The organism is Neisseriaceae bacterium CLB008 (genome assembly GCA_041228285.1).
GTDB lineage: Bacteria > Pseudomonadota > Gammaproteobacteria > Burkholderiales > Neisseriaceae > JAGNPU01.
This window is the reverse complement of record CP166133.1, coordinates 288,358-1,211,103: the sequence shown is the minus strand read 5'-3', so window position 1 is coordinate 1,211,103 and position 922,746 is coordinate 288,358. Positions and strand designations below refer to the sequence as shown.

Sequence of the window (922,746 nt, the reverse complement as noted above, 5' to 3'; positions counted from 1 at the left end):
GGCGAGAACCACAGGCTCGCCATAAATAAAAGCGCAATCACCACCGTGGTCAAACCGGTACGGCCGCCCACGGCAGTGCCAGAAACCGATTCCATATAGGCCACCGTCGGCGTGGTGCCTAAAGCCGCACCAGCGACAATCGCAGCAGAGTCTGCCGACAGTGCTTTATTAATACGCGGCAGCTTATTGTCTTTCATCAGGCCAGCACGCTGCGCCACCGCCACCAAGGTGCCAGTACTGTCAAACAGGCTCACCACGAACAGTACAAAAATCACACCCAGCATAGAGAACGAGAAGGCATCCGCCAAGTTCATTTTCATCAGCGTGGGTTCAAGCGACGGCACGCTCGACACAATGCCTTTAAACTCGGTTAAGCCCATACCGATAGAGATCGCCGTCACCACCAAAATACTGATGATGATCGCCCCGCGCACGCGCCAAAAATCCAGCACAATGATCAGCAAAAAGCCCAACATCGCCAGCATCACGCCCGGCGACTGAATGTCACCCAGCTTAACTAAGGTATCAGGGTTACCGATTACCAAGCCGGCATTTTTTAACGCCACCAGTGCCAAAAACAGGCCGATACCGGCCGCAATCGCGTGCTTGAGCGATTCGGGAATCGCATCCACAATCGCCGCCCGAACCTTTAAAAAATGCACTGCCACAAACAATAAGCCGGTAATAAAAACAGCGCCCATCGCCACTTCCCACGGCACCCCCATGCCTTTCACAATCGCATAGGTAAAGAAAGCATTCACGCCCATGCCCGGCGCCAACGCCACCGGGTAATTAGCCACTAGGCCCATCACCAAACAGCCTAAGGCCGCCGACAAACAGGTCGCCACAAACACAGCGCCGTAGTCCATGCCGGCATTAGACAAAATGGTCGGGTTGACGATCACGATGTAACACATGGTTAAAAAAGTGGTCAAACCGGCCAATACTTCCGTGCGCACAGACGTGCCGTGCTCGGCCAGTTTAAAATATCGCGCTAATAAGCCCTCGGGCTTAGAATCAGGTGCTTGCATGAATTCATCTCATCTTTAAAGAAGTCGAAGACGCCCACTCTCCTTAAACACAACAACGGGCACAAAACCGTATATTATAGCCCCATTACCCCTGTAGATGAACGCTTTTTTCAAGCGCCCGCCTATGGCATAATGTCTGCCTCACGCATAAAGGATCATCATGACACCCCCCAAAGGCACCATTTTTGTCGTGGCTGCGGCTTCTGGCACAGGCAAAACCACCCTAGTTGGCCGTTTACTGCAACAAGACCACAAAATCAAACTGTCGGTTTCACACACCACTCGCCAGCCGCGCACCGGCGAAGTACACGGCACCCACTATTTTTTCGTTGAAAAAAACGATTTCGAAGCCCAAATCAAAGATAATGCCTTCTTAGAATACGCCCAAGTGTATGACAATTACTACGGCACCAGCTTTGCTTGGATCAACCAAACCTTGGCCGCTGGCCACGATGTTTTATTGGAAATTGACGTTCAGGGCGCCGAACAAGTGCGCGCCCTACTACCCGACGCCATCGGCATTTTCATCCTCCCACCGTCTATCGATGTTTTGGCGCAACGCCTGACAGGACGAGGCACAGACGCTGCTGATGTGATCGAAAAACGCATGAACAATGCCCGCCACGAAATCGCCCAAGCCGAGCATTTCGACTACATTGTCATCAACAATGATTTAGACGAAGCCACTGCTGATCTGATCAGCATCGTACGCGCCCAACGCCTGACGCAAAAAAAACAGCACGATTTTTACCTAGATTTATTGAAATAGGCTTAAAATATCCAAGACGCCACTCTAAAGTCTCGCTTGCAATTCGGCACAGCTGAGCTAACATAGAGACCTATTAACTGAATATTACTGAAAGTACCCCTATGGCACGCATTACCGTAGACGATTGTTTGAACCGCATCCCTAATCGCTTTGACCTAACCTTAGCCGCTGCTTACCGCGCGCGCCAGGTTGCCAATGGTGCAACCCCACTGGTTGACGAAGCCCGCAACAAACCAACCGTGGTGGCCCTACGCGAAATCGCCGCCGGCCAAATTGGCGTTGAAATTCTAGACCGCAAAAAATAATCTAGACCTTTTCATTCCTATAAAGCTCACCACATGACGCAACACACACCTGCCCCCTTCGCGAACGCCGTCACGGATGCACGCGCTACGTTTTTTAAAGCGGTTGACTATCTGAAACCAGAAGACATCCGCTTGCTCGAGCACGCCTGTGACTATGCCACCGAAGCGCACGAAGGGCAGTATCGTAAAAGTGGTGAGCCTTACATTACCCATCCGATTGCGGTGGCCACGGAACTGGCCCATTGGCACCTCGACGCCCAAGGCCTTGCCGCCGCACTGATGCACGATGTATTGGAAGACACGGGCACCACCAAGAAGCAGCTGGCCGCCGAATTTGGCGACACCATTGCCGACTTGGTGGATGGCCTATCTAAGCTGGAAAAGCTAGAGTACGAAAACAAAGAGGCCCATCAGGCGGAAAACTTCCGCAAAATGGTGATGGCCATGGTCAAAGACGTACGCGTCATCATTGTGAAGCTGTCCGATCGCCTACACAATATGCGTACCCTAGACGTCATGAGGCCAGAAAAAAGGCGCCGCATAGCCAGTGAAACCCTGGAAATTTATGCCCCCATCGCCAACCGCATCGGCCTCAACCACGTTTACCGTGAACTGCAAGACCTGTCTTTTCGCAACATCTACCCCATCCGTTACGCCACCTTGGCCAAAGCGCTTAAAACCGCCCGCCAAAACCGCCGCGACGTGGTCGGTAAAATTTTACAGTCATTCAGCCAACGGCTGGTGACCTGCAACATCGAGGCCCAAATCCGTGGCCGCGAAAAAAACATTTACAGCATTTATAAGAAAATGCAAACCAAGAACCTCAGCTTCGGCGACGTCTTGGACATTTTCGGCTTTCGCATCATCGTCAACAGCATCCCTGCCTGCTACGTTGCTCTAGGCGCCCTGCACGGCCTGTACAAGCCCATTCCAGGCAAATTCAAAGACTACATCGCCATCCCTAAGGGCAATGGCTATCAAAGCCTACACACCACCCTATTTGGCCCTTATGGCGTGCCCATTGAAGTGCAAATCCGCACGCGCCAAATGGACGCCGTCGCAGAAGATGGCGTGGCCAGTCATTGGATGTACAAAACGCCTGATGAATCTATTGATGAGGCGACTCGCCGCACCAATCAGTGGCTGCAAAACGTGCTCGACATGCAGGCCCAAAGCGAAGACGCGGTCGAATTCCTCGAACACATCAAGGTGGATTTATTCCCCGACGAAGTGTATGTCTTTACGCCTAAAGGCAAGATCATGGTGCTGCCGCGTAACGCCACGCCTATTGATTTCGCCTACACCGTCCACACCGACATCGGCCATCATTGCGTGGCCGCACGCGTGAACTACAACCTAGTGCCGCTACGCACCATCTTACGTACCGGTGACACGGTTGAAATCATTACCTCGCCCACCTCGAATCCTAATCCAGCTTGGCTGAGCTTCGTGACCAGCGGCCGCGCCCGCAGCGCCATCCGTAGCCACCTCAAATCGATTAAGCGCACCGACGCCGTCGCCCTAGGTGAAAAACTACTGAATCAAGCCTTGAGCGCGCTCTTGCCGAAAAACGTCTTGCTGTCGGAAGACATTAAAGAAGCCTATTTAAAAGATTTAGCTGAAAAAGACACCACCTTCGAAGACGTCTTGCTCGACGTCGGCATGGGCCGCATCCTGCCGATCTTTGTCGCGCGCCATCTGGCCCAACTGGCCGGCGTGCATCTAGGTGAAGAAGTCAAGATGAGCCCCATCGTGGTCAACGGCTCCGAAAGTGGCAGCATGCAGATGGCTGGCTGTTGCCGCCCTATTCCAGGCGACCCTATTGTGGCCATCATCACCAAAGATCAAGGCTTGATCGTGCACCGACAAAATTGCCCTAATGCCGAAAAAGTAGACGTCAGCAAGCAAATTGACGCCAACTGGAAAGACGTCACCCCACGCCGCTACAACGCCAATCTCTTGGTGTCTGCCCAAGATGCACAAGGCCTACTGGCCGCCATGGCCTCGACCATTTCACGCCACAAGGCCAATATCGAATCGGTAGACACGCCCTCTGGCAAAAAAGCCGGCAGCGAAGGCTTTGTTGAATTCGAGTTTAAAGTGCAGGTCAGCAACCTCAAACAGCTGAACGCCATCATCCACGAATTAAACATCATCCCGCAGGTGCGCCGCGTGATCCGCCGTTAATTGTTGACAAAGCAGCCCAAAAAACTTAAAATCTCACCCTTAATATTTTAGATTTGGGCTGTTGGCGCTGGATTCATCCAGCCAAACACAGGCTCAGTACACATTATTCGCCCTTTTCGGTACAAAAAGAGACCGCAAAGGTGATTCGTTAGGGGGTGATTTTTAAACGGTTTAGGCTTTCCGACCCAATAAAAAAGCATGATTAATCGCTGTACCAAAACACCCTCACTTGTTTTGTGGTGTTGCCACAAAACTTTATTAACGAAGTACTTAAGGAAAAATTATGCCAGCAGTTCGCGTAAAAGAAAATGAGCCATTTGAAGTTGCGATGCGTCGCTTTAAACGTGGTGTTGAAAAAACCGGTCTTTTGACTGAACTACGTGCCCGTGAATTCTACGAAAAACCAACCGCAGAACGCAAACGCAAAAAAGCTGCTGCCGTTAAACGCCTACAAAAACGTTTACGCAGCCAAACTTTGCCACCAAAAATGTACTAAGAATCGCTCAGTATCAATACCGCAGGCTAGTCCTGCGGTTTTTCTGTTTGCCTTACCTCTGCATTACCCCCCGTTAACCTTTAGGAGTTCGTGATGACCACATTAAAAGCACAAATCAATGAAGACATGAAATCAGCCATGCGTGCCAAAGACACCCTAAAGCTCTCAACGGTACGCTTACTGCTAGCCGCCATCAAACAGCAAGAAGTCGACACCCGTGAAGACGTCAGCGATGAAGACGTGCTCAGCATCGTCACCAAAATGGTGAAGCAGCGTAAAGACTCTGCCAAAATCTACCAAGACGCCAACCGTCAAGACTTAGCCGACAAAGAATTGGCCGAGATCACCACCCTAGAAGCCTATCTACCTGAAGCCCTATCGAACGATGCCATTGCCGCCATCATCAGCGCCGCCATCGCCGAAAGCCAAGCCGAAGGCATGAAGGACATGGGCAAAGTCATGGCCATCGTCCGCCCCAAAGTGGTGGGCCAAGCCGACATGGGTGAAGTCAGCCGCCTGATCAAAGCCGCTTTAAACTAAGCCATGATCCCTAACGAGTTTATCGATGAGCTACTGGAAAAGGTAGACATCGTGGACATCATCGATGGTTACGTCCCCCTTAAAAAAGGGGGGCTTAACTATATGGCCTGCTGCCCATTCCATAAAGAAAAATCGCCCTCTTTTACCGTCAGCCCTACCAAGCAGTTTTACCACTGCTTTGGCTGTGGCGCCCACGGCAGCGCGATCAGCTTCTTAATGGAATACCAAGGCGCAAGCTTTGTCGATGCCGTTGGCCAACTGGCCGATCGTGTCGGCATGGTGGTGCCTAAACAGGTCGCTTCCTCGCCCGAGCAAGCTGCCCGCGCGCAAGAGCGCCGCGAACAAAAGAAAACCCTAGAGTCGACCACTGAACAGGCCGCCAGCCATTATCAAAAGCAGCTCAAGCAGAGCCAAACCGCAATTGAATACCTGAAAAAGCGCGGCCTAACCGGTCAAATTGCTGCTTATTACGGCCTGGGCTACGCCCCCGACGATTGGCAAACACTGGCTCAAAGCTTCAGTCCCTACCCAAACGAATACCTGATCGAATCTGGCTTAGTCATCAGCAAGGAAGACAAAAACTACGATCGCTTTCGCGACCGTATTATGTTTCCAATTCGCAACCAACGCGGTGCCGTGGTGGGCTTCGGCGGGCGCATCATCGGCCAGGGCGAGCCTAAATACTTAAACTCACCCGAAACGCCCTTATTTGAAAAAGGCAAAGAGCTATACGGCCTGTTTGAAGGCCGAGCCGCCATCAAAGAAGCCGGACGCGTTCTGGTGGTTGAAGGCTATATGGACGTGGTGGCGCTGGCTCAGTTCGAGGTTGGCTACGCCGTGGCGTCTTTGGGCACGGCCACCACCGCCGACCACATCAAACTGTTGATGCGCCAAAGCGACCAAATCTATTTTTGCTTTGACGGCGACAACGCCGGTAAAAAAGCCGCCTGGCGTGCGCTGGAAAATGCCTTACCGATGCTGCAAGACGGCAAAAGCCTGCATTTTCTCTTTTTACCAGAAGAGCACGATCCAGACAGCTACATCCGTGAATACGGCAAAGACGCTTTTGAAACCCAGCTGGTGAAGCACAGCCTGCCCTTGTCGAACTATTTTTGGCAACACCTCAGCAGCCTGGTCGACTTAAAAACCTCAGAAGGCAAAGCCGACTTCATCAAGCAAGCAACGCCTTTATTAAGCCAAATTAAAGCGCCCACGCTGAGCTTTTTGCTCAAGCAAAAAATCGCCAAGCTGGTCGACGTTGCTCAAGATGACTTAGAGCAACTCATTGGCCAACAGCCAAGCAAAAAGCAAAATGTCGGCTTTAAAAACTATCGCCTGCCCAAAACCACGTTTCGACAGCATCAAACCACGCCTTTAATCCATCGATTAATTAAGTGGCTCTTGATGAATCCGAAATGGGCCCAATATGTACTAATACCCGAGTACTTAATCGCAGAAGACGAACTGGCCTGCCTCATGACCTTGGCCGAAGCCGCCAAAGGCATGAATGATCAGGCCACCAGTGCCCGTCTGGTTGAGTATATGCGCCAAAGCGATTATGAAGATTTTCTGAATCAAATCCTCAAACAAGCCATACGCGAACGCGAAGAGTTCGAAGAACCCAAGGCCGAGGATGAAGAAAGTTTTATATTAGGCATCCAAAAACTCTTAAATGAGTTAAAATATAAGCAACTAGAACAACTCAAAAAGCATGCCAGAGAAAGGGCCTTAACCGAAAGCGAAGAACAGCTTTTATTGGCCCTCTTGATGTCGCATTAAGCTTAACGAAACCAGAAACACCCGCAGTTGTCTGACCGGCTGCCCTCGTGGCGGCCAACGTGTTTGAGTGGCCTGAATACAGAGTCGATTAAACCTGGCCAAGCCCAGCTTAATCCCGTGGTTTTACCACCCATTAGCCTCACTCAGCATGCAACAACTACACCACATAACCTTTCATTTTGGACAGGAAAATATGGCCAAGCCAATTAATGATAATGAAGTAGAAAACGACGTAGACGACAACAAGCCTTTAACGCCAGAAGAGCAGCGTCAGCGCTTACGTCACCTCATTGTGTTAGGTAAAGAACGTGGTTACATTACCCATTCTGAAATCAATGACCATTTACCGGACGACGTTTCTGACGCCGAACAAATCGAAAACATCATTGGCATGATTTCAGGTTTGGGCATTCAGGTGACGGAAGTCGCCCCTGACGCCGAATCCTTATTGATGAGCGACAGCACCGGCGTGACCGATGATGATGCCGTTGAAGAGGCAGAAGCCGCTTTATCGAGCGTGGATGCGGAATTTGGCCGCACCACCGACCCCGTGCGCATGTACATGCGTGAAATGGGTCAAGTCGACCTACTCACCCGCGAAGATGAAATCATCATCGCCAAAAAAATTGAACATGGCCTAAAAAACATGATTCAAGCCATCGCCGCCTGCCCAGGCTCTGTGGCTGAGATTCTGAGCCTAATGGAGCGCGTAGGCAACGACGAATTGAAAATCGATGACGTTGTCGAAGCGCTCATCGATCCTTCTGAAGAAATGGCGCCTGCAGCTGAAGCCGAGCCAGTTAAAGAAGAAAAAGAAGCCGCCACTGAAGAGGATGCACTAGAAGGCGACGAAGACGTCGACATGGAAGATGAGGAAGAGGAAGAAGACCCTGCCGCCATCGCCAGCGCCAACTTAGAAGAGCTTAAAGCCCGTTCACTAGAACACTTTAAAAATGTCCAAGTCCTATACGACGACATGATTAAAGCCCTAGAAAAAGGCTCAAGCAAAGACAAAAAATACGTTACCGCGCGCAACGACATCGCTGAAGAGCTGTCAAAAGTACGCTTCGCCACACGCCAAATTGAAAGCCTGTGCGAAAGCCTACGCGCCCGCGTCCAGCAAATTCGCGTGCTAGAACGTGAAATCATGACCATTTGCGTCAACCGCGTGGGCATGGACCGTGATTACTTCATCAAGCAGTTTAAAGATCAGCAAACTAATCTTGACTGGACCGATAAAGAAATCAACAAAGGCAAAGCTTGGGCCGATGCCCTAACCCGCTTTAAACACGGCATCATCGAACGTCAAACCGCCATCATGACTCTGGAAGAAGAAGCCCAGCTGTCTATGCATGAGCTAAAAGACATCAACAAAAACATGGCCGCCGGCGAGCGTGAAACCAACGCCGCCAAGCAAGAAATGATTCAGGCCAACTTGCGCTTGGTGATTTCGATTGCCAAAAAATACACCAACCGTGGCCTACAGTTCTTGGATCTGATTCAAGAAGGCAACATCGGTTTGATGAAAGCGGTAGACAAGTTTGAATACCGTCGTGGCTACAAATTCTCGACCTACGCCACCTGGTGGATTCGTCAGGCCATTACCCGCTCGATCGCCGACCAAGCACGCACCATCCGTATTCCGGTGCACATGATCGAAACCATCAACAAGATGAACCGTATTGCCCGTCAATTCCTGCAAGAAAATGGCGTAGATGCAGAACCGGCAGAATTGGCCGAACTCATGGACATGCCGGAAGACAAAATCCGCCGCATCATGAAGATCGCCAAAGAGCCGATTTCGATGGAAACCCCCATCGGCGATGACGACGATTCACACTTGGGCGACTTTATTGAAGACCAAAACAACACGGCACCGGCAGACGCCGCCATGTATTCTGGCCTACGTGAAGTGACTAAAGAAATCTTAGAAAGCCTCACCCCGCGTGAAGCCAAGGTTTTACGCATGCGTTTCGGCATCGACATGAATACCGACCACACCCTAGAAGAGGTCGGCAAGCAGTTTGACGTGACGCGCGAGCGGATTCGTCAAATCGAAGCCAAAGCCTTACGTAAACTGCGTCACCCAACGCGTTCTGAGCGTCTAAAAAGCTTCTTAGACAGCGAAGACAACAAGCAGTAAAGCACCACAACGCAAAAGCGTCGCAACTTAACCGTTGCGACGCTTTTTTATGGGCGCTTACAGCAGCATCGCCACCGACCCATGCTCACATAAAAAAACAGGCGCCGCCATAATGGGCCTCGCCTGTCTTAACCTCACCCTCAGGGCTGAAACGTTCTCACCACCTCACCCTTTAAATCAACCAGTACGCTGGGCTTATTGACATTGGCAATGATTAAAAAACCATTATTTAAACCTTCTGCCGTCACATAAGTGCCATTGCGGTCAATGCCGGGAAAATCTTTAATCGGCCGGCTCCACACCACATCGCCCGACGCCTTATCAATCACCTGTAAAAAACGATCAGCCTCGGAAGGCGTGGCGTCAAAGCGCAGCAACACCTGAGACGCATTCTGTGCCAAAACTTCCTCATTGAAATACACCTTACCGGGCGTCATCTCCACCATCTCATGATAGGCATGACCCCAGCGCGAAAACACGGCATAGCCAGTACTCAAGCGCAGCAACTGCTGTGACCGACCAATCCAAAACTCATCCGTTTTGGGATCGTAAATATCCACATAGCCCTCTCGATAAGGGCCGCCATTGTGCTGAGGCAACGTGCCTTTCAACAGGTATTTACCCGCCTGCTTTCTTTGTGAAGAGCTGTTTACTTCTTTAAAGAAATAATGCGGCATCCACTGCTGCTCACGCGCTAAAGCCTTCACATTGGCCTCACCCGCATCATACTTATCCGACGCCAAGATCAACCGATCCAACACCGGATAATAAACGTACTCGATGCCGCTGTTGCTCAACAACTCTAAACACGCACCGTCAAGACCACCATAACAGGCTTTGACCTTGCTGATGCCGGCACTTAAAGCCTGAGGATGCGCCGTTTGAATCGCCTGGTTCATGGCCTCAAACTCACGACTGACTGGATTAAACCGATACGCCTCAGCCTCCAACATCACCGCATACAGCTCGCCATTGGGTAAGCGCTTAAAGCGGACAGGCTGGCTGGTTCTGGGCTGGGCAATGACCAGCCGTTGCTGAGCTGAATCATCCTCCTTCGTCAGAGAGGACACCATGATGATGATTTCTGGCGTGTCCTCGCGGCTGCCACTCGTCGGCTCTGCCGCCGTAATCAACCAAGCAGGGCCATCTACCTCTTGATACACCGTGGTGGCCACGATCCTGCTGCGATCGATTGCGCTTTGGTAAGCCGCCTGCTGCTTCGAGGCAGGCTTACTTTGCCAAGCACCTAAGCCACCCAACAGCACAACCACGGCAGCGATCAACACAAGAAAAATCCAGACCTTGTGCTTCAGCTGGCTGAACCGATCCAGCAGCTTCTGATCAATCGTGTGGGTCACCACATGCTGCTTCGGTGCCTTACTGTTCAAAATCACAAACTCCGCCTCACAGCTGAGGCAGACGTAGTGATTCGGCTTCGGACTAGACTGCTTAGTGCTGCCACATTGCGGGCATTTTATGGTATTAATTTTAAATGACATGATTTTCTATCTAACACTCGTGAATCGGGCCGGCATACAGCCACACAAAATTCAAAACTGACTTAAGGATTGTCCTTTTTAACCGCAACCCCCGCCTGAGCGCCGTCCGTCTTGCCTCGATTCAGAAAAAAAGCGCACACGCTGATCAACACCACCCAAGCCAGTATCGCCACCAAAAGGCTCAACACCACGGGCAATACAGGCACCGAACCAAACAAGGCCACGCCCCATATGCTCGCCCCCAGCCAGCCCAACAGCACCAACACCAGGCTGATGATCAGCAGCGCCAAAACCAACTGTAAGCATTTAATCATGTTGTCCTCCCATGAGTTGATCCAAAATCTGTTGGCGCCGCTGTTGATACTCAGCTTCCGTAATTAACTCAGTATCGAATAGCTGCTTTAAAGCTAAAAGCTGGCGCGTCTCGGCGAACAACGGAGCCTTAGAGGCTTCGACAGCGCCATCAGTCGTCGGCGCTGCCGGAGTCTTATTAAAGGCCTGCCCCAACTGCATGCCCACGCCAAACTGTAGGCCGGCACCAGCCAAGCCCCCTTCATTCTTAGCCGCGTCCCGCATCGCCCGCAGCTGCTCTAAATCAACATAGCTTAAATTAGCCTGCTGCGCCGCAAACTGGTCCACCGCCACATCGGCAATCCGACCAATGCGCGCCTGCGTTTGCGCATCAAACTGCGTGCCCATGATGTGAAAAGATGATAAGGCCAATCCCCAATCGGCAACCAAATCACTCAATACCGTCCCAATCTGAGCAGAAAGCATCGGCAGCTGCGCATCGATTTGGCCATAATGTAGCCGCTGCTGCGCAATGTGGCCAATCAGCAGGCCTTGCATTTGATCCACCAACATACTTTTAATGGTTTCGGTGCGCACCTCAGCCTGTGCGCCCAGTACGCCGTTTAATAAACGCTCAGGGTCGCAGATCTTGAAATCAAACACGCCATTCAAGCCCAGCTCAACCGGCGTTTGGTACACAGGGTCAACGTATTTAATCGTCTGCGCCGTGCCCCAGGCCTGATTCACCATCGTCGTGGTCCTGAAAAAATACAGCGCCAGCTTGTGTTCACTCTCAAACAGCTGGTAAGACTTTAACAGCGTGGTCACGAAAGGATGGTTGTCGGTTTTTAAAGCGTAGCTGCCACTGTCTAACAGCACATCGACTAATTGCCCCTCATACACCAAAGCACAGCCCTGGCCAGGTGACAACAACAGCTGTGATGCCTGCTTGATTTCATCGTTAGGGTGCGGCCATTTCTGCCACATCAAGCCTAAATCAGCCTCATCCCACTGGATCACGCTGGCAAATTGTTTTTTAATAAATCCAAACATGCTGCTTCCTTTATCATTATTTCTTTAAGACACGCACAATCTGACCGGCATGATCAATCAGCACGCTGGGCGTGGTGCCCTTATCCAGCAGTAAAAAACCATCGCTATAGGCCTCTGCCGTCATGGCCCCATCCCGATGCGCCAAGCTGACAAAATCAGCCAACGGCCGTTGCCACACCACTTGACCCGTCTGCCTATTCAGGCCTCGCAAAAAGCTTTCCTTACCCGCAGGCGAGGCATCAAACCGCAGCAAGGCCTGTCCTTCGCCCTGCGCTAAAACCTTGGCCTCAAAATAGCGCTGCCCCGGCGTGACTTCTGCCACGGCCTCATTATGTTGTCCTTCTGTGCCGTATACCGCATAGCCATCGCTTAAGGTGGCTAAATACGGCAAAGACGCCACCGCCGCCGCATCGCTACTGGGCTTAAAAATCGCCACGTCGGCCAGACGATAAGGCCCGCCATTATAAGGTGGCCGCAACGTCCTTAACAGCACCGAGCCGTCTTGCGGCGCCTGAGACTGCTTATGCACCCAGGCAAAGAAATAGTGCGGCTGCCGCTGTGTTTGCTGGCTCAACGCGGCCACATTGGCCTGGCCTGCCGCATAGTCATCCGCCTGCAACACCAGCTGATTCACCATAGGGTAATACACGTAGCGCACGCCGGCATTACTCATCACCATCAAGCACGCCCGCTCCTCAGCACCGTGGCAGGCCGCCATCTTACTGATGCCTAGGCCTAAAGCCTCTGGAAAGCTTTTGATTAAGGCTGGATTAATCGCCTCAAATTCATGGCGAGTCGGCTCAAAACGATAGCCCATCTGCCCTAATAAAACGGCATAGAGTTCGCCCTGAGGCAAACGCTTAAACTCAACAGATTCCCCCGTCTTCGCGCCTGTTACAATCAAAGACTGCTGCGCACGCTGAGCCCCAGACGCCAAGTCCGACACCGTCATCACAATCGTGTGCGCCCGGCTCTCAGCGCCCGTCCTAGCCATACTTGCACCAATCAGCAAAGCCTCGCCATGATGAGGCTGATAAACGCTGGCCGCCAGCGACTGGCTTTGGCCGGCCATCACCGCAGGTGCCTGAGGCTGATCAGAACGGCTTAGCCACCCCACCAGCACAACGACCACAGTCAATGCCAAACCAGTCAACAGCACCAACCACACCAGCTTGTTTTTAAAGCGCCGCAGGCCATCCAAGACACCCTGATCTATCGTGTGCGTCACCACATGTTGCTTCGGTGCCGCAGGATCATCTACCACAAACTGTGCCTGACAGCTCAGGCAAACGTAGTGGCCATCCAGACCCGGCTGCCGAGCGTGCTTCACGCTGCCGCATTGCGGACATTTTATGGGCTTAATTTTAAATGACATAGTATACAATTTGAAATAGGCCACATGACCAAAATAAAATAGGCGGCCACTGCCGTAGCCGCCTAGTCAGAATTATAACCCGACCACGCCCTCCTGCCTAAAACTATAGGCAACCACAATCAGATCGCCATGCAGCCAGCGCGAGTAGCCATCACAACAGCCCCTTAAACGAGTTGCCATCCCACACGGCGGAGCCCAAAGGCCTTTTTTAAGATCATCTTCGGCTAACGCAAGCCCACCTCTAGACCGTTAAGAAAAGCTAAACGTTTGATCTAGCAGCCATCACCTACCCAGAAGACCAAGAGCTATGGGTTTAAACCATAAAACAGTTTGAAACCGCATTCATTCATGTTAAAATACGGCCTCTTTTTGGTGATCCGGCAACACGCCGAATCCCTTTCCCAGAAAGGGCCCGTAGCTCAGTTGGTTAGAGCAGAGGACTCATAATCCTTTGGTCATCGGTTCAAGTCCGATCGGGCCCACCACACAACCTATTGAATAATATCAAAACCATTACTCAATATACAGCATAAACATATCACTTTTGTTCTACACAAGGGTGCTTGTTCTACACTTCTCTGTCTACATCCATTTTCGTTGGCTGCACCAGCTTACCTTTTCTAGGCCGAACATACTTAGAACTCATGCTTGCATTCTTATGCCCCAGCAGTAGAAAAAACTCTGACGCGCGTGAGATTTAAGCAATTAGGGGCACAAAAAAACCAAACTTTGCCTCCGCGAAGGTACAAAGTCTGGCTTCATTTCAGATCATACAATCATCTAAAAATATAAAAGACCTACTACCACAGATGCTTCACTCCCAACTGTAAGCCTGTTTGGCGATAGCTTTCACTGCCCACATGATAAGACAAGCGGCCAAAGACATCGGTTGACTTCGATACTTTAGCATTTAAGCCTACGCTGGTCGCCATCACATTACGCGGCGTGATGTCACTGGTACGGGTGTCGTTAAACATCATGTGCGATGTTTTAGGCAAACGCCAGTAGTTTAACTCAGCAAACGGCTCTAGCTGTGTCCCATTGGGACGGGTCATCGCAGCTTTAAAGCGCACACCTAAACGGTAAGCCGTAAAGTTATCATCCTGATCATGCACTGAGGTTTTAGTGGATTCCTCAACCTCATCCCCTGTGAACTTAGACCAAGTCACTTGCGCTTGAGGCTGAATATAGTAGCGAGTGTCTTCATTTTGCGCAATCATCACGCCATAGCCCGTTTCAACCGAGGCCGATAGGCTACGAGAGTCATACTTCTCTTCTTTAAGGCCCGTGCCTTTTACTTTATTTTTAAACCACCCCTGCATTAACCAACCATCAACATAAGCGCCAACCTCTGGATCAGGGGTTTGTTGCCAAGTCGCGTATGCACCCAAGTTATAGCCTTGGACTTTGCCTTCTGCCTTGAGTCGTTCATTTTTGGTTTTGCTCTTACCGTCACTCACCAAGGCCATGGCGCCTAAGCTTAAGTGGCTCTCGTTATCAAAGGTGCGTTGCCATACGTCAGAACCAAAATGAATCATGCTGCTGTTCATTTTGCGGCGAAAACCAAACTGATTATCAAACCGTTCTTGTTGATGCGCCGCACGAACCCAAACTGTCTCACCTGGACCCCTTGCCTCTTGGCGCTCTTGCCAACGATGACGTTGCATGGCCACCGCCATTTGCCTATTGGCAAAGTAAGCATCTACTTCAGGACGATAAGTTGTCGGCTTTACCGGATCGACGGGGTCTACCGGATCGACTGGGTCTACCGGATCTATCGCCGTTAAGTTTGAATTCAAATACCAACTTTCAGCATCGCCACCCTTACCCCCTTTGTTCAAGTGGTAATCATAAGCACCAGCAACAATAGTGGGCGCCTTATCCCCTCGATATCCATCCGACAATGGATCAAGGATAAAAGCCGTGGCTTCAGTGCTGGCACCTTCTAAGGTTTCCACCACTTTAATCCCCACTTGAGTTTGTGCCCCTTCGCCTCCCCGTTTTTTGATTCTCAGCCTCGTTTCACCAATGGCCTGCGCACCCTGACCTGTCAACACGACCTTGTCCGTTTGCGCCGCATCATCACCCAACTCTGTCCAAAGTTGAATCACGCTATTTGTGCTGGTTAAAGCCCCAGCAATCAACAATGCCCGAGACTGTGACTGCAATGGCTGGGTAAAGGCCACCAGGCTCTGATCTAGGCTTAAGGTCGTCACGTTAGCCGCCTCGGGTAGCTGCCACTCACTCTGATTTTGTAACAGAACATGCGACTGCGTGCCAACGCTGGTACTGGCCTTACCCTGTAACAATGAATGGTCAGCGCTCAAATGTAGCTGGGTTTGTTTTGCAGCGTTACTCCCAGCAAGCACCTGAAACAGGCCTTGTTGGCCAGTGAGTACGCTTTGATCCGTTACCGTTGCCTCAAACACCCCACCACCAGCCACTTTCAGCGCATAATCTTGCTGGCTTTTAACCAAAGAACCTTTGATCTGGGCCTGGTTCTTATCTGTCGTCATAGCGCCGGCATAAATAGCGGCGGTACTGGCGCCAGTCGTGATCACTTCAGCCTTATTTAAATACAACTGGGCCCCTTCGGCCAGCGCCACACCATAGGCCAGCCGACCAGCCGTAGTCAGGCGAGAATCCACCAAACCAAACGTACCGCCTACTAAAGCGGAGACTCCATACGATTGTTCGCCCGTGGTCGAGATGATCGAGCCCCCCGTTACGTTCACTTCAGCGCATTCTCTCCCATAACACTCACCCACCCGTACCCCGTGGGTGCGATTACCCATGGTACGCAAATTCGAGGCTTCAGCGTCGATTTTGCCACCATCGGTGGTATATAAGGCCGCTGAACCACGGGTATCAGTGCCTGTCACGTTAACATCGACGGTTTTGAGTTGAGCATAGCCATTACGCACCCTCACCCCATCACTCCACTCATCGGAACGGCGGGTGTCAATAGTTAGTTGCTCTAAGTAAGCTTTTGCATCCAGCCCATCCACATACACCCCAATGCCTCCACGCTTGCCATGCTCTCCAGTGGTCTCTAAACGCCCACCCTGCCAGGTCACCTCTGCATCCCCCTTCACCCGTATGCCGACGTTGCCGGACACTACGTTTGTGTTGGTTAAATACAGCTTACTCCCCACCCCGCCAATGTTAATAGCCGTGCTCTCATCCGACAAAGTGGTGAAGTCTGAGTCGCCAAACCTTGCAACAATCCCCCTTGACAGCGACAGCGCACCGCTCTCCGCCAATACCGACACCTTACGGCCGGTTAACTGGGTTTTTTCTGTATCGCTCTGGGCTTTATTGCCTTGTGCCGTAATTCCGTAGCGTTGATTAAATGTCTGTTGTTGATACTGCTTTTCCGTACTTTGGGTCTCGCCTAAAAACTGGGCCTGGTCAAATTTAAGCACCACCTCATCCAAAACCACTTGGCTCTTCTCCGTACCCACCTCGGAATCATCAATTTCCAAGCCGGACTCTAAGGCGTTAATTAAGCTGTGGCTTAGGTTTAAGTCAGACCGTTTGACCTGTACCCCGATGCCATCAGCAATGACATCTAGCTGTCGAGCTTCTAGCTGCGCGCGCTTTTGCCCATTCCCTACTTGAATCCCAATGGTGTTCTTATAAACCGTGCCATTGTCATCATAAATCCACACCAATGTTCGAGTATCGGCAGGTAGACCATACTTATCCAAGTCGGCAGCTTGATTGATGCGGGTATGAGATTGGTCATACAAGGCCAATGCTGGTCTCGACCCTAGCGTAGGCTCCCAATCGAAATCATGACCACGCACTTTAATTACGCCCCCTAATCCGATTAACGTCGTGCCATCATCTTTCACCATACTAGGTTCAGAAATGGACCATATATCACCCTGCCAAAGATTTTCGCCCCCTCCATGCCAAACCAAAGCCTGGGCAGAAGGTATAAAACACCCTAAAACCGTCAACGGAAAAATCTGTTGTAAGCATCTGCTCAATGTCTTCTTTTTCATATTTTTCCTATTCAATTAAGGAGTTAAAAATATTTATTTTATACACTCCGCACAAAAAAACAATACTTACAGATCTTTACGACGTTTATTTAAAAAATAAGCTAATACACTATACCTTCTAGCGCTTCTATAGGTCGTAGGCATGCCTACTGCACTCCAACCATAGCTAGTCATGACTCACATTTAGGCTTATTTTGAGGGCCAATGCCGACAACACCAAAAAACAACAATAGCAAGATGCTCTACTTCATCGCCTATTTAAAAAAATACAATGTTATGTGCAACTATGTCTCCGGGCCATTACATATATATTTACATTTTCACTTAAGCTCAACGTTCAAAAAGACAGGCTTCGCACCCTTTAGGGTACAAAGCCTGTCTTCGTTTTAAATCAGATTAACGTTTAAAATAAGAACCCAAGGCTCACCTTTGCTGCAGGTTTATATCCATGATTCACCACCGAGCTATAAAACCTCTATCAACGCAGTAGCGTGTCATTAATCTGTCACATTTAATGTGTATATGTATAGCCCCCTTAATACTGAATAAAACATCATCCTCTACTATGCTCTTACTGGTTATATTTATCATTGGCTCAATCAGCATTTCATTTGTGTGTTCCATTCTTGAAGCCACGCTGTTATCCATCACGCCCAGCTTCATATCCCAAAAAAAATGGGATGACCCTATTCTATACAATCGGCTTAGTAAGCTTAAAGATCATATAGACCGCCCTTTGGCTGCCATTCTCACCCTAAATACAATTGCCCATACCGTTGGCGCTGCCGGTGTAGGCGCACAGGTTACAAAAATATGGGGGAATGGGTATTTAGGCGCAGCATCAGCCATCATGACCATTCTCATTTTGGTTTTATCTGAAATCATACCTAAAGTATTAGGTACCAAATATTGGCGAAGCTTAGCCGCTTACTTACCTGCCATTTTGAATCCTGCTATTTTTATCCTCATGCCTTTCATTGTAGTTTCAGACTTAATAATGAAGCTGATTGGCAGTAATATAGATGATTCTGACTTACGTCAGGAGATTAAATCATTAAGCTTATTAGCAAAAGAGTTAAATAAAATTGATGCTGAGGAACAACGTGTTATTGCCAATATCATCGACTTACATGAAGTCAATATTAAATCCATCCTCACTCCTCGTACTGTCTGTACTGTTATTAAGCCAGGCCAAACTGTTAAGGAGTTCCTCTCTGTCATAAAACATCACCAATTTTCACGTTACCCGGTCATCGATGACAATGAAGAACCAGCAGGTATTCTTTTTAGGCACTCAGCCATAGGTAAAGATTTAGAAACACCTGTGTTAAGCCTTACTAAACCAGCAATCATTGCTCCAGCAAGCATTGATGCAGAATCACTCATGCGCAGGTTCATCAAGGAACAACAACACATGGCCCTAATTTACGATGAGTACGGTAGTTGGCTGGGATTAGTGACATTAGAAGATATTATTGAAAAAATATTAGGTGAGCCTATTTTAGATGAAACCGATACTATTACTGACATGAGGATGCTGGCGCTCAAAAAATGGGAAGCGCGCTCAAGAAAATCTTGACGACCAAAGTAACTAATCCAGCTTGATTGCTCCCTTTGAAGCGCTAAGATCCTCACCTTTTAAATTTCAAACATTAGGAATATTAAAAAATAATAAAAATTAGGCTTTACCCCCTACTAAATAAATCAGCATAAAAAGTATATTAATTTTGTGCATACCCCCAAAAACCTGTTCAGCCTTACATTAGGCGGAAACAGGTTTTTTGGGGTTCGCCTTTCGGCTAAAGCAGCTATCTTTACTGAGCCGCTTGCGTCTGCTTTTGTTTAAAAGCTTCTAACTCACGGATAGAATCTAATTGACTATTGTCTGATGCTTTAAATTTAGACCAACCCAATGTCGCCATCACCGCTTTTTGTTCTGATGTGTCCCCATAGCCTAGAATAAAGGTTTTAATCTTGGCCTGTAATTCTGGCGACAAGCCCTTACGTAGCACCAATGGATCAGACTCAATCGTTGGCGAGGTCCAAATTACTTTTAGTTGATCTATGATCTGGGGCTGCTTTTTTTGCATTAATAGCCAGTTACTGTTACTGAAAGTGCCTACGTCCACTTGCTTATTGGCCACCGCCATGGCGTTGCTTTCATGGTTGGCGTTGACGGTGCGTTTAAAAATTTGATTAGCTTGCACATTATTTTTACCAAACACGTAATAGCCTGGTACTAAATTACCAGAGGTCGAATTAGGGTCGCCATTGGCAAAGGTCAGCTCATTGGCTTTGGCCAACATATCTTTTTCTGAGCTAATAGGACTGTCTTTATGGGCAATCAACAAGCTATGATAACCCGTCGTACCATCGTCATATACTACTTGAGCAAAGACTTCGCCATTGGCGCGATCCACCGCTTCCATGGCTGATTTATTGCCAAACCAAGCCAAATCCACTTTATCAAAACGCATGCCTTGAATAACCCCCGCGTAGTCAGAAGCAAAGAATGGCTTCACTTCTACCCCGATAGCAGCGCTCATATCGGCCAATAGCGGCGTCCATGACTGTTTTTGATTTTGTGATGACTCGGTGCTGATGATGCCAAAATTCACCGTTTGTGGCATTTCCGAAGCTATTTTTTCGCCGCCGCCTTGTACTGCAGTGCCTTGGGGGCTGCACGCCATCAAACTGAAGACGGCAACTGATACGAAACCCCATTGGGCCACTTTGCTTACTTGCTTAAACAACATTCTGATTCCTTCATCTTGATGAATAAAATTAACGGATGACACAATAAGCCTGCCCAACACTCTTGGTGTGTTCGTCAAACCGACGCTGACTATCAGCCTAGGGTTTTAATGTCTAAATCAATGTCAAATAAGCCCTACATACTGGCACCATTTTATTGAAGCATTGAATCGAAATCGCGGGTATTTTGATTCCTCTTAAGCCCTGTGAGTGCATCAATATAAAGGCTCTCTATTGCAGAAAGATGAAATGTTTATGAAATATTTATTAAAAAACAAATGGATAGAAAACACACCAGAAAATCAAATCGTTAAACTAATTACAGCTATAAGCGTCACAAACTTTTAAATAGGCGCCCTCCAAACAATGACGAAATACGCTTGTTGACTTCCCTTTGACCATCAATGATTTTAGCTAGATAACCACCAGACAATATGTCTTTACAATAAAAAACTCTCTACTGCATTCAAATTGAACACTGTAGAGAGCTGAATCAACGAACTTAATTAAAACTTAGCTTCAAAACCAAGGTTAATGGCCCGCCCTGGGGCCGGCATATAGCTTTGTGTTAATGCATCAAGATAATACTCATTCGTTAAGTTAGTTACGTTTAAATTAATAGAAGCATTTTTACTGACCGCATATTTTGCATAAGCATCGATGACTTTTGATTTTTCATAAAATTTTTGATACGTAGTCACGACCTTATGCCAGGGCTGATCCATTCTCGCTATTGGGCTATGATTGTAAGTGATGCGACTACCCAAGGTTAATTTTTGGTCCAGTAAGCGCACACCCAATCCTAAACTATAAGCGTATTTAGGTGGGTTTTGAGCCGCTGCGTATGAGCTGCCAAATCCGCCATCAACGCAGTTTGGTGTATGCACCAAAGCATTGCCTGAGTCTCGTAGTTTCTGAGCAATGTTTTTATCACACGCCTGAGCTTTTTGAAAATAATTAGCTGATAGGTCAGCAAAAACAAAACCATTATCATATGCTGTATTCAACTCAAAACCTGATACTTTAAATTTATCTAAATTGGTAAAATACATAAACTGGCTACTGGTAAAATATGCCTTAGGGTCCAAAAAACGCGTAATATAGTTTTTATAATTATTGTTAAAATAAGACACTTTCAACGACAAATAGTCCTCATTTTTAAATAAATTACGGTGTGTCGTACTGAAACCTAACTCAAAATTATTTGCTTGCTCTGGCTTTAAAGATGCCACTGTTTTAACGTTTGCCGTCCCCATACTGGTCTCAAATAATGATGGCATCCGGTATGCCTGACTATAGTTGGCATACATAAAGGTCTCTGGTAAAAAATAGTACGTAATACCAATATTCGGGGCTAATTTCCCCCCTTTATTTTTAACTGGGTCAGCAAACTTCGCTGTTTTTGCATACTCCTCAAACTGGTTTTTAAAAATAAACTCGGCATCATCACCCATAGTCATACACATATTCGGGTTAGAGCAGAACAATGGTTTTTCTGGCCATTGATTTATATCTTTGGTGCCGTAACGGGTGTATCGTAAGCCGGCTCTTAGCTCCAAATGATTAGAGGGCTCATAATATACCTGACTAAATAAACTACTTTCCCAACGTTTTGCATGCCGGATGACACTTTCACCCAAACGCTCCATCACGCTTAACTTAATGTAATCTTGCGGTTTAACGTATTCATGTTTGTATTCAAGCCCGTTGATCCAACGAAATGAACCCCACTCACCGGCCACCTTAGAGTCATTTTTAATATTAAATCCCCAATTCAACGCAGTTTGTGGCATTCGTGCATAACCAATCGTATGCCTTTCTTCAGTTTGCCAGGGATGATATGGACTAGCACCACTGATCTCATTCGTCTTAGTATGAGTGCTCCAAAATCCCATTTTTAAATCAATCCAGTTATGATCTTCAGGAGTGTATCGGTAATCAATATTGTAGGCATTTAAATGCACACTACCCGGCTTCCATTGCGCCATACCTGGCGTCTGCTTATTTGGAACACAATTGCCATATTTCCCGCAGTAACGTTGCAAAGCGCTAGGCATAATACTGGCTAGCTGAGCACTATAGTTACGATAACCAAACTTAATGGACTGCTCATCATCAATGAAGTATTTGGCTTTCAATAAAATTGAATCACTTTCACTGCTGGTATTTAAAACCTCTTCATTTTCAAAAAACATACCATGAGTCACAGTAAATGCTTGGTTCCGATGTTCGTTGAAACGCTCTTCATAGGCCTCTTTGTATCTGTCATACCCTTTTTTTCCTGAGAAATAATTCCCTTGAATTCTTTTGGCATAGGCCCCCATCAATTCCCAATCCTGATTACGCCAAGCCATAGCTATGCTGCCAGAACGCGCAAGGTTGCTCCATGCAGCACTCCTATCACCTCTTGGTTCAATCCAGTTATACGTCAAGTTTTCTGTTGGACTACTTATTCCTTCACTTTTAATACTATTATTTCCCAAGTTCCCTTTTAGTCTTAGCCCATAGTTTTTACCAGCAGGAATAATATCCTTCGCCTCAATAGTGTGCATTCGCACCGTACCACCGATATATCCTCCTTGGCTATCAGCCGTACCACTACCTTTTTCAATTTCAACACTACTAATTAAATCTGGATCTACATAACTACGCTGCTGTGTACCAGAGTACCCTCGGTAAACATTCACCATTTGCTCTCCGCCATCCACGGTAACACCAACACGGCTTTGCCCTTGAACCCCTCGAATATTGACATCAAGGCCACCACCATTTCGAGCATCACCAACAGAAACACCGGCTTGGCCTTTTAAGACATCAGCCGCACTAATAGGGGTATAACGATCTAGCTGTTTTTGATTAACATATGTATTGGAGTTAGATTGAGCAAAAGAATTATTTGTTTTAGTACCGATTACGGTCACTGTAGCCAACTCAGCAATATCCCCTGTGGCACTATTCATGCTTTTTGTTGCGCCATCAGTATTACTTTGTTGTTTCTGCCTAATGGTATAAGTCCCATTCATTTTCATTAAAGACAAGCTATGCTCTGCTAGCAAGGCTTCTAAACCACTGTCTACAGTGTAGTCACCATTTAAACCCTGTGTAGTTAACCCTTTAGTCAGATCCGATGAAAAAGCGATCGGTACACCGCTCTCATGTGAAAATTGATTTAAGGCTTGCGACAATGCTCCTTTTGAAATGGTATAACGATGCTTTTGCTCAGCGCGTGCCGGGGACAGGCTCATGACAAATAAACCAGAAATCAATAACGTTATTTTCTTATTTCCCTGCATGTGTGTTCTTTCCATGATAATAAAGATGCTTATACTTAAATAGACGAATACATTCGTACAAACAGCTCAAAAAAACACATAAGCAATTGAATTATTAATATTTAAATAGAAATTTTAGGTGAATCAGATTTAGTTGAAATGCTAGGCGAACTGTTCTGTATTTACTTTAAAACTGACCTATGTAATGATAATAGTAATCATTAACTTTAATTTATGGTCGGCCTTAGATGCAAGCGAACTCAACAGCAACAGTAGCTGCTATCACTCTCACCCTTAACGAGGTAGATAAGCTATACCGTACCCATGCACATTGGCTATTAAATTTATTAAAATATAAAATTGGTGATCGTCACTTAGCGGAAGATATTACACACGATGCCTTTATAAAAATTTTGGTAACCTGCTCAAGCGAAACCAATCCAACCATACGTTCGAGCCCAAAAAATTTTCTACAAATGATCGCTAAAAATTTATTCATTGATAAAATAAGAAGAACCATCATTGAGCAAAATTACCATACTTATTTAGCTAATATGCAATCAGAAGCCGCTGATTATAACTTAGAAAATCATATTGCTGCGATCGAGACGCTAACCAAACTTTCAAAAGCTTTAGGACGATGCCCTAAACGAGCACAAGATGTTTTTTTGCTCTATTACTTTGATAACTTTACCCAAAATGACATTGCCAAACGGCTTCATATTTCTTTAGCCAGCGTCAAGCGTGACTTATGCCAATGCGCATTAATTGCCTATGAAATAGAATTTGATCTGTAAATATGTCCTCAGGCAAAACACCCTCTCGTATACATATTCAAGCGGCTCTAGACTGGTACTACACTCTAGAAGGCTGTTCTGAGGACGCTTCAGAGCACCCAGAATTTCAAGCCTGGCTTAAAGCTAATGAACAACACCAGACCGCTTGGAATCGTATTACCTATTTAAATAGTCAATGGAGAGGCGTAGCCAATTCCGAAACGTTATCAGTGATCAATAGTGTAGAGCAACTTAAGGCTCACCAAGACATTTATCAAGCTAGTAAAACCTACTTAGCCGGCCCAATTAAACGACACGCAAAAAAAATACTGGTATGGTGTTGCTTGGTTTCAAGCTTAATCTATGCGCAGCAGAACCAATGGGGCCAGTGGCTTACAGCTGATTACCGTAATGGTATTGGGGAGCCTTTAACCATTACCTTAGATGATCATAGTCAGCTCACTCTGGCCAGCGGTACAGCAGTTGACATCAAGTATACTGATGAAGTCAGGAGAATTGTGGTTAAAAAAGGCATGGTTCTATCTAGCGTTGCAAGACAACCACATCGCCCTTTTATCGTAGAGACCTCCTATGGCACAGCAAAAGCCTTAGGCACTATTTATTCCGTTCAGTTACAGAAAGACCACATGGTGGTTAACGTCATTGAGTCAAGTGTCCAAGTTTGTCCTCAAGACAATTTGGCTAATCAATGTCAGGCATTGAACGCGGGAAACAAGGCAAAAATCAATAAGAGCCTAGTTTATGATGTAGAGAAACAGACCGATGCTTACCCGCTTGCTTGGCTAGACCAACAAATCGTTGTTGATGATATATTACTATCAGACTTATTAGCTCAGCTCAACAAGCATCACTTTGGCTTCATTCATTACAGTGAAAAAGACTTTGCTGATTTGCATATTTCAGGTATTTTTCCACTAAATGATCCAATTGAGGCTTTAAATCGCATCCAGGCTGCCTTACCTATTCAATATCATACCTTCACAAATAAACTCATTCATGTAAGAAAAAACAATTAAAAACAAGCTAATATTTTCCGTTCAAATCATATTATGCCATTAATATTCATTTAACTAGATGATGTAATACCCAGCAGTTTCTACATAACTTAAGCAGCTAAAGCATATGATTCAGCAGGGGTTTTCATCTTTAAAGCCTGGTGCGGACGCTCATAGCTCTAGAATTGATATCAGCGATCCAAAGCCAGCCTGGCGGCACTGAGTGATGTAAAGCATTAGAGGCATATTATAGTACTAAGACTTAATTCATTTGGATGAACCAATATAACCTTTATAACTAAAATACAATTCAAAGCAATTAACCCTTTAAGCCTTTGTATATATATAAAATGTGTAAATATACTAAAAATTATAAAAATATTAAACTTTAATGCTCATAATATAAAAATATATGGAATTAATATTTACATAACTTTTCAATTATTAATAATAAAAATACAAAGAAATAAAATATAATAGGATTCATCTAAATAAGGATTATCTATCTTTTCATTAAAGTATAGTTTTAAAAATATTTAACTATCATGAAAACTCTAATTTTAATAAGCATCTATCAACAAATAAAAATGATTACTCATTTTTTATATACGGGTGCTTTATCCTTCACTTTTTGCCACCACTTCGCCAATTGGGCAAGCGTCCGAAAACGGCTACATATTCATAATATTTAATTACTACTAGTCATTTATTTGACTCTATTATTTAACACCTCCTTATTTATGACAAACAAATAAGGATAGGAGATGAATATGCTTAAGAACGGCCGAAGGCGAATTGGTTATGCCCGTGTATCCACAGAAGACCAAACCTTAAACTTACAAAAAGATGCATTAATTAATTCAGGATGTGACATTGTTTATACAGAAGTCGCCAGCGGTAAAAGCGCCTCAACAAGGCGAAAACTGAAAACCTGTTTAAAAAAATTAAAATCAGGTGACATACTGGTCGTTTGGCGTTTGGATCGATTAGGCAGGAGCGTGCAGGACTTAATTAAAATCATCACAAATCTTGAGCGTAAAAACATTTCTTTTGAAAGCTTAACGGAAAGCATCGACACTACCAGCCATACTGGCAAGCTAATCTTTCATGTGTTTGCCGCACTTGCGGAATTTGAGCGTAACCTGATCCGTGAACGTACCCTAGCTGGACTTGCTTCTGCTCGTTTAAGAGGCAGAATCGGTGGCCGACAAAGGTTATTAAATGACCAACAAATCAGATCAATTAAACACTCAGTTAAAACGCTAAAATGTCCTATCTCAAAAGTAGCGAACGAATATGCTGTGTCTAGAGGCACTATTTATAATGCTTTGAAAACAAACTAAATAATTATTAGAAGCCAGTGCTTTAGCATTTGACCCAAAGCACTGGCTTGTCATTCCTAGTTTAATGATTATTTAGCTAAGTCAGGTAACTGCTCTCATCCCCAGTACCCACTTAACTCATACTCTCCTCAAAACACTGTGAACCTAGCTGTTTATATTGATTAAAAATCACGATGAATTTTTTATGGCGGCCTTTCAATAAGGCATGCGTTGACGTTTGCCCAGGCAGTAGATTAAACACTTCAGCATTATCATCATTTTCAGCTAAACAGCCTTGATTCATATTCACAGTAAAGAAAGTATTGCCTGTATTAGTTAAAACACCTTTCACCTCATCATAGTGATAAGAGAAGACCTCTTTACGTGGCCTCACAACCAAATAAGTATCTAATGCCACAATAGTCGAAACTATTAAATCTTTATCAAGCGCTTGATCTTTAATCGCATGCAGCGGTACCTCTCTAATCTGCATTCGATAATAACGCTCCTGTTCATCTTTTGGCCCACTATAAAAAACTTTAAAATACTCAAACTGGCCAGGCCCTACGACTATTCTCAGCGGTGTATACATAATTTCACCCCCATGAATAGGGCTTGTAACTTCTGCTTTACCAGGTCTATCAATCTGATAAACGTTAATAAAGTACATATTGGTTAGCTTGCTATCATTTAAAAATTGTCGAGACAAAAACGATTGATCCGCATCGATCACGAATACATCACTACTAAGATACAGTGCATGGGCCGAGCTGCACCACAAGCTAAAGGTCAACAGGATCCATAGCGAGAGATGTTGCTTACTCTTTTCTAATTTATTGAGTTCTTTTAATATAGTCTTCATAAGCAAATTATCTTCCTGGCGCCGTCACATCATCTCCTCGCCAAACTGCCTTAACCATAATCTCACCTTGCGCTCTAACAATGCCAATCCAGTCCTCTCCAGTTAAGCTAAACATAGAGTGACTTTCATTCATAGGAAAGCTTAATTTTAAATCGGTTCTAAAAAAGCTGCCCTCTTGAGGCGCATTTGCCCACGGTGTTTCTACCCATTGCGCCTGTACTATATCAATTGGATCATCACCACAGCTATTACGTGTCCTGATCATCCTGCCAACCGAATCGGTATAGCTCAAAAAAGCGGAAAAAGGTACCTCAATTTGACCATCCGATGAAGAGAATAAGCAATAATTTACTCCTCGATGGGACTGATAACTTGGCCCAGTAACCTGAGCAGTAATTTCATTAGCTTGCCTAGGGCCACTCGTACTTACTATATACTCAAACTCAATGGGCTCTTCCTCATTACCAACCTTACCAGTACGAGAAGGATTAGCACTCAAATCTTTGTCAACAATACTAATACCATAATCACGTGGCCTTAATAAAATCGTATTTGAGGGCGAAAATTCATAGAAACCAGACTGGGGATTCACACTACTATCAAAACTAAACGTAAAGAAATCCTCACTACGGCTCAGGTCCACGCCACGCGTCAACAGCTCTTTTAAAAACACACTTGAAAAGAATACATAAACACCATCACCACCAGGCTTAATGACGTTTCTTGCATCGGTTGTTCTAACGCTGTAGTTGTACCATAAGTCCCCATCTTGGCCGCCGCCAAACTTGATCGTCGCCGCGGCCGGCGTAAAGCCTAAAGAACTGCTCAGATTGAGGTACATATCTACCTGAGCAATAATAGGCTCACCCTCTAGTTTATAGCTAATAAGCTTACAAATTGCTCCATTAACATTATTTACTGTGCCAATGCTACAAAACTGAGAACCCAAACCAACCGTTGGATTACCATTACTGTCAATAAACAGTTCTTGTAATGCGTTGGTCGACTCTAAAGTTAAATGAGCCGTTTTAGCAATTGTAAACTGATCCTCCCGCACAGTGCCTCCGACAGAAGCACAAGTTTCACCCACACTAGGGTCATACTCATTTCTTGTACGACAAGCATTATATTCCAGCACGACTGGAACATTAATGCTCATATTTTTCAGATACTCATAGAAATTATTTGACCAAATAGCCCGAGTATAGCCGCTCGCACCAGCCGTACTGGTCTGCTTAATTTTAAAAGCACCTTTGCTATTAATGTGTTCAGCAACCCAGGTGCCTGAACTAGGACAGCCACTGTAACCATTTCGGCAACGGTTCCCTACAAAAGGGCTATTAATAGGCGAATTTTCCAACCACAAGTCTAGATATTGAGCAGCGGTCATGCCATTTAAAGATTGCTGCATATAGCCTAGACTATCCTGATTTGAAGGATATTTGGTGAATATGTTAGAGCCTGAAAATCTGGGATCTAGTTTTCTTGGCGCCACCCAATACTCATTATCAACCTGATTTTCAAGAAAAAGAAAACTATTCTCCGAAGCCGCGGACAATGCGACACTCGGAATAATGATGCTGCTTAGGCCAAACATAATAGCCAAAAAAATATTATTTTTCATAATCAATAACTTCCTTACTCACACAAGTTTTCCATATGACGGACAAGCTTTAAATTAAAGAAATACCTTTTCATATACTGCCCAAATATTGGCTAGAAGCATCAAACGCTTCCTCACTCACTGACTGATTATTTTGTGCCAGCGTCATCGCGTCGATGCAAGAAACTTTTTTAATCCATGCCTTACTTTGTGCCTCTATACCAGATAAAAATACATCACAACTATTTGGCTTTGTTACAGAAATATTTGAAAACACGACCTCTAACTGTTTTGGTTCCAAATCATCTATGTGATTAAAAAGCGTAGTTGTTGCATGCTCTTGATTTTGATCCCGCAAGATGGGGGCTAATTCATAAAAATGAGCATCCTGATTATTTCCTCGGCGCGTATAGGCCTCACTATGATGCAATACATTAGCCACCTCCTCTCGCAACGAGGGGATAGAAGACAAATTAAAAGGCTGCTCAGAAATCATGGCCGGTACGATAACCGGTGGCACATAACCTTGACGAGCCTCAATTAGTGGCATCTCTGGCATTTTTGAAATAGGGTCACGCTTTTGACTAGGCAGTGGCGCAAGTGGAAGGGGCTGTAGCGGCTGAGTAAGCGTAGCCACATCTTTCTTGACCGATTTAGCTAATTTAACCCTTGGACCACAATCTAAATCCCCCACCCACAGCACCCCCTTAGCTTTGCGCAAATCAAGTTCAACCTCGCAATGCTGGCTGGCATCCGCCAAAGTGATGATTGGGTAACGCTTATCAACGTCCATTGAGAACGCACCACTACTATCCGTCACCGTTTTACCAATATGGTTTTTAATCTGGGCATTGGCCAAGGCGGCACCCTGCTCTGTCGTTAAACGTCCAAAAACGGTTACTAACTGTTTAACCTCTGGTCGATAAACCGCTACGTTGCCAGGATAAAGGGTGACATTTTGAGTTTTACCTTTAACAATATTGACACTGTCCATACTGTTTTTATCGTTCATCAACTCAACTTTATAGGCCGCATAAGGCGCTAAAGGGATAAAGTTATTCTTACCGGTTAGCTTGTAATTACGCCCATTGACCTGGGCAGACAAAGAGGCGCCCCCTGTCATATTGGTTTGAATAATCACGCCCGATTCTTCTCGCTTACCGCTGGCGACCACTTTACCACCGCCAAAGGCAATAGAGCCGCCTGCAGTTAAGTTACCATTGAGCCGCTTGCTGTCGGGGCGCGACAATGAAACGGTACCGCTACTGTATTTGGTATCAAACATTGCGTAGACGTTAGTCGAAAAATCACTACTGCGATCCGTTTTATCCCGTAATTTTTTAGACGTTCTTAAACCCACTGAACTAATAGGTCCAGTATCAAAGTTTTTATTTGCGCTAACGTCTAAATTCACGTCGCCATTATCAGACGACAGCCCCACATTGAGCCAATTGGATAAAGGTATGGAGAAGCCCAAAGTAATGTATTTTCGATTATCGGCTGGGGTATCATTATTGTATTGATAGCGCTGTATCCCTGCTCGCAAGCTCATACTGCCTCTACGACCAGAATACAGTGACGTGGCATACTCAAAGTTATTGGCGCGTGTTTTCGCACGATGATCAACTGTACGGCTAAAGGTTAGAGCCCCCCCTTTATCAAAGAATTTATTAAAATTTAAGGTTCCCCCAAATGAATAAGTATCACTATCATAGATACCTAAATCACCTTTAATATTACTTTTTTCCTTGCTAGCCCAGAGCGAACCATAACCATTAGGAATCACAGCTGTGGCATTCACGATATTACGATAGCGACCTTTTTCTGATATTAAGCCTTGCCAACCTAAACTACCATAATCAAATATTGTCAGATTTAGCGCTGTTTCATTCACGAAGTGCTTATCAAAAGCGTAGTTAGATGTGTGTATGGAAAGGCCAGATAATACTGGCAGGCTTACTGCCGCAGACACCCCTAATAAATAGGTTTCTTTAGTACCATCGGTGAGATGACGCGCTTTACCGTCATAATCGACATAACCCCCATAAACCTCCCAGCTCACCTCATTGATGTCTGTATGGCTATTAGAAAATGCTTTATTGATTCTATGAGTTGTTTTCGAACGCACCTCACCATCAATCATCACCTCCACATCAACATCATAAATACCAAATGGCAAACGACTGGTATCTATTTCAAAACTCCCCATTGGGAAGTTTTCAATGCTGAGTAAGCGCCCATTCCTATAGACATGCACCTCACCCGCCGCCGGCATAAAAATAGTAATCGGCGTTAATGCATGTTGATTGGCTTTTAATCTGGTGGAGGATTTATTACCGAATGTTGCGCCATAAACTTTACTGGCGTTCAAGGCCGAGAGACTGGCGATGGATTGTAGATTCCAGGTATCAAACATCCCTAAAGCAAGTCGATTACCGTTAACGTCGCGCTCATACATGGCTCGATAAAGCTGGCTACTCTGCTCGTCGCCTTTTCCCACACCATAAACAGAACCGTCAATGGCAAAATGATGCTCTTTATAGCCGATCGTATTCCGAATGTTAAAATAGTTATTATCGTTATTGACACCATTTTTTACTCGGGTTTGATACACACCCAGATCATAGTTGGTCACTGCAGAAACGCTGTCCACAGATGACGCACCTAGCATGTATTGACGAGGAATAATGGCAGTAGACAAGGCGTCTTCATTAACGTCTAGAGTCAGCACAAATGATTGAATATTAAGGTTTAATTCGGCATTTTCGGTCAGCCGAATTTGGGTGCTGTCATTAAAGTAACGCTTCTCCAAGCCCAATACCATGGCCTTGGTTTCATCAGACAGGGTCGCCCCTTGATGGTCGGCATCTAAAGACACTTCTTGAATCAACAGCTTCCCATCTTGCAAGGCAATGGCTGCATCGGCAATTTTTTGCCGTTCCTCTGGATTACCACCAACAAAGCGTAAATAAATAGGTACGGTTAAACCCTGTTGTAACGCCTGACCAAACATGCCTGGAATGATATATTCCCCTAGACGTACATCTGCCAGCTGTTGTGCAGCTGCCTCTTCGATCGAGGTAAGCGCAAGAAATACTGCCCCAGTCATGATACTGGCATTAAAAAGGAAACGATTTTTTCCCATACCTAAAACCTAATCTTAACAATAAGTGAATAAAATAATGAGATGCGATAAAACTATAGTGTCGTTGTTCATCATTCCCAAAGTACTTAACGAGCGTTTACTCCTAGTTGTCCTGACGCTTAGCGTTATCATTAACGGTGATGAAGTTATTACGATGCCAGATCCCTACATGGGCTTTTTTATCGGTTAAGTTACCAAACTTAAGCTTGACGCCAACACCAGGCATGACGTAATAGCGCTCATGACAGGTTTTTTGGCCACTAAGATTAGGCGTAGGACAAGGACCAAAAGCCACCACACGAAACGTGACGTTGCCACGATTAAACACAGCGCCGTTTTGATACTCATAATCAAACTGCTCTTGGCGTGGGGCAACCACTAAAATGGTGCCAATACTGGCAGAGGTAGTTGCTGTTGCAGCCTTAGCGGATTTAGATAAGCCATCTTCTTGCACCGGATTATCTTGCCAATTTAAACGGTAATAGCGCTCCTTATCATCGTTAGGGCCGCCATAAAAAATACGAAAGATATCTTTACCTTTGCCAGGTAAGATTAAATTTGCAGGCGTAGACAGGATTTCATTCTTAGACTCTAAGGGTAGAACTGTGCCACCCTCCATTGGTGAGCTGATGCGTTCAATACTTAAACTGACTAAACGTGCGCCATCAACGGTGTTTTCAATTTCCTTGGCTAACATAGTTTGATCAGTGTTAATTAAAGCGGTAATCTCACCCACACTAATGGCCTGAGCAAATGAGCCAATCACGGCAATTGTACATAAGGTCAAATACTTCATTTTATTAACCATATACCTCCTCCTTAAAAAAGGGGGGCCAAGCCCCCCAAACTCAAGCAACTGTACTAATTTTCAAGGGCGGTTAGATAAAGGTACCGCTCCAAGTGGCAATAAACTCTACGTTCACATTACCGTCCCATAGGCCGTCAGTTAGGTCTTTATAAGTTGTGGGTGCACCAGCAAGAGAAGCAGAAGTAATATTAAAGTTAAATTGGCCTAGGGCACTCACGCGATCAGATTGACCAAAAGCATCGCCTGCAGTCAAAGCAGTCAAACCGGTATTAACGCTGGTAGCGGTATCGATCATCACTACTTCTGCATCTTTAGATAGCTGCTCTCCATTCCACTTAACGCCTACTTCTAAGGTAGAGTCGTCAGAAGAACGAGCTAGCGTAGAAGAGATGATTTTAGAAGCCAGTTTAAAGTCGGTGGCACCAGATTGGCCCGCAATGGTCACGTCAAACGCGCCGTCAAGCGTATTAAATGCCTGTTGGCCTTCTGCATAATTAAAGGTCAAAGACTTAAGTGGGGTTACCACCAACATGCTTTGGGTATCTTTAATTGCTTTAGCATCCCAACTAGCAATAGCAGTCGCTGTACGATCATCAGCATGAGCAACAGAAATGGCACCAAATGAAGCAACGAGTAACGCAGCAAGTGTTAATTTTTTCATAAAACAATTCCTTTAAATACATCTACAATATCGAGCAAGGCTCACTAAAAATGCAAAGACAAACTTTGCCTTTGCAAAACTAAAAATCCTTCAATTTCCACATTCCGCTTCAAACTTAGCCATCGCTGCTTTAAGTTCAAAAATAGATTTAGCACCTAGGCCTTTAATGTCATACAAATAAGAATCTTCTAGGTGTTTGAGCTCACCCAGTGTTTTGATTCCTATGCGCCCCAGTGCGCCAACAACACGATTGGACACGTCTAAATCCGACACCAAATAACGGTTTATCATTTTCTTGGTTTCGCATTTACTTTTTATTTCTTTATGTTTCTGCCAATTTTGGGTTTGTACATTGAGTTCCCACACTATGCCTTCATCAGTTAAGGCAAACAAAGCTGCCCCAACCCCAACTATTTGAATTATTTTCATAAATACCTCTCTACAGGTATTACAACTCCATCAAAAATAGGACGAAATCATAATTAAGATTAAGTTAATTAACCTTGACAGCCTTTGCCTAAACGTAAGCTTAAGTAATCACACAATCGGCTTTATTAATATTGTTATCGATTCATGCTCATAGAAGGCGTCAACAAACGGTCATTAAATGACATTTCCTCCCGAATAAATAAGCAATAAATTTCAAATAAATCCATATCCATATGATTTTAAATATATTTTTTATTAATTATTAAAATTTAAAATTTAACTTATCTTTGCATGTGAATAGGTTGCCTTTGGCATTTATATAGATATAATGTAATGAAATTAAAGGGATAATTTTTATTTACATTTAAACAACATCCTGTAAGAGCATGCTTCACTAACAAAAAGAGCCGGATATAAACTTTATCCTTTATAAAACAAATGCTTGAAGTTGTTATTGTACCTAAAAAACTGTCCCTAGTTACAGTGTCAAGAAACGACCGTTTTTTGACTATTTTGCTTAACATTCTCCATTTACTTCTATAACAAATATTTATATATTGAATTAAATCTTGTTATTTTTTACTAGTATATTCAGACTACAAGCTTATGATTTATTCTAAATAAATAAAAAACCAGCTTGAATATCTGACTTAGCTTAATGGAAATGAAATGTTAAACAGTCAAAAACGGATTGGGTATGCTCGGGTCTCAACTGAGGATCAAACCCTAAACTTACAAAAAGATGCTTTAGTATTTTCGGGATGTGAGGTCGTTTTTACAGAAGTAGCAAGCGGTAAAAACACCACTACCCGTAATCAACTAAAGTCTTGTCTAAAGAAATTAAAACCTGGTGACACCCTTGTCGTTTGGCGTCTAGATCGTTTAGGCAGAAGCGTGCAGGATTTAATAAACATTCTCACCGGTTTAGAACGTCGCAATATTTACTTTGAAAGCCTAATGGAACACATCGACACAACAAGCCATACTGGCAAGTTAATTTTTCACGTATTTGCAGCACTCGCAGAATTCGAGCGCAACCTAATTCGTGAACGAACCCTCGCGGGTTTAGCTGCAGCCAAACTCAGAGGTAGAACCGGGGGACGCAATAAATTACTTAACGCTCAAGAAATTACTGAAATTAAACACTCGATAAATACTACGAAATGCTCCATTACCCATATCGCGCTGAAATATGGAGTGTCCAGAGGCACCATTTATAATGCATTAAAAACGCAAGCGCCCCATGTGCATGAGGCCCATGATATGTACACGCCCTGAACAAATTCAATTTACAGCTGTTGTTGGCGATCACTGGTAACAAAAAGGCCAGGCTTTGCACCTGTTAAGATACAAAGCCTGGCTTCATTTTAGACCCGATTAAAATTTAAAATATGAATCCTAGGTCCATCTTTACATGCCCCATGTCATCTATGTTTGGCCATCATCGGTGGCCATGCCCGCGCCACTAGCCCATTGATTGGGCCCTCGCTCAAGCATATCTATTTGCATAGCCATCGTTGCGGCAATGCTCTGTGAAACATATTTACGGTTACGACAACTTTGTCATCCAGCTTCGAAACTGCCTTCTAGCTCGTTAAAACGGCCACTATCGCCATTCCTATATAGACTCACGAACTGGGTATCAAACTCGGCCTGTATTTGGTGCATCTGCCCACAGTGAACAGCTTCCTTACTGTTTTCAGCAACCTGACTCCCTGCCACATCGGTGATCCTACATTCACCGGTTATACCGACCCTGATGTCCACGTCTGTCTCAAATCGTGCCACCGCCAAACTACCATCTCATCGGTCAACCTTTAGATTAACCTCAAGCGATTACTTAAGCTATAATGATTTTTTATATTGATCTGGGTTTACTGATGAAACAAACTATTTTGGCTTTAGCTTTGGCTCTTGGTTTAGCAGCTTGTTCGGGGGGTGAAAGCACGCCAGCGGCCAATACCGCGGCAGAGCAAGCTGCTCTGTCTACAGGTAATGCGGCAGACATTAAAAATGACTTAAACGTCCTCAATGAATTGATGAACCCGTTTAATACTGCCTCAATGAATGACCGCGAAGAAGTACAAACATTAACCGACGAAGCCGCGATTCAAGCCAAAATGACGGATGTTAAAAAACGCAGTGAGCAATTTAAAGACGAGCTATTTAACCTAGGCATGAAGAGCAAAGAAGTCAATGAGGTTCGTGTATTGGTTATGGATGGTATGATGCGTTCTACTGAAGCATTGAGTATCATGCTCAACCCAAATAAGACTGATGCCGATCTAAAAGAAATGCAACGCTTGCAGAAACAATCAATGGCCTTACAACAATCTGTTGGCCAAAAGCTAGATGATCTCAATACTCAATATCAGTAATCTTGATACCAAGCCTAAAACACCTCATTACTCTACTGAGGTGTTTTTTATAAATGGCCAGGTGCTCCCCTAAAAAGGGGGCGACTACCCTTCGTCCACCCTAAGTTAATGTTTTAACCTGCTTCACGATCAAGGCCAGGCTTCAGGCTATAGAGGGCTTAAGCCTAGCTTTTCCTTCATAAGCCAGCGCCTATGGTCGCTCGTATAACACCTCAATGCTGCTTGTTGCCAAGGCCTGTGCATTTAACATATAGCCCACTAAAGCGCCAGAAGCATCTTGAGGAATGTTTAGCTTTTGAGGCAGCGCATAAACGGTAAATTGATAGCGATGCGGCCCATGCCCCTCTGGTGGGCAAGCACCCCCAAAACCGTTGCTGCCAAAATCATTTCTCATTTGCATGGCTTCTTTAGGCATCGTCAACTTGCTCACTTCGCCTGCCCCACTAGGCAAACTCGAAACCTGTTTGGGAATATTCACCACCTGCCAATGCCACCACCCACTGCCTGTCGGGGCATCTGGATCAAAAACCGTTATGGCAAAGTATTCTGTGCCTTTAGGGGCATTTTTCCACTGTAGCGCAGGCGACGTATTGCCGCCTGAACATCCAAAACCATTATAAACTGCCTGCTGGGTTAAACGGCCGCCCGCACTTATATCAGTACTGCTTAACTCAAATGCCTGAGCCATATTGAATACGCCAGACAACGCCACAACGGCGCCAAATTTTTGATACACATTCATCATCAAGCTCCTATTTAAATAGTCGCTTGATTATAGTTGGATATGATATAAAATATTACTTCCAAAGAAGCCAACTTCTAGACCATTCCCGCCATAATACTTCCATGACAACTGATTCATTTATTCATTCGGTGCACGAAGCCCTACTCAATAATCCTCATTTGCCGTTTTATGTCTATTCTGCTACCCACCAACAATCTTTAAGAAACATCACCATTACCAAGCCTACTCTGGTTTTTATCATGCGTGGCTGTAAAACAATTGGCCAACCCGAGCAAATCACTTGCCCTAGCGGGCATTTTATTTTCTTGTCGGATCATAAACTCACGGCTCTACGTAATATTCCTGATCAAAACGAATATCTTGCTTGGATTATTGAATTTGACGCTCAAGATTTTGCCGGCATCCCCCTTACGGCCAGCCACGCTCACACCCCTTATATCATGGGTCAAACCACTCAGGAACTCACTGAATTAATCGAGCAGCTGGTGCAGATCTCAAAATGGGCGCCCAATCATATTTTGGGCCATCGCAAAAGTGAGCTATTAAAGGTGTTGTATGCAATGGGCCATCATGAAATCGCCTCGTTTGGTAACAATGCCACGATAAGCTTCAAAATCCACGCTTTGTTTCGAAGCCATAACTTTCAAAACCTCAGCCTAGGGGTGATCTGCCGTGCGCTCTCAATGAGCGAATCCACGCTCAGAAGAAAGCTAAAGTCAGAAAATCAATCGATTAAAGACATCAAAGACAATGCCCAATTAGGCTACGGGCTTCATTTACTCCAAACCACTCAACACGCGATACACCATATTTCAGAGCAATGCGGCTATCAATCCCACTCGCGCTTTACGAAGCATTTTAAAAATCGCTTTGGCCTCACGCCAAGCGAATTAAGAAAAACCAAAGCACAATTCTAGACTTAATCGTGAGCGGCATGCCTAGAAGCATCTTACGCCATCAGTTAACGGCTTCTATCCACTGATCAGAGTGGCCGCTCCTTCAGTGATGGTTTAAACCCGTGATTCAACCCACTATAATCGGAAGACGATCAGCTTAAATTGGGCCCATTGTGCAGCCCATATAAAATGGCCTGCTGTCTCACAACCGGCACGTTATTCATATTTAATTTAATGCGGCAACGTCAATTTAAGACAATCAATAAACTTCAAGCAGGCAGGATTAAGCTCAGCATCTCTTCTTTGAGAAAACCCAACCGCAGTCGGCTCACCGATGTCGGGGAAAGGCAATTTAGCCAATAGATTTAAATCCACTAGCTGAGTAGCCACCACGCTAGACATGCAGCCAATAAAGTTACTTTGTGCAATCACGTTCATATTGGTCAAAATCGAAACCGACTCAACTAAATTACTGGGCTCACCCACGCCTTGCTCATTAAAGTAAGTCAAAATATTGGCCCTCATCGACGCGCTGCCCAAAGGCAGAATCCATGGATAATCCATTAAATCCTTGAGTGCTAAATGGTCATGGTTCAATAGCTCATGATTATGCGCCACCACCAACGACAGTTTTTCATCATATAAGGCTTGATGCGTCAATTTATTGACTTGGTAAAACTTAGAGTCCATGCTGGGCAAACGCCCTACCACCAAATCCAGCTCACCTTTAAGTAAAGAGGGGAATAACTCTTCCACCGTCCCCACTTTAATGGTGATTAGAATATTTGGGTGCTGCTGCTTGAATTGAATAATGGCTTTGGGCAGCAGCTCAGCACTAGCAGACAACAAGGTTCCGATCACAATGTGGCCTAGATTCCCATGATGGAAACTATTGATTTCATCCGTAAGCGTACGCAGCTCAGAAAACAGGCTTTTCACCCGTTTCCCCAATACCAAAGCCACTTCAGTGGGCTGCATGCCATTTTTAGAGCGGTGAAACAGCTGCACCCCAAGTTGGCTTTCTAACTCTTTAACGGCTTTGGTGACTGCAGGTTGACTTAAATGCAGCTGGTCTGCGGCATGCACAATGGAATGAGAGGCCAACACACGTTCAAAAATCACCAAGGGCCGAAGCTTAAGACGATTAAGCGCATAATCATGCATACTGAATTTATGCTGTGGGGTGTTGGTCATGCCCATATTCCTTATACAAAATAATCAACCTTTAAATGGCAAAAAATTGTGCCGCGTTGTCTCCCAGAATGTTTTGTTTGACTTGGGCCTCTAAAGGACTATTTGCCACCAAGGCCCCGACCTGTTGCTCGCCTAATGGGAATGGCGTATCAGAGCCTAGCATGACTCTATCTGCGCCCATTTTATTGACTAAAAACATCAATGCGTCAGGATCAAACACGGCTGAATCCACCCAAAACCGATTCAAATAACTAGAGGGCAATTCAGGACAATCTTCCCGCACAATATCACGATGACGCCATGCATTGTCAACACGGCCAATCAAATAAGGCAAACTTCCACCGCCGTGGGCCAAGCAAATTTTCAAATCTGGCGACAAGCGATTCATCGCACCTGACAAAATCAAAGATAAACCACCTAGCTGCGTCTCAGCAGGCATCGACACCAGCCATTTCAGCATCCATTTTTCCATCCGAACATCGCCCATCATGTCCCAAGGGTGGACCAAAACAGGCATGTTTTCAGCCGCACAGTGATTTAAAAACGTTAAAATTCCTTCATCATTTAAACTCTTATCACCCACGTGATTACCAATTTGCACCCCTACGTGGCCATTTTTTTTCACCCTGCTCACCTCTTTGCAGGCCGCGTCAATATCTTGTAGGGGCACTTGCGCCAAAACTTTTAAACGGTTAGGATCAGCCGCACAAAACTCGCTGCCCAAGTCATTCATGCGTTGATTCCAAGCTTCGGCCTTTGCAATCGGTTCTGCATACGCAAACATCACCGGTGTGGCACATACAATTTGCACATCCAAACCTTGTTGATCTAAGGCCTCAAGTCTCACCTTACCATCCCACAGAGCATCGTAAACAGGGCGAAACGGCTGATCATCAATGTAAATATCGCCCAATCGCTTATCAGCAGAGACTTTTAACCACGGAGCCGTCGCCCGATTTAAAGCAGCGGCTTCAGCCTGGCTGAGCTTTGGGAAAAAATGTGAATGTATGTCAATAATCATGTACTGCTCCTTTCAGCCACCTGCTTGATTAGCACAAATGGCCTTGATATTTATTTATAAGCGGGCTTATGAACTTCAGCAAAACGCTGTAGCCATGCTTTAGCATTTTGGCCAGGATGCACTTCCTGACAGTGTGGGCACGTACGCTCCGCTTCTGATCGCTCATAGAATGACTGATACCAAATAGGTAAATTAGCCACTAAATCATCAACCTGTCCGCCAATACTGAACACGAGACCAGCGCAGTTTGCGCAAAACCAATTCAATTTATCCTCTTGATCTTTGGGCCGTGGTTTTTCAACTAAAAAGCAAAGCCCTTCTGGGTCTGGCCGCTGTGGCGAATGCAACACACCCGCTGGCAACAAAAAGACATCGCCCTCTTTTAATAAAACCTGGTCGAACTGACCGTTTTCCCACAGGTTTAAATAAGCTGTTCCCTTGATTTGATAGAAAATTTCTTCGGTAGGATTACAATGAAAATCCGTACGAAAATTGGGCCCACCAACCATATTGATGAAATAATCTCCATCAGGAAACACCGCCGCATTACACACGGGTGGTGATAAGCGATGCTTATTTTCGGCTGACCAATTCAATAAATTTAATGGCTTTCCATATTTCAGTTCCATAATCTTCTCCAAGTGTAGACGTCTATTGACGCTTTATTAATTTATAGAGGCTTGTAAGCAATTGCCTTAATTTCAATACGTAACAAGGGATGAGGCAGCTGATGCACCGCAACGGTGGTGCGCGTGGGCCCATCAAAATCAAAATACTCACCATAAATCTGGTTGTAACGAGCAAAATCATTCATATCGACTAAATAGGCACACATCTCAACCACATCGTCTAGGCCTGCACCTTCATGAGCCAAAATATCGCGAATATTATCGATCACGGCACGGGTCTGCACTTCAATGTCTAAATTAGTCGCCCCCATTGCATCCACTTCAGCCCCCGCAATGGTGTTGTCGGGTAAACGAGAGCTGGTGCCAGAAACAAATAAAAAATCACCCGCTCTTTTAATGTGTGGAAAGCGGCCGCGTGGCTTTGCTTTTCCAGTTATCACCGTTGCTTGAGTCATTGCTTCACTCCTTATGCTTGAGTGCGTAGGCTAACGGTGCCTAAGCCCAAAATAGTTGTTTCATACTGGGCATTCTTCTGCATCGCCTGCGCCGCAGTGGCCGCACCCGCCAGGATGATGGCACCAGCTGGCAATACCTGCCCTTTTTCGGCCAATAGTTGAGACACCTGCACCAAACAGCGTAAGGGGTTCCCCAAAATCGCCGCCGTTGACCCCGCCTGTACCAAGCGGCCATTTTCTGTCATGTTGACGCCACAATTACTGATGTCCGTTGTCACAGGCTGCAGCGGCCCCAAAACAAATCCTGCCGAAGACGTATTGTCGGCAACCACGTCTTCTAGCGTGAATTTAAATGCTTGATACCGTGAGTCTATGATTTCCATAGCGGGGCACACGCCCTCAACCACGGTTAAGGCCTCGGCTAAATTAAGTGGCCGGTCAATGTCTCGGTTCGTGATGAAAGCCACTTCAGGCTCAATGCGTGGATGAATAAAACGAGACAAATCGACTGAGCCACCTTCTTCCAATTGCATCACATCGGTGATCACTCCCCAGATCAAATGTTCGACCCCCATTTGCTTCATTTTTTCGCGGCTGGTAAAGCCCAGCTTCACCCCCACTCGACGCTCTCCCCGCACCTCACGCATGCCTATGCCCAACTCTTGAATGGCGTAGGCCTGCTGCAAATCAAAAGGGGTTTCCGTACGCAACGAAGCCGTTGGTTGTTTTAATAAAACGCTTTCATCTAAGCGTTTGGCGATCTCAACTAAATTCATGCCAGAGTTTCCTTTTGCTTTAATAAATCCAAGGCAATGTCCACAATCATGTCCTCTTGCCCCCCAACCATTTTGCGCTTGCCCACTTCCAATAAAATGTCTACCGCAGGAATGCCATAACGAGCGGCGGCGCGTTCCGCATGTAACAAGAAGCTGGAATACACCCCCGCATAGCCCAACGACAAGGTCTCACGGTCAACGCGTACCGGTCGTTTTTGCAAGGGTCGAACTAGGTCGTCGGCCGCATTCATCAACGCCAATAAATCACAACCATGATCCCAGCCCATTCGTTCAGCTGCGGCAATAAACACTTCTAGCGGCGTATTGCCTGCTCCAGCGCCTTGCCCTGCTAGAGAGGCATCAATACGATGCACGCCTTCCTCAACAGCCACAATCGCATTTGCCACCCCTAGTGCCAAGTTATGGTGGGCGTGAATTCCAAGCGTTGTGCTGCTGTTTAACACCGCTTTCAGGGCACGAACGCGCTCACGTACGCCATCCATTAATAAAGCACCGCCAGAATCCGTCACATAAATCGTGGTAGCACCGTATGATTCCATTTTTTTGGCTTCGGCCGCTAACTGCTCTGGCGACGTCATGTGTGACATCATCAAAAAGCCGACGGTATCCATGCCCAATTCGCGGGCAAATGAAATGTGCTGTGCAGATACATCGGCCTCAGTACTGTGCGTGGCTACTCGTACTACCCGTGCACCCGCAGCATAAGCTTCTTTTAAATCATGAATCGTCCCGATTCCTGGCAAAATCAACGTCGCAATTTTGGCGTTTTCTACCGACTCGGCCGCCGCCGCAATCCAGGCGACATCAGTATGCGCTCCAAAGCCATAGTTAAAGCTTGATCCAGCCAAGCCATCGCCATGCGCCACCTCAATAGAAGCCACGCCAGCTTGATCTAGAGCCGCACTGATTTTCTTTACGTCGGCAATTGAGTATTGATGGCTCACGGCATGAGAACCGTCACGCAAAGTCACATCAGAAATATACAGTTGTGTCATTACTGTTCCTCCACTGCCATTATGTTTTTTGCCACCACTTCGGCGCAGGCCAAAGCCGCCGAAGTCATGATGTCCAAATTCCCAGCATAAGCAGGCAAATAATCAGCCGCTCCTTCAACTTCAATAAATACCGTCACCTTCTGTCCCCCCGTCGCCTGCAACTCAGGCCAGGCCTTCAAGGCTTCTGCCGACATAGGCTCAAACTGCACCGCCTGTTTCAAGCGGTAGCCAGGCACATAGGCCTGAACTTGCTGTGCCATGTCCGCAACCGCTTGCCGAATAGCCTCTTCGTTGCCTGGGCGTGTCAAACAAAAAACCGTATCGCGCATCATTAAAGGTGGTTCGGCAGGATTCAAAATAATGATGGCCTTACCTGATCGCGCCTTACCCACAGTTTGCAAAGCCAAAGACGTGGTTTCGGTAAATTCGTCGATATTGGCTCGCGTACCCGGCCCAGCCGAGCGACTAGAAATAGAGGCCACAATTTCCGCATACCATACTTCACTAACCGAGCTTATCGCCGCAACCATCGGAATTGTCGCCTGACCACCGCACGTCACCATATTGATATTAGGCGCCTGATCATGCTCGTGCAGATTCACCACGGGCACCACATAAGGTCCAATAGCCGCTGGGGTTAAATCAATGACGCGCACACCATGCTGTTGTAAAACCTCATTGTGTTTCACATGGGCGCTCGCAGAAGTCGCGTCAAAAACTATCTTGATGTCTTTAAAGTGAGGCAACGCCACTAGCCCATCGATGCCCTCATGCGTCACCGCTACGCCCAAATCTCGAGCACGCTTCAATCCATCAGACTGGGCATCAATACCCACCATCGCCCCCATGTACACTGAGGCGTCGCTTTTTTTCAATATTTTTTTCATCAAATCGGTACCAATATTGCCCGAACCAATAATGGCCACGGCTACTTTACTCATACCCTACTCCCTTCTGCCGGTGACGCCACGAATGAAGCGGTTACAGAACCCAATCCTTGGATCTGTGCTTCATAGACACCAGCCTCATTAACGCTCACCATCGCACCCAAAGCCCCGGTTAAGATCAACTCACCGGCTTTTAAAGGCGTACCCATCTCGACCATCGTATTCGCTAGCCACACAGCCGCAATTAAAGGATTACCCAAACACATGGCGCCCGTACCACTAGATACGACCTCACCCTGACGAGTCAGCACCATGCCGCAGCGTCTGAAATCAAGCTGTTCTGCCTTAATCGGACGACTCCCCACCACAACCGCACCGCATGAAGCATTGTCTGCAACCGTATCCACCAGGCTAATATCCCAATCACGAACGCGGCTACCCACAATTTCAATCGTCGGCAAGACATAATCAATCGCATTAAGCACATCCACAACCGTATGACGCTCATGTGATAAATCATGCTTCAACACCAAAGCGATCTCTGCTTCAACACGCGGCTGCAAAATATGCTCTAAAACAATGTCTTCACCATCAGCGTAAATCATGTCATCAAACAAACAACCAAAGTCTGGCTGATCAACCTTTAATTGGGCTTGAACCACTTTTGAGGTCAAACCAATCTTATGCCCCACAATGCGACGTCCTGACTGTTGCGCTTTGACCGTATTCAGCAACTGAATTTGGTAAGCATCCGCCAAACTAAATCCTGCTTCTCCAGCCAGTAAGCGAATCGGTTCACACACTCTATTTTGCTGTTTGGCTCGCCATAACTGCTCTGCAGCGTGCGCCATCAACTCATCTTTAGACATACCACTTCCTTTTTATTAATTAATCACTGCCAATCGCACGGGCATACTCACCGCACTTACTTTCTGCCTTTAACCCACAATGCGAATGCTGAAATCAGTACGGGAATACCCAACAACATAAAAATTTGTGACAAACTTAAATTCAGAGCAAAAATCTGTGCCCCAAAAAATGCCCCGAAAATCGCCCCTAAGCGGCCAATTCCATGCATCCAGGATACGCCCGCAGCACGCCCCTGTACGGGATAAAATAAAGCGGTTAAAGCCGGTAATGAAGACTGCGCCCCAACCAAACCTGCGCCAGCCAAGAAAATAATCACGCCAAACAAAATCAAATCATTGGTGAAAAACCCGGTCACCACCATCAAAATCGCCGAAATAAAGTACACCACCATCAAGGCGCGATTGGCCTGAAAACGATCCATGGCCCAACCGATTAAAGCCGTACCGAATACCCCACCGAATGGGAAAATAGCCGCAATTAAACTATATTGTGCCGTCGTAAAGCCTGCTTGTTTCAGCAAAACAGGCATCCAACTGGTTAACAAATAAAACACCAATAAACTCATAAAACAGCACAACCACAGCATGGCGGTACTCAGTAAATAGGGCTTTGACACAATCAACGCCACGCCTGATTGCTGCTGGTTCTTCACCTCGGGCAAAGCCAGTACCACTTTAGTAAAATCAATACTCGCATCAATTTGGCGCATGATTTTTTGAGCGGCAGCTTGGCGCCCGCGAGCCACCAAAGACTGAATCGACTCAGGTAACGCCACCAGCAATACGGCGGCTAACACCAGCGGCATCACACCACAATAAATCAACATATGCTCCCAACCCGCCGTTGGAATGATTTTGGCCGCCAACAGCCCACCTAAGGTAATGCCTAAAGGGAACGCACAAAACATTAAATTCACCATGCTGGCACGACGATGCGCAGGCATGTATTCCGAGACAAGTGTGGCAATATTGGGCATGGCGGCGCCCAAGCCTAATCCCGTAATGAATCGAAAAATTGCCAACTCAGTGGTATCCGTGGCAAAGCCTGACACCACCGTAAACAAACCAAATAAAACCGTACTGGCGATCACCACCCACCGACGACCAAACTTGTCAGCTAAAGGCCCTGCGATCAAGGCACCAATCGCCATCCCCACCAATGAAGCACTCACCACGGGCGCCAAGTCAGGCTTGTCAATGCCCCAGGCTTGCAAGAGAGATGGGGCAATAAAACCAATGGCGCCTGAATCCAGACCATCAGCGAGAATAATCAATACGCCTAGAATAAACACCAGCCATTGTTTGCCAGATAATGGCCGTGTATCCAAATATTGTTGTACATTCAGTTCTTGCATGATTTCTCCTTTGAGTTTTTATTAATGCACTGAAAAATTATTATGGTTTACATCAATATTTCACACTGATATTGGTGATTTCAGAAAAGAAGTCTAACGAATACTGTCCACCCTCTCGCCCAATGCCCGACGCTTTCACGCCGCCAAACGGCGTGCGTAAATCACGCGCAAACCAAGTATTGATCCACACAATGCCAGTATGTACTTGACCAGCCAAACGATGCGCACGCGTCACATCACTGGTCCACAACGAACACACCAAACCATAGCGACTGTCATTCACACGCTTAATCACTTCGGCATCGTCATCGAAAGGCGCCACATGACACACAGGCCCAAAAATCTCCTCTTGATTAATGCGCGCCGCGTCATCTAAGCCGGTCCAAATCGTTGGCAAGACAAATGCCCCATTTGCTTTGTCATCCTGAAAGTCAGGCACACGGTTACCCGTCACCACCGTCGCACCCTCATCAAGCGCCAGCTGAAAATACGAACACACCTTCTCTTGGTGTTTACGTGAAATCAGCGGTCCCACATCGGTACCCGATTCGTCAGGTCCACCCAAAACCAAAGCCTCAGCCTTTACCTTCAAAGCCGCCACAAAACGATCAAAAATAGAACGGTGTACATAAACCCGCTCCGTACACATACACACCTGCCCTGTATTAAAAAAACTCGACCGTGCGACACCCGCCACGGCTTGTTCAAAATCAGCGTCGGCAAACACCACAGCCGCATTTTTACCCCCCAACTCAAATGAAATTTCTTTCACACCGTCTGCCACTGTTTTCATAATGGCTGCACCTGTGCGCGACTCACCGGTAAACGAAACCGCATCAATGTCAGGATTTTGGGTTAGAAACTCGCCCTCTCGACCATAACCCTGAATCAAATTAAACACGCCCTTGGGTATGCCTACTTCATGCATCACCTCTGCCAATAAAGAGGCTGAAGAAGGCGACTCCTCCGAAGGTTTACACACCACCGTATTGCCCATTGCTAAAGCAGGTCCCAATTTCCAAGTCAGTAATAATAAGGGTAAATTCCAAGGCGAGATCACCGCAATCACACCTAAAGGCTTACGCACCGTGTAATTGATTAACTGGCTGCCATCATCGTTATACGTGATGCAGCTTGAACTGGAGTTGGTTTTAGATAAATCGGCAAAAGTACGAAAGTTCGCAATCGCTCGAGGTATGTCTAAGCGACGCGCAACCGATAAAGGCCGTCCCGTATCCTGTACCTCTGCCGCCACAAATTCTTCAAAACGTGCTTCAATGGCATTCGCCAATCGATGCAATAATGCCGAGCGCTGCTCTGGCGTCATCAGCCCCCAAGGGCCATCCAAAGCTTCCCGTGCCGCGGCCACAGCCAAATCAACAGCCTCACGATCAGCATAAGTCACCCTATTCACCAACCGACCATTAACGGGGCTGGTATTATCAAACTGAGGGGCCTTGCGAATAAACTCACCGTTGATGTATAACGGCAATACTGAAGTGTCCATACTCTCATCCTTTGTAATCAGGCTAGTTTTTATTAGGTACGGTCTAATTTAAAGGCCTACATGCATAACATCAATTGAATTATAATGAAGTTTAAATTACAAAAAGTTATAGATAAGTCGTGGCCCTAAGCCCAAAATAAAAAGCGGGCACACAGCAACCGTGTCCCCGCCTCATTAATTTGCCTCTACTACTCAATCGCCTTTAAAAAATGGGGTTTGGTAACCCTTACGATTACCAAACCCCATTTCACCCGCTAGCCAAACCTGCCATGACCAGCAAGCTCTGGTGCGCAGCTACTTGAACTGTAACAGCGTTTCGATCATGGCCTTTTTGTCTTTAGCCGTTAAATAAACAGATCCATCGCCATCTTGCATTTGCATACCGACTAAAGCACCAGATGGGTTTCGATATGCCCAAACACGATATTCACCCTGACTCAGATGCGGCCTCATCTCTTTCCCTGTTTGTGGTGATTTTTCGCCCGTTGGCACGGTCACCGACTGGGTATTGATGGTCCGAATCTCGGTTATATGGTTGTATTCGATTTTGGTGTGTACCACATTTTTCTTACCCAGATACGACTCGGTGACGACTTGATTCTCTTCATCAAACTGCCAATGAAAGGCTTCTAAATCGGCTGTTGCTGGCTCATCACGATTAAAGGGCTTAATGGCGTATCGCAGCCCGGCCTTCACTTGATCAGACATATACATAATGACTTTAGTCGCAATTACTTCGTCATCTTTTCGCTCTACCGATAACCACGCACTATTTACCAGCTCACGCTCTGTCACCGGTATGCTGCTGCGAGAGGCCTCTATAGGCTCTGCAAAAACATGAGTAGACAAACAAACCAACAAACCCAATGATAGACATAATCTTTTTTTCATCAAACACCCTTCTATACCTTAATCAATCGTAGCTAACGACAAAACAAGCCTAAGCATCTGTAGGATTATAACGTTTAATGCCACCGTTTCGTCATAACGACCCATGATATGTATCAAAATGGCAGTGTATTCACACGGCCTTGGTTAGGCCACCGTTATTTCACACCACACATAAAAAACGCCCTAACGAATACACCGTCAGGGCGCTTGAACATCGAAGGCTAGAATGGCCGCACCCGTCGATACTCTTCATCATTAAAGGCTTGACCAATATCGCTCAGCGTCATCATCACCCCGCCAGCCAACAGTAGAAGCTCGGCCATGGCATCGTTTAATTCTGGTTGGGGCATTTGATGAGCGGGGTCAAGCTGTGCCTGTGTCTGGATTAAAACCGCCACCGCCGACAACACCTGGCCGAGGCCGAAATGAGCGGCTTGAACGTGCGATTGCATCAGGCTTAAATCGCCAGCGCTTAACGCTTTAGGGTTGGCTACCGCTTCTGGATTGGCCAAGACCGACGCCAAACCGCTGTAGTGGTTGTGTAGATTACTCATGCCCGCCTCCTCGACCTGATGGCCAGAAACGCAAATGAGTACAGTGAGGGAGAATGGATAAGTCATGTGTCATGGCGAAACCTCTCGAGATTATTTAACCTGCCCCAAATGCTGTCAAACAGGTGGGGTGGCGACAGAATGACGGGTTGACAGACTGGAACTCGAGCACCAGCGCACGCAAGCGTGCCCCGCCACCTGCCGCCATAGAGAGCGTATGGCCACGGGTAGGCACAGACGTAAAAAAACCGCATCAGCGGCACGTCTGCCGAGTTTACAGCCTGTCAAAGCCGATTGGGTGATTGAACCCAACGGCTTGAGTTTGGCGTAAAAACCTAGGGCAGCCAATATGAACTCAACGCGAACACAGAGCAACTTAGCGATTCACACACGCCACTTCGTTTAAGCGGGTAAACATTTTCTGAGTTAAATCGATCGCCATGGCGCGCTCTTGCTTGCCTTGGCCTTCGTATAAGCCCTCTGCAAGCATCTGCTCTTGGGTTTGAAAAGCAGTTTGCAGTTCCAGCGGCATCACCTCATCTTCTGTTTCAGACATGGACACATAGCTCTGACCATAGCTAATAGATTGATTGCGGCAATTAAATAAAATATGGCTTAAGCCCTGTAACGATTCCGAGCTATGCGCTTGCTTAACCTTGGTATACAGCATTAATAACGCCATATTCTTTTTTTTGCTTTTAAACGCAACATCCATTCTGGTTTCAATGGTGTCTTGGCCATCTTCCGTTGGCGTATATACTTGATAAACCGGTACAAAAGTATAGGGCTGCTTGGCCTTTTCAAAAAAGCTGGGTTCTTTGCCCCAAGCCATGCTCATGCACAGCAGCAACGCTGCACTCATCCACTTTTGGCTGCCCATAGGTGCCACCTTTCAGTATTATTAATACATATTTAAAGTAATTCATTGTTCCCACCCCTACGACGCCCTAGGCAAGGCGGTCAAGCCAGCGCCACTCGCCCTCTTCATGGAGACAGCACCGATTTAATCGGCCACTGATTATAAACAAAAAAGCCAGGCGTCACACCCTCAAAGGGCGTATGCCTGGCCATGTATTGGTTGCTCTGCGGCCTTGATCTCAATGACCTAGCCGATGCAAGCCGCTTACTCAGCGCCTAGATTCACAACCACATCCCACTGAACATAAGGGATTAATTTTAAAGATTTTGCTAAAGCTAAAGAGGCGGTATTGTCTAACTGACAGCGATATTGAGGCTGATATCCTTCTGCCCAAGCGCGTTGGCAAATAGCCTTGACCAGCTCACGCGCATGGCCTTTACCGCGATGCTCAGACAAGGTCAACACGCCCAAATCAGCAATCGGTTGCCCAGCCTCATCCCAAGGATACATACTGGCTGCTGCAACCAACTGCTCACCCTCAAATAAGCCATACACCAGCCAATGATCCAGTTCCACAGATGCACCCTCTAAATCGGCCTCATTAGCCGCTTGGCAAAAAACGTCAAAAACATCACCATCTTGATTGCTTAACCGCCGAATGTGGCTAGGTATGTGCTGATTCTGTAGTGCTGTGAGCGCTGCTTGATTAAAGTAAAAAAACTGATCGGCGCCATGCCATCGATCAGCAAGACTGCGCCGCAGAGCCGCGACCTCTTCTGGGCTTACATCTGGCGTGATGCCGTATTCAACACCTAGCTGAGGGTGAAGCGACAGCCACAGTTTGTGTTGATCACGGATGGCCACGGCTAAAAAATCATCGTCTAAATGAGGGTTTATGTAGAGCGCTAAGTCGCTTTGATTTAAGTAACACTCACCCATTGTTTTTTCTTTGAACCAATACGCTTCCATATCGGCATTCATTAATGTCGTCATCCGTGTGCCTTCCCTATGCCTAACATAGCCTATATGCGTGCCTTTTAGGCTAGATTGATGTTTTATTTAAAAATCCAGCCAAGTCATTTAAAAATGAATGGATGACGTCTAGGCTAGCTTCATCGTATTGGGTTAAAAATAAGCGGTAGTGATCTTGAGCCCGCTGATGCAGATCATGGTATTGAGTCAGCAATACCGCTCCTTTCTCATTGATTCGGTATTGGGGCGCCTCACCTTCATCATGAGACTTTAATACCTCGACAAACCCTTCATCCCACAGCCTCATCATGGCCTGAACCAGGCTTGCCTCTGGCAGCTTAAGCTGGGCGGCCAGCACGGCATCGGTTGCCACGGGCATGTCTGCCACGGCCTGTAAGGCGTGAATTTGGATAAGGCTTAAATCACAGCCAAGCTTGGGCACGCTGTCCCTTTGCTGCTGTAGGCTTTGCTCTTGAGCGTGCGCCATATCTATAAGCGATAAATATACGGCCGCTATTTTATGTTCTTTTTCTGTTGTCATATTCAGTACACTTTATCTAATCATTGCTTGCTTGGTTAACGATGACCGCCGTTCGCGCCACAAATCAGACCATTGATCGCCACGCCCATCATACTGGATGCAGCATCTTACAACTTAAAGCTAACTTTAAGTCAAGCCTGAGCCCTGCAAAAAAAACAGGCCTACGTCTGGTTGAGCACAGCGGTGGTCGACGGGTGCGCTATCGAGCTTATCGGCTCAGCTAAATATTATTGACTATCTAGTCTAATTTGTATACTGTGTGATCTTTAATAAATCAGCGACACTTCAGTCATCGCGATGTGTCGACCCAACGAAAGAAAGGAGGTAAACAAGATGCAACTGTGTCATTTAATTAATCATACACACGTTTTTGGTAATCGAATCAGCTCGGGTTTTGTCCATTCAACACTGCGATAACTCAGCCTGAGCCAATACACAGCAACAGATAATTGATTCAGCTTACTGGGTGATCGCAACGATACAACCCAAGGTTTTTTGCGCTTCAAAAAACCGTCTAAATGAGTCAAATATGAGTACTTTATTATCCATCCAATCCATTTCTTATGACACACCCACCCGCTCGCTGTTTCAGCAGCTCTCCTTTTCCATTCAGCGTGGAGAACGCATTGGCCTCATTGGGCACAATGGCAGCGGTAAAAGCACTTTATTACGCTTAATCACCCAGCAAATCCCCTTAACCCAGGGCAGCATGGCCTACGCTAGCCACTGTATTTATGCCTATATAGAACAACACCTTCCTGATGCTTTATTGCAAGTCAGTATGGTGGAGGCTTTATTGAGCAAATTACCACAGGAAAAAAGGGATTCTGAAGCATGGCGCGCCGAAGTGTTGCTGGCCGAACTTGGGTTTACCGAAGCCCAATTTCAGCAACCGGTTGATCAACTCAGCGGCGGTCAACATTCACGGCTGTTACTGGGCCGCGCCCTGATGACTCAGCCAGATCTGCTATTTTTGGATGAGCCCAGCAACCATTTGGACTTGCCTACCTTATTGTGGCTAAGCCAATTTTTACTGAACTGGCGCGGCAGCTTTGTTTTGGTGTCGCATGATCAACAGCTGCTGGATCAAGTCTGCAACACTACTTGGATTCTACGCGACCAAAGCATCCATTGTTTTAAGCTCCCCTGCTCCAAAGCCAGGATGGCTTTACAAGAGCAAGATGCGGCTGATGAACACCGCCACGGCGCCGAACAAAAAGAGATTGACCGCATCAGCCAAAGCGCTAAGCGATTGGCCATTTGGGGCAAAGTCTATGACAACGAAGCCTTTGCCAAAAAAGCCAAGAAAATGGAAAAGCAGTTAGCCAGCTTACAAAGTAAGCAAACCGTTTTAACAGAGGGTTACCAATGGCAGCTTGGCCTTACAGGTAGATCGATTAAAGCCGATCGCGTTTTGGCCTTACGCAACGCGCAAATTAATACGCCCGTCAATGAGCAGCCTTTATTTAGCACGGGCGAATGGCAAGTCAAAAGTGGCGATCGCTTGGCCGTCATGGGGGCCAATGGCTGCGGTAAATCTTCTTTTTTACACAGCCTATGGCAGGCCTATCAAGCCAGCCACCCGCCCGCAGGCATCAGCTTTCACCCCATGATTAAGGTGGGCTATTACGATCAGCAGCTGAAACAGCTGGCCGATGACGACACCTTAAGTGATGCCTTGTATGTGTTTGCGCCATTGAGTGAGGACGAACGAAAACAAGCCTTAATTGGCGCCGGGTTTGCTTATGCACGGCATGGGCAGCGGGTCGAAACCTTAAGTGGCGGAGAACGGGCTCGCCTGCTGTTTGTGGGCTTAAGCTTAGGGCAATATGAGTTACTGCTCCTGGATGAACCAACCAATCACTTAGACATGGAAGGAAAGGAAGCCTTAGCCGAACAGATTGCACAGTTTTCTGGCGCCGTACTACTCGTGAGCCATGATCAATGGCTGATTGAACACAGCTGCCAGCGATTTGGCCTCATTCAACACCAGCAGTGGTTTGAGTGCGACACGCCCCAACAGGTTTATGCGGCTTTATTAGATGGTGTTCAGCTTAACGAGCCCCAAACAGGGTTAGATTCGGGGCGTCAGCAACAGGCAAATACGCCAGCGTCCACCCTGGATGAAGAGGCATTACTGGCCGAATGGGTACAGCTAGAAGCGCTTTTGGCGGCTGATCAACAACGAAAACCAGCGCATCAAAAGCCCGCCTTACAGGCGGCATGGCAACAGCGGTTAACCGAGATACAAGGTTTAATTGATTTGTAAGCCATTTACGCGTCGGCCTTTCGAGGCCATAAAAATCCCACCATGATGAATGGTGGGATTTTTATGTGCGCGCCGAAGATGATTTGGCCGCCCCGATGGAAACAGCCCGCCTATTTATCGCTAGGCAGGCGCCTGACCCAAAACCACATCAAGTACTTTATAAGCCGCCGTTTCCCCATAAAAATCAGCCTGATTGCTCAAAACGGCAATGCTCAAGCGTTGGCTGGGGACACGAATAAAATAGGTGGCGTAGCCCGCCCAGCCACCCGAATGCTCTAGCGTGTGCAATCCTGATCGCTCAACCTTAAACAGGCCAAAAGCATAGTTTTCATGGTCAATGATTTTTTGCCCGGCTCGATTCAGCGCGGGCAATGACTCACCCATCTTCTGCACTAGCTCAAGGCCGCCCACCGTGCCTGTACTCAAGTTTCTACCCCATTTCATGAGGTCGATCACGTTCGAATGAACGGCGCCATCCCCGGTTTGCTCCCATGGGCTTTCATCAAGGACAAATTGGCCCGAAGCTTGCTGCGCATAGCCATGCACCACGCTTGGCAGCGTCGGATAATGATCCACAATAAACGTGTGTTTCATACCCAGCGGCACAAAAATACGCTGCTCGGCAAACGCCTTATAGCTTTGCCCACTAACTCGTTCAATGATTTGCGCCAATAAAAAATAACCGGTATTGCTGTAGTCAAACCGATTCCCTACTGGGAAAAAGGCTTTGGGATAGGACACAATATCAGACAAGCTCTGCTTAGCCGTTAATAGGTCTTGTACCCCAATCTGCTGTTGCTCGGCCAACTCCATATAATCAATCATGCCACCGACATGGTAAATTAAATCCTGAATCGTGATCTCTTGAGTATAGTTCGGCAATTCCGGCAAATGCTTTTGGATAGGATCATTCAAGTCTAATAATCCATCCTGTGCCAGCAACAAAATAGAAAACGCCGTAAACTGCTTAGACACGGACGCCAAGTTAAAAATACTGTTCACCTCAAGCGGTTGCTGTTGCGCCAAATCAGCCATGCCAACGCTGCCTGAATACTCAGAGCCTTCATCAAATCGAGCCATGAAGGTGAATCCTGGTTCGTGCGGGTTAAAAGTGGCGAGCCATTGGGCTAACTCAGTTTCTATACGTTGATCATTCATGGCGGTTAATTTAGTCCTTGGATGGGTACGGTTTTCAAAAGGTGGGGTAAAGGCCCTGGCATCTTGAGGTGTACTGGCTAAACCCAATACGGCTGCAAATAGGCTTAAAATCATTCTTGTGGTGGGCATTAATTGACTCATTTAGGGTGCATACCCTCTCTCTGAATTGACCGGATGCCCAACACAGTATATAAACTAGACTGACTAGTCAATTTATATTTAAAAATGGTGTTTCACAGGAGGTAGGCTTACTGATGTGGGCTTAGTTTTTGAGTCAACGGTCAAAAATAGCCCATGCTTTTATCGCATTGAAAACGACTTGATTGAGCGCCTCTAAGCCCACGCCGTCACATGCCTGAATGCTTAAGCCGTTGATGACCGTGATGTAGAAATCGCTGATGGCCTCAATCGGTGCCGCGGCTGCCAGATCCCCATCAGACACCCCCTGCCTTAAACGAGCCATCAGAATCACTTTATAGTCCGACTTTTTCTCTAGCACCTTATGCTGCACGTGCTGAATCTGATCTGAATGGCCCATCGTCGACGTCACCAACATGCACCCTAAAGGCTTATCTGGCTGTATAAAGCGCTTTACGGCGTCGTAAAGCAATAGTTCTACGGCCACTTTAGCGGTTTTAGCCTGCTTCATGATTGACAAGACGGGGCATGCCTCATGGGTTAGATAATAATCGATGCAGAGGTTAAATAAGGATGCTTTATCACCGAAGCAACCATATAGGCTGGGCGCAGTAATGCCGAGTGCTTTGGTTAAGTCACTAATGGAGGTGGCGATGTAGCCATTCGCCCAAAATAACAACATCGCTTTTTCTAAGGCTTCTTGTTCGTCAAAACACTTAGGGCGCCCTCGCTTCGCTTTCTTTTTCTGGGTGATATTAGTGTCCAAATGGCGTCCTTACGCTACTTAAATGAGTTAGCTTTTACAATTTTATAGCGATCGATACAAAAATAAATTGACAGAATGAGTCAACGCATCAAGAATAGCACACTAGTTTCATATCGATCGATACATAATTAAGTTAACGCACATTAATCTACAGCCTTTTACACACAGAAAGCCACTATGACCACCACGAACACACACGTGCACACAGGCAGCTGGCTGGCATTATTGTCTGCCACTTTTGCCTGCTTTGCCATCGTCACTGGCGAATTTCTTGCCATTGCCGTCCTCAACCATGTTGCGCATGACTTCCAGATCTCCGCAGGCACCGCTGGGTTGACGGTCACCGTCACGTCGATCGCAGGCATGGCATCATCCCTCCTCATCCCGATCTATGCCAAAACCCTAGACAGACGGTTTGTTTTATTGTCCCTGGTGCTCCTTATGATCATCGCTAACGGCATCACGGCCTTCGCTAACAACTACACCGTTGTGCTGATCGGCCGTTTTATTTTAGGGATTGCATTGGGTGGTTTTTGGGGCGTGGCCGCTGGCCTAGTGACACGCTTAGCACCTGCGACACTGTCTGCGGCAACGGCCGTCACTATTTTCTTTTCGGCCGTCACTTTGGTCACTGTATTGGGTGTGCCTATGGGGTCGTGGTTAGCAGACCACTATGGCTGGCGAGTGCCATACATGATTTTGATGGCCGTCGGCATCATCACATTCATCATGCAATATTACTCTCTACCTCGCCTTAAGCCTGCTTCCCCATTACAATGGAAGGAGCTATTACTCATGCCCAACCATCCCTTGGCGCGTAAAGGATTAGTATTATTTACGCTATTATTTCTAGCCCACTTTTCTGCCTACAATTACTTTACCGTTTTCTTTAAACAATCCGCTGATTTTTCAGAAAGCCAAATTGCCAGCCTACTGTTAATTTTTGGGATTGCAGGGGTAGTGGGTAATTTTAGCGCCAGCTTAATGGCGCGCCACAATGCTCGCTACAATTTTGCCCTCACCGCCCTATTGCTGGCCATCGCCTTTTTGGCGTTCGCCTTATTCAGCACCAATATGCTAAACGCGATCATCTTCACCTCTTTGTGGGGCGCTGCTGCCGGCTTTATCCCTGCTAGCATCAATATTTGGATGCACATTCATGCACCCCACTTAATCGAAAAAGGCTCGGCGCTGTTAACCTTTATGTTCCTGATTTTGATTACGATTGGCAGCTTGGTCGGCGGCTTGATTATGGACTATACCAATGGCACGTTCTTAATGTTCAGTACGTTCGGCATGGCATTATTAGCTTTGATTCTGGTCTTCACGTTTGCTAAAGGCATCCATAACGATTCGTCTAAGAACAAACCAACTGCCTCAGGAGCCTCATGAATGTGCTCAGACAATATAAGTTAACCCTTTGATTCAATAGCAGGCCCTCTTTACACACCTCGTAAAGCCTGACCCATAAAAAAAGGACTTAGCCATCCGCTAAGTCCTTTAACTCATCAATTTAAACCCATGGGTTAGAATGCATACTGAACCTTAAGGGCCACGCTGCCCCCCTGACGTTTACCCACATAGCCATTACCTTTAAAGTCAACGGCTAATCGTTTATTGGATTCAGGTTGATAGCGCGCACCTAAGGTCGCAATCGTGGTGAAGCCTCGCACGCTGGCCTCATCAATGTCATAGCGCCCATAGGTCGTGCCGTTTGCTTTGCCATCAAACTCGTATTCAAAGCCTAAACCAGACAAGAACGCCCAATCTGTATTCAGCGTATGGCTGTTTTCGGCATTAAAACGAATGCGGTTAGATTTAAGGCGATCAAAATGAATGGGGTCACCTGTAATCACTACGTCATGGCTGCTCGTCTGCGTCCACAAATACTTCAAGGACACATCCAGCTGATTGCTATCCTGCCACTGAAACACATAGCCCGTACCAATGTGGGCGCTCACATAGCTGCCTTTAACCTTGTAGTCTACCGCCTCATCGGTTGCGGCGTTACGGATGTCATTGGTTGAATAATCCGTACGCAAACGACCACCGCGCAAAGAGCCATCCACATACACGCCGTTTTCAAAGCCGTATTGCCCATAAAGGCCTAGACCATAGTAACGGTTGTCGCCTTTACCATGCACCTTCGCCGCCCGAGCAAATGAATTATAGCTGTCGTAATTAGCCGTACCGCTTTCAATAAAGGCAGCACCGGCCAGCTGCTCATCTTGGTAGCTAAAGCCTAGCGTTAACAAGGCACCATCCGCATCAATATGTGAACCACTCTTATAGCGACTGTGATGGCCTGAGGCTTGAATAAAGGGCACCAAACCTTTATGGCGATTTTGCTCGGTAATGACATGGAACGTGTTGTAGGCAATATTGTCCGCACCACGCGTCAGCAGCATCAAGCCTGACAGGTTGGCCTCTAATAAAGACTTCAATTGTGGATTAACCGTTGGGCCTGGATCAGGCTTTGGATCGGGATCAGGTTTTGGGTCTGGATCTGGGTCGGGCTTAGGATCCGGATCTGGGTCAGGCTTAGGGTCTGGATCGGGATCAGGTTTGGGATCGGGTTTTTTGTGTCCTGACACAATGGTGGCCGTCACCTTGCCGTTATCCTGATCCACTTTGGTTTCAACATCATACAATAAAGAAATCCCTTGCTGTATTTGCTTCAAGCCTTCCGAGGGATGCCCTTGCCCTTCGCCTGAAATGGCGCCTTGCATCAAGATAAACTCAGTCCCAGTTTCCAAGACTTCGCCCGAGTAAATCGCTTTCACGAATACATCTGACGCTCCTTTAACGCGGCCACTAAAGTTGTCTTCATTAGCCCCCATGATGATGTGATCAGCCGTAATCAGCGCAGTGTTGGTATTGCCAAACTCAGGGTTCAACATGAAATTATACGTTTGGAAGTTGCCAATCGTCCCAATACTAATGGGCTTAAGGTTGCCATAGTTTAAGGTATTGCCAGTGAAGGTATCATATTTCTTGGGCCGATAAGCCTTACCATCAGCGGTGCTATACGCCAAATAACCACCATAAATATGGCCATCCTTATTGTCCATCGTGTGCTTACCGCCAATATTAATCGTATTGTGGTTTGCGTTTAAATCATTGCCCGTATCGACTTTGAACGTAAACGTCCCTTGCAGCTCATCCGGCTCACCTAAATCTAGGCTGGCATAGCCACCATAAATGCTGCCGCCTAAGCTTGAGCTGCCCAATAAATTAATTTTATTGCGATTGGCATCGGCTTCCATATTGGCAATTTGCGTGTGGTATTTCTCTACGTTATTCACGTCACCAAGGCTGACTTTCGCTCCAGCGTAGCCGGCGATAATGTCCCCCTTAATGGTATTTTGTTTGCCATAAATACGAATCACGTTCTCATTACTGTGCACGGTATTGTTATTCATATAGCCTGAGCCTTGAGCCTGCTCATCCATGCTTTTAAAGGCATAATCCATACGGGCTACACCCGCATTCACGTTGCCATGAATGGTGTTCTGATTGCCACGAATCTCAATCGTATTTCGATCACTGACCGCGGTGTTACTGTCAAAATGTGAATTGCCCGTCGCCAGCCCCTTACCACTGATTTGTCCATGAGCTTGGCTGATCACGGCTTGTCCTGCATTCAGGCTGCCCTGAATGGCATTATGATTACCTGACAGCTGAATCTTGTTTTCATGGCTGCTGAGTTCATTTCTTCTGGTGGTCGGATTCACCTTAAGGGTATTGCCCGCTCCTCCGCCAAAAGCATCACCATAAGCGGTACTGATTTTGACCGCCCCTGCATTGAGGTCACCGCTAATGGTGTTTTGATCGCTGTTTAACCGTATGCTGTTCTGATTGGCCGTGACCTGATTGGTGTAAACAGAGTGCTCATGCTGCACCGTCCCGTTGGCATTAGGCCCGGCATGCGAGGCGCCGTATTGAATGTCAATCAGGCCCACACCCGCATTGAGGCTGCCTTGAATGGTATTCTGACCCTCAACCAAGCTAATCGTGTTGCTGTTAGCCGTTAAATGATTATCGCGCGTATCCGCATTGGCGCGGGTATTGGCACCGCTAAAGTCAGCGCTGATAAAGTCACCTAACACCTGCTTAATGCTGGCCTGACCTGCATTAAGATCACCCTTAACAGTATTCTTAGCAGCGTCAATACTGATGGTGTTTTCATTACTTAACAGCCGATTATTTAAGGCTTTAGGAAAAACCGTGACGTTAGAGCTGGCCTTATGGCCGGCTTCAATCCCTGCAATACTTTGATAAATCTCAGCAAGCCCCGCATTGACGGCATCATTGAATTGATTGCCCTCACCCTTAATGAGAATGCTATTTTGGGTGCTGCTCAATGTCCCATTATTAGAGTCGACCATAGCCTGCGCAAACGCGCTCGTGACATGGCTTCCAACCACGGGGGCTAGCTCTTGCCTCGTCTGAACAATGCCTGCATTTAAGCTGCCTTGAGCCATGATAGAATCTGCTGCCTCATACTGGATACGGTTAGCATCGGCGGTAAGCTCGAATCCATCCAGATTGTTTCTAACATCGCATTTGCCTAAAGACAGGCATTCAATTGGGGTAATGACCGGCGTATTGTGCACCAAGCCGGCATAAACATCACCATTGATCGCACCCTTTTTGATGGTCACCACGTTATTGCTAGTGGCTGCTGCTTTTTGCGTGCTCTCAAATAAACCATTATGCCCTGCGATCACAAATGAAGGTGCCGCCCCCTTGTCGTAATCAATCGTTACTACAGCGTCACTGCTGAGAATGGTGCCTTGTGCATCTGTCACCACATAACCATTTAAGGGATCCGCACCGAGCAGCTGCTGTAGGTTGCCTGCCACTTGACTACTTGAGGTAAGCGATGTCTGCTCACCATCATAAGTATTTTGAGCAAAACTCTCAGTATTCAACAGAAAAAGCAGGGCTAAGCCATGTATGCTGCTGGCCAATATCGTTTTTTTAAACGGTAATTTATAAGGCTTTTGTCGTGTTCTTGAATGAGCCACCACAGAACGTGGCCGGCTGACTTTATTTGTTAAAATAGTCCTACCCATATGATTCATGACACTCTCCTAAAGTGTTTACCCATATATATTATAGAATTAAATACAAACAACATTGATTGATCATGACGCTTTGATTTGAATGACTCTTTGTAAAAACAGAACATACGCTTGCTTAAAAATGCCATTAGCCCAAACAATGGCCGCCACCCATGTAGGCAGCAGCCATGCTTGGTAAAGATAAACCTATACGGATAATATACTAGAATAAAATAACGAAGACGCATGGATTGCCTGATCAAGGCCTGATTTGGCCTCAGTGTATTATTTCTTAAACCATTTAAGAAAATAATAGGTTAACAAAGCAGCATCCTTCGTCAGCTATGTTATGCTTATCTGTTTACGTTGCTAAAAAGACCTATATTCAGGCTAAAAAGCGACCAATGACCGCCCCCTTTTTGGGCATCATTTTGTACGATTAACGGCCTTCACCTAACCCTCAAGCCTCATTAGGCTGCTCCGGCTCAGCAACATCCAAGCGCATCAAATACTCATCGTAAAACACGCCATCCACCCAAAGCGCTTGACGCTCGGTGGCCCATATTGTGAATCCCATCTGCTGATAAAGCCGAATAGCTGGTTCATTATCCGTGGCGACGGCGAGCCGAATGCTGCAGCTCACGCCTCTAGCCTCTGTGACGACTGCCTGCAATAAACCTTGAGCCATGCCCGTACCACGACAATCAGGAGCCACATACACGCCCCAAATCGTCGACACATGCTGTCGTTTTGGCGACTGTTCTTGATGCAAGCCCATGATGCCTTTTAAGACATTTTGCGCATCAAACCCACCCCACACAAGCGCCTGGCTCAGCCATTCAGCCGTGTGCTCAATGGGCTGTGCCGCTTCCACTGCATAAGCGGCGCCAAATGCCTCTGGATGCTGTTGCAGCCCTTCTAGCCGTAAAGCCTTAAATTGATGCGCATCAGCTGCGCCCAGTCGGCGAATATTCATACGAAAGTAAACCCTTTAAATGTGCTGAGCGGCAACGCACCGCTTTAAGCCTCAGCCCAGCCACCCAAAATAATGGCTGAATACAGAACCTGCTGGGGCTCTGAATCGTCATGGCCATGCCCAGAGAACCATTATGACGTCAATGCCTGATCGAATACAGAGGCGTTTCATCCATTCTGTGGCCGTAAAAAGCCTAGCCGCTCCCACATCATCCATCATGGCACTATATCCATGCTCATGCCTTATGCAGTTACTATATTTCAAACACTTAGCCACGATAATCATTAAATAAGGCTTGACGCAAATGATAATGATTACTATTATTACCAGCTTATTTTAATGGGCCTGATCTGTGGACACTCACGTTGCGTTGCTGAATCAAGATGAATGGGAAGCGTTTTATAAAAACCATTGTCCTTGGCTACTGCGTTTACTCAAAATTAAATCCGGCGATCCTTTTTTAGCCGAAGACTTAACGCATGATACGTTTATTAAGATCATGTGCGAGGCACATCTGCACCTACTCAAAGACACGGCGGCCAATAAGCCACGCGCCTTTTTACGCACCGTTGCCAATAACCTTTTAATTGATAAGGTGCGGCATGAACTGGTGGCGCAAAGCTATATTCAATACCTAGAGATTTCCACGTCTGACTACACCCACATCAGTGCAGAAAAGCACGTCGAAATCATCCAAGAATTAACCAAGCTGTCTCAAGCGCTGAGCCAGCTGCCTCTGCTGCATCAGCAAACTTTTCTACTGTATTATATTGATGGCCTAACCTATCAAGAAATCGCGCACACGCTCGGAAGCTCAACGTCAACCGTGAAGCGCCACATTGCCAGCTGCATGTTGATTTGCCATCAAGCCTATTATGAATAAGCCCAGTACTGAACACATTAAGGCGGCCATTGAATGGCACATCTACTTTAGCGACGCCGAGGAGACACCAGAACAGCATGCTGGTTTTCAAGCATGGCTCACTGAACACCCGCTCCACCAAATGGCTTGGCAGCAGGTCAAGCATTTACACGAAAAATGGCAGGACATGCCGTTAACCTCTCTGGTGGCGCCAAACCAAACGATCTCAGACCTACAGAACAAAAATGACCTCTTGGCCACCTCTAAAGAGTACCTTGCCTTACAGTCAAACAAATACCACACCTTAGCGGCCGTCTTGATCATGGTGAGCCTAGGTCTGGGCTATTTCTATGTGGCTCAGCCGGCCTGGCTGGTCGCCGAGCATCGCACCAAGGAAGGTGAAATTAAAACCGTCATGCTGGCCGACGGCAGCCGCATGATGTTAAACAGCGACGCCGCGATTCGCGTGCAGTACACGGCCTCCGAGCGCCGCATCCGCCTCACACAAGGTGAGGTCATCGCCGAAGTGGCACCGGATGCCGCCAGACCATTCATGATCGAAACCGAGCAAATGACGGCCCGAGCTTTGGGCACGGTTTACGCCGTAAAACGGCTCGACGACCACACCAGCGTCGCCACCGTGGTTGAGTCTAAGGTTCAGGTATGCACCAATGACGCGCCAACCACCTCAACCTGCACCGCTTTAACCAGCAACCAACAAATTGCCGTGAGCCAGCACGCCTTACAGCCTATGGCACCGGTAGACGCCCGTGCCGAAACCGCCTGGCAGTCCAAAATGATCGTGGCCGACCACATGCCTCTCCCCGAACTGCTGGCGAAGTTACAGGCCAATCATCCAGGCTGGATCCGCTACGACGAACAAAAGCTGGCTCACTATGCCGTGTCTGGCGTGTACGCCCTAGATGACGCCACAGAAACCTTAAAAGCCTTACAGAAAAGCACGCCGATCCGATTTAAGAAGCTGACCAACCTCCTCATCATCGTTTATTAATTCAAATAAAAATCAATGCACTACAAAAAAAATGGCTTGATGGCGGCAAATATCCATGAAGCAAACGTTTTATAAGTAGGAAGAACGTTTACCATAATAAGGATATTTCCATGAACAAACATCAGAAGAATTTAACGGCGCTGCTGATCATCAGCGCGCTTAACTTAACCTTTACGCCCCACGTTTGGGCCCAAAATACGCCGCCCAAGAGCCAACAGGTGCGCAGCGGCACTTTGGTTCAGGCGATTAATCAGCTGTCGCAAGACAATCACCGCATCATCACCTATGATCCCACGCTCCTAAAGGGTTTAACTACCTCTGGCCTCTCTGGCCACTACACCTTTGAAGAGAGCCTACAGCGCCTGCTGGCCGATCAGCCCATTGTGTGGGAATACAGCAACGGCAGCTATTCCTTACGCGCAGGCAAACCCCTAAGCGGCTCCCCCAGCGCCCATGCGGCCGCTAAAAAAGTAGCCCAAAACCAATTTGGCCAAGATCAATCGGCGCTGGAAGACATCGTGGTGATTGGTCGACCTCAATCCAAACACGACGCCGTCTATCAACGATCTGGCGGCTCAGTGTATTTGAACGAAGCCGACTTAAACCGCTTCGCCCGCATCAGTGCGGCTGACATGTTCAAAGGCGTGGCCGGCGTCGAGTCAGGCGACAGCCGTAACGGCGGCGCTCTAGACGTCAACATCCGAGGCATACAAGGCATGGGCCGAGTTGCCGTAACCGTAGACGGCTCACAGCAGGCATTAGAATCTTATCGAGGCTATGCCGGCACCCAGACGCGCAGCTATATTCCAACCGACTTAATCAGCAGCGTGAACATTGAAAAAGGGCCCAGCACCCAAGTGGCAGGCACTGGCGCCATTGGCGGCATGGTGCAGCTAAAGACTATTGGCGTACAGGACGTCTTAAAAAAAGATGCCCACACCGGGCTGAGAATCACCGGCAACTTGGGCAGCAACAGCACCCGCCCTGACCTCTCCGGTAAAGGCCAAAACATGACTTCCACCGGCAGCATGCCTGGGGGCTTAAACAGCCTGCCGGCGCGCTCGGGCAGCATTGCCTTCGCACATAAGGGCGAATACATTGATCTGGTTGCCGCCTATGCCAAACACGATCAAGGCAATTACTACTCAGGCAAAAAAGGCAGCGATCGCTACGCGCAATTAAATAACGTGTATCGGCCGGGTGAAGAAATCATGAACACCTCAAGTAAAAATGAAACCACCTTGCTCAAGGCCAGCATTCGCCCGACTGACGAACAAACCTTAGACTTAAGCTATCGCTATTTTGATGGCCAGTTTGGTGAGATCATGGGGTCATCGCTGTATCGAGGCAATGGCCAAAAAATTCCTCAATGGCCGGTGGGCAGCATGCGCATCAATGCCTACACCGCCAATTACCACTACCTGCCTTCAGACAATCCATGGCTAGACCTTAAGGCCAATATCTGGCTCACTAACGCCAAAAACCACCAATTAAACGGTGGTCCCGTTGGCCCAGAATCGCAACAGTCTGAAATTGGCGCGGACTACAATTGGTCTAGCCTAAAAAATCGCCGCGGTGGGTTTGACTTCAGCAACAACGCCACTTTTAATACTTCATGGGGCGATTTTATTTGGACAGTCGGCGGCGCCTACCTAGAAGAAGACATCAGCCCCAACGCCACAATCACCGAAGACGACAAAAAGATCAACCGCGGCCTTCGTGATGCCAAGCGTAAAGAAATGAGCGTGTTAACCCAATTACAATACATGCCTAATGACAAATGGACGTTTGAGGTTGGCGGTCGATACAGCAAGTTCAAGAATCAAGATCGAAACCAGAGAGCCAACCAAAGAACCATTTATGAAAACAACCCTTACAAAAGAGCGTGGCTAGACCTCAAAACACCTTATGGCTATACCCGCTACGGCATGCTCGAGTGGTTTGCCGACGATAATGGGGAATACCTACCCGAAAACAATCCCCAGCTTAAAATCAAAAATGGGGACACTAAAGATTTGATGGTCGTTGCCTACGGTGGCCCCTACAAATACGATGACTTTTTGAAGATGATGCAGGTAGAAGAAGTCCGAGACGTTCAGATCGAAAAAGAAGAGGTGCCGGGCATAATCTCGGGTTACGAATACACCTATAACCCACCGATGAAATACAGCGGCCATGAGTTTGCACCTTTTGCCAGCATCCGTTATCAGGCCACGCCCAATAGCCACCTATACGCACGCTATACCGAAGCGGTTCGCATGCCCGGCCTATTTGAAACAACGATGGGGATGGGCGCAGGCGTGGGCTCTACCGTCAGCAACCTTAAGGCCGAACGCTCCAAAAACTGGGAAATTGGCGCGGCAGCTTACAAAGACAATCTGTTTAACGTTCACGACCAGGCCAATGTACGCGTCGCTTACTTCAAGAACGACATTCATGACTTTATTGCCCGCTACTATAAAGATGGCCTAGAGATCAGCAACAGCGACAGCTATAAAGTCTCAGGCATGGAAATGCAGCTTAACTATGACACGGGCCGGTTCTTTGTCGATCTTTCAGCGACCAAATACTTTAAGGCTCAAACCTGTGACAAGGCCATGGCTGCCTATTTAAGCGCCGATATAGCTGGGGTACCTAACTGCACCGATGGCGGTTTTTCGGGCTCTTATGTGAACACCCAAAATCCGCCCAAAACCACTTTTGTCTTAACGGCAGGCACACGGCTCATGAATGAAAAGCTTGAGCTGGGCACGCGCATCACCAAAACCAGTGGGCCGTTAACTGAGTTAACCGAACCGTGGCAGGCTCAGGTTACGGCCATCCAGCTAAAATACGAACCGGTGACCGTGGTGGACTTGTTTGCCAATTACAACGTTAACGACGTGATGTCGTTCAACTTCTCGATTGACAACATCAGCAACCGCTATTACTTAGACCCGCTGGCCCAAACCTTAAGCCCAGCACCAGGGCGTAACTATAAGCTTGGTTTTAAATATCACTTCTAAAGCAACCTCAATCTGAGGCCAGGGCCGTGCACTAGCGCGGCTCTGGCCTCACGTCGTTAGGGCATTTCAGTCATATAATCCCCAAGGCTGACGGTGTCTTAACCACTCACGCACGTCATAGACTAGCGGTTTGATCGCGTAAATAAGCCAAAATGGCATCTGTCTCTTGCTTAATGAGTAAGGCGCACGTATCAAATAAAGACGAGTCGTCTGAGTGATCCAAATAGTGCAGCAGCCGTTTGGTTAAAACACTGTAGGGCGGCATGCTGTCCACGCCTTCATTCCACGCAGTGTGCTTAAACATGGCCCAATACTTTGTTTGCACCTCCGCGTTTTGCCCCATAAGCCACAGTTCAATGTCCATATTCGCATGATGGAACACTACGCCAAACCGCAACTGCTGCGCTCTTAAGTCCTCATTGTAAAATGGGAAATAGGTATAATCCATGTAACCAGGAGACACGTTGCCATACGTGAAGCCAGCGTCATCAGTACCCTGTTTTTTTAAAAAGGCTTTAAGCTGCATCATCATTGATAATAAGTGCCGATACACTTTTGGCATCTGCTCTTGGTTCACCAAATTTTGGTATTGGAGAAGCTCATTTTTCATGTCATCACCTACTGATACTGACGCTTTTTATGCGTTGTCATGTGTTTGGCTAAGCCCTGCCGTAACCCTAAAGCAAGCCTACGGCCACGCGTATGCTCATCTATAAATAGGCTGGTCGGCCCCTTTCATACGATATACAAAATAGACTGACTAGTCAATTTATAAGATGAACTAGCCTACTCCTATGATGCTCACCCCTACATAAACGATTGATGGCGCCCCACGACATCAGTTAGTCCTATTGGCCCCAACCGCCACCCATCTCCAACACAAGCAAACACGTTTAAGACGATAAAACGCTGGTTCTACATAGCAACCAAAAATGTAAAACAGGCTTTCAGGCTGAGCCTGAAGGTTAATCGATCACGATTCGTGTTCTGTACAGTCATAGTTTAAACACTCTAATTCAGACGGTTCTATGGTACTTTAATTTTGCCTCATCGTATCACCCTATAAAAACAATAGCTTTCACCGCAAAGCAACCATTAGACGCCACCTCTACAAAGGAAGGAACATCATGACTCATCGAACCACTTCGATAGATAAGCCGTTGGCCGCCCTGACGCTGACCATTGTTTTTTTATCCGTGGCTGGGCTCTCTATCTTTTCAGAAGGCTCCATCACGCTGGCCAGTCAGATGATGGCCTGGACCACGCGCGTGTTTACCGCCCCCGTACTCATCTTTACCTTATTGTCCGTAGTCTTTTGCGTTTGGCTGGCGCTGAGCAAATTTGGCAAAATTCGCCTCGGCAAAGAGAAGCCCGAGTACGGCACGCTCACCTGGATTTTTATGTTTTTCTTATCCGGCATGGGCTCGGCCACCCTCTATTGGGGCTTTTTAGACTGGGCATATTATTACCAAACGCCTGGCCTTAACCTCGTGGCCAACACGCCTGACTCCCTTAAATACAGCGTGGCCTATTCATTTTTTCACTACGGCCCTAGCGCTTGGTCCATTTTTGCCCTAGCCTCTATTAGCCTGTGCTACCACTATTATGTACGCAAGAACAAGGGCCTCAGCCTAGCCGCTATTGTTGAAGCCATTACCGGCTTTAAAGCCACCGGCCTGGTAGGCCGCTTTGTCGACCTCTTGTTTTTGCTGTGCATGTTTGGTGCCTTAACCATTTCTTTGGTGCTGACCGCCGTCACGTTCACCAATATTTTGTCCTTACTCACCGGCATTCCCAATACCTTTGTCACCAAGGTCACCATTATTCTGGTGGTGTCGATTCTGTTCGCCTTAAGCTCCTACGTTGGCATGGACAGCGGCATGAAGCGCTTAAGCCAGTTTGTGTGCTACGGCATTATTCTGTTTGCGCTGTACATTTTGTGCTTTGGTCCCACCGAATTTATTTTAAACAACACCCTCAATAGCCTTGGTCTGATGGCCACCAACTTTATGGGCATGAGCCTATTCACCGACCCGATGGGCACGGGCCAATTTACCCGCGACTGGACCGTCTTTTACTGGCTGTGGTGGATTTCCTACGCCCCTGGCGTGGCCTTATTTGTCACCCGCGTGTCTAAGGGCCGAAGCATCCGCGAAGTGGTTCTGGCTTTGATCGTCGCCGGCTGTACCGCTAGCTGGTTTATGTACGGCATTTTGGAAAACTTCAGCGTGTACAGCTTTATTCAAGGCACCGTCAATGTACCGCAGGTATTGAGCGCTGAAGGCGGCGAAAAAGCCATTGGCCAATTATTGACCTTATTGCCCTTTGGTAAAGCCTTGATGTGGGCCTTCTTGCTGATCATGGCCGTGTATTTGGCGGCGCATATGGATGCCGTTGGCTACGCCGTTTCGGCCACCTGCGTTCGCGGCCTTAAAGAGGGTGAAGATCCCTCCCCTAATTCGCGCCTATTTTGGTGTGTGATGTTGACCCTGGTGCCCATTGCCATGATTTTTGCCAATGCGCCGCTCGACACCATGAAGGCTGCCACCATCATCACGGCTTTACCGTTTATCGTAATCATCTTGATTCAGACCTATGGCTTCATCAAATGGCTGATCCAAGACTATGGCCATGCATCCGCTCATGACATTGAAAACAAATACGCCCCTGATCATCAAGGGCCGGCAGCGTCGACGGCTAAAACCATGGCGCCTGCTCAAGAAACCACCCCACCGACCATTCAATAAGATCAATCAAAGGAGAAACCTCATGGGAAACCTACCAAAACTGCCGCAAGACTTTTGCCAAAACCCTGATGTGGCTTACACCTTGCCCAAGGAATACTATACCGACCAAGCGGCTTTTGAGCATGAAAAAGAAACCATTTTCACCAAAAGTTGGCTCTGCGTGGCTCACGGTAGCGAATTGGCCAATCCAAACGACTACATCACCCGCGAGATCGTTGGCGAAAACATTTTAATCGTGCGCGGTAAAGACGCGGTTCTGCGCGCGTTTTACAACGTCTGCCCACATCGTGGTCATGAATTAATGAGCGGCAGCGGCAAGGCCAAAAACGTGATCACCTGCCCCTACCACGCCTGGACCTTTAAGCTCGATGGCCAATTGGCCTTAGCGCGTAACTGTGAGCATGTAGAAAGCTTTGATAAAGAGCGCTCTAGCCTAGTACCGGTACAGGTAGAGGAATACGCTGGCTTTATCTTCATCAATATGGACATGGAAGCCGGCAACGTCGAAAGCCAACTGGCCGGGCTGGCCGACCGCTTTTTAGAATCATGCGACTTTGTCAAAGACTTAAAACGTGCCGCGCGCTACATCACGGAAACGCCGGCCAACTGGAAAATCATCGTCGACAACTACATGGAGTGCTACCACTGTGCGCCCGCCCACCCAGGCTTTTCCGATTCGGTTCAGGTCGACAAATACTGGCACACGCTTCACGGCAACTGGACGCTGCAATTTGGCTACGCCCGCTCGTCAGAAAAATCCTTTAAGCTGGAACCTGGCGTGACCGATGCCTCCTTCAGTGGCTTTTGGCTCTGGCCTTGCACCATGTTCAACGTCAATCCTGGCGGCGACTTCATGACGGTGATTTATGAGTTCCCCAAAGACGCCCACACCACTGTTCAATACTATGAAATCTACTTCTTAAATGAAGAATTAACGCAAAAACAACTTGAGTTGATAGAGTGGTATCGCACCGTCTTCCGTCCAGAAGATTTGCGCTTGGTTGAAAGCGTGCAGCGTGGCTTGAAATCACGCGGCTATCGCGGCCAAGGCCGCATCATGACCGACAGGCAACGCTCGGGCATCAGCGAGCACGGCATTGCCCACTTCCACAACTTGGTGGCGCAATACTACCAAGAGTAAGCAGTAACAGGCAGGCGGCTTCGCCGCCTGCCTGTTACCTGAAGCCCCGAATGTAAGGTTCATCCATAAGAAACCGAGAGAAAGCGCCCCTATTATGTCTAGTTCATACGCCCTAATGCCGGTTAAGGTCAGCCACATTGAAACCTTAACCCCTTTAATCAAACGCTTCACCTTTTGTCGCCCTAATGGCTTGGCCATGCCTGCCTTTACCGGCGGCAGCCATATTTTGGTGAAGATGAACGACACCTTATCCAATGCCTATTCCTTAACCAATTTGCCCCAAGATACACAACATTACCAAATTTGTGTGCGCAAAGAGGAACACAGTAAAGGGGGCTCCGCCTACATGCATGAAGCATTAAGCATTGGCGACATCGTACAAATTTCCGAGCCCAATAACCTGTTTACCCTGGCTCAGTCAGAACACAAACACCTATTGATTGCTGGCGGCATCGGCATTACGCCCTTCATTCCGCAGCTAGAAGAGCTACACAACCGTCAAGCCCATTACGAGCTTCATTACGCCTTTCGCTCAGCCGAGCACGGCGCCTTTGTCCAGGATTTACAGCAAGGCACACATCAACCTCATTGCCATTACTACAGCCAAAGCGAGGGCCAAAAGCTGGACTTAACCACCTTGCTACAGCAACAGCCAGCCGACACCCATGTCTATGTGTGTGGGCCACAGTCGCTCATCGACAATACCATCGAGCTGTGCCAGCAGTTTGGCTATCCCGACAGCCACATTCATTGGGAGCAATTCAGCGCCACCCAGCCAGAAACCGCTGCGGCGTTTACCGTCACGCTGGCCAAATCTGGCCACGAAATCACGGTTGCGCCCAATCAAAGCATCATCCAGGCCATTGAAACTCTGGGTATTGAGGTAGAGTGCCTCTGTCGCGAAGGCGTGTGTGGCACCTGCGAAACCGCCATCGTGGCAGGAGAAGCCGAACACTACGATCAGTATCTGGACGACGATGAAAAAGCCGCCCAAAAAACCATGATGATTTGCGTGTCCCGCGCCAAAGGCCAGCACATTACGCTAGACCTCTAAAGCCTGATCATCATCCACACACAAAAAGGAATAATCATGAGCCAAACCTGTGGCGAACTATTGGTCGCCTTGCTCGAAGCCTATGGTGTAGACACCGTTTTTGGCATCCCCGGCGTCCACACCGTTGAGCTTTATCGCGGTTTGCCCAATACCCGCATCCAGCACATTACCCCGCGGCACGAACAAGGCGCGGGCTTTATGGCCGATGGCTATGCCCGCGTGTCGGGCAAGCCTGGCGTCTGCTTCATCATAACCGGGCCAGGCATGACCAATATCATGACCGCCATGGCCCAAGCAGCGGCGGACGCCATCCCCATGCTGGTGATCTCCAGCGTCAATCCCATTGCCGTCACCGGTAGCCAAGAGGGCCATCTGCACGAGCTTCCTAATCAACAGGCCTTAATTGCCCAGGTCGCCGCCTATAGCCAGACCATCTGGTCGCCCGAACAGCTGCCGAAGGCGCTGGCCGAAGCGTTTACTTTTTTTAAGAGCGCCAAGCCCGGGCCCGTCCACCTACAGCTGCCCCTAGACGTCATCACCGCCAAGGCCGACCATGTGTCTTGGCACGTAGGGGCCACGGCCGCACCGCCGGAACCTGCGGCTCAGCTACTCGATGCCGCAGCGGCACAATTACAGGCCGCACAACGGCCCATGATCTTATTGGGCGGCGGCTGCGTTCAGGCCGATCCCGCCATGGTATTGCGCCTAGTCGAAGCCTTACAGGCCCCGGCCACGACCACCATCAATGCCAAAGGCCTGCTACCCGCCGACCACCCTTTGCATCTAGGCAGTAACGCTACCTTCGCACCGGTGCGCCAGCTGATCCAAGAGGCCGACGTCGTATTGGCCATTGGCACCGAGCTTGGACAAACCGATTATGATTTATACGTCGATCACGGCATGCACATTCAGGGCAAGCTCATCCGCATCGACATCGACGCCAGACAGGCACACCGATCCTTCATCGCTGATTTGGCCATCGTCGGCCATGCCGCCACCGCCATTAATGGCCTATGCCAACGCCTAGCGCCCAGGCCTATCAACCCAGCCCAACACCAACGCGTGGCCACCGCAAAGCAAGCCTTAATTCAGGGCTATCCGGCCAACTGGGCCGGACAAAATGCGCTGTTAAAATCCATCCAAACCACCTTGCCTGAAGCCATCATCGTAGGGGATTCAACCCAGCCAGTTTACAGCGGCAATCATGGCTATATGGCGCCAGCACCGCGGCGATGGTTTAATTCAGCCACGGGCTACGGTACTTTAGGCTACGCTCTGCCTGCAGCAATCGGGGCGCAATTAGCCACCGATCAGCCCATTGTGTGTTTAGTGGGCGATGGCGGCATACAGTTTTCCTTGCCTGAATTAATGTGTGCGACAGAGTGTCGCCTGCCCATCATCATCGTTTTGTGGCACAACCAAGGCTATGGCGAAATACGCAGCTACATGAAAGAAAAATCCTTGCCGACCATTGGCGTGGACATCAGTGCGCCTGATTTCGCCCTCATCGCCCAAGCCATGGGCGCCCAACACCGACACATTCACAGCGAAGCCGAACTGACCGCCGGCCTATTGGCGGCTGGCCAAATGACGGGCCCCATCCTATTGGAAATCGACGAGCAAGCGCCGTTTATTGCCGAAATGGGCCAGCATTTCAGCTATTTCAGCTAAAAAAACAGGCCTGGGTTCACCAGGCCTATTACAGATCGAGAATGATTTTTGGGCCACGCGCCCGCGAAACGCAAATCATCATGGTTTTTTGCGCCGCCTTTTCCTCATCGTCCAAATACTGGTCATAATGTTCAGCTGTACCCGAAACAATGGTGGTTTCGCAGGTGCCGCATACGCCCTCTCGACACAAACATTCCACCTCAAAATCGTGCCCCTCAATCGCCTGCAAGATGCTCTGATTGGCGGCCACATCGATTTCTAAGCCTGACTGAGCCAACACCACGGTAAACGCATTTGCTTCTTGCGGCACCTTGGCCGTAAACAACTCATAATGCACCTGCTCCGGCGCAAAGCCTTGTTCTGACGCCTCCCAAATCACTTCATCTAATAAAGACTGTGGCCCGCACACGTATAGATGACTCTGCTTCGGCAGCGATGCCAATAATGTGGGCACATGTAGGGATTGCTGTTCACTGTCGATGTAGTAATGACAATGAGGCTGATGCACGCTGCGGCGTAAATCATCGACCAGAGCGCCATGCTCAGGAGCGCGAAAAGCATAGTGCAGTTGATAATCGGCCTGGCGCTGGTGTAAGGCTTCGAGATGGGTCATGCAGGGGGTAATACCAATCCCGCCTGCAATTAAGACATGTGGGCAGCTTGGGTCGTCGGATAAAGGAAAAAGATTGTGCGGCGTAGACACCTCTAGCTCATCGCCCACCTTAATCTGGTCGTGCAGAAACTTGGTGCCGCCCTCGCCATTCTCCTCTAGGCGGACACTGATTTGATAATACCTTAGCTGCGTCAAACCCCCCATTAAAGAATAGGTATTGCTGTAACTTTTATCAGAGGCTTTGATTTTAAGGAAAATGTGGCTACCCGCCGCAAAGGCAGGAAAATCTTGGCCATTGAGGCGCTCAAACGTAAAGCGCTTAATCAACGGCGTCAGCTGTTCAATGGCAATGACTTTCACACCCAACCAATGCGCTGGCGTTTCCATGGCGTCACCTTTTCAGTTTGTTCTGGGGGGCAGAGTCCTCGTGAGTGAGACTGCCCTCTTGTTTAGTCTAAATTACTTTGATACTCTCAGAGCTTGTCCTCTGTGTCCTACATCGTGACGTTGATGATGCGCCAACAGCCCTCAGTCTCCCCACTTAACGGCCGTTGTTGCAATGTACTAGCATAATATAAAAACAACAATAATGAATCTCATAAAGTATAAATACAGAGGACACGATTCGTGAACAACTTGCCACAAACTAATGACTTGCTTGTATTCATCCAGGTTGTGAGAAACCTGAGCTTCATCAAGGCCGCCGACGAAATGGGGGTGTCGCCTGCCTACATCAGCAAAAGAATGCAAATTCTGGAAAAAACCTTGGGCTGTCGATTGCTGCACCGCAACACCCGCACCCTCACCCTTACCGAGGATGGCGAAGTGGTGTACGACTGGGGCTGTAATGTGGTGAGCGATTTAAACAGCATGACCGAGATCGTCACCAGCCATTCCGACACGCCATCAGGCTCTTTATACATCACCAGCACCTCAGGATTTGGCCGTCAATTTGTCACGCCCATCTTATCCGAGTTCGCCCGCGCCTTTCCGCAAATTAAAATTCGCTTCGACACCGTCGACCACGCCCAAGATTTAATCAGTAAACGCATTGATTTGGACATTTACATCGGCAATGAAATTGCCCCTAACGTGATTGCTAAAAAACTGGTCAACAATCGCCGCATACTGTGCGCATCGGCTGACTACTTAGCCCAACGCGGCACGCCCAAAACGCTGAACGACTTACTCAGCCACGAATGTTTGGCGATTAAAGAAAAAGACCGTCCCTTTGCCATCTGGGAGCTCAACAACCAGCAAGGCAAGCAAAACATCAAAATCTCAGGGCGGCTGGCCTCCAATAATGGCCACCTAGTCAAGCAGTGGGCTTTATCTGGCCACGGCATCATGCTGCGCTCGCTCTGGGACGTCTACGATGACCTCGTCCAAGGACGGCTGGTCCATGTTTTGCCCAGCTATTGGCAAGAAGCCCATATTTGGGCCCTCTACCCCAATCGCCTAAGCAGTTCGGCCAAGCTGCGCGCCTGCGTGGAATATTTTGCCAATGAACTACCGAAAAAGCTGACTCAAGAGACCGACTTTATCAACGCCATGGACTAAGCCGCTAAACATCGCCCCAAGCCAAGCTCACGCAGCCAATAGCTGAATCGCCAGCATGTCCGCCCGAGCGCACTCGGTCTGGCCAGCCCAAAGGCTGAGCGCCACAGAGACCTTACGCCCCTCTATGGCAAGCAAGCGGCCCACGACGGTCAATTCTGTCTCCACCGGCGTCGGTTTTAGAAAGGTGATGTTTAAAGAGCCGGTCACGCAGCGCGGCAACGGCTGTGAGCCATCAAACGGCAGGCCCAAGGCTTCACCGACAAAAGCCGCTGCCGAGGCGGTACCGTGGCAGTCCAACAGCGAAGCGATCAATCCACCATACAGATGATCAGGTACGCCGCCAGTGTAAATATTGGCAGGGGTAATGTGGGCCAGCGTCTGGGCTTTGGTTTCGCCCCAGAAGCTTTTTAAATGATGGCCATCCACGTTATGACGGCCACAGCCATAGCAGTGGCTAAACGCCTCGGCATAAAGATCTTGAAAAGCAATGGGTTGTTGTTTCATTAGCGCCCTCATTCACTCAACACAAAGGCCTATCTTACCAAATAAACGGCGCTGCTCGTACACGATTACACCCCACTGTAGGCGCTTTAAACTAGCCCCTCCGACGCAGGCGCAGCGCCAATGCCATCTTTCAATAAGGCATTCAAGCGATGGCTATGCTCAGACCGCATTGCCCTAATCGTCTCGACCCACATCAAAACAACATATTTCAAACATTAAAACAGCGTGTTATGAAAATGGCGCCAGCAGATGTCATTTAAAGCTATGCTAAAACACGCATGATTTCTATCAAAAAATATCAAGCCTGCCGTTTTAAATTCAAGCAATCTATAAAAACAATAAAAACCCCAATAGTTACAAGGAGAATCGTATGAATATTCAAGGCATTTTAGTCCCATTGGTCACCCCTTTTAAGGCCGATCACAGCCTAGACGTTGACACCCTAAAAACATTGACCGAAGCCTTCATCAACAAAGGCGTCACGGGCTTAGTGGTGTGCGGCACTACGGGGGAGTACTACACCTTAACTGAACAAGAGCGTGAAACGGTTTTGACCACGGTTGCTGGCATCGCCAAAGGCCGGGTCACGCTGGTTGCCGGCATCAACGACTTGTCCACTGAAGGTGCCTGTCAGCGTGCCCGCCAGGCTCAGACCCTAGGCTATGAAGGCTTAATGCTGGCGCCACCGCCTTATAGCCTACCTGACCAAGCCGGCGTGATCGCCCACTACGAAACCGTGGCGGCGGCCACCGACTTACCCATCATCATGTACAACTTCCCTGCCCGCATTGGCCTGAGCATCGACTATGAAACCGTGGTGCATTTGGCCCAAAACCCAAACATTATCGCCATCAAAGAAAGCAGCGGCGACTTTAGCCGTGCCCTACGCTTACTGCAAACCGAATGGACAGATTTTGAAGTGGTGTGCGGCTGCGACGACCAACCGCTAGACTTTTTCTTTTGGGGCGCTAAAAGCTGGATCGCCGGCGCAGGCAACGTTTTTCCAGAAGAGCAAGTGGCTTTATTCAACGCTGCCCAGGCCAACGACTGGGCGCGCGCCCGAACCATCATGCAAAGTATTTACCCCGCCATTTATTCAATGGAGTCTGGCAACTACAACCAAAAAGCCAAGCTAGGCTGCCTAAAAGGGCAAATCGATGTGGGCCCCGTACGCCTACCCCTATCCCCATTATCGGCAGCACAAGCGGCAGAATTCATGGCCTTTTTTAAATAAGCGGACGCGGCATCATCTTAACGTTCGCTACGGGCATCACACCATAAAAACCAGCCCTAGCGACGATTCACTGAACAGAGAAACTAAGAGAAATAAGGAGAATACTCATGGAAAAACATGATTCCAAGCAGCTCAAAACGGCTGTAGCCGCCTCTACAGTAGGCTCAATTGCCGAATGGTATGAATTCTTTCTATATGGGACGGCATCGGCCTTGGTCTTTGGCGAGCTGTTTTTTCAACAAACAGGCAACGCCATCGATGGCATTTTAGCAGCCTTCGCGCTGTATGCCGTGGGCTTTTTGGCCCGGCCTTTAGGCGGTTTGGTGTTTGGTCATTACGGCGATAAATATGGCCGTAAAAAACTGTTACAGGTCAGCTTGGTGATGGTTGGCATCACCACCTTTTTAATGGGCTGTATTCCCACCTTTAGCAGCATTGGCTATTGGGCCCCCATCCTCTTGGTCACTTTGCGCTTGATCCAAGGCTTTGCCTTTGGCGGCGAATGGGGCGGCGCGGTGATTTTGGTGTCCGAACACAGCCCTGCCGACCGACGTGGCTACTGGGCCAGCTGGCCGCAAACCGGCGTGCCCTTAGGCAATATGGTGGCGACCATCGTGCTCTTGGTGTTGTCTAACTCATTGTCACCAGAACAGTTTATGGACTGGGGCTGGCGCGTGGCCTTCTGGTTCTCTGCCGTCGTGGTCTTGATCGGCCTATGGATCCGTAAAAACGTAGATGATGCACCGGTGTTTAAAGAAGCTCAGGAAAAACAGGCCAAACTAGAGAAGCAACAGCTAGGCGTAGTGGAAGTATGGAAAAACCACAAACGCGCCATTGTGGCCGGCATCGGTGCACGCTTCGCCGAGAACATCCTCTACTATATGGTGGTGACCTTCTCGATCAGCTATCTTAAGCTGGTGGTGCATAAAGACACCACGGAAATTCTCACCTTGATGTTTGGCGCCCATGCGATTCACTTCTTCTTCATCCCCATCATGGGCCATCTAAGCGATAAGATTGGGCGTAAACCGATTTACCTAACCGGCGCCATCTTGACCGCATTCTGGGGCTTTATTGGCTTCCCGATGATGGACACGGGCAATGACTGGTTGATTATGTTGGCCATCATCATCGGCTTGTTCATTCAATCCATGACTTACGCCCCCTACTCAGCCTTGATGACGGAGCTGTTCCCGACCCACATTCGCTATACGGCGCTGTCGCTGTGCTATCAGGTTGCCCCAATCTTGGCTGGCTCTTGGGCCCCACTGATTGCCTTAACCTTATTAAAGGAATACAACAGCTCAACACCGATTTCGATTTACTTAATTGGTGCCAGCGTCATCTCCATCTTCTGTATTATGTTGGTGAAAGAAACCAAGGGGAAAACGCTGACGTTTGACAAAGCGGAGTAAACCCGCAACCACCATCTGAACGGCCAGCAGCCTTCTGGGCTGTTGGCCGTTTTTATTCACCCTTTGCGCGACGGCCGTTTTCTCTTATGATGAACCTTTTCCCTAACCCCCCAAAAAAAGTCATGAAAATAGACAATCTGTTTGATTTTCAACTCCATCACGACTATTACGAAGTAGACGACTTAACCACGTTTTTAAAGCACGTGCGCCTGCTCATGCCTTTAATCAACCAATTAGAAAACATCACCTTTTTTATTAAAGACACTCAGGCCAAATACCTATTGGCCAATAATAATTTGATTGAAAGAGCCCACCAAACCGAATTAAGCGCCTTGATTGGCAAAACCGCGGAAGAGATTTTTGGCGATGAATTGGGCAGCGCCTTCACCCAGCAAGACCTCGACGTCATGAACAACCAGCCGTTAATCAGTCATTTAGAACTGCATTTATACCAATCAGGCTTTCCAGGCTGGTGTATGGCCACCAAAATCCCGCTATTGAATTCATCGCAACAGGTCATCGGCATGATCGGCATCGCCATTGACTTACAAGAACCAAAAGAAAACCGCCCCAAGCTAAATTCCAAGCTGAGCCTAGTGGCACAATACATCAGTCAAAACTTAAACCAGCCCATTGCCATTGATGAGCTGGCCCACATTGCCGACCTTTCGGTCTCTCAGCTTAATCGGCAGTTCAAACATATTTTTCACATGTCGCCCATGCAGCTGGTCAACAAAAAACGCTTCGAGCTAGCCATTACGCTTCTGGCCAACCACCATTCCATCACCGACATTTCCGTTCAGTGCGGCTACACCGACCACAGCGCCTTCAGCCGTAAATTTAAAGAGATCACCAACCTCACCCCCAGCCAGTTTCGTAAAAAGCTGCACGCCCAAGCGGCGCTGTGGCATAAATAGGCTTAGCATAATACGGTGCTGACCAGCCCTAGCTGTCTTCTGGCCATAAAAAATACTGGCACGAAGCCAGCATTTTTTATGCGTCAATCAAAGCGTCACTCACAGGCCCATCTGTTGCCCTAAAGCCTCATTCTTACTTTGTGCCTCAATAAAGGCTGGTCTGGCCGTGACCCGCTGTAAAAACTGGCTCAAGGTGTCATTTAAAACCACCACATTTTTATACTGCGCCCAGGCCAGCAAAGCCGCCAACAGAATATCTGCCGCTGAAAAATCAGCGCCTAATAAATAAGGCTGCTGGCGTAAGACATCGGTCACCTGCTGCTCTAAAACGGCAAACTCTGGGTAACCCAAGGCAAAGCGCATGTCATCCGTGACTTCGATCTCAAACATGATGTCGGTTAGCGCTGGTTCAAATTGATTACACAAAATAAACAGCCATTTGTAATACTCACCGCGCTGCGCCTGGCCAATAGCTGGCGCCAACCGTTTTTCAGGGTGTAAATCGGCCAAATAAGCCACAATGGCTGCGGTTTCACTGATCACCGTGTCGCCATGCACCAAGGTCGGTACCTTACCGGCAGGGTTGATGGCCAAGTAGGCGGCCGACTTCATGTCGCCTCGAAACTGCAGCGCCGTCACCTCGTGCGCTTGTGCGCATTCGGCCAGCATCCAAGAAACGGTCACGCCACGAGAATGGGGGTGGGTATAGAGCATCATGTCTGACATTGAAATCCTTTCATGCATCAGGTTGGGAAAGGCTCAGTATATGAATCATCACTGTCAGAACCTGTCAGTAGCCCTTAATCATCGAAATAAAAATCTTGGCTGGGGATGCCCGTCTCCTGAAACCATTGCTGCAATAAAAAGGTGCGCGCAGGCTGATAACGCTCGTCCAGCCGTTGTAAGCCCTGGATGCGATCAATACGGAAATTACGAAACGCCTGCCGCGTCTCACACCAAGCGATGATCAGGCGCACTTCATTGAAATAGGCTAAAGCCACTGGATAAATCCGCCGCTGGCTGGGGCTATTTTTTAAATCGACATAGTCTATGGCCAGCACATTTTGTAGATCAATGGCGTCGCGGATCAACGGGGTGAGGTTTTTTTCCTGGGCTCGATGCAGATACTCGCTACCCACTAAAACGGGCGAGGCATCCATGGCCTGGCTAGACGCTGCTGGCACCACCTGCTTGATTTTATGAAACAGGTTTTTAGCTGCCGCCACCAAATCGTCGTCGGCATGCCGGCACACCCACCGCAAGCCCAACACCAGCGCTTCTAGCTCTTGGCCGCTTAGAGTCATCGGCGGTAAAGACACATCGGCCACCAGAACATAGCCCAAGCCAGCTTCGCCCTGAATCGTCACGCCTTGATCGCGCAGCAGTTCTAGATCGCGATAAACGGTGCGCACACTGATTTTAAGCTCATCCGCCAGCGTCTGAGCGCTCACTGGATAGCGATAAGCCCGCAGTAGTTGCAACAGCTTCATTAATCGTTCGGTTCGATTCATCGTTTGCTTCAAGCACCTGAGAAACCCACATTGTACCTAAACGCAGGCGCATGAGCATTGAAATGGTGGGTAGACAAGGCCTGCGTCACATTCTGGCCACTGAATTCAGAGCGGCTGTGTAAGGCGATGCGTGGACACAATGCCACAGGCGCGTACTTAAATCAGCCCCACCCTTCATACAGCCATTTACTTTCAGCCAAATAAACATATAATAACAATTCTCATTCTCATCAAATCACTGTAATTTTAAAGTACACCATGGCGATCAACACTTCTGTAATGTCCCTGCAAGACTGGGATCAGTTTTACCGCACGCACGCCAGCTGGCTGCTGGCCCTGATACGCCGCCAAAGCGGTAATCACCACGTCGCCCAAGACATTACTCAGGACACCTTTATCAAGGCCATGGTTTTGGCCACCACCAAGGCCTGCGACTCGGTACGCGACAATCCGCGCGCCCTGTTAAAGCTCATGGCCAAACAGATTTTCATCGATAAAATTCGCCGCGACGTGATTGAGAAAAACTACTGGGAGCAGCTGTGCCTAGCGCACAGCGAGATGAGTGAAGACACGGTCGAAGCCCACGTCATGGTGATTGAAGCCTTGAGCTTGCTGTCGCAAACCTTAGAAGCCTGCGGTGAACGCATGACCGCTATTTTTAGCCTGTATTATTTTGAAGGCCTCAAGCAACAGGAAATCGCACAACGCCTCAGCTTGTCCATCACCACCGTCAAACGAGACTTAAGCCAGTGTTTGATGCACTGCTACAAACTACGCCACATGCTTGCCTAATGTCCCACACCGAACCCACCGAAGCCCAGATCGAAACCGCCATTGCTTGGCAGCTGGCCACCACCGAAGCGCCCCTGTCTGCGGCTGAAGCCGCTGCGTTTGCAGCCTGGCTACAGCAAGACCCACGCCATCAATTGGCTTGGCAGCGCATCCACAGCCTCCACGAGGCGGCCTCTTTGCCTCTGGCCCAAACCTCGATACAAGAAGTGGCGGCCCTGCATCAACAAAATGTCTTTGTGGCGGCCAAGCCTTATCTACAAACCTATATTGGACAGCGTAAAGGCCTGATTTTATCGCTGCTCTTGGTCGGCCTAAGCACCATGTATGCCCACCAGCAGCAATGGACAAGCTGGGCGCTGGCCGACTACCGCAGCGGTCGCCACGAAGTCAAAACCATTGCCTTAGCGGATGGTAGCCGCCTCACTTTGGCTGGCAACTCGGCCGTCGACGTGGCCTACGGCCCCGACCACAGAACCATTTACCTACGCAAAGGCGAGGTCATTGCCACCGTCGCCAAAGACGCGCAGCGCCCGTTTGTGGTTCACAGCACTCAAGGCAGCGCCACCGCTTTGGGCACCCAGTTCTCGGTTAAAGCTTGGTCAAAACAGGCGGTCGACGTCACCGTTCTGTCTTCTAAAGTGCGCGTATGTACAGCCAATGCCGCAGCCATTCCTTGCCAAAACTTGACCCAAAACCAAACCGTTAGTCTGTCTACACAAGGCCTCAGCACCGTCGCCAGCGTCGATGCACAAGCCCAGTTAGCCTGGCAAGATCAAATTTTGGTGGCCAACGACATGCTGCTGGCCGACGTTTTGGATCGCGTCAGCCAACAACAGCGTGGCCTCACCTATATCAATCGACAGGCGCTTGGCACTCAACGCATCTCGGGCGTATTCCCACTGAATGATGCCGCCCAGGCCTATGCCGCCATCCAAGAATTCTATCCTCTCCAGGTCAAACGCTACACACCCTATGTAACAGCCCTTTCAATAGAAAATAAATAACTAATATTATTAATCACTTATAAAATAAAATCCTTAAAAATGGGCGACTTCCCGACTCTGGTTCGTTTTATAGGGGTACGTTTACTCACTGAGGAAGTTTCATGACCCACACACACAAACAAAAAAAAGGGGCGGTTTTGCTGATGGCCAGCCTTTTAGCCATGGGCGGCGTCGATGCCAGCTATGGCCAAACGCCGAATGCGCAAGCAAAAACTTATCACATTGCCGCCGGCGACTTAGGCACGGCCTTAAACCGCTTTGCCCAAGAAAGCAATGTCACCATTGTGTTCGATCCGGCCACCACTAGAGGATTGACCACCTCAGGCCTATCAGGCGCCTATGGCGTCAAAGAAGGCTTAAGCCGCCTCTTAGGCCCCCACTCTTTGGCCATCAAGCAAAATGGCTCGGTCTACAGCATTCATGCCCCCAAAGGCTTTAGCCCTAAATCTGCTGCGCTGGCCACACCGGCCGCTGCGGCCCCTACCGGCGCCGACAGTGCCGAACTGGGTGTGGTATACGTGGTGGGCTCAAGAAACAATAAACGGGATGCGGCGGGCTACGATCGCGTCTACGATGGCCAGCTATCTACGGTGTATCGAGGCAAGGAAGAAGTAGAGCGCTTTAAAGGCGCAGCCCCTGCCGACGTGTTCAAGGGCATGGTCGGCGTCAACAGCGGTGATGCGCGCAACAGCGGTGCGCTAGACCCGAATATTCGCGGCATTCAAGGCCAGGGCCGAGTGCCCTTAACCATCGACGGCACCGAGCAATCGATTACCGTATGGCGCGGCTACAGCGGCGCCAATAACCGCAACTACATCGACCCCATGTTGATTGGCGGGATCTTGGTCGAAAAAGGCCCGTCCTTAACCCGAGGCGTCAACAGTTCGGTCGGCGGCGCCGTAGCCGTGTCGACGCTGAACGTTGACGACATCATCAAAGCCGATCAAGACTGGGGAGTAGACCTTAAGCTAGAGGCCAGCAACAATGCCGTTAAGCCACGACTACCCACGCTAGAGCAAGGCGTTAAGGTCAACGGCAATATTTATGACCCCAACTATAACTTCAATAAGTTTTTCGACTCGGCCGTGATGACCAATGCCAAGAAGCGAAATGACTTCAATGGCTTTGGGCAAGATCAAGCTTTTCGCATTGCCGCCGCCAAAAAATGGGAAAACGTCGACGTACTGGGCGCCTATGTGTATCGACATAAAGGCAACCATGTGTCGGGTAAAAACGGCGCTGATTATTACGCCGGTGAAGATCATGCCCCTGGCGCCACCGCCTATTGGGATGACTATACCAAGCATCTGGCCGAGATCTATAAGCCTGGCACCGAGGTACCCAATACATCAAATGAGATGCAATCCCTGCTATTCAAAACCACTTGGCGCCCTACATCAGATCAATCCTTACAGCTAGGCGTGCGCCACACTTGGTCGGAATACGGTGAGATTTTGCCGTCGCGCATTGCGTCTGACTATAAATGGGTGGAAACCGTTTTGAACGACCCACGCAACCCGCAAAGCTTTAAAGACTACATCCTCAATAATGTGGCGAATAAGTTTCCACAATGGCCGCTGAGTAAGCTACAAATGACGGCGATTAACCTAACCCATAAATGGCGGCCAGACGACAACCCCTACATCAATTTAGAGTCTAATGTGTGGACCACCAAAACCAATTTAGACACCCACACCGCTGGTGGCTACCCACGCGAAGACTATCCTGCTTATATGGGCAACCCAGAGTTGGCCAGCGTGGTGCGCAACACCTCGCTCACCAATTCAAAAGACAAGCGCTGGGGCCTCACCAGCAGCAATAAAATGCAGTTGGCCAGCAACCTAGATTTAACCATTGGCGGCAGCTACCAGCACGAAACGCTGAGTTCCAACGACAGCTGGTATCTAGACCCAGTGGAAAAGGAAGCGTTTGGCGCCTCGCCCTATCGCTCTATTCCACGCGAAGGCTGGCGTAAAGAGTGGGATTTAAACTTTAACTTTGAATGGCGTCCCACCAGCTGGCTTGAAATCAGCGCCGGCGCGCGCAAAAATGGTTTTTCAGCCTACGATGAACAGCTGAATCGTCAACGTCGGGCCAAACAAACGCGCTACGCCGACCCAGGCAGCCGTGAAATGGGCCTATCGTATGAGTTAGATGCACCGCAAAGCCTCATCGATGCGCAAAAGAACTACGACTACGCCCAGAAAGAATACGCCTGGGACGATCCGCGCATGTGGGACGCGATGAACCAATACTTTGGCGCCCAGCAAGACTTCAAAAATGAAATGAGTCAAAAAGGCCTCAACGTAGACGTCAATCGTGAATACGATGATTGGATCATTAAGGGTGACGTCAAATGGACGGAGCGCGATGATGGCCGCTTCCACCAAGAAGACAACCCCTTCCTAGACCCTACTTTGGTTGAAGCCGGCGCCAAACCTTATCGCCACCGTACCGTGCAGCTTTACCGCCAAAGCAATACCAATGACCCAAATCGCTTTAACGAGGTGCCCAAACAAAGCAACAGCGGCAGCTGGCAGCCAGTTATTGCCGCCACCGCATGGTTCACAGACAATGCGCGTATGTACGCTCGCTACGCCAAAACCCAACGCATGCCGAGCATTTTTGAATCCACCATTGGCTTCTCGGCAGGGCAAATCGTGCATAAGAACCTCAAGCCAGAAAAAAGCACCAATATCGAGCTAGGCTATCTGCATGACTTAAGCGAGCTATTAAAGGCCGATCGCTATGCCGACGTAAAGGTGGCTTGGTTTAAAAACACCATCAAAGACGTCATTGATCGGGACAATTACTTCAACCTCAGCAACCGAGAAAAACAAATCGTCAGCGGTCTAGAACTGCAAAGCCGCTATGACAACGGCCGCTTCTTTGCCGACTTCAGCGCGTCATACTTCTTAAACAATAAGGTATGCGATGCTTCTGAAGCCATTACGGTTGACCCCTACTATGGCTCGGTGGCCAGCTGCGTGAAAGATGGTTTTTACAACAGCTATTTACGCAATATGACGCCGCCTAAATACGCCCTTAATTTAACCTTGGGTGGGCGCTTCATGAATGAACGCCTAGAGCTAGGCACGCGTATCCTGCATCATGCTGGCTCTAAAAATACCGATAAGGAAAACTTTGGCGAAGCCGTGACCTGGGAATCCAGCGTGCCCATTCACTGGGGCAAGGTCACCACGGTGGATGCGTGGGTGAACTACCACTTTAAGAAAGACCTCAGCATCGAACTGGTCGGCACCAACCTGACCAACCAGTATTACTTAGATCCTCTTACCCGCTCTCACTTCCCTGCGCCCGGCAGAACGCTGAGGTTTGGCGTCAGCAAGAAGTTTTAAGCATTAGCCATCGCCCAGAGGCGTCACGATACGACGCCTCTAGGCTTTTTTGGGCCCAATAAAAACCGCCCATCAAAAGATGGGCGGCGGTACTGTTGCTGAAGCTTAAAACTTATGGCTAAACCCGAGGCGGTAATTACGCCCGGGTGCCGGCATCAACGTTTGCGCTAAAGGGTCTAGATAATAGCGATTGGTGAGGTTATCAATCGAGAAATTAAACGATGAACTGTCGTTAATCTGATAGCTGGCAAACACGTCCACCACCGTCACCGGCTCATACTTGATTTGGATGGTCGTTGTCTGCGCCTGCCATGATTGATTCAAATCGTGTAATGGCCCACTGGTTTTGGTCAGGCGCGTACCTAAAGTCAGCTTTTCATTTAAGGCACGTACCCCTGCGGTCAACACCACCGTTGTTTTAGGCGGATTTTGCGTGTTCACATACGAGCCTCTAAAGCCCCCATCGGTACAGTCGGGCACATAGGCTTCATACTGTCGTAAAAAAGCAGCCACGGTTTTGTCACAGGTTTGAGCTTTAAAGTACTTAGTGGCGGCTAAGTCGGCAAAAAAACCACCCGCATCATAGTTTAGCTGTAACTCCATGCCAGACACTTTAAAACTTTCACTATTATACATCTTCAATGAATCCGTATAGTAGCGGGCGATGTAATCATGAATATTGGTTTTAAAGTAAGCCACTTTAATATTGGCTTGATCATCAAAACGCAAGAAGTTTTGGCGATATGCCGCCGCACCGATCTCCCAGCTTTTCGAACGCTCGGGGCGTAGGTTTTGGTTACTCGGATCCACCCCAGCACCCATGCCCAATGTGGTTTCAAACAGGCCCGGTACGCGAATGGCTTCCTTATAATTGGCATAGACATGGGCAGATGGCAGCAGCTGATAGCGAATGCTGGCAAAGGGTGCAAATTCATCGCCGCTGTAGGTGAGCGGCTCTTCTGCCTCATAGCGATAGCCCAAGAAATCCCCCTCAATTTCGTCTCTATCCACGCTATAGCTCACCACCTTACCGCCGTAACGTTGCTCTAGCTCGGCTAAGGTATAGGGACCACCATAGGCCTGAATCAAAATATCCTTGCTGTCACCACTCATGATGCGCTCGCCTGGATTATCCTCAGCCCGATAATCGCCCTGCTCAGTTGCATACCACGCAATCGAACCCGCACGCGTGTAGCCATGTTCAGACTTAATGGTTAACCACACTTTTTTATACGGGTCATCCGAATACACGCTGGTACGGTTCACCATGCGGTTACGGTCTTTATTCTTAAACCGAGTATAGCGCCCGCCCACTTCTAAAGTGAGCTTATCGGTTGGCTTATACTGTAATTGTGACAAGAAACTGAGCTCTTTACGCTTGGCATCGCGCACATGCTGATTATTGTTGATGTCATCTTGAGTGATGAGGACATTATGCGGCCGAATGTCCTCTTCCAGATATGAGCCGCCTAAAGTCCACGTCAATTCGCCCCAGCGCGTATCAAATACGGCGTCGTTGGCAAAGTCAAACCCCCAACGCTGATTATTGAGGCTAGACCAACGGTAGTCGGTGCCGATCTCAGAGGTTTGTGACTCAGGCGCCACCGGACCTGCATTCATTTGCTTATTTTTCGCCTTGGTCAGCCACAGGTTGGCCTTAACATCTAGCCAGGAATGATCGGCAGAAACATAGCCATAGTTGGCGGTATAAGTATTCATGCGCATGCTGCCAATGGGCCATTGGGGAATGCGCTCACCATTACCGCGATACAGCGCCGAGCCCATAATTTCGCCAAACTCGCCATCGAAATACCGATAGGTCAGCGCCAAAGTTTGCTCATCTGTGGGCCTAAGCGTGGTTTTTAACAGCACCGATTCATTACTGTTCGAGGTATTCATGACTTCTTCATTGGCACGGTATACCCAATTGAGTTGAGGATAACGATCTTCGCCCTTTTTACCCGCATAGTAATTGCCTTGGCGCTGACGTGCATAAGCCGCCACGACGTCAAATCCATCACCTTTGTGCGCCACGGCTACACTACCGGAACGACCATGCCCGTCATTAAAACCACCAGGCATTTTGCCCACGCTGGCCATGCTGTCGTTTTGACCGATCTGGCTTAAGTCGACGCTGGTGCTGTTGCTCCACAGGTTTCCAGTTAGGCGCACGCCACTATTTTGGCCTTCTTTGACAATGTCTTTTACCCCGATGGTGTTCATCGCCACCACCCCACCGATGGCACCCGCGCCACCTGGCTTGGTGCTGGCGCCCTTCTCCACGGTGACCTCACTGATCAAATCAGCTGAGATATAGCTTCTGTTTTGAGTACCGCCATAGCCACGATAAGTTTCCAAAGCTTGCTGGCTACCGTCAACGGTTACCGCCACCCGTCCCATACCTTGTATGCCACGAATGTTTACGTCCAAAGCGCCGCCATTGCGGCTGTCGCCGGTTTCAACGCCGGCAATCCCGTTCAAAATATCAGACGGACTGACGCGAGAAAACCGTCCTAACTCTTGCTCGTTTAAATAAACGCTAGACGATGCGCCCTGATACACAGCATTCTGCTTATTCGCTGACGAACCAATCACCACCACATCTTCTAAGCGTGCCCCCTGGCCGGCTGCGGCAGACTCACCGCCAGCTGGCGACTCAGGTCGGGCTTGAATCGTGTACACGCCCTGACCACCCACCCACGTTAAAGAATGGCCTCGAAGTAATTGCGACAGCCCTGCTTCAAAACCATATGCCCCCTGTAGGCCGCTGGTTTTCAGGCCCTTAACGATGGCGCCATCAAAAGAAATCACCACGCCACTGTCGCGAGCAAATTTCTGAATCGCCGCACCCAGTTGGCCGGCAGGAATCACATAGCTATGGGTGATAGGCGTTTGAGCCTGAACCGTGGGGGACGGCCCAAGGGCCAATGCACCCCACACCACTAAGAAACTCATTTTTAGTTTGTTTTGCTGATCCAACATGTGTGCTACCTCATATAAAAAGCTCATACTTATTTAACGTTTGAGCCCACACAAGTTGTTCAGCAAAACGCCTTTTAAATCCTAATTATTTGATTTTACGAGGATCAATATCTACAAAAAACAGCCCTTCGGTTATCCGCCGCACCCGAATAGGCTGAATCAGGCTAATGGCTGCCAAGGTCGCTTCTGGATCATTCAGGGCATACACACCCGACACCAGATAAGGCGCCAGCTGTTGTGCGTCATATTGAATTTGCCCCGCATGATGCTGATTGAGCGTCGCCAACAAAGCCGACAACGGCATATCAGTGGCCGTGATCAATCCCTTGGTCCAAGATGCTTCGGCTTCAGCATCAATACCTGAAACCAACCCTAGCCCTTGTGGCAAGAGCCGCACGCGCTGATTTTCAGTCAACAGAACACAAGCGGGCACGGCATCGCCCCCCACACCCTGATCAGCACAGGCGTTCACTTTAGACTCCAGCACAATCACCTCTGTCTGCTGTTCTGGCAGTTGCTCTACAGAAAAAATCGTCCCCATCGCCTGAGCCCGACCCTGATCCGTCGTCACCCATAAAGGTCTATTAGCCTGCTTTGCCACGTTAATGAGCAAGCGGCCTCGCTGTAGCTCAATCAGCCGCTCTTGGGCGGTAAAGCGTATCTTCACTGCCGAAGCACCCGACAAAGTCAATTCACTACCGTCTTCAAGTTTGACCACCTTCACCTCGCCCACATCCGTGACGTAATCAGCCCCCGGCGTCCACGCAGACCATTGCTGCAAACCCAAAAAACCACCAAACAGCATCAACAATACGGCCAACAAACCTTTTTTGGTTTTGACTCGCTGCCCCCAATACTCGCAAACCGCCACAAACGTATGGGGACGTTGACGCAATTGGGCTAACTGGGCCACCGGTTGTGACAGCGCCTGTTTCGGTACCTTTTGCCAATGGCCATAGATGTGCTGGATGCGCTGCCAGGCCAAGGCATGATGCACATCGGCCTGCAGCCAAGCTTGAAATGCGGGATGAGCCGACGGCACATCCGCATGCTCTTGAAAGTAAAGATGCCACTGAATAGCGGCTTCTATTTGGGCATGAGAGGGGGATGAAGAGGCCATTTAAGAAGGCTCAGACTCATAATATAAGTGGTAGCAGTTCATCATGCAGCGGGCAATCGCACGACGAACCGTCGAGACAGACACCGCTAAACGTTCGGCAATGTCTTGATGTTTCAGATCGTCAATGTAATACAATAAAAAAGCGCTTTGCTCTAAATGCGGCAAGGCTTCCAGCGCTTGAGACAGCTTTGATAAGGCCTCAATGGCCGCTACATGCTCATCTAGCTGATAATCAGATACATTCAGATGAAAGGCCTGTAGACTATCCCAATAACTCTGTTCCACTAGGTCTCGGCGAATCTTATCGATGAGTAAATGCTTGGCCATCGAACGCAAAAAACCCTTGGGGTTTTGCGCTAAACCACGCACCACCGACGGGCTTGCCTGAACCAATACCTTTAAAAAGGTATCATGGCTAATGTCTTCTGCCACAAAACGACAGCCCGAATAGCGGCAGACAATCTTAATTAACCACGGACAATGAGCGCGATAAAACTGATCCCATTGCTTCGGGCTCATGCCCGTAGGCTTTGTTTCGTTCGATAACATCTGATTCAGCAGCCTTAATAATAATTGTTCGCATTATCGTTATTAAATAGGCCTATTGTCAATCCCAGCCAATCAATCGTACACATCCTGATATCGCCCCTACCCTATCAGCACCCATTATGAATCCTAGGTGCATCATGACCCGTTTAAGCTCACGGTAAACACAATTGACATTAAGAAGCCTGAAGATTCTCCCTACAAACACAGTGTGTTGACTCTTATAGGGACGGGCCAGGCACAGCATGTCGCTCTAAAGTAACAAGCCATCAGCATAAACCGTCCATTTAATGCCTCATCGCTTAAAAACCCCTATAATCACCCAGTGGCAATAAAAACACAGACTCACACAAGACCACATCACCAAATGAAGCAAGGCCTATAAGCATCAGCTCATGATTCACACCCATCAATCGAACCATTGAAACAGCACACTTCATGGTCATGCTCGCCCATGATTAAAGCGCTTTATCCACTGTTGTAAACAGCGCGTATCGCGGCAGCAACATCGACCACAGGGCCGACCAGCGGCCCTACTTTTTTAGCCCTCCGATAAAAACAACATCACGCCTACAGAGACTCTTAATGCAAGTAAAAACCTATCGCTACGGCTATGCCCGCATCTCAACCCAAGATCAAACCCTTAATCTACAGCAAGATGCATTAATGAAGGCCGGTTGCGACCAGCTCTTTACCGAAATCGCCAGCGGTAAAAACGCACAAAGAAAAGTGCTGAATCAATGCTTAAATAGTTTAAAGCCTGGTGACACGCTGGTGGTTTGGCGTTTAGACCGCCTTGGCCGCAGCGTACGCGACCTGGTCAACATCATTGGAGAACTGGAAAAAAACCAGATTAATTTTGAAAGCCTCACCGAAAAAATTGACACCCACAGCAATACCGGTAAGTTGATTTTTCACGTTTTTGCGGCCTTGGCCGAATTTGAGCGTAACCTCATCCGAGAGCGCACCTTTGCTGGATTAGCCGCAGCCAAAGCCAGGGGCCGTGTCGGCGGTCGTCGGCCCAAGCTAAGCCCTGCTGAAATACACACCTTGCTACGCGACATTCAGGCCCAAAAAACCAGCATCACTCAACTGGCCAAACAATATAATGTTTCCCGAACCACGGTGTACAGCATCATTAAACAACATCACCCTGACACCCTTTAAGCCACAATTTAGACAAAGCCCGCCAGCCTTAATCAGAGGTTTACCGTCAAATCAAGGCCTAGATGCCACACAAATTCGTGCGGGCAACCGCATGGCGCTATTCAAAGGACGCTGAATTAATTAAACTAGTATAAATCAAATCATTATAGACATTCATTCAATATGAACACTGCGGCTCAAGCATTATTCGGCACCCTCTGTTGGCCGCTCCTCTCTTCATTATGCTGGGCGCAAACGCCTAACGCAGAGCCCCTCAAAATCTATGTCAACGCCTTTGGTTTTTCAACCCAATGGCAACCTCAAGATCCAGAAGCCAAGCTGCCCATAAGCTATTCACTTGACGTGCCTTTCTCGAATAGTTTAGACCATATCAAAATGGCCCACACCTTGTATCTAGATGTGTCCAAAGGCCCTTGGGGCCTTTATTTTGACCAGCAATACATTAAAGCCACTGTAGACGATCAACTGTATGGCATCGACTTTCAACTAAAAGCCAAAATGGATCGTCGCAGCCTCGGTACCTATGTAAACGTCGTGGGTGACAACGCTCATCTAGGTCCAGCCAAAACCATCTTAGCCCCCACCATTGGCCTGCATCAAACCAAGGTAGGTGTAGACCTAAGCGCCGACTTTATGGGCCAAACCCATACGCTTTCACGGACTGCATCGTGGCATGAACCTTACTTAGGCGTACGTTTTGCGCATGAGTTTAATCGTCATTGGGTTCTTTATGGTCAGGCCAACGTCGGCACACGCCGCAGTAAAGAATACCTCAGCTATATAGCCTATCGGGATGAACTCTTCAATCGCCCGATGAACGTTCGCCTCGGCTACCGCATCCTCAATCAAAAACACATTAAAGACGACTTTACTTGGGACGTGAATGAGAAAAGCCTGATGTTGGGCTTCAGCGTACAGCTGCACTAGCTGTCGATGGATCACGCCCACGCTGGCAACAACGTTAAGTGTAAAGTGGGTTGCGACCCATGGGCTTTAGGTGCGTAAACACGGTGGTGATAGTGGGTAAAGCGTCACCTACCCACTGTTGATGCTAAGGATTAAATCTACTGCTCATACTTTGGTCATGTCGCTATTGCCTACAGGTGAACACGCTACGCTTGGCACCTCCCTACAAAGAATCCACACACCATCGTCTATTTTCATTATTCAGGCCCTCAAGGCCATAAAGCTATTGCACTAATCCACTGGCATCCAGCATAATATGACCACGACGGAGGCGCTGTCGGTTTTCGTTGTGCTGATATTTATCACTAATTAAAACAAGTGTTTTAATAATACACACCTTCATTACTCAGAGAGCGCCATCATGTCCCCTGTCACTTCCACCACTTTGGCCTTAATATTTGCAGCGGCCCTGCCCACAACGAGCCTGGCTCAGATGATGACAGAGCCGACCCCATCGGCAGCGTCTTTTCAGGAAGAGCCGATCAAGGTGTATGTCTCACTGTATGGCTTTGCCGCCAAGATTAAAGGCGACGCCGCCATCGGGCCCCTTAAGCAATCAGTCGATGTGCCTTTTTCCGATACTTGGGACAATCTTGATGGCGCCTATATGGCTTACCTAGACGTGGCCAAAGGCCGTTGGGGCGCCTACATCGACAAGCAATACGTTAAAACCAGCAATAAGGAGCAGGTCGGCCCTGCCCATACCCAGTTAAAAACCAAATTAGACCGCACCAGCGTAGGCATTTATGCCACCGCCTGGGACAGCGGCAGCAACGATCAAGGCCTGCGCTTTGTGCTGGAGCCCACCGTAGGGATGCATTTTACCAGCGTCACCGCCGACCTTAAGGCCAGCGCCATGGGCCTAACCAAAGAGGCTAATCGCTCCGCCTCCTGGAGCGAGCCCTTCATCGGCACCCGCTTTTTAGTCGACGTTAATCCACGCTGGAACGTCGCGGGGCAAGTCGACGTCGGCAGCCGCCACAGCAAAGGTTATCAAGCCTATCTAGGCTACCGAACCAAACTGTTTGATCGGCCGACTAATCTACGCCTAGGTTACCGCGTCATCGATCAGAAACATGAACAAGGCAATTTCATCTGGGACATTAAAGAAAGTGGCCCAGTCATTGGTTTAAGCCTGCAGCTGCGCTAATAAACCCTCTTAAAACCAGAAGTAAAAGGATGATTCATGTTAAAAAAAACCATCGTACTGGCCACCTCTTTGGCACTTTTGGCCACGGCCCCTTCTTTTGCCTGCACGCGCTTTGTGTACCAAGGGCCAGACAATAACACCATCACCGCCCGCTCTATGGATTGGAAAACCGACGTCGGCACCAATATTTGGATTTTGCCGCAAGGCATACAGCGCGACGGCAACGCCGGCCCACGATCAGTCAAATGGCAGGCCAAATACGGTAGCGTCATCGCTTCTGGCTACGACATTGCCACCACAGACGGGGTGAACGAAGCAGGCCTCAATGCCAACCTATTGTGGTTGGTGGAATCTGAATATCCTAATGCTAAAAAATCCAATAAGCCCACGCTGTCGTTATCGCTTTGGGCACAATATGTTCTAGATAATTTCGCCACCGTGGCCGAAACCGTGAAGGCGCTGGAAAAAGAACCGTTCATCGTCATCACCGACGCTGTGCCGGGCGAAAAACGTTTGGCGACTTTGCATCTGTCGATTTCAGACAGCAGCGGTGACAGCGCCATTGTCGAATACATCAACGGCAAGCAGGTCATTCATCACAGCCCTAAATATCAGGTCATGACCAATTCACCCACATTCGACCAGCAGCTGGCGCTTAACCAATACTGGAAACAAATTGGCGGCACCGTCATGCTACCGGGCACCAACCGCGCGGCCGACCGCTTTGCACGGGCGTCTTTTTACGTCAACGCCATTCCCAAAACGGCTGACCTACAGCAATCTGTCGCCAGCGTCTTCAGCGTGATTCGCAACGTGTCCGTACCTTTTGGCCTCAATACCGAGGAAGAACCCAATATTTCCTCTACCCGTTGGCGCACCGTATTTGACCACAAGCGGCAGCTGTACTTCTTTGAATCGGCCGTCTCACCGAACCTCTTCTGGGTTGATTTGAAAAAAGTAGATTTCTCCAAACAAACGGGCCAGGTTAAAAAACTGGACTTAGGCAAGGATCAAGGCAATATTTTTGCCGGTGAGGTCTCGACTGAATTCAAAACCAGCAAGCCGTTTGAATTTCTTGGCGTCTAGCCTATGATCGACTCAAGGCCAGCCTGCTCACCCAGGCTGGCCTTGCTGCATTCAGGCATGGCCGTTAGAATCAAGCCTTGTTTAGTTGTTTTAAAGGTTACCCCATGTCTCACCCTGAGCCCAAACATTGGTCTATTGTCGAATACCTACACGAAACGGTGAAGAACCCCAATATTCACATCAAAGGAGAGAAAAGCTATTACAGCGCGGCGTGGAGCGGCTCTTTTGAAGACAGCGTAGTGCGCTATTTATATGGCGATGAATACAGCCTCAGCCACTGGGATTCTCCTTGGCCCGTTGATCAACTCTACATTGGCAACTATGTCTGCATCGGTGCCGAAGCCATTATTTTAATGGGCGGCAACCACACCCACCGCACCGATTGGTTTAGCCTCTACCCCTTTATTGAGCACATTGAAGACGCCTACATCGGCAAGGGCGACACCGTCATCCACGACGGTGCTTGGATCGGCATTCGCGCCACCATCATGCCCGGCGTCACCATAGGCGAAGGCGCCGTCATTGCCTCGGGCGCCATTGTCACCAAAGACGTCGCCCCCTACACCATCGTGGCTGGCAACCCTGCCAAACCGATTCGTCAGCGCTTTGCGCCAAAGGTGATTGGACAGCTGCTGGCACTACAGATTTATACCTGGTCAGAAGCCAAGTTCACCGCGCTACGACCGCTCTTGTGCAATGATCAAATCGAACAGCTCATGGCCGCCGCAGCAGCCTATGGTGCAGACTAAAGCGGGGATGCCTTAAAAGCGGTCTGTTGATTACCTAAAAACTGGCATGACCATCCAGCCATTTCCTTGGCTATGATGGCTGCGCTTCAGCTCTTTTTAATCGTTAAGACAGGCCCTAATATGACCACCCTAACCCTACGCCCGATTCAAGCCACCGATTTTGACGCCTGGCTGCCGCTTTGGCAGGCCTACCAAGATTTTTATGAGGTCACCCTCGCACCAGAAGTGTCCACCACCCAGATGCAGCGCTTCTTAGATCCGAATGAACCCGTTCACGCCGCCGTGGCGCTGGTGGGTGACCAAATGGTTGGCTTTGTCCACTATGTGGTGCATCGCTCTACCTGGGCCGTTGCAGACTTTTGCTACCTAGAAGACCTCTACGTCGACCCCAGCGTCCGCGGCAGCGGTGCAGGCAAACGCCTGATCGAATGGGTGCAGGCTTTTTCGCAACAGCAGCAGTGTGGCCGCCTGTACTGGCACACCCACCACACCAATGCCCGCGCACAAAAGCTGTACGACTGGATTGCGGCCAAATCAGGCTGCATTGAATACCGCATGCCGGTTTAAATCTATCCAACAAAACAAATCCGTAGCCTTAAACACGCCATGACAAGCAGCGGTGTTTAAGGCTACACTGACGGACACGATCACCCCGTCCCTCTTTATCGCCATTAAGCCCCACGAGGCCTAGCCATGAGCAAGTCTTTTTCGCTGGAAACCATTCGCATCCGTCTGAATCAGCCAGAACTGCAAACCTTGGAGCGACATCTGCGCATTCAGCGCGTCCTGCGCGCCCTTATTCTAGAAGGCGTTTTGACGCCCGGCAGTAAGCTGCCGGCCAGCCGTACCTTGGCCCAGTCGCTCAGCGTGGCGCGCGACACGGTCGAAAATGCCTACATTCAGCTACAGCGCGATGGCTACATCACCCGTAAAGAAGGCTCTGGCAGCTATGTCGCCGATCTGATTGGCGCCAATCTCTATGGCCGCAGCGCGGCACGCGCCAAGCTTCGCCCACCCGAGCCCGTCAGCGCCAGCCTCAGCCAACGCGGTCAGCAAGTGTTGGCTTCCGGCGGCGTTGTCGATCAGCAAGTCCCCAAGGCATTTACCACCGGCTTGCCGGAGACGCGCGCCTTCCCTATCGACGTGTGGTTGCGCCTGCACCGTAAAGTCGTCCTGGAAACCCCACATCATGGCCTGCTGCACGCCGACCCTCAGGGCGCCGCACCGCTGCGTGAGGCCATTGCCACTTATTTAAACCTCGAACGCGGCGCCAAGGTTACCGCCCAGAATATTTTGGTATTGAGCAGCACCCGCCAGGCCTTGACGCTGTGCGCCCACATGCTGGTAGACACCGATGGGCCCATTTTAATGGAAAACCCCGGTTATTTTGGCGCCAAAAAAGCCTTTGAAGCCGCCCAAACCCGCGTGGTGCCGATCGACGTCGATGAGTCAGGCATTCGCATTGATCAGCTTCTGGCCGACACCAGCGGCGCGCGCTGCGTCTACGTCACCCCCTCACATCAATACCCTACGGGCGTGACCCTATCTTTAGAGCGTCGTCTCGCCCTCATCGACTGGGCCCAGCAAAACCAGGGCTGGATCATCGAAGACGATTACGACAGTGAATTTCATTACGATGGCCTGCCCACGGCCTGTGTACAAGGCCTAGACCCATACCAGCGTACCCTCTACATCGGCACCTTCAGCAAAACCCTGTTTCCAGGCTTACGCATTGGCTACATCGCCCTGCCGCCTAGCCTCATGCCTGCCATGGTGGCCGCCCGCAGTATTCTGGATGGGCACACGCCGCTGAACAACCAGCTCACGTTGGCCCGCTTTATGGCCGATGGCCACTACAACGCCCACGTGCGGATGATGCGTCAGCTTTATGCCGCCCGAAAAGCGGCCTTATTAGCGGCGATAGACGCTCATCTGGCCGACGTCATCCAGCCCATCGGCCCTAGAAAAGGCGGCGGTCTCTTACTGGCCTGCCACCTACTGCCCGGCTATGATGAAGCCACCACCCTCGCCCAAGCCGCCGACGCCGGCATTGCGCTGCCTGGACTTAGCCGCCTGTATCTGGGGCCTAAGCCCCTATTTGGCTGGGTATTAGGCTATGCCTCGCTCACGCCGCATGAAATCACCACCACCATCCAAGCACTCAGTCAGGCCTTAAGCCGCCCGAGCACGCCAGCGCCCGTGCAAGATGAAATGGCACAGCAGGCCCGCCACCAGCCCCCAAAAGGCACCGCCCACGCCTAAGAGCGTGACATTGGCCGCCGTTGCTAAAAAAGTGATCAGCGCCGTTTCGCGCGTGCGCACGTCTTGCATGGCGCTGGCCAAGCTGCCGCTGATGCTGCCCAAGAGCGCCAAGCCCGCCAAAGTGGCAATAAAGGCCTTAGGCAAAATCAAGAACAGCGTCGCCAAAGTCACGCCAAACACGCCCACCAAAACATACAGTAGCCCGCACACCAAACCAGCGATGTAGCGCTTATCAGGATCGGGATGGGCATCTTTACCCGTACAAATGGCGGCGGTAATGGCCGCCACGTTAAACGCGTGCGCCCCAAACGGCGCCATCAATAAAGAGCCCAAGCCCGTCGCGGTCAAAATCGGGTTGGCGCTGGTGAGGTAGCCATCTTGGCGCAGCACCAGCATGCCTGGCATATACTGGCCGGTTAAGGTGATCACAAACAGCGGCAAGGCCACGCCCACCAAGGCCGACAGAGAAAACACTGGCCGCTCAAACACCGGCTGCGCCAGGCTCAGCGACAGCCCTGAAAAGTCTACCTGCCCTTGCAGCACCAGCAGGCTTAAGCCCAAAGCCAAAACGCCGACGATGGCAAACCGCGCCGTCCAACGCTTGAGTACGGCATACACCAGCAGCAACACGATGACCAAAAACGGCGCGCCCGTCGCGCCGCTAAAAGCGCCAATGCCAAACGGCAATAAAATCCCGGCCAAAAGCCCAGCCGCAATCCCCGCTGGAATCAGCCGCACCAAACGCTCAAAAGCGCCGGTCATGCCCAGCACCACAAAGGCCAAGGCCGACACTATATAGGCGCCGATCACTTCCGCATAAGGCGTAAACGGCATCACCGTGGCCAAGAAGGCCACCCCGGGCGTAGACCACGCGGTGATGATGGGGGCACGATGACGCCAGCTCAGCCACGCCCCCGTGACGCCCACCCCAATCGACACCGACCACACCCACGACGCCGTTTGCGCCTGCGACAGCTGGGCCAGCTGAGCCGCCTGAAACACCAGCACAAAGGTGCCACCATAATTCACCAACACCGATACCAACGCCGCAATCGAGGGCGCCAGAAAATCTCTGGGGCTCAGCGCGGTGGCCGTCCGTTTGTCCGTCTCATCCATCATGGGCTTTCTTAACATGCCTAAAAAGCCGAGTATACCCAGCGCCCTGCGCCACGCTTAGACCGCATCCCAGCCATGAAACCGACCACTTCAAACGCAAAAAGCCCCAAACGGCTAAACGTTTGGGGCCGATTTTTGTATCAAGGCATGAGGATTAAGCCTGCCCCCAGCCCAAGGCTTTATACAGCGCCACCACATTGATGTAGGAGTCGGTTTGCGCCGCCAGTAAGGCCTGCTTTACTTCATACAGCGCCCGCTGATTGGCCAGAACGCTTAAATATTGGCCAGAGCCTGCTTTATGGCGCTTGGTCGCAATCGCTACGGCTTGTTCGGCGTGACGCGCCGACTGTAGCAGGGCTTTCAAGCTGTCTTGATGCTGCACCAGCTGCGTCACCGCCCCTTCTACTTCTTCATGCGCCAATAATAAAGCCTGCTCATACTGGGCCAAAGCACCGGTATTCTGGGCTTTGGCACCGCGTAAGCGGGCACGGGCATTGCCCAGCTGTAAGGCTGGCCAAGTTAAATTAGGCGTCAACTCAAAGCCGCGCGAAGCATGGCCGATGTCGCCGCCACGCAGGGCAATAAAGCCTAAGAAGCCGCCAAGATTAAGACGCGGGAACAGATCAGCCGTGGCCGCCCCAACGTCGGCACTGCTGGCCGCCAGCAGTCGCTCAGCCTTCACCACGTCTGGCCTCTGCCGAATCAGCTCGTTCACGTCGCCCAAAGGCAGATTTTTTGCCAAGGGCGCCGCCTGAGGGCCGGCCAACACCAGCTGATTGTGGCCAGGCTCATGGCCGGTCAGCACGTCAAGGCGATATTTAGCCTGCTGTAACTGGGTATAAACCTGGGGAATCTGGGCTTCACTACGCAACAGCTGCGCTTGTGCATTGGCCAAATCTTCTGGCAAACCGCTGCCCAGACGCACCGATGCGGCAGTGATCTTCACCGTTTGCGCCCAACTACGCTGCTGTTGTTGCGCCAGCTCAAGCTGTTGCTGTAAGCCTTGCGCCTGGTAATACACCCGCGCAACTTCTGCGGCGATGCTTAATTGTAGCAGGGTGAATTCAGCCTGAGTGGCGTCGGCTCGAGCGCGCGCCGACTGGCTCAGATGCTGCAAGCGGCCAAACAGATCAATTTCCCATTGGGTGTCAAAGCCCAGGCGATATTGCTCAGACAGCGTGCGCGCAGGCGTACCGTCGCTGCCAGCCTGCTGGCTGATGGCACGCTGATAGCTGGCCGCCGAAGTGATGGCCGGCAGGCGCTCGAGCTGACGTTCATCGAACACCGCCCGAGCAGCCAAGAGTCGCGCCTGAGCCTGGCGTAAATCATGATTTTGCGCCAAGGCCGCATCGATTAAGCGGTTTAAATCAGGCTCTTCAAAGAATAGCCACCAGCTGGCCTGAGCCGCCTGTGATTGCGGTTTAAATGCTTGAGCTTCGGCGCTGTGAAGCTTTACCTCAGGCCCCGTAGGCGCCACGTATTTAGGCCCAACGGCGCAGCCTGCCAACAGCACACTGAGCGCCCCGACCATGATTAATCGTTGCTGTTTCATAAACCTTCTCCTTCCTGATGGGCTTTACCCATCGCCGCATCGGCGGCCAATAGCTGCTGTTGCCGATCGGTTTGCTGGGCGTGGCTATGGTTACGCGCCAACCAGGTGTACACCGTAGGCAGTACCAACAGCGTAAACACCGTGCCGATCAGCATGCCCGACACAATCACCACCCCTAAGCCAAAGCGGCTATTGGCGCCCGCGCCCGTGGCAAACAACAAGGGGATTAAGCCCACCACCATCGCCGCCGTGGTCATCAAGACTGGGCGTAGGCGAATTTGGGCCGCTTGATGAATCGCCGCCATTCGGCTCAAGCCTTCTTTCGCCTGAAGTTCATTGGCAAACTCAACCATTAAAATCCCGTGCTTGCTGATCAGGCCGATCAGGGTCACCAAGCCAATCTGGGTGTAAATATTCAACGTTGCCCAGCCCAAGGCCAAAGGCAGTAAGGCACCACAGATAGACAAGGGTACGGTGATCAAAATGATCAGCGGATCCACCAAGCTTTCGTATTGAGCCGCCAACACTAAGTAAATAATCACCAAGGCCGCCAAGAACGCAAACGCCAGCGCATTGCCTTCTTGCTGATACTGACGCGAATCAGACTGCCAGTCGTGGCTAAAGCCCGCGGGCAACGCCGCCGCAGCCTCAGCTAAAAATGCCACGGCCTCGCCCATAGACACGCCAGGCGCAGGAATGGCCTGTAAAGTGGCCGCATTTTGCTGATTAAACTGGGTCAAACGATTGGGCTCGACCGAGGTGCTGATCGACACCACCGTGGCCAGCGGAATCATCGCGCCGCTAACGGTGCGCACATATTGCTGTGACAGCCCTTCTGGGGTCAGACGCTGTGCTTTCAAGCTTTGCGGAATCACGTCGTAGGCGCGCCCGTCCATGCCAAAGCGATTCACATAACCTTCGCCCACCAACACGCCCAAGGCATCGCCAATGTCTTGCATGCTGATGCCCAAGCTGTTGGCTTTGCTGCGGTCAATCTGCACTTTCACCACCGGGTTGTTGTAGTCCAAATCGCTGTCCACCACCACAAACAGACCGCTTTCACGCGCTTTTTGCTTGATCTCCTCTAAGGTTTGATACAGGGTTTGGTAATCCTGCGGCGTACGCACCACCATCTGTACCGGTAAGCCGCCGCTCGAACCGGGCAAGGCTGCTAACTGGAAGGCAAAAATACTGCTGCCTTCCACGTCGTTCACCTTGGTTTGCAACTCGGTTTGAATCGTGGCCGCATCGCGAGCGCGATCGCCCCAAGGGGTTAAAATAATCCCACCAATGCTGGAGGCCGGCCCATCAATGCCGTTGATGATCCAGCGGCTTTCGGTTTCGGCAATGTCGGTATAAACCTCATCCAAGCGATGCGCAAAATGTTCGACATAGCTTAAGTTGGCGTGTTGAGGCGCTTTAATCGCGGTCAATAGGTTGGCCTGATCTTCTGCCGGCGCCAGCTCTCGCTGAGGCGATAGGTATAAAAACGGCAGGCTCAACACCACCACGCCAATCAACACAGCGGTTAGCCAACGATGGTGAAGCACAAAATCCAATACTTTGGCGTAGCCGGCCGTGAGTTTGCCAAAAAAGCCTTCGGCCAGATGCGCCATTCGGCCCTCATCTTGCTTGGCCGGCAGCAAGAACGAGCTCATCACCGGCGACAGCGTCAAGGCCACCACGCCAGACACGATCACGGCACCGGCCAAGGTTAAAGCAAACTCCTTAAATAAGGCACCGGTTAATCCGCCCATAAAGCCAATCGGTGCGTACACCGCCGCCAAGGTGATGGTCATCGCAATCACCGGCCCCACCACTTCTCGGGCGGCCACCAGCGCCGCATTAACGGGGGACTTACCTTCGGCAATGTGGCGGTGCACGTTTTCCACCACAATAATGGCGTCATCCACCACCAAGCCAATTGCCAACACCATGGCCAGCAGCGTTAAGAGGTTGATGCTGAAGCCAAACGCCAGCATGATGCTGGCCGCGCCCAACATCGACAGCGGAATCGTCACCACGGGAATCAACACGCTGCGAAACGAGCCCAGACACAGATAGATCACCACCACCACGATGACCAAGGCCTCAAGCAAGGTTTTGATCACCCCATCAATAGAGGCCTGAATAAAGCGCGCGGTCTCGAACGACAGATTGGCCCGCACGTCGGGCGGCAAGGTTTTTTCAATCTGCGGTAGCAGGGTTTTAATCCCATCTACGATCACCAAGGGGTTGCCGCTAGGGGTGGGGAAAATACCCAAATACACCGCTGGCACACCATCCATGATGCCGCTGGTTTCGGTCGCTGCCGCACCCAGCTCAACCGTGCCCACGTCTTTAATCCGCACCAGGCTGTTGCCACTTTGTTTCAATACCAGCTCTTGGAAGTCGGCCACGCTGGTTAAATCGCTGTTCACCTGCACGTTAGACACGATGAATTGACCATCCACCTTACCGGGCGCGGCCTGATAGTTATTGGCATGAATGGCCGCAGCCACGTCGCCAGCGGTGACGCCACGGCTGGCCAATTTATCCGCATCCAACCACAGCCGCATCGACAGGCTTTGGCCACCAAATACCTGAACCTTGGCCACGCCTTCAATGGTGGTGAACATCGGCTCCACCACCCGCGCTAAATATTCCGTTAACTGCGGCAGCGGCAAGGTGGCGCTGGAAAAGCCCACGTAAGCCACTGCGGTGGAATCCCCTGCCGAACGCTCAATCACCGGGTCGTAGGCTTTTTCCGGCAGCTTGTAGCGCACCTGATTGACCTTGGCCATCACTTCGGTCAACGCTTCAGTTGAATCCTGATTCAAGGCCATCCGTGCGGTCACCATACTGCGCCCCTGCACCGAGGAAGAAGATAAATAATCAATGCCTTCTACCGACGCAATGGCTTGCGCAATCGGCTGGGTCACAAAGCCCTGCATCAATTCGGACGGCGCGCCTGGATAGTCGGTCGACACCGTGATGGTGGCCGTCTCTAATAATGGATATTGTCGAATCGGCAGTTTATTAAAGGCCAATAAGCCGGCCAGCAAGATTAAGGTGCTGACCACCAGCGCCAACACCGGTCGGCGCACAAACAGATCGGTAAAACGCATTAGGCACCTGCCGTTTCTGCCGTACTGGGCTCAGCATTAGGCACGATGATTTCAGGCAGCTGCACCGCCGGTTCGGCGGCGACCGCGTCGTTCAAGGTGTCGCGCTTTAAGGCTTCCACCACCATGCCGTCGTTCAACTTCAACTGACCGGAAGTCACCACCCGCTGGTTTTGGCTCAGGCCAGTTTTAACCTCAACCATGCCGTTCCAGCGCTCGCCCACGGCCACCGATACGCGCTTCACCGTCAGCTGCTTGTCGGCATTTTCTTCGGCCACAAACACGCTGTCGCCATAAGCCGTGTAGGTAATGGCGCTTTCAGGCACGGTCAGCACGGCACTGTCGGCGTTTTGCTTCACCTGCACTTTGGCAAACATACCGGCTTTAAAACGCCCTTCAGTATTGGCTAAGGTCGCCTGTACCTGCACCGTCCGCGCTTCATTAATTAAGGGGTCAATGGCGGTGATCTTGGCCTCAATGACCTCATCGGCATAGGCATCCACGCTCACATTCACGGTTTGCGCCAGCGCCAGTTCAGCCACGGCCTGTTCATCTAAGGCAAAATTCACCCGCAGCACCTGCGCATCCACCAGGCTGGCCACGGCGTCACCGCTATTCAGATATTGGCCCACATTGATTTGGCGTATCCCCATCACCCCAGCAAACGGCGCCCGGATGGCTTTTTGGGCAATCAGTGCATACACGCGCTGTAGCTCACCCTGAGCCATGTGTAGCTGAGCCGTCGCGGCTTCTAGCTGCTCCTTAGTGGCCGCCTCTTCCGCCACCAGCTGCCGCAGCCGCTGATGTTGGCTCTGCGCCTGCTGTACCTGCGCCTGTAGGCGCACCCGATCGGCCTGCTCGGTGGCATCGTTCAGCTGCACCAGTAGCTGGCCAGCCTTCACGTACTGGCCCGAAGTAAACGCAATTTTGGTGATTTTGCCACTGGCTTCCGCCGCCACCATCACTTGTCGATCAGCTTCTAAAGCACCCACGCCCGAAAAAGCGCGCGGCGCCTCATTCAAGGCCACCGTGGCCAAAGCCACCTTCACCGGCGGATAAGCATAGCCGCCTTCTGCGGCAGCAGCCCCGCTACCCCTGATCCAAAACCCTACGGCCACAACCGTCACCGCCAGGACCCCAACCCACATTTTTTTTGTTCGTTTTGTCATCATTAACCTCTTGAAGCGTGCCCCGCACGCAGATGTATCCTATCCGTGAGGCGGCCTGTGCCTGACTGAGCGGCATCGTTGCCACAGTGAGATTTCCGGCCGGCTTCACGCCTAAACCATGTCGTCATGGCCAAAGCGCACCACTTGACAGACACAGCGAAGCGGATTATAAAACCTCAAGTTAACCTGAGGTCAAGAGGATAAACATGCCATCCGAAAATGAACACGGTCGCGTACTGACCGTCGGCGAAGTCGCCAAGCGCAGCGGGGTGTCGGTTGCCACCCTGCATTTTTATGAAGAAAAAGGTTTGATTAAAAGTTGGCGCACCAGCGGCAATCAACGCCGCTATCCCGCCATCGTGCTGCGCCATATTGCCGTCATTAAAGTGGCGCAGCTCACGGGGATTTCACTAGAAGAAATTAAAGCCTCGTTTGGGGAAATCGGCCAAGACACCAAGCTCAGCGTGGATGATTGGACGGTGATCTCAACGCGCTGGCGCAGCAGCTTAAACCAGCGCATTGAGCGATTGATCCGCCTAAGAGACGGCCTAGATGGTTGTATTGGTTGTGGCTGCCTGTCGCAAAAAGATTGCCCCTTACGCAATCCAGACGACATCCTCGGCCAACAAGGCCCAGGGCCACAAATTTTGGAAGCCAGTAAAGACTGAGTCTAGGGCCAAGCGCTGAGCCCGATGTAGAGCGTCAATGCACCGAGTAAAATAAAAAACAGCGTCCACGCCCAAGGCTTCTCGGCGCTTGATGAGGGTTGATGTTTGGCCATCGCAGGGATTCCTAATGAACATGACTTGGCCCTCAACGATAGCGAATGAAGCTTAAGAAAACCTTAATAAATCAGCCACGGCTGGTGCATGGCCATCTAGGGCAGATAAAACGCAGCCTCCCTACCGCTCCCGATGCCTAAAGGCGCTGCCATTAACACACCATGTGAATCACACCACTATTATGGCCAAATCATGGCATCAACCCTTTAAATCCACTTAAAGGGCACTATTTACTAGGATAGATGTCAGACGTTTATGACTTTTCTAAAAGGACTTTAATGATGCGCTTACTGATTGCTTTAATTCTGCCCTGGCTAACCTTTTTCACCATCGGCCGCCCCATATCTGGCTTTATTTGTCTGATTTTACAAATCACCTTAATCGGCTGGCTACCCGCCGCCATTTGGGCGGTTTATGCCCTTAGCCAATACAAGACTGATCAAAAAATCGATCAAGCGTTACGCCAGCGGGGCTAAGTACTTAAAGCATCAGCCCCTGCATGGTCACGCTTGGGCCGATGCAGGGGCTAACGGTAAGCTTATGATCGGTGATGACGAAAATCATGGTTTTTAGTGTCGCTCCTCGATGCGTCATAATGGTAATCACGTTTACCGGTGGGCGTAGGGTGGTGCAAAGCGTAGCGTGCCCACCGTTTTAAATCATTAGTTTCAATGCTTCGGCTATTTCGCTATTACTTGGTCGTTTTGTTTCGCCCCTTGGGCGACGTCATTTCTTTTGGCCACCCAAAAGAAAGTATGTCGCCTACAGGCGAAAGGCAACCTTTAATCAATAACGAAATAACCGAAGCATTATGAAAACAAAAAGATGGTGGGCACGCTACGCTTTGCGCCACCCTACAAATGGCCCACAAGCCAGCCTTTGTCGCCAGTGGTAAAACATCCCCTAGCCGCCCCACAACACAGAATACCTGCTTAACATTGAAACCAGCGTGGGCCGCAGCCCTCCCTACGGCATTGAAACCGAATAAACCAGCCCATATTTATAAGCAAACTTAGCTATGGCTAGACTTACGACCAAATCAAGCTAATATCTATCTAAGCCCTTTAATTATATTAGGATTTCAATTCATATTAATTAAAATAATGAATTCGAACCATTCCTTATTCCCAGACTCTAACCATTAAATAATAAAAAGATCTTTAAAGTTAAACTCGGAATTATTGCCTATTTTTTAAGCATCGCAGCTCAGGCAAATACTAGTATTAAATCAGGTTCTCAAAAAGGTGACTTATCCCCAATTTCTGGGGATAACTTATGGTGTTTTCATGGCTATGGATGTTTTAGAAGTTTCAGCCAAAAAAGAAAAACATGAATCTTTACATTAAAAAATTAAATAGATTCACTTTTTGAATAAAACTCATAGACTCACCTGCGTGGCCAAATGAGCGGCTACGAGTCCGATATCCTGCTGAATAGACAGCTGAATTTCTTGTTCACACAAATCCAATAGCGTCCGTAAAATCGGCAGCATGCCCTTACGCGTTGGGTAAGCCGCTTGCAATACCCCGGCCTGAATCGAGGCATATTCAGGCATCACCTGCTGTAATGCCCCATTCTTGATTAAATCATGCACGTACATCAAGGGCAGCTGCACCACGCCTAGGCCGTCACACGCAGCTGAAACCAGCGCCGTCACGTCGTTAGCCATAAAGCCAGGAAAGAAGGCATGCTTGGTGACGCTGCCGTCGGCACCCACAAAATGCCAATAATGATGACGCTGCAACTCACCTAGCCCGAGGCTAGGCAGCGCGTCTAAAGCTGAAAGCGTCGTGATGGCCTCGTGCTTGGCCAACAACGCTGGTGCTGCCACCAATACCTGAGTCAACCCCGCTAAAGACTTCACCACCAAGCCTGAATCTGCAAACGGAGGCGTACGCACCCTGATGCTTAAGTCAAAATGCTCATCGATGACGTTGATGCGTCGATGCGTCATCTCCACATACAGCTGAACCTTGGGGTGGGCCAACATGAACTGATTGAAAATCGCCTGAAAAGGATGGTGCATCAATGCTGGCGGCACGCTAATGCGCAGAATGCCTTGGGCTTCACTTTGCCCTAACTGTAGAATACTTTGCGCTTCTTCAGCTTGGGCCAACATCGCCACGCAGCGCTCATAGAAAGCCTGACCCAGCTCTGTGACCTCAAAGCTTCGAGTCGAACGCTGAATCAAGCGCACCTGATGGCGCTCTTCCAATAGCGCCATACGGCGGCTGATTTTTGCCGTTGAAACATTGAGCGCACGCCCCGCCGCTGCAAAACTGCCGTGCCGGACCACTTCAACAAAATAATAAAAATCGGTTAAATCATCCATTGCTTCACCCTGAGCGCAGCGTCAAGCCCACCAAAAATGCAAAAGTGAATTGCTGATTTCGGCCTACTCAAAGCCACACTGACATCGTAAAATAAACCATCAACTATTTAATTTATAATCACTTAATCAATTCAGATTTGATTAAGTACCCATTTCACTGATTGAAAGGACGTTCATGACTGCTTTTATTCAAACCATTAAAAAACGCCGCTCTATTTATGCTTTAGGCAAAGACACCACGCTAGATGAGGCTCATATTGAGACGCTCATCATCAATGCCGTCGAAGAAACCCCTAGCGCTTTTAACTCACAGTCCTCACGCATTGTGATCTTATTTAATGAAGCCCACAATCGCCTCTGGGACCTAACTGAGCAGGTTTTGCGCGATCGCAATCGCGGCGCTGATTTTACCGCTACTGCCGATAAAATGACGATGTTTAAAGCAGCCAAAGGCACCGTCTTGTTTTTTGAAGACCAAGACGTTGTGGCCACCTTGCAAGCCCAGTTTCCATCCTATGCCGACAATTTCCCTACTTGGTCGGAACAGGCTTCTGGCATGGCCCAGCACTCAGTGTGGGTCGCTTTAAATGAGCAAAGCATTGGCGCCAGCCTACAGCACTACAACCCCTTAATCGACGCTGGCATCAGCACTGAATGGGCCATTCCTGCCTCTTGGCGCCTCAGAGCGCAAATGCCGTTTGGGTCGATCAAAGCAGAAGCCGCCGAAAAAACCTATATCGAAACCCAAAACCGATTCAAAGTCTTTAAATAATAATCAGTGGCTCCCGGCACAGCTTAAACCCGTAGCCATAAGAAAGGACACATTATGTTGATGATTCATCGCAACCCACAACGCGGCGCCGTCGATTTAGGCTGGCTGCAAAGCCAACACAGCTTTTCTTTCGGCAGCTGGTACAACCCCGATTACATGGGCGTTTCCGTTTTACGCGTGATCAATGAAGACCGCGTCAAGCCCCACACAGGCTTTGGCCGCCACGGCCATGACAATATGGAAATCCTCACCTATGTGCTGTCTGGGCGCCTCACCCACCAAGACAGCATGGGCAATAAAGGCTATATCAATGCAGGTGAATGGCAGCTAATGAGCGCCGGCAGCGGCGTCACCCACAGTGAAATGAACGATGCCGATGAGCCGGTGCATTTCTTGCAAATTTGGCTGTTTCCAAACGTTAAAAATGCCGAGCCGACCTACCAGCAAGCGTATGTCAACCCTTTTAAAACGCCCAATCAATGGCACAACATCGTCTCACCTGGCGCTGATAGCCCGCTACTCATCCGCCAAGATGCCTATGTGTCGGCGCTGGTGCTTGAGGCTGGAAAACACAGCCAAACCACGCCTAAATTGGGCACCAGCTACATTCACGTGATCAAAGGCCAGATTACTCTCAACGGTGAGCCTTTACACAGCGGCGACGCTGTAGCGCTTAACGGCCCTGCCGACATCAGCGCCAGCGAAGACAGCCACCTCATTTGGTTTGACATGCTGTAATACAAAACGCCAAGGCTAGGCCTTGGCGTTTTTTTATGCTGATGCTGATTTGGCCATGAGCTTGGCCATCAAGGCCTGCTCTTTTGCCAACATGGCCTGCAGCACGGGGCGCTCGCTTAAGCGCTTAAAATGCGCCGCCAAGGCCGGCCAGCGCTCGGCGTCAATCGTTTCGCCGGCATAGCCCAAGCTTACCCACTGAGTGGCCACGGCCAAATCAGCGACGCTTAACGTATTGTCTACTAAATAATCCTGTGTACCCAATACCTTGGTTAAATAGTCAAATAGCTGCGGCAGTTTGGCTAAAGCCGCATCCACCAAGGCTTCATCAACTGGCTTACCCATCATGGGCGACAGTACTCGCTGACTAAATAGGCTAAACGTAGCCGCCTGAGCCAGGGTTTCATCGGCATAACGCTCCAGCCAGCGCACTTGCGCCAAAGCCTGCGGCGTCGACGGATACAGGCTTAAGCCTTGTGGATATTGGTCGTGTAAATAGCCACAAATCACGGCGGAATCCGCCAAGCCAAAATCACCGTCCTGAATGGCGGGAATTTTCCCCAAGGGGCTGATCTCCAGATACCAATCTGGCTGCTGTACAAAAGGCATGATCACTTTATGCTCAAAATCCATCTCACGCTCTTGCACAAACCACAATACTTTACGAACAAAAGGCGACAGTGGCGCCCCGTATACTATTAAAGACATACCGTTCCTCTTTCTTTATCCAATGTCAGCCAGGCCTCTGCGGTCTAGCTTAATCCAGCATCATTAGACCACACTCTAACGCGGCTGGACAGACAACGTGAAGCTGGCTCATCAACCTAAGCCAGCTTCATGAGCATTGCCATGCTTCATTTAAGCAGGTTTAATCGCTTTGGTTGCCATAAAGGTGGGTAAATAATGATCTATGAGAAAGCGTGGCTGCGGTTGACTGTCTTCATAAAAATCAGCCAACAATAGCCCTGCATGCAGCTGGCCCGCAATCAAATCGGTTAGGCTGTGGCCAAACACCAAAGCCTCATGGCGCGCCTGTTTGGCCGTCAACTCGGATGCCGTCAAATCAGTGATGTCGGCATAAGGCAATGTGTATTTAGGCTTGATCACGCCATCAGCCATATATTGAGGATCACGATCGCCCACGTACACCACAGGATTATAGAAGCTGGCCAACAAGGCCCCACCAGGCTTGAGGACGCGCGCGCATTCCGCCCAAACCGGCAACACGCTCGGTACATAATGATTAGAGATGGGGTGAAACACCACATCAAAAGCAGCGTCGGCAAAACGGCTTAAGTCGGTCATATCGCCCTGCTCCGTACGCAAACTTAAGCCATCGCGCTGTGCCACCATCTGATCTTGCGCCAACTGCTCATCAGATAAATCAAACACCGTCACATTGGCTCCAGCCGCCGCCAACACTGGTGCTTGCTGCCCCCCAGCCGACGCCAAGCACAAAATATTCAACCCAGTCACGTCACCGAGCCAATGTGCGGGCAACGGCTGTGGCGTCAAGTGCACCTGCCACTGGCCCTGTTTCGCAGCCGCGATGACTTCGGCACTGACCGGACGAGACCATGGCTGCTGTGCCAGCGCCTGTTGATCCCAAGCCTGACGATTAAACGTTAAAAAATCAATTGAAGATGAGGACATAAAACCTCCTGACAAAACAAACTAAAATTTGATTTGTGCCATCCGCTCACGCAAAGCGCAAACAAGATCCAGATCGGTTCAGAAAACCGTAGACTAAATAGACGCAAAGACGCCATCAACCACATTAAGATGCAGGCACAAACCACCAAAAAGAAAGGCGTTGCCCTTAAAGCAACTTAAGCTAGGATGATCATGACGAAGGCGTCCTTTAATAAAAAGAAGAAATCATTCAGACAACGCCCAAGCGCGGCTTGGGCAGCAGTAAACATAATCAGTTTAAAATAAAACCACTTTCTTTGTCTAGACCCCATCCTTGCACGCCCAAGCATCAGCAGGGTTCCGTTATAATGTCTGGCAGACACGAGAGCCCTCTGTGGGTGGCCTCTTTGATTAAATCACGCTCGATTGGATGCCTATGTCACCGGCTCAAGAACGCATCATTGCCACTGCCTTAAACCTATTGGACACCGCTGGCCTAGAAGGCCTCAGTATGCGCAAACTGGCCCAGGTACTACACATTCAAGTACCCTCATTATATTGGCACTTTAAAAACAAAGAAGCTTTGCTTGAGGCAGTAGCCGACACGCTCCTAGCGCCTGTGGCCAGACAGATGCCGAACAATGCTACGTGGGTCGAGCAACTGGTACATATTGGTTCTGAAATCCGCCAAGCCTTGCTCAGCCGCCGCGACGGCGCCCGCTTTTTAGCCACCACCTACCCCATTTCCGAAAACGTCGCCCGGGTCACCACTCAGATGATCCATATTTTAAAAGAGGCGGGCGCCGACGAACAAACCGCCACGTGGAGCGTCATGTCCCTACTCTACTACATCATCGGTTTCACCATTGAAGAACAGGCCTTAAGCAGTAAGAACCTCAGCAAGAAACAGCACGACGACGCGATTCAAGCCATCTTTCAAAAATACCCCCTAGGCACCGCCATCATCTCCCAAATTCAAACCGGCAATATGGATGAATGGTTTGATTTTGGCCTGCGCCTGCCTCTGGATGCCCTCACCTTACGGCTAGCTCAAACAAAAACCCCCTGACGCCGCAGAGGGACGTCAGGGGGTCATTCAGTTGATCGCTTACTGGTGATTCTTACGGTAGAACAAATAAGAAATCGCCAACAGCACAAACCAGATCGGTGTATACAACATACCGGTTAAGGTGTCTGACTCTTGACTAAACAAGTACAGGACGAAGGCAAAGAAAGCCAAAATAAACCAGCACATCGGCACGCCAAAAGGCATCTTGAAGTTAGAAGCCTGGTGTACATCAGGACGAACCTTACGGTATTTCATGTAAGCCACAATGATGGTCGCCCACACGAAAATAAAGCAAATACTGGAAATCGTGGTCACAATCGTGAACACGTGCATGATGTTGCCGTCTTGGTATAACAAAAACACGCCAACCAATAAACACGCACATGAATACAATAAACCATTGCTTGGCACACCGCGCGATGACAATAGGCCAAACACGCCAGGGGCACTCTTGGCACGAGACAAACCAAACAGCATACGGCCGGTAGAGAACATCCCGCTGTTGGCCGATGACAAGGCTGAGCTCAACACCACAAAGTTAATCAAGCTCGCGGCAATGGGGATGCCGATCAAGACAAACATTTCCACGAATGGGCTGCGGTCAGGTGAAATCTCAGTCCAAGGCGTCACCGTCATGATCACGGCTAAGGCCAATAGGTAAAACGCAATGATACGTACTGGGATTTTGTTGATGGCCTTAGGTAAGTTTACGTGAGGATTTTCGGTTTCTGCCGAAGCCGTCCCCACTAGCTCAATGCCGACAAAGGCAAAAATGGCAATTTGGAAGGCTGCAAAGAACCCGGTAAAGCCATTCGGCATGATGCCGCCATGAATCCATAGGTTAGAGATTTTCGCCTCATGACCAGCTGAACTCACAAAACCCGTGGCCAACAGATAAATACCAATCGCAATCAAGGCAAAAATCGCCACAATTTTGATCAAGGCAAACCAAAACTCTACCTCACCAAACAGCTTGGCAGACAATAGGTTAAAGCCTAACAAAAAGCCGATACACAAGACGCCAGGCAACCATAACGGCACGTCTGGCCACCAAAACTGGGTGTAGCCCGTGATGGCCACAATATCGGCCACCCCAATCACCACCCAACAAAACCAGTAGGTCCAGCCCACAAAGAAGCCTGGAATAGGACCCAATAGATCATGTGTAAAGTCAACAAACGATTTATATTTCAGATTCGACAGCAATAGTTCGCCCATTGCCCTCATGGTGAAAAACAAGAAAAAACCAATGATGATGTAGGTAAACAATAGTGATGGCCCAGCCAGACTAATCGTTTTACCCGAACCCATAAATAAACCCGTACCAATGGCACCGCCAATGGCAATTAGCTGCAGGTGTCGGTTCTTAAGTGACCGATGTAGACCGCTGCCTTCATCATGCTCCATGTGACTCATAAAATCCCTTTCTCTATTACTGCTATTTATTATTTGATTTGTTTTTTCTTTTAAAACATAGTCTTATAAAAAATGCCTTAATTTTCAAAAAAACTGGGCAATGTTAAATGAATCTTTCACATAAATCTAATAATAAAGCGAGAATATCGGCATCTTTTGTAATTATTACCAAAATAACCACTATTTGTAATAAAGACTGATTTAAGTCATGGTCAGATCTTGGCCAGATGGTTTAAGGCAATAAGTAAAAATCGGCAGCATCGTAAGCGGTACTGCCGATTTCGGGTATAGCCTCTCTTTAGGGCCAAACATGCAACCCTTCACCCACGATGACAGAAGGCACAACGCGCACCTTATTTAAGGTAATTTGACCTTCGCTATGGCTGAGAAATAGTGGCTAGGCTTTGCTTTGCTCACCCCATCTAATGGCCCTGGCATTAGCGCCCAGAACCACGATACAGCAGCACGGCCGCAGCCAAGAACCCCAACATCAATACGCCAAACACCCACTCAATCGGCCACACATTAGGCAAGTAAGCGCCTAAGCTGGTGCCAATAAACAATAAAAATGCATACATCGACACAGCGCTGCCTTGTACATTAGAAAGCCTTTCCGTCTGAATACTCTGCGCCTGCTGCCCTACCGTCGCAATCAAACAGGGCAAACAATAAGCCAGCGCCGCGACATACACAAAGTGTCCCAACAACAGCCCCGATGGCCATAGCATCTGTACCGACACATACTGAAACGGCAAGCTCAGCATCATGACCACAATCGATCCAATCAACACCCGTTCGGCGCCAATGCGCCGAATCAACCACACACTGTTCAGCGTCAACAACATGGCTGGCAACGCAATACTGCGTACCAGCCCTATGCTGAGCCCCATCTGGCTCAATCCTGTGTCACGATGCTGAGTCAGCCAAACGTAAATCACCACAAACGTCCACAGCAACAACAGCGATGTCAGATATAAAGCCCTTAACTTAGGGTGAACCAACAAGGTCGGCAATGATTTGATTAAATCACTGATTCTAGGTGGCTCTTTCGGCCGCCTGAGCGGTGCAGGCAAGCGCCCTATCACCACCAGCGCCAAGGCATAGCAGCCTGCAAACACCCACATCAACGTCTTCAAATCATCAATGATCAACCATGCCCCCATGCTTTGGCCCAACACGCCTGCAAGCAAAAAAGCACAGCTCAAATAGGCAATCACGCTTAAGCGCTGAGGCAAGGCCACATTTTCGGCCAGCCAGACCATGATGACGGGCGCGAACGTGGCCGCAAAAAAGCCCTGAGCCCCGCGTAAAACCAATAAGCTCTGCCAAGATTCAACCCAGGTTTGCAACAGAGTCAGCCACAATAAGCAGCTCATACCGAGCATCAACACGCGCCGACGACCATACCGATCCGACAGCACGCCCCATACCAACATCCCGCTGGCGTAGCCTATAGAAAAAATCGTACTCAAGCCGCTGGCCTGCCCTTCACTCACCCCTAAAGAACCAGCCAATAAAGCCGTGACCGGCAACAAAACATACAGCTGCGACACCACGGCCAGCGCAATCAGGGGCAACAGTCCCAATAAGTACGGTGATGGCGATTGTGTTTTCATCATTCATCCTTTAACGGCTACGATTAAAAAACCTCTGCCAGCAGTTCCTAAACAAGCCACAGTCTGACCACAGCCCAGCGCGGTGGCATTAAACCGTACGCGGCTGTACATTAAACAAAATGGCCAAGCCCAAACTGCTGAGCAAAATTAACAAATGCACCACCTGAGGCCCGCCAAAATGAAGCCAATAGCCAAAATACAGGCCCATCAGCATCAAACCAACACCCTGTAAACACATCAGGGCAATACCCAGATTAGCCGCGGCTAGAGCCTGCGCACTGGCGCTGCGCCGAACGTTGTGCCACACCGCTCGCCACAGCAGCATCACCAGACACAGCTGATAGGCAATTACCAGCTTAAGCGCCACCTCGGCAAATGCTTGCGGTTGAGCCACGGCACGCCACAAAAGGCCATTACCAAAGGCAGGATCAGCGCGCAGACCTTCCATGCTGACCACAGCCGCAATCAGCGCGGTGTTGGTGCCAGGATCAGTCAAATTATTAATCAAAATCAAACTAAACCAGAGCGTCAGCAGCAGTAAGGCTGTCGTTCTTAAATGATTAAGGCTCATGGTGGCTCCTGTCGTTGATGCTGTCTTCTCCTCGCCGCCAGACAGCCCTCTTATTCACGTCAACACCTCAACCCCATGCTGGCTAGCCCACGCCAGCATGGCCTCTTGTGCGTTCACCACATAGGGGTGGCCAACGGCCTCCAGCATGGGCACATCGGTAATGTGATCCCCATAGGCGTAGCAGGTGCTCGCACATAAGCGATGCCGGCGCATATAATCGATGACCACCTGAGCCTTGCCGACGCCTATGGTTTGCACCCCCTCAATCAAGCCCGACAATACGCCTTGCTCATCGCTTTCAAGACACACGCCCAGCGTCGCGTTCACCCCTAAAAATGCCGCCAAAGGCGCCAAGATTTCTTGACAAGCGCCCGACACCAACACCACTTGATGCCCTTGAGCCTGATGCCAATGTAGCCGCATCAACGCTGGCGCTAAATAATTTTGTGGCTGATTAATGCCTTTAAACCACTCGGCCGCCAAGGCCGCGACATCCGCTCGTTGCCATCCTTGATACAGAGCATAATATTGATGATTAACCTGTGCTCGCGTCGTCGTTCTGGCCTCGTTTTGCAAGGCAATTAAAGCCATGTGGTAATCTTGGGCACCCGTTTGTGGGTATTGGTGGGCGTAGGCATAACGTAAAAACGAAAACATGCTTTTTAAATTCAGCAGCGTTTCATCAACGTCAAAAAAAGCGGCCGCATGGTTTAAAGTTTTCATCGCTGCCCTCACCGATCGAATACACCCGTTGCCGTGGCTAGCGCGGGTGCATGAGCCTGACGCTGTCGTGCCGAAATGGCTAAACCCTGCTCCTTATTCAGCAAACGAGTGGCTTCATACACGCTGTATTGAACCTGTATGCGTGTGCATAGGCTGCCGTTTTGCCAAAACTGAATATCGGCCTCATAGCCGTGTTTATGGTCCCATTGGTGCTGCCCCGTCAGCTGAAACAAGATGCCGCAATACATGGGAAACACAAAGGCCTCATAGGTCACTTCCAAGCGCTCGAGGATGAAGTAATACTGAATATTTTTCGCCAATAAATGGCATTCCGTTACCGCCAAAAATGCCTGGCGTGCCGCCTCGATCAAGACCATGCCCTGCACATGAAAGCCCGACAAATGGTCCAACATCAGCTCATTAGCATCGTCCACCACTAGGTTCATTTCAAATTGCGCTGACGCCAGCGCCCGCGGCGGCGAGATCAACACGTTACACTGCTGCGTTTTATGCACCCAAAGCCGATCCAAGGGCTCATGGTGAGCTGGGTAAGTCAGCTGATCTGACTTACCCAACGCTGAAAACCCTTGTCTCAACCTATTTAAAGCCTCAGGATTGATGCCTTGGCAAACTTCATAAGCCTCCTCTTGTATGGTTTCTTCCTGTAATGCCGCCAAAAGTTCGCTAAGCGTCACCCCGTCGACAACGTGTGCATAGTGCTTGAATCTATCCCCAAAAACTGCTCTTTTCATGTTCATTGCATGATTCCTTTTTATCTTTATCGTGATGAATCCAGCCGCCCAGCTATAATTGCGCCACTAGCCAACTATCGTGTAACCATTTTTCTGTTTGCCGCCCTCCTACTGTGAAGTTCCAATTAATGTCCCGCTCAAAAATCATCACGCTGCCATCGGCCGCGGCGATGACCCAAAAATACAGGCCTGTTTGCCGATCGCGCGCTTTGACCTTCATGCCCGTTAAGGTTTGCGTGACGCCGGCGGCGTTCAATACGGGCTCATCGTGCAAATCCACCCACTGCACATCCATATTCGGCAATAGGTCAGGGGCGTATTCCGCCAAGAATCGCTGCGCAATGGTTTCTGTTTCAGCCTTGGTTAAAGTCACCGCAGCGATTAAATCAGGGTTGATCCGTGAAAATCCCTTTAAACGCCCAGAATCACTCACCACGGCACTGAAATGAGCGCCTTCTAAACGTATTTGGGCGGGATCCGGTTGATAGCGATAAATCTGAACAGGGTCGTTGTCCATTCGTCCAGAGCTTGACCAAGTAGGCAAATAGCCTTCCTCTTTCAAGGCCAAAGCCTGCTTAAGCGGTGCTACTGCTAAAAATGCCTCATCCGTCACCGTTGTCATTTCCGTATCTCCTCTGGCCCGAGCAGGCGCCATGGTCAAAATCAATATGGCCACCATCGTCATGCTGGCAACGGCCGCCTTGGCATAAAATCCCATCTTGAGCTGCCTCATTACCTACCCTCCCTAAAGATTAAGCGTCTGTGCAGAAAGCTGACCTTAGCCCAGGCATTAAAAATAAAAATCAAGCTATTGTTTTAAATACATATATAAGGCCATTTAAAAACAATGATTGTCGTCACAAACCAATCATCGCCACTTTCTCACCCTGAAAATAAAATGTCAAACAAATAATCAATAAGCATTAAAATAACGCATTAAACACGACCAAAAATGACAAATCATTACAAAATAAGGCGCTAAAATAATACGGCCTCAAAAAATAAGGCTACAATAAAACGTGAACATCATAAAAAGGATTAGCATGAATAAGCCAACAGACAATGAGCCCGCTGCCTCAGCCACGCCACCGCTCACCCCGGCTGGCTATGAAGGCTTTTTAAGCAGCATCATCGTTGGGGCCGCGGAGGTCGCCAAAATCACCGGCATTGAAGCCCGAAAACTACGCTATTGGCAGGAAAAAGGCGTGATTCAAGCGCATGAACACTCAGGGAGCGTCAAGCAATATGATTTAAAAACCGTGAAGAAAATTATTTTGATTCAAGAATTAATAGACGATGGCTACACATTAGATGGTGCAGCCACCAAGGTGAATCAGCGTTTAGCCAAGATTAATGATGTATTAGAGCTTATTTCGCTGCACATTCATCGCCCCTGACCTGAACACCCTAAGCGCGGCCCTATTTCGATGAGGTGACAAACACCATAAAAATACCCAACAAAACCGCAGCAATGCCGGCCAAGCTGGTGAGCGTGAGCGTATTGCCTAAAAATAGATAGTCCATACCCACGGTGACACAAGGCACGAGATAAAATAGGCTGGTGGTGTTCACCAAGCTTTTGGCGCTGATTAAATAATAAAATAACAGCTGCGCCAGCACCGAAATCACGACGCCAAGCCAACCCACGGTGACAAAGAACGTCATGCTGGGCACAAACAGCACGCCTTTCACCATCATGATGGCCACAAACACCAGCAAACTCACGCCATACTGGGCCAGCAGCGTGGCGACTAGGTCTTGGCGCTGCTGTTTTTGCATCACCGCACCCGACGTGATACAGCCCAAAGCGGCTAAGGCGCACAATAAGCCCCACACCGTCACCTGAGCCTGCAGCAAGCCTTGCCACACCAGCAGCACTAGGCCCATGAACGCCAGCAGTAGGCCGATCAGTTTACGCGTTTGGGCCTGACGCTCCAGCACCAACAGCGTTACAATCGGTTGCACGCCCAAAATCGTGGCCAAGATGCTGGGCGTGGTGCCCGCCTCCAGCGCCAAAAAATAAAACGCGCAATAACCGGCCACTAAAAGCAGGCCCGCCCTTAAGGTCTGCCGCCAGGCAACCTGAGGCCATAGGCGCTGACGCCGCACGCACTGGATCAGCAGCAACACGCCCACGGCGAGGGCAAAACGAAAGACCAAGACGGTAAATGCATTGCCTTCATTTAAGGCCATGCGTGAAAAAATAGCCGCGCTGCCCCACAGCAGCACAAATAAACCCGTGTACACCAACGATTTTTGCAGTCCAAACATCGACACTAACCTTTTAACGTCATCGAAAGCATCAGTATAGTGTGGCTCAAAAGCGGCGTATTGTACCTGCTTGCGCTGGCGGCATCAGCGCCTAAACCCACACCTGCTTTTGATACCGCCCGGGGGTTAGGCCGTAGCGCCGCGCAAACGCGCGCGTAAGATGGGCTTGATCGGTGAGGCCCACACTGGCCGCCACCTGCGCTGCCGGCAGGCCCTGACCCAAGAGTCGCTTCGCCTCATTCAGCCGAATCGCCATCAGCATTTGCTGCGGACTCACGTGGTGCTGGGCCTTATACAGGCGTTGAAAATGATAGGGACTCAGCCCCACTAAAGAGGCTAAATCGTTCAGCGTGATGGTCGAAGCAAACGCACTGCGTAAATAGTCATTCACCTCGATAAATCGATGCGCCCCTTCTGACTTAGGTGCGCAGCCCGTACTCAAGTGCGGCTGCAGCAGCTCAGTCACGCCCAGCAGCATGGCATCGATGCTTAAGGCATCTTGGCTATGCCATAAACCCGCCAGCAATTGTGACAGCCGTTGCGCCGCCGAATGATCTTGCTGCAACACATTTTTAAACCAATGATCACGCCCACCGGTTAAGGTGGCCAAAGCCTCGGCATCGATGTACAACATGCAATAACACCAGCCCGCTTCGGTTTCAGCTTCTCCGGTATGCACCGCATCTGGGTTCATCAACACCAATGAGCCTTGGCCGGCCAAATGATTTTGGCCGCCGTGGCGAAAGCGCTGCACCCCTTGCTCAATGGTGCCAATGCCAAACGTGTGATGGGTGTGCGGCTCAAACGAGCGCTCATTCACGTGGGCATGATAAAGCTCCACGCCCGGCAGCTGCGGTAGGTGTTTAAAGCGGGCCTGATTGGCCTGATAGCGAAAAGGCAACATATTAAAGGTTATTTGAAATGGTTCACACAATGAAGGGGCTAAACCCATGATGACGGCCGGCAGTTACGATGCTGCCTAGATGGCCATCTTCTTAGCCACTGCAAACAAAGATGGCACAAGCCTAACTCATCATGGACATTGAATCTCTACAGCCATGATATCATTGAGGCTCATTGATGATAAAGCCCCCCATGACGCCACTGAACCAATATCTATTGGCTATTTTAGGCCAAACCAGCACCGTGACCCTCGTCGACCAGAGCCATAGCCGTGAACAACAGACGGCGCCAGATGGCCTGATTCACACGCGCCAAAGCCACTATCGGTTTCATGACGGCGCGGTGATACAAGAAGAGCGAGAAGACTTTTACCCCAGTACCGACGCTCCTCATTCCAGAGCCGCCTCCTGCCCTCCCTGCGAGCTAGCCTATCAAGTCATAGCGCATGGCCACACCATGGTCACACCAGCCTATAAGCGCTTTCGCAACGAATGTCAGCGCAGCTTTTGGATTGAGGCTTTTCACCTACCAACGTAGCGACAGCATGTGCTGCGGCCCACTAGGCCCCATGCGGCTTTGTCCCGTGTCGACAAAGCCGTGGTTTAGGTACAGCCGATAGGCCAAATGATTATGCTGATTCACGCCTAAAACGATTTCACGACAGCTAGGCAAATAGCGCGCGCAATAGTCTGGTAGTTCCTGCATGACTTGATGCCCCAGGCCTTGGCCTTGATGCTTGGGATTAATGGACAAAGACCTCAACAGCAAAGCATCGGCGCGATCGCTGAATAAAGCACGATCGGGCCCTGCATCTAAAATAAAAAAGCCCACCGCTTCGGCCTCGTGCCACAGCGTGACGCCGTGGCGCGAAGGCTGGGCTAATTTATCCTCTATAACGATGGCCTGATAAGGGCTACGCGAATAGGCGTCTTGATCTTTATCTAATTGATAGCTGCTTAATTCGGTTAAATCTGCTGCTTGGTAAGGACGCAAGCCGTTCATGATGACCTCTTTATTCACAATCAATGAGATAAAATAGTGTACCGCATCTGCTCGGCAGACCCAAATCCCATCCATTATTTCAATCATTGTTGAAATGAAAAAGTAAGACTGTTATCATGAGTCATGGACACACTGACCGCCACCACCGTTTTTGAATCACTCGCCTCGGGTACACGCCTAGACGTTTTTAAATGTTTGATCCGTAAAGGACCAGAGGGCATGGTGGCGGGTGACATTGCGACGGCTTTAGACATTTCGGCCAGTAATCTTTCTTTCCATCTAAAAGACATGGTGCATAAAGGCTTAATCAACGTCACGCCTGAAGGCCGCTTTTTGCGCTACCGAGCCAACCTCACCCTCATGCACGACCTGGTTGATTTTCTGCTGGCAGAATGCTGCATCGACAGCCCACAAAAGCGCTGCTGAATCTTGGCGGCTTTTTTTAACCATCATTTCAATATTCGTTGAATTATCATAATAAGGATTCGCCATGCATGACCCTTATCTTGCTCATGCCGATGATCTACGGGATCACTTCACCCAACCAGCCGTACAGCCTAATCATCCGCCCAGAATTCTGCTTTTATATGGCTCGCTCCGGCCGCAATCCTATAGCCGCAAAGCAGTCGAAGAAGCCGCCCGCGTGCTCACCGAGCTTGGGGCTGAAACACGTATTTTCAATCCAGAAGGCCTACCGGCGGTCTCAGAGACCGACCACAACCACCCCAAGGTGCAGGCCTTAAAAGCCCTTTCACAATGGTCGGAAGGACAGGTGTGGTGCAGTCCAGAACGTCATGGCACGCTCACTGCTGTGTTTAAAAATCAGCTAGACTGGCTGCCGCTTAGCGATGGCAGCATTCGGCCGACTCAAGGGCGCACCCTTGCCGTGATGCAGGTCAGTGGCGGTTCACAATCGTTTAATACGGTGAATGCTTTACGGCTCTTGGGTCGATGGCTGCGGATGATCACCATTCCCAACCAGTCTTCAATCGCTAAAGCTTATCAAGAATTCGATGATACAGGCCGGATGCACCCCTCAGCCTATCGAGATCGCTTGGTAGATGTCATGGAAGAGCTGGTTAAATTCACGCTCTTGACCCGCCCTCATGCGGCTTTTTTGGTTGACCGCTATTCAGAACGCAAACAACACAATAATGTCGCCTATACCGCCATGGCTACCGACCTCACCGCCAAGGAAACCTTATGACTCAAGCCTCCCCTCGCCGATTATCGGTTTTAGACCGCTACCTGACTCTGTGGATTTTTGGCGCCATGGCTGCCGGCATCATGCTCAGCCTCATCTGGCCCAGCTTGCCCCAACACATGGCCGAGCTAAACCTCGGCGACACCAATATTCCTATTGCCCTAGGGCTCATCATCATGATGTACCCTCCGCTGGCTAAGGTGGACTACGCCAGCCTACCCAAGGTATTTGCTGATAAGCAGATGCTCGCCCTATCACTGCTACAAAACTGGATCATCGGCCCCTTATTGATGTTTGTCTTGGCCGTGCTGTTTTTACGCCATCATCCAGCCTATATGACTGGGGTGATTTTAATTGGACTGTCGCGCTGCATCGCCATGGTGTTGGTGTGGAACCAGCTAGCCGAGGGCGACAACCAATATGTGGCGGCCTTAGTCGCGCTGAACTCACTGTGCCAAATCGTGTTTTTCAGCGGTTTTGCGTGGTTTTACCTCAGCTATTTGCCTGGGCTATTGGGCTTATCCCAAAGCGTACTCGACGTGGGCTTTGGGACCATTTTACAGGCGGTCTTAATCTATTTAGGCATCCCCTTTTCGGCTGGGTTTTTAACCCGCAGTCTCATGCTGCGCTGGCGAGGTCAAGAATGGTATGCACGCTCCTTCTTACCACGCATTAGCCCACTGACGCTGGTGGCGCTGCTGTTCACAATCGTGGCCATGTTTAGCCTAAAAGGCCGTGAAGTCGTCCAACTGCCTTTTGATGCGCTCTTAATTGCGGCTCCGCTCACGCTGTATTTCCTCATTATGTTTGGCATCAGCTTTTACATGGGTAAGCGAGCGCGGCGAGGCTACCCTCAAGTCACAGCAATGGCCTTCACCGCCGCGAGCAATAATTTCGAGTTAGCCATTGCCGTCGCCATTGTGGCCTACGGACTCGCCTCTCCAGTCGCCTTTGCTGCCGTGATTGGGCCTTTGGTTGAGGTGCCCATACTGGTGGCCTTGGTCGGCGTAGCCCTATGGTTAAAAAAACGGTGGTAGCCCGCCGAAACAGCATGCCTTCATATATAGAGCCAAAAAAAAACCAGCTCACGCTGGTTTTTGTACCCCTAAGGCAGGGCGCGGCGCATGATGCTAATGTCCATGTCTAAATAAACCGTTTCTTTCACCGTTTGCCAGCCCAGTCCTGCATAAAGCGCCTGCGCCTCGTCCGTGTATAAAAACAGCTCGGTATGCCCTAAGGCCATGGCCGCTGCCATCACGTGCTCAATCAACCGAGTGGCTATCTTATGGCCACGGTACGCCTCTTTGACGTATACACCGGCCAGCCAAGGCGTGGCTTGCGTATAAATCGACAGGTCAGCCGCCATTAAAAAGGCGCTGCCGCACAAGATGTCCCCATCAAGGGCAATGAAAGCTAAAGGTAAGTCTCCCTCGGCGTTAAAGCGTGCCAAGGCTTGGCATCTTGTCGCGACATCAGCGCCTTGCCAAGCAGCATGATGCAGCTCGGCCAGTTCAGGGATTAAGTGGGGATAATGGCTCAATGGTTGGATCTGCATCAGCGCACTCATTGGGGTCAAAAAAACATCATACAATAATCACGTGTTTTTGGAACCACCAACATAGGTCGCATCATGCTAGGATAAACCTAGTTCACCACAAATAAAGGAATGCGCATGACCCTAAAACCCATCATCTTGGGGCTCGCTCTCTTACCCTGGTGTGGCCTAAGCTTTGCCGCCACGCCTAAGGTCGCAGAAGCCTCTACCCCCCTACAGGCCGTGCTGGCCGAACGCAACGTGGTTGACCAACCCGAGTTAGCTGATGTGTCTTTGGTGCAAACCCTGAATCGGGTGGAAAACGCCACAGAGGCAACCGTTACCTTAATTGAGTCCAACCTCTTAGATGACTCAGTGGCTGCGGTTAAAAACGTCTTTTTTCTCAAGCGTGAGGGTGAGGTTTGGCACATTGACCAAACCCACAGCTTCCAAAAATGTCGTCGCGGCGGCGACACGGTTCGCTTTACCCAGAAACGCTGCCTTTAAAACCTTCTTCTGACCAGAGCCGGGCCTTTTTTGGCCGGTTCGGGTATTCAATGTGTGGCTCAAAACACAACACGCAGCACCTAATACCCTCTTTGGGGTCTCGCCATAAAAAATCAAAATTAACTGATAAATCATTTATTTAAAACGACGCCGAACTCTTTTCGGCTTTCTGTTTTAATTTGACCCGCCATTATTTAGCCACTGGCCTATTTACAAGTTGCATGCAACATGTAAATATAGCCTCCTGTTGCATGCAACAATAAGAAGCGCTGATTGAGATCACTCAGGATGTACCCAACCAAGCTGATGAGCAACGTCGTTGCCTTCCCAGTCTGGTCGTTTTAGGGATTCTTGCGTAATCAATAAAGACGCCGTGTTGATGATGTGCTGCTTCATGGCCACGGCCGCGGCTTGGGCATCGCCCGCTAAAACGGCCTGATGCAACAGCGCATGATCGGCAAACGTGTCCATACAGCTACGAGAATGAGGAATGGTGCTCGCCCCTGTCATCAAAACAGAGTTACGCGAGTCTTCAATAATAGAGGTGGCCTTACTGTTGCCCACAATCGTCAACAGACCCAGATGATAGTCTCGGTCTGCCTCTAAGGTTGCGTCCGCATCATTTTTAAGCGCAGCTTCTTCAAATGCCGCATACAACCGTTGAATATTAGCAACGTCCTCTTCACTACGAATGCTGGCGGCCTGCCGCATGATCGGCACTTCCAGCATGAGACGAATTTGAAATGACTCAATCAGCATTTCTAAGGACGTTGGCAGGATGCGTATCCCCTTGTTCTTTTCAATGCGCACCATGCCCACTTTTTCCAAAAACTGAGCAGCTTCACGAATCGGCGTACGGGAAATGCCCCCTATCCATTCGCCTAGCTCAGTCGCGGAATACAAGCGATTGGCCTCTAGCTCCTGATCGATGATGGCTTTACGCAAGATCGTAAAGGCGTTCTCAGCTAAGGTCGTGGGTTTGATTATTTTTTTCATTGCACACTCATTTAAGGAAGACGTTTTGAACAAGCCTAATTATGCCATTGTTGGCGGTGGCATTAACGGTCTGGCCGTAGCCAGACAGATCTTAATAGACCATCCAGAGGCCCAAGTCACGCTTTTTGAAAAAGAAAGCCAGGTGGCCGCTCATCAATCCAGCCACAACTCAGGCGTGGTTCATGCAGGACTGTACTACGAACCGGGCAGTTTGAAAGCAAAATTATGCCGCCGTGGCGTCACCTTGGTCAAAAATTACTGCCTAGAGCACGATTTACCCTATGAAGAGTGCGGCAAATTAGTCGTGGCCCTCACCGAAGATGAGCTGCCCCGCCTAGACGCTATTTACCAAAAATCATTGGCCAACAACGTGCCTGGCGTCAAAATGCTGTACGGCGATGAAATCCGCACCGTAGAGCCTAACTGCATCGGCGTGGCCGCGCTGCATTCGCCCGAAACCGCCATCGTCAGCTATGGCCAAATTGCCGAGCACATCGCCAGCGAGCTGATCCGCCAAGGCGCCGTCATTGAGCTCAACAGCCCTGTCGCCAAAATTGAGCAAGGCAGCAGCCACATTACCCTCACCTTAGCCAATGGCCGCGTATACGATCGTCTGTTTGATTATGTCGTCACCTGCGCCGGCCTACAGTCTGACCGTCTTGCCGCGAATTCCGGCGACAGCGCCACCCCCAAAATCATTCCCTTCTTTGGCCAATACTATGTGGTGGAAGAAGCCTATAAACACGACGTTAAAGGCCTGATCTACCCCGTTCCCGACCCTAAATACCCCTTCTTGGGCGTGCATTTCACCAAACGCATTGATGGCGAAATGACTTTAGGGCCCAACGCCTTTATCTCTAAAGGCCGTGAATGCTACGACGGTAAAAAAATCAACTTTGGCGACGTCTTTGACTATCTTGGCTATCGCGGCTTCTGGCGTTTTGCCCGTAAGAACATTCCGGCCGCCATTCGTGAAATGAAAACCGTGTTCAGCCAGCGCAACTTCGTCAGCGAGGCGGCTAAATACGTGCCTTCATTAGCCCACGTCAAAGTCAGCCCCGCCACGCGCGGCATTCGCGCGCAAGCCATGCAGCCTGATGGCTCATTGGTCGACGATTTCGTCATCAATAAGCAAGGCAACATCACCCACATTCGCAACGCACCTTCTCCGGGTGCCACCTCCTCATTGGCCATTGCTGAATACATTGTTCGAGAAGTCATGCAGCCATAATCACAATAACCGTCACACAAAAGGTGAAATATGAAAAACGTTGTTCGTTCTAAAGAAACGCCAGAAGAAGAAGCAAAACGCCTCAAGAAGGTGGCCACCGCCACCATCGTGGGCTCCATGCTCGAATGGTATGATTTTTATCTATACGCCACGATGGCCTCCATCGTGTTCAGCAAGATCTTTTTTGACCCCAGTGACCCGCAAACGGCCACCCTCAGCGCTTTTGCCACCTTTGCCATCGGCTTTGTGGCGCGGCCGATTGGCGGCATGTTCTTTGGCTATTTTGGCGACCGCTATGGCCGTAAAAAAATGCTGGTGGTGACCTTCTGCCTCATGGGCGTGTGTACCGCGTTAATCGGCTTGATCCCAACCTATGACAGCATTGGCGTATGGGCTGCCGTCTTCTTAGTGGCCATCCGCATTGTCCAAGGCCTAGGCGCAGGCGCTGAACTGGCCGGTGCCGCCGTCACGTCTTATGAGCATGCTTCTAACGACAAAAAAGGCCGCCAAGGCGCTTGGCCTGCACTGGGCTTAAACTTAGGCCTATTGCTGTCTTCGCTCACCGTCTATGTTTTAACCTTAAACGGTGAAGCTTTCTTGCTGAACGGCGGCTGGCGCATTCCGTTCCTATTGAGCATTGTGCTGGTATTTGTCGGCATGTGGGTGCGTAAAAGCCTGCCTGAAACGCCAGATTTTGATCAGCTCTCGGCCGAGAAAAGCACCAAAACGCCGTTTAAAGACGTGTTTAAATTCAACCGTAAGGGCCTGCTGGTGGTGTTCTTCTTAGCCGTAGGCTACAACGCTTTAAGCTATATTTTCAAAACCTTCTCATTGGCCTATTTAACCCAGTTTAAAGGCGTATCGGCGCACGTGACCTCGCTATCGGTTACCATCGCCAGCCTGGTCGCCATCGTGATGGTGCCCTTCTTTGGCTGGCTATGCGATCGCTGGAGCAGCAAACGGGTTTTGGTCATCGGCGGCCTATTATCGGCCCTTTTTGCCTATCCCTTTATGTTCTTATTGCAAACCGCCGACAGCATGATGATTTACCTAGCCCTAGCCATCGCGACCGGCGTGTTGGCACCGATGATGTTTGCGCCACAAGGCTCTTTTCTTAGCCGCCAGTTTCCCACCAGCACCCGCTCCACCGGCGTGGGGACTGGGCGTGAAATCGGCACCGCGGTCGCCGGCGGCCTCGCACCATTGGGCGCCTTAGGCCTGGTGGCGGCTTCACCAACCAACTCAACAACGGGCGTGGTGATTATTTTGGCCATCGCCGGCATTGTGGTCACCGTGTCGGCGCTGTTTGACCAAGGTCGACACTACGCCAGCGGTAAGAATTAAACCCTGCACCATCTTTCAGCCCTTAGCTTCGCCTAAGGGCTTTTTTTATGGCCGGCACAAATCCCGCCACCTTTGGCCAGACTGGGTTAGAATAACGTCTCTAAACCGCCGACCGTTGACGCTCTGGGAGCCCCTCGCCATGCATGTAACTGAATTACTGACCTATCCTCTTAAATCTTCAGCCCCGATTAGCCACAAACACTGCCGCGGCAGCGTGGTCGGCATTGAGGGCGATCGTCAGTTTGGGCTGTTTGCCCAAGACACGCGAAAATTATTTTCATTGCGCAACAACCCCATTCTGGCCAAACAGGCGATCAGCATTGAGCCAGACGCGATCAGCATCACCAGCCTAATCGATGGGCACAGCCACTCCTTCGCCCTGAGCGCAGACGGCACAGAAACCGTCGACGTTTGGCGCCGACAGCTGCCCGCTACTACCTATGGAGCGGCATTAAACGACTTTTTTAGCGCTTTAGTGGGCACGCCCGTGCTGTTTGCCCAGCCACAGCTGCCCGAGCACAATACCGACGTTGACCAAACCTTTATGGACGGCGGCGCACTGCATCTGGTCAATCGACACAGCGTGATGGCCCTGGGTGAAGCGATTAATATGCCCTTCATCGACCCTAAAATCTTCCGCCCCAACTTGGTCGTCGACGACTGGGCCGTCTTGGCCGAAAATGAGGTCAGCACCCTCAGCATTAATGGCGTGACCTTCGAAGTCGTTGAGCGCACCAGCCGCTGCGTGGCAATTAATCTTCTGGCCCAAGCGCTTGGCCTAGACACCAAGCCCCTACCGCTACAGGCCTTGAAGGCCTTTAACGGTGGCAGTGGCGCCCATTTCGGCGTGTATTTACGCCCGGCGCAAGACTTCACCCTCAGCCTAGGTGATGAAGTCCATATCTTGGCCTAAACGCCCAACAAAAAACCGCCCAGAATGGGCGGTTTTTAATGATACGGTTGGCTTACAAAACCTTAATTGCGGCGTCGTAATCTGGCTCTTCGCTGATTTCAGCCACCAATTGGCTGTGCAAGACTTTATTGTCTTCATCCAGCACCACCACGGCGCGCGCGCATAAGCCGGCCAAGGGGCCCGTCGCGATGTCCACACCATAGGCTTGCTTGAAATCCCAACCGCGCATGGTGGATAAAGTCACCACATTGTCCAACCCTTCGGCGCCGCAAAAGCGCGCTTGCGCAAACGGTAGGTCGGCCGAAATACACAGCACAACCGTATTGTCTAAAGTACTGGCCAATTGGTTAAAGCGACGAACCGACGTGGCGCACGTACCGGTGTCCACGCTGGGGAAAATATTCAACACTTTACGCTTGCCGGCAAAGCTGGCCAAGGGCGTGTCGGCTAAATCTTTCGCCACTAAAGTAAACTCAGCGCCTTGAGCGCCTGTTTGTGGGAACGTGCCTTTAACTTCTACGGGATTATTTTTTAAGGTTACGGTACTCATGGTCTATCCTTTGCTGATCAAGGGGAAGCGTTTGCTTAAAGCGTCAGCAAACGCGAAGGTCGCTTTCATTGTACGGCTTCCAAGCCCTATTTCAAACCCTTTTATCGCACACTGAGGCCATGACTGAGTCAGGCTTCGGTTTCTTCAACCGCCTGCCAGATCAGCTCGATCTGCGCCCGTAATCGACCTTCTAATTCAGCGTAAGACTGTTTTTCAAACGTGTGGGAAACGCCCAAATAGAAATAACTCGCCACCACTGCATCGGCAATCTTATGGGATTCAAACCGACTACGTAAGGTACCCGCTTTTTTTGCATCCTCGATGAGCTCGGCCAACTGTGCGGCAAAAGACATGATCAGCACATTTTCATTTTGGGCCGACTCTGTCGTCTCCATAAAAGCCCTTACCACCGTCGCCATCAGCGGCCCTAAGGCCGTAAATCGCCGTAAGGACAGCACCAATAAATGGGTGATCTGGTTTTTAATCGAACCATATTGGCTCAAGGTTTCCCATTCGGGCAGCATCAAAGACTGCTGGGCATGACCATAATGACGCAAGACATCGTCTTTACGGGCAAAATAATTAAAGAACGTGCCTTTGGCAATGCCGCAGGCGTCGGTGATTTGCTGTACCGTCACGGCCTCAAAGCCGTGGGCAACAAACAAAGCCATTGCTTGTTCGTAAATCTGATTTTTCACTGCCGCACGCTGCTGCGCTCGTAACATATTCGCTCCATAATGACTGTGGTCATAAATTGACCGCGGTCATTATGAAGTATTTTATAACTTATGTCAGTATTTATTTATCACTCCTGATCGACAGCCGTCATGCGTGGCGCAAGCTCGTGATATGATGGATCATCATCGACGCCATCAGCCCCTAAAGCAGCCTCAACGGCCGCCATCGTGGCGTTTACTGTCGATTCAGCATCGTGTCCCGCTACGGCGAAAGACGATTCTTTATGTTTACGGATGCCTTAATCATGCCTGACCCAAACGCCTCTTTCATCGAAGCACGCAAGCTCATTCTCGCCAGCTACCTATTGGCTGCGCTGGCACTGTTTGGCATTTTAAAATTCCACCTTTTGTCCGCCCTCTTTGCCGGCCTCTTGGTGTATGAATTAGTGGTATTAATCGCCACGCGCTCTATCGTGGCCAAACTCGGTCGCCCTGGCGCGCGCTTTGCTTCGGTGTCGATTCTGGCCATGCTCATCGTCGCCGCCATCGTCGGCATAGGCGCGGGCATTGCCTCCATTTTTTATGGTGAACACAACGCCATTCCTTCGGTGATGCAAAAAACAGCCGAAGTGGCCGGCGTGATTCATGGCTATCTGCCGATCTGGCTCAGCAACCTGCTGCCGCAAACGGCGCAAGAATGGCAGGCGTCTGTTTTAGACTATTTAAAAGAACACGGTGATCAGCTGCAACTCTTTGGCGGGCGGGCTGGCCGCAGCCTGCTGCATATTTTATTTGGCATGGTCATCGGCGCCCTGGTGGCCCTCTACAGCCTAACCCAACCAACCAGACTAGGCCTCTTACCGCGGGTATTGCGTTCGCGCCTGCACAAGCTTGCGGATGCGTTTCACGAAATTATTTTTTCCCAAATCAAAATTTCGGCCATTAACGCCCTCTTAACCTGGCTCTATCTGGACGGCATTTTAGCCCTAACCGGCTATCACCTACCGCTGACCAAAACCTTGGTGGTGCTGACCTTTTTCTTTGGCCTCTTGCCCATTATTGGCAATTTGATCACCAACACCCTCATCGTCATCATCAGCATGACCCACTCGGTTGAGTTAGGGATTGTGTCGCTGCTGTTCTTAATGGTGATCCACAAGCTGGAATACTTTCTCAACGCTAAAATCATTGGCTCACGCATTCACGCGCGCACCTGGGAGCTGTTAATTGCCATGGTGGTGATGGAGGCTTTGTTTGGCCTGCCAGGCGTGATTGCGGCGCCCATTTATTATGCTTATTTGAAAAATGAGTTGAAAGCGGCCAAGCTGTTGTAGAGAGAGAAGTGAGACTGAGGCGGCCAGGGGTGAAAGCGGTGTCTTGAACAGGTGAGCTGAGGAAATACTCGCTACGCCGTGGTTTTTTAGCCATCCGTAGGGTGGGCAAAGCGCAGCGTGCCCACCATTTTTAGCGTATCCCCCTGCCTACATTTAAAACCCGCGTGGGTCACGACCCACCCTACGCTTAAGGGCCTACAGTGTAGACGTAGGAAAGAGCATAGGTAACGATACAACAAACCATAGTTTAACCACCCGCCAAAATATAATATGATTTACCCCATACGGCCGCTCTGTGCCCCCGCTTAAACCCTAAAAAAGACCGACCCATCATGAACGTCAAACACCAGGCCCTCACCCTTCTTTGTGGCCTCATCTTAGCCGCCCCCGCCCTCGCAGCCCCACCGGCCAGCCTCCTCAACTCACCCGTTGAGGCCAGCTATTTAGTCAATCAGTTTAAAACCTCAGACCTTTATGGCGCTTGGGGGATCACTGCGCTTGAGGACGACGAGGAGCCTTATGCATTCACCCTGATCCAGATTTTATTGCCGAATCAAAAAGGCCTGTTTGTCACCCGCATCCAAGATCGAAAAACCAAACAAGAAGAAGGCAGCAGCCAATATTTCACTTGGGATTTTAATCAACAAACCCAGATGTTCACCGTACACACCCACCAAATCGTCAGCACCAAAACGGGGCAGCCCACACAGATTGAGGCCGTGGATCTAGTCGAAGATGGCCCGATCTCCTTATATAAAGATGGCAAAAAACCCATCGCCATTAAGCTGCAAGATACTGACCCTAAAATTGTTTTATTGAAAATTGACGACCAGACTGTGCCTGAGTTATTTAAACAGGCTGAGCAAGGCCGTCAGAGATAAGGCTATCGGGCTGAACCGCCCAGCGTGGCCATCATCGCCAAATGGCCTACTCAAGAACACACCAGCAAATCCTCGAAACGGGTCGTAAAACAAGGACTTAAATGAGCCTGCTGCATGAACCAATCATCGCTTAGCAGCTCACTGCCGAGGCGTATGCTGGTCTTGCCATAGCTTTGTCGCAGCTGATCCAATACGCCCATCACTGCCGTGCTTTTTTGGTCGCCAGCGTCCGTCCATAAATCGCCCTGAATTCCGGCCTGAGCGGAGCTAAAACCAGCCAAGGCCACACCACATTTCTTATACCGCCGCCCCTGACAATAGGCACGCTTCAATAGGGTTTGTGCATGTTGATGCAGCACCATGGTGTCGGCACTGGGCTGCACCAAAGCCATGCTTTCATAAGCCTGATGCCGCGCCTCGGCATAACGATTACTGGACAAAAACACATGCAGCAGCTGGGCCTGGCTGCCTTGCGCCCGCAATAACTCGGCGGCCTCACTGATGTGGTGGCTAATGGCGGCCTGTAGCGGTGGCAGCTCGATTAAGTCGTGAGCAAAGCTGCGGCTACGCAAAATCTGCTGGCGCGCTTCATCTGTCACCATCCCCTCACACGCCACGCCCTGTAGCTCGCGCTGAACCCGCTCCACCACTACGCCATAGCGTTGGCGTAAAGTAGCCGTATTGGCCTGCTGTAAGTCCCAAGCACTGTTGATGCCTTCTGCCGACAACTGCGCGCCGAGGCGCCGACCAATGCCCCAAATGGCCGTTATCGGTTCGCTCTTTAAGGCGCGCGCCTGCACCGCAGCCGACCAGTCTGACCACACCACCACGCCTTCGAAATAAGCCCCGTGCTTTTTGGCCAAATGGTTGCAAAACTTGGCCAAGGTTTTAGTCGGCGCAATGCCCACGCAGCTGGGCAGCCCCAGCCACTGCGCCACCCGCTGCCGAATGGCCACGCCCTGAGCACGCAGATCGCTCAGGCCGCTCACGTCGGCGAAGCATTCATCTATGCTGTATACCTCAATGCTGGGCACCAGCGATTCAATCGCCGCCATCATCCGCCGCGACATGTCGGCATACAGCTCATAATTACTGGAAAACACCGTTAGCTGACCAGAACGCACCCAATGAGCCACTTTAAAATACGGCACCGCCATCTGCACGCCTAAGGCCTTGGCCTCGGCACTACGCGCCACCACGCAGCCATCGTTATTCGACAGCACCACCACCGGCCGATGTTTTAAATCAGGCCGAAACACACGCTCGCAGGAGGCATAAAAACTATTGCCATCGACTAGGGCATACATCAGCGTTTGCCGTGCCGAACGTCTTTAATCACAAACGTCACCACGCCGACAATGTGCCATACGTCTTCGGGGCCGGGACGAAATACGGGATAATCCTCGGCTTCATTTTCAGCGTGCAGCTCGATCAGATCAGGCCCTTGATGTAGCCGCTTAATGGTGAATTCACTGCCCATATCCGCCATCACAATGTCTTTATGCTTAGGCGTCTTGGCGCGATCAATGACCAATAAATCATTCACATCAATGCCGGCGTCCAGCATCGACACGCCGCCTGCGCGCACGGCGAAAGTAGCGGTTGGGTTGCTGATTAAATACTGGTTAAAGTCTAAATAATCCGCAATATACGGCTCGGCCGGTGACGGAAAACCTGCCGGTACCTTATTCAAGGCCATAGGGATTAAAGCCTCATTGGCAGCAGGCGTGATCAACCGTGCGTCAGCCGGCAAGCGCTGCGGCCGTGGTGCGGCGATCAAGGCATCCACCGCGGCCACCAAATCTTGCGGCACCCGCTTCACCACCGTGGCGCGCCCACTGCCGAATTTGGGCTTACGGCCTGCGCCCTGTCGTTTACCGCCATGCTGTGGTTGGTCCATATCAACACCCATCTTGATTAAGTTACACAATCAAGATTATACTCTGGTTATCCTTCATTAAACCAGCCCTTCTTTACGATGACGCTAGACCTTTTCGCCCCCAGCGACGGCCTCGAGAACCTGCTGCCCTACGATGGTTGCTTACACAATCACGGCTTAGTCTTGAACCTAACCGAAGCACAGCAGGCCTATGCCGAACTGCTTCGGCACATCGACTGGCGGCCGGATCAGCTCCAGATGTTTGGCCGCACCATCACCACCCGCCGACGGGTTGCTTGGTACTCCGATGCCGGCGCCCACTATCGCTACAGCGGCAGCAACAAAACACCGCAGCCATGGACGCCCTACTTGCTTGAACTCAAAGCACGGGTGGAATCTCATGTGGGCGAGCGCTTTAACGCCTGCCTGCTCAACCACTATTGGGATGGACAGGACGGTATGGGCTGGCACAGCGACGACGAAGCCGAGCTGGGCGATCAACCCAGTATTGCCTCACTCAGCCTTGGTGCCGAACGGGTGTTTGCCTTACGCCACAAACGCACGCAGGACGAGCGGCGCCTGCCTCTGGCCAGCGGTCAACTCATCGTGATGCGCGGCGACACCCAGCACCATTGGCGCCACAGCCTACTGAAGAGCCGCCGCATCGATGCGGGCCGCATCAACCTCACCTTTCGCACCATTTTAAGGCCTTAGCCTTATCTCGAACGCCCACAAAAAAGGCCAGCAAACGCTGGCCTTGGTAATCACACCATCAATCAACGGCGTTTTTTACGCCCAAAGAACTTACGCAGCACCCACACCAACAGCAGTAGGCCAACAATGCCAGCCGCAGCAATCCCGCCCACTACGGCCATGGCGCTAATGGGCTTCGGCCCAGTACGGATTTTAGCCACTTCGCTGGCCTCAATCACCGGTGCGGCATTGCCCCAAGACGTGCCGATGTAGTTGGCCACAGACGCCACCTCTTCATCGCTTAACAGCTTGCCATAGCCAGGCATGTGATAGGCCGTCTGCCCGCTGGTGATCGGCGTTTTGGCGCCGTGTAAAATCACCTGCACCGCATTGGTTAAGGTCACGTTCATGCGCCCATTATTGGCCAACTCCGGCACCACATAGTCAAATCCTTTGCCGTTGACGCCGTGGCAGCTGCTGCAATACATCATATATGTGCCCTGGCCTTGGCGCTTCACCGCCTCAGGCAAAGTAGCAGGCTTATTAGCCTTCACAGGCTCAGACGAGAGGCTGTTTAAATACGCCACCATGCTGTTGACGTCGTCGGTGTTTAAATACTGTAGGCTTTCGCTCACCACTTCCGCCATTGGGCCAGAAAACGAGGTTTTACGGGCGTGTCCGTCCTGCAGCAAACGCACCAAATCGGCCTGATCAAAATCCATGCCACGCAGGCTCGGTGCCCACCAGCCATCTAAATAGGCACCCGCTAAATACTGAGTGTCCTTACCCGTTAAGCCCTTTTCCTGCATGGCTACGTTGCGCGGCGTATGGCAGGTGCCGCAGTGGCCTAAGCCTTGCACCAGATAAGCGCCACGGTTGACCTCGTCGCTGGCGGCTGGATCAGGCTTAAAGACGCTGCTGTCGTGGAACAGCTTGCCCCAAATGGCCAACGGCCAGCGCTGATTCATCGGGGCCTCAATCGCTGTGGGCTGATTGGCCTTGGCCACCGGCTGAACCTCGTTCATAAAGTAGTCGTATAAAGCCTTCAGGTCATCGTCGGTGACCTTAGCATAGGCGGTAAACGGCATGGCGGGATACAAATGATGGCCGGCCTTAGCCTGACCGTGGCGCACGGCTCGATCAAAATCGGCTAGGCTATATTGACCAATGCCGTGGGTGGGGTCAGGCGTGATGTTGGTTGAGTAAATCACGCCAACGGGTGAACTCATGGCCAGGCCACCCGCAAACGGCTCACCGTCTTTGGCTGTATGGCAGGCAATACAGTCGCCCGCACGGGCCAAATATTCACCGCGGCTAGGCGCTTTATCGGCGTCGGTATTGGCCCAAGCGTTGACGCTCAGCCCCAAGCCAGCGCTCAAGGCCAGCATCAAGGTTAATATGCGCTTATTCATGCCACACCTCCTTGCGTCAACACCAGCTTCTCGGCCACCTCAGCAATCGCACGGTGAGCCGCATCCATCGCCTCATGGGCATACGGGCCCCAATTGGCGTCCGAGTTAGCAATGTGAATATTGCCAAACGGCTGGCGCGCCGTTTCAATAATTTTCTCGGCTTCGTCCTCATCGTCAAACAACGTGTTCACGGTATAAGAATAACCGTGCGACCAGCGGTTCACGGTGATGCCCAAAATGTCGGTTTCGTGGTTAAACCCTTCTTCGCCCAACATGGCCTGCAATTGATCACGAATCATTTGTTCATGCTCTTCAAACGAGGTGGCCAGCAAATTGGCGCGGCCCATACGCGACTGTTCTCGCGCAGGCAAACCGCTGCCCGCCATGATCGGCACATACACCATGTGCAAACACATAGGCTGATCGGGCGATTTAGAATGCTCGTAGCCCCCCATAGACACGGGATAGTCTAGTTTGACTAAGCTATAAGGCGCCGTGGGCGAATACACGCTGTGCACGCCTAGCTTCTTAAAGGCCTGCCAGTTTTTAATCACCACTTTGGAATACACCAGCGGTGCCTTCACGTTTTGGTGTAGCGCATCTTGCTGCACCTGCGGCATAGTGGGCACGATGGACGGAATCATCATATTGTAGCCTGCCATAATGGCGTATTTAGCTTTGACGCGATGCACTTTATCGCCCCGCGCATAGGCCAGCACCACGGTGTTGTCAGACGCATTATCGGCGCGCACCACGGTTGCGTTCAGGCGCAGCCGCGTGGGTGACTTAGGCTGATCCAGCTTGCTGTAGTCAAATTTAGCCAACACCACGTCTTCCATCGTGTCGCCTGGGGCCACGGCAGGAATCAGCCGACGCACCAAAAGGCGCGCAATGGTGGCGTTACCGTCTGGAAAGTGATGGATGTAAAGATCATCCAACTCGGCCTGGGATTCTTCATCTAAAGGAGGCAGGTTCATGGCTTCAAAGCCAGGCAAGGCGCACAGCCGTGCGTCTGAACATGCCGTGGCGTCTATGCCTACACCTTGGAAGTCACTGGTTTGCTGTTGAAAATACAGAATGGCGCGTTTAGAAAGTTTCACTTTGTCGCGTAAAAACTGGGTATAGCTGTGACGATCCAGATAGTCGACTTTCTCTTCGGTGCTCATGCCCGCCAAATAGTCTACCGTCTCTTCGTGCAGCTTAATCAAATCTTCTCTATCCTGCTTGGGCAGCGGAAAATCGGAGATAAACTCACGGTAGCTGCGGCCATTGAGCCGATTGATGGGGATGTCGTCGGCCACGCCGTGGCCAGGATCGCCAGACACGATTTTATTAACCCCGAAGTGGGCCTTGTCAAAGAACACCCCCTTACTCAAGCCCAGATCGGGATAAAAATTCACGTCAAAATGACTTTCTAAACGGGTCAAATCAATGCCCAAATCTTCAATGAGCTTAGTGGCAATGGGGCTGTAGATCGAGCGCGGCGACTGTAGGGATTCGCTGCCGCCATAGCCCAACACCATGCCCTCATCGGTGCTGAATTCATTGCGCTTGGCGTGGCCGCCAAAGTCATCATGGTTGTCGAGAATCAACACTTTTTTGTCGGGCCCAAACTGCTGGCGATAAAAGAACGCTGCAGCAAGGCCGCTGATGCCAGCGCCGACCACCACCAAATCATAGGTTTCTTCGATCGGGCCAGTGGTGTCAAAGCGCACGCCAGCGCGGGCCAAGGCATGAGCCGGCTCAAACGAGCCAGGATGGTTGCCGCGCATGCCCATTAAGGCTGGCGGATAATAGTCTTGACCAGATTCCAAGGTGGCGGTGGCCAAAGAAGAAGCTTGTAACAGCTGCTGAATAGGGGTTAACCCTGCGGCGATGGTCAATGCCACGCCATTCAAGAAATCGCGACGGGTAATGTTCATAGCGGAGCCTTAGGTAGTGGTTTAAACGTTTTTTATTCAAGAACCCAGCACCCGATAGGATTTGATATCCTATTTTAAATAAAACCTAATAAACAAAAACGGGGCTGAGCCGGTTGCGCCATCAGGGTTTGCATAGGGCACAACAACCTGCCAACATTACGTCTTCATTATCTATCAAGAATTTAAAAATAACAATATATTCAATCAATTTTCAAAAAGTTCAGAAAATGCAAAAATAATATCGTGATATAAAAATTCAATTATCCGATAATAAGCTAAATATCCTGCCTTGACGCCTTGATCAAATTGGCCGACGCCCAAACAAAAAAAACCCACGCCAAAGCGTGGGTAACATACAGCAAGGGTATAACCCGTTCACACGTTAATACAGCTTCTTCTGCGGTGGCCCAGCAAAATTCAGCGGCCCAACGCCATCCATCATCACCTCAATCAGGCTGGGGCCTTGATGGGCGACGGCCTCCTTAATCGCCGCTGCATAGCTGGCCACCGAATCCACGCGCCAGCTCTTGACCCCCATCGCCTCACCAAGGGCCTTAAAGTTAGGGGTGTGTAACTCATTGTAGTATTGGCGCCCTTCAAAGTAATTGTTTTGAATGCCGCGCATGACGCCATAACCACCGTCGTTCATCACCATCAACACCATATTGGTTTGTTCTTGCACCATGGTCGCGATCTCCCCAACGCCCAAAGCCAAACCGCCATCGCCCACCAGCGTCACCACTTTTTTGTCACGATTAGCGATCGCCGCGCCAATACCAGTGGCTAAGCCCAGACCAATTGCGCCCGCCAAAGAATGAATGTTGCCGTTTGGCCCATAGGCTGGGAACAGCCTGCTGCCCCAGGTACTGCCAGACATGGTGATGTCGCGCACCAAGATGCCGTCGCGCGGCAGGGCTTCACGCAGGGCATCGCAAATAAGGGCATAGTTGTCGATTTGCTTGCGTAGCGCCGCCACCGCCACTGCTTTAGCGGCGCCAATGGCCTCATCATAAGCACTGTCTACTTTGCTGTGGCCAGCCAATGCGGCCACTAGCTGGCCCAAAATCGTCTTGGCATCGGCACAGATAAACCGCTTCACCCGATAATTGCGCTGCTGAGCGCCGGGGTGGGCGTCAATTTGGTATAGGTTTTCAGGAAACACCACACTATACGTTTTGGTTTCATTGCTGCGTAAACGCGAGCCCACAACGATGGCCAGATCGCTTTCGGCCAGCAGTTTTTCAACCGCGGCGGCGTTATGAAACGCACCCAAGCTACGCGGATGCTCATCCGACAAGACGCCGCGCGCATGGGTGGACGATACGACAGGCACGCCTAAATCGGCCAAGGCCTGCACTTCGGCCGCGGCATTGAGGCAGCCGCCACCAATCCACACCATTGGCCGCTTCGCCGCCTTCAGCGCCGCAGCCAAATCAGCCACATCGCCAGCGTTTGCCGCCGGCAGCTGCAAGGCGCCGACAGGCCCTAAATCGTGCGGCAGCTCAATCAAGCTGGCCTGTACGTCGATGGGGATTTCCACGCTCACCGGCCCCATCGGCACGGTCGTGGCCACTCGAATCGCCTCGCGGATAATGCCAACCGCCTGCTCTGGGCTGTTGATGCGATAGGCCGCTTTGCTGCTGGCCTTTAAGAACGTCAGCTGATCTTTGGCTTCATGAATGAAGCTGGCGTCGCGGTCTAGGTATTCACGCTCGACCTGACCGGTCAAGTGCAATAAGGGGCTGGCCGCATTGGTGGCCTCAATCAGCGAACCAATGGCGTTGCCGGCGCCAGCGCCGGTACTGGTCAGCGACACGCCTAAGCCTTTAAAACGCGCGTGGGCGTCCGACATGGTGACGGCACCTGCCTCACCGCGTGCGCACACAAAGTGCATCTGCTTGCGTCTGCCCACGGCGTCGGCAATGGGTAAATTATGGATGGAAATCACGCCATACATGCTGTCGACACCGTGCGCTTCCAAAACGCGTACGATTGCTTCACCTACATTGATTTTTTCTGACATGGTTGCAGTCCTTTATGTTCTCTTTGTTGACGCGGTATGATTTAGTCACACCAAGGGTTGGGCACGCTGCTCAACCCCAAATAAATGCTTTTTTGCTGCATATAGGACAAAATGCCGGCGCGGCCTTTTTCCCGACCAATGCCGCTTTCCTTAAAGCCACCAAACGGCGTGCTGATGGAAAATTTCTTATAGGTATTGATCCAAATCGTGCCCGCTTCAAGGCATCTGGCCAAGCGCCACGCGTCACGATAGTTTTCCGTCCAGATACCGGCGGCTAGGCCAAATACATTGTCGTTGGCCTGCGCCAGCAGCTCGGCCTCATCGGTATAAGGCAGCACCACCAAAACCGGCCCAAAAATCTCTTCCTGACACACGCGGGCACTGTTGGCCAAACCGGTGATGATGGTGGGCGCATAATAGCTGCCTTGGGCCAAATCCCCTTCCAGTAAACGCTTGCCGCCACAGGCAATGTGGCCGCCTTCGCTTTTGGCCAGCTGCACGTAATCGTCTACGGTTTTTAAATGCGCTTCGCTGATGAGCGGCCCCATCTGGGTGTCGGCGGCTTCTGGATGCCCCACCCTAAGCTTGGTCGTGAGGGCAATGATTTTAGCCAGCAGAGTCTCATAAATAGACGTATGAATGAATAAACGAGAGCCGGCAATACAGGCCTGGCCTGACGAGCTAAAAATACCGTACACGATGCCCTGAGCCGCCAAATCTAAATCAGCATCGGGCAACACCACCACCGGCGATTTACCGCCCAGCTCTAAAGACGTGGTGATCAATTTTTCTGCTGCCACGTGCGCCAAGTGACGCCCCGTGCTGGTGCCGCCGGTAAAGGACAGCTTACGCACTAAGGGGTGCTGAATAATCGCCTCACCCACCACCGAGCCTCGGCCAGGTAAAACGCTGAGTAAGCCCTTAGGCAGGCCCGCTTCTTCAAACAGCTTCGCCAACTCTAACGCCAACAGCGGCGTGGCATCGGCCGGCTTTAACAGCACGGCATTACCGCCCGCCAAGGCCGGCGCCAGCTTTTGCATTTCGCTGGCAATGGGCGAATTCCAAGGCGTGATGCAGCCCACAATCCCCACCGGCTCATGCACGCTCATGGTCATAAAGTCGTGAGCCCGCTGCGGCGTTAGCTCATCGCTGAGGGTTTCACAAGCCGCGGCCACATAACGCGCCGTCGCCGCCGCACTCAATACCAAGCCGCGGGTTTCGGCTAAAGGCTTACCGTTGTCGCGGGTTTGCAGCTTAGACAGCGAATCCACCCGCGCGTCAATCAAGTCAGCAACGCGGTGTAAAATCGCCGCCCGCTCATGCGGCAAACTGCCGCGCCAGTCGCGCCAAGCCTGTTCGGCCAAGGCGATCGCCTCATGCACGTCCTCAGCGCTGGCCGTGCTGACGGTGGCGTTAAGGCTGCCATCGGCAGGAAACAGGCTGTCGCTGACGCCGCCGCGGCCTTGCTGCCAGCGTCCGGCTAAAAATAGGGGTAATGGGGTCGCCATCATGGCCTCCTTATACTTTGATGCCACTGAGGCATAATCGACACGCCCGCACCACGCTCAGCGCGGCCAGGGTCGAGGTTTTAGGGTTGCTGGGCAGGGGCACGCCCGCCAGCTCAATGCTCATCTGGCCAAAGCGGCCTGAAGCCTCAATCCGGTGCTGATTTTTGTGGCTGTCTGGGTCGACGGTGAGCTCAACCTGGGTTTCATCCATGCCCAGACCCGCCAAGGCAATGGTTGCCGCCACGTTGGCGTTGGCCGGAAACAGCGTCGCCGCTTCGCGGGCGCTGCCTGTGAAAAACACCGTTTTTTCCGTCACGTTGGCCAAATCAATCAGCGTTTCCGCATGCGACCCTTGCCAACTACTGGGGCTTTTACACCCCTGATACACCACGCGATCAAGGCCGCCCTCTTTGGCTGCCGCCAAGCCGTCCATGCCGGCTACGGCACCGGCCAAAACGGTCAAGGTGCCGCCGCCTTCTGTCGCTGCGGTCGCTAAGCTTTGGGCCAGCTCGGCGTCGGCCAAAGCCCCCACCGAAATCAAGGCCATGTTCCAACCACGGCGCAGCACCGCCGCCGCATGTGCCCGCACGCCAGCTTGACCCGCGACTTCAATCACCAAATCCGGCTGCTCAGCACACTCGGCCACGTCGGCCATCACCGCCACGTCGGCGCCCACCAAAGCGCTGACTTTGGCGATGCTGCGCTCTGGCACCACCACCCAAGCCAAGCTCAAGCCTTCAGGCAGATGCGCCAACACCGTTTGGCCCATGGCACCAAAACCAATCATCATTAATTTTTTCATCGCCACGCCTTCTCTTAAAGGTGTTTATTAAAGCCACCCGATACGTCCAAAGCCGCACCACTGGTGTAAGACGCCAACGGTGAAGCCAAAAACACTAAGGCTCGAGCCGGCTCTTCTGGTTTGCCTAAACGTCCCATCGGAATGCCACGCTTGGCCGCCACCTCACCAATCCAGGCCTCCCAGCTGACGCTGCTGTCGCTGCGCCGCTCGTAGCGTCGCTGCCATTGGTTGGATTCCACCATGCCCAACAAAATAGAGTTCACCCGAATGCCCTTGGCGCAAAACTCATGCGCCAATGAATGAGTCAGATTCAGCAAGGCCGCCCGCGCAGACGAAGTCGCGATCATGTGTGGCTCTGGCTGTAACGACAGCAGCGAATTCACGTTGGTGATCGACGCCACGTCTGAGCGCTCTAAGGCAGGCAAAAACGCCTTCACTGGATTGATGACGCTAAACAGCTTGAGCTTGGTTTCATTCAGCCAGTCTTCGTCTTCCGTGTCGGCAAAGTGCGCCACATGGCCTTGACCAGCATTGTTGATTAAAAAATCCACCTGCCCAAAATGGGCCACGACTGCCGCCGCAAACGCGTCCACGTCGGCACGATTCAACACGTCGCAGCTGCGAGTAAAGCAGGCTGCATCAGGAAACTCAGCCTGGATGCTGGCCAAAGATTCGGCCAAACGCTCAGCGTCTCGACCACACCAAGCCACTTTAGCGCCGGCCTCAATCAACAGGCGCACCGTCGCCAACCCTATGCCTGATGACCCACCGGTCACCACGGCTACTCTATTTTCAATTTGGAAACCCATCGTTTTATGATTCCTCTTTTATTCTGTTAATGAGCTGCGCATAGGCCAACACCGCTTGATTAAACGCTGCTGGCTCATCAATGTAGCTGGCGTGTCCTGCCGCTTCTAGCGGATAGGCCACAACGTTTGGGTCCAACCGCTGGATCAAGGCATCCACGCCTGCGGGCGGGGTAATGCCATCCTCAAGACCATAAATCACCCCGATGTTTGCCCCCGTCACTGCGGGTAAAGCCTGCCAAATATCATCATGGGCCAATACCTGTGACGCTTGTTCAAACCCTTGTTGCTGTAGCTGTAACATGCTGTACGCCACCAAGGCCACCTTGCTGGCCTCGGCCTGTGGCGCCAATAAATACGGCGCCCGTTCTGTGGCCATGCCTGCGTGGCCTAAAGTCCGTAAGAGCTGTGGCCGCTGCTGAGCCACCTGTGCTTGCATTTTGGCATCGGCAGCGCCATAGCCTTGAGCGGGATTGGCCAATATTAAACCCGCATAGTTTTGAGGAAATGCTTGCGCGTAAGCGCTGACCATCATGGCGCCTAAAGAATGGCCCAATAACAGCGGTTGGTTCACCCCCAATACCTGTAAAAAGGCATGCAGGGCTTGCGCATAATCCAGCGCCCTAGGCTCAGGATTCGCCAAGCATTCACTCGAGCCATAACCAGGCGCATCCCAGGCGATCACCCGAAAATAAGGGCTTAGGGCGGCCAATTGATTCACCCAAGCGCCCGATCCAGAGCTGATGCCATGCAGCAACACCAGCGCTGGGCCTTGCCCCGCCTCGCGATAGGCCTGTACCCGCCCCGCCACCGAAACGGTGCGCAGCGGATAATGGCTTAACTCTTCAACTAAAGCGTTCATCGTCGTCCTTAACGCTTGATTTTGGATAAGGGATGGTCATCCGGATAGGTCGGAATGGTGGGTTTGGCCGTGCCCAACATCACGCACATCAAGGCATCCTCTTGCGTGTGGTTATACAAGCCGCGGTAAACATTCGGTGGAATCGAGATCAAATCACGCTCGTTCAAACGAGTTGTATAGGTTTCTCCATTATGCTCAATAAATAGATCAATGGAGCCACGCAGCATGAAAAAAACTTCCTCGACGTCACGGTGAACGTGTAGCGGGCCTTCACACTGTGCCGGCAACAGCATGGTTGAAAAGGTGAAGTTCTCCGCTGGCACCACGTTGGTGTCGCTGGTCACGCCTGCTGCACCTGTGCCCATATAGCGCATTTGCGCGCGTTTGTATTTCGGATCAAAATCGGCCTGAAATTTCAGGGCATCAAAATCGTAGGTTCGGGTTTCCAAGCGCGCAACGCGAGATTCTACCCACTGAGCCAAGGTTTTATCGGCTGGCTGTTGCCAAGTTTCTATGGTTTGAGACATCTTATTTCTCCTTCAAAGTTAATCGCTGCGGGCGGATCAGGCAGCCTGCCGCCCCACGGCGCACATCAAACGACACGCTTAATATTTACGTAGCCACGGCAGCAGGATGAACGATCCCACCAACGCCACTGCGGCCAAGAAAATGATGCCGTAATCAAAGTGACCGCTCATGGTCACCATATAGCCAATCAACACAGGCGCCGCCGCACTGGCAAAGTTGCCCAAGCCATTGAAAATCCCACCGGCGGTGGCCGCCACATTGGCCGCCGACACCCGTGACAGCAAAGCAAACACGGCACAGGCACTCATGCCCCAAGAAAATGCGCTGAACGCCATCAGGCCAATCACCGCCATCGCACTGTCTACGTACACCATCAGCCACAGGCCGGCGCCAGCAAAGAACAAACCCAACATCACCTGTCTGGTGCGGCGTAGCGGCTGACGATCGGATAAAAAAGCCCCAAACACTTCGCCCACCAGCATGGCAATAAACGGCAGCGAAGACAGTTGGCCAAACGCTTTTAAATCAAAATGCTTGGCTTCCATTAAATAGCTCGGCAGCCAGCTGTTCAGGCCCCACAAATAGGTCAGCAAGGCCACGTTAAACAAGCACACGCCCCAAAATGCGGCACTCGACAACAAAATCTTGCTGTTGCGGGCGTGATCCTTAAAGCTTGGCCGCGTCGCGCCCTGAACCAAAGACGATTGCTTGGCCAGCTTGGTGCCCTTTAAACCAAAGTAAATCACCACCAGCACCAACAGCGTCAGCGCGGCCAATACGTAAAACGTGGTCTGCCAATCATGACTTTGCAATACATAGGCAGTAATCGGAAACCCTAGCGCGGCGCCAATCGGCGTACCCAAGAGAAACATGGTCGATGCCCGTGCCTGCTGACCGGCGCCAAACGTTTGTTTGACGATGGTGTAGGCCAGGGCAAACAGCGGCCCTTCTGCCAAGCCCAACAGCACTCGGTAAAACAGCATTTCTTCGTAGCTGTTGGCAAAGCCCATCATGCCCATCAACACGCCCCAAGAGGCCACCGTCACCATAAGCAAATACTTAGGGTTAAATAAATCACCAATAAAGCTTAAAAACACCGATGAAAAGCCATAGGCCAATAGGAAACTGGTCATCAACCAGCCCAGCTTGGATTTATCGGTATGGGCAATGCCCATTACGTCTTGAAAATGCGGATCGGCAAACAGCACCGAAATACTGATTTTGTCAAAGAAGGCCAAGGTGACGCACACCATCAGCACCACGGCCACCATCCATTGCCGCATGCCGGCCTTTACGTCTTGCTCTGTTTGCATGATGTTTCCTCTATTCTCCATCTTTACGATGATTGATTATTGATGGTTCTGGTTAGGGTCTAGCGCCCACTTATGGTTTTAAACTCATAGGGTTGAAATCAGGATCGGCCAGCTGCGCCAGCGGCAACACCATGCCCGCCTGCATCCAGCGTTTACCCAGCTTAATCAAACGTGATTCATTCACCGCCACCATCGCCTGTAAACGCTGCTCGGCATCGACGTAGATGAAGGTTTTCTTGTGCTCACCGCTGTCGCGCACCACCAGCTGTAAACCTTCGGCGCCGGGATTGCCTAAAATTTGAATATTGCAGCCCAGCTGGTCCGACCACAGCCAAGGAATCTCGGCGTAATCGCAGGCTTGGCCCAGCATATTCTTGGCGGCGCAAATGGCTTGATTTTGCGCATTCGCCCACGACTGGATGCAAAAACCCAGCTCGGGGTGAATCGCCACGTCGCCCGCGGCAAAAATCTTGGGGTCAGACGTTCGACCCGCCTGATCCACCACCACGCCATCGCGCACCGTTAAGCCCGCAGCCTCAGCCAGCTCGGTCGCAATTTCGGCGCCAGCGCCCACCACCACGACATCGGCCTCCAACAGCTGCGCCGCGCCGCCCATAATCTGTACCGTGCCTAAATCCGTTGGCTGTAAGGCCAGACCACCGCTATTGAGTACGATCTCTGTACCTGAGGCCTCATGCAGCGCCTGTAAAAATTCAGACACCTCCGCGCTGACGCTGCGTTTACACAGGCGGCTGCCGTGTTCAAACACCGTGACCGCCAAGCCTTTTTGGCGCGCCGTGGCCGCCACCTCTAAACCGATCCAACCTCCGCCAATCACCGCCATGCGCTTGCCTGGCTGCAAGGCCGCCCCCAAGCGCTCGGCGTCGGCGATCGTGCGCACCGAAAATACATTGGGCATCTGCGCCCAAGCCGGTACCGGCCAACGCGCACGACTGCCCGTGGCCAACAGCAGCTGGTCATAGGCCAAACGTTCGCCGCTGGCCAAGGTCACGCTTTGCGCCGCGCGATCGATGGCCGTCACCGTATTTGGCTTATGCCAGTCGATGGCCATGGCCGCGATGGCCGCGTCGTCAAACAACTGTAGGCCCGCTGCCGCCATCTCACCGGCCAGCACCTGCTTGGATAAGGGTGGGCGCTCATAAAAAACCGCCTCTTCGTTAGACACCACCGCTAAAGCGCCGCTGTATCCTTCGGCTCTGAGGGTATGCGCCGCCCATGCGGCGGCCTGGCCTGCGCCAATAATGATGATACGACTCATGAAAAAAACTCCTAGGAAGGGACTACTTCAGCTGTCTGCGGGTGTCGTCGTCGATGCCGCCCTCAATCGCCCATTCGGTGAATAAAGACACTTGATAATCGTAAAACCGTGGCGTCCACGCCTCGGTTAAATAATCATCGTTGGTGTAATACTCAAAGGCGCCGCCAAAGGGGCTATTGACATACCAAAAATAGGCCGAAGAAATGGGGTGACGGCCTGGCCCAATGAAGGTTGACCATTTTTTACGGTTCATGGCGATGCCGCCGCCAATGACTTCGTGAATGTCGCGCACCACAAAAGCCACATGATTTAAGCCAACCGGCTTATTGGGCAGCTTAAGTAAGAATAAATCGTGATGATGGCCCTCAGCCTTACAGCGCAAGAAGGCGCCACGATCGTTGTAGGCGTCAGACAAATGAAAGCCTAATTTGTCGATGTAAAATGCCTGTACCGTGGCCAAGTCCGGCGTAAAAAACACCACATGGCCGACGCGCACTGGCTCTGCCTGCTCGTACACTGGGCTGGCTTCGTTGACGCGCTGAATGTCGCCGTATTGATTGATGCCGCTGACGGGTAAGGTCACGGGCTGCACCTGGCTGGGCACAAAGCGAATGCTCAAACCATTGGGGTCTAGGCATTGCACAAAATCGGTGCCTTGGGTAAAGCCCGGCTGATCGGCCAAACGTAAGGCCAACTCGCTCAGGCTGGCCGAATCGGCTACGCCCCACACCACCTCACGCAAGGTTGAACCTTCTTCAATCGCCGCCGGCAACGAGGCATCTTGAGCGTCGTATACGTATAGGCGGCTTTGGTCTTGGGTTACATACAGCGCCGCCCCCGCCACATCGCTGCGGCCTTCGCGCAGTCCAAAATCATTTAAAAAACGGGCGGCCTCTTGGGTGTCGGTGACGCCAAAGCTCAGCGCCTCTATGCCTACTATGTTCATGGATTCATCCTCTGCGTTCTTTATTATTATTTAGTTAAATACAAAGCCACCGTTCACCGGCAGGGTTTGGCCCGTCACAAACGACGACAGCGACGACAGCAAATACAGCACCGATCCAGTCACGTCTTCCGGCATTTGCTGACGATTGATGGCGCGACCATTCACATAAAGATCATGACGCTCCTGCGGCACATATTCGGTCGCCTCCACCAACACCAGGCCGGGACAAATGGTGTTGACGCAAATATTGTCCGGCCCAAGCTCTCGTGCCATAGAGCGCGTCATCGAAATGATGGCGCCCTTACTGGCCACATAGGCCATTAGCTTAGGCGCGCCCCACAGCGCCGTATCCGACGCGATGTTGACGATTTTGCCGCTGCCGCTGGCACGCAAATGCGGCACCGCCGCCTGACTCATGAGCCACGTACCGCGCACGTTGACGCTCATCACCTTGTCCCATAGCGCCACGTCGTAAGCCATCATGTCCACGCCGCCGACGCCCGTAGCCAAAGCGCCGCAATTCACCAACCCATCCAAGCCCCCCAGCCAGACAATGGCTTCATCCATACAGCGGCTGATGGCTTCAGGATCGGCCAAATCCAAGGCCACGGCGTGGGCTGCTAGCCCTGCCCCCGTCAGTTTTTCTGCCGCCGCCTGGGCCTCTGGATAAAGAATGTCGGCCAACACCACTTTGGCACCGGCGCGGGCCGCCGCCTCGGCAAAGGCAAAGCCTAAGCCGCGCGCAGCGCCAGTAATCAACACCTTTTGGTTTGCTAAGAGCCCGCTCATACCACATAGCCTTGGTTGTCTTGCTTTTGCTCGGCCAGAGCCGCCAGCTGAGCCAGCTGCTGTTGGGCTTCTTTTTTCATGATCCGGCGTAGGCGCGACAGGCCCACATCATGCTGATACAGAAATTCTTTTTCACGCGCATCAGGCGGCATCAGCTCCAAAATCACCCGATCCTGCTCCAGCACATCCCAGTGCAGCTTTTCCAAATGGGTACGGTAGAGGAAGCGCCACGCATCACGCTGCCAGCCTTTTACTTCACGACAGCGCCAGAAAAAGACGCGCGTATTGTGCGCATCGATGGGCGTCGCAAAGCCGACAATCCAGAACACGCCGCCTGGGCCAAACTGTTTTTGATACGGAATCGACAGACGCAGCCAAGACGCGCCGCTTTGGCCCCACTCCACCCAGTCAAAGTTCACCCCGGTCTGGCCTTCTTTTTCAAAGACAAAACCATGATCCGTTGGGCGATGGCGCATATTGGCGGTTTTGTCACCGGCGTACATCGAATGCGACGCACCATGCAAATAGCTGCCGTGCATGGGGTCCATCACGTTGTCGACGGCATAGCGATAATTCACCTGCCAATCAGCCTGGCACAAAAACGAGCTCCATTCGGCGTCATCGCTGAGCTGCTCAGGCAACACCAGTTCATCCGGCGCCGCATCGGCATCAATGCCAAACCATAGGAAAATCGCATCATTGCGCTCGATCACAGGATAGGCGCGCAGGCATTTTTTGTTCGTCATCGGGCAGGCATCCACCGCGGGTACGTCAGCCACCACACCTTCACCGTTCACCTCAACGCCGTGATACCAACAGGCGATGCGATCGCCCAAGTTCCAACCCAAAGACAGGCGTGCGCCACGATGTGGGCAACGGTCTTCAATCGCGTGCACTTGGCCCGCTTCGTCGCGCCACAGCGCAATATTTTCACCCAAGCGGGTAATGCCCACCGGATTATTGCCCACTTCATAGCTGGCCAAAACGGGATACCAAAGATTGCGTAAGCCTAAGTCTAGATATTGTTCTACTTGATCTACCGTGTTCATTGCCCTATCTCCCTAATAACCTAAACGGGCCATTTCGGCCTCAAAATTAGCGCTGTCCCACTCATCACCGCTTTCGTGACGGAAACCGACTTGATTCAGATACGCGGCCATGTCGGCAGACGTCACCTGATCGGCTTTAAAGCCAGCAATTAAATGTTGGCAAAGCGCCAACTCATAGGCATTGGGTTCACGAGGACGGGTTTGCCACACCACGTTGCGCGGCTGTCCAGGCATTTGAATATTGTTGATGCCCGCCTCTTTCGAGGGCGTAGGCTTAAGCCAAAGGGCCAATTGGGGATTATGATTCATACCGTGGTTTCTCCTATATTACTGCTTTTTTTATTTATTTCATTTGCACCAGAACGTTGTCACCTTCCACCTTAATGGGATACGTACACAAATCGCGACAGCCTGGACCGCTTTCCAACTTGCCGGTTGGAATGTCAAAAATGGCTTCATGTAAGGGACACTCAACCGTACGCCCTTCGACAAAACCCTCGCTCAACAAGGCATAGGCGTGTGGACACACGTCCTCAATGCCGTAATACCGACCATCAACCTCAAACACCCCGATCTCCACCTCACCCACCTTTACGGCTTTGGGCATGTCGGCACTGATGTCTTGACGTTTACAAATGGGCAACCAGCTCATAACTTCTCCTAATATTGTTTCATATGCAAAACACTATTTGATATTCAAAACATTCACCCAAAGAATAGAATAAATGATCTGAACCTGTCAACAGTGAAAAAAGAAAGTGTGCGATTTTAACGGCAGCGTGATCGCACCCACACGCAAAAAACCCCAGCATACCCTTGGTAGGCTGGGGTTTTTAATGAAATTATTTTATAGGAAGTTGTGGCGGGTCAGCTGTTGCGATAAACGCTCAGCCGCATCAATGACCTTGGGCTTGACCTCATCATTAAACGCCGCTTCGCTAAACATCCCTAAAGGACAGCTGGCCGAAATCACCGCCACCATTTTACCGTCGTCGCGGCGAAACACTGGCGAAGCACAGGTGGCCATATTGTGATTAAAATGGCCCCAGCTGACCAATGCCCGTTCACCGCGCACTTCATCCAAACGCGTCAACAGCTGCGCCATATCTTGCGGCGTGCGCTCAGAAAAGCTGATCCATTCAGACTCATTTGCATAGAGCGCCGCGACGTCCTCTGGCGCTTGATCCGACAGCAGCAGCTGGCCAATCACGGTTGCATAAGCTGGCCAGCGCGTGCCCACGCGCACGCGGCTGGTAAACGAGCCCTGCGCCTGGCATTGATCGATATAGACAATGTCTTTATCCTGCAAAATCACCAAATGGCAAGCCAGCGAGGTATCGTCGCGCAGCTGGCTGAGTATCGGCCGCGCCGCTTCGATCAAATCCAAGCCCGACAAATACTTAAAGCCCAAACCCATAACCTTAGCGTCTAGGGTATAGCGTTTGCTGTCTGGACTTTTACGAATATAACCACAGGATTCAAGGGTGTAGGCCAAACGAAAAGCGCTAGAACGGTTGACCCCAAGTCGCTCGGCCAACTCTGAGATGGTCAATGCCTGCTGCTCTTGCCCAAACAACTCTAAAATTGCCAAACCACGCATCAAACCAGGCACTAAGTACCGTTCTTCCATTTCCATATGTGTCACCCTTTGAGATTTAATCGGCATTGCACCATAGCCGTTTCTAGCCTGTCAACCAAAACCCCGACCAAAGCCGCAACAGGCAAGCATCGAAAGTTTGATTAAGCGCAAATTGTCACGCACATTGGTTTAAATGACTACTCAGCAATAACGGGTTATTATAAACTACAGGGTTGTCAGTAGCGACAATGCCCCTCCTCACCCATAGCCAATAAGCCTTAAGCCCATGAAAAATATTCTTTCCATCCAGTCTCACGTTGTGTTTGGCCATGCCGGCAACGCCGCCGCCGTTTTTCCAATGCAGCGCATGGGCATGAACGTGTGGCCATTGAATACCGTCCAGTTTTCTAACCACACCCAATACCCTGAAAAATGGACCGGCGTCACCATGCCCGCAGCCCACCTAGGTGACATTGCCACCGGCCTAAATAATATTGGCGTCTTGGCCAAATGTGATGCCGTATTGAGTGGCTATATTGGTGCGGCCGATCAGGGTGAACACATTTTAAACATTGTTAAAGAAGTGAAAGCGCAAAACCCCAATGCGCTGTATGCCTGCGACCCCGTCATGGGCCATTCAGAAAAGGGCTGCGTGGTCGCCCCCGGCGTGGCCGAATTTATCTGCCAACAGCTGTTGCCCCACAGCGACATCATTTCACCCAATCTTTTGGAGCTGGAAACCTTAACCCTACGCCCCATTGGCAGCGTCCATGAGGCCGTTGAGGCCGCCCGCCTATTATGCACCATGGGCACGAACATGGTTTTGATCAAGCATTTAAACCGCGCCGCCTTTCATGAAGACTGCTACGAAACCATGCTGGTCACCAAAGATCAGGCTTGGCACATCAGCCGCCCCTTGGTGAACTTTTCTGGCAAACAGCCCGTTGGCGTAGGCGACCTAACCAGCGGCCTATTTTTAAGCTGTATTTTAGCCGGCAAGCGTCCCGTTGAAGCGCTGGAACACGTCACTGCCGCAGTATACGACGTGGTGTACGAAACGCAGCAGCGCGGTGAATACGAGCTCCAGCTGATCGCAGCGCAAGACGCCTTTGTGCAGCCTAAGCATCATTTTAAGGCCATTAACCTATAGAGGTTAGCGCCCGACCACACCAGCACTCATTATTGAGTGCTTTTTTTCTGCGTAGGGTAGGTAAAGCGCAGCCTGCCCACCATTTCGGCCCATCAGACAAGCCTAAATAAAAAACCACGTGGGTCACGACCCACCCTACCAACACCGCACGGCCTGCGTAGGATGGGTAAAGCGCAGCCTACCCACCATTTCAGCCCATCAGACAAGCCAAAAAAAAAACCGCGTGGGTCGCGACCCACCCTACCAACACCGCACAGCCCGCGTAGGGTGGGTAAAGCGCAGCCTACCCACCATTTCGGCCCATCAGACAAGCCTAAATAAAAAACCACGTGGGTCACGACCCACGCCACGCCTAAAGCCTTGTTTATTTAAGATTTTCAAGCCCTACCACTGTCCCATCCCAATCAAATAATGCTAGACTGAACCCAAATACTTGCCAAAGCAGCAAGCGCACCGCCGCCAACCATTGCAAAGGAGACCTGTTTATGGACACTTGGCAAACCCTCAGTGCTCAACTGATGGCCTTAAAAGCCACATTGGGCGACAGCGTCGATTGGAAGCAAATCTTCTTAATGGGCATGACGCCCTTGTTCTTACTGGCTTTTTTGAGCGAATGGTGGGTGATGCGACAGCGACAACAACTACAGCAGTTTCACCTCAAAGACATCATGGCCAATTTTGCCCTTGGCGGCAGCTACCAGCTATTCGAGCTACTGGTGTACGGCCTATTCGTTGGCCCGGCCATCTTTTGGTTTTGGTCACACCGCTTCTTTACCGTCCCGATTAATTTTTGGACTATTGTGCCGATTTTCATCGGCGTTGAATTCTGCTATTACTGGTTTCACCGCACCAGCCACAGAGTACGCTGGTTTTGGAGCGCCCACGTGGTGCACCACAGCAGTGAACACATGAATATGAGCACGGCCATGCGCCAGTCTATGCTCTACCCTTTAACCGGCTGGTGGCTGTTTTTCATGCCGCTGGTGCTGCTGGGCGTGCACCCCGTAGCCGTATTCTTATTATATGCAGTCAACCTGGCCTTTCAGTTTTTCATCCATACCGAAGCCGTCGGCAAGCTACACCCCGCATTGGAATACCTCTTCGACACGCCCAGCAACCACCGCGCCCACCACGGCCGCAACGCTGAATACATCGACAAAAACTATGGTGGCGTCCTCATCGTATTCGATCGCTGGTTTGGCACCTATGTTGAAGAAGAGGCCCAAGTCGATTACGGCATCGTCGGCCAAGTGCACAGCCACAATCCGCTGGTGCTGAACCTACACGAGTTCATCGCCATGTGGCGCGATGTCTTTACCCCCGGCAGCCTCAGGCAGCGCCTGAAACACCTATGGGCGCCGCCCGAGTATCAGCGTACGCGTGATGATGCTGAGGCCGAAGCCAGCTCGCCACCGCAGCTAGAGTCTCGCCCCAAATAAGGTCCGCGTGGGTCACGCCCCACCACCCTCAACCCATCACGCCCATAAAAAACGCCCATCTTCTTAAAGATGGGCGTTTCACCAATAGTTCTCTATTCTTTGGCGTCGGCCGCTTGGGTCTCTTTATCTTCGTCACCGTAATACAGCACGCCCAGCTTAATCGGGGGGCGGCCTTGGCTACGGCGATGAGCATTGGAATCGCGCAGAGAATACACGCAACCACAGTATTCTTGCTGATAAAAGTGTTCACGCTTGCTGATTTCAATCATGCGTGCGGAACCGCCTTGCTTACGCCAATTGTATTCCCAGTACTGAATGCCTGGATAGTGCGCTGCGGCCTGAACCCCACAACCATTAATCTGCTTAAGGTCTTTCCAGCGCGAAATCCCCAAAGAGCTAGTGATCACGGGGAAGCCGTTTTCATAGGCGTAAAGCGCCGTACGCTCAAAGCGCATGTCAAAACACATGGTGCAGCGAATGCCCCGCTCGGGCTCGTCTTCCATGCCTTTGGCACGCTCAAACCAGTTATCCATGTCGTAATCGGCATCGATAAACGGAATGTTGTGCTTTTCGGCAAACGCGATGTTTTCGTCTTTTCGCAACAAATATTCTTTTTCTGGATGAATATTTGGGTTGTAAAAGAAAATCGAAAAATCAATGCCAGAAGCCAACATGGCTTCCATCACTTCGCCAGAACAAGGCGCGCAACAAGAATGCAGCAACACTTTCTTGTGGCCGTCAGGTGGGACTAAGGGGCTTCTTTTAAAATCTTCGCTCATGCTGTACTCGTGCCGCTAGGGCTATCAAACCGTTAAAATATGGGTAAATTGTACCATGAGCCGCAGCCCGTGGCATCTACTGAGCGTGACTATTGTGTTTTGCAGCATCGATTTGTGTTGGTCAGCCACAGACCAAAGTGCTAGAATCGACACTCTATACCTTTATAACGTACACACAAAAAAACAATGGTCTGAACATGAGCACAGAAGAAAAAACCACCCTACTCGAGTTTCCTTGCGCCTTCCCCCTTAAAATCATGGGCGCGACTCACCCAGAATTTGCCAGCACCGTTTTGGCCGTCGTGAAAGAACACGCGCCAGAAGTGACTGAAGAACACCTTGTGCTACGCGACAGCGCCAAGGGCAACTACACCAGCGCCACCATTACCGTGAACGCCACCAGCCAATTGCAGCTAGACACCATCTACCTTGCTTTGACCAGCCATGAAATGGTGAAAGTGGTTCTATAAGATGAACGTCAAGCTGCTGGGCCTAGCCGACTACGCCACCACATTTGAGGCCATGAAAACCTTTACCGATACCCGTACCGAAGCGACCAGTGATGAGCTTTGGGTAGTGGAACATCCACAGGTATTCACTCAGGGCATGGCCGGTAAACCAGAACACATTCTGATTCCATCCGACATTCCCGTGGTTCAGGTGGATCGTGGCGGCCAGGTGACATTTCACGGGCCTGGCCAAATCGTGGTCTACACCTTAATCGACTTCAAACGTCGCAAGGTCAGCGTACGCGATTTGGTTCACCAAATTGAAAACAGCATCATCGCCACCCTCGCCGATTACGGTATTGAAGCGCGTGGCGACGACAAAGCCCCTGGCGTTTACGTTGGGGCTAAAAAAATTGCTTCATTAGGTTTACGCATTAAAAACGGCGCGGTTTACCACGGTTTAAGCCTTAACTTAAACATGGACCTCACCCCTTTTCATTACATTAATCCTTGCGGCTACAGCGGCTTGGAAATGGCGCAGATCGCAGACTATGTTGCGCCGTGCCCAATGTTTAATGAGGTTGCAGAGCGCTTAACTGCCCATCTTTGCCAATATTTAAATCAGAAAGCATCATCATGAGCACACAGAACGACAACAGCCAAGGCGTTAAACACAAGGGCGCAGCCAAAACGGCCCGCATCCCGATTAAAATCGTGCCTTTGCAAGAAAAACTGAAAAAACCAGAATGGATTCGCGCCAAGCTGCCTTCTGGTGGTCAGTTCCAAGAGATTAAACGTATTTTACGCGACCAAAAGCTGCACACCGTCTGTGAAGAGGCGACTTGCCCGAACATCGGCGAGTGTTTCAGCAAAGGCACGGCGACGTTTATGATCATGGGCGACATCTGTACCCGCCGCTGTCCGTTCTGTGACGTCGGTCACGGCCGACCTAACCCACTAGATCCAATGGAGCCCATCCATTTGGCCGAAACCGTGGCGGCCTTGAAGCTGCGCTATGTGGTGATCACCTCCGTTGACCGCGACGACTTGCGCGACGGTGGCGCTGGCCACTTTGCTGACTGCATTAAAGAAATCCGCAAAACCAGCCCCAATACCCAAATTGAAATTTTGGTGCCTGACTTCCGTGGCCGCCTAGACATTGCCTTGGATATCCTGACCGAAACCCCACCAGACGTGATGAACCACAACTTGGAAACCTCACCTCGTCTGTATAAACAGGCCCGTCCAGGCTCTGACTATCAGCACTCGCTTGACCTGTTAAAACGCTATAAAGCCATGAACCCGAACGTCGCCACTAAGTCTGGCATCATGGTTGGCCTAGGTGAAGACGACGATGAAGTTCGTGCCGTGATGCGTGACATGCGTGCCCACGACGTTGAAATGATCACTGTCGGCCAATACCTACAGCCTACCGACAGCCATTTGCCCGTGCTGCGCTACGTGACCCCCACCATGTTCAAACAATTTGAATCAGAAGCCTATGATCTGGGCTTTAAGCATGCCGCCATTGGCGCCATGGTGCGCTCGAGCTATCATGCCGACCATCAAGCAGAATCAGCTGGCGTGGTTGAAAAGTAAGCTTCGCAATTGATTAAAGCCCATCGTGCCTTTGGCGCGATGGGCTTTTTATTGAACAAAAACAATCTATACCACCCCAGCGGCATTGCCATTCCCGCCCAATCAAGGCATATTAACGTCTTTACCGACTCGAACCTCTTCGCCCTCATGAAACGAATCTTGCTGTTGCTGCCTTTATTGCTGATCATTGCCGATCTAGGGTTTAACCTCACCCTAACCGCTCAAGCCGGCTGGGCGGCCGCCAGCAGCCCGAATTCGGGCCAAACCATCCTCGGCCTGCCCGATTGGTTCTTTGACTGGCTACCCACAACGGCCAACGTGTTGATGTTTGCCTACATGCTGTGGGCCATGCTCAAGCTGATGTCGTTTAATCGCCACGTCAGCATCGGCAAGCCCTACGTCATGAATCCTGGTCGTGTGGTGGCCTTAGCCAGCATGGTGGTTTTAAGCGCCACCGCCGTATGGGGCTGGCTGTGGCAGCTGATTCACCTCGTGACCGAGCAGCGGCACAGCATTTCTTTTGACAATGTGCGCTATTTATTGATCGCCATCTTGCTGCCTTATCCCGGCCTATTGTGCCTATACCGCCTCGGCGGCTGGTGGCGCCAACGCAAAGGCATGCCGCCAGTCAATATCGACAACCGTAGCCACGTCGGGCCCAATGGTCGCGTCAGCCTAGAAGTCCCGACACAGGACGCAAACGATGAGCGCTAAGCTATTCACCCCCATCGCCAGCCTAGATGAGGCCTTAGTCCTCATCAACAGCCTGCCTGCGGTATTTGTCTACATTGGTAGCCCACACTGCGGCGTTTGCCATGCGCTCAAACCACAGCTCGCCGCCCGGCTGGCCCACCATGATCAGGTACGCTTCATCGAACTAGACGCCAGCGCTCTGCCGGCTGTGGCCAGCACCTTCCATGCCCTAACCCTACCGGTGCTGCTGCTGTTCATCGAAGGCCAAGAACGGCTTCGAGCCGCGCGCTTCGTCAATACCCCCCAGTTTCAGGCTGATTTTGAGCGCGCGTTAAGCCTCAATTAAAGCGCCTGCTGCTCGATTACATGCGCAATCCAACGCCGAATCACCGCCGCCTCTTCTGCGCTAAAGCCCGCCGACAGGCTCGCCTCTAAAGCCGCCACTTTAACCGCACACTGATCCAACACACGCAAGCCCTGCGCCGTGATGGTCAATACCTGTACCCGCTTATAAATCGGATGCCCCTGCTTTTCAATCAAACCCAAATCAACCAGCTTGGCCACAATGAGGCTCACCGTCTGTGGCGTCAATAGGGCCAAACGCGCCACATCTGCATTCGAACACCCTGGTGACTCGGCAATAATCGTCAAAATCGTGAATTGTGGGCCTGTCACGTCCATTTCCTGTAGCGCCGACTCCATTCTGGTGCGGTACACATTAGCAGCCTGACGCAGTAAATAACCCAAGGGCCCACGGGCGATCGAAAAAAACTCATCTTCTTTCATTGCATTTTCAGTCATTTTAATCCATTATAAATTATCAGCACACTGATAACTTATCAGCGTACGATCATTAGCCATTGTGGCATGAGCCAAACTTTTCGGCCACGCATCTCGATCAAGCTTTGCCGCCCCATGCCCAATCGGCCTAGTGTTTCCCAATCGACTCCGCCCCGCTGCCACAGTAGGTGTAGAGCCCTAACAACACTCACGAACAAGGAGCATCATCATGATTAAACCCTATGGCGTCGTTGGCCTTATTCCCACCACTTGGGGCATTCATCGGCGCGCCGACATCATGCGCAATTTAGACCATATTGAAGAATTGGCAGAGGGCGCCATCTGGCTGTCTTCTTTAGACCTACCGGTACGCCTTTTACTGCTGCCTGAAGGCGCACTGCAAGGCTTTACCGACGAAGCCTTAGACACGCCCGTCGCCGAGTTCTTGGCCGATGGCGCCATCGACATCCCGGGCCCAGAAACCGACCGCCTCGCGCTTTTCGCTCAAAAGCACCAAATTTACATCATGGCTCAGGCCAAAGTCAGAGAGGCCGACTGGCCCGGCATCATGTTCAACGTGGGTTTCATCATCAACCCTAACGGCGAAATCATCCTGCAACATCACAAAATGTCTGCCCTGTTACCGTGCGAACGCTCAGCCTCTCCCCACGATTTATTTGACCAATGGATTGAACGCTACGGCTACCAACTCGATGCTTTCTGGCCCGTTGCCCACACTGAAATCGGTAACCTTGGCGTGATGATGGCGATGGAAGGTAATTTCCCCGAAAACGGGCGCGGCCTCGCCGTGAATGGTGCTGAAGTAGTTTATCGCGCCTCCATGCCCACACCGTTTACCCAAAACGATATTTTCGACATTTCCAACCGCGCTCGCGCCTTAGAAAACAATTTCTACGTATTGGCGCCCAACCTTGGACCGGTTTATCTACAACCAAACAGCCAGGCGCCAGTGGATTGCTCCGGCAGCCTCTCATCCATCATCGACTACAAAGGCCGCGTCATTGGTAAGCAACACGACACCAACGGCTCTTCCTACGTCTACGGCGTGGTCGACATTGAGGCCTTACGCCATCATCGCACCCACGCCGCCACAACCAATTGGCTTAAAGACGTCAGAACCGAATGCGCCAAGCTTATATATGAACGCCCCCTTTATCCTAAAAACCTCTACGCCTCTGAACCCCAAGGTTCGCATCAAACCTATAAGGATACGGTATTGACGCCACAAATTCAGTACATGATCGATCAAGGCATTTGGCAAAAAAGCGGCTACGACCAGTAGCCTTACCCGCGCCCAACCTCACCAACATGGTCCAGCACCTGTAGGTGAGGTTTTGCTATTAATCCATCACTCATCGCCCTCTCGGGCTTCATGTTCAGAAATCGCCCGCACGGGCACATACTGTATGCTGGCAATATCGCAGCCAAAGGCCGCACGAAAACTTTCTTGGAAGGCGGGCTTGGCGTAAAACACCTCGGCCTCTTCACGACTATTCCATAAATACACGCTGGTGCCGGTATTATTGTCGACATCGTAGCCAAAATATTTGCGCACCAAGCCGCGAACCCGCGCAAATTTCGGCACCACCGCAGCGTATAAAGCCTCTAATTCAGCCACGCTTTGGCCTTTATTGGGGTGATAGGTCACGATGGTAAAGTAATTCATGGCTGCTTCTCCTTTGATTTTTATGATGGTTTACGTCACGCGCCTCAGGCGCTGAGGCACCTGCTTCATTATAACCACAAACTCAACCGCTTAACGGCATTTTCAGCGCTCATGCCTGAGCAGATCGACTTAAGGAAACTTTTCTTTAAAAACCGACTCTTAACTTAAAATCGGCGCCATCAACCCACGTCCACAGCGTGGGTTCATAGCGAAAATATTAAAACTTTTCATTATTAATATATTTTATTTCATACATAAATATTATTTATTGCGATAAAATGTCGACAATTTATAAATAATGGCCAACCAGAGAAAAAAGCCACCATGACACACACTTCATCAACATCAGCCTATCAACCGCACGCCCTTGGCCTACTGCGCATCGTTTTGGGCTACTGCATTATGCTGTATGGCCTAGCCAAAACCTTTGCCATTCCCTATACCGAGCAGTTTGCCAACGTGCCTTTGAGCTCTATTTACGGCATTGCCGGCGTGGTCGAACTTGTCGGTGGCCTGATGCTGCTCTTGGGCTTTAAAACCCGATTCGCCGCCTTGATTTTGTCAGGCCAAATGGCGTTTGCCTACTTTATTGGCCACGTCAGCGCCAGCAGCCTCTTATTCCCCGTGATGAACGGCGGTTCTTTGGCCGTGGTGTTGAGCTTCAGTTTTCTATATTTCGTTTTCTCTGGGCCAGGCAAGTGGGCTTTGGATAACAAGCAATAAGCAGTCAGCAACAAACCGCACCTCATAACAACAAGCACACACATCACCAAAACGCCAAGCAGCTGCTTGGCGTTTTCCGTTGTGACGCCGCCTAGGCCCACAGATGTAGACACACCCCCAGCATGCCCATGCCGACACACCACCAGTGTAGGCCAAAGCGTGCCCGACCATCGGCCCAGGCGCCAATGGCCACGCTGCCGATCGCCAGTAGCGCCACCCAGGCGCCCTGCTGCCACCACAGCCAGCTAAACTGCCAGGCAATATAGTACAAAACCAGGCCAAACAGCGCCACGCTCATGGTGAGCACTGCCGGCCCACTCGGCATTTCGCTCGGCGCTGTCGCCAACTCTTGGCGCCAGCGTGCCAGCCAAGCGTGATTGGCCTTCAGTGGGTTTTGGCTGGTCAAACTCCCCTTTACCCCAAACTCGGGCGGCTGCTGTGATAACAGCGGCTGATAGGTGCCAAACAGCCTATCCCACACGCTAAACGTGCCGCCGTAGTTTTTATTGATGTAGGGTGCAGCATTGCCGTGATGCACGCGATGCAGATTCGGGCTCACCAGCAGCCACTCCAGCGGCCCATAGCCACGCAAGAAGCTATTGTGGTTAAACAGCTGAATGGCGTAATGCACGGTAGACACCACCACAAACTGTAGCGGCGTCGCGCCCAGCAGCGCCAGCGGCAAAAAGAACGGCACCGACGTTAAGGACGAATACCACGCATTGCGTACGCCCAAGGAAAGATTAAACTGTTGACCGGTGTGGTGTACCTCATGCACCCACCACAGGGCACGCACATGATGATGGCTGCGGTGCAATAAATAAAAACCTAAATCCCAGACGATGAACACCCACAGCCAGCTGGCCCAAGTTGGCAGCGCCGCCAGCCCCTGCCATGCAAAAGCCTCATACACCCACACAAACACCGCAATCTCAAGCGTACGGCCTAGCCACAAAATAATCTGGCCCACGTTAAAATTAAAGCCCACGTCACGCCAATCCACCGTGCGGCCGCGCCAATAATTGAAGCCACTCTCGGCCAATACCGACACCACCATCAGCAGCAGCGGCCACACCATTAAATTGAATCCCGACGACCCCATAGGCCTCCTCCTTTTGCCGCCACCAGCGCTAATGCTAAGCCCGAAGCAACGTCTAGCCACAGATGCCGCTTCAGCAGCAATACCGAGACAATCACCAGCGCCACCCACAGTAGCTCAATCAAGCGACGCTTGCCTTGATGGCTTTGCCCCAAGGCCAAGCCACACAGCGTTGCCAACACCACGTGTAGCGATGGCAAACAATTTCCCGTAGTGTCCCATTCATGTAGCCAGAGCCACAGCCGCTGGTTCAGCGTCTCGCCCACCACCTCAGGATAAACCATGCTGCTGGGCCACAATAAATACATGACCAAGGCAGCCAGAGCAGCATACTGCATGCTGAGCCGCAGCGGCCGAATCCAACGGCTGGCGCTGCTGAAAAACGCATACGGCACCAGCACAAAAAACGACGCGTACACCAGCCAACCATCGACCCAAAAAGGCGTGGCATCGTCTAGCCAGGTTTGATACACCTGCACCGTCACGCCGGCGCGCTCAGCCCAGAGCGCACCTATGCTGTAGCACAGGCCCACAAACCCCCAGGCGCTGAATAAGGCCCAAGCACGAAAGGCCCGACTCATGCGGCCACCACCTGAATGCGGCGGCGCTTTTGGCCTGACTGCGCCTGCGGCAGCGCCACGACATGCCAGTCTACGGCCTCTGTAGCCACGCCTTGCTGCTCAAAATAGGCAGTTAAAGCTGTTCGTGCACTCGCCCAATCGGCTTCGCTGCCCTCTATCGCCAAGTTCAACGCGGTTGCGCTGATTTGAGTCAGCTGATAATCGGCCTGCCGCGGCAGCGCTTGAGCAAACACGCGGCTCAGCGCATCGGCAAACAGCGCCACAAGCTGGCCGTTTCTCCCTGGCAGATGCACTACATCACCCAAACGACCTTCAATCGCCGCCAGCACGCGCGTAGCCGAACCACAAGGGCATGGCCGTGGGTCTAGCTGCAGCACATCGTCTAGGCGATAGCGCACCATGGGCTGGGTTTGGCGGGTAAAGTCGGTGATGATGGGCACAAAACGCTGCTCGTCCAGCCACTCTTCTTCAAACAAAACGTATTCTTCGTTAAGATGCAAGCGCCCATGCGCACAGGTCGCCGCCAAAAACCCTTCTGTCGCCTGATACACTTCATGCACTTCGGCAAACACCGACTCCAGCAAGCGTCGATCCGCTGCCGACAGCACCTCGGCGGCCGAAATCACCCGCCGCGGCGCCAGCGCTAGCTCACCAGACTGAACTTGCCTGGCCAAGGCGCACAATACCTGCGCGGGCGCCACGATGATGCTGGGCTGATAGCCAGCCAAATCAGCGCATAAAGGCGTAAATGCCTGCATCATATCAAAAAAACGAAACTGTAAGCGGCGGCTACGGCCCACGCCTTCGTATAAATTATTATTCGCCCTTAAGATCAAGGCCACCCGCTCGCGCTGCAACAGCCCGCGCGGCAACAGCTTGGCCAAAATCACCCCCGCCCACTGCGCTCGCTCCGCCTGGCTCACCACAAAAACCCCGCGCTGAGCCGAGGTCCCCGACGACAGGCCAACTTCATAGCCGGACAAAGCGCTGGAAAAATCACGGCTGTGTTCGGCCGCCTGCGCCGTTTGCCACACATCCTCTAAGGCTAAGCCAGCCGTATTGAGGGCATTAAAGTCCCGCATCATCGAGGCTTTATCCATGATCGGCCATTGCGCCAAGGGCTGGCCACAATAAGGCTTAAAATAAGGGCTACGAGACAAAACCCTGCGCTCAAACTGGCGCCACTGCCGCTGCTGGTGCGCCAACAGCGCCGAGCGCTGGCTAAAGCGCCAACGCTTGCTGCGCCAATAATGCCAAACAATCGCCACTAGCCCCATCACACGCCTCCATCATGGCTTAAATGAATCTGCACCTGACCGCCTGCATCCAGTAGGCGCAGCTGCCCTAAGGTGGCGACATATTGGCCATGATCGGCCATAATCAAGCGGGTTAAAGGAGAAGGCAACCGCCCCTCCCGAAAATTAGCCACGTCCCAAGCTGCATCGGCGGCCAATAGATGCCACCCGTCATCGGTGTAAACAAATGCACCGATGTGGCCGGCCGCATGCCCAGGTAAGTCCACCAAGATGAGCTCTTTATTGCTGCCCGGCACGGCGTAACCCGTGGTGAAGGGATACAGCTCTGGCGGTAAGGCCACTACCCCGCCCAACTCCATCGGCCACAGCCGCTGCGCCGCATCACTGGGCATAAGCTCGGGCACAAAGCCCTTTTGTAAGGCGCGCCAGCCGCGTAAGTGCTGCGTCTGCGCCCACCCCTGGCCGCTGGCGATCAAGGGCACATCGGGAAAATCCTTCAGGCCAGCAATGTGGTCGCCGTGAAAATGCGACAAAATCACCCCCGACAAATCACGCGCCTGAATGCCGCGCTGGCGCAGCTGAGCCACGATGGCCTGGCTGGATTCGAAGTAAACCGGCGTCACCCGCCGATACAGCGCAAACAGCCCACTGGCGGTGGCGTCCATAAAGTGTTGGGCGTAGCCCGTATCCCACAGCCAATGGCGCTGGTTGGCGCTCAACAAATAGGTTTTGGCCGGAAAGGCACAGCTTTGCAAGCCGGCACCACGCACTGCCATGCAGGCCGCATGAGTGCAGTGGCCGGCAATGAATTCAGTCATCGTAGCCATGTTCGCCTAACCAAAAGGCCGTGTGCGCAATCGCTTCGGCCATGTTCACCTGAGGCACATACCCCAGCTGTTGCTGCGCCCGCAGTGGGCACAACGTCATGTCGTAATTCAATGTCCCTGCGCCATAGCGCGTCAGCGCCGGCGCCCGACCCGTGGCCCAGGCTCCTAACTCTGACAGCTGGGCCACGGTTTTAACCACGCCATACGGCACGGCGCGCACGCCATAGGGCTCGGCCAGCTGGCCGAACAAAGCGCCCAACACCTCAGCCAATGTCCACGGCTCTTGATTACTGATGTTGAACACGCTGCCAGAAGCGATATTTGGCTGGGTGCTGGCCAAACTCAAGGCCTGCACCACATTGGCCACATAGGTAAAGTCCATCAGCGTCGCGCCGCCGCGCGGCAAGCGCAGCAGGCCTTGCTGCTGGCGTAGGCGCGCCCACACCCGCGGCAGCAATACCCGATCATGTGGCCCAAAGATGGCGCGCGGGCGCAAAATAACGTAGCGGGTATCAGGATAAGCCTGAGCCGCACGCTGTATCGCCCCTTCCGCCAGCCATTTAGTCTGGGCGTAATGATTGGGCAAGCGCTGAGCGCAAAATGTCTCTTTGATCTGGTGACGATGCTGATAGTCAAAATACACCGACGGCGTCGACACGTGCACGAATCTCGCCACGCCTTGCCGCCCAGCGGCTTCGGCGAGGCGCTCGGTGGCGCTGAAGTTGATGGCGTAAAAATCTTGGTATCGCCCCCACGGCGACGACAGCGCCGCACAGTGCCATACCGTGTCGCACCCCGCCAGCAGCGGTGCATAATCAGCAGGTGCCAGCTGGGTTAAATCCACCGCCATTGGCGCGATCAGCTGGCCTGGCAGCTGGGTCAAAGCATCGGCACTGCGGCCCACGCCACGATAGGCCACGCCCTCTTCAGCCAGAAATGTCGCCGCATTGCGGCCCAAGCCATGACTGGCACCGGTTAACAAGACTTGCTTCATGTGTACAACACCATGCCGGCCATGCCAAACCCGGCCGCCGTTCCGATGAGCAATACTTTCTGCCCTGGCCCCATCCGCCCTTGGCGCATGGCTTCATGCAAGGCCGTGGGGATGGAGGCCGCCACCTGATTGCCATGCTCGGCATAAATGTCCACCACCTGTGCCTCGGTATAGCCCAAGCGCGTACGCAGATGGTGTAAAGACAAGTGGCTGGCCTGATGCGGCACCACCAAGTCAACTTGAGTGGGCGCATAGCCCAAAGGCGCGAATAAATCCGTCAAGAATTCAGGCATCAACTGTGACGCCAGCTTAAACACGCGCTTACCCGCCATTTGAAACACCTGGTCCTCTGCTGCCAAGCCGACGCTGGGGTTGCGGCGCGTGCCGCCGGCGCGAATCTCGCAATGGCTCACGCCTTCTGGATACACCGCCAAACGATAGGCGGCGCAGCCTTCTGCCCCCTCGCCCGACTCAACAATCACCGCCGCAGCCCCGTCGCCAAAAATCAGCGCCGTTTCATGATCGCGCCAGTCTATGCCGCGCGACGCTAGCTCCGACGACACAATGGCAATGCGCTGATAGGCGCCGCTGTTGAGTAAGCACGCTGCTTGATGCAGCGCCGTCACAAAGCTGACGCAGCTGGCGTTAACGTCAAAAGCGGCGATGCCGGCGCGCAAATCAGCACAGGCCAAGGTACGGCTGGCCGTACTGGGCAGGGCCTGTTCTGGTACGCCGTTGGCGCACAACAATAGGTCAATGCTGTGCGGGTCTAGCCCATATTGACGGCAGGCATCGCTTAGCGCGGCGGCGCCTAAAGCTGATTGCAATAAGCCCGCATCGGCAAAATAGCGATGGGTCACGCCTGATTTTTTAGCCACATAGCCATTAGGCAAACCCAACTTTTGGTCGAGCTGTGCCGAGGTGACGGGTTCAGCAGGCAGCGCCTTACCGGTGGCAATGATTTTTAGGGGCAGCATGGTGAGCAGATGTCCTTATGTGGGCCGAAGCCTATTGATGGTGCCTTCAGTAGCCATCTTAGCGAGGATGACCGGCCGCCACCACTGCAAATTAAACAGTACTAAAAAACGATACTTAAATTTCGATCAAAACATACTTTTAAATAGTTTTAGAAGCGTGCCACGCTGAATGCACGGCATTAACCTTGGTAACGACCAAAAAAATACCGGGCAAGCCCGGTATGATTCCTTAAGACGCAGGCCTACTTCGCCAGCGTTAAGGCTAGATTTTTCAGGCCCAGCCATGCATCGCCCGCCTCAGCCCCTTTGATCTGTCTATCAATTTGGGCACAGGTTTGCAAGGCATTCAAAAGCTGCCCCGTGCCTAGACGGTTCAAAGCCTTAGGCGCCAGATGCTGCTTTTCGCCCCACAGCCGCAGCGAACGGCTCATGCTTTGGATGGTCTGGTTTTGAGCCAGGCCGGCCTTCAGGCGCAGCAAAAGGCGAATGTCTTCGCTCAGCGCCCACAAAAGCAGTACCGGCTCGCCACCCTCTTGCGCTAAACCATCCAATAGCTTGACCACGCGAGTGGCGTCGCCGCGCATCCACGCCGCTGCCAGCTGAAACACGTCAAAGCGTGCTACGTGGGCAATGGCCTCTTGCACGTCGTCCCAGCTGAGCTCAGTGCCTTCAGGGAAAATCAACGCCAGCTTGTCTAGCTCTTGCTTGGCCGCCAATAAATTACCCTCTACTCGCTCCGCGAATAGGGCCAGCGCCTCCGTCGTCATGGAGAGGTTTTGGTCGGCCAGGCGGCCGCTTAACCAAGCGGGCAAGCCTTCTAGACCAATCGCCTTGGCTTCTAGTACCTGTGCGGCCTGGGCCAAAGCAGTAAACCATTTGCTTTGTAGCTGCACCCGCTCCAGCTTGGGCAGTAAAATCACCACCACCGTGTCCTGCGGTAGCCTCTGTACCAGCTGCTGTAAAGCGTCGCCACCTTCTTTGCCAGGCTTACCCGTAGGAATGTGCAATTCCAACAGCTTTTGCTCTGAGAACAGGCTCACGCTGTCGTTGTCTTGCAGCCACGACGACCAGTCAAAATGATTTTCTACCATAGACTGTTCGCGGCTCAAATAGCCTTGCGCCTTGGCCGCCGCACGCAGCGCATCCAAGGCTTCAAGGCTTAACAGCGCTTCTTCACCGTGAATCACGTACAACGGCGCCAGCGGCCCCTTGAGGTGAGAGGCCAGTTGATTAAAGCTTAAGGCCGCCATTACTTACGAATCAAACCAACAGGGTGTTCTTCTGTGGTTTTCACCGCATCAGGCTTGATGTAGGCTAAACGACGCACCAGCTGCTCAGCAGCATCCATGCGCATTTCTTGCCATAGCTGGCCTTCTTCATCTTCTTTACCCAATACGTCGCGGTCGGTGTAGTCCATGGTGCGGCGAACGGTCACGTTCATCGGTTCACCATAAGGCGCACCATTTTTGTGTAACTGTGCCGTAGCGGTAAAGCGGTATAGGTATTCATTCACCGAACCACCGCGGTTAATCGTCAACACTTCACGCTTAGCGCTTTCGTTCAGCACTTCTAAAGAAGCTTCTGCCTGTCCAGCGCCAACCACTTTAATCGTTTCATTACGCTTCAACACCACATTCAGCGGGCCGACTAAGGTGCCGTCGCCGCTCACGTGTACGGTGGTAAACGGCATGGGGCGAACGGTGCCGCCCATGCCACGCAAATGAAAACCACAGGCGCTCAGGCCCAACACGGCCACCAGCAACATTAATTTTGACCACTGTTTCATCACTGTCCTTTGTTGTCAGTGGCCCAAGGCGTACGCTGCACGCCCTGAGCCGTTGGCTTGCTTACTCGGCTAGTTTTTGCTTCATTAACTCTTGTACCTGAGTTGGATTGGCTTTGCCGCGTGAGGCTTTCATCACTTGGCCCACCAGGGCGTTCAGGGCTTTTTCCTTACCGGCCTTGAATTCTTCTACCGATTTAGGGTTGGCCGCCAAAACGTCGGCAATCATGCCCTCGATGGCGCCGGTGTCGGTAATCTGTTTCAAACCGTCGCGTTCGATGATGGCGTCGGCGTCTAAGTCGCTCTCCCACATCGCTTCGAATACTTGTTTGGCCAGCTTGTTCGACAAGGTATTGTCGTGGATGCGGGCAATCAAACCCACCAAACGCTCAGGTTGAATCGGCGATTCGGCAATGCTCAAGTTAGCCTTATTCAAGCTAGCGGCCAACTCACCGTTAAGCCAGTTGGCGGCCAATTTACCCTGGCCCGATGCGCTCGCCACGGTTTCAAAGTACAGCGCCACCGCACGCTCAGCGGTCAATACGCTGGCGTCGTAATCAGACACGTCAAAGTCGGCCACAAAGCGCGCCGCCATTTGGGCGGGCAACTCTGGCATTTCCTGACGCGCCGCTTCGATTTGAGCATCCGAAATAATGATGGGCAATAAGTCTGGATCAGGGAAGTAACGATAGTCGTGAGCATCTTCTTTCGAACGCATGGCACGGGTTTCGCCGCTGTCTGGATCAAATAAACGGGTTTGCTGAATCACTTTACCACCGTCTTCAATCAGCTCAATTTGGCGGCCGATCTCGTAATTGATGGCGGCTTCCAAAAAGCGGAATGAGTTCAGGTTTTTAATTTCGCAGCGGGTGCCAAATTCGGCTTGCCCAAACGGGCGTACCGACACGTTGGCGTCGACACGGAACGAGCCTTCGGCCATATTGCCGTCGCACACGCCCAACCAGGTCACCAAGGTATGCAGTGCCTTCGCATAGGCCACCGCATCGGCGGCGCTACGCATTTCGGGCTCAGACACCACTTCCAATAAAGGCGTACCGGCACGGTTTAAGTCGATGCCGGTCACGCCAGCCATACCTTCATGAACCGATTTACCCGCATCTTCTTCTAAGTGGGCGCGGGTCACGTTAATGGTTTTCTTGGTGTCGCCAACGATGATGTCTAGCTTACCGAATTCCACAATCGGCTTGTCCATTTGGCTGATTTGGTAGCCTTTAGGCAAGTCTGGGTAAAAGTAGTTTTTACGGTCAAAAATGTTTTTTTGGTTGATGGTGGCATTCAGCGCCAAGCCCAGCTTAATCGCTTTTTCCACCGCAGCCTTGTTCATCACCGGCAAGACGCCAGGCAAGGCCAGCTCCACCACGCTGGCGTGAGCGTTCGGCTCAGCACCAAAGGCAGTTGAAGCGCCCGAAAAGATTTTGGATACTGTGTTGAGCTGCACGTGCACCTCTAAACCAATCACAACTTCCCAATTCATAAGATTCTTTCTTTATCGCTGCTGCGGGCGCGCCATCAGCGCCACCTCGCAGGCTATTAACGTTGTCTGTATTTATACGCTCGGCGCTTGTTGGTGCCAATCGCTGTGCTGCTGAATTTGATGCGCCACGTTCAATAACTTGGCCTCAGCAAAGTGCGGTCCAATCAGCTGTACGCCAATCGGCATGCCCGCGCTGGTAAAGCCAGCCGGTACGCTCATGCCCGGCAAGCCGGCCAGATTCACCGACAAGGTGTAAATGTCGCTCAAATACATGGCTACTGGATCGTTGCCCAAAGCGCCCTGCTTGCCTGCGGCAGTCGGAGCAACTGGGCCAAGGATTACGTCACATTGGCTAAAGGCATGGCCAAAATCTTCAGCGATCAGGCGGCGGATTTTTTGCGCCTTGAGGTAATACGCATCGTAGTAGCCGTGTGACAACACGTAGGCACCCATCATGATGCGACGCTTCACTTCTTCGCCAAAGCCTTCTGAACGCGAACGCTCATACATTTCTTGCAGGTCTTTGTATTCTGCCGCACGGTGGCCGTAGCGCACGCCATCAAAGCGCGACAGGTTGGTTGAAGCTTCAGCAGACGCAATCACGTAATAGGCTGGAATGCTCAATTCGGTTTGTGGTAAAGACACGTCAACGATTTCGGCGCCCTGCGCTTTTAATAAGGCCACGGTTTGATCTACGGCTTTCGCCACTTCTGCGTCTAGTCCGTCGGCAAAGTATTCTTTAGGTAGGCCAACTTTCAAGCCCGTTAAAGGCTTGTTTAAATCGCGGGCGTAGTCTTCTTTGGCGCGATCTAGGCTCGTGGAATCGCGCTCGTCAAAGCTGGCCATGCTATTGAGCAATAAGGCACAGTCTTCAGCCGTTTGCGCCATCGGGCCGGCCTGGTCCAAGCTCGAAGCGTAGGCCACCATGCCAAAACGGCTGACGATGCCATAGGTCGGTTTAAGGCCGGTAATGCCGCAATGGCTGGCTGGCTGACGAATCGAGCCGCCGGTGTCGCTGCCCAAGGCCGCAGGCGCCAAACGCGCCGCCACCACGGCCGCCGAGCCACCAGAAGAGCCGCCAGGGACAGAGTTCACGTCCCAAGGATTATTGGTTTTACCGTAGAACGAACGCTCGTTGGTCGAGCCCATGGCGAATTCGTCCATATTGGTACGACCCAAGGTCACCATGCCGGCATTGTGTAGATTTTGTACCACGGTTGCGGTGTAAGGCGACACAAAATTATCCAACATTTTGGACGACGCAGCCGTACGCCAGCCGCTGTCGCAGAATAAATCTTTGTAGGCAATCGGCACGCCCGCCAATTGCGGGGCATTACCGCTGGCCAACAGCGCATCGGCGGCCTGCGCCTGCGCCAAAGTGATGTCTTTATTTAAAGTAATGTAACCATTGATGGCCGCATTGTGCGCCTCAATCTGGCTTAAATAGTCTTGGGCCAATTCAGTGGCCGACACTTGCTTGCTTTGTAGGGCCTCTACGCACGCTTTAAGGGTTAATGTGTTCATGTGATGACTTTATACTTTCGAACGTTCGAATAGGTGATAAATGCGCTTGCCCCTTGATTCGGTGGCCAAAACGCTTCACTCGCGTAGTGCAACCGCTAAAACGGCCGCACAACGATATGATTATTCAATGACTTTTGGCACCAAATACAAACTATTTTGGACTTGAGGGGCAATTTCTTGATATGCTTTGTGATTGTCGACTTCTGTAACCACGTCGTCACGCAAGCGCAAAGGGATTTCATGCGGGTGACTCATTGGTTCTACCCCATCGGTATTTACCGCCTGCATTTTTTCAATCATTTGAAAAATACTGTCCAGCTCGAGTTGCATCGCGCGACTTTCTGCCTCGGTCAGAGATAAACGAGACAGTTGGGCGATTTTTTCAACGTCGCTTTGATTGAAAGCCATAAAAAATCCTCAAATACAGTTAGCAAATAAAAGAATCTAGGGTATCATAGCAAGCTATTTTGAGCTAGCCTTAGTGACGATATTTCGCCCATGATTAACGCATTGATCTGTCATTTAAGCCGTTTGAAAACTCAGGCTGGCCACCGACCGATTAAGCACCCGACCCATACACAGGATAACCGCATGTTTCGCTTCTTAACCTCATATTTTTCCAACGATTTAGCCATCGACCTGGGTACAGCCAACACCTTGATTTTCATTAAGGGTCAAGACATTGTGCTAGACGAGCCCTCTGTTGTCGCCATTCAGAACGACGGCATGAGCAACAAACTGGTGACTTTAGCCGTGGGTCTAGAAGCCAAAAAAATGTTGGGCCGCACCCCCGGCAGCATTCAAGCCATTCGCCCGATGAAAGATGGCGTGATCGCCGACTTCGTGGTCACCGAACAAATGTTGAAGCAGTTCATTAAAAAAGTGAACACCAGCCGTTTTTCTGCTAGCCCACGCGTGGTGATCTGCGTGCCTTGCGGCTCGACCCCAGTAGAACGCCGCGCGATTCGCGACTCTGCCCTAGCCGCAGGCGCTTCTCGTGTAGAAATGATTGAAGAGCCTATGGCCGCCGCCATCGGCGCGGGCCTACCGATTGAAGAACCCACCGGCTCAATGGTGGTAGACATCGGCGGCGGCACCACCGAAGTAGGCGTGATTTCCCTCAGCGGCGTGGTGTATTCTCATTCAGTACGCGTAGGCGGCGACGCCTTCGACGAAAGCATCATCAACTACATTCGCCGTCACTACGGCATGTTGATCGGTGAAGCCACTGCTGAAGAAATCAAGAAAAAAATTGGCTCGGCCTTCCCAGGCTCTGAAGTGCTGGAACTAGAAGTCAAAGGCCGCAACCTAGCTGAAGGCATTCCACGCGCCTTCACCGTGACCTCAAACGAAATTCTAGAAGCGCTGACCGAACCGCTGAACCAAATCGTTCAAGCGGTGAAAAACGCCCTAGAACAAACCCCACCAGAATTGGGCGCCGACATTGCCGACCGCGGCCTAGTGCTCACCGGCGGTGGTGCCTTATTGAAAGACATCGACCGTCTATTGGCGGAAGAAACTGGCCTACCGGTGATGATCGCCGAAGACCCACTGACCTGCGTGGTGCGTGGTTCAGGCCGTGCCTTAGACATGATGGGCAAATTGACGTCTGTATTTGTCAGCAACCCATAACAGCACGTCAAGATGGCTTTTTTCTTGTCTCGTGCCATTAAGCCCACCACCAAGATGGTCGTCCTTGTGACGGCCAGCTTGGGCTTATTATTTGGCAGCAACCAATACCCCATGACGCAAACGGTTAGAAACGCGGTTTTATCCGTGCTTTACCCCATTCAATGGCTAGCCAATGTCCCCCTCAACAGCTACCGCAGCGCCGAAATTTTCTTGACCAAGCAAAATCAGCTGCATCAAGAAGTCGTGACGCTCAAGGCAGACAACATCGCCTTACACATTCAAATGACTCAGCTCAAAACGCTACAGCGCGAATTAGCTGAGCTTAAGTCATTACAACAGCTGGTAGATACCCCCCTAACCGTTGTGACCAGCGCCCAAGTGGCGTCCAATGGTCGTGACCCTATCGCCAGCAAGCTCGTCTTAGATAAAGGCAGCAAACACCAGATCCAGGCAGGCCAAGTAGTGGTTGATAAAAATGGCCTCTTAGGCCAAGTCACCAATATTCAGCCGTTTAGCGCCGAAGTCAGCATGGTCACCGACAATAAGCAGGTCGTGCCCATCATGGTGGAACGCACCGGCGAACGGGCATTGTTGTACGGCAACGGCCAAAACGTTGACCTACGCTATTTCCCAATCGACGGCGACCTACAAGAGGGCGATCTACTGGTAACATCCGGCCTTGACGACACCTACCCCGCAGGCATTCCTGTGGCCACGGTCAAGAGCGCCGAGAAAAACCTCGCCACGCCTTACTACCGCACCAAGGTCAAACCATTAGCCGGCATTCATCGTGCCCGTTACGTGTTGATTTTGCCCCGTAATCAAGAAGCCAAAACCGCCGCAGCGCCCGCCGCTGCACCGACAACGCCCCCCGTTCAAGAGTAGTCAAGCATGGAACACTTAAGCGATTACCGCAAACACATTCCGCTGCGTTGGATTTACTGTAGCTTCTTGGTCGCTATTTTTGTCGACCTAATTCCAACCGCGCAAACCGGCAGCATTCAGTTGATGCCGGACATCATGGCCATGCTGATTTTGTATTGGAGCATCAACCGCCCCCATCAATTCAGCATCGGCTCTGCCTTTGTGCTCGGCCTCATCTCCGACATCGCCACCGGCAGCCCCCTAGGCCAACACGCCCTCGCCTACACCATCACCACTTACATCGTGATGAACCAGCAGCGCTACATTATTTTGTATCATTACGGTATTCAATCCATTGTGGCTCTGGGCACCCTCATGGGCAACCAAGTCATCATGTCGTTGATCCGCCTGATTTTTGACAATAAATATTCTGGCTGGGGTTCTTTTTTACCCCCCATTATTGGCGCCCTATTATGGCCGCTATTGAACAAAATCATGATCACCCTCTACCGACCGCGTAAGAATTAGCCATGCACACGCCTCGCCACCACACCAAAAAATCGGCCAAGCAAGGCAATAAAGGCGAACGTCAGTTCATCATTCGTTTGATGCTGGCGTTTGCGCTGATTGTGATGCTGTTCATCACCCTCGGCGTGCGCTTTTTTTATCTGCAAGTGGTCAAATACGACGACTACAGTACCCGCGCCCAAAACAACCGTATTTCTTTGATTCCCACCGCTCCAACCCGCGGCCTCATCGTCGATCGCAACGGCGTAGTGTTGGCGCGCAACTACGCGGCCTATAGCCTCGAACTGATCCCCAATCAGCTGCCGGGCAAGATCGACGAAACCATTGAAGCGCTGCGGCCCTACGTTGACATCACCAACGCCGACATGAAGCGTTTTCAAAAATTTCGCGCCGATTCACGCTCTTTCGACAACATCCCCCTGAAGCTGAAGCTCACTCAGCTTGAGGCCGATCGCTTGGCGCCGCATCTTTACCGCTTCCAAGGGGTGGAGATCAACGCTCGCTCCTTCCGCGAATACCCTTACGCCGACCTCACTGCCCATGTTTTAGGCTATATTGGCCGCATCAGCCAAAAAGACCAAGACCGCCTGATCGAAGAAGACAAGCTGGCGCTGTACCGCGGCTCGACCCACATCGGTAAAATTGGCCTAGAAGAATTCTACGAAGCCGACCTCCACGGCGTGCCTGGCTTTGAAGAAGTCGAAAAAGACGCCTTTGGCCAAGTAGTGCGCGTGTTACGCACCACCGCCCCAGAAAGCGGCAATATGCTGCAGCTGTCGCTCGACATCAAGCTACAGAAAAAAGCCGACGACCTTCTTGGCGATCGCCGCGGCGCCATCGTCGCCATCGACCCACAAACCGGCGGCGTCTTAGCCTTGGTGTCTAAGCCCTCGTTCGACCCCAACCTCTTCATCGATGGCATCGACACCGAAAGCTGGAAAGGCCTGAACGAAAACCCCAATAAGCCGATGATTAACCGCGCCATCCGCGGCCTCTACCCACCTGGCTCAACGTTTAAGCCCTTCTTTGCCATGGCTGCACTTGAAAGTGGCTCGGTCAGCCAAACCGAAGTGCGCGCCGCACCAGGCAGCTACAGCCTCCCGGGCTCAACCCACCAGTTCCGCGACTCGGTACGCAGCGGCCACGGTTCAGCCAACCTATCCAAAGCCATCACCGTGTCTTCTGATACCTTCTTTTACAAGCTTGGCTTTGAGATGGGCATCGACAAGATCCACCCCTACTTGGCCGAATTTGGCCTAGGCCAATACACCGGCATTGACATCCACAACGAGTCGCGCGGTATTTTGCCTTCGAAAGAATGGAAAGAAGAACGCTTTGCCAAGTCTAAGCCCAGCGTCCGCAACTGGACCTCGGCCGACACGGTAAACATCAGTATTGGTCAGGGCTATAACGCCTATACCCCACTGCAAATGGCCAACGCCACAGCCATTTTGGCCAACGGCGGTAAAGCCTTTAAACCACATTTGGTGCAGTCGATTTTGGACAGCAAAACCAATCAAAGAACCGTGATCGAAGCCACACCGTCAAAGATTCTGCCCTATAAGCAGAACAACTTTGAATACGTGCGCAACGCCATGGTCAACGTGATGAAGGCCGGTACCGGTCGACGCATTGGCGCAGGCTTGCAATACGAAATGGGCGGCAAAACCGGTACCGCCCAAGTGGTGCAGATTAAGCAAGGCGCGCGCTATAACGCCAGCGCTCTGGCCGAAATTCACCGCGACCACTCTTGGTTCATCGCTTTTGCGCCGGCCAATACGCCGCGCATCGCCATTGCCGTCATCGTGGAAAACGGCGGTTTTGGCGCCCGCGCCGCAGCGCCCATCGTACGCGCCCTGACAGACTTCTACATGCTGTCTAGCCAATACGATGCCGCGCCGGTACCGACGCCGCTGATGACATCTTTGGCCGAAGACGTGCCGGTAGGCCCAACCAAGTCAGGCCAATCCGTAGCGCAGGCCTTTCAAGCGCTAAGAGGCCCGAGCACACCGAATACCATTAGCCCTGCCCCAGCGGGCAGCACGCCCGTGAACACCAGCCCGACCAGCACCGCCGCACCGAAGAAGGAAACGCCATGAACGACCGCACCCATCACGCCCCTTGGCAACGCTTTTGGCACAGCTTCGTGGCGCCCTTCGACTGGTGGTTAATGAGCAGCGTGGTGATCATTTTAATCGTCAGTTTTTTCCTGCTGTTTTCGGCCGACGGCCAAACCTTTGGCCAAATCGCCAATAAGGGCATCCACACCGTGATGGGCTTCATCGTCATGTGGGTGCTGGCCAAAACGCGGCCACAGTTTTTAAGTAACTTTGCCCTGCCGCTGTACGCCATCGGCGTCGTATTGCTGGTGGGGGTAGAGCTATTCGGCATCACCGTCAACGGCTCCACCCGCTGGCTGAACCTCGGCATCGCCCGTATTCAGCCCTCAGAAATCATGAAAATCGGCGTGCCCATGATGGTGGCGTGGTACTTCCAGCGTAAAGAACTGGAGCTTAATTGGCGCCATTATCTGGTGGCCTTACTCATCATCATGGTACCGGGCGCCTTAATTTTGAAGCAGCCCGACCTAGGCACCGCCATGCTCATCATGTCGGCCGGTATTTTTGTGATTTTCTTTGCTGGCCTACCGTGGAAGGTCATCATTGCCGCCGTGGTATCCGCCATTTTCGCCCTGCCTTTGGTCTGGCTATACGGCATGCACAGCTATCAAAAAACCCGCGTGCTGACCTTACTAGACCCTACTAAGGATTCGCTCGGCGCCGGCTACCACATCATCCAGTCCACCATCGCCATTGGCTCGGGCGGCGTGTTTGGCAAGGGCTGGCTCAACGGCACCCAAACCCATTTAAGCTACATCCCCGAACGCACCACCGACTTTATTTTTGCGGTGTACAGCGAAGAATTCGGCTTAATTGGCAACATTTTGTTGTTAATCGCCTATTTGGTCATTCTCGGACGTGGCTTAGTGATCGCCGCCAAAGCCCCCACGCTCTACGGCAAACTGCTGGCCAGCGCCCTAACCATGACCTTCTTCTGCTACGCCTTTGTGAATATGGGCATGGTGAGTGGTATTTTACCCGTTGTGGGTGTACCCTTACCCTTAATGAGCTACGGCGGTACATCAACCCTATCCATCACCGTGATCATCGGCCTATTAATGGGCATTGGTAACCAACGCTTATCACACTAACCGGATACGAAAGGCGGCGTCTATGAGTTTGGAAATCATCAAAATTCTGGTGGCATTAATCGTGCTCATGAATCCTCTGGGCGCCATTCCGCTGTTTTTAAACCTTACCGCCGACAACAGCGCCGAAGAGCGCCGAGCCATCGCCAAAGTAGCGGCCATCGCCGTCGCCGTTGGCATTTTGATCTTCGCCCTCTTTGGCAATGGCCTACTCAAGGTGTTAAACATCAGCATTGGCTCGTTCCAAATTGGCGGCGGTATTTTGGTGCTCCTCATCGCCATCGGCATGATGAACCCCAAATCTTCTAACACCACCGAAGCCACCAAAGAAGAGCACAAAGAAGCCAAGGACAAAGAGAACATCTCCGTCGTGCCCATGGCCATCCCGCTCTTGTTCGGCCCCGGCGCCATCTCCACCGTCATCATTTATTCTTCCACCGCCAACGGCTTTTGGGAAATGGCCCAGCTGTGTCTGGCCGGCATCATCGCCGCCCTAGTCTGCTACTTAGCCATGGTCTCCGCCACGCCGCTACGCAGCCTGCTGGGCAAAACCGGCATCAACATCATCGGCCGCGTCATGGGCCTCATCCTCGCCGCCGTGTCGATCGAGATCATCGTTAATGGCATTAAAAACGTATTTCCACAGCTGATGTAGCCCCAGCATAAAAACCGCGTGGGTCTCGACCCACCCCACCAAACACCGCACAACAGCTCGCGTAGGGTGGGTAAAGCGCAGCCTACCCACCATCTCAGCCCTTCAGAAAAACCCAAACACAAAACCGCGTGGGTCACGACCCACCCTACAAACACCGCCCCCTACCCATCCCCCTTGCTCTGTGTCAAAATAAACCCAATCACATAACCTAACCGCAAGGCTTTTCATGGACATCTATTTGGTCGGTGGCGCCGTACGCGACCAGCTCCTCAACCGCAAGGTATTCGATCGCGACTGGGTTGTGGTCGGCGCCAGCGTAAACGACATGCTCACGCAAGGCTATTTACCCGTGGGTAAAGACTTTCCCGTCTTTCTACACCCGAAAACCCACGAGGAGTACGCCCTCGCCCGCACCGAGCGCAAAACCAGCGCCGGCTACACCGGCTTTACCGTCCATGCCGACCCCAGCGTCACCCTGGAAGAAGACCTCGCCCGACGCGACCTCACCATCAACGCCATGGCACAGGCTCAAGACGGCAGCCTCATCGACCCCTATGGCGGCCAGGCAGATCTGCAACAAGGCCTGTTACGCCACGTCAGCGACGCCTTTGTCGAAGACCCCGTGCGCATCCTGCGCATCGCCCGCTTTGCCGCCCGCTACGGCTTCAGCGTCGCCCCAGAAACGCAAGCCTTAATGCAGGCCATGGTGCACAGCGGCGAAGTCAACGCCCTCGTGGCTGAGCGAGTGTGGCAAGAACTGGCCAAAGCCTTGATGGAGCCTAAGCCCGAACTGTTTTTTGAGACCCTGCGCCAATGCGGTGCCCTCGCCGTACTCATGCCCGAAGTCGACGCCCTTTGGGGCGTGCCGCAGCGCGCCGATTATCATCCTGAAGTCGATACCGGCATCCACACCATGATGGTGTTGCAGCAGGCCGTGCAGCAAGGCCTAGACCTACCGCAGCGCTTCGCCGCCCTGACCCACGACTTAGGCAAGGCCAAAACGCCGGCCCACATCCTGCCGCGCCACCACGGTCACGACCACGGCGGCCTAGCACCACTGGCCGAGCTGGCCAAACGCCTACGCGTGCCCAACGACTGTTATGAATTAGCACAAATGACGGTGCGCGAACACATCTTGATTCACAGCGTCAACGAGCTCAAAGCCAAAACCGTGCTGACCTTACTCATGCGCTGCGACGTCGTTCGCCGCCCCGAGCGCTTTAAAGCCATGCTGGCCGTGTGCCAAGCCGACGCCCAAGGCCGCCTCGGCCTAGAACAACAACCCTATCCGCAGCGCGCCCAATGGACAAGCTACGTTGACGCCATCCTGGCCGTAGACGCAGGCGCCATTGCCCAAGCCTGCCCCGACAAAAGCCTCATTCCCGAGCGTATTGCCGCCGCCCGCCTCAAGGCGCTGCAAGCCCTCCACAGCAAAGGTTAACCCCATGATGCTCCCCGACTTTGCCCAAGCCCCGGCCCAAGCCTTCCAGCAGCAAAAGGCCAAACTGATTGCCCAATACGAACGCACCCAGCAGCCTCTGGTGTTCTTACAGGCCCACACGCACAGCCTCGAGCAATTGTTGTGGGGGTTATGGCAACCACTGTTTCAGCAAGCACAGCTGGCCCTAATCGCCATCGGCGGCTTTGGCCGCGCTGAAACCTACCCCCAGTCCGACCTCGACCTTGCCATCGTCGCCCCTGCGCCGCTGAACGAGACCGAGCAGGCTCAGGTTGCCCAATTCGTCCAAGTCTTGTGGGACATGGGCCTGATGCCGGCAATTAAGGTCGGCTCCCTCGCCCAGCTGGCGCAAAGCGCCGAAGCAGACCTCACCAGCGACACCGCCTTTCTAGAAGGCCGCTTTCTGTGCGGCAGCAAGCCCCTCGCCGAGGCGCTGCTGACCCAAATCACCAACCAGCGCAACGTGGTCAACTTCATTGAAAGTAAGCTCCTAGAGCAGGAGCAGCGCCAGATCACCTCGCAAGCCTCTGGCAGCTTGCTCGAGCCCAATATCAAAACCGCCCCCGGCGGCCTGCGCGATCTGCACGTCATCCTGTGGCTGGCCAAGGCGCAAGGGCTCAAGCCCCACTTCAGCAGCCTGGTTCATTCCAAGCTGCTGTCTTGGACCGAAGCGCGGCTCCTTACTTTTGCCCACAAGCAGCTGGCCAAGATCCGCATCCAGCTCCACCTCAGCGCCGGCCGCCCAGAAGAGCGCATCATTTTTGATCTGCAAACCAAAATCGCCGACGCCATGGGCTATCAAGACGACGAGCAGCAAATCAAAAGCGAAAAGCTGATGAAGCAGTTTTTTCGTGCCACCAAAGTCGTCAAGCAGCTCAACGGCATCCTCAAGCCCACCTTGGTCAGCCGCGTCTACCAGCCGTGGCCGCGCATCACCAAAGACCTCTCCGAACATTTTTACCAGGTGGGCACCTTGGTGGGCGCCAAAGACCTCGGCGTATTCAAAAAACAGCCCGAAACCATCTTTGCCCTATTTAACCTCGTGCAAACCAATCCCGAACTCACCGGCATCGCCCCACGCGCCCTACGCGCCGTCTGGCTGGCCAGCCTCAACATCGATCAGGCCTTTTACGACAACCCCGAAAACCGCCGCCAGTTCGTGCAGTTTTTTAAAAACGGCCGCGGCCTTACCCACCTTTTACGCGCCTTAAACCTATACGGCCTATTAGGCCGCTATCTGCCCGCCTTCGGTAAAATCGTCGGCCACATGCAGCACGACCTGTTTCACGTTTACCCTGTCGACGAACACATCTTAATGGTGGTGCGCAATATGCGCCGCCTCGCCATCGACGCCCACAGCCACGAGCTGCCGTTTGCCTCCGACCTGATGCAGCACTTCGACAAAAAGCATGTGCTGTACTTAGCCGCCTTTTTCCATGACATCGCCAAAGGCCGCGGCGGCGACCACGCCCAGCTCGGCATTGCCGATGCCCAAACCTTCGCAGAAGACCACTTCCTCAGCGCAGACGAAACCCAGCTATTAACCTGGCTGGTGGAAGACCATTTGGTGATGTCCATCACCGCCCAAAAAGAAGACATCCAAAACCCAGAAGTCATCCAGCGCTTTTGCGACCGCGTGCAGAACAAAGAACGGCTAGTCGCGCTCTACCTACTGACCGTGGCCGACATCCGCGGCACCAACCCCAAAATTTGGAACAACTGGAAAGCCAGCCTACTGCAAGGCCTATTCCAAGCCGCCATCAAACACTTCAATGGCGATCAGCAGTCAGAGCAAGACCTCAACCACAGCCGCCAGCAAAAAGCCTTATTCAACCTCATGCAGCAAGACGTGACCCTCAAGCAGCAGCGCGCCCTGTGGCAAGCGCTAGGCGAAGCCTATTTCGCCCGCCACCGTAGTAAAGAGATCGAATGGCACACTTCTCTTCTCGCCGGCAAACTCGACCAAAGCCAGGTCGCCATCCGCCGCCTGCCCGAGCAAGAGGCCATACAGGTGATGGTGTACATGCCCACTCAGCCCAAGCTGTTTGCCCAGCTGTGCCTCATTTTCACCCAGCAGCAGCTGCCGATTCTGGCCGCTAAAGTCTTCACCACCGCCAACGACTACGCCCTCGACAGCTTCATCCTGCACACGCCCTATGAAAACGAAGCCGAAACCATGGCCTACATCGAGGCGACGCTCATAGAGGCCCTACAAGCGTTTATTCGCGGCGAACTATGCCCGATCTACAATATGACCCTAAAGAGCCCCAGCCGCCGCGCTAGGCACTTCCCCATCGCCCCACGCATCACCTTCACCCCCGAGGACACGCCTAATGCCTACACCCTCGACGTGATCACCGGCGATAAGGTCGGCCTACTCGCCGGCATCGCCCACGTGCTGAGCCAGTTCAACGTCAGCATCTGGCACGCCAAGATCAGCACCCTCGACGCTCGCGCCGAAGACAGCTTCTTAATCAAAGGCGACGGCCTCGACGACGCCAAGCAGCGACTGGCCTTAAAACAGGCCTTAATCAACATTATTGACAGCTAAAGGGCTTTTTTTCAGGAAAGACCAAGCCATAGCAAACCCCGCGCCAGCCCTTATTCGATCAAGATCGAGCCACAGCGAGAAAACCGGGGTTTTAAATTAAGTGTAAAAGCAGCGACTTATACTTTTTTGGAATTATTTTGCACAAAAGGCTTGCCAAGAAGGCGGTTTTTCGACATAATTCGTCTCCATCGCCGGTGTAGCTCAGTTGGTAGAGCAGCTGACTTGTAATCAGAAGGTCCCGAGTTCGACTCTTGGTACCGGCACCAAATTTAAATAGCCTAGACAATCGTCTAGGCTATTTTCATGTCTAGCCCCTTTTCTTGGTGTGCCCAATTTGTGTCCATCTTCTGGACTCAATATATTAGCGATCTGATCTGCGTGCTGATGTAAATGCTCTGGCGCCAGATGCGCATAACGCTGCACCATCGCAATCGACTCCCAACCACCCATCTCCTGCAAGGCGTAAATGGGCACTCCCTTTTGTACTAACCAACTGGCCCAGGTGTGCCTCAAGTCATGCCACCGGAAATTCTGTATACCGGCCTCTATTAAGGCATTCTTCCAAATGCGACTACTCACACCACTAACTGGGCGACCCTTAGTGTTAACAAACACCCGAATAGGATGCTTGCCCATCTGCTTATCCAAGACCGCCATAGCCACATCATTAAGTGCAACACCCAATGCAGCACCAGACTTAGTTTCATCAGCGTAATACCATGCAACACGACGCTGAAGATCAATCTGGCTCCAGGATAGCTCTAGCACATTACTTTTTCGCAGCCCAGTACATAAACTAAAAACCACCAAATCTGCCATATAATCTGGCAAGACTTTTAACAGTCGTTGTACCTCATGTGGATGTAGCCACCTCACCCGCTTTTTTGCCTCTTTATACAACTTAAGCTTAGGCGCGCTTTCCAGCCACTCCCACTCGTCAACGCATTTATTCAACACTGAACGAATAAACGCCAGATAACGATTTTTCGTACTTTTAGACACATCCAACTTATCAATTTCAGACAAAATAAATTGTTTGGATAAGTCCTTAAGACAAAGCCCTCGAAAGCTCTCAAGCTTCCTGACCTTGGTTAAATCATCTCGGATACTCTTCTTGTGATCCATTTCCTTTAACCAACGTAGTGCTGCCGTATCCCACAAAACATTAGGCTTTTCATCCAAATGGTCTTTGCGCCATAACTCATGCTTTAACTTGTCATGTAGCTCCTGGGCTTTTTGCTTGTCTTCGGTACCAGTAGATCGTCTAATTCTTTTACCGCTTGCCGCTCTAATGTCCAAATACCATATTCCATTGCGCTTAATGATTGGCATTGTTGCTCACTCCTTTTCTGAAGTGATGCTTGCACCAATTGATTATGCAAATATTCAAGCAATCCTTCAAGATCTTCTTCCTTAATACAATAACTACGACCAGGCTTGCTTGCCTTTAGCCGGCCTTCTCTTATGTGAATACGAATGGTTTCAGCGTGACACTTACAGACCAAAGCGGCCTCTTGAACTGTATAGGTTTTCATGTAACACCTCCTTCAGGCTTCAAAGACTGGATACTGAGCAGTCTCCATGTACTGTCTTAAAAGATTAACTGCCTTATAGCGCTTAATCTTAGGGCTCAATAAAAGGTAGCTTTCAGCAGTACAACAAAAAATCAGACGGTAATCGCCTGATTCATTTATTGCAGCTAACTGATAACAAGGATAGGCCTCGTCACCCAAACTCGAGCGGCTAACCTTTTTAATGGTTACCGATGTCTTTTGGTCAATGAGCATAGTCATGTCCAGAATTGGTTTGCAATCACAATAATGACTAAAACAGCCATTACAAGCAGTAGTAGCCAAGGATAAAGCCTTACTTGCTTCATCTTGAGGCTCTGATCTAGCTTAGTTCTCACCCCAACGTATACCTGATCTGTCAGTTCCTCTATCGAATGCTTATTCTCTTGAACCAACTCGGTTAAGACTTGAGTCCGATACGCCTTCAACTCAGCTACAGCCTTTAGAATGTCGGTCTTTTCAGCCTGAAGCATACTTAAAAAAAGGTCATTCTTCTCAGCCCCCTCAGCCAAGGCTTTATTAAAAAAGCGGCTCTGCGCCAGCAGAACCGCTACTATCGGATCATCAGGACTAAGCCTGACACCGGTATCTTTAAAAACATCAGTAATGATGACCTGCACCTCTTCACTCATTGGCATCACCCTTGGCGAATATCGCTTGCTTATCAAGCTGTTCAAAGATATCACGCTTAAAGGTCTTTAAGCGCTGACGGGGCATCAAGGTAAACTCTGATGAAGTCATGACCTCTTCGAATGTTAAATTCAATGACGTCATTGTCTGGATGTCCTTGCCAAAGGTATCAGGGTTACGGCTAGCTATTCGAACCACCCCACTGAAGCGGCTGGCGTTATCTTTGTACAGCTTGATGGATTGAAAACGCTGACCATCCAATACGATACCGTTATAGTCATTTAACCAAACAAAGATTTCAGCCTGGATACCGGATAATGTCTGTACCAAGCCGGTGAGACAATCATTAAATGCCCGGCCGCCTTGCATGGGCACATGTACCACCATGCGAACACCTGCCTCACTTAGAAGCTCAGGCACCCCGTTTTCAGCCAGGTAAGACATCAACGGTACAAAGGTTGCCGCACCATTATCAATCACGCCGATGCCATCCAACTCAACAAGTTTTTCAATCAGACCGTCAAAGTTACGTGAGTCAATATTGTTATTGGCTGTAAGAATCTTAACCACTTCAACGTCTAAGGCCTTGTATCGGCTAAATGTTGGGTTAACTGGGTCAGTATCAAAGCAGTGAACTTGTGCCTCACCTTGCTGCTTTAAATACTGGGCAATGAGGCTTGCAATAAATGACTTACCTACGCCGCCTTTGCCTTGAGCGATAAAATGTACTTCTTTCATAGAACACCTTTCTATTATGTGAAAATAAAAAAGCCAACTTTTAATCAAGCTGGCTTTTTTATTTCTCTTTGCCTCTACTTCGGCTCCAGGCCATCAAGCCAAGGATCACCCAGCAAGCCAATGCCGCATGCCAATAGTATTTATCATAAAAATTAATTGCCATACTAAATAGTTCGGAAATACTCATTACATTGCCCTCACTTTTTTAGGTTATTATTTTTTTCACTTTTTGATAAGGCGCTCCCAAGGCAACAAAATAATAATAGCTACAGGGACAAATCCAACGATGACTTGCCAAGGTACTAGTTTCTGATAGCGTTCAAGATAATTTTTAATAAAATGGTAATCCATTACCACAACTAGACTGACGATAAGTATTCTACAAAGAATATCCAAAAATAATTTCATTTAACACCTCCTTATGAAAATAGGCTAACCCCTGTATCCACCTGGTTAGCCCATTCCATCTCTTTTAGTTATCCACCCAACGTCCATCATTTTTTGGGATTGATGCTGCGCCTTTACGGGGAAACTTATATCCATCAGGATATGGCCACAAATTACCTTGATACTTGGCCTTCAGCACACCGTCAGTCCATTCATGCCCACTATAGGCAGCACAATAGCTAGGCACATTGTTTCCGTAAGTCACCAGGCTGCGGCTTACATAGCCATCACCCATGTCTTTGTGACGACGCCAAACCTGATAGGTAATAGTTTTACGGTTAAGCCGGTTAAGCTCTGCTGCATCACAGCGCCCTGCGCCATTAGCAATAGCATTAACAAGCTCAGGCATGCCTGGATCACTTGATGCCGGACATAGCCCTAGAAAGCCTTTACGCCAATCGAGGACTTTATAAAACTTCACATTGGTGTAACTGAAATACTTCTTGATGCTTGGGCTACACTCGCTGGGCCGGCTACCTGTTGAGAGGCATAGAATCGCCTCACAAGCGAGTTTTACGTCACCGGTTAGCTCTTCTGCTTGAGCCACCGGCGCAAGCCCCACCGCCATCAAGAGTGCAAGGATCGTGTGCTTCATTTGACTTACCTCTTAGGTTGATTAATAATTGATGCCAAGCCGCTGTAACGGCTTATGCAATGAACCCACATTCAAGCATTAAAAAGGCCGCTTCTTTGAGCGGCTTTTTTACGTCCTGAAAATAAACGTTTAAAAATGGGTGGCTTCGGTTTTTCTACCACCGGGGTTAACAGATAACCCTGATCGGTCAGCATTACATTTACGCTGACGCTTTTATTTTTGCGGATCAGCTCATCAATCCACTGATTTGTGCTTGCCGGCGTTTTAAAAGACTGTGGCTGAGTTTGATTAATCATTTTCGTACTCCTTCAATAGACATAAAAAAAGCCGCTTAGAGAAGCGGCTACATATAAGTTAAATTTTAGAACATTCGACGTTGGTTAATCTGGTCAATGGCTTTACGTCCGCCCCAGATGTCTTTAATCACGATCACATCCCCATATTTACTTTTAAGATAGATAGTATGTGAGTTGCACAGCCAATTAAGCATGCCAGTTTTATAGAGCGCCTGGTCAAAGTTAGACCAAAGTACACCTCTGTTGCCTCTATTCCAAGGGAACAGCCCACTATAAAACCAAACGCCTTCATGATCTGTATACAATTGAGCATGGCGAGCATTACTACAAATACCAATAACAATAAGAAACGAAATAGCTAAAATAATTGGTTGTATGTATTCATACTGGGCGATACCAGGAGCAACCTTTACTAGGACGAACAATACAGCTGCGGTTAACAGCATACTTGCAAAAAAACCCACTAAAGCCAATTTCACATAAGCGACCCATGACAGTCGAGCATTCATATTAACGCTCCCTTTAAGATATTAAAAAAACATTATAACTTAAATATCATATTATGTTTTTCGGTTGAAAAATGAATAAAAAATAATAGGGTTTAGACCACTATTTTTTAAACACTTCAATTCAACAGTCTTAATGTCAACAAACCTGATTGCAGCCTATTTAGGGCTGGTTGTGGGCGTCGGAGTCGAACCGACTAGGCAATATCAAGAGGGCGGTTAAAACCCTCTCTACACACGGGGTGTCCTCTTGGCGCTGCCTTCCTTTTAGCCCACAATCGTACTGCCGTTACTTTTACCGCCACGCCGGCTTGTCGTTAAGACAAATCCATTTCGCAGTTCAGCGGCCTTGATTCCCCGTAACAGGTTTTTGCCTGAAACTAAGGGCCATTCTCTATGTGGTAACGCGACTATCAAGGCGTCGCGCCGCATGTTGCTTACCATGCTGTTTCCCCTTGTTACCGACACGCACCATCACTGATGCGCCTCTTGGTAAATCCCAAGATCGGAGTTATTCGGGCTGAATTGTTAAAGAACACCCGTATGTTAGCCATAGGTAACAATAAAAGCAAGTAAAATGTTTCTTGTGGCTTACTTTTGTTTCATGCAGGTGTTCTTTGTTTAAACTGTAGTTAATATTTGTTAATTTAAGGTGCAATAAAAATACCAGGCATTTGCCTGGCATTGTAATCCGATTAAAACCTTTGAAATATCTGAGATTGCCCCAATAAAACTTTGCCTACTACTATAAAATTCGCCTTATCCTTAAGCCCTATTTCCCAGCTCCGATACTGCCTATTATCAGAAATAACCAATAGATTAGTACCTACCATCTGAAGCCTTTTTAAATGAAGATGATTACTGAAAACAAACAAGTAGATACCGTCACCATCATATTTATTAATAGATACATCAACAAAAACTAAATCACCTGGAGATAGAGTTCCCTCCATATTATCTGCTTTTAAGTTAGTAATTCTTATAATTTTCCTACTCTTAGCTGCAAATATTTTCTTATACTGGGCTTCGGTGTATTCAATATGAGATATGGTAGCCTCAATATCTGATGTATTAATTATTAAATCAGACAAGGTCGACTCATCAAACGCATCAATCTGAAAGGATGTCTTATCTTGACTCTTCACATCTTCCAGCATTTTATTTTGATGCTTTGACCAAAACCCTTTTCCATCAGCTAGCCAATCTGGGTCACACTCCAAGAACTCTGCGGCCCTTAGTAAATTTTGACCTTGTAATGTTTTAGTGCTTCCACTCAGCCATTTAGATACAGATGGTCTTCTGACCTTACAATATTTAGCTAAGTCAGCTTGGGTTTTTCCTAATGCATCAAGACGATACCGAATTCTATCAGATAATGTTTTCATGCCATCTATTATCCATCCATCCCGTTTAGCTATGGGAAACTTACGGTTTGTTTTATTTGACCTAGTTGTTAGCTATGGGTAACATGTGGAATTCTACTTCTAAAAAACTTAAAAATGAGTACCTTCACAATGAAAAACTTAACATTACGTCAATGGCTTGATCTGGAACGTGGTCGAGTAACAACCCTCTCAAATGAACTCCAAAAACATCATTCTTGGATTTCCAATATTGCTAATGGTCGTAAAAAAGCCCCTTTAGCAACTGCGTTACAAATTTCTAAGCTCACAAAAAATCAAGTTTCCATTGAAGCCATTTCTAATGCATATAAGAAATAAATCATAACCGATGCAGATTTCACTATTAAGAGAGCTACTCGAGACCAGGCATGTAGTCTATCGCGAGCTTCAGCAAATATGTCAGTTTGACCCACAGTCGACCGCAATGCTTAGCGAATTCTTCTATTGGGCGGGTACGCCTACGGCTGAAAAACGTGATGGGTGGTTTTACAAAACTGCCAGTGAACTCAAACGAGACATTGGCCTTACCCGCCGTGGTTATGAAAAAGCCCGTAAATTCTTAATGAACCTAGGTATATTAGATTACAAGCGAGCCGGTGTGTTCGCTAAAATGCATTACAAAATTAATACCAATAAACTAACCCAGCTTATCTGCCAGGTTAAAGGCATTCCCATGCCAGATCCAAACATCACACAAGTCATAGATCGTGAGGGCTTTCGGTTACCTAATTGGGTAGATCTACAGCTATGGCATGAGTTTCTAAATACTCGAGCGGCTAAAGGCAAAAAGCTATCACACCACAGCAAGCGCCAGCACCTTGAAGAATTAAAAAAGATTAAAAATCTTGATCAGGATATAAAACAACGAATGGCGGCCACAATTAAAAATGGCTGGAAAGGCTTTTACCCCCTTGATGACAAGAAGGCTGCAAGCGGCCCTAATGAGAGCCTAGAAGACATTTTGAAGCAAGTGCACGCCGAGCGTGTGAAGCTGGCTTCAGAGTCTACTACAGGCTCTGTAAATGGCCCTCAGCGCGCCAGGGACATTCTGCTCAGTAAATTCAAATAGCCTGCAAAGGCACTCTTGCGCCTACTCTGTACTCATTCTGAGTAAATCATCAGTAAAACACTCATATATCGCCTATATAGGCGATTTTTTACGTCCTCTACAGCCAATCCTAAGGATTTGTTATATTTTCCTTACTTTTATCAAAGTGAATCATTAATTCAACAGTGTACAACCTTATCCCTAATTTACAATTAAATCATTAGTTTGTACATATTGAACAATTTACTCCGTACTACAGGGGGGCATTAGATTGTCCTCGCTTATGACTCGCTATACAGAGATAACAATCAGAGGTTACTTATTCATACATATAAGGTGCTATGCACTTAGTTATTTTATTTTAACAAATCGACACCACATCATTAGTAACAAGCCTGTTTGCCTCAGAAGCATTCTAGCGCTATGATAAAAACATTTTAAATAATACTAGGATAAAATTTTTGTTATGAAAAAACTAATCACAGGGCTAATATGCGTGGGGGCGCTTAGCGGATGCGCTGAATTGAACACTACTCTAGACGGTATTAACTCTACATTAGGCCAAGTCAATAGCGCTTTAGGAGGAGGTGGATCTTTAGGTAATAAAACCTATAATGTTGGCAACAGATCAACCGGACAATACGAAATACAAAATTTAAAACTAACGGTAGAAGAGTTTGTCGGTGGGTACGGTATTCGTTATACGGGTAGGGTAGTAAATAAAACAAATAAAACTATCCGTATTTTTATTACCGCTCCTATAAATGAACCCGATGGCGATCATTATGCCGTGACAAATACAGAGATTTTAGGAGTACCACCAAAAGGTTCTATGAAAATAGATAATTTAGAACCATATGCTATTAAATGGGATAAAGGGCACAAAGTAGACATCCAAAAATTAAAAATTACGACCACAACTTATTAAATTTAAAAATTTCTTTTTGTTTGCTATTGTTTAAATCACTCAGTGCTGCCAGGCTAGCCTTGGACCGCTGGTTTCAATTCTATAACCATGAGTGACCGCATCAGGCTTTAAAGATGAAAACCCCTGCTGAAGCGTATGCTTTAGCAGCTTAAGTTGTGCAGAAACAGCTGGGTCATTACATGGACGGCCGCTTCCGACTCAAAGCGAACGCTGTTCAGCCGCATCCGAAGGTTTTTCTCCACTCGCTGGGACTTACTTGGTTTCTGCGTTTGAAATGCTGGCGTAGCGAGGTAGGGGTTTGAAATCCAACCAAGTCAGAGATGGTTTCCACAGGCAAAGAGGTGCCTTCCAGTAGCTCTCGTGTACGTTGCAGGCGTTCGTTGATTAACCAGTCTTTGAAGGACATGCCGGTCGCCTTGCTAAAGTGGCGCGTGAACGTGCGCCGGCTCATGGCGGCGCGTTGTGCCAGCGTATCGACGGAGTGAGCTTGGTTCAGATGCTCCCGCAAATAGTCCAACAGCGGATTGATCCTGGCGTCTTGCGTTGACTGGGCGACAGGCTGCTCGATAAATTGAGCTTGTCCACCTTCTCGGTGAGGCGGTACGACCATCATCCGCGCTATTTTGTTCGCCGTTTTTTGGCCGTAGAACTTGCGCACAATGTAAAGACAACAGTCCAGGCTAGCCCCTGTGCCGGCAGAGGTGATCAGGCCGTTATCATCGACATACAGCGCATTCATGTCTAGCTGCACTTGCGGAAAGCGAAGCTTGAAATCTTGCTCCGCCATCCAGTGTGTGGAAGCGCGTTTGCCATCAAGCAAACCGGCATAGGCCAGTGCATACGCGCCGTAGCATAAACCCACTATATGCGCTCCTCGCTGGCGTGCTTGGCGTAAGGCGACCATTAGCTTTGTTTCAGGGCTTTCGTCCAAATCATGCCAACCGGGAATCACTACGATGTCCGCCTGCGCAAGCAACTCCAGCCCGCCATCGGGTTGCACAAGCAATGCCCGCTCGGCAGGCAGTGCTGTGCCTTCTGGTGTGACGATCTTCAGGTCGAACAGCGCGTGCTCAGGCAAAGGAGTGCTGAAAATCAAGTAAGGCACGCTAAAGTGAAACGGACTGAAGTATGGGTAGGTAACGAGAGTGACAAGGGGAAGTGGCTTTGACATGGCGTTAAAGAGCGAAGTGGCCCAAACCTTTCGAAAATTGACTTGTAGGCCTATTTTACAAAAAAATTTGCAGTACTACAATCAACGCTTCTTTAAACTTAACTCTGGTGGTGATGTATGTACTCGATAAAAGCCTTTACTCCCTTGATAGTCTCGCTGTCACTTGGAGTCTTCGCGGTTCCCGCTTGGTCGGCCCCTGAAACGGCCACTGATACCTCGGTCGAGGTACAGCTGATCCGTAACGCAACGGTTAAGCTCGACTTTTCTGGTACCACTTTTTTAATAGATCCTATGTTGTCGGCTAAAGGGGAATGGCCAGGGTTTCCAGGTACTTACCGCAGCGAACTGAGAAATCCTTTGGTAGACCTACCTTTTTCAGCGAATGATGTGCTCAACAGCGTGGAGGCGGTGATCGTGACCCACACCCATACCGACCATTGGGATGAGGCCGCTCAAAAAACAATTCCCAAGAGCCTGCCTGTGTTCACGCAGAACGAAGCCGATGCAACTATGATTCGTAGTCAAGGCTTCAAAGATGTACGCGTACTCGAAGGCTCCACCACATTTATGGGTGTAAAGCTGAGCAAGACCGGCGGCCAGCATGGCAGTGATTTGTGGTTTGCAGACCCCGCACGTTCTGAGGCGATGGGCCCGGTCATGGGCGTCGTGTTTTCAGCTCCTCAGGCCAAAACGGTCTACGTCGCTGGTGACACCGTGTGGCGTCCGGAAGTGGATCAGGCGCTGGAGCAGTACAAGCCAGACGTGGTGATCCTCAACACTGGGAGCGCGATCATGAATGGTTTTGAAAAACATCCCATCATCATGGGAAAACAGGACGCACTACAAGCCACAAAGGCCGCACCCGATGCAACAATCGTGGCCGTGCATATGGATTCCGTGAACCACATGTCGCTCAGCCGTAAGGAATTGCGTGAATTTGTGCAAGAGACAAAAATTCAGGATCGGGTGATGATTCCTGAGGATGGCGAGTCCATGAAGTTCTGATGAAATAAAGCTGCCTAAATATTTAGGCAGCTTCTCTAACCCTACAAAAAGGAAATCCAATGAAAAAAGCACTTATCGTTATCGATATCCAGAATGATTACTTTACTGGCGGAGTATTTACACTGGAAAATGCCGACGAAGCTTGCAAAGGTGCCATTGAGGCCATTGAGCAAGCGAAGCGCGATGGCTGGCTGGTTGTTGGCGTGCAGCACGTTAATTCTTCCGATGCCTCCTTTTTCAAGCCCGACACCGAAGGCGTGAAAATCCACAGCACCATTGCGGCCGCATTGGGTGATGCGCCCATCGTTGTAAAAAGTGAAGCCGACAGCTTTTTCAAAACCAATTTGGAGCAAATTGTCCGCGACGCTGGCATCACCGACCTTTATCTCACCGGCATGATGACTCAGCACTGTGTGACCCATACCGCGCTGTCTGCGCAAGTGCGAGACATGAAAGTCCACATCATCGCGAAAGGCTGTGCCGCACCCGCCAAAGCCTTGAGTGATTTGGCCCTGCACGGCCTGAGCGCTCGATGCGACGTTGTATAGAATTAAGTTCGAGCAGGCCCTATGCAATGGCCCCAGCGTAGGGCAATCTTTCAGAAAGCAGCCTTGAAAGTCGAAGTCAAATTGATGTAAATAGATATATTAAATATACGTATGATATAAAAAAATTTGTCGTCCCCACAGTCCGCTTTTGGTGATACTGCAGGTCAGTCAGGAAGATCCGTTTATGGCCGTAACCAGAAGTACCAGACAGGCTGATAACAATAGGTGTTGAGCTGTCCAGATTAAATCAGCACACTGCACGAGAAACATTGGAATGGGCGGCCACCTAAAGTGGAATACGCAACTCTTGGTTTACAACTATTTTGTCCGTTTCTCAACTTAATTGTCTGCCCACAGTTATTAAAAAGATAGCTTTCCATGTGATTTCAAATCTACATTGAAAGCTATCTTTATTTTGTGCTGCCTAAATTACTTTAAAGATAATCTGTTGGGTTAACTTCCGCCTGCCAATCAAATCGGCCGGAAGGTATAATTACAGCCCCAAGCTTTTCATTTAATGCATCTTCTTTTACCTGTTCATTTGGCAGCTTCTCTACATGCTTTATCTCGGGTGGAATTTCCATATTTTTCAAGTTATTCCGAATAAACTTATTTAAAGCCGGTTGAGATACCACGACACCTTTAACCTCAGCTAAGAATTTCAGTATTGTTTTTTCCGTATATCCATTCTTTTTTAAAACCTTTATTTCTTGTATAAATGGCTCTAATTTAGAAGTTCGGCCATCCGGCTTGTTATTCTTCATAAATTCCTCTAGATCGCCCATAAATCACCCATATTCTATAAGATTCTAACAGATAGCCATATAATACATAAACTTCCAAATATATTCTATATTATTCTTAAATATAACCTATATATTCCTAAATATAACCATATTTATTTTGCAAAGTCGTTTCTTTTTGAAAAACGTAAATTCCCTTATAAAACTATATATTTTAACTAAACGCAGGATAGGCTATTGCCGGCAAAACACCGCTAAAGCGGATTTTTGTTCTGCTTCGCAGAAACGCCAGATCCTGGCTAAATTAAAAAATACTTTAATACTCAAAGAAAAATAATTGGAAATAACAGAAAAACCAAGGTTAAGGCTGCCCAACGATGCTGGTCACCACACCAAACTCGAGCAATGTCGGTTGACCAGCGTTCATTAGGCGTGAATGCCTCAGATACGCTGCTGGGCACTCTAGTTCTAAAGCCTATTTGGCGCTGCCGATACTGCCAGTATTTTAGCTTCATGATCCGCTGTACTGTATTCTTATTTTCACCCAACAAGAAGGCAACAGTACGATAGCCGACATAAGGCAATGCCTCAATGGTCTGCTTGATTCTCGCAGCCAGCCACTGATTGATGTTAGGCTGCTTCTTGACCTTTTCGTAGTAGAAACTACGTCTGGGTAAGCCAGACCATAGACAGACTTGCGAAACCGTCACCTTAAAGCCTTCAGAGGCCATCTCGTGGATAGATGTGTGGATTAATCTTCGGCGTGGTTGAGATGGCTCCGTAACTCTTTTAAGAATCGAATCTGTAGCATTGCTTCGCCATAGGCGGCATGCATTTTATCCAGTTTCTTTTCATACAGTTCAGTAATGTCTTTAGAATTAGCCTTAAGGGCATTTTCCATGCCTTGCATGCCATCATCGACCCAACGTTCTACTTCTGCTGGCGTGAGGTCATAAGTACGTGCGGCCTCGGTTGTTGGTCTTTCCCTTGATGATGTCTTTGACGAGTTCAGCTTTATATTTGGCGGCCCAACGTTGGATTTCTGGTTCGTTGTTCATAATGACTCCTTAATAATTAAATACACAACATCATGTGCAGCTATTCTCTGGATCATTACATTTATTATAAATATAAGCATTTAATGCTGTTGCGATTTAGATTTAGATTTAGATTTAGATTTAGATTTAGATTTAGATTTAGATTTAAATTTAAATTACAATCAAAAAAAGCCAGGCTTTGCATCTTTACGGATGCAAAGCCTGGCTTTTAAAGATCAGATTAAAATTCAAAAGAAGTAAAGAGTTCTTTCAAAATCAAGAATCACTAAAACACTGAGTGCCTAAATGTTTAAAATTCCCAAAAATAACAATATATTTTTGATTTTGTCCTCGTAAAAGCTCATGCTGTATAGAGTCATTGGGTAATAAATCAAATATAACTGCTTGATCATCGTCATCTGCTTGGCAGCCACGGTTAATCAATACTCGAAAAAAAGTATTACCGGTGTTTTTTAAGGTACCGGCATGCTCATCATAAGCGTACTCAAATTTTTGCTGCCTAGGCCGGACCACGGCATAAGTATCCAATGCCACAATGGTGGACACCATAGAATCCTTAACCGCAGCCTCGTCCTTAATGGCGCTCAACGGCACCTCACGGATTACCATCCGATAATAGCGTTCTTGGTCATCACTGGGGCCGCGATAAAAAATCTTAAAATACTCAAATTGACCAGCATTCACCAACATTTGTAACGGGCTATACATCACTTCCCCGTCGGGGATGGGTCTGGCCGTCTCTGTTTTACCTGGGCGATCAATTTGATACATATTGATCAAGTACATATTGGTTGATTTACTGTCGTTATAAAACTGACGGGATAAATAAGGTTTATCCGCTTCAACCACAAATACATCATCGCTCACGTACAGTGCTTGGGCTAGGCTACTATATGAGCCTAAAACCATCAGCATTAAGCGCCCGAGCCAAGTTTTCATCATGTCATTTCCTTCACCATCAACAGCTTTTTCGCGTCAGACGCTCAGGCTTTAGGTTATTAAGGTAATACATCGTTGCCGCGCCAAATGGCTTTTACCCTCACCTCACCTTGCGCCCTAACCACACCAATCCAATCTTCACCGGAAAGACTAAACAGGGAACTGCTTTCATTCATCGGAAAGGTCAGCTTTAAATGAGTTCTAAAAAAGCTACCCTCTTGCGGTGCATTACTCCAAGGCGTTTCTTCCCAACGTGCAGGTAAGATGTCCATTGGCTCATCACCGCAGCTATTGCGCTCCTTAATGGTTCGGCCTGTGGCGTCTACATAGCTTAAGAATGCTGAAAAAGGCACTTGAATCTTATTGTCAGGCGATGAAAACAGGCAGTAGTTCACCCCCCTATTCGAACGGTGAACGGGGCCGGTCACCTGAGCCGTAATTTCATTGGCCTGACGTGGGCCGCTGGTGCTGACGATGTATTCAAATTCAATTGGTGGTTCTGTATTGCCTACTTTACCAGTACGGGTTGGGTTAAGAACCAAATCCTTATCCACAATACTGATGCCATAGTCACGAGGCCGAAGTAAAATGGTATTCGATGGCGAAAACTCATAGAACCCCGATTGAGGGTTAACACTACTGTCAAAGCTAAATGTAAAAAAGTCCTTACTGTTGGTTAAATCCACCCCTCGAGTAATAAGGTCTTTCAAAAATACATTAGAGAAGAAAACATACACCCCATCGCCGCCAGGCTTGATAATATTTCTGGCATCTGTTGTTGTGGTACTGTAGTTATACCAGGCATCACCACTTTGGCCACCACTAATTCTGATACTCGATGCCGAAGGTGTAAAACCAATAATAGGATTTACTTTCATGTACATATCAACTTGAGGAATAATCTCATTGCCAGTCAACTTATAGCTGACCAACTTACAAATAGCACCATTCACATTACTCACCATACCAACGGTGCAGAGTTGAGAACCAAGGCCAATAGTTGGATTACCATTACTGTCAATAAAAAGTTCTTGCAAGGCATTAGTTGATTCTAAATTAACGTGTGTCGTTTTAGAGATCGTAAACTGATCCTCTCGAACCGTCCCCCCTACAGAGGCACATGTTTGCCCAAGGCTAGGGTTATATTCATTACGCGTACGACAAGCATTATATTGCAGCGTCACAGGGGCATTGATGCTTAACCCCCTTAAGTACTCATAAAAATTATCTGACCAAATCGCCCGCGTATTACCACTCTCACCCACGGTGCTGGTTTGTCTGATTTTAAAAGCGCCCTTACTATTAATATGATCGGCAACCCAGACCCCTGAACTAGGACAATTAGTAGAACCATTTCGACATCGATTACCCACAAAAGGGGCATTTATAGGAGAGTTCTCTAACCATAAATCCAGATATTGCGCCGTTGTCATACCGTTTAAAGATTGCTGCATATAGCCTAAGCTATCCTGCCTCGATGGATATTTGGTAAACACGTTGGCGCCAGAAAACCGAGGATCTAGCTTTCTAGGCGCAACCCAATATTCATTATCTACCTGGTTCTCAACAAACATAAAACTATTTTCTGACACTGCAGCCACGGCGAGGCTGGTCATGAAGTTGCTCACACCCAACATGAGAGCCAATAACATTGTTCTTTTCATCACTGATCCACTTTTTACCAACATACGTTTATCTTAAAAACCGACTATTTATGGAACGGCTCGCTCACTGTAGATAAAGCAAGCTGCAAATCACTGCTACAGCTTACGTTAGCCATAGTTGCAGACCCATCATCTACTAGCAAGCGGTCACAAGTACTAGATGGGTTTACAAAAATATCACTGAATACCATGGTTAAATGTGACACACTATCAGACTGAGACTTAACCACATTATAAGGTTTAGCTGCGTGCATTTGTGTCTGTTCCCACTCATAATAATGAGTGTTATTTGCAGCAGCTTTTGTTGCTGCAACGACCTTCGCCTGTAAGGCAAGGCTTGCTTCCGCAGGCATTTTGCTTAATGATTTTAACGCTATAGGCTGTTCAACCACGGCAGCAGGCGCAAGCGCTTTGGGTACATAGCGTCTAACATCCTCATGATTTAACCGTGACAATGGCTGCGACATGAGGTTCACTTCAGGCGCCTTCCAGGCTAGGCTTTGAGGTTGCTCTGGTGCCATTGTACTAGCAGGCTCTGGCGCCACCATGCGTGGTGGCTGCGCTAGCCGCTGACGCGTCTCAACATCCAAAACAGGCAAGGCAGCGCGGCGCTGAAGCTGCATGGGCTGGAAGCTATTTTCACCTTTGCTTACGTCAAACGCGCGACTAAGCGACGGGGATTGATGCTGTGGCGACAGCTGACTCACGGCAACCGGCTGAGCCACAGGCACCACCGTCTGCTCACTAACGGCAACCGGTTTTACCAGCGGCGCAACCGGTAGCTTAGGTGCATGCGCAGGCTGAGCCGCCGCCATCACCTGAACGGGAACGTTGTCAACGGACACGGGTGCCGATGGCGCCGACGGCTTGCTTTTAGCCAGCTGCGTGGCCGTACCGCAACCTAAATCCCCCACCCATAACACGCCTTTGGCTTGACGTAGATCCAGCTCAACATCACATTTCTGGCTCTCGTCCACCAGACTAATGGTTGGGTAGCGCTTGTCGACGTCCATCGAGAAGGCACCGCTGCTGTCGGTCACAGTTTTGCCAATGTGGTTCTTAATCTGGGCATTGGCCAAGGCCTCACCCTGCTCGGTGGTCAGCCGACCAAATACCGTCACCAGCTGCTTCACCTCAGGGCGATACACTGCCACGTTGCCCGGATAGAGCGTCACGTTTTGGATTTTACCCTTCACAATATTGACGCTATCCATGCTGTTTTTATCGTTCATCAGCTCAACTTTATATTCGGCATACGGCGCCAAAGGAATAAAGTTGTTCTTGCCGGTGAGCTTATAGTTTCGACCATTCACTTGGGCCGACAGCGAGGCGCCACCGGTCATATTGGTTTGAATGATCACCCCAGATTCTTCACGTTTGCCGCTGGGCACCACTTTGCCGCCACCAAAGGCGATCGAGCCGCCGGCGGTTAAGTTGCCGCTGAGGCGTCTACTGTCTGGGCGCGACAATGACACCGTACCTGCACTGTACTTAGTGTCAAACATAGCGTAGGCGTTGGTCGAGAAATCACTGTTACGCCCAGTTTTGTCACGCAGCTGTTTCGAGGTATTGAGGCCAATCGAGCTAATCGGGCCATCATCAAACGTTTTGCTGGCGCTCAAATCGAGGCTCACATCACCGTTATCCGATGACAAACCAGCGTTAATCCAATTAGAGAGCGGAATCGAGAAGCCTAGAGAAATGTATTTTCGATTGTCTGCCGGTGTGTCGTTGCCGTATTGATAGCGCTGGACTCCAGCACGCAAGCTCATGGTGCCGCGGCGCCCTGAATACAAAGAAGTGGCGTATTCAAAGTTGTTGGAACGTGTATTCACCCGACGATCAACGGTACGGCTAAACGTCAGCGAGCCACCATTGTTCATGAGTTTATTAAAATTCAGGGTACCGCCAAACGAATAGGTGTCGCTGTCGTAAATGCCCAGGTCACCTTTAATATTGCTTTTTTCTTTACTCACCCAAACCGAACCATAGCCATTGGGCAGGGAGGCAGTAGCATTAGCGATGTAACGCCAGCGTGCCTTCTCAGAAATCAAGCTTTGCAAGCCTACCGTGCCATAATCCAGTACAGCTAGATTGGCCGAGGTTTCATTGACAAAATGTTTGTCAAACGCGTAGTTAGACGTTTGTAATGACAAGCCTGACAGCACGGGTAAACTCACCGCCGCCGACACGCCCGCCAAATAGGTTTCTTTGGTACCACCGGTTAAGCGTTCGACGTTGCTGTCGTAATCAACATAGCCGCCATACACTTCCCAGCTGACCTCATTCATGTCGGCATTGCTGCTCGAGAAGGCCTTATTGATGCGGTGGGTAGTTTTTGAGCGCACTTCTCCGTCAATTATCACATCGATGTCGACGTCGTAAATACCAAACGGCAGTCGTCCGGTATCAATTTCAAAGCTCCCCATCGGGAAGTTTTCAATGCTCAGTAAGCGACCATTACGGTAGACGTGCACTTCACCCGCTGCCGGCATAAAAATCGTGATGGGGGTTAAAGAGTATTGGTTTTTTTGTAGCTTAGTGGACGACTTATTCCCAAACGTGGCACCATACACTTTACTGGCGTTAAGTGCGGACAAGCTGGCGATGGACTGCAAATTCCAGGTATCAAACATCCCCAGTGCCAAACGATTACCGTTGACGTCGCGCTCATACATGGCGCGATAGATCTCACTACTTTGTTCGTCACCCTTGCCCACGCCATAAACCGAACCGTCTAAAGAAAAATGGTGCTCTTTATAGCCAATGGTGTTACGGATATTAAAATAGTTATTGTCGTTATTAACACCATTTTTAACACGGGTTTGATACACCCCCATGTCGTAGGTGGTGACGGCAGAAACGCTGTCTACGGAAGACTCTCCCAGCATAAACTGACGGGGAATCACTGCTGTAGACAACGCTTCTGCTGTGACGTCTAGCGTCAGCACAAAAGATTGAATATTGAGGTTTAGTGCCGCATCATCAGATAGGTGAATACGGGTGCTGTTGTCAAAAAACCGCTCTTCCAGATTCAAAATCATGGCCTGGGTTTCGGCCGACAGCGTAGCGCCTTTCGGATCCTGGCTCAGCACCACCTCTTGAATGAAGAGCTTGCCATCTTTTAACGCAATGGCGGCATCAGCCACTTTTTGACGCTCTTCGGGGTCTCCCTCCACAAAGCGCAAATACACGGGTACAGTCAAACCCTGCTGTAAGGCTTGCCCAAACATCCCAGGGATGATGTATTCACCCAAACGCACGTCACCCATCGCTTGGGCCGAAGCCACACCCGCCGATGAAAACGCGATGATGACCGAACTAGCTATCACCTTCACATTAAAAATAAACTGTTTTTCCATGACCCAAACCTAAACCTTCAAAAGTGATTAATCACAACCAAGCAGGATGACAAAGCCGGGCACTGTCTCCTGGCATTTTGATTTGCGTTGGGCCGTTAACGGACAACGTTACGAGGCTTGCCTTCGTTCACCGTAATAAAATTATCGCGGTGCCAAATACCAACGTGGGCTTTCTTGTCGGTTAAATTACCAAACTTTAGCTTCACGCCTACGCCAGGCATGACGTAATAACGCTCATGACAAGTTTTTTGACCACTGGGGTTGGGGGTCTTGCAGGGGCCAAAAGCCACCACGCGAAAAGTCACGTTGCCGCGGTTATAAACGGCACCGTTTTGGTATTCGTAATCAAAGGTTTCTTGCCGAGGCGCCACCACTAAAATGGTGCCAATGCTGGCAGAAGTCGTGGCGGTGGCGGCTTTAGCCGATTTAGACAGTCCATCTTCCTGTACGGGATTGTCTTGCCAGTTCAGACGGTAATACCGCTCTTGATCGTCTTTAGGCCCATCATAAAAAATACGGAACACATCTTTGCCCTTACCAGGCAAGATGAGGTTGGCAGGCGTCGATAAAATCTCGCTGGCCGAAGACAAGGGCAAGGCTTCCCCACCCTCCATGGGTGAGCTAATGCGCTCAATGCTCAAGCTCACCAAACGCGCGCCATCCACGGTGTTTTCAATTTCTTTAGCCAACATGGTCTGGTCGGTGTGAATCAATGCGGTGATTTCGCCCACGCTGATCGCCTGAGCCAAAGCGCTGACGGCCCATACCGAAGACGCAAAACCATATTTGAAAATATGCTTCATAAATCTTCTCCTAAAACTGAGGGGGCCTAGCCCCCTCAACTCAAGCACACACTAAAAACTAGAAAACTTTTTAGATAAAGTCGCCAGTCCAAGTCGCAACGAATTGAACGTTCACGTTACCGTCCCACAAACCGTCGGTTAGGTCTTTATAAGTTGTAGGAGCACCAGCAACAGAAGCAGAAGCAATGCTAAAGTTGAATTGACCCAAAGCGCTTACGCGATCAGATTTACCGAATGCATCACCAGCAGTTAAGGCAGTCAAGCCAGAGTTCACGCCATTGGCGGTATCAATCATCACCACTTCGCTGTCTTTAGATAGTTTTTCGCCGTTCCATTTAACGCCCACTTCTAAAGTAGAATCGTCAGAAGAGCGAGCCAAAGTAGAAGAAATCACTTTAGAAGCCAATTTAAAGTCAGTCGCGCCAGATTGGCCAGCGATGGTCACGTCAAACGCGCCATCTAGCGTGTTAAATGATTGTTGACCTTCAGCATAGTTAAAAGTCAAAGATTTCAACGGGGTAACCACTAACATGCTTTTTGTGTCTTTAATGGCTTTTGCATCCCAAGAAGCGATGGCTGAAGCAGTACGTTCTGCAGCTTGTGCAACAGAAACAGTCCCCAAAGAAGCAGCCAACAATACAGCCAAAGTTAATTTTTTCATAACATTTCCTTTATATTACTTTTTAAAAAAACATACAAGACGAAATATCTTGCATATGTAAAAACAAAAGCTCATTTAAATATCGGAGCCCTTGTAAACCTAGATACTTTCCTTCAAAAGACTGATAGCATTTTTCAATTCAAACATTGACTTATCGCCAAGACCTATAATGCTCATCACATCACTCTCATCCAAGTCCAGTAGATCCCCAATAGTATCAACATCATGTTTCTTCAGAGCATTAAGGACGCGATTAGAAACTCCCAAGTTATCAATCAGCAATTTCCGCTTCTCTTCTAAAACCTGATCTCTATTTAATATACGTCTACACTTAGACCAAAACTTCAACTGAGTATTAAACTCCCAGAGTTCCCCATCCTCAGTCAAAGCAAATATACTTTTATCTAGACCAACTATTTGAGCAATTTTCATTTTCGACACCTTTAATACTATGAGTTTCAAATTAAGAGCATCACTAGCTAAATAATTCATCTAAAAACGCGCTTACTTGATATGCGAGTATTATATGCACTCAAAATGTAAAGATACGTCTTGTAATTGTTAAGTTTTGAAAGTAATGTGTTAAATATAGATAAGAAAACATGCTAATAAAATCTAATAGCCAATATAAAAAGCCAGGCTTTGGACCCGTAAAGGTACAAAGCCTGGCTTCGTTTTAGATCAGATTAAAGTTTAAAAAAATCAAAGCTAACCTTTGTTGCGGGTTTAGACCTTTGATTTCATCCACCACCTACTAACCCTACCAAGCTTCTGACAATCAAAACCTGAAACATAGCTTATGCCTAGTGCCTTTTCTATACGACCATCGCAAGTGGCCATTCCGACCCCACCAGCCTATTGATTAGGCCCTTACTGAGGCATGCGTATTTGCATCGTTATAGCAGCGGTAATTCCCTGTGAGACATTTTCAAGATTACGGTTAACTTTGTCATTTAGCTTAGATACACAACCTCTAATGGGTTAAAACGACCATTATCAGGACCGAGTCCGGCAAAATACAGAATTCAGCCCTTTAAAGCCGCTTCATGACGATCCAGCTTTACGGGGTCAATTCAACATCGCTGTAAGGGGTTAAACGGGAGGAACAGTTTAACGTTCCCAAATAGAGTCAGGGCCAATGTCTTGGCCTTGACTTTGGGATTGTGTTAAGTGCTGTTGTGCGGCTTCAAATTGATCTTGTGCCTTGGTTTTAAAACCAGCCTGAGTAGTTTCTTTGGCCAGGTTACTGATGATTCTGGCCTCAGTCTTATGGCCAAGCTTATAAAGCTCCTTGGCGATTTTGCCGTACTCTGAAACAATAATGCCCCGCGTTTGCAGGGCATTATTAATAAATGGATGTTTGGGTTCGGTATTGTTTTTGAGCGCTTCTATCAGCTCTCTAGCCTCCTGTCTGGCGACGATGCCCACTTCACCACGGCCGCGGATTTGCCGCTGAATGCCAGGCTCACCTTTCTGAGTCTTGCCACGATGCACTCGCTTGGTGGCCGCACACAGTACCCCTTCATCCCGAAGCTTTTCGGCAAAGCGCACACGCCATTCAAACAGGTCGTTTTTACGGGGGTTCATGCGTTGGCCAAACTCATCACGCATCAACACACAAACGTGGACATGAGGGTGCTTTTCGTCCAAGTGCTGCACAAACATATACTGATGGCCATCAAACTGCTCTTTGGCAAACTCGCGTGCGGCATTCTTAACTGCCTCGGGATTGGTGCCTGGTGGCATCGACAGCACCACGTTTAAAGCCTCCCGATACTTGCTTTCGTCAGGAATGTTTAAGCGCTGCCATTCTTTCGTGATGGCCTCAATGGCTTTTTTACCGTTAATGACTTCACCGTCTTGGGTTTCCAAAGCCAGCTTACCGTTTCGGCTGATGTAACTTAAGTGCCCTCGTACACCGTTCATGCCATTAGAAGCGCCTTTACGCTTAGGGATTTTGACCATCACTTCCGGGTGTTTCTGTGCGGCCGCACGCAAATTGGTTAGGCCGCTATTGGGCTTGAGTGGCTTACCTCCTCGTGAGCCTCTATTGCCTTTACCACTAAGAGGCAGGCCATCAGCTTTTTTCCCGACAGCACGAGTCTGGTAGCCTAGAAACCAATGGTCAATATTCTTACTCAGCGCATCCATTAGCCAAACCTCCTTCGATTGGCCAACAATACATCGCCAACCTTTTTAGTATGTTCATCAATAACCGTATGTAGCTGGGCGATGTGGTCACTGGTAAGGTTTACGCCCTCCATTGCATTAAGCTGTCGGGCGATCTGATTAATGTTGCGACCGATCCGCAAGAGCTGACTATTGGATTGATACAGCACCTCAATCTCTTTGGCCGATAGATTGGGATGCTTACTTATGTAGCTACGTAAAATAGACCTAGCAGCCATATTGGCAGTTGAGCCAAACTTAAGGGCTAACTCATCTAAATAAGCCCGGTCGGTTTCAATCAACTGAATTTCCAAACGTGTGTGATTGGGTACGTCAGAAACCACCTGCTCAGTATTGCCTTTTTCTTTTAAAGCTTCTTTTAGTAAATGCTTGGCCAGTAATGAAACACTGGCCTTACCAAACCTTTCTAAGGCCAATTCCTTTAAACGCTGTTGCTCTGTTTGAGTGAGCCCATAAACATCTATTTTCTTATTCATGACCATACCTCATCGCTCAATAAATAAATCATCTTGGCCCTCAATAAGGTTGTCGTTACCCTTAACCTGTCCTAAAACAGCCTCATGCTTAGCGACCTCTGACTCATAAAAATTAGCCCATGCGATCACCCTGTAATCCTCTTGTAAACCTTGAACAATCCGCTCAATGTTGTACTCAAGTACATTACGGCTGCGCTGCTCAGCAGCAGATAAAAACACACTCTGTTTTAAGTAGTTCTCCTTAGCTTCAGCCAATCGGGCCTCTTCTGGCGTCGGCAGTGGTTCCGGCGCACGGGATTGTTCTAGGTTCAGTACATAATTCTGAATTTTTTGGGCATCACGAGTGGCATGGATAATTTCCATCGAATCATTCTCTAAGGCCTTAATCCAACTTTGAACGTAGGCTAGGTGTTGGCTAGGATCATGCTCTAGGCCCAACTCACGATTGAGGATCATGGATGCAATCTCGGCCCTCAGTTCTTCTTTGGCGTAGCTGTCTGAGCCAAAGCCACCGCTCATGTCTCGGTCTAGACGTTCAGGGTGGCCCGTCCAGTGCCCCAGCTCATGCAAGGCCGTTGCGTAATAAAGGCCGGCGTTTTGAAACTGCTTTTGTTCAGGCAATACAATGTGATCTTTAGCTAGACTGTAATAAGCTTGATCGCCCGCTTCGTGCTTTATCTCTGCACCCGATGCCTTTAGGAGCGCCTCAGCCCGATCATCCGGTACCCAATCCATCGTTAAGGGGGTACGCTCCCAACGAGGTAGGCCGTCTATCTGCTCGCCGTTGAACACAGTAAAACCCTTAATGAAAGGCCGTTCCAACTTGGCAAACACCTTTATAGGCTTCCCTTGCTCATCCATAATTGGCTTTCCTTGGGCATCAGTCTTGGTGATTTCCCTATGGGTAATCAGCTTAATAAGGCCCACCCCTTTTTCACCTTTACGCACCTGGCAATCAATCGACTTAGCCTGCTTATAAGTCATCCAACGAGGGTCTTCACGCATTTGCACCGACAACATGAGGCTATTTGTGCCAGAGTAGCGATTGCCAGTCGTATGGTTGTAAGGCAAGTCCTGGCCATCAGCTGGAGACCAGAGCTTAAGCCAGGGCGCAGTGCCCTGACGTAGTTGTTCAATGATTTTCTGTGCCAACTGATCGGCATAGTCTTGTTGTGTGTTTTTAACTTCAGCCATTGCCTTCCTTTCAGCCATAAAAAAGCCCCTAGCTAAGCCAGGGGCGTTTAACGTTTAAAAGTCATGCCTATGATGTTGGCTGATGCTCGGCCCATCCATCTAAGGTTAAGAAGTCTTTAACCACAGAAGGAGTTTCTGGGTCGTCTAAATAAGCCTTCATTTCTTCATAAGAAGTATTGGCACGCCAATAAGCCTCAATCTGTTCTTCAGTCATCTGCTCAAAAGCCCGCGCTTCATCAGCGGTTAAATCATCTTCATACGCGGCATCACCTGGCATTAAAAAATCATGTTCGGTTTGTTTGGTCATAACGGAATTCCTTATCGTTCAATGTCGGCATCGCCGACATTCGGGTTAAGATCATTTAAAGATGGCTCTTGGTCAACGCTTGGACTGCTGGAAATGGCTTGCTCTTGTGGAATATACATGGGTGCCGGTAAATCTAAGCGGCCCCCTTTCATATGCGTCACAGTGCTTTCATAAAAGTTTTGGATGGCCTGAGCCCTGTCTGGCCCATTCAAACCTTCAATCGACTGCATAGTAGCGCGTTCATAAAAGGCCAGCTTTTCACGCTGAGGCTGGCTCAATTTTTCAGCCTTAGCCATATAGGCATGCTTGGCCACCATAAAGTCAACGTCTTGGCCTTGGCTTGGTGCCACTTCGGCCGTGGAACTATTGCCAAGCTCATGCGGCAAGTCCTCAAAAGGCACATCATAAAAGGCCGTGTCATCATACGGTGGCAAGTCATCCATTTCCGGCATCGATGGGGCTGCGTCGGCGGTTGCAGGCTCAGGCTCCACCTTCACTGCCGGCTCCTTTTCAAGCGGTGGCTCCGGCGGCGCATTCCGTTTATCCTGGTCAACAGTTTGTGACCGTTCGGCTTCTGATTCGATCTGATTTAAGGACTGCTCCGAACGTAACTGCGCCACCAAATCTAGGTCATCCTTGGTCGGCTTATAGCCCTTGGTTTTGATGCCCTGACTCTCAGCCGCGATGTACATCATCCGCTTGAAATCAGGGGTACCCTTGATCTTAATACTTTCCCAACCCTTAGCCTTGGCTACTTCCAGCATGTCTTTAGTGGTTTGCATGTCGGTTTTAGCCGTCACCAGCTTTTTACCATTGTCGGTAAACAAGACAGTCATATTGTTATCAGATGACAGATATTTACCGTTGTTAAAAATATACCGTGCGGCCAATCCATCGGGTGGGGTCTTATAACGGAAATCCAAGATAGGCTTGCCTGGTGCATCTTTGTCAGCCTGCTGGCCTGGTTCTGTATCAACAATGTCTGAAGTAGGTTTGCCGGCAATGGGTTCAGCCTTGGCTTCAAAGCCATCCTGGCCCAAATTTAAAGACTGTTGCCGTTCAGCAAACTCAATTTCATTCTGTTGGTCTTGGTTTTCTTCTTTCACTGGCACTTCCTTTACTTGGTCTGGACGTAAAAAAACCGCCTCTTGGGCGGTGGGTTGGATCGGTTCTTTAATCGGCGGACTGCTGCCTATTTCTGGGCCGGCTTCTTTATGTTGAAGCGAGGCGTCGGATATAGTTTCTCCATGATTCCTAGAGAGTCCTTCGTTTCTTGCCGCAAAGATTCTAGTTCTGAGGGCGTCAACATTCGGGGCTGCTCGGAGGTGCCCAGCTTCGCCTTGTGTGAGTTTGTCAATGCCATAACCAAAAGTCCTTTTAAAAAATTCGTCCATGCCTGTGCCGTGTTTACGGCCTATGGCATCTATCATAGGTTGTTTGACCACAATATTCAATGCGCCTTCGTGTGCGGTCATCACCGCGGCCCCAACCACTTTACCGCCTTGGCTTTCAATATAACCCTTTAGTGAAGCCAGCGTACCACCTACTGACAATGAGTCATCAATCAATAGGTAATCTTTGCCAGGGGTGACGTCACCCGTAAAGTTTGGGCTGAAGGCAAAACGGTAATCAATACCTTTACCCGTCCTGGCCACTTTATTTGCTTGCAAAATATCAGGAGCAATAGGCAAGCTAAGCTCCGCAGATAAAGCCCTAGCCATGCCCATCGGAATCTTATTCTTACCAGCCGCTTCCACCGCAGTAACCGGCACTAAGTAAGGCTGTTTATCACCAATTAAGTTCTGTACCTCTTGCACAGTTTCCTCTGTAATCAGCTTACTAACCAAAGCCATAGCCGCTTCAGGATCACCACCTTTAGCCGCCAAGTATTCAGGTTCATTCTTCAAAGCCCCTAAATCACTATTGCGGATCACCGGTGGAAAATCCCCCCAAGGCGTGCGCTCAGGGTTTGGCCAAACCTGCCGATCACCTACCAAAGGCGTGTTCATTTGCTGCAATACGGCATCATGGCCAGCCAGTTGGTGCAGGTCATTAAAATCACTGGGCAGCTTATCTTGGCCAAAACTGTTTTGATACTGTTCAATCTGAGCCCGCGTAAACGTGGGCATGGCCACACTGGCACGTTCACCCAATTGCGCGGCCGCTTCCTTTGCCTTATTCAAGCCAGTCTGAGACAGGTCATTATCAGCCGCAATCATCACCTTAACGTCTGCCGGTAAACTCTTGGCCAAGCGCTCGGCCACCGTCACCAAGTTGCCAGCATTGAATGCCACCAAAACCGGCTTGCCAGTAGCCTCATGAATACTGGCCGCCGTAGCGTAGCCTTCCGTCAATACCAAGCCTTCCTTAAAACCTTTGCCATCACCCACAAGGGTATAGCTGCCTTTCACCTGGCCATTACTTAAGAAGTTTTTATCGCCCAATTGATTGATGAACTGAAGCGACACGATCTCACGGTTTTGGTAAATCGGGATGATGAGGTTTTGATTACCTTTGTACTGGCTTTGTTTTAGTTGAGAGATAATCTTGTGGTTAGTAATGCCTTTGGACACAAGATATGGGTGATTAGCTTTAGCCTGGCCATTGTTACGCCAAATGGCGTTGGCTGATCGCTTGGCTTTTCCCTGAGCTACTTGGTGCTTTTGTAATTCAGCGGCACGCCTGGCTTCAGCTTCAGCAGCACGTCTGGCTTTTTCTTCTGGCGACGGCGGCGTATAGGGCTTACTAGGTGTATAGCCTTTTTGCTTGGCTTCATAAAATAGGGTGTTGATGGTCACAAAGCCAGGCTTCAAGCTTTTCCAAACCGCGCCAGCATCACGAGGCTTATATGAATCAGCTTGCTGCGACCACTGATCCCAAATCTGGTGGCCTTCTTCACCCAACTCATCTTTAAGTGCAGCCCCCATGTTCACCCACGTATCCCGATCACTAGGATCAACGTGGCTGAGGGCATTCTGAATTTCATCTATATCCTGCATATTCATGTACTCCAAATAAAATTGCCGCCCATAAAGGCGGCATCATAAAATTTGCCATCAGCATTTATCCCATATATCATATGATGATTATGATTATGATTTAATAAATAAGGGAAATGATGCGGCAATCAGACTCAACAGGAATGATCGTTATATGTTTAACTCTCCTCCTACTTGTAGTAGTTGTTTGGTTTTCCCAAACACTCGGCTTAAATTTCACAATAGCGATGGAAATTATTTGTAAACTATTTATTTCAACAATAGTTTTTCTATTCTTTGCTTACTTTTTAAACCAAAATAGCATTAATATCAAATGGCCATTTTCATTATATTTGGCTGCTATTTTTTATAGCTTCATCCCCGCTTTGAATAAATGGGCTGGCAAATCAGAAGATGGATTTTCATTCATTGAAATTAAATGGTATGGGGAAAGTTGGATACAAACTCTGGTTTTTTTTGCAATCATAGGGATTGGCCTTTTTCTCACGTATCGCTCAGAACGATAAAACAAAAAAATCAGGATATTTATTTAGTCCTGATTTTTTTTGACTTATTACTTAGATTAACCAATAACGCCGTCAATAAGGCCAAAATTGCAGAACCGCATAAATAAAAAATAGCCCCATCAATGATATTGTTTAATGGATTTTCAATATTAATTAATCTATGAATTAGAAATAGGCATCCTATAAAAAAAACATATTTAGCCACATAGGAAAACATTCTTTTATTATAAAAACTTACCACCTCGGCCTTACCTAATAGCGATATATTTTCAATATTCATTGCATACCAATATTTCCTCTGTTCAATACTCAAAATATTAGGCCAATAAAGAAAATCTCTTAGACACTGTATTGTCCAAAATAGAGGCGCAAATAAAATTGTAGCGCCTATTTTTAAGGCTAAGTAAAAGAATGCATGTTGAAAAGCCTCATCATAAATAGCCCTATCTTGTAAAAAAACAACCTGCGTAAAAAGCATCACAGCAACACAAAATGCAGCTAGTTTGAAATGCCACCAATAATTAAGTTTAAAACTATTATCCATATATTTTATCCTTTAAGTCCTTTAGCATTGCCTAGTAAGCGGCTAATGGTGGGCATGGAATCAATGCCCACGTCGGCCAAATTAGCCTGCACGGTCTCACTGATGGCTTGCACATAGTCAGGGTGGCTATCTGCCGGAATAAGGCTATTAAGCACAGCCTCAAGCAGCTCGCCCTGGTTACAGGTGTCAGCCAAGCCGGTAGTGGCCAACTGATCGGCCGGCACGTATTGAGCCACGATGTTTTGATGCGCCACCGGAATGTGGCGTAATTGAATGTCTAGAACAGGGATTTCAGGCACGGCCCAGCTCACCCGTTTCATAAAGACCGGATCGGTAAAGTAACGAATCTTTTGAGCGTAGATGGGTCGGCTGCTGTTTAAGCTGATGATGCAGTCTTCCTTGGGCATCAGCTTCAGCTCATCCGGCAACATCACCGCACGCTTTTGTTCACTGTCACTGTAGCTGCGGCCACTGCCTCGGCCTTGAGAGCGTGAAATGGATCGGGCTTTAAAAGTCTCATAGCCGATCAGTTCACTATACTCATTGGCATCACTCTGATCCCGAGGTGGGAATACGATCTGGCAGCCGAAGTTGGTGAAGAAGGTACGAGTGCCTTCTTTGGTATACAGCCTGGTAATCTGGGATGGACTCTGAAAAATAATCAGCAACCGAAGCTCGTAGCCGGCAATAAAGGACACGCCACGTTCAATCGCCGGCACTACACCAAGAGCGGTAAATTCATCAATCATCATGAGGCACTGATACTTCAAAGCCGGATTATTCTCTGGCAAGCCCTGAGCCACGTTGATGTCGATGAGCTGACTAAAAAATAGGTTCGTTAATCGACTGAAGGTGCCCGTCTCTGTAGGCAGCACGCCCAGATAAACCGTCATGCGCTGCTTGCGTAGCTCATCAAGATAAAAGTCATCGTCAGACGTTGCCGCCTCAACAACCGGATCAAGAAAGATAGACAGCGGTGCCGTCAACGTAGCCAGTACATCAGAGCCGGTTTTGGCATTACCGTTGGCAAAGCCAAGCAGCAAGGTTTCACAACGATCACTAAGCCGCGTACCTGGCTGCTGTTGGCGTTTGGTCACCTCCTCTTTAACCCACTCATGAAACGCCTGGCCGGTACTGGGTGACGTTAACCGAAACAGATTGGCCAAGGTCACACTGCCTTTGGGATTGCCTCGCCGCTCCTCTTCCGTCTCCACCAGGTAAAGCACCAAACCCACAAAGAGCTTTTGGGCTGACTCGGTAAAGAACATTGAGCTGCCGCTGTCATTGGCTCCCTTGGTATAAAAGATATTGGCCATGTTCATGGCGTCTTTATAGGTGTAAATCGGGTTGCGCCGAATATAAGTCATGGGGTTCCAGCGATGGCTGACCAAAGGGGCATTGGGCCGTGTCTCATGCTCGGGTGTGCGGCCGCTGGGATTAAATAAGAACACCTTTTGACCATGCTTGGCTCTATAACCGGCGGTCAGTAGGAAGTTCTCAAGCTTGGGGTCAAAAACCACCATGCTGTCACGGTAATGAAGGCAATTCGGGATCACAAAACCCACCCCCTTACCTGAACGGGTCGGTGCGGCCAGGTAAGCAAACTCATTGCCGCCCCATCGTAAATACTTGCCCTTATATTTACCCAGAAGAATATCTGGCCGCTCAAACTTAACCTTGGTTAAACTGGCCATATTGATCTCTGCCGCATTGGCAAAACGGGTGCTACCGTGTAGTTCGCGCTTAGGCTTCATGAACACGCCCATCAGCACCATTGGGATTGGCAACAACGACAACACCGTCGCCCCTACCAATGTGGCTCGATAAGGTAAAGCTGAAGCTGCCGGCACCTGATCCCAACCCCAAACTTGAAAGGCGTTGTACAGTAGGGTTAGAGAAGGCTGGGCCTTTAAGCCCAGCCACTCAATCAGCACGATACTGGCCACAAACTGAACAGCCCCACCCACCATGAGCACCATCAGCGGAATCAAGATCAAAACTGCGATCATTTTTTGTTTCATCGTGTCTCCTGAAATAAAAAAGACCTGAACAAGTCAGGCCTTTATAGGTGTTGGTGAATGCTGTCAGGGTCATTAACGTCTGTGCTGCCCGTACCTTTGGGTTTGGTGTAAATCATTTGAAACTCACTCACCAAAATTTCAACGGTGGTTCTGGGTCGATTTTGCTGGTCAACATACTGCCGAGTGCGAAGCTTACCGTGTACCTGAATACAGTCACCTTTATGCATGTAGCGATGCACTGCTTCAGCAGCGCCGCCATAAAATAAAGCAATGAACCATTCAATGCTTTCCTTTACTTCCCCCGTTTGTTTATCCGTACGTTTTTCTGAGTACGCAATGGGTACATTTACGGTGGCGGTTGAGTCGGGTAGATAGCGTAATTCAGGGTCTTTACCTAAATTACCCATGACTGTGATTTTATTTAAATAAGGCATTAAAAAATCCTTTATTGATTAAGATTTGAGTAAGGGCCAGTCATGACTTTTGCAACCCACCAAGATAGCCGATCAACTCATCAAGCAAAGCCCCAAGGTTTTCAGTCATGATGATTTGGCTGGCCGTTGTCAGGCTTGCCAGGTCTTCGCCCTGCTCGCTGGCCTCGTCCTGAAGCACGTCTAAATATTGGATACGCTTAAGGCTTAGCTGATCGGTTAAGATGAAGCGAATACGTTCCTGCCACACAAGGCCCAACTGGGTGACTACTTTGCCCGTCTTAACGTGGTTGGTGACTTCTTCTTCGGTTAAGTCTTGCTTGGCAATCCGAACAGTCGCTGCCACGTAACCGGTGCCACGCTGAACGCAATCACTGTCTAATTCAAAATGACCTTCTGCCTGACCAGCCAACAGCCAATTGGTCATCAAGGTTGAGGGCGAAATCTCGGTATGAGGCAGAGTGGCTTCTAGGCCACCTAACGCCTGGCGAATCTTGCTGAGCATGCCTTCCGCCTTGTTAGCTGAGGCACTGTCTACAATCAAATAGCCACGGTCATAGTCAAACAGAGCATTCGTGCGACTACTTTTAGTAAAGGCACGGGGCAACAAGTCATCGGTAATGGCCTCTTTAAGCGCCATCTTTTCTTTACGGCCTACGGTGCGGGCTTCTTCTTTTTCAATTAGGCTAACCTTTTCATTGAGCGCATCTTTAATGACTGAGCTAGGCAACACTTTGGCTTCCTTCTTTAGCGCGATCAAATGACTCTGGCCTGTACTGAAGGCCAGGCGCTCATCGAACACAACCGCTGGAGCAAACCCTTCAGTAAACCAATCTAACCCCATACAAGGGCCAAACTGGGCTTCGCTCAGCTTGGCCACAATGGTTTCAATTTCAGGCAAGTTAGCCTTATTCAGTGGGTAAAAAGATAATTGCTTAAAAAACATAACGATTCCTTGTATTCATTTCATGATGATGCGTAAGCATAAAAAGCCCTCAGTGCTTTACTGAGGGCAGCTAGGTCGGCTGATTAACCGGCCAGCAAGGCCAGCTCAGCCTCTTGATTAACCGGCATGTACAAATCTACGGATGAGCCAGCAGCACGGCCCTTAATAAAATCGCTGTCATCACTTTTAAGGCCGCTGGTTTTAGGTTTTGCCACTAACGCTTTGCCCGTCGATAACTGCAAGCGCTTCTCTTTATAGTCATCGAGCACCTGCGCTTCGTCAGGGCTAAACCCTAGTTGATCGATCTTACGGCGCACTGTAGACACCCACCCCTTACAGAACTGATCTGCTCGATAGGTCTTATTCGCTCGCACCCGTACCCGTTTTAACTCAGTGGCCATGTACTCACGCCTAGCCTTTTTTAAACGAGGCATCAACGCTTCAAAGGCATAGCTGGCAAACAAAGCATTGTTGGCCAAGCCATAGAATTTGATACAGCGGGCACCGTTGTGCCAGCCCTGGTACATCTTGCTGTTAAACGCGTCAGCAATCAGATGAGCAAATGACCACTGCCAATCAGGCATGGCTTCAGCCACTTTACTGGTTTCTGCTTCGGCCACCTTGGCCACGGCAATATCGATGTAGTCCACGTTATGCTCTTGCATAAGCTTACGCGCTTGGCCCAATGCCACTGCTGCCTCATGCTCATTTGAACTCTTGGCCAAAGCCAGACACTTCTCAATCTTGCTGATGATTTTCTTTAAATATTCGTCCATGCTTACCTCAAATAAAAATGGCCCACATGGGCCATTAATGTTGTTTCATTCGTTTCGCTTGCCGTCTAAACTCACTCGGATAAATAGGTTTAGGATCACGCCACAAGCCCAGCTTGGCCTTTTGGGCATTCCGCTGTGCCAAGTAATATTTAGGGTTCTTTGAGTACTCCTTATAAACCCAAGCCATACCCGATCGCACCATGACGTAATTTACGTCTTGGCCATTCAAATACAGCGTGCCAACCAAGCGGCCATACTGGTCTTTGCCGCTGGTTTTGACGGCGATCTGCTGACCATGCACCATCTTGGCCAAGAACTGCTTGGACTGGTTACCAAAGGCTTGTTTGCTTTCTGGTGCATCAATGTCGGCCAGCCGAATACGTTCTTTTTTCTTGTTGGCCAACAAACACGTCACTGTGTCACCATCAGCCACATGAATCACTTTGCATCCCAATGTAGCTGCCTGAGCGCTGCCAATGAATAAGATGCCTACAAGCACTAACCAATGCTTCATGCTTTTTCCTTTTTAGCTTCTACATACTCTGGCAACCAACATTCACCTAAAACCGATAAACGTGGCCGGATGTACGGTGAACAACGTTTAGGATCGTGCTGCTTCATGAGTGCTTCCCACTCAGCATCATTCTTGTGATCAGGATAGAACCCATAGGCCTCATAAAACAGGCGCATTAAGAAATCATCCTGCGTGGCTAAGTGGCCAACCAAATGAGGGTGTTTTTTAAACAACGGTGCACCATGTTCTGCATCATTAAAAATCAGCTCTACGTCCTCGCGGAACTCATCAAGCCGTTTGCACATACTGCGTGCAAAGTGCAGCTTTTCAACGGCAATGTATTTAGTGGGCACGCCACTCTGATGACTGCCTGCTTTATGATTGACATAAGCAGTGAAGAGTACCCAGCCCAGACCCGAAACCAGAGCCATCAGCAGCATCGTTAAAATGATGTTTTCAATCGCAAGCAGCTTCCAAAGCAGCCCACCAAATAAAATCAGAACACTAAAGTAAAACAGGATTCTTTTAAGCTTCTTAAACATTAGGCCCTCCCACTCATGGCATAGAATTTTTCAACAGGATCAAAGTAAAGCTCGGTCATGTGTGTCTTTTCAAAGAAACACACAATGTCGATGGTGGCTTTAACGGAATTTAAAATGTAGTCGTAGTCCATCGTCTGACCGGTGGACGACTCTTTGGCCAACTGGGCAATGCGGTAATGAACCGATAAGGCATCATTGGCGTGAACCGAAGTTAAGCCACCAGGGTGGCCTGTATTAAGTGCCGACAGATAATCCCAAGCTTCATCTCCTCGTAGCTCTGTCAGAAAGATGCGATCAGGCTTTAACCGCATACAGGATGCAATCACCGCTTTGGCCGTGATGTGTTCTTTAAAGAATAGATGCAAATGATTAGGATGATTTGGTAAGTCCAGCTCATGAGTGTCTTCAATGGTGATGATGCGTACTGAAGCCGGCACCATATCTGCCACGGCTTTGGTAAACGTGGTTTTACCGGAGCCGGTACCGCCGACCATGCAAATGTTTAGCTTATGTTTAACCGCCAATTCAAAAAAAGCATTCAAGTCACGATTGGCTTTATGCTCAAGCATTTCAAGCTGCCATGCCTGCAACGGCACATCATGAGGCAGCTTCATCTTGTCGGCCAAATCACGGAACTGCTGGCCGTTGATCTCAATTTCGGATGGCTTGTTTTGATTACCATAGGTGGCCACATCTTTAAAATTCAGCACTCGCTTACTGTCAATGTAGTCATCTAACGTAAAGCGACTGTTGGACGGCTTACGAAAGCCAAAGACCAAGGTGCCATCTTCACAAGAAGGCGGCATCATAATGTGGCCACGCTCTCCATCCGGCAGCGTCACCGAATGCATAGGGCTTTTAATGGTGATGTGCTTGCCGTTAAAAATGGTCAGCGCATTGGCAAAATTGGTTAGGCTGCTTAAGGTCAGTCGTGAGTCTTCAAGCCTCACAATGCCGTCACTGCCTTCAATAAAGACTTCTCCAGGTCGGTTAATCATGACCTCAGTCACGCCAGGCCGATTGAGGTAATCATCTAGGCCCAGGTTCGCCATCATGTTTCTCACCGTGGCGTCCGGCTTGTATTCAGTCATTGCTTACTCCTTTGTTGTGAGATGTAAATCAAAAGCCACTTGTTGAAATGGGTTTTAATTTAAAAAGCCCACCATAAAATGGTGGGCTTAGTGAGTTTCAATCTAAAATTAATATGGCGAGGTTAATAAGGCGTCACACGTTCATACACACTGCTAAAATCAACGTCACGCGCCACCATCACGTTAATCAATGAACCGTGATTTACGTAACCGGTGGGCGGAATGTTGATGCTATTTTTTAGTGCTTCCGTGGCCATGTCTTGGGCGGCATCGGTAGAATTAGAGAAGGTGATTTCACCACCATTACGCTGACGGTTATTGATGTTGTCGGCCACATCGCCAATCAAGCTAATCAAGATCGCCCCACCAAAACGTTGCCAGAAGTGATTATTCACTCGGGCCGAATGACCAGCGGCACCCAACTGGCCTGCACCAGGAGAGTTAATGGCCACACGTACACCATTTGGTGTTTCAACCTCATTCCACAGCACAAATACGCGCGCCTGACCTTGAACTAAGGCCGAGGTCTGCTCGCCATTAATGCTGCTGCCACGTTCCAGCAACAACACTTTACCGTTGGCAGAGTAAACGTCTTTATTCACTACACAACGGGTTAAGCCTGGATGTGTGGTGATGATTTGCGTTTCCAACGTACAAGCAATGTTCGTGCCTTTACGCATCACATAAGTCATGTCGCCACGCTTCATGGCGTTGGTGCTCATGGTTACGGTGGGTTTAAGCCGATCTTGTAAGGGTGAATTACCACTTTGGGACGCCTGTTGGAAATTAGGGTCTACTTGCTCCCCATCACCGGTGTAGGCTTCAGCAACATTACCCAGTGACACAAGGACACCGCCTTGCAACTTTCTGTCTTTGGGCGTTTGTTCCGGCTCATTAGAACCTGAAGAGGCTGGCGCGGACTGATAAACCACTTCACCTTGTTCCTGCGCACCAACAACATGCTCAGGCTGATCCGTTTCAGCCTGCTCAGTACTAAACAGCTCAGCTTCAAGCTGTGCCTGCTCTTCATCCTGCATGGCCAGCTTTAACTTATCTTGCTCAAAGTTTTTAGGCTGGCTGTTTTGAATGCTGGCATTAAGCTGGTCAGGCTGTTTTTCTTCTGGTGCCGAAGAGCCACCGGTGAAGCCAATCGCACCGGCCACAATCACCCCGACGGCCACCAGAGCCACCGCTAGGAACATTACTTTGCCGATGCTGTTCTTTTTCTTAGAAGAGAGGTCTTGTGGCAAGCCTTTCTCAACTTCATTGTCACCAATCTTTTCAGCCAAAGAAGGCTGCTCTTCAGTGATTTGATTTAGCTCTGCCAAGTCATCCTTGGGCTTACGGTTAAACAATCCCATGTTGTACCCCTTTCTTATTTGATGATCCGAACGCTGTTGCCATCGTCGGTACCAGTACGGTTAAAGCGGCCTTGTTCATCGTAGCCACGGTTTTCTAAACCCAAAGCAGAGTCACCCAACCGCAAAATAAATTGCTTGGCCACTTCATGAACCACAACGGTGTCACCTTCCATGTGAGTATTCAGCAGCGCCTCTGACCCATCCGGCAGCTCTTTATAGATGGCCGGCAAATCTTTGCCATTATCAAAGCTGAAGTAGGTAAAACGGCCATTGTCGTAAACGGCAGTCGGTGCTAGGCCCTTAACGCCTTTGCCCCAGTAGTTTGAATTCACCACATCACCAGGTACTTTTTGCAAACGATCCAATAAGGCATTAGCCTGGGCACGCTTGCTGGCTTCAGCTGCGCGCGCTTCGCTAATCGAGTCAGGGTAAGAGAATCGTAAAACGTAGGTAGGCGTTTGAGCGGCCTTACCCTTGCCGCCCACTAATGACAGCGCAAATACATAGGTGCGTTTATTGGTCGTCACGATCATGTTGGTGGCTGGGCTTTGAGCCGTCGGCTTAAAAATGATGTTGTTGCCTTTAACCGCCAGATTCCAAGCGTCGGCATCGCCCATACCTAAGGCGGCGGTGTCGCCAGTCATGCGTTCATCAGCTTCAAGCTGAATCAAAACTGCTTTGCCGACCTGGGCCCGAACGTTAAACACCTGGTTGGCGCTATACGCTGCCGTTTGAATACGCGCATCTTCACCAAGACTGTAAGGCGTCGCAGCGGCCATAACCGCCGGCGCCATTAAAGAAGCCAGCACGAGGCTGGCTAGGTTTTGTTTCAATGTCATCACAACGTCCTTTAAATGGCTGCGTTTTCTGGGTCAACGCGGTAGCTGGTTACTTGGAAGCCCAGAGGATTTACCAAGCGGTCTTTCTCTTGAGTCGGTTCGTTCTTGTATTCAAAAGAGATCGTCGCGATCATCTTTTGTACGGGAATCTGTTTATCCAAATCCCCCTTCACAGGCACCACTCGTTTTTCAAAACGTACTTGCGCCATGTCGCCCACAAAGCTGATCGCATTCACCTTAGCGATGACCTTGTAGTTGTCTTTGAGGATCAGATGAGGGGCATTGGTTGAGCCGTTATAGAGTTTAGAGAACTCAGCTTGCACCTGACTGGCACTCAACAGCTGCGTCGCATCATAGGTGTTCTGAACCGTTTGCCAGTCATAGCCTTCACGGTTTTGGATGTACTGGGCCAACCAAAATTTGTCTGTGACTTCACCATAGCTTTTTTCTGAATGCTTCAGCGTGGTCACAATGTCTGTGGCACCGGTGTTGTTGTCCACGCGAATCACAAACGGTGTGGTGGTTTTAAGAGGCGTAAGACCGGCGACAGCACCAATGGCCACGCCGGCTAAAACCAAACAACCAGCAGCCAACCGCCAGGCAATTTTGCTGTTGCGGCGCACACGATCAATTTCAGAGGACTCAAATGCTTTGGCCGCTTGGATAAACTCATTGCCGGCCTTAATAGGGTGTTTCTTTTTTGGGTTTGTTACTTTTTTACTCATTTCACCAACTCCTGAGCAGTCACGTTGATTGGAAAGGATTGCCCATAAGGCTTACCTGGTTGATGGGCGCAGCCAGCTAACACAGCAGCAAGCCCCAAGCACAATAAAAGATGTTTCATAAAACGGTTCCCTGTGTTTTAAAAAGACATAAAAAAACCGCCGGATGGCGGTCTATGAATGATGATTTTAACCCTTGCCAATACTGCCCCCGCCACCCTTACTTCCGCCACCACCAGGCGGTAACGGCGGCATGCCTTTAGACATTCGTGCCACATTTGCCAAAGTTCGACTGAAACCATTGGCACCGGCGCCACCCGTTAATGCAGAGGCAATCCCTGGAATGTTCCAGGTCACCACCACAAAGATAACGGTTGATAATATAAATGCAGGCATCGCCGTCGCAATAATGGAGAAAAGCGCAACCCCGTTTTGCCCAAAAACACCGTTTAAGCTGCTCTCGATATGATTGATGTAAAAATCATTTACTAAAGATGCCAAAATGGTGAAGAACATAATGGTGATTGAATAGTTCATGACCTGGCCAATCCAATTCATGCCCCATTGCCGAGTAGCGGGAAAGAGCATCGCACCAATAAAGATCGGCCCGATGACAATGACCATCGCCAACGACAATTTTGCCACCAAATAAAACGCCGTAATAATGGCAAACAAAATACCAAAGCAAATGGTCATGACTGTAATTGAAATAGAAATAGCTAGCTTATCTGCCATACGCCTAAGGGGTAGTGCCTCACTTTGTTTGGAGATTTCAACAATCGTTTTCATAAAGTTAGTAAAAATATCATCCAATGCACTGGCACTAAAATTAGTCGTACTGAGCAAACCACTCATGGCCTCAGGTAGCCCCCAGGCAAAATTAGCGATACGGGCATATTGGCCAGCATTAAACGCACAGGCGATCACAATTAGCCAACCGGCCGCATTTTTAGACAAGTCTACAATGCTGGTATCTACGCCCTTGTTATAGTAATTAAAAGCGACTAACAAGATGTAAATCCCAAAACCAATCTGAAAAATAGGGGCTACGCCTGCAATGATATTGCTGGACTGATGGAATAAATTTGACCCCATTCCGTTCAGCAATAAGTCGGTGACGTCCTTAAAAAAATGCTTTTCCATAATTCTGTCCTTTGAGTATCACTACTCTTCAAATTTCATTTCTTTCAATACGTATGAATCCTGGTACTCATAACCAAATTTGGCTTTAAAGTCTGTTTCGCATTGATTGAAATTTTTATCTAAAGTGTGACTGGCAATACAGCTGGCCATATAGCGATATTCTTCATCTTTAATTTCTTCAATTTCAGCCTTGGTTGGGCCACCACAAGCTGACAGCATAGCCAGAGTGATTGAAACAAGAACGAAGGGGGTATACATTTCTTTCATGATAAATACTCCGCAATGGGCACCCACGGTGCCCATTGATTTAAGGGTTAATGACAAGCACTGAAATTACGATCTTCTAGATGAGAGGCAATGCACTTAGCCCGTTCGTTATAGCGTTCATCTTCAATTTCCTGCTGAAGCTGATAGGTGCGGGCCATCATGTCCAGTTTGATCTGCTGTTGCTGAATCACCCCCCGCTCGATGGCAATGCGGTTTTGTAAGTCGGCAGCCGCCTTCATGTCTTGAGCCAGATCAATTTGACGCATCAACCCATCGATATTATCTAAGCGTTGTTTAGTATCTTTAAAAGTCTTTTGAGAGAGGTCAAAAACCTTTAATAGGTTGTCTTGACTGGCATTTGGGTTGTACTTATTGCTGGCCACGCTATTTTTCTGCGTTAAGGTTACGCCACTGTTGTAGATGCTGGCCCACTCATCCGGCACCTGATCCTTCACCGTATTTTTAAGGATATTGCCAAGGTTACGACTACCGGTCATGGCCTTAACTTGGCTTTTAAGCTGATTGATTTGGTTGATCTGGTTGTCAATCTGCTCCTTCATGTGAACAACTTGCTGCATCGCTTGAGCAACGCCGGCCCCATCAAAAACAGGGATGCCTGCGGCCTGAACAGGCCCATAAAAAAAGCTGCCCGATAGTACGAGGGCAGCCACGATTTTTAATACCTTACTTTTTTGCTTCATGTCTTACTCCTTGCAAGGATAAAAAAACCACTTCTTGTGAAGTGGCACTAACGATACTGACGAAACTTGTTAAATAGAATTAATAATATGCAAATATCCATTACAATATTTAGTAACATGACATAGAACGTATTAACTAAGACATCCATAAACCCACCTAAAAATTAGATATAAATGAATATTCTGACAATCATGACCAGCATAGCTGGCGTAATCACACTATTTGTATTACTACTAAAAGAATTTAAAAGAGCCACTCCTCCAATCTCATATCATCTTCACAACGACAACCAATCAATAACTCTTTTCATAGAATTCGGTCGACTAGATTCACGCCCATATAAAATAACTAAGCTTGCTTGTAGAGGCTCTCAAGCACCTAAAATTATTGGGTATAAGATTGATGGCATAGATACCCTTGTTCAAAATAAAAAGATTAAATTAAATTTGACAATCAACCCTAAATTTAGCAATAGCATAGGCGTTCCAATATTCAAACTACGGTTAGAAAAAACCAAAGCTCCTTTTGTTATTTACATAAAATATAAAAACATTGCTTGGCCTAGATCCCCTATCCTTGAAATCCCAATCAACCCAGCCAACGAAAATATGTATTAATTTACAACCTAGATATAATTACAAAAATGATAATGACTAAAATTACATGTATTATTTGAAGAGCACTATTTATCTGAATAAAATCAAAATATAAAGTCATATTAATTTACTCTTTATAACGTGCCACCAAATAAAATCTGGTGGCACAAAAAAACCATTCGTTTTACTGAATAGGCTTAACACTGACTGCTCGACTATTCCGGATGGCCTGTTGAAACGGCTGATACCACTGTTCCGGTGTATCTCCATATTCAGCCATGACCTTATGCAGCAGCTCGATGTTCTCTGAAGAGCCTGACAGCACCGCAATCTCATCACTGAATCCGTACAGGTCTAGCTTCGCAAAAGCAGATTGCCGGCTTTGCTTCACTAAGAAGGTACGGCTTTCTAAGGTCAGCTTGGCCAGCTCCTCATACTCTTTCAGCGTCAAACCACAACGCTGATAACTGCCTTCAAACTCAGCATCAGGATTGGGTAAGAAGATTTTAGTCGGCGTCTGCTGAATGATGGCGGGGAAGATCGGGCAGTTGATGGCGTCCTCCGGTGATTGAGAAACAAGAATAAGCCAACCACCGCGCTTACGATCCGTCTTCAAGATTTTAAGGATCAAATCCTGAGTCACCTGGTAACGTGCGGCATACCAGAACTCCTCAACAATCGAAGCCAAGATGCCGCCCTTCTTAGCCACCTCATCCATCATGATGTCACGAAGGTGGAACATGTACGCCAGCACCGGCTCAGTGGGCGCATAGTTGTCCTTCAGCACATCGGTTAAATCAAACCCAACGCGGAAGAAGGCTTTAGGATCGAAGGCGTTTTCATCGTTATCCAAGCACCAGGCATAACGACCGCCAGCAGATCGGCACCAACGGTTTAAGCGTACCCGCAAGGCGTCATCATCAGCAGAGATGGGGATGCTTTCGAGTAGCCGGCTAAAGTTACGATTACCAAAATCCAAACTTAACGTGGCATCAACCGCCTGTTCAATTTGTTTTTCTTCTTCAGCCGTCAGCTTACCTTCACTGTTCTTGCCGCAAATGCCCACCAAGGTATACAGGAAGTCACGATTAGTCGGCGTATCTTCTAACTGGAACGGATTCAAACCAGAAGGCTTACCGGCTTCTAATGAGAAGTAGCTGCCACCAATGGCCCTAATAAAAATCTCCATCCCTCGATCCAGGTCTAGGGCGAAGATGTAAGGGTCAAAGCGTTCATTAAAGGCCAGCAGTGCCGTTTGCAACGTGGTCTTGCCCGTACCGGTGGCACCCAAAATCAACGTGTGGCCAGCAATCTTATCGCCCACGTTGTCTTCTTTAGGGTTGCTGAAATGGAAGTTAAAGTCGTACACCGTTTTAGATACGGTTTGCAGCGGCATCACTGCACTACCATCGCCAATTGGGTTTCCATACTTCTTACCATGAGAGTAATTGTGAATGCCAAACGTCGTGGCCAGATTGGCCGTGGTTTTAGGGAAAGAGCGCGGCTTCTCTTTACTGCCTGGCAATTGGCTAAAGAATGTGGCCGGTGCTGATAGACCACCTTTAGTAAAGCGAAAACCGCCCGCATTCAAGAAGGCCGCATAGGCACGAGAGCCATTATAGGAAGCCTCTTTGGCTGTTTTACCATACACCACCAGGGCAGCGTGATAATCACCAAACATCAGCTCACCGGCTGTCAGCTGGCCTAGACCATACGCCAACTCATTCTGCTGTTCCGCGGCTTGGTCACCGACTGACTTCAGGTTGTTGAGCTGCTTCTTAATGTCTTCTTGCATCGTATGTGAATTCACATAGACTAAGCTTTGCGTCAGGGTGAACTCACAGGGTAAAGACAAAACACCGGTCAGAATTTTAGGCTTACTTAACCCAAAGTCTTTGAGGTCGTACATCACCGCATACTTTTGGGCTCCACTGGGCGTCCGAATCTCGCAGACTTCAGAGCCAAAGTGTAAGTCAGCGCTAGGGATGACCTGGTAAGCATCGAGCGTTGATAAAGGAATTTGCTCTTTCTCGCCGTTGATCAGGCCACCAAAGAATTCGTACACCTCAGAAAACAAGGTGCCTTCATCGTTCTGGTAGGCCGTCAGCAAGTAAGGCTCGTAGGGCTGTAAAGAACGCATCATGATGTTGATTTGCTCTTCGGCTTCCTTAATGCCATCATCCAGGTCATCACTTTTAATCAGCACCGTGATGTAGAACACATTCTCAAAATAATCTTCCTCCTGAAAACGTGCCAGGTACTTATTGGCAAACTGCTGACAAAACTCGGTGGTGAATGAATAGCGTCGATCAAAATTAATCTTCTTACGCTGCAATGTTGTCCAGACCGCTAGGTTATTACCCAGCGACTTACCCATACCGGCAAATAGATTGCTAAGGTTCACGTACTGGTTGAAAAGATGCTTGTCGTCCGATCCATCAAAAGGAATGCCTTCTAATCGAATGGTGAAGCCGACGTGCCCCGTTTTAAAATTCACAATATTACTTGTGACGTGTTGGCAGATTTTCGGCAGAAAGTCTGATTGAGCTGGCTGACCCTTCAGGGCCTTGCTCAAAAAATCGCTGATAATCACTTCGCTGTCTCCCATACTTGGTCGCCAAGACCGTATTAGTACCGTTAAACAATTTCCCATTCGCCTTACGCAAGAACCATTTCAGCTCTAAAGACACAATGCGAAAAGCACTGTCGTCCGTTGCTGAAATCGTTCGTAAGAACAAAATAAAGGGGATGGGGAGTAAGAGGATGAACAATGCCCTTCCCTCCAGGAAGGGCATGGCCAACAACGTACCCAGAACACCGACAAACCCACAGACCGCTAAAGCTAAGATCGGCACACCAAAAAACATGGCCGAACGGCCTAAAGCGTTATAGGTGGGTTGCTCAGTATTGATGTCTTCCTTCTCTTTCATGTTGGCCACCTTTCTTAGAACGACATGCCACCACCTTTAGTGAATAGCCAGGTTGCTAAGGCAATACCAGCACCGGCACCCACAATCCAACCACAGGTTTCAAAGATTTCGCCCCAGCTCTTACGCCCCATCCAGCCTTGGGCAAACTGCCAGACGAGACCAATCGTTGCAGCCACACCGACAATCGCATAAATACCAGTACGAATATTGGTCATCATGGAAGTGGCTTCACCCTCAAAGCCTGCGGCCATCGCAGCTTGAGAAACCAACAAACCCAATGCCATGATCAAAAACTGACCAGATAGAGCAGACTTAGATAGTGTTTTTTGAACGTTCATACATATTTCCTTAAATAAAAGACATAAAAAAACCGGCTCAAAGGCCGGAAATAGACACAAAAAAACCGACATTAGTCGGCAGTAAAAAACTTAAACTAAAAACTTAATTAAAACTGGGCAAACACATCCCAACTGTTCGCCGCCTTTTTAGGTGGCTCACTGGCAGGCTGTTGATCCACAATCATGGCTTGAGCTGGCTGAGCCGTCACTGTTTGACTTGGTTGTGGTTTAGGAGCTGCTTTCTTTTTCGGTGCCTGATAGGCCACTGGTTTAATCATCGTTTGACTAGAATTCACCGCAGGCACTTTAACGGAAGCTGTCGGACTATTAAGGGCGGCACTGTTTAATACTTTCTGAACATAAGAAGGTTGGCCTTTAAAGTCTTGGGTAAAGCCGAAGCGAAAGTTACCGCTGTAGTAGCAGCTAAAGGCCTTTTGTAAGGCTGACTGGGTAGCCTTACCGCCTTCTGCCCGACTAAAGCACTCGGCCAAAATCTTGGCCCCTGCATTAAGATTCTTACAGGGATCAAAAACCGTTTCATAAGTAAGACCGTAATGCTTCAAGTTGTGCCGGTTAATCTGAGCCAGCCCCATGCTGAAGTTACGCTTTTGAGCATGCAACATATTGGCTGCGGCGACCGCTTCAGCGTGAGTACGAGGCTGGCGCTTCAATGCACCGGCGACAACCCCAATAGCGTAGGGATTAAACTTGCTTTCGACCCGAACAATGGCCTGCATAGTTTCAGGATGAACACCTTTAGCACACTGACTGGCCAGCGCATTGAAGTTAACCGTTGTAGCCGCTGGCCTAGTTTGTTGCTGAACAGCATGAGAGAAACCGCCTGTGGCGGCTTGTAAGGTCATGGGCACAAGGCATAGCCCAAGTATTGTTAAACGTTTATTAAACATATTCGATTACCCATAAAAAACCAACGCATTAACGTTGGCCAAATAAATACCTAAAAATAAACACCTGAAATTAGCGTGATAAATAAGCTAACAAGCACAAAAGTGAGGTACCAAAAACAGGCCACCAAATCAAACCTGGCACATAGCGTTTAATACTCAAAAAAAAGATGCTTGATGTCACAAAGTAAATTGCCATTTGAGTGCTCCCTTTTATAATAACTACTGAGTCCAAAGTGTGACCGTTCATAGCTAAATTGAGTTGATAGTAATGGTATGTGCAAGCATCACTATTATTTATAATCAAGTACTTAAAAAATCACATCCACACTTGTAATCAGAAGGTCCCGAGTTCGACTCTTGGTACCGGCACCAAATTTAAATAGCCCAGACAATGTCTGGGCTATTTTTATGTCTAGCCCCTTTTTCGGGCGCGCCCAATTTTTGTCCATCTTCTGGACTCAATATATTAGTGATCTGATCAGCGTGTTGATGTAAATGCTTATGAGCACTTTGGTTTTGAGGCTATTTCAGAGGTACAAGAGCAAGCTGGTCTACGCTATATAATGATGAAAAAAACAGGTAGATTGGATTGCATCCTAATGTTTTGAAGTATGGATGCTTGTGTCAATTACGCGATAACTCCAGGTTTAGCTGCGATTATTTGAATGAGGGAATGTAATGACCCAGAGAATCGCTGCGCATGACTAAACCGTATGAACAGAATCTAGACAAAGTGCATGCTGCCTATGGTTTGGCTTGTCTAAGTGCAGCTTCTATTACAACGTGGTTATGAAGCAACCTGAATCAAGAAAATCCTATAAGTTTGGTCTTATACTACTTACCGTATCGCTACCTTTTATTTTTGATTTAATCCCCCCGAAAACATCTATCACTTACACAAAGAATTACAAATAGCCTACAATTCAAAAACCAATAAATTTAAACGAGGCATCGATGAAAAAAATTTTAATCTTCATCATCATATCGTGTGGCGCCGCCAATTTACAGGCGAAAGGCCCAACAAAAGTAATCTTATTAAATCACAATGAGACCCAAGCAATTTATACAGCACTAAACGATTTTCATAGCACGAACAAAATAGATGACCTTAACCTTTTTTCAGTAACCGTCCATAGCGCCGACAATAACATTCGAATTCAGATATCAGAAGAACTAGAAAGTAATGATAGTGTTTTTAAAAAAGGCGGAGGGGCACCCGTTTTTGTCTATGAGCTGTCCAAACATGGTAACAAAATCATCAATACAAAAAAATTGCTTCAACGCTAATCATCATTGTGATCACAGTGATTAATTCGCTAAAATGCATTACAAAATCAATATCAATAAACTTACCCAGCTTATCTGCCAGGTTAAAGGCATTCCTATGCCAGATCCAAATATCACACACGTCATAGATCGTAGTGGCTTTAAGTTACCTAGTTGTGCAGAAACAGCTGGGTCATTACACGCCATACAATGGCTAAATTAAGAAATACTTTTATACTCAAGAAAATATAATTGAAAGTAATAAAAAAGCCAGGCTCTATACCAAGAATGGTATAGAGCCTGGCTTTTCGGATTTAGTCGCCTTCCTATAGAATTCCTTTTTCATAACAAGATCAAAAAATTCTATCTTAGAATACATTTTTTTTAGGGGAGATTACCCTCATGATTGTAAATATATAACCACACCGTACACTATCGACTATTGAATCCATATTTGTTTAGCGATATAACAGAAATACAAAACTTTGCCATGACATGGTTATGGTTTTATAATCATGCACGACCACACACGGCCAACGGCGGTAAACCGCCACTGATGGTCAATTAATTCGACTGCATACTCCTATTAAAAATGGGAGGATTACCGCCATTTTGGCTTAGAAAATAAAGTGTGCTTTAAAATATAGGAACAAAGAACAATATGATCACTAAAAATTTAGGATATAAGTGTTTAGTTTTTGGCCTTGCATTTTCTTTTGTAAATTGTGCTTATGCGCAAAGTAGCCTAGATAAATTGAAACAAAAAAATGCAAAAGCAAGCGAACGAAATGAGTTAATCGAAGAAAGTCAAAACAACACTGCTTCTAACCCTAATGCTTGGGAGCCGATTCCGAGTATGGGTACTCAGAATCGCCCAGGCTACGTCAGTGTTTATACGGAAGCCCGTAATAAAAAATTAACTGAAGAACTTAAAGGGACGCATATTGATACTTATGTTGAGAAGTATTCTGCTCCTTGGGGAACGTATAAGAAGGAAGACGGCGGTAAAATCTTGACTTGGAAAGAATCGGTTCTCACCTATTATAGTATTTGGGGAAATGATCGCAGATATGAAGTTTGCGAAACAAAAGTTATTACAAACGCCAAAGGACTGATTCAAAAGCTAGAGCAGAACTCTGAGTGCAATGCTTATTATGCAGGACGGGTATGGGATGAAGCTTATAAGAAACATCAAGAAAACAAGAAACGACAAAACAGCTCGTGGTTTTAATTAACTTAATTAATCGATTCTAAATATAGTTGAGCGTCAGCATTGAATATGCATTTGACCAATAGATAATAAAGGAGTTTTTATGCTTAGTAAAAAAAGAAATTTATTTATCAAACCATTATCAATTCTAATGGGAGCGCTGTTAATGACGGGTTCTGGAGCGGTTCATTCCCTTCCTTTCCTATTTAATGATGATAAAGATGCCGCTTTATATAAAGATGTGCCAAGTGTTGCTTTATCCCAGGTTTACAATGAGCTGAAGAAAAATGAGGCCACGGCTAAAAAAAAATGGAGCGGTCAAGTAATCGCCATTACAGGTACAGTCGTTAAAGTTGAGGATTTAAAAGAAATAAGAGGTTACCGTTCATTAACGGCTGAAGAAGTAGGTTCTGATTGCACGGCAATGGTAGCCACAAAGGAAAGTACAATCAAAAAACAAATGAAGCAATTCCCTAAAGGGTCAAAAGTGCGCATTTATGGCATTATTAATGATATGTACTTGAGTAAAAGCTTATTTGCGCCAAGCTGTATCTATAATTTAGAAGTTGGCCGTATTGAGGCTGCTCAATAATAATGCAGTTGTGAACATTTTAAGATGATTCAAAAATGGGTGTAGCTGTTCATTTTGACTTATTGCTGATAAAAATTTGAATGAGTTGAATACTATTCTTTGTGCTGAATTTCATGCAGCAATTTCAAATCATCTTGATACAATCCAAGCGTCTTAATTTTTATTAGCGTAAAAGGGGGAGAGGTTATGCTCCCCTTTTCTGATGTCTTTTTGAAAACAAGGTAATAGACAGAAAATGTCATGAACCAGAGAATAACTGCACATGAAATTGTGTATTAATTTATTCAGAAATCATTAATAGCAACAAACCAGAAGTTCAACGCTGGACCGCCAAACGCCAAACTGAACTCGTCAAAAAATCATCACAGGTAAAACCAATAACTGAGGCTGCATAGATCAACCAGTGGCTGGCTGCAAGAGTAAAGCAAATTATTAAGGCATTGTCTTATGTTGGCTATTACACTGCTGCCCTCTTACTTGGGTGAAAATAAAAATACGCCTATCAATATAGCCTGCCCCACGAGCGATTACGCCCACATACGCCGCCGCAAAACGGCAGGATTTAACGGCTCATTAGAACGGTCAAAGAGCAATGCTTATGGTTACATAACTTTGAATCACTCAGTGCCGTTAGGCTAGCTCTGGGTCGCTGGTTGCAACTCTATAATCATGAGCGGCCGCATCAAGCTTTAAAGATGAAAATCCCTCCTAAAGTGTATGCCTTAGCTGCTTAAGTTGCGCAAAAATCGCTGAGTCATTACATTTTAACCAAGGATCATGACCAAAAATAACAAAAATTTATCAATAACACTGCCACTCTTATTACTCTAGCCAACTGGCCTATAAACATAGGCTTTACTCATAAACACTTGCTAATTCCAAGAGCAAAAAATCTTGTCATGGCCGCACTTCAAGGCATAACCTTTACAAAGTTTAGATGCCGAAGCCGAAGCTCAGGGTCAAAGAACCGTCAATGTCGGTGTCTTCAGTTACTGGACCATTCATGGTTGCGGTACTGCCCAACACAGGGGATACAACGATGTCACCTGAGAATAGCTTACCGCTTTGTAATTGTTTACCATCAGACCAACCTGTCCGTGCATCACTTGCAAGGTTGGCAGTTGCTGCACCACCAATCGCACCAATAGAAGTAACAAACACTTTACTAGATACTCCATCTACTTGACCATTAGTGATGGCCGCAGAAAAGTAGCCTATTTTCCCCTCACCATTCACATGGCCCAAACCAAAGTATGTGAAACCAGCTTTGCTTGAACTATCAGCCCGATTGTCAATTGGTGTAAACACCAAATAAGTATCGGCATCACACTGAACCAACCAATTTTGCGATATGGTAGCTAATTGGGTTTCCGCAGCTGGTTTAACCAAAGTAGCAGATTGCTTGCCTATATCATATACACCGTCTGCGGCAGGGGTGATCGTACAGGTAGGCACTTTCAAAGAACCAGAAACGATCAGTTCACTATTAGGGGCTCCTGCCGCGTAAGCATTAACGGATAACGATCCTATAAACAATATTGCAAGCGCCAATAAAGATTTTTTCATTGTGTTTCCTATCATTAAGCGCAAAGATGTATGCATTTTCATTTTGGGCCCTCTGTTTTGTTGCGATCATTCATATAATCCTGAATCCTATCTAAAAATATGTTATACAGAAGGTATGCTAATCAGCCTGTTACAATATAGCAAATACAAAACTTTACATTTAAAAATCAATTGTCATTTTTTATTTTAAACTCAAATTTCATTTTTATAACCCATAGAAAATTAAAACTCATAGTGCCAATCAGCACAAACGGCACTATATGATCATCTACTGTCTTAGTGAGTTTTTAGCCTCTCGTTTTTCTAGCCCCACCTTCGAATGATCGCCCTTTCATAATTAATGACGAACGATTTTCGTGCTAACAAAACATTACTTTAATTAACATATTTTAATATTATGAGTGTGCTTATTAAGCCACCTACTTGCTTTCATCAGCAAACTTGCAAGGGCTGGTTCAACGCCCCTTGATCTTAAAATAAGATTCCAAAACCATAAAAAACCAAAAAAATCTCCTTAAATCACTTAAGGAGATTTTTGGGGACGAGCGTCAAAATAATGTGTTCGTCCCTTGACCTCTCCCCCGATCCGCCCCAAAATATCCTCATTGAGTTAAATCACTCAATCAGCTTTGGAAGGCTGAATAAACTGAGCAGGCCAAATCATCGGCCTGAGCAAAACACCACGCTGCACCCTCTTCGGTGGCTGCCCGTATTGTGTGTCGACGCTATTCAGCTTTATATCGCTCAGTCATCCTCGCTACGGTTCGCCATCGCCACTAACGTTGTTTGACGCTTGATGCGTTCAACCAAACCGAAAGGTCACACCATGGCAACCTCACAGCAATCCACCCTCCGTAGCCATTACAACCCTCTTGCTACCCTCCTCGCCAACCCCGAAGCCCTAGCCGCGCCCAAAGCGCTCAGCGATGCCGATCTTGGCCTCATGCTCTCTCACGTTCAGGCCAGCCACTACAACTTTGGCCGGATATTAACCGTTATGGCCGGGCTGGTTCAGGCCAATACTGTGGCCGAGCCCTCGTTGCGTGTGCCGGTAGACGAAATCAACGATGCGGCGGCCGAGCTATTGTATCTCGCCGGCGGCGTGATGATGGAGTTAGGCGACATGGGCCAGGTTTTGGCCGATGAAGAATATATGCGCATGCTGCGCCGGCATGAGCCTCAGCCAGATCCAGCTGGTTCTGCCGACCAAAATCAGGCGGCGTAAGCGCCAAAAAAGCTGCCTCCTAAATGGGGCAGCTTTTTAATGGGCGGTAGCCGATCAGATCATAGCTGAGGGCGCTAAATTAGGCCACTCACGCCCTGCACCACGTTCCAGCACAGCAGCAGAGCCAAGACGCACAGGACTAAGCCACATACTCGATTTAAACCCGTGGCGTTTAGCCACTGCTGGCGCCGAAACAGAGCCGCATAGCCAAGCATAACCAGCCAGTCCACCACGGTCCAGGTGGCCAAGAGGATTAACAGCGCGCTTAGCCAGCCTTGGCCGTTGTCGGGCAAGAAAATACTTAAAAACGACGCAAAAAAGATGATGTCTTTGGGGTTGCTGATGCCCACCAGCAAGCCTTTTATCCAGGCCTCTTTGGCTGTGTCTTCGGCGCGACCACGGCGCATCAGCGTGTGCGAGCGCAGCATAGAAAAGCCTAGATATAAGAGATATAAAGTGCCCAATAGCTGTAGGATCAGCAAGACGCCTTCGTGCTGTATCAGGCTCAGCCCTACGGCGGCCAACACCAGCAACACCATAGAGGCAAGATTGCCGCCTAAGATGGCGGCGAGGTAGACGCTGTGCGGCTGCTTGCTGTATTGAATGACCAGCGTCGCCGATGGGCCAGGGCTAACGATTAAGAGGCTGATCGCCAATACAAATTGGCTCCATAATAAAAAACTCATGCCTGCTGCTTTCTGATTAAAAGAGGCGCGCATGATTAGGCGCGCCTCGCGTTGATGCGATGGGTGTAGATGGGCTATGGCACTGATGAATACGCCCATTTGCGAGCATTTTAGGCAACTTGTTGCCCGATGGGAAATGTCCTATACTCACCCTCAGTATGAATTTTACTCATACCCTGACCCATAACTTAAAGTGTGCACTATAGCTTATGAACAGCCTGCCCTCTCTGTACGCTCTTAAAGCCTTTGTGACGGCAGCGCAAACGCTGTCTTTTTCTGCGGCGGCCATCCAGCTGTTCCTCACCCAAAGCGCCGTCAGCCACCACGTTAAAAACCTAGAACATCATTTCGGGCAAAAGCTGTTTCTGCGTCGCGGCAGCCGCTTAACCCTTACCCCTTTTGGCGCTACGCTCTATCAAGACTTAGCGCCGCTGTATGCAGGCATTGCCGCTGCCTGCCTCAAGCACGCGCCTACGGCGCAGTCGTTTAAGCTCAAGGCCGCCAACACCATCGCCCTACACTGGCTAATCGAACCGCTCAACCGTTTTAATCAGCAGCCAGACACGCCTCAGATCGTGCTGCATAGCCCGTTCATGCAGCACGACCACGTTAATTTTCAGCAAGAGCCTTTTGATGCCGCTCTGCTGTGCTTGACCGAGCTATCGGCCGACTGGCACGCCGTGCATTTATTTGATGAGCGGCTGACGCCGATTTGCACCCCTGCTTTTTGGGACGGACTAGCCAACACCCAGACCCTAGCCGAACACGCCCTGCTGCACGCCAGCAGCGACCATGCCGATTGGCTGCTGTGGCAGCGCACCCATCCCCAGATATTCCGCATCGACCAGCCACGCACGGGCAAAGTCTTTGAGACTTTAGGCCTCGCCATGTCGGCCGCCGCCCAAGGCTTGGGCATGGCCTTGGCCGATCTGGCCTTCATTCAACCCTTATTGGCCAGCGGCCAAATCATTGCGCCGGTGGCGGCCAGCATGCCGACCGGCAGCGCCTATTATTTAGTCTGGCCCAAAAGCCATCCACAGCAGGCTTTATGGCAAGCGTTTGCGAAGGCATTACAGCAGGCTGCGCCTAAGGCTTATCAATAGGCGTTCGGCTGCGCCTTAGATAGGCGCCCGATAGAGCATGAATCAGCATCAATCTGATTGCTGGGCCATGGCCATTTGGGTATGCTGATGGGCTTCACCTCAATTGACTTGAACACGACATGAATCCCTACACCTTAGCTTTAAGCCTAGCCCTGCTCACGCCATCACTTTCGTACGCAACAACGAAAGACCAGCGCTATATGAAGGATGTACGCGCGCCCGTGTCCTACCATCAAGAAACGCAGACTTATACATTAAGCTGTGACTTATCCGGCTTTGATGGAAACCTTATGTCTTATGATGCCAGTCATTATTGTTTAGAATATAAAAAGTACCAAGCAGATATGATTACAGAAGAATATGTAGAGGCCGTCAAAAAAATTATCAAGACCGTCCAGATTTATTGAATCTGTTTAATGAAGAGCTGAGTGCTTGGTATGACTATGAAGAAAGAGTCGCAATCAATACGCAGAAATTTTATGCAGATGCCAGCGGCCCAGGCCAAATAACCGCACTAAGAAGCAGCTCACTGGCCTTAAAAAAAGTCCTGATCCACAATATATGGTTGTTTTGGCTGGCACCACAACTCATGCCCGAACCCATCATTCAAGAAGCGCCTCATCAAGCGTCAACCACCTCATTAGGCCGTAGGCCAAAGGTTTCGGTAAACACTTTGGCAAAATGTCTGGCATCTCGATAGCCGACATAATAAGCGGTTTCTTTTAGGCTTCGCCCCTGATGCAAGAGCATGTCCATGGCCTGCTGCATGCGCAGGTCGCGAACGTATTGGCCGATGGTGAGGCCGGTGGTTTCTTTAAACTGTTTTTTCAAATAACACTCATTCAAACCCACGGCTCTGGCTAAAATGTTGATGGTTAAGTCGGATTGATAGTGCTGCCGTATCCAATCAATCGCGTCATCAACTTTATTGCGCCCAGCCTGCACGCTCTGCTCTGGCAGTCGACACAAGGTGGCGCACAGGGTCAGCGCCATGCCTTCTAGAGCCAAACGATCGGCCAAGGTATCGGCGCGTTGATGGAGCAGCTGAGCGGCACTCGCCATTAAAACTTTATGCTGGCCTAGATGATGCAGCTCGCTCAAGCCTTCTTGTTGCTGATCGGTCAGCAGCCAACTCGGCACGTCAAAATCTTCATGCCAGCGGGCGATCAGGTCGGGCGAAAAGTCTAATTTGACCACTTTCGTCTTGCCCGTGCCGTGGCCAAACACATCGCTTACGCTGCCCAAATCTCCTTGGCGACGCCACACCTGCGCCTGAGCGATGTCTATGGGCTGCGCTAAGCCGGTGCTGTGTAAGGTATAGCCGGCCTCCAACACAATGTGTAAGCCCACGTGGCAGGTAAACGGGGTGGGGTCTTCACTGTGCGCACCTTGATGTTCAAAACAGCCACGGCCGATCGTTAAGCCGTTGTCTAAGCCATATTGATCGGCATAGCCTTGCCAGCCTTTTTTGATGGGCACGAGGCGGCGATAGCGGTGGGTATTTTTTTCCAGGCGCCAGGCCTGACTTTGAGGCGCGTTTAGAGGATCCGGTGTGTTCAGCATGACGATTAATCGATAATGATTCCCATTAAGTTTATATTATCTATTATAGAGACAACGGCTTATGTTTTACAACTCATTCAATCACCTTTACACACCTCCATAAAACAGCAGGCGCTTTTCGTTCCTGATGCCGCCTGGCTGGCTCACCCATAAAACCCTCAACCTCCTTCAGTATAGTCGATCCATTCCGGCCAACCTTTGCCTAGGCGAGAATTTCCGCCTGCCCCTCCATTTTCCCAAAAACAGCATGAACGATAATGATAATCTATCGCAACTAAATACAACACAGCATCATTTCACATGAGGGATTCATCATGCCGACAATCAAACGGCCACCATTAATGAAACACTCCGCCATGGCTTGTGCCCTAGCCTTAATCGCCATGCCGTCTGCCCATGCGCAAGCATCAGCCGATGAGGCGGAGCTAGAAGCCGTCGTGGTCAGCGGCCAACGCAGCCAGCCCACGGGCCCAATTAATGGCTACGTGGGCTATCAAAGCAGTACGGCCAGCAAAACAGGGGCGTCCATTTTGGCCACGCCTCAATCGGTCAACCTTATTGGCGCTAAAGAGTTAACCGATCGCAATGCACAGTCCATCAGCCAAGCCATTGGCTATACCCCAGGCGTGTTCGTCAGCACTTCTCCTGTCTCTACCCGCCATGATTTTTTTAGCATTCGCGGCTTTAACGGCACCAATAGCGGCACGGCGCTGGACGGCTTACGCTCGACGACGGCCCAATCATACGATCGCTTACAACCCTATGGTATGGAACGCATAGAGGTATTAAGTGGACCGAGCGGTGCCCTATATGGGTCTGGCTCACCCGGCGGCCTAGTCAATATGATCAGTAAGCGCCCGACTCAGGTTGCCCAGCATGAAATCGGCTTTCAATACGGCAGCCATCGACGCCTCCAAACCCAGGTTGACCTGTCCGGCCCGCTGAATGAAGACAAAACCATGCTGTATCGGCTTGTCGGCGTCGCCCGTAATGCCGATGCTCAAGTCCCGCACGTGCCAGACGACACGCGCTACATTGCGCCTTCGCTGACTTGGCAACCCGATGACCGCACCGCTTTGACGCTGCTCGCCTCTGCCAGCCGCGATCGTTTTGGCCCGCCACGGCCCTTTTTACCGATCCAGGGGAGTTTATTGCCCAACCCCAATGGCGACATTCCGCGCCACCAATACCTAGACGGCAAAGGCTTGGACAATCACCTTGACCAAAGCAATATTGGCTACCAGCTTGACCATGAGCTCAATGAACGCTGGGGCATCCATTCTTCCGCTCGCTTCTCTCACAAAGATTTGCTGACCCAAACCTTCTCCGGCATGGGTTTGGAAGATGACATGCGTACCGTTAGTCGCGCCGCTTATGAGTTTCGCATCAAAAGCAACGTGTTTTCTATGGACAATCATGTTAAAGGCAAATGGGCGACAGACAGCCTAAAAGGCACGGCTGTCATGGGCTTGGCCTATCGCCATACCGATGAGGACTATTATTTAAATTATGGTCAGGCCAGCAGCATTGATCTGTATCACCCCGATCATGGTGGCGATTTTTCAGCGCCGGTGGCGTTTGCCAAAACGCGCCAAAAAGCCCATGAAATCGGTGTGTATACGGCCCATACGGTGACGCTAAACAATCAATGGGTTTTAGATGTGTCTGCCCGCCAAGACTGGGTGTCTACCGATACCGACAACCTCATGAAACACAGCGACACGCGCCAACGCGACAGGGCGTTTACCTACCGTACTGGCTTAACCTATCAGACTGAATTTGGCCTGGCGCCCTATCTGGGCTACACCACGTCGTTTAGTCCGGTTTTGGGCACCAATTTCTATGGTGATGCTTATCAGCCTACCAAGGGTAAGCAATGGGAGGCCGGCCTTAAATATGCACCGGTCGACATGGATGCGCTCTTCACCATCGCGGCCTATCACCTACGCCAAAGCAATGTCTTAACCAGCGACCCAGACAACCGCCTCAATTCGCTGCAAACGGGTGAAGTGACGTCTCAAGGCTTAGAGCTGTCGGCCAAAGCCAATTTAACGCCAGCATTCAATGTATTGGCCAGCTACGCTTATAACGATTTAGAGAACACTCAAACCAATAACGCCGCGGATTTAGGCCATCGCCCTACGGGCAAACCGAAGCACACCGCCACCCTCTGGGGTGACTACACGGTTCAGCAAGGGCCTTGGGTCGGCTTTGGCCTAGGCGCTGGCGTACGCTATGTGGGCACTACTTATGCCGATGCGCAAAACACCTTAAAAGTACCCCACTACACCTTGGTCGACGCGGCGCTGCACTATGATTTTAGCCATTTAAGCCAAAAACTTAAGGGGTTAAACCTTGCGCTCAACATCAATAATCTATTTAACAAACACCATTACACCACTTGCTCAAGCACATCTTGTGATGAAGGCTATGACCGTTCGGTTATGGCCACGCTTAACTACCGTTGGTAAGGAGAATTCAGATGCCCTTCACGCCTACTTTTAAACGCTTTAGCCAAGCCACGCTGATGATCATGCTGTGGACAGGCTTGGCCGCCTGCCAGCCGCAAACGGCGACCGAGACCACCCAAAACCATGCGCCAACAGCAGCCAGCCAGCCTCAAGAGGCAGCCGTCACGGTGACCGACATGCTTGATCGCACCGTCACCCTAGCCGCCCCGGCCAAACACATTGTGCTGTCGGAAGGCCGCCACATCATGACCTTAGGCCTACTCGACCAAAACCCCCTATCTTTAGTCGCGGCATGGGGCAATGATTTAAAGCGCTACTCACCCGCCGCTTTTGACGCCCTCGTGGCGAAGTTTCCAGAGGCCAGCAAAATGCCTGAAGTCGGCGGTACTTCCGACGGCACTTTTTCGATGGAAGCCACCATTGCCGCTAAGCCCGATCTGGTGATTTTCACTTTATATGGGCCTCCGCCAGAAGGTCTAGATAAGCTAGACAGTGCCGGTATTCCTTATGTGTTCGTGGATTTTTTCCGTGAACCAATTAAGAACACCGTGCCCAGCATGCGTATGCTGGGACAGCTACTGAATCGCGAAGCCGAAGCCGAAGCGTTTATTGCCTACTACGAACAGCACGTAAACAGCATGACCGAGCGGGTTCAATCCAGCAACCACACCCCAACGGTTTTCTTTCACTTAAATCCCGATGGGCAAGACTGCTGCTTCTCCAACGGCAAGGGCAATATGAGCGATTTTATTGCGGCAGCGGGTGGCCACAATATTGGCCTAGATAAAATTCCAGGCGCTTTTGGCAAATTGAATTTGGAATACATTCTTGACCGTAACCCTGATTTTTATTTAGCCGGCGGCGGCTCAAGCGTGACCTTAAATGGCCTACACATTGGCCCCAATGTGGCGCCAGCAGAAGCCAAGCAAACGCTAGACAACATCTTGCAAGGCGCGGGCATTCGTGAGTTAAAAGCCGTCCAAAAAGGACAGGCCAGCGGCATTTGGTTATTTTTCTTCGACACGCCTTTATGGTTTGTGGGCAGTGAAGCTTTGGCACAGATGCTGCATCCCGACTTATTTCCTGCCAATCAGGCTGACGCCACCATGACGGAATTAAACCAAAACTTTATGGCCTTCCCCTTACAAGGCACTTTCTGGATGAACGCAACTAAAAATGAACGATAACGCCACTGCCTACACCGCGCAACATCAGGCCATTCTGACCCAACACGCACAGTCTTTGCGTCGGCGTCGGGGCCTGTTGGCCCTGCTGATGGTCTTACTCGTGTTGGCCGTTGGCCTAGATTTGATGACGGGGCCTGCCGGCCTTTCGTGGCAAGAGATCTTAACCGGGCTACGGGGCCAAGGCGATGCGCGGCTGAACGTCATCATGTGGCAGGTGCGGGTACCCACCGCTATTTTAGCCGTTTTAGTGGGCGCGGCTTTAAGCCTTGCCGGGGCTGAAATGCAAACCATTTTAGGCAATCCGCTGGCCAGCCCCTTCACCTTAGGCGTGTCCTCTGCGGCGGCTTTTGGCGCTGCCTTGGCCATTATTTTAGGCGTGACGCTGCCCTTTGTGCCGCTGAGTATGGCGGTGCCGATCAATGCCTTCATTATGGCCTTTGGCGCGGTGATGTTGATCCAGCTCTTTGCCGCCAGCCAGCGCGGGCCAGCGGCACTGGTCTTATTTGGCATTGCCTTGGTGTTTGGCTTTAATGCTTTGGTGGCTATTGTTCAGTTTCTGGCCCCAGCCGACTCCTTACAGCAGCTGGTTTTTTGGACCATGGGCAGCCTGAACCGAGCCAATGTTAGCGCCATTACGGCGCTGTTCCTGACCTTAGCGATCGTGGTGCCTTTTGCGTTTCGCGCGGCCAATGCCTTAACGCTGTTATCGCTAGGCCAAGAACGGGCACAAAGCCTAGGCATTCATATAGAACGCCTACGCTTTGGCTGCCTACTGCGGGCCAGCCTATTGGCGGCCGTCGCGGTTTCGTTTACCGGCACCATTGGCTTCATTGGCCTGGTGGGGCCGCACATCGCCAAAATGCTGCTGGGCGAAGACCATCATTATTTCTTACCTGGCGCCTTATTGTCGGGTGCCTTATTGATGTCTCTGGCCAGCATTGCGTCCAAAACCCTTTTGCCCGGCATTTTGCTGCCCATCGGCATTGTGGCCTCATTGATTGGCCTGCCCTGTTTCATTATTTTGCTCCTGCTCAGAAAGGTTGATTGATGATGGACTGCCTCAGCATCCACAATGTTTGGGTGGCCTATGGCGCCACCGAGATCCTATGCGGCGTCGACACGGCCCCCATTCGGTCTGGCCAAATCACGGCTTTGGCAGGCCCTAACGGTACGGGTAAGTCTACGCTGCTGCACGCCATAGCCGGCCTGCACGCCGCCCGCGGCGAAGTGCTGTATCAGGGCCAAAATTTATTGGCTTTAAACCGACAGACACGCACCGCCTTCATGAGCTTCATGCCGCAAACGGTGGCCTCAACTCATGGCTTGAATGCGCTAGAAAGCGTCACGATTTCCCTGAAGGTTTTTAACCCAACCTTGGCGGCTAAAGCCTGCCAACAAAGGGCTTTAGACAGTCTCGAGCAAGTGGGCATGCTGCCCTTCGCGCTCCAGCCATTGGCCTGCTTATCCGGCGGCCAGCGACAGCTGATTAATCTGGCTCAATCACTGGTGCGCCAGCCCAAAATTCTGTTGCTGGACGAACCAACCAGCGCTTTAGACCTGCATCATCAAATTGAAGTGATGTCGGTGTTAAAACGCGTGGCCCATTCAGGCTGTATCGTTCTGGTTGTCTTACATGATTTGTCATTGGCGGCTAACTGGGCCGACCAATTGATCTTTTTAAACCAAGGCCAGGTGGTGGCCCAAGGCCAACCAGCCGACATTCTGACGCCGGAACTACTGCGCCAAGTCTATCAAGTACAGGCCAGTACCGGCCTAACCGAACGAGGCAAAACCTATATTGTCGTGAATGATTTGGCCTGACCTTAACGCCATCCTTGCCCCTATTTACCACCACTGCCGAACACAATAACCCTATGATCAACGCCACTTTACGCCGCCTCATGGCGCCCTATCGCACTCGCCTGATTTGGGCCATCGGCCTACAAGCCGTGGCCGGCGCTTGCTCTTTACTTCCTTGGGTTCTGCTGGCGCAACTGGCAGAACCTCACGCCAGCGCCTCGCCGCCCATGCTTTGGGCTACCTTATTCAGCCTAATGGCCTGGCTGACTTGCCAGGCCCTTGCCCTGCATCTAACCCATCTGATCGATATTGACCTTAGTGCCAGCCTACGCCAACGTTTGGTCGACCATCTGCAGGCACTGCCTTTGGTCTGGTTTCACCAGCACAGCCAAGATGAAGTGGCGCGCTTGGTAGAGCACGACGTGACCGCCTTACACCAGCTGGTCGCCCACGCGCCCGCCAACCTCACCAACCTCATCGTGGTACCGCTGCTGGTAGCTCTGTATTTAGCTTGGCTCAATATATGGCTTTTTTTATTGGGGCTCATCCCCCTGTTGCTGGCCCTCGTGTGCTATCGACTCATCCGCGGCGCACCTTATCGAGACATCATGGCCCAACGCGATCAAGCCCTCGCCACCTTGTCCAGCCAGTATGGTGCCTTCGCCCAAAACCTATTGCTGGTGCGCCAATATCCTAATGCCGGCATCCAACAACAGCTTAGCCAAAGTGCCCAGGCCTTTGAGCAGGCTTTTATCGGCTGGGTCAAAAAAGTCGGCCGCCCCGCAGCCATCGCCGAAACCCTCTTGTCTAGCCCTTGGCTGGTGGCCTGGCTGTTACTGGCCGTTTGGCTCATTCAGAGCAGCAGCGCCCACACTCTGCCGGCCGCGGTTTTTTGTGCCTTCGTCCTTTTATTGCGCGCCATGGCAGCCCCCATTCACACCATGGGCCACAGTGGCGATGCCTTAGCCCACGCTCAGGCGGCGGCCGATCGCATCGAGGCGCTCCTCGCACAACCTGCCTTAGCCGAAGGGCAATCGCCCCGGCGCCCTATAGACGCCTCTATTCAAGTACGCCACCTCAGCTTTGACCACCGCTCAAACCAAATCTTGGCCGACGTTAACTTTAGTCTCGCACCCGGTCGCTTTACCGCCCTAGTTGGGCCTTCAGGCTGCGGCAAAACCACCTTACTTCATCTGCTGGCGCGTTTTATGGACCCAAGCTGCGGCCAGATCACTCTGGGGGGCGTGGCCTTAGCCGATCTGCCCACCTCTGTGCGCCACCAAACCATCGCCATTGCGCTACAGCAGGCAGCGGCCTTAGACCTATCCATGGCCGACAATATTGCCCTACTAGCCCCCAACACCACGCTGGCCGACATTAAACACGCGGCGCAAGATGCCCGTCTAGACGCCACGATTAGCGCATGGCCCAATGGCTATCAAAGTATTGCCAACCAAGACGTCATCCTATCGGGCGGTGAGCGCCAACGCTTGGCTTTGGCCCGTCTATTTTTAAGTACAGCGCCTATTGTGCTGCTAGATGAGCCCACCAGCGCACTAGACGCTCAAACCGCACACTGGCTACACCACAAGATGCGGCAAAGATTCCAAGACAAAACCGTCCTGATCAGCAGCCACAGACTGCAAGAGGTTTGCCATGCCGACCATATTTTAGTCTTAGACCAAGGACGCCTCATTGAACAAGGCCGCCATCAAGACTTACTGGCGCACAAAGGCCTGTACTTTAAATTATGGCAAGAACAACAAGAACCCTCCGAGGATGCTGTATGAAAGCGCTGCTCACCCGACTCCAAGCATTACCCTCAGACTGCCGACCGCTGCTGCGCCGCATGATGCTGTGGGCCACGTTTGCCGCCATCATGGATGGTTTATGCAGCCTATTATTGCTGCCGCTCATCATGGCTTGGATGGCTCAGGATACAGCGGCCCTACTTTATTGGGCCCAAGCCTTGGTATTGCTTACCCTCATCCAAGCCTTGGTTTTTTATTGGGCCTTGGTAAACGGATTCGCCTGCGGCGGTGGCCTCGCAGGTGGCCTGATCCGCCAACTGATCCAACACCTACCCAAAGTGTCCCCACACCAGCTCCATCAACGGGCCAGGCCTGAACATTTACTGCGCCATCAAGTGATGTACAGCATGGGCGTGCCCGCTCATTTAATTGGGCCCGTTATCCGTGCGCTGGTCACGCCGGCGACCGTTATTGTCGGCCTAGCGCTGGTTGATGCACGCTTAGCCGCCTTGCTCGGCTTCGCCGCCCTTGGGTTGGTTTGGCTGCTCCAAAAAATTAATCACCGCAGCCATAGGCTGGAAAGCTTAAGGCACCAAGCCGAGCAGCAGGTCGCCACGCAGATCAGCCATTTTTCGGCCCAGCAGGCACTCCTACGCAGCAGCGGCCGCAACAATCAGGCCTCGGAACGGCTGAATCACGCCTTAAGCCAGCTACATCAACAAACCAAACGGCTACTGATTCAAGGGTTACCGGATAGTTTAGGCGTTGGGCTATACGTTCAGGGTATTTGGGTGGCCTTACTGTGGCTGGGCATCTGGGCCACGCGGCAGCACCTCATCAGCCTAGGCTTACTCGTGGCCACTGGGGTGTTATTGGTTCGCTTTATTGAGCCGCTTAGCCAGCTGAGCCACCTAGGACAAGCGCTACGTCAATCGAAACAGGCTATTTCAACCCTCAGCGCCGTCTTCACCTTGCCGCCCTTGCCTAGCCCCGATCACAGCGCACTGCCGCCCACTCACGACCTCACCGTCACCCAGCTCAACCACCAGACGGAACAAGGCACACCGCTGTTGCAAGACATCCATTTTAAGGTCAAAAGTGGCGCACTCGTCGCGATCGTGGGCGCCTCGGGTTCAGGAAAAAGCACGCTGCTGTCTCTTTTAGGTCGACTGATGGACCCCACTACCGGCACCATTGACTACGGTGGCACAAACATCCAGTTATTGAGTGAGTCCAGCCTCAGCCAAAGCCGGCATTTTGTGTTTCAACAAAATGGTGTGTTTCCAGACACCGTCGAATGGAACCTACGCATGGCGGCCCCCGAAGCCCCTACGGCGCATTTATTAGCCGCCTTAGCCGCCGCCGCTTGGCCCCTATCGGCACCGCAATTACAGACTCCGGTCGGCTCTGCTGGGTCTGCCTTATCCGGCGGTGAGCGACAGCGATTGTGCCTAGCCCGAGCATTCTTGAGCTCGGCCCCTATTTTGCTGTTAGATGAGCCAACCGCCAGTTTGGACGCCCTCAGCAGCCGTCACGTCCAGCGGACTTTGGTTCAGCTCAAGCAACGGCGCACCACCCTTGTCGTCACCCATGATGCCGCTTTGGCCGAGCTGGCGGACTGGGTGCTCATCATGGATCAAGGCACCATCATTGCTCAGGGCACACCGCAAGACTTGGCCCTCAAGCCCGAATGGCAAACCCTGTTTTGCACCCACTAAGAAACAGCGGAACGGATGGCTTTAGGGGGCCTGCACCGATGGCCCCTCAAGCTCAGGCCAACTTGGCGCGCTGCATCAAAGTCTTTTCCATAATATGATACAATCATGGTACATCTTTCAAGCCCCAATTTCCGACGCTAAACATACTGGGCTGGCCTTCACACAGACACACCCTATTCACTAAGACCCTTACACATGGACAAGCAGATCAATTTTGAAAAACTCCAGTCTATTTTAAAAGACTTGGAGCATGATTCGCCCGACATCATCAGCATCATTACCGGCATCCAAAACCGTTTGCAGATGCTGGAAGCCAAGCCGGCTAAGCTGCTAGAATTTACCCAGCACCTGCAAGACACTCAGTCTGAGCTCATCACCGACAGCCTGTTTGAGGCCACGGTACAGCAGTACATTGCCACCAAGCCGCATGAAATGCATTTACTGGAGTTTGCCAGCTACACGCCTTTTCAGGATTTATTCATGCGTTTGGTTGAAGGCTGCGCCTTTTGTGACCCGAAGCGGCAGCCGATTTTTAAAGAAATTTTGGCGCTGTATCGACAGCAGTATTTTGCAGGCAGCATTTGCTTACTGTATGGGCAAATCGAAGGTTTAATCACAGATTTACTGCTGTATGAAGGCAAGATTTATCGCCGCTGGGGCCTGCTGTTTGCCAAACAGCAGGGCAAGAAGCCGCGCAAAATAATCGGCTTAAAGTTAAAAATTGACGTCGCCAATGCCCACCCCGAAACCCAATGGATCACTCGGCTGGGCGCCTATAGCGAGTTTAAAACCCTGGGCGGTAACCAACGCCTCACTCTCAGCCGCAACCTGGTCTTACACGGCGATGAGCTCAATAACCTCAATCAAGAACACGCCTTCATCCTCATCATGTGGAGCTATTATTTGTTTGCCCAAGCAGACCACCGCCAGAAGATAAAACAGCGCTCGAAAGCCAAGCGTACCAGACCGGTTGCGCCCACAGCCTCATAAAAAAACCTGCGCTCATCGGCGCAGGTTTTAACTTTACAACCTCAATCGGCCTTAAAAGGCATAGCGATAGCCGGCATTGAGCTGGCGCTGATTAAACCGCTGACCATGATTCAGCTCAAAATCAACGTAGACATGGTGTTGCTGTTTGATTTGGCTGGTCACGCCCACGCCAAACTGCCACCAATTGCCTTTAAACGAATGGCTTTCACGGCTGTCGTTTAAGGTGTATTCAGCATTGCTGGAAAACTCACGTAAGAACGACGCTTTGCCGTATACGCTGGTGGGCTGAGCGACTTCTTTAAACTGATAGCCAATTTCGGTGCCCACACGGGCCAATACCGAATGGCGGCTGTCTACGCTGACGCTTAAGCCGTTTGAAGCACGATGAGTCATGCCGCCAAGGCGCGATAGCGTGAGCTGGGCCTGAGGCGTCCAATACAGCTGATCATCAGTCTGCCCCAAAGCAAATCGTTGGCCGACCTCTGCCGACAAGGACACCCCATTCGCATGTTCTCGCCCCTCTACACGCTGATCGGCGCTATCCTGCACGTCAAACTTATCTTTCATGCGGGCGTATTTCAACATCACGTCGGTGTAAAAATGCTGATCGGTCAAATAAGTCCCATACAGCGCGGCGCTGTAGCTTTTTAAGGAGCCTGAACCACGGCGGTAGTTTTGGTCTGAATCCAATAGGCCCAGCGCCCCACCCACATAGAGGCGACCTTCTTCAGTGTGTAAGACTTGGCGGTCTAAACCAAACTGTAGGCCTTTATAATCCATATCAAAACCACGCAGCAGGCCCGAACCAAAGGCATTCATATTACCGCCGTAGACGCGGGCCCAAACATCTTGCGTGGGCGCGCCAGAACGTAGATCACCCATGCGTTTTAACAGGCTTTGGTTTTCAGCAAAGTTGGCCAGATAAGCCGCCACCAAAGCATTGGCCGCGGCTTCGGCGGTGGTGGTCACCTCGGGTTGTTCTGCCGCCAACGACCAGTCAGTTTGATTCTCGTCTTGGCGCAGGCGGTACACATAGCCCCCTAGCTCCACGTCGTTGTTTAAATGAAATTGAGCCTCGCCGTCTGGCGTGGTGATCAGGGTCACTACCTCATCGCCCGTGGTCTGAGCACTCCCCTGGTTCACCACGCTGACTTGATGCTCGCCGGCAGAAGATTCGGTGACATTGAGCCGATCGCCTTCGCCTGCGGCGATCGCCACGCGCAGATTAAACTGGCCGTTGCCATCCAGCTTGGCTACAGACAACGTGCCAAAGCCTTGCTCGACAGGCGTAGCAAAGCTGACCTGGCTGTCTTTTAGCTGTAACGCATTGACAACGGAATCCTTGGTCATGTCCCAACGGCTGTTTTGGCCACTGAAGTCTAAGCGGCCTTCAGCACCCTGTAAAAAACCACCGCGAAACTCAGAGCCAGCGTCGGCCACAATCGTCACCGCACCTTGTTTGCTGGCCATGATGTCGCCTGCTACTATCAGTACGCCACGGGCGTTAATTAAAGCGTCCTTCCCAGTGCTGTCCATAGCCACGCCTTGGGTTTCAATCTCATTACGCCCACTCAAATTCACTCTAGAGCCACTGTTGACCTTAATCCCCAAACCACCCGCAGCAGCCTCTAGACGGGCGTTGTGCATATTGATGGTGCCGCCCCCTAGCGCCCACAAACCATAGTCTAATGCACCGTAACGATCCACCTTGATCAAGGTCTGATCCAAATGGATGGTCGCCTTGTCATGTTGCGCATAGACCGCACTGTCACCACCCGACTGAATGCTGCCGCCATGCAGGTAAATCACTGCTTCACTACCCGGCATAAAGCTTTGGGCCACCACACCATTGCCCTTTTCCGCCACAATTTGGGCATCATACAGATGCGCCACGCCATTTTGCGCATTCAGGCCATGGGCTTGATTGCCGCTGGTGTGAATGCTTAAAGACTTCGCCGTCAGGCTTGAATCGTGATCACTGGCAATCACAATCGCATCAGCATAGTTGCCGGTCGTCACCACGCGACTATTGCTACCTAAGTCGGCGGTAATATCGCCTACGTTCATGTTTAGGCCGGAAGCTAGGTTTGCGTGCGTCGTCAGGCTGAGGCCATCGGCCTGAAACTGCCCAACCGTACTGCTTCTTAAATGGATTGCGCCAAGGACAGACTCAATCTGGCTGCCCTTGCCCAAATCAACCTTAAAATTATCGCCACTGACCACCAAACCGCTACCCTGCTCACTGACCACTAGCTTCAGCCGATCGGCCTTAAACTCTGTGTCCGCACCACTCATATTGATGCCGGAATTTTGGCTATTGCTGCCTTGCACTCGGATCTCTGAGCCCGAGCCCAAATCAACCGTGCTTTTTTTATTGGCCTTGATGCCATGGGCTGCTGACTTGCCCGCCTTCACCTCTAAGGTAAGGCGCTCGGCCTTCATCTGCGCCTCGTTCTCTAAGATAATGCCTTCGGCTTTTTTCGTGCCTTGGCTCATGTCGACCGTGATCGACGAGCCGCTACCTAAATGATGAACGGCATTATTCTGTAGCTTCACGCCCAAGGCGGCCGCATTGAGGTTGCTCGGCGTCAGCTCTATCGTGAGCGCGCCCGTACCCAAATCCAAGGCTTGAGTACCGCGCCCAGAATCCAAACCGATTGAATCGGCAGTGTGAATGCGATCCCCCGCCACGACATTTTCTACTTCTAAATTCACCGTTTGGCTAAACGTTTGCGCCCAAGCCGACTGCCCCGTCATACCCATGCTCATGATGGCCATGGCCATATAGGTTTTTCTTACGCCCATTATCTGATCTCCTAAATAAACGTTGTGCTCATCCACCCCAAGGCGGTCTATTGAACGCAATCGACATAAAAATAGCGCCTTTGTCTTGACGCTTCTTTTATTGATTCAGAATCAGTCTAGCATCAAATAATGAACTGACATGCTGAGAAAGCAGGCTTTTTTATAATATAATAAATAGAAATGACATCATGCAACATTCATGCAGCCAAACACCAAACTTTTCTTCTTGTCACCACAAAAAACAGGCAAAATAAGGCGAAGATGATTAGGTTAACCACTCTATTACAGCGTATGATATGACCGCTAGCCCCCTCAACGGCATGCTGATGCCACCCACTTTCATTAATAGGAGCCCGTATGAATTTACGCCTCGTACCTGCAACGCTACTCACTACACTTTTAATCACCGGCTGTAGCTCAACTGGCGGCGCCTTCGATCAGTTTGCCAACCTGCTCAATAAAGCCATGCCGTTTGTACAAGAATCAGAAGAGTGGGAAGCCTACAGCATTCAAATGACGCAGCAAGGCGTCAGCTACGGCACAGCCACCGCCGCCGATAAACAGTTCGTCAGCAAAAAAATCGAGGCCGAATATCCGGCAGCCATTGATCGACTTTCCAGACCGTTTGCGGCCAATGCCAAAATGGAACAAGAGCTCACCCAAAACAATCAAAACTATCGCTTTAAATACAACCAGGTAATGCCGGTAAAAAGCAAAAAATCGGGCAGCATCATCGGTTATTGCGTCAACTACGACGTCAATCGACTAGAAAATGGCAAACCCACGGCACCCGATGCGGCGGGCAACGTCACCCAACACTTTATTTACGCCGCTAAAGACAAGCCTTTATCTGTAGCAACGTCTAGCCATGAGTTCACCAAGCGCATGTGTGGTGAAACCTTTTTTAAAAAATACAAAAACCCCAATACTTAAATCCATGAAGCTAAAGCATTAAAAATCAGGTCGCCCAAACGAAACGTCGGCGACCTGATTTTTATGCCTATACAAACAGCCCTCGCTTCACTAAGCCACAGCCTTCAATCTCAATACTCCTTAAAGAAAATGTCCACTTCATTCAACCTCATTTCCATTTCAAAAAAGGTTTTGGAACCCACACCAGGAATGCTCAACATTTCTTCTTTGGTTAAGCTGGTTAATTCATGAATGCTGTTAATACCGTACTCCTGAATCCTGTCGACAAGCCGATCAGGTAAAATTTTACGCAGCTCTTTTAGCTGAGTCGGTTTCTCTGGGATGGTCACCAGACGATTCCATTTAGACGTACCGTAGACTAACTGCCACAGGCTGCCGTCTTCGCATAAAGCCATCAAAGCATTCCTGCCATCAATAATATTAATAATTTTTCTCATTGTATTGTTCTTTAAATTAGTTGATTCATTCAGCGACCGGTTAATCGGTAATCTATTTAGAGTCTATGGGTCGCCCTTTGATACATTAATATGGCTCATTGCCCGCACCAGATAATCCTGTGATTCACTGGGCGAGCCATTATGAAGCCGCTAGATCCCTCATTAAGATAAGGCCTCTTTATTGCTGCAAGAGCGCATGAAACTCATCCAAAATACCCAAATCATTCACAAACACCCCCACTACTTCATCCCCTACCTGAGCTGGCACCTCAAACGAGTGCGTGGCGTAAGGCGCCACCATTTCACCCTCCATCTCACGGCCATTAATCTTGAATCGGGCCAAAGAAACATGATAGGGCGTCAGATTACTGACCTGAAGGCCGCCATTGACGACCTGCCACACCAGCGCCTGAGCCGCCTCATGCGGGCGATTTGTCAGTCCGATTGGGCGATAAAAAATTTTAATCCGAATCCGTAGCGCTATTTGCAAACGATTCGCTTCGGCCTTAAGGGGCACCTCCAGCACATTCAACCAAAAGACGGACTCCCTATCCTGCGGTAAGCCTGAGCCGATATAACGCAACTTCAACACCTGGCTTTTCTGCCCCCCTATTTTCACGATGGGTGGCGTCAGAATAAAGGGCACCTTAACGTAGTCAGGAATCGCATCGGCATCACCATCATCCATCCACGTTTGGATGAGTGTGGGGCGCTCACCCACATTAGTCAGCTTCACGCTGACCACGCTGGCATCCGACAGATAAATAATGCGGGTGCTGCCCAGCACAATGCTGGCCACAGCCTGGCTACTCCAAAAACCTAGGCCTAACGTCAGCAATAGCCCTGCCGCAACGCTGGCCATTCTCGGCCCAAGCATTATTTATAACCCATCGTGAAGATGGCCGCGCCGTTGGCAGAACCGCCGGTAATCTGTGCCTCTGTTTGGATGTAGCGTGCCGTCAAGGGAATGGTAAAGCGACCATTACCGGTCGTACCGGCCAACCACTGATTCGCCGTGCCAATGGTGCTGGAGGCCGGCCCGTATGACACAGGCTGTGCTTTATTGAGTACCTGAATGCCCACGCCCTTAGCGGTGGATTCTGGGCTTAACGTCAATCTATTGGTTCGATTGGCAGCGTTGTGCTTATCGGTTAACACCGTATACACACTGGTGGTGATGCCCGCCTCCCCACCAGCGCAGTCTAAGCCCAGCTCAAACGGCTGCGCAGCTGAGAACGAATTAATCCCGTTAAATTCATTAATGCTGACCGTTCCCATAGGCACATCCACATCAGGCGTGGCCACAGTGCAGGTTGGTCGTGTTGGATCAATGATCACGGCTTGTTCAAATCGAAGAGAGCCAAATTGAAATCCATGCGCAGGAACAAACCACTCAGCCACTTCACCTTGTATCATCCCCCCCGTTTTAATTGGGCCCGTCTTCACTAACTCGACGACAATATTAACCTGTTGGGCTAAAGCAGTTGTCGTAACGGTAAACAGATCCTGTTGGGGCCAATAGTCATCCTTATGGGCACCATGAAATTTAAAACGAATGCCAATGCCCGGAATACCCGTTGTATACGTTTTATAGGTTCCGGTAGTGGTTACGCCTCGATACAACACGTCTCCAATATTGCTGTTACACGTTATCCGGTATACCCGACCAGAAACAACGGGGACGATTTTAGTAAACAAAACCGTTCCTGTCGCCACGTTTGGATTCAGTTGCCCGGGGTCAAACCCTTCAATGTTATAAACCACTGCCCCTTGACCAGGATAGTCCGAGGAACATCGAGCTTGCGCCGCCCACGGCATCCCTAGCAGCAGCATCGTGGCAGCCACCAAGAGGTATTTATTCAACCATACGGTGAGTAGGCCACCGGTTCTTTTCATACTATTTATCATGATTCAGATACTCCACCTTAATATGCTTACTGTTCGCCTAAACACGCTTGGCCTATGTGGTCGGTCAGCGTCGGCCGCCGAGCACGGCAACCCTTACTGACAGAGGGCCTCAAGTTGCGTCATGGCTCTGGTTTTAAGTTTGGTCTCAGCCTGATCTAGCGCATAGGCCAACACGCACTGACTGCCTTCTGCCTCACCCCATTTAACCGTGAGCAGCCCTTCGGCCTCACTCACACGGGCGTATAGCTGCCCGCCTTGACCTACATAGCCAACGGCCTGGTTGTGCGCGTCGAAAATGCTGGCGCCAAACGGTACGGGTTGGTCTCGATAAGTCGCATTAATCAACACTGGGAAGCCTTGCTTCACGTCATACTTAAGCTTCACTACTGCGCCAAAATAAGGCGCTACTTTTTGGCTCGTGCTTTCCAACTCGACGTCCGTATCAGCGCCGCTCGGATCAAGATGAATGTCGTTCATCTGATAAGGGTTTAAGTTGGGCACAATGGCGTAGCCGCGCGAGTCAATCTGCACCCCAGGATATGCCGAAACCCGAGCGCCTTTAGCCCCTTTGGCTTCCACAATGGCAATGGTGTCTGCGTTATAAGGGCTAAACGTCACGCTGTTTACATGGCCCACCACCATCCCCGTCATCCCAACAGAAGCACTGCGGTAGCCGCTGCCCGTGCTGTACGATGCGTTCAATGACGTGCCGCCGGTACGGTAATTGCCGCTGACCGAACCACTGCTGCTGCCACGGTTGGTGTTCATACCCGACACGGCGTAGCTGTACTGATTATGTGCGCCTGCGGCACCCGAAACCGTCGCCTGTTGTCCATATCGGCCTGAATCATCATGCGACAAATTCAAACGCAGCTGCGGCGTACGCACCTGATCTCGGCGCCCTAATGGAATACTGAGGCTGGCCAACACGCTGGTTTGGGCAGCATGCTCGCGCGAAAAACTACGGCTGACGTTAACGCCATAGGAGAAGGTCTTGTAATGGTTGCTGTAGCCAAGCTGGAATTGCTTTTCCGAGCCTTCTTGATGCCAATAGCTTTGTATCGAGCCACTGGCATACAGCTGGCCCCAGTTGCCTGGTAAACCTTGTCCTGCCGTTAAGGTCAGACGATTTTTCGCCCGCCACACTGATTGCGACGACAAGCCTTTATCCATAGCCTCTTGCGTTTGCAAAGCCGTCATCAAATCCATAAAACCGCGCGAAGAAAATCGATAAGCGGCCAAGGAAATATTGCTGTTGGTTTCACTGATTAACTTGCTGTAACTCAGCTGATAGCTTTGCCCAGTATGGGTTTCGCTGCGGCTTTTAAGCCCTGAACCAAATAGACGTGCATGCGATTGAGTCACGTCAAACGCGATTGAACCTATGGGCGTGCCCACCGCGGCGCCTAACTGTAGAGCGTAATAGTCTTGGCTGGCCTGTACGCCGGTATAGCCCGTCAGCGCATTGGTGAGACCACGGTGATAAGTGAGCTGATACAGATCGGCCTGTTTACGTAGCGAATCAATGCGCAGCTCACCCGCGGTGATTGCATAGCGAGACACCCCCCAGGGCGCAGCTGCTGGGCAATCGACGCATACGGCACTTTAAAATTCTGTTCCGCGCCATCAGACTCTTGTACCGTCACGTCAAGGTCGCCACCATAGCCCGTGGGGTATAAATCATTAATTAAAAACTCACCTGCCATCACCGTGGTTTCATAGATCACTTGGCTGCTTTGGCGCACGATCACGCGCGCCGTGGTGCGCGCAATGCCGCGGATTTCTGGTGCATAGCCACGCTGTGACTCAGGCAGCATGCGCTCATCTGTCGCTAGCTGTACCCCAGTAAAAGGCAAGGTATCAAAAAGCTGGCCCGTGGTGTTTGAGCGTCCGACCAAAACGCGCGCGCCGAGCTTAGGAATGTCTTTTTGCACATAGCTGTTGATGCTGGTGTAGCGATTGACGCCGTTGTCGCGGTTAAATGAACCATCGTGGCGCAGATACCAACCACCGCCAATGTTTAGGCCCATATTCAAGCCGGCATAGAGGGAATCATAGTTCTTACCCCCTGACTCACGATGATAGCCATTCACGTTATAGCCAATCATGACCGCCGGAATACCGGCATCCCACAGCTCAGGGCTGACGCTGCCCCGCGGCGTTTTTTGCATGTAAATTTGCGGAATGATGATGTCTAAGCGCTGCTCGTTACTGTCATATTCAATTTTGGCCTCTGGGATGTTGCCCATGAAGCTGCCGCACTGATCGGCTTCGCTGGGTACGCTTATGCCGCTTTCGGCTAAACGCACATGGTCAAACGCAACGAGCTTAATCAGCTCTGGGGTTAAACAAGGATAAACGGTGTTGTCTTCAGCCGTTTTAAACTCAATATCACCGTTACTGATCCACTGCTCATTCACATACAGTGCCGTTTTATGGACCCCTGCTACCGCCGCAGAGCCGGTGGCAAATCGGCTTAAATCAACAGACTCATGATGCTTAACATTCAAAAATGAAGCGTCGAACTCACGGTACTGGCCGCGTTCATCCTCTGTTTGGACACGCTCCTCCGCTCTGGCAGACTCTTGAGCAAACATCAATAAAATGCTTGCCGTCAAAAAAGACACCTGCCAAATAGATTTTTGTTTCATGCACTTTGACATGCTTCAGCCCTCGAATCACACTCGTTTAAATAAATATTACTTAAATCACTATTAATAATTATTTAATAATTGTTTCAAATTGATTGATCGCACCATAATCATCCACAAAGCTAACCGACAATTGATGGCCTTGTCGCCCAGGCGCATTAAATAATCGAGAACCGTAGGGCTCAACCATATCGCCATCAACGACCTTGCCATTCATCGTCAAAGAGACCAGGTTCACGTAATAAGGCGTGGGATTGACTGCTGCGAGTTTTTGACCTTGACGTTGCCATTGCAGCGCTTTGGCCGCATCATTGGCATGCCCCACTAAACCCACGGGGCGATAGAACAATTTAATCCGCGTGCGAAACGCCATTTGAAGCTGATTCTCACCCGCTAGCTGCGTGGCTTTGGCTGGAATTTCCAAGACGTTAAGCCAAAAAACAGACTCTCTATCCATGGGTAAAGACGAACCAAGGCGACTAATCCGTAAGGTTTGACCCTTGTTTGCCTCCACCCGATTAATCGGTGGGGTCAGCACAAAAGGCACGTTTAAATCCGCAGGCTTGGCCTCACGGTTGCCCTCATCAATCCAGCTTTGCAACAATACTGGCGACTGGCCACCATTGGTGATGCGCACGCTGACTTCTTTAGCGTCAGAGGCGTAAATCACGCGGGTGCTGCCGATCACCACGCTGGCCGATGCCTGCACGCCCGACAGCAACAACACTGCCAACATACCCAGACGGCTAGCTAATAGTAAAAAAAACTTCATCATGACCTCTTGCCAAGGATTTATATTCAGTAATGGGAGAGGAGCCCTCTCCCACTGCTTATTCATTCATGCTCAAGACTTATTTATACTGGATCGAGTACACCACATTACTCACCACGGTACCGGCAGTCGTTGGGGCTTCTGCGTAGTAACGTACGGCGTATGGCAAGTTGGCGCTGCCGCCGCTGATGTCAACATAAGTCGTGTTGTTGATTTGGCTTTGGTCACCCGCTTTGATCACCGCATTTGAAGCGCTTGAAGAGTCAATCAGCTGTAGGCTAACGTTACCCGCGGTACCGGTCATGTTTTGTAAACGGCCGGTTGCTGCTTCCACTGACGCACCTGATTCAAAAAAGGCAGAAGCCGTTTGTAAAGTACCGGTACAGTTGCTCAATGCCATAGAGAAAGTGGTTTGGCCCGCCGTTTTAGCAGCTGCATCCAGCGCGCTCACGCTCACGGTAGGCAATACAATAGTGGCGTCACTTGCTTGACCATCAACCACAACGTCACAGGTTGAAGCCGTTAATTCACCATTAAAAGTGATGTTGCCGTCAGAAGCCTGAGCTTGACCCACCAAACCCAAAGCCGCCAATAATGATGAAACCATAATTAATTTTTTCATACGAATTTCCTTAAATTTATGTACAAATAATAAACATTCTCGGGTGATTCACGTCGAATCAAGACCCCATTTCATGTAGCTAAATAAATACACACATGTCATTTATTTCACAGCGGGAGTAAATTTATCATGTAATAAAATCGATTACCAACGGCTTAACTTTATATTGCAATAGGAAACGTTGCTTAACGAAATACCCAATAAAATTAACAAAAAATAACTGTAATCACGGGGGTTTCAGAGGACAAATGACAGAATACTTTTGTCATAATAAAATATGATAAGCTTATGAAAATAATTAGATTCCACAAAAACAAAAAGAAAATGCGCACTAATGGGAACGTTCAGAGTGTGACCGAGCTGAGTAGATCAATGCCTAAAACACTCGGTGATTATTGAGTAAAGATGAATATAAACATAGGGTAAGACCAACCAACAACGCAACGTGAGGCAGTCACAGCATGGACACCACAGAGGCGACGCCCCCCTCAATCCACTTTACTTAAAGCGAGCTTGAAGCGGTATCATCGACACTTTAACCATTCACCCAAAAGGTTTGCCCATGATCGCCATCAGCGCCTGCTTAATCGGCCAGCCCGTTCGCTATGATGGACAACATAAACGAGTGTCCGAACTCAAGCGCCTAGTCGATCAAGGTTTGGCCATCAGCATTTGTCCTGAGGTTTTGGGCGGCCTCCCCATTCCGAGACCGGCGGCAGAGATTGTGGGCGGCGATGGCCACGCTGTTTTAGCCGGTACCGCCATCGTTCAAGACACCAGCGGCGCCGACGTCAGCGCGCTGTTTATAGAAGGGGCGCATACGGCGTTGCGCCTGCTGCAACAGCATGGCGTCACCCACCTAGTATTAAAAGCCAATAGCCCCTCGTGCAGCAGCCACCGCATTTATCAAGGCGACTTCAGCGGTGGCCTACGCCCTGGTGTTGGCGTGGCCACGGCGCTGTTTCAACAAAACCATCTGATGGTGTGGGATGAAAGCCACCCCGACCTAAGTACGCTTTTACAGCAGGCTCAGGCTTCATCCCTGACTCAAGAGATGGGCAAATCTTAGCTTAAAATTTACCCTGTACGCCCAACCGCCAAGTTCGTCCCGGTGCAGGCATGAACGAACGCGTTAAGGGATCAATATAGTATCGATTGGTCAAGTTGTTGCCCGTCAGCTCAACGCTTAGGTTTTTAGCCAATTGGTACTTCAAAAAGGCGTCTACCAAGACCACCGGCTGCCACCGAATAGGGTTGTTATTGTTGCCGTCTAACAGCCCTTTTTCAGCCATGTCTTGCTCTTGCTTATTGTTGGCACGGCTGTGATAAAACACACGGGTACCCAGCTCTAAGCGATTCTGATCAAAGCGCCCGCCCAAGGTAAGGTTGGCGCTATAGCGTGGGGTTAAGTTGGTGCGTAAATAGCCCACCGGGAAGCCCCCGTCGACACAGCTAGGAAACAGCCCAGTCACGCCCATGCGCATCGATAAAGACTCGTCGCAGATTTTATTTTCCAAATTGTAATTAACCCCCACGCTGCCAAAAAACCGCGTGCCGTCATAGCGCGCTTGTAGCTCTAGCCCCCGATTTTTTTGCTTGTCTAGCTGAGCAAAATTCATGTCAACGTCTCGTTCAATCACGTTTTTAATGGTCATATCGTAATAGGTTAGCTTAAGGTCGCTGGCCTGTGCCGTCGGCAGCCACTGGGTTAAATCATGCACGTAGCCGACTTCAAAGTTTCTCGAGTGTTCAGGCTTGATGTCGACCAAGGCGCGCGGCATAGTGGAAAAGCCCATCGTGCTTTCAAACATGCTGGGGAAGCGTTTGGCTTCGGCGTAACGCACATACACTCTGGCGTCTTCGCTCAGCTTGAGGCTGGCCGATAGAATGGGCGACCAAGCATGGCCAGATTTTTTCTGTAAGGCTTTTTGCGTTTCTTCATCGGTAATGGGCTGGCTATGTATGGTGTTGCCTACGTAGCGATAGCGATCTTCTTTTTCTCCGGTATAAGGGTTGATCACCTGCTCATCCGCAATTACGCCATTAAGGTAGGGGTTGTCTACCCGATGGTAGCGCCCATCATCACGCTGATGGTATTGATACTGTTCTTCTAGGTATTTACTTTGTCCCTTCGTGCGCATCGCGCCATTCATGCTTTGATAGCGAGCCGCTAGCTCTGGCTCGGTTTTTAACCATTGAGAGAACTGCCTAAAGCCCATGCTTTTTCTTTTGTCCTGCATGCCCTCATAAAAATCATGCTCTTCTTGGTTCAGGGTACGGTTCACGCTCAGGTTCATATACTGCTTACCCACAATCCAGTTTTCCTGCTGCGCCATTTTTTCTGCGAGCAGCGTATCTTTAGCCCAATAAGCCTCACGCTTTGCACCAGCATTGATGTGTAGCCAATCGGTCGGGCGCCAATCAAAATTAAAGGAAAGGTTGTATTCTTGGCGCTTACCTTCTCGGGTTTTCGTGTCTGACTTCAGGCTTTCGCGCTGAAAATCTGCACCCAAGCGCCAATCTAGCTGCGGTAAAAGCTGGATTGAGTTGCTGGCGGTCACGCCCCAGCGGTTATTTTGGGCGTGTACAAAGGCGTGATCCTCAAAGGGGAAAAAGCCATCCAATCGCGGGCACTGTTTAGGATCGCCGCCGCCGTACTTCACGCAGCTGTTCCACTCATGATCCATTTTTGGCATTTCAAAAACGCTCATACCCGATGTATACGTTCGGCTATTGGTTTGGGTTTGCCATAGGTTGATGCGCGCGTTGACCCATGGATTATCCTTAGGGTTCCAGGCGTATTCTAGGTTATAGGCCTTTTGTTCGACCTTACCAATGGGCCACTGCTGCTGGCCACCATCTTTTGACCAAATCAGGCGCGAAGGCATGATTTCACCGTGTTGAATGTCGCTCCAGCGCGCGCCAAACTGGAGGGTTTGCCCTTGGGGTAAATACCAGGTATTTTTTAATAATGCCGACTTCATGGTGCTCGACGTATTCAATACTTCAGAGCCGGCTGGATACAGCGCCGCCACATAAGGCATAAACCCCTCACCCAAGCTTTCATGTTCTTGGCCTAGCGGCGCCTGATATTTTGCCACCCCACCCTTACCTGCGAAATAATTACCTTGCTGACGATAAGACACTGCCGCCATTAAATCGAACCGCTCTTGCCGCGTCCCTACCGCCACGCGAATCGACTGATCTTGACCATTTAACCATTGGTTCGAGCCGCCTTGCGCTTTAGGGCTTTTCACTAGGTTGGGATGGGTCATATAGTCAAACTGTTTGTATAGCTCAGGATAGTCACGATAATCTTTGCCGATGATCGACGTATCCGGCATCCTGGGCTTAGTCGTATTGCTGCTGCCGTCCACCATAATATCGGCGCCATAGCGCTCGCCCTGCGGCACGACATCATCAATACTTAAGGTCTTAATCGCCACACCGCCACCCACCGACGTCTTAACCCCTTCGGTTAACGAGCCGCCTTTTTCAACCACCATACTGCTGACCAGGCTCGGGTCGATGTAGTTACGGTTGCTCGCGCCATAATAGCCTCGGTAAACGGTCACGCCCTGCTCTGTTCCATCAATCGTCACCGGCACCCGACCTGGTCCTTGAATACCCCGAATATTCACGTCTAGCGAGCCACTATTGCGTGCGTCGCCGCTAAATACGCCCGGCATGCCTTTAATTAAATCCGCCACCGACTTGCCTTTATTGCGGTTCAGCTCAGCCTTACCCAAGTAAGCACTCGACAAATCCTTGTCGTACACCTTGGCATGGCCGCTACGGTCCTGAACGTCTACTTTACGCCCGATCACCACCACATCATCTAACGTCTGTACGTCGTCTTGAGCATTAGCCCTCGCCGCATCGATTGATAAAGAACAAGACAGCCCTGCTAAAAGCTCTAATACTATTTTTTTACGTTTGCCCATACTGCACCCTGATAGAAATGATAATTATTAGCGTTCGTATTTTAATCAAATAGACCGATTAGTCAATCTATTTATTTAATCCCCGTGCTGCATCATGCTGGTCCGCACACGTTCTCTTGATACAAGCCGTCAAAGCGCCCCACCGCCAATATGGTGGGACTCACAAATAACGTATATGATGAACTATCGCGGTGGCCGATAGCCGTCTTAGCCCACGGTCACGTTTCACCCTCATTTTGCGCAAAGGTCTTGCCCATGCCCACCACTTATGATATTACTGAAGTTGTACGCCGAACCGGCATCAGCAGCGCCACGCTGCGCTATTACGAACGCGAACGCTTAATCAAACCCGTTGGCCGTCACGGCCTAAAACGCGTGTATCAAACCGACATCATCACGCGGCTAGCTTTGATCCTTCTGGCCAAGCAAAGCCACTTTTCGCTGGCAGAAATCTCGGACTTGCTAGACAACCTCGACAATGGTTTAGATCGTGCCTTTATCGGCCTTAAAATAGACGAAATCGAGCTCAGCATGATCGAGTTACAAAAGCTAAAGGACAGCCTGATGCACATCAAAAACTGTCCTGAAATCAATCATTTTAACTGTCCAAACTTCCAAACAATCTTAACCCACACCCTCTCTGAAAATCAGACCAAAACCCCTTGACTTGAAGTTAACTTCAAGATGTAAGCTAGGCCATGATCACATTTTGAGAGATGGTTTATGCCTTATTCAGTTTATGGTTTTGCTCTGGCCATGGCCTTATTTACCACCGGTAATGCCCTGGTTTTATCCAGTTCAGTCTTGGTGGGCACACAGCTAGCCAGCCAGCCCAGCCTCGCCACCTTACCACTCGTCGCCCAATATATTGGCCTCATGTTGGCCACCTTACCCATGGCCCACTTCATGGCCAAGCGCACCCGCCGTTTGGGTTTTTTATTGGGTACGCTAGCAGGCCTAGGCGGCGCTTTATTGGCCGTTTATGGCATTTATCAAGGCCAATTCCTGTATTTTGTCATCGGGGTATTTGGCACGGGGCTGGCCATTGGCACCGCCCAACAGTATCGCTTTGCCGCCATTGAAGAAGCGCCAGAAGCACTACACAGTCAAGCCATTGCCTGGGTTATCAGCGGCGGCATTGTAGCGGCCTTAGTGGGCCCTCGCCTAGCCGTCGCCAGCCGTGACTTATGGGCACAATGGCCTTTTTTAGGCACCTTCACTGTGCTTGCCGGCGTGTACATCCTGGCCCTAGTCGCCTGGCGCTATCTGCCGATTAAGCCTTTGCCAGTTTTAACCCATGTCGATCAGCCGCGTGACTATCGCCGCCTTTATCAACAGCCACCGCTACGCCTGATTGCGCTCACCACCGGCTTGGCCTATGGCCTGCTGGTCTTTACCGTGGGCGCTCTGCCCTTGGCCATGCAGCAAGTTGGCTTTAGCTTTAGCGACTTAGCTTGGGTGATGCAGGCGCATATTTTGGCGATGTTCGCGCCTTCTTTACTCATGGGTAAGCTGCTGGACAGAATCGGCATTCGCGCCATGTTCCTCTTGGGCACCCTCAGCCTCATCGGCACCTTTGCGGTGCACTTACTGGGCCAAAGCTTCGGCCACTTTCTCGTCGCCATGACGCTTTTAGGCTTGGCGTGGAATATTTTATTCCTAGCCAGCACGCGTCTACTGCCACAGACCTATCGTCCGGTCGAAAAGGCCAAGGTGCAAGGCGCAACCGATCTGTTGATTTTCGCCAGCGCCGCCATCGCCAGCCTATTGGCGGCACCCGCCCTCATTGGCCTAGGCTGGCCTTTGTTTAATGGCCTGGCGCTGATTTTGGCCGGTGGTTTGCTCAGCGCTCTCATCCTGTATCGACGCACCTTACCCGCCAGACCAGCTGGCCTGCGTTAAACCTAAACCCAGCCCATCAACGCACCAGACACACCCATACACCCAGCAAGAGGGCCTTAACCCCAAAGACGCTCACCCGTCTACAGATTCACTTTTTTCTAACTAAGAGAGAGCATGATTATGATCAGCACATTACGCACTGCAAATTTTGACCTTGGCGTCACCAATGTACCGGGCACCCACATCATTCGGTTCTGGGCTGAATGGTGCGGACCTTGCCGTATGGTGGCCCCCGTTTTTGAACAAATCGCCACCGAGATGACAGACAAGGCCTCATTCGCCGAAATCGACATTGATCTGTCCCCTGAAATCGCCACCCGCTTTAAGGTGCAAAGCATTCCCACTCTATTAATCGTGAAAGAAGGAGAAGAAGTGGCCCGCTTTGTCGGCGCCGCTGGCCACGGGCAAATCACCCAGTTCATTCAGCAAAACGTTTAGGCCTCGTGCCCCAAACCGTTTCAACCACGGCAGCTTAGCTCGCGTCACCTAGCCAAGCTGCCGTGGCATCTTGTTACTGGCCATCCATGATTTATTGACCGTTTGTCGTCGCCGAGGGCGGGGAAAGCGGCGCCTACCCACCGTTTTGAATCATTAAATCATTTATTTCGTACTGCTTTGCTTATGCCCTTCCTGAAAATCGCCATCATTTGGGGGTAAAATATAGCCCGTCAGGCCATTGTCACACGTGATCTTGCGATAAGCGTATATCTTGGCCACTCGAAGCCATTCCCCTAAACGACACTGGTCGCCCGGCTGAATGGTACCGATGCTTGGCACTAGATCCTTAACCTCGGCCTGAACACTGATTTCTACTTGTGCTGTGACCGGCACTGATGGTTCGGCACATCCCGTCATGACGGCAAACGTCAATAAAAATAAAGCGGTGCGCATGATTGGAGCCCTTATGCGTGGTTTAAATCATATAATGGAGGCCACCGCAACGCATGAAACAATGAAGCCAGCCGCTCTTAGCTGAGCGCTTGAGTCGCCACACGCGCTTTGTCTTGACCACGGACCGAATCCCCCCCAAAATACCCGCATTGAGTTCAATCACTCAATCAGCTTTGGAAGGCTGTTTTCAACTTGGCAGATCAGTGTCCATCATTCATCGTGGCCGCTTCATCTGCACCAGACCCTGTCTGTACCGCTTCAATGGTGGCAGATGGTGGAGAGTGCGTGCGCTCGCTGGGCTTAAGTTGACCCAGTCTTCCAATCCATCATTTGCCGCCACCCTTACCTGCTTTTAGAAGCGTTGTAAGTGAGGGCGACTCAACTAAAAAGGTTACATCATGGCAACCTCACAGAAATCTACCCTCCGTACCCATTACAACCCCCTGGCCACCCTCCTCGCCAATCCCGAAGCCTTAGCCGCGCCCAAGGCGCTCAACAACGCCGACTTAACCTTCCTGCTGTCAAACGTTCAGTCCGCCCACTATGGCTTTGGCCGTATTCTAACCACCGTAGCGGGCCTGATTCAGGCCAATACCGTGGCCGATCCTTCATTACAGCTGCCCGTAGACGAAATCAACGATGCGGCGGCCGAACTTTTACACATGGCCGGCGGCCTGATGCTGGAGTTAGGCGACATGGGCCAAATATTGGCCGATGAAGAATACATGCGCTTAGCGCGTCAGCACGAGCCTGATGATCCAGGCTCGCAGGACTAAAATCCTGAAGGTAAAGATCGTGGGTCCGCTGCGCTTTACCCACCCTACGCAGGTTGGTTCAGCTCACCACGGGGGCAGCGGCAAGCAGTGGTTCTCGTAGGATGGGTCGTGACCCACGTTGTCTGTGTTTTTAGCTGAGATGATGCTTTAAGGCCGTGGGTAGGCTGCGCTTTACCCACCCTACGCAGGTTGAATCAGTTGATCATGGGTACAGCGACGAGCAGCGGTTCTCGTAGGGTGGGTCGTGACCCACGTTGTCTGTGTTTTTAGGTGAGGTAATGCCTTAAAGCCGTGGCTCCGCTGCGCTTTATCCACCCTACGCAGGTTGGATAAGTTGATCATGGGCACAGCGACGAGCGGTGGTTCTCGTAGGGTGGGTCGTGACCCACGTTGTCTGTGTTTTTAGCTGAGGTGAGGCCTTAAAGCCATGGGTAGGCTGCGCTTTACCCACCCTCCGCAGGCTGGATCAGTTGATCATGGGCGCAGCGACGAGCAGTGGTTCTCGTAGGGTGGGTCGTGACCCACGTTGTCTGTGTTTTTAGCTGAGGTGAGGCCTTAAGGCCGTGAGTAGGCGGTGCTTTATCCACCCTACGCGGAACGTTGATTAATTAATCGAGGAAAGTTAATGCGCTTATTAAATCTATTGATTGCCCTTGGCCTATGCCTGTTTTTGATCTTTGTGTTTTCTGGCGCCAGCGCTTTTAGCTTGGCCGCGTTCAACCCTTTAGAAGCGATTTATGGCGTGGCGTTTACCTTTGCGTTTGGCTTTGGCGTGCCTGAATGGCTGGCGTTTGCCTTAGCGGTGGGGCTTATTTTTGGGCTGCCGCTGGCGCTCTGGTTGGGCCTCAATCGCTGGTTTGGCCGCGGCTAAAAAACACGGGCCACACCAAAAAAGGCTTGCTGCGTGCTTTAACAGCATGCAGCAAGCCTTTTATTTTAAGCCTTAATCCCTTATTTTCGATCTTGCCAGTTTTTCAACTTAGACGTGTGGCCAATGCCTGGGTTAAAGGTATTGGTTGGATCGAGCGCACGATAATGCTGTTTTAAGCTAGGCTTGGCCACGTACAGGTGGCCAACGTTATGCTCGGCTGGGTATTCAGCGCCTCTATCGTCTAGCAAAGCCCACATTTGATGTTCCATGGCCAAGGGGTCAACGCCTTTTTTGACGATGTAGTCTTGGTGAAACACGTGGCAAAAAAAGTGGCCGTAATACAGCTTGTGCACGATGACGTCGTCCATAGCCTTGGGTAAGGTTTCCACCCACTCTTGGTCGTTACGCCGTAAGGCAATATCGAGGGCCACGATGTCTTCCACTTCGCTGCGGTGGGTGTTGCGATAGCGAATGGCGGCGCCGGCCACGGCAAAGCGATGCAAAAAGGCTTTTCGCCCCTCTTCTTCGGTACACAAGAAGAAATCACCGCTCTGACGCGAGGAAAAATAATCCGCCAAGATTTGGCTGACCTGGTCCACGTCTTGCTCTTCGATGCGAATCACCAAATGGTGTTCATACAAATCCCTAAACTGATTCATCCGCGCCGGCAGATGGTTGGGCAGGCATTTGGTGAATAGCTGCAAGACTTTATCCGTCAGCCCGCGCACGCCAAATTTTTCCAGCCAGCCGTCGACCTTGTCTTTGGCCGCAAATGCTTTAGGCACGTTAACCGTGCCGTATTTTTCGATGAACCAAAACGTGTCTTTACCGTATTTGGCACCGATGTCGTAGGCAACACGATGAATGTATTCGCCCGCAATCGGCAGCCGTGGCAGTTCGGTGAGTAAGGCTCGGCGAATCGCGGTTAGGTCTTCTTGCGCGTTGCTGCCGATGTAGAGCACCTGACTGGGCACCTTACTGAAGGTGTCTAAACGCACGGCGAACACGCACACTTTGCCAGCGGAGCCTGAAGCTTCAAACAGGCGCGTAGGGTCGGCGTTAAAACGTGCCGGCGTATCGGCGTCAACTTGCGCCACGTCGTGGCTGTAATGTTGATCCGAGGCGCAGCGGTGTGCAGGCGCCTCAACGTCGCTGGGCGCGTATTGCTGTTCAGCCAAGCGGGTCAAGATTTCTTCAGGGCTGTCGCCCAAATCCACGCCCAGATGATTCACCAGGGCGAGGCTACCGTCATCGTTGACGCGTGCATACAGCGCCAGCTCGGTATAGGCAGGACCGCGGCGCACCAAGGCGCCGCCGGAGTTATTGCACACGCCGCCTAAAACCGAAGCGCCGATGCAGGATGAGCCGATCACCGAATGCGGTTCACGACCATAGGGTGCAAGGGTTCTTTCTAAGGCATCGAGGGTGGCACCAGGCAGGCAGATCACCTGTGCACCGTCTTGGATGACTTGAATACCGGCCAAGCGACGGGTGCTGATCAACACCACGGGGCGATCGTAGTCGGCGCCAAACGGGGTAGAGCCACCGGTTAGCCCGGTATTGGCGGCCTGCATGATGACCACGCAGTTGGCCGCGACCGCGGCTTGCAAAACACGCCACTGCTCTAATAATGTTCCCGGCACCACCACGGCCAACACCTCACCGCCGCCATAGCGGTGGCCTTGGCGGTAATGGCGCGTTTGGGTATCGCTCTGTAACACATGGGCTGAGCCCACAATTTCAATCAACTGCTGGACGACGTTCATCGTCTCGGTGTGAGCATGCATTGCCCTCTCCTTTAAGCACTCAGCCTTAGGTACATCACAGTACCTAAGGCTGGGCGGGTTCATGGCCGCCTAGCGGCAGGCTAACTGTTTAGTTCGGAATCATCCACGGTAATAGATAAGCCTGCACCGTCACGATGACGCCAATCATCACCGTAAACGCAAGGCTGTGCTTTAAGGTAAAGCGGAATAAATCGCTTTCACGCCCCACCAAACCCACGGCAGCACACGCAATGGCAATAGACTGCGGCGAAATCATTTTACCGGTCACGCCACCTGAGGTGTTCGCCGCCACCAGCAACACTTCTGGGATGCCGATTTGCTGCGCCGTCGTCGCCTGTAAGGCTGAGAACAAGGCATTGGCCGAGGTATCTGAACCGGTTAGGAACACGCCCAACCAGCCAAGGAACGGCGAGAAGAAGGTAAAGGCTTTACCTGTGTGCGCCAAGGCCAAGGCCAAGGTAGCCGACAGGCCTGAGTAGTTGGCAATAAATGCAAAAGCCAACACCATGCCAATAGAGTAAATCGACACTTTCAATTCATTCAGCGTTTCCACAAAGGTTTGCACCGCGGCCTTAGGACGCATTTTCAACACCACAATGGTGATTAAGCCTGCAAAGAAAATGGCCGTACCGGTGGCCGAAAACCAATCAAACTTATACACGGCCCCGTAGTTCACGACTTCACTCACGATAGGCGGCATTTTTTGCACCGCATTGTGTAAAAACGGCACGGGCACAGACAACACCCAATTGCTTAAGGCGCCGCCAGAAGCAAACAACACTTTGAACGGCTGAATGCTCCAAATCGTCACCATCAAGGTTAAGATCGCAAACGGTGACCACGCCACCATCACTTGTTTGGTTGAATACTTAGGTGTATTGGCGAGGTCAATGGAGGCTTGGGCGCCATCTTCTTGCTCAAAGCGGAAGATGTGCTTCGGTTTCCAGACTTTTAAGAATAGGGTTAAAGAAATCAGCGTCGCAATGGCGGCGGTAATGTCCGGCAGTTCTGGGCCAACGAAGTTAGACGTGGCGTATTGCGCCAGAGCAAACGACAAGCTGCTGACCAAAACGGCGGGCCAGGTTTCTTTGATGCCGCGCACGCCATCCATAATACCCATGATCCAAAACAGCACGATCGGCACCATAAACGGCAGCTGACGGCCCACCATTTGGCTGACGGCCATGACTTCTACGCCCGATACTTCACCCGCCACAATGATGGGGATGCCCATGGCGCCAAACGCTACGGGGGCGGTGTTGACGATCAAACACAGGCCGGCGGCGTATAAGGGCTTAAACCCAAGGCCAACCAACAGCGCAGCGGTAATTGCCACCGGTGCACCAAAGCCCGCAGCGCCCTCTAAGAAGGTACCAAAAGCAAAGCCCACCAACAGCATTTGTAAGCGCTGGTCTTCCGTAATCGACAAAATACTGGCGCGGATGATGTCAAAATGCCCGGTTTTTACCGAGATTTTATATAAGAATACGGCGCCAATGATGATCCAGGCAATCGGCCACAGCCCATAGAAAAAGCCATAAACAATCGATGATAAAGCCAAAAGCACCGGCATTTTATAGGCGACAATGGCCACCAAAAACGCCAACAGCACGGTGATGGAGCCAGCAACGCTGCCTTTTAAGCGCAGCACGGTTAAAGCCAAAAAGAAAAAGATGATGGGGATTAACGCCACCAGGCTGGATAGCCAAATATTCCCCAGCGGGTCATAAATTTGTTGCCATGTATCAATCATGTGTTTCTCCTGTGTTTCTTATTTAGACGTAAAAAATCAGCCAACGCCTGAACTTCAGCGTCGGCGTGTTATAAATTAAAGCTTTAGGTATTGTTTTTTTCTTTGACCATTTGGTGCAGCGTTTTGGCAGCAGGGCGCAGCGGCACATGGTTTTGAGTCCAGCCAAGCTGGCGTTTGGGCGTGAGCGCACGCAGGCGCGTGGCCATTTGCGTGGCCAAGCGATAGCCAAAAGCATGGCTACTGACGCCGGCAAATAAACGCCAGGCCATTTGCTCACTCACCGAATGAGCCGCGCCCTGCCCCCGAATCGGGTGTGGCACCACTTCATTGGGCGAACGTTGCGCTTCGGTGCGCAGCCGAATCAACAGATCGGGAATGGGAATGCGCACCGGACACACTTCGGCGCAGGCGCCACATAGGCTCGACGCAGTCGGCAAATCATGAGTGTCGTCCAAGCCCATCAAATGCGGCGAAATGATTTCGCCAATGGGGCCTGGGTAAGTCGTTCCATAAGCCGCACCGCCTACGCGGGTGTACACCGGGCAATGATTCATGCAGGCACCACAGCGAATACACTGCAAGGTTTGGCGCATTTGTTCGTCGGCATAGGCTTGGGTACGACCGTTGTCCAACAGCACCAAATGCATTTCCTGCGGGCCATCTAATTCTTGATGACGACGGGGGCCGGTGATCATATTGAAATACGTGGTGATGTTTTGGCCAATGGCGCTACGGGTCAGCAGGCTATACAGCGGCACCACGTCGCTGAGCTGGGCGACCACTTTTTCAATCCCCGTAATGGCGATGTGCACCGGCGGCACCGTAGTCGATAGGCGGCCGTTGCCTTCATTTTCCACCAGACACAGCGTGCCGGTTTCGGCTACAGCGAAGTTCACCCCAGACAGGCCAAGATCGGCCTGTCGATACACGTCGCGTAAAGCGCTGCGGCCCACGCGAATGAGCTCATCCACGTCGTCGGTAAGCGGCGAGCCTAGATGTTCATGAAACAGCTCGCTGACTTGATCCTTGGTTTTGTGAATTGCCGGCATCACGATGTGGGTCGGTTTTTCATGGGCCAGCTGCAAAATATACTCGCCCATGTCGCTTTCTACGGCTTCTACGCCCTGCTCAGCCAAGAATTCATTCAGATGGATTTCTTCACTCACCATAGACTTGCCCTTCACCATCAGCTTAGCCTCATGAGCTTGGGCGATTTGGTGAATGATGGTGCAAGCCTCTTGCTTATCTTCGGCGTAATGCACGTGTACGCCTAGCTCGGTGAGCTTGTCTTCTAACTGCTCCAATAGCTCAGGCAGGCGCGACAGCGCATGTTGGCGAATGCCTTCACATACGGTGCGTAAGCGCTGTAATTCCTCTTCATTGGCCAAAGTGGCACGACGCTTACTCATTAAACCATCCATGGCGCCGCGTAGGCTGTGACGAAGATGGTTGTCGTCTAGTGCTTTAACGGCTTCAATTTTAAAGTAGCGGCTGGCCGCTTCAGTAGGCTTCATGGCTGCGCTCCCAGTAAGGTCGGATCAATGTCGTCGGGCAAAAGCGCCAACACGATTAAGTCTTTAGGTCCGTGGGCGCCGTAGGCCAAGGTTAATTGAATGTCGGCGGTTTTCGACGGCCCCGACACCAGCACCACGTTACTGGGCATACCGGCCGGCATGGCCAAGGCCTGCATGGCGCTGTAAAAATCGTTGTAGAGCGTTTGGGTGTCGAAAAGCGCAATGTGTAGCGGTGGAATCAGGCTGAGCGCCCGCGGCTCTTGAGCACTGGTCCACAGCAGCAAGGTGCCGGTATGGGCAATGCCGCAGCGCACTTCGGTAAAGCCTGCATCGACGTCATTAAACCATTCGGTTTTACACGCTTCTAGCGCTTGGTTGGCCACCACGCATTGGGTCTTGGGCGCGTCAACAGCTAGCGCGGCCTGAATCTTCTGGCTGGCCATCGTTTGGTTGGGTACGGCCAAGGTTTTGATTTCGTGATCGGCCAAGATTTGGGTCAGTTGCGCCAGCCAATTGGCCTCGGTCACCCACACAATCTGGGTATTGACCGCGCGCATGGTGTCGGCCCAATGGCGTAGTCGCTCAAGGTCGCTGCCCCACTGGGCGCCCATGTCTTGGTAATACGCGCCCACGTCAGGGTGAGCCACGCTGTGTGCCTGCGCTTGGCGCAGCTTGGTTAAAATACGCTCTTTTGCCTGACTCATGCCTGCTGCTCCTGTGTCCGAGCCAATAAAAAGCTGGCTAAGTGTTTGGGTTTAGGCGCATCAACCTGATCTTTAGCCATTTTGCCGCCAATATTCAATAAGCAGCCGGCGTCGGCAGTCACCACTTCATCTACTTGGGCTTGAGCCAAGGCGGCTACCTTATCGGTCACCATCGCGCCAGCAATGTGTGGGTGCTTGAGCGAAAAGGTCCCGCCAAAGCCACAGCACTCACTTTCGTGATCATGCACCACCCGCTCGACCTGACCGAGCCGATCAATCAAGGCCCAGCTGGATTCGTGAACGTTCATTTCGCGCCGAGCTGCGCAGCTGGTGTGAACCGCGACCTTAGTGGGCGGGCCTAAGTCTTGCGGCTGATAGTCTAAATCGGTGTATAAAAATTGGCTGAACTCCACCACGCGCGCGGCAATCGCCGTGGCCGTCGCAGCGTGTTCAGTCTGAGCAAACAGCTTAGGCCAATGATGCTTCATCATGCCGCCGCATGAACCAGAAGGCACCACGATGGGCCAGTTTTCGGGGAACAGGCCTAGCTGAGCAGTCGCCACGGTTAAGGCTTCCTTGGGATGACCTGAAGAATAAGCCGGTTGCCCACAGCAGCTTTGCGCCTGCGGGTAATGCACTTTAATGCCCAGCTGGTTCAATAAAGTCATGGCGTCCATGCCCGCTTCAGGCAGGAACACGTCCAGCAGGCAGGTACCAAAAAAGTAGACGTCGGTGGGTTGCTTCCGTTCATCTTGGCGCAGATGAGGCATTGTGGTATTCTCCTTGTGGTAAATTGGTCTGACCAATTTTTTATATATATTCTTTACGTTACAACAGCTTAAGAATAATCGTCAAACTTAAAGACCAATCAAAAATTAAATCCTTGTTTATTGAGCCATTTTTAAATCGATGCCCTCAGTAAAAGGCCAAATTATGGGTTTACCATTAACGTCATTAACATCTTGGAACGCCGTCTATGATTAAGAATAAAAAAATTTATGAACAAGTGGCTGATTTAATTGAAGACCGTATTTTTCAGAGTATTTATCAGGCTGGCTTTAAACTTCCGCCTGAGCGGGCATTGGCCGAAGAACTCGGCGTTTCTCGTCCCTCGGTACGCGACGCGATCAGCATGTTGGCCGCGCGGGGCATGATCGACAGCCGCCATGGCGATGGGCATTATGTGTCCCAGCAGGTACAGCAAGACTTTATGGTCGGTTGGCAAAACCTACTGAATCGCCACAATTATCTAGAAACCGACATTTTGGACTTTCGGCGCCACCTAGAGGCCACCTTAGCCGGCATGGCCGCCGAGCGGCGCACAGACGCCGACCTGAAACGCATGCAGTATTGGCTCGCGCAAATTGATGCGGCCCATGAGGCCGGCGATGTGGCCAAGCGTTCGGAGTCTGACGTGGGGTTCCATCAATCCATTGCCGAGGCATCGCACAATATTTTATTTGCCCAGTTTTCCAACAGCCTGTTGCGGGTTTTGCACACACACACCAAAACCAATCTGGGCAATATGTTTGCCGTAGCCGACATCAAGCAAGAGCTGTCGACGCAGCACCACGACATTTACTTAGCAATCAAGCGTAAACAGCCGAGCAAGGCGCGGCAAATGGCGCAAAGACACATTGATTTTATTGAAGTATCACTCCAAGCCTATCGAGACTTGCAGCAGCGAGAATCCATTTCGCAAGCCATTGCCGATAATGAGCAGCAGCACCGAAAGCACGGCTAGCCAGAGTGGGTAGGCAAAACCAAGCCTACCCACTGCATTAAGCCCTTCTAAAGAGGCAAACGCCTACCCCTCCTGGGTTGTACACCCTATGCTTTAGTCAACGCCCACTACCTAAATCAGTCAATCAGCATGGCGTAAAACGCCACCTTATTCATGCGTGCGCCTATTCCAGCTTGCTTATTCGTCAAAGCAAATAGCCAAAAAAAGGCTATTCAAATAAAATAAACTAGATTATGCTAAACAAATAAAACTCTGTCTATACTTTTGCCCACCATCACAGCAAACCTAAGGAGCCGCCATGTTTTCCAGCCAAGACATCGACACCGCAGTGCACATTCGCCGCGACCTCCATCAGCACCCAGAATTAAAATACGAAGAGCACCGCACTGCGGCGCTGGTGGCCGAACGCTTAAACCAGCTGGGCTTTCAGGTAAGCACCGGCATCGCCCACACGGGTGTGGTCGGCCTATTAATGACGCAGCGCCCAGGGCCTGTCATCGCATTTCGCGCCGACATGGATGCCCTCCCCATAGAAGAGGCCACGGGCAAACCTTATCAGTCTGTTTACGCAGGTAAAATGCACGCCTGCGGCCACGATGGCCACACCGCTAGCCTGCTGTTGGCGGCAGCTTGGTTAGCGGCTAACCGCGACCAGCTATGCGGCACGATTAAGCTGGTGTTTCAGCCCGCGGAAGAAGGCGGCAACGGTGCGGCCCAAATGGTGGCCGAAGGCGTCTTACAACACCCCACCGTCGACGCTATTTTTGGCTACCATAATCGCCCAGGCCATCCCGCTGGCCGGCTATTATTGCGCTCAGGCGCAACCATGGGCGGCAGCGACACCTACCACGTCTGCCTTCACGGTACGTCTGGACACGCAGCCATGCCCCATTTAGCCAAAGACCCCATCTACATGGCGGCCAATCTGATTCAACAAACTCAGGGGGTGGTTGGCCGCTTGAAGTCCCCACTTCAAGCTGGTCTCATCACCGTCAGCGCCATTCATGCAGGCTTAGCCGACAACGCCATTCCTGATCACGTTAACTTAACCCTCAATATTCGCAGCGATTCACCCACCACACGCAGCCAGCTCCTCGACCAGCTAGACTTATTACTTCACGGCTGCTGCGCGCCTTTTGGCGGGCGCTACACCAAAACCTTAGTCAACAGTATGCCCCCTCTGATTAACCCTGCGCCAAGCGTGGCGGCGGTGCAAGCGGCCGTACAGCAGCACCTACCCACAGTAGAGATTGACCAGCTAGAGGCGATGCCCACCATGGGTAGCGAAGACTTTGCCTTTTATTTGGCTCAGACCGCTGGCTGCTATTTTTTCATCGGCAACGGCACCGACGGCCCCTACGTTCACAACCAAGGCTACGACTTTAATGACGACATTCTGCCTACCGCCGCTGGCGTCTTCGTGGCCATTGCCCAGCACTATTGCGCCCGCTAGCGGAGATGACTATGGAGCGCTTACTCAACCATATTGAACGCATCGGCAACAAACTGCCGCATCCGTTCATCTTATTCCTGTTCTTAGCGCTGCTGGTGGTCCTCCTCAGTGCCTGCCTCTCCCTGCTTGGGGTCAGCGCCACCAATCCCAAAACCGAACAGCTCATCCAAGTCAACAGCCTACTGTCTACGGCAGGCATCCGCTTTATGCTGGAGAGTATGGTCGATAACTATATGCGCTTTCCCCCATTGGGCATGATTATCGTGTCCTTACTCGGCATTGGCTTAGCCGACCGCGTGGGCCTGCTGTCGGCGCTGATTCGCCGCAGCGTCACCAAGGCGCCAAAGAGCATTGTCACCTTCGTCGTCTTTGTGGTGGCCATTAGCGGCAGTATTGCCTCTGACGCAGTTTTTATTATCTTACCGCCCCTAGTGGCGATGATTTATCATTCCTTGGGCCGCCACCCCATCGCTGGTGCCGCTGCGGCCTATGCTGGTGCCAGCGCCGGCTACGATGCCAGCCTATTCGTCACCCCAACCGATGCCATCTTGTCGGGCATCACCACCGAAGCGGCGCGCTTTCTTGATCCAGACGCCTACGTTAGCCCCTTAGATAATTATTTTTTCACTTTAAGTTCTGTGCTGATCTTGGCCACCGTGGGCAGCCTACTCATAGACAAAGTGATTGAGCCGCGCCTGAACCGCACCTTAAAAATTGACGCCGACGTGGCCACGCCAACAGCTTTAGACACCCTTACCCCCCTAGAACTTAAAGCCATGCGCGCCACTGGGTGGGTGGCGCTCGCCTATTTCACCTTCTGGGTTCTAGCCTTGTTACCGACGGCCTCACCGCTACGTAATGATGATGGCGGCCTCATTCCCTCAACGTTTTCTCGCGCCTTTATTCCCATTCTTTTTGGTTTTTTTGTGGCCATCGGCCTGACCTACGGCAAGCTAGTGGGCAACATCAAAACCTTGCGCGACATACCAGCCTATATGGCCGAGGCAATCAAAGCCTTGGCGCCCACCTTGGTGTTGTTCTTTGTCATCTCCCAGTTTCTGGCCTATTTTCGCTGGTCTAATCTGGGCCAGCTTATTGCCATCAATGGCTCCATCTTCTTAGAGCACACTGGTTTCCAGGGCTATCCATTGATTGTGTCGTTTATCTTGTTGGCCGCCAGCATGAATATTTTCATGACCTCCGGCTCGGCCCAATGGTCGTTGATGGCGCCTATTTTTGTGCCCATGCTGATGCTGCTCGACTACGATCCTGCTTTTGTGCTGGCCATGTATCGCATCGGCGACTCAACCACCAACATCATCTCACCCATGAGCGCCTACTTCGCCGTGGTGTTGGTATTCATGCAGCACTACAAAAAAGACATGGGCATCGGCAGCCTAATGTCCATCATGCTGCCGATCTCGCTAAGCTTCTTGTGCTTTTGGAGCTTGTTTTTATGCCTATGGGTGGTGCTAGGCCTACCTTTAGGCCCAGGGGTGTACATGATGGCGCCCTGATGATGACCTACTAAATCCGTGGGTAGGCTTACATCCTACAAACAACGGGTAAGTTGTGCGGCTTGGCCGCCCTAGCGTCATCTCGACTCGATAAAAGACACGACCCTAACTAGCACATTTTTTATGTTCAGTTTTAACAATATTTGCTAATATGGCGTGTCATCATTTACCCCTACAGACAGACTCAATGAATAAAACATTATTAGGCTTAGGCCTGACGGCCCTATTGGGCCTGGCCGCCTGCGGCGGTGAGGAAGCAAAGGACAAAGAGGCAGAAAGCCCGATTAGCTGTACCAATCCAGAGGCAACTCAATTCCTACTCGACAGCGTGGCTAAAAAAGCACAGCAGTCTACGCTGGCATTGAGCAACACAGAATGGACCACGTCCGACTCCTTGGTCAAATCCATTTGGGACCAGCTACAGGCCAAAATTGACAATATTCGTACCGACAGCCAGACCGAGACTAAGGTCAGCTGTGTCGCCAGCTATACGGTTGATGTGCCCATTGGCGTGCTCAAACAGGCAGAACAAGGCTACAGTTTCTGGATGGAAACCGATGCCACCTTATTGCCGCATCTGGCTGAGTTTGGCTGGAGTAAAGACAACAGCAGCTTGGTTAAAAGCATTCAGTACACGGTACAGCAAACCGATGACGGCAAAAAAATCATCACCGAACTGGATCAGCCTAGCCAAGTGACCGACGGCCTGTCTTATCTAATCGCCGGCCACATTGCCTTTGATTACTACATGAAAATATATGAAGCAGAAGACGCAAATGAGAAAGAGTACGCCGAGCACGAAGCCAAACTACAGGCCTTAGGCGATGAACGCACTCAGGCGCAAGTGAACGAAGCCAAAGAGCTGAATAAATTTGCCCACCAGCGCCTAAATGCTGCGTGGAATAGCCTACCAGAAGACGTGCGCCAAGAAATGAAGGCGGTGCAAAAGGCTTGGAACGAAAAACGCGCTAGCGAATGTCGCTACAACGCCAGCGCCAATGCTGAGCGTACCCCAGATCAAGCCTTAATCATGGTTCAATGCGACAGCGACATGGTCAACAGCCGCACCGAAGTGCTAGAAGACATGGCCAGCCGCTACAGCAACCACGCGCTGTCTTCGGCCGAAAAGCAGCTGTCTGGCTTGAAAACGCAAATGCAGCAAACCTGGTCGACCTTCCCGCGTGAAGTCAAAGACGCGCTGCAAAAAGAGCAGCAAGACTGGCAGACCGAAACCCAAACCATTTGCACTTCTAAACGCAGCCAAACCGAAGATCAAGAGGCGTCTCGCCTACTCTTCACCCAGTGCATGGTCGCTGAATACCAACAGCGTATTGCCGCTTTGAAGAAATTCCAAGTTTAAGCTGATACCGTACACACCAGAGCCTCCGCTAGGAGGCTCTTTTTTTATGCGTGCCCGTTATTCAAAACATCTGGCTCAGCAGCATAAGCCTCCCAAAAAGGCAACCACCACCAAATAAAAACCCTTTATTGTATTAAAAACTAGAACAATGATTCCTATTTAAACCCATTATCAACGCAGAAAAGCGGGCGTAAAATAGCCGAAAGTTAAGCAGCATCGAGAAAAGACCGATATTTACGGCATTCCCCTCATGCTCATCTTCCCAAACACAGAACAATGAAAGAGGTCATTCATGAAGCCAGTCCGCACACATAAATTAACCCTTACCCTCAGCGCCCTCGCTCTGGCCGTCAGCCTTGGTAGCGCTCAGGCGGCTGCTTATCAGGCCAGCAATGCAGAGCAAGCGCTCAAAATCGTCAACCTTGACGCCCTAGAGGCTCAGGTTAAAGCCAATATGGACCCTGGCGCATTTGGCTACATCCGTGGCGGTGCCGAAAATGAACAGAACTTACGCAGCAACACCAGCAGCTTTGATAAAAAATACATCATGCCACGCATCATGCAGGGCATTGAGCTCACCGACATCAATTTGTCGACTACATTTTTAGGCATTAACTTAAAAAACCCTGTGATCCAGGCACCGATGGCGGCACAAGGGCTGGCGCACGAGACCGGCGAGATCGCCACCGCCAAAGGCATGGCGAAGGCTGGGTCGATTTTTTCGCTCAGCACCTACGGCAATAAAACCATTGAAGAAGTCGCGGCCGTATCGGGTCAAAACCCCTTCTTTTTTCAGCTCTATATGAGCAAAAACGAAAAGTTTAATGAATTCACCCTAACGCGCGCCAAAAACAGCGGCGCCAAAGCGATTATTTTAACCGTCGACTCGCCCGTAGGCGGCTATCGTGAAGACGACATTAAAAACAACTTCCAATTTCCTTTAGGCTTTGCCAACTTAGAACTATTTGCGGCGCAAAACAGCGATGGCTCGAAAACCGGCAAAGGTGCAGGCATCAGCGAAATTTATGCCCAAGCCAAGCAAGGCTTTACCCCTGCCGACATCGGCTACGTTAAAAAGCTGTCTGGCCTACCGGTAATTGTGAAAGGCGTACAGTCGCCAGAAGATGCCGACGTGGTGATTAAAGCCGGTGCAGACGCTATCTGGGTGTCTAACCACGGTGGACGTCAATTAGACAGTGGACCTTCTTCATTTGACGTGTTGCCGCTGATTGCCAAAAAGGTCAATAAACGCGTGCCCATCGTGTTTGACAGTGGCGTTCGCCGTGGCTCACACGTGTTTAAAGCCTTAGCCAGCGGCGCCGACGTTGTGGCCGTAGGCCGCCCTATTCTGTACGGCCTGAATCTGGGCGGTGCTGAGGGCGTGAACTCAGTGATTCAACAGTTAAATAAAGAATTGACCATCAACATGATGTTGGGCGGCGCTAAAGACATTGAAGCGGTGAAAAAAACCAAGCTCTACAGCGACCAAGACTTTTCTAAATAAGGCCTGACCTGACCACACCCTAGCGCCCATTCGCCGCTAGGGTGTTTTTTATGGTGGTTTGTTGGCATTATCCGGAGGTATCTAAACATGAAAACAACCGCTACTACTTCGGTTATTTTGCTCTTGATTGAAGGTTGCCTTTAGCTACCTTGTGTGACAACTCACCACGTCTTTCGTAGGTAAAGTGTTTTTTTTCTTTGCTTCGTTTCTTTTGGACATCCAAAAGTTGGACGTCGCCCAAGGGGCGAAACAAACGATTGAGCAACAGCGAAACAACCGGGGCATTGAAACAAATGATTTAATGATTCAAAAAGGTGGGCACGCTGCGCTTTGCCCACTCTACAAATAGTCAACAAATCGTGGTTTATCGTATCGCTCCCTACACTCTTGATTTACGTCCACAGCGTAGGCCCTTAAGCGTAGGGTGGGTCGTGACCCACGCGGATTTTAAATGTAGGCAGGGGGACGTTAAGAGCGGTGGGTAGGCTTCGCTTTACCCACCCTACGCGATGGTGAATAAACCATCCCAAGCCAAATACTCAAGCCAAGGGCTGATAGGATCATAAAACTCGGTGCTTGACACTAACGTTACGTTAGCCTTTATAGTGAGCCTATTGAACACCAGAAGGAACAGACATGCACTGGAAAGTGGGTGAATTAGCCAAGCTCGCTAACATCAGCGTCAGAACACTACATCATTACGAGCAAATTGGCCTCCTGAAGCCAGCAAGGCGCAGCGACGGTGGCTATCGGCTGTATGATACCCAAAACGTGCAGCGCTTAATGCAAATCGTGTGTTTGAGCCAAGTGGGCATGTCGCTAGATGAAGTCAAACAGGCCTTGGCCGACTATCCTGACGATATTTTGCCCCACCTCAAACAACATCTAGCGCTGCTAGATCAACGTTTATCCCAGCTGCAAACGGTGCACACTAGATTGCAGAGTGTGATCAGCAAAATAGCCAACAACCAACAGCCTTCCTGGATAGACTGGGCCCTTAACCCTGATTTGATCCGCCTCTCGGACCAATGGCACGCCACCGATGCTTTTGATGCGCTGGCCTTGTATGAATCCCACCTGAACCAAAGTGCACGCTGGCAACAGCTGCTGGCTCATGAGACACAAAACACGGCTTGGGACTTGGTTGCCAGCTTTGAGGCCTTAACCGATGCCAGCTTATTGTGCCATCACCATCTTTGGCACAATCCAAACCTCACCGCCTTTGCACAGCTGGATCGGCCTCATGCCGACACCATTCGCGCTCAATGGGCTCAGCAGCATCGGCTCTTATGGCAAGCACAGCTGACGCCAGCAGCCACAGCCTGCTTAAATCACACTCATGCTCAAGCCCTGTCTGCTTGGCCAAACATCTTGGCTGATTTACACCAGGTGACGCACCATCAGCTCGACCCTGCCAGCTGCCATCATGCATGGCGGCATTGGTGCCTCACCCTAGGTCAAGGCGATGAAGCATTGACTCGGCAAATCATGCACGGTTTTTTGGCTGAACCACGCTTACAACAGGGCTTATGCCTAAATCCAGCCCGCGCTGACACTTGGCAGTCCTGGCTAAACCAAACCTTTACCAACTCACCCTAAACACGCTCACCATGACTATTCACATCCAACCCGCCCTAGCGGCAAACTACACAGAACTGGCCACTATTTGGTCCACTTCAGTATTGGCCACCCATCATTTTTTAAAACCTGAAGACTATGCCGAAATCAAACAGCAGCTGATACCGGTGTATTTTCCAGCGGTGACGCTGTATCAAGCCGTTGACACAAAAACAGAACGCATCGTCGGCTTTGTCGGTGTCTTAGACGGCTGCGTGGAAATGCTGTTCATTGATGCGCAGGCACGCGGCCACGGCGTTGGCACCTTGCTGCTGGATTTTGCGGTGGCAAATTTAGCCGCCACCACGCTAGACGTCAACGAACAAAACGAGCAGGCCGTTGGCTTTTACCGACACTATGGCTGTCGCCAAATCAGCAGGCAAGCCCTCGATGGCGCCGGCAAACCCTATCCTACGCTCACCCTAGCCTTACCTCACCCCGACGCGAAACGATCAAACATGCCAAAATGATTCTGAAGCTTGGCACAAGGCTAAGCCATCATCAAATTGACACATCACTGTGCTAATCTGAGTCACTCACCCTTGCCTTGGAACCAGCATGTCGACCACGCCCACAACGCAGATGGATTTATCCGCCTGGCCTGAGGACGCCGCCACGCGCCTGTGCGCCTTGATCCAGCGCCACGCGCATCAAGGTGAATACGCCGTATTTGACGCCGACCAAACCTGCTATCAGCACGACTTAACCGAACCGCTGCTGGCCTATTTAGAACGACAAGGCCTGATCAGCCAAGACACGCTGGCAGCCGAATTAAAGCTACTGCCTTTTTTAAACTCAATAGGTGCTGAGCCAGAAAGCCTCTACAGCTATTACACTCGCTTGTGCGCCCTCGACGCCAATATTGGCTACGCTTGGATTGCCCAAAGCTTTGCCGGCCTCAGCCTAGGTCAGCTCAAGGCCAGCCTAGACGCTATGCTCGCTGCTGGCCAAGCCCTGCCGGTGCGCACCTGGCTAAACGGCAACGCCCAATCAGGCTTAAGCCACCCCCCACGCATGGTTTTGGGCATGCAGCAGCTCATTGCGGCGCTACAACAGCACGGCATCGCCGTCTACATTGTCAGCGCCGGCCTCGAAGAAGCCGTACGCATGTTACTGGCCGATCCTCAATATGGTTATCACGTCCCAGCAGAGCACGTCATCGGCGTCACCACTTTGTTACGCGATCCACATACTGGCGACGTCACCACTGCGCGGCAGCGCATGGCCGCCGGCAGCTATCGTACCGAAAACCTAGACCAGCATCACCTGACTACCCAGCTATTAGCGCCGCTGACCTGGGCCGAAGGCAAGGTCGCCGCCATTAAAACCCACATCGACGCCGTCCGTCAGCCCATCTTAGTCGCAGGCGATACCCCCGACAGCGATGGGCCGATGCTGTTCGACGCCACCGACCTCAAACGTGGCGGCCTGCGTTTATTCATCGATCGCAGCGCATGTGCCGTACAGCGTTTGCACATCATGCAGGCGCAACGAGCGGTCCAACAGGCCGCGGCCTACTTACCGGTGAGCGCTCATGATGGCTGGCTACTGATCGCTCACCAGCAATTAATGGGCGCGAACCACTGCATGGCCACCCTTTAAACAACTAATGAATAATAATGCTCGTCATCTTCGATTCGGCCATTGAATTCAAAGCCAAAAGAGGTATACAGACTTTTGGCAATGTGGTTTTCATCCTCTAGCATGATGTCGATGGTTTGGTACTGCGCCTCTTTTAAATAGGTCAAGATGGCCGCAAATGATGCCCGACCAAGGCCGCGGCCGATAAATTTATGGTCCAGCATAAACCGCCAAATTTCAGCATGCTCAGGCTTGTCCTCGGTACGCTCATACATAAAAAAGCCAATCAACTGCTCGTCTGCATAAAGGGCTTTAGGCACTAAACCAGGGAAATACTGAGCCTCCATGATGGACAGGGCGTTACAGCATACGTATTCCTCGAATACGGTCGCCACCCCATCTTTATTCCCCGTCAGCTCGGCTACGTCTAGACAATTGTCTTTGCTAATCTCTTTAATGTGAATCATGCTTCTGTCTCATTCTTGATTAAAACTAGACCGACTAGTCTAATGATTAGCATGCACAGTAGCAAAAACCGATCAAATAGTCTATATTTTTATGGTAAGCCTTGCCCAAACCCGAGATTCTGCTCGACGATGAGGCCAAGCAGCGGTGGCGCAGCCCTACTCGTACTGGCTTTGGCCTGCTCATCAATCTCGCCACACCCGCCCAAACCGCCTACGACTAACAGGATCACCTATGCCCAAAATATGGACCACGACAGAAAAACGCGACATTCAAACCTTTATCGCGTCAGCACCCGATGAAAACCCTTGGGTGCACGGGCAGCCTGAGCCTGAATGCATTGAAGTGGTGCCTTATGACGCTCACTGGCCGCATCTGTTTGCGACACAGGGCCAAAGAATTTCGGCAGCGTTGGGCGATATTGCCTTAACCATTGCCCACGTGGGTTCAACCGCCGTGCCCCACTTGGCCGCTAAACCCGTCATAGACATTGATTTAATCGTGCCCAATCCACATTTAGAAGTGCAATATGTCCCCGCCTTAACCGAATTAGGCTATGAGTTAACCGTCAGAGAACCTTCTTGGTATCAGCATCGAATGTTACGGCTAGCTCAGCCGAGGGTGAATCTGCATGTATTTGGGCCCCACTGTCCCGAACACTGGCGCCACCAACTGTTTAAACAATGGCTCATACAGCATCCTGAAGATTGTGCTCGCTATGCCGAGGCCAAAATGCAGTCACGGCACCATGTCGCCACCGTCGCCGCATACAATCAAAAAAAGCAGCAGATCGTGCGAGAAATTTATCAGAAGCTATTTGCCGCGCTCGATTAGGCCACGCCAGCGCTTAGCCACCACGAAGAAGCCGCTTTATCTTCATCTCGCGCCTCAGCATCAGGTCTTCATGCCGACACGCCGTGGGCAGACACCGAAAACGCTAGGTTAGCAGTTGCGCCTAGGTTCCGATCAAGCATAGACGCATAGCCCACTTTGGCTTAGACTTAAGCACCTATGCCAATACAGAATGAGCCCTATGCCGCAGACCAACGCCCAAGTAGCCCCCAAACGTCCTCGTACCAAGCCCGCCCATGTGCGCCTAGAAGAGCTCATGAACGCCGCCGAGAACCTCTTTCTGGCACAGGGCGTGGACGCCACCACGATTGACGACATTGTGACTGCGGCCGACGTAGCCAAGGGCACGTTCTATCACTATTTTTCGTCTAAAAACGACCTATTGGTGTCGTTAGGCCAGCGCTACACCGAACGCTTTATCGAACGTTTGGCCGCGGCCATGGCGCAATGCGACGATGATGATTGGGTCGGCAAGCTACGCCAGTGGGTCCACAGCAATGTGACCACCTACGCTGAGACCTACCACATCCACGACATCGTCTACATCAACCACCATCACCACGATCGTGCTAATCCAGCCAAGAACGCCATTCTCGATCAGCTCTTGGCCATCATTGAAGGCGGCAGCCAAGCGGGCGCGTGGGCGCCGCCACAGCCGCGGCTGGTGGCCCTCATGATTTACTCCGGCGTTCACGGCGCCACCGATGACTTAATCGCCACCCAAGACGCCGACGCCGACGCCTTTGCCGACAGCTTGGCGCAAAGCTGCTTGCGCATGCTGCTGCCCTAAGCCTTTAGCTGCGGCTATAGCCTACAGCAGGCGTGGCCAAACCAAGACGATCGCGAAACGTACGGCCTTCATAGTGGGTGCGCAGTAAACCACGACGCTGTAGCTCAGGCACCACTTGGGTCACAAACTCACTGGCGCCGCCGGGCAGATGTGAAAACATCACGTTAAAGCCATCGGCCGCGCCCTCCTCTAGCCACTGCGCCATCTCATCCGCCACTTGGGTGGCCGTGCCGACCATGGCCAACCCATGATAGCCGCCGACCCGTCGCGCTAATTCAATGATGCTTAAGCCTTCTGCCTTGGCCATGTCCACCAAACGATCACGCCCACTCTTGCTCGCATTACTCGGCGGCAGTGCTGGCAATGGCCCTTGCGGGTCATACTCTGACACATCATGGCCCAAGGCAATCGACAGCGTCGCCATACTGCTTTGGTCATCGACTAAATCATCTAACGCCCGTCGTTTGGCCTGAGCCTCCGCGGCTGTCGCGCCCAACACCACAAACACGGCAGGGATGATTTTAAGCGCGGGCCGCCCAACGGCAGCGGTTCGTGCTTGCATGTCTTGATAAAACGCCTGAGCCGACGGTAAATCGGTCTGATAAGTGAACACCACTTCAGCGGTTTCGGCCGCGATCTGACGCCCAGCCTCAGAGGCGCCTGCCTGCACCACCACGGGACGAGACTGCACCGGGCGCGCCACGTTTAATGGGCCTTTCACCTGAAAATAAGCGCCGCGATGGTTGAGCACCTGCATTTTGGTCGCATCAACATACACGCCGCTGGCCGCATCCTGACAAAATGCATCGGCCGCCCAGCTGTCCCACAATCCATCCATCACCGTCATAAACTCACGCGCACGCCGATAGCGTTCGGCATGGTCCATATGCGCGTCACGACCAAAGTTAGCCGCTTCATTGGCATTGCTGGACGTGACTAAATTCCAAGCGGCGCGCCCGCCACTGATGTGGTCTAAAGAGGCCAGCCGTCGAGCCAGCATATACGGCTCGTTATAGGTGGTACTGGCCGTGCCGATCAGGCCCAAATGTTCGGTGACGGCCGCTAAGGCCGGCAGCACGGTTAAAGGGTCTAGCGTGGCCACGCTGTGGCCGCGTACCAAGGCCTCTAACGGTGCGGCCCGCAGCGCCAAGGTATCCGGCAGAAACAGACCATCAAAACAGCCGCGTTCTAAGGTTTGCGCCAGCCATTTTAAGTGTTTAAAGTCGGCATGAAAGCCTGGCTCGGCTTCAGGGTGGCGCCAGGCGCCGGCGTGTAAGCTAGGCAAAGCCAGCAAAATCATTTTTTTGTCTACCTGCATCAGTGCCTCCTAGAGCAAGGGTTGAGGGGCCCGAATCGAACCATCTACGGCTAAATACGGCTGCCCTTGAGCGCAGGTTTCTAAGCGCGCATGCACGCCATATACCTGCGCCAATAAGCTCGGGGTTAATATCTGTTTGGGCGCACCTTCAGCAGCGACTAAGCCTTGGTGTAACACCACGGCATGGTCGGCAAAACGCAGGGCGTGATTGAGGTCGTGAATCGCCATCACCACGCACATTTGCTGCGACTGCGCCAAGCGCCGCAGCAACGCCAAAACTTCATATTGATTTTGTAAATCTAAGGCGCTGGTGGGCTCATCCAACAGCAGCACCCGCGGCTGCCGTATCAGCGCTTGCGCAATCGACACCAGCTGTCGCTGGCCGCCACTGAGGGTGGCCAGCATTCGGTCGGCCAAGGCCTCAATCGACAGCAGCGCCAACAGCTGCGTGACCTGATCCAGCTCTTCCTCGGCCACGCGCCAAGCACCGCCTTGCTTGCTGGCCAAAAGCACGGCCTCAAACACCCGCAGCGACGAGCCCATGGCTAGGTCTTGCGGCACATGGGCAGGACGATGCGGGTGATGGGCTGGCCAGCTGGCTAAAGGCTGGCCCAATACCGTCACCGCCCCCTCACCCTTCAGCTCGCCGGCTAAACGCCGCAACAGCGTCGACTTACCGGCCGCATTCGAACCCAACAAGGCGGTCACGCAGCCGCCAGGCAAGGGCCCAAAGCTGACGTCGCGCAAAATGGTTCGCTGCCCAAACGCCATCGACAAATGTGTGACTTCCAGCAGGCTCATGACGATCTCCTCGTGCGCAAGATCAGGGTAAAGAACAGCGGCACGCCCACTAAGGACGTGACGATGCCGATCGGCAAAGTCTGCCCCGCCAGCAGCGTCTTACTTAAAACGGAGGCGGCCGACAGCATGCAGGCACCGCACAAAGCCGACGCTGGCAATAAAAAGCGCTGGTCTTCGCCCACTAAAATGCGGGCGATGTGTGGGCCAACCAGCCCCACAAAGCCAATGGTGCCCACAAACGACACGCACACGGCCGCCAGCAGGCTGCCCAATAGAATGCCCTGTAGGCGCAGCCTCGCCACCGGAATGCCGAGGCTGGCGGCGCGGCCCTCGCCCAAACGCAGAGCGGTTAAAGCCCAGGCCTGGCGCGCAAACGCCCACAACACCGCCAGCAACACCACGCTCATCAACCCAAGCTTAGGCCAATTGGTGCGGGCCAGACTGCCCATGGTCCAAAACACCACCGCCGACAGCGCCTGATCCGGTGCAACATACTGTAACGCCTCCAGCATGGCGGTAAAGGTAAACACCAGCGTGGTGCCCAATAGCACCACCATTTCCGTTGTCACCCCCCGCCGGCGGCTCAAATAATGAATAAACAACGCCGCCAGCATCGACATTAAAAACGCGTTAACGGGAATCGCATACGCCACCCACGCAGCAGGCAAAATGCTCACGCCCAACACCAGGCCCAGCGCTGCGCCAAAGCTGGCCGCAGCAGACAGACCAAGGGTAAACGGACTGGCCAAGGGATTGCCCAACACCGTTTGCATCTCCACCCCCGCCACCGACAGGCTAGCGCCCACGATGAGGGCCGTGAGCGCCACCGGCAGACGAATGTCCCACAGCACGGCCTGTACCGTAGGGGCTGCATTGGCATCCCACAGCGCCGACAGCACCGTCCAAGGCTGATAACGGGCTTGACCTAGGCTTAAGTCCAAGCCAAAGCTGATCACGGTCAATAAACCAATCAGCGCCAACAGCCATAGTCGGCGCTGGGCCAAACGCTGATACAGCGTTCGGCCAGCCGTTAAAGAAGGCGTCGCCACCGTGGTTTCAGATTCACTCATACAGAGGCTCCATTCAAGCTCAGCCAATAGCCCGGTTGATAGGGAATCGGCAAAAAGCGTTGGTGTAATTCAATAAAGGTGGCTTCAGGGTCTAAGTCCTGAAATCGTTCTGGATGCAGCCATTTCGCCAGCTGCTGCAAGGCCACAAAATGATAGGGATTATCGTAAAACGGATGCCAAATGGCGTGTACCCGCCCGTTCTGAACCGCCTGTAGGGTTCGATAGGCTGGGCGCTGCATCAGCCGCTGTAGCCGCGCCTGACCCTCAATCGGATCAGCGCCTGGCCCTAGGTTTACCCAGTCACCGGTGGGGGCATACAGCGACCAATTGGCGCCGGTGACCAAGACCACATCAGGCTCAGAGGCGATGACTTGCTCGGGATGCAGGGTGCCAAACGTGCCCTGAATAAAGCGGCTGCCCAGATGGTCTCCGCCAGCGGCCGTCACCAGTGCGCCAAAATTGCCCTCGCCATAGCTCAGGCAACAGTCTTCGTACAGCCCCGCAGCACGCTCTAACATCACCGTCGGCCTATGTTGAATCCCTTTTAAAGGCTGAAACACGCGCGCCAGCTGCTCGGCTCGAAAGCGCAGAAACGCCTTCGCCTGCTCACTGCGGCCAAACAACGTGCCCAGAATCTCAATGCTGCGGGCGCTGTGGTGAAAAATCTGCGTACTAAAATCCACAAACACCAGCGCCACCCCCAGCTTGGCCAATAAAGCCATCAAACCTGAGGCCTCAACGGCGCCACGCGAACTTAAGTTCATCACCACCACGTCCGGCTCTAAGGACAAGGCCAGCTCATTGCCGATGGCGTCTCGAGACGTAGACGGGAAACGCACAATATCGGCCAGCTGCGGAAACCGCCGCCGATAAGCCTCATAGCCATCATAATCAGCGGCCCGAAAGTTGCTGCCCCAGCCAACCACGGCGCCAAACGGGTCCTCTGGGCACAAGAGCGCCATCGCATAGGCCAAGGTGCCATCACCGAGCAAAATGCGTTTAATCGGCCGAGTAAGGCTGACCGTACGCCCAGCAATGTCCACCACGGTCCGCTCGGCTGTTTTCGGGCGTTCAAGGCCAGGCGCCGCCAACAGCACGCCGCTGGCCAGCAAGCCCAGCAGCAGCTGCCGACGGCTGATTAAAGACGTTGAAGCAGCCATGGCCCTACCACCGATAGCGCAGCGAAGCGCTGACGGTGCGGTCTTGGCCAATGAAGCAATACATAGCCGAGGTACAGCTGGCCACATAGTCTTTATTGGTTAAGTTGCTGACGTTCAACGCCACGCTGGCGCCGGCCCACTCTGTGCGCACATGACCTAGGTCGTAATTCAGCGCTAAATCCCAGAGCGTAACCGCAGGGACTTTAAAACGATTGCTCGGGTCGCCGTAGCTGCTGCCCAGATAGCGCATGCCCACGCCGGTTTGTAAACCTTGGGCCACGCCGCTGCCGATGCGATAATCCAACCACACCGAACCGCTGTGCTGCGGCGTTTGCACCAGGCTATTGCCTTCAAACTTGGTGTCTTTAATCAACTCATTGTCCAGATAGGTGTAGCTGGCCATCATGTTCAGCTGACGGGTTAGAGCCAGCGTGGCCTGTAGGTCAAGGCCGCGGGTGCGCACCTCACCGGCTTGCTTATTAAAGCCTAGGTGTTCGGCGTCACTGGTTTTGACGTTGGTTTGATTGAGCTGAAAAAGCGCAGCGCTGAGCATGGTTTTGCTGCCCTCAGGGTGATACTTCAGCCCTACTTCACGTTGCTTGGCTTCAATCGGCACAAAGGCCGAGCCTTTGTAGTCACTGCCCAATAGTGGGTCAAACGAAGTGGCATAGCTGGCGTAGGCCGCCAGTGAGTCGCCAAATAAATAGCTTAGGCCGGCACGGCCGCTCCATTTATGGTCGTCCTGTTTGGTCTTGGTTTTCACCAAAGAATAGCTATTGGTTTCGTCATCGGTGCGCGAACGGTCAAAGCGACCGCCCAAAGTCAGCCGCCATTGGCGATAGGCTATTTGGTCCTGTACATAGGCGCCTAAGCGGTTAAACGTTTGGTGCACCGCCCACGGTGCTTGGCGGCTAGGGCCAAAGTCGGGCCGTACCGCAGGCCGATAGTTGGGCCCATAAGGATCAAACAAGTGTGGCCCATCGCTATACAGAGCGTTTTTCACCGTTCCGCGCGCATAATCCACGCCAAACAGCAGCGCATGAGTGGTGGCGCCTAAGGTCACCTCACCATTCACATGGTTGTCCATCGAGAAGGCGCGCACGCTGGCGGGCGAATCCTCATACGTCCCCTTCAGCATCAGCTTGTCGTCCTGCATTTGGTAGCCGTACACCACTGAGCGCTGTAAATCCGTGTCGATGGTCATGTAGCGCATATTGCTGGTGAAGCGCCAACCATCGGCAAAATCATGCTGTAACAGCGAGCTCAACGAGCGCTGTTTGCGGCTAGAGGCGGAAAAATCTCGATCAGAAAAATTACGGCGGCGGTTAATTTCTGGCAATTGACTGTTGTCTAGGCCCAAAACGGCAGCCGGTAGGCTGTTGTAATCGGGCAGATGTGGCTCTTGCGTGTAGCTGCCCATTACCGTCCACGCCGTGTGTTCATTTGGCTGCCAGGTAATGGCCGGCGCTACATACAGACGCTTATGGCGCGTGTCTTCTACTTGGCCCTTGCTGTCTAAACCTGAGGCGGTGATCCGATACAGCAGCGTCTGGGCATCGTTCAGTGGCCCGGTGGCGTCTAGGCCGAGGTGTTTGCGATTAAAGCGACCATAGCTAAGGCTTAATTCTTGCGACTGGACGGCGCTGGGTTTACGGCTGATCTGGTTGATCACGCCCCCGCCGGTGCCCTGCCCATAAACCGAAGAAGACGGCCCGCGCAATACCTCTACCCGTTCAAGACCATAGGCGTCCACCTGCGGCAGCCAACTGCCAGGGTTGCTGATCACCCTCAAGCCATCCAAATAATAATCAGCGTCGGCGCCACGAATTTTGGTGAGGTCAATGTAGTCGCCAAAGCCGCCGAATTTCTCACTGGTGGCGCCAGCCGTATAGCGCAACGCCTGGCTGGTGCTGTTGGCCTGCTGTAAGTCCATCTGCTGGCGGGTCACCACCGAAATCGATTGCGAAGACGTCAAAATATCGGTAGGCGCTTTGCTGCCGACCGTCGAGGTTTCTGCCACCCAGCCTCGAACCGCCCCTTGGCGCGGCGCTTGGCCATGCCCTTCTACCGTAATGTCCGCAATCGCCGCACTGTCGCCCACCGTCTCGGCCTGAGCCTGACTCAATGCGCTCAAACAGCAAACGGCCATCGCCGCCTGCGCCCAGATCGACACCGTGGGGCTAGGCCCACCCTCATGCGCCGCAGCAACCGCCGGCCGTTTTTTTTCAGGATTCATGCACATTCTCGCTACAGGTTAGGGAAATAAAAATCGCATTATAATCACCGACCGACCGACGGTCAATTAAAACAATAATGATAACTATTCTTTTTTAGATGCGATGTCGAGATGGCCACATCGCTTTAATCGTCCTCACGCCCCATTTAACTGGCTGTGTCGCTTGTGGCGTGATTTTTGACGTATTCAGCAACCCAGCCGTCGACACCCTCGCCATGCCATGAGCCAATCCCACGCTGGCCGATGGTGCTCAGAGGCCGACAACACTGGCCTTTAGGCTATTTATTTGGCTGCGGCGCTGCTGGTCTATTGCCTTAACCACGCCTAGCCTAAGCCCCATAAAAAACAGGCCCTAAACCACGTCAACGCGTGATTTAGAGCCTGTCTGATTGGCCTGAACCGCTTATTCTAGTTCGGCCTGCATGATTTCGCGCATCTCAAACTTTTTGATTTTACCGGTAACGGTCATCGGAAACTCCACCACAAACTTCACGTAGCGCGGCACTTTTTGGCGTGAAATCTGGCCATCACAAAAGCCTCGAATGTCTTCTGCGGTCAGGCTGCGGCCTTCTTTCACCACAATCCAAGCACACAGCTCTTCACCGTACTTGGTGTCAGGCACGCCAATCACCTGCACATCCAAAATATCTGGATGGGTGTATAAGAACTCTTCAATTTCGCGCGGATAGAGGTTCTCACCGCCGCGAATCACCAAGTCTTTAATGCGGCCGACCATCTGGCAATAGCCTTCATCGTCTAGCACGGCCAAATCTTCGGTGTGCATCCAGCCAGCAGCGTCAATGGCTTCTGCGGTTTTTTTCTCATCGCCCCAATAGCCCAACATCACCGAATAAGAGCGGGTACATAGCTCGCCGACCACGCCACGCGGCACGATTTTGCCTAGCTCATCCACAATTTTGATTTCGCAATGAGGGTGGGCGCGGCCTACGGTGCTGACGCGCTTGTCGATGGGGTCGTCGGTCGCGCTTTGAAAGCTCACCGGCGAGGTTTCGGTCATGCCGTAGCAAATCGTCACTTCGCGCATATACATTTTATCGATGACTTGACGCATCACCTCCACCGGGCAAGGACTGCCCGCCATCACGCCGGTGCGTAAACTGCTCAAATCGTATTGACCAAAGTCGGGATGATCCAACATGGCGATGAACATGGTGGGCACGCCATAGGCTGCGTGACACCGCTCCTCTTCAATCGTTTTAAGGGTCTGGGCCGCGTCGAAGACGGCGGCCGGATACACCATCGTCGCACCATGAGTGATACAGGCCAAATTGCCAATTACCATGCCAAAGCAATGGTATAACGGTACGGGAATACACACCCGCTCTTGCGCCTGCAGCTTAATGCCTTCGCCACAAAAAAAGCCGTTATTCAAAATATTGTGGTGCGACAGCGTGGCGCCCTTAGGGCTGCCAGTGGTGCCAGAGGTAAACTGGATGTTGATCGGGTCGTCAAACTGTAAAGACGCGCCTACTTCGGCCAAAGCGGCTAACTCTTCGGCACTGGGCGCAGTCATCAAGTCGGCAAAATTCAACATACCAGAGCGTGGTTCGTTATTGATGCTGATCACATACTCCAACGAAGGCAGCCGCTGTGCTTGTAGCGGGCCAGAGCCTGCATCGGCCAACTCTGGAGCCAGATCACAGATCATGTCATTATAGTTGCTGTCTTTAAACGCAGAGGCCATCACGATGGCGCGACAGGTCACCTTATTGATGGCGTATTCAAGTTCGGTACGGCGATAGGAAGGATTGATGTTGACCAAAATCAGCCCCGCCTTGGCGGTGGCGAACTGCATCAACGTCCATTCCACGCAGTTGGTTGACCAAATGCCAATGCGGTCTCCGGCCACTAAGCCTAGGCGACGCAGGCCACAGGCCAAGGTATTGACCTGCTCTTGCAGATCGCGATAGGTCAAGCGGGCATTCTGATGGCGCACCACCAAAGCCTCATGTTCGGCGTAACGCGCACAGGCTTCATCAAAGTATTGGCCCACCGTCACCCCGATCAAAGGGGTGCTGCTGGCACCATTCACATAGCTTAGTTGACTCATAGTGACTCCTTGTTTCTGTTCTCTTTTGTAGATAACACCCGTTCATCACAACGGACTAAGGTCAGGCGACGGCTTATGGCCATGCCTTTTATTATGATGCTGCTTACCCAAGCCGGCTTAAGCCAGCAGGGCTTTGGCCGTGTGTGAGGCCGGTGCTCGACCCAGCGCTTGGCTGATCCAGTGTGCCGTGCTGACTAACGAAGGCAAATCCACGCCGCTGTCGATGCCCAAACCGTTTAATAAATACACCACGTCTTCCGTGGCCACATTGCCGCTGGCGCCCTTAGCATAAGGGCAGCCGCCTAGGCCTGCCACCGACGCATCAAACACCGCCACGCCCATTTGTAACGCCGCAAAAATATTGGCGATGGCCATGCCGTAGGTGTTGTGAAAATGACCAGCCAGCTGCGGCAGCGGCACCCGTTTCGACACGGCGTCGATTAAGCCCATGGTGGCCACCGGCGTACCCACACCGATGGTGTCGCCAAGGCTGATTTCATAGCAGCCTAAATCCAACAATCTCTGGGCCACTTCCGCCACTTGCTCAGGCGCAATTTCGCCCTCGTACGGACAGCCCAAAACACAGGACACATAGCCGCGCACCTTCACACCGTGGCTTTGCGCCGCGCGCAACACCGGCACAAAACGCTCGATCGACTCGGCAATGCTGCAATTGATGTTTTTTTGCGAGAAGGCTTCCGACGCCGCCGCAAACACCGCCACTTCGCGAGCGCCGGCGCCATAAGCCGCCTCAAAGCCTTGCAAATTAGGCGCCAACACCGGATAGGCCACGCCCGCCTTCGGCTTAAGCCCAGCCATCACGGCTTTGGCATCGGCCATCTGCGGCACCCACTTGGGCGACACAAACGCCGTCGCCTCAATCGTGGTTAATCCTGCCTCGCCCAAGCGTTCGATCAGCTCCAGCTTGACCTCGGTGCTGACCTGTTGCGCCTCATTTTGCAGGCCGTCGCGCGGCCCGACCTCCACTATTTTGACTTTATTAGGCAGGTACATCGCTGGTTTCCTTTTCGCCTTCAGCAAACACCAACAGCTCATCGCCATCGGCCACTTGGTCGGTCACCGCAAACAGCACGCTCTCAATCATGCCGTCAGCAGGCGCGGTAATCGTGTGCTCCATCTTCATGGCTTCTAACACCATCAAGGCATCGCCTTTTTTCACCACATCGCCCGCACTCACCCACACTTTAACCACTTGGCCAGGCATCGGCGCCGCCAAATGATTGCTGCCTGCGGCCTCTTCTGACACGGCGCTGTAAGGGTCGACATAGGTAAAGGCATGGGCATCACCGTCTACAAACACCCACAGCACCTGACCTTGGCGCACCACTCGGGCTTTTTTCTGCTGCCCTGCGATGACGGCCGTCAACTCTCCCTCTGCATTCAGCGTGCCCGACGCGGTCACCGCTTGGCCATTGAGCAACAGATTAAAATGCCCCTGACCTTGGTAATGCGCGATGACTTGGGTCGGCTCTCCTTGATGCAGCCAGTTTAGCTTACGGCGTACGTGGCCATTCAGGCGCCAGCCATCAGCCTGATGCCAAGGCGATTGGGCATCGGCACCGGCTTGGGCCACCTGCTGCCAACCTTGTTGCTGTTGCAGCAGCAGGCCTAAGCTGGCCAAACCCCAAATATTGGCAGCCACCGGCTCAGTATTCGGCAACAAAGCCGTTTGCTCACGCTCAATCAGACCGGTGTCTAAATCCGCCTGAGTGAATGAGGCACAGCCCACTAAGCGCCGTAAGAAGCTGATGTTATTGTTTAATCCTAAAACATTAAATTCACCCAAAGCACGGTGCATGCGGTTCAATGCCTCGGCACGGTCTTCACCCCACACAATGAGTTTGGCAATCATCGGGTCGTAATAGGCGCTGATCACGTCGCCCTCTTCTACGCCGCTGTCGATGCGCACAAAGTCGTTGGTTTCAGGGCGATGTAGGTAGACAATTTGGCCGGTAGACGGCAAGAAGCCTTTGTCTGGATCTTCGGCATAAATCCGCGCTTCTAGCGCATGGCCGCGAATCCCCAGCTGCTCTTGAGTTTTCGGCAAGGGCTCACCAAAGGCCACCCGCAGCTGCCACTCAACCAAGTCTTCGCCGGTGATCATTTCCGTCACCGGATGCTCTACCTGTAAGCGGGTGTTCATTTCCATGAAGTAAAACTCACCGCTTTGGTGGGCAATAAACTCCACCGTCCCTGCACCCACATAGCCTACGGCGCGGGCAGCATTGATGGCGGCTTCACGCATGGCGGCCAAATGCTCATCGCTGACGTTAGGCGCAGGCGCTTCTTCCAAAACCTTTTGGTGGCGGCGCTGCACCGAGCAGTCGCGCTCAAAAAAGTGCACGTAGTTGCCGTGGCTGTCGCCAAACACCTGTACTTCAATGTGGCGTGGACGGCTGATGTATTTTTCCAGCAACACGTCGGCGTTGCCAAAGCTGGCCGTGGCTTCGCGTTGGCAGCTGGCTAAGGCATTTAAAAATTGATCCGAAGACTCCACCAGGCTCATGCCCTTACCGCCCCCACCCGCACTGGCCTTAATCAAGAGCGGATAGCCAATGCGATCGGCCTCTTGATGCAGGAACTGAGCATCTTGATTGCTGCCGTGATAGCCAGGCGTCAGCGGCACGTCAGCTTTTTCCATCAGCGCCTTGGCCGTGGCTTTCAGGCCCATCGCGTTGATGGCGGCCACCGGCGGGCCAATGAACACCACGTCATTCACTTGGCAGGCTTCGGCAAAGGCTTCATTTTCAGACAAAAAACCATAGCCAGGGTGAATCGCCTGAGCGCCAGTTTGCTTGGCAGCAGCAATGATTTTGTCGATTTGCAAATAGCTTTCACGTGCTGGCGCAGGGCCAATACACACGGCTTCATCGGCCAGCTTCACGTGCTGGGCATTGGCGTCGGCGTGGGAATACACGGCCACGGTGGCAATGCCCATTTTTTTAGCGCTACGGATCACACGGCAGGCAATTTCGCCGCGGTTGGCAATTAAAATTTTATTAAACATGGTCTTCCTTTAAACGACGACGTTATTCGGCTTGCCAAGCGGGGGCACGCTTGCTTAAAAAAGCACTCAAGCCCTCTTTCGCTTCGGCACCCGCACGTAAAGTGGCAATACGCTGGGCGGTATCGGCCAACAGCGGTGCATCAATGGTTTGGTTGTTCACCCTAAAAATCAGCGCTTTGGCCGCGGCTTGCGCCACAGGCCCACCCGCCAGCAGGCTGCTGCACAGCTGCGCCACCGTTTCATCAATCACCTCAGGCGTGGCCGCCAATTCATGCACCAGACCAATGCGCTCGGCCTTGGCAGCGCTGATTTTTTCAGCGGTCAAGAAATAGCGATGGGCTTGGCGAGCGCCGATGGCGCGCAGCACATAGGGGCTAATCGTCGCTGGCGTGAGCCCTAAACGCACTTCCGAGGTTGCGAACACGGCATTCTCAGACGCCACGCAGAGGTCGCAAGCCGCCGCCAAGCCGAGGCCGCCGCCCATGGCCGCGCCCTGAACTCGGGCGATGGTGGGCTTATTGACGCGGGCCAAGCTGTCCAACATCTGCGCCAAAGCTTCTGCATCAGCCACATTGGTGGCCAAGTCGGCTTCGCCCGCCGCCTTCATCCAGTTCAGGTCGGCACCGGCAGAAAAATGCTTGCCGCGGCCGCCCAACACCACTACTCGCGTCATCTCATCGTGATTCAGCTCAGTAAAACATTGGTTTAACTCGGCAATCAGCGCTGCATTAAACGCATTGCCCACCTCTGGTCGATTGAGCCACACATGGGTCACCTGGCCTTGCCGTTCGATTTCTAAATACTGATACATATCGACTCCTTCGCCTTACATTCGGAACACGCCGAATTGGGTGGCTTCTGCCGGCGCATTCAGCGCCGCCGACACGCTCAAACCCAAGACGCGGCGGGTTTGAGCCGGGTCAATCACGCCATCATCCCACAGCCGTGCCGAGGCATAAAACGGATGGCCCTGATGCTCATATTGATCACGAATCGGCTGTTTAAAGGCCTGCTCTTCTTCAGCGCTCCAGCTGTCGCCCTTTTTCTCAATCGCATCGCGCTTAAGCGTGGTCAACACGCTGGCCGCCTGCTCGCCGCCCATCACGCTGATGCGTGAATTAGGCCAAGTCCACAAGAAACGCGGTGAATAAGCGCGGCCACACATGCCGTAGTTACCCGCACCAAACGAGCCGCCAATGATCAGCGTAAACTTAGGCACTTTAGCCGTGGCCACAGCCATCACCAGCTTGGCGCCATTTTTGGCAATGCCCTCATTCTCATACTTGCGCCCCACCATAAAACCGGTGATGTTTTGCAAGAAGATCAGCGGAATGCCACGCTGACAGCACAGTTCAATAAAGTGGGTGCCTTTTTGGGCCGACTCAGAGAACAAAATGCCATTATTGGCAATGATGCCGACCGGATGGCCATACAGCCGCGCGAAGCCCGTCACCAGCGTGGTGCCAAACCTAGCCTTAAATTCGTCAAATTCTGAACCATCCACGATGCGGGCAATGATTTCGCGCACATCGTAGGGCTTACGCGTGTCGCTAGGCACCACGCCATATAGCTCATCGGCAGAATACAGCGGCGCCTGTACCGCCTTCACGTCTAAGTCATGGGTTTTTACATGGTTTAAGTTGGCCACAATATTGCGCGCCAAGCCAAGCGCATGATGGTCGTTTTCAGCCAAATAGTCGGCCACGCCCGACACTCGCGTGTGCACGTCGCCGCCGCCTAAATCTTCGGTGCTGACCACTTCGCCCGTGGCCGCTTTCACCAACGGCGGCCCACCTAAGAAGATGGTGCCTTGATTGCGCACAATAATGGTTTCGTCCGACATCGCTGGCACATAGGCGCCACCGGCGGTACAGCTGCCCATCACTACAGCGATTTGCGGAATGCCCTTGGCCGACATTTGCGCTTGGTTATAGAAAATACGCCCGAAATGGTCGCGGTCAGGAAACACTTCATCCTGCAGCGGCAAATAGGCACCGCCCGAATCCACTAAATAAATACACGGCAAATGATTCTGTTCGGCAATCTCTTGCGCGCGCAGGTGTTTTTTCACCGTCAAAGGGTAATACGTACCGCCTTTAACCGTCGCATCGTTGGCCACAATCATGCACTGGCGGCCATGCACTTGACCGATGCCGGTGATCACGCCAGCCGCAGGCACTTCATTACCGTACATATCCCAGGCGGCCAGCTGGCCAACCTCTAAGAAATTGCTGCCCTCATCAAGCAATACGTCAATACGCTCACGCACCAATAGCTTGCCGCGACCTTCGTGGCGGGCGCAGGCGGCTTCGCCACCGCCCTGTTGAATCGTGTGCGCCACCTCATTCAAGCCGGCTAGGGCCTGCTGCATGGCTTCAGCGTTTACGCGAAATTCGTCGCTACGGGGATTGATACTGGATTTCAAAACATTCATGGCAAACCTCATTAATCAATTAAACACCGACTCAAGCAGTTTCGTTAAATAGCTCACGGCCGATCAACATTCGGCGAATCTCAGAAGTCCCCGCCCCGATCTCATACAGCTTGGCATCACGCCATAGGCGCCCAACTGGATATTCATTGATGTAACCGTTACCGCCTAAGGTCTGAATGGCCTCACCCGCCATCCAAGTGGCTTTTTCGGCAGAGTACAAAATGGCGCTAGCAGCGTCTTTACGCAGGCTACGGGCGTGGTCGGACTGATCGCAGGCGCGGCCAACGGCATACACCAAAGCCTTAGAGGCCAACCAGGTACTGTACATATCGGCCAGCTTACCCTGCATCAATTGAAACTCACCAATGGCCTGACCAAACTGCTTACGGTCGTGCAAGTACGGAATCACCACGTCCATACAGGCATCCATAATGCCCAAGGGGCCACCGCTGAGGACGGCACGCTCATAGTCCAAACCGCTCATCAACACCTTCACACCGCCACCAACCGTGCCTAAAACGTTTTCAGCCGGGACTTCACAATCGTCAAAGAATAAGGGGTAGGTATTGGAGCCGCGCATGCCTAATTTATCCAAATGCGTGCCGTGGCTAAAGCCTTTAAAGCCTTTTTCAACAATAAACGCCGTCATGCCCTTGGCACCTGCTTGTGCATCGGTTTTGGCATACACGATCAGCACGTCGGCATCGCCACCGTTGGTGATCCACATCTTCGAGCCGTTCAATACATACACATCGCCTTTTTTTTCCGCCCGTAGCTGCATGCTCACCACATCAGAACCAGCATTGGGCTCAGACATGGCCAAGGCACCGACGTGCTCACCAGACACCAATTTGGGCAAATATCTGGCCTTTTGCTCGGCATTGCCGTTACGGTTAAGCTGATTCACGCACAGATTAGAGTGGGCACCATACGACAGCCCTACTGAAGCAGAAGCCCGAGAAATTTCTTCCATCGCCACGATGTGGGCCAAATAGCCCATGCCGCTGCCACCGTATTCTTCGCTGACGGTCATGCCCAATAGGCCTAGGTCGCCCATTTTGCGCCATAGGTCGGCAGGAAATTCATTATCGTGATCGATTTGCGCCGCACGCGGGGCGATCTCATTGGCGCAAAAGCCTACTAAGCTCTCGCGCAACATGGTAATGGTTTCATCCATGCCAAAATCTAATGTTTGCAACATCATGATGGTTCTCCTTTGTCTTTATCGTCTGGCCATTATTGGGCATTGGTCTGGCCTGTAGCCATTTAACGACGCGCTTGCCCTATTCGTTCTCTTCACTATACAGGGGTAATCCAAAAAAATGAATAGCAATTCATAATTTGATTTCAATTTATTTTATGTACTATATTTAGCGTTTAAACTATAATGCCAGCATGACCGAAAAACGCACCTCAACCTACAAGCGATCTTCAATGATGGAAGCCAGACTGGCCCAGAATAGAAAGATCATTTTCCAGGCCGCCCGCCGCATCATTGCCAAGGGTGGATTCAAAGACGTACAGGTCGCAGGCATTGCACGCGAAGCAGGCGTGTCCACTGGCCTGATCTACCGTTATTTTTCGTCTAAAGATCAGCTGCTGGTAGAAATCTTAACCGACGCCGTTCTGTTAGAAATCGACATTCTTGATGAAATTGCCGCCCAGCCGCAGTCTGCACGCGAATGCCTGCGCGCCGCCATTGTCTCTTTTACCAGCCGCGCCCTCGCAGGTTCCCGCTTGGCCTACGCCTTCATCGCCGAACCCTTAGACAGTGCCGCGGTTGAAACCGAACGGATGCGCTGCCACCTGCTGTTTGGAAACGTGTTCAAAAATATTTTGCACCGAGGCATTAAAGACGGCGACTTTCGCTCCATCGACGTCGACGCCAGCGCCGCCTGCATCGTCGGCTCGATGACCCAAGCCCTGATCATGCCGATCAGCAACCCGGACGCTCACCCCGTCGATAAAACCCAGCTCATCGACGCCATTGCCGACTTTTGCGTCCAAGCCGTTTCCTAGGGCTACCGTCGCAAAAACCAGACACCCAATGCGGGTATTTGGTTAATTAACCCCATATTTAGCCAAATACGCTTGACAAGAAAAAGCAAACCGCCTATTATGCACGTCTTGGCAGCAAACCAGCACAAGCCCCCACAAGGATCGCTTGTCACCCAGTCGAATCACGACGGGCGTTAGGCCAAAAAGAAAAGCAACACACCATTACCAAAAAATAAATAAAGTTTGAGCTTCAAGACTCAGACTTAGCGTAACAAACGCGGGGTGGAGCAGCATGGTAGCTCGTCGGGCTCATAACCCGAAGGTCATAGGTTCAAATCCTGTCCCCGCAACCAACAAGGTCATGACGTTGATGACCATAAAAAATACCCTCCTCGGAGGGTATTTTTTCGTCTAAGCCCAACACGTGTATGAATTATCCAACACCCATCCCATCCTGTCGAACACAAAAAACGGCTCTGTCCTGAACACCTCAAGACAGAACCGCTCAAGCAGACTTAGCTGGATTTAATTAAGCTTACCCTGGCGCGAATGACACAGGCCGATGATCTCAACCGACTCGTCAGCAAACACCTCGGGCTGTAAAACCTCCTGCGGGTAAATCGGGTTATCCGAAATCACCCGAATTGAGCCATCCAATAGCCACTGTAGGCGCTTCACCCGCAGCGCATCGCCCACGCGCAGCAAAAATACCCCGTCGCCTTTTTTTTGCGCCATATTCACCAGCACCGCATCGCCGGTATTCAGCGTGGGCGACATGCTTTCCCCCGCAATGGTGATGACGGCCAAATCTTTCGGGTACAGGCCTTCATCGCGAATCCAACTGCCCAGATAGTGCAGCTTGTCCACGATTTGCTCTTCGCTAAAAAAACTGCCGTAGCCAGCGCTGGCGGCGACGTCATACATTGGCACGCTGACGTAGTCTGCATCGTCATCATTGGCCGCCGCAGCAGCGACCGCCGTGCTGTTTTGCCCAAATAAAATCCAATCCAGGCTGACTTGGCGATCTGTCGCAATTTGCATACACTTTTCGAGGGGAATGACGTTGCGGGTCTTCCAGGAGTAAACCGTTTGGCGGTTAACCCCCAATACAGCGGCTAAGTCGCTGTCTTTATTGACCTCATACAAAGACTTCACTCTGGCCACAATGGCGGCAAAATCAGCTTCTTTGTCCATAATTTGCATACTTTCGATCAATAATTTGAATTTAGGCCTTACATGTACGCATATTTTGTACTAATATGGTCATGTCCAATATTTGTGGACCAATAGTAACATTTATTTTAGAAATGATACAGTTTGATGACTTATTTCGTCAGCAACTGCTTACAACGAAGGACGTGACCATGACCACATTGACACAACACCGCCACACTCAGGTTAAAAGCTTATTAAGCAGCAGCAAAAAAGCCTCGAGCGGCTGGGGCAAGCTTTGGGGCACGGTCACCAAGCTAAAAATCAAAAGCATTGACCAGCGCCTAAGCGCCATCGATCAAGCGCTGGCCTGGGAATTAAAACAGGGCGTGTCGTTTGCCCGCCGCCTAGCCCTAAGTAATCAGGTCACCGCCGCCAAGAAAAAGCTGCTACAGCAAAAAGAGCGCCTCAGCCGTTCTCTACACTAAGCCGCGCGAGGTGGGTAAGGCTAAGCCTGCCCACGCCGCCAACCCTGAACGCATCCAAACCAAAACCGCGTGGGTCTCGACCCACCCTACGACTTAACGGCAAACGCTGCCCTCGCCTAGGGTGGCTAAAGCGAAGCCTACTCAGGCTGCCAACTCTTAACGTACCTAAACCAAAACCGCGTGGGCCTCGACCCACCCTACGACTTAACGGCAAACGCTGCTCTCGCCTAGGGCGGGTAAAGCGAAGCCTACCCACGCCGCCAACTCTTAACGTACCTAAACCAAAACCACGTGGGTCTCGACCCACCCTACGGCTTAACGGTAAACGCCGCTCTCACGACGATGGATGCGGCAACCGCAGCCACTCATCCGCTTCCCAATACCAATGTTCACCGCTAGGCTCATACACCTTTTGGCAGCGCAAACCCACCTGCGCCCAACCATCGCGAAACGGGAGCGCACACTGATAAAGAGGCGGCACCATAATCTTGCCCGTGGCCACGCTTGCATAACCCAAACGCCCCGCTCGCTCAATGCGTATCAGCCCTTCTGCCGGCTCGTCTGGGCCGTTGTCAAACATAAACACCTCAAACAAGTGCGCCCCGCTCGGCCCATAGGCCTGCCAGCCTTGATCAAACACCAGCGCAAACGGTAATCGGTGTAGATCACTAACGTAATCAATGGTTTCATCGCACGGGCGCGCGGCCACGATGATTTGTCCTATCTGATTTTGATAATGGCAAACCTCACCCAGAGGGTCTACTATTTTGCTCAGATAGGCTGTGGCCGGATCTGGCGCGCCCAGCGCCCAGCTACTGCATAAGGCCATGCCCAGCATTAGCCCTAATCGTGCGCTCATTTCGTCTCCCTATTGTCCGTAGCATCAGGCTTTATACCACAAACCCAAGCGCTTACGCCCTCACTCAGCAGTCATGGCAGAGCCTGAGCAAACAAAAAAAAGCCGGTCAGAGCAAAGCCCATGACCGGCAACAACGTTCAACTTAACAGTGATGCAGAGAAACTAAACCGCCTCGCTCAGCTTGAGCGCTTCACGGCATAAAGCCCAAGAACGCTCAGATGAGTCGGCATACATGCGTAATTCGTCAAACACCGGCGCACCTAAAGAGGCTTCAAACTGAGCTTGGCTAGACGTGCCTTCATATTCTGCCTGGCTTTCACCACCGAGGTTAGACTGGAAGATGCCGGCGGCGCTGACGGGTAAGAAGTCTTCATACACGATGGGTTCGTAAATCACCGCACCTGCGGCAATCAAATCATCCACGCTGCTGCCAGCGGCAAATTGGCCAGATCGAGCCAAGCCAGCTTCGGTTGGGTAATAGGCGAAATAGGCTAGGTCTTGATCCCTCATTTCGGCATAGGTGTCTGGGAAGGCGGCAAAATGCTTGGCCAAATTAGCGCGATAAGCATCGGCATTAGCCTCAGTCGGCGCACCGCCAATTTCAGCACGCGCCTCATTCAATAACTGGTCGTATAGGGCACGGCCTTTAGGCGTCAACGCCGCGCCGCGCTGTTCGATCTCACCAAAGCGCGCGGTGTGGCTACCCACCTCACCCTCGTCCGCTTGATCGGTAAAGCGCACGCGCTCTTGCAAGGCTTTAAAGCTGGTTTGACGCAGTAAAATCGGACACTCGCGACGAGGCGGGCCTTCCACCACGGCTTTAGCATTAATGCCTCGCTGCGGCATCAGGGCCTGAATGGTATCGATGTCGACGGTTCGAGGCGTCAAATGATTGATGTGTGGGCCTTTAAATGCCACCACGTCGGCAATCAAACGGTGTTGGTCATGTAAGGCTTGATACTGTGCGGCGGTCACGGTCGCGTCGGAATGCCAGCGGAAGGTCTCCAGAGCCGCAGCGACAAAACGCTCAGCATCGGCCTCACTCAAACCACCCTCTTGCTCACACTGTTCGATCAGAGCCAAGGCTTCGGCGGTAAAGATGTTACGGCGGGCCAAAATAGCGGTTGCTTCCGTACGCGTGGCCTCATCATCGATTAATTCCAAGCGCAGCAAAGAGGTAAACACGCGAAACGGACTCACGCGCAATGCGTCTTCATGCACGGCACGAAAAGCGGTTGAATGCACCGGCACGCCGGCCGGTGCCAAATCATAATAGCCCACAGGGAACATCCCCATCACCGCAAACAGGCGACGAATGGTACTCAACTCAGCCTCAGTACCCACCCGAATGGCACCATGACGCTCTTCGTCTAGGCGCGCTAACTCTTGAGTTTGCGCCAATCGTGCATGTAGCTCAGGGTTCGCCGCCAAAGTGGTTTGATTCACGTCGGCCACTAAGCTCATTAAATCGCCGTATAAAGGCACTTCGTTTTGGTACATGGCCGACATGGCGGCCGAAAATTTGGCACGAATCAAATCGGGCGACAAAAAGGCAGTGTGTGACATGGGTTCTCCAAGTGTGTTCATCAATTAGGCTTCGGCGCTTAGGCCTTGCACATTTTTTAACAAAATTTGTAAAGGGTGATTCAATGTTTGGTCGCTCATTCGCTTGACCTGGCTGCGACAAGAGTAGCCCGTCGACAACAGGCGCCCCGACGGTCCATGCTGAGCCACCAGCGGCTGCCAAGACTGCTGATAAATCGTGGCAGACGTCTCTTGATGTTGGCGCTCATGGCCATAGGTACCAGACATGCCGCAGCAGCCACTGGCCATAGGTACCAGCTTCAAACCAAAGGCAGCAAACAGGCTCACCCACTGCTGGGCGGCTTCGGGCGCATTGGTTTTTTCAGTGCAGTGACCCAGTAAATAATACGGCTCGGCGTCGGCCGTCACTGTGTTGACCTGCGCCGCCAGCAATCGGCTCAGCCATTCTTGCGGCAGCAGCACTTCTGGCTGCGCCAGGCTGCTGTCCAATACCTGTACATATTCTTGTCGATACACCAAGGTCATGGCCGGATCCATCCCCACCAGCGGGATGCCGGCTTCGGCCACTTGGTTTAAGACTTGGGTATTGCGCCGCGCCAGCTTTTTAAACTGGCTCAAAAAACCATGCACGTGCAGCGGTTTGCCGTTAGGCATGAACGGCAACAGAAAGATGCGCACGTCTAAAGCCTTCAGCAAGGCCATCCAATCGGCCAGCAACGGGGTTTCAAAATAGCGGGTGAACGCGTCTTGCACCAACACGATGCTGCGCGCCTTTTCGGCTTCACTCAATCGCGCCAGATTAGCCACGGTGGCGGCTTGAACCTGATGCTGCGCCAGCAAGTCGGCCCAGGGCAGCGTGCTCATTTTAGGGCTGTCCACCAAGCCCACCACTCGACGCATCAGGCCATCCACCACGCCATTACTGAGGGCGGCGTTGTACAGCTTTGGCGCCTTAGCCAAATACGGCAAGGTGTATTCAAGGGCACCGACGGCGTAGTCTTTTAACGGCCGTAAATAACGCGTGTGGTATAGGTATAAAAAGCGCGATTTAAAATCGGGCACGTTGACCTTAATCGGACACTGACCGGCGCAAGACTTACACGACAGGCAGCCACTCATGGCCTCATACACTTGATGAGAAAAATCGTCTTTTTGCGCCCGCGGGCTGCGCCATGAATGCCCCACGCGCACCAAGTTGGCCTTAACCGCACCCAGCCAACCAGTGGTTTGTGCGTCGGGCGCACAGGCCAACACGTCTACCCCTGCCTGTTCCTGTAGGCGTAACCATTCGCGCACCAAAGATGCCCGCCCCTTAGGCGCATGCATGCGGTCGCGCGTGGCCTTCCACGACGGACACATGGCGTCGTTGACGTCATAGTTATAGCAAGCGCCATTGCCGTTACAGTGCACGGCGCTTTGAAAGCCATACCATACTTTTTTTGCAATCTGGCGATCGAGGTCGCCGCGAAACGGCACTTCATCCACCTGAGTCAGCTGCGCATTCGGCATGCTGCTGGGGGTGGCGATTTTGCCTGGATTGAGCTGATTGTGTGGATCAAACAAGGCTTTAATCTGCTGCAACACTGGATACACGGCGCCAAAAAACTTAGGCGCATAGCCAGAGCGCAAGCCCTTACCGTGTTCGCCCCACAGCACGCCACCATATTTATGCACCAGCTCGACGACTTGGTCGGTAATGTCACGCACCTTAGCCGCCTGCAAGGGGTCTTTCATGTCTAGCGCGGGGCGCACGTGCAAGACGCCGGCATCCACGTGGCCAAACATGCCATAGGCCAAACCCGCCTCATCCAAGACGGCGCGAAACTCGGCAATATAATCGGCCAAATGTTCAGGCGGAACCGCCGTGTCTTCCACGAACGGCTGCGGTCTCACCTCACCCTTCACGTTGCCCAATAGCCCCACCGAACGCTTACGCATGCCGTATACGGTGTTCACTGCTTTAGCGCCTACTGCCAGCGTATGGCCTAGGCGGGCGACGGTGGTGTCGCTGTCTAAATGCTGAATAAACGCCGCCACCGTCGCCTGTAAAGCCGGCAAATCATCGCCGCAAAACTCCACTAGGTTGATGCCCAGCGTGTCGCTGCCGTCGGCATTATCCGGGAAGTATTCGGCCACGCTGTGCCACACAAAATCGGCCTTAGCCAACTGCAATACTTTTGAATCCACGGTCTCGATCGACAGCGGCCGCTGGGCCATCAAAGCTTTGGCATCACGTAGCGCGGCTTGAAAATCGGCATAGCGAATGTTGACCAAGATTTGATGGGTCGGTATGGGCAATAAGTTAATCTTGGCTTCGGTGACAAAGCCCAAAGAGCCTTCTGAGCCACACAATAGATTATTGAGGTTAAACACCCCATCCTCTTTAATGTGCGGTAAATCGTAGCCCGTAAGACAGCGGTTCAGCTTAGGGAACGTGGCCTCGATCGCCTCGGCGTGCTCACTCACCAAGGCATCAACGGTTTGATACAGCGTGCCGACTAGCCCTGTCTGGGCCTGCTCCTGGGCCAATTCCGCCGCATTTAAAGCCGCCGTTTCTAAGACGGTGCCACCCAGTAAAACCGTTTTTAAGCCCAAAACGTGGTCGCGGGTTTTACCATAGGTACAGCTGCCTTGGCCGCTGGCGTCGGTATTGATCATGCCGCCAATGGTGGCTCTATTAGAGGTCGACAGCTCTGGCGCAAAAAAGAGGCCATAAGGTTTAAGCGCAGCGTTAAGCTGATCTTTCACCACGCCTGCTTGCACCACGGCGGTGCGCGCCTTGGCGTCGATGGTTAAAATCTGATTCATATGGCGAGACACGTCGACCACGATGCCATCGGTCAAAGACTGGCCGTTGGTGCCCGTACCGCCACCGCGCGCGGTCAACACCACGGCGGTATAGGCCGAATCAGCGGCCAAACGCGCCAGGCACACCAAATCAGCCGTGTCCCGCGGGAACACGGTGGCCTGCGGCAAGCGCTGATACACTGAGTTATCGGTCGAGAACACAATACGCTTGGCGTAGTCTTGTTCAATCTCGCCCTTAAAGCCGTGGGCCGCCACTGCCTTTAAGAAGGCTTGATAGACGGCCGCCTGCGGCGCTTTGGGCACGTTAATGTGCGCGATTTTCATGTTTTAATTACCTGCGAGACACTCACCCAACAGGCTCAAACCTTGTTCAAGCCTATCGGGCTCAATGGTTAGGGGCGCCAAAAGGCGGATGATGTGGCGGTTTTTGCCGCTAGGCATCAACAGCAAGCCACGTTCGCGGGCGCGATTCAATACACGGGCTAAGACTTCAGTACCAGGGCCACCTTCGTCATTCAGCAATTCGATGCCGCGCATGGCGCCCACGCCGGTCAAGCGACCCACGCAGCGAATGCCGGCCGCCTGCCAAGCAGCGTGATGGCGCTCAACCGCCGCCTGATAGCGTTGCCCCCACAGGGCCAAATGATCGCCTTCAGACATCACTTCGATGCTGGCCAAAGCCGCCGCACAAGAAACAGGGTTGCCTGAATAAGTACCGCCGAGGCTGCCCTTAGGTAGATTCACCATAAACTCAGGCTTGCCCATCACGGCGCCTAAAGGCATGCCGCCGGCAATGCTTTTGGCCAACAGCAATAGATCAGGCTCGATGCCTAGGCGTTCAAAGCCAAAGCGCGTGCCGGTACGGCCAAATCCGGATTGAATTTCGTCCAACACCAATAAGATACCATGTTGATCACAAAATGCACGCAGGTACTGAGCAAACTCAGGGTCTAATAATTGAAAACCACCCTCGCCCTGAATCGGCTCAACCACGATACACGCCACTTCGTTGATGTCGATTTCGACCGCCATTAAGCGCGCCAATGCGTCTTTAGCGGTTTGGCTGCTGACGCCATTGTCTTGGCTAGGAAAAGGAATGTGGTAAACCGGGCCCGGTAACGCACCTAGGCCTTGCTTATAAGGGGCGACTTTACCGTTGAGGTTTAATGAAGCCAAGGTGCGGCCATGAAAGCCGCCATCAAACGCAATCACGCCGGTGCGTTTGGTGTGAATACGGGCAATTTTCAAGGCGTTTTCCGTGGCTTCAGCGCCACAGTTGGTGAGCATGCCCATGAAGGGTACAGAGGAGGGAATAAAAGCCGACAAAGCCTCCATCAACAGGCCATAAGGCTGATGAGGGACGGCATTAAAAGCATAATGAGTCAGCTTTTGTGCCTGTTCGGTGATGGCGGCCACCACTTTAGGATGGCAATGGCCTAGGTTCAACACCCCAATGCCGCCGATAAAGTCGATATACGACTTACCGTCCTGATCCCAGACGGTGGCGTTGAGGCCATGAGACAGCATAATGGGGTGAACAATAGACAAAGCGGGGCTAATTTGCTTGCTTGGCATGGTGTGAATCCTCTTGATGTGGGTATTCTGTGCGGATTTATTTTTAGGGCACAGTACTTTTATTCTGGTCATCTAATGGCTCATCGAGCGTCGATGTCGCGATGAGTGCCTATCAGACCAGAATCCCAGCAGAGGTTCAAACGAAAAAAAAGCTTTGTATTATTCCTTTTTTTCCGATTCTGGCGAAGTTTGCAATAATAAGTGGTCTTTCAACCACGACACCAGCTTCTTGATTTTGGGCATGTCGGCGGCGTGCTCTTCATAGGCCAAATAGTAAGCGCCATTGCTGGGCAACTCATACGCCCACGGCGACACCAATTTACCGCTTTGCAGCTCATCCGCCACCAAGAACTTAGGCACTAAGGCCATGCCATAGCCTGCTTCGGCGGCACGAATGCAGGCCGACCAGGTTTCAAAACGTGGCCCTTGATAGCAGCGATTCACCTCCACCGACTGGCTGGCAAAGTAGGTGTACCACGACGCTGGGCGTGACTGACACTGTAGTAAGACGTATTGGCCTAAATCTTCCGCCTTGTTGATCGTCTGCCCTTTTAACACGTCGGGGTGGCACACCGGCACCATCCATTCATCAAACACCTTGACGCATTCCACCCCTTGCCAAGCACCGCTGCCGAATAAAAAAGCCACGTCGATCCCCGCCTTAGCCAAATCAAACGGTTGGACGTAGTCGCGCATATCGAGGTGAATATTGGGATACAGATCGTAGAAGTCTTTAAGGGCCGGAATCAGCCACCGCGCACCAAACGTTGGGTGAGCGGCTACGCTGAGCACTTCGGTTTCGCTGCCGTAGGACAACATATACAGCGTTGACACTTCGACTTGGCCTAAAATTTTACGCACTTCTGGCAAATACAGTGCCCCTGCCGGCGACAGCTTTAAGCGCTTACGCACGCGCCGAAACAGGCTGGTCTGTAGCGTGGTTTCTAGCTGCGCCACCTGTTTACTGACGGCGCTCTGGGTGAGGTGGAGTTCTTCTGCGGCCTGAGTGAAGCTCAGGTGGCGCGCCGATGCTTCAAAACACTGTAGCGCGGCCATAGAAGGGACTTGTTTTCTTGATATGCCTAAACGGCTCATGTGGTTTCTCCTACGCCAACAAGCTTTTGCTCATGACGTCAATTCATTGTTATTATTGTGGTTTTTATTATACATATTTGATTGTATTAGTTTTATTGCTATTTCTCGGCGTTAAGCTTATCTCGATTCCTACATTCGTGCAATCCAAAACGGAATGAACACATGAATAAAGCTCGCTTGTCTTGAAACTGGGTTTTAACCTAATCTAAGTGGCGCTTTTGATCTAAGTCAATAAAAAGCGGCTACGGCAATATGCCGTAATTTATTTTTTAATGCAATAAATCAACAAAATTAGATTTTATATTTCATATAAAATGCCAACAAAACAATAAAATAATAAAAACACACTCATTCAGGAGAACACACGATGCTAAAACTCTGGCAGTGGTACAAGAGCAAATCCTTCATGCTCAAAATTACGGTGGGCTTTGTGCTGGGCCTTGCTTGCGGCCTAGCCTTTGGGCCGGCCAACAGCTTCTTGGCACCACTGGGCCAAATTTTCATGAACCTATTGAAAATGGTCGTGATTCCGCTGATCTTTCTTTCCCTCGTTGTCGCCGTTAACCACTCAGACCCTAAAGAACTGGGCCGCATTGGCGCCAAAGTATTCCCCATTTACTTGGTGACCACCGGCGTGGCCGTCGGCCTAGGCATTGTGATCGCCAAGCTCATGAATCCTGGCGCAGGCCTATCTATGCCCGTCGACGCCAGCGTCAGCGTGCCTGAACGTCCTAGCTTTTTAAATACTTTAATCGAGATGATTCCGACCAACATCATCAAGTCTTTTGCCGACGGCAATATTCTGTCGGTGGTGTTTGTGGCCATTTTGGTTGGCTTATCCATGCTGTATATGCGCTACTCTCAGGATGAAGCCCAGCGCGAAATGGGCAACACCTTAATGAAGTTCACCGAAGCCGCCAACGAAGTGGCCCTCAAGATTTTAAACGGTGTCTTGGAATATGCCCCCATCGGCGTGTTCGGCATCACCGCCGCCACCATTGGCAGCCAAGGCATGGACACGGTGATTGCGCTGAGCAAATTCGTACTGACGTCTTACATCGGGGTGATTGTGTTGATGGTCGTGGTGTATCCGATTATTTTGAAGCTATGGGGCGTCAAAGTATTCAAGTTCTACAGTGACATTAAAGAAGCTGTATTAACCGCCTTCGTGACCTGTAGCAGCTTAGGCACCCTACCCCTAACCATTCGTGCGGCCGAAAAAGCCGGCATTGGCGAGCGCATTGCCAAACTGACCCTGCCCATTGGCGCCACCGTCAACATGAACGGCACCGCCATTCGCTTGGGCGTGGGCGTGGTGTTTGCCTCTGAGATCATCGGCGTGCATCTAGGCGTGCCCGAATTAATTTCCATCGTGGTGATTGGTACCTTGGCTGCCGTGGGCACGGCGGGCGTACCCGGCGCAGGCTTAATCGGTATGTCGATCGTGTTTGCTCAAGCAGGCCTACCGATTGAAATCGTGGCCTTAACCGCCGGCATCAACGTTTTGGTCGACATGATTTTCACCCTAGGCAACGTCACAGGCGATCTGGTCGCCGCCAAAATGGTGGATCAGTCTGAACGCCGTCATGCCGCCAAGATGGGGCTAAGCGAACCGGCGGCCCCAAACGTCGCCGCCAAAACCGAGTAATCCTCTTTTCACATGTTGTACCTTTAGCCAAGCGTTTTTCAACGCTTGGCTGTTTTTTTGCCTGCCGCAGTACTGCTCGCACGCACCTGTATCCACACCGACAGCCCTGCGGCACTCAGAACCAACAACACGCCCAGCAGCCCCGTCGCACCCAAGCGCTCGCCCAACAGCAGCATGGCCAGCCCCACACCGAATACTGGGTCTAAGGCTAAGAAAATCCCTCCCACGCTGGTGGGCGCGCTCAACAAGCCCTTATTCCAAGCCCAACCGGCCACCAGGCTACAGCCGATGCCCAGATACAACAAGGCGGCGATGCCTGAAGCGCTGGGGCGCAGCTGCCAATCCTGCGTCAACAATAAGGTAAACGGCAAGCATAATACCGCACCCAAGACGATGGTGGCGGCCGTATAAGCCTGTGGCGACACCGTTTTCAACAGCCGACGCGATAAATGAATCCAGATGGCGGCCACTACCGCCGAAGCCAATACCAGCAAACAGCCCCATACCGATACCGCCGCTCGATTGCCCAAGCCTACCACCAGCACCACGCCCACAAAGGCCAATAGGCTCAGCGCCCAATCATGGCGCTTGGCCGGCTCATTAAAAAACCAATGGCCCAGCATCACCAGCAGCAGTGGCTCAATGCCCAACATGGTGGCGGCGCTGGCCGCTGAGGTGTATTTGAGCCCAATGAACTGTAATAGAAAGGTGGCTGGAAACGTTAAAAAAGCCAAAAAGGCCACTCGACCCCATAAGGCCTTAGGAATTTGCCAGCAGCTGCGTATAAAAATGGGCAGCATCAGCACGGCCGCGATCACGAGCCGCAGCTGTACCACTAAAATAGGATCGGCCAGTTCGTAAGCGAACTTACCGGCGATAAACGAGGTTCCCCATAAAAACGCCGCCAACAATAAATAGGACACGTTAAACACCTTGGTTTGATTCATCTATGATTAGGAAGTATGCGCCTTCACACAACGAACCGATAGCGCCCAAGACAAGCAGCCATCAAAAAAGCCAAGCAATCGCTTGGCTTTGGTACAGCAGGACTTACACTACATTGAGATTAGCCATCATGCCGAGGTTTTCGTGCTCCAAAATATGGCAGTGGAACATGCGTAGCCCTCGGTCACGCTGCACCACTTTAAACACAATAGTCTCGTATGGCCGCAGATTCACCGTGTCTTGATAGGCTCGATAAGGCGCGGCTACGGTTTGGTCATTCAGGCGATGGCTGATCACCATAAACTGCGTGCCGTGCAAATGGAAGGGATGGTCCATGTGGGAGTTATTAAACACCGTCCACTCTTCTACCTCACCAACCTTACTGGTCAGGTCTATGCGCGCCATGTCATAGGTTTTGCCGTTGACCTTAAACATATTGGCCAACATCGACTGGCCCATGCCACCGCTCCCCATCATATGGTTGCCGCCCATGCCGCCCATTTCTTCGCTGAACTCAACCCGTTTACGCGCCACCACTGGCCCCAAATCGTCGATTTTGCGCAGCCTACGCGGCAGCGCCGCCACTTTGGCACCCACCGTTACCTGGCCCAAAGTCAGGGTATACGGGGTTTCTTGCACCATCATTTTACTGCGGTCGTAATACAGGCTTTGCAAGGCGTGCGTGCCGGGTTGGCGAGTGCGCACCACCACTTCCACTCGATCTGCAGGCGATAAGAACAGCTCACCCACCGGTGCCTGCGGCGCTTCCAGCAGGCCGCCATCAGTACCAAGTAAGATAAACTCGCAGTTGGGTATGTGCAGACGCAAATAGCGGGCGGCACAGGCGTTCCAAATCCGAATCCGGTGTTCGCCACTGATATTAATGCTTGGCTCGCGCTGGCCATTAATCAACACAAACTGGCCTTCGCGCCCATTCATCCAGTCCATCATGGTGTTTTCAGGGATGCGCCCGTCGGCGTCTAAACGTAAATCGGAAATCAGCCAATGCTGCTCAGGCAAATGCGCCAGCGGATCTTGCTTGGCCTTGACGATGAAAGTGCCCGCTAGGCCATGTGCCACCTGTTCCGATACATGACCGTGCGGATGGGGGTGATACCAATAGGTGCCAGCGCTGCCTTCGGGCACGGTAAACGCATAGGTACGGCTCTGCCCTGGCGCCACTGGGTCTTGCGGATTGCCATCTTGATCAGACGGCACCGGTAGCCCATGCCAATGCACCGTGGTCGGCTGACTGAGCTGATTTTCAAATAAAATCTCCACCCGATCGCCTTCCGTCACCACAATCTGCGGGCCAGGCACGCTGTCGTTATAGGCCCATAGCTCCGTCTCCTTACCACCGGCCAAGGTCACCCGCACCGGCTTGGCGGTTAGCTTGGCTTGAAACAGGCCTAGCTTGCGGCTGCGGTTCGGCAACAGGGCCAAAGCCGCCAAAGGCGCGCCGGCAGCCATGGCACTCACCGGCATGAGGTTCTGTCGACCGTGGCCCATGCCCTGCATGCCGCCCATGTCATGATTCATGCCACCCATACTGCCCATATCATGGTTCATGCCACCCATTGGGCCCATCTGATGGCCCATACCGCTCATGCGCTCAGAGCGCGCCCAGGCAAAAACGCCTGTGGCGGCCACACCAGCGCCTACGCCGTATTTTAAAAAATCGCGTCGTTTCATATTGCTTCCTTTATTGGTTGATCTTGATTTTGGCTTAGCGCACGTCGTAAATGCCCGTAGGCTTACCCTGTTTGTCTAAGGCCACCATTTTCAAGCTGCCCTTCTTCTCAGGCCCCATGCCGGGCGAGTTGAGGGGCATCCCAGGTAAAGCAATGCCTTTAAGGTTTTTTGGTTTTTCTTTTAGAAGTTTGTGAATCGACGCCACGGGCACGTGGCCTTCTACTACGTAGCCACCCACCTCAACGGTGTGGCAGCTGGCCGCTTGGTTCGTGCCTAAGCGCTTTTGTACCATCGACATATTCTCATGATTGACGGCTTTGACCGCAAAGCCATTTTTTTTCAAATAGTCGATGTATTCTTGGCAACAGCCGCAGTAAGGGCTTTTATGGACGGTGGCCGCAATCGGTGCCGCAACGGCAGGTAGGGTAAGGGCGGCCAAAAGCAAGCCCAACGCAGGGGCCAATAAACGAGTGTTCATATTGAGTTCCTAATACTGATTGATTAAATAAGTTGTAAATTACGTATTAAAACAAACAGAATCAGGCTTTAGGGGGCGGCGTATCAGGGACGCCAGAGATAGAAGCAAACGGTTCTTCACCAGCCCATGCGGGCAAAACCATTGGTGGTGTGATGGGTAGATCAAGGCTCGCCATCGGCAATACCGGCGCCATGCAGGTACCGGCCATGCTGAGGCAGGCAATGGCACAAGGGTTGCTGCCGTTACTGGTGGTCGCATCGTCACAACAGTCAGCGAGGGGCGCAGCCATCTCGTGGCAATCTGTCATGGCGGCCATGCTGGCCTCGTGAGCAGGCAAATGAGGGCCGTGCGCCATCGCCCCGGCCATTAGGCTGGGGACAAACATCGTCATCATGAGTAAAGTTAAGCTTAAAAAGCCTAGCTTTTGTAGAAAATGAGACAGGCGCACAATCGCTCTCACAGGGATCATCAGAGCCACATCATAACATAAACACGGCAAACCACACGAGTAAGCTGCCTGTATTAGCTGATGCAGCGCAATGTTTCATGCGTCCATTAGTTCGGCGACAGCCATCGGCGGCGATACAAAAACACCACCATCGCCGACACCATCATCGCCATCGCGCCCAACACCGCAAAATAGCCATAGCGCCAATGCAGCTCAGGCATGTGGTCAAAGTTCATGCCATAAATCCCCGTGATTAGGGTCAGCGGCATAAAGATCAGGGTGATCACGGTGAGTAGCCGCATTTGCTTATTCAGCTGGTTAGACTGATAGGACAGATACACGTCCATCATGCCGACTAATAAGTCGCGGGTGGCGTCTAGCGTTTCGATCAGCTGAACGCTGTGGTCATAGGCATCGCGTAAAAACACTTTCGCCTCTTTACGAAACCAAATATCATCGCGCACCAAGCGGCTTAAGGCCTCTCGCAGAGGATAAATCGATTTACGTAGACGCACGCCGTCGCGTTTAAGCCGATAAATGGTTTTCAGCACATCGTCACGCGCCTGATTAGCGAAGATACTTTTATCTATGGTTTCAACTTTTGTTGAAAATTCATCGACAACGGTGAAGCAGTCGTCCACCATGCGATCGATCAAGTAATAGGCCAAAAATTCGGCGTCCTCTTGTCGGAGCAGGCCTTTATTTTGAATCAATCTATTGTGAATTTCGGAGAACAACCCGAGGGGCCGATTTTGAAACGTCAGCACAAAGCCTTCGCCCACGATTAAATACACTTGATCGCCGACCAGCCGATTGCCCTCATAGGCAAACACCCGCCCAGCAAAAAACAAATAGTCTTCGTATTCTTCAATTTTAGGGCGCTGCTGGCGGGTCAAAATATCCTCCACCACCAGCGGGTGAATCTGAAACGGTGCCAGCATCTGGGCCAACATCGCACCGTCCTTGACGCCGACAAAGTGCAGCCACTGAGTTTGGCCTGTGGTCACCGTGGGCGCCACCGTGCTTAAAAACACCTCGGGCGCATATTCGGTCACGGCCACATCGTTTTGATCGTAGACGGTTCGGCGCACAAACGCTTCTGGCATGGCGCCGGTAGCCTGTCGAACCGGCAAACCGACTTCATGGTGGCCAACGCGCTGCTGCGCCGTCACGCGCGCTTTAGACATAGAGCCATCCTTCCTCGCTAAGATTAGTCGACATAAAGCTCAGAATCGGTTTCAGGCATGCTGCCTAAAGGCTTGATGGCAAAATCGCGGCCAATCTTTTCCCAGTGCCCCTCTTCCAAAGTTAAGGCGCTAACCGTTAATGGGTTTAAAGCCAGCCAGGCATTGGAAATTTGCAGCGTGCACTTTTTCTTATCCAGTTGAAACTTAACCTTGGTGTTGTGAGGAATGCACACGTCTTTGCGCCCGCGACAGAACAAGGCCGCCAAACGCAGCGACAGCACCGCCGCCCAGCAGTATTCATCGCTGCCAATTTGCTCCAACATTTTTTTCATGTCGCCGCGATGGCCTAAGATCAGCACCGCCAGCTTGTTTTGCTCACGCCGCGAGAAACCCGGCATGTCGGCATTTTTAACGATGTAGGCCGAATGCTTATGGTAGGCGGTATGGGCAATGCTCAAACCAATCTCATGCAGCTTGGCGGCCCAATCAATCAAACTCAACCACATGCCCATTTCGTGCATGGGCAGATCTTTGGCCATGCCCTCAAAATACTGCTGAGCGATGTCCGACACCATTTCGCCTTGATGCACATCGGCACGATAGCGGTTTTGAAAACGCGCCACGGTTTCGTCGCGCATGTCGGCGTCGAGCTGACGGCCGATTAAGTCATACAGCACGCCATCGCGCAGCGCCGCATCGGTGACGGCCATTTCTTCAATCGCCAATTCTTCGAAAATCGCCATCATCACCGCTAGGCCGCCGGCAAATACTTCTAGGCGATCGGCCTTCAGGCCCATGATGGCAGCAGACTCCACGCTGCCTGCGCGCACAATCTGGTTCATCAGTAGCTTCATCGCCGGCAGCGTAATCATGCCGCGCGGATCGCCTAAGGCTTCAAAGATGGCACTCAGAGAACGCGCCGTGCCAGACGTGCCAATGGACACGTCCCAGCCGATGTCTTTGAGCATCATGCTGATGCGCTGTACTTCGGTACGCGCCGCCCAAACCGCCTTGGCCACGCCAGCCTCGGTCACTTCACCATCAGGAAAAAACCGCAGGCTGTGTGACACACAGCCTAAGGCCAAGCTTTCAGTCACCTGTGGCACCAGGCCATTACCGATGACAAATTCGGTCGAACCGCCGCCGATGTCTACCACCAGGCGCGTGTCATCAGTGACGGCGGAGGTATGGGCCACGCCCAAATAAATCAACCGTGCCTCTTCTCGCCCGGCAATGATTTCAATTGGAAACCCTAATACCGCTTCGGCCCGCTCTAAAAAGGGGCCGATATTTTTGGCCACCCGAAAAGTATTCGTCGCCACCACCCTAACCTGCGGTGTAGCAAAGCCACGCAGGCGTTCGCCAAACTTAGCCAAGCACGACAATGCGCGCTCCTGCGACTCTTCAGTCAGGTATTTATCCTTACCCAGGCCGGCGCCAAAGCGAACCATTTCTTTAAGTGAGTCAATCACAAACAGCTGCGTGCCCTCTTTACGGCTAATCTGCAATCTAAAGCTGTTTGACCCTAAGTCTACGGTTGCCAATACATCAAAATCAAAGGCCTGTTTCACAAGCAGTCTTTCTCGAGATTCAAAACGTGCCCCAATGTTAGCGTGCGCCACCGAAACTGTCATGCTGATTTTACGCCAGCGCCTTAGCCGCCCTTGCCCTAAAGCGGCTAACGCCCGTCCCAGCAAGGCTGCCGCCACATTTAAGCCATTGGACAAAATGCCGCAACCGAATCATCACAGCCATATTGGCGCTTAGGCTAATTGATTGTAAAATAAAGCCATGAACATCTCTCAAGTGGCTACGCTCACCCAATTAAGCGCCAAAATGATCCGCCGATACGAAGAACTCGGTTTGCTGCCTGACGTGCCGCGCACCGAGGCCGATTATCGTGTCTATCAAGACCGACACGTGGCAGCCCTAAGCTTTATTAAACGCGCCCGCGACCTCGGCTTTTCACTCAAACAAATCGAGGCCTTAATGACGCTGTGGCACGATCAGCACCGCGCCAGCGCCGACGTTAAAAAGCTGGCTCAAGAACACATCAGCCTACTCGAAGACAAGGCCAAACAGCTACAGGAAATGGCCAACACCCTAAAGACGTGGACGCAATACTGCAGCGGCAGCGACGATCCTAACTGCCCCATCCTCAACAGCCTGGCTCAGGCCGATGCCGATCACACCCACTAAAGCCCAACCGCGCCCAGCGCGGTTTTTTGATGCCGAGTCGGCACACTTTCTGACAACATCCCCCCGCTGATTTCACTTAAAACGCCAACCCATAAGCAAGCACTATATTTTTCAGCCAACCAACAAACAAAAATAGCATAATATTGCTGATAAAATTCATTAAAGCCAATTCAAAAACATGATCTGCGGCCAATTTTCATTTATTAGTTAGTTATGGCTAAAAGAATCATCCTCATTTATACTCACTCTCTTTCTTGACTGACTCAATCACGTACGGATTTTTTATGGGTTCCACCACCGCCTCAGTGTTCAGCAATATCCCTTTTTTGATTTTGTGCCTCTACATTGGCGCCCTCTTCATCATCAGCGCCTACGCTAGCCGCTTGGCCAAAGGCAGCGCCTCTGCCTTTCTCTTGGCTGGCCGTAAAATGACCACACCGCTGATCGCGGTTAGCGTGGCCGGCCTAGCCGTCGGCGCCGCCTCCACCGTAGGCGTGGCGGAAAGTGCCTACAATAATGGCCTCTCTGCTGGCTGGTATAACGGTGCATGGGCCGCTGGCGCGCTGGCCATGGGCCTAGTCGCGGCAGAAAAATATCGCCGCCTCAACGTCAGCTCTCTGCCGGAATTGTTTGAGCGTTATTTTGGCAAGACCAGCCGCCTGATCAGCGCTGTGGCGATCTTAATCGTTTTGATGATGATCGCCTCGCTCCAATATTTGGCCGGTGGTGCAATTTTATCTACCCTCTTGCCCGAATTTTTTAGCTTTAAGTCTGGCATGATGGTCAGCGCCGTGGTGTTCATCGGCATCGCCTTGATTGGCGGCCTGTGGTCTAGCGGCCTATCTAATATTCTAAGCGTGGCCTTAATTTATTTTGGCATCATCGCCGCCACTATTTTGGCCGTTACCAATGCCGGCGGCTTCAGCAATATCGCCGCCCAACTGCCGCCAGGCGATCATTGGTTTTCACTTCAAGGCACCTTACCCTTGGCCACCCTCATCGGCTGGTTTGTGGTGATGATGACCCAGGCCATCAGCGGCCAAGGCACGGTACAGATTGCCTGTAGCGCCAAAGACACGGCCACGGCCAAAAAAGGCTATATTTGGGGCGCTGCCTTGATTTTCCCGATCGGGTTTTTCTGCGCCGTATTGGGCATTGTCGCCAAAGTACAATTCCCCGACTTGATGCCGACGCTGGCTTTGCCCCACATCATCATGTCGCTGCCGCCCTTAATCGCTGGCATCGTGCTGTCTGCCCTTTGGGCCGCCGACGTCTCGACCGCCTGCACCATTTTGATGGGCTCCAGCACCTTATTCACCCGCGACATTTACCACAATATGCTGGCACCTCAGGCCAGCGAGCAACGGCTTAACCTCATCAGCCGCTTGTCAGTAGCCGTCATTGGCGCCTTTACCCTGTTCTTGGCCTTCCAAGCTTCAGAAATCGTCAAAACCATGATGATTGGCCTCAGCCTCACCACCGCCTTTACTTTGGTGTTTCTGATGCTGATGTTTAAGCCGCAATGGTGCCGTAAAAGCAGCGCCATCTGGACCACGGCCGTGGGCATCATTGGCCTCGCCGCTTGGCAATTCATTCCGGCCGTACCTGAGTTTTTTAAAACCACGCTGCCCTTCATCAACCATCCGATCTATTTAGAGTGGATTTTATGCAGTGTGACGTTCTTCTTGGTCGCTCTTTTGGACAAGCGCCGCATCACCGTACCGCCCTTGCCGCAAGAAGCGTAACGCACAGACGTCAAAAAGCCCCTAGCGAAGCGATTCGCTAGGGGCTTTTTAATGGTGGGTCCGTGGGGCGTGGCCGAGGTGGATTTTACATTTAGGAATGTGAGCATATTGATGACCGTGAATAAATCATGGTTTGTTGGCCATCAAACCACCGTGCACTCACCCCAAGCCCATCAATGGCTAACGCTTTTCGAGAATAAATTGATCACCAACACCCCCGCAATAATCAGGCCTAAACCCATCATTGCCGGCACGTCTAAAGTTTGCTTGAGCACAAAGTAATTCACGGCCGCAATCAACACAATCCCCAAACCAGACCAAATCGCGTAAGCGATGCCGACCGGCACGGTGCGAATCACGTGCGATAACAGATAAAACGCCACGCCATACATCAACACCATCACCACCGTCGGCAACGGACGAGTAAATTCTTTGGTATGCGGCAATAAGGACGTGCCTATCACTTCCGCCACAATGGCCACACCCAACGCTAAATAAACCATCACAGGATTCATCATCAAACCTTTTCATCATCAACAAAACCCAGCCATTCGCTGCGTAACGCCTACGCCATCAGCATGACCAAGATACTTTTAGGATACTTTAAAAAACGTCTTTCCCTGGCCACCACGCTGGCGCCACGCCCTGTCCATCTCGGCAGGCCTGATCGTTACGGCTGATTTTATAGTGAATACGCACCACCTGATTGGCCTGAAAAGGCCCAGGCTGCCACGGCCCGGGAATAAACGTATAGCCCTGCCCTTGAATACAATAAGTGGTCGGATGATCACCAATAGGACCGGCCGAACGCAGCACCACCTTGATTTGCCCGGCCTCATCTAAAGGCCCGTGCTCGGCACTGTATAGGGCCCGTATGCTTCGATCGCAGGGCCACGACCCCATTAAACGGTGACAGGTTTGGGCATTCAGTAGCTGCTGAGCGGCACTGAAGCCAAAATCTTGGCTCATCGCCCAGTCACGCCCCTCGCCGTCTTGATAGTCAAACCGCAACACCACCTCAACCGGCCGCGTCTGAGCATAGTGGGTGATGCTCAAGCAGCCTTGTAGGCTCAATATCGCCGCCAGCAGCCCAAGCGTGGTGAATCGGTTCATACACGTCCTTTTGTTCAGGCCTTTATGCCCGAGCACATTATCGCATAAATGGTCGAGCTCGCTCGACTTTCTGCTTTACGTCTATCTAGTCGGTACACACCTGCCCTACCTCACCCCGACCTATTAATAAAGCGTACCGATACACCAAACTGGCGTTGTTTAAAAAATACAAAGAATGCCGCAAACAACCATCATTTTATACAAAAAAATCGATCGTCTTCACAGAAATCAACCAAACGCCAACAAAAATTAACGCGCTACTTCTCTTCGATTCAGCCCTAGCCACCCTGCCTCATGCCTTTATCTTCGTGCCCGCCCTTTCTTCCACACAGAAATCATCATGCCAAACAACTAAAAATGGTTAACAAAAATTAAAAATACATAACCAAAACTTACCCTATTTAACTAAATGGACCGTATTTCAGCATCCATTTATATCCTATTATCACCTCAGCAAAACGCAACAGCTGAAACACACAGCAAACAACATCCTTATTTAATTATGACTTAACTTACGAAAGGCATCACCATGAACAAACTACAGAAAACCCTTTTAGCCCTGTCTCTAGCCCTTCCTTTGGCCGCAATGGCCAGCACCGGCGGCACCATCACCTTTTTGGGTGAAGTGACCGACACTACTTGTAATGTGACCGTTAACGGCTCTTCTGCCGACGCCACCGTACAGCTACTCACCATCCCGGCTTCTGACCTAGCTGCGGGCACGGACAGCACCGTCTCTGCCGACGTGAACTTCGAAATGTCGGCCTGTGGCGCCAGCGACGCCTACAGCAAAGTCGGTGTGCGCATGATGCCGGTTGGCGACGTTTCCAACGCCGGTAACTTAAGCAACCTCATCACTGACGGCTCTAACGCTGGCATTAAACTCAAAGACGAAAACGGCCAAGCGGTTGAGTTCACCGCAGGTGCGGAAACCGCCATCGTGACCAAAGCCATCCCTACTGGTGAAGACACCGTTAACTATCCTTTTAAAGCTCACTACACCAATGAGACCACCGGTGCAGCGACCGAAGGCAAAGTAAAAGCGGCGATTCAATACACCACAACCTACGAATAAGCTGGGATTCTGAACCGCACATCTAAATGTGGGTAAAAAAAGCCCCAGAACAATCAGCTTTCTGGGGCTTTTACATAATTTTGTATTGTATATAAACAATTTATTGTATATTCATACTCATCCGACGCAATCATCATAGGATTACTTATCATGCGTAACTATTTGTCCGTCGTCTTTGCCGCCACCACGGCTTTAAGCCTTATTAGCCAAGCCCATGCATCCGTACAACTGATGGGCACTCGCGTGATCTACCCTGCTGAAGCCCAATCGGTTCCGCTGCGCTTTATATCCAAGGATGATTATCCCAGCATTATGCAAATCAGCGTCAGCGCCACAGAGCCTGAAACCGAAGCCGTTGACACCACACCAGCGCCGTTTGTGGTGACGCCCCCTATTTTTCGCATGGATCCGCACAAGGATTTAATGATTGCTCGCTTAAGCCACGTAGCGGGCGCTAATCTACCTCAGGATCGCGAGTCGGTGTTCTATCTGACCTTCAATCAAATTCCGGCTGAAAAAAAAGCCGCGCAAGACAATAATCAGCTGGCTTTTACGTTTAAAACCACGGTCAAGCTGTTTTACCGCCCCAAAGCCTTAACCAAACAAGACGATCAGCATTTAGCCCAATTACGCGTCGACCCGCAAAAATTACGCCAAGGCATGATTCACGTCACCAATCCCACGCCTTACTATGTCACCATCAACGCCATTAGCCTCAACAATAATCAACTGTTATTAAAAGATAAGCTACCGATGCTGGCACCTTTTTCCAGCCACAGCTATCCCTTAGGCAAGCTTAAGCCTGCGTCCCTCAGCGGCACCCTGACCCTAAACATCATTAATGATTTAGGCGGCATCAGCAAACAAAAAATAAGCTTATAAATGCGATTGAAACCAGACGCCATGAAACTCAATCTTGTCCTCACCACGCCCTTCCTTGTCTGCGCCTATGCGGCTCAGGCACAAACGGTCGTGCCGCCTGCAATCGTCGCCGCGCCTTCTGAGATCAATCAACCTCAGCACAGCCAAAGCGCAGCTCAGCAAGAACCGCCTGAGCACGAAGAATCAGAATACGCCTTCGACGCCACCATGTTCCGCGGCAGCAGCGTACAACAAGACGTGATTGATCGGCTCAGTCAAAAAAATGCGGTGGAGCCTGGTCGTTATCCCGTCAAAGTCTTAATGAATCAGCAGTACGCAGCCCAGACCAGCATCACCGTCGCCATGGTGGGCAAAAAAAGCCAGGTATGCATGACAGAAGCCCTGCTGAAACAGGCTGGCTTTAACCTCAAGAGCCTTGCCAAAATAGACGCCGATCAAGCCTGTGTGCCGCTATCGGCCTTGATTCCAGAAGCCAAAGTTGAAATGACGTCGCTGCAAACTTTAGCGTTTACCTCACCGCAACATTTACTAGACGTCAAGCCACGAGGCTACATCGATCCGGCCGAATACGATGCTGGCGCCAACGTGGGCTTTTTTAACTACTCGATGAACCACAGTTACAACCACTACGGTGAAGACCAAAGCAACAGCCAATATTTTTACCTTACCCTCAACGGCGGCGTCAATCTAGGCAAATGGCAGTTTCGCCAACGCTCGAACTTTAACTGGCGCAACGACAACCGTCATAGCCAATCCAGCTGGCACAACGTCGCCAGCTACCTGCAAAGAGCCCTCCCCAGCATCAAGAGCCAGTTGCAAATGGGCCAATTACACAGCGCCAGCGAGTTCTTAACTTCAGTACCGTTTAATGGGGTGCAATTGGCCACCGACGAGCGCATGCTGCCCAATTCGATGCAGGGCTATGCGCCCACCATTATGGGCATTGCCAAAACCAATGCCTTGGTGGTGGTGCGCCAAAATGGCGCCATTATTCACCAAGCCTCGGTCCCTAGCGGCGCATTCAGCATCAATGATTTGTATCCAACCAATTATCAAGGCGATCTAGACGTCACCATTGAAGAGGCTGACGGCAGCCGCCAAAGCTTCAGCGTGCCGTTTTCGGCAGTGCCCGACTCCATGCGTCGTCAACAGCTTAAATATGATGTCTCTATTGGCGAAACCCGTGACCTGCTGACCAAGGCACGCTTTGGCGACTTGAATTTAAAATATGGCCTAACCAATCGCTTTACCCTAGGCGGCGGCCTACGGGTGGCCGAAGACTACTGGTCGGGTTCACTCACCACCGTCTACAGCAATCATTTAGGCGCCTTTGGCCTCAACAGTGCTTTTTCTCAAGCCAATTTCCCTGGCCATAACCAAAGCGGTTGGATGTTTGGTGGCACCTACTCTAAATCCATTCAGGCCACCCAAACCAACGTCGTCTTAGCCGGCTACCGCTATTCAACAGCGGGCTTTCGAGAATTCAGTGACTTCGTCAACGAGCGCTACAGCATGGCCCACCGCGATGAAGGCCAAGAAGAAAACGATTGGGCATCTGCTTCTTATTTACGCAAAGACCGCATGTCTGTCTCCATCAACCAATCACTCCAACGCTGGGGCTCGCTCAGCCTGAGCATAGCCGCTCAAAGCTATCGCGGCGGCCGCGACAAAGACATTCAATACCAGCTCGGCTATGGCCGCAACTTTGGTAAGAACATTTCCTTCTCCGTCGGCGTCTCTCGCCAACGCAGCAGCGACTGGGACAGTAACGAGCGCCGCTACCGCACCGTCACCACGGCGTCTCTCTCCATTCCGCTAGACATCAGCCGCGCCTACCTGACTTCCTCGGCCACCTTCGACCGAGACAGCGGCAATTCATATCAGCTGAGCTTTTCTGACAGCATCGGCGCAATGGCTCAACCTTATAACTACGGCATCAACGTGAGCCACGATGCGCGCGACAACCTGACCTATTACAACGCCAACGTACAGAAAAACTACGCTCTGGGCGCGGCATCGGCCACACTTTCTGGCGGTAAAGACTACTGGCAGCTGGGCACCGGCCTCATTGGCTCCGTTGTCGTCCACTCAGGTGGCGTCACCTTAGGTCCTTATTTAGGCAATGCCTTTGCCATCATTGAAGCCAAAGGCGCTAAAGGCGCAACGGTATTCAATGGCCAGGGCGCCAAAATTGATCGCTTTGGCTACGCCCTCGTGCCCTCGCTTTCACCCTATCGCTACAATGCCATCGGGCTGAGCACCGAAGAAATGAGCAATAATCATGTTGACGTTTCTGCCGGTGAAATGAAGGTGGCGCCCTATGCTGGCGCCGCCGTGAAGATCCGTTTTGCGACTCAGTCTGGCTACCCGGTCTTGCTCCACCTGACGCGTCCAGACCAAGCCATCGTTCCATTTGGCGCCCAGGTTGTGGACGCCAACGAACAAGAAATTGGCATCGTCGGCCAAAACAACCAGGCCTACATTCGCACGCCCAGCGTCCAAAACAGCGTCAGCATTGTTTGGGGCTCAGGGCCAGAAAATCGCTGCCAGGCTCGTTTTGAACTCTCGAAGGCACAGCTACAGACCAACCTCATCCCGATTAACAGCGTGTGCACCCCCACTGGAACCCCATTATGATGCCATTCATTAACCCCCTTAAACGCCGCATTCTTCTTGGCCTCACCGCCCTAAGCCTGTGTGTTTTCAGCAATATCAGCTGGGCCAAGTGCTCTGGCATTTTAGGCCATGACTTAACCAGCTATGACAAACACACGGCCTCATTAGGCATTGGCCGAGTCAACATCATGAGCAGCTACTTGCAGCCTGTCGGCAGCCAGCTGGCCACGGGCGTGGTCAACTATCAGCAAATTCGTGACGGTAAATTGGCCAATCTTGGCGCAGAAAGCATTATTTTAACCTGCACCGCCGACAGTGATTACCAAGAGCTGTCTTGGGTGGTCGCCACCAACGGCGACAGCCGCATCGGCGGGTTTTATGAAGTACCGGGCAACCCTGGCTATTACGCCACCGAGTTTCCCTACGTCGCCATTGAGTTAAGCATGATGGACACAGGCGAAGTCTTTAACCGCTTCTGGACCCGAACCTCAGTGCCGGTTCAAAAAGAAGACCGTCCCAACGGCGGTTTCGTCATTCGGCTCAAGCACGTGCCTAAAGTCATGGCCAAACTGATTAAATGGCAGGATGCCTTTGGTGGTCAATACGACGCCAACGGCATTAAGGTTAAGGCCAGCTATTGCCACGGTGCCTCTGGTGAAACCCACATCCCCACCAGCGCCACCAGCAACCCAAATGAAATTTGGTCGGCCAACTATGGCAAAATCAATAATTTGAACGCCGGCTGTGGTCAGCCCAATGGCTATTTACACCTTTATGGCACCGGTGGCTACAATGTCAAGCTAGGACAAGATTCCAACTCAGAGATATGGGCTTGGGACCGCTCAATTGCCGTCGGCCTCAACGGCCCACCCGCTGCGACATTCTCATACACCCCCAGCTGTGTCCTACGCAGCAACACGCCTTATGTGGCCTTTCCGACTATTTCAGCGGATCAGCTGAAGCAGGGCGAAACCGTGTCGCGCGACTTTCAGGTGACGGTTGAGTGCGACAGCTTGATGAGCAGCGCGGTGAATCAATACGCCACGGCGGTAGGCATTCAGCCCTCGTATGCTGCCTTCAACCAAATCAAACAATTAGACGCGCAGGCGCCAGGACGCTTCATCGACCCGACGACTAAGGGCGTAAAGTATCTGGTTTCCGACCAATACGATGCCCCCCACATGGCTAAAGGGGTGGGCATTGAGCTACACAACGCCAAGCAAGATCGGGTTAATTTCGTCAGCTGGGACGGCTGCGAAGCCGTCAACGCCGGCAGCTCGTCTTATTGCCCTAGCTACACCTCGCTGCAACAGATGCGCAGCGCCGGCTGGGACCCTGTTTTGGCCGGCGCCGATGAGATTGCCAATAATCCAGCCATGGGCACCATTAGCTACATCAAACACTATACCGCCAGCCTCACCAAGCTGCCCAATATCGACCCTAGCCCCGGCCAAGTAAAGGCCACCGCCACCATTTTGGTGCGCCTACCTTAAGGAGTCATCATGGCCTTCATGCTTCATTCCTGCAGCCGTTTTGCGGCCGCCATCCTAGGTTTAAGCCTAAGCGTACAGGCGGCCGTAGCCGGCGTGATGCCCAGCCACAGTCGCATCATCTACCCTCAAGACAGTCCATTTCAATCGCTGCTGCTGGTGAACACCAATCATTTTCCCGTAGTAGTCCAGCTGTGGGTGAATGAGGGCGAAACCGATGCCGCCCCCGAACGCGCCGATGCGCCGTTTTTACCCACGCCCGCCATGTTTAAGCTAGACCCAAGCCAGCTCAAAGAGCTCAAGGTATTCAATACCCAGCCTGAACGCTTAAATGATCATGTAGAACAATTGTATTGGTTGAATATTCTAGAAGTACCGCCCACGCCGACGGCCAACCAGGATGAACATCTGGTGGGCTTAGCCATGCTGACCCAACTGAAGATTTTGTATCGCCCGAACCGCTTAAAGGCCAGCAGCGAGGCCGTTTTGGCCCAACTGCAACAGCTGCGCTTTACCCTCGCTCAAGATCAGGGCCGCCCTACGCTGCGTATCGACAACCCCAGCGCTTATGTGGCCAATATTGCTCACCTGGCGATCACACAGGGCGATCAGACCACGTTTAGCGTGGACACCGAGCTGGACAAAACCATCCGCCCCGGCGCTCAGCAAACCTTTAAGCTCACGCCCGTACACAAGCCCAAACAGCCTCAGCAAGGCCACACGCTGCGGTTTATTTTGGTCAATGACGAGGGGCAATACGTGCCGTACGAGCGACGCCTGCCCCCAATCATGCCTTAAAAAGGTTTGAATTTGATTTCTTTGACGCCCGGTAAGCGCGACTGGCCTTTAGGCAGAGCCATTACAGCGGTTAACTCGGGCAGGCTGATGCCGCTGCGCACGATTTGGCTGTTGGCGTGCACGATCACCACCGGTACACCGCTGATGGCCATTTGGGCCGTACTGGCCGTCACGTAATCCGTGTCGTAACGGCAGCTAGCTGAGGGCGCAGGCGGCGGCGCAATATCCTCTACCATCCAGTTGTGCCAAGCCTGTTGTGGATCATCCGCACACCAAATGCGATTGGCCTTCTCAACTGAATCAGGGCCTAGAAAAGGAAACATCAAAACATGAATGGTGACATTGTCTAAATGAGCCAAAATATCGCGTTCTAGGCTTTTACAATAAGGGCAATTGGGATCGGACAACACGGTCAGCTCACGGCTGCCATCGCCTTTTTTAAAGGTAATGGTTTGCTCGGGCCGAAAATCAGCCACAAAGGCGGCGATTTCTGGCCCGCTCAACACGGCTTCAAACTGACGCAAATAAGGCTTAGCTTGACCCGATGACAAATCAAACATCTGATTGGTCATCAGCTTGCCATCCTTAGACACCAGCAGCATCGACGTGCCGGCCTGCGTTTGCCCTTTCACCTTCACCACCAAGAAGTCCTTGAGGCCTACATCATAAGCACCGACTACCTTGGCCTGCTGCTTCGCCACATAGGCCTGTGCCGCATCAATCGCCACATGGCCACTGCTGGCCCAAGCACTCCCACTGACGGCAAAGGCCAACGCCCAACCGGCTAATCCAAACTGATTCATGATTCAACTTTCCTATAAAGTATCTGCCGTTTATCATAAAGTTAATACTTATTAAAAGAAAGGATTTAGATCAATCTCTTGAATCAACGCTCAATAGTGCCCACACCCTAATAAAAAAGCCGTCGCCTTATTGCATTATCAACTCATTTGTATATGATTAAACCATTTATTACAATATGACGCCCATCATGACCTTGGCTACTGCATCATCTTTTCGTTTAAGACTGTCTTTCTTACTGATTTTGGGCGCACTCACTGGGCCGACACTGGCCCAAGCAGAAGCCGTTACCGCAGCCACGACCACCCTCGAACAAGCCTATGGCCCGGCCCCAGCCCGCGCCTTAGGGTTTATCGAAGCGCAGGCCATGCTGACCGAATATTCACCGCAGTTAGCGGCCGCAACCGCTGGGGTGGAAAGCAAAAGTGAACGCCAGCAATCATTGGCCTTGCTGGGCGGCCCTTCAGTGTTTCTGACCGCCGACAGCGTCAACTACAAGCTTGATGCCGACATTAGCCTCAACCGCCTAGGCAATACCATTGCCGGCGGCAGCCTACCGCTTCCCCCTTCTATCGATGTGCCCGACGTCAACGTTAAGCGTAAGGGCAACCTCAATACGGCCAATGCCTTAGTGGTGTGGCCCCTTTACACCGGCGGCAAGGTCACCGGCGCAAAGAAATTCTCCGCGGCCCAAACCAATGAGGCCGTTGCCGATGCGCGCGATGCCGATGCCCAAGTCTATACCCAGCTGGTGACGCGCTATTTCGGCAGCCAGCTGGCCCAAATGGCGGCCAACCTACGCCAAGATGCCGTACGCGCCATCAGCCTGCACGACAAAACCGCACAAAGAATGCTGGATGAAGGCCTCATCGCACGCGTCGAACGCCTACAAACCAAGGTCGCACTAGAAGACGCCAAACGCTTGGCAGAAAAAGCCCAAAACGATGCCAAAGTCGCCAGCATGGCGCTACAGCGCCTATTGCAAAGCGATTACCCCATTACGCCCAGCACGCCGCTCTTCATCAGCCGCCAAAAACTGCCGCCGCTGGATGACTTCATCGCCGCCGCCTTAAGCAACCATCCTGGACTAGCCAAGGTGGCGGCCAAGAAAGAGCAAGCCGAAGCCCTTCACCACATCGATGAATCACGCTGGAAACCCAGCGTGACGGTGTTTGCGCAACAGCAGCTAAAAAGCAGCAACGCCAACCGCATCGTGGGCGTCAACGTCCACTGGGCGCTGTGGAGCAGCATGGATAGACCCAGCTCAGGACGCTCAGGGCTGGCGCAAATTCGCCAGGCTGAATACACAGATCTGCAGGCGCGCGAAGACATCAGCCTCTTCGTCGAAAAAAACTGGCGCGAGGTCGACAATGCCCGTCAGGCCTATTTTGCCTTAAGCAGCAACATCGAGCTGGCGGAGGAGTTTTTACGCCTACGCCAAGCTGGCCTGCGTGAAGGCGTCAGCACCCTATCCGACCTCGTCGACGCTCAGGTGAATCTGACCAAAAGCAAAACCGAACGGGCACAGGCCGCCAACGACTACATCCAGTCGTTGATGATGTTGCTCAGCAGCGCTGGCATGCCAGAGCAGTTTGTACAGTATTTAAACTCGGCCGACGTTCGCGTTAAGCCTTGATCCAAAGGGATAGAACCATGCTTCGCAAAAAAACCACCTTATTCATCGGCCTCTTTGTGCTGGCCGTGATCTTGATCGGCATCGGCCTATGGGTCAGCGCCCGACCGGCAGCCGTCGTCTTGCAAGGCCAGATGGAGGCTGAAGAAGTGGACGTGGCCGCCAAAGTCGCTGGGCGCGTCGAGGCTATTTTGGTGAAAGAAGGCGACCAGGTAAAAATAGGCGATCCCATCATGCGCTTAGACAGCCCGGAAATTAACGCCAAGATCAAACAGGCCAAAGCTGCCCGTGAAGCGGCCGACGCCGTGGCTGAAAAAGCCGAAAATGGTGCCCGCCCTCAGGAAATCGAAATGGCCAAGCAAGCCTGGCGCCGCGCTCAGGCCGCCGCTGAACTGGCCCAAAAATCCTATCAACGCGTCGACAACCTTGCCCGCGAAGGCCTGCTGTCGCGCCAGAAACGAGATGAGGCCTACACCAACTACGTCGCTTCACGCGACCAGGCCAGCGCCGCCAAAGCCCAGTACGACATGGCGCTAGAAGGAGCACGCCGCGAAGACATTGCCGCCGCCAACGCCCAAGCCAAGCAGGTTGATGGCGTGGTAGACGAGGCCGAAGTCGCCGAACAAGAAGCCAATTTAAAAAGCCCTGTAGCCGGCGAAGTATCTAAAGTCATTGCCAAAAAAGGCGAAATCACCCCACAAGGCGTGGCCATTGTCACCGTGGTAGACCTTAACGATCAGTGGGTGGTCCTCAACGTGCGTGAAGACCATCTGGCCGACTTTGCCCTCGGCACCGAGTTTAAGGGTTATTTACCAGCGCTGTCGCAAAAGGGCAGCCGTACTGAGGTGGCCTTTAAAGTCTATGCCAGCTCAGCCTTGCCAGACTTCGCCACCTGGCGCGCCACCCGCAACAGCGAAGGCTTTGACCTAAAAACGTTTGAAATCAAGGCCCGCCCGACTCAGCCTATTGCCGGCATGCGCCCAGGCATGAGCGTTTTGGTGACTTTAAAGTAAGCCATGAAGTCTTCTTCTTTATTTCAGCACAGCGTCAAGCGTGAATGGCAGTGGCTCAAACACAGCCGCTGGGACTTCGCCATGATCTGGTGGCTGCCGCTGGCTTCGATCCTGTTCGTGTGGTGGCTGTTCTCCCCTCAGCTGCCGCATAAATTACCCATAGGCGTGTGGGATCAAGACCACAGCAGCGTCAGCCGCCAAATCAATCGCTTTCTCGATGCCTCCCCCGGCCTCAGCGTGGCGGCTCAGTTCAGCGACGCCCGAGAAGCCGAAGCGGCGCTGCGCCAAGGCCAGGTCTACGCCGTGGTATACCTACCCTACAACCTTGCTAAAACCTTAAAAAATAGCCAGCACGCCGACGTCATCCTCAACGTCAACGCCCAGTTCGGCACCCACGCTGGCCTGATTCAGCGGGACGTCATGACGGTGGTGGGCACCGTGTCCGCCGGCATCCAAATCAAAGCCCGCAGCGCGCGCGGCCAAGCCCCACAGCAGGCCAGCGATAGTTTTACACCAATCAAGGCCAACACCACGGCCTTGTTTAATGTGGCCAGTGATTATCAACAGTTCTTAGCCAGCATGATCATGCCGGCCCTATTGCATATTTTTGCCGTAACCGCCGGCGCCTACACCGTCGGCCGCGAGCTGCGCGACTACGGCATGACCACCTGGCTGACGCCTATGGGCACGGCCCAGCCCACTAAGCGCCAGCTGATACTGGCTCTTTTAGGCAAGCTGACGCCGGCCAGCCTCAGCTTAGGCGTCGTCAGCATCATCGTCTTGCTGCTGGCGGCACTGCCGCAAAGCGTCAGCCTAAGCGCCTGGATTCTGGTGCTGCTCGGCCTATGGCTGTTGCTGTTATTGTCGCTATTGCTCGGGGCTTTTTTGGCCTTACTCACCCTGTCCTTACGCATGGCGCTTTCGGGCACCGGCTTCATCACCGCCCCCGCCTTTGCGTTTAGCGGCACCGGCTTTCCCCTCTTGGCTATGTCTGGCGGCGCCTATGTTTGGGCGGTGCTGTTGCCCTATACCCACTACGCGCGCCTGCAGGTACAGCAGCTGCAAATGCAGGCTCCAGCCAGCTTTGCCCTGCCGACGCTGCTGGCGCTCAGCCTCGCCTGCCTCGCCTTCATACCTGTGTGTGGCCAGCTGCTGAAACGGGCGCTTAATCGCCCCGAGAAATGGGGGGGCCGTTAATGACTAATATTGGCTTCTGGCAAACGTTTAAGCACACCTTAGGCACGGTATTTCGCGATCAAGGCGTGCTGCTCATGGTGGTTTTAGCCCCCATTCTGTACGGTTTTTTCTATCCCTGGCCCTACGCCAATCAGCAGGCGCTGAAGGTACCGGCCGCCATCGTGGACTACGACAACAGCAATCTATCGCGCCAAATCATCCGCTTTGCCGACGCCAGCCCCAAGATCAGCGTGATCCGTTTAGGCAGCGAACAAGAGGCCAAAGAAGCGCTCTGGCGCGGCCAGATCGAAGGCTATATGGTGATCCCAGCCAACCTCAAACACGACGTGTTACACCGTAAAGCCGCCAACGTCGCCATCGCCGGCAACGGCAGCTATGCCTTACTGAATAAATCAGTGCTGTACGGCTTTGCCGAAGCCGTCGGCACCGTATCGGCCGGCATCGCCATCAAACAATTTAATGCCCAAGGTCTGTCGCTGGATCAAGCCGCCACCAGTACTCAGCCCTTGGCCTTAAAAACCAAGGCCTATTACAACCCGAGCGAAGGCTATGGCAGCTATGTGGTGCCAGCCGTGGCGCTGCTGATTTTGCAGCAAACCCTACTCATTGGCAGCGCCCTGTTTAGCGGCACGCTGTTCGAAGCCCGAACGGCGCAGGCCAACATCACCACCTGGCTCGGCCGCATCGGCGCCATCGCCTCAGTATCGGCCCTCATTATGGCGTTTTATTTTGGCTGGCTGTTCACTTGGCAAGACTATGGCCGCGGCGGCAATGTGCTCGGCGCCTTATTGTTGATTTTGCTGTATGCCCCCACCGTCATCGTTTGGGGCCTACTCTGTGGGCTGTGGTTTAAGGTAAGAGAGCGCAGCGTGCAGATCATCCTCTTCACCTCAATGCCGATGTATTTCATGAGCGGCTTTTCTTGGCCGAGCGAAGGCCTGCCGTGGCTGGCTCGGGCACTTAGCTGGCTGATACCCAGCACCCCTGCGATTCACGCCTCGGTACGGCTGAATCAAATGGGCGCCAGCGTGGCCGAAACGGCGCCGTATTTGGTCAATATTTTCCTATTGGGGCTGGTGGGTTTGATCTTGCTGTGCTGGTTTGGCCGCATTCGACCAGAAACAGCCACTCAAGAAACCGATCAGGCATAACCAGACGAACAAACGGCCGGCACAAAAATAGGCCGGCCGTGATGAAGCAAACATGGTTGCTATGGTTCCGTTGGCAAACACCGAAAGGCCGCCAAAGCCCGTTCTCGGCTGGCTTTTAAATCCACCATAGGCTCTGGATAAGCCGGCCCAAATAAATCATTACTGCCGGCACCGGTGTGAATGCCCTTCCCCTCAATGGCCGCGAGCTCCGGCAGCCACTGCCGAATAAAGGCGCCATCAGGATCGAAACGCTGTGATTGGGTAACGGGATTAAAAATCCGAAAATACGGCACCGCATCCGTGCCCGTCGACGCACTCCACTGCCAGCCACCATTGTTCGCAGCCAGCTCGCCATCGATTAAATGGCGCATAAACCACGACTCACCCAAACGCCAATCCAACAATAAATTTTTACTCAAAAACATGGCGCAAACCATGCGCAAGCGGTTGTGCATCCAGCCCGTGGCCAAAAGTTGGCGCATGGCCGCATCAATCAGCGGGATGCCGGTTCGCCCCTGCTGCCAGCGTGCAAGCTCTTCTGGCGCCGATCGCCAGGCCAAGTGCTGGGTTTGCAGCTTAAACGGCTGCCCCATAGACAGACGCGGATAAGCCAGCAAGAGGTGTTGGTAAAACTCACGCCACAGCAATTCATTCAGCCAGGTCTGTACCCCTTCGGAGCCCGTGGCCCATTCGCCTTGGTTTTCCGCCAAGGCCCGCACCAAACACTGACGCACCGACAGCACGCCCGCTGCCAAATAGGGCGACAGCTGACTGGTCCCTGGTAGGCTGGGCACGTCGCGCTGACGGTGATAGTCGTGTACGTGCGCATGCACAAAATCATCTAAGCGCTGCTGCGCCGCGGCTTCGCCCGCAGGCCACAAAGCCTGTATCGACTCAGTAGTCTCAGGCCAAATACTCTCACCCACCTCATCTGAAGCCAAGCCCAAAGGCCGCTGCGGCTTGGGCACCGGTAAAATCGAAGGCATCTGGCCCGACAAGCGCTGCAGCGCCACCCGCTTAAACGCGGTAAACACTTTAAACGGCTCACCGCTTTGGTTGAGCACGCTGCCCGGCACCAGCAGGCCTTTATCTTGCTGCATCAGACGGCCAACGCCGATTTTGATCAAAGCTTCTCCAACGGCCTCATCTCGGCGCGCTTCATTCACGCCATATTCTTGCTGATGGTGTAGCTGGGCAATGTTCAGGCTCTGGCACAGCTCGACCATGGCCGGCGCCACCTGCGCCCAATCATCAACCTGCAAAAGCCGTAGCGGTACATTCAGTTCGGCTAAGCGCGACCGCAGCTGCGCTAAATGACGCCGCCAAAAATCCACCTTACAGTCGGCGTCTTCGTGGGCCCGCCATTGCCCTGGGCTGACCACAAACACAGCCACCGTTGGCCCAGCAGCCATCGCTGCGCTTAAGGCGGCGTGGTCGGTAACCCTTAAATCGGTTCGAAACCAAACCAGCTGGCGCCGTAAGGCCTTCTCTTGGCCGCTGGCCCATGATTGATCAAGCATGTTCGATCACCATCAAGGCCAAAGTATCCGTTTCATAGGCTTCAAACACGTGGGCCACATCGGCAGCGTAGCGAATGTAGTCACCGGCCACCAACACCTCAGCCTGATCACTCGGCCCGACTAAGGCCCGACCGCGGCACAAAAACACATGTTCTACCGTGCCTGGCCAATGCGGCTCAGAGCGCCTAGGTTCGCCCGGCTGAACATTGAGTCGATAGACGTCGCGCTGGCCACCAGAAGGCCCGCTCGACAATAAGGTCGCACGATAAATCGCCTGTTCCGAAGCGGTAGAGACCCCCTCATCAGCGCGAATCAACTCAACTTGAGGCTGCGGCGGCGCAATCAGCTGGCTAACCGGCACGTTTAAGGCCAAGGCCAGCGCCCATAGGGTTTCCAAGCTAGGATTACCGCTGCCGGCTTCTAGCTGAGACAGGCTGGATTTGGCAATCCCGGCGCGCTTAGCCAATTCAGTCATCGATAGGCGCTGCCGTTCTCGCTCATTTTTAATCGCGTTCGACAGCAGAGTCATGGGATGGGGCGAGGACGTCACCCCGGTAGTCACATTGTTCATTATAAAATCCAAACGTTCATCTTGACGAACAAAATCAATCGGCGCACTATAACGACCTATTGTTCAATATATCGAATAATAACGGGATTAGGGCCACAAGACCAGCCCCTATATTGCCTGTTCAACCACTGATAGAAAGCCGCAGCACATGAATCCACATCTTAGAGGCAGCATTGAAATGAGCGTCGCCATGGCCATCTCTGGCACCATTGGCTGGTTTGTCCTACAAACAGGCCTACCGGCCCAGGCCGTGGTGTTTTGGCGCTGCCTCTTTGGCGCTGCCGCCATGTTTGCCGCCTGCGCCTATGCCGGCTTATTACAGCCCAAATACTTTAGCCGTAACCAAGTCGCGTGGATTTTACTCGGGGCGCTGGCGCTGATCGCCAACTGGATTTTGCTGTTTGCGGCCTATCGACACACCTCAATTGCCGTCGCCACCGTGGTGTACCACACCCAGCCCTTCATGCTGGTTTTATTAAGCCTCATCCTGTTTCGCGAGACCCTCAAGCGCCCTCAGCTCGCGTGGTTAACCCTCGCTTTTGGGGGCATGTTGCTGATCATCATCGGCAAGCAAAGCAGCGCTCACGCCGGCACCGATTACTTACTTGGGGTGGGATTGGCTCTGGGTGCGGCTTTCTTTTACGCCATTGCCGCCTTGATCACCAAACGGCTAACCGGTACGCCACCGCAGCTGATTGTGCTGCTGCAGCTCAGCCTCGGCATTGTGCTGCTGGCGCCGTTCGCCCAATTGGGCACGCTGCCTGACACCTTCTCACTGTGGGGTTTATTGCTCACCCTCGGCGTGCTGCACACAGGGCTGATGTCGACGCTGCTGTACGGCGCCTTGCAAAAAATACCCACCGTCTTGGTGGGCACGCTGTCTTTCATTTACCCCGTAGTGGCGATTTTGGTGGACTGGCTAGCCCTAGGCCATCGCCTCAGTGGCATACAGCTCCTAGGCACCTTAGCCATTTTGGCCGCAGCAGCCGGCATGACGCTGGGCCCCCAGCTCAAAGCCTTAAAACACCGCTCGACACGCTAATCGTTAAGAACTTGGGGGGCATGATCACGACAAAGGCTTCATCATGTGCACCACTTCGAGCCGAATCGGACTTTGCCCATGTGAGAAAAACCCATGTGCCCCCGCCACAAAACCTTGGCGTTCATAAAACGGCACCGCCGTCAGCGTGGCCTCCAAATAAGCAACCGTCACGCCCTGTGCACGCATGACCTCAAGCGCATGCAGCAACAAGGCGTGGCCTACGCCACGGCGTGCGCCGCGCCCCGCCACAAAGAGCTTGGTCACTTCATGGCCATCCACCTCAATAAAGCCCAATAAACCCGCATCGGTTTCAGCCACCCATAGCCGCCCAGCCTCAATGGCCGGCTCATACATCACCGCCTGCCGTCCAGCCAACCATGAATCGATTTGTGCCCTGCTGTAGTCAACCCCACACAGCTGCCGTACCGAATCTTGGTGTAGCTCATAAATGGCCTCCTGATCCATCGTCTTCGCCGCCCGAATATGAATGCTCGTCATCATTTTGGCTCCTGTCACGCCGAACCAATCGGCAAGTGGTTGCGCACCCAACGAGCGGCATCGATCAACTCCGAAGCCGTGAGGCCAATCGGGCCAATACCGCTACTGACTAAGTAATCGGCTGCGGCGCCATGTAGCCATACGCCGGCACGCACCGCCTCGCTCATAGGGCAGCCCTGAGCCAATAGGCCGCCAATCAAGCCGGATAAAACGTCGCCGCTGCCTGCCGTCGCCAAGCCAACGTTGCCGCTATCGTTCACCCACAGCTCACCTTCTGGCGACGCGACGATGGACTCATGCCCTTTTAACACCACCCAAGCGCCATAGATTTGAGCCAAGGCCCTTGCGGCGCCGGCTCGATCACTCTGAATCGCCGCCGTGGTTTGTCCCAGTAGCCGGCCAGCCTCACCCGGATGCGGCGTCAACACCGTCGTTGCGCCCGCCGCCAATCGATGTGGCTGCTGGGCCAATAGCGTCAGCGCATCAGCATCCAAGACCACGGGGCTTAAGCTAGGGTTGTGAATGACTTTATGCAGCAGCATGGGCGCCTGATGGCCCAATCCCAAACCACAGCCCACTACCCAAGCAGACACCTCACTCAACAGCAACGCATCGGCGGCACTCTTGAGCATTAATTCCGGCGCTTGATCCACTACGGCCAACGGCAAGCTCGCCTGGGCAAAGCCAATGTAAACCTTGCCACAGCCGCTTTTCAAGGCCGCGCGCCCGGCTAAAATAGCGGCGCCCGTCATCCCCTCACTGCCGCCGAGCACCGCCACGGTGCCAAAGCTGCCTTTATGCCCCTCCACACAGCGTGGCTGAGTTAAACAAGGAAATGCCTGAGACTGCCTACGCAGCTTCGTCCAAAATGGTCCTGAATCCATTGCCTTCATACCGGCCTCCTGAGCCCAAATAGTCTTGTCTTGATCCTTGAGTGTGCGCCTTTTGGTTTTAAACATAAAGACGTCTTATAGAACATATTTAAATACTAAAGCGCAAAAAATCATTTTGCCGTACTTTATTGCCACAAATCAGCCATTTTATCCGCCACCACCGTGATTTATAGGGCCAATTGGCTTATAATTAACCGCTTACGTACGCTGTTCCAAAGGGCCCGCAGACGCCCAATAGGCAGCTCGTCTTAAGTACGTTAAAATCCAACCTGATAATAAACTCTTTTAAGTCGACATAAAGGAAGAATGCGATGAAACCATTACTCACCACCGCCGTGGCGTTGCTAACCGGCCTATTAACCGCCTGTGGTCCTAGCCAACAGGACAGCACGGCCCCGACCGAAGCCGCCGCACCCACCAAAATCGTGGTGGCGTTGGATGACAATTTCCCGCCCATGGGCTTTCGTGATGACAAAAACGAACTGGTCGGCTTTGACATCGACATGGCGCGCGAAGCCGCAACCCGCATGGGCATTGAAGCTGAATTCAAGCCCATTGACTGGAGCGCCAAAGAATCTGAGCTGAACAGCAAGCGCGTAGACCTATTATGGAATGGCCTAACCATTACCGAAGAGCGCAAAAAGAACATCAACTTCACCAGCCCCTATATGGAAAACCACCAAATCATCATCGTCAACGCCGACTCTGACATCAAAACCAAAGCCGACTTAGCCGATAAAGTGGTCGGGGTACAGGATGGCAGCAGCGCCGTGAACGCCATCGAAGCCGATGAAGCCGCCGCCAAAAGCATGAAAGAGCTGAAAAAATACGGCGACAACGTCGTGGCCCTACTGGACTTAAACACCAAACGCATTCAAGCCCTAGTGGTGGATGAAGTAGTGGGTCGCTACTATGTGGCCAAACACCCAGAAGACTACACCATTTTGGAAGACAACTTCGGCACTGAAGAATACGGCGTCGGCGTGGGTAAACACAATGAAGCCCTATTGGCCGACTTACAAAAAGCCTTAGACGACATGAAAGCAGACGGAACTTCTGCTAAAATCGCCACCAAATGGTTCGGTCGCGACATCATTAAGTAAGCTGTTTTATTGAATAAGAAAAAAGCGCTTCCGCGAGGCAGCGTTTTTTTCTGCTTTAAGCCTCACACTACTGGACAGCCTCCATGGATTATTTGATACAAATTATGGGCCCCCTCTGGGAGGGCACCACCATCACGCTGAAGCTTTTTGGCGTGACGCTCTTGCTGTCGATACCGCTGGGCTTAAGCCTGGCTTTAATGCGCCTGTCGCGCTTTAAATCCTTAGATCGCCTGGTGAATGGCTATATTTGGGTCATGCGCGGTACGCCGCTGATGCTGCAAATGCTGTTCGTCTACTTTGCCCTGCCCTCGTTTGGCATTTTACTGCCTGACTTTTTAGCCGCCATCGTGGCCTTTACGCTGAACTATGCGGCCTATTTTGCCGAGATTTTCCGCGCCGGCATTCAGTCCATCGGCAAGGGCCAATACGAAGCCGCCCAGGTATTGGGCATGAGCTATCCGCAAACCATGCGCCGCATCATCTTGCCGCAAATGGTCAAAAAAATCCTGCCGCCCTTGAGTAACGAAACCATCACCTTGGTCAAAGACACCTCGTTAATCTACGTGCTGGCCTTAAACGACTTACTGCGCGCGGCACGCAATATTGTGCAACGCGACTTTAACATCACCCCGTTTATCGTGGCCGCTGCCTTTTACCTCATCATGACCTTGATTTTGACTTGGTTATTCCAATACATGGAGAAACGCTATGCCGTCTACGAAGACTAAAGTCATGATCAATGCGCAAAACATCGTCAAAAACTACGGCGACGTTAAAGTCTTAAAAGGCGTGTCGCTACAGATTCATGAAAACGAAGTCATCGCCATCATCGGCCCATCAGGTTCTGGTAAAAGCACTTTACTGCGCTGCCTCAACCACTTGGAAGTCATCAACCAAGGCCACATCGACATCAATGGTCGAGCCTTTGTCAGCACCGATGAACAAGGCCACTGCACCTATGTGCCCACTAAGGAAATTCGCAGCATTTGCGCCTCGATTGGCATGGTGTTCCAGCAGTTTAACCTCTTCCCTCACATGACGGTTTTGGATAATTTGCTCGAAGCACCGATGACGGTCAAAGGCATGAAGCGCACCGAAATACTGCCCATTGCCGAAGCCCTGTTGGAAAAGGTTGGCCTGCTGGACAAGCGCGACAACTACCCTTCTCAGCTGTCTGGTGGTCAAAAACAGCGTGTGGCCATTGCCCGCGCCTTGGCCATGGAACCGCAAATCTTGCTGTTTGATGAGCCCACCTCTGCGCTTGACCCTGAGCTCACTGGCGAAGTATTGCGCACCATTCGTGATTTGGCGCGAGAAGACATGACCATGGTCGTGGTCACGCATGAAATGGCCTTTGCTCGCGAAGTGGCCAATACCGTGTACTTTATGGACCAAGGCGTCATCGCCGAAGGCGGCGAAGCCCATGCGTTTTTCGACAACCCCCAAAACGAACGCACGCAGGCATTTTTGGGTCGACTCTAGCGTTTCAGAACCCATTAAAAAACCGGCCTAGGCCGGTTTTTTAATGGGTGTCACAAGGTAGGCTAACTGGCTAACCCTCGCAGGCGCCGCACCCACACAAAGGCCAAGGATGGCGCCAGCGCAAACAGCACAAACACCCACAGCGCCGCGCTTTGGGCCCCAACCACGCCACCTGGCTGAGTCAGCCCAGCACCGTTGGCCACCACGCCAGCTAAAGCCGCTGCAAACGCCGTGGCGTATAGCTGGATGGTGGAAATAGAAGCCGAAGCCAATCCTTCTTGACCCTTGGGCGCAGAGTTAAGCACATGAGTCAGCAGGTGCGGCCAGCCCATGCCAATGCCTAGGCCCACGCCCGCTAAAGCAATGCAATACACCACCAACTGTGGCGTAGCAGTAAGCCAGCCTAGCAGCGGCGTCATGGCGGCTAGGCTCAACAGCGCCACCACGATGACTAAGGGCCCAAACTTCAGCATGCTGGCCACAATGTGGCCGTTTTTACCCGCACTGTACACCGAACCCACCGTCCAGCCCGCCGCCATCGCCGCCGTCATATAGCCTGCCGTCAGCGGACTAAAGCCGTGAATGGTTTGTAAGAAATACGGCACGAAAATTTCTGGGGTGATGCTGGCCACCAATAAACACATCATCGCATACACCACGCCCAGCTGCGTCGACAGCGTATAGGCACCGCTGGGCAATAGCTTCACCTGAGCGCGCGTGTCCCGCCGCCCCACCATCACCACAATGGCCAAGCCCGCCACAATACCCAATACTTGCCACATTAAATCAGGCGACAGGCTCGCCACCGAAATCACCAATACCGACGCCACCAAGAGGCCGATGGTCAAGGCAGGGATACGGATCGGCACCGGGCTTTTCACCGGATGCGGCGACAGCTCACGCATCACGATCAGCGCCAACACCAGCGCCACCGGCAATAAAAATAAAAATGCCCAGCGCCAATGTCCGCCCTGAGCAAACAGGCCGCCAATGGCTGGACCGCATAAAGTCGCAATGCCCCACATGCCCGATACCAAGGCCATGCCGCGAGCCCATAGATGCGATTCAAACAAGAGACGAATCAAGGCGTAGCTTAAAGCCATCAAAATACCACCGCCCAAACCTTGAATGCTGCGCCCCAGCAGCAGCAGCGGCATCGACGGAGCCAAAGCACACAGTAAAGTCCCGCAGCTAAACACCGCCAGCCCCAATAAATAAGCCCAACGCGGACCAAGCTGGTCAATCAACTTGGCCGCCAAAGTCGACCCCACGATAGACGTCACCACAAACAGCGTGGTGCTCCAGGCGTAATAGGCTAAGCCACCAATGTCGGCAATGATGCTGGGCAAAATGGTGACCACAATGTAGACATTAATCGCGTGTAGGGCCACGCCGCCGGCCAGCGCAATGCTGCGTAGGCCGTTACGGCCCGATAAGAGGGCGCGCCAAGACGCATCTGGCGGGTTAGACAAACTCATGAATGATTCCTTTATTCGACAATCTGCGTTGATTTAGGTATTATCCAAGAAATTACTTGGATAATTCGGTCATCTTAAATGAGCCACTCAAATGAGACAAGCAAAAACTTAGCCAACGCCGTGGCAGAACACCGCGGCAACCGGGTTTTATTTACCATCAAAACCAAAGGCCCCATCGCCACGGCGGCTTTAGCCTCAAGCTTAGGCCTAACCGTCGAAGCCGCCCGCCTACAGGTTCAAAAGCTATTGGCCGCCGGCTTAATCAACGGCCAGCACACGCCCAGCGAAGGTGCGGGGCGACCGCGCCAAAACTGGGTGGTGAGCACTGCTGGCCAGCGCTGCTTTCCTGACACCCACGCCCAGCTTACCGAACAGCTCATTCAATCGATTCGCCAGCTGTTTGGCGAAGAAGGCCTAGAGCGGTTGATCCTACAAAAAACCGAGGCCACCCAAAAACTGTATCAACAGCACTGCACCAGCACCGATCTTGCTGAACGCCTCCAGCAGCTCACCGACATACGCAGCGACGAAGGCTATATGGCTCACCTTGAAGCCGATCAAGCCACTTGGCTCTTGGTCGAAGACCACTGCCCCATTTGCGTTGCCGCTCAAGCCTGTCAAGGCTTTTGCCGTGCCGAACTACAGCTTTTTCAAGACATTGTCGGGCCCAACGCCCACGTCAGCCGCGAGCAACACCTCCTCAGCCAAGGCACGCGCTGCGTCTACCGCATCACCCCGCTTGAGGTCTGAGGATGATCGGCTAAAAAGGCCTCAAACGCCAACAAGGCTTGGCTGACGTGCTTTTGCCTATGCTTCAATAGCCATAGGGCACGCTGTAACAGCACATCGCTCAGCGGCCACTCCTGCAGCAGGCCCCGGGCCAAATCATCGGCCACCACATGGCGCGACAAACAGCCCACGCCCAAATCATGCCGCACCGCTTGCTTAATCGCTTCCGAATGCCCCAGCTCCATGCCAATGAGGCTCTCGGGCACATGCTGTAACAGCAGTTGTTCAACGGTTTCGCGCGTCCCCGAACCGGCCTCTCGGACAATAAACGGCACCTGCGCCAGCTGGCTTAACGCCAATGGCTTCACCGCCTTGGGCAGCCAGCGCGACTGCGGCGCCGCAAACAGCACCATTTCATCTTTTTGCCACACGTCTCCCACCACGTCTGGGTGGCTAAAACGCCCCTCGATCAGCGCTAAGTCATAGTCTAAACGCGCCTGAGCCGCCACAATTTCACGGCTATTGGCCACCGTCACTTTAAAGTTAACCAAGGGGTGGTGCTGGCGAAACTCGGCCAAGAGCGCTGGGAGTAAATAATTGCCAATCGTGGTGCTGGCGCCGATGTGGATCAACGCCGCTCCCTGCTGAAACAAAGATTCCACCTCTTGCGCACCTTCCAAGAGCGCCAGCGCCTTTGGATACAGTACCCGCGCATGCTCGTTCGGCAATAGCTGACGACCGACGCGATCAAACAACGCCACCCCCAGCTGTTGCTCCAAAGCACCCAAGGCGGTACTGACGGCCGATTGAGACAGGTTCAGCGCCACCGCGGCCTGAGTGGTCGACGCCTGCTGCTCAATGGCCACAAATATTTGCAGCTGCCGTAGTGATATATGCATGACTCAACCTATCAATAAAAATGATCAAACTTAACAATATTATCTGTTTTTATGAACAATTAAAACACTTTACAATAAAGGCCAAATCATTTCATAAAGAGCCATTCATGATTGCCACACCCATTCGCCAACACCTTCCGGGGCTGATCCTCGTCGGCATCCTCACCTATTTTGCCATCTGGCTAGACCAAACCGGCTATGTGGCCCACCTCGGCCTCAGCGCCCTAACCCTAGCCATCATTTTGGGCATGCTGTTGGGCAACACCGTCTACCCCCGTCTGAGCGCCCCCTGCCATGCTGGCGTGGTCTTCAGTAAGGGCAAGCTACTGCGTTGGGGCATTATTTTATACGGCATGCGGCTCACTTTTCAGCAAATTGCCGCCGTTGGCACCGGCAGTATTTTGAGCGATGCGCTCATGCTGTGCAGCACCTTCTTACTGGCCTATTGGCTGGGTACGCGCTGGCTCAAGCTGGACAAAGACACCGCGATCTTAATTGGTGCCGGCAGCAGTATTTGTGGTGCCGCCGCCGTCATGGCCACCGAGCCCGTCTTGCGTGCCCAAGCCAATAAAGTCACGGTAGCCGTCGCCACGGTGGTGATTTTCGGCACGGTGTGTATGTTTTTATATCCGCAGATGTACGCTTGGCAACTTTGGCCCATCAGCGACAAAGCCTTTGGCCTCTACATAGGCTCCAGCATCCACGAAGTCGCCCAAGTCGTGGCCGCCGGGCGCGACATTAACCCAGACGTCGCCAATATTGCCGTCACCACCAAAATGATCCGGGTGATGATGCTGGCGCCATTCTTGGTCATCCTGTCTATTTGGCTTGCCCGCCGTAGCGCATCTGTCCAGACTGCGGATGCGGCGCAAGGCGCTCAAACCAAGCCCAAAATCACCATCCCTTGGTTTGCCTTTGGCTTTATGGCGGTGGCGGGTTTTAACTCACTGAATCTGTTACCAGCGCCCTGGGTGACGGTTTTAATCGACCTTGACACCATTTTATTGACCATGGCCATGACGGCGCTTGGCCTGACCACCCACTTTAAGGCTATCCGTGAGGCCGGTATAAAACCCCTGCTACTGGGCTTTATCCTGCTGCTGTGGCTGATTATGGCTGGCGGCGGCCTACAGCTGCTGTTATCCTAGGCAGCGGCCATAAAAAAGACGCGCCACGGCGCGTCTTTTTTACACGGTTTCTTCTGGCCTATTTATTGGCCTGACCCATGCGCACAATAGGGGCAGCGCTTTCGCCCTGCGCCATACACTTCATGTTCCAAACCGACTCGCTGCACTGTAAATGACCCACATAGGTCAATTCAACGTTGGGCTTAATCGAAGGAATGTCGTCTTCACGCATGTGGAGCAAATCATTAGGGTTCACCCATTCTGGATTGGCCTTGGTCAGCGGCTTACCTGCAAAGTTAAAGGCTTCAACCACAAACTGCGAGCAAAAATAGCGATCGCTCTTAAACGGCGACACCATAATGGTGGCCATCGAACTCAAGCAAACCGAACGAATCATTCTGGGATTCACCGGCAACTCACACACTTTACGTAAAACAGAAAACGGCGCCTGCTTTAAAATACCGCCATAATTGTATTTACTGCCTTCATGCGAATCGGCAAACGCCACCATTTTGGCCACATCGGCCGACACCAGATCAGGATGACGATACACGGCCACCAAAGTGCTGGTTTCAATCGCCTCAGCCAATGGAATGATGCGAATGCCGGTGCCGATCGACTCGGCGATTAAATTATTGTTCAAGGCAATAAAGGCATGACTAACGGATGCATTGTTAAACAAGCGCACGCCGATGGAGTTCGTCCCATTCTCGGCTGAAAATAAAATGTCTCCTGGGCGCACGTCTTTGGCCTCAATCGGCTTCACACCCTCTCTGGGCGCGGTATTGGTGCGTTGAAACTTAAGCGCGTAAAGCTCTTCCCCCGAAGTTCGCTCCCACTGCGTCACGCAGCCAGCCAGGCTCGCCGTCAACACCATCGCTAAGGCCACTCGCCCTATTTTTTGAAACCAAGACATTTAACGCCCTTTTATGATCAAGCACTCATGAATAAACCAAGCTAAGTTAACAGTCTGTTAACGTAAAAACAAGCAGTTTTACTCAGATTCACACGCATGAGAAGATCGGCTGACCGCTTAAACCAGCGACATGAATCACGCTCACCCTCCGTAGCCCTCACGACCAGACTAGCAAACCATCAAACCCGCGTGAGTCACGACCCACCCTAGGCAAAACGGCCAGCACAGCCGTAAGGTGGGTAAAGCGCAGCCTACCCGCCGCCTTGAAGCACACGTATGTTCATACACCGCATCTATTCACGCTCAAGCTGCCCCGCTCAACGCCTCTTTTCAACGCCTCTTTACTTAGTCATGATTTAAAGGTCAAGTACTGATGCATTCAGCCGATACGCTTATAAAAATTAAAACACTGCAATAATCGCCATTGTTTTTAAAGTTAATTCAATAAATACAGTATTTTACTTGCTTATAAAGTAACGCTTATATATATTAAGCATGTACCATCATATTACTGAATCTAAACCACTAATGCCAAAGGCTTAGTGATTTGGGGTTTAAGCGGTTTACTCAACCAGAACCAAAAAAGGAGCGTCACATGAACACTCAAAGAATCAACGGCAAAACGTTAATGATGATTGGGGTCGCCTCAGTATTGGCTTTAGCAGGCTGTAAAAGTACACAGCCCGTTAACGAAAAACCCATTAGTTATCCAGGCAACGACATTGATGCGCAAGAAAAAGAGCTCAGTGGCTTTCTCTCTCAGCAAGGCATTCCGTTCTCTCGTGATGGCGCTCATTTGGTCATCAATCTTCCAGAAACCATTACCTTCCCCAGCAGCAGCGCCACCTTAAAGCCAGAAGGCAACAGCGTGATCACCCAGATCGCCAAGGTTTTGTCTAAATACACCCAAAGCACGGTGACCGTGATTGGCCATACCGACTCAACCGGCAGCGCCGAACTCAATAACCGCCTATCGGTACAGCGTGCCGAAAGCGTGGCCAATATCATGAAAAACAACGGTGTGGGCGACTTCCGCCTCAAAGCGCTGGGCGCAGGCTCGAGCAAACCCGTTGCCAGCAATGACACCGCTGAAGGCAAAGCCAAAAATCGCCGCGTCGACATCGTACTGTCGCCGCTACAGCTAAAACGCTAAATCGATACCATAAAAAAGGTTGGCCTCGGCCAACCTTTTTTAGGTTTTACACAAACATACCGTAGAAAATCGCAGACACCGTCACCAGACCAATCACCGTCACAAACACATTGCTCATTCGCCCCTTATAGGCCGCTAAAGCAGGCAGTTTATGAATGGCATACATAGGCAGCAACAGTAAGATCACCGCGCCGGTAGGGCCACTGATGCGCTCAATAATGGTCAAGATACTGGGGTTAAAATAAGCCATAACCCAGCACGTCACAATCATAAACACAAAAATAATCCGATTCACCGCAACCGTTGATAACGTCTTTTGCCTACTAGCCCCCACGCCCAGCACGATCTCACGCATGGCGTCATAAGCACCCACATAATGCCCTAAAAAAGACTTAGTAATGGCCACAAACGCAATCATGGGCGCCAAATAAGACAAAATAGGCGTGTCAAAATGGTTGGCCAAATACGACAGTATGGAAATATTCTGCTGCTTGGCCTCGGCCAAGCCTGCGGGCGACACGCTTAAAATACAGCTGTACACAAAGAACAACACCGTCGTCACCATTAATAGATAGCTATAGCGTTGAATTTGCCGACATTTAGCGTCGCTGCTGGCCTTGCCATACCGCTGGCGCTGCGCCACCACAAAAGGCGAAATAATCGGGTAATGATTAAAAGACATCACCAAAACCGGAAAAGCCATCCATAAGGTCATCACCACCCCCGAACCGGTGGCCCCGATCGATGCGGCCGCACCCTCTTGGAAAATCGCGCCATTCCACTGCGGGATTAAATACAGCCCCATAAACCATAAAGACGCAATAAAGGGATAGGTTAGCCAGCTCATGATCCGCATAATCAGGCTTTGCCCCAATCGCACAATCGCCATCAGGCCCAAAATCAAAACCATGGCAACCAAGGCCCGAGATGGCTCAGCCAGGTGCAGTTGATGCACCATAAAACTAATGGCGGTATTGGTGATGGCCACGGCATACATCAACAATATCGTGTAAATGGCAAAAAAATACACCAGCGTAAATACTTTACTGGCCGTGGGACCAAAATACTCTGCCACCACACCCACAATGCCTTCATCAGCCCTGTCTGCGGCCCCCACAAATCGGGCCAAGGCACGATGGGCAAAATAGGTGATGGGAAAGGCCAAGGCGGTCACAATCAACAGCGGCCATAAGCCACCAATGCCTGCATTAATCGGCAAGAATAGGACGCCGGCGCCAATTGCGGTGCCAAACATACCCAATAACCAAATCGTGTCTTGCCCATGCCATTTATGAGGATCGGCTTTGTCTAAAGCGTTCATGTGTTTCTCCTACCTGCCTAGGCTGTTGTCGTTTTGACCTCAGCCTAGGCAGGTTATTTTCTCTCTTAATTAATCGGTTTATCTGGCTCAATCGAACGTTGAGCTTATAGATCAGGGGGGATTATGTGTGTTTGGGCATTTGATTTTTAATGATCTGGGCAAAGAAACGCGCCCCAGTCGTCAAGACATCGTCGTTGAAGTCATAACAAGCGTTATGCAGCGGCAAATGGCCTTTACCCTCTTGCGCCACGCCGTTGCCTAGGAACACAAAGCAGCCAGGAATGTGCTGTAAGAACACGCCAAAGTCTTCAGAAATCATCATCTGAGCCACATTGCCATCGGTTTTTTCCTCGCCGATCACCTGCTGTGCCGCCGCCACCGCTACCGCCACTGGCTCAGCCCAGTTCACCGTCGGGGCAAATTCATGGGTGTATTCAAAATCACACTGGGCACCGTGCATGTGGCAAATGCCCTCACAAATGGCACGCATTCGAGTGGCCAATAGCGTTTGCACCGCCACAGAGTAGCTGCGCGTGTCGCCTTTGATTTCCACATAAGTGGGGATCGCATTGCGAATGCCATCGGTGTGAATCTCCGTACAAGAAATCACCGCTGGTTCATTGGGGTCTAAATTACGAGACACAATGGTCTGTAAGGCCATGATGATTTCCGCTGCAATCACCAAAGGGTCTTTACTCATGTGAGGCCTAGCCGCATGGGCACCTTGGCCGGTGATGCGAATCACAAAATTATCCTCACTGCCCATAATGCCCCCAACACGGGTTGCAATATGCCCAGCGGGCAAGCCTGGCATATTGTGCAGGCCATAAATCTCGTCCATGGGAAAACGGGTCAGCAAGCCATCGGCAATCATGGCCAAAGCGCCTTTACCCGGTTCTTCTGCAGGCTGAAATAAAAACCGAGCCGTACCGTCAAAGTCAGGCTGCTCACTCAGTAGCTTGGCCGTGCCCAACACCATGGCCATATGCCCATCGTGACCACATGCATGCATACAGCCATGATTTTTCGAAGCGTAGGCAACCGCGCCTTGCTCCGTCAAAGGCAAGGCATCCATGTCGGCTCGAATGCCGATGACCTTCTGCCCCGTCCCCACTTTAAGATCGGCAATCAGGCCCGTTCCCCCAATGCCTCGATGAACGGTTAAACCCATCTCGGTTAAAACCTTGGCTACATAATCTGAGGTATTCACCTCCTCAAAAGCCCCTTCTGGGTGAGCGTGTAAATGATGCCGCCAGGCGGCCAGTTGCATGTGCAATGCATCCATAATGTTCTTCCTCTGTATTTTATTTAGCGACAACCCCGTGCCCTATTGGCTTCAAACCATGATCACAGGGTGGTCAATCAATCTTGACGGCCTCGCCACACGATGTCTTGATAGACGTCAGGAGAAGTATCGCCCTCGGTGCTGATGAGCAGAACATGCGCATCAGCCTGTAAGCCCAAGCGCGCGCACAAATCTTGATGTTGAGGATCGTGCTTGAGCTCATGCACCAAGCCCATTCCCACCGCGCCAGACTCTCCTGAGACGATGGCTGGATCACCCGCCAGCGGTGCGGCTAAAATACGCATGCCATTGGCCGCCACCGCGTCTGCTACAGAGAAAAAGTAGTCGGTGTGATCGCGCACAATCGGCCAGCTTTGAGTATTGGGCTCACCACACGCCAAGCCTGCCATCAGCGTGTCTAGATCGCCCTTCACTGCGTGAGGATGGCCATCATTGTGTACGGCAGACTGATACAGACAATTGGCCTTATTCGGCTCAACCACCCATACTTTAGGTGCCGCCGCGCCTAAAGTGGCGACTAAATGGCCCATAATGGCGCCCGCAAACGACCCGACCCCGGCTTGCAGCACCACATGCGTAGGCAGCGGTGCCTGGCTGGCGCGCAGCTGCGCCAAGGCTTCCACCACGAGCGTCATATAGCCTTGCATAATCCATTCTGGAATCGCCTCATAGCCAGGCCACGCGGTGTCTTGCACCAGAGCCCACTGATGGCGTTCTGCCTGTTCGCTGGCAAACCGAACGGTATCATCATAATTAAGCTCGGTGATCTGACACTCAGCGCCGTGCTGGCGAATGTTTTCGGCGCGGATCGGCGAAGCACCTTTAGGCATGTAGACTATGGCGCGATGCCCAAGCTGTTGTGCCGCCCAAGCCACACCCCGACCATGGTTACCATCGGTTGCGGTGACAAACGTCATCTCACCTAAACGCGCCCGATTCTCAGACTGCATCAACACGTCAAAACTTAAGGCTTCTTCAGTCAAGCCCAATTGTTGACCTAAATATTTGGCCACCGCATACGAACCACCTAGGCCTTTAAAGGCATTCAAGCCAAACCGTTGGCTTTCATCCTTCACGTGTAACGAACCCAGCCCTAAGTGTGCGCTGAGCGCAGGTAAAGACCGCAGCGGCGTGGGTGCATAAATAGGCAGCTTCTGATGAAACGCCAAAACACGCTGCCCCACGATGGCGCTTAAGGCACTTAAATCCGCGCCTTCGCCGAATGATTTTTTACGGCCATTCGCCACATAATGAAATCCTGTGTGCATCGACACTTCTCCTCATGATTAAAGATTAAAATCAGCCATCTAAAACAAGCCTAGGCCCATAACGGCATTCACAATGCCGTTTTTTATCTATATACTTCTTCGGCTTAAGCTCATTCTTTGCTACGACAGCCACACCATTCATCTTAGCCTAGGGATGGCCTTAAAAAACGCTTAACTCAGCCCCAAGAATGCAACAAATCGGTGCTTTAGCCATCAGAAATGCATGATTGATTCATTCCTTCTCACCGCAACCTAAAAGGCGTCAGCATGACCCTCGATCGCTATGATAAAAAACTCTTAACGCTGTTACAGGAAAATAATCGACTATCACAGCGAGACCTTGCCGAAGCGGTCAATCTGTCCGCATCCGCGGTCAATCGCCGCATTGCTGCACTAGAAGCAGCAGGCGTCATTACGCACAACGTCAGCATTGTGGATCCGAGTAAATGCGGTCGGCCGTTAACCATTTTGGTGAAGGTGAGGTTAGAAAATGAACGTTTAGATTTATTGACGGCCCACAAACAGGCTTTTAATGCCTGCCCACAGGTTCAGCAAGCTTATTATGTGACCGGAGACCATGATTTTTTTCTCATTCTTAATGTTAAAGACATGGCTGAGTACGAAGCGTTAACGCAAACATTGTTTTTTGCTTCAGACAATATTAAAGGCTTTGAAACCGTTGTCGCCATGAGCAACACCAAACAAAGCCTCAAAGTCCTAATCGACTAAATGACAGACACAAAAAAAACACGCTTGTGTCGGCACAAAGCGTGTTTTTTTATGTTAAAAGACCAAAACAATTTGTTTTGATCATTAACGAATTGGGCTTATTTCAAAGCGTCTTTAAAGCCTTTACCAGCAGAGAAGCTAGGTACTTTAGCGGCTTTAATGGTCAATGGCTCACCAGTTTTAGGGTTGCGGCCTTGACGTTCAGCACGGTTGCTTACTTTAAAAGTACCGAAACCGATCAAAGATACGCTGTCACCTTTTTTCAAAGTATCAGTAACAGTTTGGGTCAAAGCGTCCAATGCTTTACCAGCATCAGCTTTGGTCAAACCAGATTCAGCCGCGATGGCTTCAATTAATTCAGACTTGTTCATGCATTTTACTCCTTCAAAAGGTTAGGCGTCGATGATAAGCACTTTTTTAGCTTACCGCAACAAAAAACACGCTCTGTTTGCTTTTTCTTAAACAATAATACCGCCGAAACGGCCGTAAACTGGGCTTTTCACGGTTGTTAGACCCTATTATTACGCAATCATTCAAAAAAAATCAATCATCAAATCAACATCATTGATTAGGACTGAAGAATATACCCACTATGCTTGACGCAATTCATGACTTTTGTGTCAATAATCCAATAAAGCACTGTCTTTCAAGCCAGTTATTGGTCATACTAAGCATAGCGACTATCCATACTTCACGTAACCATGGCCACAATCTGAGGCGGTTGCGTTGAGTATAAAGGAGTTTTAAGGAATTTGTCATATTATTTCTATTGTCTTGACCATAAATGATAAATAAATCTCTTTAAAGGAGAAATAATGAGTGCACTGTGTACCGTATTGATTGTCTCAAAAGAAGGCAAAAGCCCTATTTCTAACCAAATGCAGGTGGCGGCCCCATTAATGGTGGCCTTTGAAAACTGCGCCGTCGAGCAATTCGCCGAATACGTACAAGATGCCGGCATTCACGCAGTCATCTTTGACGGCGCACGCCTAAACAAGCAACACTTAAAAACCCTACACGCCCTCATCGAAGGCGATTGGCGCCTCGAGCTCAATGCCTACTGGTGGCATAAGGCCAGCGCGCCCAATCCCTTTGGCCCACGCGTTTACGGCACCGACAGCGAAACCTATTCCATGGCCTCGCTGTTGGCCTTAGTGTGTCAGAATTTACAACACAAAGCGTCAACTCCTTTCTTTAGCGCTTTAAAAAACTACGTCAACACTCAACCTGATTCATGGCACACCCCTGGCCATTCTGGCGGCTATTCGCTGCGTTACAGCGCTTGGGGCTCTGACTTCTATCATTTTGTCGGCCAAAACATCTGGCAAGCCGACCTATCCGTATCGGTGCAAAGCTTAGATTCGCTGCTGCATCCCGAAGGCGTCATCGCCGACGCACAAAGGCTTGCAGCAGAAGCTTTTGGCGCCAAAACCACTTATTTCGCCACCAACGGTTCCTCTACGGCCAATAAGGTCATTTTACAAAGCGTGCTGGTACCGGGCGACACCCTCTTGCTCGACCGCAACTGCCATAAATCGGTGCATCACGGCGTGATTCTTTCCGGCGCACGGCCGGTGTATTTAAACAGCAGCGTCAATGAGGCCTTAGGCATCTTTGCCTCGGTGCCGCTGGCCACTATTTTGGCCACCATCGAAGCCCAGCCCCACGCCAAAGCCATCATCCTTACCAGCAGCACCTACGATGGCCTATGCTATGACCTGAAACCTGTGATTGAGGCGGCTCACAAACACGGCATGAAGGTCATCATCGACGAGGCCTGGTATGGCTTTGCCCGTTTCCATCCGCGCTTTAGGCCCACCGCCTTAGAGCTCGGCGCCGACTATGTCACCCAAAGCACCCACAAAACCATGTCGGCGTTTTCTCAGGCCAGCATGGTCCACGTCAACGACCCTGAACACAATCCACACATTCTGCGCGAAACCTTTAATATGCATGCGTCGACTAGCCCGCAGTACAGCATCATCGCCAGCCTCGACGTGGCGCGCCAGCAAATGGTGATGGAGGGCTACGGCCTATTAGAAAAAGCGCTGAGCCTGGCTGAAACCCTGCGCCAAAAAATCAATGAAACGCGCCTATTCAGCGTGTTAACGCTGGCAGAGCTGCTGCCCGAAGCCTTAAAGCATGATCAAATTCGGCTCGACCCCACCAAAATCACCATCGACGTGCGCGCGAGCGGCCTGTCAGGCGATCAGGTACAGCAGCTGTTGTTTGAACGCTTTAACATTCAGGTCGAAAAATCCACCTTCGCCACCATCACCGCCATCGTCACCATTGGCGCCACGGCCAATAAAATGATGCGGCTGGTCCACGCCTTAACCACCCTTTCCGCCGAGGCACCTAAACGCCGCCTCAACGTCAAAAAACCGCTCTTAAAAGTCCCCAGCTTCACCAAGCTAGCGGGCCTGCCACGCGATGCATTTTACTTTGCCGGCGACTACATCCCCTTAATCAAGGCCGGCAAGCCCAATAAAACCCTGATTGGTAAAGTCTGCTGCGACCAAATCGTGCCCTATCCTCCGGGCATCCCCGTTTTGGTACCGGCGCAGGTCATTGACGAAGCCGTATTGAAGTTTTTGACCAATTTGATTTTGGCCGACGCCCCCCATGAGATCCACGGCCTAGTGCATCGGCCCAACGGCTACGCCATTCGGGTGTTGAGCAAAAAAGAACAGGCCAAGCTGGTGCCGCTAGAATAAGCCTGGCTAACCGATGGCCACAAAAAAGCCCCCATCTACAGATGGGGGCTTTTCTCATGCCTTGGCGCTTAGGCCCAAATCAATAAGGCGTGGTTGCGTTTGCCGCGACGAATGATGGTGTAGCGACCAAAACGCTTGTCGGCATCGGCCAGTACATAGTCTTGATCGGTTACTTTTTGACCATTAATCACCGCTGCACCTTGGCTGATAAAACCACGTGCTTCGTTGTTAGACTTAGCCAATTGAGCCGTCACCAAAGCCGCCACCACGTTGACCTCTCCACTCACTTCAAAGCTTGGCAAGCCGTCTAAGGCCAGCTGCTCAAAGTCGTCTTCGGTCAAAGCGCTTTGGTCTTCCGCAAACAGGCTTTGGCTAATGCGCTGAGCGGCTTCTAAAGCTGCCTCACCGTGCACCAAGCGCGTCATTTGCTCAGCCAAAATACGCTGCGCTTGAGGCGCTTTGCTACTGGCCTGATCGTCGGCTTCAATTTGACGAATCTCGTCCATAGACAAGAAGGTAAAGAAGGCCAAGAAACGGTACACGTCGGCGTCGGCAACTTTTAACCAGAACTGGTAGAACTGATACGGAGACGTTTTCTTCGCATCTAGCCAAATCGCGCCGCCTTCAGTCTTACCAAACTTGGTGCCGTCTGACTTGGTCACCAACTGCAAGGTCAAGCCATAAACCGTTTCGCGGTTTAAGCGACGGGTTAAGTCGATGCCGGCGGTGATGTTGCCCCACTGATCAGAACCGCCAATTTGCAGCTGGCAGCCTTGAGTCTTGTTCAACTCAGCAAAGTCATAGGCCTGCAACAGGCTGTAGGCAAATTCGGTAAACGAAATGCCAACGTCGTCACGGTCTAGGCGCTGCTTCACCGACTCTTTATTGATCATCGCGTTCACCGAAAAATGCTTGCCGATGTCGCGTAAGAAGCTGAGGGTGTCCATGTGGCCGAACCAATCGTGATTGTTTGCCATGCGTGCTGGATTCACGCCGTCAAACGAAAGGAAAGGCTTTAATTGATTGCGGATTTTTTCTACCCAGCCGGCCACCACGTCAGGGGTGTTCAGGCTGCGTTCAGTCGCTTTAAAGCTTGGGTCGCCAATCATGCCGGTTGCACCGCCGACCAATGCGATCGGGTGGTGACCATAATCCTGAAAGCGCTTAAGCGTCAATACAGGCAACAAATGACCAATATGCAAACTGTCTGCGGTTGGGTCGAAGCCACAATACAATGACACTTTTTGTTCCGCCAGTAAGCTTTCTAATGCCTCAGCATCGGTTACCTGCGCCAAAAGGCCACGTTCTTGTAGTTGCTCGATTAAACCCATCGTCATCGTTGTGTCTCCAATTAAACATTAAATAAGAAGTTAATTACATCGCCGTCGGCAACCACATACTCTTTGCCTTCTGCGCGCATTTTACCGGCTTCTTTCGCCTTGGCTTCACCGCCTAAGGCCACGAAGTCTTCAAATGCAATCACCTGAGCGCGAATAAAGCCGCGCTCAAAGTCGGTGTGGATCACGCCTGCGGCTTTAGGGGCGGTGTCGCCTTTTTTAATCGTCCAAGCGCGTACTTCTTTCACCCCTGCGGTGAAGTAGGTTTGCAAGCCTAACAGTTCGTAACCGGCACGAATCAAGCGATTCAAACCAGGTTCCTCTAGGCCCATTTCGCCTAAGAATTCTTGCTTATCCGCATCGTCCAAATCGGCAATTTCGGCTTCCATAGAGGCACACAAAGCCACTACGGGCGCGCCTTCTTTAGCGGCCAATTCCTGCAAACGAACCAGGTGTTCGTTGTTTTCAAAACCATCTTCTGACACGTTGGCCACGTACATAGCAGGCTTAACGGTCAACAAGCACAAAGGCTTAATCACGGCCAAGTCGTCTTCATCTAGGCCCATAGAGCGTACAGGCAAACCTTGATCAAGGTGGGCTTTGACTTTTTCTAATAAGCTCACCAAGACCATCGCGTCTTTATCACCGCTTTTGGCGCGCTTGCCTTCTTTCAAAATGGTGCGCTCAACCGCCGTTAAGTCGGCCAAGCACAGTTCCGTGCCAATGGTTTCAATGTCAGAAATCGGGTCAACCTTACCCGCCACGTGCACAATATTGCCGTCTTCAAAGCAGCGCACCACGTTCACGATGGCGTCGGTTTCACGAATATTGGCCAAGAACTGGTTGCCCAAGCCCTCGCCTTTACTCGCACCAGCCACCAAGCCTGCGATGTCGACGAATTCGACGATGGCCGGCTGCATTTTTTGTGGATTCACAATTTTCGCCAACGCATCCATGCGCGCATCAGGCACTTCGACAATGCCGACGTTCGGTTCGATGGTGCAAAAAGGGTAGTTTGCTGCTTCAATACCAGCCTTAGTTAAGGCGTTGAATAAAGTTGATTTTCCGACGTTGGGCAAGCCAACAATGCCGCATTTTAAACTCATGGTTAGTCCTGAAGAATTGCTTTAAAAAAATAGGCCATTGTACCACACAACAGCCGTCAAAATGACGCCCTTCTGCTATAGAAAAGCCGCTTTTTAGCCAGGCCAGTGCAACACGCCCTCGCCAACTGGCAGCACCGCTCCGCCGACCCAAATTTCAGCCGCGCTCGGCGCTGCGTCTACCGGGCCTGGCTTCACCGCCAAATGCAGTACGTTTAAACGCTGTACGCATTCGCCCTGCTCTAGCCGCCAAGCAAAATCCGTGTCGCCACGCAACACCTGTAGGCCGCCTAAGTTGGCACAGGCCGAGCCCGTACCGGGGTCTTCCACCACGGCTCCGTTTTGGCCCGTAAACATGCGCACCGTCGCCAAGGCTTCGGCCTCATACCAAATATAGGCCACGGTACGGCCGGGGCGTAGATAAGCGCCGGTCTCAAACAAAATCGGATCGGGCTTAGCGCGCAGCACCGCTTCTTTCGAGGCCAACTGAATCAACAGCTGCTCCGAGCCGGTGCTCACCCACAGCGGCTGCGCTGCAATGTCCGACACCTCTAGGCCCAGCATCGCTGCTGCCTCAGCCATGCTGAGGTCGGCCACGCGGCTGGTGGGCGGCTGCGGCGTTTTCAACCACACGCACTCAGGCGTAAGGCTCACTTCAACCGGGCCAGCCTCTGCTTGCAATACCAGCGTTTCTCTGGCATCGCCCTGCTGCTGTAGCACAAATGCCGCACCCAAAATCGGATAGCCCGCGAAAGGCAGGCACACGCTGGGCGTGTAAATGTGCAGCTTAGGGTCAGCCTCAGGCTGGCTAGGATCTCGTTCGATGAACACCGTTTCCGATAGGTTCATCTGTTTGGCCAAAGCCTGCATGCTGGGCGCAGACAGCGGCGCATCCAAGCACACCACGGCCAACGGATTGCCTGCGGTAATGGTTTCGGCAAACACGTTGACCAAATAAAACGGCAACGCCCTTAATTCATGTTGCGATGATGTCATGATTCATCCCCTCATGTCGGCGGTTCCGACAGTCGCTATAGCTATGGTTGCCTCTCGGCCCATTCACGGGCCAAAATAGCGTAATAATACTCGTCCCACCACTCATCGCCCTTGGGAATACAGGCAATAAAATGGCCTTCACGGCGCATGCCCAGCTTTTCCATGACCTGATACGAAGCAGGATTATCCGGCTGACAAGTAGCAATCACACGGTGTAGCCCCATGCGTTCAAAGCCATGAGCCAGCATTAAAGTCGCCGCTTCCGTCACATAACCACGGCCTTGATGATCCGGATGGCACACCCAGCCTATTTCGTAGCTGTGCTGGCCAAAATAAGGCTCAAAACATAAGTGCCCGATCAGCCGTTCGCCCTCATTCAACACCATCGCCCAATAATGCGCATCCGCATGAGCATGCTGAGTCACAAAGGCCAAAGCGGCCGCCTCATCAAACACCCCCTCAGGCAAATAGTGCATGACTTGGGGGTCGCAGGTGTAGGCATGCACCGCCGCCGCATCGGCGACGGCAAAGGCCCGCAGATGAAGGCGCTGACCGCGCAGCGTCATGCCATCCCCACTTAAGCCAAGCTTACTTCAATATTGTCAATCAAGCGCGTGGCGCCTAAGCGCGCGGCGCCCAGTATCACCACATGCTTCGCGCCTGCCGCTGCAACCTCTAGCGTCTCAGCATCGCGCACTTCCACGTAATCTACGTCCCAGCCGGTAGCAGCTAAGCGTGATTTAGCGGTTACCTCTAGGCCAGCATAGTCCTTAGAGCCGGCCTCAATGGCTTCTTTCATCTCGCTTAAGACGGCGTACAGCTCTGGTGCCTGCGCCCGCTCAGCCTCAGTCAAATACCCATTACGGCTAGACAAGGCCAAGCCGTTGGCCGCACGGCCAGTATCCACCGGCACAATGTCTATCGGCATGTTTAAATCCGCCACCATGGCGCGAATCACGTGCAGCTGCTGATAATCTTTTTTACCGAAGCAGGCCACGTCGGGCTGGACAATATTAAACAGCTTACTCACCACCGTGGCGACGCCGCGAAAGTGTCCGGGACGAAACGCCCCACACAGTTCATTTTGAATGTGCGGCGGCTCCACGTTAAAATCTTGCTTCACCCGTGGGTACAGCTCATGCTCGTCGGGGGCAAAAATCACCGCCACATCTAATGCCTCTAGCTTAGCCGCATCATCGGCCAAGGTACGGGGATAGGTTTGAAAGTCTTCGCCTTGTCCAAACTGGAGGCGATTCACAAAAATACTCACCACCACCGCATCAGCGCGCTTTTTGGCTTCGCCCACTAAGGCCAAATGGCCTTCATGCAGGTTGCCCATAGTGGGCACAAACGCCACGACGCCGGCGGTTTTTCGCCATTCGCGCAACTCTTTAACCGTATGGATAATACGCATTCGTTTTCTCTCTTCAATGTATGGACGACCTGGACGCCGTGTGAGTACAAAGCCCAACAATGGCGACGAAAGACTTTTCAGATACGCCTGCATCCGTAGATAAAGCATGTTTGAAAAGCCCTGACACAGGTTCAGCCCGCAAAAAAATAAAAAGGGTTCAGCAAGACCTTTGTCTTCCTGAACCCCAATGTTATACACCCTTTAGAACGAGTGTTCCACGGCCGGGAAGCTTTGATTTTTAACCGCTGCCACATAGGCTTCAAAAGCGCCCTGAATGCTGTCGCTCTCGGGCATAAAATTACGCACGAAGCGAGCCGCTTTACCTGGGTAAACGCCCAACATATCGTGCATCACCAACACTTGCCCATCACAATCCACGCCAGCACCGATGCCGATGGTCACGCAGCTTAAAGCCTCGGTGACTTTTTTCGCCAATTCAGCCGGCACGCATTCCATTAAGACAATGCTGGCGCCCGCGGCTTCATGTGCTTTGGCGTCGTTCATTAAGGCCACCGCAGCATCGTCGGTTTTACCCTGAACCTTATAGCCACCAAAGGCATTCACAGACTGAGGCGTCAAGCCAATGTGGGCACAGACAGGAATGCCGCGCTCATGTAAAAAGCGCGTGGTTTCTGCCATCCACACACCGCCTTCAAGCTTGACCATCTGTGCGCCAGCGGCCATTAATTCCGCGGCGGAGGCAAACGCTTGCTCCTTGCTTTGCTGGTAGCTACCAAACGGTAAATCGGCAATGATTAAGGCTTCTTGGTTGCCGCGACAGACGGCTTCAACGTGGTAGCACATTTGTGCCAGCGTCACCGGCAGCGTACTGTTGTGGCCCTGCACCGTCATGCCAAGCGAATCGCCTACCAGCAGCGTGTCGACTTGGGCGCGCGCCATCATGCTGGCAAAGCTGGCTTCGTAACAGGTCAGCATGGTGATTTTCTCACCCTGGCTTTTCATTTTTTGTAAGGTACTGATCGTGGTCATGGTGACTCCTTTATTTCTACAACCCATTAGCTGGGTAAGGTTTCATCCAGATTCAAGTAGCCGCGGCTGCCTTGCATATTGACAATGGCGTGCACCAACAGCTCAAAATGATCGTCGTTCCCAATGAAATCCATGTCGTCCACGTTGGCAATCAACACTGGCGCACGGGTATACAAATGGAAAAAACGCTGGTATTCGTCATTTATTTGCGACAAATAGCCCTCTGGAAACAACTTCCACGTCGCGTCGTCGCGACTGCTTAACTGCTTATTAATCGTGTCGTCAGATGCCTGTAAATACACCACTAAATTGGGCGCAGGATACTGCGGCATCACTTTTTGCGACAGCTCCCAATACAGCTTGCGCTCGTCTTCACTCAAAATAATGGTGGAAAAGATTTCGCCCTTTTCCAGCAAAAAATCGCTCACTAAGCGGCTGTGTTTATCACGCTCAGCCGCCACCAGCTCGGCACTTTCAGAGCGGCGCATAGCAAACCACAGCTCGGTCGCGAGGCCGTGATTGGCGGCATTCAAATAAAATTGATTCAAAAAGGGATTCGATTCGGGCCGCTCAGACAGCCACATGGCGTCAAAATACGCCGCCAGCTTACGGCTTAAGGCCGATTTACCACAGCCAATCGCACCTTCAACAACAATGTAGGGATGGTTCATAAGGCCTTCATCTTCACAAAACGATCAACATCACACCGGCGTCGCCTCTTTGCGAACGCCCTCCATGCCTAGCTGAGCCGCCAGCTCGGCGGCCGAGCCGTATTGGCCCAAAACGTATTCTGGCGCCACTTCGGCCAAAGGGTGCATGACAAATCCACGCTCATGCGCGCGCGGATGCGGCAGCATCAAAAACTCAGTATCGCTGACCTGATGATCATAATCAATCAAATCCAAATCCAAAGAGCGGGGGCTGTTGGCAAACGCCCGCTCGCGCCCAAACGTTTGCTCAATGGCCAGCAGCGCCGTCATCAGCTCAATAGCGGTTAAATCGGTTTGCACCAACGCCACCATATTGACAAAGTCCGGCTGGTCCAAATACCCCACGGGGGCCGTCACATACAGCGATGAAGGCGTCACACCATGAATGCCCTCATGCTCACGCAAAACCGCCAGCGCCTGCAACACTTGCGCCCGAGGGTTATTTAAATTGCTGCCAAAAGCCACAACGGCCGTATGCACTGCCTTAGTCATGGCGTTGCCCCGCCTGCTGTGGTGCGCCACGAGTGGCTGACTTTTGAGCGCCGCTGGGCTTACGACGACGGCGCTTAGGCGCAGCCGCACGCGTTTGGCCATTAGGCGCATCTTTAATCATCTGCACTTGCTCATCGCCATTGGCTTTTTGGAACTGCGTCCACCAGTCGGCCAACTCTTGCGGCACTTCACCTACCTGGGCGCGAATGAGCAAGAAGTCGTAGGCAGCACGGAAGCGATTTTGCGCCAAAAGGCGGAATGGACGGTTGCCCACGCGGGCCTCAAACTGAGGCTGCATTAACCAGATTTCACGCATGGTGGCGCTAAAACGACGCGGTACCGAGAAGCGGTGATCTAAGCTGTCCTGCACGTCGGCCATCGCCGCGGCCAAAGCCGGCACCGATTTTTGGCCCTCGGCTAAATAAGCCTGCCACTTTTCATACACTGGCTGCCACAGCAACGACGCCAACAAAAAGCCCACAGAAACGGGTTTTTGTTCACGTAAGCGCTGATCGGTGCTTTCTAGGGCAATGGTGACAAAAGGATTATTCTCGTCCTGACCCAGCACGGCCTGCAGCAGCGGAAACACATCGCGCTGTACGCCTAGCTCATCTAAACGTTTTAGGCAGGCTTGCGCATTGCCAGAGAACAATAGTTTCAATAGCTCGTCGAATAAGCGTGCCGGTGGCTCTTGCGCCAACAGCGAAGCCTGAGCCGCAATTGGGGCCTGGGTCTTAGGCGCCAGCGTAAAGCCCAGCTTGGCAGACAAACGCGCCGCACGCATGATGCGCACAGGATCTTCTTTATAACGCTCAGCCGGGTCACCAATCATCACCAGACGTTTGGCCTTAATGTCGGCCACGCCATCGTGGTAGTCTAAAATTTCTTGAGTCTTAGGATTGTAGTACAGCGCGTTACAGGTAAAGTCGCGGCGTAGCGCATCTTCCATCTGCGTGCCGTAGGTATTGTCCTTCATGATGCGACCCTGTTCATTCTGGGTCTGCACATCGCCACCCCTAAACGTCGTCACCTCAATGGTCTCAGGCCCCACCATCACATGGACGATTTTAAAGCGTCGACCAATGATGCGGCTGCGGCGAAACACTTTGTGCACTTCTTCGGGCTTAGCATTGGTCGCCACGTCAAAGTCTTTTGGCTCTATCCCCAACAGCAAGTCACGCACGGCACCGCCCACCACAAACGCCTCATAGCCTTCAGCTTGGAGTCGTTTGATGACTTTTTCGGCCGCAAAACTCAAAGAATCGCGGGCAATTTTATGGCTGCCATACGGCAACACATCAGGCGCTCGTTTGCCGGCCTGTACTTTTTGATTGAATAACTTCTTCATCCATTTTTTGATCATGGTAAACAACTCTTAAACCTAAGCCTTATAAGTATATTTTTTAAAAACCACGTATTATAACTTGAAACGGCCCTCATCCTATAAATAAATCGCCTGAATCGCTTAAATGATGCAGATAAAAATAGAGCCTTTGCCGTCAATCTGAGCTACAATAGCGCTCTATTGCTTACCTAATCATCGAAGGATCGACATGTACGTTTCAGAATTCACTAAATTCATGAATGATTATTTAGACCAAAACCAAGAAGTGGCCGAAGAGCGCATGACGTTGCGCGGCAAACTATGGGATGTCGAGCTCAAAAGCGACGAACAAAAAGGCTTTAAAGCAGGCAAAGTACCGAACAAACCTTACGCTTACCAACCTAAATAATACCATTATGTCACGCACGACCTGGGCGCTAGAGCCTGAATTAGCCGATTATTTATTGGCCATTGGCCAGCCTGAGGCCGACGTCCTCGCTCGGCTGCGCCAGCAAACCGCAGCCCACCGCATGGCCAAGATGAGCCTAGCCCCAGAGCAAGCCCATTTACTGACTTGGCTGGTACAGCTGACCCAAGCCAAGCATTATTTAGAACTGGGCGTATTTACCGGCTACAGCAGCACCGCCGTCGCCCTAGCCCTTCCTGCCGACGGCACGGTAACGGCCTGTGACATCAACGACACCTTCACTCAACAGGCCCGCACCGCTTGGGCCGAGGCCGGCGTCAGTGACAAAATCACCCTGCACTTACAGCCAGCGCTGTTTACTCTGGATGAACTACTCGAAGAAGGCCGCCATAATCATTATGATTTGGCCTTTATTGATGCCGACAAGCCCTCTACGCCCGCCTATTTTGAGCGCTGCCTACAGCTGGTGCGCCCCGGCGGAATCATCGCCATCGACAACGTCTTATTAAACGGCCGCGTCTTGGCACCAGCCAACCCTAAAGACCCGCCCAGCATCGGCATCATGCAGGCCTTTAATGCCAGCCTACCGTTGGATCAACGCATCGTGCCGATCACGGTACCGGTGGGCGACGGCCTAACCCTGTTGTTAAAAAAATAACGGACTGACTATGACCAAGCTGCTCTTTCTAGCCTTAGGTACCAGCTTCATCCTCTCGGCCTGCGCCAGTTCTCAGAACCCGCCCGCCCAGGAACAGCCGACTTTAAGCGCCGCCCCAGAAGAGCACAAGTCCTACGCCAACAGCGTCCTCAGCGCCAGCATTGATGCCCAACAAGAGCGCATCGAGGCGCTAGAATATGAATTAGCCAAGCTCCAAACCCAAGTCAACGCCCTCAGTAAAACCCCGCCCAGCCCCGCCATCGATCTGCCGCCCACGCCCACCAAACCCAAACCTGAAGCCACCGTGCCAATCGATGAGCAGCAATATCATCAAGCCCAAGCCTTGCTACAACGTAAAGAATACGTCGCGATGGTGACCTTACTAAAAGGCTATGCCAACGGCGGCAACGGCAGCCTCATGGCGCAAAACAATATGTTTTTACTCGCCACGGCACACTTTAACTTAGGCAATTGCGAAGCCGCCATCGGCATCAACCGCCGCTTCGCCAATGATTACCGGCAGCATCCCAACGCGCCAAGAGCGCTTTACAACATCGCCAACTGCCAGCTGAGCATGAAGCAAAACGATGTCGCCCACACCACTTTAAGAACCTTGATTCGCACCTACCCAAACAGCACGGAAGCGCAGCGAGCCAAGATTCTGCTGAAATAATTAACCAACCCACACCACCGATGAAAAAGGAACGTTTAACATGATTCAAGTAGGCATTGTAATGGGCAGCAACAGTGATTGGGACGTGATGCAAAACGCAGCAAAAATGCTGAAGCAGTTCAACGTCGCTTTCGAGACCAAGGTTGTCTCTGCACACCGCACCCCAGATTTGCTGTTTGATTATGCCGAACAGGCCCAAAAGCGCGGCCTAAAAGCCATCATTGCCGGCGCAGGCGGCGCCGCCCACTTGCCAGGCATGTTGGCCGCAAAAACCACCGTACCGGTATTGGGCGTACCCGTACCCTCTCGCTATTTGCGCGGTGAAGATTCCTTGTTGTCTATTGTGCAAATGCCTAAAGGCATTCCCGTAGCCACCTTCGCCATCGGTGAAGCCGGCGCCGCTAATGCCGCCTTATTTGCCATTGCCATGCTGGCCAATGAAGTGCCCGAATTGGCTGCGGCCCTACAGGCCTTCCGCCAAACCCAAGAACAAACTGTACTCAACATGACCCTACCAGAGGTTGACTAATGAACCATCGTACCAGCCCCATCCTTCCCCCTGCCATGTTGGGCATTTTAGGGGGCGGCCAGCTTGGCCGCATGTTCACCATTGCCGCTAAAACCATGGGCTATCGCGTGACCGTGTTGGATCCCGATCCACAAGCACCCGCAGCCGCCTTCGCCGATCGCCACCTGTGCGCACCGTTTAACGATGCCGCCGCCTTGGCCATCATGGGCGAATGCGCCGCCGTCACCACTGAGTTTGAAAACGTCAACGCCCAGGCCATGATCGATTTGGCTCAGCACACGCGCGTTTCTCCCAGCGGCGACTGCGTGGCGATTGCGCAAAATCGTATCCTAGAAAAAAAATGGATTCGTCAGGCCGGCCTGGCCACGGCCCCTTACGCCGTGATCGACACGCCAGAAGCCTTGGATCAAGACTTCGGTGCCTATCTACCGGGCATCATGAAAACCGCCACTATGGGCTACGATGGCAAAGGCCAAATCCGCGTCCGTACGCCTGAAGAAGTCGCCGCAGCCTTTGCCGAACTCGGTCAGGTGGCCTGCGTATTAGAGCGCATGCTGCCGCTTCAAAGCGAAGTATCGGCTATCGTGGCGCGCTTAAGCGACGACGAGATCAGCTGTTTTGCGCCTTCTGAAAACCAGCACAAAGACGGCATCCTCGACGTGTGCATCGTCCCCGCGCGCCTGCCTGAAGCTCTGCAACAGCAGGCCCAGAATATGGCCAAACGCTTGGCCAACGAGCTGAACTACGTGGGCGTGTTGGCGGTGGAATTTTTTGTACTCGACGACGACACCCTCATCGTCAACGAAATGGCCCCCCGTCCGCATAATTCCGGCCACTATACTTTAACCGCCTGCTTGGCCGACCAGTTTCAGCAACAGGTACGCACCTTATGCGGCCTCACGCCGGCCCAGCCAGATTTGCTCAGCCCCTGCGTGATGGTCAACCTTTTGGGCAACGAATGGCCCGCAGGCGGCGGCGAGCCCAATTGGGCACCGCTGCAACAAAGCGGCAACGCCCACCTTTATCTCTACGGTAAAGAAGAGGCTCGACCAGGCCGTAAAATGGGCCACTATACGGTTTTAGGCCCAGACACAGAGGCCTTACTGAACCAAGCCCTAAACTTACAAAACACCCTAACCCAACCTTTGTAGGATTGCACACGATGACCTCCATCAGCCTTAAAAAGATTTACTCTGGTAAAGTACGTGACTTATACGAAATCGACGATCAGCGCATGCTGATGGTGGCCACTGACCGCCTGTCTGCTTTTGATGTGATCTTGGACGACCCCATCCCGCAAAAAGGCGAGATTCTGACCCAAATTTCTAATTTTTGGTTTGAAAAATTACAGCACGTCATCCCCAATCACTTCACCGGCGACACCGTTTACGACGTTTTGCCAACAGAAGAAGCCAAGGCTTTAGAAAAACGTGCCGTGGTGGCGCAAAAGCTGACCCCAGTTAAAGTAGAAGCCATTGTACGCGGCTATTTAGCCGGCAGCGGTTGGAAAGAATATCAGCAAACCGGCGCCGTGTGCGGCCACGTTTTACCCGCAGGCCTAGAAGAAGCCGCCAAGCTACCAGAAGTGTTGTTCACGCCATCGACCAAGGCCGAAGTGGGCGATCACGATGAAAACATCAGCTACGAAGTGTGCGAAAGCATCATTGGCGCCGACGTGGCGGCCAAAGTGCGTACCGCGGCCATCAAGCTGTACACTGAAGCCGCCGCTTTTGCGGCCACGCGCGGCATCATCATCTGCGACACCAAGTTTGAATTTGGCCTCAACGCTGCTGGCGAATTGATCCTGATGGACGAAGTACTGACGCCTGATTCAAGCCGCTTCTGGCCTGCTGACGAATACCAAGTGGGCACCAACCCACCTTCATTCGACAAACAGTTCATCCGCGACTGGCTAGAAGCCAGCGGTTGGAACAAGCAAGCGCCCGCACCTAAGGTACCGGCCGACGTGATCGCCAAAACCAAAGAGAAATACCAAGAAGCCCTGACCTTATTGACCCAATAAAGGCGATGGTTTTTGATTTGGCCCATGCGTGCGCGCATGGGCTTTTTAATGCCTGCGTCTAGCCTAGAACGCCGGCACCACCCGAGATCACCCTTCCCATAAAAAAACACGGCCTATGCCGTGTTTTTTTGACCCAACCCCGCCTTAAAAAGAAGACCCATCTTCTTGCAAAAACGCAATTTCTTCTTCGCTAGACGAACGGCTCAAGGCCTTATTACGGTGCGGATAGCGTCCAAAACGATCAATGATGGCCTTGTGGCGCAGCTCAAAATCCAAGGTATTGGCATCGCCGAACTCAGTAAATAAGCGCACGGCTTCAACGTGGATCACCGCCGACTCGGAATGCATATAGGGCATTAACGCAAACTGCCGATATTCAGGCGACAGCTTGGCAAAGCCTGGCTGCTGAATCAACTCCTGCGCCAAGACTAAGGCCATGCCGTCTTGGCTAAATGCTTCACGCTGGTTGCGACAAAGGTTGCGTGAAAATTGATCGAGGACGATGATTTCCGCCACTCGGCCTTCTAGGCTGGTGCGCCAATGCGCCAGTTCGCCCTGCTTCGCCTGAGCCCACACTGGGCCAAACTGCTGGTGAAGGGCAGCATCAAAATCATCGCTCTTGGCAAACCAGTGTGGTCGGGTTTGCTCGCTAAACCAAAAGGTCAAAACGTTGTTCATTGCTTGCATGATCGATACTCCTCTTTGAGATGGTTTGAGTATAAACCATTTACTCTATTTGAGTCGGTTTATCCGCTAAAATCCTGCTGATTCAGGCACGTCCTGCTGTTCTAAATCAAGAACGCTGCGTTAAGTTTTTGTCCGCTATTCATTTTTCAAGCGTTATTGCATACTGTTTTCACACCGGCACTCAATCACGATGGCTGGGTTTATTTTAACCGTTAAAAAAGGAATTATGATGACCAAACCTTACATTCGTTTAGACAAAGACAACGCAGCGGTTTTATTGGTCGACCATCAGGCCGGTCTGTTATCTCTGGTACGCGACATTGATCCAGATAAATTCAAAAACAACGTTCTGGCCTTAGCCGATTTAGCTAAATACTTCAACCTGCCCACCATTTTAACCACCAGCTTTGAAAATGGCCCCAACGGCCCGCTGATGCCTGAGTTGACTAAGCTGTTCCCAGATGCGCCCTACATTGCGCGTCCGGGCCAAATCAACGCTTGGGACAACCAAGATTTTGTGGATGCCGTCAAAGCCACCGGCAAAAAACAGCTCATCATTGCTGGCGTGGTGACTGAAGTGTGCGTGGCCTTCCCTGCACTGTCGGCTTTAGCAGAAGACTTTGACGTATTTGTGGTCACCGACGCCTCAGGTACGTTCAACGCCCTCACCCGCGACAGCGCCTTAGACCGCATGTCACAAGCCGGCGCCCAGTTAATGAGCTGGTTTGGCGTGGCCTGTGAGCTACACCGCGACTGGCGCAATGACGTTGAAGGTTTAGGCACGCTGTTTGCCAACCACATTCCTGACTATCAAAACTTGATGAATAGCTACAGCACCGCAACCCAAACCAAGGCCTAATCTGCCCACATCAAAACGCCTACGGTTGATCAGCCGTAGGCGTTTTTTAACCTGCTTATTCTTCACACAAGAGCCGATATTTTTCGGTTAAGTAATCCAACAATAGCCGCACCGCTGGCAGCTGACCACGCCGAGAAGGATACACGGCATGAATGATTTCGCGCCGCGGCGCCCAGTCCGGCAGCACCGACACCAGCTCGCCGCAGGCCAGCTGTGACTGTATCATCAACAGCGGCAGCTGCACCACGCCCACCCCCACCAGCGCCGCTTCCCGTAACGCCATCATGTCGGTGGTCACATAGCGTGGGCGATGGTGCAGCGCCACCTGCCGCTCATCTGGACCAAACAGCGTCCAAACATGGGCATTTTGTGGCTGGCCAATGGCCAAGCTGGGCCACTGGCTTAACTCCGCCGGCGCGCTAGGCAAACCGCCCATCGCCTCAACCAATTTAGGGCTGGTCACCAAACACTGGCCGCGCTCAGCCAAAATACGCAACACTAAGTCGCTGTCTTCCAACGGCCCTGGACGCACCCGAATGGCCACGTCAAAGCCTTCCCCTACCACATCAACGGCGCGGTTATTGGCATCTAAATGCACAATGATTTGTGGATAGGCCAACATGAATTCAGCCAGCATGGGCCCAATATTGGCGTGCAATAAGGCCACCGGACAAGACAGCCGCACCACGCCCTTAGGCTCGCTTTGCACCGATAAAATGGCCTCATGCGCTGCCTCGGCCTCCACTAACATGGCTTGGCAATGCTCGAAAAACGTTTGGCCAATATCGGTTAATGAAAAACGGCGGGTCGAACGATGAATCAAACGCACGCCAAGACGTTCCTCTAACAGCGCCACACGGCGGCTCAGCTTGGATTTAGGCACACCTAAGGCTCGGCCTGCGGGCGAAAAGCCACCGTATTCGATGACTTTCACAAAATAATATAGGTCATTTAGATCTGTCTGCATTTTTGCTCCATCGTTCTAATATTGAAACAATCAGTGCTGATTTTAGCGGCTACCGCCCTCTTTGTCACACATTTATAATCAACTCATCCTCATCAAACAGAACAATGACACAGAAAGGAAACGCCATGAAACAAATCAATGCAGTTTACAGCGCACCCCAAGGTCACTGGGTGGGCGATGGTTTTCCCGTTCGCTCATTATTCTCTTACCAAACCCTAGGCCGCCAGCTCAGCCCATTTTTGCTGCTGGACTATGCCGGCCCAGCTGAATTTACCCCGACCACTCAGGCTCGTGGCGTCGGCACCCACCCTCACCGTGGTTTCGAAACCGTCACCATCGTGTACCAAGGCGCTGTGGCCCATGAAGATTCTACCGGCGAAGGCGGTGAAATTGGCCCAGGCGACGTACAGTGGATGACGGCCGGCGCGGGCATTTTACATAAAGAGCACCATGCCCAAAGCTTTGCCCAAAGCGGTGGCACCCTACAAATGGTGCAGCTATGGGTTAACCTACCGGCCGCCCATAAAATGACGCCGCCACGCTATCAAGCCATCGTCTCTCACGACATCCCCACCGTGACCTTGGCAGATAAGGCCAGCACGCTGAGGGTGATTGCCGGTGAGTTTGAAGGCCATCAGGGGCCAGCCCAAACCTTCAGCCCGTTGAATGTATGGGACATGCGTTTAAAAGCGGGTCAGGTGCATGACTTTGCCCTTACCGAAGGCGACAGCGCCGCCCTCATCGTCTTAGAAGGCAGCGTTTTACTCAACGGTCACACTTTGGTGAGAAACGCAGATTTGGCGCTATTGTCACAAGATGGCCAGCGGTTTAACCTAGAGGCCACGACCGATAGTCTGGTGTTGCTGCTCAGCGGCACGCCCATTGACGAACCGATTGCCGGCTACGGCCCCTTTGTGATGAACACGGAAGAAGAAATACAGCAAGCATTTAGCGACATGAAAAGCGGCCGCTTTGGCCAACTGATTTAATTTTAAGTTATTTAATCTCATATAAAGGAAACACTATGTTGACGCTTAAAAAATACGCTCTTGGCCTCTTATTTGCCCTACCCTTGGCCGCTCAGGCCGCGCCATGGGCTTTAGACGCCTCCCACACCCGCATTGGCTTTACCATCGACCATATGGGCTATTCCACTACTTATGGCCAATTCAAAGCCCATAAAGGCACCGTTGATTATGACCCAGCCAAACCGGCCCAGACTAAAATCAACTTCACCATCGACGTGAACAGCCTAGACAGCGACTGGAAAGCCCGTGATGAACATTTGCTGAACGCCGACTTTTTTAATGCGGCTAAATTTCCAACCATGACGTTTGTGAGCAGCAAATACACCCCTAAAGGCGGCAACAAAGCCACCGTTGAAGGCAATTTGACCCTGCTGGGCGTGACCAAGCCGGTCATCCTAGACGTCACCCTCAACAAGCACGAAGTCAGCCCACTGACTAAGTTAGACACGATTGGCTTTAAAGCCACCACCGTGATCAAGCGCAGCCAATGGGGCATGACCACCTTCTTGCCGGCTGTTGCAGATGAGGTCTACATCAGTATTGATGCAGAACTCAATCCGGCTAAATAAAGCGAGGTCTATATCAGCACTGGTGCAGAACTCAATCTAGCTAAATAAAGCGAGGTCTACATCAGCACTGATGCAAAACTCAATCCGGCTAAATCAGCATCGCCTGAGCTTTGAACTTTAAGTTTCACCATCTTCAATGTGGTTTAAACCCTGCCCAGCAGCCGCTAGGCAGGGTTCTTTTTTTGTATTAGCGCTGCCTCATCCCCCATGCGCCTCATGCTGGTTGGCCGCGATCGCTGCCTGCACGCGGCTGCGTAGGTTTAACTTTCTGAGGATGTTTTGCACATGCACTTTGACCGTGTTTTCCGACAGACTCATCTGATCCGCAATGATTTTATTGCTGATGCCTTTGGCAATATAGCCCAGTACCTCACGCTCCCTTTGCGTCAGGCTCGCCCAATCCATCTGCTGGGCCGGCGGCGCGGCGCCTAGTTTAGGCGCCAGAAGCTTCATGCTGATCGCCTGCGACACCACTCGCTCACCCGCCATGGCTTGATGGATGGCCGCGATCAAAAACTCAGTGTCCACGTTTTTCAACACATAGCCCATAGCCCCCAGCGCCATGCATTTTTGTAAATCGGCCGCATCTTCAGAAATGGTCAGCATCAGCACCGGCAAGCTAGGCTGATGATTCAACATCTGCGCCAGCGCCTCTAAGCCATTCATCAATGGCATGTCTAAATCCAGCAGCACCACATCAGGGCGGCACTGCTTGGCCAGCTTCACCCCTTCCAGGCCATCGGTGCCCATCCCCACCACGGTAAATTCGGCCACCTGCGTCAACAAAAAGCTAAGCCCCTGTCGAAACAGGGCGTGGTCATCAACCAATAAAACGTGTACAGGCTTTTGCGGCATACGAATCTATCTTTCAGAAGCAGGAATGGTGAAATGAATTTGGGTGCCGCATCGAGGCTGCGACACAATGTCAATGTGGGCGCCAATTTTATCGGCGCGCTCTTGCATGATGGCCAGACCAATATGATGGCCCTGCGCTTCGGCCTGCGCCGCCACTTTTTGTCGGTCAAAGCCGAGGCCGTCGTCGACGATGCTCATTTTAAAGGCCCCATCGTCTTCTATCAGCACCGATATAGACTGCGCCTGAGCGTGTTTGCCGATATTAGACAGGGCTTCTTGCAAAATAAAAATCACTTGAATCTGCTGCTGTGCATTCAGGCTCAATTCATCGCTGAGCACATAGGTTTCGATCGGCACGCCAATGCGTTGCTGATAGCGCTCGATGACGCCCTCAATGGCTTCGGTCAGGCTCAGCTCGCTCAAACGAGTGCGAAAATTACTCAATAGTTCACGAACATCTTCATAGCAGTGCTGGATGCCGTTTTGAATCAAGGTCAGGTTGGCCTGCAGCGACAACTGCTGCGCCAGCAGCGGGCTTTTTTGTAAAATCTGAAACTGAATGCCGAGAAACGACAGCGATTGAGCAATGCTGTCGTGTAGCTTTTGCGCCATCAGATTACGTTCGCTCAAAACAGCGTGCTGCTGCTGTTGGCTGGCCAAACGGGCATTTTCTTTGGCGATGGCCAGCTGGCTGCCCAAAAGCTGCAGCAGCCGCTCATCCGCCGCCGCAGGCTTCTGGCCATTCTGAAGCGCCACCGCCAGATAACCTTGGCTGGCCTGCCTGTGCCCCAAGGGCAGCAGCACCAGCGTCACGCCATCAGCGCCCTCACTAAGCACCAGCTCGGCGCGCAGGCTGACCACTTTGCACGATCCAAGACGCGACTGTAGCTGCGCCAGCAGCCCTGCATTCAACCCTTGCGCGCAGCCTAGGCGCAGCCCAGCTGGCGTGAGCCAAAACACGGCGCCTCGGCTACTGCCCATCAGCGGCAAGGTGCGCGCCAAAAACTGGGCCACCACCTCGGGGCCAAAGTCATGCTGATGCAAATACGACGTGATTTGGTACAGCATGGCCCAATCATGCTTTTGCCGCGCCAGCGCTTCGGTTTTACTGGCCACTTTGTCTTCTAGATGGGCATACATGTCCTGTAAATTAGCTGCCATTTGGTTAAAGCCTTCAAACACAGCGTCAAACTCATCGTGACCGCGCCGATACAGCTGGGTGCGCAAATGCCCAGCGGTCACATCATGAATGCCTTGATTCAGGGTTTTCAACGGCGTCAACACCAGCCGCCGCAGCAAGAAAAAACTCAATAAGGCCGATCCTAAAATCAGCGCCATCAACCCCATTCGAATGATGCGCAATTGCTGAATGCTGTCGGTATTGGCGGCCTCAATACGGTTGGCCTGTTGGTTAATTAAGGCCGTCAACACATCGGCCTCACGCATCAAGGCTACGCTGGAAACCTCAGTCGGCGCAGCCAGCTCGGCCAATAGGCGTTGCAACGGTGGACCTAAGGGCGCCACAACGCTCAACGTGGCCTGTGGCTGCTGCAACCTCTGCCAGCTCGCCAACACCGTCAAACGCTGCTGGGCTAAGGCCTGCACCTGCTGAGGCTGAGCCTGCAAGGCCACCAGACGATACACCTCTTTACTCAAAACCCCCATTTGGTTAATCGCCACGCCGCGGTCTTCCAGCTGCCAGGTAATCGACACCGTCATGCTGACAAACGACAGCACGCACAGCGCCCACAGCACAATGGTGAGCAGCAGTTTGGCGCTGAGGCTGTGTAAGCGTAAGCGCGGCGGCCAGCGGCGCCAGGCGCGCGTAGGCAAAGGCATGAAAGCAGACATAAAGGGCATGAAAAATCCTTATTGTAAATGATTCTCAATAAGATTGGTGCAATATCTGCCTACCACACCCAATAAAACATGGCCTTGGCCAGAATCACAATGCACACCATGTGGGTGAACACGCTCTGATGCAGCCGCTTAAAGTACAGGCCTCTGAGTTTGCCCTTACTGCGCAAATACATGGCGGTGCAAAAATGGCCAAACACGCTGATGGCGATGAGGATTTTGATGCCCAACAGCAGCCCAAAGCTAGAATTTCTAAAATCGGCCAAGGCCGGTAAATAATTGAGCCACACCATGCCAATGCCGGCACTGTAAAGCACCAGCAGCGCCCACGGCATGACCTGACGGGCGCGATTGCCGACGGCGCCTTCCACAGCGTCCATAAAACGAGGCGATACTTTTTTACGCACGCCTTCTAAAATCAGCACTTCAAAGAACACGGCGCCGATAAACATCAAGGCCCCAAACAAATGCAGGGTTAATAGGATGGGATAATATTGGTGCATGACTGCTCCTTATTTTTGGTGAGTGGTTAAAAATTGTGGCGTAGGTTCAGGCTGAGTTCATTTTGGCTGTAGCCATAAAACTGGCTGTTGCTGTGGTTGACCACGCGCTTAAGCTGTAGCTCTGGGTAAACGTTGCGATAGCGCCATTTGAGTACCCCGACAGAGGCCATCAACAGGGTTTGTCGGTCTTGCCGACGCACGTCTAACATGGGCGCATAGGCGTCGTAGTCGCTGCGCCGATGCAGGGCCAGCGCATTCACGTAATAGCCGCCGTCAAACAGCTTGTAACCGCCGCTGCGCAACAGAATTTCCTTGCTGCTGGACAGGGCCAAAGGGTATTTTTTACGTTCGACATCGGCGCTTAAAAACCAGCCAGCCTGGCTGGAAAATGCATGGTTCACGCCCACCCCTGCGGTGTATTGACTATAGTCGGCGTACCACTGACGCTCTTGGCCGGCGTAGCGCACCCGCTTGGCTCGCGCCTGAGCATTAACCCGCCAGCCTTGACCCAGCTCGCGTGACCACTCTGCCTCCAAGCCAAACGCCCAGTAATGGGTATGGCCACCCCGAAAATAGTGCTCCAGAACCGGTGTGACCGTGTAGCTGCTGCGGGCATCAGCATAGCGATAGCCCGCGGCCACAACCGTGGTGTGGTCGCTGTAGCGCTGGGCCGTACCGTCAGTGGCCGCGGACAGCTGATACTTGGTGCCATAGGCTAAAGGCTTAAACACCCAGCTGTGGTGTCCGCCCATAGACCACTGTTTACTTAAGGCCAGCTGATAACGCTGAAACATAGCGCCCTGCGCTTCTGGCAGGCGCTGATACAGCCAGCACTCTGTACCCAAGTAAGCGGCACAGCTACTGCCGCCCTTGGCTTGATTCACATTATTGTTGTAGCCACTGCCCACGCTCAGCGAGCCATGCCACTGATCCCGCTCTTTAAGGTGATCCATATGGCTTTCTACCAGCTCGGCCGTCACTGGCGGCAAGTCTTGCTGTAAGACTTGGCCAAACGTCGCCAGCGCTTCTGGATTTTGATGGTCTTCGGTGTACAGCCGCGCCAGCTCTAGCTGGATACGAACGTCTTCCGGCGCCATCGCCTGAGCTGTCTGGAGTTTTTCTATGGCCAAGCCCACTGCATGCTGCGCGCGGGCCATCAGGCCTTCGGCCAACAGCACCAGCTGTGGCTCATGCTCGGGCAAGGCGCGATAGCGTGCTAGGAACGCAGTCACCTTGGCCCATTGTTGGGTATTTAGGGCGTAATACAGCCCACGCGCCAGGCCTTCGGCATCGTCGCCGACGCGATACAGCTGGCCATCAATGGTGATGTGCTGGGCGTCGCCGTCCATGGCTGCCGGCCATTGGCTTTGGCGCTGTTGCTGTAGCCGCCAGCTCAGTTCATCCTGCAAGCGGCGGGTGTCATCCTCATCGGCCCGAGCGGCGCTCGCCACCAGGCTCAAGGCCAAACAAATAAGCATTCGCTTCATGGGCATCATCGCGGTTAAAGCCCAGCGGCCCTAGGCCGCTAGGCTGGCTGAGGTTAGGGGTTAACGTTTTTTACCGCCAAAAGCAATGGCCTCGCTGGCCCCACCGCGCTCGGCAATCCCAGCCAGAGCCGCGGCGCCCGCACCGTAGAAGCGTCCTTGAATGCCATCGGCTGCACGGCTAAACGTCCCAGTGGCGTTCTGGATATCCGTATTCGCAAAATTAAGGCTGTCAGCACCTCTGGTTAATTGGCCTGCCATCTTGCCTGTGGCGCCCGTCCCGAAGGAAGCGGTTAAAGCACCGGTGTACACATCGTTTTGCCCAGGCGTATGCTGATTCAAACCAACCACGTCATAGGTGGCCGTAGCCAGACCGGTGGTGTTACCGGTTGGATTTTCCCCCACGTACCAGACGGTTCGATCGGCGCTGGCCAAGTTTAAATTGGTATCAGAGCCGGTACTGGGCGCGCTTGCGCGCGGTGCCCACTCACCGAAATACACCGCCGTGTCAGCTGGCAGGTCGGCCACTTTAGCCATCACCAAGCCGCCAAATTTCGGCGCCAAAGGAATGGCAGGATCGGCAATTTGGCGAATGCTGTACACCTCGGTGTTGTGGGCGCGCTGCTCATACCACACCTGCCCCAAAGTAGGGTTATTAAACAGGCCAACCACAGGATTGACGTCTTTCAAGGTGAGGTATTTCGGATTCAGCAGGCCATTCACGTTGGCGTCGGCCTGTGCGTTGATCGGGGTTTGGGCATATTTTTGGCGAATGTGTTTGATGGGGCCGTCGGCCAAATTGAGGCTAAACGAACCATTAATCGCAATGCCCGCCTTGCCCGCGCCAAACGGCAACACGCTAGACACGCCTGTTACAATATGGCTGCTCGAAGAGTCGCCCTCTACCACCGCGGCCGAGGCCACACCGAACGAACACATTAAGGCCACGGCCAATAGGGTTTTAGTCATGATGATTTCCTTTATTAAGGTCTTGCAGTGAAGCCACGGCCCTTAGGGGCCGCAGCAAAAACGGCGGCGGTGGCTAGGTGTTCATAAGCGCCGTGGTCAGGCTCAGCCTGCCCCGGCATGCATGTCGTTATGGTTTAAAAGCTGCCTTTGAGGCCAAACGTGACCGTGCGCCCAGGCCCCGGCGTGGGCACATTGGACATGGGATCAAGGTAATAGCGGTTGGTGAGGTTGGTCACGCCGACATTGACGCTGACGTTTTTGGTGACGTCGTAGCGGCCATAGAGGTCGGTTAAAAAGACCGAACGCCAGTGGTAGGGCTTGCCGGTGGTGGTCATGATGTCGCCAAAGCCCGACTGCATCATTTTTTCGTAGGCACTGCTGTCGACGCTGCTGTGGTAGATGCCGCGCACGCCCATAGACAGACGATCATTCATCAAGCGCGTACCCAGATCGAGGTTGACTGAATACTTGGGCTGTAAGGCCTGATAAAAACGGGTGGCGCCAAAGCCCCCTTCAATACAATTGGGCACGCGGCGCAAATAAGGATCGTAGCTAAAGGCCAAATCACGGTCACAGGTGACTTGCTTGAGGCGGTAGGTCGCGCCTAGGCTAGCAAAAAAGCGACCACTGTCGAGGCGGCTTTGCAGCTCCAAGCCTTTGCTGATTTTTTTGTCGTACTGGGTGATGCGCTTATCGGCCGTGGTGTCCAACACGTTTTTAATGGTGTTGCTGAAATAGGTCAGGCGCACGTCGCCATACTGTAGCGCGCTCACGTAGGGGCTGAAGTCAAAGGCATAGCCCACCTCCCAACTGATGCTGCGCTCGGGCTTAAGATCCATGCCCGGCGTGGTGATGGTGTCAGACACGCCCACTTCGGTGGCCGTGGCCTCATAAATACTGGGGAAGCGCGTCATTTGCGCATAGCGGGCAAACAGCCGCTGCTGTTCGGTCACGTCGTAGCTTAGCGCCAACATCGGCGCCCAAGCGTCACCACGCAGCTTTTGCGGCCGCTGCCACTTTTGTTCCTCGCTGATGGGGGTTTGAATCACACCGGCAACGTTATCACGACTGTCGTAGCGATAAATCTGCTTCCTAGCCTCGGCCTTACAGGTTTCGTAGTCACCTAAAGGTTGGCCATTATGCTGGCTTGGCTTGCAATGCCCCCCTTTGCTATAAATGTCGGTGATTAAATACTCATAAAACGCACCGCGCTGGCCCTGAGGGTTGTTGACTTTACGATCCAGCATCTCTGGCGTGATGTCCACCACCGAGCTGTCTAGCTTACCGTTGCGATACGGCACCACAAACTTCTTGATTTTGTAATAGGCGCGTTCGTCGTTGCCTAGCGCCAAATTACCGTTGGTTTTAACGGCTAAATTATAATAGGTGTTATCGTATTGGTATTTTTCTGTAAAGGCTTTATCCAATTCATTACGACGATCCATCGCGACATGCCAAGCATCACTGCCGAATGTCTCAGCATTCCCCGCTTGATCTGCTTTGACAACGACATCCCAGTCCTTGGCCTCCTCTTCGCCCATCAGCTCGTAATACGGCAACTGCACGCCGCTGATGTAAATGTCGCGCCCCCCACCAAAAGCATAGCGTGGGTCTTTATTCGCGCGGGCTTCATCTAGGGCATCGTCAAATGCCCAAAACTTCTGATAGCGTAAGCCAGCCTGCACGTTGAGCTTAGCCGTGGGCTGCCAATCGAAGCTGATGCTGCCGCCCCACTCTTTACGGCGGCCGCCGCGCGGCCCTGCCATATTGGTCAGGCCAGTGACCATGCCTTCCATATTGAATAAGTCGTCGGAGTTGCGAATCAGATTTTGCTCGCGCAGCTTCTCATACTGCACGTCGGCAGACACCGTCATGCTGAGCTGATCGCTCAGGCGAAAGCGGTTGCTGATGTCGGCCCCGCTGCGGGTCACCTTGGTTTGCTGTAGCGCGCCCGCGATGACGGCATATTGGCCATTATCATTGGGAAAATAGCTGTCTTTAATGATGTCTTCACGGCTGGTGTTGGCGTCAAACCCCCACATCGCCCCCACGTCGGCACAAGATTCAGCCCACGCAGATGCGCCTGGCGGCAGCCGGTTGCGCACATTACACCAGTGCCAAGCGTCGTACATTGGGTCTTGCTTGGCGCTGGCCAAATTCATGCCGCCGCTTTGATGGCGCTGGCTGCGGGTTTGGGTACGCCACAGATTAAACTGTAGGTCTACCCAAGGGTTGTCGTCCGGCTTGAAATCGTAGCTGAGTTTATAGGTGTCGCTTTTGATTTTTGAATTAATGCCTTGCAGCTGCTGCGGCGGCCGCTTGTCGGCCATATAGGCATTGTATTCGTCAAAATTCAACTCCCAAGTCATCTGAAACGGGTTGATTTCGCCAAACTCAATGTCGTTGCGCATGTATTGCAGGCCCAGCTTATGGCCATCGCCAAACTGCCAATTATTTTTTGCCAGCAGGGTCTTGGTTTCGGTGCCGCTATTGAACACTTCGCCGCCCGGAGCATAAATCTTGGCCATATTGGGAATAAAGGCGTCTGCCGTTTGACAGGCGGCGCCACACCCATCTAATTCATAAATGGGATTGCTGCGGTAGCCGCCTGCACCGCGGCTACCGGCAAGATAATTGCCCTTATTGCGGTGGCTATAGGCAATTAAGCCATCAACATGTTCGGTGGCAAAGGCCGCCGCCAACATGCCCGACTTATCGTCGCCAAACTTGCTGCCGCCGCTGGCTTTGGGCGCCACGTCGTCGTCAATGAGCAAGGCCTGCGGCGTGATTTGATTGGTGTAAGGGTCGTAGCCGCCACCTGCGCCATCAGCAGTCGCACCGCCGGGTAAGGTACGGTAGTCAGACCAGCCAAGATATTCGCCCAAGCGGCTGCGTGATTTGGTGGCGTTATTGCTGAGTTCGCCGCTGAGCTGTACGCCCCAGCTTTTACCTTCGGGAATGATGTCGCTGGGCTCAATGGTACGAATGGCGATGGAGCCGCCTACGCCGGGCTTCATGCCGCGGGTGAGCGACGGGCTTTTCTCGACCGTGATGCTGCGAAACAGGGCAGGATCGACGTAGTTACGGTCACCCACGCCATAGTTGTTGAGCCACACGTCGACGGTTTGTTCGGTGCCATCGATGGTGACGGGGATGCGCCCCTTGCCGGTCACGCCGCGAATATTGGGGGTGATGGCGCCGCCGGCGGTACGGGTGTTCATATTGTAAACGCCGTTTAAGCCTTTGAGCACGTCTCCAGCTGCGTTGACCTGATACCGGTCTAAATAGTCTTTGCCCAGGTAATCATTGGCCACGTTTTTACGAAACACCGCCGCAGCACCCTTCTCGTCCTGACTCAAGCGCTTGCCGATGACGGTCACATCATCAATCGCCTCGGCCTGCTCTTGGCTGATGGCCGTTGTTTTCGGCTCGACGGCCCATGCCTGACCATAACAGCTCAGGCCTGCCATCAGCAGGGCCAATAATTTGGGTTGCAACGCGCTCTTTTCCACCTGGTTTCCTTTTATCCTGTTTAGCGACATCACCGCAGTCGTGTGAGGCTGGATAGTAGCACCAATGAGAATGATTATCATTAATCAAAACTAATTAGCCCAGAAGGGTTATTCAACGCGGCCAAAACCTGATCAAGGCGGGTAACGGGCACAAAAAAACCGCTCACGTGGAGCGGCATAGCCAAAACGGCCCTATTTAATCGGGCTTAGATCGAGTGGGCAGTGGCGGCGCGACATGGGCCTGGGCCAGCAGCTTTTGAAACGAGGGACAGGCCAAATGATCGGGCGCGGGACACGTCACCATGTGGCGCAGCTGGTCACGCATCAGCGTGAGGTTGGCGATCGACGCGTCTAACTCATCGGCTTTGGCCGCCAATAAGTCGCGGTCTAGGGCGGGACGCTCGGCGCCGTTAAAAAACGTGCCGATTTCGGCCAAAGAAAACCCCACCTGCCGCCCCAAGGCAATCAGCGCCAATTGATCAAAAATCTGCGCGCCAAACACGCGTTTCAAGCCGCTGCGGCCGATAGACTGGATCAGGCCCAGCTGTTCATAATAGCGCAGCGTCGAAGCAGGCACGCCAGTGTGCTGGCTCACGTAAGAAATATCCCAATGCGGCATCTTGACCTCAAGTCGACTTTAAGTTGTATGCTCATCACTATACCCAACAATCCCCTAGATAAGGAACCCTGCATGCTGACTTTTTTGTCGTCTTATGGCTTCACCATCGTGCTTTTGGGCCTCGGCGCCACACTGTTCATGGACGTTTGGGCGTGGCTACAGCAGCGCCTACTGCGGGCGCCCTCTTTAAGCTATGCCTTAGTGGGCCGCTGGCTCGGCCATATATCCCACGGCCAGCTGCACCACCGTCCCATTATGGCGGCCGCACCGATCAAGCATGAACACGCCTTAGGCTGGCTGTGCCACTACGCCATCGGCGTGCTGTTTGCTGGCCTCCATCTGGCCTTTTTCGGCCCAGCCTGGCTCGATCAGCCCACGCTTTGGCCTGCCTTGGTCAGCGGCCTCTTGAGCCTGGCAGCACCATTTTTGATCTTACAGCCCTGTTTTGGCTTTGGCATCGCCGCCGCCAAAACGCCCAAGCCTTGGCTGGCGCGATTAAAAAGCACGGTGGCGCACACGGTGTTTGGCCTAGGCCTGTACCTGACGGCTTGGCTATTGGCCTAGGCTTAACCGCCTAGATGACACGTACCGTCAAGGCTACTTGGCTCAGGCAAACGTTATTTTCATGTCGTCACGCCCCACGCTGATGCCGATCGGCAAGGCATGAGGATGATGGTGTAGCCACAGGTCCATTTTGTGGCCGAGGTGGGTCAAGATGACTTCCTCACAGTTTAGCTGTCTGGCCAAAGCCAGCACCAAATTGACGTCATTGTGGTTGCGCGGCGTAATCGCCTGCGGCGGATGGCTGCAATCAATGATTAAGCAGTCCAGCGCCAAGGCCTGTAGCTGCGCCAAAGTGTCGTCTGGTAGCCCAACCGTGTCGGTGCAGTACACCACGTTGCTGTTCGGGGTTTGAATCAAATAGCCCAAAGTAGGCTTGGAATGCACCAGATTGAGCGCTGTGATGCGCAAATCGTCAAACAGCAAGGTGTCTCCGTGGCTTAAGCCTGGCTGAAACGACAAAATACCCGGGTGTTTATACAGGTCGGCAAACCCCTCTTCGTCCACCGGACCAGACACAGGAATGCTGGGCCCCATGCCCCAGCGCAGGTGTAACAGCCCCTGCACGTGGTCGGGATGATAATGAGTTTGCAGAATGTGGCTGATGTCGCCGCTTTTAAAGCGGTGGGCCAAATCCGCTAGGCCGCTGTCGAGCAAAATCGTGTGGCCACGATAGCGTAATAAGGCCGAACAAGGCTTACGCTGGTAGGAAATGATGGCACGGGCACGCACGCACACCAGACAGTCGCAGCCAAACACCGGTACTTGAGCCGCATCGCCGGTGCCCAATAGCGTCAATTCTAAAGACATGGCAGCGCCCGATGCTGTTGAATCAAACGCAGGCAATCGGCCAAGACGTCGGCCACCGGCTGGGCGGCATTCAGCACCGACTCAGGCGCCACTTCGGCATGGCCCAAGGCGGCCGAGCGTGCTAAGCGCGCGGCAATCGCCTCTTCGCCTTCCCGCCCCCGCTGCTGTAGGCGGCTTTTTTGCACCGCCTGTGGCAGCGCCAGCGCAATCGGCACCAGCCGTTCTCTATAGTGCTGCTGCGCCTGCGGCCAATGGGCGCGCGAACCGTTCAGCAAAACAATTTTGCCCGCCGCCACGTCGGCCAGCCATTGACGATCGTAGCCGTATCGATGGCCGTTGGCCGCCCACGCCAGCGAAAAACAGTCCTTGTCCTGAAACTCACTGAACACGGCGGGGCTTAAGGCATAATGCTGCTCTAGCTGCCCACTCAGATAGGGCCGATCAATATAGCGCGGCGGCACGCTCATCGCCGCGCCCAGCTGCGTTTGCAGCTGCTGGATCAGCGTGTCTTTGCCCGATCCAGAAGGCCCCATTAGGTAAAACGCACGGTCGGCTGCCTGCATTAAATCACCCTCACGCCTTGTTTCCAGACTTTGCGCACAATCGGCTGCTGCCCATGCAAAGACACCTGCACCAAGTCGGCCAACTTACCCGGCGCCAGCTCACCTCTATCGGTGAGGTTCACCGCCTGCGCCGGATTGTGGCTCACGGTGCGAATCGCCTGCGGAAGGTCAAAGCCAATGGCCTCGTCGGTCAGCATAAAGGCCGCATGCAGCAAGCTGTTGGGATAATAGTCGCTGGATAAAATATCCAAGAAGCCCTGAGTGGCCAAGCTACTGGCGGCCACATTGCCTGAATGAGAGCCGCCGCGCACGATGTTGGGCGCCCCCATCAACACGCGTAGGCCTTTATCTGTCGAGTGCTTAGCCGCCTCAATCGAGGTAGGGAACTCGGCGATGCTCATGCCCAGCTGATGCGATTCAGCCACGTGTTCAAACGTCGCATCGTCGTGGCTGGCCATGACCACTTGCTGATCACGACACTGTTCGGCAATGGCTAAACGATGCTTGTGGCTATAGGCTTGCGCATTGGCCAACTGGCTGTGTTCAAACGCTTCCATCTGCGCCAGCGACAGGCCATATTTGCCCTGGTAGTAAATCCGATACTGCTCGATTTGTTGAAACTGGCGCTGCCCCGGCGAATGGTCCATCAGCGACACCAGCCCGACCTGCTCATTTTGCACGCAGCGCTGAAAAATATCATAGGTTTCAGGGTGGGCCACTTCGCAGCGCAGGTGGATTTTATGCGCCACCCGCGTTAAGCCCTCTTGCTGGGCGTGACTAAGCGCTGCCATCATTGGCTCAAGATTGGCCATGCGGTCGCCCTTAGGGCTGATGTCGCCGATGGATAAGGCGTCAAATACGGTGGTGATGCCGGCGCTGGCCACCTGACCATCGTGACTGAGCATGGCCGACAGCGTGGGCCAGTTTACTTTAGGGCGTGGCGTCATGAATTTTTCAAGGTTGTCGGTGTGTAGCTCAACCATGCCGGGAATTAAATAACTCCCACCCATGTCTTGCGCGTGCGGTAGCTGGCTGGTGCCGGCGTCGATGGCCACAATGCGCCCATTTTCCAGATGAATACTGCCCTGCACCACTTGGTCTTTTAACACGATTTGGGCATTGGTCAGCACTTGCTCAGTCAACATAGTCATACACCTCATTGTTTAACACATCATATTGTCTATCCCCAATGGCTTGGCGCACGTAAGCGTCATGGAAAATCCCGATGACGGTACTGTGGTTGGCCTTGGCTTCACGAATCAGCTCCAGCACCACGTCGCGATTGCGCTCGTCTAAAGACGCCGTCGGTTCGTCTAACAGCAACACCGGCCAGTCCACCATAAACCCGCGGGCAATGTTGACCCGCTGCTGTTCGCCGCCCGAGAACGTGCTGGGGGCTAAATCCCACAGATGGGCCGGGATGTTTAAGCGCGTCAACAAGGCGCTGGCGCGCGCCTTGGCCGCGTCTGCGTCCCAACCACGCTCTAAGGCTGGCTGCATCACCACATTCAGGGTAGACACGCGTGGAATGGTTTTCAAAAACTGGCTGACATAGCCAATGGTGTGGCGGCGCAAGGCCACGATTTGGCGTGGATTGGCGCTGACCATGTCAACCCAGCCCTCGCCCTGCTTGACCTTCAGCTCGCCGCTGCTGGCCAAGTAGTTGCCGTACATCATGCGCAACAGCGTGGATTTACCCGAACCAGACTGGCCCGATAAAATCAGGCAAGAGCCTGCGTGCGCGGCAAAGTTAACGTTGGCCAAGACCTTGAGCTTGGCGCTGTTTTGATGGTGTAACACAAACTGTTTACACACATTCTTAGCATCAATAATGACTTCAGACATAGTGAACCTTTAAACCTGTAAAATGGAAGAAACCAACAGTTGGGTATAGGGATGCTGCGGGTCATCCAAAATTTGATCGGTCAAGCCGCTTTCAACCACGCGCGAGTTTTGCATCACCAACAGACGGTCGGCCAAAATACGGGCCACGGCCAAGTCATGGGTCACCAAAATAATCGACAGATTGTATTCACGCACCAAGAAACGGATTAAGTCCAACAGCTTGGCCTGCACCGACACGTCGAGGCTGCTGGTCGGCTCGTCCATAAACACCAGCCGTGGGTTGGACACCAAGTTGCGGGCGATTTGCAAGCGCTGCTGCATGCCGCCAGAAAAGGTTTTAGGAAAGTCATTGACGCGGTTTTCGGCGATTTCCACTCGGGTCAGCCAGTCTTTGGCGGTTTGGTTTAAAAAACCATAATGGCGGCTGCCCTGCGCCATCAGCCGTTCGCTGATGTTGGCGCCGGCAGAAACGCCCATCCGCAAGCCGTCGCGGGCATTTTGCTCGACAAAACCCCAGTCGGTGCGCAGCAGCTGGCGCCGCTCGGCCTCAGAAGCCTCATACACGTCACGCAGCAGGCCGTCGGCGCTGACGTAGGTAATCTGGCCGGCATCGGGCGCTAAGCGGCCGGACAGCACCGACAATAAAGTCGATTTACCCGAGCCTGATTCGCCCACAATGCCAATCACTTCACCAGGATAAACCTCAAAATCCACGCCTTGGCAGCCCTTATTCGGCCCGTACAGCTTGCCTAATCCCTCCACCTTCAATAAAGGCTGTTCTATGTGGCCTGACTGCTTCGCCACGGTCGCAGTGTGTGTCGCTAATTGCATGATGCCTCTTTCATTTGAACTTGTTCCTGACAGTAGTCGGTGTCTGAACACACGAACATGTGCTGCCCCTGATCGTCCATCACCACCTCATCCAAGAAAGACGTGGCGCTGCCGCAAATGGCACAGCACTCAGGCCACTTCTGAATCTCAAACGGGAAGTCTTCAAAATCTAAGCTTTCCACCTGGGTATACGGCGGTAAGGCGTAGAGGCGTTTTTCACGCCCCGCCCCGAACAGCATCAAGGCCGCGCTTTGGTTCAGCTTGGGGTTATCAAACTTAGGAATCGGCGAAGGGTCCATGATGTAGTGATTGTTCACCCGTACTGGGTAGGCATAGGCCGTAGAAATGTGGCCGAAGCGAGAAATGTCTTCATACAGCTTCACATTGATCACGCCGTAATCTTGTAGGGCGTGCATGGTGCGGGTTTCCACTTCTGACGGCTCAATAAAGCGCAGCGGATCTGGAATCGGCACCTGAAACACCAAGATCTGGCCGGCGCTTAAGGCCTGCTCTGGAATGCGGTGACGGGTTTGGATGATGTCGGCCTCAACGGTGCGGGTGGTGGTCGCCACGCCGGTGGTGCGCTCAAAAAAGTGACGAATGGAAATGGCATTGGTGGTGTCGTCGGCGCCCTGGTCGATGACTTTCAACACGTCGTCGCTGCCGATGATGCTGGCCGTCACCTGAATCCCGCCCGTCCCCCAACCGTAAGGCAAGGGCATTTCACGCCCGCCAAACGGCACCTGATAGCCCGGAATGGCAACGGCTTTTAACAGGCCGCGGCGCAGCATGCGCTTGGTTTGTTCGTCTAAATAGGCAAAGTTATATAGCTCGGCTTCGGCATGTACGCCGCCGACCGGCGCGGTTTCTAATCCGTTCATTTAAGTTCCTCTTGCAGGCTCAGCGCTTCGGCAGCTGCGCTGTGGGCACCTTGGTCAGCCTTGGCGGCCAAGCGCTGCGCCCGAATTTTCCGTAACAGTTCCAGCTCAGATTGGAAGTCGACATAGTGCGGCAGCTTCAGATGCGACACGAAGCCAGAAGCCTCCACGTTGTCGCAATGAGACAGCACAAATTCTTCGTCCTGAGCTGGTGAAATCACCTCATCGCCCCATTCCTCAACGCACAGAGCGCGGTCCACCAACGCCATGGCCATGGTTTTGCGTTCGCAATAGCCAAAACCCAAGCCATAACCACGGGTAAATTGAGCATCACCATCGTCGGTTTCTACAAACTGGTTCACCATTTCGCACTCGGTGATCTGGATGGTGCCAATCGGGATCTCGAAGCCCAGCTCTTCCGGCGCCAGCCACACCATCATGTCGCCGATGCGGATTTCGCCCAAGAAGGGATGGGTACGGCCATAGCCACGCTGGGTGGAATAAGCCAAAGACAGTAAAAAGCCTTCGTCGCCACGGGCCAAGAGCTGTAGGCGCTGGGCACGGTTGCTCGGATATTGCATAGGCTCGCGGGTGATGTCGCTTTCGGGCGCATGGCGGGCGGCGTCTGGCGCCATCACCAAGCCTTCTTGCACCAATAAATCTAAAACATGTGGGCAAGCCGCCAAAGCCTGCTCTGTCTCAACCCTTGGCTCGTCTGTCGCCACCGAACCTTCAGCCGCCAAGGCAAAATCCAATAGACGATGAGTGTAATCAAAGGTCGGGCCCAAGAGCTGGCCGCCCGGCACGTCTTTGTAGACGGCAGACACGCGCCGCAATAGGCTCATGTGGGCCGTTTCCAGAGGCAGCGTCGCGCCAAAGCGCGGCAAGGTGGTGCGATAGGCACGCAGTAGGAAAATCGCCTCCACCAGATCGCCGGCGCTTTGCTTGATCGCGAGGGCCGCTAGCTCTGGGTCGTAGAGCGAGCCTTCCGTCATCACACGGGCCACGCCCATCGGCAGCTGTTGCTCAATTTGGGCCAAAGACAATTCGCTTACCTGCGCCTGACCGCGACGATAGCGCCCCAACATTTGGTGGGCGGCGGCAATCGCCTTCTCGCCCCCTTTTACCGCTACATACATACCGACTCCTCCGAAGGTGTCACCACCGTAGTGCGAGGCAAACCCATGACCGCCTCAGGAAACGTGAACAAGAAATCAACGCCGCGCGGAAAGGCAATCAGCTTTTGCCGCAGCGCCCAAAAGGCCGCAGGCATCGGCAGCGCCACGTCGCGCTGGTTTAAAATACCGGGGCCACGCCACACGCTGTCGACGCTGCTGGCCGTTGTCGGCAGCTGAATGATGACGGTCGCCGACAGGTCGGGATAGCGCTCATTGCCCAGCGCAAAATCGTGGCTGGGCGCAGCCAAAAACGCCGCTAAGTCATACACGGCAAACTGCCCCTGAACCTGCTCGGTCGCCATGGGACAGCCGCAATGAAACACCAGATTTTGGGTCAACTCAGGCGTGTGTAGGCCGTCGGCCAGCCACAGCGGTGTATCCTGATCCAACAGCGTCAACAAAAGCGCCGTAGTGCTGGGGTACAGGCCGGGGAACTGGGCGCTGGCGTCTAGCGCCACCGCCACGCCAGGCTCGCTCAAAGCGGTTAGGGTTTGCCGAAACACCTGCTGCGCGGCTTGAACTGGGTCGTTAAAACCCTTCACTAAATGCTGTTGCATCAATCCTCTCCTCTGACCAAAGTGAAGAAATCAACCTTGGTGGCGGCAACCTGCTGTTGCTGCTGCTTGATTTTTTTCTGCTGGGCGGCGCTTAATGGCGCCAATAACGTATTGGCCCAATGGTCGTGCTGTGGGCTTTGCAAGTGGGCATCGGCCAAGGCCAATAGCCTCGCCTGCTCTTTACTGCGCCCCACCACGTAGCCATAGCCCACTTCGCCGCTGTCTAGGCGCACCACACAGCGGGTGACCGTGACCTCGCCCAGATTAAACACCTGGCCTTCGCCAGCGGTTTGGCCCTTCACCATGGCCATGCCTACCTCTGGTGCGCGCAATACTTCGTACGGTGCGGCGCTTAATGCCTGGTCATACTGGCTTAACGCCTCTTTTTCCTGCGTCAACACCGCCAACCACTGCTGCCGTTTGGCCACTAAGGTTGCTTGGGGTTGTGATTCTGAACTCTGTTGCATAACGTTACCTATTCACGAATAACCGACTGATTAAATGAATTTTTTACGTAAATACTGTGACAGGACGTCGATTAAAGAAACCGTCACAATAATCATCAAAATAATGGCCGAGGTTTCAGGGAAGCTAAAGCCACGTATGCTCTCCCACAACAGCACGCCAATGCCGCCCGCGCCAACCATGCCCACCACAGTGGCCGAACGCACGTTGGATTCAAACCGATACAGCGAGTAGGAAATCCACAGGGGCAAGACTTGAGGAATCACCCCAAAATAAATCTCTTGTAGCTTGGTCGCACCAGTCGAGCGCACCCCTTCCACTGGCCCCGGCTCAATCGCCTCTACCGCTTCGGCAAACAGCTTGGCCAAAGAGCCCGTAGTGTGTAAAAACAGAGCCAACACACCAGGGAACGGCCCTAGGCCTACAGCCGCCACAAAAATCATCGCAAACACCATTTCGTTGATCGAACGGGTGGCGTCCATGAGGCGACGCACGATTTGCTGCACCCAGATCGGCGCCATATTGGCCGCACACAAGAGGCCTAGCGGCACGGCAAACACAATTCCTAATAAGGTGCCCCAAATGGCGATGTATAAGGTCACCACGATTTCGTCTAGGTATTCACGCCAGTGGGTGAAATCGGGCGGGAAAAAATCGCCCACCATCACCCACATATTGTCGGCGTCGGTGATCAGCTTCAGCGGGGCCATTTCGCTGCCCTGCCAGGACAGCGTCAACACCGCCAAAACCAAGCCCGTTAACAGCAAGTTAAACCATTTTTTAAAGCGATTTGGGGCAGAATTCAAAGTCAATGCATCCATTTATTTGGCTTTCTTTCCCATTTCTTGCTTAAACGCTTCCAGTTCACGCACCGCATTCAGCTGGCTGTTGTCTGAAGGTTGGAATTTAGACCAGCTCAGCTTGGTTAAAATGGCTTTTTGTTCTGGGGTGGCGCCGTAGCTCAAGAAGAAATCCTTCACCTTGGTTTTCAGCTCTGGCGCCATGTCGGTGCGCCACACCAATGGGTCTGAATCAATCTTGGGGGATTCCCACAACACTTTTAATTTGGCAATGATCTGCGGCTGACGCGCTTGCATCATTTCCCAGCCATTGCTGTTAAAGGTGGCCACGTCTAGCTGCTTATTGGCCACGGCCATGGCGTTGCTTTCGTGGTTGGCGTTTAAGGTTCGCTTGAAAATATCGGCGGCGTTGACGTTGTTTTTGCCAAATAAATAATAGGCCGGCACCAGATAGCCTGAAGTTGAATTAGGGTCGCCGTTGCCAAAGGTCAGCTCACCCGCCTTCGCCAACATGTCTTTTTCCGAGGTTAACTCACTGTCTTTATTGGCAATCACCAAACTGGTGTAACCCGTACTGCCATCGCTGTACACCACTTGCGCAAACACTTCGCCATCGGCGCGATCAACCGCTTCCATCGCCGATTTATTGCCGTACCAGGCCATGTCCACCTTGCCAAAACGCATGGCCTGAATCACGCCCGCATAATCAGAGGCAAAAAAAGGATTCACCTTCATGCCAGTGGCCTTACTCAAATCGGCCAAGAGTGGGGCCCAGTCTTGCTTTAGGTTTTGCGACGACTCGGTATTGATGATGCCGAAATTCAATTCGGTTTTCGCCGCAGCCTCAGCCGGCTCAGACTTGGCTTCTGCACTACTGCCCTGGTCTTGAGGGGCACAGGCCATCAAGGTCAAAGCCGACAAAGACACCAAACCCAAAGATTTTAAAGTTGCCGTAACGCTTGTAAACATAACCATTCTCACTTTATGAAATTAACTTAATTGGAAATTCAATGCGGTTTCTGCGGGCTTGGCCACGGGTGCCAAGACCATGTCGTCTTGCCCATACAGCGCCTCTAAAAAGCTTGGCTGCATGCTGGCCATGTCGCCGTAATATTTCACTCGACCCTTCTTCAAAGCCGCGGTGACGTCACAATATTGACGGGCGTAATCCACTTGATGCAGCGTCACGATGACGGTTTTGCCATCGACTCGATTGATGTCGCGTAAGGTCTGCATCACCGTCTTAGCCGCCTCAGGGTCTAAAGACGCAATCGGCTCATCGGCCAAAATAATGTCGGCTTCTTGCATCAACACCTTGGCAATCGCCACCCTCTGCTGTTGGCCGCCAGACAGCGTCGAAGCGCGCTGCTGCGCCAGCTCGGCCAAACCCACGCGTGCCAGGCAGGCCAAAGCCTTTTGCTTTTCTTCCTTGGTGAACCAGCGCAGAAAGCTGCGCGTATTGGATAAGCGCCCCAAGGCCCCAATCAATACGTTGTCCAGCACCGATAAGCGCGACACCAAATTAAACTGTTGGAAAATAAAACCGATTTTGGCGCGGTGGCGACGCGCATCTTTTGCCATACGGCCTTGGTCTTGAATCACCGCCTGATTGACCGTCACCTTGCCGGTGCTGGCCACGGTTAAGCCATTAATGTGGCGTAATAGGGTTGACTTACCTGAGCCAGAAGGCCCCAGTAAAGCCGTCATTTGCCCGGTGGGAATGTCTAAATCAACGTCAAATAAAACCTGCTTACGGGCAAAGTTCTTATTGAGTGATTGAATTGAAATAGCGGTCATTGGCTGCCTCCTGAACTCAGTGAAAGCGTCAATATAGATAAGAACTATTTCATTCCAGTGAAAGTTATGTGAAATTTTTATTAAAAAACAAGGGATTATTATTATTTAGAGTACACAATCAAAGGTTTACCGCAAAATCCACAGCTGGCGCAGCACCCTTCTGATTGAGGCTAATGTCCCAAATAAGCTCAATCAGCCCTAGCTAGCTGTTGTATTCTGGAACAATGTGCCATCGTCCACGACATAGACACGCTGAATCATCTAGACGGCCTTTACGGCTTAGCCTATGATCCTGTTCATAATAGTAGTCATTATCATTTAACCTATAGGAATCAATATGTCTAAGTTCTGGATGTTGTCTTTGGCTGTGCTTGGTACCACCCCCGTATTGGCGCAAGACCTCGTGGTGTATTCTTCTCGTGCAGAACAGCTGTTACAGCCCATCGTGGCCAAATACAAGCAAGAAACGGGCGTCAACGTTAAATTGGTTTCTGATAAAGAAGGCCCGCTGATGGAGAAAATGCGTGCCGAAGGCAAAAACTCTCCAGCCGACGTATTGATTACCGTTGATGGCGGCAACCTATGGCAAGCCAGCCAAATGGGCCTGCTTCAACCCATCCAATCAAAAGTGCTCAATGGCAATGTGCCCTCACACCTACGTGACCCTAAAAATGAATGGTTTGGCCTATCGGTTCGTGCCCGCACCATTTTCTACAACACCGACAAGGTGAAGCCTGAACAGCTGTCTTCTTATGCCGATTTGGCCAATAGCCAATGGCAGGGCAAGCTCTGTTTACGCACCTCTAAAAAAGTGTATAACCAATCCCTAGTGGCCATGCACATTGCCGACGTTGGCGTGCCCAAAACCGAACAAATGGTGAAGGGCTGGGTTAAAAACCTTGCCACCCCACCTTTTGCTGACGACACGGCCCTATTAGAAGCCATCGCCGCTGGCCGTTGCGACGTGGGCATTGCCAATACCTACTATTATGGCCGCCTGATGGAGAAGAAACCCAACCTAGCCGTCGGCATTTTCTGGGCCGACCAAAAAGGCAAAGGCACCCACGTGAACATTTCGGGCGCCGGCGTGGCCAAATACACCAAGAACAAAGCCGAAGCCCAAAAATTCATCGAATGGCTTTCTAGCGATAAGGCCCAAAACCTCTTCGCAGACTTAAACATGGAATATCCAGTCAACCCTAAAATCAAACCCGACGCCAAAGTCGCCAAATGGGGCAGCTTCAAGCAAAACGTCATCAACGTGTCCAATGCTGGCAGCAAGCAAAAGCAAGCCGTAATGCTGATGGACCGAGCAGGCTACCGCTAAGCCGCCTACTCAAGTTTAGCCAAAAAAAAGGCGCTGCAAGCATGCAGCGCCTTTTTTGATGCCTCTTACTCAATCGCAAAAGCAATCACCTGAGCCAACCTGAGGCTTACCCCCACCAGGCCCTCGTGTTGGCTCGGCCAGTCGACTTGAACGTTTTCACCGCTGCCCAAACGCAGGCTATGGCGTACCCGATCACCTTGAAACACGCTGCTCAAGACCTGTGTCGATGCTTCAGATTGCGCCTCATACCGCAGCTCATGCGGCCGTACCAAAACATCCAGCTGAGCGCCCAACGCCAAGCCATGGGGGAAATCATGTTGGTATTCGCCAAAAGCAAAGCGCAGCTGCCGCTCCCCCACCACCTCAGCCCTTAACCAGCTGCCCTGACCTAAAAACTGCGCCACGGTTTTGTTTATCGGCTGCTGATACAAAGCCATCGGACGACCCCATTGCTGCAAACGGCCCCGATCAATCAAGCCTATCTGATCAGCAAACGCAAAAGCTTCTTGCTGGTCATGGGTCACCAAGATGGCGGTGATGCCTTCTTGCTTGAGCACCAGCCTGACTTCTTGCGCTAAGCTGGTGCGCAAATCGGCGTCTAAATTGGAAAAAGGTTCGTCTAGCAACAATAGCTTAGGCTTAGGCGCCAAAGCCCGCGCCAGCGAAACCCGCTGCTGCTGACCTCCAGAAAGCTGATGTGGATAGGCCGTCGCCTGCGTCTTTAAGCCTACTAAGGCCAACAGCTCATCCACCCTTTGCCGGCGCTGCGCCTTAGACCAAGCGCCAAGGCCAAACGCCACATTGTCGGCCACGCTCAAATGAGGGAATAAAGCATAGTCTTGAAACACCATGCCCACGGCCCGCTGATGTGCGGCCACGTGTCGCTTAGTCTGGGCATCGGCCAATACCTCACCACCGAGGCTGATGCGCCCTTCACACAAGGTTTCAAAACCGGCGATGCTGCGCAGCGCCGTGGTTTTACCGCAGCCAGAGGGCCCCAACAAACAGGCAATTTCGCCCTCGGCCAAGGCTAGGCTTAAGCCATGAATGATTTTTTGATGCCCCAGCTCAACGCTGAGATCTTGTACGCTTAACCACATTAGGCCGATTGCTCCGTCCGAGAAAATAAGAGAATGGGCACAAACCCAGTGATCACAATCAATAAAGAAGGCCAGGCCGCTAAATCATATTGGCCTTCGGTAGTGAAGTTGAAAATACGCACCGCCAAGGTGTCCCAATCAAAAGGACGCATCATCAAGGTGATCGGCATTTCCTTCATCACGTCCACAAACACCATCAGCATGGCCGTGCCCAGCGCCCCTTGTAAGAGCGGCAGATAAACCCGCCGCAACAGGCCCACGCCATGCACGCCCAGCGTGCGTGCCGCCTCTTCTTGATGTGGGGCAATGCGCTCGAGTCCAGCCTCAACCGCGGCGAACGCCACCGCCATAAAGCGTAGGGCATAGGCCAAGAACAGTGCCGCCAGGCTGCCTTTTAACCAAGCCCCGCCCGACTCGCCTAAGCCAAACTGTTCGATCACTAGATGATCCAGCCAGGCAATGGGCACAAACACACCGACGGCCAACACCGTCCCTGGAATGGCATAGCCCAAAGTCGCGATACGGGTCAGCCAAAGGCTCTGCCGCCCAGGATTAGCCCGTTTAGACAAGGCCAAACCGAGCGCTGCCACCAGCACCAAAAAGGCGGCGCCCAAGGCCAACACAAAAGAGTGCCAGGCATATTGCCACAAGTCGGTTTCAAAAGCATTGTCCCACGTCCCGATGGCCCAATAGACTAGCTGCGCCACGGGCAGCACAAAGGCGATCAAAAATAACAACCCACAATAGCCGCTAGCCAACCAAGCGCGCCCACCATGCAGCGGCCGCCGCAGCGCGGCCTGAGCCCGACCGGTTTGGGTAAAGCGACGCTGACGACGGCGATGTTGCTCCAGCAAAAGCAAGACAAACACCAGCAAAATCAATAAAGAAGCCAGCTGTTTGGCCGTTTCTAATGAATAAAAAGCAAACCACGCCTGATAAATCGCCGTGGTAAACGTGTCGTAATTAAAAATGGCGACGGTGCCAAAATCCGCCAAGGTTTCCATCAGCGCCAGCACCATGCCGCCCACAATCCAAGGCCTAGCCATGGGCAAAGCCACCTTAAAAAAGGCCTGCCATGGATTCAGGCCTAGGCTTGCGCCAACTTCTAAAGCTCGCTGGCCCATGCTGGAAAAGGCGTTGCGCGCCAGCAAATACACATAGGGATAAAACGCCAGGCTCATGACAGCGATCACCCCACCAGCATGGCGTATCTCAGGCAAACCGTTTTGAAACTGCCAGCGTTCGCGTAAATACGTACTGATAGGGCCAGTATAGTCAAACAGCCCCAGCTGGCTAAAGGCCATCACATAAGCCGGCAAGGCCAAAGGCAGCATTAAAGCCCAAAAAAAGAGGCCGCGCCCAGGAAACTGATACACCGCCGTCAGCCAAGCGCTGCTGGTGCCCAATAACACCACGCCCAAGCCAACGCCAAGGAGCAGTAAAAAGGTATTGCTCAATAAGGTGAGCAATTGAAAATCCAACAGGTGTGCCCAAATGGCCTGATCAATTTGTTGATACGACGCCACAATAACCCCAATGGGCAACAGCACCAAACCCACCCACAACCATTGCCACAGCTTACCGAAAAGATGAACCACCATGCTTTACCTGAGTGAACGCGCCCAAAGGCGAAAAAAAGCATTATCCTCAATAAAAGCACCGCTGTAAACGAAGCCAATCGGCATTTAAGACCCACCGATGTAAATAGATCATAAAACCACAAAACCAATGAAATCAAGCCATTCAAAGCCTGCATTTCTGACCAGGCTAATGCCTCCCCTGTTCGCACGCGAACCCCTACCAAGAGGCCAGCAGCGGTTCGCCTCAAAAATCATTTGACTTAAATCAAACAAAGCCGTAGGATTCGTGTAATTCAGTAAATACTGAAATTCCAAAAACAACCAGAAGTCATGAACATCATGGCCGCTGCGGGTGAGTATTGCCCAAAACAAATGCAATGAAAATTAAAACGTGACAAATCAAACCATTAGAATGAAAGAATAACCATGTATGACGAATATGCTTTAATGCTCGCACGCATCCAGTTTGCCTTTACCATTTCTTTTCACATCATCTTTCCGGCCATTACCATTGGGTTAGCCAGTTATTTGGTGATACTAGAAGGCATGTGGTTAAAGTCAAAAAAACAGGTTTACCTCAATCTGTATGACTTTTGGCTCAAGGTTTTTGCGGTTAACTTTGGTATGGGCGTGGTGTCTGGCCTCGTCATGGCCTATCAATTTGGCACCAACTGGGCCGGTTTTTCTAATTTCGCTGGCTCCATCACTGGGCCTTTGTTGACCTATGAAGTGCTCACCGCCTTTTTCTTAGAAGCTGGCTTCTTAGGGGTGATGATTTATGGCCGCCAAAAAGTAGGCCCTGGCCTACATTACTTCGCCACCATCATGGTGGCCACCGGCACCATTATTTCTACCTTTTGGATTTTGGCCTCCAATAGCTGGATGCAAACCCCACAAGGCATTGAAATCGTCAACGGCCAGGTGATTCCCGTGGATTGGTTTGCCGTTATTTTCAATCCATCCTTCCCCTACCGCTTAGTGCACATGACGGTTGCAGCCTTTGTGGCCACCTCATTTTTTGTAGCGGCCTCTTCTGCTTGGCACCTCTTGCGCGGTAACCGCACGCCTGAAGTGAAAAAAATGCTGTCTATGGCCATGTGGATGGCGCTCATCAGCGCCTGTGTTCAAGTAGTGGTCGGTGACCTACACGGCTTAAACACCTTAAAACACCAGCCCGCTAAAATTGCCGCCATGGAAGGCCATTGGGAAAACATCGGCGACGAACCCACGCCTTTGATCCTGTTTGGCATCCCCGACAATGAAGCTGAGCGCACCAAATATAAGGTCGAAATCCCTGCCTTAGGCAGCTTGATTCTGACCCACAGCTTAGACAAGCAAGTGCCGGCACTAAAAGACTTTCCTAAAGACGAGCGCGCCAACTCCTTAGTTGTGTTCTGGACCTTCCGCATCATGGCCGGCCTAGGCTTCTTGATGGTATTGGCCGGTTTTTGGAGCCTATGGTTACGCAAAAAAAATACCCTGTTCGACAACAAGCTCTTTTTACGCTTCATCTTTTTAATGGGCCCTTCTGGCTTGATCGCCATCCTGGCTGGCTGGTTCACCACTGAAGTGGGCCGCCAACCGTGGATTGTGTATGGCCTCATGAAAACCAAAGACGCCGTGACGCTACACCCAGTCGGCCACATGAGCCTATCTTTGGGACTGTTTGTGGTGTCGTATTTCTTACTCTTCGGGATCGGGATTTACTACATGTTGCAAATCGTGCGCAAAGGCCCGAATCAACACAGCGAGCACCTACCTTTTCAACCTCACAACCTATTTTCATCTCAAGATGAGGAGCACTAATCATGAACTACGGTGGCATTGATTTTACTTTGGTTTGGCTGGCCATTATTCTCTTTGGCCTGGCGATGTACGTCATCATGGATGGCTTCGACTTAGGCATCGGCATTCTGTTTCCCTTCTTTAAACACAAAGAAGATAAAGATGTGATGATGAATACCGTCGCCCCCGTTTGGGACGGTAACGAAACCTGGATGGTTTTGGGCGGTGCGGCCTTAATGGGCGTGTTTCCAGTAGCCTATTCGGTGATCTTATCGGCGCTGTATTTGCCTTTGATTTTCATGCTGTTGGCGCTGATCTTTCGGGGCGTGGCCTTTGAGTTTCGCTTTAAAGCCGATGAATCACACACTAAATATTGGGACGCCTCCTTCTTTTTTGGCTCTTTAATCGCCACCTTCTTCCAAGGCGTGGTGCTGGGCGCCATCATTGAAGGCATGCCGGTTGTAGACCGTCAGTTTGCGGGTTCATCGTTCGACTGGGTTGCCCCCTTCCCCTTATTCTCTGGCCTTGGCCTCGTCGTGGCTTACGCCTTACTCGGCGCCACTTGGCTCTTGATCAAAACCGAAGGCGCACTCGAAGCCCAGATTCGTCGCTACAGCTATGTGTTAACCGCCCTCTTCTTGCTGACCATTTTGATCATCAGCATCTGGACACCGCTGGCCCACGACACCATTGCCAGCCGCTGGTTCTCGGCCCCGAACTTCTACTTTTTGATGCCGATTCCCTTCATCGTGGCCTTAGTGGGTATGCTGCTGCTGTACACCATCAAAATCCGCCATTCCCACTATCCATTCTTTATGGTGCTGATCCTGATGCTGTTGGGCTTTGTCGGCCTATTGATTAGCCTGTGGCCCAATATTATTCCCTACGACGTCACCTTCTGGGAGGCCGCCGCACCGATTGAAAGCCAAGTCTTCATGCTGATCGGCACCCTATTAATCTTACCCGTGATTCTGATGTACACCGGCTGGAGCTATTACGTATTCCGCGGTAAGGTCAGACCTGGAGAAGGCGGATACCACTAATGAACTCAACAACGTCACACCCTAACAACAAGCAAGCGGCCAAATCAAGCTGGTTTAAAAAGCTCGCTTGGATGGCGTTGATTTGGCTAGGCAGCATCGCTGCGCTCAGCGTAGTGGCCTATTGCTTCCGCTACCTCATGGGCTTGATTAACTTCACCAGTTAGTTGACTCAGCCGTTTAAAAAGTTGGTTTCATTTCCCCTCAATAGCGCCTAGTGGATGGGCGCTTATTGAGGGATTTTTTTGTCCGATACACGCATACTCAGCACAAACTGCTTCGGCGTCACGCCAAGCTGGCGCTTAAAAAAGGCAATAAAGGCACTGTCACTGGCGAAGGCCAGCAGCTGCGCGACGTCGCTTATGCTGTGCGCCTCGGCCAAGGCCTCAATCGCTCGTTGCAAACGCCATTGCTGTGCCCACTCTTGGTAGCCCAACCCCGTATCTCGCTGAAACACACGGGTCAGGGTTTTGGCATGCAGATGCGTTTCTAGCGCCAACTCGGTTAGGCTAGGCAGCACCGAACCGGCTTCATAAGTGGCTAAGGCCTGACGCACGCGCGGATGCAAGGGCCAGCTGAGCGCGCCCGTCAGCACCGTTGCCCCCACCAGCTCATCGGCCCAAACCTGCAATAAATGCTGTGCAGCGGGCTGAGACCAATCAAAATCAAAAGCCGCCAAAGCCATGCGCTCAATGATTTCACGCAGCAAAGGATTAACCTGACACACCAAAGCCCGCGTTGGCGAGACGGCCACGCCCTTCTCTTGCAGCAGTTCGGGCTGTACGTAAATAGAACGATACGCAACGGCGCCACGCAGCTGAACCCGATGCGGCACGCCGGCAGGAATCCACGCCGCCCGCGTCGGCGGCAATACCAGCCATTGATGATCCAGCGTCACGCTCATACAGCCCGATGCCGCAAACAAAAGCTGATCATGCTCATGCTGGTGCAGTAAAGAATCATGTGATGCCCCTAAGTCAGCAGCAATGCCCACCACAGGCGCCGCATAAGCCGACGCATCAAACGTCGCATTTGCTTCAATATAAGCCATCAACCACTCCCAACTTGTCCTATTCAAAGGATATTTTGTCTTTATCCTTATAATAAAACAAGCTCAATCTGCCTATACTCAGGTTTTGACTTCATTTGGAGCCCCTCATGCGCACCGTCTGGCTGCCCTTACCGCTGCTGCTATTATTGTTAATGGCCCCGCAAATCCTAGAAACCCTTTACAGCCCAGCCCTCACCGACATCAGCCACGCCTACGGCGTCAGCGCCAGTGCCGCTGGGCAAACCTTATCGATTTACTTTTTGGCCTTTGCCTTTGGCGTCTTTTTCTGGGGCCGCTGTAGCGACCGTATTGGCCGACGTCAGTCTATGCTGTGTGGCCTCATAGTGTATTTAATCGGCGCCTTATTGGCCCTCTTCACGGCCCCTCACTTTGAGTGGCTGCTGCTGGCGCGCCTACTCACGGCCTTTGGCGCCGCCGTTGGCTCAGTGGTGACCCAAATCATGTTGCGTGACGTGTTTCAAGGGCCGGCGCTGGGCAAGCTGTTTGCCAGCATGGGGATGGCCTTAGCCCTCAGCCCTATGATTGGCCTAGCCAGCGGCGGCTTTTTGGTTGAGCTAGGCTCGATTACCGCCGTCTTTTTAGGCCAGCTGGGCTTGGCCTTGATCCTGCTGTTGTGGGGCCTCAAAGCCCTACCCGAAACCCAAGCGGATCAGGCTCAGGTACACACACTGCCCTTAAGCCAAACCGCGCTAAAAATGCTCAGCGACCCACACATCCAGTGTTCGGTACTGCTGGTTAGTGCCTTTAACGTCATGAGCTTTGCCTATTTCGCCTTGGCACCCTTTACCTTCGATCAACTCGGCCTAAGCCAACAGCAGTTTGGCTACACAGGTGCCTTACTGGCGCTGGCCAGCCTCGCAGGGGCCGGATTAAATCGGCATTTACTGACGCGTCACGTCGCCGTCTTAAGCCAAATTTATTTAGGCGCCGGCTTAGCATTCATGGCGGCGCTGCTATTGTTATGGCGACCGCACAGCCTATGGCTGCTGCCAGCAGCCATGCTGGTGATGTTGGCCTTTGGCCTGGCCATTCCCAATATTTTAAGCCAAGCCTTAAGCCACTACCGCCACACCCTGGGCACGGCCAGCGCCCTCTTTGGCCTAACCTATTATTTAATCATCGCCGGCGGCCTACATCTGGCGGCCAGCAGCCAAAGCTTAAGCCTGACGCTGCTGGTTTGTTCCCTAGTCGCACTGGTGGCCACCTTTGGACTAGGCCGTAGCCAACCAGCATTACGGCAAGGCTAGGCATACCTTACCTAAGCTAGGGCTATTGGGAAGCAGTCACAACCAGGCGAATGTGCAAACGGTGCATTCGCCATTGAGAGCCTAGCCTAACTCGCATAAACACCCGGACCCAACCAATCACTAACCTTTTGTTAATTTTGATATTTTTTTAGTTTCATGATACAATGCATCTTGATATTTTATGTCATTGTGTTCTTGTCCTCACTGGCGCATGTAGGCCAGTTTTATTATTTAGGCGCCGCAGCCATTACAGCGGGCGTCGTTTATCAAGGATAAAAATGAAAACAACTTATGTCATTCAGGGTTACAGCAGGTTTCAGCACCGTAAAAACGTCAGCCTAGTGGCTAACCCCCCCATTCAATGCGATAGCAAAGAACAGGCCATGAGCCATTTAACCATTTTGGCCAAACAATACAGCGGTGCCATCGCCGCGTCGCAAGAATATAACAGTAAAAATGGTGAGCTAGGCAAGCTGTCTATCTTGGCTAGGTTTGGAGACGTACCCGAACTCGTATAAATGGGTAATCAGAATGAGGCTCTGGCAGCGATGCAGAGCCCTTTTTTATGGGCGCCATCATTGATAAATAATGAATCAGCTCGACTGCCCTACAGAATGGCTATCTGAGCGATGAGGGATACTATAGACAAAAAAATAACGGCCTAGGCCGTTTTTTGTTTCTTAGTCACTGTTTAAAGTGGTGGAGGTAAACGGGATCGAACCGATGACCTCTTGCATGCCATGCAAGCGCTCTACCAACTGAGCTATACCCCCTAAGAGAGAAGCGATTATATCGGCTCTTATTTTCAATTGCAAGCCCCTAGCCCTGTATTCTGGGGCCATTCATGATAATTGATTGGTTTTATTATCAAAAGAATTCAGCCACACAAGCTTTCATCCTACAGACTTAAGTTTGTTTTATCCCCAAATTAATGGCACACTGGTTTTAAACCCACAGAAGGCAAATAAACGCCCACCCAACCCTAGCCTGCGCGAAAGGAGACTCGGATGGCCATTCAGATCGAACTTTTTGACATTCCCAGCCCCTGTCGGCGTATTTGCACTACGGACAACAGAGGCTATTGTCGCGGCTGCCTGCGCTCTCGCGAGGAACGGTTTAATTGGCTTAAGTACAGCGACCCTGAAAAACGTGAAGTCTTACGCCTGTGCCAACAACGCCGTTTACGCCTACTGGCGGCTCTGGCCGCCGCCAAGGCCGCTCAAGCGGCTGAGCCACTCGACCCTCAAATGGGCTTATTTGGCTCCGATGATGCCGTGCCTTCTGCCGCAGCCGACGATGCTTTAATCGGCTCAGGCTGACCTAAGTGTCGCGGCTGTACGCCTAAAATAATGTCTAATAAAACCTTTACCCGCGCCAGCTTCTCGCGCACAAAGGTACGCATGGTAAAGACATTCAGGCGCACATCGGTTGCATTATAGCCATAAGCCTCTAGGCCATGATGCTGGGCAATAAAAACGGCACGGGCGTTGTGAAACGGCTGCGACACAATGATAAAGCTTTGTTGCCCAAATATTTTATCCATGCGCACCACCGAATCCAAAGTACGTAAACCTGCATAGTCTAAATAAATATCGCCTTCTGGCACACCCTCTGCCATCAGCGCTTGCTTCATCGCCTCCGGTTCATTATAGCTATGACGGCGATTGTCCCCGCTAACCACAAACGTTTTTACCTTACCGGCATGATAAAGTTCGGCCGCTGCCGTAATCCGGTGCGTGAAGTAAGGATTAGACTGGCCTGAGCGCAGGTAGGGGCTGGTCCCTAATACCAGGGCGGCATGCTGCTCTGGCAGCGCCGCCAGCTCATGATATAGCTTGTCTTGACTGCTGCGGTTAATGTACCCATCGGCACCAAAGGCCACCGCCAGCAACAAAAGGAAGGCAACCAGCATGAGGCTAAGCCACTTTTTAAACGTCATGAATAATCTTTAGAGAGTGGAGTAAAACCACATTGTACAATGTCCCTGCTGTAACTAGGGAAAATTGAGCCATCGGGGCCTACAGAGGTGTTTTTAACAGAATAGGCTACGGGTTTATTTTGAAAAATAGCCAATTAATGGTATGATGCCTGTCGCTTTAACTAAAGCCATCCGCCACGCTCCCATCGTCTAGTGGCCTAGGACACCGCCCTTTCTAGGCGGCAACCGGGGTTCGAATCCCTGTGGGAGTGCCACTGATTTTTCTGTTATGCCTTTGTTTTCGCCCCGTATTAATCATACCTTTGACTATCGACCCTAGCCACAGCACGCTTTATATCTGAACTGCTGAGACTATCACATCACTTACGACTTATAGGCGTCTCGTTAACAGCCATGATGGTTTATTGGCCGCGTGTAGGGTGGACAAAGCACAGCGTGCCCATCCTACAAAGCTAGATTTAATGTTTGTTGATTCACTGGTATATATTTCCTCTCGCCACCTTAGCCGCTCAGTGAAGTACCCGTCCCCTTTTAGTCGCCGAGACGGGTTCTATTGGCCCAGATGAAGCGGGCAAGACGCTTGTGGCGGCCGACCACGCTTTTATAGGAGGGCGCCGCTTTTGCACGCGCTGGGCCAATAGGTTCCGCCGAGGGAACCCCCTTCGTAGAAGGGGGCGAATAAGCAGGGGTGGCCTTTTCTTTGCATACTTTCTTTTGGCCACCCAAAAGAAAGTCTGCCGCCTACAGGCGAAAGGCAACCTTTAATCAATAGCGAAATAACCGAAGCATTATGAAAACAAAAAGATGGTGGGCACGCTACGCTTTGCACCACCCTACAAAACTTCACCTATGGGAAACGTGGTGAGTTGTAACAAAAAGTAGTGAAAGGCAACAGTCAATCAATATGAAAACAACCTAAACATTGACAGTTGTTTTCATCATTAGACACCACCGTATCATGTTAATAAACCATGCTTACATAGCAGTAAATACGTTTCGCTTAACACCCCTTCTTCATCCAACTCAAAGATGACTACCCATCCCCCTAGCCCAACGCAAAAAAATACCCCCACGCAGCCACCGAATCACTCGGCAGCCCCGCAGGGGTCAATATCACGGTTTGCTTACTTTAAAGCATTTTTGTAGGCTTGATCGGCCTCGTCAAAGCGATCCAAAACAGACTGTTTCGGACGACCCAACAAAGACACCACCACAATGGTCAAGAAACAGCCAATGAAGCCTGGCACAATTTCATACACCACACCGCCTAAAACGGGCTTCCAAATCACCACCAAGACCGCGCCGACAACCATGCCCAGCATGGCACCAAGGCTGGTGGTGCGTTTCCAGAACACCGACAAAATCACCACTGGGCCAAACGCTGCGCCAAAACCGGCCCAAGCATAAGACACTAGGCCCAACACTTTGCTATTTGGGTCTTGTGCGATCCAAATGGCAATCAATGCCACGGCCAACACCATTAAGCGACCCACCCAAACCAATTCTTTTTGGCCAGCGTTATGGCGCAAAAAGCCTTTGTAAAAGTCTTCGGTTAAGGCGCTTGAACACACCAATAGCTGACAGCTCAAGGTACTCATCACCGCGGCTAAAATGGCCGACAGCAAGATACCCGCAATCCAAGGGTTAAATAAAATTTGGACCAACTCAATAAAGATGCGCTCGTTTTCTTTGTTCACGCCCGCAGCCAATTCAGGATGCGTTTGGAAGTAAGCAATGCCCAAGTAGCCGATGATCACGGCACCAAACAAACAGAAGAACATCCAAACGGTGGCCATACGGCGCGCGTTGCGTAAAGACTTCACGTCTTTAGAAGCCATAAAGCGCGCCAAAATGTGCGGCTGGCCAAAATAACCCAAGCCCCATGCAGCGGCGCTGACAATGGCAATGATGCTGCCGTTACCAAAGATGTTGGTGTATTCTTTGCCGGCGGCTTCGCCAGCGGCCGCAATCACCAAATTAGCCTCTTGCCACCCACCTACGCCAATCAGCACAAAAATCGGGGTCAAGATCAAGGCAAACACCATCAACGTGGCCTGTAAGGTGTCGGTCCAGCTCACGGCCAAAAAACCACCAATAAAGGTGTAGGCAATGGTTGCAATCGCACCCAACCACAAGGCTGAGGTGTAATTCATGTCAAATAAGCTCTCGAATAAGCGAGCGCCGGCCACCACGCCAGAAGCGCAGTAGATGGTAAAGAAAAACAGAATAATGGCGGCCGAAATGATTTTAATCAACTTCGTGCTCTCGCCAAAGCGACCATAAAAATAGTCGGGCAAGGTCAAGGCGTTACGGTTGAATTCGGTGTGCACCCGTAGGCGGCCCGACACAAACAACCAGTTAAGGTAGGCACCGACCAATAGGCCGATGGCAATCCAGCTCTCATACAGGCCAGATAAGTAAATCGCGCCTGGCAAACCCATCAACAGCCAGCCAGACATGTCTGAAGCGCCGGCCGACATTGCGGTTACAAAACTGCCCAAGCTGCGGCCACCCAAAATATAGTCTGAAAAATTGCGGGTATAGCGGTAAGCAATAAACCCAATCGCCATTACCCCGATCAGGTAAATAGCAAACGTAATCGTCGTGGGATTAACGTAATCCATAAGATTCTCCTCATGCTTCATCATGAAATTAAAAGGTGGTTCGTTATTGTTGTTATTATTTAAAATTTAAAAATCTAAATTTTTAAAGAGCAGGCGGCTGGCTGAAACCGTTAAAATAATGCCATAGCCGTTTTAAAATCTCAGCCATCATATCAATCTTTACGGCCACATTCCAACTTTTTTATACGTTACAGCTAAACCCATTTACAAAACATAAAAAAATAGCTATCCAATCAAATGGATAGCCATCTTCAAAAAACCACAACATCAATCAATCATGACTTTAACTCATGATGTCCAACATCCAAGCCCTAAATTCATCCCACCTAAGCTAGCCGGTAAACGTGGGTAACACCCCCAATTGACTCAACACCTGAGCCAAAATATTGATGATGGCAAATAAAAACACAAAGCCAATCATAAAGCGCCCACCAAATGCCCTAAAACTAGCGGTGGGGAAACGCTTACGGCTAGCGCGCACCAACAGCGCCGGCACAATCCCCGTCCACACGGTGGCGCCTAGGCCAACATAGCCAATGACTTTCACAAAACCCGTCGGGAACAGCAAGCAGGCCACCAAAGGCGGTAAGAACGTCAATAATGCCGTCTTCAATCGGCCGCTACGGCTATTGCTGAATTTACACAGATCGGCTAAATAGTCGAACAAGCCTAAGGTCACGCCCAAAAACGAGCTGGCAATCGCCATATAAGCAAAATAATTCAGGGTCAAACCTAGGCCATCGGTGCTGATGTAGGCCGATAGCGCCGTCAATAAAGCGCTGACGTCACCGCCCGCAGCAATCACGGGAGCAAACTCTGAGCGGGGTAAATTACCGTGCACGGCGAACTGCCACAGAATATAAATCACCAGCGCGATTAACGTACCTAACAATAAACTGCGTGCGACTTGCTTGCCATCTTTTTGATAATAACTCACCAAGCTAGGCACGTTGCCGTGGTAGCCAAATGAGGCCAAGCACACCGGTAAGGCACCCCACACATAAATCCAATACTGCTGTCCTTCTGGCGCGATCTTATTCAACAACACGTCACTGCTGGCCGTACCCAACATCCCCCCCACAGAAAGGAAAAACGTAATCACCATGCCGCCGATTAAAATAGTCGAGAAGCGGTCCACCACACGCGTTGACAGCCACACGCAAAACGCCACCACCAAGGTAAAGGCCACCGAGCCCACTTCACGACTAAGGCCCAATGCCCCACCGCCCAGAGCGGTACCGATGGCCTGGAGTGAATCTTGAGTCAGACCACCGCCAACAAAAATATAGGCATAGGTCAAAATATACAAAACAAAGGCCACCGCCACACCGGTGATGACGTTCCACTTTTGACCCAATAAGTCTTTTACAATGGTGTCAAAACTGGCGCCTAAAGGATAGTGTAAATTGGCCTCTAAAATCATCAAGCCTGAGGCATACATACAAAACCAGGTATACAGCAACACCACCATAGAGCCGATAAACCAGACGCCTGAAGTGGCCGTCGGGTTCGCGAACATGCCGGCCCCAACGGCGGTACCGGCAATAATCATTGCGCCGCCCAATAGCGACGGCATTTTGGGGCTAACGCCCACGGTGGATTCACTCATGAATTTTCCTGAATCTAGCTCACAATGCATTCACAGCCTGAATGCATTATTTATTAAAATACAAATAACAGCCAATAATGGCGATTAACGCAATAATGGCGTGTAGCACAGTCAATAAGCGCGCCATCACAATCCTTTAAAGTACAAGCCACTGGGATGATAACAAGAAATCGGCCCATCGGTCGATCAGCACGTCGTGCTTTATGCTCGCCACCCGATGCCAGAGACAAAAAAACCAGCCCCTTAGCAGCGGCTGGCTCAAACCCTCAAACGCCTACTCGGCTTCTTGCGCTTTTAAAGCCTCCAGTAAGGCTTCTGCCACTAAAGCAGATGAAGCCGGATTTTGCCCCGTGACCAATAATTGATCACGTACCGCATAAGCACCAAAATTCTGGCCTTGCTCAAACAGCCCACCAAGCGTACGAATTTGGCTTTCTAATAAAAAGGGCACCACATCCTGTAGGCCAATACCCACTTCCTCCTCATTGGTAAACGCACTCACCCGACGCCCTTCTAAAAGCGGTCGACCGTCTAGGCAAATGGCGCTCAATAGCCCGGCCACGCCATGGCAAACCGCACCGATGACCCAATGCCGCGCCGCCGCCTCGCTGATCAGATTGGCCAGCTCCATTGAGTCGGGAAAATCCCACATCGCACCATGACCGCCGGGTAGAAACACCAGTCGGTATTCATTCATGTCCACCTCATCCAACACCAAGGTTTGCTGAATCTGGCTGACGCTGGCCTCGTCGTCTAAAAATCGCTGTACCGCTTCATGGCGGCCCTCTTGCGGTAAACTGTTCGGATCAATCGGCACCACTCCCCCTTGAATCGACGCAATGTCTACCGACAGTCCCGCATCCATCAGAGCCCAATACGGTATGGCTAGCTCTTCATAATAAACCCCTGTGGTGCGCCCAGTGTCTCCGAGCGCTGAGTGTGACGTCACCACTAGCAACGCTTTTTTTGCCTGTATCGCCATATTGGCCTCCAATCAAAAAGGATGTTAATGCATAAAGCATAATGCCATTAAAATAAATATTTGCCTATTCATTTTTACAAGAAAATGCCTAGGTCATCAAACAACGCACGCTTAAACTCGCCATAAAAAAACCCTAAACACCATAGGTGTTTAGGGTTCAACTCCACGTATTGCTTAAGCAAAAACGCGGCTTAAATGCTGCCGATAGGCCGTCGAGAAATCCTCAGACTGTGTGTTTTTAACCACGTCGTTCAGCATAAATGTGGGCAAGGCCTGTAGGCCCACAAACTGCTGTGCCTTATGAAAGGCAAAATACACCTCATCAACACCGCGCCCTTCAAAAAACTCATCGGGCGCGTTAAATGCGTGTAAGGGCGCATTCCACGTGGTTGAAATCATGTAGCGGCGCCCCTGCAAAAGGCCCCCAGTGCCATAATTAATGTTGGGGTCAAGATGTGAGCGCCCATCGCTGGCGTAAATCTGGCCGTGGCCGATGCTGTAGACCTCATCGATATATTGCTTAACCTTCCACGGCAGCCCCATCCACCAACCGGCCATTTGAAACACAATGGCCTCAGCCCAAAGGATCTTATCCACCTCTTGGGCCATGTCATAACCCTGCTCAATATGGGTTTCTTGCACCTCATGACCTGCCTCACGTAAATGCGTCACCGCCACCTGATGCAGCCTGTTATTAAGCGTCCCGCCTTCACCAAATAAACTTTGAGCACCATTAATCAGTAGAATCTTCATCTCTCACCCTTGGATCATTCATAAAATAAAGGCTCAGTATACCCAGACAGATTTATTGCAAAAATAGTCAAAATAACAAAATACTATTGATAAAAAATCAACAATAAGCCAAAATCATCCATATTGATTGCATTCAGGCAGGCCCACATGAACACCACCTTAGAAGAATATTTGGTTTTTAAAACCGTTGTGGATTGCGGCAGCATCACCGCCGCTGCGGCCCAACTAGAGCAAACCGTTTCCGGCGTCAGCCGGGCACTGACGCGCCTAGAACAAAAGCTGGACACGCCACTCCTAAACCGCACCACGCGGCGCCTAAACTTAACCGACGAAGGGCGCTATGTCTTAAACGCCTGTCGCGCTATTTTACAGTCGGTCAATGCTTTAGAAGAGCAGATGGCCATTCGACGCCAGCTGCCCAGTGGCCTCTTGCGCGTCAACGGCGCGCCCTCATTTATTCGTCAAGTCATCGTGCCCTTAGTCGGCGGCTTTCGCCAAGCCTACCCACACATCAGCCTCGCCCTAGACACCAATGACTTTTACATTGACCTGCTGGCCCAGCACACCGACATCGCCATTCGCGTCGGCCATTTAGAAGACTCTACCCTGCACGCCCGACTGCTGGGCCACAGCAAGATGCGCATTTTAGCCAGCCCCGACTATTTAGCCCAATACGGCACGCCGACCACCGTGGCTGAACTGAAACAGCACACGCTTTTAGGCTTCAGCAAGCTACACCATTTGAACGTGTGGCCACTGATGGACGAGCCTGGCCATCCCCTACAGGTAGAGCCAGGCATCCAAGCCTCCTCTGGCGAAACCCTATTGGCCCTAGGTTTGGCCGCCCAAGGGATTCTCAGCCTCACCGACTTCACCACCCAAACCGCACTGGCTCAAGGGCAGCTGGTCGAGCTGTTCGCCGATCAAAGGCTGCCGCACAGCCTGCCGGTGCATGCCGTGTATTATCGCAACACGCAGTTGTCGGCCCGCATCAGCGCATTTTTAAACTTCATCCAAGAACCGGTTAAACAATACCTATAGCCACATCAACCAAAAGCCACAGCGCCATCATCAACATCAGCAAGCCGCCTAGGCAGTGCATCAAACGCAGGCGTGATTCAGCGCCCTGCATAAAGCGTCTACCCGCCACGGCCAGCATGGCCCAAGCGGTATCCACCACGAGGCCCGTCACAATCGGCACCAAAGCCAGTAATAAAATCAACGTTTGTGCCGATAGGCCCACGCTGTCTGTGCGGGGCATAAAGCTGGGCACAATGGTGCCGAACATAATCAAGACCTTTGGGTTGCTGGCGCCGACGACTAACCCCATGCGAAAAGAGTGACCAGGGTTGGCCTCTACCACGGCCGCCGAAATAGCGCCTGGTCGCCAGGCCTGATGCATGTATTGGCCACCGATCCACAGCAACACCAGCGCGCCCACGATGACCGTCACCGTCTGTAACCACGGCACCAGCGTAAACACATACCCTAGGCCCAACACCACCAACAGCCCAGTACTGGCGCTGCCAACGGTATTACCTAAAACGCCATACAGGGCGCTGCGACGACCAAACGCCAAAGCTTGGCCAACGATGTACAATACGCTGGGGCCAGGGATGGCAATCAACAGCCCTGCCGTCAACAATAGGCCAATAAAGGCTGATGCCAATGCACTCATGGTGACTTTCTCGATTGAATATAAACATAAAAAGCAAGCCGATAGGGCTTGCTCTTCATCATACGCCTACTGCTTTATTCTTTAAATCGTTCGCGATGGCGCTGCAACAGCGCCTGCACCACCAGGTCCGCTGATGCACTGTTTTGGCCCGTTACCAAATCACCGTCACGGCGCACGCAAGGCTCATGCGCTTGATTAAAACTCAGCTTCGCCCCTTGCGCTGCCAGTTTTTGCTGCAAGGAGAAGGGCGCTAAAGTTAATAGCCCAGCCGCCTCAAGCTCTGCATCGCTAAAACAGGTCATTTGACGGCCATCCACCACCGGCACATCCGGTGCTTCACAGCCCAACATCGTGTGGCGTGCATAGGTTAAACCCGCTACGCCTTCTCCCACCGCCCCCAGTAAAATGCCTTCATCAAAACATTGACTCACGGCATAGGCCAAATGCGTCGAGGTCGGAAAATCCCACAGCGCGCCATAGCCACCGATCAACACGACCATGGTGTAGTCCGCCACATTGATGTCGCTGATGGCCAAGCTGTGCTCAATTTTCGCCACGCTCGCGCCATGGGTTAAAAATCGACGCAGCGACTTACTGCGCTGCGCCACATCATCTAAATAGGCTGGATTAGCTGGCGCACGGCCACCATTAATCGACGCAATGTCGACGTCAAAGCCATAATCCAATAGTCCCCAATACTGCATGGCCAAGGTTTCATAACAAAAACCCGTGGCCTTTTCAATCTCCCCAAGCTCGCGATGAGCGCTTACCACCAAAAGGGCCTTACGTTTATGCGTGTGCATGGCTTACCTTCATACTTTCTTTATTATGCTTGTTTATTGGTTCTTAACCTGTGCGTGTTTTCGGCCAAAACAAGCCGATGGTTATGGATAACGACTGTAGCTTAGACCCATACAAATGACAATGCTTAGCTACGTAAAATTAGATTAAATACAAACCCTTGTCACTTACCTCAGCCTTTTCCCAAACCGCACAGACCGTAAGCTTATGATGGGGCTAAAAAGCTAAAGTTCAAGCCACCTGTAGGAGAATTAAATCCACCTAAACACCTTGCTTTTTCGGCACTTTTTTAACGTTTAATGGCTCTTTTGTGCGCTCACGCCAGCTGAGCATCCGACAGCCCTTCTTGACCACTCAGTACAAATGAGACAAAATAGTCTCAAACAATACTAAAGAGTCTCACCATGCCCGCCATTAGCCCCCGTCAACGGCTCATCATCGACGCCGCCCTACCGTTCATCATCATGAATCCAACGGCCACACTCAATGAAATCGCGTCTGCCGCCAACATTAGCAAAGCCACGTTTCATCGCCACTTTGACGGACGCGACACGCTATTTGCCGCCATGGCCCACTATGCCTTACAGAGCTTACGCACAGCCTTAGACCAGCTGCCCAGCATGGCCGACCCAGAAGCACGGCTGCGCGCCATGATCGCGGCCTGCACGGCCCAGGGCGATAAGGTTTATTTTCTATTTTACTATCCCAACAATAAGGCACCACAGGATTTCAGTGCCCGCATCCAAACCCACCTAGCCCCTTATTACGACACGTTAAGCACCCTCTATGCGCAAGACTATTTCAACCCCAAGCTGCCGCTAGACTGGTTAACCAATAGCCTACACACGCATCTGTCGATTGCCTGGGTGCAGGTCCACATCGGCAACGTCACCCTCAAAGAGGCCATCGATCTGGTCTGGACGCATTTCTGCGATGGCGCCAAACGCTAAACCCAAAGGATCTTCATGCTTTCCCCTCACTACACCTATTGCGATCAAGTGCGCGACAATGAAGCGGTACGCCATAGCTTTAGCCAGCTCAGTCAACGCATTTTTGAGCTGGATTTTGAACCCTGGCATCAACAAGGCTATTGGCAAGACGCCTATCGCCCACACGTGCTGCTCCATCAAGGCAAGGTCGTGGCGAATGTGTCCATCAGCCTCATCCACACCACCCATCAAGGCCTAGCTAAATGCTATGGCCAAATCGGCACCGTCATGACCCACCCTGACCATCGCCACCAAGGCTTAGCCGACGCGCTGATGCAGCGCGTGCTGAGGCGGTATCAGCCCGAATGTGACGCCCTCTATTTATACGCCAACGGCAGCGTGCTGGATTTTTACCCACGCTATGGCTTTATTGCAGCCCAGGAGTATCAACACCATGCCCGCGTGGCACCGCTCAACAGCATACGCCAACGTTTACACATGGACTTGCCTGAAGACGTGGCCCTATTGCGTCAGCACTTTCTAGCAGGTAATCCCTATGCCGAACTGCCTCTATTGCAAAACTGGGGCTTGCTGATGTTCTACTGTAGCCAGTTCTTAAATGACCATGTATATCACTTACCAGAACTAGGCGTAGTGGCCATCTGCGTAGAAGAGGACGACCAGCATTTACTCTATGATGTATTTGGCCAGCCTAAAACCAGCCTGAAACGCATCATGGCTGCCATCTCGACCGAGGCCCAGCATAAGGTTGCCCTAGGCTTTAGCCCTAAAGACACTCATGATTTTGATGCACGCCCGCACGCTGATGACGATAGCCATCTCTTCGTTTTGGCCGATAAAGACAATCCATTTGCCCACGCACAGCTGACTATGCCTGCCTTGTCGCACGCCTAAGCGAATGGGTACAATAGGCTGACTCACGACCTCTCTTATTGAGTTTGATACAAGAACATTCACCCAAGGGCTCTTTATGCACCCCCCTCTTTTAGGCATCGTCGGCTATAGCGGCACTGGCAAAACCACCTTACTCAAGGCCTTGATTCCTTGTTTACGACAACAAGGCCTGAGCGTAGGCTTAATCAAGCACAGCCACCACAACGTCGACGTCGACACCCCGGGCAAAGATAGCTATGAGCTGCGCCACAGCGGCGCCCACCAAACCATGGTGGCCTGCGACCAACGCTGGGCACTGATGACGGAAACCCCGAACCAGCCGAACAGCCTAGCCGAACTGGCCCAACAATTCGGCAACGTCGACCTGATTCTGGTCGAAGGCTTTAAGCACGAGCCCCTACCTAAAATCGCGCTGTACCGCGCCGCCGTAGGCAAGCCCTTGGCTGATTTATTAGACCCTCACGTCATCGCCCTGGCCTCCGATGCCACCGATGTCGGCCTTGATCTGCCGCCAAACGTGACGCAACTAGACCTCAATCACATCGCGCAGATCGCGACCTTCATCACCGAATGGCGAGGCCAACGCTCATGCTAAAAACCACCTGCTTATTTTTCATCACCGCCTTAGCCGAAATCATCGGCTGCTATCTGCCGTGGCTGTGGCTCAAACAAAACGGCAGCGCGTGGCTACTGATACCGGCCGCGATAAGCTTGGGCTTATTTGCCTGGCTTCTAACCCTCCACCCCGTGGCCAGTGGCCGTATTTATGCGGCCTATGGCGGCGTCTACGTCCTCACCGCGCTATTGTGGCTGCGCTGGGTCGACGGCATTAAGCTCAGCCACAGCGATTGGCTCGGCGCTGCCATTGTTTTGGTCGGCCTATTAGTTTTAATCAGCGGCTGGGGCCAGGCGCGCTAGCCTAACGGCGCCCACGAAAAAGCCCGTGGCTGCAATTGCAGCCACGGGCTTTTTAACCCAGCAATCAGGCCTTACGCGTCACGCTCAAACCGGCAAACGATTGGCACACAGGCATCATTTCCATGCTATTGATGTTGACGTGCGCCGGCAGCGTCGCCACCCAAAATACCGACTCAGCCACGTCTTCAGGGCTTAAAGCATCGGCATTGGCGTAAATTTGAGCCACTTTCTCATCATCGCCCTTCAGGCGCACATTGGAAAATTCCGTGCCGCCAACCAAGCCCGGCTCAATATTGGTCACGCGCACGGCCGTACCCTGTAGGTCGGCCCGTAGGCCTAAGCTAAACTGGCGCACAAACGCCTTAGTCGCCCCATACACATTGCCGCCGGCATAAGGCCAGTTGCCCGCCGTAGAGCCAATATTAATCACGTGTCCGAGATTACGCGCCACCATACCAGGCAACAGCGCCCGCGTGGTCAACACCAAACCTTTAGCATTGGTGTCGATCATCGTGGCCCAATCATCGGCATTGGCTTCATAAGCACGCTCCAGACCTAAAGCCAAGCCAGCATTGTTCACCAACACATCAATATTCTGCCAAGCTTCAGGCAGCCAGGCCAAGGCTTCTGCTAGGCCAGCGCCGTCACGTACGTCCAACACCAAGGGGTAAAAATCCTTGCCCAAGTCTTGCTGCAACGCCGCCAGCCGGTCGGCGCGACGCCCCGTGCCAATCACTTGATGACCTGCCGCAATAAAGCGGCGGCTAATGGCCGCGCCAAAACCAGCGCTGGCGCCGGTGATAAAAACAATCATTTCATTCCCCTATTATGATTAGAATACATCGCTAAACGTATTGCATTGTGCAGCATCGCCAGATTGAAAGCCTCGGCTAAACCAATAGTGGCGCTGCTCAGACGAACCGTGGGTAAAACTATCGGGCACCACCCGCCCCGAGCTTTGCTGCTGTAGGCGATCGTCGCCGATGGCTTCTGCCGTACGCAGGGCCGACTCAAGGTCGCCATTTTCCAGAATATTTTCCTGGCCCATGGCATGCCCCCAGACGCCAGCATAACAGTCAGCCTGTAACTCCATGCGCACCGACAGCTGATTCACGGTTTTTTCACTTTGGCCCTGTTGCATTTGGCGTACCTTACGCTCGGTGCCCAGCAAATTTTGGACATGATGGCCCACTTCATGGGCAATCACATAGCCTTGAGCAAAGTCACCACCGCCGCCTAGGCGCTTAGCCATGTCGTCGTAAAATGAAAGATCAATGTACACGGTTTGATCGGCTGGGCAATAAAAAGGCCCCATCACCGCTTGGCCGGTACCACAGCCCGTTCGGGTCGCTTGACGATACAGCACCAGCTTAGGCGGCTGATAGCGCTGGCCCTGCTGCTGAAAAATACGTGCCCACGTGTCTTCCGTATCGGCCAACACCACCGAGGTCAATGCAGCCGCCTCTTGTTCCTTTGCACCAGCCTGGTACGGCACCTGCTGGCTCTGGTTGGCCGCAGGATCATCCACCATGGTCATCAAACCAGAAAGGTCAACGCCATAAAGCCCAGCGATGACGACAACGGCCATCACCAACAGGCCACCTTTACCTCCGGGTAGCCGTGGCCCACCGCCACCACCCCCTTGGGCACGCCTGTCTTCAACATTTTGACTCTGTCTTCTGCCTTCCCAACGCATGCCGTTCACCTTTGCCGAAAAATAATCGCCTTATTCTAAAATAAGCCACGATAAAATAAAACCGTTATCCTGCCTCACGGGCTTATTGCAACGCCGTAATCAACGCATGAGCCACGGTAAAGTAAATAATCAAACCGGTACCATCGACCACCGTGGTGATCATCGGGCTGGAAATCACCGCTGGATCTAACTTTAAGCGGGTCAGAATAATCGGCAAGCAAGACGCCACGATCGAGGCCCAAACCACTACAAAGAGCGCGGTAATCCCTACCACTAGCCCCACCTCTTTGCCGACACCAAGGAAATAGGCCCGAATCAAACAGGCCACCAAAACCGTCACCCCTATTAGGGCACCCACCATAAACTCTCGACTCATCACCTTAAACGTGTCAGCAAACTTAATTTCACCGGTGCCAATCGAGCGAATCACCGTCGCCACCACCTGAGTCCCGGTATTGCCGCCGGTCCCCACCAAAAGTGGAATAAAGAAAGCTAAAGCCACTACGGTTTCCAAAGAATCCTCATAGTGTTTGAGCACCGTACCGGTATAGGCCTCGGCCACAAATAGCAGTAAAATCCAGAAAATCCGCTTTTTATATAGGCCCCAAATCGAGGTTTCAAAATAGGGTGTGGCCAGCGGCAAGCTACCGCTCATACGCATAGTGTCTTTGGTGGTTTCTAAGGTGCTGTATTCCATGATGTCATCCACCGTCACCAAGCCCAAGATGCGCCCCATTTCATCAATCACCGGTAGCGAAGTCCAGTCGTTGCGCTCAATCATGCGATGCGCTGCCTCAATCCGTTCCTTCACCCCAATGGCGCCGACATCGGTGTCCATAATGGCGCCGATTAAGGCATCATCTGGGTGGCTAAGCAAACGCCGAATCGACACCACGCCGACCAGCAACCGATTGTCGTCTACCACGTACAAAGAGTTCACCGTTTCCGCCGTGGCCGCATGCGCTCGGGTTTGGGCTAAGGCCTCACCCACGCTGGCCTTCTGACTCAACGCAATGAATTCCGTGGTGGTGATACTGCCCACTAAATCTTCCGAATAACCTAAGAATGACTGAACCTTCTGTGCCTTTTCAGCCGACAGCCGCGCCAAAAACTGGTTTCGGCTGGGCTGATTCAAAATCAAGGCTAAGTCCGTCACTTCGTCAATCGGCATGATTTCCAAAATGGCCGTGGCGCGTTCGGGCGCCAACAGCTGCAAAATGCTTTGTTGCTTAAGCGGGGCCAAAAACTTTAGGGTTTCGGCAATTTTGTCGTCGTCTAAGGCCACCAAAATCGGCGCCACCTGAGCGTCATCATCCCCTAACGCAATCAAAATATCGGCAATCCGACGAGCGTGGTAGCTGGCGTAATCGGGCTGAACGGTTTCTGGCATAATTCACTCCTTGTTAACAATCTATATCATATATCTATATTCAATGGCTGTGTGCGTTAATGACAACACAAAAAAAGACCACCCTTAGGGGTGGTCTTGTTCATGGCCATGAATCAAGCAGCCTTAGTGTACCAAAATTTTAGGCAGTTCTGGCTTCAGCTCACTTTTCGCCTCATCCCAACCGCCGCCTAAGGCTTTGTATAAATCAACCATGCTGTTTAAACGCTCTAAACGAACGGCAACAGCACTTTGCTGAATTTGATACATACTGCGCTGGGCGTCCAAGACGGTCAAATAATCAGAATAACCGCCGTCATAGCGTAACTGTGCTAAGCGTACAGCGCCACGAATAGACGTTAACTGCTTATTGGTGGCCATTTCTTGCTCGCGCGTATAGCCATGAGCACTCAAGGCATCCAGGGTTTCTCTGAACGCCACCTGAATGGCGCCACGGTAGGTCGCCACCATTTCTTGCTCACGAGCCTTAGCAGCCTTCACGCCATAGCTGATTCGGCCAGCTTGGAAGATCGGAGCGGCAATATTGCCCACAAAGCTCCACGTCCGTGCAGGGGCGCTAAACAGACCATCCAAAGACAAGCTTTGTGAACCAATGGCCGTCGTCAACCCAATCGAGGGCAAGAATGCAGCGCGCGCCACACCGATGTCAGCATTTGCAGCCTTGAGGTTTTCCTCTGCCGCACGAATGTCAGCTCGGCGCACCAATAGCTGGCTAGGCAAGGCTTCTGGGATTAAATCCAGCGCCACCGGCGTGCGTAAGGTGTTACGGGCACGCTCGATGTAACCGTCCACCATTTGCTCTGGCGTACGGCCAACCAACACCGCCAAGGCGTTTTCGGTTTGGCGTACCAGCTGTGCGATTCTCGGCACATCAGCTTCAGAAGTGGCTTTTTCAACCTCGGCTTGACGCAGTTCCAAAGCCGAAATCACCCCACCACGATAGCGTTTTTGATACAGCTCGAGGGTTTTCTGACGCGTTTCCAACGTGCTTTTAGCGATGTTTAACTGCTCATCAGCCGCCTGCAGTTGAAAATAGGTTTTACTCACCAAGGCCGCAATCGACAGCTTCAAGGCATCGCGATTGTATTGCGACGCTAAAAAGCGTGATTTACCTGCGGCATTTTGGGCGCGTAGCTTGCCCCACAGGTCTAGCTCCCAAGACAGCTGAGCATTACCGGTACGCACATCGCCGATCAGGTCTTGGCCAGGTGCTGTGGTTTCTTGCGACGTCCGTTGACGGGCAAAATTACCGTTCACGTCAACTGTCGGGAACAGCGCACTACGAGCGATGCCGGCATTGGCAGCTGCTTCTTCCACTCGGGCCTGAGCGGCAACCAAGTCTTGATTATAAATCAGAGCACTGGTCACCAAGAGGTTGAGACTAGAGTCGCCAAAGTTTTGCCACCACTCATCGGCCACCAACACGCTTAAATCTTGGCCTTGAGTGGATTCAACGTTAAAACCGGCAGGCAGTGGGGTTTCCGGCTGGTGGTAGGTAGGCATTACCGAACAGCCTGTCAACGCCATTACCACGGCCATCGTCATGATCTTTTTCATATTACACCCCTTCCCCGTTAATGCTCGTGGGTTCTTTATCCTCACGGCTGTCTTTGTCCTTACCCTTGCCTTTTTTACCCAAGGTCATGATGAACACAAAGAACATCGGCACAAAGATAATGGCAATAAACGTCGCAGCCAACATCCCACCGATCACGCCCGTACCAATCGAGTGGCGGCTGGCAGAACCGGCACCGCTACTGATGGCCAATGGCAACACGCCCATCATAAAGGCTAAAGATGTCATCACAATCGGACGGAACCGTAGGCGAGCCGCCTCAATAGAAGCCTCCCAAACGTTTTTGCCTTCGTCTTCCATTTGCTGCACCGCGAACTCCACAATCAGAATCGCGTTCTTCGCCGCCAGACCAATCAGGGTCACTAATGCCACCTGGAAGTAAATGTCAAACTGTAGGCCACGCATCCAGTTGGCCAACAGCGCACCAAATAAGGCAAACGGCACCGCCAACAGAACGGCAATCGGTAAGGTCCAACGCTCATACTGAGCGGCCAAGATCAAGAACACCATCAATAGGCCGAAGGCGAACACGACCACGGTCGAGCCCTGAGTTGACTTCTCTTGGAAGGCAGAGCCAGACCAAGCCAAAGCATAACCTTCAGGCAAGACGTCTGCCGCTAAAGCCTCCATTGCATCCAGTGCCTCGCCCGAGCTATAGCCTGGGGCTGGGTTACCCATGATTTTACCTGCGGTAAACACGTTAAAGCGTTCCATGATCTCAGGGCCAACCGTACGCTTCACGTTAACCAAGGCAGTCAAGGGCACCATCTGGCCACCGCTTGAGCGTACATACATATTGCCAATATCAGACACCCGGGCGCGGTAGTCTGCTTCAGACTGCATTTGTACCTTATACACGCGACCGAACTTATTAAAGTCATTCACGTACAGCGAGCCAAACATACTTTGCATGGTGTCAAATACGTCGGTGATCGGCACGCCCAATGCACGGGCTTTTTCACGGTCTAGCTCCACGCTGATCTGCGGTACGTTGGCCGTAAAGGTGGTTTGCACGCCCTGCAATTCTGGGCGCTGTGCGGCCGCGGCCACAAAATCATTCATCACACGGCTCAAGGCTTCTGGCGAAGCGCTCTCACGGCTTTGAACATAGCCCTCAAAACCACCCGTATTCGACATGCCTGAAATCGGCGGTGGGTTTAGGAATAAAGTAAAGCTGTCGCGCAAGCCAGCGGTGGCGCCAAATAGGCTACCAATCACGCCAAACGATGAGTTTTCTTGACCGGCACGGCTACCCCAATCCTTCAGGATAATAAACGACACGCCAGAGCTACTCTTCGCACCACCAGACAAAATATCAAAGCCAGAGAAGCTCATGACTTCTTCAATATTGTCATTCTCAACCAAAATCTTATCCAGCTTTTGCATGGCGTCGTGGGTACGCTCAAGGTTGGTGCCCTCAGGCAACATCGTCGCACCAAACACAAAACCTTGGTCTTCTTCCGGCGCCAAAGAGCTTGGAATTTGACCAACCAAGCCCCAAGAGGCCACACAAACAGCAGCCAACACACCAAAGCCCAGCAGCATACGTTTCACAAAGAAGCGAACGCCGGCCGTGTATTTATGGGTGGCTCTATCAAAGAAATTATTAAACCCTTGGAAGAAGCGGTTCGGTTTTTTCTCATCGTCATGCTCATCCAAGAACACCGCACACAAGGCAGGCGTCAAGGTCAAAGCCACGAGGCCAGAAATCGCGACCGACACGGCAATCGTAATCGCAAACTGTTTATACATCTCGCCAGCAATACCGCCAATAAAGGCCACCGGTACGAACACCGCCGCCAATACCAACACAATCGCCACCAGCGCACCGGCCACTTCGCGCATCGCTTTAATCGATGCATCCAAAGCATTCAAGCCTTCGGTCCGCATGATCCGCTCAACGTTTTCCAACACCACAATGGCGTCATCCACCACAATACCAATGGCCAACACCAGTCCAAAGAGCGTCAAGGTATTGATGGTAAAGCCCAGCAAATACATCACCGCAAACGTCCCGATAATCGACACCGGTACCGCAATACACGGAATCAGCGTGGCGCGCCAGTTTTGCAAGAATAAATACACCACCAAGAACACCAAGATCAACGCTTCAATAAACGTTTTCACCACTTCTTTAATCGACGCGTTCACGAACTTCGTGGTGTCGTAAGGAATGCCATACTCCACCCCTGCTGGGAAGGTTTTAGACATTTCATCTAGGGTGGCGCGTACCGCATCAGCTGTCGCCACTTGGTTCGCGCCAGGGGCCAAGAAAATCCCCACGGGTACGGTCGGACGACCGTTGTGCTCACCTTTAAAGTCATAGCTCAATGCACCCAATTCCAAACGCGCAATGTCTTTGAGCAAGATTTTAGAACCATCAGGATTCGAACGAATAATGATGTTTTCAAACTCGCTTGGCTCGCTCATACGGCCTTGAGTGGTCACGGTATAGGTGAAATCTAGGCGATCTTTAGTGGGCAATGCGCCAATTTTACCGGCCGCAAACTGGGCGTTTTGCTCACGAATGGCTGCCGCCACATCGCTGGTGTTCACGCTTAACTGAGCCATTTTGTCAGGACGCATCCAAATACGCATGGCGTAGTCTTGCGCGGCAAAGTTCTGCACTTCACCCACACCATCAACACGTTTCAGGGCATCCACTAAGTTCAACGTGGCATAGTTACTTAAAAACAGCGTATCGTGGCTTTGGTCCGGAGAGAACACGCTGATCACCTGCAAGAACGAGTTCGAACGCTTACGCACGTCCACGCCCTGACGACGCACTTCCTCAGGAATACCAGAAAGTGCACTTTGCACGCGGTTATTGACGTTAATGGTGGCTTCGTCGGCGTCGGTACCAATTTTAAAGGTCACGCTCAACGACAAAGCACCGCTAGAGTTACTGGTGGACTGGATGTACAGCATGTCGTCCACCCCGTTAATCGCCTGCTCTAATGGCGCCGCAACCGTATTGGATACCACCTCAGCAGAAGCACCTGGGTAGGTAGCCGACACGTTCACAACCGGCGGAACGATGTCAGGGAACTGCTCAATCGGCAAGGCCTTTAAGGACAGGCCGCCTGCCAACATAATCACAATCGATAAAACGGTTGCGAAAATCGGTCGGCGAATAAAAAATTCTGAAAACATACATCAAACTCCCTGTTATTCAGCAGCAGGTTTGGCCGCAGCTTTTGGCTCGGCATCTTGGGCTGGGGCAGCAGGTTCTGCTGCTGGCGCCGCGTTTTTAGCAGGGGCCGGCGCAGCCGCTTTGGCTGGCGCACTTTGCAATGGCGTACCTGGGGCACGAATCTTCATCAAGTTATCGGTGACCACTTTATCGCCCACTTTCAAACCTGATTCAACGATGACGTTATTGCCAGACTCTTCACCCAACGTCACCATACGTGGTTGTGCCTTGCCATCTTTATCCATAATCCATACTTGATTGCCTTGCTGGCTGCTCAAGACCACGTTTTGCGGTACGGTGATCACGTTTGGACGTTCAGCACCCTTTAAAATCACGCGTACAAACTGACCGGGCATGATGTCGCCTGTCGGGTTAGGGAACACAGCACGAGCCTTAACGCTGCCGGTGGTGGTGTCAACAATGTTGTCGGTAAAGCTCACCACACCTTCGTGTTGATACATTTGGCCGTTGCCCAAGCGAATCGTCGCCACGTAGTTTTGATCATTGCTCATGGTCAGCTGACCGCTTTGCAACATGTCGCGCAGACGCAAAGAGTCGCCCTCAGCAATGCTGAAGTTCACGTACAGTGGATCAAGCTGGGAAATCTTGGTCAGTAGGCTGCCTTCGGCGCTGGTATTGGTGATCAAGCTACCTTCAGAAACCGCTTCCAGACTGGTCACGCCAGAAATGGGGGCGACAACGCGGGTATAGCCTAAGTTGATGCGGGCTTCTTGTAGACGAGCACGGCTGGCCTCAACGCTGGCCTGGGCGGCTAAATAGGCCGCTTTAGCATCGTCGTAGTCTTTACGTGAAACCGCTTGTTCGTTGTAAAGGGGCACGATACGGTCGAAGTCTTGCTTGGTACGCGTGAGCTGCGCTTGCTCTACCGCCAAGGCGGCACTCGCTTGGTCAAAAGCCGCTTGGAATGGCGCTGGATCTAACTGAAACAGCACGTCGCCGGCTTTAACAGAGCGCCCTTCAATAAATAAGCGTTTTTGCAAAATACCGCCCACGCGTGCGCGGACTTCAACTTCTCTTGAACCTGCCGCTTGGCCCACATACTCAAACTGTACGGGCACATCTTGAGCCTGAACAGTCAGTAAGGTCACGGGTACGGCAGGGGGGGCTTGAGGTGCTTCTTGTTTTTTACAGCCGGTCAAGGCAATAGACAATGCCAAAGTGGTCAAACCAACTGTTAATAGTTTATTGACGTGCGGTCTCACGATACCTCCAAGATAAAATAGTACAATATAAAATCATTTATTTAAGCCAAAACCAGTATTCAGGTGTGTGTGCATACGCTTGGGCGTGTACGTCAAACAAACACAAATAAGACTTACCTATCATCACGCCCCAACCCTAGGTTGAATCATATGTATGATAGGTAAGTACATTGTATCTGTTTTAGAAATCATTTTATTATGATTTCAGCGATTTAGAATAAAGATTAAAGACAAAGTTCGACCTTTATCCAAAATAAAAGGGCCCTGTTAGTCTTGTTCCAGTGGCCTTTAAGCAAACCGTAACGTACGTTACCAATTGCGCAAATACTAGCAAACCCTAGTGATTAACTCAAGTTTAATTGCGCTCTTTTACCCTCTTTAACCTGTAAAAGACAGCCTAGGGCCTTAATCTATAGTAGAATTCAGGGCGCGCCGAAACTGGACCATAAATGACGCACTTTAAGACGGCATACCTATAAGAATAAATTTAAAGACGTCTTAGCCTTGATTTTGGCCCAATCAACCCCATGTTCTGAAAATAAGCTAGAGTATTTAGTCTAGATGAGCTACACTAACCCACCAGACTGATTCATTATTAACTGTTTGAGCATCAACACAAAAGGATTCAACCATGCAACATTCTTTTTCCCCATTACGCATACGCGACCGCGAACTCATTCCGATTGTTCAAGGCGGCATGGGTGTTGGTGTCTCCGCACACAAGCTGTCTAGCGCCGTAGCGCGCCAAAATGGCGTGGGCACGATTGCCAGCGTCGACCTGCGCCATCTGCACGAAGACTTACTGGCACAATCTAAAGAAAATCAAACCCAAGAAAACTACGACACGTTAAACCGCATTGCCCTAGATCGGGAAATTAAATCCGCTTTAGCCGATGCGCAAGGCCAAGGCATGATTGCGGTCAACGTCATGAAAGCGGTTAAGGACCACCCTGCCCTAGTACGCCAAGCCTGCGAATCAGGCGCTCACGCCATCGTGATGGGTGCAGGCCTACCGCTAGACTTACCTGAGATGACCGACAACTTCCCCGACGTGTCTTTATTCCCCATTCTGTCCGAGTCGCGCGGCATCGGCATTGTGTTAAAACGCTGGATGAAAAAGAATCGTCTACCCGACGCCATCGTGATTGAACACCCTAATCATGCAGCAGGCCATTTGGGCGCTGCCACCATTGCTGGCTTAGACGACGCACGCTTTGACTTTCACCGTGTACTGGAAGAAACCTTCGAAACGTTTAAAAAACTGGGTTTAGAATCAGAAAAAATTCCGTTGATTTTGGCCGGCGGCATGGCCAATTTTGACAAAATTAAGATCGCGCTTAAAGATTGGGGTGCTTCTGCTGTTCAGGTGGGCACCGCCTTTGCCGTCACCGAAGAAGGCGACGCTCACATCAACTTTAAAAATACTTTAGCCGGCGCAGAAAAAGAAGAAGTGGTTGAATTCATGTCCGTGGCCGGCCTACCCGCCCGCGGCGTCATGACCCCCTTCTTGAAAAGCTATTTAAAACGCGAAGAAGTACTGCAAGCCAATGCCAAAGCCGACCCGCGCCGCTGCACTCAAGGCATTAACTGCTTAACCACCTGCGGCCTGCGCGATGGCCTAGACAAAATTGGTCAGTTTTGTATTGACTTAAAGCTGGCTGCCGCTTGGCGTGGTGAGGTCAACAAAGGCCTATTCTTCCGCGGTAAAGATCCATTGCCCTTCGGCAACAAAATCCGCACCGTCCAAGACACCATCCAATATTTATTGACCGGCGAAGCAGAAGGCCTGGTTCTAGGCAATAAAGCCTAAGCCCTCTGACACTGTTTGCTTTTCAAGCCCCGCCTCGCTATGATGGTGGGGCTTTTTCATTCAGGACACGCACATGACCCCATGCTTGGTTTGGTGCAGCATTGACACCAAAGACAACGCCGAACGCCTCGCCCACCTGCTGGTCCAGCAACAGCTGGCCGCCTGCGTCAGCATTGTGCCCAACCTCACCTCCGTTTACGTTTGGGCAGGTGCTACTGAACAGTCGCAAGAATGCTTGTTGATGATTAAGTCCAGCACTGAATGCTTTAGCGCGCTCAGCGCCGCCATCGTCACACATCATCCTTATGAAGTACCCGAAATCATCATGCAGCCGATCACAGCAGGCCATCCACCCTACTTGGCTTGGATGCAATCGCAGCTAACCCCGCCTACGCCCTAATCCGCCACCAGAGCGCGTACCGCCAGCAGCGCCTGGCGTAAACGCGGCAACGGTACCGAACCCAATGCCAGCCGAAGCGCCTGCGGTGCCGCCCCGGAGGCACTAAACGGCTCAGCCGTCGTCACCACAATGCCCTGAGCGTAAAGCAAGGCCGCGATTTCTTCCGCTCGCACCGTATCCGACAGCGGCAGCCACACAAAATACCCCTGGCGATGAGCCTGCCACGGCAAGCCCTCAAACACTTGGCGCATCAGCTGCTGACGCTGCGCGGCATCCGCTCGTTTGTCGACTTCCAAGGTGTCAATCAAACCACTTTCAATCCATTGACAGGCTAAGGCCACCATCACCGTAGGCGTATGCCACCCTTGCAGACGAATGGCCAAGGCCAACGCGGCCACCCAAGGCTCTGGCGCCACCACCCAACCGACCCGCAGGCCCGGTGCCACGCTTTTAGACAGGCCAGACACATAAACCGTCCGTTCTGGCGCATAGGTATAGAGTGGCCTAGGCGCAGGTTCAGCCAAAAAAGCATAGGCGGCGTCCTCAATCAATATAAAGTCATGTCGTCGAGCCAGCCGCACCAGCGTTTGCCGATCCGCCGCAGACAACACCCACCCCAAAGGATTGTGCACCGTCGGCATACAGTACACCGCCTTAATGCGCTGTTTTTGGCACAGCGCTTCTAAAGCCGTCAAATCCATCCCCGTGCCCTGACTCGGTATGGTTTGAAGACGAAGGCGCTGTTGCTGCGCCAGCGCCTTTAAGCCTGGATAAGTCAACGCATCAGTCACCAATACATCTTCTGGTTTGAGTAAGGCACTCAAGGTTACTGCTAAACCTTGTTGCGCCCCATTGACCAACAATACTTGTTCAGCCGGCACCCGCAAACCACGGTTGCGTAAATGCTTGGCAATGGTGTGCCGCTCATGCAGGTGACCACCCTGGGGAGCCGACACCAGCAGCGTCATCAAATCATTACGCTGCGCCAGTTGCCGTAGCCCTTCACGCAGCTGACCCAGCTGCTGCGGCAGCACCGGATAATTAAAGGCCAAATCGACCCAGTGCGCAGCCAGCTCACTTTGCTGTAGGCCTTGTCCTTCAGGCAGGCTCAACGCTCGTACAAACGTGCCGCGCCCTACCTCTTTTGTTACCAAACCTTGCTCCGACAGCTCTTGATACACCCGCGTGGCGGTGGCTAAGGCAATGCCATGCTGCCGCATCAGCGCACGCAGCGTGGGCAGCTGTGCGCCCACTTTAAAATGGCCGGCGCGAATCTGAGCGGCCAGCGCCGCCACAATGGTGGGATAACGAAGTTTGGGCATGGTTTATCTAGAACAATAATTTGTTTGTATCAAATAACCACTCTACACTGGCCTGCCCTAAACCCACAAGCGAAACCAGCATGATCGACGCCACAACTTTGGGGCTCTTTAGCCTCGCCTGCCTTGCCCTACTCTTGTCACCCGGACCTAACCTCTTATTCGTCCTCGGTCATGGCACCACTTATGGCTTTAAGGCGGCCTTTGCCGCTAGCCTAGGGATTTTTTGCACCGACCTCATCCTCACGGCCATCACGGCCCTAGGCCTAAGCGCCGCCGTCAGCAGCTGGCCGCCCACCCTCCTATTGCTGCGCTACGGCGGAGCCAGCTATTTGGCCTATCTGGCCTACCGCACTTGGCAGCAGCCTTTGATCTTCAGCCATAACGGCCCCGTCACCCCCAGCACCCCTTTGATCTTTAGCCGTGCCTTAGGCAATAGCCTGCTGAACCCCAAGGCCTTAATTTTTTTCATGCTGTTCCTCCCTCAATTTGTCCACGCAGAAAATGGCCCGGTGCCAACCCAGCTGTGGCTGCTCGGCCTCACCCTCAGCGCCTTCAGCATCGTCGTTAACTCAAGCCTAGGCGCACTGGCCGCCAGCGTTCAGCGTTACTGCCTGCGCCACCCTCAATTTGCCATTTGGCAAACCAAGGGCTTGGCCGTGCTGCTAGGACTATTGGCCTTACGCCTACTGATCACCTAAGAAGGCTCATGACGGCAGAACACGCTCATGGCACCCCTGGAATGCTTGGCCTCAGCCAAGCCCTAACCACGTCATTAAATATAAGTCGCCACTAAATTACCGATTAGGTTTATAATACAAAAACTAATAACGGACGTGACTACTAAAGCGCACCGGAGGCTTTTAGGTCTACGTCTAATATGTGCTGAATGCACCCCTTCACACTCGGACACTGTACATGCATCAAAACTGGCAAATAACGCCAACAACACTCGTAGCCCTAGTCATTGGCTTTACTTGCGCTTTGTTAGGCCACTTTCTTCCGCTTGCCGACGGCCTGACCGTACTCATCCTAGAGCAAATCCAAGCCCTATGGCTCTTATTTTGTGGCGTTTACTTTACCCATCAATGGCTTAAAGCTCGGCCACAGCAGCAAAACCACTTTGCTGCCGCTTGGTTTGCCAGTATGTGGTGGCTATTGCTTGGCCGCAGCATGGCCTGGGGCCGTGACTATTTCCCAAACATCGACCATGACGCTTTTCGCCCCATCGCCATTGTGTTGATCGCGCTGCCTATTGTGCTGTTATGCCTACCGCAAACGCGACGTCAGCTCAAAGGATTGATTCAGCACTTTCATTGGCCCGTATGGCTTTGCCTCATGGTCGTGGCCTACTTTGCCGTCTCGCAAATCATCGAAAGTGAGCGCATGTTCCAAAGACTGCCCCCGTTTATCGATCCTGATCGACGCGACCTGATTGAAGAATTGTTTGAAATACCGTTCATGCTGTTCTTGTTCTGGATTAACCGTATGTGTTATCGCCAGCCTAAACAATAAAACCACTAGCCATCATCTCGATGGCGATGATTCAACATTAAAGTCGCGGCCCAAATGAACAACCAGCCGCGCCCCTGTCTTACTGTAAAAATCCTAAACCCTGACTCGTACGCCCTAAAATAAGCACATTGCTTATCGTCCTTTGCTTAAGCCCTCGTTCATGCTCATGACCATCAAATCCACTCTAACCCATCTCTTCTGCACGCTGGCCAAGACTCTGCCGAAATAAAAGCCGATCAAAACCAATCATCACAAGCATTAAATCCTATTATATTCAGCCCACGTTATTTTGGCCAAAACACGCCAAAACTAGCCACATAAATATTAAAATACAGACACTTACATAGCACATCCTCAATGTAACGACCATATAAAACAACCAGGCCAGCCGGCCCCACTCTGTTCCCCATTCCCCCTCAGATGATGGCCCGTCTACGCGGCTTACACGGCTATAAGCCCTACCCATTATTATTATTTTTGTTTAACCACTATTAATTTAATGTTGTTTGCATAAATAAAATGCCTATGCTACCTTGTGCAAAAGGCAAAACTGTCGGCATTAGCAACCTAGGGCAGGCTAAATTCGTCTAGGCAGTCCGAAAAAGGCGGCACACCAGCCCCTTTTATAAAAAATACCCCATAAATAAAAAACCTCTAACCGTTCTAAACATTCGCACCATACCGCCGCCAACGGGCGCAGGCCTGATGAAGTGATGGTATTGAGCCATCTTCCTTTAACCCATTAGGTGAACTCGCCACAGGCCACCCCTATTGTTTATCCATTACCGTAACGTCATTAAATTCAATAACAAAGCGGGACGACTCTATCGTGGAAGGATGCTTCAACATCATGCCTACTTTACTCAAACGCACGGCTTTAACGCTGTTGTTGATGGGCAGCAGCGGTTGCAGCAGCGCGTTAATGGACCCTAAAAGCCCCATTGGCCTGGCTCAAAAAGACCTCATCATCACCGCCACCTGGCTGATGTTGATCGTGGTCATTCCCGTATTCATCATGATTGTGGCCTTTTCTTGGCGCTACCGTGCCAGCAATCAGCGCGCTACCTATGCGCCTAACTGGGCGCACTCTAACCGTATTGAAGTCATTATATGGCTGGTGCCCATCGCCATTATTGCCGTTCTGGGCACGCTGACTTGGCGCAGCACGCATGAGCTTGATCCTCGTAAACCACTCATCAGCGCCAGCACGGACACCACACTCGAAGTACAGGTCATCGCCCTTGATTGGAAATGGCTGTTTATTTATCCCGACTACGGTGTAGCCAGCGTCAATGAGTTGGCGCTGCCGCTCAACGCGCCCGTACGCTTCAACATCACCTCCAACAGCGTCATGAATTCATTTTTCATCCCACAGCTGGGCAGCCAGCTATACGCCATGGGCGGCATGCAAAACACGCTCAACCTCATTGCAACCGAAACGGGGCGCTATGACGGCCTCTCAGCCAACTACAGCGGCCATGGCTTTTCTGGCATGAGGTTCCAAGCCATTGTTTCCGAACAGGCTGATTTTGACCAATGGATTCAGCAGGCTCAAGGCAGCGATCACGCCCTCAACTGGGCCAGCTTACAAACCCTCGCCGTAGCCAGCCAAAACCACCCCGTTGCCTATTACGCATCCGTCACCCCTGGGCTGTACCAAGGCGTACTGGGCCAATTTATGCGCATGGATGCGGCCAGTCATCTCGCCATCGATGTCGGCCAAGCCACCAGCAGCGACTCGGGCTTTGCCGCCAAACGCCCCACCCTCAATGGCCCTCAACCCGCCCAGCCCTAAAAGGATGCCCCATGCTCGGTAAACTTAGCCTCGACGCCATCCCCTCCGACCCCATCGCCCTAAGCGCAGCCTTATTCATCGTGGTCGGCGCCGTCGCCCTACTCATTTTGCTCACCCACCTCAAGCGCTGGCGCTGGCTGTGGACCGAATGGCTCACCACGGTAGACCATAAAAAAATTGGCATTTTGTATTTTTTGGTGGCGCTGGTGATGCTGCTGCGCGGCTTTGCCGACGCCCTCATGATGCGCACCCAGCTGGCGGCTGCCGCCACCGGCAGCGGCGCGGGCTATTTACCACCAGAACATTATGATCAGATCTTCACCGCCCACGGCGTGATCATGATTTTCTTTGTCGCCATGCCGATGATTTTAGGATTAATGAACCTCATCGTGCCCCTGCAAATTGGCGCCCGCGACGTGGCTTTTCCCTTTTTGAATTCGTTTAGCTTTTGGCTGTTTATGGCCGGGGTGATGCTCATCAATGTCTCCCTAGGCGTCGGTGAGTTTGCCCAAACCGGCTGGCTGGCCTATCCGCCCTTGTCCAGCAGCGCCTATAGCCCTGGCGTCGGCGTTGACTATTGGATTTGGAGCCTGCAAATATCGGGCTTAGGCACCTTGCTCTCTGGGGTGAACTTCATCACCACCATCATCAAACTCAGAACCCCTGGCATGAAACTGATGGCCATGCCGGTGTTCACGTGGACGGCCTTATGCACCAATGCCTTAATCGTGGCGGCCTTTCCCATCCTCACCGCCACCTTGGCCCTCTTAACGCTGGAGCGTTATTTAGGCTTTCATTTTTTTACCAACGACATGGGCGGCAACCAGATGATGTACGTCAACCTCATCTGGGCCTGGGGCCATCCTGAAGTGTACATCCTTATTTTGCCGATGTTTGGCGTGTTCTCTGAAGTCATCGCCACCTTCAGCCAAAAGCGCTTATTCGGTTACGCCACCTTGGTGATGGCTACTGTTGCCATCACCATTCTGTCGTTTATGGTGTGGCTGCATCATTTTTTCACCATGGGCGGCAGCGCCAACGTCAACGCCTTTTTTGGCATCGCCACCATGGTGATCGCCATTCCCACCGGGATTAAAATATTCAACTGGCTGTTCACCATGTATCGCGGCCGCATTATTTTTTCGGTGCCGGTTCTGTGGACCCTCGGCTTTTTATTCACCTTTACCTTGGGCGGCATGACCGGCGTGTTACTCGCCGTCCCCGGCGCCAACTATGTGTTACACAACAGCATGTTTTTGGTGGCCCACTTTCACAACGTCATCATTGGCGGCGTCGTTTTTGGCGCCATGGCTGCTTTTAACTATTGGTTTCCCAAGGCCTTTGGCTTCACCCTTAATGAACGGCTGGGGCGTTGGTCTTTTGGCTTTTGGATCACTGGCTTTTTTACAGCGTTTATGCCCCTATACGTTCTGGGCTTCATGGGCATGACTCGACGCATCAGCGCCGGCCTCAATCCAGAATGGTTTCCCATGCTGCTGATCGCCAGCGTAGGCGCCGTCATGATCCTCATCGGCATCCTGTTACAGCTGGTGCAAATTTGGGTCAGCGTGCGTGATCGCCATCAGCATCAAGATCACAGCGGCGATCCTTGGCAAGGCCGCACCCTAGAATGGGCCACCGCCTCGCCACCGCCATTTTATAATTTTGCCGTCTTACCTAGCGTGGTGGAACGTGATGCGTTTCACGCCATGAAACTCAGCCAGCAGCTACCGCGGCTTCAGGCCAGCTATGCCCCCATCCACATGCCACGCAATACCGGCACTGGCTTCATCCTCGGCATGATGAGCGCCGTTTTTGGCTTTGCCATGGTGTGGGCCATCTGGTGGCTGGCTCTGTCTAGCCTGCTGGCCATGGTGGTGTACTACATCCACCATACGTTTAATGACGACCTCGATTACTACGTCAGCAGCGAAGAAATCGTCGCCATTGAAGCGGTTTACTACGCCCAACAAACCCGAGGGAAAGATCATCCATGAGCCATCACATCAGCCATACCGGCCCTAAACACGACACGATCGCCGAACACCACGATCACGACGAAGGCAAAACCCCTTTAGGCTTTTGGCTTTACCTCATGAGCGACTGCCTGCTGTTCGCCACCCTGTTTGCCACCTATGCTGTTTTGGTCGGCGGCGTCGCCAACGGCCCGCGCGACGCCGACATCATCAGCCTACCGCTGATTTTGATCAGCACTTTATTGTTGCTGTTCAGCAGCTTTACCTTTGGCCTGGGCCTGCTGGCAGCCAAAGCCCAAAGGCTACGCCCCACCCTCATCTGGCTGGGCCTCACCTTTGCCTTAGGGCTAGGGTTTATTGGCCTTGAAGCCTATGAGTTTTATGAGCTCATCAGCAGCGGCTACGGACCACAGCGCAGCGCCTTTTTGTCGGCTTTTTTCACCCTTGTGGGCACCCACAGCCTACACGTGCTGATTGGCCTATTGTGGCTATTGGTCTTGGGCTGGCAGCTATATCAAAAAGGCCTAACCGCGAAAAACCACATTCGGCTCACTTGCTTGAGCCTGTTCTGGCACTTTCTAGACCTCATCTGGATTTGCGTGTTCAGCGTCGTCTACCTCACAGGAGCCATTCGATGACATCCCACTCTCCTACTTCGCACGGCGGTTCGCTCAAATCCTACTTGATTGGCCTCGCCCTATGCCTCGCTCTCACCGGCCTGTCTTTTTATCTGGCCATGACGGCGCACGGCCCCAGCATGGGCCTATTGATGGCTATTGTGGGGCTTGCTCTGGCCCAACTGATGGTGCAGCTGATTTATTTTTTACATCTATTCGAACGGGGGCAGGCCTGGACGGTTTTTTCCTTGCTGTTTACCCTCTTGATTTTATTCATTGTGGTGGGCGGGTCGCTGTGGATCATGCGCGACCTCAACGCCAATATGATGTCGTTCTGACATGACCAATCACCCCTACGTCCAGCTGTTTAAACCGGGCATCATCATGGGCAATCTGATCACCCTCTGGGGCGCTTTTTTCATGGCCAGCCAAGGAAAGATCCATCTACCCCTATTGGGCTGGCTGACGCTGGGAACCGCTTTATTGATCGCGTCTGGCGCGGCGTTTAACAATGTGATTGATCGCGATCTGGATCGCTTAATGAGGCGAACCCGCCGTCGCGCCTTGCCACTCAAATTAGTCACGCCTCGTTCCGTCTTGATCATCGCCAGCCTTTTTGGGCTAGCGGGATTGGCCATCTTGAGCCATTACGGCAGCTTACTCGTGGGAGCATTAGCCTTGGCCGGCTGGTTGGCCTATGTTTTGTTGTATAGCCTGTATGGAAAACGCCGTGGCACTCATGGCGTGGCCGTGGGCAGCCTATCCGGCGCCGTTCCACCCATGATGGGCTATTGTGCCGTCACCCAATCCCTAGACTGGCTCGCATTTGGTCTTGGGTTCAGCCTCTGCCTGTGGCAAATACCGCATACCTACGCCATCGCGCTACGGCGCTTGGATGACTATCGTGCCGCTAAGCTGCCCCTGCTGCCCGTAGTGAGTGGCGTGGCCATCACCCAAACCCATCTACGCCGCTATGTATTTCGCTTCACCGTGGTTTCAACCAGCCTGTGGTGGCTAGGGCCGCTCAGCCCCTATTATGGCGTAGGGATGCTGCTTGGCGGACTGCTGTGGTGGCGCGCCGCCAAAGTCGCTTCGTTCAAAATCACGCCCAATCAGTACGTCCATCAATGGGGGCTGAGCATGTTCGGCTATTCCATTGCCTTAATCACCTTATTCAGCCTGCTGTTGGCGCTAGACCCTTGGCTGGCGCAGCGCACATTAGGTTAGAAATACGCCTCTAACTTCAAGCTGACTTCATTTTTTCGATAGGCATACAGCCAATCCACGTTGCTGCTAACCCGATGGTGGCGCAACAATAGGCTCGGCGTCAGGCCGGCCAGTTTAAACTTGGGCACCTTCACAATGGCGGTATAGGTTTGCTCATGATCAGCGCGTTTGGCCGCCAACAGATCACTGTAGGCGTCATACTGCTTGTGCCGCCAAGCGCCAAATAACGCGGTTTCAACGCCCACGGCAAAAGATTTAGCCACGCCCAAGCGTGCACCCTGTTGATGATAGGCGTTCACCGCCTCATCCGCATCTTTACGCACCCAATCTAGCCCTCCGAACACCAGCCAGTTTTGCGGTAAGGCGTACGTACCCGTCACAAACAGCGAGCTTTGCCAGCCATCGTTGTGGGCATAGTCGTCCTGATGATAGGCCAACCGTTTACGTTCCACATCAACGCTCACCAAAGCCTTCGGGCTTAAGCCATACTGCCACTCGATTTTCGCCCCTAAAGCCTTAGACAAAGCCTGATGGTTCTGCCAATTAAACTCAAACAACGGCGCCACCGTCAGCGTGGTGCGGGCGCTGCGGTATTGATAGCCGCCATACACGCTGGCGGTGCTGTCGCTGTAGCTGGACTCATGGGTGTATTCATTGCCGTATAGTAGGCCGCGCAACATTAAGCCATGATTGCCGCTCACGTTTTTTTGCTTACTCAGCGTTGCCTCATAAGCCCAGCCTTGATCGGCCACAGGGCCGGGAATGCGGCGCTCAACGTAGCCTTGGAGCTGATTGTCTTCATACACAGGGAAATAAGTCACGCTGGCAGTCGATTGATTTAAATTGCTGTTGTGGGCGGGCCCAATAGCCACCGAGCCGTGCCATGCTTCACGCACGGCCAAAGCGTCTACATAGCCGGCCACATTTTCCTGTAGCCCAAGCGCATCGGTAGGTAGCTCAATTTGCTTGAACCACGCTTGAGCTTCGGTATTTTGATGGTTTTCATATAAAGTCCGTCCTAATTCTAGCTGTACCCGTAAAAAATCAGGCTGTGCCCGCAACAGCTGCCGATAGCCCGTAATGGCCACCGAATAGTCGCCCTCGGCGCGCGCCAAAGCCGCTTGGGCAAAGCCAACCAAGGCCTCATCATGATTGGCCAAGGCCTGATATTGAGGCAATAGGCGCCGTACATCTGGCCAAAGCTGATGATTGACGCCCAAGTAAATGGCCTTACCCAAATCATTGACGTTGGCCTCAATGCGCAGCAACTGGCCGTTCACCAGCATGCCCTCCGTGCCCTCAGGCCAATCAGATGCCTCAGGCACCAGCACAGACTCAGCCTTTTGATCGGTTGAAAACTGTAATGAATGGCGTAGTCGACGGCTGGTGTCTTCATCGGCATGCGCCAGAGATGCCAGAGCCAAGCTGCCGAACACCATGCAGAATACGCAGCGCCAGCGTCGCTCAATTAAAAAATGTCTCATGGCCGACCCTGCCTTTGTGTGCTTAGGGTGTAGCCACACCCTTCATCAAAAAAGGGGCTTGATCAACAAGCCCCCGTTCGGTTTTTAGATGCCACTAAACCCGTCGCATCATCGGTTCTCGCTTAAGGCTTTTTACTGCCGCCAAACGACACGTCTTTACTGCGATCGGTAAAGGTGGCGATGCCGGCTAACTGTGACGCAGCGTTACCAAAGAAATGGCCTTGGGTCTTACCAGCAACGTTGCCGGTGGCCGTGGCTTTGCCGACAAAGCTGGCGTTGGCGCTGTTGATTTTCGCATCCACATTGACCGCTAAAGCATTATTGTTGATGTCACCCTTCAGCGTATTTTTGGCAAAATCGGCTTTAAACGTACCGGTCAGTAAATTGCTGCCGTTGTAATTATTGATCCCCACGACGGCGTAGTCAGCCTGCCCGGTGGTGGGCATATTGGTGGTTTTGTCTTTACCGGCGTAATACACGGTGTGGGTACCGTCAGCCACATTGCCGGTTTGCGACCATTCACCAAAATAAACGTCGCTATTGGCCACCTTGGTGAAATTAAAATCACCCATATCGCGATGAGAGCCGGGTGAAGCAGCAATGCGCGTCACGCCATTTGCGTCCGCTGCCACCATTTGCTGTAACCCCGAAAAGGCGACTTTGGTAAAGTCAGCCACGTTGTGCACGCCAATGCCGGGCTGACCCGCTTGACCAGGATGGCCAGGACCACCAGCAGCCGTTTCCCCTACTTGGATGTAGGCATCATCACTTTGGGCCGAGGCCACAGCTGCCTGCGTCTGCCCAACCATTGCACATAAACCCAATACCACTGCCATTGTTTGTAACTTTTTCATTGTCATCTCCAGATACATAAAAAAAGAACACACCACCAGCAAAAGACCCAAAGGTCGTGTGAGTAAAAAGGCCCTCTTAGGCTTGTGGCCTAAGGTTTTGAGAACCTGTGGCTGAGTATAGACACCCTTTTGACTAAACGCAAATGATAATCGTTATTATTTAAAACATTGTTGTATTTTGTCATGCCGCCCTTAGATCGACACCCATAAAAAAAGCCAGCATGACATGCTGGCTGAGCGCAATGGCTTAATTAAAATTTGCCTTTAAGCGTGAGCTTCACCGTTCGCCCTGGTGCTGGCATTCGCGCACGACTCAACGGGTCTAAATAATAGCGGTTAGTCAAATTGGTGACGCCCAGTTCAACCGCTAGCTTATCGTTCATACGGTAATTGGCATGGGCATCGACAATAATCACCGGCGCCCACCCTAATGGCTCATTAAAGTATTCAGACTGTTTACCCGCCTCACCAAAATTTCGATCATCATTATTCACTGAACCACTATGGAAGGTCATGCGTGAACCCAGCTCCAGCTTTTGCTGTAAGAACCGCCCCCCCACCAGCCAGTTCACCATGTATTTGGGCTGGGGCATATTGCGTAAATAGCCGTTGCGAAAGCCATCACGGACGCAGTTGCTGATGCGCCCTAAGAAGGGATCGGCCACAACCGCCGATGATTCATCGCACACTTCATTTTTCAAATTCATGGCCACGCCTAAGTCGGTAAAGAAACGACCGTTATCGTAACGCCCCTGTAGTTCTAAGCCGGCCACTTTTTGCTTGTCTACATTGCTGAATTGAAATAGGTCATTACGCTCTATGGTGTCCTTAATGGTGTTGTGATAATAAGCGATTTTAACGTCAGCATGGCGCTGCGCGCCCAATAAATCACGCAAATCATGAACATAGGCTACTTCAATGTTTTTAGCATGTTCTGGCTTCATCGGTTCTCTGGAGCTAGAAGAAAAGCCGATGGTGCTCTCAAATAAGCTGGGCATGCGCTTCGCCTCGCTATAACGTACGTACACGCGGGCATTGTCGGTCAATAAAGCAGTGGCCGACAACACAGGCGCCCAAGCATGATCCTTACGCTTTTTCACCTCTGGCCATCGCTGCGCCGTGGCTTCCGTATACACCTCTTGGCCGCTCGCAATCACGTCCTTACCCAAAGTCAAACTACCGTTTAAAAAAGGATTATTTTCACGCTTCATTTTGCCATCGGCATCGGCTAGCCACAAAACCTCATCGTTGGTTAAGCCCCAATAGTCATCAAAACGATCTTCAGGGTCCAGCCACCACATTTCATCCGCAAACTCTTCCTCGGTATAACGGCGTTTGTACTTTAACTTATAGCCTTTAAACGCTCTGTCTACGGCGTAATTAGGATCTTCAGCCTGCATGCGTTCGTCTAAAAAATCATCCATAGACGTATAGGCCGTACGCTTCATACCGGCGCTTAAAGCCAGCCAATCGGTTGGCTGCCAATCAAAATTAAAGCTCACATTGTGTTCATCACGCGTACCCTTACGGCCCGCGGCCTGAGTGCTGCCCATTTCTTTAGGATCGTACACATTATCCGAGCCTAAGCGCTCTTTTTGAAAGCTACCGCTGACGGTAAAATCCAGATTAGGCAACAGCGAAGCCTTATTACTGATGGTCACGCCCCAGCGGTTTTCACGCGCATTCATTAAGGCCGTGTTGCGTAAGGTCATATTCGCGTTAGGCGACCATTCTGGCAACCCAGTGCTATTTTCATAAGGCTCATTTGGAAAACCACCACCGTTATAGGTGTCGCTCACCGAACGCGTCGCCCAAAGATTGGCCTCAAGATCAATCAAAGGCTGGTCAGCAGGCTGCCATTTATACAATAAATTATAGGCACTTAGGCTAACCTCGCTTAGAGGCCATTGCGGCACCCCATCATTACCCCAGCGCTCAGGCTTTAAACGTGAAGGCATGATTTCACCAAAGTCAGCCTTGGTGTGCCGTAACCCCAGCTCTAAAGACTGCTCATCGCTCAAATGCAGGGTGCCCTTGAGCAAATACGATGCCATCCGACTAGACGTATTGGGCACTTCTTTACCCGGCTGATAAACATTGGCCATATAGGCCTGATGGTCCCAATAATCGGGTTCACCCTCGCCTTGAAAACGGTATTTATCGGCGCCTTTTTTACCCGCTAAATGGTTACCCTTACTGCGATAGCTATAGGCAGCCACCACATCAAATCGCTCTTGCCGAGTCGCTAAGGCAATGCGAATGGCCTCATCTTGACCAAATTTATGCCCACTTTTAGGCCTCACCCGTAACGTTGGGTCATCATAAGCTGAGCTCCAGCCTGGAATGTCGCGCGCATCCTCACCGGTGCGTAAATTCGGTAACCGCGGCTTCACCGACCCATTACTCGCTTCGACTAAAATGTCGCCGCCAAAGGTTTCGCCAGCGGGTAAAACATCATCCACGCTCAGGGTTTTCACCACCACGGCGCCGCCCACTGAGCTTTTCACCCCACGCGTCAGCGAGGGGCCTTTTTCGATTTGAATGCTGCCAATAAGGCTAGGATCGATATAGTTGCGGTTATTGGCGCCGTTATAGCCACGCCACACCGTGATCGCTTGCTCCGTCCCGTCAATGGTCAACGGCACACGACCTTGACCCTGAATGCCGCGAATATTGGGGTCAAGCGCCCCGCTGTTGCGGGCGTCACCGCTTTGTACGCCCAATAGGCCTTTGAACACATCAGCGGGGGCGGCGCCCTTATAGCGGTCGATGTGGGTTTTATTGATGTAGACGGAAGAGAGGCTCTGATCATACACGTCGTTGGCGCCGGCACGATCCTTATTGGTTTTACCGACCACCACAACATTATCTAAAGTGGCTTCAGCACTGTTTTTGGGCGAGCCCGAAGCCTTGGGTACCGCTTCGGCTTGCGTCACCGTCGTGGCGGTGTCCGGCGTTTGTGCATAAGCCCCATAGGGCATGGCCCAATAGGCCAAGAGTAAAGCCGCGGCCAGCGGCTTGGGTTTAAGGCTAAGAGGGAACATAGGTTTCTCCGAATGTGTGTGCGTTAATCATCGCCCTCTCACCATCGGCTTATGTCCACGTCCCTCACCAACTTAATGACATGATTCAGCGTTCTCCCACACAAACCCATGGTAAAAAGACAATACGGCAATGCCATGAAACCGGATGAGTATAGAATGTCGGATCAATAAATACAAATGATAATCAATATTATTTGTATTTATGTGGTATTAATCAGACCGCTTACCAGATAAAACCGGCGTAAAAAATGGCCGCTTTATCTAAGCGGCCATGGTCTGACGGTTGTCGCACGCGATGTGCGGCCTTAATCTCGGTACTGCGGTGCAGGCGCATAGCCATTTTCAGCAGGAAAAGCACTGCCCTTAGGCGGCTGTGCCTTCGCGGCTGGATCATACAGCTCAAAAACGGCCGTGCCGATTAGGCCAGCGTTACCCACATCGCCAGCGGGCGTGTTGGCCACATAGGCATTATTGAGCGTGGTAAACCGAAACGCTGCGACCTCACTATTGCTCTTGCGGAACCCTTCAATGGTTAAGCGACCATAAGGAGGAAGCACATAGCCGCCGCTGTTAAAGCTGCCTGGCTGACCATTCATGACGTCTAAACCATCCACCGTGGCCAAAATCGCATAGGTTTTATTGCTGTGGTTTTGATAGTAGAGCTGATAGCGCTCCCCTTTCTTACCCGCCAGACCAATTTTGTTCGCGCTTTCGATCAGCGTCATTTTACGGCCTTGTCCATCCAAAACAGCCATGCCGATGCGCCCCTCGGCCAACGATAGCTCTTTTAACGCTCGCCCATGCGGCACGCTGGCCGCGTATTGAATCTCTTGCAGCGCCAATGGTCGCTGAGACACCCGGCGAAGCGATACTTGAGTCACATTAGAGGCCACGCCTTCGCCCCACTGCGTGCCCAGCTTAGCATCAGCGCTGGCCGTTCTGGGCGCCACTATTTTAGCCTCTGCGGCAATGGGCCGCTCCAGCGCCGCCATCGGCGTGCGTTGTTGGCTGGTACAGGCGCCCAACAGCAGAGCCAATAACAACCATTTGCTTTGCCACCAAAGTGTGTTCATGTGGTTTTCCTTTACCTACGTGAGCGCCAAGGCAGGCTGAATGCCGCGATGGTCTTAATGCTAAAGCATAATCCCGAACCACTTTAAAATGCAAGACCATCCCGCCAAGCTAACCCCCTCTTCAGCATCAGCTTGATCAGGCACAAACCAAAACGCCCACCAATAGGTGGGCGTGGGGTCATGCTCAAACGGGTTTATCGGAAGCCTGTGCCTGGGTTTAAAATACCGCGAACGTGAGGTTCGGTGGCCTCTCGATCAAAAAAAGCACCGGGCTGATTTAAATCGTGCACCAAAGCATCAATGGTTTCACGCGTGACGTGTTCCATGGCAAACAAATGGGCGTAATCAAACCCTTCCTCAAACTCGGTAGACAAAGAATACTTAGACACCAACTCTTGATTAGGCCGTCTAAACAACACGCTGAGTGAGTTTTCTGCTCGGTGAACGCGCCACTCAATGTTTGCTGGTGTCACCACCGTGCGCAGCTGTGCCTCCGCATAGGCCGCCATGCTCAATAAGCCCAGCAGCTTATCTTTTTGATCCTCATACGAATGGCGTGACAGGTAGTGCCACAAAATCAGCGCTGAAAAACCATTACGCGAACCAGACAGCGTCGAATCCTGTGATCCAATATAGGACACATTAGAGAAGTTTAATAAATACTTGGTTCGAGTCATGTAAATCCCGCAGGGCCAAGGTGCGCCAATCTCCTTATGACCACTCATAGAAATTGAGTGAATCGGGTTGCGGAAGTCAAAAGAAGGCGGAATATTAAAGCTGGGGTCTTCAGCCTGAATCATCTCAAAGAACGGGCCATAGGCCGCACCCAAAGCCCCATCCACATGGAACCAATAACCATCGCGCTTACTGTGGACTTCAGTGCCATTGATGTTCACCACAAAATCACGTTCGGCAATGCCGTGGCGCGTTAAAATACGGATGATTTCAGCCGAAGCGCCTTTAATGTCGTCATAAGCGCCCCTGAACGTGGTGCCATAGTTAAAGTTCACTGCAATCGGATGGCCTTTAGCCGCAAAAAAATCCACCAGTTTATAGAGGTCTTCAAGATGAATTGAATCGTCCTCATACGTTGGCACATGCTCTGGCCACTCACGCCCGATCGGACACTCGTTGGGATAAAGCGCCTTACCCACTTCACTAAAAGTATCAAACAGCAGGATGTCTTTGATCTTATCAATCGAATAATGGGTGGCACGTGAATAAAACAAAACCGGTTGATAGGCTGTTTCAGTATGGCTTAAGCGTTCCTTGCTGCCCTTGGCCCGATGAAAAAACCCACGGTGCATTCTTTGCTTACTGGTGGCGGTATCCACCGCTAAAACTTTCCCATGCAGATAGTCGCGCGCATTGCGAATGCCGTACAGATTGCCCTCGGTACTGCCCATAGACACCACATAGCCCCAATAGCGATTGCCAATGTCCTCAATATTGCCGTTTAACTCCCCATTCTCTTGATACATCTCTAAGTGTGGCGTGGGCAGATGCCACAGCTCGGCAAAGTAATCCAAAACGGCACGCTCAATCCATTTACTGTTGAGCTTAAAGTTACCGGTTTGAAAAGGGTCGCCAATATTGTTTAGCTGTACGTCTAAATACTGATCTAGCTCGCCCGCATAATCCAATGCCTGATTGGCCTGATAGCCCAAAAAATATTTTTTCTTGATGGCCACATAGTCTTTTAACTGCTGCATAGCCTTGGCACGATCTGCGGGAGGAATGGCTTGAGCCGACAGCTCAAATAAGCGGCTGTCGATGCCTTCTACTTCTGGATAAGGGCTGCGTTCGGGGTGAGTCATGCTATTTCTCCAATCATCTTCATTATGAACATCATGGTCATGGGTTGATTGGCCTACGTCTATTGAGGCATGACGGCCATCAAGCCTAATCAGGCCACTGCGATGGCTTAAACCAATAAACCCGCTCTGGACGCAAACGGACTTTTCATTCAACGCCGACTATGCCATTTGCACAACAACAGTCCATACACATAATATGATAAATACAAATTAGGATATTGACATTTATCATATAATATTAATAATGAGTCTCATCATCATAAAAAAGGCTGGCCAAAGCGGCCAGCCTTTTTAAGCCCAAAACATAAAACCCTAACTAACTCATCACATAATAAATCACGTAAAACAGAATCAGACTCAACAGCACCGCCACCACCATGCGTTTGATTTTATAGGCCAACACCACGCTGACCAAAGCACCATACACATAGGGATTACTGGGTAAGCCTGCCAAACCCGTGCTGCCCATAATAATAGGGCCACAAATCGCGGTTAATAGACAGGGCGCGGAATAGGTCAATGCCTCATTAAACAGAGCAGGCAGCCGCACCGGCATCTTGGGTTCTAAAAACACATAACGATTCACAAACACGATGAACGCCAATAACAACAATAAGCCCCAAGTCATTGCACACTCCCTTGCCAACGCGCGGCCAACACCGCCGCAAACATCCCCAGTAAACCGGCCACAATAATGGCGCCCTCTATCTGTAGATGGGTCAACACGATAGACAACACCAGCGACACCACCACCCCTACTAGGCTAGCGAAGTTACGCAGCATGGGCACCACAATGGTAATAAACGTAGCCACGATGGAAAAATCAAGGTGATAGGCATCTAAATCGGGCACGGCGCTGGCCAAGGCAATGCCTGCGAGGCTAAACAACACCCAGGCCAAATAAAACGTCAGGCCCGCCCCAAACAGATACGCAAACGAGGATTTTTTGTCGCCCGTACTCAAAGCAAACAGCTCGTCGGTTAATAAAAACCCCAGGCCAAATCGGCGTAGCGGCTTCATCGGTGCAATCTGAGGCCGCAAGGTCAAACCATATAATAGGTGTTGTGCGGTAATGAAAAACACCGACACCACAATGGTCAACATGCTGGCGCCGGCGGCCAGCATGCCCAGCGTCACCAGCTGAGCCGCACCGGCAAAAATAATCGCCGACATCCCAATACTTTGCGCCAGGCTTAACCCTGTATTCACCGCCATCGAGCCAGCCAAAATACCCCAAGGCAACACGGCCAAACACAGCGGCAACATGTCCACCCCGCCCTTTAAAAAGTCCTGTCGCGCCGTGGCCGACACGGCCATCGTCCTGCTGTTCATAACCTGTCCTGCCCATAAAAAAACCCCAGTATAACCATCAACTGGGGCGTCTTATTGGATAAAATTGCGGTGCGCATCACACCAGATTGACACGCGGCTTAAACCCTTGCACAAAAGCACCTGGCGTGACGCCAACGGTTTTTTTGAAATGTCGATTCAGATGGCTTTGATCGGTAAAACCACATTGCTGCGCCACGCTGGCAATGCTTTGGCCTTGGCGCAGCCGCTGCTTGGCCAAGCGAATGCGTACCTGTAACAGATACGCATGCGGGGTTAAGCCAAACAGGCGCTGAAACTGGCGTAAAAAATGCCAGGGGCTCAGCTGGGCCAGCTCGGCCAACTCCGTTAAGCTAAAATCACGACCAGGATCGGCATGCAGATAGTCGCGCACTCGCCACAATAAAGGCCGATCTAAATCCATCACCGCCCGATCGGCCACCAAACGCGCATGGCGCAGCATCAACTGGGTTAAAGCCACCGCCAACGTGGTTTCTTTTAATAAGGTATTGCGCGGCTGTTGCAGCAGGCCAAAGGCCAGCCGCAGCTGCTGCGCCAACTCAGGGTCATGAATCACTGCTTGATCAAACCAGGGCACCGTGCCGGCTTCTGAATGTACCTCGGCCAGCAGCGACTGCAATAATGATGGATGGGGGTAAATTGCCCGATAGCCCCAGCCGCTGGCCAAGGCTGCCGAACCGGTGTGGACGTCTTCGGCGTTGACGATGATGATGTCGCCCGTCGGCGCCACGTGTTCAGCACCGCTGCGATAAAACCGCTGTACGCCCTCTTCAATGACCGAAATACAATAAGTCTCGTGAATGTGCTTAGGAAATTGCATGTGTTGATAGCGCGCGCGCAGCATCTCTAGCCCACCGAACGTGGGCACAAGGTCAAACCGGGTGTATTCTTTTTGTTCTGCTCGCGCAACCATTGGGTCAGCCTATTCAACATTGTGACGAGCAAAGATCATAAACGCCCACTCGTCACAACACAAGTCATGCACAGCTCCCCCAACGTGAATCATCCCCCTCACAGACACAATGCTGTAGGGGGATGGCTTTGAGGAGGCGCCACGCCAATGTCGCCTACGCTAAAATCATGACCTTAAGAGGCCAAGAGGCGCTGATCTTTAAAGTCGGCTTCGCCCTGCTTCCAATAGCCCTGAGCCAAAATGTCTTTCGCGGCCAAACCGCCTTCACGTAGCCAATAAATTTGCCAGTTTTTCACCCAGTTTGATTCACCCGCCAACCACACCTGACCTTGTCCTTGTAAGCGGCCGGCTTGGGCCAACACCTGATTCAAATCGACCACGTAAGTGCTGTCCTGGGGGTATAGCCATGACTCACTCAACTCCGCCTTAGTGTCTAAAGGCTGACGCTCTGCTGGGCTATCGGCATAGACCACCACGCGCACGTCCAAGCCCAAAGGCAAGTCAGCCAAAACGCTTTGTAAGGCAGGCAATGCCGTGGCGTCGGCCGCCATCCACAGCCACTTGGCAAAACGGTTCACCGTAAAACCTCCGCGCGCAGGGTAAGACAGCCGCACTTCGGTGCCAATGGTTACTTGCTCGGCCCAGGCCGACACCGTAATGGCCGCTAAGTCGTGTTGGCTATGCAACACAAAGTCAATGTCGATGGTGCCAGCATTAATGTCTTGCTGACGAATGCTGTAGGCGCGACCATGACACAGCGGTGGAAACAGCTTCACCCATGCGGCTGGCTCGGAAAAAGCCCCGCTGGCGATGACGGCTTTTAAGGCCTCGCCACCAAAAGTTAAGCGCCGCACCAACGGCGTAATGTCGGCACTGCCCATGACTTCAGCCATGACCACTTGAGCCTTAGGCTGGTGTGTGTTTTTCTGCATCATACTGCTCCTGATTTCAAATACTGTCGTGCGGTGTGGTCTTTAGCCCAGCACCTAGGCTCAAATTATATGAACAATCACTCATCTTTTCTACTCGCACTAAAACAAGAGATTAAACACCTTAAAATCAAATAGATAAAAAACAAAACATAGGCACAAATGATAATCACTCACATTTAAAACCATGATTCATCCAGATAGCCATGGCCTTTCACCGCAATCATTGCTAAGATACGAACAATTACTCACTTTAAAGCCATGCCTCATGAACTCAGTTAAAGCCCCCCAAAAGCCCCGCAAGCTACCCAAACAAGCTCGGGCTCAATACATGGTCAACATCATCCTCGAGGCCACGGCTCGTATCTTGGCCAAGCGCGGCTATGCCGGCACCAACACCAACCTGATTGCCTCTGAAGCTGGCGTCAGCGTAGGCTCTATTTATCAATACTTTCCCAATAAAGACGCGTTGATTTCCGCCCTACATGAACGCCATGCCGAACAAATGGCAGAAATCATCGACACTGTTTTTGCCGATGCTCAGCCCCATAACCTGAGAGAGCATGTGTCGGTGATGGTCCACTCCTTGATGGCAGCCCACCAGTGTGAACCCCAGCTACACCAAGTGCTGGAACGGGAGTTTCCTTATTTCGACGTTCCCAACGAACAAAGCCCTGCCGATCAGCTGATTTTCCAGAGGGTCAGACGCTTACTGGCCTCCTTCCAAGAGCAAATCACCCAAACCAACCTCGACTTAGCCACGTGGACGGTCATGCAAATCACCGAAGCCCTCGTACACACTGCCGTCATCGACCCGCCGGCCAATCTGAGCTTACCCCATATTGAAGAAGCCATCATCGACGCCATCATGGGCTATCTCACCGTACCCAAATTGGCCAATGCCCATTAAAAAAGCCTCGTGTTCTGAACACGAGGCTTTTTTAATGGGCGCTCAGGCCTATAGATATTTCTTACCCGCTTTATCCAACTGCGATTGGCGCATTCGGAATCCTGCTTTTTGCTGATCGGTGGTTTTGTCGATACAGTACACACAGCTCACGCCATGCTCATAGCTAGGCAATGCCACTTCTTCGGGCACCAAAGCCCAACCGCAGGCGTGGCATTTACTGCCCTTGCCTTCAGCCATACCGTGTGTCACCACGGTGCGGTGGTCAAACACATAGCATTCACCTTCCCACAGGCTTTCTTCTTCTGGCATTTGTTCCAAATAATTCAGCACGCCACCTTTAAGATGGTATACCTCTTTAAACCCCTCTTGCAGCAAGAGACTGGTGGATTTTTCACAGCGAATCCCGCCGGTGCAGAACATGGCAATTTTTTTGTCTTTGGCATCGGCCAAGTGTTCCGCGACGTATTGCGGAAACTGACGAAAGCTCTCGGTTTGAGGATCGATGGCATTTTTAAAGGTGCCTGCCTTATATTCATAGTCATTGCGCGTATCAATTAAAATCACGTCATCGCGCTGAATAAACTCATGCCATTCTTTGGGTTCCAGATAATGACCCACGCGATCCAATGGTGCCACTTCAACGCCCAGGGTGACGATTTCCTTTTTCAACTTCACCTTCGCTTTACGAAACGGCTTGTCGTCGCTCAATGATTCCTTGTATTCCATATGATCAAAGCCTGCATCCAATAGAAACTGATGCACTTGATCAATGCCTGCGCGGCTGCCCGCGATGGTGCCATTAATGCCTTCGCTGGCCACGATCAGCGTGCCACAAATATTGGCCTCGGTCAGTAAGGCCAACAGCTGGCTTTGTAAGGCGGCAGGATCGGCCACGGGGCAAAATTGATACAGAGCCGCAACCGTCCAAGGTTGATGGACGGCGGGTGTGGATTCGGTTGCTGCAGGCATGAGGGACACTCCTAAAACGATCACTTGCGATCATGGGCATAAATAAATGGGGGCTATTCTAACGTTTTTCAATGCGCTAGGCGATGCCTTTGGCCAGGAAAAACAAAACCGCCCAACGAGTAGGCGGCGGAATCAAGGAATAAAACAGCGTTGCTAAGAACCAATTTTGGTTTCTTGACCGCTGATTAAATTTTGAATGTTTTGCTTATGGCGATACAGCACCAAGAGCGCAATCACCACAATGGCCCAGAATAATGCAGCCTGAGGCACCAACCAGAACGCGGCCACCGGCGCCGCCACCGTGGCCACCAGCGCCGCCAAAGATGAAATCTTCAAGCCAAACGCCATCACCAACCAAATCGCGGTACAGGCCAAGCCCACCGGCCAAGACAGGACAAACAAAACGCCCACCGCCGTAGCCACGCCTTTACCGCCTTTAAAACCAAAAAACACCGGCCACATATGCCCTATCAGCACCGCCACGGCAACATAGGCCAAGGTCGATTCAGCCAAGCCCAAATCCGGCGTCAACGCACGCGCCAGCCAAACCGCCAGCACGCCTTTTAAGGCGTCCCCCACCAAGGTCAACACGGCTGCCGTCTTTTTTCCGCTGCGTAAGACGTTGGTGGCGCCTGGATTACCAGAGCCATAAGAACGCGGGTCGTCCATCCCCATCAATTTTGACACAATCACCGCAAAAGACAGCGATCCCAACAAATAAGCCAGCACAATGGCGACTAAATCAACAAAAGACATGGTAGATACACTAGAATAGATGAGTTAATGATTTTACGCTAAAGCGATTAAAAAACAAATGGACATTATCTTTCTGAATGATTTTAAGGTGGAAACCTTAATTGGCTATTACGACTGGGAGCGCACTCGCCCACAGGCAATTCTCCTCGATTTAGACATTGGCATCCCCGACCAACAGGCCAGCCAATCAGACGACATTCACGACACCATTCACTATGGTGAAGTAGCCAACGCCATTAATCTTAGCCTCAAAGACCAGCAGTTCCAGCTGATTGAAGCCTTGGCAGAACACATTGCCAACCTGCTGCTCACTGATTTTGGCTCACCGTGGGTGCGGGTGCGGCTGTCTAAACCCGGCATTTTGCCCAACGTTAAAAAAGTGGGCATTGTGATCGAGCGCCGAGCCAACGCTGCCTAAGCTGAGCACTGACCATAAAAAAACGAGCCCTAGGGCTCGTTTTTTGATCTAATCGGTTTAATCTTGGGCCGCATCGCCTAAGCCGCCCGCCTCTTCTTTTGGCAACACCAAATTCAAAACAATGGCCAAGATGGCGCACAGGCCTACGCCGGCAAAGCTAAAGTCACCGATTTTCACCAGCATCCCACCCACGCCCACGGTCAGCACCGAGCTCACAATCACCAGGTTACGTGGCACCATCAAATCCACTTTGGCGTCGATCAAGGTTTTCAAACCCAAAGAAGCAATGGTACCGAATAACAAAATCATGATGCCGCCCATCACCGGCAAGGGAATAGACGCCAAAAAGGCATTAAACTTACCAAAGAAGGCCATGAAAATCGCAAAAATTGCCGCCCAGGTCATGATCACTGGATTGCTATTTTTAGTGATCATCACCGCGCCCGTCACTTCACCATAGGTAGTCACAGGTGGGCCACCGATCAGGCCAGCCATACACACGCCCAAACCGTCGCCGGCCAAGGTTTTATCTAAGCCGGGGTCTTTAGCGTAGTCTTTACCAGTGACCTTACTGATCGCCAAGATGCCGCCAATGTGCTCAATCGCTGGCGCAATCGCCACCGGTAACATAAAGAGGGCCGCATGCCAGTTAACTTCGGGCGTGGTGATCTCAGGCAGCACAAACAGCGGTGCAGCCGCCAAAGCACCCACATCGACCATGCCCGTGGCCAACGCAGCGGCGTAGCCAGCAAACACACCAATCAAGATCGGAATTAATTTCATCATTTTGCTGCCAAAAACGGTGATGATCACCGTCACCGCAAAGGTAAAACCCGACAGCATTAAAGACGAACCATAAGGCAGCACTTGCTCGCCGCCAGACTGACCCATCGCCATTTGGCTGGCGACAATCGCCACCGATAGACCAATCACCATGATCACGGGGCCAATCACCACGGGTGGCAAGAGCTTATGCACGGCACTGACACCGCGCCAGCGCACCAAGGCCGCAAACACGAAGTACATAAAGCCGGCCGCAAACAGACCAAACATAGTGCTGGGCAAACCCCACTCACTCATGGCGTAAATAATCGGCGCAATAAACGCAAATGAAGAGCCCAAAAAAATAGGCACTTTGCGTTTCGTCACAATCTGAAACAGTAAAGTCCCTAAACCTGCACCTAAAAGTGCCAGCGCTGGATTCAGTCCCGTCAAGAGCGGCACCAGCACCATTGCCCCAAATGCCACAAATAAAATCTGAGCACCGGCAACAGCTTGTTTAAAATGAGCAATCATTTTATTTTTCATCTCACATATTAATAAGTAAACCTTAGAAGTATAACGCCATTGCTGTCTATTCAGTAAAAAAAAAGCGTCCTGTCTGATATATTTACCGTGACTGACACATTTGTGCGCATCCTAAAAAGTTAATTTATTATTCTTTTGGCATCAAATAAAGCAATAAACCTAACTAAACTCGGGCTATTCTATGGGCATGGGCAACATCACCCCTAGTCAACGACAAAAGTCAATATTTCCAACACGCGCCTCATGGGGTAGAATCACTCGATATTGTGTTGTGGGCTAAAAAAAAACACATTACCTAGTGTTCATTCAACCCACGCCCCCGTTATCCTGTTGGCTTAGATTGTGTATTTAACGCCTTATTTATTTTTACAATTTATCACCAAAGAAAGAGCGCCATCATGACCGATACAGTGTTAGACAAACAAAAAACCTCTGGTAACCCCATTTTTGTTACCAAACGCGATGGCCGAAAAGAACCCATTGAATTGGACAAAATCCATAAAGTCATCACTTGGGCTGCCGAAGGATTAAATAACGTATCGGTTTCTTTGGTTGAACTGCGTTCCCAAATCCAATTTTACGATGGCATTCGCACCGACGACATCCACGAAACCATCATCAAAGCCGCGGCCGATTTAATTTCTGAAGAGGCGCCTGACTACCAGTACCTCGCAGCCCGCTTGGCCATTTTCCACCTGCGCAAAAAAGCTTACGGCCAGTTTGAACCGCCGAAACTATTTGATCACGTGACCAAGCTCACCGCCGCCGGCAAATACGACACCCATATTTTGCGCGATTACAGCGAAGCCGAGCTCAATGAATTAAACGATCACATTGACCACTGGCGCGACATGACCTTCTCTTACGCCGCGGTGAAGCAGCTTGAAGGCAAGTATCTGGTGCAAAACCGCGTGACCCACGAAATTTTTGAGAGCCCACAGTATTTGTACATGCTGGTGGCCGTTTGCCTGTTTGCTAAATACCCAGCCAGCACGCGCTTGCAATACGTGAAAGATTTTTACGACGCCATCTCATTGTTTAAAATTTCTTTACCCACGCCCATTATGGCCGGTGTGCGTACCCCTTCACGCCAGTTCAGCTCATGCGTGTTGATTGAGTGCGGCGACAGCCTTGACTCCATCAACGCCACCACCAGCGCCATCGTGCGCTACGTGTCGCAGCGCGCCGGCATCGGCATCAACGCCGGCCGCATTCGCGCCGTTGGCAGCCCGATTCGCGGCGGCGAAGCCCAGCACACCGGCTGTATTCCGTTCTACAAACACTTCCAAACCGCGGTTAAATGCTGCTCACAAGGCGGCGTTCGTGGCGGCGCAGCAACGCTCTTCTACCCAATGTGGCACCTAGAGGTTGAATCGCTATTAGTGTTAAAAAACAACCGTGGCGTGGAAGAAAACCGCGTGCGTCATATGGATTACGGCGTACAAATCAACCGCACCATGTATGAGCGCTTCCTGAAAAACCAGAACATCACCTTGTTCTCACCAGCCGACGTACCTGGCCTATACGACGCCTTCTTTGAAGATCAAGAAACCTTCGAGCGCCTGTACACCCAGTACGAGCAAGACGACAGCATTCGCAAACGCAGCATCAAGGCGTCTGAACTGTTCTCATTGATGATGCAAGAGCGTGCCAGCACTGGCCGCATCTACATTCAAAACGTAGACCATTGCAACACCCATAGCCCATTTGATCCACGCGTGGCACCTGTACGCCAAAGCAATCTGTGCTTGGAAATTGCCTTGCCCACTAAACCATTGAACGACATCAATGATGAAGAAGGCGAAATCGCCCTGTGCACGCTGTCTGCGTTCAACCTAGGCGCGATTAAAAACCTAGACGAACTAGAAGGCCTATCCGATCTAGCGGTTCGTGCCTTGGATGCGCTCCTGGACTACCAAGACTACCCCATTAAAGCGGCTTATAACGCCACCATGAATCGCCGTACCCTAGGCATTGGCGTTATTAACTTTGCCTATTACTTAGCCAAGAATGGCGTACGCTACTCGGACGACAGCGCCAATGGCTTAACCCACAGAACCTTTGAAGCCATTCAATACTACTTATTGAAAGCTTCTAGCAAGCTGGCGCAAGAGTTTGGCGCCTGTCCTAAATTTAATGAAACCACCTACGCCCAAGGCATTTTGCCGATCGACACCTATAAGTCTGATCTGGATGCCTTCTGCCAAGAACCGCTGCATTTGGACTGGGAAGGCCTGCGTCAAGAAATCAAACAGCATGGCTTACGCAACTCTACCTTGACTGCCTTAATGCCGTCAGAAACCTCTAGCCAAATTTCCAATGCCACCAATGGCATTGAGCCACCACGTGGCCTAGTGACGGTTAAAGCTTCAAAAGACGGCATTTTGAAACAGGTCGTGCCTGAATACGATCGCCTCAAAGACCAATACGAACTCTTGTGGCAAATGGGCAGCAACCAAGGGTATTTGAAACTGGTAGGCATCATGCAAAAATTTGTTGACCAAGCCATTTCGGCCAACACCAACTACGATCCGAACCGCTTCCCTGAAGGTAAGGTCCCAATGAATCAGTTGCTGAAAGACTTGTTAACTGCTTACAAATACGGCCTCAAAACCCTGTACTACCACAACACCCGTGACGGTGCTGACGATGCCCAAAACGACATCGACGACTGTGCCGGCGGCGCGTGTAAAATTTAATTAATCACCCCAACAAATGGCACCTACCCGTGCCATTTGTTTCGAATATCTGACCTTGAGGTTGCCATGCTTTACAGTACATTCTCACAAAAACAAAACGACCAATTAAAAGAACCCATGTTCTTTGGCCAAAACGTTAACGTGGCCCGTTACGACCAACAAAAATATGAAATTTTTGAAAAACTGATTGAAAAACAGCTGTCGTTCTTCTGGCGCCCAGAAGAAGTCGACGTATCGCAAGACCGCACCGACTATCGCAACCTGCCTGAACATGAAAAACACATTTTCATCAGCAACCTAAAATACCAAACGCTGCTGGATTCGATTCAAGGCCGCAGCCCCAACGTAGCACTCTTGCCCTTGGTGTCGATTCCTGAACTGGAAACCTGGATTGAAACCTGGTCGTTCTCTGAAACCATCCACTCGCGCTCCTATACCCACATCATCCGCAACATCGTCAACGATCCTGCGGTGGTGTTTGACGACATCGTGGCCAATGAATTCATCATCAAGCGCGCCAACGACATCGCCGAATACTACGATGATTTAATTCACTCAACCCAGCTTTTACAAACCCAAGGCGAAGGCACCTACACCGTCAAGGGCAAAGCAGTATTGGTGAACCTGTATGAATTAAAGAAAAAGCTGTACATGTGCATCATGTCGGTGAACATTTTGGAGGCCATTCGCTTTTACGTCAGCTTCGCCTGCTCGTTTGCGTTTGCCGAGCGCCGCCTGATGGAAGGCAATGCCAAAATCATCCGCCTCATCGCCCGCGACGAAGCGCTACACCTCACCGGCACGCAGCACATTTTAAACATTCTACGCAGCGGCCAGGACGACCCTGAAATGGCCCAAATTGCCAAAGAGTGTGAGCAAGACTGCTTCGAACTCTTTAAACAAGCTGCTGAGCAGGAAAAAGAATGGGCGGAATATTTGTTTAAAGACGGCTCAATGATCGGCTTGAATAAAGACATCCTCAGCCAATATGTGGAATACATCACCAACCTACGCATGCAGGCCGTTGGCCTCACGCCAGCGTTTGGCGTGACCCAAAACCCCATCCCTTGGATCAACGCTTGGCTGTCCTCTGACAACGTTCAGGTGGCGCCACAAGAGGTTGAGGTCAGCTCCTACCTCGTCGGCCAAATTGACGGCAACATCAACAGCGACGACTTCAACAGCTTTGAGCTCTGATGCCCACCATCACCACCCAAGACAGCTTTTTTGACCTCAACGAAGGGGAAACCCTTCTTGAGGGCTTAGAACGCACCGGCCACGAAATTGACTACCAGTGCCGTAGCGGCTACTGCGGCGCCTGCCGCACGCGCTTGCTGTCTGGGTCGGTCACCTATCACCAAACGCCGCTGGCGTTTGTCCAAGCGGGTGAAATCCTGCCCTGCTGCTGCACCCCAGCCGAAGACATCCACGTCAACGTCCCGCTGAAGCAAACCCTAGGCGACGTTCAAGCCGACTTATTCATCCCTGATTTATTTGATGGCGGAACCAGCAAGACGCCGTAACTGAAGGAACCTTCAGGCCTATGACTAGTCATACTGGATTAAACTGTTTATGATTTAGACACAGTTGTCGTCATTGACTTGGCCGACCTCATCCCACAAAAACAACATCAAGGAGCCCAATATGTCGCTTACCCTCAAAGACTTTCTCTTATTATTACAGGTCGTCGCCCCTGCTGCGCTGGCCTTATACCTCTACGCCAAAACCCTAGCACCCAGCAAATACAAGCGCATGCTGATGTTCGGCCTAACCGTCCTTAACCTGGGCGCATTTGCCTACGCCTGGGTGCGTAATCTGTTCATTACCCCGAACGAAGTCAATCTTGCGCTAGGCATGACCGGTCTTCTTTCTTGGTCCATCAGCGCGATTTTAATCGGCCTAACCCTGCTGCGCTTCATCACCCAAAAAACCAAAACCGCCTAAATCGTTTTGGCGGTACATTTGTGCCGCCAAATACGGTAAAATGGAGCCATTCCTAACCTGACTCAAAGTGATGCCCATGTACCGTATTGCCCCCAGCATTTTGTCCGCCGATTTTGCCCAACTAGGCGCCGACGTTAGCCGCGTCATCGACGCAGGTGCCAGCCTGATTCACTTCGATGTGATGGACAATCATTACGTACCCAACCTCACTTTTGGCCCCATGATTTGTGAAGCCTTAAAGCCTTACGCCACCGTACCGATGGACGTTCACCTCATGGTTGAGCCCGTTGACGCCTTGATTCAGTCCTTCGCCCAAGCCGGCGCCAACATCATCACCTTCCACCCTGCCGCGAGCCGCCACGTTGATCGCAGCCTCAGCCTGATCAAAGACCAAGGCTGTCAGGCTGGCCTCGTACTGAATCCAGCCGCAGGCCTAAACGAAGTAGAACACGTGCTGGACAAGCTAGACATGATTTTATTGATGTCGGTAAACCCAGGCTTCGGTGGCCAAAGCTTTATCCCCCACACCCTAGAAAAAATCAAACAGACTAAGCGCATGACCGATGCTCACTTTGAGCGTACCGGCCATCGCATCGCCATCGAAGTCGACGGCGGCATCAAAATCGACAATATTGCCGCCGTCGCCGCCGCTGGTGCCGACACCTTTGTGGCCGGCAGCGCGATTTTTGGCCAGCCAGACTACAAGGCCGTGATTGACGCCATGAACGCCGAGCTGGCCACTGTTAAGGCCTAAGCCATGAACATTGCCAAAACCGCCTACATCGTCACCGGCGTCAGCCAAGGCATCGGCGCCGAATTTGTCAGCCAACTATTGGCGCAGCAAGCGCCGGTTTTTGGCATTGCGCGCCGCTTAATCGACGTCGAACACCCGCTATACCGAGGCGCATCCGCCGACTTAAGCCAACACTTTGACGCCACCGCACTGATTCAGCAGGCACTGGCCTTTTTTGCTCCCTTTGGCTTAGACACCGTGGTGTTGATCAACAATGCGGGCACCGTAGCCCCTATGGCCATCAGCGGCAACTATCCAGAGTCAGCCGTGGCCTCTGCCTTACACCTGAACCTCACCGCGCCGATCTTGCTCAGCAATGCCTTTATTCAGCATTTACCGCCTGAACAACACGGCAAGTTATTGCACATTTCATCAGGCGCAGCACACAACCCCTACCCCGGCTGGGGCGTTTATGGCGCGAGTAAGGCCGGCATCGACCACTTCAGCCGCATCGTCCAAAAAGAGCATCCAGAGCTGGCCTCTGTCGCTCTTTATCCTGGCGTGGTGAACACCGGCATGCAGGCCGAAATCCGCGCCCAGAACGAAGCGGACTTCCCTAATTTAGCCCAGTTCATTGCCCTTAAGGACAATGCCGCCCTGAGCGAACCTAAAGACGTGGCCCAGGCCATTTTATCCTATCTGGCATCGCCTGCTTTTGGCAGCGAAGCCGTTGTTGACATTCGAAAGCTTGCAGATGACTGAAGCCGTAACCATTAAGGCCTTTGCCTTTGATTTAGATGGCACCTTAATTGATTCCGTGGCCGACCTCGCCGCCGCCGCCAACCACATGCGCGCCGAACTGGGCCTGCCGACTCTGGCCCAGGCCACAGTGGAAGCCTACGTGGGCGATGGCATCAGCACCCTAGTGCACCGCTGTCTCACCGACAGTCCTGCTGGCCAAGCCGATAGTGAGCAATGGCAACAAGGCTTTACCTTGTTCATTCAGTATTACTATGCCCACTTAACCGACCATACCCAGATCTACCCCAACGTGTTGACTGGCCTAGAGCTATTAAAAAGCGAAGGCTATCCATTGGTGGTGATCACCAATAAAAGCGAGCGCTTTGCGATCAAGGCCATCAACGATTTGGGCATGAGCGACTACTTCAGCCTCATCATCGGTGGCGACACCCTACCCGAAAAGAAACCCAGTGCGCTGCCTTTGATCCACGCCTGTGAAGTATTGAACATTGCACCAGAGCAGCTGGTGATGGTGGGTGACTCAGGCAACGACATCATGGCCGCCAAAGCCGCCGGCACGCCCGTCATTGGGGTCAACTATGGCTATGAAGACATGTATGAGCTGAGCCAAAGCGACGCCACCAAACCCAATTTGGTGATCGAAAAACTGACTCAGCTCTACGACTATCTACACCCGACCGAAGTCAAACATTAATGCGGCCACAAAAATCGTTAAAAGCCCGCGCCTTAGACCTCTTGTCTCGGCGCGAGTACAGCCGCACCGAACTCAAAAAAAAGCTCATGCAAGCGCATCAGCCGCCAGAAGAGGCCGATGAGTTTGCGCTAGCCGAAGCCCTCACCCAGCATGAAACCGAAGTTGAGGCCATTTTGACCGAGTTTGCCGACCTCAATTGGCAGTCGGACGAACGCTATGTGGAATCCTTCATCAATGCCAAAAGCCAGCAATATGGCTCTCGGCGCCTACAAGAAAGCCTCAAGCAAAAAGGCATCGAGGCTGATCTATTTCAACAGTTTCGCCCTGCTGCTGAGGTAGAATTGAGCACGGCCATTGCCGCCGTGCGTAAAAAATTCAAGAAACCGCCTGAATCTCTGGCCGACAAGCACAAACAAATGCGCTTTTTGGCCTATCGTGGGTTTGATTTTGACCTCGTCAACAAGGCCATCAGCGCCTGGGATGACTGGTCTGAGGAAGACTAACAGGGTTGCACACCCTACTGATAACCTTTTAATGGAGCCGCCCCCTATGTGGTTTAAACAAATTTCTTTTTACCCACTGAATAAAAACAATTTGCCAGAAATTGAGCAGATCAACAAAGCCCTAGCCGAAGCCGCCTTTGCGCCCTGCATGGGCCTAGATTGGTTCACCGAAGGGTTTGCCCCAGCCGTTAGTTTTGATGAAGCCTTGGTGTTCAGCGCCAACAACAGCCATCGCGTGGCCCTCAAAAAAGAAGAAAAAGTCTTGCCCAGCGCCGTCATCAAAGACATCTTAGATGAAAAAATCACCCTGATTGAGCAAGAAGAAGCCCGCTCTATCGGCCGTAAAGAAAAAATGGCCTTAAAAGAACAGATCACCGACGACTTACTGCCGCGCGCCTTCACCAAGAGCAGCCGTAGCCAGGCCATTTTTGACTACGACCGTGGCTATTTAATCATCAACAGCGCCACCGCCAACAAAGCTGAAGCCCTGTTGAGCAAAATTCGCCAAGCCCTAGGCGGCCTAGAAGCCACCTTACCCAACACCGAGCTGTCGCCCAGCACCGTAATGACCAACTGGCTACTGCAAGGTGCGGCCGAAGGCCAGTTTGAACTGGACAGCGACTGCGAACTAAAGGGCACCGGCGAAACCGCCCCAACCGTGCGCATTTCTAAGCAAGATTTAACCGAAGAAGAAGTGATTAATCACGTCAAAAACGGTAAAATCGTGACCCAGCTAGGCTTGGTGTGGCAAGAACGCATTCGCTTCGTCCTCACCCAAGACTTTGCATTAAAACGCATTCAATACCTAGACGTACTACAAGATGAAGCCAGCGAACACGGCGATGACATGGCCAGTCTGACCGTTGCCAGCCAAATCATCATGATTGAAAGCTTAGGTGCGATGCTAGACGAGTTAGTGGTACACTTAGGCGGCTTACAAAAATAACCAGGGAACAACATCAATGAGCATTAAATCGGATAAATGGATCCGCCGCATGGCCGAAAACGAGGGCATGATTGAGCCTTTTGAGCCCAAGCAAGTCAAGACCTCTGCCGACGGTGAGCGGATCATTTCTTACGGTACGTCTAGCTATGGCTACGACATCCGCTGTGCGCGTGAATTTAAGATTTTCACCAACATCAACAGCACCATTGTTGACCCAAAAAACTTTGACACCCGCAACTTTGTGGAAGTGGAAGATGATTATTGCATTATTCCACCCAATTCATTTGCCTTAGCCCGCACCGTAGAATACTTCCGCATTCCGCGTAACGTTTTAACGGTGTGCCTAGGTAAATCAACCTATGCGCGCTGCGGCATCATCGTCAACGTCACCCCTTTCGAACCAGAATGGGAAGGCTATGTGACCCTAGAATTTTCCAACACCACCCCCCTACCGGCCAAAATTTACGCCGGTGAAGGCGTGGCTCAAGTCTTGTTCTTTGAGAGCGATGAAATGTGCGAAACCTCATACAAAGACCGTAGCGGCAAATACATGGGCCAAGTAGGCGTCACTTTACCAAAAGCTTAACCGTTTTTAGTAAAAAAACAACAGGGGCGAGGCTATTTATCACACCCTCTGTCACATCATGACAATTATGGTATGATAACCCTTAGTAGGTGGAATCCCCTTTCCGCCTACTTTTATCCCCTTTCGCTGAATTAGTCCCCTTACTAATTCAGCGTTTTTTTTGGATAGCGCCATGACCGAACTATATGACTTTTCCTTCCTCGACCTACAACAGCAGCCTCATAGCCTCGCCGAGTATCGAGATCGCGTCATCCTCATAGTCAACACCGCCAGCGGCTGCGGCTTCACGCCCCAGCTAAGCGACTTAGCTCAATTGCACCGTCAATACTATGACCAAGGCCTAATCATCATTGGCTTTCCCTGCAATCAGTTCATGCAACAAGAACCCTTGGCCGGCGCCAACTTACAGCAATTCTGCGAGCAAAACCACGGCGTCTCCTTCTTGATGGCCGATAAGGTCATGGTCAACGGCCCCCAGGCCCACCCGCTGTGGCGCTATTTAAAAGCCCAAAAACGAGGCTTTTTAGGCACGCGCGCGATTAAGTGGAACTTCACTAAGTTCCTAATCAATCGCCAAGGCCAAGTGATCAAACGCTACGGCCCGCGCACTCCGCCTTCGGCAATCATCGACGACATCGTTGCCTGCCTATAAAAAAACGCCCATGACCAGCATCATGGGCGTTTTAACTGCAAGCCTGGCGGCCCTTAATCTATAGCAAAACCTTGCGCAGCTCAGCCGCACTTTTAGGCGATAGCCAACCAGGCGCCACGTCAAAAGCCGTTTGGGCACCCACTAGCCCCAAGGCATTCATCTTGCACGCAGCGCGCGCATAGGCCACCAGCACGCTAGAGGTAAACTCTGGATTGCTGCCCAGCTTGAGAGAATACTCCATGATCTGAGTGGTTGCCGCACCGGTTTTACCGCTGCGAATCACAAAACCACCGTGCGGCATGGCCGCATGTTCACGGCGCAGCGTGTCTTCACTGATAAAGGTCACAGTGGTGTCGTAATCGGCAAAATAATTGGGCATGGTTTTAATGGTGGTTTCAATCTGGGCCTGATCGGCACCAGGGGCCGCTACCACGTAACATTCGCGCGTGTGCTTGTCACGGATACTCAACTCTGGATTCAAACCTTGACGCACTGCCTCCATAGCCGCCTCACTGGGCAAGGTATACTGCACGCCTGCCTGCACGCCCTCAACGCGACGAATCGCATCTGAGTGGCCTTGGCTTAAGCCTTTACCCCAGAAGGTATAGGTTTCGCCCTCTGGCAAAATGGCTTCGCCAAATAAACGGTTTAAAGAGAACAGGCCTGGATCCCAGCCGATAGAAATCAAAGACGTTTTGGCGGTTTTTTTAGCCACGGCATCAACGCTGGCATGATATTCAGGAATTTTAGCGTGGGTGTCAAAGCTGTCGACCGTGTTGAACCATTGCGCAAAATGAGGCCCTTGCTCTGGCAAGTCATGAGCAGAGCCGCCGCATAAAATCATCACGTCAATTTTGTCTTGATAGCTTTCGGCATCGGCCATCGGCAACACCAAAACCGAGGCGTCGCCAACGTCTTCGGCGCTCAATGGGCGACGTGAAAAAATCGCCACCAAGGTCATGTCCGGATTTTGACGAATGGCGCTTTGCACGCCTTTACCAAGGTGGCCGTAGCCCACAATGCCTACTCTTAACTGTTGTTCCATCTGACGTTCGTATCCTTCTTTGATGAGGGGGAGTGAAAGCGACCTACTTGGCCATGCCAATGCGCCTAGCTGAAACAGTCTAGATTAGCGCAACTAGGCTGTAAAAACAACCGCCCAACCCGGCTAAAAATCCTGCTTTTTCTCTATTGTCTAGGCTGTGTTCGGCTTAAATGCCACGATGATTTGACCCGTGGATGAAATACGATGGTTTGTTGGTATACCGTTCCTAACTGAAAACCATGGTTTGTTGATTGATACAGAGGTATCCAAATATGAAAAACCACCAATGCTTCGGTTATTTCGATCTTGATTGAAGATTGCCTTTCACTACCCTGTATGACAACTCACCACGTCTCCCGTAGGTGAAGTACCATCCCCTTTTTAGCCGCCGAGGCGGTTCGTGCAGGGCCGGGGCTTTTGAGGCAAGCATGTCTGAGTATTTGGCCGAAGGCTCAAATATGAGTTCTTGCCGCCGGCACTGTGCGAGCCAACGAGGGCACCCGCGTAGCGGGCGGATAAAGTGGGGTGTTTTTTCTTTGCTTCGTTTCTTTTGGACATCCAAAAGAAATGACGTCGCCCAAGGGGCGAAACAAAACGATTGAGTAACAGCGAAACAACCGAAGCATTGAAACAAATGATTTAATGATTTTTTGATTCAAAACGGTGGGCACGCTACGCTTTGCACCACCCTACGCCTCAGGGCCTATGCTGTAGACGTAAAAAAATAGCGAATGATACGATAAACCATGGTTTGTTGACCACTTGTAGGATGGGCAAAGCGCAGCGTACCCACCGCTCTTAACGTGCTCATGTGTCTAAATCTAAAACCCACGTGGGTCACGACCCACCCTACGCTTAAGGGCTTACGTTGTAGACGTATAGGAAAAGATACGATAGGCCATGGTTTGTTGACGCTTTCGTAAGGTGGGCAAAACGCAGCGTGCCCACCCTACCAGAGAGGCAATAGACCATGGATAGCCCGCACCTCTACCGATAGGCTTTAAAATAAATCCACCCCATCTGCCTTTAAGGCCTAACATAATTAGTCGAAATGGCTTAAAATGAAACCATTTTAAAGTATTAACGACGGATTACTCATGCTAGACATTCAACTCTTTCGCACCGACATCAACAGCGTGGCCGAGCAATTGGCGCGTCGCGGCTATGACTTAAACGTAGCGGCTTTTAACGACCTAGACAGCCAACGCAAAAACCTACAGGTTTTGGCGCAAGACCTACAGGCAAAACGTAACGCGACGTCCAAACAAATTGGCATCGCCAAAAGCAAAGGCGAAGACGTGGCCGATATTTTGGCCACTGTGGCCAACTTAGGCGACGAATTAAAGCAGGCGGAAGAGGCTTATCAAGCCGTACAAGATCAGCTAGATCAGTGGATGTTAAGCATCCCTAACCTACCGCACGAAAGCGTGCCCACAGGTAAAGACGAAAACGACAACGTAGAAGTACGCAAAGTGGGCACGCCACGCAGCTTTGATTTTGAGATCAAAGACCACGTCGACGTGGGTGCGCCTTTAGGCCTAGATTTTGACACCGGCGCGGCCTTGTCTGGCGCCCGCTTCACCGTCTTAAAAGGCCAAATTGCCCAGCTGCATCGCGCCCTAGCCCAATTCATGCTCAATACCCACACCAATGAACACGGCTATTTAGAGCACTACACGCCCTACATCGTGAACCCAAACGTGCTGTTTGGTACAGGCCAACTGCCTAAATTTGCCGACGACATGTTTAAAGTACTGCGTGGCGGCGACGACGAAGCCAAAGAGCAATATCTGATTTCGACTGCCGAAATCACCTTGACCAACACCGTTCGTGAACGCCTGCTCAAAGAAGCTGAACTGCCGCTGAAAATGACCGCTCACTCACCTTGCTTTCGCTCTGAAGCAGGCTCTTACGGCAAAGACACCCGCGGCCTGATCCGTCAACACCAGTTCGATAAAGTTGAAATGGTGCAGGTGGTACACCCTGATCATTCCTATGCCGCCCTAGAAGAAATGGTTGGTCACGCCGAAAACATTTTAAAAGCCCTCGATCTACCTTACCGCGTCATCACGCTGTGTACCGGCGACATGGGCTTTGGCGCACGTAAAACCTACGACTTAGAAGTTTGGGTACCGGCTCAAGCCACCTATCGCGAAATTTCTAGCTGCTCAAACTGCGAAGACTTTCAGGCGCGCCGCATGATGACCCGCTTTAAGGACGAAGCCGGTAAAAACCGCTACGTACACACTTTAAACGGCTCTGGCCTAGCCGTTGGCCGCACCTTGGTGGCGGTATTAGAAAACCATCAAAATGCCGATGACTCCATCACCATTCCTGAAGTATTACGCCCTTATATGGGTGGCAAAGACGTCATCCGCGCCTAAGCCTACGCCCAGTAAAAAAGCCAGCATTCGCTGGCTTTTTTAGGGTTCATGCTAGGGCAATTAAGAGCCGCTGCAATAAGGCGACAAAAAAGCCAGCTTACGCTGGCTTTTTCAGTAGACGGCGGGCGTCTAGCGTTTACTTCAACGGCGTCATACCCAAATGCTGTAGCAAGAAGTTGGTGAATGCGGGATTTTTTGGCTTATCCTTCATGGTTGGCCAACGCACTTGCCAAGTTTCTAGCGACGTTTGAATAATTTGTTTCGACTGTAGGCCAGTGATCTTACCGTTCTGGCTTTCCACCGTTGAACGCAAATACACGCTAAACACGCTGTCATCTACTGTATTGCTGCCAGCAGTTTTCAATCGGAACCGATTTAATAACTGAGCAGCCTGCACTTTGGTTAATTCCTCTTTGCCAACTAGGGTACCTAAGCGATTCGCTTCAACACGAATGGCTTCAACGTCTTTTGCATGGCTGTCCGCCATTTGATAAGACTCTGTTGTTGAAGTACCAAAGCTTTGTGGCCAAAGATTGGTCGGCAAGCTACCGCAAGCCGACAATAACAAAGCAGATACAAATAAAAATGGGATATATGCTTTCATGGCTTTAATTATAACCCATATTAAGCAAATACCCCATCTTGATCATAGCCTGCTGGCTATTTTTTTAACCCTGTCGCAATTATGCCAAATTTTCAAACAAAGGCGTTGACAAGTAGCGCTCACCGAATGAAGGGATGATCACCACAATCAGCTTACCTTTATTTTCTGGACGTTTAGCCAACTCTAGAGCAGCCCATACGGCGGCACCAGAAGAAATCCCCACCAATAGGCCTTCGTTTTTGGCCATGGCGCGCGCGGTTTCAAACGCTGAGTCATTGCTGACCTGCACGATTTCGTCGTATACCTCAGTATTCAAAATGCTGGGCACAAAGCCGGCACCAATGCCTTGAATGCTGTGGGGGCCTTTTTCGCCACCAGACAAGATGGCTGAAGCTTCAGGTTCTACCGCCACGATTTGTACGCCAGGCTTCTTCTCTTTCAATGCTTCACCCACACCAGTAATCGTACCGCCCGTGCCCACGCCGGCCACAAAAATGTCCACTTGGCCGTCGGTGTCGCGCCAGATTTCTTCAGCCGTGGTGCCGCGATGAATGGCGGGGTTAGCAGGGTTTTCAAACTGCTGCGGCATAAAGTAAACGTCTGGCTGTTCCGCCACCAAAGCAGCGGCCTTGTTGATCGCGCCCGACATGCCTTCAGCACCTGGCGTCAACACCAGCTCTGCACCGTAAGCTTTGAGCAGCATACGGCGCTCTTTACTCATGGTTTCAGGCATGGTGATGGTTAATTTATAACCGCGCGCCGCGCACACCATGGCCAAGCCAATACCAGTGTTGCCGCTAGTCGGTTCAACAATGATGGTGTTGGCATTGATTTTGCCGGCTTTTTCCGCGGCATCAATCATCGCAATCGCAATACGGTCTTTCACGCTGTGGGCAGGATTAAAGAATTCCAATTTCGCCACCACCGTCGCGCCAACGTCTTTAGTAAGGTTATTTAATTTCACTAAAGGCGTGTTACCGATTAAATCAGTGACGTTATTTGCAATATTCATAAGGTTAATCCTTCCACAATTTAATAATAGATAATAGTCATCATAGCTGAAATGCTGCGCCTAGATTAGACGAAATAAGCATATTCATAAAACTTTTGGTTGTAAGCCCGCACACCTTAACCCAAGCTAACGCTCTTGTCTTAACACGGCCAGCGCACTAAAACGCTAGATCAGGCCACCCCCTCATGCTACCATAACCCGCTTCGCTTGATGAGTCCGTCCAGATAAGGATGTTGGGCCTGAAAGCACCGCTGTTTCATCCCTGCCAAGCCCGCGCTTGGTGCCCAAACCCAAATAGAGGATAACACCATGAACTTAAAAAAATGGCTAGGTTTGGCCGTCGCCTGCTCTGCCCTAACCCTAGCCGCCTGCGGTGGCCAAAAAGAAGCCGCTGCGCCTGCCGCCGACGCTGATGCCCCAACCGCAGCCAAAACCTATACCGTGGCCATGAACGCCGAATTTGCCCCGTTTGAATTTAAAGGCAATGACGGCGCCATTGAAGGCTTCGACGTGGATTTACTCAACGCGATTGCCAAAGAGATGGACTTCCAAGTCACCTATAAAGACATTCCTTGGGATGGCCTATTCGCCAGCCTGAATTCTGGCGACATTGACGCCGTGATGTCGGCCGTGACCATCACGCCAGAGCGCAAGCAAACCATGGACTTTACCGAGCCTTACTTTGAAGTCAAACAGGTCATCTTACTGCCTAAAGGCAAAACCTTGACCAAATTAGATGAATTAAAAGACATGACCAAAGTAGCCGTGGTAACCGGCAACACCGGTGACTTTGTAGCCCAAAAAATCTTGGGCGCCACCAATCCTAAGATTGCTCGCTACGAGCGTGTGGCTTTAGTGGTGAAAGAAATTGAAAACGCCGGCGCCGATGCCGCTCTTAGCGACAGCGCCGTGGTGCGTCACTACGTTAAAAACAACGGCAGCGACAATTTCACCATCATCGACAGCGATGAAGTGGACAGCGAGTTTTACGGCATGGCGGTTCGCCCTGGCGATGAATTGCAAACCTTATTCAACCAAGGCCTAGAAAAAATCAAAGCCAATGGCGAATACGACAAGGTCTACAATAAATACTTTGCTGGCAACCAATAAACCAGTGGTTTAACGCCACAAAAAAGGTCTAAAAAGAAAATTTTTTAGACCTTTTTCCTTATCTGCTCCATAATTAGGCAGAACACCTACCTCGTTACCCGTCACGGTAGCTCAATCACCTCAAAGGATGACTCAATGAACTTAAAAAAATGGCTGGGCTTAACCGTTGCCTGCTCTGCATTAGCCCTTGCTGCCTGCGGCGGCAGCGACACCAAAACCGATGGCGCTGAAGCAGCCAAAATCCTAAAAGTCGGCGTTAATGCTGAATTTGCGCCCTTTGAATCACTAGACGCCAACGGCCAAATGCAAGGCTTTGACATCGACCTCTTAAACGCCATTGGTCAAGCCGAAGGCGTGGAAATTAAGTTTGTCGACATGCCCTGGGATGGCCTTTTTGTGAGCCTCAATTCTGGTGACGTCAACGCTTTAGCCGCCGCCATCACCACCACCGAAGAGCGCAAGCAAAGCATGGACTTTACCGAGCCCTACTTCACCATTACCCAAGTGATTGCCGCACCTAAAGACAAAGCCGTGGCCACCGCAGCTGACTTAGAAAAACTAAACAAAGTGGCCGTCGTGACCGGTCACACCGGCGACCTAGTGGCCCAAAAAATTCTTGGCCCTACGAGCGCCAAGATCGTTCGCTTTGAAAACATTGCCTTGGCCATGAAAGAAGTTGAAAATGGCGGCGCCGACGTGGCCATCAGCGACAGCGCAGTCGTGGCACACTATTTGAAAAACAACCCTAATCAAGATTTGGCCATCATCCCAGCCGAAGGCTTTGACGAAGAGTTTTACGGCCTAGCCGTACGCAAAGGCGATGCCGATACTTTAGCCATGCTGAACGACGGCCTGAAAAAAGTCCGTGAATCTGGCGAATACGACACCATTTATGGCAAATACTTCTCTAAGTAAATCGATTTTGACGTAGCGCAAAAAGCCTGAACATCGTTCAGGCTTTTTTTACGGCCTGCGTTTATGATGCCGCCTACAGGCTGATGTATACATTGCCTTTTTGATTTACATTGGCTATTGATTAAATTTTATCAATAGTATTGATAAATTAATTCACTTGTTACAGAAACTTCAGCAGGCTATAGTAGGTCTGACTGAAGAGGGCCTATGTTTGGCCCCCACCTCATCGCTTGATGAGCCTCACCCAAAGGAGTGTCATAATGTCTCGTATTCATCCAGGTAGTTATGGTTTGCCCTTACAACTGAAACAACGCTATGAAAACTTTATTGGCGGCAAGTGGGTTGCCCCGGTACAAGGTGCTTATTTTGAGAACCTTACCCCCGTAACCGGCTTGCCCATGTGTGAGATCGCCTCTTCCACCGAAGAAGACGTTGAGCTGGCCTTAGACGCCGCTCACAAAGCCAAAGACGCTTGGGGCAGCGCTTCTGCTGCCGAACGCGCCACCGTGCTGAATCGCGTTGCCGATCGCATGCAAGAAAACCTCGAGCTTTTGGCCACGATCGAATCTTGGGACAACGGCAAGGCCATTCGTGAAACCTTGGCCGCCGACATCCCTCTGGCCATCGATCATTTCCGCTATTTTGCCAGCGCCATACGCGCCCAAGAAGGCGGCATCAGCCAGATCGACAAAGACACCGTCGCCTATCACTTCCACGAACCACTAGGCGTGGTTGGCCAGATCATTCCATGGAACTTCCCTTTGCTAATGGCTGCTTGGAAGCTGGCGCCAGCATTGGCCGCCGGTAACTGTATCGTGATGAAGCCAGCCAAGTTCACGCCGCTGTCGATTTTGATTTTAATGGAAGTGATTGGTCAAGAATTACCGCCTGGCGTCTTGAATATTGTCAACGGTGCAGGCGGACGCATTGGTGATTACCTCACCCGCTCCCCCCGCATTGCTAAAATTGGCTTTACCGGCTCAACCGAAGTGGGCCAAAGCATCATGCGTGGCGCAGCAGAACATGTTTTACCGGTGACCTTAGAGCTAGGCGGCAAATCCCCTAACGTGTTCTTTGAAGACGTCATGGCCAAAGACGATGCCTACTTAAATAAGGCCTTAGAAGGCTTTAGCATGTTCGCCCTTAACCAAGGGGAAATCTGTACGGCGCCTAGCCGCGTACTGATCCAAGAATCCATCTTCGAACAGTTCATGGAAAAAGCCGTCAAACGCGTACAGGCCATCAAACAGGGGAACCCCCTAGACAAAACCACCATGATGGGCGCCCAAGTATCGCAACAGCAGGTAGACACCATCACCAAATACATCGATATTGGTAAACAAGAAGGCGCTGAGTTGATCACCGGGGGTAAACAGGCTCAGCTAGAGGGCGATTTAGCCGGTGGCTACTACATCGAACCCACGATTTTTGTGGGCAAGAACGACATGCGCATTTTCCAAGAAGAGATTTTTGGCCCCGTGCTGTCGGTGACCACGTTTAAAGACATGGACGAGGCGCTCCACATCGCCAACGACACCATCTACGGTCTAGGCGCCGGCGTCTGGAGCCGCAACGGCAACATCGCTCACCGCATGGGCCGCGGCATTCAGGCTGGTCGCGTGTGGACCAACTGCTACCATATGTATCCTGCGCACGCTGCCTTTGGCGGTTACAAAATGTCGGGTGTAGGCCGTGAAAACCACAAAATGGCCCTAGAGCATTACCAACACACCAAGAACCTATTGGTGAGCTACTCTGAAGAGGCACAAGGATTCTTTTAAACTATAGCCACACCGTCAACCGCCCTCATCTGAACCCAGATGAGGGCGGTTTTTTACGGCTACAAATGCGCTCCTTAATCGAAGTAAGGCCTGCTGCCCAAGCCCTCGACCAAGCGCAATAAATAGCCATCAGGCTCTTGCACCAAGAACTGCCGTTGCCCATGAGACACGGTATCGGTACGATACCAGCGCTCGGTCACGCCCTCAAATAAGGGCCAGCCAGCATCGGCTAGGCGCGCCAAGATCGGCGCCACTGCCGCCACCTCAACTGCAGGTTCAGGCCATTACCCAAAGGCCGCTGTAAGGGCGCGGGCACCAGCTGAGCGCGTACATCCACATGCTGTCCTTTATGCCCAAGCATCCTCGGGCCTAGGCGTTAAAAAAGCCTGAACGGTTTCAGGCTTTGTGTATTCTGGCGTGGATTAAATCCGATAGCTAATGGTGGTCATCACCTTAGAGGTCAGCTTCATCAACCCCTTAATCGGTGCGGGTAAGGGCGCTGCGCCAAAATCGTGGGCCATGTGAGCATGCTTTAACTCGTCTTCCACCATTTGCGTCACCACGGCGCGGCTTTTATGGTCGTTTTCAGGCAGGCTTTCTAAATGCTCTTGCAAATGGGCCGTCACCTGATATTCGGTTTCTTCCAAAAAGCCCAAATTCCATTTGTCCCCCAATAAGCCTGCGCTCACGCCCATGGCCAAAGAGCTGGCATACCATAAGGGATTCAATAAGCTGGTGCGCCCGCCTAGCTCCTGCACGCGTTTTTCCGTCCAGGCTAGGTGTTCTACCTCTTCTTGTGCGGCGTGTTCTAGCGCCGCCTTATTTTCTTGATTACGCGCGGTGATGGCCTGACCTTGATATAAAGCTTGGGCACACACCTCACCCACGTGATTAATGCGCATCAAACCCAAGGCATGCTGGCGCTCAGATTCGGTCAGCTCACCCTCCTCTACCGCCGCATCAGGGTAGGCACGAATCGTCTGTGCAGGTGCAAACAAGGTTTTTACCACAACGTCGACATTCGCTATCACTTTATCTAACATCACGCAGGCCTCTTTTTTACAAATGAATGAAACCATTATACGATAACGGCACAAATTTATCTGTAGTTGCTGCTATAATAGACCCCATTATTTTTGACCGAACAAATCAAACAAAGGTAAATCATGAATATTAATGCCATCAATCCCGGCAAAAGCATGCCTGATGACTTCAACGTTGTCATTGAGATTTCTGCCAACGCAGCCCCCATTAAATATGAATTTGATAAAGACAGCGGCGCCCTAATGGTTGACCGCTTCATGGGCACCTCAATGATGTACCCAGCCAACTATGGCTTTGTGCCTAACACTCTGTCTGGCGATGGCGACCCTTGCGACGTATTGGTCGTGACCCCCTTCCCACTGCCACCAGGCGTGTTGATTCGCTGTCGTGCTTTAGGCGTGTTGAAAATGGAAGACGACGGCGGCGTGGACGCTAAAATCGTGGCCGTACCGGTTGAAAAACTGTGCACCATGTACAAAGACATCCAAAAACTAGAAGACTTGCCACAGCTATTGCGCGACCAAATGGTTCACTTCTTTGAGCATTACAAAGACCTAGAAAAAGGCAAATGGGTAAAAATCCAAGGTTGGGCGGGCGTTGAAGAAGCCAAGTCAGAACTTGAAAACGGCGTGAAAAACTTTAAATAAGTCTTCACCCATTAAAACAAAGACCGCCCAGTTATGGAGCGGTCTTTTTTATGCTGCGCTGACTCAATGCTTTATCACTAGCTGCCCCAGCTTTTGATTCACCGCCATCTGGCCCGATCGCCCCGACATCAAACCACCGTTCACCACGCTGGTTTCACAGTCGGCCATGGCGACATTAAAGCCCATACTTTCCAAAACCAAGGTCGGTAGCTGCTTGTGCATCAATAAGGCGCATTCACGCACGCGGTTTTCCACGCCCTGTTGCAAGGCCTTATTCGGACTCATGATGATAAACGGCACCTCATACACTTCAGGATCAAACACCACGTGGCCAAACTTTTCCCCCTTAATGTACTCACCGTGATCGGCCGTATAGATCAGCAGCCAATCTTGGTTAGGCTGCGCCTGTAACTGCTTGATCACGCCCTCTATAAATGCGTCTGTATTGAGTACCGCATTATCGTAGCGATCGCTCACTGTCTCTTCGCCAAACCGCTTTTCCTCTGGCCGCAACTGCTCGCCAAAAGGTGAATGGGCACCGCGCTGATGCAGCACCACGAAGTGCCGCCCCTGAGTCAAATCAATGGCCGCTAACTGCGGCAATAAGGCATCATCCCGCATGCTGACCAAGGTGTCGTAGCCATGATCATTAGAATCAGCATAGTCATCGATCCAAAACGAACCCACCAACGACATAAAGGCCATGCCATTACGCGCCTGGGCAGAGTAAAACGCCGTTTGATACCCCTGCTCTTTAGCCAGGCGGAACAGATTGCTGTCGCCTGAGCGCGCTTGCTCTGAGCCATCGGGGCGCTCAATTAAATTAAATAAGCTGGGGATAGACACATCGGTTGAAACCCCTGCCGAATAGCCTTTTTTAACCAAGGCCGCTGGGTGCTTTTGTAACTGCTGTAAAAAAGGCGTCGTGGGCCGCTCATAGCCAAACACCGACATATGGGTGGTGTTTTGGCTCTCGCCCATAATCCAAATAATATTGGCAACCTTAGGCTCAGCCACCACCACTGGCTCGGGACGTTCATATTCAGGCAGCTTATGAAAGGCAAACCACTCTCCGGGCAAGGTTTGGCCAAATAAATGGCCAGTGACATAATAATTAGCCTTCAACCGAGAATAACGTTCGGCGGGCATTAAGCCCCGTACGTGCTTCGTGGTCGCGCCCGAAATCACCGTAGACGCCAACACCAGCACCCAAGCCGCATCCCACAGCCAGCGCTTGGTATGCAAGCGCGAACGCAGCAAGATCAAGCTCATCAACGCCAGCGTTTCTAAGATCGACCACGCAAACGGCAGCAGCAGCTGCGGCAAGATGCTCAAACCGGTTTCACTCACCTCACCCAAATTGGCAAACAGCAAGAGATAGGCCGTAGGCGAGAGCCAAGTATGGTAGACGGCGTAATGCACCGCATGGCCGATTTGGCCGACGCCAAAAAACACGCACACCAGAGCCACCGTCCATTTAGACTTAGCCTGCAACACCACCACGCACAACAGCAACAAAAACGCCCAGGTTTCCCATGCCTTATACATAGGCACAATGTCGGCCACGCGCCGAAACCAAACCTCACTGACCAACAAAAGCACGCTCATGAATAGGGCCGGCAGCAGCCAAGACAAAGGGCCCGGCAGTTTATTGAGCGGTTTTAAAACCGAGATAGACATGATCAAGATCGTCTTTTTGAGGTTAACTAGAGGCGCGTATTATAAAACAGCCCTAATCCTATACGGGAATATTTTTATCAATATGGGCCACGGCATAAAATCATGGCTTTTTTCAGTTATAATCAACCCCTATCTTTCTTTTTAAAAAGTCCTGCCCCATCATGAGTAACAAACGCTTAATCTTTGGCTTTCACGCCCTAAATGCCCGCCTATGGCAAAACCCTGCCTCTTTGGTCGAAGTCTATGTCCAAGAAGGTAAAAACGATGCGCGCATGCGTGAAGTCTTGGCCAAGGCAGAAGCTGAGCGCGTGAAGATTGTCTTCGCCGATGCAGAACGCCTCAATGCACTCAGCAAACACGCCCGTCATCAAGGCGTGGTGGCGTTTATTGATGCGTCTAAAAATCACGTTGACCTCGACGATGTGCTCGACCACATTCAAGAGCCGCCGTTCTTATTGATCCTAGACGGCATCACCGACCCTCATAATCTAGGCGCTTGCCTGCGCGTGGCCGACGCCATGGGCGTACACGCCGTGATCGCCCCCAAAGACAAAAGTGCTGGCCTCAACGCCACCGTCAGCAAAGTGGCCTGCGGCGCTGCCGAAGTAGTGCCCTATATCACCGTCACCAATTTGGCCCGCACCATTCGCGACCTAAAAGAGCGCGGCATTTGGATTGTCGGCACCGACATGGGCGGCGACGCCGACCTATATCATTACGACGCCAAAGGCCCGATCGCTTGGGTAATGGGCAACGAAGGCGAAGGCATGCGCCGCCTCACCCGCGAACTGTGCGATACCTTAGTGTCCATCCCAATGTTCGGCACCGTAGAAAGCCTCAACGTGTCCGTCAGTGCCGGCATGGTCTTAAGCGAAACCCGTCGTCAACGCACGCTGGCCCAAGGCTAACGCGGCCTGATGGCTCAACCCAAAACCAAGAAAGGCACCACCATGCGCCAAAAATCAAGTTCCTTATTAGGCCTCTTCATCGCCATTGGGCTGGTGGGCGGTGCCTTTGTTTTGGGTCAGCAGTTTAAAAACCTCCGCCAACCCAGCACCATCACCGTCAAAGGCCTGTCAGAAAAACCCTACAGCGCCGACCTCGCCGAGTGGCACATCAGCACCACGACAGCGGGCGACACCTATCAAGCCGCCATCGATGGCCTCAAGGCCAGCCAACCCACGCTGGATGCTTTTTTAAACCAGCAAGGCTTTGACAAAACCCAGCGCCGCCTAGGCCCAATGACGGTAGAGCCAACCTACGAGCAAGTTTATAACGCCGAACAGCAGCGCACGCTGTCGGTGCAAAATGGCTACGCCGCTACTCAAGGCTTAGTCATCACCGATGCCGACGTGCAAAAAATCGCCACCGCGCAAAAACAGGCGCTGGAATTTAAAGCCCAACAGCCACAGTTCGATTTTGCACCGCCGCTTTATTTATTGAACAATCTTGAAACCATTAAACACTCTTTAATCGCCAGCGCCACGGAAGACGCCCACAAACGAGCAACCGAATTTGCCAAAACTGGCCAAGTGACGGTGGGCACCATGCGCACTGCATCACAAGGCTCGTTTAATATTTTATCCGACCAGGCCAGTCAGCAAGACGCTGAAAGCTGGGGCGGCGAATACGATAAATCCACCATCAATAAACTGGTTCGACTGGTGGTGACAATTGAATATGACATTCGATAATTATCCTGTATCATCAATTCTGGATTAGGCTCATCCACGCCTAATCGCCTTTTTTTGACGCATCACCACCTGAGGGCAGCGCCATGATTTGGTTTGCTTTTGCACTGATTTTTCTAATGGCTGAACTATTCAGCACCACTTTATATCTATTGGTGATGAGCATCGCCCTCTTTACCGCTGGCTTCGCCGACGTCCTGTTAGGCACCAGTACGGCGCTGAATTTTGGCATCGTGGCCGCCATGACGTTTTTGGGCTGCTTCATCGCCTATCAATACAATAAAAAACGCAAACAACGCCGCAGCCACCGTACCGACGATCTAGACCTACAACAAATCGTCAGCATCGAAGGCATCAGCCCCAGCGGCGAGATTGAAGTACGCTACCGCGGCGCCATTTGGCAAGCCCGTTTTACCGACCATAATCTGCCAACCGACACCCAACAGGCCATCATCGTGGGCAAAGAAGGTAATTTACTCATCATCCAATCCATTTAACCCCCTTAATAGGAGCGTTTTATATGTCAGAATCCATGATCCTTGGCCTTTTAGTGGTCGCCGTGGCCTTTGTGTTCGCCAAGCTCAGCATCACCGTGGTCCCACAGCAAACCGCCTTTGTGGTCGAACGCCTCGGCCGCTATAAAAGCACGCTAAAACCCGGTTTAAACATCTTGATTCCCTTTGTGGATAAGCTCGCTTACAAGCACAGCCTAAAAGAAATCCCTTTAGACGTGCCCAGCCAAGTGTGTATTACCCGTGACAACACCCAGCTGACCGTCGACGGCATTTTGTATTTTCAAGTCACCGACCCAACTTTAGCCTCTTACGGTACCAGCAACTACATTTTGGCCATTACCCAACTGGCTCAAACCACCTTGCGCTCAGTAATCGGCCGCATGGAGCTAGACAAAACGTTTGAAGAGCGCGACGACATCAACAAAACCGTGGTGGCCGCGCTAGACGAAGCCGCCGTTTCTTGGGGCGTTAAAGTCTTGCGTTATGAAATTAAAGACTTAGTGCCACCGCAAGAAATTTTGCGTTCCATGCAGCAACAAATCACCGCCGAACGCGAAAAACGGGCCCGTATTGCCGAATCTGAAGGCCGTAAACTCGAGCAAATCAACTTGGCTACGGGTTCACGTGAAGCCGCGATTCAAGAGTCTGAAGGCGAAATGCAGGCCGCCATTAACCAGTCTAGCGGTGAAAAAATTGCCCAAGTTAATAAAGCCGAAGGTGAAGCCCAAGCCCTACGCCTGGTTGCCGATGCCACTGCCGACGCCATTCGCAGCATTGCCGAAGCCACCCGCATGCCAGGTGGTATGGAAGCGGTTAACTTAAAAGTGGCTGAGCAATACGTAGAAGCCTTTGGCAAAATGGCCAAAGAAGGCAACACCCTCATCATGCCGGCCAACGTCGCCGACATGGCTGGCCTTGTCAGCGCTGGTCTACAAATCGTCAAAGGTCAAAGCAAAGCTTAATCGCTTAAGCTTTGCCCTCTAACGGCGCCCGATGATCGTTGATCAGGGCGCCGTTTTTTGATGTCGCCCCTTAGCCTTAAGCCATGCACTAAAAGCATGAATGGTTTAGAATAGGCCCATTGTTTACTGAAGCGAGTCAGCCCCTCATGAAATACACCGACTTAAGAACGTTTATCGCCCAGCTTGAGCAAACCGGCCAGCTCAAACGCATCCAAACCCCCGTCTCGCCGGTTTTGGAAATGACCGAAATCGCCGACCGCGTCCTTCAAGCCGCGGGCCCGGCATTGCTGTTTGAACGGCCCGAACACAACGGTCATCGTTACGACATGCCCGTATTAGCCAACCTTTTTGGCACGCCAGAACGCGTGGCCATGGGCATGGGCGCGGAAACCCTACTCGACCTACGTGAAGTGGGCAAAACCCTCGCCTACCTAAAAGAGCCTGAACCGCCCAAAGGCATTAAAGACGCCTTCAGTAAACTGCCTTTATTAAAAGACCTCTGGAGCATGGCGCCCAACGTGGTCAAAAAAGCACCTTGCCAAAGCATCATCATCGAAGGTGATGACGTCGACCTCACCAAGCTGCCAATTCAGCACTGTTGGCCTGAAGACGTGGCGCCTTTAGTCACCTGGGGCTTAACCGTCACCCGTGGCCCCCACAAGAAACGCCAAAACCTAGGCATTTATCGCCAGCAATTGCTGGGGAAAAATAAATTAATCATGCGCTGGCTGGCCCACCGCGGCGGCGCCCTCGATTTTCAGGCGCATAAAGCCCTCCATCCTGACACACCCTACCCCGTGGCCGTGGTCTTGGGCTGTGACCCTGCTACCATTTTGGGTGCGGTCACGCCTGTGCCTGATACGCTGTCAGAATATCAATTTGCCGGGCTATTGCGCGGCAGCCGCACCGAGCTGGTTCAATGCATCGGCAACGACTTGCAGGTGCCCGCTCGAGCCGAAATCGTCCTTGAAGGCGTGATTCACCCCAACGAAGTGGCCCTAGAAGGCCCTTACGGCGACCACACTGGCTATTATAATGAGCAAGACCACTTCCCCGTGTTTACGGTGGAGCGCATCACCATGCGCGAAAACCCCATCTATCACAGCACCTACACCGGCAAGCCACCTGATGAGCCAGCCATTTTAGGCGTGGCGCTGAACGAAGTATTCGTGCCCTTATTGCAAAAGCAATTCCCAGAAATCGTCGACTTTTATCTGCCGCCAGAAGGCTGCTCCTACCGCATGGCCGTCGTCAGCATCAAAAAACAGTATGCTGGCCACGCCAAGCGCGTCATGATGGGTTGCTGGAGCTTTCTGCGCCAGTTTATGTACACCAAATTCATCATTGTGGTGGATGACGACATTGATGCGCGCGACTGGAAAGAAGTTATTTGGGCCATCACCACCCGCATGGATCCCGTACGCGACACCACCTTAATCGATCACACGCCGATTGACTATCTGGATTTTGCCAGCCCGGTCAGCGGCCTGGGCGGCAAGATGGGCCTAGACGCCACCAATAAATGGCCAGGTGAAACGCATCGTGAATGGGGCCGGGTCATCAAAAAAGACCCTGCCGTCAGCCAAAAAATTGACGCCATGTGGTCTGAGCTAGGCCTGTAACTCTTGGTTAGCCGAAAAGCAACGTCGACACCAGCAGCCTTGCCCTTTTAGCACCTGGCGCCAGCGCGCGACAAAAAAGCCCACCCTGAAAAGGGTGGGCTTTAGCATCTCGGCAACCAGATTCAGCCTTAGCGGCCTAGCTTCTGATCCATTTGTGCTTCGAACGCTTGCATACACTTCGTCGCAATGGCCATCATTTCATCAATCTCAGCATGAGTCATCACCAACGGCGGTGCGCTCACCATATGATCACCGCAGGCGCGCATAATCAAATTGTTTTTAAAGAAGATGTCACGGCACATCACACCTGCGCCGTCTGAGCCTTCAAACAGGGTACGGCTAGCCTTGTCTTTCACCAAGGTAAAGCCCTGCACCATGCCCACACCGCGCACGTCATCGACGTATTTAAACTGACCAAAGGTTTCACGCCAGCGTTTTTGCATGTAGGGACCGATGTCGTCGTGCACATTTTTAATGATGTTTTCGTTCTTCAAAATCTCCACGTTGGCCTTGGCCACAGCGGCCGCCACGGGGTGGCCTGAATAAGTAAAGCCATGCTCGAAATCACCGCCAGCCATCAGGCCATCAGCCACACGCTTATTGATGAATACGGCGCCAATCGGCTGGTAGCCAGAAGAAATGCCCTTAGCCGACGTAAACATGTCCGGCATGAAGCCCATGGTTTGGAAGCCAAACCAGTTACCAGTACGGCCAAAGCCACAGATCACTTCATCGGCCACTAGGAGAATATCGTGCTTGCGGCAGATTTCTTGGATGCGCGGCCAATAGGTTGAGGGCGGAATGATCACCCCGCCGGCGCCCTGAATCGGCTCGCCCACAAAGGCCGCTACTTTATCAGCACCCACCTCCAAAATTTTATCCTCTAGCCACTGTGCCGCTTTTAGGCCAAACTCTTCCGGGCTTAAATCACCGCCTAGGCCGTAATACCAAGGCTGATCAATGTGCTCAATACCGGGGATCGTGCCGCTTTGCTTGTGCATGCCCTTCATGCCGCCCATGCTGGCGCCGGCAATGGTTGAGCCGTGATAGCCATTCCAGCGGCCAATCAACACATTCTTTTCTGGCTTGCCCACGCTGGCCCAATAGTGGCGCACCATGCGGATCATGGTGTCCACCGACTCAGAGCCTGAGTTGGTGTAGAAAATATAGTCAAAGCCTTCTGGCGTCACCGTATTTAAGGTTTCCGACAGCGCCACCACCGCAGGATGGGTGGTTTTAAAGAAGGTATTGTAGTACCCCAAGGTTTCCATTTGCTTCTTGGCCACCTCGGCTAATTCTTTGCGGCCATAGCCAATGTTCACACACCATAGGCCACCCATGCCATCGATGATTTTATTGCCTTCAGAATCATAGAGGTAAATTCCTTCTGCACGCTCAATCACGCGTACGCCTTCTTCGCGCAGCGCCCCATTATCGCTAAATGGGTGCAGGTGGTATTGACCGTCGGCTTTCGCAATCGCATTTTTAGACATATTCGTTCTCCTCGTTAGGTATATTCTTGCTTTAACTGGCGAATTCAGCGCCAGGATTAAACGTGTAGCAATAGGTGTTTGCGTTCCCAAGGGCTGATCACGCGGAAATATTCAGCGATCTCTTTCTCTTTCACGCCGATGTACATCTCCACAAAACGCTTGCCTAAAATTTCTTGGATCGCTTCACACTTACGCAATTTTTCAATCGAATGCTCCATGGTGCTGGGGAATTGATAGGGTAATTCATAAGCATTGGTGTCTAACGGTGCCGTAGGCTGTAATTTATCCCGGATGCCCAAATAACCACAGGCCAAAGAGCAGGCCAAGGCAATATAAGGATTCACGTCCACGCCCGGCAAACGGTTTTCGACTCGACGCGCATTCGCACTAGAGCGCGGCACGCGTAAGCCCACGGTGCGGTTGTCATAGCCCCATTCCACATTGGTCGGCGCAGCCGAATACGGGGTTAGACGACGGTGTGAGTTCACGTAAGGTGCAAAGAACGGCATGGAACGGGGTAAATATTCTTGCATGCCCGCAATAAAGTGGAAGAAGGTTTCAGAAGGCGAACCGTCTTCATTACTGAACACGTTTTTACCGGTTTCTTTATCTATGATGCTTTGATGCACGTGCATGGCGCTGCCCGGCTCACCTTCCATCGGCTTGGCCATAAAGGTGGCGTACATATTGTGGCGTAACGCCGCTTCGCGTACGGTGCGTTTAAATAAGAACACCTGGTCGGCCAGCTCTAAAGCATTCCCATGCAAGAAGTTAATTTCCATCTGGGCCTGACCGATTTCATGAATCAAGGTGTCTACTTCTAAATTCTGGGCATAACAGTAGTCATAGATGTCTTCAAATAAAGGGTCAAATTCATTCACCGCATCAATCGCGTAAGAGCGCCGGCCAAATTCGGCACGGCCTGTACGCCCAATCGGCGGATTCAAAGGAATGTCAGGGTCTGGATTCGGTGCGACCAGATAGAACTCCATCTCGGGGGCTACCACAGGCTCCCAGCCCAACTCATCGTATAAGGCCAATACACGCTTTAACACGTTCCGAGGCGCCGTATCCACCGGCATGCCCTCTGGGGTGTAGCAGTCAAAAATGATTTGCGCGGTTAAGTCTTCCGACCAAGGCACATAGCGCAAGGTCGCGGCATCGGGCTTTAACTCCATATCAGGGTCGGTTAAGTCCAGCATGCTGTCGTCGGGAAAGTCACCGGTTACGGTCTGCAGCAGCACGGCTTCTGGCAGACGCATTTCAGGCTCTGATTCGAACTTGTCTTTGGGGATAATTTTACCGCGGGCAACACCGGTAATGTCGGGCAAAATGCACTCGACTTCAGTGATGCGATTGTCTCTTAGCCAGTCAAATATATTCTGGTACATAGCTTATCCTCAGGTTTTTCTCGTTTGTTTGGGGGGTGCTACGGGTGTGACGATTAATGGCCCGAAATCACCGCTATTCACGGCAGGCCCACCATTATGTTTTTTATTTTGAAAAGGCTCATGTCTAATGGTTAAAATCACTCTATCACACCATTTTCGGGCTGTCAGCCACCCCTCACCACCTTTCGATATTGCACCGCAACATAAACCACAAACCCTTTTTCATATTTTATTTTCGCCATAATTATCATTTAAACCCAATAACTCAAAGGCTTACAGCATCAAAAAAGACAGCCAGCCTTTTGAGCCTAAACTCAAATAAACTGACTGTTTTTTAACCTGTATACACTGTCTCTTTGCTGCTGATTGTCCGAAATTCACCCTTATTCGGCTTTATTTTGACGGTAATCCTCACAAGCTGTTTTAAATGCCTGAAAAATCGCGACCGAGGCTTCTTTCTCATCAAACAGCCATTCAGGATGCCATTGCACGCCATAGGCAAACCGCACCGCTTCTTGCACCCGCACCGCCTCAATTAAGCCATCAGGCGCCGTTGCCTCAACCATTAAGCCAGGCGCAAGATCCTTAATGCCCTGCTGATGTAAGGAATTCACCCGCGTGCGGTCTTTACCCAACCATGCCTGTAGCCAGCTATCGGCCGCGAAATGCACGTCGTGGGCGTCTTGATACATCGTCGCCATGCTGTCACTCTCGGGTTCACGGTGGTCTAACATGCCGGGCAGCTCTTGCACGTGCTGGTGCAGCGTGCCGCCAAAGGCGACGTTCATTTCCTGAAAACCTCGGCACACGCCTAAAAGAGGCATGCCCATAGACACTATCTTCCGAATCAGCGGCAGCGTCGTTTGATCCCGCAAAGTGTCGTGCAAGGTGCCCGATCGGCTCGGATCACCATGATAGTATTCGGGTGCCACATTAGATAATGAGCCCGATAAAAACACGCCGTCTAAAAGCGGCAATAGCCGTTCAATCACCGCTTGCTGGCCCAAAGCCGGCAGCAATACCACGTCGCCCACCGTGCTTTGCACCGCATGAATGTATTTGTCTCCCACGCAATGAAACGGCATGGCCCCTACCGGCTTAACGTCGCACGGAATGCCAATGACTGGTCGCTTTTGCATACATCGCTCCTAAAGATAAATGAATCCAGCCCGACAGACGTTATGGTTCGTCTATTTCAATGGCTGCTCAGATCAACCTTAACCGAGGCCATTTAAACGAGCAAGCAGATTCCCCATGCTGGCCGCAAAGCGCCCCTAACCACCGCCAGACGATGGACAAAATAAGCCACAGTTCAACTTTATTTTCAAATACCCCTTGGCTAAGCCGCCCATTCTTCTCTATATTAGAATAAAAATACCAGCCCTTGATCGCATAGAGACGGTCAGCAGAGGCTGGATCAAAGCACACCCGCTTATTCATACTCACCTTGCGACGCGTCGCGGTGAGGTCATAACTAGGAGAGATTTATGAGTGTTTGGCAAGAACGTTTAAAAAACCTAAGCATTGAAACCCGCGCCTTCATCAACGGCCAATACGTAGCCGCTGCCGATGGCAAAACCTTTGCCAGCATTAACCCTGCGACCGAGGAAGAAATTGCCCAAATCACCGAATGCGGTGAAATCGAGATCGACCTAGCGGTTAAACACGCGCGCGCCGCCTTTGAGTCTGGCGTTTGGGCCGACTTAGCACCGCGGGCGCGTGCCACCATCATGAAAAAAATGGCGGCCTTAATGACGAAGCACGCCGATGAATTAGCCCTTTTGGAAACCATCGACACGGGCAAACCCATTTCTGATTGTCAGGCCGTCGACATTGGGGGCAGCATTCACACCGTAGAGTGGTATGCTGAAGTCATCGACAAAGTCGGCGATGAAGTCGCCCCGCTCGACCCTAAATACCTAGGCCTAGTAACCCGCCAAGCCGTCGGCGTGGTGGCGGCCGTCGTGCCATGGAACTTCCCTTTAATGATGGCCTCATGGAAATACGCGCCGGCCCTAGCCGCAGGCAACAGCGTCATCCTCAAACCGTCTGAAAAATCGCCCCTAACCGCGATTCGCTTGGCCCAAATCGCCAAAGAAGCCGGCATTCCTGACGGCGTGTTCCAAGTGTTGCCCGGCCCAGGTAGCGTCGGTAAAGCCCTGTCTTTACACATGGACGTAGACTGCGTGGCCTTTACCGGCTCCACCAACGTCGGCAAGCTCATCATGGGCTACGGCGCCCAGTCTAACCTGAAGCGCGTGTGGCTGGAGCTAGGCGGCAAGTCACCCAACATCATTTTCGCCGACTGCCCTGACCTCAAAAAAGCCGCCCGTTCAGCCGCCGGCGGCATCTATTACAATATGGGCCAGGTGTGTACCGCGGGCTCACGCGTTCTGGTGCAAGAAGACGTTAAAGAAGCCTTCCTACAGCACTTTAAAGAAGCCGCTAAGCGTTACGTAACCGCCGACCCATTAGATGACAAAGCCACCATGGGCCCATTAGTAGACAGTATTCAATACCAAAAAGTGTTGGACTATGTGGCCAAGGGTAAGGCGCAATCGACCTTAATTATGGGCGGGGAATCGAAGAAAGTAGACGGCAAAGGCTATTTCTTAGAGCCAACCGCCTTTGAAACCAAGCCGGACGATATTGTCGCCACCGAAGAGATTTTCGGCCCTGTTTTGAGCGTCATCACCTTCAAAACCCAAGAAGAAGCCGTGGCCATCGCCAACAACAGCCAATATGGCCTAGGCGCAGCACTTTGGACCAGTAACCTCAGCACCGCCCATAAAGTGGCGCGTAAGCTCAGAGCCGGTACGGTTTGGGTCAACTGCTACGACGAAGGTGGCGACATGAACCTTCCCTTTGGCGGCTTCAAACAGTCGGGCAATGGTCGCGACAAGTCGATTCATGCCCTAGAAAAATACACGGAACTGAAGAGCACCTTAATTAAACTCTAAGGCCACGCCTTCGCAAAACTGCTTGAAGCCTGCTATCATGAAGGCCTTCAAGCAGTTTTTTTACGCATACACGCCATGGCCAAAGATTTTAAAGACCAGCTAAAAGCCATTCCGGCCCCACCCGCCAAACCAAAGCCCAAGCCAAAACCAGCACCAGAGCCCAGTTTTGCGCAAATGGTCGGGGCGGTGACCCCGCTTAAGGGCCGCAATCAATATCACCACCCAAAACCTAAGGGCGGCATCCGCGTGCGCCCGCAACCTATGGTGGAGCTGGACGAAGGTGCGTTCTTTTACGTGGGCGACTGGGTGGAAGACATCCCCGCCTCACACAGTAAAAATGGTCGTGGCCAACAAGATTTAGACAAGCTACTCAGCGGCGTCTACCCCATCATGGGGACACTCGACCTACATGGCTACACGCAGCTAAAGGCTCAGCAGGCGCTGAACGTCTTCATCCATGAAATTCGTCAGCACGGCGTTTGCTGCCGCGTAGTCCACGGCAGCGGCTTAGGCTCCCACGACTTTAAACCTGTTCTCAAAGCCACCGTACGCCAATGGCTCAAAAAACACCCCGATGTCTTAGCCTTTACTGAAGAATCCAGCGGCAACGATGGCTCGGTTTTGGTTTTACTCAAAAAACAAAGGCTTAACCAAGATCAATATGAGGTTTGATTAAGCTAAATAAATGAATCAAATTCAATTTAATGCTTGACAGAACTTTTCTATTCCTATAACGTCTATCTATGTGTGGCACGATAAGTATTTAATAATAACCACTTGTACTCATCACTTTGTTTGACTCTCACGCTCTCACGGCCACAACTCCAAAAATAACCAACCGATTGTTTTACTGGTCTCGTAATGAATAACCAACAAAACAAAATCATTATTAGAGAGGATTTATTATGCAACATAGACGACGTCTCGCTGTATTTCGCGCATTAAAAAAAATGCAAGATCAAAATACGCCAACTAAGTAAGCACCCTAAATCAACCAATGCCCTGTCGCTCACGACGGGGCATTTTCACATTCCCTGCACAAAGGTCAATATGCCCTCGCCCACACCCCACATCGTCGCCATTTTACTGCACGTCCCCGATTGGGCAAGCGCCACCGATTGGTATGCGCAGGCCTTCCCCCAAGCCGAGCGCATTCGCCATCAGCCCGACGACTGGGGCCACCTACAGATAGGCACGGTTGAACTGGCCATCGTCAACGCCGACGCCAAAGTCGCCTGCGGTCCAGCCGGCTCAGTGGTGTATTGGTCGACCGATGACATCCAGGCCGAAATTGAGCGCCTTTGCGGCCTGGGGGCCACGCTCTACCGCGGGCCCATGAACATTGGCCCACAGTCTTGGATGTGCCAAGTTCAAGACCCTTGGGGCAACTGCATCGGCCTACGACAAAACTGATCTAGATTAAACCTTGGTCAAGACAGCACTTTGCCCCGTACAGATTTACTGCTAATCTCAAGACATGCAGCATCGCGTCACCCATCATAACAACAAGGGCCTATGCCCATCTCGTTTACGTAAGAAGGAGTCCTCCATGTCGTCCCCCTTTGATCAAGGCCTGCCTAAAACCACGGCCAACTACGTGGCGCTTAGCCCCATCGACTATTTGGCCCGCAGCGCCCTCGTTTATGGCCCTAAGTTAGCCATTGTGCACGGCCCCATTCGTCAAACCTGGGCCCAAACGTTCGAGCGCTGTAAGCGCTTTGCCAGCAGCCTACAAAACATGGGCATCGGTAAAAACGACACCGTCGCCACTTTACTGTACAACACCCCCGCCATGGTCGAAGCCCACTTCAGCATCCCCATGAGCGGCGCCGTCCTCAGCACCTTAAACACGCGCCTAGACCTACAGGATTTAATCTATTGCCTCAGCCACGGTGAAGCCAAAGCCATTTTGATCGACGGTGAGTTCGCCGGCCATGCTCAAGCCTTACGCCAGGCCCTGCCGCAGCTCAAGCTGATTCAAGTAAACGATGTAGAAGGGCCTAAAAACGTGGCCGCCTTTGGCGACATTGACTATGAAGACTGCGTCAAAGCCGGTGATCCTGAATTTAACTGGACCATGCCCACCGATGAATGGGACGCCATCGCCCTGAACTACACCTCGGGCACCACGGGTAAGCCTAAAGGCGTCGTCTACCATCATCGCGGCGCCGCCCTGAATGCCGTGTCCAATATCTTGGAATGGGACATGCCCAAACACCCAGTGTATCTATGGACGCTGCCCATGTTTCACTGTAATGGCTGGTGCTTCCCTTGGACCATCGCCGCACGTGCAGGCGTCAACGTCTGCTTACGTAAATTTGAGCCCCAACACTGCCTCGATTTGATTCGTCAAGAAAAAATCACCCACTATTCAGCCGCGCCCATCGTCCACTCCGGCTTTGCCAACGCCAGCGCCGCCGCTAAGGCCGGCATTGAACACACGGTTAAAGGCATGATCGCCGGCGCACCGCCACCAGAAGCCACCCTCACCAGCCTTGAGGCCATGGGGTTTGACATCACCCACGTTTATGGCCTCACTGAAGTGTATGGACCGGCCTCAGTCTGTATTGAACATCCTGAGTGGCAAGACCTAAGCGCCGCCCAACGCTCAGAACTCAAAGCCCGACAAGGCCTCCGCTACCACATGCAGGCAGACCTCGCCGTCATCGATCCATTGACCATGAAAAAAGTCCCGCAAGACGGCCACAGCGTGGGGGAATTAATGTTCCGTGGCAATATTTGTATGAAAGGGTATTTTAAAGATGAAGAAGCCACCGCCGCTAGCTTTGCCGGCGGCTGGTTCCACACCGGCGACATCGGCGTTTGGGACGCCGACAGCTACGTTAAAATCACCGACCGCAGTAAAGACATCATCATCTCTGGCGGTGAAAACATCTCCAGCATCGAATTGGAAAACGTGTTGTACAACCATCCCGACGTTTTGGCCTGCGCCGTTGTGGCCGCACCGGATGCCAAGTGGGGCGAAGTGCCGTTTGCCTTTGTGGAAACCAAAGACAATGCCACCGTTACCGCCGAAGAGTTGAATCAGTTCTGCCGCGAGCATTTGGCCGGCTTTAAGGTGCCTAAAGCCTTTGAGTTTGGTGAGCTACCTAAAACCGCCACCAATAAAATTCAGAAAAATGAATTACGGAAGATTGCCGTTGAGAAACACCCGGCCTAGCGGGTGAACTCAGCCTGATGCCTTAGATGCTGGCGCCCTTAGCGGTGCCAGCATTTTTTGTGATGTATGAAATGTCGTGATTTTACAAGAAACCATAGCGCCGCGGCTTGTTCATGCGGCTCTTTGGGGTAGGGTCACATCAGCTCAAGTATTGTTTAGCCATGGTTTTATCACCATTCATAGGGTGGGTAAAGCGAAGCCTACCCACCGCTCTTAACATGCTCATGTGCCTAAATTTAAAACCGCGTGGGTCACGACCCACCCTACGCTTAAGGGCCTACGTTGTAGGCGTATAGGAAAAGATACGATAAGCCATGGTTTATCACCATTCGTAGGGTGGGTAAAGCGAAGCCTACCCACCGCTCTTAACGTGCTCACGGATCTAAATTTAAAACCCGCGTGGGTCACGACCCACCCTACGCTTAAGGGCCTACGTTGTAGGCGTATAGGAAAAGATACGATAAGCCATGGTTTTTTAGCTATTTGTAGCCCACCGCCGCCGCCGCCTCCCTATCCTATCGCCCCAAGGCTCACCAAAGCTGCGGCAGCGCCGACAGCAATAAGGTCACGCCCGACAGCGTTAACAATGACAACACCACCTGCTTAAACGCCTGATCGCTGATGCCTAAATACAACCGCGTACCCAAAAACACGGGGATGAGCATGGTCGGCACCATCAGCGCAAAAAGCGGCAGCATCGCCACCGTCACAATACCCGTGCCCACATAGGTTGCCATCGTCACCGCCAGCATGCCCAAATTGAAATTTTGAATGATGCTGCGCTGGGCATGCTTGTCCATTTGCCGCAAGGTACACCACAGCGTCGGGAGCGTACCAGAAAACCCACCCAGACCACTCATCACGCCGCCCAAAGCGCCCACCAAAGCATCAATCCAAGGGTGGTTCAGCGTCACCGCCGGCAAACGCGCCGACAGCAGCATCAGCGGACACCAAACCACCAACAACCCACCTAAGATCGCCTTAAAGAGCGCCACATTGACCAGCGGCAACACCATCACCCCCAACGGAATCCCGACTAGGCCACCGAGTAAAAAAGGCCGCAGCAAACGCCAATCCACCCGCCGCTTAAGGGTAAAGACCGCCATGATCTGCCCAACTAGGGCGCCAAAAACGGCCAAAGAAGCCGCTAAGCGTGGCTCTAAAGTCCAGGCCCAAACCGACATGGCCACGAGGCCAAAGGCAAAGCCAGACAGCCCTTGTACAAACCCCGCTAACAACGTTCCCGCAATAACTACCCAAATCACGTCTGCCATCATGCCTCCATCCAAATATTCAGGCCCACTAACCGATCATCAGTCTACCGCATTAACGCGTTCGATGTGCCGAAGCGATCACGGTATCAAAAGGCGTTTGATACCCTTCGGGCTTGGTCAACACCAGCTGCTGACAGGGTTCGCCCCGCGCCAAATACTTGGTTTCAAAGTGGGTGCGGTCTCGCCCTGCGGCTACCGCTTCACGTACATAAGGCAGCCGCCACTGCGTTTGCAGCTGTGCTTCTGCCTCATCAATATAGGCCTCAATATTGCTGGCCAAGGTTAAGGTGGCCCCTGGCTGCAGGCGCGACAGTAAGAAAGCAAAAAAAGGCATGTTCAACCATCGCTGAGCAGGATTCTTAGGCTCTGGATTCGGATACAGAATAAACGCCTCACTCAAGCAGGCGGGCGCCAAAGCATGCACCACCCAAGGCAAAGCATCGGCATGCACTGGATGTAAGTTGGCCAATTCGGCCACCGCCGCGCGCGCAGCAAAGGCCTGAAACTTAGCCGCCGTACGCTCAATCGCGAACAGACGCTTGTCAGGATGCGCTGCGGCAAAATCCAGCGCATGCTTACCCATCCCCGCGCCTATTTCCAAACACAACGGCGATTCATCCAGCACAACCGGTTCGGTAAAGCCTCGCGGCGGCTGTAGGTATTGGGGTTGAAAAATACGGCTCATGGTGATCCTTTCAGCAGTCGTTTCACGATCTGGACTCATGCTTAAAACGACATAAAAAAACCCTGCCGGATCTCGACAGGGTTTGGGGAGACGTCGCTTAAGACGCCATTTTTTTGGCTAGGTAACCTTCGTAGTCACCCAAGTAGTGTTCAAAACCACCTTTGCCATCTAGTTCAATAATCTGGGTGGCCAAGGAGCTCACAAACTGACGGTCATGCGACACGAAAATCAACGTACCGGTGTATTTTTCCAAAGCCATGTTCAAGGACTCAATGCTTTCCATGTCCATGTGGTTGGTCGGTTCGTCCATGATCATCACGTTCGGGCGCTGTAAAATTAATTTACCGTACAGCATGCGGCCTTTTTCACCACCGGACAAAACGCGTACGTTTTTAGTCACGTCGTTGCTGCCAAACAGTAAGCGTCCTAGCGTACCGCGAATCACTTGCTCATCATCGCCTTCTTGACCCCATTCGCGCATCCACTCAGTCAAGTTATCATCACAATCAAAATCTTGTTCGTGATCTTGTGGGTAATAGCCCAGCTGCGCTTTTTCAGCCCACTTCACCGTACCGGTGTCTGGCGTCACGCCATCGCTGTAGGCAGCATCGTAACCGCCGGCCAACAGTTTTAATAGCGTGGACTTACCCGCGCCGTTAGGCCCAATAATGGCCAAACGCTCGCCGGCTTCTAGAATCAAATTCAGCTTTTCAAACAGCAGCTCTTCAAAGCGCTTGCTCAAATTAGCCACTTCGACGGCCTGACGATGCAGTTTAAATTTATCGTTAGGCTCAAAGCGAATAAACGGGTTTTGGCGGCTAGACGGTTTCACTTCAACCATTTCTGACTTCAGCTTATCAGCCTGTTTCAAACGCGACGTTGCCTGACGGGCCTTAGATTTATTGGCGCTAAAGCGCGCCACAAATTCTTGCAGCTCTTGCATTTTGTCTTTGGCTTTAGCGTTGTCGCTCAATTGACGCTCACGCGCCTGCATGCTGGCAATCATGTAATCATCGTAGTTACCTGGATAAATACGAATTTCACCGTAGTCTACGTCGGCCATATGAGTACACACTTCGTTTAAGAAGTGACGGTCATGGGAAATGATCACCATAGTCGATTCATACTGATTCAGGACATCTTCCAACCAACGAATGGTGTTGATGTCCAAGTTATTGGTCGGTTCATCTAACAACAATACGTCTGGCTTAGAGAACAGGGCTTGAGTCAGCAGCACGCGTAGCTTAAAACCAGGCGCTACTTCGCTCATCAAGCTATTGTGTAAAGACAGCTCAATGCCGGCGCCCAACAGAAGTTCACCCGCACGCGCTTCGGCCGTATAGCCATCGTACTCCGCAAACTTGGCCTCTAATTCAGCCGCATGCATGTAATCATCTTCGGTGGCTTCTAAGTTGGCGTAAATGGCATCACGCTCGCTCATGGCGGCCCACATCTCGGTGTGGCCCATCATCACCACGTCTAAAACGCGCATCTCTTCGTAAGCAAATTGGTCTTGACGTAATTTACCCAAACGCATGCCGGTTTCAATCGCCACTTCACCGCTGGTTTGTTCTAAATCACCGCCCAGAATTTTCATAAACGTGGATTTACCGGAGCCATTGGCGCCAATCAAACCATAACGGTTGCCGCCGCCGAATTTAACCGAAACATTTTCAAATAATGGCTTGGCGCCAAACTGCATCGTGATATTACTGGTACTGATCACACCGAATTCCTTACAAAAATTTTATAAAGCGCTAAAACCGCTAATTTTAGCACACCTACCCCAGAATAAACCATGCAACCCAGAGGATTCTCTTGAAAACACTATGGCTGGTCGAAAAAATAGGCTACAATCGAAAAAAACTTGCTTAACATTTTAAGGCTACGAATAGAGGTTATTATGCTTACTGGCAGTATTGTTGCAATCGTCACCCCCATGACTGAAACAGGCAAAGTAGACTATCAAAGCTACCAAGCACTTCTTGATTGGCACATCGCCAACGGCACCCAAGGCATCGTGGCCATGGGCACCACTGGTGAATCATCCGTCCTGAGCGTGGATGAACACCTAGAAGTGGTTGAGTACACCGTCAAGCATGTTAATAAGCGCATCAAGGTCATCGCCGGCACCGGCGCTAACAACACCCATGAAGCGATCAACCTATCCACTCATGCAGAACGCCTCGGCGCTGACCTGTCTTTATCGGTGGTGCCTTATTACAACAAGCCGAATCAAGAAGGCATGTATTTGCACTACAAAATGATTGCGGACAAAACCAGCATCCCGATGATCCTCTATAATGTACCGGGACGCACCGTTGTTGACCTGCACAACGACACCGCCTTAAAACTAGCCCAGATCGACAACATCGTGGGCCTCAAAGACGCAACCGGTAATATTGGCCGTGCCTGTGATTTGATTCGTCGCGCCCCTGAAGGCTTTGCCCTTTACTCTGGCGACGACGCCACCACCATGGCCTTTATGCTGTGCGGCGGCCACGGCGGCATTTCGGTGACGGCCAACGTTGCCCCTAAAGCCTATAGCGACATGTGCCAAGCGGCGCTTGCCGGCGACATTGCTACTGCGCGCCAGCTCAATGACAGCCTCCAAGCACTACACAGTGATTTATTTTGCGAACCTAGCCCTGCCGCACCTAAATGGGCTCTTAAAACCCTAGGCATTCTGCCCAATGACCACGTTCGTGCGCCATTGACGGAACTATCTGCCGCAGGACAATCAAAAGTAATGGCAGCGTTACAGCAAGCCAACCTTATTTAATAACAGGAAGCCTAGATGAATTCGTTAAAACGCTCTTTGAGTGCACTTGCCATCCTGAGTTTAGCGGCTTGCGCCAGCAATAATCCTGCCGAACCCAAGCTAGACTACAAATCGCCCAGCATGCCTAAAGAAGTGTCTTTAGCCGTGCCGCCCGATCTGACCACGCCCAATATGGACCCACGCTACGTGATTCCTCAAGGCGCCGTAACCGCCACCCAAATTGCCAATGCAGGCAAAGGCGGGGCTCAAGTCACCGGCAACCCAGCGCTTTTACCTCAGGTTAAAGACATCCACATCGAACGCGATGGCGCTCAGCGCTGGCTAGCCATCGACAATAAAAGCCCAGATCAAGTGTGGCCACAGCTAAAACAGTTCTGGCAAGAAATGGGCTTTGTGATGGCATCGGAAGAACCCCAAATTGGTTTGATGCAAACCGAGTGGGCCGAAAACCGCGCCAAGCTGCCTAACGATGGCTTGCGTAAGCTGTTCGAAAAAGTGGGCCTAGGCAACGTGTACTCGACTTCGGAACGCGATCAATTCGTGATCCGCATGGAACGCAGCGCCAAAGGCGTGAACGTATTTTTTGGCCATAAAGGCATGGAAGAAGTATACGATTCCAAAAACAAAGACACCACCGTATGGCAACCACGCCCTTCTGACCCCAATCTTGAAGCCGCCCTATTGGGCCGTTTCATGATGTACTTGGGCCTAAACGAAGAGCAAGTGAGCCAGCAACTGGCACAAAAAGACGTGCCCGCCGGCGGCCTAGCCCGCATCGTGGGCAACAGCGTTGAACTACAAGACAGTGGCGAACGCGCCTTCCGTCGCGTGGGTGCAGCCCTAGACCGCGTAGGCCTAACCGTTATCCAGGAAAACCGCGAGCGTGCCTTATACCTGGTGAAACCGGCAGACCTAGAAGCCGATGCGATTAAAACCGACAAACCAGGCGTATTCACACGCTGGTTCGGCAAAAAACAGGAAACCGTGGCAGAAGAAAAACCACAGCTGATCGTGAGCGTGGCCCCAACCGGCGCCAACACCGTTACGGTAACCATCCTCCAGGAGGACGGCAGCCCTTACCAAGGTAAAGACGCCAACACCTTCCTCAGCCGTTTACAAACTGAGCTGCGTTAATTGATTCCACCCCGACCAGCCTTCTCGAAGGCTGGTTTTTTTATGCGGTATGCCCATGTCCCAAAAACGAAAATATCTGATCGCTCTATTAGCCTTCACCCTGCTCTTTGCCGCCAGCACTTTTTTTGGCAACCAAGCCTTGGCGCTGGATCAAACCCGAGTAGGCTATCTGCTGTTTTTATGCGCCATCATCTGTTTTTTTGGGCAAATGTTTAGCCTCGCGCTGCTGGCGCGCCTCTCCAGCCGCAGCACTCGCCGCTAAGCCTTGTTTATCGTCATCGGAAAGCCCAATATGTTCGACAAAATCGTCATGGCCAGCAACAATGCTGGCAAACTCAAAGAATTCAGCGCCCTATTTGATCACTACCACGTACGCCTAATCGCTCAAGGTGAGCTCGACGTACCCGAATGTCCCGAGCCTTTTTTAACCTTCGTCGAAAACGCCTTAGCCAAAGCACGTCACGCCAGTGCCCACACTGGCCTACCGGCCCTAGCCGATGATTCGGGCATCTGCGCCACGGCACTGAATGGCGCCCCCGGCATTTATTCTGCGCGCTACGCCGGCGAACAGCCTAAATCAGATGCCGCCAATAACCTGAAGCTGAGCCAAGCGCTCGCGGCGCACGCTAATAAAGAAGTTTGGTACGCCTGCGTTTTGGTGTTAGTGCGCCACGCGGAGGACCCTCTACCCCTGATCGCTCAAGGTATGTGGCGCGGTGAATTTGTGGCCGAAGCGCAAGGCGAGCATGGCTTTGGCTACGATCCGCATTTCTACCTAGCCGATGCCGGCCAAACCGCGGCGCAAATGGCGCCCGAACATAAAAATAAAATCAGTCACCGTGGCCAAGCCATGGCCATTCTGATGCAACAGCTAGACGCCCTCTACGGCCGCTAAGCTGCTAACCGGAACCCCTACCACCATGTCTCACATTGCCTTTATGTCTGGCCAGCTGACCACGCTGCCCCCTCTGTCGCTCTACATCCACATTCCGTGGTGCGTGAAGAAATGTCCTTATTGTGACTTCAACTCACACAAGGCAGGCACAGAGGTGCCAGAAGAAGAATACTGCGCCGCCTTAATCAAAGATTTAGAAAGTGAATTACCCAACGTTTGGGGTCGGCCTATTGAAAGCATTTTCATCGGCGGCGGTACGCCTAGCCTATTTAGCGCCGAGGCCATCAGCCAGCTGATCAGCGCCATTCGCGCGCTCCTGCCGCTGAAGCCGAATCTTGAAATCACCATGGAGGCCAATCCCGGCACCTTCGAAATCAATCGCTTCTTAGGGTTTAAAGAGGCTGGCGTCACTCGCCTATCGATCGGGGTACAAAGCTTTCACAACGACCATTTAAACGCCTTAGGCCGTATCCACCAAGGCCAAGAAGCCATCGAGGCAATCAAGCTGGCGGTACAGGCCTTTGACTACGTCAACGTCGACTTAATGTACGCTCTGCCCAACCAAACCGTGGCCGAGGCCGTCGCCGATGTCCAAACCGCCATCGACCTTGGCGTGACCCACATCAGCGCCTACCATCTGACCTTAGAGCCGAACACTGCCTTTGGCCACACGCCACCGCCAGGCTTACCGCTGGACGAACAAGCCCTAGACATCGAAGAAGCGGTACACCAAACGCTGCTGAGCGCTGGCTTTGAGCATTATGAAACGTCAGCCTTTGCCAAACAGCAACACTATGGTCAGCACAATTTAAACTACTGGCGCTTTGGCGACTACCTAGGCATCGGCGCCGGCGCCCATGGTAAAATCTCCTACCCGACCCATATCGAGCGCACGACCCGTAAGCGTCACCCAAATGACTATCTGCTCAGCAGCCTTAACGGCAGCCAAGTCTCTAGCCGCGAACCCGTCAGCAAAAGCGAGCTGCCGTTTGAGTTCATGCTGAATGCGCTGCGCCTAACGAATGGCGTGCCGACACGCTATTTTCAAGAAAGAACTGGCTTGAGCTTAAACGTCATCTCACGCATACTAGAGCAAGCCCAAAAACAGGGGTTATTATCCGATGACCCCACCCAACTCGCGCCCACTCTCATGGGCCAGCGATTCTTAAACAACTTACTACAGTTATTTTTACAGGAGTCACCACATGGCTAAAACCATCATTCACACCGACAAAGCCCCTGCCGCCATCGGCGCTTATTCTCAAGCCGTACGTGCAGGCAACACCGTTTATCTTTCTGGCCAAATTCCATTGAACCCAGAAACAGGCGAAGTGGTTGCCGGTGGTTTCGCAGAAGAAACCCATCAAGTATTCAAAAACTTCAAAGCCATCGTTGAAGAAGCAGGCGGCAGCTTAGACCAAGTGGTGAAAATCAATGCGTTCTTAACCGATCTTGGCAACTTCGCCACCTTTAACGAAATCATGGCTCAGTACTTCACCGAGCCTTACCCAGCACGCGCCGCCATCGGCGTGGCGTCTTTACCTAAAGGCGTTCAAGTTGAAGCCGAAGGCATTTTGGTGTTAAACGATTAAGCTTGACGCCATCACGCACCCAAAAGACCGCTGCTGCGGTCTTTTTTTTGGCCCATACACCGCTTTACCGCCACGAACGCCTCGCACACACCCTCACCGACAGATCGGCTCTTGACGGCCAGCGCCATCAGATATATTTTATCTAACAAACTAAGTTTTACTACAAAAACAAATAGAGGAAAAATATGAAACAAAATCGCTGGTGGGGCGTGATCGCCCTCCTGATCCTAATCGTCATCGCCTACGTCGACCGCGTCAACATTTCGGTCATGCTGGTCAATCCTGACTTTCTCAACCATTTTGGCCTAAGCGGCAATCGCGCCGCCCAAGGCAGCCTGATGACGCTTTTTTTACTGGGCTATGGCTTGTCCGCCATGCTGCTTACGCCCTTCTTAGAAACCCTTCTAGGCTACCGTAAAGGCCTCATGATCAGCGTACTGCTTTGGGCCGTCTTCACCGCCCTATCGCCGATTATGGGCTCGATTACCGCCTTATTGGTTGTGCGTGCCCTCTTGGGCATCAGCGAAGGGCCGCTGTTCTCGCTCAAAACCATGTACATCAGCGACCACTTCCGTCCGGGCGAACTGGGCAAACCCAATGCCGTGAGCGCCTTAGGGGTGTCTTTTGGCCTGGTGATCGGCTTTCCCTTGGTGACGTTTCTCATGAGCCATTTTGGCTGGTTTGAATCATTTTACGTTTTGGCTGGCCTTAACTTAGTCGTTGGCCTAGGCCTCATCCACTTTTTTGTGCGCCCACCCACTCACGCTCCAGCAGCCAATCCAAGCACCATCGCCCAGCCTGTATTTAGCCGCGTCTGGACCACTTTTGCCCACGCTTGGCGCACCCCTATGCTGGGCTGGATCATCGTGGTTGAAATCGCCACCTTAAGCTATCTATGGGGCTCTAGCTCCTGGCTACCGGCCTACTTAACCAGCGACAAAGGATTTTCCATAAAAGAGATGGGGTTTATTTCGTCGCTACCCTTTGTGGTCAGTATTTTTTCTAAATACCTCGGTGGTATGCTGTTAGATAAAATCAAGCCTAAGCAAGCACCGTTGATTTTTGCCTTTGGCGGCTTGGCCACGGCACTGTGCATGCTAGGGGTTATGTTCAGCCAAGCCATTCCTTGGCTGGCGTTTTTTCTCTTGGCCGCCAACGCCTGCTGGGGCATTCAGGGCGCCGCCATTCCCACCTTGATTCAATACCACGCCCAAGCCGACAGCGTCGGTACGGCCTACGGCCTCATCAACGGCATTGGCAACACCTTCGCCGCCTTCATCCCGATGTTGATGGGCATAGTCATGGCCAGCAAAGGCACGGTGTCTTCAGGCTTTTCTGTCTTGGTGGCGTCACAGCTGCTCACCCTCGTGGCGGGCACCTGTTTATACCTGCGCATGCGTGGCGGCCATAAACGCGCCAGCATGTGGTAAGCAACAAAAAACCCCCTGAGCCACTGCTCAGGGGGTTTTTAAATCAACACTTGGCCTACAGGCCCAGCTCTTTCAAGAAGCGCACGTCATCGGCCCAGCCAGACTTGACCTTGACCCACACTTTCAAAAAGACTTTTTGATCCAGCATTTTTTCCATATCAATACGCGCTTCGGTTGAAATCTTCTTCAGCTTCTCGCCACCTTTGCCGATGACCATGCCTTTTTGGCCGTCTTTATCCACCAAAATGGCCACGTAAATATGCTGAATGCCGTTTTCTTCTTTAAACGACTCCACTTCAACGTTCATCGCATAGGGCAATTCCTCGCCCATGTAGCGGAAGATTTTTTCTCGGACGATTTCCATCACCATAAAGCGGCTGCTTTTATCGGTCACCATGTCTTCAGGATACATGGCTTCACCAATAGGCAATTGTGGGCGCACCATGTCCAATAGGTTGCCAATGCGTTGGCCATGCTTGGCGCTGACCACTTCAACGCCGGCAAACTCAAACTCAGCCTGCACTTTTTCGATGAACTCAGCCAGTGCCTCGCGGTCTTTGGCCTTGTCCAATTTATTTACCACTAAATACACCGGCAAGTGCTTAGGCAACAAAGCCATCACCGAGCGGTCAGCATCGCTTAGACGCATGGCTTCAACCACCATAAACACCATGTCGACACCAGAAATGGCTTCGGTCACGTTTTTATTCAAACGTTCATTCAGCGCGTTTTTATGAAAGGTTTGAAATCCAGGCGTGTCGACAAACACGAACTGAGCCTCATTTTCGGTATAAATCCCATTAACCTTATGGCGCGTGGTTTGGGCTTTTTTGGAGGTGATGCTGATTTTTTGGCCGATTAAGTGGTTCATCAGGGTCGATTTGCCCACGTTGGGGCGACCCACGATGGCCACAAAGCCACAGCGATATTCTTGAGTCATGATCATTTCTTTTTGTTAAGAGGATAAGTTTGTTCCACATAGGCTAAAGCCAATTTGGCCGCCTGCTGCTCTGCCTGACGACGGCTACCGCCTTCGCCACGCGTGATGTAGGCCAGTTCACCTAAATCACACTGTACGGTAAACACCTGTTCGTGCGCACCGCCGGTTTGATGTTCAATGCGATACTTCGGCAACATAAAACGACGAGCCTGCAAAGCTTCTTGCAGTAAGGTTTTGGCATCCTTCCATTGATCGCGTAAATCAATGTGCTGAATACGATCTTTGAACAAATGACGCACCACGGCTTCAGCTCTTAAAAAATCGCTATCAAAGCTGACCGCGGCAAACAGCGCCTCTAATGCGTCGGCCAGTATCGACGGTCGGCGAAAGCCACCGCTTTTTAATTCGCCTTCACCCAAAAACAACACCGACCCTAAGCTTAGCTGCTGGGCGATCTCGGCCAAGGCATCTTGGTTGACCTGATTAGCGCGCAAGCGCGATAGCTCGCCTTCGGTGAGATTAGGAAAGGCATCAAACAACATTTTGGCGACCGAGTAATTCAAAATAGAATCACCCACGAACTCAAAGCGTTCGTTGTTCTTCGAAGAAAAACTTCGATGGGTCAACGCCTGATGCACCAAAGCTTGGTTTTGAAACTCATAACCAATTTGCTTTTGTAATTTTTGTAAATTGCGTGTAAACGCTTCTGTCGAACTCATTTTTGTTAGCCTTTTACCATGTGTGTGCAGGATCAATTGTACACGCTGAACGGCTGGCGTCAGCGTTTTTTTTAGAGACAACAAAGGGCAGAATAGTTCTGCCCTTTTTCAACAATATGCCTGTTTCGTTTACAGCTCAGCCTAAAAAGGCCTCATCATGCCCAAAACCTATTGAATTTTAGTACCCACGCGAGAGAAGTCACCGAAGTTCATCCACACCAAGAAGGCCTTACCCACAATGTATTGACTGTCTACAAACCCCCAATAGCGGCTGTCTTCACTGTTGTCACGGTTATCCCCCATGGCAAAGTATTGTCCTTGTGGGACTTTACAGGTAAAGCCATTTTCTTCATACAGACACTGGTCACGGAACGGGAAGTCAGAGTCCACGCCAGAAAGCTGAAGCGTCGGCATTTGCGGCATTTGATACACCTGGTAGCGCTTGTCGCCCATGGTTTCGTCAAACAGATTATTGTTCAAGTTCACAGGGCCTTGTGGCGTCGCTTCTAAATAGCTGGCCTCACCCACAAACTCATCTTTAATGACTTCACCATTGATGGTCAACACTTTATTGTGGTAATCAATCACATCGCCGGGCACGCCCACAATCCGCTTAATGTAGTTAAGGCTTGGGTCACGCGGATAGTTAAACACAGCCACGTCGCCGCGCTCAACCTCACCCACGGGGATGATGACCTTATTCGCCACCGGTAAACGCAGGCCGTACACAAACTTATTCACCAGGATAAAGTCACCCACCACTAGCCCTGGACGCATAGAGCTAGATGGAATTTGGAACGGCTCGGCCACAAAACTACGCAGCACAAACACCACGAAAATCACGGGGAAAAAACCGCGCATATAGTCGACAAAATGGTGCTTATTGCCAGCCTGGTCGGTTTTTTTCTTGGTTTGGGCGCGGTCATAAAACCACACCACGCCGGTCACCAAAACAAAAATCAACAGAACGGCGGTAAAGCTCATGAAGTAAGACAGGCCACCAAACACGCCCACCAACATCAACAAATAACCCCACTGTAAGGCGCTAGACCAATCTTCACCAGCCTCTTTGGTTTTTTTACTCTTAGCAAACAAGACCAAGCCCACCACAAATAAGGCTATGGCACCGAACAGCATATTTGGGGTCATTATTTATCTCCAACTTGTAAAATGGCCAAGAACGCCGCCTGTGGAATTTCAACGTTGCCCACAGACTTCATGCGTTTCTTACCGGCTTTTTGTTTTTCCAGCAGCTTACGCTTACGTGAAATGTCGCCGCCATAACATTTGGCTAACACGTTTTTACGTAAAGCTTTAATGCTTTCACGCGCAATGATCTGGCCACCAAGCGCGGCCTGAACCGCAATGTCAAACATCTGACGCGGGATGAGCTCACGCATTTTAGAAGCCAGCTCACGACCGCGGTAGACGGCGCTTTGGCGATGCACGATCAGGCTCAAGGCGTCGACTTTTTCACTGTTCACCAGAATGTCTAGCTTCACCAAATCAGCGGCGCGGAACTCTTTAAACTCATAGTCTAAAGAAGCATAGCCACGGCTGGTAGACTTAAGCTTGTCAAAGAAATCCATCACCACTTCGTTCATCGGCATTTCGTAGGTCAACATAACCTGACGGCCCATATACTGCATGTTCTTTTGCACGCCCCGCTTTTGATTACACAGCGTCATTACCGAACCGACGTATTCTTCCGGCACCAAGATGGTGGCGGTGATGATCGGCTCCATAATCGTTTCAATGGCGCCCATATCCGGTAGCTTAGATGGGTTTTCAACCTCCAGCATGGTGCCGTCTTTTTGCACCACTTGATACACTACCGTCGGGGCCGTGGTGATTAAATCCATGTCAAACTCGCGCTCTAAGCGCTCTTGCACAATTTCTAGGTGTAATAGGCCTAAGAAGCCGCAGCGAAAGCCAAAGCCTAAGGCTTGAGACACTTCCGGCTCAAAATGCAGCGAGGCATCGTTTAACTGTAGCTTTTCTAAGGCTTCACGCAAGGCTTCAAAATCGTGGCTTTCAACCGGGTAAAGCCCAGCGAACACCTGTGATTTAACTTCTTTAAAGCCTGGTAATGCCGCAGCAGCAGGCTTAGCGGTATGGGTAACGGTATCGCCTACCTTGGCCGCCTGAAGTTCCTTCACGCCGGTGATCAAAAAGCCCACCTCACCCGCCGATAGGCTATCGCGCTTCACCGATTTAGGGGTAAACACGCCGACTTGCTCAACCTGAGAATCAACTTTGGTGGCCATGAAGGTCACTTTGTCTTTCGGGCGCAACACGCCGTCAATCACGCGGATCAACATCACCACGCCCACATAGTTGTCAAACCATGAGTCGATGATTAAGGCCTTCAATGGCGCATCCACGTCCCCCACTGGCGGTGGAATCTTCTTCACGACTTCTTCCAGCACGTCATCAATGCCGATGCCGCTTTTTGCCGACGTTTGTACCGCATCAATGGCTTCAATACCCACGATGTCTTCAATTTCCTGAGCCACTCGCTCTGGGTCTGCCGCAGGTAAGTCAATTTTATTCAGCACCGGCACTACTTCCACGCCTAGCTCAATGGCGGTGTAGCAGTTAGCGACGGTTTGGGCTTCGACGCCTTGAGAGGCATCTACCACCAGCAGCGCGCCTTCACAGGCGCTCAACGAGCGCGAGACTTCGTATGAGAAGTCAACGTGTCCGGGGGTGTCAATCAGATTGAGCTGATAAGTCTCACCATCACGGGCTTTATAAGTAAGCGCAGCCGTTTGGGCTTTAATCGTGATGCCACGTTCTTTTTCAATGTCCATCGAGTCCAACACTTGCGAGCTCATCTCGCGCATGTCCAAACCCCCGCAATATTGAATAAAACGATCGGCCAGCGTTGATTTACCATGGTCAATATGGGCAATAATAGAAAAGTTTCTGATGTGTTTCATAGAGGCTTTATAAAAAAATAAGAAAGGACAGGTCGCGTTAAGTGCCTGCCCTTACATGTAATCAAGGGGTTTATTTTAACTCATATTCGTCAAATATGCACGAACCTTAGCGAGGTCTAAATGCCAATGACACAGCTGCGTTTCACCAGCCAACAGCACCGGCACCAGCTCATCGTATTGCGCCTCCAGCTCAGGATCAGCATCTACATCTAAAACCACCAGCTCAAAATCAAACTCGGCCTGCAAAGCCTCTAGCTGCGCCTGCATATCCGTACAGAGGCTGCAATAAATTCGGGACATCAAAGTCAGCGTCATAGACCGTCTTTCATAAAAAATGCCTAAAATAGCAGGCTACTTTAGGCACATTATCGGCGTTTGGCAACCGGCACAAAGCGTCAGTGCAAAACTCTTAGCTGACCAAGATAGGATTCCAGCTTATCCGAAGGGACGTCGCCCACGGCGGTGAGGCGCCAATTGTCTTTTTGAACAATGCCCATCGACAGGCCACCGTTGATCTCATGACCTTCTAAATTAGGCTTACCGTCCTGCGTTTGCTCCACAAACACCGACACTTTAACCAAGGCATCGCTGAGTAAGTAGTGACTGCCGGTTTTACCCAGATCACGCGCCATCAACACCACGAATCCAGGCGGCAAGCCGCTGATGCGTGGGTCTTTACTGTTGCGCTGCTGCTGCTTCATTTTTTGCAGCTGGGCTTGGCTAATCGTTGGCGGCAACGTGCCTTTATCCAATAAATTCAGGCGCGGATCAATTTTCAGCAGTACGGCATCGGGCGTACCGAAGGTGATTTGGCTAAAGGTGCTTTGCTCCACAACCTCATGATTGCCGCGAATCAACACTTGCTTCAGGGGGAAATAGTTTTTGCTGTCGAGGCAAAAGTCTTGTCGATAGCGATCGTTGTGCTTAGGCGTCACCCGATACCAGCGGCAGGCGCGATTGGCCACGCGAGCCATTTCGCCAACCGTCACAGCATAGGCATCATCTAACAGCTTAGGATTACTCGGTAAAGCCGCAGGAAACTGACGCAAAGCGCCTAGACGCAACAGCTTCAAGCCTTTTTCGCTTTCCGAAAAATACTGCAATTGACGGTTGTGGCGCAGCATTTCACGGTCGATCCCGTCGTTCGCCACACGGCGCTCACGCAAGCCTTGCTTATTGACCACACGGTAGACCTGGTAAGTCTCTAAACCTTGCTTGGTTTGGCGCAGATACACGCCAGAAAAACTTTGGTTGTTGACGGCTTTTGCCGCCAAGCCTAGGTCGCGCCAAACGTCACCCTTAGCCGAAGCTGCGTAAACGTTGGCCGACCACATCAAGGTGCTGAGTAAAAATACACGCATCCACATTTAACGTTGCCCCTCTTGCTGCAAGGACACGCTCACCCACTCATCCTGAGGCTGATTCAACACCTCTTGATGGGCACGTAAATACGGATTATTCAAATAATCTTGGCTACGTGTATTGGCCGGTACGGCATACAGAGGCAAAGCATCGCCGGCACGTGGCTCAGTACCCACGCTTTGGTTCACGCCCAAGTTTTGGCTCACGCTCATGACCGTGCCCTGGGGCGCAGCAGCAGAGGCAGCAGGTGCCGTGCTTGAGGCCAAGAGGCCAGCATCATCGCCCATTTGGGTTTGTGACGTAGGCCACATTTGCCACATGGCCACCGCCGCCACCAGCACGCTGGCAGCCACGGAGAAACCACGGAACCACTGATTAGCCGCAGACTTCAGGCGAGCAGGCGCCACCGGCATGCTCGTGCGCACGGTGGGCTCTTCATCTAATTGGGCGCAAATAGACGCAAACAAACGACCATTACTGCTGCAGTCGGTTTTTTGCATGCTGTCTTTCACCACATGATACGACAACCACGAAGCCTGAGCCTCAGGGTCGGCCAAGAGCCGATCCACAAAAGCTTGAGATTCTCGGGCATCTAACTCATCATCCATCAAAGCTGATAGGGTTTCCAAATGTTCAGATTTCATTTTCTTACCACCTACGGTTTTCTGCTGTGTCCAAAAGCGGACGCAAGTCTTTGGCAATGACCTCACGCGCACGGAAAATCCGCGAACGCACGGTGCCGATAGGACAATCCATTACTTCTGCAATTTCTTCATAACTCAGGCCTTCAATTTCACGAAGCGTAATGGCTCGATTCAAATCCTCGGGCAATTTGGCCACGGCAGCTTCAACGGTTTGCAGAATCTGCTTATTGGCCAACATTGTCTCTGGCGTATTGTAATCAGGCATTTGATCGATTAAATCTAACGATTCACCATCTTCATTGGCCACTTCGCTGGAAATCATCGGACGACGCCCAGAGGTGGCCAAAAAATTCTTGGCGGTATTAATACCGATACGATACAACCACGTATAAAAAGCGCTGTCGCCGCGAAAATTCGGCAGCGCACGATAAGCCTTGATGAAGGCCTCTTGGACCACATCATCCACTTCATGCTCATCGCGAATAAAGCGTGACAAAAGTCGTTTTAAGCGTCGTTGGTATTTCGCCACCAAGAGCTCAAATGCTCTTTTCTCACCCTTTTGCGCTCGTTCCACCAAAGCCTGATCGATGTTTCGATCACTCATAATCTCTGCTTTCTTTCTATTTTATAGCAGCATGCAAAGGTGTACACCTCTACGACTGCATCCATTCTAAATGGTTCATTTTTAATGCAATCAATCCAACCATCCCCGTGGTAAATAGCCATGCTCAATCGTGTCCTTTGCTGCAACCCACAAGCCGCACACGGCGACGCACTGATCTTCTGCGTCAACCAGCACCGGCCAGTACGTTCTCAAAAAAGGCGGTACGCCTTTTTCTTGCAGCACACGCTTCACATTTTTATGTCCAATGGTTGTGTGTATTTTGTCGGTGGACACGCGCGCCCTCAGCGTTAAACCCTCTTGGATACGCGCTAAAGGCAAGCCTTTATCCGCTGCTATCCAAGTCAGCGTCCCTTCGCCATAGGTTTGGGCGGCAATATCTGCCAGCGTTTCTTCAGCCCAAGGCTGAAGCCGCCATAAATCTGCTTGAGGCACAACATATAGCCGGCCCTGATAGGCATAGACGCGGCCCTTGGGCAAACGCCAATCCATCTGCCCTGCACCAATACGGCGTAGCTGTTGGGCAAAATCATGCAGACTGTCCGGCCGCGGGGTCCCTAATCCCGCGGTCGTCACGAAATGCAATAACAGCTGATGCTGTCTGGCCGGGCTTAATGCTTGCCACGGGCCATAATAAAACACGCCGTCGGGACACACCAAACGGCTATCTGCTTGCAAGACCTCATCCAAAATACTGAGCGTCTCTTGCATCAATTCGGTGGTTCTGAGAATGTGCTGCGGCGCATGCGGCAAATACTGCCCCAGCATCGGCAGCAACTCATGCCGCACCCAATTGCGTTTATACTGGCGATCAACGTTGCTGTCATCCTCAACGTGGCTTAAACCTTGATTTTGTACGTATTCTTGCAACACTGCCTTAGGCAAGGTCAAGCAAGGTCGCCATAACGCCTTAGCGCCTAAAGCCCGCACCGGCGGCATCGCTGCCAGCGCACGCACCCCGCCACCGCGCAATAAGTTCGCAAGGGTAGTTTCCACCTGATCGTCTAGATGATGACCCAACACCACCACATCAGCGTCGCCCGCGGCAAAAGCCTCATAGCGTGCTCGCCGCGCCTCGGCCTCTAAGCCACTTTTGGCGTCAAAATCCAAGGCCACCCGCACCACCCGCAGCGGGACATTAAAGCGCGCGCACAGCTCGGCACAAAAAGTCGCCCAGGCGTCGGCGTGGGCGCTGATGCCATGATGAACGTGTACGGCTTGCAAACGAAACCCATGTTCCGCTTGCAAGCCGTCAAAAGCGTGCAGCAGCGCGACCGAGTCGACACCACCGCTTAACGCGATTTCAATCACAGCCTGATCAGCCCGTCGATGGGCTGACCAAAACTGTGCCACTGTCTGCGACAGTTTATTTTTCACTAAAGCTACCGTAGGCCATGATGCGGTCAAAACGCTTGGTCAACAGTTGACCAATCGGCAGGCTTTGGGCCTCTTTAAGCTGTTCAGCCAACGTTTGCTGCATGCTGACCATCATTTCAGGATAGTTACGGTGGGCGCCGCCCAAAGGCTCTTTCACAATCGCATCAATCAGCTTCAGCTTTTTCGCCTTATCCGCGGTAATGCCCAGCGCTTCTGCTGCCTCAGGGGCTTTTTCAGCCGTCTTCCACAAAATAGACGCACAGCCTTCTGGTGAAATCACAGAATAGGTTGCGTATTGCAGCATGTTCACATAGTCGCCCACGGCAATCGCCAAGGCGCCACCTGAACCACCCTCGCCGATCACCGTACAGATCACCGGCACGTTCAACTGTGACATTTCGTATAGGTTGCGACCAATCGCCTCTGACTGGCCACGCTCTTCCGCACCAATACCAGGGTAAGCGCCTGGCGTGTCAATAAACGTCATGATGGGCAGCTGGAATTTTTCCGCCAGCTTCATCAAACGCAATGCTTTACGATAGCCTTCGGGACGAGGCATGCCGAAATTACGACGAATTTTTTCTTTGGTGTCGCGGCCTTTTTGATGACCGATCACCACCACGCTTTGGCCGTTAAACCGCGCAAGACCACCAATAATGGCCTTATCGTCGGCATAGCTACGATCGCCATGCAGTTCTTCATAGTCCGTAAACATCGCATCGATGTAATCTTGCGTATAAGGACGCTGAGCATGACGAGAAACCTGTGAGACTTGCCAAGGGGTTAGCTTGCTGAATATCGTTTTGGTCAAATCTTTGCTTTTTTTGGTCAGTCGGGCGATGTCTTCTGAGATATCAACCACTGAATCGTCCTGAACATAGCGCAATTGTTCTATTTTGTTCTCTAGTTCTGCAATTGGCTGTTCAAAATCAAGAAAAACTTGCTTCATGTAAGCACATCCGTGATAGAAATAAGTAGGGGCAATCATACCGCACCCGTTTAAATTTTTCAGCACCTTTTCCCATGCCCATTTAAAAAAACGCCTAAATCAACTTTTATATTAATAAATATCAAATAGTTAAAATCAAATTAAGTTTTCACTCTATTTTTAGCCTGTTATTTTGCTTGCCAAAGGATCGGGGATGTGATTTAATGCGTTCCTTAACTGGAAGGGTGATTAGCTCAGTTGGTAGAGCGCCTGCCTTACAAGCAGGATGTCGGCGGTTCGACTCCGTCATCACCCACCACTAGGAGTGGTAGTTCAGTTGGTTAGAATACCGGCCTGTCACGCCGGGGGTCGCGGGTTCGAGTCCCGTCCACTCCGCCAAGAACATAAAAAGCCTTTGTTGAAAAACAAAGGCTTTTTTGCGTTTTGCAGCTCTGGATCAACAGCCCCACCCGGGGGCTTAATCCTACTTAATGTGGCTCTGGCGACCAGCCTTCAGCCCATTGAGACAAGGGCACCACCTCTGGCAAGGCGCCAAAATCATGAAACCAGCTATCGATCACCCACGCCTGGCCACTGTCTTGATCAAGCACCTGACTGGCGTAATGCAGATCAAAAAACCAGGGCGCACGATAGGCTGGCGCCAATACTTGATGGTGGCGCAACCATCCTTGGCGCCCCATATACTGTAAAAATTCCGTATCGGTTTGGCTATGGTCCACACAGTCCATACGCCCTTCGGCCGTGCCATCAGCCACATTACGCCCCTTATCCTGGTGAATCGGCGTGTGCTGCCCCGCCAACTGATACATCGCCTGCATGGCTAAAGCGATGGCCGCACGTTCACTGGCCGCGTCGCTGACTTGGTTAAAAAACTGCGCCAGCTTCACCGCCTGCTCAGGCAAGACGGCCACCTGCGCCTGCTGCCGACAGCCGTAGCCATAACATACCTTAACTCCATCTGCCTGCGCCCAAGCCCCGACCAATAAACACATTAGCCCTAGCCACACACTTACGCTTCGTTTCATGCGATACCATTCTGGTTTAATCAGGCCTCATTATAGGCGCAAGATTCAGTCCTTGCCCAGCCGCCTGCGGCGATACGCCATGTCCAATCACGCCCAAACACGGTGCCGGCAACAAAGCATGTAAAGAGGCCAAATACTCAGCTTGACGCGCCCCCGGCGGCACCACCTCATTGGCAATCCAACCGCTTAAGCGCAGGCCTGCATCCATGATCGCATGCGCCGTCAATAAAGCATGATTGATGCAGCCCAGCTTCACCCCCACCACTAAAATCACGGGCAAGCGCTGGCTCACTACCCAATCGGCAAAATCCACGCCGGGCAACAGCGGCACATGCCAACCACCTGCACCCTCAACCACCACATAATCGGCTCTTTGCTGCAGGTGCCGCAAGCCTTGATTCAAGTCGGCCAGCACAATCGGCCGATCTTCGGCCGCGCTGGCAATGTGTGGCGCAGTAGCCTCCTCTAAACTCAAGGCATTCACTTCGGCATAGCTCAAAGAGATATTGGCCGCCTGCTGCAAGGCCAAGGCATCCTCATTTTTCAAGACGCCATCGCACCATTCGCTGCCAGAAGCCACGGGCTTAAACCCCGCCACCGTGGCGCCAGTTTGCTGCGCTAAAGCCGCCATTAGGGCACAACTGCTGTGGGTTTTACCCACTTCGGTATCAGTACCGGTCACAAACCAAGTGTTCATCACGCTGTAAAACTCCATAAAAAACATCATAACTTAAGGGCAACAAGCTTTGCTCATTCTGCAGCGGCCGCAACGCTGTCTCTAGCGCCGCCAGCTGACCCCGCCCCATGAGCCCTTGCCGCCGATCAGCGTACACATGAGTGGCGCCGATGCCTTTAAGGTCGCGCATCATCGCCACAACCGAGGGATACCACATGGTGTGGCGCTGCACATGATGCGCCTGTCGATCTGCACCAACCGCCGCCAAATCGGCACGCAGCCGCGACAGCGGCAAAAATTCATTCACGTGACGCCTATCGTCAACGGCGGCCCAGGCTTGATCTAAGGAGCCCAAAGAGCCCGCCACCAAAGTCGTGAACACAGCCATACCGCCCGGTGCCAACACACGATACAGCTCTCGCAGCGGCACCCTTAAATCACGGCACCACTGCAAGGCCAAATTGCTGCTGCAAGCGCCAAACACACCATCGGCAAACGGCAGCCGCTCTGCATCGGCCTGCACATAATAGTCGGCACTGTGCTGGGTACGCGCCTCGGCCAGCATGGCCGCCGACAGATCTAAAGCCGTTACGGTCGTCTCTGACGACCGCCAGTGTCGAGCGATGTAGCCAGTACCGCAGCCAACGTCTAATAAATGCGTCAAGGTTGGCGGCACGGCCGCCAAAAGTTGATTCACTTGATCACCGACCTCGCGCTGTAGCGCGGCGTGGGCATCATAAGTGTTTGCTGCGCGGCCAAACGCCTGGCCTATGGCCTGCTTGGCCGCAACAGCGTCAGGATTACTCTGTGGCCACATCCTTCATTCCTTTCACTAAGGCGTCAATATCGGCTTCGCTATGCAAAGCCGTGAGGGTCAAGCGCAAACGCCCCTGCTGGGGCGGCACCGTCGGCGGCCTAATCGCGCCCAGCCACAAGCCCTGCGCCCGCAATCGTGCCGCAACGCGCAAGGTTTCGTCGCTGCTGCCAATGAGTACGGGCTGAATAGCGGTTTGGCTGGGCAGCAGCCGCAGCGGCACCTGCGCTTGCGCCCATTGAGTGTGAAAATAATGAATGATGTGCTGTAGTCTCTGCTGCGGCTCAGAATCAAAGCGCAGCTTGGTTAAGGCGTCGCTCAGCAGAGCGGCCTGAAAAGCTGGCATGGCCGTGCTGTACACATAGTGACGGGCATATTGAATCAGATACTCGGCCGTGGCCTCGTTACACAGAATCGCGGCGCCACTGAGGCCAAAGGCTTTGCCAAACGTCAACACCAGCACGTCTGGGCGTACGCCTTGAGCCGCACAGCTGCCGCGCCCTTCCGGCCCCAGCACGCCCACGCCGTGGGCATCGTCCACCACGAACAAAGCGTCATGCTGCTGCGCCAAGGCGGCTAAGGCCGGCAGCGGCGCCTGATCGCCATCCATGCTGAACACCCCTTCGGTAAACACCATGGTGGCGCCCGCACAAGGCTTGGCCAGCAATTGAGCCAGATGATCCGGTTGATTATGGGCAAAACGACGCAGCTCAGCGGGGCTATTAACCGCGGCCTCCAAAATCGAGGCGTGACTGAGCTTATCCGCCAGGAGGCGATCGCCCGCGCCCAATAGCGCCTGCACCAACGCTTGGTTGGCGGCAAAGCCTGAAATGAATAATAAAGCGCGATCAAAGCCCTGCCAGCGGGCTAAATCAGCTTCTAATTGGGCATGAATCTCGGTATGGCCAACCAATAAAGGCGAACCACCGCTTCCGAGACCATATTGGGCCAAATGCTTTTGGCCCTGTTGGATGAGTCCTGAATCTTGGCTAAAGCCGAGGTAATCATTGCTGCTAAAATTAAGGCAGCGCTGCTGATTAACCAAGATTGAGGCACCGTGGCACAAGGCAGAACGGGTCGTACGTATTCTATAGGTGTGTTGCTGCTCTTTGTGCGCTAATCCTTGGTTTATCTTAATAGACCAACTCATATCGCTTCAATCATATATATAGTAAAAACGTGCTTAGTGTTCGCTACTGCCCCCATATTGTCAAGACTTCTTAGCCACGCCTAGCTGCGCACTGAGCGCTTTTATGGCTATAATGGCGGGGCAACACCTATATGGCTACACCTTAATCCTCACTATATAACGAGACCACACTATGCATCTTTCTTCTGCTGCGTTGGCGTTTGATCGCCAACACATCTGGCATCCCTATACCTCGATGTCACACCCCCTACCCACCTACCCCGTCGTCAGCGCCAGCGGCGTGCGCCTCACCCTCAACGATGGACGCACCTTGATTGATGGCATGGCCTCATGGTGGGCCGCCATCCACGGCTATAATCACCCCGTCTTAAACCAGGCCGCTACCGCCCAAATCGGCCAAATGGCCCACGTCATGTTTGGCGGCATCACCCATCCACCCGCCATCGCACTGTGTCAGCAGCTGGTCGCCATGACGCCAGCGCCGCTAGAATGCGTTTTCTTAGCCGACTCGGGCTCGGTGGCGGTCGAAGTGGCCATGAAAATGGCCTTGCAATACTGGCAGGCGCGCGGTGACGCCCGCCAAACCTTTTTGACCTTAAAACACGGCTACCACGGCGATACCTTTGGCGCCATGAGCGTGTGTGATCCCCATAACTCCATGCACAGCCTGTATCAAGGCTATCTGCCTGCACACCTGTTCGTGACCGCCCCGCAATGCCGTTTTGACGACGAATGGCAACCACACGATTTTGAACCCTTTAAGCAGGCCTTTTTAGCCCAGCACACGCGCCTTGCCGCCGTAATTTTAGAGCCCATCATTCAGGGCGCGGGCGGCATGCGCTTTTACCACCCCCAGTATTTAAAGCAGGTAGCTGAACTGTGCCAGCAATACGGCGTGTTATTGATTGCCGATGAGATCGCCACCGGCTTTGGCCGCACAGGGAAGCTATTTGCCTGCCAACATGCCGACATCAGCCCCGACATCATGTGTCTAGGCAAGGCCCTCACCGGCGGCTACATGACGCTGTCGGCCACCCTCACCACCCGCCACGTCGCCGACACCATCAGCAACGGCGAAGCCGGCTGCTTCATGCATGGGCCAACCTTTATGGGCAACCCACTGGCCTGCGCCGTGGCCTCAGCCAGCCTAAACCTGCTCAATAGTCAGCCCTGGGCAGAACAAGTGGCCGCCATTGAAGCCCAGCTGCGCACCGAATTACTGCCCCTGCGCGCCCATGCCGACGTGGTCGCCGACGTCAGGGTATTAGGTGCCGTTGGCGTGATTGAAACCACGGCGCCGGTTCACACCGCCAGCCTTCAGGCGTTTTTTGTGGCACAAGGGGTGTGGATTCGTCCCTTTGGCCGCCTGATTTACATCATGCCGCCTTACGTCATGAACCCAGAAGACTTGCATCGACTCACGCAAGCGATTACCTTAGCGGTACAGCGACCAGACGTAGTGTTTGGCCAATCCTAAGGACAATGCATGAAGTTAACCGAAACCTTTGTTGCTCGAGAATTGATTTTTAAAGGCAACATCATCCACCTGAGCGTCGACACCGTTACCCTCCCCAACGGCAAAACCGCCACCCGTGAATTTGTGCACCACAATGGCGCGGCCTGTATTTTGGCCACCACGCCAGAACAGCAAGTGGTATTGGTGCGCCAATACCGTCATCCGGCGGGACAAATCCTGCTTGAGGTGCCGGCAGGTAAACTCGATCACATAGGCGAAGACCCTCTAGACTGCGCCCAACGAGAGCTGGCCGAAGAAACGCCCTATACCTGCGACAGCCTCAGCTATGTGTGCCACTTCTTTAGCGCCCCAGGCTTCACCAATGAAGTATTACACCTATATCAGGCGCAAAATGTGGTGGCCAACAGCGCTTTGAGCGCCGATGAAGATGAGTTTGTGGAAACGGTGTTGATGAGTAAGGCAGACGTGAAAGCGGCGCTGGCGGCGCATGAGATTCAAGACGCCAAGACTTTGATTGCCTTACAGCACTGGCTGCTGCAAGACTCAGAAGGTTAAGCCCAAACGATGGCCACAAAAAAGACCGCCTAAATGCGGTCTTTTTCCATCTTACCCAGCCTTAATGACCGCCATGACCACTGTGGTCCATGGCCTTAGCCGCCATGCCGTTCACCATACCGACGCCGTTATTCACTTTAACGTTCACGGTTTGGCTCGGTGCTTGCTTGAATTTTAGCGTCACTTGGTACTCATCATTCAACACCAAAGGCTTGGGCAGCTTCATCAACATAATGTGATAACCACCTGGCTTAAGCGACACGGTCTGACCTTTAGGCAAAGCAATGCCACCAGCCACTTCACGCATACGCATCACGCCATTGTCGTCGATGGTGGTGTGTAGCTCTACTTGTGGACTACGTGCCGTGGTGGCCGATACCAAAACATCGTCGGCGTCGCCCGTATTTTTCAATTCCACAAAAATCGCGCCCATGGGCACGCTCGGTGCCGTCATGCGGCTCCAGGCTTGGCCCACTTCAATCACGCTGGCGGCTTGAGCGCCACTCATCACGCCTAGGGCCAACAATAAGCCCATTGCGGTTTTATTCATGCATACACTCCTTTGTCTTATGTGCTTAGCCAAAATAGCGCCACAACGCCGCTGCCCACAAAATAAACAGCGTCACCAAGGCAACGGTTTGGGCAGCAGAAGCAGTGTCCTTGGCGCGTTTGGCCAAAGGATGCTGCTTAAGCGAGGTGTGGTCTACTGAGGCTTCAATTGCGGTATTTAATAGCTCAACCATCAAGGTGAGGGCCGAACCCAAGATCAGAATGGACTGGGTCGCACTGCCGAACTTAAAGTAAAAAGACAAGGCCACCAAAACCGTATTGATGTACACCAGCTGGCGAAAGCCCTGCTCTTCCCAGGCGAACTTAATGCCCGCTTTGGAGTAGCCAAAGGCGTTCAGCACGCGCTTCACGCCGGTTTTACCCTTAAACTCATTGCTCGATTCGGTATTTAAATCGTGACGATCCATATTGTTTCAGCCATTTCAGAAGGTTTGATTATAATTGATTTTCGACCCGACGCGTGAGCGCATCCACAAAATATTCGGCCACGTTGCAATCGGTTTGCTGCATGATTTCTTGAAAACACGTTGGGCTGGTGACGTTCACTTCGGTTAAGTAATCCCCAATGACGTCTAAGCCGGCCAACAAAATGCCACGTGATTTTAACTCAGGGCCCAAAGCCTTGGCAATCGCCCAATCACGCTCACTCAAGGGCTGCGCCACCCCTCGTCCACCGGCGGCTAAGTTACCGCGCGTTTCCCCCTGCTGTGGAATGCGTGCCAAAGCATACGGCATGGCTTCGCCATCAATCACCAATATGCGCTTGTCGCCGGCCACAATTTCGGGAATGTAGCGCTGCGCCATGATGGTGCGGCTGCTTATCTGGGTCAGTAGTTCCAACACGCTGCCCACGTTAGGATCGCCTTGGCGCAGGCGGAAAATCCCGCTGCCGCCCATGCCGTCTAGCGGCTTCACGATGACGTCTTGGTGTTCGGCAATAAAGGCTTTGATTGCCTCTTGCTGCGACGACACCAAAGTCGGTGCGGTAAACTGGGCAAAATTTAAAATCGCCAGCTTCTCGTTGAAGTCGCGCATGGCCTGCCCACTATTAAATACTTTAGCGCCTTGGCTGGCTGCCAGCGTCAACAGCTGCGTGGCGTATAGGTATTCCAAATCAAACGGGGGGTCGGTGCGCATAATCACGGCATCGAATTGGCTCAAGGCCATGTGGCTAACCGATTGTTCAGCATACCAGCTGCGATCGGTGTCCTCATAGGTCACGCTGGCATCTAGCGTGATTAAAGTCGCATCGGTCATCACCTGACCAGCTTCGATCACCATCTGCCCACTTAGGCAATGATGCAGCTGATGGCCACGCTTGGCCAACTCACGCATCATGGCATAGGTTGAATCTTTGTAAATTTTAAAGCCGCTCAATGGGTCGGCAATAAAGAGGACGTTCATCGACGAATCCTTTCAATAAAAAAACCGATGCGGCCGCAGCACACATCGGTCAGCATCATTAAGCTGATTGAGGCGCTGTGGCCTCAAGCTCGAGGGCCGCCGCCAATAAAGATAAGCGTGCCAACACGCCGTAGGCGTAAAAACGATTCGGCGCACAGTGTGGCGTGGCGTCTTTGTCTGGCAAGCCCGCACATTCAAACGATAGGGGCACAAAATGCATGCCGCTGGCGTTGAGGTTCTCGTCGATGCCGCGGCCATTATTGACGCGGTAAAAACCACCAATCACAAAGCGGTCCATCATGTACACCACGGGCTCAGCTACGGCGCCATCAACCTCTTCAAAGGTATACACCCCTTCTTGGACGATCACTTCTGAAACCTCTAGGCCTTCTTTGACCACCGCCATTTTGTTGCGGTTTTTGCGGTTTAAACCACGCACTTCTTCACCTGATTTAACGCTCATAACGCCCATGCCGTACGTACCGGCATCAGCCTTCACAATCACAAATGGCTCATCAGGAATACCATTTTCATCATATTTAGCCTTGATTTTAGCCAGCACACGATCTACCGTGCTGGCCAATTCATCTTCACCTTCACGCGCCTGGAAGTCCAAACCGGCGCAGCCTTCAAAATAAGGGTTGATCACCCAAGGATCGATGCCCACCAGCTCGGCAAACTCGGTCGCTACTTGATCGTAGGCAGCAAAATGATGGGTTTTCTTACGGAAGGTCCAGCCACCGTGTAACGGTGGATACACATGCTGCTCAATGTTTTCGATGATGGCTGGGGTACCGGCCGATAAATCATTATTCAACAAAACCAAACAAGGGTTAAAACCATCAGCCAATTGCACACGATTGCCCACGCGCACCAAAGGCTCCAGCAACACATCGTGATCCAAAGCGGTTTTAAACGTTGTTGGCTCGGTTACTTCTGGATTCAGCGAGCCAAAACGTACGTTAAAGCCGGCCTGATCCAAAATATGCTTGAGCGCATAAATATTTTCTAAATAATAGGTATTACGAGTGTGATTTTCAGGAATGATCAACACGCTTTTGGCTTCTGGACAAACCTTTTCAACGGCGCTTTGCGCAGCCGCCACGGCCAAAGGCAATAATTCGGTATTCAGGTTATTAAAGCCACCGGGAAATAGATTCAAATCCACCGGCGCTAATTTAAAACCGCTGTTGCGTAAATCAACCGAACCATAAAACGGGGTTTGATGCTGCACCCACTTACTGCGAAACCAAGCTTCAATCGTGGCTTGATTATCAAGAATACATTGCTCTAATGCCAATAATGGCCCTTTTTGGGCGGTGGTTAGGTGAGGAACTGTCATAGGATTAAATAACCTTGTGTGTGGCCGCATACGCGCCGACCATGAACGAGAGATCAATAACGGTTAAGCGTTAAAATAATAATTAAATACAATGATTTAATGCATACCCAAGCGCCATTCACGCTGGTTTAGCCCTATATATATGGGCAAAAAACGTTTTCCCAACAGGTAAGCTTAAAATTTACCCAACTTCACATTGAATCTTCTAAGCAAATAAGCCAACTGGCCGTCCTAGTCAGCTTATCTAGCCAAACACCGGTCTGAGCCAGCGCAAGAGAGCGCCACAATGGCCTGTGCCCAAGGCCTAAATTGCATTAGAATAGCGCCTATATTACGTCAGAAGGACTGTTGCGCATGAACCTACCCAGCCATACCCAAGTCGCCATCGTGGGCGCGGGCCCTGTGGGCACTTTACTCGCCTTGCAGCTACATCAGCAAGGCAAACAGGTGCTGCTGCTGGAAGCTCGAGCGCAAAACACCGTGGTAGGCGATCAGCGCACTTTGGCATTGTCGTATTTAAGCCTCACTGCCCTACGCGACGCTGGGGTGAGCCTACCGCCGAGCGCTTTTACCGCCATCCACCAAGTTCATGTGTCGCAACAAAATCATTTTGGCAAAACCCATATTCATCAAGACGATTTAAATCTACCCGTCCTAGGCGCCGTCATTGACTACGCCAGCCTGATTCAGGCCTGCGAAGCCGCCCTTATTACCCAGGGCGTGCCCGTGCTGTGGGAGGCCTCGGTGGACACCGTTCACAGCAACGACCATTACGCGAGCTTAGGCTTTCAGCATCAGGGGCAAGCACAACTTTTAACCTGCGATTGGCTCACCCTTGCAGAAGGCGGCCATTTAATCCAGCAGCTGCCAGCCTTAAAGCGACGCGAATTCAATTACGAACAAACCGCCCTAGTGGCAACGCTGACCTTCGCTCAGGCTCAAAACGGCATTGCCTTTGAACGCTTTGCCGAAGCCGGTCCGTTTGTCTTACTACCCTACCAAGACAATTACCGTCTGGTGTGGACCCGCAGCAGCGCCGACGCGGCCCGTTTAAAAACGGCCAGCTTGATCGAATTTAAAACCGAATTTGAAGCTGCATTCGGACAACGCCTAGGCCCGTTACTGAACGTGGCCAGACCAGCCACCTTCCCCTTACAGCTCAAACAACTGAACAAGGTCAGCACCGGCAAAGTCATCTGCATTGGTAACGCCGCCCAGACCATGCACCCCGTAGCCGCCCAAGGCCTCAACCTCGGACTGCGTGACGCCCTCACCTTGGCCGCCATGATGGCGCCCGCAGGCGCCCTCAAAAATACCCAGCTGGGCCAACAGTATGGTGCCAAACGACGCGTCGACGCCCATGCCGTGGTCGGCTTCACCCACAGCCTAGTGACCTTATTCGAAGGCCACACGCCCCTCATGAACCACGGCCGCGGCCTGGTCATGAGCGCGCTTGACGTCATCCCCGCGTTCAGAAAACGCTTTAGCCAACACTTGGTTTTCGGCCTTTAAGCCAAGGAGTATTGCCCCATGACCACACACACTCATTGCGACATATTAATCGTCGGTGCCGGCCTCGTTGGCGCCAGTACGGCATTGGCCTTACAGGCCAGCGGCCATCACGTGATGCTGCTGGAAGCGCGCCTGCCCGACCTAAGTCCCGCCCAACTGAGCCACGGCTTTGATCCGCGTATTTTCGCCATCAGCCCAGGCAACCAACGCTTTTTAGAACAGCTCAATGCTTGGCCCAACACCGAGCGCATGCAAAGCGTCACACAGATGAGCGTGTTTGGCGATCAAGGCGGTCACATTGAGTTCAACGCCCGCGACCTACGCGCCAGCCACTTGACCACGATTGCGGAAAACCGCTGGCTGCTCAGTGGCCTATGGGCCGAATTGGCCAAGCAAAACGTGACCATCATCAGCGGTCAACGCGGCGCCAGCCTGCGCACCGACCTAAACCAGGCCTCACTCACCTTAGACAACGGCGACCAGATCAGTGCCAAACTGGTGATCGGTGCCGATGGCGCCAACTCTTGGGTCCGCCAGCAAGCAGGCATAGACATCAAGGTGGATCCTTATCATCACCATGGCGTGGTGGCCAATTTCCAATGTGAGCATGACCATCAAGGCGTGGCCTATCAATGGTTTCAAGATGGTGAAATCCTAGCCTATTTACCGCTACCCAATCGCCACATGTCGATGGTGTGGTCGACGTCTCAGCCTGAAAAGCTGCTCGACTTGAGCGCCGAAGACTTAGCCCTCGCTGTGGCCGCCCGCGGCCAGCACAAACTGGGCCAGCTTAAAGTGGTTACCCCCGCCAATGCGTTTGAACTTCGGCTGATCCGCCCTCAAGCCACCACGGCACAACGGGTGCTATTGGTGGGCGACGCCGCCCACACCATTCACCCCCTAGCTGGCCAAGGCGTCAATCTAGGCTTTGGCGATGCCCAAACGCTGGCGCAGCTGCTCAAGGGCGCCAAAGATCCTGGCCAAAGCGCCTTATTGACCCAATATGCCCAGCGCCGCCTCGAACCGGTACGCACCATGCAGATGGGCTGCGATGCCCTCTTTAAACTGTTTGGCAATCATTCCCTGCCGCTGCTGCCGTGGCTGCGCAATACTGGCCTAAGCCTCACCAATCAGCTGGGCCCGGTTAAAAGAAAGCTGATTGCCCAGGCCATGGGCTTGGATTAAGCCCCAGAGTATTTTAAAAAAGACGCCGACCTTAATGGTCGGCGTCTTCTTACTTCAAAAGGCCACATTAATACAATAACTCATATTCATTTAACACCGCCATGGCCGCCGCATCAGCTTGATGCTTGGCTTTCAAGGCGGTTAAACGCTCATCTAGACCGATACACGCCGCTTCAATTTGCTGATTAATGCCGCGCGGGCCATCAATCTCAGGATCGCCCACAAACTCACCCATTAAATGTTCACAAGCATCGCGCGACTCAACAAAGGCCACGACGGCAGGCGGTAGCGCGGCCTCATCCAGCGTCACCTCTTTGGCGGCATCAGCCCAAACCACTTCCTCTTCAATACCGGCCACGGCATGGGCTGAAGCATCTTCAGCCTCACTTGGTAAGGCAGCCTCTAGCACCACGGGCGCAGCCTCTGTTAACGTGTCTTCCGTGGCTTGCGTCGCCACAGGCGTACAGCCCATGACGGCTAAAGCCAACAACCATGAACGCATAATGTTCCTTTATCGTGTAGTCAGGTAAATAGTGCTCATAAAACCAGTCAAAGCCGCGGCATAAGCCTGAGGCTCTTCCAGCATCGGATTATGGCCACTTTGATGAAACTTAAGCCAATCGATTTCTTGCTCTTGTATCAAGGCATCCCACAATGATGGTGGCCCTACCAAATAATCATGGTCACACAATAACAGCAGCAACGGGCCTGACCATTGGCGTAAAAAACCAGCCGTATCAAATTCAGCAAAGGCCACGCCCCATAAGTAATCCAAAGCTGGCATATGATTGACCACCCCAGCCCAATCATCAGGCCCAGCATAGTCTTCAGCATAAAAAGCATGGGTGCGCATGCGCCGATTAATGTGGCTAAAACGGTGATCTGGATCGGCTTCAATATCGGCCGCCAGGTGGCTTATTTCTGCGGCAAACAGCGCTTTTCTTGTCGCCGAGGCCGTTTGGTCAAAATAGGCTAAGCTGCCTGCTTGCCGCTCAGGGCTGTTGGTCGGCGCTAAATTCGACAGAATCAGACCTGCCACATGTTCACCATAGGCTTGCGCATAGGCCATGGCCATAAAGCCATGACCAGAATGACCCAATAACACCATTTTCTCGAGCCCTAGTTGTAACCGAAAGGCTTCAATATCATCCACCACATCGGCCAAGCTATAGCTGGCGGCATCGCTCTTGGGCTGCACAAAACCACGGTGATCAATAAAGATTAGGTTAAAACCAGCAAAACACTCATCTTGAAATAACCGTGGATAATAAAGCGCGCTGCCAATCACCACAATGGGTGGCTTGCTCGCGTCACCGCGCTGACAAGAGTGGAAAACATAGTGATCTTTTTCTAACAACGTCATTTCTTTCACTTTCATCCTCACACCTATCGTGAGGCACACAAAACAGTTTAACCAGATCAAAATCGGCCACCAAGCCCGTAGCGCCGCATCTTAACATAGGCTGAGCACGCTCAACAGCCACGGCAGAAAAACTGCCCCACGCGGCATTTATCGCTATAATAAACCATCCATATTTAATGAATAAAGCTAATCATGAGAAAAATAATTGGCCTGTTGGCCTTGGTCTTGATTTATTTTGTCGTCAATCACACCAGCTTATTGAGCCCAGAGCCAGCCAGCATCACGGCACCAGCCGAATCCACCATCGAACTGACACCGCTCGAAACCGTTGAACCACCGCCCGACGTTGCCCCCATGCCGCAACCGACGCCCAAGCTGGTTGATGCCGATGCAGACTCCGCAACCGACGCCGATCACGCCAAGCCCTCAAGCCAAGACGAAGCACAAACGCAAGCGCAAGGCAGCAAAACCCTAGCCGACACCAAAGCCCAAACCAAGCCGCTGAGCGTGGCTGTTGACACCGATGCACCTAAGCAAGCTGCTAGCAGCGGCTTGGTTTCTGCTGACGACGAGATCAATAAAACGCTGGCCTTAATCAAGCAAGGCGGGCCCTTCCCTCACAAGCAAGACGCGACGATTTTTCAAAACCGCGAGCGCATCTTGCCCAAACAGCCGCGCGGTTACTATCATGAGTACACGGTGCGCACCCCTGGCACCAAAACCCGCGGTGCCCGCCGCATTGTCACGGGCGGCAATCCGCCCTCAGAATACTATTACACCCCCGACCACTATCGTACCTTTCATAAGCTAGAGGCCAACCATGATCTTCCCTAATAACCCAGCGGTTTATGTGTGCACGCCCAAACAGGTGCCCACCCTCGCCACCGACGCCCATGCACAGCAATGGCAATGGCCCAAGCTTAACCAGGTCAACAAAGCCAGCCTCATGATGGCCGCCAAAAGCCTGTTTGTGCTGCCCGATTATTTTGGCGATAACTGGGATGCGCTTTACGACGCCCTGACCGAACAAAGCTGGTGCCCTTACGCGCCTAACCTTTGGGTGGTGCCGCTGTATAAAGCTAGCGACGTTGATTGGGCCGACATGGAGATCTTCCTTAACGTCTGCCAAGACGCCTGCGACTTCTTAGCCGATAACGGCACCACCCTGTATGTTCAAGTGATTGCCACTGAAAAACAGCTGGCCCATCTAGACGACTATCCCAGCTGGCCTTAATCCTGACCATAAAAAAACCACCGCATGAGCGGTGGTTTTTTACGTTTGGATCCGCTTAGCGGCGAGGATCATCTGGGCGCAAAACAGCGGCCAGCTTGTCCAAAATACCGTTCACAAACTTATGCCCATCCGTACCACCATAGGTTTTAGTGGTTTCAATGGCTTCATTGATGATGACTGGATAAGGTGTTTCAGGCATTTGCGACAGCTCATAGCAAGCCATCAACAAAGTGGCGCGTTCAATTGGGCTCACTTCTTCTGCAGGGCGATCCAATAGAGGCATGAGACGGTTCATATAGGTGCCGAAATCTTGCAACACACCGTAGAAAATTTTGCGAAACAAAACCAAATCGGCTTTTTCAAAATATTCATTTTCTTGTAAATTGCGCTCAATTTCATTGGCACTCAATGATGTATTCAACTGAAATTGATACAAACCTTGGACCACAAATTCGCGCGCGCGACGGCGTGGTGTTTTCATATGATTCCTTAACTATGCTGAGACAGCTTTCAATAAATTAGCCACTTCAACGGCGGCGGTGGCGGCTTCTGCGCCTTTAATCCGCATGCGAACAATCGCTTGTTCTTCATCTTCCGTTGTCAAAATGGCGTTGGCAATGGGGACATTATAATCTAAAGAGACGCGGCTCACACCTGCACCAGATTCATTCGCCACCAGTTCGAAATGGTAGGTCTCGCCACGAATGATGACGCCAAGAGCCACAAGGGCGTCAAATTGCTGGCTTTTAGCCATGCTTTGCAACACCACGGGCACTTCTAAAGCGCCGGGCACCGTGGCCACGTGGATGTCGTCGGCGGCCACACCGTGGGCCAAGAGCTGTGCTTCACAGGCGGCCAATAGTTCGCTGCCAATGCCGTTGCTGAAACGTGCTTGAACAATCCCAATGCGTAAGCCTTTGGCTTGATGATTCACTGCGTATGATTTCATTAGAGTTCCTTCAAAAGGAGGGGCAATTGTACTGGATTTCAGCACAAGTGCCCACGATTTATTAAGATTTAAGCTTCATTGGGCATTTCAAAGCCCGTCACTTCCAAGCCAAAGCCAGTTAAGCCCGTCATGGCCGAGGTTTTGCCCATAATGCGCATTTTTTTGACGTTTAGGCTGGCCAAGATTTGTGCGCCGATGCCAAACGTCTTCTTATCCCATACCCGCACTGGTGCATCTTGCTGCGGTAAACCTTTAGCCAATAAGTCGGCACCGGTTTCGGTACGGTGTAACAAAATGGCCACGCCGTGATCGGCGTTTTGAATGCGGCGAAGCGCATCAGGCAAACTCCAGCTGTGGTCGCTGCTTGGCGCCAAGAAGTCCATGGCGCTAAACGGCTCATGCACGCGCACCAATACTTCATCATTGGCCGTAGGCTCACCCTTCACTAGGGCTATGTGGGTTTCTTGCGACAGCGTGTCGGTAAACAGCACTTGCTTGAACTGCCCCCAAGCCGTGTCGATCATTTGGCTGCCCTTCTGTTCGATCAGGCTTTCGTTTTGGCTGCGGTATTGAATTAAGTCAGCAATGGTGGCGATTTTAATCCCATGCTCGGCGGCAAACACTTCCAGTTCAGGCATGCGCGCCATGGTGCCGTCATCATTGATCACTTCACAAATCACCGCTGCCGGCGTTAAGCCGGCCATGCGGGTTAAGTCGCAACCGGCCTCAGTATGGCCAGCGCGGACCAAGACGCCACCGTCTTGCGCACGCAAGGGGAAAATGTGGCCTGGTTGAACGATGTCGCTGGCAACCGCATTGGGAGCAACAGCGGTGCGCACCGTATGAGCGCGGTCAACGGCAGAAATGCCGGTGCTGATGCCGTGGGCGGCTTCAATGCTGACGGTAAACGGCGTACCGTGGCGAGCGCCGTTGCGATCAGCCATCATCGGCAGCGCCAGGCGGTCGACCATTTCATTGCTCATGGGCATGCACACCAAGCCCCGAGCGTGTTTGATCATAAAGTTAATCGCTTCTGGGGTCACAAATTCGGCCGCCATCAGCACGTCACCTTCGTTTTCGCGGTCTTCTGCGTCGGTTAAAATCACCATTTTACCGGCTTTGATGTCGGCAATAATTTCTGGAATACTGGCAATCGCCATGATGTCTCCTGATTCTAGACAAGTTTGTCTGTAAAATTAAGCATTAGTGCGTTGCGCCAAAACGCGCTCAACAGTATCTACAATGGCTTGTGTTTGCGGATCAATCTCAATATTGACCCCTTCGCCCACTTGTCGGTATTGCATATTGGTTCTGGCAATGGTTTCTGGAATTAAGTGCACACTGAATTCATGCTCATTCACTTCACCTAAGGTGAGGCTAATGCCATCAATACCAATGTAACCCTTGGTCAGAATGTATTTTTGCATGGCTTTGGGTAAAGCAAAATAAACCGCACGATTGGTCGCCGTTTCTTCTATACGGCTAATGATCGCCTGGCCCAAGATATGGCCGCTCATGCTGTGGCCACCTATCTCATCACCAAATTTAGCTGCGCGCTCAAGGTTCACCCAATCGCCCTGGGCTAATTCGCCTAGGTTGGTTAAGCGTAGGGTTTCGTCAATGAGATCGAACCACACCAAGTCATCCTCGACTTTCGTCACGGTCAGGCAGCAGCCGCTGTGGGCTACAGAAGCACCCAAAGCAAGGTTACCCAATAGTTCGCGCGGAAAGCGCACCACGTGGGTTTGAAACTGATCTTTCTTCTCGATGCGTTCGATCTGGCCTAGGCCTTGTATGATGCCGGTAAACATATGCCGCTCCTATGCTTTGGGTTGCGCGTCGGCTTCACAAGCTTCTTTTAGCTTGGCCGCGGTCTCGATTCGGATGCGTTTACGCAGCTCGGCAGCAGCGGCACGCATGCGCTGGGTTTCGTTGTCTAGGCTCAAAGCAGGTACTTCAACCGGCTTACGGTCTTCGCCGACGGCCACCATGGTGAAGTAGCAGCTGTTGGTGTGGCGCACGCTGCGATTGGGGATGTCTTCGGCCTCTACGCGAATGCCAATCTCCATCGAGGTACGGCCCACGTGATTGACGCTGGCCAAGAAGGTCACCAGTTCGCCGACATGAATCGGCTCTTTAAACAATACCTGATCCACCGACAGCGTCACCACATAGGTGCCGGCGTAGCGGCTGGCGCAGGCATAGGCCACTTGGTCCAGCAGCTTCAAGATCGTGCCGCCGTGCACGTTGCCGGTAAAGTTGGCCATGTCTGGCGTCATCAACAAACTCATCATCAGCTCTCGCTGGGTAAAACCGCGCTGCTCTAGCGTATTCGACATATTCGTGCCCTTGTGTGATCGATGGTCAGGTGGGGTCCTGGCCTATTGATTATTAATAGTCATAAAAAAAGCCCCTCTCGATGGCTCGAGCAGGGGCGAAACAATTAAAGCCACGGCATAAGCCGTGAGCGTTTGCCATAGCCACACCAGCGGCTCACGCCGTCACGGGTGTCTGTCGACAAACTGCCTTAATTGTCGGTTATCTTTTATCATCCAGACTATACTGTCGGTTTTGGAATTACACCAAATCAGCTTTCGCTCGCGGACTATCACCGCCGGTCAAGAATTGAAGGTTGCCCTTCTCACTTTGCCCCAAAGATAACGCTTTACAAAGTATAGCTTACTACATAATTTGCACCGCTGGCAAATCAACGCGCTGCCCACCTAAAGCCTAAATAAATTTTGGCTATGGTTTGTTGGCATGGCGTAGGGTGGATCGTGACCCACGCAGGTTTTTGATCTTGGCGTATTGTCATCTTGGAGACGGTGGGCACGCTACGCTTTGCCCACCCCACTCATGGCTCATAAGCCATGGGTTCAAGCCAGGCTCATTCCTTCACACAGAGCTTAAGCAAAAGCGCGCATGCCTTCTTGCACACCCGGGCGGGCGCTCATGCGTGCAAACCAAGCCGCCACATGAGGGTAATCGGCTAAATCAATGCCCTGACGCTCGTGCGAACAGGCCCAAGGATAGAGCGCCATGTCGGCAATGGTGTAGTCGCTGCCAATCACATAATCTTTGCCAGCCAACTGCGTGTTCAGTACGCCATACAGGCGGCGGCCTTCGGCATCGTAGCGATTGATCGCATAAGGCACCACTTCTGGCGCATACACTTTAAAATGGTGCATCTGGCCCAGCATCGGCCCAAAGCCCCCCATTTGAAACATCAACCACTGAATCGTGGCCCAATGCGCATGAGGCTCAGTCGGCAAGAACTGGCCATGTTTTTGGGCCAGATACATCAAAATCGCGCCACTTTCAGCCAAGACCAGCTCCCCCCCTTCTGCCTCGCTGTCCACCAGCACGGGGATTTTGTGATTGGCATTGAGGGCCAAAAACTCAGGGCTAAACTGCTCGTTTTTAGAAATGTCGATGATTTTGGTTGTATAAGCCTGCTTGAGTTCAGCCAGGGCAATGCTGACCTTAAACCCATTCGGGGTTCCTAAACCATAAACGGTATACATAGTCTGCCTTTCTTAAATAAGATGAAGGCAAATCGCCTACACTGGCCGATTCGCCCATGGGGGACAAAACGATGGGCGCTTAGTCCCGGGAAATACGTTACAATGGCCGCATTATTTTTAAATCAAACCCTAAAACCGCCATGTCTTCTCTATCTGTTGATGCCGTTAAACTGTTCCTACAATCCATTCAAACCAAAATCTGCCAAGCCTTAGAGGCCGCCGATGGCAGTGGCCAATTTATCGCTGACCAGTGGCAAAGTAAGCTGGGCATAGGCGAAAGCCGTGTCTTAAAAAACGGCACCGTGTTTGAACAGGCGGGCGTCAATTTTTCTCACGTCAAAGGCAGCGCCATGCCGGCCTCTGCCACCGCTCATCGTCCAGAACTGGCCGGCGCGGCGTTTGAAGCCATGGGGGTGTCTTTGGTGATTCACCCGAAAAATCCCTACGTGCCCACTAGCCACGCCAATGTCCGCTTTTTCATTGCCTATCCAGACAATGCCGAACCGGTGTGGTGGTTTGGTGGCGGCTTTGACCTAACGCCTTTTTATCCGTTTGCCGAGGATATTCAGCACTGGCACCAAACCGCCCATGATCTCTGTGCGCCTTTTGGCGCCAACGTCTACGCCGACTATAAAAAATGGTGTGATGACTATTTTTATCTCAAACACCGCGCAGAAACCCGTGGCGTCGGCGGTCTGTTTTTTGACGACCTTAATCAGTGGGGGTTTGCCTCGTGCTTTGCGTTCATCCAAGCTGTGGCACAAGGCTTTATCGATGCCTACGTGCCCATCGTTAATCGCCGCAAACACATGGCCTACGGCGAGCGAGAACGCCAGTTCCAGCTGTACCGCCGTGGCCGCTATGTGGAATTCAATCTGGTCTGGGATCGAGGCACGCTGTTTGGGCTTCAAAGCGGTGGCCGCACCGAATCCATTCTGATGTCTATGCCGCCCTTAGTGCGCTTTGAATATCAATATGAGCCCGGAGCCGGTAGCCCAGAAGCCTTACTCAACGAGTATTTACGTCCGACCGACTGGCTAAAAGCCTAAATGATAGCCATCCACCCACGCTCAAGCGTGGGTGATTTTAAATTGAAACACGGCGCCGCCATTTAAATAGACTCCTGCCACTGACTCAGCTGAGCTCGATAATCGGCCACTAATGTGTCAAAAGGGGGTTCGGACAAGGCGCCCGTCTTGCCTTCGGCCGCATGCTTCAAACGCTCTAAACACAGACGCCAGCCGGCAATGTCCTGGGCCGAATGATCGTGCAGCAGGCTTAAACGCTCTGTAAACAAGAGACGGGTTTCTGCTTCATTCATGGGTTCTAGATAAAACGACACCAAATTGCCATCCCAATCAAAGGTCAGCTCACGCTGAGACTGATAGCGCTTAATCGGCATTTTGATCAAGGCCTCCGGCAGCATGTTCAACAGCATATGCCCACCCTCACCCAGCTCACCCACGGCCAGCTCAGTAAACCATTCGGCCAAGCCATCATCTTGGCTTAAATAACCCCACAGCTGCGCAGCCGGTGCCGCTACGGTACACGATAAAAACACCATCACGCTGCCATCGTCTTGTTTTTCAATATTGATTAACATGATGCCTCCCTTAAGGTTAAACACCAAACAACGCTCATTGACTTGATTTCATTCTAATCCAAGCCCACCCCGTTTGGGAACCTTTATTCGAGGCTTACCCAGATGCCCTTTGAAAACCAGCGCTAGCGATGGGACAGTAAAACCCAGGCAAAAAAAAGGAGGGCTTACGCCCACCTCAAAACACCACATAACATCATAGAGAAGACTGGCAGCCTTACATCATCTTTTTCATTTCATCTAGGCTGGCGTGACGAATGTCGATGCCTTTGGCCAAATACACCACGTGCTCGGTGATGTTTTTAGCGTGATCGCCCACGCGCTCAATTGATTTCAACATGAACAATACGTCAATCAAGGCACCGATGGTACGCGGATCTTCCATCATATAGGTCACCAATAGGCGTAGCTGGTTTTGGTATTCTTGATCCAAATGCTCGTCGGTTTCTTTTAGCTCCACCGCCGCCGTCGTGTCTAAGCGAGCAAAGGCGTCCAAAGCGCGGCGCAGCATAGCCAAGGCCATGGCCGCCATACGGTTAAAATCATAAAACTGAGTGGGTTTAATGTCGCGCTGACTCAATAGTTGATGGCCTTTGGTGGCGATTTTTTTCACTTCGTCGCCGATACGCTCCAAATCCACGATCACGCGCGAAACGGTCAACACCAAGCGCAGATCGCTGGCTGCAGGCTGGCGGCGTGCAATAATCAGCTGGCACTCATCATCGATGCTCACTTCCATGGCGTTGATCTCTTCATCAGCCACGCCAGCGGCCACCAATGGCTCTAATGTCCCCGACTCTAAAGCAAACATGGTTTGGCTCAGCTGCTTTTCAACCAGCCCTCCCATTTGCAATACTTTGCTTCTCACGTTTTCCAACTCACTGTGAAACTGTTTTGAAATATGCTCAGCCATACCGTCCTCGTTTGTAAAAGGCCATCTTCAGATAATGCCCTAGTGTAATCAGCAATCATGACAATTTTGTGACAATCAGTTCAAGGGCAACAATTTATAACTTTAAACCACTGGTTTTAAATTATTTATTCGACGCCCTCCTTACCATACAGTACACTGATTCAGCATAAGGCGGCATCTGACTGCATGACGATTATGTGACAATCCCCCTCCATCATAACTTTTAAGATTAAGCTTATCGCTTTAAATTCTTTGTTTGCTAGAGTGGAAATCGGTACAGTACACTCCCTTAACATGCCCACCAGATTTAAGGAATCAATGCCATGAATAAACGAATCCTGCTTGCCCTCGTCGCCTCAGCTGGCCTATTTTTAGCCGCCTGCTCTAAAGACGAAGCGCCTAAGGCCGCCACCAGCATCGCTCAGAAAATCGAACAGCAAGGCACCTTAGTGGTTGGCACCGAGGGCTCTTACGCCCCCTTCTCTTTTCACGATGAGTCAGGCCAGCTAACCGGCTATGACGTCGAGGTCATTCGCGAAGTAGCCAAGCGCCTGAACGTGACCCTCAAATTTGAAGAAACCCAATGGGACGCGATGTTTGCCGGCCTCAACAGCCAGCGCTTTGATTTGATTGCCAACTTAGTGGGCATCACGCCCGAGCGCCAGCAAAAATATGAATTCAGCGCGCCGTATATTTATTCTGGCGCCGTCATTGTGGCGCGTGCCGACGATGACCGCTTGAAAAACATCGAAGACGTCGCCGGCCTAGATTCGGCCCAATCCCTCACCAGTAATTTTGGCGATCTAGCCCGCTCGCTAAACGCCAATATCGTCGGTGTGGATGGTCTGGCCCAATCACTGGCCTTGATCAAACAAAAACGTGCCGACATCACCATCAATGACTACTTGGCCGTCCTCGACTATTTCAAACAGCAAGGCAACGATGGCCTCAAAATCATGCTGCCTGCCTCTGAAAAGCTCGCGTCTGGCTTCGCCTTTAATCAGGGCAACCAAGAAGCCATTGCTAAAGTCAATGAAGCCCTAGAGGCCATGCACCAAGATGGCACCCTCAAACGCTTAGGTGAGCAATGGTTTGGTGAGGACGTGAGTGTTAAATAATCTGCTCAGCGCCCTACCCTTTATGACGCCAGAACGGGCACACATTTGGATTGTGTCGTTCTGGCCGATGCTCAAAGCCGCCTTAAGCTACACCTTGCCGCTCACCTTATTATCGTTTAGCGCCGGCATGGTGATTGCGCTGGCCGTGGCCATTTTGCGCGTGGCGCCACGGCCACATCTGTGGCAGCGTGGCCTGTATTCACTGGCACGCTTATACGTGTCGGCCATTCGCGGTACGCCAATGCTGGTGCAGCTCTTCGTGATTTTTTATGGTCTGCCCAGCATGGGCGTGACCCTCAACCCGTTTTTAACCGCCACCATCGCCTTTTCACTCAACGTCGGCGCCTACGCTTCAGAAATCTTACGCGCCGCGCTACAGTCGATTAATAAGGGCCAATGGGAGGCCAGCCTCAGCCTTGGCCTCACCTATGCACAAGGCCTACGCTACATCATCTTGCCGCAGGCCTTACGCGTGGCCACACCGCCCTTATCCAATACCTTCATCAGCCTGGTCAAAGACACCTCGCTGGCGTCGCTGGTCTTGGTGGTCGAGCTATTTAAAATCGCCCAAAATACCGCTGCCCGCACCTATGAGTTCTTACTGGTTTATATTGAGGCGGGTCTGATGTACTGGGCGTTTTGTCTGATTTTAGGCTGGCTCCAAAGCCGCGTCGAAGCCAGGCTGAATCGAGGCCAGCAGCGCCCGTAAAGGCCTTGAACCAAAAAAGACCCTTAACGGGTCTTTTTTTATGCCCTAACGGCCTGTGGATAATATAAGTTGTGGGTAAGTCGTTTGATCTCTTTAAGAACGATGCAAAAAAAACGGCCACCTAATCGGTGGCCGTTGCCTGATCACGTTTAACCCTTAGCGAATGTGGCCCATATTGTGGTGTTCAATAGTAAAGCCCGCTTCGCGATAGGCGCGAAAACGATCGCGCGCCGCTACCAAGTCATCTTCGTCTGGCCCCACAATCTCCAACACCCGCTGATAGTGTGGCACCTCATGCACATAGGCCTCGCTCAGATTTAAGATCACCTGCGGGAAGTCCGCGCGATTGGGCAACGCCATCTCAGCGCCCAATAAAATCGGCGCCAGCTCTCCGCCCGCATCCTCTTCCAGCGCCGACACCAGCTCATGCGGCAAGAAGCTCTCTGGCACTAAGCTCCACAGCTGATGATCCAGCTGCTGCAGCAAGGCATCGTCGGGCAACCACACCAATAAGGGCTCACCCTTGTCGTAAACGGTTTTCACCAGTTTAAATACAAAGGAGAGGCGATTATTGACGTGGGTATAAAACGTGACTTTACGCATGCTTAGCCATGGGCAACTTGTTGTAGGTAAGTCAGCAATAGCGGTACTGGACGGCCGGTTGATGCTGCTTCGCTGCCGCCGTTCCAGCCGGTACCGGCCATGTCAATGTGGGCCCAAGGATAGTCTTCGGCAAAGCGTGACAAGAAGCAAGCTGCGGTAATCGTGCCAGCAGGACGGCCACCGATGTTGCGCAAGTCGGCAAAGCCGCTTTTTAGCTGATCTTGGAATTCATCCCATAGCGGCAGCTGCCAAGCCTTATCGTTCACCGTGGTAGACGCCGTCAACAGCTGATTCACCAAGTCTTGGTTATTGCCCATGATGCCGCTGCCCACATGGCCCAATGCAATGATCACGGCGCCGGTTAAGGTGGCCACATCCACCACGGCTTTAGGATTAAAGCGCTCGGCATAGGTTAAGGCATCACACAAGATCAAGCGGCCTTCGGCATCGGTATTCTGTACTTCGATGGTCAAGCCCTTCATGCTGGTGACGATGTCGCCTGGTTTATTGGCGTTGCCTGCCGGCATGTTTTCACAGGTGGGCACTAAGGCCACGAGGTTCAGGGGTAACTTTAATTCGGCGGCGGCACAAAAGGCCGCGATCACAGAAGCCGCACCGCCCATGTCGTAGCGCATTTCTTCCATGCCAGGGCCAGGTTTTAATGAGATGCCGCCTGAGTCAAACGTAATGCCCTTGCCCACTAACACCACAGGGGCGTCTTCTTTGGCGCCACCGTTGTAGCTTAATTCAATGAAGTAAGGCGCTTCGGTGCTGCCCTTGGCCACAGACCAAAACGAACCCATTTTCAAGGCTAAGATGTCGTCTTTATCCAGAATCTTGGCTTGCGCACCAGCAGCTTCGGCATGGAGCTTGGCCTGATTGGCCAAATAAGCGGGCGTACACACATTGCCTGGCGCATTGCCTAAATCCTTAGCCAAATTCATGGCCTTCACCAAGACATTGGCGGTGGCTAAAGCTGCTTGTAGCGTTTCAGCGTGTTCCGATAAGAACACCACTTCGGTCAAAGCGTGAACTTTACCGCCTTGCTGATAGTCAAGGCATTGGTAGGCTGCGTCGCCAAAGGCCAGCGCAATAGCCGACACGGCGGTGGCCGCCGCTTCGGCGCTTAAGCCGGTTAAATCAACGCTGGCGCGGGCGATTTGGGCCGCTACGATTTTTTTGGCCACGCTGGCGTAGGTTTTTTCAAAGCCGGCACGGTCTTGCTGTGCGCCCAGGCCAGCCAAAACAACTTGGCCCAGCGCGTCCTGATGATTGACAAACAGTGATTCAACCACAGCTTTTTCAACACCGATATTTTTTTGTTTAATCAAGGCGTTAATCAAAGACTGGTGGTCGGTGCTTAAAATATTTAGGGCGGCAGAGGCCTTTTGTTCGGCACTCACCCATAAAACCAAGGTATCATCTTGGTTTGGGTGCGTCGCTTGCGTATTTATGCTAAATTTCACGATTTGTTCCTCTCTGATGAATGATGAACCACATGAGACAGACATGTGATTAAATGGACTATATACTGTCCTTATTGTAACCCATGCCAAGCAACCTGAAACCCAGCCGCCTTCTTTTATTGACAACAATATGATTTATATAAAAAACTTAACCAAAGAACTCACTTATACCGCCATCGGTATCTTTGTGGTGTTGCTGGCCATCTTGGTGTCAACGCAAACCATTAACTTACTCGGGCGCGCGGCTCAAGGCCGTATTTCTGCCGATGCGGTAGCGGCGCTGATTGGCTTTTGGTCTTTAGGCCTAACGCCTTTGCTGCTGATTTTAACCGTATTCATCAGCATTTTAACCGTGTTAACCCGCTATTGGCGCGAACACGAAATGTCGGTTTGGCTCTCTTGCGGCCTGTCTTTACGCGACTGGGTTTGGCCCATCATGCGCTTTACCCTACCGTTTTTCTTCTTGGTCACTTTTATGGCCACCGTGGTGTCGCCCTGGGCCAGCTTTCGCAGCCAAGAATACGCCGAAATTTTAAAACAGCGCGAAGAGCTGTCGATGATTACCCCCGGCGTGTTCCGTGAAATCGGTAAAGACAACCGCGTTTATTTCATTGAAACCTTCGATCCCGACACCGGCGCGGCGCAAAATATTTTCATCCAAGAAACCATCAACGATGAGATCAGCACCGTATTCGCCAATTCCGGCTATCTGCGTAATGAAAACCACAACCGCCTCTTCGTCTTAGAAGAAGGCACGCGCTACACCGGCACGCCTGGCTCGGCCAACTACCAAAAAGTCGCCTTTGATGAACTTAGCCTCATCATCGACAGCCGCCCCAAAACGCTGTCCGAGATTAACGACCGCCAGACCATTCCCACCAAAACCCTGTGGTCATCCGACAACCCCAAACACAAAGCCGAGCTGATGTGGCGCCTGTCTATGGGCATCAGCGTGCTGGTGCTGGCTTACTTAGCCATTCCGCTGTCCTACCTCAACCCGCGCTCAGGCCAAACCTACAACCTCTTATTTGCCCTAGGCCTCTATTTGGTTTACCAAAACGGCGTGACCTTCTTACGCAATATGATTGGCGATGGCGACATTCCTATGGCCGTCGGCTTACCGCCCATGCATCTATTGCTGTTTATCTTGGGTTGGGTTCTGATTCGCTACCGGATGCAGCCAGCGGGCCGATTCATGCCCACATTATTAGCCTCACTAAAGACTAAATCATGAAGTTGCTTAATCGTTACATTCTTCGCCAACTCATCGGCGCCAGCCTATTCACTTTGGCGGCGCTGCTCGGCTTATATCTATTCTTTGACATCATGTCGGAGATTTCTAAGCTCGGTCAAGGCAGCTACAACACCACCACCATGTTCATCTATTTGGCTTTGCTGTTGCCCGGCCACGCCTATGAGCTGATGCCTTTGGCGGTACTGATCGGTGCCATGGTGGCCATGACACAGCTGGCTTCTCACAGTGAATACACAGTGATGCGCACCAGCGGCGTGTCCAATAGACAGGTCGCCACCCTATTGATTAAATTTGGCCTAGGCTTCGCCGTTTTGACCGCCTTATTAGGTGAGGTCTTGGTGCCGTTGAGCGAGCAAAAAGCCGAACGCGTTCATCTGCGGGCGGTGGAATCCAACGTCTCGGCGAGCTTTAAATCCGGCATTTGGATTAAGGACAACTTAAACATCATCAACGTGGGTGAAATGTTGCCCGACAACTCCCTCAAAGCGCTGCGCATGTATGAACACAGCGCCGACAACCAGTTGAAGATGGTCGCCAGCGCCGACAGCGGCACCTACAACCAAGACGGTACTTGGGACTTAAACAACGTTAAAGTAAGCCGCCTAGAAGAAAACCGCGTCGTGGTAGAGAACCATGCCACCTTACACATTAACTCGGCCATCAATCCTAAACTATTGAGCGTATTGCTGGTGAAGCCTGAGCAGATGTCGGTGGCCAATCTGGACGAATACATCGACCACTTAGAAACCAATAAGCAAAAAACCCAGCGCTACCGCATCGCGTTTTGGAGCAAGTTCTTTTACCCACTGGCCTGTATTTCCATGGCGCTCGTGGCGCTGGCGTTTACCCCACAGCAACGCCGCGGCGGCTCTTTGGGCACCCGTCTGTTCTTAGGCATTTGCTTAGGGGTGGGCTTTAACTTTACCAACCGCTTCTTTAGCTTTTTGGGCCAGCTCTACGATTGGAATGCCCTACTGTCGGCCACGCTACCGACCTTGGTCTTCTTGCTGGCCGGGGTATGGATGATTCGTCGTCAAGAACGCCGTTAAGCGAAACGCCTGCACGCAAAAAGCCTGATCTTTTCGATCAGGCTTTTTTTAGATTAAAGGCAGGTATGCAAGAGAGCCAAAGCACCGCTTAAGCTCGCCCAAACTCATCAGCCCAATTGCAGAACTCCCTCCACCGCCAAAGCCGCCACAAACTCAGGGCGATGCGACACCACCAGCCAAGCGCCTTGATATTGATTCAGCGCCGCCACCAATAAGGCTCTTGAAGCCTGATCTAAATGATTATCCGGCTCGTCTAACAGCAACAGTGCTGGCGCTTCAACGCCGCTAAACAAACAGGCCAAAGCCACTTTGAGCTGCTCACCGCCACTAAGCAGCCCCAGTGGGTATAAGGCTTTATCGCGCCGTAGCCGCAGCTGCGCCAAACGGGTTCGATATTCATCTTCGCGCAGCCCCGGCGCCAACGCCATAAAATTAGCCAAGGCGCTGAGCTTGGGGTCAAGAAAAGAGAAATGTTGATCCACTCGCAACACCGATGCCGTCGTCTGAACCGCCCCAGAGTGCGGTTCAACGGCACCCTCTAGAGCCGCCAACAGCGTCGATTTACCGCTACCATTAGGCCCTAATAGCGCCCACTTTTGTCCAGACCTCAGGGTAAAATTTAGCGGCGTTTGATCGCCATAAGGTAAAACCAAATCGCAGGCACTGGCCACGATTGGACCTGTCGGCGCCAAAGGCGCCACGCAGAGGCCTAAAGGATCCACGTCAAGCACCTGAGCACTGGCCTCGGCCTGTGCCGCTAGAGCGGTCTCTAAACGATGGCCGTACTGACTATTGACCCGACCTTGGCTGGCTTCAGCGCGGTTTTTTTGCCTATCCAGCGACAGCTTGCCTTGTCCCGCGGCAAAGCGCCCTTTTTTACCGCGACTTTGCGAGCGCTGAGCACGCTCCTGTAGCTGCTGCTGCGCCGCCATCGCACTGCCAACGGCACGTTGCTGCTTGGCCAACAGGGCTTCTGCGCCGGCCTGGCGCTGCGCCATGGTCGCCTGATGAATCGCCCAACCACCTTCGCTACGGTGCAAACCCAAGGCATCCAGCTCATCGATCACTTCGGCCCAGGCCAATAAGCGCTCATCGTGGGTAATCAACAGCACGCCTAGTTCAGCCGCCCGTAGCCAATCGCCCAACCACGCCACGCCAGCCTGATCCAAATGGTTACTCGGCTCATCCAAAATAAGCGCGTCCACACCGGCATAGTGTAAGGCCAATAATCTCACCTTGGTCTGCTCGCCCCCGCTGAGTAAACCTAAGGGCTTCCTTAAAACATCGGCCTGAAGTCCCTGTTCGCTAAGCCGCTCACTCAAGTCGTCGGCCACCAACCAGCCTTGCGGCCCTGCCTCTGCCAACAGAGTGAAATCCGCCTCGCTGGCCCGACCTTCTGCCATACGCGCCTGCGCCTGCAACAGCGGCCACACGCCAAACAGCTCGGCCACAACCAGATCAGCATCGGCAGGCTGCTGGGGCAAGTAACCCACTCGACCATGATGCCAAATTTGGCCAGCAGTGGGCGCCAAACGCTTGGCCAAAACGGCGCCTAGAATGGATTTGCCCACGCCATTACGGCCCGTCAGGGCATGGATACGCCGCCCTATACTGAGGGAAATGTTTTGAAATAAGGGTTGGGTGCTGTCGGGAAATTCTACGCACACAGCCTGTGCGTCAATGATGATGGGTGCCGTCATATAAGCCTCTTTTTTTATCAACCAATACCCACTCAACGCTCAATCATGAGGCGCTCAGCGGCGAAATATAAAAAGAAGTACTTAGTTCATGGCCATCCTTTGAAAACAACAGCGAATCTGTTGATGCTTTTATTATCCACACAAAAGGCAGGCCACGTCAATGCCCTGCCCTTGGTGTGGCTCTATCTTTAAACGTTGAGCTTTAAATCGCCCTCTTTAATCCAGCCTTTTTTACGGCACCAAGCGGCCACCAACAAGGTCAACAGCGCCGGCAAGATAAAATGCAATAGCCCAATCGACAGCCACACCTGAGCGCTATTGCCCATGGCATTAATGGTGCCCACTTGGCCCACGAGTCCGCTGGTGCCCATACCGGCACCGGACGGAATATTGTGCATTTTAAACACCAGCGTTGAGATCGGTCCCAAAATAGCGCTGGCCACGATGGGCGGAATCCATACTCTGGGGTTGCGCACAATATTGGGCATTTGCAGCATACTGGTGCCCAAGCCTTGGCTCAATAATCCAGAAACCTTATTCTCTCTATAGCTCATCACCGCAAAACCCACCATTTGCGCACAGCAGCCAACGGTGGCCGCACCGGCCGCCAGCCCACTCAGCGATAAAGCAATGGCCACCGCCGCGCTCGACACAGGCAGGGTCAGCAAAATGCCCATCACCACCGCCACCACCATCCCCATCAAGAACGGTTGTAGCTCGACCGCCCACATGATCAAGGCGCCAATGGCCGACATCATGCTGGCAATCGGCGGGCCGATGAACTGCGCCACGGCCAAGCCAGCGACCAGCGTCACGGCTGGCGTCACCACAATATCGATGGGCGTGAGCTTGTGCACCAGCTTACCCAATTCAGCCCCACAGGCCGCAGCCACAAAGCAGCCAACAGGACCACCTAGGGCGGCACCCGCAGTGCCCGTCACCACGCTGGCAAACAGCACCAGCGGCGGCGCTTTTAAGGCATAGGCCACGCCCACGCCGATGGCGGCACCCATCAGACTTTGCGCCTGGCTACCCACCTCGATGAGCCAAGGCACATTCGCCCAACCGCCGATGGTTTTTAAAATCAGGCCGACGATCAACGAGCTAAACAACCCTAGAGCCATAAAGTTAAGTGCATCAATGCCGTAGCGTTTGAGGCTAAATTCAATATTGCGGTCACGTAGAAAAGCATGGACGTTCATGAGGTCTCCCTACTGCGTACACAAAAAGGCTAAAAAAAAGCCCACGCAATCGTGGGCTTGGTTCAGCAATCTTTACTTGCTGCGTTTGCGGGTGGCGGCAGCCACACGTAGACGCAAAGCATTCAAACGAATAAAGCCAGCAGCATCTGCGTGATCGTATACGCCGCCGTCTTCATCAAATGAAGCAATCATTGGGTCAAACAATGAATCAGTGGCTGACTCACGGCCCACAACAATCACGTTGCCTTTGTACAGTTTCAAGCGAACGCTACCGTTCACGTGCTGTTGGCTGTTGTCGATCAAAGCTTGCAGCATTTCACGCTCAGCGCTCCACCAGTAACCGTTGTACACCAATTCAGCGTACTTAGGCATGATTTCATCTTTCAGGTGGGCGGCGCCTTTATCCAAGGTAATGGATTCAATCGCACGGTGAGCCTTCAACATGATGGTGCCGCCTGGGGTTTCGTAGCAACCACGGCTTTTCATGCCTACATAACGGTTTTCTACGATGTCCAAACGACCGATGCCGTGCTGGCCGCCCACTTTATTCAAGTGTGCCAAAACGGTGGCAGGTGACATTTTTTCGCCGTTAATCGACACGATGTCGCCTTTTTCATAGCCTAGCTCAATGTATTCAGCTTCGTCTGGGGCATTTTCTGGGCTAACCGTCCACAACCACATGTCTTCTTCTGGCTCGTCGGCTGGGTTTTCCAAGGCCAAACCTTCGTAAGAAATGTGCAATAGGTTGGCGTCCATAGAGTATGGGCTACCGCCTGATTTACGTTTGGTGATGTCGATGCCGTTTTGCTCAGCATAGGCCAATAGCTTTTCACGGCTCAATAAATCCCACTCGCGCCATGGGGCAATCACTTTAACGTCTGGAGACAAAGCATAATAGCCTAGCTCAAAACGCACTTGGTCATTGCCTTTACCGGTCGCGCCGTGCGACACAGCTTGAGCACCCACTTGATTGGCGATCTCAATTTGACGCTTGGCAATCAAAGGACGCGCAATAGAGGTACCCAACAGGTATTCACCTTCGTAAATCGTGTTGGCTCGGAACATTGGGAACACGTAATCTCGGACGAATTCTTCGCGCAGGTCTTCAATGAAAATATTTTCAGGTTTAATACCCAAATCAATGGCTTTTTGTCGTGCCGGTTCAACTTCTTCACCTTGACCCAAGTCAGCCGTAAAGGTCACCACTTCACACTGGTAAGTATCTTGTAACCACTTTAAAATCACTGAGGTGTCCAAACCGCCTGAATAGGCGAGCACCACTTTCTTAATATCAGACATGAAACTACTTTCTTTGTATGGTTGAGATTAACGAGCGCTCAAAACGCGTTGCCACAATGTTTATAGATTTATTAATCGAACACGCAAACAAGGCATGAAATACGATCATTGACGTACTTCATGCCAAAGGGCAAAATCAGTACATGATTTTGCCCTGGATTAGATTGTGTTCAATCATTCAGTTCATTATACACATTGACGCCTACACGCCTAGTCCCTGTACGCCCTTTTTTCGCATTTATTCTTGATTCGCCTTTTGAGAGACCTCTTTCGCTATGGATTCACTCTTCAGAAACGGCCCAGCAGTCACATTTAACGAGCCTATTGAACTACTTAAGGCCTGCCACGGCAAAGTGACGCGTTTTAGCCAAGATCTATTGGCCTTACCCGACTACGTTGCCGAACAGGGCGTCAACCCCACTGTAGTCGCGGCCATCACTCAGATTCGCCACTACTTCAATCTAGGCGCCAAACTGCATCACCAAGACGAAGAAATCAATCTGTTTCCGCTCTTGATCAAATACGCTCCCGACACCCAAAATAAAGTCCAGCAGCTGTTATGCGACCACCAGAAGCTCGACCTTGCCTGGCAAGGCGTTGAGGCTAGCCTCATCCAGCTCCTGCAAGACCCGCACACGGACTTAAGTCACTTAGCTGCATTTGCTCAAGCCTATGCCGACCATATTGAGCGTGAGGAGCCACTGTTTGATTTAGCGCTAGCGACCATCCCTGAACCGCTACTGGGCAATATGGGCCATCTGATGGCCGATCGCCGCCAAACCCGCCCATAAAAAAACGCCTGGTTTCCCCACCAGGCGTTGCGGCTGAATCACGTTAAGGTTTATTTCACCCCAGCCGTGTCCTTAATCACTTGCTGCAATTCTTGCTGTTTGTCCAAAAGCTTACGGCGTTTCTTATCGGCCTTGCTGATACGGCCCTGATCTTCTGCCTGCTTGATTTCGGCTTCCAGCTCGCGAATCTCTAAGCGTTTTTTATCTGCTTTAAGCTGTTGATCACGCACCACATCGCCATCCTTGCAATAGGTACGCACATTGGCTAAGGCACGCTCTACGCCCGCCACTCGATGACGATTGCCATACTTTTTAGCGTAGTCTAATTCAGTTTCTAAAGCTTTTACTTTATTGGCACAAGGGCCTGCGGCCAGCGCGGGTGCGCTACTAACCAAGACGGCCACGCTCAAGGCCAAAGCGATCATCGATTTCATCATCATCCTTTTTAAATATATTCTAAAGATTATCTAAACTACCTCTGCGTTTAGCAATCACATTTACATAACTTTAAAAAGAAACAATACCCGGCCATTGGCCCATGCTCAAACGATCCAGCCCAGCCAAGTCGGTTTCTGTGGCCACTTGGCGATAGCCAATTCGCTTCAGTAAAGCACGTACTGCCGGCCCTTGATCATAGCCATGCTCTAACAGCAGCCAGCCGCCGGTTTTCAAAAAAGCCGGCGCACCCTTGGCCAAAATGGTTAAGGCAGACAGACCATCAATGTGATCGGTTAACGCATTTTTAGGCTCAAAACGCACATCGCCCAGAGCCAAATGGGCGTCATCAGGCTCAATATAGGGCGGATTAGACACCACCACATCAAGGCTAAAGGGCGGGATCTCCCCCACAAAGGCATCAAACCAACTGCCCGCTTTAAAACACACCGATGCCGACAGCTGTTCGGCGTTGGTCTGGGCCACAGCCAAAGCCTCAACCGACACGTCACTGGCCCATACTTGCGCCTGTGGGCACTCCAGCGCCAGCGTGATGGCCACAATGCCGCTACCGGTGCCTAAATCCCAAACCTTGGGGGTCTCAGTCGCTGCCGCCTGAATTTTGGCCATGGCGGCCTCGACCAAATGCTCCGTCTCCGGGCGCGGAATCAGCACGCTGGGCGAGACGTGAAACGGCCGCCCATAAAACTCTCGCTCACCCAATAAATAAGCCATGGGTTGGCCCTGCAGGCGCGCTTGGACCCAAGCGTCTAGCTGCGCTTGCTCAACCGTTTTGAGCTGGCGATCGTCTTGGGTAATCAGTTGGCTGCGGCTCAGGCCAGTAGCCGCCTGCAACAGCATGCGTGCTTCTAGCCTGGGCAGGCTACAGCTTTTAAGCCAGCCACCCACAGTCATGGGGGCTGGATGGGAAGAATCAAGTTGGGTCATAAACACCTTATCCGAGCACGAAGCGGTTTACAATAAGATGAGGCTGGCGAGGCCCAAGAAAATAAAGAAGCCACCGGAGTCGGTGACGGCGGTGATCATCACGCTGCTGCCGAGGGCTGGGTCTTTGCCAAATTTTTGCATGGTCACCGGGATCAACACGCCCATGGTGGCCGCCAAGGCAAGGTTCAGCGTCATCGCCGACACCATCACGGCGCCCAGCTCAAAGCTGTCGTACAGCAGCCAGGCCACGCAGCCCATCACCGTTCCCCACACCAAGCCATTCAATACGGCCACGCCCAGCTCCTTACGCCACAGCTTGAGCGACTGGCCCATTTGCATCTGGCCCATGGCAATAGCGCGCACAATCATGGTGATGGTCTGGTTGCCGGAGTTACCGCCAATACCCGCCACAATCGGCATCAAGGCTGCCAACGCCACCACTTTTTCAATCGAACCTTCAAACACCCCGATCACGCGGCTGGCAATAAAAGCAGTACACAGATTAATCGCCAGCCACATCCAACGGTTTTTCACCGAATCGATGACGGGGGCAAATAAATCTTCTTCCTCTTTCATACCGGCCATGTTCATGATGTCGGTGGCTGATTCTTCACGAATCACGTCCACCATCTCATCCACGGTGATGCGACCAATCAGCTTTTGATTGCCATCAACAACTGGGGCGGTCACTAAGTCATAGCGCTCAAACGCCAAAGCCGCTTCTTCCACATCGTCTTCAGGCTGAAACATCACCACGTCGGTGGCCATCACGTCGGCCACAATGTCTTCAGGATCGGCGACTAAGAGCTTACGAATGGGCAATACACCCTTCAAAATACTGTCTTCATCCACCACAAAAATCTTGTCCATGTGGTCGGGCAAATCTTCAAAACGGCGCAAATAGCGTAAGACCACTTCACAACTCACGTCGGCGCGGATGCTCACGAACTCAAAATCCATCAGCGTGCCGACTTGATCCTCCTCATACGACAAGGCGGCGGCAACTTGAGCGCGCTCCTTCTCATCTAAAGTGCTTAAGGCGGCATACACCACTTGCCTAGGCAAATCATGGGCCAATTCAGCCAACTCGTCGGTGTCTAAATCGCTCATGGCGGCCAATAGCTCGGCCTTAGTCATGCCTTCAATCAAGGTTTCGCGCACCGCGTCCGAAACTTCCAGCAAGACTTCGCCATCGTTCTCTGGGCCGGCCAAGCGCCACACCAACAGCCGTTCGTCGACGGGTAAGGATTCTAAAATACGCGCCACGTCGGCCGGGTGTAATTGCTGCAGTAAGGCGATCAAATCTTGATAGGCCTGCTGCTGCTCGGGCTCATGAAACTTCACCACATCCATCGCTTGACCGTGCACGATCAGGCCCGACACCGGCATTAAGGTCGCGATCCAATCATTCACTTGGGTCATGTCGACGATTTGTTTGTATTCGTTTTTTTCTGGCGAAGCAGGCACGTTTGGTTCAACTGAGCTCATAGATGATTCATTACCCCGTCTACTCATCAAACTGAGTATTTTTAGATAGATTAACAGATACTTGGATGACAGCCTTGGGCACGTTTCGAACAGTGCAGATCAGGCGATCTGCAACTTAAAAGAAATAATGACATAGATAATCCAAAAACAGCCCTAATGGTACACTAATTGGCTGTTATGCCAAAGTATCCACAGGCTGATGACCATAAATAATGTCCGTCATAGCGTGTTCTGAGCCACAAATCAGCCCCATCTGGCGACACCTTCGATTTTATAAGACAATTTTAAGACTTAAACGCAACAGTCATCATTTAGCCTTGATTCAATGTTAAAATTAGCCCAGCGCCTGCAACCTAACTTGCATAATCTGGTCGAATGCTCTGCATGTAGGGGAATATCAGCGTTACTCGGTCAATTTTATTTTTAAGAATACTCATGTCTAAACACTCTTCTATTCACGGCCACGGCAGTCCCCGTCGACTGCTGTGGCTAGCCGTTTATGCCAGCTTAGCCATAGGGCTAGGCGCCTGTTCGGATAAAAAAGCGGACGATGCAGGCAGTGGCCCTGGTCGTGGACGGGCTGCAGCGAGCATCACGGCGCTGACCGTCACCCAAGCCCCTCTGGACAAAAAAGTGGCGGCCTTTGCCCAAATAGAAGCCAAGTACGCGCCCAATATCGCCACCGAAGTCGCCGGCATCGTCACCCAAATTTTGGTGACGGAAGGCCAGCTAGTGACCGCAGGCCAAGCGCTGGCCCACATTGACGCGGCTGACCTAGAGAGCAAAAACCTCGCCGCCAGCGCCGACGTCGCGCGCCTACAGGCCTTGGCCACAGAGCAGGCCAACCAGCTGCGCCGCGATCGCACCCTGTTTGAGCAAGGATTTATTTCTCAGGCCGCCTTAGAGAATACTCAAGCTCAGGTGACCGCCACCCAAAAACAAGTGGCCGCAGCCCAAGCTCAACAAGCCCAAACCCAACGTAATGTTGGCCGCAGCGTCATCAGTGCGCCCTACTCGGGCAGCATCCAAACCCGTATGGTCAACCTAGGCGAATACGTGAATCCAGGCAGCGTGCTGTTTGGCTTCAGCAGCACCGGTCATCGCCAGGTCAAGCTGTCACTAGGCCGTAACGACGGCGCCCTCGTGCGCATCGGCCAAACCGTTTTACTCGGCGATCAAGCCCCTTATCTAGAGCTCACCGTCAGCGAAGTGCGCTCCGACCTAGACCCCGCCACGCGCGCCAAAATCATTTACGCCCTCTTGCCCGATGACGCCCCCTACGTGGCCGGCGACAGCATGAAAGCGCAGATTGTGGTGGCCCAGTCGCCCACCCTCAGCATCCCCAAGCAAGCCATTGTGGAGCGACCAGAAGGCAAAGTCTTATACGTGGTCAAACCGGACAATACCGTGACCGAACGCCTGATCAGCACCGGCTACACCGACGAGCAAGTGGTTGAGATCACCGACGGCCTACAGGCCGGTGAAACCATTGCCATCGATGGCGCTGGCTTCCTCAGCCAAGGCGCCAAGGTCGACATCACTAAAGCCCCCATGGCCAAAGCCATCCCCATCGCACAATAGCCTAGGACAGACATGAATTGGATTAATTTATTCATCAAGCGCCATGTGCTGGCGCTGGTGCTGAGCACCATGGTGATTCTCTTTGGGACGGTGGCTTATCAGCGTATTGGCGTGGATCGCTACCCCTCCATCGAACAACCGACGTTAAATGTCTCCACCACACTGGATGGCGCGACGCCAGACGTGATTGACCAAAGTATTACCCAGCCGATCGAAAGCGCGGTCAACCGCGTGGCCGGCATCGACTTAATTGAGTCCACCTCCAGCACGGGGAGCTCACGCGTTCAGCTGACGTTCAACCTCGACAAAGACATCGACGTGGCGTTTAACGAGGTGCAGTCTGCACTGGAGCGGGTGCGCCGACGCTTGCCCGACGACGCCGACGCGCCCATCGTGTCGAAGTCAGACCCCAATAGCGCGCCCATCATGATGATGTCGCTCAACGGCAACCACACCGAGCGCGAGCTATATAAATACGCCAACAACATCATTTCCAAACAATTAGAAGTCATCGACGGCGTCGGCTCAATCGCCGTTTTCGGCCGCGGCCAAAGGGTGATTCGCGTCTCCGTCGACTCGCTTAAACTGGCCGGCTATGGCCTGGGCATTCAAGACGTCAGCGCCGCTTTACGTAAAGAACACCGCCAAGAGGCCGGCGGTACCTTGGTGTCGGGCAGCCGTGAATACGTCATCGATTTGGATCAGGAATACCACAGCGTTGAAGCCTTAAAAAGCGTGGTGATCACGGCCAAAAACAATCTGCCCATTATGCTGCGCGACGTGGCCACCGTCATTGACGGCGAAGGCGACATTCGCTCGATCAACCGCACCAACGGCCAGCCCGGCGTCAGTATTGCGGTGATCCGCGTGCCCAATACCAACACCGTCAGCACCGCCGATAAAATCATGGAACGGATTGAACAGCAGATTCGCCCTAGCCTGCCCGAAGGCATGCACTTAGACATCGCCAACAACTCGGCCTCTTACATTAATGAAATGGTCGAAGCGTTGAAGTCTCACTTAGTTGAGGGGACGCTGTTGGCGGCATTGGTGGTGTGGCTGTTCCTGCGTAATTGGCGCGCCACGCTGATCGTGTCCACGGCGATTCCCGTGTCGCTACTGGGCGCCATTGCGCTGATGTATTTCCTTGGCTATACCTTCAACACCATTACCCTTTTGGGCCTTTTACTGTTGATTGGCGTGGTGGTGGACGACGCCATCGTGGTGCTAGAAGCGATTCACCGGCGCGAAGAAGAAGGCGATGAGCCTATGGTGGCGGCTGAAAAAGGCACCCAGGAAGTGGTGTTTGCCGTGGTGGCCGCCACCCTCTCCTTAGTGGCCATTTTCTTGCCCATCGTCTTTTTAACCAGCACCGTGGGCCGGCTCTTTAACGCCTTTGCCGTGGTGGTTGCTTTCGGGGTGATGGTGTCGCTATTCGTGTCGCTGACGCTCACCCCCATGCTGTGTTCACGCTTCTTAAAAAGCAAGCGCCAGCCAGGCAAGCTCTACCAAAAGCTGGAACACCTCTTTATTGTCTTAGAGCAAACCTATACTCGCGCTCTGCTGTGGGTTTTAAATCACCGCCAAAAAGTGCTGTATGGCTGCTTGGCGCTAGTCGTGGTGGGCTTTGGCACCTTGCTGCTGTTGAAAACCGAGTTTTACCCCACCGAAGACGAAAGCCGCTTTGACGTGCGCCTACGCACCCCTATTGGCTCCAGCGTGTTTTACACCGACAACCGCGCCCGCGAAGTCGAGGCACGCCTCAAAACCATGCCCGAAATCGACACCGTCTTGGTTCAAGTCGGCCGAGGCGGGGGTAATAATGCCAATATCAGCGTTCGCCTGAAGCCTAAAAATGAACGTAAGGCCTCACAGGCTGAACTGATGGAGCAGACCAAAAAAATCCTCAGCGACATTCCCGGCACCAAGCTCATTGTGTCCGCACCACCTCGTCTGGGCGAAAGCCGTGGCGGTAGCCTGCGCTTCTCCGTCGTTGGCAGCGACAAGAACACGGCCCAAACCATAGGCATGAAGTTGGCGGAAGAGCTAGAAGCAACTGAGCTATTTGGCCGCATCGACAGCGACACCGAAAACGAGCAGCCACAGCTGAAGGTTCAGGTTAAACGCGAGCAGGCGGCCCAACTGGGCCTCAACACCCAAGACGTCTTGGCGGCGGTAAACGAGCTCACTGCGGGTAAAAACGTAGGCCAATTCTCTGATGGCGACGGCGAACGCTACGACATTCGGGTCAAATCCAGTACCGCAGCGATGAGTAAGCCACAAGATTTAGCCGAGAGCTATATTCGCTCAGGCAGTGGCCAAATGATTCCGCTGTCTAGCGTGGCCGACATTGAGCCCACCCTCAACGCCAGCCAGATTGAGCGCAGCTCCTTGCAATACGCCATCAGCTTCTCTGCCTCGCCCACAATCGCCCTAGGCGACGCCATGACCATCGTCACCGATGCCTCACGCCAAATGCTGCCGCCTGGCTATTGGGTTGAATTTAAAGGCCAAGCGCGGGAGCTGTCACGCTCTGGTGGCGAGCTGATGTTTGTATTTGGCCTGGCCACGCTGATGCTGTATCTGGTGCTGGCGGCGCAGTTCAACAGCTTCTTACAGCCAGCGCTGATCATGTTGGCCGAGCCGTTAGCCGTGGTCGGCGGCTTAGTCGCACTGTGGCTGTTTGGCCTGTCGTTGAATATTTATTCCGTCATTGGCCTGGTGCTGTTGATTGGCCTGGTCGCCAAAAACGCCATTTTATTGGTCGACATCACCAACCAATACCGCAACCAGCTAAACATGGACATTGACGAGGCCTTGGCCAAAAGCTGTCCGATTCGTCTGCGCCCGGTGTTGATGACCAGCCTAACCGTGGTGTTGGCCATGCTGCCGGCGGCATTAGGCCTCGGTGCTGGCGCCGAAACCAACGGCCCCTTGGCCGTGGCGGTGATCGGCGGCATGATCAGCTCGACCTTCTTGACTTTGCTGGTCATCCCTGCGGCCTATTCATTATTGGCCCATTGGCAGCTACGGCGCGAACAAAAAGCCTTAGCTAAACCCTAGCTCGGCATTTGCTTGACTCACTGGCGTTTCGATACAGTCTACTCAGACCTTATCGAAACGCTTTTTTATGCTCAACCCCTTTTTTGGGCGCACGCGTCAGCGTGGCCACAGCCTCATCAGCCTGCTCTTGGCGCTCGCCATCAGCGCCCTCTTGGCTCAAGCTGCCAACCAGGCCTTTCAACAGCAGCGGCTCATCGTTAAGCGCCAACAGGCCAAACAGGCCCTCATCCACAACGCCCTGTTCCTAGAGCGCCATTATGCCCAGCACCACAGCTTTAAAGCCTCGGGCAACGCATGGCCTGAGCTGCCCTACCCACGCACCGACGACTTTGCCATCCGCCACAGCGGCAGTCCCACTAGCGTTAGCCGCGCCGACGTGTACTATTTGATTGCCGAAGCCTTACCCCACCATCGCGACCGCGCCATTTTGCGACTTGACCAATCGCAACAGGTGCTATTGTGCCTACCCCACGACAACAGTCAACGCTGTCGCCTATATTAACGCCTATTTTTTAAGCAATGCAAAAAATGCCTGCCGCAACAACCACTAAACCCATCCGCCCACATCTTATCCACACCTTCACACCCAGTTTCTGTGGGTGAACGGGGATAAAAAAAGCCCAGCGCGAACGCTGGGCTGTTTCGGTGACGGTTTCACGCGAAAGCATTAATCTTCAGTAATCGGTGCTTTATCTAAAAAAGCCTGTGGGTATTTTTTAAAGCCTTTGGTCACCACAGCCAGATAAATCAAGCCCAGCGCCATCCAAACTAAACCCCGATACAGCGACTCGATCTCGATGAAATACCACAGCAGGCCAATGCTCAAAGTCCCGCAAGCAGGCAGCAACAAATAATGGATGTTGTTCTTGAGGCCACCGCGTAAGCCATCACGCCAATAATACTGCACGATCACCGACAAATTCACAAAGGTAAAGGCGGTTAAGGCGCCAAAGTTGACCAGGTGCAAAGCCTCTTCCAAATCCAAGAAAATGGCGGAAAAGCCAACAATGCCCACCAAAATCACGTTGATAGACGGCGTCTGCCAAGTCGGGTGAACGTGGCCAAACCATTTTTTCGGAAAAATACCGTCGCGGCCCATCACATACATTAACCGTGAGGCACCGGTATGCGCTGCCATGCCCGAGGCAAATACGGTCACAATGGAGAAACACAGTCCCACCGATTGAAACGCTTTACCCGCCACGTAGAGGAAGATTTCAGGCTGACTTTCATCCGGTTTTTGGAACACCGATTCGGTGTGCGGAAAATAAAGCTGCAAGAAATAAGTCGTGATGATGAAGATCACCCCACCGATCAAGGCGGTCAAGAAAATCGCGCGCGGAATCACTCTGGCGGCATCCTTGGTTTCTTCCGACAGCGAGCTTAAGCCATCAAAACCCAAAAATGAAAAACACAGAATCGTGGCGCCGGCCACCATGCCTGAGAAGGCAAGCTCAGACGACACAAACGGCTCGCTGCTCACTAAGGTACCAGACCCCTCACCTTGCGTCAGGCCGTAGGCCACCATCCCCACAAACACGGCAATAAACAGCATCTGAAACACCACGATCACGGTGTTAAAATGCGCCACAATTTCAATGCCTTTGAGGTTGACCACCGTCATCAAGATCGATAATCCGACCACGAACGTCCAAGTGGGCACATCAGGAAACAGGGTGTGCAGGTAGATGGTCGCCAATAGAATATTCACCATAGGCATGAATAAATAATCCAGTAGCGACGTCCAGCCCACCAAGAACCCTAAGCTAGGACTGATGGTCCGCTGCGTATAGGTATAGGCAGAACCTGACGATGGAAATCGTCGAGCCATGTGACCATAACTCAACGCCGTGAACAGCATGGCGATCAACGCCACTATGTAAGCACTAGGGACATGATTGTCGCTTTTGTCGCCCACGATGCCGAACGTATCAAATACGGTCATTGGCTGCATGGTGGCCAAACCCACGATAATCACCTGCCACAACACCAAGGTTTTCTTTAACCCTGGGTTTGTGTGTTTTAAATCCGCGCTCATAAATAATCCCCCGTATAGCAGGCTAAAGCATTGCGCATCTCAATAAGGCGCAAACTAAATGAGTGAAACACTGTGAAACCGTCCAGTGTCTAGAATGAAAATCATTAGAAAACAAAAAATGGGCCGACGTCGTTAACGACCGTACCCACTGATGGCTGGTTGAGGGCCCTTGTTCATTCTGATTCAAACGGGGGGCAATTCTACATGGATTAACCGCTTTGGGGCCAAAAATTCAGGCCATTTATCGCACAAATAATCGATTCTGTGGCTAAAATATTGAAACACACCACAAGTTACTTAAAATACAATCGCTTACTTTAGTAGCTAATGTTTATAATACCGCGAATAATTGATGTTAAAATGGCACGATTAGGCCAACTTCAGCTGGCCCCCTATTTTCAGCATTAAAAGATGCCCACAAGGACCAACATCATGGCGCACTATGTCATTGGCGACTTACAAGGTTGTTTTGACGAATTTCAGGCTTTATTGAATAAATTAGACTTTAACTATGGCAAAGACACGCTGTGGCTCACGGGCGACATCGTCAACCGTGGCCCTAAATCGCTAGAAACCATCCGCTTCATCATGCAGCATGAAGACTGCATGCAAACCGTATTGGGCAACCACGATCTGCACCTCTTGGCCGTCTACGAAGGCTATGGCCGTCTAAAAAAAGGGGACACCCTAGACGGGATTTTAAACGCCGTCGACAACAAAATCATGATGGACTGGCTGCGCTCACGCCCGATGATGTTGGCCGATGAACGCTATGCCCTCGTGCACGCTGGCCTATTGCCAGAATGGTCTATCGATCAAGCGCTGGATTTAGCCGAAGAAGTAGAGATGGCTTTAACCTCGGTGTATTACCGCGAAGTATTTAGCCAAATGTACGGCAATAAGCCTAATCGCTACCGCAGCAGCCTAGAAGGCATGGATCGGCTGCGCCTGATCATCAACGTCCTCACCCGCACGCGGGCGATTACTCGAGACGGCGCATTGGACTTGGATTTTAAAGGTAAGCCTAAAAAGATGCCGCCAGAGCTGATTCCTTGGTTTCAGGCCGAGCACAAGGCCTACAGCAGCCACACCATTTTGTTTGGCCACTGGTCGTCGCTGGGGTTTTATGATGAAGATGGTGTGGTGTGCTTAGACTCTGGTGCTCTTTGGGGCGGTAAGCTGACGGCCATGAATCTGGCCGACCACAGCACCACCAAGGTCAAAAGCCAGACCAGCCTGCCCTTGATGGAACCCAAAAAGAAAAAAGACGCGGTCGAAAAACCGGCTTAAGACTTGGTTTTTTTCAAAGCGCGCGCCGCGCGCTTTTTGTCTCGCAGCAGGGCAATCGCCTGCTGTCGCTCGGTTTCAGAACCATATTTAATGTCACGCTGAGCATTGCGAATGGCAGCGTCATGGGTCGCCGTATCGAGCTGCTCCTGCTTATAGGCCGCTTCTGCGGCCTTTTGCTCATCGGTTTGCTGATTTTCACTCAAGCGCGCTTTGGCACGCGCCATGGCGGCGGCAATGATGTCGCTGGGGCTGGCCATTTTCAGCACGGTCACGTCTGGTTCGCCTACCTCTGGCTCTTTTGCCAAGGTCAGCTTGGCCTTAAGCTGGGCTTGTTTTTCTTGCAAGAACGCCTCGCGCGCGGCCTTATTACGCAACAGTCGCAAAGAGCGCGTTTCATAGCGATGACGTGCATATTCAGCCGCCGAGCGTGGCGTTTCAAACGCTGCCTCATGCAATAGCGCCCCGCCTTGGGGCAGGAACTCACTCTTCACAGGCACTAAATCAATACAGTCTACTGGACAAGGCGCCACGCACAGCTCGCAGCCGGTGCATTCTTTGGCAATCACGGTGTGCATGCGCTTATTCGCGCCCAAAATGGCGTCTACTGGACATGCTTTAATGCAGGCGGTACAGCCAATGCACTCAGCCTCGCGGATAAACGCCAATACTTTAGGTTTGGCTGCCTTAAGCGCCACCTCTGGCGCAAACGGCAGCTCAGGCACGGTTAAGATTTCCGCTAAGCTGCGCATGCCAGCCGTCCCGCCTGGTGGGCATAGATTAATGGGCGCGGCGCCTTCCAGCATGGCTTGCGCATAGGGCAGACACCCATCGTAACCACACTGCTGACATTGTGTTTGCGGCAAGCTGTTATTCAGCTTGGCCAATAAAACTGCGTCCATTCTGACCTTCTATCCTCACTTAAACTAACTTTAATAAATTACTGAATACTCTTAAAACAATAATTTAATCAAACGCTATTGCCCCGAAAAAAACCCCGACGTTACGGGCCTAAATAGGCTAAACGCTTGGTTATTCGAGCACAATCGGCGCATCACGATAAGGCCGAGACTACGACCATTTAACGCCAAAAGCGAGCATTTTAACAAAACTTTAAACATTCTGCCGCTTTATTCGCCAGCATGAATACAGCGCAGCGTGCCAAAATTCTTTATACTGTTTCCTTTGATGTGTTGTTTAAAGGCCAAACGTGCGTACTCCTTGTTATTTTATCACCGGCGGTGCTGGTTTTATTGGCAGCCATTTGGTGCGTTTTTTGCTCACCCACACCAACGCCAGCGTGGTCAACATTGACTGCCTCTCCTATGCCAGCCAGCCTCAGGCCTTGGCCGACCTAGCCCAGCATCCACGTTATTATTTCTGCCACAGCGACATTAATGATGGCGCTACTTTAAACCAACTTTTTAACCAGCATCAGCCACAGGCCGTCTTACATTTGGCCGCAGAGAGCCACGTCGACAACGCCATTCATAGCCCTGAAGCCTTTATGCACAGCAATATTCAAGGCACGTTTACGCTATTGGAAGAAACCCGACTGTATTGGCAAGGTCTATCAGCCCAGAAACAAGCTGACTTTCGGTTTCTACACGTGTCGACCGACGAAGTGTTTGGCGACCTAGCCTTGGGCGCGCCGCCGCTCACCGAGGCCGCACCCTACCGCCCGAGTAACCCCTATTCGGCCAGTAAGGCCGCCAGTGATCATTTGGTCAATGCCTGGCACCGCACCTACGGCTTACCGACTTTAATTACCCACTGCACCAATAACTTTGGTCCGTGGCAGCATCCTGAAAAACTGATTCCTCGCATGTTGGCCTGTGCCCTCGAAGAAACGCCACTGCCGCTATATGGCGATGGCCACAACAGCCGCGACTGGCTCTACGTCGATGACCACATTCAAGCCCTCTGGCTCATTTTAAACAATGGCGTCTGCGGCAGCGACTACCACATCAGTGCCCAGCAAGAAGTCAGCAATCTTGAATTGGTCAGCCGCCTTTGCCAGCGCCTTGATGCGCTTAAACCGAGAGCCTCAGGCCAATCCTATGCCGAGTTAATCAGCTTTGTCACCGACCGCCCAGGCCATGACGTGCGCTACGCGCTCAACGCCGACAAGCTCAAACGCACCCTAGGCTGGCACATTGCCGTGGATTTCGACACCCGTCTGGAACAAACCGTGCGCTGGTATTTAGAAAGCTTAAACCCATGAAGGGCATTATTTTAGCCGGCGGCACCGGCAGCCGGCTGTTCCCGATTACCCAAGCCGTGTCCAAACAGCTGGCGCCCGTATACGACAAGCCGATGATTTACTATCCTCTGGCCGTACTGATGCAGGCCGGTATTCGCGACATCCTCATCATCAGCACGCCGCATGATTTACCCCAATTTCAACAGCTGTTTGGGGACGGCAGCGCGCTCGGGCTGCGCCTAGACTATGCCCCACAGCCGCAGCCACAAGGCATTGCCCAGGCGCTGCTCATTGCGGCTGACTACATCGGCCCAGCACCGGTGACGCTGATTTTGGGCGACAACTTATTCTTTGGTGACCCTGTTCATGCTGCCCTCGCCAATGCGTTACGGCACCCGCAGCAGGCGCATATTTTTGCCCAACAGGTGGCGGCGCCAGAACGCTTTGGCGTGGTGGCTTTTGATGCAGCAGGCAAGCCCACCCACATCATCGAAAAACCAAGCCAGCCGCCATCAAACTATGCCGTCACCGGCCTTTACGTTTACCCTAAGGACGCAGTAGCCATGGCCCAGACACTGACGCCCTCGGCTCGAGGCGAACTCGAGATTTCCGACCTCAATCAAGCCTATTTAGCCCAGGATAGATTACAGGTCCATCCCTTACCAGACAGCGCCATCTGGTTCGACACCGGCACCTGCGACAGCCTATTGGCGGCTGCCCAGTTTGTGGCCCATACCCAAAGCAGCCTCAAGCGTACCATTGCGTGCTTGGAAATCATCGCCTTCCAAAACTCATGGCTGACCTTAACCGATCTTAAAGCCAGCGCCCAGCCGCTACGGCACAGCACCTACGGCCATAACCTGTTACAGTTTATTCAGCAACAAGGAGATGGACGTGCAGATTGAAGACACTGTTTTAGAAGGCGTCAAGCTGCTGCGTCCACGCGTCTATCCAGACGCGCGCGGCTGCTTTTTGGAAACCCACAGCCAAGCACCCTACCAAACGTTGCTAGGCGATCAAGCCCAATTCGTACAAGATAACCTCTCCTATTCCAGCCTCGGCGTTTTGCGGGGCCTGCATTACCAAAAAACGCAGCCACAGGCCAAGCTGATCACCGTCTTACAGGGCAGCATCTACGACGTAGCCGTGGATTTACGGCCGCATTCGGCCACGTTTGGCCACTGGTATGGCGTGACCTTACAAGCGCGGGAACAAATCTGGTTGCCCGAAGGCATGGCCCACGGCTTTTTGACTCTCAGCCCTGAAGCCATTGTCAGCTATAAATGCAGCCGCTATTATGCCCCCGAAGACGAAGGCTGCCTGCTGTGGTCAGACCCGATGCTGAACATTGCCTGGCCATTACCCACCGCAGCCCAACCCATTTTATCGCCCAAAGACCAACAGGGCTCGTTATTGAAGGATCTTGCTTAATGCACATCGTCGTTGTCGGTGGTTCTGGCCAATTAGGCCAATCGTTACAGACGCGCTGCCCCCAAGGCTGGCGCATCAGCGCCCTGTCGTCACAGCAGCTCGACGTCCGCGCCGATCAAGCCATTGATCAGCTGCTGGCGCTACAGCCAGACGCCATCATCAATGCCGCCGCCTACACCGCCGTAGACGCCGCCGAACAGGCGCCAGATGCAGCCTTTGCCGTCAATCGTGACGGCGCAAAACGCGTGGCGATAGCGGCTAAGAGCCTAGGCTGCCGCCTGATTTATGTGTCGACCGACTATGTGTTTGACGGTCAAAAAATGGCCGCCTATGTCGAAGCAGACACCCCTTGCCCCATCAATGTTTATGGCCACAGCAAACTTGCCGGTGAAGAGGCCACTTTAGCCACTTTGCCCACCGCATTGGTGTTGCGCACCAGCTGGTTATTCAGTGAATACAGCCCCAATTTTGTGCAAACCATTTTCAGCAAAACTTTAAGCCAAAGCGAGCTGGCCGTCGTACATGACCAAATTGGCCGCCCCACCTATGCCGGCGACGTCGCTCATGCCTTATTCACGCTGCTGGCTATGCCCACCCTACCGTCAGGGCCACTACACTACGGTGGCAACCGCGCCATCAGCTGGTTTGGCCTGGCTCAGGCAATTCAAAAAGTTGTGGCTCAATACCAAGCTGAAGCCCCACAGGCCCTGCTTAAGCCCGTATTGTCTAGCCATTACCCCGACGCGGCGCCGCGCCCGCATTACGCCGTCCTCGACACCACGTTGAGCCAAAGCTTAGGCCTCCCCCCCAGCGATTGGCTCACCCAATTAGTCCATACCCTCGATCAGCACTATTAATATGCCAATAAGGCAATGCCGCCATTTTATGTCGACATTGCCCTTAACTATGGCCTAATTAGTCTTAACTTATCAGGGTATAGATAACCTGAACTATCTGATTTCTGTCAATACTGAAATAACTAGACGCTGTAGCCTTGCCCTTGTTGATGGACACAATAACAAGTACCACACCACAGTTTGTCGTTTTATCCATAATAAGGAGCGGGTTATGAAGTCTTGGAAAAAAATCAGTTTGGTCTCAATCGCGGCCGTCGGTTTATTCGGCGTGTCAATGACCATGGCCAATAATGAAATAGGCTTTAACAAAGAAGCGTTACACCAACAAGCCAAGGGCATTTTTGCGCCTCTACCCAAAGAGGCCTTAAATACGGAGAACCCTTACACCAAAATCAAATCAGACCTCGGCCAAATGCTGTTCTACGAACCACGTTTGTCTAAAGGCCATACCGTCAGCTGTAATAGCTGCCACAGCCTCGCCACCTACGGCGTGGACAACCTACCCACCAGCCAAGGTCATAAAGGCCAGTTTGGCGACCGTAACTCCCCCACCGTTTTGAATGCTGCACTACTGGGCAGCCAATTCTGGGATGGTCGTGCTAAGGACGTGGAAGAGCAAGCCGGCGGCCCCATCATGAACCCAGTTGAAATGGCGATGCCACACCAAAACCTGGCCGTAGACACCATCGCCTCAATTCCTGAATATCAGGCATTGTTTAAACAGGCCTTCCCTGGCGAGAAAAATCCGGTCAATATGCCGAACATTCAAAAAGCCATTGGCCTATTTGAACGTACTTTACTCACCCCAACACGCTGGGATGACTATCTAAACGGCGATGCGAAAGCCTTAACTGAAAAAGAGCTGGTGGGCCTGAATAAATTCATCTCAACTGGCTGTATTGCCTGTCATCAAGGCGTAAACCTTGGCGGCGACCAATTCCAGAAATTTGGCTTGGTTAAAGACCCATACTGGCAATTCACCGGCAGTAAAAAACGCGACGAAGGCCGTTTCCAAGTGACTCAGTCTGAGGACGATAAATACTTCTTCCGCGTACCTGGTTTACGCAACGTGGCGCGTACCTACCCCTACTTCCATGACGGCAGCGTTTGGAGCCTAGAAGAAAGCGTGGCCATTATGGGTGAAGCACAGCTGGGTCAAACCTACAGCAAACAAGACGTGAAAGACATCGTAGCCTTCTTGAATGTCTTAACCGGTGAAGTGCCGGCAGCGGCTAGACAGTTGCCTATTTTACCTGCGGCGACTGCTAAAACCCCAATCCCAAGCAGCCTAGATTAAACACCTCACCACGACCAACCAAAAAAACACCCTCATCTGAGGGTGTTTTTCGTTAGGCTGTTGTGACCGACTTAACGCAAAGTTAAAGGATCACCCATACCCATGACGGCAGCCGCCTCTGCTTCGTTAAGCCACTCATCAAACGGCAGCTCGCTCACCTGTGCCGCAGCGCTTAAAACGTGGGCCCAGGTACAGCGGTTGGCAAACAGCATACCCGCTACGTCTAAGGTACCGCCACGATTGATGTAGCCTAGGCTCGCGGTTTTTTTGGCGCTGCGCACCAACGGCAATAGATGACCTATAGCCACCTCTGGACGCATGTGGCTGACAAACACGCGGCGTTTGATGTCTTTCGGGAAAATGGCTTCGCGTTGGGCATTGCCTACGCATACCTCCTCTTCCCACGCATCTCGAGGCTGACGGAAGCGGCCTGGCTCTTGCAAATACACCACGCGATGGCTTTGCTCGACTTCTTGCAAGCGCTCAGACGCGCGCAGTACTGCCTCTAGCTGATAAGAACCGGTGGCAATCAATAAAATCGGCTTCTCTTTGCCTTTCTTATTGGGGCGACCGCGATAGTCGCCTAAAACCAAAGCCCCGTCCTGAGCCAAACGCTTGGCTTCATTCGCTTCAAAATAAACCGAACGCGCCTGCTTAGGAATCACCATGCAGCTGATCTGTCCGCGCGCCTGATACACAGAAGGCAATAAGGCCAAGGTACTGTTGTGATCGGCAGGGAATAACACCCGCATGGTGTCGCTCATCTCGCCCAGCAATGCCTCACAAAACGTGGTGTCTTGATGCGACTGCTCATTTTTGCCGTTTTCCCACGTGTGCGACGTCGCAATCACGGGAAAGCCCAGCCAGCCAGCAGGACGGCCAATTTCTTTACGGTGGCGAGCAAAAATCAACTCTTGCCGTACCGCGCCCAGCATCTTCACGCAAAACGCCTCATAGCTGGCCACTAAGTTTAGCCCCGCCTTATTGGCCAAACAGGCTGAAACCACGGCCTCTTCATTCAAGGCGGTGATGATTTTTCCGTCCACTGCCTCTAAATCGCTTTCGGGGTCAGTCACGCGGTGTTTCAAGGCTTTCAACACACCAGACAATCGGTTCGAAGCCAGCTCATCGGGATTACCGACCTTGGCACGCAGCTGCGGATTAGCGGCAACGATGCCTTGGAAGAACTCATCCACGGCACTCATCGGCGAGCAGGTGTCGTTATGAAACGGTACCTGCGGCAAAATGGGGTCGTCTAAGTGGCGCGCAGCCAAAGGATGGTCACGTTCTAAAGCACGGCCTTGGCCTTCGTGTTGGCACAATACTTGCAGCGACTGGCTCAGCTCATCAGGAGACACCCACAGCGTGGCGGCGTGCTGATTAAAGATGGCCCGAGCAGGCTCATCTAAAAATGGATTAGCCGGCAGCGGCAGGTTGTGTGCCGCATTTTCACCGGCTCCATAAAAGCCATAGCCTTTCGTGGTTTCGGCAATGCCGTAGGGGATCGGTAAAGGATAGGCTTTTTTGCCCGCCTTGAGCGCGGCCACGCTTTTATCTAAGCGCCGCTCCATTTCAAACATCGTGGTGACAAAGGCTGCTGGATCGGTGCCATCAAAAATAATCGGGTCAAAACCGCAACGTTGCTGATGGGTCATGAAGCCTTTTAGGCCTTCGTAGGTGCCCATTTCAGTGCGCTGCTCGATTCGACGGCCGTTGGCAATCATGATGGGGAGCGTTTTGCCAGTGTCTTCGGCACGCCACCAGCGAGGAATCCAATCGCTGCCGCGCTGTTCTTCTGCCGCGCCATCAGACAAGAAAGTCACCAAGGTTTCGCCCGGCAACGGCATGTGACCATACTGCAGTTCCGCAAAACCTAAATAACCACCTTCGCTAATGCCGCCTGCGGTGTAAGGGTTCACATGGCTGCCCAAAGGCGCGCTGGGGCGGCCATCGGCAGCCTGCTCATAGCCATAAAAATCCTGCAACAGCTGTGCTAAGCCAGCCTCATTAAACGGATAGCGTTCGGCCTGCTCTGGATGCAGGTTGCGGGTCAAGACGTTAAGGGCATCAATGGCGGCCACGCAGTGGCCCTGGCCCATCATCCAGCTACGGGTGTCGCCCGTCAGCGCATTCCACGCTAAATAGCTGGCGTAAGCCGGCACAATATTTAAAGCACCACCGGTATGGCCTTCGGGCGTTTCTTTAAAGTCGGCCTTGGCCAAGGGGCTGCCATCTAGCTTCAGCTGCTTGGCGTAAGTCATGTGCACCACCAACCATAGGCCAGCGCTGCTGAGTCGGTCTAAGGCGATCAAATGTTCGTACACCGCATCCACATTCGGCTGCTTGCCCTGCTTCACCAATTGTTCCGCCATATGAATGGCGGCGCTTTGGGTAAATGGCTGATGCTGGATCACCCCAAAACCTTGGCGCCAAGTATCAAATAATGGATTTTGGGCCGCATATTGGTCCAAAACAGCTACATCTAAAAGGGTATGACTCATGCGCTTAGCTCTCCTATCGTCTACGCAACGCGTTATGATGCACTCATTCTATGACAAAATACCGCTTGATTCATCTATGGCTATAAAAAACAGCGCGCTGGGCGGACATCCTCTTCGCCAAGCGCGCTGTTGACGTGTTGTCATCAGCTTAACACAGTCTATGAAACAGTACTTATGCTCTAGTCTTAATCATTAAAGCCTTGTGGCCGCCAGCGTTTCAGCCATAAGGCATTCATCACCACGCTGACGCTGCTCAGGGCCATGGCGGCACCAGCAAAAGCCGGATTCAAGAAACCAAAGGCGGCCAATGGAATGCCGATGGTGTTGTATAAGAATGCCCAGAACAGATTCTGCTTGATCTTACGATCGGTGCGGTGGGCAATCGACAAGGCACTGGCGATCAAGCGATTATCGTCACGCATCAGCGTAATGCCAGCAGCGTGTTTGGCCACATCGGCGCCTTGGCCCATGGCAATGCCCACGTCGGCAGCCGCAAGCGCCGGTGCATCGTTCACCCCATCGCCCACCATGGCCACTCTGGCCCCCTTGGCCTTCAGCGCCAAAACGTTTTTAGACTTGTCCTCCGGCAACATTTGGGCACGCACATCGTCCAAGCCCAACTGTTTGGCCACATGCTGGGCCGCCCCTTCTTTGTCGCCGGTAAACATCACACAGGTCACCCCTTGGGCCTGTAGCGCGGCAATGCCTGCTTTGGCGGTGGCTTTGATTTCATCGCCAAACACCATAAACCCCAGCAGCGTTGACTCACCTTGCGCTGGCGCTTGCATCAGCCAAGACACCGTACGGCCTGCGGCTTCAAATTCATCGGCACGGGCACGATAGGCGCTTAAATCCACGTTTTTTTCTTGCATTAAGCGGTCGTTGCCTAAATAAGTCTGCACACCGGCCACTTTGGCTTCTGCGCCCTTACCCACAATGTTTTGCATGTCGGTGGTGTCGGGCAAACTTAAGCCCAAGGCCTGGGCGCGATCTTTAACCGCCTGCGCCAAAGGATGACTACTGCCTTGCTGTACGGCCCCAGCCACGATGAGGAATTCAGACTCGCTCAGGCCATCGCTGACGCTGGCCACCAAGCTTGGCTGGCCTTCGGTTAGGGTGCCGGTTTTATCGAACACCAGCGTGTCGATGGCGTGAGCCCGCTCTAAGGTTTCGGCGTCTTTAATCAAAATGCCATACTTCGCAGCCACGCCTGTGCCCGCCATAATCGCCGTAGGTGTGGCCAAGCCTAAAGAACAAGGACAGGCAATCACCATCACCGCCACCGCCGTCAAGATTGCATGCCCCCAGTCACCGGTGCTTAAGCCCCAAACCAAAAAGGTAATCAAGGCAATCACCAGCACAACCGGCACAAAAATGGCGCTGATTTGGTCGACGCGGCGCTGCAGTGGCCCTTTGGCAACCTGAGCCTCTTCCACTAAGCGAATGATGCGTGCCAGCGTGGTTTCAGCACCGATGGCGGTGGTTTTCACCAAAATCGCCCCGTCGGTGTTCACCGAACCGCCAATGATTTGGTCACCGACGTTCTTGTTTACCCACTCACTCTCACCAGTCAGCAAGGATTCATCCGCCGCCGTCATGCCTTCTAATACTTCGCCATCGACGGGCATCCGCTCACCGGGCAAAACCCGCACCACGTCATTGACCTGAACCTGGGCAATCGCTACTTCAACCTCTTCGCCATTAATCACCACTCGTGCCATTTCTGGACGTAAAGCATTTAACGCACGAATGGCTTCTGTGGTTTGACGCTTGGCGCGCGATTCTAGCCACTTACCCACGAGGATCAGCGTGATCACCGCAGCTGAGGTTTCAAAATACAGGTGTTGCCGCCCAAACAGCCATTCATAAATCGACAGTCCAAACGCGGCGCTGGTGCCCAAGGCCACCAGTAAATCCATATTGCCGGCCCTGGCCTTCACCGCTGCCCAACCGGCCTTATAAAATCGCCAGCCAAACACAAACTGCACCACGCCGGCCAAGACAAATTGAATCCAGGCAGGCGGCATCAGGTGAATGCCGAACGGCATTAAAATCATTGGTGCCACCAAGGGCAAGGTTAAAATCACTGAAGCGATCAGGATCTTGGTTTCTTTATTCAAGCCTTTGCCATCGTCTTCAGTTTTCACACCCGCCTCATGTAGGCGCGCAGGATAACCCGCTTTTTGTAAGGTGTGCATCAAGCCGGCGACGGACGTACCCGTCAACACGGTAACGCTGGCCTGCTCCGTAGCCAAATTAACTTGCGCCTCCAGCACGTCTGGCTGTTTTTTGAGGGCTTTTTCAACCCGGCCCACACAAGAAGCGCACGTCATTTCACTGACATCGAACACCAGTTTTTCGGTGGTCACGCCGTAACCGGCGCCTTCTACGGCTTTAATGAGGGCCGCGACATTGGTTTGTTTCACGTCATACTCAACCGTAGCCTGATTAGTCATGAGGTTGACAGAGGCAGACACAACACCCTCTACTTTCCCCAAGGCTTTCTCGACCCGACCCACGCATGAAGCACAGGTCATTTCAGTCACCGCTAGGCGTATGCTTTGGATTGATTGTTGCTGATTCATGCCAACCTCCTGTCTCAATAGTGTTTAAGCTTGGCCGACTTCATAGCCTTCAGCGACAACCGCTTCGGTCAAATCAGCCACGCTGACCGTGCCATCGGTGTCTACCGTAGCCAGCTTGGTTTCTAGATCAACGTTCACGCTGGTCACGCCCTCAACGTCGGTTAAGGCTTCGGTCACGTGGGCCACGCATTTACGGCAAGTCATGCCCAAAACAGTCATTTGAATGGTACTCATGGTATTACTCCTTATAAAGTGTATGGTGTGTTGAAAACCATCACAGCTTAAACCTTCCCCAGAGGGTAAGGTCAAGGCCTATTGTTTACTTTATTTAGCCACGCCACACGCAACCCCATCCAAAATCACCACGCAGCAAAAAGCCCGTTTAAAAACAATCAGTTTTTAAACGGGCTTTTATTATCGTCTTTTATGGCTGTAGCGCTTCTAAAGCCTTCAGGGCGGCGACATCGCCACCCTTACTGGCCTGGCGATACCAATACATCGCAGAGCCGGTGTTTTGTGCCACGCCCACGCCTTGGGCGTAGAGTTCAGCCAACTGCCGCTGCGCTCGAACCACGCCCACACGGGCGGCCTTATCTAGCCACACGGCGCCTTGGTGGGCATCGATGGCGCCGGTTTTACCAGCCAGATAAGCTAGGCCTAACTCATAATAAGCATAGGGGTAATCGTGTTCCGCCGCTTGACGCAACCACTTCATCGCCACCGCTAAATCAGGTTCATTCACGCCCAAGCCATCTTCATAAAATAAAGACAGATAATATTCTGCTTCGGCACTGCCATTCTCTGCGGCGGTTTCCATCCAATAAAATGCCTGCTCGGGATCCGCCTCAACCTCTTGGCCTTTTAAATACATCACGCCCATATTGATTTGTTCTTGGGTATTATGCGCATCAGCACGCAAGAGCAAGCGTTGCGCGGCGGCCTCACCACTTTGCTGTGCATCAGCAAGTACCAATGACATAAAGGCAATGGGCAACAGTAAACACACACTTAATAAACTCAACCGACGCTTCAATAAAACCATGCTGCTTTCTCTCCCGCTGCCTAATCATCATTCGTACGCGTCATGATAGCCATTATGGCCTCACATGAGAACAGCTGAATGGTTAAAAATATGTAAATATTTTCATCACGATAGGTTAAATCAATGCATGCCGAGCAACTTATCCCTCTGCATTCTCATTATTCATTATAGATTGAACCACTGTTTCCCATCACCCTAATACTTAATGCCAAGAAAAACAATAACACATTGAAAAACCGATGATTATTAGATCAATTCAACCTTAAACACACTGTAACATATCAACCACAATATCCCACCAGCAAAAAAATAAAATGGTAGTACTATCAATTACTTAAAAAAATCAGATCTGAATCAATTTTTAATTACTAATGAATTTAACATTTCTAATCAATACACTACAAAAAGAACGCCAGCATGCGTAGTATAAAAACTAATAGCATAAAACTTTGACACGCTTCCTCCCATTCAGGCCAATTTATTTAAGCCAGCACCAAACCATAAAGGAACTATCATGAATAAAGTGTATAAAGTCGTCAAAAATGCGCGCACCGGCCTCTTAACGGTGGTTTCTGAATTAGCAAGCAGCCATCAATCGACCCAAACCGTCGGTCAACGGCCTGCGGCCAGAGCCTCTGGAGCAAAAGTCCGACGCACCGTCTTGGCGCTCTCACTGTGCACTCTATTCATGGCACCAGCCCATGCGGACACAACCGTCGACCTACACCCCATCTACAATCCTGGCCAATTCATCTGGGGCAGTGATGGTAAAATTACCGGCATCAATCCTGATAACGCCAATAATTTTAAAAAAGCCTTGGAGTTCGGCACCTCCATCACCACAGACCCCGGTAAGTCTTATGTACTTAATTTCAAGCCCATGGGCCAAGCCGTAGATTTTCAAGCCGAAAACGTTTTGCCTTTTGAAGAGGTAGATTTACAACCACTGTTTGACAAGGGTGCGGCCATCATTTATGACAACTCCGTCCCCAATGGTGAAGACAACCCATTAAATGCGCCCCCCACTTGGGAAGACTGGGCTTTCAATGATAAGAATATGCTGGTTATCAAGTGGCAGTTAGATGATGGTGAATGGGTTGAAACGGAAGTTTTCGACGCCAATAAGATTAAATTTGACAATAAATTCAGTTTTTTTGCCAAAGTATTAAAAGAACAGCCTAGCGAACCGTTCCATGAGCTCACACTGGCCCGTATTCACGATGGCACCCTCACCTTAGCCCCAGATGAAGACCCCAACTGGCTCCTAGGACAAACCAAACACAGCTCTTTATTTATTGCCCAAGGCACCGGTGCCAACACTGCCACCCTCAACGTCACCAAACCCATGACGGTTACCTTTAGTGATGCCGTCTCAATGAATGACGCTCTGCCTGGAGACACCGTGAATTTTGGCCAAACCAAAAAATTGGCAGGTAAAATTTACATCAAACAACTAGATGGTTTTTACGACCCTAAAACAGACACTACCTATGATGGTCACTTCGATATCGACAATGAAGCCGCCCTCATTGATTACAACAATGTCCTCATAGCCGCCATTACCAATAACAGACTGATCTCAAATGATTATGATGGTTTAATTAAAAAAGCGTTAGTTTCCACCACTGATGCCGAAAAAATATACACCCTTAAATATCAATACACGCCTAGCGACGATCCTGCAGAATATTACATCAGTACCGCGATGGCTACAGACACAGGCATGCGCAGCCTCATTGAGGCACATGGATCAAATGCCGTGGTCAATATTCAGCCCGACGCTAAAATCCGCGCCATAGGCTCTGCTGAACTATACGCCTATAATTTATACGTTCACGACCAAGCCACCGTCCACCACCATGCCACTAACGCCGTCATCAATCTAGGCACCCAAAATGCCCTCGTGGTCGACGCGACCTTCATCAACGAGGCCGACGGTCGTTTGCTCTTCGGTTATGAATCCGCTGACGGCACCTTCCCCGACGGTGGCACTACGGCCCGCGTTCATGCTGACCAGGTTCAAAAGCCCGATGGCGTCTATCGAAACAAGGGGGCCATTTTTGTGTCAGCCCCGCACGGGGGTGACGACGTCCGTAACGTTGCTTTGGCTATTGGTTTAGGCGCTTTAGGTGAAAATAGCGGCCAATTTACCATCGCCCCAAACGCAACTCAGCGCGGTGAAGGCGTGGCCACTGGCGCCCACATCCAAAATAATGGCCGCTTCCACAACACCGCAAATGGCGTCATGAACATTGGCCTAAACAATACCCTTGCCGGCGGCAACCCCAGTGACAACCTAGACGTTGACAACACCTACAGCGCCATCAGTACCTATTACAACGATCCTAATGACACCGTCTCCATCATCAATGACGGCACCATCAATATGGGCGCCAATGTTAGAAACGCAGTGGCCATCAACACCGACCACACGCCAGGCTCAACCAGCAACGACCGTTTTGATCACATAAAGATTGTGAACAACCACATCATTAACGTCGATGGCCACAACACCGCCGGGATTAAAGTCGTGGGTGAGGTAGGCCACAATGGAGAGCAAATCAGCAATAGCGAGACAGGCCAAATTAATGTCAAAGGTAAAAATGCCACGGCCTTGTTCGCCAAAAGCGGCGCCAAAGTCTACAATAAAGGGCAAATCATCGTCGACGGTACCGGCCACGCCAGTACGGATGCATTTAGCTACGGCGTGCGCGTAGACAATGCCGAAGCCATTCTTTCTGGAGCACAAAGCAAGGTCACTATTAAAGGCGTCAACACCATTGGCGTCTTCGCTCGCAGCGGTGGCCAGGTCAACGTAGCCGATGGCGCCACAGTGGTTTTTGACGCTGGCAGCAATCAAATAGGCTATTGGATTTCTGGACGAAATGCTCAGGAAAGCTCAAGCATCCGCTTTGATGGTCAACCGGTTAACCTCACGGTAGCCAACGAAGCCTCCACCCTATTCCGAGTTGACCAAGCCGCCAGCTTCCTTGCAGACAACGACCTATACACCTTTAACATCACGGGTAAACGCGCCACTGGCTTCTACGTAGCCAGCGCGGGCACCCAATTAGACACAGGGGGCATGACGTTAAACGTCGACAGCGAGAACGCAACCGGGCTGACCATTAACTCAGGTGCAGGTGCTGATAACAAGGTACTTCTCAGCGAACACTCCAAGATTAACGTCAAAGGTAAAGATGCATCGGTCGCCATTGTCGATGGCCGCCACTATAATCTTCATGGCGACGCCAGTACCGGCAAACCCAAAGCCAAACTCATCACCAAAGCCGCCCTTACCTCAGCCAACGTAGCCCAAGGGGCCGTGGCTTATAAGGCTTTAGAAGAAGGTATTTTACGACATGAAGGCAGCATCGACTTCACCCAATCGCCAGACTCAGTAGGCATCTACGTCAAAGGTGGCGTAGTCGACAACGACAACGCCGCCAGTGTGCTGGTCAACGGCGTAGGCGTCGACATTTACGGTGCCAATTCACACATTCTTAATCTAGGCAGAATTACCGCCACTGACGGCACCGCAGCCGTAAGGCTGAACGAAGGCGCCAGCTTAACCTTACAAGGCAAAGAAGGTGCCGGCCTTGTTAAAGGCGAAGGCAGCGCCGACGGTGTCCGAGTACATGCGGGCGCCAGCCTCACCGCAGATCAGGCTCAAATTGCCATTTCGGGCTCAGGCAGTGGCATCCAATTTTTAAACACTGACGGCGATGGCGGCGCCAATAAAACATTTAAGCTCACCGGTTCTGGGCTCATTACGGTGGCTGGAAACGATGGTAAAGGCCTCACGCTACAAGCAGAGGATGCCTCCGGAGCACCCATCATGGCCACCAGTAATCTGGATACTTCTGGCGCAACAAACTTACTGATTAAGGTTGAAAAGGCCGCTGGCCAAGGGATCGTTACCAACACATCCGGCTGGGTTAAGACAGGCACCAGCGTAGACATTACTCAAGCCCAAGGCCAATCAGCGCTCATCGTCACGGGCAAAAGCCAATTGATTGAACAATACGGCAACCTCACCTCCCAATCAGACCACGCTGCCGTGGTTGACTTAACGGCGCTCAATCATGACTTTACCTTTACCAACCAAGGAAAAATCACCGCCCAAACCGATCAGCACATCGCCATTGATGCTGCCAATATTGATCAAAACGTGAAGTTTACCAATCAATCTACAGGTAATATCATCGGCACAACGGCGCTGGGCGGCGGCAATAACCAAGTCGCGTTGAAAGATACCAGTTCAACAGGCGATCTGACGGCTAAAAATGGCCACAATGTCATTAACTTAACCGAAAAAGCCGTCGCACGAGACATCACTTTGGGGGATGGCAACAATACCCTAACCTTAAACCAGACCAGCCAAGCAAACGATTTTAAAGCGGGCAACGGCAACAACACCATCACCCTGAATGGTGGTACGAAAATCAACACCGCCACCACCGGCACTAGTCAAACGGGTAATCAATTTATTTTAAACAATGTCAGCGAAGCCCAAGGAGGCCCTTTATTCAACACCCTCACAGCGGGATCTGGCACCAAGGACAGACTCACATTACAAGGTGACAGCCACTATGCCTTAATCGACCCTGCCAAAATTAATGGATTTGAACAGCTGTGGATCAAGGCCGGTGCCAAATTTGAATGGCGAAACACCGACATCGTTCTCAATGAACAATTGCCCGAGGATGGCGTGACGGTTGAAGCCAATGCAGAACTCTTTGTGAATCAAAGTGATCAGGGCGCCTTTACTTTCAAACACCAGTTGGCTGGTGAAGGCTTAGTCCGCACCCACACTAAAGGAGCCGCTTTTGACTTTGACACCGCCAGCGCTCAGCACAGCAGCCAAAACTTTACCGGTACATTAGGGCTAGGGGCAGGTACGTTTGACATTGCCAACGACAATACCCGAGCCTTAACTCAGGCCGTTTTACGCCTAGATCAAGAAGGCATCGCCACCGTTCGAGAAGTCCAAGGCATGGGCATACAGAAAATGGGGGGCCTCATGTTTAATGGCGGCACCTTAAAATTTGCAGAAAACATCACCGGTAAGAAAAAGCTGCAAAGCCACATTCAAGTAGATCACCTTAACTTAATCCAAGCAGACGGTACGGTTGAGGCCACCGCTGCCGGTTTTGACAACCTACCAACGCCCAACGTTGATTTTAATCTACCCTTACTAGAACAGGATGAAGGCGATGCCATCGTGCAACTGGTTGCCGCCACTAAGGTCAGCGGCATTGCTGACCCCCTCACGCTGACGCTTCTAGATGCCCAAGGACAAGCGATCACCACCACGCCCACGCAGCAAGACATTCGACAAAACGGCCAGAAGGTTGCCACCGCAAGCTACGACTATGGTTTTCAAACCACGGTACAGCGTGGCGGCGCAGATGATGGCCTATACGTCGCCTACAAGCTCACCGAAATCGACCTGCAAGGCACAGGCAAAAATGCCCTAGTGTTGGCTGCTGCTGCAGGAAAACAGGGAGGGGCCAGCCGCCTCGATGCTCAGTTAACCGGCAGCGGTGATTTGGCCATCAACAGCGACAGCGACTGGGTTGGCCTTGCCAACTGGCGTAACAACTACAGCGGCCAAACCCTTGTCCAAAGAGGCAAACTAAGGCTCGAAGCAGACACCGTTTTGGGCAACACCAGCGTCTTGGATTTGGCCAGCGGTACTGAAGTCAACTTCAATTCAACCGCTGGCACGGCCACTACTCAAACCATTGGCCAGCTCAAAAGCCAAGCCGGTTCTGAGTTGGCGTTAGCCGACGGCACCTTAACCATCAAGCAAGGCGGCGTGTCTGACGGGCGCATCAGCGGCAGCCAAAAAGCCACTTTAGTGGCCGAAAACGGCAGCCTCAAGGTCAATGGTGCCAATGCCCCATTGGCTGCCCACATCGACATCAAGGCGCCGGCCAGCATTGACCTAAACAATGCTCAGGGCCTCGGCTCTGGCCTTATTACCAATGCCGGTAAGCTAAACCTCAATCAGGCCCAAGGCGTGTTGCGTAACGACATCGAGGACAAAGGCCAAGTCAACCTAAAAGGCGCCAGCATCGAGCTAGCCGGCAATAACCAAAACTTTGCCGGTTCATTTAACATCGATGGCAGCAGCACCTTGCAAGCTGCGGTACCGAACCACCTTGGCAGCAGCGTGGTGAACAACAGCGGTACCTTCATCGTCAACCAAGCCGACACCCAGAATGTCTGGACCTTAGCCAATGAAATCAAAGGCACAGGCACTTTGGTTAAAGCCAACGCCGGAACCTTGGCGCTGACCACGGCATCGGCCCAGTACACCGGCACCACCGACATTAAGGGCGGCACGCTTCTGGCCGGTAGCAAAGATCAAGCCCTAACCCTCAACAGCCGTCAGGTAAACGTGGGTAAAGGCACTCAGTTTAGCGGCTTTGGTGAAGCCAAAGGCTCAGTCGACAACCAAGGCACCTTCTTTGTGGGCGGCCTAGATAAAACTGAGCAAAGCGACACCACCCAATACCGCGTGGCAGGCAACTTCAGCAATAACGGCGGTAGCATCAAGCTAGGCAGTAAAGAAGGCACGGGCAGCCGCCTCAACGTTGGAGGGAATTTTATCGCCAACGGCGGGCGTATTGACATGAACACCATCCTCAATAAGGGCCACGCAGAAACCGAGACCGATCAACTGGTGGTGGCCGGTAACGTCACCGTTGGCGCCAATGGCCCCACTACCCTCTATATCACCCCCGTTGGCGGTAAAGGCGCTGACACCCGTAAGCAGCCCGACGCGATTAAAGTTGTCGACGTTGGCGGCACCTCAGCAAATCAAGCCTTTAAGCTAGGTGCGCCTGTCGCCATCGGTATTTATGAATATCTATTACACAAAGGCTATAAAGACAATAGCTGGTATCTAGACTCCTATGACACCAATGTCTATCCACCGGATGAAAATAAGGTACCGCCAGTCGATAAACCCAACCCCTTAATTGGCACCTACTTAGCCAACCAAAGTGCGGCCCTGAGCATGTTCCAAATGACGCTGCATGATCGCCTAGGCGAGCCCCAGTATGCCAATAGTCTGAAAGGAGAAGATCGGGCCACCTCTGTGTGGATGCGCGTGGTAGCCGATCGTCAAAAACATGAAGCGGCCAACGGCTTTCTGAAGCTCAAAGGCAATACCTACACCACCCAAATAGGTGGCGACATCATCCAGTGGCACGATGAAGGCAACCACAGAAGCCGCATTGGGCTGATGGCGGCCTACGGCAAAAGCGACTACACCAGCCGCTCTAAAACCACCGGTTCTGAAGCTAAAGGCAAAATTAAAAATGCCTACAGCCTAGGCGTGTACGGTACGTGGTATCAGGATCATGACCAACCGAAAGGCGCTTATGTCGACGCATGGGCTCAATACTCATGGTTTAAAAATGAAGTGTCCATGGGCCGATCAGCCAAGGATACTTACAACAGTAACCTCTTTAGCGCCTCGATTGAAGGCGGATACACCTTTAAAATTCATCAGCAAGATGAATTCAAACAGTGGGAACTACAGCCTCAGGCGCAAATTACCTTCAATGCCTTTGACTCTGACGCCAGCGTTCACGCCACAGGCCTAAAAACCAACGGCACTAATGAAAACAGCATACTCACCCGTCTAGGGGCACGCCTCACCTACGCCAATCGCTATGAAGCAGATAAATCGGTGCAACCGTTTGCTGAGCTGAACTGGATTCACAGCAATGCCAACAACAGCATCGTGTTTAACGACCGATATACGTTTAAAGACGAGATCCCCAGCAACCGCTTTGAAATTAAAGTCGGCGCCGAAGGTCAGTTGTCTAAGAATTGGTCTGTCTGGGGCAATATGGCCCACCAAACCGGCAAGCACAGCTACTCCGCTTACCGCGCCATGGTGGGTGCTAAATATCAATGGCAATAGGCCTAGCCTAAAACAAACAGCCGCTACCTTAAGGAGCGGCTGTTTTTTAATGCGGCAGCGCTAACTCAGTGCTGTCTCATGAAGGCGAATACGGCTGCCCATTAGGCTGGGCACCACATCAATACGCAGCAACATTTGCTCTTTCAGCTCGGATACATGTGAGATCAAACCAATCATGCGGCCACTGGCCTGAAGGTCAATCAAGGTATTCATGGCCAAATCTAAAGATTCACTGTCTAAGCTGCCAAAACCTTCGTCGATGAATAAAGTATCCAAACGCACCCCGCCCGAGTAGGCCTGTACGACGTCCGACAAACCCAACGCCAAAGCCAAGGCCGCCAAAAATGACTCACCCCCAGAAAGCGTCGCCACGTCACGAGCCTTACCTGTATAGGCATCCTCTACCTGCAAATCCAAACCGCTGGCGCGATTGCCCTTGCTTTTTTCATCTTTACGCAAAAGCGTGTAACGGCCCTTACTCATCAAGCGCAATCGGGTTGAGGCCTGAATCAACACATCATCCAGTAAAACGCTCAACACAAAGCGCTGTAGGTTAATTTTAGCGCCGTGGCGGCCAGAAGCCACCTCATTGAGGGTGCCATAAATGGCGAACTCAGCCTCTAATTCGGCATTGGCCTGATGGGCCAGCAAGAGCTTGCGCTGGGTGCTGGTTAAGGCTTGGTATCGATGAAAACACGTTTCATATAAAGCCTCTTGTTCAGCCACCACGCTCGCAGCAGCCTCTTGTGTCGCTTGTAGCCCCGCCATGTCTGGGCACTCTTTAGCCTGCAAGAGCTGGACCAATCCCGCCAAGCGGCCTTGCTGCGTTTGTAAGGCTTCTTGGTGTTCAGCCAGCTGAGCCTGCCACTGCGCCATGGCCTCCGGACTGGCTAACGCCACCTGCTGTTCGGCCTCATCCTTAAAGTAGGCCTGCCACTGCTGCTGCCATTGAGCCTGCGCTTCTGCTCGCGCCTGCTCTGCCGCCTGTAGCTGCCGTTCAGCATTGGCCTGATGGGCCACGGCGGCGGCTAGTTCAGCCTGACTGGTCTGCCAAGCCGTTTGCGCGTTATGGAGCCTTGTTTCTGCCGCTGTCAACGCACGCTGTGCTTGGTCTCGTGCCTGCGCCAGCGCTTCAGGACGACGATAGGCTTCAGGCAATAAAGCTTCCAGTTTTCCCACCGTGACGGCCTGCTCGGCCAGCTGTTTTTCTGCCTGCTGCAGCGTCTGGGCCAGTGCCTCTCCTTGCGTTTGGGCCTCTTGTAAAGCCTGCGTCTGCTGTTTTAACTGTTGGCGATGCGTTTCAGCCTGCACCTGCCGACGCAGTAAGGCCTGCCACTGCGCCTCAGCCTCAATCGCCGCTACCTCAAGTTCGGCTACCGACTGCGCTGCCCACTCACCCAAGCCAGCCTCAAGCTCAGCCAGCTGCGGAGCCAATAAATTCAGCTCAGTCACCCATCGATGCACGGCTTGCTCTGCTTGATGCTGGGCCGAAACGGCCTGGGCCAAACCCTCGTTCGCCTCTGCCACGCTGGCCTCATCCACCAGATCACCTTGAGCCAGCGCCGGTGCAGGATGGGTGGTGCTGCCGCATACTGGACAGGCTAATCCCGCTTGCAGCTGCGCTGCTAACCAAGCAGCTTGCTGGCTATGCCAGGCATAGGCCTTAGTTTTGGCGGCGACATCCGCAGCCTCAACCGCGTCACGCGCAACGGCCAAGGCTTGCTGGGCCTGATGATGCTTGGCTGAGGATTCTTGCTGCTGCACCTGTAGACGAGCCCACTTTTGCTTCCCTTTCAGCCGCTCAGCACTGCGCTGAGCGCTTTGCTGAAGGGTGGCTAAGCCTGCCAACGCAATCTGGTCTGCCTCAACGGTTTCGGTTAAAGCCTTTAGCAATCGATTTTGTTGAGCATAGTGCTGTCTGGCCGCCAGCAAGGCCTGCTCTGCCGTTTTCACCTCAGCACTTTGTGCGCGCTGTTGGGCCAGCGCCGCCACCAACGGTACCTGCTGCTGTTCATAACCATTTAAAGCCTGCAGCTGCTGCTTGAGCTGATCAATCTGTCTTGACTGGCCTTCAGCCAAACGTAAGGCGGCCTGGTGAGCGGCTTCAGCCTGAGTCGACTGAACCAACTGTGCCGATGCCAAACTGAGCTGCTGTTGTACGTTCAGCACCGCCTGCTCTGCCTGCTGTTGCTGTCGCCACGCGGGCTGAATCAATTGAGCCTGCTGAGCCCGCACCAACCGCTGCTGAACATCTTGCATCGCCGGTGCCGCCAGCTGTAATTGCTGTAAGCGCGTCTGGGTTTGAGCCTGCTCCTCAAACTGTGCTTGCAGCTGCGTGGCTTCGGCTTGAGCGGTACTGGCCCGATGCAGCTGCGCCTGAGCATCAGCCCGCTGCGCCTTAGCGGCCGCCAAAGCCTGCGTCGCCGTCGCCAGCTCGGCCAACAAGGCCTCTTCATCAGCCACGTCCACGCCCAGCAGCAGGCCCTTCACCCGCTCATCGTGGGCCAGCTTGGCTTGTTGAATGCCGCTGGCTTTTTGCTTAAGCGCCTCTTCGATACGCTGATAAATTTGGGTTTGAAACAAACGGCTAAAAATCTGTTCACGTGATTTGGAGTCTGCCAGCAATAAGGCCCGAAACTGCCCCTGCGGTAAAATCATCACCTGCCGAAACTGCTCTGCCGTCAAGCCAAGTAGCTCTTCAATCGCCGCATTAGCCTCCGTCACTTTACGGCTCGTCATCAGGCGCTCTGCCCCATCATCGGCACACTCATACAGCGTGGCCTCGGCAGCCTGGTCGGTATAACCCTCGCCACGGCTTTTCGGCCGCTGCTGCTGCGGCATACGCTCAATCCGATAGCGCTTAGCGCCGAGCTGGAATGTTAGCTGCACCTGCGTGGGCAGCTGCTCTGGTGCCAGATCGCAGCGCATTTGTGCCCCTTCGCGTTCATTGCCGGTGGTTTGGCCATAAAGAGCAAAGCAAATGGCGTCGAGTAAAGCACTTTTACCCGCCCCTGTTGGTCCGTTAATTAAAAACAGCGGATGCTCACCCAGCAGCCTAAAATCTACCCGTTCGGTGCCGGAAAAAGGCCCAAAAGCCTGTATCTGTAAAACCAAAGGCCTCATGCCAAATCCTTATTTTTCGTGGTCAGCTCACTCACCAACGCCGTCATGGCCTCAGCCTGAGCCTCACTCAATGGCTGGCCTTGAACCTGCTGATAAAAATCATCAAAGAGCGCCAATGGGCCTTTTTTTAATTGCCGCTGGCTCACATTCACCGGCCGCTCTTGATTAAAAGCCAGCCGCTCCATATGCAACACATTAGGGTATACCGCCCTTACCTGGGCCATCGCATCAAGTAAGGCCTGCTGATCGGTTAAGCGCACCAAAACATAGTCATCCGCCGCGGGGTCGACGCCGCCTTGCGCCTTCACTTCGGCCAGCGTGCCTTCAATGATGCGCATGTCACGCAAGGGCGTGAGGGGTAAATGAGTGATTTCAGCCACGCGTTGCTGGGCCAGCGTGATCAAAGTCACGCCCTTTTTCTGACCCACCTCAGAAAAGCTGTATTTTAATAAGGAGCCCGAATAGCGTATGTGCTCAGCACCTTTGGCCTGAGGGCTATGTAGATGGCCTAAGGCCACATAATCAAACGGCAACATCGGCGCGGCCGCCACTTGATCGGCACCGCCGATGGCCAGAGGCCGTTCTGAATCAGAAGCCGCCGCGCCGCTGACAAAGCAGTGACTCATGCACACATTGGCCACGTCCGGCCGCATCTGCGTCACAATCGCCTCGACTAGGGCCGTATGCGCCTCATCAAAGGTGCGTACCGACAGCCCTAGTTCTGTACGCACTTCTTCCGGCGTATGGTAGGGCACGCCGTACACATGAACCGTTTGCTCGCCCTGTTGGATCACTACTGGTTCGGTCACCTGCGCCAAATCGCCCAGAATGTGTAAGCCAGAGGCTTTTAGCTGGCTGGCGCCAAAGCGCAGCCGCACGGCACTGTCGTGATTTCCTGAGATTAAAATCAGCGGCGTTTTTAAGCGACCGCATACTTCGCTCACCACCTCATCCAACAGCGCCACGGCATCTGCCGGTGGCACTGATCGGTCGTAGATGTCACCGCTGACCAAGAGTGCGCTCACCTGATAAGCCTCAATATAAGCCACAATCTGTTGGAGTACGTGGCGCTGGTCTGCCAATAGCGAAGCTTGGTGAAACTGACGGCCCAAATGCCAGTCAGAGGTGTGTAATAGTTTCATGCTGCTCATTCCATATGCCGCGATGCCCTCATTATAAGCGACTTCCCCCCTCTGCTGTAGCGCCGACTGCCGCCCAGACCGTAGCGTCATGATTTGGTCACATTTCGCGCTTACACTACAGGCTTCTTCTTCCTGATCATGGTCTCTCATGCGCCCTCACGCCCTGACGCTCAGCGTTACTTTAGCCACTTTATTTGCTTTAAGCGCCTGCGCCAGCGCGCCTAAAGGCCAAATCCTACCCTACCAAATCTTGGCCACCCTCACCACAACCCAAGGCCCACCTTTAACCATTAACCACGGTGGCTTTGGCTCTGACGCCGCTGCCCACCCCAGCATCGCTGGCCAGTTTTACGCCTTAACCGACCGCGGCCCTAATCTAGACACCAAGGGTGAACACGGCGCAGGCAAGATTTTCCCAACCCCCGACTTTACCCCCAGCATTGGCCTTTTTGCCATTGATGCCCAGCAAAACATCGCTTTACTCAAAACCATTACCTTAAAAAATCGCCAAGGCCAGCCCATTAGTGGCTTACCCAACCCACCAGGCATAGGCGGCACCTTAGAAGTTCCCTATCGCCTCGACGGCAGCGTCATCACCGTCGACGCCGATAAACCGTATCACCCCGACACCAATCCCATTCGCTGGGACCCAGATGGCTTGGACAGCGAAGGCTTAGCCGCGCTTACAGACGGCACGTTTTGGGTCAGCGATGAATACGGGCCGCACATGGTGCATTTTGACGCCAATGGCGTTGAAATCGGCCGCATCAATCCGTTTTCACAAGACGTTCGGGCAGAATTTAATCTACCGGCCGAGCTGGCCAACCGTCGCCCTAACCGTGGCATGGAAGGCTTAACCATCACGCCAGACCAACAAACCTTAGTGGGCATCATGCAGTCAGCCCTATCCAACCCCAATAAAGCCGCGCATCGCTCCGACCTCACGCGCATCGTCAGCGTCGACCTTAAAACAGGCCAAACCAAACAGTATTTATATCCACAGGCCTTAGCTGAAAATTCAAATTCCGGCATTATGGCTTTAGCCAACGGCCAGTTTTTAGTGATTGAACGCGACGGCCAGTTTGCGTTAAAGCAGCCGAACACCATGAAGCACATTTATCAGATTGATTTAAGCCAGGCCACTGACCTCAACGCCATTCAGGCTAATGACGTCTTCAGCCACGACCCGCAGCTAGGCCTCCTCATTCAAGGCCAAACCTTAGAGCAATATCGTCTCAACCACGACTGGGCTGACTTTGCTCAGCTAGGCCTGATACCGGTGCAAAAAACCCTGGTGGCTGACTTGGTCAAAAGTTTGAATTATCCACACGATAAGCTAGAAGGTATGTGGCTCATGGACGCCCACACGCTGGCGGTGGTTAACGATGATGACTTTTCAATCTGGACCACAGACAATCAGCCAGAGCCGAAATACCTAGACCCGCAGCGCCGCCGCGTTGACCACAATACGGTGTATACCCTGCCGTTTAAGCCACAGCCCTAAGATGGCTCCATAAAAAAACCGCGCCTAAGGCGCGGTTTTTTAAACCTCAGCAGGTGCTATTTTCACCGCCAGCAGCTCACCTTTACCGATCGGCACCAGGCTACTCATAAAGCCTCGATCGGCCTCAATTAAATCGGCTAATGGCTGGATTTGGGTTTGATGAGACAGCGCATTGTCCACCACCAGCAACCCTTGTGGACGCAACAGCCGCCGTAAATCTGGCCACCAAGCCACATAATCCTCACGCTTGGCGTCTAAAAAAATCAGGTCAAACGGCTCGTGCGCCTCATCGGCTAGAAAAACACCCGCATCCCCCGTAAACAGCTGGATATTGCGTAAGCCTGAAGCCTTAAAGTTTGCGGCCGCCATTTTGGCCTTGTAATCACTGCGCTCCAGCGTGATCACCTGGCCCTCTAAACGCTGGACCGAATCCGCTAGCCATAAAGTCGAATATCCATTCGACGTGCCGATCTCCAACACCCGCTTCGCCTGCGTGCTTTGTACCAGCAATGCCAAAAACGAACCGGTTTCTGGCGTGATGTTCAACATTTTTAAACAACGTTCGCTGGTGCTTTCATCATTTTTATTGCCAAAGGCGGCCAGTTCCGCCAGCAGCTGTCGTAAAGCTTCCCTCATCACCACCTCGTCTTTGTGTATATTAATATACATTCATCCTAACCCCTAGGCGACTGATGAAGCAACAAAAAAAGCCCGTCTGGGCTTTTTAAAACACGACCGTCTATTCAAGCAGCTTCCTCGGCATCAACATCACGCTGAACCAGATAAATCAACACCAGCAAAATAGTCACAAAAAAACGAAACGCATCCGGTACGCCGTTCCATTGCTGCGACATCCACATGCCAAACCACTCGCCCCCGACCGACATAAAGGCCACTTGCCAGGTTAGGAAGCCCAAACTTAGACCGGCCACGGCCACGTTTTTTTGTTGGTTAAATACCTGAGCTGGCTGCTTCAGGTTTTTAAGCAGCTTAATGCCCCCAATCCAGCACAAAATGGCCGTCAGGGTTTCCAAACAGATGATGCCGATATAGCCTAGATTTTGAATCACGTCATTATGGATGGCGCGATAGGTGATGCGGGCATCTGGAAAAATAGTGTCCATCGCGAACACATGGTGTACAAAAGCAAAATTAGTGTCGTAGTCAGTGATGTTGCCAAAGGCCACTAAGGTCGAGAAAAAAGCAATGGCGCACACCATCAGCGCCTTAGATAAACGTATGATCATATGAAAGTCCTGTTGTGTAAAATAGCGTACAAGCTGCGAACGCAGCGTCTATCGGGCTCAGAACCATGCTTGATGAGGCCTGCTGGATACCCGTAAGAAACAGACCTTTGAAAGATAAAGTTTAGCATAAATCAAAACTTTGCTCGATCTTCACCATGCCGCTCACAAACAGCGACAGACTGAAACAATTCACCACACATTCCATCACACCATAGGCATAAAAAAACCGCATTACTTAAGCACTGGCCGATTTTACTGCTGAAAAAAAGCCTAGCCCCTACATAATGAATCATCATCCACTTTTTATGGCTGATTTTAGCCATATTCTACGCCCGTTAAAAATAAATTATTTAAAATCAACCGTATAAAATTTAAAATTACAAAAACAAACCTCTGTTTAAAAAAAAACGTTGTCGCCCTGATTATTTATATCTATGCTACCGAACACTCAATAATAAATGATTCAAACAAAGATTTGCTTTATCAGTTGAGTGATTTGGCTGCTAACCGCGGCCTTTAAACGGAGAAAAAAATGTCTACTGAAATCCCTCAAGACGACCTCAAACGAGGTCTCGACAATCGTCACGTACAGCTCATTGCTATTGGCGGTGCCATTGGTACTGGTCTATTCATGGGCTCAGGCAAAACCATTAGTTTGGCCGGCCCATCTATTATTTTCGTGTACATGATCATCGGCTTCATGCTGTTTTTTGTGATGCGCGCCATGGGTGAGCTGCTGCTGTCTAACCTGAAGTACAAGTCGTTCATCGACTTCTCTTCCGATCTATTAGGTCCTTGGGCCGGCTACTTTACCGGCTGGACCTATTGGCTGTGCTGGGTCGTCACTGGCGTAGCCGACGTGATTGCCATTGCAGGCTATGCCCACTTTTGGTGGCCAGAGCTTAATCCGTGGATACCGGTGTTAATCTGCGTGGTGTCATTCTTGGCCTTAAACCTCGTGGCAGTGAAGCTGTTTGGGGAAATGGAATTCTGGTTTGCCCTCATCAAAATCGTGGCCATTGTGGCCTTGATCGTTACTGGCCTATACATGGTATTAAGCGACTTCCAATCGCCAAGCGGCAGCGTGGCCTCACTAGGCCATATTTGGAATGATGGCAATATGTTCCCACACGGCGCCATTGGCTTCTTTGCTGGTTTCCAAATTGCGATTTTTGCCTTTGTGGGTATTGAGCTTGTGGGCACCACTGCGGCTGAAACCAAAAACCCAATGAAAACCTTACCCAAAGCGATCAATTCGATTCCGGTACGGATTATTTTCTTCTACGTTTTGTCCCTCATTGTGATTATGTCGGTGACGCCTTGGGACCAAGTGGCTGCAGACCGTAGCCCCTTTGTGGAAATGTTTGTGCTGATCGGCATTCCTTTTGCCGCCAGCTTGGTGAACTTTGTGGTGTTAACCTCTGCCGCCTCATCGGCCAACAGCGGCGTGTTTTCAACCAGCCGCATGATGTATGGCCTGGCCGAGAAAAAAGCCGCTCCAGCCCTGTTTGCTAAGCTGTCTAGCCTACATGTGCCAGCCAATGGCTTGATATTCTCATGCATCTGCATCGCCATCGCCTACGGTATTTTGTCGATGATGCCGAGCATCATGGGTGCGTTCACCGTGGTCACCACCATTTCTGCCATTTTGTTTATCTTCGTGTGGTCGATCATTTTGATTTCCTACATTGTGTATCGCAAACAGCGCCGCGAGCTGCATGAACAATCTATTTACAAAATGCCTGGTGGCGTGGCCATGTGCTGGGTGGTATTGGCATTCTTTGCCGCCGTACTGTACCTACTCACCTTAGAAAAAGACACGATGGAAGCACTGGCCTTTACGCCACTGTGGTTCATCATGCTGGCCTTGTTCTATTTCTTTGTTCGCCGCAACCGCATCATTCAAGAAAAATTCTAACAGCCTACTCTAAGCGTCAAAAAACCGCCCCAGCCAATCAGCTTGGGGCGGTTTTTTTGTGTGTGAATTTATTTGCGCTTAATGCGGCCCACCAGCTCTGGCGCACTCATGCGGGGGCCATCATAGCCCACTACCTCACCAAATCGAGGCGCCCCACTGGCCCAATCCTCCCGAGCCTGAGCCACGGTTTCATGATCGTCGGCGACAAAATTCCACCACAATAAGGGCGATTGATTTAATGGCTCACCCGCCACCACAAAGACACGCGTGTTGGCCGCCAAACTCAGGGTTAAAGCCTCGCCACCAGCAGGAAAATACGCCAAGGTTTGGTTGTCCAAACCATGAGCCTCACCCACATCCGCCTGCCCCTCCAACACCATCACCCCATATTCAAATTCTGGCTGTAGCGGCAGATGCACTGTTTTGGCCTCACTCGCATACAGCTCGGTCGCCAGCAGCGCCGAATGGAGGCGTACCGGAGAGGCATGGCCTAATAGTTCACCCACCAATAAAATCATGTCGACGCCGTCGTGCTGAAACTGTGGCAATTCGGGATAGTGTTCAAACGCCGGGGCCATGTCTTTATGCCCTTCTGGCAACGCAATCCACAGCTGCACCGAGTGTAGTAGCTCATCCCCAGTGTCGGCTGGCGTCTCTTCCGTGTGCACAATCCCTTCGCCCGACGTCATCAAGTTAACCTGCTTGGGCGCGATCAGCTGTTTAAAGCCTAAACTGTCCTGGTGCCAGATATGGCCTTTAATCATCCAAGTAAACGTTTGGAGGCCAATATGGGGGTGTGGCCCCACGTCGATGCCCCCTTGCCCCTTCTTAACCTGAACCGGCCCCAAATGATCTAGAAAACACCAAGCGCCAATATTACGTAAAGCGCGGCTGGGAATGGCCCGATCAATGCTTAAACCGTCACCTAAAACAGCGCGACGCACGGAAATTAATTGTGGGCTAGTAGTCATAAAACGTCCTTTATCCTGATATTATGAATAGTGTTTAAACCATACACTACACGATTAAGTCGCCCAAGAATAATGGATTAAATCAAGGATCATGATTAAATAAATTCATCTTTACAGCCCAGCCGCTAAACCTTTTAGGCTTTTTGCCGTCTCACCCCTAACCCAACCGTGAGTATGCCCATGCCACCCTTACACCATCCGGTCCTTTTCAGCCTCTTAGCCACGCTAGGCGCCAGCCTAGCCCTTGCTACAGAACCTGCCATGAACTCAGCTTGGACTGAAGTGGTGGAGCACGTAGAGGTCGTCACCCCGCCAAGCCAGCGCACCACGCTGGTGCCACAGCAATCAGCAACCCTGACCTATATCGGCCTATTCCCTACCGTTATGCAGCTACAGCGCCAGCAAGACCAATACGAAATCACCGTAACGGCCAATATTCCTTTTCGCCAAGTGACTTTACGCAGCCGCGGCACCCTCGTCGACAATCAGCTCCAGCCCGTACTGTTTCAAGACATTCGTAACGGCCAAGTGTACGCCCAAACCGTATTTGACCATCAGCGCCACGAAATCCGCCAAGGAAAAACCAAAGACACGCCTACCGTCACCCCCATGATTGATCAAGCCTTTGACCCGTTTAGCTTAGCCTGGCAGCTCAGCCTCAACCAAGGCATCATCAAGACGCCGTTTCAGCTGGCCACCGGCAAAGGCGATGTCAAAACCCAGCAACCGGAAACCCTTAAAAGCGACCGCGTGATCCGTTCAGTGGGTAGCGACAGTAGCGAGATGGCGATTCAGCTCATCACCCTGCCCAACCAAAAAAACAGCAGCTACGGCTTGGCCATCGACGTTGGCTTTCTGCCCGCTATTTTTGGCTTTGAAGACTATGCCCTCACCCTAGAAAGCATCAGCATCGATGGCCAAAACTATGGTTTAGACGGCCAACCACGGCCCTAGGCTGATGCGGTGGGCGGCACTGAAAACGAAAATGCTTGGGCTTCTTTAAAATGCGGCGCGGCTTCACCCGCATAGATCTCACCATTTTGAATCAGTAGCTTCCGTACCGAAGCCCCCGGTTTAAAATCTAGGTTACCCAACGACACCCAAAAGGTATTCGGGCTGGTGGCCGAATCGAAATAATAGACTAAGTTTTTTTGGTCGCTGACCGTGCGCCAAATTGTAGAAGATATATTGGGCTCTTCCGGCGTGCTGATGCCTAAAGGCACGCTAACCGCACGCTGTAGGCTCAATACTTCGGCCATCGCCTGATGATCAAAGCTTTGCTTGGGAATCGCCCCCAGATACTGAGGTGCCAAGGTTTTAGGGATCGCATTTAATAAAAAAGAGGCTCGGACAAAACGATCAGCAGCACGGTTAGTACCGGGTAAAAAAGCCAAGCCGCCAATGCCTTCCCAATACTCGTTTAAGGCCACCTGCTTGTCGTAGGTTGGCGAATTGGTCATCACCTTATATTGCTTGCCATGATGAATGCTCAAACGGCCTTCAATATACTCGAAAATAGCTGAATCACCGCTGGGGTCAGAAATGGCCAAATGTAGGGTGGTATGCTGTCCCGTGGGCAAATCCGGCGCCACCAGCTGAAAAGGTTCGGCCGCCAACACCGTCACCGCTTCCGCCACGGTAGCAAATAAATCCAATACATATTGCGCCCATGCCCCAATCACCAGCTGCGGGCGCCCAAGCGTGGGTTCGCCATAGTCTGACTCAGCCAAATACAACAGGCTGGCCACCAAGCCTTTCTCATTCATGCCATCGGTACAGCATAATTCATAGGCCGAGGCCACCACGCTACCGTATTTTGAGACCCACTTCAGCGTGTGCTCATCAGCGCCACCATCACGCTGTAAGCCCGCCGGAAAAGCCCAAAGATTGGTCGACATATCTTCCTTCCAATCCATATTGCGCCCGGTGATCACCATATGGTGTTCGCCAACAAAAAGGGTTCGAGTACACATAAGGTTTCTCCCATTAGGTCATTATTGTAAGCGTCTTGTGCCTAGCCAGGCCTGAGCCAGAAAACGGCAGGTGACGATAATCAGTTTAGGCTAACGCTCATTTAAATCAATAATTTAAAATAGATTGAATTCATTTAGCTTTATTTCGTGGTATGGAAGACACAAGAGCATGTCCAATCAATAACTGCATAGCCGATTGAAGACAAAGAATTTTTATGTGTATCATGCGTCAATCATGATTCACGCCGATCTCGACGCCAGCCACATCGACACAAAAACACCGTCAATCAACGGACAAACTGGCCGAACTGGGCAGACTTAACTTCACTTTACGTTTAAACATGCTATAACTAAAAGAAAGACTAACCGCGCGCAGTCACACAGCGCGCTTCATCATCAGGACGTTTCATGAAAAACCATACCCAAGTCGTCACCAGCCAATTTGGTGAACAGGCCAATGCTTATCTAAACAGCAGCGTACACGCCCAAGGCACTGAATTTGCTCACCTACAAAGCATCGTTGCCGATCAACCTCAAGCCCACGTATTGGATCTAGGCTGCGGCGCCGGCCACGTCAGCTTTCACGTGGCGCCACTCGTGGCTCAGGTAACGGCTTATGACTTAGCCAACGACATGCTCACGGTAGTGGCCCAAGCCGCGCAAGAAAAAGGCCTCAGCAACATCACCACGCGTCAAGGCCTGGCCGAACAGCTGCCCTTCGCCGATGCGCAGTTTGACTATGTGTTCAGCCGCTATTCAGCCCACCATTGGCAAGACGTCGGCCAGGCGCTTAGAGAAATCAAGCGGGTCTTAAAACCCGGTGGTCAAGTGGTGTTTATTGACGTGTGCGCCCCTGGTCTACCGCTCCTAGACACTTATTTACAAACAGTTGAAGTGCTGCGTGACCCAAGCCACGTTCGCGATTACTCCGTCGCCGAATGGGCGCGGTTATTGGGCGAGGCTGGTCTACATGTACAGCAGCAACACACGCAAAAACTCACCCTTGAGTTTCAATCTTGGGTGACGCGCATGCGTACCCCGAAAGTCATGCAAGATGCCATCCTAGCTCTGCAGCAAGCCATGGGCAAAGAAGTGCGGGACTACTTTGCCATCCAGCCAGAAGGCACGTTCAATACCGACGTTTTGGTGATTCAGGCTCAGGCTTAGACCTAAAGGAAAAGGCCGTGAGGGACAACACCCCCACGGCCTTTTATTTTTTTAGGTGCGATACCACCCAATATGGTGACAAACCATGAATTATTGACCGTCGCGTAGGGTGGGTAAAGCGTAGCCTACCCACCACTCCTAAGGTGCTTACGTGTCCACATTTAAAACCCGCGTGGGTCACGGCCCACCCTACGCTTAAGGGCCCACACTGTAGACGTAAAAAAGAGCATAGGAAACAATACAACAAACCATGGCTTAGAGGCCATTCCAACCCACCCCACCCCCAAAAAACTCAATAAATAAAGACAACCCCTAATCCTCAGAGCCAACTTCTTCCCCGCTAGAAAACTCATGCCGCAGCAGAGCATAACGGCACAAAGAAATATAGCCATCGTCCTTCCACTCACACTCCCGCATAATGCCTTCTAGCGTAAAGCCTGCCCTCACCAACAGCTGACGTGATGCCTGATTGGGCACTTCAACCAGCGCATGAACGTTGTGTAAGCCTAAACGGCCAAAGGCAAAGTCTAAAAACCCTTGTAAAGCCTCCGCCATTAGGCCTTGGCCCCAATAGTCTGGCAATAGCCAATAGCCTAGCTCAGCACTACGATGCACCAAATGCCGATCAGATACGCCGATGGCGCCCACAAACTGCCGCGTTTCCAGCGTTTCAATTGCCAGCCAGTAACCGCTCTTGGTAGCCACAATATCCTGAAACCACTGCATTTGCGCCTGAGTCGCCTCGAGGCTGTCGTAGCTAATGCCATAATGCTTGATCACCTCTGGGTGAGACAGGCCAGCATAAACATAGGGCCGATCAGCGGCAACAAAGTCGCGTAGACATACGCGATTTAATATTAAAGGCTTCATCTGAGGACTCCATTCGGTAGGCGGTCGGGACGATGGTAATGGGCACAAATCGTGCCCAAGTTTATTTAGGCAGCGCAGCCACGGCTTCAGGCACCTCCGTCACGCTCACGGCCAAAGGCTGTGCCACTGGCTGACGAGGTTCAACCGGTATTTTCTGACCCTGATTGCCTTCAGTATACGCAGGAGTCGGCTGACCATCTTCATGGTGCTTGCGGTCAAAGTAAAAGGTTTGATTCAACATCAACTGTATCCATTCAGGATAGTTATAGGCCACACCGCTGGCTGTATCAATGATGGCGCCAATGCCGCCCCCTAAAATAATGTTGCCAAATACTGCACCACCCACCCGAGAGGTCAGCACCCCATCTGCAACCGCCTCGGTATTAAGCTGCGTACATTTCACCATCAGAACGCCTGCGGCTTTACGTACATAAGCCATATTAGGGGTTTCGCTGTAAAACGTGCCCGCACTGTTGGTTAATACACATTTAGCGCCCTTAATACTGTTCCCTTCCGCATCAAAAGCCTCCACTTTGATCGGCTGCATCTTATCGGTCGTCAACGACGCACAGCCGCCTAAAACGCCCAAGGCCAAGCCTATGCTGATTAATCCATATCGATTCACGTTCGTCACCCCATTTAAAAAAAGCATCATACTCAGGCGTCGTTTCTTTTAGCAATGGATTAAATGCAAATGAGTCTTATTTATTTTATGACAAAAAAGGGCTATTGAATTGATTGATCATTTTTTATGAAAATGTTGTATAAAATGCAACAATTAAATATTTAAAAAAGATGTTCTAGGCCAGTTTAAAACGCTCGAGCAGGCGTTTTAACCACAGCCGCGTCGGCTGATGAAACAAACACAGGCCTGCAACACAGCCGATCACGCTGCCCAATACCGTATCCCAAAAGCGTGCCTCGATCAGGCTATTAACCGGAATCGTGCCCTTACTGCCCGCTTCGGCTAAAAAGATGGTTAAAGGGGTAAAAAAGATCGCCGCCGTGGTGTAATGGCGCACCACCACCATTTCAATGGTAAAGGTCAGCGCCATCATCATAATGGCGATCTGCCAAGGCTGAAACGAAATTTTTAAGAGACACCAGGCCAAAACTAGGCCCAACATCGTGCCAATGATGCGGTGTATTTGCTTATGCCAAATGGCCTGAAAATTCATGCCCTGCAAGATGGCCAAACAGCTGATGGGCACCCAATAAGGCCGCAGCATGCCTAAGCTTTGGGCCAGCCACAGCGACAGACCCGTAAACACACCGACAATCAAAGCATCAATGATCAATTCATCCACGGCCAAACCACTGATTAACAGAGGACTGGTATTTTTGGGCGCCCGTTTGGCCACATGAATCGTCGCCATACTGTATAAAAAAGCCAGCACGCACGACAGCACACAGCCCAAAGTCAATAAGCCAACATAGGTCGGCAAGGCTTCAATCTCAATCGGCATATAAATGGGCATCGCCCCAACCATCACCAAGAAAATACTGCCCGGCGGCCCAATGGAATAATAGCGCGTGACAAACGTCACCAATAGCGCCATCACCCCTATCACAAGCGGAGAAAATACGATCAGAAACTGGCTTAAAAGCCCTGCCGTAAAGCATAAAATCATGCCAAATGAAACCGCCATCATGATCATCATTTTATGCCATACGGGCGTCGGCGGTAAATACAAAAACACCAGTCCACCTAAGGTGGCGATCAGACCATAATCAAAGCGCCCAAAATACACCCCAACCAGTAAGGGGATACCAGAAGCCAAGGCCGCAATTAACGGCATATCCCACTTGCGATCCGAATGATTCACCGCTAAAAGGGCCCTTAATTCGGTTCGAAACAGCAACAATAATTTATCCATAAACATCCATTTCCATCATCAATTTAAATCATTATACCCCGACCACTGAGCCGCCAACACCATCCCAAACAGGTTCAAAAAACCTAAAAACAACCAAAAAACAACGCATGCCAACGTCTTTTTAACGCCTGTTCTTTATGCACTTACTTTTCGGCTCGCCATAAGGGCCATCTTCATACCCCGTAAGGCATCAAGCGACGCCGAACGATCTTTTCAAATATTTTAAATATTGATTTAAAAGGCTAATATTTTAAATATTTTTTATAAACAAAAAACAATAGTGCTGGCTTTTTAAAAAAAGCCGACTATAATGGCCCGACAAATTGCAGACATAACCTCGTTAGGTGAGGCTCCTGTACGGAGATAGGCTACTGCCCAGAAACGTCCAAAGACGCCAACGGGTTTGAACAGAAACCATCGACATAAGGTGGTTTATAACGTAGCTAGCGACAATTCATCGTCACTGCTTATGCCGTACAGTGCTAAAACTCAATGATTTGGGGGAATTCGCACTGGACGCTGCGTGCGCGCTATTTAAGCGCACACGGCATCAGTGTGGCATCAGCATCGACCGATAACGGTGATGCCTACGCACGCCCCCATTCTTTGGAGGCGTGCTTTTTTATTGGCGATTGATTATGCCTACATGATCAATCGCTGGTGGAATCAGGCTGGTTTGTAGGTGCTCAAGGCATCGGCAAACAAAATAACGGTTATAGGAAGGTGTTTCACATGTTACAAATTTATCATCCCCAACACGGCTGGCAATCGGTTCAAACAACCTTGCCCACCCATGGCTGGCTCAAACTCATCAATCCCAGCAAGGAAGAAATCCATCAAGTCGCACAGCAATGCCAAATTGCGACCGAGCTGATTCAAGCAAGCTTAGACCCAACGGCGAGGCCGCGCATCGTCAGTAAAAACCAAGCCCACCTTGTGCTCACTCATCTACCGCTGCCGCTGGCGGCCACAGAACGCGCGCCCTTTGCCGTGATGCCCATGAGCATCATCGTCAAAGACCAGCTGGTGCTGACTGTGTGCCAACAAGACAGCCAGGCATTCCACGATGTGGTCGGTCAAAGCGTCGCGACAGAGCCCGCCCGCCTCGTCGCCCAGCTGTTGGCTGCCGGTGCCGAGTATTTTTTTAACGCGTTAAACAAAGTTGAAAAAATGATCACCACCGTCGAGCAAGAGCTACAAAAGTCGATTAAAAATCGCCAGGTGTTTAAGCTACTCAATCACAATAAAAGCCTGATTGGGTTCGCCAACTCTTTGGCCAGTAACGTACAGGTGCTGAACGGACTGTGCGCTCAATCACCCCTGCCATCCTCATCGAACACGCACAATACGCTGTTGGATGTGAAGGTCGCGACCGAACAGGCCCACGCCATTGCCGCCACCCACAGCGCCAATCTGCGCAACCTGATGGACGCCTATTCTGCTGCGATTGAGAACAATCTCAGCCTAGTGGTTCAATACCTGTCGATCTACGTGATCATCATGGCTGTGCCCATGGGCATCGCCGGCCTGTATGGCATGAATACCCCCTTGCCGCTACAAGACGAACCGTACATCTTGGCCCTATTGGCCGTTATTGGCATCGTCGTTGCCAGCCTCATCACGCGTGCGTTCAAAGCCCGCAGCATCCTTTAAGCCGTGTAGGAGAATCATATGTTAACCATTCACACCAGCAACGCTCAAGGCCAATTGGTTCTGGGCCCAGACCTAAGCCACAACGCCATCGTGTCGCTCATCAACCCCACCACGGCCGAAGTAGACCGCATTGCGAACGCACTGAACGTACCCCATGACTTTTTTAACAGTGCCCTAGACCCCAATGAACGCCCCCGCATTGAAAAAAACCAAGACAATCTGTTGATCATCCTCAATGTGCCCGTACCGGTCCAACAGGCTGATTTAGCCAAAGAGGTTCCTTATCGTACCCTCCCCATCGGCATCATTCATGCGCCCGACCATGTCATCATTGTCGCCAAAGAAGAAGTACCCTTATTGGCTGACTTACTGGCCGGTAAGCAAGGGGCTTTTCACAGCCACATGAAAACACGGCTCAGTCTGCTGTTGTTCAAAGCCATCGCCGAGTCGTATCACGACCACTTAGGCCACATCAATGCCGAAGTGGGCCGCCTACAGAAAAAGCTCAAAACGTCTTATCAAAACAAAGAGCTCTTTAGCCTCATCAATTTGAATAAAAGTTTGGTGTATTTTTCGACCTCACTCAGCGCCATGGCCATTTTGTATCGACGTCTGATGGACGGCCGCGACGTCAAGATTCACGCAGATGAACAAAAACGCCTAGAGGCCATTGCCAACGACATTGCCCAAACCGCGGCGCTCACCGAAATGCGCCGTGAGAGTCTCAGCAACCTGATGGACGCTTACGCCGCCATTATTCACAACAACTTGAACTCCGTGCTGAAAGTATTAACCACTTTAGCCATCATCATGGTCATTCCCACCATGATCGGCAGTATTTTCTCCATGAACGTGGCCCTGCCCTACGAAGAAGAGTGGATCTCCACCGTCGTCATCAGCATCGCTATGGTAGCCCTCAGTGCAGGCCTACTGGTGCTGTTCTACAAGAAAAAATACTTACGCATGTAATGGAAACCGACGCATCGGTCCAGATAGAAAAGAATAAAGAGGTAATAAAATGATGACTGTTTATCACAACGCCCACGCCGGCGAATTTCAAAAAGTAGCGCAAATCACCCCCAATAGCTGGATACAGCTACAGGCGCCCAACGCCCAGGAACTCAAAACCGTGGCCAGCACGTTAAACGTGCCGCTGGCATTTTTAACCGCAGCACAAAATCCAGACGAACGCCCACGCTTAGAAACCCATGGCCAACACACCTTATTATTGGTGCATGTTCCCCTCAACGACTCAGCCGTTGAACACAGCTTTGACGATGTCAAATACCGCACCATGCCCTTAGCCATTATTTTCAGCGAACAGCACCTCATCACCGTGTGCCAGGCCGACTGTTTCTTCAATCGTGGCTTTTTAATTCAGCATAACATTTTAATTAACCAAGCCAACCGCAGCCACAATGCCCTCACCGTGCTGAATCAAACCGCCCATGCCTTTATCGGCTTTATGAAGGTGGTTGAAGCAGCCATTCAACAGGCAGAACAAGAGCTAGCCAATTCTTACCGCAACCAAGAGCTGTACACGCTGCTGTACTTAAACGAAAGCCTATTGTACATGGCCACCTCGCTGAAACAGCTGCGTCATCTTCTGCAGCAAATAGACGCCGATGCTTTATTGAGCATGAACGACGCCGAACGAGCGCTGTATGACGATACCGTGGTCGAGCTGCAGCAGGTTTCAGCCGTCACCGAGATCAGCCAATTGAATCTGAATAACGTTATGGACGCCTATGGCAACATCATTCAAAACAACGTCAGCCACGTCGTGAAGCTGCTCACCGCCATCACCATCGTGCTGTCCATTCCCACCCTTATTGCCAGCATTTACGGCATGAACGTGCCGCTGCCTTATCAAGATGAACCGCATGCGTTCAGCGCCGTCATCACCAGCATGGTGATCGTCAGCGCCTTTGTCGCCTACATCTTCCACAAAAAACGCTATTTCTAAAGCCTCATGATGCGTTTTTTCGGCCTCAGCTGGCTCCACGCCGGCTGAGGCCGTTTGGCCTCAGCTGGCTCCACGCCGGCTGAGGCCGTTTGGCCTCAGCACAGCCGCAAACCACAAAATATTCATTTTAAATTTCACACAACGAAGGTTTTAGAATACACTCATAGATAAGAACGACTTATAATCAAAACACGGGAGCTTATTATGGAAATCGTCATCGTCCCCATCTTGGCATTCTTATTCTTTGCCTGCATCGTCTTTTCTTTAGCCATCGCCCTCTCCGGCCGACGCCGCGTGGCGGCAGAGCACAAACAACACCCTATGACCCCAGTTGAGCGCCGACTCAAATTACAGCCAGCGATGAAAAAATCAGGTCTGCTCTTATTGGTGGCTGTCGCCTCACTGGCTCTATTGGCGATTCTGACGTTTTCGGCGCCTCATTAATGTCACAGGCGCCAAAAGCAGGCCTCACCTATTATCCCGTCATTAGTGCTCGTAGACATTAAGCAGGGATGACCGCCTGCGCTTCAATCTCAATCAACCATTCAGGTAAAGATAAGCCTGTCACCACAATCCATGAGGAGGCAGGCGCATGATCACCAAAATACGCCTGTAGCGCTTCGGTAATGTGCAGTTGCTCTTCAGCGCTACTGGCGCTTTCCTTGATATAAATGCGCAACATGGTGACCTGTTCTTTATGTGCTTGAGCGGCCTGTAAAACCCGCTCAATATTGGCCAAGCAGGCAAGCGTTTGCGCCTTCATGTCGCCAGCAACCGTTTGTTCTTGTGCGTCAACCGCAACCTGCCCAGATAAAAACAACTGCCGGCTGCCGCTAGCCAAAACGGCCTGGCTAAAGCCATACTGACGACTATTAAATACCGTGTCGGGATTAATCAATTGGTGGGGCATGTACTGTCTCCTTTAGAGAGAAACGGATTGAATAAGTGAATCCAAGCCAGATGGGGCCAATAGCCAGAGGATTCAAGTAAACCAGCCGCCCGAACACCTACTATACGCAGCTTTAGGCAGCAAGATGGCAGGCACAAACCGAAAAGCCTCACCCTCTGCGCACGCTTGAGGCATATGGTCTCAATGCCCTGAAAACAATCAACGCCTCTTGCCAGAGCGTAGCATTATCGACATGTTCGGTTAATCATCTTCACCACAGAGCCTCCGTTGCTGAATACGTCGGTGATCTGACAACGATCTGCCTCGCAGCTCAAAGCATACGTCACCTGCGCCTGCTCAGGCTGCCCAATGCTCACTTTCACCTGCCCCTTACGGGTTAAGGCATACTGCAACGGCTCCGCATAATCTGGATCTTGAGATTGCCATAAAACATCATAATCTAAGCCGCAGAGCTCGCCATATTTCGCTCCAAAGGCATCTTGTTTTTTTAATGCTTTTTTCAGATCAGCACCTGCAAAGTGCGCTAAGGTCGCCAAACCATTCTGTTTTTTTAGATCTTGTTGATACATCTTTTTAATAGCCGTTAATTTGGCCTCACTCTGGTCATTCGCCCAAGCCCCGCCACCCATCATCAATAGCAATATCCCTAGCCATCCGATTCTCTTCATGTATGCCTATCCTATATACGCCTTATTTCATCAACATCAACGATCAATGCCATTGACCCTCACCATTATTTAATCATACAAGAATCTAACCTGCCCCTACCAGCGTTGACACAAGCGTTCAACGTGCCAGAAACGCCCCACTTTCCCAAGTAATCCCACACAATACATCTTCAACCAAATAATCGGCGCCACCGACTGGCCATGCCACCCATGCTATAATTTTCAACCCTCAATAAAATCGGTATTCCTAATGGATATAAGCATTTATGTTGCCAGTGCTTTTAGTAAAAATCATCAAGGCGGAAACAAAGCCGGCGTCGTCTTAAATGAAGAAACATTGACGCGCGCACAGAAAATGGCCATCGCCAAACGGTTAGGCTATGCGGAAACCGCTTTTATCTCCACATCTAAAGTAGCCGATTATCAATTAACCTACTTCACCCCAAAAGAAGAAGTGGACTTATGCGGCCACGCCACCATCGGCGCCTTCACGATTCTGAAGTATTTAAACAAACTATCCGGCGACTGCCACACCATTGAAACCAACAGCGGCGTATTAACGGTGACCGAAGAGGATGGAGGGTTCTTCATGGAACAAAACCCACCCACCTTCTACGACATCATCCCAACCCAAACATTCAGCGACTGCTTTGACACCGAAGCCATAGACAGCACGCTTCCCATCCAAATTGTGTCAACGGGCTTAAAAGACATTTTAATCCCGATCAAAAGCGAAGCCCAACTACAGGCATTACGGCCCGATTTTGAACACATAAAGCGCATCAGCCAACAGCATGACGTGGTCGGCATGCACCTATACGCCTTTAACGGCGACAGAATCATCTGCCGCAACTTTGCCCCACGCTACGACATCAACGAAGAGGCTGCCACCGGCACCTCAAACGGCGCCCTCGCCTGCTATCTGCAACAGCAGCAACGCCCACAGCAAATGCGCTATGTCTTTGAGCAAGGAGAAACCTTAGCCTCGCCTTCTGAAATAAAGGTCGCACTCATCACCAACGACCAACAGAACATCACAACCGTGTCTGTCGGCGGCCAAGGTTATTACTGCGAAACCAAACATCTAGACGTAAACAGCCTTGAATAAGCCCCGACCAAAGCATTTTTAGGCCGAATCATCCGGCTCAAAAATGGCATGGCACCACAGACCAAGACAGCCCTAACAGGCTGTCTTGCTTTTACCCCTACTCTTTGCCAAGCCATCGTGCGCTGGCCCATTCTTCTTACCCCAACGCTCACTAAATCTTAACGATGGACGGTCAAAGCAGGTTGCCTGCGGACGTGGTAGCATAATTAAGAATTCTTTAGTTAGGCTGTCTATGAACGCAAAAACCTTAACCTATTGTCTCGTTTCCTGCTTAATTCTTGCCACCGCAGGATGCGCCAGCAACGTGCGCTGGAAAGCCCTTTACCCATCCAAAACGCTCACTCAAAAAATCGCCAATGACATCTACGTCACACAGTATGATGACAAGCCCATGCACGCGCCCAGCAGAGACTATGCTTCATTCGAAGCCTTTGAAAAAATCATGACCAACCCCGTCAGCGAACACACGCGGCCAGTCAGCCATGTATTGAACCTACCCAATGGCCACATCATCATTATGGGGTACAGTAAAAGCCCGCATAAATTAGGCTTAACCTCAGCGGCAAGCTACGCGCGCTTTAAACTCACTGACAAGCCCGCTTATGGTTATAAATATGTCTACGAAGGCAAAATAACTGGCTTGGGTTTTCAAGCGCAGCACATGACCATGAGCAGCGATCAACGCACGCAAATGTTATTGGCCACCAAGCCAGCAAGGCCCTATACCGTTTGGCTCTACTATAAAGACGGTACCGTAGCTCAGTTTGATTTCCTATCCTCACGCACCTCGTCTCGTCTTGGCGGTGGGTTTAAAGCCAAAAAGCTGAATCACTTTGATGGGCTATTCTGGGTGAACTATGATGACAGCAGCGACACCTTTTCGATTACAGGACCTTATAACCGCTAGAGCGCTTCTATTGAACGCGATATGGGCATACATACTTTTGTTTGCATCGAAATCATCGGTTACCGATCAGTCTATGCTCACGATAAAAAAGCCTTAAATCCGTTAAGATTTAAGGCTTTTAGATGTTTCAGCGTACTGCTGAAAAGAGTGTTTGGTGGAGGCGGCGGGGATCGAAAGAAAAATTTAACTTATAAATATCAAACAATTAAGCAAAAAACTATAGCTTTACCGCTATTTATACCGTTATTATAAAAGCAGTAATTCTGGTAGATAATATCTCCACTCATAATAACTATTTACTTTTTATTATATAAAAAATTAATAATAACCATATAATAAGCAACAATATTAAAACAACATATATTAAAAATTCGTTAATATTACTAATATAAAAGTTTATTCATATAAAAAATTAATTAAATGTTTAATATAAAGTCAACTTTTATAAAATAGACCTACATTTAAAAATTATTCCATAAACTTTAGATTTACTACTTCCTAGTAAACTACCTAATTTAGATTTTGTTTTAAATTTTTTGTATTCTGATACATTGAGGCTAATTTAGTATGTATATGCTTTTATCTTTATTTAAAAAAATTCGTGTTTTTTTAATTAGTTCCTTAAAAAGGATACTTTCAAATAGTATTGTCGCAGTTTTTTTTCTATACTTGCTCCATACTCTATCAGGGATAAATGTTTTTTGGGATACTTATAAAAATATAGAAACATCATTTTTACAAAAAAAAGCTGTAGATCATTTAGATAAAATGTATGTAGGTACATCTATTCGCTATGTCGAATCAATTTTTGGCATACCTGTTAAAGAAATTTCCTCTGAGAAAAGAAACTTAAAAGCTAGTATTTATGTGTTTGAAAATTTTTATTTACAGGTAATTTATGATCAAGATGGCACTGTTATACTATATTCTGTAACTAGTAGAAGTACTGGTTTCAAACCCCAAATCCCATATTTGAATACTAGGCTTGGTAACAAAACTTTTTTTGAATATGGGCCTAGTGAATTTATGTACTCAGCCTTATCGTCAAAGTTCTATGAGTATGCGGAGCACCATTATCTGGGATTTCCTTCAGAATATCGAAATATTTATTTATCTTTTCAACCGACTGGAGTTGAATATAAGAAAATAGATTCTTTTTCGGAAATTGGCTATTGTTTAGACGAATGTTCAGAAAAAAGTATAGAAAATTTTAGAAAAAAAAATATACCTAATACTTTTGCTGTGGGAAGTATTTTTTCTGAAAGAGATGAGGAAGCATTAGAACAATTTGGGTTAGGCGCTGATTTTTATGAGGCATTAAGTCTACCTCACCTTGTGGAATGATAAATTATTTAATATAAAATTATTAATAAATAAATCGCCCAGATATTATGGGAAACTGAAATCTATGAAGAAATTATATATTAAGAATACATTTATTTTTAAGGGGATCACCTTAAAAACATCTAAAAATTAGATAAATAATCATAGAAAGGCCACTTGAGGCGATCTCTCTATGATTTCAATGACATAAAACTATCCATATAAAAACCCTCTTGTACCACGAGGTATAGCTTTACCCAATCTCAAACGACCATGCGAACCCTATTACTACTAAAACAATTAGCTATATAGAGGGTGAGTTTTTAATCAACCATAATCTCAACACATCAACCCTTTTTAATTCACTCTTAGATATTCCATTAGCAATTCTATGCACTGTGAAATTACATTTCAATAATTTACGTCGCATATATGTATCTTTAAATCGTTTATGTAATCTATCAAACTCTTCCGACATTTGTTCTAGCATAACTAAAGAGCCTAAAAAATCATTAGCCGAAGCAAGTTTATCCGCACTTCTATATAATATTTGTATATTAATATCAAAAAACATTTTTTGAAGTTTAAGACTGGCATTTTTAATCAAATCTTTAATTTCAATAAGAATGCCCTTCGACAATTCAAACTCATGTTGAAAAAGATACGCCCTAGCTAAATAAATATTCACTATAGCACTTTCTGGATCTAATGCCTTAGCCTCAATAAACTCAGGAACAGCCTCTTCCGCACCCTCTTTTTCTAATAGAAAATAGCCATACCAGAAGTGTAACTGTGATACATTAGGGTATAGTTTTATTGACAATTCATAATTCTCTTTAGCACTATGAATATCCCCTTGTTTCTCATAATAGTAAGCTGCAACTCTAGCAACTTCAAAATAATCTGGAGCTAAAATTCGACACTGATCAAGCTCATCAAAAGCCTTATCATAATGTTCTTTATCAATTAAAGATAAGATTTCTTGCAATCTTTTAGCAATCACCCTGTCTCTTTTATTTCGTAATGTTATATGTTTATATTCATACTTATTAAGCCCCTCAAATGCCCTTTGTCTTTCATACGTTGAGCTTAATTGCTTTTTCTTCGCAAGAATTGATGATTGTAATTTAGGGGAAGGCTTATGATGTTTATTTAGGTAACTTCTACTTAGCTCAGAAAGCTGGTATATAGTTTTTATACTTGCTCCCTTAACTTCAGAGGTCTGAGAAAGCATATTTGTTGCCATTAACTCTTGTATTGTTTTTTGCAGCTTTAATGCTCCAAATTCGGTTAAAAAGTCTAATTCAGGGATATCCACATATCCGGGTGCACAAACCATTGCGGATAGTACTAACTTAGCATTTTCTGACAAATAATTATATACATTAGACATACAGAATTCCAAAAACAACTCAGAACTTTTCTGTAGTACTAATTCAGGCATAATTCCAGCTTGTACACAGTTGACAAACCACTTAATGAAACTTGGATTACAATACATCCTATTTACATACTTAAGTAATATATCTTGGTTTTGATTTGATAAGCTCTCAACACCTCTAAGTTTGGCTACAGTTCTTAGAAGCTGAGTAGCATATTTCGGCTCCATGCCTTTAAGCATGATAGGTGAGTCATACGCCCCCATACCAATTCTTGATGTAAGAACAACTTTACTACCCATAGGAAGTCCATCAATGAACATCCGAACGTTGTCGTCTAAAATAGTCTCCAAATTATCTATAAATAACAAAACTTTGTATTCCGATAAGTAATCATGTATTTCTTCTACTCGGTCATTAAGATTTTTTGCACTATCCTTAGAACCATCTTGAATCTGTGTTGAAATTGCATTAATAACACCAATAGAATCTGAGATTGCACCTTTTATATCTATAATTTCATTCACTGTAATTTGTGTTGTTTTTGAAGAAACCCAAATAATAGCTTCAAAAGGTGAATTAGGATCCTCTAATAAGTCATAAGCAACTTGTAAGGCTACAGCCGTCTTTCCTATACCCCCCTCTCCAATTAAGGAAATTACTGGAAATGCACCTCTGATACATTTCTTTTTAATTTCTTCGACTTCTTTCTTCCGCCCAATTAATCCTGTCTCATCAAAATCAGGTAATGGTAAATTATGGCTTATATCTTCGCTGTCGTATTTTATAATTTCTAAGGTAAGAACATAACTTGAATTGTCACTTAGTTTATTTAGTACATCCTCAACTTCACGCCATATATCTCTATTTTGAGATACAATATCCTTACAGAAAGTAGTTACTATCTCAAAATCTTCAACATTGAGGGGCCGTATATGCATTACTCGATTTCTAACAGGAACAACTTCTTGTAACCTATGAGTTAAGCTTTTTATGTACGAACCAACATCATCAGGTAACTCTGAAAAATTTTCATTAATAAACTGATAAGTATCTGACATATCAAAGTAATCAACAAGATCTTTCATTTCTAGATCGTCTAATTTAAAGCCTAAATCTTTAACAAGCCTTTTTTCAGCAAGCTCCCTTAACTTAGGCTTAATTTTATCAACACTCGTTGATAAATAATTATTAATAAGGTTTCTCAAATCCGACTCAACACCACCGATCAAAGCATAAAGTGTTAATCTATTAATATCATGTGACACAGTAGCATTCCTCTTTAAATTTAAATGGATAATTTATTTAAGCACTCATAATAAATAGAGTTTACATGATAAAAATATATAAATATAACTTATACATTCTTTCACATAAAAACACCCACCTTTGCATAATAATACGTAGTTTTCTATTCACTTTAAATACCCACCAGGTCCATAACACATAAGGCCGAAGCCATTGTTATAACTTGCATAAGAAAACCCTATTCTGAGGACATCGAGGGCGGGAGGGACAATTCCGTTTTTAGGGTGCGGGAAGTGAATAGGCGTTTGAATCAAATATGTCGCTTGTCACCAAACGCTCAACAATTATTTAGGGCGACTACGCTTCAGATCTGTATTGCTCTCCATGTGACGCGTGGTGATGAACCGGTATCAGCACCTTACTTTTAGGCAAAACAAAAGCCAGCCGCTTAGGCTGGCTTTTTTAATCAAAGCTGGTGACTTCTGGGTCCTACTCTATCGCTCCACAATCATCAACCCCCCCATTCAATCATTTTCGGCCACGCTTCTGGCTGCTGATCTCATACTCTTTAAACCTAAACACCTCTAAGCCCGTCACTTCATTAAAGCTCTCAAAATGCTGCTGTATCGGCCTGACCTCGTTGGCGGCGAAGATCTCGGCCGCCTTGCCAGCGTCGCCGAAGCCGCTGCGAGCCTCGGGCATGATGCTCATGAGTTGTGGGGGCACGCGATGGATGACCAGCTGGTCATTGGCTCTGAGGCGTTTGATGTTGAGGAATTCATCTTTGGCGGCGACTTCGGAGATGGGGATCAGCTTGATGCCTCCGTCTGCGCCGGCATTGGCGCGCAATAAGATGTTTTTGAAATTGCCCGCGCCTTTGGCGTTTCTGAGGTTTTGCTTGAGCTCGTCCCAGTCGTCTTGGTTGAATTAGCCGTTGGCGTAGAGGATAAAGCCGGCGTGAGAACCGTTGTCGTAGTAGCGGCGCCGAAACAGCGTGGCCGAGTGGTTGAGCTGGATGGAATGCATGGCGGCCAGATACGAAGGCACGCCGTAGACCTCTTGGCTGAGGTCGTCTTCCATGACGTGGATGACGTTTTGGCCTACCAGAGTTTCATGTTCGCTGTGGTTTTGGCGCAGGTAGACGAAGTCGTTGAGGTTGCTGTGACGGCGCATGTACAGGCTGAGGCGGTTCACAATGGTGAGGGGCTGCTGTAAGACGTTGTGGCGGATTTCCAGATAGCCGTTGCCGGTGACCACGTAGTTGTGGGCAAATTTTTTGAATTCGGCTCGCTTCAGCAGTGGCGTTTCCACAAAGGTGCTGGACAAAATATTGACCTTGGCCCGAAGTGCTGAGCCGTGGTGGATGCCGATGGCCATCAGCTTGAGCACGTCGTTGAGATTCACGGGATACTCAAAATAATGGCCGTTGTCATAGGCGGACAGATAATCCAGCCATTCATGCTGATTGATGATCTCTTCTTGGCCAAAGGTGATGAGTTCGGTGGTGGGTGCGATGCGAGTCTGGTCCATTAAATCACCTCGATGGTGTCGGTTTGGTCAAAGTTCTCGGCCAGCGGCTCTTGGGCGCATGATTTGCTTCAGCCGATTCACCTGTTCATGAGCACCACGCTGTTCAATCACTCCCAATACTGCCACTACATCTTCGGCCTTAATCTTGGTGATGGTCCTACCATTAAAACGTGACGGTATGTTGAGTTTTAAATTATTTTGGATGCGCTCAAAATACCGCGGTGTGACCTGGGTTTGCTTACGCTCCAGCCACATAGCCGTCACCGTTTCAAAGCTAATGTTGTCGCCTTCGAGGCGATATTTAGGATCTTGGCCATGGGCCAGCAAGATTCGGTATTCTGTGCGTTTTTTACGGGCATCAGCGAGACTGATTTCAGGATAACGGCCAATAGTGAGGGTATCTTTTTTCTTATCTTTACGGGTGTATTCAAAACGCCAAACTTTACGACCATTCGGCGATACCCAAAGGGCTAAGCCATAACCATCACCGAGCTTATACAGCCTTTCGGCCGGTTTCGCGTTCGCTACATCCCTTACAGATAAAGGCTTTATGAGCTTTGACATGATTTTTTAGCGGTATGTTGTTGAGGAAATTTTGGCGGTAGCTTTGTCCAATCACAAAAATACCGGCAAACTCACCCTCCACTACCGCTAAAATACCGCCATCATTATTGAGAGTCAACAAGTTTCATTGAGCACAAAAAAGAGATAAGACGTAAAAAAAACCCGAAAAACCAAGGTTTTATCGGGCTTCTTAGGTCGTTAATAAGTCTTAACGATTGGATATTTGGTGGAGGCGGCGGGGATCGAACCCGCGTCCAAAAGTCCTCTACAGAGAGTTCTACATACTTAGTCTTATTCATTTACTGCTTCTCGTCCAAAACACGCCAACAAGACAGGCTTGGTTTGAACCAGTTACCTTAAGTCTTATTCTAAGCTAAGTAACCCAGCTTAGAACCAGCCAATGTAAAATAACGTTGCGGTGAATTTGACTTCACACGGCCCATTGGCCAACCGCTGCAACGTCTAGCCTTAAGCGGCTAGAGCGTAAGTTTCGTCGTTTGCGACTATATGTATTCAGTGTTTTACGGGCATCTGAGACCCCGGTATGCCCTCTTCTGCTTTGCAACCCCTGTCGAAACCAAGATCGCCCCCAGAAAAAGTACTGTAGGCCTCTATTGTAAGCGTTTACGGGCTTTTTTACCAGCACTATCATAAAAGCCACGGGCAAGGTGGGTCGATTTGGCTTATAATCTTCTACATGCTCTTAACCCATTAGGACGTTTGTGCCCCATGTTTGACATCAATTCCCACGAAGCCCGCCAATTTTTTGCCAACGTTTGGGCCAGCCGCTTTGCCCCACACCTTGATGCGCTCCAAACACGTATTTTGGAGATCATCCTGGCCCACCCCGAATACCACGTTTATTTAGAAAAAATAGATGATTACGTGGATTACCAATGGCTGCCGGAAAATGGGGAAACCAATCCGTTTTTACACATGTCTTTGCATCTGTCGCTGAAAGAACAGGTAGGCATCGACCAGCCGTTTGGCATTGCCGATATTTATCAAAAATTATTACAAAAGTATGGCGACTGGCATCAGGCTGAGCACGCGATGATGGATGCGTTAGTGGAAACCATTTGGCAGGCACAAAAGCATGGTCAAGGCCTAGACGTAAATAACTACATGACTCATTTACGTCGTTTGGTAGACTTAGGCCAAGAAGACAATGCCCGCCTGAACCCACACGAAGTTTAAAGCCGCTACACGCTAGCTGCGCGACCGTATACCAACAGTCGACCACGATAGGGCTGCTGATTCACAGGCTCCGTTAGGCGAATGTGCTCCTCAAGATCAAAGCCATGATCGGTCATGGCACGGGTGAGCTGGTTGTGATAGCCACGATTAGGGTCAACCACCCATACGGTACAGTTCGGTGCGGCAAATTGCTGAATAAAGTCGGCCACTTTAACGGCGCTGCCCGGCTCATACAGCACATCGCTGGCCATAATATGGTCATAATGGCCGGTGAGGATAGGCGCATTGGTGTCGACTAGGCTAGGTTTGGGCACATCGCCCCACTGGCCATGCTTAAACCGAATACGGGGTAAGTGATTCAGCTCGGCGTTGACGTTCAAAAACTGACCGGCCAAAGGATGGCGGTCGCTGGCCGTGATGTCATGGCCCAATAGCTGGGCAGTAAGGCTGGCGATGCCTAAGCCGCAGCCAATTTCCAAGATTTTACTGTTGGGGCAGATGGGCCGCTTGATGATTTTTAAGGCCAGCTGAATGCTGGAGGGCCACAATAGCCCAAACAAGGGCCAGGCGGCAGAGCAAATGCCTAAACGCTCTGCTTTTTGATCGGGATCGTAAAACTGCTGTTGATCTAAGAGTGATTGAATCGTCAACAGCCGTTCACCGTCGATTTGAACCGACTGCTGTCGGGTTTGATAGGCGGTCGTACTCAGGGACGCGGTTTGCATAAAGCCTCCTAAACGTATGAAACACAGCCTACTATCGCAAATTATTGAACATAAAGCGAATTTTTAAACCAAATAACGTAAAATAATAAATATTAATTGAGACAACAAGTCATCACTCATGCTGCGACATCAGAATCACAAACTCGCCCCAATGTGATGAAACCCTTTATCGGCCCTGGATAAAACCATTGCCCGAAATCAATAACCATAACAAGACTGCGACAGGAGACGCGACCAATGAGCCAAGATTACGTACATTACGACATTATAGATGCCCAAGAGGGCCGTTTTGCCCTCTTAACCTTAGACAACAGCAGTCGCCTCAACGCCCACACCACCAAAATCGTGCGCGAGATGCATGCCTATCTGGACCAAATTGCCGTCGACGACAGCATCCAGTTTGTGCTGATCCGTGGTGCAGGCGAGCGGGCATTTTGTGCCGGCGGCGACATTCGTGCCGTGCGTGACGGCATTCTCAGCGCCACCGAGGAGCGCAACGATGGCTGGACGTTTTTCACCACGGAATATCATTCGGTTCGTCGCTTGCGCAGCTACCCTAAGCCCATCATCAGCTTTGCCGGCGGCATCGTCATGGGCGGCGGCGTAGGCGTGATGCAGGCTTCGCGCTACCGTATCGTCACTGAAACGACGGTATTCGCCATGCCCGAAAGCTTAATCGGGCTGTTTGCTGATGTGGCCATTGTTTATTTCCTTAGCCTATTGCCTAAACCACTGGGCTTATTCCTCGCCTTAACCGGTGCTCAGCTGCCGCCACAGTCGGTATTGAATCTGAATCTGGCCGACTTTTCCTTGCCGCAAGAGGGCTTTACCCAGCTGACGGACATGCTAAAAGCGGGTAAATGGCACGCTGACGGCATCGACAAACAGCTCAACCTCAGCCTGCACCAGCTCACGCGTACACATGCCGTGGCCTTAGGCGACGACGTTACCGCCGACAGCCTGGCCATTTTACAGAGCTTAATCACGCCAGACTTTCAGCAAACGCTGACCAATCTCAACGCCTATGCCCAAGACGGCAGCCACGCTTGGATTAAGCAAGCCTGTGCCAATGTGGCGCAATGCTCTTTATACAGTTTAGCCCTGCACTGGCTCTACTTCACTGAATACCAGCCCATGAGCTACCATGCGGCCTCGGACACTGACTTTAAGCTGGCGCGCGCTCAATGCCAGCCCAACAGTGACTTTGTCGAAGGCGTGCGCGCGCGGATGGTGGATAAAGACTATGCGCCGAAGTGGCGCTGGCAAACGCCAGACCAAATTGACTGGGCCGAGCTCAGAGCCCTATTTGAATAAAGGCCCAGCCATGCAGATTGACACCGTTTTGTTTGATTTTGATGGCACCTTGCTCAACAGCAATGAGCTGATTGCTCAGTCTCACCTACACGTACTCAATCATTATTATCCTGGCCAATACAGCCGCGAGGCGGTGCGCCTATTCAACGGGCCGCCGCTACGCAGCGTCTACGAACAGCTAGACCGAGTTCGAGTGGATGAAATGTTGGCGCGCTATCGCGACTTCAGCCACACCCATCACGATGATTGGGTGACGCTGTTTCCCGATGTGATCGAAACCCTCAAGGCGCTGCGCCAAGACGGCAAGAAAATCGCCATTGTGTCCACCAAGCTCAACCCCATCCTAGAGCGTGGCTTGGCTCTGTTTGGGCTTCGTGATCACGTTGACGTGGTCATCGGCGGCAGCGACTGTCAACACCACAAACCAGATCCAGAACCCATTCAACGAGCGTTACAAGCTTTAAACAGCCAGGCCGAACACAGCGTCATGGTGGGCGACAATTGGCAAGACATCGCCAGCGCCCACAATGCCGGGGTGAAAAGTGTCTTCGTGGCCTGGTCGGAAAAGACCTTGCTCGATCTTCAACCCCATTCGCCCGACCACATGATTGACAGCATGTTGGCGCTGGGCCAATGGCTAAAGGCCAGGCCAAGCTAGCCTGCTGCAAACCAAAAAAACCGCTGCTGCCCCACGGGACAACAGCGGTTTTCTACCATGATGTTCAAGCCATCAATACAGCAGGCGGCATTTGAGCGTGCCGTCTAAATGCTTCATGTCTTGATACAGCGCTTCGGCATCCTCGATGCTGCAAGATACGTCCAATACCACATAGCCAATGTCGCCGTCGGTTTGTAGATATTGGGCATTGATGTTCATGTCGGGATAGTGAGACACGAAGTTGTTCAAAGTACGCAGAATACCGGGCACGTTGGTGTGAACGTGCAGCAAGCGATGGCTATTTGGATCGCTGGGCAACGACACTTCAGGGAAGTTAACCGCCGACAGGGTTGATCCATTATCAGAATAACGCACCAGCTTCGCCGCCACTTCAACGGCGATGTTTTCCTGCGCCTCCACCGTTGAGCCACCGATGTGGGGGGTCAGCAACACATTGTCTAGGCCGCGCAGCGGCGATTGAAACTCATCTTGATTAGACTTAGGCTCGACGGGGAAGACGTCAATGGCGGCGCCTGCCAACGTCCCGCTTTTAATCAAGGCGGCTAAGGTGTCTAAATCCACCACGGTGCCGCGTGAGGCATTGATCAACATAGCCCCCTTTTTCATCTGGCCTAGGCGCGTGGCATCAAACAGATTGCGGGTGGTCTTGTCTTCTGGCACGTGTAGGGTGACGATGTCGGCCACCTTCAATAAGGCCTCTAAAGTCGGCATCGGCCGCGCATTACCTAAAGTCAGCTTGGTCTCTACGTCGTAGAACACCACATTCATGCCTAGATTTTCTGCCAAAATCCCCACTTGGGTACCGATGTGGCCATAGCCGACGATGCCGATGGTTTTACCTCTCACCTCATAAGAACCGGTGGCTGATTTCATCCAGCCGCCACGGTGGCTATGGGCATTTTTATAGGGAATGCCACGCATCAACATAATGCTTTCGGCAATGACCAATTCGGCCACGGAGCGAGTATTCGAATAAGGGGCATTAAACACAGGAATGGCCCGCGCCTGCGCCGCAGCCTTATCCACTTGGTTGGTGCCGATGCAAAAACAGCCCACGGCCAATAGCTTAGGCGCTGCGGCAAACACTGCCTCGGTTAATTGAGTCCGCGAACGAATGCCGATGATCTGCGCCTCGGCAATCGCCTCCATAAGCTCCGGCCCTTCTAAGGCCTTAGGGTATTCCACCACGTGGGTGTAGCCTTCTTGCTTGAAATAGTCGACTGCCGCAGCATGGACGCCTTCAAGCAAAACAACTTTAATCGCTTCTTTGGGATAAGACGTTTGTTTCATTTGGGTTAAACCTCTACTGTGCTCACTGTCCCACTTCGCCATACTGGGTCAATGAAGGGTTAATAAGTCTTGGGGCGCACACCGAGCTGCACGCTCCACCTAAACGCATCGCGCTTCGCCATCACGGCCAAGGCGCTGCCAGATATTGCTGCCTTAAATAACCAACAGCCCCTAAAACCTTAGGGACAAAAAAAACCTGCACTGCATGGTTGCGGTACAGGTTTGAATGGTGTTTTGGGGTTTTAGCCGCGCATACGGGCCAGAACTTCGTCTTTACCAATCAATGCCAGTACCGCATCGACCGACGGGGTTTGGGAGGTACCACACACCAAGATGCGTAGCGGCATGCCTAACTTGCCCATTTTGATGTCTTCTGCATCGCAAAACGGTTTGAACTGGTCGTGGATGGCCTCAGCCGTCCAATCGTTGACGCCGGCCAAAACGTCGGCAAAGCGCAGCATACGCTCATGGGCTTCATCAGACCAATGCTTGGCCAATTCAGCTTCGGTGGGCGTGGCTTTACGGTAGAAGTATTCACAGGCCACGGCCAATTGATTGATGTCTTGCGCGCGCTCTTTCACCAAGGCCACCACTTCCGCCAAGGCAGGCTGCTGAGTCTCGGTGATGCCGGCTTCGGCCATGCGGCCCTGAATTAAACCGGCTAAGCGATCATTGTCAGCGGCTTTGATGTGCTGGGCGTTTAGCCACAACAGCTTGCTTTGGTCAAAGCGGCTAGAAGATGGGCTGACGTCTTTTAGGTCAAACCAAGCCACAAACTGCTCCATGCTGAAAAACTCATCGTCACCATGGCCCCAGCCTAAACGCGCTAAGTAATTCAACATGGCTTCAGGCAAAATGCCTTGACGTTCGTAGTCCACTACGCTGACGGCATCGCGACGCTTAGACATTTTAGCGCCTGACTCATTCAGAATCATGGGCAAGTGTGCATATTCAGGCAAGGTTGCGCCCAAGGCTTTTAAAATATGGATTTGCTTCGGGGTATTATTGACATGATCGTCACCGCGAATGACTTGGGTAATGCCCATGTCCCAATCATCGACCACCACGCAGAAATTATACGTAGGTGAGCCGTCTGGGCGCGCAATGATTAAATCGTCTAATTCTTTATTGTCGAACTCGATGGTGCCTTTCACCAAGTCATCCCAAGCGATTTTGCCCGTCATCGGCATTTTAAAGCGCACCACCGGCTCAACATCGGCAGGAATAGTCGGCAGGGCTTTACCCTCTTCTGGGCGCCAACGACGATCGTAGGCAAAATAATGCTGGCCAGCGGCTTCTTGCTCTTGGCGCATGGCTTCTAGCTCTTCTTTGGAGCAATAGCAATGGTAGGCATGACCAGAGGCCAGCAGCTGAGCAACCACCTCTTTGTAGCGGTCAAAGCGTTGTGTTTGGTAAAAAGGGCCTTCATCATAATCCAAACCCACCCAATGCATGCCGTCCATAATGGCTTGAACCGATTCCTCGGTTGAACGCGCTAAGTCAGTATCTTCAATACGCAAGACAAATTTGCCCTGGTTTTTACGGGCATAGGCCCAAGAAAATAAAGCAGTACGCACGCCACCAATGTGTAAAAAACCCGTTGGACTAGGCGCAAATCGAGTACGAACCATGTTCAAACACCTTTAATTTATTTAATCTGTTAAGCCTCCATTGTACGCCTTCCGCTCCCTCAGGGGCAATTGCACAACCGTCATCTAGGCATAAATTTTTCATTAATAATGCTTGACAAAACCTATTTTCATCTAAAAACCACAAACTTATGCACCGCTGGTCGTATCCGATCACATCCACCCTTAGGTTACGCCAAAAAAACTCATTGACACTTTTAAAATAACAGTAACCATTTGAAATAAAACAAAAAAATAAAATGGGCGCTTTTTTAATCAATCACAATCATCCCTTTAGTTATAAAGGCCTTATCCGGGCAAACCTACTTTAATCCACAAAGTTATCCACAGCTTTTGTTAATAACCTTACAACCCCTAAGCTTATCAGTGATTTAATCACCTTATCGCCTGCTTGAGCCGCCATGATTGACTGACTTAAAACGCCCATCGCTGCGTCAACGTGGCCCAATGACAAAATTGAAGGCTAAGATTTTTAAGCGCCAACTTGACCTAAGCCAAAGCATATGCTGCCACGGCCTCTCTCTTTAATAAGTTTTAAGGCATGCTTGGCGCTGTAGCGGCCGGCGGCGGCGCCACCTGTATGCTCAAGGTCAGCGGCTGCCCCTGGCGCAACACGCCAACATCTAGCCGAGTGCCGATGGGCACGCTGCTGATTTGGGCCCGAAAAGCAGCAAAACTGGGCACGCTCTGACCATCCACGCTCACCACGACATCGCCTGCCCGCATGCCGCCATAGGCTGCCGCCGAACCGGACAGCACCTCGGTAATAAAGCCCCCTAGACGCTGATCTAAATTAAATGCTTGCACCATTTCTTGGCTGACTTCTGTGCCGACCACGCCGATGACGCCACGCCTCACCTCACCATAGCGGCGCATTTGATCGGTTAGGTTTTTCACCATATTACTTGGGATGGCAAAGCCAATGCCGATATTGCCACCACCAGCCGCCAATATCGCCGTATTGATGCCAATAAGCTCTCCCGACACATTGATTAAAGCCCCGCCGGAGCTACCTCGGTTAATGGCGGCATCGGTTTGAATAAAATGCTCATAACTTTGCCGCCCTAGACCACTACGTCCTAAGGCCGATACAATCCCAGACGTCACCGTGCTGCCTAGGCCGTAAGGATTGCCAATGGCCAAAGCATAGTCACCCACGCGTAATTGATCAGAGTCGGCCAGCCGAATCGCCACCAAATCAGCCGCTTGATTAATCTTCAGCCAGGCCAAATCTGAACCGAGATCCTGCCCTACGAGCTGAGCCTCAAAGCGACGCCCGTTCAAGAGCTCAATCTGTATGCGCTCAGCCTGATTCACCACATGATAGTTGGTCACAACATAGCCCTCGGCCGCATCAATAATGACGCCGGAGCCTAAACTACGAAACCTTGGCCCAGCCACCCGCTCTGGCTCGGGGCAAATCGGCGTATTATAGAGCGCCCCACCTTGTTGACACTGGGACGCATTTGGGCCCAGTAAAGGCGCGCCAGACTGCGCTTGCACGCGCTCGACTCGCCGACCTGCAACCTCGATACTGACCACGGCCGGCATCACCTGGGCCAGCATCGGCGCCAAACTGGGCAGCTCCTGATCCATCATTAGCGGCATGGGCGCAGCGGCCAGCGCCGCCGGTGCAACCACCGCCATATTGCCGCCCAACCGTACCCCCAAGCCAAGACCGCCGCCGATGAAGGCCAGCGACATCATCATGCCCACCCATAGCCGCAATCCAGAACGTTTCATCACCCTTCCCTCCCTCACCTATAGCACACCATTTATGATTTTAGCATAATCATAAAAGCCTGGCGTCTTGCCATTCAAATAAGTCGCCAACCTTGTGCCTCAGCATGACTTAATGACAACAGCTCAAGTCGCTACGCTTTAATTTAGCCAAAAGTTCATGGCTAAGGTAAAATATGGGTTTTATCAGTGGCGTTCCTCATGCTCAGTTATCGTCATGCTTTTCATGCCGGCAATCATGCCGACGTTTTAAAGCATTTATGCTTGAAACTTGTCTTGGATTACTTTAACCAAAAAGACAAGCCGTATTGGTACATCGACACCCACGCCGGCGCGGGCCTATACGATTTAGAATCCGCCTATGCGCAAAAAACCGGCGAACACAGCGTCGGCATTAGCCTACTGCAGCAGGCCGCCCAACTACCGCCCGCCTTACAAGATTTTGTGGCCCTAACCACTCGCTTTCAAACCGAGCATCCTTGCTATCCAGGCTCGCCTTTAGTGGCCAATGCTCTGCTGCGAGAGACCGATAAGCTGCGTCTGTTTGAACTTCACCCAACCGATAGTCAGCACTTATTGGCCAATTTTCGCGGCGCTGGTCGCCGCACTCAGATTAAAATTGAAGATGGCTTTAAAGGCCTTATCGGGCTTTTACCGCCCCCAACCCGCCGTGCAGCCGTGCTGATTGACCCGCCTTACGAACAAAAACAAGACTACCAGCTTGTCGTCGACACGCTAAAAGATGCCCTTAAGCGTTTTGCCAGTGGCTGCTATATGGTGTGGTATCCCTGCCTGAGCCGAGCCGAAAGCAAAAAGCTACCTGAAGCGCTCAAAAAGCTGTCGCCGCAGCAATACCTTCAGGTTGAGCTGCATGTCAGCAGCCCCAGCATGGATGGTTTTGGGATGTTTGGCAGCGGGATGTTCATCATCAATCCACCCTACCAGCTCCAACAACAATTACAGTCCTTGATGCCACAGCTAACCAAGCTATTGGCACAAAACGCCGGGGCCAAATACGTGCTGCAAGCGCAGATTAACTAATACGATTACCTTTATTGACAGGAATTCATCATGCAAAACATCAGCCTAAACGATTTTTTGGCCCAACATGCAGCCACCCACCAGCTGCCTCAAAACCTCATCGACCTCATGCTCAGCATCACTGAAGCCTGCGGCCACATCAATGACAAAGTACGCTTAGGCGCTTTAGCGGGCATTTTGGGTGAAGCCGGCACAGGCAACGTGCAGGGCGAAGACCAAAAGAAACTCGACGTCATGGCCAACACCTTGATCATTGATGCTTTAAGCGCCAATGCGGCGGTGGCTGGCTTGGCTTCTGAAGAAGAAGACACCTATGTAGCCGGCCATGCCGACGGCGAATATCTAGTGTTGTTTGACCCACTTGACGGCTCGTCCAACATTGACGTCAACATTTCTGTGGGCACCATCTTCTCTATTCTGGCCCACCCTAAAGGCAGCGCCTTAAGCACTGAAAGTTTCTTGCAAAAAGGCAGCGACCAAGTGGCTGCAGGCTATGTATTGTATGGCCCTCAAACCCAATTGGTGTTCACCTTAAAACACGGCGCTTTTGTGTTCACCCTCAACGCTGACAACGATTTTGTGCTGACCCAGCAAGACTTACGCATTCCCGAGCACACGCAGGAATTCGCCATTAATATGTCGAACCACCGTCATTGGGATCGTCCGGTTCAAGACTATGTGGGCGAGATGCTGCTGGGCGCCGAAGGCCCACGCGCCAAAAACTTCAATATGCGTTGGGTGGCCTCTATGGTCGCCGAAGTACACCGTATTTTGATGCGCGGCGGCGTATTCATGTACCCACAGGACAAGCGCGACCCAAGCAAGCCCGGTAAGCTACGCCTAATGTACGAAGCCAACCCAATGGCGCTGATCGTGGCTCAAGCTCACGGCCAAACCACCAACGGCGCAGTTGACATGCTGTCTATCCAACCTGAAGGCCTGCATCAACGGGTACCGGTTTTTCTGGGCTGCCCAGAAGAAGTCAGCTTGGTGACCGCCAAACACGGTTAAGCCTTATGCTGTTAAAAAGCCACAAAATCCATGATTTTGTGGCTTTTTTGTGTCTATTACACATCATTTAGGCTAAAAAATAGACCATAAAATACATTTTTAGCTTTTTTTCTCACATTTCCTAGACTTAATGCCATATTGTCTTAAAAGCCCCCCTTTAAAACGCTATTTTTGTGTTTATTTAGATTTCTAGCCATTTAGACGGCCATATGTTTAAAATTCGTGTTAAGGTAGAGTCATCAATATGTAATGCCCAACACAACATAAAATCGTGGAGAATAACCATAATGAAACCAGAAACCATCGTTTTACATGCAGGCTATAGCCCAGACCCAACCACTAAATCAGTGGCGGTGCCAATTTACCAAACCACCAGCTATGCCTTTGACAATACCCAGCACGGTGCCGATTTATTTAACCTAAACGTCGCGGGCAATATTTACACCCGCATCATGAATCCGACCAATGCCGTGCTAGAAGAGCGCTTGGCCCAGCTTGAAGGCGGGATTGCCGCCGTGGCCGTGGCCAGCGGCATGGCTGCAATCACCTACGCCATCCAAACCTTGGCCGAGGCTGGCGACAATATCGTGGCCATCTCCACCCTATACGGCGGCACGTTTAACCTATTTGCCCACACCCTGCCCAAGCAAGGCATTGAAGTGCGCTTTGTCGACGCTAAAAAACCTGAAGACATCGCCACCTTGGTGGACGCCAAAACCAAATTGGTTTACTGCGAAAGCATCGGCAACCCTGCCATTAACGTTGTGGACATTCCAGCTTTCGCCGAAGCGGCTCACGCCCACGGCCTACCGCTGGTGGTCGACAACACCGTGGCCACGCCCTTAATTTGTAACGCTTTAGCGCTGGGCGCCGACATCGTGGTGGAATCGCTCACCAAATACATCGGCGGCCACGGCAACAGCATTGGCGGCGCCATCATCGACGGCGGTAAATTCGACTGGGGCAAACACGCCGAACGCTTCCCTGCCTTGACCACGCCTGACCCGTCTTACCACGGCGTCAACTATCACGAACACTTTGGCGCCGCCGCCTTTATCGCCCGTGCCCGCGTGGTGCCGCTACGCAACACCGGCGCAGCCTTAAGCCCATTTAATGCCTTCTTGATTCTACAAGGCTTGGAAACCCTGCCGCTACGCCTAGAACGCCATTGCGACAACGCCGTGAAAGTAGCCCAATACCTAGAAGCACACGACTTAGTGTCTTGGGTGAACTATCCAGGCCTAACCAGCAGCCCAGACTATGAGTTGATTCAACGCGACTTCGGTGGCCGTGCCTCTGGCCTATTGAGCTTCGGCATCAAGGGCGGCATCGAAGCCGGCGGCAAATTCATCGACGCCTTACAGTTGATCACCCGCTTGGTGAACATTGGCGACGCCAAATCATTGGCCTGCCACCCTGCTTCCACCACCCATCGCCAGCTAAATGAAGCGGAATTGAAACAGGCCGGCGTGAGCACCGACTTAGTGCGCATCAGCGTGGGCCTTGAACACATCGACGACATTTTGGCCGACATTGCCCAAGCGCTAGCAGCGGCAAAATAAGCCCGATAGACCCAAAACGAACGGCCCTGATTAAACATCAGGGCCGTTTTTTATTGGTTTGGCCAGTATGGCTTCAACTACGGTGATTGTTTGTAGGCTAAAAAAAGAAGAGCCAAAAGCCATGATCACGCCGTAGGGTGGCGCCAAGCGAAGCGTGCCCACCGAAATGAAGCAATGCTCAAGCACATCCACATGGATCGCAGCCTACCCTCTGCCTCGCGGCCTGCGGCGTCATCGCCGGCAAACGTAAACTGAGCAGCACAGCAGGGCTTAAAAGGGAACGCCCACAAAAAAGCGGCGCCGAACTAACGTTCAGCACCGCTTTAATCACCATCAATAGCTTATTTCTGTACCGCAGTCACCATGATTTCAACCAACACGTCTGGGCGGGCCATTTCAGCCTGTACCGCAGCACGCGCGGGGCTGTGGCCTAGCGGCATCCAAGCTTCCCAAACGGCATTAAACGCAGCAAAATCGCGCGCCATGTCTTTGATCCAAATTTGAGCCGACAAAATACGGGTTTTGTCGCTGTTGGCCTCTGCCAACAAAGCGTCGATCTTAGCCAAAACGTCTTCTGTTTGGGCCGTCACGTCCACGCTTAAATCAGTCGGCACTTGGCCAGAAAGGTAAACCAAACCACCGTATTCAACGCTAGCGGCCAAACGGGCTTGAGGGTTATTGCGTTTGATTGTCATTGTTTTATCCTGTTAATCCTGTGAGTGAAATAGACGCCTCAGCGCCGGTAACCAAATGGGTCAATACCATGGCGCTGCCAGCCGCAAGGGTAAACCCAAGGCTGCCATGGCCGATATTTAACCATAAATTGGTGTATTTTGTCCGCCCCAATATCGGCGGGCCTTTGGGCGTTGAAGGGCGCAAACCGCTCCAGGCGGTGGCCTCATCTAAGGCGCCTAATTTAGGAAAACTCGCCCGCACGGTACGCTTTAAAGCCGCCACCCGGTTGGCCCTTAGGCCCTGATCTTCATAGCCAATGTCGACCATCGCCGCCACCCTTAATTCATCGCCTAGCTTGGCGTAGACGATTTTATGACCATAATCGGTGACGCTGATGCTGGGCACCACGTGCGCCGCTTCTGGGAACGGCAGCGTCAGGCTATAGCCTTTGAGCGGATACACCGCCACCTTAATGCCCAGTTTGGCCAATAGCGGCACGCTACCGTTGCCTGCAGCAACGATGAATTCATCTGCCTCAATACGCCCAGAGGACGTTTCTAAGCCCAATATGCGCTCACCCGCCGTGGCAAAGCCCGTTACTTGGCGTTCGGTCAAGAGACGAAACTGCGGCTGCTGTTTCAAATAGGCCAATAGCTGCACGCAAAAGGCATGGCAGTCTGCCGTCTCATCGGCCGGTGCATAAATGGCGCCGCGCAACTGATCTTGAATGTGAATGAGGGCAGGCTCTAAATCGCATAGCTCGCGGTTATTTAATACCTGTTGAAACTCTGGATCAACGCTTTGGCTGGCTTTTTCAAAGCTGGCTTGATCGCGATGAATGATCATCTTGCCCGAACGGCGCCAGTGAAAATCGCCAATGTCACCGCTTGTGCGCCACTGATTCAGCATATCTTGGCTCAAAAGCGATAACCTGAGGATATGGGCACCATTCACCTGATTGGTGCGCCGCGTACAGGCCGCGGTAAACTGCAGCAACCACGACCATTGCTTGAACGACGCGCGCAGCTTGAAGTTTAGCGGCGAATCCTCCTTACCCATCCATTTCAACCCCTGCAGTGGCACCCCAGCATCAGCCAAGGGCGACACATAGCGATAGCTCAACTGCCCACCGTTGGCGAAGCTGGCCCCCATCGCCACTTCTGAGTCCGACTCCACCAGCGTCACGCTGGCGCCAGCCTTAATCAAGGCGTAGGCATTGCTTAAACCAATTACGCCACCACCAACGATCACCACCTGCTTACTCATGTTACCAACCGTTATGTTCTGTTATTGAGTCCTTATTTAAACGGATTGCATCGACTTAAACAATTGAGTTTTTAACCACACCATATAACTTTTGGTTAACTCCTGCCATTTTATGCGCCAAATAATCGCTCAAAACAGCCACATAGTTCTGAGCCGCCTTAGGCAACGGACTGTCGGCCCGATGCAGCACGCACACCTGTAGACTTGGGCGCTCGGCCAAAGGATGGATCATGTGTTCAGGCAAGGCGTGTTGAGCCGAAAAAATATCGGTGATGCTACAGCCCAAGCCCTGCTTCACGAATTCAGCCGCCATGTGGTAGGTGTGTACGCTGATGGTGGCGGGTGCAAACGTGCGGTACTCTGCGATCAGCGCCGCTAAGGAGTCGGACCCTGGGTGAATCCAACGACTTTGCTCGATGTCGGCTAAGGCCACTGTGCCGGCTGGCATGGCCGCATCCACGTATACCAGCGGCGCCTGCGCCACCGGCAAAACGCTGACGCCCCCTTCAATGGCCAGATTAAAGCTGATGCCCAAATCCAGCTCGCGGTTGCGTAATAGCTGCACCAGCTCATCGGTATGATGGGTGCCCACGCTCAGCGTCATGGCTGGGTTTTGGCGTAAAAATACCGCCGTTACCTCTGGCACCAGGCTGAGCCCCAGACTGGGCAAACAGCCAATGGCGATTTTGCCGTGGGGATTGCTCGACAGGTTCTCGGCCAAATCTTTTAAATCATCGAGGCCTTCATAAATATGCTTGGCTTTATCAAACAGCACATAGGCCTCTTCAGTCGGCAACAGCTTGCCGCGGATGCGCTGAAACAGCGCAAAGCCAAGGCGCTGCTCGGCATGTTTCAAAGCCTTGCTGGCGGCGGGTTGAGAAATGTGTAGGGTTTCGGCCGCCCGAGTCAGCGAACCACAGGTCATCACGGCATAAAAAATTTCAAGGTGGCGTAGGCGCATAAGATCTTCTTAACCAAAAGTTATACTCTGAATTGTACCAGCTGGCCGCTAGCGCTCGATAAAAAAATGCCCTCAGGTAAGCCTGAGGGCATAAACGTTCTGAAGCATGATGTCTTCAGGGTCGTGCTCATGCGCTGCATTTAAAACCATGCAACCAAAGTCAATCAAGCAAAATAAGTGCCGATTTCAATGAAAATTTTAATCAAGGTGCTGTTGGCCAAGTCCACAAAGAATGCCCCCACCATCGGCACCACCAAGAAGGCCTTATGCGATGGCCCAAAGGCTTTGGTGATCACCTGCATATTGGCAATCGCCGTGGGCGTGGCGCCCAAACCAAAGCCACAGTGGCCGGCACTCATCACCACCGCATCGTAATCCTTACCCATCACGCGGAAAGTCACCAAACAAGCGAATAACACCATCACGACGGTTTGCACCAGCAAGATCAACAGCACAGGAATCGCTAATTCCGTCAACTGGCCCAGCTTTAACGACATCAAGGCGATGGCCAAAAACAACGACAGGCACACATTGCCCAACACATCGATGGTCGGCTCAAACACTTCACGGCGGGCAAGGTGGGTCAAAGCATTACGCAAAATCACCCCCACAAACAAACACCACACAAAGGTCGGCATTTGAAAAACAGTACCCTTCAAGAGGCCATCCACATAGCTACCGATGGCAATGCTCACGGCCAGCATGCCGATGGTTTCCACAATATTGGCGGCATTGATGCTGCGCTTCAGCTGTGGCTGTTCAAACGTCTCTTGCACCGGCTCGGTGGCGGCATCCACGGCTGGAGTTTTAACTTTTTTCAGCAAATGGCGCGCCACCGGCCCGCCCACTAAACCACCCAACACCAAGCCCAAAGTCGCACAGGCCATGGCCAGTTCCAGCGCACCGGCCACGCCATACTGTTCGCTCAAAATGGGTGCCCAAGCGGCGCCGTTACCGTGGCCGCCAGAAAGCGTAATCGAGCCAGCAATCAGGCCGATAAAAGGGCTTTCACCCAAGGCCACTGCCATGCTCATGCCGACTAAGTTTTGCACAAAAATCAACGCCGCCACCGCTGCAATGAACACCACCAAAGGCTTGCCGCCTTTGATCAAGCGTGAAAAGTCCGAACTTAAGCCGATCGAGGTAAAAAAGGTCAACAGCAGCATGTCTTGCAACGGTTTATCAAAATTCACGCTCACGCCCCATATTTGATACACCACCAAAAAACCAATGGCCACAATAAAACCACCGGCTACCGCCTCTGGAATATGGTTATGCTGTAAAAACGCGATTTTTTTCACCAATAACGTGCCCAGCAGCAAGACCAGGCAGGCCGCAACCAACGTCAGGTTGGCATCTAATGTCATCATCTCTTTATCCTTTGTAAACCTTTATCTGTTTTACCTACTGCCGCAAGCCAAGGCCAAAAGCGGCGCATATGGTACACCCTCTTCATGTACAGTCGATATTTTATCGACGCGGACGGTTAGACCAAGGGGTAAACTATAATCAACCTAAAGACGATGGGATAATGAGTTTTTGGCCACATCCCATAACTTAAGGTTATACAAGAATGCCAAAAAAAAAACGCCTCAGGCCAACGGCAGCCTGAGGCGATCACACAACCATCGACGCTAAGCGCGTGGATGATGGCTTTGGTAGATTTTTTGCAGCCGCTCTTTGGCCACATGGGTATAGATCTGCGTCGAGGCAATATCGGCATGGCCTAGCAGCATCTGCACCGTGCGTAAATCAGCACCGTGATTGACAAGATGGGTCGCAAACGCGTGACGCAAGACGTGTGGGCTGAGCTGCTTAATGCCCACCATATCGGCATAGCGCTTCACAATCATCCATGCCAGCTGGCGACTCATGCCGTTTTTTTTCTGGCTCACAAACACAAAGTCACAGCCTTGATGGCTAAGCAAGATGCCGCGGGCGCCGCCCATATACAGCGCTAGATACTCACTGGCCACCTCGCCCAGAGGCACCATACGCTCTTTATTGCCCTTACCCACGGTTTGAACCACGCCCACTTCCAAATTAATTTGGTTTAGCTGTAGCTGCACCACTTCGCTGACCCGCATTCCGGTGGCGTACATCACCTCGAGAATGGCTTTGTCTCGTAGCCCATGCGCGCTGCCTAAATCGGGCGCATTGAGCAAGGCCTCAATCTGACCTTCGGAAATGCTTTTTGGCAGCTTCAAGCCTTGTTTAGGTGCTTTTAGCTTCTGGCAGGGATTGTCGCTGCGCTTGCCGTGATCCACTAAATACACAAACAAACGCTTACAGGCCGACAGCGCCCGCGCCTGCGAGCTGGGCTTTTCCGTCGTCACGTAGATGGCCGAACGCAGCGCATCCACCGACACATTGCGCCAGCCATAGCCTAAGCCCTGTAGCCGCCGCTCGACCTTCACCAAATCACGTCGATACGAAGCCAGCGTATTTTGCGCCAGCCGCTCGCTCAACCACAGGTGATCCAAGAGGTCATCAATACAGGGGGATGGCTCAAACAGAGCCTCGACAGCTTCTGTGACTTCCGTTGCTTCGGCATTCAATTCAGCGCTCATATCACCCCCTCATGCTCAAGCAGCCAACGCTTAATGTTCAGCAGCCAATCTTCTTGCCCTAGGCTAAAGCCCCCGAGGCCGCCATTCTTAGGCACCACCCGATGACAAGGCACCCACACCGGCACCGGATTGCGCCCGCAAGCCTGACCCACGGCGCGCGCATGCGAACCAAGGGCAATGGCTAAATCCTGATAGCTACGCGTTTCGCCCACAGGAATGGCGGCAATCTGCGCCCATACCCGCTGCTGAAAATCTGTGCCCGCAACCCGCAAGGCAAATGGAAACGGCTGGCCAGCGTCGGCAAAATAAGCATCCAGTGCCTGAATATACGGCTGCCAAAAAGCGGCCGCTTCATCCTGATCGAGCACCGCTTCGCCTGGCGCCACAAAATCAATGCCGCACAGAGCCTGCTCCTCTTGGCGCAGCCTCAGGCTACCAAACGGCGCTTGGTACAGATAATGGTCTGGATACATCAGAAAGCCTTGTGTTCATCAATCATGCCTAAAGTGTACCCTGTTTTGGCGGCCACCCCTACGTTCTTGATGCCCTACCCCATAAAAAAACGCCACCCAAAGGTGGCGTATGAAAGGGTGAACATCATGGAACACTTATTTCATGGTGGGCATGGCAAATTCGGCGCTCACGGTTTTCGGCCAGCGGCTGGTGATCGTCTTCATACGGGTGTAAAAACGCACCCCTTCTGGACCATGCATGTGGTGATCGCCAAACAGCGATTGCTTCCAACCGCCAAAGCTATGAAACGCCATAGGTACCGGAATCGGCACATTGATGCCAACCATACCCACCTGAATACGATGGCCAAAGGCTTGCGCCGCTTCACCCGAGCGGGTAAAGATGCTGGTGCCGTTGGCAAATGGACAGTCGTTGATGAGGCGCACCGCGGCGTCAAAATCCGCCACCCGCACCACGGCCAATACCGGCCCAAAAATTTCTTCACGATAAATACGCATATTGGTGCCCACGTGGTCAAACAGGCACGGCCCCATGAAAAAGCCGTTCGCCTGGTCTGGATGGGCATAGTCACGGCCATCAACCAAAAGCTCAGCGCCTTCGGCCACACCAGAATCCACTAAGGCTTTGACTTTGGCACGATGCTCAGCCGTCACTAAGGCGCCCATTTCGGCGGTGGCGTCGTCACCCATGCCGATTTGAACGGTTTGGGCACGTGCCTTCAGCTTGGCCACTAATTCATCGGCCACATCGCCCACGGCCACGGCCACAGAAATGGCCATACAGCGCTCGCCAGCCGAGCCATAAGCGGCACCGGTTAAGGCCTCAACCGTTTGATCAAGGTCGGCATCGGGCATCACCACCAAATGATTTTTAGCGCCGCCCAAGGCTTGAATGCGCTTGCCGTAGTGAGCGCCTTGCTCGTAAATATAATGGGCAATCGGCGTCGAACCGACAAAGCTGATCGCAGCGACATCTGGATGGGCCAACAGCGCATCCACCGCCGTTTTATCGCCCTGAACCACGTTAAACACGCCTTCAGGCAAGCCTGCTTGCCGCAGTAGCTCGGCTAAGAACAAAGCGGCAGAGGGCACTTTTTCCGATGGTTTGAGCACAAAGGTATTGCCGCAGGCGATGGCCACGGGGAACATCCACATCGGCACCATCGCGGGGAAATTAAACGGCGTAATGCCGGCCACCACGCCCAAGGCTTGGCGGGTACTGAAGCTGTCGATGTCGGTGCCCACCTGCTCGGTGTATTCCCCTTTTAACAGCTGCGGAATGCCACAGGCAAACTCCACCACTTCTAGGCCTCGAGTGACCTCCCCTAAAGCATCGGACACCACTTTACCGTGCTCTTCAGAAATGATTTTTGCCAGCTTGAGGGCATGTTCGTCCAGCAAAGCTTTAAATTTAAACATCACCCGCGCTCGCTTCAGCGGCGAGGTGGCAGACCAGCCTGCAAACGCCGCCTTAGCGGCCGCAACGGCTTGATTAACGGTGGCCACATCGGCCAAGGCCACCTGACGAATCACCTGACCCAAAGCAGGGTTGTACACGTCGGCCTGACGTGCGCCGGCGGTGCTGGTTTGATTTTGAATATAATGGCCAATCAGGTTCATAAGCCTGTCCTTCTTGTTCTAGTCTAACGGTACCGTCAGCGGCCCACGCCTTGAGGCGTGAGGCCGCGAAGGCATTTAAGCGGTTTTCTCAATGGCGTTGGCCATGATGCGGAACAGCTCTTCGATTTCGGCTTCGGTGATGATCATCGGTGGCGCGATCGCCAAGGTGTCGCCGGTCACGCGCACAAACAGGCCCTGCTTCCAGCACTCGGCAAACACCGCCTGAGCGCGTACACCCACGCCTTCAGCGCTAGGGGCCATTTCAATGCCCACTACCATGCCCACGTTGCGAATGTCGATCACGCCAGGCAAGCCTTTCAGGGCATGAGCTCGCGCTTCCATATGCGGCGACATCTGGCCAGCGCGTTCAAACAGGCCGTCATTTTTGTACACATCAATGGCGGCAATGGCGGCAGCACAGGCCAAAGGATGAGCCGAATAGGTGTAGCCATGAGCAAACTCAATCGCCCGCTCAGGCGCGGCATTGATCACCGTGTCGTGAATGTCTTGACGCACCAGCACGGCGCCCATCGGCACCACGCCATTGGTTAAGCCTTTGGCGCAGGTGACCATGTCTGGAATCACGCCAAACACATTGCTGGCCCAATCGCCACCGGTACGGCCAAAGCCGGTGATCACTTCATCAAAAATCAGCAAAATACCGTGTTTGGTACACAGTTCACGCAATTTCTGTAAATAGCCTTGTGGCGGTAAAATCACCCCAGCCGAGCCACTCATGGGCTCAACGATTAAAGCGGCAATGGTTGAAGGATCATGCAGCGTAAATACGCGGCTTTCCAACTCATCGGCCCAATGTGCGCCGTAGGCAGGTAGGCCTTTAGAGAAGGCATTGTGTTCTAAATCGTAGGTGCTGCGAATGTGGGTCACAAACGGCAATGACTGTTGGCTAAACGCTTTACGGTTGCCCACGATGCCGCCGACGGCGGTACCGCCGAAGTTCACGCCATGGTAGCCCTTTTCGCGGCCAATAAAGCCACTGCGACGGCTGTCGCCCTTAGCCACGTGGTAGGCCAAGGCAATTTTCAAGGCCGTATCGGCAGACTCAGAGCCTGAGTTAGTGAAAAACACTCGGTTCAAGCCCTTAGGGGCAATATCGGCCAAGGCATCGGCGGCTTTAAAGGCCAATGGGTGGCCCATGCCAAAGCAAGGCGCATAGTCTAATTCTTGTAGCTGCTCGGTGATGGCGGCGGTGATTTTCGCATTGCCGTGGCCGGCGTTCACGCACCAAAGGCCAGAACCCCCATCCATAATCGGGCGACCGGTTTCGTCTTTGTAATATAAGCCCTGGGCGCTGGCGAATAACCGAGGTTGTTTTTTATAGGCGCGGTTATTGGTAAACGGCATCCAGAACGATTCTAAATTCATGCTCATGTGTGTTTTCTCCCTTGTTTGGTGACGACAAAAGTCGTAAGCTCAAATATAAGAGCCATTGCCACAAAGGCACAGTCACAGTTAGCCACAAACAGCAAGCCACTGTACTGATCAAAAAACCAATACAGTGGCACATAAAAATAACAGTCAGCAGCAGAAATAAGAGAAAGCAGAATCCATGAGCACCTTGGTGGCCCAAACCATTCGAGACATTACCGACAAAATCGCCCAAGACCTATTGCCGCCTGGCAGCAAGCTGCCGTCTATCCGTCAACAGGCACGCCTACGCGGCGTCAGCACCTTCACCGTAGTCGAAGCCTACGAGCGCCTCGTGGCGCAAGGCATCATCCGCAGCGAGCAGGGTAAAGGCTATTTTGTCACCCACGGCCACGCGCCTAAGGCGGCGACTGCTCCAACCCAAAACCTGCCCAATGCACCCATACGCCAGCCTTTTGACGAAGACTGGTTACTGCACGGCATTTACCAGCACAATCACACCATGCTGCTGGCCGGCTGCGGCTGGCTACCCGAACACTGGTACGACCAAAGCCTGATGCAAGGTGCCTTACGGCAGCTGGCGCGCGCGCCCAATCATTTAACCGAATATGGTCATCCCTTAGGTTTTGAGCCCTTACGTGAATTGATTAGCCGCCAGCTAGAACATCATCATCTGCGCTATCAGCCCAAACAGCTGCTGCTGACCCAAGGCGCCAGTCAAGCGCTAGACTTGGTCACCAGCACCTTTACCCAAGCGGCAGACACCGTGTTTGTAGACGCACCGGGCTACAGCAATTTAATCACCAATTTAAAATTTAAACGCCTCAACGTCGTCGGCGTGCCCTGGGGCCCAAACGGCCCCGACATTGCCGCCTTGCAGTCGCTTTTGGCGCAGCACAAGCCCAAGCTATTCTTCACTAATCCAGTGCTGCACAACCCCACCGGCGCCAGCTATGATGCCGCAACCACGTATCAAGTCGTTGCCCTCGCCCATCAGCATGGTTTTATGCTGGTGGAAAATCAGGTGTCGCTGTCGTTGGCGTTTAATCCACCTAGCTGCCTGTCGGCGCTAGACAACCAGGGCAATACCTTATTCATCAGCAGCTTTGCCAAAGCCTTGGCACCGAGCTTACGCGTCGGCTACGTCGCGGGCTCCAGCCAACACATTTGGCATATGATGCAGCAAAAAATGATGTCTGGCCTCACCACCTCCAGCATCAATGAGCAGCTCACTTGGCACATGCTCCAACACCCCAAAAGCCAAAAAGGGCTACAACACATCAAACAAAAACTGGCCGCTGCTCAAGCCAATGTCCAAGCGTTACTCATCGCCTTGGGCTGGCAGTGCTTTACCCAGCCAACCTCAGGCCTGTTTGTGTACGCCCGCCACCCTCACATTGACGATGCCTACGCCTTTGCCCAAAGCCAACACCATGAAGCGGTCTCGCTGTCGCCTGGCGCCCTGTTTGAATGCCATGCCAGCAACCTCCCGCAGCCGTGGTTTCGGTTTAACGTAGCCTATTGCGACGCCCCTGAATTCAGCCAATGGCTGCATCAGGTCACGCCCACCGCCCAATAGCCTGGCTAACGCAGCGTCAACCCGCCTTAGATTAACCTATAGAGTAACCAATATGAGCACACCTAAGCCCGAGCCGGGCATAGAGCCGACCACGGCAGACCATCGTCCGATGACGAACTACCGCTGGTGGGTGATGAGTTTTATTTTTGTGATTTACATCATTGCCAACGCCGACCGAGCCAATATTGGCTTTGCCATTCCCTACATCCAAGAGGAATATGAATTAAGCAATACCATGGCTGGGCTGCTGATCAGCCTGTTTTTTACTGGCTATGCCTTATTTCAAATTCCTTCTGGTTTTTTCATCAGCAAGTTTGGCGTGCGTAAGGCCTATTCCATTGGCCTGTTATTCACCTCGATTTGTACCGGCCTCATGGGCCTGGTCAATTCGGTTTTCATGTTAAAAATCCTGCGCTTTTTTGTCGGCGTCGCCGAAGCCCCTGTGGCGCTTGGCTCAACCGCATCAGTCAACAATTGGTTTCCGGCTAAAGAAAAAGGCACGGCCACCGGCATCTTTTTAGCGGGCTCCAAAATTGGCCCACTGATCGTGCCGCCTATCTGCGCTTGGATCATCATGCACTACGGTTGGCGCTATATTTTTGTATTTTTTGCCATCCCCGGGGTGATCTTGTCCATATTTTGGTACCTCATGGTCAAAGACAAACCCGCCGATAGCCCCTTTGTCTCGGCAGCAGAAGCGCACCACATCGAGGACAAAGCGCCACTGCAAAGCCATGCCCAACAATCGGCCCAACCTTTTCAACCCACCTGGTTAGACACCCTTATTCGCACCAAAGACGTGCCGGAACTGACCACATCTAAGCAAGTGTTTCGTTGCTGGGACATCTATGGCATTGCCCTAGGCTATTTCTTCATGGTCGGCATCGTCACCATGCTGATGTCTTGGCTGCCCAAATACTTGATTCAGGAAAAAGGCTTCGCCATCATGAGTTCGGCCTTCCTCGCCTCCGCCCCGTTCGCCGGCACCGTTTTGGGCAATTTTTTAGGCGGCTGGTTGTCGGATCGGGTATTAAACAAACGCCGTAAGCCGCTGATGATGTTCAGCGCCTTGGCCACCATTGTGACCATGTACGCCTTGGTCTACGCGCCAGAAAACATGCTGCTGCTGGCCATTTTATTGTTTTCCACCGGCGTACTGCTGGCGCTGGGCTATTCGGCCTACGCCGTCTATGCCATGGGCCGCGTCGACCGAGACACGTTCCCCGTTGCCTTTGGCGTGATCAATATGGGCGGCCAGCTCGGCGGCATGGTCAGCCCTTTGGTGGTCGGCATTATTTTAGATCACTACAACTGGGGCACCGTCTTCACCATGCTCGCCGTCAGCTGCCTACTGTGCTTTATCGTGGTCTCGTCTACGGTTGAGCCTATGCCTAAGCAGCATTAAGCCATTAACCCAAAGCCACTACAGCGAACCTATTTAAGTCCGCTGTAGTGGCTTTTGCATGAGCAGCCTAAAGCGTTTCCTCGGCACGCTTAAAAAGCGTCCACCGCCTGCTGCCGAATGTCACGCGGCGAATAGCCATAATGCTTTTTGAAGGCGCGAGAAAAATGTGATGGGTCGGCAAAACCCCATTGATAAGCAAGCAAGGCCAAAGGCTGGGCCACTGCCTGATGGCTCAACACGTCGTGCACTTTTTCCAAACGCTGCTGCAACAGCCAACGATTAAAAGTGCCGCCGGTGTCTTTAAATAAATCATGTAAATAGCGGGTCGAAATCTGACAGGCCTGCGCCACCCCTGCGGGACTCAAATCGGTTTGGTCTAAACGCTGAGCGACATAATCCTCAATCCGACGCAGGTGCGCATTGCGCACGCTCGACTCACTCGACTGCAAGATGCGCTCGTCCTTATTGGCCACCTGGGCGAACAGCTCCAGCAGCTGCCGGCTCAACAACTGCGGGTCGATCAAAGCCTGATTTTGCGCCAAATATTGAGCGCCAATGGATTGGACGTATTGCCCAAACAGCGCACCCAAACCCGTTTGACCGTTAAACCCCAAGGCGCCATAACGTTCTGGATGGCGCAAATAACGCCTCATCACCGCATGGGGAATTTTTAACACCCACAGCGCATTGGCCTGACGGTAATCAAAGCAATAAGGCTCATACGACAGCTGCAGGACAAAATCTTGGCGCCGGCACATGGTGTGCCGCCGTAACTGTTGGTAATAGGCGCCAGCCTCAACCGGCAAGGTAATTAAAAACGCCGCGCCCGCATCGGCCTGACGTATATGCTCGACGTCGCGCTGATACGCCGCTGCATCAGAAGTGAGATAAGACAAAGTCAGTTCGCCCAGCGGCCATGAGCGCAGCTGACCCTGAAATCGCTGCGGCTGTGCCAGCGCCACGGTCAGGGGAAAATAGGTTGCAGTGATTTGGTTTTGCCACGTATGGGCATTGCCGACACAAGAATCAGGGGTAGCACGACAAACCATGATGAACTCCTCTTGCAAGCTGAGACGTGCCTGGCTTTTTAATGTGTATCCATGCCAGCATTCGACTCAGTTATCCTTTGTATTTATTACTTATTTTAGATGTTTCAGTATAACGATGCGCCCTAAAAACGGCAAGGCTGCCGTAGCCATCAGGCCACGGCAGACTCACCTTCACCTAAGAGCGCTGTTTAACAACGGCTCAGTAAATAGGTCCCCGAAGCATGTAAATCAGCCTGCCAGCCAGCCTTCACCACCAGCGTCGTGGTGGGCTCTTCAATCAAGGCTGGGCCAACGACGCAATGCCCTGCCCCCAACTCGTGGCCGGCGTAAATCGGCGTGTCCACCCAAGCGTAATCAGCAGCCATAATCATGTTTCGGCGCCCGCTTTGCGCCGCCGCCAATGGCATGGCCGCAGGCGCAATGGTCGGCATGTCCGGCTTAGTCACGGCCCCTCTGACCGTAACCTCGACGTTGACTAACTCCACTGGATTGTCTGGCTCAGCATAGGTAAACAAGGCCTCGTGACGCCGATGGAAGGCCTGTAAAATTTCGGCCACCAAAGCCTCATCAAACACGCCATTGGGAATGTTCACGCTGCACTCATGAATTTGGCCTCGATAGCGCATTTCCATGCTGCGCTCAATCACGATGTCGGCATCGGCAAAGCCATCCTCACGCAGGCAGGCCACGCCTTGTGCCGCCATCTCAGCCACGGTTTTATTGAGTCGCGCCAGGTCAGCCCCTGCATGTAAGTGCATGGTTTCAGTCGCCAAATAGGCGTATTTAACGTCCGAAATGATCTGCCCAAAAGCACACAGGCAGGAGGCAAACTTAGGTACTAAAATCTGGGTAATGCCCATCTCCTCGGCCAGATCAATAATGTGCATGCCGGCGGCGCCACCGGCGCACACCAAGGTAAAATCACGCGGGTCATAGCCCTGTTCAATGGTGATGCGGCGAATGCCGTTGGCCATGTTTTGATTCACAATGGCGCTGATGCCAAAAGCCGCATGCTCGGTGCTGATGCCCAAAGGCTGGGCCACATGCGTCTCAATTGCCTGTTGTGCACGCGCCAAATCGAGGGTGACGCTGTTGCCCAAAACGGCCTGAGGTTTAAGATAGCCCAAGGCGAGGTTGGCATCGGTCACCGTAGGCAGGTCTCCGCCCTTGCCGTAGCAGGCTGGCCCTGGCGTGGCGCCGGCGCTTTGCGGCCCTACTTCCAACATGCCAAACGCATTCACGTGACCGATGGAACCGCCACCGGCACCCAGGGTTTCCACATGAATCATGGGCACACCGATGCGGTGGCGTAAAAAATCAATGTCACGATTGAGGCTGGTTTGCCCGCCCTTGGCCAAGGTAATGTCAAACGATGTGCCCCCCATGTCGACGGTGATGACGTTGTCGATGCCAAATGGCGCAGCGATGAATAAGCCCGCCTGAGGCGCCGACGCTGGCCCCGAATTAATGGCGTTGACGGCCCGCTCCTGCATAATCTGGCCCACGGCCAAACCGCCATTAGACTGAAAATACCGCACCGGCTGCAATGCCCCTAATTCTTTAAAATAACGGTCAATTTTATGCACATAAGCCCCCATAACCGGGCTTAAATAGGCGTTAACCACCGTCGTCGAGGTTCGGGTGTACTCCCGAATTTGGGGATATACTTCGCTGCCACAGCACACGAACACGCCGGGCAGGTGCTGTTGAATCAAGGCCTTGGCACGCTGCTCATGTTCGGGACGGCGAAACGCCCACACAAACGAAATGGCCACGCTTTGCACGCCTTCGGCCTTAAACACCTCGATGGCTTGTAAAATATCGGCCTCGTTCAGCGCCTCGCGTTCGCTGCCATTGGCCAATACCCGCCCCCGTATCGGAAAACGCAGGTGACGCGGCGCCAGCTGGGGAGCCGGTGGATAGCCAGCATCGTAGCGATAGCCTTCTTCCTTATGGCCTAAACGAATTTCGATGCTGTCTTCATGCCCCGCCGTACACAATAGCCCCACCTTCACACCTTTTTGCTGGATTAAGGCATTCAAGGCCACGGTGGTGCCGTTAATGCATAAATCACAGTTGCCAATAATGTCTTCGATGCTGCGATTGAGCTTGGTCGCCATTTGTTGGAGGCCATCGGCAATGGCCACGGTGCCATCCTCCGGCGTAGAGGGGCTTTTAAATAAATGTATGGTGCCGTCGTCCTGAGCCAAGACGAAATCGGTAAAGGTGCCGCCGGCGTCCACGCCTAAACGAAATTGATGATTCATGATTAATCCTTAGCAATGATTGAGCAGAGGCACTTAAGCCTGCAGCCGTTTGGCAGCGGTGGCGGCAAGATCAAGCTGGCCGTCGGCCTGCCACACGAGGCCATACTCCAGCTCAGCGGCTTCGGCGCTGACCACGCCGGCGGCCACGTCTTGTAAGACGGCTGCCACGGGGCGCCGATAGGGATGGCCATAACCACCGCCACCGGGGTTAATGTTGCGGGCGCGCTGGCCTGGCTCGATGTGCAAAATGGTGTTTTGAATGTGACGCACCACCGAACCATCGGCAGCACTGATTTCCAGCCGCCCCAGTTTGCGCGGCACCAAGGCATTCACCGCGCCTGCCGCCCCCATCGTGGGGATTTGACGCCCTTCGCCAAAGGCCACCACCATCATCTGATGATCTATGGGCTCAACCTCCCACACCGTGCCACAGCCGCCGCGGTACTCGCCCGCGCCGCCGCTGTCTGCGGCCAAACCATAGCGATGAATCACGATGGGATATTGGTATTCTAAAAGCTCAATGTCGCCCGAACTAAGAGCGCCAAAGCAGCACAAAGGCCCGCAGGCGTGCCAGCCATCCATTTGCTGGGTGGCGCCCGCACCCGAGATAATAGACGCCAACACCATGGTCACGTATTGCTCGCCAGTCTCGGGGTTGATGCCGGCAATATTGATGCCCGAAGCATGTCCCCACGACGCCGTCACCCGATCCGGCGCAGCGGCCTCAAACGCCATACGCACGGCATCGGTTAAGGTTTCCATTGGGGTGGTGGTACAGTTAACGTGGGGCGCAGGCTCCTGCGCATGACACAAAGTGCCTTTCGGCCCAAGACCCACGCTGACGCAGCGGTACAGGCCTTCGTTATAAGGCGGCGGCACTTGCGCAAACATCATCAAGCCCAGCAACACCCCCGACATCGAGTTGCCAGCATAAGAGTTAATAAAATAGGGCACCTGCGGCGGGCTATTGATTTCAATGTGCACGGCATCGGCACGAATGGTGATGGCGGCAGTAATGGTTAAGGCCCCCAGCCCGTGGCCGGAATCCTCCAATACGGCTTCACCGTGATAAGTGCCATCTGGAATACTGGCGATGAGGCCACGCATGTGCCGATCGGCCATGTCTTTTAATTCAGCGATGGCCGCCTGAACCATTTCCAATCCATACTTATCCAACAAATTCAATAAATTACGCTCACCCACACGGCAGGCACCATACTGGGCATTCAAATCGCCTTCTTGATCACGGCGCGAGCGCATATTGCTGTGCAATAGGTTGATCACGTCTTCTCGGCGCTGCCCCTTGTCCCACAGTTTAACCGGCGGGATGCGCAAGCCTTCGGCGTAAATCTCCTTGGCGTCGGGGTTGTAGCCGGCCGGCACCGGCCCACCAATGTCGGTCACATGCCCCTTACACACGGCCCAAAACACCAGCTTGCCCTGATAAAAAACCGGCTTATACATGCAGCAGTCCAAAATGTGGCTGCCGTGGAACACCGGGTCGTTGTGATAAATCACGTCGCCTTCATGAATGTCGTCGCCAAAAAAAGAGGCCACGCCCTTCATTGCCGGCATCAATGAACCCAAGTGAATGGGAATGTCTTGGCCCTGTAAAATCATCTCCGGCAAGTGATCAAACAGCGCATTGCTGTAATCATGGGCCAGATTAAACACGCTGGAGCGCGCGGTTTTCTCTAGGGTCAGCGTCATTTCTCGCTGTGCGGTTTCTAAAGCCCCGCGCACCACCGACAGCGTAATCGGGTCGATTGTGGCTTGGTTGGGTGTTTTCATCTGCGTTCTCCTGTCACACATCATTATTATGTTGGTTGTGCCACGCCTAAGCCGATTCGCTCAGGCACGCATTATTAGTAACACAGCTCTAATCAAAGCCTATGGCTTGCCAGCGCATAAAAAATGGCCCCTCAATGCAAACGCCCACGGCTTAAGCCGTGGGCGCCTGAGATCGACCCTCTACAGACATAAAAAAGCCGCCGCAACCTCAAGGTTGCGGCGGCTTCATGAACTGCGACTGGCTTACACAGCAGCCAACCAAGGGGCCACGCTGTCTAAAGCTTTGGCCAAGGCAGCCACATCGGTACCGCCAGCCTGAGCCAGATCAGGACGACCACCGCCCTTACCGCCCACCTGTTCGGCCACAAATTTCACCAAATCACCGGCCTTAACCTGCTTGGTTGCGGCCTTGCTCACGCCCGCACACAACGACACCTTGCCGTCGTTCTCTGCCGCCAGCAACACCACGATATTGTCGCCCTTACCGGTTAAACCCGTCACCGTGTCGCGCAACACATTGGCGTCGGCATCGGCCAATTTAGCCACCACCAGCTTAAAGCCACCGATGCTGGCGGCACTGTCCAATAAGGCCGCGCCGGCATGTTGTGCCAGCTCCACCTTAGCCTGGGCCAAAGATTTCTCAAGCTGTTTACCGTGCTCTTGCAGCTGCTGAATCTTCGCCACCACGTCTTGCGGGGTTTGTACTTTCAATTCACCCATGGTGTCTTTAATCAGCTGCTCTTGCGACTGCACCAAAGCCAATACATTGAAGCCGGTCACGGCCTCGACGCGGCGAATGCCTGCGGCCACGCCGCCTTCAGAGGTGATTTTAAAGAGGCCAATGTCGCCGGTACGCTGTACGTGGGTACCGCCACACAGCTCGGTTGAGAACTCACCCATTTTCAATACCCGCACTTCGTCGCCGTATTTCTCACCAAAGAGCGCCATCGCGCCAGCCTTAATGGCGTCATCAAAGCCCATCACATCGGCAGTCACCGCCACGTTGGCCAAGATGGCTTGGTTCACCAAAGCTTCGACTTCGGCAATCTGCGCAGGCGTCACGGCCTGTGGATGGGTGAAGTCAAAACGAGTGCGTTCGGCATTCACCAAAGAGCCTTTTTGCGCCACATGCTCGCCCAAAACGGTGCGTAAAGCCTTGTGCATTAAGTGAGTGGCACTGTGGTTGCGCATATTAGCAGCGCGCAGAGTCTCATCAATGCGGGCCGTCACGGTGTCGCCCACGCTCAAGCTGCCAGACAGCATCACGCCTTGCTGACCAGAAACGGCTGCCTTAATTTTTTGGGTGTCGCGCACTTCAAAGCGCCCAGCGCCCGCTTCAATCACGCCCACGTCGCCCACCTGGCCACCGCTTTCGGCATAAAATGGGGTGTGATCCAAGACCACGATGCCCTCTTGGCCATCGGCTAGAGTGGTAACGGCTTCGCCTTCATGGTACAAGGCCAAAACCTTAGATTCGGTTTGTGCTTGGGTATAGCCTTCAAACTGAGTGTCGACGCCTTCGTAGGCAACCTTAGTGTCCATTTTAAAGCTAGAGGCGGCACGCGCGCGATTGCGCTGCGCTTCCATTTCGGTTTCAAAGCCGGCCTCGTCCACTACAATATTGCGCTCACGACAAATGTCGGCGGTTAAGTCGTAGGGGAAACCATAAGTATCGTATAGCTTAAACACCACTTCACCAGCCAACTCTTGTTTGCCGCCTTCTAGGGCTTGCTCCAATAAAGCCATACCATGCTCTAAGGTTTGTGCAAAGCGGCTTTCTTCTAGCTTCAAGGCATCGCTAATCGCTTGCTGACGCGCCACCAGTTCAGGGAAGGCTTCGCCCATTTCGGCCACCAAATCAGGCACCATTTTATGGAAGAAGGCACCTTTTTGGCCCAGCTTATAACCATGACGTACGGCACGGCGAATAATGCGGCGCAGCACATAGCCGCGACCTTCATTCGACGGCAGTACGCCGTCGGCGATCAAGAAAGAACAGGCGCGAATGTGGTCGGCCAACACTTTCAAGGAAGGCTCTTCTAGGCTAAAGGCCACGCCGGTTTCACGAGCCGCAGCCTTTAATAAGTTCTGGAAGAGGTCAATTTCATAGTTGCTGTTGACGTGCTGCATCACCGCAGAAATACGCTCCAAGCCCATGCCGGTATCGACTGAAGGCTTAGGCAATGGATTCATGGCGCCAGTCTCGTCGCGGTTAAACTGCATGAACACGCAGTTCCAAATTTCAATAAAGCGGTCGCCATCTTCCTCTGGGCTGCCTGGAGGGCCTCCCCATAGATGATCACCGTGGTCAAAGAAAATCTCTGAACAAGGGCCGCAAGGGCCGGTATCACCCATTTGCCAGAAGTTATCCGAGGCGTATTCGCCGCCTTTATTGTCGCCAATGCGGATGATTTTTTCTTCGGGTATGCCAATCTCTTTGGCCCAAATGTCAAATGCTTCGTCATCGGTGGCGTATACGGTTACCAACAGCTTTTCTTTAGGCAGGTTTAGCCATTCTGGGCTGGTCAAAAACGTCCAAGCAAAATGGATGGCGTCACGCTTGAAGTAATCGCCAAAGCTAAAGTTGCCCAACATTTCAAAGAAGGTGTGGTGGCGGGCGGTGTAGCCCACGTTTTCCAAGTCGTTGTGCTTGCCGCCGGCGCGCACGCATTTTTGGCTGGTGGTGGCGCGGTTATACGGACGTTGATCAAAGCCTAGAAAAACGTCTTTAAATTGGTTCATCCCGGCATTGGTAAACAATAGGGTGGGATCTTCGTGTGGCACCAGTGAGCTTGAAGCCACGATCTGGTGTCCTTTGCTTTCAAAAAAGTTTAAAAACTTTTGGCGAATCTGAGCTGTTTTCATGGCAGTTGTGTACCTAACGATTAAAATCACGCTGATGATGGTTTTATGGCGCGATAAGTCAAAAATATAGGGCTAAATCTTACCTTGATTTTAAAGCGTTGTCTGCTTATCCGCAGCCGTAAGCTGGAAATATCTGCCGCCATTTAGCCTTTTCATGGACCTCATAGCGCGAATCGACCGATGGCTATGCCGATCACGATTCATGGCTTAGAATAAAGCCCTTATTTCATTATTCCCTTAAAGACACACTGCATGGCTTTTTTCACCCCCAGCCTCATTTGGGACCTCGGTAAAATTTTTCTGGGCAACGTGGTCATGGGCTTGGCCTACGCCAAGTGGATGGTCCCTCACCAAATCATCAACGGCGGCGTCACCAGCCTGTCGATGGTCATCAGCGGCTTCAGCGGCTGGCCGCTGCTCTATCTCACCAACGGTCTGGCCATTTTGTTGCTGGTCCTGTGCTGGGCGTTTTTGGGCAAAAGCGTATTTTTTAAATCCCTGCTCAGCAGCGGCCTCTTCATGCTGTTCTTTTCGTTTTTTTACAGCCAGCCGTTTAGCCTGACCAGCCACATCGCAATTGACGTCAGCCTGGCCTGCGTCGCCATCGCCTTTGGCTATTACTGCTGCCTATCGGCCAATGCGTCTACCGCAGGGCTAGATGCGGTGGCCTTAATCATCCATAAATATCATCCCCACACCCAGGTGGCGCACACGCTGCGCTATTTAAACTACGCTGTACTGGCCTTAGGCTGGCTGGTGTTTGGCTGGCTATCGGTCGTCATCGGCATCGTGTTCAGCTACGGCTATTCGTGGATCCTCAACGTATTCTTAAATCGCCACGACCGCTATCATGCCAAGCCTTAAACGCCCATAAAAAAACCCACCGAAGTGGGTTTTTTTGGGTCTCGCGCTTATGCTTAACGCACGGTACCAGAGTAATTGCTAAGGTTGGCAATACGATTCTCAATCGATGGGTGGGTACTGAACAACGAATCCCCACCGCCGGCGATGCCCATCGCCATCATTTCTTTAGGCAGGCTTTCGTCGCTGCTGCCGTTTAGGCGTTTCAAAGCCGCAATCATTTTCGGCGCACCGGCTAAGCGAGCAGCGCCTTCATCGGCACGATATTCACGCTTACGGCTAAACCACATCACCACCAAGCTGGCCAGCATGCCAAACACGATTTGCAACACGATGGTCACCACCATATAGGCAATGGGCCCAAGGCCGCCTTCACGATCGTTCGACATGGCGTTGCTGATCACGTTGGCAATCAAGCGCGACAGGAACACCACAAAGGTATTCACCACGCCTTGGATCAGAGTGAGCGTCACCATGTCACCGTTGGCTACGTGCGACACCTCATGCGCCAACACGGCTTCGGCTTCGTCACGCGTCATCAGATTCAATAAGCCAGAGCTCACCGCCACCAAAGAATTGTTTTTACTTGGGCCGGTGGCAAAAGCATTCGGCTCATCAGCGTAGTAAATGGCGACTTCAGGGGTTTTAATCCCGGCCATTTCGGCCTGACGCTCAACCGTACGCACCAGCCAGGCTTCCATTTCATTGGCTGGCTGGGTAATGACTTGAGCGCCAGTTGAACGCTTGGCCATCCATTTAGACATCAATAAAGAGATGATCGAGCCAGTAAAGCCCACCACCGCCGAGAAGGCCAATAGCTGACCCATATTGTTGGTTCGTCCGCTTAAGCCAAACACGCTCAAGATGACGCTGATGACCACCAAAACCGCGATGTTCGTCAGTAAGAATAGAAAAATACGCTTCACAGAAATCCCCTCGAAAAAAAGCCAAATATAATACTAAAATCTTGGCAAAAGCGTGGATTTCAAGCATCCACGCCCTCATTCTGCCAAAAAAAACCGTTATTACCTAAACCCGAATCTGGCCGCTGCCAAACACCACCCATTTTTGGTTGGTGAGGCCGTGTAGGCCCACCGGACCACGCGCGTGAATTTTATCGGTTGAAATACCGATTTCTGCGCCTAGACCATATTCAAAACCATCGGCAAAGCGCGTTGAGGCATTAATCACCACGCTGGCTGAATCCACCTGCCGTAAGAACGCTTGGGTGTGGCTGTAGCGCTCACTCACGATGGCATCGGTGTGATGGCTACCATAATGATTGATGTGGGCCACGGCCTCGGCCAATGAGGCCACCACTTTAATCGCCAAAATGGGGCCTAAGTATTCCGTCCACCAATCTTCTTCTGTGGCCTTAATCACGTCTTTGACCAAGATTTTTTGCGTTTGTTCACAGCCACGCAATTCAACCGATTTTTCTGCGTAAACCTGCTGCAATAAGGGCAGCACCGTCGGCGCAATCGCCTCATGCACCAGCAAAGTTTCCATGGTATTGCAGGTGCCGTAGCGTGAGGTTTTGGCGTTCAGCGCAATCTTAACGGCTTGAGCCACATCGGCGTATTCGTCAATAAAGGTATGGCACACGCCGTCGAGGTGTTTGATCACTGGCATTTTGGCTTCGTCGCTGATGCGCTTCACCAACCCCTTGCCGCCGCGCGGAATGATGACGTCAATGAATTCTGGCAGCTGCAGCATGGCGCCCACGCTGTCTCGATCGGTGTTTTCCACCACCTGAACGCAATCAGCCGGCAGGCCCGCTACTGATAAGCCTTGCTTAATCAGCTTGGCGATCACCATATTGCAGGCAAACGCTTCGCTGCCGCCGCGCAGCACGCTGGCGTTGCCAGACTTAATGCACAGCGCTGCCGCATCGGCGGTGACGTTGGGGCGGGATTCATAAATAATCCCCACCACGCCCAATGGCACGCGCATTTTGCCCACCTGAATACCGGATGGGCGATAGGCAAACTCCCCCATTTCACCGATGGGGTCGGCCAAACTGGCTACTTGGCGTACGCCCTCGGCCATGCTTTGCACCGTGGCTTCGGTGAGCTTAAGACGATCCAATAAGGCCGGCTCTAGACCATTGGCGGCCGCCTGATCCATGTCTTGGGCATTGGCCGCTAAAATATCCGCCTGATGGCTCAGCAACAGCTCGGCGATGGTCACCAAAGCCTGGTTTTTTTGTTCGGTACTGGCCACAGCAATGGCCTGGGCGGCCTGCTTGGCGGCACGGGCAATGCCGTACACGTAATCATGGCTACTCACAGCAACAGACTCCTCTATCATTTATGCTTGGTTTAGGCCTCTATTATGCATTAACCGTGTATTTGAGCAAGCAACAAACGTAAAAAAACGCCGGCCTCAGCCGACGTTGTGTATGGGTTTAAAATGCATTGGCTAAGCTTAAAACTGCTGGGCAATGCTGAAGCGGATGTCGCGGCCTGTGCCTGAAACCGCCTCACCCAAATAGGGGCGATATTCACGATTAAACAGATTGTCCACGGTCAGATTAATCTGCGGGCCTTTTTTGCCGCGAGGCGCCCAGTCCATGAACAGGCCGTGTAAGGCATAGCCCTGAGACTTAGGCAAACCCCAATAGACGGCCATAGGATCATGATCTTTAGGGGAGCGGTCTTGACGGCGTACAAAGATGCCACGCCAGCCTGCGCTGAGGTTTGCGCTAGGCACTTTAAAGCCCAGCGTGGCCGTTGCCTTACGCGGCGCCACATCGCTTAACCAAGTACGGCTGGCAAACCAAGGGTCTCTAGGTGAATTATCACGATAGCCTGACATCTGTGAATAAGCCAAAGATGCAAAAGCATAGCGGCTATCATAGAACGATTCGATCTCAAAGCCCTTAATCGTATAGCCTGTCAGGTTACGATTGCTCGTCATCGGACGTGAACAGGTGGTCCCAGGCTCACACATCACGCCGCGACGCTTAAAGATCTCATCCTTACCTTTATTCTGAAACAGCGTCGTGCGAACTTGCAATTTATCATCGGCGCTTAGCAATGAGGTAAAGTCCATGACCATACCCATACGCACGGCCAGCATACGCTCTTTTTTCAAATCGCGACTGGTCGAGGCAATACTACTGGTGGCGCCCTCCGACTCATACTGCTCATCAATGCGTGGTGCACGCCACGTTTGGCTTACATTGGCAAACAGGCCCATATTAGGCAAGGCAGCCCAATACAACCCTAGCCGTGGCGACCACCCCTGATAGGTTTTCTCACTAAAGTCATGCCCTACTTTCGGGTCATCGCTGCTGTAATGTTTAGCACGGTTACCAAATCCTTTATTACTGATGTGATCATAACGCACAGATGGACTAACGGTCAGAGCACCCCATTGAATGTCATCAACGACATAAAGGCTTTGCATAATCTGTCGACCCGAAGCTAAATAGGGAATCTCGAATAAGCCATGATTATAAGCATCCGGATTCCTCTCCACCAGGCTTGAGTTGGTATACAACAACCCCCGTTGGGTCATTTTTTGCCACTGTAAGCCGACTTTCAAATCATGCTCTAGGTCACCCGTTGCAAACGTACTGGTGTTATGTACATCTACACTGGTGTTACGATAATTCACCCAGCTTTCCTTACCCATGGTGCCAATGCTGTCAACAGCATTCTGATGTCGACGTTCATCATGCTGCTTCGTTTCTGAATACGTCCATTTAGCGCTTAATTGAATGAGTGGATTATCTAAGGGCAAGTATTCATAGGCAAGGCTATAATTTTTGTCTTTTTGTGTGCGATACACCAACTTACGCTGCCAAGCGCCATCCCAACCGTATTTTTCAATTTCTTTCTCGGTAGGAGCCGTCATGTCATCGCGTTTCGCCGCAAATGGCTCCCACCCCTCATGCTCACCAGTCATGAATGACCAGGTGATTTTTTGCTCTGATGTAGGACGAATATTACCCTTGAGCAAGATACTGTCTTGTTTATTATCCGACCACTCAAAATAGCTACCGTCTGGGCGCTTCACCTCTCCTGCCTTACGCTTAGAGTAATACAACATAGCGTCTAGCATCTGATCTTCGGTTCGACCAAATACGGCACCCGTGAAAATATTCTGATTATTATTACTGTGCCGCCCATACTTCAATAAACCGCCTATCTGCTCACCTTCACGCAAAAAATCAGCCGCATCCTTGGTGTCTAGCTTGACGCTGCCGCCAAAGCCACCGTTGCCCACGCTGGCGTCGTGCGGGCCTTTTTCAACCGTGATGCGCTTGAGTAGTTCAGGCTCTACAAACACCGATCCTTGACGGTATTTATCAAATGTTTTTAGCGCCCCGTCCACCGTAATGGGCACGTCTTCGCTACCGCCCATGCCCCACATATTGATGGTTTGCCCACCTGGGCGAGGCGAACCAGCCATGCTCACGCCCGGCAGCGTTTCCAGTAAAGCCGCCACATTATTGGCCTGCTGGGTATCTAAATTACGCTGATCCAAAATAGACTTGCCTACCAGCCCCTTACCCGAGCGCTTACCGATTACCACCACTGAAGGCAGCTGATACGACTGGCCGGCATTCAATTCAGGCTGATGGCTGGCTGGATCTGTCGTTGCTGGCGCAGCGGCTGCTGCGGTGGTGGTAAAGGCCAACAGCACGCTGAGGCCGATCAACGTAGGGCGTTGATGCATAAAAAACATGGTGATTTCCCGTGATGAAGCGGATTAAAAGGGGGAAATTATAGCAAATGATAATCATTCTTGTATACTTGTCAAAAAATAAACCCTAAAGGCATTAGACACCAAGATTCATTAAGAATATAAACTTATCAGCCCAAATACATAAACAAAACAAACTTAAGTACTTACAAGAAACTAAGCCATAGACGCAAAAAAGCCTCAACCGAAAGGTTGAGGCTTAATGACCACAAACTTAAACTAAACGGCTCAGCCAAGCCTGACGCTCAGCCTTAGTCTGAAACGTCCACGCCAATAAGCGGCTGCTTTTTTGGCCTTGCTGCATGGCGATGGTTTTGACCTTCACCGCGTTCACCGTCCTCAGCTGCTGATACAGCGCCGGCAAGCTGTCTTTTTTAGACACTAGGCTGGTAAACCATAGGCATGATTGCGCCAGCTGCTGGCTTTCTTGAATTAAACGGCCGATAAACGCCACTTCCCCACCAGGGCACCACAGCTCATTACCCTGCCCCCCAAAATTCAGCTTAGGCTTACCCACGGGCTTGCCCTTAAGGTTGTGCAGCTTACGGCGGCTGCCCGCTGTGGCCTCTGCCGCCGACGCATGAAACGGTGGATTGCACACGCTGGCAGTGAAGCGCTCATCACGGCCCACCACGCCCAATAATGTGTGCTGAACGTTCTGCTGTAGGCGAGCCTCAATATGGCCGTGCAAATGGGGGTTCCCCGCCACAATGCTGTTGACGTTGGCCACCGAAACGGGATCGATGTCGCTACCGACAAAATCCCAGCCATAGGCCGCCTGGCCCAGCAGCGGATAAATGGCGCTGGCCCCAACCCCGACATCAAGCACGCGAACCTTAGGCCCCTGCGGTGGGACGCCTTGGGGCTGATCCTCGGCCAATAAATCGGCCAGATAATGCAGGTAATCCACGCGCCCTGGAATGGGCGGGCATAAGTAATCGGCCGGTAAATGCCAATAGTTCACGCCATAATCACTGGCCAACAGCGCTTGATTCAGCGCCACCACGGCCAAGGGATTGTGAAAATCGATAGACAGATCGCCATAGGCGTTTGGCGCGACAAAAGGCGCTAAAGCAGGCGTGACCTTCATCAGCTCAGCCAAGTCGTAGCGCCCTTGATGGGGGTTACGCGGATGCAGCTGCGCCTTGGCGGGCGATTGCTGCTTGCTGCGGGTGCCGACCGAAGCGGCCGGTTTAGATTTGTGTGTGCGCGTAGGCTTGGTCATAGTCCTCATCCAGCAACCACACGGCACACCCTCAACAAGCGGTGTGCCGTGTGTGATTATTGTCTCTACCTGCTGCCTTTAAGCAGAAGCCGTTTTGTCTGCTTTCGCTTCGCAGCCCCAGCCATCAAACTGGCCGTCAGCGGCCAAGACCAAGGGCACAAGCTTCTGCACCCATTCCGTCATGCTGGCTAAATCCGGCGTGGCGGTCGCGGCAAACTGCACGGCCCACCAAGCGTCAGGGCCATCGTCTTCGGCCTCCATGGCAGCCACCACGCAATCAGCCGGCAAGCTTTGGACAAAGCCTTTAACTGCGGCCTCACTCGGGAAGCTAGCATAGTAATCAATCGGCCGCGCCTGTAGCAGGGCATCGCCACTGCGGCGCAGCTGCTGACAGGTTTTTTGGGTGTAGTCGAGGGCTAAATCAATGGCGCTGGGGTAAAGGGTTTCAAAATAAAATGCCCATTGATCATCGGGGAAGGTCGCCGCCACATAGTCAACGTCTTCTTCACCGCTCAAGGCTGCTGCAATGCTTTGCGGCCAAGCCAAATCAGCATTACTGACGTAGACAAAGTCAGCCACGCCATGGCTGTAAATATGGCCGACGTAGCGAATGTGCTCGGCAGTCGCTGGCGTGTCTTGTAGGTATTGATGAATAATGGTCTGAATCTGTTTGAGGCGACGCAGATCGGCTTTGCTGGGCAAGCCGACCTCATCGCCTTCATAGGCCACGCGAATAAAGCGCGTGTGTTGATGGTCACTGCCCAACTCAGGCGCGGTTAAATCCACGCCCACTAAGGCCGTATACCCTTCTAATTCCGTTTGATACTGCATCCAATCATTGGAAAATACCAATGCCTCTGGTGCTTTTTGTGTCTGTCCCATGGCCTAATCTCTGCGCCTTAGCGCTTTTTGCGTTGCTGATGGGCCTATTCTAAACGGTTTGTGAATAAGTTGCTTGGGCTTTTTTCTCACGCAGATGGCGATCAAACACCATCGCAATGTTGCGAATCAAGAAACGGCCTTTAGGCGTCACCACCAAGAAGCCATGATCTTGTACCACCAAGCCAAGGCGCTCAAATTCGGCAATCTGGGCCAGCTCTTCGGCAAAATAATCGGCAAACTGAATGCCATAGGTTTCTTCATACACGTCAAACGCTAAGGCAAACCGGCACATCAAGGCCTGAATGATGCTGCGGCGAAGCAGGTCGTCACGCGTCAACGTCATGCCGCGCATCACCGGCAGGTGGCCTTGATCCAAGGCGGCATAATATTCATCGGCATCGCGGGTGTTCTGAATATAGCTCGCGCCCACCTTACCGATGCTGGACACCCCAATGCCGATCAAATCACAATCGGCGTGGGTAGAATAGCCTTGGAAGTTACGCTGTAAACGCCCTTGGCGCAGCGCTTTCACCAACTCATCATCTGGCTTAGCAAAGTGATCCATGCCAATAAACACATAGCCTTTTTCGGTGAGCGTGCTCACGCAGTCTTGCAAAATATCCAGCTTTTCTACGCTATTGGGCACGGCCGCTTGATCGATGCGCCGTTGTGGCTTAAATAAATGAGGCAAGTGAGCATAGTGATACAGCGCAATCCGATCGGGGCTCAACGCCAACACTTTTTCTAAGGTCACCGCCATGGTGGCCGTGGTTTGATGCGGCAAGCCATAAATCAAATCCACGCTGATGGATTTAAAGCCATTGGCGCGCGCAGCTTCAATCACCAGACGCGTCTCTGCCTCAGACTGAACTCGATTCACCGCTTCTTGGACTTTTAAGTCAAAATCCTGAATCCCCACGCTCATGCGGTTAAAGCCCAGCTGAGCCAAATGAGCGACGGTGTCGGCGCTCACCTTACGCGGGTCAATTTCAATCGAATACTCGCCCTCAGGGATCAGCTCAAAGGTGACGTTAATCATGTTCATCACCCGCGCTAGCTGTGCATCATTCAAGAAGGTAGGCGTACCGCCACCAAAATGCAGCTGGGCCAAACGTGGCCGCTGCGGCAGCGTTTTAGCCAATAGCTGGAGTTCTTTTTCTAAATAGTCTAAATACTTATCGGCGCGACTGGTGTCTTTGGTGATGATTTTGTTACAGCCACAGTAATAGCAGATGGTGTTGCAAAACGGCACGTGCACATACAGCGACAAAGGCTTGAATAAAGCCCCTACCTGACGTTCTTGCAACACTTTGAGATAGTGCTGTTCAGTAAAGCCATCATGGAAGCGATCGGCGGTGGGATACGACGTATAGCGCGGGCCTGAGCCTGCCAGTTGTTCAATCAACGGTCGATCAAACACCACCTCTTGATTGGGATAAACGTCCAATAGCTGTTCCATCATAGTCATTCACTCTCAATATCTGTATTAATTAATTATTGTTCTCATAATAAAGCCGCCCCGCTCCTCCCCCGTTACTCACCGCGACATCAGGGTGGCGCATGCGAGCATAAGGATCGCCTTTTTTGCCTTTTTTTGCTTTGATGGAGGTCAAGCAGGCTAAAGTTGCCTGTAAAATCAAATAAGAAACGGTTTCATACCCACCTGACCCAAGCAACCGCTCACGCAATGGCGCTTAGCCCAATCACCCCTTTTGAGCCCCACAGCCAATCTTTACGCTTATTTACCTTCAATCTAGCCATGCCCATCAGGGTATTCGGCTAAACTATTCCCTCAAGCCTAATCAGCCGCGTACTTTAGTCAGCCGACACTGAAACACCCCCACCCAAAAGCGTGACCAAGCGATGGCCTAAATACCTTATTTCGCTCGTTGTTGCACCTATTTAGCATCAACAACATAGCAATTTTTCCTATAAGCTGTTAAAATCCTTTGGAAAACAGCCCCATAACTTGATCTATATCAAACAATGCCGCGGCTGTGCCTGAGCAGTTTGCGTTAAAATCAGCGACTGCCGTCGCCAGTTTAGATTTTTTTAAAATTGAGTACATAAATGACCGAAAAAATTAGATCTTTAAAAGTACTTTGTTCAAATTGTAACTTAAGAGAGTTGTGCTTACCGATCGGCCTCGATCGGACAGAAATGTCTCAATTAGATGCCGTCATCAAACAAAGTAAACGCCTGAAGCGCGGTGATTACCTGTTTAGAAGCAATGAGCCTTTCAAATCTTTGTATGCAATTCGCACTGGGTTCTTTAAAACCAGCATCGCCATTCAAGATGGCCGCGACCAAGTCACCGGTTTTCAAATGTCAGGGGAAATCATTGGCATGGACGGTATTTCTTCAGACACCCATACCTGTGATGCGGTGGCTTTAGAAGACAGCGAAGTGTGCGAGCTGCCGTTTGAATCCATGGAACACCTAGGCCGTGAAATTCCGAGCCTACAAAGCCATTTCTATCGTTTGATGAGTAAAGAAATCATCCGCGACCAAAACATCATGCTGCTCTTGGGCAATATGAAGGCGGACGAACGCATTGCTGCGTTTTTATTGAACCTGTCAGATCGCCTGTACGCACGTGGTTTTGCCGCCAATGATTTTATTTTACGCATGAGCCGTGAAGAAATTGGCAGCTATTTAGGCCTGAAGCTAGAAACGGTCAGCCGCACGCTGTCGAAATTCCAACAGCAAGGACTGATCAAGGTCGACCACAAGCACATTCAGCTACTGGAACCCGATACGCTAAAAGACTTGGTGTCAGGCTGCGCCCGCAACCACGAGTAGCCAACGCCCATATTAAAAGCCGCCTCTTCTAGGCGGCTTTTTTTTGTCCTATACTCGCTGGCCCAAAAAAGCCCAGCGTCTGGCTGGGCGTGCGAAGAAAGCGCGGCAAATTTGGTTTAAACCAAAACCAACGTTTCTTCTACCCACTGCGGCAACCCTATGCTGGCTTTTTCAGCAATGCAGGTAAAGCCTTCTTCTGTCCAGCGTAAATCGGCATTCGGATCAATCAACACTTTTTGGGCATGGCTGGGCACTTCATAAATTAAATTGGCCGCGGGATAAACGCTTAAAGACGTGCCCACCACCAATAAGATATCGGCCTGCCGAGCCAAATGAATGGCCATGTCCATATTCGGTACGGCTTCACCAAAAAACACCACGTGTGGACGCAACTGACTGCCCAGCGTACATTTCGCGCCCATCGCCAGCTCATGGCCATCAATGGGATAGGTTAGGTTGGCATCGATGCTGCTCTGAGCGTGACGCACTTGCCCATGTAAATGCAGCACGTGCTCACTGCCGGCGCGTTCATGCAAATCATCGATGTTTTGAGTGACAATCATGACCTCCATGGCTTCGCTGAGGCGCGCTAAAGCATGGTGAGCAGCATTAGGCTGAGCCTTGATGACGGCCTCGCGGCGAGCATTGTAAAACGCCTGCACCAGCTCCGGCTGGCGCACCCAAGCTTCAGGCGTACACACATCCTCAATATGGTGATTCTCCCACAGGCCATCACCGTCCCGAAAGGTTTGCAAGCCGCTTTCGGCACTGATGCCCGCGCCGGTAAACACCACCACTTTTTTCTGTTTCATGTCCTCTACTCCTACTGATTTATTTTTATACGAACCCTAATCCTTGGCTTAATCCGCCTTCTTTAAAAGTGCACTCCTGTTTTAACACCGTGAAAAATGCCGCCGCAGACGCAAACGGTACCACGCGATGGCGCTTCATGGCCACGGCAAAATCACCCGGCGTCAGCTGCTTCATGCTGCGTACCGAAACTTCTAACGCTTTGGCCTCTTCGCCCTGTAACGGCAAGGCGAACAACTGGGCGTATTGTTGGAACAAGCCCCACGCTTGGTCTGGTTTTAAGTACGTTAACTCAATTTTAAAATCAAATCGACGCAAAGCCGCTTGATCTAAATTTTTCATCAGGTTGGTGGTGGCAATGAACAAGCCTTTATAGTCTTCCATCTGGGTCAACAGCTCATTGACCTGGGTGACTTCCCACGAATGCTGGGTTTGGCGACGATCTTGCAGCATGCCATCCACTTCATCAAACAGCAGCACAGCCTGCTCACGCTCGGCCTCTTCAAAAGCGGCCGCAATCAGCTGCTCGCTCTCACCCACGTATTTAGACAATAAATCAGAGCCGCGCTTATACAGCAAAGGCATGTTCAATTCATCCGCCAACCATTTGGCGTAGGCACTCTTACCCGTCCCCGGTGGGCCATACAAGCATAAGGTGCCCCGTTTTTGCAGCGCAAGACCTTGGCTTAGGGCGCGCAAATCCTGATTGGCATTCAACCAAGTCAGGTCGTATAAGGGCGACAGACTGCTTTTAGCCAAGGTGCTTGGATAACCTTGGGCCTTGAGCGTACCCTTAACCAGCTGTTTAAACACCACGCCCTGCGCCACCTCATTAAAGTGTGGCGCCACAATTTTGGTGACCTTATGCGCGCGCTCAATTAAGGCTGGCACCACCGCTTCATGCTGAGCCAACTGCGCCACATCTTCCTGCGGTAAAAAGCCCTGAGTGACGGCCTCAATCATCCGCGTACGCTGCTGTCGGCCGGGCGATTTCATTTCCACCACCACGTCAAAGCGCCGCAGCACCGCCCTATCCATCACGTCGACCCGGTTGCTGATCCAAATCGTGGGCACGGCATTACGCTCCAGCATGCGGTTTAGCCAGGCCTTATTCAAGGCATAGTCTTTTTGTTCTTGATCGAACACGTCTTCGATCTCATCAAACAACAGTAAGACATTTTGCTCGGCAAAGATGTGCTGAGCCGCTCGAAGAGCACTCATTCTGGCCTCACGACCCGCTGGGCCGCCATCTTCGTCTGCCCACGACACTTCAAATAAATCCACCGCCAGCGCCTGCGACAGCGCTCGCGTAAACTCGGTCTTACCGGTTCCAGCCAAGCCGTAAATCAACACATTACAGCCCTTGCTGTGCGTCTCTAAGGCGTGGGCAATATGGTGTTGCACCACCCCAACCAGATCGCCCATGTGGTGAAAATCTGCCAAGGTTAACCGGGTTTGCGGCGCGTGGGTCACGTGCCGCTTCAGCAGCTCAATGGGGGCAATATCTTGATGCAGCATCAAATCCACAAACTGGTTCGACAGGACGTCAATTTTGCTGCGTAAGCTATAGTCGTGATGTGGATCAATGCGCACGAGGCCAGTGTCAAATAGCTTGCCTTCGGCGCTTAAGGCCTGACGCACCTCCACTTCAGAGCAGCCAATAAGCAAGGCCAAAATCGACTGCGACTGCTTGGTGTTTAATTCGCCTAAGAAGCTACAGGCATCGTTGAGCACTGAATCGGCGTGCAGCAAAATGGCAAACGCCAACAGCCGCTCCTCATGCTGGGTTAAGCCCAGCAATTGCTGCCATTTCTGAACGTTTTTGGCTAAGATCGGCGGCAAATGCGTGGCCCAATAGTCGTGGCTGCCCTTTTGACGTTGCCAGGCTTCGTAATGTTGCTTCAATAAAACGCGCGCTTCGCTGGGCTGATAGCCATCACGCCCAAACGCCCACGCATCGGTTTGGAGCAGTTCGCTGATGCGCAGATGCTCAAAACCATGGTCGCCCACAAACTCACTTTGTCCCCCTAAGGGCAGCAAAATTTGCCAAATCCAATCGATCAGCAGCGGCTCACCCTCTTGACCCAAAGGCGTATGCAGCGCCAAAGGATTGAGCGACTCAGTGGCTTGGACTACCCTCACAGGCGCCGTCGGCAATACTTCAACCCTCTCAACCGAGGCGTCCACTGACGGTGGGCGACGCTTAAACCATCGTCGCGTGCCTCCTAGGACCAATACCAACAGCAACAATCCCAGCACAATCTTCATTTGTCGGTCCTTTTCTGATCACGATTAATCATGTTGACGGCAAGCATCAACGGCTTCTTGTAAGGAGTGTACCCCAATGATTTTCATCCCACCAAATTCATCGGTGTTTTGTTTGGGCATATTGGCCTTAGGCACAATGGCCTGAGTAAAGCCTAGCTTAGAGGCTTCTTTTAAGCGCTCTTGCCCGCGCGTCACCGGGCGCACTTCGCCCGACAGCCCCACTTCACCAAACACCACTAGCTTTTCTGGCAATGGCTTGTTTCTAAAGCTAGAGAACATGGCCAAAATCACCGCCAAGTCAGCGGCGGGCTCCATAATCTTCACCCCACCCACCGCATTCAAAAACACGTCTTGGTCAAAGCAGGCCACGCCGGCGTGACGATTAAACACCGCCAACAGCATGGCGAGGCGATTTTGTTCCAAGCCTACGGTCAAGCGCTTAGGGGTAAATCCATGAGCATCATCTACCAAGGCCTGAATTTCAACCAAGAGCGGACGCGAGCCTTCTTGGGTCACCAACACGCATGAGCCAGGCACGTCATCCCGATACGACGACAGGAAAATCGCTGAAGGATTGCTGACGCCTTTAAGGCCTTTATCGGTCATGGCAAATACGCCTAGCTCGTTGGCGGCGCCGAAACGGTTTTTAATCGCCCGAATCATGCGGTAATTAGAATGTGCATCGCCTTCAAAATACAAAACCGTGTCGACAATATGCTCCAACACCCGCGGCCCCGCAATCGCGCCATCTTTGGTGACGTGGCCCACCAATAAGATGGTGATGCCGGTCTGCTTGGCCACACGGGTCAGCTGCGCCGCACACTCACGCACCTGCGACACCGAACCGGGCGCCGAGGTAATGTGGTCGGAATACAGCGTCTGAATCGAGTCGATCACGGCCACTTTGGGCTGATGCTGTTTGAGCGTGGCCAGAATGGCTTCGAGCCTAATTTCCGCCAATAGTTGCACCCCATCAGGATTCAGCGACAGGCGGCTGGCGCGTAAAGAAATTTGCTGTGCCGACTCCTCGCCCGAGACATACAGAACGGAACGGTCTTGCGCCATGGTGGCCAAGGCCTGTAACAGCAGGGTTGATTTACCGATGCCTGGATCGCCACCCAGCAAAATCACCGCCCCAGCCACCAGGCCGCCGCCCAATACTCGGTCCAGCTCGCCAATGCCGGTGCCGGCGCGCGGCACCTCTTGTGCCTTCACATCGGCTAGGTTTTGCACCCCAGTGGTTTGCGCCGTCCAAGTAGCGAAACGCGGATTGGCGCCGCTAGTGGCCGCCTGCTCAATCAAGGTATTCCACTCACCGCAATGGTCGCACTTGCCCTGCCATTTGGGGCTGGTACCGCCACAAGCGGTACAGGTATATTCTGTTTTAACTTTTGCCATATGCTCGTTTTACCAAATAATAATGGTTTCAGAATAGGCCCCTGAGGCCTTATTCTGAAACCATTGTGTCACGAATGCTGCGTTTGCGGGCTTTTTTATAGCTTCACAATTTCGCCGGTTTTACCCTTGGATTCACTGCTCATCCAATACACAAACGCCGGCGTGATGTCCGCCAGATCTTTACGTTCATGCGCCGCTTCACCAGGATGGGTTTTCAAACGTTGAGGAGAATTAATTTGGCCGGGCACCAATACGTTCACGCGAATATTGCCCTTGCCTGACCACTCGTCGGCCGCTACCATGCCCAAGTAGTTCACCCCGGCTTTAGAAGCGCCAAAACCGCCCCAGTACGCTTTAGGGTCATCGCCGTGGCTTTCCCCTACGAAAATCACTGAGGCGTCTTCTGAGCGCTGCAATAGTGGCAAGACCGCGCGGCTAAGCGCCATCGGTGCCACGGTATTAATGCGGTATTGATTCATCCACTCATCAATGGTCTGATTAGACAAGGGCGATAAGGCGTAAAAATAGCTGGCGCAATGCACCACGCCATCTAAACGCTGGGTGGCTTGGAAAATGGCCTCGGCCAATTGATTAAATTCTTTTTCCTGCGCAGGCAATAGATCGAACGTAATCGCATAAGGCTCTGGGCCGCCAGCGGCCATGATTTTATCGTAAACGGCTTCCAGCTTGCGCTGATGACGCCCCACCAGAATCACGGTCGCGCCCGCCTCGGCATACGCCAGCGACACGGCTTCGCCCACCCCTTGGGAGGCACCGGTGATCAATACGACTTTATCTTGTAATGGTTTTTGAGTCACTTTCGCTCCAATCTAATAAACATTGTGCCGCCACCCTTTGGGCCGATTCTACGGCGCCTTCTAAGGTAGCGGGATAGATGGGGTGCAGGTAATCCCCTGCAACATAAACCCCTAATTCATTCATCTGCCAATGCGCCTGTGGCTCACGCCCAACGCTGGCTAAAATGGTGCCTCTTTTTTCAATAATCACCTGTGCTTCAAGCGGTGCCGACAAATCAGGACACACTTGTAACACATCAGCATGAATTTTGTCGATCCAGGTCTGCTTGTCCCAGCCTTCATACTGCTGGGCGCAGCTGATCACGGCCGCCACTTCATGCTGATTAAAATTCAAAGCGCCGCGCTGCACCAGCCACTGCGCCGTGCCATCGGCTAAGCCAATCATGTATTCAGGCAACACCACCGGCCGATCATAGTGCAAATACACGGTGGCAATTGAACCATAAGACAGACCATCTACATACTGTTCAAAATCAAGCGCGGCCAGATTAGCCAATAAGGAGCGGGCGTGGTACGGCGCGGTACACACCAATACTTGATCAAAACGTTCGCCGTCAACCCATACCTGGCCGGGGCCTTTGGCCTCTAGCGTTTGAATGCGCTGCCCGAGGCTAATGATGACTTGATGCTTGGCTAAATATTTTAAAACAGGGGCCACAAACAAATCGTGCAAACTGATTCGAGGAATCAAAAAATCGCTGTGGGCCCGCGTCGACATCACCCCTTCTTGCACCACGGCGGCCAGGGTTTTCACGCTGGCTTCGGCCAAAGGCGTGTTCAAGGTGGCCCACACCAGCGGTTGCCAAAACTGATGAATCACGTGCTGAGACGTGCCTTGTTGCCGCAGCCATTCGGCCACCGACACGTCTTGACGCGGTGCCAGAGCAGCCAGTGCCTGCAAGCGTTTAGCCCCTTTAAGCAAGGCAATTTTATCGCCCTTGCTTAAGCCTTTAGCGCGTAAAATACCCACAATCAAATGCAGCGGCGCCGGCAGCTTAGGACACTTCATGTGCATGCCCGCATGCATCACCCACGTCAGCGGCTGGCGGACAAAGGCGTCGGCCTCGGCCACGCCCACCTGAGCCAAAATGCGTAAAATACTGTCGTAAGCGCCAATTAACAAATGCTGACCGTTGTCTAAATCGCGTAAATGACCATGTTTGCTCGAAGCACCTAGGCCACGCGCCCGGCCCCCAGCCTGTCGACTGGCCTCAAATACGGTCACGTCCGCCTGTCGGTACAGCGTCAACGCGGCGCTTAAGCCAGCCCAGCCCGCACCGATGACGGCGATCTTGGGCCGCGCGCTCATGGCTTAAAGCCCGACAGCCACACCTTCAACGCAATGCGCGCCTTGCGTAGCGGCGGCAGCTTAATCTTATGCTTTAACACATTTTCGGGGCCGTCGGCCTCGATTTCCAGCAGCAGCGCATGATACACCGCCGCCATGATCAGTCCTGGCTTTTGCGCCTTGGCATCGACCGCAGGCAGCGCCGCCAGCGCCGTTCGATAAAGGCCTTTAGCCCGGTCGACCTGAAACCGCATCAGCTCGGCAAACTCAGGGCCGCCGCTACAGCCGGTAATGCTTTGTGCTGGCACGTTAAACTGCTGTAGCTCCGCTACCGGCAGATAAATACGGCCAAGGCGAGCGTCTTCGCCGACGTCGCGAATGATGTTGGTCATCTGCAGGGCCAAGCCCAGCTGATCGGCAAACGCCAAGGTTTGCGGATCAGTAAAGCCAAACACGCGCGCACTCAATCGCCCAACCACGCCCGCCACACGCTGGCAATAGGTCGACAGTTCGGCAAAGGTGCCGTAGCGCGCCTGTTCTAAATCCATTTGCATGCCATCAATGATGGCGCTGAACTCTTCTTGCGGTAGGCTATAGGCCAGCACAATCGGTTGCAAAGCCTGGCACACGGGGTGGTCGGGCTGGCCGTCGTACACCGCCGCAAGCTGGGCGCGCCACCAATTTAACGTGGTTTGCGCCACGTGTGGCTCGCTACAGTTGTCCACGACGTCGTCCACCTCACGGCAAAAGGCGTACAGCACCAGCATGGCCTCACGTTTGGCCTTGGGTAAAAATTTAAAACTAATGACAAAGCTTGAGCCACTGTGGGCAACTTTTTGTTTACAGTAATCTAAAGGCGTCAAAAGTAATCCCCTGAATTCATCCACCGCTAGCTGGCTCAATCGTTTTGAGTCAGCCAGCCTTAAAGATAGGAGTTTAACCTGTTTTGCCGCTTCTCCCAAGGTATGGCGCTGATTTTTTACCCCCGTGCTGCACGGCCACCTCATCCACCTATTAACTCGATCAGCTCAGGCGGTGTCACTAGCCAAAGCGTATTTAAGGTCACCACAGCACGACTGTCTAAGCCCCAAGCTCGAACCGTCAATCGATAGGCCAACCGGCCATCCGGTAATTGGCCCAACAGCGCCCACACATAGCGAGGCCGCCTTAGGACACGCTGGCCCAGTTCACCCTGATACTGCAAAGCAGGATCATCAGCGTCTCCGCTCAAAACCGCTGGCGCCCAAGGCGGCTCAGCCGCACACAGCCCACCCACACACGCCACACCAAAACTGGCATGATGGCGCACCCATTGGCCATCGGCCTGGGCCCATAAACGCGCCTGCTGCTCTGGCCATCGACTCTGAGCCTGAGCCAGCGTCAGGCGCGCCAGTGCATCCACACGCTGCCATTCAGCTTGATTCACCGCACTACGTAAAGCCAAGCCACTGCCATGGCTGCTCATCCACGCCCATGACCCCAGCAACAAAGACAATAAAAGGCTCCAGCCCAAAATAAATCCCTGCGCCTGAAGCTGCCCTCGCCCGCCCACGTCAACACCCCTGAGCGGCAACCGGCATCAACGTCAGGCTCACCCCAAACTCAGGCTGCCGTGCCATCGCCTGCCAGCCCAAATGCAGGACATAAAACGTCAAATCGGCCACGGCTAGGCTGGATGGCTGAAAACGATGCAGCGGGCGCTCTGCCCCACAGCCTAGGCGTTGCCATGGCTGCACCTGAAACACCGTCACCTGCGTGGCCTGCTGCGCCAAGTGATCTGGCTGCCGCAGCAAATAGCGCACGACGCCTGTCACACCCAACTCATAACGTACCGGCTCACTCACCGCCAGCGTCAGCAACTCGGCCTGCTTGGCGCCGTGAGGCCCCAACGCCCATGCATGAGGCAGAGTCAAAATCAAACGATCTCGATCTTGTACCCACTGACGCGGCTCAAAAGACCAAGCGACATCACAGCGGCTCAGCGTCCAGTCATAATGCCTAGGCTCGGCCAAGTAGCCCAAAAGCTCAGGGGTAGCCGCCACGCTCACCCGCGTCAGCGCATGGTCAGTCGGCGGCCCAAAGCCCTGACTAGCCAAGATGGGCGTCACCCAGCGCTGTGGCATCAGGCTCAGCGACTGTGGCGTACTCGCCACGGCATGATCCAGCGGCAATACGCACGGCCCCTGTGGCTGGGCCTGAAAATCTTGCTGAATCTGGTCATATAGCCACGCGAGCTCAGCCTGAGCCTGAACACGCTGCGCTTGCGCGGCACCGGTGGCGTGGCTGCGCAGCAATAGGCGCTGCCACAGCAACAGTAGCGCCAACGACAGCACTAGGCCCAACAGCAAAGACAGCAGGCTATGGCCTATCTGACCATGCCGCTCACACATAGGCCACCCGCAACGAATAGGCGTAGACCACGCCCTCTAAGCGCCAGAGCACGTGCACCACCCATTCTTGCCCACCGGCACCCACAGGACAGCTCAGCCGCAATGGCCCACCGCCCAGCGTACTCGACGGTAAGATCAATGGCGCCGTTTGAGCGCACACCACATAGGCAAAATCCGTCTGTACTAAACGCTGTGTTAGGCCTGTTTCGAACTGGCACAGCTGCCGTCGCGCCAGCGCTGTAGCCTCTAATAATCCCTCAACCCTCATGCCGCAGCCACCCAAAGCCGGCTGCTGATAGTGACGCCACTGCGATGCCGCCCCAAACCCTTGCCCGTTGGCACGCATGCCAGCCACCAAACTCGCCGTTTCAGCCGTCACCAACCAGCGTAACTCGGCCAGCTGCGCCTGCCCCAAAATACGGCTTTGCAGCGCCTGTAGGCCAACGGCCACCCCAGCGACTACCCACAGCGCCACCAGCGCTTCAAACAGCAGCAAACCAGCCATTGGCCTTAAAAGCACTGACATAAAACCTCCCTAGCGCCGCCACTGTCGTCTTGGCATCGCTGCGGCGGCCCAGTTGGCGGCATCAGCAGGGTTTCGCAACGACCCAATTGCCCAGGCACAGACAGCTGCAACTGTAGCCACACTGGCTCTCGCTCGCCCCAACCCCATGCGCCGTAGCGGATTTGCGGCTGGCGCTCGGCCAGCGGCAAAAGCATGAAACGCTGAGGATGCGTCTGCTCTCGCCATTGGCGCACCTGCAGGCGATGCCGACCTTCCTCAACAAAGGCCGTGCGCACCACTTCGCCTGCATCGTAGACGCCAGCATTCAAGCTCGGCTTATCGGCATACACCAAGAGGCCTTGAGCCCACATGTCCTCACTTAGCTGGCGCACGCAGCCATTAATGCGGCCATCCACACGCCGCTGCACTGGGCACAGCCAAACGCTTCTACCCAGACGCTTGGCTTCTGCTTGGGCAAACTGCACGGTTTGGCCTAGCTGGCGCATGCTTAGCCCAAGCTGCTGCTGCGCCACGCCACGTTGCACGCTCCAGAGTACACCCACGCTCATGGCCGCCAATAATGCCACCACCAGCAATAGCTCAATTAATCCCACACCCTGCATGTTTTTATGCCCCATGATGCGCACGCCCCTCTACCATAATGACAAAAACATATATCAATCGCAAGACAAAATTTTATTGTGCACCAAAACCACGCCACCGATGAAAATCGACAGAACATCTGCACAAAAAATATAAGTAAAATTATGTAAAAACAACAATTTATAATTAATTAAGCTTACATCATATGTATTTAAAGTATATGCTACAAGTATCATCACGATGAGCCTTGAGTCCTGCACATCACGCGGCATCATCCTGCTGAGCCTTCACCTTATTCATTCACGCCGCACCTTGGCGTCTTAGATTTAGGAGATTAAACATGTCACACAATGAACCCATGACCAGACGCGATTTATTAAAAATCATCGGCTACGGTGCTGGCGCCTCCGTCATGTATCAGGCCATGAGCACCATGGGCTTTGCCGCAGGCTTAAGCCCAGCCGTTAAAATGGATTTAAAAGGCGCGCCTAAAGGAACCACCATTTTGATTTTAGGCGCAGGCGTTGCAGGCCTCAGCGCGGCTTATGAGCTACGTAAAGCAGGCTACAAGGTCAAAATACTGGAATTCCAGAACCGTCCCAGCGGCCGCGCCTGGAGTATTTATGGAGGTGACAGACACACCGACACCGACGGCGTCACTCAAGCGTGTCAGTTTGACCAAGGCATGTTCCTAAACGCAGGCGCCTGGCGCATCCCCTACCATCACCAAAACGTTTTAAACTATTGCCAAGAGCTGGGCGTGAAGCTAGACCCGTTTGTACAGATCAACTTCAACGCTTATTTACACAGCGAAAAAGGCTTTGGCGGCAAACCACAGCGCTATCGTGACGTCTTTAGCGACTTCAACGGCCAAATTTCAGAACTATTGGCTAAGGCCACCCATGCCAACCAGCTTGATCAGAAGATTAGCCGTCAAGACAAAGAAATACTGTTGGAAGCCCTGAAATCCCACGGCGCACTCAATAATGACTACACCTACAGCAAAGGCATCGCCTCGAGCAATCGCCGTGGCTACGCCAAAACCTTGGGTGGCGGCCTCTCTGGCGGGCCGATTACCACCCAGCCGCTCGCCCTCAAAGACATTCTAGACAGCCGCATTTGGCAAAGCATGAGCTACCACTTTAACCACATGTTCCAACAAACCATGTTTGAACCTAGGGGCGGCATGGAAATGATTGGTCGCGCCTTTGCCAACCAGCTCAAAGGCGTGATTCAATACCATGCTGAAATCACCGACATCAAACAATCAGAGCAAGGCGTTGAGGTTAGCTATAAAGACCACAGCCGCGGCGGCCAAATGCGCACCGAGTCGGCGCAATGGTGTGTGTGCACCATCCCGCTACCCATGCTGCGTCGAATGAACCTAGAAGTCGGCCCGAAGCTCAAAACCGCCATTGATACACCTGCCTACGACCCAACGGTAAAAGTGGGGGCGCAATACAAACGCCGCTTTTGGGAACAGGATGAAGCGATTTATGGCGGCATGACGCTGACCGACATGCCCAACACCCACATCGCCTACCCCTGTGTGGCCGACGACTACTTCAGTAAGGGCAAGGGCGTCGTCTTAAACGGCTACATGTCTGGCCCTACTGGGCAAACCTTTACCGACATGTCGCTACAAGAGCGCAACCGAGTGGCACTCAGCTATGTGGCCAAAGTCCATCCCCAGGCACCGCAAGAATTCGACAACGGCTACAGCACCGCCTGGGCTAAAGTCCCCTGGATTCGCGGCGGCTACACTCAATGGACCGACACCCAACGCGAACAGCATTATCGCAACCTATGTGACATTGATGGCCGCATCGTATTGGCTGGCGAACACGCCTCTTACATGAACGGCTGGCTAGAAGGCGCGATCACGTCAAGCCTAGACGCCATCACACGACTGCATCAAAAAATCGTTCAAACCCGCTAAGCCTGAAGTAAAAACAGCAGTGCCCATTAAAGGCACTGCTGTTATGATGATGTTGTTTCCCCCATGTCAATCAGGAGGTTATCGATGCATTCTACCCCACTCACCCTAGCGGCTTTGGGCCTCACCCTCACCAGCTCACTGGCGCTGGCCCAAACGCCCAAAATTGAGCGCCAACCGGTGCCCAACTTTCCCATCTCCACCGCCGTCACCATTCCTGCTGGCGCCACCACCTATTATTTAAGCGGCGTGGTGCCGCCTAAGCTAGCCGACGGCAGCTATGGTGCCAATACCGAGCAGCAAACGGTGAATATCTTGCGCGCCATTGAAGGCAACCTCAAAAACCTAGGCCTTAGCCTAGAAGACGTGGTCAAAATGCAGGTCTTTTTGGTTGCTGACCCAAAACAGGGCAACAAAATGGACTTTACCGGCTTCATGAAGGGCTACAGCCAGTTTTTTGGCACCAAGGCACAGCCCAACACCCCGGCACGCTCTGCGTTCGAAATTAAGGCCTTGGTGATGCCAGAATGGCTGATTGAGATTGAAGTGATTGCGGCCAAAGTGCCTAAGGCCTAAATGCCGGCCGCGGCCACAAAAAAACCGACCTAGGTCGGTTTTTTCTTGTGTCTTACTCGCTTTCCCAACCACCGTCGGGTAAGGCCGCATTTTCAAACTTAGCGTACATGCCCACAAACGATAAATACACCTTACCGGTTGGGCCGTTACGGTGCTTACCAATAATGGCCTCAGCCAGGCCCTTAAACTGGGTATCAGCGTTGTAATACTCATCGCGATACATAAAGATGATGATGTCGGCGTCCTGCTCAATTGCGCCTGATTCACGTAAGTCAGACATCATCGGGCGTTTATCGGTACGCTGCTCAACCGAACGCGACAGCTGCGACAGCGCAATCACGGGCACCTGTAGTTCCCGCGCCAGGCCTTTAAGCGAGCGCGAAATCTCGCCCAGCTCAGAGGCCCGGTTGTCGTTGCCCTTGCCCGAGCCGCTCATCAGCTGTAAATAGTCGATCACGATCAAGCCCAGCTTGCCGCCATAGTTACGCGCCAAACGACGCGCCCGAGCGCGCAGCTCTAAAGCGGTCAAGCCTGGCGTTTCATCAATGAACATTGGCGCGTCAGACAGCTTCACCACGGCATCGTTGAGCTTGCCCCAGTGTTCATCTTGCAAACGGCCCGTACGCAGCACATGTTGATCCAAGCGCCCCACTGAACCCAGCATCCGCATCACCAGCTGGGTGCCACCCATCTCCATAGAGAACACCGCCACCGGCAGGTGACACTCCACCGCCACGTGTTCGGCAATATTCATCGAGAAGGCGGTTTTACCCATAGACGGACGACCGGCCACAATCACTAAGTCACCCGCCTGTAGGCCTGAGGTTTTGGCGTCCAAGTCCACAAAGCCCGTCGGCACACCAGTGACCTCATCGGGATTGTCGCGCGAATACAGATTGTCGATGCGCTCAACCACCTCTTTCAATAAATTAGGCATTTCCAAAAAGCCCTGCTGCGAACGCGAAGCGCTTTCAGCGATGCGAAACACCTTGTTCTCAGCTTCATCCAGCAATTCGCTGGCGTCTCGTCCTTCTGGGTTATAGGCGCTGTCGGCAATCGACGTGCCGACTTCAACCAGCTGGCGCATCACCGAGCGCTCGCGCACGATCTCGGCATAGCGGCGAATATTGGCCGCCGACGGCGTGTTTTGAGCCAGACTCACCAAATAGGATAGGCCACCCACATTACCGATGTTGCCGGCGCTTTCCAACGCTTCCTTCACCGTCACCACGTCAGCAGGACGAGATTGTTCTAATAATTTTTCAATCGCATTAAAAATAATGCGGTGTTCTTGGCGATAAAAGTCGTGCTCGTTGGCAATCCCAGCAATGCGCTCCCAAGCCGAATTATCCAACAATAGGCCGCCCAATACCGACTGCTCTGCTTCTAAAGAGTTAGGCGGCACCCGCAGACCTAAGTCATCCCTACCTTCTACCATTAAATCACTGTCGTCCATCCCACCCTCTTTATTCAGCATGCGTCCAAAAGGCTATTTTAACACTGTTCCCCGCCTAAGTACCCCTATTTACACTAGGGTTTATTGCTTTTACTAATTTGATGGATATCAAGATATAATCGCCTAAATAGCGTAAATCGAGTACACTATCAGGCATAGTTACTTTTAGCGCACTTTACTAACAATGACACCATAAGGAGCTTATACTATGGAACACAAACTACCAGAATTACCTTATGCATTAGATGCACTTGAGCCACACATTTCTAAAGAAACTTTAGAATACCACTACGGTAAGCATCACCAAACCTACATCACCAACCTGAACAACCAAATCAAAGGCACTGAGTTTGAAAACATGAGCCTAGAAGACATCGTTAAGAAATCTTCTGGTGGCGTGTTCAATAACGCAGCCCAAACTTGGAACCACACCTTCTACTGGTTAAGCCTTGCCCCTAACGCAGGTGGCGAGCCTACTGGCGCCCTAGCCGACGCCATCAATGCCAAATGGGGTTCTTTTGCTGAATTCCAAACCGCATTCAACACCTGCGCCGCTGGCACCTTCGGTTCTGGCTGGGCTTGGTTGGTTAAAAATGCAGACGGCAGCCTAGACCTTGCGTCTACCAGCAACGCCGCGACGCCTTTGACTACGGAACAAACCCCAGTGTTGACCTGTGACGTATGGGAACATGCCTACTACATCGACTACCGCAACAGCCGTCCTAACTACCTAGCTGGCTTCTGGGCTTTGGTTAACTGGGCTGAAGTAGCGAAACGCTTTGCTGCCTAATCTCAGCAAACCATAAAAAAAAGCGAAGTCATCAGACTTCGCTTTTTTTGTGGCTGCGTTACTGGCCTAGGCCAGTAACGCAATAGACTTACTCAGCGTCGCTCAACTTCTGCGTACCGCCTTTGGCTTTCACCGTCCGCTCTAAGTAAGCCAAATAGCTGCTCAAAACATCATTGGCGCGTAGCTCAGCCAACATGCCTTTATCCTTAGCCTTATCTTCATCGCTTAATTCAGGCACGGTAATGCCTTCTACTTTGATGATCAAGTTTTGGCCTTGGAAATCCATATTCAAATAAGCAGGCTGCTTCAAGCTACTGCCCAGTCTCAACACCTGCTGAGCCGCGGCTTCAGGGAACTGCTTCTGAATGTCGCTACCCGCGATGGTTTGAGCCGGCATCCAGTTCAAGGCCACCGTTTCACCCTTTTGTAAACGCTTGGCCACGTCAACCGCACGCGCTGCAGCTAGTTTTTCAGCCTCTTGCGCCACATAAGCCGCACGCACTTGGTCTTTCACCTGAGCCAAGGTTTGCTCCGTCTTAGGCCGTACGTCTTGCGCACGCACCACCACTACAGAGCCATCAGGCAAATCAATCGGCTCAGAGTTAAACTTCTGCTTGACCACGTCATCAGAGAACAAGGCCGTAATCAACGCTTCAGGCATGCCCTGAGCCTTGGCTTCAGCTTCTGTTAACCAAGCGTCTTCCGTACGTACCGTCAGGCCCAGCTTTTCAGCCACGGGTTTTAAATCCTTGTTGTTATTAAAGGCCAGCTCAGACAGCTGTTCACGCTCTGCGTGCACCAGCTTTTGCGCTTTTTCCTGACGTAGTTTTTGGGTCAATTCGGCTTTTAAACCGTCAAAGCTAGGCGCCTGCTTGATGTCGGTCACCAACAAGATGTGGTAGCCAAACTGAGTTTCCACCAAATCGCTGACTTGGCCTTTGGCCAAGCTAAATGCGGCATCCTCAAACGGCTTCACCATCATGCCGTTTTTACCGAAGTAATCTAGGTCGCCGCCGTTGGCAGCCGAACCAGGATCATCAGAATGCTTTTGAGCCAAAGCCGCAAACTGGCTTGGATTGGCCTTGGCTTCTTTCAACACCGCTTCAGCCTTTTTCTTGGCTGCGGCTTTAGCTTCTGGCGTTTCATCGGCAAACGCCAACAGAATGTGCGACACGCGACGCTCCGGTTGGAACATTTGGTTCACATGTTCATCGTAGTATTTTTTCAGCTCTTCATCGCTGACGCTGACCTTGCTTTGTACCGACTCAGGCGTCAAGGCCACGCTGCTCATTTTCACCGCTAAAGGCAAGACATACTGCGCTTTGTGTTCGGTGTAGTAGGCGTTTAGCTTAGCGTCGTCTACGGCCACCTCGGCGGCAAACGCACGCGGATCAATCACGGCGGTACGTAAGGTGTAGCGAGCATTCCAAATATTGGCCACTTGGCTGGCTTGGGCATCGCTGACAATCTGGCCGGCCTGCACCATGCTCAATACAGAATTCAAGGCAAACTCTTTACGCAGCTGTTCGATCAACTGGGTTTCGGTCATGCGTTGCTGCTGCAAATAATTCTGATACAGCTCTTCGTTAAAGCCATTTTCATCGCGGAAGGTTTCTTCCTGTACGATGGCCTGCTTGATTTGTTCGATCGACACCGTCACGCCCATTTTCTCGGCGCCTGCAATTAGGTAGGCGCGGCGCAATAAGCTCGCGTATATGCCTTCCTTCACTTCAGGCGTACCGACCTCACCTAGGCGTTCTAAAGCCTGGCGAATGTCCCCTTCGGTCACGGCTTGGTCGCCCACTTTGGCAATATAAGGCTCGCCCCCGGTTAAAGATGTGGCACCAAACCCCACAAACGTCAGCGCCACAAAACCCAATAGGATTTTGGCTGGTGTGTTAAATTTTCTTACAGCATCAAACATAGCGATATCTATTCAATATTGGTTGATCACAAGAACGGTCATTTTACCGTCAAATACAAAAAAAAGGTGAACATTCAGTCCACCTTTTCCTTCGAAAACTTAATTTTAGACCTACAGCGCGTCTTTCAATGCTTTACCTGCACGGAATTTTGGCAAGCGAGCCGCAGGAATCGTAATCGCGGCACCGGTTTTAGGATTACGACCGCTGCGTTTAGCACGATTGCCTACGTAGAACGTACCAAAACCAACCAAAGTCACCGTGTTGTCTTTTTTCAAAGCTTCAGTCACGGCTTTAATCGTTCCATCTAAGGCTTTCCCCGCAGCAACTTTTGAAAGCCCAGCTTCTTGTGCAATTGCATCAATTAATTCAGACTTGTTCACAGAAAATCCTTTTCTATTATTAAACAATGGGGAAGCGAGAATCGTGTTCTCCAAAACCGTTTCTCGCCGTGCCAAAGCTTTTATAACAAGTCTGAAATTCCAGTGTCAAGCGCCACAACGCTGCTTTACCCGTCTTAACCGTAAAAACCACGGTTTTAGGCCAAAATATGGCTTATTTTCAATGTTTTGGTGTCTCAGATACAACACTTTTTAACACTGATTCGCCGCCATTATTGTCGACAATCTCCGTTGTCACCCAAGGTTCTGGCTGACGCTCGAGGCTTAACAGCAACACTTCATCAATCCATTTGACCGGATGAATGGTTAATTCAGTCTGAACGTTTTTTGGAATGTCTTCCAAATCCTTCATATTGTCCTTCGGAATCAACACGTGTTTAATGCCGCCACGGATGGCCGCCAACAGCTTCTCTTTGAGGCCGCCAATAGGCAATACTTCGCCACGTAAAGTGATTTCACCGGTCATGGCGACATCGGCGCGTACCGGAATGCCGGTTAGGGCCGACACCAGCGCCACCGTCATGCCTGAGCCTGCGCTCGGGCCATCCTTAGGCGTCGCGCCTTCTGGCACGTGCACGTGGATGTCGTGCTTTTCATAAAAGTCTGGCGCGATGCCCAAACGTTCGGCGCGTGAACGCACCACGCTTAAAGCAGCGGTAATGGACTCTTGCATCACGTCGCCTAGCTTACCGGTGCGCACAATCTGTCCCTTGCCTTTTAAGGCCGCGGCCTCAATGGTCAAGAGTTCACCACCCACTTCTGTCCAGGCCAAGCCGGTCACCTGACCGACGCGGTTTTCATCTTCAGCCACGCCAAAATCAAAGCGACGCACGCCCAAGAAGTCATGCAGGTTTTTAGCCGTCACCTTCACCGCTTTTACCTTAGCGGCGCTGGCCTTGGTTTTACCAGCTTTCGCCTTGGCATCCTTAGCTTTGGCGCTGGCCAACTCTTCGGCCAACAGCTGCTGGGTCACAATCTTACGGCAAATTTTGGCCACTTCACGATCCAATGAACGCACGCCCGCTTCACGCGTGTAGTAGCGCACGATGTCGCGCACCGCTTCTTCGGTGATGACGGCTTCGTCTGCCTTCACGCCATTGGCGCCCAACTGCTTCGGTACCAAATAGCGCATGGCGATATTCACCTTTTCGTCTTCGGTATAGCCCGACAGACGAATCACTTCCATTCGGTCCAGCAGCGCCGGCGGAATGTCCATTGAGTTAGACGTGGCGATGAACATCACGTCCGACAAGTCGTAATCAACCTCGGCGTAGTGGTCGACAAAGGCGTGGTTTTGTTCTGGATCCAGTACCTCAAGCAAGGCACTGGCAGGATCACCACGGAAATCTTGGCCCATTTTGTCGATCTCGTCCAACAAGAATAAGGGGTTTTTCACGCCCACCTTAGTCATGTTTTGCAAAATTTTGCCCGGCATAGAGCCAATATAGGTACGGCGGTGGCCGCGAATTTCGCTTTCATCCCGCACGCCGCCTAAGGCCATGCGCACAAACTTACGCCCCGTGGCGCGGGCAATCGACTCACCCAAAGAGGTTTTACCCACCCCTGGCGGCCCTACCAGGCACAAGATCGGGCCTTTAAGCTTGTCGACGCGCTTTTGCACCGCCAAATATTCTAAAATGCGTTCTTTGATTTTATCCAAACCATAATGGTCGGCGTCTAACACCAGCTGAGCCTCGGCAATGTCTTTATTGACCTTGCTTTTCTTTTTCCATGGCAAATCCACGACGGTGTCGATGTAGTTGCGCACCACGGTGGCTTCAGCGGACATAGCCGGCATCATTTTGAGTTTTTTCAACTCAGCCATGGTTTTTTCTTTGGCTTCTTTACTCAAGCCACGGCTATTGATTTTCTCTTCCAAGGCGTCTAATTCGCCCTGTCCTTCATCGTCGCCCAATTCTTTTTGAATCGCCTTCACCTGCTCGTTCAAATAGTATTCGCGCTGCGATTTTTCCATTTGGCGCTTCACGCGACCGCGGATGCGTTTTTCCACTTGGAGGATGTCTATTTCTTCTTCCAGCTGCTGCAATAGGTGTTCTAGGCGCTTGGCCACGTCCACCACTTCCAACACTTCTTGGCGCTGTTCTAGCTTCAGCTGTAGGTGGGCAGCAATGGTGTCGGCCAGCTGACCGTTGGGCACAATGCTGGTGATGGTCGACAGCACTTCTGCCGGGATTTTTTTATTCAGCTTCACAAACTGATCGAACTGAGTCAGCAAAGCGCGGCGCAAGGCCTCAATTTCTTGACTGTCTTCCTCATCGAGGTCAACAGGTTCAACGTGGGCGACAAAATAGTCGTCATTTTTGTCAATGCCTTTGACTTCGGCGCGCTGCAAGCCTTCGACCAACACCTTGACGGTGCCGTCAGGCAGCTTCAGCATTTGTAGAACCGTCGCCAAGGTGCCCAACTCGTACAATTCTTCGGCACTCGGATCTTCCGAACTGGCTTGACGCTGGGCCAACAAGAATACCGGCAACGACTGTGCCATGGCTTCTTCTAGCGCCGCAATCGACTTTTCACGACCCACAAACAAAGGAATCACCATGTGTGGGTACACCACCACATCACGCAGCGGCAGCATAGGCAGCGTCATAATGTTGATATTGTCAGGTTGTTTTTTCGCCATTTAAGTACCTTAATTAGTATGTTTGATGCTTTACATGGGCTCAAAACAAAATATTTCAAGCACCCCAGTGTAAATCCATAAAAAAGGCCGTCTAATCATAGACGGCCTTTAACCTTACCTTGCGTATGCAGCAACCTATGGCTATAGACTACTCATAAACGATTTCAGGTTCAACACCTTCATTGATGACTTGCTCATTAATCACTACTTTTTTCACGTTTTTCAACGTTGGCAAGGCATACATGGTGTTCATCAGCGAGCGCTCTAAAATCGAACGCAGACCACGGGCACCGGTTTTACGCGCCATGGCCAGCTTGGCCACGGCTTTCAAGGCCGAAGGCAAGATCTCTAGCTCAACCCCATCCATAGCGAACAACGCTTGATACTGCTTCACCAGCGCATTCTTAGGCTGGGTCAAGATGTTCACCAGCGCTTCTTCATCCAGCTCGGCCAAAGTCGTCAAGACCGGCAAACGACCGATTAACTCTGGAATCAAACCAAATTGAATCAAATCTTCAGGCTCAACGGTTTTAAACAAGGCGCTGATGTCTGCCCGTTCGTCTTTGCTGACGATTTCGGCACCAAAGCCAATACCGCCCTTCTCTGAACGACGACGAATCACCTTGTCTAGGCCAGCAAACGCACCCCCACAGATGAATAAGATATTGGTGGTGTCGACCTGAATAAATTCTTGGTTCGGGTGCTTACGCCCACCTTGAGGCGGCACCGAAGCCACCGTGCCTTCGATCAGCTTCAATAAAGCCTGCTGCACGCCCTCACCCGACACGTCTCGGGTAATCGAAGGGTTGTCACTCTTGCGCGAAATTTTGTCAATCTCGTCAATGTAGACAATGCCGCGCTGCGCCTTATCAACATTAAAATCGCAGGTGGCCAACAGCTTGGTGATGATTTGTTCCACGTCTTCGCCCACGTAGCCCGCTTCAGTCAACGTGGTGGCATCGGCCATCACAAACGGTACGTCTAGCTTACGCGCCAAGGTTTGGGCCAGCAGGGTTTTACCCGAGCCAGTGGGGCCGATCAGCAAGATGTTACTTTTCGACAGCTCCACGCCGCTTTTTTTGGCGTCAGGATGATGCAAGCGTTTATAGTGATTGTACACAGCGACCGCTAAGGCTTTCTTAGCATCGGTTTGGCCGATGACGTGCTCATCCAAGCTGCCCACGATTTGCTCTGGCGTCGGCAGGCTGGCGAAGTCTACTTCAGCTTCTTCCACAGCGGCCACGCCCACGCCGGCCTTAGCCGCTGCTTTAGGGGCGCCTTCGGCGTCTTGATTAAACAAAACGCTACATGCAGAAATACATTCGTTACAAATGCAGCTGTCTTTACCCTGAATTAAATTTTGAACTTCGTTTTCAGATTTACCGCAAAACGAGCAGTATTGAAGTTTTTTTGTCATAGTTAGGCAATCACATCCATTTTGCTGGCCAATACTTTGTCTACTAAGCCATAGTCACAGGCTTCTTGTGCCGACATGAAGTTATCGCGATCAGTGTCGCGCTCTAAGTCTTCCACGGGGCGACCGGCATGATCGGCCATTAATTGGTTTAATTTACGTTTTAATTTGATCAATTCATTGGCGTGAATTTCAATGTCAGACGCTTGGCCTGACAAGCCGCCACCGATCAACGGTTGGTGAATCATCACGCGGCTATTCGGTAAGGCAAAGCGTTTGCCCTTTTTACCGGCCGACAACAAGAAGGCGCCCATGCTGGCCGCTTGGCCTAGGCATAAGGTCGACACGTCTGGCTTGATGAAATTCATGGTATCAAAAATAGACATCCCTGCGCTCACAGAGCCACCAGGTGAGTTAATGTACAAAGAAATGTCTTTGTCTGGATTTTCACTTTCCAAGAACAGCAGCTGCGCCACCACCAAGTTGGCGGTCTCATCGGTTACAGGCCCAACCAAAAACACAATGCGTTCTTTCAATAAGCGAGAGTAAATATCATAAGCGCGCTCACCACGACCGCTTTGTTCTACCACCATTGGCACCAAGCCAAGTGATTCAATGTTAGGGGTATGCATACCGTCTCCTGTTGTGACTGTTCATTGATTGCGAACGAATGGCGTCCACAACCTTGCGTTCATTTCATTTCAATACGTTGTTAGCTATATAAGGCCATTTGTCTAAAATGCAAACGCCAAAGCGAAGCGCACGCAGATAAAAGACGCTTATTTTACCTTAAAAATAAAAAAAATGATAAGGCTATAGGCCAACCCAACCATTCCCCCACGCCAGATCAGCGGGCAAGGCCTAGCTTAGCGCAGCCATGAAAAAACCGCCATCAAAATGATGGCGGCCCGTCAGCCCACACGCTCGCGGCTTCACAGCGGCGAGATGGCGTCCCATAGGGCTGCAATCTTACGGTTTTTAACCTGCCACAGCTCACAATACGTCATGCGTTGGCCATCGTGATAGCCTTCAGAATGGGTCAGCACAAACTGCCCCGCCGCCAAGGTTCTATGCAAGGTTTCATACATCAACGGCTTACCGACGCTGGCTAACTCAGTCAAGAATGCCTGCATGGCCTTAGCGCCATCGGCAATATCAGGACTGTGCTGCTCAAACTGGGGGCCATTAGCGTAGTGAGGAATGCGATCATAGCGCTGATTCATCAATACCTCTTTAAAAAATACCGTCACCAGCTCACGATTGGCCTCAGTCGGTGCCTCTGGATCCACCTGGGTGTCGCCGTCGAGCTGGGTGCGGCCACTGCCGTTAGGCGCCGCCTCTGCCACCAAACTGTCCCAATGCTCGGTAATGCGGCCATCTTGCACTCGATAAATGTCGAACCCCACCATAGGCTCTGGCGCCAAACCCAGATAGCGCCCGTGCAGCACCACGTATTCGCCATCAACAAAGGCCCTGACGACTTGGTGACGCAGTTCAGGACCGGCATCCACTACCAGCTGCCGTAAGCCCTCAAGCGGATCAGGCCCAACCAAAGGTGAGTGTTCCACGAAATGTGGCGAAAAATAAGTGGTGAGGCTGCGTACATCATGCTGAGTAAACAGCGCCTGCTCGGCCTGATACACCAAGGCCAAAATATCATGTGGTTTCATTGCCGACTCCTCTGGCCATCTGGCCAATGATTAAAGGCCTAGGCTTTAGTCCAAAGCACTCATCACATGCTTGATGCGGGTGTATTCTTCCAGCCCATACATTGATAAATCCTTACCGTAGCCGGAATGCTTAAAGCCCCCATGCGGCATTTCGGCCACTAAGGGAATGTGGGTATTGAGCCAAACCGTCCCGAAGTCTAAGGCTTTAGACAAGCGCATGGCGCGGCCATGATCGCGGGTCCAAACGCTGGCGGCCAAACCGTAGGCCACGCCATTAGCCTTGGCTAAGGCATCGGCCTCATCCTGAAACGACTGCACCGTGATCACTGGCCCAAAAATTTCCTTTTGCACGGCGTCGTCTTGCTGCTGCAAGCCGGAAATCACCGTCGGGGCAAAATAAAACCCGCTTTTGCCCACCCGCTTACCACCCACCTCAATTTTAGCGTGCGGCTTCAGCGCCGCCATCACCGCTTCAACGGCCGCTAACTGACGGCTATTGTTAAGTGCGCCATACAGCGCCGTCTTATCGGTTGGCAAACCGCAGTGGATGCTTTTGGCCTGCTTCACCAAAGCCTTCACAAAGCGATCGTGGATGCTCTCGGCCACCAACACCCTGGTCGCTGCCGTACAGTCTTGACCCGCATTAAAAAAACCGGCGGTGGCAATGGCTTCTGCCGCCTTGGCAATGTCCACATCGTCAAACACCACCACGGGTGCCTTGCCGCCCAACTCTAAATGGGTCTTAGTGACGTTTTGCGCCGCCGCGGCGGCCACCGCCATCCCGGCACGCACCGAACCGGTAATCGACACCAAGGCCGGCACAGGATGGCTCACCAACGCTGCACCGGTTAAGGCCGAACCCAACACAATGTTGACCGTGCCTTTAGGCACATGTTCGGCGATGATTTGCGCCAACAACAGCGTGCTTTCGGGCGTTGTGTCACTGGGCTTTAAGACCACCGTATTGCCAGCAGCAATGGCGGGGATGATCTTCCACACCGCCATCATAAAGGGATAGTTCCACGGCGTGACCTGCGCCACCACGCCTAGCGGCTCACGCCGAATGGTCGATGTCAGGCCCGTCATGTACTCAGCGCTGGCCCGCCCCTCCAATACTCGAGCGGCACCGGCAAAAAAGCGGATTTGGTCGGCCGACACGGCGATTTCTTCTGAGGCCACCAAGTGCTTGAGCTGGCCGGTATTGCGACACTGCGCCTCCACCAAGGCCTTGGCGTTGGCTTCAATGCTGTCGGCAATGGCCAATAGCGCCTTTTGGCGCTCAGCCGGCGTGGTTTGCCCCCAAATAAGAAAGGCTTTTTGCGCAGCCTTAAATGCCTGATCAAGATCTTTTTGATTGGATTCGGGCGACAGCCCGTTGACCTTACCGGTGACGGGACTCACCAGCTCAAAGGTTTCTGTACTGTGGGATGGCGTTAAGCGGCCATTAATGAAGTTAGATAATGCGGTCAATTTTGCCATACTCTTTCTCCTGAGGTCATTACGATGTCAACACACTGGAAAACCTTGAAACAAAACAGCCATTTAATCAGCCTTAAACATAGACTAACTTATTTTCATCTGCGGCGCCAGCGCCTGCAGCGCCCACAAAAAAGCCGCCCCTAAGGGCGGCTTGCGTACAATTAATTCGTGCTAAACTTACATGGCGCCTTGCTGTGCGGCCATGATGTCGTCAAAGCTCATTTCTTTTTCAACGGCTTTGGCTTGACCCAATACAAAGGCCACCACGTTGGCTTCAACGGCCAAAGAGCTAGGACCTTGCATGCGCTGTGCGTCTGCTTTATACCATTCGATCACTTCGCTTGGATCTTCGTAGCTTTCAGCAAATTCGGCGATGACGGCTTCAACCTGTTCTGGTTTTGGCTCTAATTTATTGTCTTCAACCAATTGTGCCAAGATCAAGCCCAAAGACACGCGACGCTCAGCTTGAGCGGCAAACATTTCTACTGGGAAGTCAGGCAAGCTGCTGGCGTCCATGCCTTGGTTGATGAAGTTTTGACGCATTTCACCCATAAGGCGAGAGGTTTCTTCAGCCACCAATGCTTTAGGCACCGTGATTTCAGTCACGTCTAGCAATGCTTGCATCACGTTTTCTTTGGTTTTGTCTTCGGTGCGGCGTTTCACTTCACGCGCCACGTTTTTCTCAACTTCAGCACGCATTTTAGCCACGTCACCGTCTTCGATACCTAGGGCTTTAGCGAAGTCAGCGTCTACTTCTGGCAAAGCGGCTTCAGATACATTTTGCATGGTCAAAGTGAACACGGCGGTTTTACCGGCCACGTCTTTGCCGTGGTAGTCTTCAGGGAAGCTCACTTCAACGTCTTTAGATTCGCCTGCTTTCATGCCTACTAGGCCTGCTTCGAATTCTGGCAACATTTGGCCTTGGCCTAATACGAATGGGAAGTTCTCAGAGCTGCCGCCGTCAAAGGCTTCGCCGTCAATTTTACCCACGAAATCGATGATGATGCGGTCGCCGTCTTGGGCTGCACGCTCAACGTGGTTGTAACGAGTGCGTTGTTTGCGTAGGATTTCGATGGTTTGATCGATTTCAGCATCGCCTACTTTGGCCACAACTTTTTCAACTTCTTTAGCAGACAAATCACCCACGGTGATTTCTGGGTATACTTCAAATACGGCGTCTACTTTGAATACTTTTTCGTCATCTTGAGTTTCTTGGGCGTCAAAGCGTGGGTAGCCGGCAACGCGGATTTTCTCACCCACCACAACGTCGTAGAAATCACGTTGCAATTTTTCGTTCAACACTTCTTCACGAGCGCCTTGGCCGTACATAGACTCAACCATTTTCAAAGGCGCTTTACCTGGGCGAAAACCTTGTACTTTGGCCTTTTTTTGCATTTGTTTTAAACGGGCAGTTACTTGTTCGTTTACTTCGTCCCAAGCCAAAGCCAATGTTAATTTGCGTTCTAAACCTTCTAAGTTTTCTACCTTAACTTCCATGTTAAACCCTTATCTTTACGTGACAAAACGCTCGTCTTGAATCGCTCAATACTGACAAGCATTAAAAATAACTGCGTTTATTAAACCCATACCCAGCTGATGACAGACTAGATAGAGACAAAAAAATAATTTTCAAGTGTAACATGCCAACGAACAAAATCACAATGGTTTTCAGCCCATTGCGCGGCCGAGATTAGGCCTGCTTTTGCCAAAAATCAAGCCAATGCCGTCTTCATGACGCGTGCACTTTCATGCCAATAGCCATCAATTCGTTCCTGCAAAAACGCCACCACCCCCTCTTCCACTTCTGTCATCAAGGCCGAGAACGGCTGGCTGTCGGCCAAAGCGACCCGCGCAGGGCTCAAGCGCAACATATTGCGCAGCAGCACCCAACGCCCGCCCTGTAGCGCTTCAGGCAAGGCCGCCCAATCGCTCACATAATGGCCCGCCCAGCCATAAGGATTAATCGGCGCTGGTGCGTTTAACAATACCCCCTCTGGGGTGAAGCCCACGCCCCGCACAATCGAGGCGCTTCGCACTGGGCCAGCATGGGGCCAAATCGCGGCGTGAATCGGCGCAAATGCCTCGTGGCCAGACCAGGCCAGCTGCTGGGTTAACTTGTGCATCTTATTGGCCATTTTGTCTTGCTGATTGAGGCCCACAAAGCCGTCTAAGGTGGCCTCTGGATTACCATAGTATTTACACGTCAATTCAATGTGCAGCGGCTCATCGTTGAGCGTCACCAGAAAATCTACCGAACCCAACGTCTGAGTACGGCTGACAGGGTTGTCGTACAGGGCCAAATTACGGCCCAATAGCGCAAAATGTGGGGCATGACTAAACCAAAAGGCCAGCAGGCTTTCGGCGTAAAAACCGAGGCGATGGCCATACGGCGCTTCTTGCGCCAAAAAATCGTGCAAGGCCTTAGGCGCATCATTCAACGCCAATAAAAATCGAAACCCTTGTTCGCCAATCAGCGCTCGGTGCGACAGCTCTGCACCGCTGTGCCACAACGGCGGCGCGGTTAACAACGAAGCTAAATCACGCACGGCCTGATCGGTCAGCCGCCACCACAGCGCGTCTTGGGCAAAATTCATGGTTGAGTCTTTTTACTGATGAGTTTAAAAAAGCCGCGCAAAATGTCGATTTCTTCACGTTCAACCGCAGCGCGGTCGAACAAACGCTTCATGCGCCGCATCAGGCGTTCGCCGTTACGGCGTTCGAAAAAGCCTAATTCATCCATGGTGGTACCCATGTGCTCGACCATGCCCTGCACCTGTTCATGCGTGGCCAATTCATTAGACTGTTGTAAATAGTCCATACTTAAATCTACCTGGCTAAATAATTCATAGCACACCACTTGAACCGCTTGGGACAGATTTAAAGAGAAGTAATCAGGGTTGCCATTGATGGTGATTAAACGATTGCAGCTTTGCACCTCATCAATAGAGAGGCCAAAGGTTTCATTACCGAACACCAAGGCCACCTGCTGCCCTTGCTGAGCCAAGGCCAACACCTCCGGCATTTGCTCACGCGGGGTTTTCAGTTCAGCGGTTAACTCCCGCTTACGGCTGGTGAGGGCACAGCTAATCGTCATCGGCGCCAGGGCATCGGCCAAGGTGGGCACGATCAGCGCCTGCTCCAGCACGTCGCGCGCGCCCGAGGCCAAAATAAAGCTTTCTTCCGGCAGGCTAAACGCTTCTGGTGCCTCTGGGTCATACGCCTTAGGCTCAGGCGTCATCGGCGTTTCCATCAGATTCGGCGCCACCAAAATCAATTTACCCAAGCCCATGGTTTTCATGGCGCGGGCGGCTGAACCAATATTGGCAGGATGGCTGGTGCGACTAAGGACGATGTGGATGTTTTGTAAAAATAATGGGAGCTGTGGTTTATTCATGGTTTCAGTTTGGGTTAAATATGCGTATAATTTACGGATTCGATCTTTAAACATTCAGTCAATACGTCTTTAATGGTGACGCGCAGCCTTGCTTTACGTCAAGCGGGTGGGATAGCGCGAACCTTTAATTTTATTTTGCTTTGGAACTTGGATTTTCACATGAACCCCATGATTAATACGGCCATCAAAGCCGCCCGTCGCTCTGCGCACATGATGTTGCGCGCATCCAACAACTTAACCTCGGTTAAATTTGAAAGCAAAGCGTTTAACGATTTTGTGTCTCAAGTAGACAAAGAGTCTGAAAACATTTTGGTTTCCATTCTGAAAGAAGCCTACCCTCATCACCGCATTCGCACGGAAGAATCTGGCACTCATGGCCCAGCAAAATCTGACTATGAATGGATTATCGATCCTTTGGATGGTACCACCAACTATTTACACGGTCATCCTCAATACGCAATTTCCATTGCCCTTGCGCACAAAGGCATCGTCACCGACGCTGTAGTGTTTGCCCCTGAGCACAATGAGTTATTCACCGCTTCGCGCGGCCAAGGCGCCTTACTAAACGACCGCCGTATTCGTGTGTCTAGCCGCATTGAGCTAAACGAATGCTTGATCTCTACCGGCTTCCCCGTAGTAGACCAAAGCATGATGAACACCTACCTAGCCATTTTAAAAGACGTTTTGGCCAAAACCGCCGGTGGCCGCCGTGAAGGCGCTGCCTCTTTAGACCTATGCAACGTTGCCGCTGGCCGCGTTGATGGCTTCTTCGAATACAATCTAAAACCTTGGGACATTGCTGCCGGTAGCTTATTGGTACAAGAAGCTGGCGGCATCGTCACCGATTTTGCCGGCGACGACGGCTGGATGGAAAGCGGCGACATCGTCGCTGCCAACCCAAAAGTATTGGCGCAACTGCTGCAAATCATTGCCAAGCACGAAAAATAAGCCTTTCAGGTTTAACCAAGCCACTCAGACATGAGTGGCTTTTTTTGTCTGTCGCTGCGCCATCAGGCCATTTGCCTTAAAAAATATGGTTTGCAATGCCTGCTCTCGATCTATGCCTTAATGCCGGCAGCGGTTACCGTTCAGCGTAGGGTGGGTCACGACCCACGCGGGTTTTGGTTTTAACATGTAAGCACGTTGAAAATGGTGGGCACGCTGCGCTTTGCCCACCTTACAAATCACTACACCCAACGGTAAACATGATTGCCATTATGACGTATTGAGGAGCGACTCTAAAAACCATCGCTTACGCCCTATCTCGCCACGCCGCAAACAGTAACGACAGCCCCGCCAGCGCTGAAAACAGATGCTTAAACGTATGCCCTGATATCCATTCATGGGTCCACGCATAAATTTGGTGATCGCCTAATTCACACAGCTTGGCCACGGCATAACAGGCCATCACCCAGCCCAACGACACGCGATACTTAGACGACACCGCCGGCCACAGCGCCAAGCCGATGATGAGGAACATGCCGCCACCTTGATATAAGCTCCATGCCCATAGGCTGCCGCTGTATTGCCACAACCATAGGCTAAACGGCCCCGCAATCAGCGCCGCATACACCATGATCTGGCCTGCGCGGTCGCTAACGCGATGCGTCACCGCCAGCCCCAACACGCCAGCAAACGCCACGCACATTCCTAAGCGATCTAGCCATAAAGTCTGGTCATTCGGCGCCAAGTGATACACAAAAGACCCCAGCCCAGCCAAGATCAAACCATAGAAAAACAGCTGCTGACGCTCGTACAGCGCCGGCCAACGGCTCAGCAAGCGACTCAGACGCCCACTCCAAGCGCCTGCCGCACCGACGGCCACAATAGCCAGATTCGACCACACATCACCCCAATGACTAAGACCCCAAAGCTGGCTTTGGTCAGCAAAACCATGATAGTCGGCGTACTGAGGCAGATGCGGCCCACTAAGCGCCAGCAGCAGCCACAGCACGCCTAGGCTAAACAATATTTTTTCCAGTCGCGTCAATGATCTACTGACCTCAACGGTCGCCTTCACAGTGGATACACAAGCGGGCTTCATCATCTCAATCCTCATGATCAAAAAAGCCATCTTGGCCCGCAGCGCTAAAAAAGTATTGTTTTATTTCAAAAATACGGCAAAATAATACCTTTAGATCAATATAACGATACCCATGAGCACAACGGCCACCTTAATCACGGTCTTAAAACGTGAACTCAAACAGGCGCACATGACTTATGCCGACCTCGCTGCGGCGCTTGGTATGGCAGAATCCAGCGTCAAACGCATGTTTAGCTTGGGCGACATGAGCCTATCTAGGGTAGACGAAATCTGCCAGGTGCTAGACCTTGACTTTGCCGACATCGCCGAACAAGTGGCCAGCGCCCAGCCCGACGTGTCCGAACTCACCTTGGCGCAAGAACGGGCCTTGATTGCCGATGAAAAACTATTGCTGATCGCCATTTGCGTGTTAAGCCGCTGGAGCCTGGCTCAAATCACGGCCCAATACACGTTTAGCGAAGCTGAGGCCATTGGCTATTTCGTCCAGCTTGACCGCATCGGCGTGATCGAGCTACGCCCCCTGAATCGCTATCGTTTAAAAATGGGTAAAGGCATGCGCTGGCAGCCAAACGGCCCCGTCATGCAGTTCTTCCGCGACCACGCGCTGGTAGACTATTTCTCTGGCGGCTTCGCTCCGGCGGATGAAGACCTCACCCTCACCTATGGCAGCATCTCCCCCAAAGCCCTCCCTGCCTTCATCAAGCGCGTGCAAAAGCTGGCCAGCGACTTTGCCGACCAACACCAGCAAGACAGCAAATTGTCTCCTGGTAAACGCCACGGCTACACCATGGTCATGGCCGTGCGCCGCTGGGAGCTAGCCTTATTAAAAACCCATGCGCGGCGCTAATGCCGGTGAATAAACCGCGCTTAGCTAACCGAGCCTGCCATCATAGAAAAGCGAAACCATCCCCCACTTGCATTGAAAACCAAATCCTTTTAAGATAGAGTCACTTGTCGCCCTCATTGCGCCCACTCTAATGGCCAATGCCACGACCGTAAACGTTTACGTTAATCAACGTGTGATCAACAGACCCTGACGTCTGTACCATCGCATGGTTGCTAAAACAGCGTACAGGGTTTAACGGAAGTGAATCATATGACTCAATCTACAGCCTCTCAAACCAAATCAACACAACAGTATTTTAAATTTTTAGGCCTGCCCAAGCTGCCCTCTAAGGCTATGGTGGTGCTGGTGCCGTTCTTTTTATCCGGCATCATGAGCGCCGTCGTTTCCCTCATCAGCATTGTGCGCAGCGTCGGCCTCGTCGATGGCATGGCCACCTTATGGCTGTCCTCTTGGACGCTCTCTTGGGCCATTGCCTTCCCCACCGTCTTGGTGGTCCTGCCGCTGGCTAGACGCCTAGCCTTGTCTTTAGTCCAAAAAGGCTGAGTACTGGCCTATATCCAGACCATCGCACGTAAAAGCCCCGCCAAATGGCGGGGCTTTTTGTGTCATGCAATGTGTGAAATTCGTGAAGCGTATTATGTTTATGAATGTTGTCACTACTCAAACCAGCAATCACTCATGGCCATCACCATGAAGACGCCTACCAACAATGCGCTGATCACGACCAAAGCGGGAATCCCCACCCAAACCATGAACTGTAACATTTTAAACTTTCAGTAAAATCCAAATAATAAATAATAATTAATGTTGCCATCGCAACAGCTACAGGGTACCATCGCCCGCTAATAAGAATCAATATCATTCACATTCAAGCTGGAAATATTTATGAACTCTTACCCCTCTGCTGCGTTCAAACGCAGCCAGATCGCACTTTGCTGCCTGTTGTATTCCGGCATCAGTTTTGCAGCAACCGCCCCTAGCCAGGCGGCAACTGAAGAAAAAATCGAAGACGTCATCGTCATTGGCAAAAAAATCAATGCCAAAGACAAAACCTACACCAAGGTCGGCAACCAATATCACCTCAACGAACAGGACATTGAGCACTTTCGTGGTTCTTCCGTTGGCGACTTCATCAAACACATCCCTGGCGTACTCACCGGCGACAATCGCAACAGTGGCGCCATTGATTTAAACATTCGCGGCATGCAGGGCATGAACCGCGTCCCGGTCATCATCGATGGCAGCATGCAGTCCATGACGGTTTATCGCGGCTATGCCGGCGTGGCCTCACGTAACTATCTAGACCCTGACCTGATTGCCAGCGTAGAGGTAGACAAAGGCCCCAGCGCCGCTGCCGACGGCGTTGGCGCCATTGGGGGCGTTGCGCGCATGCGCACCCTCGCCGCCAAAGACATCATCCCCAAGGGCCAAACCTGGGGCCTGCGCGTTAAAGGCAATTTAATCACCAACACCAGCAGCGTGCCCACGGCCTTTTCAACCGGCGGCCTACAGTCGGCCTATATTTCAAAATGCTCTGAAGGCGCCACCATCAATCACCCCAATGGCCCGATTCCTTGCACGGCAAGCCATAATGACGATCAGCCCTCACGCCCTTCAGTAGCCAATCCTACCGATGGTTCGGGCAGCATTGCCGTGGCCAAAAGCTGGGAACACGCCAACGTGATCTTGGCCTATGCCCGTAAAAAGCAAGGCAATTATCACGCAGGTAAAAAAGGCGCCATCCCGAAAGTCACCCAAACCAGCTCTGAAATCATCAATATGTTTAATGGCGAATGGATTGAGTTAACCAAGGCCGATTTTGACACCTCGTCGCTGAACCGCTTTCGCAGCAAAGAAGCCGTTTTGAATACGTCCCAAGACAATACTTCAGTCCTACTCAAAACCGAGTTTCAACTGCCGGATGATCACACCATCCAGCTAGGCTATATGTATTACAAAAGCTATTTTGGCGAGCTGATGCCTTCTTTAACCCGTCGAGGCGAAGGAGCCCTACAAGCAGCCCTCAGCGACGTCAAGGTCGACACCTATACCGCCCGCCACCGCTGGGACCCAGTCGACAATGACTTAATCGATTTAAAAACCGATATTTGGCACACCAAAACCGACGCCAGCACCTACTACCCCTACTTCTTTACTTTCTACAGCTATGGCACCGGCGCCACCGTTTGGGACATGCGCCAAGGCCAGATCGAAATCTCCGATCGAAAAGGCGTCAACATCAGCAATACATCGCTGCTAGAAAGCGAACGCTGGGGCGATTTAACCCTCAACTATGGTGCCTCCCTCTCTAAGGAAACCTTGGCTCCTCCAGGCGACGTTGAGCAACGCATGATCAACACCGGCATCAAAAATGCAGGGTCGCGCGATGGCTGGCGTAAAGAATGGTCGGCGTTCCTGAGCGCCCACTACGAGCCAAACCAAACTTGGGAACTGGACGCCTCCCTACGCTACATCAATGCCCAAAATAAAGACAATGCGCCCTATACCTATACCGATCTGACCAATTGCGTGAAGCCTTCTCGCAACGGCAAGTCTTGCGCCTTATGGGCTCAAATTACTGACTATCGTGGGGTACAGAAGCACCACGCCTTCTCGCCCATTGCCAGCATTTTATTTAAGCCCACCGATCAGCTTCAGTTTTACACCCGCTACTCGGAAGCAGCCCGTGCGCCCAGCCTTTTTGAAGAAACGCAGGCGACTTCATTCACGCCTGTTTTTGATCGCCACTTAAAGGTTGAACGCGCTAAGAACTGGGAATACGGGATCAACTTCAGCCAAGACAATCTCTTCCTGTCTGGCGATGGTTTCCGTGCCAAGCTCGCCTACTTTAACAATAAAACCAAGGATTACCTCACCCGAGTGGTGACGCCTGTCGAACAAACCGGCACCATGGACAACCTCGACTTTGTACACCTAAAAGGCTGGGAGCTCAGCGCCCGCTACGATACCGGCCGTTACTATGCGGAAGTAGCCGGTACTTACTACACCCACACCAACGTCTGCCGTAATGGGTTGGAAAACCGCCAAAACCGTCTGTGCTACCCAGGGGGCGCTCCTTACTCCTACCTACAAGGCCACATCCCGCCCAAGAAAAGCGCTTTAGTAACCTTAGGCACACGCTTATTTGATGAAAAATTAGACATGGGCATGCGCGTCACCCGCATCGGCAATCGCCCCGTTCAAATTGGCAACCCGGATGAAAGCGGCTCTTGGATACTGCCGATTCCTGATTGGCACCCATACACTTTGCTCGACTTTTACGCTAACTATAAGGTGAACAAAAACCTCAGCTGGAACCTAGCCATCGACAACGCCACCGATCGCTACTACATGGATGCGCTGTCCCTAGGCCTGATGCCCTCTCCTGGGCGCACCATCCGCGGCGGCCTCCAGCTTAATTTCTAGGCCGATCACACCAAAAAACCCGCATGGCGTCAGCCATGCGGGTTTTGAATTTTATGGTGCAGTGAGGCACATCAATCTTGCTATTGAGCGGTTAAGTGCGCCAATATTTGCTGCGCCAACACCACGCGCGGCGCAATAGGAAAGCTCTTATTGGCCAAGATCACCACGCCCACTTTTTGGCTCGGCACAAAAGCCGCATAGGCTGAGAACCCCCCGGTACCGCCGGTTTTGTTCAGCAACACCGCCTGTGGCGATGCCTCAGGTTTGACCGCCGTCACGGCAACCGCCTCACGGCCCATATGATCGGCATTACCGGCCAAGACATCATTCAATATCGTTGGGTAGGGATAAGACTCCCAAATCAAGCCCTGCGTCATGGTCCCGGCCTGATAGTAGCCAATCTGGGTGTCGTCAATCGCTTGCTGCAGCATGGGCGCTAAGGTGATCTGATGCATATTGGCCGCCACAAAGCGCATGAGGTCTAGCGCCGTGGTTTTCACCCCATAAGCTTCTGCTTCAAAAACCCCAGGGTTCACCCGCACAGGCTCATTGCGCTTATTGTATCCTTGGGCGTAATCGGCCATCCGTTGGGCTGGCACCTTAATAAACGTCTGCTGCAGGCCCAGCGGCTGCAATAGCTGTTGGGTGAGCACGGCGTCAAAAGGCTGTTGCCAACGATCGGCAGTAATCGCCCCTAAGAGGCCAATGCTTAAATTAGAATAGGTACGGTTGCTGCCTTCAGCAAACTGCGGCTGCCAATTTTTAAAGTAGGCCAGCAAGTCTTCAGCGTTTTGAACCTCGTCCGGCACCTGCTGCGGCAGGCCTCCCGTCGTGTGGGTCGCCAAGGCCAATAGACTGGTTTGGCCAAAGGCATCGCCGGCCAATTCTGGCACATAATCACTCACAGGAGCTGTCCAAGCCATTTTTTGCTGACGCACCGCATAAGCCGCCAAGGTGGCGGTAAAGGTTTTGCTGATGGAGCCGATTTCAAACAAGGTTTCTGCCGTCACTGGGGTTTGGGTTTCTTTCGACGCCAAACCATAATAATAGCCTTCACTTTGGCCATCCTTAAAGACGGCAATGGCCATGCCAGGGATCTCATGCGCCTGCTGCAATGACTGCACGGCGGGCGTCAGCATCGTGGCCAACGGCGCATGGGATGCGCTAGGTTCATTGGCGGGCGACTGACAAGCGCTGAGGAATAAGGCCGTCAGAACAGAACAAAGAGCGAATAAGGGTGGTTTTGACACCAGCATAATGGGTAAGCCTATAGAAAAGAAAATGGTTAAAGTAAAACAATATAGTACTCTTAGTTTAAACAGACTTAACTCATGCCTAAACTGAGCGTGATATTGGCCCATATTATAACGTCGACATCTCTATTTGCAGAGACTTTTTACCAAAAACTGCACCCCTGGGCGTAAATTAAACGCAAGAATCCCCAGCTTCAGCCCCACATTCAGTCAAAAAAATGCTAAAGTTTACGACTACTTTTTTATTCAGCACCGTATTCGCCTACGGTGTATGCGCTAGGATGGCTTGCTATGCTGTTAATGATCGATAACTTTGATAGTTTTACCTATAACATTGTCCAGTACTTGGCCCAGCTTGGCCAAGAGGTGGTGGTCAAACGCCATGACGAAATCAGCGTCGCCCAAATCGAAGCGCTGAATCCTGACTACCTCGTCATTGGCCCTGGCCCTTGCTCACCCAAAGAAGCCGGTATCTCCGTTGCGGCTATTCAGCAGCTAGCAGGTAAAATGCCCATTATGGGCATCTGCCTTGGCCATCAAGCCATTGGCCACGCCTTTGGCGGCGACATTATCGCCGCCAAAACGCTGATGCACGGCAAAGTATCGCCGGTGCTACACCACAATATCGGCATGTTCCACGACCTGCCCAATCCCGTCAGCTGTACCCGCTATCATAGTTTGGCCATTGATCCAGACACCTTACCTGCATGCCTCAGCGTCACCGCATGGACAGAAGACGGTGAAATCATGGGCGTGCGCCACAAAGACTATGCCATTGAAGGCGTCCAGTTTCACCCAGAGGCCTTATTGACCGAGCACGGACATGACATGCTGCAAAATTTTTTAACCGAACATCAACGCCGCAGCGCCGAATAAAGCACGCACTGCCCGACCAGAACACGAAGAGAGACTGATGATTACCACCCAAGAAGCGCTCAATCGCCTAATTGACAACAACGAATTGTTTTTTGATGAGATGGTGCACATCATGCGCCTGATCCTGAATGGTGAAGTGTCGCCAGAGATCACCGCCGCCCTACTCATCGGCCTACGCATTAAGGTCGAAACCGTTTCAGAAGTGGCCGCAGCCGCCACCGTGATTCGCGAATTCGCCACCCACGTACCGGTACAAGACAAAACCAATCTATTGGACATCGTCGGCACCGGCGGCGACAACGCCCACACCTTTAATATTTCGACCTGCACCATGTTTGTGGCCGCAGCGGCCGGCGCAAAGGTGGCCAAACACGGTAACCGTGCGGTTTCATCGTCTAGTGGCAGCGCCGATGCCTTAGAGAGCATGGGCATTAATCTAAAACTCAGCCCAGAGCAGGTCGGCCAATGCATCGACCAGCTCGGCCTAGGCTTTATGTATGCCCCCAACCATCACCAAGCCATGCGCCACGTCGCGCCGGTTCGCAAAGCCTTGGGCGTGCGCACTATTTTCAACATCCTAGGGCCTTTATTAAACCCTGCTCAAGCCCCCAACCAATTAATGGGCGTCTTTCATCCTGACCTAGTTGGCATTCAGTCGCGCGTGGTGCAGCAGCTAGGTGCCAAACACGTAATGGTGGTCAACGGCTGTGACGGCCTTGACGAAATCACCCTCCTTGGCCCGACTAAGGTAGCCGAACTCAAAGAAGGCTGGATCCGCGAATACAGCATCCATCCCAATGATTTTGGCATTGATCTGATCGACACCCACAAACCGATTCAGGCCCACTCGACGGCCGAATCGCTGCAAAAAATTGACAGTGTATTGGCCGGCGAAACCGGCCCTTGCCGCGACATCGTGCTGCTCAATGCGGCAGCGGCGCTCTACTGTGCCAATATCGCCACCGACCTACACGACGGTTTTGAACGTGCTAAGGTGGCCATTGACAGTGGCGAAGCCAAGCGCAAACAGCAAAGCCTAATCAGCCACACCCAACAGCTACACCCCGTTACTGAATAAAGAAAGTTTAGCCTTATGAGCCTATTGGCCCCTGATATTTTTAAAGCCTACGACATCCGCGGCATTGTGGACGACACCTTAACCCTACACAGCGCCTATTTGATTGGCCGCGCCGTGGGCGCCAGCGCCATTGAAAAAGGCGTGACCGATATCGCCGTGGGCCGCGATGGCCGCCTCTCTGGCCCATCGCTGCTTGCCGAGCTAGCGCGTGGCCTACAAGACGCTGGTCTGAATGTATTGAGCGTGGGCATGGTGGCTACCCCCATGCTGTACTTTGCCGCCCACACGATGACCCAAGCCTCTGGCGTCATGGTGACCGGCAGCCATAATCCGCCTAATTATAATGGCTTTAAAATGATGATTGCGGGCGAAACCCTATCTGGTGAGGCCATCCAGGCCCTGCGCCAGCGCATTGAGGCCGACGATTTGGCCCAGCGCCCAGCAGGCCAGTACAGCGAAGCCAATGTCGCCCAAGCCTACCAAGACCACATCGTGGCCGACATCAAGCCCAAACGCGGCATGAAAATCGCCATCGATGCCGGCAACGGCGTGGCCGGCGCCTTTGCTGGCGATCTTTATCGTGCACTGGGCTGTGAAGTAACGGAGCTTTTTTGCGACGTGGACGGTAACTTCCCTAACCACCATCCCGATCCAGCCAAGCCAGAAAACCTACAGGATTTAATCCATACCCTACAAACCACCGATTGCGAAATCGGTTTGGCCTTTGACGGCGACGGCGACCGCCTAGGCGTGGTGACTAAGGAAGGCAACATCATTTGGCCCGATCGCCAGCTGATGCTGTTTGCTCAAGACGTCTTGGTGCGCCATCCCAACGCTCAAGTCATCTATGACGTTAAATCCACCCGCCTATTAAACCCCTGGATTAAACATCATGGTGGCCAGCCAATTATGGCGCGCACCGGCCACAGCTTTATTAAGGCCAAGATGAAAGAAACGGGGGCTTTAATTGCGGGCGAAATGAGTGGCCATATCTTCTTTAAAGAACGTTGGTTCGGCTTTGATGACGGCATGTATGCAGGTGCCCGCCTGATTGAAATTTTATCCGTATCGGACAACCCAAACCAAGTCCTCAACCAGCTGCCTGATGCCATCTCCACGCCAGAATTAAACCTTCAAATGGCTAAGGAAGGCGACAATCACGCCCTAATTGCTATGTTACAGGCGGCAGCACAGTTCCCCAACGCCGATGAAATCATCAGCATTGACGGCCTGCGGGTAGAATACCAAGATGGCTTTGGCCTGATGCGTGCGTCCAACACCACGCCGGTGATCGTGTTCCGCTTCGAAGCCGAAACCGAACATGGCTTAAAACGCATTCAAGCAGAGTTTAAACAGGTCTTGCAACAGCACACCAGCCAAACCCTGCCTTTCTAAGGGTATGCAATCAAAAAGGCTGCCCGCAGGCAGCCTTTTATTTATCTTAAAATATGAATCAAAAACACATCCTACTCATTGATTTAATCGCTAATTTTTTGGCACCGTGGCTGCTGTTTACCGGGTTAGAACCCAGCCTAGGCTCATTTCAGGCGCTGCTGGCCTCGGCCATTCCACCCATTTTATGGAGCCTGATTGAGCTCATCCGCAACCGCCGTCTGGATGCGCTTTCCCTATTGATTATTGGCGGCATCGCCCTCTCGCTCTTGGCCATGGGCTTTGGCGCCGATGAACGGGTTTTGCTCATGCGCGAATCGTGGATAACAGGCGCAATGGGCGTGGCCTTGCTGTTGTCGGTGTTGATCAAACGACCGCTGCTGCCCTGGCTGATGTACGCCATCATGCGGCGCCAAGCGCCAGGCTCGACTCAGCAGCAGGCATTGGCGCACCCGCTGTTTCAGGCCAGTCTCAACACCGCCACATGGGTTTGGGGATTAGGCCTGATGATCGAGGCAGGCATACGACTGTCGATGGCGGCCTACTGGCCCATTGCCGATAATTTACTCTATGGGCCCATCGTCAGCTACGGCATCATGCTGTTATTGCTTCTGTGGCTTATTCTCCACCATCGCTGGCGAGTGCAAACAACGCATCGCTAGTGTGAGGCCACCACATTGTGTTTGACGGCGAATACAGCGGCCTGAACACGGCTGCTGAGGGTGAGCTTACGCAAGATGCTTTGTACGTGTACCTTAATGGTGGATTCAGCCAAGTCCAGCTTGCGGGCAATTTCCTTATTGCTGGCACCAATGGCTAAATACGACAGGGTTTCGGTTTCTCGCGGCGTCAACGACTGTAAAGCCAGCTCTTCGGCCGAGGCCGGGGGCTGATTCGGCTTAAGCAAACATTGCACCAGCTTAGCCGTCATTTCCGGCGAAAACACCGTGTCGCCATCTACCGCTTTACGGATGCTGTCGAGTAGAAATTCCGCATTGATGTTTTTGAGCAAAAAGCCTTTCGCCCCCAATCGCATGCATTCGGTTAAGTCGTCGGCGTCTTCCGACACGGTCAGCATCAACACCACTTGTTCGGGGTCAGCGCTGAGAATTTGGGTCAGCGCTTCTTGGCCGTTCATCACCGGCATGTCTAAATCCAGTAAGACAATGTCGGGCTGTAGCGACTTAGTCAGCTTCACCCCTTCCAAGCCATCAGCGGCTTCACCGACAATGGCGAAGTCAGCCTGACGCTGGAGCAAGGCTTTAATGCCGCTGCGAAATAAGGTGTGGTCGTCAATCAATAGAATGTTAATTTGCTTGGTCATAGTGCCTTTCGTGCCTGATGCGGAATGGTTAAGGTGAGCGTGGTCCCGCTGCCGGCCACGGAATGAATACTCAATTGAGCCTGAATCCGTTCCGCTCGTTCCTGCATAATCGCCATGCCCACATGAGCCAAGGTTTTATCGGCCAACTCGGCCTCATCAAACCCTTGCCCATCATCGCTGAGCGTCAACACAAAGTCAGCATCATTATGCACCCGAACGGTGACTTTGTGAGCCTGTGCGTGCTTACGAATGTTCGACAAGCCTTCTTGTAAAATAAAAATCACTTGAATCTGCTGCTTTGGATCCAGCGCCATGCCTTGGCCAGAGGCCTGCCAATCCACGCTGATGCCCACCTGCATTTCAAAACGCTTAATCACTTCGGCCACGGCTTCGGTAAACTCAGCATTCTTGATCGGCATGCGGAAGTTCAGCAACAGTTCACGCACATTCTCATAGCATTCTTGCACGCCATCCCGAATAAAATCAAGGTTTTCTCGCACTTGGTCAGGCTTATTATCGGCCCAGGCTTGATCCAGCATCTGTACCTGTAGGTTTAGGAAGGTCAAAGACTGCGCAATGCTGTCATGTAAGCCCTGAGCCATCATGTTACGCTCTTCCAAAACCGCCATCTTACGCAGCTGCGCCACCAGCCGCATGCTGCCAATGGCCACGCCCAGCTGATTGCCCAAGGTGTGTAGCAAATGGTTTTCTGATTCGCTTAAATCATGGCCTGCATAAAAATGAATATTGAAAAGGCCAATTTTTTGATGGCCATAGCTGATGGGAAACGCCACCATTTGGCCAAAAGCCTCATGCTGACACGGGCTTTCCTGACCAGATTTAGCTCCAGTACTGTCGTTTTGGTCAAAAATCCGAATCATGCTGTCCACGCTTTTTTGCTGCGCAAATTCACCGCAGTGACAGGCGTCAAATCGGGTACAGACATCGGCCATCAGCATGTGCTCGGGTAGATCGACTGCGGCCACCCAATCCATTTTTTGGCGCTGCTCGTCAATCAATTTCACGCTGCCGGCGCTCGCGCCGACCACGGCGATCACGCGCTGTAAAAAGCCTTCACACATTTCCGCCAAAGGATGATCTTGATGAATATACGTCGTTGTGTCGTACAAAACCTTTAATTCGTGGTTACGCTCTTCGAGGTCAGCGGTTTTTTCGTGTACCTTATCGGCCAAATTACTGTAGGCATCTTCTAAGTTAGCCGCCATCTGGTTAAAACCGATGCTGATCAAGCCAAACTCATCGTTGCGGTCTAGCGCCACCCTATGGTTAAAATCACCATTAGCCACGTGGGCCATGCCTTCTTTTAGACGCCCTAGCGGCTTCACGATCCAACTGAACAAGACATACATCATGAATAAGGAGCCCGCCACCACCAGCCCAATTAAGAATTTTTGAAACAGCCGCAGCTGATTAATGGTTTGGGTATTGTCGTCTTCCAAGAGCCGCACCAGCTGATCAATGGTGAACACAAAATCGTCGGCCCAAACGCTGGCCACCGGTTCTTGGCTTTGCCATTGCGCCTTAATTTTAGGCTGATACTGATGCTGCCACTGCTGGCGGACACGGTCGGCCTGCTGCTGGATGTCAGGGCGCTTAGGTAAGGCCAAAGGTCGGCTGGCGTCGCCATCGATGATGCCACTCAAAACCCGTTCAAAATGCTTCATCTCCTGCTGCAACAGCGGTTCAGACTCATGCTTCTGAGTCATCAGCGCCATGCGATAGGCGCGCATACGCAGGCTGCCGGCGTCGTTAATGGCGGCGCCGGCGCCTTCTAAGCGCCACGACAGCGACAGCGTAAAACCAATCGCCAACAATGCCAAAACCCACCAAACCAGGGTTAAGATAACCAGTTTGGTGGATAAGTTTTTACTAATGGGTAGTTTTGCAAAAAACGTCATGCGTTTACCTTATCAACATTTAGTGGGCGCACCCTTACGAGCATAATACCACCAGTTAATCGCCACACAAGTGGCATAGAACACAATAAAAGCAATCAAAGCGGGCGCCACACTGCCGGTTAATGCCAAGGCACTACCGTAGCTTTTGGGAATAAAGAAGCCACCATAAGCCGCCAGAGCCGCACTGAAGCCCAAGACGGCCGCGCCTTCCTTGGTGGCAGACTGCTGCGCTTCAGCGGTGCTGATTTCGCCAGCCGCCGCACGGGCTTCATGATATTTGGCAAAAATAGCTGGCACCTGCATAAACGTTGAACCGTTGCCAATCCCCGTTAGGGCAAACAGAATCAAAAAGCAGGCAAAGAAGCCGATAAAATTGCCGCCCACGCCATTGCTTGGCAGGCACAACAGCACCCCAACCACGGCCACCATCATCAGCACAAACACCCAATGGGTCACGCGGGCGCCGCCGATTTTATCCGACAGCCAGCCACCAAATGGGCGTGCAATCGCCCCTACTAGCGGCCCTAAAAATGCCAGCTTCAGCGCATCCACGCCAACAAACTGACTTTTCATCAAAAACGGAAAGCCTGCCGAAAAACCAATAAACGAGCCAAAGGTGCCCAAATACAGCCAGCACATCAACCAATTGTGCTTACGGGTAAAGATCACCGCTTGCTCAGAAAAAGACGCCTTCATGCTGGCAATGTCGTTCATGCCAAACCAGGCCAAAATGCCTGACACCAAAATAAACGGCACCCAGACAAAGCCAGCATTTTGTAGCCACACACTTTGGCTCACGCCGGCTATCTCATGGGTTTGGGCGCTGCCGCCCAAGGCACCAAACATACCGAAGCCCACCACGGCAGGAATCACCACCTGCATCACCGACACGCCCAAATTACCAAGACCAGCATTCAAACCCAATGCCGTACCTTTTTCTGCCTTAGGAAAGAAAAAGCTGATGTTGGCCATGCTGGAGCTAAAGTTGCCGCTGCCAAAACCACACAGCAAAGCCAAAATCATCATGGTGCTGTAAGGCGTGTCTGGGTTTTGCACCGCAAAACCTAAACCCAAAGCCGGCAACAACAGCGTCATGGTCGAAAAAGCCGTCCAACGCCGACCGCCAAAAATCGGCACGATGAAGGAATACACAATCCGCAGCGTTGCGCCTGAAAGCGCTGGTAGGCCAATCAGCCAAGACAATTCATTGGCCGTATAGTTAAAGCCTGCTGCGGGCAGATACACCACCACCACGCTCCACATTTGCCAAATGGCAAACGACAGCAAGAGTGAAAAAATCGACAGCCACAGGTTGCGCTTGGCAATGGCCTTCCCTTTTTTGTCCCAAAAATCCTTATTTTCGGGTTCCCAATCTTTTAAAACGTATGACATGTTGCGCCCCTTATTGTTTAACCTGTTTTTTAAACGAAAAATGCATCCAGATGAGCGACACGCACACGGTGCCATACATCAACATAAACACCACGGTACGTACGCCGGTTAAGTCTTCTAGCGCACCAAACATGATCGGTAAGGTAAATCCACCCAAACCACCAGCCAAGCCCACCACGCCAGACACGGCGCCCATGTCACGAGGAAATTCATCAGCAATGAACTTAAATACTGACGCCTTACCCACCGCCATCGCCACGCCCACCACAAACATCAAGATGGTAAATAGGACTGGGCTTAAGCCAATGTGGAATGATTGTGGGCCGTTGGTGGTTTGAATCACGAAGTCGGTTTGTGGATAAGACAGGATGAAGAAGCACACCCAACACACCCACATCACCCACCAGGTGACTTTATAAGCACCCCATTTATCAGACAGCCAACCGCCAAGCGCCCGTAAAACACCGCCAGGCATAGAGAAGCAAGCAGCTAGAAAGGCCGCCAGAGCCAAGTCAAAACCATATTCATTCACATAGTATTTGGTCATCCACAAAGCCAAACCCACATAGCCACCGAACACCACTGAGTAATATTGGCTGTAGCGCAACACGGCTGGGTTTTTCATCAGGGCGATTTGTTCTTTGATGGAAACTTGAGAAGACACCAGATGTTCAGGATTGTGGAAGCTGAAGAACCAGAACATGACGGCCGTACCCAGCATAATGGCCGCATACACGGTGGGCACTAAATGCCAGGTGCCAATCGCGATCAAGGCGGGCGCCACTAAGGTATTAATGGCGGAGCCGGCGTTACCCGCACCAAAAATCCCCATCGCCAAACCTTGGCGCTCTTTTGGGAACCATTTGGCCACATAAGGCGTGCCAACTGAAAAAGAACCGCCGGCCAAGCCCATGAATAAGCCCACCACCAAGAGCTGCCAGTACTCGCCCACAAATTGAATGGCGTAGATGCCAGGGACACATAACAGCATTAACACAAAAAACACTTTACGACCGCCTATGCGGTCGGTCAAAATACCCAAAGGCACCCTAACCAAAGAACCAGACAGCACCGGCATCGCGGCCAAGAGGCCAAACTGAGTCGAGCTTAGCTGTAATTCTTGTTGAATGGGTACCCCAATGACGGCAAACATCGTCCATACCATAAAACACACGGTGAATGCCAAGGTACTGCTAAAAAGTACCGAGTATTGTTTAAATTTAACCGTTGCCATAACGCCTCCTAGCGCAATCTACAGATTCATTTTTGCTAGGCTTAACCTTACTGCCACACGACAATTTTAAACATTGGTGAGAAGTTGATTGATCCACCAATTAATGCGGATCAGGCCTGCTCATTTTGACGTATGTCAACTACGACTTTAGTCGTAGGCGAGATGTGACATTTACGAATAGACCAATTGCCAAGACTCGCTTAAAATAACCATGTTGTCGACTATAATCAGTCTGTTATCACATACTGCACCGCAACACAATACTCATTATTCACTATATAAAAATAATGGACCGATCCCCCACAAGGGTGAGGCGGCCACTTTATAAGTCTATTAAGCACATTGAAAACCATGTCTGAAAAAAAAGCCCCATTATCCCTACCCGCCATCATCAAACAAGAGATGATGCACGACATCATGTCAGGACGCCTGCGCCCTGGAGACAAAATCATTGAGGAAGAATACGCTCACAAACTGAACGTCAGCCGTGCACCCGTACGTGAAGCCACCCTGATGTTGATCACCGATGGCCTCGCCACCAAAATTCAGAACCGAGGCACCGTTTTGCGTGCTTATTCTCTCGAAGAACACGTTGACCTATACCATATCCGTTATTTTATTGAAAAGCTGGCCCTGCAACGACTGCGCAGCAAGACTGATTTTTCGGCCTTAGTAGCCAAATTCAAATCATTGCTGCACACCATGAAAGAAGAAAAAGACGACCTCAGAAAAATCAATATTCTGAACGAATTCTGTCACTACACCCTGATTTTGTTCTGTGACAGCCCCACTTTTACCGCCGCCTATCCGTCGATTTACATCTCGGCCCAGCTCTTGCAATATCCAGAATATGAGGCTTGGCTGGCCCAAATGGCCACCCACTTTAATGAGCACTACACCGTCATTAAGTCCTTTGAAACCCTCGACTTTGATGCCGTCGAAGCGGTTATTGAAGCACATCATCAAGAGCTGTTTGCCCTCTTACACCAGATTCAGCACGCCCGCGAAGCGGCCTAATCAACGAGTCACTGACTCGTTTTTTTGTGTCTGTCCACCACGCACGCCCATAAAAAATGCCCCAGAGCCAAACAACGGCACCTGAGGCAAATTAAAACCGATTCATTTACTTAACGGCGACGCACCAGCTGCCAAGCACGAGTCACGTAGGTGACGCTGGCAAAGCCGCTCCAAACGTGTACCAAGCGGGTGAATGGGAAAATCACAAACAGCGTCATCCCCATCAGCATGTGCAGCTTAAACAAAATCGACGTATTGACAATAAAGTCAGCCGCGCCGCCTCTGAAGGTCACGATGTGTTGGGCCCAGTTCATCAAGCGCACCATCTCTTCACCATCAGTGTGCTGAGCGCTGATGAAAATTGTGCTCAAGCCCAGTAGCAAAGTGATCAACAACCAGAACAACACCAGCTTATCGCGCCAGGTGGTGTTGGCCGCCAGGCGGTCACACATAAAGCGGCGATGCAGCAATAGGCATAGGCCGATCAGGGCGATCACCCCAAACACGCCGCCTGCGGCCATGGCGATGATTTGCTTGGCCGAATGGCTCAAGCCTAAAGTGTCCCAAACGATGACGGGGGTTAACAGGCCCACTAAGTGGCCAAAAAACACCGCCAAAATACCGACGTGAAACAAAATATTGCCTAAGCGTAGCTGGCCACGATATAAGAGCTGGCTACTCTCCGACTTCCATGAATACTGCTCACGATCAAAGCGAATCAGGCTCCCTAAGAAAAAAATACTCAGGGCAATGTAGGGATAAATCCCAAATAAAAATTGATGAAGGGTGTTCATGTGCGTCTCCTACTGAGCCATGGGTCGATTAGGGTAAAACTGTACGGTTTGGGTCAGGCCTGGCCGAATCAACGGCTCTACACCTTCGGCGCTGGTGCCAAACACCTCCATTGCCTCATCCATGTCACGCACCGGCGGCTCCACTAAAGGCTCAGGGCACGTTGGGCTGAGGTTCACCAAGATGGTCAACAAGGGAGCATAAGGCACTTGATTCGCGTGCAGCTTATTGCCCAAGTGATTGATGACGTGGATGGCGTCTGCCAGCATGCCTAGCGCCACCGTTTCGTCTACCTGAGCCATGAATTCCAACAATAGGGGCAAATAATCCGGCAACTCATTGGCGCTGATGTCAAAACCATGGCCACGGTAGGCTTCCAGCAAATCCACCATGGCGCTGCCGCGGTCACGGTCTTCCCCATGCAAATGCTCAAACAGATACAGCGCATGACTGCGGTTACGGTCAAAACAGGCCACATACTCTTCTTGTAGGGTGATCAGATCACGGCTTTCTAAGTAATCCAACACCTTATTAAAAGCCGACGCATGCTCTCTCAACACTGGCACAGTGGCCACCGCCGTACGTAAATCCCCCAGCGCTTCTTGCTGGGTTTCGGTGGGGTAACACAGCAAGGTTGAAATCAATTTAAAAATTAAGTTCATGACTGGCCTCCCTGTTCCTCTCCCCCATGACCACGACGCTTCTCACGGTTGGCTTCTCGGTCTTGACGCAGGCCGTGGAACACGATCGGCGTTGATTTACGTTTGCCAAACAGGCTGGCCTCCGACTCACCGCTGCTGCAACCATTCCCAAAGGTGAAGCCACAGCCAGCCTTGTCTTCAAAGGTGTTTTCAACCATTTCTTTATGGCTGGTCGGCACCACGAAGCGGTCTTCGTAGTTGGCGATGGCCATCACTTGATACATTTCTTCCACCTGGGCAGCAGTCAGGCCAATGCCGGCCAACAGACTCTCGTCGACACGACCATGAACGCTTTCTTCACGCTTAAAGCGACGCATGGCAATCATGGTCTCCAAAGCCTTTTTGATCGGCTCGATCTTACCGGCGGTCAATAGGTTGGCTAGGTAGCGTAAAGGGATACGTAATTCGTCCACGCTCGGAATGATGCCGTTTTCGCCCACGAGGCCACTTTCGATGGCAGATTGGATGGGGGACAAAGGCGGTACATACCAAACCATGGGCAAAGTGCGGTATTCAGGATGCAATGGGAAGGCAATCTTCCATTCCATCGCCATTTTGTACACCGGAGATTTTTGCGCCGCGATCAACCAAGCTTCGTCGATGCCCTGTTTACGGGCTTCTTCGATTACACGCGGGTCGTTCGGGTTTAAAAACACGCCCAACTGCTCGTCGTACAGGTTTTGTGGGTTTTCGGTGCTGGCCGCTTCTTCAATCTTATCGGCGTCGTACAGCATCACCCCTAAGTAGCGGATACGCCCCACGCATGACTCGGAACACACGGTCGGCATACCCGCTTCAATACGGGGGTAACAGAAGGTACACTTCTCGGCTTTACCACTGGTCCAGTTGTAGTAAATCTTTTTATACGGGCAGCCCGACACGCACATGCGCCAGCCGCGACATTTGTCTTGGTCAATCAGCACGATGCCGTCGTCTTCCCGCTTGTAAATCGAACCAGAAGGACACGAGGCCACGCAGGTTGGGTTCAAGCAGTGCTCACACAGGCGTGGTAAATACATCATGAAGGTTTGTTCAAAAGCGCCGTACATCTCTTTTTGAATGCCCTCAAACAGCATGTCTTTACTGCGTTTTTCAAACTCACCGGCCAAGTCGTCTTCCCAGTTTGGGCCACCGACAATCTTGTCCATTTTCTTGCCGGTCAACACCGACACCGGACGAGCCGTTGGCGGCGTGGTCATGGTCGGGGCATTTTGCAAATGCTCATAATCGTAGGTAAACGGCTCGTAATAGTCGTCAATCTGCGGCATATTGGGGTTGGCAAAAATATTGGCCAAAATTTTCAATTTACCGCCCTGGCGTGGACGTAATTTACCGTTGGCCATGCGCTCCCAGCCACCCTGCCATTTGTCTTGGTTTTCCCACTCTTTCGGATAACCGACACCAGGTTTGGTTTCGACGTTGTTAAACCATGCGTACTCTACCCCGTCGCGGCTGGTCCAAACGTTTTTACAGGTCACTGAACAAGTATGGCAGCCAATGCACTTATCTAAGTTCAGCACCATGCCAATTTGGGCTCTGATTTTCATGTTGTGTTCCTTACAGTATTCGTTTTGGTGATGGTCTTCTTGGTTTACGCTTTTGCGGGCGTATCTAACCAATCCACTTTGTTCATTTTCCGTACCACCACAAACTCATCGCGGTTGGCGCCTACGGTTCCGTAGTAGTTAAAGCCGTAAGATTGCTGAGCGTAACCGCCAATCATGTGGGTGGGCTTAGTCACCGCACGGGTCACTGAGTTATGAATCCCACCGCGCTTGCCGCTGACTTCAGAGCCAGGCACGTTGATGATTTTTTCCTGGGCGTGGTACATCAACGTCATGCCGTCCGGAATCCGCTGGCTCACAATGGCGCGGGCGGTTAAGGAGCCGTTGGCGTTAAACACCTCAATCCAATCGTTGTCTTCTATGCCGGCATTTTTGGCGTCGCCTTCGCTAAGCCATACGTGAGGGCCACCGCGAGACAGCGTCAACATGCGCAAGTTATCCGAATAAGTGCTGTGGATGCCCCATTTTTGGTGCGGGGTTAAGAAGTTCAGCACCAGCTCTTTATTGCCGTTGTCGTGACGACCGACCACTTTCTCCGTGGTTTTTAAATCAACGGGAGGCTTGTACACACAGAGGTGTTCACCAAAGCCGCGCATCCACAAATGGTCTTGATAGAACTGCTGACGACCGGTCAGGGTGCGCCAAGGAATGTACTCATGCACGTTGGTGTAGCCGGCGTTGTAGCACACGGTTTCGCTTTCAATGCCGGACCAAATGGGCGATGAAATAATCTTGCGCGGCTGCGCCTGAATGTCACGGAAGCGAATGTGGGTGTGTTCACTGCCCTCGGCCAAATGTCGGTGGCTGCGGCCGGTGGTTTTAGATAAAGCATCCCAAGCCTTCACCGCCACGTGGCCGTTGGTCTCTGGCGCCAAGGTCAAAATCATCTCCGCCGCATCAATGGCCGTCTCTAAACGAGGCTGGCCCTTACCAGCACCGTCGGCGCGGGTTTTGTTGATTTGGCGCAGTAATTCAACTTCGTGACCCGTCTCCCAAGCCATGCCCTTACCGCCGTTACCAGCTTTTTCGAGCAAGGGGCCCACCGAGGTGAACTGATCGTAAACCGCACCATAGTCGCGCTCAACCACGGTGATGGCCGGCATGGTTTTACCCGGGATCGGCTCACATTCGCCTTTTTTCCAATCTTTAGGATCAAACGGCTGACCAAGCTCTTGTGGGGTATCGTGCATCAAAGGCGTCATCACGATGTCTTGACGTTTGCCCAAGTAGTCTTTGGCAATCTCTGAGAACGATTTGGCAATGCCTTTGTAAATTTCCCAGTCGGTTTTGCTTTCCCATAGGGGTTCAACCGCTTCAGACAAGGGGTGAATAAACGGATGCATGTCAGACGTGTTTAAGTCGTCTTTTTCATACCAGGTTGCCGTTGGCAACACCACGTCGCCGTATAGGCAAGTCGTCGACATCCGAAAATCCAACACCACCAGCAGGTCTAGCTTGCCTTCAGCAGCAGGACGAACCTTAATTTCACTGGGGGTGATGCAATCGGCTTCGTCGCTGTTGACCGCATTTTGAGTGCCCAATAAATACTTCAAGAAGTATTCATGGCCTTTGGCCGAAGAACCCAAAAGATTCGAGCGCCACACAAATAGGTTACGCGGGAAGTTTTGCGGGTTATCAGGGTCGTTACAGGCCATGTCTAGGCTGCCGCTTTTGAATCCATCCACCACGTAGTCTGCCGCGCTCATACCCGCTTTAGCCGCCGCATCTGCCACATCCAGCGGATTGCTGGACAGCTGAGGTGCCGATGGCAACCAGCCCATACGCTCGGCTTTAGCGTTGTAGTCGATCAGGCTCATTTTCGACATTTCACCGTTTTCAGTCGGTGCCAAGATCTCATCTACGCCTAGCTTTTCATGCCGCCATTGGCTGGTGTGGGCATAGAAGAAGGAGGTCCCGTTCATTTGACGTGACGGACGCAACCAGTCCAAACCAAAGGCCAATGGGGCCCAGCCGGTTTGTGGCCGCAGTTTTTCTTGGCCCACATAATGGCACCAACCGCCGCCGCTCTTACCGATACAGCCACACATCATCAACATATTGATGATGCTGCGATAGCTCATGTCCATGTGGTACCAGTGGTTCAGGCCAGCACCAACAATGATCATGCTGCGCCCTTCGGTGTCATGGGCGTTTTGGGCGAATTCACGCGCCACTTGAATCACCTGTTCTGGTGGCACGCCGGTGTGTTTTTGCTGCCAAGCGGGGGTATAGGGCTCGTCATTGAAGTAATCAGTGGCCACATTGCCGCCGCCAAGGCCACGGTCGATGCCGTAGTTGGCCACGGTTAAATCAAATACAGTGGTCACATAGGCTTCTTCGCCGTCGGCCAAGGTGATTTTTTTCACCGGTACTTTACGCGCCAACACCTCATCGTGTTCGCTGCCGAAATAGCTAAAGCCGACGTTAATGGCGTCATCATGCTGGCCCAGCAAGCTTAAGCTAGCCACGCAGTCAGCCCCTTGAGCCAGGCTTTCTAAGTTCCAGCATTGGCTCTTGTCCCAACGGAACCCCACCGAACCGTTCGGTACCACTAGTTTTTGTTCGGCCTCATCCCAAACCAAGGTTTTCCAATCGGCGTGAGCAGTTTCGCCCAAGCCTTGATCTAAATGAGAGGCACGTAGGAAGTATTCAGGTACGTAGACATCGCCCTGCTTTTGCAAGCGCACCAACATCGGCATGTCGGTATAGCGACGACAGTAGTCTTGGAAATAAGCAGAAGGCTTATCTAAGTGGAATTCTTTCAAGATCACATGACCCAAAGCCATGCCCAAGGCCGCATCAGTGCCCTGTTTGGGCGCCATCCAAATGTCGCCAAACTTCGCCATTTCACCATAGTCGCTGGAAACGGCCACGGTTTTAGTGCCTTTGTAGCGTACTTCCGTATAGAAGTGAGCGTCTGGCGTACGCGTCATCGGTACGTTTGAGCCCCACACCATGAGGTAGTTGGCGTTATACCAGTCAGCGCTTTCGGCCACGTCGGTTTGCTCACCCCACACCTGTGGGCTGGCAGGCGGCAAATCGCAATACCAGTCATAAAACGACAGCGGTACACCACCTAATAAAGACAAGTAGCGGCTGCCAGAGGCATAGCTCACCATGCTCATCGCAGGAATGGGTGAGAACCCAATCACGCGGTCAGGGCCATAGTTTTTCACCGTATAGGCGTTGGCCGCCGCAATCAATTCATTGGTTTCTTGCCAAGTCGCGCGCACCATGCCGCCCAAGCCCCGTTTGGTCTTGTAGCTGGCGGCACGCTCTTGATCTTGGCTAATAAAGGCCCATGCGTCTACGGGCGACATGGTTTTACGGGCTTCACGCCACATTTTTGCCAAGACGCCACGCATCATCGGGTATTTCACTCGCTGGGCTGAATACACATACCAGCTATAAGACGCACCACGAGGGCAACCGCGTGGTTCATGATTCGGTAAGTCGGCGCGGGTGCGTGGGTAATCGGTTTGCTGCATTTCCCAGGTAATCAAGCCGCTTTTAACAAAGACTTTCCAGCTGCAAGAGCCAGTACAGTTCACACCATGAGTGGATCGAACCACTTTGTCATGTTGCCAGCGTGAACGATAGCCATCCTCCCATTGACGAGACTCGGTAACCACCGTGCCGTGACCATGAGCAAAAGACTCATGTTTCTTACTCAAGAAATTTAAACGATCTAAAAAGTGACTCATGGTGTATCTCCATTGCCTATATACTGGAACACCATAAGATTAAAGCTTTAAAGTCATAAAACCCATTCTACAAAAGGGCTTTTTTAAGACGCATTAGGAGGAGGCACCCCCTACTAAAGGCGTAGTCAAGACTAGCCAAGAGGCTAAAGAAAGATCAATCAACACTGCACGAGCACGGCTGCAACCCCATCCTCGCCCTTCTTTTTTGAGCTAGAAAGCCCATGTTCAAACCCAGGCCAAGTCGGCAACGCGCGACAATAGGCCATACGGGCTTGATTTAGATAATAGGATAAATACCTGATTCACGTGATTGCGATCCACCCGTGCATGAACAACAATGAGCACTTATAAAAATTTGTTAATTTCTATACATTACAATAAACACATCTGCTCAGCTTAAGACCACTAATCAGCCAAAATCAAAACTGATGTCCCCTCTTAGCGTGCAGACGGAGAAATAAATGACTCACGCTACCCTTAATGCAGGTTTTCAATCGGTTCTGGTGGTTGAAGACTGCCCTACCTCACGCCATCAGCTGCTTGAGCTCTTACAGCAGTGTGGTATTCCCGCTGCGTGTATCCACTTTGCCAACAATCTGGCCCAAGCCTATGCCGTATTAGAGCAAAGTCAGCAGCTGACTCTAACCTTAATCGACATCCGTTTACCGGAAGCCCAAGGTGAATCGCTCATTCAATGGCTACAGTCCAAGCTCCTCGAAACCTTAATGATGGTGCTGACCACCTGGGCCACCCAAAGTAAAGCACATTATTTATACTACTTTAATCAAAATCGTCCATAATGTGTTTATATTCGTATAGATTGAGCATCGACGGCAACACGCACGAGCCACGTCCCCACATCGCTTTATGAAAGAGACAACCATGACTGAGTCTGCTGACCAAAATGGTCATTTTGGTACGGCCCTCATCGTAGAGGATTGCCCCGCCATGCGCACCCGCCTACAGGACATTTTACGGCAGTGTCACATCACTGAAGTGTCGTTCGCGCCAACGCTGGCTGATGCTTATACATTCTTAGAACAACAAGACCTCCCTAGCCTCATTTTAGTCGACATGGGCTTGCCAGACGGCAACGGCACCGAACTCATACAGTGGGTACACGCGCGCCTACCAGAAACCGTCATGGTGGTGGTGTCCGCGTGGGCAACGCAAGAGATCGTTTTGTCGGCCTTACGCGCTGGTGCCGTGGGTTATTTACTCAAAGAGCGAGACGATCACGAGCTCATCCAAGCCTTACAAACCGTGGCCAAAGGGGGCGCACCGATTGACCCGTTTGTCGCCAAACGCATTTTACAAGAACTGCAACCCGATGCTGCACCACCACAGCCCATAACGCCCTTGATTGAAGCGGAACGGTACGAAGTCTTGAGCCATCGAGAACAAAATATTTTAGAATGGGTGGCCCAAGGCCTCACCAATCGAGAAATCAGCGAAGAGCTTTCGCTTTCTCGCCACACAGTAGACACCCACATCCGCAACATCTACCGAAAACTCGCCGTCAGCAGCCGCATCCAAGCATTACAGGCGGCCAAACAGCTTGGCCTCTTGTCATGACAGACCCATCGTCTAAAATCAACCATAAGCGCATGCTGCTGGCGCTAATCGGCATCCTATTTTTATTGGGCGTGGCCCTCTTGCTCAAAGGCCACCATTACTTCAACCCCACCGTTGGCGGCGCCCGCCTATTCTCGCAAGCCGAAGTATTAAAGCTGACCAGCACCGATCGCCCCAACTACACGCAAGCCAGATGGCAAGCCGTTACTCTGCCACACCGCTGGGAAGACGACTGGCCCACGAATGATGGTGCCCTTTGGTATCGAATCAAATGGCAACAAACAGATACCCAACCGGTGGCCCTGCTCATCACCAGCATGAGCTTGGCCGGTAGCGTCTACGTCAATGGTCAACTGCTGCATCAAGACACCAACCTGACCGAACCCTTATCTCGATCATGGAACACCCCTTACCGAACGATCATCCCTTCTGAGCTGATTCATTCTGGCGAAAACAGCATCGAACTGCGCCCTCAAGGCTACATCAAATATGCCAACAACATGGACAAGGTTTGGGATTCTGGTGGGCTAAGCCCGGTCTGGATAGGGCCACCTGACGCCATTGAGGCGCTGTATCAATCTGAACATTTTTTTAAGCATGAGCTAGCAATTTTCAACCTAGCCACCAACGTGACTCTAGGCCTTATTTTTGGGGCCTTATATTTACTTCATCGCAAAGAAGCCCACTACGGATGGTTTGCCCTCACCTGTCTGGCCTGGACCCCCTTAGTCATCAATCAAATCGTGACGTCTCCTTGGCCGTTTAATGATTCAGCCGGCTGGCACATCATGCTGTTGATCTGCTCGACACTATATGTCCTTTTCTACACGATTTTCCTCATGCAAATGACACAAATTCGGCTGCCCTGGCCTAGTCACTACACCTTACTTCTGTGTATTTTGCTCTCTCTCTTCATAGGGCTACTGCCCGGAAAAATACTCTTCGGCGTCATGCTATTGGTGTTTGCCTTAGCTATGCAAATATTCTTTCTTTATAGAGCCTTAAAATTTAGAGCCCTTGAGTTTTATATCATGATCACCATCGTGCTCTTAGTCGTTCTCACCCTCAGCATCAACATTTTGATTAGCTTAAAAATAGTATCCTATCGACCTACGCTAGTGCCTTTGGCCGGCAGCCTTTTTGCCGTGGGCATGGCCATGATTCTAGCCTTGCGGTTTGTCCGCAACCTCAATCAAATCGAACATTTTCAAACCCAAATGCAGCTAGAGATCAGCCAAGCAGAACAAGCCCTACGGGAACAGCTCCACCACAAGCATCAACTAGACTTAAACCATAGTCGTATCGGTGTGCGCCTCAATTTAATTAGGGATTTATACGATGGCTTTGGCAGAATGCTCAGTGAATATACCGAATTTTTACACAACCCCAACCATATACTCAGCTCTGAAGATTGGGCTAATCTATTAAAAGCTCTACGTGACGACCTAAGGCTCATCATTGAAACCGCGGGTCAAAATCAAGACCTCCTCACACAGCTGCCCGCTGTTCGCAGGCGCCTGACCGAGGAAATGGAACAGGCCAATATTCAAGGTAAATGGTCGATCAAGCAATCCACTCAATCACAACTCCCCCTATTCATCCACCTCAATATGCTGCGATTTTTACAGGATGCCTTGGCCTATACCATTCGCTATGCCCAAGCCACTCAAATCAGCATTATGTTAGACATCCAATCAAATCGCTTGTTGATCGACATAAAACACAACGGCCGCCAGGACTTCACCTTTGCCAACCACCTTGCATGGCAAAACATTGTACGGCGCACGCCTAATACCCAAGGCGTGCTAGACGTACAGCAAAATCCACCAGGCCTGAGCCTATGCATTGACCTCTCCCACACTCATCCTGAAAGAATGCTCTATGAGTCATCAATGCACTAGCCGCTTCTGGGCCATAAGCTGGATGCTTAGCCTCTTGTTGATGTTCAGCAGCCTCTACGCACACGCCACGCCCCAGCCGGCCACTCAAATCATACGCCAAGCCGAAGCCGCACCAACCACACTAGAGCGCGCTACGCCCCCGACTCAAGGCTGGCGTAGCGTGAATCTGCCTCATCAGTGGCAGCAAGATTGGCCCCATCATCAGGGCGCTGTCTGGTACCGCCTCGTCTTTGATCACCAACCCGAGCGGGGCTTTGACAGCATGCTCATCAAATACCTCAATATGGCCGGCGCTGTTTACCTTAATGGTCAACTCATCCAACAAGACCCCTATTTAACAGAACCCTTATCGCGCAGCTGGAATGCTCCAGAACGCTGGCCACTGCCCACGAGCCTATTGAAACCTGGGCCCAATGTCCTCACCCTACGCACCATTGGCTACGCCAACAACCAGGCCGGCATCAGCACGGTTGAATACGGCCCCAACAGCATTATTAATCAGCATTACTGGTATGAAACCACGCTCAGACGCTATGTACCACTAGTCAGCACTGCCATTAACCTGATTTTGTTTACCGTATTCAGCAGTATTTTTCTGTTTCGGCAGCGTGAGTCTGCCTATGGCTGGTTTGCCCTAATGTGTGCCTGCTGGGCATTGCTCTCTAGCCTGTTTTATACCACCAGTCCATGGTTTGGCCTGTCCACAGCCCAAGCCACAAATATGGCTGGCACAGTCTTAATCGTCTACACGGCGGCATTTATTTTGTTTCTCCTCACCCTTTTACACGTCAACCTACGGCCATACTTAGCCAAAGCCAGCCTAGGCCTACTCATAGCCATACTGTCATTATGGCTGGTGCCTAGCCAGCTGTTTAAGCCTGTATTCAGCTTCTGGATGCTGATTTCGTTCATCGGCTGCATCGGTGTGGTCATGTACTTTATACGCCATGCTCAAGCCCACCTTAAACGAGCATACCGCCCCCTTGCCATCGCCATGGTCTTATGCCTCATTGGGTACACCTACGACTTAATGATTTATCTAGGGCTCTCTAGCAGCACCAGCTATTTATCAATTTGGACGTCCAACCTATTATTACTGATTGTTTCTAGCGTGCTCATCATGCGTTTTTCTAACGGCTTAAAAAGGCTTGAACGCTTAAATCAAGACTTAATCCAACAGGTACAGCTGGCCCAATATAACCTAGGCCAACGGCTGAACCAACAGCATGACTTAAGCAAAGCACATGCCTGCCTAGCCGAACGCCTGAACCTCGTGCGTGACTTGCACGATGGCTTAGGCGCTACCCTAGTAGCCAATCTAGCGTCCACCAAGCAACCAGAAAATCAACCCAATGCTCAGCGCCTCGCCATACTCAGCGCCCTTCAAGACGACATGAGGCTGATCATTGAAACCGCCACCAATGACTACCACGGTGATTTTTATCTGGTCGACCAAATTGCCACCTTTAGACACAGAATGACGGAAAGCCTTAATCACTGCCACATAAAAGCACAGTGGCACATTTCGGGCCTAACGGGCTTAATTCAGTCATCTAGGCAAAACCTAGACATTTTACGCTTCATTCAAGAAGCGCTGACCAACGTCATGAAGCATAGCCAAGCCAGCCTGGTACACATTACCATCCGCGCAGACCCAATGGCGCTGTACATTGAGATAAACGATGATGGCCAAGGCTTTGATCAACAAGCCGCCTCAGAAGAGCAGCGAGGCCAAGGCCTCTCAAGCATGCACATGCGCGCCCAACGACTCAACGCGGATTACACCCTATTCACCAATAAAGAAGGTACCCGCATTAGCCTGTCCATCCCCACACAGGCCTAAGCCACGGGCACGAAACATCAATAGACACTGAAGCTTCCAGGATTAAAAGACCATTCTGGCAGTGCTTTGAACCGAGCTGATACCCAATACTTAATATGGCCCACGGTGGGTCAGGCTGCACTCTTCGGCATAGACACGGTGGGCACGCTACGCTTTGCGCCACCCTACCGGCCGCACCGCCACGCGTAGGGTGGGTAAAGCACAGTCTACCCATCATCAGCCATACGAGCCAATCATGCTTATGAAGACGCCAGATACAACAAAGCCCACCGTCAGGTGGGCTTTGCTTTGGGTGTACGGGGTAAAGCTGTGTCTATCGGTTCACCAGCGTGGGTCACGACCCACCCTACCAGCCGCACCGCCACGCGTAGGGTGGGTAAAGCGTAGCCTACCCACCATGACTTATAGCGGCACAGCCATGAATCACCAGCCACTAGACGCAACAAAGCCCACCGTCAGGTGGGCTTTGTTTTGGGTGTACGGGGTAAGGTTGTGTTTATCGGCCCAACGCGTGGGTCACGATCCACCCTACCAGCCGCACGGTCACGCGTAGGGTGGGTAGCGTAGCCTACCCACCATCAGCCATACGAGCCAATCATGCTTATGAGCCGCCAGATGCAACAAAGCCCACCGTCAGGTGGGCTTTGCTTTGGGTGTATGGGGTAAAGCTGTGCGCTTCGGCAAGGCTTAAGACCTACATCGGTGGGCACGCTGCGCTTTGCGCCACCCTACGGTATGGGCACCACCCTACGGTTGTGCAGTACCAATAAAATAAGCCCTGTTGCAATCGCAACAGGGCTTAAGTATGGGGAGTTTGGCGGTGACCTACTTTCACATGGGCATCCACACTATCATCGGCGCTAAGTCGTTTCACTGTCCTGTTCGGGATGGGAAGGAGTGGTACCAACTTGCTATGGCCGCCAAACAAAAAACGGTAACAAATTAAAAGCCTAATCAATTTAGTCGATTTTATCGTATCAATATATAAGGTGATGTATCGGGTAATATACACACATACAGCCTGTAAGCTTCATCTGAATTCTTCACTTATGTCTTACACAAGTTCTTCAAATGATAGAGTCAAGCCTCACGAGCAATTAGTATCAGTTAGCTCCACACATTACTGTGCTTCCACACCTGACCTATCAACGTCCTGGTCTAGAACGACTCTTTAGGAGGGTTAAACCCTCAGGGAAATCTCATCTTCAGGAGAGTTTCGTGCTTATATGCTTTCAGCACTTATCTCGTCCGAACTTAGCTACCCGGCGATGCGACTGGCGTCACAACCGGTACACCAGAGGTTCGTCCACTCCGGTCCTCTCGTACTAGGAGCAGCCCCTGTCAAATTTCCAACGCCCACTGCAGATAGGGACCAAACTGTCTCACGACGTTTTAAACCCAGCTCACGTACCACTTTAAATGGCGAACAGCCATACCCTTGGGACCGACTACAGCCCCAGGATGTGATGAGCCGACATCGAGGTGCCAAACTCCGCCGTCGATATGAACTCTTGGGCGGAATCAGCCTGTTATCCCCGGAGTACCTTTTATCCGTTGAGCGATGGCCCTTCCATACAGAACCACCGGATCACTATGTCCTGCTTTCGCACCTGCTCGACTTGTCGGTCTCGCAGTTAAGCTACCTTTTGCCATTGCACTATCAGCACGATTTCCGACCGTACCTAGGTAACCTTCGAACTCCTCCGTTACTCTTTGGGAGGAGACCGCCCCAGTCAAACTGCCTACCATACACGGTCCCCGATCCGGATAACGGACCTGGGTTAGAACCTCAAAGGGGTCAGGGTGGTATTTCAAGGACGGCTCCACCAACACTAGCGTGCTGGTTTCATAGCCTCCCACCTATCCTACACAAACCACTTCAAAGTCCAATGTAAAGCTACAGTAAAGGTTCACGGGGTCTTTCCGTCTAGCAGCGGGTAGATTGCATCTTCACAACCACTTCAACTTCGCTGAGTCTCAGGAGGAGACAGTGTGGCCATCGTTACGCCATTCGTGCGGGTCGGAACTTACCCGACAAGGAATTTCGCTACCTTAGGACCGTTATAGTTACGGCCGCCGTTTACTGGGGCTTCAATCCAGAGCTTGCACCCCTTCATTTAACCTTCCAGCACCGGGCAGGCGTCACACCGTATACGTCCACTTTCGTGTTGGCACAGTGCTGTGTTTTTAATAAACAGTCGCAGCCACCTATTCTCTGCGGCCTCTGTCAGCTCATTGCGCAAGCAAATCACCAACAAAGGCATACCTTCTCCCGAAGTTACGGTATCAATTTGCCGAGTTCCTTCTCCTGAGTTCTCTCAAGCACCTTAGAATTCTCATCCTGCCCACCTGTGTCGGTTTGCGGTACGGTTTTATATTAGCTGAAGCTTAGTGGCTTTTCCTGGAAGCGTGGTATGAGTCACTTCAGATCCGTAGATCCTCGTTATCACTTCTCGGCGTTAAAGAAGGGCGGATTTGCCTACCCTTCACGCCTACCGGCTTGAACAAACTATTCCAACAGTTTGCTGACCTAACCTTCTCCGTCCCCACATCGCACTAATATAAAGTACAGGAATATTAACCTGTTTCCCATCGACTACGCATCTCTGCCTCGCCTTAGGGGCCGACTCACCCTACGCCGATTAACGTTGCGTAGGAAACCTTGGGCTTTCGGTGTGCGGGCTTTTCACCCGCATTATCGCTACTCATGTCAACATTCGCACTTCTGATACCTCCAGCAGACTTCTCAATCCACCTTCAACGGCCTACAGAACGCTCCTCTACCATATGCACAATAAATTGTGTCATATCCGCAGCTTCGGTTATCAATTTGAGCCCCGTTACATCTTCCGCGCAGGACGACTCGACCAGTGAGCTATTACGCTTTCTTTAAATGATGGCTGCTTCTAAGCCAACATCCTGGCTGTCTAAGCCTTCCCACTTCGTTTACCACTTAATTGATCATTTGGGACCTTAGCTGGCGGTCTGGGTTGTTTCCCTTTCGACAATGGACGTTAGCACCCACTGTCTGTCTCCCAAGCTCGTACTTTCTGGTATTCTGAGTTTGCCATGGGTTGGTAAGTCGCAATGACCCCCTAGCCATAACAGTGCTTTACCCCCAGAAGTAATACTTGAGGCACTACCTAAATAGTTTTCGAGGAGAACCAGCTATCTCCGAGTTTGTTTAGCCTTTCACCCCTATCCACAGCTCATCCCCTAATTTTGCAACATTAGTGGGTTCGGACCTCCAGTGCGTGTTACCGCACCTTCATCCTGGCCATGGATAGATCACTCGGTTTCGGGTCTACACCCAGCAACTAGACGCCCTATTAAGACTCGGTTTCCCTACGCCTCCCCTATACGGTTAAGCTCGCTACTGAATGTAAGTCGTTGACCCATTATACAAAAGGTACGCAGTCACGGAACAAGTCCGCTCCCACTGTTTGTATGCATCAGGTTTCAGGTTCTATTTCACTCCCCTCCCGGGGTTCTTTTCGCCTTTCCCTCACGGTACTGGTTCACTATCGGTCGATTACGAGTATTTAGCCTTGGAGGATGGTCCCCCCATGTTCAGACAGGATTTCTCGTGTCCCGCCCTACTTGTCGTACGCTTAGTAAGCATGATGTGTTTTCGGATACGGGGCTATCACCCACTATGGCCAACCTTTCCAGGTTGTTCTCCTAACACACTATGTATCACGTACAGGCTGATCCGCGTTCGCTCGCCACTACTTACGGAATCTCGGTTGATTTCTTTTCCTCTGGGTACTTAGATGGTTCAGTTCTCCAGGTTCGCTTCACATGACCTATGTATTCAGTCATGGATACCATGATCACTCATGGTGGGTTTCCCCATTCGGACATCGTGGGATCAAAGCTCTATTGCCAGCTCCCCCACGCTTTTCGCAGGCTTACACGTCCTTCATCGCCTGTAATCGCCAAGGCATCCACCTGATGCACTTATTCACTTGACTCTATCATTTCAAGAACCTATTGACTTTGCTTGCTTTGGGGGTTGACGCCCCTCCACTTGCTTAAGTTTCTACTCTGACAAAGCTTACTGCTGTTGTGTGTATCTCATACGCCTTTTGTTAGTTTCGTATGAGCTACTTCGATACAATCACCCAATATATATTTTTGATTTCGTGTTGCCGCTAACTCAGTATAAATACTAGCTAGCTAACGTGACGAAATCGGTAAAACTAACATTGATTGATTTCGGCTTCTAATTTGTTAAAGATCGATGCGTTGTCTGCTTAAGTTTCCGATGAATCGGAGACTAAGAGACGGTGCAAATTAAATTGAGTTGCGCATTATAAGCTTTTTACAAAGCTTGTCAATCGCATTCACGATTTAATTTGAACCGTCGGGTTCGTTTGCAAAGTTAAGTCAATCAGTGGTGGAGGCAAACGGGATCGAACCGATGACCCCCTGCTTGCAAAGCAGGTGCTCTACCAACTGAGCTATGCCCCCTCTTTGGGGTTGATACCCTATGATTCCTAATGATTGGTGGGTCTGGGAGGACTTGAACCTCCGACCCCACGCTTATCAAGCGTGTGCTCTAACCAGCTGAGCTACAAACCCTTAGGTCTCGTTAAAGTGTCTTAACTTTACGCATCTTTTACTTACAGATTCCCGATAAGTGTGAGTACTTCTTTGCCCCACTTTTTATTTCTCTAGAAAGGAGGTGATCCAGCCGCAGGTTCCCCTACGGCTACCTTGTTACGACTTCACCCCAGTCATGAAGCATACCGTGGTAAGCGGATTCCTTACGGTTATCCTACCCACTTCTGGTATCCCCCACTCCCATGGTGTGACGGGCGGTGTGTACAAGACCCGGGAACGTATTCACCGCGACATTCTGATCCGCGATTACTAGCGATTCCGACTTCACGCACTCGAGTTGCAGAGTGCGATCCGGACTACGATCGGCTTTAAGAGATTGGCTCCACCTCGCGGCTTGGCTACCCTCTGTACCGACCATTGTATGACGTGTGAAGCCCTAGCCATAAGGGCCATGAGGACTTGACGTCATCCCCACCTTCCTCCGGTTTGTCACCGGCAGTCTCATTAGAGTGCTCAACTAAATGGTAGCAACTAATGACAAGGGTTGCGCTCGTTGCGGGACTTAACCCAACATCTCACGACACGAGCTGACGACAGCCATGCAGCACCTGTGTTACGGTTCCCGAAGGCACATCCAACTTTCATCGGACTTCCGTACATGTCAAGGCTAGGTAAGGTTCTTCGCGTTGCATCGAATTAATCCACATCATCCACCGCTTGTGCGGGTCCCCGTCAATTCCTTTGAGTTTTAATCTTGCGACCGTACTCCCCAGGCGGACAATTTCACGCGTTAGCTACGCTACCAAGGACTTTTAATTCCCCAACAGCTAATTGTCATCGTTTAGGGCGTGGACTACCAGGGTATCTAATCCTGTTTGCTACCCACGCTTTCGAGTATGAGCGTCAGTGTTATCCCAGGGGGCTGCCTTCGCCATCGGTATTCCTCCACATCTCTACGCATTTCACTGCTACACGTGGAATTCTACCCCCCTCTGACACACTCTAGCTTGCCAGTTCTAAACGCAATTCCCAGGTTGAGCCCGGGGCTTTCACATCTAGCTTAACAAACCGCCTGCACTCGCTTTACGCCCAGTAATTCCGATTAACGCTTGCACCCTACGTATTACCGCGGCTGCTGGCACGTAGTTAGCCGGTGCTTATTCTTTAGGTACTGTCATGACTACAGGGTATTAACCTATAGCTTTTCCTCCCTAACAAAAGTACTTTACAACCCTAAGGCCTTCTTCATACACGCGGCATGGCTGGATCAGGCTTTCGCCCATTGTCCAAAATTCCCCACTGCTGCCTCCCGTAGGAGTCTGGGCCGTGTCTCAGTCCCAGTGTGGCGGATCATCCTCTCAGACCCGCTACTGATCGTTGCCTTGGTAGGCTTTTACCCCACCAACTAGCTAATCAGATATCGGCCGCTCAAATAACGCAAGGTCCGAAGATCCCCTGCTTTCCTCCGTAGAGCGTATGCGGTATTAGCCATCCTTTCGGATAGTTATCCCCCATTACTTGGCACGTTCCGATATATTACTCACCCGTTCGCCACTCGTCGGCAGAAGAAGCAAGCTTCTTCCCCGCTACCGTTCGACTTGCATGTGTAAAGCATGCCGCCAGCGTTCAATCTGAGCCAGGATCAAACTCTTATGTTTAATCTCTAAGCTATTACTAATTCTGGTCTGCTTTCTCAAATTCATTAACGAGATATTTCTATCTCATACATAAATCTTAAATTGCAGCGTGAGGCTCGAAGCACTCACACTTATCGGTTATCTGTTCTGTTAAAGAGCGTTGCTGACTGGGTTTGTTTCGTTCCGTCATCAGCAGAGGAAGCGAATTATGGACGACCCCCTGATAATCGTCAACCCCTATTTGCCATTAATTTGCTAAAAAACCACCAAAAATAAGCAAAAGACTGTTTTAACTGGGTTTTATGGGGCATCTTTTTTAAAAGAATTTATAGGCAGTGCTGGAAAACGGCGAAAAGCCTGTGGTTACTGGCGCGAGATGGGGGTGTAATTTAAATAAAAAAGGCGAAAATAAAGTAAAAAAGCGCAAAATAATGGGAAAAACTTTGAACATAGCAGCGAAATAGTGGCGAAACTTAAGGGCTGCCCGTTAAATCAACCCCTAGGTGGGCTTGCGCCCACCGAAATGCGATGGTGGGTCGCGACCCACCCTACCACTTCATCTATTAATCTCGGCGCACCCTACGACGTAACAGCTGGGCGTAGGGTGGGTAAAGCGCAGCCTACCCACCGCTTTACCGCATGCCAAACACAAAGGCTAACACTCAAACCAAACCCTAGGTGAGCTTCCGCCCATCTAAAGGCGATGGTGGGTCTCGACCCACCCTACCACTTCATCTATTAATCTCGGCGCTCCCTTACGGAGGGTGGGTAAAGCGTAGCCTACCCACCGCTTGTGCTCATCGCTTCCCCTTCTAAAACGCCTACGACACACCAGCGCACAGTGAATGAGCTATTTTTAAGCTATATATAGTATGTCTATCCTTAAAATGACCAACAGCCACCCTTTTTAGGATGGCTGCTTCAATACACTCCACTCATAAGCTAGAAGCTTTGCGCCTTATAGCCTAATGCTTTGGCTTTCTCACGATAGACTTTGGCTTGGGCATTGTCTTTTACTTTACGGTAATAGTCGGCCATTGATTGATGAGCCTGAGGGCTCTTGGGATGGGCCTGCAAGTTTTGCTGTAGGTATTTTTGTGCCAAAGCCAACTCACCCGCACCCAATAAATACTGTCCGACTCGATCTAAATACAGTTCACTGGGCTTAAAGTCATGGCCTAAACTTTGGCTCAATTGCGCATAGCTACGCGCCACCAAATCTGGATCTTTGGGGATAGCCTTCAAATTAATGCGGTAGCCATCAAAGATATAGCGTAAGCCGTAATTATTACCCACTAAAGGAATGGTGCCGTGATCTTCATTTTCAAACTGTTGATACTTGAAGCTTAGCCCTTTAAATTTGGACTGGGCCAATAGCTTTTCAAAAGCCTTAATCGCGGCATAATGATCTTTCTGACCACCTTGCTCTGATTCATCCACTTGGCTCAAGTACAGCTTGCGCTGCTTAAAGTCAAAAGCTTTGGCCTGCCGGTATTGCTTGAGCATGATTTGATCGTCCCACCATATGCTCGGATCATGCACGATGTAGGCATTAAACAGCTCATTATGATTCAATAAGGCATTCAAGGCGGTGATGCCGCCAAATGAATGGCCCACCAAGACGCGATAAGGTTCGGTCGGAAAATTAGCCTCAATTGCAGGCATTACTTCTTGTTGCAGGAATTTAAAGAACGCCTCATTCCCCCCCGTTTTCTGGCCGCCTTTTACGCTGACTCGACCAGGGGGCAAAGCAGATTTTGAGACGCTAGGCGTCAGGTCACGCGTACGATCCGTATTGACAATCCCGACCACAATCATCTCGGGTATCGAAGCATAAGGCCCGCTAGAAAGCTTATCTACAAACCCAGTGAAATAAGTAAAATTCGATTCAGCGTCCAATAAATAAACCACGGGGTAATGTGGGGGCTCAATATTTTTATTGTAATAGCTTTGCGGCAATCTAATCCATAATTGGCGCGTTTCGTTCAACACCTCTGACTTAAAAGAAAAGTTAATCCCATTAAGCAACGTGGTTTGCGTTTGCGCCATAGCCGGCATAGACCAGATTAAATACAGAACCAGTACAAACAGGCTCCCCAATATGGTTAATTTCTGACGAATCATAATCGAAGTGAGAATCATTATTAATTAAGAAGCGGTGACTATAACCCGTCTGTCCAGAATAATAAACCCCCTACCCTCTTAATCCCCATACCCCGCCATAAAAACGCAAAAAACCCACGCGAGCGTGGGTTTTTATATCAAGCAAAAGCCTGTTATTTACAATACTTCAATAATGCCCGCTGCACCCATACCGGTACCGATACACATCGACACCATGCCGTAGCCGGTTTCACCACGCGTACGCATGCCGTGAATGACGGTGGCCAAACGAATGGCACCGGTCGCACCCAATGGGTGACCCAGAGCAATCGCGCCGCCATTTGGATTGGTGATGGCAGGATCTAGGTCCAGATCTTGCATCACGGCCAAAGCTTGAGCAGCAAAGGCTTCGTTCAACTCTAGCCACTTGATGTCGGCCATGGTCTTACCCGTGGTTTTCAAGACGGCAGGAATCGCTTCTTTCGGGCCAATCCCCATGATTTCAGGCGGTACGCCTTTCACGGCAAAGCCTTCATAGCGCGCGATCGGCGTGAGGTTGTACTCTTTTAAGATTTTCTCAGACACTACCAAGAGCGCGCCCGCGCCATCAGACATCTGCGAGCTGTTACCGGCAGTCACTGAGCCTTTAGCAGCAAACACCGTACGCAGTTTGGCCAAGCCTTCTAACGTAGTGTCGGCACGAGGGCCTTCATCTGTGTCCAATACCTTCACTTTATCGAACGCTTCGTGAGTAGATAAATCAACGCCGCGATAATGCGCTTCGATGGGGCTAATCTCGGCTTTAAACGCGCCCGTTTGGATGGCATTTAACGCACGCTTATGGCTTTCCAAGGCAAACGCGTCTTGGGCTTCACGGCTGATGTTCCATTGGTTGGCCACTTGCTCTGCGGTCAAACCCATGCCGTAGGCAATGCCTAGGTTTTCATCTTTGGCAAAAATCTCAGGATTCAGCGCGACTTTATTGCCCATCATAGGAATCATCGACATTGACTCAGCGCCTGCCGCAATCACGGCTTCGGCTTCACCGGTGCGAATACGGTCGGCGGCAATTTGCAAGGCGTTTAGGCCACTAGAGCAATAACGGTTGATGGTGATGCCGCCCACAGTGTGCGGCAAACCGGCCAATAGGGCTGAAATACGCGCCATATTCAAGCCTTGTTCGGCCTCAGGGAAGGCACAACCCACAACGCAGTCTTCAACGCGGCTAGGGTCAAGGCCTGGGGCCTGAGCCATCACTGAACGAATGACGTGCGCCAGCATATCGTCTGGACGGGTAGTACGCAACATTCCGCGCGGGGCTTTACCCACAGGGGTACGCGTCGCCGCAACAATGTAAGCATCTTGTAATTGTTTCATATTCTTCTCCGAATCAATGGCATTAGTTACGCAAAGGTTTGCCAGTGGTCAACATATTGGCAATGCGGTCTTGGGTTTTTTCATTTTGTAGTAGGCGAACAAAAGCCTTGCGCTCTAATTCCAGCAACCACTGTTCGTCTACCTCTGTACCCGCATCCACATCACCACCGGTCATGATGGTGGCAATTTCACTGCCGATGTGCATGTCGTACTCGCTGATGAATCCACCTACTTGCATATTCAACAATTGGCCTTTAATTGAGGCAGCACCGGTGCGACCAGCCACTTTAAACACTTGCGGCATGTCTGGGCGATAGGCCGCGTCGGCCAAGGCCTTCGCTTGGCCAATGGCCACGTGCAATAGCTCGTAGGCGTTAAACACCACGATGTCGCTATTGCGTAAATAACCTAGTTCAACGGCTTCTTGGGCGCTGGTGGCCACTTTAGCCATGGCAATATTAGTGAAGCGATCGCTCAAGGCAGCCAATAAATCGCCGGTGCTGGCCTGAGCCGCACGCAGGGCAAATTCTTTACAGCCACCGGCGCCGGGCACTAAGCCCACGCCCACTTCAACTAGGCCAATATAAGACTCTAGCGCCGCCACGGTACGGTCGCAATGCAAGACAAACTCACAGCCACCACCGAAGGCAAAGCCTTGTACCGCCGCAACGGTTGGGATTTGGCTATAGCGTAAGCGCATAGAAGTGTTTTGGAACTGCTTAATCATGTTCTCGATGGCCACGAAATCACCGCTGGCGAAGGCTGGCATCATGGATTTCAGGTCGGCGCCCACAGAGAATGGAGCTTCGTCTGACCAGATCACCACACCACGGAACTGCGCTTCGGCAATGTCGATGGCTTGGTTAATACCGGCCAATACTTCGCTGCTGACCGCATGCATCTTGGTTTTGATGCTGATGATCAAGATGTCGTCATCTAAGGTAAAGCCACGTACGGCATCGGTTTCAAATACGGTGGTGCCCAAAACTTTAGGCGTTTCGCCCAATAGCGGCGCAGGCACATACTGGCGTTGATACACGTCTAGGCTTGAACGCGCGGCCTGTTGTCCGCTGATAAACTGGTAAGAACCTGCATCGTCATGCACGCCTTTACGGCCTGCATCGCTGGCCCAAGCCGGCAATGGCTCAGCCACAATGGTATCGCCCTTGGCGATGTCTTCTGCAATCCACTTAGCCACATCGGCCCAACCGGCCGCTTGCCAGGTTTCAAACGGGCCTAAATCCCAGCCAAAGCCCCAGCGAATCGCAAAATCGATGTCGCGGGCATTGTCGGCGATGTCTTTAGCGTTTACTGAGATGTAATGGAAGACGTCACGGAAGCAAGCCCAGATAAACTGTGCTTGTGGATGATCGCTGCCGCGTAAAGCCGCTAAGCGCTCATTCGGATTTTTGATTTTCAACAATTCCACTACGGCATCGTCGGCACGGCCGGTTGACGGCACATACTCTTTGGTCGCAGGGTCAAACATAAAGATGCGCTTGCCTTCTTTTTTGAAGATACCGGCCTTGGTTTTGGCGCCTAAAGCACCGCTGGCCACTAGGCCCGTAAACCACTCGGGTAGGGTAAACAAAGCGTGCCAAGCATCATCTTTTAAATTGTCTTCCATGGTTTTGGCCACGTGGGCAAAGGTATCTAACCCCACCACGTCGGCGGTACGGAAGGTCGCAGATTTAGGACGACCCAAGCGTTTACCGGTTAAGTCATCGACCACGTCGAAGCGTAAACCATATTTATTGGCGTTGTGCATGGTGGCCAATAGCGAAAACACACCGATGCGGTTGGCAATGAAGTTAGGGGTATCGTTGGCGTGAACCACGCCTTTACCCAAGGCGCTCACTAAGAAACGCTCTAAATCATCCAACACTTTTTTATCGGTTTCTTTGCAAGCAATCAGTTCCACCAAATGCATATAGCGCGGTGGGTTAAAGAAATGCACGCCACAGAAACGCGATTTAAGTTCTTTAGGGAAACGCTCACCTAAGGTTTCAATCGACAAGCCCGAGGTATTGGTGGCAAAAATGGTTTGCTCACCCAAATGTGGCGCCACTTGCGTGTACACGCTTTCTTTAATGTCTAAGCGCTCGGCCACGGCCTCGATGACAAGGTCACACTCGCCCAATAGCGCTAAATCATCTTCATAGTTGGCTGCCTGAATGTAGCGAATGGCGGTTTTATTGGCCAAAGGCGCGGGCTTGAGTTTTTTCAAACCGGCCAAGGCTTTTTCCACGATGGCGTTTTTAGGGCCTTCTTTGGCAGGTAAATCAAACAAAATGGTCGGCACTTTTGCGTTGGCTAAATGAGCCGCAATTTGTGCCCCCATCACCCCTGCGCCCAATACGGCGACTTTTCTTACCACAAATTTTCCTTGTGACATGGCAACCTCTTATGAATAAGTTAAACATTCTGCGGTAGGCGCCAAGCGCCCACCGCAGTCATACGTTAGAATTTATAGTTGTACTGCACACCGACAATTTGAGCATAGCTCTTATAGTCGGCGCTGCCGTTGGTACGGCTAGACACACAAGCCGTCGTGTCGCCCGTTGCAGGGCCACCACACCAGCCGTTCACGTTGGCTGAAGAATCTTTAATTTTCAGATAGCTGTAGGCCACGTTAACTGAACTGTTTTTGTTGATGTCGTATTTACCACCCATAGAGAACCAAATACGGTCGCTATCGGGCATGGTGCTCAAACGCTCTTCAGCGTTACGCACCGGTGATTGATCGTAGGCCACACCGAAACGCAGCTGTAGCGGCTCGGTTACTTGGTAAGACGCACCCAAGGCAACCTTATAGGTATCGCGCCAGTTTGGCTTCAAGGTGGTTTTATCGGCCATGGCTTGACCGCCGTTACCGTTAGACACCACGCGGCCACCGTCAACATAGTTAATGTCTACTTGGTTAAAGCGCGAGTGGCGGGTCCAGGTCACGTCACCAAATACGTTCCACTGTGGGTTAACCTTATACATAGCGTGTAAGGACACCGATTCTGGCGTCACGATCTTCACCCGAGCGTCGGTATTAACATAGCCGGCACCTGGAGCTTCACCTACAATAGCGCCAGTACCTGGTAAGGCCCCTTCGGTGATAGACCAACGCGCATCGCCTTTAAGGGTGTGTTCAATCTTAGAGCGATAGTTGGCACCAATCCTGAAGTCGCTGTTGACGTCCCACATCCACGACAGGTTGTAACCAAAGCCCCAATCATGACCCTTAATGTCGGCCCAGCCATCGGCGCTGCCGTCAGGATAGATGCCCATAGGGTGATTTGGGTTCGCAGGGTAACGACCCGCCATCACGGCACCATTCACCAAAGGGGTAAAGTTAGCAAACTGGCGAATTTCAGCGGTTGAATATTGCGCAATCAAACCTGCGGCAAATGAATGTTGCTCATTAACCTTAAAGGCAATGGTGGGGTTGATGTCGATCGACGTTAAGCCCGTTTTGTTGACGTTGTAACGCAACACTGAGTCGCGGTTGTATTCAGTCGCAGAGGCAAACGGTACATAAATGCCTAAACCGGCATACCACTGATCGTTAATCTGATGCGTGATGTAGCCATGCGGTACGGCCAAAGCACGCTTGGTGATGCGGCCTGAATCTTGGCCTTTAATCGGTGCCTGAGGCATACCAGGCGCCATAGGGGCGTATTCACCCTTAGCATTTTTATACTTCACGTTCGGCATAATGATGTTCAAGGTGCCGGAAATATTGGTCCCTGGCAGCTTAGTCATACCGGCCGCGTTATAGAAAATGGTTGATGCATCCGCGGCTTCTGCGGCAGAAGCGTTGGCGGTACTTTGTGATGATACCGACTGCGTACCGAAGTGATAGCCAGAAGCCATGGCTTGTTGGGCCAACAGGGCGCCACCGATCAAAACGGTGCTGGTTTTTAGCGTAGTATAAAGGCGTGGATACATGTTTACTTCTCCTCAAAGGTCATTTTTATTGCTACTCGTGAGAAACTACTCCAAAACATTAGTACTTTTACTTAGTACTTTTGCTCTTTTGTCAGTCTATCATAATGCCATTTATTATTTATGTATTTCTCCGATGCTTTTTGGCACAAACTAACCAAAAAGCGGTGGTGGCGCCATCAATCGTGCCCATAACGCCACCCAAACACCACTTTATTGAATATTTACTCTAAAAAACTTATTGGATTAACCCTTAGAAAATATGCCGTTGCAACAGCTGCTCATCATGTTGGTCTAAGGCCATATCAAAATCGTCTACCATGATAACGTCACGTTTCAACTGACGCGCTCTCACCACAATAGCATGCTCTTCTGCGGTTAAAATGCCTTTTTCCAACGCCTCGGCCAACTGCGTTGCCGGAGACAGCGCAGCAAAGTCACCTGAACGAACCAATTTGCGCAGTTTTTTCTCGGCTGGCTCTGCCTCAATCACAGCACGGTGAGCATAAGCTAGTACACCAACAGGATCTTGCTCGTCTTTGGGGACAAACATATTTTTCGTCAAACGTTGCAATACTTCGCCGTTTTCCATCATGCTGCGGGCTACTTTAGTGCCAATGACGTCTTTAGGCTGTTTCAAACGTAGGCCTAAAGGCAAGACGAATAGGCGCAATAGCCAGGCCACCGGACGGCTCGGTAGGTTTTTCAACACGCCATCCATCGCCGCTTGGGCTTCAAACAAGGCTTGCTCGACGCTGTACTGCAATAGAGGTAAATCTTCAGTCAAAGCGCCTTCAGACTCGTAGCGTTTCAACGATGCCGTGGCAATGTATAGATTAGACAAAATATCGCCAAGACGGGCCGACAGCTTCTCGCGGAATTTCAACGACCCGCCCATGCTGAACATGCTCATGTCGGCCATTAAAGCAAAGTTGGCAGACAGACGATTCACCTGACGGTAGTACTTAGCAGTCACACCAGAGCGTGGTGCCTTCACTAAGCGGCCACCGGTTAAGCTCAACCATAGGCTGCGCACAAAGTTGGTGATCACAAAATGCATGTGGCCGGAGAAGGCTTCATCAAACTGACCCAAATCATTGGTTTCGGTCGATTGAATTTCTTTTAACACATAGGGATGACAGCGGATGGCGCCTTGACCAAAGATCATCAAACTACGGGTCAGAATATTCGCGCCTTCTACGGTAATCGCAATCGGCACGGCTTGATAAGCGTTGCCTAAGTAGTTGCGTGGTCCCAACACCACGGTACGACCACCGTGAATGTCCATGCCATCATTAATCACTTTACGCATGCGTTCAGTATTGTGGTATTTCAAAATTGCTGAAATCACGCTGGGTTTTTCACCCTGATCCAAAGCCGACAAAGCTAAGTCTTGTGAGGCTTCCATTTGATAAGTATTGGCACCAATGCGTGCCAAAGCCTCATCTACGGCTTCAAACTTACCAATAGGCAAACCGAATTGATCACGGATGCGGGCGTACAAGGCGGTCACGTATGCCGTCATCTTGCCGCTGGCCACAGACATCCCTGGTAGTGAAATACAGCGACCTACGGTCAAGCATTCCACCAGCATTTGCCAACCGCGGCCGGCGTACTCTACCCCACCGATGATCCAATCCAGCGGAATGAACACGTCTTTACCCCAGGTTGGGCCGTTCATGAACACGCTGCCAGAAGGGAAATGACGGCGACCGGTTTCAACGCCTTCATAATTAGTCGGCACGAGGGCACAGGTAATGCCAATATCTCGGCCTTTACCCAATAGATTGTCAGGGTCGTACATCTTGAAGGCTAGGCCTAAAACGGTGGCGATTGGCGCCAAGGTAATCCAACGTTTTTCCCAAGACACGCGTACGCCCAAAACGTCTTCATGGTGCTCACCGGTCAATGGATCGGTGTAGCTGCCGCGGCACACGGTACCGAAGTCAGGAATGGCGCCAGCGTCTGAGCCAGCATGCGGACTGGTCAAGGCAAAACAGGGCACGTCCACACCTTTGGCCAAACGTGGTAAATAGTAATCTTTTTGCGCTTCAGTACCATAATGCTGTAGCAATTCGCCGGGACCTAAAGAGTTAGGCACCATCACGGTCACAGAAGCACTGCCCGAACGGGTGGCGATTTTGCCTACCACTTTGGCGTGGGCGTAGTTAGAAAACTCTAGGCCGCCGTATTTTTTCTTGATGATCATGCCCAAGAAGCCATGATCTTTAATGAACTGCCACACTTCTGGCGGCAAATCTTTTTTGTGGTGAACGATTTCCCAATCGTTCAACATCTGACACAGGGTTTCGGTTGGGCCATCCAAGAAGGCCTGCTCTTCTGCGGTCAGCTTGGCGCTGGGAAAGTTTAATAAAGTATTGAAGTTAGGCTTACCTGAAAACAGCTCACCGTCCCACCACACGCTGCCTGCGTTGATGGCTTCTTTTTCAGTGTCTGACATCGGTGGCGTCACCTTTTTAAAGATGCCGAACACTGGGCCGGTGAACACCAAGCGCCGAACCACGGGAATACAGCACACGATGCCGATGACCAAGGCCACGACAAAGGCCCAAATAGGCGCTTGACCAACGGCCAAAGCCACCAGCGCTAACGCCAAGAACAGCCAGGCCCTAGCGCGAAAATAAGCAGCGCCCAATAAGGCCACTACCAATAGTCCAATGCTCAACATAACTTCTCCTTTTATTCTTTACCTGTCTTTTGTTTAAGCAGGGGCTTTTAGCCCCGCCACCACAAACGGCACCACGAACTGAGCCACCTGTGACGGTACTTTGGCATTGACCCACTCTCTATGGGTCAAAGCTTTAAGCACATCATTCCCCGCAAACGCATTAAATAATGTACTGAGTGACAAATGCATTCGCCAACGCACGATTGGCAAAGGCAAATTGGGTAATGCACGGCTAAATGCCGCTAAAAACCGGCCCACATAATCTTCATACTCATGCGCCAGCGACTCTCGAAACACACGATATTCGTCCAACATCAAACGCGACAGCAGCTTCACAAACCATACCGCCTCGTCTTGCTGCGCCTCTACAAAATGCAGGCAAGACGCCACAAACGCCTGCACCAAATGTTCTGGCAACAGCATGGATTGAGCTTGCACTTCATCCAAACGCGCCAATGAATACTCCACAAAGGGCAACAAGCGTCGATTCAGCACCGCCAAAAACAAAGCTTCTTTAGAACCAAAGTGGTAATGCACGGCGGCCACGTTCACGTCTGCTTCACGGGTAATTTGTCGTAAAGACGTGCCCGTGAAACCGTGAGTGGCAAACAGTCGCTCGGCGCTGTGCATTAACTTGGTAATGGTGTGTTGATCCATTGAGACTCTGTTTTCAAAAGGCTGACGATATTTAAAACACTTGTTTGAAACATACGTTTTAATCCCCACCTTGTCAAAACCAAAAAAAGAATAATTACACTAAATATCAGCAGTCTAGTGTCGTATTTAAGCATTCAACATTCAGCCCATCTGGCCATTTGAGCGCCACCGAGCACAGAACGCCTATACACTTTAAGGCTTTCAACCTATACTTACAGCATCTCCCGTCACAGCCTTTTTCAGACCCATAGGCTGACCTTATTCTCGTTAAAGAAAGCGAAGACACTGCGCCATGCTGTCGCAAGTACACGAAGTCAGAAAGTTTTTCTACAGCCACTTTTTCTTGGCAGGCCTGCGTCAAGCCATAGGCATGTTCATTCCAGCGGTACTGCTGGGTTTATTATTCCAACGCTTTGACATTGGCATCATCGCCACCTTCGGCGCCGCCTGTACCGCCATCATTGACCAACCGGGCGGCTCAGCCCGACGCTCACGCCGAAACGAAATGCTGTGGGGCTCTATTCTGGCCTGTCTGTCCTACACCTTAACCGGCCTCGCGGCGCCCTATACTGGGCTGCTGTTCGTGCTGGTGATTTCGCTCACCTTTTTGTTTTCCATGTTTTCCGTCTTCGGTAAGCGTGGCGCCTTAATCAGTGCGGCCTGCTCCTTCTTGATGATTCTGTCCATGCACACGCCGCTGCCGCCGCTGACGGTTTTGGCCCAGGGCGGCATCACCCTCTTGGGCGGCCTATTTTATCTGGCCTATAGCGATGTGCTCAGCAAGGTGTTTTGGTATCGTGAAGAGCGCCAAACCTTGGCCGACTCGCTCTTTGCCACAGCACAATACGTGCAGGCCAGAGCCGACTTATATAATGAAAAAATCCCCTTAGACGACTGCTACCGCAACCTGATCCGCCTGCAATCGACCATGATCGACAAGCATCAGGCCACGCGCAATCAAGTCATCCGCAACATGCCCAAGAACCAGCAGGCGCTAGAAAACCCGCTGCGCATCCGCATTTGGAACACCTTCATTAATATGGTGGATCTCTTGGATATTTTGGTGGCGACCCACTCTGATTACGTGGTGATTCGGCAAAAGCTGGCCGGCAGCGACATCATGATCTTCATGCACGACACGCTGGCCAAGCTATCGATGGAGCTAGAGCGCTCGGCGCTGGCCTTTGCCCGTGGCCGCGCAATTGAACCACGCTACAGCGTCAAGGCAGAGCTGCGCGCCATCGACTATGAGCTACAGCAATATAAGGCCAACCATTTAGATGAGCAGGATGGCGAAACCTATACGCTGCTGTTGCAGCTATCACGCCGCTTAAAAAATACCCATCAATGCGTGCAGGACATTTTTACCAACATCAACGCTGGGCCAAACGCCGCACCGATCAAAGCCGTGCGCCGCCCGCGCTATTTGTCCCAATTTCTATCTCGTAACGAAACCCGCTTAGGCCTACTCACCAGTAACCTCACGCTAAAATCGCCCACCTTTCGCTACGCCGTCCGCGTCAGCATTGCGGCTTTTTGCGCTATGTCTTTGGCCTATTTCATTCTGCCCGAAGCCTTTGTCTCACACGCCTATTGGATTTTGATGACGTGTTTATTGATCATGAAGCCTGGCTACGCCATCACCAAACAGCGCAATCGCTGGCGCCTAATCGGCACCCTCATCGGCTGTTTTGTAACCGTGGCGCTGATTAAGCTCAATTTCAGCCTCGGTGTTTATTTTGGCATCATGTTTTTGTGCATGGTTTTGGCCAATGGCCTACTGTTGCTGCACTACACCGCCAGCACGATGTTCATCTCAATTTTTGTGCTGCTGGCCTTCCATTTCCTGCGCGAAGGCCAAATGCTGCTGATCGGCGAACGCGCCCTCGACACCTTAATCGGTTCGGTCATCGCCTATGCCTGTAGCTACATTCTGCCGGTGTGGGAACGCCAAGTTTTACCAGGCCTCGCCAAAATATCGGCTCAGGCCACCAAGCAATATTTAGACAGCTGCATCGCCTATCTGGCGCGCGTACATCAGAACTACCCCACCCCTGAAGCGCAACAAAGCGCGGTTGAAGAAGCCCGCGTCGCGGTACGCCTGAGCCGCAACACCTTGCACATTGCATTTAGCAATTACGCTGAAGCGTTTTACCGCATGATGATCGAACCACGCTCGCAGCAGCAGCTATTGCCTGAATTCAATCATTTAATGGTGCAAAACCATATTTTGGCGTCTCAAATCGCCGCCTGCACGGCAACGCTGGCCAGCCTCGACAGCACGCCACCAAACGTGGCGCTGTGCTTGAAAAGAACCCAGCTTTTACTCGAAGGCAACACAGAGGCCCTCAAAGACTATCCAACGCCCGACTATATTGAGCGGCCCATGAGTCAGGCCATTAAGCAGATGCTGGATTCGGCCCAAGCCCTACGCGCAGCGCTGGATCAAGTGTGTGACCACAGCCCGACCCACATCAATACTCCTTAAGTGACCATTTTTGTCGCCAAATAAAGAGCTGTTATAATGTGACCATTCAACGGCTAGCCAACCGCCTGGCCCGCAACCTTACTTTCAAAAAGAGACCCACCATGGACACGAAACACATTTTGCTGGGCATTACTGGCGGGATTGCCGCCTATAAAAGCTGTGAGCTGGTTCGCCTATTGACTAAGGCGGGCCATCAGGTAACGGTAGTCATGAGTCGCGCAGCACAAGAATTCATTCACCCGAACACCTTCCAAGCCCTGACCGGCAACCCCGTTTTGGTTGACGTTTGGGACAATGCCGAAGGTAATGGCATGGCTCACATCAACCTCACCCGCGCCGCCGATGTGTTTTTGATTGCGCCCGCGAGCGCCAACACCTTGGCCAAAATCGCCCACGGCTTAGCCGACAACCTCATCACCACCTTGGCTTCAGCGCGTACCTGCCCTTTGGCCGTGGCGCCAGCCATGAACGTACAGATGTGGCAAAATCCAGCCAATTTGCGCAATATCGAGCAGCTGCGCCAAGATGGCGTGACCGTCTTCGCGCCCGAATCAGGGCTACAGGCCTGCGGTGAAATCGGCCTAGGCCGTATGCCCGAAGCCGCCACGCTGTTTGAGCTGTTGCCGCAGTTATGGACCTCACCCACGCTGGCGGGTAAGAAAGTAGTTTTGACCGCGGGCGCCACCTTTGAGCCCATCGATCCGGTTCGCGGCATCACCAATATTTCCAGCGGCAAAATGGGCATGGCCCTGGCCCGTGCCTGTCGCGACGCCGGCGCCGACGTCACCCTCATTCACGGCAAACTGGAAACCGAGCTGGCTCCTGGGCTGGCCCAAACCATTTATGCCCCCAGCGCCGACGACATGTTCCAAGCCGTGTGCGCCCAAGTACAAGATGCGCACGCCTTCATCAGCGTGGCGGCGGTCGCCGACTACAAGGTGGCCAATCGCATGGAGCAAAAGTTTAAAAAACAGGGCAATCAAAGCGTGCCCAGCATTGAATTGGCCGAAAACCCAGACATTTTGGCCTTTGTGGCCAAACTACCGAATCCACCCTTTTGCGTGGGCTTTGCGGCAGAAAGCGAAAACCTCCTGCCTCATGCCCGCGCCAAGCGTGCCAAAAAAGGCGTACCGCTCTTAGTGGCCAACCTCGTCGGTCAAGCCATGGGCACCGACCACAATCAGGTTTGGCTGCTAGACGATCAGGCCGAAACCGAGCTGCCCCTCATGAGTAAAGCAGACACGGCCACCGCCATTATTGCGCGCCTCAGCGCCCTCCTACCCTAAAACACCCATCAGCCATAGGACTTTCCATGACGCAACCCGTTATCGACTTAAAAATCATCCACCCTGCCATGGCAGACAAAATCCCCGCCTACGCCACCCCAGGCTCAGCAGGCCTAGATTTACACGCCTGCATCGACGCGGCCATCACCCTAAACCCGGGTGACAGCAGCCTGATCCCGACTGGCTTGTCTATTCACTTGGCCGACCCTAATCTTGCCGCCATGGTTTTGCCCCGTTCTGGTCTAGGCCACAAGCACGGCATCGTTTTGGGCAACTTAGTGGGCTTAATCGACTCTGACTATCAAGGCGAACTGAAAGTATCGCTGTGGAACCGTGGCGACACTCCTTTTGTGGTAGAGCCGTTCGAACGCATTGCCCAAATGATGATTGTGCCGGTGGTACAGGCCGCATTCCAAGTGGTCTCTGAGTTCCCACAAAGCCAGCGCGGCGAAGGCGGCTTTGGCAGTACCGGCACCAAATAAGCATGACTATTGGTTAATCACTCTAATTTGCTTGTTGGGTTTTTATGTGATTGTGGCAAAATAAACATTTGCTTGTCGCAGAACCAACAAGCATCCCTAAAGACAGAAATGAACGCTAAAGAAAAAATTGTGGTGGGCCTGTCCGGTGGCGTGGATTCATCCGTGACCGCAGCCCTACTCAAAAAACAAGGATACGACGTCACCGGCGTCTTCATGCAAAACTGGGAAGACGACAACAACGATGAATATTGCTCTATCAAGCAAGATTCACTCGACGCTGTGTCTGTGGCCGACGTCTTAGACATCGACATTGAGATCGTCAATTTCGCCGCCGAATACAAAGACAACGTGTTTGCCTACTTCTTAAAAGAATATCAGGCTGGCCGTACGCCGAATCCCGACGTGTTGTGTAATGCAGAAATTAAGTTTAAATGCTTTTTAGAATACGCCCTAACGCTTGGGGCCAACACCATTGCCACTGGCCACTATGCCCGTAAAGAAGTGCGCGATGGCGTGCATTACCTATTAAAAGGTTTAGACAATAACAAGGATCAAAGCTATTTCCTATATCGTCTAAACCCCTACCAGCTCAGCCATGCGATTTTTCCGCTGGGCCATTTAGAAAAACCTGAAGTCAGACGATTGGCAGCCGAAGCCGAGCTACCGACGGCGGCTAAAAAGGACAGCACCGGCATTTGCTTCATCGGTGAGCGCCCCTTTAGGGCCTTCTTACAACAGTATTTACCCACAGAAGAGGGCAAAATGGTGACGCCCGAAGGCAAAGCCGTCGGCACCCATCTTGGCCTCATGTATTACACCCTAGGTCAACGCAAAGGCCTGAACATTGGCGGACCAGGCGAACCTTGGTTTGTAGCGGATAAAAACCGTGACCGCAACGAGTTAGTGGTGGTTCAAGGCCATGACCATCCGCTCTTGTATAAACGCAGCCTGATTATGGGTGATTTAAGCTTCACTCTGCCTGAGCGCCCTAAGCCCGGCCGCTACCATGCCAAAACCCGTTACCGCATGGCGGATGCTGCTTGTGAGCTGGTATACCTCGGTGAGGATCAAGCCCAGCTGATTTTTGATGAGCCCCAGTGGGCCATGACCCCAGGCCAATCCGCCGTACTGTATGACGGCGAAGTGTGTTTGGGTGGTGGTGTGATACTATCCACAGAATGATGTTGTCCTGTAATACCGTACGCGTCAGGACGGGCGCCAGCGCCCTTTCTGACACCCATTCTAAGACATGATGACGTAAGCGCCAGCGCCCGTTCAGCCATGCTTGGTTTTCATTATAAAAAATCATAGCGCTAGGAGTACCTTATGGAGAAGATTTGGTTAAAGAGTTACCAGCAAGGGGTTAATGCAGAAGTTGATATGTCTCGCTATCAATCGATTGCCGATGTATTTGACGCCAGCGTCAAAAAATTCGCCAATCGGCCTGCCTACCACAATATGGGCAAAACCCTGACCTACCAACAGGCCAGCGAACAAGTGGATCACTTTGCCAGCTTCCTACGCCATAAGCTGAAACTCGCTAAAGGCGAACGCGTGGCCGTCATGATGCCGAACGTGTTGCAATACCCCATCGCCGTCTTTGGTATTTTAAAAGCCGAATTAGTCGTGGTGAACGTCAACCCCTTATACACACCGCGCGAATTAGAACACCAGCTAAAAGACAGCGGCGCCACCACCATCATTGTGCTGGAAAACTTTGCCAACACGCTTGAGCAGGTCTTGTCTCGTACCCCGGTTAAAAATGTAATCGTGGCCAGCATTGGTGACCTGCTAGGCTTTAAAGGCGTCATCGCTAATTTTGTGGTGCGCCACATCAAAAAAATGGTGCCCAACTACCGCATTCCCCATCTGATTAAGTTTAATGACACCCTAAACCAAGGCAAAAGCCTGCCTAAAGTGGTGCCTAGCCTAACCCACGACGACATTGCCTTCTTGCAATACACTGGCGGCACCACCGGCGTGGCCAAGGGTGCAGTGCTCACCCACGGCAATATTGTCGCCAATATGCTGCAGGTTTCCGAATGGATCGGCCGCGACATCCGCGACGGTGAAGAAGTGGTGATCACGGCCCTACCGCTTTATCACATCTTTTCGCTGACCGCCAACCTGATGACCTTCACCATGTTTGGCGGCGTCAACGTTTTAATCACCAATCCGCGCGACATGCCAGGCTTTGTGAAAGAGTTACGCCAGCACAAAGTCACCATTTTAACTGGGGTGAACACCTTATTTAACGGCCTACTCAACAACCCTGACTTTGCCAGCGTCGACTTCAGCAGCTGGCGCTTCGCCCTCGGTGGCGGCATGGCGGTACAGCGCGCCGTGGCCGAAAAATGGGTTAAGGTCACCGGCATTCCCTTAGTAGAAGCCTATGGCCTGACCGAAACCAGCCCAGCGGCCTGTATCAACCCATTAGGGTCAGGCAATAAAATCGGCTACATCGGCCTTCCTATTCCCAGCACCGTGGTGAGCATTCGCGACAACGAAGGCAAAGAAGTCGGCATTGGCGAAGCCGGTGAGCTTTGGATTCAAGGCCCTCAAGTAATGCGTGAATACTGGAACCGTCCAGAAGACACGGCTCAATCCTTAGACGCTCAGCACTTTTTAGCAACCGGTGACATTGCCTGCATTGATGCGGAAGGCTTTGTGAAGCTCGTCGATCGTAAGAAAGACATGATTGTGGTGTCGGGCTTTAACGTCTACCCCAACGAAGTCGAAGACGTGGTCGCAGCCCACCCTGACGTACTCGAAGTTGCCTGTATCGGCGTGGCTCATCCGCGCTCTGGTGAAGCCTTAAAACTCTTCATCGTGTCCAAAAATCCGGCACTCAAAGCCGAAGAGATCATCGCCTTCTGCCGTGAAAACTTAACCGCTTACAAAGTACCGAAGCTGATTGAGTTTCGCGACGAATTGCCTAAGACCAACGTGGGTAAAATTCTGCGTCGGGCGCTGCGTGACGAAGAAGACGCCAAACAGCCTCAGGCTTAATGCCAGCACCCTCACAAGCCCCAGAGTATCCTCTGGGGCTTTTTCTCGTTTCAACCCCTCCTCAACACTCCTCCCAAAGCCCAATAAAAAACCCGCCGAGGCGGGTTTTTTATTGGGCTGATGCGCTTAATCTTCGCGGCGACGACGACGCAAATAGCGGTTACCGTGAAACACCGTCAGACCCAGCAGCAGCCCCCAAAAGGCGCTACCGATGTCAAAAAATGACACGCCTGAGGCAGTCATCAATACCGTCAACACCACGGCGTCTAGGTTTTGATGATCGGCCATGGCGGTGCTTAAGTTGGCACCAATCGTGCCCAACAACGCCAAGCCTGCTAAAGCCATGATCAAAATCGGTGGCATGGTGGCGAATAGCGACACCACGCTGCCGCCTAAAAACGCCAAGACAATGTAGCCAGCACCGGCCCAAACCGCCGCCATATAGCGCTTAGACGGGTCTTTATCCACATCTGGCCCCATACAAATCGCGGCGGTGATCGCGGCCAAATTCACCATAAAGCTGCCAAACGGCGCCAGCACCAGACTCAACAAGCCTACCTTGGTAATCAAAGGAGAAGCCGGCGCATCATAGCCGTGGCTACGCAAAATGGCGATACCCGGAATGTTTTGAGTAGCCATGGTCACAATAAACAAAGGCAAACCCACGCTGATCATGGCTTGCAGATCAAAGCTAGGCATCATTAACACTGGTAGGCTCAAACCCCAATCAATATTACTGGGCTTAAAGAGGCCCATCACCGACACATAAATCAAGCCAGTGGCCATCATCAAAATAATGCTGTAGCGCGGCAGCCGAATTTTACTCAGCAAAAACACCACCAGCATCAGGCACACCATAATCGCCTGCTCTTGCATGGCCAAAAAGATGTCGGTACCAAACTTCAGCAACACACCGCTGAGCATGGCCGCGGCCAAACTAGAAGGAATGTTTTTGGTCACCCAGTCAAAGAGGCCCGTTACCCCAAACAGCACCATCAGCCCAGCGGCAAACATAAACGCCCCAATGGCTGCCGACATCGACACGCCCGACACACTGGCGAAAATCAATGCCGCGCCGGGCGTCGACCAGGCCAGCAAAATCGGCGCCTTATACTTTAAAGAAAGCGCAATGCTGCCGACCCCACAGGCAATCGCCAAAGCCCAAAACCACGAGGCCAACTCGGCATTGCTGGGGTTAAACACGGTGGCTGCTTGATACACCACCACGGCTGAACTGCCGTAACCAACCAATAAGGCCACCAAAGCGGATGTGATGTGTGCCACTGAAATTGGCAAACGCTGTCCCATACTGTCTCCTGAATTTGACTGCTGTCGTTATTATGATGGGCTTGTGCCTAGGGCGGCACCCGAGCCGGCAGACAGTGTAACACGATTATTTTGGGATTTTGTCGCTTTTATGGCGCACTTTCAGCACCGAGATGGCGTATTCAGAGCCATACTCCGCTCAAATTTGAGCAGCAAAAAAAAGCGTTCGTCACCTAAATGAAACACAATTATGCCATGACGAATCGATTTTAAACCAAGCTACAGCTAAGCAAACACCCAAACGACTTAAACCCGTACACGCCCCAAGCCCTTGTTTTATGGCTTTCTGACATGACAGAAGGTAAATAAGCCGACAAAGCCCTCCTTTTTTAAGAGGGGGTATGTTAAGGTAATCAACACCTAAACGGCCATAGGACGTCGTTTAAGCCAGAATCCAGAACTTAATGATTGGGCGATGATTTTCATTGCGAGCCTAGGTGTGTTCGCATACAATCGCCCCTTGCATTTTTATATGCACCGGTTGAGCGGTCGTATTAACTTACCTTAAAAAGAAGCCACCCCACTCAGAATAGATAATTAGCTTGTTTTAACAAGCACCCTTTATGGAGTTTGCCCACCATGACCCAACAGGTAAATAAAGCAAATAGCAACACGTCTTACTTGCAAATTCAAGGGATCGTCAAGCAATTTGGCGATAATTATGCCGTCGATCACATAGACCTGAACATTGAAAAAAATGAAATTTTTGCCCTTTTGGGCAGTTCTGGCTGTGGCAAATCGACCTTGTTGCGCATGCTCGCTGGCATGGAAACCCCTACCGCCGGCAAAATCATTTTAGATGGGCAAGACATCACCAAATTGGCGCCTTATGATCGCCCAATCAACATGATGTTTCAAAGCTATGCCTTATTCCCGCACATGACGGTGGAACAAAACGTGGCCTTTGGCCTGATTCAAGATAAGTTAAGCAAAGCCGACATCAACGCCCGCGTTGAAGAAATGTTGAAGCTGGTGCAAATGTCTAAGTTTGCCAAGCGTAAGCCACACCAACTCTCTGGTGGTCAGCAGCAGCGCGTGGCCCTCGCCCGCAGCCTGGCCAAACGCCCAAAACTCCTGCTTTTAGACGAGCCGCTGGGCGCCCTAGACAAAAAACTGCGCCAGCAAACCCAGTTTGAACTGGTGAACACCTTAGAAAAAGTAGGCGTGACCTGCATCATGGTCACCCACGACCAAGAAGAGGCCATGACCATGGCCACTCGTATTGCGATCATGTCAGAAGGCCAGTTGATGCAAGTGGGCACGCCCAACGAGATCTACGACTTTCCTTCTAGCCGCTTTACCGCAGAGTTCATCGGCGAAACCAATATTATTTCTGGCGAGATTGTATTGGAAGAAGCCGATAGAGTGGAAATCAAAAGCCCCGACTTCGACAGCCTCATCATGCTGCCACACGGCCTTAGCGGCGCGGTCGGCCAAGAGCGCTGGGTCAGCGTGCGCCCTGAAGACGTGCGTCTGGAAAAAGAGCCGCCGCAAGACACCCGCTATAACTATGCCCAAGGCGTGGTGAAAGAGATCGCCTATTTAGGCAGCTCGGCCATTTACCACGTTCAGCTACCGAACGGGCGCATCATCAAAAGCTCGGTGGTGTCGTCGCGCTGGTATTTACTCGACGAAACCCCACCCACTTGGGAAGAAACCGTACACATCAGCTGGCGCGCCAGCTTACCCATTGTGTTGACTCAATAAGGGGTGGCATTGATGAAACTAGCCAAATGGAAACCTAAAAAACTGCACCTAGGGCGTGGCATGGTCTACGGCATTCCCTACGTGTGGCTGTTGCTGCTGTTTTTGGTGCCGTTCGCCATCGTGCTCAAGATCAGCTTTGCTGATCAAGAGCTGAACATCCCACCGTATACGCCGCTGTTCGTCAACGACGCCGACATCGGGAGCCTAGCGATCTCGCTGAATTACTATAATTATGTGGATATTTTCACCGATTTTTGGCAAACCTTGGCGCGCATCGTCAATCCGTTTGCTGAAAATGGCGGCGGCAACATCTATCTATTAACCTATTGGTCGTCGATTAAAATCGCCTTCCTCACCACTGTATGGTGCTTTTTATTGGGCTACCCGATGGCTTACGCCATCACCCGCGCCAAAGCAGAATACCGTAATGGCTTGTTATTATTGGTGATGTTGCCCTTCTGGACCTCGTTTTTATTGCGGGTATACGCTTGGATGGGCCTATTGGGCCAAAATGGCTTGGTCAACAATGCTTTAATGAGCATTGGCCTCATCGACCAGCCACTACAGCTGTTCTACAACTCATTCTCACTCCAGCTGGTGATGGTGTACGCCTATCTGCCGTTTATGATTTTGCCGATTTACGCCCAGCTATTAAAAATGGATCACCGCCTCTTGGAAGCCGCTAGCGACCTAGGTGCCGGCCCGATCAAGGCCTTTATGACCATTACCCTACCCTTATCTAAGGTTGGCATCATTGCTGGCTCGATGATGGTGTTTATTCCTTCTGTGGGCGAATACGTGATCCCTGAACTGGTGGGTGGTCCGAGTGAATTGATGATTGGTAAAGTGTTGTGGCAGGCCTTCTTTGACCAAAACAACTGGCCGTTGGCATCTGCCATCGCCGTCATCATGGTCATTTTGCTGGTGATTCCCATGGCCCTATTCCATCGTTATGAAACCCGTGAGTTAGAAGGGAAGCGCAATGAACAATAATCGCTCATCCTGGTTTTTAAGAGTCATGCTGATTCTTGGCCTGCTGTTTTTATACATTCCCCTGATCAGCTTGGTGATCTACTCCTTTAATAGCTCCCAGCTGGTGACGGTTTGGGGCGGGTTCTCCACTAGCTGGTATGGCCGCCTGGCCAACAACAGCCAGATTTTGGAAGCGGCGTGGCTGTCGATTAAGCTGGCTCTGGCGTCTGCTTTTGCCGCGGTGATTTTGGGCACGCTATCGGGCTTTGCTTTAGCGCGCATCAAGCGCTTTAAAGGCAGTACTCTGTTTGCCGGCATGGTGTCGGCACCGATGGTGATGCCCGACGTGATCACCGGCCTGTCGATGCTGCTGCTCATCATTCAAGTACAGATGTTTTTACAAAACAGCGAACTCTTGAACTTCATGTATTTTGACCGTGGCTTTTTCACCATTTGGCTCGGCCACACCACGCTGTGCTTGGCTTACGTAACGGTGGTGATTCGCTCACGTCTAATGGAGCTAGATCAGTCGCTAGAAGACGCCGCCATGGATTTAGGCGCGCGGCCGCTGAAAATCTTCTTTGTGATCACCCTACCCTTGATTGCGCCCGCGATTGCGTCAGGTTTTTTATTGGCCATCACCCTATCCTTAGATGACTTGGTGATTACCTCATTCCTGTCCGGCCCGGGTTCATCCACCCTACCGCAGGTGATTTTCTCCAAGATCAAGCTGGGGCTAGACCCACAGATGAACGCTTTGGCCACCATCATGATTGGCGTGATCGGCACTTGCGTGATTTTACTGAATTACTTTATGATGAAAAATCACGTGAAGCGGGATCGTGAAGCCGCCCAAGCCATGAAACAGGCCAGCGCCGCCGAGGCCGCCTTAAAGCCTTAAAGTGGCTAGCCTCAATCAGCGAGCCACCCGGCTCGCTTTTTTATGCCCTGATTTTGCTCTGAAAGGATTGTCATGCTGTCGTTCGCCTACCAGAACCATCCGGGTTCTTTTTACGCTAATAGCCGTACCGAAGCCCACTTCTACCCCAGCTTCAGCGGCCATCAGCACGCCGACGTATGCGTCATCGGCGGCGGCTTTACCGGCATCAGCACAGCGCTGAATTTAGCCAAAGCCGGTAAGAATGTCATTTTGCTCGAAGGTGCCCACATTGGCTTTGGTGCTTCTGGGCGCAACGGCGGCCAAGTCATCAGCGGCTATGCCTGTGAACTGGATGAGTTTGAACGCCAGCTCGGCGCCAGCGCGGCACAAGACTTTTGGGACATGTCTTTAGAGGCCGTCGACATCGTGGACGCCCACGTGCGTGACTACGCCATCGACTGCGACTGGACCCGCGGCTACGCCACCGTCGCGGTCAAGCCACAACAGCAGCAGGCACTGCAGGCTCACGTCGCCAAAATGCGGCAGCAATACGGCTATGATGGCTACCAAATTTGGGACAAACATCAGCTACAGCAGCATTTAAACTCTGGCCGCTATCAGGGCGGCATTTACGACACCACCTCTGGCCACCTACATCCGCTGAACTATTGCCTCGGCCTCGCCCGTGCCGCCAGCAGCCACGGCGCTGTGCTGTTCGAAAACAGCCCCGTCATCGATGTGTATGCTCAAGACGATGGCGCCATCGTGCGCACGCCTCACGGCCAAGTCAACGCCACCGACGTGGTGTTCGCCAGCAATGCCTTTGTGTCCCAGCTCAAAACGCCACAAGCTCAGGCCTTAAGCAAGAAGATTCTGCCTGTTGGCACCTATATGATTGCCACCGAGCCTTTAGGCGACCGTGCCGCGCGACTGATCGACAATCACATGGCGGTGTGCGACAGCCAGTTTGTGCTGGATTACTACCGCCTCAGCGCCGACACCCGCCTGCTGTTCGGCGGTAAGGTCAGCTATTCTGGCCTGCCGCCGCGACAGCTGGCCCAAAGCATGCGCGCCGACATGCTCAGAGTATTTCCACAGCTGCGCAGCGTCGCCATAGACTACGCCTGGGGTGGCCACGTCGACATCACCATGAACCGCGCCCCACACTGGGGCAGGCTGGCGCCCAATGTGTATTTTGCCCAAGGCTTTTCCGGCCACGGCGTGGCCTTGACCGGGCTAGCAGGCAAAGTCATCGCCGAAGCCATCCTGGGCGATGACACTCGTCTCAAACGCTTTGAGGCCATTAAACACCGCGATTTTCCCGGCGGGCGCTGGCTGCGCATGCCCACCCAGGTCGCCGCCATGAGCTATTACCGCCTGCGCGATTGGCTTTAATGCAACAGCCTCCTGCGCGGCTGCGACTTAAGCTTTATAATAGAGGATTATCGGCGACGGCGACCCAAACATCATGGCGGACATTTCTTTCTTGGCCCTCTTTTTAATTGGCTTTCTTGGCGGAGGTCACTGCGTCGGCATGTGCGGCGGCCTCTCCAGCGCCTTTGCCCTGCAGCTGCCGCCCAACCTCAATCGCTTCACCCTCATCCTCTTATTAAACCTAGGCCGCATTCTGTCCTATGTGGTCATCGGCGTGTTGGTAGGCGCCCTCAGTCAGGCCGGCCTAAGCCTCGCCGACACCCAAGGCCCGCAGCACGTCTTGCTGCTGCTGGCCAATCTGTTTTTAATCCTGCTGGGCCTTTACCTTGCAGGCCTGTCGCATTTAGTCACCCGCATCGAAGGCATCGGCAAGCCGATTTGGCGACGTCTCAACCCCCTCTTAAACCAGCTGCTGCCGATCAAAAGTGCACCGGCCTGCTTTGGCGTGGGCATGTTGTGGGGCTGGCTGCCCTGTGGTCTGGTGTATACCGCCTCGATTTACGCCATGAGCAGCGGCAGCGCCCTCAAGGGCGGCGCCTATATGCTGGCGTTTGCCCTTGGCACCTTGCCCAATCTTTTGGTTTTAGGCGTCTTCGCCGCCCAGCTCAAAAGCCTATTACAAAAAAAAGCCGTACGCTTGGGCGTCGGCTTTTTGGTGGTTGCGGTGGCGCTGTGGCAAGGCCACAGCATGGGCCTGTATCAATGGCCGCTATTTTAGGCCTTTAGCTAAAAGGCTCACATTGTGACGAATCAAATCAATATAGGTGGCCGCTGGGCCTTTCGGGCCGCTTAAGGCATCTGAATACAGAGCGCCCTGCACCTTCACGCCGGTTTCCTTAGCTAGGCGCTCAATCAAGCGTTTGTCTTTAATGTTTTCCACAAACACCGCCTTAATGTGGTCTTGCTTTACCTGCCGAATGATGTTGGCCACGGTACGAGCAGAGGCCTCGCTTTCGGTGCTCACCCCCTGAGGCGCCACAAACTGAATCTGATAGCGCTGGCCTAAATAGGCAAAAGCACCATGAGCAGTCAAGACTTTACGCTGAGCGACCGGAATCGGCTTGAACTGGGCAGCGGCCCAAATATTTAGCTCTTTCAAACGATTTTGATAAGCGCTGAGGCGTTGCTGATAATAGGCTTTGCCCTGTGGATCGGCATAGGTTAAGGCCTTGGCCACGTTGGCGGCATAGGCCTGCATCAACACTGGATCATGCCACACGTGTGGATCCAAACCGCCATGATGATGCCCTGGCTCACCGTGGCCGTGATCATGATCATCGTGCTCGTTTGCTGCCAAAGCCTTAATGCCCTTGGTCACCATCGCATACGGTGCCGTGCCCTGCTTCACCACGCGTTCTAGCTGTGCGCCCTCAAAACCCAAACCATTGAGCAACACCAGCTTGGCCTGGCCTAGGGTACGAATGTCCTTAGGCGTCAGCTGATAAACGTGGGCGTCTTGGTCTGGTCCGACTAAATTGGTGACGGTCACGCGCTCACCACCCACCTGTTTGGCTACGTCGCCCAAAATACTGAAGCTGCTCACCACTGGCAGCGGTGCGGCCACAGCCACCCCAGCAAAGCCTAAACAGGCTGCCACGGCGGTATGAACCGTGAATGTTTTGATGCTCATAATGTCCCTATCCCCTTACGCTGAATTGTCTTCATTAAGCCACGCGATGTTTACTGCGCCAAAGCCTGGCCACAACGCCGCCGTGAACCCCAAAAATCACCGACAGCAGATACACCAAGCCACACAGCAAAATAATCGCTGGGCCTGATGGCACTTCTATATAAAACGACAGCAACAGGCCGCCATAGCCACACACAAAGGCAATCAAGCAAGCAATGCTGAGCACCTTGCCCATGCTGTTGGCCCACAGGCGGGCGCTGATCGCCGGCACCATCATCAAGCCCACCGACATTAAGGTGCCTAAGGCCTGAAAGCCCGCAACCAGATTAATCACCACCAGCACGAGGAAGGCGCCGTACCACAACCCGCCCTTACCGTTGACGGCTCGCAAAAACGTTGGATCGATGCTCTCCATCATCAACGGCCGATACATGATGGCCAAGGCCAATACCGTGACGGTGGTGACGCTGGCCACCAGCACTAGGGCTGGCTCATCCACCGCTAAAACTGAACCAAATAAAAGGTGTAATAAATCCACGCTGCTGCCGTTAACGCTCACCAGCAACACCCCTAGGGCCAAACTACTGAGGTAAAAAGCAGCGAAGTTGGCGTCCTCTTTCAAGCTGGTGAAGCGGCTGGCGAGGCCAGCAAATAAGGCCATCAATACCCCCGCCACAAAGCCGCCTAAACTCATCGCTGGCAGGCTTAGGCCCGCCACCATATAGCCAATGGCGGCACCGGGCAGGACCGCATGGCTCATGGCATCACCCATTAAGCTCATGCGTCGCATCACCAAAAACACCCCGATGGGGGCACTGCTTAAGGCTAAACAAAAACTAGACACCAAGGCGAAACGCATAAAGCTGAATTCGACAAAGGGTTCAATCAATAAAGTATATAAATCACTCATAGGGTTCTTTGTGGGTTGTTCTTAATCAACGGCACACCAGCTGCCGTCTTGTTGCCAATGGTTCATTTTATGGCTAGCCTTACGCAACCATTCTGGCTGCATCACCTCATTAGTTGGGCCTTCGGCAATCTTTTCACGCGCAATCAACACCGTACGAGGAAAGTAGTCTTGCACTTGCGCCACATCGTGCAGCACCGCCACCACGGCCTTACCGCGCGCCAAACAGCCTTGCAAAACCACCAATAAATCCTGTGTGGTTTTAGCGTCAATCGCATTAAAAGGCTCATCTAAGAGCAAAAACTGTGCGTCTTGCACCAGCATGCGGGCAAACAGCACCCGCTGAAACTGGCCATTAGACAACTGGGCGATGGCGCGGTCTTTAAACGCCAGCATGCCCACTTGCTCCAAAGCTTCACTCACCCGTGCGCGCTGCGCTTGGCTCACGCCGCCAAAAAAACCAATTTCATACCATAAGCCCATGGCGGCCAGTTCAAACACGCTCATCGCCTGGCTGCGGTCGACGTCGCACTGCTGCGGCAGATAAGCCAAGTCCTGCCGTTTTAAGCCGTCCCAAACCACGGTGCCGGTGTCACAGTGCAACAAACCCATAATGGCCTTCAACAGCGTCGATTTACCGGCACCGTTAGGGCCAAAAATCGCGCAGGCTTCATGCTCGCGGAAGGTCACGTCGACGTGGTGAATAGCCGGATGACGCTGATAGCTAACCGTCGCGTTATTGACAATAATCGGCATCAGCGCACCGCCCACAGAAACACCAGCCACACGCTGGCCACTAGCCCTAAGGCCAAGCCCAGCCTAAAAACGGCACTGCGTAACAATAAAGAATTCATTATTTTTCTAAAGCTGCCTGTAATAGTTGTTCAATTTTATCGGCGTCAAAGCTCGTCGCAATCAGCTCAAAGCGGCTGTCGCGGCGCCAAGACACCTGAGTCGCGCCCCATTGGCCATCGACCCAGTTCAGCCACACCCACGTATCCAACACCCGAAATACACCCTTAGCCCGCACCAGCCCGGTGCTCAACTGCGGTAAATCATTAAAAAAGTTGGTCAGCCGCTCGCCATCAAAATTCAGTTCGGCGGCAAAGGTAAAGCCCTGCGACTGATAGCCTAAGTCGTTATCAGACAGCGCCTGTAAGCGGTAGCGGCTTTTTTCAATGACCGGTGTATCCAGCCAAGCCAAATCAAGTTCGGCGTCTGTGACTTCGGCCACCAAGGCCTTCGGTGGGAACAGCTTGGCCGCACGCTGACGAAACTCAGCTAAAGTGGCCTCATCGCATAAATCGATTTTACTCGCTACCAATACGTCGGCCACGCTGACCTGATCCTTATACAGCGTTTGTTTGGCGTATTGATCGGCTACAAACTGGCGCGGATCCACCACGGTAAACACGGCACCGACGCTGACTAAGTCGCTCAAAGGCTTGGCGTTTAATTCGTCGATGACGCTGGCGGCATGGGCTAGGCCACTGGCTTCAATCAACAGCCGATCGGGCTGATAGTCGCGCATGATTTTGGTGACGGTGCTGGACATTTGTGGCCCAGCCACACAGCACAAGCAGCCGCCAGACACTTCGGCAACGGGAATGCCGTCGTCGCTCAACACCGCACCATCGATGCCAATTTCGCCAAACTCATTGACGATGATGGCCCATTTTTCATTTGGGTCTTTTTGCGCCATCAGGCTTTTGATGGCACTGGTTTTACCCACCCCTAAGAAGCCTGAAAACAAATGCGCTATTGTTTTGTTCGTTGACATTGCTGACACATCCCCGTTAACACCATATGTTCATCGGCAAGCACAAAGCCTTGATCGGCCACGCCGGCTTTAAACGCCTGCCACTGTGGCCCCGCCACTACTTCTTTTACTTCACCACACTCATTACACAATAAAATCAGCGCGTGGTGGTGCGCCTCATGATCGTGCAGGTTTTGGCATAAAATATAGCCGTTGACCGCCGCCACCTTATGCAGCACGCCTTGATCGGCCCAAAAATCTAGGGCTCGGTACACCGTCGGCGGCGCCACATTGCCGCGCATTTTCTGCATCTCGGCCAACACGTCATAGGCTTTGACCACGCCAGTACGGTTGAGAATCAAATCCAAGACCGTTTCTCGTAGCGGCGTCACCAACGCTTTGTTCTGCTGACAGCTCAGCAGCACTTGGGTTCTGTATTGAGTTAAGTGCACATCAACTCCTTTAATCTTCGCGAATAAATGGATGTTATAATATAACAGAAAAAATCACAAGCACTTAAGCCGTATTTCGCTACGCTTTATTAATTGCCATTAAAATGACATAATGCTATTAACCAAGGTTAATAGACGGAATTAAAGCGTAAAACGATTGAATTTTGTCATATCCATAGTAGAATAATGCCAAACAGACGGCCCCAACATAAACCATCATGCGGGTGGCTGCGGCAGATTATGATTTAAGTTTGCATGAAAACACAACAAACCAATTGAGTTTGTCTGATTAATATTTAAAGGAACCCACCATGAAAAAAACCCTGTTGGCGGTTACTGCTGCCCTTACTTTGCTTGCCGCCTGCGGCCAATCAACGCCTCCAGCCGAAAAAGGCCCTAACTCTGAAGCCCGCTCTACAGCTTTTAAAAGCATGATGCCTAACTTCTCAACCATGGGCAAAATGGTTAAAGGCGACGTAGACTATGACGTTGAAGCCTTTAAACAAGCCGCAGCTGGGTTTGCTACCGAAAGCCAAGTGCCGTTCCAACACTTTGAATCTGACGGTGAAGGTAAAGATGGCGACGCCTTGCCAAACGTTTGGACCGATGCAGCAGGCTTTAAACAAGCTGAAGACAACTTCCACAACGCCGTGGCGACCCTAAACGATACCGCCCAAACCGGCGATCTAGACCAAATTAAAGTGGCATACGGCAACGTGGGCGCGACCTGTAAAGCTTGTCACGACTCATTCCGCAAGCCTCAATAAGCGTCATCGAGCTTACTCAACGGCCCGCCTTTAGCGGGCCGTTTTTTATCTGTCGCACAAATGCCACGAATTCGCGCTTAAGCCTTGATCCACATCAGCCAATACCGCCTTAGCGCTGATGATAGAAACAGTTATTACTATCATTTATATTCCTCAATCATCGTCGTGACCATTCGACAGCGAATCTCTATGCCTCCTTGCTCCCTCGCTCAACTTCCGCTGGGCCACAGCGCCCGAATCACCAGCCTCACCGCGGCGGCGGCACCGTTTCGACGCAAACTCTTGGCCATGGGCATCATTCCTGGCCAAGAGGTCACTGCCGTACGCCTGGCGCCATTAGGCGATCCATTAGAAATTCGCATTCGTGGCTTTAAGCTGTGCCTACGCCTAAGCGAGGCCGCCACCATCATGGTCCAACCCGAGACCGCATCATGACACCACAACGCCTGCCTTTGCAGCAAATTGCCCTGATCGGCAATCCTAACAGTGGTAAAACCACCTTATTCAATAAACTCACCGGCGCCCAGCAGCACGTGGGCAACTGGCCTGGCGTCACCGTAGACAAAAAAACCGGTCACTACCGCCATCAACAGCAGCGCATTAACGTGGTCGACCTACCCGGCACCTACGCCTTAGAAAGCCTAGAGGACGGCGTCTCCCAAGACGAGCTGGTGGTGCGTCAGTTCGTACAGCACGATCAAGACAGCCTCATCGTCAACGTCGTCGACGCCACTAATTTACACCGCAACCTTTATCTCACCACCCAATTAGTCGACCTAGGCCGCCCCATGCTGGTGGTGCTCAACCTAATGGATGCTCTGGCGCGCAACGGCGAAGTGATTGATCTGAAGGCGCTGGCGCAGCAGCTTGGCTGTCCCGTCATCGGCATCTGCGCCAATAAAAGCGTGGGATTAACAGCGCTCAAAGATTTAATCAACCAAGCCTTGGCCGAACCCACGCCGCCGCAGCCGCTGCTCAACACCTTAAGCCCAGCCCAAAGCGCTGCCCTTGACCTTGCTCGGGCTAACTTGGCCGACAACAGCCCGATCAAACAGTATTCTCGCTGGCAGCTGCTCGACGCTTTATTGCAGCCAGAGCACGCCCCCCCAGCGGAACAGGCCGATCTCAAACGCATCGCCAGCGCCCTACAGCCCCAATCAGAAGACCTCGATATGGCCTTGGCCAGCAGCCGCTACGACTGTATTGATGCCCTGACCCGCAGCGTCATCAGCCAACCGCGTGCGGCCAGCGCCAGCCTGACCGAACGCATCGACGCCCTCGCTCTGGGCCGACTCACCGGCCTGCCGTTTTTTCTACTGGCGATGTACCTCATGTTCTTATTGGCCATCAACATCGGCTCGGCCTTCATCGACTTTTTCGACATTTTGGCGGCGACTGTACTGGTCGACGGCAGCACCTATTTATTACAGCAGCTACACGCACCCGCCTGGCTGATCACCATCTTGGCCAACGGTGTGGGCACCGGCATCCAAACCGTGGCCTCGTTTATTCCCGTGATTGCGGCCATGTTCCTCTGCCTTTCCTTCATGGAAGACTCAGGCTATTTGGCGCGTGCCGCCATGGTGGTCGATCGCGGCATGCGCACCATTGGCCTGCCAGGCAAAGCCTTTGTCCCCATGCTGGTTGGCTTTGGCTGCAACGTGCCCGCCATCATGGGCACCCGCACCTTAGAAAGCCCGCGCGATCGCCTCATGGCCATCATGATGATCCCGTATATGTCGTGCGGGGCACGACTACCGGTGTACGCCCTATTTGCGGCGGCCTTTTTCCCTAGGAACGGCCAGAACGTGGTGTTCCTGTTGTATCTACTGGGCATTTTGGTGGCCATCATCACTGGCCTGATGCTCAAACACTCTATTTTGCCAGGCGGCAACACGCCCTTCATTATGGAGCTGCCTGCCTATCGCCTGCCCACGGCACGCAACATCGCCATGCTGACCTGGTCGCGCCTCAAAAGCTTTATCCTGCAGGCGGGTAAGGCCATCGTCATCATGGTCGTAGGCCTAAGCCTGTTGAATTCGCTCGGTAGCGACGGCTCTTTTGGCAATGAAAACACTGACCGCTCGGTGCTGGCCAATATCGGCAAGGGATTAACCCCTGCATTTAGCCCCATGGGCGTAGACCAAGACAACTGGCCAGCCACGGTGGGTATTTTCACCGGCATTTTTGCCAAAGAGGCCGTCATCGGCACCCTTAATGCCCTGTACAGCCAAATGGGCAGCGACGCAGCCGACAATGGCGATTCAGACTACGACCTCATGGCCGGCGTGCGCGCCGCGTGGGCTTCCGTGCCCGAAAACCTCAGCACCGTCATCCACAATCTGGCCGATCCCTTAGGCATTAACCAGCAAATGGCCGACGGCGACCTAGCGACCGTTATGGATGAAAATGAGATCGACAACCGCACCATTACCCAGATGCACTTGGCCTTTGGCAGTAGTGCCGCTGCCATTGCCTATCTGATGTTTATTCTGCTGTACACGCCTTGCGCAGCCGCACTGGGGGCGGTTTATCGCGAAGCCGGCAGCAAATGGACGCTAATCGTGGCGCTCTGGAGCTGGACGGTGGCGTGGCTGGCGGCCACGGCCTATTATCAAAGCACGCGCCTAAGCTTAGCACCACAGCAGGCCAGTATTTGGCTCATTGGCATCGCTCTTTTTGTGTTGCTGTGCTTTGCCGTGCTGCGTCTGCTGGGTAAACGCCTGAACGCGACGCCGGTACTCAAACCCAGCAAGCCCCGCGACGGCGACTGCTGCGGTGGCGGTTGTCACTGATGCTGTTCGCCATCAAGGCCCACATTGGCCAACACCCCAATATCAGCCTGAATGAGCTGGCCCACTATTTTGACGTGTCGCCCAGCGCCATGCAGGCCATGGTGGGCCAATGGATGCGCAAAGGCCACGTCATCGCCACCGAAGCCCAGAGCGGCTGTCGCAGCAGCTGTGGCGGCTGTACTCAGGCCTGCGCCAACATCTACTATCGTTGCCGCCCCGAGCTTTAACCCACGCGCCTCATCGGCGCGTTTTGTTTGCCTCTTGGCCGCGACAGCCGCACTTTGCTCCAGCAAAGGCCTAAAGCATTTACACTACTAGGGTTATCACGTAAGCTAGGCCTGCTGACCTCCATAGAAGTGGTCACACCAACAAAAACAAACGAGAACCCTATAGAGGACATACTATGTTCACATTACTCACGCAGGCCAGCGTTAAGCTGGTACAGCGCTACCTGCCGTCGCCCTTTATCTTTGCCCTATTGCTGACATTTTTCGTCATCGTCGTGGGCATGTTGTCTACCCAACAATCCCTATTCGCCATGGTCAATCACTGGTATGGCGGCCTGTGGAGTCTGTTTAACTTTGCCATGCAAATGGCGCTGATCTTGGTGACGGGCTACGCCCTCGCGCGGGCACCCATCGTGAACCGCTTCCTCGACAAGCTCGCTAGCCTGGCCAAAACGCCGGGCCAGGCCATCATTTACGTGACCCTAGTCGCCCTAGCCGCGTGCTGGCTCAACTGGGGCTTTGGCCTGATCGTCGGCGCGGTTTTTGCCCGCGCCTTAGCGCGTCAGGTAAAAGGCGTGGATTATCCGCTGCTGGTGGCTTCCGCCTATTCTGGCTTTTTAATTTGGCACGGCGGCCTCTCTGGCTCCATCCCCCTCGCCTTGGCCACGGCCGGCGATGACTTGATGCGGCTTTCCGGCGGCGTCATCACCGAACCCATCAGCACGGGCGACACCTTATTCACCTCTTTGAACTGGTTCATCATTGCCGGCCTGGTGATTGGCCTACCGCTATTAAACCGCGCCATGCACCCCAAAAACCCAACCGTAGTGGATCCGGCCTTAATGGTACAGGCTCAAGCCCAGCTGCCTGAGCGCACCACCCCCGCCCAAAAAATTGACGACAGCCGCCTAGTGGCTTGGCTGGTACTGGCGCTGGCCTTGATTGCCTACGCCCAATACTTCAGCCACAATGGCTTTGCGCTGGGCCTAAACGTGGTGATCGGTTTATTCCTATTTTTAGGCCTCTGGGCCCACAAAACCCCTGAGCGCTATATGCGCGCGGTTGAAGACAGCATCACCGGCATTGCCGGCATCGTGCTGCTGTTTCCGTTTTACGCCGGCGTGATGGGCATCATGGGCGGCGCTAATGCCGAAGGCGTGTCATTAAGCTCGCAAATCACCCAAGCCTTTATCTCTTGGTCGACGGCCGACACCTTCCCCGTGTTCGCCTTCTTAAGCGCAGGTTTAGTGAACGTATTCGTGCCTTCTGGCGGTGGCCAGTGGGCGGTGCAAGGCCCTATTATGCTGCCAGCTGGCCAAGCCTTAGGCGTGTCGCCAGCGGTATCAGCCATGGCCATTGCTTGGGGCGATGCGTGGACCAATATGATCCAGCCATTCTGGGCTTTACCGCTCTTAGGCATTGCCGGCTTAGACGCGCGCGCCATCATGGGCTACTGCCTGATCATTTTATTTTATGCCGGTGCATTGATTGCCGGCGCCTTTTACTTATTTGGTTAAACAACAACAATCGAGGAGAACTAAATGAACAAACAATACCCTGATGCGGCCACTGCCCTGGCCGACATCGTCCAATCAGGGCAAACCATAGCCGTGGGCGGCTTTGGTCTGTGCGGCATCCCAGAGGCCTTAATTGTGGCCTTACGCGACAGCGGTAAGGATCAGCTAACCTGCATCAGCAATAATGCCGGCGTCGACGACTTTGGCTTAGGCCTACTGCTCAAAACCAAGCAGATTTCAAAAATGATTGCATCGTATGTGGGCGAAAACAAAGAGTTTGAACGCCAATTCTTAAGCGGCGAACTCGACGTTGAGCTGACCCCACAAGGCACGCTGGCCGAAAAACTGCGGGCGGGCGGCGCGGGCATACCTGCGTTTTACACCCAAACCGGCGTCGGCACCTTAGTGGCCGAAGGCAAAGAAATCCGTCAATTCAACGGTAAAGACTATGTGTTAGAACAGTCACTCACCGCCGACATCGCTTTGGTTAAAGCCTATAAGGCCGACAAGGCTGGCAACTTAATCTTCCGCAAAACGGCACAAAACTTTAACCCACAGTGCGCCATGGCCGGCAAAATCACCATTGCCGAAGTGGAAGAAATTGTGGAAATTGGCGAACTCGATCCGGATCAAGTTCATTTACCTGGTATTTACGTGCAGCGCGTGGTGGTCAACGCCCAACCTGAAAAACGCATTGAACAACGTACCCTAACCGTAAAGGAAGCTTGAGATGGCCTGGACTAAAGCACAAATGGCACAGCGTGCCGCCCAAGAATTAGAAGATGGTTTCTACGTGAATCTGGGCATTGGTTTGCCCACCCTAGTGGCCAACCACATCCCTGATGGCATGGACATCTGGCTCCAGTCAGAAAACGGCTTATTGGGCATTGGCGCCTTCCCAACGGAAGAAGAGCTAGACGCCGACCTCATCAATGCAGGCAAACAAACCGTGACGGCGCGTCCGGGCGCTTCCTTCTTTTCCAGCGCCGATTCGTTCGGCATGATCCGCGGTGGCCACGTCAACTTAGCCATCTTAGGCGCCATGGAAGTGTCAGAGCAAGGTGACCTAGCCAACTGGATGATTCCCGGCAAGATGGTCAAAGGCATGGGCGGCGCGATGGATTTGGTTGCCGGTGTACAGCGCGTCATCGTGCTGATGGAGCACACCACCAAAACTGGTGAACCCAAAATCCTGCCCAACTGTACCCTACCCCTTACCGGCACGGCCGTAGTCAACCGCATCATCACCGACTTAGGCGTGTTAGACATCACCGCCAACGGCGTTCAGCTGGTTGAACTCGCCGAAGGCGTGGATTTTGACGCCCTACAGGCCGCAACCGGCGTGACCATTCAGCGCTAATGGCTTGACCTTAAAACACAAACCGCGAGCTAAGCTCGCGGTTTTTTTATGCCTGCGCCGCTCGCTTAGGCGCCGCTGTCGGCCTAGGACCACGCAGCGACAGCAGCACCGCCGCCAGAATCACCGCACCGCCCAACATCATTTTACCCGTTGGCACTTGCGCAAAGAACAGCCACGCCATCATGATGGCGTAGACCGGCTCTAAAGCAATCACCACCGACGCCGTTTTGGCCGCGACACCCTTGAGGCTGTAGACAAACAGAGTAAACGCCACCGCCGTACAGGCCACCCCTAAAAAGGCCAACAACCACCAGTCTTGAACAGAATAATCGCCTAGGCTTGCGGCACCAAACGGCAGCAGCACCACGGTAATGCCCAAGAACTGGAGCCACGATGACTGCACCGCGCCCAGATGGGTTTGATTATGGCGGTTATACAGCACCACCAAGCTGTAAGACATGCCCGAGGCCACGCCCCATAACAGCCCAATCGTGGAGCCGTGCGACAGGCTAAAGGCCGGCGTCACCAACAGCAAGCCTAAGGCAATCAAGCCAATCACCAGTACATCGGTAGCGGTCAATCGTTCTTTAAAGAACAAAGTATCAAACAACAGCACAAAGGCTGGAAAGCTGGCAAAACTCAGCGTGCTAATAGCAATGCCGCCCGTGTGCACGCTGAGAAAGAAAAACAGCCAGTGCGCCGCCAGCAGCATGCCCGACACCATGAGTTTCGCCACATTCGCCGCGCTCACTGGCTTGAGTCGTGGCGCACGACTCAACAGCAACACCACGCTCAACGTCAAAAAAGCAAATAAGCCACGCACCAAAACCGTCGCCACCACACTGCCCGTCAATTGATGGCCGATGATGGCGGTGGCGCCATAAAGCATGGCGCAGGTCTGAAGGGCAAACTGATAACGTAGCGGCGTCATATGGCCACCTTATGGGTTAATTAATCGTACATTCAGTCTATAGGACGAAATATCTTTATCAAAACGAATAATACGGGCATTATCTATTCGATTATCAAATACAAAGGACGCCATATGGCCTTACCGGATTTAGAAATCGCGTGGCTGCGCAGCTTTGTCGCCGTGACCCAAAGCGGATCGATGACCGATGCGGCCAAAACGGTTTTTCGCTCCCAGTCAGCGATCAGCATGCACATCAAGAACATCGAAACCGTGCTGCAACGTCAGGTATTCATCCGCGAAGGGCGCCGCCTCAGCCTCACCCCGATTGGGCAAGAGCTATTGGGTTACGCCCAAAGCATTTTGGCCTCCCATGCCACGGCGCTACAGGCCTTGGTTGGTTCCAGCGTCGCGGGTAAAATCAGCCTAGGCATTCCCGATGACTATGCGCCAGAATATCTGCCCCAAGTCTTGAGCCTGTTCACCGAAAAATACCCTGCTATTGAGCTGTCGTTAATCTGTGAGCCATCCTCTGCCCTCATTCCCAAAATCGAAGCCAATGAGCTGGATCTGGCCATCATCAGCCGAGACACGCCCGACCAAGGCACCTTCTTATTCAACGAACCGCTGCTGTGGCTAGGTGCAGAAGCCTACCCTGTTTGGCAAAAACGCCCCCTGCCCATCGCCATGTATGAATTCGGCAGTCAGGCCCGTAAAAACATCATCCACAGCCTCGCCAGCCTCGAAGGCGGCCATCGTATCGTCTACAGCAGCCCTTATATTGCGGGGCAGCTCGCCGCAGTGAAAAGCGGAATGGCCATTGCGGTAGTGACTCAATGCAGCGTCCCACCGGGTTTTTTAGTGTTAAACAAACACCATCTGCCCGAGCTACCTACGCTCAGCGTGGCCGTCATCGACAGTCCGCAAAGCGTCAGCGCGCCGCTGGTACAGCTATTAAAAGAAGACATCATCGCCCGCCTACAGGTTTCTGGCTAAGGCTTGGGCCTAGGCCAAAATGTTGCTATAATTGCTTCTTATTTTTCTATTAACGGTTGCTGCATCACCATGTAGGCAATAAGGCCAGACGACTGGCCTGAACGTGACCTGTTGGGACGACCCGTATTCTGGAAACCGCCCATGACACACACTCAATCTTCCCCTTCTTTGTGGCAACAGCTGTGCCCACCGCTCACCCTATTGCGCCTCTTCATTGGCTGGGGCATGGTTGGGCTGTTTGCCGTGTATGCCGACGTTTGGCTGGCGCAACCGATGAGCACCGTCAGCGCCAGCGTGATTTTTTCTGTGCTGTTCGGCAGTATTATTTTCGCCTCGTTTGGCGTGGTGAACGAAGCCGATCATCTGGCTCACGCCCTAGGCGAGCCTTACGGCACCTTGATTTTGACCTTATCCATCGTGCTGATCGAGGTCATCTTAATCGCCACCGTCCTCCTTGGCCCTGGCGACAACCCCACCATTGGTAAAGACGCCATTTTCTCCGTGATGATGATCATCATGAACCTCGTCATGGGCCTCGGCCTGTGGCTTGGCGGTCGGCGCTACGGCCAGCAAAGCCATAACGCCCAAGGCGCCCAAAGCTATTTAGCCATGATCGTGCTGCTCACCGGCATTTCCATGGTATTGCCCAACTTCACCAGCGGCCAAGGCCAGTTTCATCCTGCTCAAGCGTGGGTGGTGTCGGTCTTGACCTTAGGCCTCTACGCCGCCTTCTTATGGGGCCAGATTGGCCGCTATAAAGGCCTGTATCAAGCGCCCATCAGCAGCACCGACGCCCCTACCGAAGCGTCTGAGCCAACAGCCGCCAAAGTGGCCCGCAGCATGATCATCGGCCGCTCTGTGGTTTTGGTGCTCACCGTGTTGCCCATCGTATTATTGGCGCATCATTTGGCCATTGTGATTGATATTGGCATCAGCACCACCGGTGCCCCTATTGCGCTCAGCGGCGTATTGATCGCCATCATCGTGTTTACCCCTGAATCCATCACCGCAGTAAAAGCCGCCTTGGCCAACGACATGACGCGGGCCGTCAATCTGTGTTTGGGCGCCTTTGTTTCCACCGTCGGCCTAACCATCCCCACCGTGTTGCTTTTGGCCTGGGCCTTAGGCAAGCCGCTGCACATGGGCTTAAACCCCACCGAAACCGTGCTGCTGGTGCTGACCATCGCCTTAAGCATGCTGAGCTTTGCTGGCCAGCGCACGCATGCCGTGCTGGGCCTCATCCACCTCAGCCTTTTTGTGATGTTTGGCATGCTCTTGTTCGTCCCCTAAAATCAGCACGCAAAAAAATAGACAGCTCTAGGCTGTCTATTTTTGTTTAGAGGCATCGCTTTAGGGTAAAAAAGCGCAGCCTACTATCACGGCCGCACCCCTCAGAAGCTTAAGCCGCAGGGGCTTCGACCCTCTCTATGGCAAAACGGCCTACGTGGTTGCCGACTCGGCCACCCTCACCCAACGCCCTTGCGTCAACAACGGCAACGACTGCGGCGGCAACGAACACATCGATTCGGCCACGCCAGCGGCAGCCCACACCGTCTCATACTGTAATAATGCCTCGTCCAAAAACGTCACCAAAGCACTTAAATGCGCCACAGGCGGCACCCCGCCAATCGCATACCCCACTTTGGCTTTAATGTCTTTCCCAGCAGCCTTAACCAGCCGTCGCCCGGTTTGCTCGTGGATCAAGGCCAAGTCTACGCGGTGCGCGCCTGACGCCACAATCAACACCAGCTCACCGCTGCCCTCATCCTGAAAAATCAAGGAATTGGCAATCTGCCCCACCGACACGCCCAGCACTTCAGCAGCCAATACGGCCGTTTTAGCTGAGGTTGTGCTCATGTGTAAACGGCTGTCGACGCCGCTAGCGGCCAAACAGGCCATGACTTGCTGCACCTTTATAGGCAAGTCTGAAGCAGATGAATCAGGCATAAGGCATCGTCCTATTTATTTTTAATCTGGTTAACTAGCTGTGACAGCAAACTTTTGCCATCTTTAGCCTTAGCGATGGCGCCATAGGGCAGCACAAAGTCGGGCATCCCTGCGGCATAAGGCGCTACTTCGTATTGGCCATACACAAACAACAGGCCGTCTTCCGTTAGGGCAAACTGCTCTGGCAGCTTAAACTGATCATTTTCAAACCAGTAGCCGCTCTCAGTTAAGGTTTCATTGGCCTTTACCTCATTATCTAAGCGAAAAAAGGGTTCTGCAATCCCAGTTAAGGCCTTTAATTCAGAAGCCGTGAATAAATCGGCCAGCTTGACCACGCGCTGCGTTTTCACGTCAATATTGTCGAAGTGCACCCAGGCCGAGCCATGCGCCCCGCCCGAATAAGTATCGTATTCACGCGTGATGACCAAGGCCCGAGGGCTTTGTGCACTCACGTAAACGTGTTGATTGGCGCTCCAAGCAAAGGCATTCGGCTCATCCTTTTGAAACTCAAGAAAGCTCTCACGCAATTCCTTAGCGTCGTCTTCAAACCAGGCCAAAGCTGGTTTTTCCACCAGCCAGTTTAGCCATGCGGCCTGAAACTTAGGATAACGTAATTCAGCCACCGTCTCTTTGACCCGCTTGCCTTTTTCATTCAACACGGTCGCCGTCAGGTTTTTTTTCAAGACCACAAACGGAAACGCCGTTTGCTGGCGTGCATTGTCTACCGTATGCGGTAGGGTTTTAGCGCCAACGGGGGCCAAAGACAGGCCCATACAGGTAAAAACGGCCAGCAAGAGGCGGGAATGGGTGCTCATGTCTATCCTTAATAATGATTAAACCAAGTTGACTATAAAATGATTGGCTGCGGCTGGCAACCACTATGCAGGCACAAATAGCCACAGCACCGCAGGCATACGTCTAGTCGATTCAGCGCTAAGGACCTGACCCTACTCAAACTCAAGGCCAGCATGGGCATGAACGCGCCATCATACCGCCCCTACCGCCAAAGACAAACGGCAGCCCTAAGGGCTGCCGTTTGCTGTGATTCGCTTATGATTATGAGGGTATTAAGTGGTTGGGTTCAACTGTAAAGGATACAAATTAAGCTTGGCCATCAATACCTGATCATCGTCTTGTTCTGGGTTGGCCGTGGTTAATAATTTCTCGCCGTAGAAAATCGAATTGGCACCGGCCATAAAGCATAAGGCCTGTACCGATTCGGGCATGTTTTGGCGACCTGCCGATAAGCGCACGTAACTATTGGGCATGGTGATGCGCGCCACCGCAATGGTGCGCACAAACTCAGTCCAATCCAAGTCTTCAGCATCGGCCAAAGGCGTACCTTCCACCTTGATGAGCTGATTGATCGGCACCGATTCAGGTTGAGGATCTAGATTAGCCAAGCTGGCGATCAGACCGGCGCGGTCTTTACGGGTTTCGTTCATGCCTACAATACCGCCACAACACACTTTAAGGCCGGCCGTACGCACTTTCCCTAGGGTGTTGATGCGGTCATCAAACTCACGGGTTTGAATGATGTCATCGTAATGCTCGGGGGCGGTATCGAGGTTGTGGTTGTAATAGTCTAGACCGGCATCGCGCAGCTCTTCTGCCATGCCGTCTTTAAGCAAACCAAAAGTACCACAGGTTTCCATGCCTAAATCTTTCACCGCCTTAATGATTTCGGCCACTTTGGTCACGTCGCGAGGCTGAGGCCCACGCCAAGCAGCGCCCATGCAAAAACGGCTGGCGCCGCGCGATTGGGCAATCTTGGCCTTAGCCAAGACTTCCTCTACCGACAGTAAAGCCTGTTTTTCAACGCCGGTGCTAAAGTGGGCCGACTGCGGACAATAAGCGCAGTCTTCGGGGCAGCCGCCGGTTTTAATCGACAGCAGGCTGGATAATTGTACCGCTCGGGGATCAAAGTGCTGGCGGTGAACTTCAGCCGCCTGAAACACTAAATCTAAAAAAGGAAGCGCATACAAATCTTCAATTTGACACACACGCCAATACGCCACCGATGGGTGGGGCGTATGACTGGGCTTGCGCGTTAAGGTAACGACGTCAGTCATAACAGTATTCCTGTTCTCTAAAAAGTAGATATAGTCGTCCGATCAGAACCATTCCAAAAGCAAATGTAGACCAATCAAACGGAGAAGCGAAAAACAAGTTATAATAACAGGTTCATTTAATTGGTGTCAGCAAACATGGAATACATTCGGATCCGCGGTGCGCGCACGCACAACCTTAAAAACGTCGATTTAGACCTACCTCGCCACAAACTCATTGTGGTGACAGGCTTATCTGGCAGTGGTAAAAGCTCGTTGGCGTTTGATACGCTGTATGCAGAAGGTCAGCGTCGCTACGTAGAAAGCCTGTCTTCCTATGCGCGCCAATTCTTACAAATGATGGAAAAGCCCGACGTTGATTTAATCGAAGGCCTATCCCCCGCGATCTCGATCGAGCAAAAGGCCACCAGCCACAATCCACGCTCCACCGTGGGCACGGTCACCGAAATTCACGACTATCTGCGCCTCTTATTTGCTCGCGCCGGTACGCCCTACTGCCCAGAACACCATGAGCCGCTGGCCAGCCAAACCATTTCTCAAATGGTCGACCATGTTTTAGCGCTGCCAGACGAAACCAAAATCATGATTTTGGCCCCTGCCGTGGTCAACCGTAAGGGTGAAAACCTAGATTTATTTGAAGACTTACGCGCCCAAGGCTTTGCCCGCGTACGCATTAATGGCACGGTGCATGAGCTAGACGCCCTGCCCAGCCTCAATAAAAATCAAAAGCACACCATTGAAGTCGTGATCGACCGTTTAAAGGTTCGCCCCGACGCCAAGCAGCGTCTGGCCGAAAGCTTTGAAACCGCCCTACAGCACGGTGAAGGCCGCGCCATGGCAATGGAAATGGACGACGGCACCGAACACTGGTTTTCGGCTAAATTTGCTTGTCCGAAATGTGCTTACAGCCTGCTGGAACTTGAACCGCGTCTATTCAGCTTTAACAACCCCATGGGCGCCTGCCCGAAATGTGATGGCCTCGGCGCCACCAACTTCTTCGACCCCAATCGCGTGGTGGCCCACCCAGAACTGTCTTTAGCCGCTGGCGCGATTAAGGGCTGGGACAAGCGTAACGCTTTTTACTTCCAGATGATTCAGTCGCTGGCCGGTCACTACGGCTTCGACATCAACACTCCCTTTGAAGACTTAACCAAAGAAGTACAAGACGTTGTCCTCAACGGCTCGAAAAAAGAAGTCATCGACTTTACCTATTTGTCTGAAAAAGGCACCCACTTTAACCGCAGCCATGCGTTTGAAGGCATTTTGCCTAATCTTGAGCGACGCTATCGCGAAACCGATTCGGCCACCGTGCGCGAGGAGCTGTATAAATACCAAAGCCATCAGGCCTGCCCTGTCTGCCTAGGTGCTCGTCTGCGCCCAGAGGCACGCCACGTATTCGTCGCCAACCAAAGCATTCAAGACATCAGCGCCTGGCCGCTAAAAACCACCCATGCGTTTTTTAAAGACCTCACGCTAGAAGGCAATAAACAGGCCATCGCCGAAAAAATCCTGCAAGAAATCAGCGCCCGCCTCAGCTTCCTGATCAACGTGGGCCTAGACTACCTCAACCTGTCCCGCAGCGCCGACACCTTGTCCGGCGGCGAAGCCCAGCGCATTCGCTTGGCCAGCCAAATCGGCTCAGGCCTAACCGGCGTCATGTACGTGTTAGACGAACCGTCTATTGGTCTACACCAACGCGACAACGATCGCCTCTTGGGTACCTTGATGCGCTTACGCGACCTAGGCAACAGCGTGATTGTGGTGGAACACGATGAAGACGCCATTCGCGCCGCCGACTACGTGGTCGACATGGGCCCTGGCGCGGGCGAACACGGCGGTGCCGTATTGATTGCCGACACGCCTGAAAACGTGGCCAACAGCGCAGACTCCATTACCGGCCAATACTTATCCGGTAAAAAAGCCATTTACATGCCCAAAGTACGCACCCCGATCAATCCTGATCGTCGTTTAATACTGAAAGGCGCCCGCGGCCATAATCTTAAAAACGTTACCTTGGATCTGCCTTTAGGCTTGATTACCTGCATCACCGGCGTGTCTGGCAGCGGCAAGTCCACCCTCATCAACGCCACCTTGTCTAAAATCGCAGCGCAAGAGCTTAACCGCGCTAGCCAAGAGTCGGCACCTTACGACAGCATCCACGGCCTCGAGCATCTAGACAAAGCCATTAACGTCGACCAAAGCCCGATTGGCCGTACGCCACGCTCTAATCCAGCCACCTACACCGGCTTATTCACTCCGATTCGGGAACTGTTTGCAGGCGTGCCGCTGTCGCGCGAGCGCGGCTACAGCGTGGGCCGCTTTAGCTTTAACGTTAAGGGTGGCCGCTGCGAAGCTTGTCAGGGTGATGGCATGATTAAGGTCGAAATGCACTTCTTACCCGACGTTTACGTGCCTTGTGACGTGTGCCACGGCAAACGCTACAACCGCGAAACCTTAGACATCCAGTACAAAGGCAAAACCATCAGCGAAGTGCTCGACCTCACCGTCGAAGACGCTCTGACCTTCTTCGAAGCCGTACCAACACTTAATCGTAAGCTTCAAACCTTAATGGACGTCGGTTTAGGCTATATTCGCCTCGGCCAAAGCGCCACCACGCTGTCTGGCGGTGAAGCGCAGCGAGTGAAGCTGGCGCTGGAGCTGTCTAAGCGCGACACTGGTCGCACCCTCTATATTTTGGATGAACCGACCACCGGCCTACACTTTGCCGACATCGCCATGCTGCTGGACGTTTTACAACGCCTCAAAGGCAAAGGCAACAGCATTGTCATCATCGAACACAACCTCGACGTCATCAAAACCGCCGACTACGTGATCGACTTAGGCCCAGAGGGCGGCGACGGCGGCGGCATGATCATCGCCACCGGCACCCCTGAAGAAGTAGCGGCCAACGCCAAAAGCTATACCGGCAAATATCTAGCCAAAACCTTGGCCGCCAGCCAAGTTCGGCCAGATTAAGCCACAGACTGGCGGCCTCGCCGCCAGTCGTCCAAAACCGCGCCAGAATGGGCCGCGGTTTTTTTACCTTTGTTCTTTTATCATCACGAGTGAATCATATGAAAATTGCGATCGCCAACGATCATGGCGGCACCCAGCTTAAGCACGCCATTGTGCAGCACCTCAGCGCCAAAGGCATAGACGTCATCAATCTGGGCACTGACGCCGACGCCAGCGTCGACTACCCCGACTACGCCAAAAAAGTCACCGATGCCCTGTTGGCACAAGAAGCAGACCTAGGTATTTTGTGCTGCGGCACCGGCATCGGCATGTCGATTGCGGCTAATAAAGTAGCCGGTATTCGCGCCGCCGTGGTCAGCGACACCTTCTCGGCTCAAGCCACCCGCGAACACAACCACAGCAACATTCTTTGCCTCGGCCAACGCGTAGTCGGCGAAGGCCTAGCCCTGCTTTTGGTTGACACTTGGCTCGCCGCCACCCCACAGGCAGGCCGCCACCTCGGCCGCGTGGCCAAGCTCGAGGCCTAAGCCTCAACCGCAAAAAAGCCTAAGCAACACCGCTTAGGCTTTTTTTGTGGCTCATCGAAGCGTTAACTTGCCGTCACGCTGGCCGTAGCTGGCGCCGCCTGGCCCGCAGCCACGAACTGCGCCAACTTTTGCATGCCGACGCGTAACGCCGTCGGCATCGCGTCTAAATCAACCGCATCCATCAAATTTTTAACGTATAGCCCCAGCTCAGTATCACCCTCAACCCAGAGCCGACGTTGAAAGAACAAGGTGTCTGGATCTTGCTGGCGCGCCGCGATCAAAATCAAATCATTGGCTTCTCCACTAAACAACACATCAGCCACCACTGAATCGGCAGGCACCACGACAATTTTTTGGTTTTTTAACGTCATCGCCCAAGCCAAACCCAGATCACGCACTTCAATGCGCAGCCATTTCTCACTTAGAAAATCCAATTCACCCTCGGCCAAAGCTTCGTTAAGCTGCCATGAAATCAAATGGGTCAATACCTGTTTTTTCAGCCCAAAGGGCGTCATGCCCAACGGCCCACGTAACCATTTGGGCGCATGGCGCACCAAATTACAGTGTAGTTGCGACAGCATCTTCATTCCTCCTTTGGTCAAACCCTCATTATTACTGGCTGCCAATTTAACGTTTGGGCTTAAATCAAATAAAGGTCACTTTAAAATTTGCCGCCGCCTTCAAGCCATGCTTTTCTGCTTAATGTCAAACACGCCCCAACAGGGACTCATTATGATGAGGATCGTTTGGCGCCGTCAGAGCGCCTCGATCACACCATAGAGGTCACCATGGAATTACTTTGTCCTGCCGGCAATTTGCCGGCCTTAAAAGAGGCCATCAACCAAGGCGCCGACGCCGTCTACATCGGCTTTAAAGACGACACCAACGCCCGCCATTTTGCCGGCCTCAACTTCACCGACAAAAAGCTTTTAGAAGCCTCGGAATTTGTGCATCAACGCGGCAAGAAACTACACGTCGCCATCAACACCTTCGCCCACCCCGATGGCTTTGGCCGTTGGCAGCGCGCCGTCGACCAGGCCGCCGCCATTGGCGCCGACGCCTTAATCTTGGCCGACATCGCCATGCTCGACTACGCTGCCGAACGTCATCCTCACATCGAACGCCACGTTTCCGTACAGGCATCCGCCACCAATGTGGAAGCCATCAACTTCTACCACCGCAACTTCGCCGTGCATCGCGTCGTGCTGCCGCGGGTCTTGTCGCTGTTTCAAGTCGCCCAGCTGGCCAAAACCAGCCCTGTACCGCTAGAGGTTTTTGCCTTTGGCAGCCTGTGCATCATGGCCGAAGGTCGTTGCTACTTATCTTCTTATTTAACCGGTGAGTCGCCCAATACTGCTGGCGCCTGTTCACCTGCTCAATACGTACGCTGGGCCAATACGCCCAAGGGCTTAGAGTCCCGCCTCAACGACGTGTTGATTGACTGCCATCAAGAAGGCGAAAACGCTGGCTACCCGACCTTGTGTAAAGGCCGTTACTTTGTCGACGGCCAGCTCTACCACCCTCTGGAAGAGCCCACCAGCCTAAACACCCTCGCCCTGCTACCCGACCTACTGAAAGCCAACATCGCCTCGGTCAAAATCGAAGGCCGTCAGCGCAGCCCCGCCTACGTGGGTCAAGTTGCTAAGGTATGGCGTCAAGCCATTGATGCGTGCCTACGCGACCCTGAAGCCTACGCACCCAAACCCGAATGGATGGCCACTTTAGGCGCCGTCTCCGAAGGCACCCAAACCACGCTGGGCGCCTACCATCGTAAATGGAAATAAAGGAACCTCTCATGCAATACGCCCTTGGCCCCATTTTATATTACTGGCCCAAAGCCGACACCGAAGCCTTTTATCAAGCCGCTCAAAACAGCTCAGCCGACATCATCTATCTGGGCGAAAACGTGTGCAGCAAACGCCGAGAACTGAGCGCCGGCGACTGGATTGAGCTGGCCAAAGCCGTGGCTCAATCCGGTAAGCAAGTCGTGCTCTCAACCATGACGTTGATCGAAGCGCCGTTTGAACTCAAAGAAATGCGCCAGCTCATCGACAACGGTGACTTTCTCATCGAAGCCAACGACCTAAGCGCCGTGCATTTGGCTGCCGAACGTAAGCTGCCGTTTATTGCAGGCCCTGCGCTCAACGTTTACAACGCTTACACCTTAAAGATTCTGCTGCGCCAAGGCATGATGCGCTGGTGCATGCCGGTAGAGCTGTCGCGCAGCTGGCTGGCACAAACCCTAGATCAGTGCGACACGCTGAGCATTCGCGGCCGCTTTGAAGTGGAGGTATTCAGCTATGGCCATCTACCACTGGCCATTTCAGCCCGCTGCTTTACCGCCCGCTCAGAGGATCGTGATAAAGATCAGTGTAAAACCTGCTGTATTCATTACCCTACTGGCCGAGCGGTACACTCGCAAGAAGGCCAACAGGTGTTTGTGTTGAACGGTTTACAAACCCAAAGCGGCTACTGCTATAACCTCGGCAATGAATTGGACGGCATGCGCGGCCTCGTCGACGTGGTGAGGCTGTCGCCGCAAGGCCTAAGCACCCTTGCCCTAATTGAGCAATTCAAAGCCAATGAGCAAGGCGCCCACCCGTTAACCTTAACCGACGCACAAGATTGCAATGGCTATTGGCTAGGCGCAGCAGGGTTGGACCTCAAAACCATGGCGCAATCCATGTAAGCCAGCCGCCACTCGCCCATAAAAAAACCGTGTCCGCCCACAAGGCAGTACACGGTTTATCATTGCAAGCAAACTTAGCTGGCCACTACTTTACAGTACTTGGTGATGATGTTGCTCACCTCAGTCGACTTGCCGCCTTCTTCTTGCGTGCCTTCTTGCATCAACATATTACCGTCCACGCTGGCCACATTGGCCAAAGTCGCGGCACCAGACGCCCAGGTAATACCACTGCCTTGGAACACGTTGCCTTCTTGCTTGGGATCGCGCAACAGCACTGGCGTGGTTTGATCTTGATAGGTCACAACCGCCGCCACGGCTTCTTGGCCCTTAAAGCCATATTTCACCGCCAGTTTTTGATCACCTTGCTGGCCGCAGGCATAAGTCACGTCTTTTGTGGTGTCTACAGCAACCTCTTTCGGTGCAGCATCTTTGCCTTGATCAGCATCGGCGGCTGTACCAGGTGCGGCGCAGCCAGTTAATACTGCCATCACGGCAACGGCAGGCAACCATTTCAACAGGGGTTTAGTCATGAATCTGTCCTTTATTTTCTGTTTAAGAGGTTATAGTACGAGTCATAGCCTGTTAGTGAAGTTCCAACTTTTTTAACCATTGCTTTATGATGCGGCCAATTTCAGCCCTAAAATAGGCCGCATTTAGGGATAATATGTAAGCCATGGTTTATCGTATCGTTCCCTATACTTTTTTTACGTCTACAGCGTAGGCCCTTAAGCGTAGGGTGGGTCGTGACCCACGCGGGTTTTAAATGTAGGCACCTGAACACCTTAGGAGTGGTGGGTAGGCTACGCTTTACCCACCCTACGCGACGGTCAATAATCCAGGGTTTATCGTATCGTTCCCTATGCTTTTTTTTACGTCTACAGCGCAGGCCCTTAAGCGTAGGGTGGGTCATGACCCACGCGGGTTGTAAATGTGGGCACCTGAGCACCTTAGGAGTGGTGGGCACGCTACGCTTTGCACCACCCTACAAATGGCCTGTAAACCATCCATTGATCAGTATGATTATTAAGGCACCCAAAAAAAACGGCCAAAAAAAAACACTCCCCGAAGGAAGTGTTTTTTTCGAAACTGGTACGCCCACGGGGAATCGAACCCCGGCTGCCGCCGTGAAAGGGCGGTGTCCTAACCGCTAGACGATGAGCGCATAGTCTTTGTGGCGCACCCGGAGCGATTCGAACGCCCGACCCTCTGGTTCGTAGCCAGATACTCTATCCAACTGAGCTACGGGTGCAACAAAGAGGCTGAATTATAGGAACCCTAGGCCATCCTGTCAACACCTTTTTTAAAGTTTTTTTATTCTTTCAAAAAATAGTACAATGAGCGCTTTAAAAACCGCTGCGGCCCTTTATTTGTCATGACGACCCTTGCGCAACAACAATCCGAACTACATCAATCACTTTTAACGCTCCACCCCACGATTGCCATCGTTGATTTAGAATCAACCGGGGGTCATTTCTATACAGACCGCATCACTGAAGTTGCTTTAATTAAAATCACGGCCGCCGGCGTGCAGCGCCAAAGCTGGCTGATTAACCCCCAACAAAGCATCCCCCCCTTCGTCGCCAACCTCACCGGCATTGATGATGAACTGGTTAAAGATGCCCCGACCTTTCAAGAGTTAGCGCCCGTCTTACACCAAGAGCTCAACCAAGCCCTGATCATTGCCCACAACACGCGCTTTGACTACCACTTCTTACGCCATGAATTCATGCGCGCCGGCCTAAGCTTTCGCGCGCCAGAGCTGTGTACGGTGAAGTTTTCGCGCAAGCTGTATCCGCAGCACCATAAACACAATCTAGACAGCATCATCGCTCGCTTTAATATTCAGCTCTTGGATCGCCACCGCGCCATGCCAGACGCCGAGGCGGTTTATCAGCTCTTGCACATCAGCCTAAAAGAAATGGGGGCGCCTGCGTGGCTGGCTCAGGCCAAGGCCTTAATCAACCCTCACGCGCTTAACCCACACACGCCCACCAGCCTCGCCGATGCGCTCAATGCGCTACCCGACGATGCCGGCACGGTGCTGTTCTACAATGACCAGGACGACTTACTCAGCTGGTCTGACCACGAACGGGCCTACATCGAAGCACGCAGCCCCTTTATCCGCAGCAAACGCCCAGACTGGATCAAAAGCGCCCATCGTTTGGTCTATCTACCTGCCGTTGGCCCGTTTGATGCCTATATTCAAGGCCTATTATGGCTGCACCAACACCACCCAGAAGTGGTCACCCACCCAGATGCCGCCCAATCCTTTACGCTCAGCCTCAAGGCTAATGAGCATGGCCAGCTACAGGCCCACATTAAATCGGTTCAAGCCGGGGTTTTACACGCACCGCTATACGGCCTGTTTGCCCACCCCAAAGCAGCTAAGCGCGCACTAAGCCAATTAGCCCTTAAACACCAGCTGTGTCAGGCCAGCTTAGGCATTTTGCCGACCACCTTAGCCAAAGGCAAACCTTGTCCACAATACGACATGCACGCTTGCCAGGGGGCTTGCGTAGGTGAAGAATCGATCAACGACCACAATCTGCGCGCCGAAGCGGCCTTCACGGAACTGCCGCTAAAGGACTGGCCTTATCCTGACCGTATGCTCGTGAGCGAACGCCACCCCTTATCCTTACAGCTAACAACGCATGAGTTTTATCGCGGAGCCCTAGTCCTGCCCAATGGGCAACTGCTGTTTGACCCACACAGCCTTCATCTTTTGCGTACCCTCTTACGCCAACAGGCCGATACCTTAAGCGTCAGCCCGCTGACGCCATAAAGTACACCACGATCGCCAACCAAGGCCCAAGCTCAACGCTTGGGCTTAAACCCCTTACGTATCGGCGTCAACAAGCCACTTGGCTCAATCCAATCGAAACAAAAAGGCACTGTCTAAACCTTTCTAGACAGTGCCTCATCAAGCCTACCGTACAAATCAAGCTAAGCTTGGCCGGCCAAAACCTTATCCACGCCTTCATTAGCCAACTCATCGGCACGCTCATTACCCGGATGCCCAGCATGACCCTTCACCCAATGCCAGGAAATGGTATGGCCTTGCGTCAGCGCATCCAGCTCCTTCCATAAATCATCATTCTTCACTGGTTTCTTGTTGGCCGTACGCCAACCTTTGGCTTTCCAGCCCACAATCCACTCACTGATGCCCTGCTGAACATAGCGCGAGTCTGTATACACCGCCACCACGCACGGCCGCTTCAATAGCTTTAAACCCTCAATGACTGCTTGTAGCTCCATGCGATTATTGGTGGTGTCTAAAGCCCCCCCACAAATGGCTTTTTCATGGCCTTGGTAGCGCAACAATGCGCCCCACCCCCCCACGCCAGGGTTGCCCTTACAGGCGCCATCGGCGTACATATAAACCGTATTATGCTCTGTTTGTTCATCACTCATGCTGTTTGTTTACCTGTCGATTCGGTTTATTTAATAAGGCTTCGTCTTTAATCGGTGCCGGCTGCGCCTGCTGAGCGGCATTGGCCTGTCGCCAGGCCATTTTCAAAGGGTGTACGCCTGGCGTGCGCTTCACCGCATGCAAGCCATACACGGCCCCCAGTTTAGGCCACAAACGCGGGCCTAAACGCTCTAATGCACGCCATCGCTGCAGTGAACGCTCTTGCCGACAAGGCGGAACATACACCATAAATTGCCAAGCCACCACTTCAAAACCTAAAAAAGCCAGCCAGTCTTTTACCCGCAGCCCCCCCACCATAGCCTGCCGTGACGGTAGGCCTGGCTGCGCAAGCTGACTCGGCAAGCCCCATAACGAAGCAGGGTTAAAGCCTGTCAACAAAAGCTTACCATCTGGCACCAACACGCGATGAATCTCGCTCAATACCTGATGCGGATGCGCCGTCATTTCTAGGCCATGCGGCAGCACCACTAAATCCATGCTTTGACAATCCAGAGGCAACATTGTACTTTGGGCACAGACGTCCACGCGACCGGCTGGCGCCAAGCTCAGCCGATGCGTGATTCGGCTTTGGCGCAAAAACTGCCGCTCCGGCAGCCCAATTTGTACCGCATAATAGCCAAAAATGTCTTCCGCATGCTGATCATAAAAGGCTTGCTCCTGCGCCAACACATACTGACCTGCAGGGGCACTTAATGCCCAACGACCAAATTCAGCCACTGCCATGATGCCCTCCTTCATGATGAATAACCCAGCGAGAACCTGCCATGAACCCTACCCACATCGTGCCCATCCCCGCTTTTAACGACAATTACATTTGGACCTTAAGCCAACAAAATCAGGCCGTCGTCGTCGATCCTGGTGAGGCAGCGCCCGTCTTGGCCTATTTACGGAACCAAGGCCTGACGCTGAATGCCCTCTTAATCACCCACCACCATGCCGACCACATCGGCGGCGTAGCAGAGCTCCTCAGCCACTATCCCGACTGTCCCGTTTATGGGCCGGCCAGCATTGCGCTAGTGTCTCACCCCGTCTCAGAACCAAACCAAGTGGCCACGATCGTCGGTTCATTTGACGTGCTCGACATCCCAGGACACACGGCTGACCATTTAGGCTTCATATGGGCCGACAGTACCGATCGACGCCATGTATTTTGTGGCGACACCTTATTCAGCGCAGGCTGCGGCCGCGTTTTTACCGGCACCTATGCGCAAATGTACGCCAGCCTCAATAAGCTCAAAGCCTTACCTGACGATACCCTATTCTATCCTGCACATGAATACACGCGCAGTAATTTACACTTTGCCCAACGAGTCGACCCTGACAATCCTGACGTAGCAGCGGCGCTCGCCTATTGCGATCAACACCCGGTCTCTTTGCCCACTACTTTAGCGAAGGAGCGCCTGATTAATCCTTTTTTACGCACGCACAGCGCCCATATTGCCACCACCATCGGCCAAGCCGGCGCAACAGAATTTGCTATTTTTCAGTCTTTACGAGAATTAAAAAATCAGGGCTAGGCCCCGAGACTCAACCGCTTATGCCGCTTTCTCATTGAAAAAGACATAATAATGAAGCAATTACCCAAGGCCTTTGCATTGACAAAGCGCCCTAATATCTTATACGATTTGGTGTTTATTTAAATTTGGGTATCGTACAATTATGACAGCCTTGAAGAAAATCGCGCTATCGCTTGCCAGCATTGTGCCCATTTTAAGCCTTTCGGCCCAAGCTCAAGCCAGCATCAACGCTGCCGGCGTGGCCCGAGACCTCATGCAAATGAACTCTGCGCCGTTAAAAGGCTTTGTCGGCCATCCTGATGGCGTCTGGTCTAAGCTACGCAACGACTTCCAAATGGCTGAAGTCAACCCAGAAATCGTGCGTCGACACGAACAGTATTATTCAACTCGCCTGCCCTACTTCAACCGCATCGTTGAGCGCAGCGAACCTTATATGTACCATATTGCGCAAGAAGTACAAAAACGCAATATGCCCGCCGAAATTGCTTTGCTGCCTATTATTGAAAGCGCCTTTGTCACCAGCGCCAAATCGCGCGTGGGCGCTTCTGGCCTATGGCAATTCATGCCCGCCACCGGGCGCGACTTCGGCCTGACCCAAAACAATCTATACGATGGTCGCCTAGACGTTTACGCCGCCACCGACGCCGCACTAACCTATTTACAATACCTGCACAATTTATTTGGCGACTGGTCGTTGGCGCTGGCCGCCTACAACTGGGGTCAAGGCAATGTGGGCAAAGCCATTAAGCGCGCCCAAGCCCAAGGTAAAGAGATCACCTACGAAAACCTCAATATGCCGGCAGAAACGCGTAACTATGTGCCCAAGCTATTGGCCGTGCGTAACCTCATCGCTAGCCCAGAAACATTCGCATTGAAGCTCGCGCCCATTGCCGACCAGCCTTATTTTGGCGTGGTCACCATTGATCACGCCATTGACACCGCAGCGGCAGCCCGCCTAGCCGGCATTACCGCCGCTGAGTTTGAACGCCTCAACCCTGGCGTGGTGGCGCCGGTAGTCGCCACCCAAAACGTGCAGCGCATTTTATTGCCCGTCACCAAGATTGACACCTTCCGCGCCAATCTGAAAAAAGCCGACAAGAACACCTTGCTGTCTTGGGACTTTTACCAGCCAACGGCGGGTGAAGACGTGGCTCAGCTGGCCGCCAACACTGGCATGAGCATTGCTGAAATCAAACGCTTAAACCAGCTATCCAGCAATAAGCTGCGCGCGAGCTCAACCATTTTGATCGCCAAAAACAGCTTGGCCACACCGGTAGAACCGATCTTTATGCCCAATGCGGCCCCCACCATGATGGCCAGCGCGGCGCCACAGTACACCGCCCCTGCTCCGGTTCAGGTCGCGGCGCCAGCACCGGCCCCCGTTCAGGCCGCTGCACCTAAGCCAGCGCCTCAAAACACCGAATGGGTGGTGCCACCCAGCAGCCAGCCCAACGTCGTGGTATTGACGCCAGCCAAACCTGCCGCGCCGCAACCCATTCAAGTTGCCGCAGCAGCGCCAGCACCTGCCGTGGCCATGCCGATTGGCGGCCTGCCTGAAGCCATCAGCGTCCAAACCGAACCCGCAGTGGATGACGACCCGCTATTGGCCACGCTACAGCTGGCCGAAGCACGCCACAGCGCTTCTCCTAGCGAAGTGGCGCCAAGCAGCGCGCCCATTCGCTTTGCGCCTAGCATCAACACCCCTGCGCCGACTCAATTGGCCGCTGCCGCACCGGCACCACGCGCAAACGTGGCCAACCAAGGCAATAGCGTAAAGCTGGCCAACAACAGCGCCAGCAACGCCCACATCAAGGTTAGCTATACGCCACCTGTGAGCAAACCTGCGCCAGCCAAAAAAGCCGAAGCGCCAGCAGCACCACGCGCCAAAGACTTATTCTATACGGTTAAACCTGGCGACACGCTCTACTCCATCGCCCAGCGCAATAACTTGAGCCTAGACGACTTACGCAAAGCCAATAAGCTCAGTGACAACAATATTCGCGTCGGCCAATCCTTGGCGCTGATTCCGGCTAAGGCAGATAAATCAGGCGCCCAAACCGCAGGTACCGGTAAAAAAGCACAAAAGGGCAGCAAGCTTATTGGTTCTTAAACCCAGTGAGCCCCTCCTAACCCACGGCACTCTTTTTGGGGTCTTTATTCCGACATCGGAACGCAGACGCCAAAAAGAGTGTTAGACTATCTGGCATATGAATTACGCACTCCAAACCCTTAAGGGACAGCATTTAGGCTTTTTAGTGATGGCCGCCGATGATGGCGACGCCAGCGCTGGCCAATGCCTGTTCCGCGCACAAAGCAGTGACCCTGCAGACATGGCCTTGGCTGAATACCAAACTCTGGCCGACATCGCAGCCCTATCGCCTCTGTATTGGCGCTTTCAGCCAGGACAGGCACAGGCGCAAATATTCAGCGCCGAAGATGAATTGCTGGGCCACATTAAAGATGAATGGCTGTTTTTAAATGGGCGCCAGTATCAGCTGGTCGACCTGGTGGGAATCCTCTAATGGAAAGCTTATACTTACTCATTCCCTTGAGCATTTTGCTGGCCTTTTTAATTGGGGCATTTTTTTGGTGGTCAGCCAAATCCGGGCAATTCGATGACCTAGAAGGTCCAGGCCATCGGATTTTGATGGACGATGACGATGCCGACGCCCAAAAGCCTAAGGCCAAAAAAACCACGACCAAAGCCGGTCAAGCACCAGACAACCACCTGCCGGATTAACGCTCACCACCACAAGGTGCCCTATGTCAAAACTGTTTCCCTTTGCTTTAAAACGTCGCTTCCTACCACTGTTTGTGACCCAGTTTTTAGGGGCAATGAATGACAATCTGCTCAAGACGGCAGTGTTTGTCCTCATTACCTATTACGCCCTTGGCGCCGGCACCCTGCCCGCCGAACAGCTACTCAATATCGGTGCCCTAACGTTCATCCTGCCGTATTTCTTATTCTCCGCCCTCGCCGGCCAGCTGTGTACCAAATACAATAAAGCCACCATCGCGCGCTACGTGAAGCTTGTGGAGTGTTTGATCATGGTGTTTGCCGCCGTCGGCTTTATGTACCACAACGTCTACATTTTGCTCACGGCCCTGTTTTTAATGGGCACCCACTCTACTTTCTTTGGCCCGATTAAATACGCCATCCTGCCTGATTATTTAAAGGAGCACGAGCTTCTGTCAGGCAATGGCCTGATAGAACTAGGCACCTTCCTCGCCATCCTACTTGGCCAAATGCTCGGCAGCAGTATGGTCAACGCCGACCTTGCGCCCATGCTGGCCCTGCTGTTTGGCTTTGCCATTCTAGGCCTCATCAGCAGCCTGGGCATGCCCGCCGTCAAGGCCACTGACCCAACTGCCCGCATCGACTTCAACATCCTCAAAAGCACTTCAGTGCTGTTAAAAGATGCCTACCGTCAACCGCAGGTGCGCGCTGCCATCGTGGGCATCTCTTGGTTTTGGCTATTAGGCGCAACCTATACCACCCAATTGCCGACCTATACCCGCCTGCACTTAGGCGGCGACGACCACGTATTTAGCCTCATGCTGGCCTTGTTTTCTATCGGCATTGGCGCCGGCTCACTGGTGTGCGCCAAGCTCAGCCGCAATACCTTACAGCTGGGCCTAGTGCTCTTTGGCGCCGTTGGCATGAGTATTTTTGGCACCGCACTGGCGCTCTTAACCTTTGCCTTCCATCAAGGCGAACTGCTGACCTTAGGCCAGTTTTTACAACAGGGCAAAACGCCTTTTATCACCGCCTGCATCTTCGCCCTCGGTTTTTTTGGTGGTTTTTTCTCTGTTCCCCTATATACTTGGCTACAAACCGCCAGCTCAGAAGCCTTTCGAGGCCATGCCGTGGCCGCCAACAACATCGTCAACGGCCTATTCATGGTGGTTTCCGCCCTGCTCAGCATGGTTTTCCTCATGTTTTTCCATCAGATCTCTGGACTGTATTTACTGGTGGCACTCATGAACCTTGCCGCCATGGCCGTATTGATCAAGCTTGCCCCCAATATATGGCACAGCCGCTTTGACTGGCTGCACAATAAAAAATAGCCATAGCCGAACCAAACCATTGTTTTTCGCACAAATAACGACGAAGCAAGGATTTTATTAACCTCATGATGCCGCTTTTTATGAAACACTGCCTCCCTATGAAACCTTGGCTAACCCTAACCAGCCTGGCCTTACTGAGCGTCACCAGCCCTGCTGCCCAGGCCTTTGACCTGCTCGAAGCATGGCAGGCCGCCCAAGCCCATGACGCTCGCTTTGCGGCCGCTAGCTATGCCCGTGACGCCGGTCAAGAACAAACCGTTCAAGGCCGCGCCAACCTATTGCCTCAGGTCAGCATCAACGGCCAGGCAGGTAAAGCATTCAATAAAGAGCCTGATCGCCACAATAGCCGCACCCAAGGCTGGGGGGTACAGGTCAGCCAGCCGCTGTTTGACATGAATAAATGGCATCGCTACAAGCAAGGCCAGATCAATACCGACTTAGCCAATGAAGAGTATCTGCTTGCCTCACAAAGCCTGTTATTAAACGTGAGCCAAGCCTATTTCAATGTTTTACTGGCACAAGACCAGCTACGCGCCACCTTGGCCACGAAAGCCGCCTATTTAAAACAGCTAGAGCAGGCCAAAGCCATGTTTAACGTTGGCTCAGCCACCATTGTCGACACCTACGAAGCCCAGGCTGGCTTTGACGCCGCCTCGGCCCAAGAAATCGCCGCCAAGACCACTTTAAAAATGGCCCAGGCGCGCCTTACCCAGCTCACCGGACTCCCGGCCAACACCATCCAAAAAATCGATGGTGAGCGTGTATCCTTGGTGACCAATCAGCTGCCGTTTGAAACCTGGCTAGACACCGCCATCAACCACAGCAATCAGCTTAAGATTAAAGCCTTGGCGGTGCAAACCGCCACTGAAAACCTCGGCATCAGCCAAAGTGAACGCCTGCCCGTTGCCACCCTCAACGGCGACTATCAGGACAGCTACAACCGCATTTCTGGCGATGAAAAGCGCACCACCCGCGGCAGCTCCGTTGGCATCAAAATCAGCATGCCGCTCTTTAGCGGGGGCGCCATCAACAGCCAGGTGCGCGAGGCCAAGGCCAAAGAGCTAGAAGCCAAAGCCGAACTCGAAGCCGCCACCCGTGATCTAACCGAAGAGGTTCGCCAAAACTTCCTCAACGTCACCAATGGCCAAGCCCAGCTGATCGCCCAAGAAAACCTGGTTAAATCGGCCAAGGCCAAGCTCGACGCCACCACCTTGGGTAAAAGCGTCGGCGTGCGCAGCAACCTTGACCTTGTCTTGGCTGAACAAGCCTATTCCGACGCCATTCAGCAGCGCGCCAACGCCCGCTACACTTATCTACAGGCCCATCTGACCCTAGCCCAGAGCACGGGACTGTTTAATGAGAACCTAGAAACCCTAGAAACCATTAATCAGCTCATCATCGCCGAAACCGATTCATTTGAGCCCAGCTAGGCCACACCCACAAAAAAAGCCAATCTCGCGATTGGCTTTTTTATTGACCTCAATAAATGAGGTTACACCAGACGGCCATGGCAGTGTTTGTATTTCTCACCGCTACCGCATGGGCAAGCATCGTTACGACCAACGTAAATGCCGCGGGCGGCTAGGCCTTCACGGCTAAAGTCTTCTTCGATGCCGTTGGCACCAAGGCTCACCAATTCTTCTACGGTTTCAAATTCACCCGCCTCAGCTTCGGCCAAGGCCTGTGCTTCTGGCGTGACTTCAGGGGCGGCTTCAATACGGGCAGCGGCCAAAATACTGGTGACGTTGCGCTTCACGCCTTCCAACATATTGGCGAACATGGCAAAGGCTTCACGCTTGTATTCTTGCTTAGGATTCTTTTGCGCATAGCCGCGTAAATGAATGCCTTGACGTAAATAATCCATCGCAGACAGGTGATCGCGCCAGCTGTTGTCCAGCATGGTCAACACAATGTTGCGCTCGAAGCGCTGCATGCCCTCAGTGCCCACCAAGTCGTGCTTGGCTTTGGCATCAGCATCAAACGTCGCCAACACCTTCTCTTTAATGCCTTCTGGATCTAAGTGCTCATCGGCCGCCATCCACTCGCTGATGGATACTTGAGTGCTGAATTCCGTCGCCAACACCCGCTCTAGGCCTTCGATGTCCCATTGCTCTTCCATGGTGTCTGGCAGAATGTGTTCGTCGACCAAATCATTCACCACGTCGATGCGCATGTCGGCCACTAGCTCGCTGACGCCCTCAGAGGTCAAGACTTCATCGCGCTGCTGATACACCACTTTACGCTGATCGTTGGCCACATCATCGTATTCCAACAACTGCTTACGCACGTCAAAGTTACGGCCTTCAACCTTACGCTGAGCGCCTTCGATTTGACGGGTTAAGAAAGGATGTTCAATCGCCACGCCTTCTTCTGGCGCCAAACGATTCAATAGGCCTGCGGCGCGATCCAGCGCAAACAAGCGCAATAGCGGATCTTCAAACGACAGGTAAAAACGGCTCGAGCCAGGATCACCCTGACGGCCGGCACGACCACGCAGCTGATTGTCGATGCGGCGACTTTCATGGCGCTCGGTACCGATGATGTGTAGGCCACCAGCGGCTAAAACCGTCGCATGATCTTGCGCCCAGACGTCACGTAAAGCCGTCACGCGCTGCTCTTTTTCAGCGTCTAATAGGCTTTCGTCAGCCATGATGGCGTTGATTTCAGGGTTGATGTTGCCGCCCAAAACAATGTCGGTACCACGACCGGCCATATTGGTGGCCACGGTAATCATGCCAGGCTTACCCGCTTGAGCCACAATATCGGCCTCACGCGCATGCTCTTTGGCATTCAAAACGTTGTGTTTCAAACCAGCCTCATCCAATAGATGCGACATCAGCTCAGAGTTTTCGATGCTGGTGGTACCCACCAAAATAGGTTGGCCTTGGGCGTGGCGCTCTTTGATGTCAGCCACAACGGCATTGAATTTCTCAGCCGTGGTGCGGAAAATCTGGTCGTTCAGGTCTTTACGCACCATAGGGCGGTTGGTCGGAATGATGACGGTTTCAAGACCATAAATGCTTTGGAACTCAAAGGCCTCAGTGTCGGCCGTACCGGTCATGCCGCTTAATTTGCTGTACAGGCGGAAATAGTTTTGGAAGGTAATCGAGGCCAAGGTCACGTTTTCGCGTTTGATCTCAACGCCTTCTTTAGCTTCAACGGCCTGATGCAGGCCTTCAGACCAACGACGGCCGGCCATTAGGCGACCGGTGAATTCGTCCACAATCACGATTTCACCGTCTTGAATCACATAATGTTGATCTTTAGTGAATAAGGTGTGGGCGCGTAGCGACGCCATTAAGTGGTGCATCAACATGATGTTGCCAGATGAATACAAGGAGTCGCCTTCTTGCAGCAAGCCTAGCTGCGCCAAGACTTCTTCGGCGCGTTCATGGCCATCTTCACTCAACACCACGGTGTGGGCTTTCTCATCTACCCAGTAGTCACCTTCGCCCTCTTCCGTTTCTTGGCGTTTTAGGTAAGGTGGCACTTGGTTCATGATTTGATACATGCTGACGTTGTCGTCGGCCGGCCCGGAGATAATCAACGGGGTACGGGCTTCGTCGATTAAAATCGAGTCTACTTCATCAATCACGGCGTAAGACAAAGGACGCTGTACTTTTTCATCCAATGAAAACACCATATTGTCGCGCAAATAGTCAAAGCCAAATTCGTTATTGGTGCCGTAAGTAATATCGGCGCTGTAGGCCGCCTGCTTCTCTGGCGTGGCCATATTGCTTAAGATCACGCCCACGCTGAGGCCTAGGAATTGATACAGCGGTGCCATGATGCCGGCGTCGCGGCTGGCCAAATAGTCATTGACGGTCACGACGTGTACGCCTTTACCGGTCAATGAATTTAAATAAACCGGCAAGGTGCCCACTAGGGTTTTACCTTCACCGGTCCGCATTTCAGCAATTTTGCCTTCATGAAGCGCCATGCCGCCAACCAACTGCACATCAAAGTGTCGCATGCCCAAAACGCGGCGGCTGGCCTCTCGGCACACCGCAAAAGCTTCAGGTAGTAAATCATTTAAAGATTCGCCAGCCTCAAGTCGCTGCTTAAACTCTTGAGTCTTAGCCTGTAACGCCTCGTCACTCAACGGCGTCAAACCGGCCTCGAGCGCATTAATATTCTGAACGACTTTACCATATTGCTTTAATAAGCGATCATTACGACTACCAAAGATTTTTTTTGCTAAATTGGTTAACATATACTTTCCTAGCCCTTATATTCATTTATTCAGGCAAAAAATTAATGGCAAATTTTAACATATTATTCAGCACCCAGTCATTAAAATACTGAGCCTTAACATTAACCCCGATCAGCCTTTTTTGCTGTTAGACTAATCATCACTAGGGCCTAAAACCGTTAAGCCAGCGTGCCCCTACCCCTTTACCACGATGCCGATGCCATGAAAAAAATCAACGAACAAAGCCAACGAGACCCTCGTCTAGAGGCCTTATTCAGACAGGTCAGATTGTGGCAACAAATTGAAAATCAAGTCGCCGGGCTTTTACCCTACAACTTAAAGGGTCACTTTAAAGTTGCCTGCATAGAAGGTAACACCCTGATTATATTCGCAAACAACAATATGGTTGGCTCACGTTTAAAAATGATCCTGCCCAGTTTAGTGCCTTCGCTCCAATCTATTCATACCCAAATTGAGCAAGTCCGCGTTAAAATCAAACCCCACACTGAGCCGATTAAAACGATAAAAAACACTCAGTTAGGACCCGAGGCCGTGGCCGCCATTGAAGATGGCGTCAAGCAGTTGCAGCACCACCCAGAACTGGCTCGGGTTTTACAAAACTTTGCCAATAAACAAAAACGCTGAGGCCTGTTTCTGTGTCATAGGCCCTTAGCGACCGTACAAAGGAACCCTTATGGCCCACCCCTACCCCCTGTTAGCTCAAGCAATTACCCTTGCCAACCAGCCCATCCGCAACCGCATCATCATGGGCTCGATGCACACTGGTTTAGAAGAAGCACCTAATGGATTTGAGCGCCTAGCGGCCTTTTATGGCGCCCGTGCCCAAGGCGGCGTGGGCCTCATCATCACTGGCGGCATCAGCCCAAACGAAGCGGGCTTAACCATGCCGCACGCGGCCAAACTATCAGAGGCCAGCGAAGTTGACCAGCATCGCCTAGTCACCGACGCGGTTCACAAGCACGGCGCCAAAATCTGCATGCAGCTCTTACACACTGGCCGCTACGCCATGCACCCCAATGCCGTAGCGCCTAGCGCCATCCAAGCCCCCATCAACCCCGTTCGCCCGAAAGCGCTGAGCACGGCCGAAGTCAAGCAAACCGTACAAGACTATATCCATTCCGCTAGCCTTGCCCAACAGGCAGGCTATGACGGCGTCGAGGTCATGGGCAGCGAAGGCTACCTGATCAATCAATTCATTGCGCCCGCCACCAATGAGCGTGATGATGAATACGGCGGCAGCCTGGCCAATCGCCACCGCATCGCTGAAGAAATCGTGGCCGGCATTCGTGCCGCCTGCGGTCCCAACTTCATCATCGTATTCCGGATTTCCCTACTCGACCTTGTGCCCAATGGTTCCACCTGGTCTGAGAACGAACAGCTGGCCCAAAAAATCATTGCCGCCGGCGCCGATGTATTCAATACCGGCATTGGCTGGCACGAAGCGCGCATCCCCACCATTGCCACCATGGTGCCACGCGCCGCCTTCATCGATGCCACGGCCAAGCTTAAAGCCATCAGCAGCATTCCTGTCGTGGCCACCAACCGCATCAATATGCCCGACGTGGCCGAAGGTATTTTGAGCCAAGGCCAGGCTGACATGGTGTGCATGGCACGCCCCTTTTTGGCAGACGCCGATTGGGTACAAAAAGCCTTCACCGAACAAGAATCCATCATCAACACCTGCATCGCCTGCAATCAGGCTTGCCTCGACCACATTTTTCAAGGCAAGGCGACGTCCTGCTTGGTCAACCCCTTTGCCTGCCAAGAAACCCTATTGCAAAGCCAGCCGACCCAAACGGCTAAAACCATTGCCGTCATCGGCGCAGGCCCTGCCGGCCTTGCCTTTGCCGTCACTGCGGCCGAACGCGGCCACGCAGTGACGCTGTTTGACCAAAATCAGCGCATTGGCGGCCAGCTCAACATTGCCAAAACCATTCCAGGCAAGCCCGAATTCAACGAAACCTTGCGCTATTACGCCGAGATGCTAAAACGCCATCAAGTGACCTTAAAGCTGGGCCAGCACGTCGGCCCTAACGACGTCGATGGCTTCGATGAAGTCGTGGTGGCCACCGGTATTAAGCCCCGCAGTATCGAACTAGAGGGGTTGCCTCACCCTAAAGTTTTGAGCTATCTAGACGTGTTGCAAGACAAGCAGCCCGTAGGCCAGCGCGTGGCCATCATTGGCACCGGCGGCATTGGCTTTGACATGGCCGAATACCTCAGCCAGAACGGCGCCGACAGCGCCCTAGACAAAGATTTATTCCTACACGAATGGTCGGTCGACGCCAGCCTAAACGCACCCGGCGGCCTCAGCAGCAAGCCTAAGCTTGCCCCGTCAGCGCGCGACATTTGGCTGCTACAGCGCCGCTCTGGCTCGGTGGGCAAAACCCTGGGCAAAACCACGGGCTGGATCCACCGCACCACGCTCAAGCTACGCGGCGTGAACATGGTGAGCGACGTCAGCTATGAGAAAGTCGACGATGCAGGGCTGCACATCAAAATCGGTGAAGAGGTTCAAGTTTTACCGGTAGACCAAGTCATTGTCTGCGCCGGCCAAGTGCCAAACCAAAGCTTAGCGGATGCCTTGCAACACCCATCGGTACACGTGATCGGTGGCGCCCATGACGCTAAGGCGCTGGACGCCAAATTGGCGATTCGTGCGGGTACCAAATTAGGCCTAAGCATTTAAGGCAGCACCTAATAGATGAAACATTAGCCCTCGTTCGCGAGGGCTTTTTTGTGGGGTGCGGTTGGTAGAGCATCATTTAGCAAGATGGGGCATGCCTCTACACCCTAACCTATAAACCATGGTTGATCGTTATTTGTAGCCCACCGGTTTAAATTATTAAATCATTTGTTTCAATGCTTCGGTTATATCGCTATTACTCAATCGTTTTGTTTCGCCCGATGGGCGACGTCCAACTTTTGGATGCTAAGGAAAACGAAGCAAAGAAAAAACACCCCACTTTATGATGCCCGTTGCGATCCGCCCGCTACGCGGGTGCCCTCGTTGGCCCGCGCATTGCCGGCGGCAAGAAGCCATGCTTGCCTCAAAATCCCCGGCCCTGCACGAACCGCCTCGGCGGCTAAAAAGGGGACGGTACTTCACTTAAAGGGATACGCCGTGAGCTTAAAGTTAGTTAGATGATGTTTCAGCTTTTACAGAGAAAAAGATAAAACATCATGTTTAATTATCTAAAAATAACCCTTTAGGTTTGAGTTTAAAGTGTGTGGATTTACTAATATTAATTTCATCTTACCACCTCAGCCCCTCAGTGAAGTACCCGTCCCCTTTTAGTCGCCGAGACGGGTTCTATTGGACCAGATGAAGCGAGCAAGAAGCTTGTGGTGGCCGACCACGCTTTTATAGGAGGGCACCACTTTTGCACGCGCTGGGCCAATAGGTTCCGCCGAGGGAACCCCCTTCAGAGAAGGGGGCGAATAAGCAGGGGTGGCCTTTTCTTTGCATACTTTCTTTTGGCCACGCAAAAGAAAGTCTGTCGCCTACAGGCGAAAGGCAACCTTTAATCAATAGCGATATAACCGAAGCATTGACAGTCGATTTAATATTTAGCACCAACAAACCATGATTTTTTGTTTTGGTAGGGTGGGTCGTGACCCACGCGGGTTTTAAATGTGGGCACCTGAGCACGTTAGGAGTGGTGGGTAGGCTACGCTTTACCCACCCTACGCGACCATGAATAAGCCATGATGTTCAGCATACAGCCTTCGCCCAAACGCAAAAAAACCACTCAATCGAGTGGTTTTTTACCGACGGATGCACATTGCATCAACATCTAAATGAGGTGGCGAGCCAGACCCCCGGCACTGGTTTATTTGAGTTGGGCTGCTCGCTTCCGCGCCTGACCCGTTGACCCAAGAAACCATGCGGGGAGACCCGCCATAGAAGGGCGTAATATACCATTTATTCGGCCAAACGCCAAACTTTTTCCACATCTTATGCTTTTGACGTATTAATTAATTTAGCCCATTGAATTAATACCATTATATACAATATCTTATCAACTGAACCATTCCCCAAACCCACGCATTCAGGTAAAATGGCCGGCTAACATACTAATTAAAACCCTGCCAAATCTTTAGAGAGTAGTCATGACCACTGCCCGTATTCGTGAAATACCGTATAACTATACGTCATTTTCAGACCGAGAAATTGTGATCCGCCTGTTGGGCGAGCCCATTTGGGATATTTTACAAGCTTTACGCGCACAGCGAAAAACCGGCCGTTCGGCACGGATGTTGTTTGAAGTCTTGGGCGACATATGGGCGGTAGAACGCAACCCTTACCTAGTCGATGACTTATTGGCCCACACCGATCGGCAAACCGCCTTGGTTCGCGAAATGCGTCATCGAATCAGCGAAATTCAAAAACGGCGTGACGACAACGACCAAGTCGCCAAAATGATCATGGAAGTCAGCAAAGCCGTTAACCTCTTTGACGCCAGCTTCGAAGAAACCCGTAAAAAACGTCAAGCCATCAGCAAGTCTCTCAGCAAAATCACCAAAAAACACAATATCCAATTCGACGGTCTGGCCCGCGTCAGCCACGTAACCGACGCCACCGACTGGCGCGTTGAATACCCGTTTGTGGTGTTGACGCCCGACACCGAGGCAGAAGTGGCGCCCTTGGTACGCGCCTTAATCGAATTAGAGCTGACCATCATCCCTAGGGGCGGCGGCACTGGTTACACCGGCGGCGCCGTACCGCTAGACGCGATGAGCGCCGTCATCAACACGGAAAAACTAGACCGCCATCACGGCGTGACCTTCAAGAAGCTGCCAGGCTTAGAGGGCGATCGCCCCATCATCCACTGCGGCGCAGGCGTGGTGACGCGCCGCGTTGAAGAAACCGCCCACCTAGCTGGTCTCGTATTTGCGGTAGACCCTACCAGCGCCGATGCCTCATGCGTCGGCGGCAACGTGGCCATGAACGCCGGCGGTAAAAAAGCCGTGCTGTGGGGCACGGCCCTAGACAATCTGGCCTACTGGAAGATGGTTAATCCACAGGGCGAATGGCAGTTGATTGAACGGGTTAACCATTGCTTTGGCAAAATTCACGAAGTCGACGTGGCCACGTTCAACGTCCACACCCTTGAAGACGATGGCGAAACCATCAAACACACCGAAGTGTTAGATATTCCCGGTGCCTCATTTCGCAAGGTCGGCCTAGGCAAAGACGTAACCGATAAATTCCTGTCTGGCCTACCAGGGGTACAAAAAGAAGGCACCGACGGCATCATCACCAGCGCCGCCTTTATTTTGCATCGCATGGCCAAGCACACCCGCACCGTATGTTTGGAGTTCTTTGGCACCGTGGCCAACGCCACGCCAGCGATTGTGGAAATTCGTGACCACATCCATAACCACCCAGCGGTGGAAATGGCTGGCCTTGAGCATCTAGACTGGCGCTATGTACGCGCCGTAGGCTACGCGACTAAAGCGGCAGGCAAAGGCCGCCCCAAAATGGTGTTGCTGGCCGACATCGTATCGGATGACGAAGCAGCGCTAGACCAAATCGCCACCGAAATCGTCGGCCTGGCTCAAGCACGTCAAGGCGAAGGCTTCATCGCGGTCAGCCCCGAAGCCCGTAAAACGTTCTGGCTGGACCGCTCGCGCACGGCAGCAATTGCAAAACACACCAACGCCTTTAAGATCAACGAAGACGTGGTGATTCCCCTACCGCGCTTAGGCGACTACTCAGACGGCATTGAACGCATCAACATCGAGCTGTCGATTCAAAACAAATTGGCGCTGTGCGAAGCCATTTTGCCGTTTTTGCAAAGCAAACTGCCGGTTAACAAGCTGGGCACCGACCTTTCCAGCAAAGACTTGCTCGGCAACCGCGCAGAAATCGCCATCAACACCGTCAATCACGTACACGAGCGTTGGACGTGGTTATTAAACAATCTAGACACGCCGGTGACTGAATACCTAGCACGCTACCCCGAAACCCGTCTAGAAGACGATGAGCCGGCAGGCAGCGACAGCTGCTTCATCGCCATGCGCGACTTTAGGCTACGCGTGTCGGTAAAGAAAGACTTGATTCGCCAGCTGGCCGAAATTTTCAGCGGCAAAACCGACGAACCCATCATCAAGGCGCTGGAAAAAATCCACGTTAAAGTGGTGCGCGGCCGCGTTTTTGTGGCCTTGCATATGCACGCTGGCGACGGCAACGTCCACACCAACTTGCCGGTGAACTCTGACGACTACGACATGCTGCAAACTGCCCACAAAGCGGTTGAGCGCATCATGAAGCTGGCTAAAAGCCTCAATGGCGTGATTTCAGGCGAACACGGCATCGGCATCACCAAGCTAGAGTTTTTAAGCGACGAAGAAATGCAGCCGTTTTGGGACTACAAGCAGCGCGTCGACCCGAAAGGCCACTTTAACCGCGGCAAGCTCATGCCTCAGGGCGATTTACGCCGTGCCTACACGCCTTCGTTTGAGCTATTGGGTACTGAATCTTTGATTCTGGAAAAATCCAGCCTCGGCAGCATTTCCAGCATGGTGAAAGACTGTCTGCGCTGCGGCAAGTGTAAACCTGTGTGCAGCACCCACGTACCGCGCGCCAATCTGTTATACAGCCCGCGCAACAAGATTCTCAGCGTCGGCCTGTTAACCGAAGCCTTCTTATACGAAGAACAAACCCGTCGCGGCCTGTCTTTAAAACACTTTGACGAGCTCAACGACGTGGCCGACCACTGTACCGTTTGCCACCGCTGTGAAAAACCGTGCCCAGTCAACATCGACTTTGGCGACGTGACCGTGGCCGTGCGTAACTTCTTGCGCCAGTCGGGCCAGAAAAAATTCCGCCCTGCCGTGGCCATGGGCATGGCCTTCTTGAACGCCACCGACCCCGCCAGCATCAAGGCACTGCGCAGCACGGTGATTAAGCTGGGCTTTACCTCACAGCGCTTCGCCAACGGCATGGGCAAACGCTTAGGCTTGATCAAGCAGCAAAAAGCCAACCCTCCAGCCACGCTGGGGCAGCCGACGCTGAAAGAACAGATCGTTCACTTCATCAACCGGCCACTGCCGCGTGACGTGCCAATCCGTACGGCACGGGCGCTGTTGAGCATTGAGGATGATAAAACCATTCCCATCATCCGTAACCCTGCCCTAGCCGAAGACGCCGAAGCGGTATTCTACTTCCCAGGTTGCGGCTCAGAACGACTGTTCAGCCAGGTGGGCTTAGCCACTCAAGCCATGCTTTACCACGCTGGCGTACAAACCGTGTTGCCACCGGGCTATTTATGCTGCGGCTATCCCCAAACCTCGGGCGGTCAGCGCGACAAGGGCGAAGCCATCACCACCGAGAACCGGGTATTGTTCCACCGCGTCGCCAACACGCTGAACTATTTGGACATCAAAACCGTGGTGGTCAGCTGTGGCACCTGCTACGACCAGCTGGAAAAATATCACTTTGACGAGATTTTCCCTGGCTGCCGCATCGTCGACATCCATGAATTCCTGTTGGAAAAAGACATTAAGCTGCAAGGTGTGGCGGGTCAGCAATATCTTTACCATGATCCTTGCCACACGCCGATGAAGCAGCAGCAGCCGACCAAAACGGTGACGGCGTTGATGGGGCAAGACGTGCCCTTAACCGATCGCTGCTGTGGTGAGTCGGGCACGTTTGCGGTGAACCGCCCCGACATTGCGACTCAGGTACGCTTCCGTAAGCAAGAAGAAATCGAGAAGAACATCGCCGCCCTACCCAATAAGGACCCGGTGAAAATCTTGACCTCTTGCCCTGCCTGTCTACAAGGCCTCAGCCGCTATGAGCAAGACACGCCGATCGAAGCCGACTACATCGTGATCGAAATGGCCAAACACACCTTAGGCGACAAATGGATGCCTGAATTTGTGGAAATCGCCAATAACGGTGGCATTGAGCGCGTCCTGCTGTAAGCGTGACCAACGTCAACAACGGGCCCTAATCATGGGGCCCGTTTTTTTTGCGTCTGATATAATAAACCCACTCTCAAAAGGGTTAAGTGCTTTGACAAGCTTAGCCCATCCTTCTAAGATGCAGCCATACTTGTAAGATGTATTTAACAAAGGAGCGCAACCATGGCTCGCCCAGCTGGCCGACCCCGTACTTTTGACCGCGACAAAGCGCTGTGCCAAGCCATGGATTTATTCTGGCAGTATGGCTATGAAGCCACGTCTTTAAGCATGCTCAAAGCCCATATGGGGCACATTTCCTCGCCCAGTTTTTACGCTGCCTTTGGGTCAAAGGAACAGCTATTCCTAGAAGCCTTTCAAGCCTATATGGCCACCCACGGCCAAGCCAGCGCCCTGTTATACGACGACAGCGTGCCCCCACTGCAAGCCATTGAAAACGTTTTACGCCAGTCGGCGCGGGCACAAACCCAGACCCAACACCCTAAGGGCTGCTTTGTGGTTTTGGCCACGGCCACCTGCGCCCCCGAACACCAGCATCTCCAAGCCAGACTAGCGCAGCAGCGTGCCGAGACTTTTGCAGGCTTCGAGCGCTGTCTAAAACGTGCGATCACCCTTAAGCAACTCCCACCCGAAACCAATGTGACCACTTTCGCCACACTATTCAACGGATTTTTATTGAGTATTTCCAGCATGGCTCAAGACGGTACGCCCCTCGCCAATATTGACAATGCCATAAGCGAACTGCTCAAAACCCTCAAAACGTCTGCTTAAACTCACGCGCATTAATGCTTCTGCCCAACGCCGTTTTATTGACGCCGCATGAGTACCTCCATATTATATACCGATCGATACATAATATATAAAGGTCGACCATGGCACGCCTTCACGATCAGCCACTTAAGCAAGACCACTTCCCCCTTTCACCTCTTTTAGCCTTCGCCATGACAGGGTTTACGGCTATTTTGACCGAAATCCTACCTGCCGGGCTATTGCCACAGATCAGCCAAGACTTAGCGATTTCTGAAGCTTACGCCGGCCAAATGATTACCTTATTTGCCTTTGGTGCCTTAGTCTCAGTCATTCCTCTGATCGCCCTGACCCGAAGCTGGAATCGAAAAACAGTATTGATGTTGGCGATTGCTGGCTTTTTGGTGTTCAACACCATCACCGCCGTGTCTCATCACTATGGCATCATTCTGGCGGCTCGTTTGCTTGCTGGCATATCCGCCGGCCTATGCTGGGGCTTACTGGCAGGCTATGCGCGCCGCTTAGTCCATCCTACGCTACAGGGTAAAGCGCTGGCCATTGCCATGTTCGGCACCCCCGTTGCTTTTTCCATTGGCCTGCCACTTGGGACCTGGCTGGGCTCTGTGCTAGGCTGGCGTACCATTTTCTTCTTAATCTCCCTACTTGGCGCCGTATTGATGACCTGGGTATGGCGCGGCGTTCCCGGCCTTGCTAGCGAGCCCAATACGCAGCGCCTAAACCTGCGTCAGGTCTTTACCTTGCCTGGCATGAGGTCGATTTTGGCGGTGATTTTTATTTGGATCGTGGCTCATAACCTGCTCTATACCTATATCTCCCCCTTCTTAGTCCATTCTGGCCTAGCTGAGCGGGTTGATACGGTGCTGTTGGTGTTTGGCTCAATGGCTCTGGCAAGCATCATTTTGGTGGGATTTTGGGTCGACCGCCTGTTGCGCTCGCTGACCCTATTCAGCCTGATCTTATTTACCTTTACGGCCACACTAATGGGTATTTGGAGCCATCACCCCGGCGTAGTGTTTGTGGCCGTTGGCCTTTGGGGGCTCAGCTTTGGCGGCTCCGCCACACTCTTGATCACCGCCAGCGCCGATGCTGCTCATGAAGCGGTGGATACGGCCCAATCGATTGTCGTGACCACTTGGAACCTAGCCGTTGCCTGCGGCAGCTTGGTCGGTGGCCTGCTTCTGGGCATCATACCCGTGATTCAATTCCCTTGGCCGCTACTGGTATTAGCACTGGTATCCTTAAGCATCGTCTGGATTGCCCGCAGCCATGGATTTAAGCCTGGTCCTCGCTAATGCTGACACAAAAAACAACGCCCCGCTCATTGAGCGGGGCGCTGCAGGGTCACACGCTGACGTTACTGGCTTTTCTTCGCAGCCGTCAAAGCAAATCGACCGCCGCCTAATAAGGCCAAAGCCGCAGACGTGAACACCATGAAAATAGGGTATTCCCAACCACCGCCTTCGTTACCAAAAGGCCAGCCCGCAGGAAAGTGTACCGTTGCGGCGCCAAACAGCACCACCACGCCCAAGGCGCTGACCCAACGGGTAAACAGGCCTAACAGAAGCAAGACACCAGCGGCCACTTCAAACACCATGATGGCGTAGGCCAAAATAGCTGGATAGCCTAAAGAGCCAAAAAACTCCACCGTACCGGCTGGGGTAAACACCAACCACTTGGTTAAACCATGGGCCAAAAACATCACCCCTAAAGCCACGCGTAATAATAATGCGGCCAAACCGATCTGTGTGCGATCATCCATACTTAATCCTTCTTTATTTATTGAGCTACTGAGTTTAAATAAGCGTCAGCCTCGGCGCTGAATACAAAACCGTCCATAGACAAAGCTTCATATTCAATCCCGCCTTCCATCACTGCCACTGCATCACTGCCCACGCTGGCGCCTAAGGCCACCAGTAAAGGCAGAAAATGTTCTTCGCTTGGGTGAGCCCGCACGGCATGCGGCGCTAAAACCCGATAATCCACTATGCTGGCCACATCTTTCGAGGCCAATTTTTCCTTTATCCACTGAGTAAATTCAATGACGTAGGGCGCCGCCAGAGCGCTGCGGCCTAAATCGCGCAAATTATGCGTCAAGCTGCCCGAGCCCACGATCAACACGCCTTGGTCGCGCAAGGGCTGTAGTAAGCGCCCCAAGTCATAGGCCTGTTGTCCACTGAGCGGATGAGGCAAAGCCATCTGCACCACCGCTTGATCCGCTTCAGGAAACAAATAGCGCAGCGGCACCCAAGCGCCATGATCCAAGCCCCTATCCTGACTCAGCTGAGCCGGCACACCTGCTGCGGCCAAGAGCCCGTGTAGCGTCATCGCCCAGTCTGGAGCGCCTGCGGTATCGTAGTCCAATTCATAGAGCGCTGGCGGAAACCCATAAAAATCATGAATCACGCCGGGCTGCGCTTGAGCAGTGATCCCAACTGAAGATTCAGTCTGCCAATGGGCCGACACCACCAACACAGCCTTAATGGTGTGTCTGGCCAGCAGCTTCTGGCCTAAATCCTGTAGTTTAGGCCCGACCACGCCAGGCTCAATCGCCATCATGGGCGAACCATGGGACACAAACAGCACGGGCAATTGCTTCATGACCATCCCCTTATTTCTGTTTCAATTAAATAACAACGCCATCTTATAGGCTTGTGTTTTGATGATAAACCAGACAAAATAGGTTTAATTATTCCAAAAAATGGAACAATAGAAAGCAATCCTATGCTCAAAGCCAATAAAACCCTAGAGATGAGCGTGTTCGTCGCCATCATGGACAGCGGCAGCCTCGTCGGTGCGGCCGACAAGCTCAACCTATCCAAACAGGCCATTTCGCGCCACTTAAATGCCTTAGAGCTGCGGCTAAACCTGCGGCTACTGCATCGAACCACGCGCCGCCTGTCGCCCACCGAAGATGGCCGCCTATTTTACGAACAGGCCAAAACCATCTTGGCCGCCATTGAAGAAGCAGAAAGCGCCCTGATCGATGGCCAAACCAATTTCAGCGGTAAGATTTACGTCAACGTACCGGTCAGCTTCGGGGTATTACATTTGGCGCCGCTATGGCAAGGCTTTCTTGACGCCTATCCTAAAGTCACCTTAGACATCAGCCTCAACGACCGCATCGTCGACCTAGTCGAAGAAGGCTTTGACTTGGCCATTCGCATTGCTGAACTGCCCAACTCCACTTTAGTCACCCGCAAACTGGCCAGCACGCAGGTCTTGCTGTGTGCCTCCCCCGAGTATTTAGCCGCCCACGGCACGCCCCAAACCCCTCAAGACTTAAGCCAACACCGCACCCTTTCCTACAGCAACTGGTCGGATAAAGAAACTTGGTACTATAAAGAGGCAGGCGAAAAAGCCTCGTTCACGCTTAAATCAGCTTTACACACCAATAATGGCGACACCTGCCGCATGCTCGCCCTTCAGGGCGGCGGCATCACGCTACAGCCTGATTTTTTAATTGGTGCGGATGTCGCTGAGGGTCGCTTGGTTCAGGTCTTGCCACAGCTGACCTTTAAGGAGCTAGGCATTTACGCCGTTTACCCCTCACGCAAGCTGGTGTCTAGCCGCGTGCGCTCTTTGGTCGACTACCTGACCGAAGCGTTTAGCCAGCCCTTGTGGCCACAAGAGTTTCCACTTGACGCCTTTAAAGGCTGACCTCATCTTTTCATTTTGCGACATGATGTCCATCAAATTTAGCTTAATTAATGACTGTGGTTTATTCCTCGGCGGCTTATGTGCTTGTTTTATAAGTTCCTTACATTTCAGAAACAAACAAAATTTAACCATATTTAACTAAATTTTTCTGATAAAACAGCCATCTGAAAGTAAAAAAATTTGGCCTGCTGCAATGATTATGGCAAAATAGCGTCATTAACAGGCTAAATGTTGAGCGCTTATCTTAAAAGTTAAGCCGACTTTAGCCATAACAAACATAATAACCACTACCATACTTCTACAAACAATTAGGCACACCGTTGTGCCTAATTGTTTTGAGGCTATGGCTTTCAGGAGCGCTAATGAAAGTCTCTAGGCGGCAGTTTTTTAAGATCTCAGCAGCGGGCATGAGTGCCTCAAGCTTGGCGGTCATGGGCTTTATGCCAACCAATGCATGGGCCGAAGTGCGTCAATACAAACTATTGCGCGCCACCGAAACCCGTAATAACTGTACCTACTGTTCCGTAGGCTGCGGCGTGCTGATGTACAGCATGGGCGATGGCGCAAAAAATGCCAAAGCCGAAATCTTCCACATTGAAGGCGATCCTGACCATCCGGTTAGCCGTGGCTCGTTATGCCCTAAAGGCGCCAGCCTGATCGACTTCATCCACAGTGAATCACGCCAAAAATACCCAGAAGTACGCGAAGCCGGCAGCGACCATTGGAAACGCATCTCTTGGGAAGAAGCCAATCTGCGCATCGCCAAGCACATGAAGGCCGACCGCGACGCCAACTTCATCCCCACCGGTGCCGACGGCACCACCGTCAACCGTTGGTTGACCACGGGCATGTTGACCGCATCTGCGGGCTCAAATGAAACCGGTATTCTGACCCAAAAATTCATGCGTACCCTTGGCATTGTCGCCACCGACGCACAGGCACGTGTGTGCCACGGACCAACGGTAGCCGCTTTGGCCTCTACGTTTGGTCGCGGCGCCATGACCAATACCTGGGTCGACATCAAAAACGCCGACTTTATTTTGGTGATGGGCGGCAACGCGGCCGAAGCACACCCAGTGGGCTTTAAATGGGCCATCGAAGCCAAAAAACAAAAAGGCACCAAGCTCTACGTAGTAGACCCTCGCTTTAACCGTACCGCGGCCGTGGCCGACGAATACGTACCGATTCGCTCAGGCTCAGATATTGCCTTCCTAGGCGGCGTCATCAACTGGTTAATCGCCAATGACAAAATCCAATGGGAATACGTTAAGGCCTACACCAACGCCACCTTAATTGTTGACGAAAAATTTGAATTCAACGACGGCTTATTTAGCGGCTACGATGAAGCCAATAGCAAATACGATCAAGACAGCTGGTTTTATGAGCTAGACGCTCAAGGCAACGCCAAAACCGACGACACCTTGCAACACCCACGCTGCGTGTGGAACCTGATGAAGGCGCACTACGCACGCTATACCCCAGAATTGGTCAGCAGCATCACCGGTAGCCCGGTTGAAGGCTTCTTAAAAGTGTGTGCCGCCCTAGGCGAAACCTCTGCGCCCAACAAAGCCGGCACCATTTTGTACGCATTGGGCTGGACGCAGCACACCACGGGCTCACAAATCATCCGCACCATGTGTATGGTGCAATTGCTGTTGGGCAACATCGGCATGTCTGGCGGCGGCGTGAATGCGCTGCGCGGCCACTCCAATATTCAAGGTCTGTCAGACTTAGGCCTATTGTCGACCATGCTGCCTGGCTACTTAGGCCTACCCAATGAATTCAAGCACCGCAACTGGGCTGAATACATCAACGGCATCACGCCTAAAGCCGTGCGTCCGAACCAGTTAAACTACTGGAGCAACACCCCTAAATTTGCGGTGAGCTTGATGAAGTGGTTCTGGGGCGAAAACGCCACCAAAGAAAACGACTGGGGCTTTGATTGGCTGCCCAAGTGGGACAAAATGTACGACATCATTCAGATGACCGAAATGATGGACAAAGGCCAGATGAACGGCCTGATCGTACAAGGCTTTAACGCCGGCGCGTCATTCCCTGACTCCAATAAAGTGCGCCGAGCCTTCTCGAAGCTTAAGTATATGGTCATCATCGACCCACTACACACCGAGACAGGCTCATTCTGGTACAACGAAGGCGGCAGCGCCCCTGGCGAGATGGCCGACATCCAAACCGAAGTCTTCCGCCTGCCCTCTTGCTGCTTTGCCGAAGAAAACGGCTCCATCGCCAACTCTAGCCGCTGGCTACAGTGGCACTGGAAAGGCGCTGATGCGCCTGGTGAAGCCCGCCCAGACACCGCCATTTTAGGCCATTTATTCCTGACCTTGCGCGACATGTATCGCCAAGAAGGTGGCGCCACGCCAGAGCCTATTCTAAACGTGGATTGGACCTTCCACGACCCATTCGACCCAACGCCAGAAGAGTTGGCCATGCAGTCTAATGGTAAAGCTTTGGCCGACGTTAAAGACGCCAACGGCAACATCATCGTGAAAAAAGGCCAACAGGTTGCGGGCTTCCACCAGCTGCAAGATGATGGCTCAACCTCGTGCGCCTGCTGGGTGTACTCAGGCCAATGGACAGAAGAAGGCAACCTCATGGCGCGCCGCGACAACACCGACACAGGCTTAGGCAACACCCCTGGCTGGTCTTTCGCTTGGCCGGCCAACCGCCGCATTCTGTACAACCGCGCCTCTTGTGATCCACAGGGCAAACCTTGGGACCCTAATCGCGAAGTCATCAAATGGATGGGCGATCATTGGGGCGGCGCCGACGTGGCCGACTTTAAAAACACCGAAGCACCGGGCAGCGGCATGAATCCCTTCATCATGAACGAAGAAGGCGTGGGCCGTTTGTTCTCTACCCGTAAATTGGTCGATGGCCCCTTCCCGGTTCACTACGAGCCTATGGAAAGCCCGATCGGCATGAACCCAATGCACCCGAAAGTGTTTAACAGCCCTGCGGTGCGGATGTTTAAAGACGACCGCGCCAACTTAGGCACCCACGAAAACTTCCCTTACGTGGGGACGACGTATCGCCTAACCGAGCACTTCCAGTTCTGGACCAAAACCGTGAAGCTGTTGGCGATTGCCCAGCCGGAGCAGTTTGTCGAGATTGGTGAAGCCTTGGCCAAAGAAAAAGGCATCAAAGCCGGCGATTGGGTCAAAGTCAGCTCTAACCGTGGCTTCATTAAAGCCAAGGCCGTGGTCACCAAGCGCATCATGGCGCTGAAGGTGCACGAACAAACCGTGCATCAAATCGGCATTCCATTGCACTGGGGTTGGGAAGGCGAAGCCAAGAAAGGCTATTTGGCCAATAATCTAACCGCATCGGTAGGAGACTGTAATACGCAAACTCCTGAGTACAAAACGTTCCTAGTGAACTTAGAGAAAGCTTAAGGAGGCTCATTATGGCATTACAATCTCTGGACATTCTGCGCCGCTCGGCGACCGCAGACATGACGCCCCCACCACAAGCGCGCCAACACATCGAAGTGGCCAAACTCATCGACGTGAGCACCTGTATTGGCTGTAAAGCCTGTCAGGTAGCCTGTTCTGAATGGAACGACATTCGCGACGAAGTCGGTGAATGCATCGGCGTCTACGACAACCCGATCGACTTAACCGCCGACGCGTGGACGGTGATGCGCTTTAGCGAAACCGAAGAAAACGGCAAGCTAGAATGGCTGATCCGTAAAGATGGCTGTATGCACTGTGCTGAGCCAGGCTGCTTGAAGGCTTGCCCGTCTCCTGGCGCCATCATTCAGTACACCAACGGCATTGTCGACTTCCATGAAGAAAACTGTATTGGCTGCGGCTACTGTATTTCAGGCTGTCCGTTTAACGTGCCGCGCATCTCTAAAAAAGACAACCGCGCCTACAAATGCACCCTGTGTTCAGACCGCGTAGCCGTTGGCCAAGAGCCAGCCTGCGTGAAGACCTGTCCGACCGGCGCCATTCAATTCGGCTCTAAAGAAGACATGAAGCACGTAGCGGCAGAGCGTATTGAAGACTTAAACAACCGTGGCTATGCCAACGCTGGTCTGTACGACCCTCAAGGCGTGGGCGGCACCCACGTGATGTACGTCTTGCATCACGCCGACAAGCCTGAACTGTACAGCGGCTTACCTAAAGACCCTGCCATCAGCACCACCGTCAAACTATGGAAAGGCTTGCTCAAACCATTGGCCACCGTAGGCGTAGCCGCTGCCGGCCTGTTTGGCTTCTTCCACTACATCACCGTAGGCCCGAATAAAGCCGATGAGGAAGAACCCGACATCATCAAACCTGATGACCATAAGGAGACCAAACAATGAAGAAAACCTTAATTCAACGGTATAACGCCGCCGAGCGGATTAACCACTGGATTGTGGCCATCAGCTTTGTGCTGCTTGCCATTTCTGGTTTGGCCTTTTTCTACCCAGCGTTTTTCTGGCTGTCGAACGTGTTTGGCACGCCACAGCTGGCCCGCATCATTCACCCGTTTGTTGGGGTGTTGATGTTCGTGGCCTTTGTGCGCCAATTCTTCCGCTACTACCACCACAACTTTTTGAATAAAGAAGACGTGAAGTGGATGGTTTCGGTAGGTAAAATTCTTAAAGGCGAAGAAGTCGGTGACACCGGCAAATACAATGCCGGCCAAAAAATGATGTTCTGGGTGATGTGTGCCTGCATGCTGACCCTCATCCTCACCGGTATCATGGCTTGGCGTCCGTATTTTGCTGAATACTTCCCGATTCCACTGATTCGCATCGCCCTATTGCTGCATGCGGCCGCCGCTTTGGCGCTGATTGCCAGCATCATTGTGCACGTGTACGCAGCAATTTGGATTCGCGGCACCATCAACGCCATGGTGGAAGGCACCGTGACCGAGAACTGGGCCAAGAAGCACCATCCGCGCTGGTATCGTGAAGTGACCGGCAAGGACAGTGGTCATCACGACCACGCGCCGAAAAAGAAAAAGTAAGCCACGTCCGACAACAGCCAGTATGATGATACTGGCTGTTGTCCTTTTTTATCCTGACCTTAAAGAGCCCGTATGACTGAGATCACGCCTGAATATCAGCCCACCGCCAGCAGAACCCTCCTCAAGCATGAGGCCGATCAGCCGCTGGTGGCCGCCGAAGACATCTTGATCGAAGAAGTACCAGTGGCCTTAACCTATAACGGCATTTCCCATGCCGTGCTGCTGGCCTCACCCTGTGACTTAGAACATTTTGCCCTTGGCTTTAGCCTCAGCGAAGGCATTTTAAACCATGCGTCTGAGCTCTACGATATAGACATCATCCACACCAGCGCCGGCATTGAAGTGCGCCTAGACATCGCCTCCGAGCGTTTTGTCGGCCTTAAAGAACGCCGCCGCACCTTGGCTGGCCGCACCGGCTGCGGCCTGTGTGGGGTTGAAAACCTTCAGGCCGTATCTCGCATGCTGGCGCCGATTCAGCGCGGGCCGGCGCTATCGCTGGCGGCGCTACCCAAGGCCTTAACTGCCTTTCCCACGGCCCAGCCCTTACGCGCCTTATCCGGCGCCATTCATGGCGCCGCTTGGGTGAGCTTAGACGGCGACATTCTCAAAGTGTTTGAAGACGTGGGCCGCCACAACGCCCTGGACAAACTGGTCGGCTGGCTCAGTAAAACCGAACAAGACGTTCAGCAAGGCTTTGCCCTAGTGTCCAGCCGCGCCAGCTACGAAATGGTGCAAAAATCCGCCACCATCGGCATCGGTTGCCTGGTGGCCGTGTCCGCACCGACCGCTTTTGCCGTCGACCTCGCACAACAGGTTGGCATGACGCTGGTGGGCTTTGCCCGCCCTCATAAACAGAATATTTACACGCATCCGCAAGGCTTTATAGCCTAGCCCATAAAGGATTTTCCATGGCCCAAACCACGCCCATCAGCACGCCTGAAAAAATTGCCCAATCATCGTCGTCCATGCTGCCCGACTTTTACCTTAAGCCAGACGCTGCCGTGTTCCAAAAGCGCGCTGCCCGCTTCAACAGCCTGGCCCAAGGCCATGAGCTGGCCGACTTTTTAAGCTTTCTGGGCCACATCGCTCAAGCGCAACACGATGCCTTAGCCACCCTCGCCGATCTGGCTCAACCAAGCCTAAGCGGCCTCGTGCCCTACCACAAAGACCAAGTGGCTCTGCCGCACGCTTGGCTAGAGGTACTACAACACATTTTAAACAGCGTCACCGCCACGGCACCGAGCGCCACTCAGAGCATCATTGAGTCATTGCAGCAGCAAGATGAGGCCACGTTAAATGCCTGGGCCACAGCCGCCCTCAGCGACGACGAGCAGGCCAGTATTGATAAGGGCAGCAAACTCTTCATCTTGGCCGCCTTGCAAGTCATCTGGACCCAGTGGGCGCTTCACTCGGCCAAAACCGAGTGGCAGGCGCTGGATTATTTAGGCAAAGTACAAAAAGACAGCTGCCCTTGCTGCGGCAGCCAAGCCGTAGCCAGCGTGATTAAAATCGACAGCAAGCTGGTGAATTTACGCTATGTACATTGCCCTTTATGCCAATCACAGTGGAATATGATTCGCGCCCGCTGTACCTATTGCGACAGCAATAAAAACGTAGCCTTACACAGCATTGCCGAACAAAAATCAGCACCCTATAAAAGCGTGCAGGCCGAAAGCTGCCACGATTGCCATGGCTACCGTAAGGTATTCTCCATGAGTAAAGATCAACTGGTTGACCCTATTGCCGACGACGTAGCCTCTTTAGCCCTTGATCTATTGATGAACGAAACCGAATACGCTCGCGGCGGTGCCAACCCGTTTATTTTGGTTTAAGCCTACCGCTCCAACCACGGCCACTCGGCCGTGGTTTTTTTATGCGCGTCACTGAATCGCATCGACTACTGGCGTCCTCTTTAGGCATGCCATTTTCCCATTTTTAAACCAGCAACTTAAGCGTATAATCATCGGCTCTCTCATTTAAGATGGTCTGCCTGTTGCGCGCTCCATAACAACACGCACATGCCCACGTGTCGCCATGATTCGATCCTTATTATTGACGCTCAAAGTCACCCTTTTTGCCCTCATCGTGTTTGGCGGCCTACGCCTGAGCTATTGGGCCATTTATCATGACTATTTTGCCGTATTGTCTCCCTTACAGCTGGCCCAAGCGTTTTGGATAGGGCTTAAGTTTGACGTGTCCATCAGCGTCAGCGCTTTAACCCCGCTCTTCATCGTCTTTTTACTGCCGCTGCCGCCGCTACAAACGCCACGCCTACGGCGCATTCTGCTGTGGTTGATGTTTGGTTGCCTGCTTGGCCTCTGGGCTTTAACCCTGGCCGACGTGGCCTATTTTGGCGAAGTGTATCGCCACATTGATCGCGAAGTCTTGGTGCTCAGCGAAGACGCCAGCGGCCTAATCGATTTTGCTCTAGGCCCATTTTGGCCCTATACCGCCATCGCAGCCGTGGGCGCCGTGGCCTTAGGCCTACTCTGGCAGCGCTGCATCGTTCGTGCCGCGGCCAAGCTTAAGCCCACGCCCATCCACACCCTGCGCCAAGGTTTAGTGGCCATCGCCTTTATGCTGCTGTGCCTCAGCCTCATGTTATTGGGCATTCGCGGCTTTCAGCTCACGGGCAAAACCATTAAAGCCGTCGATGCCTTCACCTATGGCGATGAGCGCCAAGCAGCGCTAGGCCTAAATGGCGCCTTCAATATGCTGCACACCCTTCGCCAAAGCCTACAGGGCAAGCTCGACAATAAGCATGAGCTGAATTACTTTAGCCCAGCCGAGCTGAGCGCCTGGCTGAATACGGCACCAGCTTTAAGCGGCCGGCAAAGCCACGCGCCTCAAAACCCCGCCACGCCACCTAAAAACGTGATTTTGATTGCGGTGGAAAGCCTAAGCTTTAAATACGTCGACGGCCTCAGCGGCCAACAGCGCGGCATCACGCCTTTCTTGGATGAGCTCTTGCCCCAGTCACGCAGCTGGACCCACTTTTATTCATCAGGCCAACGCAGTATTGAAGGCGTACAGTCTTTATTGACCTCCGTCCCCCTGTTTGAAAGCCAGCCTTACCTAGGCTGGGGCCTAGAGCGCCACAACATCCCGCGCGTGGCCACCTTATTGAATCGGCGCGGCTATCGCACCACCATGCTGCAAGCCTCTAACCGCCGCTCGTTTTACATGGACGGCATCGCCCACAGCGTCGGCTTTCAAGATTATTTCGGGCGCGAAGACTACCCTTTATTGCGTGATTATCCACAGCATTCCAGCTGGGGCTGGGACTACGAAACGCTGATGTTTCTCGCCCAGCACCTACAGCGGCAACAGGCACAGCAGCCCGCGCCCTTTTTTGCCTTCTTGTTTACGGGCTCTACCCACAACCCCTTTCCCGACCCCGGTGCTGAATTCCATACCTATACACATGAGCCCGGCAGCGAAGCAGCTTTTCTGAATACGGTGCGCTATTTTGACTGGTCTTTACGCCAGTTCATGACCTGGGCGGCCACCCAAGACTGGTATCAAAACACCGTCTTCATTCTAACCGCCGACCACGTACTGTCTGCCACTGGCGATGGTGATTTGAACAATGCGTTTCATATTCCCCTCATCATCTATGCGCCCGACGGCAGCATCACGCCTGGCCAAGACGCGCGCTACGCCTCTCATTACGATGTCTTACCCACGATTTTAGGCCTCACTCAAGAGCCAACCGAAGTCTATACCTTTGGCCGCGACCTACTCGACCCTAATCCCGCCTATGACCAGGCCGGCGCACTGGTGAAGCGCGGTGACGTCACCGGCTGGATCAGCCCTAAGGGCTGGTTTACTTTCACCGATGATCAAGACCTAGAGCAAGGCGGCGTTTATCTGCGCCAAACACAAAATTTTAGCCATCGCAGCAATCAGCTTAAGGCCAGATTACAAAAGGCAGAACAGCATTTATTGGATAAAGACTAGGCCAGAAAGCCAAACACCCAGACCAAGGCCTGGGTGTCTTATGTCCTTTAACACGCTTAGTGAGACGACGGCGCCTGAGGATAAAAAACGCTTTTAATCACCAGTGCCCCGGCCGCAATTAGGGCAGGCACGGCTAAAATCAAAAAGATCTGGGTAAGGTTAAGGTTGCGCGCAATCAGCTGCGCCACTAAGAACGACCCCGCGATGCCGCCGAAACGCCCAAGACCTAACATCCACGACACGCCTGTCGTTCGTCCCGACGTGGGATAAAAGCTGGCGGCAAAAGACGGCATAGACGACTGCGCCGTATTCATCACAATACCGGCCAACACGATCACCACCACCAATAGCGTCATATCCATACTCGCCACCACGCCAATGAGGGCCACCAAGAGCGCCGTCAACACCCAAAACAAGGTAATCAAACGGTTGGGATTGTATTTGTCCATCAGCCAACCGTTGGCGATGGCGCCCAAACCGCCCAAGGCAAACAGCCCCGTCACCACCGAGCCCATCGCCGGCGGCATATTGGCCTCTTTAAACAACAACGGCATCCAGTTAATCACCCCATAAAAGATCACCAAGCCCATGAAATAAGTCACCCACAGCGCCACCGAACCCAGCCAATAGTGGCGCGACAACACCACGCGGATGCCGCTTTGATTACCGGCCAGCTCAGGCTGGGTTTCGGTTAAGAAAAAGGCCGGTATGGCTTGGGCGCTGGCGTCGATTTTACTTAATATTTTTTGAATCTGCGCCTGAGGTTTACCCTTGGCCACCAGATAACGCACTGACTCGGGCAACACCAACAGCATCACCACCACCAATAGCGCAGGCGCAATCGCTCCTAACCATAAGACGCTGCGCCAGCCAAACGCTGGAATCATCCAGGCGGCCAAAAAGCCCCCTAAAGCCGCCCCAACGGGAAAACCACAGAACATGGTATTGACCAAGAAAAAACGGCGCTTTTCCGGGCAGTATTCACTCAATAGGGTCACCGCATTAGGCATGGCCGCGCCCAGACCGATGCCGGTCACAAACCGAAACAGCTCCAGCTGCGTCAGCGATGAGGCCACCGCAGAGGCCCAAGAGCCCAAGGCAAAAATCAGCACCGACACAATCAGCACTTTTTTACGGCCCACCTTATCCGCCACTGGCCCAAAAGACACTGCCCCAAACGCCAAGCCCAAAAGCGCAGCGCTCAGCACCGGCGCTAAATCGGCCTTTTCTATGCCCCACTCACCGATTAGGCTGGGCGCTACATAGCCAATGGCAGCGGTGTCAAAACCATCAAATAAGGTCACCAAAAAACAGAGGCCAAAAATCAGCCATTGAAATCGGGAAAACCGATGCTCATTCATAAAGTGCTGGACGTTTACCGCACCTTGCTGGGGTTCGCTCATTTCACCACTCCTCTAAATCCTTTATAGACGCTGTTGTATTGTATGGGCGCAACCGCCCTGTTTTATTCCTAATTCATTATGCAAACAAATAAGCAGATCTAAAAGACGCAAATCTATCTATTAGCTATAACAAATACGGATGATGACCTTGCTGCGCCAGCGTCAAGCTGGCGCCTATTGTACGCCCACATCAGAGCGGCGATAAGTAAGGCCGTCAAAAAGCCCACGCAGCGGTGGGCTTAGTCGTACATCCAGCGTTTAACGCTTTAAAAAGGATAAGGTCGAGGCTGGTTTTGAATCGTCACCCACTGTAGCCGCGTGAATTCAGCCAGCACCCATTCGCCGTTAAAGCGGCCTAAGCCAGAATTCTTCTCGCCGCCAAAAGGCGCATTGGGTTGGTCGTCTACACTGATGTCGTTGATGTGGGTCATGCCCGCCCGAATGCCGCGAGCAAAACGCAGACCGCGCGCCTGATCTTGAGTAAACACGGCGCTGGACAAGCCATACTCGGTGGCATTGGCTAAGGCCAAAGCATGGGCGTCGTCGCGCGCTTTCAAAATGGGCAGCACCGGCCCAAAGGTTTCTTCGGCGGCGATCGCCCAGTCTGGTTGAACGTCAATAAACACGTGCGGCGGCACTATTTGGCCAACAATCTCGCCGCCAAAAACCAGCTGAGCGCCATCGCGCTTGGCCTGTTCAATCTTGGCTTGCACGCTCTGAACCTGCTGCGGATTAATCAAGGGGCCAACAATGGTGTCTCGGTCGGCAGGGTCCCCCACTGGCAAGGCCTTAACCCGTCGCAACACGGCGGCCACAAACGCATCGTGAATCGCCTCGGCCACGATGACCCGATTGGTGCTCATACAGATCTGCCCCTGATGCAAGAACCGCCCCACCACGGCGGCATGAGCCGCCTCTTCCACATCGGCATCGTCCAACACCACCAGCGGCGCATTGCCGCCTAACTCCAGCGCCACGCGCTTCAGCGGCGGCGACATCGCCATCTGGCCCACCCGATGGCCCACTTGGCTAGAGCCGGTAAACGAAATCAAAGACGGTACTGGGTGGGTGACAAAATAGTCCCCGATGTCTCGCCCTGAGCCCACCACCACGCTCAAAACTCCCGCGGGCAAGCTTGCTTGCTCAAAAATTTTGGCTAAGAGCAGCCCGCCGGTCACAGGCGTGTCGCTGGCCGGCTTAATCACCACCGCATTGCCTAAGGCCAAGGCCGGTGCCACCGAACGCATGCTCAGATGAAATGGGAAATTCCACGGACTGATCACCCCGATCACGCCTAAGGGCAAACGATAGGCATGGCTCTCTTGATTCGCAATGGCCGAAGGCAAGATCAATCCATGCGCCTGAGTGGCCATTGCGGCCGACGCCAGCACAATATTCTTGGCGCTGTCTAATTCAATGCTGGCCTTTAAATAGGTACTGCCCGACTCTTGGCACAGCCAGTCGGCCAATTCTTCAAAACGCGCCTCAATAATGCTGGCCACCTGATACAAGACCTGAGCGCGCGCTTGAGGCAAAGTCTCACCCCACGCCCGTTGTTCTTCGGCAGCAGTTTGGTAAGCTTCATCGACGTCGGCCTGATTCGCCATAGCCAGCGTCAACAAAGGCGCTTGAGTATAGGGGTTAAGGTTGGTCAATACCGCATTGGATGAGCCTGAGCGCCATTGACGGCCAATCGGTTGAAGATCAAACTGCTGATATGCTGTTGGATTCATGTCCACACTCCTTAAAAAGATTCCTGTCCCTCTGTGCCCACCTGTCCACCCTAAGGCGGCCCCAAAACGGTGGCCAGATACCTTTATGCCCTTCAGGCGTCAAGCTGCCGCGCCAGATCGGCCAAAACGCGATAACACTGAATCACGCTGGCAACGCTGGCATTAGGCGATCGGCCCTCACGAATGGCGTTAAAAAATTCACGGTCCTGTAATTCAATGCCGTTCATCGACACGTCAACTTGGCTGACGTCAATGGCCTGCTCATGGCCATCCACCAAATCATCATAGCGTGCCACATAAGTACCGTGATCACAAATATAGCGGAAAAACGTACCCAAAGGGCCATCGTTATTAAACGACAGCGACAGGGTACAAATGGCGCCATTGCGGGCTTTTAGCTGGATGGACATATCCATGGCAATGCCCAGTTCTGGATGAATCGGCCCTTGAATGGCGTGGGCCTGAACCACTGGCTCACCGGTTTGATATTGGAACAAATCCACTGTATGCGCGGCGTGGTGCCACAGTAGATGATCGGTCCAAGAACGTGGCTCACCTAAAGCATTGATGTTTTGACGCCGAAAGAAATAGGTTTGAACGTCCATCTGCTGCAGGCTTAACGCCTTTTTTTGAATTTTATGGTGTAGCCACTGATGCGAGGGGTTAAAACGGCGCGTGTGTCCCACCATCGCCACCAGCTGCGGCTGTGCCTGCGTCAGCTGCCACACCTCATCGGCGTCGGCCCAGCTGTCGGCCAGCGGAATTTCAACTTCGACGTGTTTGCCCGCGCGCAAGCACTGCAAGGTTTGGGCCGCATGCATCTGCGTCGGCGTACACAAAATCACCGCATCTACTTCAGGCATGGCCAAGGTTTCGGCTAAATCATCGGTATGGTGAGCCACACCATAGGCTGCGGCCACTTTTTGGGCCGATGCTTGATCCTTGCTAACAATGGACACCACAGCCACGTGTTCGATGTTTTGAATCGCCTCTAGGTGTTTGATCCCAAAGGCCCCCGTACCCACTAGGGCAACGTTGATGGTTTTCATGCGTGATTCCCTTTAAGTTGAGGTGATTGATCTTCTAAAATCAAATGGCCCACAGCAGTATTAGACGCCGGGACGTGATAAAAGCGGTGCACGACCTTAGGCGTGGCATCTAAATTCATCGCCCCTCGCGCAATCAGCCACATCACCAGCTCAATGCCTTCAGAGCCAGCTTCTTGCACATAGTCTAGATGTGGTTTTTTAGAAAGGCCCTCTGGGTCGGCCACTAATTGATCCAAAAAGGCCGTATCCCATGACTCATTGATGAGGCCGGCGCGCGGGCCTTGCAGCTGGTGGCTCATGCCCCCGGTGCCCCAAATATGGACGTTTAAATCTTCACCATAGCTTGCGACGGCGCGGCGGATGGCCTGGCCGAGGGCAAAGCAGCGTGCGCCAGAGGGCACGGGATATTGCACGACATTGACGTGTAGTGGAATGACGGCGCAAGGCCATTTTGCTACTTGACCAAACATCAGCGACATCGGCACGGTCAAGCCGTGGTCTACCGGCAGTTCGTTGGCAATGGTTAAGTCAAAATCTTCGCGAATCAAAGACTGGGCAATATGGGCCGCCAATTCTGGATGGCCCACCACCTCAGGCACAGGCCTCGGCCCCCAGCCCTCGTCCGCGATGGCAAAACGCTCGGCCGTGCCGAGGGCAAAGGTTGGGATTAAATTGAGGCTAAAGGCATTGGCATGGTCGTTGTACACTAGGAACACCACGTCGGGCCGGTTGGCTTTTTGCCACGCACGAGAGGCCTCATAGCCTTGAAACACTTTTTGCCAATACGGCTCATGACTTTTGCCTAAGTCTAAGGCGGCGCCGATGGCGGGAATGTGCGACGTGTAGACGCTGGCGGTGATTTTGGCCATTACGATTCTCCTCCTGCCGTGGGCTTAGGTTCTGGCTTACGCCCGCCCGCAATCATCATGTCGCGGTAGGCTTCTTCCGTCATGCCGGTCATGCTGCCCGCCATTTGCTGAAAAGACAGGCCATCGGTGGCGCCGATTTTGGCCAAAAAGTAAATATTGCCGCCAAGGGCTAAGCATTGGTTTAAATCACGCGCCATCACTGCGTCTTTTTGCGCCTGCGTCATCGGCCATTCGTTTAAGTAGGCGCGCTCATCTGCCTTAAAGCGGGCGCGGTTTTCCGGCGTCATCAGCGACATGCAAAACTGATTCAGATGAAACCCCTTACGGGACTGTTCGGCATCAAAAATCGTGGTGCCGGGGATGTTTTTATAGGCTTGATCATCAGACACAGCATTCTCCTTTGTATGGTCACTCAACCGAGCTCTGGCCAGTAGAGGCGTAGCGGATTGGTCACCAATAATTGTTGTTGTAACGCCTCGGTGGGGGCTATTTGCGGAATGTAATCCACCAATAGGCCATCATCGGGCATATGGTCTTTTAAATTCGGGTGCGGCCAGTCGGTGCCAAACAACACCCGATCCGAAAAAGTGGCCACCACATGGCGGGCAAACGGCACCACGTCGGCATAGGCATATTGCTCGCCATTCAAAGCCTTAGGCCCACTCATGCTTAAGCGCTCTGGACAAGATACTTTACTCCATATATTGGGGTGTTCCTGTATCAGGCGCACAAACAAAGCAAACTCAGGCCCGTCTAACGGCAAGCTCACGTCGGGGCGCCCCATATGATCGACCACCACCACGGTAGGCAAGGCAGTGAAAAAATCCCACAGTTCAGGCAAATCCACCGCTTCAAAATACACCACAATGTGCCAGCCCAAGGGCGCAATGCGTTCAGCTATCGCTAATAGCTCAGCCTTAGGGGTAAAGTCGACTAGGCGCTTCACAAAATTAAACCGCACGCCGCGCACGCCGGCCGCGTGCAGCGCCTCTAGTTCCGCGTCGCTGATGTTTGGCTTCACCGTGGCCACACCGCGAGCAAGGCCATCGGCAGCCATTAACGCATCCACCAAAGCGCTGTTGTCGGCGCCGTGGCACGTCGCCTGAACAATGACGTTGCGGCTAAAGCCGAGCCGATCACGTAGCGCAAACAGCTGGGCTTTAGACGCATCACAAGGCGTGTATTTACGCTCTGGCGCATAGGGAAACTCAGCCGCCGGCCCAAACACATGGCAATGGGCGTCAACGGCGCCGTCTGGCAGTTGAAACTGAGGTCGGCTCGGGTTAGGGTAAAAAGGCAGCCAGCCTGGGGTGATCTCGGTTATTGCCATCAATCAGCTTCCTTTTTAGTCAATATAGGTAAGGCCCGCTTGGGCCAATGATTCACGCATCTGGTAGTAATCTAGCCCCAAGGTGCCACTGGCAAACAGCGCCCGCTTATCCGCCTCATTGGCCTCGCGCTTTTGCGCCGCTGCGGCGATCTGCATGGCCTTAGCCGCTGGCACCACCACCACGCCGTCGGCATCGGCAATGATGACGTCGCCCGGCTCAACCAAGGCGCCGGCGCACACCACAGGAATATTCACCGAACCTAAAGTGGCCTTAATCGTGCCCTTAGCGTGAATGGCACGGCTAAACACCGGAAAGCCCATTTCGGTGAGGTCGACCACGTCGCGCACGCCGCCATCGATGACCAACCCCACGGCTCCCTGGGCGCGAAACGAGGTTGCCAAGAGGTCGCCAAAAAAGCCGTCTTCGTTGTCCGTGGTGCAGGCTGCCACGACAACGTCGCCAGGACGAATCTGCTCCGCCGCCACGTGCATCATCCAGTTATCGCCCGGCTGTAGCAGCACCGTCACCGCCGTACCGCACAGCCTTGCCTGTGGATAAATCGGCCGCAAATAAGGCTTCATTAAGCCGACTCGGCCCATCGCTTCGTGAATCGTGGCGCTGCCAAACTGGGCCAAAATCGCCACCGCCTGAGGGTCGGCGCGGTCAATGTGTTGCTTGACCACCCCCAGCTGATTTAAGAGTGAACGAGACATTTAGCATCCTTTCGCTTTGAGCTGTGCATCGACGCGCGTAAACACGCGGCGGGTATTGGCTTCATAAACTTGATGGCGCGCAGCGGCGCTTAAGTCAGCCGCTTCGATATAACGCTTGGTGTCGTCAAAATAATAGCCGCTACGCGGGTCGATGCCGCGCACCGCACCAATCATTTCGGACGCAAATAAAATATTGTCGACGGGGATCACCTTGGTCAATAAATCAATCCCGTCTTGGTGATACACGCAGGTATCAAAGAAAATATTGTTTAATAAGTGGCTCTCTAGCTCGGGTTTTTTCAATACCTGCGCCAGACCTCGAAAGCGGCCCCAGTGGTAGGGCACGGCACCGCCACCGTGGGGGATTAAAAACTTTAAGGTGGGAAAGTCTTTGAACAAATCACCGCTGAGGCACTGCATAAAGGCCGTGGTGCCGGCGTTTAAATAATGCGCGCCCGTGGTGTGAAAACAGTCGTTGCAGCTGGTGCTCACGTGAATCATGGCTGGCAGGTCATACTCAACCATTTTTTCATACAGCGGATACCAGTAATGATCGGTTAAGGGCGGCGACGTCCAATGACCGCCAGAAGGATCAGGGTTTAAGTTCAAGGCCACGTTACCGTATTCATGCACGCATTTTTCTAACTCGGGCAAACAGCTTTCAATCGGCACGCCTGGCGACTGCGGCAGCATGGCCGCCGGCATAAAGCGATCGGGAAACAGCTGCGCCACGCGGTAACACAACTCATTACACAGCGCCGCCCACGTTGCCGACACCTCAAAGTCGCCAATGTGGTGGGCCATAAAACTGGCACGCGGCGAAAAAATCGTCAGGTCTGAGCCACGTTCGTTCATCAGACGCAGCTGATTGGTTTCGATGCTTTCGCGAATGTCATCGTCGCTGATGACTAAGTCTGATGCTCTAGGCTTGAGGCTAGGCTGCGTGATGCCGGCAATCTGCTGCTCACGCCAGCGCGCCAACGCCTCAGGCGCCGTGGTGTAATGCCCGTGGCAATCAATAATTAAACTCATTTTTTCTCCTTGATCAAACGAATGCGCGTCTAGGTCTGGCTACTGGCCAAAACGCTGACTTCGCCCTTCATGATTAATCTGGCGGTACGCAGCAAGGCTGCACCCACCACCGTTGTCTGGCCGTTGCCATCCTCGGCCAAGCTCAACGCCACGCTGAATTCGCCGCTGGGGTGTTCAATCGACAATAGGGGGGACAGCGTCTTAGCAACACCGCCTTGGCTGAGGCCGTAGGCAATCGACTCAGGTAACACGCAGGCCGTAGCTACCGTCACCGCCGCCAGCACGCCGATGGCTTCGTGGCAAACGTGAGGAATAAAGCAGCGGGTGTTGATTGCCCCGCTCTGCTGTGGCGGCGACAACAGGCACATCTTGGGATAATTTTTAGCGCCCACATCGCCTAAGCCCATCTGTTGGGCTGCCATCAGGCGTAGCGCCTCCAGCCGTTCTTTCAAGACTTTATCGGCGTTCAACTCAGCCACGCCCTCTTGGCCGTTACAGCCAAAGTCTGTTGCGCGCACCAACACCATCGGCATGCCGTTATCGATGCAGGTCGCCTCAATACGCCCAAGGTTCGGCACGTCAAATACGTTCAGCGCTTGGCCTGTGGGCAAAAGGCTGCCGCACACCGATCCAGCCGTATCCAAAAAGCGGATGTGAATCGGCGCACTCACGCCAGGCACGCCGTCAATACGCGCCTCACCCTCATAATTGATGACGCCATTAGGCGTGTGTACGGTGATGTCGCTGAGCATGCCGGTGTTTTCGGTCAATACCCGCACCGTGGTGTGCTCACCCCGAGCCTGAATCAAGCCGCTCTCTAGGGCAAACGGCACCACGGCCGCCAGCATATTGCCGCAGTTAGGCGTGGTGTCGACACGGTCGGATTCGGGCTGTAATTGGGCAAAGAGAAAATGTAGGTCGGCACCGGTTTGGGCTAAATCCCCAAGCGACACCATGCCCACCTTGCTGGTGAGGGCATGCCCACCGCCTAGCCCATCAATTTGGCGACGATCAGGCGAGCCCATTATCGCCAACAGCAGTTGGTCACGAGCAGGGCCAGCAGGCGGCAGATCGGCCAGATTAAAAAATGGCCCTTTAGACGTGCCGCCGCGCATGAGGCAGCAAGGCACGGTGAGTTGTTGTGGCATCAGCATCACCTTCAGCAAATATAAGTGGATGGGGCTGTGTCGAAGCCGACACACTTCCCCCCAGAGCTGATGACCATCTTATGAAATTACGCTATGCTTATAAATATAAAAACAAGACTAGTAGATAGTACAAAAATGCATAACTACAAAAACAGATTCAGACAGAGAAACGGAGAATGACCATGCTGAACGATCCCCCAATGGACCTCAAGCAGTTGCGGTATTTCACCCACGTCGCCGAAATGGGCAGCTTCACCAAGGCCGCGCACTTCTTAGACATCGCCCAACCGATTTTAAGCCGCCAAATTCGCCGCCTTGAAGTCGACCTACACCAAAACCTACTCATCCGTAACGGCCGCGGCGTGACCCTAACCGATGCAGGCAAGGTGCTGTTAGAACACTGTCGCGGCATCTTACATCAAGTTGAACGCGCCCATGAGGCCGTCACCCAAGGCCAGCTATCAGGCCGCGTCACCATTGGCCTACCGCCGACCATGGCCAAGCTTTTAGCCGTCCCGCTTACCCGCGCTTTTCGTCAGCAGCTGCCCCACGCCAGCCTAATCATCATGGAAGGCTTAACCTCTGTCATCGAAGAAGGCCTGTTGACTGGCCGCCTCGACATGGGCCTTTTGCACAATCCAGCGTTTTCGCCCGACCTTGAGATCAGCCTCTTAGCCAAAGATCATCTGTGCCTCATTGCCCCCAGCGGCGATGTGGCCCTACGCGGCCAAACCGACTTTCAACTCAGCGACGTCGCCAGCCTGCCTTTAATTTTACCCAGCCACCCCAACAGCTATCGCATGCTGGTCGAAGTGGAAATGGCCAAAATCGGCTGTAAGCCCAACACCATTTTGGAAATGAACAGCGTCAACACCATCTTAGAGCTGGTGTGCGAAGGCATGGGCTACGCCATTTTGTCGCGCCAAACGCTGGCCTTGGTGGCTAATCCAGAGAAGCTCAGCGCCTACCCAATTGCGTCGCCGCAGCTGGTCAACAAGCTATTCATGGCCACCTCCAATAAGCGCATCATGACCCAAACCCAAAAAACCATGCACGACATCATCGAAGCGCTGTGCCTCACGGCCACAGCCGATTAACCCGAAAAAAAAGCCAGCGAACGCTGGCTTTCCTTGTGGCTAAATTTATTTACCGGATTTGAGCTGCTGCCACAGGCGCACGCTGTATTTCACCGTTTCGGGGTCTTTTTGCAGCAGCATAAAGCTGTTTTTTAAGACATCGTCGGTGGGGAAAATAGACGGCTCATTGACAAACTCAGGCTTCATCAAATCCTTGGCCGGTACGCTAGACGGTGCATAGCTGACAAAGTCGCCATTTTTAGCCGCCACTTTAGGATCAAGCGCATCGTTGATGTAGGCATAGGCATTGTCGAGGTTTTTCGCATCCACCGGCAGCATGAACGAATCCACCCACAGGCCCACACCAGCCTTAGGCGCAAACACCTTCAGCTTCACGCCATTTTTAGCCTCTTCGGCGCGGCGTTGGGCAATGTGGATGTCGCCGCCATAGCCTAAAGTCACGCATAAATCGCCGCGCGCCATGTCGTCGATGTAGCCAGATGAGCTAAAGCGCTTAATGTAAGGCCGTACCTTACCCATCATGTCGACGGCGGCCATTAAGTCGTCTTTATTATTGCTCTGAGGGTCTTTACCCATATGATTCAGCGCAATCGGTAGCACTTCATACTGGCTGTCTAAGATGCTGATGCCGCAGCTTTGCAACTTTTTCGCATAGTCGGGGTTAAACACCAAATCCCACTCATTCTCGGGCATGGGCATGTCGCCTAAGGCGGCCTTCACTTTATCTACGTTGATGCCAATCGTGTTCATGCCCCAGAAAAAGGGCACGGCGTACTGATTACCCGGGTCGGCCACAGCCATTTTCTCCAGCAGTACGGGGCTGATCAGGCTGTAATTGGGAATTTTGCTTTTATCCAGCTTTTGGTAGGCACCGGCCTGAATTTGGCGGCCCACAAAGCCAATGGTCGGAGCCACAATGTCGTAGCCAGACTTACCGGTCAACACCTTGCCTTCTAAGGCCTCGTTGCTGTCGTAATAGTCGTAGCGAATGGTGAGGTTATGGGCCTTCCCAAAGTCGGCCACGGTTTGTGGATCGACATAGTCAGACCAGTTGTAAATATTCAGGAAACCACCATCAGCGGTGGTGGCAGGCGGATCGGTGCCGTCGGTGCTAGGCGCCGGCGCCGCCGGCTGGGATTCACCGCCACAGGCGGCCAAAAAAAGCGACAGTATTGCCGTCATCATGATGGATTTATGCGTCATGCTTGTTTCTCCTCGATTGTTTCTCACACACGGATGGGTTCATGCCGACAAAGGGCAGACCGTTTATATGATTCACCAGCGCTACAACGTTTCGATTCAACAACCACTTCACTCTAGCATGCTTTAAATTGCCATCAATATAATTTAGTAAGAAAACGCAGCCCCTGTCATCAAAGTGTGGGTAAAAACAGACGTCACAACAAGCCCTTAAGGCCGTCAAAACGCCTTATCAAGATTTTTTGACCTCACCCCAATACACTTCAGCATCATAATTAAACGCCACTTTCCCACCTCGTTGATGGGTACAGAACGACTCGTATAGGGCTTGCTCAAATTCGGAGAATGCCGCCGTATCGGCCGCAGGCACATAGGAGCTAGACAGCGCCCGCCCTTTTAAGCCTGCATAGTCAAACAGCTGCTGATTGGTAAACACCCGCTTAGTGAACGGCCCATCGAAGCAGGCTTGGATGTCGGCTTGACGCAAATGCTGATGGTTGATTTCGGTATAGTCGGTGCCATAGGTTTGCAGCAGCGCCTCGTAGGTGCGTAAAAACGGCGTGTCCATAAGCCGATTATTCCACACCAGCACCACTTTACCGCCTGGCTTCAAAATACGTTGAAACTCAGGAATGGCTAAGTCGCGATCCACCCAGTGATAAGCCTGAGCCATGGTCACCACATCCACCGAAGCCGGCGGCAAACCCGTGGCTTCCGCACGCCCTTGCACCGACAGCCAATTAGGCGCCGCGGCTAACAGCGTTTCGGCCGCTTGACGCATGCCTTCATTGGGCTCTACGGCATACACCTGCGCCACCTGATCCAGCAACAGGCCCGTAAAAATACCCGTACCGGACCCAATATCGGCCACCACGGCGGTGGCGTCCACGCCCACCTCTTCGGCCAAATACGCCATTAAAGCATGGGGGTAGCTGGGCCGATATTTAATGTAGTCGGTGACTCTACTGCCAAAACGTTGGGTGCTGTCGTTCATAACCTCATCCTTATCTTTTAGGGCCATCGGTTTAACCGCTTTGCCCTATCATGAACGCAAGCCAAGCCGACGTCGAGCGTTCATGATAAAAAAAACCCCGCCAAGGCGGGGTTTTTGATTAAAGCAGCATGTGCATGCTTACTTCTGGCCTGATTTCAAGCCTTGCCACTGCTTCACGCTGTAGCGAACCATTTTGGGCTCTTTAGGCAACATCACAAAGCCATTTTTCATGTCGTCATCGCTTGGGAAAATCGAACGATCTTGTGAGAACTGTTTGTCCATCAGCGCCTTAGCAGGCGTACTAGAAGGAGCATAGGTCACAAAATCACCGTTTTTCGCCGCAACCTTAGGCTCTAAGGCATTGTTGATGTAGGCATAGGCATTGTCTAGATTTTGCGCGTCCACCGGAATGGCAAACGAATCAATCCACACGCCAAAGCCGGTTTTTGGCACCAATACCGATAGCTTCACGCCATTATTGGTTTCTTCGGCACGACGCTTGGCAATGTTCAAATCACCACCGTAGCCCACCGCCACGCATAGGTCGCCACGGGCCATGTCGTCGATGTAGCCTGACGAGCTAAAGCGCTTGATGAAGGGACGCACTTTACGCAACATCTCAGTGGCCTGATCAAGGTCTTCTTTCTCACTGCTTTGTGGGTCCACGCCCACGTAGTTCATCGCCACTGGGTACATTTCGAACGGGCTGTCTAATAGGCTGATACCGCAGCTTTTCAGCTTTTGCGCATACTCAGGATTAAACACCAAGTCCCATTCATTGTCCGGCAATTTATCCGTACCCAAAGCTTCTTTCACTTTGTCGACGTTGATCGCCAAGGTGTTGATGCCCCAGAAGAACGGCACTACGTATTCATTACCAGGGTCGGTCATGGCCATTTTTTCCAACAGCGCAGGACTGATCAACTCATAGTTAGGAATCTTGCTCTTGTCGATTTTTTGGTAGGCACCTGCTTGGATTTGACGACCCACAAAACCATTCGATGGACCCACCAAATCATAGCCAGACTTACCGGTCAACACTTTACCTTCTAAGGTTTCATTGCTGTCATAGTAGTCATAGCGAATTTTCACTTTATGAGCGCGCTCAAAATCGGTGACGGTTTGAGGGTCAACGTAATCAGACCAGTTGTAAATATTCAACACTTTACTTGGGCCAGCGGCCTGGTCGATTGGCTCAGGAGACGGGGCTGGCGCAGCAGCTTGATCTTTATCACCACCACCACAGGCAGCCAAGAATAACGATGTCACAACCGCAAATAGAACTTTCTTTTTCATTATTCCTCCTTGAGGATTTCTTCAAACAAGATACACAGATACAAAAAGCAAACCGAGGCTGTCAACAGCCATGGGCGTCATTAAACGTTTATTTCACGTTTGTGACAAGTATTATTCAAACTTTATGCCCTATTTTTACGCTAGCATGCAGGATGCTCAACGTAAAGGCAACAGTTAAGCTGCCTTTACGTCAAAATCCCACTGCCCTAACAGCTACTTACCACTCTTCACCCGTTGCCATAGGCGCACGGAATGCTTCGCCGTTTCTGGCGCCATCGGCAAGATCACAAAACCCTTAGCCAAGGCTTGGTCGCTGGGGAAAATCGAGTCGTCTTGGGCGTATTCTGGCTGCATTAAAGCCCGAGCCGGTAAGCTAGACGGTGCATAAGTCACAAAGTCGGCGTTTTTCGCCGCCACCTTAGGGTCCAGCATGGCGTTGATGAAGGCATGGGCTTGAGCCACATTTTTGGCGTCGCGCGGAATCGCAAACGTGTCAATCCATACTCCGAAACCGGTTTTAGGCACCAACACCTCAATGTCCACGCCGTTACCCGCGTCAATGGCGCGCCGTTTGGCAATGTTTAAATCGCCACCAAAGCCAATCGCCACACACACGTTGCCACTGGCCATGTCATCGATGTAGCCGCCAGACACAAAGCGTTTCACGTGTTTGCGTACCGCCATCATGGCCTCTGCCGCCCGATCATAGTCGGCTACTTCACGACTGTTTGGATCGGCACCGATGTAGTTCAGTACCAAAGGAAACATCTCTGAAGGCGAATCCAAATAGCTGATGCCGCAGCGCTGTAGCCGCTCGGTGTATTCAGACGCAAACACCAAGTCCCAAGGATTCTCGGGCAGCGGGCCGCCCAAGGCAGCCTTCACCTTATCAACGTTGATCGCCAAGGTGTTGATGCCCCAATAATTGGGCACCACGTATTCATTGCCCGGGTCCACAGCGGTGAGCTTGTCCAACAGCATGGGGTTGATTAAATCATAGTTCGGCAACCAGGCCTTATTCAGCTTCTGGTAGGCACCGGCCTTAATTTGGCGGGGCACAAAATTATCCGAAGGGCCGACTAAGTCGTAGCCTGACTGACCGGTCAACACTTTAGCTTCCAGTATTTCGTTGCTGTCGTAAACGTCGTAACGCACCTTAATCTGCTGCGCTCGGGCAAAATCCGCCACCGTATCCGGGTCGATGTAGTCTGACCAGTTATAAATGTTTAAAACCTGGGCTGGCGCTTTTGGCGTCGCCGTGTCTTTTCCCTCTTGCCCGCAGGCGGCCAGGCTCATTGTGGCGAGCAGGGCCAATAATCGTGCATATTTCATGTTTGCCACCCTAATTTCCGCGATTACTCATCAACTTATGTTAAAAATAGCCTTATGGCCCATTTTTGATGGTGCCCATTAGACGTGGATTTTCCTCGATTGACAAGCCATTATCGGCAAGATTAAAGTAGCATGCCATATGCAAGCCTGATCTAGCGCGGACGAGCTGGTCGTCAACTGTGGCGCAAATGCCTATTTTATGGGAAAATTAACCTTATTTTTGGGCGATTAAATTATGTTAGATAGAGACGGCTATCGCCCCAACGTTGGCATTATTTTAACCAACCAACGCAATGAAGTTTTTTGGGGCAAACGCATCCGCGAGCACTCATGGCAGTTTCCACAAGGCGGCATCAAGCCTGGCGAAAGCCCTGAATCAGCCATGTACCGAGAACTGCTCGAAGAAGTCGGCTTATTGCCGCAACACGTTAAGATCCTCGGCCGTACCCGCGACTGGCTGCGCTACGACGTGCCCAGACATTGGGTTCGCCGCGAATGGCGCGGCTCTTATAAAGGCCAAAAACAAATTTGGTATCTGCTGCGCCTGGTCGGTAAGGAATCGGACGTCTCGCTACGCGCCAGCACGCATCCGGAATTCGATGCCTGGCGCTGGCATGACTATTGGGCACCGATAGAAGAAGTCATCGACTTTAAACGAGATGTTTATGAAGGGGCTTTATTGGAGCTGTCGCGCTTTTTGCGCCACATGGAATCCCTCACCGACTACACCCACCGTTGCCAAGACTCATCATCACAACCTTAAAGGCAGGGTTCTGCTCTGCCGCCTACGGGAAGAAGCGCCATCACTATGACCGACAAACAGTATAACGAAAGCAGCGTCCAGATCTTAAAAGGCCTGGAGCCGGTTAAAGAACGTCCGGGCATGTATACCCGTACCGACAGCCCGACCCACATCTGCCAAGAAGTCATCGACAACGCGGCGGATGAGGCCTTGGGCGGCTACGCCCAAAACGTCGAAGTCGTCATTCACGAAGACGGCTCTTTGAGCGTGTCCGACGACGGTCGCGGCATTCCCGTTGGCCTACACCCGATTGAGCAAATCAGCGTGGTCGAACTGGTGTTTACCCAGCTGCACGCCGGCGGTAAGTTTAATAAAAAAGACGGCGGCGCCTATGCGTTTTCCGGCGGCCTACACGGCGTGGGCGTTTCGGTCACTAACGCTTTAAGCCACCGCTTAGAAGTCACGGTCAAACGCGAAGGCGGCATTTGGCGCATTGTTTTCTCCGGCGGCGACGTCATCGAACCGCTGACCCAAATTGGCAAGTGTGCGGTGAAAGACACCGGCACCACGGTGCGCGTCTGGCCCAACGCCAAGTATTTTGAAAGCGGCCGCTACGTCATCGCCGAATTAGAACGGCTATTGCGCGCCAAGGCCGTGTTGCTGCCCGGCGTAAAGGTGAGCCTGTCGCAAATCGGCAGTGATGGCCTACAGCATGAAAAAACCTGGCATTATCCTAACGGTTTAAAAAGCTATTTATTAGAACTCTGTGACGGTCAGGAAATGGCCGTACCGATTTTTGCCGCCGACAACTACATCGACGACGACCACGAAACCTTCAGCAAAGGCGAAGGCGCAAGTTTTGCCCTCACCTGGATGGAAGAAGGCAACACCGCCCACGAAAGCTACGTCAACCTCATCCCCACCCCCCTAGGCGGCACCCACGAGGCCGGCCTCAAACAGGCCGTCTACCATGCGGTGAACAACTTCATCACCCTACACAATCTATTACCGCGCGGGGTGAAGGTTCAGTCTGACGACGTGTTCAACAAAGTGTCGTTTGTGCTGTCAGCACGCCTATTAGACCCTCAATTCCAAGGCCAAACCAAAGACAAGCTCACCAACCGTGACGCCCTGCGCTTAGTCGCCAGCGTGTCCACCGACCCGATTGAGCTATGGCTTAACCAAAACGTAGACGCCGGTAAGAAAATCGCCGAACTGGCCATTCGCCAAGCGCAGGCCCGCCTGCGTTCGGTGAAGAAAATTGAAAAACGCAAAGGCTCAGGCGTGGCGGTTTTACCGGGCAAGCTGACCGACTGCGAAAGCGAAGACGTGCGTGAGAACGAACTCTTCTTGGTCGAAGGCGATTCGGCCGGCGGTTCAGCTAAGCTGGCCCGCGACAAAGCCACTCAGGCCATTTTGCCGCTACGCGGTAAGGTCTTGAACAGCTTTGAAGTCCATAAAGACCAGCTGTTCTCGAATTCAGAGATTCACGACATTTCTGTGGCCATCGGCGTCGATCCACACGGCCCGAAAGACAACGTCGACCTCAGCGGCCTACGCTATGGCAAAATCGCCATCCTGTCCGATGCCGACGTCGACGGTGCCCACATTCAGGTGCTGCTGCTGACCTTGTTCTATCGCCACTTTCCCAAACTGGTGGCCAACGGCAACATCTACGTGGCGCAACCGCCGCTGTTCCGCGTCGACGTCAACGCCCAGGGCAAAAATAAGCCAGCGCGTAAGCTATACGCCCTCGATCAGCAAGAATTAGACAGCATTCTCGAGCGCCTACAGGCCGAAGGCGTCAAAGACACCGCCTACGCCATCAGCCGCTTTAAAGGCCTGGGCGAGATGAACCCCGACCAGTTAAAAGACACCACCATGCATCCAGACACCCGCCGCTTATTGCAAGTGCGCATCGGCAGCCAAGAGCAGGATCAAACCGACACCCAAAGCACATTCGTGAAGCTAATGGGTAAAGGCGAAGCCGCCAGCCGCCGCGCCTGGATGGAAGAAAAAGGCAATCAAGTCGAAGTTGACGTTTAAGCCTTAGTGGTCAGTGGGTGCGGCCTAGCCGCCCCACCACCCCTCACACGCACCAACGTTGGCGCCAAATGCCGACCATAAGGAAGAATCATGCCCCAAATCCAAAGCAGTTTATTGCCGTTTTTCAGCGTGCTGGCCTTCAGCGGCGAAGAACGCGCCACTTTTTTACACAATCAATTGTCTAACCACATCGAAGACCTAGCCGTCGGCCACGCCTGCTATGCGACTTACAATACGCCTAAAGGCCGCGTCATCGCCAATATGCTGGTGTTAAACACCGGCGATGAGCTGTGGCTGATGGTGGCCAAAGACCTAGCCGAGGCTTTGGCCAAGCGCCTGCGCATGTTCGTGATGCGCGCCAAGGTCAGCATTGATTTAAGCGACGCCCGCGTTGTGGCCGGCCTCACCACCGGCTCCGAGCCCATTCAGGCCGGCGACACGCCGCTGCACCAGTTTGCCGCCCGCCAAGACGATCACGGCTGGCACATCACCCTACCGAATCAATCTGAAGTGATTCTGGGCCTGGCCGACCAAGTTGCCGCCAGCCATGACGCCACCGCTGAAACCGCATGGTGGCGCCAGCAAATCCTCAGCGGCTATCCTTGGGTCAGCCTCGCCACCACCGAAACCTGCGTGGCGCAAATGCTGAACCAAACGGCCTTAGGCGGCGTTCACTTTAAAAAAGGCTGCTACCCCGGCCAAGAAATCATTGCCCGCGCCCACTACCGCGGCCAAGTCAAACGCGGCCTGATGATCGCCCGCGCAGCGCAAGTGATCGAAGCCGGCATGCCGGTACTGCAAGACGGCGCCGATGCCGGCATCGTCATCAACGCCTGTGCCGACGCCAGTGGCTATTTAGCCCTAGCCGTCATCAAACACGGCGCCGCCAACCAAGCCCTCATGGTGAACGATGGCCCGATCGACGCCCAGCAATACTTCTTCAACCTAGAAACCAAGGCAGAAGAAGCATGAGTTTAAGAACCTGGGTATTGGCCAAGCCCAACCGCATGCGCCACGTGATGAATATTTGGCCGCCATTTTTCTTTGCCGGGGTCAAGCTCACGCACATCGCCAACGACTGGCGCACCTGCAAAGTCATCCTCAAGCATCGCCCCTGGACCAAAAACGCCAACGGCACCCAATTTGGCGGCAGCATGTTCGCCATGACCGACCCGATCTACAGCGTTTTGCTAATGGGCGCCTTAAACGACCGCTACTTCGTCTGGGATAAAGCCGCCTCGATTGAATTCATCAAGCCAGGCATTGGCGAAATCTACGTTGAATGCCGCATCACCGACAAACTGATGACGGAAATTCAGCACCACACGCGCAACGGTGAAAAATACTTCCCTGAGGTCGTCGACATCATTTACGACAGCCGCGGCAACGAAGTGGCCAAGCTGCATCGCACCCTTTACGTACGCCTCAAGCCCAAACACCGCCCCGACGTGGTCGACTAGGCCAAACGCCAAAACGCCGTTCTCAAGCATCTGCTTCAGAACGGCGTTTTTTAAACCTAAGCCTACTTAAGCCACAGGCTCATCTACTTTAGGCGGATGAATCGCAAAGCTGTGGCTGATCTTGGCGGCCTTACCCAACATGATCGAAGCCGAACAGTATTTATCTGCCGACAGCTGCACCGCTTTGGCAATGCCGGCCTCAGCCAAGTCGCGACCATACACATCAAAATGAATGTGAATTTCAGTGAAGACGCTGGGCACGGTATCAGCACGCTTGGCTTCTACTTTAGCAACGCAGTCAACGATGTCTTGACGCTGCTTTTTAGCGATTTGCACCACGTCGATGCTGGAACAGCCCGCCATCCCCGCTAACAACAACTCCATCGGCCGTGCGCCGCGATTATGGCCGCCGACCGATGGCGCTGCATCGGTGACAATGCTGTGGCCGCTGCCCGTGGTGGTGAGAAAACACAAACCGTCTACCCATTGTGTGGTGACATTCATTGACGACTCCTTTATTTAGTTTTTATAACGTTGTAATAGATGAAACAAACCCATGCCGGCCAGCATCGCCGCCGCGAACACCACGCCTTGCCACACGCCGCGGCCCAACAGCACCACCGCAGGCCCAGGGCAAATGCCCGCCAAACCCCAGCCCACCCCAAAAATGAGGCCGCCGCCGATGAGGCGCGCATTAATGGGGCCGTTCTTAGGCAGGCTCAAAGCCTCATTTGACCAAGTAAGGGTGCGCTTTTTCGCCAGATAAACGCCCAGGCCAGACAGGCTGAGCGCCCCCAACATCACGGCAGCCAACTCAGGGCGCCAGGCCCCAAATGGGTCTAAAAACCCCTGCACCACGGCTGGATTCGCCATGCCAGACAGTAACAAGCCCAGGCCAAATAATAGGCCAGCCAGCGTCGCCAGCACGATGTGACTCATAAGATACCGCATATTAGGCCCCCATCCAAACATGTTTTAAACCATATACCGTCACCGCACCGGCCAGCATAAAGAGGCCGGTCACCACCATCGAGCGCGGCGACAAGCGGGCCATGCCGCACACGCTGTGGCCGCTGGTGCAGCCCGAACCCATGCTGGCGCCAAAGCCCACCAAGAGCCCCGCTACCACCAGTAGCGGCACCGAACCCGTGACCTCAACCTCAGGCAGCGGCCCAAACAACCGCCACAGCCACGGCGACAGCAATAGACCCAGCATAAAGCACGCCTGCCACAGCGGCAGCCGCGTCGGCGTAAACAGCCCGCGCAGCATGCCGCTGATGCCCATGATTTTGCCCAAGCCCAACAGCACCAAACAGGCGGCCAAGCCGATTAAGGCGCCGCCCAATAAAGCCATGCCCATGCCGCTACTCCTCTCGCAAACGCCCCTCGTCAGGGCAATATAAATCATACAGACACTGCAATAGCGCCTTGATCTTATCGTCGGCAATGCGGTAGTAAATGTGCTTGCCGTCGCGGCGGGTCGCCACCATCTGCTCGCTGCGCAAAACGCCTAGCTGCTGCGACAACGTTGGCTGGACAATGCCAGTCAAGAGCGACAGCTGCCCAACCGACAGCTCTTCTTGGCTCAAATGGCACAATAAAATCAGCCGATCTTCATTCCCCAAGCTTTTCAACACCGCACTGGCCTGGCCGGCTGCGGCGCGCATGATGTCTAAATCCATGCTCCCCCCAATTCAATTAAACAAAATACATTATATTAAAATATATATTAAAACGCCAGTCTTTTACAAAAGCCATTATCAATCAAGCCAAAAAGCGGTAGAATAGCCCTTTTTATTTAGGCAAGTAATATGTTGGTTTTAGGCATAGAATCGTCGTGTGACGAAACCGGTGTGGCGCTCTACGACTTAGAGCAAGGCTTATTGGCCCACCAATTACACACACAAATGGCCATGCACGCCGAATACGGTGGCGTGGTGCCAGAATTGGCCAGCCGAGACCACATTCGTCGTCTGGTGCCGCTGACCCAAGGCTGCCTCAAAGAGGCCGGCGTGACCTTAGCCGACATCGACGCCATTGCCTTTACTCAAGGCCCAGGCTTGGGCGGCGCGCTCTTAGCCGGCGCCAGCTTTGCCAACGCCATGGCCTTTGCCCTCAATAAGCCCGTCATCAGCGTCCACCACCTTGAGGGCCACCTACTGTCGCCGCTCCTCGCCGACGCCCAGCCAGAGTTTCCGTTTATTGCCCTGTTGGTCTCTGGCGGCCACACCCAGTTTATGGCGGTCAAAGCCATTGGCGATTACGCCCTCCTTGGCGAAAGCGTAGACGACGCAGCGGGCGAAGCCTTTGACAAAACCGCTAAGCTCTTAGGCCTGCCTTATCCAGGCGGCGCCAAGCTGTCTGAGCTGGCCGAACAAGGCACGCCTGGGCGCTTTGAGTTTCCGCGCCCGATGAAGCACAGCGGCGACCTCAACATGAGTTTTTCTGGCCTCAAAACCGCCGTACTCACCCAAGTGAATAAGCTCAAAGAGGCCGACGGCGAGATCAGCGAACAAACCCGCTGCGACATTTGCTTAGCCTTCCAGGACGCCGCCGTTGACCTCCTCACCCACAAAGCCAAGCTGGCCTTAAAACAAACCGGCTACCAGAGCCTCGTCGTAGCCGGTGGCGTGGGCGCCAATAAGGCGCTGCGCGCCAGCCTCAACGCCCTTAAAGCCGAGGTATTTTTTCCGCCAATGGCACTGTGCACCGACAACGGCGCCATGATTGCCTTTGCTGGCGCCATGAACCTACAACACGCCCGTGCGCCCGGTGGCTCCTTCACGACCAAGCCGCGCTGGCCACTGACTGAATTGAATAAGTAACCCATCCATGATTGAACTTAAAAACCTGTCGCTGCAACGCGGCACCAAAGTGTTGCTCGACCAGGCCAACCTCACCATCAACCCCAACACCCGTTGGGGTTTAATCGGCCAAAACGGCACCGGTAAATCCAGCTTATTTGCCTTATTAAAAGGCGAGTTAGTGCCCGATAAGGGCGACATCCTCATGCCTAAAAACTGGCGCATCGCCAGCGTGGCTCAGGAAACGCCCGCTCTAGAAATCAGCGCCCTAGAATACGCACTCAACGGCGACGCCACCTTACAGCAGCTACAGACCGAGCTCAAAGCCGCCGAGGCCGCAGACGACGGCGAGCGCATCGCCCTCTTACACCAGCAGCTAGACGACATCGACGCCTACACCGCACCCTCACGTGCGGCCAAACTGTTAAGCGGCTTGGGCTTCGATCAGGCCGAACATCAAAAGCCGACTAAAGCCTTTAGCGGCGGCTGGCGTATGCGCTTAAACTTAGCCCAAGCATTGATGTGCCGCGCCGACCTGCTGCTGTTAGACGAACCCACTAACCACTTGGATCTGGAAACCGTACTGTGGCTAGAGGAGCACCTCACCACGCTATCGTGTACCCAAATCATCATTTCGCATGACCGTGATTTTTTAAACACCACCACAACCCACATTGCCGAATTGGCCCAGCAAAAGCTGACCGCCTATACCGGCAATTACGATGCCTTCGAGCAGGCCCGCGCCCTAAAACTGAGCCAGCAGCAGTCTGCCTATGAAAAGCAACAAGGCCACATCGCCCATCTGCAAAGCTTTATTACCCGCTTTAAAGCCAAAGCCACCAAGGCCAAGCAGGCACAAAGTCGGGTCAAAGCGCTGGAACGCTTAGAGCTGATTGCGCCAGCCCACCTCGACAGCCAATTTAATTTTGAATTCATTTCGCCCGACCATCTGCCCAATCCGCTGTTAAAAATCGACCACGCCGATTTAGGCTATGGCGATCAGCCCATCTTTAAAGACCTGACTTTTTCTCTGGAAAGCGGCGCCCGATATGGCCTTTTAGGCGTCAACGGCAGCGGTAAATCCACCTTGATTAAAACCATTGCCGGTAGCTTAGCGCCCTTGTCCGGCAGCGTGATCAAATCAGAAAAGCTCAACGTTGGCTATTTTGCCCAACACCAGCTAGATACTTTACGCCCCGATCAAAGCCCGATTTGGCACATTCAAAGCCTCAGCCCCGAAGCCAAAGAGCAAGACATCCGTAACTTCTTAGGCGGCTTTAACTTTGTTGGCGACATGGCCATGCAGGCGATTGAGCCCTTCTCTGGCGGTGAAAAGGCCCGCTTGGCCTTGGCCATGATCGTGTGGCAAAAGCCAAATCTATTGCTGCTCGACGAACCGACTAACCATCTGGACCTCAACCTACGCCACGCCCTGACCTTCGCCCTGCAAAGCTTCAGCGGCGCCTTAATCTTGGTGTCGCATGACCGTAGCCTACTGGAAGCCACAACCGATTCGTTTTTACTGGTGCAAGACGGCAAGCTGACACCGTTTGATGGCGACCTCAACGCCTACCGCCTGTGGCGGCTTGAGCAGTTTTCCAGCAAGGCCCCTGCCGCCTCAGGCGATCAGGTCAGCCGCAAAGACATCAAGCGTAAAGAAGCCCAGCTGCGCCAGGCTCTGTCTAGCCAAACCAAGCCTTATCTCAACAAAATCGCCAAAGCCGAAAAAGACATGGACCAGCTCGGCGCGCAGCAGGCTCAGCTAGAAGCATTTTTAGCCTCAGAAGACGCCTACGCCCCCGAGCAAAAAGACACCCTGCAAAAAAATCTGGCGGAACTGGCACAAATCAAAAGCCAGCTGGCCAGCATTGAGGCCGATTGGCTCAGTTGGCAAGAAGCGGTAGAGCAAATTAAGGCCGACCTCGACGCACAAATTGATTAAAAGCATGGATTTGGTCGGCAGCCACTAGACGTAGGCGGATGAATTCGCTATAAATGATGGGTATTCAACCCAACCATTTTGTTGACTGCTCGAGTAAGGCCGGTAACCGACACATGAATCCACCTTTAACCGACATCCGCCAAGCCACAGCGGCGGATTTTGAGGACATCTACGAAGCCCATCGCAATGCGGTGCAGTACACCTGCGCCCGGGCCTACGACAACGCCACTCGCGAAACCTGGCTGGGCCTGCTGTCGCCCGACAGCTACGCCGAGGCGCTGCAATCAAAAGAACTTTGGGTGGTGGCGTATAAAGGCAACATCCAAGGTTTTTTTCAATTAGACCTGCATCAAGGTGAGCTCGACGCCCTCTACGTCCATCCCTTTGTCCAAAACCAAGGCCTCGGCACCGCTATGCTGCATCAGGCCGAAGATTTGGCCCTAGCCGCTGGGGTGGCGGATTTAAAATTATTTGCCTCGCTAAACTCCAAAGCCTTCTATAAACTCAATGGTTATGACAGCCTCGGCCAGGCCCAGCTCACCCTCAGCCCTAGCGTGGCGGTGGCCTGCACCTTAATGCGCAAACGATTAAACGCCTTATAACAACACCTCTCTTCTACAAAGGATCGACCATGACCAAATTACTCAGCAGCGTCCTCGTCAGCGCCGCCCTCTTACTCAGCGCCTGTGGCCAAAGCTCACCAGAGCCAAAAACCGATGTCAACAACGCACCCGAAGCCAGCACCGACGGCCGCGTCTATCGCGTGGCCATGAACGCCGCCTTTGCGCCTTTCGAATCGGTCGACAGCGAAGGCAACATCGTGGGCTTTGACGTCGACATCGTCAAAGCCATGGCCGAAGCCGGTAACTTTAAAGTGACGTTTGTGAACACCCCGTGGGAAGGCATCTTTGAAACCCTACGCCGCGGCGACAACGACATTTTGGCCGCCACCGTGACCATCACCGATGAGCGCAAGCAAATCATGGACTTCAGCGATCCTTATTTTGAGATCAACCAAGTGATCTTGGTGCCCAAAGGCCAAGACATCAAAACCCCAGAAGACTTGAAAAATTTGGCTAAAGTGGCCGTCACCATCGGCACCTCTGCCGACACCGTGGCGCAAAAAATCCTCGGCGCCACCAGCGACAAAATCGCCCGCTTTGAAAGCCTACCCTTGGTATTAAAAGAAGTGGAAACCGGCGGCGCACAAGCAGCCATCAGTGACAATGCCGTGGTAGAAAACTACGTCAAAAACAACGGTGACAAAGGCTTTACCATCATCGAAACCGACCTATTTGAAAAAGAACACTACGGCATGGCCGTGCGTAAGGGCGACACCGAAACCCGCGACATGCTCAACGCCGCCCTGAAGAAAATTCAAGAAAACGGCGAATACGACCGCGTTTACAACAGCTATTTCGCCAAGTAAGCCATCGGTTCACCCCCACACCCGCTACGGCGGGTGTTTTTTATGGGCGCAGCCCCGTGACTACCCAATAATAAAAACGCTGCCTACCTGCCAAAATGCAAAACGCCCAGAACAACCGTTCTGGGCGTATCTAATAAACATCAATAGCTTAACGACACTGTTGCTTAAAGCCTTCAGTACTCATGGTGGCGCCGTTTACTGACCACGTTTGCCCTGCATCTTGACTCAGGTTCGCACCCCCCCAAGGCGCTGTTTCACACACCTTATCGGTCTGCGCAATCGTAACGTCTCCGCTGATGTTATTCAAAGGACCAACCGCATAGATGCCAGCGTCTTTGGCTGCGTTTACCTGAACGTTGTCAAAACGAATGTTCTCCACCGCGCCAGACCAATCGCTGGCGAACATAAAGAGGCCGTAGGTGCCGGCTTGATCGATGGTCACGTTTGTCAGCTCGATGTCGTGTACCGGGTTAAAGAATACGCCGGCGCGGCTGGTGCCGGTGGTGGTCAAGCCGTCGACGCTCACCCGTGCAGTTTCGCCTTCAATATTGGAAGACGCCACCAGCATCAGGCCATTGACCCCGCCTTTGAGGGCCATGTCTTTAATCTTCACGTCCGATGTGGCCTGTAGCACCACCAAGTCCATTTCTGGCTTTTCTTGACCTTGGCGAGCGCCGTTGTCAATGCTGACCTTGTTCAGTTCAACCTGATTGGCACCGACCAACAGCACGCCTTCGCGGCGGGTATTGTTGATCGCCACATTGTCTAGCTTGATGTTTTTGGCTTGGGTGACGATGTCGTAGCCGTAGTTGTTTTCTTCGAACACGCTGCCCACGAACACGCCATAGGTGGTGTCGGTTATCTGACTGTTGCTGATGCTTAGGTTACTGCCGCCCCATGAGCTGATGGCAGAAAACGGCACTCGATTCGGGTCGGCGGCCACGGCAAATTCGCAGTCGGTATTGTTGTCGCAAATACTGAGGTCGTGGATATTGGCCTGATCAATCTTCACGTCGTTGACGCCAACCAAGCGAATGCCGTCGTGACCGGTTTGGCTGATGTCGGCACGCTCAATCGTGATCTGGCTACCCTGATCCACCGCCACACCATCGTGGCCAGTCTGGGCCACGGTTAAACCTTGTAGCTGCGCTTGAACGACCTGATTGAGCTGCACGCCGTTGAGGGCGCTATTCTTAACCTGAACCTGATTAATGCGGATGCCATTGGCGTTGCGGGCCTGAATACCGGAGCGGCCGCCTTCAATCGCCAATTGGTTCACGCTGCTGCCGCTGTGCATCTGCAACACGTCTTGCGCTTGATTAAGGCCAACGAGGCGACCCGCCTGCTCGGCGAAACGGTGGTCGGCTTTGGTGCCGGTTTCGCTACCGACCACGGCCACGCTTTGGCCGCCGTAGAGGTGTTGGTCTGGCCCTAAGCTCAAGGTTTGGTCGAGCTTAACGTCGCCCGCCACCAGCACTAAAGCGTCTTTACCGGCGGCCGTCAGGCGTTCATTGAGTGACACCGATGCGCGCGTTGCGGCGGCTTCTGGGCGCAACATCACGACCTTACCCCATACTTTACCGCTGCCATCAGCGGCGCGTTCGGCGTATAGGCTGTGTTTTTCTTCAGTTCGACTTTGGCGTTCACGCTCAACCCGCTGTAACAAGCGCGCTTCTACGCTGTTGCCGCTGGCCTGCTGGCCTAAGCTTAAGCTCAGGCGAGCCAAAGCACCGCCTTTAAGGTGTTGCTGGTTATCATAACTGGCCATGGCGCCCAGCGACAGTGCTACGTTTTTCGGTAAAAACGCGGCCTGTTGGGTCGACCATTCTAGTCTGACCTTGGCACCGACTAAATCGCTGCGCTGATCGCCATTAAACCAATAGCCCCCAGCAAAGGCCTTGAGCTGTTGTGGGCCATCGGCCGCAAACACGGGCAGGCGACCGCCTACTTCAGCGTCGGCGCCACGGCGAATTTTTTCCACGGTTTGATGGTGCTGTAGATAAAGGTAATCATCGCTGCCCACCTTGGTGTTCATGTTTTGCGCCACCAAGCGCTCTTTGGTGCCGGTAGGCAGATACACGTTGGCACGTGCTTCAAACACCGGGCCCAAGGCTTCAAGGCCCAGTGAGAGGCGAGAAAAACGGTTGTGGCCGCCACTTTGACCAAAATCGCCATACAGGTTGGCGCCATAGACCACGTCATGACTGCCGACAAAACGATGGCCTAAGCCCACCGAGGTTTGGCGGCCGCCGTGGCGTACCGTATTTTGCTGCACATCTAAAAACGTGGCTTGGCTAGACGTATACAGGGGTAAAAATAGGCCAATGCCGCCGGAGACATCACCAGAATAGCTTTGGCCTTCTAGGGCCAAGCGCGGTGTGAATTCAACCGCCCAGGCGGACGGAATCAAAAAAAGGCTGCCCACAAAGAGCGCCAACGGCTTTTTATGCTTCATCATGATGGTTTCCAGACATGTGTGTGTTGATTTATTGTTTTTTGCAGCAGCGATCATATCTAAGCCAAATGCCAAAGTAAATGATTATCATTACTAACAATAATCGGCACATCAATCCGCTCATGACGTTATTTTAAACCTTCTCCCGCCGCATCATTTCAGCATAAATGTCAACGCGTTAAATGCCCTCATTAACGCAATCACAAGCCTTTCAATATGGCGCCCCATGACAAAGTACTGGATTTAATTTAACGACTGCCCAATCGTTTTATTGTGTTCGACCACAAAAACCACAGCTCACCCATGCCCCATAAAAAAACGCTGCCACTGGCAGCGTTGTCCTATAGGATCGCTAGATCAACCTTGTGGCCACACAAACCAGCCTTTGGTTTCTGGATCGGTGTCGATAAAGGTTTTTAGCTCATCAGATTGATAGGCTTTCTTCACGTCTTGCGCCCACTGAGTGGTTTCGTCGCCTTTTTTCACCACCACCATCAGCTCAAGCTCGGGCAAGAAGGTTTCTTGCACCAAGGCTTTGTCCGAGCCAATCTTGCTTAACCACGCCACGCCGCCAGGCATAATGCCGTAGTTCACTTCGTCTAACATCCGAGGGATCAAGGCTGAATCCACTTCTTTAAAGCTTAACTGATGTGGGTTTTCAGCAATTTGCTGCTGGGTCAAAGTAGCCAATTCGGCACCGAGTTTCAGCGTGATCCAGCCCATTTTAGCCAACAGCGCATACGAGCGCGCGGCATTCGATGGGTCATTCGGGATTAAAACCGTGTCGCCGGTTTTCACTGCATCCACCGTGCTTTGCTTGGTTGAGAACAGGGCCGCAGGAATCGATGGGATGTGCACCACCGACACTAAGTCGTTGCCGGTTTCACGATTGTAAACGTCAAGATAGGCTTGATGCTGGGCCGCATTCATGTCCACGCCGCCTTCCACCAAGGCCGTATTGGCGTCGCGCAAAGAGCTAAAGTTCACCAACTTCACGCTGTAGCCTTCTTTTTCCAAAGCGGGTTTAACCAAACGCTCCATCAACACATTATGGGCACTAGGCGGTAGGCCCACTTTAATTTCTTTCTTGTCGGCGCCGGTGGCGTCGGCGCTACCGGATTGGCCGCAAGCGGCTAGGGTTAAGCCCAAAACAGCGGCAGCCAGAGGGGCAAAGTATTTTTTCATCGGTACTCCTTTATAAAGAGGTGGGCCTAAAACGTGGCCCAATCAACGTAGTTTTTTGGCCAGCCAGTTGCCAAACGACTGAATCAGCTGCACCAACACAATCAAAATCACCACCGTCATCATCATGGCCACGCCATCAAAGCGCTGGTAGCCATAGTTGAGCGCCAAGTCGCCAATACCGCCGGCGCCGACGGCGCCAGCCATGGCGGTGGCGCCAATCAGGCCGATGGTGGCGGTGGTCATGCTCAGCACCAAAGAGGCTTTAGCCTCTGGCAGTAAGAAATGCCACACCACCTGCCAGGTGGTGGCGCCCATGGCGTCTGCGGCTTCGATGATGCCAGGGCCCACTTCTAGCAGTGAATTCTCAACCAAACGGCCAATAAAAGGGCCGATGTAGACGATGAGCGGCACGATGGCGGCCGTCGTCCCGATCGAGGTGCCCACCACAAATTTGGTAAACGGTAAAATCGCCACCAATAAGATGATAAACGGCAGTGAACGCAACATATTCACCAGCGGGTTTAACACATTGTAAACCACTTTGTTCGGACGCACGCCATCAGGCCGCGTCATCACCAACACGATGCCGATGACGGCACCTAATAGGCCGCCGCCCAATAGCGACACGGCCACCATAAAGAGGGTTTCTTGACCGGCCAGTAAAAACTGGGCCAGAGTCACATTGGTTTCAAACATGGGCGGCTCCTTCCTGTTCGGTCACGCTGATGCCTTCGGCTTCAATGCTGGCCACGGCAGCAGCAATCTGAGCGGGCGTACCGGCGATCGACACCGACAGGCTGCCCACCAGCATGCCGTCAATTTCCTTGGTATTGGCGAACAGCACGCTGATGGCAGCGTCTTGCTGTAACACAGCGGGGCTTAATAGTGGCTGCGATGCAGGCCGGCCCAAATAGCCGAGCGAAAACAGGCGTAAGTGTTCAGAAGGCGTGTAGTGTTGGCCGATAGCGGGAGGTAAATCGCGCTTGATGATGGTGCGCACAAAGCGGCGCGTGGCTTCTTGCTGCGGCTGGCCAAACACGGCCAACACGCTGCCGTGCTCGATCACCTGCCCCTGCTCCATCACCGCCACCTTATTGCACACCCGCTCCACCACGCTCATTTCATGCGTGACCAGCACGATGGTGATGTTTTGCTCACGATTAATCTTTTTCAATAGATTTAAAATCGCCAGCGTGGTTTGTGGGTCTAGCGCTGACGTGGCTTCGTCACACAGCAATATTTTGGGGTCGTTCACCAGTGCGCGGGCGATGCCCACACGCTGCTTTTGGCCGCCCGACAGTTCGCGCGGATAAGCGTGCTTTTTATCCGGCAGCTCAACGTAGGCCAATAGCTCATCCACCTTGCGGTCGATCTCGGCCTTATTCACACCGGCCAACACCAGCGGCAAGGCAATATTTTGCGCCACGGTTTTGGTTTCCAGCAGGTTAAAGTGTTGGAAAATCATGCCGATGTTGCGCTTGGCGTGGCGTAGCTGGGCCGGGCTGTAGGCGCTGATCAAGGCACCGTCCACCCACACTTCACCCACGCTGGGCTGCTCTAAAACGTTAATCAAACGCAGCAAGGTACTCTTACCGGCGCCGCTGTAGCCCACGAGGCCATAGATGTCGCCAACGGCAATGCTGAGGTTGACGTCTTTTAACGCCACCACGTCTTGGCCATCTTGGGTAAAGGTCTTACCCACCTGTTTAAACTGAATCATAGCGCGAGGCTCCTCATTAGGGCCATACGGGCAGGCGCCCGCTGGTCATGCCCCGTTACGGTCTGGTTTGACGCCCTGGTCGGCCATCATTAAACCAAGAATAAGCTGTATTTAAACAGTGAACCTTAGGTTGATGCAAGCCATTCGATCATCATTCCTGCCCAAATCATGTGCCCTGAAGCCAAAAGCCTGCTCACGCAGGCTTTTGTTCTTGGCCCCGCCCTAGGCTTAAACCTCGTTGGCTAAGCTCAGCATGCTGTGGGCCAACACATCGGCACCCGCTGCCGACCACTCAGGGGTAATGTCTTCGGCTTCATTGTGGCTAAGGCCATCGATACAGGGAATGAAAATCATGGCCGTGGGGGCGATGTGGCTTAAATGACAAGAATCATGCCCAGCGCCCGACACCATGTCTTCATGCGCATAGCCTAAAGCCTGAGTCACCGTGCGCACCACTTCGATACAGCGTGCATCAAACGCTAAAGGCGTAAATGCCAAGATCGGCTTCACCGTCACGCTGAGGCGGTGCTCGGCGGCAATCTTCGCCATCATCACGCTGATTTCAGCATCAATACGGGCCAAGGCGTCGGCGCTCGGATGGCGTACTTCTAAGGTAAACCAAGCCGAAGCCGGAATCACATTAGGCGAACCTGGCCCAAGTTTGGTCACGCCCACGGTCACGCGGCCGCCGGCGGCCACTTCGCCCATGCCCAGTTGATTCAAAGCCACCATGGCGTGGGCCATGCCTAGGCCGGCGTCTTGTCGCATGTCCATCGGCGTGGTGCCCGCATGTGACGCCAAGCCGGTAAACTCAACCTCATACCAGCGTTGTCCTAAGGCACCGGTGACCACGCCAATCGTATTGCCGTGGGTTTCCAAAATAGGGCCTTGCTCAATGTGCAGCTCTAAAGCGGCGTGAATACGATAATCACTGAAATCATCGGCGCCCACGTAGCCAATGCGCGCCAGCTCAGCACCCACGCTCAGCCCATCTCGATCGGTGCGCGCCAAGGCTTCGGCCAAACTCATCTTACCGGTAAAGACGGCGGCGCCCATCATCGCAGGGGCAAAGCGTGCGCCCTCTTCATTGGTCCACATGACCAAATCTATTGGCCGCTCGGTGACCACGCCTTGATCGTTCAAAGACAGCAAGACTTCCAGCCCGGCCAACACGCCATAAATGCCGTCAAAACGTCCACCCTTAGGCTGAGAGTCGCCGTGTGAGCCCATTAACACCGGATCAAGTTCGGGCTGACGGCCTTCGCGGCGCACAAAAATATTGCCGATGGCGTCAATCTTGACGCCAAAGCCAGCGCTACGTGCCTTGGCAATGAATAAATCGCGCGCTTCTTTATCTAAATCGCTCAAGGCTAGGCGAGTCACGCCACCGTTGGCTGTTTGACCAATTTGGGCAAACTCAGCCAATAAATCAGTTAAGCGCTGGGGGTTAATGCTGATGCGGGTCAGGCTCATTTTTTATCCGTTTGCAGTTCATAGCGAAAATCACAAAAGCCATCGCCGTTCATCACGGTGTGGGGACGGGTCAGCTTCACGTGGGGCGCATAGCCTTCGATGAATTTACTGTCGCGGTTGCACGACAATAAAAAGCCGATCTCGCCGAGGCCCATTTCATGGTACATCTCGGCGTAGCGACAGCGCTTCACGTCGTAGTCATAGCGCTCATGATTGTTGTTTAATACCTCGATCTCCAGCGCATTGTCTTTTTCCCACAGGTATTGTAGGGCAACAAAGCTTTCCACACTGGTGCCGTTGGGCTCTTTTTCGGCAAACGCCTGACCAGCCGACACGGCAGCGTCGGTAATGGCCTCTTCAATAATGGCCTGGGCTTTTTCAATCCCAAACTCTCGCTTCATAATGTCGTAAATAGGCTTGATGATTTCCGCCTCAATTTTACGCTGCTGCAAAATACCAATTTCGGTAAATTCATTCATTCTGTTCATCCTTACTCAAAGCCGATACCACCGATGGTCATCGTCTTAAATACTATAGTCTTCTGGCGCCTGATGATCAATAAAGCGACGCAATCTTGGGTCGGCATTTTGGCGCAGCGCCTCTGGCGTTTGATCATACACAATCTCGCCCTCGGCCATAAACACGATGCGGTCGGACACATTAAAGGCAAAGCGCATTTCGTGGGTGACGATGATCATGGTCATGCCTTCTTTGGCCAAGGCTTCCATCACGCTCAAGACTTCATTCACCAGCTCAGGATCCAGCGCCGAAGTGGGCTCGTCAAACAACATGATATTAGGCTGCATCACCAAAGCACGAGCGATCGCCACGCGCTGCTGCTGGCCGCCCGACAGCTGATGCGGATACTTATGGGCGTGGCGCAGCAAGCCGACCTTATCCAACATGGCCAAGGCCAACAACCGAGTTTCGGCCACAGGCTGATGATGGTATTCCGGCGCCAGCATTAGGTTTTCCAGCACGGTTTTGTGCGGGAACAGATGGTAGCTTTGAAACACCATGCCTAGATGCACAATACGGGCCTGAGCATCCCCCACCGGCGCCTTACCATCAATAAACAGGCTGCCTTCTAGCCACACTTGGCCTTGATCTAAAGTTTCGAGGCCGTTTAGGCTACGAATCAAGGTGGTTTTACCTGAGCCAGACGGCCCAATAATGGACACCACCTCACCCCACTGCACCGACAAATCAACGTCTTTGAGCACGGTCACGGCGCCAAACGCCTTACGCCCGCTCTTGATGCTCAGCGCCTGATCACCCGATTTTTCGGCCTTAAGGCGGCCATATTGGTTCAGGGTTTCATGGTCAACCGCCACGGTTTCTTCGGTGGTATTGTCTTGGCGTAAGGAAACGTCTAAGCGATGCTCTACCTTACCCAAAATCCACGTCACTAGGCTCACGATCAATACATAGTAAAACGCCACCGCCACCAAGGTTTCCATCACCAGGAAGTTACGGGTATAGAGCTGCTGACCCACCAGTAAGATTTCGGTCAACGAAATCACCGACACCAGCGAGGTTAATTTCACAATGGTGACGTATTGATTGGTCAAAGGCGGCAGCGCCACTTTCAACGCCTGTGGAATCACAATGTGTTTTTGAATGCCCCAAAAGCGGATGCCTAAAGCCTTACCGGCTTCATACTGTCCTTTGGGAATGGCCTGTAGCGCACCACGATGAATTTCAGCAATGTAAGCCGATTCGCTCAGCACCAAGGCAATGAGGCCGGCCATAAATGGGTTCGACAGCACCACCGAACTAGCGGGCCAAAACTGCGGCAGGTTATAAATAAAAATCAGCAAAACCAAGAGCGGCAGACTGCGAAACAGCCAAATATACAGGCCAGCGGCACGCTGAAACATGCGGTATTTCGACTGGTTGCCTAAGGCCAATAAAAAGCCCCACACCACGGCTAAAACCCAGGTTAAGGTACTGAGCTGCAGCACGGTCACGCCGGCCTGCCAAAAATCGGTGTTGTACAGCAGACCACCCAAATAGGCCCAGTTAAAGCCTTTGTGGGTGTCGACGGGCGCCAAGGCATTGGCTAAATCATTGGCTTTTAGCAGCTCATCGCTGGGAAAGGCCAAATTGTATTTTTTCAGCAAGGCATCGTATTCGCCTGAGGCTTTAACGGTTTGAATCGCCTCGGCCACCAAGGCTTTAGCCTCGCTGTCTTGCTTGGTAAAACCCAAGCCAATCAACACCGGGAACAGCTGCTCTTTGGTGCTGATTTTCATGCGATTGCCCAGCTGATTAATCACCATCTGCGCCACGGCTGCGTCTTCGTATTGAACATCAACTCCTTTAGACAGCAAGGCTTGGGCCGCCTCTGGCGCGCTCGGGTATTCTTTCACCACAATGGGCTTCAAGCCTTTAGGCCCACAATACTCTGCCGACACCTGATTCACGGTTGGAATCCAGGCAGCGCCCTTCATAGACGACATGCTTTTACCGCAGAGGTCTTCCAAGGTTTGCGGCGCAAAGTCATCGTCGCCGCGCACCACCAACACCCCACCGGTTTGTAAATACGGCAAGAAATCTACCTGCTTCGCCCGCTGCGGATTCACGTACAGCGCCGAAGCCACCACATCATAGTGGCCGGCATTGAGGCCGATGATGATGTTTTCAATTCGAGTGTCTTTAAATTCGGCTTTACCGCCCAAGGTTTTGGCGATCAGGCGCATAAAATCAGGGTCAAAGCCACTGGCCTGGCCCTGCTCTAAATAAGCATAGGGCGCATAGGTCAGGTCAATGCCGACGTTTAGGGTGTCATTTTTCAAACTCCCAGCGGCCATCGCGGCGGGGCCAGACACCAACACGGCAAGCAAGAACCAAGATAACAGCCTATTCAGACAGTTTACAAACATAGCAGCACAATCAACACGGTTTATTCGGATCGTCATCATGCCCTGACTGGACGTAAAACACCAATAATAAGCGGCTATATTCATATAACCCAAAGTTATTAGCTAATAATCATATGATAATAAGGAATAATGACCACAAAAAAACGAGCCCTCAGGCTCGTTTTTGGATCCAGCATGATCCGGCTTATTTACCCCAGTTTTCAAAAGTGGCTGGCTTAGAGCCCATGATGTGGCCATTCACCTCAGTACCGTATACCGAGTCTGGCGTGTCATGATATTTTTTACGGGTTTCGGCCACATCGCCAGTAAAGCGAGGGTCTTGCGGACGCTCATGCGAATTCATAAAGTAGGCCACGTCCACGGCTTCTTGTGCGCCAATGCTTTCACCCTGGCTTAGCGGCATATTGTAGCGAATAAACGCCGAGGCATTTTTCAGCTGGTGCATGCCCGCGCCCCAGTTATATGAATCTGGCCCCCACAGCGGTGGGAAATTGTATTTACCATCGACCTTTTGGCCTTGACCGTCAGGGCCATGGCACACGGCGCATTTTTGCTCATACACTTTTTCGCCGCGCTTTAAATCAGGCGCTTCTGGCGCATCGTATTTTTTAAAGCCTGCACCTTCGATCTTGGTGGCCACTGGCGCACCTTTTGCCATCCAGAACGCAAACGACTCTAGCGCAATCAGCTCTGGACTACCTAAAGGCGGCTTGGTGCCATTCATGCTGTACATAAAGCAGCCTTGAATACGTTCAGACAGCGTGTTCACGTGGCCATTTTTAGAGCGGTATTGAGGATAAGCCACTTGTGCCGCCCACAGCGGCGCTGCATTGTGCTGGCGACCGTTGTCGATGTGGCAGTTACGACAGCTCAAACCGTTACCAGAGTATTGCGGCGCATAGCGTGGCGTGTCTGAGAAAATATCGCGGCCCAGTTTCACCACTTTACCAAATTCGTCGTCAGGGATTTCTGATTCTTCTGGTGGGGTAAAGGTGACAATTTTCTCTTTGGCTTCGGCTTCAGCCTGGGCGGCTTTAGCGGCTTCATCTTCGCCACAGGCGCTGAGTAGAAAGGCGGCGGCCACTAGGGGCCATAATAAGGTTTTCATGCTGTTCTCCTAGTTTTTGGTCGCATTTTGAGCGCCAAACCACTGCGCCACAGAATCAATGTCTTCACGGCTAAGCTTGCTGGCGATCTGTTTCATCAAGCCAATCGGATCGTTGTCACGCGCGCCGTTTTTCCACGCATTGAGCTGATTAGCAATGTACACGGCGCCCTGCCCAGAAATAGCGGGAAAGGATGCCCCCACGCCGCCACCGTTATAGGCATGACACTGAATACAGGCCGGGATATTGGCTTCCCAACGGCCACGCAGCGCCAAACGTGCGCCCACGCTTTCATCCGCCATCGGTAGGCTTTGCTTGATCTTGCGTTCAGGCAATGGCAAACCACTGAGGTATTTACTCACAGATTCGATTTCTTCTTGCGTCATGGCTTTGGCAATCGGGCGCATCTGTACGTGCAGACGACGGCCGCTGGCAAAGTCCTTGATTTGTTTTTCCAAGTAGCCTGCGTTTAAGCCAGCTAGGCGCGGTGTCCCAATCGACAAAACGCCGCCGCCATCGACCGCATGGCAAGCATTACAGGCATCGGCGCCGCGGCCATTGCCCTTATTAAAAATCTGCTCACCGGTTAAGCCTGCCCAGGCCATGCCCGGCAACAGCAGGCTAAACAACCAAACCCACAGGCTGGTTTTAAATACATTAAACATAGCGCACTCCAACAATGCTTAAACCGCCGCCACAAAGGCAGGCGGTTTAAATGTTATTTTATTGATGTGCTTATTTTCGCATAATAAATTCAGAGCAGAAATTGTGGCATCCCACATAAATAGACGCAAAAAAGGAGGCCTAAGCCTCCTTTTTTGACGTTTCATTTACTTCGTTTGGCGTCGTTTTTTAAACCACCACATCAATAGACCACCCACCAACAACACGCCCAAGATCGCGAAAATACCGGCTTGAAACTGATGAACCTTGTGCATCAGCCAGTCAATATTGCTGGCGCCAAACTCACCCAGATACACCCATACCGGCACTGAAATCAGAGCAGCCAGACCATCCATCACCAAAAAGCGCAGATAGGAAATGCGCCCTGAAATGCCAGCCATTAGGTAAATGGGGGTTCTTAAGCCGGGCAAAAAGCGGGCCATAAACAGCACCCCATTGCCGTATTTATCGAATTTCTTTTGGATTTGATCGTAGCGCTTCGGTGTCATGATGCGCGCCACCGGCTTAAACTTCAAGATCCGCGATCCATATACCTTACCTAAGGTAAATACGGTTCCGTCGCCAATCAATACCCCCAGCAGCCCCACCACCACCATGGTGTGCACATTAGTATAGCCAAGGCCAGAAATGACCCCGCCCGTCACCAAGGTCACGTCTTCAGGAATGGGTAAGCCAAAACCGCAGGCGAACAACACGAGAAACACCGCCAGATAGCCGTACTGAATAAAAAAATCTTGCAATAGCGCAAAAAAATCCATAAAAAACCACTTCCACAGGCTTAAATATCGTTATAGGGTTGGATCAATCGCCAGCGCAATCTGTCGGGCATACTGATCGGCTAAGGCTTGTGCTTCAGCTTCAACCATCACACGCACCACCGGCTCGGTGCCCGATGCCCGCAGCACCACGCGCCCCTTACCCTTCAGCGCCGCTTCGGCATCGGCCAGCGCTGCGGCAGAAGCCGTCTGCCAGTCTTGCCCAGGCTGTAGGCGCACGTTAATCATCATCTGCGGAAACGGCGTCCATTCACTCAAAACCGTAGCCAAGTCTTGGTTTAGCTCGATTAAGCCAGCCAACACTTGCAGGGCTGAAATAATACCGTCACCCGTGTTGTGGCGATCCAAGCATAAAATATGTCCAGACGCTTCGCCACCAATCAGCCAATCGCGCTGATACAATTGCTGCAACACATAGCGATCGCCCACTTTGGCGCGGGCAAACTCAATGCCTTGCTTCTGTAACGCTAGCTCCATGCCCATATTGGTCATCACCGTACCGACGACGCCCCCTTTTAAGGCACCGGCCTGAGCACGCGCTTTGGCGATGACGTAAATCAACGCGTCGCCATCATAGAGGCGCCCATTGGCGTCTACCATCATCAATCGATCTCCGTCGCCATCCAGTGCAATCCCGTAATCCGCGCCTTCAGCCACCACAGCGGCTTGAATGGTGTCGGTGTGGGTGGCCCCTACTTCTTGATTGATGTTAAAGCCATTTGGCTCACCACCGATCAACACCACTTCAGCGCCTAGCTCATGGAACACCTTTGGCGCCACGTGATAAGCCGCACCGTGGGCGGTGTCGACCACAATTTTTAAACCTTTAAGGTCTAGATAATTAGGGAAGCTGCTTTTACAAAACTCAATATAACGGTCAACCGCGCCATCAATACGGCGGGCACGGCCTAGGTAATCAGAAGGCATGGTCGGCATAGGCTGATCCATCATGGCTTCAATTTCCGCCTCAATCTCGTCGTCAAGCTTACGGCCGCCTTCGGCAAAGAATTTAATGCCGTTGTCGGAATACACATTGTGCGAGGCAGAAATCACCACCCCAGCCGATAGGCGCAGCGCTCGAGTTAAATAAGCCACGCCTGGCGTAGGCAATGGTCCGGTCAACAGCACGTTCACCCCAGCAGAAGTAAAACCAGCCTGCAAGGCCGCTTCCAACATATAACCTGAAACGCGCGTGTCCTTACCAATCAATACCGTCGGCTTATAGCCCGCATCATGATTCACCAAAACCCGCCCAGCGGCGTAGCCCAATCTTAAAACACACTCTGGGGTAATAGGGTAAGTACCCACCTCACCTCGCACACCATCGGTACCGAAATATTTACGTGCCATAAACCATTACTCACTTCTATAGAATCAATCATTAAATTATGAGTCATTGTAAGACCTGACGGCTAGGGTGTCAGCTTTAAATTGCATCTAATCTTAGAAATATGAAAAAAATATGACCTCAACCCGACCTTAAATCAACACAGGGCGCCCAAAGTACCCAGCGCCATGCGTTCCTTACCGTAGGAAAATACCAATGTTCTGCCATACCCGTAGCGCCTGAACGGTGTCTTTCACATCGTGCACCCGCACGATGTGGGCACCCCTGCTCACTGCCGCCAACGCAGCGGCAACGCTGGCGCCGCGACGCTCTTTGGCAACGGGCTCACCCACCATTTGCCCCAGCATGGTTTTACGCGACACGCCGATCAACACCGGCACGTCTACCTGCAGCAGCCAGTCTTGTAGCCCCACCATTAAGTCCACATTGTGTTCCAAGGTTTTACCAAAGCCAAAGCCTGGGTCAATCAATAGCCGCTCAAGGGCAATGCCAGCGTCTAAGCAAGCCTGTACACGCCCTTTTAAATAGGCACTGACCTCTGCCACCACATCGCGATAGCCAGGCTGCTGCTGCATGGTTTGTGGCTCGCCCTGCATGTGCATTAAGCAAATAGCGGCCTCAGGATAGTCATGCAGTAAAGCCACTGCACCATCGTCCTCTAAGGCCGAAATATCATTGATTAAATCCACATAGCCCGCAGCCAGAGCCACGCGCATCACTTCCGTACGGCGAGTATCCAAAGACACCGGTACGTTCAGGCCATGCAGCGCTTCCAAAACCGGCATGACTCGGTCAATTTCCTCAGCAGGCGATACAAACGGCGCATTCGGCCGCGTCGACTCCCCGCCCACGTCCAATAGGCCAACGCCGTCGGCCACCATTTGCTCGGCCGTAGCCAGGACGGCGGCCGGATCGGCATAGCGGCCCCCATCTGAAAACGAATCCGGCGTGGCATTTAAAATCCCCATCACTTGCGGGCTACTTAAATCAAGGTCAAAACGACCACACTTCAACAAAGTATGCATCAATCATTCTTTCTGAATAAAAAGAAAGGCAGCCTCAGGCTGCCTTTGTCTCACATCTTCAACTTAGGATTTAGCAGCGCCGTCTTTATCCGCGCCTTTATCCGTTGACTCATCAGCGGTCACGGCTTCGTCTGCCTTGGCCTCCACCGCAGCGTCTTGCTTAAACGAATCGGCTACCGAAGGCTCTGCTGAGGTTTCAGCTGCTTGAGCCACCACAGGCGCTTCTTCATCAGAGGCTTCTGGGGCATTGGCCAAAGCTTGAGCCGCAGCCGCTTCAGCGGCGACTTCATCATCGCTTTTCACGTTGTGGCTATAGTCTTTAGGCAAGCTAGGCTGTTGACCGGCCATGATTTCTTTCACCTGATCGGCGTCAATGGTTTCCCAATCCATCAAGGCTTTGGTCATCACTTCCACTTTGTCACGGTTTTCATCTAATAGCTTATAGGCCAGAGCGTATTGCTCATCAATGATGCGGCGAATTTCTGCATCCACTTGCTGCATGGTCGCTTCAGACAGGTTTTTGCTGCTGGTCATCGAACGGCCTAAGAACACTTCGCCTTCGTTTTCAGCGTACACCATAGGGCCTAATTTCTTAGACATACCGTAGCGAGTCACCATGTCGCGCGCAATGCTGGTCGCACGCTCAAAGTCATTAGACGCACCGGTCGATACCTTGCCGACAAAAATGTCTTCGGCAATACGGCCACCGAACAGAATAGACAGCTGATGCAACATTTGGTCTTCGTACATGCTGATGCGGTCACGCTCAGGCAGCTGCCAGGTCAAGCCTAAGGCTCGGCCACGCGGCATGATGGTCACTTTGTGTACCGGGTCGGTGCCAGGCAATAGGCTGGCCACAATGGCGTGACCCGATTCATGATAGGCTGTCGCCAAGCGTTCGTCTTCATGCATCACCATTGAGCGACGTTCAGGACCCATAAAGATTTTGTCTTTGGCTTCTTCAAAATCACTTTGGTCGACTAAGCGCTTATTGCGGCGCGCCGCAAACAAAGCCGCTTCGTTTACCAAGTTAGCCAAGTCAGCGCCGCTGAAGCCTGGCGTACCGCGAGCCAAGGTTTGGGCATCCACCGATTTATCCAAAGGCACTTTACGCATGTGCACATTCAGAATTTGCTCACGACCACGAATGTCCGGTAGGGGCACCACGACTTGACGGTCAAAACGACCAGGACGTTGCAAGGCAGGGTCCAGTACGTCAGGACGGTTGGTTGCGGCAATCACGATCACCGTGGTATTGCTTTCAAAACCATCCATCTCAACCAATAATTGGTTTAAGGTTTGTTCGCGTTCGTCGTTACCGCCGCCTACGCCAGCGCCACGCTGACGGCCAACGGCGTCGATCTCGTCAATAAAGATGATGCACGGTGCGTTTTTCTTGGCTTGTTCGAACATGTCGCGTACGCGGGACGCACCCACGCCGACAAACATCTCCACGAAGTCAGAACCTGAGATGCTGAAAAAGGGTACTTTGGCTTCGCCCGCAATGGCTTTAGCCAATAGGGTTTTACCGGTACCAGGGCTACCTGCCAACAGCACGCCGCGCGGCACGCGGCCACCCAAGCTTTGATAGCGTGAAGGCTCTTTTAGGTATTCCACAATTTCAGACACTTCTTCTTTGGCTTCATCACAGCCTGCCACATCGGCAAACGTCACCTGATTAGCGTCTTTATCCAACAGTTTGGCTTTACTTTTCCCGAAAGAAAACGCGCCGCCCTTACCACCACCGCCACCGCCTTGCATTTGACGCATGAAGTAAATCCACACACCAATCAACAACAGTACCGGCAGCATGCTGATCAAAATACTGCCCAACATGCTTGGTTTTTCTTCAGGCGTCACTTTTAAACGCACATTTTTTTCCAACAAAAGCGGAATCAATTGGTCGTCTAGAGGCGCATTGGTAAAGAAGTCGGTTTCGTCTGTGCGCTTGCCTTTAATGACATAGCCGCTCACCACAGAGCCTTCCACATTCACACTGGCGACTTCACCTGCGGTCACGCTGGTAATGAATTGTGAATATTCAATTTGCTTAGTTTCATCTTTACTTTTGTTTAAGCTATTGAATGCCGTCATTAAGATGACCGCGAACACCAGCCATACTAAGAGATTTTTAAAGGTATTACCCACAGCGCGAGGCTCCCAATATTTTTTTACTGATTAATAGATTGTAAACGCAAGCCGTATAATTGTCAGCGCAATTTTTTGCCCAATAAATAAATTTCATTAGAGCGATCGCGCGACGCTTTTGGTTTGCGTACCAAAACTTGTTCAAATGCTGACCTCATGGCCGTTAGATACTCTTGATAGCCTGCACCTTGGAAGACTTTGATGAGAAAATGCCCACCCTCTTTTAAGTTTTGACAGGCAAAATCCAAGGCCAGCTCGGCCAAATAGAAACTGCGGGCTTGGTCCGTTACGGCGTTACCAGTCATATTTGGGGCAATGTCCGAAATTACAAGGTCTAAGGGACGATTTTGTAGTAAAGACTCAAATTCATTTAAAACCGTTTCTTCACGAAAGTCGCCCTGAATAAAGGTTACGTTCTCAAGCGGATCCATCGGCAAAATATCCAACGCAAACACCTGGCCGTTGCCACCCACGATTTTCGCCGCTACTTGGCTCCAGCTACCGGGGGCGCTGCCTAAGTCGGCCAGCACAATGCCCGGATAGATCAATTTATCTTTTTCATTTATTTCCAACAACTTATAGGCCGCTCTAGCCCGATAGCCGTCTTTTTTTGCCATGTGCACATAATGGTCGTTCACATGTTCGTTAATCCATAACTTGGACGATTTTGATTTAATGGCCATGACTTACTCACAAACTTAATAATGATGTGTGACAGATTGGCATGCTCGTCACACTTTATAGAACCGAATGCACGATTCAATTCCCCAACACAACAAATTTAAAGTACAATTTATCTTTTAGTAATCCAGAACATAGACACCCATTATAATGAAGATTGATTTAACCCCCAAAGAGCGTCAGGCTCTGAAACAACAAGCCCACCACATCCAACCTGTTGTGATGATTGGTCAGCATGGCTTAACCGAAGCCGTACTTAAAGAAGTTGATGCGACGCTAAGCGCCCACGAATTAATTAAAATCCGCGTCTTAGGCGATGAACGTGAACCGCGCGTCGAAATCTATGACGCCCTATGTGACCAGCTAAACGCGGCACCAGTTCAACACATCGGTAAATTATTGGTGATTTGGCGTCCAAAACCAGCTGAAGCTTAAGCCTCAAACAAACGCTCAGGCAACTTGCACCATGGCAAGTTGCCTGTTTTTTTGTCGCCAACGCCCGTTAAGGCTATTTCTGACAGGGCGTTTGGGTGCAGTGCCACACCAAAAACACGCCCAACAGGCTGGTAATCAAATAAATCACGCTAGACACGCCGTGCCACATCCCAAAGCTGCCCCCCACCGTTTGTAGCACCACGTGGCTGTAGTTAAACTTCAGCGCTTCGATGATGGGGGTGACGCCAAAATGGTTCAACAGCACACACAATAACATAGCCAAGACTAATTTAAAGTAAGCCGTTTTAAATAACTTCCCGCCTGCTTCAAATAAACCGAATAACAACAGAATGGCCGCGCACACCATGCCCATATAGGCAATGATCTCAAACAGGCGGCCAGCCACATTGCCCGCCGTCATCTTCGGCAGCAGACGAAACAAAACCGGTGCGGCCACATAGCCTGCAAACCATAAAGCCCCAACCCAGGCCACTACGGCCAAACTTCTGATTTTTGCCAACATAAGGAATCCTATTGTTGTGTTACTGCGGCCGATGCGGCCCAAAAGCAATCAGGCAACCTTTTAAAGATTGCCTGATGATGTCTTAAATGTATTCTACACGCAGCACTTCGTATTCACGTATGCCACCAGGAGCCTGCACTTCAGCAACGTCGCCCTCTTCTTTACCGATCAAGGCGCGTGCAATGGGTGAGCCCACCGATACTTTACCCACCTTGATGTCGGCTTCATCATCGCCGACAATTTGGTAGCGTACCGTGGCTTCGCTTTCGCAATCCATCAATTCAACCGTGGCGCCGAACACGATGCGGCCATCCACATCTAATTCGGCAGGGTTGATGATCTGCGCATTCGACAATTTACCTTCTAAATCGGCGATGCGGCCTTCCACAAAACCTTGACGCTCTTTGGCTGCTTCGTACTCAGCGTTTTCAGACAGGTCGCCATGAGAGCGGGCTTCAGCAATCGCCTCGATCACCGCTGGGCGCTCCACGCTTTTTAATTGCTGTAATTCCGCTTTCAATAACTCAGCGCCATGAACGGTTAAAGGGTATTTTTGCATGATGCTTTCTCCAACTTACGTCATTGCGTAAGTAAATAATAAAAACGCAAGCCGCCAAATTCAGAATGGCGGCTTGCAAATGTTATGTGCTTATTTTACCAAATCGGAGGGTAAAATCAATCATTATTATTACCCTTAGTGACTTCTTTTGACCCAGGCCTAGGCCCACATCAAGCTCGGGCATAAAAAACGAGCCGCAACGACTCGTTTTTTGGGCTAAGGCGCACCGTCAACTTAAAACGGAATGTCGTCGTCTAAATCATCCATCACAGGCGCAGGCTTGCTTTCCATGCGACGCGGGGCCGCTGGAGGTGCACTAGGCGCGGCAGGCGCAGATTGGTAATCATTTTGTGGGGCATACTGCTCTTGTGAGTAGCCGCCTTGATCACCGCCGCCAGCATTGTCAGAACGGCCGCCGACCATTTTCATTTCGCTGCCGATGATGTCGTAAGCCGTGCGCTCAGCACCGTCTTTACCGGTGTATTTACGGCTTTGAATACGGCCTTCAATGTAGACCATGCTGCCTTTTTTCAGGTATTGGCCTGCAATTTCGGCCAAACGGCGGTACAGGGTAATGTTGTGCCATTCGGTACGGGTCACGCGCTCACCGCTTTTGTCACGCCACTGTTCGCTGGTGGCGATCGAGAAGTTGGCCACTGGGTCGCCATTAGGCATGTAACGCACTTCAGGGTCACGTCCTAAGTTTCCCATCAATATTACTTTATTTACAGACATCATTAATCTCCTGAAAGTATGGCTTGTATTACATCAGCATCGTAGCCTTGTTGCAATACTTTTAAATATAAAACACTGCCGTCGTCGCTACATTCTGCTTCAACAACGCCAGATAAATCAATCAGTTTCGCACGCAGCTGTGGCCATTGGTTGGTCCACGCCTCGGGCAAGGTAAACACCACGTTCTTAACCGGCTTAGGCGCAGGCGCCGTCGCTGCCAGCAGCAGCCAGAGCACCATCAGTACGGTACAGAAGGTAAAAATTCCAAAAAAACCGTACTGTTGCGAAATAAACCCACTCAACGATGCGCCCACAAAGAGGCCCAACGACTGGGTGGTGTTAAATACGCCAATGGCCGTGCCCTTAGCGTGCGTCGGGGCAATTTTAGAAATCATAGACGGCAACGAAGCCTCTAAAATATTAAAGCCCACAAAGTAAAACATCAGCGCCAAGAAAATGGCCAGCAAGCTGTGTAGCGAGAACGATAGGCCAAGCTGCGCCACCACCATTAAGGCAATGGCCAACACAAATATCTGCTTCAATTTGCCTTTTTTCTCACCCACAATAATCGCTGGCACCATCAACACTAGGCCCAACACCACCACCGGCAGGTAAATATACCAATGCTGGGTCCGGGGTAAGCCTAAGCCTTCCAGCGCCAAGGGCAAAGATAAAAACAGCAACATTTGCGCACAGTGTAAAGCAAACACCCCAAAATTCAAACGCAATAATTGGCTATTTTTTAACACCAAGGGCAACGAGGAGGTGGTTGCCTGGGCATCGGCGTGTACTTTACTCACCCTTGGATTTGGCACCATATAGTGTACGGTCACCATGGCCAATAAGGTCAACACCCCGGTTAGGGCAAAAATACCGTTGACGCCGATAATACCGGCCAACAGCGGGCCCAGCACCAGGCTCACGGCAAACGTCACCCCAATGCTCAGACCAATCATGGCCATGGCACGGGTACGTACTTCATCACGAGTCAGGTCGGCCAATAGCGCCGTCACCGCTGCACTCACGGCGCCCGCGCCCTGAATCGCACGCCCCAACGCCAAGAGATAGATATTGTCGGCATAGGCAGCCATAAAACTACCCAATGCAAACACCAAGAGGCCGAGGTAAATCACCCGCTTACGCCCAAACTTATCGGAAGCCATACCCAAAGGCAGCTGCAACAAGGCCTGAGTCAGGCCATAGGCACCAAACGCCAAACCCACCCAGCGGGGATCAAGCCCACCTTCCATGGTCTGCGCATACAGGGCAAACACCGGCAAAATCAAAAACATGCCCAGCATTCTTAAGGCATACACGCCTGCCAAGGCCGTACTGGCCCGTAATTCTTGTGGATTCATAATGTGTGTACTTTACCTGCTAGATGATCGAAAGACGGGCATTCGCCCGAAGGCGAAATGCCAACCATTCGCATTATACTGACTTTTAAGCGCCTGTATTTTTTAATTTTCGTTATTCCCGAAAACCAAAAAATAATTATTCGGCGACAAACGTCCAGTCCGTCTGACCGCCGGCACGCATCGGAATCAACACTTGGCCATCACCAAAAGGCAAACTGGGCACGATCTCCTGCGGCTGTTTGATCAGCTTCACGGTACGGGTGTTTTCTGGCAGACCGTAAAAACGCGCGCCGTTTTTGCTGGCAAATGCTTCGAGTTTATCCAGGGCGCCAATACGCTCAAACGCTTCGGCATACAGCTCTAAAGCCGCGTGGGCACTGAACATACCCGCACAACCACAAGCACTTTCCTTGGCGCCTTGCGGATGCGGTGCACTGTCGGTGCCCAAGAAAAACTTGTGCGCCATTGGGCCGCTCACGGCAGCGAGCAAACCTTGGCGATGGCTTTCACGCTTCAATACCGGCAGGCAATAATGATGAGGCTTCACCCCCCCCACCAGTAAATCGTTACGGTTGAGTAAAAGGTGTTGCGGGGTTACGCTGGCGGCCACGTTGTCGCCTGCACCTTGTACCAAATCCGCTGCATCAGAAGTCGTAATGTGTTCAAACACAACTTTTAAAGTTGGCACCTTGGCCAAAATCGGCAACAGCACGCGATCGATGAACACCGCTTCGCGGTCAAAGATATCCACGTCAGCATCGGTCACTTCCCCGTGTACCAAGAACAACACGCCCTCTTCGGCCATCGTCTCTAAAACCGGCAGTAGCTTGAATAGATCCGTCACGCCCGAAGCCGAGTTAGTGGTGGCGCCCGCAGGATACAGCTTAAAAGCCACAATGCCGGCGGCTTTGGCTTCTTTCACCATAGCGGGCGTGGTTTTATCGGTTAAATACAAAGTCATCAGCGGCGTAAAGCCATTGCCCGCTGGTACGGCGGCCTTGATTTTGGCCTCATAGGCCTGAGCCATGGCCACGGTGGTGACCGGCAAAGCCAAATTAGGCATGATCACCGCCCGACCCATTTGGCGTGCAGTATAGGGCACAACGGCGGCTAAGGCCGCACCATCACGCACGTGTAGGTGCATGTCGTCTGGCTGAAGCAGTTCCAAAACTTGCATGAGGTTCCTTTAAGATTTATTCGTTATTTATGTTGTACAACCATTCGATACAGCCCCGCCTCTGGCTCATCAGAAAGCAGCAAAACGTGGCCCGTTTGACGGCAAAACGCCTCAAAATCGACGGGCGCACCTTTATCCGTGGCCAAAACGGCCAACACCTCGCCGGCGGCCATTTTTGCCAAGGCTTTTTTGGCCTTTAAAATAGGCATGGGGCAGTTAAGCCCTTTTACATCTAAGGTTTCGGTAATATTCATGGTCGCTCTTTCCATCGCAATGTCCGTATTCTAGCAAAGGCGCACGGTCTTTGCCCATTTATCCCTTATTGAAACGATCAAGACTTTAAAATCTCATCCTTTTCAGCGTACAATGAAAGCACAAACCCTTATTAAATGATTGATGATAACCGCTAGGAACCCCATGAAAAAATTAGCCTGGACACTCTTGGCTTGCAGCAGTCTGGCCATGGCCGAAAGCGATGGCCTTAATTGGCACTATCAAGCGCCTGTCGCCAAAGCGATACAGGAAGCCGAAATCGACTTGCCCGCCTACCCCGACACCAAAGACAGCGCCCTCTGGGTCGACGTCTATACCACCAAAACAGCCCCCACCGTACCCTCATTACTCTGGGATAGCCTCGCCGTGCCCGGTGACGGCACCATCCGCTATGTGTTGAACATTCAGCCGCGCTCCAAAAAGGTCGATAACCTCAGCGTAGAAGCCCTCAACTGTAAAGAGCGCAGCTATAAAGCCTATGCCTTTGGCAATACGTTTAACCAAACTTGGTCGGCCAATAAAAATCCGCAATGGATAGACATTGGCTCCATAGACAGCATACGCCACCCCATGCGTAAATTATTTTGCGACAACGGCATGCCACAAAACGTGGAAGAGCTGAAGCTGTTACTTAAAAATCAATAAACCCCGTCGCTCATGCCCCATCACCATTTAGATGGGGCCAGTCCACTACACACTGCCCTGTTAGCACCACCCACGCCCCTTTGCCGCCATCAACTCAGTTGCCCTTGTCGCCACAATCGCCTAAGCCTTTCAAGAATAAGCCTTTTATTATGAAATATAATTAGCAGATATATATGTTTTATGTTTAAAATGAACTTTCTGTGGCCATCGTTTCTCTAAAACACAGGTAGGTTAAGACTCATTTAAACGATGATGTTAACGTGTCTATCACATTACACAAAGGAATCTGACGATGAAAAAACTATTTTTATTACTCGGTCTATCTTGTTCTATGGTCCAAGCCGCCAGCACGCTAAACAACACCAGCTGGATCATGGTTGAGCCCACCACAAAAAATGCCGCTCAGGCCCCCACCATTACCTTTACAGAAAAAGGCATCAATGGCTTTTCTGGCTGTAACCGCTACACCATGCAGCCTAATGAAAAAGGGGAAAGCAACATCGCCACCACGCGCATGATGTGTGCCGACGACCAAATGGCGCTCGAAGCAGCCTTTTTGAAGGCCATGAGCAATCAGCCTGAGTTCACCCAAAGCCTAGACGGTCAATTTCTCGTCATCAACGAAGGCTCTGACGACAAGTTTGCCTTTAAAAAACAGGCCATGCCTAAAGATGCGGCCAAAAAACCAATCTCTGGCGTCCCCCCTATCCCCCCTGCCAGCAGCGCCTTACCCGCTGACAGCGGCCACACCACCTTCTTGGTGCGCGCCGTCAGCCCTGGCGTGATTGAGGTTAAAGCCACTGCCGACGGCCCATGGCAGGCCACCAGCGGCAAGATCGCCAACTTCACGCCCGACGCCAAAGTCGCCGCCTACGCCATTGAAGTAAAGGCCAATCCTGACCAAAGCGCCAGCGCACCCAAATGGGCCTTGTCACGGATTGTGTTCCAAGAAGACAAACCGTCTCGTTAATTCAAATGGCCACAAAAAAGCCGCTCGATGAGCGGCTTTTCTTTTGACTGACTAAAAGTTTATTCGGTCACACCAGCTTCACGACCGCTTGGGGTGGCGCGGTGGTTGGTGCTCATTTCCTTATGTTTCAACACCATGCGGTCTAACTTATCCATTAAGATGTCGATAGACGCATACAAATCATTTTCAGCGGCCTCTGTGTGCAGGCTTTTTCCGGCCAGGTGCAAATCCACTTCAGCTTTTTGTTTCATTTTATCGATGGATAAGGTCACGGTGGTCGAAATCACATTGTCAGCATGGCGGGTGATGCGCTCTAATTTGCTGTTGATGTATTCTTTGATCGCGGGAGTAACGTCAATGTTCAAACCAGTAATTTTTACGTTCATAGTAAAGCTCCTCCGTTAGAGTGACGATGTCTTCGTCTGGTAAGATCAGGCGATGAACCTGAAGCTGTTGATTCATCTTACCTTGAAAATACCAGGATGACCATCCCCATTTTATAGACTTATCTCAAAGACTTTTTCTTTTTCTAAAATAATTAAGCTCACGACCCAAATCCCCATCACATCTGGCCTAGCGCCTAGCCCAGACCCACGCCTCTAGCCCTCATCAACGCCATAAAGCGGCCCAATCGTGTCTAAATGCAGCAGATAAATTCGGGTATCCAGCTCCCACTGATGATAGTCCGGCGCCATGTGGCGACACAGCTGATAAAAATTCTTGTTGTGGTCTTTTTCTTTTAAGTGGGCCAGCTCGTGGACCACAATCATATTCAAGAACGCTTCAGGCGCGGCTTTAAACAGCGTCGCCACCCGAATCTCGGCCTTGGCCTTAAGCTTACCGCCCTGAACCCGTGAAATGGCCGTGTGTAGGCCCAAAGCATGCTTCATCACCTGAATCTTACTGTCGTACTGCACCTTACTGATCTGCATGGCGTGGCGCATGTATTGATTTTTCAGGCCGCTGACGTATTGATACAAAGCCTTGTCGGTGGTCATCAGATGCGGCTCAGGGTAGCGCTGGAGCAAATACTCGCCCAAACGCCCCGCGGCCGCAAGCTCTGCCACCTGTGCTTGCAGCGTCTCGGGATAGCCGCTTAAATAATTAATCGCCATACAGACCTCCTTAAATCACCCTCAAACACGCAAAAACCTTGGCCAACGCCAAGGTTCTGATCAAACGCCATTAATTCAGCTAAGCTTAATAGTCGAAATGTTCGCCCAAATACACTTCTCTTACCCGCTCATTGGCCACCAGCTCATTAGGCAGGCCATCGGCCAACACGCTGCCTTCGCTGATGATGTAGCCTCGATCACAAATACGCAGCGTTTCGCGCACGTTGTGGTCGGTGATCAGCACGCCAATATTGCGCGAACGCAAGAAAGAAATGATTTTCTGAATGTCGATCACCGCAATCGGGTCCACCCCGGCAAACGGCTCATCCAATAAAATAAACCGCGGCTTGGTCGCCAATACTCGGGCGATTTCCACCCGCCGGCGCTCACCACCCGACAAAGACAGGGCGTTATTGTCGCGCAAATGGCTGACGTTCAAATCATCCAACAGCTGGTCTAGCTCTTTGGCGATGACTTTCTTATCTTTTTCGTTGATTTCCAAAATGGCCTGAATGTTTTCGGCCACCGTCATTTTACGAAAAATAGACGCCTCTTGTGGCAAATAGCCTAAGCCCAAGCGTGCGCGCAGATGAATCGGCATGCTGGTTAAGTCTTCACCATCAAGGTCAATGTGCCCATCGTCGGCCGCAATCAGGCCCACCACCATGTAGAAGCTGGTGGTTTTACCGGCGCCATTCGGCCCCAAGAGACCCACCACTTCCCCACTTTTAATGCTCATCGACACGTCTTTGACCACCATGCGCTTCTTATACGACTTTTGCAGGTTGCTGATGGTTAACACACTTTGTTCTGTACTCATATTAGTTTGATTTCTGCGTGGTAGAAGGTTGGAGAATCACGCTCACGCGGCCGCCTTTTTTGGCGCCAGCCGCCCCTTTTACGGTGTAAATTTCAGTATTGGTATTATAAGTAATCACGTGGCCCTTGACTCGATCGCCTTCACGGGTCACCAAAGCGTTACCGGTTAAAACTGCGATGCCGCTTTTGCTGTCATAGGTAATCTGATTGGCCTGACCGGTCACGTATTCATTTTTATCGTCTAGCTTCTGGCGCATGGTGGTGGGGCTACCCTTACTCACCATGTTTTGATTGCCTTGATTATCTTGCTTAACCGACACTTCAGCGCCGGTGATTTTCAACGTACCTTGCACAATCAAGACGTTACCGGTAAACACCGTCAGCTGATTAGCCTGATCCAGCATGCCGTTGTCTGCCTCGATGTTAATGGGCTTTTCACGGTCGGCTTTTTCTGCCCACACAGGACCAGTAGCCAACAACAGTGCCGCAGCGGCCCAGCCCAAATACTGCTTATTTATCATAATAAGTTGCCCTTACCCTAGAGTCTAAATTCAATAGTTGGCGCTCGCCATCATAACGAAAGCCAATGGTCGTTCCGTGTGACGGACCGTACTCAAAGGCGGTTGGCGCAGCGGTCACCGCGGTTTTTTTATCCACCTGAACCGTCAAAGCGGTGGTGATGATTTTCATCGCGGGTTTGTCTGCTGTCTTGCTTTTGGTCAAGGTCACTTTTTGATCAAAAAACAAATTCTTGGTTTTGTCATTATACGTGGCGCTGTCGCCCACCACGTGAAATTCATGCACGCCATTTTTATACAGGTCGGCATCAGGCTCTTCAAAATGCACTTCATCGCTGCGCGGGAACTGCCATACCTTGGTCGCCAACAGCGATTCACTGATTAAGCCTTGCTCGTCATAGCGCTTGCCATCGGCGCCAAGCATGACGTACTGCGGCTCATCCGGGTCCAGCTCTGGCGCCGCATCGTCTAGCTGCGACACATTATTCAACCAAAAGCTAATCGCCACCAGGCCGATCATCAGCACGGCAGGAAAGGTTATCGAGGCGCGAAAAGGAATCATAGAAGATAGCCGCCTAAGGCCTCATCCAGCGTACCTTGAGACTGCATGATCAACTCACACAGCTCACGCACAGCGCCACGACCAGCGCCGCGCTTGGTGACATAATGGCTGTGCTGCAACACCAAATCATGCGCTTCGGGCACGGCCACAGCCAAACCACAGCGCACCATCGGTGGCAAATCCACCACGTCGTCGCCAATATAGGCACATTCTTGTGCGCTCACGCCGGTCTGTTCTAACAGCTGGGCAAACGCTTCACGCTTATCGTCTACACCGGCCATATAGTGATTAATCCCTAAGCTCTTGGCGCGAATCGCCACGCACTGAGCGTCGCGGCCGGTCATAATGGCGGTTTTCACGCCGCTGGCCTGCAATAGTTTCAGGCCCAAGCCATCTAGGGTATGAAAGGCTTTCGACTCATCACCTTTAGGGGTCAAGTAAATTTGACCGTCGGTCATCACGCCGTCTACGTCCATAATCAACAGCTTAATTTTTTGTGCCCGCTCATTCACGTTCTGCATGTCCTGCTCCTTCTTGAGTCTAGAGGTCGGGTCAAACAATGCCGGCTCTGAGTAAGTCCTGCATGTTCAAGGCCCCAACCAATTTATTGTGTTCGTCTACGGCCAACAGCCCACCCACCCGATTCTTTTGCATCACATGTAAAGCCTCATTGGCTAATTTATCGGCGCGAATGGTCTTGGGCTGGCGAGCCATCACATCTTCAATCAAGATGTTTTTTAAATCGTCACGGGTTTGAAACAGGCGACGTAAATCGCCGTCGGTAAAGATCCCGACGGCCTCACCGGCCTCACCCACCACGGCGGTAAAGCCGAGGCTTTTTTCGCTCATCATCACCACGACTTTTTTCAGTTCGGTGCCAAGGCCCACCTGCGGCAAATCGTCGCCGCCGTGCATTAAATCCTGTACTCGTACCAATAGTCGTTTGCCCAAGCTGCCCGCAGGATGGCTCATGGCAAAATCATCAGAGGTAAAGCGACGCGCCTGCATCAGCACCACGGCCAAGGCATCGCCCAAAGCCAAGGCGGCCGTTGTGCTGCTGGTCGGAGCCAACCCTAAAGGACAGGCTTCTCGCGTCACCGCATTGTTTAAAAACACATCGGCCTCTTTAGCCAGCGTGGACTGTGGCTTGCCCGCCATGGCGATGATCTGCACCCCCTTACGCTTCAGCGCAGGCAGCACATTAATGACTTCGTCGCTCTCGCCAGAATACGACAGCGCCAACACCACGTCCCCTTCCAAAATCATGCCCAAGTCACCGTGAGCGGCCTCCGCTGGATGCACGAAAAAGGCGGGTGTGCCGGTCGAGGCTAAGGTCGCGGCAATTTTGCTGCCGATGTGGCCCGATTTACCCATCCCGGTCACCACCAAGCGGCCCTTCATGGCCAACACCAAATCAACGGCACGCACAAACTCATCGTCCAACCGTTCCGCTAATTGGTTTAAAGCTTCAGCCTCAATGCTTAAAACTTCTTTTGCTTGAGTTAAGTAGGGGTTACAATATTTATTCATAATCGCGATTATACAATGATCAATGCCGCTTCGCATGGTTTTTAAATGATTGCCCGTTATCAATAGGCGCTTCTATCGTTAGAGACACAAGTCTGTCCAGCGTTCCTTTTGTCCTTATTAAAGCTGTATTTATTTGATTCATTAAAACCAACCCTAGTTAAAGAATAGGTTGCCATGCATTACTCCCTCGGCCCTGTGGTCATTTTACTCTTGGTGGCGGTTATTTCCGTATTTATTTGTCGCCGCCTCAATATTCCTGCCATGATGGGCTACCTCATCGTGGGCTTCATCGCCGGCCCAGGCGTTTTACATCTGGTGCCACAAACCCCCGAAACCGACTTTGTCGGTGAAATCGGCATTGTGTTCCTGATGTTCACCATCGGCCTAGAATTCTCCCTAGCCAAGCTCAAAGCCATGAAGCGCATGGTATTAGGCTTAGGCGGCCTTCAAGTTGGCCTCACCATGACGGTATTGATTTTGGTCAGCATGCTGGCCAAAATCCCGTTCTTAACCGCATTTGCCGTGGCCGGCGCCCTCACCATGTCGTCGACCGCCATCGCCAGCCGCCTACTCTCAGAGCGGGTAGAGCTGGGCCAACAGCACGGTAAGATGACCATGAGCGTGCTGTTGATGCAGGATATTGCCGTCGTCCCCATCATGATTTTATTGCCCGCCTTAGCCACCCACTCCAGCACCATGTGGATGGACTTACTCATGGCCTTGGGCAAAATGGTCTTGGTGTTGACCCTACTGTTCGTGGTCGGCAAACGCTTGGTCAGCCCTTGGTTCCACGTCATTGCCCGCATCCGTTCGTCCGAACTTTTTATGGTCAACGTTTTATTAATCACCCTGGGCGTGGCCTATTTAACCGACTTGGCCGGCCTCTCCCTCGCGCTAGGCGCCTTTGTGGCCGGCATGTTGATTTCCGAAACCGATTATCGCTACCAGGTAGAAGAAGACATCCGCCCGTTTCGCGACATGCTTTTAGGCTTTTTCTTCATCACCGTCGGCATGAAGCTCAACATTCAAGCGCTGCTGGCCAATATTGATCTCGTGCTAATCTTACTGGCCATGGCCGTCATCGCCAAAGCCATCATTGTCTTTGCTGCCGCCAAAGCCTTTAAATACAAAACCAAGGACAGCCTCACCACCGCCCTCTATCTAGCCCAAGGCGGTGAGTTTGGCTTTGTGCTCTTGGCCATTTCCGGCCAGCTCAAGCTGTTGACCCCAGAAAGCGAGCAGGCCGCCATCGCCGCCATCTTGATTTCGATGCTGATTGCGCCCTTCTTAATTGCCGCCAGCAGCAAAATCGTCAACAAGCTGGTAAAATCCAACTGGGACACTCAAGCCGTTGACTTACAAAACATTTTGGTCGAAAACATGAATAAAACCGATCATGTCCTGATGCTGGGCTATGGCCGCACTGGCCAGGCCGTGGCACGTCTACTGGAGCAAGAAAACATTCCCTATTACGCTCTAGATCTAGACGTAGACCGCGTCCAAGCCGCTCGCAGCGCCGGCGAAGCCGTCTCCTTTGGCGACGCCAAGCGTAAAGACATTCTGATCGCCGCCGGCATCCAACGCGCCAAGGCGGCCGTGGTCACCATGCACCACACCGTCGAGGCCGAACACATTTTGGCCGCCATCATGAGCGTTAACCCCACCCTACCCGTCGTGGTGCGCAGCACCGATGAAACCCATATGGACGAGCTCTTGCAGCATGGCGCCGAAGCCGTGGTGTCCGACACCATGGAGGTATCTTTAGTGCTGGCTTCACAAACCTTAATGAATATGGGCCTGCCGTTTGAGCGCATTTTCGACACCATGAAAGAAGTGCGCTCCGAACGCTATGCGCTCTTACAGGGCTTTTTCAAAGGCAGTACCGACGAACCCGACACCCTCGAAAGCAATGCACGCCAAAATCGACTTCAAAGCATGGCCATCAGCGAAGAATCCTATGCCGCTAATCGCACTTTGGCCGAATTAAACTTCGCCCAATTTCGCACCCAGCTGCGTTTGATTCGCCGCGGCACCCATAAAATCAAAAACCCAGCGCCTGAATTCGTGCTGCTGCCCGGCGACATCTTGGTGATGATTGGGGTACCAAGCAATTTAATCAATACAGAAAACTTTATATTACAAGGACCTGAATAATTTCTTTAAAAAAGGGCTTGCCAAGCGTAGGCGAACATGGTTTAATTCGCCTCCTCAAAGCAGTACACGGGTGATTAGCTCAGTTGGTAGAGCGCCTGCCTTACAAGCAGGATGTCGGCGGTTCGACTCCGTCATCACCCACCACTAGCCCTTTTGAGATGGAGTGGTAGTTCAGTTGGTTAGAATACCGGCCTGTCACGCCGGGGGTCGCGGGTTCGAGTCCCGTCCACTCCGCCAACACCAAAAATGCCCATTACGGGCTTTTTTTTCGCCTACGGCTTTTCACAAGCCTGCCTCATCCAGCATTTCTTCATTTATCCGCACATAATTTGCAATAGTTGTCTTAAGCACTACACAAGACCCCCCCAGACAAGTAAAATGGTTGTTTTTATTTAAGCTCGTATAAGCAAAAACCATGCTCACTTTTCAAGAAATCATCTTTAAACTACAAACCTATTGGGCCAATATTGGCTGCGTGGTCCTTCAACCTCTAGACATGGAAGTCGGCGCCGGCACCAGCCATCCTGCCACTTGCTTGCGCGCATTAGGCCCTGAGCCTTGGTTTGCTGCCTATGTACAGCCCAGCCGTCGCCCTAACGATGGCCGCTACGGCGAAAACCCGAATCGCCTACAGCATTACTACCAATTCCAAGTGGCGCTAAAACCTGCGCCCGAAAACATTCAAGAACTGTACCTAGATTCGCTACGTGAATTGGGCATTTCCCCGCTAGAACACGACATCCGCTTCGTCGAAGATGACTGGGAAAACCCAACCTTAGGCGCCTGGGGTCTGGGCTGGGAAGTCTGGCTAAACGGCATGGAAGTCACCCAATTCACCTATTTCCAACAGGTAGGCGGCATCGACTGTAGCCCCGTATTGGGCGAAATCACCTACGGCATTGAGCGCTTGGCCATGTACCTACAGGGCGTTGAAAACGTCTACGACCTCGTTTGGGCCCACACCCCTGACGGCCAAACCGTGACCTACGGCGACGTTTACCATCAAAACGAAGTGGAACAATCCACCTACAACTTTGAATACGCCAACGTGCCTTGGCTGCTAGAGCAGTTTAACCACTACGAATCCGAAGCCAAACGCTTACTGGCCATCACCGACACCTCCTTGGCCCTCCCCGCCTACGAAATGGTGTTAAAAGCCGGCCACACCTTCAACCTATTGGATGCCCGCGGCGCTATTTCGGTGACCGAACGCGCCACCTACATTGGCCGTGTCCGCACCTTGTCGCGCCAGGTTGCGCAGGCGTTTGTAGACAGTCGTGAAGCCTTAGGCTTCCCACTTATTAAGAATCCTCAGTAGGCCACCATCATGCAAGATACATTATTGATTGAACTTCGTACCGAAGAACTGCCCCCAAAAGCCCTAGAAAAACTAGGCGCAAGCTTTGCCCAAAGCCTGCAAGAAGAATTAGTAAAAGCTCAGCTAATCGACGCTGATGCAGCCTGTCACGCCTTTGCCTCTCCGCGCCGTTTGGCCGTGATGATCAACGACGTCAAAGACATGCAGGCCGATCAGCAAGTGCTGCGTAAAGGCCCGTCAACCAAGGCCGCCATGAAAGATGGCCAGCCCACGCCGGCATTGCTGGGCTTTGCCCGCTCCTGCGGCGCCGAAGTGGCCGACTTACACATCGTCAACGATGGCAAACAAGACGTTTACGCCTACGAATTCCTACAGGCAGGCCAACCTTTAGCCGCCTTGATCAGCGACATGATCCAAGTGGCGGTAAAAAAACTGCCGATTCCTAAAGTCATGCGTTGGGGCTCATCTACCCATCAGTTCGTGCGCCCTGTACACGGCTTAGTCATCATGCACGGCAGCCAGCTGGTGCCAGGCAGCGTCTTAGGCTTAGACAGCCAAAACTGGACCTTAGGCCACCGCTTCTTGAGCACCGAGCCCGTTGTGTTTGCTCAAGCCCAAGACTATGCGCGCCAAATGCATGAAGAAGGCAAGGTCATTGCCAGCTTCGAAGCCCGTCGCGCCCTAATTAACCAACACCTCAACAGCGCTGCGGCCGGCCTGAACGCCAGCATTGCCGCCGATGCTGACTTACTCAATGAAGTGACTGCCCTGGTTGAATGGCCAGTGGTATTGGAAGCCGGCTTTGATGCTGAATTCTTGGCCGTGCCGCAAGAATGCCTGATCTTGACCATGCAGCAAAACCAAAAGTATTTCCCACTATTAAATACTGAAGGCAAGCTCATCAACCGCTTCCTACTGGTGTCTAACCTAGAAGCAAAAGATCCTAGCCACATCATTCAAGGCAATGAACGGGTGTTGCGCGCACGCCTATCAGATGCAGCCTTCTTCTTTGAGCAAGACCAAAAACAACCGCTAGAAAGCCGCCTACCTAAGCTGGCCAACGTGGTTTATCACAATAAATTAGGCTCTCAGCTTGAGCGAATCGAACGCATCAAAACCTTGGCCGTGGCCATTGCAGGCCAACTGGGCGCCGACGTGGCCAAAACCGAACGCGCCGCCGCCCTAGCCAAGGCCGACTTAGTTACCGGCATGGTGGGCGAATTCCCAGAGCTTCAAGGCACTATGGGTAAATATTATGCCCAGCACGACCAAGAAGACGCCGTTGTAGCCGCCGCCATCGAGCAGCATTACCAACCGCGCTTTGCCGGCGATGCTTTACCACAAAGTAAAGAAGCCACGGCCGTGGCCTTAGCCGACAAGCTAGAAGCCTTAGTGGGCATTTGGGGCATCGGCCTCATCCCAACTGGCGACAAAGACCCTTACGCCCTACGCCGCTCAGCCTTAGGTATCTTACGCATGCTATTGGGCAGCCCGCTGAACCTAAAGAGCCTGATCCAAGCCGCTCAAGACAGCCTCAAAGGCTATACGCTGAGCGCAGACACGGCAGAAAAAGTGTATGAGTTCATGCTGGCGCGTCTAGGCCATCTCCTGGAGCACGACTACAGCCAAGACGTGATTGCCGCCGTATTGAGCAAGCAGCCTGAAGTATTAGACACCCTCATCGCCAAACTACAGGCGGTGACCGAGTTTAAAACCCTGGCCGAAGCCGCCGCCTTGGCCAGCGCCAACAAGCGCGTGCAAAACCTATTGAAAAAAACCGACGGGGACCTCGGCTCAGTGGACGTAGCCTTACTCAGCCTACCGGCCGAGCAAGCGCTACAGCAGGCCATGGATCAAGTTCTGCCTCAGGTTCAAGCCCACCTGAACGATCACGCCTACACCCAAGCGCTTTCAGCCTTAACCAGCCTCAAAGCGCCTGTAGATGGCTTTTTCGAAGACGTGATGGTAATGGACCCAGACCCCGCCCTTAAGCAAAACCGTTTAAACCTATTAAACCAATTAGCTCAGGCGCTGAACGCCGTGGCCAATATTGCGCAGCTAGACGCCGCTCACTAAGCCCCATGGCCTGATCCACCGCACAACCAGCAGCAGGGCTTTGGCCTCGCTGCTGGTTCCCTCTTTATAGATTGACCGTTAAACGTAAGCAAAGGAACCACATGATGATTGATTGTGCCCAATGGCATTACGAAGAAGACTTCCCCGCTAAGCTGCCGCAAACCCAAGCCAGCACCCACATTGGCATGTTTTTGGCCTGGATCATCATCAACCAGTTGCAAAGTGACGTGCTCAGCGAGCACCTAGCCGATGCTTTAGCTCAGGTACGGGCACGCGAACTCAGCGGACGCGATTTTTTACTGCAATATGCTGAAGGCCAATTCCTCAGCGATGATTTAAGCCCAACCGGCCTTGCCTTTACCCAAGCCTATTACCAAGATGCCGAGCAAGAAGGCTATGGCCAGTACATGGTGGATTACTACAGCGCCTTAAACGTCTTAAAACTGCCTTCGCTCTACCACGTTTTAGACAGCTGGCACCAATACGATTTAGTAGCCCAACACATAGACGCCGCCTACGCCGCCTGGCAGCAGGCCCAAACCCATGAGGCGCCCTCAGCATGAAATTGATTATTCTAGACCGCGACGGCGTCATCAATAAAGACCGCGACGACTTTGTCAAAAGCGTGGATGAATGGGAAGCCTTGCCCGGCAGCATGGACGCCATCGCCCTATTGACTCAGGCTGGCTACACCATTGCCATCGCCACCAACCAATCGGGCATTGGCCGCGGCTATTTTGGCATGCACGACTTAAACGCCATGCACAGCAAAATGCATCGCCTGGTACAGCAGGCCAGCGGCCGCATCGACGGCATTTGGTTTTGCCCCCACACCAACGCCGACCATTGCGACTGCCGCAAACCTAAACCAGGCTTGGTTGAAGACATTCTAGAGCGCTTTGGCGCCGACGCCCACAACACCGTCATGGTCGGCGACAGCCTGCGTGACCTGCAAGCCATCGACGCCGTCGGCGGCAAGCCTTTTTTAGTGTTAACCGGCAAGGGCAAAAAAACCTTGAGTAAAGAACAAGATCAATTGCCCGCACACACCGAAATTTTTGATGACTTGATGGCGGTGGCAGAGTATTTATGCAGCCCCGAAGCCGCGCCCCAAGACTAAGGACCCCTATGCTTCTGATTAGAAACCTCGCTTACTGGCTGGTGATGTGCCTCACCACGGTGCTGTTTGCCCTAACCTTTTTTCTGTTCGCCTGGCTGCCCGCGCCCAAGCGCCACCTCATTGGCATCGGCTACGCCAAAAGTTTGGTGCGCCTGTTAGAGCTGCTGATTGGCCTAAAATACACCATCGTCGGCGCAGAAAACGTGCCTACGGAACCTGCCATCATTTGCTGCAAACATCAATCAGCATGGGAAACCTTGGCCTTGCAAATCGCTTTCCCGGCTCAAGTATTCGTGTGCAAACGCGAACTCTTTTGGATTCCCGTCTTTGGTTGGGGCCTGCGCTTGATGAGCCCCATCGCCATCGACCGTAAAGACCGCGCTAAGGCCACCCGCCAAATTTTGGAACAGGGCACTCAGCGTAAAAAACAAGGCTTCTGGATCAGCATTTTCCCAGAAGGCACGCGCGTCCCCCCTGGCGTACGCGGCCGCTATAAGCTTGGTGCGGCCCGCATGGCCAAAACCCTAGAGATGGACATCGTACCGGTGGCCGTCAACAGCGGCGAATTCTGGCCACGCAACTCTTTTATGAAGCACCCAGGCCTGATCACCATGGTGATTGGCAAACCCATCCCTCACACGCTGGGCGGCGCCGAAGTCCTGATGCACAAATGCGAAGAGTGGATTGAAAATCGCCAAAGCGACATCAGCGGCGTCGGCCCTTGCGCCCACCCTGATGACAAAGCCCGCGCGGCCAACCGCCATGAGCCTCGCTAAGGCTGACTTTATGCATGACTTTAACGGGCAGCTACTGCCGGTTAAAGTCAGCCATAGAGCCAAAACCCGCATTTATCTGCGCCTGCGCCAGCGCACCCTCTACATCAGCACCCCCAAGCACGTGACCACCGCCCAGCTACGGGCATTCCTACACAGTCACGCGAACTTCATCGCCCGCAGCCTCAATAGCCCCAACACCGCGGCAACACAGCTACCCCAAACCCTCTATTATTTAGGCCAAGCCTTACCCCTACTGGCGCATACCGACCCCGATGCACCAAGCAGCATCGACCTTGAGCAAAACTGCATCTGGCTCAGTCAAGCCCTGCAAAACCAACCGTTAAGCACGCAAAAAGCCGCGCTACGCCAGCTCTATCGTGAGCACGCCCAAGCTTACCTACCCCCTCAGCTACACCACATCAGCCTCGGCCTACCCAAACAACCCAGCAGCATCAAGCTCAGCAATGCCCGCGGCACCTGGGGCACCTGTAAAAGCGATGGCACCATCCGCCTCAACTGGCGCCTGATGGGCGCACCGACGGCCGTGATCCACTACGTCTGCGTGCACGAACTGTGCCATCTGGTACACTTAAACCATAGCCCGGCGTTTTGGCAGCTGGTGGCGACCTACGCCCCCAACGTCCAAGCCGCGAAGGCATGGCTCAAACAGCATCAACTGGCGCTTTTTAGCCTCGATGACTGAGCCAACACCAACCCCTCAGTACAAGGAACCCTCATGAGACTACTCCACACCATGTTGCGCGTCGGCAACCTCGACCGCTCCATTCACTTTTACCAAGACGTACTGGGCATGCGCCTATTGCGCCAAGAAGACTACCCCAGTGGCCGCTTTACCCTTGCCTTCCTAGGCTATGGTGACGAAAGCAGCCACACCGTACTCGAACTAACCCACAACTGGGATACGGAACACTATGACTTAGGCAACGGCTACGGCCACATTGCCATCGAAGTGGCTGACGCCGCTGCGGCTTGTGATGCCGCACGTGCCAAAGGCGGTAAAGTTGTGCGTGAAGCTGGCCCCATGAACCACGGCACCACCGTCATCGCCTTCATCGAAGATCCTGATGGTTATAAAATTGAGTTCATTCAAAAGTAAGCCTCAACATCTTGCCGCAATCGTCGCCTATCTGGCCGATTGCGGTATTTATTTGCGGGTAAGAATCACAAACGCACACAAAACAGCATTATGTATCAAGACAGCTTCATATTATTACGATTTAGCTCAGAATAATCGCCACTTTTCATGGTCAAGCGCAGCCGTTTCGATTATTATAGTTCCTTATTTTTGACCTATCCCTTCATTGAGTAGAAGGTTGTACAGAACAATAAATCATCAAATACGCTGGCCGCAATTGCGCGCCCATGCCGATGGCTTACTCAAAGATCAAACTACAGGAGCACTTTATGCGACTCATGCCAGCCGCCTTGTCACTACTATTGCTGCCCAGCATCAGCTACGGCGCCGACTTTAACGGCGCTGAATTAAGCTTGGCCTGGGGCATTCCATTTGCGTGTATTTTACTGTCGGTCGCCCTCTTTCCGATTTTCGCGCCCAACTTCTGGCATCACCACTTTGGTAAAGTCATTGCGGCTTGGACCTTGGCCTTTTTGGTCCCGTTTACGGTCATCTTTGGCCCCAGCATGACCATTGGCACCGTGGCCCACGCCATGCTGGGCGAATACATTCCCTTTATCTTGCTGCTATTAGCGCTCTACACCGTTTCTGGCGGCATCTTGATTTGGGGTAACCTCGACGGCTCGCCTAAGCTCAACACCATCATTTTGGCTCTAGGTACCTTCCTGGCCTCCATCATGGGCACCACTGGCGCCGCCATGCTGCTGATTCGCCCCCTGTTAAAAGCCAACGAAAACCGTAAGCACAAAGTTCACGTCGTGGTGTTCTTTATCTTTTTGGTGGCCAATATCGGCGGCGGTTTAACCCCCTTAGGCGACCCTCCTCTATTCCTGGGCTTCTTAAAAGGCGTTGACTTCATGTGGACGGTTCAGCATATGCTGCCGCCCGTTCTGATGAATTCAGCGATTTTATTGGTGCTCTTTTTTGCCATCGACAGCTACTTCTTCAGCAAAAAAGACGAGCGCCTCGCCCCTGCCGAAAACGCGGTACGCTCTCCACTAAAAATCATGGGCCGCTCAAACTTTTTACTGCTGTTGGCCATCATCGCCAGCGTGTTGATGTCGGGTATCTGGAAGCCGGGTATCGAGATCAACATTCTAGGCACCGACGTTGGCCTACAGTCCATCGTACGCGATGTATTGCTGCTGGCTATTACCCTAGTCTCGCTCAAGATGACGCCTAAACCCATCCGTGCTGGTAATGAATTCAACTGGGATCCCATGCTGGAAGTCGGCAAATTATTCCTAGGGATTTTCATCACCATTGCCCCCGTGATCGCCATCTTGCAGGCCGGCGAAGCAGGCCATTTCAAAGAGCTCATCGCCATGGTGCATAACGAACAGGGCGAGCCTTTGAACGTGATGTATTTCTGGATGAGTGGTATGTTGTCGGCCTTCTTGGACAACGCGCCTACCTACTTAGTATTCTTTAATATGGCTTCTGGCGACGCCGTTCACCTTATGGGCGAAATGCAAACCACGCTCTTGGCCGTCTCCATGGGCTCAGTCTTCATGGGCGCCCTAACCTATATTGGTAACGCGCCAAACTTCATGGTGAAAGCCATTGCCGAACAGCGTAAAGTCAAAATGCCGACCTTCTTTGGCTACATGCTGTGGTCGTTTGGCATTTTGGTACCGCTGTATATTATTCAAACGTTTGTGTTCTTCATGTAAGCCACACTGCGTTCACACCAAAGCTGCCCCGATGACTCGGGGCAGCTTTAATTAATGGAAGACCTCATGCAAATCGTAAAATACCTTCAAGCCCAAGGCGTCGGCACTAAGAAAGACTGCCAAAACCTAGTAAAATATGGCGCCATCAGCATTAATGGTGAGCTGGTTGACGACGTCAAAGCCAAGGTTGACCTTAAAAACGTCACCAGCGTCCACATTGATGATGAGCCACTGTCGTTTGTCCCCCTACCTTATTTCTACATCCTCATGCATAAGCCAGCGGACTTCGAAACCTCACACAAGCCCACCAACTACCCTAGCGTATTCGGCCTCTTCCCTGACAATATGCGCAATATGGACCTACAGGCCATTGGCCGCTTAGATGCCGACACCACCGGCCTATTGCTCATCACCAACGATGGCGGCTACAACCACCGCGTGACGGCACCCAAACATAAAGTCCCCAAGCTGTATCAAGTCACCCTCAAGCACGCCGCCGACGATGCTTATTGCGCCAAATTAATGCAAGGCGTCATCCTCAACGACGCCGACGAGTTTGTGCAGGCCTACCATGCTGAGCTGCGTGATGAACACACCTTATTAATGACCATTACCGAAGGCCGCTATCATCAAGTCAAACGCATGATCGCCGCTGCCGGCAACCGAGTGGAACAGCTACACCGCCTCAGCTTCGGTGAATTTGAGCTAGGCGACACGCCCGTTGGCTCGTGGCACTTCGTCGTACCGACTACTTTGGCCTCTGAAGCCTAGCCCACGGCCAGCACCGCCCAATAAAAAACCCCTGTCACAGCGTGACAGGGGTTTTAACTAGGCAGCTAAGAAACGCTTAAACAGTTTTTGCAGCCTAATGTTCAGCAACAGAGCCGAACAGCTTAAGCCGACAATCAACCCAATCCATACGCCTTCTGCCTGCATGTTTTGATGCACGCTGAGGTAATAGCCTAAAGGCATGCCCACCACCCAATAAGAAGCAATGCTCATCAACATCGGCACGCGCGTGTCTTTCATGCCCCGCAGCGCGCCATTGGCCGCCACTTGAAGCACATCAGGAAACTGAAACACAATCGAGAACAGCAGTAAATGAGCGCTCAGCGCAATGATTTCAGGATTATTGGTGAACACCAGCGGCAAGTGGTTGCGGGCAGCAAACAAGAACAAGCAGGTCAGTACCATGATGCCCAACGAGGTCACCCGACCCATGCGTGCCACGCGTACGGCGCCAGCTAAATCTTTACGACCCATCTTCTGCCCCACCAGCGCCGTCAGCGCAAACGACACGCTCAAAGGCACCATGAAGCTCATGCTGGTGATGTTTAAAGAAATCTGATGGCCGCTGACGATCATCTCGCCAAAACGCCCCAAAATCAGACCAGACACGGCAAAAATCGTCACTTCAGCAAAAATCGTCGCGCCATTAGGCAGGCCTACTTTAGCCATGTCTTTCAGCATCGTCGTCACGCTGATGACGGGCTTACGGAATAAATTAAGCTTGGCCAAACGCGGGTCATGCTTATAGAACAGCACCATACAGCCCAACATCACCCAAAACGTGATCGCCGTACCCAAGCCAGAGCCCACTTCTGCCAAGCTGGGCAAGCCGATCGGTGCATAACCATTCACCAATACATAGTTTAAGCAGGCATTGACCACGAAGCCTACCAGCATCACCAACGTCACCGGCACCGGACGGGCCACTCCCTCGCTGACGCTGCGTAAACTGTTAAATAGGAAAATCGCCGGCACCCCGACACTTAAGGCGCGTAAATAACGCACCGCCGGCGCCACTAGGCCTTCCTCGACCTCAAAGAGCCGAAAAATACCTTCCGAGCACCACATCAAGGTGATGGCCACCACGCTGAAAAACGCCACCATGCGTAGGCCTGCATGAAACACCACCGGCACATTCTCGATGTCGCCTGAGCCATAATTGTGGGCCGAGAAAATCGCCAGGCTCATTAAGGTCCCGACGGTGAACAATAAGATGGGGTGCCATACCGATACCCCCAACGCCACCGCGGCCTGCACCTTGGTGTCAAAGTGACCGGTAATGGCGATGTCGGCCGTCCCCAAACCCAGCTGTAATAGCTGAGTACATAAAATAGGAAAGGCCAAAAAAATAAGCGCTTTAAATTCTGAGCGCATGAACGACTGTTGCATTATTAATTATCCTGAAGGCTGCTGGTTTTCCTTCCCCTAATTTGACGGCGCAGCCACCACAGCTGCCCCCTCAATCAGCCAGCGAGGCAGCCTGTGCTCGCGCGGAAAGAACCCGGTAGTATAACTGATTTTCGGGCCCAAAAAAACCCCCAGGATGGGACTAAACGCTTATTTCCTTTGATGATTAACCACATTGCCAACGTTGAGAAGCGCCGGAAAAAGTCGCCGCCGTTACCCGCAACCGATTCACATCTGGCCCCACACAAAAGTGTTGATAAAACCACGCGCGCCGATTTTGTTCATCATTGCCCACCAGCATCACCGTATACAAACCGGGGCTTAGAGGCTGAGCCGGAATCACTTCAGTCATGGCCGCTGGCGTTTGGCCATAAGGCAGACACGTATCGCTGCGCATGGCCAACGTAGCCGCACCCAGCTTAGGCGCATGCGCCTGCCACACCACCTGCTGATCTTTATGCACCAATAAAGCATTCAGCATCACTTCATGCTTAGCCGCGTTTGCCGCATCCACCATCACCCCCCCAGCCTCATAGCTAGGCTCTAGACCTAAGCACAGTCGGCCGCCGTTTACCCACGCCTTAGCCGCGCCATCATAAGCACGCTCAGGTGGCGCTACCGTAACCGTTTTTGCCTGAGCGGGCAGCCACATCAAGCTCAGCGACAAAACCAACAGCTGGGTTGTCGCCCAAAGATTCATTAATCGCCCCATGCTCACTCCTTTAATGTGCCAATCAAGCCACCTTAACACAGGTCTTCAACGTTTTAAAAAAATCTGTGGGCTTGGCATTTCACGTTTACTGAGACTGATCAAAATCATAGTCAAATTCGATCAACATACTAGGTTAGATGGTTTATACTTCTAAAGATACCAATAAGTAAAAAGGACAAGTGTTGTGAATCATTTAACCACGCAACCGCAAGACATCACCCTACCCACCGGTGGGGCCGCTATTTTTATGGTATTCGGCCTAGGCTCTGCGCCTGATGCTGTTGAAAAGATCAAAAGCCTGTGCCTGGCGCTGCCGCAATACGCTCAAGACATTCAGCAACGCGCCGCCACGCTAGAATATTTAAGCTACGTCATGGGCTTTGGCTCAGACGCTTGGGACGCCCTCTTCCCAGAACACGCTCGCCCCAAAGAGCTACACCCCCTACCTGAATACAAAGGCGCCAAACACACCGCCGTCTCCACGCCTGGCGACGTCTTTTTCCATCTGCGCGCCGAGCGCATGGATTTATGCTTTGAATTAGCCATGAACATCCGTAACCACTTAGGCGACGCCGTGGTGTTCATCGATGAAGTACAAGGCTTTCGCTATTTCGACGCCCGCAGCATGGTTGGCTTTGTCGATGGCACCGAAAACCCAGAAGGCCAAGAAGCTCTGGCCGCCACCGTAATTGGCGCAGAAGACCCTGACTTCAGCGGCGGCAGCTACGCCGTGGTGCAAAAATACCTACACGACATGACGTCATGGAATGAGCTGCCGGAAAAAATCCAAGAACACGTCATCGGTCGCACCAAAGCAGACGACATTGAATTAAGCGACGAAGAAAAACCGGCCAATGCCCACAACGCCGTCACCAATATTGAAGACGAAGACGGTAATGAGCTGAAAATCATGCGCGCCAACCTCCCCTTCGGCAACCCTGCCGCCGGCGAATTTGGCACCTATTTCATTGGCTATGCCAAAACCCCAAGCATCACCGAACGCATGCTCAGCAATATGTTCATCGGCGAGCCCGTAGGCAACTACGACCGGCTCCTAGACTTCAGCACCGCCGTCACCGGCACGCTGTTCTTTATTCCGTCACGCCCCTTATTACAGCAGCTAGGCGCCTAACCCGCGTCACCTTCAGACAACCGCCTCAGGGCGGTTTTTTTATGTCGGTGTGCCTAACAAACTCACGTGGGTCGCGACCCACCGCAAAACGGCCACCGCAACTCGTAGGGTGGGTAAAGCGCAGCCTACCCACCACCAGCAACAGCAAGCCACACATCAAACCCGCGTGGATCGCGACCCACCGCAAAACAGCCAGCGCAACTCGGATGATGGGCAAAGCACAGCCTACCCACCATCAACGCCCACAAAAAAACCGCCCGAAGGCGGTTTCTTAAGCATCGAGACAAAGACTACACCATGCCCTGAGCACGCACGCGGTTGCCCGCATGGCGCAGCTTGGTTAAGGCAGACAAATAGGCTTTCGCGCTGGCCACGATCACATCGGTGTCGGCACCTTGACCATTGACCACGTTACCGGCCTTACTCAAGCGAACGGTTACCTCACCCTGGCTCTCAGTGCCGCTGGTGATGGCGTTAACAGAATACAGCTGCAATTCTGCATCGCTCTTCACCACGCTTTCAATGGCTTTGAAAATCGCATCCACAGGCCCTGAGCCGCCTTTTTTGGCGCGGAATTCTTGGCCCTGATCATTAAACACGATGTCGGCCGTTGGGATTTCACCGGTTTCGCTTTCAATTTTCAACGACACATATTTAAATGAATCAGTATGGCCGCCCATTTCCTCACCTACTAAAGCGTGTAGGTCTTCGTCAAAGATTTCACGTTTTTTATCCGCCAACTCTTTAAAGCGCACAAAGGCGGCATTAATCGCTTCTTCACTGCCCATTTCGATGCCCAGCTCAATCAACTTGCTCTTAAACGCATTACGCCCAGACAGCTTGCCCAAGGTCAAACGATTAGAGGCCCAGCCCACCGACTCTGGCGTCATGATTTCGTAGGTTTCACGGCACTTCAAAACGCCGTCTTGGTGAATACCCGACTCGTGGGCAAAAGCATTAGCGCCCACAATTGCTTTATTCGGCTGTACTGGGTAACCGGTGACGGTCGACACCAATTTAGACGTCGGCACGATCTGGGTGGTGTCCACGCCCACTTCTAGACCAAACACATCTTTACGGGTGTTTATGGCCATGACGATTTCTTCCAAGCTCGCATTACCAGCGCGCTCACCCAAACCATTGATGGTGCACTCCACCTGACGCGCACCGCCCATGACGGCCGCCAAAGAGTTGCTCACCGATAGGCCCAAGTCGTCGTGACAATGGGTTGCCCACGTCACGGTATGGCCACCGCGGGTTTGTGAAATCAAAGTTTTAAAGAATTGCTCGGTTTGGAACGGAATGGCGTAGCCCACCGTATCCGGAATGTTAATCGTGGTGGCGCCAGCCTCGATCACTTCACCACAAATGTGGCTCAAGAAGCTCAAGTCAGAGCGCAAGGCGTCTTCACACGAGAACTGTACGTCGTCGGTGTATTCCTTGGCCACGCTCACGGCGTGTACCGCAGCCGCAACCACTTGCTCGGGCGTCATTTTTAGCTTTTGCTCCATGTGCAACGCGCTGGTGGCGATGAACACATGGATGCGGCCCTTAGCCGCAGGCTTCACGGCCTCACCGGCGATGCGCACGTCTTTTTCATTGGCGCGAGCCAATGAGCACACCGTGGTTTTTTTCAACACGGTGGCGATTTCATAGACGGCATCAAAGTCGCCCGGACTAGCCGCGGCAAAGCCCGCCTCAATCACGTCTACGCCCAATTTTTCTAGCTGACGCGCGATGCGTACCTTTTCTTCTTTGGTCATCGCCGCACCAGGCGATTGCTCACCGTCGCGCAAAGTGGTGTCGAATACCACCAAGCGATTAGACTGAGGGCGACCAGCGCCAGCACCGCCGACGGCGTCGCTTTGCATGAACGAGTTCAAGTCGATCGGCTTGCCCTGCATTTGGGCCAAAGCGGTTAATTTTTGCAGCTGGCTCAACGGCAAAGAACCGCGCGAGCGCCATTTATAAATGGCGGCAGTCGAAATAGGGTCTTCTGGATAATGCTTTTTCAAAGCATCTGCCAAAGCGTTTACCCCACCAAAGTAAGCGACCAATTTATCTATGTTTAGCTGCATAACTATACCTTTTGTCTAATTATTATGGCAAAAAACCGAAAAAGAATGAATTTATTGCAAAGTAGGGTTTAATATAAATAACATTAGACAAAATAGCAACTACTATTTGCAATCTTTTATTCAATTGTAGACAAAATGATATTTTTAGACATTTAGTATAGAAACCCCATAAAAAAAGCCTGCTCTAAGGCAGGCTTTTATAATCACACTATTTGCTTACATTTCATTCAAGACGGTTAAGCCTAATAACGACATGCCCTGCTTCAGAGTTTTAGCGGTTAGGTTCGCCAACTGTAAGCGGCTATTTTTCTGAGCCTCATTCTCAGCCTTCAAGATCGGACAGGCTTCGTAGAAGCGGCTAAACAAGGTAGCCACATGGTATAGATAAGCAGCCAGATTATGCAGGTAACAGTTTTGGGTGATTTTTTGCAGCTCATCACCAAACTGCAACAACGCGACCGCCAATTGTTTTTCAGCCGCAGCTTCAATCATAATCGGGGCCTGAGCGTCAAACTCACCAGCCTTACGGAACACGCTTTGAATCCGCGTATACGCATACTGTAGATAAGGGGCTGTATTGCCCTCAAACGACAGCATATTGTCCCAGTTAAAGATGTAATCGCTGGTACGGCTCTTAGACAAATCAGAGTATTTCACCGCACCAATGCCCACGGCTTTACCCACTAAATCCATTTGCTCAGGGCTAAGGTCTGGGTTTTTGCTCTGTACCATTTGACGCGCGCGTTCAACCGCTTCGCCCAATAGCTCAACCAGCTTCACCGTACCGCCAGAGCGGGTTTTAAACGGCTTACCGTCTTCACCCATCATGGTGCCAAACGCAATGTGTTCCAAACGCACGCTGTCGTCGGCAAAGCCTGCTTTGCGCACGGTGGCAAACATTTGTTGGAAATGCAGGCCTTGACGCGCATCCACCACGTAAATGATCCGCTGGGCCTTCAGCTCACGCACGCGATAGCGCACGCAGGCCAAATCCGTGGTCGAATACAAGAAACCGCCGTCCCGTTTTTGGACGATGAAGGCCGCTGGCTTGTCGTCTTGGTCTTTAAACTCATCCAAGAACACCACTTTAGAACCGTCGTCTTCTACCGCAATGCCTTTAGCCATCAACTCATCAACGGTTGGCTGTAGGTCAGCGTTATAGGCAGATTCGCCCATCACGTCTTTTTCTGTCAAAAGCAGGCCCAATTTATCGTATACCGACTGAGCATGCTGTAAAGAAGTCTTCACAAACTGACGCCATAAAGCCAAAACGGTTTCATCGCCGCCCTGTAGCTTCACCACATAGTCACGCGCCGTATTGGCGAACTGTTCGTCTTCATCAAAGCGTACTTTAGCGTCACGGTAAAAACCTTCTAGGTCAGACAGCTGCATGTCGGCATCGCCAGCGGCTTGCTGCTCAACCAAATAGGCGGTCAACATACCAAACTGGGTACCCCAGTCGCCCACGTGGTTCTGCGCAATCACCTTATGGCCGCAAAAGCTCAACACACGGCTGATGCTGTCGCCGATGATGCTGGAGCGCAAATGGCCAACGTGCATTTCTTTGGCCAGATTAGGCGAAGAGTAGTCGATGACCACGGTTTGGCTTTCTTGCTTGGGCACGCCCAAACGTTCATCGGCCAAAGCCGCCTGCGCCTGCTGTGACAAAAACTGTTCTGACAGATACAAATTAATGAAGCCCGGGCCGGCAATCTCGACCTTGCCTACCATGCCGTCAAAATCCAAGGCCGCCACGACTTCTTCAGCTAAGGCACGCGGATTGGTTTTGCGTTTTTTGGCGGCGCCCATGACGCCATTAATTTGATAATCACCGAATTCTGGCTTACCAGAAACCTGTAACGCCACCGGTGCATCTTCCAGACCGCAAGCAGCAAACGCCGCAGCGGCTTTTTGATTCAATAGTTGATATAAACTCATTTAATATTCCTTCATGCTGACTTAGGGGTTTAAGATGCGGGCGATCAAGGCTTTTTCTTTGCCCTGCATGTTCGGGATTTTCACCTGAATGCCGTTACCGCGTGCCGCTTCTACTGATGCACCTTTGTGCATGATTTCGGTTACCTGAACAATGTGGTTGCCGCTAGGGTGGATGACCTCAATGGTGTCGCCCACGGCAAACCGATTTTTCACCTCAATTTCAGCCCAGCCGTCTGCGTCGACGCCCAATACATTACCGGCGTACTGACTTTGTTTGGCCAATGAATGGCCGCTTAAATAATTCTGATAATCTTGGGTTTGATGGCGCTCCAAGAAACCAGGGGTGTAGCCACGATTGGCCAAACCTTCTAGGTCGGACAATAGGCTTAAATCAAACGGGCGCCCTGCTACGGCATCGTCAATCGCTTTGCGGTAGGACTGTGCGGCGCGCGCCACGTAATACACTGACTTAGTGCGCCCTTCAATTTTCAAAGAATCCACGCCCAGCTTGGTCAGCTTTTCAACTTGCTCAATCGCGCGCAAATCCTTGGAGTTCATGATGTAGGTGCCGTGTTCGTCTTCCATAATAGGCATGAACTCGCCTGAACGATTGGCTTCTTCAATTAAATACACTTTATCAGCAGCAGGGTGACGCTCAGCGCCGCCGCAGGCGGCAAAGTTTTGGTTTGCGTCTTCAAGCGCGGCTTCAAAATTAAAGTCAATTTTCTGAGCGTCGCCCGCATCGCTGCCTTCATCCGCCTCATGCACTTTATAGTCCCAACGGCAGGCGTTGGTACAGGTACCTTGATTTGGGTCGCGGTGATTAAAATAGCCAGACAATAAACAGCGGCCTGAATAGGCAATGCATAAAGCACCGTGAACAAACACTTCTAACTCAATGTCAGGGCACTGCTGGCGAATTTCGGCAATTTCATCAATCGACAACTCGCGCGACAAAATGATGCGCTCAACGCCGATTTTCTCCCAAAACTTCACCCCCATATAATTGGTGGTATTGGCCTGAACCGACAGATGAATCGGCACTTCTGGCCATTTTTCGCGCACCATCATGATCAAACCTGGGTCGGCCATGATTAAAGCGTCAGGCTTCATTTCAATAATCGGCGCCATGTCGTCCAAATAGGTGCGCAACTTGGCATTGTGTGGCAATAGGTTGCTGGCGACAAAAAATTTCTTACCGCGCTCATGCGCTTCAGTGATGCCGGTTTGTAATTCTGCTAATTTAAATTCATTGTTACGGGCACGTAAAGAATAGCGCGGTTGCCCCGCATAAACGGCGTCAGCGCCAAAATCAAAGGCGGCCCGCATGCGTTCTAAACCGCCTGCTGGCAAGAGTAATTCAGGTGTTTTCATATGGCTTATGTTCAGTGATGTTGTGTCACATCGTGTGGGTTATGAGACTGCAATAAAGCAGCCCGATTGACAATTGATAATCTATGCCTAATTATCCCGCTTTTTGGCTCAAGGGTCAATTTTCTGGCTTTAATATCAATCAATAAACCCTAATGTATTCGGGGGCTAAACGCCTACCCACATTCAGGAAATCATGCCACCCACCGAATGCCTCACAACGCTAAGCCCCTCTTTGCATGGCTGATTATTTAAGCAATGCGCCGCCTCATCCGTCCTGACCCCCAGTTTTTTCTACTCATTATGAGCAAATTACCCACAAAGCAGATAAAACGTGGTTTAATCAAGGCCTGTTCAATCATAAAACCACCCGTGGAGGTGGTCACCTTGATGCCCATGGAAAACCAACCCATTATCCAGTCTCTTTTGGACACCGATTTATACAAGTTCACCATGCTGCAAGTGGTGCTGCATCAGTTTCCGCAGGCCACCGGCGTGTATGAATTTCGCTGTCGCAACCACGACACCACCCAATACCCTTTACGCGAGATCAAAGATGAATTAGAAGCCCAGCTAGACATGCTGTGCCAGCTTAAATTCACCGCCGAAGATTTAGCCTATTTACGCAGCTTACGCTTCATCAAAAGCGATTTTGTCGACTACTTAGAGCTGTTCCAGCTTAAGCGCCGCTTTATTAAAGTCGGCATCGACGACGTTGGTCGCTTGGACATTCACATTTCTGGCCCCTTAGTGCAGGCCATGTTCTTTGAAATTTTTGTGCTGTCCATCGTCAACGAGCTTTTTTTCAGACGCCTGCACACGCCGGCCGCCCTCCAAGAAGGCGAACGCCGTCTGGCCCTCAAAGCCGCCCAGCTCAAGCAGATTCAAAACACCCAAAGCGCCAAAGAGCCCCCATTCCTAGTGTCTGACTTCGGCACTCGCCGCCGCTATTCCAAAACCTGGCACGAGCATGTGGTGCATACCCTGCATCAAGCCGCCCCTAAAGTCATGCGCGGCACCAGCAACGTCTATTTAGCCAAAAAACTCGGCATCTATCCCATCGGCACCATGGCCCACGAGTTTTTCCAGGCGTTTCAAGCTCTAGACGTGCGCCTACGCGACTTTCAAAAGAAGGCGCTGGAATCTTGGGTACAAGAATACCGCGGCGATCTGGGCATCGCCCTCACCGACGTCGTGGGCATGGATGCGTTTTTACGCGACTTCGACCTGTATTTTGCGAAACTGTTTGATGGCCTGCGCCACGACAGCGGCGACCCCTATGTTTGGGGTGAAAAAGCCATCGCCCATTATCAAAAGCTGCGCATCAAGCCCGAAACCAAGATGCTGACCTTCAGCGACGGCCTCAGCATTCCATCGGCCTATGAGCTACATCAGCATTTCAAAGGGCGCATCCAAACCAGCTTCGGCATCGGCACCAACCTCACCAACGACATGGGCCTAGAGCCACTGCAAATCGTGTTGAAGCTGATCAGCTGCAATGAGCAGTCGGTGGCCAAAATCTCCGACAGCAAGGGCAAGACCATGTGCAGTGACGAAACCTTCTTGGCCTACCTGCGCCAAGTATTCGAGATCCCGCCACCGGTCATCGATTAAAGCTCAAACCCAGCCGCATCAGCGCCACGCGATGCGGCTTTTTTGTGGCCCCACGTGGCCAAACCCAAATGGCCAATCCATTAATTAAGCACAAGCGTTGCCCGCATCAAACGCCCCGACACCAGCGCTCTACCAGCGAGCGCAGACAGCATAGCCGCCTCATCCTCGCCCACCATTCAGTGCAAAACCAACACAAAACCACCCCAGAGACAAAAAAACTTTCAATTAAAAAACAATCAGATACAAAATAATCCGCATTTATTTCACAAATGCTATTGATAACGATTCCCATTAACGATAAGATGAATCCAACTTAATCAAACAGTATCCATGCGCTGCAGATTAAGCTTCCTAAACGTGAATACCGAGCACAGATAGGCGACTTAAGTTATTCCCCTCTTTTCAACGTTCTTAACACCCGCAAGGAGTTTGCTTAGTGATCAGACACAGATAACCAAATACTCAAAAGCCGAAAAAAAGCCCCCCTGAACCTCATTCACTCAGGGGGGTTCCCATTTCTGGGTATGGTTTCTCAAGCAAACGCTTAAATCGACAAATACGACGACTGCTGTAAACGTTTACCAAACTCAGAGCAAAATGCCTCACACTCCGCCTCACTCAAGGATGCCGCCCGAGCTTTCTCGGTAAAGCCTGCCAACACTTTTTCTGGCGACACGTGTACATAGCGCAGCATGTCTTCAATGGTGTCGTGCTCTTCCACTTCCTTGCATTCGATCTCACCCTCATCCCGAACGTAGATATTCACCGAATCGGTATCGCCGAATAGGTTATGCATGTCGCCCAAAATTTCTTGATAAGCGCCCACCATAAACACGCCCAATACATACACTTCACCGTCTTTGACTTCGTGTACGGCCATGCTGGACTCAATGCTCTGTTCGTCTACGTAGTTGCTTACCTTGCCGTCAGAATCACAGGTCAGGTCTTGCAACACCGCTCGGCGCGAAGGCACTTCGTTTAAACGGTGAATCGGCATAATTGGCAAGATCTGGCCAATCGCCCAGGTATCCGGCAAGCTTTGGAACACCGAGAAATTACAGAAATACTTATCCGCCAAGCGATCGTTCAAGGCGTCGTAGACCTGACGTTGTGAACGCTGTGAAGCCTGTAGCGCCTGTTTCAGGCGACGACAGAATACAGAATACACCTGCTCGGCAATCGCCTTTTCAGACAGGCTCAGCTGCCCCGCCACATACCACTCACTCACTTCGGTATAGTATTGCGACACCCGATAGTACAGCTCGGTGGTCATGTCTAAATTGACCTGGTTCACCGAAGACAGCAGTTTCTTCATCGGCGCCGTCCAATCGGCATCGGCATCGATTACCGGCATTTCTTCCGGTAATCCTTCTACGTCCGTCACATTGGTCACCAAAACCGCATGGTGGGCGGTTAAGGCACGGCCAGATTCAGACAAAATGTGAGGCGCCGGCGTACCTGATTCCTCACAGTAATTGGCCAGCATCGACACAATCGTGTCGGCGTATTCATTTAAATCATAGTTAATTGAGCTGGCGTTACGCGAGCTGGTGCCATCGTAATCCACGCCTAGGCCACCGCCCACGTCCACATAGGATAACGGCAGGCCCAAAGCGCGTAGCTCGTCAAAATAACGAATGGCTTCTTTAAAGCCTAAGCGATAGTCGGCAATATTGGCGATTTGCGAGCCCATGTGAAAGTGCATCAGCTGAACGCTGTCGCCCATGCCGGCATCCTTAAGCTTATGCGCCGCAGAAATCAGCTGCGATGCCGACAGGCCGAACTTACCCTTATCGCCACCGGTATCGGCCCACTTGCTGGAAGCCAACGAAGACAGGCGTACGCGTAGGCCAATTTGGGCCTGAACGTCTAAGCGGCGCGACTCTTCGATCACCAGCTCCACCTCAGACTCTTTTTCAATCACGATGAACACCTGATGGCCTAGCTTTTGGCCCATCAACGCCATGCGGATAAAGTCACGGTCTTTATAGCCGTTGCAAATAATCGTGCCGCCCTTAGGCGCCATCGCCAGCACAATCATCAGCTCAGGCTTAGAGCCCGCCTCCAGACCAATAGAATGCACGTCAGAACGTGCCGCCAAAATATTTTGAATCACAGACGCCTGCTGATTCACCTTAATCGGGTAAATCGCAGTATAGCCGGCTGGATATTCGTGGGTTTCAACCGCTTGGTTAAACGCTTCACAGAGCCTACGGGCCCTATCCTTTAAAATATCAGGAAAACGCAGCAGCAAAGGCAGGTCATACCCATCCTTCACTAAATCCTGCACCAATACGGCCATGTCGATGCCGACATCGGCTTGTTGCTTATTGGGATAAACCCAAACGTGACCATTGTCACCAACTTTAAAATAATCATCACCCCAGTGGTTGATGCCGTATAAGCGTGCGCTTTGTTCATTGGTCCAAGCCATTACTTCACTCCTTGTTCTTCACAGCTGTGGGTATAGAAAAAACCTTATTGTTTTTTAAGGCGCATCAGTATGCCATACCCTACCCCCAGCATAGCACTTTTATGAACATAAACCCTTAATATCACAACAACATTTCCCCTATTTGGCCACATCGCTCGACTTTCGCTTAAAGATGGGTGAGAAATCAGCCCGTTACCGCACGAGACAAGGGGGCCTTATTACAACACTTATCCACCCCCAATCCAAGCGCATAAACCGCAATCAAAACCAAAGCACCGCTGGTTATATTCATATAGCCAAACAATCGTTGCCCAAGCACAGGCGCTATGGTTAACTCGCAGCAAGACCAATAGATGAATTTAGTGACTAACCCCATGCTGGCTGGACTCGACTGGGCCTACATTGCCCAAACCTTACCGCTGTATCAACAGGCCCTCCTGCTGACCTTTAACATCGCCCTCGTGGGCATTGCCTGCGCCTTAATCATTGGCGCAGCCTGTAGCGTGATTGTGCACTACAAAATCAAAGGCCTAAGCCCCATCGTGGCGGCCTACGTTGCCCTGTTTCGCAATACGCCCTTACTCATCCAGCTGTTTTTTATGTTTTACGCCCTGCCTAAAATCGGCCTCAAGCTAAGCCCTGAACTCATTGCCGTGATCGGCCTAGCCCTTCTGGGTGGCAGCTATATGGCGGAAGCGTTTAAAGGCGGCATTGCTGCCGTAGCCAAAAGCCAGCAAGAAGCCGGCCTAGCCATCGGCCTAAATCGCTGGCAGCTGATGCGCTATGTCGTCCTGCCTCAAGCTTTGAGCTACAGCGTGCCCGCCATTGGTGCCAACTGCATTTTTTTACTGAAAGAAACCTCACTTTTCAGCGTCATTGCCGTCATGGACTTAATGAACGTGACTCGTTCCCAAATTGGCATGTTTTACCAAACCAATGAAGCCCTCTTCATGCTGGTGCTGGCCTATGCCATTTTGCTGATCCCCCTGTCTTGGCTGCTTAGCCTGTTAGAAAGAAAGGTGCGTCATGCAGAATTTGGGCATTGATATTTTATTGAACCCCAACCACCTCTTGCGCCTGGCTGAAGGCCTATGGGTCACGATCAGAGTGGCTTTAATTGCCATCGCCTGTAGCTGTCTATTGGGCACGCTGTTTGGCGTCATCCGCACCCATTCTTCACCAGTGATCAAGTGGATTTTTAGGCTGTATTTAGAATGTTTTCGCATCATTCCGATTTTGGTGTGGCTGTATTTACTGTATTACGTTTTAGCCGCTGACTTTGACATCAACCTCGACGCCTATGCCGTGTCCATCATCGTGTTTAGCCTATGGGGCGCAGCCGAAATGAGCGACATTGTGCGCGGCGCCTTGATCTCGCTACCCAAACACCAAACCGAGTCAGGCCTAGCCATTGGTCTAAGCCAAACCCAGCTGTTCCGCTATGTCTTGCTGCCACAAGCCCTCAGCCACGTCTTACCCGCCGCCATTAACCTGTCGGCGCGCATGATCATGACCACGTCGCTGCTGTTTACCCTAGGCGTCGTCGAAGTGATTAAGGTTGGCCAGCAAATCATCGAATCTGCCAGCCTCAGCAACCCATTGGCGTCGGTTTGGATTTACGGCTTTATCTTTTGTTTATATTTTGTGGTCTGCTATCCCTTAGCCAAAGTCGCCCAACGGCTGAACCACGCACACACCCCAGAAAGCAGTACATGAGTGAGTCACACCCCTTATTAAGCATTCAAGATGTCCACAAATCGTTTCAACACAATCCAGTGCTGCGCGGCATCAGCCTCGAGGTTCAAGCCGGCGAAGTGGTCGTCATCCTCGGGCCTTCTGGCTGCGGCAAATCAACGCTATTGCGCTGCTTAAACGGCCTAGAAAACCTAGATAGCGGCACCGTCAGCCTCAAGCAACAGGTCTTAAATCATCCTAAGACCGACTGGGCCACCGTGCGCCAAAAAATTGGCATGGTATTCCAAAGCTACGATTTATTTCCCAATATGACGGTTTTGGAGAATATTTTATTGGGCCCAACCAAAGTCCAGAAGCGCCCGCGTGAAGAAGCCCTGGCCCAAGCCCTGATGCTGTTACAACGGGTGGGCCTCAGCCACAAGCAAGATGCCTACCCACGCACGCTATCGGGCGGCCAAAAGCAACGCATCGCCATTGTTCGGGCGCTGTGCATGAATCCAGAAGTCATGCTGTTTGACGAAGTCACCGCCTCACTCGACCCAGAAATGGTGCGCGAAGTTTTAGACGTCATTCTCGGGCTAGCCAAAGAAGGCATGACCATGCTGCTGGTCACCCACGAACTGAATTTCGCCCGTAAGGTGGCCGACCGCATTGTTTTTCTAGATCAGGGCCAGATTGCAGAAGAAGCCGCGCCCAGTGATTTTTTTAACCACCCTAAAACCGAACGTGCCCAGCAGTTTTTAAACGTTTTTGATTTTTGATTGTTCACATTCAACGCAAAGGAAACGAAATGACTCACCTCCCTTTTGGCCGCCTCTTGGCCACCGGCCTCTTATCTTTAGCTTTATTAGGCTGCAACGCCCAAACAGAAACCGCCACAGACTCGGCACCGACAACCGAAGCGAGCGATGGCCTACAGGCCATTAAAGACCGCGGCGTCTTAAAAATTGCCGTTTTCAGCGACAAGCCCCCGTTTGGCTACATCGATGAGCAAGGCAACAACCAAGGTTACGACATTGCCCTTGGCAAACGCCTAGCCAAAGACCTTTTAGGCGATGAAAGCAAAGTCGAATTTGTGCTGACCGAAGCCCAAAACCGCGTCGACGTTTTGAAATCAAATAAGGTAGACATCACCTTAGCCAATTTTACCCAAACCCCAGAGCGTGAAGCCCAGGTGGATTTTGCCCTACCCTATATGAAAACCGCCATTGGCTTGGTGTCGCCTAAAAGCGCGCCGATTACCGACGTAGCCCAACTAGAAGGCAAAGCGCTGTTGGTCAATAAAGGCACCACGGCCGAAATCTACTTCGCCAAAAACCACGCCAGCGTGGAACAGCTGAAGCTCGACCACAACACCGAAGCGTTTAATGCACTCAAAGATGGCCGTGCCGCCGCTCTTGCCCACGACAACACCTTGCTATACGCCTGGGTAAAAGAGAACCCAACGTTCGCCGTCAGCATCAACCAAATCGGCGCCAACGACTTCATCGCCCCTGCGGTTAAAAAAGGCAACACAGCCTTGTTAAACTGGCTCAATGACGAAATCACCCAGCTTAAAAACGAACGCTTCTTCCATCAAGCCTATGAGCAAACCATCGCCCCATTCTACGGCGAAGGCATCAATCCTGATAATATTGTGATTGAAGAACCCGCTCAATAAGCCAGGCCCATCACGATGGCTGCCGTCTAGCAGCCATCGATTTCAACCTCTGATCCAATCACCTTAAATCACGCCCATCAGCACGCTGATCGCCAACAGCACCAGCGACACGCCCCAGATCCAAAAAAATGAATAGCGAATGTGGACGCCCATCGACAGCCGCGCCAACCCCAAACCCAACCACAGCGCTGGCGAAAACGGTGAGATAAACGTGCCCACAATGCTGCCCAACAGCATGGCATAGGCCGCAGAAGCCGCCGACACCCCTACCTGAGCCGTGATTTCATGCACCACCGGAAACAGGGCAAAATAATAGGCATCCGTACTCAACACCAGCTCCAACGGCGTGCCCAAAAAGCCAATCACCAAATGTAAATAAGGCAATAAAGCCTGCGGCAACACGTCGACTAACGCCAGAGCAATGCTATTGAGCATCCCGCTCTCGCGCAAAATACCCAAGAACGTGCCCGCCGCCAAAATGATGCTGGCCATCATGATTGCCCCACCGGCATGGGCCTGAATCCGCGCTAGCTGCATAGCTGGCTTAGGGTAGTTCAATAATAAAGCCACCGACAGCGCCAACATAAATACATAGCCCGGCGGCAGCCAACCCGCAAACAGCACCACCAAGGTCAAGACGAATATCGCAAAATTAAACCATAAGAGCTTGGGCCGCAGCAGCGCCTCGGTGGCCGCATCCAGCGCAATCCGCTCCGTACTGGGCTGTTCTGGCGATGTTTGTGACGCTAAGGTATCCGCCTCTTCTCGCGTCACCAGCTGACCGTGGGCCTTAATGATGCGCCGCTGCTCCCGTTTGCCTAGGCCAAACGCCAACAGGCACAGCAAGATCAAGCCAAATATCTGAATGCCGATCAGCGGCCGCCACAGCGCCACCACGTCTACTTCCAATACCGAAGCCAAACGCCCTAAGGGGCCACCCCAAGGCAGAATATTCACCACCCCGGCACTGGCCGCCAGCAATAAAAACAATAAATAAGGGCTCATTTTTAAGCGCTGATACAAAGGTAAAAGCGGTGGCACAATCAATAAAAACGTCGACGCGCCGGCCCCATCTAACTGGGCAATCGCCGACACCAGCACCGTGCCCACCGCCACCGCCACCACGTTGCCACGCGTGACCGTGACTAAAAAATGAATCATGGGTCGAAAAAGACCCACGTCGTTCATCACCCCAAAAAATAGAATGGCAAATACAAATAAAATCACCACTTGCAGCACCGAGCGTGTACCCGACTGGTAGAAGTCAGCCAGCTCCGACGGGCCAAAGCCAGCCAACAGCGCCCCCACAAACGGAATCACAATCAAACTGATGACGGGCGACAGCCTCTCCGTCATCAGTAAGACCACGATCACCAAAATAATCCCTAAGCCTATGGCAGTTAACATCCTCATCCTCCCTTTAAATAAAGTTTCTATAGAAGTCCTAAAGCCACTCTACTCAAGCGCGCCAGCCACAATAAAAGCCCTGTTGTGTCTGGATTAACCCAAAAGCCGAGCCGCTGCGCCTTCATAAAACATCAATGCCCACCGAAGTGGGCATTGATGCAGCAACCTGTACGCAGGCGCTTATGAGCACTAACATGCTACTCTCTCTAAAGTAGCCTAACCTTCTACAATAGAGCGATTTTATTATGACATTAGGCTAATTTATTTAGCAAGCAGCATTCATGCCAATTAATGGCCCCATCGCCTTGAGCCAAAGTTTTTTTAAACAAACCAGAGCAACGCCAACAGGCCAGTAAATACATGCCATCAGCCGCATTTTAGCGCCAGCTACTGCGCCGTACACAAACGATTAATAAAAAATTAATCGATATAAAATACAACACTTTAGCCAAAACAAACGCCTATTTAACCGCAACCCATTCATCCATCTTGATCGCCCTAAACCATTACGCCATACTAAATGACAATCAAATAAAAAAAGGGGAGCATCATGAGCGCAATCGTCTTAGCCCTATTGGGCCTTGGCGGCATGGCCATCGGCTTTATCTGGTATGCCCGTTTTATCGCCACTAAAATTTTTAAGCTAGACAATCATCGCCCCACCCCAGCCCACACTATGGAAGACGGCGTTGACTATGTACCGACCAATAAATGGATTTTATGGGGCCACCACTTCACTTCAGTCGCCGGCGCAGCACCCATTGTCGGGCCGGCCATTGCCGTCATTTGGGGCTGGGTACCGGCTTTTTTATGGGTCGTCTTCGGCACCATCTTTTTTGCCGGCGTACACGATATGGGCGCTATTTGGGCCAGCGTGCGCAATAAGGCTAAATCAGTCGGGGCCCTTACCGAAGACGTCGTCAGCAAACGAGCCCGTACTTTATTCATGATCGTCATTTTCTTATTGTTATTGATGGTCAATGCTGTGTTTGGCGTCGTCATTGCCCGCCTACTCATCAACACCCCTTCGGCGGTGGTCCCCGTCTGGGGCGCCATCGTGGTGGCCCTCCTCATTGGCCAAGCCATCTATCGCTTCAAATGGTCGCTGCCGCTGGTCTCTCTCGTCGGCGTGATTGCTTTATACGCCCTAATTTACGTCGGCCCAACGGTACCCATTGCCCTACCCAGTACGGTTTTTGGCCTCACCGATTCAGCCGCTTGGCTACTGCTGCTGTTCGCCTATGCCGCCGTCGCATCCCTGTTACCGGTATGGGTTTTATTACAGCCGCGTGACTACATCAATGGCCTTCAGCTCTTTGTTGGCCTCATCTTGCTGTATGCCGCCATCGCCTTCAGCAGCCCAAGCATTGTGGCCCCAGCCTTCAACACCAACCTGCCCCCGGGCACGCCGTCCCTGTTGCCCCTGCTCTTTGTCACCATCGCCTGTGGCGCCATTTCTGGCTTTCATGGCCTCGTTGCCTCCGGCACCACGTCTAAACAGCTCAATAAAGAACACGACATGCGGCTGGTCGGCTATTTCGGGGCTGTGGGCGAAGGCGCTTTAGCCTTGGCCACCATCATTGCCGTCAGCGCAGGCTTTGCCACCCTAGCAGAATGGGAAGCCATTTACAGCCAGTTTGGCAACGGCGGCGTAGCAGCTTTCATCAGCGGTGGCGCCACCATTCTCAACAATGGCACCGGCATCAGCGTTGCCGTGTCCACCACCATGTTGACCGTCATGGCGGCACTTTTTGCCGGTACCACCATGGACACTGGCCTGCGGTTACAGCGCTATATCTTTCAAGAATGGGGCCAAATCTACCAGATCAGCTGGCTGGGTCGTCCTCTTGTAGCCACCTTGCTGTCGGTCATCAGCTGCCTCATTTTGGCCTTTGGTGCAGGCGGCGCCAGCGGAACCGGGGGCTTAAGCATTTGGCCTTTATTCGGCACCACCAACCAGCTGCTGGCGGGCTTAACCTTGTTAATCATCGCCGTCATGCTGCTGCGCCAAAAAACCCCCATTCGCTATGTCGTCATCCCTTTATGCTTTTTGCTCACCATGACGCTGGCCGCCCTATTACTACAGCTGTACACGTTTTACCAAGCGGGTAACTGGTTCTTATTGGTATTGGATATTGTGGTATTGATTGCGGCGATTTTTGTGGCTTTAGAGTCCGTCTCCGTCCTACGCCACCTCCGTCAAACCACCACCAAAGGACCGTCATCATGACCACCTCACTGCAACGTTTAAAACAATGGCAAAAACAGATGAACCAACAGGCTCACAACTATTACCATGCGCCCTACCGGGCTACTTTCGCCCGCGCCATACGCGATGAAGAGGACTTCTTCATGCTGTTGGTGTTCTCAGAAACCATGGGACTGCCCAATCCTGTTAGTCTGTATACGCTCGAACTGCAAGCCATTTTATTGCCACGCTTTCATCGATGGCATCAGCGCATGAACATGCCCCGCTCACCCTTCGATCATTTTCGGTGCTGCTAATGGCTTTAATGCGGCTACAGCCCTTATTGTGCTCAAAGCGGCTGCTACTCATTGGCGGCAAAGGTGGCGTGGGCAAAACTACCTTGTCCACCGCTTTGGCCCTCGGCGCAGTGGCGCTCGGTCGACGCGTATTATTGATTTCCACCGACCCTGCACATAGCTTAAGCGACCTTTTACTTCACCCCATCGGCCATGAGGCCGCCCACATCATGCCCAACTTCAGCGCGCTGGAGCTAGACCCCGCCATAGAAGTCGATGCCTACCTCACCCGAACCTTGGCGCAGATGAGCCGATACGTGCACCCCGATCAACGCTCCATCCTGCAGCAACAGCTTGATCTTGCTCGCCAAGCCCCCGGCGCCGAGGAGGCCGCGCTCTTAGAGCGGCTGTGCACCCTCATTCAAGAAGGCCTGGCCCAATATGATTTGATTATTTTAGACACCGCACCAACAGGGCATACCCTACGCTTATTAAGCCTGCCAGAGATCATGGCAACCTGGACAGAAGGCCTTTTAGGCCACCAGCAGCGTGCCCAACACCTCAACAGCGTCATCAGCCATTTAAGCCCAAAAAGCCCCCAGCCTCACCCTCAATATAATGATCAGCCCAGCGCTGCCGCACCCGCCATCGACAGCCAAATCGCCCAAACCTTAGCCGTGCGCCAAACCCTGTTTCGAAACAGCCGCAGGCTATTGAGCGATCCAGAGCAAAGCGGCTTTATCTTTGCCCTAACCCCTGAGCGCTTGCCCATCCTCGAAACAGAACGGGCGTGGCAAACCCTCATGGCTCACCACATCCCCACTCTTGGCCTACTCATCAATCGAGTATTGCCCCAACACCTTGGCAACAACGACTTTTGGCGCGGCCAACTGGTCCAGCAGCGGCTTCACCTACAAGACATTACGGCGCGCCTAGGCGCTTTACCCCAGCGCCAAATTCCTTGGCAAGCCCACCCCATTCTCGGCCTCGAGGCCCTCGCCGCTTTTGGCCAAACACTGCTTGAAACCTAAAAGCGGGCGCAAAAAGATAAAAACATCGGCTAGAAGTGAACTCTGGCGACAAAGACATATCTATATGACATAAAAATATCCAGCCAATCCATCACGTTTAGGAGTCTTCCCATGCCGTCATTAATCTCGATAAAACCATATCCGTTCAAATCCATCACCAGCGTGCTGGTTCTGACCTTACTCGCTTCAATCAGTCCTCTAGCCCTAGCCAATAACGCCTTAAAGAATCAGCTAGTGCCCCCGGCCTACACGCTAAAAAATGAACGCACCGTGTCTTACAATAATGGTCGCGCTCAGCTAAGCCGTTATGAACGCGCCGATGGCCGTAACACTGGCCTCCACGGTGAGCACGTTAGCCTGTTAATCGACCCTCAGGGGCAGTTAAAAGGATATATTAAGAAAGACCAGTCACAGCTTCAAGGCAACCTACCCAGCCAAGAAGAGGCGCGCACCATCGCCGTCGCCTTTGTGCGCCAATATGCGCCCTCCTTATTGAATGGTTTTCGGCACGATGGGGTCAGCCGTGAAACGGAAGCGCTACAACGAGGCACCGCCACAGTTCAAATTCCTTATTTAAGGGTTAAAATGCGCAGCAGCGATGACCTTTGGTTTTGGGTCTTCGTAGGCAATGACCGCCAAGCCATGGCGTTTGAACGTGATCTTGGCTGGGATTATCTGCGCTTTCGTCGCTCAACCGAACAATGGTTACTCGACGCCCAACGGCCCCACAATAGCTAACGTTTAATCACATGAGGCCACTCCTATGGATTCACTCACCCACTTAGCCTTAAGCGGTTCTATTGTGGCGGCCATTGTGCCCCAAAGACATCGCCGTGCAGGTATGCTTGCTGGCATGGCCTTAGGCACGCTGCCAGACCTCGATGTCTTGCTCGTCAACGCACTCACCAGTAACCCCATCCTGCAAATGGCTGATCACCGCGGCTTCAGTCATTCTTTATTGATCATGCCGCTCGTCCTCGTACTCATTTGGTGGATCTGCCATCAAAGAGGCCACCGAGTGGCACAGGCGCCCATGCGCTGGTTCTGGGCCATCCAACTGGCCCTCATCAGCCATCTACTCCTGGACGCCCTAACCATCTACGGTACTCAATTATGGTGGCCCTTAAAGCCCCATCCCACCAGCTGGGCCAGCATTTTCATCATCGACCCTATCTATACGCTATGCTTATTAATCCCCTGTCTCATGGCCTGGTTTGCCCCACGCCAGAACTGGAGCCATACCGCCGTCAGCATTGGCTTAGCCTTAAGCCTAGGCTATTTAGGCTGGTCGTTAATCGCCAAGCATCAGGTTGAACAGGCGGCTCAGGCCAGCCTCAACCGCTTAAACCTAGCGGATGCGCCACGCTTTTCCAATCCACTGCCCTTCAATACTCTGCTCTGGCGAGTCGGCGTCCTCACGCCTGACGGCTACTTACTGGGGGATTATTCCCTCATCGCCGATGATGGCCACATTGATTTTCAGGCCTATCCTTCGGAACATCAGGCCTTAGCAGCCGTCAACCACTTCCCTAATGTCGCCACGCTCAACTGGTTCAACCAAGGCTTTATGCGGGCTCAGATACACAATGAGCAGCTCATCCTCTCAGACCTACGCATGGGCCTAGAACCCGAATACACCTTCAACTTTATTGTCGCCCAACGCCAAAACGGCCAGTGGCATGAGCGCCGCCCTGTCCAAGCCAGCGCCACCTATCGATCACTCGTTACCGAAGGTACGTTCACCCAAGCGTTACAGCGGCTATGGCAACGCATTTGGCGCTCACAGCCAGGCGTGTTTAACGCCCCGCCCGTTGCCAGCGAGGCAGCGATAGCCATCAGCAGTGACGAAGGGTTGTGAATAAAATAACGAAGCCCTACAGTATTCACTCTGTCAGAGCTTCAAAATGGCTATCCGAGATGGGCTGTGGGTGGAGCCCTGTGGATAAGATAAATATGTGAGTAAATTATTAAATATTTATAGTGTATTGAAGTTATAAACTATGCCCATATACTATGATTGAGGAATGTTCCTCGATCAACTTAATAAGGATTAACTAAATGCCTCTTAAACCTGGTCCAAAACCGATTGCCAAATCAACTGGTAAACCCGATCAACGCCGTCGTGATAATAAAAACACTCCTGGTAATACTCCAGCCCTAAAACCGAGTAAGAACTCACGGTAATAGAACAAGCCTATAAGCATGGATATACATGACTATAGGCTTTTTTATATCTATAATATATTTATCAGCTACGAACAGCGACACCTAGCGTAGCTTGCCCTCCATAGCCCATAGCAGCACAGCCATGAGTCGCCAGACGTCAGACGCAACAAAGCCCACCGTCAGGTGGGCTTTGCTTTAGGTGTATGGGGTAAGACTGTGCCTATCGGCTCAACGCGTGGGTCACGACCCACCCTACCAGCCGCACGGCCACGCGTAGGGTGGGTAAAGCACAGCCTACCCACCATGACTTATAGCGGCACAGCCATAAATCACCAGCTACTAGATGCAACAAAGCCCACCGTTAGGTGGGCTTTGCTTTGGGTGTACGGGGTAAGACTGTGCGCTTCGGCAGGGCTCAAGGCCATCACACGGTGGACCAGTACAGAGTGGGCACCATCGGTGGGCACGCTGCGCTTTGCGCCACCCTACGGTATGGGCACCACCCTACGGTTGTGCAGTACCAATAAAATAAGCCCTGTTGCAATCGCAACAGGGCTTAAGTATGGGGAGTTTGGCGGTGACCTACTTTCACATGGGCATCCACACTATCATCGGCGCTAAGTCGTTTCACTGTCCTGTTCGGGATGGGAAGGAGTGGTACCAACTTGCTATGGCCGCCAAACAAAAAACGGTAACAAATTAAAAGCCTAATCAATTTAGTCGATTTTATCGTATCAATATATAAGGTGATGTATCGGGTAATATACACACATACAGCCTGTAAGCTTCATCTGAATTCTTCACTTATGTCTTACACAAGTTCTTCAAATGATAGAGTCAAGCCTCACGAGCAATTAGTATCAGTTAGCTCCACACATTACTGTGCTTCCACACCTGACCTATCAACGTCCTGGTCTAGAACGACTCTTTAGGAGGGTTAAACCCTCAGGGAAATCTCATCTTCAGGAGAGTTTCGTGCTTATATGCTTTCAGCACTTATCTCGTCCGAACTTAGCTACCCGGCGATGCGACTGGCGTCACAACCGGTACACCAGAGGTTCGTCCACTCCGGTCCTCTCGTACTAGGAGCAGCCCCTGTCAAATTTCCAACGCCCACTGCAGATAGGGACCAAACTGTCTCACGACGTTTTAAACCCAGCTCACGTACCACTTTAAATGGCGAACAGCCATACCCTTGGGACCGACTACAGCCCCAGGATGTGATGAGCCGACATCGAGGTGCCAAACTCCGCCGTCGATATGAACTCTTGGGCGGAATCAGCCTGTTATCCCCGGAGTACCTTTTATCCGTTGAGCGATGGCCCTTCCATACAGAACCACCGGATCACTATGTCCTGCTTTCGCACCTGCTCGACTTGTCGGTCTCGCAGTTAAGCTACCTTTTGCCATTGCACTATCAGCACGATTTCCGACCGTACCTAGGTAACCTTCGAACTCCTCCGTTACTCTTTGGGAGGAGACCGCCCCAGTCAAACTGCCTACCATACACGGTCCCCGATCCGGATAACGGACCTGGGTTAGAACCTCAAAGGGGTCAGGGTGGTATTTCAAGGACGGCTCCACCAACACTAGCGTGCTGGTTTCATAGCCTCCCACCTATCCTACACAAACCACTTCAAAGTCCAATGTAAAGCTACAGTAAAGGTTCACGGGGTCTTTCCGTCTAGCAGCGGGTAGATTGCATCTTCACAACCACTTCAACTTCGCTGAGTCTCAGGAGGAGACAGTGTGGCCATCGTTACGCCATTCGTGCGGGTCGGAACTTACCCGACAAGGAATTTCGCTACCTTAGGACCGTTATAGTTACGGCCGCCGTTTACTGGGGCTTCAATCCAGAGCTTGCACCCCTTCATTTAACCTTCCAGCACCGGGCAGGCGTCACACCGTATACGTCCACTTTCGTGTTGGCACAGTGCTGTGTTTTTAATAAACAGTCGCAGCCACCTATTCTCTGCGGCCTCTGTCAGCTCATTGCGCAAGCAAATCACCAACAAAGGCATACCTTCTCCCGAAGTTACGGTATCAATTTGCCGAGTTCCTTCTCCTGAGTTCTCTCAAGCACCTTAGAATTCTCATCCTGCCCACCTGTGTCGGTTTGCGGTACGGTTTTATATTAGCTGAAGCTTAGTGGCTTTTCCTGGAAGCGTGGTATGAGTCACTTCAGATCCGTAGATCCTCGTTATCACTTCTCGGCGTTAAAGAAGGGCGGATTTGCCTACCCTTCACGCCTACCGGCTTGAACAAACTATTCCAACAGTTTGCTGACCTAACCTTCTCCGTCCCCACATCGCACTAATATAAAGTACAGGAATATTAACCTGTTTCCCATCGACTACGCATCTCTGCCTCGCCTTAGGGGCCGACTCACCCTACGCCGATTAACGTTGCGTAGGAAACCTTGGGCTTTCGGTGTGCGGGCTTTTCACCCGCATTATCGCTACTCATGTCAACATTCGCACTTCTGATACCTCCAGCAGACTTCTCAATCCACCTTCAACGGCCTACAGAACGCTCCTCTACCATATGCACAATAAATTGTGTCATATCCGCAGCTTCGGTTATCAATTTGAGCCCCGTTACATCTTCCGCGCAGGACGACTCGACCAGTGAGCTATTACGCTTTCTTTAAATGATGGCTGCTTCTAAGCCAACATCCTGGCTGTCTAAGCCTTCCCACTTCGTTTACCACTTAATTGATCATTTGGGACCTTAGCTGGCGGTCTGGGTTGTTTCCCTTTCGACAATGGACGTTAGCACCCACTGTCTGTCTCCCAAGCTCGTACTTTCTGGTATTCTGAGTTTGCCATGGGTTGGTAAGTCGCAATGACCCCCTAGCCATAACAGTGCTTTACCCCCAGAAGTAATACTTGAGGCACTACCTAAATAGTTTTCGAGGAGAACCAGCTATCTCCGAGTTTGTTTAGCCTTTCACCCCTATCCACAGCTCATCCCCTAATTTTGCAACATTAGTGGGTTCGGACCTCCAGTGCGTGTTACCGCACCTTCATCCTGGCCATGGATAGATCACTCGGTTTCGGGTCTACACCCAGCAACTAGACGCCCTATTAAGACTCGGTTTCCCTACGCCTCCCCTATACGGTTAAGCTCGCTACTGAATGTAAGTCGTTGACCCATTATACAAAAGGTACGCAGTCACGGAACAAGTCCGCTCCCACTGTTTGTATGCATCAGGTTTCAGGTTCTATTTCACTCCCCTCCCGGGGTTCTTTTCGCCTTTCCCTCACGGTACTGGTTCACTATCGGTCGATTACGAGTATTTAGCCTTGGAGGATGGTCCCCCCATGTTCAGACAGGATTTCTCGTGTCCCGCCCTACTTGTCGTACGCTTAGTAAGCATGATGTGTTTTCGGATACGGGGCTATCACCCACTATGGCCAACCTTTCCAGGTTGTTCTCCTAACACACTATGTATCACGTACAGGCTGATCCGCGTTCGCTCGCCACTACTTACGGAATCTCGGTTGATTTCTTTTCCTCTGGGTACTTAGATGGTTCAGTTCTCCAGGTTCGCTTCACATGACCTATGTATTCAGTCATGGATACCATGATCACTCATGGTGGGTTTCCCCATTCGGACATCGTGGGATCAAAGCTCTATTGCCAGCTCCCCCACGCTTTTCGCAGGCTTACACGTCCTTCATCGCCTGTAATCGCCAAGGCATCCACCTGATGCACTTATTCACTTGACTCTATCATTTCAAGAACCTATTGACTTTGCTTGCTTTGGGGGTTGACGCCCCTCCACTTGCTTAAGTTTCTACTCTGACAAAGCTTACTGCTGTTGTGTGTATCTCATACGCCTTTTGTTAGTTTCGTATGAGCTACTTCGATACAATCACCCAATATATATTTTTGATTTCGTGTTGCCGCTAACTCAGTATAAATACTAGCTAGCTAACGTGACGAAATCGGTAAAACTAACATTGATTGATTTCGGCTTCTAATTTGTTAAAGATCGATGCGTTGTCTGCTTAAGTTTCCGATGAATCGGAGACTAAGAGACGGTGCAAATTAAATTGAGTTGCGCATTATAAGCTTTTTACAAAGCTTGTCAATCGCATTCACGATTTAATTTGAACCGTCGGGTTCGTTTGCAAAGTTAAGTCAATCAGTGGTGGAGGCAAACGGGATCGAACCGATGACCCCCTGCTTGCAAAGCAGGTGCTCTACCAACTGAGCTATGCCCCCTCTTTGGGGTTGATACCCTATGATTCCTAATGATTGGTGGGTCTGGGAGGACTTGAACCTCCGACCCCACGCTTATCAAGCGTGTGCTCTAACCAGCTGAGCTACAAACCCTTAGGTCTCGTTAAAGTGTCTTAACTTTACGCATCTTTTACTTACAGATTCCCGATAAGTGTGAGTACTTCTTTGCCCCACTTTTTATTTCTCTAGAAAGGAGGTGATCCAGCCGCAGGTTCCCCTACGGCTACCTTGTTACGACTTCACCCCAGTCATGAAGCATACCGTGGTAAGCGGATTCCTTACGGTTATCCTACCCACTTCTGGTATCCCCCACTCCCATGGTGTGACGGGCGGTGTGTACAAGACCCGGGAACGTATTCACCGCGACATTCTGATCCGCGATTACTAGCGATTCCGACTTCACGCACTCGAGTTGCAGAGTGCGATCCGGACTACGATCGGCTTTAAGAGATTGGCTCCACCTCGCGGCTTGGCTACCCTCTGTACCGACCATTGTATGACGTGTGAAGCCCTAGCCATAAGGGCCATGAGGACTTGACGTCATCCCCACCTTCCTCCGGTTTGTCACCGGCAGTCTCATTAGAGTGCTCAACTAAATGGTAGCAACTAATGACAAGGGTTGCGCTCGTTGCGGGACTTAACCCAACATCTCACGACACGAGCTGACGACAGCCATGCAGCACCTGTGTTACGGTTCCCGAAGGCACATCCAACTTTCATCGGACTTCCGTACATGTCAAGGCTAGGTAAGGTTCTTCGCGTTGCATCGAATTAATCCACATCATCCACCGCTTGTGCGGGTCCCCGTCAATTCCTTTGAGTTTTAATCTTGCGACCGTACTCCCCAGGCGGACAATTTCACGCGTTAGCTACGCTACCAAGGACTTTTAATTCCCCAACAGCTAATTGTCATCGTTTAGGGCGTGGACTACCAGGGTATCTAATCCTGTTTGCTACCCACGCTTTCGAGTATGAGCGTCAGTGTTATCCCAGGGGGCTGCCTTCGCCATCGGTATTCCTCCACATCTCTACGCATTTCACTGCTACACGTGGAATTCTACCCCCCTCTGACACACTCTAGCTTGCCAGTTCTAAACGCAATTCCCAGGTTGAGCCCGGGGCTTTCACATCTAGCTTAACAAACCGCCTGCACTCGCTTTACGCCCAGTAATTCCGATTAACGCTTGCACCCTACGTATTACCGCGGCTGCTGGCACGTAGTTAGCCGGTGCTTATTCTTTAGGTACTGTCATGACTACAGGGTATTAACCTATAGCTTTTCCTCCCTAACAAAAGTACTTTACAACCCTAAGGCCTTCTTCATACACGCGGCATGGCTGGATCAGGCTTTCGCCCATTGTCCAAAATTCCCCACTGCTGCCTCCCGTAGGAGTCTGGGCCGTGTCTCAGTCCCAGTGTGGCGGATCATCCTCTCAGACCCGCTACTGATCGTTGCCTTGGTAGGCTTTTACCCCACCAACTAGCTAATCAGATATCGGCCGCTCAAATAACGCAAGGTCCGAAGATCCCCTGCTTTCCTCCGTAGAGCGTATGCGGTATTAGCCATCCTTTCGGATAGTTATCCCCCATTACTTGGCACGTTCCGATATATTACTCACCCGTTCGCCACTCGTCGGCAGAAGAAGCAAGCTTCTTCCCCGCTACCGTTCGACTTGCATGTGTAAAGCATGCCGCCAGCGTTCAATCTGAGCCAGGATCAAACTCTTATGTTTAATCTCTAAGCTATTACTAATTCTGGTCTGCTTTCTCAAATTCATTAACGAGATATTTCTATCTCATACATAAATCTTAAATTGCAGTGTGAGGCTCGAAGCACTCACACTTATCGGTTATCTGTTCTGTTAAAGAGCGTTGCTGACTGGGTTTGTTTCGTTCCGTCATCAGCAGAGGAAGCGAATTATGGACGAACCCCTGATAATCGTCAACCCCTATTTGCCATTAATTTGCTAAAAAACCACCAAAAATAAGCAAAAGACTGTTTTAACTGGGTTTTATGCGGCATCTTTTTTAAAAGAATTTATAGGCGGTGCTGGAAAACGGTGAAAAGCCTGTGGTTGTTGGCGTTAACCGTGGCTGAGATTTAAATCAAAAAGGTGAAAATAATGCAAAAAAGCGCAAAGTAATGGGAAAAACTTTAAACATAGCAGCGAAATAGTGGCGAAACTTAAGGGCTGGCCGTTAAATCAACCCCTAGGTGGGCTTGCGCCCACCGAAATGCGATGGAATGCGATGGTGGGTCTCGACCCACCCTACCAATTCACCTATCAGTCTCGGCGCACCCTACGACGTAACAGCTGGGCGTAGGGTGGGTAAAGCGTAGCCTACCCACCGTTTTACAGCACGAACCTCAACACAAGAACAAACAGACAACTGGCGCAAAAGACAAACAAACTTTTTTTACATATATATAGTATACCCACCACAGCGCACATCACCCACATGACTCATGCCATCAACCACGGCCTCTTTGCCATACTCCTGCCCACACGCACATAAACCCACACCAGCTGCCTAACCACCATGACCACGTCTTCATTATGGTCGCGCCATACAGTTCGCCAACAGAATAAGTACTCCAGCTGGCCACTAAATCATGATAAATGCCCACATTCACCAACAGCATCGCACCCAAAGCATACAGGCCAACACACAGCCATAGCGCGCATCGACGACGCCGCAATCCCCACATCAGCGCCAGAAGCGGCAACGACCACCATAAGTAGTCACACAAGACTGCCCACACCGACTCATGGCCTCGATAATGGTTTTGAGCACCCCAACTTTCGTTCTGAATAGCCATCCACGAAGTTTGCCACTGCCAGACCGCGCCCTCATGAATCACATCATAGAGGCCCAAATAAGACTGCGCCGTCCCCAATAGACAGAACCACAACAGCATTGCCATCAACCTACCCATTTTATGCCTTATTTATTTTACATTTACTAGCCCACCCTGATGCTGGCTGCTTTAGCGCCATTATGGCATGATGACCATTCTCTCACCCAAGCCTCTTTAACACATGAGCGACCATTACCTTTATTTTGTGCCGGCCGACCCTGGCTTTGCGCCCTCTTTCGAGGCGCGAGCCGCAGCACTGGCCTATCTTGACCAAAGCTGCGGCCCGTGCGAGGCGCAACATCATCTAGAGGATGACGTCGCCTTTTGGCACGGTGGCGAACATTTTTGCCCACCCAGCTGCCCCCATTGTGATACGGAACTGAGCCTAGAGGATTGGCACCAACACATGGATCAAGCATATTCTGCCGATGACGAACTGACGGGCATCACCCGCTTATTCACCCTCCCCTGCTGCAACCGCCAAGCCAGCCTGGTGAGTTTAAACAACCATGAAGTGATGGCGTTTGGACGCTACGCCTTGCAGTGCCGCCAAACCCAAACCTTAGTCGATCAGGTACAGGCCAGCGACCGCTATTTTTTAAACACTCTATCCCATCTCTTAGGCACACCGCTCGTTTTGGTGTGGCAATGGTCTTAAAACCCTCATTTAGTTAACCTCATTTAAATACTGGCTTTAAGATTAAACTTAATCAATTCAAGAAAAATTTTCATGTTTTAAAACTTTGTTGCGTAGACAACACCTTCACTAGAATATTCAAAAATAAATCTAAAGAACTTTATCACCCCAGTACACTCAAACAGTCGGTATAAAACCTCTGTTTTGACGTGGATTTTAGCCAAATTCTAGCCATTATGGCCTCGATAGATAATTCCTTGGCGACTACCTTTTCACGCCATAAACTGGTACAGTTGCCCCACTTTAAGAATCCCCTTTCATTTACCGTAGCGCTGCTTCAAAATAAGGAAGAGGCTCCTCGGCATGAAAGATTATAGGATTCATCATCTTGTTCATCCATTAAGGAACACTCTAGCGTGAACCAATACTTCGCCTAGGAAAACGCGTTATGAAATTAAATCGATATTCTTTTTTTATTGCCTGCATCATTCTCGCCTTTTTATTCACCCTGATGTCCATCGCCTTAACGCCTTGGCTCTGGATTTTTGCCCTTACCTTCATCACCCTGTCACTCATCGGTGTTTATGATGTCACGCAAAAAAAGCATTCCGTCCTTCGTAACTACCCCATTTTGGGACACATGCGTTATTTGATCGAACTGATCCGCCCAGAAATTCGCCAATATTTAGTCGAAGCAGAAAACGAAGCCCTACCTTTTTCGCGTGCGCAGCGCTCTTTAGTGTACCGCCGCGCCAAGAACCTTTCTGCTGACCAGCCGTTCGGCACCATTTTAGACATCGAAGCCAAAGGCTTTGAGTTTATTGGCCATTCGGTTAGCCCCAAGCCGGTTCAACCTATTTCAACCTACCGCATCAATATTGGTAACGATCAGTGCAGCCAGCCCTACTCGGCTTCTTTATTCAATATTTCTGCCATGAGCTTCGGTAGCCTGAGCGCCAATGCCATTCGCGCCCTGAACAAAGGCGCCAAAATGGGTAACTTTGCCCACGACTCGGGCGAAGGCAGCGTGAGCAAATACCACCGTGAATTTGGCGGCGACGTGATTTTAGAAATCGCCAGCGGCTATTTTGGCTGCCGCACCGCCGACGGCCGCTTCAGCCCTGAAAAATTCGTCAAGCTAGCGGCAGAAGATCAGATCAAAATGATCGAAGTAAAGCTAAGCCAAGGCGCCAAACCTGGCCACGGCGGCATCTTGCCTAAAGAAAAACTCACCCAAGAGATCGCCGTGACCCGTGGCGTGCCCATGGGCGAAGACTGCGTGTCTCCTGCTCATCACCCTGAATTCAGCACGCCGCTAGAGTTGATTGCCTTCTTACAGCAGCTGCGCGAACTCAGCGGCGGCAAGCCCGTCGGCTTTAAGCTGTGTATTGGCTACCCTTGGGAATTCATGAGCATCGTCAAGGCCATGCTCAAAACTGGCTTCACTCCAGACTTTATCGTCGTAGACGGTTCTGAAGGCGGCACCGGCGCGGCACCTTTGGAATTCAGTGACCACATTGGCATGCCCATGCGCGAAGGCCTATTGTTTGTACACAATACCTTAGTAGGCGCTGGCCTGCGTGACCAAGTTAAAATTGGCGCCGCTGGTAAGATCATCAGTGCTTACGACATCATCAGCACCTTAGCCATGGGCGCCGACTGGCTAAACTCTGCCCGCGGCTTCATGATGGCGGTGGGCTGTATTCAGTCGCAAAGCTGCCACACCAATGCTTGCCCAACCGGCGTGGCCACGCAAGATCCGAAACGCCAACAGGCCCTAGTGGTGCCGGACAAAGCCGAGCGCGTGTTCAACTTCCACAAAAACACGTTAAAAGCCTTGGCCGACATGGTTGCTGCTGCTGGTCTAGAACACCCTGAACAAATTACGCCTCACCATGTGTCTCGACGCTTGTCTGATGGCCGTATCCGTCCGTTGTCTACGCTTTACCCCTTCCTAGACAAGAATGCTTTAATTGACGGCACCGTGACCGACTCCTTCTACAAGAAATCTTGGCAGACGGCTTCGGAAAACAGCTTTGATGCCGACATTACCCGCATTTACTAAGCCTTAAACGCTTTGCTCAGACGCCGCCCGATTAAACCAGGGCGGCGTTTTACTTGGCGTCATGGCCACAAAAAAGCCACCGCAGTACGGTGGCTTCTTGACGGTGGCTCTTAAAGGCGTCACATGGGACAATAGGGCTTAACTCACCACTCGACCCAACACTACTTCTAAAACAAACTTACTGCCAATATAGGCCAGCATCAAGCAAATAAAGCCGGCGATCACCCACTTAGCCACGGTGCGGCCGCGCCAGGCAAAGCGCATGCGACCTAGGATCAGTGCGGCATAAATCAACCAAGAAAGAATGCCGAAAACGGATTTATGACTCCAGATAAAGCTTTGGCCAAAAACATACTCCGAGAACACCGTACCGCTCAATACCGAAATGGTCAGCAGCATAAAGCCGATGCCGATGGATTGAAACATCAGCTTCTCTAAGCCCAATAGCGGCGGCAGAAACTGCACCAGGGCTGAAATATTGCGCTTATGTAAGTCATGCTCCAGCTTCCACACCAAGATGGCCAGCAGCGTTGACACGCCAAAGAGGCTGTAGGCCAAAATAGAGGCCAATAGATGCACCAAGAACGGCAGATTACCCGCGCCGTAGCCCATGTGTTGGCCCGGCAAGAAAAAACACAGTACCAAGGACACCACAGCCCAAGGGAACAACAACAGCTGTAGGCCCTGTAAGCGGTGATAAAAACTACCGGCCCAATACATCAGCAACATCAACCAGGTGGTCATGTTCAAGGCGGTGCCGAAACCCATAAAAATCATGTTGTGGCTGAACATATTGCCCCACACAAAATAGGCATGAGCAAACAAGGCCACCCCTAAAATGGCATGTTCACGGATCAGGGGATAAGCCTGACCACTTGATTTTCGCCAAAAGCGATAAATATAGATACTCATCCCCGTGTAGGTGAGTAACAACCCTAGAAATAACCACAGCATCATTTATTCTTCCGTTTTCTGTTTAAAAGGCTTGGGCTCGTGTAAAATGAGTCCTATTTTATCAGGTTCCACTAGTCTAAGTGAATTATTAAAGGACATCCTAGATGTTAGACAATCTATCTAGCCGCTTGGGGCAGCTGGTTAAGACCATGCGTGGTCACGCCCGCCTCACGGAAGAAAATATCCAAGATGCCCTGCGACAGGTTCGCATGGCACTACTTGAAGCCGACGTTGCCCTGCCCGTTGTGAAGTCATTCGTGGCCACAGTGAAAGAAAAGGCCATGGGCCATGAAGTCGTTGGCAGCCTCACGCCAGGCCAAGCTTTTATTGGCGTGGTCAACGACGCCTTAACCGAATTAATGGGTAAGGAAAACGACGCGCTTAATCTAGCCGCCGTACCACCGGCGATTATTTTGATGGCCGGCCTACAGGGTGCGGGTAAAACCACCACCGTGGGCAAGCTGGCGCGCCTATTAAGAACCGAGCAAAAGAAAAAAGTCTTGGTCGTGTCTGCCGACGTGTATCGTCCGGCAGCCATTGAACAGCTGCGCTTATTGGCTGAACAGGTGGAAGTCGAATTTTTCCCATCCGACGTCAGCCAAAAACCGGTGGCCATTGCCACCGCCGCCCTAGACTACGCCAAAAAACATTATTTTGACGTTCTGATGGTCGACACCGCAGGCCGCTTAGCCATTGACGAAGAGATGATGGCCGAGATTAAAGCCCTACACGCGGCCATCAATCCGATCGAAACCCTATTCGTGGTCGACGCCATGCAGGGCCAAGATGCCGTCAACACGGCGCAAGCGTTTAACGAAGCGCTGCCGCTGACGGGCGTGATCTTAACCAAAATGGACGGTGACTCGCGCGGGGGTGCCGCCCTATCGGTACGCCACGTCACCGGCAAGCCGATTAAATTCATCGGCGTGGGCGAAAAAGTCACCGGCCTTGAGCCTTTCCATCCAGACCGCTTAGCCAACCGCATTTTGGGCATGGGCGACGTGCTGTCGCTGATTGAAGACGTGCAAAAAGGCATGGATCATGAAGCGGCCGAAGAGATGGCCAAGAAGTTTAAAAAAGGCAAGGGCTTCGACCTGAACGACTTTAAAGCACAAATGCAGCAAATGAAGAATATGGGTGGCATTGAGTCGCTGCTGTCGAAAATGCCGGGCGAATTCGCCGAGGCTGCTAAAGGCGTGCCGGAAGGCACGGCGGATAAAGCCATGGCACGGGTTGAGGCCATCATTAATTCGATGACCGAGAAAGAACGTAAAAACCCAGCCTTGATCAAGGCCAGCCGCAAACGCCGCATCGCCATTGGCTCGGGCGTGTCTGTCCAAGAGGTCAACAAAATGCTGAAGCAGTTTGAACAGTCACAAAAAATGATGAAGCAGTTCAGTAAAGGTGGCATGGGCAAGCTAATGAAGATGGCTGGCGGAATGAAGGGCATGAAAGGCATGTTGCCTAAATTCTAATCTTTAACCCAGAGCGTTCCTCTGGGTTTTTTAATGCAGCCTCATCTTGGAGAACCGTCATGACTTCACTCACCGTTAGACGCCTCAGCGTACCCACGCTTTATAAACTTTTACTCATAGGCCTTTTGAGCGCACTCTTGCCCATCAGCCTCATCATTGCAGGCTTCGCCTTATTTGGGTTTCAAGTTCTGTCGTTTAACGGCCAGTACATCACAGGGCCAATAGCGCTGATTGCGGCGCCACTTTGGGCCGTCATGATGACAGCGCTGTTGACCTTATTCATGGGCACGCTCATGGCGCTGGGGCTATGGCTATATGCACGCTTTCGGCCCCTACATTTACACTATCATGCCTAATGGGGCCGACTTAATCGGCCTTCACTTTGGTTAAAGCAAACCCTAGCAGCAACAATCCTAAATAGCCCACAAAAGCCAAAGACACGGCTTTACCTTCCAACCACACCGACAACACCACCGCCACCACGGGAAAAATTAAAAATACAAACGACAGCGTAATGGGGCTGAGCTGTTTTAACAGCTGAAAATAGGCCAAGAAACCCAACACCGAAGCCACAAGGCTCAAATACAACAACGCCGCAATAGACAGGGCTGAAAACGCGGCCACATCTGGCGATTCCACCCACCATCCGACCCCAACCAACAACAGAGCCGCAACGCCCACAGGCAAGGTATTCAACGTCAAGGGGTGGATTGTGGCGCCATGTTTTTTAGCATACACATAGTAGGCCGCATGCATGATGGCAGCCGCAAACAGCATTACGCCCCCCCAAATATTTTCATACGCAAAGCTACCTTGCTCGTGCAAGATCATCAACAAGGCAAAAAAGCCCAATAAAACACCCACCACTTGCCGCATGCAAATAGGCGCAGCTAAGAACCACACTGAGAACACCAATAACCACATGGGCATGGTGCTAAAAATTAAAGCCGCCAAACCGGATGAGACAGACAATTCACCGACGTTAATCAATAAATAAGGCACGCCAAAATAGCCAAGCGTGCTGAGCGCAAAAAAACCCAGCTGATCTCGGCGCCACAGGATCGGCGCCTCAAAACGCCAGGCCAAAAACATAAAGACAGGAAAGGCCAGCAAAAAACGTAATCCGGCAGCCGTCATCGGCGGCACTGTCGCTACCGCCAGCTTAATGCCCAGCCACGTTGTACCCCAAGTCAAACACACCATCACAAACAGGCCCATTGTCATCCAAGGCCATCTACCCAACATTCGTTTTTGCATCCACTGCGACATTGCCCGCTCCCTGATTCACCACGCTGATTAAAACCCTAAATTGTAATCGTTACAATTTTAAATTGTTACGGTACAATAGGCGATTCGTGCCACCATACAGAGGCCTACTAATGCCTGTCAATCGCTATATTGATACCGTTACAATCATTAAAGATCAGCCACTTAACCCTGAGCTACCGCTGTATCGGCGTATTGCTGAAGCCATCAGCGCGGCCTTAAGCACCGGCGCCATTGCCACCCACGTCAAACTACCACCCATGCGCCATCTGGCTGATGAGCTTAAAGTTACAGTGGGCACGGTGAAGCGTGCCTATGACGAACTGGAAAAGCGGGGTCTACTGAAATGCACGGTTGGGGACGGCTGCTACACCCAAGCACCCAATACACGTGTCACCGCTGACTTTCTCAACGCCCTGGAGGACGATTCCGCTGACGACTGCATTGACCTAGCCCACAATGCCCACATTTTGGATCCAAGCGCTTTAACGCTGTTTGCTCAGGCCCTACAAAACCTAGCGCAAGATCCTCAACGCATGGCAAAAATCCACCAATACAGCCCTGAAGTCGGCCTATTAAGCCATCGTCAGGCCGCCACCGCTTGGCTCAAACTCAGCCAAGTTGATTGCCGTGCCGACCAGATCATGATCACTAATGGGGCCCAACACGGCCTGTTCTGCGCCCTTGCAACCTTATGCCGCTACGGCGACAGCATTGCCGCAGAACACCTTAGCTATCCAGGCTTAATGATGGCCGCCCGCACTTTAGGCCTGCGCCTACACGGTCTCTCCATGGACGAACAGGGGTTAATACCAGAAGCCTTGTTGGCGCTACTGCAAAAACACAAGCTACAGGTGTTGTATTTAAATCCGACTATCCACAACCCGACTACCCTCACCATGCCCACCACACGGCGCCAGGCGCTGGCCGACATTTGCCACGACCACGGCATCACCATCATTCAAGATGAAGCACTGGGCGTGCTGACCGACACTCAACACCCGAGCTTTGCCACCTTACTGCCAGACGCCACCCTAACCTTAAGCTGCTTATCCAAAGCCATTTCACCGGGCTTACGCATTGGTTATGTAGCAGCTCCCTTAGCCTTAGTGCCCAGATTAGCCGCCAGCATTCGAGCCAACTGCTGGATGGCCAGCCCTTTATCCATAGACATTGCCACCCAGTGGCTCAATGACGGCACCCTCTTTCGGCTACGGGCCCAACAGCGCGCCATCATCGCCCACCGCCTCGCGCTGGCCAAGCCCTTACTCGGTGATTTAAACTACGCCAGCCACCCCGACTGCGCCCACGTGTGGTTAGAACTCCCCGAGCCTTGGCGCGCTGATGAAGCCCAAGCCACCTTAGCCCAACACAATATTCTGGTGAGCACGGCCGAATCGTTCGCCATTGGCCGCCTACCCACACCGCCACGCATACGCGTCAGCCTTAGCGGTAGCGCTCATGAAACCGATGTCATGACCGGCATCCGTACCGTGCAGCAGGTATTACAACAGCCGCTCTCATCACACCGCCCATAAAAAAACCTGCCGAAGCAGGTTTTTTTATGGGCCAAACAACTTAGGGCGCGATCTGGTCATCCGCCTGCCATCCACCGCCTAAAGCCTTATAGAGCTGAATACTGACCAAGGCCCGCTGCTCTTGCGCATTCACTAGGGCGTTGGCAAAATCCTGCGCCTGCAGTCTGGCCTCCAAAACATCTTGCAAGGTTTTCATGCCGCCACGGTACAGCCGATCGGCCTGACCAATTTTGGCCGCTGCTGCCTGATACGCCTGTCCTTGATGCGCCACCTGCCTATCCATGCCGGTGCGTAACTGATAAGCACTGTCCACTTCTTCCAGCGCCTGTAACAACGTTTGATCATAAGCCAATGCGGCTGCATCTAAGCGGGCATCGCTGGCCTTAATATTGGCCCGAATGCGCCCAGCACTAAAAATAGGTAGATGCACGCCGGCGCCTAATAGGCCCACACTGCCCTTCGCGTCGTTAAAGTCAGACAGGCCAATGCGCCCATCTTGCCACAAGAAGTTAATGTAAAACTTAGGCAATAAATCGGCCTTAGCACTGGCCACTCGAGCCGTTTGGCTACGCACTGCAATCGCCCGAGCCTGAACGTCTGGCCGCCGTGTCAACACATCATTGGGCGCTTGCCCCTGCGGCGCAGCGGGCACCTTGGCCAAGACATCTTGTTGACTCACGCCTAGGGTAAAGCCCTGCGGTGTTTCGCCCAACAGCACTGCTAATTGACGCACGTGTCGATCGTGCAGCGCCTGTAAAGGCGCACGCTGCGCCTCTAGGCTACGCAAGCTGGCCGCTACATTGGTGACTTCATAACGCGTCACCTGGCCAGCATTAAAACGCCCTTCCATATAGCGCAGCAATTGACCCAGAGTGAGGATGCTGTCGTCGACAATGCGCATGCGCTTAGCCAAAGCACGCGCCGCCAGATAGTGCTCGGCAATGCCGGAGGCCACCAGCATTTGAGTGCCGTACAGCTGCTGTTCAGCGCCTAAGATGCCTTCTGCCGCGGCCGCTGCATCACTGCGATTACCGCCAAATACGTCTACCTCCCAAATGGCGCTGACGCCCACACTGCGATGGGTATCGTATCGTGTGCTTTCGTTCATCAGCGGCGCCAACAATGTATCGCGCAGCGGGCTTTGATCTAGATCGGTACGCTGGCGCTGGACGCCGCCTTCAAGGCCAATAGTAGGCATCAGCTTAGACGACACCATGGTCGACAGAGCCTGCGCTTCTTGAATCCGAGTCTGGGCAATGGCCACGTCTAAATTATTGGCGAGGCCTTGAGTCACCAGACGCGTCAATTCAGCATCGCCCCAAGCCTGCCACCACTGGGCTAGATCATAGGCTTCGGCCGGCGTAGCCTGACCATGAACATAAGCGTCAGGCAAGGCTACCTGAGAGGTTCTAGGCGTCACGCTGACGCTGGCGCAGCTGGCCAAAAAAGCGCTCAACACCACGACGGTTACTTTATTTAAAGGGATCATGTTCCGACCATTTCTGTATAAAATTTAAGCGGCACGCGCCAACATTTGCCGAAAGCGGCTCAGGGCAACGCTCAAGAACAGGACGCCAGCCACCGCCACCGCCAATAATTCTTTCCACACCACGCTGAGGCCAGCGCCGCGATATAAGATGTCTTGAGTAAAGTTCACAAACTGGGTGGTGGGCAGGACGCGCACCACGTATTGCATGACTTCAGGCATGCTTTCTACGGGCGTCGCTGCGCCAGAGAGCAAATAGGCCACCACGTACACCGGTACGGCCAAAAGACCAAACTGCGGCATGGCGGGCGCCAGCGTCGCCAACAAAATCCCCAATGCCGTCACCGAAAACAAATACACGGCGCAGCCCAGCGCAAACAGCCACAGCGAGCCTTGAATCGGCACCGACAGGCCCAGATGAATCACAAACCACAGCGACAGCATCGACGCCACCACAATGACGGTCCCGTTACTGAAAATTTTGGCAAACGCAATCTCGCTTGGACGCACTGGCATCACCAGCAAATGCTCAATCGTGCCGTGCTCTTTTTCCCGAATCACGGCGGCGCCCACCAAAATAATCGCCAGCACCGTGATATTGGTCACGATTTGCATCACCGAGGTAAACCACGCGGATTCGCCATTAGGGTTATACAGAGTACGCACGGCGGGTTCGACCGGCAGCATTTGGGTGAGGCCCCGCGCATTCATAAAATCCAGCACTTCGGTGGTAAAAATCTGGTTCAAATACACCACACCTAGGCCTGCCTGCGTCATTGCCGTAGCATCCACTAATAGCTGTACCTTAGGCGCTCGTCCCGCCACCAGATCAGCCTCAAAATTAGGCGGAATATCCAAGACAAAAATATAGTCGCTGCGGTTTAAGGCGCCATCTACAGCTTCGCGCTCAATGGTCACCGGCGTCTTAAAAAACGGAGGTAAAATCGCATCGCGCAGACGATGGGATAGCTCAGATCGATCACCGTCCATGATCGCCACCGAGGCATTTGACACCTCGGCCTTGACGCCGTTGGCCACCGAAAAAATCGCAGCGGTAAACGCAAACACGATCAACACCATCAGCGTCCAATCGCCAAACAGGCTACGAAACTCTTTGCCGCTTAAGCGCAGCACGTTCAAAATCCATTGTCTCATTGCCTAGGCCTCCTGCTTTTTCAATAATAGGCTGGCCGCCAACATATACACTGCCGCAAAGCCAAACAGCGCCGCATACATGCTGCCAAAGCTGGCAAAGCCCAGACCTTTGGTAAAGCCACCGAGGCTAATCAGCTGGTACCACGAAGACGGAAAGCCCAAGCCCACCCAATAGCTGCTGCCGGTTAAGGTCGAGACGGGATACAAGAGACCAGAAAAGTTTACCGATGGAATCATGCACAAAATGGCGGTGCCAAAAATCGCCGCCACCTGCGACTTCACAAAACAAGACATCAATAAACCAAGCGCCGTGGCCGCTAAAATAAAGGCAAAAGCACCCAGCGTCATGGCCAAAAACGAACCCTGAACCGGTACCCGCAGCACCAGCACACTGAGCAACACCAGCGCCAAATAGCTGACCATGGCCAAGGCTACATACGGCATCTGTTTGCCCATGAGGTATTGGGTCACGCTGGCTGGCGAAGCGTAGAGATTGGTGATAGAGCCCATTTCTTTCTCACGCACCACGCCCAAGGCCGTCAACATAGTGGGGATCAAAATCAAGGCCAGCATGATCATGCCTGGAGTGATGGCGTAAATACTTTTAAACTCTTGATTATAAATAAAACGTGGCTCTATACTCGCCGGCATGGCCAGCTGCGTCGGCAAACCTGCGGCCCGAACCCAGTCCGTGGTGTAGGCCAGCATGATGCCTGAAATAAAACCGTTGATGTTTTGCGCCGTAAATGGTTGGGCGCCATCGATGTAGAACGCCACCTGCGGCTGCTGTCCGGCCATGAGCTCACGCCCAAAACCAGAAGGCACTTCGATCACCAGCTTAGTGCGGGTTGATTTCAACACCCGATCAATGTCCTCAGTGGTGTGTATCGGCGCCTCCGCCCTAAAATAGCGCGAGCCGTTAAAGTATTCCAAAAACTCGCGGCTGCTCTGGGTTTGATCGCGATCCAAGACGCTAAAACGCACGTTATCCACGTCAAACGACACGTTCCAAGCCGCAATCAAGAGTAAAATAATCGGGCCCAACACCGCAAACGTCAGGCGAATTTTGTCGCGTAAAAGCTCGGTGGCTTCACGCTGAGCAAACGTCCAGGTGGTCGCCAACCACACGCCTAACCCGGTTTTCTGGCCCAAGCTATTGGGAACGTCGGCATCCAGCGCCGCCTGCGTTTCGGCTTCAGAAACCTGGCTGGCATCGCCGGCCATTTCCTCCTCCAAATAGGCGACAAAGGCATCTTCTAGCGTCTCGGCCCGATAGTTTTCTTGCAGCTGTCTGGGCGTACCCACGGCCAGTACGCGGCCTTGGTGCATAAACGAAATGCGGTCGCAGCGTTCAGCTTCATTCATGAAGTGGGTCGACACGAAAATGGTCACCTGTTGCTCGCGCGACAAACGAATCAAATGGCGCCAGAACATATCTCGAGCGGCAGGGTCTACGCCTGAAGTAGGTTCATCCAAAATCAACACCTGAGGCTCATGCAAGCACGCGGCCGCCAACTGTAGGCGCTGGCGCATGCCCAACGACAACTGGGCCGGCTTCACATCGGCCACGTCGGCCAAATCAAAATCCTGTAGACTCTTCGCCACCACGGCAGCGCCCGCAGCGCCTTCAATTTGATACAGCTTGGCGTGCAGCACTAAGTTTTGTCGCACGCTGAGCTCCTCGTAGAGGGAAAACGCCTGCGACATATAGCCAATTTTCATGCGCGTGGCCATATCGCCCGCATCCACCGGCTGGCCCAATAAGTGCGCCGTGCCGCTGGTGGCGTCCAAGAGGCCGGTCAGGATTTTCATGGTGGTGGATTTACCGCAGCCGTTAGAGCCTAAAAAACCAAAAATCTCGCCCTGTGGGATGGTGAAGCTGACCGTATCTACAGCGGTAAACTTACCAAAGCGCTTGGTTAACTCATGCGCTTCAATAGCGGGCACGGCATCAGGATCGGTAACCAAGGGCGGAATCTCCACCCCGCCGCTGCCGGCCTGCTTCTCCTGCGGCAAAAGCTTAATGTAAGCCTCTTCCAAGGTCTGGCTATTGCTGGCGCTCATCACATCACGGGTGCGGCCATTCACCAAGATTTGACCGTCGTCCATAGCCACCAAATGTTCAAAGTTCTCGGCTTCATCAATATAGGCCGTGGCCACGATCACCGTCATGTCCGGTCGATCTTGGCGCAGCGCGTCCACTAAAGTCCAAAACTGACGCCGACTCAAAGGGTCAACCCCCGTGGTGGGCTCGTCTAGGATCAGTAAATCCGGATCATGTACCAAGGCGCAACACAGGCCCAGCTTTTGCTTCATGCCGCCCGACAGCTTACCCGCAGGACGATCGGGAAACGGTGCCAAGCCTGTGGCCACCAAGAGACGGTGAATGCGCGCTTCGCGTTCGGCTCGGCTCAGGCCAAATAAATTGGCAAAGAATGCGATGTTTTCATACACCGACAGCGTGGGATAGAGGTTACGCCCTAAGCCTTGAGGCATGAAGGCGATGCGCGAAGACAGTGAATCGCGATAGGCTTTATCGTCGATGTCGCCACCGAGCACGGCCAATTCGCCCTCCTGTAATTTCTTTACCCCAGAAATCAACGACAGCAGCGTCGACTTACCCACGCCATCTGGCCCAATCAGGCCGATGGTGGTGCCTTTGGGCAGCGTCAACGACACATCCACCAGCGCCTGAGCGCCTTGATAGCGATGGGACAACCCCGTGGCCACCACGGCATAGTCTGATACAGAAGGCGTTTCAACGGCCATGGCGACGCTATTCCTTAGGTAGTTTAACGGTTAACGATTCAGGCCAGCTCGGCTGAGCGCTCAGGCCCACATAGCCATTGCCAGTTAAGCCGCCTTTGAGTAAATCTTTATATTTAAGCGCCACATCTTCTGGAATCTGTAGCTTGACCTTATACATTAATTTTTCGCGCTCGCTGCTGGTCTCCACATATTTAGGCGTGAACTGGGCCTGGGCCGAAATAAACGACACCGTGGCCGGGAACACATAGTCTAGGCCATCCACCACAATGCGCGCTGGCGCATTTAAACGCAGCTGACCAATGGTGTCGGTCGGTAAAAACAGCGTCATGTAAGCATCGGCCGAATTCAACAGGGTCACGATCTTACCGCCCGCAGGCACCACGGCACCCGGTTCAACAATACGATATTCGACTCGGCCGGCAATCGGCGCCCTCACCACCATGTCGTCGTTCACCGACTGAATGCGGTTGATTTGCGCCTGCGCTTCTTGTACCGCAGCCAAAGCTTCACCCTTAGCCGCCTGCGCCGCCGCTACGCCCGAACGCTCGCCTTGCGCCGCGGCCTGACGGCGATCCAGCTCCACTTTAGAGATCAAGTCATCTCGGCGCAGTTTCAAAGCTTCATTCAGCTCAATATCGGCCACGCGCTGACGCTCGAAGCGTGCGCTGCCCTCAGCTTCAGCCCGCGCCACTGCCTGCTCGGCGCGCTGTTTGGCTGCCTTAGCCGCCGCTAGCTGCGGTGCCGTTTCCGAGGCCGATAGTTCGGCCACTACATCATCCAGGGCTAAATCTTGGCCCTCCTTAGCCGGAATCGTCAAAATTCGACCCGGATACAGCGTTGCCACATCTACTCGACCCAGCTCTAAGCGGCCATTAACGCCGGCGATATCGGCGGGTAATCCGCTGCCTTGCTGGGCATTCAGCCAAATCGCACCACCGGCGATTAGGGCTAAACCCACCACACCGCCCAAAATGAGTTGTTTTTTATTCATGTCGTCCGTCTTGTCTCTAACGATAGGGGATAATGTAAAAAGAGAGGAGTGATACCAATGCGGCATAATAAACGCCGATTTCTGTAGTTATACCGCCTCACCGACGCAGGGTCAACCGACTAAAAACTCTAACAAAGTGTCAATATCCTGCTGATTTAAATGAGTTTTATAAGTAAATCAATCGCTTCAATCTTTTAAACATACTATAATATATTTAGTAAAGTATTGATTAATCGCCGCCCGTTTGTCTATTCCCCGCTTGGCCTAGGGCGACAAAAAAAGCCGAGTCACATGGACTCGGCTTTGGGGACGCAATCAACAACTACACGTCAGCAGCGCCTTTATCGGCTTCGGCTTGGGCAGCCTTCGCTGCTTCTAAGGCTTTTTTCTCCGCCTTCGCGGCGGCCTTAGCGGCTTTGGCTTCTTTAATGCGTGCATCTTGGATGGCCTTGGCTTCGGCTTCAGCCTGAGCCCTAATCGCTTCTTTGGCGTGTGCCACGGCAGCATCTTCCGGGTTCATTTTTTCAAATACCCCGATCGACTCAACGTGGGCCGTGTGCGGGAACATATTGATGATGCCCGCATGCTTGAAGTGATAACCCTTACCGGCCAATACAGCGGCATCTCGCGCCAAGGTGGCAGGCTTACACGACACGTACACAATGCGCTGCGGCATGGTTTCGTACTGGAGCGCCTTCACCAGCTCAAAAGCGCCATCGCGTGGTGGATCGATTAACATTTTGTCAAAGTGGCCTAAGGCCGCTACGCTTTCTTCGGTCACCAAGAACAGGTTGGCCACTTGGAACTCAACCCGATCCGCCAAGCCGTTGTGAACGGCGTTTTCTTTGGCGCGTTTCACCAAGGCCTCAGAGCCTTCAATGCCGACCACGGTGGTGTTGTAAGAGGCAATCGGCAACGTAAAGTTACCAATGCCGCAGAACATGTCGGCAATGCGCTCGCCCGGCTGAGGGTCCAGTAAACGCATCGCGCGACTCACCATCACCTCATTAATGCTGGGGTTGACCTGGGTAAACTCGGTTGGATGATAAGGCATTTCAATGCCGAAATTGACCAACTCGTAGGTTAAAGGATGCGTCACCTCTGGGTAGAAAGGGTACACGGTGTCTGGCCCCTTAGGCTGTAGCCACAGCTGGAGCGGGTTGGCTTCAGTCGTGTGGGCATCAATAAAGGCACGCATGATGTCCTCATCCGCCGGCGTCATCGGGTCCATCACTCGGAACACCATCACCGTCACATGCTCGCCCACCGCCCATTCAATTTGCGGCATGCGGTTGTAAATCGACAGTTTGGCGATCACTTCACGCAATGGATCAATCAAGTCGGACACGTGCTTAGGCAAAATACGGCATTCGTGCATGTCTAAGATATAAGGCGCACGACGCTCGTGAAACCCCACCAGCACCGATTCTTTTTTGGCCACCCACTTCACCGACATCCGCGCGCGATGGCGGTAGCCCCATGCAGGCCCAGCAATCGGCGGCAGCATCACTTCGGGCTTCACCTTACCGATGTGGCTTAAATTGTCTTCCAAAATACGTTGTTTAACCGCCACTTGGGTTTGAAACGCCACATGCTGCATCGAACAGCCACCGCACACGCCATAATTAGGACATTCAGGCACTTCACGCGCCGAAGAGGCCGACAAAATTTCGACCGAATCGGCCAGCTCAAAAGCCGCCTTACGACGGTAAGACCGATACTCAACCGTTTCATAAGGCAGCGCATTGCTGATGAAGATGGTTTTGCCATCGACGTGGGCAACCCCTTGACCCTCATGATCAAGTGATTCAATTTTTGCTATATTAGACACAGAAACCATCCGAAAAGTAATATTTAATCAAACATTCTCAAAATAGAGCGTTATTCTAACATTTTTTTGACCAATTTCAGTTATGATGATTTGAAATAACTCTATTAATACTGAGGGGTCTTTATGAAACGTCTCTTACTAACCACGCTCATCTGTGGCAGTACATCTTTGGCTTTTGCTGGCGAACTCCTGCCCGACGTTGCGCCCAGCGAATCCCTCCAACACATTGTGGTCAACGTACCGCAACAACGATTGTTTTTCTACGAAAACAACAAAATCGTCAAGGTGTACCCTATTGTGGTTGGCAAGAACGCCACCAAAACCCCGCTTGGCTCTTATAAAATAGGCGCGACTCATCGCAATCCGACCTGGCACGTGCCGCAATCCATCCAAAAAGAAATGCGCGCCAAAGGCCAAACCCCAGTGCAAACCATCGCCCCCGGCCCGAAAAACCCTTTAGGCCCCGTCTTCATTCGCTTTGGCGATCCGAAACTGGGCCTGGGCATCCACGGCACCAATGCACCGAGCGTGATTCCTGGCGTGCGTAGCCACGGCTGCGTACGCATGAAAAGTCCAGAGGCTTTAGAAGTAGCGGCCAAAGTGCAGCGCGAAACCGAAGTGTCGGTGATCTACCAAATGGCGTCGCTGAACCAAGACGCCGACGGTCGGTTATGGTTGGCGGCCTATAAAGACCCCTACTTCCAAAAGAATTTAGACAAACCTAAGCTATTGGCCACGATTAAAGCGTGGTCAAAAGAAACCGGCAAACCGGTAAACGATGCGCTGGTGTCCAAAGTATTGGCCAATCAGTCGGGCTTAGACAACTGCATCTCGTGCGTCAACAGCACGGGAAAAAATAGCATTAAGGGCGATTTAATCCCCCTTAACTGGACCGATGGTCAACTTGAGCGTCCCGTCATTGAACCTGCCGCCCCCGCCGTGATCGACACGCCGGCAGCGGCCGCAGAACAGGATAGCCACAGCTCGGGACAAGGCGTGGAGGCCTTGCCCTAACCATTTGGCGCCAGGCATTACGGTTTACTAATTGAGTGACAGTAACCATGCCACTCCTATTCTAGGAGCAAATCATGTTGGCGTTCGAATTTGTCATTGTCTTAATGGCAATTTATTTAGGGGCCCGCCTTGGCGGGATTGGGATTGGCTTTGCCGGCGGTTTAGGGGTGTTGCTGTTGACGCTCCTGGCCGACATCAAGCCTGGGCACATACCCTATGATGTGATCCAAATCATCATGGCGGTGATCGCCGCCATTGCCGCCATGCAGGTGGCCGGCGGGATGGATTATTTAGTTAGCCTGGCCGAAAAGCTGCTGCGCAAACACCCTAAATACATCACTTTTCTGGCCCCCATCGTCACCTACAGCATGACCATCATGGCCGGCACTGGCCACACCGCCTTTTCCACCCTCCCCGTCATCACCGAAGTCGCCAAAGGCCAAGGCATTCGGCCGTCGAGGCCGTTGTCCATCGCCGTCGTGGCCTCGCAGATCGCCATCACCGCCTCGCCTATTTCAGCAGCAGTGGTGTTTGTGGCTGGGCTGCTTGAGCCGCTGGGCGTAGGCTATCTGACCTTATTGGCCATCGTCTTACCCACGACGTTTGCCGCCGTGATGCTCACCGCCTTATTGAGTAACTTCTTGGGCGTTGAACTCAAAGACGACCCCATCTATCAAGATCGTTTGGCGCGTGGGCTGGTCAGCGCCGAACGCGTTCACGCCCAGGCGCTTAAGCCTCAAGCCAAACGTTCTGTGCTGCTGTTTTTACTCGGCATCCTAGCCGTGATGCTGTACGCCACCGCCATCAGCCCCTCGGTTGGCCTGATCAGCGACCCGACTTTAGGGCGAGACGACGCCATTGTGGTGTTTATGCTCAGTATCGCCACCGCCATTACCCTATTTTGCCATGTCGACACCGCTGCCATCCTCAACGCCAGTACGTTTAAATCGGGCATGAGCGCCTGTATTTGCGTCTTAGGCGTGGCGTGGCTGGGCGATACTTTTGTGCAGGCCCATCTAGAGGACATCAAAGACGTGGCCGGCGCCCTATTGCAAGATGCGCCGTGGCTGCTGGCCGTGGTGCTGTTTTTTGCCTCCACGCTTTTATATTCTCAGGCGGCCACGGCCAAAGCCATCATGCCAGCGGCGCTGCTTCTGGGCGTCAGCCCGCTTACTGCGGTGGCGTCTTTTGCAGCCGTGTCGGCGCTGTTCATTCTGCCCACCTACCCAACGCTGATTGCCGCCGTCCAAATCGACGACACAGGCTCTACCCGCATCGGTCGCTATATATTTAACCACCCGTTTTTAATTCCGGGCGTGGTGGCGATTACGCTGTCGGTGGCGTTTGGCTTTTTGCTGGGCAGCGTGCTGCTGTAAGCGGTTTAACGAACTTGGCTGTCCAGCCACAGCGTGACCGGCCCATCATTGACCAAGGCCACCTGCATGTCGGCGCCAAACTCACCAGTAGGCACCGACTTGCCCAAGGCCTGCGACAGCTCATGCACAAATACATTAAACCAATGCAGGCCAATGTCTGGCGGAGCCGCATGGGCATAAGAGGGACGATTGCCTTTATGGGTTTGGGCAAACAGGGTGAACTGGCTCACGGCCAACGCCTCTAGGCCGGTATCCAATAGAGACAGATTCATCACGCCTGCGGCGTCATCAAAAATCCGCAGCTTGCTGATTTTTTTCACCAAATAAGCCACATCAGCCTCGTTGTCGTCTGGCCCCACGCCCACCAGCAGCAAAACGCCAGCGCCAATTTCGCCTATGGTTTCGGCGTCGACCGTCACCGCAGCCTGACGCACCCTTTGTAATAATATTCTCATGTACTAATCACTCTTTCTAACAAAAAGGCTGCCTGAACGGATTCAGACAGCCTTTTTAATCTAACGCGTGTCGCTTAGATTTTCTTGAACACCAAAGTACCGTTGGTGCCGCCAAACCCAAACGAGTTTGAAATCGCCGCACGAATCGTCATCTCGCGCGCACCTTCTTTACAATAGTCTAGGTCACAGCCGCCTTCAATATCTTGATCAAAGATGTTGATGGTCGGGGGTGAAATTTGGTGATGCACGGCCAAGGCTGAGAACACCGCCTCAACGCCGCCAGCACCACCCAAAAGGTGACCCGTCATTGATTTAGTCGAATTCACTACCAAATTTTTAGCGTGATCGCCAAAGGTACGCTTCACGGCCGTGGTTTCAGCCACGTCACCTAAAGGCGTAGACGTACCGTGAGCATTCACGTAATCCACGTCTTCTGGGTTTAAGCCAGCATCACGCAAGGCATTGCTCATGCCCAAAGCGGCGCCAGAACCGTCTTCGACTGGTGCAGTAATGTGGTGGGCATCAGAACTCATGCCAAAGCCAACCAGCTCAGCATAAATGGTCGCGCCACGTTTTTTGGCGTGTTCGTATTCTTCCAACACCAAAACGCCGGCACCCTCACCCATCACAAAGCCATCGCGGCCCTTATCCCAAGGACGCGAAGCCGTTTTAGGATCGTCATTGCGGGTAGACAAGGCTTTACAAGCCGCAAAGCCGCCAATGCCTAACATGGTCACCGCGCCTTCAGCACCGCCCGCCACCATGATGTCGGCGTCACCGTATTGAATCATGCGCGCAGAGTCACCAATACAGTGGGTACCGGTGGTGCAAGCAGACACAATGCCGTAGCTTGGGCCTTGATAGCCTTTAAGAATCGACACGTTACCGGCAATCATGTTCACGATCGAACCGGGAATAAAGAATGGGCTGATTTTACGCGGGCCGCTGGCTTCTGCCTGACGACCAGTCTCTTCAATCATGGGTAACCCACCGATGCCGGAGCCAATATTGACCCCCACACGGGTTTTGTCTAGGCCTGGAATATCATCCAGCTGTGCATCATCAATCGCTTGCAAAGCGGCAGCAATCCCGTAATGGATGAACACATCCATGCGGCGCGCGTCTTTGCTCGAAATATACTGAGTCACATCAAAATCTTTTACTTCCCCGGCAAACTGACAGGCAAGATTAGATGCATCAAATCGGGTAATGGTATCGATACCACTTTTACCAGCCAGCAAATTTGCCCAGCCTGTCGCAATATCGTTACCCACTGGCGACACGTGGCCTAAACCAGTAATGACTACTCTTCTTTTACTCATACTTGATCCCAAAAAAGTAAAAAACCTCTGTTTAGCTGGCTTAAGCCATCAGCTTAAGCAAACGAAACAGAGGCTTGCACCTATCGACAAGACTTACTTAAGATTTGCTTGTACGAAATCGATGGCTTGTTGTACTGTGGTGATTTTTTCTGCTTCTTCATCAGGAATTTCGCACTCAAATGCTTCTTCCAAAGCCATAACCAATTCAACAGTGTCTAAAGAGTCAGCGCCCAAATCATCTTGGAAAGAAGATTCATTTTTAACTTCAGCTTCGTTAACGCCCAATTGTTCGGCAACGATTTTTTTTACGCGCTGTTCGATATTTTCCATAATAAGATTCCTTTACACCTTTCAAAATGAGGAAAGTTCTAATTCGGTGAGATTGTACCGAAAAAAATTAGAGTTTCCTATCTATTTATTTCAAAAAATTAACTATATTAACCAAATCACTAGCTTAATCAATGCGTAACACCCATCAAGCCAGCTTCATTTCTAGTAAAAATGTGCGGTTTTTACGTGTCTTTTCAACAGTAAGCCGCACTAATAGCGCATATGATACTTTTAAAACGCACGATATACCACTAAAATTTTCGCTAGCCCACGCAGAATTTACGATAAAAATCAGCGTAAAGCCAAGTATTTCGCTAAACGGCGATTATTTTTGTTAGAATTTAAACCCTCTTATATCCGCATAAAGAACCTTGTCATGATGAATATTGCCGTGATTGGCGCCGGTGCGTGGGGTACGGCCCTAGCCATCCACTTTGCTGCCGAACACCAAGTGTCTTTATGGACGCGCAATCCCGAAGACTGTGCCCAAATGGCACAGTCTCGTACCAATGAACGCTATTTAGCCGGCTTTGCGTTTCCCGCTGGGCTATCTATTGCCCCGTCTTTGGCTGCCGCTTGCGCCGAAGCCGACCTAGTGTTGATCGCCACATCGGTAGCGGGCCTACGCCCGACGCTATTGGCACATGACTTTACCCACACGCCCATCATCACGGCCTGTAAAGGCTTTGAAGAAGGCACCGGCCTATTGCCACATGAAGTCATTCTCGACGTTTACCCAGAGCATGCCTGCTACGGCGCCCTTTCTGGCCCGAGTTTTGCGCAAGAGCTGGCCCAAGGCCTACCTTGCGCCGTGACCCTGGCCGCCCCAAATGAGGCATGGATTACCGACGTCGCCCAGCAGCTCAACAACCAAACCTTACGTCTTTACGCCAACACCGACATCATTGGCGCTGCCATCGGTGGCGCGGTTAAAAACGTCATGGCAATCGCCACCGGCATCGCAGACGGCCTTAACTACGGCCTCAATGCTCGCGCAGCCTTGATGACGCGGGGCTTGGCCGAAATCAATCGCCTTGCCATCGCCAGCGGTGCCCAAAATACCACACTCATGGGTTTAGCCGGCATGGGCGATCTGATTTTAACCTGTACGGGCAACCTGTCGCGCAACCGCACCGTTGGTCTGAAGCTGGCCGAAGACAAGAGCTTACCGACGATTTTGGCCGAGCTTGGCCACGTAGCGGAAGGCGTGAAAACCACTAAGGAAGTCGCACGCTTGGCTCAGAGCAAAAACATCGACATGCCCATCACCGCCATCATCAGCCAATTGCTAGATGGCCACATCAAGGTAAAGGCCGTGGCCGAACAGCTGATGATGCGCGACCCCAAGCAGGAAGATTGAACGTTTTGGCCAAAACGCACTCCATCTTATGAGCAGGCTCTCTGACCTAAAGAGTCCATCCACATCCGCCCCAAAGCCAGATTTTACAAGGCTCATCTGGCTTTGAGCGGGTCGATAAACATTGACGAAACCCATCCGAAAAGCTATCCTGACATTATGGAACGTGAACTAGACTACTTAGAATCTTGCATTGTCAAAATGACAGCCAAGATGAATGAATTGACCTTAGCCAACCAGGCCTTAAGCGCTCAGGTATCAAAATTGACGGCAGAAAAGCAACAGCTTGCCCTCGACAGCGACCAAGCCCTAAACGACCTGCAGCAAAGTGCTGAGCAAAGCATTCATGCGCTTAAAGCGCGCAACCAAACCCTTTTGGCCACCATTGCCCAAAGCGCTGAAGACGTGCGTGCCCTCATGAATCGATTGCCCACTTCATCCCCTGAGGAGCCACAAGCATGAATCCAACACCGGTAGACATCACCATCATGGGTCGCACCTTCACCATCGCCACGCCTGAGGCTGAACGCCGTACGCTGTTACAGGCCGTCGACATGTTGAATGACAAAATAGATACCATTACGAAACAAGGCCGTATTGTCGAAACGGACAAAATAGCCATCATTGCGGCTTTAAACTTAGCCCATGATTTGTTAAAATTAACCATAAGTGGTGGACTGGATGTGGCCACTTTGGAACACAAAATCACCCACATGAGTCGCCTGTGTGACGAAGCCCTTGCTTCTGCACCCAAGTAACCTTCCACCCCAAAGTTTTTCCTCTGCAGTGTTCGCGATGGCTCAATTCCTTTGAACCAATAATTCGCTTTTCGACTGCCAGGCGCATAGTAGGCGTGTGACGCTTCTTTTTAGAAGTATCCCCAAAACTATCCAGGAGCGGTCAACCTTGTCAGCAAGGTTCAAGCGGATCGGCCAAGACGGCACATGCGGAGGACCCCACACTAAGCTCGTACGCTCAACGTACGGGCTTTTTTACGTTTACGCCCATGACAGCTGCAAACAGTCGGTCTATACTGATCCCATAAGCAATGTACAACAGCCATCATGACTTAAAGGAGAGACTGATGACGGACTTTATCACCTGCGATCTATGCGACGACCATCCTGACAGCGTCAGCGTGGTGACGGGCCTACACTGGCACCACTATGGTGCCCGATCGGCTTTTAGCGGCCAAATCATTACCGTCAAATGCTTTGAAGACAACAGCAAGGTCAAATCGCTATTGAATACCGACGGCGAAGGCAAAGTCTTGGTTGTCGACGGCGGCGGCAGCCTGAGAAATGCCCTCATTGGCGACATGATTGGCGCCAGCGCGGTTAAAAATCATTGGGCCGGGGTGTTAATCTACGGCGCCTGCCGCGACGTGGATGCCTTAGCCACCTTAGACATCGGCATCGCAGCCCTAGGCGCCGTGCCGATTAAATCAGTACGTAAAGACGAAGGCCAGGTTAACCTGCCCATTCAGTTTGGCGGCGTCACCTTCACGCCAGGCCACTATGTCTACGTTGATCGCAACGGCGTGATCACTGCACCCACTGCGCTGATTTAACCATCATCTGGCCGCTTGAGCGCTGACGCTCAGGCGGCCTGAAGAAACTTTATTTATTGGCGGCCAACGGCTTGCCCACCACGCGTTCAAACGCACCTGCGGCTAAGCGCTGAACCGTGGGCGCCCCTAACAACACAATCGTAAACCCTGCCGGCCAAGCCGTCACAAACGCACCACCCCAACGCTCAAGCGTAAATGCTGAACCCAAATTCAACCAAGTCACCCACCCCGTCATCAGGCCTGCCATTAAGCAAGACATCATGGCTGAAAAAATCATTCGATATTTAAATAAATCGGACATGGCTTTATTCCCTTTCATCAATCATTAAGATGACGCTGAGTATAGACACCTTCCATTTTTAATAATATATTGATTAATTAATTCTTAAATTCCAAAAATGGAATCATTATGCTGGATGACCTAGCCCTTTTCACCCAAATAGTCAGCTGCGGCAGCCTCAACGCCGCCGCCGAACTCAACGGCATACCCGCCTCGACCCTGACGCGACGCCTGCAAAAGCTGGAGCAAAAGCTAGGCCACAAGCTTTTAACCCGAACGGCGCGCAACATGACGCCCACACCCGAAGGCTGGCAGTATTACGAACAGTGCCAACCCCTGCTGAATGCCCTCCAGCAAACCACCGACCAACTGCATAAAAACTTTCACGAAATCGCCGGGCCACTACGCGTACTCGCGCCAGTCAATCTTGCCAACAGCCTCCTAGCGCCAGCCTGGGCCAGCTTCATGCAAGCCCATCCCGACATTAAGCTCGACCTCAGCCTCAACAACCACACCCAAAGCCTCATCGACACTGGCGCGGACTTAGCCATTCGTTTTGGCCCCCTGCCCGACTCCGACCTCAATATGCGCTGTCTGGGCAGCATTGCACCGGCTATTTTGGTGGCGTCTCCCCACTACTGTGAGCAAGCAGGCCCGATCAGCATCGACAACCTACCCCAACAGGCCTTGATCACGGCCTTCCCTCTACATACGTGGACGCTCTATCAGCAGCACAGCGAAGCACAACGGCACTTTCAGCCCCAAGCTCGATTTCACGTCAATGAATTAAATTTGGCCATCAGCATGGCCGCGGCGGGCATGGGCATCGCCTTTACGCAACCTCATCTGAGCCAGGCCCACCTCAACGAAGGCAGCCTGGTGCATATCTTGCCCGAATGGGCGGGCAAACCGCGTGAGGTGTACGTGGTCTGGCCGCAGCAGCGCTATGTGCCGGCACGGGTACGCGCCCTCATTGATCACTTAGTGGCCTTTTGCGCCAATGAGCCGTGTTTGCTGTGAACGATGATGAACGATCATGGCTTGTTGGTCATTTGTATTCAATCGACCGTCAGTGCTTCGGCCATATCGCTATTGATTAAAGGTTGCCTTTCGCCTGTAGGCGAAACAAAACGACTAATCAATAGCAAAGTAACCGAAGCATTATTAATGCTATTAATTAAATAATTCAAAACGGTAGGCACGCTGCGCTTTACACCATCCCCACCCACAAAAAAAGCAAACCAAACGGTTTGCTTTTTTATGATCTTCATTTCAACTACACGCGCTCAAAATGCGCCCGCGCCGTGGCGATTAATTTAGCCTTATCGCTTTGCCACATGCGCACCTGCACATTAACGATGCGCTGGCCTATGCGCACAATGTCAAAATCAGCATAAGCATCCTGAGCCAATCCCGGGCGTAAATAGTCCAGCGAAAAATCCAATAGTTTCACCGGCCCTTCAGCTGCACCAAAAGCACCCACCCACGCCGCCGACTGCAAAAAGCCTGCCATCAGGCCGCCGTGTAAAGCCGGCAAAACCGTATTGCCGATTAAATCGGCACGAAAAGGCAAGTGGCACAGCTGCGCATGCGCCGCATCATGCCCTACCCGCATGTCAATCCATTGAGCGTACGGCATGTGCTGATACAAAGTGGCCGTAGCGCTTTTGCGTTCTATAAAACTCATGTCCAAGCCTCCAAAACCGCACGCGGCAACGGTGAGCGAATGAAGGCAGCAGTACACAACATCACTGGCTCAGACTCTCCTTCTTGATGGCACTCGGCCTTCACGTAGGCAATCATGCCCTCTACCCGTTCACACACGGCGCGCGCCACGACAGGGACGTTAGGCCGCACTGGACGTAAAAAATCCAAGCGCATGTCTAAAGTGGCCAATGCCTCAAACTGAGGCAGCCACGCCGTCACCGAGATGGCGCAAGCCACGTCAACCAGCGTCGCTAAAGGTCCGCCATGCATGGCACCATCGGCGCCGTTAAGCACCTTTTGCCAAGGTAAGCTCAGCACAATGGCGTCACCCTCAACGCCGTCATAGCGCAAACCTAGAGCTTTACAGTGCGGTAAAATCATATAATGATCTCGCAAGGTTTCGTGTACTTTGGGATTCACAACCTTCATATTTAGTCTCTCTTTATTCTTTACAGTGAGGCTGAGGAGCCACTGCCGTGTACCCAGATCGGCCGATAAGGCGCCTCTTGCACAATCCGAATCAGGCCTTCTTTCACCAGCTCCAACACGGCGATAAAACTCACCACCAGATGGGTCACGCCGGCTTCGATGTCAAAAAAAGCCTCAAACACTGCCGAGCCGCTCGTCTGCAACTGCTGCAAGATATGCGTCATCTGCGCCCGCACCGACAAGGTTTCGGTTTGAACCTGATGACTTTGAGTGTGTTTGGCGCGCGATAAAATCGCCAGCCACGCCTGTTTTAAGTCTGCCACGCACACATCGGGCAGCTGTGGCGCCACCGCATCACCTTCTAAATGCATCACCACCCAAGCAAAATCTCGCCCAGCCTGGGGCAATTCATCCAATCCTGCTGCGGCCAGCTTCATTTGTTCATAGGCCAAAAGGCGGCGCACCAGCTCAGCGCGCGGATCTTCTTCTTCATCCTCAGCCTGATGCAGCTTCGGCAGCAATAAGCGTGATTTAATCTCTATCAGCATGGCCGCCATCAGCAAATACTCGGCCACCAAATCCAGCTGGTGCTGCTGCATGCCGCTGATGTAAGCCAAATATTGCTCGGTAATGGCCACCATGGGAATATTCAGCACGTCCATGTTTTGCTTACGGATCAAATACAACAGCAAATCCAACGGGCCTTCAAAACTTTCCAACACCACCTTCAAAGCATCAGGTGGAATGAATAAATCCTGCGGCACGTCCAACACTGGCTGCCCAAACACATGAGCCAACGGCACGCCTAGGGCTGCGTCGTGAACCGTCATGAGCCAGCCTTGGCCAGCTGTGCCTGAGATTGTTTCACTAAGGCATCAATACACGCCTGAGCACAATGTAGGCCAAACGTGGCCGTGACCATCATACTGGCGCCGTAGCCTGCGCAAGATAGGCCTTGCGGGGCGGCATCGCTGGCACAAGCTTCGGCCACCTGCGGCGGGGTAATTTGCTCGGTAGAAAACACGCACGGCACGCGCATTTTTTTGCTTAAATCGCGGCTAAAGCCGTACCGTTTTTTTAAGGTATAGCGCATATTCGCCAAGAGCGGATCTTGCTTGACGGCGCCTAAATCGGCGCTTTGAATCAAGGCTGGGTTTTTCTGCCCACCCGCGCCGCCGGACACCACAAACGGTATTTTATGACGAACCATATAGTTAGCCATGGCCGCCTTCACCCGCACTTGATCAATGGCATCCACCACAAAGTCACAGTCGGCTGGCAAGTAGTCGGCCAGATTCTCTTCAGTGACAAAATCTTCAATTTGCCGCACCTGGCACTGAGGATTAATGTCAAACACGCGCTCAGCCAAAGCCATGACTTTAGGCTTACCTAGCTGAGAATCCACGGCCGGCAGCTGGCGATTGATGTTTGATTCCGCCACATTGTCTAGATCAATGATGGTCAGCCGCCCCACTCCGGTGCGGGCCAAGGCCTCCACCACCCATGAGCCAACGCCACCCAAGCCCACCACGCACACGTGCGCCTGAGCAAAATAGGCCAAAGCGGGCGCGCCATATAAGCGTGCAATGCCCCCAAAGCGGCGTTCATTTACGGTTGCTTCTACTTGCATCAACATCCCATTTCCCAGTACGCCACCCAAGGGCAGCATGCGATTGATTCAGATGCCTCAATTATACGTCAAATGGCCGCCAGAGCGCAGCCAGTCGCAAAAAAGCCTGATGCAAGCATCAGGCTTTTATTCAGCGCACGATTTAAGGCTTAAGCTTAATCATCGTCCTGAGTGGATTCTTGTTGATCGTTACGGATCACCAACAACGGCAAAGTGCTCAAGCGCATCACGGTTTCAGCAAAGCTGCCCATGAGCAAGTGCATCAAGCCTGATCGCCCGTGAGTGCCCAGCACAATGGCGTCGGCGCCATGTTCATTCGCATAGTTCACCAACAGCTGCGCCATGTCTTTTGCACCCTTGCTGGAAATAGCCATGTGGCTGTCTAATTCGGTGACGCCATCGGCGCGCGCTGCGGCCAAGGCAGCATCTAAAACGGCCTGCCCTTGAACGCGGGCGGTTTCTTCATAATTACCGTGCTGTAAAAACTCTGGCGCCAAGGCCATGTATTCGGTTGGATTCGCCACGGTTACCAAGGTCAGTTTCGCCTGTAACAATACGGCCAATTCTGATGCGTGTTTTAAAGCCAATAAGCTGGTATTACTGCCGTCTACGGCCACCACAAGATGTTTGTACATATGCACCCTCCTTTTTCCATTTTATTCTGTCTGCTTAATAGTATAACCCTGATTGCGCCAAGGCCCAAGCCAAGGCCGCGCAAACCCTGACCAATGTCACACATTAACGCCTAATTCACCACAGCGCGGGCTCTTTAGCCCAGACGCAAAAAAACCCGCGTGCAACACGCGGGTTTTTTAACACAAGCGTTAAGCTTATTCAGCTGCTGGTGCTTCTTCAGCAGGCGCTTCTTCTTCGTCTTCAACAATGGCACGGCCTTTGCCTGACACAGAAGCCACGGCCAAGTCGGTATCACGAGCCAAAGCAACAGATTTAACACCTTCTGGGAATTTAATGTCAGAGATGTGCAATACTTGACCACCAACGGCTTTAAGCACGTCTAAGTCCAAGAACTCAGGAATAGCGGTAGGCAGAGCAATCACTTCGATCATGCTGATCAACTGAGAAATACGGCCGCCTTGTAGCTTAACGGCAGGTGATTTATCAGCGTTCACAATGTGTAGTGGCACACGTACTTTAACTTCTTCTTTAGCGTTAACCACTTGGAAGTCAATGTGTTGTACCGCAGGTTTGAACGGATGCATTTGGAAATCACGTACGATGACTTCGCTGGTTTTGCCTTCCAATTCAATTTTCAACACAGAGCTGTGGAAGCTTTCGTTTTGCAACGCGTAGAAAACAGCATTGTGTTCAACAGTAATGGCTTTGGCTTCTTGATTATCACCATAGATTACTGCAGGTAGTTTACCTTCGCGACGTAGGCGGCGGCTCGCACCAGTGCCTTGCTCTTCGCGTAGGGTAGCTTTAATTTCGTATGACATAGTATAAAACTCCTAAAGTTAAAAAAACACTGCCAAACCGCGACCAGTCGGCAATGCCTACGGCAGGAATGAACCTGGCGTAACCAATTCCTCATTAAAGAGGTAAGACACTGACTCTTCATTGCTGATGCGGCGAACGGTTTCGGCCATCAAGCCAGCAATGGTTACCTGACGAATGCGCGGTGAAGCTTTGGCTTCAGCACTCAAAGGAATGGTATCGGTGATGACCACTTCGTCAATGTCTGATGAATTAATACGGGCAACCGCTTCACCTGAGAACACAGGATGGGTTGCATAAGCCAACACGCGAGCGGCGCCGCGCTCTTTTAGCGCAGAAGCGGCTTTACATAGGGTGTTGGCGGTGTCGATCATGTCGTCCACGATCACACAAGTACGGCCTTCGATGTCACCGATGATGTTCATCACCTCAGCCACGTTGGCTTTAGGACGACGTTTGTCGATGATGGCTAGATCGGCATGCAGCATTTTCGCCACGGCACGGGCACGAACCACGCCACCGATGTCTGGGCTCACCACGGTCACATTTTCCATGCGTTGCTGGATGATGTCGTTGGTCAGAATCGGGGTGGCGTAAACGTTGTCCACGGGGATGTCGAAAAAGCCTTGAATTTGGTCAGCATGTAGGTCAACGGTCAACACACGGTCAACGCCGGCTGAATACAGCATATTGGCCACAAGCTTAGCAGAAATAGGGACACGAACAGAACGAGGACGACGGTCTTGACGTGCATAGCCAAAATAAGGAATGGCAGCGGTAATACGACCAGCAGAAGCACGCTTAAGCGCATCGGCCATGGTCAAAATTTCCATCAAGTTATCGTTGGTGGGGGCGCAGGTAGGTTGCAAGATGAACACGTCGCGACCGCGTACGTTTTCCAGCAATTCAACCGCTACTTCACCATCAGAAAAACGGCCAACAGACGCGCGACCAATTGAAATATCTAGGTGTTTTACTACGTTAACGGCCAACTCAGGGTTAGCATTGCCCGTAAACACCATCAAACTATCATATGCAGCCATTTTACCTTCGCTCACGTTTAATTTCGTTTTTTGTTTCATACTTAAGCCCATAAAAATATGGTTTAAAGTGTGCTTTTTCACACCGCATGCCATGATACACGCTTCTGCCAAGCAAACCAAATAAAGCCGCACGCCAGAAACATTTTCACAACACATTAAAAAAAGACATAAAAAAAGCGTGTAAGTCACCTTACACGCTTTTTTTATTATTTGGCTGGGGTGGTAGGGATCGAACCTACGAATGCTGGAATCAAAATCCAGTGCCTTACCACTTGGCGACACCCCAATAAACCTAGCCTAAGCTTAGAAGCGGATGTTCTGATAAACCTTGAACACAGTACACTTCATATTGCTGCTCAGACAAAGCTTGATAAACTTGTCTTGCCTCACCTTCTGATTCGATCTCTAAAAAGACACATGAACCAGAGCCTGTCATCAGGGGTTGACCGAATTTTGTCAGCGCGTCTAACGCTTCGGCAACCTGAGGATACTCACTCACCACCACGTCCTGCATGTCGTTGTGACGTTGCTGCGTTGTTGTGAGGGTTCGCATTATGCTGGGGATTGAATTCCTTGTCAACCCCTCATGTGCAAATATTTTCGCGGTTTCTACGTGCACATTCGGGCGCACAATCACATACCATTGTTTTTCCAAAGAAACCGGGGTCAATTCCTCGCCAACGCCCGTTGCAAAAGAATTTCGTCCATACAAAAAAACCGGCACATCCGCCCCCAAACCCACCCCAAGTTGAATCAGTTCAGGACGTGAAAAATGCACTTTCCACAGATGATTTAAAGCCAAAAGAACGGTCGCCGCATCAGAACTGCCCCCACCCAAGCCGCCGCCCATGGGTATTTTTTTGTCTACCCAGATGTCGGCACCGAGGCGGCTAGCGCTTTTTTGCTGCAATAAACGCGCAGCGCGCACGCTTAAATCTTGCTCTGGCGCCACCCCTTCGATGAGGGTATGCAACACGATCTGGCCGTCGTCACGCACCTTCAAATACACGGTGTCGTTCAAATCCACAAAACGAAACACCGTTTCCAATAGATGGTAGCCATCGTCACGACGGCCCACAATTTTCAACATCAAATTTAATTTAGCCGGAGCCGCGTATGCGCTGGCGCCGGCCGCTACTGCATGTGCAACCATGGTGATCCTAACCCATCTAGTATTATTTCGAACGAATACGACACAGCGCCTCAGTGCCTTCTGGCGCCTCAGCAAACTCATCAAACACCAGCCGCAGCGTCAGCCCTGGGCGCTCCAGCACCAATAGGCGCGGCTTAGCTTCGCCCACCGTGGCGGCGCGCTCTATGGTCCAACCCAGCTGCTGCAAGCGGCCGCTGCCGTCAATATGATGAGGCTCATTCGGCAGCCACTGACCATTGGCCCAATAGTGTAGCTTATCTAAAGGCAGACTAAAGCCCAATAGGCGTTGACTAAGGGCCTCGGCGCTGTCGTCTTCATATATTTCATTATTGCCGGCGGCAATCACACCTTGAGCGTCTTCACACAGGATGCCAACCGTATTACCCAAGGGCGACTTCACTTCAACTTCCTGCTTGTCAACGGTCACCAGCCATTCAAAAGGCGCATACGAGCCTTTTTCTTCAATCTTAACCGCCAGGCGACCCTCAGCATAAAAGCTTTCTTGCAGGCCCTCTGAAGCGCGCCAAGGCATGGCTTCTTTCGGGCCATCAAAGACACTACACGCGCCCAAGGCCAGAACCGCTGCGCCCAATAACCCTTTTTTTAACCAATGTTTCATCCCAGCGGCTCCTTAAGGCTTGGCCAAGCGCTGCATCAGCGCCCGAACGCGCTCAGCTGACTCTGGATCGGCCAAGGCTTTATCCGCCACGCGCTGCGCCTCTTGATGCTTACCGAGCTGCCACAGCACTTCGACATAGTGCAACACCACCTCTGTGTCGGGGAAGCGATCGTAGGCCACCTTCAAATAAGGCTCAGCAGCCTCTGGCTTACCCTGTAGATAATAGGCCCAGCCTAAGCTGTCGTTTACCGTAGGTGAGTTTGGTGACAATACATAGGCCGCTTCAATGTGTTCAATCGCATCATTCATGCGCCCAGGAATGAACAGCATGGTATAGCCCATGGCGTTTAAGGTTTCGGCATCCTTAGGCTGCCACACCAGCACTTTTGCAAAGTCGGCAATCGCGGCCTCTGGCTGCTTCAGCTTATCCGCATAGATGATGCCTCGATCGTAGAGCAAGACGGCCAAGACGGCCTGATTGGCCTTTTGGCCTTTGGCCATCTCACGGTCAATCAATTTGGTTAAATGAGTCAATAGCGCTTGCGGCGGCGCTTTTTGCGCATGCATCAGCATTAAATCGGCACGCAGCCAATCAGACTCATTAAACACAATGCCCTGCGCCACATGAGGCTTGGCCGCCGCCAAATAGCCCTTAGCATCGGCATAAGCCTCTTCTTTCAGCGCAATCAAAGTCAGGTAAATATTTTTGTCGAAGGCGTAGCGCTCACTGTCTACTTTTTTCAGCCAGGTTTTGGCACGCTCTACATCGTCGCCATCCAAAGCATTCACTCCAGCAAGCATCGCCACCTTACTTTTTTGCGTCGCATCACCTAGCGCATAGGCACGATCAAAATGAGCGGCCACTTCAGCCCGAGGGCGCTGCAGTTGCTGAGCGATATAGCCAGCTTCCACGTAGAGATCGGCATTATCCTGCTCTTTTTGCAGCAGCTCTTTCATCTTGGCGTAAGCTTCGTTGCCTTTATTCGCTTTTAGCAAGACATCAACCTGAAGTTTTTGCCAACCGTAAGACAAATCACGCGCGTCAACCTTAGAGAAGAACGTCGTCAACAGGCCAGGGACCTTATTCGCCAACAGGCTTAAGGTCACCTGACTGCGTGGGGACAGCATGGGGTCTAGCTGGGCCAACTTAGTCAAGCCGGCAATCGAAGCACGTGTTTTACCTGACAGACCGGCATAAATCGCCTCTGCCATCACGGCTTCTTCTAGTTCGGGGTATTTCTGGGCCGCTTTATGCACGGCAGGATAACCCTGACGGCTGTAATCGGTATTGTCGACCGTCAGCTGGGCCATGTATAAGAAAATGCGCCGCGCCTGCGATAGGCTCGCGTCTTCTAATACCGCAGGCAAACGCTCGAACACATTATTCAGCTGCTGAGTCATGAGGTCGTATTCCCACTGCGCCCGCACTTGAGCTGGGCTGGCCTGCGGTTCTAGCTGCTGCCACTGAGCCAACAATTGGCGGGCGCGAGCCAAATCAGGAATCGCCAAAGCAATGTCGACCGCGCGTTCAGCCACGGCGGGATCTTTGGTGTTTTGCAACATATAACCATAGCTATTTAAGGCCGTCCCTACTTGGCCTTTTTGCAACATGATTTCACTCGACAAAATGCCCAATAAACCGCTGGCTTGGCGCTCGGCCTTAATCAAATTATTTGGCACAACATAAGTATTAACCACTTCAACGGGACCAATTTGTGTCTTTTCAATCACATCTGGCGCACTCATTGGCGCCACTTCAGAAGGCTTAGCCGCGGCCAGAGCCTGACCACCAAACAAGACCATTAGGGCCATTACCATGGGTTTAAGCATTGATTCTCTTCTCATTTAATTAACGATTCTATGGGCATCTTGAGCCAGACCTTAGTCAGATCATGACGCAAATACTGGCTTTATGTCATTATGCTTTATATCACTACGCTAAAGCTATGACCATCGCCACAGGACACAAGTTTAACTGCTACAATACTTTTTTACCCACACTATTGATCTACCCTATGCCAGAACTACCGGAAATCGAAACCACCAAGCGGGGCATCAGCCCTCACATTACCGCCAAGACCATTGCTTACGCAACCGTTAGGCAGCCAAAGTTACGCTGGCCCATCCCTGAGGATTTAAGCGAGCAGCTAGCGGCAGAACCCGTGCTGTCGGTCAGCCGGCGGGCCAAATATCTTTTGATTCAGCTGCCCACCGGCGTGCTCATCATCCACTTGGGCATGTCCGGTAGCCTGCGCATCCACCATGATGCCGATGTTCCCCCGCAAAAACATGACCACGTCGACATTGTATTCACCGACGGCACGCTCTTGCGTTACAAAGATCCACGCCGTTTTGGGGCTATTTTATGGTTTAACGGCGTCGCTGAACATCACCCCTTATTAAGCAAGCTGGGCCCAGAACCGTTAAGCGATGAGTTTAACAGCGCCGATTTTTATGCCAAGCTGCAACAACAAAAGCGCGCGATTAAACTGGCCTTGATGGACAATCATCTTTTAGTGGGCGTGGGCAACATCTACGCCAACGAAGCCTTGTTTCGCGCCGGCATCCACCCACTCACGCCAGCCAAACTGGTCAGCAAGGCCAAGTGCCAAGCCTTAGTGCGAGAGGTTAAAGCCGTTTTGCAGCGAGCCATTGCAACGGGGGGCAGCACCTTGCGCGATTTTGTCGGCAGCGATGGCCAAGCGGGTTATTTTCAGCAAGAATACTGCGTCTATGGCCGCGCCAAAATGGCTTGCCGAACTTGTGGCCATGAAATCGAACAAATCAAGATCGGCCAACGCACGAGCTTTTATTGCCCCGTGTGCCAAAAGCAACCCAAGAAAACCCTATTATGACCCCAAAAAGTACGCCCAAAATCATTCGCCTCATTCGGCTGGCACGCCTCGCCTTCTGGCTCATCAGCACCGTTCTGGTGCTCAGCTGGGTATTTCGACAAAAAGATCAGGAAAAATCGACGCGCTATACCCAAAAATACTGCCGCAAATGCCTCAATATTTTAAAGTTGAGCATAGACGTTAAAGGCATTCGCCCCACCCATTTAGCCGGTCACTTAGTGGTGGCCAACCATGTGTCTTGGCTAGACATAGTGGCTTTAGAGTCAGCCTATAATATGAACTTCGTGGCCAAGCAAGAAATCCAAAAATGGCCGCTGATTGGCCCTTTAGCCACGCATCAGGGCACGGTCTTCATTAACCGCAACGAGCGTAAAGACACGGCCAAAATCAATGCCCACATCGAAGCCGCTCTTCAGGCCAATCGCACCATCGCCGTCTTCCCCGAAGCCCGTACGTCTAATGGCTTAAACATGCGTTTATTTAAATCTAGTTTATTTCAGTCGGCACTAAATGTGTCGGCGCCTGTCCAACCCATAGCCATTAAATTTTATGACGAGCTTGGCAACCGCACCACGCGGCCCGCCTATATAGACGGCATTAGCCTCTTACAGTCAGTGTGGCAGGTATTGGGCATGCGAAAAGGCAGCATTGAGCTGACCCTGTTGCCAACGGTGAGCCTAGACGTTCCCGACATTAGCCGACATGAGGTCAGCAAAATGGCGCATCAAGCCATTCATCGCATCATTGATCAAAGCAACTAACATTTAAAGTTTAATTGAAAATAGCAATAGACAATGGCTATTGATTTCATTTTAACTATAAATTTTACTAAACGACAATCAGACCCTATACTGTATGACATACCGAATCAAAACCAAATTAAGTTTTTGATTCAACCCATTATTTCACCTCAATAACTAAGGAGTCAGTATGTTGCAATCTAAAGAAGGTCAAAAAATCCCTAGCGTGTCTTTCCCCGTTCGCGAAGGCGATGCCTGGAAGACCCTGACCACTGATGAATTATTTAACAATAAAACCGTTGTGGTGTTCTCTCTACCTGGGGCCTTTACCCCAACGTGTTCTTCTTCACACCTACCACGCTATAACGAACTGGCAGACACGTTCAAAAAATACGGCGTTGATGACATCTTGTGCGTGTCTGTGAACGACACCTTCGTGATGAACGCTTGGAAAGCCGACCAAGAAGCCGAAAACATCACCTTCATTCCCGATGGTAACTGTGACTTTACCAAAGGCATGGGCATGTTGGTACACAAAGACGACCTTGGCTTTGGCGATCGTTCATGGCGCTATTCAATGCTGGTAAAAAACGGCGTGGTTGAAAAAATGTTTGTTGAGCCAGAAAAAGAAGGCGATCCGTTTGAAGTATCAGATGCCGACACTATGTTGAAATACTTAGCGCCAGAGCATTCTGAACAACCTTCTATTACCGTGATCAGCAAACCAGGCTGCCCATTCTGTGCCAAAGCCAAGCAGGCTTTGCAAGACCACAGCCTGAACTATGAAGAAATCGTATTGGGCAAAGACGCCACCACCGTCAGCGTACGCGCCATCACCGGTAAAACCTCGGTACCGCAAGTATTCATTGGTGGTCGCTACATCGGCGGCAGTGAGGAATTAGATCAGTACTTAGCCAAACAAGCTTAAGCAACTCGATTGAACCCAAACAAAGCCTCAACTCGGGGCTTTGTTTGTATCCTCCACAAGCAAACAAAAGGAACATCATGCAAAAACGAACAACCGACGTGGTGATTTTGGGTGGCGGGACCGCCGGCATGGGCGCCTACCGCGCAGCCAAAGCACAAACCGAACGCGTCATCTTAATTGAAGATCATCACTTTGGCACCACCTGCGCCCGCGTAGGCTGTATGCCCTCAAAACTATTGATCGCGGCCGCTGAAGCCGCTGAGCACGCTCGTCACACCGCCCCATTTGGGGTACATGTAGACGGCGACATCCGCATAAACGGCCAAGAAGTCATGCAGCGCGTGAAGTCTGAGCGTGACCGTTTCGTTGGCTTTGTGTTGGAAAGCGTAGATGAATTTCCTGCCGAAGACAAAATTCTGGGCAAAGCGCGCTTTATTGATGCCCACACCATTCAAGTCGATGACCACACGCAAATCACGGCCGAACGCATTGTGATTGCCACGGGCTCACGCACCAATATGGCCCCCTACCGCGATGCTTGGGCCGACTTGGGCGATCGCCTCATCATCAACGACGACGTGTTCGCTTGGGATGACTTACCCAAAAGCGTGGCCGTCTTTGGCCCTGGTGTGATTGGCTTAGAATTAGGCCAGGCGTTGCATCGCCTCGGCGTGGACGTGACGCTATTTGGCGCCAGCGGCCGCGTTGGTCCATTGACCGACCCTAAACTCATGACCGAAGCGCAAAAAATCTTTAAATCAGAACTTAAAGCGCACCTCAAGAGTAAAGATGCCCAGTTCACCCGCCGCGGCGACCAAGTAGAGATCAGCTTCAAAAGCGACGAAGGCCAAGCCGAAACCATCACCGTTGACTACGTATTGGCTGCCATTGGCCGCCGCCCCAATGTAGACAATATTGGTTTAGAGAATCTCGACATTCAGTTAGATGAACGTGGTGTACCGGTCGCCGACCATAAAACCATGCAAACCAGCCTGGCGCACATCTTTATTGCAGGCGACGCCTCTAACCAATTGGCACTGCTGCACGAAGCCGCCGACCAAGGCCGTATTGCTGGTCACAACGCGGGCATTTATCCGAATACAGAAGCCGGCCTACGTCGCAGCCTACTGTCGGTTGTGTTCAGCGATCCACAAATTGCGCTCATCGGCGACACCCATCGCACTTTAAGCGAGCGCTTTAAAGACAGCGACCGTCTAGTCGTTGGCGAAGTGTCGTTTGAAAACCAAGGCCGTAGCCGCGTCATGCTGGTCAATAAAGGCCGCTTACACGTGTATGCCGACAAACACACCGGCCTATTTTTGGGCGCCGAAATGATTGGCCCTCGTGCCGAACACATCGCCCATCTACTGGCTTGGTCACACCAGCAAGGCATGACGTTAGCACAAATGCTGGACATGCCGTTCTACCACCCGGTGATCGAAGAAGGCGTGCGCACAGCCTTACGCGATGCTTTACGCCAAGTCGACTAAATCATGATGGATCAAAAACCTGCTTCGGCAGGTTTTTTTAGGCCTAAAGCTGCCTCAATCCTCAACAGTCATCAATCCATAAGCATAAACAACGCCATTGTCGCATTTTTTTAAGGCAGCACTCGCTTCAAATGGACATTCGTTCCAATCCATCATTTTTATCTTTAAAAACAAATAATTCATTCCTTTTTGGCACAAACCTAGGCATTAAAAACAGCAGCAGAACATTGCCAAAATAAGGGCGATTAAAAAATAAAATCTCTATAATCCGCGATAGAATGCCAATATTTCTATATAATTAGCCCTTTTTTCACAACGTTCACGGCAAAAAAACAAGAATAATATCGCCTATTTGATACTCTACATGAGTCATGTAAGGAAACATTTATGCAATTAAATGCACATTTCACCTTAGTGGCTGCCTGCTTGGTTTTACTATTAGGCTCGCTGCTGGTTAAGAAAATTAACTTTCTGAAGAAATACCACATTCCTGAACCGGTTGCCGGTGGCTTTTTGGTGGCTATTGGCCTATTGGCGGTCTACCAAGCTTGGGGCATTGAATTTAACTTTGACAAAGCCTTACAAGACTCTCTTATGCTGGCGTTCTTCTCGTCTATTGGCCTGAGTGCAGACTTCTCACGCCTTATTAAAGGCGGCAAGCCCATTTTGATTTTCGTGGCGGTGGCATCTGCCCTGATCTTTGTACAAAACACGGTCGGCATGAGCTTAGCTTTGGCCTTGGATCAAAATCCGTTCTACGGCTTGATCGCAGGCTCTATTACCTTATCTGGTGGCCACGGCTCTGGAGCCGCCTGGGGCGCGCTGTTAAGCGAGAAATACGGCGTCACCGGCGCGGTAGAACTGGCTATGGCCTGCGCCACCTTTGGCTTGGTTTTGGGCGGCACGATTGGCGGCCCTGTTGCGCGTCGTCTGTTGAAAAAAATCGACCGTCAACCGCAAGTTGAAAACGAAGAGGAAGAGGTTGAAGTGGCGTTCGAACGCCCTAACCAAGGCCGCCGCATCAACGCCAGCGCCATCATCGAAACCGTGACCATGCTGGCCATCTGTTTGAGCGTCGGCACCTATTTGGACAGCATCACCAAAGACACTGCCCTACAGCTACCAACCTTTGTTTGGTGTCTGTTCACTGGCGTGATCATCCGCAACGTATTGACCCACATTGTGCGTCACGACGTATTTGACCGTGCCGTTGACGTCCTTGGCAGCGTGAGCCTGTCTTTATTCCTAGCCATTGCTTTAATGTCACTAAAACTATGGCAGCTGGCCGAATTGGCCGTACCGGTTTTGATTATTTTAAGCATTCAAACCCTCGTTATGGCGCTGTTTGCTTACTTTATCACCTTCAAAATCATGGGCAAAGACTACGACGCCATCGTTTTGAGCGCTGGCCACTGTGGCTTTGGCCTCGGCGCCACCCCTACTGCCATCGCCAATATGCAGGTGATTACCCAATCATTTGGCCCTTCTCACAAGGCGTTTTTGATCGTGCCTATGGTGGGTGCCTTCTTTATCGACATTGTGAATACGGCCATGATTAAGCTCTTTATTGAGATTGGCGGCAACTTCCTCTAAGGTTAATCACCCCCTTTTTAAGGCAGCTTACTCGGTAAGCTGCTTTTTTTTACTCCACAAATAGCCATCTAGACGGATAATTCTTGATCAAATCCTCATCTAGGGGCATAATCCATTCATCACCATCAAGGAGCCCCATCATGTCAAAACAAAACGATTTAAAACAGCGCCTATCCGAGCTTAGCTACCACGTCACCCAAGAGAACGGCACCGAGCCACCGTTCAGCAGCGAATACGACCAGTTCAATGAGCCAGGCATCTACGTTGACATCGTCAATGGCGACGCCTTATTCAGCTCTTTAGATAAGTTTGACGCAGGCTGCGGCTGGCCCTCTTTCAGCAAACCCATCGCCGCGCCCGTGGTAACGGAGCACGAAGACCGTAGCCTTAGCCGCGTGCGCACGGAAGTGCGTAGTGAAGGCAGCGACGCTCATCTTGGCCACGTCTTTAACGATGGGCCAACCGATTTAGGCGGCCTGCGCTATTGCATCAACGGCGCAGCCCTGCGCTTTATCCCCGCTAGCCGACTGGCCGATGAAGGCTATGGCCAATACGCCTCACTGTTTGCCTAAGCCTCACCCCAAACGGTGATAAAACCGACACTAGGCCCGTAGCGCATGCGTTACGGGCTTGTTTTATGCCAACCGCACCAAGCCATAAGCATAGGTTTAAAATAATTCTATACATCCCCATTTAAACGCATTAATGTAGAGTCCCCTTACTTTTCTGCTGCCCCTCATCATGCCCACCACCCACAATATGATTGCCTTTGCCCTCGTCGCCCTAGGCATGGTTTTAACCCCTGGGCCGAATATGATTTACCTCATTTCGCGCTCCATCAGCCAAGGCGCTGCGGCAGGCTTTATGTCGCTGGCCGGTATTGCCTTGGGCTTTGTGTTTTACTTGATTTGCGCCGCCTTAGGCATCACCACCTTAATCTTATTGGTGCCGTACGCTTACGATACCTTACGCATTGCCGGCGCCCTATACTTAATGTACCTTGCCTGGCAGGCGCTCAAGCCCAACGGGCGCTCAGCCTTTCAGGTGACCGAGTTGGACCACGACGGCCCCAAAAAGCTTTTTTTCATGGGCTTTTTAACCAGCGCCCTGAACCCCAAGGTAGCGATTATTTACGTTTCGCTTCTGCCTCAGTTCATGAGCCCTGGCAGCGGCAGCATCTTGAGCCAGTCCTTGGTTTTGGGCAGCACGCAAATTCTGGTCAGTCTCAGCGTCAACGCCTTAATCATCCTCATGGCAGGCCGAATTGCCTATTTTTTAAACAGCAAGCCCAGCTGGATGTTGGCCCAACGCTACTTAATGGGCACGGTGCTGTTTGGCTTAGCCACGCGTATTCTGTTCGACAATAAACGCTAGCCGCACGCCCGACCCTTAATTCAAGACGGCCGCTGGCCGTCTTTTTTATAGACGGACTTGACACCATGGCATGGGCTTTGCTTTTTGTTGCGTTAAACCATGCACGTTCGGTGTAAATATGGGATAATCAACCCCTTCATGATAATCAGCTTTTGGAGTGCAGGATGGACTTTAACAACGCGCGTTTTAACATGGTGGAACAACAAATCCGCCCATGGGATGTTTTGGACTTTGATTTGCTGGATGTTTTACAAGAAATTCCACGCGAACTGTTCGTTTCTGAGGCACAAAAAGCCATTGCGTATACCGACCAAGTATTGCCTTTGGCCAACGGCAGCGAAATGACCGAGCCCAAAATCGTGGCGCGCATGATTCAGGCCCTCAAACTCACCAACACTGAAAATGCCCTTGAAGTGGGCACAGGCTCTGGCTACGGCACCGCCATTTTGTCGGCCATGGCCCACAGCGTTTTGACCGTAGACGTCGACGCCGATCAGCTCAAACTAGCCGAAGCCGCCCTACAAAAGCTTAACCGCAATAACGTGACCTACAAACAGGCAGACGGCCTTCAAGGCGTGAACGACCAAGCACCTTACCAAGCCATCTTGGTCGGCGGCTCTTGTCCTGTCGTGCCAGAAACGCTAAAGGCTCAGTTGGCTGACGGTGGTCGTTTGATTGCCATGATTGGCGATGCAGCCGACCCCATCCAACGCGCCACCCTAGTTGTGCGTAGCGGTGACACCTTCACCGAAAAACGTTTATTCGACGCCTACATTGCCCCTTTACAGGGCGCAGACAGCCTCGTTGCTTCACGCTTTACATTCTAAAGAAGCCCACACAAAAGCCCTTGTTACCACAAGGGCTTTATTTTCACCCTCTCTGAAAAAGACACCATGAGCAACGTATACACTCTTTCGGTTGCCGAGCTGGCCCAATGGCAGCAAGATAACAAACCTTTTGTTTTACTGGACGTGCGTGAAGACAAC

822 protein-coding genes, 16 tRNA genes, 6 rRNA genes, 3 other RNA genes, 1 pseudogene and 2 riboswitches (2 of these 850 cut by a window edge) are annotated in these 922,746 nt (G+C 51.8%); of the genes and pseudogenes, 362 read left to right on the top strand and 486 right to left on the bottom strand.

Features of this window, described 5'->3' with window-relative positions; all coding sequences use genetic code 11:
* A protein-coding gene (locus AB8Q18_05490; GenBank protein XDZ52509.1) for an NCS2 family permease crosses the window boundary here: on the bottom strand, positions 1-1,031 show its 5' portion. The gene continues 292 nt to the left of window position 1, outside the view; the window shows 1,031 of its 1,323 coding nt (coding positions 1-1,031); the start codon lies at positions 1,029-1,031; the stop codon falls past the left edge of the window.
* A gap of 160 nt (positions 1,032-1,191) precedes the next feature.
* Between AB8Q18_05490 and gmk the strand changes: the two genes are divergently transcribed.
* The 7 genes from gmk (at position 1,192) to rpoD (ending at position 9,250) form a co-directional block, all read left to right on the top strand.
* Positions 1,192-1,800, top strand: coding sequence for a guanylate kinase (gene gmk / locus AB8Q18_05485; protein ID XDZ52508.1), 609 nt, complete (start codon positions 1,192-1,194; stop codon positions 1,798-1,800).
* Positions 1,801-1,901: 101 nt separating this feature from the next.
* Complete coding sequence (gene rpoZ / locus AB8Q18_05480; GenBank protein ID XDZ52507.1) at positions 1,902-2,105, top strand: DNA-directed RNA polymerase subunit omega; 204 nt, start codon at positions 1,902-1,904, stop codon at positions 2,103-2,105.
* Between the two features lie 33 nt (positions 2,106-2,138).
* The gene (locus AB8Q18_05475; GenBank protein XDZ52506.1) at positions 2,139-4,292 is read left to right on the top strand and encodes a bifunctional (p)ppGpp synthetase/guanosine-3',5'-bis(diphosphate) 3'-pyrophosphohydrolase; all 2,154 of its coding nucleotides are present in this window, start codon (positions 2,139-2,141) and stop codon (positions 4,290-4,292) included.
* 283 nt (positions 4,293-4,575) lie between these two features.
* On the top strand, positions 4,576-4,788 hold the full coding sequence (rpsU, locus tag AB8Q18_05470; protein XDZ52505.1) for a 30S ribosomal protein S21: 213 nt from the start codon (positions 4,576-4,578) through the stop codon (positions 4,786-4,788).
* Between the two features lie 93 nt (positions 4,789-4,881).
* Positions 4,882-5,328 carry a GatB/YqeY domain-containing protein gene (locus tag AB8Q18_05465; GenBank protein ID XDZ52504.1) on the top strand — a complete coding sequence of 149 codons (447 nt, stop codon included), beginning with the start codon at positions 4,882-4,884 and terminating at the stop codon, positions 5,326-5,328.
* A gap of 3 nt (positions 5,329-5,331) precedes the next feature.
* The gene (gene dnaG, locus AB8Q18_05460) at positions 5,332-7,107 is read left to right on the top strand and encodes a DNA primase (GenBank protein XDZ52503.1); all 1,776 of its coding nucleotides are present in this window, start codon (positions 5,332-5,334) and stop codon (positions 7,105-7,107) included.
* A gap of 193 nt (positions 7,108-7,300) precedes the next feature.
* Positions 7,301-9,250 carry an RNA polymerase sigma factor RpoD gene (rpoD, locus tag AB8Q18_05455; protein XDZ52502.1) on the top strand — a complete coding sequence of 650 codons (1,950 nt, stop codon included), beginning with the start codon at positions 7,301-7,303 and terminating at the stop codon, positions 9,248-9,250.
* Positions 9,251-9,390: 140 nt separating this feature from the next.
* On the opposite strand, the gene AB8Q18_05450 is transcribed toward rpoD, so the two are convergent.
* The 4 genes from AB8Q18_05450 to AB8Q18_05435 all read right to left on the bottom strand — a co-directional run bounded on the left by AB8Q18_05450 (position 9,391) and on the right by AB8Q18_05435 (position 13,423).
* Entirely contained in the window at positions 9,391-10,749 is a 1,359-nt protein-coding gene (locus tag AB8Q18_05450; GenBank protein XDZ52501.1) for a hypothetical protein, read from the bottom strand.
* Between the two features lie 62 nt (positions 10,750-10,811).
* Entirely contained in the window at positions 10,812-11,063 is a 252-nt protein-coding gene (locus AB8Q18_05445) for a hypothetical protein (GenBank protein ID XDZ52500.1), read from the bottom strand.
* On the bottom strand, positions 11,056-12,093 hold the full coding sequence (locus AB8Q18_05440) for an SPFH domain-containing protein (protein ID XDZ52499.1): 1,038 nt from the start codon (positions 12,091-12,093) through the stop codon (positions 11,056-11,058). Before AB8Q18_05440 ends, AB8Q18_05445 begins: the two co-directional genes overlap by 8 nt.
* A 16-nt stretch (positions 12,094-12,109) precedes the next feature.
* Positions 12,110-13,423 carry a hypothetical protein gene (locus AB8Q18_05435; protein ID XDZ52498.1) on the bottom strand — a complete coding sequence of 438 codons (1,314 nt, stop codon included), beginning with the start codon at positions 13,421-13,423 and terminating at the stop codon, positions 12,110-12,112.
* Positions 13,424-13,876: 453 nt separating this feature from the next.
* Between AB8Q18_05435 and AB8Q18_05430 the strand changes: the two genes are divergently transcribed.
* A tRNA-Ile gene (locus tag AB8Q18_05430) sits at positions 13,877-13,953 on the top strand.
* Positions 13,954-14,268: 315 nt separating this feature from the next.
* On the opposite strand, the gene AB8Q18_05425 is transcribed toward AB8Q18_05430, so the two are convergent.
* Complete coding sequence (locus AB8Q18_05425; GenBank protein ID XDZ52497.1) at positions 14,269-17,220, bottom strand: autotransporter outer membrane beta-barrel domain-containing protein; 2,952 nt, start codon at positions 17,218-17,220, stop codon at positions 14,269-14,271.
* Positions 17,221-18,043: 823 nt separating this feature from the next.
* Here AB8Q18_05425 and AB8Q18_05420 point away from each other — a divergent pair.
* Positions 18,044-19,057, top strand: coding sequence for a CNNM domain-containing protein (locus AB8Q18_05420; protein XDZ52496.1), 1,014 nt, complete (start codon positions 18,044-18,046; stop codon positions 19,055-19,057).
* Positions 19,058-19,292: 235 nt separating this feature from the next.
* Here the strand turns inward: AB8Q18_05420 and phnD (AB8Q18_05415) are convergent, their stop codons facing one another.
* Both phnD (AB8Q18_05415) and AB8Q18_05410 read right to left on the bottom strand, forming a co-directional pair.
* A complete protein-coding gene (phnD, locus tag AB8Q18_05415; protein XDZ52495.1) occupies positions 19,293-20,312 on the bottom strand; it encodes a phosphonate ABC transporter substrate-binding protein in 1,020 nt (339 codons plus the stop codon).
* 426 nt (positions 20,313-20,738) lie between these two features.
* Entirely contained in the window at positions 20,739-23,525 is a 2,787-nt protein-coding gene (locus AB8Q18_05410) for a TonB-dependent receptor (protein ID XDZ52494.1), read from the bottom strand.
* A 227-nt stretch (positions 23,526-23,752) separates the two neighbouring features.
* Here AB8Q18_05410 and AB8Q18_05405 point away from each other — a divergent pair, with 227 nt between their 5' ends.
* The 3 genes from AB8Q18_05405 to AB8Q18_05395 all read left to right on the top strand — a co-directional run bounded on the left by AB8Q18_05405 (position 23,753) and on the right by AB8Q18_05395 (position 26,639).
* Positions 23,753-24,301, top strand: coding sequence for an RNA polymerase sigma factor (locus AB8Q18_05405; protein ID XDZ52493.1), 549 nt, complete (start codon positions 23,753-23,755; stop codon positions 24,299-24,301).
* Positions 24,302-24,303: 2 nt separating this feature from the next.
* Positions 24,304-25,317 (top strand): FecR domain-containing protein, encoded by a 1,014-nt coding sequence (locus AB8Q18_05400; GenBank protein XDZ52492.1) that lies wholly within the window; start codon positions 24,304-24,306, stop codon positions 25,315-25,317.
* Between the two features lie 743 nt (positions 25,318-26,060).
* On the top strand, positions 26,061-26,639 hold the full coding sequence (locus tag AB8Q18_05395) for a recombinase family protein (protein XDZ52491.1): 579 nt from the start codon (positions 26,061-26,063) through the stop codon (positions 26,637-26,639).
* Positions 26,640-26,751: 112 nt separating this feature from the next.
* Here AB8Q18_05395 and AB8Q18_05390 read toward each other — a convergent pair whose 3' ends face one another.
* The 6 genes from AB8Q18_05390 to AB8Q18_05365 form a co-directional block, all read right to left on the bottom strand.
* Positions 26,752-27,480, bottom strand: a complete 729-nt coding sequence (locus AB8Q18_05390; protein ID XDZ52490.1) for a hypothetical protein — start codon at positions 27,478-27,480, stop codon at positions 26,752-26,754.
* Positions 27,481-27,487: 7 nt separating this feature from the next.
* Positions 27,488-29,104: a hypothetical protein gene (locus AB8Q18_05385; GenBank protein ID XDZ52489.1), complete on the bottom strand. Its 1,617-nt coding sequence runs from the start codon at positions 29,102-29,104 to the stop codon at positions 27,488-27,490.
* A 70-nt stretch (positions 29,105-29,174) separates the two neighbouring features.
* The gene (locus tag AB8Q18_05380; GenBank protein XDZ52488.1) at positions 29,175-32,228 is read right to left on the bottom strand and encodes a CS1-pili formation C-terminal domain-containing protein; all 3,054 of its coding nucleotides are present in this window, start codon (positions 32,226-32,228) and stop codon (positions 29,175-29,177) included.
* Positions 32,229-32,331: 103 nt separating this feature from the next.
* Positions 32,332-33,036 (bottom strand): hypothetical protein, encoded by a 705-nt coding sequence (locus AB8Q18_05375; GenBank protein ID XDZ52487.1) that lies wholly within the window; start codon positions 33,034-33,036, stop codon positions 32,332-32,334.
* A gap of 70 nt (positions 33,037-33,106) precedes the next feature.
* Positions 33,107-33,697, bottom strand: coding sequence for a common pilus major fimbrillin subunit EcpA (locus tag AB8Q18_05370; GenBank protein ID XDZ52486.1), 591 nt, complete (start codon positions 33,695-33,697; stop codon positions 33,107-33,109).
* Between the two features lie 90 nt (positions 33,698-33,787).
* Positions 33,788-34,126: a DNA-directed RNA polymerase subunit alpha C-terminal domain-containing protein gene (locus tag AB8Q18_05365; protein ID XDZ52485.1), complete on the bottom strand. Its 339-nt coding sequence runs from the start codon at positions 34,124-34,126 to the stop codon at positions 33,788-33,790.
* 669 nt (positions 34,127-34,795) lie between these two features.
* Here AB8Q18_05365 and AB8Q18_05360 point away from each other — a divergent pair.
* Positions 34,796-35,404, top strand: coding sequence for a recombinase family protein (locus AB8Q18_05360; protein XDZ52484.1), 609 nt, complete (start codon positions 34,796-34,798; stop codon positions 35,402-35,404).
* A 602-nt stretch (positions 35,405-36,006) separates the two neighbouring features.
* Positions 36,007-36,504 carry a hypothetical protein gene (locus AB8Q18_05355; protein ID XDZ52483.1) on the top strand — a complete coding sequence of 166 codons (498 nt, stop codon included), beginning with the start codon at positions 36,007-36,009 and terminating at the stop codon, positions 36,502-36,504.
* A gap of 190 nt (positions 36,505-36,694) precedes the next feature.
* Here the strand turns inward: AB8Q18_05355 and AB8Q18_05350 are convergent, their stop codons facing one another.
* Positions 36,695-37,249, bottom strand: a complete 555-nt coding sequence (locus AB8Q18_05350) for a YbhB/YbcL family Raf kinase inhibitor-like protein (protein XDZ52482.1) — start codon at positions 37,247-37,249, stop codon at positions 36,695-36,697.
* A 23-nt stretch (positions 37,250-37,272) separates the two neighbouring features.
* On the opposite strand from AB8Q18_05350, the gene AB8Q18_05345 reads away from it, so the two are divergent.
* On the top strand, positions 37,273-38,166 hold the full coding sequence (locus tag AB8Q18_05345) for a helix-turn-helix transcriptional regulator (protein XDZ52481.1): 894 nt from the start codon (positions 37,273-37,275) through the stop codon (positions 38,164-38,166).
* A gap of 210 nt (positions 38,167-38,376) precedes the next feature.
* On the opposite strand, the gene AB8Q18_05340 is transcribed toward AB8Q18_05345, so the two are convergent.
* The 15 genes from AB8Q18_05340 to AB8Q18_05270 form a co-directional block, all read right to left on the bottom strand.
* Entirely contained in the window at positions 38,377-39,339 is a 963-nt protein-coding gene (locus tag AB8Q18_05340; protein ID XDZ52480.1) for a LysR family transcriptional regulator, read from the bottom strand.
* A gap of 31 nt (positions 39,340-39,370) precedes the next feature.
* Positions 39,371-40,360, bottom strand: a complete 990-nt coding sequence (locus tag AB8Q18_05335; protein XDZ52479.1) for an amidohydrolase family protein — start codon at positions 40,358-40,360, stop codon at positions 39,371-39,373.
* A gap of 50 nt (positions 40,361-40,410) precedes the next feature.
* Positions 40,411-40,989: a 3-hydroxyanthranilate 3,4-dioxygenase gene (gene nbaC, locus AB8Q18_05330; GenBank protein ID XDZ52478.1), complete on the bottom strand. Its 579-nt coding sequence runs from the start codon at positions 40,987-40,989 to the stop codon at positions 40,411-40,413.
* A gap of 41 nt (positions 40,990-41,030) precedes the next feature.
* On the bottom strand, positions 41,031-41,444 hold the full coding sequence (locus AB8Q18_05325; GenBank protein ID XDZ52477.1) for a RidA family protein: 414 nt from the start codon (positions 41,442-41,444) through the stop codon (positions 41,031-41,033).
* Between the two features lie 11 nt (positions 41,445-41,455).
* Positions 41,456-42,220: a 2-keto-4-pentenoate hydratase gene (locus AB8Q18_05320; protein XDZ52476.1), complete on the bottom strand. Its 765-nt coding sequence runs from the start codon at positions 42,218-42,220 to the stop codon at positions 41,456-41,458.
* Complete coding sequence (dmpG, locus tag AB8Q18_05315; GenBank protein XDZ52475.1) at positions 42,217-43,236, bottom strand: 4-hydroxy-2-oxovalerate aldolase; 1,020 nt, start codon at positions 43,234-43,236, stop codon at positions 42,217-42,219. Before dmpG ends, AB8Q18_05320 begins: the two co-directional genes overlap by 4 nt.
* On the bottom strand, positions 43,236-44,177 hold the full coding sequence (locus AB8Q18_05310; protein XDZ52474.1) for an acetaldehyde dehydrogenase (acetylating): 942 nt from the start codon (positions 44,175-44,177) through the stop codon (positions 43,236-43,238). Before AB8Q18_05310 ends, dmpG begins: the two co-directional genes overlap by 1 nt.
* Positions 44,174-44,992, bottom strand: a complete 819-nt coding sequence (locus tag AB8Q18_05305; GenBank protein ID XDZ52473.1) for a 2-keto-4-pentenoate hydratase — start codon at positions 44,990-44,992, stop codon at positions 44,174-44,176. The genes AB8Q18_05310 and AB8Q18_05305 overlap by 4 nt, the downstream gene beginning before the upstream one ends.
* Positions 44,993-45,048: 56 nt before the next feature.
* On the bottom strand, positions 45,049-46,347 hold the full coding sequence (locus AB8Q18_05300) for an MFS transporter (protein ID XDZ52472.1): 1,299 nt from the start codon (positions 46,345-46,347) through the stop codon (positions 45,049-45,051).
* Between the two features lie 52 nt (positions 46,348-46,399).
* A complete protein-coding gene (locus AB8Q18_05295) occupies positions 46,400-47,854 on the bottom strand; it encodes a 2-hydroxymuconic semialdehyde dehydrogenase (protein XDZ52471.1) in 1,455 nt (484 codons plus the stop codon).
* Between the two features lie 294 nt (positions 47,855-48,148).
* Positions 48,149-48,745: a hypothetical protein gene (locus tag AB8Q18_05290; protein ID XDZ52470.1), complete on the bottom strand. Its 597-nt coding sequence runs from the start codon at positions 48,743-48,745 to the stop codon at positions 48,149-48,151.
* Positions 48,746-48,966: 221 nt separating this feature from the next.
* Positions 48,967-49,299 (bottom strand): hypothetical protein, encoded by a 333-nt coding sequence (locus tag AB8Q18_05285; GenBank protein XDZ52469.1) that lies wholly within the window; start codon positions 49,297-49,299, stop codon positions 48,967-48,969.
* 373 nt (positions 49,300-49,672) lie between these two features.
* On the bottom strand, positions 49,673-50,176 hold the full coding sequence (locus tag AB8Q18_05280) for a hypothetical protein (GenBank protein XDZ52468.1): 504 nt from the start codon (positions 50,174-50,176) through the stop codon (positions 49,673-49,675).
* A 243-nt stretch (positions 50,177-50,419) separates the two neighbouring features.
* Positions 50,420-51,148 carry a GNAT family N-acetyltransferase gene (locus AB8Q18_05275; GenBank protein XDZ52467.1) on the bottom strand — a complete coding sequence of 243 codons (729 nt, stop codon included), beginning with the start codon at positions 51,146-51,148 and terminating at the stop codon, positions 50,420-50,422.
* A 49-nt stretch (positions 51,149-51,197) separates the two neighbouring features.
* Complete coding sequence (locus AB8Q18_05270; GenBank protein ID XDZ52466.1) at positions 51,198-51,668, bottom strand: hypothetical protein; 471 nt, start codon at positions 51,666-51,668, stop codon at positions 51,198-51,200.
* 529 nt (positions 51,669-52,197) lie between these two features.
* Between AB8Q18_05270 and AB8Q18_05265 the strand changes: the two genes are divergently transcribed.
* The gene (locus AB8Q18_05265) at positions 52,198-53,937 is read left to right on the top strand and encodes an ABC-F family ATP-binding cassette domain-containing protein (protein ID XDZ52465.1); all 1,740 of its coding nucleotides are present in this window, start codon (positions 52,198-52,200) and stop codon (positions 53,935-53,937) included.
* Between the two features lie 120 nt (positions 53,938-54,057).
* On the opposite strand, the gene AB8Q18_05260 is transcribed toward AB8Q18_05265, so the two are convergent.
* Together AB8Q18_05260 and AB8Q18_05255 are read right to left on the bottom strand one after the other, a co-directional pair.
* Positions 54,058-55,224 carry a serine hydrolase domain-containing protein gene (locus AB8Q18_05260; GenBank protein XDZ52464.1) on the bottom strand — a complete coding sequence of 389 codons (1,167 nt, stop codon included), beginning with the start codon at positions 55,222-55,224 and terminating at the stop codon, positions 54,058-54,060.
* Positions 55,225-55,369: 145 nt separating this feature from the next.
* The gene (locus AB8Q18_05255) at positions 55,370-55,999 is read right to left on the bottom strand and encodes a TetR/AcrR family transcriptional regulator (protein ID XDZ52463.1); all 630 of its coding nucleotides are present in this window, start codon (positions 55,997-55,999) and stop codon (positions 55,370-55,372) included.
* Positions 56,000-56,176: 177 nt separating this feature from the next.
* Here AB8Q18_05255 and AB8Q18_05250 point away from each other — a divergent pair, with 177 nt between their 5' ends.
* On the top strand, positions 56,177-57,391 hold the full coding sequence (locus AB8Q18_05250) for an MFS transporter (protein XDZ52462.1): 1,215 nt from the start codon (positions 56,177-56,179) through the stop codon (positions 57,389-57,391).
* A gap of 134 nt (positions 57,392-57,525) precedes the next feature.
* Here AB8Q18_05250 and AB8Q18_05245 read toward each other — a convergent pair whose 3' ends face one another.
* Together AB8Q18_05245 and AB8Q18_05240 are read right to left on the bottom strand one after the other, a co-directional pair.
* Positions 57,526-61,086 (bottom strand): autotransporter outer membrane beta-barrel domain-containing protein, encoded by a 3,561-nt coding sequence (locus AB8Q18_05245; protein ID XDZ52461.1) that lies wholly within the window; start codon positions 61,084-61,086, stop codon positions 57,526-57,528.
* 439 nt (positions 61,087-61,525) lie between these two features.
* Positions 61,526-62,041 (bottom strand): N-acetyltransferase family protein, encoded by a 516-nt coding sequence (locus AB8Q18_05240; protein ID XDZ52460.1) that lies wholly within the window; start codon positions 62,039-62,041, stop codon positions 61,526-61,528.
* 352 nt (positions 62,042-62,393) lie between these two features.
* Between AB8Q18_05240 and AB8Q18_05235 the strand changes: the two genes are divergently transcribed.
* The 3 genes from AB8Q18_05235 (at position 62,394) to AB8Q18_05225 (ending at position 66,920) form a co-directional block, all read left to right on the top strand.
* Positions 62,394-62,924, top strand: coding sequence for an RNA polymerase sigma factor (locus AB8Q18_05235; protein XDZ52459.1), 531 nt, complete (start codon positions 62,394-62,396; stop codon positions 62,922-62,924).
* Positions 62,917-63,915 carry a FecR domain-containing protein gene (locus AB8Q18_05230; protein XDZ52458.1) on the top strand — a complete coding sequence of 333 codons (999 nt, stop codon included), beginning with the start codon at positions 62,917-62,919 and terminating at the stop codon, positions 63,913-63,915. The genes AB8Q18_05235 and AB8Q18_05230 overlap by 8 nt, the downstream gene beginning before the upstream one ends.
* Positions 63,916-64,025: 110 nt before the next feature.
* The gene (locus AB8Q18_05225) at positions 64,026-66,920 is read left to right on the top strand and encodes a TonB-dependent receptor (GenBank protein ID XDZ52457.1); all 2,895 of its coding nucleotides are present in this window, start codon (positions 64,026-64,028) and stop codon (positions 66,918-66,920) included.
* 115 nt (positions 66,921-67,035) lie between these two features.
* On the opposite strand, the gene AB8Q18_05220 is transcribed toward AB8Q18_05225, so the two are convergent.
* Positions 67,036-67,530: a hypothetical protein gene (locus tag AB8Q18_05220; protein ID XDZ52456.1), complete on the bottom strand. Its 495-nt coding sequence runs from the start codon at positions 67,528-67,530 to the stop codon at positions 67,036-67,038.
* Between the two features lie 517 nt (positions 67,531-68,047).
* On the opposite strand from AB8Q18_05220, the gene AB8Q18_05215 reads away from it, so the two are divergent.
* From AB8Q18_05215 to AB8Q18_05200, 4 genes are all read left to right on the top strand, one after another.
* Positions 68,048-69,667, top strand: coding sequence for a BCCT family transporter (locus tag AB8Q18_05215; GenBank protein ID XDZ52455.1), 1,620 nt, complete (start codon positions 68,048-68,050; stop codon positions 69,665-69,667).
* 22 nt (positions 69,668-69,689) lie between these two features.
* Positions 69,690-70,808: an aromatic ring-hydroxylating dioxygenase subunit alpha gene (locus AB8Q18_05210; GenBank protein XDZ52454.1), complete on the top strand. Its 1,119-nt coding sequence runs from the start codon at positions 69,690-69,692 to the stop codon at positions 70,806-70,808.
* Between the two features lie 94 nt (positions 70,809-70,902).
* The gene (locus AB8Q18_05205; GenBank protein XDZ52453.1) at positions 70,903-71,862 is read left to right on the top strand and encodes a 2Fe-2S iron-sulfur cluster-binding protein; all 960 of its coding nucleotides are present in this window, start codon (positions 70,903-70,905) and stop codon (positions 71,860-71,862) included.
* 36 nt (positions 71,863-71,898) lie between these two features.
* A complete protein-coding gene (locus AB8Q18_05200) occupies positions 71,899-73,533 on the top strand; it encodes a 5-guanidino-2-oxopentanoate decarboxylase (protein ID XDZ52452.1) in 1,635 nt (544 codons plus the stop codon).
* 28 nt (positions 73,534-73,561) lie between these two features.
* On the opposite strand, the gene AB8Q18_05195 is transcribed toward AB8Q18_05200, so the two are convergent.
* Positions 73,562-74,533, bottom strand: coding sequence for a 2Fe-2S iron-sulfur cluster-binding protein (locus AB8Q18_05195; GenBank protein ID XDZ52451.1), 972 nt, complete (start codon positions 74,531-74,533; stop codon positions 73,562-73,564).
* 240 nt (positions 74,534-74,773) lie between these two features.
* Between AB8Q18_05195 and AB8Q18_05190 the strand changes: the two genes are divergently transcribed.
* The gene (locus AB8Q18_05190) at positions 74,774-75,706 is read left to right on the top strand and encodes a LysR family transcriptional regulator (protein XDZ52450.1); all 933 of its coding nucleotides are present in this window, start codon (positions 74,774-74,776) and stop codon (positions 75,704-75,706) included.
* A gap of 27 nt (positions 75,707-75,733) precedes the next feature.
* Here AB8Q18_05190 and AB8Q18_05185 read toward each other — a convergent pair whose 3' ends face one another.
* A complete protein-coding gene (locus tag AB8Q18_05185) occupies positions 75,734-76,210 on the bottom strand; it encodes a PaaI family thioesterase (protein ID XDZ52449.1) in 477 nt (158 codons plus the stop codon).
* A gap of 370 nt (positions 76,211-76,580) precedes the next feature.
* Here AB8Q18_05185 and dapA (AB8Q18_05180) point away from each other — a divergent pair, with 370 nt between their 5' ends.
* From dapA (AB8Q18_05180) to AB8Q18_05170, 3 genes are all read left to right on the top strand, one after another.
* Entirely contained in the window at positions 76,581-77,444 is an 864-nt protein-coding gene (dapA, locus tag AB8Q18_05180) for a 4-hydroxy-tetrahydrodipicolinate synthase (GenBank protein XDZ52448.1), read from the top strand.
* Positions 77,445-77,551: 107 nt separating this feature from the next.
* A complete protein-coding gene (gene abaF / locus AB8Q18_05175; GenBank protein ID XDZ52447.1) occupies positions 77,552-78,859 on the top strand; it encodes a fosfomycin efflux MFS transporter AbaF in 1,308 nt (435 codons plus the stop codon).
* 122 nt (positions 78,860-78,981) lie between these two features.
* Complete coding sequence (locus AB8Q18_05170) at positions 78,982-79,776, top strand: helix-turn-helix domain-containing protein (protein ID XDZ52446.1); 795 nt, start codon at positions 78,982-78,984, stop codon at positions 79,774-79,776.
* Positions 79,777-79,875: 99 nt separating this feature from the next.
* Here the strand turns inward: AB8Q18_05170 and AB8Q18_05165 are convergent, their stop codons facing one another.
* Together AB8Q18_05165 and AB8Q18_05160 are read right to left on the bottom strand one after the other, a co-directional pair.
* Positions 79,876-80,502, bottom strand: coding sequence for a glutathione S-transferase family protein (locus AB8Q18_05165; protein ID XDZ52445.1), 627 nt, complete (start codon positions 80,500-80,502; stop codon positions 79,876-79,878).
* Positions 80,503-80,576: 74 nt separating this feature from the next.
* The gene (locus AB8Q18_05160) at positions 80,577-81,287 is read right to left on the bottom strand and encodes a helix-turn-helix transcriptional regulator (GenBank protein ID XDZ52444.1); all 711 of its coding nucleotides are present in this window, start codon (positions 81,285-81,287) and stop codon (positions 80,577-80,579) included.
* A gap of 258 nt (positions 81,288-81,545) precedes the next feature.
* Between AB8Q18_05160 and AB8Q18_05155 the strand changes: the two genes are divergently transcribed.
* The 3 genes from AB8Q18_05155 (at position 81,546) to AB8Q18_05145 (ending at position 86,442) form a co-directional block, all read left to right on the top strand.
* Complete coding sequence (locus AB8Q18_05155; protein ID XDZ52443.1) at positions 81,546-82,079, top strand: RNA polymerase sigma factor; 534 nt, start codon at positions 81,546-81,548, stop codon at positions 82,077-82,079.
* Positions 82,079-83,083, top strand: a complete 1,005-nt coding sequence (locus tag AB8Q18_05150) for a FecR domain-containing protein (GenBank protein XDZ52442.1) — start codon at positions 82,079-82,081, stop codon at positions 83,081-83,083. The genes AB8Q18_05155 and AB8Q18_05150 overlap by 1 nt, the downstream gene beginning before the upstream one ends.
* Before the next feature lie 101 nt (positions 83,084-83,184).
* Positions 83,185-86,442: a TonB-dependent receptor gene (locus AB8Q18_05145; GenBank protein ID XDZ52441.1), complete on the top strand. Its 3,258-nt coding sequence runs from the start codon at positions 83,185-83,187 to the stop codon at positions 86,440-86,442.
* A gap of 105 nt (positions 86,443-86,547) precedes the next feature.
* Here the strand turns inward: AB8Q18_05145 and AB8Q18_05140 are convergent, their stop codons facing one another.
* The 3 genes from AB8Q18_05140 to AB8Q18_05130 form a co-directional block, all read right to left on the bottom strand.
* On the bottom strand, positions 86,548-89,424 hold the full coding sequence (locus AB8Q18_05140; protein XDZ52440.1) for a TonB-dependent receptor: 2,877 nt from the start codon (positions 89,422-89,424) through the stop codon (positions 86,548-86,550).
* An 85-nt stretch (positions 89,425-89,509) separates the two neighbouring features.
* Positions 89,510-90,544: a FecR domain-containing protein gene (locus AB8Q18_05135; protein XDZ52439.1), complete on the bottom strand. Its 1,035-nt coding sequence runs from the start codon at positions 90,542-90,544 to the stop codon at positions 89,510-89,512.
* A complete protein-coding gene (locus tag AB8Q18_05130; protein XDZ52438.1) occupies positions 90,545-91,063 on the bottom strand; it encodes an RNA polymerase sigma factor in 519 nt (172 codons plus the stop codon). It lies immediately after the preceding gene.
* A gap of 612 nt (positions 91,064-91,675) precedes the next feature.
* Between AB8Q18_05130 and AB8Q18_05125 the strand changes: the two genes are divergently transcribed.
* From AB8Q18_05125 to AB8Q18_05095, 7 genes are all read left to right on the top strand, one after another.
* The gene (locus tag AB8Q18_05125) at positions 91,676-92,257 is read left to right on the top strand and encodes a recombinase family protein (protein ID XDZ52437.1); all 582 of its coding nucleotides are present in this window, start codon (positions 91,676-91,678) and stop codon (positions 92,255-92,257) included.
* A 162-nt stretch (positions 92,258-92,419) separates the two neighbouring features.
* Positions 92,420-93,184, top strand: a complete 765-nt coding sequence (locus AB8Q18_05120; GenBank protein XDZ52436.1) for a hypothetical protein — start codon at positions 92,420-92,422, stop codon at positions 93,182-93,184.
* Positions 93,185-93,584: 400 nt separating this feature from the next.
* Positions 93,585-94,373 (top strand): hypothetical protein, encoded by a 789-nt coding sequence (locus tag AB8Q18_05115; GenBank protein ID XDZ52435.1) that lies wholly within the window; start codon positions 93,585-93,587, stop codon positions 94,371-94,373.
* 36 nt (positions 94,374-94,409) lie between these two features.
* Positions 94,410-95,459, top strand: a complete 1,050-nt coding sequence (locus AB8Q18_05110) for a linear amide C-N hydrolase (protein ID XDZ52434.1) — start codon at positions 94,410-94,412, stop codon at positions 95,457-95,459.
* 104 nt (positions 95,460-95,563) lie between these two features.
* The gene (locus AB8Q18_05105) at positions 95,564-96,208 is read left to right on the top strand and encodes a CatB-related O-acetyltransferase (protein XDZ52433.1); all 645 of its coding nucleotides are present in this window, start codon (positions 95,564-95,566) and stop codon (positions 96,206-96,208) included.
* 120 nt (positions 96,209-96,328) lie between these two features.
* Positions 96,329-96,775, top strand: a complete 447-nt coding sequence (locus tag AB8Q18_05100; protein XDZ52432.1) for an N-acetyltransferase family protein — start codon at positions 96,329-96,331, stop codon at positions 96,773-96,775.
* A gap of 126 nt (positions 96,776-96,901) precedes the next feature.
* Complete coding sequence (locus tag AB8Q18_05095) at positions 96,902-98,470, top strand: PLP-dependent aminotransferase family protein (protein XDZ52431.1); 1,569 nt, start codon at positions 96,902-96,904, stop codon at positions 98,468-98,470.
* Here AB8Q18_05095 and AB8Q18_05090 read toward each other — a convergent pair.
* The 4 genes from AB8Q18_05090 to AB8Q18_05075 all read right to left on the bottom strand — a co-directional run bounded on the left by AB8Q18_05090 (position 98,381) and on the right by AB8Q18_05075 (position 105,411).
* Positions 98,381-99,589, bottom strand: a complete 1,209-nt coding sequence (locus tag AB8Q18_05090) for a benzoate/H(+) symporter BenE family transporter (protein XDZ52430.1) — start codon at positions 99,587-99,589, stop codon at positions 98,381-98,383. The genes AB8Q18_05095 and AB8Q18_05090 overlap by 90 nt on opposite strands.
* 151 nt (positions 99,590-99,740) lie before the next feature.
* On the bottom strand, positions 99,741-101,138 hold the full coding sequence (locus tag AB8Q18_05085) for an efflux transporter outer membrane subunit (protein XDZ52429.1): 1,398 nt from the start codon (positions 101,136-101,138) through the stop codon (positions 99,741-99,743).
* Positions 101,135-104,245, bottom strand: a complete 3,111-nt coding sequence (locus AB8Q18_05080) for a MexW/MexI family multidrug efflux RND transporter permease subunit (GenBank protein ID XDZ52428.1) — start codon at positions 104,243-104,245, stop codon at positions 101,135-101,137. The genes AB8Q18_05085 and AB8Q18_05080 overlap by 4 nt, the downstream gene beginning before the upstream one ends.
* Entirely contained in the window at positions 104,245-105,411 is a 1,167-nt protein-coding gene (locus AB8Q18_05075; protein XDZ52427.1) for an efflux RND transporter periplasmic adaptor subunit, read from the bottom strand. The genes AB8Q18_05080 and AB8Q18_05075 overlap by 1 nt, the downstream gene beginning before the upstream one ends.
* A gap of 206 nt (positions 105,412-105,617) precedes the next feature.
* Here AB8Q18_05075 and soxR point away from each other — a divergent pair, with 206 nt between their 5' ends.
* Positions 105,618-106,079 (top strand): redox-sensitive transcriptional activator SoxR, encoded by a 462-nt coding sequence (gene soxR / locus AB8Q18_05070; protein ID XDZ52426.1) that lies wholly within the window; start codon positions 105,618-105,620, stop codon positions 106,077-106,079.
* Positions 106,080-106,474: 395 nt separating this feature from the next.
* Positions 106,475-106,669, top strand: a complete 195-nt coding sequence (locus tag AB8Q18_05065) for a YqaE/Pmp3 family membrane protein (protein ID XDZ52902.1) — start codon at positions 106,475-106,477, stop codon at positions 106,667-106,669.
* Positions 106,670-107,571: 902 nt separating this feature from the next.
* Here AB8Q18_05065 and AB8Q18_05060 read toward each other — a convergent pair.
* A complete protein-coding gene (locus tag AB8Q18_05060) occupies positions 107,572-108,525 on the bottom strand; it encodes a LysR substrate-binding domain-containing protein (GenBank protein XDZ52425.1) in 954 nt (317 codons plus the stop codon).
* 175 nt (positions 108,526-108,700) lie between these two features.
* On the opposite strand from AB8Q18_05060, the gene AB8Q18_05055 reads away from it, so the two are divergent.
* Together AB8Q18_05055 and AB8Q18_05050 are read left to right on the top strand one after the other, a co-directional pair.
* Positions 108,701-109,297: a nitroreductase family protein gene (locus tag AB8Q18_05055; protein XDZ52424.1), complete on the top strand. Its 597-nt coding sequence runs from the start codon at positions 108,701-108,703 to the stop codon at positions 109,295-109,297.
* A 54-nt stretch (positions 109,298-109,351) separates the two neighbouring features.
* Positions 109,352-110,035 (top strand): pirin family protein, encoded by a 684-nt coding sequence (locus AB8Q18_05050; GenBank protein XDZ52423.1) that lies wholly within the window; start codon positions 109,352-109,354, stop codon positions 110,033-110,035.
* A 33-nt stretch (positions 110,036-110,068) separates the two neighbouring features.
* Here the strand turns inward: AB8Q18_05050 and AB8Q18_05045 are convergent, their stop codons facing one another.
* A complete protein-coding gene (locus AB8Q18_05045; protein XDZ52422.1) occupies positions 110,069-110,740 on the bottom strand; it encodes a glutathione S-transferase family protein in 672 nt (223 codons plus the stop codon).
* Positions 110,741-110,890: 150 nt separating this feature from the next.
* Positions 110,891-111,685: a class I SAM-dependent methyltransferase gene (locus AB8Q18_05040; GenBank protein ID XDZ52421.1), complete on the bottom strand. Its 795-nt coding sequence runs from the start codon at positions 111,683-111,685 to the stop codon at positions 110,891-110,893.
* Between the two features lie 415 nt (positions 111,686-112,100).
* Between AB8Q18_05040 and AB8Q18_05035 the strand changes: the two genes are divergently transcribed.
* Positions 112,101-112,733: a TetR/AcrR family transcriptional regulator C-terminal domain-containing protein gene (locus AB8Q18_05035; protein XDZ52420.1), complete on the top strand. Its 633-nt coding sequence runs from the start codon at positions 112,101-112,103 to the stop codon at positions 112,731-112,733.
* 39 nt (positions 112,734-112,772) lie between these two features.
* Here the strand turns inward: AB8Q18_05035 and AB8Q18_05030 are convergent, their stop codons facing one another.
* The 6 genes from AB8Q18_05030 to AB8Q18_05005 all read right to left on the bottom strand — a co-directional run bounded on the left by AB8Q18_05030 (position 112,773) and on the right by AB8Q18_05005 (position 118,544).
* The gene (locus AB8Q18_05030; GenBank protein ID XDZ52419.1) at positions 112,773-114,149 is read right to left on the bottom strand and encodes an amino acid permease; all 1,377 of its coding nucleotides are present in this window, start codon (positions 114,147-114,149) and stop codon (positions 112,773-112,775) included.
* Between the two features lie 437 nt (positions 114,150-114,586).
* Positions 114,587-115,765, bottom strand: coding sequence for an MFS transporter (locus tag AB8Q18_05025; protein ID XDZ52418.1), 1,179 nt, complete (start codon positions 115,763-115,765; stop codon positions 114,587-114,589).
* A gap of 88 nt (positions 115,766-115,853) precedes the next feature.
* Positions 115,854-116,336 (bottom strand): DUF2165 family protein, encoded by a 483-nt coding sequence (locus AB8Q18_05020; GenBank protein XDZ52417.1) that lies wholly within the window; start codon positions 116,334-116,336, stop codon positions 115,854-115,856.
* Between the two features lie 54 nt (positions 116,337-116,390).
* Positions 116,391-117,059, bottom strand: a complete 669-nt coding sequence (locus tag AB8Q18_05015; protein XDZ52416.1) for an HAD family hydrolase — start codon at positions 117,057-117,059, stop codon at positions 116,391-116,393.
* An 8-nt stretch (positions 117,060-117,067) separates the two neighbouring features.
* Complete coding sequence (locus tag AB8Q18_05010) at positions 117,068-117,817, bottom strand: AfsA-related hotdog domain-containing protein (GenBank protein XDZ52415.1); 750 nt, start codon at positions 117,815-117,817, stop codon at positions 117,068-117,070.
* 46 nt (positions 117,818-117,863) lie between these two features.
* The gene (locus AB8Q18_05005; GenBank protein ID XDZ52414.1) at positions 117,864-118,544 is read right to left on the bottom strand and encodes a hypothetical protein; all 681 of its coding nucleotides are present in this window, start codon (positions 118,542-118,544) and stop codon (positions 117,864-117,866) included.
* Between the two features lie 310 nt (positions 118,545-118,854).
* On the opposite strand from AB8Q18_05005, the gene AB8Q18_05000 reads away from it, so the two are divergent.
* Complete coding sequence (locus AB8Q18_05000; GenBank protein XDZ52413.1) at positions 118,855-119,208, top strand: MerR family transcriptional regulator; 354 nt, start codon at positions 118,855-118,857, stop codon at positions 119,206-119,208.
* A 22-nt stretch (positions 119,209-119,230) separates the two neighbouring features.
* On the opposite strand, the gene AB8Q18_04995 is transcribed toward AB8Q18_05000, so the two are convergent.
* A complete protein-coding gene (locus tag AB8Q18_04995; protein ID XDZ52412.1) occupies positions 119,231-120,082 on the bottom strand; it encodes a DMT family transporter in 852 nt (283 codons plus the stop codon).
* Between the two features lie 91 nt (positions 120,083-120,173).
* Positions 120,174-120,986, bottom strand: coding sequence for an AraC family transcriptional regulator (locus AB8Q18_04990; protein XDZ52411.1), 813 nt, complete (start codon positions 120,984-120,986; stop codon positions 120,174-120,176).
* A gap of 191 nt (positions 120,987-121,177) precedes the next feature.
* Between AB8Q18_04990 and AB8Q18_04985 the strand changes: the two genes are divergently transcribed.
* The gene (locus AB8Q18_04985) at positions 121,178-121,522 is read left to right on the top strand and encodes a hypothetical protein (protein XDZ52410.1); all 345 of its coding nucleotides are present in this window, start codon (positions 121,178-121,180) and stop codon (positions 121,520-121,522) included.
* Here the strand turns inward: AB8Q18_04985 and AB8Q18_04980 are convergent.
* Positions 121,511-122,062 carry a GNAT family N-acetyltransferase gene (locus tag AB8Q18_04980; GenBank protein XDZ52409.1) on the bottom strand — a complete coding sequence of 184 codons (552 nt, stop codon included), beginning with the start codon at positions 122,060-122,062 and terminating at the stop codon, positions 121,511-121,513. The two genes, AB8Q18_04985 and AB8Q18_04980, sit on opposite strands and share 12 nt — an antisense overlap.
* Before the next feature lie 48 nt (positions 122,063-122,110).
* Here AB8Q18_04980 and AB8Q18_04975 point away from each other — a divergent pair, with 48 nt between their 5' ends.
* The 3 genes from AB8Q18_04975 (at position 122,111) to arsB (ending at position 124,228) form a co-directional block, all read left to right on the top strand.
* A complete protein-coding gene (locus AB8Q18_04975) occupies positions 122,111-122,413 on the top strand; it encodes an ArsR/SmtB family transcription factor (protein ID XDZ52408.1) in 303 nt (100 codons plus the stop codon).
* A gap of 64 nt (positions 122,414-122,477) precedes the next feature.
* Entirely contained in the window at positions 122,478-123,194 is a 717-nt protein-coding gene (gene arsH / locus AB8Q18_04970; protein XDZ52407.1) for an arsenical resistance protein ArsH, read from the top strand.
* Entirely contained in the window at positions 123,191-124,228 is a 1,038-nt protein-coding gene (arsB, locus tag AB8Q18_04965) for an ACR3 family arsenite efflux transporter (protein ID XDZ52406.1), read from the top strand. Before arsH ends, arsB begins: the two co-directional genes overlap by 4 nt.
* A 68-nt stretch (positions 124,229-124,296) precedes the next feature.
* Here arsB and AB8Q18_04960 read toward each other — a convergent pair whose 3' ends face one another.
* A complete protein-coding gene (locus AB8Q18_04960) occupies positions 124,297-124,746 on the bottom strand; it encodes a GNAT family N-acetyltransferase (protein XDZ52405.1) in 450 nt (149 codons plus the stop codon).
* A 117-nt stretch (positions 124,747-124,863) separates the two neighbouring features.
* On the opposite strand from AB8Q18_04960, the gene AB8Q18_04955 reads away from it, so the two are divergent.
* Complete coding sequence (locus tag AB8Q18_04955; GenBank protein XDZ52404.1) at positions 124,864-125,232, top strand: hypothetical protein; 369 nt, start codon at positions 124,864-124,866, stop codon at positions 125,230-125,232.
* A gap of 279 nt (positions 125,233-125,511) precedes the next feature.
* Here the strand turns inward: AB8Q18_04955 and AB8Q18_04950 are convergent, their stop codons facing one another.
* Entirely contained in the window at positions 125,512-126,228 is a 717-nt protein-coding gene (locus tag AB8Q18_04950; protein XDZ52403.1) for a GntR family transcriptional regulator, read from the bottom strand.
* 25 nt (positions 126,229-126,253) lie between these two features.
* Between AB8Q18_04950 and lhgO the strand changes: the two genes are divergently transcribed.
* The 3 genes from lhgO to AB8Q18_04935 all read left to right on the top strand — a co-directional run bounded on the left by lhgO (position 126,254) and on the right by AB8Q18_04935 (position 129,716).
* The gene (gene lhgO, locus AB8Q18_04945) at positions 126,254-127,459 is read left to right on the top strand and encodes an L-2-hydroxyglutarate oxidase (protein XDZ52402.1); all 1,206 of its coding nucleotides are present in this window, start codon (positions 126,254-126,256) and stop codon (positions 127,457-127,459) included.
* Between the two features lie 30 nt (positions 127,460-127,489).
* Positions 127,490-128,803 (top strand): MFS transporter, encoded by a 1,314-nt coding sequence (locus AB8Q18_04940; protein XDZ52401.1) that lies wholly within the window; start codon positions 127,490-127,492, stop codon positions 128,801-128,803.
* 139 nt (positions 128,804-128,942) lie between these two features.
* The gene (locus tag AB8Q18_04935; protein XDZ52400.1) at positions 128,943-129,716 is read left to right on the top strand and encodes an MOSC domain-containing protein; all 774 of its coding nucleotides are present in this window, start codon (positions 128,943-128,945) and stop codon (positions 129,714-129,716) included.
* Between the two features lie 52 nt (positions 129,717-129,768).
* Here AB8Q18_04935 and tpx read toward each other — a convergent pair whose 3' ends face one another.
* Positions 129,769-130,266 carry a thiol peroxidase gene (gene tpx / locus AB8Q18_04930; GenBank protein ID XDZ52399.1) on the bottom strand — a complete coding sequence of 166 codons (498 nt, stop codon included), beginning with the start codon at positions 130,264-130,266 and terminating at the stop codon, positions 129,769-129,771.
* 128 nt (positions 130,267-130,394) lie between these two features.
* Complete coding sequence (locus AB8Q18_04925; protein XDZ52398.1) at positions 130,395-130,991, bottom strand: TetR/AcrR family transcriptional regulator; 597 nt, start codon at positions 130,989-130,991, stop codon at positions 130,395-130,397.
* 236 nt (positions 130,992-131,227) lie between these two features.
* Here AB8Q18_04925 and AB8Q18_04920 point away from each other — a divergent pair, with 236 nt between their 5' ends.
* Together AB8Q18_04920 and AB8Q18_04915 are read left to right on the top strand one after the other, a co-directional pair.
* The gene (locus AB8Q18_04920; GenBank protein ID XDZ52397.1) at positions 131,228-132,277 is read left to right on the top strand and encodes an AI-2E family transporter; all 1,050 of its coding nucleotides are present in this window, start codon (positions 131,228-131,230) and stop codon (positions 132,275-132,277) included.
* A gap of 332 nt (positions 132,278-132,609) precedes the next feature.
* Positions 132,610-133,158 carry a hypothetical protein gene (locus tag AB8Q18_04915; GenBank protein XDZ52396.1) on the top strand — a complete coding sequence of 183 codons (549 nt, stop codon included), beginning with the start codon at positions 132,610-132,612 and terminating at the stop codon, positions 133,156-133,158.
* 50 nt (positions 133,159-133,208) lie between these two features.
* Here AB8Q18_04915 and AB8Q18_04910 read toward each other — a convergent pair whose 3' ends face one another.
* Together AB8Q18_04910 and AB8Q18_04905 are read right to left on the bottom strand one after the other, a co-directional pair.
* A complete protein-coding gene (locus AB8Q18_04910) occupies positions 133,209-134,465 on the bottom strand; it encodes a Y-family DNA polymerase (protein XDZ52395.1) in 1,257 nt (418 codons plus the stop codon).
* Positions 134,465-135,058: a LexA family protein gene (locus tag AB8Q18_04905; protein XDZ52394.1), complete on the bottom strand. Its 594-nt coding sequence runs from the start codon at positions 135,056-135,058 to the stop codon at positions 134,465-134,467. Before AB8Q18_04905 ends, AB8Q18_04910 begins: the two co-directional genes overlap by 1 nt.
* 78 nt (positions 135,059-135,136) lie before the next feature.
* Here AB8Q18_04905 and AB8Q18_04900 point away from each other — a divergent pair, with 78 nt between their 5' ends.
* Positions 135,137-135,751 (top strand): alpha-ketoglutarate-dependent dioxygenase AlkB, encoded by a 615-nt coding sequence (locus AB8Q18_04900; protein ID XDZ52393.1) that lies wholly within the window; start codon positions 135,137-135,139, stop codon positions 135,749-135,751.
* A 62-nt stretch (positions 135,752-135,813) separates the two neighbouring features.
* On the opposite strand, the gene AB8Q18_04895 is transcribed toward AB8Q18_04900, so the two are convergent.
* The 16 genes from AB8Q18_04895 to AB8Q18_04820 form a co-directional block, all read right to left on the bottom strand.
* A complete protein-coding gene (locus AB8Q18_04895; GenBank protein XDZ52392.1) occupies positions 135,814-137,142 on the bottom strand; it encodes a c-type cytochrome in 1,329 nt (442 codons plus the stop codon).
* Positions 137,139-139,064 (bottom strand): NAD(P)-binding protein, encoded by a 1,926-nt coding sequence (locus tag AB8Q18_04890; protein ID XDZ52391.1) that lies wholly within the window; start codon positions 139,062-139,064, stop codon positions 137,139-137,141. The genes AB8Q18_04895 and AB8Q18_04890 overlap by 4 nt, the downstream gene beginning before the upstream one ends.
* A 382-nt stretch (positions 139,065-139,446) precedes the next feature.
* On the bottom strand, positions 139,447-141,087 hold the full coding sequence (locus AB8Q18_04885; protein XDZ52390.1) for a thiamine pyrophosphate-binding protein: 1,641 nt from the start codon (positions 141,085-141,087) through the stop codon (positions 139,447-139,449).
* Positions 141,088-141,128: 41 nt separating this feature from the next.
* Complete coding sequence (locus AB8Q18_04880) at positions 141,129-142,598, bottom strand: aldehyde dehydrogenase (protein ID XDZ52389.1); 1,470 nt, start codon at positions 142,596-142,598, stop codon at positions 141,129-141,131.
* Between the two features lie 7 nt (positions 142,599-142,605).
* Entirely contained in the window at positions 142,606-143,397 is a 792-nt protein-coding gene (locus tag AB8Q18_04875) for an aspartate dehydrogenase (protein XDZ52388.1), read from the bottom strand.
* A 14-nt stretch (positions 143,398-143,411) separates the two neighbouring features.
* Positions 143,412-144,206 (bottom strand): SDR family oxidoreductase, encoded by a 795-nt coding sequence (locus AB8Q18_04870; GenBank protein XDZ52387.1) that lies wholly within the window; start codon positions 144,204-144,206, stop codon positions 143,412-143,414.
* A 4-nt stretch (positions 144,207-144,210) separates the two neighbouring features.
* Complete coding sequence (locus AB8Q18_04865) at positions 144,211-145,065, bottom strand: alpha/beta fold hydrolase (GenBank protein XDZ52386.1); 855 nt, start codon at positions 145,063-145,065, stop codon at positions 144,211-144,213.
* 8 nt (positions 145,066-145,073) lie between these two features.
* On the bottom strand, positions 145,074-145,592 hold the full coding sequence (locus AB8Q18_04860; GenBank protein XDZ52385.1) for a cupin domain-containing protein: 519 nt from the start codon (positions 145,590-145,592) through the stop codon (positions 145,074-145,076).
* 78 nt (positions 145,593-145,670) lie between these two features.
* Complete coding sequence (locus tag AB8Q18_04855; protein ID XDZ52384.1) at positions 145,671-146,906, bottom strand: MFS transporter; 1,236 nt, start codon at positions 146,904-146,906, stop codon at positions 145,671-145,673.
* Positions 146,907-146,976: 70 nt separating this feature from the next.
* Entirely contained in the window at positions 146,977-148,185 is a 1,209-nt protein-coding gene (locus tag AB8Q18_04850; GenBank protein XDZ52383.1) for an NAD(P)/FAD-dependent oxidoreductase, read from the bottom strand.
* 22 nt (positions 148,186-148,207) lie between these two features.
* On the bottom strand, positions 148,208-149,131 hold the full coding sequence (locus tag AB8Q18_04845; GenBank protein ID XDZ52382.1) for a VOC family protein: 924 nt from the start codon (positions 149,129-149,131) through the stop codon (positions 148,208-148,210).
* A gap of 30 nt (positions 149,132-149,161) precedes the next feature.
* Complete coding sequence (locus tag AB8Q18_04840; protein XDZ52381.1) at positions 149,162-149,920, bottom strand: SDR family oxidoreductase; 759 nt, start codon at positions 149,918-149,920, stop codon at positions 149,162-149,164.
* The gene (locus AB8Q18_04835; GenBank protein ID XDZ52380.1) at positions 149,917-150,969 is read right to left on the bottom strand and encodes a Rieske 2Fe-2S domain-containing protein; all 1,053 of its coding nucleotides are present in this window, start codon (positions 150,967-150,969) and stop codon (positions 149,917-149,919) included. The genes AB8Q18_04840 and AB8Q18_04835 overlap by 4 nt, the downstream gene beginning before the upstream one ends.
* A 12-nt stretch (positions 150,970-150,981) precedes the next feature.
* Positions 150,982-151,278: a recombinase-like helix-turn-helix domain-containing protein gene (locus AB8Q18_04830; GenBank protein ID XDZ52379.1), complete on the bottom strand. Its 297-nt coding sequence runs from the start codon at positions 151,276-151,278 to the stop codon at positions 150,982-150,984.
* Between the two features lie 34 nt (positions 151,279-151,312).
* The gene (locus tag AB8Q18_04825; GenBank protein ID XDZ52378.1) at positions 151,313-151,621 is read right to left on the bottom strand and encodes a non-heme iron oxygenase ferredoxin subunit; all 309 of its coding nucleotides are present in this window, start codon (positions 151,619-151,621) and stop codon (positions 151,313-151,315) included.
* Between the two features lie 195 nt (positions 151,622-151,816).
* Positions 151,817-152,605: an IclR family transcriptional regulator gene (locus AB8Q18_04820; protein ID XDZ52377.1), complete on the bottom strand. Its 789-nt coding sequence runs from the start codon at positions 152,603-152,605 to the stop codon at positions 151,817-151,819.
* A 229-nt stretch (positions 152,606-152,834) separates the two neighbouring features.
* On the opposite strand from AB8Q18_04820, the gene pdxY reads away from it, so the two are divergent.
* Together pdxY and AB8Q18_04810 are read left to right on the top strand one after the other, a co-directional pair.
* Positions 152,835-153,698: a pyridoxal kinase PdxY gene (gene pdxY, locus AB8Q18_04815; protein XDZ52376.1), complete on the top strand. Its 864-nt coding sequence runs from the start codon at positions 152,835-152,837 to the stop codon at positions 153,696-153,698.
* Between the two features lie 485 nt (positions 153,699-154,183).
* Positions 154,184-155,137 (top strand): sterol desaturase family protein, encoded by a 954-nt coding sequence (locus tag AB8Q18_04810; protein XDZ52375.1) that lies wholly within the window; start codon positions 154,184-154,186, stop codon positions 155,135-155,137.
* Positions 155,138-155,229: 92 nt separating this feature from the next.
* On the opposite strand, the gene AB8Q18_04805 is transcribed toward AB8Q18_04810, so the two are convergent.
* Positions 155,230-155,916: an epoxyqueuosine reductase QueH gene (locus AB8Q18_04805; GenBank protein XDZ52374.1), complete on the bottom strand. Its 687-nt coding sequence runs from the start codon at positions 155,914-155,916 to the stop codon at positions 155,230-155,232.
* A gap of 197 nt (positions 155,917-156,113) precedes the next feature.
* Between AB8Q18_04805 and AB8Q18_04800 the strand changes: the two genes are divergently transcribed.
* The 5 genes from AB8Q18_04800 to AB8Q18_04780 are packed head-to-tail and all read left to right on the top strand — an operon-like array spanning position 156,114 to position 159,003.
* Positions 156,114-156,386: a YbeD family protein gene (locus AB8Q18_04800; GenBank protein XDZ52373.1), complete on the top strand. Its 273-nt coding sequence runs from the start codon at positions 156,114-156,116 to the stop codon at positions 156,384-156,386.
* A 1-nt stretch (position 156,387) separates the two neighbouring features.
* Positions 156,388-157,005, top strand: coding sequence for a lipoyl(octanoyl) transferase LipB (gene lipB, locus AB8Q18_04795; GenBank protein ID XDZ52372.1), 618 nt, complete (start codon positions 156,388-156,390; stop codon positions 157,003-157,005).
* A complete protein-coding gene (gene lipA / locus AB8Q18_04790) occupies positions 157,002-157,964 on the top strand; it encodes a lipoyl synthase (GenBank protein ID XDZ52371.1) in 963 nt (320 codons plus the stop codon). The genes lipB and lipA overlap by 4 nt, the downstream gene beginning before the upstream one ends.
* A gap of 9 nt (positions 157,965-157,973) precedes the next feature.
* The gene (locus AB8Q18_04785; protein XDZ52370.1) at positions 157,974-158,678 is read left to right on the top strand and encodes a hypothetical protein; all 705 of its coding nucleotides are present in this window, start codon (positions 157,974-157,976) and stop codon (positions 158,676-158,678) included.
* Positions 158,668-159,003 carry a thioredoxin family protein gene (locus AB8Q18_04780; protein XDZ52369.1) on the top strand — a complete coding sequence of 112 codons (336 nt, stop codon included), beginning with the start codon at positions 158,668-158,670 and terminating at the stop codon, positions 159,001-159,003. Before AB8Q18_04785 ends, AB8Q18_04780 begins: the two co-directional genes overlap by 11 nt.
* Here AB8Q18_04780 and AB8Q18_04775 read toward each other — a convergent pair.
* Positions 159,000-159,458, bottom strand: a complete 459-nt coding sequence (locus AB8Q18_04775) for a MarR family winged helix-turn-helix transcriptional regulator (protein ID XDZ52368.1) — start codon at positions 159,456-159,458, stop codon at positions 159,000-159,002. The genes AB8Q18_04780 and AB8Q18_04775 overlap by 4 nt on opposite strands.
* A 208-nt stretch (positions 159,459-159,666) precedes the next feature.
* Here AB8Q18_04775 and AB8Q18_04770 point away from each other — a divergent pair, with 208 nt between their 5' ends.
* Positions 159,667-160,740: a nitrilase-related carbon-nitrogen hydrolase gene (locus AB8Q18_04770; protein XDZ52367.1), complete on the top strand. Its 1,074-nt coding sequence runs from the start codon at positions 159,667-159,669 to the stop codon at positions 160,738-160,740.
* Between the two features lie 66 nt (positions 160,741-160,806).
* Here AB8Q18_04770 and AB8Q18_04765 read toward each other — a convergent pair whose 3' ends face one another.
* Positions 160,807-161,124: a hypothetical protein gene (locus tag AB8Q18_04765; GenBank protein ID XDZ52366.1), complete on the bottom strand. Its 318-nt coding sequence runs from the start codon at positions 161,122-161,124 to the stop codon at positions 160,807-160,809.
* Between the two features lie 324 nt (positions 161,125-161,448).
* Between AB8Q18_04765 and AB8Q18_04760 the strand changes: the two genes are divergently transcribed.
* The gene (locus AB8Q18_04760) at positions 161,449-161,847 is read left to right on the top strand and encodes a DoxX family protein (GenBank protein ID XDZ52365.1); all 399 of its coding nucleotides are present in this window, start codon (positions 161,449-161,451) and stop codon (positions 161,845-161,847) included.
* A gap of 91 nt (positions 161,848-161,938) precedes the next feature.
* On the opposite strand, the gene AB8Q18_04755 is transcribed toward AB8Q18_04760, so the two are convergent.
* From AB8Q18_04755 to gatC, 11 genes are all read right to left on the bottom strand, one after another.
* Positions 161,939-162,949: a sterol desaturase family protein gene (locus AB8Q18_04755; GenBank protein XDZ52364.1), complete on the bottom strand. Its 1,011-nt coding sequence runs from the start codon at positions 162,947-162,949 to the stop codon at positions 161,939-161,941.
* On the bottom strand, positions 162,925-163,527 hold the full coding sequence (locus AB8Q18_04750; protein ID XDZ52363.1) for a phosphatase PAP2 family protein: 603 nt from the start codon (positions 163,525-163,527) through the stop codon (positions 162,925-162,927). The genes AB8Q18_04755 and AB8Q18_04750 overlap by 25 nt, the downstream gene beginning before the upstream one ends.
* Positions 163,524-164,804 carry a F390 synthetase-related protein gene (locus tag AB8Q18_04745; protein XDZ52362.1) on the bottom strand — a complete coding sequence of 427 codons (1,281 nt, stop codon included), beginning with the start codon at positions 164,802-164,804 and terminating at the stop codon, positions 163,524-163,526. Before AB8Q18_04745 ends, AB8Q18_04750 begins: the two co-directional genes overlap by 4 nt.
* Entirely contained in the window at positions 164,804-165,610 is an 807-nt protein-coding gene (locus AB8Q18_04740; protein ID XDZ52361.1) for an MBL fold metallo-hydrolase, read from the bottom strand. The genes AB8Q18_04745 and AB8Q18_04740 overlap by 1 nt, the downstream gene beginning before the upstream one ends.
* A complete protein-coding gene (locus tag AB8Q18_04735) occupies positions 165,594-166,604 on the bottom strand; it encodes an NAD-dependent epimerase/dehydratase family protein (GenBank protein ID XDZ52360.1) in 1,011 nt (336 codons plus the stop codon). Before AB8Q18_04735 ends, AB8Q18_04740 begins: the two co-directional genes overlap by 17 nt.
* The gene (locus AB8Q18_04730) at positions 166,601-167,581 is read right to left on the bottom strand and encodes a 3-oxoacyl-[acyl-carrier-protein] synthase III C-terminal domain-containing protein (GenBank protein XDZ52359.1); all 981 of its coding nucleotides are present in this window, start codon (positions 167,579-167,581) and stop codon (positions 166,601-166,603) included. The genes AB8Q18_04735 and AB8Q18_04730 overlap by 4 nt, the downstream gene beginning before the upstream one ends.
* 242 nt (positions 167,582-167,823) lie before the next feature.
* The gene (gene holA / locus AB8Q18_04725; GenBank protein XDZ52358.1) at positions 167,824-168,831 is read right to left on the bottom strand and encodes a DNA polymerase III subunit delta; all 1,008 of its coding nucleotides are present in this window, start codon (positions 168,829-168,831) and stop codon (positions 167,824-167,826) included.
* A complete protein-coding gene (gene lptE / locus AB8Q18_04720) occupies positions 168,831-169,367 on the bottom strand; it encodes an LPS assembly lipoprotein LptE (protein XDZ52357.1) in 537 nt (178 codons plus the stop codon). Before lptE ends, holA begins: the two co-directional genes overlap by 1 nt.
* Positions 169,368-169,428: 61 nt before the next feature.
* Positions 169,429-170,859, bottom strand: a complete 1,431-nt coding sequence (gatB, locus tag AB8Q18_04715) for an Asp-tRNA(Asn)/Glu-tRNA(Gln) amidotransferase subunit GatB (protein XDZ52356.1) — start codon at positions 170,857-170,859, stop codon at positions 169,429-169,431.
* A gap of 72 nt (positions 170,860-170,931) precedes the next feature.
* On the bottom strand, positions 170,932-172,383 hold the full coding sequence (gatA, locus tag AB8Q18_04710) for an Asp-tRNA(Asn)/Glu-tRNA(Gln) amidotransferase subunit GatA (protein ID XDZ52355.1): 1,452 nt from the start codon (positions 172,381-172,383) through the stop codon (positions 170,932-170,934).
* A gap of 120 nt (positions 172,384-172,503) precedes the next feature.
* The gene (gatC, locus tag AB8Q18_04705; GenBank protein ID XDZ52354.1) at positions 172,504-172,791 is read right to left on the bottom strand and encodes an Asp-tRNA(Asn)/Glu-tRNA(Gln) amidotransferase subunit GatC; all 288 of its coding nucleotides are present in this window, start codon (positions 172,789-172,791) and stop codon (positions 172,504-172,506) included.
* 183 nt (positions 172,792-172,974) lie between these two features.
* On the opposite strand from gatC, the gene AB8Q18_04700 reads away from it, so the two are divergent.
* From AB8Q18_04700 to AB8Q18_04660, 9 genes are all read left to right on the top strand, one after another.
* Positions 172,975-174,015 carry a rod shape-determining protein gene (locus AB8Q18_04700; protein ID XDZ52353.1) on the top strand — a complete coding sequence of 347 codons (1,041 nt, stop codon included), beginning with the start codon at positions 172,975-172,977 and terminating at the stop codon, positions 174,013-174,015.
* A 24-nt stretch (positions 174,016-174,039) separates the two neighbouring features.
* The gene (mreC, locus tag AB8Q18_04695) at positions 174,040-174,900 is read left to right on the top strand and encodes a rod shape-determining protein MreC (GenBank protein XDZ52352.1); all 861 of its coding nucleotides are present in this window, start codon (positions 174,040-174,042) and stop codon (positions 174,898-174,900) included.
* 6 nt (positions 174,901-174,906) lie between these two features.
* Complete coding sequence (gene mreD, locus AB8Q18_04690; GenBank protein XDZ52351.1) at positions 174,907-175,407, top strand: rod shape-determining protein MreD; 501 nt, start codon at positions 174,907-174,909, stop codon at positions 175,405-175,407.
* Between the two features lie 2 nt (positions 175,408-175,409).
* A complete protein-coding gene (mrdA, locus tag AB8Q18_04685) occupies positions 175,410-177,506 on the top strand; it encodes a penicillin-binding protein 2 (GenBank protein XDZ52350.1) in 2,097 nt (698 codons plus the stop codon).
* The gene (gene rodA, locus AB8Q18_04680) at positions 177,503-178,618 is read left to right on the top strand and encodes a rod shape-determining protein RodA (protein ID XDZ52349.1); all 1,116 of its coding nucleotides are present in this window, start codon (positions 177,503-177,505) and stop codon (positions 178,616-178,618) included. Before mrdA ends, rodA begins: the two co-directional genes overlap by 4 nt.
* A gap of 22 nt (positions 178,619-178,640) precedes the next feature.
* Positions 178,641-179,270 carry a MarC family protein gene (locus AB8Q18_04675; protein XDZ52348.1) on the top strand — a complete coding sequence of 210 codons (630 nt, stop codon included), beginning with the start codon at positions 178,641-178,643 and terminating at the stop codon, positions 179,268-179,270.
* A gap of 226 nt (positions 179,271-179,496) precedes the next feature.
* The gene (locus tag AB8Q18_04670) at positions 179,497-180,711 is read left to right on the top strand and encodes a multifunctional CCA addition/repair protein (GenBank protein XDZ52347.1); all 1,215 of its coding nucleotides are present in this window, start codon (positions 179,497-179,499) and stop codon (positions 180,709-180,711) included.
* Positions 180,712-180,715: 4 nt separating this feature from the next.
* Positions 180,716-183,280, top strand: a complete 2,565-nt coding sequence (gene glnD, locus AB8Q18_04665; GenBank protein ID XDZ52346.1) for a [protein-PII] uridylyltransferase — start codon at positions 180,716-180,718, stop codon at positions 183,278-183,280.
* Between the two features lie 190 nt (positions 183,281-183,470).
* Positions 183,471-183,546, top strand: a tRNA-Thr gene (locus tag AB8Q18_04660).
* On the opposite strand, the gene AB8Q18_04655 is transcribed toward AB8Q18_04660, so the two are convergent.
* The 9 genes from AB8Q18_04655 to AB8Q18_04615 all read right to left on the bottom strand — a co-directional run bounded on the left by AB8Q18_04655 (position 183,509) and on the right by AB8Q18_04615 (position 189,448).
* On the bottom strand, positions 183,509-184,099 hold the full coding sequence (locus AB8Q18_04655; GenBank protein XDZ52901.1) for a site-specific integrase: 591 nt from the start codon (positions 184,097-184,099) through the stop codon (positions 183,509-183,511). The genes AB8Q18_04660 and AB8Q18_04655 overlap by 38 nt on opposite strands.
* Before the next feature lie 389 nt (positions 184,100-184,488).
* Positions 184,489-184,815 (bottom strand): excisionase family DNA-binding protein, encoded by a 327-nt coding sequence (locus AB8Q18_04650; protein ID XDZ52345.1) that lies wholly within the window; start codon positions 184,813-184,815, stop codon positions 184,489-184,491.
* Positions 184,816-185,069: 254 nt separating this feature from the next.
* A complete protein-coding gene (locus AB8Q18_04645) occupies positions 185,070-185,483 on the bottom strand; it encodes a hypothetical protein (GenBank protein ID XDZ52344.1) in 414 nt (137 codons plus the stop codon).
* Positions 185,476-186,219, bottom strand: a complete 744-nt coding sequence (locus tag AB8Q18_04640; protein ID XDZ52343.1) for a conjugal transfer protein TraL — start codon at positions 186,217-186,219, stop codon at positions 185,476-185,478. The genes AB8Q18_04645 and AB8Q18_04640 overlap by 8 nt, the downstream gene beginning before the upstream one ends.
* A gap of 222 nt (positions 186,220-186,441) precedes the next feature.
* The gene (locus tag AB8Q18_04635; protein XDZ52342.1) at positions 186,442-186,627 is read right to left on the bottom strand and encodes a hypothetical protein; all 186 of its coding nucleotides are present in this window, start codon (positions 186,625-186,627) and stop codon (positions 186,442-186,444) included.
* Between the two features lie 64 nt (positions 186,628-186,691).
* Positions 186,692-187,261 carry a TrbM/KikA/MpfK family conjugal transfer protein gene (locus AB8Q18_04630; GenBank protein XDZ52341.1) on the bottom strand — a complete coding sequence of 190 codons (570 nt, stop codon included), beginning with the start codon at positions 187,259-187,261 and terminating at the stop codon, positions 186,692-186,694.
* 71 nt (positions 187,262-187,332) lie between these two features.
* Positions 187,333-187,557 carry a hypothetical protein gene (locus AB8Q18_04625; GenBank protein ID XDZ52340.1) on the bottom strand — a complete coding sequence of 75 codons (225 nt, stop codon included), beginning with the start codon at positions 187,555-187,557 and terminating at the stop codon, positions 187,333-187,335.
* A gap of 65 nt (positions 187,558-187,622) precedes the next feature.
* Positions 187,623-188,066: a hypothetical protein gene (locus AB8Q18_04620; protein ID XDZ52339.1), complete on the bottom strand. Its 444-nt coding sequence runs from the start codon at positions 188,064-188,066 to the stop codon at positions 187,623-187,625.
* A 692-nt stretch (positions 188,067-188,758) separates the two neighbouring features.
* Complete coding sequence (locus AB8Q18_04615; protein XDZ52338.1) at positions 188,759-189,448, bottom strand: S24 family peptidase; 690 nt, start codon at positions 189,446-189,448, stop codon at positions 188,759-188,761.
* 129 nt (positions 189,449-189,577) lie between these two features.
* Here AB8Q18_04615 and AB8Q18_04610 point away from each other — a divergent pair, with 129 nt between their 5' ends.
* The 3 genes from AB8Q18_04610 to AB8Q18_04600 all read left to right on the top strand — a co-directional run bounded on the left by AB8Q18_04610 (position 189,578) and on the right by AB8Q18_04600 (position 191,442).
* Positions 189,578-189,784: a hypothetical protein gene (locus tag AB8Q18_04610; GenBank protein XDZ52337.1), complete on the top strand. Its 207-nt coding sequence runs from the start codon at positions 189,578-189,580 to the stop codon at positions 189,782-189,784.
* A 106-nt stretch (positions 189,785-189,890) separates the two neighbouring features.
* On the top strand, positions 189,891-190,535 hold the full coding sequence (locus tag AB8Q18_04605; protein ID XDZ52336.1) for a hypothetical protein: 645 nt from the start codon (positions 189,891-189,893) through the stop codon (positions 190,533-190,535).
* A 445-nt stretch (positions 190,536-190,980) separates the two neighbouring features.
* Positions 190,981-191,442: a hypothetical protein gene (locus AB8Q18_04600; protein ID XDZ52335.1), complete on the top strand. Its 462-nt coding sequence runs from the start codon at positions 190,981-190,983 to the stop codon at positions 191,440-191,442.
* A 214-nt stretch (positions 191,443-191,656) separates the two neighbouring features.
* Here the strand turns inward: AB8Q18_04600 and AB8Q18_04595 are convergent, their stop codons facing one another.
* Entirely contained in the window at positions 191,657-192,547 is an 891-nt protein-coding gene (locus AB8Q18_04595; GenBank protein ID XDZ52334.1) for a GlxA family transcriptional regulator, read from the bottom strand.
* Positions 192,548-192,730: 183 nt separating this feature from the next.
* Between AB8Q18_04595 and AB8Q18_04590 the strand changes: the two genes are divergently transcribed.
* Both AB8Q18_04590 and AB8Q18_04585 read left to right on the top strand, forming a co-directional pair.
* Positions 192,731-193,618: an MBL fold metallo-hydrolase gene (locus AB8Q18_04590; GenBank protein XDZ52333.1), complete on the top strand. Its 888-nt coding sequence runs from the start codon at positions 192,731-192,733 to the stop codon at positions 193,616-193,618.
* A 59-nt stretch (positions 193,619-193,677) separates the two neighbouring features.
* A complete protein-coding gene (locus AB8Q18_04585) occupies positions 193,678-194,166 on the top strand; it encodes an isochorismatase family protein (GenBank protein XDZ52332.1) in 489 nt (162 codons plus the stop codon).
* A 434-nt stretch (positions 194,167-194,600) separates the two neighbouring features.
* Here the strand turns inward: AB8Q18_04585 and AB8Q18_04580 are convergent, their stop codons facing one another.
* From AB8Q18_04580 to AB8Q18_04445, 28 genes are all read right to left on the bottom strand, one after another.
* The gene (locus tag AB8Q18_04580) at positions 194,601-194,951 is read right to left on the bottom strand and encodes a hypothetical protein (protein XDZ52331.1); all 351 of its coding nucleotides are present in this window, start codon (positions 194,949-194,951) and stop codon (positions 194,601-194,603) included.
* Positions 194,952-195,232: 281 nt separating this feature from the next.
* On the bottom strand, positions 195,233-195,619 hold the full coding sequence (locus AB8Q18_04575) for a hypothetical protein (GenBank protein XDZ52330.1): 387 nt from the start codon (positions 195,617-195,619) through the stop codon (positions 195,233-195,235).
* 41 nt (positions 195,620-195,660) lie between these two features.
* Positions 195,661-195,810, bottom strand: a complete 150-nt coding sequence (locus AB8Q18_04570) for a hypothetical protein (protein ID XDZ52329.1) — start codon at positions 195,808-195,810, stop codon at positions 195,661-195,663.
* A gap of 412 nt (positions 195,811-196,222) precedes the next feature.
* Positions 196,223-196,909 carry a hypothetical protein gene (locus AB8Q18_04565; protein ID XDZ52328.1) on the bottom strand — a complete coding sequence of 229 codons (687 nt, stop codon included), beginning with the start codon at positions 196,907-196,909 and terminating at the stop codon, positions 196,223-196,225.
* Between the two features lie 56 nt (positions 196,910-196,965).
* Positions 196,966-198,594 carry a hypothetical protein gene (locus AB8Q18_04560; GenBank protein XDZ52327.1) on the bottom strand — a complete coding sequence of 543 codons (1,629 nt, stop codon included), beginning with the start codon at positions 198,592-198,594 and terminating at the stop codon, positions 196,966-196,968.
* A 20-nt stretch (positions 198,595-198,614) separates the two neighbouring features.
* Positions 198,615-201,932 (bottom strand): CS1-pili formation C-terminal domain-containing protein, encoded by a 3,318-nt coding sequence (locus AB8Q18_04555; GenBank protein XDZ52326.1) that lies wholly within the window; start codon positions 201,930-201,932, stop codon positions 198,615-198,617.
* Between the two features lie 95 nt (positions 201,933-202,027).
* Complete coding sequence (locus AB8Q18_04550; GenBank protein XDZ52325.1) at positions 202,028-202,735, bottom strand: hypothetical protein; 708 nt, start codon at positions 202,733-202,735, stop codon at positions 202,028-202,030.
* A gap of 70 nt (positions 202,736-202,805) precedes the next feature.
* On the bottom strand, positions 202,806-203,396 hold the full coding sequence (locus AB8Q18_04545; GenBank protein XDZ52324.1) for a common pilus major fimbrillin subunit EcpA: 591 nt from the start codon (positions 203,394-203,396) through the stop codon (positions 202,806-202,808).
* Positions 203,397-203,495: 99 nt separating this feature from the next.
* Positions 203,496-203,828, bottom strand: a complete 333-nt coding sequence (locus AB8Q18_04540; GenBank protein ID XDZ52323.1) for a DNA-directed RNA polymerase subunit alpha C-terminal domain-containing protein — start codon at positions 203,826-203,828, stop codon at positions 203,496-203,498.
* A 678-nt stretch (positions 203,829-204,506) separates the two neighbouring features.
* Complete coding sequence (locus AB8Q18_04535; GenBank protein XDZ52322.1) at positions 204,507-205,547, bottom strand: relaxase/mobilization nuclease domain-containing protein; 1,041 nt, start codon at positions 205,545-205,547, stop codon at positions 204,507-204,509.
* Positions 205,547-206,062 (bottom strand): plasmid mobilization relaxosome protein MobC, encoded by a 516-nt coding sequence (gene mobC, locus AB8Q18_04530; protein ID XDZ52321.1) that lies wholly within the window; start codon positions 206,060-206,062, stop codon positions 205,547-205,549. Before mobC ends, AB8Q18_04535 begins: the two co-directional genes overlap by 1 nt.
* A 9-nt stretch (positions 206,063-206,071) precedes the next feature.
* Complete coding sequence (locus AB8Q18_04525; protein ID XDZ52320.1) at positions 206,072-207,256, bottom strand: ArdC family protein; 1,185 nt, start codon at positions 207,254-207,256, stop codon at positions 206,072-206,074.
* Between the two features lie 67 nt (positions 207,257-207,323).
* Positions 207,324-207,563, bottom strand: a complete 240-nt coding sequence (locus AB8Q18_04520) for a hypothetical protein (protein XDZ52319.1) — start codon at positions 207,561-207,563, stop codon at positions 207,324-207,326.
* A gap of 11 nt (positions 207,564-207,574) precedes the next feature.
* Positions 207,575-210,562, bottom strand: a complete 2,988-nt coding sequence (locus AB8Q18_04515) for a PriCT-2 domain-containing protein (protein ID XDZ52318.1) — start codon at positions 210,560-210,562, stop codon at positions 207,575-207,577.
* A 525-nt stretch (positions 210,563-211,087) separates the two neighbouring features.
* Positions 211,088-211,612 carry a hypothetical protein gene (locus tag AB8Q18_04510; GenBank protein ID XDZ52317.1) on the bottom strand — a complete coding sequence of 175 codons (525 nt, stop codon included), beginning with the start codon at positions 211,610-211,612 and terminating at the stop codon, positions 211,088-211,090.
* A 5-nt stretch (positions 211,613-211,617) separates the two neighbouring features.
* The gene (locus AB8Q18_04505) at positions 211,618-213,633 is read right to left on the bottom strand and encodes a type IV secretory system conjugative DNA transfer family protein (GenBank protein XDZ52316.1); all 2,016 of its coding nucleotides are present in this window, start codon (positions 213,631-213,633) and stop codon (positions 211,618-211,620) included.
* A 41-nt stretch (positions 213,634-213,674) separates the two neighbouring features.
* Entirely contained in the window at positions 213,675-214,067 is a 393-nt protein-coding gene (locus AB8Q18_04500) for a single-stranded DNA-binding protein (GenBank protein ID XDZ52315.1), read from the bottom strand.
* Positions 214,068-214,107: 40 nt separating this feature from the next.
* On the bottom strand, positions 214,108-215,010 hold the full coding sequence (locus AB8Q18_04495) for a recombination-associated protein RdgC (protein XDZ52314.1): 903 nt from the start codon (positions 215,008-215,010) through the stop codon (positions 214,108-214,110).
* Positions 215,011-215,093: 83 nt separating this feature from the next.
* Positions 215,094-215,786, bottom strand: a complete 693-nt coding sequence (locus AB8Q18_04490) for a DUF2786 domain-containing protein (GenBank protein ID XDZ52313.1) — start codon at positions 215,784-215,786, stop codon at positions 215,094-215,096.
* Between the two features lie 34 nt (positions 215,787-215,820).
* Positions 215,821-216,300 carry a thermonuclease family protein gene (locus AB8Q18_04485; protein XDZ52312.1) on the bottom strand — a complete coding sequence of 160 codons (480 nt, stop codon included), beginning with the start codon at positions 216,298-216,300 and terminating at the stop codon, positions 215,821-215,823.
* Positions 216,297-216,842, bottom strand: a complete 546-nt coding sequence (locus AB8Q18_04480) for a hypothetical protein (GenBank protein XDZ52311.1) — start codon at positions 216,840-216,842, stop codon at positions 216,297-216,299. Before AB8Q18_04480 ends, AB8Q18_04485 begins: the two co-directional genes overlap by 4 nt.
* Entirely contained in the window at positions 216,842-217,933 is a 1,092-nt protein-coding gene (locus AB8Q18_04475) for an ATPase, T2SS/T4P/T4SS family (GenBank protein XDZ52310.1), read from the bottom strand. Before AB8Q18_04475 ends, AB8Q18_04480 begins: the two co-directional genes overlap by 1 nt.
* 122 nt (positions 217,934-218,055) lie before the next feature.
* The gene (gene virB10 / locus AB8Q18_04470) at positions 218,056-219,294 is read right to left on the bottom strand and encodes a type IV secretion system protein VirB10 (GenBank protein XDZ52309.1); all 1,239 of its coding nucleotides are present in this window, start codon (positions 219,292-219,294) and stop codon (positions 218,056-218,058) included.
* Positions 219,295-219,308: 14 nt separating this feature from the next.
* A complete protein-coding gene (gene virB9 / locus AB8Q18_04465; GenBank protein ID XDZ52308.1) occupies positions 219,309-220,133 on the bottom strand; it encodes a P-type conjugative transfer protein VirB9 in 825 nt (274 codons plus the stop codon).
* Between the two features lie 11 nt (positions 220,134-220,144).
* The gene (locus AB8Q18_04460; GenBank protein ID XDZ52307.1) at positions 220,145-220,858 is read right to left on the bottom strand and encodes a virB8 family protein; all 714 of its coding nucleotides are present in this window, start codon (positions 220,856-220,858) and stop codon (positions 220,145-220,147) included.
* 186 nt (positions 220,859-221,044) lie between these two features.
* Positions 221,045-221,998, bottom strand: coding sequence for a type IV secretion system protein (locus AB8Q18_04455; GenBank protein ID XDZ52306.1), 954 nt, complete (start codon positions 221,996-221,998; stop codon positions 221,045-221,047).
* 21 nt (positions 221,999-222,019) lie between these two features.
* Entirely contained in the window at positions 222,020-222,265 is a 246-nt protein-coding gene (locus AB8Q18_04450; GenBank protein XDZ52305.1) for a hypothetical protein, read from the bottom strand.
* A gap of 47 nt (positions 222,266-222,312) precedes the next feature.
* The gene (locus AB8Q18_04445; protein ID XDZ52304.1) at positions 222,313-222,966 is read right to left on the bottom strand and encodes a type IV secretion system protein; all 654 of its coding nucleotides are present in this window, start codon (positions 222,964-222,966) and stop codon (positions 222,313-222,315) included.
* 174 nt (positions 222,967-223,140) lie between these two features.
* Here AB8Q18_04445 and AB8Q18_04440 point away from each other — a divergent pair, with 174 nt between their 5' ends.
* Entirely contained in the window at positions 223,141-223,584 is a 444-nt protein-coding gene (locus tag AB8Q18_04440) for a hypothetical protein (protein ID XDZ52303.1), read from the top strand.
* A gap of 163 nt (positions 223,585-223,747) precedes the next feature.
* Here the strand turns inward: AB8Q18_04440 and AB8Q18_04435 are convergent, their stop codons facing one another.
* From AB8Q18_04435 to AB8Q18_04420, 4 genes are all read right to left on the bottom strand, one after another.
* Positions 223,748-226,060, bottom strand: a complete 2,313-nt coding sequence (locus AB8Q18_04435; GenBank protein ID XDZ52302.1) for a conjugal transfer protein — start codon at positions 226,058-226,060, stop codon at positions 223,748-223,750.
* A 4-nt stretch (positions 226,061-226,064) separates the two neighbouring features.
* A complete protein-coding gene (locus AB8Q18_04430; GenBank protein ID XDZ52301.1) occupies positions 226,065-226,493 on the bottom strand; it encodes a VirB3 family type IV secretion system protein in 429 nt (142 codons plus the stop codon).
* 14 nt (positions 226,494-226,507) lie between these two features.
* The gene (locus AB8Q18_04425; GenBank protein XDZ52300.1) at positions 226,508-226,831 is read right to left on the bottom strand and encodes a TrbC/VirB2 family protein; all 324 of its coding nucleotides are present in this window, start codon (positions 226,829-226,831) and stop codon (positions 226,508-226,510) included.
* Between the two features lie 107 nt (positions 226,832-226,938).
* Positions 226,939-227,694 (bottom strand): lytic transglycosylase domain-containing protein, encoded by a 756-nt coding sequence (locus AB8Q18_04420; protein XDZ52299.1) that lies wholly within the window; start codon positions 227,692-227,694, stop codon positions 226,939-226,941.
* Positions 227,695-228,263: 569 nt separating this feature from the next.
* Here AB8Q18_04420 and AB8Q18_04415 point away from each other — a divergent pair.
* The 6 genes from AB8Q18_04415 to AB8Q18_04390 all read left to right on the top strand — a co-directional run bounded on the left by AB8Q18_04415 (position 228,264) and on the right by AB8Q18_04390 (position 231,541).
* Positions 228,264-228,347 carry a hypothetical protein gene (locus tag AB8Q18_04415; GenBank protein ID XDZ52900.1) on the top strand — a complete coding sequence of 28 codons (84 nt, stop codon included), beginning with the start codon at positions 228,264-228,266 and terminating at the stop codon, positions 228,345-228,347.
* A 346-nt stretch (positions 228,348-228,693) separates the two neighbouring features.
* The gene (locus tag AB8Q18_04410; protein ID XDZ52298.1) at positions 228,694-229,026 is read left to right on the top strand and encodes a hypothetical protein; all 333 of its coding nucleotides are present in this window, start codon (positions 228,694-228,696) and stop codon (positions 229,024-229,026) included.
* Positions 229,027-229,447: 421 nt separating this feature from the next.
* The gene (locus AB8Q18_04405) at positions 229,448-229,573 is read left to right on the top strand and encodes an integrase core domain-containing protein (GenBank protein XDZ52297.1); all 126 of its coding nucleotides are present in this window, start codon (positions 229,448-229,450) and stop codon (positions 229,571-229,573) included.
* Positions 229,574-229,666: 93 nt separating this feature from the next.
* Positions 229,667-230,236, top strand: a complete 570-nt coding sequence (locus AB8Q18_04400; protein ID XDZ52296.1) for a hypothetical protein — start codon at positions 229,667-229,669, stop codon at positions 230,234-230,236.
* A gap of 82 nt (positions 230,237-230,318) precedes the next feature.
* Positions 230,319-230,807 carry a hypothetical protein gene (locus tag AB8Q18_04395; GenBank protein XDZ52295.1) on the top strand — a complete coding sequence of 163 codons (489 nt, stop codon included), beginning with the start codon at positions 230,319-230,321 and terminating at the stop codon, positions 230,805-230,807.
* Between the two features lie 572 nt (positions 230,808-231,379).
* Positions 231,380-231,541 carry an integrase core domain-containing protein gene (locus AB8Q18_04390; GenBank protein ID XDZ52899.1) on the top strand — a complete coding sequence of 54 codons (162 nt, stop codon included), beginning with the start codon at positions 231,380-231,382 and terminating at the stop codon, positions 231,539-231,541.
* A gap of 199 nt (positions 231,542-231,740) precedes the next feature.
* On the opposite strand, the gene AB8Q18_04385 is transcribed toward AB8Q18_04390, so the two are convergent.
* A complete protein-coding gene (locus AB8Q18_04385; protein ID XDZ52294.1) occupies positions 231,741-232,373 on the bottom strand; it encodes a DUF1120 domain-containing protein in 633 nt (210 codons plus the stop codon).
* 826 nt (positions 232,374-233,199) lie between these two features.
* Between AB8Q18_04385 and AB8Q18_04380 the strand changes: the two genes are divergently transcribed.
* Entirely contained in the window at positions 233,200-233,598 is a 399-nt protein-coding gene (locus tag AB8Q18_04380; protein XDZ52293.1) for a hypothetical protein, read from the top strand.
* A 74-nt stretch (positions 233,599-233,672) separates the two neighbouring features.
* On the opposite strand, the gene AB8Q18_04375 is transcribed toward AB8Q18_04380, so the two are convergent.
* Positions 233,673-234,284 (bottom strand): LysE family translocator, encoded by a 612-nt coding sequence (locus AB8Q18_04375; GenBank protein XDZ52292.1) that lies wholly within the window; start codon positions 234,282-234,284, stop codon positions 233,673-233,675.
* Positions 234,285-234,493: 209 nt separating this feature from the next.
* On the opposite strand from AB8Q18_04375, the gene AB8Q18_04370 reads away from it, so the two are divergent.
* Together AB8Q18_04370 and AB8Q18_04365 are read left to right on the top strand one after the other, a co-directional pair.
* A complete protein-coding gene (locus AB8Q18_04370; GenBank protein XDZ52291.1) occupies positions 234,494-235,387 on the top strand; it encodes a LysR substrate-binding domain-containing protein in 894 nt (297 codons plus the stop codon).
* Positions 235,388-235,506: 119 nt separating this feature from the next.
* Positions 235,507-235,794 carry a hypothetical protein gene (locus tag AB8Q18_04365; GenBank protein XDZ52290.1) on the top strand — a complete coding sequence of 96 codons (288 nt, stop codon included), beginning with the start codon at positions 235,507-235,509 and terminating at the stop codon, positions 235,792-235,794.
* A gap of 214 nt (positions 235,795-236,008) precedes the next feature.
* On the opposite strand, the gene AB8Q18_04360 is transcribed toward AB8Q18_04365, so the two are convergent.
* The gene (locus tag AB8Q18_04360) at positions 236,009-236,950 is read right to left on the bottom strand and encodes a helix-turn-helix transcriptional regulator (protein ID XDZ52289.1); all 942 of its coding nucleotides are present in this window, start codon (positions 236,948-236,950) and stop codon (positions 236,009-236,011) included.
* 341 nt (positions 236,951-237,291) lie between these two features.
* Between AB8Q18_04360 and AB8Q18_04355 the strand changes: the two genes are divergently transcribed.
* The 7 genes from AB8Q18_04355 to AB8Q18_04325 all read left to right on the top strand — a co-directional run bounded on the left by AB8Q18_04355 (position 237,292) and on the right by AB8Q18_04325 (position 246,867).
* A complete protein-coding gene (locus AB8Q18_04355; GenBank protein XDZ52288.1) occupies positions 237,292-239,421 on the top strand; it encodes a TonB-dependent siderophore receptor in 2,130 nt (709 codons plus the stop codon).
* An 11-nt stretch (positions 239,422-239,432) separates the two neighbouring features.
* Entirely contained in the window at positions 239,433-240,608 is a 1,176-nt protein-coding gene (locus AB8Q18_04350) for an ABC transporter substrate-binding protein (GenBank protein ID XDZ52287.1), read from the top strand.
* The gene (locus tag AB8Q18_04345; protein XDZ52286.1) at positions 240,598-241,656 is read left to right on the top strand and encodes a FecCD family ABC transporter permease; all 1,059 of its coding nucleotides are present in this window, start codon (positions 240,598-240,600) and stop codon (positions 241,654-241,656) included. Before AB8Q18_04350 ends, AB8Q18_04345 begins: the two co-directional genes overlap by 11 nt.
* Complete coding sequence (locus AB8Q18_04340; GenBank protein ID XDZ52285.1) at positions 241,656-242,429, top strand: ABC transporter ATP-binding protein; 774 nt, start codon at positions 241,656-241,658, stop codon at positions 242,427-242,429. The genes AB8Q18_04345 and AB8Q18_04340 overlap by 1 nt, the downstream gene beginning before the upstream one ends.
* Before the next feature lie 14 nt (positions 242,430-242,443).
* Positions 242,444-244,198 (top strand): ABC transporter ATP-binding protein, encoded by a 1,755-nt coding sequence (locus AB8Q18_04335; protein XDZ52284.1) that lies wholly within the window; start codon positions 242,444-242,446, stop codon positions 244,196-244,198.
* Positions 244,195-245,877, top strand: a complete 1,683-nt coding sequence (locus AB8Q18_04330; protein XDZ52283.1) for an ATP-binding cassette domain-containing protein — start codon at positions 244,195-244,197, stop codon at positions 245,875-245,877. Before AB8Q18_04335 ends, AB8Q18_04330 begins: the two co-directional genes overlap by 4 nt.
* A gap of 195 nt (positions 245,878-246,072) precedes the next feature.
* On the top strand, positions 246,073-246,867 hold the full coding sequence (locus AB8Q18_04325) for a hypothetical protein (GenBank protein ID XDZ52282.1): 795 nt from the start codon (positions 246,073-246,075) through the stop codon (positions 246,865-246,867).
* Positions 246,868-246,918: 51 nt separating this feature from the next.
* Here the strand turns inward: AB8Q18_04325 and AB8Q18_04320 are convergent, their stop codons facing one another.
* Positions 246,919-249,672: an autotransporter outer membrane beta-barrel domain-containing protein gene (locus AB8Q18_04320; GenBank protein ID XDZ52281.1), complete on the bottom strand. Its 2,754-nt coding sequence runs from the start codon at positions 249,670-249,672 to the stop codon at positions 246,919-246,921.
* 357 nt (positions 249,673-250,029) lie between these two features.
* Between AB8Q18_04320 and AB8Q18_04315 the strand changes: the two genes are divergently transcribed.
* Positions 250,030-250,605 (top strand): hypothetical protein, encoded by a 576-nt coding sequence (locus AB8Q18_04315; protein XDZ52280.1) that lies wholly within the window; start codon positions 250,030-250,032, stop codon positions 250,603-250,605.
* Positions 250,606-250,715: 110 nt separating this feature from the next.
* Here the strand turns inward: AB8Q18_04315 and AB8Q18_04310 are convergent, their stop codons facing one another.
* From AB8Q18_04310 to AB8Q18_04280, 7 genes are all read right to left on the bottom strand, one after another.
* Positions 250,716-251,000 (bottom strand): DNA-directed RNA polymerase subunit alpha C-terminal domain-containing protein, encoded by a 285-nt coding sequence (locus tag AB8Q18_04310; protein XDZ52279.1) that lies wholly within the window; start codon positions 250,998-251,000, stop codon positions 250,716-250,718.
* 220 nt (positions 251,001-251,220) lie between these two features.
* A complete protein-coding gene (locus AB8Q18_04305; GenBank protein ID XDZ52278.1) occupies positions 251,221-251,904 on the bottom strand; it encodes a molecular chaperone in 684 nt (227 codons plus the stop codon).
* Positions 251,905-251,918: 14 nt separating this feature from the next.
* A complete protein-coding gene (locus AB8Q18_04300; protein XDZ52277.1) occupies positions 251,919-252,938 on the bottom strand; it encodes a fimbrial protein in 1,020 nt (339 codons plus the stop codon).
* Between the two features lie 105 nt (positions 252,939-253,043).
* Positions 253,044-254,513, bottom strand: coding sequence for a fimbria/pilus outer membrane usher protein (locus AB8Q18_04295; GenBank protein ID XDZ52276.1), 1,470 nt, complete (start codon positions 254,511-254,513; stop codon positions 253,044-253,046).
* Positions 254,408-255,601 (bottom strand): fimbria/pilus outer membrane usher protein, encoded by a 1,194-nt coding sequence (locus AB8Q18_04290; GenBank protein ID XDZ52275.1) that lies wholly within the window; start codon positions 255,599-255,601, stop codon positions 254,408-254,410. Before AB8Q18_04290 ends, AB8Q18_04295 begins: the two co-directional genes overlap by 106 nt.
* 70 nt (positions 255,602-255,671) lie before the next feature.
* Positions 255,672-256,373, bottom strand: coding sequence for a molecular chaperone (locus AB8Q18_04285; GenBank protein ID XDZ52274.1), 702 nt, complete (start codon positions 256,371-256,373; stop codon positions 255,672-255,674).
* 79 nt (positions 256,374-256,452) lie between these two features.
* Positions 256,453-256,995, bottom strand: a complete 543-nt coding sequence (locus AB8Q18_04280) for a fimbrial protein (protein XDZ52273.1) — start codon at positions 256,993-256,995, stop codon at positions 256,453-256,455.
* Between the two features lie 562 nt (positions 256,996-257,557).
* Between AB8Q18_04280 and AB8Q18_04275 the strand changes: the two genes are divergently transcribed.
* Positions 257,558-258,064, top strand: coding sequence for a DUF523 domain-containing protein (locus AB8Q18_04275; protein XDZ52272.1), 507 nt, complete (start codon positions 257,558-257,560; stop codon positions 258,062-258,064).
* 1 nt (position 258,065) lies between these two features.
* Here AB8Q18_04275 and AB8Q18_04270 read toward each other — a convergent pair whose 3' ends face one another.
* Positions 258,066-260,939 carry a TonB-dependent receptor gene (locus AB8Q18_04270; protein ID XDZ52271.1) on the bottom strand — a complete coding sequence of 958 codons (2,874 nt, stop codon included), beginning with the start codon at positions 260,937-260,939 and terminating at the stop codon, positions 258,066-258,068.
* Between the two features lie 255 nt (positions 260,940-261,194).
* Here AB8Q18_04270 and AB8Q18_04265 point away from each other — a divergent pair, with 255 nt between their 5' ends.
* The 3 genes from AB8Q18_04265 (at position 261,195) to trxA (ending at position 263,279) form a co-directional block, all read left to right on the top strand.
* The gene (locus AB8Q18_04265; GenBank protein ID XDZ52270.1) at positions 261,195-261,605 is read left to right on the top strand and encodes a MerR family transcriptional regulator; all 411 of its coding nucleotides are present in this window, start codon (positions 261,195-261,197) and stop codon (positions 261,603-261,605) included.
* 57 nt (positions 261,606-261,662) lie between these two features.
* The gene (locus AB8Q18_04260) at positions 261,663-262,841 is read left to right on the top strand and encodes an MFS transporter (protein ID XDZ52269.1); all 1,179 of its coding nucleotides are present in this window, start codon (positions 261,663-261,665) and stop codon (positions 262,839-262,841) included.
* 114 nt (positions 262,842-262,955) lie between these two features.
* Entirely contained in the window at positions 262,956-263,279 is a 324-nt protein-coding gene (gene trxA, locus AB8Q18_04255; GenBank protein XDZ52268.1) for a thioredoxin, read from the top strand.
* 162 nt (positions 263,280-263,441) lie between these two features.
* Here trxA and AB8Q18_04250 read toward each other — a convergent pair whose 3' ends face one another.
* A complete protein-coding gene (locus tag AB8Q18_04250; protein XDZ52267.1) occupies positions 263,442-263,732 on the bottom strand; it encodes a hypothetical protein in 291 nt (96 codons plus the stop codon).
* Between the two features lie 398 nt (positions 263,733-264,130).
* Here AB8Q18_04250 and AB8Q18_04245 point away from each other — a divergent pair, with 398 nt between their 5' ends.
* The gene (locus AB8Q18_04245) at positions 264,131-264,508 is read left to right on the top strand and encodes a hypothetical protein (protein XDZ52266.1); all 378 of its coding nucleotides are present in this window, start codon (positions 264,131-264,133) and stop codon (positions 264,506-264,508) included.
* Between the two features lie 625 nt (positions 264,509-265,133).
* Positions 265,134-265,379 (top strand): hypothetical protein, encoded by a 246-nt coding sequence (locus tag AB8Q18_04240; protein XDZ52265.1) that lies wholly within the window; start codon positions 265,134-265,136, stop codon positions 265,377-265,379.
* 80 nt (positions 265,380-265,459) lie between these two features.
* Here AB8Q18_04240 and dld read toward each other — a convergent pair whose 3' ends face one another.
* From dld to AB8Q18_04215, 5 genes are all read right to left on the bottom strand, one after another.
* A complete protein-coding gene (gene dld, locus AB8Q18_04235; protein XDZ52264.1) occupies positions 265,460-267,166 on the bottom strand; it encodes a D-lactate dehydrogenase in 1,707 nt (568 codons plus the stop codon).
* 88 nt (positions 267,167-267,254) lie between these two features.
* Entirely contained in the window at positions 267,255-268,916 is a 1,662-nt protein-coding gene (lldP, locus tag AB8Q18_04230) for an L-lactate permease (protein ID XDZ52898.1), read from the bottom strand.
* Positions 268,917-269,002: 86 nt separating this feature from the next.
* Positions 269,003-270,433 (bottom strand): LutB/LldF family L-lactate oxidation iron-sulfur protein, encoded by a 1,431-nt coding sequence (locus AB8Q18_04225; GenBank protein XDZ52263.1) that lies wholly within the window; start codon positions 270,431-270,433, stop codon positions 269,003-269,005.
* Positions 270,430-271,137 carry a lactate utilization protein C gene (locus AB8Q18_04220; protein ID XDZ52262.1) on the bottom strand — a complete coding sequence of 236 codons (708 nt, stop codon included), beginning with the start codon at positions 271,135-271,137 and terminating at the stop codon, positions 270,430-270,432. The genes AB8Q18_04225 and AB8Q18_04220 overlap by 4 nt, the downstream gene beginning before the upstream one ends.
* The gene (locus AB8Q18_04215; protein XDZ52261.1) at positions 271,134-271,907 is read right to left on the bottom strand and encodes a (Fe-S)-binding protein; all 774 of its coding nucleotides are present in this window, start codon (positions 271,905-271,907) and stop codon (positions 271,134-271,136) included. Before AB8Q18_04215 ends, AB8Q18_04220 begins: the two co-directional genes overlap by 4 nt.
* A 206-nt stretch (positions 271,908-272,113) precedes the next feature.
* Between AB8Q18_04215 and AB8Q18_04210 the strand changes: the two genes are divergently transcribed.
* The 8 genes from AB8Q18_04210 (at position 272,114) to AB8Q18_04175 (ending at position 281,934) form a co-directional block, all read left to right on the top strand.
* On the top strand, positions 272,114-272,881 hold the full coding sequence (locus AB8Q18_04210) for a FadR/GntR family transcriptional regulator (GenBank protein ID XDZ52260.1): 768 nt from the start codon (positions 272,114-272,116) through the stop codon (positions 272,879-272,881).
* Between the two features lie 298 nt (positions 272,882-273,179).
* Positions 273,180-274,334 (top strand): M20 family metallopeptidase, encoded by a 1,155-nt coding sequence (locus tag AB8Q18_04205; GenBank protein XDZ52259.1) that lies wholly within the window; start codon positions 273,180-273,182, stop codon positions 274,332-274,334.
* 11 nt (positions 274,335-274,345) lie between these two features.
* Entirely contained in the window at positions 274,346-275,851 is a 1,506-nt protein-coding gene (locus AB8Q18_04200; protein ID XDZ52258.1) for an AbgT family transporter, read from the top strand.
* Positions 275,852-276,038: 187 nt separating this feature from the next.
* Complete coding sequence (locus AB8Q18_04195; GenBank protein ID XDZ52257.1) at positions 276,039-277,211, top strand: lysozyme inhibitor LprI family protein; 1,173 nt, start codon at positions 276,039-276,041, stop codon at positions 277,209-277,211.
* Between the two features lie 292 nt (positions 277,212-277,503).
* Positions 277,504-278,715 (top strand): lactate oxidase, encoded by a 1,212-nt coding sequence (locus AB8Q18_04190; protein XDZ52256.1) that lies wholly within the window; start codon positions 277,504-277,506, stop codon positions 278,713-278,715.
* 636 nt (positions 278,716-279,351) lie between these two features.
* Positions 279,352-280,314 carry a MerR family transcriptional regulator gene (locus AB8Q18_04185; protein XDZ52255.1) on the top strand — a complete coding sequence of 321 codons (963 nt, stop codon included), beginning with the start codon at positions 279,352-279,354 and terminating at the stop codon, positions 280,312-280,314.
* Between the two features lie 11 nt (positions 280,315-280,325).
* Entirely contained in the window at positions 280,326-280,802 is a 477-nt protein-coding gene (locus AB8Q18_04180; protein XDZ52254.1) for a GNAT family N-acetyltransferase, read from the top strand.
* An 88-nt stretch (positions 280,803-280,890) separates the two neighbouring features.
* Positions 280,891-281,934 (top strand): haloacid dehalogenase-like hydrolase, encoded by a 1,044-nt coding sequence (locus AB8Q18_04175; protein XDZ52253.1) that lies wholly within the window; start codon positions 280,891-280,893, stop codon positions 281,932-281,934.
* On the opposite strand, the gene AB8Q18_04170 is transcribed toward AB8Q18_04175, so the two are convergent.
* Positions 281,931-282,380 (bottom strand): GNAT family N-acetyltransferase, encoded by a 450-nt coding sequence (locus AB8Q18_04170; GenBank protein XDZ52252.1) that lies wholly within the window; start codon positions 282,378-282,380, stop codon positions 281,931-281,933. The genes AB8Q18_04175 and AB8Q18_04170 overlap by 4 nt on opposite strands.
* A gap of 232 nt (positions 282,381-282,612) precedes the next feature.
* Here AB8Q18_04170 and AB8Q18_04165 point away from each other — a divergent pair, with 232 nt between their 5' ends.
* Both AB8Q18_04165 and AB8Q18_04160 read left to right on the top strand, forming a co-directional pair.
* Positions 282,613-283,212: a GrpB family protein gene (locus AB8Q18_04165; GenBank protein ID XDZ52251.1), complete on the top strand. Its 600-nt coding sequence runs from the start codon at positions 282,613-282,615 to the stop codon at positions 283,210-283,212.
* Positions 283,213-283,411: 199 nt separating this feature from the next.
* Complete coding sequence (locus tag AB8Q18_04160; GenBank protein ID XDZ52250.1) at positions 283,412-284,020, top strand: TetR/AcrR family transcriptional regulator; 609 nt, start codon at positions 283,412-283,414, stop codon at positions 284,018-284,020.
* A gap of 4 nt (positions 284,021-284,024) precedes the next feature.
* Here the strand turns inward: AB8Q18_04160 and AB8Q18_04155 are convergent, their stop codons facing one another.
* The 11 genes from AB8Q18_04155 to AB8Q18_04105 all read right to left on the bottom strand — a co-directional run bounded on the left by AB8Q18_04155 (position 284,025) and on the right by AB8Q18_04105 (position 299,342).
* The gene (locus AB8Q18_04155) at positions 284,025-285,338 is read right to left on the bottom strand and encodes an LLM class flavin-dependent oxidoreductase (protein ID XDZ52249.1); all 1,314 of its coding nucleotides are present in this window, start codon (positions 285,336-285,338) and stop codon (positions 284,025-284,027) included.
* 9 nt (positions 285,339-285,347) lie between these two features.
* Positions 285,348-286,139 (bottom strand): ABC transporter ATP-binding protein, encoded by a 792-nt coding sequence (locus tag AB8Q18_04150; GenBank protein XDZ52248.1) that lies wholly within the window; start codon positions 286,137-286,139, stop codon positions 285,348-285,350.
* Complete coding sequence (locus tag AB8Q18_04145) at positions 286,136-287,209, bottom strand: FecCD family ABC transporter permease (GenBank protein ID XDZ52247.1); 1,074 nt, start codon at positions 287,207-287,209, stop codon at positions 286,136-286,138. The genes AB8Q18_04150 and AB8Q18_04145 overlap by 4 nt, the downstream gene beginning before the upstream one ends.
* A complete protein-coding gene (locus AB8Q18_04140) occupies positions 287,206-288,369 on the bottom strand; it encodes an ABC transporter substrate-binding protein (GenBank protein ID XDZ52246.1) in 1,164 nt (387 codons plus the stop codon). Before AB8Q18_04140 ends, AB8Q18_04145 begins: the two co-directional genes overlap by 4 nt.
* Positions 288,370-288,373: 4 nt before the next feature.
* Positions 288,374-290,605: a TonB-dependent siderophore receptor gene (locus AB8Q18_04135; GenBank protein ID XDZ52245.1), complete on the bottom strand. Its 2,232-nt coding sequence runs from the start codon at positions 290,603-290,605 to the stop codon at positions 288,374-288,376.
* Positions 290,606-291,008: 403 nt separating this feature from the next.
* The gene (locus tag AB8Q18_04130; protein ID XDZ52244.1) at positions 291,009-292,676 is read right to left on the bottom strand and encodes an AMP-binding protein; all 1,668 of its coding nucleotides are present in this window, start codon (positions 292,674-292,676) and stop codon (positions 291,009-291,011) included.
* A 117-nt stretch (positions 292,677-292,793) separates the two neighbouring features.
* On the bottom strand, positions 292,794-293,684 hold the full coding sequence (locus tag AB8Q18_04125; protein ID XDZ52897.1) for a hydroxymethylglutaryl-CoA lyase: 891 nt from the start codon (positions 293,682-293,684) through the stop codon (positions 292,794-292,796).
* On the bottom strand, positions 293,677-295,704 hold the full coding sequence (locus AB8Q18_04120) for an acetyl-CoA carboxylase biotin carboxylase subunit (GenBank protein ID XDZ52243.1): 2,028 nt from the start codon (positions 295,702-295,704) through the stop codon (positions 293,677-293,679). The genes AB8Q18_04125 and AB8Q18_04120 overlap by 8 nt, the downstream gene beginning before the upstream one ends.
* Before the next feature lie 22 nt (positions 295,705-295,726).
* Positions 295,727-296,515, bottom strand: a complete 789-nt coding sequence (locus tag AB8Q18_04115) for an enoyl-CoA hydratase/isomerase family protein (GenBank protein XDZ52242.1) — start codon at positions 296,513-296,515, stop codon at positions 295,727-295,729.
* A gap of 15 nt (positions 296,516-296,530) precedes the next feature.
* Positions 296,531-298,138, bottom strand: a complete 1,608-nt coding sequence (locus AB8Q18_04110; GenBank protein ID XDZ52241.1) for a carboxyl transferase domain-containing protein — start codon at positions 298,136-298,138, stop codon at positions 296,531-296,533.
* A gap of 31 nt (positions 298,139-298,169) precedes the next feature.
* Positions 298,170-299,342, bottom strand: a complete 1,173-nt coding sequence (locus AB8Q18_04105) for an isovaleryl-CoA dehydrogenase (protein XDZ52240.1) — start codon at positions 299,340-299,342, stop codon at positions 298,170-298,172.
* A gap of 230 nt (positions 299,343-299,572) precedes the next feature.
* Here AB8Q18_04105 and AB8Q18_04100 point away from each other — a divergent pair, with 230 nt between their 5' ends.
* Together AB8Q18_04100 and AB8Q18_04095 are read left to right on the top strand one after the other, a co-directional pair.
* The gene (locus tag AB8Q18_04100; protein ID XDZ52239.1) at positions 299,573-300,157 is read left to right on the top strand and encodes a TetR/AcrR family transcriptional regulator; all 585 of its coding nucleotides are present in this window, start codon (positions 299,573-299,575) and stop codon (positions 300,155-300,157) included.
* A gap of 255 nt (positions 300,158-300,412) precedes the next feature.
* A tRNA-Met gene (locus AB8Q18_04095) sits at positions 300,413-300,489 on the top strand.
* A 172-nt stretch (positions 300,490-300,661) separates the two neighbouring features.
* Here the strand turns inward: AB8Q18_04095 and AB8Q18_04090 are convergent.
* Positions 300,662-301,339: a helix-turn-helix domain-containing protein gene (locus tag AB8Q18_04090; GenBank protein XDZ52238.1), complete on the bottom strand. Its 678-nt coding sequence runs from the start codon at positions 301,337-301,339 to the stop codon at positions 300,662-300,664.
* Between the two features lie 161 nt (positions 301,340-301,500).
* On the opposite strand from AB8Q18_04090, the gene AB8Q18_04085 reads away from it, so the two are divergent.
* On the top strand, positions 301,501-301,776 hold the full coding sequence (locus tag AB8Q18_04085; GenBank protein ID XDZ52237.1) for a hypothetical protein: 276 nt from the start codon (positions 301,501-301,503) through the stop codon (positions 301,774-301,776).
* Between the two features lie 334 nt (positions 301,777-302,110).
* Here AB8Q18_04085 and AB8Q18_04080 read toward each other — a convergent pair whose 3' ends face one another.
* From AB8Q18_04080 to AB8Q18_04060, 5 genes are all read right to left on the bottom strand, one after another.
* Complete coding sequence (locus AB8Q18_04080; GenBank protein XDZ52236.1) at positions 302,111-302,635, bottom strand: hypothetical protein; 525 nt, start codon at positions 302,633-302,635, stop codon at positions 302,111-302,113.
* A gap of 162 nt (positions 302,636-302,797) precedes the next feature.
* Positions 302,798-304,201 (bottom strand): VOC family protein, encoded by a 1,404-nt coding sequence (locus tag AB8Q18_04075; protein ID XDZ52235.1) that lies wholly within the window; start codon positions 304,199-304,201, stop codon positions 302,798-302,800.
* A 24-nt stretch (positions 304,202-304,225) separates the two neighbouring features.
* A complete protein-coding gene (locus AB8Q18_04070) occupies positions 304,226-307,312 on the bottom strand; it encodes an FAD-binding and (Fe-S)-binding domain-containing protein (protein ID XDZ52234.1) in 3,087 nt (1,028 codons plus the stop codon).
* Between the two features lie 3 nt (positions 307,313-307,315).
* Positions 307,316-308,563 (bottom strand): aspartate aminotransferase family protein, encoded by a 1,248-nt coding sequence (locus AB8Q18_04065; GenBank protein ID XDZ52233.1) that lies wholly within the window; start codon positions 308,561-308,563, stop codon positions 307,316-307,318.
* A gap of 159 nt (positions 308,564-308,722) precedes the next feature.
* The gene (locus AB8Q18_04060) at positions 308,723-309,658 is read right to left on the bottom strand and encodes a LysR substrate-binding domain-containing protein (GenBank protein ID XDZ52232.1); all 936 of its coding nucleotides are present in this window, start codon (positions 309,656-309,658) and stop codon (positions 308,723-308,725) included.
* 406 nt (positions 309,659-310,064) lie between these two features.
* Between AB8Q18_04060 and AB8Q18_04055 the strand changes: the two genes are divergently transcribed.
* Positions 310,065-311,306, top strand: a complete 1,242-nt coding sequence (locus tag AB8Q18_04055) for a dicarboxylate/amino acid:cation symporter (protein ID XDZ52231.1) — start codon at positions 310,065-310,067, stop codon at positions 311,304-311,306.
* A gap of 38 nt (positions 311,307-311,344) precedes the next feature.
* On the opposite strand, the gene AB8Q18_04050 is transcribed toward AB8Q18_04055, so the two are convergent.
* From AB8Q18_04050 to AB8Q18_04025, 6 genes are all read right to left on the bottom strand, one after another.
* Positions 311,345-312,229, bottom strand: a complete 885-nt coding sequence (locus AB8Q18_04050; protein ID XDZ52230.1) for a DMT family transporter — start codon at positions 312,227-312,229, stop codon at positions 311,345-311,347.
* A 127-nt stretch (positions 312,230-312,356) separates the two neighbouring features.
* Complete coding sequence (locus tag AB8Q18_04045; GenBank protein ID XDZ52229.1) at positions 312,357-313,943, bottom strand: multicopper oxidase family protein; 1,587 nt, start codon at positions 313,941-313,943, stop codon at positions 312,357-312,359.
* 34 nt (positions 313,944-313,977) lie between these two features.
* A complete protein-coding gene (locus AB8Q18_04040) occupies positions 313,978-314,421 on the bottom strand; it encodes a DUF411 domain-containing protein (GenBank protein ID XDZ52228.1) in 444 nt (147 codons plus the stop codon).
* A gap of 61 nt (positions 314,422-314,482) precedes the next feature.
* Positions 314,483-314,890, bottom strand: coding sequence for a hypothetical protein (locus AB8Q18_04035; protein ID XDZ52227.1), 408 nt, complete (start codon positions 314,888-314,890; stop codon positions 314,483-314,485).
* 86 nt (positions 314,891-314,976) lie between these two features.
* Complete coding sequence (gene corA, locus AB8Q18_04030) at positions 314,977-316,056, bottom strand: magnesium/cobalt transporter CorA (GenBank protein XDZ52226.1); 1,080 nt, start codon at positions 316,054-316,056, stop codon at positions 314,977-314,979.
* Between the two features lie 23 nt (positions 316,057-316,079).
* Entirely contained in the window at positions 316,080-317,627 is a 1,548-nt protein-coding gene (locus tag AB8Q18_04025) for an exopolyphosphatase (protein XDZ52225.1), read from the bottom strand.
* Positions 317,628-317,847: 220 nt separating this feature from the next.
* Here AB8Q18_04025 and cueR point away from each other — a divergent pair, with 220 nt between their 5' ends.
* Positions 317,848-318,255 carry a Cu(I)-responsive transcriptional regulator gene (gene cueR / locus AB8Q18_04020; protein XDZ52224.1) on the top strand — a complete coding sequence of 136 codons (408 nt, stop codon included), beginning with the start codon at positions 317,848-317,850 and terminating at the stop codon, positions 318,253-318,255.
* Positions 318,256-318,539: 284 nt separating this feature from the next.
* Positions 318,540-320,000: a sodium:solute symporter family protein gene (locus AB8Q18_04015; protein XDZ52223.1), complete on the top strand. Its 1,461-nt coding sequence runs from the start codon at positions 318,540-318,542 to the stop codon at positions 319,998-320,000.
* A gap of 173 nt (positions 320,001-320,173) precedes the next feature.
* Here AB8Q18_04015 and AB8Q18_04010 read toward each other — a convergent pair whose 3' ends face one another.
* Both AB8Q18_04010 and AB8Q18_04005 read right to left on the bottom strand, forming a co-directional pair.
* Complete coding sequence (locus AB8Q18_04010) at positions 320,174-320,506, bottom strand: multidrug efflux SMR transporter (GenBank protein ID XDZ52896.1); 333 nt, start codon at positions 320,504-320,506, stop codon at positions 320,174-320,176.
* A gap of 97 nt (positions 320,507-320,603) precedes the next feature.
* Positions 320,604-321,113 (bottom strand): hypothetical protein, encoded by a 510-nt coding sequence (locus AB8Q18_04005; protein XDZ52222.1) that lies wholly within the window; start codon positions 321,111-321,113, stop codon positions 320,604-320,606.
* 529 nt (positions 321,114-321,642) lie between these two features.
* On the opposite strand from AB8Q18_04005, the gene AB8Q18_04000 reads away from it, so the two are divergent.
* From AB8Q18_04000 to AB8Q18_03980, 5 genes are all read left to right on the top strand, one after another.
* Entirely contained in the window at positions 321,643-322,188 is a 546-nt protein-coding gene (locus AB8Q18_04000) for a fimbrial protein (GenBank protein XDZ52221.1), read from the top strand.
* Between the two features lie 150 nt (positions 322,189-322,338).
* Positions 322,339-323,070 carry a molecular chaperone gene (locus AB8Q18_03995; GenBank protein ID XDZ52220.1) on the top strand — a complete coding sequence of 244 codons (732 nt, stop codon included), beginning with the start codon at positions 322,339-322,341 and terminating at the stop codon, positions 323,068-323,070.
* Positions 323,071-325,707, top strand: coding sequence for a fimbria/pilus outer membrane usher protein (locus AB8Q18_03990; GenBank protein XDZ52219.1), 2,637 nt, complete (start codon positions 323,071-323,073; stop codon positions 325,705-325,707).
* On the top strand, positions 325,704-327,179 hold the full coding sequence (locus tag AB8Q18_03985) for a fimbrial protein (protein XDZ52218.1): 1,476 nt from the start codon (positions 325,704-325,706) through the stop codon (positions 327,177-327,179). The genes AB8Q18_03990 and AB8Q18_03985 overlap by 4 nt, the downstream gene beginning before the upstream one ends.
* A 9-nt stretch (positions 327,180-327,188) precedes the next feature.
* Positions 327,189-327,974 carry a molecular chaperone gene (locus tag AB8Q18_03980; GenBank protein XDZ52217.1) on the top strand — a complete coding sequence of 262 codons (786 nt, stop codon included), beginning with the start codon at positions 327,189-327,191 and terminating at the stop codon, positions 327,972-327,974.
* Here AB8Q18_03980 and AB8Q18_03975 read toward each other — a convergent pair.
* Entirely contained in the window at positions 327,971-328,777 is an 807-nt protein-coding gene (locus AB8Q18_03975; GenBank protein XDZ52216.1) for a DsbC family protein, read from the bottom strand. The genes AB8Q18_03980 and AB8Q18_03975 overlap by 4 nt on opposite strands.
* A gap of 188 nt (positions 328,778-328,965) precedes the next feature.
* Between AB8Q18_03975 and AB8Q18_03970 the strand changes: the two genes are divergently transcribed.
* From AB8Q18_03970 to AB8Q18_03955, 4 genes are read left to right on the top strand one after another with little or no spacing between them, the layout of a single operon-like run.
* Positions 328,966-330,411, top strand: coding sequence for a TolC family protein (locus AB8Q18_03970; protein ID XDZ52215.1), 1,446 nt, complete (start codon positions 328,966-328,968; stop codon positions 330,409-330,411).
* 17 nt (positions 330,412-330,428) lie between these two features.
* Positions 330,429-331,421: an HlyD family secretion protein gene (locus tag AB8Q18_03965; GenBank protein ID XDZ52214.1), complete on the top strand. Its 993-nt coding sequence runs from the start codon at positions 330,429-330,431 to the stop codon at positions 331,419-331,421.
* Positions 331,422-331,424: 3 nt separating this feature from the next.
* Positions 331,425-332,618 carry an ABC transporter permease gene (locus AB8Q18_03960; protein ID XDZ52213.1) on the top strand — a complete coding sequence of 398 codons (1,194 nt, stop codon included), beginning with the start codon at positions 331,425-331,427 and terminating at the stop codon, positions 332,616-332,618.
* Positions 332,618-333,769 carry an ABC transporter permease gene (locus AB8Q18_03955; GenBank protein ID XDZ52212.1) on the top strand — a complete coding sequence of 384 codons (1,152 nt, stop codon included), beginning with the start codon at positions 332,618-332,620 and terminating at the stop codon, positions 333,767-333,769. Before AB8Q18_03960 ends, AB8Q18_03955 begins: the two co-directional genes overlap by 1 nt.
* 59 nt (positions 333,770-333,828) lie before the next feature.
* On the opposite strand, the gene phrB is transcribed toward AB8Q18_03955, so the two are convergent.
* Positions 333,829-335,289, bottom strand: coding sequence for a deoxyribodipyrimidine photo-lyase (phrB, locus tag AB8Q18_03950; GenBank protein XDZ52211.1), 1,461 nt, complete (start codon positions 335,287-335,289; stop codon positions 333,829-333,831).
* Positions 335,282-335,860 carry a helix-turn-helix domain-containing protein gene (locus tag AB8Q18_03945; GenBank protein ID XDZ52210.1) on the bottom strand — a complete coding sequence of 193 codons (579 nt, stop codon included), beginning with the start codon at positions 335,858-335,860 and terminating at the stop codon, positions 335,282-335,284. The genes phrB and AB8Q18_03945 overlap by 8 nt, the downstream gene beginning before the upstream one ends.
* A 148-nt stretch (positions 335,861-336,008) precedes the next feature.
* On the opposite strand from AB8Q18_03945, the gene AB8Q18_03940 reads away from it, so the two are divergent.
* Positions 336,009-336,902, top strand: coding sequence for a DMT family transporter (locus AB8Q18_03940; GenBank protein ID XDZ52209.1), 894 nt, complete (start codon positions 336,009-336,011; stop codon positions 336,900-336,902).
* 24 nt (positions 336,903-336,926) lie between these two features.
* On the opposite strand, the gene AB8Q18_03935 is transcribed toward AB8Q18_03940, so the two are convergent.
* Together AB8Q18_03935 and AB8Q18_03930 are read right to left on the bottom strand one after the other, a co-directional pair.
* Positions 336,927-337,403, bottom strand: coding sequence for a GNAT family N-acetyltransferase (locus tag AB8Q18_03935; protein ID XDZ52208.1), 477 nt, complete (start codon positions 337,401-337,403; stop codon positions 336,927-336,929).
* 11 nt (positions 337,404-337,414) lie between these two features.
* Positions 337,415-338,293: an NAD(P)H-hydrate dehydratase gene (locus AB8Q18_03930; protein ID XDZ52207.1), complete on the bottom strand. Its 879-nt coding sequence runs from the start codon at positions 338,291-338,293 to the stop codon at positions 337,415-337,417.
* Between the two features lie 311 nt (positions 338,294-338,604).
* On the opposite strand from AB8Q18_03930, the gene AB8Q18_03925 reads away from it, so the two are divergent.
* The 3 genes from AB8Q18_03925 (at position 338,605) to AB8Q18_03915 (ending at position 340,878) form a co-directional block, all read left to right on the top strand.
* Complete coding sequence (locus AB8Q18_03925) at positions 338,605-339,396, top strand: amino acid ABC transporter substrate-binding protein (protein ID XDZ52206.1); 792 nt, start codon at positions 338,605-338,607, stop codon at positions 339,394-339,396.
* An 83-nt stretch (positions 339,397-339,479) separates the two neighbouring features.
* Positions 339,480-340,124, top strand: coding sequence for an amino acid ABC transporter permease (locus AB8Q18_03920; protein XDZ52205.1), 645 nt, complete (start codon positions 339,480-339,482; stop codon positions 340,122-340,124).
* Positions 340,125-340,128: 4 nt separating this feature from the next.
* On the top strand, positions 340,129-340,878 hold the full coding sequence (locus AB8Q18_03915) for an amino acid ABC transporter ATP-binding protein (GenBank protein ID XDZ52895.1): 750 nt from the start codon (positions 340,129-340,131) through the stop codon (positions 340,876-340,878).
* A 62-nt stretch (positions 340,879-340,940) separates the two neighbouring features.
* Here AB8Q18_03915 and AB8Q18_03910 read toward each other — a convergent pair whose 3' ends face one another.
* A complete protein-coding gene (locus AB8Q18_03910) occupies positions 340,941-342,356 on the bottom strand; it encodes an MFS transporter (GenBank protein ID XDZ52204.1) in 1,416 nt (471 codons plus the stop codon).
* A 78-nt stretch (positions 342,357-342,434) separates the two neighbouring features.
* On the opposite strand from AB8Q18_03910, the gene AB8Q18_03905 reads away from it, so the two are divergent.
* Positions 342,435-343,106: a helix-turn-helix transcriptional regulator gene (locus tag AB8Q18_03905; GenBank protein ID XDZ52203.1), complete on the top strand. Its 672-nt coding sequence runs from the start codon at positions 342,435-342,437 to the stop codon at positions 343,104-343,106.
* Here the strand turns inward: AB8Q18_03905 and AB8Q18_03900 are convergent.
* The gene (locus tag AB8Q18_03900) at positions 343,079-343,984 is read right to left on the bottom strand and encodes a LysR family transcriptional regulator (protein XDZ52202.1); all 906 of its coding nucleotides are present in this window, start codon (positions 343,982-343,984) and stop codon (positions 343,079-343,081) included. The genes AB8Q18_03905 and AB8Q18_03900 overlap by 28 nt on opposite strands.
* A gap of 107 nt (positions 343,985-344,091) precedes the next feature.
* On the opposite strand from AB8Q18_03900, the gene AB8Q18_03895 reads away from it, so the two are divergent.
* Entirely contained in the window at positions 344,092-345,132 is a 1,041-nt protein-coding gene (locus AB8Q18_03895; GenBank protein XDZ52201.1) for a YeiH family protein, read from the top strand.
* Positions 345,133-345,190: 58 nt separating this feature from the next.
* Here AB8Q18_03895 and AB8Q18_03890 read toward each other — a convergent pair whose 3' ends face one another.
* Entirely contained in the window at positions 345,191-346,027 is an 837-nt protein-coding gene (locus AB8Q18_03890; protein XDZ52200.1) for a YiiX/YebB-like N1pC/P60 family cysteine hydrolase, read from the bottom strand.
* Between the two features lie 595 nt (positions 346,028-346,622).
* Here AB8Q18_03890 and AB8Q18_03885 point away from each other — a divergent pair.
* The gene (locus AB8Q18_03885; GenBank protein XDZ52199.1) at positions 346,623-347,180 is read left to right on the top strand and encodes an OmpA family protein; all 558 of its coding nucleotides are present in this window, start codon (positions 346,623-346,625) and stop codon (positions 347,178-347,180) included.
* A gap of 46 nt (positions 347,181-347,226) precedes the next feature.
* On the opposite strand, the gene AB8Q18_03880 is transcribed toward AB8Q18_03885, so the two are convergent.
* From AB8Q18_03880 to dpaL, 3 genes are all read right to left on the bottom strand, one after another.
* On the bottom strand, positions 347,227-348,501 hold the full coding sequence (locus tag AB8Q18_03880; protein ID XDZ52198.1) for an HAAAP family serine/threonine permease: 1,275 nt from the start codon (positions 348,499-348,501) through the stop codon (positions 347,227-347,229).
* Between the two features lie 121 nt (positions 348,502-348,622).
* Positions 348,623-349,786: a M20 aminoacylase family protein gene (locus AB8Q18_03875; protein XDZ52197.1), complete on the bottom strand. Its 1,164-nt coding sequence runs from the start codon at positions 349,784-349,786 to the stop codon at positions 348,623-348,625.
* 77 nt (positions 349,787-349,863) lie between these two features.
* Positions 349,864-351,075, bottom strand: a complete 1,212-nt coding sequence (dpaL, locus tag AB8Q18_03870) for a diaminopropionate ammonia-lyase (GenBank protein ID XDZ52196.1) — start codon at positions 351,073-351,075, stop codon at positions 349,864-349,866.
* Positions 351,076-351,342: 267 nt separating this feature from the next.
* Here dpaL and AB8Q18_03865 point away from each other — a divergent pair, with 267 nt between their 5' ends.
* Entirely contained in the window at positions 351,343-351,804 is a 462-nt protein-coding gene (locus AB8Q18_03865; protein ID XDZ52195.1) for an Lrp/AsnC family transcriptional regulator, read from the top strand.
* A 98-nt stretch (positions 351,805-351,902) separates the two neighbouring features.
* Here the strand turns inward: AB8Q18_03865 and AB8Q18_03860 are convergent, their stop codons facing one another.
* Positions 351,903-352,175 (bottom strand): HU family DNA-binding protein, encoded by a 273-nt coding sequence (locus AB8Q18_03860; GenBank protein XDZ52194.1) that lies wholly within the window; start codon positions 352,173-352,175, stop codon positions 351,903-351,905.
* A gap of 444 nt (positions 352,176-352,619) precedes the next feature.
* On the opposite strand from AB8Q18_03860, the gene AB8Q18_03855 reads away from it, so the two are divergent.
* Positions 352,620-354,521, top strand: coding sequence for an aminotransferase class I/II-fold pyridoxal phosphate-dependent enzyme (locus tag AB8Q18_03855; protein ID XDZ52193.1), 1,902 nt, complete (start codon positions 352,620-352,622; stop codon positions 354,519-354,521).
* Positions 354,522-354,589: 68 nt separating this feature from the next.
* Here AB8Q18_03855 and tyrS read toward each other — a convergent pair whose 3' ends face one another.
* From tyrS to pcnB, 9 genes are all read right to left on the bottom strand, one after another.
* A complete protein-coding gene (gene tyrS / locus AB8Q18_03850) occupies positions 354,590-355,852 on the bottom strand; it encodes a tyrosine--tRNA ligase (protein ID XDZ52894.1) in 1,263 nt (420 codons plus the stop codon).
* A gap of 20 nt (positions 355,853-355,872) precedes the next feature.
* A complete protein-coding gene (ychF, locus tag AB8Q18_03845; protein ID XDZ52192.1) occupies positions 355,873-356,964 on the bottom strand; it encodes a redox-regulated ATPase YchF in 1,092 nt (363 codons plus the stop codon).
* 93 nt (positions 356,965-357,057) lie between these two features.
* Positions 357,058-357,957 carry a PhzF family phenazine biosynthesis protein gene (locus AB8Q18_03840; GenBank protein ID XDZ52191.1) on the bottom strand — a complete coding sequence of 300 codons (900 nt, stop codon included), beginning with the start codon at positions 357,955-357,957 and terminating at the stop codon, positions 357,058-357,060.
* A gap of 41 nt (positions 357,958-357,998) precedes the next feature.
* Complete coding sequence (locus AB8Q18_03835; protein ID XDZ52190.1) at positions 357,999-358,523, bottom strand: GNAT family N-acetyltransferase; 525 nt, start codon at positions 358,521-358,523, stop codon at positions 357,999-358,001.
* Positions 358,524-358,534: 11 nt separating this feature from the next.
* Complete coding sequence (gene panC / locus AB8Q18_03830; GenBank protein ID XDZ52189.1) at positions 358,535-359,371, bottom strand: pantoate--beta-alanine ligase; 837 nt, start codon at positions 359,369-359,371, stop codon at positions 358,535-358,537.
* A 201-nt stretch (positions 359,372-359,572) separates the two neighbouring features.
* Positions 359,573-360,361, bottom strand: coding sequence for a 3-methyl-2-oxobutanoate hydroxymethyltransferase (panB, locus tag AB8Q18_03825; GenBank protein ID XDZ52188.1), 789 nt, complete (start codon positions 360,359-360,361; stop codon positions 359,573-359,575).
* 26 nt (positions 360,362-360,387) lie between these two features.
* Positions 360,388-361,032 (bottom strand): deoxynucleoside kinase, encoded by a 645-nt coding sequence (locus AB8Q18_03820; protein XDZ52187.1) that lies wholly within the window; start codon positions 361,030-361,032, stop codon positions 360,388-360,390.
* 30 nt (positions 361,033-361,062) lie between these two features.
* Positions 361,063-361,563: a 2-amino-4-hydroxy-6-hydroxymethyldihydropteridine diphosphokinase gene (gene folK / locus AB8Q18_03815; GenBank protein XDZ52186.1), complete on the bottom strand. Its 501-nt coding sequence runs from the start codon at positions 361,561-361,563 to the stop codon at positions 361,063-361,065.
* Positions 361,556-362,926 (bottom strand): polynucleotide adenylyltransferase PcnB, encoded by a 1,371-nt coding sequence (pcnB, locus tag AB8Q18_03810; GenBank protein XDZ52185.1) that lies wholly within the window; start codon positions 362,924-362,926, stop codon positions 361,556-361,558. Before pcnB ends, folK begins: the two co-directional genes overlap by 8 nt.
* Positions 362,927-363,116: 190 nt before the next feature.
* Here pcnB and AB8Q18_03805 point away from each other — a divergent pair, with 190 nt between their 5' ends.
* From AB8Q18_03805 to AB8Q18_03780, 6 genes are read left to right on the top strand one after another with little or no spacing between them, the layout of a single operon-like run.
* Positions 363,117-363,296, top strand: a complete 180-nt coding sequence (locus AB8Q18_03805) for a DUF3460 family protein (GenBank protein XDZ52184.1) — start codon at positions 363,117-363,119, stop codon at positions 363,294-363,296.
* A 7-nt stretch (positions 363,297-363,303) separates the two neighbouring features.
* The gene (locus AB8Q18_03800; protein XDZ52183.1) at positions 363,304-363,972 is read left to right on the top strand and encodes an O-methyltransferase; all 669 of its coding nucleotides are present in this window, start codon (positions 363,304-363,306) and stop codon (positions 363,970-363,972) included.
* A gap of 10 nt (positions 363,973-363,982) precedes the next feature.
* Complete coding sequence (locus tag AB8Q18_03795; GenBank protein ID XDZ52182.1) at positions 363,983-364,645, top strand: tol-pal system YbgF family protein; 663 nt, start codon at positions 363,983-363,985, stop codon at positions 364,643-364,645.
* Positions 364,646-364,685: 40 nt separating this feature from the next.
* Positions 364,686-365,174, top strand: coding sequence for a 5-(carboxyamino)imidazole ribonucleotide mutase (purE, locus tag AB8Q18_03790; protein XDZ52181.1), 489 nt, complete (start codon positions 364,686-364,688; stop codon positions 365,172-365,174).
* Complete coding sequence (locus AB8Q18_03785) at positions 365,174-366,325, top strand: 5-(carboxyamino)imidazole ribonucleotide synthase (protein ID XDZ52180.1); 1,152 nt, start codon at positions 365,174-365,176, stop codon at positions 366,323-366,325. Before purE ends, AB8Q18_03785 begins: the two co-directional genes overlap by 1 nt.
* Before the next feature lie 11 nt (positions 366,326-366,336).
* Positions 366,337-367,197: a phosphoribosylaminoimidazolesuccinocarboxamide synthase gene (locus tag AB8Q18_03780; GenBank protein XDZ52179.1), complete on the top strand. Its 861-nt coding sequence runs from the start codon at positions 366,337-366,339 to the stop codon at positions 367,195-367,197.
* Between the two features lie 144 nt (positions 367,198-367,341).
* On the opposite strand, the gene AB8Q18_03775 is transcribed toward AB8Q18_03780, so the two are convergent.
* Complete coding sequence (locus tag AB8Q18_03775; GenBank protein XDZ52178.1) at positions 367,342-367,884, bottom strand: DUF924 family protein; 543 nt, start codon at positions 367,882-367,884, stop codon at positions 367,342-367,344.
* 229 nt (positions 367,885-368,113) lie between these two features.
* On the opposite strand from AB8Q18_03775, the gene ycaC reads away from it, so the two are divergent.
* Positions 368,114-368,743: an isochorismate family cysteine hydrolase YcaC gene (gene ycaC, locus AB8Q18_03770; protein ID XDZ52177.1), complete on the top strand. Its 630-nt coding sequence runs from the start codon at positions 368,114-368,116 to the stop codon at positions 368,741-368,743.
* Positions 368,744-368,798: 55 nt separating this feature from the next.
* On the opposite strand, the gene AB8Q18_03765 is transcribed toward ycaC, so the two are convergent.
* Positions 368,799-369,710 (bottom strand): LysR family transcriptional regulator, encoded by a 912-nt coding sequence (locus AB8Q18_03765; GenBank protein XDZ52176.1) that lies wholly within the window; start codon positions 369,708-369,710, stop codon positions 368,799-368,801.
* Between the two features lie 125 nt (positions 369,711-369,835).
* Here AB8Q18_03765 and AB8Q18_03760 point away from each other — a divergent pair, with 125 nt between their 5' ends.
* Both AB8Q18_03760 and AB8Q18_03755 read left to right on the top strand, forming a co-directional pair.
* Positions 369,836-370,699 carry a pirin family protein gene (locus tag AB8Q18_03760; protein XDZ52175.1) on the top strand — a complete coding sequence of 288 codons (864 nt, stop codon included), beginning with the start codon at positions 369,836-369,838 and terminating at the stop codon, positions 370,697-370,699.
* Positions 370,700-370,734: 35 nt separating this feature from the next.
* A complete protein-coding gene (locus AB8Q18_03755; GenBank protein XDZ52174.1) occupies positions 370,735-371,307 on the top strand; it encodes a YceI family protein in 573 nt (190 codons plus the stop codon).
* A 198-nt stretch (positions 371,308-371,505) separates the two neighbouring features.
* Here AB8Q18_03755 and AB8Q18_03750 read toward each other — a convergent pair whose 3' ends face one another.
* The 7 genes from AB8Q18_03750 to AB8Q18_03720 form a co-directional block, all read right to left on the bottom strand.
* Positions 371,506-372,162 (bottom strand): response regulator, encoded by a 657-nt coding sequence (locus AB8Q18_03750; GenBank protein XDZ52173.1) that lies wholly within the window; start codon positions 372,160-372,162, stop codon positions 371,506-371,508.
* Positions 372,163-372,168: 6 nt separating this feature from the next.
* On the bottom strand, positions 372,169-374,022 hold the full coding sequence (locus AB8Q18_03745) for an ATP-binding protein (GenBank protein XDZ52172.1): 1,854 nt from the start codon (positions 374,020-374,022) through the stop codon (positions 372,169-372,171).
* A 50-nt stretch (positions 374,023-374,072) separates the two neighbouring features.
* A complete protein-coding gene (locus AB8Q18_03740) occupies positions 374,073-374,522 on the bottom strand; it encodes a CopD family copper resistance protein (GenBank protein XDZ52171.1) in 450 nt (149 codons plus the stop codon).
* 26 nt (positions 374,523-374,548) lie between these two features.
* A complete protein-coding gene (locus AB8Q18_03735; GenBank protein XDZ52170.1) occupies positions 374,549-376,009 on the bottom strand; it encodes a surface lipoprotein assembly modifier in 1,461 nt (486 codons plus the stop codon).
* Between the two features lie 60 nt (positions 376,010-376,069).
* A complete protein-coding gene (locus tag AB8Q18_03730) occupies positions 376,070-376,975 on the bottom strand; it encodes a Slam-dependent surface lipoprotein (protein XDZ52169.1) in 906 nt (301 codons plus the stop codon).
* A gap of 134 nt (positions 376,976-377,109) precedes the next feature.
* Positions 377,110-380,487, bottom strand: coding sequence for a TonB-dependent receptor (locus AB8Q18_03725; GenBank protein ID XDZ52168.1), 3,378 nt, complete (start codon positions 380,485-380,487; stop codon positions 377,110-377,112).
* 196 nt (positions 380,488-380,683) lie between these two features.
* Entirely contained in the window at positions 380,684-381,106 is a 423-nt protein-coding gene (locus tag AB8Q18_03720) for a helix-turn-helix domain-containing protein (protein ID XDZ52167.1), read from the bottom strand.
* Positions 381,107-381,178: 72 nt separating this feature from the next.
* Here AB8Q18_03720 and AB8Q18_03715 point away from each other — a divergent pair, with 72 nt between their 5' ends.
* Entirely contained in the window at positions 381,179-381,670 is a 492-nt protein-coding gene (locus AB8Q18_03715) for a DUF2938 domain-containing protein (GenBank protein ID XDZ52166.1), read from the top strand.
* 42 nt (positions 381,671-381,712) lie between these two features.
* Here AB8Q18_03715 and phnP read toward each other — a convergent pair whose 3' ends face one another.
* From phnP to phnC, 12 genes are read right to left on the bottom strand one after another with little or no spacing between them, the layout of a single operon-like run.
* On the bottom strand, positions 381,713-382,477 hold the full coding sequence (gene phnP / locus AB8Q18_03710) for a phosphonate metabolism protein PhnP (protein ID XDZ52165.1): 765 nt from the start codon (positions 382,475-382,477) through the stop codon (positions 381,713-381,715).
* Positions 382,468-383,040 (bottom strand): hypothetical protein, encoded by a 573-nt coding sequence (locus tag AB8Q18_03705; protein XDZ52164.1) that lies wholly within the window; start codon positions 383,038-383,040, stop codon positions 382,468-382,470. The genes phnP and AB8Q18_03705 overlap by 10 nt, the downstream gene beginning before the upstream one ends.
* Positions 383,040-384,191 carry an alpha-D-ribose 1-methylphosphonate 5-triphosphate diphosphatase gene (locus AB8Q18_03700; GenBank protein ID XDZ52163.1) on the bottom strand — a complete coding sequence of 384 codons (1,152 nt, stop codon included), beginning with the start codon at positions 384,189-384,191 and terminating at the stop codon, positions 383,040-383,042. Before AB8Q18_03700 ends, AB8Q18_03705 begins: the two co-directional genes overlap by 1 nt.
* On the bottom strand, positions 384,175-384,885 hold the full coding sequence (gene phnL / locus AB8Q18_03695; protein ID XDZ52162.1) for a phosphonate C-P lyase system protein PhnL: 711 nt from the start codon (positions 384,883-384,885) through the stop codon (positions 384,175-384,177). The genes AB8Q18_03700 and phnL overlap by 17 nt, the downstream gene beginning before the upstream one ends.
* 9 nt (positions 384,886-384,894) lie before the next feature.
* Positions 384,895-385,716: a phosphonate C-P lyase system protein PhnK gene (phnK, locus tag AB8Q18_03690; GenBank protein ID XDZ52161.1), complete on the bottom strand. Its 822-nt coding sequence runs from the start codon at positions 385,714-385,716 to the stop codon at positions 384,895-384,897.
* Positions 385,707-386,597 carry an alpha-D-ribose 1-methylphosphonate 5-phosphate C-P-lyase PhnJ gene (locus AB8Q18_03685; protein XDZ52160.1) on the bottom strand — a complete coding sequence of 297 codons (891 nt, stop codon included), beginning with the start codon at positions 386,595-386,597 and terminating at the stop codon, positions 385,707-385,709. Before AB8Q18_03685 ends, phnK begins: the two co-directional genes overlap by 10 nt.
* The gene (locus AB8Q18_03680) at positions 386,594-387,733 is read right to left on the bottom strand and encodes a carbon-phosphorus lyase complex subunit PhnI (protein XDZ52159.1); all 1,140 of its coding nucleotides are present in this window, start codon (positions 387,731-387,733) and stop codon (positions 386,594-386,596) included. Before AB8Q18_03680 ends, AB8Q18_03685 begins: the two co-directional genes overlap by 4 nt.
* Positions 387,724-388,329: a phosphonate C-P lyase system protein PhnH gene (phnH, locus tag AB8Q18_03675; GenBank protein ID XDZ52158.1), complete on the bottom strand. Its 606-nt coding sequence runs from the start codon at positions 388,327-388,329 to the stop codon at positions 387,724-387,726. Before phnH ends, AB8Q18_03680 begins: the two co-directional genes overlap by 10 nt.
* Positions 388,329-388,796, bottom strand: coding sequence for a phosphonate C-P lyase system protein PhnG (phnG, locus tag AB8Q18_03670; GenBank protein XDZ52157.1), 468 nt, complete (start codon positions 388,794-388,796; stop codon positions 388,329-388,331). Before phnG ends, phnH begins: the two co-directional genes overlap by 1 nt.
* 30 nt (positions 388,797-388,826) lie before the next feature.
* Positions 388,827-389,615 carry a phosphonate ABC transporter, permease protein PhnE gene (phnE, locus tag AB8Q18_03665; GenBank protein XDZ52156.1) on the bottom strand — a complete coding sequence of 263 codons (789 nt, stop codon included), beginning with the start codon at positions 389,613-389,615 and terminating at the stop codon, positions 388,827-388,829.
* Positions 389,616-390,563, bottom strand: a complete 948-nt coding sequence (phnD, locus tag AB8Q18_03660; GenBank protein ID XDZ52155.1) for a phosphonate ABC transporter substrate-binding protein — start codon at positions 390,561-390,563, stop codon at positions 389,616-389,618.
* Between the two features lie 21 nt (positions 390,564-390,584).
* Positions 390,585-391,391, bottom strand: coding sequence for a phosphonate ABC transporter ATP-binding protein (phnC, locus tag AB8Q18_03655; protein XDZ52154.1), 807 nt, complete (start codon positions 391,389-391,391; stop codon positions 390,585-390,587).
* Positions 391,392-391,728: 337 nt separating this feature from the next.
* Between phnC and AB8Q18_03650 the strand changes: the two genes are divergently transcribed.
* Positions 391,729-392,718, top strand: coding sequence for an extracellular solute-binding protein (locus tag AB8Q18_03650; GenBank protein ID XDZ52153.1), 990 nt, complete (start codon positions 391,729-391,731; stop codon positions 392,716-392,718).
* Positions 392,719-392,783: 65 nt separating this feature from the next.
* Here AB8Q18_03650 and AB8Q18_03645 read toward each other — a convergent pair whose 3' ends face one another.
* Both AB8Q18_03645 and AB8Q18_03640 read right to left on the bottom strand, forming a co-directional pair.
* Positions 392,784-393,818: an ABC transporter ATP-binding protein gene (locus AB8Q18_03645; GenBank protein XDZ52152.1), complete on the bottom strand. Its 1,035-nt coding sequence runs from the start codon at positions 393,816-393,818 to the stop codon at positions 392,784-392,786.
* The gene (locus AB8Q18_03640; GenBank protein XDZ52151.1) at positions 393,818-395,419 is read right to left on the bottom strand and encodes an ABC transporter permease; all 1,602 of its coding nucleotides are present in this window, start codon (positions 395,417-395,419) and stop codon (positions 393,818-393,820) included. Before AB8Q18_03640 ends, AB8Q18_03645 begins: the two co-directional genes overlap by 1 nt.
* 405 nt (positions 395,420-395,824) lie before the next feature.
* Between AB8Q18_03640 and AB8Q18_03635 the strand changes: the two genes are divergently transcribed.
* Genes AB8Q18_03635 through AB8Q18_03625 form a run of 3 tightly spaced genes read left to right on the top strand, consistent with a single transcriptional unit; the run spans position 395,825 to position 398,390 of the window.
* A complete protein-coding gene (locus AB8Q18_03635; protein XDZ52150.1) occupies positions 395,825-397,204 on the top strand; it encodes a cytochrome ubiquinol oxidase subunit I in 1,380 nt (459 codons plus the stop codon).
* 2 nt (positions 397,205-397,206) lie between these two features.
* Positions 397,207-398,226, top strand: a complete 1,020-nt coding sequence (gene cydB, locus AB8Q18_03630) for a cytochrome d ubiquinol oxidase subunit II (GenBank protein ID XDZ52149.1) — start codon at positions 397,207-397,209, stop codon at positions 398,224-398,226.
* Positions 398,226-398,390, top strand: coding sequence for a DUF2474 domain-containing protein (locus AB8Q18_03625; protein XDZ52148.1), 165 nt, complete (start codon positions 398,226-398,228; stop codon positions 398,388-398,390). Before cydB ends, AB8Q18_03625 begins: the two co-directional genes overlap by 1 nt.
* A 62-nt stretch (positions 398,391-398,452) precedes the next feature.
* Here the strand turns inward: AB8Q18_03625 and AB8Q18_03620 are convergent, their stop codons facing one another.
* Positions 398,453-399,274 carry a helix-turn-helix transcriptional regulator gene (locus AB8Q18_03620; GenBank protein ID XDZ52147.1) on the bottom strand — a complete coding sequence of 274 codons (822 nt, stop codon included), beginning with the start codon at positions 399,272-399,274 and terminating at the stop codon, positions 398,453-398,455.
* Between the two features lie 107 nt (positions 399,275-399,381).
* On the opposite strand from AB8Q18_03620, the gene AB8Q18_03615 reads away from it, so the two are divergent.
* Together AB8Q18_03615 and AB8Q18_03610 are read left to right on the top strand one after the other, a co-directional pair.
* On the top strand, positions 399,382-400,542 hold the full coding sequence (locus tag AB8Q18_03615; protein XDZ52146.1) for an MFS transporter: 1,161 nt from the start codon (positions 399,382-399,384) through the stop codon (positions 400,540-400,542).
* 278 nt (positions 400,543-400,820) lie between these two features.
* Positions 400,821-401,060 (top strand): hypothetical protein, encoded by a 240-nt coding sequence (locus tag AB8Q18_03610; protein XDZ52145.1) that lies wholly within the window; start codon positions 400,821-400,823, stop codon positions 401,058-401,060.
* A 179-nt stretch (positions 401,061-401,239) separates the two neighbouring features.
* Here the strand turns inward: AB8Q18_03610 and AB8Q18_03605 are convergent.
* Positions 401,240-401,315: transfer RNA gene (locus AB8Q18_03605), tRNA-Ala, on the bottom strand.
* A 234-nt stretch (positions 401,316-401,549) separates the two neighbouring features.
* On the opposite strand from AB8Q18_03605, the gene AB8Q18_03600 reads away from it, so the two are divergent.
* Positions 401,550-401,861, top strand: a complete 312-nt coding sequence (locus tag AB8Q18_03600; GenBank protein XDZ52144.1) for a DUF1289 domain-containing protein — start codon at positions 401,550-401,552, stop codon at positions 401,859-401,861.
* On the opposite strand, the gene AB8Q18_03595 is transcribed toward AB8Q18_03600, so the two are convergent.
* On the bottom strand, positions 401,786-402,481 hold the full coding sequence (locus tag AB8Q18_03595) for a vancomycin high temperature exclusion protein (protein XDZ52143.1): 696 nt from the start codon (positions 402,479-402,481) through the stop codon (positions 401,786-401,788). The genes AB8Q18_03600 and AB8Q18_03595 overlap by 76 nt on opposite strands.
* A 178-nt stretch (positions 402,482-402,659) precedes the next feature.
* Between AB8Q18_03595 and AB8Q18_03590 the strand changes: the two genes are divergently transcribed.
* A tRNA-Glu gene (locus tag AB8Q18_03590) sits at positions 402,660-402,735 on the top strand.
* 870 nt (positions 402,736-403,605) lie between these two features.
* Here the strand turns inward: AB8Q18_03590 and putP are convergent.
* The 4 genes from putP to AB8Q18_03570 form a co-directional block, all read right to left on the bottom strand.
* A complete protein-coding gene (putP, locus tag AB8Q18_03585; GenBank protein XDZ52142.1) occupies positions 403,606-405,105 on the bottom strand; it encodes a sodium/proline symporter PutP in 1,500 nt (499 codons plus the stop codon).
* A 331-nt stretch (positions 405,106-405,436) separates the two neighbouring features.
* Positions 405,437-406,714: a tryptophan permease gene (gene mtr, locus AB8Q18_03580; protein XDZ52141.1), complete on the bottom strand. Its 1,278-nt coding sequence runs from the start codon at positions 406,712-406,714 to the stop codon at positions 405,437-405,439.
* Between the two features lie 274 nt (positions 406,715-406,988).
* Complete coding sequence (locus AB8Q18_03575) at positions 406,989-407,696, bottom strand: type 1 glutamine amidotransferase domain-containing protein (protein ID XDZ52140.1); 708 nt, start codon at positions 407,694-407,696, stop codon at positions 406,989-406,991.
* Positions 407,697-407,870: 174 nt separating this feature from the next.
* Entirely contained in the window at positions 407,871-408,449 is a 579-nt protein-coding gene (locus AB8Q18_03570; protein ID XDZ52139.1) for an NAD(P)H-dependent oxidoreductase, read from the bottom strand.
* A gap of 147 nt (positions 408,450-408,596) precedes the next feature.
* Here AB8Q18_03570 and AB8Q18_03565 point away from each other — a divergent pair, with 147 nt between their 5' ends.
* Positions 408,597-409,490, top strand: a complete 894-nt coding sequence (locus tag AB8Q18_03565; GenBank protein ID XDZ52138.1) for a LysR family transcriptional regulator — start codon at positions 408,597-408,599, stop codon at positions 409,488-409,490.
* On the opposite strand, the gene AB8Q18_03560 is transcribed toward AB8Q18_03565, so the two are convergent.
* Entirely contained in the window at positions 409,474-410,127 is a 654-nt protein-coding gene (locus AB8Q18_03560; protein ID XDZ52137.1) for a LysE family translocator, read from the bottom strand. The two genes, AB8Q18_03565 and AB8Q18_03560, sit on opposite strands and share 17 nt — an antisense overlap.
* Before the next feature lie 74 nt (positions 410,128-410,201).
* The gene (locus AB8Q18_03555) at positions 410,202-410,930 is read right to left on the bottom strand and encodes a hypothetical protein (GenBank protein XDZ52136.1); all 729 of its coding nucleotides are present in this window, start codon (positions 410,928-410,930) and stop codon (positions 410,202-410,204) included.
* Positions 410,931-411,332: 402 nt separating this feature from the next.
* Here AB8Q18_03555 and AB8Q18_03550 point away from each other — a divergent pair, with 402 nt between their 5' ends.
* The 4 genes from AB8Q18_03550 to AB8Q18_03535 all read left to right on the top strand — a co-directional run bounded on the left by AB8Q18_03550 (position 411,333) and on the right by AB8Q18_03535 (position 413,690).
* Positions 411,333-411,878 (top strand): TetR/AcrR family transcriptional regulator, encoded by a 546-nt coding sequence (locus tag AB8Q18_03550; GenBank protein XDZ52135.1) that lies wholly within the window; start codon positions 411,333-411,335, stop codon positions 411,876-411,878.
* Positions 411,879-411,893: 15 nt separating this feature from the next.
* Positions 411,894-412,772: a GNAT family N-acetyltransferase gene (locus AB8Q18_03545; protein XDZ52134.1), complete on the top strand. Its 879-nt coding sequence runs from the start codon at positions 411,894-411,896 to the stop codon at positions 412,770-412,772.
* Between the two features lie 76 nt (positions 412,773-412,848).
* Positions 412,849-413,367, top strand: coding sequence for a molybdopterin-guanine dinucleotide biosynthesis protein MobB (mobB, locus tag AB8Q18_03540; protein ID XDZ52133.1), 519 nt, complete (start codon positions 412,849-412,851; stop codon positions 413,365-413,367).
* Positions 413,361-413,690, top strand: a complete 330-nt coding sequence (locus AB8Q18_03535; GenBank protein XDZ52132.1) for a YnfA family protein — start codon at positions 413,361-413,363, stop codon at positions 413,688-413,690. The genes mobB and AB8Q18_03535 overlap by 7 nt, the downstream gene beginning before the upstream one ends.
* 64 nt (positions 413,691-413,754) lie before the next feature.
* On the opposite strand, the gene ydfG is transcribed toward AB8Q18_03535, so the two are convergent.
* The 6 genes from ydfG to AB8Q18_03505 all read right to left on the bottom strand — a co-directional run bounded on the left by ydfG (position 413,755) and on the right by AB8Q18_03505 (position 422,786).
* Complete coding sequence (gene ydfG / locus AB8Q18_03530; protein XDZ52131.1) at positions 413,755-414,504, bottom strand: bifunctional NADP-dependent 3-hydroxy acid dehydrogenase/3-hydroxypropionate dehydrogenase YdfG; 750 nt, start codon at positions 414,502-414,504, stop codon at positions 413,755-413,757.
* Between the two features lie 18 nt (positions 414,505-414,522).
* On the bottom strand, positions 414,523-415,386 hold the full coding sequence (locus tag AB8Q18_03525; protein XDZ52130.1) for a neutral zinc metallopeptidase: 864 nt from the start codon (positions 415,384-415,386) through the stop codon (positions 414,523-414,525).
* An 82-nt stretch (positions 415,387-415,468) separates the two neighbouring features.
* A complete protein-coding gene (gene mgtE / locus AB8Q18_03520) occupies positions 415,469-416,776 on the bottom strand; it encodes a magnesium transporter (protein ID XDZ52129.1) in 1,308 nt (435 codons plus the stop codon).
* A gap of 123 nt (positions 416,777-416,899) precedes the next feature.
* Entirely contained in the window at positions 416,900-418,351 is a 1,452-nt protein-coding gene (locus AB8Q18_03515; protein ID XDZ52128.1) for an efflux transporter outer membrane subunit, read from the bottom strand.
* A 1-nt stretch (position 418,352) separates the two neighbouring features.
* Positions 418,353-421,523 carry an efflux RND transporter permease subunit gene (locus tag AB8Q18_03510; GenBank protein XDZ52127.1) on the bottom strand — a complete coding sequence of 1,057 codons (3,171 nt, stop codon included), beginning with the start codon at positions 421,521-421,523 and terminating at the stop codon, positions 418,353-418,355.
* A 15-nt stretch (positions 421,524-421,538) separates the two neighbouring features.
* Positions 421,539-422,786, bottom strand: coding sequence for an efflux RND transporter periplasmic adaptor subunit (locus AB8Q18_03505; protein ID XDZ52126.1), 1,248 nt, complete (start codon positions 422,784-422,786; stop codon positions 421,539-421,541).
* Positions 422,787-423,417: 631 nt separating this feature from the next.
* Between AB8Q18_03505 and AB8Q18_03500 the strand changes: the two genes are divergently transcribed.
* Positions 423,418-424,596, top strand: coding sequence for an NAD(P)H-dependent flavin oxidoreductase (locus AB8Q18_03500; GenBank protein XDZ52125.1), 1,179 nt, complete (start codon positions 423,418-423,420; stop codon positions 424,594-424,596).
* 73 nt (positions 424,597-424,669) lie between these two features.
* The gene (gene cutA, locus AB8Q18_03495; GenBank protein ID XDZ52124.1) at positions 424,670-424,996 is read left to right on the top strand and encodes a divalent-cation tolerance protein CutA; all 327 of its coding nucleotides are present in this window, start codon (positions 424,670-424,672) and stop codon (positions 424,994-424,996) included.
* Here cutA and AB8Q18_03490 read toward each other — a convergent pair.
* Positions 424,993-426,318, bottom strand: a complete 1,326-nt coding sequence (locus AB8Q18_03490; GenBank protein XDZ52123.1) for a PLP-dependent aminotransferase family protein — start codon at positions 426,316-426,318, stop codon at positions 424,993-424,995. The genes cutA and AB8Q18_03490 overlap by 4 nt on opposite strands.
* Before the next feature lie 80 nt (positions 426,319-426,398).
* On the opposite strand from AB8Q18_03490, the gene AB8Q18_03485 reads away from it, so the two are divergent.
* The 7 genes from AB8Q18_03485 (at position 426,399) to cyoE (ending at position 433,445) form a co-directional block, all read left to right on the top strand.
* The gene (locus AB8Q18_03485; GenBank protein ID XDZ52122.1) at positions 426,399-427,016 is read left to right on the top strand and encodes a LysE family translocator; all 618 of its coding nucleotides are present in this window, start codon (positions 426,399-426,401) and stop codon (positions 427,014-427,016) included.
* A gap of 217 nt (positions 427,017-427,233) precedes the next feature.
* Positions 427,234-427,830, top strand: a complete 597-nt coding sequence (locus AB8Q18_03480) for a hypothetical protein (GenBank protein XDZ52121.1) — start codon at positions 427,234-427,236, stop codon at positions 427,828-427,830.
* Between the two features lie 850 nt (positions 427,831-428,680).
* Positions 428,681-429,625 (top strand): ubiquinol oxidase subunit II, encoded by a 945-nt coding sequence (cyoA, locus tag AB8Q18_03475; protein XDZ52120.1) that lies wholly within the window; start codon positions 428,681-428,683, stop codon positions 429,623-429,625.
* 11 nt (positions 429,626-429,636) lie between these two features.
* Positions 429,637-431,622, top strand: coding sequence for a cytochrome o ubiquinol oxidase subunit I (gene cyoB / locus AB8Q18_03470; protein ID XDZ52119.1), 1,986 nt, complete (start codon positions 429,637-429,639; stop codon positions 431,620-431,622).
* Positions 431,619-432,239, top strand: coding sequence for a cytochrome o ubiquinol oxidase subunit III (gene cyoC, locus AB8Q18_03465; GenBank protein ID XDZ52118.1), 621 nt, complete (start codon positions 431,619-431,621; stop codon positions 432,237-432,239). Before cyoB ends, cyoC begins: the two co-directional genes overlap by 4 nt.
* Positions 432,236-432,556 carry a cytochrome o ubiquinol oxidase subunit IV gene (gene cyoD / locus AB8Q18_03460; GenBank protein XDZ52117.1) on the top strand — a complete coding sequence of 107 codons (321 nt, stop codon included), beginning with the start codon at positions 432,236-432,238 and terminating at the stop codon, positions 432,554-432,556. The genes cyoC and cyoD overlap by 4 nt, the downstream gene beginning before the upstream one ends.
* 1 nt (position 432,557) lies before the next feature.
* Positions 432,558-433,445: a heme o synthase gene (cyoE, locus tag AB8Q18_03455; protein XDZ52116.1), complete on the top strand. Its 888-nt coding sequence runs from the start codon at positions 432,558-432,560 to the stop codon at positions 433,443-433,445.
* Here cyoE and AB8Q18_03450 read toward each other — a convergent pair.
* From AB8Q18_03450 to AB8Q18_03410, 9 genes are all read right to left on the bottom strand, one after another.
* Positions 433,442-434,929, bottom strand: a complete 1,488-nt coding sequence (locus AB8Q18_03450) for a surface lipoprotein assembly modifier (protein ID XDZ52115.1) — start codon at positions 434,927-434,929, stop codon at positions 433,442-433,444. The genes cyoE and AB8Q18_03450 overlap by 4 nt on opposite strands.
* 122 nt (positions 434,930-435,051) lie before the next feature.
* The gene (locus AB8Q18_03445) at positions 435,052-435,783 is read right to left on the bottom strand and encodes a Slam-dependent surface lipoprotein (GenBank protein XDZ52114.1); all 732 of its coding nucleotides are present in this window, start codon (positions 435,781-435,783) and stop codon (positions 435,052-435,054) included.
* Positions 435,784-436,034: 251 nt separating this feature from the next.
* Positions 436,035-438,827: a TonB-dependent receptor gene (locus AB8Q18_03440; protein XDZ52113.1), complete on the bottom strand. Its 2,793-nt coding sequence runs from the start codon at positions 438,825-438,827 to the stop codon at positions 436,035-436,037.
* A 305-nt stretch (positions 438,828-439,132) separates the two neighbouring features.
* On the bottom strand, positions 439,133-439,900 hold the full coding sequence (locus AB8Q18_03435) for a hypothetical protein (GenBank protein XDZ52112.1): 768 nt from the start codon (positions 439,898-439,900) through the stop codon (positions 439,133-439,135).
* A gap of 194 nt (positions 439,901-440,094) precedes the next feature.
* Entirely contained in the window at positions 440,095-441,717 is a 1,623-nt protein-coding gene (locus AB8Q18_03430) for a pyridoxal-dependent decarboxylase (GenBank protein ID XDZ52111.1), read from the bottom strand.
* A gap of 316 nt (positions 441,718-442,033) precedes the next feature.
* Entirely contained in the window at positions 442,034-442,345 is a 312-nt protein-coding gene (locus tag AB8Q18_03425) for an AzlD domain-containing protein (protein ID XDZ52110.1), read from the bottom strand.
* Positions 442,342-443,049: an AzlC family ABC transporter permease gene (locus AB8Q18_03420; protein XDZ52109.1), complete on the bottom strand. Its 708-nt coding sequence runs from the start codon at positions 443,047-443,049 to the stop codon at positions 442,342-442,344. Before AB8Q18_03420 ends, AB8Q18_03425 begins: the two co-directional genes overlap by 4 nt.
* Before the next feature lie 76 nt (positions 443,050-443,125).
* The gene (locus AB8Q18_03415) at positions 443,126-443,980 is read right to left on the bottom strand and encodes an AraC family ligand binding domain-containing protein (GenBank protein XDZ52108.1); all 855 of its coding nucleotides are present in this window, start codon (positions 443,978-443,980) and stop codon (positions 443,126-443,128) included.
* A 173-nt stretch (positions 443,981-444,153) separates the two neighbouring features.
* Positions 444,154-444,915: a siderophore-interacting protein gene (locus AB8Q18_03410; protein XDZ52107.1), complete on the bottom strand. Its 762-nt coding sequence runs from the start codon at positions 444,913-444,915 to the stop codon at positions 444,154-444,156.
* 262 nt (positions 444,916-445,177) lie between these two features.
* On the opposite strand from AB8Q18_03410, the gene AB8Q18_03405 reads away from it, so the two are divergent.
* Positions 445,178-445,819, top strand: a complete 642-nt coding sequence (locus AB8Q18_03405; protein ID XDZ52106.1) for a TetR/AcrR family transcriptional regulator — start codon at positions 445,178-445,180, stop codon at positions 445,817-445,819.
* Between the two features lie 48 nt (positions 445,820-445,867).
* Here AB8Q18_03405 and AB8Q18_03400 read toward each other — a convergent pair whose 3' ends face one another.
* Both AB8Q18_03400 and plsY read right to left on the bottom strand, forming a co-directional pair.
* Entirely contained in the window at positions 445,868-446,788 is a 921-nt protein-coding gene (locus AB8Q18_03400; protein ID XDZ52105.1) for a rhodanese-related sulfurtransferase, read from the bottom strand.
* Between the two features lie 153 nt (positions 446,789-446,941).
* Entirely contained in the window at positions 446,942-447,544 is a 603-nt protein-coding gene (plsY, locus tag AB8Q18_03395; protein XDZ52104.1) for a glycerol-3-phosphate 1-O-acyltransferase PlsY, read from the bottom strand.
* A gap of 58 nt (positions 447,545-447,602) precedes the next feature.
* On the opposite strand from plsY, the gene folB reads away from it, so the two are divergent.
* Entirely contained in the window at positions 447,603-447,962 is a 360-nt protein-coding gene (gene folB / locus AB8Q18_03390) for a dihydroneopterin aldolase (GenBank protein XDZ52103.1), read from the top strand.
* Between the two features lie 57 nt (positions 447,963-448,019).
* Here folB and AB8Q18_03385 read toward each other — a convergent pair whose 3' ends face one another.
* Entirely contained in the window at positions 448,020-449,258 is a 1,239-nt protein-coding gene (locus AB8Q18_03385) for a uracil-xanthine permease family protein (protein XDZ52102.1), read from the bottom strand.
* Between the two features lie 410 nt (positions 449,259-449,668).
* On the opposite strand from AB8Q18_03385, the gene nrdA reads away from it, so the two are divergent.
* From nrdA to AB8Q18_03330, 11 genes are all read left to right on the top strand, one after another.
* Positions 449,669-451,969: a class 1a ribonucleoside-diphosphate reductase subunit alpha gene (gene nrdA / locus AB8Q18_03380; protein ID XDZ52101.1), complete on the top strand. Its 2,301-nt coding sequence runs from the start codon at positions 449,669-449,671 to the stop codon at positions 451,967-451,969.
* 66 nt (positions 451,970-452,035) lie between these two features.
* Positions 452,036-453,166: a class Ia ribonucleoside-diphosphate reductase subunit beta gene (gene nrdB / locus AB8Q18_03375; GenBank protein ID XDZ52100.1), complete on the top strand. Its 1,131-nt coding sequence runs from the start codon at positions 452,036-452,038 to the stop codon at positions 453,164-453,166.
* Positions 453,166-453,492 carry a class I ribonucleotide reductase maintenance protein YfaE gene (gene yfaE, locus AB8Q18_03370; GenBank protein XDZ52099.1) on the top strand — a complete coding sequence of 109 codons (327 nt, stop codon included), beginning with the start codon at positions 453,166-453,168 and terminating at the stop codon, positions 453,490-453,492. The genes nrdB and yfaE overlap by 1 nt, the downstream gene beginning before the upstream one ends.
* Before the next feature lie 121 nt (positions 453,493-453,613).
* Complete coding sequence (locus AB8Q18_03365) at positions 453,614-453,913, top strand: hypothetical protein (GenBank protein XDZ52098.1); 300 nt, start codon at positions 453,614-453,616, stop codon at positions 453,911-453,913.
* A 70-nt stretch (positions 453,914-453,983) separates the two neighbouring features.
* Positions 453,984-454,667: a ribulose-phosphate 3-epimerase gene (rpe, locus tag AB8Q18_03360; GenBank protein ID XDZ52097.1), complete on the top strand. Its 684-nt coding sequence runs from the start codon at positions 453,984-453,986 to the stop codon at positions 454,665-454,667.
* Positions 454,668-454,670: 3 nt separating this feature from the next.
* Entirely contained in the window at positions 454,671-455,408 is a 738-nt protein-coding gene (locus tag AB8Q18_03355) for an SDR family NAD(P)-dependent oxidoreductase (GenBank protein ID XDZ52096.1), read from the top strand.
* Positions 455,401-456,102, top strand: coding sequence for a phosphoglycolate phosphatase (locus AB8Q18_03350; GenBank protein XDZ52095.1), 702 nt, complete (start codon positions 455,401-455,403; stop codon positions 456,100-456,102). Before AB8Q18_03355 ends, AB8Q18_03350 begins: the two co-directional genes overlap by 8 nt.
* A complete protein-coding gene (recX, locus tag AB8Q18_03345; GenBank protein XDZ52094.1) occupies positions 456,102-456,605 on the top strand; it encodes a recombination regulator RecX in 504 nt (167 codons plus the stop codon). Before AB8Q18_03350 ends, recX begins: the two co-directional genes overlap by 1 nt.
* Before the next feature lie 46 nt (positions 456,606-456,651).
* Positions 456,652-457,551, top strand: a complete 900-nt coding sequence (locus AB8Q18_03340; GenBank protein ID XDZ52093.1) for a recombination-associated protein RdgC — start codon at positions 456,652-456,654, stop codon at positions 457,549-457,551.
* A 16-nt stretch (positions 457,552-457,567) separates the two neighbouring features.
* Positions 457,568-458,137 (top strand): dCTP deaminase, encoded by a 570-nt coding sequence (gene dcd, locus AB8Q18_03335; protein XDZ52092.1) that lies wholly within the window; start codon positions 457,568-457,570, stop codon positions 458,135-458,137.
* Between the two features lie 172 nt (positions 458,138-458,309).
* A complete protein-coding gene (locus AB8Q18_03330) occupies positions 458,310-458,789 on the top strand; it encodes a glutathione peroxidase (GenBank protein XDZ52091.1) in 480 nt (159 codons plus the stop codon).
* A 58-nt stretch (positions 458,790-458,847) separates the two neighbouring features.
* Here the strand turns inward: AB8Q18_03330 and AB8Q18_03325 are convergent, their stop codons facing one another.
* On the bottom strand, positions 458,848-459,834 hold the full coding sequence (locus AB8Q18_03325; GenBank protein ID XDZ52090.1) for a diaminopimelate dehydrogenase: 987 nt from the start codon (positions 459,832-459,834) through the stop codon (positions 458,848-458,850).
* Positions 459,835-460,931: 1,097 nt separating this feature from the next.
* Between AB8Q18_03325 and serS the strand changes: the two genes are divergently transcribed.
* The gene (serS, locus tag AB8Q18_03320) at positions 460,932-462,218 is read left to right on the top strand and encodes a serine--tRNA ligase (GenBank protein ID XDZ52089.1); all 1,287 of its coding nucleotides are present in this window, start codon (positions 460,932-460,934) and stop codon (positions 462,216-462,218) included.
* Between the two features lie 136 nt (positions 462,219-462,354).
* Here the strand turns inward: serS and AB8Q18_03315 are convergent, their stop codons facing one another.
* Both AB8Q18_03315 and cysK read right to left on the bottom strand, forming a co-directional pair.
* Positions 462,355-462,822, bottom strand: a complete 468-nt coding sequence (locus AB8Q18_03315; GenBank protein ID XDZ52088.1) for a prokaryotic membrane lipolipid attachment site family protein — start codon at positions 462,820-462,822, stop codon at positions 462,355-462,357.
* A 79-nt stretch (positions 462,823-462,901) separates the two neighbouring features.
* Complete coding sequence (cysK, locus tag AB8Q18_03310) at positions 462,902-463,834, bottom strand: cysteine synthase A (GenBank protein ID XDZ52087.1); 933 nt, start codon at positions 463,832-463,834, stop codon at positions 462,902-462,904.
* A gap of 309 nt (positions 463,835-464,143) precedes the next feature.
* On the opposite strand from cysK, the gene AB8Q18_03305 reads away from it, so the two are divergent.
* The 3 genes from AB8Q18_03305 (at position 464,144) to AB8Q18_03295 (ending at position 467,640) form a co-directional block, all read left to right on the top strand.
* A complete protein-coding gene (locus AB8Q18_03305) occupies positions 464,144-464,944 on the top strand; it encodes a basic amino acid ABC transporter substrate-binding protein (GenBank protein ID XDZ52086.1) in 801 nt (266 codons plus the stop codon).
* Between the two features lie 135 nt (positions 464,945-465,079).
* Entirely contained in the window at positions 465,080-465,859 is a 780-nt protein-coding gene (locus tag AB8Q18_03300; protein XDZ52085.1) for a basic amino acid ABC transporter substrate-binding protein, read from the top strand.
* 260 nt (positions 465,860-466,119) lie between these two features.
* Positions 466,120-467,640, top strand: a complete 1,521-nt coding sequence (locus AB8Q18_03295) for an aldehyde dehydrogenase family protein (GenBank protein XDZ52084.1) — start codon at positions 466,120-466,122, stop codon at positions 467,638-467,640.
* 74 nt (positions 467,641-467,714) lie between these two features.
* Here the strand turns inward: AB8Q18_03295 and AB8Q18_03290 are convergent, their stop codons facing one another.
* Positions 467,715-467,894 (bottom strand): hypothetical protein, encoded by a 180-nt coding sequence (locus AB8Q18_03290; GenBank protein ID XDZ52083.1) that lies wholly within the window; start codon positions 467,892-467,894, stop codon positions 467,715-467,717.
* A gap of 168 nt (positions 467,895-468,062) precedes the next feature.
* A complete protein-coding gene (coq7, locus tag AB8Q18_03285; GenBank protein ID XDZ52082.1) occupies positions 468,063-468,683 on the bottom strand; it encodes a 2-polyprenyl-3-methyl-6-methoxy-1,4-benzoquinone monooxygenase in 621 nt (206 codons plus the stop codon).
* 123 nt (positions 468,684-468,806) lie between these two features.
* On the opposite strand from coq7, the gene ppa reads away from it, so the two are divergent.
* Positions 468,807-469,331, top strand: coding sequence for an inorganic diphosphatase (gene ppa / locus AB8Q18_03280; GenBank protein XDZ52081.1), 525 nt, complete (start codon positions 468,807-468,809; stop codon positions 469,329-469,331).
* A gap of 63 nt (positions 469,332-469,394) precedes the next feature.
* Here ppa and AB8Q18_03275 read toward each other — a convergent pair whose 3' ends face one another.
* On the bottom strand, positions 469,395-471,011 hold the full coding sequence (locus AB8Q18_03275) for a phosphoethanolamine transferase (protein XDZ52080.1): 1,617 nt from the start codon (positions 471,009-471,011) through the stop codon (positions 469,395-469,397).
* Between the two features lie 161 nt (positions 471,012-471,172).
* On the opposite strand from AB8Q18_03275, the gene rlmB reads away from it, so the two are divergent.
* The 5 genes from rlmB to ubiD all read left to right on the top strand — a co-directional run bounded on the left by rlmB (position 471,173) and on the right by ubiD (position 475,801).
* A complete protein-coding gene (gene rlmB / locus AB8Q18_03270; GenBank protein XDZ52079.1) occupies positions 471,173-471,919 on the top strand; it encodes a 23S rRNA (guanosine(2251)-2'-O)-methyltransferase RlmB in 747 nt (248 codons plus the stop codon).
* Positions 471,920-471,928: 9 nt separating this feature from the next.
* Positions 471,929-472,705: an SIMPL domain-containing protein gene (locus tag AB8Q18_03265; protein ID XDZ52078.1), complete on the top strand. Its 777-nt coding sequence runs from the start codon at positions 471,929-471,931 to the stop codon at positions 472,703-472,705.
* Positions 472,706-472,788: 83 nt separating this feature from the next.
* The gene (locus AB8Q18_03260) at positions 472,789-473,199 is read left to right on the top strand and encodes an NfeD family protein (protein ID XDZ52077.1); all 411 of its coding nucleotides are present in this window, start codon (positions 472,789-472,791) and stop codon (positions 473,197-473,199) included.
* A 35-nt stretch (positions 473,200-473,234) separates the two neighbouring features.
* Positions 473,235-474,179, top strand: coding sequence for an SPFH domain-containing protein (locus AB8Q18_03255; GenBank protein XDZ52893.1), 945 nt, complete (start codon positions 473,235-473,237; stop codon positions 474,177-474,179).
* 146 nt (positions 474,180-474,325) lie between these two features.
* Positions 474,326-475,801 (top strand): 4-hydroxy-3-polyprenylbenzoate decarboxylase, encoded by a 1,476-nt coding sequence (ubiD, locus tag AB8Q18_03250; GenBank protein XDZ52076.1) that lies wholly within the window; start codon positions 474,326-474,328, stop codon positions 475,799-475,801.
* A 128-nt stretch (positions 475,802-475,929) separates the two neighbouring features.
* On the opposite strand, the gene AB8Q18_03245 is transcribed toward ubiD, so the two are convergent.
* The 3 genes from AB8Q18_03245 to AB8Q18_03235 form a co-directional block, all read right to left on the bottom strand.
* Positions 475,930-477,294, bottom strand: coding sequence for an aspartate aminotransferase family protein (locus AB8Q18_03245; protein XDZ52075.1), 1,365 nt, complete (start codon positions 477,292-477,294; stop codon positions 475,930-475,932).
* Positions 477,295-477,350: 56 nt separating this feature from the next.
* Entirely contained in the window at positions 477,351-478,685 is a 1,335-nt protein-coding gene (locus tag AB8Q18_03240; GenBank protein XDZ52074.1) for a glutamine synthetase family protein, read from the bottom strand.
* 383 nt (positions 478,686-479,068) lie between these two features.
* Positions 479,069-479,824, bottom strand: coding sequence for a gamma-glutamyl-gamma-aminobutyrate hydrolase family protein (locus tag AB8Q18_03235; protein ID XDZ52073.1), 756 nt, complete (start codon positions 479,822-479,824; stop codon positions 479,069-479,071).
* A 348-nt stretch (positions 479,825-480,172) separates the two neighbouring features.
* Here AB8Q18_03235 and AB8Q18_03230 point away from each other — a divergent pair, with 348 nt between their 5' ends.
* The 4 genes from AB8Q18_03230 to AB8Q18_03215 all read left to right on the top strand — a co-directional run bounded on the left by AB8Q18_03230 (position 480,173) and on the right by AB8Q18_03215 (position 484,826).
* Positions 480,173-481,645: an aldehyde dehydrogenase gene (locus tag AB8Q18_03230; GenBank protein ID XDZ52072.1), complete on the top strand. Its 1,473-nt coding sequence runs from the start codon at positions 480,173-480,175 to the stop codon at positions 481,643-481,645.
* Positions 481,646-481,720: 75 nt separating this feature from the next.
* Positions 481,721-482,317, top strand: coding sequence for a Smr/MutS family protein (locus AB8Q18_03225; protein ID XDZ52071.1), 597 nt, complete (start codon positions 481,721-481,723; stop codon positions 482,315-482,317).
* Between the two features lie 378 nt (positions 482,318-482,695).
* Complete coding sequence (locus AB8Q18_03220) at positions 482,696-483,058, top strand: VOC family protein (GenBank protein ID XDZ52070.1); 363 nt, start codon at positions 482,696-482,698, stop codon at positions 483,056-483,058.
* A 136-nt stretch (positions 483,059-483,194) separates the two neighbouring features.
* Positions 483,195-484,826 carry an acyl-CoA synthetase gene (locus AB8Q18_03215; GenBank protein XDZ52069.1) on the top strand — a complete coding sequence of 544 codons (1,632 nt, stop codon included), beginning with the start codon at positions 483,195-483,197 and terminating at the stop codon, positions 484,824-484,826.
* 530 nt (positions 484,827-485,356) lie between these two features.
* Here AB8Q18_03215 and AB8Q18_03210 read toward each other — a convergent pair.
* From AB8Q18_03210 to AB8Q18_03200, 3 genes are all read right to left on the bottom strand, one after another.
* Positions 485,357-486,100, bottom strand: coding sequence for a sulfite exporter TauE/SafE family protein (locus tag AB8Q18_03210; GenBank protein ID XDZ52068.1), 744 nt, complete (start codon positions 486,098-486,100; stop codon positions 485,357-485,359).
* Between the two features lie 52 nt (positions 486,101-486,152).
* Positions 486,153-486,785, bottom strand: a complete 633-nt coding sequence (locus AB8Q18_03205; GenBank protein ID XDZ52067.1) for an SAM-dependent methyltransferase — start codon at positions 486,783-486,785, stop codon at positions 486,153-486,155.
* Positions 486,786-486,882: 97 nt separating this feature from the next.
* Entirely contained in the window at positions 486,883-488,511 is a 1,629-nt protein-coding gene (locus AB8Q18_03200) for an ABC-F family ATPase (protein ID XDZ52066.1), read from the bottom strand.
* A 177-nt stretch (positions 488,512-488,688) separates the two neighbouring features.
* On the opposite strand from AB8Q18_03200, the gene dapA (AB8Q18_03195) reads away from it, so the two are divergent.
* From dapA (AB8Q18_03195) to AB8Q18_03165, 7 genes are all read left to right on the top strand, one after another.
* On the top strand, positions 488,689-489,567 hold the full coding sequence (gene dapA / locus AB8Q18_03195; protein ID XDZ52065.1) for a 4-hydroxy-tetrahydrodipicolinate synthase: 879 nt from the start codon (positions 488,689-488,691) through the stop codon (positions 489,565-489,567).
* Positions 489,568-489,582: 15 nt separating this feature from the next.
* Entirely contained in the window at positions 489,583-490,701 is a 1,119-nt protein-coding gene (bamC, locus tag AB8Q18_03190) for an outer membrane protein assembly factor BamC (GenBank protein XDZ52064.1), read from the top strand.
* A gap of 55 nt (positions 490,702-490,756) precedes the next feature.
* Entirely contained in the window at positions 490,757-490,963 is a 207-nt protein-coding gene (locus AB8Q18_03185; GenBank protein XDZ52063.1) for a hypothetical protein, read from the top strand.
* Positions 490,964-490,993: 30 nt separating this feature from the next.
* Positions 490,994-491,596: an RdgB/HAM1 family non-canonical purine NTP pyrophosphatase gene (gene rdgB / locus AB8Q18_03180; protein XDZ52062.1), complete on the top strand. Its 603-nt coding sequence runs from the start codon at positions 490,994-490,996 to the stop codon at positions 491,594-491,596.
* 25 nt (positions 491,597-491,621) lie between these two features.
* Positions 491,622-492,809: a radical SAM family heme chaperone HemW gene (hemW, locus tag AB8Q18_03175; protein ID XDZ52061.1), complete on the top strand. Its 1,188-nt coding sequence runs from the start codon at positions 491,622-491,624 to the stop codon at positions 492,807-492,809.
* Positions 492,802-493,188, top strand: coding sequence for a RidA family protein (locus AB8Q18_03170; GenBank protein XDZ52060.1), 387 nt, complete (start codon positions 492,802-492,804; stop codon positions 493,186-493,188). The genes hemW and AB8Q18_03170 overlap by 8 nt, the downstream gene beginning before the upstream one ends.
* Before the next feature lie 185 nt (positions 493,189-493,373).
* Complete coding sequence (locus AB8Q18_03165; protein XDZ52059.1) at positions 493,374-494,618, top strand: MFS transporter; 1,245 nt, start codon at positions 493,374-493,376, stop codon at positions 494,616-494,618.
* A 55-nt stretch (positions 494,619-494,673) separates the two neighbouring features.
* On the opposite strand, the gene era is transcribed toward AB8Q18_03165, so the two are convergent.
* The 10 genes from era to AB8Q18_03115 form a co-directional block, all read right to left on the bottom strand.
* The gene (era, locus tag AB8Q18_03160) at positions 494,674-495,558 is read right to left on the bottom strand and encodes a GTPase Era (GenBank protein ID XDZ52058.1); all 885 of its coding nucleotides are present in this window, start codon (positions 495,556-495,558) and stop codon (positions 494,674-494,676) included.
* Positions 495,559-495,560: 2 nt separating this feature from the next.
* Positions 495,561-496,277, bottom strand: coding sequence for a ribonuclease III (rnc, locus tag AB8Q18_03155; GenBank protein ID XDZ52057.1), 717 nt, complete (start codon positions 496,275-496,277; stop codon positions 495,561-495,563).
* A gap of 168 nt (positions 496,278-496,445) precedes the next feature.
* Entirely contained in the window at positions 496,446-497,426 is a 981-nt protein-coding gene (lepB, locus tag AB8Q18_03150) for a signal peptidase I (GenBank protein XDZ52056.1), read from the bottom strand.
* The gene (lepA, locus tag AB8Q18_03145) at positions 497,426-499,219 is read right to left on the bottom strand and encodes a translation elongation factor 4 (protein ID XDZ52055.1); all 1,794 of its coding nucleotides are present in this window, start codon (positions 499,217-499,219) and stop codon (positions 497,426-497,428) included. Before lepA ends, lepB begins: the two co-directional genes overlap by 1 nt.
* Before the next feature lie 75 nt (positions 499,220-499,294).
* Complete coding sequence (locus tag AB8Q18_03140; GenBank protein XDZ52054.1) at positions 499,295-499,534, bottom strand: glutaredoxin family protein; 240 nt, start codon at positions 499,532-499,534, stop codon at positions 499,295-499,297.
* Between the two features lie 80 nt (positions 499,535-499,614).
* A complete protein-coding gene (locus tag AB8Q18_03135) occupies positions 499,615-500,586 on the bottom strand; it encodes a MucB/RseB C-terminal domain-containing protein (GenBank protein XDZ52053.1) in 972 nt (323 codons plus the stop codon).
* Positions 500,587-501,225: a sigma-E factor negative regulatory protein gene (locus AB8Q18_03130; protein XDZ52052.1), complete on the bottom strand. Its 639-nt coding sequence runs from the start codon at positions 501,223-501,225 to the stop codon at positions 500,587-500,589.
* A 4-nt stretch (positions 501,226-501,229) separates the two neighbouring features.
* On the bottom strand, positions 501,230-501,829 hold the full coding sequence (gene rpoE, locus AB8Q18_03125; GenBank protein XDZ52051.1) for an RNA polymerase sigma factor RpoE: 600 nt from the start codon (positions 501,827-501,829) through the stop codon (positions 501,230-501,232).
* A 90-nt stretch (positions 501,830-501,919) separates the two neighbouring features.
* A complete protein-coding gene (gene tilS / locus AB8Q18_03120; GenBank protein ID XDZ52050.1) occupies positions 501,920-503,224 on the bottom strand; it encodes a tRNA lysidine(34) synthetase TilS in 1,305 nt (434 codons plus the stop codon).
* Entirely contained in the window at positions 503,214-504,173 is a 960-nt protein-coding gene (locus tag AB8Q18_03115; protein ID XDZ52049.1) for an acetyl-CoA carboxylase carboxyltransferase subunit alpha, read from the bottom strand. The genes tilS and AB8Q18_03115 overlap by 11 nt, the downstream gene beginning before the upstream one ends.
* A 222-nt stretch (positions 504,174-504,395) precedes the next feature.
* On the opposite strand from AB8Q18_03115, the gene AB8Q18_03110 reads away from it, so the two are divergent.
* Positions 504,396-504,471 (top strand) — tRNA-Val (locus tag AB8Q18_03110).
* 3 nt (positions 504,472-504,474) lie between these two features.
* Positions 504,475-504,551 (top strand) — tRNA-Asp (locus AB8Q18_03105).
* An 89-nt stretch (positions 504,552-504,640) separates the two neighbouring features.
* On the opposite strand, the gene AB8Q18_03100 is transcribed toward AB8Q18_03105, so the two are convergent.
* Genes AB8Q18_03100 through AB8Q18_03085 form a run of 4 tightly spaced genes read right to left on the bottom strand, consistent with a single transcriptional unit; the run spans position 504,641 to position 507,838 of the window.
* Complete coding sequence (locus AB8Q18_03100) at positions 504,641-505,198, bottom strand: hypothetical protein (GenBank protein XDZ52048.1); 558 nt, start codon at positions 505,196-505,198, stop codon at positions 504,641-504,643.
* A 16-nt stretch (positions 505,199-505,214) separates the two neighbouring features.
* The gene (gene bioD / locus AB8Q18_03095) at positions 505,215-505,895 is read right to left on the bottom strand and encodes a dethiobiotin synthase (GenBank protein ID XDZ52047.1); all 681 of its coding nucleotides are present in this window, start codon (positions 505,893-505,895) and stop codon (positions 505,215-505,217) included.
* Positions 505,867-506,691 (bottom strand): malonyl-ACP O-methyltransferase BioC, encoded by an 825-nt coding sequence (gene bioC, locus AB8Q18_03090; protein ID XDZ52046.1) that lies wholly within the window; start codon positions 506,689-506,691, stop codon positions 505,867-505,869. Before bioC ends, bioD begins: the two co-directional genes overlap by 29 nt.
* A complete protein-coding gene (locus tag AB8Q18_03085; GenBank protein ID XDZ52045.1) occupies positions 506,675-507,838 on the bottom strand; it encodes an 8-amino-7-oxononanoate synthase in 1,164 nt (387 codons plus the stop codon). The genes bioC and AB8Q18_03085 overlap by 17 nt, the downstream gene beginning before the upstream one ends.
* A gap of 172 nt (positions 507,839-508,010) precedes the next feature.
* Between AB8Q18_03085 and bioA the strand changes: the two genes are divergently transcribed.
* Both bioA and AB8Q18_03075 read left to right on the top strand, forming a co-directional pair.
* The gene (gene bioA / locus AB8Q18_03080) at positions 508,011-509,315 is read left to right on the top strand and encodes an adenosylmethionine--8-amino-7-oxononanoate transaminase (GenBank protein XDZ52044.1); all 1,305 of its coding nucleotides are present in this window, start codon (positions 508,011-508,013) and stop codon (positions 509,313-509,315) included.
* 9 nt (positions 509,316-509,324) lie between these two features.
* Positions 509,325-509,870, top strand: a complete 546-nt coding sequence (locus AB8Q18_03075) for an NUDIX hydrolase (GenBank protein ID XDZ52043.1) — start codon at positions 509,325-509,327, stop codon at positions 509,868-509,870.
* 61 nt (positions 509,871-509,931) lie between these two features.
* Here AB8Q18_03075 and AB8Q18_03070 read toward each other — a convergent pair whose 3' ends face one another.
* Genes AB8Q18_03070 through gshA form a run of 4 tightly spaced genes read right to left on the bottom strand, consistent with a single transcriptional unit; the run spans position 509,932 to position 513,186 of the window.
* On the bottom strand, positions 509,932-510,420 hold the full coding sequence (locus AB8Q18_03070) for a copper chaperone PCu(A)C (GenBank protein ID XDZ52042.1): 489 nt from the start codon (positions 510,418-510,420) through the stop codon (positions 509,932-509,934).
* Between the two features lie 25 nt (positions 510,421-510,445).
* On the bottom strand, positions 510,446-510,847 hold the full coding sequence (locus tag AB8Q18_03065) for a diacylglycerol kinase (protein XDZ52041.1): 402 nt from the start codon (positions 510,845-510,847) through the stop codon (positions 510,446-510,448).
* Between the two features lie 28 nt (positions 510,848-510,875).
* Positions 510,876-511,844 carry a glutathione synthase gene (gene gshB / locus AB8Q18_03060; GenBank protein XDZ52040.1) on the bottom strand — a complete coding sequence of 323 codons (969 nt, stop codon included), beginning with the start codon at positions 511,842-511,844 and terminating at the stop codon, positions 510,876-510,878.
* A 58-nt stretch (positions 511,845-511,902) separates the two neighbouring features.
* The gene (gene gshA / locus AB8Q18_03055; protein ID XDZ52039.1) at positions 511,903-513,186 is read right to left on the bottom strand and encodes a glutamate--cysteine ligase; all 1,284 of its coding nucleotides are present in this window, start codon (positions 513,184-513,186) and stop codon (positions 511,903-511,905) included.
* Between the two features lie 354 nt (positions 513,187-513,540).
* Between gshA and AB8Q18_03050 the strand changes: the two genes are divergently transcribed.
* On the top strand, positions 513,541-514,698 hold the full coding sequence (locus AB8Q18_03050; protein XDZ52038.1) for an FAD-dependent monooxygenase: 1,158 nt from the start codon (positions 513,541-513,543) through the stop codon (positions 514,696-514,698).
* 18 nt (positions 514,699-514,716) lie between these two features.
* A complete protein-coding gene (locus AB8Q18_03045) occupies positions 514,717-515,883 on the top strand; it encodes a UbiH/UbiF family hydroxylase (protein ID XDZ52037.1) in 1,167 nt (388 codons plus the stop codon).
* 67 nt (positions 515,884-515,950) lie between these two features.
* On the opposite strand, the gene AB8Q18_03040 is transcribed toward AB8Q18_03045, so the two are convergent.
* Positions 515,951-516,385, bottom strand: coding sequence for a hypothetical protein (locus tag AB8Q18_03040; protein ID XDZ52036.1), 435 nt, complete (start codon positions 516,383-516,385; stop codon positions 515,951-515,953).
* A gap of 9 nt (positions 516,386-516,394) precedes the next feature.
* Positions 516,395-517,261, bottom strand: coding sequence for an alpha/beta fold hydrolase (locus AB8Q18_03035; GenBank protein XDZ52035.1), 867 nt, complete (start codon positions 517,259-517,261; stop codon positions 516,395-516,397).
* 177 nt (positions 517,262-517,438) lie between these two features.
* Between AB8Q18_03035 and AB8Q18_03030 the strand changes: the two genes are divergently transcribed.
* Both AB8Q18_03030 and AB8Q18_03025 read left to right on the top strand, forming a co-directional pair.
* Positions 517,439-518,080 (top strand): ribonuclease domain-containing protein, encoded by a 642-nt coding sequence (locus AB8Q18_03030; protein ID XDZ52034.1) that lies wholly within the window; start codon positions 517,439-517,441, stop codon positions 518,078-518,080.
* Complete coding sequence (locus AB8Q18_03025; GenBank protein XDZ52033.1) at positions 518,067-518,480, top strand: barstar family protein; 414 nt, start codon at positions 518,067-518,069, stop codon at positions 518,478-518,480. The genes AB8Q18_03030 and AB8Q18_03025 overlap by 14 nt, the downstream gene beginning before the upstream one ends.
* Positions 518,481-518,535: 55 nt before the next feature.
* Here AB8Q18_03025 and nusB read toward each other — a convergent pair whose 3' ends face one another.
* From nusB to AB8Q18_02995, 6 genes are all read right to left on the bottom strand, one after another.
* The gene (gene nusB, locus AB8Q18_03020) at positions 518,536-518,961 is read right to left on the bottom strand and encodes a transcription antitermination factor NusB (protein XDZ52032.1); all 426 of its coding nucleotides are present in this window, start codon (positions 518,959-518,961) and stop codon (positions 518,536-518,538) included.
* A gap of 12 nt (positions 518,962-518,973) precedes the next feature.
* The gene (gene ribH, locus AB8Q18_03015) at positions 518,974-519,429 is read right to left on the bottom strand and encodes a 6,7-dimethyl-8-ribityllumazine synthase (GenBank protein ID XDZ52031.1); all 456 of its coding nucleotides are present in this window, start codon (positions 519,427-519,429) and stop codon (positions 518,974-518,976) included.
* Positions 519,430-519,497: 68 nt separating this feature from the next.
* Positions 519,498-520,589: a bifunctional 3,4-dihydroxy-2-butanone-4-phosphate synthase/GTP cyclohydrolase II gene (ribBA, locus tag AB8Q18_03010; GenBank protein ID XDZ52030.1), complete on the bottom strand. Its 1,092-nt coding sequence runs from the start codon at positions 520,587-520,589 to the stop codon at positions 519,498-519,500.
* 36 nt (positions 520,590-520,625) lie between these two features.
* On the bottom strand, positions 520,626-521,240 hold the full coding sequence (locus AB8Q18_03005; protein XDZ52029.1) for a riboflavin synthase subunit alpha: 615 nt from the start codon (positions 521,238-521,240) through the stop codon (positions 520,626-520,628).
* A 9-nt stretch (positions 521,241-521,249) separates the two neighbouring features.
* A complete protein-coding gene (locus tag AB8Q18_03000) occupies positions 521,250-521,768 on the bottom strand; it encodes an acyl-CoA thioesterase (protein ID XDZ52028.1) in 519 nt (172 codons plus the stop codon).
* Between the two features lie 197 nt (positions 521,769-521,965).
* A riboswitch (FMN riboswitch) is annotated at positions 521,966-522,092 on the bottom strand.
* Positions 522,093-522,335: 243 nt separating this feature from the next.
* Positions 522,336-522,953 (bottom strand): glutathione S-transferase family protein, encoded by a 618-nt coding sequence (locus tag AB8Q18_02995; GenBank protein ID XDZ52027.1) that lies wholly within the window; start codon positions 522,951-522,953, stop codon positions 522,336-522,338.
* Between the two features lie 140 nt (positions 522,954-523,093).
* Here AB8Q18_02995 and hemF point away from each other — a divergent pair, with 140 nt between their 5' ends.
* Positions 523,094-524,002 carry an oxygen-dependent coproporphyrinogen oxidase gene (gene hemF / locus AB8Q18_02990; protein ID XDZ52026.1) on the top strand — a complete coding sequence of 303 codons (909 nt, stop codon included), beginning with the start codon at positions 523,094-523,096 and terminating at the stop codon, positions 524,000-524,002.
* A gap of 62 nt (positions 524,003-524,064) precedes the next feature.
* Here hemF and AB8Q18_02985 read toward each other — a convergent pair whose 3' ends face one another.
* Positions 524,065-524,556 (bottom strand): SRPBCC domain-containing protein, encoded by a 492-nt coding sequence (locus tag AB8Q18_02985; protein XDZ52025.1) that lies wholly within the window; start codon positions 524,554-524,556, stop codon positions 524,065-524,067.
* A gap of 214 nt (positions 524,557-524,770) precedes the next feature.
* Complete coding sequence (phoU, locus tag AB8Q18_02980) at positions 524,771-525,466, bottom strand: phosphate signaling complex protein PhoU (protein XDZ52024.1); 696 nt, start codon at positions 525,464-525,466, stop codon at positions 524,771-524,773.
* Positions 525,467-525,789: 323 nt separating this feature from the next.
* Here phoU and AB8Q18_02975 point away from each other — a divergent pair, with 323 nt between their 5' ends.
* Positions 525,790-526,584, top strand: coding sequence for an amino acid ABC transporter substrate-binding protein (locus tag AB8Q18_02975; GenBank protein ID XDZ52023.1), 795 nt, complete (start codon positions 525,790-525,792; stop codon positions 526,582-526,584).
* Complete coding sequence (locus tag AB8Q18_02970) at positions 526,574-527,293, top strand: amino acid ABC transporter permease (GenBank protein ID XDZ52022.1); 720 nt, start codon at positions 526,574-526,576, stop codon at positions 527,291-527,293. Before AB8Q18_02975 ends, AB8Q18_02970 begins: the two co-directional genes overlap by 11 nt.
* Before the next feature lie 156 nt (positions 527,294-527,449).
* On the opposite strand, the gene AB8Q18_02965 is transcribed toward AB8Q18_02970, so the two are convergent.
* Entirely contained in the window at positions 527,450-527,896 is a 447-nt protein-coding gene (locus AB8Q18_02965; protein ID XDZ52021.1) for a DNA polymerase III subunit chi, read from the bottom strand.
* Positions 527,897-527,898: 2 nt separating this feature from the next.
* Positions 527,899-529,362: a leucyl aminopeptidase gene (locus AB8Q18_02960; GenBank protein XDZ52020.1), complete on the bottom strand. Its 1,464-nt coding sequence runs from the start codon at positions 529,360-529,362 to the stop codon at positions 527,899-527,901.
* A 130-nt stretch (positions 529,363-529,492) separates the two neighbouring features.
* Between AB8Q18_02960 and lptF the strand changes: the two genes are divergently transcribed.
* Entirely contained in the window at positions 529,493-530,596 is a 1,104-nt protein-coding gene (gene lptF, locus AB8Q18_02955; protein XDZ52019.1) for an LPS export ABC transporter permease LptF, read from the top strand.
* On the top strand, positions 530,593-531,666 hold the full coding sequence (gene lptG / locus AB8Q18_02950; protein ID XDZ52018.1) for an LPS export ABC transporter permease LptG: 1,074 nt from the start codon (positions 530,593-530,595) through the stop codon (positions 531,664-531,666). The genes lptF and lptG overlap by 4 nt, the downstream gene beginning before the upstream one ends.
* Positions 531,667-531,773: 107 nt before the next feature.
* Here the strand turns inward: lptG and AB8Q18_02945 are convergent, their stop codons facing one another.
* The 3 genes from AB8Q18_02945 to AB8Q18_02935 form a co-directional block, all read right to left on the bottom strand.
* Positions 531,774-533,366 (bottom strand): ATP-binding cassette domain-containing protein, encoded by a 1,593-nt coding sequence (locus AB8Q18_02945; GenBank protein ID XDZ52017.1) that lies wholly within the window; start codon positions 533,364-533,366, stop codon positions 531,774-531,776.
* A gap of 188 nt (positions 533,367-533,554) precedes the next feature.
* Positions 533,555-534,568: a PTS transporter subunit IIC gene (locus tag AB8Q18_02940; GenBank protein XDZ52016.1), complete on the bottom strand. Its 1,014-nt coding sequence runs from the start codon at positions 534,566-534,568 to the stop codon at positions 533,555-533,557.
* A 72-nt stretch (positions 534,569-534,640) separates the two neighbouring features.
* Positions 534,641-535,867, bottom strand: a complete 1,227-nt coding sequence (locus AB8Q18_02935) for an argininosuccinate synthase (protein ID XDZ52015.1) — start codon at positions 535,865-535,867, stop codon at positions 534,641-534,643.
* A gap of 275 nt (positions 535,868-536,142) precedes the next feature.
* Between AB8Q18_02935 and AB8Q18_02930 the strand changes: the two genes are divergently transcribed.
* Entirely contained in the window at positions 536,143-536,658 is a 516-nt protein-coding gene (locus AB8Q18_02930; protein ID XDZ52014.1) for a hemerythrin domain-containing protein, read from the top strand.
* Between the two features lie 50 nt (positions 536,659-536,708).
* On the opposite strand, the gene AB8Q18_02925 is transcribed toward AB8Q18_02930, so the two are convergent.
* The 3 genes from AB8Q18_02925 to mgtE (AB8Q18_02915) form a co-directional block, all read right to left on the bottom strand.
* Positions 536,709-537,092, bottom strand: coding sequence for a DUF1090 domain-containing protein (locus tag AB8Q18_02925; protein ID XDZ52013.1), 384 nt, complete (start codon positions 537,090-537,092; stop codon positions 536,709-536,711).
* Between the two features lie 73 nt (positions 537,093-537,165).
* Positions 537,166-538,008 (bottom strand): peptide chain release factor N(5)-glutamine methyltransferase, encoded by an 843-nt coding sequence (gene prmC / locus AB8Q18_02920; GenBank protein XDZ52892.1) that lies wholly within the window; start codon positions 538,006-538,008, stop codon positions 537,166-537,168.
* Between the two features lie 60 nt (positions 538,009-538,068).
* Complete coding sequence (gene mgtE, locus AB8Q18_02915; GenBank protein ID XDZ52012.1) at positions 538,069-539,529, bottom strand: magnesium transporter; 1,461 nt, start codon at positions 539,527-539,529, stop codon at positions 538,069-538,071.
* A 435-nt stretch (positions 539,530-539,964) separates the two neighbouring features.
* Between mgtE (AB8Q18_02915) and AB8Q18_02910 the strand changes: the two genes are divergently transcribed.
* From AB8Q18_02910 to AB8Q18_02900, 3 genes are all read left to right on the top strand, one after another.
* A complete protein-coding gene (locus AB8Q18_02910; protein ID XDZ52011.1) occupies positions 539,965-541,110 on the top strand; it encodes an efflux RND transporter periplasmic adaptor subunit in 1,146 nt (381 codons plus the stop codon).
* Between the two features lie 12 nt (positions 541,111-541,122).
* Positions 541,123-544,173, top strand: coding sequence for an efflux RND transporter permease subunit (locus tag AB8Q18_02905; protein ID XDZ52010.1), 3,051 nt, complete (start codon positions 541,123-541,125; stop codon positions 544,171-544,173).
* A 67-nt stretch (positions 544,174-544,240) separates the two neighbouring features.
* Positions 544,241-544,675 (top strand): type IV pilin protein, encoded by a 435-nt coding sequence (locus AB8Q18_02900; GenBank protein ID XDZ52009.1) that lies wholly within the window; start codon positions 544,241-544,243, stop codon positions 544,673-544,675.
* Positions 544,676-544,840: 165 nt separating this feature from the next.
* Here the strand turns inward: AB8Q18_02900 and AB8Q18_02895 are convergent, their stop codons facing one another.
* Positions 544,841-546,211, bottom strand: a complete 1,371-nt coding sequence (locus tag AB8Q18_02895; protein XDZ52008.1) for an APC family permease — start codon at positions 546,209-546,211, stop codon at positions 544,841-544,843.
* A 432-nt stretch (positions 546,212-546,643) separates the two neighbouring features.
* Between AB8Q18_02895 and AB8Q18_02890 the strand changes: the two genes are divergently transcribed.
* Positions 546,644-547,501 (top strand): symmetrical bis(5'-nucleosyl)-tetraphosphatase, encoded by an 858-nt coding sequence (locus AB8Q18_02890; protein ID XDZ52007.1) that lies wholly within the window; start codon positions 546,644-546,646, stop codon positions 547,499-547,501.
* Here AB8Q18_02890 and AB8Q18_02885 read toward each other — a convergent pair.
* Entirely contained in the window at positions 547,498-548,400 is a 903-nt protein-coding gene (locus AB8Q18_02885) for an RnfABCDGE type electron transport complex subunit B (GenBank protein ID XDZ52006.1), read from the bottom strand. The two genes, AB8Q18_02890 and AB8Q18_02885, sit on opposite strands and share 4 nt — an antisense overlap.
* A 308-nt stretch (positions 548,401-548,708) precedes the next feature.
* On the opposite strand from AB8Q18_02885, the gene rfbB reads away from it, so the two are divergent.
* The 5 genes from rfbB (at position 548,709) to AB8Q18_02860 (ending at position 553,286) form a co-directional block, all read left to right on the top strand.
* Positions 548,709-549,722 carry a dTDP-glucose 4,6-dehydratase gene (gene rfbB, locus AB8Q18_02880; GenBank protein ID XDZ52005.1) on the top strand — a complete coding sequence of 338 codons (1,014 nt, stop codon included), beginning with the start codon at positions 548,709-548,711 and terminating at the stop codon, positions 549,720-549,722.
* Positions 549,719-550,606 (top strand): glucose-1-phosphate thymidylyltransferase RfbA, encoded by an 888-nt coding sequence (rfbA, locus tag AB8Q18_02875; GenBank protein XDZ52004.1) that lies wholly within the window; start codon positions 549,719-549,721, stop codon positions 550,604-550,606. Before rfbB ends, rfbA begins: the two co-directional genes overlap by 4 nt.
* Positions 550,596-551,132 (top strand): dTDP-4-dehydrorhamnose 3,5-epimerase, encoded by a 537-nt coding sequence (gene rfbC, locus AB8Q18_02870; GenBank protein XDZ52003.1) that lies wholly within the window; start codon positions 550,596-550,598, stop codon positions 551,130-551,132. The genes rfbA and rfbC overlap by 11 nt, the downstream gene beginning before the upstream one ends.
* Positions 551,132-551,989 (top strand): dTDP-4-dehydrorhamnose reductase, encoded by an 858-nt coding sequence (gene rfbD / locus AB8Q18_02865; protein ID XDZ52002.1) that lies wholly within the window; start codon positions 551,132-551,134, stop codon positions 551,987-551,989. The genes rfbC and rfbD overlap by 1 nt, the downstream gene beginning before the upstream one ends.
* A 274-nt stretch (positions 551,990-552,263) precedes the next feature.
* Entirely contained in the window at positions 552,264-553,286 is a 1,023-nt protein-coding gene (locus tag AB8Q18_02860) for a cytochrome-c peroxidase (protein XDZ52891.1), read from the top strand.
* A 71-nt stretch (positions 553,287-553,357) separates the two neighbouring features.
* Here the strand turns inward: AB8Q18_02860 and AB8Q18_02855 are convergent, their stop codons facing one another.
* From AB8Q18_02855 to AB8Q18_02840, 4 genes are all read right to left on the bottom strand, one after another.
* A complete protein-coding gene (locus AB8Q18_02855) occupies positions 553,358-555,787 on the bottom strand; it encodes a xylulose 5-phosphate 3-epimerase (GenBank protein ID XDZ52001.1) in 2,430 nt (809 codons plus the stop codon).
* A gap of 185 nt (positions 555,788-555,972) precedes the next feature.
* The gene (locus AB8Q18_02850; protein XDZ52000.1) at positions 555,973-558,372 is read right to left on the bottom strand and encodes a heavy metal translocating P-type ATPase; all 2,400 of its coding nucleotides are present in this window, start codon (positions 558,370-558,372) and stop codon (positions 555,973-555,975) included.
* Between the two features lie 24 nt (positions 558,373-558,396).
* The gene (locus AB8Q18_02845; GenBank protein XDZ51999.1) at positions 558,397-558,606 is read right to left on the bottom strand and encodes a heavy-metal-associated domain-containing protein; all 210 of its coding nucleotides are present in this window, start codon (positions 558,604-558,606) and stop codon (positions 558,397-558,399) included.
* A gap of 190 nt (positions 558,607-558,796) precedes the next feature.
* A complete protein-coding gene (locus AB8Q18_02840; GenBank protein ID XDZ51998.1) occupies positions 558,797-559,414 on the bottom strand; it encodes a tetratricopeptide repeat protein in 618 nt (205 codons plus the stop codon).
* Positions 559,415-559,928: 514 nt separating this feature from the next.
* Here AB8Q18_02840 and AB8Q18_02835 point away from each other — a divergent pair.
* Entirely contained in the window at positions 559,929-567,356 is a 7,428-nt protein-coding gene (locus tag AB8Q18_02835) for an autotransporter outer membrane beta-barrel domain-containing protein (protein XDZ51997.1), read from the top strand.
* 60 nt (positions 567,357-567,416) lie between these two features.
* On the opposite strand, the gene AB8Q18_02830 is transcribed toward AB8Q18_02835, so the two are convergent.
* Positions 567,417-570,479 carry an AAA family ATPase gene (locus AB8Q18_02830; protein ID XDZ51996.1) on the bottom strand — a complete coding sequence of 1,021 codons (3,063 nt, stop codon included), beginning with the start codon at positions 570,477-570,479 and terminating at the stop codon, positions 567,417-567,419.
* The gene (locus AB8Q18_02825; protein ID XDZ51995.1) at positions 570,476-571,621 is read right to left on the bottom strand and encodes an exonuclease SbcCD subunit D; all 1,146 of its coding nucleotides are present in this window, start codon (positions 571,619-571,621) and stop codon (positions 570,476-570,478) included. The genes AB8Q18_02830 and AB8Q18_02825 overlap by 4 nt, the downstream gene beginning before the upstream one ends.
* Before the next feature lie 148 nt (positions 571,622-571,769).
* Here AB8Q18_02825 and AB8Q18_02820 point away from each other — a divergent pair, with 148 nt between their 5' ends.
* Positions 571,770-573,125 carry an esterase-like activity of phytase family protein gene (locus AB8Q18_02820; protein ID XDZ51994.1) on the top strand — a complete coding sequence of 452 codons (1,356 nt, stop codon included), beginning with the start codon at positions 571,770-571,772 and terminating at the stop codon, positions 573,123-573,125.
* A 39-nt stretch (positions 573,126-573,164) separates the two neighbouring features.
* Here AB8Q18_02820 and AB8Q18_02815 read toward each other — a convergent pair whose 3' ends face one another.
* Together AB8Q18_02815 and AB8Q18_02810 are read right to left on the bottom strand one after the other, a co-directional pair.
* Entirely contained in the window at positions 573,165-573,794 is a 630-nt protein-coding gene (locus tag AB8Q18_02815; protein XDZ51993.1) for an O-methyltransferase, read from the bottom strand.
* Between the two features lie 74 nt (positions 573,795-573,868).
* A complete protein-coding gene (locus AB8Q18_02810) occupies positions 573,869-574,372 on the bottom strand; it encodes a DUF2165 family protein (protein ID XDZ51992.1) in 504 nt (167 codons plus the stop codon).
* Between the two features lie 532 nt (positions 574,373-574,904).
* Between AB8Q18_02810 and cycA the strand changes: the two genes are divergently transcribed.
* Entirely contained in the window at positions 574,905-576,290 is a 1,386-nt protein-coding gene (cycA, locus tag AB8Q18_02805; protein XDZ51991.1) for a D-serine/D-alanine/glycine transporter, read from the top strand.
* 68 nt (positions 576,291-576,358) lie between these two features.
* Here cycA and AB8Q18_02800 read toward each other — a convergent pair whose 3' ends face one another.
* Entirely contained in the window at positions 576,359-577,261 is a 903-nt protein-coding gene (locus tag AB8Q18_02800) for a pirin family protein (protein ID XDZ51990.1), read from the bottom strand.
* Between the two features lie 261 nt (positions 577,262-577,522).
* Here AB8Q18_02800 and AB8Q18_02795 point away from each other — a divergent pair, with 261 nt between their 5' ends.
* Positions 577,523-578,215, top strand: a complete 693-nt coding sequence (locus AB8Q18_02795; protein ID XDZ51989.1) for a hypothetical protein — start codon at positions 577,523-577,525, stop codon at positions 578,213-578,215.
* Here AB8Q18_02795 and AB8Q18_02790 read toward each other — a convergent pair.
* Positions 578,212-579,234, bottom strand: a complete 1,023-nt coding sequence (locus AB8Q18_02790; GenBank protein ID XDZ51988.1) for a linear amide C-N hydrolase — start codon at positions 579,232-579,234, stop codon at positions 578,212-578,214. The genes AB8Q18_02795 and AB8Q18_02790 overlap by 4 nt on opposite strands.
* Positions 579,235-579,642: 408 nt before the next feature.
* On the opposite strand from AB8Q18_02790, the gene AB8Q18_02785 reads away from it, so the two are divergent.
* A complete protein-coding gene (locus tag AB8Q18_02785) occupies positions 579,643-580,401 on the top strand; it encodes a class I SAM-dependent methyltransferase (protein ID XDZ51987.1) in 759 nt (252 codons plus the stop codon).
* A gap of 312 nt (positions 580,402-580,713) precedes the next feature.
* Here the strand turns inward: AB8Q18_02785 and AB8Q18_02780 are convergent, their stop codons facing one another.
* The 3 genes from AB8Q18_02780 to AB8Q18_02770 form a co-directional block, all read right to left on the bottom strand.
* Positions 580,714-581,271 (bottom strand): GNAT family N-acetyltransferase, encoded by a 558-nt coding sequence (locus AB8Q18_02780; GenBank protein ID XDZ51986.1) that lies wholly within the window; start codon positions 581,269-581,271, stop codon positions 580,714-580,716.
* Positions 581,272-581,332: 61 nt separating this feature from the next.
* The gene (locus AB8Q18_02775) at positions 581,333-581,896 is read right to left on the bottom strand and encodes a hypothetical protein (GenBank protein XDZ51985.1); all 564 of its coding nucleotides are present in this window, start codon (positions 581,894-581,896) and stop codon (positions 581,333-581,335) included.
* A 175-nt stretch (positions 581,897-582,071) separates the two neighbouring features.
* Positions 582,072-583,148: an FUSC family protein gene (locus AB8Q18_02770; protein XDZ51984.1), complete on the bottom strand. Its 1,077-nt coding sequence runs from the start codon at positions 583,146-583,148 to the stop codon at positions 582,072-582,074.
* Positions 583,149-583,477: 329 nt separating this feature from the next.
* Positions 583,478-583,657: riboswitch (M-box (ykoK) riboswitch) on the top strand.
* Between the two features lie 223 nt (positions 583,658-583,880).
* Between AB8Q18_02770 and AB8Q18_02765 the strand changes: the two genes are divergently transcribed.
* The 4 genes from AB8Q18_02765 (at position 583,881) to AB8Q18_02750 (ending at position 587,211) form a co-directional block, all read left to right on the top strand.
* Positions 583,881-584,801 (top strand): magnesium transporter CorA family protein, encoded by a 921-nt coding sequence (locus AB8Q18_02765; protein XDZ51983.1) that lies wholly within the window; start codon positions 583,881-583,883, stop codon positions 584,799-584,801.
* An 18-nt stretch (positions 584,802-584,819) separates the two neighbouring features.
* A complete protein-coding gene (locus tag AB8Q18_02760) occupies positions 584,820-585,770 on the top strand; it encodes a magnesium transporter CorA family protein (protein XDZ51982.1) in 951 nt (316 codons plus the stop codon).
* 49 nt (positions 585,771-585,819) lie between these two features.
* Entirely contained in the window at positions 585,820-586,767 is a 948-nt protein-coding gene (locus AB8Q18_02755; GenBank protein XDZ51981.1) for a magnesium transporter CorA family protein, read from the top strand.
* Between the two features lie 204 nt (positions 586,768-586,971).
* Positions 586,972-587,211, top strand: a complete 240-nt coding sequence (locus AB8Q18_02750) for a hypothetical protein (protein XDZ51980.1) — start codon at positions 586,972-586,974, stop codon at positions 587,209-587,211.
* A gap of 58 nt (positions 587,212-587,269) precedes the next feature.
* On the opposite strand, the gene AB8Q18_02745 is transcribed toward AB8Q18_02750, so the two are convergent.
* Positions 587,270-587,677 carry a RidA family protein gene (locus AB8Q18_02745; protein ID XDZ51979.1) on the bottom strand — a complete coding sequence of 136 codons (408 nt, stop codon included), beginning with the start codon at positions 587,675-587,677 and terminating at the stop codon, positions 587,270-587,272.
* A 224-nt stretch (positions 587,678-587,901) separates the two neighbouring features.
* The gene (locus AB8Q18_02740) at positions 587,902-588,345 is read right to left on the bottom strand and encodes a hypothetical protein (protein ID XDZ51978.1); all 444 of its coding nucleotides are present in this window, start codon (positions 588,343-588,345) and stop codon (positions 587,902-587,904) included.
* 250 nt (positions 588,346-588,595) lie between these two features.
* Here AB8Q18_02740 and AB8Q18_02735 point away from each other — a divergent pair, with 250 nt between their 5' ends.
* The 3 genes from AB8Q18_02735 (at position 588,596) to AB8Q18_02725 (ending at position 591,704) form a co-directional block, all read left to right on the top strand.
* Complete coding sequence (locus AB8Q18_02735) at positions 588,596-589,453, top strand: PhzF family phenazine biosynthesis protein (GenBank protein ID XDZ51977.1); 858 nt, start codon at positions 588,596-588,598, stop codon at positions 589,451-589,453.
* Positions 589,454-589,685: 232 nt separating this feature from the next.
* Positions 589,686-590,360, top strand: a complete 675-nt coding sequence (locus tag AB8Q18_02730) for a hypothetical protein (protein ID XDZ51976.1) — start codon at positions 589,686-589,688, stop codon at positions 590,358-590,360.
* A gap of 567 nt (positions 590,361-590,927) precedes the next feature.
* Positions 590,928-591,704: an ETEC_3214 domain-containing protein gene (locus AB8Q18_02725; GenBank protein XDZ51975.1), complete on the top strand. Its 777-nt coding sequence runs from the start codon at positions 590,928-590,930 to the stop codon at positions 591,702-591,704.
* A gap of 283 nt (positions 591,705-591,987) precedes the next feature.
* Here the strand turns inward: AB8Q18_02725 and AB8Q18_02720 are convergent, their stop codons facing one another.
* From AB8Q18_02720 to ssrA, 5 genes are all read right to left on the bottom strand, one after another.
* Positions 591,988-594,330: an NB-ARC domain-containing protein gene (locus AB8Q18_02720; GenBank protein XDZ51974.1), complete on the bottom strand. Its 2,343-nt coding sequence runs from the start codon at positions 594,328-594,330 to the stop codon at positions 591,988-591,990.
* Positions 594,331-594,838: 508 nt separating this feature from the next.
* Positions 594,839-595,159, bottom strand: coding sequence for a hypothetical protein (locus AB8Q18_02715; GenBank protein ID XDZ51973.1), 321 nt, complete (start codon positions 595,157-595,159; stop codon positions 594,839-594,841).
* A gap of 78 nt (positions 595,160-595,237) precedes the next feature.
* A complete protein-coding gene (locus tag AB8Q18_02710; protein ID XDZ51972.1) occupies positions 595,238-595,840 on the bottom strand; it encodes a hypothetical protein in 603 nt (200 codons plus the stop codon).
* A 27-nt stretch (positions 595,841-595,867) separates the two neighbouring features.
* On the bottom strand, positions 595,868-596,404 hold the full coding sequence (locus AB8Q18_02705) for an integrase arm-type DNA-binding domain-containing protein (protein ID XDZ51971.1): 537 nt from the start codon (positions 596,402-596,404) through the stop codon (positions 595,868-595,870).
* A gap of 224 nt (positions 596,405-596,628) precedes the next feature.
* Positions 596,629-596,995, bottom strand: a transfer-messenger RNA (tmRNA) gene (gene ssrA, locus AB8Q18_02700).
* Positions 596,996-597,133: 138 nt separating this feature from the next.
* Between ssrA and AB8Q18_02695 the strand changes: the two genes are divergently transcribed.
* The gene (locus AB8Q18_02695; GenBank protein ID XDZ51970.1) at positions 597,134-597,601 is read left to right on the top strand and encodes a DUF1841 family protein; all 468 of its coding nucleotides are present in this window, start codon (positions 597,134-597,136) and stop codon (positions 597,599-597,601) included.
* 5 nt (positions 597,602-597,606) lie between these two features.
* Here AB8Q18_02695 and AB8Q18_02690 read toward each other — a convergent pair whose 3' ends face one another.
* Positions 597,607-598,326: a methyltransferase gene (locus tag AB8Q18_02690; protein ID XDZ51969.1), complete on the bottom strand. Its 720-nt coding sequence runs from the start codon at positions 598,324-598,326 to the stop codon at positions 597,607-597,609.
* A 237-nt stretch (positions 598,327-598,563) separates the two neighbouring features.
* Between AB8Q18_02690 and AB8Q18_02685 the strand changes: the two genes are divergently transcribed.
* Entirely contained in the window at positions 598,564-599,640 is a 1,077-nt protein-coding gene (locus tag AB8Q18_02685; GenBank protein XDZ51968.1) for an enoyl-CoA hydratase/isomerase family protein, read from the top strand.
* A 10-nt stretch (positions 599,641-599,650) separates the two neighbouring features.
* Positions 599,651-600,298, top strand: a complete 648-nt coding sequence (gene ppaX, locus AB8Q18_02680; GenBank protein ID XDZ51967.1) for a pyrophosphatase PpaX — start codon at positions 599,651-599,653, stop codon at positions 600,296-600,298.
* Positions 600,299-600,370: 72 nt separating this feature from the next.
* On the opposite strand, the gene serA is transcribed toward ppaX, so the two are convergent.
* From serA to AB8Q18_02665, 3 genes are all read right to left on the bottom strand, one after another.
* Positions 600,371-601,609 (bottom strand): phosphoglycerate dehydrogenase, encoded by a 1,239-nt coding sequence (serA, locus tag AB8Q18_02675; protein XDZ51966.1) that lies wholly within the window; start codon positions 601,607-601,609, stop codon positions 600,371-600,373.
* A gap of 242 nt (positions 601,610-601,851) precedes the next feature.
* Entirely contained in the window at positions 601,852-603,240 is a 1,389-nt protein-coding gene (gltX, locus tag AB8Q18_02670; GenBank protein XDZ51965.1) for a glutamate--tRNA ligase, read from the bottom strand.
* Positions 603,241-603,792: 552 nt separating this feature from the next.
* On the bottom strand, positions 603,793-605,001 hold the full coding sequence (locus tag AB8Q18_02665) for a trypsin-like peptidase domain-containing protein (protein XDZ51964.1): 1,209 nt from the start codon (positions 604,999-605,001) through the stop codon (positions 603,793-603,795).
* Between the two features lie 198 nt (positions 605,002-605,199).
* Here AB8Q18_02665 and AB8Q18_02660 point away from each other — a divergent pair, with 198 nt between their 5' ends.
* The 3 genes from AB8Q18_02660 (at position 605,200) to AB8Q18_02650 (ending at position 608,612) form a co-directional block, all read left to right on the top strand.
* Positions 605,200-606,039, top strand: a complete 840-nt coding sequence (locus AB8Q18_02660; protein ID XDZ51963.1) for a 23S rRNA (adenine(2030)-N(6))-methyltransferase RlmJ — start codon at positions 605,200-605,202, stop codon at positions 606,037-606,039.
* Between the two features lie 30 nt (positions 606,040-606,069).
* Complete coding sequence (locus AB8Q18_02655; GenBank protein ID XDZ51962.1) at positions 606,070-607,050, top strand: class 1 fructose-bisphosphatase; 981 nt, start codon at positions 606,070-606,072, stop codon at positions 607,048-607,050.
* 287 nt (positions 607,051-607,337) lie between these two features.
* A complete protein-coding gene (locus tag AB8Q18_02650; protein ID XDZ51961.1) occupies positions 607,338-608,612 on the top strand; it encodes an O-acetylhomoserine aminocarboxypropyltransferase/cysteine synthase family protein in 1,275 nt (424 codons plus the stop codon).
* 341 nt (positions 608,613-608,953) lie between these two features.
* Here the strand turns inward: AB8Q18_02650 and AB8Q18_02645 are convergent, their stop codons facing one another.
* From AB8Q18_02645 to AB8Q18_02610, 8 genes are all read right to left on the bottom strand, one after another.
* Positions 608,954-609,307 (bottom strand): RidA family protein, encoded by a 354-nt coding sequence (locus AB8Q18_02645; GenBank protein XDZ51960.1) that lies wholly within the window; start codon positions 609,305-609,307, stop codon positions 608,954-608,956.
* Between the two features lie 4 nt (positions 609,308-609,311).
* On the bottom strand, positions 609,312-610,553 hold the full coding sequence (locus AB8Q18_02640; protein ID XDZ51959.1) for a D-amino acid dehydrogenase: 1,242 nt from the start codon (positions 610,551-610,553) through the stop codon (positions 609,312-609,314).
* Between the two features lie 55 nt (positions 610,554-610,608).
* Positions 610,609-611,514: a LysR family transcriptional regulator gene (locus tag AB8Q18_02635; protein ID XDZ51958.1), complete on the bottom strand. Its 906-nt coding sequence runs from the start codon at positions 611,512-611,514 to the stop codon at positions 610,609-610,611.
* Between the two features lie 164 nt (positions 611,515-611,678).
* Positions 611,679-612,881 carry a sodium/glutamate symporter gene (gltS, locus tag AB8Q18_02630; GenBank protein XDZ52890.1) on the bottom strand — a complete coding sequence of 401 codons (1,203 nt, stop codon included), beginning with the start codon at positions 612,879-612,881 and terminating at the stop codon, positions 611,679-611,681.
* Positions 612,882-613,148: 267 nt separating this feature from the next.
* On the bottom strand, positions 613,149-614,084 hold the full coding sequence (xerD, locus tag AB8Q18_02625) for a site-specific tyrosine recombinase XerD (GenBank protein ID XDZ51957.1): 936 nt from the start codon (positions 614,082-614,084) through the stop codon (positions 613,149-613,151).
* A complete protein-coding gene (locus tag AB8Q18_02620; GenBank protein ID XDZ51956.1) occupies positions 614,081-614,557 on the bottom strand; it encodes a methylated-DNA--[protein]-cysteine S-methyltransferase in 477 nt (158 codons plus the stop codon). The genes xerD and AB8Q18_02620 overlap by 4 nt, the downstream gene beginning before the upstream one ends.
* A 135-nt stretch (positions 614,558-614,692) precedes the next feature.
* Complete coding sequence (locus AB8Q18_02615; protein ID XDZ51955.1) at positions 614,693-616,177, bottom strand: CoA-acylating methylmalonate-semialdehyde dehydrogenase; 1,485 nt, start codon at positions 616,175-616,177, stop codon at positions 614,693-614,695.
* A gap of 75 nt (positions 616,178-616,252) precedes the next feature.
* On the bottom strand, positions 616,253-617,569 hold the full coding sequence (locus AB8Q18_02610) for an aspartate aminotransferase family protein (protein XDZ51954.1): 1,317 nt from the start codon (positions 617,567-617,569) through the stop codon (positions 616,253-616,255).
* Positions 617,570-617,747: 178 nt separating this feature from the next.
* Between AB8Q18_02610 and AB8Q18_02605 the strand changes: the two genes are divergently transcribed.
* Both AB8Q18_02605 and AB8Q18_02600 read left to right on the top strand, forming a co-directional pair.
* Positions 617,748-619,145 (top strand): PLP-dependent aminotransferase family protein, encoded by a 1,398-nt coding sequence (locus AB8Q18_02605; protein XDZ51953.1) that lies wholly within the window; start codon positions 617,748-617,750, stop codon positions 619,143-619,145.
* Positions 619,146-619,197: 52 nt separating this feature from the next.
* Complete coding sequence (locus AB8Q18_02600; GenBank protein XDZ51952.1) at positions 619,198-620,550, top strand: MFS transporter; 1,353 nt, start codon at positions 619,198-619,200, stop codon at positions 620,548-620,550.
* An 89-nt stretch (positions 620,551-620,639) separates the two neighbouring features.
* Here AB8Q18_02600 and AB8Q18_02595 read toward each other — a convergent pair whose 3' ends face one another.
* The 4 genes from AB8Q18_02595 to alaS form a co-directional block, all read right to left on the bottom strand.
* A complete protein-coding gene (locus AB8Q18_02595) occupies positions 620,640-621,599 on the bottom strand; it encodes a helix-turn-helix domain-containing protein (protein ID XDZ51951.1) in 960 nt (319 codons plus the stop codon).
* A 188-nt stretch (positions 621,600-621,787) separates the two neighbouring features.
* Positions 621,788-623,866, bottom strand: a complete 2,079-nt coding sequence (locus tag AB8Q18_02590; GenBank protein ID XDZ51950.1) for a hydantoinase/oxoprolinase family protein — start codon at positions 623,864-623,866, stop codon at positions 621,788-621,790.
* 33 nt (positions 623,867-623,899) lie between these two features.
* On the bottom strand, positions 623,900-625,657 hold the full coding sequence (locus AB8Q18_02585; protein XDZ51949.1) for a hydantoinase B/oxoprolinase family protein: 1,758 nt from the start codon (positions 625,655-625,657) through the stop codon (positions 623,900-623,902).
* Between the two features lie 243 nt (positions 625,658-625,900).
* The gene (gene alaS, locus AB8Q18_02580; protein ID XDZ51948.1) at positions 625,901-628,522 is read right to left on the bottom strand and encodes an alanine--tRNA ligase; all 2,622 of its coding nucleotides are present in this window, start codon (positions 628,520-628,522) and stop codon (positions 625,901-625,903) included.
* Positions 628,523-628,774: 252 nt separating this feature from the next.
* Between alaS and AB8Q18_02575 the strand changes: the two genes are divergently transcribed.
* Positions 628,775-629,386: a YitT family protein gene (locus AB8Q18_02575; GenBank protein XDZ51947.1), complete on the top strand. Its 612-nt coding sequence runs from the start codon at positions 628,775-628,777 to the stop codon at positions 629,384-629,386.
* A 53-nt stretch (positions 629,387-629,439) separates the two neighbouring features.
* On the opposite strand, the gene htpX is transcribed toward AB8Q18_02575, so the two are convergent.
* The 6 genes from htpX to hemN all read right to left on the bottom strand — a co-directional run bounded on the left by htpX (position 629,440) and on the right by hemN (position 637,662).
* Positions 629,440-630,309: a protease HtpX gene (htpX, locus tag AB8Q18_02570; protein ID XDZ51946.1), complete on the bottom strand. Its 870-nt coding sequence runs from the start codon at positions 630,307-630,309 to the stop codon at positions 629,440-629,442.
* 103 nt (positions 630,310-630,412) lie between these two features.
* A complete protein-coding gene (locus tag AB8Q18_02565) occupies positions 630,413-631,672 on the bottom strand; it encodes a glutamate-5-semialdehyde dehydrogenase (GenBank protein XDZ51945.1) in 1,260 nt (419 codons plus the stop codon).
* 138 nt (positions 631,673-631,810) lie between these two features.
* The gene (locus AB8Q18_02560; protein XDZ51944.1) at positions 631,811-634,078 is read right to left on the bottom strand and encodes a TonB-dependent hemoglobin/transferrin/lactoferrin family receptor; all 2,268 of its coding nucleotides are present in this window, start codon (positions 634,076-634,078) and stop codon (positions 631,811-631,813) included.
* A gap of 232 nt (positions 634,079-634,310) precedes the next feature.
* The gene (gene rlmF, locus AB8Q18_02555; protein XDZ51943.1) at positions 634,311-635,321 is read right to left on the bottom strand and encodes a 23S rRNA (adenine(1618)-N(6))-methyltransferase RlmF; all 1,011 of its coding nucleotides are present in this window, start codon (positions 635,319-635,321) and stop codon (positions 634,311-634,313) included.
* Between the two features lie 78 nt (positions 635,322-635,399).
* On the bottom strand, positions 635,400-636,203 hold the full coding sequence (locus tag AB8Q18_02550) for a DUF695 domain-containing protein (GenBank protein ID XDZ51942.1): 804 nt from the start codon (positions 636,201-636,203) through the stop codon (positions 635,400-635,402).
* Between the two features lie 49 nt (positions 636,204-636,252).
* Positions 636,253-637,662: an oxygen-independent coproporphyrinogen III oxidase gene (hemN, locus tag AB8Q18_02545; GenBank protein XDZ52889.1), complete on the bottom strand. Its 1,410-nt coding sequence runs from the start codon at positions 637,660-637,662 to the stop codon at positions 636,253-636,255.
* Positions 637,663-638,273: 611 nt separating this feature from the next.
* Here hemN and fnr point away from each other — a divergent pair.
* Positions 638,274-639,005 (top strand): fumarate/nitrate reduction transcriptional regulator Fnr, encoded by a 732-nt coding sequence (gene fnr / locus AB8Q18_02540; GenBank protein ID XDZ51941.1) that lies wholly within the window; start codon positions 638,274-638,276, stop codon positions 639,003-639,005.
* A gap of 116 nt (positions 639,006-639,121) precedes the next feature.
* On the opposite strand, the gene AB8Q18_02535 is transcribed toward fnr, so the two are convergent.
* The 10 genes from AB8Q18_02535 to AB8Q18_02490 form a co-directional block, all read right to left on the bottom strand.
* Positions 639,122-639,817, bottom strand: coding sequence for an NAD-dependent deacetylase (locus tag AB8Q18_02535; GenBank protein XDZ51940.1), 696 nt, complete (start codon positions 639,815-639,817; stop codon positions 639,122-639,124).
* 25 nt (positions 639,818-639,842) lie between these two features.
* Positions 639,843-642,083 carry an ATP-binding protein gene (locus AB8Q18_02530; GenBank protein ID XDZ51939.1) on the bottom strand — a complete coding sequence of 747 codons (2,241 nt, stop codon included), beginning with the start codon at positions 642,081-642,083 and terminating at the stop codon, positions 639,843-639,845.
* A 24-nt stretch (positions 642,084-642,107) separates the two neighbouring features.
* Entirely contained in the window at positions 642,108-643,481 is a 1,374-nt protein-coding gene (gene radA, locus AB8Q18_02525) for a DNA repair protein RadA (protein ID XDZ51938.1), read from the bottom strand.
* Between the two features lie 95 nt (positions 643,482-643,576).
* Positions 643,577-644,299, bottom strand: coding sequence for an SDR family oxidoreductase (locus AB8Q18_02520; GenBank protein ID XDZ51937.1), 723 nt, complete (start codon positions 644,297-644,299; stop codon positions 643,577-643,579).
* Positions 644,274-645,608: a hydroxysqualene dehydroxylase HpnE gene (gene hpnE, locus AB8Q18_02515; GenBank protein XDZ51936.1), complete on the bottom strand. Its 1,335-nt coding sequence runs from the start codon at positions 645,606-645,608 to the stop codon at positions 644,274-644,276. Before hpnE ends, AB8Q18_02520 begins: the two co-directional genes overlap by 26 nt.
* Complete coding sequence (gene hpnD / locus AB8Q18_02510; protein ID XDZ51935.1) at positions 645,605-646,450, bottom strand: presqualene diphosphate synthase HpnD; 846 nt, start codon at positions 646,448-646,450, stop codon at positions 645,605-645,607. The genes hpnE and hpnD overlap by 4 nt, the downstream gene beginning before the upstream one ends.
* A 140-nt stretch (positions 646,451-646,590) precedes the next feature.
* Positions 646,591-647,052: a hypothetical protein gene (locus AB8Q18_02505; GenBank protein XDZ51934.1), complete on the bottom strand. Its 462-nt coding sequence runs from the start codon at positions 647,050-647,052 to the stop codon at positions 646,591-646,593.
* An 88-nt stretch (positions 647,053-647,140) separates the two neighbouring features.
* Entirely contained in the window at positions 647,141-647,977 is an 837-nt protein-coding gene (locus AB8Q18_02500; protein XDZ51933.1) for a hypothetical protein, read from the bottom strand.
* On the bottom strand, positions 647,970-648,503 hold the full coding sequence (locus AB8Q18_02495; protein ID XDZ51932.1) for a hypothetical protein: 534 nt from the start codon (positions 648,501-648,503) through the stop codon (positions 647,970-647,972). Before AB8Q18_02495 ends, AB8Q18_02500 begins: the two co-directional genes overlap by 8 nt.
* Positions 648,488-649,120, bottom strand: coding sequence for a GspH/FimT family pseudopilin (locus AB8Q18_02490; protein ID XDZ51931.1), 633 nt, complete (start codon positions 649,118-649,120; stop codon positions 648,488-648,490). Before AB8Q18_02490 ends, AB8Q18_02495 begins: the two co-directional genes overlap by 16 nt.
* Positions 649,121-649,425: 305 nt before the next feature.
* Here AB8Q18_02490 and AB8Q18_02485 point away from each other — a divergent pair, with 305 nt between their 5' ends.
* The gene (locus tag AB8Q18_02485; protein XDZ51930.1) at positions 649,426-651,024 is read left to right on the top strand and encodes a flavin monoamine oxidase family protein; all 1,599 of its coding nucleotides are present in this window, start codon (positions 649,426-649,428) and stop codon (positions 651,022-651,024) included.
* 84 nt (positions 651,025-651,108) lie between these two features.
* The gene (locus AB8Q18_02480) at positions 651,109-651,597 is read left to right on the top strand and encodes a RidA family protein (GenBank protein XDZ51929.1); all 489 of its coding nucleotides are present in this window, start codon (positions 651,109-651,111) and stop codon (positions 651,595-651,597) included.
* 52 nt (positions 651,598-651,649) lie between these two features.
* Here the strand turns inward: AB8Q18_02480 and dnaB are convergent, their stop codons facing one another.
* Positions 651,650-653,053 carry a replicative DNA helicase gene (gene dnaB, locus AB8Q18_02475; GenBank protein XDZ51928.1) on the bottom strand — a complete coding sequence of 468 codons (1,404 nt, stop codon included), beginning with the start codon at positions 653,051-653,053 and terminating at the stop codon, positions 651,650-651,652.
* 208 nt (positions 653,054-653,261) lie between these two features.
* Here dnaB and AB8Q18_02470 point away from each other — a divergent pair, with 208 nt between their 5' ends.
* A complete protein-coding gene (locus tag AB8Q18_02470; GenBank protein ID XDZ51927.1) occupies positions 653,262-653,843 on the top strand; it encodes a superoxide dismutase in 582 nt (193 codons plus the stop codon).
* A gap of 88 nt (positions 653,844-653,931) precedes the next feature.
* Here the strand turns inward: AB8Q18_02470 and AB8Q18_02465 are convergent, their stop codons facing one another.
* The 10 genes from AB8Q18_02465 to AB8Q18_02420 form a co-directional block, all read right to left on the bottom strand.
* Positions 653,932-655,767, bottom strand: coding sequence for a peptidylprolyl isomerase (locus tag AB8Q18_02465; protein ID XDZ51926.1), 1,836 nt, complete (start codon positions 655,765-655,767; stop codon positions 653,932-653,934).
* 111 nt (positions 655,768-655,878) lie between these two features.
* Positions 655,879-656,148 (bottom strand): HU family DNA-binding protein, encoded by a 270-nt coding sequence (locus AB8Q18_02460; GenBank protein ID XDZ51925.1) that lies wholly within the window; start codon positions 656,146-656,148, stop codon positions 655,879-655,881.
* A 178-nt stretch (positions 656,149-656,326) separates the two neighbouring features.
* Positions 656,327-658,810 (bottom strand): endopeptidase La, encoded by a 2,484-nt coding sequence (lon, locus tag AB8Q18_02455; protein ID XDZ51924.1) that lies wholly within the window; start codon positions 658,808-658,810, stop codon positions 656,327-656,329.
* 148 nt (positions 658,811-658,958) lie between these two features.
* The gene (gene clpX / locus AB8Q18_02450; protein ID XDZ51923.1) at positions 658,959-660,227 is read right to left on the bottom strand and encodes an ATP-dependent Clp protease ATP-binding subunit ClpX; all 1,269 of its coding nucleotides are present in this window, start codon (positions 660,225-660,227) and stop codon (positions 658,959-658,961) included.
* A gap of 2 nt (positions 660,228-660,229) precedes the next feature.
* The gene (clpP, locus tag AB8Q18_02445) at positions 660,230-660,856 is read right to left on the bottom strand and encodes an ATP-dependent Clp endopeptidase proteolytic subunit ClpP (protein ID XDZ51922.1); all 627 of its coding nucleotides are present in this window, start codon (positions 660,854-660,856) and stop codon (positions 660,230-660,232) included.
* 300 nt (positions 660,857-661,156) lie between these two features.
* A complete protein-coding gene (locus tag AB8Q18_02440) occupies positions 661,157-661,894 on the bottom strand; it encodes a nuclear transport factor 2 family protein (GenBank protein ID XDZ51921.1) in 738 nt (245 codons plus the stop codon).
* A 45-nt stretch (positions 661,895-661,939) separates the two neighbouring features.
* Positions 661,940-663,373 (bottom strand): gamma-aminobutyraldehyde dehydrogenase, encoded by a 1,434-nt coding sequence (locus tag AB8Q18_02435; GenBank protein XDZ51920.1) that lies wholly within the window; start codon positions 663,371-663,373, stop codon positions 661,940-661,942.
* A 177-nt stretch (positions 663,374-663,550) separates the two neighbouring features.
* On the bottom strand, positions 663,551-664,870 hold the full coding sequence (tig, locus tag AB8Q18_02430; protein ID XDZ51919.1) for a trigger factor: 1,320 nt from the start codon (positions 664,868-664,870) through the stop codon (positions 663,551-663,553).
* Positions 664,871-665,085: 215 nt separating this feature from the next.
* A complete protein-coding gene (locus tag AB8Q18_02425) occupies positions 665,086-665,967 on the bottom strand; it encodes a DUF1853 family protein (protein ID XDZ51918.1) in 882 nt (293 codons plus the stop codon).
* Complete coding sequence (locus AB8Q18_02420) at positions 665,964-666,767, bottom strand: RNA methyltransferase (protein XDZ51917.1); 804 nt, start codon at positions 666,765-666,767, stop codon at positions 665,964-665,966. Before AB8Q18_02420 ends, AB8Q18_02425 begins: the two co-directional genes overlap by 4 nt.
* Before the next feature lie 159 nt (positions 666,768-666,926).
* On the opposite strand from AB8Q18_02420, the gene AB8Q18_02415 reads away from it, so the two are divergent.
* A complete protein-coding gene (locus tag AB8Q18_02415) occupies positions 666,927-667,715 on the top strand; it encodes an inositol monophosphatase family protein (protein ID XDZ51916.1) in 789 nt (262 codons plus the stop codon).
* Between the two features lie 304 nt (positions 667,716-668,019).
* On the opposite strand, the gene AB8Q18_02410 is transcribed toward AB8Q18_02415, so the two are convergent.
* Positions 668,020-668,814 carry a hypothetical protein gene (locus AB8Q18_02410; protein XDZ51915.1) on the bottom strand — a complete coding sequence of 265 codons (795 nt, stop codon included), beginning with the start codon at positions 668,812-668,814 and terminating at the stop codon, positions 668,020-668,022.
* Between the two features lie 109 nt (positions 668,815-668,923).
* On the opposite strand from AB8Q18_02410, the gene AB8Q18_02405 reads away from it, so the two are divergent.
* The 3 genes from AB8Q18_02405 to AB8Q18_02395 all read left to right on the top strand — a co-directional run bounded on the left by AB8Q18_02405 (position 668,924) and on the right by AB8Q18_02395 (position 673,084).
* Complete coding sequence (locus AB8Q18_02405) at positions 668,924-669,658, top strand: helix-turn-helix domain-containing protein (protein ID XDZ51914.1); 735 nt, start codon at positions 668,924-668,926, stop codon at positions 669,656-669,658.
* 249 nt (positions 669,659-669,907) lie between these two features.
* A complete protein-coding gene (locus tag AB8Q18_02400; GenBank protein XDZ51913.1) occupies positions 669,908-670,201 on the top strand; it encodes a DUF2798 domain-containing protein in 294 nt (97 codons plus the stop codon).
* Between the two features lie 342 nt (positions 670,202-670,543).
* Positions 670,544-673,084, top strand: a complete 2,541-nt coding sequence (locus tag AB8Q18_02395; GenBank protein ID XDZ51912.1) for a TonB-dependent receptor — start codon at positions 670,544-670,546, stop codon at positions 673,082-673,084.
* Positions 673,085-673,164: 80 nt separating this feature from the next.
* Here AB8Q18_02395 and ampC read toward each other — a convergent pair whose 3' ends face one another.
* Positions 673,165-674,340 carry a class C beta-lactamase gene (ampC, locus tag AB8Q18_02390; GenBank protein ID XDZ51911.1) on the bottom strand — a complete coding sequence of 392 codons (1,176 nt, stop codon included), beginning with the start codon at positions 674,338-674,340 and terminating at the stop codon, positions 673,165-673,167.
* 288 nt (positions 674,341-674,628) lie between these two features.
* Between ampC and AB8Q18_02385 the strand changes: the two genes are divergently transcribed.
* From AB8Q18_02385 to AB8Q18_02370, 4 genes are read left to right on the top strand one after another with little or no spacing between them, the layout of a single operon-like run.
* Positions 674,629-675,213 carry an aminodeoxychorismate/anthranilate synthase component II gene (locus AB8Q18_02385; protein ID XDZ51910.1) on the top strand — a complete coding sequence of 195 codons (585 nt, stop codon included), beginning with the start codon at positions 674,629-674,631 and terminating at the stop codon, positions 675,211-675,213.
* 37 nt (positions 675,214-675,250) lie between these two features.
* The gene (trpD, locus tag AB8Q18_02380) at positions 675,251-676,291 is read left to right on the top strand and encodes an anthranilate phosphoribosyltransferase (protein XDZ51909.1); all 1,041 of its coding nucleotides are present in this window, start codon (positions 675,251-675,253) and stop codon (positions 676,289-676,291) included.
* Between the two features lie 15 nt (positions 676,292-676,306).
* Entirely contained in the window at positions 676,307-677,686 is a 1,380-nt protein-coding gene (locus AB8Q18_02375; protein ID XDZ51908.1) for a phosphomannomutase/phosphoglucomutase, read from the top strand.
* 53 nt (positions 677,687-677,739) lie between these two features.
* Positions 677,740-678,345 (top strand): VC0807 family protein, encoded by a 606-nt coding sequence (locus AB8Q18_02370; protein ID XDZ51907.1) that lies wholly within the window; start codon positions 677,740-677,742, stop codon positions 678,343-678,345.
* Here the strand turns inward: AB8Q18_02370 and AB8Q18_02365 are convergent.
* From AB8Q18_02365 to AB8Q18_02350, 4 genes are read right to left on the bottom strand one after another with little or no spacing between them, the layout of a single operon-like run.
* Complete coding sequence (locus tag AB8Q18_02365) at positions 678,342-679,007, bottom strand: response regulator (protein XDZ51906.1); 666 nt, start codon at positions 679,005-679,007, stop codon at positions 678,342-678,344. The genes AB8Q18_02370 and AB8Q18_02365 overlap by 4 nt on opposite strands.
* Complete coding sequence (locus AB8Q18_02360) at positions 679,004-680,926, bottom strand: type IV pili methyl-accepting chemotaxis transducer N-terminal domain-containing protein (GenBank protein XDZ51905.1); 1,923 nt, start codon at positions 680,924-680,926, stop codon at positions 679,004-679,006. Before AB8Q18_02360 ends, AB8Q18_02365 begins: the two co-directional genes overlap by 4 nt.
* Positions 680,927-680,938: 12 nt before the next feature.
* A complete protein-coding gene (locus AB8Q18_02355; GenBank protein ID XDZ51904.1) occupies positions 680,939-682,318 on the bottom strand; it encodes a NarK family nitrate/nitrite MFS transporter in 1,380 nt (459 codons plus the stop codon).
* Between the two features lie 10 nt (positions 682,319-682,328).
* Positions 682,329-683,552, bottom strand: a complete 1,224-nt coding sequence (locus tag AB8Q18_02350) for a nitrate/nitrite transporter (GenBank protein ID XDZ51903.1) — start codon at positions 683,550-683,552, stop codon at positions 682,329-682,331.
* Positions 683,553-683,903: 351 nt separating this feature from the next.
* On the opposite strand from AB8Q18_02350, the gene AB8Q18_02345 reads away from it, so the two are divergent.
* Positions 683,904-684,569, top strand: coding sequence for a GntR family transcriptional regulator (locus tag AB8Q18_02345; protein XDZ51902.1), 666 nt, complete (start codon positions 683,904-683,906; stop codon positions 684,567-684,569).
* 110 nt (positions 684,570-684,679) lie between these two features.
* On the opposite strand, the gene narI is transcribed toward AB8Q18_02345, so the two are convergent.
* Genes narI through AB8Q18_02325 form a run of 4 tightly spaced genes read right to left on the bottom strand, consistent with a single transcriptional unit; the run spans position 684,680 to position 691,331 of the window.
* Positions 684,680-685,363 carry a respiratory nitrate reductase subunit gamma gene (gene narI / locus AB8Q18_02340; protein XDZ51901.1) on the bottom strand — a complete coding sequence of 228 codons (684 nt, stop codon included), beginning with the start codon at positions 685,361-685,363 and terminating at the stop codon, positions 684,680-684,682.
* Positions 685,364-685,372: 9 nt separating this feature from the next.
* Positions 685,373-686,023: a nitrate reductase molybdenum cofactor assembly chaperone gene (narJ, locus tag AB8Q18_02335; protein ID XDZ51900.1), complete on the bottom strand. Its 651-nt coding sequence runs from the start codon at positions 686,021-686,023 to the stop codon at positions 685,373-685,375.
* Positions 686,020-687,609 (bottom strand): nitrate reductase subunit beta, encoded by a 1,590-nt coding sequence (gene narH, locus AB8Q18_02330; protein ID XDZ51899.1) that lies wholly within the window; start codon positions 687,607-687,609, stop codon positions 686,020-686,022. The genes narJ and narH overlap by 4 nt, the downstream gene beginning before the upstream one ends.
* A gap of 44 nt (positions 687,610-687,653) precedes the next feature.
* The gene (locus AB8Q18_02325) at positions 687,654-691,331 is read right to left on the bottom strand and encodes a nitrate reductase subunit alpha (GenBank protein ID XDZ51898.1); all 3,678 of its coding nucleotides are present in this window, start codon (positions 691,329-691,331) and stop codon (positions 687,654-687,656) included.
* A 461-nt stretch (positions 691,332-691,792) separates the two neighbouring features.
* Between AB8Q18_02325 and AB8Q18_02320 the strand changes: the two genes are divergently transcribed.
* From AB8Q18_02320 to AB8Q18_02305, 4 genes are all read left to right on the top strand, one after another.
* A complete protein-coding gene (locus AB8Q18_02320; protein XDZ51897.1) occupies positions 691,793-692,131 on the top strand; it encodes a response regulator transcription factor in 339 nt (112 codons plus the stop codon).
* An 82-nt stretch (positions 692,132-692,213) separates the two neighbouring features.
* A complete protein-coding gene (locus tag AB8Q18_02315; protein XDZ51896.1) occupies positions 692,214-692,906 on the top strand; it encodes a response regulator in 693 nt (230 codons plus the stop codon).
* Positions 692,903-694,807, top strand: a complete 1,905-nt coding sequence (locus AB8Q18_02310; protein ID XDZ51895.1) for a hypothetical protein — start codon at positions 692,903-692,905, stop codon at positions 694,805-694,807. The genes AB8Q18_02315 and AB8Q18_02310 overlap by 4 nt, the downstream gene beginning before the upstream one ends.
* A complete protein-coding gene (locus AB8Q18_02305) occupies positions 694,788-696,650 on the top strand; it encodes an ATP-binding protein (GenBank protein ID XDZ51894.1) in 1,863 nt (620 codons plus the stop codon). The genes AB8Q18_02310 and AB8Q18_02305 overlap by 20 nt, the downstream gene beginning before the upstream one ends.
* 812 nt (positions 696,651-697,462) lie before the next feature.
* On the opposite strand, the gene rrf (AB8Q18_02300) is transcribed toward AB8Q18_02305, so the two are convergent.
* The 11 genes from rrf (AB8Q18_02300) to AB8Q18_02250 form a co-directional block, all read right to left on the bottom strand.
* Positions 697,463-697,575, bottom strand: a 5S ribosomal RNA gene (gene rrf / locus AB8Q18_02300).
* A gap of 151 nt (positions 697,576-697,726) precedes the next feature.
* A 23S ribosomal RNA gene (locus AB8Q18_02295) occupies positions 697,727-700,624 on the bottom strand.
* 423 nt (positions 700,625-701,047) lie between these two features.
* A tRNA-Ala gene (locus AB8Q18_02290) sits at positions 701,048-701,123 on the bottom strand.
* Between the two features lie 34 nt (positions 701,124-701,157).
* A tRNA-Ile gene (locus AB8Q18_02285) sits at positions 701,158-701,234 on the bottom strand.
* Positions 701,235-701,330: 96 nt separating this feature from the next.
* Positions 701,331-702,874, bottom strand: a 16S ribosomal RNA gene (locus AB8Q18_02280).
* Together the 16S, 23S and 5S rRNA genes with 2 tRNA genes alongside form the textbook arrangement of a ribosomal RNA operon.
* Positions 702,875-703,795: 921 nt before the next feature.
* Positions 703,796-704,977 carry an alpha/beta hydrolase-fold protein gene (locus AB8Q18_02275; protein ID XDZ51893.1) on the bottom strand — a complete coding sequence of 394 codons (1,182 nt, stop codon included), beginning with the start codon at positions 704,975-704,977 and terminating at the stop codon, positions 703,796-703,798.
* Positions 704,978-705,133: 156 nt separating this feature from the next.
* On the bottom strand, positions 705,134-706,333 hold the full coding sequence (locus AB8Q18_02270) for an acetyl-CoA C-acyltransferase (GenBank protein ID XDZ51892.1): 1,200 nt from the start codon (positions 706,331-706,333) through the stop codon (positions 705,134-705,136).
* Between the two features lie 22 nt (positions 706,334-706,355).
* Complete coding sequence (locus tag AB8Q18_02265; GenBank protein XDZ51891.1) at positions 706,356-708,728, bottom strand: 3-hydroxyacyl-CoA dehydrogenase/enoyl-CoA hydratase family protein; 2,373 nt, start codon at positions 708,726-708,728, stop codon at positions 706,356-706,358.
* Between the two features lie 65 nt (positions 708,729-708,793).
* Complete coding sequence (locus AB8Q18_02260) at positions 708,794-710,272, bottom strand: OmpP1/FadL family transporter (protein ID XDZ51890.1); 1,479 nt, start codon at positions 710,270-710,272, stop codon at positions 708,794-708,796.
* Positions 710,273-710,522: 250 nt separating this feature from the next.
* A complete protein-coding gene (locus AB8Q18_02255) occupies positions 710,523-712,958 on the bottom strand; it encodes an acyl-CoA dehydrogenase (GenBank protein ID XDZ51889.1) in 2,436 nt (811 codons plus the stop codon).
* Positions 712,959-712,991: 33 nt separating this feature from the next.
* A complete protein-coding gene (locus AB8Q18_02250) occupies positions 712,992-713,615 on the bottom strand; it encodes a TetR/AcrR family transcriptional regulator (GenBank protein ID XDZ51888.1) in 624 nt (207 codons plus the stop codon).
* Between the two features lie 292 nt (positions 713,616-713,907).
* Here AB8Q18_02250 and AB8Q18_02245 point away from each other — a divergent pair, with 292 nt between their 5' ends.
* The 5 genes from AB8Q18_02245 to AB8Q18_02225 all read left to right on the top strand — a co-directional run bounded on the left by AB8Q18_02245 (position 713,908) and on the right by AB8Q18_02225 (position 720,880).
* Positions 713,908-716,103, top strand: coding sequence for an FUSC family membrane protein (locus AB8Q18_02245; protein XDZ51887.1), 2,196 nt, complete (start codon positions 713,908-713,910; stop codon positions 716,101-716,103).
* A gap of 101 nt (positions 716,104-716,204) precedes the next feature.
* Entirely contained in the window at positions 716,205-717,389 is a 1,185-nt protein-coding gene (gene coaBC / locus AB8Q18_02240; protein XDZ51886.1) for a bifunctional phosphopantothenoylcysteine decarboxylase/phosphopantothenate--cysteine ligase CoaBC, read from the top strand.
* Between the two features lie 26 nt (positions 717,390-717,415).
* Entirely contained in the window at positions 717,416-717,871 is a 456-nt protein-coding gene (dut, locus tag AB8Q18_02235) for a dUTP diphosphatase (GenBank protein XDZ51885.1), read from the top strand.
* 108 nt (positions 717,872-717,979) lie between these two features.
* Positions 717,980-719,053, top strand: a complete 1,074-nt coding sequence (gene mnmA, locus AB8Q18_02230; GenBank protein ID XDZ51884.1) for a tRNA 2-thiouridine(34) synthase MnmA — start codon at positions 717,980-717,982, stop codon at positions 719,051-719,053.
* Positions 719,054-719,197: 144 nt separating this feature from the next.
* A complete protein-coding gene (locus AB8Q18_02225; GenBank protein ID XDZ51883.1) occupies positions 719,198-720,880 on the top strand; it encodes an AMP-binding protein in 1,683 nt (560 codons plus the stop codon).
* Between the two features lie 126 nt (positions 720,881-721,006).
* Here AB8Q18_02225 and AB8Q18_02220 read toward each other — a convergent pair whose 3' ends face one another.
* Positions 721,007-722,188 carry a benzoate/H(+) symporter BenE family transporter gene (locus AB8Q18_02220; GenBank protein ID XDZ51882.1) on the bottom strand — a complete coding sequence of 394 codons (1,182 nt, stop codon included), beginning with the start codon at positions 722,186-722,188 and terminating at the stop codon, positions 721,007-721,009.
* Positions 722,189-722,785: 597 nt separating this feature from the next.
* Between AB8Q18_02220 and AB8Q18_02215 the strand changes: the two genes are divergently transcribed.
* The 5 genes from AB8Q18_02215 to AB8Q18_02195 all read left to right on the top strand — a co-directional run bounded on the left by AB8Q18_02215 (position 722,786) and on the right by AB8Q18_02195 (position 727,917).
* Complete coding sequence (locus tag AB8Q18_02215; GenBank protein XDZ51881.1) at positions 722,786-723,913, top strand: ABC transporter ATP-binding protein; 1,128 nt, start codon at positions 722,786-722,788, stop codon at positions 723,911-723,913.
* 12 nt (positions 723,914-723,925) lie between these two features.
* Complete coding sequence (locus AB8Q18_02210) at positions 723,926-724,906, top strand: ABC transporter permease subunit (GenBank protein ID XDZ51880.1); 981 nt, start codon at positions 723,926-723,928, stop codon at positions 724,904-724,906.
* Entirely contained in the window at positions 724,896-725,786 is an 891-nt protein-coding gene (locus AB8Q18_02205) for an ABC transporter permease subunit (protein ID XDZ51879.1), read from the top strand. Before AB8Q18_02210 ends, AB8Q18_02205 begins: the two co-directional genes overlap by 11 nt.
* Before the next feature lie 72 nt (positions 725,787-725,858).
* Positions 725,859-727,160 (top strand): NAD(P)/FAD-dependent oxidoreductase, encoded by a 1,302-nt coding sequence (locus tag AB8Q18_02200; GenBank protein XDZ51878.1) that lies wholly within the window; start codon positions 725,859-725,861, stop codon positions 727,158-727,160.
* Between the two features lie 70 nt (positions 727,161-727,230).
* Positions 727,231-727,917 carry a sulfite exporter TauE/SafE family protein gene (locus AB8Q18_02195; protein XDZ52888.1) on the top strand — a complete coding sequence of 229 codons (687 nt, stop codon included), beginning with the start codon at positions 727,231-727,233 and terminating at the stop codon, positions 727,915-727,917.
* Here the strand turns inward: AB8Q18_02195 and AB8Q18_02190 are convergent.
* From AB8Q18_02190 to AB8Q18_02170, 5 genes are all read right to left on the bottom strand, one after another.
* Complete coding sequence (locus tag AB8Q18_02190) at positions 727,909-728,829, bottom strand: metal ABC transporter solute-binding protein, Zn/Mn family (GenBank protein XDZ51877.1); 921 nt, start codon at positions 728,827-728,829, stop codon at positions 727,909-727,911. The two genes, AB8Q18_02195 and AB8Q18_02190, sit on opposite strands and share 9 nt — an antisense overlap.
* Before the next feature lie 34 nt (positions 728,830-728,863).
* Positions 728,864-729,739 carry a metal ABC transporter permease gene (locus tag AB8Q18_02185; protein ID XDZ51876.1) on the bottom strand — a complete coding sequence of 292 codons (876 nt, stop codon included), beginning with the start codon at positions 729,737-729,739 and terminating at the stop codon, positions 728,864-728,866.
* A gap of 21 nt (positions 729,740-729,760) precedes the next feature.
* Positions 729,761-730,492, bottom strand: coding sequence for a metal ABC transporter ATP-binding protein (locus AB8Q18_02180; protein ID XDZ52887.1), 732 nt, complete (start codon positions 730,490-730,492; stop codon positions 729,761-729,763).
* A 97-nt stretch (positions 730,493-730,589) separates the two neighbouring features.
* Positions 730,590-731,516, bottom strand: a complete 927-nt coding sequence (locus AB8Q18_02175) for a GTP-binding protein (protein ID XDZ51875.1) — start codon at positions 731,514-731,516, stop codon at positions 730,590-730,592.
* A complete protein-coding gene (locus AB8Q18_02170; GenBank protein XDZ52886.1) occupies positions 731,495-731,920 on the bottom strand; it encodes a Fur family transcriptional regulator in 426 nt (141 codons plus the stop codon). The genes AB8Q18_02175 and AB8Q18_02170 overlap by 22 nt, the downstream gene beginning before the upstream one ends.
* Positions 731,921-732,258: 338 nt before the next feature.
* Between AB8Q18_02170 and AB8Q18_02165 the strand changes: the two genes are divergently transcribed.
* From AB8Q18_02165 to AB8Q18_02135, 7 genes are all read left to right on the top strand, one after another.
* Complete coding sequence (locus AB8Q18_02165; GenBank protein ID XDZ51874.1) at positions 732,259-732,714, top strand: cytochrome c; 456 nt, start codon at positions 732,259-732,261, stop codon at positions 732,712-732,714.
* 189 nt (positions 732,715-732,903) lie between these two features.
* The gene (locus AB8Q18_02160; GenBank protein ID XDZ51873.1) at positions 732,904-733,149 is read left to right on the top strand and encodes a ferrous iron transport protein A; all 246 of its coding nucleotides are present in this window, start codon (positions 732,904-732,906) and stop codon (positions 733,147-733,149) included.
* Complete coding sequence (gene feoB, locus AB8Q18_02155) at positions 733,146-735,509, top strand: Fe(2+) transporter permease subunit FeoB (GenBank protein ID XDZ51872.1); 2,364 nt, start codon at positions 733,146-733,148, stop codon at positions 735,507-735,509. Before AB8Q18_02160 ends, feoB begins: the two co-directional genes overlap by 4 nt.
* On the top strand, positions 735,509-735,736 hold the full coding sequence (locus tag AB8Q18_02150) for a FeoC-like transcriptional regulator (GenBank protein ID XDZ51871.1): 228 nt from the start codon (positions 735,509-735,511) through the stop codon (positions 735,734-735,736). Before feoB ends, AB8Q18_02150 begins: the two co-directional genes overlap by 1 nt.
* A gap of 176 nt (positions 735,737-735,912) precedes the next feature.
* On the top strand, positions 735,913-737,253 hold the full coding sequence (locus AB8Q18_02145; protein ID XDZ51870.1) for a short-chain fatty acid transporter: 1,341 nt from the start codon (positions 735,913-735,915) through the stop codon (positions 737,251-737,253).
* A 24-nt stretch (positions 737,254-737,277) separates the two neighbouring features.
* A complete protein-coding gene (locus AB8Q18_02140) occupies positions 737,278-737,982 on the top strand; it encodes a CoA transferase subunit A (GenBank protein XDZ51869.1) in 705 nt (234 codons plus the stop codon).
* A 1-nt stretch (position 737,983) separates the two neighbouring features.
* On the top strand, positions 737,984-738,613 hold the full coding sequence (locus AB8Q18_02135; protein ID XDZ51868.1) for a CoA transferase subunit B: 630 nt from the start codon (positions 737,984-737,986) through the stop codon (positions 738,611-738,613).
* A gap of 46 nt (positions 738,614-738,659) precedes the next feature.
* On the opposite strand, the gene AB8Q18_02130 is transcribed toward AB8Q18_02135, so the two are convergent.
* Positions 738,660-739,544 carry a DMT family transporter gene (locus AB8Q18_02130; protein ID XDZ51867.1) on the bottom strand — a complete coding sequence of 295 codons (885 nt, stop codon included), beginning with the start codon at positions 739,542-739,544 and terminating at the stop codon, positions 738,660-738,662.
* Positions 739,545-739,658: 114 nt separating this feature from the next.
* Here AB8Q18_02130 and AB8Q18_02125 point away from each other — a divergent pair, with 114 nt between their 5' ends.
* Complete coding sequence (locus AB8Q18_02125; GenBank protein ID XDZ51866.1) at positions 739,659-740,519, top strand: LysR family transcriptional regulator; 861 nt, start codon at positions 739,659-739,661, stop codon at positions 740,517-740,519.
* 141 nt (positions 740,520-740,660) lie between these two features.
* A complete protein-coding gene (locus AB8Q18_02120; GenBank protein XDZ51865.1) occupies positions 740,661-741,809 on the top strand; it encodes a calcium:proton antiporter in 1,149 nt (382 codons plus the stop codon).
* A 150-nt stretch (positions 741,810-741,959) separates the two neighbouring features.
* Here the strand turns inward: AB8Q18_02120 and AB8Q18_02115 are convergent, their stop codons facing one another.
* From AB8Q18_02115 to bioB, 3 genes are all read right to left on the bottom strand, one after another.
* Positions 741,960-742,466, bottom strand: a complete 507-nt coding sequence (locus AB8Q18_02115) for a YbaK/EbsC family protein (GenBank protein ID XDZ51864.1) — start codon at positions 742,464-742,466, stop codon at positions 741,960-741,962.
* Between the two features lie 11 nt (positions 742,467-742,477).
* Positions 742,478-743,281 (bottom strand): DUF3298 domain-containing protein, encoded by an 804-nt coding sequence (locus AB8Q18_02110; GenBank protein XDZ51863.1) that lies wholly within the window; start codon positions 743,279-743,281, stop codon positions 742,478-742,480.
* A gap of 252 nt (positions 743,282-743,533) precedes the next feature.
* The gene (gene bioB, locus AB8Q18_02105) at positions 743,534-744,538 is read right to left on the bottom strand and encodes a biotin synthase BioB (GenBank protein XDZ51862.1); all 1,005 of its coding nucleotides are present in this window, start codon (positions 744,536-744,538) and stop codon (positions 743,534-743,536) included.
* A gap of 135 nt (positions 744,539-744,673) precedes the next feature.
* Between bioB and uvrA the strand changes: the two genes are divergently transcribed.
* Together uvrA and rpiB are read left to right on the top strand one after the other, a co-directional pair.
* Positions 744,674-747,511, top strand: a complete 2,838-nt coding sequence (uvrA, locus tag AB8Q18_02100; GenBank protein XDZ51861.1) for an excinuclease ABC subunit UvrA — start codon at positions 744,674-744,676, stop codon at positions 747,509-747,511.
* Between the two features lie 98 nt (positions 747,512-747,609).
* Entirely contained in the window at positions 747,610-748,038 is a 429-nt protein-coding gene (gene rpiB, locus AB8Q18_02095; GenBank protein XDZ51860.1) for a ribose 5-phosphate isomerase B, read from the top strand.
* A 62-nt stretch (positions 748,039-748,100) separates the two neighbouring features.
* Here rpiB and AB8Q18_02090 read toward each other — a convergent pair whose 3' ends face one another.
* Positions 748,101-748,619: an SCP2 domain-containing protein gene (locus AB8Q18_02090; protein ID XDZ51859.1), complete on the bottom strand. Its 519-nt coding sequence runs from the start codon at positions 748,617-748,619 to the stop codon at positions 748,101-748,103.
* Between the two features lie 207 nt (positions 748,620-748,826).
* On the opposite strand from AB8Q18_02090, the gene AB8Q18_02085 reads away from it, so the two are divergent.
* Both AB8Q18_02085 and AB8Q18_02080 read left to right on the top strand, forming a co-directional pair.
* Entirely contained in the window at positions 748,827-749,822 is a 996-nt protein-coding gene (locus tag AB8Q18_02085; protein XDZ51858.1) for a peptidase U32 family protein, read from the top strand.
* A gap of 11 nt (positions 749,823-749,833) precedes the next feature.
* A complete protein-coding gene (locus tag AB8Q18_02080; protein XDZ51857.1) occupies positions 749,834-750,727 on the top strand; it encodes a U32 family peptidase in 894 nt (297 codons plus the stop codon).
* Positions 750,728-750,801: 74 nt separating this feature from the next.
* Here the strand turns inward: AB8Q18_02080 and AB8Q18_02075 are convergent, their stop codons facing one another.
* The 3 genes from AB8Q18_02075 to AB8Q18_02065 form a co-directional block, all read right to left on the bottom strand.
* Positions 750,802-751,257, bottom strand: coding sequence for a hypothetical protein (locus tag AB8Q18_02075; GenBank protein XDZ51856.1), 456 nt, complete (start codon positions 751,255-751,257; stop codon positions 750,802-750,804).
* A gap of 557 nt (positions 751,258-751,814) precedes the next feature.
* A tRNA-Glu gene (locus AB8Q18_02070) sits at positions 751,815-751,889 on the bottom strand.
* 10 nt (positions 751,890-751,899) lie between these two features.
* A tRNA-Arg gene (locus AB8Q18_02065) sits at positions 751,900-751,976 on the bottom strand.
* A 123-nt stretch (positions 751,977-752,099) separates the two neighbouring features.
* Here AB8Q18_02065 and AB8Q18_02060 point away from each other — a divergent pair.
* Positions 752,100-753,509: an exonuclease domain-containing protein gene (locus AB8Q18_02060; GenBank protein XDZ51855.1), complete on the top strand. Its 1,410-nt coding sequence runs from the start codon at positions 752,100-752,102 to the stop codon at positions 753,507-753,509.
* A gap of 161 nt (positions 753,510-753,670) precedes the next feature.
* Here the strand turns inward: AB8Q18_02060 and rnhA are convergent, their stop codons facing one another.
* Both rnhA and AB8Q18_02050 read right to left on the bottom strand, forming a co-directional pair.
* Positions 753,671-754,138 carry a ribonuclease HI gene (rnhA, locus tag AB8Q18_02055; GenBank protein ID XDZ51854.1) on the bottom strand — a complete coding sequence of 156 codons (468 nt, stop codon included), beginning with the start codon at positions 754,136-754,138 and terminating at the stop codon, positions 753,671-753,673.
* Positions 754,131-754,880 (bottom strand): class I SAM-dependent methyltransferase, encoded by a 750-nt coding sequence (locus AB8Q18_02050; GenBank protein ID XDZ51853.1) that lies wholly within the window; start codon positions 754,878-754,880, stop codon positions 754,131-754,133. The genes rnhA and AB8Q18_02050 overlap by 8 nt, the downstream gene beginning before the upstream one ends.
* Positions 754,881-754,921: 41 nt before the next feature.
* On the opposite strand from AB8Q18_02050, the gene gloB reads away from it, so the two are divergent.
* The 6 genes from gloB to AB8Q18_02020 all read left to right on the top strand — a co-directional run bounded on the left by gloB (position 754,922) and on the right by AB8Q18_02020 (position 761,172).
* Positions 754,922-755,674, top strand: a complete 753-nt coding sequence (gene gloB / locus AB8Q18_02045; GenBank protein XDZ51852.1) for a hydroxyacylglutathione hydrolase — start codon at positions 754,922-754,924, stop codon at positions 755,672-755,674.
* Between the two features lie 151 nt (positions 755,675-755,825).
* The gene (locus tag AB8Q18_02040; protein XDZ51851.1) at positions 755,826-757,784 is read left to right on the top strand and encodes a transglycosylase SLT domain-containing protein; all 1,959 of its coding nucleotides are present in this window, start codon (positions 755,826-755,828) and stop codon (positions 757,782-757,784) included.
* 97 nt (positions 757,785-757,881) lie between these two features.
* Positions 757,882-758,196 (top strand): hypothetical protein, encoded by a 315-nt coding sequence (locus AB8Q18_02035; protein ID XDZ51850.1) that lies wholly within the window; start codon positions 757,882-757,884, stop codon positions 758,194-758,196.
* Positions 758,196-758,414, top strand: coding sequence for a cbb3-type cytochrome oxidase assembly protein CcoS (ccoS, locus tag AB8Q18_02030; GenBank protein XDZ51849.1), 219 nt, complete (start codon positions 758,196-758,198; stop codon positions 758,412-758,414). The genes AB8Q18_02035 and ccoS overlap by 1 nt, the downstream gene beginning before the upstream one ends.
* A 23-nt stretch (positions 758,415-758,437) precedes the next feature.
* Entirely contained in the window at positions 758,438-759,742 is a 1,305-nt protein-coding gene (locus AB8Q18_02025) for an MFS transporter (protein XDZ51848.1), read from the top strand.
* Positions 759,743-759,840: 98 nt separating this feature from the next.
* Positions 759,841-761,172 carry a TolC family outer membrane protein gene (locus AB8Q18_02020; protein XDZ51847.1) on the top strand — a complete coding sequence of 444 codons (1,332 nt, stop codon included), beginning with the start codon at positions 759,841-759,843 and terminating at the stop codon, positions 761,170-761,172.
* Between the two features lie 62 nt (positions 761,173-761,234).
* On the opposite strand, the gene secA is transcribed toward AB8Q18_02020, so the two are convergent.
* On the bottom strand, positions 761,235-763,955 hold the full coding sequence (gene secA, locus AB8Q18_02015; protein ID XDZ51846.1) for a preprotein translocase subunit SecA: 2,721 nt from the start codon (positions 763,953-763,955) through the stop codon (positions 761,235-761,237).
* Positions 763,956-764,156: 201 nt separating this feature from the next.
* Between secA and AB8Q18_02010 the strand changes: the two genes are divergently transcribed.
* On the top strand, positions 764,157-764,579 hold the full coding sequence (locus tag AB8Q18_02010; protein ID XDZ51845.1) for a DciA family protein: 423 nt from the start codon (positions 764,157-764,159) through the stop codon (positions 764,577-764,579).
* 49 nt (positions 764,580-764,628) lie between these two features.
* Positions 764,629-766,644: an FAD-dependent oxidoreductase gene (locus tag AB8Q18_02005; GenBank protein XDZ51844.1), complete on the top strand. Its 2,016-nt coding sequence runs from the start codon at positions 764,629-764,631 to the stop codon at positions 766,642-766,644.
* A 1,116-nt stretch (positions 766,645-767,760) separates the two neighbouring features.
* Here AB8Q18_02005 and ffs read toward each other — a convergent pair.
* An RNA gene (ffs, locus tag AB8Q18_02000) (signal recognition particle sRNA small type) lies at positions 767,761-767,858 on the bottom strand.
* Between the two features lie 210 nt (positions 767,859-768,068).
* Between ffs and AB8Q18_01995 the strand changes: the two genes are divergently transcribed.
* From AB8Q18_01995 to AB8Q18_01985, 3 genes are all read left to right on the top strand, one after another.
* Positions 768,069-771,887 carry a DUF3683 domain-containing protein gene (locus AB8Q18_01995; protein ID XDZ51843.1) on the top strand — a complete coding sequence of 1,273 codons (3,819 nt, stop codon included), beginning with the start codon at positions 768,069-768,071 and terminating at the stop codon, positions 771,885-771,887.
* A gap of 162 nt (positions 771,888-772,049) precedes the next feature.
* Entirely contained in the window at positions 772,050-772,655 is a 606-nt protein-coding gene (locus AB8Q18_01990; protein ID XDZ51842.1) for a TetR/AcrR family transcriptional regulator, read from the top strand.
* A 101-nt stretch (positions 772,656-772,756) separates the two neighbouring features.
* Complete coding sequence (locus AB8Q18_01985) at positions 772,757-773,944, top strand: MFS transporter (GenBank protein XDZ51841.1); 1,188 nt, start codon at positions 772,757-772,759, stop codon at positions 773,942-773,944.
* A gap of 62 nt (positions 773,945-774,006) precedes the next feature.
* Here AB8Q18_01985 and AB8Q18_01980 read toward each other — a convergent pair whose 3' ends face one another.
* Together AB8Q18_01980 and AB8Q18_01975 are read right to left on the bottom strand one after the other, a co-directional pair.
* Positions 774,007-774,411, bottom strand: coding sequence for a DoxX family protein (locus AB8Q18_01980; GenBank protein XDZ51840.1), 405 nt, complete (start codon positions 774,409-774,411; stop codon positions 774,007-774,009).
* Positions 774,412-774,428: 17 nt separating this feature from the next.
* Positions 774,429-775,250: a class III extradiol ring-cleavage dioxygenase gene (locus AB8Q18_01975; GenBank protein XDZ51839.1), complete on the bottom strand. Its 822-nt coding sequence runs from the start codon at positions 775,248-775,250 to the stop codon at positions 774,429-774,431.
* A gap of 123 nt (positions 775,251-775,373) precedes the next feature.
* On the opposite strand from AB8Q18_01975, the gene AB8Q18_01970 reads away from it, so the two are divergent.
* The 7 genes from AB8Q18_01970 (at position 775,374) to AB8Q18_01940 (ending at position 785,249) form a co-directional block, all read left to right on the top strand.
* Positions 775,374-776,309 carry a LysR substrate-binding domain-containing protein gene (locus AB8Q18_01970; protein ID XDZ51838.1) on the top strand — a complete coding sequence of 312 codons (936 nt, stop codon included), beginning with the start codon at positions 775,374-775,376 and terminating at the stop codon, positions 776,307-776,309.
* 362 nt (positions 776,310-776,671) lie between these two features.
* Positions 776,672-779,722, top strand: coding sequence for a formate dehydrogenase-N subunit alpha (gene fdnG / locus AB8Q18_01965; protein XDZ51837.1), 3,051 nt, complete (start codon positions 776,672-776,674; stop codon positions 779,720-779,722).
* An 11-nt stretch (positions 779,723-779,733) separates the two neighbouring features.
* The gene (gene fdxH / locus AB8Q18_01960; protein XDZ51836.1) at positions 779,734-780,639 is read left to right on the top strand and encodes a formate dehydrogenase subunit beta; all 906 of its coding nucleotides are present in this window, start codon (positions 779,734-779,736) and stop codon (positions 780,637-780,639) included.
* Positions 780,636-781,289: a formate dehydrogenase subunit gamma gene (locus tag AB8Q18_01955; protein ID XDZ51835.1), complete on the top strand. Its 654-nt coding sequence runs from the start codon at positions 780,636-780,638 to the stop codon at positions 781,287-781,289. Before fdxH ends, AB8Q18_01955 begins: the two co-directional genes overlap by 4 nt.
* Positions 781,290-781,361: 72 nt before the next feature.
* On the top strand, positions 781,362-782,180 hold the full coding sequence (gene fdhD, locus AB8Q18_01950) for a formate dehydrogenase accessory sulfurtransferase FdhD (GenBank protein ID XDZ51834.1): 819 nt from the start codon (positions 781,362-781,364) through the stop codon (positions 782,178-782,180).
* 17 nt (positions 782,181-782,197) lie between these two features.
* The gene (gene fdhE, locus AB8Q18_01945) at positions 782,198-783,121 is read left to right on the top strand and encodes a formate dehydrogenase accessory protein FdhE (GenBank protein XDZ51833.1); all 924 of its coding nucleotides are present in this window, start codon (positions 782,198-782,200) and stop codon (positions 783,119-783,121) included.
* Between the two features lie 202 nt (positions 783,122-783,323).
* Entirely contained in the window at positions 783,324-785,249 is a 1,926-nt protein-coding gene (locus tag AB8Q18_01940; GenBank protein XDZ51832.1) for an LTA synthase family protein, read from the top strand.
* A gap of 56 nt (positions 785,250-785,305) precedes the next feature.
* Here the strand turns inward: AB8Q18_01940 and AB8Q18_01935 are convergent, their stop codons facing one another.
* The 9 genes from AB8Q18_01935 to AB8Q18_01895 all read right to left on the bottom strand — a co-directional run bounded on the left by AB8Q18_01935 (position 785,306) and on the right by AB8Q18_01895 (position 794,527).
* Complete coding sequence (locus AB8Q18_01935; GenBank protein XDZ51831.1) at positions 785,306-786,652, bottom strand: MFS transporter; 1,347 nt, start codon at positions 786,650-786,652, stop codon at positions 785,306-785,308.
* A gap of 266 nt (positions 786,653-786,918) precedes the next feature.
* On the bottom strand, positions 786,919-788,385 hold the full coding sequence (locus AB8Q18_01930) for an aldehyde dehydrogenase family protein (GenBank protein XDZ51830.1): 1,467 nt from the start codon (positions 788,383-788,385) through the stop codon (positions 786,919-786,921).
* 92 nt (positions 788,386-788,477) lie between these two features.
* The gene (locus tag AB8Q18_01925) at positions 788,478-789,434 is read right to left on the bottom strand and encodes a Gfo/Idh/MocA family oxidoreductase (protein ID XDZ51829.1); all 957 of its coding nucleotides are present in this window, start codon (positions 789,432-789,434) and stop codon (positions 788,478-788,480) included.
* A complete protein-coding gene (locus AB8Q18_01920; protein XDZ51828.1) occupies positions 789,431-790,303 on the bottom strand; it encodes a class III extradiol dioxygenase subunit beta in 873 nt (290 codons plus the stop codon). The genes AB8Q18_01925 and AB8Q18_01920 overlap by 4 nt, the downstream gene beginning before the upstream one ends.
* Positions 790,303-790,692 (bottom strand): protocatechuate 4,5-dioxygenase subunit alpha, encoded by a 390-nt coding sequence (ligA, locus tag AB8Q18_01915; protein XDZ51827.1) that lies wholly within the window; start codon positions 790,690-790,692, stop codon positions 790,303-790,305. The genes AB8Q18_01920 and ligA overlap by 1 nt, the downstream gene beginning before the upstream one ends.
* Positions 790,693-790,715: 23 nt before the next feature.
* Positions 790,716-791,633 (bottom strand): amidohydrolase family protein, encoded by a 918-nt coding sequence (locus AB8Q18_01910; protein ID XDZ51826.1) that lies wholly within the window; start codon positions 791,631-791,633, stop codon positions 790,716-790,718.
* 15 nt (positions 791,634-791,648) lie between these two features.
* The gene (gene ligK, locus AB8Q18_01905) at positions 791,649-792,347 is read right to left on the bottom strand and encodes a 4-carboxy-4-hydroxy-2-oxoadipate aldolase/oxaloacetate decarboxylase (GenBank protein ID XDZ51825.1); all 699 of its coding nucleotides are present in this window, start codon (positions 792,345-792,347) and stop codon (positions 791,649-791,651) included.
* The gene (locus tag AB8Q18_01900; protein XDZ51824.1) at positions 792,348-793,379 is read right to left on the bottom strand and encodes an amidohydrolase family protein; all 1,032 of its coding nucleotides are present in this window, start codon (positions 793,377-793,379) and stop codon (positions 792,348-792,350) included.
* 29 nt (positions 793,380-793,408) lie between these two features.
* Positions 793,409-794,527 carry a 4-oxalomesaconate tautomerase gene (locus tag AB8Q18_01895; protein ID XDZ51823.1) on the bottom strand — a complete coding sequence of 373 codons (1,119 nt, stop codon included), beginning with the start codon at positions 794,525-794,527 and terminating at the stop codon, positions 793,409-793,411.
* Between the two features lie 182 nt (positions 794,528-794,709).
* Between AB8Q18_01895 and AB8Q18_01890 the strand changes: the two genes are divergently transcribed.
* Positions 794,710-795,624, top strand: coding sequence for a LysR family transcriptional regulator (locus AB8Q18_01890; GenBank protein ID XDZ51822.1), 915 nt, complete (start codon positions 794,710-794,712; stop codon positions 795,622-795,624).
* Positions 795,625-795,669: 45 nt separating this feature from the next.
* On the opposite strand, the gene AB8Q18_01885 is transcribed toward AB8Q18_01890, so the two are convergent.
* From AB8Q18_01885 to AB8Q18_01870, 4 genes are all read right to left on the bottom strand, one after another.
* Positions 795,670-796,827: a polyamine ABC transporter substrate-binding protein gene (locus tag AB8Q18_01885; GenBank protein ID XDZ51821.1), complete on the bottom strand. Its 1,158-nt coding sequence runs from the start codon at positions 796,825-796,827 to the stop codon at positions 795,670-795,672.
* Positions 796,828-797,056: 229 nt separating this feature from the next.
* Positions 797,057-797,818 (bottom strand): class I SAM-dependent methyltransferase, encoded by a 762-nt coding sequence (locus tag AB8Q18_01880; protein XDZ51820.1) that lies wholly within the window; start codon positions 797,816-797,818, stop codon positions 797,057-797,059.
* 138 nt (positions 797,819-797,956) lie between these two features.
* The gene (locus tag AB8Q18_01875) at positions 797,957-799,114 is read right to left on the bottom strand and encodes a polyamine ABC transporter substrate-binding protein (protein ID XDZ51819.1); all 1,158 of its coding nucleotides are present in this window, start codon (positions 799,112-799,114) and stop codon (positions 797,957-797,959) included.
* Between the two features lie 213 nt (positions 799,115-799,327).
* Positions 799,328-800,446: a polyamine ABC transporter substrate-binding protein gene (locus AB8Q18_01870; protein XDZ51818.1), complete on the bottom strand. Its 1,119-nt coding sequence runs from the start codon at positions 800,444-800,446 to the stop codon at positions 799,328-799,330.
* A gap of 235 nt (positions 800,447-800,681) precedes the next feature.
* Between AB8Q18_01870 and AB8Q18_01865 the strand changes: the two genes are divergently transcribed.
* From AB8Q18_01865 to AB8Q18_01850, 4 genes are all read left to right on the top strand, one after another.
* The gene (locus AB8Q18_01865) at positions 800,682-801,209 is read left to right on the top strand and encodes an RNA pyrophosphohydrolase (protein XDZ51817.1); all 528 of its coding nucleotides are present in this window, start codon (positions 800,682-800,684) and stop codon (positions 801,207-801,209) included.
* Positions 801,210-801,254: 45 nt separating this feature from the next.
* On the top strand, positions 801,255-803,234 hold the full coding sequence (locus AB8Q18_01860) for a DNA topoisomerase IV subunit B (GenBank protein ID XDZ51816.1): 1,980 nt from the start codon (positions 801,255-801,257) through the stop codon (positions 803,232-803,234).
* A 90-nt stretch (positions 803,235-803,324) separates the two neighbouring features.
* Entirely contained in the window at positions 803,325-804,206 is an 882-nt protein-coding gene (locus tag AB8Q18_01855) for a folate-binding protein YgfZ (GenBank protein ID XDZ51815.1), read from the top strand.
* Positions 804,203-804,694, top strand: coding sequence for a DUF4442 domain-containing protein (locus AB8Q18_01850; protein XDZ51814.1), 492 nt, complete (start codon positions 804,203-804,205; stop codon positions 804,692-804,694). Before AB8Q18_01855 ends, AB8Q18_01850 begins: the two co-directional genes overlap by 4 nt.
* 66 nt (positions 804,695-804,760) lie before the next feature.
* Here AB8Q18_01850 and AB8Q18_01845 read toward each other — a convergent pair whose 3' ends face one another.
* Genes AB8Q18_01845 through AB8Q18_01830 form a run of 4 tightly spaced genes read right to left on the bottom strand, consistent with a single transcriptional unit; the run spans position 804,761 to position 806,376 of the window.
* Positions 804,761-805,198: an OsmC family protein gene (locus AB8Q18_01845; GenBank protein XDZ51813.1), complete on the bottom strand. Its 438-nt coding sequence runs from the start codon at positions 805,196-805,198 to the stop codon at positions 804,761-804,763.
* 15 nt (positions 805,199-805,213) lie between these two features.
* Entirely contained in the window at positions 805,214-805,633 is a 420-nt protein-coding gene (locus AB8Q18_01840; GenBank protein ID XDZ51812.1) for a DUF6691 family protein, read from the bottom strand.
* Positions 805,634-805,646: 13 nt separating this feature from the next.
* Positions 805,647-806,054, bottom strand: a complete 408-nt coding sequence (locus AB8Q18_01835; GenBank protein XDZ51811.1) for a YeeE/YedE family protein — start codon at positions 806,052-806,054, stop codon at positions 805,647-805,649.
* A gap of 4 nt (positions 806,055-806,058) precedes the next feature.
* Positions 806,059-806,376, bottom strand: a complete 318-nt coding sequence (locus AB8Q18_01830) for an ArsR/SmtB family transcription factor (GenBank protein ID XDZ51810.1) — start codon at positions 806,374-806,376, stop codon at positions 806,059-806,061.
* Positions 806,377-806,505: 129 nt separating this feature from the next.
* Between AB8Q18_01830 and tsaD the strand changes: the two genes are divergently transcribed.
* From tsaD to AB8Q18_01810, 4 genes are all read left to right on the top strand, one after another.
* Positions 806,506-807,519: a tRNA (adenosine(37)-N6)-threonylcarbamoyltransferase complex transferase subunit TsaD gene (tsaD, locus tag AB8Q18_01825; protein XDZ51809.1), complete on the top strand. Its 1,014-nt coding sequence runs from the start codon at positions 806,506-806,508 to the stop codon at positions 807,517-807,519.
* A gap of 7 nt (positions 807,520-807,526) precedes the next feature.
* On the top strand, positions 807,527-809,440 hold the full coding sequence (locus AB8Q18_01820; GenBank protein XDZ51808.1) for an ATP-binding cassette domain-containing protein: 1,914 nt from the start codon (positions 807,527-807,529) through the stop codon (positions 809,438-809,440).
* Positions 809,441-809,553: 113 nt separating this feature from the next.
* Complete coding sequence (locus AB8Q18_01815) at positions 809,554-810,042, top strand: GNAT family N-acetyltransferase (protein XDZ51807.1); 489 nt, start codon at positions 809,554-809,556, stop codon at positions 810,040-810,042.
* Between the two features lie 29 nt (positions 810,043-810,071).
* Positions 810,072-810,869 carry a basic amino acid ABC transporter substrate-binding protein gene (locus AB8Q18_01810; protein XDZ51806.1) on the top strand — a complete coding sequence of 266 codons (798 nt, stop codon included), beginning with the start codon at positions 810,072-810,074 and terminating at the stop codon, positions 810,867-810,869.
* Positions 810,870-811,017: 148 nt separating this feature from the next.
* Here the strand turns inward: AB8Q18_01810 and AB8Q18_01805 are convergent, their stop codons facing one another.
* The 14 genes from AB8Q18_01805 to AB8Q18_01740 form a co-directional block, all read right to left on the bottom strand.
* Positions 811,018-813,327 carry a right-handed parallel beta-helix repeat-containing protein gene (locus tag AB8Q18_01805; protein XDZ51805.1) on the bottom strand — a complete coding sequence of 770 codons (2,310 nt, stop codon included), beginning with the start codon at positions 813,325-813,327 and terminating at the stop codon, positions 811,018-811,020.
* A 354-nt stretch (positions 813,328-813,681) separates the two neighbouring features.
* A complete protein-coding gene (locus AB8Q18_01800; GenBank protein ID XDZ51804.1) occupies positions 813,682-814,509 on the bottom strand; it encodes a MetQ/NlpA family ABC transporter substrate-binding protein in 828 nt (275 codons plus the stop codon).
* Positions 814,510-814,551: 42 nt separating this feature from the next.
* Positions 814,552-815,205: a methionine ABC transporter permease gene (locus tag AB8Q18_01795; GenBank protein ID XDZ51803.1), complete on the bottom strand. Its 654-nt coding sequence runs from the start codon at positions 815,203-815,205 to the stop codon at positions 814,552-814,554.
* A complete protein-coding gene (locus AB8Q18_01790) occupies positions 815,198-816,229 on the bottom strand; it encodes a methionine ABC transporter ATP-binding protein (GenBank protein ID XDZ51802.1) in 1,032 nt (343 codons plus the stop codon). Before AB8Q18_01790 ends, AB8Q18_01795 begins: the two co-directional genes overlap by 8 nt.
* A 228-nt stretch (positions 816,230-816,457) precedes the next feature.
* Positions 816,458-817,702: a Zn-dependent hydrolase gene (locus AB8Q18_01785; protein ID XDZ51801.1), complete on the bottom strand. Its 1,245-nt coding sequence runs from the start codon at positions 817,700-817,702 to the stop codon at positions 816,458-816,460.
* Positions 817,699-818,181, bottom strand: a complete 483-nt coding sequence (locus AB8Q18_01780; protein XDZ51800.1) for an L-2-amino-thiazoline-4-carboxylic acid hydrolase — start codon at positions 818,179-818,181, stop codon at positions 817,699-817,701. Before AB8Q18_01780 ends, AB8Q18_01785 begins: the two co-directional genes overlap by 4 nt.
* A gap of 45 nt (positions 818,182-818,226) precedes the next feature.
* Positions 818,227-820,587 carry an ABC transporter permease subunit gene (locus AB8Q18_01775; GenBank protein ID XDZ51799.1) on the bottom strand — a complete coding sequence of 787 codons (2,361 nt, stop codon included), beginning with the start codon at positions 820,585-820,587 and terminating at the stop codon, positions 818,227-818,229.
* A gap of 184 nt (positions 820,588-820,771) precedes the next feature.
* On the bottom strand, positions 820,772-821,695 hold the full coding sequence (locus AB8Q18_01770; protein ID XDZ51798.1) for a c-type cytochrome: 924 nt from the start codon (positions 821,693-821,695) through the stop codon (positions 820,772-820,774).
* Between the two features lie 9 nt (positions 821,696-821,704).
* Positions 821,705-822,358 carry a cytochrome c gene (locus AB8Q18_01765; GenBank protein ID XDZ51797.1) on the bottom strand — a complete coding sequence of 218 codons (654 nt, stop codon included), beginning with the start codon at positions 822,356-822,358 and terminating at the stop codon, positions 821,705-821,707.
* A gap of 165 nt (positions 822,359-822,523) precedes the next feature.
* Entirely contained in the window at positions 822,524-823,135 is a 612-nt protein-coding gene (locus tag AB8Q18_01760) for a DedA family protein (GenBank protein ID XDZ51796.1), read from the bottom strand.
* A 30-nt stretch (positions 823,136-823,165) separates the two neighbouring features.
* Positions 823,166-824,503, bottom strand: coding sequence for a phosphoglucosamine mutase (gene glmM, locus AB8Q18_01755; protein ID XDZ51795.1), 1,338 nt, complete (start codon positions 824,501-824,503; stop codon positions 823,166-823,168).
* A gap of 174 nt (positions 824,504-824,677) precedes the next feature.
* Positions 824,678-825,526, bottom strand: coding sequence for a dihydropteroate synthase (gene folP, locus AB8Q18_01750; protein XDZ51794.1), 849 nt, complete (start codon positions 825,524-825,526; stop codon positions 824,678-824,680).
* A 63-nt stretch (positions 825,527-825,589) separates the two neighbouring features.
* On the bottom strand, positions 825,590-827,674 hold the full coding sequence (ftsH, locus tag AB8Q18_01745; protein XDZ51793.1) for an ATP-dependent zinc metalloprotease FtsH: 2,085 nt from the start codon (positions 827,672-827,674) through the stop codon (positions 825,590-825,592).
* 62 nt (positions 827,675-827,736) lie between these two features.
* Positions 827,737-828,357 (bottom strand): RlmE family RNA methyltransferase, encoded by a 621-nt coding sequence (locus AB8Q18_01740; protein XDZ51792.1) that lies wholly within the window; start codon positions 828,355-828,357, stop codon positions 827,737-827,739.
* 148 nt (positions 828,358-828,505) lie between these two features.
* On the opposite strand from AB8Q18_01740, the gene yhbY reads away from it, so the two are divergent.
* Complete coding sequence (gene yhbY, locus AB8Q18_01735; GenBank protein XDZ51791.1) at positions 828,506-828,790, top strand: ribosome assembly RNA-binding protein YhbY; 285 nt, start codon at positions 828,506-828,508, stop codon at positions 828,788-828,790.
* Positions 828,791-828,863: 73 nt separating this feature from the next.
* Here yhbY and AB8Q18_01730 read toward each other — a convergent pair whose 3' ends face one another.
* From AB8Q18_01730 to AB8Q18_01705, 6 genes are all read right to left on the bottom strand, one after another.
* Positions 828,864-829,313, bottom strand: coding sequence for a DUF4149 domain-containing protein (locus AB8Q18_01730; protein XDZ51790.1), 450 nt, complete (start codon positions 829,311-829,313; stop codon positions 828,864-828,866).
* Positions 829,314-829,395: 82 nt separating this feature from the next.
* On the bottom strand, positions 829,396-829,872 hold the full coding sequence (gene greA / locus AB8Q18_01725) for a transcription elongation factor GreA (protein XDZ51789.1): 477 nt from the start codon (positions 829,870-829,872) through the stop codon (positions 829,396-829,398).
* 234 nt (positions 829,873-830,106) lie between these two features.
* On the bottom strand, positions 830,107-830,607 hold the full coding sequence (locus AB8Q18_01720) for a single-stranded DNA-binding protein (protein ID XDZ52885.1): 501 nt from the start codon (positions 830,605-830,607) through the stop codon (positions 830,107-830,109).
* Between the two features lie 2 nt (positions 830,608-830,609).
* Positions 830,610-831,965 (bottom strand): MFS transporter, encoded by a 1,356-nt coding sequence (locus AB8Q18_01715; protein ID XDZ51788.1) that lies wholly within the window; start codon positions 831,963-831,965, stop codon positions 830,610-830,612.
* Between the two features lie 136 nt (positions 831,966-832,101).
* Positions 832,102-833,142, bottom strand: coding sequence for a dihydroorotase (gene pyrC, locus AB8Q18_01710; protein XDZ51787.1), 1,041 nt, complete (start codon positions 833,140-833,142; stop codon positions 832,102-832,104).
* 23 nt (positions 833,143-833,165) lie between these two features.
* Positions 833,166-833,396: a sulfurtransferase TusA family protein gene (locus AB8Q18_01705; protein ID XDZ51786.1), complete on the bottom strand. Its 231-nt coding sequence runs from the start codon at positions 833,394-833,396 to the stop codon at positions 833,166-833,168.
* Between the two features lie 163 nt (positions 833,397-833,559).
* Here AB8Q18_01705 and AB8Q18_01700 point away from each other — a divergent pair, with 163 nt between their 5' ends.
* Together AB8Q18_01700 and AB8Q18_01695 are read left to right on the top strand one after the other, a co-directional pair.
* Positions 833,560-834,060 carry a CNP1-like family protein gene (locus AB8Q18_01700; protein XDZ51785.1) on the top strand — a complete coding sequence of 167 codons (501 nt, stop codon included), beginning with the start codon at positions 833,560-833,562 and terminating at the stop codon, positions 834,058-834,060.
* Positions 834,061-834,352: 292 nt separating this feature from the next.
* Positions 834,353-835,030: an META domain-containing protein gene (locus AB8Q18_01695; GenBank protein ID XDZ51784.1), complete on the top strand. Its 678-nt coding sequence runs from the start codon at positions 834,353-834,355 to the stop codon at positions 835,028-835,030.
* 59 nt (positions 835,031-835,089) lie between these two features.
* Here AB8Q18_01695 and raiA read toward each other — a convergent pair whose 3' ends face one another.
* From raiA to AB8Q18_01660, 7 genes are all read right to left on the bottom strand, one after another.
* Positions 835,090-835,416 carry a ribosome-associated translation inhibitor RaiA gene (raiA, locus tag AB8Q18_01690; protein ID XDZ51783.1) on the bottom strand — a complete coding sequence of 109 codons (327 nt, stop codon included), beginning with the start codon at positions 835,414-835,416 and terminating at the stop codon, positions 835,090-835,092.
* 213 nt (positions 835,417-835,629) lie between these two features.
* On the bottom strand, positions 835,630-836,145 hold the full coding sequence (locus AB8Q18_01685) for a YgjP-like metallopeptidase domain-containing protein (GenBank protein XDZ51782.1): 516 nt from the start codon (positions 836,143-836,145) through the stop codon (positions 835,630-835,632).
* Between the two features lie 85 nt (positions 836,146-836,230).
* Positions 836,231-836,965, bottom strand: coding sequence for an LPS export ABC transporter ATP-binding protein (gene lptB, locus AB8Q18_01680; protein XDZ51781.1), 735 nt, complete (start codon positions 836,963-836,965; stop codon positions 836,231-836,233).
* Position 836,966: 1 nt separating this feature from the next.
* Complete coding sequence (gene lptA, locus AB8Q18_01675; protein ID XDZ51780.1) at positions 836,967-837,485, bottom strand: lipopolysaccharide transport periplasmic protein LptA; 519 nt, start codon at positions 837,483-837,485, stop codon at positions 836,967-836,969.
* Positions 837,475-838,044, bottom strand: coding sequence for an LPS export ABC transporter periplasmic protein LptC (gene lptC / locus AB8Q18_01670; protein ID XDZ51779.1), 570 nt, complete (start codon positions 838,042-838,044; stop codon positions 837,475-837,477). Before lptC ends, lptA begins: the two co-directional genes overlap by 11 nt.
* The gene (locus AB8Q18_01665) at positions 838,041-838,565 is read right to left on the bottom strand and encodes a KdsC family phosphatase (protein XDZ51778.1); all 525 of its coding nucleotides are present in this window, start codon (positions 838,563-838,565) and stop codon (positions 838,041-838,043) included. Before AB8Q18_01665 ends, lptC begins: the two co-directional genes overlap by 4 nt.
* 31 nt (positions 838,566-838,596) lie before the next feature.
* On the bottom strand, positions 838,597-839,574 hold the full coding sequence (locus tag AB8Q18_01660; GenBank protein ID XDZ51777.1) for an SIS domain-containing protein: 978 nt from the start codon (positions 839,572-839,574) through the stop codon (positions 838,597-838,599).
* Between the two features lie 174 nt (positions 839,575-839,748).
* Here AB8Q18_01660 and AB8Q18_01655 point away from each other — a divergent pair, with 174 nt between their 5' ends.
* The 12 genes from AB8Q18_01655 to AB8Q18_01600 all read left to right on the top strand — a co-directional run bounded on the left by AB8Q18_01655 (position 839,749) and on the right by AB8Q18_01600 (position 850,618).
* On the top strand, positions 839,749-841,728 hold the full coding sequence (locus AB8Q18_01655) for a cation:proton antiporter (GenBank protein ID XDZ51776.1): 1,980 nt from the start codon (positions 839,749-839,751) through the stop codon (positions 841,726-841,728).
* 68 nt (positions 841,729-841,796) lie between these two features.
* Positions 841,797-841,872 (top strand) — tRNA-Val (locus AB8Q18_01650).
* Between the two features lie 16 nt (positions 841,873-841,888).
* Positions 841,889-841,965, top strand: a tRNA-Asp gene (locus AB8Q18_01645).
* Positions 841,966-842,143: 178 nt separating this feature from the next.
* On the top strand, positions 842,144-843,046 hold the full coding sequence (glyQ, locus tag AB8Q18_01640; GenBank protein ID XDZ51775.1) for a glycine--tRNA ligase subunit alpha: 903 nt from the start codon (positions 842,144-842,146) through the stop codon (positions 843,044-843,046).
* Between the two features lie 9 nt (positions 843,047-843,055).
* Positions 843,056-845,122, top strand: coding sequence for a glycine--tRNA ligase subunit beta (gene glyS, locus AB8Q18_01635; GenBank protein XDZ51774.1), 2,067 nt, complete (start codon positions 843,056-843,058; stop codon positions 845,120-845,122).
* 101 nt (positions 845,123-845,223) lie between these two features.
* The gene (locus AB8Q18_01630; GenBank protein ID XDZ51773.1) at positions 845,224-845,685 is read left to right on the top strand and encodes a hypothetical protein; all 462 of its coding nucleotides are present in this window, start codon (positions 845,224-845,226) and stop codon (positions 845,683-845,685) included.
* Positions 845,682-846,242 (top strand): D-glycero-beta-D-manno-heptose 1,7-bisphosphate 7-phosphatase, encoded by a 561-nt coding sequence (gene gmhB, locus AB8Q18_01625; protein XDZ51772.1) that lies wholly within the window; start codon positions 845,682-845,684, stop codon positions 846,240-846,242. The genes AB8Q18_01630 and gmhB overlap by 4 nt, the downstream gene beginning before the upstream one ends.
* Before the next feature lie 8 nt (positions 846,243-846,250).
* Positions 846,251-847,018 carry a lysophospholipid acyltransferase family protein gene (locus AB8Q18_01620; protein XDZ51771.1) on the top strand — a complete coding sequence of 256 codons (768 nt, stop codon included), beginning with the start codon at positions 846,251-846,253 and terminating at the stop codon, positions 847,016-847,018.
* Between the two features lie 10 nt (positions 847,019-847,028).
* On the top strand, positions 847,029-847,721 hold the full coding sequence (locus tag AB8Q18_01615) for a M48 family metallopeptidase (protein XDZ51770.1): 693 nt from the start codon (positions 847,029-847,031) through the stop codon (positions 847,719-847,721).
* Between the two features lie 33 nt (positions 847,722-847,754).
* Positions 847,755-848,135 (top strand): lactoylglutathione lyase, encoded by a 381-nt coding sequence (gene gloA, locus AB8Q18_01610; protein ID XDZ51769.1) that lies wholly within the window; start codon positions 847,755-847,757, stop codon positions 848,133-848,135.
* A 308-nt stretch (positions 848,136-848,443) separates the two neighbouring features.
* Positions 848,444-849,847 carry a sodium:proton antiporter gene (locus AB8Q18_01605; protein ID XDZ51768.1) on the top strand — a complete coding sequence of 468 codons (1,404 nt, stop codon included), beginning with the start codon at positions 848,444-848,446 and terminating at the stop codon, positions 849,845-849,847.
* Between the two features lie 66 nt (positions 849,848-849,913).
* Positions 849,914-850,618, top strand: coding sequence for a pseudouridine synthase (locus AB8Q18_01600; protein XDZ51767.1), 705 nt, complete (start codon positions 849,914-849,916; stop codon positions 850,616-850,618).
* Positions 850,619-850,675: 57 nt separating this feature from the next.
* Here the strand turns inward: AB8Q18_01600 and AB8Q18_01595 are convergent, their stop codons facing one another.
* Positions 850,676-852,025, bottom strand: a complete 1,350-nt coding sequence (locus tag AB8Q18_01595; GenBank protein XDZ51766.1) for an MATE family efflux transporter — start codon at positions 852,023-852,025, stop codon at positions 850,676-850,678.
* A 184-nt stretch (positions 852,026-852,209) separates the two neighbouring features.
* Positions 852,210-852,755 (bottom strand): hypothetical protein, encoded by a 546-nt coding sequence (locus AB8Q18_01590; protein XDZ51765.1) that lies wholly within the window; start codon positions 852,753-852,755, stop codon positions 852,210-852,212.
* Between the two features lie 184 nt (positions 852,756-852,939).
* Between AB8Q18_01590 and AB8Q18_01585 the strand changes: the two genes are divergently transcribed.
* A complete protein-coding gene (locus AB8Q18_01585) occupies positions 852,940-853,887 on the top strand; it encodes a Dyp-type peroxidase (GenBank protein ID XDZ51764.1) in 948 nt (315 codons plus the stop codon).
* A gap of 290 nt (positions 853,888-854,177) precedes the next feature.
* Here the strand turns inward: AB8Q18_01585 and AB8Q18_01580 are convergent, their stop codons facing one another.
* From AB8Q18_01580 to yegQ, 3 genes are all read right to left on the bottom strand, one after another.
* Positions 854,178-855,965, bottom strand: a complete 1,788-nt coding sequence (locus tag AB8Q18_01580) for a 2-isopropylmalate synthase (GenBank protein XDZ51763.1) — start codon at positions 855,963-855,965, stop codon at positions 854,178-854,180.
* A 216-nt stretch (positions 855,966-856,181) separates the two neighbouring features.
* Complete coding sequence (gene argS / locus AB8Q18_01575) at positions 856,182-857,903, bottom strand: arginine--tRNA ligase (protein XDZ51762.1); 1,722 nt, start codon at positions 857,901-857,903, stop codon at positions 856,182-856,184.
* A 21-nt stretch (positions 857,904-857,924) separates the two neighbouring features.
* Positions 857,925-859,277, bottom strand: a complete 1,353-nt coding sequence (yegQ, locus tag AB8Q18_01570; GenBank protein XDZ51761.1) for a tRNA 5-hydroxyuridine modification protein YegQ — start codon at positions 859,275-859,277, stop codon at positions 857,925-857,927.
* Positions 859,278-859,664: 387 nt separating this feature from the next.
* Here yegQ and pncB point away from each other — a divergent pair, with 387 nt between their 5' ends.
* Positions 859,665-860,888 (top strand): nicotinate phosphoribosyltransferase, encoded by a 1,224-nt coding sequence (gene pncB / locus AB8Q18_01565; GenBank protein ID XDZ51760.1) that lies wholly within the window; start codon positions 859,665-859,667, stop codon positions 860,886-860,888.
* A 544-nt stretch (positions 860,889-861,432) separates the two neighbouring features.
* Here pncB and speA read toward each other — a convergent pair.
* Positions 861,433-863,322 carry an arginine decarboxylase gene (gene speA / locus AB8Q18_01560; protein ID XDZ51759.1) on the bottom strand — a complete coding sequence of 630 codons (1,890 nt, stop codon included), beginning with the start codon at positions 863,320-863,322 and terminating at the stop codon, positions 861,433-861,435.
* A 353-nt stretch (positions 863,323-863,675) separates the two neighbouring features.
* On the opposite strand from speA, the gene AB8Q18_01555 reads away from it, so the two are divergent.
* Genes AB8Q18_01555 through AB8Q18_01540 form a run of 4 tightly spaced genes read left to right on the top strand, consistent with a single transcriptional unit; the run spans position 863,676 to position 866,677 of the window.
* Positions 863,676-864,368, top strand: a complete 693-nt coding sequence (locus AB8Q18_01555; protein ID XDZ51758.1) for an amino acid ABC transporter permease — start codon at positions 863,676-863,678, stop codon at positions 864,366-864,368.
* On the top strand, positions 864,349-865,038 hold the full coding sequence (locus tag AB8Q18_01550) for an amino acid ABC transporter permease (protein ID XDZ51757.1): 690 nt from the start codon (positions 864,349-864,351) through the stop codon (positions 865,036-865,038). Before AB8Q18_01555 ends, AB8Q18_01550 begins: the two co-directional genes overlap by 20 nt.
* Positions 865,035-865,778 carry an amino acid ABC transporter ATP-binding protein gene (locus AB8Q18_01545; GenBank protein XDZ51756.1) on the top strand — a complete coding sequence of 248 codons (744 nt, stop codon included), beginning with the start codon at positions 865,035-865,037 and terminating at the stop codon, positions 865,776-865,778. The genes AB8Q18_01550 and AB8Q18_01545 overlap by 4 nt, the downstream gene beginning before the upstream one ends.
* Positions 865,779-865,807: 29 nt before the next feature.
* Entirely contained in the window at positions 865,808-866,677 is an 870-nt protein-coding gene (locus tag AB8Q18_01540) for a cysteine ABC transporter substrate-binding protein (protein XDZ51755.1), read from the top strand.
* A 63-nt stretch (positions 866,678-866,740) separates the two neighbouring features.
* On the opposite strand, the gene AB8Q18_01535 is transcribed toward AB8Q18_01540, so the two are convergent.
* Positions 866,741-868,084 (bottom strand): CitMHS family transporter, encoded by a 1,344-nt coding sequence (locus AB8Q18_01535; protein XDZ51754.1) that lies wholly within the window; start codon positions 868,082-868,084, stop codon positions 866,741-866,743.
* A gap of 550 nt (positions 868,085-868,634) precedes the next feature.
* Between AB8Q18_01535 and AB8Q18_01530 the strand changes: the two genes are divergently transcribed.
* The 5 genes from AB8Q18_01530 to AB8Q18_01510 all read left to right on the top strand — a co-directional run bounded on the left by AB8Q18_01530 (position 868,635) and on the right by AB8Q18_01510 (position 873,457).
* Positions 868,635-870,314 (top strand): carbon starvation protein A, encoded by a 1,680-nt coding sequence (locus AB8Q18_01530; protein XDZ51753.1) that lies wholly within the window; start codon positions 868,635-868,637, stop codon positions 870,312-870,314.
* Positions 870,311-870,589: a cory-CC-star protein gene (locus tag AB8Q18_01525; GenBank protein XDZ51752.1), complete on the top strand. Its 279-nt coding sequence runs from the start codon at positions 870,311-870,313 to the stop codon at positions 870,587-870,589. The genes AB8Q18_01530 and AB8Q18_01525 overlap by 4 nt, the downstream gene beginning before the upstream one ends.
* A complete protein-coding gene (locus tag AB8Q18_01520; GenBank protein XDZ51751.1) occupies positions 870,589-871,599 on the top strand; it encodes an ArsA family ATPase in 1,011 nt (336 codons plus the stop codon). The genes AB8Q18_01525 and AB8Q18_01520 overlap by 1 nt, the downstream gene beginning before the upstream one ends.
* Positions 871,600-871,710: 111 nt before the next feature.
* The gene (locus AB8Q18_01515) at positions 871,711-872,337 is read left to right on the top strand and encodes a hypothetical protein (GenBank protein ID XDZ51750.1); all 627 of its coding nucleotides are present in this window, start codon (positions 871,711-871,713) and stop codon (positions 872,335-872,337) included.
* Positions 872,338-872,362: 25 nt separating this feature from the next.
* Positions 872,363-873,457 carry a metal-dependent hydrolase gene (locus AB8Q18_01510; GenBank protein XDZ51749.1) on the top strand — a complete coding sequence of 365 codons (1,095 nt, stop codon included), beginning with the start codon at positions 872,363-872,365 and terminating at the stop codon, positions 873,455-873,457.
* Positions 873,458-874,334: 877 nt separating this feature from the next.
* On the opposite strand, the gene rrf (AB8Q18_01505) is transcribed toward AB8Q18_01510, so the two are convergent.
* The 6 genes from rrf (AB8Q18_01505) to AB8Q18_01480 all read right to left on the bottom strand — a co-directional run bounded on the left by rrf (AB8Q18_01505) (position 874,335) and on the right by AB8Q18_01480 (position 880,939).
* A 5S ribosomal RNA gene (rrf, locus tag AB8Q18_01505) occupies positions 874,335-874,447 on the bottom strand.
* A 151-nt stretch (positions 874,448-874,598) separates the two neighbouring features.
* Positions 874,599-877,496: ribosomal RNA gene (locus tag AB8Q18_01500) — 23S ribosomal RNA — on the bottom strand.
* Positions 877,497-877,919: 423 nt separating this feature from the next.
* Positions 877,920-877,995: transfer RNA gene (locus AB8Q18_01495), tRNA-Ala, on the bottom strand.
* 34 nt (positions 877,996-878,029) lie between these two features.
* Positions 878,030-878,106, bottom strand: a tRNA-Ile gene (locus tag AB8Q18_01490).
* A gap of 96 nt (positions 878,107-878,202) precedes the next feature.
* A 16S ribosomal RNA gene (locus AB8Q18_01485) occupies positions 878,203-879,746 on the bottom strand.
* Between the two features lie 740 nt (positions 879,747-880,486).
* Entirely contained in the window at positions 880,487-880,939 is a 453-nt protein-coding gene (locus AB8Q18_01480) for a hypothetical protein (GenBank protein ID XDZ51748.1), read from the bottom strand.
* A 115-nt stretch (positions 880,940-881,054) separates the two neighbouring features.
* Between AB8Q18_01480 and AB8Q18_01475 the strand changes: the two genes are divergently transcribed.
* Complete coding sequence (locus tag AB8Q18_01475; protein XDZ51747.1) at positions 881,055-881,531, top strand: hypothetical protein; 477 nt, start codon at positions 881,055-881,057, stop codon at positions 881,529-881,531.
* A gap of 427 nt (positions 881,532-881,958) precedes the next feature.
* Entirely contained in the window at positions 881,959-883,575 is a 1,617-nt protein-coding gene (locus AB8Q18_01470; GenBank protein XDZ51746.1) for an FMN-binding glutamate synthase family protein, read from the top strand.
* 138 nt (positions 883,576-883,713) lie between these two features.
* Here the strand turns inward: AB8Q18_01470 and AB8Q18_01465 are convergent, their stop codons facing one another.
* Complete coding sequence (locus AB8Q18_01465; protein XDZ51745.1) at positions 883,714-884,532, bottom strand: inner membrane protein YpjD; 819 nt, start codon at positions 884,530-884,532, stop codon at positions 883,714-883,716.
* 101 nt (positions 884,533-884,633) lie between these two features.
* Between AB8Q18_01465 and ffh the strand changes: the two genes are divergently transcribed.
* Positions 884,634-886,004: a signal recognition particle protein gene (gene ffh / locus AB8Q18_01460; GenBank protein ID XDZ51744.1), complete on the top strand. Its 1,371-nt coding sequence runs from the start codon at positions 884,634-884,636 to the stop codon at positions 886,002-886,004.
* 59 nt (positions 886,005-886,063) lie between these two features.
* Positions 886,064-886,360 carry a hypothetical protein gene (locus tag AB8Q18_01455; protein XDZ51743.1) on the top strand — a complete coding sequence of 99 codons (297 nt, stop codon included), beginning with the start codon at positions 886,064-886,066 and terminating at the stop codon, positions 886,358-886,360.
* Between the two features lie 10 nt (positions 886,361-886,370).
* Here AB8Q18_01455 and AB8Q18_01450 read toward each other — a convergent pair whose 3' ends face one another.
* Positions 886,371-887,273 (bottom strand): DMT family transporter, encoded by a 903-nt coding sequence (locus tag AB8Q18_01450; GenBank protein ID XDZ51742.1) that lies wholly within the window; start codon positions 887,271-887,273, stop codon positions 886,371-886,373.
* A gap of 110 nt (positions 887,274-887,383) precedes the next feature.
* Between AB8Q18_01450 and AB8Q18_01445 the strand changes: the two genes are divergently transcribed.
* On the top strand, positions 887,384-888,808 hold the full coding sequence (locus tag AB8Q18_01445) for a PLP-dependent aminotransferase family protein (GenBank protein ID XDZ51741.1): 1,425 nt from the start codon (positions 887,384-887,386) through the stop codon (positions 888,806-888,808).
* A gap of 40 nt (positions 888,809-888,848) precedes the next feature.
* Here the strand turns inward: AB8Q18_01445 and AB8Q18_01440 are convergent, their stop codons facing one another.
* The 5 genes from AB8Q18_01440 to rlmD form a co-directional block, all read right to left on the bottom strand.
* Positions 888,849-890,297, bottom strand: a complete 1,449-nt coding sequence (locus tag AB8Q18_01440; protein ID XDZ51740.1) for an efflux transporter outer membrane subunit — start codon at positions 890,295-890,297, stop codon at positions 888,849-888,851.
* A 24-nt stretch (positions 890,298-890,321) separates the two neighbouring features.
* Complete coding sequence (locus AB8Q18_01435) at positions 890,322-891,449, bottom strand: ABC transporter permease (protein XDZ51739.1); 1,128 nt, start codon at positions 891,447-891,449, stop codon at positions 890,322-890,324.
* A 3-nt stretch (positions 891,450-891,452) separates the two neighbouring features.
* Positions 891,453-894,218 (bottom strand): ribosome-associated ATPase/putative transporter RbbA, encoded by a 2,766-nt coding sequence (gene rbbA / locus AB8Q18_01430; GenBank protein ID XDZ51738.1) that lies wholly within the window; start codon positions 894,216-894,218, stop codon positions 891,453-891,455.
* Positions 894,219-894,225: 7 nt separating this feature from the next.
* Positions 894,226-895,209 (bottom strand): HlyD family secretion protein, encoded by a 984-nt coding sequence (locus AB8Q18_01425; protein XDZ51737.1) that lies wholly within the window; start codon positions 895,207-895,209, stop codon positions 894,226-894,228.
* 322 nt (positions 895,210-895,531) lie between these two features.
* Complete coding sequence (gene rlmD / locus AB8Q18_01420) at positions 895,532-897,040, bottom strand: 23S rRNA (uracil(1939)-C(5))-methyltransferase RlmD (protein XDZ51736.1); 1,509 nt, start codon at positions 897,038-897,040, stop codon at positions 895,532-895,534.
* A gap of 123 nt (positions 897,041-897,163) precedes the next feature.
* On the opposite strand from rlmD, the gene AB8Q18_01415 reads away from it, so the two are divergent.
* Together AB8Q18_01415 and AB8Q18_01410 are read left to right on the top strand one after the other, a co-directional pair.
* Positions 897,164-898,054, top strand: a complete 891-nt coding sequence (locus AB8Q18_01415; protein ID XDZ51735.1) for a L,D-transpeptidase — start codon at positions 897,164-897,166, stop codon at positions 898,052-898,054.
* A gap of 74 nt (positions 898,055-898,128) precedes the next feature.
* Positions 898,129-899,430: an anaerobic C4-dicarboxylate transporter gene (locus tag AB8Q18_01410; GenBank protein XDZ51734.1), complete on the top strand. Its 1,302-nt coding sequence runs from the start codon at positions 898,129-898,131 to the stop codon at positions 899,428-899,430.
* 5 nt (positions 899,431-899,435) lie between these two features.
* Here AB8Q18_01410 and dtd read toward each other — a convergent pair whose 3' ends face one another.
* The 3 genes from dtd to acpP form a co-directional block, all read right to left on the bottom strand.
* Positions 899,436-899,885, bottom strand: a complete 450-nt coding sequence (gene dtd, locus AB8Q18_01405) for a D-aminoacyl-tRNA deacylase (protein ID XDZ51733.1) — start codon at positions 899,883-899,885, stop codon at positions 899,436-899,438.
* 74 nt (positions 899,886-899,959) lie between these two features.
* Complete coding sequence (fabF, locus tag AB8Q18_01400) at positions 899,960-901,207, bottom strand: beta-ketoacyl-ACP synthase II (GenBank protein XDZ51732.1); 1,248 nt, start codon at positions 901,205-901,207, stop codon at positions 899,960-899,962.
* Positions 901,208-901,300: 93 nt separating this feature from the next.
* Positions 901,301-901,537, bottom strand: coding sequence for an acyl carrier protein (acpP, locus tag AB8Q18_01395; GenBank protein ID XDZ51731.1), 237 nt, complete (start codon positions 901,535-901,537; stop codon positions 901,301-901,303).
* Positions 901,538-901,916: 379 nt separating this feature from the next.
* Here acpP and AB8Q18_01390 point away from each other — a divergent pair, with 379 nt between their 5' ends.
* From AB8Q18_01390 to rraA, 5 genes are all read left to right on the top strand, one after another.
* Complete coding sequence (locus AB8Q18_01390) at positions 901,917-902,897, top strand: NAD(P)H-dependent glycerol-3-phosphate dehydrogenase (GenBank protein ID XDZ52884.1); 981 nt, start codon at positions 901,917-901,919, stop codon at positions 902,895-902,897.
* A gap of 102 nt (positions 902,898-902,999) precedes the next feature.
* Positions 903,000-903,356 (top strand): hypothetical protein, encoded by a 357-nt coding sequence (locus tag AB8Q18_01385; protein ID XDZ51730.1) that lies wholly within the window; start codon positions 903,000-903,002, stop codon positions 903,354-903,356.
* Positions 903,353-903,652 (top strand): cell division protein ZapA, encoded by a 300-nt coding sequence (locus tag AB8Q18_01380; protein ID XDZ51729.1) that lies wholly within the window; start codon positions 903,353-903,355, stop codon positions 903,650-903,652. The genes AB8Q18_01385 and AB8Q18_01380 overlap by 4 nt, the downstream gene beginning before the upstream one ends.
* Positions 903,653-903,669: 17 nt before the next feature.
* Positions 903,670-903,851, top strand: a non-coding RNA gene (gene ssrS, locus AB8Q18_01375) — 6S RNA.
* A 127-nt stretch (positions 903,852-903,978) separates the two neighbouring features.
* On the top strand, positions 903,979-904,464 hold the full coding sequence (rraA, locus tag AB8Q18_01370; GenBank protein ID XDZ51728.1) for a ribonuclease E activity regulator RraA: 486 nt from the start codon (positions 903,979-903,981) through the stop codon (positions 904,462-904,464).
* Between the two features lie 49 nt (positions 904,465-904,513).
* Here the strand turns inward: rraA and AB8Q18_01365 are convergent, their stop codons facing one another.
* On the bottom strand, positions 904,514-904,765 hold the full coding sequence (locus AB8Q18_01365) for a DUF2798 domain-containing protein (protein XDZ51727.1): 252 nt from the start codon (positions 904,763-904,765) through the stop codon (positions 904,514-904,516).
* Between the two features lie 108 nt (positions 904,766-904,873).
* Between AB8Q18_01365 and AB8Q18_01360 the strand changes: the two genes are divergently transcribed.
* Positions 904,874-905,764 carry a LysR family transcriptional regulator gene (locus AB8Q18_01360; protein ID XDZ51726.1) on the top strand — a complete coding sequence of 297 codons (891 nt, stop codon included), beginning with the start codon at positions 904,874-904,876 and terminating at the stop codon, positions 905,762-905,764.
* A gap of 38 nt (positions 905,765-905,802) precedes the next feature.
* On the opposite strand, the gene AB8Q18_01355 is transcribed toward AB8Q18_01360, so the two are convergent.
* The 12 genes from AB8Q18_01355 to AB8Q18_01300 form a co-directional block, all read right to left on the bottom strand.
* Complete coding sequence (locus AB8Q18_01355) at positions 905,803-906,015, bottom strand: hypothetical protein (GenBank protein ID XDZ51725.1); 213 nt, start codon at positions 906,013-906,015, stop codon at positions 905,803-905,805.
* A 5-nt stretch (positions 906,016-906,020) separates the two neighbouring features.
* The gene (locus AB8Q18_01350) at positions 906,021-906,431 is read right to left on the bottom strand and encodes a PaaI family thioesterase (GenBank protein XDZ51724.1); all 411 of its coding nucleotides are present in this window, start codon (positions 906,429-906,431) and stop codon (positions 906,021-906,023) included.
* Positions 906,428-906,880, bottom strand: a complete 453-nt coding sequence (locus AB8Q18_01345) for a PaaI family thioesterase (GenBank protein XDZ51723.1) — start codon at positions 906,878-906,880, stop codon at positions 906,428-906,430. Before AB8Q18_01345 ends, AB8Q18_01350 begins: the two co-directional genes overlap by 4 nt.
* Before the next feature lie 20 nt (positions 906,881-906,900).
* Complete coding sequence (locus AB8Q18_01340; protein XDZ51722.1) at positions 906,901-907,710, bottom strand: ScpA family protein; 810 nt, start codon at positions 907,708-907,710, stop codon at positions 906,901-906,903.
* Entirely contained in the window at positions 907,707-908,510 is an 804-nt protein-coding gene (locus AB8Q18_01335) for a ThiF family adenylyltransferase (GenBank protein ID XDZ51721.1), read from the bottom strand. Before AB8Q18_01335 ends, AB8Q18_01340 begins: the two co-directional genes overlap by 4 nt.
* Before the next feature lie 155 nt (positions 908,511-908,665).
* Entirely contained in the window at positions 908,666-909,145 is a 480-nt protein-coding gene (locus tag AB8Q18_01330; protein ID XDZ51720.1) for a universal stress protein, read from the bottom strand.
* Between the two features lie 195 nt (positions 909,146-909,340).
* Positions 909,341-909,967 (bottom strand): 50S ribosomal protein L25/general stress protein Ctc, encoded by a 627-nt coding sequence (locus AB8Q18_01325; protein XDZ51719.1) that lies wholly within the window; start codon positions 909,965-909,967, stop codon positions 909,341-909,343.
* A 57-nt stretch (positions 909,968-910,024) separates the two neighbouring features.
* A complete protein-coding gene (locus AB8Q18_01320; GenBank protein ID XDZ52883.1) occupies positions 910,025-911,008 on the bottom strand; it encodes a ribose-phosphate pyrophosphokinase in 984 nt (327 codons plus the stop codon).
* A 211-nt stretch (positions 911,009-911,219) separates the two neighbouring features.
* Positions 911,220-911,294: transfer RNA gene (locus AB8Q18_01315), tRNA-Gln, on the bottom strand.
* Positions 911,295-911,300: 6 nt separating this feature from the next.
* Positions 911,301-912,161, bottom strand: coding sequence for a 4-(cytidine 5'-diphospho)-2-C-methyl-D-erythritol kinase (gene ispE / locus AB8Q18_01310; GenBank protein XDZ51718.1), 861 nt, complete (start codon positions 912,159-912,161; stop codon positions 911,301-911,303).
* A 22-nt stretch (positions 912,162-912,183) separates the two neighbouring features.
* Positions 912,184-912,780, bottom strand: coding sequence for an outer membrane lipoprotein LolB (locus tag AB8Q18_01305; protein ID XDZ51717.1), 597 nt, complete (start codon positions 912,778-912,780; stop codon positions 912,184-912,186).
* Positions 912,781-912,792: 12 nt separating this feature from the next.
* Positions 912,793-914,610, bottom strand: a complete 1,818-nt coding sequence (locus AB8Q18_01300; GenBank protein ID XDZ51716.1) for a tetratricopeptide repeat protein — start codon at positions 914,608-914,610, stop codon at positions 912,793-912,795.
* A gap of 185 nt (positions 914,611-914,795) precedes the next feature.
* Here AB8Q18_01300 and mutM point away from each other — a divergent pair, with 185 nt between their 5' ends.
* From mutM to AB8Q18_01255, 9 genes and pseudogenes are all read left to right on the top strand, one after another.
* Positions 914,796-915,635: a bifunctional DNA-formamidopyrimidine glycosylase/DNA-(apurinic or apyrimidinic site) lyase gene (gene mutM / locus AB8Q18_01295; GenBank protein XDZ52882.1), complete on the top strand. Its 840-nt coding sequence runs from the start codon at positions 914,796-914,798 to the stop codon at positions 915,633-915,635.
* Positions 915,632-916,396 (top strand): lysophospholipid acyltransferase family protein, encoded by a 765-nt coding sequence (locus AB8Q18_01290; protein XDZ51715.1) that lies wholly within the window; start codon positions 915,632-915,634, stop codon positions 916,394-916,396. The genes mutM and AB8Q18_01290 overlap by 4 nt, the downstream gene beginning before the upstream one ends.
* A 169-nt stretch (positions 916,397-916,565) precedes the next feature.
* A complete protein-coding gene (locus AB8Q18_01285) occupies positions 916,566-917,303 on the top strand; it encodes a glutathione peroxidase (GenBank protein XDZ51714.1) in 738 nt (245 codons plus the stop codon).
* 77 nt (positions 917,304-917,380) lie between these two features.
* A complete protein-coding gene (locus AB8Q18_01280; GenBank protein XDZ51713.1) occupies positions 917,381-918,793 on the top strand; it encodes a dihydrolipoyl dehydrogenase in 1,413 nt (470 codons plus the stop codon).
* A 387-nt stretch (positions 918,794-919,180) separates the two neighbouring features.
* On the top strand, positions 919,181-920,386 hold the full coding sequence (gltS, locus tag AB8Q18_01275; protein ID XDZ51712.1) for a sodium/glutamate symporter: 1,206 nt from the start codon (positions 919,181-919,183) through the stop codon (positions 920,384-920,386).
* A 155-nt stretch (positions 920,387-920,541) separates the two neighbouring features.
* Positions 920,542-920,958: pseudogene (msrB, locus tag AB8Q18_01270) on the top strand (peptide-methionine (R)-S-oxide reductase MsrB).
* A 169-nt stretch (positions 920,959-921,127) separates the two neighbouring features.
* Entirely contained in the window at positions 921,128-921,760 is a 633-nt protein-coding gene (locus AB8Q18_01265) for a LysE family translocator (GenBank protein ID XDZ51711.1), read from the top strand.
* A 164-nt stretch (positions 921,761-921,924) separates the two neighbouring features.
* Positions 921,925-922,587: a protein-L-isoaspartate O-methyltransferase gene (locus tag AB8Q18_01260; GenBank protein ID XDZ51710.1), complete on the top strand. Its 663-nt coding sequence runs from the start codon at positions 921,925-921,927 to the stop codon at positions 922,585-922,587.
* Between the two features lie 66 nt (positions 922,588-922,653).
* Positions 922,654-922,746, top strand: partial view of a rhodanese-like domain-containing protein gene (locus AB8Q18_01255; GenBank protein ID XDZ51709.1) — the 5' portion only. The gene runs 237 nt beyond the window's last position; the window shows 93 of its 330 coding nt (coding positions 1-93); it begins with the start codon at positions 922,654-922,656; its stop codon lies off the right edge, out of view.

Bases quoted from the DNA above. Each gene is read 5' to 3' on its own strand.
- AB8Q18_05260 (XDZ52464.1), bottom strand. From the start codon at position 55,224: ATGCCCACCACAAGAATGATTTTAAGCCTATTTGCAGCCGTATTGGGT.
- AB8Q18_01335 (XDZ51721.1), bottom strand. From the start codon at position 908,510: ATGCAAGTAGAAGCAACCGTAAATGAACGCCGCTTTGGGGGCATTGCA.
- gatC (XDZ52354.1), bottom strand. From the start codon at position 172,791: ATGGCTTTCAATCAAAGCGACGTTGAAAAAATCGCCCAACTGTCTCGT.
- AB8Q18_04345 (XDZ52286.1), top strand. From the start codon at position 240,598: ATGAACGATAACGCCACTGCCTACACCGCGCAACATCAGGCCATTCTG.
- AB8Q18_02470 (XDZ51927.1), top strand. From the start codon at position 653,262: ATGGAACACAAACTACCAGAATTACCTTATGCATTAGATGCACTTGAG.
- AB8Q18_03165 (XDZ52059.1), top strand. From the start codon at position 493,374: ATGAAACAAAATCGCTGGTGGGGCGTGATCGCCCTCCTGATCCTAATC.
- AB8Q18_02965 (XDZ52021.1), bottom strand. From the start codon at position 527,896: ATGCGTAAAGTCACGTTTTATACCCACGTCAATAATCGCCTCTCCTTT.
- phnL (XDZ52162.1), bottom strand. From the start codon at position 384,885: ATGTCTGAAGTCATTATTGATGCTAAGAATGTGTGTAAACAGTTTGTG.
- AB8Q18_01415 (XDZ51735.1), top strand. From the start codon at position 897,164: ATGAAACGTCTCTTACTAACCACGCTCATCTGTGGCAGTACATCTTTG.
- AB8Q18_05015 (XDZ52416.1), bottom strand. From the start codon at position 117,059: ATGAAAACTTTAAACCATGCGGCCGCTTTTTTTGACGTTGATGAAACG.
- AB8Q18_03720 (XDZ52167.1), bottom strand. From the start codon at position 381,106: ATGCCGCATTGGGATATTTCTTACGTGAGCCAGCACACTGGCGTGCCT.
- AB8Q18_01655 (XDZ51776.1), top strand. From the start codon at position 839,749: ATGCATTACTCCCTCGGCCCTGTGGTCATTTTACTCTTGGTGGCGGTT.
- AB8Q18_04410 (XDZ52298.1), top strand. From the start codon at position 228,694: ATGAAAAAAATTTTAATCTTCATCATCATATCGTGTGGCGCCGCCAAT.
- AB8Q18_02850 (XDZ52000.1), bottom strand. From the start codon at position 558,372: ATGAATCAGCAACAATCAATCCAAAGCATACGCCTAGCGGTGACTGAA.
- AB8Q18_02645 (XDZ51960.1), bottom strand. From the start codon at position 609,307: ATGACAATCAAACGCAATAACCCTCAAGCCCGTTTGGCCGCTAGCGTT.
- AB8Q18_01435 (XDZ51739.1), bottom strand. From the start codon at position 891,449: ATGAGACAATGGATTTTGAACGTGCTGCGCTTAAGCGGCAAAGAGTTT.
- AB8Q18_02255 (XDZ51889.1), bottom strand. From the start codon at position 712,958: ATGTTGAGCATTGGACTATTGGTAGTGGCCTTATTGGGCGCTGCTTAT.
- mrdA (XDZ52350.1), top strand. From the start codon at position 175,410: ATGCACACGCCTCGCCACCACACCAAAAAATCGGCCAAGCAAGGCAAT.
- AB8Q18_03245 (XDZ52075.1), bottom strand. From the start codon at position 477,294: ATGTCTAAAAATGCGATTGCGAAAGCCGACGGTCAATACCACCTGCAC.
- AB8Q18_02205 (XDZ51879.1), top strand. From the start codon at position 724,896: ATGAACAATAATCGCTCATCCTGGTTTTTAAGAGTCATGCTGATTCTT.
- AB8Q18_04700 (XDZ52353.1), top strand. From the start codon at position 172,975: ATGTTTCGCTTCTTAACCTCATATTTTTCCAACGATTTAGCCATCGAC.
- AB8Q18_04205 (XDZ52259.1), top strand. From the start codon at position 273,180: ATGTTTTCCAGCCAAGACATCGACACCGCAGTGCACATTCGCCGCGAC.
- AB8Q18_03740 (XDZ52171.1), bottom strand. From the start codon at position 374,522: ATGCACCAATATTATCCCATCCTATTAACCCTGCATTTGTTTGGGGCC.
- AB8Q18_03835 (XDZ52190.1), bottom strand. From the start codon at position 358,523: ATGACGCTGCGCGGTCAGCGCCTTCATCTGCGGGCCTTTGCCGTCGCC.
- AB8Q18_04560 (XDZ52327.1), bottom strand. From the start codon at position 198,594: ATGTTGGTAAAAAGTGGATCAGTGATGAAAAGAACAATGTTATTGGCT.
- AB8Q18_03820 (XDZ52187.1), bottom strand. From the start codon at position 361,032: ATGAACCATCCCTACATTGTTGTTGAAGGTGCGATTGGCTGTGGTAAA.
- ychF (XDZ52192.1), bottom strand. From the start codon at position 356,964: ATGAGTTTAAAATGCGGCATTGTTGGCTTGCCCAACGTCGGAAAATCA.
- AB8Q18_02890 (XDZ52007.1), top strand. From the start codon at position 546,644: ATGGCGCACTATGTCATTGGCGACTTACAAGGTTGTTTTGACGAATTT.
- AB8Q18_04000 (XDZ52221.1), top strand. From the start codon at position 321,643: ATGAACAAACTACAGAAAACCCTTTTAGCCCTGTCTCTAGCCCTTCCT.
- AB8Q18_01870 (XDZ51818.1), bottom strand. From the start codon at position 800,446: ATGAAATATGCACGATTATTGGCCCTGCTCGCCACAATGAGCCTGGCC.
- AB8Q18_04455 (XDZ52306.1), bottom strand. From the start codon at position 221,998: ATGGAAAAGCATTTTTTTAAGGACGTCACCGACTTATTGCTGAACGGA.
- AB8Q18_05280 (XDZ52468.1), bottom strand. From the start codon at position 50,176: ATGGGCAGCCAAAAGTGGATGAGTGCAGCGTTGCTGCTGTGCATGAGC.
- AB8Q18_04375 (XDZ52292.1), bottom strand. From the start codon at position 234,284: ATGAGTTTTTTATTATGGAGCCAATTTGTATTGGCGATCAGCCTCTTA.
- AB8Q18_04940 (XDZ52401.1), top strand. From the start codon at position 127,490: ATGAAAAACGTTGTTCGTTCTAAAGAAACGCCAGAAGAAGAAGCAAAA.
- AB8Q18_02750 (XDZ51980.1), top strand. From the start codon at position 586,972: ATGGAAATCGTCATCGTCCCCATCTTGGCATTCTTATTCTTTGCCTGC.
- AB8Q18_03480 (XDZ52121.1), top strand. From the start codon at position 427,234: ATGCATCAAAACTGGCAAATAACGCCAACAACACTCGTAGCCCTAGTC.
- AB8Q18_05025 (XDZ52418.1), bottom strand. From the start codon at position 115,765: ATGAAAACACAATCGCCATCACCGTACTTATTGGGACTGTTGCCCCTG.
- AB8Q18_03685 (XDZ52160.1), bottom strand. From the start codon at position 386,597: ATGAACGGATTAGAAACCGCGCCGGTCGGCGGCGTACATGCCGAAGCC.
- AB8Q18_04495 (XDZ52314.1), bottom strand. From the start codon at position 215,010: ATGTTTTTTAAGCAATTATCTTTTTACCCACTGAATAAGGCTAACTTG.
- AB8Q18_02315 (XDZ51896.1), top strand. From the start codon at position 692,214: ATGACTGAGTCTGCTGACCAAAATGGTCATTTTGGTACGGCCCTCATC.
- AB8Q18_03935 (XDZ52208.1), bottom strand. From the start codon at position 337,403: ATGATGACGAGCATTCATATTCGGGCGGCGAAGACGATGGATCAGGAG.
- AB8Q18_02895 (XDZ52008.1), bottom strand. From the start codon at position 546,211: ATGAGCGCGGATTTAAAACACACAAACCCAGGGTTAAAGAAAACCTTG.
- AB8Q18_03260 (XDZ52077.1), top strand. From the start codon at position 472,789: ATGATTTGGTTTGCTTTTGCACTGATTTTTCTAATGGCTGAACTATTC.
- hpnE (XDZ51936.1), bottom strand. From the start codon at position 645,608: ATGAGCGCGCGGCCCAAGATCGCCGTCATCGGTGCGGGCTGGGCTGGC.
- AB8Q18_04590 (XDZ52333.1), top strand. From the start codon at position 192,731: ATGTACTCGATAAAAGCCTTTACTCCCTTGATAGTCTCGCTGTCACTT.
- AB8Q18_03415 (XDZ52108.1), bottom strand. From the start codon at position 443,980: ATGGTTGCGCGAGCAGAACAAAAAGAATACACCCGGTTTGACCTTGTG.
- AB8Q18_03990 (XDZ52219.1), top strand. From the start codon at position 323,071: ATGCGATTGAAACCAGACGCCATGAAACTCAATCTTGTCCTCACCACG.
- AB8Q18_05380 (XDZ52488.1), bottom strand. From the start codon at position 32,228: ATGGGAAAAAATCGTTTCCTTTTTAATGCCAGTATCATGACTGGGGCA.
- AB8Q18_05020 (XDZ52417.1), bottom strand. From the start codon at position 116,336: ATGAGCCTTAATCATTTAAGAACGACAGCCTTACTGCTGCTGACGCTC.
- AB8Q18_04185 (XDZ52255.1), top strand. From the start codon at position 279,352: ATGCACTGGAAAGTGGGTGAATTAGCCAAGCTCGCTAACATCAGCGTC.
- AB8Q18_01865 (XDZ51817.1), top strand. From the start codon at position 800,682: ATGTTAGATAGAGACGGCTATCGCCCCAACGTTGGCATTATTTTAACC.
- ffh (XDZ51744.1), top strand. From the start codon at position 884,634: ATGTTAGACAATCTATCTAGCCGCTTGGGGCAGCTGGTTAAGACCATG.
- trxA (XDZ52268.1), top strand. From the start codon at position 262,956: ATGATTATGATCAGCACATTACGCACTGCAAATTTTGACCTTGGCGTC.
- AB8Q18_01810 (XDZ51806.1), top strand. From the start codon at position 810,072: ATGACCAAATTACTCAGCAGCGTCCTCGTCAGCGCCGCCCTCTTACTC.
- AB8Q18_02935 (XDZ52015.1), bottom strand. From the start codon at position 535,867: ATGTCTGATATTAAGAAAGTGGTGCTCGCCTATTCAGGCGGTTTGGAC.
- AB8Q18_05160 (XDZ52444.1), bottom strand. From the start codon at position 81,287: ATGAATCGAACCGAACGATTAATGAAGCTGTTGCAACTACTGCGGGCT.
- AB8Q18_01700 (XDZ51785.1), top strand. From the start codon at position 833,560: ATGAAAAAATTAGCCTGGACACTCTTGGCTTGCAGCAGTCTGGCCATG.
- AB8Q18_03000 (XDZ52028.1), bottom strand. From the start codon at position 521,768: ATGTCGAATACGCTAGAGCAGCGCGGTTTTACCCAGCGAGAGCTGATG.
- AB8Q18_03760 (XDZ52175.1), top strand. From the start codon at position 369,836: ATGAAACAAATCAATGCAGTTTACAGCGCACCCCAAGGTCACTGGGTG.
- AB8Q18_04740 (XDZ52361.1), bottom strand. From the start codon at position 165,610: ATGGCTACGATGACTGAATTCATTGCCGGCCACTGCACTCATGCGGCC.
- AB8Q18_03385 (XDZ52102.1), bottom strand. From the start codon at position 449,258: ATGATTGCTCATTTTAAACAAGCTGTTGCCGGTGCTCAGATTTTATTT.
- AB8Q18_01980 (XDZ51840.1), bottom strand. From the start codon at position 774,411: ATGGATGATCGCACACAGATCGGTTTGGCCGCATTATTATTACGCGTG.
- ispE (XDZ51718.1), bottom strand. From the start codon at position 912,161: ATGGTTGCACATGCAGTAGCGGCCGGCGCCAGCGCATACGCGGCTCCG.
- gloB (XDZ51852.1), top strand. From the start codon at position 754,922: ATGAACCCTACCCACATCGTGCCCATCCCCGCTTTTAACGACAATTAC.
- AB8Q18_04200 (XDZ52258.1), top strand. From the start codon at position 274,346: ATGGAGCGCTTACTCAACCATATTGAACGCATCGGCAACAAACTGCCG.
- AB8Q18_02180 (XDZ52887.1), bottom strand. From the start codon at position 730,492: ATGCCGATTATTGTCAATAACGCGACGGTTAGCTATCAGCGTCATCCG.
- AB8Q18_04910 (XDZ52395.1), bottom strand. From the start codon at position 134,465: ATGTATGCCCTAGTCGATGGCAATAGTTTTTATGCCTCCTGCGAGCGT.
- AB8Q18_05335 (XDZ52479.1), bottom strand. From the start codon at position 40,360: ATGATTATTGACATACATTCACATTTTTTCCCAAAGCTCAGCCAGGCT.
- AB8Q18_02415 (XDZ51916.1), top strand. From the start codon at position 666,927: ATGAACCCCATGATTAATACGGCCATCAAAGCCGCCCGTCGCTCTGCG.
- AB8Q18_04340 (XDZ52285.1), top strand. From the start codon at position 241,656: ATGATGGACTGCCTCAGCATCCACAATGTTTGGGTGGCCTATGGCGCC.
- AB8Q18_02705 (XDZ51971.1), bottom strand. From the start codon at position 596,404: ATGTCAAAGCTCATAAAGCCTTTATCTGTAAGGGATGTAGCGAACGCG.
- AB8Q18_05475 (XDZ52506.1), top strand. From the start codon at position 2,139: ATGACGCAACACACACCTGCCCCCTTCGCGAACGCCGTCACGGATGCA.
- gatA (XDZ52355.1), bottom strand. From the start codon at position 172,383: ATGAACACATTAACCCTTAAAGCGTGCGTAGAGGCCCTACAAAGCAAG.
- AB8Q18_02530 (XDZ51939.1), bottom strand. From the start codon at position 642,083: ATGAAGATTGTGCTGGGATTGTTGCTGTTGGTATTGGTCCTAGGAGGC.
- AB8Q18_03005 (XDZ52029.1), bottom strand. From the start codon at position 521,240: ATGTTTACCGGCATCATACAAGGCCTAGGCCAGATCGAACGCATCGAG.
- AB8Q18_02420 (XDZ51917.1), bottom strand. From the start codon at position 666,767: ATGAATAAACCACAGCTCCCATTATTTTTACAAAACATCCACATCGTC.
- AB8Q18_01620 (XDZ51771.1), top strand. From the start codon at position 846,251: ATGCTTCTGATTAGAAACCTCGCTTACTGGCTGGTGATGTGCCTCACC.
- lipA (XDZ52371.1), top strand. From the start codon at position 157,002: ATGAGCACACAGAACGACAACAGCCAAGGCGTTAAACACAAGGGCGCA.
- AB8Q18_05130 (XDZ52438.1), bottom strand. From the start codon at position 91,063: ATGAGCCCGAAGCAATGGGATCAGTTTTATCGCGCTCATTGTCCGTGG.
- AB8Q18_02650 (XDZ51961.1), top strand. From the start codon at position 607,338: ATGAAACCAGAAACCATCGTTTTACATGCAGGCTATAGCCCAGACCCA.
- AB8Q18_02725 (XDZ51975.1), top strand. From the start codon at position 590,928: ATGTATATGCTTTTATCTTTATTTAAAAAAATTCGTGTTTTTTTAATT.
- AB8Q18_01290 (XDZ51715.1), top strand. From the start codon at position 915,632: ATGACCCCAAAAAGTACGCCCAAAATCATTCGCCTCATTCGGCTGGCA.
- AB8Q18_04830 (XDZ52379.1), bottom strand. From the start codon at position 151,278: ATGAATCATAATCCCCAATTGGCCCTTTGGCTTAAGCCTACGCCCTCG.
- AB8Q18_02480 (XDZ51929.1), top strand. From the start codon at position 651,109: ATGCATTCTACCCCACTCACCCTAGCGGCTTTGGGCCTCACCCTCACC.
- AB8Q18_02160 (XDZ51873.1), top strand. From the start codon at position 732,904: ATGCCTCCTTGCTCCCTCGCTCAACTTCCGCTGGGCCACAGCGCCCGA.
- AB8Q18_01440 (XDZ51740.1), bottom strand. From the start codon at position 890,297: ATGATCCCTTTAAATAAAGTAACCGTCGTGGTGTTGAGCGCTTTTTTG.
- radA (XDZ51938.1), bottom strand. From the start codon at position 643,481: ATGGCAAAAGTTAAAACAGAATATACCTGTACCGCTTGTGGCGGTACC.
- AB8Q18_03745 (XDZ52172.1), bottom strand. From the start codon at position 374,022: ATGCCCTTTATGTCTGCTTTCATGCCTTTGCCTACGCGCGCCTGGCGC.
- AB8Q18_03355 (XDZ52096.1), top strand. From the start codon at position 454,671: ATGAACATTGCCAAAACCGCCTACATCGTCACCGGCGTCAGCCAAGGC.
- acpP (XDZ51731.1), bottom strand. From the start codon at position 901,537: ATGGAAAATATCGAACAGCGCGTAAAAAAAATCGTTGCCGAACAATTG.
- AB8Q18_04955 (XDZ52404.1), top strand. From the start codon at position 124,864: ATGACCCTAAAACCCATCATCTTGGGGCTCGCTCTCTTACCCTGGTGT.
- AB8Q18_01790 (XDZ51802.1), bottom strand. From the start codon at position 816,229: ATGATTCAGTTTAAACAGGTGGGTAAGACCTTTACCCAAGATGGCCAA.
- AB8Q18_05220 (XDZ52456.1), bottom strand. From the start codon at position 67,530: ATGAAAAATGAGCTTCTCCAATACCAAAATTTGGTGAACCAAGAGCAG.
- AB8Q18_05365 (XDZ52485.1), bottom strand. From the start codon at position 34,126: ATGAAAATAATTCAAATAGTTGGGGTTGGGGCAGCTTTGTTTGCCTTA.
- AB8Q18_04285 (XDZ52274.1), bottom strand. From the start codon at position 256,373: ATGAAGTTTTTTTTACTATTAGCTAGCCGTCTGGGTATGTTGGCAGTG.
- AB8Q18_02355 (XDZ51904.1), bottom strand. From the start codon at position 682,318: ATGTCATACGTTTTAAAAGATTGGGAACCCGAAAATAAGGATTTTTGG.
- AB8Q18_04145 (XDZ52247.1), bottom strand. From the start codon at position 287,209: ATGAGTGAATCTGAAACCACGGTGGCGACGCCTTCTTTAACGGCTGGC.
- AB8Q18_03450 (XDZ52115.1), bottom strand. From the start codon at position 434,929: ATGAGACATTTTTTAATTGAGCGACGCTGGCGCTGCGTATTCTGCATG.
- folP (XDZ51794.1), bottom strand. From the start codon at position 825,526: ATGCATACTTTGTTGAAGTGTGGTCGTTTTGACCTTGATTTAAGTAGC.
- AB8Q18_01595 (XDZ51766.1), bottom strand. From the start codon at position 852,025: ATGCAACAGTCGTTCATGCGCTCAGAATTTAAAGCGCTTATTTTTTTG.
- AB8Q18_04110 (XDZ52241.1), bottom strand. From the start codon at position 298,138: ATGAATGTTTTGAAATCCAGTATCAATCCCCGTAGCGACGAATTTCGC.
- hemW (XDZ52061.1), top strand. From the start codon at position 491,622: ATGTCTCACATTGCCTTTATGTCTGGCCAGCTGACCACGCTGCCCCCT.
- dtd (XDZ51733.1), bottom strand. From the start codon at position 899,885: ATGAGAATATTATTACAAAGGGTGCGTCAGGCTGCGGTGACGGTCGAC.
- AB8Q18_04765 (XDZ52366.1), bottom strand. From the start codon at position 161,124: ATGAATTACTTTACCATCGTGACCTATCACCCCAATAAAGGCCAAAGC.
- dapA (XDZ52065.1), top strand. From the start codon at position 488,689: ATGCTTACTGGCAGTATTGTTGCAATCGTCACCCCCATGACTGAAACA.
- AB8Q18_01820 (XDZ51808.1), top strand. From the start codon at position 807,527: ATGATTGAACTTAAAAACCTGTCGCTGCAACGCGGCACCAAAGTGTTG.
- secA (XDZ51846.1), bottom strand. From the start codon at position 763,955: ATGTTAACCAATTTAGCAAAAAAAATCTTTGGTAGTCGTAATGATCGC.
- AB8Q18_04445 (XDZ52304.1), bottom strand. From the start codon at position 222,966: ATGAAGCAAAAAAGTAAGGTATTAAAAATCGTGGCTGCCCTCGTACTA.
- recX (XDZ52094.1), top strand. From the start codon at position 456,102: ATGCGGCCACAAAAATCGTTAAAAGCCCGCGCCTTAGACCTCTTGTCT.
- AB8Q18_04130 (XDZ52244.1), bottom strand. From the start codon at position 292,676: ATGAGTCAACTAAGCTATGTGAATGGTGCCAGCAGCACCCCTTTGATC.
- AB8Q18_04195 (XDZ52257.1), top strand. From the start codon at position 276,039: ATGAATAAAACATTATTAGGCTTAGGCCTGACGGCCCTATTGGGCCTG.
- AB8Q18_02560 (XDZ51944.1), bottom strand. From the start codon at position 634,078: ATGTTTTTTATGCATCAACGCCCTACGTTGATCGGCCTCAGCGTGCTG.
- AB8Q18_01785 (XDZ51801.1), bottom strand. From the start codon at position 817,702: ATGAGCCTGACCCGCATCAGCATTAACCCCCAGCGCTTAACTGATTTA.
- fdxH (XDZ51836.1), top strand. From the start codon at position 779,734: ATGGCATTACAATCTCTGGACATTCTGCGCCGCTCGGCGACCGCAGAC.
- AB8Q18_02060 (XDZ51855.1), top strand. From the start codon at position 752,100: ATGACGACCCTTGCGCAACAACAATCCGAACTACATCAATCACTTTTA.
- AB8Q18_02010 (XDZ51845.1), top strand. From the start codon at position 764,157: ATGAAAAAAATCAACGAACAAAGCCAACGAGACCCTCGTCTAGAGGCC.
- cueR (XDZ52224.1), top strand. From the start codon at position 317,848: ATGAACATCTCTCAAGTGGCTACGCTCACCCAATTAAGCGCCAAAATG.
- lptC (XDZ51779.1), bottom strand. From the start codon at position 838,044: ATGATTCCTTTTCGCGCCTCGATAACCTTTCCTGCCGTGCTGATGATC.
- AB8Q18_01455 (XDZ51743.1), top strand. From the start codon at position 886,064: ATGACTTCACTCACCGTTAGACGCCTCAGCGTACCCACGCTTTATAAA.
- AB8Q18_04900 (XDZ52393.1), top strand. From the start codon at position 135,137: ATGACGCTAGACCTTTTCGCCCCCAGCGACGGCCTCGAGAACCTGCTG.
- AB8Q18_04875 (XDZ52388.1), bottom strand. From the start codon at position 143,397: ATGAAAAAATTAATGATGATTGGTTTTGGTGCCATGGGCCAAACGGTG.
- AB8Q18_04500 (XDZ52315.1), bottom strand. From the start codon at position 214,067: ATGCCTTATTTAAATAAAATCACAGTCATGGGTAATTTAGGTAAAGAC.
- AB8Q18_03230 (XDZ52072.1), top strand. From the start codon at position 480,173: ATGAGTGTTTGGCAAGAACGTTTAAAAAACCTAAGCATTGAAACCCGC.
- AB8Q18_01350 (XDZ51724.1), bottom strand. From the start codon at position 906,431: ATGAGTTTTATAGAACGCAAAAGCGCTACGGCCACTTTGTATCAGCAC.
- AB8Q18_01900 (XDZ51824.1), bottom strand. From the start codon at position 793,379: ATGAGTTTAATTATTGATTGCCACGGGCATTACACCACGGCGCCTGAG.
- AB8Q18_02885 (XDZ52006.1), bottom strand. From the start codon at position 548,400: ATGGACGCAGTTTTATTGGCCAAGCTGAATAACAGCTTGCCGCAAACA.
- AB8Q18_05310 (XDZ52474.1), bottom strand. From the start codon at position 44,177: ATGAGTAAAGTAGCCGTGGCCATTATTGGTTCGGGCAATATTGGTACC.
- raiA (XDZ51783.1), bottom strand. From the start codon at position 835,416: ATGAACGTAAAAATTACTGGTTTGAACATTGACGTTACTCCCGCGATC.
- AB8Q18_05305 (XDZ52473.1), bottom strand. From the start codon at position 44,992: ATGTCTAAAGATGAGTTGATGGCGCACGCTGCAGAGCAGTTATGGCGA.
- AB8Q18_04090 (XDZ52238.1), bottom strand. From the start codon at position 301,339: ATGCAAATTATGGACAAAGAAGCTGATTTTGCCGCCATTGTGGCCAGA.
- AB8Q18_03880 (XDZ52198.1), bottom strand. From the start codon at position 348,501: ATGAACGCTTTAGACAAAGCCGATCCTCATAAATGGCATGGGCAAGAC.
- AB8Q18_04760 (XDZ52365.1), top strand. From the start codon at position 161,449: ATGACACACACTTCATCAACATCAGCCTATCAACCGCACGCCCTTGGC.
- AB8Q18_02785 (XDZ51987.1), top strand. From the start codon at position 579,643: ATGAAAAACCATACCCAAGTCGTCACCAGCCAATTTGGTGAACAGGCC.
- clpX (XDZ51923.1), bottom strand. From the start codon at position 660,227: ATGACAAAAAAACTTCAATACTGCTCGTTTTGCGGTAAATCTGAAAAC.
- AB8Q18_03930 (XDZ52207.1), bottom strand. From the start codon at position 338,293: ATGAAGGCAATGGATTCAGGACCATTTTGGACGAAGCTGCGTAGGCAG.
- mgtE (XDZ52129.1), bottom strand. From the start codon at position 416,776: ATGCCAGAAACCGTTCAGCCCGATTACGCCAGCTACCACGCTCGTCGG.
- AB8Q18_03920 (XDZ52205.1), top strand. From the start codon at position 339,480: ATGGATTATTTGATACAAATTATGGGCCCCCTCTGGGAGGGCACCACC.
- AB8Q18_02590 (XDZ51950.1), bottom strand. From the start codon at position 623,866: ATGAATCATCAATTTCGTTTAGGCGTGGACGCCGGCGGCACCTTTACC.
- arsB (XDZ52406.1), top strand. From the start codon at position 123,191: ATGACTCAAGCCTCCCCTCGCCGATTATCGGTTTTAGACCGCTACCTG.
- AB8Q18_03905 (XDZ52203.1), top strand. From the start codon at position 342,435: ATGAGCCACTCAAATGAGACAAGCAAAAACTTAGCCAACGCCGTGGCA.
- AB8Q18_05320 (XDZ52476.1), bottom strand. From the start codon at position 42,220: ATGAATTTAGTTGAGATCGCCAAACGCTTAGATGAAAGCGTTTTATTA.
- rpsU (XDZ52505.1), top strand. From the start codon at position 4,576: ATGCCAGCAGTTCGCGTAAAAGAAAATGAGCCATTTGAAGTTGCGATG.
- AB8Q18_04365 (XDZ52290.1), top strand. From the start codon at position 235,507: ATGAATCCCTACACCTTAGCTTTAAGCCTAGCCCTGCTCACGCCATCA.
- AB8Q18_01515 (XDZ51750.1), top strand. From the start codon at position 871,711: ATGCCGTCATTAATCTCGATAAAACCATATCCGTTCAAATCCATCACC.
- AB8Q18_04290 (XDZ52275.1), bottom strand. From the start codon at position 255,601: ATGAAACAAAAATCTATTTGGCAGGTGTCTTTTTTGACGGCAAGCATT.
- AB8Q18_03435 (XDZ52112.1), bottom strand. From the start codon at position 439,900: ATGAACACACTTTGGTGGCAAAGCAAATGGTTGTTATTGGCTCTGCTG.
- lptG (XDZ52018.1), top strand. From the start codon at position 530,593: ATGAAGTTGCTTAATCGTTACATTCTTCGCCAACTCATCGGCGCCAGC.
- AB8Q18_02820 (XDZ51994.1), top strand. From the start codon at position 571,770: ATGCGCCCTCACGCCCTGACGCTCAGCGTTACTTTAGCCACTTTATTT.
- folB (XDZ52103.1), top strand. From the start codon at position 447,603: ATGGACATTATCTTTCTGAATGATTTTAAGGTGGAAACCTTAATTGGC.
- rpoZ (XDZ52507.1), top strand. From the start codon at position 1,902: ATGGCACGCATTACCGTAGACGATTGTTTGAACCGCATCCCTAATCGC.
- AB8Q18_02075 (XDZ51856.1), bottom strand. From the start codon at position 751,257: ATGACTAAACCCCTGTTGAAATGGTTGCCTGCCGTTGCCGTGATGGCA.
- AB8Q18_03560 (XDZ52137.1), bottom strand. From the start codon at position 410,127: ATGAGTGCATTGGCATCAGCCTTTATTGGCCTATTGTTGACGGCAGGG.
- AB8Q18_04395 (XDZ52295.1), top strand. From the start codon at position 230,319: ATGCTTAGTAAAAAAAGAAATTTATTTATCAAACCATTATCAATTCTA.
- ppaX (XDZ51967.1), top strand. From the start codon at position 599,651: ATGCAGATTGACACCGTTTTGTTTGATTTTGATGGCACCTTGCTCAAC.
- AB8Q18_02265 (XDZ51891.1), bottom strand. From the start codon at position 708,728: ATGTCACAAGGAAAATTTGTGGTAAGAAAAGTCGCCGTATTGGGCGCA.
- AB8Q18_01475 (XDZ51747.1), top strand. From the start codon at position 881,055: ATGAGCGACCATTACCTTTATTTTGTGCCGGCCGACCCTGGCTTTGCG.
- feoB (XDZ51872.1), top strand. From the start codon at position 733,146: ATGACACCACAACGCCTGCCTTTGCAGCAAATTGCCCTGATCGGCAAT.
- AB8Q18_01970 (XDZ51838.1), top strand. From the start codon at position 775,374: ATGCTCAAAGCCAATAAAACCCTAGAGATGAGCGTGTTCGTCGCCATC.
- AB8Q18_03995 (XDZ52220.1), top strand. From the start codon at position 322,339: ATGCGTAACTATTTGTCCGTCGTCTTTGCCGCCACCACGGCTTTAAGC.
- AB8Q18_04600 (XDZ52335.1), top strand. From the start codon at position 190,981: ATGAAAAAACTAATCACAGGGCTAATATGCGTGGGGGCGCTTAGCGGA.
- AB8Q18_04190 (XDZ52256.1), top strand. From the start codon at position 277,504: ATGAAGCCAGTCCGCACACATAAATTAACCCTTACCCTCAGCGCCCTC.
- AB8Q18_04450 (XDZ52305.1), bottom strand. From the start codon at position 222,265: ATGAAAGAAATGTATACCCCCTTCGTTCTTGTTTCAATCACTCTGGCT.
- AB8Q18_04990 (XDZ52411.1), bottom strand. From the start codon at position 120,986: ATGTTGCCTTTTCGCTATCAGGCCAATCAGGCCCGCTTTAAACACCTA.
- AB8Q18_02660 (XDZ51963.1), top strand. From the start codon at position 605,200: ATGCTCAGTTATCGTCATGCTTTTCATGCCGGCAATCATGCCGACGTT.
- AB8Q18_04040 (XDZ52228.1), bottom strand. From the start codon at position 314,421: ATGAACACTCGTTTATTGGCCCCTGCGTTGGGCTTGCTTTTGGCCGCC.
- phnP (XDZ52165.1), bottom strand. From the start codon at position 382,477: ATGTCTTTAGAATTGACGCTATTGGGCACCGGCGATGCGGCTCAAGTA.
- AB8Q18_04085 (XDZ52237.1), top strand. From the start codon at position 301,501: ATGACCACATTGACACAACACCGCCACACTCAGGTTAAAAGCTTATTA.
- AB8Q18_02535 (XDZ51940.1), bottom strand. From the start codon at position 639,817: ATGAAACAGAAAAAAGTGGTGGTGTTTACCGGCGCGGGCATCAGTGCC.
- virB10 (XDZ52309.1), bottom strand. From the start codon at position 219,294: ATGGGATTGTTTAACCGTAAGCCCAAGGATGACTTGGCAGAGCTAAAT.
- AB8Q18_05285 (XDZ52469.1), bottom strand. From the start codon at position 49,299: ATGAGTAATCTACACAACCACTACAGCGGTTTGGCGTCGGTCTTGGCC.
- AB8Q18_01910 (XDZ51826.1), bottom strand. From the start codon at position 791,633: ATGGCAATAACCGAGATCACCCCAGGCTGGCTGCCTTTTTACCCTAAC.
- gltS (XDZ52890.1), bottom strand. From the start codon at position 612,881: ATGACATTAGATGCCAACCTGACGTTGGTTGCGGCCTGCCTGGTCTTG.
- AB8Q18_02325 (XDZ51898.1), bottom strand. From the start codon at position 691,331: ATGAGTCACTTTTTAGATCGTTTAAATTTCTTGAGTAAGAAACATGAG.
- AB8Q18_04035 (XDZ52227.1), bottom strand. From the start codon at position 314,890: ATGATCCCTGTGAGAGCGATTGTGCGCCTGTCTCATTTTCTACAAAAG.
- AB8Q18_01550 (XDZ51757.1), top strand. From the start codon at position 864,349: ATGCAGAATTTGGGCATTGATATTTTATTGAACCCCAACCACCTCTTG.
- AB8Q18_04630 (XDZ52341.1), bottom strand. From the start codon at position 187,261: ATGAAGCACACGATCCTTGCACTCTTGATGGCGGTGGGGCTTGCGCCG.
- bamC (XDZ52064.1), top strand. From the start codon at position 489,583: ATGAATTCGTTAAAACGCTCTTTGAGTGCACTTGCCATCCTGAGTTTA.
- AB8Q18_04015 (XDZ52223.1), top strand. From the start codon at position 318,540: ATGGGTTCCACCACCGCCTCAGTGTTCAGCAATATCCCTTTTTTGATT.
- AB8Q18_04745 (XDZ52362.1), bottom strand. From the start codon at position 164,804: ATGGGGCTAGTGGCGATTGTTTGGCATTATTGGCGCAGCAAGCGTTGG.
- AB8Q18_01860 (XDZ51816.1), top strand. From the start codon at position 801,255: ATGACCGACAAACAGTATAACGAAAGCAGCGTCCAGATCTTAAAAGGC.
- AB8Q18_04845 (XDZ52382.1), bottom strand. From the start codon at position 149,131: ATGAACATAGTAGGCATAGAGGCGCTGAGCTTTGGCGTCACCGACACC.
- AB8Q18_04155 (XDZ52249.1), bottom strand. From the start codon at position 285,338: ATGCAGGTAGACAAAAAAATGATTTTGCTGGCTTTGCCTAGCTTACAC.
- AB8Q18_01555 (XDZ51758.1), top strand. From the start codon at position 863,676: ATGAATTTAGTGACTAACCCCATGCTGGCTGGACTCGACTGGGCCTAC.
- mtr (XDZ52141.1), bottom strand. From the start codon at position 406,714: ATGAGTGAATCCACCGTGGGCGTTAGCCCCAAAATGCCGTCGCTATTG.
- AB8Q18_03700 (XDZ52163.1), bottom strand. From the start codon at position 384,191: ATGACTATGTTGACTGAGCAAGTGCTGACCAATGCCCAAATCGTGTTA.
- argS (XDZ51762.1), bottom strand. From the start codon at position 857,903: ATGAGTTTATATCAACTATTGAATCAAAAAGCCGCTGCGGCGTTTGCT.
- AB8Q18_02745 (XDZ51979.1), bottom strand. From the start codon at position 587,677: ATGCCCCACCAATTGATTAATCCCGACACGGTATTTAATAGTCGTCAG.
- AB8Q18_03365 (XDZ52098.1), top strand. From the start codon at position 453,614: ATGTCGCTTACCCTCAAAGACTTTCTCTTATTATTACAGGTCGTCGCC.
- AB8Q18_03315 (XDZ52088.1), bottom strand. From the start codon at position 462,822: ATGAAAGCATATATCCCATTTTTATTTGTATCTGCTTTGTTATTGTCG.
- rnc (XDZ52057.1), bottom strand. From the start codon at position 496,277: ATGAGTTCGACAGAAGCGTTTACACGCAATTTACAAAAATTACAAAAG.
- AB8Q18_04100 (XDZ52239.1), top strand. From the start codon at position 299,573: ATGATGGAAGCCAGACTGGCCCAGAATAGAAAGATCATTTTCCAGGCC.
- AB8Q18_05000 (XDZ52413.1), top strand. From the start codon at position 118,855: ATGAATAAGCCAACAGACAATGAGCCCGCTGCCTCAGCCACGCCACCG.
- AB8Q18_05355 (XDZ52483.1), top strand. From the start codon at position 36,007: ATGAAACAAACTATTTTGGCTTTAGCTTTGGCTCTTGGTTTAGCAGCT.
- cyoB (XDZ52119.1), top strand. From the start codon at position 429,637: ATGCTCGGTAAACTTAGCCTCGACGCCATCCCCTCCGACCCCATCGCC.
- AB8Q18_04605 (XDZ52336.1), top strand. From the start codon at position 189,891: ATGCTTAGCGAATTCTTCTATTGGGCGGGTACGCCTACGGCTGAAAAA.
- speA (XDZ51759.1), bottom strand. From the start codon at position 863,322: ATGGCTTGGACCAATGAACAAAGCGCACGCTTATACGGCATCAACCAC.
- trpD (XDZ51909.1), top strand. From the start codon at position 675,251: ATGATTACCACCCAAGAAGCGCTCAATCGCCTAATTGACAACAACGAA.
- AB8Q18_04870 (XDZ52387.1), bottom strand. From the start codon at position 144,206: ATGGGTTTCCAAATTGAAAATAGAGTAGCCGTGGTGACCGGTGGGTCA.
- AB8Q18_05050 (XDZ52423.1), top strand. From the start codon at position 109,352: ATGTTGATGATTCATCGCAACCCACAACGCGGCGCCGTCGATTTAGGC.
- AB8Q18_01265 (XDZ51711.1), top strand. From the start codon at position 921,128: ATGCCCACCACCCACAATATGATTGCCTTTGCCCTCGTCGCCCTAGGC.
- AB8Q18_02665 (XDZ51964.1), bottom strand. From the start codon at position 605,001: ATGAAACGTTCTGGATTGCGGCTATGGGTGGGCATGATGATGTCGCTG.
- panB (XDZ52188.1), bottom strand. From the start codon at position 360,361: ATGACCACGATCAGTACCTTACAAAAAATGAAAAGCCAGGGTGAGAAA.
- AB8Q18_05120 (XDZ52436.1), top strand. From the start codon at position 92,420: ATGAACACTGCGGCTCAAGCATTATTCGGCACCCTCTGTTGGCCGCTC.
- AB8Q18_02985 (XDZ52025.1), bottom strand. From the start codon at position 524,556: ATGTTAATCAATATTGAAAAACAAGACGATGGCAGCGTGATGGTGTTT.
- AB8Q18_02485 (XDZ51930.1), top strand. From the start codon at position 649,426: ATGTCACACAATGAACCCATGACCAGACGCGATTTATTAAAAATCATC.
- AB8Q18_05450 (XDZ52501.1), bottom strand. From the start codon at position 10,749: ATGTCATTTAAAATTAATACCATAAAATGCCCGCAATGTGGCAGCACT.
- era (XDZ52058.1), bottom strand. From the start codon at position 495,558: ATGACTCAAGAATATCGCTGTGGCTTTGTGGCCATCGTGGGTCGCCCC.
- AB8Q18_02250 (XDZ51888.1), bottom strand. From the start codon at position 713,615: ATGGATCAACACACCATTACCAAGTTAATGCACAGCGCCGAGCGACTG.
- AB8Q18_01815 (XDZ51807.1), top strand. From the start codon at position 809,554: ATGAATCCACCTTTAACCGACATCCGCCAAGCCACAGCGGCGGATTTT.
- AB8Q18_05395 (XDZ52491.1), top strand. From the start codon at position 26,061: ATGAATATGCTTAAGAACGGCCGAAGGCGAATTGGTTATGCCCGTGTA.
- AB8Q18_04625 (XDZ52340.1), bottom strand. From the start codon at position 187,557: ATGATTAATCAAACTCAGCCACAGTCTTTTAAAACGCCGGCAAGCACA.
- cydB (XDZ52149.1), top strand. From the start codon at position 397,207: ATGAACTACGGTGGCATTGATTTTACTTTGGTTTGGCTGGCCATTATT.
- AB8Q18_04505 (XDZ52316.1), bottom strand. From the start codon at position 213,633: ATGAAACAAAAAATGATCGCAGTTTTGATCTTGATTCCGCTGATGGTG.
- AB8Q18_03300 (XDZ52085.1), top strand. From the start codon at position 465,080: ATGAACTTAAAAAAATGGCTGGGCTTAACCGTTGCCTGCTCTGCATTA.
- AB8Q18_05400 (XDZ52492.1), top strand. From the start codon at position 24,304: ATGTCCTCAGGCAAAACACCCTCTCGTATACATATTCAAGCGGCTCTA.
- AB8Q18_04275 (XDZ52272.1), top strand. From the start codon at position 257,558: ATGATCGCCATCAGCGCCTGCTTAATCGGCCAGCCCGTTCGCTATGAT.
- AB8Q18_05340 (XDZ52480.1), bottom strand. From the start codon at position 39,339: ATGACCAACACCCCACAGCATAAATTCAGTATGCATGATTATGCGCTT.
- AB8Q18_02770 (XDZ51984.1), bottom strand. From the start codon at position 583,148: ATGGATAAATTATTGTTGCTGTTTCGAACCGAATTAAGGGCCCTTTTA.
- AB8Q18_01365 (XDZ51727.1), bottom strand. From the start codon at position 904,765: ATGTCCGATTTATTTAAATATCGAATGATTTTTTCAGCCATGATGTCT.
- AB8Q18_02085 (XDZ51858.1), top strand. From the start codon at position 748,827: ATGGAATTACTTTGTCCTGCCGGCAATTTGCCGGCCTTAAAAGAGGCC.
- AB8Q18_04250 (XDZ52267.1), bottom strand. From the start codon at position 263,732: ATGCGCACCGCTTTATTTTTATTGACGTTTGCCGTCATGACGGGATGT.
- AB8Q18_03980 (XDZ52217.1), top strand. From the start codon at position 327,189: ATGGCCTTCATGCTTCATTCCTGCAGCCGTTTTGCGGCCGCCATCCTA.
- ligK (XDZ51825.1), bottom strand. From the start codon at position 792,347: ATGTCTCGTTCACTCTTAAATCAGCTGGGGGTGGTCAAGCAACACATT.
- AB8Q18_04055 (XDZ52231.1), top strand. From the start codon at position 310,065: ATGCTCAAAATTACGGTGGGCTTTGTGCTGGGCCTTGCTTGCGGCCTA.
- AB8Q18_01390 (XDZ52884.1), top strand. From the start codon at position 901,917: ATGAATATTGCCGTGATTGGCGCCGGTGCGTGGGGTACGGCCCTAGCC.
- AB8Q18_04260 (XDZ52269.1), top strand. From the start codon at position 261,663: ATGCCTTATTCAGTTTATGGTTTTGCTCTGGCCATGGCCTTATTTACC.
- AB8Q18_04220 (XDZ52262.1), bottom strand. From the start codon at position 271,137: ATGAGTCAGGCAAAAGAGCGTATTTTAACCAAGCTGCGCCAAGCGCAG.
- AB8Q18_04370 (XDZ52291.1), top strand. From the start codon at position 234,494: ATGAACAGCCTGCCCTCTCTGTACGCTCTTAAAGCCTTTGTGACGGCA.
- AB8Q18_01665 (XDZ51778.1), bottom strand. From the start codon at position 838,565: ATGCAGAACGTGAATGAGCGGGCACAAAAAATTAAGCTGTTGATTATG.
- AB8Q18_02505 (XDZ51934.1), bottom strand. From the start codon at position 647,052: ATGAGCAGCCATGGCAGTGGCTTGGCTTTACGTAGTGCGGTGAATCAA.
- coq7 (XDZ52082.1), bottom strand. From the start codon at position 468,683: ATGTTAGATAAAGTGATAGCGAATGTCGACGTTGTGGTAAAAACCTTG.
- AB8Q18_02385 (XDZ51910.1), top strand. From the start codon at position 674,629: ATGCTGTTAATGATCGATAACTTTGATAGTTTTACCTATAACATTGTC.
- AB8Q18_04480 (XDZ52311.1), bottom strand. From the start codon at position 216,842: ATGTTTAAGAAGCTTAAAAGAATCCTGTTTTACTTTAGTGTTCTGATT.
- AB8Q18_02830 (XDZ51996.1), bottom strand. From the start codon at position 570,479: ATGAGGCCTTTGGTTTTACAGATACAGGCTTTTGGGCCTTTTTCCGGC.
- AB8Q18_04360 (XDZ52289.1), bottom strand. From the start codon at position 236,950: ATGCTGAACACACCGGATCCTCTAAACGCGCCTCAAAGTCAGGCCTGG.
- AB8Q18_03045 (XDZ52037.1), top strand. From the start codon at position 514,717: ATGACCACACACACTCATTGCGACATATTAATCGTCGGTGCCGGCCTC.
- AB8Q18_01835 (XDZ51811.1), bottom strand. From the start codon at position 806,054: ATGGGCATGGCTTTATTGGGCGGCGCCTTAATCGGCTTGGCCGCCTGT.
- holA (XDZ52358.1), bottom strand. From the start codon at position 168,831: ATGGCGGCCTTAAGCTTTAATCAACTGGCCTCTCACCTCAAGGGGCCG.
- rodA (XDZ52349.1), top strand. From the start codon at position 177,503: ATGAACGACCGCACCCATCACGCCCCTTGGCAACGCTTTTGGCACAGC.
- AB8Q18_03340 (XDZ52093.1), top strand. From the start codon at position 456,652: ATGTGGTTTAAACAAATTTCTTTTTACCCACTGAATAAAAACAATTTG.
- prmC (XDZ52892.1), bottom strand. From the start codon at position 538,008: ATGACTGTGGGTGGCTGGCTTAAAAGCTGTAGCCTGCCCAGGCTAGAA.
- AB8Q18_05405 (XDZ52493.1), top strand. From the start codon at position 23,753: ATGCAAGCGAACTCAACAGCAACAGTAGCTGCTATCACTCTCACCCTT.
- narJ (XDZ51900.1), bottom strand. From the start codon at position 686,023: ATGAACTTAATTTTTAAATTGATTTCAACCTTGCTGTGTTACCCCACC.
- AB8Q18_01305 (XDZ51717.1), bottom strand. From the start codon at position 912,780: ATGAAACATTGGTTAAAAAAAGGGTTATTGGGCGCAGCGGTTCTGGCC.
- AB8Q18_05060 (XDZ52425.1), bottom strand. From the start codon at position 108,525: ATGGATGATTTAACCGATTTTTATTATTTTGTTGAAGTGGTCCGGCAC.
- AB8Q18_04800 (XDZ52373.1), top strand. From the start codon at position 156,114: ATGAGCACAGAAGAAAAAACCACCCTACTCGAGTTTCCTTGCGCCTTC.
- AB8Q18_02740 (XDZ51978.1), bottom strand. From the start codon at position 588,345: ATGAAGAGAATCGGATGGCTAGGGATATTGCTATTGATGATGGGTGGC.
- AB8Q18_03215 (XDZ52069.1), top strand. From the start codon at position 483,195: ATGTCGTCCCCCTTTGATCAAGGCCTGCCTAAAACCACGGCCAACTAC.
- AB8Q18_02730 (XDZ51976.1), top strand. From the start codon at position 589,686: ATGAACGCAAAAACCTTAACCTATTGTCTCGTTTCCTGCTTAATTCTT.
- AB8Q18_04545 (XDZ52324.1), bottom strand. From the start codon at position 203,396: ATGAAAAAATTAACTTTGGCTGTATTGTTGGCTGCTTCTTTGGGGACT.
- AB8Q18_05100 (XDZ52432.1), top strand. From the start codon at position 96,329: ATGACCACCCTAACCCTACGCCCGATTCAAGCCACCGATTTTGACGCC.
- AB8Q18_02600 (XDZ51952.1), top strand. From the start codon at position 619,198: ATGAGCACACCTAAGCCCGAGCCGGGCATAGAGCCGACCACGGCAGAC.
- AB8Q18_02305 (XDZ51894.1), top strand. From the start codon at position 694,788: ATGAGTCATCAATGCACTAGCCGCTTCTGGGCCATAAGCTGGATGCTT.
- AB8Q18_04265 (XDZ52270.1), top strand. From the start codon at position 261,195: ATGCCCACCACTTATGATATTACTGAAGTTGTACGCCGAACCGGCATC.
- AB8Q18_02620 (XDZ51956.1), bottom strand. From the start codon at position 614,557: ATGTATCCAGACCATTATCTGTACCAAGCGCCGTTTGGTAGCCTGAGG.
- AB8Q18_01760 (XDZ51796.1), bottom strand. From the start codon at position 823,135: ATGGATTTTTTTGCGCTATTGCAAGATTTTTTTATTCAGTACGGCTAT.
- rlmB (XDZ52079.1), top strand. From the start codon at position 471,173: ATGAGTAACAAACGCTTAATCTTTGGCTTTCACGCCCTAAATGCCCGC.
- AB8Q18_03225 (XDZ52071.1), top strand. From the start codon at position 481,721: ATGGCCAAAGATTTTAAAGACCAGCTAAAAGCCATTCCGGCCCCACCC.
- AB8Q18_03220 (XDZ52070.1), top strand. From the start codon at position 482,696: ATGCCCTCGCCCACACCCCACATCGTCGCCATTTTACTGCACGTCCCC.
- AB8Q18_04180 (XDZ52254.1), top strand. From the start codon at position 280,326: ATGACTATTCACATCCAACCCGCCCTAGCGGCAAACTACACAGAACTG.
- AB8Q18_01320 (XDZ52883.1), bottom strand. From the start codon at position 911,008: ATGGCTGCATATGATAGTTTGATGGTGTTTACGGGCAATGCTAACCCT.
- AB8Q18_01540 (XDZ51755.1), top strand. From the start codon at position 865,808: ATGACTCACCTCCCTTTTGGCCGCCTCTTGGCCACCGGCCTCTTATCT.
- AB8Q18_02185 (XDZ51876.1), bottom strand. From the start codon at position 729,739: ATGAGTGATTTATATACTTTATTGATTGAACCCTTTGTCGAATTCAGC.
- AB8Q18_04305 (XDZ52278.1), bottom strand. From the start codon at position 251,904: ATGGCCAGCGTTGCGGCAGGGCTATTGCTGACGTTAGGCCTAGGTTTT.
- narI (XDZ51901.1), bottom strand. From the start codon at position 685,363: ATGAACACCCTTCATCAATTTTTATTTGGGATTTATCCCTACATTGCC.
- ribH (XDZ52031.1), bottom strand. From the start codon at position 519,429: ATGAAATCATACGCAGTGAATCATCAAGCCAAAGGCTTACGCATTGGG.
- AB8Q18_02780 (XDZ51986.1), bottom strand. From the start codon at position 581,271: ATGAAGCCTTTAATATTAAATCGCGTATGTCTACGCGACTTTGTTGCC.
- abaF (XDZ52447.1), top strand. From the start codon at position 77,552: ATGGAAAAACATGATTCCAAGCAGCTCAAAACGGCTGTAGCCGCCTCT.
- AB8Q18_03650 (XDZ52153.1), top strand. From the start codon at position 391,729: ATGTCTAAGTTCTGGATGTTGTCTTTGGCTGTGCTTGGTACCACCCCC.
- AB8Q18_05085 (XDZ52429.1), bottom strand. From the start codon at position 101,138: ATGAAACAGCAACGATTAATCATGGTCGGGGCGCTCAGTGTGCTGTTG.
- AB8Q18_01920 (XDZ51828.1), bottom strand. From the start codon at position 790,303: ATGGCCAAAATCACCGCCAGCGTCTACACGTCGCACATTCCCGCCATC.
- cyoE (XDZ52116.1), top strand. From the start codon at position 432,558: ATGACCAATCACCCCTACGTCCAGCTGTTTAAACCGGGCATCATCATG.
- AB8Q18_04315 (XDZ52280.1), top strand. From the start codon at position 250,030: ATGAATTTACGCCTCGTACCTGCAACGCTACTCACTACACTTTTAATC.
- AB8Q18_04425 (XDZ52300.1), bottom strand. From the start codon at position 226,831: ATGAACGTTCAAAAAACACTATCTAAGTCTGCTCTATCTGGTCAGTTT.
- AB8Q18_04005 (XDZ52222.1), bottom strand. From the start codon at position 321,113: ATGAACCGATTCACCACGCTTGGGCTGCTGGCGGCGATATTGAGCCTA.
- AB8Q18_02175 (XDZ51875.1), bottom strand. From the start codon at position 731,516: ATGTCAACGAACAAAACAATAGCGCATTTGTTTTCAGGCTTCTTAGGG.
- AB8Q18_03940 (XDZ52209.1), top strand. From the start codon at position 336,009: ATGAATCCACATCTTAGAGGCAGCATTGAAATGAGCGTCGCCATGGCC.
- AB8Q18_02860 (XDZ52891.1), top strand. From the start codon at position 552,264: ATGACCATGGCCAATAATGAAATAGGCTTTAACAAAGAAGCGTTACAC.
- AB8Q18_03865 (XDZ52195.1), top strand. From the start codon at position 351,343: ATGACCCTCGATCGCTATGATAAAAAACTCTTAACGCTGTTACAGGAA.
- AB8Q18_04985 (XDZ52410.1), top strand. From the start codon at position 121,178: ATGACGCCACTGAACCAATATCTATTGGCTATTTTAGGCCAAACCAGC.
- AB8Q18_02135 (XDZ51868.1), top strand. From the start codon at position 737,984: ATGGCCTGGACTAAAGCACAAATGGCACAGCGTGCCGCCCAAGAATTA.
- AB8Q18_04535 (XDZ52322.1), bottom strand. From the start codon at position 205,547: ATGGATGCGCTGAGTAAGAATATTGACCATTGGTTTCTAGGCTACCAG.
- AB8Q18_03985 (XDZ52218.1), top strand. From the start codon at position 325,704: ATGATGCCATTCATTAACCCCCTTAAACGCCGCATTCTTCTTGGCCTC.
- AB8Q18_04490 (XDZ52313.1), bottom strand. From the start codon at position 215,786: ATGGACGAATATTTAAAGAAAATCATCAGCAAGATTGAGAAGTGTCTG.
- AB8Q18_02050 (XDZ51853.1), bottom strand. From the start codon at position 754,880: ATGGCAGTGGCTGAATTTGGTCGTTGGGCATTAAGTGCCCCTGCAGGT.
- AB8Q18_04640 (XDZ52343.1), bottom strand. From the start codon at position 186,219: ATGAAAGAAGTACATTTTATCGCTCAAGGCAAAGGCGGCGTAGGTAAG.
- AB8Q18_02120 (XDZ51865.1), top strand. From the start codon at position 740,661: ATGACACACACTCAATCTTCCCCTTCTTTGTGGCAACAGCTGTGCCCA.
- ccoS (XDZ51849.1), top strand. From the start codon at position 758,196: ATGGAAAGCTTATACTTACTCATTCCCTTGAGCATTTTGCTGGCCTTT.
- AB8Q18_04270 (XDZ52271.1), bottom strand. From the start codon at position 260,939: ATGGGCAAACGTAAAAAAATAGTATTAGAGCTTTTAGCAGGGCTGTCT.
- AB8Q18_03040 (XDZ52036.1), bottom strand. From the start codon at position 516,385: ATGCGTTCATGGTTGTTGGCTTTAGCCGTCATGGGCTGTACGCCTGTG.
- AB8Q18_02020 (XDZ51847.1), top strand. From the start codon at position 759,841: ATGAAACCTTGGCTAACCCTAACCAGCCTGGCCTTACTGAGCGTCACC.
- AB8Q18_02440 (XDZ51921.1), bottom strand. From the start codon at position 661,894: ATGAAACCACATGATATTTTGGCCTTGGTGTATCAGGCCGAGCAGGCG.
- AB8Q18_03555 (XDZ52136.1), bottom strand. From the start codon at position 410,930: ATGCACACGCATAAACGTAAGGCCCTTTTGGTGGTAAGCGCTCATCGC.
- AB8Q18_02150 (XDZ51871.1), top strand. From the start codon at position 735,509: ATGCTGTTCGCCATCAAGGCCCACATTGGCCAACACCCCAATATCAGC.
- AB8Q18_04510 (XDZ52317.1), bottom strand. From the start codon at position 211,612: ATGGATAATAGTTTTAAACTTAATTATTGGTGGCATTTCAAACTAGCT.
- bioB (XDZ51862.1), bottom strand. From the start codon at position 744,538: ATGACTGACGTCGTTACCTTAACGCGCAAGCCCAGTCATACGCCCCAC.
- AB8Q18_01740 (XDZ51792.1), bottom strand. From the start codon at position 828,357: ATGGCCATTAAATCAAAATCGTCCAAGTTATGGATTAACGAACATGTG.
- rbbA (XDZ51738.1), bottom strand. From the start codon at position 894,218: ATGGCCGTTGAAACGCCTTCTGTATCAGACTATGCCGTGGTGGCCACG.
- cysK (XDZ52087.1), bottom strand. From the start codon at position 463,834: ATGAATATTGCAAATAACGTCACTGATTTAATCGGTAACACGCCTTTA.
- AB8Q18_03775 (XDZ52178.1), bottom strand. From the start codon at position 367,884: ATGCAAGCAATGAACAACGTTTTGACCTTTTGGTTTAGCGAGCAAACC.
- cycA (XDZ51991.1), top strand. From the start codon at position 574,905: ATGTCTACTGAAATCCCTCAAGACGACCTCAAACGAGGTCTCGACAAT.
- AB8Q18_03035 (XDZ52035.1), bottom strand. From the start codon at position 517,261: ATGAAAGTGAAAGAAATGACGTTGTTAGAAAAAGATCACTATGTTTTC.
- AB8Q18_03680 (XDZ52159.1), bottom strand. From the start codon at position 387,733: ATGTATGTAGCGGTAAAAGGGGGCGAGAAGGCGATTGCCGCCGCCCAC.
- AB8Q18_03265 (XDZ52078.1), top strand. From the start codon at position 471,929: ATGGCTCAACCCAAAACCAAGAAAGGCACCACCATGCGCCAAAAATCA.
- folK (XDZ52186.1), bottom strand. From the start codon at position 361,563: ATGACTAAGGCAGTGCATACGGCCGTTGTGGCTTTTGGCAGCAATTTA.
- AB8Q18_02585 (XDZ51949.1), bottom strand. From the start codon at position 625,657: ATGAAAACACCCAACCAAGCCACAATCGACCCGATTACGCTGTCGGTG.
- AB8Q18_03400 (XDZ52105.1), bottom strand. From the start codon at position 446,788: ATGCCTGCAGCAACCGAATCCACACCCGCCGTCCATCAACCTTGGACG.
- AB8Q18_03545 (XDZ52134.1), top strand. From the start codon at position 411,894: ATGCTTTCCCCTCACTACACCTATTGCGATCAAGTGCGCGACAATGAA.
- phnD (XDZ52155.1), bottom strand. From the start codon at position 390,563: ATGTTTACAAGCGTTACGGCAACTTTAAAATCTTTGGGTTTGGTGTCT.
- AB8Q18_04520 (XDZ52319.1), bottom strand. From the start codon at position 207,563: ATGACCAAACAAACCGAACATGATTTTTTAATGCCAGGTGATGCCGCG.
- AB8Q18_01470 (XDZ51746.1), top strand. From the start codon at position 881,959: ATGAAATTAAATCGATATTCTTTTTTTATTGCCTGCATCATTCTCGCC.
- AB8Q18_05240 (XDZ52460.1), bottom strand. From the start codon at position 62,041: ATGAATATTCGCCGACTGGGCGCAGCTGATGCGCATCAATTTAAGGCT.
- AB8Q18_01995 (XDZ51843.1), top strand. From the start codon at position 768,069: ATGACCACTGCCCGTATTCGTGAAATACCGTATAACTATACGTCATTT.
- AB8Q18_01935 (XDZ51831.1), bottom strand. From the start codon at position 786,652: ATGAGCGAACCCCAGCAAGGTGCGGTAAACGTCCAGCACTTTATGAAT.
- AB8Q18_04670 (XDZ52347.1), top strand. From the start codon at position 179,497: ATGGACATCTATTTGGTCGGTGGCGCCGTACGCGACCAGCTCCTCAAC.
- AB8Q18_03765 (XDZ52176.1), bottom strand. From the start codon at position 369,710: ATGCAGACAGATCTAAATGACCTATATTATTTTGTGAAAGTCATCGAA.
- dnaG (XDZ52503.1), top strand. From the start codon at position 5,332: ATGATCCCTAACGAGTTTATCGATGAGCTACTGGAAAAGGTAGACATC.
- dmpG (XDZ52475.1), bottom strand. From the start codon at position 43,236: ATGACACAACTGTATATTTCTGATGTGACTTTGCGTGACGGTTCTCAT.
- AB8Q18_02840 (XDZ51998.1), bottom strand. From the start codon at position 559,414: ATGGTTTTATTGAAGCGTCGGTTGAGTTTATTAAGTGTGTGTTTACTG.
- AB8Q18_02435 (XDZ51920.1), bottom strand. From the start codon at position 663,373: ATGGCAAAATTGACCGCATTATCTAACTTCATTAATGGCCGCTTAACG.
- AB8Q18_02760 (XDZ51982.1), top strand. From the start codon at position 584,820: ATGTTAACCATTCACACCAGCAACGCTCAAGGCCAATTGGTTCTGGGC.
- AB8Q18_02495 (XDZ51932.1), bottom strand. From the start codon at position 648,503: ATGTCAGTGCTTTTAAGGCCAATGGCTGGTTTGCTGCTGTTTGAAGCG.
- AB8Q18_04385 (XDZ52294.1), bottom strand. From the start codon at position 232,373: ATGAAAAAATCTTTATTGGCGCTTGCAATATTGTTTATAGGATCGTTA.
- AB8Q18_01535 (XDZ51754.1), bottom strand. From the start codon at position 868,084: ATGTTAACTGCCATAGGCTTAGGGATTATTTTGGTGATCGTGGTCTTA.
- soxR (XDZ52426.1), top strand. From the start codon at position 105,618: ATGCCATCCGAAAATGAACACGGTCGCGTACTGACCGTCGGCGAAGTC.
- AB8Q18_03515 (XDZ52128.1), bottom strand. From the start codon at position 418,351: ATGAAAAAGATCATGACGATGGCCGTGGTAATGGCGTTGACAGGCTGT.
- AB8Q18_03800 (XDZ52183.1), top strand. From the start codon at position 363,304: ATGTCACGCACGACCTGGGCGCTAGAGCCTGAATTAGCCGATTATTTA.
- AB8Q18_04885 (XDZ52390.1), bottom strand. From the start codon at position 141,087: ATGTCAGAAAAAATCAATGTAGGTGAAGCAATCGTACGCGTTTTGGAA.
- AB8Q18_05110 (XDZ52434.1), top strand. From the start codon at position 94,410: ATGTTAAAAAAAACCATCGTACTGGCCACCTCTTTGGCACTTTTGGCC.
- mnmA (XDZ51884.1), top strand. From the start codon at position 717,980: ATGAACGCTAAAGAAAAAATTGTGGTGGGCCTGTCCGGTGGCGTGGAT.
- mobB (XDZ52133.1), top strand. From the start codon at position 412,849: ATGCACCCCCCTCTTTTAGGCATCGTCGGCTATAGCGGCACTGGCAAA.
- rpiB (XDZ51860.1), top strand. From the start codon at position 747,610: ATGAAAATTGCGATCGCCAACGATCATGGCGGCACCCAGCTTAAGCAC.
- ampC (XDZ51911.1), bottom strand. From the start codon at position 674,340: ATGCTGGTGTCAAAACCACCCTTATTCGCTCTTTGTTCTGTTCTGACG.
- AB8Q18_04175 (XDZ52253.1), top strand. From the start codon at position 280,891: ATGTCGACCACGCCCACAACGCAGATGGATTTATCCGCCTGGCCTGAG.
- AB8Q18_03240 (XDZ52074.1), bottom strand. From the start codon at position 478,685: ATGTACCAGAATATATTTGACTGGCTAAGAGACAATCGCATCACTGAA.
- tig (XDZ51919.1), bottom strand. From the start codon at position 664,870: ATGGAAGTTAAGGTAGAAAACTTAGAAGGTTTAGAACGCAAATTAACA.
- AB8Q18_01800 (XDZ51804.1), bottom strand. From the start codon at position 814,509: ATGAAAAAATACTTTGCCCCTCTGGCTGCCGCTGTTTTGGGCTTAACC.
- AB8Q18_02365 (XDZ51906.1), bottom strand. From the start codon at position 679,007: ATGACCAAGCAAATTAACATTCTATTGATTGACGACCACACCTTATTT.
- AB8Q18_01280 (XDZ51713.1), top strand. From the start codon at position 917,381: ATGCAAAAACGAACAACCGACGTGGTGATTTTGGGTGGCGGGACCGCC.
- AB8Q18_02360 (XDZ51905.1), bottom strand. From the start codon at position 680,926: ATGACGTTTTTTGCAAAACTACCCATTAGTAAAAACTTATCCACCAAA.
- AB8Q18_04950 (XDZ52403.1), bottom strand. From the start codon at position 126,228: ATGAAAAAAATAATCAAACCCACGACCTTAGCTGAGAACGCCTTTACG.
- AB8Q18_03840 (XDZ52191.1), bottom strand. From the start codon at position 357,957: ATGACATCATCGCAACATGAATTAAGGGCGTTGCCGTTTTATTTGGTC.
- AB8Q18_05420 (XDZ52496.1), top strand. From the start codon at position 18,044: ATGCTCTTACTGGTTATATTTATCATTGGCTCAATCAGCATTTCATTT.
- fabF (XDZ51732.1), bottom strand. From the start codon at position 901,207: ATGAGTAAAAGAAGAGTAGTCATTACTGGTTTAGGCCACGTGTCGCCA.
- phnK (XDZ52161.1), bottom strand. From the start codon at position 385,716: ATGCAATTAGCGACACACACTGCGACCGTGGCGAAGCAGTCAGGCCAC.
- AB8Q18_04380 (XDZ52293.1), top strand. From the start codon at position 233,200: ATGGCAACCTCACAGCAATCCACCCTCCGTAGCCATTACAACCCTCTT.
- phrB (XDZ52211.1), bottom strand. From the start codon at position 335,289: ATGCTTGATCAATCATGGGCCAGCGGCCAAGAGAAGGCCTTACGGCGC.
- AB8Q18_03575 (XDZ52140.1), bottom strand. From the start codon at position 407,696: ATGGCGATACAGGCAAAAAAAGCGTTGCTAGTGGTGACGTCACACTCA.
- AB8Q18_03115 (XDZ52049.1), bottom strand. From the start codon at position 504,173: ATGAAGCAAGTTTTTCTTGATTTTGAACAGCCAATTGCAGAACTAGAG.
- AB8Q18_01730 (XDZ51790.1), bottom strand. From the start codon at position 829,313: ATGTTGGCAAAAATCAGAAGTTTGGCCGTAGTGGCCTGGGTTGGGGCT.
- AB8Q18_03925 (XDZ52206.1), top strand. From the start codon at position 338,605: ATGAAACCATTACTCACCACCGCCGTGGCGTTGCTAACCGGCCTATTA.
- AB8Q18_03510 (XDZ52127.1), bottom strand. From the start codon at position 421,523: ATGTTTTCAGAATTTTTTATTCGCCGACCGATTTTCGCAACCGTTTTA.
- AB8Q18_05440 (XDZ52499.1), bottom strand. From the start codon at position 12,093: ATGTTTGGATTTATTAAAAAACAATTTGCCAGCGTGATCCAGTGGGAT.
- AB8Q18_02210 (XDZ51880.1), top strand. From the start codon at position 723,926: ATGAAACTAGCCAAATGGAAACCTAAAAAACTGCACCTAGGGCGTGGC.
- AB8Q18_02685 (XDZ51968.1), top strand. From the start codon at position 598,564: ATGAGCCAAGATTACGTACATTACGACATTATAGATGCCCAAGAGGGC.
- gltX (XDZ51965.1), bottom strand. From the start codon at position 603,240: ATGGTTCGTACTCGATTTGCGCCTAGTCCAACGGGTTTTTTACACATT.
- AB8Q18_03895 (XDZ52201.1), top strand. From the start codon at position 344,092: ATGATTGCCACACCCATTCGCCAACACCTTCCGGGGCTGATCCTCGTC.
- dapA (XDZ52448.1), top strand. From the start codon at position 76,581: ATGAATATTCAAGGCATTTTAGTCCCATTGGTCACCCCTTTTAAGGCC.
- AB8Q18_01285 (XDZ51714.1), top strand. From the start codon at position 916,566: ATGTTGCAATCTAAAGAAGGTCAAAAAATCCCTAGCGTGTCTTTCCCC.
- AB8Q18_05005 (XDZ52414.1), bottom strand. From the start codon at position 118,544: ATGAGGCAGCTCAAGATGGGATTTTATGCCAAGGCGGCCGTTGCCAGC.
- AB8Q18_04675 (XDZ52348.1), top strand. From the start codon at position 178,641: ATGAGTTTGGAAATCATCAAAATTCTGGTGGCATTAATCGTGCTCATG.
- AB8Q18_01520 (XDZ51751.1), top strand. From the start codon at position 870,589: ATGGCTTTAATGCGGCTACAGCCCTTATTGTGCTCAAAGCGGCTGCTA.
- cutA (XDZ52124.1), top strand. From the start codon at position 424,670: ATGACCCCATGCTTGGTTTGGTGCAGCATTGACACCAAAGACAACGCC.
- tsaD (XDZ51809.1), top strand. From the start codon at position 806,506: ATGTTGGTTTTAGGCATAGAATCGTCGTGTGACGAAACCGGTGTGGCG.
- AB8Q18_04880 (XDZ52389.1), bottom strand. From the start codon at position 142,598: ATGATGGCGACCCCATTACCCCTATTTTTAGCCGGACGCTGGCAGCAA.
- gatB (XDZ52356.1), bottom strand. From the start codon at position 170,859: ATGAATTGGGAAGTTGTGATTGGTTTAGAGGTGCACGTGCAGCTCAAC.
- AB8Q18_02835 (XDZ51997.1), top strand. From the start codon at position 559,929: ATGAATAAAGTGTATAAAGTCGTCAAAAATGCGCGCACCGGCCTCTTA.
- serS (XDZ52089.1), top strand. From the start codon at position 460,932: ATGCTAGACATTCAACTCTTTCGCACCGACATCAACAGCGTGGCCGAG.
- AB8Q18_03185 (XDZ52063.1), top strand. From the start codon at position 490,757: ATGTCCCAAAAACGAAAATATCTGATCGCTCTATTAGCCTTCACCCTG.
- AB8Q18_04430 (XDZ52301.1), bottom strand. From the start codon at position 226,493: ATGAAAGAGAAGGAAGACATCAATACTGAGCAACCCACCTATAACGCT.
- AB8Q18_05270 (XDZ52466.1), bottom strand. From the start codon at position 51,668: ATGACAACAGAAAAAGAACATAAAATAGCGGCCGTATATTTATCGCTT.
- AB8Q18_01525 (XDZ51752.1), top strand. From the start codon at position 870,311: ATGACCACCTCACTGCAACGTTTAAAACAATGGCAAAAACAGATGAAC.
- AB8Q18_01795 (XDZ51803.1), bottom strand. From the start codon at position 815,205: ATGTTTGAAACCAATGTGACTCTGGCCCAGTTTTTACTGGCCGGTCAA.
- AB8Q18_01720 (XDZ52885.1), bottom strand. From the start codon at position 830,607: ATGTCTGTAAATAAAGTAATATTGATGGGAAACTTAGGACGTGACCCT.
- AB8Q18_05360 (XDZ52484.1), top strand. From the start codon at position 34,796: ATGTTAAACAGTCAAAAACGGATTGGGTATGCTCGGGTCTCAACTGAG.
- AB8Q18_02035 (XDZ51850.1), top strand. From the start codon at position 757,882: ATGAATTACGCACTCCAAACCCTTAAGGGACAGCATTTAGGCTTTTTA.
- purE (XDZ52181.1), top strand. From the start codon at position 364,686: ATGATTCAAGTAGGCATTGTAATGGGCAGCAACAGTGATTGGGACGTG.
- AB8Q18_04620 (XDZ52339.1), bottom strand. From the start codon at position 188,066: ATGAATGCTCGACTGTCATGGGTCGCTTATGTGAAATTGGCTTTAGTG.
- AB8Q18_04475 (XDZ52310.1), bottom strand. From the start codon at position 217,933: ATGACTGAATACAAGCCGGACGCCACGGTGAGAAACATGATGGCGAAC.
- AB8Q18_04135 (XDZ52245.1), bottom strand. From the start codon at position 290,605: ATGAATCCTGAAAAAAAACGGCCGGCGGTTGCTGCGGCGCATGAGGGT.
- AB8Q18_04890 (XDZ52391.1), bottom strand. From the start codon at position 139,064: ATGAACATTACCCGTCGCGATTTCTTGAATGGCGTGGCATTGACCATC.
- fdhE (XDZ51833.1), top strand. From the start codon at position 782,198: ATGGCCCAAACCACGCCCATCAGCACGCCTGAAAAAATTGCCCAATCA.
- AB8Q18_05245 (XDZ52461.1), bottom strand. From the start codon at position 61,086: ATGAATCATATGGGTAGGACTATTTTAACAAATAAAGTCAGCCGGCCA.
- AB8Q18_05055 (XDZ52424.1), top strand. From the start codon at position 108,701: ATGACTGCTTTTATTCAAACCATTAAAAAACGCCGCTCTATTTATGCT.
- glyQ (XDZ51775.1), top strand. From the start codon at position 842,144: ATGCTCACTTTTCAAGAAATCATCTTTAAACTACAAACCTATTGGGCC.
- AB8Q18_01715 (XDZ51788.1), bottom strand. From the start codon at position 831,965: ATGAATCCACAAGAATTACGGGCCAGTACGGCCTTGGCAGGCGTGTAT.
- AB8Q18_01345 (XDZ51723.1), bottom strand. From the start codon at position 906,880: ATGAAGGTTGTGAATCCCAAAGTACACGAAACCTTGCGAGATCATTAT.
- AB8Q18_04780 (XDZ52369.1), top strand. From the start codon at position 158,668: ATGAGCGCTAAGCTATTCACCCCCATCGCCAGCCTAGATGAGGCCTTA.
- AB8Q18_01775 (XDZ51799.1), bottom strand. From the start codon at position 820,587: ATGTTTGTAAACTGTCTGAATAGGCTGTTATCTTGGTTCTTGCTTGCC.
- AB8Q18_03330 (XDZ52091.1), top strand. From the start codon at position 458,310: ATGACCGAACTATATGACTTTTCCTTCCTCGACCTACAACAGCAGCCT.
- AB8Q18_02735 (XDZ51977.1), top strand. From the start codon at position 588,596: ATGGATATAAGCATTTATGTTGCCAGTGCTTTTAGTAAAAATCATCAA.
- AB8Q18_02605 (XDZ51953.1), top strand. From the start codon at position 617,748: ATGAGCACCTTGGTGGCCCAAACCATTCGAGACATTACCGACAAAATC.
- AB8Q18_04580 (XDZ52331.1), bottom strand. From the start codon at position 194,951: ATGGGCGATCTAGAGGAATTTATGAAGAATAACAAGCCGGATGGCCGA.
- mreD (XDZ52351.1), top strand. From the start codon at position 174,907: ATGGAACACTTAAGCGATTACCGCAAACACATTCCGCTGCGTTGGATT.
- AB8Q18_03025 (XDZ52033.1), top strand. From the start codon at position 518,067: ATGATCTTCCCTAATAACCCAGCGGTTTATGTGTGCACGCCCAAACAG.
- narH (XDZ51899.1), bottom strand. From the start codon at position 687,609: ATGAAAATCAGAGCCCAAATTGGCATGGTGCTGAACTTAGATAAGTGC.
- plsY (XDZ52104.1), bottom strand. From the start codon at position 447,544: ATGTCTTTTGTTGATTTAGTCGCCATTGTGCTGGCTTATTTGTTGGGA.
- AB8Q18_04995 (XDZ52412.1), bottom strand. From the start codon at position 120,082: ATGTTTGGACTGCAAAAATCGTTGGTGTACACGGGTTTATTTGTGCTG.
- tpx (XDZ52399.1), bottom strand. From the start codon at position 130,266: ATGAGTACCGTAACCTTAAAAAATAATCCCGTAGAAGTTAAAGGCACG.
- AB8Q18_03445 (XDZ52114.1), bottom strand. From the start codon at position 435,783: ATGAAAAAGTTACAAACAATGGCAGTGGTATTGGGTTTATGTGCAATG.
- AB8Q18_04840 (XDZ52381.1), bottom strand. From the start codon at position 149,920: ATGAGCGGGCTCTTAGCAAACCAAAAGGTGTTGATTACTGGCGCTGCG.
- pdxY (XDZ52376.1), top strand. From the start codon at position 152,835: ATGAAAAATATTCTTTCCATCCAGTCTCACGTTGTGTTTGGCCATGCC.
- mobC (XDZ52321.1), bottom strand. From the start codon at position 206,062: ATGAATAAGAAAATAGATGTTTATGGGCTCACTCAAACAGAGCAACAG.
- AB8Q18_01840 (XDZ51812.1), bottom strand. From the start codon at position 805,633: ATGAGTCACATCGTGCTGGCGACGCTGGCTGGCCTATTATTTGGCCTG.
- AB8Q18_04805 (XDZ52374.1), bottom strand. From the start codon at position 155,916: ATGAGCGAAGATTTTAAAAGAAGCCCCTTAGTCCCACCTGACGGCCAC.
- mutM (XDZ52882.1), top strand. From the start codon at position 914,796: ATGCCAGAACTACCGGAAATCGAAACCACCAAGCGGGGCATCAGCCCT.
- AB8Q18_02995 (XDZ52027.1), bottom strand. From the start codon at position 522,953: ATGTATACCGTTTATGGTTTAGGAACCCCGAATGGGTTTAAGGTCAGC.
- ubiD (XDZ52076.1), top strand. From the start codon at position 474,326: ATGAAATACACCGACTTAAGAACGTTTATCGCCCAGCTTGAGCAAACC.
- AB8Q18_01895 (XDZ51823.1), bottom strand. From the start codon at position 794,527: ATGCCACAACAACTCACCGTGCCTTGCTGCCTCATGCGCGGCGGCACG.
- AB8Q18_01360 (XDZ51726.1), top strand. From the start codon at position 904,874: ATGCTGGATGACCTAGCCCTTTTCACCCAAATAGTCAGCTGCGGCAGC.
- AB8Q18_04105 (XDZ52240.1), bottom strand. From the start codon at position 299,342: ATGATGTTGCAAACATTAGATTTTGGCATGGATGAAACCATTACCATG.
- AB8Q18_03205 (XDZ52067.1), bottom strand. From the start codon at position 486,785: ATGAGCCGTATTTTTCAACCCCAATACCTACAGCCGCCGCGAGGCTTT.
- AB8Q18_03975 (XDZ52216.1), bottom strand. From the start codon at position 328,777: ATGAATCAGTTTGGATTAGCCGGTTGGGCGTTGGCCTTTGCCGTCAGT.
- AB8Q18_01940 (XDZ51832.1), top strand. From the start codon at position 783,324: ATGATTCGATCCTTATTATTGACGCTCAAAGTCACCCTTTTTGCCCTC.
- panC (XDZ52189.1), bottom strand. From the start codon at position 359,371: ATGCGTATTATCCATACGGTTAAAGAGTTGCGCGAATGGCGAAAAACC.
- AB8Q18_04635 (XDZ52342.1), bottom strand. From the start codon at position 186,627: ATGAAATTATTTTTGGATATTCTTTGTAGAATACTTATCGTCAGTCTA.
- AB8Q18_04925 (XDZ52398.1), bottom strand. From the start codon at position 130,991: ATGTTACGAGCGCAGCAGCGTGCGGCAGTGAAAAATCAGATTTACGAA.
- AB8Q18_04540 (XDZ52323.1), bottom strand. From the start codon at position 203,828: ATGAAAATTGCTCAAATAGTTGGTCTAGATAAAAGTATATTTGCTTTG.
- AB8Q18_03875 (XDZ52197.1), bottom strand. From the start codon at position 349,786: ATGGATGCATTGCACATGCAACTGGCCGCCTGGCGGCATCATTTACAC.
- AB8Q18_02810 (XDZ51992.1), bottom strand. From the start codon at position 574,372: ATGATCATACGTTTATCTAAGGCGCTGATGGTGTGCGCCATTGCTTTT.
- AB8Q18_02575 (XDZ51947.1), top strand. From the start codon at position 628,775: ATGGCTTTTTTCACCCCCAGCCTCATTTGGGACCTCGGTAAAATTTTT.
- AB8Q18_05410 (XDZ52494.1), bottom strand. From the start codon at position 23,525: ATGCAGGGAAATAAGAAAATAACGTTATTGATTTCTGGTTTATTTGTC.
- coaBC (XDZ51886.1), top strand. From the start codon at position 716,205: ATGGACACGAAACACATTTTGCTGGGCATTACTGGCGGGATTGCCGCC.
- AB8Q18_03615 (XDZ52146.1), top strand. From the start codon at position 399,382: ATGCGCACCGTCTGGCTGCCCTTACCGCTGCTGCTATTATTGTTAATG.
- AB8Q18_02425 (XDZ51918.1), bottom strand. From the start codon at position 665,967: ATGAATTTTGCCCAAGACGCGCTGTGGTGGCGGCTGACCGATCAGGCC.
- AB8Q18_04755 (XDZ52364.1), bottom strand. From the start codon at position 162,949: ATGGGGTCGTCGGGATTCAATTTAATGGTGTGGCCGCTGCTGCTGATG.
- AB8Q18_04750 (XDZ52363.1), bottom strand. From the start codon at position 163,527: ATGAGTCGGGCCTTTCGTGCTTGGGCCTTATTCAGCGCCTGGGGGTTT.
- AB8Q18_04485 (XDZ52312.1), bottom strand. From the start codon at position 216,300: ATGAAGCATTGGTTAGTGCTTGTAGGCATCTTATTCATTGGCAGCGCT.
- virB9 (XDZ52308.1), bottom strand. From the start codon at position 220,133: ATGACATTGAAACAAAACCTAGCCAGCCTCGTGCTGGCTTCTTTAATG.
- rpoE (XDZ52051.1), bottom strand. From the start codon at position 501,829: ATGAGTGATCGAAACATCGATCAGGCTTTGGTGGAACGAGCGCAAAAG.
- AB8Q18_04825 (XDZ52378.1), bottom strand. From the start codon at position 151,621: ATGAGCTGGTTGCCCATTTGTAAACGTCAAGACATCAGTGCCGACATG.
- AB8Q18_05035 (XDZ52420.1), top strand. From the start codon at position 112,101: ATGTCACCGGCTCAAGAACGCATCATTGCCACTGCCTTAAACCTATTG.
- AB8Q18_01445 (XDZ51741.1), top strand. From the start codon at position 887,384: ATGCCTGTCAATCGCTATATTGATACCGTTACAATCATTAAAGATCAG.
- AB8Q18_04655 (XDZ52901.1), bottom strand. From the start codon at position 184,099: ATGGCAGATTTGGTGGTTTTTAGTTTATGTACTGGGCTGCGAAAAAGT.
- AB8Q18_05350 (XDZ52482.1), bottom strand. From the start codon at position 37,249: ATGATGAATGTGTATCAAAAATTTGGCGCCGTTGTGGCGTTGTCTGGC.
- AB8Q18_04215 (XDZ52261.1), bottom strand. From the start codon at position 271,907: ATGCCTCATCTGCGCCAAGATGAACGGAAGCAACCCACCGACGTCTAC.
- AB8Q18_02755 (XDZ51981.1), top strand. From the start codon at position 585,820: ATGATGACTGTTTATCACAACGCCCACGCCGGCGAATTTCAAAAAGTA.
- AB8Q18_03640 (XDZ52151.1), bottom strand. From the start codon at position 395,419: ATGGTGGTTCATCTTTTCGGTAAGCTGTGGCAATGGTTGTGGGTGGGT.
- AB8Q18_04080 (XDZ52236.1), bottom strand. From the start codon at position 302,635: ATGAGCGCACGATTAGGGCTAATGCTGGGCATGGCCTTATGCAGTAGC.
- AB8Q18_03915 (XDZ52895.1), top strand. From the start codon at position 340,129: ATGATCAATGCGCAAAACATCGTCAAAAACTACGGCGACGTTAAAGTC.
- nusB (XDZ52032.1), bottom strand. From the start codon at position 518,961: ATGAAAACACCACGCCGTCGCGCGCGCGAATTTGTGGTCCAAGGTTTG.
- AB8Q18_05155 (XDZ52443.1), top strand. From the start codon at position 81,546: ATGGCGATCAACACTTCTGTAATGTCCCTGCAAGACTGGGATCAGTTT.
- AB8Q18_03715 (XDZ52166.1), top strand. From the start codon at position 381,179: ATGCTGACTTTTTTGTCGTCTTATGGCTTCACCATCGTGCTTTTGGGC.
- AB8Q18_02855 (XDZ52001.1), bottom strand. From the start codon at position 555,787: ATGAGTCATACCCTTTTAGATGTAGCTGTTTTGGACCAATATGCGGCC.
- AB8Q18_03050 (XDZ52038.1), top strand. From the start codon at position 513,541: ATGAACCTACCCAGCCATACCCAAGTCGCCATCGTGGGCGCGGGCCCT.
- AB8Q18_03350 (XDZ52095.1), top strand. From the start codon at position 455,401: ATGACTGAAGCCGTAACCATTAAGGCCTTTGCCTTTGATTTAGATGGC.
- AB8Q18_02220 (XDZ51882.1), bottom strand. From the start codon at position 722,188: ATGGGACAGCGTTTGCCAATTTCAGTGGCACACATCACATCCGCTTTG.
- AB8Q18_04585 (XDZ52332.1), top strand. From the start codon at position 193,678: ATGAAAAAAGCACTTATCGTTATCGATATCCAGAATGATTACTTTACT.
- AB8Q18_05010 (XDZ52415.1), bottom strand. From the start codon at position 117,817: ATGAACATGAAAAGAGCAGTTTTTGGGGATAGATTCAAGCACTATGCA.
- AB8Q18_03755 (XDZ52174.1), top strand. From the start codon at position 370,735: ATGTTGACGCTTAAAAAATACGCTCTTGGCCTCTTATTTGCCCTACCC.
- AB8Q18_02695 (XDZ51970.1), top strand. From the start codon at position 597,134: ATGTTTGACATCAATTCCCACGAAGCCCGCCAATTTTTTGCCAACGTT.
- AB8Q18_05040 (XDZ52421.1), bottom strand. From the start codon at position 111,685: ATGTCCTCATCTTCAATTGATTTTTTAACGTTTAATCGTCAGGCTTGG.
- AB8Q18_02025 (XDZ51848.1), top strand. From the start codon at position 758,438: ATGTCAAAACTGTTTCCCTTTGCTTTAAAACGTCGCTTCCTACCACTG.
- dut (XDZ51885.1), top strand. From the start codon at position 717,416: ATGACGCAACCCGTTATCGACTTAAAAATCATCCACCCTGCCATGGCA.
- AB8Q18_04420 (XDZ52299.1), bottom strand. From the start codon at position 227,694: ATGACCTTACAAGCCGCCACAGGCGGTTTCTCTCATGCTGTTCAGCAA.
- yegQ (XDZ51761.1), bottom strand. From the start codon at position 859,277: ATGAAAACACCTGAATTACTCTTGCCAGCAGGCGGTTTAGAACGCATG.
- AB8Q18_02145 (XDZ51870.1), top strand. From the start codon at position 735,913: ATGTTCACATTACTCACGCAGGCCAGCGTTAAGCTGGTACAGCGCTAC.
- lon (XDZ51924.1), bottom strand. From the start codon at position 658,810: ATGGCGAAAAAACAACCTGACAATATCAACATTATGACGCTGCCTATG.
- AB8Q18_03430 (XDZ52111.1), bottom strand. From the start codon at position 441,717: ATGACTCACCCCGAACGCAGCCCTTATCCAGAAGTAGAAGGCATCGAC.
- AB8Q18_02320 (XDZ51897.1), top strand. From the start codon at position 691,793: ATGACTCACGCTACCCTTAATGCAGGTTTTCAATCGGTTCTGGTGGTT.
- AB8Q18_01985 (XDZ51841.1), top strand. From the start codon at position 772,757: ATGGCACGCCTTCACGATCAGCCACTTAAGCAAGACCACTTCCCCCTT.
- ribBA (XDZ52030.1), bottom strand. From the start codon at position 520,589: ATGGCGATTGCCAGTATTCCAGAAATTATTGCCGACATCAAAGCCGGT.
- AB8Q18_04170 (XDZ52252.1), bottom strand. From the start codon at position 282,380: ATGATTCACATTAAAGAGATTAGCAAAGACAATTGTCTAGACGTAGCC.
- AB8Q18_02395 (XDZ51912.1), top strand. From the start codon at position 670,544: ATGAACTCTTACCCCTCTGCTGCGTTCAAACGCAGCCAGATCGCACTT.
- AB8Q18_02930 (XDZ52014.1), top strand. From the start codon at position 536,143: ATGGATTCACTCTTCAGAAACGGCCCAGCAGTCACATTTAACGAGCCT.
- AB8Q18_04850 (XDZ52383.1), bottom strand. From the start codon at position 148,185: ATGAGTCGTATCATCATTATTGGCGCAGGCCAGGCCGCCGCATGGGCG.
- AB8Q18_03295 (XDZ52084.1), top strand. From the start codon at position 466,120: ATGTCTCGTATTCATCCAGGTAGTTATGGTTTGCCCTTACAACTGAAA.
- AB8Q18_03750 (XDZ52173.1), bottom strand. From the start codon at position 372,162: ATGCCGCAAAAGCCTGTACACGTTTTATTGGTTGATGACCACGCCCTG.
- AB8Q18_02940 (XDZ52016.1), bottom strand. From the start codon at position 534,568: ATGAACGTCCATGCTTTTCTACGTGACCGCAATATTGAATTTAGCCTC.
- AB8Q18_05090 (XDZ52430.1), bottom strand. From the start codon at position 99,589: ATGATGGATGAGACGGACAAACGGACGGCCACCGCGCTGAGCCCCAGA.
- AB8Q18_03705 (XDZ52164.1), bottom strand. From the start codon at position 383,040: ATGCAGGCAGCCGACCGTGCGTTTTACCTAATGGGGCCTTCTGGATCG.
- gltS (XDZ51712.1), top strand. From the start codon at position 919,181: ATGCAATTAAATGCACATTTCACCTTAGTGGCTGCCTGCTTGGTTTTA.
- clpP (XDZ51922.1), bottom strand. From the start codon at position 660,856: ATGCATACCCCTAACATTGAATCACTTGGCTTGGTGCCAATGGTGGTA.
- AB8Q18_01600 (XDZ51767.1), top strand. From the start codon at position 849,914: ATGCAAATCGTAAAATACCTTCAAGCCCAAGGCGTCGGCACTAAGAAA.
- AB8Q18_03795 (XDZ52182.1), top strand. From the start codon at position 363,983: ATGACCAAGCTGCTCTTTCTAGCCTTAGGTACCAGCTTCATCCTCTCG.
- AB8Q18_02490 (XDZ51931.1), bottom strand. From the start codon at position 649,120: ATGGGGCATAAAAACATGCAGGGTGTGGGATTAATTGAGCTATTGCTG.
- AB8Q18_05205 (XDZ52453.1), top strand. From the start codon at position 70,903: ATGTCTAGTTCATACGCCCTAATGCCGGTTAAGGTCAGCCACATTGAA.
- AB8Q18_03860 (XDZ52194.1), bottom strand. From the start codon at position 352,175: ATGAACAAGTCTGAATTAATTGAAGCCATCGCGGCTGAATCTGGTTTG.
- AB8Q18_01845 (XDZ51813.1), bottom strand. From the start codon at position 805,198: ATGAATGTCACCACACAATGGGTAGACGGTTTGTGTTTTCTCACCACC.
- AB8Q18_03735 (XDZ52170.1), bottom strand. From the start codon at position 376,009: ATGAAGCGAATGCTTATTTGTTTGGCCTTGAGCCTGGTGGCGAGCGCC.
- AB8Q18_03170 (XDZ52060.1), top strand. From the start codon at position 492,802: ATGGCTAAAACCATCATTCACACCGACAAAGCCCCTGCCGCCATCGGC.
- yhbY (XDZ51791.1), top strand. From the start codon at position 828,506: ATGAAGATTGATTTAACCCCCAAAGAGCGTCAGGCTCTGAAACAACAA.
- AB8Q18_03525 (XDZ52130.1), bottom strand. From the start codon at position 415,386: ATGCGTTGGGAAGGCAGAAGACAGAGTCAAAATGTTGAAGACAGGCGT.
- AB8Q18_04905 (XDZ52394.1), bottom strand. From the start codon at position 135,058: ATGGACCAACCACAGCATGGCGGTAAACGACAGGGCGCAGGCCGTAAG.
- phnC (XDZ52154.1), bottom strand. From the start codon at position 391,391: ATGACCGCTATTTCAATTCAATCACTCAATAAGAACTTTGCCCGTAAG.
- AB8Q18_03425 (XDZ52110.1), bottom strand. From the start codon at position 442,345: ATGACTTGGGGCTTATTGTTGTTATTGGCGTTCATCGTGTTTGTGAAT.
- AB8Q18_01330 (XDZ51720.1), bottom strand. From the start codon at position 909,145: ATGTACAAACATCTTGTGGTGGCCGTAGACGGCAGTAATACCAGCTTA.
- AB8Q18_03070 (XDZ52042.1), bottom strand. From the start codon at position 510,420: ATGAATAAAACCGCAATGGGCTTATTGTTGGCCCTAGGCGTGATGAGT.
- AB8Q18_02090 (XDZ51859.1), bottom strand. From the start codon at position 748,619: ATGCTGTCGCAACTACACTGTAATTTGGTGCGCCATGCGCCCAAATGG.
- rpoD (XDZ52502.1), top strand. From the start codon at position 7,301: ATGGCCAAGCCAATTAATGATAATGAAGTAGAAAACGACGTAGACGAC.
- AB8Q18_01630 (XDZ51773.1), top strand. From the start codon at position 845,224: ATGATGATTGATTGTGCCCAATGGCATTACGAAGAAGACTTCCCCGCT.
- phoU (XDZ52024.1), bottom strand. From the start codon at position 525,466: ATGGCTGAGCATATTTCAAAACAGTTTCACAGTGAGTTGGAAAACGTG.
- AB8Q18_05230 (XDZ52458.1), top strand. From the start codon at position 62,917: ATGAATAAGCCCAGTACTGAACACATTAAGGCGGCCATTGAATGGCAC.
- AB8Q18_01545 (XDZ51756.1), top strand. From the start codon at position 865,035: ATGAGTGAGTCACACCCCTTATTAAGCATTCAAGATGTCCACAAATCG.
- rraA (XDZ51728.1), top strand. From the start codon at position 903,979: ATGACGGACTTTATCACCTGCGATCTATGCGACGACCATCCTGACAGC.
- AB8Q18_03275 (XDZ52080.1), bottom strand. From the start codon at position 471,011: ATGTCTATCTCGGTTTTAAAACCGCTCAATAAACTGCCGGGCCCTTTG.
- AB8Q18_02640 (XDZ51959.1), bottom strand. From the start codon at position 610,553: ATGAGTAAGCAGGTGGTGATCGTTGGTGGTGGCGTAATTGGTTTAAGC.
- bioC (XDZ52046.1), bottom strand. From the start codon at position 506,691: ATGTGGCCACAGAGTAATCCTGACGCTGTTGCGGCCAAGCAGGCCATA.
- serA (XDZ51966.1), bottom strand. From the start codon at position 601,609: ATGAAACAAACGTCTTATCCCAAAGAAGCGATTAAAGTTGTTTTGCTT.
- AB8Q18_04615 (XDZ52338.1), bottom strand. From the start codon at position 189,448: ATGAAAACATTATCTGATAGAATTCGGTATCGTCTTGATGCATTAGGA.
- AB8Q18_04225 (XDZ52263.1), bottom strand. From the start codon at position 270,433: ATGAAGCCTACTGAAGCGGCCAGCCGCTACTTTAAAATTGAAGCCGTT.
- AB8Q18_03960 (XDZ52213.1), top strand. From the start codon at position 331,425: ATGAAGTCTTCTTCTTTATTTCAGCACAGCGTCAAGCGTGAATGGCAG.
- AB8Q18_03490 (XDZ52123.1), bottom strand. From the start codon at position 426,318: ATGCCCAAACTTCGTTATCCCACCATTGTGGCGGCGCTGGCCGCTCAG.
- fnr (XDZ51941.1), top strand. From the start codon at position 638,274: ATGACCGAAAAAATTAGATCTTTAAAAGTACTTTGTTCAAATTGTAAC.
- AB8Q18_05140 (XDZ52440.1), bottom strand. From the start codon at position 89,424: ATGTTGGATCAGCAAAACAAACTAAAAATGAGTTTCTTAGTGGTGTGG.
- glnD (XDZ52346.1), top strand. From the start codon at position 180,716: ATGATGCTCCCCGACTTTGCCCAAGCCCCGGCCCAAGCCTTCCAGCAG.
- AB8Q18_03610 (XDZ52145.1), top strand. From the start codon at position 400,821: ATGAAAACAACTTATGTCATTCAGGGTTACAGCAGGTTTCAGCACCGT.
- AB8Q18_05145 (XDZ52441.1), top strand. From the start codon at position 83,185: ATGACCCACACACACAAACAAAAAAAAGGGGCGGTTTTGCTGATGGCC.
- arsH (XDZ52407.1), top strand. From the start codon at position 122,478: ATGCATGACCCTTATCTTGCTCATGCCGATGATCTACGGGATCACTTC.
- pyrC (XDZ51787.1), bottom strand. From the start codon at position 833,142: ATGCAAGTTTTGGAACTGCTTCAGCCAGACGACATGCACCTACACGTG.
- AB8Q18_03405 (XDZ52106.1), top strand. From the start codon at position 445,178: ATGAACTCAGTTAAAGCCCCCCAAAAGCCCCGCAAGCTACCCAAACAA.
- AB8Q18_01325 (XDZ51719.1), bottom strand. From the start codon at position 909,967: ATGTCATACGAAATTAAAGCTACCCTACGCGAAGAGCAAGGCACTGGT.
- AB8Q18_05075 (XDZ52427.1), bottom strand. From the start codon at position 105,411: ATGACAAAACGAACAAAAAAAATGTGGGTTGGGGTCCTGGCGGTGACG.
- AB8Q18_04775 (XDZ52368.1), bottom strand. From the start codon at position 159,458: ATGACTGAAAATGCAATGAAAGAAGATGAGTTTTTTTCGATCGCCCGT.
- AB8Q18_01955 (XDZ51835.1), top strand. From the start codon at position 780,636: ATGAAGAAAACCTTAATTCAACGGTATAACGCCGCCGAGCGGATTAAC.
- AB8Q18_04400 (XDZ52296.1), top strand. From the start codon at position 229,667: ATGATCACTAAAAATTTAGGATATAAGTGTTTAGTTTTTGGCCTTGCA.
- AB8Q18_05265 (XDZ52465.1), top strand. From the start codon at position 52,198: ATGAGTACTTTATTATCCATCCAATCCATTTCTTATGACACACCCACC.
- AB8Q18_04350 (XDZ52287.1), top strand. From the start codon at position 239,433: ATGCCCTTCACGCCTACTTTTAAACGCTTTAGCCAAGCCACGCTGATG.
- gshB (XDZ52040.1), bottom strand. From the start codon at position 511,844: ATGAACGTCCTCTTTATTGCCGACCCATTGAGCGGCTTTAAAATTTAC.
- AB8Q18_03855 (XDZ52193.1), top strand. From the start codon at position 352,620: ATGAGTGCACTGTGTACCGTATTGATTGTCTCAAAAGAAGGCAAAAGC.
- AB8Q18_04650 (XDZ52345.1), bottom strand. From the start codon at position 184,815: ATGAAAACCTATACAGTTCAAGAGGCCGCTTTGGTCTGTAAGTGTCAC.
- AB8Q18_02610 (XDZ51954.1), bottom strand. From the start codon at position 617,569: ATGAGCATGAATTTAGAATCGTTCTGGATGCCGTTTACCAATAACCGC.
- AB8Q18_03500 (XDZ52125.1), top strand. From the start codon at position 423,418: ATGCAACATTCTTTTTCCCCATTACGCATACGCGACCGCGAACTCATT.
- gmk (XDZ52508.1), top strand. From the start codon at position 1,192: ATGACACCCCCCAAAGGCACCATTTTTGTCGTGGCTGCGGCTTCTGGC.
- alaS (XDZ51948.1), bottom strand. From the start codon at position 628,522: ATGAAAACAGCTCAGATTCGCCAAAAGTTTTTAAACTTTTTTGAAAGC.
- AB8Q18_02635 (XDZ51958.1), bottom strand. From the start codon at position 611,514: ATGCGCCTACGCCACCTTGAAATTTTTTATGCCGTGATGACCTGTGGT.
- AB8Q18_05295 (XDZ52471.1), bottom strand. From the start codon at position 47,854: ATGGACACTTCAGTATTGCCGTTATACATCAACGGTGAGTTTATTCGC.
- AB8Q18_05045 (XDZ52422.1), bottom strand. From the start codon at position 110,740: ATGTCTTTAATAGTATACGGGGCGCCACTGTCGCCTTTTGTTCGTAAA.
- AB8Q18_03945 (XDZ52210.1), bottom strand. From the start codon at position 335,860: ATGAACAATGTGACTACCGGGGTGACGTCCTCGCCCCATCCCATGACT.
- AB8Q18_02405 (XDZ51914.1), top strand. From the start codon at position 668,924: ATGAGCACAACGGCCACCTTAATCACGGTCTTAAAACGTGAACTCAAA.
- AB8Q18_05385 (XDZ52489.1), bottom strand. From the start codon at position 29,104: ATGAAAAATAATATTTTTTTGGCTATTATGTTTGGCCTAAGCAGCATC.
- AB8Q18_01695 (XDZ51784.1), top strand. From the start codon at position 834,353: ATGAAAAAACTATTTTTATTACTCGGTCTATCTTGTTCTATGGTCCAA.
- AB8Q18_03065 (XDZ52041.1), bottom strand. From the start codon at position 510,847: ATGGATCGTCACGATTTAAATACCGAATCGAGCAATGAGTTTAAGGGT.
- AB8Q18_01685 (XDZ51782.1), bottom strand. From the start codon at position 836,145: ATGGCGATTAATTATTTAAGCGGCTATCCCGAGACGCTGCAAGCACAG.
- rlmF (XDZ51943.1), bottom strand. From the start codon at position 635,321: ATGACCAAGCCTACGCGCACACACAAATCTAAACCGGCCGCTTCGGTC.
- AB8Q18_03085 (XDZ52045.1), bottom strand. From the start codon at position 507,838: ATGAGTTGGTCTATTAAGATAAACCAAGGATTAGCGCACAAAGAGCAG.
- AB8Q18_01580 (XDZ51763.1), bottom strand. From the start codon at position 855,965: ATGCAGCTAAACATAGATAAATTGGTCGCTTACTTTGGTGGGGTAAAC.
- dcd (XDZ52092.1), top strand. From the start codon at position 457,568: ATGAGCATTAAATCGGATAAATGGATCCGCCGCATGGCCGAAAACGAG.
- AB8Q18_01765 (XDZ51797.1), bottom strand. From the start codon at position 822,358: ATGTTTAATGTATTTAAAACCAGCCTGTGGGTTTGGTTGTTTAGCCTG.
- AB8Q18_05195 (XDZ52451.1), bottom strand. From the start codon at position 74,533: ATGGAAACGCCAGCGCATTGGTTGGGTGTGAAAGTCATTGCCATTGAA.
- AB8Q18_04045 (XDZ52229.1), bottom strand. From the start codon at position 313,943: ATGAAACGACGCGATTTTTTAAAATACGGCGTAGGCGCTGGTGTGGCC.
- AB8Q18_05135 (XDZ52439.1), bottom strand. From the start codon at position 90,544: ATGGCCTCTTCATCCCCCTCTCATGCCCAAATAGAAGCCGCTATTCAG.
- gloA (XDZ51769.1), top strand. From the start codon at position 847,755: ATGAGACTACTCCACACCATGTTGCGCGTCGGCAACCTCGACCGCTCC.
- AB8Q18_02550 (XDZ51942.1), bottom strand. From the start codon at position 636,203: ATGGGACAGACACAAAAAGCACCAGAGGCATTGGTATTTTCCAATGAT.
- AB8Q18_02925 (XDZ52013.1), bottom strand. From the start codon at position 537,092: ATGAAATCGATGATCGCTTTGGCCTTGAGCGTGGCCGTCTTGGTTAGT.
- AB8Q18_04355 (XDZ52288.1), top strand. From the start codon at position 237,292: ATGAAACACTCCGCCATGGCTTGTGCCCTAGCCTTAATCGCCATGCCG.
- AB8Q18_05170 (XDZ52446.1), top strand. From the start codon at position 78,982: ATGAAAATAGACAATCTGTTTGATTTTCAACTCCATCACGACTATTAC.
- AB8Q18_01890 (XDZ51822.1), top strand. From the start codon at position 794,710: ATGCTGAACGATCCCCCAATGGACCTCAAGCAGTTGCGGTATTTCACC.
- lptF (XDZ52019.1), top strand. From the start codon at position 529,493: ATGATTTATATAAAAAACTTAACCAAAGAACTCACTTATACCGCCATC.
- AB8Q18_05030 (XDZ52419.1), bottom strand. From the start codon at position 114,149: ATGAGTCACATGGAGCATGATGAAGGCAGCGGTCTACATCGGTCACTT.
- AB8Q18_04915 (XDZ52396.1), top strand. From the start codon at position 132,610: ATGAACGTCAAACACCAGGCCCTCACCCTTCTTTGTGGCCTCATCTTA.
- AB8Q18_03135 (XDZ52053.1), bottom strand. From the start codon at position 500,586: ATGTGGATGCGTGTATTTTTACTCAGCACCTTGATGTGGTCGGCCAAC.
- AB8Q18_01605 (XDZ51768.1), top strand. From the start codon at position 848,444: ATGCGACTCATGCCAGCCGCCTTGTCACTACTATTGCTGCCCAGCATC.
- AB8Q18_02260 (XDZ51890.1), bottom strand. From the start codon at position 710,272: ATGTATCCACGCCTTTATACTACGCTAAAAACCAGCACCGTTTTGATC.
- corA (XDZ52226.1), bottom strand. From the start codon at position 316,056: ATGTCTAAAGCGCGCGTGACGGCGCAGCAGCGCGTTGGCCACCATGAA.
- AB8Q18_02310 (XDZ51895.1), top strand. From the start codon at position 692,903: ATGACAGACCCATCGTCTAAAATCAACCATAAGCGCATGCTGCTGGCG.
- AB8Q18_05300 (XDZ52472.1), bottom strand. From the start codon at position 46,347: ATGCAAGAACTGAATGTACAACAATATTTGGATACACGGCCATTATCT.
- AB8Q18_04980 (XDZ52409.1), bottom strand. From the start codon at position 122,062: ATGGATGGGATTTGGGTCTGCCGAGCAGATGCGGTACACTATTTTATC.
- AB8Q18_04160 (XDZ52250.1), top strand. From the start codon at position 283,412: ATGCCGCAGACCAACGCCCAAGTAGCCCCCAAACGTCCTCGTACCAAG.
- phnG (XDZ52157.1), bottom strand. From the start codon at position 388,796: ATGCAACAGAGTTCAGAATCACAACCCCAAGCAACCTTAGTGGCCAAA.
- nrdB (XDZ52100.1), top strand. From the start codon at position 452,036: ATGCTTTACAGTACATTCTCACAAAAACAAAACGACCAATTAAAAGAA.
- AB8Q18_01260 (XDZ51710.1), top strand. From the start codon at position 921,925: ATGGACTTTAACAACGCGCGTTTTAACATGGTGGAACAACAAATCCGC.
- lipB (XDZ52372.1), top strand. From the start codon at position 156,388: ATGAACGTCAAGCTGCTGGGCCTAGCCGACTACGCCACCACATTTGAG.
- bioD (XDZ52047.1), bottom strand. From the start codon at position 505,895: ATGAACACTTGGTTTGTGACCGGTACTGATACCGAAGTGGGTAAAACC.
- AB8Q18_03730 (XDZ52169.1), bottom strand. From the start codon at position 376,975: ATGACTAAAACCCTATTGGCCGTGGCCTTAATGTGTTCGTTCGGTGTG.
- AB8Q18_03620 (XDZ52147.1), bottom strand. From the start codon at position 399,274: ATGGCTTATATTGAAGCAAATGCGACGTTTGATGCGTCGGCTTATGCG.
- AB8Q18_01300 (XDZ51716.1), bottom strand. From the start codon at position 914,610: ATGCTTAAACCCATGGTAATGGCCCTAATGGTCTTGTTTGGTGGTCAG.
- AB8Q18_05465 (XDZ52504.1), top strand. From the start codon at position 4,882: ATGACCACATTAAAAGCACAAATCAATGAAGACATGAAATCAGCCATG.
- AB8Q18_04240 (XDZ52265.1), top strand. From the start codon at position 265,134: ATGCGCTTATTAAATCTATTGATTGCCCTTGGCCTATGCCTGTTTTTG.
- greA (XDZ51789.1), bottom strand. From the start codon at position 829,872: ATGCAAAAATACCCTTTAACCGTTCATGGCGCTGAGTTATTGAAAGCG.
- AB8Q18_03255 (XDZ52893.1), top strand. From the start codon at position 473,235: ATGATCCTTGGCCTTTTAGTGGTCGCCGTGGCCTTTGTGTTCGCCAAG.
- dld (XDZ52264.1), bottom strand. From the start codon at position 267,166: ATGCATGCTCACACCGAGACGATGAACGTCGTCCAGCAGTTGATTGAA.
- AB8Q18_05215 (XDZ52455.1), top strand. From the start codon at position 68,048: ATGACTCATCGAACCACTTCGATAGATAAGCCGTTGGCCGCCCTGACG.
- AB8Q18_04320 (XDZ52281.1), bottom strand. From the start codon at position 249,672: ATGGGCGTAAGAAAAACCTATATGGCCATGGCCATCATGAGCATGGGT.
- AB8Q18_04325 (XDZ52282.1), top strand. From the start codon at position 246,073: ATGGACAAGCAGATCAATTTTGAAAAACTCCAGTCTATTTTAAAAGAC.
- AB8Q18_03140 (XDZ52054.1), bottom strand. From the start codon at position 499,534: ATGACGCTGACTTTGATGTCCCGAATTTATTGCAGCCTCTGTACGGAT.
- AB8Q18_04070 (XDZ52234.1), bottom strand. From the start codon at position 307,312: ATGAAAATCGCGCACATTAACGTGCCCAAAGCGCCGCAGGCGGCCGTC.
- AB8Q18_01355 (XDZ51725.1), bottom strand. From the start codon at position 906,015: ATGAAGATCATAAAAAAGCAAACCGTTTGGTTTGCTTTTTTTGTGGGT.
- rfbA (XDZ52004.1), top strand. From the start codon at position 549,719: ATGAAGGGCATTATTTTAGCCGGCGGCACCGGCAGCCGGCTGTTCCCG.
- cyoC (XDZ52118.1), top strand. From the start codon at position 431,619: ATGAGCCATCACATCAGCCATACCGGCCCTAAACACGACACGATCGCC.
- AB8Q18_05225 (XDZ52457.1), top strand. From the start codon at position 64,026: ATGAACAAACATCAGAAGAATTTAACGGCGCTGCTGATCATCAGCGCG.
- AB8Q18_03440 (XDZ52113.1), bottom strand. From the start codon at position 438,827: ATGTTCCCTCTTAGCCTTAAACCCAAGCCGCTGGCCGCGGCTTTACTC.
- AB8Q18_01830 (XDZ51810.1), bottom strand. From the start codon at position 806,376: ATGGATTTAGACATCATGCGCGCCGCAGCCGGCCAGGCCAGTGCGGTG.
- fdhD (XDZ51834.1), top strand. From the start codon at position 781,362: ATGACTGAGATCACGCCTGAATATCAGCCCACCGCCAGCAGAACCCTC.
- AB8Q18_01875 (XDZ51819.1), bottom strand. From the start codon at position 799,114: ATGAAAAAGAAAGTTCTATTTGCGGTTGTGACATCGTTATTCTTGGCT.
- putP (XDZ52142.1), bottom strand. From the start codon at position 405,105: ATGGATTACGTTAATCCCACGACGATTACGTTTGCTATTTACCTGATC.
- AB8Q18_04820 (XDZ52377.1), bottom strand. From the start codon at position 152,605: ATGGAAATGGAAGAACGGTACTTAGTGCCTGGTTTGATGCGTGGTTTG.
- ppa (XDZ52081.1), top strand. From the start codon at position 468,807: ATGAATATTAATGCCATCAATCCCGGCAAAAGCATGCCTGATGACTTC.
- AB8Q18_05165 (XDZ52445.1), bottom strand. From the start codon at position 80,502: ATGTCAGACATGATGCTCTATACCCACCCCCATTCTCGTGGCGTGACC.
- AB8Q18_04645 (XDZ52344.1), bottom strand. From the start codon at position 185,483: ATGAGTGAAGAGGTGCAGGTCATCATTACTGATGTTTTTAAAGATACC.
- AB8Q18_03910 (XDZ52204.1), bottom strand. From the start codon at position 342,356: ATGAGTTTGTCTAACCCGCCAGATGCGTCTTGGCGCGCCCTCTTATCG.
- yfaE (XDZ52099.1), top strand. From the start codon at position 453,166: ATGCCCACCATCACCACCCAAGACAGCTTTTTTGACCTCAACGAAGGG.
- AB8Q18_05115 (XDZ52435.1), top strand. From the start codon at position 93,585: ATGTCCCCTGTCACTTCCACCACTTTGGCCTTAATATTTGCAGCGGCC.
- AB8Q18_03325 (XDZ52090.1), bottom strand. From the start codon at position 459,834: ATGGAACAACAGTTAAGAGTAGGCATTGTGGGCTACGGCCACCTTGGT.
- lepA (XDZ52055.1), bottom strand. From the start codon at position 499,219: ATGAAACACATCAGAAACTTTTCTATTATTGCCCATATTGACCATGGT.
- AB8Q18_04810 (XDZ52375.1), top strand. From the start codon at position 154,184: ATGGACACTTGGCAAACCCTCAGTGCTCAACTGATGGCCTTAAAAGCC.
- AB8Q18_05290 (XDZ52470.1), bottom strand. From the start codon at position 48,745: ATGAAAAAAAGATTATGTCTATCATTGGGTTTGTTGGTTTGTTTGTCT.
- AB8Q18_03645 (XDZ52152.1), bottom strand. From the start codon at position 393,818: ATGTGGTTAAGCGTACAAGATCTCAGCGTTGAGCTGGGGCATCAAAAA.
- AB8Q18_02345 (XDZ51902.1), top strand. From the start codon at position 683,904: ATGTCTGAAAAAAAAGCCCCATTATCCCTACCCGCCATCATCAAACAA.
- AB8Q18_05250 (XDZ52462.1), top strand. From the start codon at position 56,177: ATGACCACCACGAACACACACGTGCACACAGGCAGCTGGCTGGCATTA.
- AB8Q18_03565 (XDZ52138.1), top strand. From the start codon at position 408,597: ATGAACACCACCTTAGAAGAATATTTGGTTTTTAAAACCGTTGTGGAT.
- rfbD (XDZ52002.1), top strand. From the start codon at position 551,132: ATGCACATCGTCGTTGTCGGTGGTTCTGGCCAATTAGGCCAATCGTTA.
- AB8Q18_02825 (XDZ51995.1), bottom strand. From the start codon at position 571,621: ATGAAACTATTACACACCTCTGACTGGCATTTGGGCCGTCAGTTTCAC.
- AB8Q18_02795 (XDZ51989.1), top strand. From the start codon at position 577,523: ATGAACTCAGCTTGGACTGAAGTGGTGGAGCACGTAGAGGTCGTCACC.
- AB8Q18_02140 (XDZ51869.1), top strand. From the start codon at position 737,278: ATGAACAAACAATACCCTGATGCGGCCACTGCCCTGGCCGACATCGTC.
- AB8Q18_04245 (XDZ52266.1), top strand. From the start codon at position 264,131: ATGGCAACCTCACAGAAATCTACCCTCCGTACCCATTACAACCCCCTG.
- AB8Q18_05125 (XDZ52437.1), top strand. From the start codon at position 91,676: ATGCAAGTAAAAACCTATCGCTACGGCTATGCCCGCATCTCAACCCAA.
- AB8Q18_04310 (XDZ52279.1), bottom strand. From the start codon at position 251,000: ATGGCTTTATGCGAAGACGGCAGCCTGTGGCAGTTAGTCTACGGTACG.
- glmM (XDZ51795.1), bottom strand. From the start codon at position 824,503: ATGGCACGTAAATATTTCGGTACCGATGGTGTGCGAGGTGAGGTGGGT.
- AB8Q18_04460 (XDZ52307.1), bottom strand. From the start codon at position 220,858: ATGAGTAAAAAAGTAACAAACCCAAAAAAGAAACACCCTATTAAGGCC.
- lepB (XDZ52056.1), bottom strand. From the start codon at position 497,426: ATGACCCCAAATATGCTGTTCGGTGCCATAGCCTTATTTGTGGTGGGC.
- AB8Q18_04835 (XDZ52380.1), bottom strand. From the start codon at position 150,969: ATGAACACGGTAGATCAAGTAGAACAATATCTAGACTTAGGCTTACGC.
- AB8Q18_04770 (XDZ52367.1), top strand. From the start codon at position 159,667: ATGATTAAACCCTATGGCGTCGTTGGCCTTATTCCCACCACTTGGGGC.
- AB8Q18_04920 (XDZ52397.1), top strand. From the start codon at position 131,228: ATGTTTACGGATGCCTTAATCATGCCTGACCCAAACGCCTCTTTCATC.
- nbaC (XDZ52478.1), bottom strand. From the start codon at position 40,989: ATGGAACTGAAATATGGAAAGCCATTAAATTTATTGAATTGGTCAGCC.
- pncB (XDZ51760.1), top strand. From the start codon at position 859,665: ATGCCCATGGAAAACCAACCCATTATCCAGTCTCTTTTGGACACCGAT.
- mgtE (XDZ52012.1), bottom strand. From the start codon at position 539,529: ATGAGCTCAGTTGAACCAAACGTGCCTGCTTCGCCAGAAAAAAACGAA.
- pcnB (XDZ52185.1), bottom strand. From the start codon at position 362,926: ATGATCAAAAAATGGATGAAGAAGTTATTCAATCAAAAAGTACAGGCC.
- AB8Q18_03900 (XDZ52202.1), bottom strand. From the start codon at position 343,984: ATGCATATATCACTACGGCAGCTGCAAATATTTGTGGCCATTGAGCAG.
- AB8Q18_02945 (XDZ52017.1), bottom strand. From the start codon at position 533,366: ATGACGGCACCCATCATCATTGACGCACAGGCTGTGTGCGTAGAATTT.
- rdgB (XDZ52062.1), top strand. From the start codon at position 490,994: ATGTTCGACAAAATCGTCATGGCCAGCAACAATGCTGGCAAACTCAAA.
- AB8Q18_04610 (XDZ52337.1), top strand. From the start codon at position 189,578: ATGAAAAACTTAACATTACGTCAATGGCTTGATCTGGAACGTGGTCGA.
- AB8Q18_01450 (XDZ51742.1), bottom strand. From the start codon at position 887,273: ATGTCGCAGTGGATGCAAAAACGAATGTTGGGTAGATGGCCTTGGATG.
- AB8Q18_01880 (XDZ51820.1), bottom strand. From the start codon at position 797,818: ATGAACGACAGCACCCAACGTTTTGGCAGTAGAGTCACCGACTACATT.
- AB8Q18_02815 (XDZ51993.1), bottom strand. From the start codon at position 573,794: ATGTATATTAATATACACAAAGACGAGGTGGTGATGAGGGAAGCTTTA.
- AB8Q18_03420 (XDZ52109.1), bottom strand. From the start codon at position 443,049: ATGAACAGCAGGACGATGGCCGTGTCGGCCACGGCGCGACAGGACTTT.
- glyS (XDZ51774.1), top strand. From the start codon at position 843,056: ATGCAAGATACATTATTGATTGAACTTCGTACCGAAGAACTGCCCCCA.
- AB8Q18_01705 (XDZ51786.1), bottom strand. From the start codon at position 833,396: ATGAATATTACCGAAACCTTAGATGTAAAAGGGCTTAACTGCCCCATG.
- AB8Q18_02225 (XDZ51883.1), top strand. From the start codon at position 719,198: ATGGAGAAGATTTGGTTAAAGAGTTACCAGCAAGGGGTTAATGCAGAA.
- AB8Q18_05185 (XDZ52449.1), bottom strand. From the start codon at position 76,210: ATGAAACAACAACCCATTGCTTTTCAAGATCTTTATGCCGAGGCGTTT.
- AB8Q18_04210 (XDZ52260.1), top strand. From the start codon at position 272,114: ATGATTAAGAATAAAAAAATTTATGAACAAGTGGCTGATTTAATTGAA.
- AB8Q18_01480 (XDZ51748.1), bottom strand. From the start codon at position 880,939: ATGGCAATGCTGTTGTGGTTCTGTCTATTGGGGACGGCGCAGTCTTAT.
- AB8Q18_04140 (XDZ52246.1), bottom strand. From the start codon at position 288,369: ATGGCTGCTTCAACGTCTTTAATCAGCCGTCGGCAGCTGCTGCTGGGC.
- AB8Q18_02800 (XDZ51990.1), bottom strand. From the start codon at position 577,261: ATGACTACTAGCCCACAATTAATTTCCGTGCGTCGCGCTGTTTTAGGT.
- AB8Q18_05370 (XDZ52486.1), bottom strand. From the start codon at position 33,697: ATGAAAAAATTAACACTTGCTGCGTTACTCGTTGCTTCATTTGGTGCC.
- AB8Q18_05275 (XDZ52467.1), bottom strand. From the start codon at position 51,148: ATGACGACATTAATGAATGCCGATATGGAAGCGTATTGGTTCAAAGAA.
- AB8Q18_04165 (XDZ52251.1), top strand. From the start codon at position 282,613: ATGCCCAAAATATGGACCACGACAGAAAAACGCGACATTCAAACCTTT.
- AB8Q18_04525 (XDZ52320.1), bottom strand. From the start codon at position 207,256: ATGGCTGAAGTTAAAAACACACAACAAGACTATGCCGATCAGTTGGCA.
- AB8Q18_01885 (XDZ51821.1), bottom strand. From the start codon at position 796,827: ATGACGCATAAATCCATCATGATGACGGCAATACTGTCGCTTTTTTTG.
- AB8Q18_04570 (XDZ52329.1), bottom strand. From the start codon at position 195,810: ATGGAAAATGCCCTTAAGGCTAATTCTAAAGACATTACTGAACTGTAT.
- hemF (XDZ52026.1), top strand. From the start codon at position 523,094: ATGTCTTCTCTATCTGTTGATGCCGTTAAACTGTTCCTACAATCCATT.
- AB8Q18_05375 (XDZ52487.1), bottom strand. From the start codon at position 33,036: ATGGTTAATAAAATGAAGTATTTGACCTTATGTACAATTGCCGTGATT.
- AB8Q18_04865 (XDZ52386.1), bottom strand. From the start codon at position 145,065: ATGAACGCTTTAGTTGAAGAGTTAAGCCATTATCCGCTGCGCACCGTT.
- AB8Q18_01660 (XDZ51777.1), bottom strand. From the start codon at position 839,574: ATGAATAAATATTGTAACCCCTACTTAACTCAAGCAAAAGAAGTTTTA.
- ycaC (XDZ52177.1), top strand. From the start codon at position 368,114: ATGACCAAACCTTACATTCGTTTAGACAAAGACAACGCAGCGGTTTTA.
- AB8Q18_03570 (XDZ52139.1), bottom strand. From the start codon at position 408,449: ATGAAGATTCTACTGATTAATGGTGCTCAAAGTTTATTTGGTGAAGGC.
- AB8Q18_04060 (XDZ52232.1), bottom strand. From the start codon at position 309,658: ATGAGCCGTTTAGGCATATCAAGAAAACAAGTCCCTTCTATGGCCGCG.
- AB8Q18_04115 (XDZ52242.1), bottom strand. From the start codon at position 296,515: ATGTATCAGTATTTAGAAATCGAACGGCAAGGCCAGGTGACCCATGTG.
- AB8Q18_02905 (XDZ52010.1), top strand. From the start codon at position 541,123: ATGAATTGGATTAATTTATTCATCAAGCGCCATGTGCTGGCGCTGGTG.
- AB8Q18_01340 (XDZ51722.1), bottom strand. From the start codon at position 907,710: ATGACGGTTCACGACGCAGCCCTAGGCGTGCCGTTGGCTCATGTGTTT.
- AB8Q18_03600 (XDZ52144.1), top strand. From the start codon at position 401,550: ATGGCCATTCAGATCGAACTTTTTGACATTCCCAGCCCCTGTCGGCGT.
- rpe (XDZ52097.1), top strand. From the start codon at position 453,984: ATGCCCATGTACCGTATTGCCCCCAGCATTTTGTCCGCCGATTTTGCC.
- AB8Q18_03890 (XDZ52200.1), bottom strand. From the start codon at position 346,027: ATGTCTTGGTTTCAAAAAATAGGGCGAGTGGCCTTAGCGATGGTGTTG.
- AB8Q18_01510 (XDZ51749.1), top strand. From the start codon at position 872,363: ATGGATTCACTCACCCACTTAGCCTTAAGCGGTTCTATTGTGGCGGCC.
- AB8Q18_03885 (XDZ52199.1), top strand. From the start codon at position 346,623: ATGAACACTCAAAGAATCAACGGCAAAACGTTAATGATGATTGGGGTC.
- cyoA (XDZ52120.1), top strand. From the start codon at position 428,681: ATGCCTACTTTACTCAAACGCACGGCTTTAACGCTGTTGTTGATGGGC.
- AB8Q18_02350 (XDZ51903.1), bottom strand. From the start codon at position 683,552: ATGGCAACGGTTAAATTTAAACAATACTCGGTACTTTTTAGCAGTACC.
- AB8Q18_02790 (XDZ51988.1), bottom strand. From the start codon at position 579,234: ATGTGTACTCGAACCCTTTTTGTTGGCGAACACCATATGGTGATCACC.
- AB8Q18_03305 (XDZ52086.1), top strand. From the start codon at position 464,144: ATGAACTTAAAAAAATGGCTAGGTTTGGCCGTCGCCTGCTCTGCCCTA.
- AB8Q18_04730 (XDZ52359.1), bottom strand. From the start codon at position 167,581: ATGCTGCCCCTAAAAATCATTGCCACCGGTAAGGCGCTGCCTGCTGAA.
- AB8Q18_03130 (XDZ52052.1), bottom strand. From the start codon at position 501,225: ATGAAATCTGAACATTTGGAAACCCTATCAGCTTTGATGGATGATGAG.
- AB8Q18_05105 (XDZ52433.1), top strand. From the start codon at position 95,564: ATGTCTCACCCTGAGCCCAAACATTGGTCTATTGTCGAATACCTACAC.
- AB8Q18_04440 (XDZ52303.1), top strand. From the start codon at position 223,141: ATGAATATTCTGACAATCATGACCAGCATAGCTGGCGTAATCACACTA.
- AB8Q18_03550 (XDZ52135.1), top strand. From the start codon at position 411,333: ATGCCCGCCATTAGCCCCCGTCAACGGCTCATCATCGACGCCGCCCTA.
- AB8Q18_02245 (XDZ51887.1), top strand. From the start codon at position 713,908: ATGCTGTCGCAAGTACACGAAGTCAGAAAGTTTTTCTACAGCCACTTT.
- AB8Q18_03780 (XDZ52179.1), top strand. From the start codon at position 366,337: ATGACCTCCATCAGCCTTAAAAAGATTTACTCTGGTAAAGTACGTGAC.
- AB8Q18_05210 (XDZ52454.1), top strand. From the start codon at position 69,690: ATGGGAAACCTACCAAAACTGCCGCAAGACTTTTGCCAAAACCCTGAT.
- AB8Q18_01975 (XDZ51839.1), bottom strand. From the start codon at position 775,250: ATGAAGCAATTGCCCGTGCTGTTTGTGTCCCATGGTTCGCCCATGATG.
- AB8Q18_04895 (XDZ52392.1), bottom strand. From the start codon at position 137,142: ATGAATAAGCGCATATTAACCTTGATGCTGGCCTTGAGCGCTGGCTTG.
- phnH (XDZ52158.1), bottom strand. From the start codon at position 388,329: ATGCAACAGCATTTAGTGAAGGGTTTTAACGACCCAGTTCAAGCCGCG.
- AB8Q18_03785 (XDZ52180.1), top strand. From the start codon at position 365,174: ATGAACCATCGTACCAGCCCCATCCTTCCCCCTGCCATGTTGGGCATT.
- AB8Q18_03595 (XDZ52143.1), bottom strand. From the start codon at position 402,481: ATGACGTTTAAAAAGTGGCTTAGCCTCATGCTGGTTGCCTTCCTTTTG.
- AB8Q18_02275 (XDZ51893.1), bottom strand. From the start codon at position 704,977: ATGATTCGTCAGAAATTAACCATATTGGGGAGCCTGTTTGTACTGGTT.
- AB8Q18_01380 (XDZ51729.1), top strand. From the start codon at position 903,353: ATGAATCCAACACCGGTAGACATCACCATCATGGGTCGCACCTTCACC.
- AB8Q18_03970 (XDZ52215.1), top strand. From the start codon at position 328,966: ATGACCTTGGCTACTGCATCATCTTTTCGTTTAAGACTGTCTTTCTTA.
- AB8Q18_03485 (XDZ52122.1), top strand. From the start codon at position 426,399: ATGATCGACGCCACAACTTTGGGGCTCTTTAGCCTCGCCTGCCTTGCC.
- AB8Q18_04330 (XDZ52283.1), top strand. From the start codon at position 244,195: ATGAAAGCGCTGCTCACCCGACTCCAAGCATTACCCTCAGACTGCCGA.
- AB8Q18_01530 (XDZ51753.1), top strand. From the start codon at position 868,635: ATGAGCGCAATCGTCTTAGCCCTATTGGGCCTTGGCGGCATGGCCATC.
- AB8Q18_02765 (XDZ51983.1), top strand. From the start codon at position 583,881: ATGTTACAAATTTATCATCCCCAACACGGCTGGCAATCGGTTCAAACA.
- AB8Q18_02190 (XDZ51877.1), bottom strand. From the start codon at position 728,829: ATGAGCATCAAAACATTCACGGTTCATACCGCCGTGGCAGCCTGTTTA.
- AB8Q18_03410 (XDZ52107.1), bottom strand. From the start codon at position 444,915: ATGATGCAGAAAAACACACACCAGCCTAAGGCTCAAGTGGTCATGGCT.
- lptE (XDZ52357.1), bottom strand. From the start codon at position 169,367: ATGAAACAGTGGTCAAAATTAATGTTGCTGGTGGCCGTGTTGGGCCTG.
- AB8Q18_04860 (XDZ52385.1), bottom strand. From the start codon at position 145,592: ATGTCTCAAACCATAGAAACTTGGCAACAGCCAGCCGATAAAACCTTG.
- AB8Q18_02500 (XDZ51933.1), bottom strand. From the start codon at position 647,977: ATGTGTGAGCGGCATGGTCAGATAGGCCATAGCCTGCTGTCTTTGCTG.
- AB8Q18_04075 (XDZ52235.1), bottom strand. From the start codon at position 304,201: ATGTCACACACTGCCTTTTTGTCGCCCGATTTGATTCGTGCCAAATTT.
- AB8Q18_04855 (XDZ52384.1), bottom strand. From the start codon at position 146,906: ATGCAAACAGAGCAAGACGTAAAGGCCGGCATGCGGCAATGGATGGTG.
- AB8Q18_04550 (XDZ52325.1), bottom strand. From the start codon at position 202,735: ATGAAGCATATTTTCAAATATGGTTTTGCGTCTTCGGTATGGGCCGTC.
- ydfG (XDZ52131.1), bottom strand. From the start codon at position 414,504: ATGATTGTTTTTATCACCGGCGCCAGCGCTGGTTTTGGCGCGGCCATT.
- bioA (XDZ52044.1), top strand. From the start codon at position 508,011: ATGCATCTTTCTTCTGCTGCGTTGGCGTTTGATCGCCAACACATCTGG.
- AB8Q18_05445 (XDZ52500.1), bottom strand. From the start codon at position 11,063: ATGATTAAATGCTTACAGTTGGTTTTGGCGCTGCTGATCATCAGCCTG.
- AB8Q18_01465 (XDZ51745.1), bottom strand. From the start codon at position 884,532: ATGATGCTGTGGTTATTTCTAGGGTTGTTACTCACCTACACGGGGATG.
- AB8Q18_05200 (XDZ52452.1), top strand. From the start codon at position 71,899: ATGAGCCAAACCTGTGGCGAACTATTGGTCGCCTTGCTCGAAGCCTAT.
- cyoD (XDZ52117.1), top strand. From the start codon at position 432,236: ATGACATCCCACTCTCCTACTTCGCACGGCGGTTCGCTCAAATCCTAC.
- AB8Q18_01780 (XDZ51800.1), bottom strand. From the start codon at position 818,181: ATGAATGAATTTACCGAAATTGGTATTTTGCAGCAGCGTAAAATTGAG.
- AB8Q18_03955 (XDZ52212.1), top strand. From the start codon at position 332,618: ATGACTAATATTGGCTTCTGGCAAACGTTTAAGCACACCTTAGGCACG.
- AB8Q18_02655 (XDZ51962.1), top strand. From the start codon at position 606,070: ATGCAAAACATCAGCCTAAACGATTTTTTGGCCCAACATGCAGCCACC.
- AB8Q18_04150 (XDZ52248.1), bottom strand. From the start codon at position 286,139: ATGAGCCTGCTGGAAGTCACACATTTGTCGATGGCGTTTGGGCAGCGA.
- AB8Q18_04120 (XDZ52243.1), bottom strand. From the start codon at position 295,704: ATGTTTAATAAAATTTTAATTGCCAACCGCGGCGAAATTGCCTGCCGT.
- AB8Q18_04960 (XDZ52405.1), bottom strand. From the start codon at position 124,746: ATGCAGATCCAACCATTGAGCCATTATCCCCACTTAATCCCTGAACTG.
- AB8Q18_05095 (XDZ52431.1), top strand. From the start codon at position 96,902: ATGAGCAAGTCTTTTTCGCTGGAAACCATTCGCATCCGTCTGAATCAG.
- AB8Q18_04300 (XDZ52277.1), bottom strand. From the start codon at position 252,938: ATGAAAAGAACCGGTGGCCTACTCACCGTATGGTTGAATAAATACCTC.
- AB8Q18_03635 (XDZ52150.1), top strand. From the start codon at position 395,825: ATGTATGACGAATATGCTTTAATGCTCGCACGCATCCAGTTTGCCTTT.
- AB8Q18_02410 (XDZ51915.1), bottom strand. From the start codon at position 668,814: ATGATGAAGCCCGCTTGTGTATCCACTGTGAAGGCGACCGTTGAGGTC.
- AB8Q18_02710 (XDZ51972.1), bottom strand. From the start codon at position 595,840: ATGGACCAGACTCGCATCGCACCCACCACCGAACTCATCACCTTTGGC.
- AB8Q18_02005 (XDZ51844.1), top strand. From the start codon at position 764,629: ATGGCCCACCCCTACCCCCTGTTAGCTCAAGCAATTACCCTTGCCAAC.
- AB8Q18_02215 (XDZ51881.1), top strand. From the start codon at position 722,786: ATGACCCAACAGGTAAATAAAGCAAATAGCAACACGTCTTACTTGCAA.
- gshA (XDZ52039.1), bottom strand. From the start codon at position 513,186: ATGACAGTTCCTCACCTAACCACCGCCCAAAAAGGGCCATTATTGGCA.
- AB8Q18_04555 (XDZ52326.1), bottom strand. From the start codon at position 201,932: ATGGAAAAACAGTTTATTTTTAATGTGAAGGTGATAGCTAGTTCGGTC.
- dnaB (XDZ51928.1), bottom strand. From the start codon at position 653,053: ATGGACGACAGTGATTTAATGGTAGAAGGTAGGGATGACTTAGGTCTG.
- lptA (XDZ51780.1), bottom strand. From the start codon at position 837,485: ATGATAAATAAGCAGTATTTGGGCTGGGCCGCTGCGGCACTGTTGTTG.
- AB8Q18_02900 (XDZ52009.1), top strand. From the start codon at position 544,241: ATGCTCAACCCCTTTTTTGGGCGCACGCGTCAGCGTGGCCACAGCCTC.
- AB8Q18_03535 (XDZ52132.1), top strand. From the start codon at position 413,361: ATGCTAAAAACCACCTGCTTATTTTTCATCACCGCCTTAGCCGAAATC.
- fdnG (XDZ51837.1), top strand. From the start codon at position 776,672: ATGAAAGTCTCTAGGCGGCAGTTTTTTAAGATCTCAGCAGCGGGCATG.
- nrdA (XDZ52101.1), top strand. From the start codon at position 449,669: ATGACCGATACAGTGTTAGACAAACAAAAAACCTCTGGTAACCCCATT.
- AB8Q18_01615 (XDZ51770.1), top strand. From the start codon at position 847,029: ATGCATGACTTTAACGGGCAGCTACTGCCGGTTAAAGTCAGCCATAGA.
- AB8Q18_01930 (XDZ51830.1), bottom strand. From the start codon at position 788,385: ATGAATCCAACAGCATATCAGCAGTTTGATCTTCAACCGATTGGCCGT.
- AB8Q18_02080 (XDZ51857.1), top strand. From the start codon at position 749,834: ATGCAATACGCCCTTGGCCCCATTTTATATTACTGGCCCAAAGCCGAC.
- AB8Q18_03625 (XDZ52148.1), top strand. From the start codon at position 398,226: ATGAACTCAACAACGTCACACCCTAACAACAAGCAAGCGGCCAAATCA.
- AB8Q18_02375 (XDZ51908.1), top strand. From the start codon at position 676,307: ATGAGCCTATTGGCCCCTGATATTTTTAAAGCCTACGACATCCGCGGC.
- AB8Q18_01990 (XDZ51842.1), top strand. From the start codon at position 772,050: ATGGCTCGCCCAGCTGGCCGACCCCGTACTTTTGACCGCGACAAAGCG.
- AB8Q18_04975 (XDZ52408.1), top strand. From the start codon at position 122,111: ATGGACACACTGACCGCCACCACCGTTTTTGAATCACTCGCCTCGGGT.
- AB8Q18_02465 (XDZ51926.1), bottom strand. From the start codon at position 655,767: ATGTTTGATGCTGTAAGAAAATTTAACACACCAGCCAAAATCCTATTG.
- AB8Q18_02595 (XDZ51951.1), bottom strand. From the start codon at position 621,599: ATGGTTTGTCGTGCTACCCCTGATTCTTGTGTCGGCAATGCCCATACG.
- AB8Q18_04565 (XDZ52328.1), bottom strand. From the start codon at position 196,909: ATGATGAAAACTTGGCTCGGGCGCTTAATGCTGATGGTTTTAGGCTCA.
- AB8Q18_02975 (XDZ52023.1), top strand. From the start codon at position 525,790: ATGAATAAACGAATCCTGCTTGCCCTCGTCGCCTCAGCTGGCCTATTT.
- AB8Q18_01925 (XDZ51829.1), bottom strand. From the start codon at position 789,434: ATGAAAACCATCAACGTTGCCCTAGTGGGTACGGGGGCCTTTGGGATC.
- AB8Q18_03030 (XDZ52034.1), top strand. From the start codon at position 517,439: ATGAGAAAAATAATTGGCCTGTTGGCCTTGGTCTTGATTTATTTTGTC.
- AB8Q18_04735 (XDZ52360.1), bottom strand. From the start codon at position 166,604: ATGAAGCAAGTCTTGTTAACCGGTGCCAGTCATGGCTTGGGCCGCAAT.
- AB8Q18_05325 (XDZ52477.1), bottom strand. From the start codon at position 41,444: ATGACTCAAGCAACGGTGATAACTGGAAAAGCAAAGCCACGCGGCCGC.
- xerD (XDZ51957.1), bottom strand. From the start codon at position 614,084: ATGAGCGCTGAATTGAATGCCGAAGCAACGGAAGTCACAGAAGCTGTC.
- AB8Q18_01410 (XDZ51734.1), top strand. From the start codon at position 898,129: ATGTTGGCGTTCGAATTTGTCATTGTCTTAATGGCAATTTATTTAGGG.
- AB8Q18_03805 (XDZ52184.1), top strand. From the start codon at position 363,117: ATGTACGTTTCAGAATTCACTAAATTCATGAATGATTATTTAGACCAA.
- AB8Q18_03100 (XDZ52048.1), bottom strand. From the start codon at position 505,198: ATGAAACGAAGCGTAAGTGTGTGGCTAGGGCTAATGTGTTTATTGGTC.
- AB8Q18_02845 (XDZ51999.1), bottom strand. From the start codon at position 558,606: ATGAGTACCATTCAAATGACTGTTTTGGGCATGACTTGCCGTAAATGC.
- AB8Q18_02110 (XDZ51863.1), bottom strand. From the start codon at position 743,281: ATGAGCACCCATTCCCGCCTCTTGCTGGCCGTTTTTACCTGTATGGGC.
- AB8Q18_05080 (XDZ52428.1), bottom strand. From the start codon at position 104,245: ATGCGTTTTACCGATCTGTTTGTGCGCCGACCGGTGTTGGCGCTGGTG.
- lptB (XDZ51781.1), bottom strand. From the start codon at position 836,965: ATGAGTACAGAACAAAGTGTGTTAACCATCAGCAACCTGCAAAAGTCG.
- AB8Q18_01770 (XDZ51798.1), bottom strand. From the start codon at position 821,695: ATGAAAACCTTATTATGGCCCCTAGTGGCCGCCGCCTTTCTACTCAGC.
- AB8Q18_05065 (XDZ52902.1), top strand. From the start codon at position 106,475: ATGCGCTTACTGATTGCTTTAATTCTGCCCTGGCTAACCTTTTTCACC.
- AB8Q18_01855 (XDZ51815.1), top strand. From the start codon at position 803,325: ATGCCCCAAATCCAAAGCAGTTTATTGCCGTTTTTCAGCGTGCTGGCC.
- AB8Q18_01805 (XDZ51805.1), bottom strand. From the start codon at position 813,327: ATGATGAAGCATAAAAAGCCGTTGGCGCTCTTTGTGGGCAGCCTTTTT.
- AB8Q18_03965 (XDZ52214.1), top strand. From the start codon at position 330,429: ATGCTTCGCAAAAAAACCACCTTATTCATCGGCCTCTTTGTGCTGGCC.
- AB8Q18_03075 (XDZ52043.1), top strand. From the start codon at position 509,325: ATGAAGTTAACCGAAACCTTTGTTGCTCGAGAATTGATTTTTAAAGGC.
- AB8Q18_04515 (XDZ52318.1), bottom strand. From the start codon at position 210,562: ATGCAGGATATAGATGAAATTCAGAATGCCCTCAGCCACGTTGATCCT.
- AB8Q18_01590 (XDZ51765.1), bottom strand. From the start codon at position 852,755: ATGGGGCGATTAATGAATCTTTGGGCGACAACCCAGCTGTTGGTTTTG.
- AB8Q18_05150 (XDZ52442.1), top strand. From the start codon at position 82,079: ATGTCCCACACCGAACCCACCGAAGCCCAGATCGAAACCGCCATTGCT.
- phnE (XDZ52156.1), bottom strand. From the start codon at position 389,615: ATGGATGCATTGACTTTGAATTCTGCCCCAAATCGCTTTAAAAAATGG.
- dpaL (XDZ52196.1), bottom strand. From the start codon at position 351,075: ATGCACACAGGATTTCATTATGTGGCGAATGGCCGTAAAAAATCATTC.
- AB8Q18_02165 (XDZ51874.1), top strand. From the start codon at position 732,259: ATGAAAAAAACCCTGTTGGCGGTTACTGCTGCCCTTACTTTGCTTGCC.
- AB8Q18_03210 (XDZ52068.1), bottom strand. From the start codon at position 486,100: ATGGCAGACGTGATTTGGGTAGTTATTGCGGGAACGTTGTTAGCGGGG.
- AB8Q18_01850 (XDZ51814.1), top strand. From the start codon at position 804,203: ATGAGTTTAAGAACCTGGGTATTGGCCAAGCCCAACCGCATGCGCCAC.
- AB8Q18_05390 (XDZ52490.1), bottom strand. From the start codon at position 27,480: ATGAAGACTATATTAAAAGAACTCAATAAATTAGAAAAGAGTAAGCAA.
- AB8Q18_02910 (XDZ52011.1), top strand. From the start codon at position 539,965: ATGTCTAAACACTCTTCTATTCACGGCCACGGCAGTCCCCGTCGACTG.
- AB8Q18_04065 (XDZ52233.1), bottom strand. From the start codon at position 308,563: ATGCCAAGCAAGCAAATTAGCCCCGCTTTGTCTATTGTTCACCCCATT.
- AB8Q18_02125 (XDZ51866.1), top strand. From the start codon at position 739,659: ATGGCCTTACCGGATTTAGAAATCGCGTGGCTGCGCAGCTTTGTCGCC.
- AB8Q18_02400 (XDZ51913.1), top strand. From the start codon at position 669,908: ATGACTCAATCTACAGCCTCTCAAACCAAATCAACACAACAGTATTTT.
- AB8Q18_04280 (XDZ52273.1), bottom strand. From the start codon at position 256,995: ATGAAAAAATTAATTATGGTTTCATCATTATTGGCGGCTTTGGGTTTG.
- AB8Q18_02615 (XDZ51955.1), bottom strand. From the start codon at position 616,177: ATGAACCTGATTGGCCATTATATTCAAAATCAAACCAGCACCGCCGGC.
- AB8Q18_02200 (XDZ51878.1), top strand. From the start codon at position 725,859: ATGCTGTCGTTCGCCTACCAGAACCATCCGGGTTCTTTTTACGCTAAT.
- AB8Q18_02370 (XDZ51907.1), top strand. From the start codon at position 677,740: ATGAATCAAAAACACATCCTACTCATTGATTTAATCGCTAATTTTTTG.
- gmhB (XDZ51772.1), top strand. From the start codon at position 845,682: ATGAAATTGATTATTCTAGACCGCGACGGCGTCATCAATAAAGACCGC.
- AB8Q18_04935 (XDZ52400.1), top strand. From the start codon at position 128,943: ATGCATGTAACTGAATTACTGACCTATCCTCTTAAATCTTCAGCCCCG.
- AB8Q18_03235 (XDZ52073.1), bottom strand. From the start codon at position 479,824: ATGCAAAAGCGACCAGTCATTGGCATTCCGTGCGACGTTAAGCCGGTA.
- tyrS (XDZ52894.1), bottom strand. From the start codon at position 355,852: ATGGGTTTAATCGAGCAACTACAAGAACGTGGCCTTTTGGCGCAGGTA.
- hemN (XDZ52889.1), bottom strand. From the start codon at position 637,662: ATGGAACAGCTATTGGACGTTTATCCCAATCAAGAGGTGGTGTTTGAT.
- AB8Q18_02130 (XDZ51867.1), bottom strand. From the start codon at position 739,544: ATGACGCCGCTACGTTATCAGTTTGCCCTTCAGACCTGCGCCATGCTT.
- AB8Q18_01425 (XDZ51737.1), bottom strand. From the start codon at position 895,209: ATGAATAAAAAACAACTCATTTTGGGCGGTGTGGTGGGTTTAGCCCTA.
- uvrA (XDZ51861.1), top strand. From the start codon at position 744,674: ATGGAATACATTCGGATCCGCGGTGCGCGCACGCACAACCTTAAAAAC.
- AB8Q18_02690 (XDZ51969.1), bottom strand. From the start codon at position 598,326: ATGCAAACCGCGTCCCTGAGTACGACCGCCTATCAAACCCGACAGCAG.
- AB8Q18_02115 (XDZ51864.1), bottom strand. From the start codon at position 742,466: ATGCCTGATTCATCTGCTTCAGACTTGCCTATAAAGGTGCAGCAAGTC.
- rnhA (XDZ51854.1), bottom strand. From the start codon at position 754,138: ATGAGTGATGAACAAACAGAGCATAATACGGTTTATATGTACGCCGAT.
- AB8Q18_02270 (XDZ51892.1), bottom strand. From the start codon at position 706,333: ATGAAACAATTACAAGATGCTTACATTGTTGCGGCGACGCGTACCCCT.